At 65.3% G+C, this 902,247-nt stretch carries 868 protein-coding genes, 12 tRNA genes, 9 pseudogenes and 2 riboswitches (1 of these 891 only partly in view); of the genes and pseudogenes, 442 read left to right on the top strand and 447 right to left on the bottom strand.

Going from position 1 to position 902,247, the window contains the following annotated elements; all coding sequences use genetic code 11:
* Both BG023_RS04380 and BG023_RS04375 read left to right on the top strand, forming a co-directional pair.
* Positions 1-1,314, top strand: partial view of a CoA-acylating methylmalonate-semialdehyde dehydrogenase gene (locus BG023_RS04380; RefSeq protein ID WP_069311120.1) — the 3' portion only. 180 nt of this gene lie to the left of the window's left edge; 1,314 of the gene's 1,494 nt are visible here — the last part of the coding sequence; its start codon lies beyond the left edge, outside the window; its stop codon occupies positions 1,312-1,314.
* A gap of 141 nt (positions 1,315-1,455) precedes the next feature.
* Entirely contained in the window at positions 1,456-2,769 is a 1,314-nt protein-coding gene (locus BG023_RS04375; RefSeq protein ID WP_069309379.1) for a lipopolysaccharide biosynthesis protein, read from the top strand.
* A 3-nt stretch (positions 2,770-2,772) separates the two neighbouring features.
* Here the strand turns inward: BG023_RS04375 and gcvPB are convergent, their stop codons facing one another.
* From gcvPB to gcvT, 4 genes are read right to left on the bottom strand one after another with little or no spacing between them, the layout of a single operon-like run.
* Positions 2,773-4,329 carry an aminomethyl-transferring glycine dehydrogenase subunit GcvPB gene (gene gcvPB, locus BG023_RS04370; protein ID WP_069309378.1) on the bottom strand — a complete coding sequence of 519 codons (1,557 nt, stop codon included), beginning with the start codon at positions 4,327-4,329 and terminating at the stop codon, positions 2,773-2,775.
* Complete coding sequence (gcvPA, locus tag BG023_RS04365; protein ID WP_069309377.1) at positions 4,326-5,702, bottom strand: aminomethyl-transferring glycine dehydrogenase subunit GcvPA; 1,377 nt, start codon at positions 5,700-5,702, stop codon at positions 4,326-4,328. Before gcvPA ends, gcvPB begins: the two co-directional genes overlap by 4 nt.
* A gap of 41 nt (positions 5,703-5,743) precedes the next feature.
* Positions 5,744-6,112 carry a glycine cleavage system protein GcvH gene (gcvH, locus tag BG023_RS04360; protein ID WP_069309376.1) on the bottom strand — a complete coding sequence of 123 codons (369 nt, stop codon included), beginning with the start codon at positions 6,110-6,112 and terminating at the stop codon, positions 5,744-5,746.
* A 3-nt stretch (positions 6,113-6,115) separates the two neighbouring features.
* Positions 6,116-7,255 carry a glycine cleavage system aminomethyltransferase GcvT gene (gene gcvT, locus BG023_RS04355; protein WP_083234524.1) on the bottom strand — a complete coding sequence of 380 codons (1,140 nt, stop codon included), beginning with the start codon at positions 7,253-7,255 and terminating at the stop codon, positions 6,116-6,118.
* 58 nt (positions 7,256-7,313) lie between these two features.
* Positions 7,314-7,423: riboswitch (glycine riboswitch) on the bottom strand.
* Positions 7,424-7,522: riboswitch (glycine riboswitch) on the bottom strand. It abuts the riboswitch before it with no gap.
* A 140-nt stretch (positions 7,523-7,662) separates the two neighbouring features.
* Here gcvT and BG023_RS04350 point away from each other — a divergent pair.
* The gene (locus BG023_RS04350; protein WP_069309375.1) at positions 7,663-8,862 is read left to right on the top strand and encodes a cation:proton antiporter; all 1,200 of its coding nucleotides are present in this window, start codon (positions 7,663-7,665) and stop codon (positions 8,860-8,862) included.
* 76 nt (positions 8,863-8,938) lie between these two features.
* Here the strand turns inward: BG023_RS04350 and BG023_RS04345 are convergent, their stop codons facing one another.
* From BG023_RS04345 to BG023_RS04310, 8 genes are all read right to left on the bottom strand, one after another.
* Positions 8,939-10,135: a serine hydrolase domain-containing protein gene (locus tag BG023_RS04345; RefSeq protein ID WP_083234751.1), complete on the bottom strand. Its 1,197-nt coding sequence runs from the start codon at positions 10,133-10,135 to the stop codon at positions 8,939-8,941.
* A 31-nt stretch (positions 10,136-10,166) separates the two neighbouring features.
* Entirely contained in the window at positions 10,167-12,761 is a 2,595-nt protein-coding gene (metH, locus tag BG023_RS04340; RefSeq protein WP_069309374.1) for a methionine synthase, read from the bottom strand.
* A gap of 23 nt (positions 12,762-12,784) precedes the next feature.
* Positions 12,785-13,828, bottom strand: coding sequence for a homocysteine S-methyltransferase family protein (locus BG023_RS04335; protein WP_069309373.1), 1,044 nt, complete (start codon positions 13,826-13,828; stop codon positions 12,785-12,787).
* Positions 13,825-14,754, bottom strand: a complete 930-nt coding sequence (gene metF / locus BG023_RS04330) for a methylenetetrahydrofolate reductase [NAD(P)H] (RefSeq protein ID WP_069309372.1) — start codon at positions 14,752-14,754, stop codon at positions 13,825-13,827. Before metF ends, BG023_RS04335 begins: the two co-directional genes overlap by 4 nt.
* Positions 14,754-15,749, bottom strand: a complete 996-nt coding sequence (locus BG023_RS04325; RefSeq protein WP_069309371.1) for an ArsR/SmtB family transcription factor — start codon at positions 15,747-15,749, stop codon at positions 14,754-14,756. Before BG023_RS04325 ends, metF begins: the two co-directional genes overlap by 1 nt.
* Before the next feature lie 81 nt (positions 15,750-15,830).
* Entirely contained in the window at positions 15,831-16,997 is a 1,167-nt protein-coding gene (gene galK, locus BG023_RS04320) for a galactokinase (protein WP_069309370.1), read from the bottom strand.
* A complete protein-coding gene (locus BG023_RS04315; protein WP_069309369.1) occupies positions 16,994-18,028 on the bottom strand; it encodes a UDP-glucose--hexose-1-phosphate uridylyltransferase in 1,035 nt (344 codons plus the stop codon). The genes galK and BG023_RS04315 overlap by 4 nt, the downstream gene beginning before the upstream one ends.
* A complete protein-coding gene (locus tag BG023_RS04310) occupies positions 18,025-19,503 on the bottom strand; it encodes a sodium:solute symporter family transporter (protein ID WP_069309368.1) in 1,479 nt (492 codons plus the stop codon). The genes BG023_RS04315 and BG023_RS04310 overlap by 4 nt, the downstream gene beginning before the upstream one ends.
* 108 nt (positions 19,504-19,611) lie before the next feature.
* On the opposite strand from BG023_RS04310, the gene BG023_RS14670 reads away from it, so the two are divergent.
* Complete coding sequence (locus tag BG023_RS14670; protein WP_069309367.1) at positions 19,612-21,717, top strand: alpha-galactosidase; 2,106 nt, start codon at positions 19,612-19,614, stop codon at positions 21,715-21,717.
* The gene (locus BG023_RS04300) at positions 21,687-23,615 is read left to right on the top strand and encodes a beta-galactosidase (RefSeq protein WP_233993074.1); all 1,929 of its coding nucleotides are present in this window, start codon (positions 21,687-21,689) and stop codon (positions 23,613-23,615) included. Before BG023_RS14670 ends, BG023_RS04300 begins: the two co-directional genes overlap by 31 nt.
* Positions 23,616-23,633: 18 nt before the next feature.
* Here the strand turns inward: BG023_RS04300 and BG023_RS04295 are convergent, their stop codons facing one another.
* A complete protein-coding gene (locus BG023_RS04295; protein ID WP_069309365.1) occupies positions 23,634-24,530 on the bottom strand; it encodes an NAD(P)H-binding protein in 897 nt (298 codons plus the stop codon).
* Positions 24,531-24,634: 104 nt separating this feature from the next.
* On the opposite strand from BG023_RS04295, the gene BG023_RS04290 reads away from it, so the two are divergent.
* Together BG023_RS04290 and BG023_RS04285 are read left to right on the top strand one after the other, a co-directional pair.
* Positions 24,635-25,039 (top strand): MAPEG family protein, encoded by a 405-nt coding sequence (locus BG023_RS04290; protein WP_069309364.1) that lies wholly within the window; start codon positions 24,635-24,637, stop codon positions 25,037-25,039.
* A 2-nt stretch (positions 25,040-25,041) separates the two neighbouring features.
* Complete coding sequence (locus BG023_RS04285; protein ID WP_069309363.1) at positions 25,042-26,766, top strand: N-acyl-D-amino-acid deacylase family protein; 1,725 nt, start codon at positions 25,042-25,044, stop codon at positions 26,764-26,766.
* On the opposite strand, the gene BG023_RS04280 is transcribed toward BG023_RS04285, so the two are convergent.
* The 3 genes from BG023_RS04280 to BG023_RS04270 all read right to left on the bottom strand — a co-directional run bounded on the left by BG023_RS04280 (position 26,763) and on the right by BG023_RS04270 (position 29,358).
* Positions 26,763-27,551: an SDR family oxidoreductase gene (locus BG023_RS04280; protein WP_069309362.1), complete on the bottom strand. Its 789-nt coding sequence runs from the start codon at positions 27,549-27,551 to the stop codon at positions 26,763-26,765. The genes BG023_RS04285 and BG023_RS04280 overlap by 4 nt on opposite strands.
* Positions 27,552-27,560: 9 nt before the next feature.
* Positions 27,561-28,337, bottom strand: a complete 777-nt coding sequence (locus BG023_RS04275) for an SDR family NAD(P)-dependent oxidoreductase (protein ID WP_083234522.1) — start codon at positions 28,335-28,337, stop codon at positions 27,561-27,563.
* A 94-nt stretch (positions 28,338-28,431) separates the two neighbouring features.
* The gene (locus BG023_RS04270) at positions 28,432-29,358 is read right to left on the bottom strand and encodes a tetratricopeptide repeat protein (RefSeq protein ID WP_083234521.1); all 927 of its coding nucleotides are present in this window, start codon (positions 29,356-29,358) and stop codon (positions 28,432-28,434) included.
* Between the two features lie 108 nt (positions 29,359-29,466).
* Here BG023_RS04270 and BG023_RS04265 point away from each other — a divergent pair, with 108 nt between their 5' ends.
* From BG023_RS04265 to BG023_RS04255, 3 genes are read left to right on the top strand one after another with little or no spacing between them, the layout of a single operon-like run.
* Positions 29,467-31,917 carry a cyclic nucleotide-binding domain-containing protein gene (locus BG023_RS04265; protein WP_069309361.1) on the top strand — a complete coding sequence of 817 codons (2,451 nt, stop codon included), beginning with the start codon at positions 29,467-29,469 and terminating at the stop codon, positions 31,915-31,917.
* Positions 31,917-32,801: a hypothetical protein gene (locus tag BG023_RS04260; protein WP_069309360.1), complete on the top strand. Its 885-nt coding sequence runs from the start codon at positions 31,917-31,919 to the stop codon at positions 32,799-32,801. Before BG023_RS04265 ends, BG023_RS04260 begins: the two co-directional genes overlap by 1 nt.
* Before the next feature lie 3 nt (positions 32,802-32,804).
* Positions 32,805-34,565, top strand: coding sequence for a cytochrome c3 family protein (locus tag BG023_RS04255; RefSeq protein ID WP_069309359.1), 1,761 nt, complete (start codon positions 32,805-32,807; stop codon positions 34,563-34,565).
* Here BG023_RS04255 and BG023_RS04250 read toward each other — a convergent pair.
* Genes BG023_RS04250 through BG023_RS04230 form a run of 5 tightly spaced genes read right to left on the bottom strand, consistent with a single transcriptional unit; the run spans position 34,562 to position 45,968 of the window.
* Positions 34,562-38,572: a hypothetical protein gene (locus tag BG023_RS04250; protein ID WP_069309358.1), complete on the bottom strand. Its 4,011-nt coding sequence runs from the start codon at positions 38,570-38,572 to the stop codon at positions 34,562-34,564. The genes BG023_RS04255 and BG023_RS04250 overlap by 4 nt on opposite strands.
* Positions 38,572-40,410 carry a hypothetical protein gene (locus BG023_RS04245; protein WP_150122784.1) on the bottom strand — a complete coding sequence of 613 codons (1,839 nt, stop codon included), beginning with the start codon at positions 40,408-40,410 and terminating at the stop codon, positions 38,572-38,574. The genes BG023_RS04250 and BG023_RS04245 overlap by 1 nt, the downstream gene beginning before the upstream one ends.
* Before the next feature lie 2 nt (positions 40,411-40,412).
* The gene (locus BG023_RS04240) at positions 40,413-42,353 is read right to left on the bottom strand and encodes a heme-binding protein (protein ID WP_069309357.1); all 1,941 of its coding nucleotides are present in this window, start codon (positions 42,351-42,353) and stop codon (positions 40,413-40,415) included.
* The gene (locus BG023_RS04235) at positions 42,350-43,708 is read right to left on the bottom strand and encodes a multiheme c-type cytochrome (protein WP_069309356.1); all 1,359 of its coding nucleotides are present in this window, start codon (positions 43,706-43,708) and stop codon (positions 42,350-42,352) included. Before BG023_RS04235 ends, BG023_RS04240 begins: the two co-directional genes overlap by 4 nt.
* 25 nt (positions 43,709-43,733) lie before the next feature.
* Positions 43,734-45,968 carry a CHASE2 domain-containing protein gene (locus tag BG023_RS04230; RefSeq protein WP_069309355.1) on the bottom strand — a complete coding sequence of 745 codons (2,235 nt, stop codon included), beginning with the start codon at positions 45,966-45,968 and terminating at the stop codon, positions 43,734-43,736.
* Positions 45,969-46,106: 138 nt separating this feature from the next.
* Between BG023_RS04230 and BG023_RS04225 the strand changes: the two genes are divergently transcribed.
* Together BG023_RS04225 and BG023_RS04220 are read left to right on the top strand one after the other, a co-directional pair.
* Entirely contained in the window at positions 46,107-47,336 is a 1,230-nt protein-coding gene (locus BG023_RS04225; protein ID WP_150122783.1) for a hypothetical protein, read from the top strand.
* 14 nt (positions 47,337-47,350) lie between these two features.
* Positions 47,351-48,187: a FecR family protein gene (locus BG023_RS04220; protein ID WP_069309353.1), complete on the top strand. Its 837-nt coding sequence runs from the start codon at positions 47,351-47,353 to the stop codon at positions 48,185-48,187.
* Positions 48,188-48,235: 48 nt separating this feature from the next.
* Here the strand turns inward: BG023_RS04220 and BG023_RS04215 are convergent.
* Both BG023_RS04215 and BG023_RS04210 read right to left on the bottom strand, forming a co-directional pair.
* Positions 48,236-48,311 (bottom strand) — tRNA-Thr (locus BG023_RS04215).
* A gap of 50 nt (positions 48,312-48,361) precedes the next feature.
* Positions 48,362-48,435: transfer RNA gene (locus BG023_RS04210), tRNA-Cys, on the bottom strand.
* A 139-nt stretch (positions 48,436-48,574) separates the two neighbouring features.
* Between BG023_RS04210 and BG023_RS04205 the strand changes: the two genes are divergently transcribed.
* Positions 48,575-49,354, top strand: coding sequence for an acyl-CoA thioesterase (locus tag BG023_RS04205; protein ID WP_069309352.1), 780 nt, complete (start codon positions 48,575-48,577; stop codon positions 49,352-49,354).
* 13 nt (positions 49,355-49,367) lie between these two features.
* Here the strand turns inward: BG023_RS04205 and BG023_RS04200 are convergent, their stop codons facing one another.
* From BG023_RS04200 to BG023_RS04170, 7 genes are all read right to left on the bottom strand, one after another.
* On the bottom strand, positions 49,368-50,186 hold the full coding sequence (locus BG023_RS04200; protein ID WP_069309351.1) for a crotonase/enoyl-CoA hydratase family protein: 819 nt from the start codon (positions 50,184-50,186) through the stop codon (positions 49,368-49,370).
* Positions 50,187-50,265: 79 nt separating this feature from the next.
* Positions 50,266-50,661: a winged helix-turn-helix domain-containing protein gene (locus BG023_RS04195; RefSeq protein WP_069309350.1), complete on the bottom strand. Its 396-nt coding sequence runs from the start codon at positions 50,659-50,661 to the stop codon at positions 50,266-50,268.
* The gene (locus tag BG023_RS04190) at positions 50,658-51,080 is read right to left on the bottom strand and encodes a JAB domain-containing protein (RefSeq protein ID WP_069309349.1); all 423 of its coding nucleotides are present in this window, start codon (positions 51,078-51,080) and stop codon (positions 50,658-50,660) included. Before BG023_RS04190 ends, BG023_RS04195 begins: the two co-directional genes overlap by 4 nt.
* A 70-nt stretch (positions 51,081-51,150) precedes the next feature.
* Entirely contained in the window at positions 51,151-51,636 is a 486-nt protein-coding gene (locus BG023_RS04185) for a hypothetical protein (protein ID WP_069309348.1), read from the bottom strand.
* A gap of 14 nt (positions 51,637-51,650) precedes the next feature.
* Positions 51,651-51,995, bottom strand: coding sequence for a hypothetical protein (locus BG023_RS04180; RefSeq protein WP_069311114.1), 345 nt, complete (start codon positions 51,993-51,995; stop codon positions 51,651-51,653).
* 26 nt (positions 51,996-52,021) lie between these two features.
* A complete protein-coding gene (locus BG023_RS04175; protein WP_069309347.1) occupies positions 52,022-52,639 on the bottom strand; it encodes a hypothetical protein in 618 nt (205 codons plus the stop codon).
* Between the two features lie 120 nt (positions 52,640-52,759).
* A complete protein-coding gene (locus BG023_RS04170; RefSeq protein WP_069311113.1) occupies positions 52,760-53,959 on the bottom strand; it encodes an LL-diaminopimelate aminotransferase in 1,200 nt (399 codons plus the stop codon).
* Positions 53,960-54,118: 159 nt separating this feature from the next.
* On the opposite strand from BG023_RS04170, the gene BG023_RS04165 reads away from it, so the two are divergent.
* The 6 genes from BG023_RS04165 (at position 54,119) to BG023_RS04140 (ending at position 60,515) form a co-directional block, all read left to right on the top strand.
* A complete protein-coding gene (locus BG023_RS04165; protein ID WP_069309346.1) occupies positions 54,119-56,035 on the top strand; it encodes a PHA/PHB synthase family protein in 1,917 nt (638 codons plus the stop codon).
* A 145-nt stretch (positions 56,036-56,180) separates the two neighbouring features.
* Complete coding sequence (locus tag BG023_RS04160) at positions 56,181-56,972, top strand: phasin family protein (RefSeq protein ID WP_069309345.1); 792 nt, start codon at positions 56,181-56,183, stop codon at positions 56,970-56,972.
* A 182-nt stretch (positions 56,973-57,154) separates the two neighbouring features.
* Positions 57,155-57,559, top strand: coding sequence for an ATP-dependent Clp protease adaptor ClpS (clpS, locus tag BG023_RS04155; protein ID WP_442956777.1), 405 nt, complete (start codon positions 57,155-57,157; stop codon positions 57,557-57,559).
* A 92-nt stretch (positions 57,560-57,651) separates the two neighbouring features.
* Positions 57,652-58,893 carry an LptF/LptG family permease gene (locus BG023_RS04150; protein ID WP_257784908.1) on the top strand — a complete coding sequence of 414 codons (1,242 nt, stop codon included), beginning with the start codon at positions 57,652-57,654 and terminating at the stop codon, positions 58,891-58,893.
* A gap of 6 nt (positions 58,894-58,899) precedes the next feature.
* Positions 58,900-60,009: an LPS export ABC transporter permease LptG gene (gene lptG / locus BG023_RS04145; RefSeq protein WP_069309344.1), complete on the top strand. Its 1,110-nt coding sequence runs from the start codon at positions 58,900-58,902 to the stop codon at positions 60,007-60,009.
* The gene (locus tag BG023_RS04140) at positions 60,006-60,515 is read left to right on the top strand and encodes a GNAT family N-acetyltransferase (RefSeq protein ID WP_233993073.1); all 510 of its coding nucleotides are present in this window, start codon (positions 60,006-60,008) and stop codon (positions 60,513-60,515) included. The genes lptG and BG023_RS04140 overlap by 4 nt, the downstream gene beginning before the upstream one ends.
* 14 nt (positions 60,516-60,529) lie before the next feature.
* On the opposite strand, the gene BG023_RS04135 is transcribed toward BG023_RS04140, so the two are convergent.
* Positions 60,530-61,627, bottom strand: a complete 1,098-nt coding sequence (locus BG023_RS04135; RefSeq protein ID WP_069309342.1) for a fatty acid desaturase family protein — start codon at positions 61,625-61,627, stop codon at positions 60,530-60,532.
* Positions 61,628-61,784: 157 nt separating this feature from the next.
* On the opposite strand from BG023_RS04135, the gene BG023_RS04130 reads away from it, so the two are divergent.
* On the top strand, positions 61,785-62,960 hold the full coding sequence (locus BG023_RS04130; protein WP_233993072.1) for an N-acetyltransferase: 1,176 nt from the start codon (positions 61,785-61,787) through the stop codon (positions 62,958-62,960).
* A 269-nt stretch (positions 62,961-63,229) separates the two neighbouring features.
* Positions 63,230-64,018 carry a response regulator gene (locus BG023_RS04125; protein WP_069309341.1) on the top strand — a complete coding sequence of 263 codons (789 nt, stop codon included), beginning with the start codon at positions 63,230-63,232 and terminating at the stop codon, positions 64,016-64,018.
* Between the two features lie 53 nt (positions 64,019-64,071).
* Here the strand turns inward: BG023_RS04125 and BG023_RS04120 are convergent, their stop codons facing one another.
* Positions 64,072-65,790, bottom strand: a complete 1,719-nt coding sequence (locus BG023_RS04120) for a CHASE domain-containing protein (protein ID WP_233993071.1) — start codon at positions 65,788-65,790, stop codon at positions 64,072-64,074.
* 221 nt (positions 65,791-66,011) lie between these two features.
* Between BG023_RS04120 and BG023_RS14365 the strand changes: the two genes are divergently transcribed.
* From BG023_RS14365 to BG023_RS04110, 3 genes are all read left to right on the top strand, one after another.
* On the top strand, positions 66,012-66,239 hold the full coding sequence (locus BG023_RS14365; protein ID WP_083234516.1) for a NepR family anti-sigma factor: 228 nt from the start codon (positions 66,012-66,014) through the stop codon (positions 66,237-66,239).
* On the top strand, positions 66,236-66,871 hold the full coding sequence (locus BG023_RS04115) for a sigma-70 family RNA polymerase sigma factor (protein ID WP_069309340.1): 636 nt from the start codon (positions 66,236-66,238) through the stop codon (positions 66,869-66,871). The genes BG023_RS14365 and BG023_RS04115 overlap by 4 nt, the downstream gene beginning before the upstream one ends.
* 92 nt (positions 66,872-66,963) lie before the next feature.
* Complete coding sequence (locus BG023_RS04110) at positions 66,964-67,560, top strand: urate hydroxylase PuuD (RefSeq protein ID WP_069309339.1); 597 nt, start codon at positions 66,964-66,966, stop codon at positions 67,558-67,560.
* A gap of 63 nt (positions 67,561-67,623) precedes the next feature.
* Here BG023_RS04110 and BG023_RS04105 read toward each other — a convergent pair whose 3' ends face one another.
* Positions 67,624-68,910: a dicarboxylate/amino acid:cation symporter gene (locus BG023_RS04105; RefSeq protein WP_069309338.1), complete on the bottom strand. Its 1,287-nt coding sequence runs from the start codon at positions 68,908-68,910 to the stop codon at positions 67,624-67,626.
* A 100-nt stretch (positions 68,911-69,010) separates the two neighbouring features.
* Here BG023_RS04105 and glmM point away from each other — a divergent pair, with 100 nt between their 5' ends.
* Together glmM and BG023_RS04095 are read left to right on the top strand one after the other, a co-directional pair.
* Complete coding sequence (gene glmM, locus BG023_RS04100) at positions 69,011-70,348, top strand: phosphoglucosamine mutase (protein WP_069309337.1); 1,338 nt, start codon at positions 69,011-69,013, stop codon at positions 70,346-70,348.
* A gap of 99 nt (positions 70,349-70,447) precedes the next feature.
* Positions 70,448-70,672 (top strand): DUF1272 domain-containing protein, encoded by a 225-nt coding sequence (locus BG023_RS04095; protein WP_069309336.1) that lies wholly within the window; start codon positions 70,448-70,450, stop codon positions 70,670-70,672.
* 30 nt (positions 70,673-70,702) lie between these two features.
* Here BG023_RS04095 and BG023_RS04090 read toward each other — a convergent pair whose 3' ends face one another.
* On the bottom strand, positions 70,703-70,966 hold the full coding sequence (locus BG023_RS04090) for a hypothetical protein (RefSeq protein ID WP_069309335.1): 264 nt from the start codon (positions 70,964-70,966) through the stop codon (positions 70,703-70,705).
* A 128-nt stretch (positions 70,967-71,094) separates the two neighbouring features.
* Here BG023_RS04090 and thiD point away from each other — a divergent pair, with 128 nt between their 5' ends.
* Complete coding sequence (gene thiD, locus BG023_RS04085) at positions 71,095-71,895, top strand: bifunctional hydroxymethylpyrimidine kinase/phosphomethylpyrimidine kinase (protein ID WP_069309334.1); 801 nt, start codon at positions 71,095-71,097, stop codon at positions 71,893-71,895.
* On the opposite strand, the gene BG023_RS04080 is transcribed toward thiD, so the two are convergent.
* From BG023_RS04080 to BG023_RS04070, 3 genes are all read right to left on the bottom strand, one after another.
* A complete protein-coding gene (locus BG023_RS04080; RefSeq protein ID WP_069309333.1) occupies positions 71,868-72,407 on the bottom strand; it encodes a GNAT family N-acetyltransferase in 540 nt (179 codons plus the stop codon). The genes thiD and BG023_RS04080 overlap by 28 nt on opposite strands.
* Positions 72,388-73,263, bottom strand: coding sequence for an LOG family protein (locus BG023_RS04075; RefSeq protein WP_069309332.1), 876 nt, complete (start codon positions 73,261-73,263; stop codon positions 72,388-72,390). The genes BG023_RS04080 and BG023_RS04075 overlap by 20 nt, the downstream gene beginning before the upstream one ends.
* A 105-nt stretch (positions 73,264-73,368) precedes the next feature.
* A tRNA-Gln gene (locus BG023_RS04070) sits at positions 73,369-73,442 on the bottom strand.
* Between the two features lie 187 nt (positions 73,443-73,629).
* Here BG023_RS04070 and BG023_RS04065 point away from each other — a divergent pair.
* Positions 73,630-74,898 (top strand): Ppx/GppA phosphatase family protein, encoded by a 1,269-nt coding sequence (locus BG023_RS04065; RefSeq protein WP_069309331.1) that lies wholly within the window; start codon positions 73,630-73,632, stop codon positions 74,896-74,898.
* Positions 74,895-75,560 carry an RlmE family RNA methyltransferase gene (locus BG023_RS04060; protein ID WP_069309330.1) on the top strand — a complete coding sequence of 222 codons (666 nt, stop codon included), beginning with the start codon at positions 74,895-74,897 and terminating at the stop codon, positions 75,558-75,560. Before BG023_RS04065 ends, BG023_RS04060 begins: the two co-directional genes overlap by 4 nt.
* Positions 75,561-75,582: 22 nt before the next feature.
* Here the strand turns inward: BG023_RS04060 and BG023_RS04055 are convergent, their stop codons facing one another.
* Positions 75,583-76,263, bottom strand: a complete 681-nt coding sequence (locus BG023_RS04055) for a c-type cytochrome (protein WP_069309329.1) — start codon at positions 76,261-76,263, stop codon at positions 75,583-75,585.
* A gap of 118 nt (positions 76,264-76,381) precedes the next feature.
* Between BG023_RS04055 and BG023_RS04050 the strand changes: the two genes are divergently transcribed.
* The 8 genes from BG023_RS04050 (at position 76,382) to bla (ending at position 84,582) form a co-directional block, all read left to right on the top strand.
* On the top strand, positions 76,382-77,287 hold the full coding sequence (locus tag BG023_RS04050; RefSeq protein ID WP_069309328.1) for a prephenate dehydratase: 906 nt from the start codon (positions 76,382-76,384) through the stop codon (positions 77,285-77,287).
* 138 nt (positions 77,288-77,425) lie between these two features.
* Positions 77,426-78,046 (top strand): hypothetical protein, encoded by a 621-nt coding sequence (locus tag BG023_RS04045; RefSeq protein WP_233993070.1) that lies wholly within the window; start codon positions 77,426-77,428, stop codon positions 78,044-78,046.
* Positions 78,043-79,317, top strand: coding sequence for a DUF4350 domain-containing protein (locus tag BG023_RS04040; protein WP_069309326.1), 1,275 nt, complete (start codon positions 78,043-78,045; stop codon positions 79,315-79,317). The genes BG023_RS04045 and BG023_RS04040 overlap by 4 nt, the downstream gene beginning before the upstream one ends.
* A 4-nt stretch (positions 79,318-79,321) precedes the next feature.
* Positions 79,322-80,284 carry an AAA family ATPase gene (locus tag BG023_RS04035; protein WP_442956776.1) on the top strand — a complete coding sequence of 321 codons (963 nt, stop codon included), beginning with the start codon at positions 79,322-79,324 and terminating at the stop codon, positions 80,282-80,284.
* Between the two features lie 3 nt (positions 80,285-80,287).
* Positions 80,288-81,661, top strand: coding sequence for a DUF58 domain-containing protein (locus BG023_RS04030; protein WP_069309325.1), 1,374 nt, complete (start codon positions 80,288-80,290; stop codon positions 81,659-81,661).
* Positions 81,662-81,668: 7 nt separating this feature from the next.
* Positions 81,669-82,736 carry a stage II sporulation protein M gene (locus BG023_RS04025; protein WP_069309324.1) on the top strand — a complete coding sequence of 356 codons (1,068 nt, stop codon included), beginning with the start codon at positions 81,669-81,671 and terminating at the stop codon, positions 82,734-82,736.
* The gene (locus BG023_RS04020; RefSeq protein WP_069309323.1) at positions 82,733-83,653 is read left to right on the top strand and encodes an RDD family protein; all 921 of its coding nucleotides are present in this window, start codon (positions 82,733-82,735) and stop codon (positions 83,651-83,653) included. Before BG023_RS04025 ends, BG023_RS04020 begins: the two co-directional genes overlap by 4 nt.
* A gap of 2 nt (positions 83,654-83,655) precedes the next feature.
* Positions 83,656-84,582 (top strand): class A beta-lactamase, encoded by a 927-nt coding sequence (bla, locus tag BG023_RS04015; RefSeq protein ID WP_233993069.1) that lies wholly within the window; start codon positions 83,656-83,658, stop codon positions 84,580-84,582.
* Between the two features lie 82 nt (positions 84,583-84,664).
* Here bla and BG023_RS04010 read toward each other — a convergent pair whose 3' ends face one another.
* Complete coding sequence (locus tag BG023_RS04010) at positions 84,665-85,753, bottom strand: isoaspartyl peptidase/L-asparaginase family protein (RefSeq protein ID WP_083234515.1); 1,089 nt, start codon at positions 85,751-85,753, stop codon at positions 84,665-84,667.
* 74 nt (positions 85,754-85,827) lie between these two features.
* On the opposite strand from BG023_RS04010, the gene BG023_RS04005 reads away from it, so the two are divergent.
* From BG023_RS04005 to BG023_RS03955, 11 genes are all read left to right on the top strand, one after another.
* A complete protein-coding gene (locus tag BG023_RS04005) occupies positions 85,828-86,340 on the top strand; it encodes a GNAT family N-acetyltransferase (protein WP_069309321.1) in 513 nt (170 codons plus the stop codon).
* A 17-nt stretch (positions 86,341-86,357) separates the two neighbouring features.
* The gene (locus BG023_RS04000; protein ID WP_069309320.1) at positions 86,358-87,308 is read left to right on the top strand and encodes an SDR family NAD(P)-dependent oxidoreductase; all 951 of its coding nucleotides are present in this window, start codon (positions 86,358-86,360) and stop codon (positions 87,306-87,308) included.
* 167 nt (positions 87,309-87,475) lie between these two features.
* Positions 87,476-88,006 (top strand): sigma-70 family RNA polymerase sigma factor, encoded by a 531-nt coding sequence (locus BG023_RS03995; RefSeq protein ID WP_069309319.1) that lies wholly within the window; start codon positions 87,476-87,478, stop codon positions 88,004-88,006.
* A gap of 1 nt (position 88,007) precedes the next feature.
* Positions 88,008-88,661, top strand: a complete 654-nt coding sequence (locus BG023_RS03990) for an NrsF family protein (RefSeq protein ID WP_069309318.1) — start codon at positions 88,008-88,010, stop codon at positions 88,659-88,661.
* A gap of 50 nt (positions 88,662-88,711) precedes the next feature.
* Positions 88,712-89,866, top strand: coding sequence for a flavodoxin-dependent (E)-4-hydroxy-3-methylbut-2-enyl-diphosphate synthase (gene ispG, locus BG023_RS03985; RefSeq protein ID WP_069309317.1), 1,155 nt, complete (start codon positions 88,712-88,714; stop codon positions 89,864-89,866).
* Positions 89,863-90,366: a thioredoxin family protein gene (locus BG023_RS03980; protein ID WP_069309316.1), complete on the top strand. Its 504-nt coding sequence runs from the start codon at positions 89,863-89,865 to the stop codon at positions 90,364-90,366. Before ispG ends, BG023_RS03980 begins: the two co-directional genes overlap by 4 nt.
* The gene (locus BG023_RS03975) at positions 90,363-90,908 is read left to right on the top strand and encodes a manganese efflux pump MntP (protein WP_069309315.1); all 546 of its coding nucleotides are present in this window, start codon (positions 90,363-90,365) and stop codon (positions 90,906-90,908) included. Before BG023_RS03980 ends, BG023_RS03975 begins: the two co-directional genes overlap by 4 nt.
* 9 nt (positions 90,909-90,917) lie before the next feature.
* Positions 90,918-91,829 carry a histone deacetylase family protein gene (locus BG023_RS03970; RefSeq protein WP_069309314.1) on the top strand — a complete coding sequence of 304 codons (912 nt, stop codon included), beginning with the start codon at positions 90,918-90,920 and terminating at the stop codon, positions 91,827-91,829.
* Positions 91,830-91,870: 41 nt separating this feature from the next.
* The gene (locus BG023_RS03965; RefSeq protein ID WP_069309313.1) at positions 91,871-93,334 is read left to right on the top strand and encodes an NAD(P)-binding protein; all 1,464 of its coding nucleotides are present in this window, start codon (positions 91,871-91,873) and stop codon (positions 93,332-93,334) included.
* Positions 93,335-93,413: 79 nt separating this feature from the next.
* On the top strand, positions 93,414-94,115 hold the full coding sequence (locus BG023_RS03960; RefSeq protein ID WP_069309312.1) for a murein L,D-transpeptidase catalytic domain-containing protein: 702 nt from the start codon (positions 93,414-93,416) through the stop codon (positions 94,113-94,115).
* A 77-nt stretch (positions 94,116-94,192) separates the two neighbouring features.
* On the top strand, positions 94,193-94,582 hold the full coding sequence (locus BG023_RS03955) for a hypothetical protein (protein WP_069309311.1): 390 nt from the start codon (positions 94,193-94,195) through the stop codon (positions 94,580-94,582).
* On the opposite strand, the gene BG023_RS03950 is transcribed toward BG023_RS03955, so the two are convergent.
* The gene (locus BG023_RS03950) at positions 94,579-95,982 is read right to left on the bottom strand and encodes a L,D-transpeptidase family protein (protein ID WP_069309310.1); all 1,404 of its coding nucleotides are present in this window, start codon (positions 95,980-95,982) and stop codon (positions 94,579-94,581) included. The genes BG023_RS03955 and BG023_RS03950 overlap by 4 nt on opposite strands.
* Positions 95,983-96,159: 177 nt before the next feature.
* Between BG023_RS03950 and BG023_RS03945 the strand changes: the two genes are divergently transcribed.
* The 5 genes from BG023_RS03945 (at position 96,160) to BG023_RS14840 (ending at position 101,439) form a co-directional block, all read left to right on the top strand.
* Complete coding sequence (locus tag BG023_RS03945; RefSeq protein ID WP_069311106.1) at positions 96,160-97,050, top strand: DMT family transporter; 891 nt, start codon at positions 96,160-96,162, stop codon at positions 97,048-97,050.
* 119 nt (positions 97,051-97,169) lie between these two features.
* Positions 97,170-99,842, top strand: a complete 2,673-nt coding sequence (acnA, locus tag BG023_RS03940) for an aconitate hydratase AcnA (protein WP_069309309.1) — start codon at positions 97,170-97,172, stop codon at positions 99,840-99,842.
* 7 nt (positions 99,843-99,849) lie between these two features.
* A complete protein-coding gene (locus BG023_RS14360; RefSeq protein ID WP_083234514.1) occupies positions 99,850-100,362 on the top strand; it encodes a rhodanese-like domain-containing protein in 513 nt (170 codons plus the stop codon).
* A 123-nt stretch (positions 100,363-100,485) separates the two neighbouring features.
* The gene (locus BG023_RS14845) at positions 100,486-101,277 is read left to right on the top strand and encodes a hypothetical protein (RefSeq protein WP_069309308.1); all 792 of its coding nucleotides are present in this window, start codon (positions 100,486-100,488) and stop codon (positions 101,275-101,277) included.
* A gap of 3 nt (positions 101,278-101,280) precedes the next feature.
* Positions 101,281-101,439: a hypothetical protein gene (locus BG023_RS14840; protein WP_190315809.1), complete on the top strand. Its 159-nt coding sequence runs from the start codon at positions 101,281-101,283 to the stop codon at positions 101,437-101,439.
* Here the strand turns inward: BG023_RS14840 and BG023_RS14665 are convergent.
* From BG023_RS14665 to ruvA, 4 genes are all read right to left on the bottom strand, one after another.
* On the bottom strand, positions 101,432-102,019 hold the full coding sequence (locus BG023_RS14665) for a hypothetical protein (protein ID WP_150122781.1): 588 nt from the start codon (positions 102,017-102,019) through the stop codon (positions 101,432-101,434). The two genes, BG023_RS14840 and BG023_RS14665, sit on opposite strands and share 8 nt — an antisense overlap.
* 211 nt (positions 102,020-102,230) lie before the next feature.
* Positions 102,231-103,268 carry a Holliday junction branch migration DNA helicase RuvB gene (gene ruvB, locus BG023_RS03925; protein ID WP_069309307.1) on the bottom strand — a complete coding sequence of 346 codons (1,038 nt, stop codon included), beginning with the start codon at positions 103,266-103,268 and terminating at the stop codon, positions 102,231-102,233.
* Entirely contained in the window at positions 103,261-103,701 is a 441-nt protein-coding gene (locus BG023_RS03920; RefSeq protein WP_150122780.1) for a hypothetical protein, read from the bottom strand. The genes ruvB and BG023_RS03920 overlap by 8 nt, the downstream gene beginning before the upstream one ends.
* A 13-nt stretch (positions 103,702-103,714) precedes the next feature.
* Positions 103,715-104,323: a Holliday junction branch migration protein RuvA gene (gene ruvA / locus BG023_RS03915; RefSeq protein ID WP_069309305.1), complete on the bottom strand. Its 609-nt coding sequence runs from the start codon at positions 104,321-104,323 to the stop codon at positions 103,715-103,717.
* Between the two features lie 78 nt (positions 104,324-104,401).
* Between ruvA and aroC the strand changes: the two genes are divergently transcribed.
* The gene (aroC, locus tag BG023_RS03910) at positions 104,402-105,472 is read left to right on the top strand and encodes a chorismate synthase (RefSeq protein ID WP_069309304.1); all 1,071 of its coding nucleotides are present in this window, start codon (positions 104,402-104,404) and stop codon (positions 105,470-105,472) included.
* Positions 105,473-105,489: 17 nt separating this feature from the next.
* Here aroC and BG023_RS03905 read toward each other — a convergent pair whose 3' ends face one another.
* Positions 105,490-106,560 (bottom strand): DUF4274 domain-containing protein, encoded by a 1,071-nt coding sequence (locus tag BG023_RS03905; RefSeq protein WP_190315808.1) that lies wholly within the window; start codon positions 106,558-106,560, stop codon positions 105,490-105,492.
* Positions 106,561-106,792: 232 nt separating this feature from the next.
* On the opposite strand from BG023_RS03905, the gene ahpC reads away from it, so the two are divergent.
* Both ahpC and ahpF read left to right on the top strand, forming a co-directional pair.
* Positions 106,793-107,359 carry an alkyl hydroperoxide reductase subunit C gene (ahpC, locus tag BG023_RS03900; protein WP_069309302.1) on the top strand — a complete coding sequence of 189 codons (567 nt, stop codon included), beginning with the start codon at positions 106,793-106,795 and terminating at the stop codon, positions 107,357-107,359.
* A gap of 235 nt (positions 107,360-107,594) precedes the next feature.
* Entirely contained in the window at positions 107,595-109,184 is a 1,590-nt protein-coding gene (gene ahpF / locus BG023_RS03895; RefSeq protein ID WP_069309301.1) for an alkyl hydroperoxide reductase subunit F, read from the top strand.
* 101 nt (positions 109,185-109,285) lie between these two features.
* Here ahpF and BG023_RS03890 read toward each other — a convergent pair whose 3' ends face one another.
* Complete coding sequence (locus tag BG023_RS03890; RefSeq protein ID WP_069309300.1) at positions 109,286-109,474, bottom strand: hypothetical protein; 189 nt, start codon at positions 109,472-109,474, stop codon at positions 109,286-109,288.
* 250 nt (positions 109,475-109,724) lie between these two features.
* Here BG023_RS03890 and katG point away from each other — a divergent pair, with 250 nt between their 5' ends.
* Positions 109,725-111,923 carry a catalase/peroxidase HPI gene (gene katG, locus BG023_RS03885; RefSeq protein WP_069309299.1) on the top strand — a complete coding sequence of 733 codons (2,199 nt, stop codon included), beginning with the start codon at positions 109,725-109,727 and terminating at the stop codon, positions 111,921-111,923.
* A gap of 196 nt (positions 111,924-112,119) precedes the next feature.
* Entirely contained in the window at positions 112,120-112,956 is an 837-nt protein-coding gene (locus BG023_RS03880) for a hypothetical protein (protein WP_069309298.1), read from the top strand.
* A 2-nt stretch (positions 112,957-112,958) separates the two neighbouring features.
* On the opposite strand, the gene BG023_RS03875 is transcribed toward BG023_RS03880, so the two are convergent.
* Complete coding sequence (locus BG023_RS03875) at positions 112,959-114,980, bottom strand: hypothetical protein (RefSeq protein ID WP_069311104.1); 2,022 nt, start codon at positions 114,978-114,980, stop codon at positions 112,959-112,961.
* A gap of 156 nt (positions 114,981-115,136) precedes the next feature.
* Here BG023_RS03875 and BG023_RS03870 point away from each other — a divergent pair, with 156 nt between their 5' ends.
* On the top strand, positions 115,137-117,479 hold the full coding sequence (locus tag BG023_RS03870; protein WP_083234513.1) for a trypsin-like serine protease: 2,343 nt from the start codon (positions 115,137-115,139) through the stop codon (positions 117,477-117,479).
* A gap of 63 nt (positions 117,480-117,542) precedes the next feature.
* Here BG023_RS03870 and BG023_RS03865 read toward each other — a convergent pair whose 3' ends face one another.
* On the bottom strand, positions 117,543-117,791 hold the full coding sequence (locus BG023_RS03865; protein ID WP_069311103.1) for a hypothetical protein: 249 nt from the start codon (positions 117,789-117,791) through the stop codon (positions 117,543-117,545).
* A 46-nt stretch (positions 117,792-117,837) separates the two neighbouring features.
* Positions 117,838-119,841, bottom strand: a complete 2,004-nt coding sequence (locus BG023_RS03860) for a TIR domain-containing protein (protein ID WP_069309296.1) — start codon at positions 119,839-119,841, stop codon at positions 117,838-117,840.
* 151 nt (positions 119,842-119,992) lie between these two features.
* Between BG023_RS03860 and BG023_RS03855 the strand changes: the two genes are divergently transcribed.
* From BG023_RS03855 to BG023_RS03845, 3 genes are read left to right on the top strand one after another with little or no spacing between them, the layout of a single operon-like run.
* Positions 119,993-120,898, top strand: coding sequence for an SPFH domain-containing protein (locus BG023_RS03855; protein ID WP_069309295.1), 906 nt, complete (start codon positions 119,993-119,995; stop codon positions 120,896-120,898).
* A gap of 7 nt (positions 120,899-120,905) precedes the next feature.
* Complete coding sequence (locus BG023_RS03850) at positions 120,906-121,121, top strand: Arc family DNA-binding protein (protein WP_069309294.1); 216 nt, start codon at positions 120,906-120,908, stop codon at positions 121,119-121,121.
* Complete coding sequence (locus BG023_RS03845) at positions 121,114-121,437, top strand: hypothetical protein (protein ID WP_069309293.1); 324 nt, start codon at positions 121,114-121,116, stop codon at positions 121,435-121,437. Before BG023_RS03850 ends, BG023_RS03845 begins: the two co-directional genes overlap by 8 nt.
* On the opposite strand, the gene bchJ is transcribed toward BG023_RS03845, so the two are convergent.
* The 4 genes from bchJ to hppD form a co-directional block, all read right to left on the bottom strand.
* Positions 121,434-122,039, bottom strand: a complete 606-nt coding sequence (gene bchJ / locus BG023_RS03840) for a bacteriochlorophyll 4-vinyl reductase (protein ID WP_150122778.1) — start codon at positions 122,037-122,039, stop codon at positions 121,434-121,436. The two genes, BG023_RS03845 and bchJ, sit on opposite strands and share 4 nt — an antisense overlap.
* Positions 122,032-123,642 (bottom strand): magnesium-protoporphyrin IX monomethyl ester anaerobic oxidative cyclase, encoded by a 1,611-nt coding sequence (bchE, locus tag BG023_RS03835; RefSeq protein ID WP_069309291.1) that lies wholly within the window; start codon positions 123,640-123,642, stop codon positions 122,032-122,034. The genes bchJ and bchE overlap by 8 nt, the downstream gene beginning before the upstream one ends.
* A gap of 80 nt (positions 123,643-123,722) precedes the next feature.
* Entirely contained in the window at positions 123,723-124,286 is a 564-nt protein-coding gene (locus BG023_RS03830) for a VOC family protein (protein ID WP_069309290.1), read from the bottom strand.
* Positions 124,283-125,398 carry a 4-hydroxyphenylpyruvate dioxygenase gene (hppD, locus tag BG023_RS03825; RefSeq protein WP_069309289.1) on the bottom strand — a complete coding sequence of 372 codons (1,116 nt, stop codon included), beginning with the start codon at positions 125,396-125,398 and terminating at the stop codon, positions 124,283-124,285. The genes BG023_RS03830 and hppD overlap by 4 nt, the downstream gene beginning before the upstream one ends.
* Positions 125,399-125,520: 122 nt before the next feature.
* Here hppD and BG023_RS15175 point away from each other — a divergent pair, with 122 nt between their 5' ends.
* The 3 genes from BG023_RS15175 (at position 125,521) to BG023_RS03815 (ending at position 126,686) form a co-directional block, all read left to right on the top strand.
* Entirely contained in the window at positions 125,521-125,700 is a 180-nt protein-coding gene (locus BG023_RS15175) for a VOC family protein (protein WP_199797153.1), read from the top strand.
* 78 nt (positions 125,701-125,778) lie between these two features.
* A complete protein-coding gene (locus tag BG023_RS15170; RefSeq protein ID WP_199797152.1) occupies positions 125,779-126,048 on the top strand; it encodes a VOC family protein in 270 nt (89 codons plus the stop codon).
* The gene (locus BG023_RS03815; RefSeq protein ID WP_069309288.1) at positions 126,048-126,686 is read left to right on the top strand and encodes a carboxymuconolactone decarboxylase family protein; all 639 of its coding nucleotides are present in this window, start codon (positions 126,048-126,050) and stop codon (positions 126,684-126,686) included. Before BG023_RS15170 ends, BG023_RS03815 begins: the two co-directional genes overlap by 1 nt.
* On the opposite strand, the gene BG023_RS03810 is transcribed toward BG023_RS03815, so the two are convergent.
* Both BG023_RS03810 and BG023_RS03805 read right to left on the bottom strand, forming a co-directional pair.
* On the bottom strand, positions 126,676-128,205 hold the full coding sequence (locus BG023_RS03810; RefSeq protein ID WP_069309287.1) for an acetyl-CoA acetyltransferase: 1,530 nt from the start codon (positions 128,203-128,205) through the stop codon (positions 126,676-126,678). The two genes, BG023_RS03815 and BG023_RS03810, sit on opposite strands and share 11 nt — an antisense overlap.
* Positions 128,206-128,215: 10 nt before the next feature.
* Positions 128,216-129,484, bottom strand: coding sequence for an acetyl-CoA C-acetyltransferase (locus tag BG023_RS03805; RefSeq protein WP_069309286.1), 1,269 nt, complete (start codon positions 129,482-129,484; stop codon positions 128,216-128,218).
* 115 nt (positions 129,485-129,599) lie between these two features.
* Between BG023_RS03805 and BG023_RS03800 the strand changes: the two genes are divergently transcribed.
* Positions 129,600-130,373 (top strand): crotonase/enoyl-CoA hydratase family protein, encoded by a 774-nt coding sequence (locus BG023_RS03800; RefSeq protein ID WP_069309285.1) that lies wholly within the window; start codon positions 129,600-129,602, stop codon positions 130,371-130,373.
* A 152-nt stretch (positions 130,374-130,525) separates the two neighbouring features.
* Positions 130,526-131,689: an acyl-CoA dehydrogenase family protein gene (locus BG023_RS03795; RefSeq protein ID WP_069309284.1), complete on the top strand. Its 1,164-nt coding sequence runs from the start codon at positions 130,526-130,528 to the stop codon at positions 131,687-131,689.
* Positions 131,690-131,867: 178 nt separating this feature from the next.
* Here the strand turns inward: BG023_RS03795 and BG023_RS03790 are convergent, their stop codons facing one another.
* Together BG023_RS03790 and BG023_RS03785 are read right to left on the bottom strand one after the other, a co-directional pair.
* Positions 131,868-134,426, bottom strand: coding sequence for a TonB-dependent receptor (locus BG023_RS03790; RefSeq protein WP_233993068.1), 2,559 nt, complete (start codon positions 134,424-134,426; stop codon positions 131,868-131,870).
* Positions 134,427-134,633: 207 nt separating this feature from the next.
* Entirely contained in the window at positions 134,634-136,658 is a 2,025-nt protein-coding gene (locus BG023_RS03785; protein ID WP_069311101.1) for a TonB-dependent receptor, read from the bottom strand.
* Positions 136,659-136,786: 128 nt separating this feature from the next.
* On the opposite strand from BG023_RS03785, the gene BG023_RS03780 reads away from it, so the two are divergent.
* The 3 genes from BG023_RS03780 to BG023_RS03770 all read left to right on the top strand — a co-directional run bounded on the left by BG023_RS03780 (position 136,787) and on the right by BG023_RS03770 (position 140,236).
* Positions 136,787-138,295 carry a flavin-containing monooxygenase gene (locus BG023_RS03780; protein WP_069309283.1) on the top strand — a complete coding sequence of 503 codons (1,509 nt, stop codon included), beginning with the start codon at positions 136,787-136,789 and terminating at the stop codon, positions 138,293-138,295.
* A gap of 133 nt (positions 138,296-138,428) precedes the next feature.
* On the top strand, positions 138,429-139,190 hold the full coding sequence (locus BG023_RS03775; protein WP_069309282.1) for a competence/damage-inducible protein A: 762 nt from the start codon (positions 138,429-138,431) through the stop codon (positions 139,188-139,190).
* Positions 139,191-139,258: 68 nt separating this feature from the next.
* Complete coding sequence (locus BG023_RS03770; RefSeq protein WP_069309281.1) at positions 139,259-140,236, top strand: polysaccharide deacetylase family protein; 978 nt, start codon at positions 139,259-139,261, stop codon at positions 140,234-140,236.
* Positions 140,237-140,242: 6 nt separating this feature from the next.
* On the opposite strand, the gene BG023_RS03765 is transcribed toward BG023_RS03770, so the two are convergent.
* The 3 genes from BG023_RS03765 to rplK all read right to left on the bottom strand — a co-directional run bounded on the left by BG023_RS03765 (position 140,243) and on the right by rplK (position 141,855).
* On the bottom strand, positions 140,243-140,545 hold the full coding sequence (locus BG023_RS03765) for a hypothetical protein (protein WP_069309280.1): 303 nt from the start codon (positions 140,543-140,545) through the stop codon (positions 140,243-140,245).
* A 181-nt stretch (positions 140,546-140,726) separates the two neighbouring features.
* Positions 140,727-141,419, bottom strand: a complete 693-nt coding sequence (rplA, locus tag BG023_RS03760) for a 50S ribosomal protein L1 (RefSeq protein WP_069309279.1) — start codon at positions 141,417-141,419, stop codon at positions 140,727-140,729.
* A gap of 4 nt (positions 141,420-141,423) precedes the next feature.
* Positions 141,424-141,855, bottom strand: coding sequence for a 50S ribosomal protein L11 (gene rplK / locus BG023_RS03755; RefSeq protein ID WP_069309278.1), 432 nt, complete (start codon positions 141,853-141,855; stop codon positions 141,424-141,426).
* Positions 141,856-142,067: 212 nt separating this feature from the next.
* Between rplK and BG023_RS03750 the strand changes: the two genes are divergently transcribed.
* Positions 142,068-143,768: a hypothetical protein gene (locus BG023_RS03750; RefSeq protein WP_069309277.1), complete on the top strand. Its 1,701-nt coding sequence runs from the start codon at positions 142,068-142,070 to the stop codon at positions 143,766-143,768.
* 11 nt (positions 143,769-143,779) lie between these two features.
* Here BG023_RS03750 and nusG (BG023_RS03745) read toward each other — a convergent pair whose 3' ends face one another.
* From nusG (BG023_RS03745) to BG023_RS03735, 3 genes are all read right to left on the bottom strand, one after another.
* Positions 143,780-144,316: a transcription termination/antitermination protein NusG gene (gene nusG, locus BG023_RS03745; RefSeq protein ID WP_069309276.1), complete on the bottom strand. Its 537-nt coding sequence runs from the start codon at positions 144,314-144,316 to the stop codon at positions 143,780-143,782.
* A 53-nt stretch (positions 144,317-144,369) separates the two neighbouring features.
* Positions 144,370-144,600, bottom strand: coding sequence for a preprotein translocase subunit SecE (gene secE / locus BG023_RS03740; protein ID WP_069309275.1), 231 nt, complete (start codon positions 144,598-144,600; stop codon positions 144,370-144,372).
* A 188-nt stretch (positions 144,601-144,788) separates the two neighbouring features.
* Positions 144,789-144,864 (bottom strand) — tRNA-Trp (locus BG023_RS03735).
* Between the two features lie 92 nt (positions 144,865-144,956).
* Here BG023_RS03735 and aat point away from each other — a divergent pair.
* Positions 144,957-145,766 (top strand): leucyl/phenylalanyl-tRNA--protein transferase, encoded by an 810-nt coding sequence (gene aat, locus BG023_RS03730; RefSeq protein WP_069309274.1) that lies wholly within the window; start codon positions 144,957-144,959, stop codon positions 145,764-145,766.
* A gap of 35 nt (positions 145,767-145,801) precedes the next feature.
* Here aat and BG023_RS15035 read toward each other — a convergent pair.
* The 4 genes and pseudogenes from BG023_RS15035 to BG023_RS03715 form a co-directional block, all read right to left on the bottom strand.
* Positions 145,802-146,038: pseudogene (locus BG023_RS15035) on the bottom strand (DUF2155 domain-containing protein); the annotation flags it as partial.
* A gap of 179 nt (positions 146,039-146,217) precedes the next feature.
* The gene (locus BG023_RS03725) at positions 146,218-146,649 is read right to left on the bottom strand and encodes an NADH:ubiquinone oxidoreductase subunit NDUFA12 (protein ID WP_069309273.1); all 432 of its coding nucleotides are present in this window, start codon (positions 146,647-146,649) and stop codon (positions 146,218-146,220) included.
* 166 nt (positions 146,650-146,815) lie between these two features.
* Positions 146,816-147,304, bottom strand: a complete 489-nt coding sequence (locus BG023_RS03720; RefSeq protein ID WP_069309272.1) for a DUF192 domain-containing protein — start codon at positions 147,302-147,304, stop codon at positions 146,816-146,818.
* A gap of 5 nt (positions 147,305-147,309) precedes the next feature.
* Entirely contained in the window at positions 147,310-147,891 is a 582-nt protein-coding gene (locus tag BG023_RS03715; protein ID WP_233993067.1) for a regulatory protein RecX, read from the bottom strand.
* Positions 147,892-148,117: 226 nt separating this feature from the next.
* On the opposite strand from BG023_RS03715, the gene BG023_RS03710 reads away from it, so the two are divergent.
* The 6 genes from BG023_RS03710 to BG023_RS03685 all read left to right on the top strand — a co-directional run bounded on the left by BG023_RS03710 (position 148,118) and on the right by BG023_RS03685 (position 155,621).
* Positions 148,118-149,851 (top strand): fatty acyl-AMP ligase, encoded by a 1,734-nt coding sequence (locus BG023_RS03710; RefSeq protein WP_069309270.1) that lies wholly within the window; start codon positions 148,118-148,120, stop codon positions 149,849-149,851.
* A gap of 151 nt (positions 149,852-150,002) precedes the next feature.
* On the top strand, positions 150,003-151,214 hold the full coding sequence (locus BG023_RS03705; RefSeq protein WP_069309269.1) for a toxic anion resistance protein: 1,212 nt from the start codon (positions 150,003-150,005) through the stop codon (positions 151,212-151,214).
* The gene (locus BG023_RS03700; protein ID WP_069309268.1) at positions 151,214-152,023 is read left to right on the top strand and encodes a hypothetical protein; all 810 of its coding nucleotides are present in this window, start codon (positions 151,214-151,216) and stop codon (positions 152,021-152,023) included. The genes BG023_RS03705 and BG023_RS03700 overlap by 1 nt, the downstream gene beginning before the upstream one ends.
* A 3-nt stretch (positions 152,024-152,026) precedes the next feature.
* Complete coding sequence (locus tag BG023_RS03695; protein WP_069309267.1) at positions 152,027-152,326, top strand: polyhydroxyalkanoic acid system family protein; 300 nt, start codon at positions 152,027-152,029, stop codon at positions 152,324-152,326.
* 164 nt (positions 152,327-152,490) lie between these two features.
* Entirely contained in the window at positions 152,491-153,078 is a 588-nt protein-coding gene (locus BG023_RS03690) for a biliverdin-producing heme oxygenase (RefSeq protein ID WP_083234511.1), read from the top strand.
* Positions 153,075-155,621 carry an HWE histidine kinase domain-containing protein gene (locus BG023_RS03685; RefSeq protein ID WP_069309266.1) on the top strand — a complete coding sequence of 849 codons (2,547 nt, stop codon included), beginning with the start codon at positions 153,075-153,077 and terminating at the stop codon, positions 155,619-155,621. The genes BG023_RS03690 and BG023_RS03685 overlap by 4 nt, the downstream gene beginning before the upstream one ends.
* Before the next feature lie 7 nt (positions 155,622-155,628).
* On the opposite strand, the gene BG023_RS03680 is transcribed toward BG023_RS03685, so the two are convergent.
* From BG023_RS03680 to BG023_RS03670, 3 genes are all read right to left on the bottom strand, one after another.
* On the bottom strand, positions 155,629-156,399 hold the full coding sequence (locus BG023_RS03680) for a class I mannose-6-phosphate isomerase (protein WP_069309265.1): 771 nt from the start codon (positions 156,397-156,399) through the stop codon (positions 155,629-155,631).
* Positions 156,400-156,425: 26 nt separating this feature from the next.
* Positions 156,426-157,469 (bottom strand): mannose-1-phosphate guanylyltransferase, encoded by a 1,044-nt coding sequence (locus BG023_RS03675; RefSeq protein ID WP_150122777.1) that lies wholly within the window; start codon positions 157,467-157,469, stop codon positions 156,426-156,428.
* Positions 157,470-157,572: 103 nt separating this feature from the next.
* Positions 157,573-158,253 (bottom strand): energy transducer TonB, encoded by a 681-nt coding sequence (locus tag BG023_RS03670; RefSeq protein WP_233993066.1) that lies wholly within the window; start codon positions 158,251-158,253, stop codon positions 157,573-157,575.
* A gap of 371 nt (positions 158,254-158,624) precedes the next feature.
* On the opposite strand from BG023_RS03670, the gene BG023_RS03665 reads away from it, so the two are divergent.
* Positions 158,625-161,465 (top strand): PAS domain-containing sensor histidine kinase, encoded by a 2,841-nt coding sequence (locus BG023_RS03665; RefSeq protein WP_069309262.1) that lies wholly within the window; start codon positions 158,625-158,627, stop codon positions 161,463-161,465.
* A gap of 72 nt (positions 161,466-161,537) precedes the next feature.
* On the opposite strand, the gene BG023_RS03660 is transcribed toward BG023_RS03665, so the two are convergent.
* The 3 genes from BG023_RS03660 to BG023_RS03650 all read right to left on the bottom strand — a co-directional run bounded on the left by BG023_RS03660 (position 161,538) and on the right by BG023_RS03650 (position 167,547).
* Complete coding sequence (locus BG023_RS03660; RefSeq protein ID WP_069309261.1) at positions 161,538-164,837, bottom strand: TonB-dependent receptor; 3,300 nt, start codon at positions 164,835-164,837, stop codon at positions 161,538-161,540.
* 265 nt (positions 164,838-165,102) lie between these two features.
* Entirely contained in the window at positions 165,103-166,032 is a 930-nt protein-coding gene (locus BG023_RS03655; RefSeq protein WP_069309260.1) for an isopenicillin N synthase family dioxygenase, read from the bottom strand.
* A gap of 39 nt (positions 166,033-166,071) precedes the next feature.
* Entirely contained in the window at positions 166,072-167,547 is a 1,476-nt protein-coding gene (locus BG023_RS03650; protein ID WP_083234509.1) for a NupC/NupG family nucleoside CNT transporter, read from the bottom strand.
* Between the two features lie 237 nt (positions 167,548-167,784).
* Here BG023_RS03650 and BG023_RS03645 point away from each other — a divergent pair, with 237 nt between their 5' ends.
* Positions 167,785-168,477, top strand: a complete 693-nt coding sequence (locus BG023_RS03645; RefSeq protein WP_069309259.1) for a queuosine precursor transporter — start codon at positions 167,785-167,787, stop codon at positions 168,475-168,477.
* A 119-nt stretch (positions 168,478-168,596) separates the two neighbouring features.
* On the opposite strand, the gene BG023_RS03640 is transcribed toward BG023_RS03645, so the two are convergent.
* From BG023_RS03640 to BG023_RS03625, 4 genes are all read right to left on the bottom strand, one after another.
* Positions 168,597-168,672 (bottom strand) — tRNA-Lys (locus BG023_RS03640).
* 33 nt (positions 168,673-168,705) lie between these two features.
* A complete protein-coding gene (folK, locus tag BG023_RS03635; protein WP_069309258.1) occupies positions 168,706-169,194 on the bottom strand; it encodes a 2-amino-4-hydroxy-6-hydroxymethyldihydropteridine diphosphokinase in 489 nt (162 codons plus the stop codon).
* A gap of 2 nt (positions 169,195-169,196) precedes the next feature.
* The gene (aguB, locus tag BG023_RS03630; protein ID WP_069309257.1) at positions 169,197-170,075 is read right to left on the bottom strand and encodes an N-carbamoylputrescine amidase; all 879 of its coding nucleotides are present in this window, start codon (positions 170,073-170,075) and stop codon (positions 169,197-169,199) included.
* A gap of 18 nt (positions 170,076-170,093) precedes the next feature.
* Positions 170,094-170,999 carry a class I SAM-dependent methyltransferase gene (locus BG023_RS03625; RefSeq protein WP_069309256.1) on the bottom strand — a complete coding sequence of 302 codons (906 nt, stop codon included), beginning with the start codon at positions 170,997-170,999 and terminating at the stop codon, positions 170,094-170,096.
* Between the two features lie 109 nt (positions 171,000-171,108).
* On the opposite strand from BG023_RS03625, the gene msrA (BG023_RS03620) reads away from it, so the two are divergent.
* A complete protein-coding gene (msrA, locus tag BG023_RS03620) occupies positions 171,109-171,654 on the top strand; it encodes a peptide-methionine (S)-S-oxide reductase MsrA (protein WP_069311098.1) in 546 nt (181 codons plus the stop codon).
* Positions 171,655-171,704: 50 nt separating this feature from the next.
* Here the strand turns inward: msrA (BG023_RS03620) and BG023_RS03615 are convergent, their stop codons facing one another.
* Positions 171,705-172,175, bottom strand: coding sequence for a DM13 domain-containing protein (locus BG023_RS03615; protein ID WP_069309255.1), 471 nt, complete (start codon positions 172,173-172,175; stop codon positions 171,705-171,707).
* A gap of 170 nt (positions 172,176-172,345) precedes the next feature.
* On the bottom strand, positions 172,346-173,599 hold the full coding sequence (locus BG023_RS03610) for an RsmB/NOP family class I SAM-dependent RNA methyltransferase (RefSeq protein WP_233993065.1): 1,254 nt from the start codon (positions 173,597-173,599) through the stop codon (positions 172,346-172,348).
* A 120-nt stretch (positions 173,600-173,719) separates the two neighbouring features.
* On the opposite strand from BG023_RS03610, the gene BG023_RS03605 reads away from it, so the two are divergent.
* On the top strand, positions 173,720-173,878 hold the full coding sequence (locus BG023_RS03605; RefSeq protein ID WP_069309254.1) for a DUF1674 domain-containing protein: 159 nt from the start codon (positions 173,720-173,722) through the stop codon (positions 173,876-173,878).
* 191 nt (positions 173,879-174,069) lie between these two features.
* On the opposite strand, the gene BG023_RS03600 is transcribed toward BG023_RS03605, so the two are convergent.
* The 4 genes from BG023_RS03600 to BG023_RS03585 form a co-directional block, all read right to left on the bottom strand.
* Positions 174,070-175,485: a cytochrome P450 gene (locus BG023_RS03600; protein WP_069309253.1), complete on the bottom strand. Its 1,416-nt coding sequence runs from the start codon at positions 175,483-175,485 to the stop codon at positions 174,070-174,072.
* Between the two features lie 66 nt (positions 175,486-175,551).
* Positions 175,552-176,598 carry a ferrochelatase gene (gene hemH, locus BG023_RS03595; protein ID WP_069309252.1) on the bottom strand — a complete coding sequence of 349 codons (1,047 nt, stop codon included), beginning with the start codon at positions 176,596-176,598 and terminating at the stop codon, positions 175,552-175,554.
* Positions 176,599-176,677: 79 nt separating this feature from the next.
* Positions 176,678-178,951 (bottom strand): molybdopterin cofactor-binding domain-containing protein, encoded by a 2,274-nt coding sequence (locus BG023_RS03590; protein ID WP_069309251.1) that lies wholly within the window; start codon positions 178,949-178,951, stop codon positions 176,678-176,680.
* A 3-nt stretch (positions 178,952-178,954) separates the two neighbouring features.
* The gene (locus tag BG023_RS03585) at positions 178,955-179,962 is read right to left on the bottom strand and encodes an Mrp/NBP35 family ATP-binding protein (RefSeq protein WP_069309250.1); all 1,008 of its coding nucleotides are present in this window, start codon (positions 179,960-179,962) and stop codon (positions 178,955-178,957) included.
* Between the two features lie 132 nt (positions 179,963-180,094).
* Between BG023_RS03585 and hflK the strand changes: the two genes are divergently transcribed.
* From hflK to BG023_RS03570, 3 genes are all read left to right on the top strand, one after another.
* Positions 180,095-181,219, top strand: a complete 1,125-nt coding sequence (gene hflK, locus BG023_RS03580) for a protease modulator HflK (protein ID WP_069309249.1) — start codon at positions 180,095-180,097, stop codon at positions 181,217-181,219.
* Positions 181,220-181,223: 4 nt separating this feature from the next.
* Complete coding sequence (gene hflC, locus BG023_RS03575) at positions 181,224-182,069, top strand: protease modulator HflC (protein ID WP_069309248.1); 846 nt, start codon at positions 181,224-181,226, stop codon at positions 182,067-182,069.
* A 179-nt stretch (positions 182,070-182,248) separates the two neighbouring features.
* Positions 182,249-183,793 carry a Do family serine endopeptidase gene (locus tag BG023_RS03570; protein ID WP_083234745.1) on the top strand — a complete coding sequence of 515 codons (1,545 nt, stop codon included), beginning with the start codon at positions 182,249-182,251 and terminating at the stop codon, positions 183,791-183,793.
* A 53-nt stretch (positions 183,794-183,846) separates the two neighbouring features.
* On the opposite strand, the gene BG023_RS03565 is transcribed toward BG023_RS03570, so the two are convergent.
* From BG023_RS03565 to BG023_RS03555, 3 genes are all read right to left on the bottom strand, one after another.
* Entirely contained in the window at positions 183,847-185,922 is a 2,076-nt protein-coding gene (locus tag BG023_RS03565; protein ID WP_150122776.1) for a transglycosylase domain-containing protein, read from the bottom strand.
* A 194-nt stretch (positions 185,923-186,116) separates the two neighbouring features.
* Positions 186,117-186,527, bottom strand: a complete 411-nt coding sequence (gene msrB, locus BG023_RS03560; protein WP_069309246.1) for a peptide-methionine (R)-S-oxide reductase MsrB — start codon at positions 186,525-186,527, stop codon at positions 186,117-186,119.
* Positions 186,528-186,593: 66 nt separating this feature from the next.
* Positions 186,594-187,262, bottom strand: a complete 669-nt coding sequence (locus BG023_RS03555) for a glutathione S-transferase family protein (protein ID WP_069309245.1) — start codon at positions 187,260-187,262, stop codon at positions 186,594-186,596.
* A gap of 107 nt (positions 187,263-187,369) precedes the next feature.
* Between BG023_RS03555 and BG023_RS14835 the strand changes: the two genes are divergently transcribed.
* Entirely contained in the window at positions 187,370-187,651 is a 282-nt protein-coding gene (locus BG023_RS14835; protein ID WP_190315807.1) for a hypothetical protein, read from the top strand.
* A gap of 155 nt (positions 187,652-187,806) precedes the next feature.
* The gene (locus BG023_RS03550; protein ID WP_069309244.1) at positions 187,807-188,199 is read left to right on the top strand and encodes a VOC family protein; all 393 of its coding nucleotides are present in this window, start codon (positions 187,807-187,809) and stop codon (positions 188,197-188,199) included.
* A gap of 2 nt (positions 188,200-188,201) precedes the next feature.
* Here BG023_RS03550 and metW read toward each other — a convergent pair whose 3' ends face one another.
* Both metW and metX read right to left on the bottom strand, forming a co-directional pair.
* Complete coding sequence (metW, locus tag BG023_RS03545) at positions 188,202-188,792, bottom strand: methionine biosynthesis protein MetW (protein ID WP_069309243.1); 591 nt, start codon at positions 188,790-188,792, stop codon at positions 188,202-188,204.
* Positions 188,789-189,886: a homoserine O-acetyltransferase MetX gene (gene metX, locus BG023_RS03540; RefSeq protein WP_069309242.1), complete on the bottom strand. Its 1,098-nt coding sequence runs from the start codon at positions 189,884-189,886 to the stop codon at positions 188,789-188,791. The genes metW and metX overlap by 4 nt, the downstream gene beginning before the upstream one ends.
* Before the next feature lie 108 nt (positions 189,887-189,994).
* Between metX and hisC the strand changes: the two genes are divergently transcribed.
* Both hisC and BG023_RS03530 read left to right on the top strand, forming a co-directional pair.
* Complete coding sequence (gene hisC / locus BG023_RS03535; protein ID WP_069309241.1) at positions 189,995-191,092, top strand: histidinol-phosphate transaminase; 1,098 nt, start codon at positions 189,995-189,997, stop codon at positions 191,090-191,092.
* Positions 191,089-191,997: a prephenate/arogenate dehydrogenase family protein gene (locus BG023_RS03530; protein WP_069309240.1), complete on the top strand. Its 909-nt coding sequence runs from the start codon at positions 191,089-191,091 to the stop codon at positions 191,995-191,997. The genes hisC and BG023_RS03530 overlap by 4 nt, the downstream gene beginning before the upstream one ends.
* Here BG023_RS03530 and BG023_RS03525 read toward each other — a convergent pair.
* Genes BG023_RS03525 through ftsE form a run of 5 tightly spaced genes read right to left on the bottom strand, consistent with a single transcriptional unit; the run spans position 191,994 to position 196,239 of the window.
* The gene (locus BG023_RS03525) at positions 191,994-193,280 is read right to left on the bottom strand and encodes an NRAMP family divalent metal transporter (protein WP_069309239.1); all 1,287 of its coding nucleotides are present in this window, start codon (positions 193,278-193,280) and stop codon (positions 191,994-191,996) included. The genes BG023_RS03530 and BG023_RS03525 overlap by 4 nt on opposite strands.
* Positions 193,277-193,999, bottom strand: coding sequence for a lysophospholipid acyltransferase family protein (locus BG023_RS03520; protein WP_069309238.1), 723 nt, complete (start codon positions 193,997-193,999; stop codon positions 193,277-193,279). Before BG023_RS03520 ends, BG023_RS03525 begins: the two co-directional genes overlap by 4 nt.
* The gene (locus BG023_RS03515; protein ID WP_069309237.1) at positions 193,996-194,529 is read right to left on the bottom strand and encodes a YdcF family protein; all 534 of its coding nucleotides are present in this window, start codon (positions 194,527-194,529) and stop codon (positions 193,996-193,998) included. The genes BG023_RS03520 and BG023_RS03515 overlap by 4 nt, the downstream gene beginning before the upstream one ends.
* Positions 194,530-194,539: 10 nt before the next feature.
* The gene (locus BG023_RS03510) at positions 194,540-195,505 is read right to left on the bottom strand and encodes a cell division protein FtsX (RefSeq protein WP_233993064.1); all 966 of its coding nucleotides are present in this window, start codon (positions 195,503-195,505) and stop codon (positions 194,540-194,542) included.
* Positions 195,502-196,239, bottom strand: a complete 738-nt coding sequence (gene ftsE / locus BG023_RS03505) for a cell division ATP-binding protein FtsE (protein ID WP_069309236.1) — start codon at positions 196,237-196,239, stop codon at positions 195,502-195,504. The genes BG023_RS03510 and ftsE overlap by 4 nt, the downstream gene beginning before the upstream one ends.
* A gap of 167 nt (positions 196,240-196,406) precedes the next feature.
* Between ftsE and BG023_RS03500 the strand changes: the two genes are divergently transcribed.
* Together BG023_RS03500 and BG023_RS03495 are read left to right on the top strand one after the other, a co-directional pair.
* Positions 196,407-197,393, top strand: coding sequence for an MJ0042-type zinc finger domain-containing protein (locus tag BG023_RS03500; protein ID WP_069309235.1), 987 nt, complete (start codon positions 196,407-196,409; stop codon positions 197,391-197,393).
* A 107-nt stretch (positions 197,394-197,500) separates the two neighbouring features.
* Positions 197,501-197,587 (top strand) — tRNA-Leu (locus BG023_RS03495).
* A gap of 1,007 nt (positions 197,588-198,594) precedes the next feature.
* Here BG023_RS03495 and BG023_RS14830 read toward each other — a convergent pair.
* Positions 198,595-199,119, bottom strand: a complete 525-nt coding sequence (locus BG023_RS14830) for a hypothetical protein (protein ID WP_190315847.1) — start codon at positions 199,117-199,119, stop codon at positions 198,595-198,597.
* Between BG023_RS14830 and BG023_RS14340 the strand changes: the two genes are divergently transcribed.
* Positions 199,003-199,353, top strand: a complete 351-nt coding sequence (locus BG023_RS14340; RefSeq protein ID WP_083234508.1) for a glycosyltransferase — start codon at positions 199,003-199,005, stop codon at positions 199,351-199,353. The genes BG023_RS14830 and BG023_RS14340 overlap by 117 nt on opposite strands.
* 655 nt (positions 199,354-200,008) lie before the next feature.
* Here BG023_RS14340 and BG023_RS03480 read toward each other — a convergent pair.
* Entirely contained in the window at positions 200,009-200,485 is a 477-nt protein-coding gene (locus BG023_RS03480; protein ID WP_069309232.1) for a PilZ domain-containing protein, read from the bottom strand.
* Between the two features lie 157 nt (positions 200,486-200,642).
* Positions 200,643-201,290 carry a helix-turn-helix domain-containing protein gene (locus tag BG023_RS03475; RefSeq protein WP_069309231.1) on the bottom strand — a complete coding sequence of 216 codons (648 nt, stop codon included), beginning with the start codon at positions 201,288-201,290 and terminating at the stop codon, positions 200,643-200,645.
* 481 nt (positions 201,291-201,771) lie between these two features.
* On the opposite strand from BG023_RS03475, the gene BG023_RS14660 reads away from it, so the two are divergent.
* The 5 genes from BG023_RS14660 to BG023_RS03455 all read left to right on the top strand — a co-directional run bounded on the left by BG023_RS14660 (position 201,772) and on the right by BG023_RS03455 (position 204,986).
* Positions 201,772-202,491 carry a hypothetical protein gene (locus BG023_RS14660; RefSeq protein WP_150122774.1) on the top strand — a complete coding sequence of 240 codons (720 nt, stop codon included), beginning with the start codon at positions 201,772-201,774 and terminating at the stop codon, positions 202,489-202,491.
* A 259-nt stretch (positions 202,492-202,750) separates the two neighbouring features.
* On the top strand, positions 202,751-203,263 hold the full coding sequence (locus tag BG023_RS03465) for a hypothetical protein (RefSeq protein ID WP_069309229.1): 513 nt from the start codon (positions 202,751-202,753) through the stop codon (positions 203,261-203,263).
* 390 nt (positions 203,264-203,653) lie between these two features.
* On the top strand, positions 203,654-203,851 hold the full coding sequence (locus BG023_RS03460) for a Flp family type IVb pilin (RefSeq protein ID WP_069309228.1): 198 nt from the start codon (positions 203,654-203,656) through the stop codon (positions 203,849-203,851).
* 406 nt (positions 203,852-204,257) lie between these two features.
* Positions 204,258-204,380, top strand: a complete 123-nt coding sequence (locus tag BG023_RS15100; protein ID WP_257784907.1) for a hypothetical protein — start codon at positions 204,258-204,260, stop codon at positions 204,378-204,380.
* 18 nt (positions 204,381-204,398) lie between these two features.
* Positions 204,399-204,986 (top strand): EAL domain-containing protein, encoded by a 588-nt coding sequence (locus BG023_RS03455; RefSeq protein ID WP_069309227.1) that lies wholly within the window; start codon positions 204,399-204,401, stop codon positions 204,984-204,986.
* Here the strand turns inward: BG023_RS03455 and BG023_RS03450 are convergent, their stop codons facing one another.
* Positions 204,987-205,499: a DUF6702 family protein gene (locus tag BG023_RS03450; protein WP_150122773.1), complete on the bottom strand. Its 513-nt coding sequence runs from the start codon at positions 205,497-205,499 to the stop codon at positions 204,987-204,989.
* Positions 205,496-207,871: a M1 family metallopeptidase gene (locus tag BG023_RS03445; protein WP_199797151.1), complete on the bottom strand. Its 2,376-nt coding sequence runs from the start codon at positions 207,869-207,871 to the stop codon at positions 205,496-205,498. Before BG023_RS03445 ends, BG023_RS03450 begins: the two co-directional genes overlap by 4 nt.
* A 188-nt stretch (positions 207,872-208,059) precedes the next feature.
* On the opposite strand from BG023_RS03445, the gene BG023_RS03440 reads away from it, so the two are divergent.
* The 4 genes from BG023_RS03440 to BG023_RS03425 are packed head-to-tail and all read left to right on the top strand — an operon-like array spanning position 208,060 to position 211,848.
* On the top strand, positions 208,060-208,245 hold the full coding sequence (locus BG023_RS03440; RefSeq protein WP_069309225.1) for a DUF5522 domain-containing protein: 186 nt from the start codon (positions 208,060-208,062) through the stop codon (positions 208,243-208,245).
* An 18-nt stretch (positions 208,246-208,263) separates the two neighbouring features.
* Positions 208,264-209,376: an S-(hydroxymethyl)glutathione dehydrogenase/class III alcohol dehydrogenase gene (locus BG023_RS03435; RefSeq protein ID WP_069309224.1), complete on the top strand. Its 1,113-nt coding sequence runs from the start codon at positions 208,264-208,266 to the stop codon at positions 209,374-209,376.
* 40 nt (positions 209,377-209,416) lie between these two features.
* Positions 209,417-210,940 carry a lipopolysaccharide biosynthesis protein gene (locus BG023_RS03430; RefSeq protein ID WP_233993063.1) on the top strand — a complete coding sequence of 508 codons (1,524 nt, stop codon included), beginning with the start codon at positions 209,417-209,419 and terminating at the stop codon, positions 210,938-210,940.
* A gap of 35 nt (positions 210,941-210,975) precedes the next feature.
* The gene (locus BG023_RS03425; RefSeq protein WP_069309223.1) at positions 210,976-211,848 is read left to right on the top strand and encodes an alpha/beta hydrolase; all 873 of its coding nucleotides are present in this window, start codon (positions 210,976-210,978) and stop codon (positions 211,846-211,848) included.
* A 44-nt stretch (positions 211,849-211,892) separates the two neighbouring features.
* Here the strand turns inward: BG023_RS03425 and BG023_RS03420 are convergent, their stop codons facing one another.
* The 4 genes from BG023_RS03420 to BG023_RS03405 form a co-directional block, all read right to left on the bottom strand.
* Positions 211,893-212,258 (bottom strand): hypothetical protein, encoded by a 366-nt coding sequence (locus BG023_RS03420; protein ID WP_069309222.1) that lies wholly within the window; start codon positions 212,256-212,258, stop codon positions 211,893-211,895.
* Positions 212,259-212,270: 12 nt separating this feature from the next.
* Positions 212,271-213,701: a flagellar filament capping protein FliD gene (gene fliD, locus BG023_RS03415; protein WP_233993062.1), complete on the bottom strand. Its 1,431-nt coding sequence runs from the start codon at positions 213,699-213,701 to the stop codon at positions 212,271-212,273.
* Positions 213,702-213,852: 151 nt separating this feature from the next.
* Entirely contained in the window at positions 213,853-214,164 is a 312-nt protein-coding gene (locus BG023_RS03410) for an EscU/YscU/HrcU family type III secretion system export apparatus switch protein (protein WP_069309220.1), read from the bottom strand.
* Positions 214,148-214,849: a sigma-54 factor interaction domain-containing protein gene (locus BG023_RS03405; protein WP_190315806.1), complete on the bottom strand. Its 702-nt coding sequence runs from the start codon at positions 214,847-214,849 to the stop codon at positions 214,148-214,150. Before BG023_RS03405 ends, BG023_RS03410 begins: the two co-directional genes overlap by 17 nt.
* A 270-nt stretch (positions 214,850-215,119) precedes the next feature.
* On the opposite strand from BG023_RS03405, the gene BG023_RS03400 reads away from it, so the two are divergent.
* Positions 215,120-215,950, top strand: coding sequence for a flagellin N-terminal helical domain-containing protein (locus BG023_RS03400; RefSeq protein WP_069309219.1), 831 nt, complete (start codon positions 215,120-215,122; stop codon positions 215,948-215,950).
* Between the two features lie 142 nt (positions 215,951-216,092).
* Positions 216,093-216,821 (top strand): class I SAM-dependent methyltransferase, encoded by a 729-nt coding sequence (locus tag BG023_RS03395; protein WP_069309218.1) that lies wholly within the window; start codon positions 216,093-216,095, stop codon positions 216,819-216,821.
* A gap of 21 nt (positions 216,822-216,842) precedes the next feature.
* On the opposite strand, the gene BG023_RS03390 is transcribed toward BG023_RS03395, so the two are convergent.
* Positions 216,843-217,454, bottom strand: coding sequence for an LON peptidase substrate-binding domain-containing protein (locus tag BG023_RS03390; protein WP_069309217.1), 612 nt, complete (start codon positions 217,452-217,454; stop codon positions 216,843-216,845).
* Positions 217,451-218,383, bottom strand: a complete 933-nt coding sequence (locus tag BG023_RS03385; protein WP_069309216.1) for a tetratricopeptide repeat protein — start codon at positions 218,381-218,383, stop codon at positions 217,451-217,453. The genes BG023_RS03390 and BG023_RS03385 overlap by 4 nt, the downstream gene beginning before the upstream one ends.
* A 227-nt stretch (positions 218,384-218,610) precedes the next feature.
* Here BG023_RS03385 and BG023_RS03380 point away from each other — a divergent pair.
* Positions 218,611-218,685, top strand: a tRNA-Gly gene (locus tag BG023_RS03380).
* 58 nt (positions 218,686-218,743) lie between these two features.
* Here the strand turns inward: BG023_RS03380 and BG023_RS03375 are convergent.
* Positions 218,744-219,376 carry a class I SAM-dependent methyltransferase gene (locus tag BG023_RS03375; RefSeq protein WP_069309215.1) on the bottom strand — a complete coding sequence of 211 codons (633 nt, stop codon included), beginning with the start codon at positions 219,374-219,376 and terminating at the stop codon, positions 218,744-218,746.
* Positions 219,377-219,628: 252 nt separating this feature from the next.
* Here BG023_RS03375 and BG023_RS03370 point away from each other — a divergent pair, with 252 nt between their 5' ends.
* Positions 219,629-221,815, top strand: a complete 2,187-nt coding sequence (locus BG023_RS03370; RefSeq protein ID WP_069309214.1) for a TonB-dependent receptor — start codon at positions 219,629-219,631, stop codon at positions 221,813-221,815.
* Between the two features lie 82 nt (positions 221,816-221,897).
* Here the strand turns inward: BG023_RS03370 and BG023_RS03365 are convergent, their stop codons facing one another.
* The 5 genes from BG023_RS03365 to putA form a co-directional block, all read right to left on the bottom strand.
* The gene (locus tag BG023_RS03365; RefSeq protein ID WP_069309213.1) at positions 221,898-223,073 is read right to left on the bottom strand and encodes a saccharopine dehydrogenase family protein; all 1,176 of its coding nucleotides are present in this window, start codon (positions 223,071-223,073) and stop codon (positions 221,898-221,900) included.
* Between the two features lie 57 nt (positions 223,074-223,130).
* Entirely contained in the window at positions 223,131-223,685 is a 555-nt protein-coding gene (gene dcd, locus BG023_RS03360) for a dCTP deaminase (protein ID WP_069309212.1), read from the bottom strand.
* A gap of 91 nt (positions 223,686-223,776) precedes the next feature.
* Complete coding sequence (locus BG023_RS03355) at positions 223,777-224,613, bottom strand: hypothetical protein (RefSeq protein WP_069309211.1); 837 nt, start codon at positions 224,611-224,613, stop codon at positions 223,777-223,779.
* Between the two features lie 446 nt (positions 224,614-225,059).
* Complete coding sequence (locus tag BG023_RS03350) at positions 225,060-225,452, bottom strand: hypothetical protein (RefSeq protein ID WP_069309210.1); 393 nt, start codon at positions 225,450-225,452, stop codon at positions 225,060-225,062.
* A 59-nt stretch (positions 225,453-225,511) separates the two neighbouring features.
* Positions 225,512-228,637 carry a bifunctional proline dehydrogenase/L-glutamate gamma-semialdehyde dehydrogenase PutA gene (gene putA, locus BG023_RS03345; protein WP_069309209.1) on the bottom strand — a complete coding sequence of 1,042 codons (3,126 nt, stop codon included), beginning with the start codon at positions 228,635-228,637 and terminating at the stop codon, positions 225,512-225,514.
* 122 nt (positions 228,638-228,759) lie between these two features.
* Here putA and BG023_RS03340 point away from each other — a divergent pair, with 122 nt between their 5' ends.
* Positions 228,760-229,074 (top strand): YciI family protein, encoded by a 315-nt coding sequence (locus BG023_RS03340; RefSeq protein WP_233993061.1) that lies wholly within the window; start codon positions 228,760-228,762, stop codon positions 229,072-229,074.
* 234 nt (positions 229,075-229,308) lie between these two features.
* On the opposite strand, the gene mtnP is transcribed toward BG023_RS03340, so the two are convergent.
* Both mtnP and BG023_RS03330 read right to left on the bottom strand, forming a co-directional pair.
* Positions 229,309-230,175 (bottom strand): S-methyl-5'-thioadenosine phosphorylase, encoded by an 867-nt coding sequence (gene mtnP / locus BG023_RS03335; RefSeq protein WP_069309207.1) that lies wholly within the window; start codon positions 230,173-230,175, stop codon positions 229,309-229,311.
* Positions 230,176-230,209: 34 nt separating this feature from the next.
* Positions 230,210-230,917, bottom strand: coding sequence for a glutathione S-transferase family protein (locus tag BG023_RS03330; RefSeq protein ID WP_069309206.1), 708 nt, complete (start codon positions 230,915-230,917; stop codon positions 230,210-230,212).
* Positions 230,918-231,108: 191 nt separating this feature from the next.
* On the opposite strand from BG023_RS03330, the gene BG023_RS03325 reads away from it, so the two are divergent.
* Genes BG023_RS03325 through BG023_RS03315 form a run of 3 tightly spaced genes read left to right on the top strand, consistent with a single transcriptional unit; the run spans position 231,109 to position 235,194 of the window.
* Complete coding sequence (locus tag BG023_RS03325) at positions 231,109-232,536, top strand: aldehyde dehydrogenase family protein (protein ID WP_069309205.1); 1,428 nt, start codon at positions 231,109-231,111, stop codon at positions 232,534-232,536.
* 10 nt (positions 232,537-232,546) lie between these two features.
* Positions 232,547-233,908 (top strand): phosphotransferase, encoded by a 1,362-nt coding sequence (locus BG023_RS03320; RefSeq protein WP_069311092.1) that lies wholly within the window; start codon positions 232,547-232,549, stop codon positions 233,906-233,908.
* Complete coding sequence (locus tag BG023_RS03315; RefSeq protein ID WP_069309204.1) at positions 233,908-235,194, top strand: acyl-CoA dehydrogenase family protein; 1,287 nt, start codon at positions 233,908-233,910, stop codon at positions 235,192-235,194. The genes BG023_RS03320 and BG023_RS03315 overlap by 1 nt, the downstream gene beginning before the upstream one ends.
* A gap of 1 nt (position 235,195) precedes the next feature.
* Here BG023_RS03315 and BG023_RS03310 read toward each other — a convergent pair whose 3' ends face one another.
* Complete coding sequence (locus tag BG023_RS03310) at positions 235,196-236,161, bottom strand: bile acid:sodium symporter family protein (RefSeq protein WP_233993060.1); 966 nt, start codon at positions 236,159-236,161, stop codon at positions 235,196-235,198.
* A 106-nt stretch (positions 236,162-236,267) separates the two neighbouring features.
* On the opposite strand from BG023_RS03310, the gene BG023_RS03305 reads away from it, so the two are divergent.
* Positions 236,268-239,588, top strand: coding sequence for an amidohydrolase family protein (locus tag BG023_RS03305; RefSeq protein ID WP_069309203.1), 3,321 nt, complete (start codon positions 236,268-236,270; stop codon positions 239,586-239,588).
* Positions 239,589-239,647: 59 nt separating this feature from the next.
* On the opposite strand, the gene BG023_RS03300 is transcribed toward BG023_RS03305, so the two are convergent.
* From BG023_RS03300 to argB, 5 genes are all read right to left on the bottom strand, one after another.
* A complete protein-coding gene (locus BG023_RS03300; protein WP_069311090.1) occupies positions 239,648-240,271 on the bottom strand; it encodes a MarC family protein in 624 nt (207 codons plus the stop codon).
* A 40-nt stretch (positions 240,272-240,311) separates the two neighbouring features.
* Entirely contained in the window at positions 240,312-241,076 is a 765-nt protein-coding gene (locus tag BG023_RS03295) for a hypothetical protein (RefSeq protein ID WP_069309202.1), read from the bottom strand.
* On the bottom strand, positions 241,073-241,981 hold the full coding sequence (gene folD, locus BG023_RS03290; RefSeq protein ID WP_069309201.1) for a bifunctional methylenetetrahydrofolate dehydrogenase/methenyltetrahydrofolate cyclohydrolase FolD: 909 nt from the start codon (positions 241,979-241,981) through the stop codon (positions 241,073-241,075). Before folD ends, BG023_RS03295 begins: the two co-directional genes overlap by 4 nt.
* Positions 241,981-242,274 (bottom strand): YggT family protein, encoded by a 294-nt coding sequence (locus tag BG023_RS03285; RefSeq protein WP_069309200.1) that lies wholly within the window; start codon positions 242,272-242,274, stop codon positions 241,981-241,983. The genes folD and BG023_RS03285 overlap by 1 nt, the downstream gene beginning before the upstream one ends.
* Before the next feature lie 104 nt (positions 242,275-242,378).
* Entirely contained in the window at positions 242,379-243,290 is a 912-nt protein-coding gene (gene argB / locus BG023_RS03280) for an acetylglutamate kinase (RefSeq protein WP_069309199.1), read from the bottom strand.
* Between the two features lie 134 nt (positions 243,291-243,424).
* On the opposite strand from argB, the gene BG023_RS03275 reads away from it, so the two are divergent.
* Positions 243,425-243,607: a hypothetical protein gene (locus BG023_RS03275; RefSeq protein ID WP_069309198.1), complete on the top strand. Its 183-nt coding sequence runs from the start codon at positions 243,425-243,427 to the stop codon at positions 243,605-243,607.
* Positions 243,608-243,673: 66 nt separating this feature from the next.
* Here BG023_RS03275 and BG023_RS03270 read toward each other — a convergent pair whose 3' ends face one another.
* From BG023_RS03270 to BG023_RS03240, 8 genes are all read right to left on the bottom strand, one after another.
* A complete protein-coding gene (locus BG023_RS03270; protein ID WP_069309197.1) occupies positions 243,674-243,937 on the bottom strand; it encodes a YdcH family protein in 264 nt (87 codons plus the stop codon).
* A gap of 63 nt (positions 243,938-244,000) precedes the next feature.
* The gene (locus BG023_RS03265) at positions 244,001-244,912 is read right to left on the bottom strand and encodes a sulfotransferase domain-containing protein (protein WP_069309196.1); all 912 of its coding nucleotides are present in this window, start codon (positions 244,910-244,912) and stop codon (positions 244,001-244,003) included.
* A 95-nt stretch (positions 244,913-245,007) separates the two neighbouring features.
* The gene (locus BG023_RS03260; RefSeq protein ID WP_069309195.1) at positions 245,008-245,346 is read right to left on the bottom strand and encodes a DUF1294 domain-containing protein; all 339 of its coding nucleotides are present in this window, start codon (positions 245,344-245,346) and stop codon (positions 245,008-245,010) included.
* Between the two features lie 209 nt (positions 245,347-245,555).
* Positions 245,556-246,602: a ribonucleotide-diphosphate reductase subunit beta gene (locus BG023_RS03255; RefSeq protein ID WP_069309194.1), complete on the bottom strand. Its 1,047-nt coding sequence runs from the start codon at positions 246,600-246,602 to the stop codon at positions 245,556-245,558.
* 72 nt (positions 246,603-246,674) lie between these two features.
* Positions 246,675-246,857 carry a hypothetical protein gene (locus BG023_RS14655; protein ID WP_150122771.1) on the bottom strand — a complete coding sequence of 61 codons (183 nt, stop codon included), beginning with the start codon at positions 246,855-246,857 and terminating at the stop codon, positions 246,675-246,677.
* 44 nt (positions 246,858-246,901) lie between these two features.
* A complete protein-coding gene (locus tag BG023_RS03250; protein ID WP_083234504.1) occupies positions 246,902-247,255 on the bottom strand; it encodes a PilZ domain-containing protein in 354 nt (117 codons plus the stop codon).
* A 33-nt stretch (positions 247,256-247,288) separates the two neighbouring features.
* On the bottom strand, positions 247,289-249,316 hold the full coding sequence (locus BG023_RS03245) for a ribonucleoside-diphosphate reductase subunit alpha (protein WP_069309192.1): 2,028 nt from the start codon (positions 249,314-249,316) through the stop codon (positions 247,289-247,291).
* A 556-nt stretch (positions 249,317-249,872) separates the two neighbouring features.
* Positions 249,873-250,322: a baeRF12 domain-containing protein gene (locus BG023_RS03240; RefSeq protein WP_069309191.1), complete on the bottom strand. Its 450-nt coding sequence runs from the start codon at positions 250,320-250,322 to the stop codon at positions 249,873-249,875.
* A gap of 144 nt (positions 250,323-250,466) precedes the next feature.
* On the opposite strand from BG023_RS03240, the gene BG023_RS03235 reads away from it, so the two are divergent.
* Positions 250,467-251,309, top strand: a complete 843-nt coding sequence (locus BG023_RS03235) for an EF-hand domain-containing protein (protein WP_069309190.1) — start codon at positions 250,467-250,469, stop codon at positions 251,307-251,309.
* Between the two features lie 24 nt (positions 251,310-251,333).
* On the opposite strand, the gene mddA is transcribed toward BG023_RS03235, so the two are convergent.
* The 3 genes from mddA to BG023_RS03220 form a co-directional block, all read right to left on the bottom strand.
* A complete protein-coding gene (gene mddA / locus BG023_RS03230) occupies positions 251,334-252,083 on the bottom strand; it encodes a methanethiol S-methyltransferase (RefSeq protein ID WP_069311089.1) in 750 nt (249 codons plus the stop codon).
* A 147-nt stretch (positions 252,084-252,230) separates the two neighbouring features.
* A complete protein-coding gene (locus BG023_RS03225) occupies positions 252,231-253,130 on the bottom strand; it encodes an alpha/beta fold hydrolase (protein ID WP_069309189.1) in 900 nt (299 codons plus the stop codon).
* 35 nt (positions 253,131-253,165) lie between these two features.
* Positions 253,166-254,098, bottom strand: coding sequence for a TraB/GumN family protein (locus BG023_RS03220; RefSeq protein ID WP_069309188.1), 933 nt, complete (start codon positions 254,096-254,098; stop codon positions 253,166-253,168).
* 55 nt (positions 254,099-254,153) lie between these two features.
* On the opposite strand from BG023_RS03220, the gene BG023_RS03215 reads away from it, so the two are divergent.
* Positions 254,154-254,420, top strand: a complete 267-nt coding sequence (locus tag BG023_RS03215) for a hypothetical protein (protein ID WP_199797150.1) — start codon at positions 254,154-254,156, stop codon at positions 254,418-254,420.
* Here BG023_RS03215 and nadB read toward each other — a convergent pair.
* Both nadB and BG023_RS03205 read right to left on the bottom strand, forming a co-directional pair.
* On the bottom strand, positions 254,417-256,033 hold the full coding sequence (nadB, locus tag BG023_RS03210) for an L-aspartate oxidase (RefSeq protein WP_069309186.1): 1,617 nt from the start codon (positions 256,031-256,033) through the stop codon (positions 254,417-254,419). The genes BG023_RS03215 and nadB overlap by 4 nt on opposite strands.
* Positions 256,034-256,422: 389 nt before the next feature.
* Positions 256,423-257,385, bottom strand: a complete 963-nt coding sequence (locus BG023_RS03205) for an ABC transporter ATP-binding protein (RefSeq protein ID WP_069309185.1) — start codon at positions 257,383-257,385, stop codon at positions 256,423-256,425.
* A 73-nt stretch (positions 257,386-257,458) separates the two neighbouring features.
* Here BG023_RS03205 and BG023_RS03200 point away from each other — a divergent pair, with 73 nt between their 5' ends.
* The gene (locus BG023_RS03200) at positions 257,459-257,719 is read left to right on the top strand and encodes a zinc-finger domain-containing protein (protein WP_069309184.1); all 261 of its coding nucleotides are present in this window, start codon (positions 257,459-257,461) and stop codon (positions 257,717-257,719) included.
* Positions 257,720-257,787: 68 nt separating this feature from the next.
* Positions 257,788-258,246: a hypothetical protein gene (locus tag BG023_RS03195; RefSeq protein ID WP_069309183.1), complete on the top strand. Its 459-nt coding sequence runs from the start codon at positions 257,788-257,790 to the stop codon at positions 258,244-258,246.
* A gap of 705 nt (positions 258,247-258,951) precedes the next feature.
* On the opposite strand, the gene BG023_RS03185 is transcribed toward BG023_RS03195, so the two are convergent.
* From BG023_RS03185 to guaA, 3 genes are all read right to left on the bottom strand, one after another.
* Positions 258,952-259,926, bottom strand: a complete 975-nt coding sequence (locus BG023_RS03185; protein WP_069309181.1) for an NAD(P)H-dependent flavin oxidoreductase — start codon at positions 259,924-259,926, stop codon at positions 258,952-258,954.
* A 244-nt stretch (positions 259,927-260,170) separates the two neighbouring features.
* A complete protein-coding gene (locus tag BG023_RS03180) occupies positions 260,171-260,824 on the bottom strand; it encodes a YceI family protein (RefSeq protein WP_069309180.1) in 654 nt (217 codons plus the stop codon).
* Between the two features lie 81 nt (positions 260,825-260,905).
* Positions 260,906-262,519 carry a glutamine-hydrolyzing GMP synthase gene (gene guaA, locus BG023_RS03175; protein WP_069309179.1) on the bottom strand — a complete coding sequence of 538 codons (1,614 nt, stop codon included), beginning with the start codon at positions 262,517-262,519 and terminating at the stop codon, positions 260,906-260,908.
* Positions 262,520-262,786: 267 nt separating this feature from the next.
* Here guaA and BG023_RS03170 point away from each other — a divergent pair, with 267 nt between their 5' ends.
* On the top strand, positions 262,787-263,110 hold the full coding sequence (locus BG023_RS03170; protein ID WP_069309178.1) for a UrcA family protein: 324 nt from the start codon (positions 262,787-262,789) through the stop codon (positions 263,108-263,110).
* Between the two features lie 749 nt (positions 263,111-263,859).
* Here the strand turns inward: BG023_RS03170 and BG023_RS03165 are convergent.
* Positions 263,860-265,410, bottom strand: coding sequence for a class I adenylate-forming enzyme family protein (locus BG023_RS03165; protein ID WP_233993058.1), 1,551 nt, complete (start codon positions 265,408-265,410; stop codon positions 263,860-263,862).
* A gap of 104 nt (positions 265,411-265,514) precedes the next feature.
* Between BG023_RS03165 and BG023_RS03160 the strand changes: the two genes are divergently transcribed.
* From BG023_RS03160 to BG023_RS03140, 5 genes are all read left to right on the top strand, one after another.
* The gene (locus BG023_RS03160; protein WP_190315805.1) at positions 265,515-266,306 is read left to right on the top strand and encodes a PIG-L family deacetylase; all 792 of its coding nucleotides are present in this window, start codon (positions 265,515-265,517) and stop codon (positions 266,304-266,306) included.
* Between the two features lie 96 nt (positions 266,307-266,402).
* On the top strand, positions 266,403-268,964 hold the full coding sequence (gene gyrB / locus BG023_RS03155; protein WP_069309176.1) for a DNA topoisomerase (ATP-hydrolyzing) subunit B: 2,562 nt from the start codon (positions 266,403-266,405) through the stop codon (positions 268,962-268,964).
* Positions 268,965-268,983: 19 nt separating this feature from the next.
* A complete protein-coding gene (locus BG023_RS03150; protein ID WP_069309175.1) occupies positions 268,984-270,135 on the top strand; it encodes an AI-2E family transporter in 1,152 nt (383 codons plus the stop codon).
* 5 nt (positions 270,136-270,140) lie between these two features.
* Positions 270,141-270,926, top strand: coding sequence for a M50 family metallopeptidase (locus tag BG023_RS03145; RefSeq protein WP_069309174.1), 786 nt, complete (start codon positions 270,141-270,143; stop codon positions 270,924-270,926).
* A gap of 62 nt (positions 270,927-270,988) precedes the next feature.
* On the top strand, positions 270,989-271,498 hold the full coding sequence (locus BG023_RS03140) for a nuclear transport factor 2 family protein (protein ID WP_069309173.1): 510 nt from the start codon (positions 270,989-270,991) through the stop codon (positions 271,496-271,498).
* A gap of 4 nt (positions 271,499-271,502) precedes the next feature.
* Here the strand turns inward: BG023_RS03140 and BG023_RS03135 are convergent, their stop codons facing one another.
* The 6 genes from BG023_RS03135 to BG023_RS03110 form a co-directional block, all read right to left on the bottom strand.
* Positions 271,503-272,141 (bottom strand): hypothetical protein, encoded by a 639-nt coding sequence (locus BG023_RS03135; protein ID WP_069309172.1) that lies wholly within the window; start codon positions 272,139-272,141, stop codon positions 271,503-271,505.
* Between the two features lie 113 nt (positions 272,142-272,254).
* Positions 272,255-273,055 carry a DUF1295 domain-containing protein gene (locus BG023_RS03130; protein WP_335673847.1) on the bottom strand — a complete coding sequence of 267 codons (801 nt, stop codon included), beginning with the start codon at positions 273,053-273,055 and terminating at the stop codon, positions 272,255-272,257.
* Complete coding sequence (locus tag BG023_RS03125; RefSeq protein ID WP_069309170.1) at positions 273,045-273,674, bottom strand: lysophospholipid acyltransferase family protein; 630 nt, start codon at positions 273,672-273,674, stop codon at positions 273,045-273,047. The genes BG023_RS03130 and BG023_RS03125 overlap by 11 nt, the downstream gene beginning before the upstream one ends.
* 83 nt (positions 273,675-273,757) lie before the next feature.
* Complete coding sequence (locus BG023_RS03120; protein ID WP_069309169.1) at positions 273,758-275,365, bottom strand: carboxyl transferase domain-containing protein; 1,608 nt, start codon at positions 275,363-275,365, stop codon at positions 273,758-273,760.
* On the bottom strand, positions 275,362-275,763 hold the full coding sequence (locus BG023_RS03115; RefSeq protein ID WP_069309168.1) for a barstar family protein: 402 nt from the start codon (positions 275,761-275,763) through the stop codon (positions 275,362-275,364). Before BG023_RS03115 ends, BG023_RS03120 begins: the two co-directional genes overlap by 4 nt.
* Complete coding sequence (locus BG023_RS03110) at positions 275,763-276,929, bottom strand: isovaleryl-CoA dehydrogenase (protein WP_069309167.1); 1,167 nt, start codon at positions 276,927-276,929, stop codon at positions 275,763-275,765. The genes BG023_RS03115 and BG023_RS03110 overlap by 1 nt, the downstream gene beginning before the upstream one ends.
* A 114-nt stretch (positions 276,930-277,043) precedes the next feature.
* On the opposite strand from BG023_RS03110, the gene BG023_RS03105 reads away from it, so the two are divergent.
* Together BG023_RS03105 and BG023_RS03100 are read left to right on the top strand one after the other, a co-directional pair.
* Positions 277,044-277,826, top strand: a complete 783-nt coding sequence (locus BG023_RS03105; protein ID WP_069309166.1) for an ATP-binding cassette domain-containing protein — start codon at positions 277,044-277,046, stop codon at positions 277,824-277,826.
* The gene (locus BG023_RS03100; RefSeq protein ID WP_069309165.1) at positions 277,826-279,370 is read left to right on the top strand and encodes an ABC transporter permease/substrate-binding protein; all 1,545 of its coding nucleotides are present in this window, start codon (positions 277,826-277,828) and stop codon (positions 279,368-279,370) included. The genes BG023_RS03105 and BG023_RS03100 overlap by 1 nt, the downstream gene beginning before the upstream one ends.
* Before the next feature lie 48 nt (positions 279,371-279,418).
* On the opposite strand, the gene BG023_RS03095 is transcribed toward BG023_RS03100, so the two are convergent.
* From BG023_RS03095 to lgt, 3 genes are read right to left on the bottom strand one after another with little or no spacing between them, the layout of a single operon-like run.
* Positions 279,419-279,853 (bottom strand): DUF2147 domain-containing protein, encoded by a 435-nt coding sequence (locus BG023_RS03095; RefSeq protein WP_335673846.1) that lies wholly within the window; start codon positions 279,851-279,853, stop codon positions 279,419-279,421.
* Positions 279,854-279,887: 34 nt separating this feature from the next.
* Complete coding sequence (locus tag BG023_RS15165) at positions 279,888-281,969, bottom strand: class I SAM-dependent methyltransferase (protein WP_335673845.1); 2,082 nt, start codon at positions 281,967-281,969, stop codon at positions 279,888-279,890.
* Positions 281,873-282,769, bottom strand: a complete 897-nt coding sequence (gene lgt, locus BG023_RS03085; protein WP_069309164.1) for a prolipoprotein diacylglyceryl transferase — start codon at positions 282,767-282,769, stop codon at positions 281,873-281,875. The genes BG023_RS15165 and lgt overlap by 97 nt, the downstream gene beginning before the upstream one ends.
* 190 nt (positions 282,770-282,959) lie before the next feature.
* Between lgt and BG023_RS03080 the strand changes: the two genes are divergently transcribed.
* From BG023_RS03080 to BG023_RS03070, 3 genes are all read left to right on the top strand, one after another.
* Entirely contained in the window at positions 282,960-284,675 is a 1,716-nt protein-coding gene (locus BG023_RS03080; protein WP_069309163.1) for a class I adenylate-forming enzyme family protein, read from the top strand.
* A 20-nt stretch (positions 284,676-284,695) separates the two neighbouring features.
* Positions 284,696-287,455, top strand: a complete 2,760-nt coding sequence (locus BG023_RS03075) for a [protein-PII] uridylyltransferase (protein WP_069309162.1) — start codon at positions 284,696-284,698, stop codon at positions 287,453-287,455.
* Positions 287,456-287,558: 103 nt separating this feature from the next.
* A complete protein-coding gene (locus tag BG023_RS03070; protein WP_069309161.1) occupies positions 287,559-289,886 on the top strand; it encodes a TonB-dependent receptor in 2,328 nt (775 codons plus the stop codon).
* 74 nt (positions 289,887-289,960) lie between these two features.
* On the opposite strand, the gene BG023_RS03065 is transcribed toward BG023_RS03070, so the two are convergent.
* Positions 289,961-290,623 (bottom strand): YggS family pyridoxal phosphate-dependent enzyme, encoded by a 663-nt coding sequence (locus tag BG023_RS03065; protein ID WP_069309160.1) that lies wholly within the window; start codon positions 290,621-290,623, stop codon positions 289,961-289,963.
* On the opposite strand from BG023_RS03065, the gene BG023_RS03060 reads away from it, so the two are divergent.
* From BG023_RS03060 to BG023_RS03040, 5 genes are all read left to right on the top strand, one after another.
* Positions 290,607-291,182 (top strand): thiamine phosphate synthase, encoded by a 576-nt coding sequence (locus BG023_RS03060; protein WP_233993057.1) that lies wholly within the window; start codon positions 290,607-290,609, stop codon positions 291,180-291,182. The two genes, BG023_RS03065 and BG023_RS03060, sit on opposite strands and share 17 nt — an antisense overlap.
* 76 nt (positions 291,183-291,258) lie before the next feature.
* Complete coding sequence (locus tag BG023_RS03055) at positions 291,259-293,670, top strand: FtsK/SpoIIIE family DNA translocase (protein ID WP_069309159.1); 2,412 nt, start codon at positions 291,259-291,261, stop codon at positions 293,668-293,670.
* A gap of 240 nt (positions 293,671-293,910) precedes the next feature.
* Entirely contained in the window at positions 293,911-294,825 is a 915-nt protein-coding gene (locus tag BG023_RS03050; protein WP_069309158.1) for a hypothetical protein, read from the top strand.
* Position 294,826: 1 nt separating this feature from the next.
* Positions 294,827-295,864, top strand: a complete 1,038-nt coding sequence (locus BG023_RS03045; protein WP_069309157.1) for a 7TM domain-containing protein — start codon at positions 294,827-294,829, stop codon at positions 295,862-295,864.
* 269 nt (positions 295,865-296,133) lie between these two features.
* Positions 296,134-296,982 (top strand): sugar-transfer associated ATP-grasp domain-containing protein, encoded by an 849-nt coding sequence (locus tag BG023_RS03040; RefSeq protein WP_069309156.1) that lies wholly within the window; start codon positions 296,134-296,136, stop codon positions 296,980-296,982.
* On the opposite strand, the gene BG023_RS03035 is transcribed toward BG023_RS03040, so the two are convergent.
* The 3 genes from BG023_RS03035 to BG023_RS03025 are packed head-to-tail and all read right to left on the bottom strand — an operon-like array spanning position 296,960 to position 299,801.
* Positions 296,960-297,538: a GDYXXLXY domain-containing protein gene (locus BG023_RS03035; protein ID WP_069309155.1), complete on the bottom strand. Its 579-nt coding sequence runs from the start codon at positions 297,536-297,538 to the stop codon at positions 296,960-296,962. The genes BG023_RS03040 and BG023_RS03035 overlap by 23 nt on opposite strands.
* On the bottom strand, positions 297,535-298,683 hold the full coding sequence (locus BG023_RS03030; RefSeq protein ID WP_069309154.1) for a DUF2157 domain-containing protein: 1,149 nt from the start codon (positions 298,681-298,683) through the stop codon (positions 297,535-297,537). The genes BG023_RS03035 and BG023_RS03030 overlap by 4 nt, the downstream gene beginning before the upstream one ends.
* 44 nt (positions 298,684-298,727) lie before the next feature.
* Complete coding sequence (locus BG023_RS03025) at positions 298,728-299,801, bottom strand: substrate-binding domain-containing protein (RefSeq protein ID WP_069309153.1); 1,074 nt, start codon at positions 299,799-299,801, stop codon at positions 298,728-298,730.
* 211 nt (positions 299,802-300,012) lie between these two features.
* Here BG023_RS03025 and BG023_RS03020 point away from each other — a divergent pair, with 211 nt between their 5' ends.
* Positions 300,013-301,746, top strand: coding sequence for a sensor domain-containing diguanylate cyclase (locus tag BG023_RS03020; RefSeq protein WP_069309152.1), 1,734 nt, complete (start codon positions 300,013-300,015; stop codon positions 301,744-301,746).
* A gap of 121 nt (positions 301,747-301,867) precedes the next feature.
* On the opposite strand, the gene BG023_RS03015 is transcribed toward BG023_RS03020, so the two are convergent.
* A complete protein-coding gene (locus tag BG023_RS03015; RefSeq protein WP_190315829.1) occupies positions 301,868-302,260 on the bottom strand; it encodes an acyl-CoA thioesterase in 393 nt (130 codons plus the stop codon).
* Positions 302,261-302,351: 91 nt separating this feature from the next.
* Positions 302,352-304,574, bottom strand: coding sequence for a S9 family peptidase (locus tag BG023_RS03010; protein ID WP_069309150.1), 2,223 nt, complete (start codon positions 304,572-304,574; stop codon positions 302,352-302,354).
* 138 nt (positions 304,575-304,712) lie between these two features.
* Between BG023_RS03010 and BG023_RS03005 the strand changes: the two genes are divergently transcribed.
* Positions 304,713-306,530, top strand: a complete 1,818-nt coding sequence (locus BG023_RS03005; RefSeq protein ID WP_069311084.1) for an aminopeptidase P family protein — start codon at positions 304,713-304,715, stop codon at positions 306,528-306,530.
* A 237-nt stretch (positions 306,531-306,767) separates the two neighbouring features.
* A complete protein-coding gene (locus BG023_RS03000; RefSeq protein WP_069309149.1) occupies positions 306,768-307,154 on the top strand; it encodes a VOC family protein in 387 nt (128 codons plus the stop codon).
* Positions 307,155-307,249: 95 nt separating this feature from the next.
* On the opposite strand, the gene BG023_RS02995 is transcribed toward BG023_RS03000, so the two are convergent.
* Positions 307,250-308,788, bottom strand: a complete 1,539-nt coding sequence (locus BG023_RS02995; RefSeq protein ID WP_069309148.1) for a helicase HerA-like domain-containing protein — start codon at positions 308,786-308,788, stop codon at positions 307,250-307,252.
* A 101-nt stretch (positions 308,789-308,889) separates the two neighbouring features.
* Between BG023_RS02995 and pabB the strand changes: the two genes are divergently transcribed.
* The 5 genes from pabB to BG023_RS02970 all read left to right on the top strand — a co-directional run bounded on the left by pabB (position 308,890) and on the right by BG023_RS02970 (position 312,884).
* Complete coding sequence (gene pabB, locus BG023_RS02990; protein WP_069309147.1) at positions 308,890-310,704, top strand: aminodeoxychorismate synthase component I; 1,815 nt, start codon at positions 308,890-308,892, stop codon at positions 310,702-310,704.
* Between the two features lie 38 nt (positions 310,705-310,742).
* Complete coding sequence (locus BG023_RS02985) at positions 310,743-311,405, top strand: RluA family pseudouridine synthase (protein WP_069309146.1); 663 nt, start codon at positions 310,743-310,745, stop codon at positions 311,403-311,405.
* Entirely contained in the window at positions 311,398-311,820 is a 423-nt protein-coding gene (arfB, locus tag BG023_RS02980) for an alternative ribosome rescue aminoacyl-tRNA hydrolase ArfB (protein ID WP_069309145.1), read from the top strand. The genes BG023_RS02985 and arfB overlap by 8 nt, the downstream gene beginning before the upstream one ends.
* A 140-nt stretch (positions 311,821-311,960) precedes the next feature.
* Positions 311,961-312,128: a 50S ribosomal protein L33 gene (gene rpmG / locus BG023_RS02975; protein ID WP_017664380.1), complete on the top strand. Its 168-nt coding sequence runs from the start codon at positions 311,961-311,963 to the stop codon at positions 312,126-312,128.
* A gap of 84 nt (positions 312,129-312,212) precedes the next feature.
* Positions 312,213-312,884, top strand: coding sequence for a LolA family protein (locus BG023_RS02970; RefSeq protein ID WP_069309144.1), 672 nt, complete (start codon positions 312,213-312,215; stop codon positions 312,882-312,884).
* Positions 312,885-313,272: 388 nt separating this feature from the next.
* Here BG023_RS02970 and BG023_RS02965 read toward each other — a convergent pair whose 3' ends face one another.
* A complete protein-coding gene (locus BG023_RS02965; protein WP_083234498.1) occupies positions 313,273-314,697 on the bottom strand; it encodes an alkaline phosphatase in 1,425 nt (474 codons plus the stop codon).
* 135 nt (positions 314,698-314,832) lie between these two features.
* Here BG023_RS02965 and BG023_RS02960 point away from each other — a divergent pair, with 135 nt between their 5' ends.
* From BG023_RS02960 to BG023_RS02950, 3 genes are read left to right on the top strand one after another with little or no spacing between them, the layout of a single operon-like run.
* Entirely contained in the window at positions 314,833-315,621 is a 789-nt protein-coding gene (locus tag BG023_RS02960) for an exodeoxyribonuclease III (RefSeq protein ID WP_069309142.1), read from the top strand.
* Positions 315,622-315,656: 35 nt separating this feature from the next.
* Entirely contained in the window at positions 315,657-316,685 is a 1,029-nt protein-coding gene (gene ribA / locus BG023_RS02955) for a GTP cyclohydrolase II (RefSeq protein WP_083234497.1), read from the top strand.
* A complete protein-coding gene (locus BG023_RS02950) occupies positions 316,682-317,188 on the top strand; it encodes a GNAT family N-acetyltransferase (RefSeq protein WP_069309141.1) in 507 nt (168 codons plus the stop codon). Before ribA ends, BG023_RS02950 begins: the two co-directional genes overlap by 4 nt.
* 3 nt (positions 317,189-317,191) lie before the next feature.
* Here BG023_RS02950 and BG023_RS02945 read toward each other — a convergent pair whose 3' ends face one another.
* A complete protein-coding gene (locus BG023_RS02945) occupies positions 317,192-318,142 on the bottom strand; it encodes a hypothetical protein (RefSeq protein ID WP_069309140.1) in 951 nt (316 codons plus the stop codon).
* A gap of 104 nt (positions 318,143-318,246) precedes the next feature.
* Here BG023_RS02945 and BG023_RS02940 point away from each other — a divergent pair, with 104 nt between their 5' ends.
* From BG023_RS02940 to BG023_RS02915, 6 genes and pseudogenes are all read left to right on the top strand, one after another.
* On the top strand, positions 318,247-318,540 hold the full coding sequence (locus BG023_RS02940) for a hypothetical protein (protein WP_069309139.1): 294 nt from the start codon (positions 318,247-318,249) through the stop codon (positions 318,538-318,540).
* An 11-nt stretch (positions 318,541-318,551) separates the two neighbouring features.
* Positions 318,552-318,812 (top strand): hypothetical protein, encoded by a 261-nt coding sequence (locus tag BG023_RS02935; RefSeq protein ID WP_083234496.1) that lies wholly within the window; start codon positions 318,552-318,554, stop codon positions 318,810-318,812.
* Between the two features lie 35 nt (positions 318,813-318,847).
* Positions 318,848-320,049, top strand: a pseudogene (locus BG023_RS02930) (acyl-CoA dehydrogenase family protein).
* Entirely contained in the window at positions 320,042-321,274 is a 1,233-nt protein-coding gene (locus tag BG023_RS02925) for a CoA transferase (RefSeq protein WP_069309137.1), read from the top strand. Before BG023_RS02930 ends, BG023_RS02925 begins: the two are co-directional and overlap by 8 nt.
* Positions 321,271-322,497, top strand: a complete 1,227-nt coding sequence (locus BG023_RS02920) for an acetyl-CoA C-acetyltransferase (protein WP_069309136.1) — start codon at positions 321,271-321,273, stop codon at positions 322,495-322,497. The genes BG023_RS02925 and BG023_RS02920 overlap by 4 nt, the downstream gene beginning before the upstream one ends.
* Positions 322,494-323,339: an FAS1-like dehydratase domain-containing protein gene (locus BG023_RS02915; protein ID WP_069309135.1), complete on the top strand. Its 846-nt coding sequence runs from the start codon at positions 322,494-322,496 to the stop codon at positions 323,337-323,339. Before BG023_RS02920 ends, BG023_RS02915 begins: the two co-directional genes overlap by 4 nt.
* Here BG023_RS02915 and ppk2 read toward each other — a convergent pair.
* Positions 323,336-324,112: a polyphosphate kinase 2 gene (ppk2, locus tag BG023_RS02910; RefSeq protein WP_069309134.1), complete on the bottom strand. Its 777-nt coding sequence runs from the start codon at positions 324,110-324,112 to the stop codon at positions 323,336-323,338. The two genes, BG023_RS02915 and ppk2, sit on opposite strands and share 4 nt — an antisense overlap.
* 101 nt (positions 324,113-324,213) lie before the next feature.
* Here ppk2 and phhA point away from each other — a divergent pair, with 101 nt between their 5' ends.
* Positions 324,214-325,104 (top strand): phenylalanine 4-monooxygenase, encoded by an 891-nt coding sequence (gene phhA, locus BG023_RS02905; RefSeq protein WP_150122906.1) that lies wholly within the window; start codon positions 324,214-324,216, stop codon positions 325,102-325,104.
* On the opposite strand, the gene BG023_RS02900 is transcribed toward phhA, so the two are convergent.
* The 4 genes from BG023_RS02900 to BG023_RS02885 form a co-directional block, all read right to left on the bottom strand.
* The gene (locus tag BG023_RS02900) at positions 325,101-325,376 is read right to left on the bottom strand and encodes a hypothetical protein (RefSeq protein WP_233993056.1); all 276 of its coding nucleotides are present in this window, start codon (positions 325,374-325,376) and stop codon (positions 325,101-325,103) included. The two genes, phhA and BG023_RS02900, sit on opposite strands and share 4 nt — an antisense overlap.
* Positions 325,377-325,444: 68 nt before the next feature.
* On the bottom strand, positions 325,445-326,248 hold the full coding sequence (locus BG023_RS02895; RefSeq protein ID WP_069309132.1) for an undecaprenyl-diphosphate phosphatase: 804 nt from the start codon (positions 326,246-326,248) through the stop codon (positions 325,445-325,447).
* A 217-nt stretch (positions 326,249-326,465) separates the two neighbouring features.
* Entirely contained in the window at positions 326,466-328,637 is a 2,172-nt protein-coding gene (locus BG023_RS02890) for a M13 family metallopeptidase (RefSeq protein WP_069309131.1), read from the bottom strand.
* A 115-nt stretch (positions 328,638-328,752) separates the two neighbouring features.
* Entirely contained in the window at positions 328,753-330,603 is a 1,851-nt protein-coding gene (locus tag BG023_RS02885) for an ABC transporter transmembrane domain-containing protein (protein WP_069309130.1), read from the bottom strand.
* Positions 330,604-330,781: 178 nt separating this feature from the next.
* Here BG023_RS02885 and BG023_RS02880 point away from each other — a divergent pair, with 178 nt between their 5' ends.
* The 3 genes from BG023_RS02880 (at position 330,782) to BG023_RS02870 (ending at position 333,004) form a co-directional block, all read left to right on the top strand.
* Positions 330,782-332,020 carry a polyhydroxyalkanoate depolymerase gene (locus BG023_RS02880; protein WP_069309129.1) on the top strand — a complete coding sequence of 413 codons (1,239 nt, stop codon included), beginning with the start codon at positions 330,782-330,784 and terminating at the stop codon, positions 332,018-332,020.
* Between the two features lie 132 nt (positions 332,021-332,152).
* A complete protein-coding gene (locus BG023_RS14645; protein WP_150122770.1) occupies positions 332,153-332,608 on the top strand; it encodes a hypothetical protein in 456 nt (151 codons plus the stop codon).
* Positions 332,609-332,671: 63 nt separating this feature from the next.
* Entirely contained in the window at positions 332,672-333,004 is a 333-nt protein-coding gene (locus BG023_RS02870) for a hypothetical protein (RefSeq protein WP_150122769.1), read from the top strand.
* A 71-nt stretch (positions 333,005-333,075) separates the two neighbouring features.
* Here the strand turns inward: BG023_RS02870 and BG023_RS02865 are convergent, their stop codons facing one another.
* From BG023_RS02865 to BG023_RS02840, 6 genes are all read right to left on the bottom strand, one after another.
* A complete protein-coding gene (locus tag BG023_RS02865) occupies positions 333,076-333,939 on the bottom strand; it encodes a sterol desaturase family protein (RefSeq protein ID WP_069311081.1) in 864 nt (287 codons plus the stop codon).
* A 98-nt stretch (positions 333,940-334,037) separates the two neighbouring features.
* Positions 334,038-334,670 (bottom strand): LysE family translocator, encoded by a 633-nt coding sequence (locus tag BG023_RS02860; RefSeq protein ID WP_069309126.1) that lies wholly within the window; start codon positions 334,668-334,670, stop codon positions 334,038-334,040.
* Between the two features lie 129 nt (positions 334,671-334,799).
* A complete protein-coding gene (locus tag BG023_RS02855) occupies positions 334,800-335,981 on the bottom strand; it encodes an acetyl-CoA C-acyltransferase (RefSeq protein ID WP_069309125.1) in 1,182 nt (393 codons plus the stop codon).
* A gap of 80 nt (positions 335,982-336,061) precedes the next feature.
* The gene (locus tag BG023_RS02850; protein ID WP_069309124.1) at positions 336,062-336,511 is read right to left on the bottom strand and encodes a MaoC family dehydratase; all 450 of its coding nucleotides are present in this window, start codon (positions 336,509-336,511) and stop codon (positions 336,062-336,064) included.
* Between the two features lie 112 nt (positions 336,512-336,623).
* A complete protein-coding gene (locus tag BG023_RS02845; RefSeq protein WP_069309123.1) occupies positions 336,624-338,006 on the bottom strand; it encodes a DUF5935 domain-containing protein in 1,383 nt (460 codons plus the stop codon).
* Entirely contained in the window at positions 337,999-338,286 is a 288-nt protein-coding gene (locus BG023_RS02840) for a hypothetical protein (protein ID WP_069309122.1), read from the bottom strand. Before BG023_RS02840 ends, BG023_RS02845 begins: the two co-directional genes overlap by 8 nt.
* Positions 338,287-338,376: 90 nt before the next feature.
* Here BG023_RS02840 and BG023_RS02835 point away from each other — a divergent pair, with 90 nt between their 5' ends.
* The 4 genes from BG023_RS02835 to BG023_RS02820 all read left to right on the top strand — a co-directional run bounded on the left by BG023_RS02835 (position 338,377) and on the right by BG023_RS02820 (position 347,029).
* Positions 338,377-339,639 (top strand): TIGR04063 family PEP-CTERM/XrtA system glycosyltransferase, encoded by a 1,263-nt coding sequence (locus BG023_RS02835; protein WP_069309121.1) that lies wholly within the window; start codon positions 338,377-338,379, stop codon positions 339,637-339,639.
* Positions 339,640-339,646: 7 nt separating this feature from the next.
* Positions 339,647-340,651, top strand: coding sequence for a hypothetical protein (locus BG023_RS02830; protein ID WP_069309120.1), 1,005 nt, complete (start codon positions 339,647-339,649; stop codon positions 340,649-340,651).
* A 278-nt stretch (positions 340,652-340,929) separates the two neighbouring features.
* Positions 340,930-345,570 carry a glutamate synthase large subunit gene (gene gltB / locus BG023_RS02825; protein WP_069309119.1) on the top strand — a complete coding sequence of 1,547 codons (4,641 nt, stop codon included), beginning with the start codon at positions 340,930-340,932 and terminating at the stop codon, positions 345,568-345,570.
* A gap of 22 nt (positions 345,571-345,592) precedes the next feature.
* Positions 345,593-347,029, top strand: a complete 1,437-nt coding sequence (locus BG023_RS02820; protein WP_069309118.1) for a glutamate synthase subunit beta — start codon at positions 345,593-345,595, stop codon at positions 347,027-347,029.
* Positions 347,030-347,070: 41 nt separating this feature from the next.
* Here BG023_RS02820 and BG023_RS02815 read toward each other — a convergent pair whose 3' ends face one another.
* The 4 genes from BG023_RS02815 to ung all read right to left on the bottom strand — a co-directional run bounded on the left by BG023_RS02815 (position 347,071) and on the right by ung (position 350,127).
* Positions 347,071-347,850: a transporter gene (locus BG023_RS02815; protein WP_069309117.1), complete on the bottom strand. Its 780-nt coding sequence runs from the start codon at positions 347,848-347,850 to the stop codon at positions 347,071-347,073.
* A gap of 72 nt (positions 347,851-347,922) precedes the next feature.
* The gene (locus BG023_RS02810; RefSeq protein ID WP_069309116.1) at positions 347,923-348,489 is read right to left on the bottom strand and encodes a hypothetical protein; all 567 of its coding nucleotides are present in this window, start codon (positions 348,487-348,489) and stop codon (positions 347,923-347,925) included.
* A gap of 166 nt (positions 348,490-348,655) precedes the next feature.
* Positions 348,656-349,441 carry an enoyl-CoA hydratase gene (locus tag BG023_RS02805; protein ID WP_150122768.1) on the bottom strand — a complete coding sequence of 262 codons (786 nt, stop codon included), beginning with the start codon at positions 349,439-349,441 and terminating at the stop codon, positions 348,656-348,658.
* A complete protein-coding gene (gene ung / locus BG023_RS02800; protein ID WP_069309115.1) occupies positions 349,441-350,127 on the bottom strand; it encodes a uracil-DNA glycosylase in 687 nt (228 codons plus the stop codon). The genes BG023_RS02805 and ung overlap by 1 nt, the downstream gene beginning before the upstream one ends.
* A gap of 83 nt (positions 350,128-350,210) precedes the next feature.
* Here ung and BG023_RS02795 point away from each other — a divergent pair, with 83 nt between their 5' ends.
* Genes BG023_RS02795 through BG023_RS02785 form a run of 3 tightly spaced genes read left to right on the top strand, consistent with a single transcriptional unit; the run spans position 350,211 to position 352,096 of the window.
* Positions 350,211-350,831 (top strand): ribonuclease D, encoded by a 621-nt coding sequence (locus BG023_RS02795; protein ID WP_069309114.1) that lies wholly within the window; start codon positions 350,211-350,213, stop codon positions 350,829-350,831.
* A 24-nt stretch (positions 350,832-350,855) separates the two neighbouring features.
* A complete protein-coding gene (lptC, locus tag BG023_RS02790) occupies positions 350,856-351,524 on the top strand; it encodes an LPS export ABC transporter periplasmic protein LptC (RefSeq protein ID WP_069309113.1) in 669 nt (222 codons plus the stop codon).
* Positions 351,524-352,096 carry an LptA/OstA family protein gene (locus BG023_RS02785; protein WP_069309112.1) on the top strand — a complete coding sequence of 191 codons (573 nt, stop codon included), beginning with the start codon at positions 351,524-351,526 and terminating at the stop codon, positions 352,094-352,096. Before lptC ends, BG023_RS02785 begins: the two co-directional genes overlap by 1 nt.
* Before the next feature lie 3 nt (positions 352,097-352,099).
* On the opposite strand, the gene BG023_RS02780 is transcribed toward BG023_RS02785, so the two are convergent.
* The 5 genes from BG023_RS02780 to BG023_RS02760 all read right to left on the bottom strand — a co-directional run bounded on the left by BG023_RS02780 (position 352,100) and on the right by BG023_RS02760 (position 358,188).
* Positions 352,100-353,503 (bottom strand): sugar transferase, encoded by a 1,404-nt coding sequence (locus BG023_RS02780; RefSeq protein WP_233993055.1) that lies wholly within the window; start codon positions 353,501-353,503, stop codon positions 352,100-352,102.
* 107 nt (positions 353,504-353,610) lie between these two features.
* A complete protein-coding gene (locus BG023_RS02775) occupies positions 353,611-354,675 on the bottom strand; it encodes a DNA polymerase III subunit delta (protein ID WP_069309110.1) in 1,065 nt (354 codons plus the stop codon).
* Positions 354,672-355,172: an LPS assembly lipoprotein LptE gene (gene lptE, locus BG023_RS02770; RefSeq protein WP_069309109.1), complete on the bottom strand. Its 501-nt coding sequence runs from the start codon at positions 355,170-355,172 to the stop codon at positions 354,672-354,674. Before lptE ends, BG023_RS02775 begins: the two co-directional genes overlap by 4 nt.
* Complete coding sequence (gene leuS, locus BG023_RS02765; protein ID WP_069309108.1) at positions 355,172-357,694, bottom strand: leucine--tRNA ligase; 2,523 nt, start codon at positions 357,692-357,694, stop codon at positions 355,172-355,174. Before leuS ends, lptE begins: the two co-directional genes overlap by 1 nt.
* A gap of 26 nt (positions 357,695-357,720) precedes the next feature.
* Positions 357,721-358,188 carry a DUF3576 domain-containing protein gene (locus BG023_RS02760; RefSeq protein WP_069309107.1) on the bottom strand — a complete coding sequence of 156 codons (468 nt, stop codon included), beginning with the start codon at positions 358,186-358,188 and terminating at the stop codon, positions 357,721-357,723.
* Positions 358,189-358,516: 328 nt separating this feature from the next.
* On the opposite strand from BG023_RS02760, the gene BG023_RS02755 reads away from it, so the two are divergent.
* Together BG023_RS02755 and phbB are read left to right on the top strand one after the other, a co-directional pair.
* Complete coding sequence (locus BG023_RS02755; RefSeq protein ID WP_069309106.1) at positions 358,517-359,275, top strand: hypothetical protein; 759 nt, start codon at positions 358,517-358,519, stop codon at positions 359,273-359,275.
* A gap of 205 nt (positions 359,276-359,480) precedes the next feature.
* Positions 359,481-360,203 carry an acetoacetyl-CoA reductase gene (gene phbB, locus BG023_RS02750; protein ID WP_069309105.1) on the top strand — a complete coding sequence of 241 codons (723 nt, stop codon included), beginning with the start codon at positions 359,481-359,483 and terminating at the stop codon, positions 360,201-360,203.
* Between the two features lie 41 nt (positions 360,204-360,244).
* Here the strand turns inward: phbB and BG023_RS02745 are convergent, their stop codons facing one another.
* A complete protein-coding gene (locus BG023_RS02745) occupies positions 360,245-361,009 on the bottom strand; it encodes a helix-turn-helix domain-containing protein (RefSeq protein WP_069309104.1) in 765 nt (254 codons plus the stop codon).
* A 100-nt stretch (positions 361,010-361,109) separates the two neighbouring features.
* Here BG023_RS02745 and BG023_RS02740 point away from each other — a divergent pair, with 100 nt between their 5' ends.
* On the top strand, positions 361,110-361,625 hold the full coding sequence (locus BG023_RS02740) for a hypothetical protein (protein WP_069309103.1): 516 nt from the start codon (positions 361,110-361,112) through the stop codon (positions 361,623-361,625).
* 22 nt (positions 361,626-361,647) lie between these two features.
* On the opposite strand, the gene BG023_RS02735 is transcribed toward BG023_RS02740, so the two are convergent.
* From BG023_RS02735 to BG023_RS02725, 3 genes are all read right to left on the bottom strand, one after another.
* Entirely contained in the window at positions 361,648-363,447 is a 1,800-nt protein-coding gene (locus tag BG023_RS02735; RefSeq protein WP_069311079.1) for an AMP-dependent synthetase/ligase, read from the bottom strand.
* Positions 363,448-363,637: 190 nt separating this feature from the next.
* Positions 363,638-365,353: a gamma-glutamyltransferase gene (ggt, locus tag BG023_RS02730; RefSeq protein ID WP_069309102.1), complete on the bottom strand. Its 1,716-nt coding sequence runs from the start codon at positions 365,351-365,353 to the stop codon at positions 363,638-363,640.
* A 10-nt stretch (positions 365,354-365,363) separates the two neighbouring features.
* Complete coding sequence (locus BG023_RS02725) at positions 365,364-366,407, bottom strand: quinone-dependent dihydroorotate dehydrogenase (protein WP_069309101.1); 1,044 nt, start codon at positions 366,405-366,407, stop codon at positions 365,364-365,366.
* Between the two features lie 466 nt (positions 366,408-366,873).
* Here BG023_RS02725 and BG023_RS02720 point away from each other — a divergent pair, with 466 nt between their 5' ends.
* From BG023_RS02720 to BG023_RS02660, 13 genes are all read left to right on the top strand, one after another.
* A complete protein-coding gene (locus BG023_RS02720) occupies positions 366,874-367,719 on the top strand; it encodes an AraC family transcriptional regulator (protein ID WP_069309100.1) in 846 nt (281 codons plus the stop codon).
* Positions 367,720-367,799: 80 nt separating this feature from the next.
* Positions 367,800-368,240 (top strand): SUF system Fe-S cluster assembly regulator, encoded by a 441-nt coding sequence (locus BG023_RS02715; RefSeq protein ID WP_069309099.1) that lies wholly within the window; start codon positions 367,800-367,802, stop codon positions 368,238-368,240.
* Positions 368,237-369,718, top strand: a complete 1,482-nt coding sequence (sufB, locus tag BG023_RS02710) for a Fe-S cluster assembly protein SufB (RefSeq protein WP_069309098.1) — start codon at positions 368,237-368,239, stop codon at positions 369,716-369,718. Before BG023_RS02715 ends, sufB begins: the two co-directional genes overlap by 4 nt.
* Positions 369,719-369,914: 196 nt before the next feature.
* Positions 369,915-370,427: a hypothetical protein gene (locus BG023_RS02705; RefSeq protein ID WP_069309097.1), complete on the top strand. Its 513-nt coding sequence runs from the start codon at positions 369,915-369,917 to the stop codon at positions 370,425-370,427.
* Between the two features lie 97 nt (positions 370,428-370,524).
* On the top strand, positions 370,525-370,950 hold the full coding sequence (locus tag BG023_RS02700) for a hypothetical protein (RefSeq protein ID WP_069309096.1): 426 nt from the start codon (positions 370,525-370,527) through the stop codon (positions 370,948-370,950).
* Between the two features lie 4 nt (positions 370,951-370,954).
* Positions 370,955-371,527 carry an endonuclease domain-containing protein gene (locus BG023_RS02695; protein WP_069309095.1) on the top strand — a complete coding sequence of 191 codons (573 nt, stop codon included), beginning with the start codon at positions 370,955-370,957 and terminating at the stop codon, positions 371,525-371,527.
* A complete protein-coding gene (locus BG023_RS02690; protein ID WP_069309094.1) occupies positions 371,524-372,060 on the top strand; it encodes a hypothetical protein in 537 nt (178 codons plus the stop codon). Before BG023_RS02695 ends, BG023_RS02690 begins: the two co-directional genes overlap by 4 nt.
* Complete coding sequence (gene sufC, locus BG023_RS02685) at positions 372,060-372,803, top strand: Fe-S cluster assembly ATPase SufC (protein WP_069309093.1); 744 nt, start codon at positions 372,060-372,062, stop codon at positions 372,801-372,803. The genes BG023_RS02690 and sufC overlap by 1 nt, the downstream gene beginning before the upstream one ends.
* Entirely contained in the window at positions 372,800-373,555 is a 756-nt protein-coding gene (locus BG023_RS02680) for a SufD family Fe-S cluster assembly protein (protein WP_069309092.1), read from the top strand. Before sufC ends, BG023_RS02680 begins: the two co-directional genes overlap by 4 nt.
* The gene (locus tag BG023_RS02675) at positions 373,552-374,784 is read left to right on the top strand and encodes an aminotransferase class V-fold PLP-dependent enzyme (protein ID WP_083234494.1); all 1,233 of its coding nucleotides are present in this window, start codon (positions 373,552-373,554) and stop codon (positions 374,782-374,784) included. Before BG023_RS02680 ends, BG023_RS02675 begins: the two co-directional genes overlap by 4 nt.
* A 5-nt stretch (positions 374,785-374,789) precedes the next feature.
* The gene (locus BG023_RS02670; protein WP_190315803.1) at positions 374,790-375,227 is read left to right on the top strand and encodes an SUF system Fe-S cluster assembly protein; all 438 of its coding nucleotides are present in this window, start codon (positions 374,790-374,792) and stop codon (positions 375,225-375,227) included.
* Entirely contained in the window at positions 375,224-375,730 is a 507-nt protein-coding gene (locus BG023_RS02665; protein ID WP_150122767.1) for a GNAT family N-acetyltransferase, read from the top strand. Before BG023_RS02670 ends, BG023_RS02665 begins: the two co-directional genes overlap by 4 nt.
* Positions 375,727-376,089, top strand: coding sequence for a HesB/IscA family protein (locus BG023_RS02660; RefSeq protein WP_069309089.1), 363 nt, complete (start codon positions 375,727-375,729; stop codon positions 376,087-376,089). Before BG023_RS02665 ends, BG023_RS02660 begins: the two co-directional genes overlap by 4 nt.
* A gap of 11 nt (positions 376,090-376,100) precedes the next feature.
* Here the strand turns inward: BG023_RS02660 and BG023_RS15030 are convergent, their stop codons facing one another.
* The 3 genes from BG023_RS15030 to BG023_RS02645 all read right to left on the bottom strand — a co-directional run bounded on the left by BG023_RS15030 (position 376,101) and on the right by BG023_RS02645 (position 378,232).
* Positions 376,101-377,045 carry a hypothetical protein gene (locus tag BG023_RS15030; protein WP_069309088.1) on the bottom strand — a complete coding sequence of 315 codons (945 nt, stop codon included), beginning with the start codon at positions 377,043-377,045 and terminating at the stop codon, positions 376,101-376,103.
* A 72-nt stretch (positions 377,046-377,117) separates the two neighbouring features.
* Positions 377,118-377,507: a hypothetical protein gene (locus BG023_RS02650; RefSeq protein ID WP_233993054.1), complete on the bottom strand. Its 390-nt coding sequence runs from the start codon at positions 377,505-377,507 to the stop codon at positions 377,118-377,120.
* An 11-nt stretch (positions 377,508-377,518) separates the two neighbouring features.
* Positions 377,519-378,232, bottom strand: coding sequence for an EI24 domain-containing protein (locus tag BG023_RS02645; protein ID WP_233993053.1), 714 nt, complete (start codon positions 378,230-378,232; stop codon positions 377,519-377,521).
* Between the two features lie 92 nt (positions 378,233-378,324).
* Between BG023_RS02645 and BG023_RS02640 the strand changes: the two genes are divergently transcribed.
* Complete coding sequence (locus BG023_RS02640) at positions 378,325-379,326, top strand: adenosine kinase (RefSeq protein ID WP_069309085.1); 1,002 nt, start codon at positions 378,325-378,327, stop codon at positions 379,324-379,326.
* Between the two features lie 6 nt (positions 379,327-379,332).
* Here the strand turns inward: BG023_RS02640 and BG023_RS02635 are convergent, their stop codons facing one another.
* From BG023_RS02635 to BG023_RS02620, 4 genes are all read right to left on the bottom strand, one after another.
* Complete coding sequence (locus BG023_RS02635; RefSeq protein ID WP_069309084.1) at positions 379,333-380,151, bottom strand: hypothetical protein; 819 nt, start codon at positions 380,149-380,151, stop codon at positions 379,333-379,335.
* Positions 380,152-380,229: 78 nt separating this feature from the next.
* Positions 380,230-380,610, bottom strand: a complete 381-nt coding sequence (locus tag BG023_RS02630; RefSeq protein WP_069309083.1) for a hypothetical protein — start codon at positions 380,608-380,610, stop codon at positions 380,230-380,232.
* Positions 380,611-380,752: 142 nt separating this feature from the next.
* Positions 380,753-381,196 (bottom strand): hypothetical protein, encoded by a 444-nt coding sequence (locus BG023_RS02625; RefSeq protein WP_150122766.1) that lies wholly within the window; start codon positions 381,194-381,196, stop codon positions 380,753-380,755.
* A gap of 356 nt (positions 381,197-381,552) precedes the next feature.
* Positions 381,553-381,627: transfer RNA gene (locus BG023_RS02620), tRNA-Thr, on the bottom strand.
* A 337-nt stretch (positions 381,628-381,964) separates the two neighbouring features.
* Between BG023_RS02620 and gpmA the strand changes: the two genes are divergently transcribed.
* From gpmA to BG023_RS02575, 8 genes are read left to right on the top strand one after another with little or no spacing between them, the layout of a single operon-like run.
* Positions 381,965-382,651: a 2,3-diphosphoglycerate-dependent phosphoglycerate mutase gene (gpmA, locus tag BG023_RS02610; RefSeq protein WP_069309080.1), complete on the top strand. Its 687-nt coding sequence runs from the start codon at positions 381,965-381,967 to the stop codon at positions 382,649-382,651.
* Entirely contained in the window at positions 382,651-383,142 is a 492-nt protein-coding gene (purE, locus tag BG023_RS02605; RefSeq protein WP_199797168.1) for a 5-(carboxyamino)imidazole ribonucleotide mutase, read from the top strand. The genes gpmA and purE overlap by 1 nt, the downstream gene beginning before the upstream one ends.
* Entirely contained in the window at positions 383,142-384,209 is a 1,068-nt protein-coding gene (locus BG023_RS02600) for a 5-(carboxyamino)imidazole ribonucleotide synthase (protein WP_069309078.1), read from the top strand. The genes purE and BG023_RS02600 overlap by 1 nt, the downstream gene beginning before the upstream one ends.
* Positions 384,210-384,217: 8 nt before the next feature.
* Complete coding sequence (locus BG023_RS02595; RefSeq protein ID WP_069309077.1) at positions 384,218-384,721, top strand: dihydrofolate reductase; 504 nt, start codon at positions 384,218-384,220, stop codon at positions 384,719-384,721.
* Complete coding sequence (locus BG023_RS02590) at positions 384,721-385,662, top strand: bifunctional riboflavin kinase/FAD synthetase (RefSeq protein WP_069309076.1); 942 nt, start codon at positions 384,721-384,723, stop codon at positions 385,660-385,662. The genes BG023_RS02595 and BG023_RS02590 overlap by 1 nt, the downstream gene beginning before the upstream one ends.
* Positions 385,655-388,660 carry an isoleucine--tRNA ligase gene (locus BG023_RS02585; protein WP_069309075.1) on the top strand — a complete coding sequence of 1,002 codons (3,006 nt, stop codon included), beginning with the start codon at positions 385,655-385,657 and terminating at the stop codon, positions 388,658-388,660. The genes BG023_RS02590 and BG023_RS02585 overlap by 8 nt, the downstream gene beginning before the upstream one ends.
* Complete coding sequence (gene lspA / locus BG023_RS02580) at positions 388,657-389,193, top strand: signal peptidase II (protein ID WP_069309074.1); 537 nt, start codon at positions 388,657-388,659, stop codon at positions 389,191-389,193. Before BG023_RS02585 ends, lspA begins: the two co-directional genes overlap by 4 nt.
* On the top strand, positions 389,186-389,599 hold the full coding sequence (locus tag BG023_RS02575; protein ID WP_069309073.1) for a DUF3035 domain-containing protein: 414 nt from the start codon (positions 389,186-389,188) through the stop codon (positions 389,597-389,599). Before lspA ends, BG023_RS02575 begins: the two co-directional genes overlap by 8 nt.
* 224 nt (positions 389,600-389,823) lie before the next feature.
* Here BG023_RS02575 and BG023_RS02570 read toward each other — a convergent pair whose 3' ends face one another.
* Positions 389,824-391,131, bottom strand: a complete 1,308-nt coding sequence (locus BG023_RS02570; RefSeq protein ID WP_069309072.1) for a hemolysin family protein — start codon at positions 391,129-391,131, stop codon at positions 389,824-389,826.
* Between the two features lie 193 nt (positions 391,132-391,324).
* Between BG023_RS02570 and BG023_RS02565 the strand changes: the two genes are divergently transcribed.
* Entirely contained in the window at positions 391,325-392,023 is a 699-nt protein-coding gene (locus BG023_RS02565) for an OmpA family protein (protein WP_069309071.1), read from the top strand.
* A 132-nt stretch (positions 392,024-392,155) separates the two neighbouring features.
* Here the strand turns inward: BG023_RS02565 and BG023_RS02560 are convergent, their stop codons facing one another.
* Entirely contained in the window at positions 392,156-392,932 is a 777-nt protein-coding gene (locus tag BG023_RS02560) for a 3'(2'),5'-bisphosphate nucleotidase CysQ (protein WP_069309070.1), read from the bottom strand.
* 8 nt (positions 392,933-392,940) lie between these two features.
* On the opposite strand from BG023_RS02560, the gene sucC reads away from it, so the two are divergent.
* Positions 392,941-394,245: an ADP-forming succinate--CoA ligase subunit beta gene (gene sucC, locus BG023_RS02555; RefSeq protein WP_257784905.1), complete on the top strand. Its 1,305-nt coding sequence runs from the start codon at positions 392,941-392,943 to the stop codon at positions 394,243-394,245.
* Positions 394,246-394,312: 67 nt separating this feature from the next.
* On the opposite strand, the gene BG023_RS02550 is transcribed toward sucC, so the two are convergent.
* Entirely contained in the window at positions 394,313-394,825 is a 513-nt protein-coding gene (locus tag BG023_RS02550) for a DUF6265 family protein (RefSeq protein ID WP_069309068.1), read from the bottom strand.
* A gap of 230 nt (positions 394,826-395,055) precedes the next feature.
* On the opposite strand from BG023_RS02550, the gene BG023_RS02545 reads away from it, so the two are divergent.
* The 3 genes from BG023_RS02545 to BG023_RS02535 all read left to right on the top strand — a co-directional run bounded on the left by BG023_RS02545 (position 395,056) and on the right by BG023_RS02535 (position 397,739).
* Positions 395,056-395,802 (top strand): electron transfer flavoprotein subunit beta/FixA family protein, encoded by a 747-nt coding sequence (locus BG023_RS02545; RefSeq protein ID WP_069309067.1) that lies wholly within the window; start codon positions 395,056-395,058, stop codon positions 395,800-395,802.
* 34 nt (positions 395,803-395,836) lie between these two features.
* A complete protein-coding gene (locus BG023_RS02540) occupies positions 395,837-396,766 on the top strand; it encodes an electron transfer flavoprotein subunit alpha/FixB family protein (protein WP_069309066.1) in 930 nt (309 codons plus the stop codon).
* Positions 396,767-396,839: 73 nt separating this feature from the next.
* Positions 396,840-397,739: a hypothetical protein gene (locus BG023_RS02535; RefSeq protein ID WP_069309065.1), complete on the top strand. Its 900-nt coding sequence runs from the start codon at positions 396,840-396,842 to the stop codon at positions 397,737-397,739.
* An 8-nt stretch (positions 397,740-397,747) separates the two neighbouring features.
* Here BG023_RS02535 and BG023_RS14330 read toward each other — a convergent pair whose 3' ends face one another.
* Positions 397,748-397,879 carry a DUF445 domain-containing protein gene (locus tag BG023_RS14330; RefSeq protein WP_257784904.1) on the bottom strand — a complete coding sequence of 44 codons (132 nt, stop codon included), beginning with the start codon at positions 397,877-397,879 and terminating at the stop codon, positions 397,748-397,750.
* A gap of 47 nt (positions 397,880-397,926) precedes the next feature.
* Here BG023_RS14330 and BG023_RS02530 point away from each other — a divergent pair, with 47 nt between their 5' ends.
* Positions 397,927-398,886, top strand: coding sequence for an energy transducer TonB (locus tag BG023_RS02530; protein ID WP_069309064.1), 960 nt, complete (start codon positions 397,927-397,929; stop codon positions 398,884-398,886).
* An 18-nt stretch (positions 398,887-398,904) separates the two neighbouring features.
* On the opposite strand, the gene BG023_RS02525 is transcribed toward BG023_RS02530, so the two are convergent.
* From BG023_RS02525 to BG023_RS02505, 5 genes are all read right to left on the bottom strand, one after another.
* Positions 398,905-400,206: a DUF445 domain-containing protein gene (locus BG023_RS02525; RefSeq protein WP_069309063.1), complete on the bottom strand. Its 1,302-nt coding sequence runs from the start codon at positions 400,204-400,206 to the stop codon at positions 398,905-398,907.
* A gap of 49 nt (positions 400,207-400,255) precedes the next feature.
* Entirely contained in the window at positions 400,256-403,759 is a 3,504-nt protein-coding gene (locus tag BG023_RS02520) for an efflux RND transporter permease subunit (RefSeq protein WP_069309062.1), read from the bottom strand.
* Positions 403,760-403,840: 81 nt separating this feature from the next.
* On the bottom strand, positions 403,841-405,028 hold the full coding sequence (locus tag BG023_RS02515; protein ID WP_069309061.1) for an efflux RND transporter periplasmic adaptor subunit: 1,188 nt from the start codon (positions 405,026-405,028) through the stop codon (positions 403,841-403,843).
* 264 nt (positions 405,029-405,292) lie between these two features.
* Positions 405,293-405,592: a CtrA inhibitor SciP gene (sciP, locus tag BG023_RS02510; protein WP_069309060.1), complete on the bottom strand. Its 300-nt coding sequence runs from the start codon at positions 405,590-405,592 to the stop codon at positions 405,293-405,295.
* A complete protein-coding gene (locus tag BG023_RS02505; RefSeq protein WP_150122765.1) occupies positions 405,589-406,035 on the bottom strand; it encodes a hypothetical protein in 447 nt (148 codons plus the stop codon). Before BG023_RS02505 ends, sciP begins: the two co-directional genes overlap by 4 nt.
* A 150-nt stretch (positions 406,036-406,185) precedes the next feature.
* On the opposite strand from BG023_RS02505, the gene mnmA reads away from it, so the two are divergent.
* A complete protein-coding gene (gene mnmA, locus BG023_RS02500) occupies positions 406,186-407,355 on the top strand; it encodes a tRNA 2-thiouridine(34) synthase MnmA (RefSeq protein WP_069309058.1) in 1,170 nt (389 codons plus the stop codon).
* A gap of 74 nt (positions 407,356-407,429) precedes the next feature.
* Here the strand turns inward: mnmA and BG023_RS02495 are convergent, their stop codons facing one another.
* Entirely contained in the window at positions 407,430-407,780 is a 351-nt protein-coding gene (locus BG023_RS02495) for a hypothetical protein (protein ID WP_069309057.1), read from the bottom strand.
* A gap of 35 nt (positions 407,781-407,815) precedes the next feature.
* On the opposite strand from BG023_RS02495, the gene BG023_RS02490 reads away from it, so the two are divergent.
* Complete coding sequence (locus tag BG023_RS02490) at positions 407,816-408,955, top strand: serine hydrolase domain-containing protein (RefSeq protein WP_069309056.1); 1,140 nt, start codon at positions 407,816-407,818, stop codon at positions 408,953-408,955.
* 68 nt (positions 408,956-409,023) lie between these two features.
* Here the strand turns inward: BG023_RS02490 and BG023_RS02485 are convergent, their stop codons facing one another.
* Both BG023_RS02485 and pdxH read right to left on the bottom strand, forming a co-directional pair.
* Positions 409,024-409,818, bottom strand: a complete 795-nt coding sequence (locus BG023_RS02485) for a PhzF family phenazine biosynthesis protein (RefSeq protein ID WP_069309055.1) — start codon at positions 409,816-409,818, stop codon at positions 409,024-409,026.
* Between the two features lie 11 nt (positions 409,819-409,829).
* Positions 409,830-410,486: a pyridoxamine 5'-phosphate oxidase gene (gene pdxH, locus BG023_RS02480; RefSeq protein WP_083234493.1), complete on the bottom strand. Its 657-nt coding sequence runs from the start codon at positions 410,484-410,486 to the stop codon at positions 409,830-409,832.
* A gap of 182 nt (positions 410,487-410,668) precedes the next feature.
* Between pdxH and BG023_RS02475 the strand changes: the two genes are divergently transcribed.
* Genes BG023_RS02475 through fabI form a run of 3 tightly spaced genes read left to right on the top strand, consistent with a single transcriptional unit; the run spans position 410,669 to position 413,362 of the window.
* Entirely contained in the window at positions 410,669-411,658 is a 990-nt protein-coding gene (locus BG023_RS02475; RefSeq protein ID WP_069309054.1) for a DnaJ C-terminal domain-containing protein, read from the top strand.
* A gap of 22 nt (positions 411,659-411,680) precedes the next feature.
* Positions 411,681-412,550, top strand: coding sequence for a YihY/virulence factor BrkB family protein (locus tag BG023_RS02470; RefSeq protein WP_069309053.1), 870 nt, complete (start codon positions 411,681-411,683; stop codon positions 412,548-412,550).
* 5 nt (positions 412,551-412,555) lie between these two features.
* Entirely contained in the window at positions 412,556-413,362 is an 807-nt protein-coding gene (gene fabI, locus BG023_RS02465) for an enoyl-ACP reductase FabI (protein WP_069309052.1), read from the top strand.
* On the opposite strand, the gene BG023_RS02460 is transcribed toward fabI, so the two are convergent.
* Complete coding sequence (locus BG023_RS02460; protein WP_069309051.1) at positions 413,359-414,384, bottom strand: CDP-alcohol phosphatidyltransferase family protein; 1,026 nt, start codon at positions 414,382-414,384, stop codon at positions 413,359-413,361. The two genes, fabI and BG023_RS02460, sit on opposite strands and share 4 nt — an antisense overlap.
* 104 nt (positions 414,385-414,488) lie before the next feature.
* Between BG023_RS02460 and BG023_RS02455 the strand changes: the two genes are divergently transcribed.
* Positions 414,489-415,370, top strand: a complete 882-nt coding sequence (locus tag BG023_RS02455) for a CDP-alcohol phosphatidyltransferase family protein (protein ID WP_069309050.1) — start codon at positions 414,489-414,491, stop codon at positions 415,368-415,370.
* Here BG023_RS02455 and BG023_RS02450 read toward each other — a convergent pair.
* Complete coding sequence (locus BG023_RS02450) at positions 415,340-416,530, bottom strand: glycosyltransferase family 4 protein (protein ID WP_083234491.1); 1,191 nt, start codon at positions 416,528-416,530, stop codon at positions 415,340-415,342. The two genes, BG023_RS02455 and BG023_RS02450, sit on opposite strands and share 31 nt — an antisense overlap.
* Before the next feature lie 256 nt (positions 416,531-416,786).
* Here BG023_RS02450 and BG023_RS02445 point away from each other — a divergent pair, with 256 nt between their 5' ends.
* Together BG023_RS02445 and BG023_RS02440 are read left to right on the top strand one after the other, a co-directional pair.
* Complete coding sequence (locus BG023_RS02445) at positions 416,787-417,887, top strand: inositol-3-phosphate synthase (protein ID WP_069309048.1); 1,101 nt, start codon at positions 416,787-416,789, stop codon at positions 417,885-417,887.
* A 69-nt stretch (positions 417,888-417,956) separates the two neighbouring features.
* The gene (locus BG023_RS02440) at positions 417,957-418,715 is read left to right on the top strand and encodes a phosphocholine cytidylyltransferase family protein (RefSeq protein WP_069309047.1); all 759 of its coding nucleotides are present in this window, start codon (positions 417,957-417,959) and stop codon (positions 418,713-418,715) included.
* Positions 418,716-418,721: 6 nt separating this feature from the next.
* On the opposite strand, the gene BG023_RS02435 is transcribed toward BG023_RS02440, so the two are convergent.
* The 10 genes from BG023_RS02435 to BG023_RS02390 form a co-directional block, all read right to left on the bottom strand.
* A complete protein-coding gene (locus BG023_RS02435; protein WP_069309046.1) occupies positions 418,722-419,933 on the bottom strand; it encodes a polysaccharide biosynthesis/export family protein in 1,212 nt (403 codons plus the stop codon).
* A gap of 25 nt (positions 419,934-419,958) precedes the next feature.
* A complete protein-coding gene (locus BG023_RS02430) occupies positions 419,959-421,269 on the bottom strand; it encodes a glycosyltransferase family 4 protein (RefSeq protein ID WP_069309045.1) in 1,311 nt (436 codons plus the stop codon).
* A gap of 28 nt (positions 421,270-421,297) precedes the next feature.
* A complete protein-coding gene (locus BG023_RS15160; protein WP_083234490.1) occupies positions 421,298-422,746 on the bottom strand; it encodes an ABC transporter ATP-binding protein in 1,449 nt (482 codons plus the stop codon).
* The gene (locus tag BG023_RS02420; protein WP_069309044.1) at positions 422,743-423,546 is read right to left on the bottom strand and encodes an ABC transporter permease; all 804 of its coding nucleotides are present in this window, start codon (positions 423,544-423,546) and stop codon (positions 422,743-422,745) included. The genes BG023_RS15160 and BG023_RS02420 overlap by 4 nt, the downstream gene beginning before the upstream one ends.
* Positions 423,546-424,625, bottom strand: a complete 1,080-nt coding sequence (locus BG023_RS02415; RefSeq protein ID WP_233993052.1) for a hypothetical protein — start codon at positions 424,623-424,625, stop codon at positions 423,546-423,548. Before BG023_RS02415 ends, BG023_RS02420 begins: the two co-directional genes overlap by 1 nt.
* Positions 424,626-424,633: 8 nt before the next feature.
* Positions 424,634-425,851: a glycosyltransferase family 4 protein gene (locus BG023_RS02410; protein ID WP_069309042.1), complete on the bottom strand. Its 1,218-nt coding sequence runs from the start codon at positions 425,849-425,851 to the stop codon at positions 424,634-424,636.
* A 156-nt stretch (positions 425,852-426,007) separates the two neighbouring features.
* Entirely contained in the window at positions 426,008-431,281 is a 5,274-nt protein-coding gene (locus BG023_RS02405; protein ID WP_069309041.1) for a beta strand repeat-containing protein, read from the bottom strand.
* 98 nt (positions 431,282-431,379) lie between these two features.
* Complete coding sequence (locus BG023_RS02400) at positions 431,380-432,534, bottom strand: HlyD family efflux transporter periplasmic adaptor subunit (protein ID WP_233993051.1); 1,155 nt, start codon at positions 432,532-432,534, stop codon at positions 431,380-431,382.
* Positions 432,531-434,654 (bottom strand): ATP-binding cassette domain-containing protein, encoded by a 2,124-nt coding sequence (locus BG023_RS02395; RefSeq protein WP_069309039.1) that lies wholly within the window; start codon positions 434,652-434,654, stop codon positions 432,531-432,533. The genes BG023_RS02400 and BG023_RS02395 overlap by 4 nt, the downstream gene beginning before the upstream one ends.
* 15 nt (positions 434,655-434,669) lie before the next feature.
* Positions 434,670-435,932 carry a TolC family protein gene (locus BG023_RS02390; RefSeq protein WP_190315801.1) on the bottom strand — a complete coding sequence of 421 codons (1,263 nt, stop codon included), beginning with the start codon at positions 435,930-435,932 and terminating at the stop codon, positions 434,670-434,672.
* Between the two features lie 250 nt (positions 435,933-436,182).
* Here BG023_RS02390 and BG023_RS02385 point away from each other — a divergent pair, with 250 nt between their 5' ends.
* On the top strand, positions 436,183-437,196 hold the full coding sequence (locus tag BG023_RS02385) for a GDP-mannose 4,6-dehydratase (protein ID WP_069309037.1): 1,014 nt from the start codon (positions 436,183-436,185) through the stop codon (positions 437,194-437,196).
* 6 nt (positions 437,197-437,202) lie between these two features.
* Here the strand turns inward: BG023_RS02385 and BG023_RS02380 are convergent, their stop codons facing one another.
* The 9 genes from BG023_RS02380 to BG023_RS02340 form a co-directional block, all read right to left on the bottom strand.
* On the bottom strand, positions 437,203-437,772 hold the full coding sequence (locus BG023_RS02380; RefSeq protein ID WP_069309036.1) for a hypothetical protein: 570 nt from the start codon (positions 437,770-437,772) through the stop codon (positions 437,203-437,205).
* 245 nt (positions 437,773-438,017) lie between these two features.
* A complete protein-coding gene (locus tag BG023_RS02375; RefSeq protein WP_069309035.1) occupies positions 438,018-438,539 on the bottom strand; it encodes a demethoxyubiquinone hydroxylase family protein in 522 nt (173 codons plus the stop codon).
* Between the two features lie 22 nt (positions 438,540-438,561).
* On the bottom strand, positions 438,562-439,014 hold the full coding sequence (locus BG023_RS02370; RefSeq protein ID WP_069309034.1) for a disulfide bond formation protein B: 453 nt from the start codon (positions 439,012-439,014) through the stop codon (positions 438,562-438,564).
* A gap of 10 nt (positions 439,015-439,024) precedes the next feature.
* Entirely contained in the window at positions 439,025-440,374 is a 1,350-nt protein-coding gene (locus BG023_RS02365) for a S41 family peptidase (protein WP_069309033.1), read from the bottom strand.
* 132 nt (positions 440,375-440,506) lie between these two features.
* Positions 440,507-441,739, bottom strand: coding sequence for a murein hydrolase activator EnvC family protein (locus BG023_RS02360; RefSeq protein WP_069309032.1), 1,233 nt, complete (start codon positions 441,737-441,739; stop codon positions 440,507-440,509).
* Positions 441,740-441,743: 4 nt separating this feature from the next.
* Complete coding sequence (locus BG023_RS02355) at positions 441,744-442,169, bottom strand: 23S rRNA (pseudouridine(1915)-N(3))-methyltransferase RlmH (RefSeq protein ID WP_069311076.1); 426 nt, start codon at positions 442,167-442,169, stop codon at positions 441,744-441,746.
* Between the two features lie 136 nt (positions 442,170-442,305).
* On the bottom strand, positions 442,306-442,674 hold the full coding sequence (gene rsfS / locus BG023_RS02350) for a ribosome silencing factor (RefSeq protein WP_069311075.1): 369 nt from the start codon (positions 442,672-442,674) through the stop codon (positions 442,306-442,308).
* A 159-nt stretch (positions 442,675-442,833) separates the two neighbouring features.
* Entirely contained in the window at positions 442,834-443,517 is a 684-nt protein-coding gene (locus BG023_RS02345) for a nicotinate-nucleotide adenylyltransferase (protein ID WP_069311074.1), read from the bottom strand.
* A 5-nt stretch (positions 443,518-443,522) separates the two neighbouring features.
* A complete protein-coding gene (locus BG023_RS02340) occupies positions 443,523-444,812 on the bottom strand; it encodes a glutamate-5-semialdehyde dehydrogenase (RefSeq protein ID WP_069309031.1) in 1,290 nt (429 codons plus the stop codon).
* Between the two features lie 303 nt (positions 444,813-445,115).
* Here BG023_RS02340 and BG023_RS02335 point away from each other — a divergent pair, with 303 nt between their 5' ends.
* Both BG023_RS02335 and BG023_RS02330 read left to right on the top strand, forming a co-directional pair.
* The gene (locus tag BG023_RS02335; protein ID WP_069311073.1) at positions 445,116-446,222 is read left to right on the top strand and encodes a M23 family metallopeptidase; all 1,107 of its coding nucleotides are present in this window, start codon (positions 445,116-445,118) and stop codon (positions 446,220-446,222) included.
* A 7-nt stretch (positions 446,223-446,229) separates the two neighbouring features.
* Complete coding sequence (locus BG023_RS02330; protein WP_069309030.1) at positions 446,230-446,601, top strand: bactofilin family protein; 372 nt, start codon at positions 446,230-446,232, stop codon at positions 446,599-446,601.
* 49 nt (positions 446,602-446,650) lie between these two features.
* Here BG023_RS02330 and BG023_RS02325 read toward each other — a convergent pair whose 3' ends face one another.
* The 6 genes from BG023_RS02325 to BG023_RS02300 all read right to left on the bottom strand — a co-directional run bounded on the left by BG023_RS02325 (position 446,651) and on the right by BG023_RS02300 (position 453,115).
* Positions 446,651-448,312, bottom strand: a complete 1,662-nt coding sequence (locus tag BG023_RS02325) for an AMP-binding protein (RefSeq protein ID WP_069309029.1) — start codon at positions 448,310-448,312, stop codon at positions 446,651-446,653.
* 194 nt (positions 448,313-448,506) lie between these two features.
* Positions 448,507-449,244, bottom strand: a complete 738-nt coding sequence (locus tag BG023_RS02320) for a DUF1013 domain-containing protein (RefSeq protein WP_069309028.1) — start codon at positions 449,242-449,244, stop codon at positions 448,507-448,509.
* Between the two features lie 98 nt (positions 449,245-449,342).
* On the bottom strand, positions 449,343-450,443 hold the full coding sequence (locus BG023_RS02315; protein WP_083234487.1) for a glycosyltransferase family 4 protein: 1,101 nt from the start codon (positions 450,441-450,443) through the stop codon (positions 449,343-449,345).
* Complete coding sequence (locus BG023_RS02310) at positions 450,440-451,345, bottom strand: UDP-2,3-diacylglucosamine diphosphatase (protein WP_150122764.1); 906 nt, start codon at positions 451,343-451,345, stop codon at positions 450,440-450,442. Before BG023_RS02310 ends, BG023_RS02315 begins: the two co-directional genes overlap by 4 nt.
* Before the next feature lie 113 nt (positions 451,346-451,458).
* Positions 451,459-452,100 (bottom strand): glutathione S-transferase family protein, encoded by a 642-nt coding sequence (locus tag BG023_RS02305; RefSeq protein WP_069309027.1) that lies wholly within the window; start codon positions 452,098-452,100, stop codon positions 451,459-451,461.
* On the bottom strand, positions 452,093-453,115 hold the full coding sequence (locus tag BG023_RS02300; RefSeq protein ID WP_233993050.1) for an NAD(P)H-quinone oxidoreductase: 1,023 nt from the start codon (positions 453,113-453,115) through the stop codon (positions 452,093-452,095). The genes BG023_RS02305 and BG023_RS02300 overlap by 8 nt, the downstream gene beginning before the upstream one ends.
* A gap of 101 nt (positions 453,116-453,216) precedes the next feature.
* On the opposite strand from BG023_RS02300, the gene BG023_RS02295 reads away from it, so the two are divergent.
* The 4 genes from BG023_RS02295 to BG023_RS02280 all read left to right on the top strand — a co-directional run bounded on the left by BG023_RS02295 (position 453,217) and on the right by BG023_RS02280 (position 457,748).
* Positions 453,217-453,420: a DUF1192 domain-containing protein gene (locus tag BG023_RS02295; protein ID WP_069309026.1), complete on the top strand. Its 204-nt coding sequence runs from the start codon at positions 453,217-453,219 to the stop codon at positions 453,418-453,420.
* 129 nt (positions 453,421-453,549) lie between these two features.
* Positions 453,550-455,910, top strand: coding sequence for an ATP-dependent Clp protease ATP-binding subunit ClpA (gene clpA, locus BG023_RS02290; protein ID WP_069309025.1), 2,361 nt, complete (start codon positions 453,550-453,552; stop codon positions 455,908-455,910).
* Between the two features lie 5 nt (positions 455,911-455,915).
* The gene (locus BG023_RS02285; protein ID WP_150122763.1) at positions 455,916-456,422 is read left to right on the top strand and encodes a hypothetical protein; all 507 of its coding nucleotides are present in this window, start codon (positions 455,916-455,918) and stop codon (positions 456,420-456,422) included.
* Positions 456,423-456,740: 318 nt separating this feature from the next.
* Positions 456,741-457,748, top strand: a complete 1,008-nt coding sequence (locus BG023_RS02280; RefSeq protein WP_069309023.1) for a ligase-associated DNA damage response exonuclease — start codon at positions 456,741-456,743, stop codon at positions 457,746-457,748.
* A gap of 25 nt (positions 457,749-457,773) precedes the next feature.
* Here BG023_RS02280 and BG023_RS02275 read toward each other — a convergent pair whose 3' ends face one another.
* Positions 457,774-458,082, bottom strand: coding sequence for a hypothetical protein (locus tag BG023_RS02275; RefSeq protein ID WP_069309022.1), 309 nt, complete (start codon positions 458,080-458,082; stop codon positions 457,774-457,776).
* 98 nt (positions 458,083-458,180) lie between these two features.
* Between BG023_RS02275 and BG023_RS02270 the strand changes: the two genes are divergently transcribed.
* Positions 458,181-459,779 (top strand): cisplatin damage response ATP-dependent DNA ligase, encoded by a 1,599-nt coding sequence (locus BG023_RS02270; protein WP_069309021.1) that lies wholly within the window; start codon positions 458,181-458,183, stop codon positions 459,777-459,779.
* A 41-nt stretch (positions 459,780-459,820) separates the two neighbouring features.
* Complete coding sequence (locus BG023_RS02265; RefSeq protein ID WP_069309020.1) at positions 459,821-460,333, top strand: DUF1993 family protein; 513 nt, start codon at positions 459,821-459,823, stop codon at positions 460,331-460,333.
* Here BG023_RS02265 and BG023_RS02260 read toward each other — a convergent pair.
* From BG023_RS02260 to BG023_RS02240, 5 genes are read right to left on the bottom strand one after another with little or no spacing between them, the layout of a single operon-like run.
* Positions 460,330-460,896: a gamma carbonic anhydrase family protein gene (locus tag BG023_RS02260; protein WP_069309019.1), complete on the bottom strand. Its 567-nt coding sequence runs from the start codon at positions 460,894-460,896 to the stop codon at positions 460,330-460,332. The two genes, BG023_RS02265 and BG023_RS02260, sit on opposite strands and share 4 nt — an antisense overlap.
* Positions 460,893-461,441 (bottom strand): GNAT family N-acetyltransferase, encoded by a 549-nt coding sequence (locus tag BG023_RS02255; RefSeq protein WP_069309018.1) that lies wholly within the window; start codon positions 461,439-461,441, stop codon positions 460,893-460,895. The genes BG023_RS02260 and BG023_RS02255 overlap by 4 nt, the downstream gene beginning before the upstream one ends.
* Positions 461,438-462,004: a GNAT family N-acetyltransferase gene (locus BG023_RS02250; protein ID WP_069309017.1), complete on the bottom strand. Its 567-nt coding sequence runs from the start codon at positions 462,002-462,004 to the stop codon at positions 461,438-461,440. Before BG023_RS02250 ends, BG023_RS02255 begins: the two co-directional genes overlap by 4 nt.
* Positions 462,005-462,008: 4 nt before the next feature.
* Complete coding sequence (gene hemB / locus BG023_RS02245) at positions 462,009-463,004, bottom strand: porphobilinogen synthase (protein WP_069309016.1); 996 nt, start codon at positions 463,002-463,004, stop codon at positions 462,009-462,011.
* Between the two features lie 45 nt (positions 463,005-463,049).
* Entirely contained in the window at positions 463,050-464,825 is a 1,776-nt protein-coding gene (locus BG023_RS02240) for a M23 family metallopeptidase (protein WP_069309015.1), read from the bottom strand.
* A gap of 208 nt (positions 464,826-465,033) precedes the next feature.
* On the opposite strand from BG023_RS02240, the gene BG023_RS02235 reads away from it, so the two are divergent.
* The 6 genes from BG023_RS02235 to BG023_RS02210 all read left to right on the top strand — a co-directional run bounded on the left by BG023_RS02235 (position 465,034) and on the right by BG023_RS02210 (position 470,629).
* Positions 465,034-467,751 carry a helicase-related protein gene (locus tag BG023_RS02235; protein ID WP_442956775.1) on the top strand — a complete coding sequence of 906 codons (2,718 nt, stop codon included), beginning with the start codon at positions 465,034-465,036 and terminating at the stop codon, positions 467,749-467,751.
* Positions 467,748-468,134, top strand: coding sequence for a S4 domain-containing protein (locus BG023_RS02230; protein ID WP_069309013.1), 387 nt, complete (start codon positions 467,748-467,750; stop codon positions 468,132-468,134). Before BG023_RS02235 ends, BG023_RS02230 begins: the two co-directional genes overlap by 4 nt.
* Positions 468,134-468,472: a ferredoxin FdxA gene (gene fdxA / locus BG023_RS02225; RefSeq protein ID WP_069309012.1), complete on the top strand. Its 339-nt coding sequence runs from the start codon at positions 468,134-468,136 to the stop codon at positions 468,470-468,472. Before BG023_RS02230 ends, fdxA begins: the two co-directional genes overlap by 1 nt.
* 278 nt (positions 468,473-468,750) lie before the next feature.
* Complete coding sequence (locus BG023_RS02220; protein ID WP_069309011.1) at positions 468,751-469,284, top strand: CarD family transcriptional regulator; 534 nt, start codon at positions 468,751-468,753, stop codon at positions 469,282-469,284.
* 120 nt (positions 469,285-469,404) lie between these two features.
* The gene (locus BG023_RS02215; protein WP_069309010.1) at positions 469,405-470,256 is read left to right on the top strand and encodes a head GIN domain-containing protein; all 852 of its coding nucleotides are present in this window, start codon (positions 469,405-469,407) and stop codon (positions 470,254-470,256) included.
* 40 nt (positions 470,257-470,296) lie between these two features.
* The gene (locus tag BG023_RS02210; RefSeq protein ID WP_069309009.1) at positions 470,297-470,629 is read left to right on the top strand and encodes a hypothetical protein; all 333 of its coding nucleotides are present in this window, start codon (positions 470,297-470,299) and stop codon (positions 470,627-470,629) included.
* Here the strand turns inward: BG023_RS02210 and BG023_RS02205 are convergent.
* Entirely contained in the window at positions 470,626-471,543 is a 918-nt protein-coding gene (locus BG023_RS02205; protein ID WP_069309008.1) for an L-threonylcarbamoyladenylate synthase, read from the bottom strand. The two genes, BG023_RS02210 and BG023_RS02205, sit on opposite strands and share 4 nt — an antisense overlap.
* 74 nt (positions 471,544-471,617) lie before the next feature.
* Here BG023_RS02205 and BG023_RS02200 point away from each other — a divergent pair, with 74 nt between their 5' ends.
* The gene (locus tag BG023_RS02200; protein ID WP_069309007.1) at positions 471,618-473,360 is read left to right on the top strand and encodes an acyl-CoA dehydrogenase; all 1,743 of its coding nucleotides are present in this window, start codon (positions 471,618-471,620) and stop codon (positions 473,358-473,360) included.
* Position 473,361: 1 nt separating this feature from the next.
* The gene (locus BG023_RS02195; protein WP_069309006.1) at positions 473,362-474,177 is read left to right on the top strand and encodes a DUF815 domain-containing protein; all 816 of its coding nucleotides are present in this window, start codon (positions 473,362-473,364) and stop codon (positions 474,175-474,177) included.
* On the opposite strand, the gene BG023_RS02190 is transcribed toward BG023_RS02195, so the two are convergent.
* On the bottom strand, positions 474,174-475,652 hold the full coding sequence (locus BG023_RS02190; RefSeq protein WP_069309005.1) for a PQQ-dependent sugar dehydrogenase: 1,479 nt from the start codon (positions 475,650-475,652) through the stop codon (positions 474,174-474,176). The genes BG023_RS02195 and BG023_RS02190 overlap by 4 nt on opposite strands.
* Positions 475,653-475,715: 63 nt before the next feature.
* Here BG023_RS02190 and BG023_RS02185 point away from each other — a divergent pair, with 63 nt between their 5' ends.
* Positions 475,716-476,216, top strand: coding sequence for a GAF domain-containing protein (locus BG023_RS02185; RefSeq protein WP_069309004.1), 501 nt, complete (start codon positions 475,716-475,718; stop codon positions 476,214-476,216).
* A gap of 107 nt (positions 476,217-476,323) precedes the next feature.
* Entirely contained in the window at positions 476,324-477,190 is an 867-nt protein-coding gene (locus BG023_RS02180; protein ID WP_069309003.1) for a hypothetical protein, read from the top strand.
* Positions 477,191-477,235: 45 nt separating this feature from the next.
* On the opposite strand, the gene BG023_RS02175 is transcribed toward BG023_RS02180, so the two are convergent.
* The 6 genes from BG023_RS02175 to BG023_RS02150 form a co-directional block, all read right to left on the bottom strand.
* Positions 477,236-478,213 (bottom strand): ParB/RepB/Spo0J family partition protein, encoded by a 978-nt coding sequence (locus BG023_RS02175; RefSeq protein WP_069309002.1) that lies wholly within the window; start codon positions 478,211-478,213, stop codon positions 477,236-477,238.
* Complete coding sequence (locus tag BG023_RS02170) at positions 478,210-478,986, bottom strand: ParA family protein (protein ID WP_069309001.1); 777 nt, start codon at positions 478,984-478,986, stop codon at positions 478,210-478,212. Before BG023_RS02170 ends, BG023_RS02175 begins: the two co-directional genes overlap by 4 nt.
* 57 nt (positions 478,987-479,043) lie before the next feature.
* On the bottom strand, positions 479,044-479,670 hold the full coding sequence (gene rsmG, locus BG023_RS02165) for a 16S rRNA (guanine(527)-N(7))-methyltransferase RsmG (protein WP_069309000.1): 627 nt from the start codon (positions 479,668-479,670) through the stop codon (positions 479,044-479,046).
* A complete protein-coding gene (mnmG, locus tag BG023_RS02160) occupies positions 479,667-481,517 on the bottom strand; it encodes a tRNA uridine-5-carboxymethylaminomethyl(34) synthesis enzyme MnmG (protein WP_069311069.1) in 1,851 nt (616 codons plus the stop codon). The genes rsmG and mnmG overlap by 4 nt, the downstream gene beginning before the upstream one ends.
* Before the next feature lie 181 nt (positions 481,518-481,698).
* Positions 481,699-482,994, bottom strand: a complete 1,296-nt coding sequence (gene mnmE / locus BG023_RS02155) for a tRNA uridine-5-carboxymethylaminomethyl(34) synthesis GTPase MnmE (RefSeq protein ID WP_069308999.1) — start codon at positions 482,992-482,994, stop codon at positions 481,699-481,701.
* Positions 482,995-483,003: 9 nt separating this feature from the next.
* Positions 483,004-483,258, bottom strand: a complete 255-nt coding sequence (locus tag BG023_RS02150; RefSeq protein ID WP_069308998.1) for a DUF6489 family protein — start codon at positions 483,256-483,258, stop codon at positions 483,004-483,006.
* Positions 483,259-483,369: 111 nt separating this feature from the next.
* On the opposite strand from BG023_RS02150, the gene BG023_RS02145 reads away from it, so the two are divergent.
* Positions 483,370-484,068 carry a dienelactone hydrolase family protein gene (locus BG023_RS02145; RefSeq protein WP_069308997.1) on the top strand — a complete coding sequence of 233 codons (699 nt, stop codon included), beginning with the start codon at positions 483,370-483,372 and terminating at the stop codon, positions 484,066-484,068.
* Positions 484,065-484,466: a nuclear transport factor 2 family protein gene (locus tag BG023_RS02140; RefSeq protein ID WP_069308996.1), complete on the top strand. Its 402-nt coding sequence runs from the start codon at positions 484,065-484,067 to the stop codon at positions 484,464-484,466. Before BG023_RS02145 ends, BG023_RS02140 begins: the two co-directional genes overlap by 4 nt.
* A 4-nt stretch (positions 484,467-484,470) precedes the next feature.
* Here the strand turns inward: BG023_RS02140 and BG023_RS02135 are convergent, their stop codons facing one another.
* The 4 genes from BG023_RS02135 to hemE form a co-directional block, all read right to left on the bottom strand.
* A complete protein-coding gene (locus BG023_RS02135; protein ID WP_069308995.1) occupies positions 484,471-484,863 on the bottom strand; it encodes a BLUF domain-containing protein in 393 nt (130 codons plus the stop codon).
* Positions 484,864-484,924: 61 nt separating this feature from the next.
* Positions 484,925-486,190: a transcription termination factor Rho gene (gene rho / locus BG023_RS02130; RefSeq protein ID WP_069308994.1), complete on the bottom strand. Its 1,266-nt coding sequence runs from the start codon at positions 486,188-486,190 to the stop codon at positions 484,925-484,927.
* A gap of 195 nt (positions 486,191-486,385) precedes the next feature.
* Entirely contained in the window at positions 486,386-486,829 is a 444-nt protein-coding gene (locus BG023_RS02125) for a CopD family protein (protein ID WP_069308993.1), read from the bottom strand.
* 5 nt (positions 486,830-486,834) lie between these two features.
* Complete coding sequence (gene hemE, locus BG023_RS02120; protein ID WP_069308992.1) at positions 486,835-487,851, bottom strand: uroporphyrinogen decarboxylase; 1,017 nt, start codon at positions 487,849-487,851, stop codon at positions 486,835-486,837.
* Positions 487,852-488,183: 332 nt separating this feature from the next.
* On the opposite strand from hemE, the gene BG023_RS02115 reads away from it, so the two are divergent.
* The 10 genes from BG023_RS02115 (at position 488,184) to BG023_RS02070 (ending at position 494,797) form a co-directional block, all read left to right on the top strand.
* Positions 488,184-489,029 carry a pyruvate, water dikinase regulatory protein gene (locus BG023_RS02115; RefSeq protein ID WP_069308991.1) on the top strand — a complete coding sequence of 282 codons (846 nt, stop codon included), beginning with the start codon at positions 488,184-488,186 and terminating at the stop codon, positions 489,027-489,029.
* Complete coding sequence (locus BG023_RS02110; RefSeq protein ID WP_069308990.1) at positions 489,026-489,625, top strand: Maf family nucleotide pyrophosphatase; 600 nt, start codon at positions 489,026-489,028, stop codon at positions 489,623-489,625. Before BG023_RS02115 ends, BG023_RS02110 begins: the two co-directional genes overlap by 4 nt.
* Complete coding sequence (gene aroE / locus BG023_RS02105) at positions 489,622-490,479, top strand: shikimate dehydrogenase (RefSeq protein ID WP_069308989.1); 858 nt, start codon at positions 489,622-489,624, stop codon at positions 490,477-490,479. The genes BG023_RS02110 and aroE overlap by 4 nt, the downstream gene beginning before the upstream one ends.
* Positions 490,476-491,060, top strand: a complete 585-nt coding sequence (coaE, locus tag BG023_RS02100) for a dephospho-CoA kinase (protein ID WP_069308988.1) — start codon at positions 490,476-490,478, stop codon at positions 491,058-491,060. Before aroE ends, coaE begins: the two co-directional genes overlap by 4 nt.
* Positions 491,061-491,122: 62 nt before the next feature.
* Positions 491,123-491,836 (top strand): DNA polymerase III subunit epsilon, encoded by a 714-nt coding sequence (gene dnaQ / locus BG023_RS02095; RefSeq protein ID WP_069308987.1) that lies wholly within the window; start codon positions 491,123-491,125, stop codon positions 491,834-491,836.
* Positions 491,837-491,900: 64 nt separating this feature from the next.
* Complete coding sequence (gene hpf / locus BG023_RS02090; protein ID WP_069308986.1) at positions 491,901-492,467, top strand: ribosome hibernation-promoting factor, HPF/YfiA family; 567 nt, start codon at positions 491,901-491,903, stop codon at positions 492,465-492,467.
* A 164-nt stretch (positions 492,468-492,631) separates the two neighbouring features.
* The gene (locus BG023_RS02085) at positions 492,632-493,093 is read left to right on the top strand and encodes a PTS sugar transporter subunit IIA (RefSeq protein ID WP_069308985.1); all 462 of its coding nucleotides are present in this window, start codon (positions 492,632-492,634) and stop codon (positions 493,091-493,093) included.
* A 16-nt stretch (positions 493,094-493,109) separates the two neighbouring features.
* A complete protein-coding gene (locus BG023_RS02080) occupies positions 493,110-493,622 on the top strand; it encodes a PaaI family thioesterase (protein WP_069308984.1) in 513 nt (170 codons plus the stop codon).
* Positions 493,623-493,624: 2 nt separating this feature from the next.
* Positions 493,625-493,960, top strand: a complete 336-nt coding sequence (locus tag BG023_RS02075; protein WP_069308983.1) for a DUF1491 family protein — start codon at positions 493,625-493,627, stop codon at positions 493,958-493,960.
* A gap of 195 nt (positions 493,961-494,155) precedes the next feature.
* Positions 494,156-494,797 carry a cell wall hydrolase gene (locus BG023_RS02070; RefSeq protein ID WP_069308982.1) on the top strand — a complete coding sequence of 214 codons (642 nt, stop codon included), beginning with the start codon at positions 494,156-494,158 and terminating at the stop codon, positions 494,795-494,797.
* A 130-nt stretch (positions 494,798-494,927) separates the two neighbouring features.
* Here BG023_RS02070 and xth read toward each other — a convergent pair whose 3' ends face one another.
* The 3 genes from xth to BG023_RS02055 are packed head-to-tail and all read right to left on the bottom strand — an operon-like array spanning position 494,928 to position 496,564.
* A complete protein-coding gene (gene xth / locus BG023_RS02065) occupies positions 494,928-495,722 on the bottom strand; it encodes an exodeoxyribonuclease III (RefSeq protein ID WP_069308981.1) in 795 nt (264 codons plus the stop codon).
* A 38-nt stretch (positions 495,723-495,760) separates the two neighbouring features.
* On the bottom strand, positions 495,761-496,093 hold the full coding sequence (locus BG023_RS02060; protein ID WP_069308980.1) for a HesB/IscA family protein: 333 nt from the start codon (positions 496,091-496,093) through the stop codon (positions 495,761-495,763).
* A 39-nt stretch (positions 496,094-496,132) separates the two neighbouring features.
* Entirely contained in the window at positions 496,133-496,564 is a 432-nt protein-coding gene (locus BG023_RS02055; RefSeq protein ID WP_069308979.1) for a CBS domain-containing protein, read from the bottom strand.
* A gap of 146 nt (positions 496,565-496,710) precedes the next feature.
* On the opposite strand from BG023_RS02055, the gene BG023_RS02050 reads away from it, so the two are divergent.
* Positions 496,711-497,022: a hypothetical protein gene (locus tag BG023_RS02050; RefSeq protein WP_069311068.1), complete on the top strand. Its 312-nt coding sequence runs from the start codon at positions 496,711-496,713 to the stop codon at positions 497,020-497,022.
* Here the strand turns inward: BG023_RS02050 and BG023_RS02045 are convergent.
* The 5 genes from BG023_RS02045 to BG023_RS02025 form a co-directional block, all read right to left on the bottom strand.
* Complete coding sequence (locus tag BG023_RS02045) at positions 497,019-497,429, bottom strand: (2Fe-2S) ferredoxin domain-containing protein (RefSeq protein ID WP_069308978.1); 411 nt, start codon at positions 497,427-497,429, stop codon at positions 497,019-497,021. The two genes, BG023_RS02050 and BG023_RS02045, sit on opposite strands and share 4 nt — an antisense overlap.
* Positions 497,426-499,573: an alpha/beta hydrolase family protein gene (locus BG023_RS02040; RefSeq protein ID WP_069308977.1), complete on the bottom strand. Its 2,148-nt coding sequence runs from the start codon at positions 499,571-499,573 to the stop codon at positions 497,426-497,428. The genes BG023_RS02045 and BG023_RS02040 overlap by 4 nt, the downstream gene beginning before the upstream one ends.
* A 52-nt stretch (positions 499,574-499,625) precedes the next feature.
* Positions 499,626-500,108: a DUF2497 domain-containing protein gene (locus BG023_RS02035; RefSeq protein WP_069308976.1), complete on the bottom strand. Its 483-nt coding sequence runs from the start codon at positions 500,106-500,108 to the stop codon at positions 499,626-499,628.
* 63 nt (positions 500,109-500,171) lie between these two features.
* Entirely contained in the window at positions 500,172-501,638 is a 1,467-nt protein-coding gene (locus tag BG023_RS02030) for a TolC family outer membrane protein (protein ID WP_069308975.1), read from the bottom strand.
* Complete coding sequence (locus BG023_RS02025; protein ID WP_069308974.1) at positions 501,635-502,240, bottom strand: protein-L-isoaspartate O-methyltransferase family protein; 606 nt, start codon at positions 502,238-502,240, stop codon at positions 501,635-501,637. The genes BG023_RS02030 and BG023_RS02025 overlap by 4 nt, the downstream gene beginning before the upstream one ends.
* A gap of 234 nt (positions 502,241-502,474) precedes the next feature.
* On the opposite strand from BG023_RS02025, the gene fumC reads away from it, so the two are divergent.
* The 3 genes from fumC (at position 502,475) to BG023_RS02010 (ending at position 506,180) form a co-directional block, all read left to right on the top strand.
* Complete coding sequence (fumC, locus tag BG023_RS02020) at positions 502,475-503,881, top strand: class II fumarate hydratase (RefSeq protein WP_069308973.1); 1,407 nt, start codon at positions 502,475-502,477, stop codon at positions 503,879-503,881.
* A 264-nt stretch (positions 503,882-504,145) separates the two neighbouring features.
* The gene (locus tag BG023_RS02015; protein ID WP_233993049.1) at positions 504,146-505,432 is read left to right on the top strand and encodes a sensor histidine kinase; all 1,287 of its coding nucleotides are present in this window, start codon (positions 504,146-504,148) and stop codon (positions 505,430-505,432) included.
* Complete coding sequence (locus BG023_RS02010; RefSeq protein WP_069308971.1) at positions 505,425-506,180, top strand: LytR/AlgR family response regulator transcription factor; 756 nt, start codon at positions 505,425-505,427, stop codon at positions 506,178-506,180. Before BG023_RS02015 ends, BG023_RS02010 begins: the two co-directional genes overlap by 8 nt.
* A gap of 135 nt (positions 506,181-506,315) precedes the next feature.
* On the opposite strand, the gene BG023_RS14825 is transcribed toward BG023_RS02010, so the two are convergent.
* Positions 506,316-506,627, bottom strand: coding sequence for a UrcA family protein (locus BG023_RS14825; RefSeq protein ID WP_190315800.1), 312 nt, complete (start codon positions 506,625-506,627; stop codon positions 506,316-506,318).
* Between the two features lie 103 nt (positions 506,628-506,730).
* Between BG023_RS14825 and BG023_RS02000 the strand changes: the two genes are divergently transcribed.
* From BG023_RS02000 to BG023_RS01990, 3 genes are all read left to right on the top strand, one after another.
* A complete protein-coding gene (locus tag BG023_RS02000) occupies positions 506,731-507,129 on the top strand; it encodes a hypothetical protein (RefSeq protein WP_233993048.1) in 399 nt (132 codons plus the stop codon).
* A gap of 10 nt (positions 507,130-507,139) precedes the next feature.
* Positions 507,140-507,898 carry a metallophosphoesterase family protein gene (locus BG023_RS01995; RefSeq protein WP_069308968.1) on the top strand — a complete coding sequence of 253 codons (759 nt, stop codon included), beginning with the start codon at positions 507,140-507,142 and terminating at the stop codon, positions 507,896-507,898.
* Positions 507,899-508,037: 139 nt separating this feature from the next.
* Entirely contained in the window at positions 508,038-508,235 is a 198-nt protein-coding gene (locus BG023_RS01990) for a hypothetical protein (RefSeq protein WP_069308967.1), read from the top strand.
* A gap of 76 nt (positions 508,236-508,311) precedes the next feature.
* Here BG023_RS01990 and rpsI read toward each other — a convergent pair whose 3' ends face one another.
* From rpsI to BG023_RS01965, 5 genes are all read right to left on the bottom strand, one after another.
* Positions 508,312-508,827 (bottom strand): 30S ribosomal protein S9, encoded by a 516-nt coding sequence (gene rpsI, locus BG023_RS01985; RefSeq protein ID WP_069308966.1) that lies wholly within the window; start codon positions 508,825-508,827, stop codon positions 508,312-508,314.
* Positions 508,827-509,306 (bottom strand): 50S ribosomal protein L13, encoded by a 480-nt coding sequence (gene rplM / locus BG023_RS01980; protein ID WP_069308965.1) that lies wholly within the window; start codon positions 509,304-509,306, stop codon positions 508,827-508,829. The genes rpsI and rplM overlap by 1 nt, the downstream gene beginning before the upstream one ends.
* 182 nt (positions 509,307-509,488) lie before the next feature.
* Positions 509,489-510,238: a hypothetical protein gene (locus BG023_RS01975; protein WP_069308964.1), complete on the bottom strand. Its 750-nt coding sequence runs from the start codon at positions 510,236-510,238 to the stop codon at positions 509,489-509,491.
* 58 nt (positions 510,239-510,296) lie between these two features.
* Positions 510,297-510,632, bottom strand: coding sequence for a divalent-cation tolerance protein CutA (cutA, locus tag BG023_RS01970; RefSeq protein WP_069308963.1), 336 nt, complete (start codon positions 510,630-510,632; stop codon positions 510,297-510,299).
* Positions 510,632-511,717, bottom strand: coding sequence for a COX15/CtaA family protein (locus tag BG023_RS01965; protein ID WP_069308962.1), 1,086 nt, complete (start codon positions 511,715-511,717; stop codon positions 510,632-510,634). Before BG023_RS01965 ends, cutA begins: the two co-directional genes overlap by 1 nt.
* A gap of 121 nt (positions 511,718-511,838) precedes the next feature.
* Between BG023_RS01965 and BG023_RS01960 the strand changes: the two genes are divergently transcribed.
* The 4 genes from BG023_RS01960 to BG023_RS01945 all read left to right on the top strand — a co-directional run bounded on the left by BG023_RS01960 (position 511,839) and on the right by BG023_RS01945 (position 514,146).
* Entirely contained in the window at positions 511,839-512,228 is a 390-nt protein-coding gene (locus tag BG023_RS01960; protein WP_069308961.1) for a MerC domain-containing protein, read from the top strand.
* Positions 512,229-512,283: 55 nt separating this feature from the next.
* Positions 512,284-513,261, top strand: a complete 978-nt coding sequence (thiS, locus tag BG023_RS01955) for a sulfur carrier protein ThiS (RefSeq protein WP_069308960.1) — start codon at positions 512,284-512,286, stop codon at positions 513,259-513,261.
* 67 nt (positions 513,262-513,328) lie between these two features.
* A complete protein-coding gene (locus tag BG023_RS01950) occupies positions 513,329-513,841 on the top strand; it encodes a hypothetical protein (protein WP_069308959.1) in 513 nt (170 codons plus the stop codon).
* A gap of 17 nt (positions 513,842-513,858) precedes the next feature.
* A complete protein-coding gene (locus BG023_RS01945) occupies positions 513,859-514,146 on the top strand; it encodes a ribbon-helix-helix domain-containing protein (RefSeq protein ID WP_069308958.1) in 288 nt (95 codons plus the stop codon).
* 27 nt (positions 514,147-514,173) lie between these two features.
* On the opposite strand, the gene murA is transcribed toward BG023_RS01945, so the two are convergent.
* Positions 514,174-515,454 carry a UDP-N-acetylglucosamine 1-carboxyvinyltransferase gene (gene murA / locus BG023_RS01940; RefSeq protein WP_069308957.1) on the bottom strand — a complete coding sequence of 427 codons (1,281 nt, stop codon included), beginning with the start codon at positions 515,452-515,454 and terminating at the stop codon, positions 514,174-514,176.
* A gap of 158 nt (positions 515,455-515,612) precedes the next feature.
* On the opposite strand from murA, the gene BG023_RS01935 reads away from it, so the two are divergent.
* Positions 515,613-516,491, top strand: a complete 879-nt coding sequence (locus BG023_RS01935) for a UTP--glucose-1-phosphate uridylyltransferase (RefSeq protein WP_069308956.1) — start codon at positions 515,613-515,615, stop codon at positions 516,489-516,491.
* Positions 516,492-516,495: 4 nt separating this feature from the next.
* Here BG023_RS01935 and BG023_RS15200 read toward each other — a convergent pair.
* From BG023_RS15200 to glnE, 6 genes and pseudogenes are all read right to left on the bottom strand, one after another.
* Positions 516,496-517,799, bottom strand: a pseudogene (locus BG023_RS15200) (cytochrome P450).
* Positions 517,796-519,337 carry an acyl-CoA synthetase gene (locus tag BG023_RS01925; RefSeq protein WP_190315828.1) on the bottom strand — a complete coding sequence of 514 codons (1,542 nt, stop codon included), beginning with the start codon at positions 519,335-519,337 and terminating at the stop codon, positions 517,796-517,798. The pseudogene BG023_RS15200 and the gene BG023_RS01925 overlap by 4 nt, the downstream one beginning before the upstream one ends.
* Positions 519,338-519,591: 254 nt before the next feature.
* Positions 519,592-520,326 carry a M23 family metallopeptidase gene (locus BG023_RS01920; protein ID WP_069308954.1) on the bottom strand — a complete coding sequence of 245 codons (735 nt, stop codon included), beginning with the start codon at positions 520,324-520,326 and terminating at the stop codon, positions 519,592-519,594.
* Positions 520,327-520,421: 95 nt separating this feature from the next.
* Entirely contained in the window at positions 520,422-521,213 is a 792-nt protein-coding gene (locus BG023_RS01915; RefSeq protein WP_069308953.1) for a ferritin-like domain-containing protein, read from the bottom strand.
* A 24-nt stretch (positions 521,214-521,237) separates the two neighbouring features.
* The gene (locus tag BG023_RS01910; protein ID WP_069308952.1) at positions 521,238-521,711 is read right to left on the bottom strand and encodes a peroxiredoxin; all 474 of its coding nucleotides are present in this window, start codon (positions 521,709-521,711) and stop codon (positions 521,238-521,240) included.
* Positions 521,708-524,479: a bifunctional [glutamate--ammonia ligase]-adenylyl-L-tyrosine phosphorylase/[glutamate--ammonia-ligase] adenylyltransferase gene (gene glnE, locus BG023_RS01905; protein WP_069308951.1), complete on the bottom strand. Its 2,772-nt coding sequence runs from the start codon at positions 524,477-524,479 to the stop codon at positions 521,708-521,710. Before glnE ends, BG023_RS01910 begins: the two co-directional genes overlap by 4 nt.
* 116 nt (positions 524,480-524,595) lie before the next feature.
* Here glnE and BG023_RS01900 point away from each other — a divergent pair, with 116 nt between their 5' ends.
* From BG023_RS01900 to BG023_RS01890, 4 genes are all read left to right on the top strand, one after another.
* Complete coding sequence (locus BG023_RS01900; protein WP_233993047.1) at positions 524,596-526,302, top strand: M28 family metallopeptidase; 1,707 nt, start codon at positions 524,596-524,598, stop codon at positions 526,300-526,302.
* Between the two features lie 7 nt (positions 526,303-526,309).
* Entirely contained in the window at positions 526,310-527,287 is a 978-nt protein-coding gene (locus tag BG023_RS01895) for an agmatine deiminase family protein (protein ID WP_083234482.1), read from the top strand.
* A 35-nt stretch (positions 527,288-527,322) separates the two neighbouring features.
* On the top strand, positions 527,323-527,457 hold the full coding sequence (locus tag BG023_RS15095; protein WP_257784902.1) for a hypothetical protein: 135 nt from the start codon (positions 527,323-527,325) through the stop codon (positions 527,455-527,457).
* A 70-nt stretch (positions 527,458-527,527) separates the two neighbouring features.
* Complete coding sequence (locus tag BG023_RS01890) at positions 527,528-528,298, top strand: DUF1223 domain-containing protein (RefSeq protein WP_083234481.1); 771 nt, start codon at positions 527,528-527,530, stop codon at positions 528,296-528,298.
* Here the strand turns inward: BG023_RS01890 and BG023_RS01885 are convergent.
* The 3 genes from BG023_RS01885 to BG023_RS01875 form a co-directional block, all read right to left on the bottom strand.
* Positions 528,295-529,038: a sulfite exporter TauE/SafE family protein gene (locus BG023_RS01885; RefSeq protein WP_069308948.1), complete on the bottom strand. Its 744-nt coding sequence runs from the start codon at positions 529,036-529,038 to the stop codon at positions 528,295-528,297. The two genes, BG023_RS01890 and BG023_RS01885, sit on opposite strands and share 4 nt — an antisense overlap.
* A gap of 11 nt (positions 529,039-529,049) precedes the next feature.
* Positions 529,050-531,050 carry a threonine--tRNA ligase gene (gene thrS, locus BG023_RS01880; RefSeq protein ID WP_069308947.1) on the bottom strand — a complete coding sequence of 667 codons (2,001 nt, stop codon included), beginning with the start codon at positions 531,048-531,050 and terminating at the stop codon, positions 529,050-529,052.
* 251 nt (positions 531,051-531,301) lie between these two features.
* A complete protein-coding gene (locus BG023_RS01875) occupies positions 531,302-532,966 on the bottom strand; it encodes an alkaline phosphatase D family protein (RefSeq protein WP_069308946.1) in 1,665 nt (554 codons plus the stop codon).
* A 107-nt stretch (positions 532,967-533,073) separates the two neighbouring features.
* Between BG023_RS01875 and BG023_RS01870 the strand changes: the two genes are divergently transcribed.
* From BG023_RS01870 to BG023_RS01850, 5 genes are all read left to right on the top strand, one after another.
* Entirely contained in the window at positions 533,074-533,808 is a 735-nt protein-coding gene (locus BG023_RS01870) for an alpha/beta hydrolase (protein ID WP_069308945.1), read from the top strand.
* A gap of 65 nt (positions 533,809-533,873) precedes the next feature.
* Entirely contained in the window at positions 533,874-534,689 is an 816-nt protein-coding gene (locus BG023_RS01865) for a tetratricopeptide repeat protein (protein ID WP_083234480.1), read from the top strand.
* The gene (locus tag BG023_RS01860; RefSeq protein WP_069308943.1) at positions 534,686-535,681 is read left to right on the top strand and encodes an LLM class flavin-dependent oxidoreductase; all 996 of its coding nucleotides are present in this window, start codon (positions 534,686-534,688) and stop codon (positions 535,679-535,681) included. Before BG023_RS01865 ends, BG023_RS01860 begins: the two co-directional genes overlap by 4 nt.
* A 130-nt stretch (positions 535,682-535,811) precedes the next feature.
* Positions 535,812-540,533: an NAD-glutamate dehydrogenase gene (locus tag BG023_RS01855; protein WP_069308942.1), complete on the top strand. Its 4,722-nt coding sequence runs from the start codon at positions 535,812-535,814 to the stop codon at positions 540,531-540,533.
* Positions 540,534-540,724: 191 nt separating this feature from the next.
* Complete coding sequence (locus tag BG023_RS01850) at positions 540,725-541,972, top strand: NAD(P)/FAD-dependent oxidoreductase (RefSeq protein WP_069308941.1); 1,248 nt, start codon at positions 540,725-540,727, stop codon at positions 541,970-541,972.
* On the opposite strand, the gene queG is transcribed toward BG023_RS01850, so the two are convergent.
* Positions 541,965-543,017 (bottom strand): tRNA epoxyqueuosine(34) reductase QueG, encoded by a 1,053-nt coding sequence (gene queG / locus BG023_RS01845; protein ID WP_069308940.1) that lies wholly within the window; start codon positions 543,015-543,017, stop codon positions 541,965-541,967. The two genes, BG023_RS01850 and queG, sit on opposite strands and share 8 nt — an antisense overlap.
* A gap of 46 nt (positions 543,018-543,063) precedes the next feature.
* Here queG and BG023_RS01840 point away from each other — a divergent pair, with 46 nt between their 5' ends.
* From BG023_RS01840 to msrB (BG023_RS01825), 4 genes are all read left to right on the top strand, one after another.
* Positions 543,064-544,074, top strand: coding sequence for an ABC transporter ATP-binding protein (locus BG023_RS01840; RefSeq protein ID WP_069308939.1), 1,011 nt, complete (start codon positions 543,064-543,066; stop codon positions 544,072-544,074).
* Positions 544,071-545,351 (top strand): ABC transporter permease, encoded by a 1,281-nt coding sequence (locus BG023_RS01835; protein ID WP_069308938.1) that lies wholly within the window; start codon positions 544,071-544,073, stop codon positions 545,349-545,351. Before BG023_RS01840 ends, BG023_RS01835 begins: the two co-directional genes overlap by 4 nt.
* Positions 545,352-545,451: 100 nt before the next feature.
* A complete protein-coding gene (locus tag BG023_RS01830) occupies positions 545,452-546,810 on the top strand; it encodes a cytochrome P450 (RefSeq protein WP_150122761.1) in 1,359 nt (452 codons plus the stop codon).
* 83 nt (positions 546,811-546,893) lie between these two features.
* Entirely contained in the window at positions 546,894-547,394 is a 501-nt protein-coding gene (gene msrB, locus BG023_RS01825; RefSeq protein ID WP_069308937.1) for a peptide-methionine (R)-S-oxide reductase MsrB, read from the top strand.
* A gap of 9 nt (positions 547,395-547,403) precedes the next feature.
* Here the strand turns inward: msrB (BG023_RS01825) and BG023_RS01820 are convergent, their stop codons facing one another.
* Complete coding sequence (locus tag BG023_RS01820; RefSeq protein WP_069308936.1) at positions 547,404-548,051, bottom strand: PilZ domain-containing protein; 648 nt, start codon at positions 548,049-548,051, stop codon at positions 547,404-547,406.
* A 143-nt stretch (positions 548,052-548,194) separates the two neighbouring features.
* Positions 548,195-548,276, bottom strand: a tRNA-Leu gene (locus BG023_RS01815).
* A gap of 108 nt (positions 548,277-548,384) precedes the next feature.
* Here BG023_RS01815 and BG023_RS01810 point away from each other — a divergent pair.
* A complete protein-coding gene (locus tag BG023_RS01810; RefSeq protein WP_069308935.1) occupies positions 548,385-550,055 on the top strand; it encodes a cation:proton antiporter domain-containing protein in 1,671 nt (556 codons plus the stop codon).
* A 289-nt stretch (positions 550,056-550,344) separates the two neighbouring features.
* On the opposite strand, the gene BG023_RS01805 is transcribed toward BG023_RS01810, so the two are convergent.
* Both BG023_RS01805 and BG023_RS01800 read right to left on the bottom strand, forming a co-directional pair.
* Complete coding sequence (locus BG023_RS01805) at positions 550,345-550,623, bottom strand: integration host factor subunit beta (RefSeq protein ID WP_069308934.1); 279 nt, start codon at positions 550,621-550,623, stop codon at positions 550,345-550,347.
* A 211-nt stretch (positions 550,624-550,834) separates the two neighbouring features.
* A complete protein-coding gene (locus BG023_RS01800) occupies positions 550,835-551,188 on the bottom strand; it encodes a GntR family transcriptional regulator (protein ID WP_069308933.1) in 354 nt (117 codons plus the stop codon).
* Positions 551,189-551,502: 314 nt separating this feature from the next.
* On the opposite strand from BG023_RS01800, the gene BG023_RS01795 reads away from it, so the two are divergent.
* The 4 genes from BG023_RS01795 to BG023_RS01780 all read left to right on the top strand — a co-directional run bounded on the left by BG023_RS01795 (position 551,503) and on the right by BG023_RS01780 (position 556,636).
* Positions 551,503-553,071 (top strand): peptide MFS transporter, encoded by a 1,569-nt coding sequence (locus BG023_RS01795; protein ID WP_069311065.1) that lies wholly within the window; start codon positions 551,503-551,505, stop codon positions 553,069-553,071.
* A gap of 107 nt (positions 553,072-553,178) precedes the next feature.
* Positions 553,179-554,585, top strand: coding sequence for an amidohydrolase (locus BG023_RS01790; RefSeq protein ID WP_150122760.1), 1,407 nt, complete (start codon positions 553,179-553,181; stop codon positions 554,583-554,585).
* The gene (locus BG023_RS01785; protein ID WP_069308932.1) at positions 554,582-555,898 is read left to right on the top strand and encodes an amidohydrolase family protein; all 1,317 of its coding nucleotides are present in this window, start codon (positions 554,582-554,584) and stop codon (positions 555,896-555,898) included. Before BG023_RS01790 ends, BG023_RS01785 begins: the two co-directional genes overlap by 4 nt.
* A gap of 60 nt (positions 555,899-555,958) precedes the next feature.
* Positions 555,959-556,636: an NnrU family protein gene (locus BG023_RS01780; protein ID WP_069308931.1), complete on the top strand. Its 678-nt coding sequence runs from the start codon at positions 555,959-555,961 to the stop codon at positions 556,634-556,636.
* Here the strand turns inward: BG023_RS01780 and BG023_RS01775 are convergent, their stop codons facing one another.
* Positions 556,637-557,443, bottom strand: a complete 807-nt coding sequence (locus tag BG023_RS01775; protein ID WP_069311063.1) for a crotonase/enoyl-CoA hydratase family protein — start codon at positions 557,441-557,443, stop codon at positions 556,637-556,639. It lies immediately after the preceding gene.
* 68 nt (positions 557,444-557,511) lie between these two features.
* On the opposite strand from BG023_RS01775, the gene BG023_RS01770 reads away from it, so the two are divergent.
* On the top strand, positions 557,512-558,573 hold the full coding sequence (locus BG023_RS01770; RefSeq protein WP_083234477.1) for an MlaA family lipoprotein: 1,062 nt from the start codon (positions 557,512-557,514) through the stop codon (positions 558,571-558,573).
* Here the strand turns inward: BG023_RS01770 and BG023_RS01765 are convergent.
* From BG023_RS01765 to rpe, 8 genes are all read right to left on the bottom strand, one after another.
* Positions 558,557-559,123 carry a hypothetical protein gene (locus BG023_RS01765; RefSeq protein WP_150122759.1) on the bottom strand — a complete coding sequence of 189 codons (567 nt, stop codon included), beginning with the start codon at positions 559,121-559,123 and terminating at the stop codon, positions 558,557-558,559. The genes BG023_RS01770 and BG023_RS01765 overlap by 17 nt on opposite strands.
* Complete coding sequence (dxs, locus tag BG023_RS01760) at positions 559,116-561,044, bottom strand: 1-deoxy-D-xylulose-5-phosphate synthase (RefSeq protein WP_069308928.1); 1,929 nt, start codon at positions 561,042-561,044, stop codon at positions 559,116-559,118. Before dxs ends, BG023_RS01765 begins: the two co-directional genes overlap by 8 nt.
* Before the next feature lie 86 nt (positions 561,045-561,130).
* Positions 561,131-561,595 carry a Fur family transcriptional regulator gene (locus tag BG023_RS01755; protein WP_069308927.1) on the bottom strand — a complete coding sequence of 155 codons (465 nt, stop codon included), beginning with the start codon at positions 561,593-561,595 and terminating at the stop codon, positions 561,131-561,133.
* 44 nt (positions 561,596-561,639) lie between these two features.
* Positions 561,640-562,323, bottom strand: coding sequence for a peptide-methionine (S)-S-oxide reductase MsrA (gene msrA, locus BG023_RS01750; protein WP_069308926.1), 684 nt, complete (start codon positions 562,321-562,323; stop codon positions 561,640-561,642).
* An 11-nt stretch (positions 562,324-562,334) separates the two neighbouring features.
* Positions 562,335-562,511 carry a hypothetical protein gene (locus BG023_RS14820; protein ID WP_190315799.1) on the bottom strand — a complete coding sequence of 59 codons (177 nt, stop codon included), beginning with the start codon at positions 562,509-562,511 and terminating at the stop codon, positions 562,335-562,337.
* A 314-nt stretch (positions 562,512-562,825) separates the two neighbouring features.
* Complete coding sequence (gene purH, locus BG023_RS01745; RefSeq protein ID WP_069308925.1) at positions 562,826-564,427, bottom strand: bifunctional phosphoribosylaminoimidazolecarboxamide formyltransferase/IMP cyclohydrolase; 1,602 nt, start codon at positions 564,425-564,427, stop codon at positions 562,826-562,828.
* An 8-nt stretch (positions 564,428-564,435) separates the two neighbouring features.
* Positions 564,436-566,316, bottom strand: coding sequence for a heparinase II/III family protein (locus BG023_RS01740; RefSeq protein WP_069308924.1), 1,881 nt, complete (start codon positions 566,314-566,316; stop codon positions 564,436-564,438).
* Entirely contained in the window at positions 566,316-566,978 is a 663-nt protein-coding gene (gene rpe / locus BG023_RS01735; protein ID WP_069311062.1) for a ribulose-phosphate 3-epimerase, read from the bottom strand. The genes BG023_RS01740 and rpe overlap by 1 nt, the downstream gene beginning before the upstream one ends.
* Before the next feature lie 233 nt (positions 566,979-567,211).
* Between rpe and BG023_RS01730 the strand changes: the two genes are divergently transcribed.
* Positions 567,212-567,745 carry a DUF2141 domain-containing protein gene (locus BG023_RS01730; protein ID WP_069308923.1) on the top strand — a complete coding sequence of 178 codons (534 nt, stop codon included), beginning with the start codon at positions 567,212-567,214 and terminating at the stop codon, positions 567,743-567,745.
* Positions 567,746-567,751: 6 nt separating this feature from the next.
* Here the strand turns inward: BG023_RS01730 and BG023_RS01725 are convergent, their stop codons facing one another.
* From BG023_RS01725 to BG023_RS01715, 3 genes are all read right to left on the bottom strand, one after another.
* On the bottom strand, positions 567,752-568,675 hold the full coding sequence (locus tag BG023_RS01725) for a hypothetical protein (RefSeq protein WP_069308922.1): 924 nt from the start codon (positions 568,673-568,675) through the stop codon (positions 567,752-567,754).
* A complete protein-coding gene (locus BG023_RS01720; protein ID WP_069308921.1) occupies positions 568,672-569,721 on the bottom strand; it encodes a diacylglycerol/lipid kinase family protein in 1,050 nt (349 codons plus the stop codon). Before BG023_RS01720 ends, BG023_RS01725 begins: the two co-directional genes overlap by 4 nt.
* Positions 569,722-569,921: 200 nt before the next feature.
* Positions 569,922-569,998, bottom strand: a tRNA-Arg gene (locus tag BG023_RS01715).
* Positions 569,999-570,149: 151 nt separating this feature from the next.
* Here BG023_RS01715 and BG023_RS01710 point away from each other — a divergent pair.
* The 13 genes from BG023_RS01710 (at position 570,150) to BG023_RS01650 (ending at position 581,647) form a co-directional block, all read left to right on the top strand.
* The gene (locus tag BG023_RS01710) at positions 570,150-570,536 is read left to right on the top strand and encodes a hypothetical protein (protein ID WP_069308920.1); all 387 of its coding nucleotides are present in this window, start codon (positions 570,150-570,152) and stop codon (positions 570,534-570,536) included.
* Between the two features lie 51 nt (positions 570,537-570,587).
* Positions 570,588-571,085: an MmcB family DNA repair protein gene (locus BG023_RS01705; RefSeq protein WP_069308919.1), complete on the top strand. Its 498-nt coding sequence runs from the start codon at positions 570,588-570,590 to the stop codon at positions 571,083-571,085.
* Between the two features lie 40 nt (positions 571,086-571,125).
* The gene (locus BG023_RS01700) at positions 571,126-571,902 is read left to right on the top strand and encodes a sterol desaturase family protein (protein ID WP_069308918.1); all 777 of its coding nucleotides are present in this window, start codon (positions 571,126-571,128) and stop codon (positions 571,900-571,902) included.
* On the top strand, positions 571,899-572,336 hold the full coding sequence (locus tag BG023_RS01695) for a DUF2141 domain-containing protein (RefSeq protein WP_150122758.1): 438 nt from the start codon (positions 571,899-571,901) through the stop codon (positions 572,334-572,336). Before BG023_RS01700 ends, BG023_RS01695 begins: the two co-directional genes overlap by 4 nt.
* Before the next feature lie 98 nt (positions 572,337-572,434).
* On the top strand, positions 572,435-574,237 hold the full coding sequence (locus tag BG023_RS15195; protein ID WP_069308917.1) for a hypothetical protein: 1,803 nt from the start codon (positions 572,435-572,437) through the stop codon (positions 574,235-574,237).
* Positions 574,238-574,304: 67 nt separating this feature from the next.
* On the top strand, positions 574,305-575,672 hold the full coding sequence (locus BG023_RS01685) for a M48 family metalloprotease (protein ID WP_069308916.1): 1,368 nt from the start codon (positions 574,305-574,307) through the stop codon (positions 575,670-575,672).
* A gap of 34 nt (positions 575,673-575,706) precedes the next feature.
* Positions 575,707-576,414 carry a DsbA family protein gene (locus BG023_RS01680; protein ID WP_069308915.1) on the top strand — a complete coding sequence of 236 codons (708 nt, stop codon included), beginning with the start codon at positions 575,707-575,709 and terminating at the stop codon, positions 576,412-576,414.
* A complete protein-coding gene (locus BG023_RS01675; RefSeq protein WP_069308914.1) occupies positions 576,414-577,388 on the top strand; it encodes a hypothetical protein in 975 nt (324 codons plus the stop codon). Before BG023_RS01680 ends, BG023_RS01675 begins: the two co-directional genes overlap by 1 nt.
* Positions 577,389-577,462: 74 nt before the next feature.
* On the top strand, positions 577,463-578,692 hold the full coding sequence (locus BG023_RS01670) for a sensor histidine kinase (protein WP_069308913.1): 1,230 nt from the start codon (positions 577,463-577,465) through the stop codon (positions 578,690-578,692).
* Positions 578,689-579,498, top strand: a complete 810-nt coding sequence (locus tag BG023_RS01665) for a LytR/AlgR family response regulator transcription factor (RefSeq protein ID WP_069308912.1) — start codon at positions 578,689-578,691, stop codon at positions 579,496-579,498. Before BG023_RS01670 ends, BG023_RS01665 begins: the two co-directional genes overlap by 4 nt.
* Before the next feature lie 139 nt (positions 579,499-579,637).
* Positions 579,638-580,513 carry a carboxylating nicotinate-nucleotide diphosphorylase gene (gene nadC / locus BG023_RS01660; protein ID WP_069308911.1) on the top strand — a complete coding sequence of 292 codons (876 nt, stop codon included), beginning with the start codon at positions 579,638-579,640 and terminating at the stop codon, positions 580,511-580,513.
* Between the two features lie 86 nt (positions 580,514-580,599).
* Entirely contained in the window at positions 580,600-580,959 is a 360-nt protein-coding gene (locus BG023_RS01655; RefSeq protein WP_190315798.1) for a hypothetical protein, read from the top strand.
* 10 nt (positions 580,960-580,969) lie between these two features.
* Positions 580,970-581,647: a ribonuclease T2 family protein gene (locus BG023_RS01650; protein ID WP_233993046.1), complete on the top strand. Its 678-nt coding sequence runs from the start codon at positions 580,970-580,972 to the stop codon at positions 581,645-581,647.
* 92 nt (positions 581,648-581,739) lie between these two features.
* Here BG023_RS01650 and BG023_RS01645 read toward each other — a convergent pair whose 3' ends face one another.
* Both BG023_RS01645 and tadA read right to left on the bottom strand, forming a co-directional pair.
* Positions 581,740-582,726, bottom strand: coding sequence for an alpha/beta hydrolase (locus BG023_RS01645; protein WP_069308908.1), 987 nt, complete (start codon positions 582,724-582,726; stop codon positions 581,740-581,742).
* A gap of 46 nt (positions 582,727-582,772) precedes the next feature.
* Positions 582,773-583,228, bottom strand: coding sequence for a tRNA adenosine(34) deaminase TadA (gene tadA / locus BG023_RS01640; protein WP_069308907.1), 456 nt, complete (start codon positions 583,226-583,228; stop codon positions 582,773-582,775).
* Positions 583,229-583,357: 129 nt separating this feature from the next.
* Here tadA and rpmB point away from each other — a divergent pair, with 129 nt between their 5' ends.
* Positions 583,358-583,645 carry a 50S ribosomal protein L28 gene (gene rpmB / locus BG023_RS01635; RefSeq protein ID WP_069308906.1) on the top strand — a complete coding sequence of 96 codons (288 nt, stop codon included), beginning with the start codon at positions 583,358-583,360 and terminating at the stop codon, positions 583,643-583,645.
* Between the two features lie 34 nt (positions 583,646-583,679).
* Here the strand turns inward: rpmB and BG023_RS01630 are convergent, their stop codons facing one another.
* From BG023_RS01630 to xseA, 3 genes are read right to left on the bottom strand one after another with little or no spacing between them, the layout of a single operon-like run.
* On the bottom strand, positions 583,680-584,702 hold the full coding sequence (locus BG023_RS01630; RefSeq protein WP_083234475.1) for an esterase-like activity of phytase family protein: 1,023 nt from the start codon (positions 584,700-584,702) through the stop codon (positions 583,680-583,682).
* Positions 584,703-584,720: 18 nt separating this feature from the next.
* Complete coding sequence (locus BG023_RS01625) at positions 584,721-584,930, bottom strand: DUF2093 domain-containing protein (protein WP_069308904.1); 210 nt, start codon at positions 584,928-584,930, stop codon at positions 584,721-584,723.
* Between the two features lie 24 nt (positions 584,931-584,954).
* Entirely contained in the window at positions 584,955-586,433 is a 1,479-nt protein-coding gene (xseA, locus tag BG023_RS01620; protein WP_069308903.1) for an exodeoxyribonuclease VII large subunit, read from the bottom strand.
* Between xseA and purD the strand changes: the two genes are divergently transcribed.
* The 8 genes from purD (at position 586,432) to BG023_RS01580 (ending at position 593,010) form a co-directional block, all read left to right on the top strand.
* Positions 586,432-587,706 carry a phosphoribosylamine--glycine ligase gene (gene purD, locus BG023_RS01615; RefSeq protein WP_069308902.1) on the top strand — a complete coding sequence of 425 codons (1,275 nt, stop codon included), beginning with the start codon at positions 586,432-586,434 and terminating at the stop codon, positions 587,704-587,706. The genes xseA and purD overlap by 2 nt on opposite strands.
* Before the next feature lie 110 nt (positions 587,707-587,816).
* Entirely contained in the window at positions 587,817-588,392 is a 576-nt protein-coding gene (locus tag BG023_RS01610) for a histidine phosphatase family protein (protein WP_083234474.1), read from the top strand.
* Between the two features lie 239 nt (positions 588,393-588,631).
* On the top strand, positions 588,632-589,396 hold the full coding sequence (locus BG023_RS01605) for an SDR family NAD(P)-dependent oxidoreductase (RefSeq protein ID WP_069308900.1): 765 nt from the start codon (positions 588,632-588,634) through the stop codon (positions 589,394-589,396).
* Between the two features lie 31 nt (positions 589,397-589,427).
* A complete protein-coding gene (locus tag BG023_RS01600) occupies positions 589,428-590,396 on the top strand; it encodes a thiamine pyrophosphate-dependent dehydrogenase E1 component subunit alpha (RefSeq protein ID WP_069308899.1) in 969 nt (322 codons plus the stop codon).
* A complete protein-coding gene (locus tag BG023_RS01595; protein WP_069308898.1) occupies positions 590,396-591,382 on the top strand; it encodes an alpha-ketoacid dehydrogenase subunit beta in 987 nt (328 codons plus the stop codon). The genes BG023_RS01600 and BG023_RS01595 overlap by 1 nt, the downstream gene beginning before the upstream one ends.
* Entirely contained in the window at positions 591,383-591,616 is a 234-nt protein-coding gene (locus BG023_RS01590) for a biotin/lipoyl-containing protein (RefSeq protein ID WP_017665057.1), read from the top strand. It abuts the gene before it with no gap.
* Positions 591,617-591,701: 85 nt separating this feature from the next.
* On the top strand, positions 591,702-592,070 hold the full coding sequence (locus BG023_RS01585) for a nuclear transport factor 2 family protein (RefSeq protein ID WP_069308897.1): 369 nt from the start codon (positions 591,702-591,704) through the stop codon (positions 592,068-592,070).
* 16 nt (positions 592,071-592,086) lie between these two features.
* A complete protein-coding gene (locus BG023_RS01580) occupies positions 592,087-593,010 on the top strand; it encodes an SDR family oxidoreductase (RefSeq protein WP_069308896.1) in 924 nt (307 codons plus the stop codon).
* Here the strand turns inward: BG023_RS01580 and BG023_RS01575 are convergent.
* From BG023_RS01575 to BG023_RS01560, 4 genes are read right to left on the bottom strand one after another with little or no spacing between them, the layout of a single operon-like run.
* Positions 593,007-593,543: a VOC family protein gene (locus BG023_RS01575; RefSeq protein ID WP_190315797.1), complete on the bottom strand. Its 537-nt coding sequence runs from the start codon at positions 593,541-593,543 to the stop codon at positions 593,007-593,009. The genes BG023_RS01580 and BG023_RS01575 overlap by 4 nt on opposite strands.
* Entirely contained in the window at positions 593,540-594,337 is a 798-nt protein-coding gene (locus BG023_RS01570; RefSeq protein ID WP_083234471.1) for a sugar phosphate isomerase/epimerase family protein, read from the bottom strand. The genes BG023_RS01575 and BG023_RS01570 overlap by 4 nt, the downstream gene beginning before the upstream one ends.
* Positions 594,334-595,086 (bottom strand): SDR family NAD(P)-dependent oxidoreductase, encoded by a 753-nt coding sequence (locus tag BG023_RS01565; RefSeq protein WP_069308894.1) that lies wholly within the window; start codon positions 595,084-595,086, stop codon positions 594,334-594,336. The genes BG023_RS01570 and BG023_RS01565 overlap by 4 nt, the downstream gene beginning before the upstream one ends.
* Positions 595,087-595,091: 5 nt before the next feature.
* Positions 595,092-596,519 carry an aromatic ring-hydroxylating oxygenase subunit alpha gene (locus BG023_RS01560; RefSeq protein WP_069308893.1) on the bottom strand — a complete coding sequence of 476 codons (1,428 nt, stop codon included), beginning with the start codon at positions 596,517-596,519 and terminating at the stop codon, positions 595,092-595,094.
* Positions 596,520-596,643: 124 nt separating this feature from the next.
* On the opposite strand from BG023_RS01560, the gene BG023_RS01555 reads away from it, so the two are divergent.
* Entirely contained in the window at positions 596,644-597,177 is a 534-nt protein-coding gene (locus BG023_RS01555) for a VOC family protein (protein ID WP_069308892.1), read from the top strand.
* A gap of 234 nt (positions 597,178-597,411) precedes the next feature.
* Here BG023_RS01555 and BG023_RS01550 read toward each other — a convergent pair whose 3' ends face one another.
* On the bottom strand, positions 597,412-598,221 hold the full coding sequence (locus BG023_RS01550) for a helix-turn-helix transcriptional regulator (protein ID WP_069308891.1): 810 nt from the start codon (positions 598,219-598,221) through the stop codon (positions 597,412-597,414).
* A gap of 134 nt (positions 598,222-598,355) precedes the next feature.
* On the opposite strand from BG023_RS01550, the gene BG023_RS01545 reads away from it, so the two are divergent.
* Complete coding sequence (locus tag BG023_RS01545) at positions 598,356-599,969, top strand: AMP-binding protein (RefSeq protein ID WP_069308890.1); 1,614 nt, start codon at positions 598,356-598,358, stop codon at positions 599,967-599,969.
* A 107-nt stretch (positions 599,970-600,076) separates the two neighbouring features.
* Here the strand turns inward: BG023_RS01545 and arsH are convergent, their stop codons facing one another.
* From arsH to BG023_RS01470, 15 genes are all read right to left on the bottom strand, one after another.
* Complete coding sequence (arsH, locus tag BG023_RS01540; protein ID WP_069308889.1) at positions 600,077-600,826, bottom strand: arsenical resistance protein ArsH; 750 nt, start codon at positions 600,824-600,826, stop codon at positions 600,077-600,079.
* On the bottom strand, positions 600,826-601,332 hold the full coding sequence (locus BG023_RS01535; RefSeq protein ID WP_069308888.1) for an arsenate reductase ArsC: 507 nt from the start codon (positions 601,330-601,332) through the stop codon (positions 600,826-600,828). The genes arsH and BG023_RS01535 overlap by 1 nt, the downstream gene beginning before the upstream one ends.
* A gap of 8 nt (positions 601,333-601,340) precedes the next feature.
* A complete protein-coding gene (locus BG023_RS01530) occupies positions 601,341-601,691 on the bottom strand; it encodes an ArsR/SmtB family transcription factor (protein ID WP_069308887.1) in 351 nt (116 codons plus the stop codon).
* Between the two features lie 161 nt (positions 601,692-601,852).
* Entirely contained in the window at positions 601,853-602,755 is a 903-nt protein-coding gene (locus BG023_RS01525; RefSeq protein ID WP_069308886.1) for an SDR family oxidoreductase, read from the bottom strand.
* Between the two features lie 33 nt (positions 602,756-602,788).
* The gene (locus BG023_RS01520; RefSeq protein ID WP_069308885.1) at positions 602,789-603,997 is read right to left on the bottom strand and encodes an acyl-CoA dehydrogenase family protein; all 1,209 of its coding nucleotides are present in this window, start codon (positions 603,995-603,997) and stop codon (positions 602,789-602,791) included.
* 38 nt (positions 603,998-604,035) lie between these two features.
* The gene (locus tag BG023_RS01515; RefSeq protein ID WP_069308884.1) at positions 604,036-604,791 is read right to left on the bottom strand and encodes a ThuA domain-containing protein; all 756 of its coding nucleotides are present in this window, start codon (positions 604,789-604,791) and stop codon (positions 604,036-604,038) included.
* Between the two features lies 1 nt (position 604,792).
* On the bottom strand, positions 604,793-605,575 hold the full coding sequence (locus tag BG023_RS01510) for an SDR family NAD(P)-dependent oxidoreductase (protein WP_233993045.1): 783 nt from the start codon (positions 605,573-605,575) through the stop codon (positions 604,793-604,795).
* 2 nt (positions 605,576-605,577) lie between these two features.
* On the bottom strand, positions 605,578-606,732 hold the full coding sequence (locus tag BG023_RS01505; RefSeq protein ID WP_069308883.1) for a thiolase family protein: 1,155 nt from the start codon (positions 606,730-606,732) through the stop codon (positions 605,578-605,580).
* Positions 606,729-607,154 (bottom strand): Zn-ribbon domain-containing OB-fold protein, encoded by a 426-nt coding sequence (locus BG023_RS01500; RefSeq protein ID WP_150122756.1) that lies wholly within the window; start codon positions 607,152-607,154, stop codon positions 606,729-606,731. Before BG023_RS01500 ends, BG023_RS01505 begins: the two co-directional genes overlap by 4 nt.
* Positions 607,155-607,178: 24 nt before the next feature.
* Positions 607,179-608,261: an acyl-CoA dehydrogenase family protein gene (locus BG023_RS01495; protein WP_069308881.1), complete on the bottom strand. Its 1,083-nt coding sequence runs from the start codon at positions 608,259-608,261 to the stop codon at positions 607,179-607,181.
* A 4-nt stretch (positions 608,262-608,265) separates the two neighbouring features.
* The gene (locus tag BG023_RS01490) at positions 608,266-609,507 is read right to left on the bottom strand and encodes a cytochrome P450 (RefSeq protein ID WP_069308880.1); all 1,242 of its coding nucleotides are present in this window, start codon (positions 609,505-609,507) and stop codon (positions 608,266-608,268) included.
* A gap of 98 nt (positions 609,508-609,605) precedes the next feature.
* Positions 609,606-609,983 (bottom strand): nuclear transport factor 2 family protein, encoded by a 378-nt coding sequence (locus BG023_RS01485; RefSeq protein WP_069308879.1) that lies wholly within the window; start codon positions 609,981-609,983, stop codon positions 609,606-609,608.
* On the bottom strand, positions 609,980-610,744 hold the full coding sequence (locus tag BG023_RS01480) for a ThuA domain-containing protein (RefSeq protein ID WP_069308878.1): 765 nt from the start codon (positions 610,742-610,744) through the stop codon (positions 609,980-609,982). The genes BG023_RS01485 and BG023_RS01480 overlap by 4 nt, the downstream gene beginning before the upstream one ends.
* Positions 610,744-611,754, bottom strand: a complete 1,011-nt coding sequence (locus BG023_RS01475; RefSeq protein ID WP_069308877.1) for an NADP-dependent oxidoreductase — start codon at positions 611,752-611,754, stop codon at positions 610,744-610,746. The genes BG023_RS01480 and BG023_RS01475 overlap by 1 nt, the downstream gene beginning before the upstream one ends.
* Positions 611,755-611,776: 22 nt before the next feature.
* Entirely contained in the window at positions 611,777-613,918 is a 2,142-nt protein-coding gene (locus tag BG023_RS01470; protein ID WP_233993044.1) for a molybdopterin-containing oxidoreductase family protein, read from the bottom strand.
* A 133-nt stretch (positions 613,919-614,051) separates the two neighbouring features.
* Here BG023_RS01470 and BG023_RS01465 point away from each other — a divergent pair, with 133 nt between their 5' ends.
* Positions 614,052-615,056, top strand: coding sequence for an NADP-dependent oxidoreductase (locus BG023_RS01465; RefSeq protein ID WP_069308876.1), 1,005 nt, complete (start codon positions 614,052-614,054; stop codon positions 615,054-615,056).
* A gap of 4 nt (positions 615,057-615,060) precedes the next feature.
* On the opposite strand, the gene mobA is transcribed toward BG023_RS01465, so the two are convergent.
* The 3 genes from mobA to BG023_RS01450 form a co-directional block, all read right to left on the bottom strand.
* Complete coding sequence (gene mobA, locus BG023_RS01460; RefSeq protein WP_069308875.1) at positions 615,061-615,579, bottom strand: molybdenum cofactor guanylyltransferase; 519 nt, start codon at positions 615,577-615,579, stop codon at positions 615,061-615,063.
* Positions 615,572-615,913 (bottom strand): putative quinol monooxygenase, encoded by a 342-nt coding sequence (locus tag BG023_RS01455; RefSeq protein ID WP_069308874.1) that lies wholly within the window; start codon positions 615,911-615,913, stop codon positions 615,572-615,574. Before BG023_RS01455 ends, mobA begins: the two co-directional genes overlap by 8 nt.
* 129 nt (positions 615,914-616,042) lie before the next feature.
* Positions 616,043-616,447, bottom strand: a complete 405-nt coding sequence (locus BG023_RS01450; RefSeq protein ID WP_069308873.1) for a nuclear transport factor 2 family protein — start codon at positions 616,445-616,447, stop codon at positions 616,043-616,045.
* Between the two features lie 128 nt (positions 616,448-616,575).
* Here BG023_RS01450 and BG023_RS01445 point away from each other — a divergent pair, with 128 nt between their 5' ends.
* Entirely contained in the window at positions 616,576-617,385 is an 810-nt protein-coding gene (locus tag BG023_RS01445; RefSeq protein ID WP_069308872.1) for an SDR family NAD(P)-dependent oxidoreductase, read from the top strand.
* An 80-nt stretch (positions 617,386-617,465) separates the two neighbouring features.
* Here BG023_RS01445 and BG023_RS01440 read toward each other — a convergent pair whose 3' ends face one another.
* A complete protein-coding gene (locus tag BG023_RS01440; RefSeq protein ID WP_069308871.1) occupies positions 617,466-618,242 on the bottom strand; it encodes an SDR family NAD(P)-dependent oxidoreductase in 777 nt (258 codons plus the stop codon).
* Between the two features lie 103 nt (positions 618,243-618,345).
* On the opposite strand from BG023_RS01440, the gene BG023_RS01435 reads away from it, so the two are divergent.
* Positions 618,346-619,965: an FAD-dependent oxidoreductase gene (locus BG023_RS01435; protein ID WP_069308870.1), complete on the top strand. Its 1,620-nt coding sequence runs from the start codon at positions 618,346-618,348 to the stop codon at positions 619,963-619,965.
* A gap of 1 nt (position 619,966) precedes the next feature.
* Here BG023_RS01435 and BG023_RS01430 read toward each other — a convergent pair whose 3' ends face one another.
* Genes BG023_RS01430 through BG023_RS01420 form a run of 3 tightly spaced genes read right to left on the bottom strand, consistent with a single transcriptional unit; the run spans position 619,967 to position 623,162 of the window.
* Positions 619,967-621,298 carry an aromatic ring-hydroxylating oxygenase subunit alpha gene (locus BG023_RS01430; RefSeq protein WP_069308869.1) on the bottom strand — a complete coding sequence of 444 codons (1,332 nt, stop codon included), beginning with the start codon at positions 621,296-621,298 and terminating at the stop codon, positions 619,967-619,969.
* Positions 621,299-621,300: 2 nt separating this feature from the next.
* Complete coding sequence (locus BG023_RS01425) at positions 621,301-622,563, bottom strand: cytochrome P450 (protein ID WP_069308868.1); 1,263 nt, start codon at positions 622,561-622,563, stop codon at positions 621,301-621,303.
* On the bottom strand, positions 622,563-623,162 hold the full coding sequence (locus tag BG023_RS01420; RefSeq protein ID WP_069308867.1) for a carboxymuconolactone decarboxylase family protein: 600 nt from the start codon (positions 623,160-623,162) through the stop codon (positions 622,563-622,565). Before BG023_RS01420 ends, BG023_RS01425 begins: the two co-directional genes overlap by 1 nt.
* A 136-nt stretch (positions 623,163-623,298) precedes the next feature.
* On the opposite strand from BG023_RS01420, the gene BG023_RS01415 reads away from it, so the two are divergent.
* The 3 genes from BG023_RS01415 to BG023_RS01405 are packed head-to-tail and all read left to right on the top strand — an operon-like array spanning position 623,299 to position 625,533.
* Complete coding sequence (locus BG023_RS01415; protein ID WP_069308866.1) at positions 623,299-624,603, top strand: cytochrome P450; 1,305 nt, start codon at positions 623,299-623,301, stop codon at positions 624,601-624,603.
* Between the two features lie 13 nt (positions 624,604-624,616).
* Entirely contained in the window at positions 624,617-625,018 is a 402-nt protein-coding gene (locus BG023_RS01410; RefSeq protein ID WP_069308865.1) for a putative quinol monooxygenase, read from the top strand.
* Positions 625,015-625,533 (top strand): nuclear transport factor 2 family protein, encoded by a 519-nt coding sequence (locus BG023_RS01405; protein ID WP_069308864.1) that lies wholly within the window; start codon positions 625,015-625,017, stop codon positions 625,531-625,533. Before BG023_RS01410 ends, BG023_RS01405 begins: the two co-directional genes overlap by 4 nt.
* A gap of 1 nt (position 625,534) precedes the next feature.
* Here BG023_RS01405 and BG023_RS01400 read toward each other — a convergent pair whose 3' ends face one another.
* Entirely contained in the window at positions 625,535-625,888 is a 354-nt protein-coding gene (locus BG023_RS01400) for a nuclear transport factor 2 family protein (RefSeq protein WP_069308863.1), read from the bottom strand.
* 132 nt (positions 625,889-626,020) lie between these two features.
* On the opposite strand from BG023_RS01400, the gene BG023_RS01395 reads away from it, so the two are divergent.
* Together BG023_RS01395 and BG023_RS01390 are read left to right on the top strand one after the other, a co-directional pair.
* Entirely contained in the window at positions 626,021-626,554 is a 534-nt protein-coding gene (locus tag BG023_RS01395; protein WP_150122754.1) for a carboxymuconolactone decarboxylase family protein, read from the top strand.
* Positions 626,551-626,919, top strand: a complete 369-nt coding sequence (locus tag BG023_RS01390; protein ID WP_069308861.1) for a hypothetical protein — start codon at positions 626,551-626,553, stop codon at positions 626,917-626,919. The genes BG023_RS01395 and BG023_RS01390 overlap by 4 nt, the downstream gene beginning before the upstream one ends.
* On the opposite strand, the gene BG023_RS01385 is transcribed toward BG023_RS01390, so the two are convergent.
* Both BG023_RS01385 and BG023_RS01380 read right to left on the bottom strand, forming a co-directional pair.
* Complete coding sequence (locus BG023_RS01385) at positions 626,916-627,440, bottom strand: VOC family protein (protein WP_069308860.1); 525 nt, start codon at positions 627,438-627,440, stop codon at positions 626,916-626,918. The two genes, BG023_RS01390 and BG023_RS01385, sit on opposite strands and share 4 nt — an antisense overlap.
* A complete protein-coding gene (locus BG023_RS01380; RefSeq protein ID WP_069308859.1) occupies positions 627,437-629,029 on the bottom strand; it encodes a fatty acid--CoA ligase in 1,593 nt (530 codons plus the stop codon). Before BG023_RS01380 ends, BG023_RS01385 begins: the two co-directional genes overlap by 4 nt.
* A gap of 86 nt (positions 629,030-629,115) precedes the next feature.
* On the opposite strand from BG023_RS01380, the gene BG023_RS01375 reads away from it, so the two are divergent.
* Complete coding sequence (locus BG023_RS01375; protein ID WP_069308858.1) at positions 629,116-629,523, top strand: PaaI family thioesterase; 408 nt, start codon at positions 629,116-629,118, stop codon at positions 629,521-629,523.
* On the opposite strand, the gene BG023_RS01370 is transcribed toward BG023_RS01375, so the two are convergent.
* Positions 629,520-630,059, bottom strand: a complete 540-nt coding sequence (locus tag BG023_RS01370; RefSeq protein WP_069308857.1) for a nuclear transport factor 2 family protein — start codon at positions 630,057-630,059, stop codon at positions 629,520-629,522. The two genes, BG023_RS01375 and BG023_RS01370, sit on opposite strands and share 4 nt — an antisense overlap.
* Entirely contained in the window at positions 630,056-631,057 is a 1,002-nt protein-coding gene (locus BG023_RS01365; RefSeq protein WP_069308856.1) for an NADP-dependent oxidoreductase, read from the bottom strand. The genes BG023_RS01370 and BG023_RS01365 overlap by 4 nt, the downstream gene beginning before the upstream one ends.
* Positions 631,058-631,204: 147 nt before the next feature.
* Between BG023_RS01365 and BG023_RS01360 the strand changes: the two genes are divergently transcribed.
* Positions 631,205-632,152, top strand: coding sequence for an SDR family oxidoreductase (locus tag BG023_RS01360; protein WP_069308855.1), 948 nt, complete (start codon positions 631,205-631,207; stop codon positions 632,150-632,152).
* Between the two features lie 9 nt (positions 632,153-632,161).
* Positions 632,162-632,932: an SDR family NAD(P)-dependent oxidoreductase gene (locus BG023_RS01355; RefSeq protein WP_069308854.1), complete on the top strand. Its 771-nt coding sequence runs from the start codon at positions 632,162-632,164 to the stop codon at positions 632,930-632,932.
* 43 nt (positions 632,933-632,975) lie between these two features.
* On the opposite strand, the gene BG023_RS01350 is transcribed toward BG023_RS01355, so the two are convergent.
* The 3 genes from BG023_RS01350 to BG023_RS01340 all read right to left on the bottom strand — a co-directional run bounded on the left by BG023_RS01350 (position 632,976) and on the right by BG023_RS01340 (position 638,343).
* A complete protein-coding gene (locus tag BG023_RS01350; RefSeq protein ID WP_069308853.1) occupies positions 632,976-634,205 on the bottom strand; it encodes an aromatic ring-hydroxylating oxygenase subunit alpha in 1,230 nt (409 codons plus the stop codon).
* Positions 634,206-634,379: 174 nt separating this feature from the next.
* Positions 634,380-636,824, bottom strand: a complete 2,445-nt coding sequence (locus BG023_RS01345; RefSeq protein WP_190315796.1) for a TonB-dependent receptor — start codon at positions 636,822-636,824, stop codon at positions 634,380-634,382.
* 211 nt (positions 636,825-637,035) lie between these two features.
* Entirely contained in the window at positions 637,036-638,343 is a 1,308-nt protein-coding gene (locus BG023_RS01340; protein WP_233993043.1) for an aromatic ring-hydroxylating oxygenase subunit alpha, read from the bottom strand.
* A gap of 131 nt (positions 638,344-638,474) precedes the next feature.
* On the opposite strand from BG023_RS01340, the gene BG023_RS01335 reads away from it, so the two are divergent.
* Positions 638,475-639,254 carry an SDR family NAD(P)-dependent oxidoreductase gene (locus BG023_RS01335; protein ID WP_069308851.1) on the top strand — a complete coding sequence of 260 codons (780 nt, stop codon included), beginning with the start codon at positions 638,475-638,477 and terminating at the stop codon, positions 639,252-639,254.
* On the top strand, positions 639,226-640,530 hold the full coding sequence (locus BG023_RS01330) for a spinster family MFS transporter (protein WP_069308850.1): 1,305 nt from the start codon (positions 639,226-639,228) through the stop codon (positions 640,528-640,530). The genes BG023_RS01335 and BG023_RS01330 overlap by 29 nt, the downstream gene beginning before the upstream one ends.
* A gap of 9 nt (positions 640,531-640,539) precedes the next feature.
* Here BG023_RS01330 and BG023_RS01325 read toward each other — a convergent pair whose 3' ends face one another.
* Positions 640,540-641,307 (bottom strand): SDR family NAD(P)-dependent oxidoreductase, encoded by a 768-nt coding sequence (locus BG023_RS01325; protein WP_069308849.1) that lies wholly within the window; start codon positions 641,305-641,307, stop codon positions 640,540-640,542.
* Positions 641,307-641,957 carry a glutathione S-transferase family protein gene (locus BG023_RS01320; RefSeq protein WP_083234468.1) on the bottom strand — a complete coding sequence of 217 codons (651 nt, stop codon included), beginning with the start codon at positions 641,955-641,957 and terminating at the stop codon, positions 641,307-641,309. The genes BG023_RS01325 and BG023_RS01320 overlap by 1 nt, the downstream gene beginning before the upstream one ends.
* 126 nt (positions 641,958-642,083) lie before the next feature.
* Between BG023_RS01320 and BG023_RS01315 the strand changes: the two genes are divergently transcribed.
* Positions 642,084-642,590 (top strand): PH domain-containing protein, encoded by a 507-nt coding sequence (locus BG023_RS01315; RefSeq protein WP_069308848.1) that lies wholly within the window; start codon positions 642,084-642,086, stop codon positions 642,588-642,590.
* A 10-nt stretch (positions 642,591-642,600) separates the two neighbouring features.
* A complete protein-coding gene (locus BG023_RS01310) occupies positions 642,601-644,175 on the top strand; it encodes a PH domain-containing protein (protein ID WP_069308847.1) in 1,575 nt (524 codons plus the stop codon).
* On the opposite strand, the gene BG023_RS01305 is transcribed toward BG023_RS01310, so the two are convergent.
* A complete protein-coding gene (locus BG023_RS01305; protein ID WP_083234467.1) occupies positions 644,121-644,438 on the bottom strand; it encodes a GNAT family N-acetyltransferase in 318 nt (105 codons plus the stop codon). The two genes, BG023_RS01310 and BG023_RS01305, sit on opposite strands and share 55 nt — an antisense overlap.
* A 65-nt stretch (positions 644,439-644,503) precedes the next feature.
* On the opposite strand from BG023_RS01305, the gene BG023_RS01300 reads away from it, so the two are divergent.
* Positions 644,504-645,523 (top strand): threonine aldolase family protein, encoded by a 1,020-nt coding sequence (locus BG023_RS01300; RefSeq protein ID WP_069308846.1) that lies wholly within the window; start codon positions 644,504-644,506, stop codon positions 645,521-645,523.
* Between the two features lie 20 nt (positions 645,524-645,543).
* Positions 645,544-646,431, top strand: a complete 888-nt coding sequence (locus tag BG023_RS01295; RefSeq protein WP_069308845.1) for a DMT family transporter — start codon at positions 645,544-645,546, stop codon at positions 646,429-646,431.
* Positions 646,432-646,488: 57 nt separating this feature from the next.
* Here the strand turns inward: BG023_RS01295 and BG023_RS01290 are convergent, their stop codons facing one another.
* Entirely contained in the window at positions 646,489-647,328 is an 840-nt protein-coding gene (locus BG023_RS01290) for an NAD(P)-dependent oxidoreductase (protein ID WP_069308844.1), read from the bottom strand.
* Between the two features lie 51 nt (positions 647,329-647,379).
* Between BG023_RS01290 and pepN the strand changes: the two genes are divergently transcribed.
* The 6 genes from pepN (at position 647,380) to BG023_RS01260 (ending at position 654,575) form a co-directional block, all read left to right on the top strand.
* Positions 647,380-650,022, top strand: a complete 2,643-nt coding sequence (gene pepN, locus BG023_RS01285) for an aminopeptidase N (protein WP_069308843.1) — start codon at positions 647,380-647,382, stop codon at positions 650,020-650,022.
* 1 nt (position 650,023) lies between these two features.
* Positions 650,024-650,776 (top strand): peptidoglycan editing factor PgeF, encoded by a 753-nt coding sequence (pgeF, locus tag BG023_RS01280; RefSeq protein WP_069308842.1) that lies wholly within the window; start codon positions 650,024-650,026, stop codon positions 650,774-650,776.
* Between the two features lie 232 nt (positions 650,777-651,008).
* Positions 651,009-651,590 carry a ubiquinol-cytochrome c reductase iron-sulfur subunit gene (petA, locus tag BG023_RS01275; protein WP_069308841.1) on the top strand — a complete coding sequence of 194 codons (582 nt, stop codon included), beginning with the start codon at positions 651,009-651,011 and terminating at the stop codon, positions 651,588-651,590.
* 65 nt (positions 651,591-651,655) lie between these two features.
* Positions 651,656-653,017 (top strand): cytochrome b, encoded by a 1,362-nt coding sequence (locus BG023_RS01270; protein WP_069308840.1) that lies wholly within the window; start codon positions 651,656-651,658, stop codon positions 653,015-653,017.
* 54 nt (positions 653,018-653,071) lie between these two features.
* Positions 653,072-653,929 (top strand): cytochrome c1, encoded by an 858-nt coding sequence (locus BG023_RS01265; protein WP_069308839.1) that lies wholly within the window; start codon positions 653,072-653,074, stop codon positions 653,927-653,929.
* A 94-nt stretch (positions 653,930-654,023) separates the two neighbouring features.
* Positions 654,024-654,575, top strand: a complete 552-nt coding sequence (locus BG023_RS01260; protein ID WP_069308838.1) for an adenine phosphoribosyltransferase — start codon at positions 654,024-654,026, stop codon at positions 654,573-654,575.
* On the opposite strand, the gene BG023_RS01255 is transcribed toward BG023_RS01260, so the two are convergent.
* From BG023_RS01255 to cysD, 3 genes are read right to left on the bottom strand one after another with little or no spacing between them, the layout of a single operon-like run.
* Positions 654,576-655,328 (bottom strand): 3'(2'),5'-bisphosphate nucleotidase CysQ, encoded by a 753-nt coding sequence (locus tag BG023_RS01255; RefSeq protein WP_069308837.1) that lies wholly within the window; start codon positions 655,326-655,328, stop codon positions 654,576-654,578.
* Entirely contained in the window at positions 655,325-657,274 is a 1,950-nt protein-coding gene (gene cysN / locus BG023_RS01250) for a sulfate adenylyltransferase subunit CysN (RefSeq protein ID WP_069308836.1), read from the bottom strand. The genes BG023_RS01255 and cysN overlap by 4 nt, the downstream gene beginning before the upstream one ends.
* Positions 657,274-658,176 (bottom strand): sulfate adenylyltransferase subunit CysD, encoded by a 903-nt coding sequence (gene cysD / locus BG023_RS01245; RefSeq protein ID WP_069308835.1) that lies wholly within the window; start codon positions 658,174-658,176, stop codon positions 657,274-657,276. Before cysD ends, cysN begins: the two co-directional genes overlap by 1 nt.
* A gap of 189 nt (positions 658,177-658,365) precedes the next feature.
* On the opposite strand from cysD, the gene BG023_RS01240 reads away from it, so the two are divergent.
* The 6 genes from BG023_RS01240 to BG023_RS01215 are packed head-to-tail and all read left to right on the top strand — an operon-like array spanning position 658,366 to position 664,279.
* Positions 658,366-661,200 carry a monovalent cation/H+ antiporter subunit A gene (locus BG023_RS01240; protein ID WP_069308834.1) on the top strand — a complete coding sequence of 945 codons (2,835 nt, stop codon included), beginning with the start codon at positions 658,366-658,368 and terminating at the stop codon, positions 661,198-661,200.
* A complete protein-coding gene (locus tag BG023_RS01235) occupies positions 661,197-661,583 on the top strand; it encodes a Na+/H+ antiporter subunit C (RefSeq protein ID WP_069308833.1) in 387 nt (128 codons plus the stop codon). The genes BG023_RS01240 and BG023_RS01235 overlap by 4 nt, the downstream gene beginning before the upstream one ends.
* The gene (locus BG023_RS01230) at positions 661,580-663,100 is read left to right on the top strand and encodes a monovalent cation/H+ antiporter subunit D (protein ID WP_069308832.1); all 1,521 of its coding nucleotides are present in this window, start codon (positions 661,580-661,582) and stop codon (positions 663,098-663,100) included. Before BG023_RS01235 ends, BG023_RS01230 begins: the two co-directional genes overlap by 4 nt.
* Positions 663,097-663,582 (top strand): Na+/H+ antiporter subunit E, encoded by a 486-nt coding sequence (locus tag BG023_RS01225; protein ID WP_069308831.1) that lies wholly within the window; start codon positions 663,097-663,099, stop codon positions 663,580-663,582. Before BG023_RS01230 ends, BG023_RS01225 begins: the two co-directional genes overlap by 4 nt.
* Positions 663,579-663,860 carry a K+/H+ antiporter subunit F gene (locus BG023_RS01220; RefSeq protein WP_069308830.1) on the top strand — a complete coding sequence of 94 codons (282 nt, stop codon included), beginning with the start codon at positions 663,579-663,581 and terminating at the stop codon, positions 663,858-663,860. The genes BG023_RS01225 and BG023_RS01220 overlap by 4 nt, the downstream gene beginning before the upstream one ends.
* Entirely contained in the window at positions 663,857-664,279 is a 423-nt protein-coding gene (locus tag BG023_RS01215; RefSeq protein ID WP_069308829.1) for a Na+/H+ antiporter subunit G, read from the top strand. The genes BG023_RS01220 and BG023_RS01215 overlap by 4 nt, the downstream gene beginning before the upstream one ends.
* Positions 664,280-664,348: 69 nt before the next feature.
* Here BG023_RS01215 and BG023_RS01210 read toward each other — a convergent pair whose 3' ends face one another.
* The 14 genes from BG023_RS01210 to BG023_RS01145 all read right to left on the bottom strand — a co-directional run bounded on the left by BG023_RS01210 (position 664,349) and on the right by BG023_RS01145 (position 676,327).
* Positions 664,349-665,035: a M23 family metallopeptidase gene (locus BG023_RS01210; protein WP_233993042.1), complete on the bottom strand. Its 687-nt coding sequence runs from the start codon at positions 665,033-665,035 to the stop codon at positions 664,349-664,351.
* Between the two features lie 20 nt (positions 665,036-665,055).
* Positions 665,056-665,517: an A24 family peptidase gene (locus BG023_RS15015; protein ID WP_069308827.1), complete on the bottom strand. Its 462-nt coding sequence runs from the start codon at positions 665,515-665,517 to the stop codon at positions 665,056-665,058.
* A 19-nt stretch (positions 665,518-665,536) separates the two neighbouring features.
* Positions 665,537-666,283 carry a tetratricopeptide repeat protein gene (locus BG023_RS01200; protein WP_069308826.1) on the bottom strand — a complete coding sequence of 249 codons (747 nt, stop codon included), beginning with the start codon at positions 666,281-666,283 and terminating at the stop codon, positions 665,537-665,539.
* Positions 666,283-667,257, bottom strand: a complete 975-nt coding sequence (locus BG023_RS01195; RefSeq protein ID WP_069308825.1) for a type II secretion system F family protein — start codon at positions 667,255-667,257, stop codon at positions 666,283-666,285. The genes BG023_RS01200 and BG023_RS01195 overlap by 1 nt, the downstream gene beginning before the upstream one ends.
* 5 nt (positions 667,258-667,262) lie before the next feature.
* Positions 667,263-668,264, bottom strand: coding sequence for a type II secretion system F family protein (locus BG023_RS01190; RefSeq protein WP_069308824.1), 1,002 nt, complete (start codon positions 668,262-668,264; stop codon positions 667,263-667,265).
* 2 nt (positions 668,265-668,266) lie between these two features.
* The gene (locus BG023_RS01185) at positions 668,267-669,649 is read right to left on the bottom strand and encodes a CpaF family protein (protein WP_083234464.1); all 1,383 of its coding nucleotides are present in this window, start codon (positions 669,647-669,649) and stop codon (positions 668,267-668,269) included.
* Positions 669,646-670,824 (bottom strand): AAA family ATPase, encoded by a 1,179-nt coding sequence (locus BG023_RS01180; RefSeq protein ID WP_150122752.1) that lies wholly within the window; start codon positions 670,822-670,824, stop codon positions 669,646-669,648. The genes BG023_RS01185 and BG023_RS01180 overlap by 4 nt, the downstream gene beginning before the upstream one ends.
* Before the next feature lie 13 nt (positions 670,825-670,837).
* Positions 670,838-671,452, bottom strand: a complete 615-nt coding sequence (locus tag BG023_RS01175; RefSeq protein WP_069308822.1) for a TadE/TadG family type IV pilus assembly protein — start codon at positions 671,450-671,452, stop codon at positions 670,838-670,840.
* Entirely contained in the window at positions 671,449-671,931 is a 483-nt protein-coding gene (locus tag BG023_RS01170; protein WP_069308821.1) for a TadE/TadG family type IV pilus assembly protein, read from the bottom strand. Before BG023_RS01170 ends, BG023_RS01175 begins: the two co-directional genes overlap by 4 nt.
* Complete coding sequence (locus BG023_RS01165) at positions 671,928-673,460, bottom strand: pilus assembly protein TadG-related protein (RefSeq protein WP_069308820.1); 1,533 nt, start codon at positions 673,458-673,460, stop codon at positions 671,928-671,930. Before BG023_RS01165 ends, BG023_RS01170 begins: the two co-directional genes overlap by 4 nt.
* 21 nt (positions 673,461-673,481) lie before the next feature.
* Positions 673,482-673,754 carry a hypothetical protein gene (locus tag BG023_RS01160; protein ID WP_233993041.1) on the bottom strand — a complete coding sequence of 91 codons (273 nt, stop codon included), beginning with the start codon at positions 673,752-673,754 and terminating at the stop codon, positions 673,482-673,484.
* Positions 673,744-675,147 carry a type II and III secretion system protein family protein gene (locus tag BG023_RS01155; RefSeq protein WP_069308819.1) on the bottom strand — a complete coding sequence of 468 codons (1,404 nt, stop codon included), beginning with the start codon at positions 675,145-675,147 and terminating at the stop codon, positions 673,744-673,746. Before BG023_RS01155 ends, BG023_RS01160 begins: the two co-directional genes overlap by 11 nt.
* A complete protein-coding gene (cpaB, locus tag BG023_RS01150) occupies positions 675,144-676,043 on the bottom strand; it encodes a Flp pilus assembly protein CpaB (RefSeq protein WP_190315795.1) in 900 nt (299 codons plus the stop codon). Before cpaB ends, BG023_RS01155 begins: the two co-directional genes overlap by 4 nt.
* A 98-nt stretch (positions 676,044-676,141) precedes the next feature.
* Positions 676,142-676,327 carry a Flp family type IVb pilin gene (locus tag BG023_RS01145; RefSeq protein WP_069308818.1) on the bottom strand — a complete coding sequence of 62 codons (186 nt, stop codon included), beginning with the start codon at positions 676,325-676,327 and terminating at the stop codon, positions 676,142-676,144.
* A 422-nt stretch (positions 676,328-676,749) separates the two neighbouring features.
* Between BG023_RS01145 and BG023_RS01140 the strand changes: the two genes are divergently transcribed.
* Complete coding sequence (locus BG023_RS01140) at positions 676,750-677,550, top strand: hypothetical protein (protein ID WP_083234461.1); 801 nt, start codon at positions 676,750-676,752, stop codon at positions 677,548-677,550.
* Between the two features lie 9 nt (positions 677,551-677,559).
* On the opposite strand, the gene BG023_RS01135 is transcribed toward BG023_RS01140, so the two are convergent.
* The 3 genes from BG023_RS01135 to panC all read right to left on the bottom strand — a co-directional run bounded on the left by BG023_RS01135 (position 677,560) and on the right by panC (position 679,991).
* Positions 677,560-678,606: a phosphatase PAP2 family protein gene (locus tag BG023_RS01135; RefSeq protein ID WP_069308817.1), complete on the bottom strand. Its 1,047-nt coding sequence runs from the start codon at positions 678,604-678,606 to the stop codon at positions 677,560-677,562.
* Positions 678,607-678,884: 278 nt separating this feature from the next.
* Positions 678,885-678,958: transfer RNA gene (locus BG023_RS01130), tRNA-Gly, on the bottom strand.
* A gap of 166 nt (positions 678,959-679,124) precedes the next feature.
* On the bottom strand, positions 679,125-679,991 hold the full coding sequence (gene panC / locus BG023_RS01125) for a pantoate--beta-alanine ligase (protein WP_069308816.1): 867 nt from the start codon (positions 679,989-679,991) through the stop codon (positions 679,125-679,127).
* A 101-nt stretch (positions 679,992-680,092) separates the two neighbouring features.
* Here panC and BG023_RS01120 point away from each other — a divergent pair, with 101 nt between their 5' ends.
* From BG023_RS01120 to BG023_RS01090, 7 genes are all read left to right on the top strand, one after another.
* The gene (locus BG023_RS01120) at positions 680,093-680,959 is read left to right on the top strand and encodes a division plane positioning ATPase MipZ (RefSeq protein ID WP_083234460.1); all 867 of its coding nucleotides are present in this window, start codon (positions 680,093-680,095) and stop codon (positions 680,957-680,959) included.
* Positions 680,959-681,273: a J domain-containing protein gene (locus tag BG023_RS01115; RefSeq protein ID WP_069308815.1), complete on the top strand. Its 315-nt coding sequence runs from the start codon at positions 680,959-680,961 to the stop codon at positions 681,271-681,273. Before BG023_RS01120 ends, BG023_RS01115 begins: the two co-directional genes overlap by 1 nt.
* Positions 681,274-681,359: 86 nt before the next feature.
* Complete coding sequence (gene pgmG / locus BG023_RS01110) at positions 681,360-682,775, top strand: phosphoglucomutase/phosphomannomutase PgmG (RefSeq protein ID WP_069308814.1); 1,416 nt, start codon at positions 681,360-681,362, stop codon at positions 682,773-682,775.
* A gap of 60 nt (positions 682,776-682,835) precedes the next feature.
* Positions 682,836-684,542, top strand: coding sequence for an Hsp70 family protein (locus BG023_RS01105; RefSeq protein WP_069308813.1), 1,707 nt, complete (start codon positions 682,836-682,838; stop codon positions 684,540-684,542).
* The gene (locus tag BG023_RS14815) at positions 684,539-686,251 is read left to right on the top strand and encodes a hypothetical protein (protein WP_069308812.1); all 1,713 of its coding nucleotides are present in this window, start codon (positions 684,539-684,541) and stop codon (positions 686,249-686,251) included. Before BG023_RS01105 ends, BG023_RS14815 begins: the two co-directional genes overlap by 4 nt.
* A gap of 19 nt (positions 686,252-686,270) precedes the next feature.
* Positions 686,271-687,170 carry a DUF2059 domain-containing protein gene (locus BG023_RS01095; RefSeq protein ID WP_190315794.1) on the top strand — a complete coding sequence of 300 codons (900 nt, stop codon included), beginning with the start codon at positions 686,271-686,273 and terminating at the stop codon, positions 687,168-687,170.
* Between the two features lie 39 nt (positions 687,171-687,209).
* Positions 687,210-689,678, top strand: a complete 2,469-nt coding sequence (locus BG023_RS01090; protein WP_069308810.1) for a ligase-associated DNA damage response DEXH box helicase — start codon at positions 687,210-687,212, stop codon at positions 689,676-689,678.
* A 131-nt stretch (positions 689,679-689,809) separates the two neighbouring features.
* Here BG023_RS01090 and BG023_RS01085 read toward each other — a convergent pair whose 3' ends face one another.
* The 5 genes from BG023_RS01085 to BG023_RS01065 form a co-directional block, all read right to left on the bottom strand.
* Positions 689,810-690,253: an ExbD/TolR family protein gene (locus tag BG023_RS01085; protein ID WP_069308809.1), complete on the bottom strand. Its 444-nt coding sequence runs from the start codon at positions 690,251-690,253 to the stop codon at positions 689,810-689,812.
* A gap of 263 nt (positions 690,254-690,516) precedes the next feature.
* Positions 690,517-690,948, bottom strand: a complete 432-nt coding sequence (locus BG023_RS01080; protein ID WP_069308808.1) for an ExbD/TolR family protein — start codon at positions 690,946-690,948, stop codon at positions 690,517-690,519.
* 29 nt (positions 690,949-690,977) lie between these two features.
* Positions 690,978-691,508, bottom strand: a complete 531-nt coding sequence (locus tag BG023_RS01075; RefSeq protein ID WP_190315793.1) for an ExbD/TolR family protein — start codon at positions 691,506-691,508, stop codon at positions 690,978-690,980.
* 131 nt (positions 691,509-691,639) lie between these two features.
* Positions 691,640-692,407 (bottom strand): MotA/TolQ/ExbB proton channel family protein, encoded by a 768-nt coding sequence (locus BG023_RS01070; protein WP_069308806.1) that lies wholly within the window; start codon positions 692,405-692,407, stop codon positions 691,640-691,642.
* Between the two features lie 67 nt (positions 692,408-692,474).
* Entirely contained in the window at positions 692,475-693,053 is a 579-nt protein-coding gene (locus BG023_RS01065; RefSeq protein ID WP_335673843.1) for an energy transducer TonB, read from the bottom strand.
* Positions 693,054-693,612: 559 nt separating this feature from the next.
* Here BG023_RS01065 and BG023_RS01060 point away from each other — a divergent pair.
* Entirely contained in the window at positions 693,613-694,422 is an 810-nt protein-coding gene (locus tag BG023_RS01060) for a hypothetical protein (RefSeq protein ID WP_233993040.1), read from the top strand.
* A 61-nt stretch (positions 694,423-694,483) separates the two neighbouring features.
* A complete protein-coding gene (locus BG023_RS01055; protein WP_233993039.1) occupies positions 694,484-695,806 on the top strand; it encodes a homoserine dehydrogenase in 1,323 nt (440 codons plus the stop codon).
* 3 nt (positions 695,807-695,809) lie between these two features.
* Here the strand turns inward: BG023_RS01055 and BG023_RS01050 are convergent, their stop codons facing one another.
* Together BG023_RS01050 and BG023_RS01045 are read right to left on the bottom strand one after the other, a co-directional pair.
* Positions 695,810-696,496, bottom strand: coding sequence for a hypothetical protein (locus BG023_RS01050; protein WP_069308803.1), 687 nt, complete (start codon positions 696,494-696,496; stop codon positions 695,810-695,812).
* 12 nt (positions 696,497-696,508) lie between these two features.
* Positions 696,509-697,108 carry a hypothetical protein gene (locus BG023_RS01045; RefSeq protein ID WP_190315792.1) on the bottom strand — a complete coding sequence of 200 codons (600 nt, stop codon included), beginning with the start codon at positions 697,106-697,108 and terminating at the stop codon, positions 696,509-696,511.
* Positions 697,109-697,200: 92 nt separating this feature from the next.
* On the opposite strand from BG023_RS01045, the gene glpX reads away from it, so the two are divergent.
* Entirely contained in the window at positions 697,201-698,202 is a 1,002-nt protein-coding gene (gene glpX, locus BG023_RS01040; RefSeq protein WP_069308801.1) for a class II fructose-bisphosphatase, read from the top strand.
* 73 nt (positions 698,203-698,275) lie between these two features.
* A complete protein-coding gene (locus tag BG023_RS01035; RefSeq protein WP_150122748.1) occupies positions 698,276-698,596 on the top strand; it encodes a hypothetical protein in 321 nt (106 codons plus the stop codon).
* Positions 698,597-698,686: 90 nt separating this feature from the next.
* Here the strand turns inward: BG023_RS01035 and BG023_RS01030 are convergent, their stop codons facing one another.
* Entirely contained in the window at positions 698,687-699,160 is a 474-nt protein-coding gene (locus BG023_RS01030) for a hypothetical protein (protein ID WP_069308799.1), read from the bottom strand.
* Positions 699,161-699,458: 298 nt separating this feature from the next.
* On the opposite strand from BG023_RS01030, the gene BG023_RS01025 reads away from it, so the two are divergent.
* The 3 genes from BG023_RS01025 to BG023_RS01015 all read left to right on the top strand — a co-directional run bounded on the left by BG023_RS01025 (position 699,459) and on the right by BG023_RS01015 (position 701,452).
* Entirely contained in the window at positions 699,459-699,788 is a 330-nt protein-coding gene (locus BG023_RS01025; protein ID WP_069308798.1) for a PilZ domain-containing protein, read from the top strand.
* Between the two features lie 112 nt (positions 699,789-699,900).
* Entirely contained in the window at positions 699,901-700,836 is a 936-nt protein-coding gene (locus BG023_RS01020; RefSeq protein ID WP_069308797.1) for a ribose-phosphate pyrophosphokinase, read from the top strand.
* Between the two features lie 19 nt (positions 700,837-700,855).
* Positions 700,856-701,452, top strand: coding sequence for a hypothetical protein (locus BG023_RS01015; protein ID WP_069308796.1), 597 nt, complete (start codon positions 700,856-700,858; stop codon positions 701,450-701,452).
* Here BG023_RS01015 and BG023_RS01010 read toward each other — a convergent pair whose 3' ends face one another.
* A complete protein-coding gene (locus BG023_RS01010) occupies positions 701,453-702,451 on the bottom strand; it encodes a helix-turn-helix domain-containing protein (RefSeq protein ID WP_083234458.1) in 999 nt (332 codons plus the stop codon). It abuts the gene before it with no gap.
* Positions 702,452-702,545: 94 nt separating this feature from the next.
* On the opposite strand from BG023_RS01010, the gene hisN reads away from it, so the two are divergent.
* The 17 genes and pseudogenes from hisN (at position 702,546) to BG023_RS00925 (ending at position 718,146) form a co-directional block, all read left to right on the top strand.
* Positions 702,546-703,328 (top strand): histidinol-phosphatase, encoded by a 783-nt coding sequence (hisN, locus tag BG023_RS01005; RefSeq protein WP_069308795.1) that lies wholly within the window; start codon positions 702,546-702,548, stop codon positions 703,326-703,328.
* Positions 703,329-703,378: 50 nt separating this feature from the next.
* Positions 703,379-703,819 carry an RrF2 family transcriptional regulator gene (locus tag BG023_RS01000; RefSeq protein WP_069308794.1) on the top strand — a complete coding sequence of 147 codons (441 nt, stop codon included), beginning with the start codon at positions 703,379-703,381 and terminating at the stop codon, positions 703,817-703,819.
* A gap of 225 nt (positions 703,820-704,044) precedes the next feature.
* A pseudogene (locus tag BG023_RS00995) lies at positions 704,045-704,359 on the top strand (TonB-dependent receptor); the annotation flags it as partial.
* 33 nt (positions 704,360-704,392) lie between these two features.
* The gene (locus BG023_RS00990) at positions 704,393-705,166 is read left to right on the top strand and encodes a sulfite exporter TauE/SafE family protein (protein ID WP_069308792.1); all 774 of its coding nucleotides are present in this window, start codon (positions 704,393-704,395) and stop codon (positions 705,164-705,166) included.
* Between the two features lie 13 nt (positions 705,167-705,179).
* Positions 705,180-705,983: a lipid II flippase Amj family protein gene (locus BG023_RS00985; protein WP_069308791.1), complete on the top strand. Its 804-nt coding sequence runs from the start codon at positions 705,180-705,182 to the stop codon at positions 705,981-705,983.
* A 147-nt stretch (positions 705,984-706,130) separates the two neighbouring features.
* Positions 706,131-706,334: a 50S ribosomal protein L35 gene (gene rpmI / locus BG023_RS00980; protein WP_026092007.1), complete on the top strand. Its 204-nt coding sequence runs from the start codon at positions 706,131-706,133 to the stop codon at positions 706,332-706,334.
* A gap of 49 nt (positions 706,335-706,383) precedes the next feature.
* Positions 706,384-706,743, top strand: a complete 360-nt coding sequence (gene rplT / locus BG023_RS00975; protein WP_069308790.1) for a 50S ribosomal protein L20 — start codon at positions 706,384-706,386, stop codon at positions 706,741-706,743.
* Positions 706,744-706,872: 129 nt separating this feature from the next.
* Positions 706,873-707,790: a helix-turn-helix domain-containing protein gene (locus tag BG023_RS00970; RefSeq protein ID WP_069308789.1), complete on the top strand. Its 918-nt coding sequence runs from the start codon at positions 706,873-706,875 to the stop codon at positions 707,788-707,790.
* A gap of 132 nt (positions 707,791-707,922) precedes the next feature.
* Positions 707,923-708,822, top strand: coding sequence for a helix-turn-helix domain-containing protein (locus tag BG023_RS00965; protein WP_069308788.1), 900 nt, complete (start codon positions 707,923-707,925; stop codon positions 708,820-708,822).
* Positions 708,823-708,913: 91 nt separating this feature from the next.
* On the top strand, positions 708,914-710,014 hold the full coding sequence (gene pheS / locus BG023_RS00960) for a phenylalanine--tRNA ligase subunit alpha (RefSeq protein ID WP_069308787.1): 1,101 nt from the start codon (positions 708,914-708,916) through the stop codon (positions 710,012-710,014).
* A complete protein-coding gene (pheT, locus tag BG023_RS00955) occupies positions 710,011-712,401 on the top strand; it encodes a phenylalanine--tRNA ligase subunit beta (RefSeq protein ID WP_069308786.1) in 2,391 nt (796 codons plus the stop codon). Before pheS ends, pheT begins: the two co-directional genes overlap by 4 nt.
* Positions 712,398-713,147 (top strand): SDR family NAD(P)-dependent oxidoreductase, encoded by a 750-nt coding sequence (locus tag BG023_RS00950; RefSeq protein ID WP_069308785.1) that lies wholly within the window; start codon positions 712,398-712,400, stop codon positions 713,145-713,147. The genes pheT and BG023_RS00950 overlap by 4 nt, the downstream gene beginning before the upstream one ends.
* Complete coding sequence (locus BG023_RS00945) at positions 713,140-714,660, top strand: peptide chain release factor 3 (protein WP_069308784.1); 1,521 nt, start codon at positions 713,140-713,142, stop codon at positions 714,658-714,660. Before BG023_RS00950 ends, BG023_RS00945 begins: the two co-directional genes overlap by 8 nt.
* Positions 714,661-714,698: 38 nt before the next feature.
* Positions 714,699-715,568 carry an alpha/beta fold hydrolase gene (locus tag BG023_RS00940; RefSeq protein ID WP_069308783.1) on the top strand — a complete coding sequence of 290 codons (870 nt, stop codon included), beginning with the start codon at positions 714,699-714,701 and terminating at the stop codon, positions 715,566-715,568.
* Positions 715,569-715,585: 17 nt separating this feature from the next.
* Complete coding sequence (locus BG023_RS00935; RefSeq protein ID WP_069308782.1) at positions 715,586-716,161, top strand: pyridoxamine 5'-phosphate oxidase family protein; 576 nt, start codon at positions 715,586-715,588, stop codon at positions 716,159-716,161.
* Between the two features lie 196 nt (positions 716,162-716,357).
* Positions 716,358-716,696, top strand: a complete 339-nt coding sequence (locus BG023_RS00930; protein ID WP_069308781.1) for a P-II family nitrogen regulator — start codon at positions 716,358-716,360, stop codon at positions 716,694-716,696.
* A 13-nt stretch (positions 716,697-716,709) separates the two neighbouring features.
* Entirely contained in the window at positions 716,710-718,146 is a 1,437-nt protein-coding gene (locus BG023_RS00925; protein WP_069308780.1) for an ammonium transporter, read from the top strand.
* Positions 718,147-718,424: 278 nt separating this feature from the next.
* Here the strand turns inward: BG023_RS00925 and BG023_RS00920 are convergent, their stop codons facing one another.
* The 4 genes from BG023_RS00920 to BG023_RS00905 are packed head-to-tail and all read right to left on the bottom strand — an operon-like array spanning position 718,425 to position 721,862.
* Positions 718,425-720,014 carry a GMC family oxidoreductase gene (locus tag BG023_RS00920; RefSeq protein ID WP_069308779.1) on the bottom strand — a complete coding sequence of 530 codons (1,590 nt, stop codon included), beginning with the start codon at positions 720,012-720,014 and terminating at the stop codon, positions 718,425-718,427.
* Between the two features lie 24 nt (positions 720,015-720,038).
* The gene (locus BG023_RS00915) at positions 720,039-720,998 is read right to left on the bottom strand and encodes a sterol desaturase family protein (RefSeq protein WP_069308778.1); all 960 of its coding nucleotides are present in this window, start codon (positions 720,996-720,998) and stop codon (positions 720,039-720,041) included.
* Entirely contained in the window at positions 720,991-721,419 is a 429-nt protein-coding gene (locus BG023_RS00910; protein WP_069308777.1) for a hypothetical protein, read from the bottom strand. Before BG023_RS00910 ends, BG023_RS00915 begins: the two co-directional genes overlap by 8 nt.
* Positions 721,420-721,430: 11 nt before the next feature.
* The gene (locus tag BG023_RS00905; protein WP_069311047.1) at positions 721,431-721,862 is read right to left on the bottom strand and encodes a TIGR01244 family sulfur transferase; all 432 of its coding nucleotides are present in this window, start codon (positions 721,860-721,862) and stop codon (positions 721,431-721,433) included.
* A gap of 260 nt (positions 721,863-722,122) precedes the next feature.
* Between BG023_RS00905 and BG023_RS15140 the strand changes: the two genes are divergently transcribed.
* From BG023_RS15140 to BG023_RS00870, 7 genes and pseudogenes are all read left to right on the top strand, one after another.
* Positions 722,123-722,893 (top strand): cold-shock protein, encoded by a 771-nt coding sequence (locus tag BG023_RS15140; protein WP_069308776.1) that lies wholly within the window; start codon positions 722,123-722,125, stop codon positions 722,891-722,893.
* A 132-nt stretch (positions 722,894-723,025) separates the two neighbouring features.
* Positions 723,026-724,225 carry an aspartate aminotransferase family protein gene (locus tag BG023_RS00895; protein WP_069308775.1) on the top strand — a complete coding sequence of 400 codons (1,200 nt, stop codon included), beginning with the start codon at positions 723,026-723,028 and terminating at the stop codon, positions 724,223-724,225.
* Complete coding sequence (gene argF / locus BG023_RS00890; RefSeq protein WP_069308774.1) at positions 724,225-725,172, top strand: ornithine carbamoyltransferase; 948 nt, start codon at positions 724,225-724,227, stop codon at positions 725,170-725,172. Before BG023_RS00895 ends, argF begins: the two co-directional genes overlap by 1 nt.
* Before the next feature lie 43 nt (positions 725,173-725,215).
* Entirely contained in the window at positions 725,216-726,115 is a 900-nt protein-coding gene (gene hslO / locus BG023_RS00885; RefSeq protein WP_442956774.1) for an Hsp33 family molecular chaperone HslO, read from the top strand.
* An 86-nt stretch (positions 726,116-726,201) separates the two neighbouring features.
* Positions 726,202-726,621, top strand: a complete 420-nt coding sequence (locus BG023_RS00880; RefSeq protein WP_069311045.1) for a DUF3617 domain-containing protein — start codon at positions 726,202-726,204, stop codon at positions 726,619-726,621.
* Positions 726,622-726,665: 44 nt separating this feature from the next.
* Positions 726,666-727,363, top strand: a pseudogene (gene queC, locus BG023_RS00875) (7-cyano-7-deazaguanine synthase QueC).
* 52 nt (positions 727,364-727,415) lie between these two features.
* Entirely contained in the window at positions 727,416-729,032 is a 1,617-nt protein-coding gene (locus BG023_RS00870) for an MFS transporter (protein WP_069308772.1), read from the top strand.
* 323 nt (positions 729,033-729,355) lie between these two features.
* Here the strand turns inward: BG023_RS00870 and BG023_RS00865 are convergent, their stop codons facing one another.
* The 4 genes from BG023_RS00865 to BG023_RS00855 all read right to left on the bottom strand — a co-directional run bounded on the left by BG023_RS00865 (position 729,356) and on the right by BG023_RS00855 (position 732,762).
* Entirely contained in the window at positions 729,356-730,498 is a 1,143-nt protein-coding gene (locus tag BG023_RS00865) for an OmpA family protein (protein WP_069308771.1), read from the bottom strand.
* A gap of 135 nt (positions 730,499-730,633) precedes the next feature.
* Positions 730,634-731,005 carry a hypothetical protein gene (locus tag BG023_RS14810; protein ID WP_190315791.1) on the bottom strand — a complete coding sequence of 124 codons (372 nt, stop codon included), beginning with the start codon at positions 731,003-731,005 and terminating at the stop codon, positions 730,634-730,636.
* Between the two features lie 273 nt (positions 731,006-731,278).
* On the bottom strand, positions 731,279-732,505 hold the full coding sequence (spt, locus tag BG023_RS00860; protein WP_069308770.1) for a serine palmitoyltransferase: 1,227 nt from the start codon (positions 732,503-732,505) through the stop codon (positions 731,279-731,281).
* Positions 732,506-732,519: 14 nt separating this feature from the next.
* The gene (locus tag BG023_RS00855; protein ID WP_069308769.1) at positions 732,520-732,762 is read right to left on the bottom strand and encodes an acyl carrier protein; all 243 of its coding nucleotides are present in this window, start codon (positions 732,760-732,762) and stop codon (positions 732,520-732,522) included.
* 125 nt (positions 732,763-732,887) lie between these two features.
* On the opposite strand from BG023_RS00855, the gene BG023_RS00850 reads away from it, so the two are divergent.
* Complete coding sequence (locus BG023_RS00850) at positions 732,888-733,430, top strand: Pycsar system effector family protein (protein ID WP_069308768.1); 543 nt, start codon at positions 732,888-732,890, stop codon at positions 733,428-733,430.
* Here the strand turns inward: BG023_RS00850 and BG023_RS00845 are convergent.
* Positions 733,427-733,798 carry a response regulator gene (locus BG023_RS00845; protein ID WP_069308767.1) on the bottom strand — a complete coding sequence of 124 codons (372 nt, stop codon included), beginning with the start codon at positions 733,796-733,798 and terminating at the stop codon, positions 733,427-733,429. The genes BG023_RS00850 and BG023_RS00845 overlap by 4 nt on opposite strands.
* 55 nt (positions 733,799-733,853) lie before the next feature.
* Here BG023_RS00845 and BG023_RS00840 point away from each other — a divergent pair, with 55 nt between their 5' ends.
* From BG023_RS00840 to BG023_RS00820, 5 genes are read left to right on the top strand one after another with little or no spacing between them, the layout of a single operon-like run.
* Positions 733,854-734,129, top strand: coding sequence for a DUF3572 domain-containing protein (locus tag BG023_RS00840; RefSeq protein WP_069308766.1), 276 nt, complete (start codon positions 733,854-733,856; stop codon positions 734,127-734,129).
* Positions 734,126-734,746, top strand: coding sequence for a hypothetical protein (locus BG023_RS00835; RefSeq protein ID WP_069308765.1), 621 nt, complete (start codon positions 734,126-734,128; stop codon positions 734,744-734,746). The genes BG023_RS00840 and BG023_RS00835 overlap by 4 nt, the downstream gene beginning before the upstream one ends.
* A 2-nt stretch (positions 734,747-734,748) precedes the next feature.
* Complete coding sequence (locus BG023_RS00830; RefSeq protein ID WP_069308764.1) at positions 734,749-735,204, top strand: RidA family protein; 456 nt, start codon at positions 734,749-734,751, stop codon at positions 735,202-735,204.
* Positions 735,201-735,929: a glycerophosphodiester phosphodiesterase family protein gene (locus tag BG023_RS00825; protein ID WP_069308763.1), complete on the top strand. Its 729-nt coding sequence runs from the start codon at positions 735,201-735,203 to the stop codon at positions 735,927-735,929. The genes BG023_RS00830 and BG023_RS00825 overlap by 4 nt, the downstream gene beginning before the upstream one ends.
* Complete coding sequence (locus BG023_RS00820; RefSeq protein ID WP_069308762.1) at positions 735,926-737,065, top strand: GNAT family N-acetyltransferase; 1,140 nt, start codon at positions 735,926-735,928, stop codon at positions 737,063-737,065. The genes BG023_RS00825 and BG023_RS00820 overlap by 4 nt, the downstream gene beginning before the upstream one ends.
* Here the strand turns inward: BG023_RS00820 and BG023_RS00815 are convergent.
* Positions 737,062-737,391 carry a hypothetical protein gene (locus BG023_RS00815; protein ID WP_069308761.1) on the bottom strand — a complete coding sequence of 110 codons (330 nt, stop codon included), beginning with the start codon at positions 737,389-737,391 and terminating at the stop codon, positions 737,062-737,064. The genes BG023_RS00820 and BG023_RS00815 overlap by 4 nt on opposite strands.
* Positions 737,392-737,655: 264 nt before the next feature.
* Between BG023_RS00815 and dksA the strand changes: the two genes are divergently transcribed.
* From dksA to BG023_RS00775, 8 genes are all read left to right on the top strand, one after another.
* The gene (gene dksA / locus BG023_RS00810; RefSeq protein WP_069308760.1) at positions 737,656-738,114 is read left to right on the top strand and encodes an RNA polymerase-binding protein DksA; all 459 of its coding nucleotides are present in this window, start codon (positions 737,656-737,658) and stop codon (positions 738,112-738,114) included.
* A gap of 185 nt (positions 738,115-738,299) precedes the next feature.
* A complete protein-coding gene (locus tag BG023_RS00805) occupies positions 738,300-738,677 on the top strand; it encodes a PilZ domain-containing protein (protein WP_069308759.1) in 378 nt (125 codons plus the stop codon).
* 93 nt (positions 738,678-738,770) lie between these two features.
* Complete coding sequence (locus BG023_RS00800) at positions 738,771-740,234, top strand: ABC transporter substrate-binding protein (protein ID WP_069308758.1); 1,464 nt, start codon at positions 738,771-738,773, stop codon at positions 740,232-740,234.
* Positions 740,235-740,245: 11 nt separating this feature from the next.
* The gene (locus tag BG023_RS00795) at positions 740,246-740,671 is read left to right on the top strand and encodes a DUF4112 domain-containing protein (RefSeq protein ID WP_233993037.1); all 426 of its coding nucleotides are present in this window, start codon (positions 740,246-740,248) and stop codon (positions 740,669-740,671) included.
* Positions 740,672-740,710: 39 nt separating this feature from the next.
* Complete coding sequence (locus BG023_RS00790) at positions 740,711-741,502, top strand: tryptophan 2,3-dioxygenase (protein WP_069308757.1); 792 nt, start codon at positions 740,711-740,713, stop codon at positions 741,500-741,502.
* On the top strand, positions 741,499-742,137 hold the full coding sequence (gene kynB, locus BG023_RS00785; protein WP_069308756.1) for an arylformamidase: 639 nt from the start codon (positions 741,499-741,501) through the stop codon (positions 742,135-742,137). The genes BG023_RS00790 and kynB overlap by 4 nt, the downstream gene beginning before the upstream one ends.
* Positions 742,134-743,369, top strand: coding sequence for a kynureninase (kynU, locus tag BG023_RS00780; protein ID WP_069308755.1), 1,236 nt, complete (start codon positions 742,134-742,136; stop codon positions 743,367-743,369). The genes kynB and kynU overlap by 4 nt, the downstream gene beginning before the upstream one ends.
* Positions 743,370-743,416: 47 nt before the next feature.
* Complete coding sequence (locus BG023_RS00775) at positions 743,417-743,998, top strand: twin-arginine translocation pathway signal protein (protein WP_069311043.1); 582 nt, start codon at positions 743,417-743,419, stop codon at positions 743,996-743,998.
* 12 nt (positions 743,999-744,010) lie between these two features.
* Here BG023_RS00775 and BG023_RS00770 read toward each other — a convergent pair whose 3' ends face one another.
* Positions 744,011-744,619 carry an HNH endonuclease gene (locus tag BG023_RS00770; protein WP_069308754.1) on the bottom strand — a complete coding sequence of 203 codons (609 nt, stop codon included), beginning with the start codon at positions 744,617-744,619 and terminating at the stop codon, positions 744,011-744,013.
* Positions 744,620-744,763: 144 nt separating this feature from the next.
* Between BG023_RS00770 and gluQRS the strand changes: the two genes are divergently transcribed.
* The 4 genes from gluQRS to BG023_RS00750 all read left to right on the top strand — a co-directional run bounded on the left by gluQRS (position 744,764) and on the right by BG023_RS00750 (position 747,362).
* Positions 744,764-745,594: a tRNA glutamyl-Q(34) synthetase GluQRS gene (gluQRS, locus tag BG023_RS00765; RefSeq protein WP_069311042.1), complete on the top strand. Its 831-nt coding sequence runs from the start codon at positions 744,764-744,766 to the stop codon at positions 745,592-745,594.
* Positions 745,595-745,618: 24 nt separating this feature from the next.
* Positions 745,619-745,849, top strand: a complete 231-nt coding sequence (locus BG023_RS00760; RefSeq protein WP_069308753.1) for a hypothetical protein — start codon at positions 745,619-745,621, stop codon at positions 745,847-745,849.
* A 5-nt stretch (positions 745,850-745,854) separates the two neighbouring features.
* A complete protein-coding gene (locus BG023_RS00755; protein ID WP_069308752.1) occupies positions 745,855-746,430 on the top strand; it encodes a cob(I)yrinic acid a,c-diamide adenosyltransferase in 576 nt (191 codons plus the stop codon).
* 62 nt (positions 746,431-746,492) lie between these two features.
* Positions 746,493-747,362, top strand: a complete 870-nt coding sequence (locus BG023_RS00750; RefSeq protein WP_069308751.1) for a 3-hydroxyacyl-CoA dehydrogenase NAD-binding domain-containing protein — start codon at positions 746,493-746,495, stop codon at positions 747,360-747,362.
* A 3-nt stretch (positions 747,363-747,365) separates the two neighbouring features.
* Here the strand turns inward: BG023_RS00750 and mutS are convergent, their stop codons facing one another.
* Positions 747,366-750,032 carry a DNA mismatch repair protein MutS gene (gene mutS / locus BG023_RS00745; protein ID WP_069308750.1) on the bottom strand — a complete coding sequence of 889 codons (2,667 nt, stop codon included), beginning with the start codon at positions 750,030-750,032 and terminating at the stop codon, positions 747,366-747,368.
* A gap of 152 nt (positions 750,033-750,184) precedes the next feature.
* Here mutS and BG023_RS00740 point away from each other — a divergent pair, with 152 nt between their 5' ends.
* Positions 750,185-752,446, top strand: coding sequence for an NADP-dependent malic enzyme (locus tag BG023_RS00740; RefSeq protein WP_069308749.1), 2,262 nt, complete (start codon positions 750,185-750,187; stop codon positions 752,444-752,446).
* Positions 752,443-752,841, top strand: coding sequence for a hypothetical protein (locus BG023_RS00735; protein WP_069308748.1), 399 nt, complete (start codon positions 752,443-752,445; stop codon positions 752,839-752,841). Before BG023_RS00740 ends, BG023_RS00735 begins: the two co-directional genes overlap by 4 nt.
* Before the next feature lie 57 nt (positions 752,842-752,898).
* Here BG023_RS00735 and trmB read toward each other — a convergent pair whose 3' ends face one another.
* A complete protein-coding gene (gene trmB, locus BG023_RS00730; RefSeq protein WP_069308747.1) occupies positions 752,899-753,600 on the bottom strand; it encodes a tRNA (guanine(46)-N(7))-methyltransferase TrmB in 702 nt (233 codons plus the stop codon).
* Between the two features lie 84 nt (positions 753,601-753,684).
* Between trmB and BG023_RS14310 the strand changes: the two genes are divergently transcribed.
* Positions 753,685-754,497, top strand: a complete 813-nt coding sequence (locus BG023_RS14310; protein WP_083234457.1) for a helix-turn-helix domain-containing protein — start codon at positions 753,685-753,687, stop codon at positions 754,495-754,497.
* 83 nt (positions 754,498-754,580) lie between these two features.
* On the opposite strand, the gene ctrA is transcribed toward BG023_RS14310, so the two are convergent.
* The 3 genes from ctrA to lptB form a co-directional block, all read right to left on the bottom strand.
* A complete protein-coding gene (gene ctrA, locus BG023_RS00720) occupies positions 754,581-755,276 on the bottom strand; it encodes a response regulator transcription factor CtrA (RefSeq protein WP_069308746.1) in 696 nt (231 codons plus the stop codon).
* A 174-nt stretch (positions 755,277-755,450) separates the two neighbouring features.
* Complete coding sequence (gene rpoN / locus BG023_RS00715; protein ID WP_069308745.1) at positions 755,451-756,947, bottom strand: RNA polymerase factor sigma-54; 1,497 nt, start codon at positions 756,945-756,947, stop codon at positions 755,451-755,453.
* 11 nt (positions 756,948-756,958) lie between these two features.
* Positions 756,959-757,738, bottom strand: coding sequence for an LPS export ABC transporter ATP-binding protein (lptB, locus tag BG023_RS00710; RefSeq protein WP_069308744.1), 780 nt, complete (start codon positions 757,736-757,738; stop codon positions 756,959-756,961).
* Between the two features lie 250 nt (positions 757,739-757,988).
* Between lptB and BG023_RS00705 the strand changes: the two genes are divergently transcribed.
* The gene (locus tag BG023_RS00705) at positions 757,989-758,366 is read left to right on the top strand and encodes a hypothetical protein (protein WP_069311040.1); all 378 of its coding nucleotides are present in this window, start codon (positions 757,989-757,991) and stop codon (positions 758,364-758,366) included.
* 235 nt (positions 758,367-758,601) lie between these two features.
* Here the strand turns inward: BG023_RS00705 and ppa are convergent, their stop codons facing one another.
* Entirely contained in the window at positions 758,602-759,132 is a 531-nt protein-coding gene (ppa, locus tag BG023_RS00700) for an inorganic diphosphatase (protein WP_069308743.1), read from the bottom strand.
* Positions 759,133-759,236: 104 nt separating this feature from the next.
* Between ppa and hisS the strand changes: the two genes are divergently transcribed.
* The 6 genes from hisS to metK all read left to right on the top strand — a co-directional run bounded on the left by hisS (position 759,237) and on the right by metK (position 766,437).
* The gene (gene hisS, locus BG023_RS00695; RefSeq protein WP_083234456.1) at positions 759,237-760,496 is read left to right on the top strand and encodes a histidine--tRNA ligase; all 1,260 of its coding nucleotides are present in this window, start codon (positions 759,237-759,239) and stop codon (positions 760,494-760,496) included.
* A gap of 106 nt (positions 760,497-760,602) precedes the next feature.
* A complete protein-coding gene (gene prfA, locus BG023_RS00690) occupies positions 760,603-761,685 on the top strand; it encodes a peptide chain release factor 1 (RefSeq protein WP_442956773.1) in 1,083 nt (360 codons plus the stop codon).
* A complete protein-coding gene (gene prmC / locus BG023_RS00685) occupies positions 761,685-762,506 on the top strand; it encodes a peptide chain release factor N(5)-glutamine methyltransferase (protein ID WP_069311039.1) in 822 nt (273 codons plus the stop codon). The genes prfA and prmC overlap by 1 nt, the downstream gene beginning before the upstream one ends.
* Positions 762,507-762,797: 291 nt before the next feature.
* Positions 762,798-763,505, top strand: a complete 708-nt coding sequence (locus BG023_RS00680; RefSeq protein ID WP_069308742.1) for a DUF4167 domain-containing protein — start codon at positions 762,798-762,800, stop codon at positions 763,503-763,505.
* A gap of 6 nt (positions 763,506-763,511) precedes the next feature.
* The gene (gene lnt / locus BG023_RS00675; RefSeq protein WP_069308741.1) at positions 763,512-765,122 is read left to right on the top strand and encodes an apolipoprotein N-acyltransferase; all 1,611 of its coding nucleotides are present in this window, start codon (positions 763,512-763,514) and stop codon (positions 765,120-765,122) included.
* A gap of 103 nt (positions 765,123-765,225) precedes the next feature.
* A complete protein-coding gene (metK, locus tag BG023_RS00670) occupies positions 765,226-766,437 on the top strand; it encodes a methionine adenosyltransferase (RefSeq protein ID WP_069308740.1) in 1,212 nt (403 codons plus the stop codon).
* Positions 766,438-766,469: 32 nt separating this feature from the next.
* Here the strand turns inward: metK and BG023_RS00665 are convergent, their stop codons facing one another.
* Genes BG023_RS00665 through BG023_RS00645 form a run of 5 tightly spaced genes read right to left on the bottom strand, consistent with a single transcriptional unit; the run spans position 766,470 to position 770,671 of the window.
* The gene (locus BG023_RS00665) at positions 766,470-767,630 is read right to left on the bottom strand and encodes a CaiB/BaiF CoA transferase family protein (RefSeq protein ID WP_069308739.1); all 1,161 of its coding nucleotides are present in this window, start codon (positions 767,628-767,630) and stop codon (positions 766,470-766,472) included.
* Positions 767,631-767,632: 2 nt separating this feature from the next.
* Positions 767,633-768,517: an alpha/beta hydrolase gene (locus BG023_RS00660; protein ID WP_069308738.1), complete on the bottom strand. Its 885-nt coding sequence runs from the start codon at positions 768,515-768,517 to the stop codon at positions 767,633-767,635.
* Positions 768,517-769,167, bottom strand: coding sequence for a 3-oxoacid CoA-transferase subunit B (locus BG023_RS00655; RefSeq protein WP_069308737.1), 651 nt, complete (start codon positions 769,165-769,167; stop codon positions 768,517-768,519). Before BG023_RS00655 ends, BG023_RS00660 begins: the two co-directional genes overlap by 1 nt.
* On the bottom strand, positions 769,164-769,952 hold the full coding sequence (locus tag BG023_RS00650; protein WP_069308736.1) for a hypothetical protein: 789 nt from the start codon (positions 769,950-769,952) through the stop codon (positions 769,164-769,166). Before BG023_RS00650 ends, BG023_RS00655 begins: the two co-directional genes overlap by 4 nt.
* A complete protein-coding gene (locus BG023_RS00645; protein ID WP_069308735.1) occupies positions 769,949-770,671 on the bottom strand; it encodes a CoA transferase subunit A in 723 nt (240 codons plus the stop codon). The genes BG023_RS00650 and BG023_RS00645 overlap by 4 nt, the downstream gene beginning before the upstream one ends.
* 505 nt (positions 770,672-771,176) lie before the next feature.
* Here BG023_RS00645 and BG023_RS00640 point away from each other — a divergent pair.
* Positions 771,177-773,483 carry a CDC48 family AAA ATPase gene (locus tag BG023_RS00640; protein ID WP_069308734.1) on the top strand — a complete coding sequence of 769 codons (2,307 nt, stop codon included), beginning with the start codon at positions 771,177-771,179 and terminating at the stop codon, positions 773,481-773,483.
* Positions 773,484-773,589: 106 nt separating this feature from the next.
* Here BG023_RS00640 and polA read toward each other — a convergent pair whose 3' ends face one another.
* Positions 773,590-776,439 carry a DNA polymerase I gene (gene polA, locus BG023_RS00635; RefSeq protein ID WP_069308733.1) on the bottom strand — a complete coding sequence of 950 codons (2,850 nt, stop codon included), beginning with the start codon at positions 776,437-776,439 and terminating at the stop codon, positions 773,590-773,592.
* A 245-nt stretch (positions 776,440-776,684) separates the two neighbouring features.
* On the opposite strand from polA, the gene BG023_RS00630 reads away from it, so the two are divergent.
* Complete coding sequence (locus BG023_RS00630; protein WP_069308732.1) at positions 776,685-776,960, top strand: hypothetical protein; 276 nt, start codon at positions 776,685-776,687, stop codon at positions 776,958-776,960.
* A 100-nt stretch (positions 776,961-777,060) separates the two neighbouring features.
* Here the strand turns inward: BG023_RS00630 and BG023_RS00625 are convergent, their stop codons facing one another.
* Positions 777,061-778,092: a serine hydrolase gene (locus tag BG023_RS00625; protein WP_069308731.1), complete on the bottom strand. Its 1,032-nt coding sequence runs from the start codon at positions 778,090-778,092 to the stop codon at positions 777,061-777,063.
* A gap of 262 nt (positions 778,093-778,354) precedes the next feature.
* Between BG023_RS00625 and BG023_RS00620 the strand changes: the two genes are divergently transcribed.
* Complete coding sequence (locus BG023_RS00620; protein WP_069308730.1) at positions 778,355-780,664, top strand: DUF305 domain-containing protein; 2,310 nt, start codon at positions 778,355-778,357, stop codon at positions 780,662-780,664.
* Between the two features lie 231 nt (positions 780,665-780,895).
* Positions 780,896-783,292: a TonB-dependent receptor gene (locus tag BG023_RS00615; RefSeq protein WP_069308729.1), complete on the top strand. Its 2,397-nt coding sequence runs from the start codon at positions 780,896-780,898 to the stop codon at positions 783,290-783,292.
* A 214-nt stretch (positions 783,293-783,506) separates the two neighbouring features.
* Here BG023_RS00615 and groL read toward each other — a convergent pair whose 3' ends face one another.
* Together groL and groES are read right to left on the bottom strand one after the other, a co-directional pair.
* Positions 783,507-785,138 carry a chaperonin GroEL gene (gene groL / locus BG023_RS00610; protein WP_069308728.1) on the bottom strand — a complete coding sequence of 544 codons (1,632 nt, stop codon included), beginning with the start codon at positions 785,136-785,138 and terminating at the stop codon, positions 783,507-783,509.
* 53 nt (positions 785,139-785,191) lie between these two features.
* Positions 785,192-785,479, bottom strand: a complete 288-nt coding sequence (groES, locus tag BG023_RS00605) for a co-chaperone GroES (protein ID WP_069308727.1) — start codon at positions 785,477-785,479, stop codon at positions 785,192-785,194.
* Between the two features lie 199 nt (positions 785,480-785,678).
* Here groES and BG023_RS14635 point away from each other — a divergent pair, with 199 nt between their 5' ends.
* Positions 785,679-786,206, top strand: a complete 528-nt coding sequence (locus BG023_RS14635) for a DUF2853 family protein (RefSeq protein WP_069308726.1) — start codon at positions 785,679-785,681, stop codon at positions 786,204-786,206.
* A 258-nt stretch (positions 786,207-786,464) separates the two neighbouring features.
* Entirely contained in the window at positions 786,465-787,352 is an 888-nt protein-coding gene (locus BG023_RS00595; protein WP_083234455.1) for a mechanosensitive ion channel family protein, read from the top strand.
* Here the strand turns inward: BG023_RS00595 and BG023_RS00590 are convergent.
* The 7 genes from BG023_RS00590 to BG023_RS14805 form a co-directional block, all read right to left on the bottom strand.
* Positions 787,349-788,749, bottom strand: a complete 1,401-nt coding sequence (locus BG023_RS00590; RefSeq protein ID WP_335673842.1) for an MATE family efflux transporter — start codon at positions 788,747-788,749, stop codon at positions 787,349-787,351. The genes BG023_RS00595 and BG023_RS00590 overlap by 4 nt on opposite strands.
* A gap of 157 nt (positions 788,750-788,906) precedes the next feature.
* Entirely contained in the window at positions 788,907-789,422 is a 516-nt protein-coding gene (locus tag BG023_RS00585; protein WP_069308725.1) for a PEGA domain-containing protein, read from the bottom strand.
* A gap of 158 nt (positions 789,423-789,580) precedes the next feature.
* The gene (rplL, locus tag BG023_RS00580) at positions 789,581-789,958 is read right to left on the bottom strand and encodes a 50S ribosomal protein L7/L12 (RefSeq protein ID WP_069308724.1); all 378 of its coding nucleotides are present in this window, start codon (positions 789,956-789,958) and stop codon (positions 789,581-789,583) included.
* 69 nt (positions 789,959-790,027) lie between these two features.
* Entirely contained in the window at positions 790,028-790,540 is a 513-nt protein-coding gene (gene rplJ, locus BG023_RS00575) for a 50S ribosomal protein L10 (RefSeq protein ID WP_069308723.1), read from the bottom strand.
* A 319-nt stretch (positions 790,541-790,859) separates the two neighbouring features.
* Positions 790,860-791,102, bottom strand: a complete 243-nt coding sequence (locus tag BG023_RS00570) for a helix-turn-helix domain-containing protein (protein WP_069308722.1) — start codon at positions 791,100-791,102, stop codon at positions 790,860-790,862.
* The gene (locus BG023_RS00565) at positions 791,102-791,656 is read right to left on the bottom strand and encodes a DUF2975 domain-containing protein (RefSeq protein WP_069308721.1); all 555 of its coding nucleotides are present in this window, start codon (positions 791,654-791,656) and stop codon (positions 791,102-791,104) included. Before BG023_RS00565 ends, BG023_RS00570 begins: the two co-directional genes overlap by 1 nt.
* A gap of 23 nt (positions 791,657-791,679) precedes the next feature.
* Positions 791,680-791,817, bottom strand: coding sequence for a hypothetical protein (locus tag BG023_RS14805; protein ID WP_190315790.1), 138 nt, complete (start codon positions 791,815-791,817; stop codon positions 791,680-791,682).
* A gap of 422 nt (positions 791,818-792,239) precedes the next feature.
* Between BG023_RS14805 and rpoB the strand changes: the two genes are divergently transcribed.
* From rpoB to gltX, 4 genes are all read left to right on the top strand, one after another.
* On the top strand, positions 792,240-796,430 hold the full coding sequence (rpoB, locus tag BG023_RS00560) for a DNA-directed RNA polymerase subunit beta (RefSeq protein WP_069308720.1): 4,191 nt from the start codon (positions 792,240-792,242) through the stop codon (positions 796,428-796,430).
* Positions 796,431-796,497: 67 nt separating this feature from the next.
* Positions 796,498-800,799, top strand: a complete 4,302-nt coding sequence (gene rpoC / locus BG023_RS00555; RefSeq protein WP_069308719.1) for a DNA-directed RNA polymerase subunit beta' — start codon at positions 796,498-796,500, stop codon at positions 800,797-800,799.
* A 157-nt stretch (positions 800,800-800,956) separates the two neighbouring features.
* On the top strand, positions 800,957-801,397 hold the full coding sequence (locus tag BG023_RS00550) for a DNA-directed RNA polymerase subunit beta' (protein ID WP_069308718.1): 441 nt from the start codon (positions 800,957-800,959) through the stop codon (positions 801,395-801,397).
* A 41-nt stretch (positions 801,398-801,438) separates the two neighbouring features.
* A complete protein-coding gene (gene gltX, locus BG023_RS00545; RefSeq protein WP_069308717.1) occupies positions 801,439-802,797 on the top strand; it encodes a glutamate--tRNA ligase in 1,359 nt (452 codons plus the stop codon).
* A 62-nt stretch (positions 802,798-802,859) separates the two neighbouring features.
* On the opposite strand, the gene BG023_RS00540 is transcribed toward gltX, so the two are convergent.
* The gene (locus BG023_RS00540) at positions 802,860-805,064 is read right to left on the bottom strand and encodes a TonB-dependent receptor family protein (RefSeq protein ID WP_069308716.1); all 2,205 of its coding nucleotides are present in this window, start codon (positions 805,062-805,064) and stop codon (positions 802,860-802,862) included.
* Between the two features lie 393 nt (positions 805,065-805,457).
* Positions 805,458-805,544, bottom strand: a tRNA-Leu gene (locus BG023_RS00535).
* A gap of 248 nt (positions 805,545-805,792) precedes the next feature.
* Here BG023_RS00535 and BG023_RS00530 point away from each other — a divergent pair.
* Positions 805,793-806,761 (top strand): complex I NDUFA9 subunit family protein, encoded by a 969-nt coding sequence (locus BG023_RS00530; protein ID WP_069308715.1) that lies wholly within the window; start codon positions 805,793-805,795, stop codon positions 806,759-806,761.
* A gap of 21 nt (positions 806,762-806,782) precedes the next feature.
* Here BG023_RS00530 and BG023_RS00525 read toward each other — a convergent pair whose 3' ends face one another.
* Positions 806,783-807,658, bottom strand: a complete 876-nt coding sequence (locus tag BG023_RS00525; RefSeq protein WP_069308714.1) for a dienelactone hydrolase family protein — start codon at positions 807,656-807,658, stop codon at positions 806,783-806,785.
* Between the two features lie 113 nt (positions 807,659-807,771).
* Between BG023_RS00525 and BG023_RS00520 the strand changes: the two genes are divergently transcribed.
* Both BG023_RS00520 and BG023_RS00515 read left to right on the top strand, forming a co-directional pair.
* Positions 807,772-809,940, top strand: a complete 2,169-nt coding sequence (locus BG023_RS00520; RefSeq protein ID WP_069308713.1) for a PQQ-dependent dehydrogenase, methanol/ethanol family — start codon at positions 807,772-807,774, stop codon at positions 809,938-809,940.
* Complete coding sequence (locus BG023_RS00515) at positions 809,937-810,395, top strand: beta-lactamase hydrolase domain-containing protein (RefSeq protein WP_069308712.1); 459 nt, start codon at positions 809,937-809,939, stop codon at positions 810,393-810,395. Before BG023_RS00520 ends, BG023_RS00515 begins: the two co-directional genes overlap by 4 nt.
* Here BG023_RS00515 and BG023_RS00510 read toward each other — a convergent pair.
* The 7 genes from BG023_RS00510 to BG023_RS00480 form a co-directional block, all read right to left on the bottom strand.
* A complete protein-coding gene (locus tag BG023_RS00510) occupies positions 810,392-810,793 on the bottom strand; it encodes a glyoxalase/bleomycin resistance/extradiol dioxygenase family protein (RefSeq protein WP_069311035.1) in 402 nt (133 codons plus the stop codon). The genes BG023_RS00515 and BG023_RS00510 overlap by 4 nt on opposite strands.
* Positions 810,794-810,842: 49 nt before the next feature.
* Positions 810,843-811,709: a formyltetrahydrofolate deformylase gene (purU, locus tag BG023_RS00505; protein ID WP_069308711.1), complete on the bottom strand. Its 867-nt coding sequence runs from the start codon at positions 811,707-811,709 to the stop codon at positions 810,843-810,845.
* Position 811,710: 1 nt separating this feature from the next.
* A complete protein-coding gene (locus tag BG023_RS00500) occupies positions 811,711-812,724 on the bottom strand; it encodes an NAD(P)H-dependent flavin oxidoreductase (protein ID WP_069308710.1) in 1,014 nt (337 codons plus the stop codon).
* A gap of 11 nt (positions 812,725-812,735) precedes the next feature.
* Positions 812,736-813,932 (bottom strand): formate-dependent phosphoribosylglycinamide formyltransferase, encoded by a 1,197-nt coding sequence (gene purT, locus BG023_RS00495; protein ID WP_069308709.1) that lies wholly within the window; start codon positions 813,930-813,932, stop codon positions 812,736-812,738.
* 35 nt (positions 813,933-813,967) lie between these two features.
* Positions 813,968-814,876: a GGDEF domain-containing protein gene (locus BG023_RS00490; RefSeq protein WP_190315789.1), complete on the bottom strand. Its 909-nt coding sequence runs from the start codon at positions 814,874-814,876 to the stop codon at positions 813,968-813,970.
* Positions 814,877-815,154: 278 nt separating this feature from the next.
* Entirely contained in the window at positions 815,155-815,823 is a 669-nt protein-coding gene (locus BG023_RS00485) for a helix-turn-helix domain-containing protein (protein ID WP_069308707.1), read from the bottom strand.
* Between the two features lie 104 nt (positions 815,824-815,927).
* Positions 815,928-817,199, bottom strand: coding sequence for an aspartate kinase (locus BG023_RS00480; RefSeq protein ID WP_069308706.1), 1,272 nt, complete (start codon positions 817,197-817,199; stop codon positions 815,928-815,930).
* Between the two features lie 52 nt (positions 817,200-817,251).
* Between BG023_RS00480 and ubiG the strand changes: the two genes are divergently transcribed.
* The gene (ubiG, locus tag BG023_RS00475) at positions 817,252-817,989 is read left to right on the top strand and encodes a bifunctional 2-polyprenyl-6-hydroxyphenol methylase/3-demethylubiquinol 3-O-methyltransferase UbiG (protein WP_069308705.1); all 738 of its coding nucleotides are present in this window, start codon (positions 817,252-817,254) and stop codon (positions 817,987-817,989) included.
* On the opposite strand, the pseudogene BG023_RS00470 reads toward ubiG, so the two are convergent.
* The 9 genes and pseudogenes from BG023_RS00470 to BG023_RS00430 all read right to left on the bottom strand — a co-directional run bounded on the left by BG023_RS00470 (position 817,986) and on the right by BG023_RS00430 (position 823,359).
* A pseudogene (locus BG023_RS00470) lies at positions 817,986-819,016 on the bottom strand (glycerophosphodiester phosphodiesterase family protein). The gene ubiG and the pseudogene BG023_RS00470 sit on opposite strands and share 4 nt — an antisense overlap.
* Positions 819,009-819,992, bottom strand: coding sequence for an AAA family ATPase (locus BG023_RS00465; protein WP_233993036.1), 984 nt, complete (start codon positions 819,990-819,992; stop codon positions 819,009-819,011). The pseudogene BG023_RS00470 and the gene BG023_RS00465 overlap by 8 nt, the downstream one beginning before the upstream one ends.
* On the bottom strand, positions 819,989-820,597 hold the full coding sequence (pnuC, locus tag BG023_RS00460) for a nicotinamide riboside transporter PnuC (RefSeq protein ID WP_335673840.1): 609 nt from the start codon (positions 820,595-820,597) through the stop codon (positions 819,989-819,991). Before pnuC ends, BG023_RS00465 begins: the two co-directional genes overlap by 4 nt.
* Positions 820,576-820,926: an arsenate reductase gene (locus BG023_RS00455; RefSeq protein WP_069308704.1), complete on the bottom strand. Its 351-nt coding sequence runs from the start codon at positions 820,924-820,926 to the stop codon at positions 820,576-820,578. The genes pnuC and BG023_RS00455 overlap by 22 nt, the downstream gene beginning before the upstream one ends.
* A gap of 12 nt (positions 820,927-820,938) precedes the next feature.
* Positions 820,939-821,412 (bottom strand): crossover junction endodeoxyribonuclease RuvC, encoded by a 474-nt coding sequence (gene ruvC, locus BG023_RS00450; RefSeq protein ID WP_069311032.1) that lies wholly within the window; start codon positions 821,410-821,412, stop codon positions 820,939-820,941.
* The gene (locus tag BG023_RS00445; protein ID WP_069308703.1) at positions 821,409-822,152 is read right to left on the bottom strand and encodes a YebC/PmpR family DNA-binding transcriptional regulator; all 744 of its coding nucleotides are present in this window, start codon (positions 822,150-822,152) and stop codon (positions 821,409-821,411) included. Before BG023_RS00445 ends, ruvC begins: the two co-directional genes overlap by 4 nt.
* Before the next feature lie 162 nt (positions 822,153-822,314).
* The gene (locus BG023_RS00440) at positions 822,315-822,662 is read right to left on the bottom strand and encodes a heavy metal-binding domain-containing protein (protein ID WP_069308702.1); all 348 of its coding nucleotides are present in this window, start codon (positions 822,660-822,662) and stop codon (positions 822,315-822,317) included.
* A gap of 67 nt (positions 822,663-822,729) precedes the next feature.
* Complete coding sequence (locus BG023_RS00435; protein ID WP_069308701.1) at positions 822,730-822,966, bottom strand: DUF2312 domain-containing protein; 237 nt, start codon at positions 822,964-822,966, stop codon at positions 822,730-822,732.
* Positions 822,967-823,047: 81 nt separating this feature from the next.
* Entirely contained in the window at positions 823,048-823,359 is a 312-nt protein-coding gene (locus BG023_RS00430) for a DUF1244 domain-containing protein (protein ID WP_069308700.1), read from the bottom strand.
* 65 nt (positions 823,360-823,424) lie between these two features.
* Here BG023_RS00430 and pyk point away from each other — a divergent pair, with 65 nt between their 5' ends.
* From pyk to mmsB, 10 genes are all read left to right on the top strand, one after another.
* Positions 823,425-824,909 (top strand): pyruvate kinase, encoded by a 1,485-nt coding sequence (gene pyk / locus BG023_RS00425; RefSeq protein WP_069308699.1) that lies wholly within the window; start codon positions 823,425-823,427, stop codon positions 824,907-824,909.
* A gap of 76 nt (positions 824,910-824,985) precedes the next feature.
* Positions 824,986-825,324 (top strand): I78 family peptidase inhibitor, encoded by a 339-nt coding sequence (locus BG023_RS00420; RefSeq protein ID WP_069308698.1) that lies wholly within the window; start codon positions 824,986-824,988, stop codon positions 825,322-825,324.
* Positions 825,321-825,710 carry a RidA family protein gene (locus BG023_RS00415; protein ID WP_069308697.1) on the top strand — a complete coding sequence of 130 codons (390 nt, stop codon included), beginning with the start codon at positions 825,321-825,323 and terminating at the stop codon, positions 825,708-825,710. The genes BG023_RS00420 and BG023_RS00415 overlap by 4 nt, the downstream gene beginning before the upstream one ends.
* The gene (locus BG023_RS00410) at positions 825,710-826,312 is read left to right on the top strand and encodes a DUF1214 domain-containing protein (protein ID WP_069308696.1); all 603 of its coding nucleotides are present in this window, start codon (positions 825,710-825,712) and stop codon (positions 826,310-826,312) included. The genes BG023_RS00415 and BG023_RS00410 overlap by 1 nt, the downstream gene beginning before the upstream one ends.
* Complete coding sequence (locus BG023_RS00405; protein WP_069308695.1) at positions 826,312-826,857, top strand: DUF1254 domain-containing protein; 546 nt, start codon at positions 826,312-826,314, stop codon at positions 826,855-826,857. Before BG023_RS00410 ends, BG023_RS00405 begins: the two co-directional genes overlap by 1 nt.
* Positions 826,858-826,938: 81 nt before the next feature.
* The gene (locus BG023_RS00400) at positions 826,939-828,084 is read left to right on the top strand and encodes an acyl-CoA dehydrogenase family protein (protein WP_069308694.1); all 1,146 of its coding nucleotides are present in this window, start codon (positions 826,939-826,941) and stop codon (positions 828,082-828,084) included.
* On the top strand, positions 828,084-828,473 hold the full coding sequence (locus BG023_RS00395) for a VOC family protein (RefSeq protein ID WP_069308693.1): 390 nt from the start codon (positions 828,084-828,086) through the stop codon (positions 828,471-828,473). The genes BG023_RS00400 and BG023_RS00395 overlap by 1 nt, the downstream gene beginning before the upstream one ends.
* A 2-nt stretch (positions 828,474-828,475) precedes the next feature.
* Positions 828,476-829,531, top strand: coding sequence for an enoyl-CoA hydratase/isomerase family protein (locus BG023_RS00390; protein WP_069308692.1), 1,056 nt, complete (start codon positions 828,476-828,478; stop codon positions 829,529-829,531).
* The gene (locus tag BG023_RS00385; protein WP_069308691.1) at positions 829,528-830,322 is read left to right on the top strand and encodes an enoyl-CoA hydratase-related protein; all 795 of its coding nucleotides are present in this window, start codon (positions 829,528-829,530) and stop codon (positions 830,320-830,322) included. The genes BG023_RS00390 and BG023_RS00385 overlap by 4 nt, the downstream gene beginning before the upstream one ends.
* 25 nt (positions 830,323-830,347) lie before the next feature.
* Complete coding sequence (gene mmsB, locus BG023_RS00380; protein WP_069308690.1) at positions 830,348-831,214, top strand: 3-hydroxyisobutyrate dehydrogenase; 867 nt, start codon at positions 830,348-830,350, stop codon at positions 831,212-831,214.
* Between the two features lie 61 nt (positions 831,215-831,275).
* Here mmsB and BG023_RS00375 read toward each other — a convergent pair whose 3' ends face one another.
* From BG023_RS00375 to BG023_RS00355, 3 genes are all read right to left on the bottom strand, one after another.
* Positions 831,276-831,755 carry a hypothetical protein gene (locus BG023_RS00375; RefSeq protein WP_069308689.1) on the bottom strand — a complete coding sequence of 160 codons (480 nt, stop codon included), beginning with the start codon at positions 831,753-831,755 and terminating at the stop codon, positions 831,276-831,278.
* Positions 831,756-831,832: 77 nt separating this feature from the next.
* Positions 831,833-832,189, bottom strand: coding sequence for a hypothetical protein (locus tag BG023_RS00370; protein ID WP_069308688.1), 357 nt, complete (start codon positions 832,187-832,189; stop codon positions 831,833-831,835).
* Between the two features lie 968 nt (positions 832,190-833,157).
* The gene (locus BG023_RS00355; protein WP_069308685.1) at positions 833,158-834,282 is read right to left on the bottom strand and encodes a S8 family serine peptidase; all 1,125 of its coding nucleotides are present in this window, start codon (positions 834,280-834,282) and stop codon (positions 833,158-833,160) included.
* A 323-nt stretch (positions 834,283-834,605) separates the two neighbouring features.
* Here BG023_RS00355 and BG023_RS14995 point away from each other — a divergent pair.
* Positions 834,606-834,720: pseudogene (locus tag BG023_RS14995) on the top strand (transposase); the annotation flags it as partial.
* 85 nt (positions 834,721-834,805) lie between these two features.
* On the opposite strand, the gene BG023_RS00350 reads toward BG023_RS14995, so the two are convergent.
* From BG023_RS00350 to BG023_RS14800, 4 genes are all read right to left on the bottom strand, one after another.
* Positions 834,806-835,579 (bottom strand): metallophosphoesterase family protein, encoded by a 774-nt coding sequence (locus BG023_RS00350; protein ID WP_069308684.1) that lies wholly within the window; start codon positions 835,577-835,579, stop codon positions 834,806-834,808.
* Positions 835,580-836,022: 443 nt separating this feature from the next.
* Positions 836,023-837,327: a sugar transferase gene (locus BG023_RS00345; RefSeq protein ID WP_069308683.1), complete on the bottom strand. Its 1,305-nt coding sequence runs from the start codon at positions 837,325-837,327 to the stop codon at positions 836,023-836,025.
* Positions 837,328-837,619: 292 nt separating this feature from the next.
* The gene (gene nusG, locus BG023_RS00340) at positions 837,620-838,174 is read right to left on the bottom strand and encodes a transcription termination/antitermination protein NusG (protein WP_069308682.1); all 555 of its coding nucleotides are present in this window, start codon (positions 838,172-838,174) and stop codon (positions 837,620-837,622) included.
* Positions 838,175-839,401: 1,227 nt separating this feature from the next.
* The gene (locus BG023_RS14800; RefSeq protein ID WP_190315788.1) at positions 839,402-839,569 is read right to left on the bottom strand and encodes a hypothetical protein; all 168 of its coding nucleotides are present in this window, start codon (positions 839,567-839,569) and stop codon (positions 839,402-839,404) included.
* A gap of 553 nt (positions 839,570-840,122) precedes the next feature.
* Between BG023_RS14800 and BG023_RS00335 the strand changes: the two genes are divergently transcribed.
* The 5 genes from BG023_RS00335 to BG023_RS00315 all read left to right on the top strand — a co-directional run bounded on the left by BG023_RS00335 (position 840,123) and on the right by BG023_RS00315 (position 846,221).
* Positions 840,123-840,374: a hypothetical protein gene (locus BG023_RS00335; protein ID WP_069308681.1), complete on the top strand. Its 252-nt coding sequence runs from the start codon at positions 840,123-840,125 to the stop codon at positions 840,372-840,374.
* A gap of 134 nt (positions 840,375-840,508) precedes the next feature.
* Positions 840,509-841,873: an O-antigen ligase family protein gene (locus tag BG023_RS00330; RefSeq protein ID WP_069308680.1), complete on the top strand. Its 1,365-nt coding sequence runs from the start codon at positions 840,509-840,511 to the stop codon at positions 841,871-841,873.
* Positions 841,870-843,087 carry a hypothetical protein gene (locus BG023_RS00325; RefSeq protein WP_069308679.1) on the top strand — a complete coding sequence of 406 codons (1,218 nt, stop codon included), beginning with the start codon at positions 841,870-841,872 and terminating at the stop codon, positions 843,085-843,087. Before BG023_RS00330 ends, BG023_RS00325 begins: the two co-directional genes overlap by 4 nt.
* A gap of 145 nt (positions 843,088-843,232) precedes the next feature.
* Positions 843,233-843,976 (top strand): polysaccharide biosynthesis/export family protein, encoded by a 744-nt coding sequence (locus BG023_RS00320; protein WP_233993035.1) that lies wholly within the window; start codon positions 843,233-843,235, stop codon positions 843,974-843,976.
* Between the two features lie 19 nt (positions 843,977-843,995).
* On the top strand, positions 843,996-846,221 hold the full coding sequence (locus tag BG023_RS00315; RefSeq protein WP_233993034.1) for a GumC family protein: 2,226 nt from the start codon (positions 843,996-843,998) through the stop codon (positions 846,219-846,221).
* Between the two features lie 231 nt (positions 846,222-846,452).
* Here BG023_RS00315 and BG023_RS14625 read toward each other — a convergent pair whose 3' ends face one another.
* Positions 846,453-846,965 (bottom strand): transposase, encoded by a 513-nt coding sequence (locus BG023_RS14625; RefSeq protein WP_150122747.1) that lies wholly within the window; start codon positions 846,963-846,965, stop codon positions 846,453-846,455.
* Between the two features lie 77 nt (positions 846,966-847,042).
* Here BG023_RS14625 and BG023_RS00305 point away from each other — a divergent pair.
* Positions 847,043-847,276: pseudogene (locus BG023_RS00305) on the top strand (winged helix-turn-helix domain-containing protein); the annotation flags it as partial.
* 574 nt (positions 847,277-847,850) lie between these two features.
* On the top strand, positions 847,851-848,255 hold the full coding sequence (locus BG023_RS00300; protein WP_069308676.1) for a hypothetical protein: 405 nt from the start codon (positions 847,851-847,853) through the stop codon (positions 848,253-848,255).
* Positions 848,256-848,399: 144 nt separating this feature from the next.
* On the opposite strand, the gene BG023_RS00295 is transcribed toward BG023_RS00300, so the two are convergent.
* On the bottom strand, positions 848,400-849,314 hold the full coding sequence (locus BG023_RS00295) for a tyrosine-type recombinase/integrase (RefSeq protein ID WP_069308675.1): 915 nt from the start codon (positions 849,312-849,314) through the stop codon (positions 848,400-848,402).
* Positions 849,315-849,348: 34 nt separating this feature from the next.
* Here BG023_RS00295 and BG023_RS00290 point away from each other — a divergent pair, with 34 nt between their 5' ends.
* On the top strand, positions 849,349-849,591 hold the full coding sequence (locus tag BG023_RS00290; protein ID WP_069308674.1) for a helix-turn-helix transcriptional regulator: 243 nt from the start codon (positions 849,349-849,351) through the stop codon (positions 849,589-849,591).
* Positions 849,592-849,627: 36 nt separating this feature from the next.
* Here BG023_RS00290 and BG023_RS00285 read toward each other — a convergent pair whose 3' ends face one another.
* The 8 genes from BG023_RS00285 to BG023_RS00255 form a co-directional block, all read right to left on the bottom strand.
* Positions 849,628-849,972 (bottom strand): hypothetical protein, encoded by a 345-nt coding sequence (locus BG023_RS00285; protein ID WP_069308673.1) that lies wholly within the window; start codon positions 849,970-849,972, stop codon positions 849,628-849,630.
* Positions 849,973-850,077: 105 nt separating this feature from the next.
* Complete coding sequence (locus BG023_RS00280) at positions 850,078-850,344, bottom strand: HGGxSTG domain-containing protein (RefSeq protein WP_199797149.1); 267 nt, start codon at positions 850,342-850,344, stop codon at positions 850,078-850,080.
* Complete coding sequence (locus tag BG023_RS00275; RefSeq protein ID WP_069308671.1) at positions 850,344-850,931, bottom strand: hypothetical protein; 588 nt, start codon at positions 850,929-850,931, stop codon at positions 850,344-850,346. Before BG023_RS00275 ends, BG023_RS00280 begins: the two co-directional genes overlap by 1 nt.
* Before the next feature lie 656 nt (positions 850,932-851,587).
* Complete coding sequence (gene wecB / locus BG023_RS00270) at positions 851,588-852,736, bottom strand: non-hydrolyzing UDP-N-acetylglucosamine 2-epimerase (RefSeq protein ID WP_069308670.1); 1,149 nt, start codon at positions 852,734-852,736, stop codon at positions 851,588-851,590.
* Entirely contained in the window at positions 852,733-854,037 is a 1,305-nt protein-coding gene (gene wecC, locus BG023_RS00265; RefSeq protein WP_083234450.1) for a UDP-N-acetyl-D-mannosamine dehydrogenase, read from the bottom strand. The genes wecB and wecC overlap by 4 nt, the downstream gene beginning before the upstream one ends.
* Before the next feature lie 69 nt (positions 854,038-854,106).
* Positions 854,107-854,415, bottom strand: coding sequence for a glycosyltransferase (locus BG023_RS14990; protein WP_233993033.1), 309 nt, complete (start codon positions 854,413-854,415; stop codon positions 854,107-854,109).
* Between the two features lie 3 nt (positions 854,416-854,418).
* Entirely contained in the window at positions 854,419-854,574 is a 156-nt protein-coding gene (locus tag BG023_RS14985) for a hypothetical protein (RefSeq protein WP_233993032.1), read from the bottom strand.
* Between the two features lie 12 nt (positions 854,575-854,586).
* Entirely contained in the window at positions 854,587-855,168 is a 582-nt protein-coding gene (locus BG023_RS00255) for a glucuronosyltransferase (RefSeq protein WP_233993031.1), read from the bottom strand.
* Positions 855,169-855,191: 23 nt separating this feature from the next.
* Between BG023_RS00255 and BG023_RS00250 the strand changes: the two genes are divergently transcribed.
* Genes BG023_RS00250 through BG023_RS00230 form a run of 5 tightly spaced genes read left to right on the top strand, consistent with a single transcriptional unit; the run spans position 855,192 to position 860,519 of the window.
* The gene (locus BG023_RS00250; protein WP_069308668.1) at positions 855,192-856,274 is read left to right on the top strand and encodes a CaiB/BaiF CoA transferase family protein; all 1,083 of its coding nucleotides are present in this window, start codon (positions 855,192-855,194) and stop codon (positions 856,272-856,274) included.
* The gene (locus tag BG023_RS00245; protein WP_069308667.1) at positions 856,274-856,729 is read left to right on the top strand and encodes a MaoC family dehydratase; all 456 of its coding nucleotides are present in this window, start codon (positions 856,274-856,276) and stop codon (positions 856,727-856,729) included. The genes BG023_RS00250 and BG023_RS00245 overlap by 1 nt, the downstream gene beginning before the upstream one ends.
* A 57-nt stretch (positions 856,730-856,786) precedes the next feature.
* Complete coding sequence (locus BG023_RS00240) at positions 856,787-858,721, top strand: DUF3604 domain-containing protein (protein WP_069308666.1); 1,935 nt, start codon at positions 856,787-856,789, stop codon at positions 858,719-858,721.
* Positions 858,718-859,530 (top strand): peptidyl-prolyl cis-trans isomerase, encoded by an 813-nt coding sequence (locus BG023_RS00235; protein ID WP_069308665.1) that lies wholly within the window; start codon positions 858,718-858,720, stop codon positions 859,528-859,530. Before BG023_RS00240 ends, BG023_RS00235 begins: the two co-directional genes overlap by 4 nt.
* Positions 859,527-860,519: a HupE/UreJ family protein gene (locus tag BG023_RS00230; RefSeq protein ID WP_190315787.1), complete on the top strand. Its 993-nt coding sequence runs from the start codon at positions 859,527-859,529 to the stop codon at positions 860,517-860,519. The genes BG023_RS00235 and BG023_RS00230 overlap by 4 nt, the downstream gene beginning before the upstream one ends.
* A 98-nt stretch (positions 860,520-860,617) precedes the next feature.
* Here the strand turns inward: BG023_RS00230 and BG023_RS00225 are convergent, their stop codons facing one another.
* From BG023_RS00225 to BG023_RS00210, 4 genes are all read right to left on the bottom strand, one after another.
* The gene (locus BG023_RS00225; RefSeq protein ID WP_233993113.1) at positions 860,618-861,970 is read right to left on the bottom strand and encodes an efflux transporter outer membrane subunit; all 1,353 of its coding nucleotides are present in this window, start codon (positions 861,968-861,970) and stop codon (positions 860,618-860,620) included.
* 64 nt (positions 861,971-862,034) lie between these two features.
* Positions 862,035-863,015 carry an efflux RND transporter periplasmic adaptor subunit gene (locus tag BG023_RS00220; protein ID WP_069308663.1) on the bottom strand — a complete coding sequence of 327 codons (981 nt, stop codon included), beginning with the start codon at positions 863,013-863,015 and terminating at the stop codon, positions 862,035-862,037.
* Positions 863,016-863,048: 33 nt separating this feature from the next.
* Positions 863,049-863,780: an ABC transporter ATP-binding protein gene (locus BG023_RS00215; protein WP_069308662.1), complete on the bottom strand. Its 732-nt coding sequence runs from the start codon at positions 863,778-863,780 to the stop codon at positions 863,049-863,051.
* A 14-nt stretch (positions 863,781-863,794) separates the two neighbouring features.
* Positions 863,795-864,931 carry an ABC transporter permease gene (locus tag BG023_RS00210; protein ID WP_069308661.1) on the bottom strand — a complete coding sequence of 379 codons (1,137 nt, stop codon included), beginning with the start codon at positions 864,929-864,931 and terminating at the stop codon, positions 863,795-863,797.
* Between the two features lie 94 nt (positions 864,932-865,025).
* On the opposite strand from BG023_RS00210, the pseudogene BG023_RS14980 reads away from it, so the two are divergent.
* From BG023_RS14980 to ftsH, 3 genes and pseudogenes are all read left to right on the top strand, one after another.
* Positions 865,026-865,193, top strand: a pseudogene (locus BG023_RS14980) (TetR/AcrR family transcriptional regulator); the annotation flags it as partial.
* Positions 865,194-865,301: 108 nt separating this feature from the next.
* Positions 865,302-865,688, top strand: a complete 387-nt coding sequence (locus BG023_RS14975; protein WP_233993112.1) for a TetR/AcrR family transcriptional regulator C-terminal domain-containing protein — start codon at positions 865,302-865,304, stop codon at positions 865,686-865,688.
* Between the two features lie 106 nt (positions 865,689-865,794).
* The gene (gene ftsH / locus BG023_RS00200) at positions 865,795-867,753 is read left to right on the top strand and encodes an ATP-dependent zinc metalloprotease FtsH (protein ID WP_069308659.1); all 1,959 of its coding nucleotides are present in this window, start codon (positions 865,795-865,797) and stop codon (positions 867,751-867,753) included.
* Positions 867,754-868,098: 345 nt separating this feature from the next.
* Here the strand turns inward: ftsH and BG023_RS00195 are convergent, their stop codons facing one another.
* The 3 genes from BG023_RS00195 to rpoZ all read right to left on the bottom strand — a co-directional run bounded on the left by BG023_RS00195 (position 868,099) and on the right by rpoZ (position 870,482).
* Positions 868,099-869,151, bottom strand: coding sequence for a DUF3667 domain-containing protein (locus BG023_RS00195; protein WP_069308658.1), 1,053 nt, complete (start codon positions 869,149-869,151; stop codon positions 868,099-868,101).
* 80 nt (positions 869,152-869,231) lie between these two features.
* Positions 869,232-869,963, bottom strand: a complete 732-nt coding sequence (locus tag BG023_RS00190; protein WP_069308657.1) for a ParA family protein — start codon at positions 869,961-869,963, stop codon at positions 869,232-869,234.
* 174 nt (positions 869,964-870,137) lie between these two features.
* The gene (gene rpoZ, locus BG023_RS00185; protein WP_069308656.1) at positions 870,138-870,482 is read right to left on the bottom strand and encodes a DNA-directed RNA polymerase subunit omega; all 345 of its coding nucleotides are present in this window, start codon (positions 870,480-870,482) and stop codon (positions 870,138-870,140) included.
* Between the two features lie 205 nt (positions 870,483-870,687).
* Between rpoZ and BG023_RS00180 the strand changes: the two genes are divergently transcribed.
* Positions 870,688-871,887, top strand: a complete 1,200-nt coding sequence (locus BG023_RS00180; RefSeq protein ID WP_150122746.1) for a hypothetical protein — start codon at positions 870,688-870,690, stop codon at positions 871,885-871,887.
* Between the two features lie 76 nt (positions 871,888-871,963).
* On the top strand, positions 871,964-873,160 hold the full coding sequence (locus BG023_RS00175) for a phospholipase D-like domain-containing protein (protein ID WP_069308654.1): 1,197 nt from the start codon (positions 871,964-871,966) through the stop codon (positions 873,158-873,160).
* 8 nt (positions 873,161-873,168) lie between these two features.
* On the opposite strand, the gene BG023_RS00170 is transcribed toward BG023_RS00175, so the two are convergent.
* Positions 873,169-874,683: a replicative DNA helicase gene (locus BG023_RS00170; RefSeq protein ID WP_069308653.1), complete on the bottom strand. Its 1,515-nt coding sequence runs from the start codon at positions 874,681-874,683 to the stop codon at positions 873,169-873,171.
* Between the two features lie 136 nt (positions 874,684-874,819).
* Between BG023_RS00170 and BG023_RS00165 the strand changes: the two genes are divergently transcribed.
* The 3 genes from BG023_RS00165 to BG023_RS00155 are packed head-to-tail and all read left to right on the top strand — an operon-like array spanning position 874,820 to position 876,524.
* Complete coding sequence (locus tag BG023_RS00165) at positions 874,820-875,353, top strand: UPF0262 family protein (protein ID WP_233993030.1); 534 nt, start codon at positions 874,820-874,822, stop codon at positions 875,351-875,353.
* 2 nt (positions 875,354-875,355) lie between these two features.
* The gene (locus BG023_RS00160; RefSeq protein ID WP_069308652.1) at positions 875,356-876,090 is read left to right on the top strand and encodes a glycoside hydrolase family 25 protein; all 735 of its coding nucleotides are present in this window, start codon (positions 875,356-875,358) and stop codon (positions 876,088-876,090) included.
* Positions 876,087-876,524: a cytidine deaminase gene (locus BG023_RS00155; RefSeq protein ID WP_069308651.1), complete on the top strand. Its 438-nt coding sequence runs from the start codon at positions 876,087-876,089 to the stop codon at positions 876,522-876,524. Before BG023_RS00160 ends, BG023_RS00155 begins: the two co-directional genes overlap by 4 nt.
* Here the strand turns inward: BG023_RS00155 and BG023_RS00150 are convergent.
* Together BG023_RS00150 and BG023_RS00145 are read right to left on the bottom strand one after the other, a co-directional pair.
* Positions 876,521-877,660 carry a M14 family metallopeptidase gene (locus tag BG023_RS00150; protein WP_069308650.1) on the bottom strand — a complete coding sequence of 380 codons (1,140 nt, stop codon included), beginning with the start codon at positions 877,658-877,660 and terminating at the stop codon, positions 876,521-876,523. The genes BG023_RS00155 and BG023_RS00150 overlap by 4 nt on opposite strands.
* On the bottom strand, positions 877,657-878,292 hold the full coding sequence (locus tag BG023_RS00145) for a DUF4136 domain-containing protein (RefSeq protein WP_069308649.1): 636 nt from the start codon (positions 878,290-878,292) through the stop codon (positions 877,657-877,659). Before BG023_RS00145 ends, BG023_RS00150 begins: the two co-directional genes overlap by 4 nt.
* 120 nt (positions 878,293-878,412) lie before the next feature.
* Here BG023_RS00145 and galE point away from each other — a divergent pair, with 120 nt between their 5' ends.
* From galE to BG023_RS00130, 3 genes are all read left to right on the top strand, one after another.
* Complete coding sequence (gene galE / locus BG023_RS00140; protein WP_069308648.1) at positions 878,413-879,438, top strand: UDP-glucose 4-epimerase GalE; 1,026 nt, start codon at positions 878,413-878,415, stop codon at positions 879,436-879,438.
* 105 nt (positions 879,439-879,543) lie between these two features.
* Positions 879,544-879,669: a type B 50S ribosomal protein L36 gene (gene ykgO / locus BG023_RS00135; RefSeq protein ID WP_017666014.1), complete on the top strand. Its 126-nt coding sequence runs from the start codon at positions 879,544-879,546 to the stop codon at positions 879,667-879,669.
* Between the two features lie 89 nt (positions 879,670-879,758).
* Positions 879,759-880,361 carry an HAD-IA family hydrolase gene (locus tag BG023_RS00130; protein ID WP_069308647.1) on the top strand — a complete coding sequence of 201 codons (603 nt, stop codon included), beginning with the start codon at positions 879,759-879,761 and terminating at the stop codon, positions 880,359-880,361.
* A gap of 116 nt (positions 880,362-880,477) precedes the next feature.
* Here the strand turns inward: BG023_RS00130 and BG023_RS00125 are convergent, their stop codons facing one another.
* Positions 880,478-880,822: a CC_3452 family protein gene (locus BG023_RS00125; protein WP_069308646.1), complete on the bottom strand. Its 345-nt coding sequence runs from the start codon at positions 880,820-880,822 to the stop codon at positions 880,478-880,480.
* A gap of 209 nt (positions 880,823-881,031) precedes the next feature.
* On the opposite strand from BG023_RS00125, the gene BG023_RS00120 reads away from it, so the two are divergent.
* Entirely contained in the window at positions 881,032-881,586 is a 555-nt protein-coding gene (locus BG023_RS00120) for a winged helix-turn-helix transcriptional regulator (protein WP_069308645.1), read from the top strand.
* A 61-nt stretch (positions 881,587-881,647) separates the two neighbouring features.
* Positions 881,648-883,444 carry a DNA helicase RecQ gene (gene recQ, locus BG023_RS00115; RefSeq protein WP_069308644.1) on the top strand — a complete coding sequence of 599 codons (1,797 nt, stop codon included), beginning with the start codon at positions 881,648-881,650 and terminating at the stop codon, positions 883,442-883,444.
* On the opposite strand, the gene BG023_RS00110 is transcribed toward recQ, so the two are convergent.
* Together BG023_RS00110 and BG023_RS00105 are read right to left on the bottom strand one after the other, a co-directional pair.
* On the bottom strand, positions 883,434-884,258 hold the full coding sequence (locus BG023_RS00110) for a hypothetical protein (RefSeq protein WP_233993029.1): 825 nt from the start codon (positions 884,256-884,258) through the stop codon (positions 883,434-883,436). The genes recQ and BG023_RS00110 overlap by 11 nt on opposite strands.
* A 49-nt stretch (positions 884,259-884,307) precedes the next feature.
* The gene (locus BG023_RS00105; protein ID WP_069308642.1) at positions 884,308-885,798 is read right to left on the bottom strand and encodes a YifB family Mg chelatase-like AAA ATPase; all 1,491 of its coding nucleotides are present in this window, start codon (positions 885,796-885,798) and stop codon (positions 884,308-884,310) included.
* A gap of 137 nt (positions 885,799-885,935) precedes the next feature.
* Between BG023_RS00105 and BG023_RS15145 the strand changes: the two genes are divergently transcribed.
* The 6 genes from BG023_RS15145 to yihA all read left to right on the top strand — a co-directional run bounded on the left by BG023_RS15145 (position 885,936) and on the right by yihA (position 890,372).
* Positions 885,936-886,931, top strand: a complete 996-nt coding sequence (locus BG023_RS15145; RefSeq protein ID WP_069308641.1) for a hypothetical protein — start codon at positions 885,936-885,938, stop codon at positions 886,929-886,931.
* Positions 886,932-887,024: 93 nt separating this feature from the next.
* Complete coding sequence (rpmH, locus tag BG023_RS00095) at positions 887,025-887,159, top strand: 50S ribosomal protein L34 (RefSeq protein WP_026092078.1); 135 nt, start codon at positions 887,025-887,027, stop codon at positions 887,157-887,159.
* 127 nt (positions 887,160-887,286) lie between these two features.
* Complete coding sequence (rnpA, locus tag BG023_RS00090) at positions 887,287-887,664, top strand: ribonuclease P protein component (protein ID WP_233993028.1); 378 nt, start codon at positions 887,287-887,289, stop codon at positions 887,662-887,664.
* Positions 887,661-887,870, top strand: a complete 210-nt coding sequence (yidD, locus tag BG023_RS14295) for a membrane protein insertion efficiency factor YidD (protein ID WP_083234449.1) — start codon at positions 887,661-887,663, stop codon at positions 887,868-887,870. The genes rnpA and yidD overlap by 4 nt, the downstream gene beginning before the upstream one ends.
* Before the next feature lie 65 nt (positions 887,871-887,935).
* On the top strand, positions 887,936-889,687 hold the full coding sequence (yidC, locus tag BG023_RS00085; RefSeq protein ID WP_190315786.1) for a membrane protein insertase YidC: 1,752 nt from the start codon (positions 887,936-887,938) through the stop codon (positions 889,685-889,687).
* A 4-nt stretch (positions 889,688-889,691) separates the two neighbouring features.
* Entirely contained in the window at positions 889,692-890,372 is a 681-nt protein-coding gene (gene yihA / locus BG023_RS00080; RefSeq protein ID WP_069308638.1) for a ribosome biogenesis GTP-binding protein YihA/YsxC, read from the top strand.
* A 15-nt stretch (positions 890,373-890,387) separates the two neighbouring features.
* Here yihA and BG023_RS00075 read toward each other — a convergent pair whose 3' ends face one another.
* Positions 890,388-890,810 (bottom strand): VOC family protein, encoded by a 423-nt coding sequence (locus tag BG023_RS00075; RefSeq protein ID WP_069308637.1) that lies wholly within the window; start codon positions 890,808-890,810, stop codon positions 890,388-890,390.
* Between the two features lie 106 nt (positions 890,811-890,916).
* Here BG023_RS00075 and BG023_RS00070 point away from each other — a divergent pair, with 106 nt between their 5' ends.
* Positions 890,917-891,579 carry a glutathione S-transferase family protein gene (locus tag BG023_RS00070; RefSeq protein WP_069311027.1) on the top strand — a complete coding sequence of 221 codons (663 nt, stop codon included), beginning with the start codon at positions 890,917-890,919 and terminating at the stop codon, positions 891,577-891,579.
* Here the strand turns inward: BG023_RS00070 and BG023_RS00065 are convergent.
* Positions 891,576-892,043 (bottom strand): cupin domain-containing protein, encoded by a 468-nt coding sequence (locus BG023_RS00065; RefSeq protein ID WP_069308636.1) that lies wholly within the window; start codon positions 892,041-892,043, stop codon positions 891,576-891,578. The two genes, BG023_RS00070 and BG023_RS00065, sit on opposite strands and share 4 nt — an antisense overlap.
* Positions 892,044-892,072: 29 nt before the next feature.
* On the opposite strand from BG023_RS00065, the gene dapE reads away from it, so the two are divergent.
* On the top strand, positions 892,073-893,224 hold the full coding sequence (gene dapE, locus BG023_RS00060; RefSeq protein ID WP_069308635.1) for a succinyl-diaminopimelate desuccinylase: 1,152 nt from the start codon (positions 892,073-892,075) through the stop codon (positions 893,222-893,224).
* Positions 893,225-893,249: 25 nt separating this feature from the next.
* Positions 893,250-894,575, top strand: a complete 1,326-nt coding sequence (locus BG023_RS00055; RefSeq protein WP_069308634.1) for a dicarboxylate/amino acid:cation symporter — start codon at positions 893,250-893,252, stop codon at positions 894,573-894,575.
* A 9-nt stretch (positions 894,576-894,584) separates the two neighbouring features.
* Here the strand turns inward: BG023_RS00055 and BG023_RS00050 are convergent, their stop codons facing one another.
* The 5 genes from BG023_RS00050 to dapB all read right to left on the bottom strand — a co-directional run bounded on the left by BG023_RS00050 (position 894,585) and on the right by dapB (position 898,381).
* Positions 894,585-895,193 (bottom strand): thermonuclease family protein, encoded by a 609-nt coding sequence (locus BG023_RS00050; RefSeq protein ID WP_150122745.1) that lies wholly within the window; start codon positions 895,191-895,193, stop codon positions 894,585-894,587.
* A gap of 69 nt (positions 895,194-895,262) precedes the next feature.
* Positions 895,263-895,679 carry a hypothetical protein gene (locus tag BG023_RS00040; RefSeq protein ID WP_069308631.1) on the bottom strand — a complete coding sequence of 139 codons (417 nt, stop codon included), beginning with the start codon at positions 895,677-895,679 and terminating at the stop codon, positions 895,263-895,265.
* Between the two features lie 55 nt (positions 895,680-895,734).
* Positions 895,735-896,397, bottom strand: coding sequence for an endonuclease III (gene nth / locus BG023_RS00035; RefSeq protein ID WP_069308630.1), 663 nt, complete (start codon positions 896,395-896,397; stop codon positions 895,735-895,737).
* Positions 896,394-897,575 carry a M48 family metallopeptidase gene (locus tag BG023_RS00030; protein ID WP_069308629.1) on the bottom strand — a complete coding sequence of 394 codons (1,182 nt, stop codon included), beginning with the start codon at positions 897,573-897,575 and terminating at the stop codon, positions 896,394-896,396. The genes nth and BG023_RS00030 overlap by 4 nt, the downstream gene beginning before the upstream one ends.
* A 65-nt stretch (positions 897,576-897,640) precedes the next feature.
* Positions 897,641-898,381, bottom strand: coding sequence for a 4-hydroxy-tetrahydrodipicolinate reductase (gene dapB, locus BG023_RS00025; protein WP_069308628.1), 741 nt, complete (start codon positions 898,379-898,381; stop codon positions 897,641-897,643).
* A gap of 34 nt (positions 898,382-898,415) precedes the next feature.
* Between dapB and BG023_RS00020 the strand changes: the two genes are divergently transcribed.
* Positions 898,416-899,117: an NAD-dependent deacylase gene (locus BG023_RS00020; RefSeq protein ID WP_069311025.1), complete on the top strand. Its 702-nt coding sequence runs from the start codon at positions 898,416-898,418 to the stop codon at positions 899,115-899,117.
* Here the strand turns inward: BG023_RS00020 and BG023_RS00015 are convergent.
* The 3 genes from BG023_RS00015 to dnaA form a co-directional block, all read right to left on the bottom strand.
* Positions 899,106-899,879, bottom strand: coding sequence for a HesA/MoeB/ThiF family protein (locus BG023_RS00015; RefSeq protein ID WP_190315785.1), 774 nt, complete (start codon positions 899,877-899,879; stop codon positions 899,106-899,108). The two genes, BG023_RS00020 and BG023_RS00015, sit on opposite strands and share 12 nt — an antisense overlap.
* Positions 899,876-900,298: a DUF983 domain-containing protein gene (locus tag BG023_RS00010; protein WP_069308627.1), complete on the bottom strand. Its 423-nt coding sequence runs from the start codon at positions 900,296-900,298 to the stop codon at positions 899,876-899,878. The genes BG023_RS00015 and BG023_RS00010 overlap by 4 nt, the downstream gene beginning before the upstream one ends.
* Before the next feature lie 97 nt (positions 900,299-900,395).
* Positions 900,396-901,799, bottom strand: coding sequence for a chromosomal replication initiator protein DnaA (gene dnaA / locus BG023_RS00005; RefSeq protein WP_069311024.1), 1,404 nt, complete (start codon positions 901,797-901,799; stop codon positions 900,396-900,398).
* Positions 901,800-902,247: the final 448 nt, after the last annotated feature.

Here is a 902,247-nt window from a genome sequence, read left to right as displayed (position 1 = left end):
CAGCGCCGCGCGCGGGTGATGTTCGCCTTCAAAGAACTGGTCGAGGCGAATATGCAGAGCCTCGCCGAGATGCTCTCGTCGGAGCACGGCAAGACGGTGCCCGATGCGCGCGGCGATGTGCAGCGCGGGCTTGAAGTGATCGAATATGCCTGCGGCCTGCCGCAGATCATGAAGGGCGAATATACCCACGGCGCAGGGCCGGGGATCGATGTCTATTCGGTGCGCCAGCCGCTCGGCATCGGTGCGGGCATCACCCCGTTCAACTTCCCGGCGATGATCCCGATGTGGATGTTCGGCATGGCCTGCGCGGCGGGCAATGCCTTCATTCTGAAGCCGTCGGAGCGCGACCCCAGCGTGCCGGTGCGGTTGGCCGAACTGTTCCTTGAAGCGGGCGCTCCCGAAGGGCTGCTTCAGGTCGTCCACGGCGACAAGGAAATGGTCGATGCGATCATCGATCACCCCGATATCGCCGCGATCAGCTTCGTCGGCTCGTCCGACATCGCGCAATATATCTATGCGCGTGGTTCGGCGAACAACAAGCGCGTGCAGGCCTTCGGCGGCGCGAAGAACCACGGGATCGTGCTGCCCGATGCCGATCTCGACCAGGTCGTCACCGATCTGACCGGCGCGGCCTTCGGTTCGGCAGGCGAGCGCTGCATGGCGCTGCCCGTAGTGGTGCCGGTGGGTGAGGAGACGGCGGAGCGGCTCAAGGAAAAGCTGCTCACCTCGGTCGCCAAGCTTCGCATTGGTGTTTCGAACGATCCCGACGCGGATTACGGCCCGGTCGTCACGCCCGAGCACAAGGCGCGGATCGAACAGTGGATCACCACGGCCGAGGAAGAGGGCGCCGAAATCGTCGTCGACGGGCGTGGCTACACTCTGCAGGGCCACGAAAAGGGCTTCTTCGTCGGCCCGACGCTGATCGATTACGTCACCCCGCAGATGAAATCCTATCAGGAAGAAATCTTCGGCCCCGTGCTCCAGATCGTGCGCGCCAAGGACTTCGAGGAGGCGGTGCGCCTGCCGTCCGAACACCAGTATGGCAACGGTGTCGCGATCTTCACCCGCAACGGCCACGCCGCGCGCGAATTCGCTGCGCGGGTGAATGTCGGGATGGTCGGCATCAACGTGCCGATCCCGGTGCCGGTCGCCTATCACTCCTTCGGCGGGTGGAAGCGTTCGGGCTTCGGCGACATCGACCAGTATGGCGTGGAAGGCCTGCGCTTCTGGACCAAGAACAAGAAGATCACCCAGCGCTGGCCCGATGGCGGCGGGGACGGATCGAACGCCTTCGTCATCCCGACGATGGGGTGAGCAGGCAAGCGCACAGGCGGCGGGGCATCTCGTCCCGCCGCATTTGTTGCATGGCGCTCACCATGACCGCTTGGCTTGACCCGCGCTTTGCGGCTAAGGCCGCCGCCTATGGTTAAGCACTTGGCCCGCCCCTGAAACGCCATGAAGCGGGTATTCGCCAATATGGGCTGGCTGCTGGGCGGGCGCGGGTTCAACGCGGTGCTCAGCCTCGTCTACCTCGCCATCGCCGCGCGTACGCTTGGTACCGACGGGTTCGGCTACTTCGCGCTGATCATCGCGCTGGGGCAGGCCGTCACCGGCTTTTCAAGCTTCCAGACCTGGCAGTTCATCGTCCGCTGGGGCGCCGATCCCGACAAGCCCGGCGTCGATCTCCAGCGCGCGCGCGAGGCGACGGGGTTTGCGGTCGCGCTCGATGGCGTGTCGGTCGCAGTCGGGACGCTCGCCTCGGCGGTGCTGGTGCTGACCGCGCCCTTGTGGCTCGACGTGCCGCCGCAACTGCTGTGGCTGACGTTCTGGTATTGCGTGATCTCGCTGCTGACGATCCGCACCACGCCCACAGGGATGCTGCGGCTCCATTCGGAATACGGCAAGGCGACCTGGGCCGAGGCGGTTCAGCCGATTATCCGCGCAAGCGGCGCGGTGCTGGCGTGGTGGCTGATGCCCGATGTCACCGGCTTCATCCTCGCCTTTGCCGCTTCGGAAGTCGGCACCGCGATCGCGCTGTGGATCGTCGCCGCACGGGTGCAGCCGGTGCCGCTGTCCTCGATCAGCCTCAAGGCGATCCCCGCGCGGCACAAGGACGCCTGGCGCTTCGTGCTATCGACCAACATGTCGGGCAGCCTCGCGGTGGCGGGCAAGCAGGTGATGATCCTGCTGGTCGGCACCTTCGGCGGCGCCTACCTTGCGGGCGGTTTCCGCATCGCGAACCAGTTGGGCGTGGCGCTGATCGCGCTCGCCCAGACCATCTCCAAGGCGATCCTGCCCGAGCTGGTGCAATCGCGCGACGGCGCGGTCGAGATCGCGCGGCGCATGGCGAACATCGCGGCGATTGCGGGCGTGGCGGCGGTGGTCACCGCGATCCTGTTCGGCCGCCCCGGCATCGCACTGATCGCGGGCGACGAGTTCACCGGCTTCTACTGGGCGATGATCATCCTCAGCATCGCGGGTGCGGTGGAGCTGGTCGGTGCGAGCCTTGAAAGCCTGCTCATTTCGGCCGGCAAGGCGCACGTCGCCTTCCTCGTCCGGCTGTTCCCGACGATCCTTGCGCTGCTGATGCTGGAACTGGCGATCGACTGGAAGGGCGCGCAGGGCGCGGGCTTCGCGGTGCTCGGGTCGAGCGTGCTGACCGTGGTCGGCTTCTACCTCGCGATCGTGAACCTGAAGCAGTTCCGGCTGGTGGTGGACGAGCCGGAAAGCAAAGGGGCGGACAAGCGGCCCGCCCCTCCTGAACGCTGAGCTTTAGCCCTCAAACACCAGCTTGGGCTTGCGCGCCGCCGCCGTTTCATCGAGCCGCCGGCGGGGCGAATAATACGGCGCCTGCTTCAACGCCTGATCGCCCGCCAGCGCGCGGGTGACAACGCTGCGGAACGCGGTGATGAATTGGTCGATCGCCGCCTTGCTCTCGGTCTCGGTCGGCTCGACCAGCATCGCGCCGTGAACCACCAGCGGGAAGTACACCGTCATCGGGTGATAGCCTTCGTCGATCAGCCCCTTGGCGACATCGAGCGTCGAAAGCCCATCGGTAAAGTCCTTGTCGCCGAACAGCGCCTCGTGCATGCACGGGCCGCTTGCGCCGAAGGGTGCGTGGAGAATATCCTCCATCGACCGCAGGATGTAATTGGCGTTGAGCACCGCATCCTCGGCCACCTGCTTGAGGCCGTCGGCCCCGTGGCTGAGCATGTAGGTGAGCGCGCGGGTATACATCCCCATCTGGCCGTGGAACGCGGTCATGCGGCCAAACGAAGGCCCGCGCTCCTCGCTGTTCTCTTCCTCGACGAGATAGAAGGTGCCAGCCGTATCCTGCCGCACGAAAGGCAGCGGCGCATAGGGCGCGAGCGCCTCCGAGAGCACAACCGGCCCCGAACCCGGCCCGCCGCCGCCATGCGGGGTGGAGAAGGTCTTGTGCAGGTTGATGTGCATCGCATCGACGCCGAGATCGCCCGGGCGCACCTTGCCGACGATGGCGTTGAAGTTCGCCCCGTCGCAATAGACGTATCCGCCCGCCGCGTGGACGGCATCGGCGATTTCGCGGAAGTCCTTTTCGAACAACCCGCAGGTGTTGGGGTTGGTGATCATAACCGCCGCCACGTCCGGCCCGAGGCGGGCCTTGAGCGCGGCCACATCGACCCGGCCTTCGGGCGTCGCGGGGATATCTTCCACGCGGTAATTGGCGAAGGCGGCAGTCGCCGGGTTGGTACCGTGGGCGCTTTCCGGCACCAGCACCACCTCGCGCGCATCGCCGCGCGCTTCATGCGCCGCGCGGATCGCGAGGATCCCGCACAGCTCGCCATGCGCGCCCGCCTTGGGGCTCATCGCGACAGCGGGCATGCCGGTCAGCTTGCACAGCCAGGTGCCCAGCTGGCTGATGACTTCGAGCGCGCCCTGCACCGAGGATTGCGGCGCGAGCGGGTGGATATCGGCAAAGCCGGGGAGCCGCGCCATCTTCTCATTGAGGCGCGGGTTGTGCTTCATCGTGCACGAACCGAGCGGGAAGAAGCCGAGGTCGATCCCGTAGTTCTGCCGCGACAGTCGGGTGTAGTGGCGCACGGTTTCCGGTTCGGTCAGGCCGACCAGCCCGATCGCTTCCGATCGTGCGAGGCCGCCGAGACGGGTCGGGGCAGCCGGATCAAGCGCGGGCAGATCGACGCCGGTCACATCGGCGCGGCCGATTTCGAACAGCAGCGGCTCTTCGAGCATCAGCGCGCGGTTGCCGGTGGTGGTCGACGGGCCGTTGTGCATCCCGTCTTCGGCGAGCGTCATTTCGGGCTTCCAGCCGGAGGCGTTGGGGGCGTTCATGCTGCGTGCTCCTTGATGCTGGCTTCAAGCTCGCGGGCGAGGGCCTCGATATCTTCCTCGGTGGTGGTTTCGGTCACGGCGACCAGCAGCGCGTGTTCCAGCGCTTCGACGCCGGGGTAAAGCCGCCCGAGCGACACGCCGCCCAGCACGCCGCGGTCGGCCAGATCGCGCACGATCTCGCGCGCGGGCTTGCCGCCGAGCAGCAGGGTGAACTCGTTGAAGAAGGCGTTGTTGAGCACTTCAACACCCGGCACCTTGGCGAGGCGATCTGCGGCAAGACAGGCGAGGCGGTGGTTTTCCGCCGCCAGCTCGCGCAGGCCCCGCTCGCCCAGCAGGGTCATGTGGACGCTGAAGGCCAGCGCACACAGGCCGGAATTGGTGCAGATGTTGCTGGTCGCCTTCTCGCGGCGGATGTGCTGTTCGCGGGTCGAGAGGGTCAGAACGAAGCCACGCTTGCCCTCGGCATCGGTGGTCTCGCCGCAGAGGCGACCCGGCATCTGGCGCACGTGCTTGGGATCGCGCACCGCGAAGAGGCCGAGGTAAGGCCCGCCGAATTGCAGGCCGACGCCCAATGACTGGCCTTCACCCACCACGATATCCGCGCCCATCTCGCCGGGGCTCTTGATCGCGCCCAGGGCGACGGGTTCGGTGTTCACCACCACCAGCAGCGCGCCCTTGGCGTGGGCGGCTTCGGCAACGGCAGTCAGATCGGTGATGCGGCCGAGAATGTCGGGATATTGCACCACGACGCAGGCGGTTTCCTCGTCGATGCGGGCGATCAGGCCGTCCATGTCCGGCTCGGGCGTGATCGCGGGCAGCGCATCGGCGATGGTGTCACCGGTGAAGTGCGCCATCGTCTTGACGACCTGCGCATAATGCGGGTGCAGCGCGCCCGAAAGCACCGCCCGCTTGCGGCGGGTAACGCGGGTCGCCATCGCCACGGCTTCCCAGCACGCGGTCGATCCGTCGTAGAGCGAGGCATTGGCCACCGCACAACCATAGAGGCGCGCAACCTGCGTCTGGAACTCGAACAGCATCTGGAGCGTGCCCTGCGCGATTTCCGGCTGGTAGGGCGTGTAGGCGGTCAGGAACTCGCCGCGCTGGATGATGGTATCGACGCTCGCGGGTACGTGGTGCCGGTAAGCTCCCGCGCCGAGGAAGAACGGCACATCGCCCGCCACCAGGTTCTTCGCCGCCAGCGCCTTCATGTGGCGTTCGACCGCCATTTCGCTCGCGTGCATCGGCAGCCCGCGGATCGGGCCATCGAGGCGGGCGACTGCGGGCACATCGACGAACAGGTCATCAACCGTGGCAGCGCCGATGGTCGCCAGCATCGCCTGCCGGTCGGTATCGGTGAGAGGGAGGTAGCGCATGGGTGTTCAGCCTCAGCTTGGGAGAGGGTGGTGAGGGAGGATCAGAGACCTTCGAGGAAAGCCTTGTAGCCGTCTTCGTCCATCAGCTTGTCGAGCTCGGCGGGGGCTTCGATGGTCATCTTGAAGAACCAGCCGGCATCTTCCGGGGCCGAGTTGACCAGCGAGGGGTCTTCTTCCAGCGCGGGATTGGTTTCGGTGATCTCACCGGTGATCGGGGCATAGACATCGGAGGCCGCCTTTACGCTCTCGACCACGGCAGCATCCTTGCCCTGTTCGATCATCGCGCCGACTTCGGGCAGCTCAACAAAGACGATGTCGCCCAGCTGGCCCTGTGCGTAGTCGGTGATGCCGACCGTGGCGATGTCGCCTTCGACTTCGATCCATTCGTGTTCGTCAGTGTAGTAACGCATGGGTCAGTTCCCCCTGTAGTAGCGGTGCGGGACAAAAGGTGTGGGCGAGACGGTGGCGGCGAGGCGCTTGCCCCGCACTTCCACCTCGAGTGCGGTGCCGATGGCAGCGTGTTCGCTGGCGACATAGGCCATCGCGATCGGCGCCTGGAGCGTGGGCGAGAAACCGCCGCTGGTGACGGTGCCGACTTTCTCGGTGCCGCTGAACACTTCCGCGCCTTCGCGTGCGGGCAGGCGCCCCTCGATCTTCATGCCGACCCACTTGGCGGATGTGCCTTCATTGATCTCGCGAATGATGCGGTCAGCACCGGGGAAGCCCCCTTCCGAGCGGCGACGCTTGTTGATGCCGAACAGCAGCCCCGCTTCGATGGGGCTGGTCTCGGGCGAGAGGTCATGGCCGTAGAGCGGCAGCCCCGCCTCGAGCCGCAGCGAATCCCGCGCGCCAAGGCCGATGGGCTTCACTTCGGGCTCGCCGCAGAGGAGGTCCGCGATTTCAGCAGCGGCTTCTGCGGGGAGCGAGATTTCGAACCCGTCCTCGCCGGTGTAGCCCGCCCGCGCGATGGTCACGTCGTAGCCCGCGATCGTGAAGCGGCCGAACTTCATGAAGGTGAGCGCCGAAAGCGGATATTCGCCCTTGGCATGGCGGGCGAGCGCATCAGCAGCCTTGGGGCCTTGCAGCGCCAGCAGCGCGTGCTCGTCGAGGTAGTTCATGGTGATATCGTCGGGCAGCGCCTCGCGCAGGGTGCCCATGTCGTCCCACTTGGTCGCACCGTTGACGACGAGATAGAGCGCCTCGGGCCAGCGCGAGACCATCAGGTCATCGAGCACCCCGCCTTCTTCATCGAGCAGCAGCGAATAGCGCTGCTGGCCGAGCTTCAGCGTGCTGAGGTCAATCGGCAGCACGGCCTCGACCGCCGCATCCAGATCGGGGCCGGACAGCACCAACTGCCCCATGTGCGACACATCGAACAGCCCCGCGCTCTCGCGGGTCCAGTTGTGCTCGACGACGATACCCTCATACTGGATCGGCATCTCGTAGCCCGCGAAGGGCACCATCCGCGCACCGCGCGCACGGTGCCACGCATCGAGCGGCAGCGCCTCGAGCGGGATGTCTTCGAGATGGTCTTCGGTTTCGTGGTCGCTCACTTGGGCTTTCCCCGGCAGAATACGGCAGTCCGGCAGCGCCCATCAGGCACTCCCCATAACTGCCCCCTCTGTCGGGTGACCTGAGAGCTTCGGCGGGACTGCCAAACGGCAAACCGCCTCCCCTTCGGTGGCCGCGGACATTCGTCCGAGACGCTTTCCAGAGTGTCACGCAGCCGAGCGGTCCGGTGGCCTGAGAGTTTCCGGGGCGGTTGCTCCTTCGGCGCCTTTGCTCACATCGTGGGCATCGGGCTCTCCCGCTCGCCTGCCCGCAACAGAATCGCTCCTGCTGCGGAAGACCCCCTCGCCCTGCTTGATTTGCTGCATCGCGTCAATCGGGCGGACGCCGGATTCCCGTGTGGAAAACGCATTTGCGTGGACGGGCGCGGCTGAATAGACACGGCAGCGGGATGAACCTTACCGAAATCTATCTGATCGCGCTGACGATCATCTTCGCCGTGCCGTGGCTGGTGTGGCGCGTGTTCAAAACCGATTACTGGGCGCCGCTGGTTGTCGTCCAGATCGTCGGCGGGATATTGCTCGGCCCCGGCGTGCTCGGCGCGGTGTTCCCGGACTACTACGCCTTCGTGTTCCAGCCCGATGTGATCATCGCGCTCAACGGCGTGGCATGGTGGGCGGTGATGCTGTTCGTGTTTGTCGCCGGGATCGAGCTTGATCTCTCCCAGGCGTGGAAGCACCGCGGCGAAACCGGCGTCACCGCAGGGCTTGCGCTCGGCGTGCCGCTGGTCGCGGGCAGCATCGCGGCGGCCTTCATCCTGCAATTCCCCGGCTGGCGCGGGCCGAACGGGCAATACTGGCAGGCGCTGCTCGGCATCGGCATGGCCTGCGCAGTGACCGCGCTCCCCATCCTCGTGCTGCTGATGGAGAAACTCGGCATCCTGCGCGAACAGCTCGGCCAGCGCATCCTGCGCTATGCCAGCCTCGATGATATCGCGATCTGGGGCGTGCTCGCCCTGATCCTGCTCGATTTCGACCGGCTGCTCCGGCAGGGCGTGTTCATCGTCGGCTTCGCAATCGCGGCATTCCTGGTCCGGCGGCTGATGCAGCGGATCGAGGAAGCGGACCGCTGGGCGGTGGGCCTGATCTGGCTCGCTGTCTGCGGCTTTGCGGGTGACTGGTCGGGCCTGCACTTCATGGTCGGCGCGTTCCTTGCGGGCGTGGTGCTCGACATGAAGTGGTTCGGACACGAGGCAATGGACCGTTTCCGCAATATCGTGCTGCTGACGATCATGCCGGTGTTCTTCCTGTCGACCGGGCTACGGACCCAGTGGGAAGGCGGCGGGCTGGTCGTGTTCGGCGTGGCCGCGCTGCTACTGGTGGCGGCGGTCGGCGGCAAGCTGATCGGCGTTCACATCGCCGGACGGCTGCTCGGCTGGAGCCGCACCGAGGCGAGCCTGATCGGCTGGTTGCTCCAGACCAAGGCGCTGATCATGATCATCTTTGCCAACATCCTGCTCGACAAGCAGGTGATCACCCCCACGACCTTCACCGCGCTGCTGTTGATGGCGGTGGGCAGCACGATGCTGACCAAGCCCTTCGCCTCGCCGCTGATCAAGAAGCTGGGCGATCGGGTGAAGGCGGAGGCTTAGAGCCACCTCCGTTCGTGTCGAGCGAAGTCGAGACACTCGGCGAAGGGCATCTCGACTACGCTCGAGGCGAACGGTTCTATTTGTTCCCCACCATCCCCAGCGCCCGCGCCATCAGCGCCTTCTCGCGCAGCGTGAACCCGCCAGTATCCTCGCCGCCCGGCGGGGGTGGGACTTCGGTAGTGAAGTAGACGAATCCGGCATCGCCCTTCGGATCAACCCATAGTCCCGATTGCAGACCATAGGCCTCGCCAGAATGGCCGATGCGGGGGCGGCCGTCGCCAATCAAACGATCATCCGAACATGGGCGTTCGGGCACCTCGATGATCTGAAGATGATGACCATATGAGCAGAAAAACACGGTCTCCTGCGTCCGGCCATCGGCGAGTTCATACATGGCTCTAAGGCCCGTGGCGGGCAGCAGGAAGAAGTCTCGCCCGCCTCGCTCGAGGTCGATTAGCGCCTGCCCGATCTTGGCAAGGTCCATCATTCCGATCCGCACCCCGCCCTGGGGTGAGAAGATCGAAGCATTGGTTCCCGGAACGTAAGCATCGAGATCGCAAGCCCGTCCCGCTGCCAGGGGTATCGTGCAATTGGGCGGCAGGTCTGCGGGGCCATCCTTCGCCACCTCGCCAGTGTCGCGGTAAAGCGTCACTGCCCGATCTTGCATATTGGCATCGCAGCCAATCCAGTTGAAGCAGGCCTTCACACCCAAGGGCGCAAACACGAGCCGCTCGACCAGACGGTCGTAACGTTCGCCGCTCGCCGCCTCCAGTACTGTCGCCACCAGCGGAGAACCGAGGTTGGCATATTCGAACACCGCTTCTCCGGGAGGGCCGGTGTCCCGCCACGCGGCAGGGTCGGCGAACTTCGCCTGCAAGCTCTCACCCAAGGGGATGATGTAGCCAGCCTTGTCGGACAGCCCCGCACGGTGCGACATCAGATGCGCAAGCGTCACCGGTGCGTCCGGGTGGTAAGGCGAACGCAGCCTCCAGCCGAGAAATTCGGAGACATCCATATCAAGGCTGAGCTTCCCCTCGTCCTTGAGCCGCATGACGGTGAGCGCCATGATCAGCTTGGAGATGCTCGCGATCCGCACCGGATCATTGGCCTCGACCTTGCGTCCGGTCTCCTTGTTCGCCAGCCCTTCGACGATCAGCGGGCGGATGCTTTCGCGATCAAAGGCGACAACAACGCTGGCGGGCGGCGGGGCTGCGTCCTGCGCGGCGGCGGGAACGGCGATGAACACCAGAGCGGCGATGAGGCGGCGGATCATGCCGCGCATCATCGCTTCCCGCGCGCGCGCGTCAATCGAGATTCGGCCGCAGCCAGCGTTCCGCCGTCGCCAGATCGACCCCGCGCCGTGCGGCGTAATCCTCCACCTGATCGCGGCCCACGCGGGCAACGCCGAAATATTCGGCCTGGCCGTGCCCGAAATAGAACCCGCTCACCGCCGCGGTCGGCCACATGGCGAAGCTTTCGGTCAGCGTCAGGCCGGCGTTGGCGGGCGCATCGAGCAGATCGAACAGGATCGGCTTGAGGCTGTGATCGGGGCAGGCGGGATAGCCCGGCGCGGGGCGGATGCCGCGATACTGCTCCTTGATCAGCGCCTCGTTGGTCAGCTGTTCATCGGGGGCATAGCCCCACAAGGTTGTCCGCACGTGCTGGTGCAGCGCTTCGGCAAAAGCCTCGGCAAAGCGGTCGGCGAGCGCCTTCAGCAGGATGTCCGAATAATCGTCCTTGTCCGCAAGGAAGCGCGCCGAATGCGGCTCGATCCCGTGGATGCCGACTGCAAAGCCGCCGATCCAGTCGCCCGCCGGGTCGATGAAGTCGGCAAGGCACATATTCGCGCGGTCGCGGCTCTTCTTCACCTGCTGGCGCAGCATGGGCAGGCGCGTGCCGTTATCGAGCACCACATCATCGCCGTCCCGCCCGCAAGGCCACAGGCCTGCTACGCCGCGCGCGGTCAGCCACTTGTCGGCGATCAGCTGGTCGAGCATCGCGTTGGCATCGGCGAACAGCTGGGTCGCGGTTTCTCCCACCACCGGATCGGTCAGGATCGCGGGGTAATTGCCGTGCAGTTCCCAGGCGCGGAAGAACGGCGTCCAGTCGATGAAGTCGCGCAGGTGCGCGAGGCTCCAGTCGTCGAACACGTGGAGGCCGGGCTGCGCGGGAGCATCAGGCTTGTCCGCAAGGTCGATCACGAAGGCATTGGCGCGCGCATCGGCTAGGCTGAGCAGCTCGCTTTGTCCCTTGCCCGCGCGGGCATCGCGCACATGGACATATTCGCCCGCAACCTCGGCGACGTAATCATCGCGCTGGGTGTCGGACAGCAGCTTCGAGGCCACCCCGACCGCGCGGCTCGCATCGAGCACGTGGATCACCGGGCCATCATAGGCGGGATCGATCTTGAGCGCGGTGTGCACCTTGCTGGTGGTCGCCCCGCCGATCAGCAGCGGCATCGTCATGCCGGCGCGCTGCATTTCCTCGGCCACGGTCACCATCTCGTCCAGCGAGGGGGTGATGAGGCCCGAAAGGCCGATCATGTCGGCCTTGTTGTCGTTCGCCGCGGCGAGGATGGTCGGCCACGGCACCATCACGCCAAGGTCGATCACGTCATAGCCGTTGCACTGGAGCACTACGCCGACGATGTTCTTGCCGATGTCATGCACATCGCCCTTCACCGTCGCCATGATGATCCTGCCCTTGGACTGATCGGCCAGCCCGCTCGCTTCCTTTTCCGCCTCGATGAAGGGGATGAGGTGCGCGACCGCCTTCTTCATCACGCGGGCGGATTTCACCACCTGCGGCAGGAACATCTTGCCGCTGCCGAACAGATCGCCGACCACGTTCATGCCGTCCATCAGCGGGCCTTCGATCACTTCGATCGGGCGGTTGGCCTGCTGGCGCGCTTCCTCGGTATCCTCGACGATATAGGCGTCGATGCCCTTGACCAGCGCGTGTTCGAGCCGCTTGGTCACCGGCCAGCCGCGCCATTCCTCGGCGGCCTTCTCGTCCGCGACTGACTTGCCCTTGAAGCTTTCGGCGAGGGTGATCAGCCGCTCAGTCGCGTCGGGATCACGGTTGAGGATCACGTCCTCGCAAGCTTCGCGCAGCGCGGGGTCGATCTGGTCGTAGACGTCAAGCTGGCCTGCGTTGACGATCGCCATGTCGAGCCCGGCGGGGATTGCATGGTAGAGAAACACCGAGTGCATCGCGCGGCGCACCGGCTCGTTGCCGCGGAAGCTGAAGCTGAGGTTCGAAAGCCCGCCCGAGTAATGCGCGTGGGGGCACAGCTCGCGCAATTCGCGCACCGCCTCGATGAAGTCGACGCCGTAGTTGTTGTGCTCCTCGATCCCGGTCGCCACCGCGAAGATGTTGGGATCGAAGATGATGTCTTCAGGCGGGAAGCCTTCGGCGACCAGCAGGTCATAGGCGCGCTTGCAGATTTCGACCTTGCGCGCCTTGGTATCCGCTTGGCCCTTCTCGTCGAAGGCCATCACGACCACCGCCGCGCCGTAATCCATGCATTTGCGCGCATGTTCGAGGAAGGCCACTTCGCCTTCCTTCATGCTGATCGAATTGACGATCGGCTTGCCGCTGACGCACTTCAGTCCCGCCTCGATCACCTCGAACTTCGATGAATCGATCATCACCGGCACGCGGGCAATGTCCGGCTCGGCGGCAATCAGCTTGAGGAACGTCGTCATGGCGTGGACCGCGTCGAGCAGCCCTTCGTCCATGTTGACGTCGATCACCTGCGCGCCGTTTTCGACCTGCTGGCGCGCCACTTCAACCGCTGCGGGGTAATCGCCGGCCATGATGAGCTTCTTGAACGCCGCCGATCCGGTGACGTTGGTGCGCTCGCCGATATTGATGAAGCGGGAGGAGGATTGGGTCACGATTTCAAATCTCTTGGATCGGTTCAGGCCGCCACAAACGCCTCAAGCCCCGCCAGCCGCATGGCCGGTTCGGGCGAGGGCACGGCGCGCGGTTTCGATTGCGCCACGGCCTTGGCGATCGCGGCGATATGCGCTGGTGTCGAACCGCAGCACCCGCCGAGGATGTTGACCTGCCCGTGATCGGCCCAGTCGGCGACCAGTCCGGCGGTGGTCTCCGGCGCCTCGTCATAGGCGCCAAGTTCGTTGGGCAGGCCCGCATTGGGGTAGATCAGCAGCAGCGTGTCCGCGATCTGCGAGAGCACCTTCACATGCGGGCGCAGCTGCTCCGCACCGAAGCTGCAATTAAGGCCGATCGTCAGCGGCTTGGCGTGGCGCACCGCATACCAGAACGCCTCGACCGTGTGGCCCGACAGGTTGCGGCCCGACAGGTCGGTCAGCGTCATCGAGATCATCAGCGGGATGTCGCGCCCGCTCCCGCGCTCGAGCTGCTTGACCGCCATGATCCCGGCCTTGGCGTTGAGGGTATCGAACACGGTTTCGATCAGGATGAAGTCGACCCCGCCTTCAACCAGCGCGGCGGCCTGTTCCTTGTAGACCGCGACGAGTTCGTCGAAGTCGATCTCACGGAAACCCGGATCCTCGACATCGGGGCTGAGCGACAGCGTCTTGTTGGTCGGCCCGATTGCTCCCGCGACAAAGCGCGAGCGGCCATCCTTGGCAGCGTATTCGTCGGCCAGAGCGCGGGCGATCTTGCCGCTCGCGATGTTGATGTCGGCGACCAGACTTTCCGCCTTGTAGTCCGCCTGGCTGATGCGGTTGGCAGAGAAGGTGTTGGTCGAAACCACATCCGATCCCGCGTCGAGGTAGGCGCGGGTAATGTCCGCGATCACATCGGGGCGGGTCAGCGCGAGGATATCATTGTTGCCCTTCTGGTCGGCGGGCAGACCAAGATCGCCGGCGTAATCGGCCTCGGTCAGCTTGCGGTTCTGGATCTGCGTCCCAAACGCGCCGTCGAAGATCAGCACGCGTTGGCGCGCGGCGGCGAGCAGCTGGTCACGCGCGCTCATGCGGCTTCTCCCGAGGGTCGCTTCCCGAGCAGGTGGCAGATCGCATAGGCGAGCTCGGGGCGATTGAGGGTGTAGAAGTGGAAATCGCGCACCCCGCCTGCGTAGAGGCGGCGGCACAGCTCGGCAGCGACTGTTGCAGCGACCAGCTGGCGCGCCGCGGGCATGGCGTCGAGCCCTTCGAACAGCCCGTCCATCCACGCCGGGATCGCCGCTCCGCAGGCCGAGGCGAACTTGCGCGCCTGCGCGACGTTGGTCACGGGCAGGATGCCGGGGAGGATCGGCGCGTCGATTCCGGCCGCCGCGCATTCGTCGCGAAAGCGGAAGAAGGTGTCGGCCGAGAAGAAGAACTGGCTGATCGCACGGCTCGCGCCCGCGTCGAGCTTGCGCTTGAGGTTATCGATATCGGCCTGACGATTGGCTGCATCGGGGTGGGTTTCGGGATAGGCGGCGACCGAAATCTCGAACGGCGCGATCGCCTTCAGGCCCGCGACCAGCTCGGCAGCGCTGGCATAGCCTTCGGGGTGCGGAGTGAAGGGCGCGCCCGGCTCGCCAGCGTCGCCGCGGAGCGCGACGATGTGGCGCACGCCCGCTTCCCAGTAATGTTCGGCGACCTCGCGGATTTCCGCCTTCGACGCCGCGACGCAGGTGAGGTGCGCGGCGGCAGGCAGCTTGGCTTCGGCGATGATCCGCGCGACCGTGGCATGGGTGCGCTCGCGGGTCGAACCGCCCGCGCCGTAGGTGACCGAAACAAAGCTCGGCCCCAGCGGCTTCAACTGGGTGACGGCATCCCACAGCTGGGCTTCCATCTTCTCGCTCTTGGGCGGGAAGAATTCGAAGCTCACCGCGACATCGCCCGGCAGGCCGGAGAACAACGGCGCGTCGGTGGCGGTGCGGTATTCGTGGAGCTGGCTCAGCGTCGGGGTCATTACGCGGTTTCCGTGGCAGGCGCGGGGGTTGAGGCGGCAGCGGGCGCGGCGCGGCGCTTGCCGAGCCAGATCTTGACCACCAACGCCCCGCCATCGAGCGCGATCGGGGCGGTGGCCGCAAAGCCTGCCGCGCGCAGCAGATCGGCCATCTGGCGATCGGAAAAGCCGAGCCGCGCGTGCTGGTGGCGGGTGCGCAGCTCTTCGCGGTCATGGCTGGCGAAATCGACGATCGCGATGCCTCCACCCGTTCGGGTCACGCGCGCCGCCTCGGCCAGCGCGGGGGCCGGATCGGTGGCAAAGTGCAGCACCTGATGCAGCAGCACCGTATCGAAGCTCGCATCGGCGAATGGCAGCTCGGCGAAATCGCCCTGCACCAGCTCGATCCGCGCGGCGGGCAAGTGCTGGAGCTTGGCGCGGGCGACACGCAGCATTTCGAGGTTCTTGTCGAGTGCCACGACCCGTTCGGCACCCTCGGCGAAGAGTTCGGCCATGCGGCCCGTGCCGGTGCCGATATCGAGCACCGCGCCCAGCGGCGCATCGGCCAGCGCCTTGGCGAGCGCGTGCTCCACCTCGGCATCGGGGCTGTGCAGCGCGCGCAGTTCGTCCCATTCGCCAGCGTGGCGGGCGAAATAGTGTCCGGCCGCTGCCTCGCGCGCTTCACGGATCGCGGCGAGTTTGCGCCGATCAGCCTCGACCAGCGCGGCAAAGCCGGGTTCGGTCTGTTCGGCCACGGCGAGGAGGTGCTGGGTCGCGGCGATGATCGGGCTGGTGTCGCCATCGGCCTCGGTCTGGCGCAGGAACACCCAGCTGCCTTCGCGGCGGCGTTCGGCCAGCCCCGCATCGCACAGGATGCCAACATGGCGCGACACGCGCGGCTGGCTCTGCCCGAGCACCTGCGCCAGTTCCCCCACCGCCAGCTCCATCGCGGAGAGCAGCCGGGCGATACGCAGCCGGGTCGGATCGCCCAGCGCCTTGAAGATGTCCTCGATCACCATTGCGAGGCATCATATAAAGATATTTTTATATGTGTAAATCGCCCGCTTGCATCAGCGCGCGAAAATCAGCCTAGTGCCCACCTAGCCAAAGGCAATCGGTGCCGCACCGCTGCCGGGGCTGAAGCGGTAGGTCCGCGCGGGCGTTGCGGCTTCGGCGTTGTAGCGCGCCACGGCATCGGCAATCGCGTCGCCGGCATCGGCATCGCTCACCGCGACAAGGCAGCCGCCAAACCCGGCGCCGGTGAGCCGCACCCCGCCCGATGCGCCGAGCGCAGTGCCGACCAGTGCGGCAATGCGGTCGAGCGCGGGGAGCGAAACCGCGAAATCCTCCGCCAGCGAGCGGTGCCCTTCGGTGAGCACACCCGCAAGCGCAGCAGTATCGCCCGCAGCCAGCGCATCGGCCATTGGCGCGACTCGCGCGATTTCGGCGACCACGTGCCGCGCCCGCGCGAACAGCACATCATCCAGATCGCCGCGCCCGGCATTCAAAGCATCCACTGTCAGATCACGCAGGCTCGCCACCCCGTAATGCCGCGCCGCCGCCTCGCATTCGGCGCGGCGCTGGTTGAAGGCGCTGGTCACGAGGCTGCGGCGGATACCAGAATCGATCACCGTGATGGCGAGGCCCGGATGCACCGGCACGCTGCGGGTTTCGAGCGTGCGGCAATCGAGCAGCAGCGCCGACCCCGCTGCGCTCGCGGCCGAGGCCATCTGGTCCATGATCCCGCAGGCACAGCCGGCAAAGTGGTTCTCCGCTGCCTGCGCGATCAGCGCGAGCTGCGATGCGGGCACGGCATGGCCCGCGTGGTGCGACAGCGAAAGCGCCGCCGCCACCCCGAACGAGGCTGACGAGGAAAGGCCCGCCCCGATCGGCACATCGCCCGCGGCCGCCATCCGCGCGCCGCGCAGGGGGTAGCCACGCTCCTGAAGGAAATGCGCCACGCCGCGCACATGGTTCGCCCATTCCTCGCCCCCGCGCGCAATCGGCGCATCGAGCGCGAAGCTGTCGCGCGCGCCATCTCCCATATCGAGCGCCGTGACTTCGACCCGCGCCTCAGGCCCATCGCCCAGCGCGACGATGGTTTCACGGTCGATCGCGCAGGGCAGCACCAGCCCGTCGTTGTAATCGACATGCTCGCCGATCAGGTTGACCCGTCCGGGCGCGGCATAGAGCTGCGCCGGGTCTTCGCCATAGGCTTGGCGGTATCCCGCGATCACGCGGGCGATCAGATCGTCACGGCGGCTCATGCACGGCTCCGGAAGTGGGTCGTCGCATCAACCGCACGCAGCATTTCGGCGGCGCGTTCGGGGGTCAGATCGCGCTGCGGCTCGGCCAGCATCTCGTAGCCGACCATGAATTTGCGAACGCTCGCCGAGCGCAGCAACGGCGGGTAGAAATGGGCGTGGAGCTGCCAGGGGTCGATATCGGGCATGCCGAAAGGCGCCTGATGCCAGCCCATCGAATAGGGAAAGCTGGTTTCGAAGAGATTGTCGTAGCGGGTGGTGAGCGTCTTGAGGATTTGCGCGAGGCTTTCCCGCTGCCCGCCGGTCAGCTGCGGCAGGCGCTGGACGGCAAAGCGCGGCATCACCAGCGTTTCGAACGGCCAGGCCGCCCAGAAGGGGACGATGGCGAGCCAGTCGTCATTGGCCTCGACCACCCGAACGCCTTCGGCCGCCTCGCGCTCGGCCACGTCGAGCAGGAGCGGGCGGCCATGCTCCGCAATATAGGCACGCTGGCGCTCGTCCTCTGCGGCGACTTCCTGCGGGACATGCGCGCTCGCCCACACCTGCCCGTGCGGATGCGGGTTCGAACATCCCATCATCGCGCCCTTGTTCTCGAACACCTGCACATGGGCAAAGCGCGCACCGAGGTCGGCAGTCTGCTCCGCCCAGCAATCGACCACGCCGCGCAGCTGCGCGAGGTCAAGCTGCGGCAGGGACTTGCCATGATCGGGCGAGAAGCAGATCACCCGGCACACGCCCGCCGAAGGCTCGGCGCGGAGCAAGGGATCCGCCGCTGCCGCCTCGCCCGCATCATCGGCCAGCGCAGGGAAGTCGTTATCGAACACGTGGACGCCGGTATAAGCCGGGTTCACCTCGCCGCCCACGCGGGCATTGCCGGGGCACAGGTAGCACGCCGGATCATAGGCCGGGGGTGGCGGATCGGGGGGGCTGACCTCGCCCTGCCACGGGCGCCCCATGCGCTGCGGCGAGACCTGCACCCAGCCGCCGCTGAGCGGGTTGTAGCGCCGGTGAGGGCGGGCCAGCGCGTCGCTCACCGCGAACCACCCTCAAGCGCGGCGAACACCTTGCGCGGCGCAAATTGCGCCCGCCCGCCCAGCACCAGCCGGTTGAACGCGAGCGCCGCGATCACGCTCGTCACCAGCGTAACCACCATGAAGTCGATATAGTGCAGGCCAATCACGCCGCCAGGCTGCCACAGGAAGGTATAGGCGGCGTAGATCGCAAATCCCCACACCACCCCGACAATCGCCGCGCGGCTCTCGACGCCGGTGAACAGCAGCCCGACGATAAAGGCCGACAGGATCGGCATCGAGGATAGCCCGTTCAATTGCTGGAGCAGGTTGATGATGCTCTTGGCGCTCGCGAACATCGGCACCAGCGCGATGGCGATAACGGTCAGCAGCGCGGTGGCGATGCTCGACAGCCGCCAGTGGTTGGCAACCGGGGCGATGAACTTGGCGTGGAAATCGACCGCATAAAGCCCGACTGCGGCGTTCATCACTGCGGCCGTGTGGGCGATCACGGCAGCTGCGATGGCGGCGGCGAACACGCCCGACAGCCACGGCGGCAGCACCGCGCCGACCAGCCGGCCGTAAGCCGCATCGTCGATATCGCCGAACAGCTGGTAGGCGACCACGCCGGGGATCACCACGATCGCGGGGATGATCAGGATGCGAACCACTGCCGCCGCCAGCACGCCCTTCTGCGCCTCGCGCACGCTGGGCGCGGCCATCGCCTTCTGAGTGATCGGCTGGTTGGTCGACCAGTAATAGATCTGGATGAACACCATGCCGGTAAACAGCGTGTGGAACGGGATCGGCGAATCTGCCGCGCCGATCATCGTCAGCCGTTCGGCCGGGACGCCGCGCGCGATGTCCCAGTCGACCGCGCCGAGCGCGAGGATCACGATCAGCACCGCAATCGCCAGCACCCCGATCCCGGCATAAGTCTCCATCACCGCCACCGCGCGCAGCCCCCCCGCCATGGTGTAGCCCGCTGCGATCACTCCGAGAAACGCCGCCAAGACCACCAACGGCAAATCGAAGCCCGCCGTCTTGAGGAACAGCGCGCCGGAGTAGAGCCCGGCAGGAATGTAGATCAGCACCATCCCGAACAGGAACAGCGCCGAGACCAGCGTGCGGATGCCCCCGCCGCCGTAACGCTGCTCGAGCAGCTCGGTCACAGTCGTCACGCCGGACCGGTAGTAGATCGGCACGAACACGAAGGCGAGGATCAGCAGGCCGATGAAGCCGCTGATCTCCCACCACGCCAGCAGCAGCATCTGGTTGCCGTTCATCCCCACCAGCTGATCGGTCGAGAGGTTGGTGAGCGTGATCGCGCCCGCCACGAACAGCCAGTTGAGCTTGCCGCCCGCCAGATAGACGTCCTTTTCCGACCCGTCGTGCTTGTCGCGGCGGATGGTCAGCCAGGTCACCAGACCGATGGCGATGGTCACCCCAAGAGCCACGGCGATCTGGATCAGGCTCCCACCTGTCAGGTCTTCGGACATTTGCGCGCTTTCCCCTCTCGTTTTGCGCGGTTACAGCGCATTGGCGGGCGGCGGACAAGCCCGCAGGCCGGATCATCACCGGCGCTTGGGGACGGGAGAGGGGTTCGCGTGGAATTCGTCAGGCTGGACGGCGCAGCGGTGACGCTGGTGTTCGCGCTCGAACAGGGCGGGACGGCGGACTGCGTCTACCTCGGCGCGCGCCTGCCGGAAGGCGAGGATCTCGGCGCTCTGGCCGCAGCGAGTGCGCGCGGGCGGCATGAAAGCCAACCCGATGTGCCCCCTAGGCCGGGCCTGCTGCCCGAACGCAAGGCGGGGTGGAGCGGAACGCCTGCGCTCCGGCTTATAGATCATGCCAACCCGCTGGCAGGCGAAGTGGCGACCGATTTCCGGGTGAGCCAGTGGGATGCGAGCGCGCGCGAACTCTGGATTGGTTGGCAAGACGCGAGGCTCGGCATCCATGTCGATCGGTGGTGGCGCATCCGTGCAGGCGATGTCGTCAGGGTCAGTTGCGACATCAGTAATCACGGCGAAGGGAACTTCACGCTCGACGATCAGCCCGCACTCGTGTTGCCGATCCCGGCGCGCTTCACCGGCCTTACGACATTCTCGGGCCGCTGGGCCGGCGAGATGCGCGAGACCCGCCGCACCATGGCGCCCGATGGCTATGCGTCGCAATCCGGCATCGGCAAGCCCGGCTTCGGCGGCGGGAACTGGCTCATACTCGATGATCCTCAGGCAGGCGAGGTATTGGCCGCGCACCTCGCGTGCAGCGGCGATTACAGCACGCGCATTGATTGCGACACGAAAGGGCAGGGCGATGGGCGCGGCGTGCTGCAAATGGCTCGTGGTGGATCAGGAAACGGGATCAGCCTGCTGTCAGGCACCGACCTCGATCAAGCCGAAGCAGTGTTCGCGCTGGCGCCGGATCGCAGCGCGCTCGCGCAGGGTTTCCATGAATACCTGCGCGCCGAGGTGCTGCCTGCCCGCAAGGACTGGGGTCCGCGCAAGGTCCACCTCAATTCATGGGAGGCGCTCGGCTTCAACCTCTCCGAACCCGGCCTGATCGCCTTGGCCGAGGATGCCGCGTCGCTGGGCATCGAACGCTTTGTGCTCGACGATGGCTGGTTCGGTGGGCGGCGCAACGACCAGACGAGTCTCGGCGACTGGTTCGTCTCGCCTGATGTGTTTCCGAACGGCCTCGCCCCGCTGATCGCCCGCCTCCACGACCTCGGCATGGATTTCGGCCTTTGGGTGGAACCGGAAATGGTCTCGCCCGACAGCGACCTATATCGCGCGCACCCCGATTGGTGCCTGCACGTCGAAGGCCGCGAACGCCCGACGATGCGCGGCCAGCTGGCGCTCGACATGAGCTGTCAGGACGTGCGCGACTACCTCTTCGGCCGGATTGACGCGCTGCTGCAAGAATACCCGATCGCTTACCTCAAGTGGGATCACAACCGCGACCTCTTCCCCTCAACCCCGTGCCAGACCGAGGGGTACTATGCCCTCCTCGATGCCTTGCGCGCCGCGCACCCCCGAGTGGAGATCGAAAGCTGTTCGAGCGGCGGGGGGCGGATCGATTTCGGCGTGCTCCGCCGCGTCCACCGCGTCTGGCCGAGCGACAACAACGATACGATCGAGCGCCTGCGGATCATCTCCGCGTGGAGCCAGTTCCTCCCCCTCGAAGTGCTCGGCAGCCATGTCGGCCCCTCGCCCAATCCGATCACCGGCCGCCGCCTTGCGATGGACTTCCGCGCCAAGGTGGCGATGTTCGGGCACATGGGGGTCGAGGCCGATCCTGCGCGCATGACCGAAAAGGAGCGCGAGACCCTCGCCGCGCATATCGCGCTCTACAAGCAATGGCGCGGGGTGCTGCACAGCGGCGCGCTCCACCGCCTCGCGCATCCTGATCCCGACGTTACCGGCATGATGGTGGTGCATCAGGGCAAGGCGCTGGCGCTGGTAGCGCAGACCGCTTTCTCGCCCGTGTTCGATGCCGCGCCGGTGCGTCTCTCGGGCCTCGACCCCGCCGCCCGCTACCGTGTGACCCTGCCCGAGCCCTGGCCGCCGCGCGCAAGGCACTACCTCGCCAACCCCGACGCATGGCGCGCAGGGCTGACGCTTTCGGGCGCGGCGTTGATGGGCCAAGGCCTTGCGCTCCCCCTCACCCACCCCGAAACCGCGTGGCTGATCGCGCTGGAGAAACTGTCGTGAAGCTCGGCTGCTGCTACTATCCCGAACACTGGCCTGAGGAATGGTGGGCCGAAGATGCGCGCCGCATGGCCGCGATGGGCCTCTCGCTCGTGCGCATCGGCGAATTCGCGTGGAGCCGCATCGAGCCCGAGCCCGGCCACTACGACTGGGGCTGGCTCGACCGCGCCATAGAAACCCTGCACGCGGCCGGCCTCAAGGTGATCCTCGGCACGCCGACGGCCACCCCGCCCAAGTGGCTGGTCGACCGGATGCCCGACATGGTCGCCATCGACGAACAGGGCCGCCCGCGCGGTTTCGGCTCGCGGCGGCATTACTGCTTCAGCCACGAGGATTATCGCGCCGAGTGCCGCCGGATCGTCACCGCGCTGGCCGAACGATACGGCCGCCACCCCGCCATCGCCATGTGGCAGACCGATAACGAATATGGCTGCCACGACACCGTGCTGAGCTTCTCGGCTGCGGCGGCGAGCGCCTTCCGGGGCTGGCTGGCGGCGCGCTACGGCACCCCGGAGGCGCTCAATGCGGCGTGGGGCAACGTGTTCTGGAGCATGGAATATCGCTCCTTCGCCGAGGTCGATCCGCCGCACCTCACGGTCACCGAAGCGAACCCCGCGCACTGGCTCGACTATCGCCGCTTCGCGTCCGATCAGGTCGCAAGCTTCAACCGCGAACAGGTCGATATCATCCGCGCCCACTCGCCCGGCGTCGACATCACCCACAACTTCATGGGCTTCTTCACCGAATTCGATCACCACGATGTCGGCCGCGATATCGATGTGGCGACGTGGGATTCCTATCCGCTGGGCTTCCTCGAACAGTTCTGGTTCTCGAAGGAGGAAAAAGCCGCTTACCTGCGCCAGGGCCACCCCGATATCGCGGCCTTCCACCACGACCTTTATCGCGGCTGTTCGAATGGTCGCTGGGGGGTGATGGAGCAGCAGCCCGGACCGGTGAACTGGGCGCGCTTCAACCCCGCACCGCTCCCCGGAATGGTGGCGCTGTGGACGCTCGAGGCCTGCGCCCACGGGGCGGAGCTGACGAGCTATTTCCGCTGGCGGCAGGCGCCTTTCGCGCAGGAGCAGTTGCACGCTGGATTGCTGCGGCCCGATAGCAGCGAGGCCGAAGCGGCAGACGAAGTGCGCGCGGCGGCTTCGACGCTTCGGGAGATCGGCCCGCAGGTTGCCGCCAAGGCGCCTGTCGCGCTGGTGTTCTCCTATGAGGCGGCTTGGGTGATCGGTATCCAGCCGCAGGGGCAAAGCTTCCGCTATCTCGAACTGGTGTTCGAGGCTTACTCGGCGCTGCGTCAGAAGGGCCTCGACGTCGATATTGTGGCGCCTGCGGCTGACCTGTCGGGATACCGCATGGTCGTGGTGCCGACGCTCCCCATCGTGCCCGAAGGCTTCGCGGCAAAGCTCGCCGCGCTCGATTGCCCGGTGCTCTTGGGGCCGCGCTCGGGCAGCAAGACGCAAAGCTTCTGCATCCCCGAAGGCCTCGCGCCGGGGGCCCTGCGCGATCTGACCGGTGTCACCGTCACCCGGGTCGAGAGCCTGCGCGACGGTGTGACCGAACCGGCGGACGGCTTTGCCGTCACCCGCTGGCGCGAGGATGTGGCGAGCGACCTCGTCCCCGAACTCACCGACAAAGAAGACCGCGGCGTCGCTTTCCTACATGGGCATGTGCGCTATTGTGCGATCTGGCCCGACCGCGCGCTGCTTGGGCTGCTGATCGAGCGCATGGCGAGTGAGGCCGATGTGCCGCTACTCGACCTTCCCGAAGGCATCCGCGTGCGGCGCACCGCGAGCAAGCGCTTTACGTTCAACTATGGTGCCGAACCGGTTTTCGTGCCCCATCTAGGGGCCACCTTGCCCCCCGCCAGCTGGCACTTAGCCCCCCCTTAGACCCCTGCTTGACCCCGTCTAGACCCCCTCCAGCAGCCGCCGATAATGCGATTCCAGCGTCTCGCTGCCGTATTCCGGGGTGAGTTCGGCGGAGTATTCACCCGTCGCCGGGTCGAGCACCAGCATGCTCTCGGTCGCGTAATAGCGTGCGATGCGGGCATATTCGGCCTTCTCGGCAAACCAGCCGGAAAAGGGCGCGCCAAGCGCCAGAATGCGCTCCGCCCAGTCGAAGATCCGGGGTGAAACCGACCGGAAGCGCGGCGGCTTGTCCGCCACCCTGAACAGCAATTCTCCCTGTTCTTGCAAGGAGATAGCAGGCCCCGGACCACCGATCGGAAGGATGCGGCCCAAGGCATCGGGATTGCCGATGCACCCCGCGATGAAGCGCGCCAGATCACCGTCGCTGATCGGCTTGCAGCGGGTCAGATTGCCGTCGCCAAAGATCAGGAACGGCTTGCCCGCCGCGACCCTTTTTACCTGTCCGGACAAGGACTTGAAGAAGGCGGTGGGGCGGATGATGGTATAGCCGATCCCGCTCTCTGCCAGCTCCGCCTCGAACTTCAGCTTGGCGTGCTGGAAGGCCAGCAGCGGCTTCTGAACGCAGATTGCCGAGAGCAGGATGAACTGCCCCGCCCCTGCCGCCTGCGCCGCCTGAAGCAGTGCCGCATTGGCTGCGTAATCAACGGCTTGTGCATCCCTCGGCGCGCCGCTGCGCGAAGCAATGCAGGAGATCACCACCTCTGGACGCGCCTCGGCCATGACCGCTGCCAGCTTCGCGCCATCGGCAAGCGCGTTGCGCGGGACCGACGTCACACTGTGCCCTTCGGCTTCAAGCTGGCGCAGAACCGCCTGCCCGATCGTGCCGGTGGCACCCGCAAGGGCGATGCGGCGCGGGGTAAGTGCGGGTTGGCTCATGCCCTCACCCTAACCGCCCTGCAGCCAGAGCGCAAAAGTGCGAGTTGCCGCTTGCCCCTCCCACCGCCAGCCTTTCCCGCAGACGCTGGGGAGAGGCGCCGCATATGCAGGACCCGTATATCTATGTCGTGATCGTCAGCGCGCTGGCGCTGCTGGCCTATTACTTCACGCTGCTGAAGGCCGGCATCGCGCGGGTGCAGTTCAAGGTGCCAGCCCCCTCGCACGACGGGCCGGAGGAATATGTCCGCCACGTGCGCGCGCATCACAACACGCTTGAACATCTGGTGCTGTTCCTGCCCGGCATGTGGCTGTTCACCTACGCGGTGAGCCCGCTGTGGGCGGCGGCGATCGGCATCATCTGGCCACCGATGCGGGTGCTCTATGCTATCGGCTATCACAAGGCGGCGGAGAAGCGCCTGCTGCCGCTCTATTTCTCGATGCCGGTGATCTATATCTTCGTGCTCGGCTCGCTCATCGGCGGGATCGTGAAGCTGGTTCAGGGAGCATAGTGATGGCGGCAGAGTATGATCTGGTGATCCGCGGCGGCACGATTGCCGACGGGACCGGCGGCGATCTGGTTGACGGCGATGTCGCGATTGCGGGCGGACGGATTGCCGCCATCGGTCAGGTTTCCGGCAGGGGCGCGGAGGAAATCGACGCGCGCGGGCGGATTGTCACCCCCGGCTTCATCGACGTGCATACGCATTACGATGGCCAGTGCATCTGGGCCGAGGAGCTCTCGCCCTCGTCCTCGCATGGGGTAACGACGGCCGTGATGGGCAATTGCGGGGTCGGCTTTGCCCCCTGCCGCAAGTCCGATCACGACATGCTGATCAACGTCATGGAGGGCGTAGAGGACATCCCCGGCGTGGTGATGACCGAGGGCCTGCCGTGGGACTGGGAAACCTTCCCCGAATATCTCGACACGGTCGCGGCCGGAAAGCGCGATATCGATGTCGCGACCTATCTCCCGCACTCGCCCTTGCGGGTCTATGCAATGGGCGAGCGGGGGGCAGCGCGCGAAGTCGCCACCGAGGACGATCTCGCGCTGATGCGCCGCCTCACCGCCGAGGCGATGCGCGCAGGGGCAATCGGCTTTGCGACCTCCCGTCTCTCGATCCACAAGACCGCCGACGGGCAGGCGATCCCGACCTTCGACACCGACATTGCCGAGCTTGAAGCCATCACCAGCGGCATGAAGGATGCCGGCGCGGGCACGTTCCAGGTGGTGCTCGATGCCTTTGTCGGGTGGGACAAGGAATATCAGGTGATCGAACGGGTGATCGCCGCGAGCGGTCGTCCTGCCACCTTCACCCTCGCTTCGGGCAATGACGCGCCCCCGCGCTGGCGGCGGGTGCTGGAGATGCTGGAGCGCACCAACGCCTCGGGCGGCGTCGCCAACGCACAGGTGATGCCGCGCCCGATCGGGCTGATCGCGGGGCTGGAGCTGACGGTGCATCCCTTCGTGCTGTGCCCGAGCTGGGCCAAGATTGCGCACCTTTCAATCCCCGAACAGGTCGCGGCGATGCGCGATCCTGCCCTGCGCGCCGCGCTGATCAGCGAGGATTTCACGCCGGGTCACCCCTTCAACGAGCTGGCGCGCAACTGGCGCTGGCTGTTCCCCTTGGACAATCCGCCCGATTACGCTCCGCCCGCACACATGAGCATGGCAGGCCAGGCCGACGCGCGCGGCTGCACGCCGCAGGAAGTCGCTTACGACCGGCTGCTGGAGACCGAGGGCCGCGGGTTGTTCCTCGCCGCGCTCGGCAATTACGAGAACGCCACGCTGGACTCGGCGCACGAGATGCTGCGTCACCCGCATTGCGTCCCCGGCCTCGGCGATGGCGGCGCGCATTACGGGGCGATCTGCGATGCGAGTTATTCGACCTATTTGCTGACCCAGTTCGTCGAGAAACAGGGGCCGCTTTCGCTGGGCCTGCCAGAGGCTGTGCACATGCTCGGGGCCAAGGCGGCGCGTGCGGTGGGCTTCACCGATCGCGGCACGCTGAAGGTGGGCGGACGGGCTGACTGCAACGTGATCGATCTCGACAATCTCACCCTGCACCTGCCCGAAGTGGTGCGCGATCTGCCCGCAGGTGGCCGCCGTCTGCACCAGCGCGCCACCGGCTATGAAGCAACCATCGTCGCGGGCGAGGTGATCCGCCGCTTCGACCAGTCGACCGGCGCGCGGCCGGGCAAGCTGGTGCGCGGCGCGGGGTATCGGGCCGCCGCCTAGAAGGTAGAGGTGCCGATCCCGCCATCGACGACCAGCGATTGCCCGGTGACGTAGCTGGCCTGCGCCGAGCAGAACATCGCCACCAGCGCGCCCAGATCCTCGGCATCGCCAAAGCGCCCGGCGGGCAGGCGCACGGCCTTGACGAAGGCGGCGACCTCCTCGTCATAGGAGCGCCCATTGGCCGCAGCGCGGGGGCCGAGCACTTCCTCGATCCCCGGCGTGTGGTGCATCCCCGGCAGCACCGAGTTGATGGTGACGTTGTGCTTGGCGAGCTCCTTCGAGATCGCGTGGCAATAGTTCGCAAGCGCCGCGCGCGGCGGGCCGGAGAGAACGCGCATCGCTGCTGGATACTTGGCCGCGCCGGTGCTGATATTGACGATCCGGCCCCAGCCGCGCGCGACCATCGGGCCGGTCACGGCCTTGATATAGTCGATCGGGCTCAGCAACGCGGTTGCCACCGATTTCTCGAATTCCTCGCGCGACACGGAGCGGAAGTCGCCCGTGAAGGGCGGCGGGGCGCAAGTGGCGACGAAGATATCGGGATCGGGGATCGCGGCGAGGATCGCCGTGCGTCCGGCGTCCGAGGCATGGTCCGCGACGAGGGCATGCACTTTTGCACCTGTCTCGGCAGCGATCGCCTTGCAGGTCGCTTCCAGCCGCTCGGCCCCGCGCGCGGAAATGAACACCTCGCACCCTTCGCGCGCCAGAGCCAACGCTGCCCCGCGCCCCATCCCGGCACTGCCGCCATTGACCAGCGCCCGCTTGCCCGCAATCCCGAGGTCCATCGTCCGCTCCTATCTTCCGCCTGTCACATAGAGGCACTGGCCAGTGACCCAGCTCGACGCGGGCGAGGCCATGAACACCACCGCCGCAGCGATGTCCTCTGGCTCACCATAGCGTCCCATCGGAATGCCGATCATCTCCAGCAGCTTGGCGCGCTTTTCCGGCGTGTCGGTGCCCATGCACTCGTCGAAGTTTTCGGTCGGCACCGGGCCGGGCGCGACGGCGTTGACACGGATCTTCGGTGCGAGTTCGACCGAAAGCGTGCTCGTCAGACTGTTCACCGCCGCCTTGGCCGCGCCGTAGGGGCCGTTCTTGACCTGCGGGCCGAAGGCCGCGCGCGAGGAGATGTTGATGATCGCGCCGCCATCCGCGCCCATGTGCCGCGCGGCTACGGTTGCGCCCTGCCACACCGCCTTCAGATTGAGCGCGATCTGCGCGTCGAAATTGTCCTCGGGCGTGCGCGTCAGATAGCGCGGCGTCGCATCGGGGATGCCGCCGGCATTGTTGACCCAGATGCTGAGCTTGTCGAGCTGGCGGCCGGTTTCTGCTGCCAGGTGATCCAGCGCCGCGCCATCGGTCGCATCGGTGGCGAGCGGCAGGGCGCGGCGCCCCAGCGCCTCGATCTCGCGCGCCACGGAATCGAGATCGGCCTGCGTGCGCGAGGCGAGCGCGACGTCGGCGCCTGCCTCGGCCAGCGCGATCGCAATCGCCCGCCCGATGCCCTTGCCCGCCCCAGTCACCACCGCGACCTCGCCGTCGAGCCGAAACCGATCCAGTATGCCCATCATTCACGCTCCGCCGACCTTGCCTGGCCTCACCCTAAGGCACGGCAGAAAAGCCAACACTGACGCTTCAAATAGGGCGGCGCACCAGCCTCACCGGTCAGCGAAGTCCCATCGCCGCGGCTTCCTGGCGCAACCTTGCGGCATCGGCGGGATTGGCGCGAACGGCCTGCTCGAGCGCAGCGCGCGCGCGGTCGGGTTCGCCCAGCGTCATCCGGCTCCTGATCAGCATGAGCCAGCCCGCAGGATCGGACGGATCTGCGCGCAATCGTTCCTCAAGCCGGGCCACCATGCTTTCGGCCATGGCCCGCTGCTCGCTTGGAGGAATGGAACCTGCAGCCGCAATGTCCTGGGCGCTCGGCCCGCGTGTCGGAGCGGGGGCCGGAGGCGCAGCTTTGGGTCGTGCAGCAAGCGCCTGGGCGATCCGGGGTTGAACCTCGATGCCCTTGAGCTTGCCGACCTGCTCGATCGTTCGGATCAGATCGCTCTCCCACGGCGCGCCCTCGGGACTATCGGCCAGCAGAGCCAGCCATCCGGAGATGGCCCCCGCATGGTCGCCCGACAAATCTTTCTGAACATTCAGGAAATAGCGCGCACGCGGGTCCTTGGGATCGATCTGACTGGCGCGATTGAATGCATCGAGCGCAGCGGGCGGCATCGGATCGCGCGCGCTCGCCATCACCCGGGCCTCGCCCAGCGCCGACCACAACACCGCTTCGCCGCCGTCGATCGTGACGGCGCGTTCATAGGCGCGCACGGCCTCGGCGTATTCGCCGCGTTCGAAATAGGCAAAGCCCAGTTCCTGCCACGGCCTGGCATCATCGGCAGAGGCTTCTGCAGCGCGCCGCAAGGCCTCGATCCCGTTCGCCATCGGGCCTATCGTCGCTTGCGGCTCGGCACTGTCCCCGTCGCTCAGCGCGTTACTCACCACAACAGCCGCAAGAAGCAATCCGGCCGCGCCGAGGGCATAGAACCCGGCCACCGAACGCCCTGGCTTGCTGTCGCCGCTGTCTGCCCTCGTCTCCATGGCGGCGGGTTAGCAGAGCCGTTTCGCAGCGGCAATTCGCACTGGTGCAACGGCCCATTTATCCTATGATGCGATGCGCGGTGGGGCGTGGAGACGAGGGGGTCAGGCTTGCCCGAGATATTCCGGGTTGCGATTGTCGGATCAGGCCCCGCAGGCCTGAGCGCCGCCGGGCGCGCGGCAGCGCTCGGGATGAGCCATGTGCTCGTCGAAAAGACCGATCACCTGTCCGATACGATCTACCGCTATCAGAAGGGCAAGCACGTGATGGCGACGCCATCCAATCTCGTGCTGCGCAGCGATCTCGATTTCGATGCGGGCAAGCGCGAGGCGATCCTCGGCCTGTGGAGCGAGCAGGTCCGCACCAAGCAGATCAACGTGCGCTTTAATGCGGAGATCACCGCGATCGAAGGCGAGGCCGGGCATTTCCGGTTGGCGCTGAAGAACGGCGATGTGATCGAGGCCGAGGCCGTGGTGCTGGCGATCGGCACGCAGGGCAACCCCAACCGCCTGCGCGTGCCGGGCGCAGACTTGCCGCAGGTCCAGTACCAGCTCGATGATCCCGGCGAATATGTCGATGAGCACATCACAGTGGTCGGATCGGGCGATGCGGGGATCGAGAATGCGCTGGGCCTCGCAGCCGATCCGGCGCAGCGCAATGTCGTAACGATCCTCAACCGCGGCACCGACTTCGCCCGCGCCAAGGATGCGAACGTCAAACTGCTCGAAGCTGCCGAACAGGAAGGCCGGGTGATCGTCCGGCGCGAATGCAGCCCTGCCGAAGTGCGTCCCGGCGAGCTGGTGCTCGATACGCGCGACGGGCAGGAAACAATCCGCTGCGACCGGATCATTGCCCGCACCGGCTCCCAGCCGCCGCGCGGCTTTGTGGAGGGCTGCGGCATCGCCTTCACCAGTGCCGACGCCGGCGCCTTCCCGCGCCTGTCACCCAGCTTCGAGACGACCAAGCCGGGGATCCATGTAATCGGCGCGCTGGCCGGCTATCCGCTAATCAAGCACTGCATGAACCAGGGCTATGACGTGATCGAGTTCCTCAACGGGAACCGCGATCTCAAGCCCGCGGACGAGCCGATTCTCGCGGCCAAGTTCGCCGCCCTGCCCGGACGGCGCAGCGTGGATGAATGGCTGGAACTGTTCGGCACCAATGTCGAGGTTCTGCGCGAGCTTTCGCCGCTGCAATTGCGCGAACTGATGCTCGACAGCGAGGTCCAGGCTTATGCACCGGGCGAGGTGATTTTCGCGCGCAACGATCCCGGGTCCTCGATGTTCGGGATTGCCACGGGTTCGGTTGCGGTCGAGGTCGATCCGGCGAACCCGTCGGCGACAGTGCCGCTGGGGCAAGGCACCATCTTTGGCGAGGTCGGGCTCATCTCGGGCCGCCGCCGCGGTGCCACCATCCGCGCGGCTGAGCCGGTGGTGGCGATCGAATTTTCGCGCATGGTCGCGCTGCGTCTGCTTGCCGTCTCGCCGGGGGCTAACCGAGCTGTCACGCGCATCTCGATCGAGCGGCAATTGCTCCAGATGTTCGGATCGGGCCTTGCCGCTTCGGATGTCCGCACGCTGGTCGATGGTGCCGAGGTCGTCGATATCAAGGCAGGCCAAACCGTCATCGCCGAAGGCGCCGACGACCGCGATGTCTACATCCTGCGGCGCGGGTCGATGATTGTCGAGAAGACCATCGGCGAGCGACCCGTGTTTCTCTCCTATCTGCCGGCGGGCAGCTATTTCGGCGAAATGGCCGTGATCGATGGCGAGCCGCGCGCGGCCACGGTCAGAGCGGCGATCCGCTCGCAGGTCATCCGCTTGCCGGGCGAAGGCTTCATGGAGCTGCTCGCGCGTCATCCGCGGCTGCGCGAACGGGCTTTGACCGACATGGCGAAGCGGCGCGAAATCAACGCCTTCGTCGAAAGCCGCAAGGGCAGCTTCGGCAGCGCGGTCGATATGTATTCCGAAACCGCACAGTTTCTGGTCGACAACGGCATCGGCGAGGCCACCGACGTGCTTCTGATCGACGAGAAGCTGTGCATCGGCTGCGACAATTGCGAAAAGGCTTGTGCCGATAGCCATGACGGGCTGTCGCGGCTCGACCGCGAGGCAGGGCGCACCTATGCCCACCTCCACGTGCCGACGTCATGCCGCCACTGCGAACACCCGCATTGCATGGCCGATTGCCCGCCCAATGCAATCAAGCGCGGCCCCGATGGCGAGGTGTTTATCGATGACACCTGCATCGGCTGCGGCAATTGTCAGCGTAACTGCCCTTACGGCGTGATCCGCATGGATGCCCGCCCACCCGCCAAGCCCTCGCTGCTGCAATGGCTGCTGTTTGGCCGCGGCCCCGGCCCCGGCGAGGCGCCCTATGCCTGGCGCAAGAAGGAAGCCGCCAAGGAAGGTGCCGAGCGCCCCAAGGTCGCGATCAAGTGCGACATGTGCGCGGGGATCGATGGTGGCCCCGCCTGCGTGCGCGCCTGCCCCACCGGTGCGGCGATCCGGGTCGCGCCCGAAAAGTTCCTGTCGGCCACGCGCATTGCAGGGGACGCGTAATGGCGAGCCGTCCCGACACTGACGCCGCTTTCCACGACCGCCGCCGGGAGTCCGAGCACGAGAGCTTTCTCGTCCACAGCCGGATGCGCTGGGCCAAGATCGCCGGCGGGCTCAGCCTCGTGCTGCTCATCGGCTATCTGCTGATCGACCAGCACCCGCGCCCCAATGGCGGCAGCTGGTACGGCTATACGCTCGGCACGATCGGGCTGGGTCTGATCGTCTGGCTCTCGTTGCTGGGTGTCCGCAAGCGGCGGATGAGCGAGGGCGACTGGAGCCTCAAGGCGTGGACCAGCGCGCATGTCTATCTGGGGCTTTCGCTGGCAGTCATCGGCACGCTCCACACCGGGTTCCAGCTCGGCTGGAACGTGCACACGCTGGCCTGGGCGCTGATGATGCTGGTGATTGTCTCGGGGATATACGGCATCGCGGTCTATGCCACGCTGCCCGCGCGACTCAGCGCCAACCGCAAGGAGATGACCCGCACGCAGATGATCGAGGCGCTGGCCGCGATTGATCGCCAGCTGGAACAGGCCGCCCAGCCGCTCGGACGCCAGCAGGCCGATCTGGTGCTGGCTGCGCTGGCACAGGACACCTTTTCCGGCGGAGTCTGGGCGCGGCTAACCGGGCGTTATCCGCGCTGCGCGACGGCGCGTGCACTGGCTGGCTTGCCGGACGATTTCCGAACGATGGCCGACAACAAGGGGGCAGAAGAACGGGTCAGGGTGCTGCTCGGCAAGCGCAGCGCGCAGCTCGCGCAGATCCGGCGGCAGTTGCGCTTGAAAGCGCTGCTCGATGTCTGGCTGTTCGTGCACATCCCGGTCACCATCGCGCTGCTCGCAGCGCTGGCCGCGCATGTCATCAGTGTCTTCTATTACTGGGGATAGGGGATGGCGTTTCTCATCCGCACTGTCGACCTGACCGCCGGTGGCCGGGAGATCGTGCGCGAGCGCGAGGTGGCGCAGGCCAGCCTGACCGTGGGCCGCGCGACCGACAACGATATCCACCTGCTCGACCTTGCCATCGAGCAGCACCATCTGCGGATCGATCCGGCTCCGGGTGGCAGGCTCGCCATCCGTGCCTTGGGCACGCTCGGCTTCACGATCGACGGGCGCAGCACCACCGAGGCCGTGTGCGACCCGCGCGAAGGAGCGGAAATCGCGCTCGGCGGCACGCTGCTCTCGCTCGCACAGACGGGCGATGCCGCGATCGAGGTCATGATTCGTCCGCTGATCCGGAGCGAAGGCCTCGCCGATGCCAAACGCAGCTTCGCGCTTGAGGCGGCAATGCCTAGCAAGCGCCTCCTGTCGTGGGGCCTGCTCGGCGCGATCCTGCTTGCCTTCCTTGCGGTTCCGGTGATCTCGCATCTGACGCGCGAGAAGATCGCGCCGGCGACCGGCCGGCCTGATGCGGTCGCCTTCGACGCCAGCTGGAGCCCTGGCAAATTGAGCAAGGCGCACCATGCGCTCGAGAACAATTGCGAATCCTGCCACGTCGATGCCTTCGTTTCGGTGCGCGATGAAACCTGCCTTTCGTGCCACAAGGCGATTGGCGATCATGCCGCCGCGCCGCGCCTTGCCCAAGGCCGTGCGCCGTTCGGCATGGGCGACGGGTTGCAGTGGGCGGTGGCGGAATCCTTCGGCAAGGAGGGCCCGGACGCCTGCACCACCTGCCATACCGAGCACGAAGGTCCGAGCCGGATGGAGCCCGCGAGCCAGCAATTCTGCGCCGATTGCCACGGCACGCTCGACCAGCGCCTGACCGATACCAAGCTCACGAACGCGGCCGATTTCGGCAAGGCCCACCCCGAGTTCCAGCCGGCGATCTTTACCCGGCCCGGACAGGCAAAGCCGGTGCGGATGTCATTGGGCGACAAGCCGCGCGAGGCGAGCGGACTGAAGTTCCCGCATGATCTGCACCTTGCACCGCGCGGCGGGGTGGCGCGCATGGCGATCAGGCTCGGCGCGGACAAGGGCTATGGCGCAGCGCTGGTCTGCAAGGATTGCCACGAAGCCACGCGCGACAAGGTCGGGTTCGAGCCGATCAAGATGGAGGAGAGCTGCGGTAGCTGCCACAGCCTCGTCTACGACAAGGTCGGCAGCACCTTCCGCACGCTACGGCATGGCGATGTCGCGCTGATGAAGGCCGATCTGATGGCGATGGACCGCACGCCGCGCCGCCCGGTTGTGAGCGGGCGTTCAAGGCCCGGCAAATATGCCCGCGAAGGGCTTTATTATGCCGATTTCGGCACTCCCCGGCCCTCGTTGGTCGGCGTCGACCGGGCGCTTGCCCCCGGCGGCGTGTGCGGGGAGTGCCACCTGCCGGCAGTGCGCGGCGGGAAGGCGGATGTGATGCCGGTCAACCTGCCCGATCGCTATTTCCTCAACGGCGGTTTCGATCACGGCGCGCACCGGCAGGAGAAATGCACCAGCTGCCACAAGGCCACCACGTCCAAAGCCTCAACCGATCTCCTGCTGCCCAATCTTGCAAGCTGCCGCGAATGCCATCAGGGCGAGGATGCGGTGCGGGCAGAAGTGCCTTCAAGCTGCGCGATGTGCCATTCCTACCATGCGCCCAGCGGCCCCTTGCCCAAGGATCACCCGGGTCAGCTCCGCGAGAAGGTCGCCCTCATCGGACGGCGCGAACCCTAGTTCACGAGCGGACCGCGCCCGCTGACCCAGACGTCCATGTCGGGCTTATCCGAAACCTTCCACGGCACGCCCGAGCGGGTAAGGAACAAGCGCTCCATCTCGCTGCGAGTGAAGGGCCGCGAGCCGAGCCGGCCGAACACCGCCATCTGCCCTCCCGTCTCGTCCACCGCGCGGTCACGGTCGAGCCCCTTGCTGAGCGCAATCGCGGGCGAGGGCGTTTTCGCCCATGCGATCAGTTGGGGCTTGGGCGCGGGGCTGAAGCCGTAGAAATTGCGCTGGCTATCAGGGCTGGTCAGTTGCAGCACCTTGAGCCCGTTCTTGCCGTCGGCGACATAGGCGAACAGCGAAGCATTGGTCGAGGCGACGATCACATCCTCGGCATCATCCATCTGGCCGCCCAGCGTTTCGCGCGCATAAATGCGGGGGCGCATCGGGTTCTTGACGTCGAGGATCACCAGCCCTTCGGCCTTGGCGGCGACATAGGCATAGGTGCGCGCGATATACATGCGCCGCGCATCGGCGAGCGGCACGGTCGCCTCTGGGATCGCCACAGGATTGCGCAGGGTGGTGACATCGAACAGCTTCACACCCTCGGCATCGGTCACCCAAAGGTATCGGAACTGGATCGCGCTCGCCCGCGCATCGGCCAACGGACGCACCGCCGCCAGCCGGGGATTGAGCGGATCGGCCAGATCCACCACCACCAGCCCCCGCCGCGCTGTGATGAAGGCCACTTCGCCCGCCAGCTGGATATGCCGCGCACCATCGAGCACCCCGTCGGGGTTCCACGCCGTCGTGCCGTCACTGAAACGGGTCCGGTTGAGCCGGTTGCCGCGGAATTCGCCATCGGCCAGCGTGTTGATGTTGACCAGCACCAGCCCTTCTTCGGCATCGGTGACGACGGCGTAGGAATAGATCGGCAGGAACGCCTGCTCCTGGTTCATCGCGCGCATTTCGGCGGTGTTGCGCAGCGGATTGATCGGCTGGTTGGTAGCGAGCGCCATGCAGGTGGCATTGCGGGTCTTGACCCGCGTGTCATGGCCCATCGGCGAGAATGGCCCGGTCACGATCCGCTCCGACACGCCCTTGTTGGCGATCGAAGCGACATCATAGACGCGGAAGCCGCCCTTGCCTTCGGCCACGAACATGTATTCGCCGCGCAGTTGCAGGCATCCGACGCGGTCGCGCGTGCCTTCGTGGGTGTTGACGAACTGCTCGAACGCCTCGGTCTCGCCGCTCAGCTCGCCGTCGAAGGTCTTGCCGCGCGTCCAGTTCTTGAGCTCACGGTCATTATCCTCGACATGGAGCTTCCAGTAATCGGGATAGGCATAGCGGTGGAGGTAGGAGCCGATCACCGCCTGCGGTTCGTCCCATTCGGTCACGCGGACGGCGGAGAAGCCGCCTTCGAGACCAGTCCAGGCGTTGATCCCGACAAAATTGACGTAATTGGTGCCGAGCAGCATCAGCTGCGCCATGATCGCGTTGTTATCGTCCTGATCCGACAGGTGGCAATCCGAACAGGTCTTGGTCTCGGTTTTGCGGACGGTATGCGGGAAGTGCGGCGCGAAGGCCTGGCTGGAAAAGCCGATCGCGGAGACCGGTGGCTGCTGCACGTAGATCCGTTCGCGGTTGATGTTGGTTGAACTCAACACCAGCGCGCTTGATGATCGCACCGGCGCGACCTGCGAACCCTTGGTGGTCTGGTGCTTGCCCAGCTGGAACATCTCGTCCCGCGCGACCTGCGGGTTGTAGGTCGCGAAGTTGCGCGTGGTCTCGCCCTCATAGCGGTGGACCTCGCTCTTCCAATTGGCCTCGATCGGCAGGTGACACCCGCCACACGAGGTGGTCCATGACAGGTGACAGGTAAAGCAGGCCATCTCCGGCTCGCGGTGCGCGCGGTCGGTTGCGGCGATGCCCAGCCCGAATTCGAACTTGCCCGTTTCCGCGCCGGTCCGGCTCATCAGCTTGGCGCGCGCGGCCTTGGCGTTGAAATGCGATCCCGCCGGATCGACCGCATCCTTGACGAGGCTCATCTCCCATTCGAGCTTGGGATCGACGATCGAGCGCTGGATCAACCGCCGCTGGCCGTCTTCGCCTTCGACCCATTCGAACCGGCGCTGGCCATCGGGGTTGCGCAGTAGCGAGAGGTCGTTGCCCTTGGGCGGGGCGGCCGGACCGCTGGTGCGCAGGGTGGGATAGGCATCCGGCGTGCCATGGCAGTCCTTGCAGCCGATCTCGATCGCGTTGGCGACTTCGCCATAGATCAGCCCGTTGCCGTGGCTGTCCTGCGCGAAATGGCAATCGGCGCATTGCATGCCCTTTTCGGCATGGATGTCCATCAGATGCACCGCCTTGCCCGGATTGGTGCCGGGCGGCACGAACTTGCCTTCGTCCTTGCGCCGCCATTTCTCGGGATCGTCGGGATCGACAATCTGGCCTTCGGCATCGAGCAGATTGCCCTCACGGTCGCGTTTGAAGATCGCCCGGAAGTTCCAGCCATGCCCATGGTAATCGGCGAACTGGGTGTCCTTCAGCTTGGGGTTGAGATCGTAGACATTGCGCAGGAAGTCGAGATCGCCCCAGTTGCCGCGCGGCGCGGCGCCTTCGGGGTTGCGGTCGAGCACCTTCCGCACGTCCTCGGCGGTGGGGTATTTCTGCTTCTCCGGCCACATGAAGGGCGCATCAGACTCATAGTCCCACATGGTGTAGCCGAGGTAGGAGTTCAGGAAGATATTGGGCTGGTGCATGTGGCAGTTCATGCATTGCGCTGTGGGGATCGAGCGCGTGAAGACGTGCCGGAGCGGATGGCCCTTTTCCTTCACTGGTTCGGCATCTTCGTGGTGATCGCCGGGCTGCTTGAGCGCGCCATGCCCGCCCTCGCGCTTGGCTGCGATGGTCGGATCGACAGTGGCTGTCTGCCCGTCGCGGCCGAATTGGGCATAGATGAGCGAGTGGCGCGGCTCGCGGTCGTTGGCATAGATCACATGGCAGCTGGCGCAGCCCGAATGGCGATAGTCGCCCGGCTGGTCATTGGTGCCCATGAACCAAGTGAAGGGATCGTTGAGCCGGGTCTTGTGGATGTTGAGCGCGGGGATCGCGACCCGGAGACCGGTGGCCGGCCCGCGGTTCGATTGCTTGAGATCGGGCCGCCCCGGCTCTTCGAGGCGCTGGATCGATCCGCTCGGATTGGGCAGGCCGATTTCGGGGAACTGGGTGCTGATATTGCGCCCACCGCGTTCGAACACGCGGAACACGTCGCCCGGCGGAATCACGTGCCATGTCGGCAGCGGGTAAAGTTCGGCCAGCGCCCCGCGCGCCTTCTGCCGCTCGGTCAGCGTACCCGGCGGATCACCCGGGGTCACGATCTTCGCCGGTTCACCCTCGCGCGTGTAGGCCTCGCCAAGGAGGTAGTTCTTGAACGGCAGAATCCCGTTGTTGTAGCTCGCTCCGCCCCACAGCATCGCGCCGGTCGCCATGATCGAGCGTTCGCCTGCCTCGATTGTCGCCATGTGGCAGGCGCCGCAGGCCTCGCGCGCGACGCGGTAATCGCTGGGATTGACGAAGCGGACGAACTCGGGCGCCTCGCGGTTTAGCAGCGCGTAGCTGCGCTGGGGATTGGCGGAGGAGGGCCAGTGCCAGCTCTTGGGATATTTGGGCAGCACGTGCGCGCGGTCGCGGGCGGCGAGATAGTCGGGGTGATCGTGCGGCAGCTCGGGATTGCCTGCGACTGAAGCATTGCCGCCGTGGCAATCGGTGCAGCCCAATTGCACCGCCGGGCTCATGTGCATGCTGGGCGCATCGCTCTGGACGTGGCAAGAGGTGCAACCGGCGGATTTGGTCAACACATCGCCATAAGTCTGCCGCGCCGGTGCGGGCGGGGCGGTGACGAGCGAATAGTCGCGACTGACCGCCTGCTCGCCCTCTGCCGCGCGGATCGGGCCGAGCATCATGGCTGCGGCCAGCAGCACGCTTGCGGTAGCAAGGACAAGGCGGCGCAAATGCAGCATCAGTAGGTCAGGATCGCATTGGCCAGCACCGAGTAATACGCACTTCCCCCTCCCCGGCTGTCGAACAGGTCACGAAAGCCCCCGCCCGAAAGCAGTGTCGCGGCCGACAGTCGGAACACGATATTCTGTGTCGCCTTCGGGCGCCAGATCGCCGCTGTCGAAAGATCCCAGCCGATGTCGCGCGGGATCGAGCCTTCGTTACGGAGTTTCTCGAGTGTGGCCGTGTTTTCGAACCACAGGTGGTTGGCATTGGCGGAGAGGCGGAATTCGGGGGTCAGGTCGAAGTCGGCCCCGGCGCCAAGTAGCATCAGGCCGGGGTTGTTGAAGTTAGACTGCCCCTGTTCCTTCGACGAACGCAGCGAATTGAGCATCCCGTTGCGGCCATTGACCGAGACCGCCCGCCCGCCGCCCGCGAAGGGGATGGTCTGGCGGATCCAGTAGCTGGTGTCGGCGCCGGCAAAGACCGGGTTTTCGAACACGGCGTCGAACCCGGTCTCGCGCCCGTCGTAGGGATCGTCATCGCCGCTCGCCCACGCGGCTGACAGGCGAAAGCGCATCCAGTCGCGATCGTAGCTCAGTTCGGCCGCGCCGAAGAACGCCCGGATATCGGCCGGTTCGCCGGTGAAGATGCTGTTCCGATCCTCTCCCAGCGCGGCATAGGCGCTCGCAGTGAGATTGATCCGGCCGATCCGGCCGTCGGCGTTGTAACCCAGATAGACCACATCGTAATCGCGCCCGCGCAAATCGCCCAGCAGCGCCGGGCGCACCGGGAAGCCGTTGTCGTCGATTTCGATCTCGTTGCCTTCGCGGTTGCGGTTGTAGGCGACCGTGATCTGGCTGGTCAGCGCCGGGATCAGGAAATCCTGGCGATAGACATTGGCGACCAGCAACCAATCGTCACGCGGGCGCTGGACGACCGAGTTGAGCCCGCTGTTGGTGTCCTTCTCCAGCCGCCAGAACGCCGCCAGATTGTACTGGAAGCGGTTGTTGTCGCGCGTGCCGAAGAACCGCACACCCAGCTGCTGGTCGTTGAACAGGAAGCCGCGGAAATCCGATTGGAACGGCTGAATCCCGATCCGCACGGAATCGAAGTCATAACGGGTCGAGACATTGCGGATATGGTAATCGAAGAAGGCTTCCTGCACGCCGACGAAATGGTCAAAGCGCTGGCTCGGCTTTGACGGCTCGACGAACAGCACGCGGCGCTCGGGCACATCGACATAGTTGAGATTGACCGCCAGCGTGACGCGATATTCGACATCGGGCGGTTTGAACGCGGTGCTGCCCTTGGTCAGCGCTGCGCCGATGATGAAGGTCTGCGACAGGACCGTCGAGACATCATTGCCGAACACGTCGTTGCGGTCGGGATCCTCTGTGGTCTGGACACCCACGGGGATCGGGAAGCTGCGCGGCTCGATCACGGTGTCGCTCACCGCATTGGCTATGAAGAACCAGTCATGCCCCTTGATCGGCAGCCACGGCACCTTGGCCGGGTCAATGGGGCGGTCACCCTTGTAGGTGTTCTGGTTATAGGGATCCCACCACTTCTCCTTCACCAAGCCAAGGCTCTCGATCAGCCGCCAGCGATCGGGGATCGGCACCTGATCGACCGGGAAGGCGCTGGGGGGCGGTGCGCGGACTGCGCCCGGATTGTTTTGCGTCACCGGATCGGGCAGCGGATCGGTGTAATCGGGCCGCCGCCGCCCTTCGATCACCTGCGGATCGACCGGAGGGGCGTCTGTTTCCCACGGCGGTTCGGGCGCAGCTGCCTCGCTCGCCGGGGCGGGAGGCGGCTCGGCCTGGACCAGCATGAGCAGCGGCAAAAGGATCGCCGACATCGCTACAGCCCCTCGCAGACATTGTTCTGGGTGCTGTCGAGGAAGGGCGCAAAGGGGCAACCGACATAGCGCAGTCGCACTTGGCGCGAGCCCACGCTGACCACGATCCGGTCGGAGCGGATGCCGGGCGCGGCATTGGCGATTCCGCCGACCCGCTGCCCGGCATTGTTGAGGCCGAGGAAGCTGATCATGTCATCCTGATCGATCCCGTCGCCCGAAACGCCGATAGCCCCCACCAGCGTGCCGCCGCGATAGACCGGCACCGATCCGGGGAAGATCTGGATGCCGTTGGCGATCCGGCTGCGGCCGGGCGTGGCATCGGGCAGGCTGGTGCAGGATCGCGGCGTATCGCTGGCCGCTGCGCCGGTCACGAAACCGAGGTGCTGCGCGAGGTTACCCACCACCAGCGCCGACTGTAGCCCGGTCGAGAAGGGATTGAACTGCGCGATCGGGCGCGACAGCGGGCCGTTGGGCTGGCCCACCTCGCCATCAGGGAAATAAGGCCTCGAAAGGTTGCCGACCGCACGATCGGAAAAGGCGAAGGCTCCGGTCAGTGCATTGGGATCACCAAGGAAAGTGCGCAGGCGGCTGACGAATTGCGGCACCTCGCCGCCTGCCGCCTGCAATTGCGCGGCGGCAAAGGGCGCGGACAGCAGATTGGCGGTGCGCGCCTTTTGCAGGCTGACATCGATCCCGAACACCGGCGCATCGGGCGAGCGGACGATCCCCAACACCTCTCCGCGGGTGTCGACCAACGAGATGGTGACCTGTGCCCGGCTATCGAGCGGCTGGCGAATCTGGGCGCGCGCGCGGCCCATGATCGCGAACGCCTCTTCGAGGATCGCGCGCGCTTCGGCGGCGCTGATCGGGCTGGCAATTTCGGCCCCGTCGGTCCCGGCGCGCACCGGATAGCGGCTCACGCCCGCACCATTCGTCAGGACAAAGGCATCGCGGTTGGCGAATTCGGCGGCGGTTGCGGCGCGCACGCCCGAGGCTTCGGTGCCATAGGCCGTCCCGCTGCGCAGCGAGAGGCCGTCATAATAGCCCGTGACCGCCACCAGCGTGCCCGCCGTGCCGGCAAAGCTTGCTCCGGTGACGTTGGCGAGCGCGCCATAGCCCGCATCCGAATAGCGCAGAGAGGTGCCGTCGACGAAGATGCGGTTGGCGCGAATGGCCTCGGGCGCTTCGAAGCCGATCGTGCCAGCGAGTGCGATCGCTTCGTCGGCGTCGAGATCGATATCGAGCACATTGAGGTCGAGCCCGTAGACGCCGTCCGCAATCACGCCGACGCCGCCCACCACCACGCCGTTCTTGTAGAGCGGAAACCCGCCCGGATCGGCCGCCAGCCCGAACGGCGAACGCTTCGGTCCGATCAGCCCGTCGGTCGCCCGCGCGGCAAGGTCGGAACAGGGCAGTTGGCTGAACTGCACCCCGAACAGCGGACCGCTTTCCAGTCCCGCAGTGCTGGGCGCGGGCGGGAAGTGCTGTTGCACGATCATGCTCGCGGTGCGCGAGGAAAAGGCGTTGCCGCTGCTCGAGAGATAGGCGCCGGTGATCGCCTTGGCGATCGCGGCGGCGACAGCTGGCACGACCAGTCCTTGCGCATCGATGTTGTTGCCGTCGGGCGCATCGGGGATGCGCGCCGTGGCACCAGCCCCGGGCATGGCGAAGACGGCGAGCACATTGCCCACCCGGTCAACCACCGCGATCGTGCCGGGGCGGCCCTGCGCGCTGGCCTGCGCCGCCGCGCGGGCCACAATCGTACCGACCTCGGCGGCTGTCAGCGCCTCGGGTGACGGGACAGCATAGAGCGCGCCGCTCGGCGGCGGAGTGGGGGTGGGCGTCGGGGTCGGCCCGCTACTCGAAGACCCGCCGCCACCGCACGATGCCAGCACGAGCGCCGCGCCGGAGATCACGGCAATGCGGCGCGAGCGGCGCATCATTGCAGCGTCCCGATCGCCTGTGCTGCGGCACCAAGCGCGCTGCGGAACTGGGCCGGGCGGTAGGAATTGGGATCGTCAACCGCCGCATAGGCGCGGTTGATGTCGGCGCGGATACCGGCAGCGGCTCCCACCGTGATCCGTCCTTCGCGCACCAGCGCGTTGAGCAGGGTGTCGATCGCCATCACCGCCTGCACCGATCCGGCATAATCGGTAAATCGCGCCGATGTTGCCCGGTCGGCAATCAGCCGGACCACCGAAAAGGCATTGCCGCCGCCCGATGCAGCGAGGCTGTCCGACAGCGCCGCTGCCCGTCGTCCGAGCGCCGTGGCAGCTTCGCGCGCGCCCGCGCCGTCACGGCCCATTGCGGCATGGAAATCGCGGCTGGCGGCGAGGAAGCCCTCGGCCTGACCCGGTGCCAGCGCCCTCGCCACGGCCGAGAGCATGATGATGTTCTCGTCGTTGAAGGGCGGGCTGCCGAATGGGATCGGGCGGCCCGGATTGGTCTCGAAGGTCAGCTTGCGGCGCGGCCCGTCGGTGATGTTACGATGGCAGGAGTGGCAATCGTAGAAGGTGAATTCGGGGAACATCCCGCGCATGGCAAAGCGCGGCTGGGCGAACAGGCTGGTCGAGCGGCGCACCGCCTCGGCTTGACCAACAGCCCACATCCGCACGCTGTCCACGCCGCCCTTGCGCGCGGCATAATCGGCATCGTCATCATGGTGCTGTTGCAAGGCGCTGAACAGATCGAGCTCGAACGAGATGCGCGGGTGCCCCGCCGCCATCATCGAATGGGTGACGAACTGGCCGGGTTTGTCCGATCCGTAATGGCAATCGAGGCATACACGTGCGCGCGCCTGCGGATTTTCGAGCGGCACCAGTCCGGCCGACACGTTCGAGGCATGGGTAGCGGGAAGCGCGTAATGCAGCGGCAGCCAGCCACCCGATGCGCCGTGGCAGCTTTCGCACCCGACCCCGTCGGACAGCAGGAAACGCTCACCGCGCCGCTCGGCGGGGGCATAGGTCGCATGGCAGCCGAGGCAGGCCGGAGCAGCCGTCGCCGATCCGAGCCCGAGGCTCGCTGCGATCTGGCGGCCACGCTCGCTCGCTAGCACGGCATAGGCGCGGCTATGCGCGCCGCTGGCGGAGGAAGGCGATTGCCAGGTGGCGATTTCATCCTGCCGCACGACCGCACCATTGCCCTCGGCCCGGCCATGGCAGGTCGATCCGGCACAGGTCGCCACACCTTCGTACCGGGCATTACCGCTGGCCTGCGAAGCGGGCAGCAGCGCGAGCATGAGGATCGCGGCGAGCATCCGCCCCGGCCCCTTGCGGTGCGGTCTGGGCTCTTCGGCCATTCCCCTCGCTCCCTCCATCGCGCCGCTATTTCTCGTTGGCGGCGAACACGCCGTCCCAATCGTCCGGTGGCGGCGCGCTCTGCAATTGTGCCACGCGTTCGCGGTACATCGCATACAGCATTCCCAAGCCCAGAGCTTCCGCCTGCGCCCCCCATTCGTCAAGCAAGCGGTTGGTGCTATCCCAATCCCTTGCGCGATAGGCGGCCAGCATCGCCGCATGACCCTCGGCAAAAGACTGGAACGCGCCGTCCTGCGCCAGCGCTTCGTCTCCCAGCAGAGCGTAGACCGCTTCGGGCGTATCGCGGCCTACCACCCGCACCAGATCAAGCTCGACCGCAGCAAAGCCGGGCAGCCGGCGCTGGAGCGCACTGCCCATCGCGATCCCGACGCCATAATATTTCGTCAGACCCTCGATCCGCGAGGCGAGGTTCACCGCATCACCGATGATCGAATAGGATAGGCGCTGGGCTGAACCCATGTTGCCGACGCAGCACGGACCGGAATTGAGCCCGATCCCGATCGCCACATCGCCGGGCCAGGTCTGGTCCTTGCGCCCGGGCATCTCCGCATTGAGCTGCTTCAGCCGCTCATGCATCGCCAGCGCCGCGCGGGCCGCGTTGACGTGCTGGTCAGGGTCGTCGAGCGGAGCGTTCCAGAAGGCGAGGATGGCGTCGCCGATGAACTTGTCGATCGTCGCCTTGCGGTCGAGCAGGATGTCGCACATCGGGGTCAGGAACCCGATCAGGAAGGCAATAATCGCCTTCGGTTCGAGCTTTTCCGAGATGCGCGAGAAGCTGCGGATGTCGCAGAACAGCACCGTCATGTCGCGTTCCTCGCCGCCCAGATCGAGCTGGTGCGGATCGGCCACAATGCGCTTGACCAGTTCGGGCGAGAGATAGCGATCGAAGGCCTGATGGATGTAGCTGCGCGCCTGCTCCTCGCGGTAATAATCGAGCACGGTCACAGTGATGTAGACCGCAAGGATCGCCAGCACCGGAAAGGTCGGGTCAAGCAGGAAGCGCTTCTCGCTGAAGGCCCACCAACTTCCGGCGCTGACCAACAGGATCATTGCCAACCCCAACACCGCGCCGCCACTCGCCCCGAGCCGTGGCAGGAGCAGCAGCAGCGCAAGGCCGGTCAGCAGCACCAGTGTGCGTTCCAGCCCTTCCGCCCAGTCGGGCCGCGTCAGGAATTTGCCGAGGATGGCTTGCTCGATCGCCTGCGCGTGAACCATCACACCCAGCTCGCGTTCGCGTAGCGGCGTCGCCACCAGATCGCGCAAACCGATGGCTCCTGTGCCAACCAGCACGATCTGTCCTTCGAACAGGCTTGCCAGCTCGGCGTCCGAAGTGGCGGGGTCGAGCACCTTCCAGGCCGGAATGATCCGTTCCGGCACCGGATCGGTGTAATGCATCCAAAGTTCGCCCGCCCGCGTCGTAGGGATCTCAAATTCTCCGACCTTCAGCGACACGACGCCGGGGTCTGCGCCGGCGGCGATGTTGCCGCTGCCGTCGCTCATTTTGACCAGCACCGAACCTGCGCCCTGAGCCACGCGCAAGGCCTCGATCGAAAGCGCGGGAAGGATCTGGTCGCCCTGCCGCGCCAGCAACGGCGCGCGGCGCACGATCCCGTCGTCATCGCCGCTCAAGGTGAGGAAGCCTCTACCCTGCGCCGCCGCGTCGAGCGGTGCGAGGGGCAGCACCGCATTGGAATATTGAGGTATGGCTTCGGTATGCGCCGATCCGGAAATCGCGATGCCCGCAATCGGCACAGCAGTGGTGTGCAGCGGATCGTAGGTCAGGAAAAAGCCGTTCACCACGGGCATCTGCGACAACGCCTCAGCGAAACGTTGATCATTATCGGGCAAACCGCGCAGCATTTCGACCGCCGCAGGGTCCGCGCCTTGTTTGGCAAGATCATTCGCGATCAAGGCTGGCGAGGTGCGGTCGGCTTCGGAAAAGACGATATCGAGCGCAATCGTCGCCGCGCCCGCATCGGTCAGACGCTGGAGCAGCCGGCCGACCACGGGGCGGGACCACGGCCACTGTCCTTCGCGCCTCAAGGATTCCTCGTCGATATCAACCACCCGCACCGGCGCGGGTTCATATGCGCGGGGCTGGGCACGGGCATAGGCATCGAAAACGAGGTTGCCGAGCGCCGAAAGCGACTGGGTATAATTAAGCTGGATCAGAAAGATCAGCGCCAGCGCAAGCACACCGGCAAAGCCGGTGCTCTTGAAAAAGGCTCTGATCCCGAACACGCCCGCCCCTACTCCCCATCCGCCCGACTGTAGCTTAGCAAAGCGATTGCCCAAGGGTAAACCCGAAGCATCTTGTCGCGCACTGGCTGTGAAGAGATTGCTGTGCTAGTGTCCGCTCCGGACATAGGGGGAGTGTCGATGCAGCGACTTTGCAAGCGTGTGGCGCTGGCGATTTCCGTAACCGGGCTGGCATTCCATGCCCCGGCAGCGCTTGCGCAGGATGCCGGTGCCGACGACGCGCTCGACGCGCTGAGCGCCGCTGCCGAGCGGCCAGAGACCGCACTTGCAACGGCGTCCGCGCAGGAAGCCGAGGGCGATCTCCTCGGAGCAGCCTCGACACTGGAGCGCGCGCTGCTCGATCAGCCCGAGGCTGATAATGTGCGCCTCGCCTATGTCAGGCTGCTTTGCCGCCTCGATGACCGCGAACTGGCGCGTATCGAACTCGGGGCGCTGCGCTCTCGCCCGACCTCCGGTGACGCATGGGAGCAAATGGTCACTGCCTGCGGCGACGATTTCAAAACTGCAACGCGCCGCACCGGCCGGATCGGCGGCAAGATCAGCGTCGGCCTCTCCTACGACGAGGACGCGTTTGGCGAAATCAACACCTCGCCATTCTTTGCTCCGGCTTCGAGAGACGGATTGGCCTTCGTCGCCCAGAGCCAGATTGCGGCCCAGATCCCGCTTGGCGACGCGTTCGTCTACGGGGACCTGTTCGCCCAGACACTGAACCCCCTTTCGGGGCCGGGAACCGATTATCAATTCGGCGACGCTGCGCTGGGCATCGGGGCCGAAACCGGTCGAAGCCTGCTGACTGCCGGCGTGCTGGTCCGTCACGGCCGGATCGCCGACGCCGAATATCTGACAGCGCTCGGTGCCGAAGCGAGCGCGAGCTTGCGCATAGGGAACAGCGGCCGGCTGTCCCTGCGCCTTGAGGCGGTCGATGAAGAATTCGTCGTCTCGAATTACGATGGGTGGCACTATACCGGCGAGCTCATCTACGAGCACCACCCCACCTTGCTGAGCTCCTATTTCGTGGCCATCGCCGCCGAGACCAAGGAAGCGCCATTCGAATTCTTCGGCTATGATGCCTTCCGGCTTGCCGCAGGTGCGGAATTCCCGCTCGAAACGAACGGCGTCTATGGCAAGGTTTCCGCGACATTGCGCCACGTCGACTTCCACAACGCCGAATTTTTCGAGGATAGGCGCCAGCTCCGGTTCTTTGCGCGCGGCGCGATCGGGGTGCCGCTGATCGGGCGCAGCCTGTTTGTCGAAACGGCACTGCGATACCGCTCGCGCGACGAAAATTCCGAATTCATCGATGCTTATGGAAGCTTTGGCGGCGACCTGATGCTGGTTTGGCGGTTTTGAAAAGGATGGCTGGCATGACATCAATCACCCGCAAGGTCGCGCTCGTTGCAGCGCTTTCCGTAGCAATCGTCCCGGCCATTGCCCTGGCCCAGAATGTCGGCATCACCGCCGTGGTGCGCAATGATGTGCGGGTGACCACCGCCGCCAATCCCGTACTGCACAAGGCCGCGGTCCGCGAACGAATTGCCATCGGCAATGACATCGTGACCGGCAAAAGCAGCATGACCCAGCTTCTGCTGCTCGACAAGACGAGCTTCACCGTCGGCGCCAATGCGCGGGTAAAGATCGATCGCTTCGTTTTCGATCCCGCCAGCGATGCCAGTTCCGTCAGCGCTTCCGTGGCCAAGGGCGCCTTCCGCTTCATGTCCGGACGTGCGCTGAAGAAGGGGCGCGAGGGATCGTCGATCAAGACCCCGGTCGCCTCGATCGGCATTCGCGGCACGATCATCGAAGGGGTTGTGGGCGAGGACGCCATCGAAATTGCGCGGCGCGAAGGCATCATAGATCGCAACAATACGGCAGATCCGGAAACCGCCAGCCTGATCGTGTTGCGCGGACCGGGCCGCAACGCACAAGGCGTGCAGCGCGGCGCGATCGACGTGACCGTGGGCGATCAGGTGATCCCCCTGGAGGATGCCGGGCTTGCGCTGTTCGTGCCGGGCAAGGGTCAGGCCCCGATCGGCCCCTTCACGCTGTCGCAACGCGGCATCATGTCCTTGCGCGATCTGCTTGGCCCGCATCCGCTGCCGGGCCGTGACCGCACCTTCGATCGCGATCCCGCCACCGACCAGCAATTCGGCTGTGATAGCGGCGGCCAAAGTCAGGGACGGGTCTGCCTCGGCTTTGACTAGGCCCGCAGAATGCGGCGCGAATTCAGACGCGCCCGGCTCACGGAAAGGTGGTGCCGCTTACGTGACTCGAACACGTGACCCCATCATTACGAATGATGTGCTCTACCAACTGAGCTAAAGCGGCATCCAGCGCGTGCTGCCTAATTCCGGCAAGCGGCGCGCGCAATGCAAAGGTGGAGGCCCGAGCCGGAATCGAACCGGCGTGCAAGGATTTGCAGTCCTCTGCGTAACCACTCCGCCATCGGGCCGAGCCATCCGGGGCCAAGGCTTGCCGGACAGAGCGCGCGCACTAGCGATTCGGCGGCAGCTTGGCAATCTGTGATTGGCTGGGCGACCTTCCCTAACGTCAGTCTAGACCGGACGCGCATCAGAAGGCATGGCAAGCGCATGACGATTGCCAGCCTGCTCGAACCCGTCACCGGCCAGCCCGGGCCTGTCCGCCTTACCCATGCAAGCGACTGGATGCAGGGTCGCACGCTGTATGGCGGCGCCTCGGCGCTTGTCGCGTATACGATGGCGGTGCGCGCATACCCGGGTCTGCCCCCTTTGCGCGCCGGGCAGATCGCCTTTGTCGCGCCGGTGGGCGAAGAGATCGAGCTGACCGCCGAGATCGTTAGACAAGGGCGCAACGTCACGCAGATCCGCAGCGAGATCCTGAGCGAAGGTCGCGTAGCGCTGAGCGCCTTCTGGCTGTTCGGCGAAGGCCGCGAGGCCAATGCCCTGCACCCCTCTCCGCCGCCCGAGGACTGGCCTGGGCTGCCGGAGGCGACCGAGGAAGTGACCCACAAGTTCGCCCCGAGCTTCGTCGCCAAGAATTTCGAGCTGCGCCACGGACAGATCAAAGGTGCGGACCGCGGCGCCACCATCCGCCGCTGGGCACGTCTGACCGAGGAGCACGATCTCGATCCGGTCGCCAAGCTGGTGCTGATGGGCGACGTCATGCCGCCGGGCGCGATGCGGGTCATGCAGCGTCAGGGCCCGATCAGTTCGATCAACTGGTCGTTCAACGTTCTAGACCCCGAGAGCCGGTCACGCGATGGCTGGTATCTCGCCGAAAACGCCAGCCAGCACGCCGACGCCGGCTATTCTTCAGAGCGCCTCAGGATGTGGGATGCCGACGGCAAACAGGTGCTCGACGGAATCCAGTGCGTGGCTGTGTTCGGCTGAACCGAGCCGCCGCTTACACATCCTCGAAGTTCGGTTTGCGGCGTTCCATCTCGGCCATCACCGCTTCCACCTGGTTGCGGGTGCGCATGATGGCGTGCTGTTCGATGCTCTCTTCCATCAGGATCGCATCAGTGCCGCGTTCGAACATCCCGGCCTGCAGCCGCTTGGCAGCGCGGATCGCGTGGGGGTTTTTGAGCGCGATCGTTCGCGCGATGGCCAGCGCCCGCTCGCGCGGGTTCTCGTCGACATAAGTCGCCAGCCCGAGGGTTTGGGCCTCGGCTCCGGTGAACTCGCGGTTGGTATAGATCAGCTCGCGCAGCACGTCGTCACGCACGAGGCCCCGCCACAGGACATAACCGCCCATATCGGGGACCAGACCCCACTTCATTTCCATGATCGCCATCCGCGTTTCAGGATGAACGATGCGGATGTCCGCACCGCTCGCGATCTGGAGGCCACCGCCGAAACATACCCCGTGGACGGCGGCGATCACCGGCACGGGCAGCTTGCGCCACTGCATCGCCACCTGCTGCGGACGGTTGGCATTGCCATAGGTGCGCTCGGTCAGGCTCGGCTCATCTTCGGGCGGCTTTCGCGAGAAGTTCGACAGGTCGAGCCCGGCGCAGAACGCGCGGCCCTCGCCCGACAGCACCACCGCACGCAAGCCCTTCATCCGCTGGAGCGCGCTGCCAGCCTCGATGATGCGCTGAAACATCTCGGGATCAAGCGCATTCATCTTGTCCGGGCGCACCAACCGGACTTCGGCGACACCGTCTTCGCCCAGTTCGATGGCGACACGGTCATTGGCGATGGTGGTGGCGATAGCGGACATGTGCGCAGGATCCCTCAAGGCATTTTGGTGAGGCAATGACTGACCGATTCACCGGCTCAAGTCCATAGGGGTGCCTGCTTCAGGTCGGCATGGGGCTGATCATGCGGAAGGCATCGCGCATCGGCGGTGTATCGAGGAAATAGCCGCCTTCCGGATGGGTCGCGATCAGGCGCGCAAGGCCAAACGTGTCGAGCTTGGCACGCACCCGCGCGACATGCACAGCAACGCTGTTCGTCTCAGGATCGAAATGGATGCGCCACACGTCTGCGAGCAATTGCCGCCGGGTCATGCGCTCGCCCGGATGTTCGGCCAGCCGCCAAAGCAGCGCAAATTCGCGTGGGTGCAGCCCCAGCCAGCAGTCGGCCACCCGTCCGTCGCGGTGGACCAGGTCGAGCGTCACTTCGCCCGCATCGCGAAAGCGGGGGATCAGGATTTCGCTTTCCGGAAACTCGTCTGCGGGCGACATCACGCTCATAACAGACCTCCCGCGCGCATCGAGTAGGCGGCATCCTCGGTAAAAATCAGATGGTCGATCAATGTGATGTCGAGCGCACTCGCGATGTCGCAAAGGCGGCGCGTGGCGGAGATATCGCGTTCGCTGGGGCGGCATTGTCCCGAAGGGTGGTTGTGCGCGAGGATGATGCCAGCCGCATCAAGTCGCAGCGCCTCGCCCAGCAACCCGCGCATCCGGAGGATCAATGAGCCGGCACTGCCCGCCCCGACCGCGGCATCACCTAGCCAGACATGGTCTCGATCGACGAAGATCGCATGGCTGCGCTCGTGGGTTACCGGCTCCTGCAGCACCACACGGCGTAGATAGGTGATCATGGCCTGGGTGCGGCGATCGGACGGGCTGGCCGCGATCGCACGGACCGGACGGGTGAGCATCGTCATGGCGGGACAATCTCCTGATCTGGCGGAAGCATGAGCGCGGATCAGGCCCGCAAGGGGCCATGGCGAACCGCTATCGCGCAAGCGGCATCGGTGCGCGCCAGGCGCGGTAGGGCCCGAATACCCGCAGCCGCATCCGGTGGCGCACAAACCCGCCGAAAATCAGCGCGAGTTGGCAATAGGACGGTCCTGACGCGAGAATCAGGTACGCCAGCGGCGACACCGTATCAACGAGAGCTTTTACCGCATGGGCGCTGATCGCCACGAGCTGGAATCCGGCCACCCACAGCGGATAATTGCGATTAGCGTTGAGAGCGACGGCCACAAAACCGATGCCCGCAATAATGTCCAAAGCGACATAGACCCAGGCATAACTACCGAACGCGATCTGCCCGAAATCGAGCCATTCGAAACCTCTGATCGGCACAACCATCGTAACCACGAAAATCGCGATCAGCCAGCGTTCGGGCGCACCGCCATAGCGCCATATCGCCAGCGCCAGAAAGACGCTGGCTATATGTTGCACGTCACCACGATAGGCGTTGAACAGTTCGAGCATTGTCTACTGGATGGTCACGCTGCAGCGCGTTCCAGCTCGGATCCGGTCCGCATGGTCGCATCGGCCGGCACTTCGGTGGGAATCCCAGTTTCACCGCCAGCGTGAACGCGGGCGACCTTGCTGAGTTCGTCATGCACGCGCAGCAGGTTGGTCGACATCGCCAGAGCCTGGCTTTCGGCTTCGGTCAGCCGCATCAGCGCGCGCTGACCGGTGTGGACTTCGACTTCGGGGTTCTGGCGCGCTGCCAGCATGGCCTGCTTCAGACGGGCCATGGCGATGATCGATTCATCGGCGATGGCTTCGGCTTCGCGGACCAGCTTCTTGAGTTGGTGCGCGTCGGCAAGGATACGGTCGTTCATGGTCATTCTCCGCGGCCGACCGGTGCTCAACCGGTGACCTGAGTTTCCTCTACAGAGACGGTGGCCTTGCCATTCATCGCATTGCTGAGTGCCATAGCGGCGGTGACAGTCAACACCACCGCTGCAAGGATGCCCGAAGCAATCCCCACAATGGCGCCCAGACGAAGCAGAACAGCATGTTCCCCATCGAGCACTCCGGGGACCACCCGCGGCTCGCCCGGTCTGAGCCACGGCACCTGCTCGAACAGGGGCATCGCATCGCTCATGACCAGTCGGCCCGGGTCGTCCCGCCCACCGAAATCGGCAAGATCGGCGGCGGGGTTAATCTGATAATTTGTGTATGCAGCTTCGCTGAAGGGCTTGGGCAAATCTGCATCCGCAACAATGCCGAGCCTATCTGCAACCGATGCTTGCACAGCATCAGACGGTGCCGGTTCCGCCGGGAGAGTGGCGCGATAGTTCTCGACCAAATCGCCAAGGCTGCCGGCCTGATAAACGTCCTTCAGCGCACGGATATGCTGATTGATGCGGGTTTCAGATACGCCGAGTTCCGACGCGATGACCTTGATCGGCAGGCGACGATCGATGCGCTCCATCACAGCGCGCTGTCTGTCGGTCAGCCGCCGTGCGGCTCCGGACGACATGAGGCATCTCCTTCGGCAATCAGTCCCTGTTTACAGACAAGTTAGCGTAAACGGGACGAGATTTCTTCCATTTTGGACAAGAAATGCTTTCAGTTCGTCGAACGACGATGATGTGAACGCTCACGCTGCCGAGCTGTTGACGCCAACTGACTGCAGATATCGCTTGATGTTGCGGGCGGCCTGGCGAAGCCGCTGCTCGTTCTCGACCATCGCGATGCGGACATAGCCTTCACCGTTTTCGCCGTAGCCCACGCCCGGTGCCACGGCGACCTGCGCCTGGGTCAGGAGTTGCTTGGAGAATTCGAGGCTGCCCATCGACTTCAAGGCCGGGGGCAGCGGTGCCCAGGCGAACATCGAGGCGGGCGGCGCGGGGATCTCCCAGCCCGCACGGCCGAATGCCTCGACCATCACGTCGCGGCGCTTGTGGTAAAGCTCGCGGTTGGTGTCGATGATGTCCTGCGGCCCGTTCAATGCCGCGCAGGCCGCAGCCTGTATCGGCGTGAAGGCGCCGTAATCGAGATAGGACTTCACCCGGGTCAGCGCGGCGATGAGCTGGCGGTTGCCCACCGCAAAGCCCATGCGCCAGCCGGCCATCGAATAGGTCTTCGACATCGAGGTGAATTCGATCGCGACATCCTTCGCGCCCGGCACTTCCATGATAGAGCGCGTCGGCTTGCCGTCGAAATAGAGCTCGGAATAGGCCAGATCGCTCACGACCCAGACCTGATTCTCCTTCGCCCAGGCCACCAACCGCTCGTAGAACGGCAGCTCGACCGTTTCGGCGGTGGGGTTGGAGGGGTAGCTGACCACCAGCACGCTGGGCCGCGGGACAGTGTAATTCATCGCCCGCTCGAGCGATTCCCAGTAATGTTCGTCCGGCGTGGTCGGCACCGAGCGGATCGTCGCGCCCGCAATGATGAAGCCGAAGGTGTGGATCGGGTAGGACGGGTTGGGCGCGAGCACCACGTCGCCCGGCGCGATGATCGCGGTGGCGAGGCTCGAGAGACCCTCTTTCGAACCCATCGTGACAACCACTTCGGTCTCGGGATCAAGCTCGACCCCGAAGCGGCGCGCGTAATATCCCGCCTGTGCACGGCGCAGACCCGGGATGCCCTTGGACTGCGAATAGCCATGCGCATCAGGCTTGGCTGCAACCTCGCACAGCTTGTCGATGACGTGCTGCGGCGGGGGCTGATCGGGGTTGCCCATGCCAAGGTCGATGATGTCCTGCCCTGCCAGCCGGGCGGCATGACGCATGGCATTGACCTCCGCGATCACATACGGGGGCATCCGCTTCATGCGATAGAACTGGTCATTCATCGTCGTCATCACCTTGTCTTGCGCGGCCTTGATGCAGTGCAGCGCAGTTTTCTCCCTAGGCGAAGTTCGCAGGCGGTGGGAAGGCGTTTTCGGCAATTGCGGCAAGCTGCAATTGTCGGCACTACTAAGCAGCACAGCGAACAAGGGACAGTTCAGGCCATGGCAGACGATACCGACCCGATGGCAGCCACGATGGCGGCGGCGGGAGAAAGTCTCAAGGGCTTCTTCGACATGCAGGGCGAAGCGATGCGCGGCATGATGTCGGGCAAGGGGCTGGATTCGGTGTTCGGACAAGGCATGAATGCCGGTGATCTGGGCGAATGGGCGGCAATCGGCGCGCAGCTCCAGCAGTTGTGGCTCGATTTCGCCACGCATCAGGCCACCGCAGCGGCTGAGAAGGCGGCCAAGGGCGCCAATCCGATCGATCCGGCCCAATGGCTGACGATCTCGCAGGGCATGCTTGGCCAGATGCCCAAAGGGCTGTTCGAGGCCTCGGCCAAGCTCGCGCAGGACCAGATGCAGCTGTGGTCGGGGGTCATGCAGAGCGTGGTTGCGGGTGCGACAGGCGGCAAGATGTCGGAAGCACCCGAGGCTGGCGCGCTGCCGAAGTCTGACCGGCGCTTTGCCGATCCGGCATGGCGCGAGCATCCGGCCTTCCTGCTGCTGCATCAGACCTATCTGATGATCGCCGACTATTTCCGTACCAGCGTGAAGGGGATGGAGGGGCTCGATCCGGTGAAGCGCCAGCAGCTTGAATTCGCGGTAAGCGCGCTCGCCGAAGCGATGAGCCCGGACAATTTCCTTGCCCTGAACCCTGTGGTGCTGAAGCGCACGGTCGACACCAAGGGCGCCAATCTGGTGCGCGGGATGCAGCACCTTATCAACGATCTGAAGCGCGGACAGCTGACCCACACCGATCCCGACGCCTTCCGTCTGGGCGAGAACCTTGCGGCGAGCCCGGGCAAGGTGGTGCACGAAACCCCACTCTACCAGCTGATCCAGTATTCGCCCTCGACGGAAGACGTGCTGGAAGTGCCGCTGGTGATCTTCCCGCCGTGGATCAACCGGTTCTACATCCTCGACCTCACGCCCAAGAAGAGCTTCATCAAGTGGGCGGTGGATCAGGGCATCTCTGTCTTTGTCGTCAGCTGGAAGAGCGCGGACGAGACGATGGCCGATATCGTGTGGGATGATTACATCCGCGCCCAGATCGAGGCGATCGACCATGTTCGCGCCCGGCTCGATGTGCCGTCGGTTCACACCATCGGCTACTGCGTCGCCGGCACCACGCTGGCTGCAACTCTGGCCGTGCTGTCGCGGCGCGGCCAGGCGGACAAGGTGAAGTCCGCGACCTTCTTCACCGCGCAGGTCGATTTCGAGAAAAGCGGCGACCTCAAGCATTTCATCGATGAAGGCCAGCTCGAGATGATCGGGCAGCTCTCGCCGCAGGGCTATCTCGACGGGCGCTATCTCGCCGCCACCTTCAACGCGCTGCGTGGCCGCGATCTGATCTGGAACTACGTGGTCAACAACTACTTGCTGGGCGAGGACTATCCGGCCTTCGACCTGCTCCACTGGAATGGTGACGTCACCAACCTACCCTCCAAGTGGCACAATTCCTATCTGCGGGACCTTTATCGCGACAACAAGCTGGTTGTGCCAGACGCGCTGGAGGCGGATGGTACACCGATCGACCTGACGCGGGTCGCCACGCCCAGCTTTGTCCAGGCGGGCCGCGAGGATCATATCGCACCGGCCGAAAGCGTGTGGCGGATCACCCGCCACTTTACCGGCCCGATGGAATTCCTGCTGGCTGGCTCGGGCCATATCGCAGGCGTGGTCAACCCGCCTTCTGCGGGCAAGTACCAGTATTGGGTCGGCGACAGCGCCGCACCTTCGCTCAAGGACTTCGTCAAAGGTGCGACCGAGCATCCGGGGAGCTGGTGGCCGCACTGGCTCGAATGGCTCCACCGCCAGTCAGATGCCCGCGTTCCGGCCAAAGGCAAGCGCGTGCCGGGCAGCAAGGGTGACACCGTGATCGAGGATGCTCCGGGCCGATATGTGAAGACCCGTTAGACGATTCTTTGGCGGCCCGTCGGTACAGGTCGGGCTTTTTATATATAAAACATCGTTTTAATCATTTATTGTGCGCTGCACAAAAATGCTTGACTTCGCAGCTGCAATGCCTATTTTGTGCAGTGCAACATGAAGCGAGGTCGTCATGTCCGAAGTTGAAACCAAAGCAGTCGAAGCCAAGCCGGTGGTCGCCAAGATCGATGCCGCCGCTGAAAAGGCCTATGCCGAAGCATCGGCCAAGGCCGCAGAAGCGCCCAAGGCTGCTCCTGCAGCAAAGCCGGTGCCGGCTGCCAAGAAGATCGTAGCGCCGAAGAAGGCCCCGGCCGCCAAGAAGGCGACCCCGGTCAAGAAGGCTGCTGCCAAGACCGTCAAGAAGGCGGCGACCAAGAAGACTCCGGTCAAGAAGCCGGTGCTGGCGAAGAAGGCTGCCCCGAAGGCCGCCAAGCCCGCCGCTGCACCCAAGACCAATCCCGTCATCAAGCTCAAGGATACCATCATGGCCACTGCCAAGAAGACCGACATCACCGCGACCGCCAAGGAAGTGCTCGCCGACGTCCAGACCCGTGCGAAGACCGCTTACGCCAAGACCACCGTGCTCGCGAGCGAAGCCGGCGAATTCGGCAAGGCGAACGTCGACGCCGTCGTTGAAAGCGGCAAGATCTTCTTCGCCGGCGCCCAGGACATCGTCCGCAGCGACCTCGAAACCGGCAAGACCGTGATCGAAACCGTTACCGCCGACGCCAAGAAGGTTGTCGCCGTGAAGTCGCCGACCGAACTGTTCCAGCTGCAGGGCGAACTCGCCCGTCGCAACTTCGACGCGCTGGTTTCGTTCGGCTCGAAGCGTACCGAAGCCTGGGTGAAGCTCTACAACGATGCATTCGCTCCGATTTCGAACCGCGTCAGCGTCGCAGCTGAGAAGTTCGGCAAGGCTGCGTAAGCTACAAGTTCCTGGACCGGGCCTCTCTCCTCTCTCTCCCAACCCGGTTCACGAGAGCGCGCCGAAAGGCGCCGGCCGGCCAGACGCGAGTCTGGCCGGCCTTTTCTTTACGCAGCGTGCCTCGCCAAACAATTCGCACCAATTGCTTGCACCACAGCGCGCGAATCCCATAATGGGGGCTCATGTCCATTCGCATCTCTCCGACGCTTGCCGAAAGCGCTGCGCTGCCTGTGCCGCTCGGCCTGATCGTGCGCGCAGAGGACGAGGACGGCGGCAAGGGCACTGGCGGACAGGATCAGGTCGGTGTTGCCACCAAAACCCGCGCCAAGGCCAAGAAGCCGAGCCAGTACAAGGTGCTGATGCTCAACGACGATTACACCCCGATGGAATTCGTGGTGATGGTGCTGAAGCGCTTTTTCGGCATGGATCTGGAACAGGCCACCCGCGTAATGCTGCACGTCCACCAGCGCGGCGTGGGGGTATGCGGCGTGTTCACCTATGAAGTGGCCGAAACCAAGGTCAATCAGGTGATGGACTTCGCCCGCCAGAACCAGCACCCGCTGCAATGCACGCTCGAACAGGCGTAAGCGCCGGTCGCCATGCAATTGAGGGCATGACGCGCGAGGTCGGACGCGCTAGGGCATAGGGGCCTTCGCGCATTCGACGGAAACGACCTCACGTGCAGCAACCGATCTCCAGCATCGACCGCTATATCCTGCGGCTCACGGTCGTGCCGATGCTGGGCGTGTTTGCGCTCGCCGCATCGCTGCTGATGCTCGACAAGATGCTGCGGCTGTTCGATTTCGTCGCGGTCGAAGGCGGACCGGTGGGCGTGGTGTTCAAAATGCTCGGTGCGCTGATCCCCGAATATGCCAGCCTTGCGATCCCGCTCGGGCTGCTGCTGGGCGTGCTGCTCGCGTTCCGAAAACTCGCGACCTCGTCCGAGCTCGACACAATGCGTGCAGTCGGGTTGTCCTACAACCGGCTACTGCGGATGCCCTATGCGATCACGCTGCTGCTGGTCGGAGTCAATATCGCGCTGGTGTTCTATATCCAGCCGATCAGCCGCTACTACTACGAACAGATGGAATACGAGCTGCGCTCGGGCGCGCTTGGAGCGTCGATCAAGGTCGGCGAATTCACCACGCTGGCCGACCGCATGGCGCTACGTATCGAAGAGAGCGAGGATGAAGGCCGCCGACTGATCGGCATTTTTGCCCGGGTCTCGAACAAGCAGGGACAGGTGCTCTCGATCAGCGCGCGCGAGGGCGCGTTCCTCGCCACGCGCGACAATCCCGATACGATCATCCTGCGCCTGACCGAAGGCACGATCATCCAGGACACGGGCATGAAGGGGCAGACCCCGCGTGTGCTCAGCTTCAGCCGTCACGACTTGCCGATCGATCTGCCCGCGATCGAGGCGTTCCGCGCCCGCGGCGACAAGACCCGCGAATACATCCTGCCCGAATTGCTGCAGATCGGCTGGGGCGAGCGCAGCCCGCCGCAAGCCCGCGATGCGAGCCTCGCCAGTTTCCACTTCCGGCTGGTGGAAATCGTGATGATGTTCCTGATGCCGCTGCTGGCGGTGGCGCTCGCGATCCCGCCCAAGCGATCGACCAGCGCGCTCGGCGTGTTCGTGTCGATCATCATGGTGGTCGCCTATCACAAGATCAATCAATACGGCGAGGATGTCGGCGCGCTGGGTCGCATTGATCCGGTGTTGGCGCTGTGGGTGCCGTTCGTGTTGTTCGCGGCGCTGATCGTTTGGATGTATTACCGCGTCGCCTATGTCCCCGGCGGGCAGGCGATCGGCGCGCTGGAAATGGCCTTCGCCAAGCTATCGAAGCGGCTCGGCAAGCTGTTTGTCCGCCGCGCGCCGCGCGCCTACCGTCCTCCAGCGGAGACCGCCCCGGCGGAATAGGTCTTCATGCAGCTCGATTTCTTCCCCTCGCGCACGCTGACGCTGTATCTGGCGAAGATGTTCGTGATGCGCATCTTCGCGGTGCTCGTCATGCTGGTGCTGGTGCTGCTGATGCTCGACCTGCTGTCGGCGACCGGCGACATCCTCGCCTACCCCGGCAACGGACAGGGCGAGGTGCTGCGCTATGCCGGGCTGCGCCTGCCGCAGCTGATATCGCGCTTCCTGCCCTATTCCGTGCTGCTGGCGACGCTGATCACGCTGGTGACGCTGAACCAGAACAGCGAGGTGGTGGCGATGAAGGCCGCCGGGCTTTCGGCCCATCAGGTGCTCTCCCCCCTGCTGCTGACGGCGGCAGTGGTTTCGATCGTCAGCTTCGGCTTCAACGAACGCGTCGTCACCCGCGCCAACGGGACGCTCAAGGCATGGGAAGCGGCAGAATACGGGCCGATCCCGACACCGTCGGCCGGCGCAGGCGGGACGCGTGCCAATGTCTATCTGACAGATGGTACGAACATTCTCTCCGCCGCAGCACTGACCGGATCGGGCAAGGACATCGTGCTCTCGGGCGTAACCTGGTACGAACGCGCGCCGGGCGGGATTATCCGCGAACAGATCCGCAGCCCCCGCGCGACCTTCGCTGCGCCCGGATGGCGGCTCGAAAAGGCCGCCCGCTTCGATGTAGCAGGGGCGATCACCGATACCATGCCGACGCTGGTGGTAGGCAAGGACCTGAGCCCCGAGACTATCATGCTGCAATCGGTCGATGCCGATGCGCAGAGCTTCTGGGAGCTGTCCGACAGCATCGACGCCTATGAAGCCGCAGGCCGCAACACCGACGAGATGCGCGCCAAGTGGTGGCATCGTCTGTCGGGCCCACTATCGGCGCTGTTGATGCCGCTGCTCGGCTCGATCGCCGCCTTCGGCCTTGCGCGTTCGGGCCAATTGTTCGTGCGCGCGATCATCGGGATGGCGCTGGGCTTTGCCTATTTCGTGGTCGACAATGCCGCACTGGCGATGGGCAGCTTCGGCGGCTACCCGCCGCTGCTCGCCGCATGGGCGCCCTTCGTGCTGTTCGTCCTTCTGGGCGAGACGGTGCTGATCCGGACCGAGGAGTGACCGGCTGGTCATTGCGGCTGGCGCGGGCCACCGATGCAGCGGCGATGCCGGGGATTGAACGCGCGGCGGCGGTGGCCTTTGCCGATGAACCCTCGATCGATCCCGCCCGCACCCGTTCAGAGGCCGATTATAGCCGCCTGATACGCCGGGGGCATTGCCTGGTCGCGCACGTGGGCGAGGAGATGGCCGGCTTTCTCGCTGCCGAACCTTTCAGCCGCGAACTCCACATCTGGGAAATGGATGTCGATCCGCGCTTCGGACGGCGCGGCATCGGCGCAGGTCTGGTGCGCGCGGCGATGATCGATGCGCGCAACACCGGTTTCAAGGCGCTGACCCTCACCACCTTTCGCGATCTTGCGTGGAACGGGCCGTACTACGCCCGGCTCGGCTTCGAGGAAGTCACCGCGCTCGACGCACACCCGCGCCTCGCAGGCGAACTGGCGAACGAAGTCGACGATGGCCTGCCCGCCGACCGCCGCTGCGCGATGATCTGCTTCCTCGACTGAGGAAAGGGAGGCGCTCAGCCCGCTTTCGCGCCCATCGTGCTTTTGGCGATCCGGCCGACCAGCACCAGCAACCCCGGGTGGTTTGCGCCCTCATAGGTCGAACCCGTCCCAAGCTCGCGGGCCAAACGGCGGTGCGCTTCGGGCAGATCGTGATAGGGCATCGAGGGCATCAGATGGTGGAGCGCATGATAGCGCAGTCCCACCGGCGCCCAGATCTCAGCGGCGAGGCCCGGCGGCGGCACATTGACGCTGTCGAGGAACTGCGCGGTCACCGTCATCGGCTCGCCCTCGTTCTCCCACAGGTGCGCGACCAGCGTGCGCAGCTGGTTGAGCACGGCGGTAAGCGACACAATCGCCAGCGCGATCACAAGCGGCTTCCAGCCGACAATCTGCGTGCTGCCGATCAGCAACCATGACCACACGAACACGCCTGCTTCCTGCCAACGTACGCGGGCGATCAGGTCACCTTCGGGCGGACGGCGGCGGAATTCGGGGTTGATCTGGAGCGACGAGAACCGCTCCCACGTCAGGTTCCGCACCGCCGGGATAAGCGCCCCCAGCGGCACCAGCACCGCCGCACGCACGATCAGCGCAATCGGCGCAAGGATCGCGACGATCACGAACAGCGGCAGGCTCCACGGCTTCATCAGCGCCAGCGGGAGATACTCGGGATCTTCCACGGTGCCGTATTGCGTGCGCTTGTGGTGGATGGTGTGGACGCCTTCATACATGAAGCTCGGCGTCAGCAGCGGGATGCCGACCAGCAGGTTCCAGCCGGTGCGGAAACCGGGCAGCGCATCGCGGTGGATGTGGGTCAGCTCGTGGATGAACATCAGCGCGCGGTAAAGCGCGAGAGCCGCGACCAGCCCCGCCGCCAGCTGCACGGCAAGGCTCTGCGCCAGGATCGCCGCCGCAATCCCGGCATAGCCGATGCCCGCCGACAGCAGCATGTCGGGCCAGTAGATCGAAGCCTTGGCCTCGCCCAACCCCTTGGTCAGATCGCGGGCGGCGCGCAGCATCGCCTTGTCGTCCTCGGCCATAAACTGGACGCGGGTCGCCTTTGCCGGAACCGGCGCTTCAGGCGCAGTGGAGAGGGTCTGGTGCACAGTCATTTCTGGATCGTTTTCGGCAATTTCCTGAGGCTCGCCCTACCCGAAATCGGGAAGCAAGCCAAACGCGGGTTGTTGGTGACAGTAATCGATAGCCTTGCGTGTTTGCCGCAGGCGCGACACAGACACCTTGATAGATCGCAAATACGGGGATCGGCGCGTGACGGATGTGGCCAGCCGCGAGGCAGAGATAAGAATTGAACCGGTCACCGACAAGCGCGGGCGCGCGGCCTTCGTCGATCTGGGGCGGGCGTTCTCTGACCGTCTGCCGCATTTCGTGCCGCAGATCAGGGCCGAACAGCTCGAACTGGTCGATCCGGCCAAGAACCCGTTCTTCGGCCATGCCCGCGCGCAGATGTTCATCGCCTATCGCGGCGGCAAGCCGGTCGGACGGATTTCTGCGCATATCGACGAGCTGGCGCTCGCAATGCCCGCCGATCAGGGCTTTGGCCCCGGCACCGGGTTCTTCGGCTATTTCGATGCCGAGGATGAGGCCGTCGCCCGCGCGCTTCTGACCACAGCGGAAGAGTGGCTGAAAGGCCAGGGCATGACCCGCGTGCTCGGCCCGATCTCGCTCTCGATCTGGGAAGAGCCGGGACTGCTGGTGCGCGGTCAGGATCATGCCCCGATGATCATGATGGGCCATCACCCTGCCCATTACGCTGCGTGGATCGAGGCGGCCGGCTATGCCTGCGCCAAGACGCTCTACACCTATGATCTCGACATCTCGAAGCCGTTCCCGCCGCTGGTGCAGCGGATCGTGCAATCGGGCCACAAGAATGCGCGGATCAATGTGCGCCGGGTCGACAAGAGCCGGTGGGACGACGAGGTCGCGATCATCCTCGCCATCCTCAACGATGCCTGGTCGGACAATTGGGGCTTCGTGCCCTTCACTCCTGCCGAGGTCGCCTATGCCGGCAAGAAGCTGCGCCCGATCATCAAGGAAGAACTCAACATGATCGCCGAGGTCGACGGGCGGCCTGTCGCGTTCATGCTCACCTTCCCCGATGTCAACGACGCGCTGGCGCGGATCAAGGGCAAGCTGTTCCCGTTCGGCTGGATCCACATGCTGCGCTGGCTGCGCTTTCCCAAGGGTGCCGGGATGCGGGTGCCGCTGATGGGCGTGCTCAAGGAACTGCACAACAGCCGCCTCGCCAGCCAGTTAGCCTTCATGATGATCGAAACCATCCGGTTGGAGGCGAATGGCAAGTTCGGCTCGACCCGGGGAGAGCTGGGCTGGGTGCTCGAAGACAATCAAGGCATGGTGGCGATTGCCGACACGATCCAGAGCACGATCAACCGCGAATATGTGATCTACGAGAAGGGATTGGGCTAAGAAAAAAGGCCTCCACTCGCGAACGAGCAGAGGCCTTTCGGGATCGTATCACCGGCCGCTTGGACGGGAGGGGGGTCTCGGCGGTGACAACTGCATAATGCGCGAGCAAAATTGCGGTTCCCGTAGGGTCAAAATTTTTTTTCGGTGTGTGAGTGCCAATGGCAAACCCACCGAAATCGAACGACTTACCGGATCAACGCGACGCGGGCCGAGGGAACCGCTATGGCCCCGAATCGATTATCACATCGCTTGTCAGCGCGGAGATACCCATGTCACTCGCCAGCCAGATCGCGGCCAACCTGCCCTTCCTGCGCCGCTATGCACGCGCCCTGACCGGATCACAGGCCAGCGGCGATGCCTATGTGCGCGAGATGCTCGAAGCGGTGCTGGCGGACGATACGCTCAAGGCCTCGCTCGCAGGCGGGCGGGTGCCGCTCTACCGCGCATTCAGCAAGGTCTGGACGAGTGCTTCGGGAGCAGCGGCAAGCGGCACGACCACAAGCGAGCACGAGGCAGGCGCACAATCCCGCCTGTCTGTCATCACCCCGCCGGCGCGTCAGGCGCTGCTGCTGACAACGCTGGAAGATTTCTCGGTCGCCGAGGCGGCGGAAATCCTCGATCGCTCGGCTGCCGAGATCGATGCGATGGTCGCCGAAGCGATTGCCGACATCGAGCGTGAGCAGACCACATCGGTCTTGATCATCGAGGATGAGCCGCTGATCGCCATGCAGCTCGAGGATCTGGTTACAGGCCTCGGTCACACCGTCAGCGGCACCGCCGCCACCCGCACGCAAGCGCGCGAGGCCGTGGCGCAGGCGATGCCGGGGCTGGTGCTGGCCGATATCCAGCTCGCCGACGGTTCTTCAGGTCTGGACGCGGTGGACGATATCCTCGCGCTCGCCTCGATGCCGGTGATCTTCATCACCGCCTATCCCGAACGCCTGCTGACCGGTGACCGGCCCGAGCCGACCTATCTGGTCACCAAGCCATTCCAGGAAGCCACGGTGCGCGCTGCAATAAGTCAGGCGCTGTTCTTCGGGTCCACCAAGCCGCTTTGATTGCGTGCCACCTTACGGTGGCGCAGACCTCCCGCCCCAGCACGATCGCAAGCCTAAGGCTTTCGTACCCTTCTGTCCGGCTCGTTCTCCCGGATGCGGAAGTCTGATGGGCGGCGGACCGGCACGCGCAGCACGCATCGCACGCCTTCGGGATCGAATTCGAGCGCGACCGGGCGGCGCAATTCGTGCGCGACGATCTTCTCGATCAGCTCGGTGCCGAACCCGCGGCGGCGCACCTGCGCGACCGGCGGCCCGCCGGTTTCCTGCCATTCGACCTCGGCCCATTCGGTCTCCGCCTGCGGGTCCTCGCCGCGCTGCCAGCGGATGGTCACGCGTCCGCCCGGCACGCTGAGCGCGCCATATTTGGCCGCGTTGGTCGCCAGCTCATGCACCGCCAGCCCGAACGAGAGCGCATCGTTGGGCGCCAGCTCGAGTTCCAGCCCCTCCAGCAGGATCGCATCGCCCAGCGCAATGCGGAAGTGCTGGAGCTCGGCCTCGATCACCGCGCGGATCGGCGTCGTGCCCCAATCGGTGCGGGTCAGCAGATCGTGGGTTGCCGAGAGCGCCCGGATCCGCCCTTCGAGGCTATCGGCGAATTCATCGAGGTCATTGGCACGCCGCCGCGTCAGCGACAGGATCGACAGAACATTGGCGAGCGTGTTCTTGACCCGGTGGTTGAGCTCGCGCGTGAGCGAATTGCGGATCGCGTGCTGTTCCTCGAAAAACGCCAGCCGCGCCTGATCCTCGAACGCCTGCTGGGTGAGCAGCCGCGCGAGCAGCATCAGCAGGCTCGCCAGCGCCAGCCCGAAGCTGAGCGTCACCATCGACAGCGGCGAGAGGATCCGGGAATTGGCGGCTTCGATCACCAGCAGCAGCTTGCGATCGGCGATCGTCACCGCCTGATCGACCGTCGCGCTCGGCGCATTGCCGATGGAATCGGCCACCAGCAGATGCCCGGTGCTCGCCTCGCCGTCATACAGGCGGACACCGAACTGGCCCGAACCCTTGCGGTCGATCGCTGCCTCAAGGAATGCGCGGGCGCGGAAGGGGGTGTAGACGAACCCGACCAGCCGCCGATCACCCGCAGGGCTGATGCGGAACGCGGGCATGTAGATCGCAAAGGCCGGGGCTGCGGTGCTGGTTTCCTGCGCGAGGCTGATCCGTCCCGATGCCGCCGGGCGCAAGGTCAGTTCGGCTTCAGCCATAGCGGCAGCGCGCGCGGGATCGGAATACATGTCGTAGCCGAGCGCACGGCGGTTGCGCGGGCTGGCGGGTGCGAACATCGTTACCGGTGCGATCCGTCCGGTGCCCTGGACCGGGCGGGGGTAGATATCGGGATAATCGGGCTGACGGGCACGGGTGCGCGCATAGAAGGCGGGCAGATCGCGCGCTTCGAGCACGGGAATCCAGCCGATCCCTTCTGCGCCGGAATATTCGGTGTTGAGTTTGAGCGCCTTGACGAAATCGTCAAAGGTCTGCGGGCTCACCTCCTCGCGGCTTGAAAACAGGGCGGCCCCGGCGCGCAGGTAGGAGGAAAAACCGCTGCTGGAGCGATCGAGCGCGGCGGCGATGCCCTGCGCATATTCCCGCATCTGGGCACGCTCTCTGGCGCGGGCGTTGCTTTCGATGGCGAACACGCTGAGCGCGGTGATCGCAGCAATCGCAAGAAATATCGCGAGCGGGATCGCGCGCGGGTAGAGCACCAGCCAGCGCCGCGCCCGCGCCGAGGCGGGCGGCGCGCTGGGCGTATCGGCTTCGGTGCTGAAATCCACGCTGTCGATGGTGCGCTGTCCTGCGAATGCTCTGCCGCTGCGGTTCAGACCGGGACAGCCTGACCCCGAGCGGAACCAAACAGGTAGCGCATCGTTCCCGAATCGTCCAAACTCGCGCATCGAAGGGTGGTTGCCGGAGCATCCCGGCGCATCACCAGACGCACGGCAAGGCCTCCATGGTGGGGGCAGGGCAACGGGATCAGGGACGAACCGAGAGCATCATGGCCTCGAATCACAGACAAGGCGGCGGCAGCGACGGGGCAGGCAACGGCCAACAGCGACGCGCGCCTGAATGGGCCGACGGTCTGAAACAGCTTTATGATTCGGTGGTCGAGGAAGATCTGCCCGATAGTTTCAAGGACCTGCTCGACCGGCTCGACGGGAAGACATCAGGAGGCGGCGCAAACGATGCCGCACCATCCCGAGACAGCCGGGATCGCGGGCAATGAGCGATGATGTCAGCCAGCAGGAAAAGCGGCCCGCTGCGCGGACAGCCAGCGAACAATCCGATTTCAAGCGCGAACTGACCGGCGTGGTACCGCACCTGCGCGCCTTTGCACGCGGGCTTTGCGGTCGGCCCGATCTTGCCGATGATCTGGTGCAGGAAACACTGCTCAAGGCATGGGCGGCGCAGGACCGGTTCGAACCCGGCACCTCGATGCGCGCCTGGACCTTCGTGATCCTGCGCAACGCCTATCTCACCGACATGCGCCGTAACCGCTTTCGCGGCGAGTATGACGAGGGCGTGGCCGAACGCATCCTCACCGCACCCGCCGGGCAGGAGGAGCCGATCCACCTGTCCGATCTCCACCGGGCGCTGCTGACCTTGCCTGCCGAACGGCGCGAAGCGCTGCTGCTGGTGGGCGCGGGCGGCTTTTCCTACGAGGAAGCCGCCGCGATCTGCGGCTGTGCAGTCGGCACGATCAAGAGCCGCGTGGGCCGCGCCCGCGCCGCGCTCAGCGAAATGCTCACCAGCGGCAATATCCCGCGCCGCTCCAGCGACGACGAGGTCGCCCACCGCGCCATTCTGGAAGAACTGGACATGGTGGCTGGCGGCAACGGGGTCAGCACGCGAGGGTGACCCGCAATTCTGGCGGGAAAGGCCACAACAGGTGTGACAAGCCGATTTTTTCCCGCCATGATTGCGCCCGCAACCATTCAAAAGGGGATCAAATGGCAAAGTTCTTTGGCAATCTGCATCTTGTGCTGGCCGTCGGGCTGGTCGCTGCGATTCTGGTAATCGTAAGTTTCACCGGCTGGACCGGAGCAGATGCAAAATCGGTGGCGGACGACGTGTTCCGCTGGCTCCACACCTTCTTCGGTATCCTGTGGATCGGGCTGCTCTACTACCTCAATTTTGTGCAGGTTCCGACCATGCCGTCGATCCCTGCCGAGCAGACCGGTGCGATCAACAACCACATCGCGCCCAAGGTGTTCTTCTTCTTCCGCTATGCGGCGTTGCTCACGGTCGTCTTCGGCCTCGTGATCGCCTTCCACAACGGCTATGCCGTACAGGCGCTTACCTTCAGCGGTTACGGTGCCGACGGCACCAACCTGATCGGTCTGGGCATGTGGCTGGCGCTGATCATGGCGTTCAACGTCTGGTTCATCATCTGGCCGGCGCAGCGCAAGATCCTGAACATCGTTCCCGGCGCGACCGATGAGGAAAAGGCCAAGCTGCGTCCGCGTGCTCTGGCCGCAAGCCGCACCAATGTTCTGCTGTCCTTGCCGATGCTCTACTGCATGGTCAGCGCGAACCTCGGCGCCTGATTGATGAATTGCCCCCCTTTCGAGGGGGCAATTCAATTTCCGCTTGTTATCGGGCTGGCAGCTTCAAGCCGGCTCTTGTGTACCAGCCGCCGCGCGGTCGACCGCGCTTGTGACAGCCACGTTCATGGTGACATTGCCGAGCGTGCGCATCAGGTCGGGCAGCATCTCCACCGCCACCAGCAACGCCAGCGGCTCGACCGGCACGCCCATGGCGAGCGCGATCGGGCCGATCGAGACGACGAAGCTGATCGAGCCGGGCAGGCTCACCGCCGACAGGCTGATGACGCTGGCGATCAGGATGCCGGCCACCGCGATGGCGGGCGAGACCTCGATCCCGGCTAGCGCGGCGATGTAATAGACCACCGCAAGGTTCATCGCGGCGCTGGTCGCGCGGAAGATCACCACCGCGAGTGGCAGCACGAATTCTGCCGTCGAGGCCTTGAGCCCCAGCCGCCCCGCGCTGTCGAGCATCGCGGGCAGGCTGGCGAGCGAGCTCTGCGTCGAAAGCGCCACGGCCTGCGCTGGCAGCACGGCCTTGGTGAAGGACATCAGCCCTGTCCGCCCCAGCCCCGCCGCGATGACATAGGCGAGCAGGAAGACGAAGGTGCCCATCATCGTGGCGATGAGCACATAGTGGCCGAGCGCGGCAAACGCACCGCCACCGCTCTGCACGCCCACCCCGTAAGCCAGCGCGAATACGCCCGCCGGCGCAATCGCCAGTACCCAGCCGATGATCAGCAGCATGACGTTGCCCAGCGCATGGAAGAAGCCGAGCAACCGGTCGCCCTGATCTTGCGGAAGGCGGGTGATCGCCACCGCGAACATGACGAAGAAGATCGTCAGCGGGAGCATCGCCGTCTCGGCTGCTGCCGCGATGATGTTGGGCGACACCAGCGACGCCATGAAGTCGAGCACGGCGGGAACCTCGCCGACATCGGCCGGGGTCTGCGCGAGAAAGGCGCTCGCGCCCTCGGGCACCGGGAAGGCCTTGAGCAGCGCAGGCATGGCAACAGAGGTGAACGCCCCGCCCGCCAGTTGCACCACCACCATCAGCGCGATCATCCGCCGCGCCACCGTGCCCACCCGCGAGGCTAGGATCATCTGCACCAGCCCCAGCACCAGCAGCGCTGCAACCAGCGGGATGATCGTCATCTGCAACGCCCGCAGCCACAGCCCGCCGACCAGGCTTGCGATCTCGCTCGTCCAGCCCGGCGCGCCCAGCGCGGCCCCGGCGATGCCTGCCACCAGCCCTGCGATCAGCGCGGCAAAGGTCAGCGCCACCGGCAGGCGGATCGAGACCAGCGCGAACTTTCCCTGCCCGCCTGCACCGGTGTTATCGTTGTCCAGCAATTTCGTGTCCTTTAAGTGGGCTCGCAGCCCTTCCCTTTGCGCGATAACCGCGCCAGAAGCGCGAGACAATCATGCGAGCGGAAAAGGGGCGCGCGATTAGATGGCACGCAAGCTGTTCGGAACCGACGGGATCAGGGGCCGCACCAATTCCGGCGCGATGACCGCCGCCACCGCAATGCGGGTCGGGCAGGCGGCCGGCGCCTATTTCCTGCGCGGTTCGCACCGCCACCGGGTGGTGATCGGCAAGGACACGCGCCTGTCGGGTTACATGATGGAGAGCGCGCTGGTGGCGGGCTTCACCAGCGTCGGCATGGACGTGATCATGACCGGGCCGCTGCCCACCCCCGCGATCGCCCTGCTGACCCGCGAAATGCGCGCCGATCTCGGCGTGATGATCTCGGCGAGCCACAATCCCTTTGCCGATAACGGCATCAAGCTGTTCGGCCCCGACGGGTTCAAGCTGTCGGACGAGGCCGAGCTGGAAATCGAACGCCTGATGGAAGGCGAGGTCGAACTCGCACCGGCGGAAAAGATCGGCCGTGCGCGCCGGATCGATGATGCACGCGGGCGCTATATCCACGCGGTCAAGGCCTCGGTCAGCTCCGAAGTGCGGTTTGACGGGCTCAAGGTCGTGGTCGATTGCGCCAATGGCGCGGCCTATCAGGTGGCACCTTCTGCGATATGGGAACTGGGCGCGGACATCGTCACGCTGGGGGTCACCCCCAACGGCACCAATATCAACGACGGCGTCGGGTCGACCGCAATCGCCGCGCTTCAGGCCAAGGTGGTCGAGGAAGGCGCGGATATCGGCATCGCGCTCGATGGCGATGCCGACCGGCTGATCGTGGTCGATGAAAAGGGCCGCGCGGTCGATGGCGACCAGATCATGGCGGTGATCGCAACCCGCATGCACGAAAAGGGTGCGCTCACCGGCGGCGGCGTGGTCGCGACCGTCATGAGCAACCTCGGCCTTGAACGCTATCTCGGCGGGCTCGGGCTCGATCTGGTGCGCGCCAAGGTGGGCGACCGCTACGTGCTCGAAGCGATGAAGGCGGGCGGATACAATGTCGGCGGCGAGCAATCGGGCCACATGATCCTGCTCGATCACGCCACCACCGGCGATGGCACGCTGGCGGCACTGCGGGTGCTGGTCAGCCTGGTGCGATCGGACAAGCGGGCAAGCGAGCTGCTGCACGCCTTCGATCCCGTGCCGCAGCTGCTGAAGAACGTGCGCTATGACGGCGGCAAGCCGCTGGAGGATGCAGGCGTCAAGGCGGTGATCGCCGATGCCGAAGCTTCGCTGGCCGGCAAGGGCCGCCTGGTGATCCGCGCTTCGGGCACCGAACCGCTGATCCGGGTCATGGCCGAAGGCGATGACCGCGCCGAGGTTGAAGCCGTGGTCGATCGTATCTGTGAGGCGGTCAGGGCGGCTGTCTGAGTATCATTCCCGTTCGCCTCGAGCGAAGTCGATAGGCCTTGCGGTGCCTCTTTGTGTCTCGACTTCGCTCGACACGAACGGAACCAGGGAGTTGATGCAATGCTCGAAATGCGTCCCGATTGCGAAACCTGCGGTGTGCTGCTGCCCGCCGATGCCCCCGGCGCGTTCATCTGCTCGTTCGAATGCACGTACTGCGCCGAATGTGCCGAAGACCTCGACGACCGCTGCCCCAATTGCGGCGGCGAGCTGATGGATCGCCCGACGCGCGCCAAGGCGCTGCATGCGAAATACCCGCCGAGCACTGTGCGCAAATTCAAGGGATAGGCGGCAATACCGCCCGTTATCATGGCCGTGTCAGGCCTTGGCCAGCTGTGGTCCGAAGCGCGCGTCGGCGAATTTCTTGATCTTCTTCGCCGCAATCAACGGCACGATCACCGAGAGTGCAATGCCGCCAAGCGAGCAAATGCCAAGCCAGATCGCCATCGCCGTCCCGCCCGCTTCGTACATTCCGTAAATGACGGGGCCGGCCAGGATCAGGCCACGGATTTCGTTCACGGCGACAAAGCCGGCACCTGCCTTGAGCAGCAGACTGACAAGAAGACCGAGGGAGTGGCTCATGCCCCTTGTATGTCTGACAAACCTTAGCATTTGGTTGAGGCCGTGCGGCGCGTGCGCGTTTGAAAAACGTGCCTGCGGGCGCGCAGACTTGCTAAGGGGCCTTCCATGACCACCCCCAAGCCCCCCGAATCCTTTCCATCGCCGGCTCCGACAGCTCCGGCGGCGCAGGGATTCAGGCGGATATCAAAACGATCACTATGCTCGGCGGCTATGCGATGACCGCGATCACCGCGATTACGGCGCAGAACACCGTGGGCGTGCAGGGGATCGCGCCGACGGCGGGCGGCATGGTCGCCGCGCAGATCGCTTCGTGCATCGATGATATCGGGCTCGATGCAATCAAGATTGGGATGTTGCACGATGCCGCCGTGATTGCCGAGGTGGCGGGCGCGCTGGAGAGGGTCACCGCCCCGATCGTGCTCGATCCGGTGATGATCGCCACGTCAGGCGCGGCGCTGATCGAACCGGCGGCTGTTACCGCGCTGCGCGACATGCTGTTCCCGCGCGCGGCGCTCATCACCCCCAACCTGCCCGAGCTGGAACACCTGGTCGGCCGTGCGCTTGCAGGCACCGAAGACATGGTCGCCGCCGCCGAGGAATTGAGCGCAGCCTGCGGCGCGGCGGTGCTGGCCAAGGGCGGGCATGGGGAGGGAGACCGGATCGTCGATGTGCTCTATTTCCCCGCAACCGATACCCGCGGCGCGCGTGCGGTCGCCTACGATCACGCGCGGATCGACACGGTGCACACCCACGGCACCGGCTGCACACTGTCGTCAGCGATTGCGACGCTGCTCGGCCACGGTCAGCCGATCGAACACGCGGTTCGGCTGGGGCGGCAATTCGTGGTCAAGGCGATCGAGGCGGCCCCGGGCTACGGCGCAGGCCACGGTCCGCTAGGGCATCAGGCAGTGCGCGCAATCCAGTCCTGACGCGTCAGCGCGAAGTAGATGCTGTCGCACCACTCGCCCGCAATCAGCCAGGTGTTCTGTGCACGATGCGTTTCGGCAAACCCCAGCTTTCCGAGCAGCCTGATCGAGGCGGCATTGCGCGGATCGACATCGGCGGCGATGCGATCTTGCCCGTGCAGATCGAAGGCGCGAGTGATGATCGGCACCAGCGCCTCGGCCACCAGCCCCTGCCCCCAAAGGGCCGGATCGATGATGTAGCCGATATCGGGAAAGCGGTAGAACCCCGCCTTGCCGACCGCGCGGCCGCGATATTCGAGAATGAAATCGTCACCCTCGCCCGGCGTGGTTGCGGCCATGGCGGCGAGCCAGTCGCGGGTCTGCTGCTCGCTCTCGTGCGGCGGCGTCGACCAATAGGCCATCGCCTGCGGGTCTGACAGGACCCCATGCATCCCCGCGAAATCCTCCGCAGGGCGGACCCTGCGCAGCACCAGTCGCGGGGTGCGGATCACCGTGTCAGTCGGCGGGGAGCTCATAGAAATCGGCGATGCAGGCCCAGGCTTCCTCGGCGGTTTCGACCCAGGTGAACAGGTCGAGGTCGCTCTTCGAGATCACGCCTTCTTCGGCCAGCGCCTCGAAATCGACGACGCGGGTCCAGAAGTCCTTACCGAACAGGATGATCGGCATCGGCTTCATCTTGCCGGTCTGGATCAGGGTGACGAGCTCGAAGAATTCATCGAACGTCCCGAAGCCGCCCGGGAACACCGCCACCGCGCGGGCGCGCAGCAGGAAGTGCATCTTGCGCAGCGCGAAGTAGTGGAACTGGAAGCTGAGATAGGGCGTCACGTAGGGATTGGGCGCCTGCTCGTGCGGGAGCACGATGTTGAGCCCGATCGATTCGCTGCCCGCATCAGACGCGCCGCGGTTGCCCGCTTCCATGATCGAAGGCCCGCCGCCGGTGGTGACGACGAACTGGCGCTCGCCGTTCTCGATAATGCCCTTTTCGCTCACCAGCCGCGCGAGCTTGTAGGCCTCGTCGTAATACTTCGCCTTGTCGGCCAGCCGCTGGGCGACCTTCTGGTCGTATTCGCTGCCGTTCCTGGCCGCCTCGATCCGCGCTTCGGCCTGCGCGGGGCTGGGGATGCGGGCCGATCCGTACATCACCAGAGTCGAACCCACGCGCGCTTCGTCGAGCAGCATTTCGGGCTTGAGCAGTTCAAGCTGGAAGCGGACGGGGCGCAGCTCGTCGCGCAGCAGGAAATCGGTGTCGCGGAAGGCGAGCTTGTAAGCCGGATGCGCGGTCTGCGGGGTGCGTTCGGGGCCGCCTTCGGCAAAGCGGGTTTCCTCGCCCGCGCGGTAGAATTTGCGGTCTGTCAGGTCTTTGTCGGTCATGCCTAGACCCCTAGTAGCCCCCTGCTAGGCCCGCAATAGCCTAGGGTAGCCACGTGTTCCACGTGGAACATCGGCCTGGGCGGGGCTGGATATGGGCGATGTGGCTGGATGCCCCGCAAGGATTCGAACCTTGATTGACGGAGTCAGAGTCCGCTCTCTTACCATTAGAGGACGGGGCATTGGCCATCCGCTGGAGATTCTCCGGCGGTGTCAGCGAGCGCGCTCCCTAGTTTTGTGCGCGGGCAAGGTCAAGGCCGCGTGTGCTCCGGATGCGCGCAGCTTGCTCTTGGAAGGGGGTTCGGGTAGCTTGGCCCCAAGTGCCGCGTGCCCGATGATCGCGCGTGGTGAGATGGAAGTATTGCAATCATGGCGGAAACACTCCCGCCGGACAGGAATAGAAGTGCTGGGAAAAACCGGGGCGGCAAGTCCGGCAAGGTAGCCGATTTCCGCTACAAGCGCCCCCCTCAGCCCGATCCCCGAACGAACGGCCGTGATGGCCGGGCCAAAGGCGCAAATGGCCCCGGCCCGCGCTCCGGCGCGCCCCGGATCGAGGCCGATCTGGCCGCGATCGGATCGTGGAAACCTTCGGGCAATGGCGAGGCCTATGCCGCGCTTGACCTTGGCACCAACAATTGCCGGTTGCTGATCGCGCGCCCCTCGGGCCGGGATTTCACCGTGATCGACGCCTTCAGCCGGGTGGTGAAACTGGGCGAAGGCCTCGCCACCAGCGGGCGCCTGTCCGATGCGGCGATGGACCGCGCGCTCGGAGCGCTCTCGATCTGCGCCGACAAGCTGCAGCGCCGCAATGTCCGCCTCGCCCGCTCGGTCGCGACCGAGGCGTGCCGCCGTGCGGAGAATGGCCTCGCCTTCATCGAACGCGTGCGCCGCGAAACCGGCATCGCGCTCGACATCATCAGCGCCGAGGAAGAGGCCCGCCTTGCGGTGCTGGGCTGCCACATCCTGCTCGAATCGGGCGATGGCCCGGCAGTGATCTTCGACATCGGCGGCGGTTCGACCGAACTGGTGCTGGTCGAGGCCGGCGGCGAGGAGGCCAGCCGCGTCCCCCGCATCCTCGATTGGCAGAGCGTGCCGTGGGGCGTGGTCTCGCTCACCGACACGGTCGGGCGGGGCGAGGACAGCGAGGCGGCCCGCGCCGCACGCTATGCCGAAATGCGCCGCTTGGTGGCAGAGAGCTTTGCGCCCTTCGCCGCGCGCGTGGCCGATTCCGCGCTGCATCCCGATATCCGGCTGCTCGGCACCAGCGGCACAGTGACGACACTCGCCAGCCTCTATCTCGAACTGCCGAGCTATGATCGCAAGGCGGTGGACGGGCTGATCGTGCCCGCCCCGGCCATGCGCGACATCAGCGCGCGGCTTTCGGTGATGACCCCCTATGAACGCGCGACCCTGCCCTGCATCGGGCAGGACCGGGCGGATCTCGTGGTGGCGGGCTGTGCGATTCTCGAAGCGATTCTCGACCTGTGGCCGGCACGGCGACTGGGCGTGGCCGATCGCGGCATCCGCGAAGGCATCCTCCGCAGCCTGATGGCGGCCGAGCGCAAGTCCGAACGCAGCCTGCGCGCACTCCACAAACAGCGCGGCAACGGCGCGCCGTCCGGTCGGGCCAAGCCATGACCCGCGGCGCCAAGACGCCCAGCAAACGGGTCAAGACCGCCAAGGGCCGCACTGCGTCGCAGGTGCGCTGGCTCGAACGCCAGCTCAACGACCCCTATGTGCGTCAGGCCAAGGCCGATGGCTATCGCAGCCGCGCGGCTTACAAGCTGATTGAACTCGACGAGAAGTTCGGGCTCGTCAAAGGCGCAAGCCGCGTGGTCGACCTCGGCATCGCACCCGGGGGATGGAGCCAGGTGGTTCGTGCCAAATCACCCAAGGCGCAAGTGGTGGGGATCGATCTCCTGCCGGTCGAACCGCTGGAGGGTGTGACGATCTTCCAGATGGATTTCATGGCCGATGCAGCCCCGCAGGCGCTCGCCGATGCGCTCGGCGGGCCGCCCGATCTGGTGATGTCAGACATGGCCGCCAACACGGTCGGTCACAAGCAGACCGATCACCTGCGAACGATGGGACTGGTCGAAGCTGCGGCGTGGTTTGCGGTCGAGAACCTCGCGCCCGGCGGAACTTTCATTGCCAAGGTGCTGGCAGGCGGCACCGATACCGAACTGCTGGCGCTGCTGAAAAAGCACTTCGCCACCGTCAAGCATGCCAAGCCCCCGGCGAGCCGCAAGGATTCCTCGGAATGGTATGTGGTGGCCCAGAAATTCAAAGGGCGGGAATAACCCCGCCCTTCAAGTTTCTGGATTATTCGGCTGCAGCCGGATCGGTTCCGGCTTCCGCTTCGGCGACGGCACCAGCTTCTGCGGCCTCCGCTCCGGCTTCGGCTGCCGCATCGGCCACGAAGGTCGGCACCGGCAGGTTCGAACCCTGCGAGTTCAGATACATCGCGATTGCAGCGCGATCTTCGATCTTGGAAAGACCGGCAAAGCTCATCTTGGTGCCCGCGACATAAGCCTTGGGGTTCTTGAGCCAGGCGTTCATCTTGTCCCAGTCCCAGGTGCCGCCCAGCGCCTTAAGCTCGGCGCTGTAGGCAAAGCCAGCCTTGCCGCCAACCGCGCCGCCCATGATCCCATGGAGGTTGGGGCCGACGCCGTTGGCACCGCCCGCATTCACGGTGTGGCAGCTCTGGCACTTCGAGAAGGCTTTTTCGCCCGCCGCAACCAGATCGGCAGCCGGCATCATGTTGAGCGCCTCGGCCATCGACATTTCCGCCGGGCCGGCGCCTTCCTCGACCACGCCCTCGATCACATAGCCGAGTTTCTCCGGCCGCTCGGGCTTGTCGCCGTGGAAGTACTTGCCCGAGAGGATCGAAAGACCCAGCCCGAGGCCTGCCGCGAACAGCACCCAGCCGGCGGCGGTGTTGAACAGATCGCTGCCACCAGTCTGGCCTGCAGCGTTATCCTGCGAAGAGTTGTCCTGTGTCATCCCGCCGGCTCCATAGTGTCGCCCTCGCGCCCGCGCAAGACTCATCGTGGCATCAATTCTTGCGCCTTTTGCAAGCGGGCTTGCCGCTGCGCCCGCATCGCTCTAGCAGCCTAGCACCATGCGATCCTTCCCTGCCCCCGCTGTCGCCATCGTCGACCGGATGCGCGCCGCTGCCGCCGCCGATCCTGCGCGCGCGATTGCGTTTCAGGGCTCACCGGGGGCAAATTCGCACCGCGCGGCGACAGAGGCGCGCCCCGACCTCGCCCCGCTGCCCAGCTTCAGCTTTGAAGATGCGCTCGACGCCGTGAAGGACGGGCGCGCGGGTGCGGCGATCATTCCGATCGAGAATTCACAGCACGGGCGTGTGGCCGATATCCACTTCCTGCTGCCCGAAAGCGGGCTGCACATCGTCGGCGAATACTTCATGCCGATTCACCACGCGCTGATGGCACTCGGCCCCGCAACGCCGGACCGCCGATTCGAGGCGGCCTACAGCCACCCGCAGGCGCTCGGCCAGTCGCGGCGGTTCCTGCGCGAGCGCGGGATCGTGCCGCTCAGCCATGCCGATACCGCAGGCGCTGCCGCCTTCGTCGCCGAACGCGGCGATCCGGGCGTCGCGGCGATCGCGCCTGCCATTGCGGCCGAGCTCTACGGGCTCACCATCATCGAGGAAAATGTCGAGGACAGCCCCGACAACATGACCCGCTTCGTCGTGCTTGCGCAGGAACCGCTGCCGGCAGAGGCACTCGCGGATCAGGCGGTGATGACCACCTTCATCTTCGAGGTGAAGAACATTCCGGCCGCGCTCTACAAGGCGCTCGGCGGGTTTGCCACGAACGGCGTCAACATGACCAAGCTGGAAAGCTACCAGCAGGGCACCAGCTTTGCCGCGACCACATTCTATGCCGATATCATCGGCGCGCCTGGCGATCCGGCGGTCGACCGGGCGCTTGAGGAATGTGCCTTCCATTCCAAGGAATTGCGGATTCTCGGCAGCTATCCGCTGGGTCGCACCCGCGGCTGAGGCAGTAGCATCGGTTTCCCGGTTGCGCCCGCGTTAGAGGCGTGTCACCACTAGGCCCGAATGACCCTTCCGGCCACGACCAGCGCGTCAGAAACGCCCGTGAATCCAGCTGCATCCGCTCCACCCGGGTGGGGCGGGGTGCGCAACGACAGCGACCTCCAGTTCGCGCCGGTCACAATCCCCGAAACGAAGCCACCCGAACCGAACTGGTTCGAGCGCCTGCTGTCAGACATTTTCGCGTTCCTCGCCGATCTGTTCGCACCGCTCGGGCAGGCGCTTGGAATGTCGTGGTGGTGGCTGCAATGGGTGCTGCTGGCCGCCGCGATCGCTTTCGTGCTGGTGCTGCTCGTGCGGCTGCTTGGCCCCGGCTTCGGCCCCCGCGATACGCGCAGCACGGCCGATAACGACAGCGAATGGCGGCCCGATCAGGCGGCCTCGCTCGCGCTGCTCGAGGATGCTGACCGGCTTGCCGCGGAAGGCCGCTTCGACGAAGCGACCCACCTGCTGCTCCAGCGCAGCGTCGGCCATATTGCCGCCGCCCGCCCCGACTGGGTCGAGCCATCAAGCACCGCGCGCGAACTGGCCTCGCTTCCCGCCCTGTCCGATGCAGCGCGCGCCGCGTTCCGGGTAATCGCCGAGCAGGTGGAGCGCAGCCTCTTCGCACTCGGCAAGCTGGAACGGTCCGACTGGGAAGCCGCGCGGGCGGCCTATGCCGAATTTGCCCTCGCGCGAATCGAACGCAAGGCGCTGCCCGCATGACCGCCGCCCCGTCCGTCCCCTTCTCGCGGTTCGGCGCGCTGATGCTGGTCGCGGTCGGCTTTGCGCTGTTTCTGGCAATGGTGTGGCTGATCGCCGCAGGCGAGGAGTTCGGCGATCGCGGCAATGACGGACAGGCCCATGCGGCCGGCACGGGGCTCAACGGCTATGCGGGTTTTGTACGCCTGCTTGCCGCCGAGGGGTACGATGTCACCCGTTCACGCAGCCCCTCGGGGCTCGAAACCTATGATCTGCTGGTGCTGACCCCGCCAGCCTATGTCGACCCCGAGGAATTCGCCGAACTGTTGCAGAAGCGCGAAGGCCTCGGCCCGACGCTGGTGATCCTGCCCAAGTGGGATGCCAGCCTGCCGCCGCCGATCCTGCCCGAGGATGCGCGCGAGAAGTTCAAGCCTGGCTGGGTCATACTGACGGGCGCCTATCCGTCCGAATGGGCTGCGGAATTACCGGAACCCTACAAATTCAAGCACATCAAGGAAGCGCTGGCGAAGGATGAAGCGCACTCATGGGAAGGGCTGGGCCTGTCAGGCCGGATGCCGACCCGGACCATGCTCTACGCCGATAGCAATGCGCGCCACGAAGCGCTGATCGCCGATGCTGCGGGCCACACGCTGGCGTTCAAGGTGATCGGCGAGCCAGGCTCTGCCTATAACGAGAACGCGCATTGGACGATCTTCGTGGCCGATGCCGATCTGGTGAACAATTACGGCATGGCGGGCCAGAGCCGTGCCGAGGCCGCGCTCGCGCTGGTCGAGGAGCTGACCTATGACGGGGATATCTCCGCAGTCACTTTCGACATGACGCTGAACGGGTTTGGCGCGTCGGAGAACCTCCTGACGCTCGCCTTCCGCCCGCCGTTCCTGGCCGCGACGCTGTGTCTGCTGCTGGCACTGCTGATCGTCGGCTGGCGCGCGTTCCAGCGGTTCGGCCCGCCAGCCCTCGCCGGTGGCCCCGCCATCGCCTTCGGTAAGCAGCGGCTGATCGCCAATGGCGCGGGCCTGATCCTGCGCGCACGCCGGCTGCGGCTGCTGGGTGCGCCCTATGCTGCACTGTCGGCACGGCGGATTGCCGAGCGGCTCGGACTTGCCCGGCCCGATCCGCAGGCCATCGACGCCGCCCTCGCCCGCCGCCTGCCGGGCGAAGAACCCTTCACCCGCCGCGCCACGCGGCTCGAGGCGGCGAGCAAGCCCGCCGACATTCTGACTGCCGCACAGGCGCTCGATTCGCTCACCACCAAGCTTTCCCAGGGGAAATAGCCCGATGACGATGTCTCTCTCCGATGTCCGCAACCTTGCCGACGCTATCCGTGCCGAAGTCGCCAAGGCGATTGTCGGGCAGGAAGCAATGGTCGACATGCTGCTGACCGCCATGCTTTCGGAAGGCCACGTGCTTCTTGAAGGCCCGCCGGGAACCGCCAAGACTTTTCTCGCCAATGCCTTCGCGACCGCGCTGGGCCTCGATTTCGGGCGCATCCAGTTCACCCCCGATCTGCTGCCGGGCGACATCCTCGGGTCGAACCTGTTCAACTTCCAGACCAGCCAGTTCACCCTCACCCGCGGGCCAATTTTCTGCGATCTGCTGCTGGCCGACGAAATCAACCGCACCCCGCCCAAGACCCAGGCCGCACTGCTCGAAGCGATGCAGGAACGCCGCGTAACGCTCGACGGGGAGACCCACCACCTGCCCGATCGCTTCATGGTGATCGCTACCCAGAACCCGATCGAGAACCAGGGCGTCTATCCCTTGCCCGAAGCCCAGCTTGATCGCTTCGTGTTCAAGCTGCTGGTGCCTTACCCGGCCGAGGAGGAAGAGGCGCGGATCGTTGCCACCTATGGCCAGCGTTCCGGCCCGCAGCGGCCTGCTGATCTGGGTGTCACCGCCGTCACCAACGCCGCGGGGCTGACCGCGGCGAGCGGGGCGCTGGCGCAGGTCACCGTCGCGGACGAGATCACCGCCTATGTCGTCCGGCTGGTGCGCGCCACCCGCGAACACAGCCAGCTGACGGTCGGCGCATCGCCCCGCGCGGCGGTGCTGCTGGCCAATGCCGCTCGCGCCCGCGCGGCGCTGGAGGGTCGGGCCTACGTGATCCCCGATGATGTCAAAGCGCTCGCTGTGCCGGTGCTGCGCCACCGCCTGACCCTGTCCCCCGCTGCCGAGATCGAAGGGCGCGATATGGAGGCGCTCGTCGCCGAGCTGGTCGAAGCGACCGAGGCTCCCCGCTAAGCGATGGACGCACTGCTCCGCCTTCTCGGAGTGATTTTCCGGCCGCTCAGGCCGCTGCTCATCGTCGCGCCGACCGAACGTGCGGCGTGGCTGGTCGCGGGGCTCGCTCCGGTCGCGCTGGTGATTGCCGCCACGGCCCCCGGCGCATGGGTAATTGCGCCGATAATCGGCGGCGCCTTGCTCGCGCTGGTGGTGCTCGACGCGCTGCTTTCGGGCCGAAATGCCGGGTGGGATATCAACGCACCCACCGATGTCGAAGTCGGGCAGCCGGCAGACCTTGCCGTCACCGCCCGCTTTTCCGGAGGCCGGCAGCGCCGTGTCGCCGCCGCGCTCGCCTGCGATCCGCGGCTGGGTTCTGGCGGCCGGGTGACGTTCGATCTTGTGCGGATGCCGGACACGCCCGACTGGCGCGGAGAGGCTAGGATCACGCCCGACCGGCGCGGCACGGCGGAGGTCACAAAGGCATGGCTGCGCTGGGAAGGGCCGCTCGGCCTCGGCGCGCGGCAGGTCAGCTACTCGCTCGATCAGGTCGTGCGGATCTGGCCCGATCTTTCGCCGGTGCGCTCGCCCGATCTGCAGACCTTCCTGCGCAACGCCCAGCTCGGCCTCATCGCCCGGCGCATCCGCGGCGAGGGAACGCAGTTCGAGGCGCTCAGCGAATACGAGCCGGGCATGGACCGCCGCCGCATCGACTGGAAGGCCAGCGCCCGCCACACTCGCCTGTTCGCCCGCGAGAACGAGAGCGAGCGCAACAACCAGATCGTGTTCGCTTTCGATTGCGGGCAGGCGATGTGCGAGCCGGTGGACGAGCTTCCCCGCATCGATCGTGCGGTTTCGGCAGCTCTCACTTGCGCCTATGTGGTGCTTAAGGGCGGGGACAAATGCGCGCTGTTCGGCTTTGCCCAGCGCCCCCAGATCATGACCCCGTTCATCGGCGATGCCCGCGCCTTCCACCGCCTGCAAAGCGCGGCCGCCGGGCTCGATTACACCGCTGCCGAACCCAATTTCACCCTCGCGCTCGCCACATTGACATCGAAGCTCAAGCGCCGTTCGCTGGTGGTGCTGTTCTCCGACTTCACCGATCCGACCAGCGCCGAACTGATGGTCGAAAGCCTCGGGCGGCTGGCGGACAAGCATCTGGTGCTGTTCGTCACCATCGCCGACAGCGAGATCGAAGATCAGATCGCCGCATCGCCGGACGATATCACCACCTTGGCCCGCGCTGTCACCGCCGACACGCTGCTCCAGCAGCGCAAGCTGGTGCTGGGGCGGCTGCGGCGGATGGGCATCGATGTGATCGAGGCCCCGTGGGAGACGATCGGCCCGCGCCTGATCGATCGCTATTACCAGATCCGCAGCAGCGAGGCCATCGGGTGAGGCGCGCATGAAGGCACCGATCATCTCGTCTTGGTTCGGGCGCGGAGCAATTGCCGCGCCGCCCGATATCGAAAGCGCCGCACTGCGTTCGGACCGCTTCCGGCTGGAACGCGAGGGTGAATGGCGGCGGCTGGAAGAGATCGTGGCGCGGATGGAGCGCGGCGGGCTGCGGCGCATTTCCGATGACGACCTTATCGCTCTTCCAGCGCTCTACCGCACAGCGGCGTCCTCGCTTTCGGTCGCGCGCGAAACCTCGCTGGATGCCGCGACGCTCGGCTACCTCGAGGCGTTGGTGCAGCGCGCGTGGTTCCAGGTCTATGGCCCGCGGCAGGGCTTTGCGCGCTGGCTGCGCGACTTCCTGCTGGGCGGATGGAGCCGCGCGGTGCGCGAAATCTGGCTCGATATCTGCATCTCGCTGTTCGTGATGATGGCGGGCGCGGTGGTCGGCTGGCTGCTCGTCGCGCAGAACGAGGAATGGTATTACCGCCTGATCCCCGGAGGCCTCGCCGATACCCGCGTGCCGGGGGCGAGCCGCGAGGAGCTGTTGCGGACGCTCGCCACAGAGGAAAGCGCGGCCGGGCTTTCGGCCTTCGCCGCACAGCTGTTCAGCAACAATTCGGCGGTGTGCATCCTTGCCTTTGCGCTGGGTTTCGCTTTCGGCATCCCCTCGTTGATGTTGATGGTTCACAATGCCGCGATGCTCGGCGCGATCCTGTGGCTGTTTGCGGGGCAAGGCCTGCTGGTGGAGATTTCCGCATGGCTGAGCGTGCATGGCACAACCGAGCTGTTCGGCATCATGCTGTCGGGCGCGGCGGGGCTGCATATCGGACGGGCGATGGCCTTTCCCGGCACCCGCCCGGTGCTCGATGCCGCTGCCGAAGCCGGGCGGCGCGGCGCGGTGGTGATGGTCGGCGTGGTGATCATGATGATCATCGCCGGACTGCTCGAAGCCTTCCCGCGCCAGCTGGTCGACGGCGAGCCGGGGCGCTTCCTGATCGGCGGGACGATGCTGATCTTCTGGCTCAGCTATTTCTTCCTCTACCGTCCGCGCCGCAGCGCAAGCGAGGCCGCGTGAGCAAGCCGGCAGACAATCGCACGCGCACGCTGGTGACCCCGGAAGGCATCGCCCTGCCGCTGACAATCGCCTCGCGCGGGAGCCGGGCGGGCGCGCTGATGCTCGACGTGACGATCATCGTGACCGGCCTGATTGCTTTCTATCTGATGGTCATTTGGATCGCCGGCGGGCTGCTCGAAGGCACAAGTCTCGACCCTTCCGCCGCGCCGCGCGGGGCGCAGGAGTTTCTGCTGATCCTGCTCGCGCTGGCCGGGTTCCTCACCTGGTATGGCTATTTTCTGATTCAGGAACTGGGCCCGCGCGGGGCGACTCTGGGCAAGCGTATCGTCGGCATCCGCATTGCCCCGCGCGATGGTGGAAGGCTGACCGCCGAAGCGGTGATCGCGCGCAACCTGCTGCGCGATATCGAGGTCTTCTACCCGTTGGTCACCTTGCTGACAATTATGGTGATGAACTCCATGCAGCAGGATATCGGCGCGCTTGGCTGGGTGATGACCGGCTGGCTCGCGCTGTTCCTGCTATTCCCGTTCTTCAACCGCGATGCCCTGCGCGCAGGCGATATCATCGCGGGGACATGGGTGGTCGAACGTCCGCGCACGCGGCTTGCCGAAACGCTCTCGACTCAGGGCGCCGCCGCCGCAAGTGGGGCCAGCACCATCACCGGCGCACGCTACACCTTCGGCGAAGCGGAACTGTCGGTCTACGGCGAAAAGGAGCTCCAGACGCTCGAGCGGATGTTGCGCGAAGCCCAGCCCGAGGCGCTCACCGCGGTCCATGATACCATCTGCCGCAAGATCGGCTGGGAACCGGGCGCGGGCGACGAAAGGGCTTTCCTCGAAGCCTTCTATACGCAATTGCGGGCCAAGCTCGAAGGCGACATGCGGTTCGGCAAGCGCAAGGCGGACAAGTTCTCGTGAAAATGGATCGGCGTTTCTTCATTGGCGGCACGCTGGCACTGGGCGCAGGCGCGTGCATCCCGCCTGACCAGAGCCCGATCGGCCGGCTCGCGGCGGAGCTGCGGATCATCGAGGCGGCGGGCAACGGCACGCTCGGGGTCGAGCTTTACAACACCGTCACCGGCCTGTCGGTCGGCATCAACCGGAGCATGCGCTTCGGCCATGCCTCTTCGTTCAAGTTCTCGCTCGCCGCGCTCCTGCTCGCGCGCGCTGCCGCCGGGACCATCGACGCCGACAAGCGCGTGACGTGGACCGAGGCCGAGATGCTCGAATACGCGCCCTTCACGCGCGAACGGATCGCCACCGGCGCAACCTTGCGCGAGCTGGCGGAGGCGACGCAAACCACATCGGACAATCCGGCGGCCAATATCCTCCTGCGCGAGCTTGGCGGCCCGGCAGCGCTGACCGCCTTCTGGCGCAGCATCGGTGACGACGTCAGCCGGGTCGATCGTTACGAGCCGGAGATGAATATCGTCCCGCCAGCCGAGTTCCGCGACACGACAACCCCCGCCGCCATGGCGCGCACGGTCGCCGCGATCATCTACGGCAATGTCCTGCCGGAAGCCGAACGCACGATGCTGAAGGGCTGGATGGTCGCAACCGAAACCGGGCTCAAGCGCGTGCGTGCAGGCCTGCCCGAAGGCTGGGTGGCGGGCGACAAGACCGGCACCAGCGGGCTGATCGGCACCGATGGCAATTACATCGACATCGGGTTCGCCGAAGGGCCGAAGGGCGAGCCGCCGATCACCTTCGCCTGCTATTTCCGCGCGCGGCAGGCCGGCGACGACATGCAGGCCCGCGCGCAGCTCACGCTCTCGCGGGTGGGCCGGGTGATCAAGGAATTCGCGGAACCCGAACGCGGACTGCCGCTGGTGGGCAAGCTGTATTGAACTGATCCCGCTCGCCTCGAGCGAAGTCGAGAGGCTTTGCGCGAAGTGTCTCGACTTCGCTCGACACGAACGGCCGGCGGGATCAATGATCCGGCGTTTTCGACGCCTTCTCCTCGCCGCCGAAGATCGCCACTTCGCGCACCCCCGCGCTGGTCGCGCGGCCGCGATACATGCCGGTGGTGTTGAAGCTGAAGATCGCATGACCCTCGGGCGTGACGAGGATCACCCCGCCATCGCCGCCAAGTTCCTTGACGTCGGCCATGACCGCGTCCGCCGCCGCCTGCGCGCGCTCTTGGCTTAGGGCGCGGAATGAGCGGCACTCAACATGGCCCCCTACGCCATCATCCGATTCGACGACCCCGCACTGAGGTTCCGGCCGTCTGATCTTGCTACAAATCTCATGCGCCACTCCGACGCGGATGAAGTATTCGCCCCACCCCGTCGCCGACACCGCGCACGCTCGGTTATCCGCATAAGTCCCCGCCCCGATCAGCGGCGCATCGCCCACGCGGCCCCAGCGCTTGCCGGTCATCCCGCCGGTCGAGGTGCCAGCGGCCAAGTTACCTTGGCTGTCCAGAGCCACTGCGCCGACCGTGCCGAACTTGTGATCGACATCGAGCGCGGAGAGCTTCTCTGCCTTCAGCCGCTCCAGCGCCTCGCGCCGGAACGGCGTGGCGAAGTATTCGGGCGGGGTCACCGCAAAGCCCTTGGACACGGCAAAATCCTCGGCGCCCTTGCCGACGAGGAACACGTGCTCGCTCTGGGTGCGCACCGTGTCGGCCAGCAGGATCGGGTTCTTGACCGTCTTCACCCCCGCAACCGCGCCCGCAGAACGATCCCGCCCGTCCATGATCGAGGCATCAAGCTCGTTGGTCCCGTCCCAGGTGAACACCGCCCCCTTGCCCGCGTTGAACAGCGGCGAATCTTCCATGATGATGATCGCCGCCTTGATCGCGTCCATGGCGCTGCCGCCATCTGCGAGGATCTTCGATCCGGCATCGAGCGCCTTCTGGAGATCGGCCTCGTAAGCAGCGCGCTTGTCGGGCGTCATCTGCGCCGGATCGAGCGTGCCGGCCCCGCCGTGGATCGCCAGCGACCACTTGGGCGCCTCCTCGGCAAGGGCGGGTTGGGACATGAGGGCGAGCGCGATCAGCGATACAAGTTTCTTCATGGCGGCAAGGTGTAACGCGCCCCTGCGGCTTTCGCCAGCTTAACAGCGAGCGATCGACCCGCTAGGGCGAGACAATGATCTTCCGACCCGCCACCCTCGCCGATGCCCCTGCCCTTGCCGAACTCGGCGCCGAAACCTTCGTCGCGGCCTTCGGCCACCTCTACAAGCCCGAAGACCTCGAGGCCTTCCTTGCCGAAGTGCACAACCCCGAGGCGGTCGGCGAGGAGATCGCGGGCGATAGCTGCACCCACTGCCTGGTCGAGGACGATGGCGCGCTCGTCGCCTTCTGCAAGCTGCGCTACCCGACCAAGTTCGGTGAATATTCGGACGCGCGTGATCCGATCGAGCTGGGCCAGCTTTATGCTCTGCCCACACATACCGGCAGCGGGATCGGCGCGCAGCTGATGGACTGGGCGCTGGAACAGGCGCAGGCGGGCGGGCACGATGCCATCCTGCTCTCGGTCTATGCAGAGAACTTCGGCGCGCAGCGGTTCTACCAGCGCTACGGCTTCGGCAAGATTGCCGACATCACCTTTCAGGTGGGCGATCATCTTGATCCGGAGTATCTCTACGAATTGAAGCTGTAACCCAAGGGAGAGGGGACATGAGCGGATTTGGCTGGGCGAGCACCACGGACGAGGTGCTGGCGGGCAAAGACCTGTCGGGGCGGACCGTGTTCATCACGGGTGCGAACTCCGGCCTCGGTCAGGAAACCGCCCGCGCGATGGCGGCACGCGGCGCGCTTGTCATCATGGCAGGGCGCGATCAGGCCAAGCTCGACGAGTCTGTGGCAGCGATCCGCGCCCAGCACCCCAAGGCGCAGCTCGACACGCTCACTGTCGACCTCACGTCGCTCGAAAGCATCCGCGCGGCCACCTCCCGCGCACGCCAGCGCTTCGCCAAGATCGATATTCTGATCAACAACGCGGGCGTGATGGCAACGCCGTTCCAGCACACGCATGACGGGTTCGAGATGCAGCTCGGCACCAATCATCTGGGGCACTTCGCGCTGACCGCCGAACTGATGCCGCTGATCGAGCGCGGGCACCTGAAGCGCATCGTCAACCTCTCCAGCCGCGGGCACCATTTCGCGCCAGTCGATTTCGAAGATCCGTTCTTCGAACACCGCGCATATGATCCGTGGATCGCATACGGCCATTCCAAGACCGCCAACATCCTGTTCACGGTCGGGCTGGAGCAGCGCTTCGCGGTGATGGGCATTCATGCCTATGCCGTGCATCCGGGCGGTATCCAGACCAATCTCGGCCGCCACATGACCCCCGAAATGATCGAGACGTTGATGGCCCGCGTCACCTCGAAGGACACGGGCTTCCAGTGGAAGACCATCCCGCAAGGTGCGGCCACGAGCTGCTGGGCGGCCACCGCCGAAGAGCTTGAAAGCAAGGGCGGAGTCTATTGCGAGGACTGCCATGTCGCCGAGGTGGACGACGAATCCGCGACCGGCGGTGTGCGTTCCTATGCCATCAACCCCAGCTACGCCGAGCGGCTATGGGCGCTAAGCGAAGAGCTGACCGGCGCAAAGTTCCCCAGCTAGCCGCCCACGAACTAAGCCAGAAGGCCAAGCGCATCCCTCGCCTCGCGGTTCGGCAGGCAGTGTGTAACCACTCCGGGCTCAGCCGCGTATTGGCAGCAGGGCCCGCAGCGCGGCTACACAGGAGAAGCTTTTCAATGCCCCCAGACCGGAGTGCAAAAGCCGGCTGAATGCTTGCCGACGAGGCCACCTTCGCCCGGCTTATGGCCGCGATGCAGCAGGGCGACCGTTCGGCAGCGAACGTGCTGCTGACCGAGGCGGGCATGTGGCTCGAACGCTATTTCCGGCGCCGGGTGCCGCCGCAGCAGGTCGACGATCTGGTGCAGGAAGTGCTGATCGCGCTCCACACCAAACGCGCCACCTGGGATCCGGCGCGCCCTTTCCTGCCGTGGCTCGCGGCGATCGCACGCTATCGCTGGGTGGATCATCTGCGCCGCGTCTATCGCGATGCGAGCGAGGAACTGCTGGAGGACAGCGGCGCTCAGGAGAGCGAGGAAGACGTGTTGCTTGCCCGGGTCAGCCTCGAACGCCTGTTCGCGCATTTGCCGCCGAAGCAGGTCGAAGCGATCGAACTGGTGAAGATCGGGGGGCTGTCGATCGAGGAAGCCTCGGCCCGCAGCGGGCAGAGCGCGAGCCTCGTCAAAGTCAACATCCACCGTGGCTTGCGAAAGCTCGCTGCGCTGGTCGAGAAAGCGGAATGACATGAATGACCCCGCCAAGCGCGCCGAACTGATCGCCGCGCTCGCAGACGACATCACGGCTGTACGCCGGGTGCACCCATGGGAGGGCGTCGGCCTGATCGCGGCTGCGACACTGGTCGCGGCGCTTGCTGCGATTGCATTGTTCCGCTTCTGGGGCGGCATCCTTACCGGCGAGGCCTCGCCCTATTTCTGGATCACCAACGGACTGCTGCTGCTGCTCGGCGCGGCCAGCACGGTGGCGCTGGCCGCTGGTGCGCTGCCGCAGGTCGGCCCGCGTCCCAATGCGCCGGCATGGGCCTTTGCGATGCTTGGAGTGCTGCCGCTCGCCGCAGTCATCCAGCTGGCTCGGGCTTCGGGGGCGCATGCCCACCAAGGGTTGGCCGATCCGGACGCCTTCCATTGCCTGTCCTCGGCACTTGCGGCGGGAGTGGTGGTTGCGCTGGCGGCGGTATTGTTCCTGCGCCGCGGCGCGCCGGTGGCGCTGGCGCGGCAGGGCTGGCTGACGGGGCTGGCAGCCGGATCGCTCGGGACACTCGCCTACGGCACGACTTGCCCGATCAACGGGATCGCGCATCTCGGTCTTTGGCATGTGCTGCCCGTTCCGCTGGCGGCACTGGCCGCGCGGGTCATCGTGCCGCCCCTGATCCGCTGGTAGCCACGCGCAAGTCATTGCCCCATCACGCAGGCGCGTCTATACACGCGGCCATGTCTTCCATCCGTCCGTGGCGCACGATCGAGCGGCGCAAATCGCGCCAAATCATGGTGGGGAATGTCCCCGTTGGCGGTGATGCTCCCATCACCGTGCAGACCATGACCAACACCCCTACCGAAGATATCACGGCGACGATCGACCAGATCCGCCGCTGCGAGGAGGTGGGTGCCGATATCATCCGCGTGTCCTGCCCGACCGAGGAATCGACGCGCGATTTCAAGAAGATCACCCGCGCGGCGCGGATCCCGGTCGTCGCCGACATCCATTTCCACTACCAGCGCGCGCTCGAAGCGGCAGACGCCGGTGCGGCGTGCCTTCGCATCAATCCGGGCAATATCGGCTCGGCCCAGCGCGTCGCCGAAGTGGTGCGCGCCGCCAAGGCCAATGGCTGCGCGATCCGCATCGGGGTGAACGCGGGCAGCCTCGAGAAGGACCTTCTGGAAAAATACGGCGAGCCCTGCCCCGAAGCGCTGATCGAAAGCGCGCTCGATCACATCAAGCTGCTGCAGGACCACGATTTCCACGAATACAAGGTGGCGGTGAAGGCGTCCGACGTGTTCCTTGCAGTCGCGGCCTATCATGGCCTTGCCGAAACGGTCGATTGCCCGCTGCACCTGGGCATTACCGAAGCGGGCGGGTTGATCGGCGGGACGGTGAAGTCCTCGATCGGCATCGGCTCGCTGTTGTGGGCCGGGATCGGCGACACGATCCGCGTCAGCCTCTCGGCCGAGCCCGAACAGGAAATCAAGGTCGGCTTCGAGATGCTCAAGGCGCTCGGCCTGCGCACCCGCGGCGTGCGGGTGGTGTCATGCCCGTCGTGCTCGCGGCAGGGCTTCGACGTGATCCGCACAGTCGAAACGCTCGAAAAGCGGCTCGAACACATCAAGACGCCGATGAGCCTTTCGGTGCTCGGCTGCGTCGTCAATGGCCCCGGCGAAGCGCGTGAGACCGATATCGGCCTGACCGGCGGCGGCAATGGCAAGCACATGGTCTACCTCAGCGGCATGAAGGCCCACGCCATCGATGACGAGGCGATGCTCGATCACATCGTCAAGCTCGTCGAGGAAAAGGCCGCCGCGATCGAAGCGGGCGAGGCAACCGCCTTCGATCCCCACGCCACCCCGCAATCCGCAGTCGCCGCCGAGTGATCCGCCGCGCGATTGCCGCAGGCCTGGCGCTGGCGCTCGGTGCTTGCGCGACCACGCCCGACGTAGCCGCCCCGGCGCGGCCCGATGCCAAGTCCTATGCCGTCACCCAGGATGCGATGGGCCATGTCGATGCCGCGCTCGCCCGCGCCGCCGCCGGTGGCAAGCGTGTGCTGGTGGTGTTCGGCGCGAACTGGTGTCACGACAGCACCGCGCTCGTCGGATGGCTGGCGACCCCGCGCTTTGCGGCGCTGGTGGCCGAACGCTACGAGCTGGTGTTCGTCAATGTCGGCCTGCCGCAGACCGGTGACGGACATAACCTCGCCGTGGCGGGCCGCTTCGGCCTCGAGGAGATGAAGGGAACGCCTGCCCTGCTGGTGCTGACGCCCGAGGGCGAGCCCGTCAACCTCGACACCGCCGCCAGCTGGCGCAATGCCGCCAGCAGGAGCGAGGACGCGATTTTCGCGGAACTGAGCGCGCTCGCCGACCAGCCCGCACCATGACCGAAGCCCTCCTTCTTGCTTTCGCACTGGCAATGGACGCATTTGCCGTTGCGCTTACGCAGGGCGCGCGGTTCCGCCCGTCGGTTGCTGGCGGGATGGCAATCGCGCTCACCTTCGGTCTTTTCCAAGGGGTGATGCCGCTCATCGGCTGGGGCATCGGCGCCTTTGCGCTGGCCTATGTCGAGGCGGTCGATCACTGGATCGCGTTCGGCCTGCTGGCCTTCCTCGGCGTGCGGATGCTCGGCGGCCATGTCGGCGAGGAAGAAGCTTCCCGCGCGCTCACCGGCAAGGCGCTGCTGATCGCAGGCATTGCAACCAGCGTCGATGCGCTCGCCGCCGGGATCACCCTGCCGACGCTGGATGTCGCGCCGCTCGCCGCCGCAGGGCTGATCGGGCTCGTCACCTTTGCCTTGAGCGGCATGGGCGTGCGGATCGGCCGGATCGCGGGCGACCGCTGGGGCGAATGGGCCGAGCGGGCCGGGGGCGTGATCCTGATCGCGCTGGGGTGCAAGATCCTGGCCGAGCACACCGGATACCTCTGACGCCGCGAGATGCTCCACGTCGTCCACCACGCCGACTATATGGCCCCGCGCCCCGAGAAGGGGACTTTCCGCTTCGACAAGTACTGGCTCGTGATGGAAGAACTGCGCAGCAGCGGCGCCCCGATCACCGAACACGCGCCCGAACCCATGCCGCGCGAATGGCTCGAAGCCGTGCATTGCCCCGATTACGTCGATCAGGTGTTCCGCTGTGACGTCCCGCGCGAGAAGGAACGGCGGATCGGCTTTCCGGTCACGCCCGCGATCACGGCCCGCGTGCGACACACCAATGGCGGCACCTGGCTCGCGGCGCAGTTGGCGATGCAGCACGGCTATGCCGCCAACTCCGCCGCCGGAAGCCACCATGCGCTGCACGATACCGGCGCGGGGTATTGCGTGTTCAACGACCTCGCGGTGACCGCCAACCGGCTGATCGCCGAGCGCCTCGCGGCCCGCGTGCTGATCGTCGATCTGGACGTGCATCAGGGTGACGGCACTGCCAGCCTCACCGCCGGGCGTGCGGATATCTTCACCCTCTCGCTTCATGCCGAGAAGAACTTCCCGGTGCGGAAGGCACGCTCCAGTCGCGATGTGGGCCTTGAAGACGGCACGGATGATGATGGCTACATGGCGGCGCTCACCCGCCACCTGCCTCAAGTCATGAACGACTTCGCCCCCGATTTCGTGCTCTATCAGGCCGGCGTCGATCCGCATGCCGATGACAAGCTCGGGCGCCTCGCGCTGACCGATGCAGGCCTCGCCGCGCGGGACCGCTTCGTCATCCGCGAGGCGCGGGCGCGTGGTTTGCCGGTCGCCAGCGCGCTGGGCGGCGGCTATGGTGATGATCCGCGCGTCGTGGCCGCCCGCCATGCAGCTTCGATGCTGGCAATGGCGGACGAGAATAGACGGGTGTCGCCTCTCTGAGTGTGGTATCGTCCGACCGGGTCACAACCGGGGGGAATGTGATGACTGATTGCGCGACCGACTATCTCATTATCGGCGCAGGCGCGGTCGGCCTCGCCTTTGCCGATACGCTGCTCGATGAAGACCCCGATTGCCACATCACTTTCGTCGACAAGCACGCCAAGCCGGGCGGGCACTGGAACGATGCCTATTCCTTCGTCGCGCTGCACCAGCCGAGCGCCACCTATGGCGTCAATTCGATGGAACTGTGCCCCGACAAGGTCGACACGCATGGCCATAACAAGGGCATGTATCCACTTGCCAAGCACCCGGAGATCCTTGCCTATTACGGCAAACTGATGAACGAGCGGCTGCTGCCGAGTGGGCGGGTCGCCTATTATCCGCTCACCGAATATCGCGGGTGCACCGACAGCACGCATCACCTTCGCGGCATCCTGTCCGGCGACGAAACCAGCGTCTCGGTAAGGCGCAAGCTGGTGGATGCGACCTATTTCCAGACGTCGGTTCCCGCCACCCATACCCCCAAGTTCGACATCGCTCCGGGCACCCGCTTTGCACGGCCGGGAGATCTTCCGGGCCTGTGGATGCAGGCCGATAATTGCCCCGAGCACTTCATCATCCTCGGCGCAGGCAAGACCGCGATGGATACGGCAGTCTGGCTGCTTGAGGCAGGGGTTGTGCCGGAACGGATCGGCTGGGTGCGCCCGCGCGATTCGTGGATGTTCAACCGCCGCTTCCTGCAACCGGCCCATGCCGCAATCGAGGGCCTGATCGAATTCCAGGTCGCTCTCGTCGAATGCGCCGCCGCCTCGGACAGCGGCGACGAGATGCTGCTGAAGCTGGAACAGCGAGGCATTTTCCTCCGCCTCGATCGCAGCGTGACGCCCAGGATGATGCACTATGCGGTCATTTCCGAGGGCGAAGTTGCCCTGCTGCAAGCCATCAAACAGGTCTATCGGCAGGGGCACGTCACGCGCATTGCGCCAGGTGCGATGGATTTCGGGGGCGAAAGCGTTGCGGTCCCGCAGAACAGCCTGTTCATCGATTGCACCGCTACCGCTGTCCCGTTTGATGCGCGCGCGGATGTGAAGCCCATCTTCAACGGCGACCGGATCACGCTGCAAGTCGTCAAGACCCCGTTCGTACCTTACAGCGCGGCAATGATCGCGTTTGTCGAAGCCAATTTTGCCACCGACGCCGAAAAGAACGCGCTGTGTCCGCCCACACCTCTGACAGATAGCCCCGCCACCTATCCCTACGCCGTGATGCTGAACCTTTTCAGCGACGGCATCCTAAGCCAGAACGCGAAAACCAGCGCCTTTGACGCGCGCAGCCGTCTGCATCCCACGGCACCGACGATCGCGAAGATGATCGCGACAAACGACCCGCGGCTGGCCGAAATCACGAAAGCCGGATCCATCATTCAGGCCTGTATGCCGGGCGTGATCAAGCTCGGCATGGCGGCCAAGGCATTGCATGAAGCGGGACACCGTCCCACGAACTGACGCAGAACTGCGACGAGCCGTGCGATCAGGGCATTTGCGTTATTGGGAACGCAAGCCTTGGCCGTTACGTTAAAGTGTAATGAAGCGTCGCGACCTTCTCAAAGGCACACTTGCGGCGGGCGTAGCACTGGCTCTGCCCGCTCGCCTTGCTGCGTCCGTCATGCCGGGCACGCCGCGCGACCGCATCCTGTTCGAAATCGCGCGCCGCGAGCTCCAGCGCGCAGGCAACGCGATCTGGCGGCGCGATATTGTCGGGATCGCCGATTTCGGCCTCCATTCGGCCAAGCCGCGGTTCCACTTCGTCAACCTCGATCGCGGCGAAGTGGTGTCGCATTACGTCAGCCACGGCATGGGCTCGGACGCACAGCATGACGGCTGGCTCAAGGCATTTTCGAACACCGAAGGATCGAACGCGACCAGCCGGGGCGCCTATGTGACGTGGGAATGGTATCAGGGCCGCTATGGCACCTCGGTGCGGCTCGGCGGGCTCGATGCCACCAATGATGCGGCGCTGCGGCGCTACATCGTGATGCACCGCGCCGACTATGCCGAACCCGAACATCTGGCGACCTATGGCCGCCTCGGACGCTCGAACGGGTGTTTCGCGATGGGCACCGAACAGTTCCGCGAAGCCTTGACCCACCTTTCGGGCGGGCGGTTGCTGTTCGCCGACAGCCTGGGGCTTGAGGAAGACGGCACCATCCAGCCGATCCCGGAACTCGCCCGCTACGAGCGCAACCCGCTGCAATTCGGCGCCACCGCCACCGCCAGCGCGTTCTGACGCTGCGCGGCGTGCGAAGGTTCGGTTCTTCGCCAGAAACCAGAGCCATTCCGGCTGCAACGCTGCAATCCGCAGCTGTGGGCGCGATCCTGCTCGCACTTTCGTTTCCAATCGCAGGCTTCATCCTCCCACCCACCTATCGCCACGAACTTATTTTCGCTGCAGCGCTGTCTTCGCTGACATTCGGCTTCATGTTCGGCGGCTTAGGCATCGCCTTGGCTCTGATGCTGGTTGGCGCGCCGGTTGCCCGGTTGGCGGGTGTCCGGATGGAGGGGCTATCAGGCACGGCAATCGCGCTCACGGCGGCGATTTCCTGCCTTGCGATACCTTTTGTACTATTGGCTGAGGAGCCAATGGAACCCACAAAAGGCATTCCGCTCCTGCTCGCCTCGCTGTTCTTCGCGCTTCCGGCAGCTTTAACTTACCGGAAGCACGTCCTGCTCGAACGCGCTTTCGAGCGAGCCTAGCTGTCCTGCAGATCGTCCTCGATCACGATCACTTCATCATCGACCTGATTGCTGCGGTTCTTCACCCGCGGCTTGTCGAGGCTGGCAAGCACCGGCGCATCGCGGCCGTAGATGTCCTTGAAGGTCGCCATCTGGCCGTTGATGTCGGATGCCATCGTGAAATAGGTGATGTAGGCGGCCCACTGCTTCTGCAGCATGACCTTGGTGTACTTGCCCGAGGTGGAGATCGTGACCGCCTCCTCTTTGGTCGCCCCCTTGCCGAGGATCGCCATCGTCATCGCCAGTTCAAGCGCGCGCTCGGTGCGCACGCAGCCGTGGCTGAGCGCGCGGTCATCATTGGCGAAGAGGTGGCGCGAGGGCGTGTCGTGGAAGAAGATCGCATGCTCGTTGGGCATTTCGAGCTTCATCATGCCGAGTGAATTGCCCGGCCCCGGCTGCTGCACGACAGAGACGTAGCCGTTCGCCCCCTTGGTTGCGACGTAGCCGTTGCGCTTGCCCCAAGCCGGGTTGGCGAGCACCTTGGCGCCCAGTCCTTCGCCCTTCACGATCGATTGCGGCACGGTCCAGGTCGGGTTGAACACCACGCCTTCGACCATCTCCGCCAGCTGCGGGGTCGCGGTGCGCCCGGGCTTGCCGACAATCGTGCGGTAAGTGCTGATGATCCGGTCCTTGACCGTCAGGCGCAGCTGGAACTCGGGCACGTTGGTGATTAGGTATTGCGAGCCGAGATCGCGCGCCAGCCAGCGCCAGCGGTCCATGTTGGCGCGGATCAGCTTGCGCTTGGCGACGTTGCTCGCCGGGGTCTTGGCGAGTTCGGCCTTGAGCTTGGCGTAATCGGGGTGGGTCGGATTGAGCTTGGCCAGCGTGCCCGCAATGTCGCCGGTGACCACTGCTTCGGCCAGCAGATCGCCGGTGCGAAAGATATCGCGGTCGGGATCGACCACGAACCACTGCTCGCGCGCATCCATCGGCGTGCGCCCGTCGCGCAGGTCCTCCACCAGCCACACGAAGCTTTGCGAGGCGAGCGCGTTCAATTCATCCGACGGCCCGGACGCCAGCGCGACCTTGAGCGGTTCGAGATCATAGTCCTTGGGGTCAAGCCCTTCGGCGGCGATTCCTTCGATCACCGCGACCAGCTTGGCGGCCTGCGCCACGGTCCACGGCTGCACCAGCGGAGCGGGCGCCTCCATCCCGGCTTGCACAACCGGTTCCGAAACGGTCTGGGGGAAGGCCTGCTCAAAGGCGCCGCTCGGCTTGGGCGCAGGCGCAGGAACCTGCGCGGGTTGCGGGCCGCCCTGCTGCTGGCTGCGGGCCTGCTGCGCGCCGGTCTGCGCCAGCGCCGCGCTCGTCACCAGCGCCGCAATCGCCACGCCGCCTACGAGTTTGCCCGGAAACCTCATTGCCAATTTCGCCTTTTTGCCCCTGGCCGCACACCTGCGCGCGGCTCTGCCAAGTTCGGTCCCAATCCTACTCCGGACCGGCGGCCCCTATCAACCACCTTGGCTTTCGCGCCGATTAATGTGCACAGCCCGATCATCGAGGTGACCTTGACCGGCCGAGCGCCTATGGAGCGCGCCATGTCCCTGCGAAGCCATCCTTTGCTGCCGTTTGCCGCCGCGCTGGCCGGTGTGGGCTTCCTGTCGCTGATGGATGCCTTCATGAAGACGGCCGCGCTGATGATCGGGGCCTACACCGCCACGGTGCTGCGCGCCTTGATCGGGACCGCACTGATCGCGCCGGTCTGGCTTTCGCGCGGGCCCGCGATGCCATCGCGCGCCGTCCTGAAGCTGCACCTTGAACGCGGGGTGGTGTCGGCGTTCATGGCGCTGAGCTTCTTCTACTCCCTCACCCTCCTGCCGCTGGCCGAGGCGATTGCCTTGAGCTTCATTGCGCCCTTGATCGCGCTCTACCTTGCCCGCGTGCTGCTGGACGAAACGATCCGTGCCGCTGCCATCGGCGCCAGCGTGCTCGGGTTTGCGGGCACGCTGGTGATCGTCGGGGGACGGATCGGCGAGGGGCAGTTCGACGAGAACGCCGCCTGGGGTATCGGCGCAGTCTTCTTTTCGGCGCTGCTCTATGCCTACAATTTCATCGTGATCCGGCGGCAGGCGCAGGTCGCTGACCCGCTCGAGATTTCGACGTTCCATTCGGGCGTGGGCGGGCTGGTGCTGCTGACGTTTGCACCGTTCCTGTGGGAAGCGCCGACAGGAGCGGCGGTGATGCCGCTGGTCGTATCAGCCGTGCTGACCGTGTGCGGGTCGTTCCTCATCGCCTTTGCCTATGCCCGCGCCGAGGCGAATGTTCTGGTGCCGACGGAATATTCGGGCTTCGTCTGGGCGGCGCTGTTCGGTTGGCTGTTCTTCCGTGAAGCGGTCACCGTGCCGACGCTGGCGGGCACCGTATTGATCGTCACCGGGTGCTGGCTGGCGACCCGCCCCGCACGGCCAGCAGAAAACCTGTCCGCCTAGGACGCTTTCCCGAGGGGAACCCCCCTTGACCTCGCGCGCGAGACAGAGCAGGTGCCTCGGCGAAAACCGCGCCCTTGGTGGATCGGGGGCGGGTCAATCAAAAAGGATGGAACCCTCCCATGACCGCAATCGGCCAGGATTCGCTCGGCACCCGCCAGATGCTTGACGTCAACGGCAAGCAGTACGCCTATTACTCGCTAGCAAAGGCCGCAGAGCAGCTGGGCGATATCAGCAAACTGCCGATCTCGATGAAGGTGCTGCTCGAAAACCTGCTGCGCTTCGAAGACGGCGGCTTCACGGTCGATCGCAAGCACATCCAGGCCATCGTCGACTGGCAGGCGAACCCCACCACCGGCGAGGAAATCCAGTACCGCCCGGCGCGCGTGCTGCTGCAGGACTTCACCGGCGTGCCTTGCGTAGTCGACTTGGCGGCCATGCGCGACGCGATCAAGAAGCTCGGCGGCGATACCGCCAAGATCAACCCGCTGGTGCCGGTCAACCTTGTGATCGACCACTCGGTGATGGTCGACGAATTCGGCCACCCCAAGGCGATGGAAGCCAACATGGCGCTCGAATACGAGCGCAATGCCGAGCGTTATGACTTCCTCAAGTGGGGCTCGAAGAGCTTCCAGAACTTCACCGCCGTGCCCCCAGGCACCGGCATCTGCCACCAGGTGAACCTCGAGCACCTCGCGCAGGCCGTGTGGTCGAGCGAAGGCCCGGATGGCGTGATGGTCGCCTATCCCGACACCTGCGTCGGCACCGATAGCCACACCACCATGATCAACGGCCTCGGCGTGCTGGGCTGGGGCGTGGGCGGGATCGAGGCCGAAGCCGCGATGCTCGGCCAGCCGGTCTCGATGCTGATCCCCGAAGTGGTCGGCTTCTACCTCGAAGGCGCGATGGCCGAAGGCGTGACCGCCACCGATCTGGTGCTGACCTGCGTGCAGATGCTCCGCCAAGTGGGCGTGGTCGGCCGCTTCGTCGAATTCTACGGCCCGGGCGTTGCCAACCTCACCCTCGCCGACCGCGCCACCATCGCCAACATGGCCCCCGAATACGGCGCGACCTGCGGCTTCTTCGGGATCGACGACAAGACCCTCGATTACCTGCGCCTCACCGGCCGCAGCGAAGACAACATCGCGTTGGTCGAAGCCTACGCCAAGGCGCAGGGCATGTGGTTCGATCCGGCCAACGTGCCGGTCTTCACCAAGACGCTCAGCCTCGACATGGGCACCGTCGTCCCCAGCCTCGCCGGCCCCAAGCGCCCGCAGGACAAGGTCATCCTTCCCGAGGTGGACGATCTGTTCAATTCCGATCTTTCGAAGGTCTACGGCAAGAGCGCCCCGGCGCGCGTCGCGGTCGAAGGCAAGACCCACGATATCGGCGATGGCGACGTGGTGATCGCCGCGATCACCTCCTGCACCAACACCTCGAACCCCGATGTGCTGATTGCCGCCGGCCTCGTCGCCAAGAAGGCGAACGAGAAGGGCCTCAAGCCCAAGCCCTGGGTCAAGACCTCGCTCGCTCCGGGATCGCAGGTGGTGACCGACTACCTCGTGAAGTCGGGCCTGCAGGAACACCTCGATGCGGTCGGCTTCGACCTCGTGGGCTATGGCTGCACCACCTGCATCGGCAACTCGGGCCCGCTCGCTGCGCCGATCAGCGCCGCGATCAACGGCAATGATATCGTCGCTGCCTCGGTGCTCTCGGGCAACCGCAACTTCGAAGGCCGCGTTTCGCCGGATGTGCGCGCCAACTTCCTCGCCTCGCCGCCGCTGGTGGTGGCTTACGCGCTGAAGGGCACCGTCACCGAAGACATCACCACCACCCCGATCGGGCAGGACCAGAACGGCAATGACGTGATGCTCGCCGATCTGTGGCCCTCGAACGCCGAGATCGCCGAACACCGCGCCGCCAATATCGACCGCTCGATGTTCGTCAGCCGCTACGCCAACGTCTACCACGGTGACGAGCACTGGCAGGCGATCACGGTCGAGCCTTCGGACACGTACCAGTGGCGCGCCGGTTCGACCTATGTCGCCAACCCGCCCTATTTCGAGGGCATGACCATGACCCCGGCGCCGATCACCGACATTGTCGATGCCAAGCCGCTGGCGATCCTCGGCGATTCGGTCACCACCGACCACATCTCGCCGGCCGGTTCGATCAAGGAAGACAGCCCGGGCGGCAAGTTCCTGATGGCCAACCAGGTCGCCAAGAAAGACTTCAACTCCTACGGCTCGCGCCGCGGCCACCACGAAGTGATGATGCGCGGCACCTTCGCCAATATCCGCATCAAGAACGAAATGGTGCCCGGCGTCGAAGGCGGCTTCTCGACCTATGGCGGCGAGACCATGCCGATCTACGACGCGGCGATGAAGCACAAGGAAGACGGCACCCCGCTCGTCGTAATCGGCGGCAAGGAATACGGCACCGGCTCCTCGCGCGACTGGGCGGCCAAGGGCACGATCCTGCTGGGCGTGCGGATGGTGATCGTCGAGAGCTTCGAGCGTATCCACCGTTCGAACCTCGTCGGGATGGGCGTGCTGCCTCTCCAGTTCAAGGAAGGCGACACCCGCCAGACCCTTGGCCTGAAGGCGGACGACACCTTCTCGATCCGTGGTCTGGCCGATCTGACCCCCGGTCAGGACGTGACGGTCGAGGTCACCCGCGCCGACGGATCGACCTTCAGCTTCACCGCGCTGTGTCGCATCGATACCGCAAACGAGATGGAATATTACCGCCACGGCGGAATTCTCCATTACGTTCTGCGGAAACTTGCTGCATAATCATGGTATGAACCACGCTCGCCCGTCCCTGCTTTCCGTTGCCGCCCTGCTGGCGCTGACGGCCTGCGGGGACGGGCGAAGCGGGACGGAGGAGCGCAAGCAATCCCCGTCCGCTGCGCCGTTCGGGTTCGAACTGGCGCTGGCAAGCACGGCAAACGCCGCCAATCCCGAACCGGCCGAAGCCGCGCCCGCGGCTGATCCCGCACCGCTGATTGCGCTTACGCCCGAAGAACTGGCGGCGCGGCTCAAGGCCGGCAACGTCCGCCTGATCGATGTACGCACCGATGCCGAAGTCGCCGAGGGCGTGATCCCCGGTGCCGAACATATTGCGCTCGACACGTTCGATCCCGCCGCCCTCGATCTGTCGGACGGGCGCGAGGTGGTGCTCTACTGCCGTTCAGGCCGCCGCTCGGCAATCGCGGGCGAAAAGCTGGCCGAGGCTACCGGCAAGCCGGTCGAACATCTCGAAGGCGGGATCCTCGCCTGGGAACAGGCCGGCCAGCCGCTCGCCCCGCGCTGACAGCGCGTCACTGACATAACGAAAAAGGGCGGCTCCCCCCGGAGCCGCCCTTTGCGCTTGCCCTCTCCACAGGGTGAGTGGCAGGCGTGACTGTCTGCGTAACCTCAGGCGTTCGGCGCGCCGGTGAACTTGCGGCGCCCGAGGATCGCTGCGGCGGCGAGGCCGAACAGGATCGTCATCGGCGGGGCCGGAACCTCGTGCCCGCCCGAGGAGCTGCTGCTGCCCGAGGAAGACGACGAGGACGAACTCGACGACGACGAGCTCGACGAGCTGCTGCCCGACGAGCTGCCGCTGCTGCTGCCGCTCGAGGACGTGCTCGACGATGACGAGGACGAGCTCGACGAGGAGGTGCTGCTGCTGGTGCTGCTCGTCATGTCGCCCGAGCTGGTCGAGCCGCCGGGATGGCCACTCGATCCGCCGCTGCTGCCCCCCGACGAGCTCGACGAGGAGCTGGACGACGAGGAGGAGGACGAGGAAGATGACGACGAGCTGGACGAGGACGACGAGCTCACGTTGCCGGACGAGGAGCTCACATTCCCCGACGACGACGAGACGTTGCCCGAGGACGAGGAGACGTTGCCCGAGGAGCTCGACACGTTGCCCGACGAGCTGGAGACATTCCCCGACGAGCTCGAAACGCGCCCGGTAGAGCTCGAAACCGCACCGGTCGAAGACGAGACTGCACCGGTCGAGGACGACACATTGCCGCTCGAGCTCGACACGCCGCCGGTGGAACTCGAAACCCGTCCGGTGGAGCTCGAAACTTCACCGGTCGAGGACGACACCGCACCCGTGGATGAAGACACGTTGCCCGAGGACGACACCGCGCCGGTCGAGGACGACACGTTGCCCGACGAGGAGACTGAACCGGTGCTCGACGAGATCGCGCCCGTCGTGCTCGAGCTCGAAACCTGACCCGTGCTCGAAGACACCGCGCCGGTCGAGGACGAGCTCGAAACCTGGCCGGTCGAGGAGCTGATCTGCCCCGAAGACGAGGTGGTCGAAGAACTGATCTGGCCGGACGAGGAGGTCGAGGTCGAACTGATCTGGCCCGACGAGGAGGTCGAGCTTACCTGACCGGACGACGAGGTCGTCGAGGTCGAATTGTCGATATCGATGATGATCCCGCTGGTGCCCGGACCGCCGCTGGTGCTGGTGGTTGTCGAGACCGAGACGGTGCCCGAGGACGAACCGCCGCCACCGAAGAAACCGCCGAAGAAGCCGCCGCCGAAACCGCCGCCAAAGCCGCCGCCGATGATCGGCGCGCTGGCGAAACCGCCGCCACCCGAAATCGGGGAAGCGGGGGCAGCGGTGCGGGCATGTAGGCGATCTGCTGGAGCGGCGGGCATTCGACCGGATCGGCATAGGCCTGCACCACGCCGGCCGGCATTGCGGCGGCGCCGGGCACCACCGGCTGGCATTCGATCGTGCGCTCAACAATCCGGCGACGACGCTCTTCCGGGATGATGCGCTCGCGCGTCTTGATGTAGCGCGCACCGGTCACCGGATCGACGGCGATCAGCTTGCCATCGATGTTGGTGGTGTAATCCGGCGCCTGGGTGTTCATCGGCTCAGCCATGCGGACAGCGCCGCCTTGCAGCAGTGCCACACCCGCCGCAGCGGCAGAAAGCTTCGCAATGGCCAGTTTGAGCGACATCGTCGTTACCCTGTTTGCTTGCGGGCAAGGATTGCGGACAGCCCGCACCTCTCCCAATTCCAGAGTTCACTTGATGTGAGGACACCCGCTGCGGCAATCGGGTTAACCATCGATTGCCTGTCCCAAAGCGGGAATCGCCCCGGAATCGCGATGATTTCGCGGGGGCTGTCCCGAACTGATACCGAAAACAGCGGCTGGTTAGCCGCGCGGGTTAACCATTATCGTCGAACAGCCCCGATTGCTGCGGGGGCGAATCCTTGGGCGGGGTCATCTCGAGATGTTCCCAACCCGCATCGTTGAGCACACGCCCGCGCGCGGTGCGGGCGACAAGGCCAAGCTGGATGAGATAGGGCTCGACCACATCCTCGATCGTGTCACGCGGTTCGGCAAGACCCGCCGCCAGCGTCTCGATGCCGACAGGGCCGCCCTTGTAGGTGGTGGCGATCATCGCGAGGTAGCGGCGATCCATCAGATCGAGGCCGAGCCGGTCGATCTCGAGCCGGGTGAGCGCCTCGTCCGCGACCGTGCGGGTGACCGAAGCACTGCCCGCCACATCGGCAAAGTCGCGCACCCGCCTGAGCAAGCGGCCGGCAACGCGGGGCGTGCCGCGGGAACGGCGAGCGATCTCGCGTGCGCCCTCGGGCTCGATCGCGAGGCCGAGCAGGCCGGCAGCGCGGGTCACAACCCGCTCCAGTTCGGCGTGGGTGTAGAAATTGAGCCGCACCGGAATGCCGAAACGGTCACGCAGCGGCGTGGTCAGCAGGCCCTGCCGCGTGGTCGCGCCGATCAGGGTGAAAGGCGGCAGGTCGATCCGCACCGAGCGCGCCGACGGCCCCTCGCCGATGATGAGATCGAGCGCGCGGTCTTCCATCGCCGGATAGAGCACCTCCTCGACCATCGGCGAAAGGCGGTGGATCTCGTCGATGAACAGCACGTCATGCGGTTCGAGATTAGTCAGCAGCGCGGCGAGATCGCCCGCCTTGGCGATGACGGGGCCGGAGGTGGCGCGGAAGCCCACACCCAGCTCGCCCGCGATGATCTGCGCCAGCGTGGTCTTGCCGAGACCCGGCGGGCCGAAGAACAGCGTATGATCCATCGCCTCGCCGCGTGCGCGGGCGGCCGCGATGAAGACCGCAAGGTTCCCCTTGGCTGCCTCCTGCCCGACGAACTCGGCCAACCGGCGCGGGCGCAGGGCCGCGTCCGGGTCACCCGGCTGGCGGGCGGGGGAGTGGAGGGGGGAGTCAGTCATAGTCTGGCTTGCCGTAAGCGTTTCCGATCCAGGCGAACAACAGCAAAAGCGGCCCCATCACCACTGTCGAGATTGCCGGAACGAGAAACGCCTGGAACACGATTGAACCGACGCTGTCGTGACTGAAGGTTTCATTTTGACTCAATCCGATCACGACCAAGTATGCCAGCCCAATGCCGGTGAACAGCCTGCGTCCCAGCGCGGTCTTTCGGGTCGCTCCCAAGACAATCGAAAGGTAGCCCCAGAAGCCGAACATCGCGGCAGCGACCACCATCCACGCCCAGATGGCCGGGTCATCCAGCCGATGCCAATGTCCCACGCCGCGCGCCGCATTGGTGTAGGCCAGCAGCGAAGCGAGCGACACGAGGCAAATCGCGCTGAGGATCAGACCGTTGCCGATGGAGGTCGAAGGCGTCACCGGATTTCGGGTCACGACGCGCGTCCCATCAACCCGCCGCCTTTTTCAGCGCCACGCGGATCAGATCGCCCTCGCTCGCGCCCTCGCCCAGCTCTTCCATTGCCCTCGCCACGGCTTGTGCTGCCACGGCAGGCTTGAAGCCGAGGTTCTCCAGCGCGCTCGCCGCGTCGGCGCCCTTGCTGCCTGCGGGGGCCGCCGCCGCGCTCACTGCAAAGCCGCCCGAGCCACCGGGCATGGCGCCGGCCTTGTCCTTCAGCTCGTTGACGATCCGGCCCGCCAGCTTCGGGCCCACGCCCTGCGCCCGCGCGACCATGGCCGCATCGCCGCGCCCGCAGGCGTCACGCAGTTCTCCGGTCGAGAGCGCGGAAAGGATCGCAAGGCCCACCTTGCTTCCCACCCCCTGCACCCCCGTCAGCAGCCGGAACCAGTCGCGCTCGGCCTGATCGGCGAACCCGAGCAGGCGCATATCGTTCTCGCTGACCTGCAATTCGGTGTGGACGGTGCAGCCCTCGCCCACCTCGCCAAGTGCGGCGAGCGTGCGGCGGGAGCAGTGGACGAGGTAGCCCACCCCGCCGACATCGACGATCGCCCAGTCCTCGCCGGTCGCATCGAGCCTGCCTGAGAGCTTAGCAATCATGTTTTGTTCCTGCCGCAAGGCCTGCCAAGCGTCCAGCCTTTATGGACAGATGCCCACACTTGCGCCAGATGGCATCCCATGAGCTGGAACACCTTCGGGCGCGTGCTGCGCTTTACCACCTGGGGAGAGAGCCACGGGCCTGCGCTGGGCGCGGTTGTCGACGGGTGCCCGCCGGGCCTCGCGATTTCCGAAGAGTTCATCCAGCCCTACCTCGATGCCCGCAAGCCGGGCACCAGCCGCTTCACCACGCAGCGGCGCGAGGATGATCTGGTGCGGATCCTGTCCGGCACCTTCGAGGGCAAGACCACCGGCACGCCAATCAGCCTGATGATAGAGAACACCGATCAGCGTTCCAAGGACTACTCCGCGATCGCCCAGTCCTATCGCCCGGGCCATGCCGACTACGCCTATGACGCGAAATACGGCATCCGCGACTATCGCGGCGGCGGGCGTTCCAGCGCGCGCGAGACGGCGGCGCGGGTGGCAGCGGGCGCGGTGGCGCGGCTGGTGATCCCCGAGGTGAGCATCACCGCCTATGTCTGCGAGTTGGGCGGCGACCGGATTGATCCGGCGAACATCGATTACGCCGAGATCGCCAACAACCCGTTCTTCTGCCCCGACGCGGCTGCGGCCAAGCGCTGGGAAGACAAGGTGGATGCCGCGCGCAAGGCCGGATCATCCCTCGGCGCGATTGTCGAATGTGTCGCCACCGGCGTCCCCGCCGGCTGGGGCGCGCCGATCTATGCCAAGCTCGACAGCGATCTGGCCGCCGCGATGATGAGCATCAATGCGGTCAAGGGCGTCGAGATCGGCGACGGGTTCGAAGCCGCGCGGCTAACGGGCGAGGAGAACGCCGACCGGATGCGTCCTGGAGCCGACGGCAAGCCCGAATACCTCGCCAACCACGCGGGCGGCACAGCGGGAGGCATTTCGACCGGGCAGCCGGTGGTGTGCCGCGTGGCGTTCAAGCCGACTTCGTCAATCCTCACCCCGGTGGAATCGATCAACTCGGCGGGCGAGGCGGTGGAGGTGGTCACCAAGGGCCGCCACGACCCCTGCGTCGGCATCCGCGGCACCCCGGTGGTCGAGGCGATGATGGCGCTGGTGCTGGCCGATCACAAACTGCTGCACAGAGGGCAGGTGGGGTAAGCGATAACGCGATGCTCCTATCGGCGGGCTAAACGTCCGGTCAGGTATCGGGCCACCACGCTGGAAAGAACCCACACGGCCACGAAGGCGAGCACCACCGCCACGGACTTGCCGTAGCCTGACGGGTCAGACACGATCCCGCGCTCGGTCAGTTGGCCGTGCCCCTTCAGGGCCAGTCGCAGCAGCGCGAAACCTCCCGAAAAGGCGACAAGGCCGATCACCGCCAGCGCGGTGGGCGAAGGGGCGTGACCTTGGCCGATCATCGCGGCGCGAAACCGGGCGAGCGCTGAGGCGACATTGCGCACGCCGTAGGCAAGCCCGGCCAGCAGCAGAACGCCGCCGATCATCACTCGCGTTCCCTGCCATTCGACCAGCGGCAGCAATCCGGCGGCAAGGCCGAATATGCCGATGTTGAGCAGCGCAGAATCGAGGGCATCTGTGGCATCGTCCAGCATTGAGGGTGCCGCCCCGCCGACCTGCCCCGCTGGCTGCGAGCGCACGGCGCGGACGACCGGGTCGCTGCCACCATCATCGTCGCCAGCTTCGTCGTCCCACTCGACCCACGCCGTTCCGTGGAAGATCTGCGGGTAACGCTGGTAGAAAGCATCGTCGTTGACCACGTTTCGCCCTGCCAGCGGGCGGATCATGTCCGGGTGCGGGCGGAACGGCGGATCGGTGATGGCGGCGCAATCCTTTTCCATCTCCGCATAATCGGCCGTCATCAGACTCTCGATTTCGAACGCGATCTCGCGGCGATGGTAGCTGCCGGCATGGAGGCGCTCGGCGATATGCTGGACCATCGCGGCTTCATCGCGTTCGTCGGCCGCCTCGCCCCGTGCCATCAGCATGAGATCCCAGCCCGGCTCGCAGCGCCAGAATACCGACAAGGCCGTGGCAAGATCGCAATCGTCATGCATCACGATCCACGCCAGCGGTTCAAGCCGGTTGGTCCAGTTGAAATCGAGCGCGGCGCGGTGCCATTCGTCCGGCCCGACCGTCGCCAGCCAATCGATATGGGCGCGGACATAATCGTCATCGTCGGGCTTGATCGTCGACAGCCAATCGGCGTCATCCAGTTTGCCGCTCATGCCCATATGCTCCCCGCAGATCAGGCCAAGGCCTAGACAGACAGTGGTTACGATCACGCTAAGCACGCGGAAATGCACATAAACGCCAAATCCGATTGGTTCCCACCGCTACGATTGAAAATTTCGATTTTCGCAATCGCACAAATCAACTTTTGTGCAGTGCAAAAATCACTATCTGGCGAGCCTGAGTTTCAACCTCTCTCCCAACCCCATCAACAAGGACTAACTCCACATGGGTATCATCGGTTCGACCATCCAGCCGTTCACCGCCACCGCGTTCCAGGCGGGCAAGGACTTCTTCACCGTCACCGACGCGGACCTCGCGGGCAAGTGGTCGGTGTTCTTCTTCTACCCGGCCGACTTCACCTTCGTGTGCCCGACCGAGCTGGAAGACATGGGCGAAAAGTACGCCACCCTCCAAGCGATGGGCGTCGAAGTCTACGCCGTCTCGACCGACACGCACTTCAGCCACAAGGCCTGGAGCGACACCTCGGACAAGATCGGCAAGCTGACCTTCCCGTTCCTCGGCGACCAGAACCACGTGCTGTCGAACAATTTCGGCGTGCTGCGTGAAGGCGTGGGCCTGGCTGACCGCGCGACCTTCGTGGTCGATCCGGACGGCGTGATCCAGATCATGGAAATCACCTGCGAAGGCGTGGGCCGCAATGCCAACGAACTGACCCGCAAGATCAAGGCCGCCCAGTATGTGCGCGCCAACCCCGGTCAGGTCTGCCCGGCAGCGTGGGAAGAAGGTGCGGACACCCTCGCCCCCTCGCTCGACCTCGTCGGCAAGATCTAAGGCTCAACGCCTCAAGAACCGGCCCGCGCGGGGCTCTCCCCCTCCCCCTCGCCCCGCACTGGCCGCAAATCCCCGAGAGCCATTTCAAGAGCACTCGGGTCGTAGCCGGGACCGGATGTCCCGCCCGCTCTCCCCCCCCTTTGTGGTGGGCGGCCCGCATCCGGTCCCGCGTTACCCGCTTACGGACCACATCCCCAATTCCCGCGCGCACCCGCCGCGCCATCGGAGGACACCCATGCTCGACGCCGCCATGCAGGCACAGCTCAAGCAATATCTCGGCAATTTGCGCGAAGGCGTGGAACTGGTCGCCTCGCTCGATGACAGCGAGAAGTCGCGCCAGACCCGCCAGCTGATCGAACAGATCGCCGCGCTGCACGATCTCGTCACCGCGCGTTTCGATGGCACCGATGCGCGCAAGCCCAGCTTCGTGATCCGCCGCGCATCGGACGCGAACAAGTGGGTGCGCTTTGCCGGCCTGCCGATGGGCCACGAGTTTACCTCGCTGGTGCTCGCGCTGCTGTGGGCGGGCGGCCATCCGCCCAAGGTCGATGCCGATCTGATCGAGCAGGTCCGCGCGCTTGAAGGCGATTACAATTTCGAGATGTTCTTCTCGCTGTCGTGCCACAACTGCCCCGATGTGGTGCAGGCGCTGACGCTGATGGCGCTCGAAAACCCGCGCATCCACGCGACGCTGATCGAAGGAGGCACCTTCCAGGAGGAAGTCGAGCGCCGCGACATCATGGCCGTGCCCGCGACCTTCCTCAACGGGGAGCCGTTCTACAACGGCAAGATGGAACTGGCCGAAATCCTCAGCCGTCTCGACAAGAATGCCGACGCCAAGCAGGCTGAAAAGCTTGCGGCCAAGGCGCCGTTCGAGGTGCTGGTGGTCGGCGGCGGCCCGGCAGGTGCAGCGGCGGCGGTCTATACCGCACGCAAGGGCTTCCGCACGGGCATCGCGGCCGAGCGCTTCGGCGGGCAGCTGATGGATACGCTCGGGATCGAGAACCTCCCCGGCACGCCTTACACCGAAGGGCCGAAGCTGACCGACAGCCTGAAGCAACACGTCGGCGAATATGACATCGACCTGATGGACCTCGCCCGAGCGGTCGAACTGCGCGCCGCCAAGGACGTCGGCGGTTATCACGAGGTGGTGATGGCCAACGGCGCAACCCTGCGCGCCCGTTCGCTGATCCTCTCGACCGGTGCGCGCTGGCGCAATCTCGGCGTGCCGGGCGAAGCGGAGTATCGCAACAAGGGCGTGGCCTATTGCCCGCACTGTGATGGCCCGCTGTTCAAGGGCAAGCGCATCGCGGTGATCGGCGGCGGTAACTCCGGCGTCGAGGCGGCGATCGACCTTGCGATGATCGTCGGCCACGTCACCCTGATCGAGTTCGACACCAAGCTGCGCGCCGACGAAGTGCTCCAGCGCAAGCTGCGCTCGATGGCCAATGTCGAGATCATCACCAACGGCCAGACCACCGAGATCCTCGGAGAGAACGGCAAGGTCAGCGGCCTCGTGGTCAAGAACCGCGCCAACGGCGATGAACGCCGCATCGAACTCGAAGGCGTGTTCGTGCAGATCGGCCTCGTCCCCAACACCGAATGGCTGCGCGAGACGGGTCTCGAACTGTCGAAGTTCGGGGAGATCGTGATCGACGATCACGGCGCGACCAACATCCCCGGCATCTACGCCGCGGGCGACTGCACCACCGTGCCGCACAAGCAGATCGTCGTCGCCATGGGCGAAGGCGCGAAGGCAGGCCTTGGGGCGTTCGACTTCCTGATCCGCAACGAACCGGTCGAGGATATCGCCGAGGCAGCCTAGGCTTCAGTGCAATACATTCCCAAAGGGGCGGGTTCCTGTTGAGGAGCCCGCCCTTTTCTGTTGGCCATCACGTGCGTCTAGCAAGCAGAAACGGTAAAACTTCAGGCCGTTGCGAACACATAGGCCAAGCCAAGACAGACCCCCATGAACGCACCAATTGCGGCAAACCACCAGTTGACTGGCGGATTGCTTTGGGGTGGCGACCATAGGGGTTTATCGAATTCTTCCAGACCCTTGAGGCGCTTCTTGTTAAGCGGCACCGCTTTGAAAGGTTTCTTGAAGCTCGCCATCGCCGTGCCTGCTTCTCCGTCTCATTCGTATGAAGGCCTGAAAGGCTTCGCAATCCATCGATATGAAATGTCGGGAGAATATAGCATGCACCTGTTCGGCTGCAAAATCCCCCTGCTAATCGCCTCACTCAATCAATAGCCGCGTATTAATCGATTGGACGCTTCATCCCGAAAGCGTCATTCTCCTCCCATAGGCTACGCGCACAGGCACGAGTCTGAGACTTTTCCCAATGCGAGAGGAGACATCATCATGGATGCCAAAACCGGAGATATCAGCGGCTGTCCGTTCCACGGATCGGCCCAGACCCGCAGCCTGCTGGGCCGCACCAACCGCGACTGGTGGCCCGAGGCGATGCAGCTCGACATCCTCACCGAGCAGGGCAAGAGCGCCAATCCCTATGGCGAGGATTTCGATTACGCCGAGGCGTTCAACACGCTCGATTACGCCGCATTGAAGGCCGATCTCACCGCGCTGATGACCGACAGCCAGCCGTGGTGGCCGGCGGACTACGGCCACTATGGCCCGTTCTTCATCCGCATGGCGTGGCACGCGGCGGGCACCTATCGCACCGGTGACGGGCGCGGCGGTGCGGGCAGCGGCCAGCAGCGCTTTGCTCCGCTCAATTCCTGGCCGGATAACGGCAACCTCGACAAGGCGCGCCGCCTGCTGTGGCCGATCAAGCAGAAGTACGGCAAGAACATCAGCTGGGCTGACCTGTTCATCCTCGCCGGCAATGTCGCGATCGAAAGCATGGGCGGGCCGGTGTTCGGCTTCGGCGGTGGCCGTGCCGACGTGTTCGAGCCCGAAAGCGTCTACTGGGGCACCGAAGAACAGTGGGTCAACGAAGGCGTTGCCACCCGCATCCAGCCCAAGGAAGGCATGGCGCTGGAAAACCCGCTGGCGGCGATCCAGATGGGCCTCATCTACGTCAACCCCGAAGGCCCGGGCGGCAATCCCGATCCGCTCGAAAGCGCGCGCGACATGCGCGAAACCTTCGCCCGCATGGCGATGAACGACGAGGAAACCGTGGCCCTCACCGCAGGCGGCCACGCCTTCGGCAAGGCCCACGGCGCCGCCCCGGCAAGCACCTTCGGCGGCTCGCCCGAAAGCGAATCCCTCGAACTCCAGGGCTTCGGCTGGCTGGTCGATCAGGACGAGATCAACGCCGGTCACATCACCACCTCGGGGATCGAAGGCAGCTGGTCGAACAACCCGACCGCGTGGAGCCACGATTACTTCCGCCTGCTGTTCAAGTACGACTATGAACTGGTGCACAGCCCGGCTGGCGCGCAAATGTGGACGCCGATCAACCCTGCGCCGGAGGACATGGCCCCCGACGCGCGCGACCCGAACAAGCGCGTGCCGACGATCATGACCACCGCCGACATGGCGCTGAAGATGGACCCGGAATATCGCAAGATTTCCGAACGTTTCCTCGCCCATCCCGAACAGCTCGACGATGCCTTCGCCCGCGCGTGGTTCAAGCTGTGCCACCGCGATATGGGGCCGAAGATCCGCTACATGGGGCCGGAAGTCCCCGCCGAAGACCTGATCTGGCAGGACCCGGTGCCCGCCGGCACCATGCCGTCGGATGCCGAAATCGCCCGCTTCAAGGCGGCGATCCTCGGTTCGGGCCTGTCGGTCAGCGAGCTGGTCAAGGCGGCCTGGGCCTCGGCCTCGACCTACCGCAATTCGGACCACCGCGGCGGCGCCAACGGCGCGCGGGTGCGGCTGGCTCCGCAAAGCGGCTGGGCGGCCAATGATCCGGCGGAACTCGCCAAGGTGCTCGGCGTGATCGAACAGCATCGCGGCAGTCTCAGCATGGCCGATGCGATCGTGCTGGCCGGTTCGGCTGCGGTCGAGAAGGCGGCGAAGGACGCCGGCTTCGACGTGACCGTGCCGTTCACCGGCGGGCGCGGCGATGCCACCGCCGAACAGACCGACGCTGCCAGCTTCGAGGCGCTGGAGCCGTTTGCCGATGGCTTCCGCAACTACCTCAAGACCAAGGCGGTCGTCCGCACCGAGGAAATGCTGATCGACAAGGCGCACCTGCTGGGCCTCTCGATCCCCGAACTGACCGTGCTGGTCGGCGGGATGCGGGTGCTCGGCGCGAACAGCGGCAACACCAGGCACGGGGTCTTCACCGACCGCGTCGGCACGCTCACGCCGGACTTCTTCCGCAACCTGCTCGACATGGGCACCAAGTGGGCTCCGGTCGATGGCAGCGGTGACGAGGAATATGTCGGCACCGACCGCACCACCGGTGCGGAGAAGTATCGCGCCACCCGCGCCGACCTCGTGTTCGGCTCGAACTCGATGCTGCGTGCCCAGGCCGAGGTCTATGCCGAGGCCGGGAACGAGGGCAAGTTCGTGTGCGACTTCATCTCGGCCTGGAACAAGGTGATGAACGCCGATCGCTTCGATCTGCGCTGCGCCAAGTATCACTGAGCCCTGATCACCTCCGATCAGGGTCGCAAGGGGCCTCCGGTAGCAATACCGGAGGCCTTTCTTGTGGCAACTGCATGACTGATCTGCCGCGCGGCAGATGCGGCACCTTGGTGTGCGAAAAACATTAATGACTGATTCAGAGATTCAGCCTAAATCGCTGATATCGAGCAGGGTTTTTTGCTACAGGGCCGCAATCATGTTGCTGATTGACCCCGTCTCGGTGCCGCGACTGGCCGAGAGGTATCCGCACGCGCCGGGACGATTGTCACATTTTCTGGCTGCCGAGCCGCTGCTCGGATCCGCTTCGCTCGCCTATGCCGCGCGCGTCCTGCCCTCGCACCAGATCGAACGGCGGTCTGAACATGACGGGGCGGATGACGCTGCGGATCGCGCGGCAGACTCCGGGCCTGATCCGGCGGAGATCATCGCCGCCGGAGGCCCCGAGCGCGGCAGCATCGTCATCCACGCAATCGAGCAACTGCGGCCCTATCGTCGTCTTGTCGACCGGCTGCTGGCCGAACTCGCTCCGGTGATCGCGCGCGCCACTGGTCGGATGCACGAACCCACCGCGCGGGTGATCCTCACCGCGCCGGGTGCACCGACACCGTTCCACTTCGACAACCGCTACAACATCCTCTTCCAGCTCTCCGGCGACAAGGTGATCGCCGCCTATCCGGCGACACCGCCATTCCTCGATCTTGACCGGCGCGAGGCCTGCCTTGCCGGAGAGGGCAACCGGCTGGCGTGGAACCCGAGCTTCGCAGCGCAGGGCGAGCAGCACCTGCTTTCGCCGGGTGAGGCGCTGTTCCTGCCCCATGCTGCACCGCACTGGGTGCGCGCCGGGATGGGTGCCTCGGTGGCGCTATCGCTGACCTGGCAATGCCGCGCCAGCCGCCGGCTCGACGATGCCCTGGCGCTCAATCCGGTGGCGCGGCGGATCGGGCTTGCACCCTATGATCCCGCAGCAGCACCCGCTCCGCCACCGCTGCGCGCAGTGGCGGGCCGCATCGGACGCAGTCTCAATCTTCTCTAGGATCAGGCCGGAAGCGCAAGGTGCTTCGCGCCGAACACCGACTGCCAGCTGGCGATTTCGTCCACCACTGCCTCGTCAAGCGCGTGCATCAGATCGGCCGCAGCGGCATAGGTGAGCGCGCTTTCGGCCCCCGTCAGCAGCAGGTTCATACGCGCCTCGATCTCGCCGAGCTTTTCCGCCGCGACCCGCGAAATCGCGCCGAAGCGCTCGAAATCCCCGAAGTAGCGGATGCCCGCAAGGTTCGCGCCGAGCGTCGGGAAGGCGACACCGAGGAAGGTGAACAGGGCCGAGAGATCGCTGGCCAGATGCTTGGGCAACAGCCCGCCGATCCCGCCGGACTTGAGCAAGAGATAGGCGAGCACCGAGGCCACAGCGAGGACGAAGCAGGTCTCGGCCGCGCGGTCGAGCTGGCGGTGGACAGTCTCGAGCCGCTGCGCCTTGAATTCGTGATAGGCGCGCTGGCTGGTGACATGGGGCAGCGCCACTTCGGCAAGCCCGGCGCGCAGGTAGGCGCGCGTTACCTTGACCTGCGGCAAGCCGACATCGCGCAGTGCGTGGCGAGCGAAATGTTCGGGCCACTGGCCGCGGTCGCCTCCGCCATGCGCGGCGTCCTCGTCAGCCTCTTCGCTGTTGCGCGGCCAGCGGCCGGTCGGCCGGGCCACACCGAGCAACAGCAGCGATGGGGCGTGGCGCAGATATTCGGCCACGCGCCGCAGTTCGAACCAGCGCCCGTGCCAGGCGCGCCGCGAACCGGCGATGGTCAACACCACGATCCCCAGCAGCAGCAAGAGCTCGGCCACGGCGAACAGCCACTTCACCTCGCCCATGCCCGCCGGCAGGTACGCCAGACCGACAATCACCGCGAGCGTCGCCAGCACGAAGTTGACGCACATCCCGCTGCGATAGGCATCGGCAAGGCGGCTGGCGATGCCATCGGCCCAGGCGAAGGCCGGGAGCATCTCGTCGGCGAGTTGGGCAGCGACTGCCTCATCCGCGCCGGGCATGGCCCGCGCCGCAGCGATAACCCGCGCGCCGCTGCCGCTGGCGATGGCCTCGGGCGCTTCGTAATGGGCCACCATCGAGCTGAACCACCCGGCAATCCCGCCGCCGCCAAAGGCTCGCTCGATCCGGCGGTAGAAGCCGAACAGACGGCTGCTGCGCGGATGCCAGACCTCGCGGGTCAGCTGCGCCGGGCTCCACCCCTCAACCACCATCGCAGCGCGGATGATCGCGGTCAGCCGCGCCAGATCGGGCGAATCGGCCGGCCCGCCGGCAATATGCCCGAGCTCTTCCGGGCGGGTCATGATGCGCCAGGCTTCGGGCGCGGCAGGATCGATCAGCAGCACCGGCGTACCCATCGTCAGCGCGGTGACGACCGTGTGACCAGTGCCGCCGGGCAAGTTCGAAACCTTCCCGTCCCACACCGCGATCATCAGATCGGTGCGCTCGATCATCACCCGCCCGGCGAGCGCGACATTGTCCGACGCCAGCGCCTCGAACGCACGGATGGCGGCGCGGTCTTCGGGATCGGCGAGGGTCGCAAGCCATAGCGCCTCGACCTCGTCGTCGCGGTCCGCTAGCTCGAACAGCTGCGCGCGGACGGTGAGCGAGCGGATCGCAGCGGCGTGCGCCTCGACTGCGGGATCGCTCGTCGGCCTGCCCGCCAGCAAAGCCTCCGCATCGGCCAGCGTGGCAGGATGGGCGTTGATCGCGCAATTGAGCGCCGCGCCGAAAGGCAGCGGCACCGCCAGTTCCCAGCCGCGCTGCACGGCGAGATCGGCGGCGATCTGATCGGTGCCATCAACCATCAGGCTGTGCAACCGGATCGCCCCCTGCGTATCGGGCAGCCCCGCAGCAATGGTGTCGATCCGCGTGAACAGCGTCTCGAGCGCGGTCGCGATCGCAGCGCGGTGCGCGGCATAAGACGGATTGGACGCGCGGTGGCCGGTGATCCCCAGCGCGAGATGCGGCTGCCAGTTGTCGCGAATACGGGTTCCGACACTGGCAGCATGGGTTGCAGGCATCGGCACCTCGTCGTCTCCCCCCGGCCCGGAGGGCACCTGGTGTCCATAAGCCTTTGTCTTGCCCGCTTTCAAGCCCCGAGGCGGCACAACCCAGCGGTTTGACCTTGAGCCTTCGAAGGCGCATGATTGGGGCAGTGTTGCAGTGGGGGACTGGCGATGCGGCGATTTCTGGCATTGGTGATGAGCGGGCTGGTGGCACTGGCCCTTCCGGCGGTATCGGCCCGGGCCCAGAACGACCCGCCAGCCGAACCGGTGGCCGATGCGCCGATCCCGCGTGCCTATCCATCAAGCACAGATGACCGCGCAAGGCCCGACAAGCCTGCCGATCAATTTGCGCGTGAACAAGCGCAGGCCGACAGCGATGCCGAAGCCTGCGCTGCGGGCGATCAGGTCGCCTGTACTGCGGTCGGCACCGCCTTTCTGACCGGCACCGGCCGCACGCAAAGCCGCCCGGTGGCCGAACTGTTTTTCCGCCGGACTTGCAACGCGGGCGAGGGCGGCGGATGCTACCGGCTTGGTCAGCTGCTTGTGACGCTGGGCGAACCGGCCGACGACCAGATCGCCGCGATGTTCCATGTTCGCGCCTGCCGCCTCGGCACGCTTGAAGGGTGCGAGGCCGAGGCCGATGACATAGCCGCAGGCGTGCTCGCTCCGCCTGATCCCGCGGCTGCCGAAGCGCTGCGCCGCGCCACCTGCGCCAAGGGCAGTGCCTCGGCCTGTCGCACATTGGCATCGGCGCTCATCAGACCGGATCGCAGCGAGGAAGAAAAAACCGATGGCCGCGCGCTGATCGACCGGTTGTGCCGCGCCGGCGATGCCGAGGCCTGCAGCACAGCAGTCACGCACTGGCGCGATATCGAGGCCGAACCGCAGGTCAAGACGCGCGAATACGAGGCGCTTGGCTGTGCTGCTGGCGATGCTCAGCCATGCACTGATCTTGGCCGGCAGGCGCTGCGCGAAGGCACCACCGAGGAGACCCGCGCTGCGGCCTTGGCGTGGTATGACCGCGCCTGCACGCTGGCCTCCTACCACTGCGAAACGGCCGCCGATATCCGTGCCCAGCCGCAGCGCGAGCGCGATTGTGCGGCGGGTGATCAGGCAGCCTGCATCGCGCTTGGCAAAGTCTATTCGAAAGCAGGCAGCCCGCTTCAGGACAAGCCGCGCGCACTCACGCTGCTCGCGCCCGCGTGCGAACAGGCCCGGGATGCAGCGGTGATCGGCGAGGTCTGCCAGCTCGCAATCGAGAGCCTGTTCGAACAGTGGGACACCGGCACGCCCCCCGAACCCGAGCGCGCTGAGGCTTATCTCACCCGGGCCTGCAATGCGGCGGCAAATGATGCCTGCGTGCTCCTGGCCAAAGAGCTCGAGAGCGGCGCCCGTCTGCGCGCCGATGTGCCGCGCGCATTGTCGATGAAGGCGGATCTGTGTGATGCCGGGAATGAATCTGCCTGCAACGATCTCCAAGCCCGGATTGCCGAGGATCCGGCGACACCGCTGGCGCTGGCGAACAGCGATTACATCCCCGAATTGACCCCTGAGGAAAGGGACGCGTTGGCCGAGGCCAGAGCGCGCGATGCGGCGGAATTCAATGCGCGGCGCTGCACCAGCACAAGCGTAGTGTTCATGGGAACGACCTATACCGACAGGCTTTGCGATAAGGTCATGAGGGTGATCAACGGGTTCAAGGTCGCGCCCGGCAGCACGCCGTGGCAGGCGCTGTTGTGGAGGCCAGCAACCTTCAAGGGGGCACCGCTTTCACCGCAGGACCGGGTGCTTTGCGGTGGCTCGGTAATCCGCGACGGCTGGGTGCTGACCGCAGCACATTGCGTCAACGACAAGGCCATGGGCGGAGTGCCAGTCCAGACCGCCGGACACAGCATCCGCCTGGGCCTTACCAATGCGTTGGGTGACGAGGGTTATAGCTATCCGATCATCGCGACCTTTAAGCATCCAGAATACAACCCGAAGCTGCTGGCGTTCGACATTGCGCTGATCCGATACGATCCTGCGCGCGGCAAACGCGGCAGCGATGCCCGCCCCCCGGCACGCATCCGGCTAGACCCGGTGCCGCTGGCAAGGCGCAAGGTCGAGGCTCTCCCGATTGTGGCGACCTATGGATGGGGCCTGACCAAAGTGCGCGGCGGTGCCATCCCCGATGAACTGCGCGGCGGACGGGTCCGCTTGCGCGACACGACAGCCTGTACAAACGAGACAAGGTTTACCGATGCCAAACGGCGGGATTCGGTGTTGTGCGCCGATGAATTGCGCGCCGTTGATGGTGGGCAGGCATGCGGGGGCGATAGCGGCGGGCCGCTGATCAGTTATAGCGATCCGGACAAGGTGCCGACCCTCATCGGCGTGGTGAGCGGCGGCGTCGAATGCGGCACGCTTGGCAAGCCAAGCCGCTATATCCGCGTTGCGCATCCGCTGGTGCAGAAGTGGTTGAGGGAGACCTTGCCTCCCGCTGGTGCGCGCCAGACCCCTGCCAGGTCGCGCTAGACCCCCGCTTGGGGGTGGCCCGCGCCATGTTCCACGTGGAACATGACGCGGGTCGGTATCCGCTTATTCGGCCGCAGGAGCGGCTTCTGCGGCTGCACCGTCGGCAGCCGGAGCATCAGCAGCCGGGCCAATCGGATTGCCGGTCGGGTCAAGCCCTTCGGCGGCCGCAGCGGCTTCGTCAGCGGCAGGCGCTTCAGCCGGAGCCATTTCTTCGGTCGCCGCCGGAGCCGCTTCTTCTTCCTTCTTGCCGCCACATGCGGCGAGCGCCAGCGCAGCGCCGGTCACAACTGCGAACGTCACAATCTTCTTCATGATGAATTCCCCCTTCAAAGCACCCCTTAGGGCCGCGCAAGAGCTATCACGACCCGAGCCGTGAAAGCAAATCCTTGAAGCCCGCCTCGCCCCGCAGCGGATCGAGCAGCGGGTCATTAGGGGCGAAGAGCAATCCCGGATCGCGCGCGACATAGGCCTGCTGCAAGCGCGCCAGCGCTTCATCCGGCGCGCCGCGCTGTGCCAGGATCTGACCCTGCTGATACAGGCTTGCATCGCCATACTGGTCGATCAGCGCCGCATAGGCCGCATCCGCTGCGGCGGCATCGCCCAGCTGGCCCGCCGCGATCGCCTTTGCCGTCAGCGAGAACACCTGAACCGGTTCCTTGTCCGCCGCTGCGAGTGCGCCAGCGGCATCGCCCATCATCAGCCGCGCGTTGGCGATACCGAAATTGGCGCTGGTCATGCTCGGATTGATCGCCAGCGCCCGCTCCATCCGGGTGATGAGCAGAGGGTAATCACGCGCAAACAGCGCAATATAGCCCGCCGCGAGGAAGGCACGGGCGTTGAGCGGATCGAGTTCGATCACCCGCTCGATCATCTGCTTGGCCACGGCCTGTTCGCTGGCATTGCCATAGGAATTGAACATGGCCACGCCGCGCAGAATATCGGCATCGCCTGCCGCCAGCTGCTCGGCCGCGCGATAATGCACTGCGGCCTGCGCGCGCTTGAATTGTCCGTTGTTGAGGGCGAACCCCAGCGCGGCCTGCCCCCGGGCAAGCTTGGGCTCGATGGCAATCGACCGCTCTGCCGCAGCGATCGATTGCACATAGAGCTGGCGGGCTTCCTCGGCCGCATTGGCAGCATTGGCCAGCGACGCCAGCATCGTTGCCCGCATCGCGTGTGCGGCGGCATAGCCCGGATCATCAGCCACTGCCGCATCGAACTGCGCCAGCGCCGCGCGGTCGGTGTCTTCGCCCGCGGACAGATCGTAGAATGCAAGGCCGCGCAGGAACGCCTCGTAGGCGGCGACGGATTTGGTGCCGCCGATCTCGGCCTGTGCGGCGGCGGCCTGCTTGGCCTCGCCCTCGGTCGCGATCTGGGCGACGAGCGAGACCGCCACGGTCTGCGCGATTTCGGATTGCACCGCAAAGACATCTTCCAGCGCGCGGTCATAGGTTTCGGCCCAGCGCACCAGCCCGCCCTCGATTTCAATCAGCTCGGCGGTGACCCGCACCCGCGCGGTATCCCTCTGCACGCTGCCGCGCAGAATATGACCCACGCCAAGCTTGCGGCCAATGGCGAAATCATCTTCGCCCTCGATCGCCGAGGAGGAGGTCGGCGCGGCGACGTTGAGGCGCGGATTGCGCGCCAGCACAGTCCGCAATTCGCGCGCCAGCCCGTCAGAGAAATACTTCTTTTCCGGATCGCCGGTCTGGTTGGCGAAGGGCAGCACCACCATCGAGATCGCGGCATTGGCGGGGCTGCCGAACATGCCGAACTGCCATGCGCCCAGCAGGCCGGCGCCCACCGCAACACCAGCTCCGCCCAGCATCAACGTGCGCCGCGAAAGCGCCAGAGCGGGCGCAGGCGTGGATGGCTGGGGCTGAGCCGGGGTGGGCATGGGCCGAACGGGCACCGGCCTTTCCGCTCCACCCCCGATCCGCGCGCGCACCGCGACGAGGATCCGTTCCGCTTCGGGGCTGGCGGGCTTGCCGTCCCACCCGCTGATGTCGAGCAGCTGGAACTGGCGGAAACCGAGCGGGGCAAAAGTCCCGTCGATGCTGAGCGGCACGAGGCATCCGCGCTCGCGCCCGCGCTGCGCCTCGTCACGCACCCAATGGGATTCGACCGAGGTCGCCGACCACAGCACCACCACGCAATCCGCGCCTTCGAGCGTCGCCTCGGTGGTCTGGAGATAGTTCTCCCCGCCCTCCAGCCGCCCGTCCCACCATACGGCATAGCCCTGTGCTTCAAGCAGCGCGATCACCGGCTGTGCATGGGCAAGATCGGTGCGCGAATAGCTGAGGAAAATCAGCGGGCGCGCGTCGGCCTGACCGGCGGAAGCGGGGTCTGTTTCGCTGCTGTCCACTGCCTCGCCCCCCTTTCATACCAAAGCCTTGCGTGCCCTTAGCTACAGCCAAACCGCCCCTTGCGCCAAGGGGGGATGCACGATTGTGATTGACGGCCGCTCTGGTTGATATAAATATGATATCATAATTATATCGAATTGGAGATTCGCAATGACGCTTTCCGATACCCCCTCTCTCAATCGCAGCCGGGAAGTTCCGGCGAGCACGCAGAGCGGCTATGTGATGCTGCTGGTCTCGCTGATCATGGTGCTTCTGGCCGGGTGGCTGTTCGTCAACGCGGTCGCGGGTCAGGGCGAACCCGATGGCCTGCTGGTGATCGGCGCGCTGATTACGGGCTTTACCGGCCTGTTCATTCTGACCGGCTTCTACATGATCAACCCCAACGAAGCCGCCGCGATCCAGCTGTTTGGCGCCTACAAGGGCACCGACCGGACCGAGGGTCTGCGCTGGGTGCTGCCGTGGCTCGCCCGCAAGAAGATCGCGGTGCGCGCCAACAACGTCATTTCGCAGACCATCAAGGTCAACGACGCGCGCGGCAATCCGATCGAGATGGCAGCCCAGGTGGTGTGGCGCGTGACCGACACCGCGCAGGCGCTGTTCGACGTCGACGACTACCGCGAATTCGTCACCGCCCAGATCGAGGCGGCGGTGCGGTCGATCGGCTCGCGCTATCCCTATGACGATATCGAGCACCTCGAAGTCACGCTGCGCGGCAACCACGAGGAAGTGGGTGTGGAGCTGCGCGCGGCGCTGATCGAGCGTCTGTCGGTGGCCGGCATCACGGTTGACGAATGTGGCCTGACCCACCTCGCCTATGCCCCCGAAATCGCCGGCGCGATGCTGCGCCGCCAGCAGGCCGAGGCGGTGATCTCGGCGCGCAAGAAGCTGGTCGAAGGCGCGGTGACGATGGTCGAGATGGCGCTCACCCAGCTCAGCGAAAAGGACGTTGTCCACCTCGACGACGAGCGGCGCGCCGCGATGGTCTCGAACCTGATGGTGGTGCTGTGCGGCGAGCGCGACACCCAGCCGGTGGTCAACGCAGGCAGCCTCTACTGACCCAGCCATGCCCGCCAAGAAAGCCTTCCCCCTGCGCCTCGATCCGGCGCTGCACGATGCGGTCCAGCGGCTCGCCGATGCCGAGCTGCGCAGCGTGAATGCCGAGATCGAGGTGCTGCTGCGCGAGGCGCTCAGCCGGCGCGGGGTGAAGGTGGCGCGCAGCACGGCCCCAAAGCGCGGACGCCCGCCGGGGTCAGGCGGCGAAGGAGACAGCAATGCGTGAAGAAGACAAACCCTTCGTGCTCTACCGCAAGAGCGCGTTCAGCTTCACCATCACTCCGCGCGGCGTGAAGGGCTGGACGCAGTTTGCCGTGTGGATGGCGCTGCTGGTACCGCTGCTGGTGTGGTTCGACGGCTATTCCGCCGCGCACGCCGGGGGGCCGGGCTTTGCCAAAGGCATGGCGCTGTTCATCGGCGGAATGCTGTTCTGGACCGTGGGCGGCATCATGTGGATGCGCGCCCGTGCCGAGGTCGTCGATCTCGCCGAAATGCTCAAACAGAAGCGCGAAACGGAGCGCAAAGAGCGCGGCGGACGCTAACTCCGGCTGATCCGATAGGCGCGCGCGGGATCGCAGGGCGCGCCGGGTTCGATCATGCGGCAGGTGCAGTCCGCCGCTACCAGTTCACGGTAAAGCCGGGTGAACACCGCCGCATACCAGCGGAACAGGCTGTCAGGCGGCATCATCGGATCACCGGCCGCGCTGCGATCGATGGTGAAGCGCCATGCGCCCTGCGGCGTGAAGACCCCGGCCCCGATGAAGGTCCAGGCATGCTGCCGGATCGCCGCCATCAGCAGCGGCGCCGCAAGCGATGCGGGTAGGCGGCGCAGCAGCCACGCGGCCGCGCGCGGGATGCGGTGCGCGATGATATAGTCCGCCGTGCGCTCCCCCGCCTGTTCGGCAATATCCAGCGCCCCCATCGGCGCGTGCAGCGCGAGCCAGCGGTGGAGCCTGAGCGCCTGCACCTCGGGGATCATATGTTCGCCCGATGGCAGCGAATGGATTTGCGCATCGACGAGGATGGCGCGAGTTTCGGCCTTGCCGAGCAGCTCCTCCATCACCGCCACAGCCTGCAGGATCGCGTTCGGCCCGATCAGCGCGCCTGACCGGCGACGGCCACGGATGCGCGTCTCATTAGACATCGATCCGATCCCGCCGGCGCTCTTCACCCCGCTGCTTCATCTGCTCGCGCACTGCCTCGCGGCGTTCCTGCGCCTGCGCGGCGCGATCGGCAGCGGTTTCCCAGTCGCTCGCCGCATCGATTGCGGCAGCGCGGCTTTCGTCGAAGTGGAATTCGACCTTCTTCGCGGTCTGCGGCCCCCAGTAGCCCGCCTTGCCGAGATCGTAGAACGTCCGCTTGAAGCCAGCGCGCAGGAAGGCCCACAGGCATCCCAGCAGATAGCGCCGCCGGAACCCGGTACCGCGCCACGGATAGTGGAACAGCGCCTTCTGCATATAGAACCGGCGGTAGTTCTTCATCACGCCGTTGAGCAGTTCCCCGCGCTCCATCGCTGCGGGCTTCATGATCGGGGTGACGAAGTTGTACTTGCTGAAATCGTGGACCTCGACCTGGTCCTTCAGCGTCTCGAACAGCGGGGTATAGGGCCACGGCGTGTACATCGCCCAATTGGCGAGATCGGGCTGCCAGTCCCACGCCATGCGATAGGTTTCCTCGAGCGTCTCGGGGGTCTCGTTGTCCAGACCGACAATGAATTGCGCTTCCACGAAGATATCGGCATCGCGCAGCAGCTTGATCGCCTGCTTGTTCTCCTCGACCTTGGTTTCCTTGTTGAAGCGGTCGAGCTTCATCTGCGCCGCCGCTTCGGTGCCGAGGCTGACATGGACAAGGCCCGCCTTGCGGTAGAAGGGCAGCAATTCCTTGTCGCGGTAGATATCGGTGACGCGGGTGTTGATCCCCCACTTCACCTTGTCGGGCAGACCACGATCAATCAGTTCCTGACAGAACTTGATGAAGGCCTTGCGGTTGATGGTCGGTTCCTCGTCGGCGAGGATGAAGAAGCCGACACCGTGCTTTTCGTGAAGCTCCTGAATTTCGTCGACCACATCCTTGGGGTCGCGCACGCGGTAATCGCGCCAGAACTTCCATTGCGAGCAGAACGAGCAGGTGAAGGGGCAGCCGCGCGCGAGGTTGGGGATGGCGACCCGGGTGCCCAAGGGGATGTAGGTGTACTGGTTCCAATCGAGCACGTCCCAATCGGGCTTGATAGAACCCATGTCCTTGATCGTGTCGGCGGCCTCGGTGGCAACAACTGTGTCGCCTTCACGGAAGGCGAGGCCCTTGATGCTGCGGGCGGCCTTAGGCCAGCGGCCTTCCTTGATCGCCGTAAAGAGTTCGACCGCGATCTCCTCGCCCTCGCCGCGCACGATCACGTCGATATGCGGCGCTTCGGCGAGGACCTGCGCATACATGAAGGTCGCATGGATGCCGCCGAGCACCCGCACCGCCTTCGGCACGGTCAGGGCCGCGACTTCGAGCACACGCTCGGCCGCATAGATTGAAGGGGTGATTGCGGTGGTGCCGACCACATCGGGCTGAAGCGCGGCCATCCGCTCGGCCAGCTCCTCGTCCGAAAGCCCCTCGGTCATCGCATCGATGAAGGTGATGTCGGTGAACCCGGCGCGCTTCAGCGGGCCGGAGAGATAGGCGACCCACGCGGGCGGCCACGTGCCCGCGATCTCGGCCCCGCCGGAACGGTAATTGGGATGAACGAACAGAATGCGCATGGACCGAATCCCCCCTTGGTTGATGCCAAGGTGATGGAGTCGGCACAGGTGCGCTTTGCGTCAGATCAAAAAGGCACGCCTCAGGCCTTCGCCGCATGCTCCGCGCGGGCGATTTCGTGGAGCCAGTCGGCGTGGCGCGGGGCTTTCTTGGTCTGCGACCACTCTTCCAGCATCACCGGCGCGACGCGGGCAAGCTCTTCATATTGCTCCGCCGTGCCGATATCGGCGGCGAGTTCGACGCGGTGGCCGTTGGGGTCGAAGAAGTAGATTGACTTGAAGATGCCGTGATGCGTCGGGCCGAGCACGTCGATGCCTTGCGCCTCGACATGCGCCTTGGCCGCCAGCAGCGCCTCCTCGGACGGCACCTTCAGCGCGAGGTGCTGCACCCAGGCCGGGGTGTTCGGGTCCTTCCCCATCTCCGGCTGGTTGGGCAGTTCGAAGAAGGCGAGGATGTTGCCGTTCCCCGCATCGAGGAAGATGTGCATGTAGGGATCATACTCGCCGGTCGAGGGCACGTGATCCTCTGCAAAGGCGGTGGTGTAGGTCATGCCGAGCACACGGGCGTACCACTCCACGGTCTCCTTCGCGTCCTTGCAGCGATAGGCGGCGTGGTGGATGCCTGACAGGGCTACGGGGTGGGTCATTGGGCCGGCTCCTCGACTTCCAGCACGCCGCGCAGGATCTGGTCGCGCTCCATGCTTTCGAACAAGGCCTTGAAGTTGCCTTCGCCGAAGCCTTCGTCGCCCTTGCGCTGGATGAATTCGAAGAACACCGGACCGACCTGCGCCTGCGCGAAGATTTGCAGGAGCAGGCGCGGGCTGCCGCCGTCGGTGGTGCCATCGAGCAGAATGCCGCGCATCTTGAGCGCATCAACGTTCTCGCCGTGGCCCGGCAGACGTTCGTCGAGCATCGCGTAATAGGTCGCAGGCGGCGCGGTCATGAAGGGCACGCCGAGCTTTTGCAGGCGGTCCCAGCAGGCGACCAGATCATCGCAGATCAGCGCGATGTGCTGGATGCCCTCGCCGTTGAAGGCGCGCAGGAATTCCTCGATCTGGCCCTTGCCGCCTTCGCCTTCCTCATTGAGCGGGATGCGGATCTTGCCGTCGGGCGCGGTCAGCGCCTTGGAGGTGAGGCCGGTATATTCGCCCTTGATGTCGAAGAAGCGGATCTCGCGGAAGTTGAACAGGGTCTCGTAGTAATCGGCCCAGTACTTCATCCGCCCGGTGTAGACGTTGTGGGTGAGGTGATCGATGGTGTGGAAGCCTGCGCCGACGGGGTGCTTGTCGACGCCCGGCAGGTAATCGAAATCGATGTCGTAGATGGTGAGGCGTTTGCCGGTTGCTGCACCCTCATAGCGGTCGACCAGATAGAGGATCGCCCCGCCGATGCCGCGGATGGCAGGGATACGCAGCTCCATCACGCCAGTCTGGACAGCGACGGGTTCGGCCCCGCGGGCGATCAGCGTGTCATAGGCCTTGGCCGCATCGCGCACGCGGAAGGCCATGCCGCAGGCCGAAGCACCATGTTCGCGCGCGAAGTACCATGCGGCGCTGCGCGGTTCGTAATTGGCGATGAGGTTGATGCCGCCTTGACGCCACAGGTGCACGTCCTTCGAACGGTGCTGCGCGACGCGGGTGAAGCCCATCGCTTCGAACACCGGTTCGAGCACGCCCTTTTCCGGCGCGCAGAACTCGACGAATTCGAACCCGTCGAGGCCGATCGGGTTGTCGAACAGGTCTTTTGTGGGCGCGTTCATCGTGTCAGTCCCCGCTGGCGAGATAGTTTCAATTGAAACCATCTACCTGAAAAGGCCGATTCGCGCAAGCGATTGCCAGCCGCGCGCGATCAGGGCAGATTTGCGCTTGAGGGAGAGAGGCGATGATACGAACGAGCGGGATCAACCACATCGCGCTGGTGTGCCGCGACATGGCGGAAACCACCCGGTTCTACACCGAAGTGCTGGGGATGCCGCTGTTCAAGACAGTCGAGCTGCCGGGCGGCGGGCAGCACTTCTTCTTCGATTGCGGCGGGGGCAATGCGGTGGCGTTCTTCTGGTAGGCGGATGGCCCGCCCGCCGCACCGGGGATCGCTTCGGTCAGGAAGTTCCCGTTCGACGCCAAGACCGCCGTCGGATCGATGAACCACCTCGCCTTCAACATGGACGAGGCCGAACTGGAAGCCGCGCTCGACCGGTTGCAGGAAGCGGGCGTGCCGCACACCCACATGGTGTTCAACCACGACGACAGCCCCTCGGGCTATGCGAGGGAGACGCACGAGGGCGTGTTCGTGCGCTCGGTCTATTTCACCGATCCCAACGGGATCATGCTCGAATTCGCCGCCACCACCCGCGCCTTTGGGCCGGAGGATGTGCGCCACGCGCCTGCCACCGCAGCGGAGCCCGCCTGATGCCGCGCCTGCGCGAAGTTCCCCGCGCCGAGGCGGACGAGAAGGTCGCCCTGCCGCTCTACACCCAGCTGTTCGGGGATCGCGATCCGGTGAGCGAACCCGGCACCGCCACCGGCACGCGCGGCGACTGGTGGAGCGTGTTCGCGCTTTCGCCCGATACGCTCCGCCACGCGGCGCAGGGCTTCGCCTATTACCGCTCGCCCGCACGCAAGCTCGATCCGGCTTTGCGCGAACTCGGCCAGACCTGGGCGGGGTGGGCGACCGGATCGCAATTCGTGTTCTCGCAGCACTGCAAGTCCCTGCGCGGGCTGGGCGTGAGCGAGGCCAAGATCGCAGCCCTTCCGGTGTGGCAGGCATCGGACGTGTTCGACGCGAAGGAGCGGCTGGTGCTCGCCTATGCCGACCGGCTGGTGTGCCACGGCGGGCGCGTGCCCGATGCGCTGTTCGCGGAATTGAAGGCGGCGTTCAGCGACGAGGAAATCCTCGAGCTGACCTACATTACCTGCCTTTATCATATGCACGCGATCATGAGCCGCGCGCTCAGGACCGAGTTCGACGACCGGGATGATCCCATCGTGGAAGTGGCCGCGCCCGAAGGCTTCGACGCGCTGGACTTTCTGGGCGGTTCTAGACGCTAAGCCGCCCGACAGTCCGCCCGCGCTCGTCCTGCGTCAGGGCGAGCCGCTTGCCGAAAGGTTCGCCGCTTTCGAAGGCCTCTGCCGTGGCCGCGTCGGTCAGATCGGCATTGCCCACCACCCGCTCGCCCGCGTCCGAGCGGCCGATGAAGATCGCCTCGGCACCCTTGGGGCCGCGGTTGATGGTGTAGGTCTCGACCACCGCGCTCGCCACCGGCTCCTTGGCGAGCGGCACCTTGTCGGTCGCCTTGGGGAGCACGGCGAAGCGATCGTTCGCGCTCCAGTCTGCGGCTTCCGTCGAATAGATGCCGGTGGCATATTTGCTCATCCAGCCGCCGTTGGCACCGACCAGCGCGAAGCCGCCCCGGTCGCCGCGCACCCGCTGCACCGCCTCGGCGATGGCGTGGGCCGAGTAGTTGTTCCCCGCCCCGCCGAAGAACGGCAGGCCCCCCGTCAGCGTCAGCCCGCGCGGGTCATCCGCCGACAGGCCGAAGTGGTCGCACTGGTTGAAGACGGGGATCGCGAAGCACGAATAGAAGTCAATGTAGCGCATGTCGGCAATCGACTTGCCCGCCCGCGCCAGCGCCGCATCGACAGAACCGAGCGAGGCCGGGTTGGCCGACAGATCGGGCCGCTGCGACAGCTTCAGCTCGGTCGCGGCGGTGACGGCGTGGATGTGCACCCACTTGTCTTCCGGCACGCCCAGCGCCCGCGCCAGCCCCGCCGAAGCGACGATGATCGCGGCGGCCTGGTTCACCTGATCGCGCGCCACAGTCATGCGCGGATAGGGTTCGGCCACGATGCGGTTGCGATCGGTAACGGTGGCGAGTTCCTCAGCCGTGCGCTCGACGGGCGCTGCCGAGTGCGGGTTCGCCGCCGCGACCCGCGTGAAAGGCGCAAACAGCTTGCCGATTTCGAGGCGGTATTCCTCCAGCCCCATGCCCAGCTTGTGCCGCCGCGCATTCTCCGCGAGCGCATAGAGCGGGATCGCCCCGCTCGCGCCGTGCATGAACAGCACTGGCTCGAGCAGTTCCTCGACCCCGAAGCCCTGATCCTCGAACTCGCCGCCGATGGCTTCCGACCAGTCGGGGATTTCGCCCTTGGCCGAGAGCGCCAGCACGGTCGAGATCGCCTCGGAGCCGACGATCACCGCACATTGGCTGTCCCCCGCCGCAATCGCCGTGGCGAATTCGCCCACCAATTGCTGGTTAGTCTGCCCGCCGGTGGTGGTGAGGATCGCGCGCGCCGGATTGGCGCCCACCCGCTTGGCAATCGCGCGCGGCACATTATCCGCCGCGCCGAAGGGAGGCTTCCTGTCGGGCCGCGACATTTCGAAGGCGCGGATCGCGGCGAGCGTATCGATGGCGCCCGCCACGTCCCCTCTCGCTCCCGAATCCGCAATCGCTGCCCCCAGCGCCCGTCCGGCAAGGTCCATATAGGACAGCGCCTCGTAACCGGGCTCTCCGACCCGTTCCGAATACTGCCCGACCCCGACGATGACGGGCGTGGTGTCAGCGATCATGCGTGCAGACTCAGTCGACGAAGCCGTCGACGCGCTCGACGATGATCGCCGGAGCCATGCCGCCCGCCGCGCACATGGTGACGAGGCCATAGCGGCCACCGCGACGCTCGAGTTCGTCCACGACCGTGCCGATCAGGATCGAACCAGTCGCGCCGATCGGGTGACCCAGCGCAATCGAGCCGCCGTTGACGTTGACGTTGTCCCAGCTCAGCCCGAGGTCGCGCACGAACTTTGCGGCGACGACGGCGAAAGCCTCGTTGATCTCGTAAAGATCGATGTCCTCGGTGGTGAGGCCAGCCTTGGCCAGCACCTTCTTCGCCGCCGGCACCGGCGCGTTGAGCATCAGCGTCGGATCATCGCCCATGTTGGCGGTGGCGACGATGCGCGCGCGCGGCTTCAACCCGTGCTTTTCGGCATAGGCCTTGGAGGTGATCAGCACCGCAGCGGCGCCATCGACCACGCCCGAGGAGTTACCCGCGTGGTGGAAGTGCTTGATCTCGAGATCGGGATACTTCTGGTTGATCAGCTTGCGGAAGGTCGTGCCAGCCTCGTCCAGAGGAACGTCGGCGATCTTGGGGAAGGCCGGCTCCAGCTTGGCGAGGTCTTCCATCGTGGTCTGCGGGCGCGGATATTCCTCGTGATCGAGCAGCACCGTGCCATCGTCAGCCACCACCGGCACCACCGATTTGGCGAAGCGGCCTTCGGCGATGGCTTCGGCCGCGCGCACCTGCGAGCGATAGCCGACTTCGTCGAGCTCTTCGCGGGTGAAGCCTTCCTTCGAGGCAATCGCATCGCCGCAAATCCCCTGGTGCGACTGCGGGTGCACCTTCTGGAGACGCTGGTTGTAGCTGCCCATCATCGGCGGCTTGATCCCGGCGCGCATCTTCTCCTGCGACATGGCGGCGGTGAGGCTCATCATCTCCGTCCCGCCGGCGACGACGCAATCTTCCATTCCGCTCATCACCTGCGCGGCGGCGAGCGCGACGCTGGTGATCCCGCCGCCGCAGAAGCGGTCGAGCGTGGTGCCGGACGAGGTGATATCATAGCCCGCGTCGAGCGCGGCCATGCGGCCCATGTCGCCCGCCTGCATCCCGTCCTGCGTGCTGACCGACCAGATCACGTCATCGACGGTCTTGGTGTCGAGGTTGTTGCGGTCCTTGATCGCCTTGAGCACCGTGGCGGCCAGATGCTGCGGGTGGCACGCGGCCAGCGCGCCCTTGCCCTGCTTGCCGATCCCGCGCGGGGTGCGGACAGCGTCGATGATGTAAGCTTCGGCCATGGTGATCCTCTCCGATCTAGCGAAATTGCGGTTGACGCGTCCGTAAACCCACTGCACCACTCGCACAAGAATTGCGTTTCGAAACGTAATCACATTTTCGATAGGAGAGAGAGCTGTGAGCGATACCGCTGCCCCTGAAGTGCTGACCCAGGTCGAGGACGGCGTCCTCATCGTCACCATCAACCGCCCCGATGCCAAGAACGCGATGACCCGCGCCGCGGCCGAGGGAATCGCTGCGGCGATGGACCGGCTGGATGCGGAAGACGATCTGCGCGTCGGCATCCTGACCGGCGCGGGCGGCACCTTCTGTTCGGGCATGGATCTGAAGGGCTTCCTGCGCGGTGAGCGGCCGACCGTTGAGGGTCGCGGATTCGGCGGCGTGGTCGAAGCCCCGCCGAAGAAGCCGCTGATCGCTGCGGTGGAAGGCTATGCGCTCGCGGGCGGGCTCGAACTGATGATCGCTTGTGATCTCGTGGTCGCCCATGCGGGCGCGAAGTTCGGCATTCCCGAAGTGAAGCGCGGCCTTGTGGCGGCGGCCGGCGGCGTGATGATGCTGCCCGACCAGATCCCGCAGCGCGTCGCGATGGAGCTGGCGCTGACCGGCGACTTCATCGATGCCGCACGCGCGTTCCAGCTCGGCCTGATCAACGAAGTGACCGAAGGTTCGGCGCTTGATGCCGCCAAGGCACTGGCTGCGCGGATCGCGGCCAATGGCCCGCTCGCCGTTCGCGTGTCGAAGCAGATCGTGAAGGAATCGCGCGGCTGGGCGATGGACGAACGCTACGCCAAGCAGGGCCAGCTGATCGGTCCGGTGTTCGTCAGCCACGATGCGCGCGAGGGCGCGGCCGCCTTCGCCGAAAAGCGCAAGCCGAACTGGACGGGCAAGTAAGGTCTCGCGGAGCGGCTGCGGGGTGCATCCCGGGCCGCTCCAGACCCGCTTAGACCCCGTCCAGACCCCCTTTAGGCCCGTCTTGCCCCGATGTTCCACGTGGAACAATAGCCTTGGCAGAGGGTCCGACCATTGCGAGGAGAGTAAGAGCAATGTCCGTCCTCAATGTCCCCCAGCCCGCCTTCATGGAAGACGAGGAAATCGCCATCTTCGCCGACGCGGTCGGCAAGTTCTACCAGCAGCACGCCCCGCAGAAGCGCGTCGAGAAGTGGCGCGAAGATGGTCAGGTCGAACGCGAGTTCTGGCGCGAAGCCGGCGCAGCCGGCCTGCTCGGCGTTTCGGTGCCGAGTGAATACGGCGGCCACGGCGGCGACTTCCGTCATGACCTCGTGGTGATCGACCAGCAGGCCAAGCACGGCGTTGATGGGTTCGCCGCCTCGCTCCACAACACGGTGATCCTGCCCTATCTCGTGCGCCACGGCACCGAGGAGCAGAAGCAGAAGTACCTCCCCCGCCTCGTCTCCGGCGACCTCGTCAGCGCGATCGCCATGACCGAGCCGGGCGTGGGCTCCGACCTCCAGTCGATCACCACCACCGCGGTGAAGGACGGCAACGGCTACCGCATCAGCGGGTCCAAGACCTATATCTCGAGCGGCCAGATCGCCGACTTCATCATCGTCGTCGCGAAGACCGATCCCAACGAACGCGCCAAGGGCATCTCGCTGATGCTGCTCGAGACCGAGGGCGCCGAAGGCTTCCAGCGCGGGCGCAAGCTCGACAAGATCGGGCTCGACGCGGCGGACACTTCCGAGCTGTTCTTCGACAATGTGTTCGTGCCGGCCGAGAACGTGCTGGGCGGGGTCGAGGGCAAGGGCTTCTACCAACTGATGGGCGAGCTGCCGCAGGAACGCCTGATCATCGCCGTGGGCGCCATCAACGGGATCGAGCGCGCGCTCGAAACGACGATGGACTATGTCAAGAACCGCAAGGCTTTCGGGCAGACGATCTGGGATTTCCAGAACACGCAGTTCGTGATGGCCGACCTCAAGGCCCGCAGCACCGCCGCGCGCGTGTTCGTCAACGACTGCATCGCCCGCCACCTCAAGGGCGAACTCGATGTCGCGACGGCCTGCATGGCGAAGTACTGGGTGACCGAGCTGCAGGGCGAAGTCGTCGACAAGTGCCTGCAATTCCACGGCGGCGCGGGCTTCATCAACGATTACCCGATCGCGCGCATGTACCGCGACAGCCGCATCACCCGCATCTTCGGCGGCTCGAACGAAGTCATGAAGATGGTGATCGCTCGGGGTATGTGAGCGCAGCCGCCTCCGCGGCTGCGTCCTCGGTGCGTTTCGATCCCTGCGGGATCGAGCACCTGCGGAGCGGCCGCTTGGCCTTGCGGTCGCTTGCGCGACCGGCCCTCAGCGCAAAAGGATAAAAAATGGGGCGGCTCTTTCGAGCCGCCCCTTCTGTTTTGGCCGGAGCCCTTCGCGCTTAGAACTTGGCGCGCAGGGTGATGCCGTACTGACGCGGCGGCAGGGTGAAGGCCGAACGCGAGTTGACCGCGCCCGAACCGCGCAGCGTGGTGTTGAAGGTCACCCCGCGCACCACTTCGTCGGTCAGGTTGTTGACCCAGCCTTCGATCGCGTAGGCGCCGTCGCCGAAGCGCAGACCCGCACGCAGGTTCACGAAGGCCTTGCCGTCCTGAACGTCGGCAACGATCAGCGGAGCCGCATCAACCGCAGCCTGAACCTGTGCCGCGGTCGAACCGGCAGCCACGGTCGGCGGCACGATCGCCTGCGTGGAGGTACGCTGGTCGCTTTCCATGCGGACCTGACCCGACAGGAAGAATTCCATCGAATCGTTGATCGGCTTTTCCCACATACCGCCAACCAGCGCGACGACCTGCGGTGCGTTGGTCAGATCGTTGCCGCACAGCGAGGCCACGGTGACAGTGGTTTCCTGACCGACATCGCAATCGTCGGGGTAGCTCGCTTCGAGGAAGGTGCCCGACACGTTGAAAGTCAGTTCCCGGCTCGGCCGGATCAGCGTTTCGATTTCGACACCCCGGGTTTCGGCGATCGGAACGTTGAAGGTTGTGAACGCGGTGCCGGTGAATTCGAGCACCTGGAAGTTGGTGAACTCTTCGTAGAAGGCAGCGACGTTGAGGGTCACCGCATCGTCGAACAGCTTGCTCTTCAGACCGATTTCATAGGCATCGACCTCTTCCGACAGGAAGCGCGGATCGGCGCCGTTGACGGCGGCAGTGGTATCGAGGTTGATACCACCCGCCTTATAGCCATGCGTGAAGCTGGCATAGGCGTTGGTTGCGCTGCTGAACTCGTAACCGAGTTTGACGGTGTAGATCAGCTCTTCGTCCTTGAAGTCGGTCTGGAAGGTGCGAACCAGCGGCAACACTGCCGATTGCGGCAGGTTGGCCGGGGCGGTGAAGCCGAAGCAGCCCAGCCCGATGAAGGACGGACGCAGCGCCTCAGGAATGGCGCCCAGTGCGCCCAGCGTTGCCGGGCAGATCTGGTTGTTCACCGCCGTCTGGCTGAACCCGCCCGACTTTTCTTCCCACGAATAGCGTGCGCCGACAGTCAGTTCGAGCCCGTCGGTAATCTCGAGCGAGTTGTGGCTGAAGACGGCGTAGCTCTTGGCATCCTGCTGGAACCGGTTGGTGTTGCTGGTCCCGTTCGGATCAAGGCCGGTGAACACGGTCAGCGGGTTGGCACCAAGCGCCCCGCCGGTCGGCACGAACAGCAGCGCACCGACGTTCTCGCCATAATCCGCACCGAGCGCGAAGCTGACCGACTGGTCGATCTGCTCGTCGGAGTAGAACCCGCCGATCATGTAGTTGAGCGCGCCGTCCATGCTATCGCCCTGAAGCCGCAATTCGGCCGTCCAGGTATCGAGATCGAGGTTGAGCCCGCTCACGTTGAAGATATCGAGACCGGTGAAGTCGGAATCGTAGGCTTCAAAGCTCTGATACTTGCGGTACGAGCCGATGAAGATCAGGTCCGCGCTGTCGGACAGCGGGAATTCAAGCTCGCCGGTCACGCCATAGTTGTCGATGTCGGCGCGCGGCGCGGCGTTAGCCGAAACCGTGCGGTTGTCCATCGCCCGTTCGAACCCGGCCTGATCGCGCGGTGCGGTGGCGACATAGGGCTGGCCGTTGCCGCCATTGGCGCCAAGGCCAACCGCAGCATAGGCACCGCCGGTCACCAGCGGCGACTGATAGAGCTCGATCGCACCGCAGCAGCTCGACTTGCTCTTCGAATAATCGGCGATAATGCGACCGCGCAGACCGCTGTCGGTATCCCAGCCGATCTGGCCGCGGACCAGCCACTGGTCGGCCGTATTGGTTTCGCCGATCTTGGTGCCGGTGCGGTTGACCACATCGAGGAAGCCGTCACGCTCGCGCCATGCACCGGTGAGGCGCACCGCGACCGTATCCTTGACGATCGGCACGTTGATCGCGCCCTGAAGGCTCTTTTCGTCGAAGTTGCCGTATTCCGCGTTCACGAAACCGCTGAACTCGGTGACGTCCGGACGGACGTTGGTGACGTTGAGCGCACCAGCCGAGGTGTTGCGGCCGAACAGGGTGCCCTGCGGGCCGCGCAGCACTTCAACGCGCTCGACATCGACGAACTCGGAGAGCGCGACGCCCGGACGCGACTGATAGGCGCCGTCGATGAAGATGCCGACCGCGCTTTCAAAGCCGATGTTGTTCGAGGTTGTCCCGATACCGCGCACGCGCAGCACCACCGAGCCCGAGGCAAGCTGGGCCTGGCTAGCGGTAAAGCTGGGAGCGAGCGCTGAGATCTGCTGGATGTTGACCACGCGCTGGGCTTCCAGCTGCTGCGGCGAAATCGCGGTCACCGCCAGCGGAATGTCCTGCACGTCCTGCGCACGGCGGGTCGCGGTCACGATGATGACATTGTCATCCCGGACTTCGGGGGTGGCGGTTTCGCTGTCCTGGGCAAAGGCCGGGGCGGTCAGTGAGCTGCAGGCCATCAGGCCGCCAGCAAAGGCTGCAAATTTGCGCGTCATGTCTTCCCTCTCTCCACATTCCAGCCGGTCTTTTTGCGCCGGACTTGGCTCTGGAGCGCGAAGCCTATCAGTGTCTCGCCGCCTAACAAGAGTCGAAGGGAAAGTTCTGTGCCGCCGTAGCAAAAATGCAACATAACATGTTGCAACGCAGCATGAATGCGGCTGCGCGATCAGCTGCGAAACAATCTTTCGCGCTTCTGCGGAGCGTCAGAATCCGTAACGTAAACCCAGCCACATAGTGCGCGGAACGCCGAGATCGATCGATCCGCCCTGGTTGCGGGTGACGATGGCCTCGTCAGTCAGATTTTCGCCGCGCAGCACTAGCGAGAGCTTTCCAGAGAGCGGCGCGGTCAGAAATGCGTCGATCGTGGTCGCTGCGGGAAGCGAATCCGTTTCGCGGTCATCCTCGAACTGGGCAGAGACATGGCGCAGGGTCCCGGCTACCCACCAGCCAGCCGCCGGCGTCCAGGCGAGGGTCAGTGTCGCCGCCAACTTGGGGGTCTGGGCCGGGCGATTGCCATCGAGTTCGAATGAGGCACCCTCGCCCCGCACGTCAGCGTCGGTCCATGACAAAGCGCCCTCGATACTGACCTTGCCGACGCTCGCCGCGACAGTCGCCTCAACCCCGCGCGACGTGATCGCCGGCAGGTTCGCGCGGCGGCGCAGGTTGGGGGCGATGGTGACGTTGGCGATGGCGTTCTCGACCTCGTTGTCGAACGCGGTGACCGACACCACCAAGGCATCGACGGGCTGCCAGTCGAACCCGATTTCATGGCCCTTGAGCCGCTCGTTGACGAGATCGGCGTTGGCCTCGGTCACGACCGGGAACACCACGAAGGGGCGGTAGAGTTCGTTGAGGGTCGGCAGTCGCAGCCCGGTATAGGCCGCCGCGCGCAGATCGAGCCGCCGGGTCGCATTGACCCGCACCCCGGCGCGCCAGCTTACCGCCCAGTCGGTGCGGTCAGGTGCGATGACCTCGCCCACAAGGCTCCCCGTAGGCGTCGCCGCACGGTAGAAGCCGTCGGTGATGCTGGTGCGATCGGCGCGCAGACCGCCGTTCAAGAGCACCGGGCCGATCTGCCAGTCATCCTCGACAAAAAGGCCGAGATTGGCGGTCGCACCGCCAGCGCGGCGGCGTTCGGTGATCCGGCCGGTAACGGCGCTGATCGCCTCTTCCTGCAATTCGCCATCGGCGCGGCGATAATCAGCGCCGATGCGGATTTCGTGCCCTTCGAGCAGCGGCGGGCGCAGCTCGAACTTGCCGCCGATCCCGGTGGAAGGCGTGCGGCGCTGGTCGAGCGTCGGGGTGAAGCGGGTCGAAGAGATGACGATGTTCGAGAAATCGCGCGTCTGGACATAGGCGAGCGCATCGAACACCCAATCGCCGCGCCCGACGAAGCGGATCGAGGCTTCCTCGCCTGCGCTGGTCGAATCCGCGCCGTTGAAACGCAGCGTGCGGGCATCGCGAAAGGTCGCGACACGGGCCTGCAATTCGACCGTATCGTTGAGCGGAGCGACAGCCCGAAGCGCGGCATTCCAGCTGTCAAATGCGGCGCGAGCCGATGCGGGGACGCGTTGATCGGTGGGGGTGGTGAAGAACCCCTGCCCGCGGTCCCACCGCCCGCTCGCCACTGCAAAACCGCGCCCGAGGCTTTGCGTGAGCACACCCGAGAGCTCGGTCTCGCCACGATCATTCAGCGCCGTGCTTCCCAGCAGCGCACCGGTTGCCCCCGCTTCGACGCTCTCCAGCTCGATCGTGCCCGCCAGCGCGCCTGCGCCGAACGGCCCCGATCCGCCGCCGCGGGTCACCCGGATGGTGCCGAGCATTTCCGGCGCGATGGCGGAGAGCGGAATATAGCCGAAGAACGGATCGGCCAGCGGCACCCCGTCGAGCAGGACCAGCGCGCGGCTGGTGGCATTGCCGCCCAGCGCGCGCAGCGTCACCCCTTGCGCGCTGGGGTTGGACGAGCGGCTATCCGAGCGGCGGAACTGCTGGAACCCCGCGACCCCGCGCAGCACATCCTCGATCCGGCCCGAGGGGCTGGCGACAATCACATCACGTTCGAGCGAGGTGGTGGCGTAGATCCCGGTCGACAGCGCCGGATCAAGCCCGCGCCCGGTGACGATGATCTCCTCGGCCAGCTCCTCCTCCCCGACATCCTCCTGCGCGGTGAGCGGGGAGGCGAGAAGCGCGAGCGGGAGTGAAGCGAGCAAGCGGGCACGAATGGTCATGCGGTGCGCCTTATAGCCTGCACCGCATCGCGTCACCTCAAAGTCAGTTGCATATTGCCATTCAAGACTCGCTTTTGGCCGAGGCTTGTGATTACATCGCTGTCAACAAGGGAGAGAGAGGCCCCGTCATGCTCGCAACACCGCCCGATTTCGACGTGCTGATCGTGGGTGCCGGGATTTCCGGCATCGGCATGGCCGCGCACATGGAAATGAAAGCGCCGCACCACAGCTATGCGATTGTTGAACGCCGCGACAATCTCGGCGGCACGTGGGATCTGTTCCGCTACCCCGGCATCCGTTCGGACAGCGACATGCACACCCTCGGCTTCGATTTCGAACCGTGGCGGCACGAAAAGAGCATCGCCGATGCACCCGCGATCCTCGAGTATCTCGACCGGATCGTGGATGAACGCGGCATCCGCCAGCACATCCGCTTCGGCCACAAGGTCATCAGCGCCGACTTCCATCACGATGACGCGCGCTGGCACGTCGAGATGGAAAAGGCCGATGGTTCGCGCACTCACATGACCGCGAACTTCCTCTACCTCGGTTCGGGCTATTACGATTACGACGAACCCTATGACCCCGGCTTCGACTTCGGCGAGTTCGACGGGCAAGTGATCCACCCGCAGTTCTGGCCCAAAGATCTCGATTACGCGGGCAAGAACGTGGTGGTGATCGGATCAGGCGCGACCGCCGTCACAATCGTGCCCTCGATGGCGCGCGAGGCGGGGCATGTCACGATGCTCCAGCGCACGCCGACCTGGATGTTCACCCGTCCGGCGAAGGACTGGATCGCCAACACGCTCCGCAAGATCCTGCCCGAGAGCCTCGCCTACCGGATCACCCGGTTCAAGAACATCAAGATGCAGGACTTCACCTTCAAGGTGGCGCGCGACAATCCGCAGAAGGTGAAGGACGCGCTCTACAAGAAGATCGAAAGGGCGCTGGGGCCGGATTACGACAAGGCGAGTTTCACGCCTCCCTATAATCCCTGGGAGCAGCGCCTGTGTCTGGTGCCCGATGAAGATCTGTTCACCGCGATGAAGGCCGGCAAGGCCAGCGTCGTCACTGGCCACATCGCCAAATTCGAAAAGGGCGGCGTGCGTCTGACCGACGGCCAGTTCCTGCCCGCCGACATCGTCGTCACGGCCACGGGCCTCAAGCTCGCAGTGGCAGGCAAGATCGATGTGCGGGTTGACGGGGAGCCGGTCGTCTTCAACGAGCGGTTCTATTACAAGGGCTGCATGTTCTCGAACCTGCCCAACCTTGCGGTGGTGTTCGGCTATCTCAACGCCAGCTGGACGCTGCGGGCGGACATCAATTCCGATTACGTGTGCCGCGTGCTCGAACATATGCGCAAGACCGGCAGCACCATCGCGACACCGATACTGACGGCAGAAGACGAAGCGAAGATCGTCGAAGACGACGTGTTCGATTTCTCGTCCGGATACATCCAGCGCGGCAAGCACATCATGCCGCGCAATTCGGTCAGCTACCCGTGGCGGCTCAATCAGGAATATGTCGTCGATCGCAAGCGCATGAAGGACGATCCGCTGACCGACGGCATCCTCACCTTCACCCGCGCAGGTGCCAATGCCCGCGCGGCCGACGAGCAGCTTGAGGCAGCTGAGTAAAGCCACGCAAAACCCCGTTCGTGTCGAGGGAAATAGAGACACAAGGCCAGGGCCTTTCGACTTCAATCGAGGCGAACGGGGAAAGCGAGACGAACCTCTTCCGATTACGCTCGCCTTCGCCTAACCTTGCCCCATGACCTCTCCTGAAAAGATCTGGACCGCCGGGCTTGTCGTTATCGGCGACGAAATCCTCTCCGGCCGCACCCACGACAAGAACATCGCGCAGGTGGCGAGCTGGCTGCAGGTCCAGGGCATCCGCCTTGCCGAGGTGCGGGTGGTGCCCGATGTCGAAGCGCGCATCGTTGCGGCGGTGAACGATCTGCGCGCCGCCTATGATTACCTGTTCACCACTGGCGGGATCGGGCCGACGCATGATGACATCACGGTCGATGCGGTGGCGGCCGCGCTGGGCGTTCCGGTGGTAATCCACCCCGATGCGCGGGCGCTGCTTGAACGCTACTATGCCACGCGGGGCGGGCTCAACGAGGGCCGCCTCAGGATGGCCCGCGTTCCGGAAGGATCGGAACTCATCCCCAACCGCATGTCCGGCGCGCCCGGCATCCGCCGCGGCAACCTGTTCCTGATGGCTGGCGTTCCCCACATCACAGCCGGGATGCTCGATGCGCTCACCGGCCAGCTCGAAGGCGGCGCGCCGCTGCTCTCCGAAACGGTCGGTGGCTGGATCCCCGAAAGCGAGGTCGCCGAGCTTCTGCGCCGGACCGAGGCCGCGCACGAGAGCTGCCAGATCGGCTCCTATCCCTTCTTCCGCGAAGGCCGGGTCGGCGCGAATTTCGTGGTCCGCTCGACCAGCGCCGATGACCTCAACGCCTGCATCGAAGTGCTCGTCGCTGGTCTTGGTGAAGCGGGATACGAGGTGACGCGCGGCGGGATCTAACCCCCCCGCGCACGGGAAGGCGGCGGCCAACCCTGCATTAACGCCTTGGCGTTATGGGTCGGTGCGCGATGACGAAGGTCTTCATCACCATCGACACCGAGTATTCCTCGGGGCTCTATACCGGACCGGGACACACGGACCGGGCCGAGAACTATGCCCGTTCGATTGCCTGCCTGACCCCTGAAGGCCCCGCTGGCATCACCCACAAGCTCGAATTGTTCGCTCGCCACGGGCAGAAGGCAGTGTTCTTCGTCGATCCGATGCCTGCGCTGATCTGGGGCGTCGCCGCGATCGAGGATATTGTCGGCCCGATCCTTGATGCCGGGCAGGATGTGCAACTCCATTGCCACACCGAATGGCTCGCGCTCGCCGGTAGCGCCAACCCGCTGCCATCGCGGCGCATCGGGCGGAACATCGCCGACTTCCGGTTCGATGAGCAGTGCCAATTGCTCGCCTATGCCCGCGACACGCTGATCGCGGCGGGTGCGCCTGCACCGGTGGCGTTCCGGGCGGGCAATTATGGCGCGAACGACGATACACTGCGGGCGCTGGCCGCCATCGGAATCGGTTATGATTCGAGCCACTGTCCCGCTCTGCCCGCGAGCGCATGCCGCATCGGGCTCGGCCCCGATGATCGCGATCCGGTGGCCAGGCTTGGCGTCATCGAGGTTCCGATCGGCAGCATTGGCGCACTGGGCGGGGGTCAACGCCACGCGCAGATTACCGCACTCACTCTCGCTGAAATGCTAGCCGCGATCCACCATGCGCGCGACAACGGCCGAAGCAGCTTCACCCTCGTTAGCCATTCGTTCGAACTGATCAATCGCCGCAAGCTCGCGGTGAACCGCATCGTGCGGCGTCGCTTTACCGGTCTGGTCGAGGCTCTGGCAGCAATGCCTGGGGTCGAGACCGCGCATTATGCTGGCACGCCCCCGAGCTTCGCCCGTCACGAAAAACCAAGCGTGCCTCTGCCAGCCAGTGCGATGCGGACCGGTCTAAGAATGGCCGAACAGCTTGTCTCGAACACGCTCTACGGCGCGCTCTGAGGCTCTTCAGTCCTGCGGTTCGGGGGCAGGCGACACATCATCTTCCTGATCGGCCGCAATCCGGCGATTGCTCATCTGCTGGCGGGCCCGGCTGACCACCAGGTTACGGCCAGAGGGCGCGCCGCTGAGCGATCCGTAGCGCAGCGCCAGATAGAGCCACACCGCGCCCGCCACGCCGAGGAGCGCGCCAGCCGCGAGGCCGAGGCGCAGGTCGTAACTCGCAATCAGGGAGAAGGCGGCCAGCGCAACGGCGCTTACCAGCCATTTGGGTTTGAGCCACGAACGATCATCGTCCGGCGAAACGGGCATCGAGGAACCTCTTATCCAGGTCGTGCCGCAGGGGAGGAGGAGCGCAGAGCCTGCGTGCAGCTCTCTTCAAATGGAGTATTTTCCGCGAATAACAAGGGGCCGGAAGCCATTGGCTTCCGGCCCCTGTCATTGTTTGATCGTAGCGCCTTCGATCCCGCAGGGATCGCAGTGCTACAGGCGATTACGCGCCTTCGACTTCGCTCAGGTCAACCTTGAGGCCCGGGCCCATCGACGAGGTCAGCGAGACCTTGCGGACGTACTTGCCCTTGGCGCCCGAGGGCTTCGACTTGACGACAGCTTCGGTCAGCGCCTTGAAGTTGGCCTTCAGCGCGTCGTCCGAGAAGCTGAGCTTGCCAATGCCCGAGTGGATGATGCCCTGCTTTTCAACGCGGAACTCGACCTGACCGGCCTTGGCGTCGGTCACGGCCTGCGCCACGTTCGGGGTCACGGTACCGAGCTTGGGGTTCGGCATCAGACCCTTGGGGCCGAGCACCTTACCCAGACGGCCAACCACACCCATCATGTCGGGCGAGGCGATGACGCGGTCGTAATCGAGATTACCGGCCATCATGTCTTCCATCAGGTCTTCCGCACCGACCTTGTCGGCACCGGCGGCCAGCGCCTTTTCGGCGTTGTCGCCGCGGGCGAACACCGCAACCTTGACGTCCTTGCCGGTACCCGAGGGCAGCGACACCATGCCACGGACCATCTGGTCAGCGTGACGCGGGTCCACGCCGAGGTTCATGGCCACTTCGACGGTTTCGTCGAACTTGCCCTTGAACTGGCGCAGCACGCCCAGCGCTTCGTCAATGGTGTAGAGCTTTTCGCGGTCGAGCGAGGCCAGAACCTTCGCCTTCTTGGTGATCCTTGCCATGTGCTTAGCCCTCCACCACTTCGAGGCCCATCGAGCGGGCGCTGCCGGCGATGATCTTCATTGCCTGTTCGATGTCGTTCGCGTTCAGATCGACCATCTTGGCTTCAGCGATCTCGCGGATCTGCGAGCTCTTGATGGTTCCGGCCGACACCTTGCCCGGCTCCTTTGAGCCCGACTTGAGGTTGGCGGCCTTCTTGATGAAGTAGGTCGCGGGCGCGGTCTTGGTGACGAAAGTGAACGAGCGATCCGCATAGACCGTGATCACGGTCGGGATCGGCATGCCCTTTTCCATTTCCTGCGTGGCGGCGTTGAACGCCTTGCAGAATTCCATGATGTTGACGCCGCGCTGACCCAACGCCGGGCCGATCGGCGGCGAGGGCGTTGCAGAGCCCGCGGGCACCTGCAGCTTGATATAGCCTTCAATTTTCTTGGCCATGTGGCCTTACTCCTGTCGCACTTTTGCCTTGCTCTTTCGAGCGCGGCTCATGTTAAGCGGTCAAACGCCTCTGGCTGTGCAACGCCGGAAGCTCCCGCACGGAATCACCCGGACCCAAGGCCGAGCGAAGGCGCGCGCCTATGGCAATAGGGCCGGAAATGCAAGCGTTCTGCACAGATGCGGAATTAACCCGAAGGCGCTAGGTAGGGGTGATGCTCGACCAACTTCCCGATCTGCCTGCCGGAACGCCAGATTCGCTATGGTTCCTGATCGCCGCAGTGGTGGTCGTGATCCTGCAGGCGTTCCCGGTCACCGGCATCTTCCTGATGTTCGCGATGGCTTTTGCATGGGCGGGGCTGCTCATTACCGCAGGCATGATCGGGATCGGTTGGGAGGTGCTGACCGGCGAGGCGGCGGCCATATGGCTGGCGCTGCCGGTGCTCTATTTCGGCGGCTATTATCTGGTGTTCGGCTGGGAGCGCCTTGCCGTGCGCCGCATGGCGCGGGAGATCGCGGCTTTCAACGCGGGCAAGCGGCTGCGCTTCGATCCCGATGAGCGCGATCTGGTGTTCGTGAAGGGCAAGGGCGATCTGCACCTGTCACCCGCTGCGCTGCTCGAGACCTATGACCTCCCGCGCATCTTCGAGCATGGCATGGTGTTCTTCATCGGCTCGGCCGAAGCGCGCCGGCTGGCCAACGGCGAACCGGCACGGTCGAGCGGCATCTACACCTCAGGCCTCTCCACCTCGCGCAAACGCGGCATCGACGAAAGCCTGCGCCGAACCCCCGAAGTGCAGGACATGGTCTTTATCCGCGCGCCCGCCCAGCCCGGTCGCCCGATGGTAGAGATCATCAGCGATCGCACCAAGGAACGCCGCCAGCTGGTGCCCTTGCAGCTGATGGACTTCACCGTCCGCGACACGGTCAGCGGCGAGGCCATTCAGCTGCGCGCCGCCTTTGCCGCCCTGCTCAGCCCCTTTCCGTTTGTGCAGATAGGCTACTTTCTCAACAGCGGTGCAGCCAAATGGCAGGGCTTTGCCGGCTGGTGGCGCTCGCGCCCGCGGCCCCTGAACGTCTCCGGGCAGCCCGAACCGGCGCCCGACGGGCACGATATCATCGCCGCAGCGCTCGGGCTGGAAGCCTCAACCGATATCGCCGCGCGCGCAGCCGGAGTCGAAACTGTCGCCGCGCTGACCAAAGCATCCGACACGGCGCGCACGCAAAAGGATCTGGCGATCCTCGAGGCGATGCTCACCGATCCGCTGACCTTCATCAAGGATAGCTGGCTCTTCCATCTGCCCAACCGGCCTGCGGTGGTGCCCCCCTATGCAGACCGGATATTCGCCGCTCTCGCCAGGTTGCAGGCCAGCAATCTGCGCGGAAGCGAAACCGGGCGCAACCTGTGGCGGCTAGTCGCCGTGCTGCCCGATGCCGACCTCGCCCCCTACCGCCACAGGCTGGTTGCGTGGCTCGATCCGGCGACGGCGCGGCCGTGGACGCAGAAGACCGGCGAAATCTACGCGCGGCTCGATGCCGCCGTCCCCGCCGAACGGGCGATCCTGCTCGACCGGCTGGAAACCCAGCGGAGCGATCTGGAAACCAAGCTGCTGGCAAGTTTCAGCCGGATGGGCAGCGCCGCACCGGCCGAGGTCAAAGAGCGACTGCTGGAACTGTGGCGCGCGCGGGCGCCCGATCCGGCCAAGCCAAGGGCCCGAACCGAGCGCACACAGGAAGATACAGTGCTGTATTTCACGCTCGCCCGGCTCGGCCTGAAGGAGCAGGCCGGGCAGGTGGTGCAGCGATACTTCGGACCGACCTTCACCGGCATCTGGCTGGAGGTCGACGCAGATACCCATCCCGACCTGTGCGGGAAGTCGTCAGGCGAGCTCAGCAACCATTTCCGCCGGCGCTAGGCTGGAGGCGCTTACTTCGAGAGTTCGACGTGTTCGAAATCGAGCTCGACCGGGGTCGCGCGGCCGAAGATCGACACGCTGACCTTGACCTTCGCCTTGTCGAAATCGAGCTCTTCCACGATGCCGTTGAAGCTCGCGAACGGGCCTTCGAGCACCTTGACCGAATCGCCGATCTCGTAATCGACACTGATGTCGCGCTTGGGGGTTGCCTGCGCTTCGGCCACACCGCCGAAATAGCGCGCGGCTTCCTTTTCGGAGATCGGCTGCGGCTTGTTGCCCGAGCCGAGGAAGCCGGTCACCTTCGGAGTGTTCTTCACGAGGTGATAGACATCATCGGTCATGTTGAGCTTGGCCAGCACGTAGCCGGGCATGAACTTGCGCTCGACCTGCACCTTCTTGCCGCGCTTCACTTCGGTCACGGTCTCGGTCGGGACCTGCACTTCCTCGACCCCGTCGGACAGGCCAAGCCGTTCGGCTTCGGAAATGATCGCGTCGCGCACCTTGTTCTCGAAACCGGAATAAGCGTGGATGATGTACCAGCGAGCCATGGGAAATCCTTGAGAATTGGGTCTGACGGACAGAAGCGTTGGGCGCGTGCGCCTTATTGCAGCAGGCCGATCGCGCTGCGGACGATGAGGCCGAACACGCTGTCGATACCGAGGAAAAAGAGCGACAGGATCAGCATGAAGATGAACACGAAGATCCCGGTGCGATAGGTCTCTTCCCAGGTCGGCCAGACGATCTTCTTCGTCTCGGCGCGCACCTGATTCGCGAACTCGCCGACCGAGGTCTTGCGCTTCTTTTCTTCAGCGACGTTGTTCTGTTCGGCCATGAAGCCTGTGTTCCTTCGCGTGATGCCTTCGAGTCTTGTCCGAGACGGCTTTCAGGTAGGGGGCCGCGCCGCCCGGGACAAGGTCGCCGGAGGGGCATAATCTGCTACCGATGTCGGAAAAGACGGTGACGCCTTTACGCTGGGCGCCGGACAATTGCAAGATTGCCGGTAAGCGTTGCCGCCGCGCCTGGCAGGGGTGACAGGATTCGAACCCGTGGCCCTCGGTTTTGGAGACCGATGCTCTACCAGCTGAGCTACACCCCTGCAGCGCGGCGGAGCAGCCCCTTATCCGAGCCCCACCCGATAGGCAATCCTCTTTGCCTCAAGGCCTGTGCGGTTGTAGGTTCGTACTGACCATGCACGCACCCGTCCGCCCTCCGATCCCGGTCGAGACATTGCTGCTCGCCTATCGCGGCGGGATTTTCCCGATGGCCGACCGGCGCGAGGATCAGGAGGTGTTCTGGATCGAACCGCGCGAGCGGGCGATCATTCCGCTCGATGGCCTGCATCTGTCGAAGTCGCTGAAGAAAGTGCTGCGCGCCGATCGCTTCGCGGTGACGCTCGATCATGCCTTCGAACAGGTGATCCGCGCCTGCGCCGAGCCGCGGCCCGATCACCCCGAAACCTGGATTTCCGAGCGGATCGTGCAGTCCTATCTCGCACTCCACCGCGCCGGCCATGCACATTCGGTCGAATGCTGGAGCCCCGGCCCTGATGGGAAAACGCGGCTGGTCGGCGGGCTCTACGGCGTCGCCTTCGATCGGGTGTTCTGCGGCGAGAGCATGTTCAGCCGCGTGCCCGATGCCAGCAAGGTTGCACTTGCGTGGCTCGTGGCGATGCTGCGCGCGGCGGGTTACGCCCTGCTCGATTGCCAGTTCATGACCGAACATCTGCGTTCGATGGGCGCGGTCGAGATCGCGCAGGCCGATTACCGGCGGTTGGTGGACCGGGCCTGGGGCACACCGCACACCCGCCTTGATGCGGTGTGGCGGCAGTTCAGCGCAGGCTACCGCGCAGGAGCGGCGGGTGCAGGCGATGCCGCAGGCGACGGCGTGGGCGAAGGCGTTGCAGCCGCAGCGGGCGCGGTGGTCGCCGCAGGCGCGGGCGATGCGGGGCCTTCCTCGCCCGGGAAGCGCATAGTGCAGTCCTTGACCCAGACATCATAGATCGGGTGTTCGACAACGTTAAGGCTGGGCGATTCGCGGAACAGCCAGCCGGAGAACACGCGCCGGTGCTGCTGCTGGCCGCGCTCGCGGATATCGACCTGAACGAAGGCGCCGGTTTCCTGCGGCATTTCCCACGGCGCGGTGCGCTCGCAAGCGGACACGCGGATGATCACCGGGCCGATCTCGCGCGCTTCGCCAGGCTTCAGCTCGATGCTCTCGGTGACGTTATTGCGCTTGTTGAGCAGCCCGATCACCGCCACGCGATCTTCCATCGGGGTAGCGCCCGACGCGCGCGGCTGCGCCCCGGCATTCGCCCCCGCACCTGCAGCGGTTGTCGGCTGGTCGAGCGGCACCTTCACCGTCTCCGGCTCGGCGGGAGCCTGATCGCAGGCGGCAAGCGCCATTGCGCCCACCAGCGGCGTTGCCAGGAGCCAAGGCCGCGTCATGCGCCTCAGTTGTCCGTGCTGCCGGGAACCCACGCTTCGTAATCGCCGACCGCGCGCGCACGCTGGCCGCCACGCTCAAGCGCGCCCTGCGGAACATAGGCCTGCGCGGTGCCGGTGGCATTGGGGGTGTAATCAGCCTCCCACACCTTGGGCGGGGGGAGATGGCTTTGCGGCACATCGTCGTAGGTGCCGTGGAGCCAGCCGTGCCATTCGGCGGGCACGCGGCTCGCGTCATTGGCCCCGGCATAGATCACCCAGCGCTTCTCGCGGCTGGTGTACGAGCCGTCATTCGCGGCCTTCGCCTTGGGCTTGGCGCGGTAATACTTGTTGCCCGCAGCATCGGTGCCGACATGCTCGCCGCCTGCGCGGCTCGCCCAGAGGTGGGTGCCGATGGTCGCACCGTCCCACCAGGTGAAGATTTTTCCGAGGATTCCCATGAACGCGCGCCTAGCCGAATTGGCTGGCAGCGCCAAGATTGATTGTGGAAGGAATGGTTCCAACGGTCGCGCAGCTACCGCGAGGCCACGCGACCGCCCCGCAGGTGCGCCGCAACGTAGCGGAGGGAAAGCACCGAGGACGTGCCCGCAGAGGCGGGCGCGCGACCTACCAGCTGACCGTATCCCCCGGCACGATCCCCAGTTCCGCCGCGCGGCCCGCACGCAGTTCGAGCACCGCGATGGCGAACCCGGCCGAGGGCACCGAATCGAGCGAATAGGGCACGGTATTGGCGGCGATGTTGCTGATCCGTCCGTCCGCTCCGACAAAGATGATGTCGAGCGAGAGCGGGGTGTTCTTCATCCAGAAGCTGCGCGGCGCGGGCACCTCGGAGGGGAACAGCATCCCCTCGTTATCGCCGAGCGAGGTGCGGAACATCAGCCCGCGCGCCTGCGCCTCGGGCGTATCGGCGAGCTCCACCCGGAACGGCAGGCGCTTGCCCCCGCGATCAACCACCAGATCGATCACCTGAAGGCCCGAAACCGGATGGCGCGCTGGTGCGGCGGTAGCCGCCGGGGTCTGCGCGGTGGCGGTGGCGCCTTCGCCCGGCGAACAGGCGGCCACAATGCCCGCCACTGCGCCAAGAACAATCAGCATCGGCCTTACCATCTCTCGTCCATTCCTTCCTGATCGGCGGCTTCGTCGATCCATTCCTCCACCGCCTCGGGGCGGGTGGCAGCAAGGATGAAGCGCGCATGATCATACTGGTGGCCTGCACGCAGCATTGCTGCAACGGCTTTTTCGTGGGCCTTGCGGGCGGCGAGGGGATCGGGAGCCACATCGGCTTCACGCGCCCACGGGCCAAGCCGCTTCTTCTGCGCCAACAGTGCCGCCGCGCGCCGTCCGGCGGCCTCACCCGGTGCGTGGGCTTGGCGAAGCGCTTCATCGACCCCCGCACCGCGCAGCGCCTCCTCCACCCGTCGCTTGCCATAGCCGCGCTGGCCCAGATCCCGCGCGCGCATCCGGGCATAGGCATCGTCATCGACGTAACCGAGTTCTACCAGCCGGGCCACGAGCGCAGGCACATCGGGCACTACCACACGGCCATCCGCATCCTCGGCCAGCCCGCGTTCCCGGATCTTGCGATTGAGATAGGCCTCCAGCCGTGCGCCGGTGGTGGCGAAACGGGCGGCATAATGCAGCGCCAGATCGCGCAGCTTGGTCTCGTTGAGCGGGGGCTTCACGCGCGGCCGGTTCCTCCCGGAGGCACCATGAGCTGCCCCGTCTTCGCGACCGGATGATGACGAATTCGCTTTACGTGAAACCATTTCGCCTTATTCGTGCCACCTTCCTATTCAAATGCAAAATCCGGAACATCGCCGACCATGCCCGGCGACAGGGGGTTACGCCAGTGCGCGAGCGGGAGAACGCCTCGGGACGCGCCGCAACTTACGGGTATCGCTGAAAAATATGAACGACGCCGTTTTGACGCCGACGCCGAATGATTGCGACCTGCCGCGAATCCGCGCGCAGTTTGCAACCTTCAACGAAGCGATCGACTACGCCGCAAAAAGCCGCAAGGGGCTTAACTTTCACGACATGCGCGGCGAACTCGCGCACGTCTATCCCTATGCCCAAATGCGCGAAGATGCGCTGGTGATGGCGCGCCGGCTGATCGCGGCGGGTATCGGCAAGGAAGACCGCGTCGCTCTGATCGCGGAAACCGGCGCCGATTTCGCCGCACTGTTCTGCGCCTGCATCTATGCCGGTGCCTGGCCGGTGCCGCTGCCGCTGCCGACCACCTTCGGGGGCAAGGACAACTTCATCGACCAGCTGGCGATCCAGCTGATGAGCTCGGATCCCAAGATCCTGCTCTACCCCGAAGAGATCGCCGAAATGGCCGAGGCTGCTGCCGCGCGGCAGGGCTGTGCGGCGGAAAGCTGGCAGGCCTTCGGTCAGCGCCCCGCGCCCGATTGCGAACTGCCGCAGGCCAGCCCGGACGATATCTGCTACCTGCAATATTCCTCCGGCTCGACCCGCTTCCCTACAGGGGTCGCGGTGACCCACAGCGCGCTGCTGCACAACCTCTATGGTCATTCGACCACCATGAACCTCGGCGCGAACGACCGCTGCGTCAGCTGGCTGCCGTGGTATCACGACATGGGTCTGGTCGGCTGCCTGCTGTCGCTGATCGCCAACCAGGTCTCGGGCGATTACCTCAAGCCCGATGCCTTCGCGCGCCGTCCGCTGGCGTGGCTCGACATGATCAGCCGCAACCCGGGCAACACGCTCTCCTATTCGCCGACCTTTGGCTACGACATCTGCGCGCGCCGCATCTCCAGCCAGTCGAGCGTGGCCGAGCGCTTCGACCTGTCGCGCTGGCGCATCGCGGGGAACGGCGCGGACATGATCCGCCCCGACGTGATGCAGAACTTCGTCAACGCCTTTGCCGAAGCGGGCTTCAAGGCCTCGAGCTTCACCCCCTCCTATGGCCTTGCCGAGGCGGTGCTGGCGGTGACGGTGATGCCGCCGGGCGAAGGCATTCGCGTCGAACTGGTCGAGGAAGAGCGCCTGTCGGGCGCGCCGCGCGATCTGTCGCGTCCGGCCCGCTACCGCGCGATCGTCAACTGCGGCAAGGCGCTGCCCGACATGGACGTCGCGATCCGCGGCGAGGACGGCACGGCCAAGGGCGATCACCAGATCGGCAAGGTGTGGTGCCGCGGGCCGAGCGTGATGCACTCCTATTTCCGCAACGAGGACGCCACGAACGACTGTCTGGTCGACGGCTGGCTCGACACGGGCGACATGGGCTACACCGCCAACGGCTATCTGTTCATCGTCGGCCGGGCGAAGGACATGATCATCATCAACGGCAAGAACCACTGGCCGCAGGATATCGAGTGGGCGGTGGAACAGCTGCCCGGTTTCAACCACGGCGACATCGCTGCGTTTTCCATCGAGATGGAGAATGGCGAGGAAGCTCCCGCGGTGCTGGTGCATTGCAAGGTCTCCGACCCCGAAGAGCGCGTGAAGCTGCGCGACCAGATCGCGGACAAGGTGCGCTCGGTCACCGGCATGAGCTGCATCGTCGAACTGGTGCCACCGCGCACTCTGCCAAGGACGTCCTCGGGCAAGCTCAGCCGCGCGAAGGCGAAGAAGCTGTATCTCGCGGGCGAAATCGTCCCGATTGATCTGGCGGCTTAAAGTCAGCGACCGACCCTAACCTGCTGGACGCTGAGCCTGTTTCAGGCGTAGCTTGATCGCGCACGCTTGAAAGACGTGTTTTAGATTACTAATACAGTGGGAATGGCCGATCGCGCGCGGGCGCGGTGGCTGCAGGGAGCACGAGACAGGCATGAGCAACGGAACGCAAACCACCACTGCGACGGAATTCACCCTGACCCCGCCCGAGCCGGTGCCGCAGGTTGCGCCAGAGCAGGCTGCGGGGCTGGTGCCGGTCACCACCGAGCAGAAGTCCAAACTCGACACCAAGGTCGATGCCTTCGTCAACGAGCTCGTCTCGGTCGATGCCAACTCGCCGCAATTCGGCGAGAAGGTCGATCAGATCACCCGCATGGGGCAGGAACAGATCCGCGCCGCCGCCGCGATGTCTAACCGCTTCCTCGATCGCCCGGTGCGCGCGATGGATGCCGATGGTTCGGTGGGCAAGGACCTCGCCGAACTGCGCCGCACGGTCGAGGATCTCGATCCCGGCCGGCAGGGCAAGCTGTCCGGCCCGCGCAAGATCCTTGGGATCATCCCCTTCGGCAACAAGATCAAGAACTACTTCGACAGCTACACTTCGGCGCAGGGGCATATCTCCTCGATCCTGACGCGGCTCGAAAGCGGCAAGAAGGAACTGCATCTCGATAACGCCGCGATCGATACCGAGCGGCAGAAGTTGTGGGCGGCGATGGGCGAGCTGGAGCAGATGATCCACATCGCCAAGACCCTCGACGAGCGGCTGGAAGCCAAGGCGCTGGAACTCGATTCCGTTGATCCGGCCAAGGCCAAGGCGCTACGGGAATCGGCACTGTTCTATGTCCGCCAGCGCACGCAGGACCTGCTCACCCAGATGGCCGTGAGCGTGCAGGGCTACCTCGCGCTCGATCTGGTCAAGAAGAACAATGTCGAACTGGTGAAGGGCGTCGACCGCGCCAGCACGACCACCGTCGGCGCACTGCGCACGGCTGTCACCGTGGCGCAGGCGATGACCAACCAGCGCCTTGTGCTCGGCCAGATCACGGCTCTCAACAAGACCACCAGTGACATCATCGATTCAACCAGCACCTTGCTGCGCGAACAGACCGCGCAGATCCACGAGCAGGCGGCGTCCTCCACGATCCCGCTCGAGACGCTCCAGCGCGCGTTCCAGAACATCTATGACACGATGGACGAAGTCGATGCCTTCAAGGTGCGCGCGCTTGAATCGATGAAGCAGACGGTCAACGTGCTCACCAACGAGGTCGAGAAGTCCAAGGGCTATATCGCCCGCGCTGAAGGCCAGGCACAAGCGCAGGCCAAGGTCGCCGCGTCCGAACCGTCACTGCTGACGCTGGATCGCTGATGCCCGATAGCACGCGCGATTCCGAACGCATCCTGCGCGAGGCGAAGCGCAGTCTTGTGACCCAGCGTGATGGCGGCACCCACCGCCCTGCGCCACGCGGCAGCATTGGGCGCGGGTCGGCCGAACTGAAGATGAAAAGCCTGCTGAAGCGGGTGCGAAACATCGGGCTGGCCGTGGTGGCGGTCTGGATCGGCGCGGGGATTATCGGCGGCATTATCGGCGGGCTTCAGTTCTGGGGCCTGATGGCGGCGATCCTTGTAACCGCGGTCGTGGTCGGGGTCTTTGCGCAGTTCTCAAAGGTGAAGGTCCCGCAGCGCGCCGAACTGAGGCTCGGCAACCCCAAGCAGATGGTTGCGCGCACCGAATTGTGGCTGGAGGCCCAGCGCCCCACCCTGCCCCCGGCTGCGCAGGCGCTGGTCGATCAGCTCGGCGTGCAGCTCGATGCGCTCGGCCTACAATTGCAGGGCTTGGGCGACAACGAACCGGCGATGGCCGAAGTGCGCGAACTGGTGGGCGAATATATCCCCGAGACGATCGACAATTACCGCAAGATCCCCGCCCACCTGCGCGCCGAGGAATATGCTGGCAAGACCGCCGACGAACGCCTGACCGACAGCCTCACCAAGCTCTCGGGCGAAGTCGACCGCGTGACCAGGCGCCTTGCGGAAGGCGCGCTTGATGATCTGGCGATCAAGAGCCGCTACCTCGAATACCGCTATGGCGGGGCGGAAGCTCTGGAAGACGCGATGCCGGATACCGGCGTACCGCTCCCCGATTTTTCGGCCACCCCGCCCAAACAGGAGCGCTGAGCCATGCGCGTGACCCTGCCCCATGATCTCTCCAAGGAAGAAGTCCGCCGCCGGATGCGCGCCCATGCCGACGAGATCGCGGGTTTCTTTCCCGCTGGCCTTGCGCGGGTCACCACCGGTTGGCCCAACGAAGATCGCATGACCATCACCGCCGAAGTGATGGGCCAGACCATCCCCGGCGGGGTTCAGGTGCGCGACAACGACGTCGTGATCGAAATGGACCTGCCGATGCTGTTCGCGGTGATGCGCGGCCCGCTCGAGGCGGCGGTGAAGAAGGAAGGCGGGCGGCTGCTCGCCCCCTGACCGATCGCTTCGTTTCGGCGCAACTGCCGACTTCAGGACACCTGCGGCAATTGCCAAGCCTGCCGCCCTGTGTCATAGTTTCCTGACACATTTGACGCTTCTTCTGCCTTACACTCGGGATCGTGTAGCAGACCGGTGCCGATTGGTAGGGAAGGGCGAACGACATGGCGCGGGCGACGAACGCTATCGCTGCGAGCGAGGATTTGCGCACGCACCTGCGCAGCGCGACGATGGCGGCGCATGATCTGCTCGACAATGCGATGCAGGAAGCCAGCGGCTGGGGCAGCCGGGCCGATTACGCGCGCTTCCTCGCGCTCCAGCACGCCGCCCGCGCTCCGCTCGAAGACTGGCTGGCGTGCCATGCCCCCGCCGATCTCGTCCCGCCCCCGCAAACCCCGCTGATCGCTGCCGATCTGGAAGCGCTGGGTGAAGCTCTGCCTCCGCCTGCCCCCGGCTTCATGCGCACGCGCGCGGCGACCGGCGATGCGCTGGGCGCGGCCTGGGTGCTGGCCGGATCGGCGCTCGGCAACCGCGCCATCGCCAAGCAGGTCGCCCGCATCGGCGGCGGGGCATGGCCGACCGCGTTCCTCGGCGATGCGGCGATGATGGCGTTCTGGCAGGGCCTGCGCGCCCGGATCGAACAGCCTGTGCCTGCCAGCGAGGCCGACGGCGCGGCGGATACGGCGGCGGCGGTGTTCGCGCACTTCCTTGCCGTTGCCGGTCAGGGCGCCAGGCCGGGCCTCGGCACATGAACCTCCATCAGACCACCAGCGCGCTGACCGAATGCGACCGCGAGCCGATCCACCAGATCGGCGCAATCCAGTCCTTCGGCGGGTTGATCGCAATCGATGCCGAGGGGCTCGTGGCGCACTGCTCCTCCAATCTTTGCGATCTGCTTGGTCTTGCAGCCCTGCCCGCCCCCGGCACGCCGCTGGCCGAGGTAATCGCGCCGGGTGCCCGCGTGATCCTGGAACAGGCGATGGCCAGCCTCAGCGTGCCTGACGCGATCGAGCGCCGCTTCGGGCTCGATCTGACGGGCACCGGGGCGCTGTTCGATGGCGCGGTCCACGCCAGCGGGGCACTTTCGGTGATCGAGTTCGAACCCCACGCCAGCACCGCCTTTGCCGACCATGTCAGCATGATCGTGCCCGTTATCGCCCAGCTCGAACAGGCGCGCAGCCTTGAAGGGCTGTGCGACACCGCAGCCCGGCTGGTGCGCCAGATGACCGGCTATGACCGGGTGATGATCTACCGTTTCCACCCCGATGAAAGCGGCGAGGTGATCGCCGAGGACCGGGACGAGGCGCTCGAGCCGTTCAAGGGCTTGCGCTACCCCGCCGCCGATATCCCGCAGCAAGCGCGCGCGCTGTTCCGCCGCAACCGCTTCCGGACCATCGCAGACACGCGCGCGCCGTCGGTGCCGATCGTTCCGGCGCTGGGTCCGCAAGGCGAACCGCTCGATCTGTCGATGAGCATGCTGCGCGCGCCAGCCGCAGTCCACCTGACCTATATGCAGAATATGGACGTCAGCGCCTCGCTGGCGATTGCGATTGTGCGCGATGAACGGCTGTGGGGCATGATCGCCTGCCACCACCGCACCCCGCGCCTGCCGCCCTTTTCGCTGCGCACCGTCGCAGACCTCCTGAGCCAGACCTTCTCGCTGATGCTCGACCGCATTCTGGTGGCGCAGGCCGAGGCGCTGCGCGAACGCGCCCGCCAGCTTAATGACCGGCTGCTGTTCCAGATGGCGGGCGGGATGACGCTGACCGACAGCCTGCCGATCATCGAGGAGCTGCTGCGCGGCACGATCGCGCATGACGGCCTGTCGCTGTTCGTCGACGGCACATATCGCGCGCTGGGCGATGCGCCCGATGCCGGCGAGTTCAGCGCGATTGTGCCGATGCTGACCAACCTGCTTGACGGTGCGCCCCATGCGACCACGCGTCTGGCCGACGAGATCCCCGCCGCCTCCGCCTTTGCCGCCCGCGCGGCGGGCGCGCTGGTGCTGCCCCTTACGCGCGGCACGCGCGATGCGGTGGTGCTGTGGCGGCGCCCGCTTGACCGGATGATCACCTGGGCAGGCGATCCCGCCAAGGCTGCGGTGAAGCCGGGCGAATGGCTCGAACCACGCGCCAGCTTTGCCGCCTGGAACGAAACCGTGCGCGGGCACAGCCAGGACTGGGACTTGCAGGAATGCGAGATCGCCGCGCGCCTGCGCCGCACGCTGATCGAAATCGTGCTGCGAATGAGCGAGGATCTGAGCCGCGAACGCGCGCGCGCCGCGCAGCAGCAGGATTTGCTGATCGCCGAGCTCAACCACCGCGTCCGCAATGTCCTCGGCCTGATCCGCGCGCTGGTGTCGCAATCGCAGCACGAGGCGCTGTCGGTGCCCGGCTTTGCCGCGATCCTCGGCGGGCGGATTGCCGCGCTGGCTTCGGCGCATGACAACATCACCGCAGAGAATTGGGGGCCGGCACCGCTCGCGCGACTGCTCCAGGCGGAACTTGCACCCTATTGCGGCGAGGCTGGCGGGCGCTTTCGCTTGAGCGGCGAGGATGTGCTGATCACGCCCGAAGCCTATACAATCCTGGCATTGGTGGTGCACGAACTCGCCACCAATTCCGCCAAATACGGCAGTCTCTCCGCACCGGCCGGGATTGTCGAGGTTGGCCTAACGCGCACTCCAGTGGGCGATCTGGCGATGGCGTGGCGCGAGATCGGCGGTCCGCCGGTCAATGCCCCCAAGCGCCACGGCTTTGGCTCGACGATCATCACCCGCACCATCCCCCACGATCTGCAAGGCACGGCAGAGATGCGTTACCGGCTGACCGGGGTCGAGGCCGATTTCGTCATTCCCGCGCGTTATCTGGCGGGCGAGGAGAATGCGCCGGTCACCGTGCCGACATCCGTCCAGCGCCCCGCCTATCCGGATACGCCGCAGCTTGCCTACCGGCCCGACCACGTGCTGGTGGTCGAGGACAGCATCATCATCGCGCTCGATACCGAAGAACACCTGCGCCGCCTCGGCGTCGGGCACGTCCGGCTCGAAAGCAATGTCACCGGCGCGCTCGCGGCGATTGCCGAACGGCGCCCGGATTTCGCGATCATCGACTTCAATCTGGGCGGCGAATCGAGCGAGCCGGTCGCAGCGGCCCTGCGCGCGGCGGGGGTGCGGTTCGTGCTGGCGACGGGCTATTCCGAGGGCGCAAGCGGGTTCGAACGGATGGGCGCGGATGCGGTGCTGCGAAAGCCCTATGGCCTCGCCGAGATCGAAGGCTTGCTGCGCGCCGGCTAGCGCATGGTCAGATTGCGGCGCGCACCAGCAAGGTGACTTCGGCGTGGCTGAAATCCACCACGTCGCACGCGGGCGCATAGAGGCATTCGCCTGGGCCGGCCCGAACATCGCCGGCCGACAGCTTGCCGGCGAGCGGCAGCGCCAGCAGCGGACCTGTGAAGGCTGCGAAGGTCGCTGGCTCGGGCGCGCCCTCGATCCGGTCAAACCGGAAGAACGGGCCATCGACCAGCACCGGACCATCGGCAATCGAGCGGCGATGCGCTGCGGCATAGGGTTCCCCCCGCGCCACCGCCAGCGCGCGGTCCAGATGCAGCTCGCGCGGGCGGCCATAGTCGTAGAGGCGGAAGGTGGTGTCGCTGGCCTGCTGCACTTCGACGAGAGCCAACCCTTCGCCAATCGCGTGAACCGTGCCAGCAGGCAGATAGAAAAGATCACCGGGACGGGCGGGATACCACTGGAGCAGCTGCTCGATGCTGCCATCGCGCGCGGCGGCAGCGATATCCTCGCGCTCGACAGCGTGCCGGAAGCCGATCGCCAGCCGCGCATCAGGCGCGGCATCAATTACCAGCCAGCATTCTTCCTTCCCCGCCTCGCCCGGCAGCGCATTGGCATCGGAAGGGTGGACCTGCACCGACAGCTTCTCGGAGGTGAACAGGTATTTGATCAGCACTTGCGGCAATTCGGGCGGGGGTTCGAACCAGATCTCGCCGATCCGCTGGCCTTGCGGAGCCACGAACGGCGCTGGCAGATCATCGCGACCCCAAACCTTCTCGACCATCAGGGCGGGAAGCTGACGCGCGTTATTCACTGGTTTGCCGCTCCCGGCAGCTTGCCCACCGCCTGCGCGCCAGTGCGCGTGGTCACCAGCACTTCGTTGCCGGATACGATGATGCACACATCTTTGAGCCCGATGGCGGAAATGCGCGGCCCATCGCTCGTCGCCAGCACGCCGCGACATTGCAGAAGATTGACCTCGCCTTCGCGCACGATGTTGCCCGCGTCATCCGCGACTTCGGACATGGCATCGGCCAGTGCCGCCCAGTTGCCGATATCCGACCAGCCCATGCTGGCCGGCACCATCGCTGCGCGCGCGGTGTTTTCCATCACCGCATAATCGATCGATTCCCCGGCGATCGCGGAAAAGGGGCCGGGTGCGGGGTGGAAGCGGGTGCCATCGTTGCTGCCCTGTGCCACGGCTTCGGCCACCAGCCGCGCCATCTCGGGACGATGGGCAGCGAGTTCGGCCAACAGCTTTCCGGCGCGGAAGGCGAAGATGCCGCCGTTCCAGCTGTATTCGCCGCTGGCGAGGTAGGCCTCTGCGGCCACGCGATCGGGCTTTTCGACGAAGCGCCGCACGGCAAAACCACCTGCCAGCGGTTCGCCCCGCTGGAGATAGCCGTAGCCGGTTTCGGGCCGGTCGGCAGTGATGCCGAAGGACACCAGATAATCCTGGGCTGCCAGCGCGGCCGCGGCCAGTGCGGCGGCGCGGAAGGCTGCGGGATCGGCGATGTAATGGTCGCTCGGGCAGATCAGCATCACCGCATCTTGCGGAAGCAGCGCCGCAGCGAGCGCGATCGCAGGGGCGGTGTTCTTCGCCGCCGGCTCGATCACCAGACGCGCGCCGGGCACATCGCCAAGCTGCGCCATGACCAGATCGGCATGGGCCGCACCTGCCACCACCAGCGGCGGCGCGAACTGCGCGTCACCAGCCACGCGGGCAACCGCCTGCTGGAACAGGGTTTCGGCCCCGAGCAGGGGCAGGAACGGCTTGGGCAGTGAAAGGGTGCTGACCGGCCACAGACGGGTGCCGCCGCCGCCGCACAGGATAACCGGATGAATCGCCATCACGCTGATTTTTCGTCCTTCCTGAGCCAATTGCTACACCGGAACCCCCGGACAAAGCCAGTACTCTTGGCCCGGTTCGCCGAGCGATGCCCCCGATCTGGCGCAATCAGAACCATTGCTGGCGCCAATAGAACGGAGCAGGCACCGGATTCCCTGCGGCATCGGTGGCCGGACGAAAGCCAAGACGGCTTTCGACCAGCTGACAGGTGATGCGATCAGCCTCGGGATCGGGGCTGGGGCGATAGACCGAGCAATTGCGCGCGCGCCCGTCGGTGCCGACGATGACCCGCACGATCACCTGCGTCCCGCGTCGCGCTTCGCGTCCGCCCGGCGGCACCGGAAAATCTCTGGCATTGTCGATCCGACCCGAGATGTGCACCGGCTTCGACACGGCCACGCCGCCGCGCCCGCTGCCGCTGTTGCCGCTGCCCGTGCCAAGACCCGTTCCGGCCGCCCCGGTGCCATCGCCCGCCGCAGCCGCGCCGGAATCGTTCGCGTTCCCGGTCGATGAGGCCCGCGGCAGCGCCTGATCCTGCTTGACCTTGACCTTGGGCGGCTGCGCGGAGACGGGCTTGGCCACCGCCTCGCGTCCCGGCGCACCCTGCGCGCCCTCGTCGGGCTCGGGCTGGTTTTCGGGCGGCGGAGGATCGGGCGGCGCAGTAATCGTTACCGTGAAGGCCGACACCACCTCGCGCTCGACTGTCGCCGTCATGTCCGGCGCGAAAACGCGCGCCAAGCCATAGAGCGCCGCCAGATGGAACAGCACGATCAGCACGATCAGCGGCACACTTGGCCGCCGGCGCTGCGCACGAAATCCTCTGGCCTGCGACATCGTTAAGCCCTTCGTTCCGGATAGCTCCATTCCGGACGAGGTTTCGTCCGGAATCCGCCCTCGGGCAACTATACCAATGCCACAGCATTTGGCGATGGAGCGCAGGCATCGGGCGCGCAATTCATGACCACGGGGAACGCATCAGCGATCTTCCGCAGGGCGCAGCCGGTCAAGCCCCGGCGGGCGAAGGGGCACACGCGCCCCGTTTCCGCCGGGTTTCCCGCCCGCACCGCGGGCTGACCGGTCGCCTCGGCCAGTGGTGGCTCGTCCGGCCCGGCAACTGGATCAGCCTCGGCCCGATCGACGAGCGCAGTCTGTGGGCGGCGGTGCTCGGCGCGGCCGGGTATTCCGCCCTTGCCTACCTCAGCCTGACGCTTCCGGTGCAGGTCGGCGCAATCAGCCCGATTTGGCTGGCGAACGCCTTTGCAGTCGCCTTCCTGCTGCGGGCCCGGCTGAGCAACGAGGTGCCGTTCCTGCTGGCGGTGCCGGCGGCCCGCCTGGCGGTCAATCTGGTTATCGCCCAGCCCGAACACGTGGTCGCCGCCTTCGCGATCGCCAATCTCATTGAAATCATCGCGGTGCTGGCGCTGAGCCGGGCGGGCCCGCGACGATGCCCGGACATGACGCGGCTGTCCGATCTGGTTCGTTTCGTCTGGGCGGGTGGGCTGGTCGGCCCTGCGCTTTCGGCGCTGTGCGTGACGCCGGTGCTGGGCGGCAGCCTTGATGCGGCACGCAGCGGGGTGCTCGCATGGCTGATGGCAGACGGCATGGCGTTACTGCTGATCGTGCCGACCGTGCTGCTGGTGACCGATCATGTCAGGGGCGAATTGCCGCGCAGCGAGGCAGGCCTCGCGGAAAGCCTCGCCCTGCTGGCCGGAGGGATGACCAGCGCCTTCCTGATCTTCAACCAGAGCCAGTATCCGCTGATGTTCCTGATCCCGCCGATCACGCTGCTCCACGCCTTCAGGCTCGGCAGTCTGGGCAGCGCGGTCCACGTTGTGGGCGTGGCGCTGGTGGCAGGGACGATGACCTCGGCCGGTCTTGGCCCCATCGCGGCTGTTCGCGGCATGTCAGGGGTGAGCGATCTGGCGCAGCTCTATCTGCTGCAGGCCTTCGTCGCCGCCAATTTCCTGACGGGGCTACCGATCGCCGCGATCATCGCCGGGCGCGACAGGATGACGGCGGCGCTTGCAGCTGGCAAGCGCGAGGTCGATCTGCTGGCGGACAACATCACCGACGCGATCCTGCGTTATGATCTCCACGGCGTATGCACCTATGCTTCACCCTCTGTCCGCGAGGTGATGGGCGCGCCGCCGGAAACCTATGTCGGCAAGCCGCTTGGTGCGCGCCTCCATCCGGACTCACGAGACAGGGCGATCGGCGCGCTTGCCCGATTGCTCGAAGGGGCCAGCGAAAAGGAGCGCGTCACCTATCGGCGGTTCCGTGACAGCGCCGATGGCACGCCCGTGTTCCTCGAAGCCGATTGCGCGGTGGTGCGCAATGCCGAGACCGGGCAGCGCGAAGGCGTGGTGGTCGCCGCGCGCGATGTGACTGAACGGATCGAACTCGAACTGCTGCTCACCCGCGCCCGCCGCACCGCCGAAAATGCCGCGCGTGCCAAGTCCGAATTCCTCGCCAACATGAGCCACGAGATCCGCACGCCGATGAACGGGGTGCTGGGCTTTGCCGAACTGATGCTGCAGGGCGATCTCGACGATCAGCAACGCCATTTTGCCGAACTGATCGTGCAATCGGGCCGGTCGATGATGACGCTGCTCAACGATGTGCTGGACCTCAGCAAGATCGAAAGCGGGCAGTTCGCGATTGCGACAGCGCCGGTCGATCTCCATGCGAGCCTCGCCGAATGTGCCGCGCTGCTTCGTCCCGCCGCCGAACGCAAGGGGCTGACGCTCGAATTGCTGCGCGAAGATGACGGGGAAGCGGAGGCTCCGGCGCCGTCCGCTCCGTGGATCACCACTGACGGGCTAAGGCTTCGCCAAATCGTGCTCAACCTGCTCGGCAACGCGGTCAAGTTCACCGAGGCAGGGCAGGTTCGGCTGGCCTATCGCATCACCCCGAACGAGGTGCGGATCACCATCGCCGACACCGGCATCGGCATCAGCGCCGAACGGATCGAAAGCATCTTCCAGCCCTTCACCCAGGGCGAAAGCGATACCGATCGGCGCTTTGGCGGCACCGGGCTCGGGCTGTCGATCAGCCGCCAGCTTACCGCGCTGCTGGGCGGGCGGATCGAGGCGGCGAGCGCGCCGGGCAGGGGGTCGCATTTCACGCTGGTGCTGCCTGCGGTGCTGGCCGCCCCCGTACCGGTTGCCGGGCCCGCTGTGCCCGAAAGTCCGCCGCCGCTCCCCACCGGGTCGCGAATCCTGCTGGTCGAGGATCACGACATCAACCGCCTGCTGGTGAGCGAAATGCTTGAGCGCTGCGGGCTTGAGGTCGAAGCCGCGCATGATGGAAACGAAGCGATCGCGATGGTGATCGACAGCATGCTCCGCGCCCGCCCCTATGATCTGGTGCTGATGGATGTGCAGATGCCGAGCTGCGATGGCTATGCCGCCACCCGCGCGATCCGCACCGAAGGGATCGGGCCGGACGTGCTGCCGATCATCGCGCTCACCGCCAATGCCTTTCCCGAGGATGTCGCCGCCGCGCGGGTGGCGGGGATGCAGGGGCACCTCGCCAAGCCGGTGGTATTCGCCGATCTTGCGCGCGCGCTGCAACGCTGGTTGCCGACCCGGATCGTCGAGAGCGACACACCGCCCCGCGCACCAGAAGTGATGAGGGGCGCGACATCCTCTGCACGTTCACCGCAGATGCTTGCCCGCTGGCAGGCCCGCCGGCGCGAGACGCTGGCGGCGGTGGAGGCGGCGCTGGCCGAGGGCGGTATGCTGTCCGATGTGGCTAGCGGCGCACCCACCGCCGCCCATCCTACGCGCGATGAACTGATCCGCCTCACCCACCAGTTTGCCGGCACCGCCGGGCTGTTCGGCGAGGATGAACTGGGACGCTGCGCCGCCGCACTCGAACGCTCGCTACAGGACAAGGCCAGCCCGGCTGTGAGCCGCGCGCTGGCGCAAGAGCTGGTCGCGCTGGCCGAAGGTGCCGGGCAGGCAGGCACCCCCCAACCTGCCGACAGCGCCAACGGCTAGAGCTGCGCCCCATAGCAAAAGGGCGGCCCGTTGCCGGACCGCCCTTCGCATGTTTTGCAATCGCGGAAGCGATCAGAAGCGGACGCGAACACCGAAGCGGACGCCCCAGAGCGAGCCGTTGATGTTGGTCGCTTCGACCGGAGCGCGGAAGCTCGAGTAGCGGTACTGAGCGCAGGGCTGAGCTGCCGAGGTGGCAGCAGCGCCGCCGACCGTCTGGAGGCACTGCACGTTCACAACCGCCGCGGTGTAGGGGAAGCCAACCTGGCGGATGGTGCCCCAATCCTTGTCGATCAGGTTCAGCATGTTCTCGACGTCGGCCATCAGCTCAAGCTTGCCGCCGAAGACGAACGGCACTTCCTGACGCACCGAGAGGTCCAGCTTGTGCACCCACGGGGTCTTGGCGATGTTCTTCGGCGCGATCTGGCCCTGGTAATCAGCCAGTTCCGAGCCCTGAACCAGAGCCTGAACCGCCGCGAAAGTCGCCGCCGAGTCATAGACCACGCGCGCATCGGCAGTCTGGCTGCTGACATTCGGAACGTAGAGCAGACCGCGGCTACCGCGACCGTTCACACCGAACACCGCCGAACGACCATTGGTCGGGTCGTTCATGGTGTAGCTGTAACGCTGGCCCGAACGGACGTTGTAGAAGAACTCGATGCGGGTGTTGTTGTCACCGAACAGCTCGCTGTCGAAGCCGGCCCCGAGGCGGAACTGGTGATCGCGCTGGTAGTTCGCGATGCCTTGTGCCGCAAAGTTCGGATCGGTGAAGGCGGTGTTGGTGTAGTTCGAGAACGCCACCGACGACGTGCCCGGGTTCTGATCCTGCACGTCCTGGAAGGTGTAGGAACCGTTCAGGAAGAAGCCCGAGCTCCAGTTCTTGTCGAACCGGGCTACCACGTTCCAGCTTTCGCCGAAGCCGGTGTTGGTGAGCAGCATGTCGGTGTTTTCACCCGCTGCGCCGGTCAGCACGTTGTAGCGCGGACGGCCGTCCGGCAGGGTGCTGGTCTGCTCGACCGAACGCAGATCGGTCCACTCGAGAGCATTGTTGATGTTCGAGTAGATCACGTCGACGCCGACGTTCCAGCCATCGCCCAGGAAGCCGAGGTTGGCTTCGTAGTCGACCGAGCCCGAGAAGCGCCACTGCGAGGGCGGCTCGAAGTTCGGGTCGAGCGCGTTGGTCGGCGAACCGGCGAAACCGGCCTGACGGACGGCATCGATCAGCGCCTGCGGCACGCCTTCGCCACCCGACACGTTGTTCAGGGTCGCAGCGCCGAGCGCCTGCACCTGAGCGGTGGTCAGGCCGAGCACGGCCTGTTCGGGGGTCGAGAAGGTGCCGTCAGCATTGCGGCGCACGCGCACGCGCTGAAGCGTCGGACCGGGGTTCGAGTAGTTGTTCGAAATCCACACCAGCGGGTTGCCCCCGCCGAACAGGCCCGCCGAACCGCGGATCTGCAGACGGTCGGTCGGCTGCCAGTTCAGGCCGAAGCGCGGCTGGAACAGGTCACGCCCGTTGAGCGTGTCGTTGTTCGCAAAGCCGAAGCGGTTGAGGAAGAACTGGTTGAAGAACGGCTCATCCGGGGTGTCAAACAGGTCGTAACGAACGCCAGCGACAACGGTGAGGTTGTCGGTCAGGTCGATCGTGTCCATCAGGCCGAAGGTCCAGCTGTTGTTCTGGAATTCGGCGGTAACGGTGTCGATCCCGCCACGCAGCGGCACGGCATAGTCGAGCTCGTTCGCACGGCGTGCCTGGAAATCGGCCACGCTGTCGAACAGCCATGCACCCGAAACGCGCTGGGCGAACAGGTTGCGCACGTCCTGACGACGACGCTCTGCGATCAGCTTGAGGGTGTGGTTTTCGATCTTCAGCGTCGCGGCGAATTCGACTGCGAGCGATTGGCTGTCGAGCTCGTTCGCCTGACGGCTGATGTCCGGGCCGAACACGAGGCGCTGCTGGTTGGGCGAGCAGACCGCGGGAGCCGCACCGACGCCAGTGGTCGGGTTGGTGGGGTCAAGACAGACGCTGAACTCGCCGAAGGTCTTTTCACCGAACGGCTCCTGCAGGCGCACGTAATCGGCGTAAGAGATACGCAGCTGGGTCGAGAAGTTGTCCGACCACTGGTTGTTCGACTGCAGAATCCCGAAGTGGTTCTTCGCACCCTGCGTGTAGTTGTTCGACAGCAGGTTGAAGGTCGGGTTGTTGGCAACGATCTGGCCGGTACCGGTCTGGCCGGCAAGCAGAGCGCTTTCGTTCCAGATGTAGGTCGCGCTCAGACGGTGACCATCGGCCACGTTCCAGTCGAGCTTGGTGACCAGCTTGTCGTCGCTTTCAACGATGTCGCTAGCAACGCCGAGCGTATCGAAGCCGTAGACGCTCTCGGCCGTGTCGTTGATCAGGTCGAGCTCGGCATCGGTAATCCCGAGCTGCGAGGGCTGCACGTCGGCCGGGACGGTGTCACGGGTGCGCTCGTAGGTGACCGCGAAGAACAGCTTGTCCTTGATGATCGGGCCGGTGACCTGCGCCACATAGACCTGCGAGTCGAAATCGCCGACGCGGCGGAGGTTGTCCGCACGGGTGCCGCGCAGATCGTCGTTCTGGTAGTAGGCCGCGCCCATGAAGGTGAACGCATTGCCGCCCGCCTTGAGCTGGGTGTTGATCGCGCCGCCTTGGAAGAAGCCCTGCTGGATGTCGACCGGCGCGGTTTCGACCGAGAATTCGCCGATCGCGTCAAGCGGCACCGGGCCGCGCGACGACACGAGGCCGCCTGATTCGAGACCGAAGGGGTCACCGAAGGCCACACCGTCGACGGTGAAGCGGTTGAAGCGGTTGTTCTGCCCGGCGATGCTGATCGCGCCGTTGTTGGTGGCATCAAGCGTCACCAGCGGATCGCGCGCGGCCAGGTTACGGACGTCGCGGTTGATGTTCGCAACGCCGGCGATGTCGTTGGCGGTGAGCACGGTGGCGGCACCGGTGGCGAGCGAAATCGCCGACTTGGTGCGGGTGCCCGACACGACGATGGTCTGGCCGACGCTGGCGAGCGAGACGCTGATACGCTGGGCCTGACCGGCAGTAAGGAAGCCGATTTCCTGCGAAGCGGTCTCAAAGCCGGCAGCCGACACTTCGATCGTGAAGGGGCCGCCAAGACGCAGACCAGCAGCGTTGAAGCCGCCTTCGGCATCGGTGGTCTGGGTCGAACGGGTGCCCGAGGGCACGTGCGTCACGATGACGGTCGCGCCGGCAACGGGGTTGCCGTCCTGATCGTAAACGTCGCCGCGGACCGACGAGGTGGTTTCCTGCGCGAAGGCCGGCGTTGCGATGGTGGTCGTCGCAGCAAGGCTGACGATGCTCGCCGCAAGGAGATATTTAAGCTTCATGAGTGGAGCCCCTGATGACGGTAAAGAGAGAGAACAGAATCAAAGTGCTGTGGCCTGCCCTAGGCCCGAACGCTTTCGGCAAAGCGACTGTTCTGTGACAGTTTGATGAATCGCCCTGCCGTGGCTGCGCGAGTCCTTAACCCGCCCGCGTGCGAACGCTAGAAAAGTCTCCGGATTGCGCGTGTTCTGCGCGCGGGTGTTGCACTGCAGCAACGCCCGCGGAAATTCTTCGGCACGGGCGTTGGCCGCAGGTCAGCCGGGCCGGTCAGGCGAGGTTGATCTCGCGCAGGCGCTGCATGAGATAATCATGCGCGGTGATCGCCGGTTCGGGCGGGGTCGCATCGTCGGCGCTGACGCATTCGGGCAGCGGCTCGATCAGGAAATCGGGCCGGAAATGCAGGAAGAACGGCATCGAATAGCGCGCCCGTCGTGCCGCATCCCCGCGCGGGTTCACCACCCGGTGCGTGGTCGAACGCAGCCGCCCGTTGGTCTGGCGCTGGAGCATGTCGCCGACATTGATCACCAACGCGCCCTCAGCCGCCGGGATCGGCAGCCATTCGCCCGTCTTGGTGAGCAGTTCGAGCCCGGCTTCCTCGGCCCCCAGCAGCAGCGTGATGGTGTTGATGTCCTCGTGCGCGGCGGCGCGGATCGCACCTTCGGGCGCGCCTTCGGCGAGCGGCGGGTAATGCAGCAGGCGCATCACAGAATTGCCGTTCTCGACGCTGTCGGCAAAGAAATCGCGCGGGCGGCCCAGATGCAGCGCGATCGCTTCGAGCACCCGGCCCCCGGCAACCTCGAAGGCGGAGTAGAGTGCGCTGAGCGTTTCGCGGAAACCTTCGACCTCGGACGGCCAGACATTGGGGGCCATGTATTCGGCCAGCGGGTGACCAGCGGGCAGATCGCGGCCGACGTGCCAGAACTCCTTCAGATCGAAGATGTTGGCGTCCTTGGCTTTCTCGGTGCCGAACGGCGTGTAGCCCCGCGCCCCGCCGCCGCCTTCGATCTTGTAGGCGCGCTTCACATCATCAGGCAGCGCAAAAAACGCCCTAGAGGCGGCCTCGGCGCGGTCGATCAGATCCTGCGGAATGCCGTGATCGCGCACCACGGCGAAACCATATTCGGCAAAGCTGCGGCCCAGTTCGTCGGCGATGGTCTCGAGCGGCTGGGCGAGCGAAACGGAAGCGATGTCAGTCATGCGCGGCCCTTACACCCAGGCCGCCATGACTGCCAAGCCTCAGTAGGGCAGGAACAGGCTCGCCAGCGCCGCGCTCATCAGGTTCGCAAGGCTGCCTGCCGCGAGCGCCTTCAGCCCCAGCTTGGCGATCACCGGGCGCTGGTTGGGGGCCAGCCCGCCGGTCACCGCCATCTGGATCGCGATCGAGGAGAAGTTGGCAAAGCCGCACAGCGCGAACGTGATGATCGCGCGGCTGCGCGCGGTCAATTCGCCCGCCTGCATCGCGCCCAGATCGATGAAGGCGACGAATTCGTTGAGCACGATCTTGGTGCCAAACAGCCCACCCGCGATCTGCGCCTGATCCCAGTCGGAAATGCCGATCAGGAACATCACCGGCGCGAAGATATAGCCGAGCAGCTTCTGGAAGCTGATGGTGGAAAGCCACGCGGCGACATCAGGCGACAGCGGGCTGCCGGTCTGCGCGGCAAGGTTCACGATCCCACCGCCGATGCCGGCAAGCATCCCGTTGGCGAGCGCCACCAGCGCGACGAACACCATCACCATCGCGCCCACTGCGACGGCGAGCTTCACGCCGGTCTGCGTGCCCTGGGCTGCGGCTTCGATGATGTTGGCGGGGCGCTGGCCTTCCTCGAAGGTTTCGGCCGAAGTCACCTCGTCAGCCTTCTGGCCGGGTTCGACAATCGACGCCGGGCCGACCGCGCTGATGCGCGCCTGGGGGAGTTCGACCTCCTGCCCGTTCTCGTCATACATCACCACCCGGGTCGCTTCGGTCAGGGTGTTGCTCTTGCCACGCGCCTTGGCCACCGCCGCAGCACCGATATCAGCGCCTAAAGCCGCCACACCATCATCGGGCATCATGATCTTGGCCATCAGGATCCCGCCCGGCGCCGACATGAAGGCCGCGGCGAGCAGGAACGGCACCGCCTCTTCGCCGATGAAGCTGGCATAGGCGGCAAGGATCGTCCCCGCCACGCCCGCCATGCCCACCGCCATCAGCGTGAACAGGCCCGAGGGGCTGAGCGCTGCGAGATAGGGGCGCACCACCAGCGGGCTTTCCGACTGGCCGACGAAGATATTGGCCGCCGCGCCCAGCGCCTCGACCTTGCTGATCCCGGTGATCCAGCCGATCGCCCCGCCCACCCAGCGCACCAGCCGCTGCATGATGCCGAGGTGATAGAGGATCGAGACAATCGCGGCAAAGAACACGATCACCGGCAGCGCGCCGATCACGAAGGTGTTGGCGAAGGGATTGTTCTCCATCGGCCCGAACACCGAGGTGATGCCTACCTTCGAGAAATCGAGCAGCGCAATGACCCCGCGTGACAGACCGCCAATAACGGCAACGCCCGCTTCGGTGCGCAGCACAACCAGCGCAGTGATCGCCTGCAAGGCAAAGGCGGAACCCACCACCCTGAGGTTGATCTTCCGCCTTGCGGAGGAAAGCGCGAAGGCGATGCCGAGAATGGCGAAGACCCCGCCGAGGCTCAGCAGGATGGACGTGATACCTTGGTTCACGGCAGCGACATGCCCTTTGCTTGCAAGGAAAAGACGATCTGACCCCCGCGCTGACCGGACGGAAAGGCCCGCGCGCGCCAAGGGTGGGTGGCAGTTTGCCGAACGACTTGCAAGGGTTGGCGCCGCGCGGCTCCACAAGGGCAAGGCACAGTGTGCGCACTGGGGACGAAATCCGGTCGGTGACAGGGGCGGGCGTGCGCCTTTTCTTTTGCCTGCGCGCTGGCTAGCAAGCGGGCGATGACCGATACCGCCGCGCCTGCCGCACCCGCCGTCTCCACTATCTCCATGCCGCTGGGCATGTTCGTCTTCACGCTGCTCTATGGCGGGATGACAGTGCTCGCGGGCGTACTTGCGTTCAAGCAGGTGCAGCTGTGGCCGACGAGCCTTGCAGTCGAAAGCGGGATATTCCCGTTCTTGATGCTGGTGGTGATCTCCAGCACGCTCTCGCAGCTTTACGGGCGCGATGCGGCCAAGCGGATCGTGTGGTGGGGGTTCTTCCCGCTCGGCCTCTCGGCGCTGCTGATGCAGCTGGTGCTGGGCCTACCCGCCTCGTCGGAAATGCTCGCCTTCCGCCCCGATGATCTCGCCGCCTTTGAGCGGGTGCACCAGTCGACCTGGCGGGTGTGGATGGCAGGCCCCGCATCCTACATCACCTCGCTGCTGCTCAACATCTGGATCTTCGACCGCCTGCGCGGGCAGGGCGAGGAAGGCGCGATCGGCCTGATGGTGCGCGGCGCGATTGCCTCGGCGCTGAGCCAAGCGGTGGATTCGGTGATCTTCATCACCCTCGCCTTCTACGGCGAGTTCGACATCACCGACCTGATGATCGGCCAGGTGCTCGCCAAGGTGTTCCTGAGCGTGGTGCTGGTGCCGTTCCTGATCACCTTCGGGGTAAAGGCAGCGCTGTGGCTGGACGCAAAGAAGGCGTAACCCCACGCAGTCGCACCAAACGGCCTGAAAGGCCGCAAGCCCGAACGGGCGCCCGCAGCGAAGCGACCATAGGGAGCGGGAGCGAGGATTTCGCGCCCCGGAGGGCGCGCGAAAAGAAATGGTGAGCCCGACAGGATTCGAACCTGTGACCCGCTGATTAAAAGTCAGCTGCTCTACCTACTGAGCTACGGGCCCACACGTGTGCCGCGCGAATGGCGGCAGGCGCGCTCACCTAGGCAGGGGGCGCGGGCGGGTCAAGCGGGCATGGTGATGGGCGATGGTCAGACCATGCGTCGGATCGCGCCAGTCGGGCGCGATGGCGCGGGCCGGGGTGAGCACGAAGTCACGCGCGGCAAAGGCGGGATGGGGGATCGCCAGACCTGCCGAGCGCCATTCCCCGCCGCTCCAAAGGATGATGTCGCAATCGAGCACGCGGTCGCCCCAGCGCTGACCGGGGCGGCGGCCGAAGGCGCGCTCGGTGCGCTTGAGGGCGGCGAGCAGCGAGGGCGGCGCAAGCTCGCTCTCCATCACCAGCGCGGCATTGGCGAAGGACCGCTGCGCCGCGCCCATCGCCGGGGTCGCGATGATCGGCGCGCGGGCGGTCACGGTGCCGAAAGCCGCGATCTCCTCCATCGCCGCCTGCACCACGCCGCGCGGCGCGCCATAGAGGTGGTGGCGCCGGTTGCTGCCGAGCGCGACGAGATAGGTGCTGCTCAAGCTCAGATATCTTGCGCGATCCGGCCGTAGAGCTGCGGGCGGCGGTCGCGGAAGAAGCCCATGCCGGCCCGGTGCGTCGCCGCACGCGCCAGATCGAGCCGGGCGATCAGCACGCCGGTCTCGCCCGCGCCGTAATCAGCGACCAGATCGCCCCATTCGTCCGCGATGAAGGAGTGGCCGTAGAAGCTCTGTGCTGCATCGTCCGGGCCTTCGGTGCCGATGCGGTTGGCCGCAGCCACGGGCATGCAGTTCGACACCGCATGGCCGATCATCGCTCGGCGCCACATGCGGCTGGTGTCGAGGCCTGCATCATAGGGCTCGGAACCGATTGCGGTGGGATAGAGCAGCAGTTCTGCGCCCATCAGTGCCATCACGCGCGCGCATTCGGGATACCACTGGTCCCAGCAGATGCCGACGCCGACCTTGACGATCGCGCCGCCCTCTCCGGCCACGTCCCACACCTTGAAGCCGTCATTCCCGGGGCGGAAATAGTACTTTTCCTCATAGCCCGGGCCATCGGGGATGTGGCTCTTGCGGTAGGTGCCCTGGATCGCGCCGTCGGGGCCGATTATCGCGAGGGTGTTGTAATAGTGGTGCCCGTCCCGCTCGAAGAAGCTGGTCGGGATCGTCACCTTGAGCTTCGCGGCGAGCGCCTGCATCGCGATCACGCTAGGGTGCTCTGCGGTGGGCCGCGCGAGTGCGAACAGCGCCTCGTCCTCCTCGCGGCAGAAATAGGGGCCGGAGAACAGCTCGGGCGGCAGGATCAGCTGCGCGCCCTTCGCGGCGGCTTCCTCCACCAGCGCCGACACGGCGGCGATGTTGGCGGCTTCGTCATCCGAACCGAGGGGAAGCTGAAGGGCGGCGAGCGTGATAGCGGTCATGCCGCCGCCCCTACTTCATTATTTGGCCTTCTTGAAGAGCAGCGTCATGCGGTCGCTTTCACCCAGACCCTTGAGGTCTTCGCGCTTGGTCGCCAGCGTCGGGGGCATTTCCCACACGCCTTCGGGGTGGTTGGCGGCATCCTTGGGGTTGGCAAGGATCTCGCTCGCGGCGACCAGTTCGAAGCCGTGGATGCGCATCAGGTCGATCACGTCCTCCTGCCGCAGATAGCCCTTGCTGCCATTGGCGTAGGACCACGGCGCATCCGCCTTGGCGCGGTGCTGTTCGATGCCGATCAACCCGTCATCCTTCAGCAGTTCGCGCATGGCCCGCAGTTCGGTGTCGAGGATGCCCATGCGCAGCGGATTGTGCAGCGCGCGCATCAGCAGGATGCGGTCGAAGGTGCCCTTCTGGTCGGCCGGAATGGACTCGAGCGTGATCCCTGCGAACTTTTCGGCCGGAAGCCCGGTGTAGCCGGCGACTTCGGCCGGGAACTTCGCCGCGGCATCGCGCACGCGCTGCTGGCGGGCGGGATCGCTGCTGGCGGTCAGCGGGTTGACGTAGATACCGACCAGCTTGCCCTCGCCGCCGAGGTAGTGTCCGAGCAGGCGCGAATACCAGCCGCCACCGGGCGAATATTCGCCAACCTTCATGTGCGGGCCGACATGGAAGAAGGCGAGCGTTTCCGCCGGCTTGCGGAACGCGTCGCGCGCCTTGTCCTCGGCGCGGGTCGGGTGGTTGATCGCGGCCGACACCTGCTCGCCGTGATGCTTCATGAACATCGCGGTGTCGCGGATATGCGCATCGCTGGTGTCTTCCTTATGCGCGCCGTGAGCGCCATGCGCGCCATGGTCCATGTGCTGGGCCGCCAGCGGGGCCGCAAAGGCAAGGCCGCTCGCGGCGGCGGCAAGGATCAGCTTGTTCATGGGTAACTCTCTCCCTTGGGGTGTCGAATGCACGTTGATACGCATGGGTGGCAAAAACGGTTTCGTGGCCTATCTCTGGCACAAACAAACGGAGAATTCGATGAGCAACATGGACACAGCGATCATTGCAGGCGGATGCTTCTGGTGCACCGAGGCAGTGTTTCGCGATGTCGTCGGCGTGAGCGGCGTGGAAAGCGGCTATATCGGCGGCACCAAGGCGCATCCGACCTACAAGGAAGTGTGCACCGGCACGACCGGCCATGCCGAAGCCATCCGCGTGACCTTTGATCCGCACGCGATCAGCCTTGCCGAAATCTACGACGTGTTCCTTGGCACGCATGATCCGACGCAGTTGAACCGGCAGGGCAACGACATCGGCACGCAATACCGCTCGGCGATCTTCCCGCTGTCGGACGAACAGGGCGCGGAAGCCGAAGCCGCGATTGCGCGCTGGAATGCCGAGAACGGCAAGCAGGCGGTCACCACGATCGAGGGTCTTTCGGGCGGCGCGCAAACGGCCGAATGGTATCCGGCCGAGGACTATCACCAGGAATACTGGGACGGCGAAGGCCAGCGGAACCCCTATTGCCTCGCGGTGATCCCGCCCAAGCTGATGAAGCTGCGCAAGAGCTTCCAGAAGTATGTGAAGGATTGAGCAGGGCTAGCCCCGCGGCGGAGCAATCCGCCGCGGGGCCAGTGCTACCCTCAGCGGTATTTGGCGGCGGTGATGAACTTGCCGAAGGCTTCGCACCAGATCACCACGGTATCGTAGTTCTCGATATTCACGCCCGGCGGCACATCGATGATGAAGCCGTTGTAGCTCTTGATCGAACCCAGCTGCACCGATTGCGCCTTGATCGCGCGGAAATCGGCATCGTTGTCGACATAGCGGGGGGCGAGGTAGATCTTGTAATCCGGCCCCGGCGCCAGTTCGCCCTGGTGGACGATGCGCTGCGGGGTGACGCTGATCGTGCCGGTGCCCCAGTGGAACTCGTCGCTGCCGGGCAGGTCCTTCCTGAAGGTGGCGGAGTAGGCGGCGGACTTCGCCGCAGCGGCAAGCTGCGCGGCATCGGGCGCGCGTTCGGCCACAAGGATCGGCAGGAAATAGACCCCGAGGGCAAAACCGAGCGCGACTGCGCCCAGATGGGTGGCGGCGAGGAGGAGGAGCTTTTTCATGGGAAGGGGTCTTTCGCGAATGGGCGTTGCTGCACCATTCGCGGGACAGTTCGATCCGGTTACCCTCGCCCCCAACTTACCGTCGCCCCGGACTTGATCCGGGGTCCCGCTGCCTTTCGCCTTCGAAGAGAAAAGCGGGATCCCGGGTCAAGCCCGGGAAGACGGTTGAGTTATTGCTTCACCCACCGCGCCACGAAGAACCCGTCGAGCCCGCCGTGATCGGCCAGCATTCCGGGATGCGTCCGCAGCCAGCCTTCGGGTGTGGGAGTGAGACCGGCGGGCAGTTCCTCTGCCGTGACCGGCTGGGGCGTCAGACCCAGTTCGGCATCGATCCACGCCGCTTGGCTCTCGCCCTCTTCGGCTTCGAGCGAGCACACCGCATAGACCAGCCAGCCTCCGGGATTGAGCCAGCCCGCCGCCCGCGACGTGAGCGCGCGTTGCAGTTCGACCATCTCGGCAATCTGGCCCTTGCCGATGCGGTGGAGCACATCGGGGTGGCGACGGCAGGTGCCGGTGGCCGAGCACGGGGCATCAATCAGGATTGCATCGAAGCGGTGCTTCGGCTCCCACGTCAGCGCATCGGCGCGGACGGGCGCGGCTTTCAGCCCGGTGCGCTTGAGATTGTCCTTGAGCAGATCGAGCCGCCGCTTCGACAGATCGAGCGCGGTGACATTCCACCCGCTCGCCGCCAGCTGCATCGTCTTGCCGCCGGGCGCGGCGCACAGATCGAGCACGTTGCGCCCCTCTCCCGCCCCCAGCAAGCGCGCGGGGATCGAAGCGGCGAGATCCTGCACCCACCAGTCGCCCGCCTTGAAATCGGCGAGGCTCTCCACCGCCGCGCCGCGCGGCAGGCGGACATGGCCGGGGGCCAGGCTGATCCCGCCCATCTGGACGGCGCGGGCCTCGGTTGCGCCCGTATCTTTCAAGGCAAGGTCAAGCTCGGGCGGGTAGGCGAGGCCGGGGGCGATCGCGGCGGCCTTGTCCGCGCCCCAGCGGGCGGTGACGCGTTCGGGCAGGGTCGGCACCTCGGGCAGCGCCGCGCCCTGCTTCACCAGCGCCGAGAACACCCCGTGCGCCAATCGCCGCGGCCCGCCGGCGAGCAGCGGCAGGCCGGTGGCGATCACCGCGTGCGGGGGCGTATCGAGCCGCAGCGCCTGCGCCAGCATCAGCCGCAGCACCATGCGCGCCTTGGCGTCTTCGGGCAGGTTCTGTTTGGTCGCGCTGTCGATCAACGCATCGATATCGGTCAGCCAGCGCAGGGTCTCGCCCGCGATCGCCTTGGTCAGCGCGCGGTCGGGGGCCTTGCGGATATCGGCGAGCGCGGGGCCTTCCGCCTGTTCCAGCGTCTCGCCCCGCCGGAACACGGCATCGAGCAGGCGGAGCGCAGCACGGCGCACGGGAAGTCCGGGGGTAATGCCATGCACGGCCCCTAGAGCATCGCGCGAAAAAGTGGGAACCGGTTTTTCGCTCCCCGGCGATGCGGGCCACAAACGCGCCCCTAACCCCTATTGAAACCAAGCGCCAGCACGCGCATTTGGGAGGCCATGACCAAGGAAAAGTCCGAAGCCGCGAAGAATTTCAGGAAGCCCGCCCACTGGACCAACGATCCGGTGCCCGCGCCGAGGCCCGTCGAGCAGGACGAAAAGCTCAGCCCCACCCGCTATGGGGATTGGGAGAAAGACGGGATCGCAGTCGATTTTTGATAAGGGAGGTGCGCGGCAGGCCCGCCTAGACCCCCCTTAGACCCCCTCTAGGCCCCGCTAGCCAATGTTCCACGTGGAACATCTGTGGCACTCGGCGGCGCAGCCGCCGCAAGGCCGAACGGCCGCCCGCAGCGACGCGGCCGTCAGGCCGTGTGAGCGAGGATTTCGCATCGCGGACGCGATGCGGACAATCAAAGCGGTTTGAAGGTGACCTTGAGCCCGTCCTTGGGCTGCGGGATCGGCCAGTCCTGCCATTCGGGATTGTAGCCCGGTGCAGCCTCGATCCGGTAGCGCTGGAGCAGCTGCGCCAGCAGGATCTTCACCTGCATATAGGCAAAGTGCAGCCCCAGGCACATATGCGCGCCCCCGCCAAACGGCACCCACGCATACTTGTGCCGTGCCTTCACCTTGTCAGGCGTGAAGCGCATCGGATCGAAGGTGAAGGGCTTGTCCCAATATTCCTCGGAGTGGTGGGTCCAGTAGATATTGATCCCCACCATCGCGCCCGCCGGAATGCGGTATCCGCCATACTCGAACTCGCGCAGCGCCCGGCGCGGCATCGAGGGCACAGGCGGCACCATCCGCAGCGATTCCTTGAACGCCATCTCGGTCAGATCGAGCTTGGCGAGGTCATCATAATCGAGCGGGCGCGGGTTGCCGTCGCCATCCGGCCCGCCGGTGACTGCCATGATTTCCTCGCGCAGTTTCTCCTGCCATTCGGGGTTGGTGGCGAGGTGATAGATCAGCGAGGTGGCCGAGGAGGTGATGGTGTCATGCGCCGCCATCATCAGGAAGTTCATGTGATCGACCACTTCGTCGACCGGCAGCAGCGAGCCGTCCTCGCGGGTCGCGGTGGCGAACTGGCTGAACATGTCCTGCCCCCCGCCTTCCGCGCGGCGGCGCAGGGTTTCGCGGGTGAAATACTCGACGAGAAACGCGCGGCCATCCACGCCCTTCTTCATCTTGGTGAAGGGCAGCGGCTTGCGCACCGGCGCGACCGAGGCCTGCACCATGTCGACGAAAGCCTCATTGATCTTGTCGGCTTCCGGCCCCCACGGCAGCCCGATGAAGCTATCCGCCGCGAGATCGAGCGTGAGCTTCTTGATCGCCGGATAGAACTCCATCGGCCCCGCCCAGCCGGCCACCTCGCGCGCAATCCCGCGATTGAGCGCGCCCGAATAGTGGCGCATCGGTTCGGGCTTGAACGCGATCGACAGCGCGCGGCGGTCAATGCGGTGATGCTCGAAATCGATCAGCATCAGCCCGCGCGGGAACAGCTGGTCGAGCACCGGTCCCCAGCCCTGTTCGCTGGAGAAAATCTTGTCCTTGTTGAACAGCAGCAGCTCGTTCGCCTCGGCCCCGATCAGCGCGATCTGCCAGCCGCCAAAGGCGCGGTTCTTGTAAACCTTGCCGTGGGTCTTGATCATCCGGTCGGCAAAGGCGTGCGGATTGGCAAGCATGGTGAAGGTGTTGCCGACCACCGGCCAGCCTGCCTCGCCCGGGATATGGGCAAGGTCCGCTTCGGTCAGACGGCCTTCACCCCAGTGACGCGGAGCATCGGCAGGGGCAGCATCACGAGCAGTCGGGGCTTCGGCAAGGGTCGCCATGGTCGGTTTCGGGCTCCGTTACAGGTTCGGATTCGCAACTGACTTGGGTGTAAATAATCCCCGCGCTCAAATCCAGCCGGAAAGCTCGCGCCGCAGCATTGTCTCGATCATGACGAGGCCATCACCCGAGGTGTTGAGGCAATCGAGCACCGCATAATCCTCGCCGCCTGCCTCGATGAACTCGTCACGCCCTTCGAGCGCGAGCTCTTCCATCGTCTCGACACAGTCCGCCGCAAAGCCGGGGGCTGCGACCACCAGCCGCTTGGTCCCCTTGCCGCCTTCCGCGATCAGCGTCGCATCGGTCGAGGGTTCAAGCCACGCCGCGGGGCCGAAGCGCGATTGGAAGGTGGTTTCAAACCGCACGCCCGAAAACTCGGGGCGCACTTCCAGCGCCTCGCGCAGAAGGCGGGCGGTCTTCATGCAGTGGCAGTAATAGGGATCGCCCTTCTCCAGCGTCTGCTGCGGCATCCCATGGAAGCTCAGCAGCATGACTTCAGGCTTGAAGCTGAGGCCGCGCACCTGCCGGGTCAGATCCTCTGCCAGCGCGCCGATATAGCCGGGATCATCGTGATAGGGCGGCACGAAGCGCAGCGCCGGTTGCCAGCGCATCTGCCCGAGTACGCGCGCCACCTCGTCGAACACGGTCGCGGTGGTGGCGGCGCAATATTGCGGATACATCGGGGCGATGAGGATGCGGTCGCACCCCTCCGCCATCAGCGCGGTCAGCCGGCTTTCGATCGAAGGCTTGCCGTAACGCATCGCGTATTCGACCACGACCGTCTCGCCAAAGCGGGCAACGAAAGTCTTGGCCATCGCCTCGGCCTGCCGCGCGGTGATATCGGCGAGCGGCGAGCCGCGCTCGGTCCAGATCTTGCTGTAGGCCTTGGAGCTTTTCTGGGGCCGGGTGTTGAGAATGATGCCGCGCAGGATGATCTGCCATACGATCGGCGGGATCTCGACCACGCGGCGATCCGACAGGAACTGCTTGAGATAGCGCCGGACCGAATCCGGATCGGGCCCGTCGGGCGTGCCGAGATTGACCAGCATCACGCCGATCTTGCCGCTTCGGGCGGGGGGATGATCGCCCGGAAGGCGCTGGGTCTGCCAGGTCATAGCGGCCCTAACGTTCGGGGGGCGTTTGGTTTCCGGCAAGACGCGAACTTCCGGACCGCGAGAGGTGAATTTGTCCGGGTCATGTGCCGTCCGAAAGTAGGGGCAGGCGGCGCAGACGCAAGCCCGTCGCCGAAAACAGCGCATTGGCGATCGCCGGCGGGGCCACCACCGCACCAAGCTCGCCAGGGTCGGCGGGCGGCGCATCGCTGGTCATGAACACGATCCGCATTTCCGGGCAATCGGCCAGTGTCGGCAGGCCCAGCCCGGTATAGTCGGTGTTTTCCGGCAACCCGCTGCGCAGCTTGACCGGATTGCCGAGCGCCATGCCGATCCCGAACACCAAGCCGCCCTCGATCTGCTGGAGCGCAATGTCGTGGTTGACGATCCGCCCGATATCGACTGCCGCCGAAAGCCGGATCACCCGTACCCCGCCCTCGCCCTGCCGCGCAGTGGCAACGCAGGCGATGCGCGCGGCATCCGGCCCGTCGCCGATCCGCGCACAGGCGAGGCCCTGCCCGCTCTGGTTGACCCCGCCATCCCATCCGGCGAGCTGTGCGGCGCGTTGCAGGCACGCGGCCAGCCGCACGTCGCTGCCGAGCATCATCATGCGGAACGACAGCGGCTCGCGTTCGTGCTTGGCGGCGATTTCGTCGATGAAGCTTTCGATCGCAAAGGTGGTCGGCCCATAGGCATTGCCGCGCACCCGGCCGACCGGCAGGCCGATCTCTACCGGCACGTGTTCCACCAGCAGCGCAGGCACCTGATAGGGCGGCACCGCGCCCTCGCAGGCGAGCGGATCGGGCTCGCCCGCCGTCTCGCGGATCGCGGCAGCCGGAGTGAGATTGCCGAACAGCCGCTTGCCGAATTCGCGGGCCGCCGGCGGAGTTGCGATCCGCATCCGCATCGCTTCGATCGCGCCGGGGTTGGTGCGGGAAAGCTGCGCGCCCATCAGCACCCAAGCCGGCGCACGCGGACGGCTGCGAATGATCTCGTCGCGGCGCGGCCAGGTCAGCTGCACGGGGCGGCCCAGTTCGCGGGCAATCAGCGCGATCTCGATCGCATGATCATGCTCGAGCCGCGCATCGAAGCTGCCCCCGGCGGGCATCGGATAAAGCGCAACATCCTCGACCGAAATGCCGATCGCGCGCGCTGCGGCGATCCGCGCCTGTTCGGGCGCCTGCGTGGCGATCCACAGATCGAGCCGCCCGTCGACGAAATGCGCTGCCGCCGTGGCGGTTTCGACCGGCGCGGCATAGGCGGGCTCGATCTCGTAGCGCCGCCCCATGTCGACCCGCGTGAAGGCGTCCCCGCCGAACCCGGTTTCGGCAATGGTAAAGCCCTCGCCGCCCGTCAGCGTCGTATCGAGCCGGGCGGCAAGATCGGTGCTGCTGACCGGCGTGGTCGTGGCAAAGCGCGGCTTCATCGCGTCGAGCGCCTGCTCGGCGCTCCACCATGTGGAGGCAGCCACCGCGATCCAGCGCTTGCTTTCGACGATCCCTGCCAGTCCCTTGATCCCGGCGACAGCATCGCGGTTGAAGCCCGCCAGCTCGCTCCCGTCGGCGGGGCCATGGCGGATCGAAGCGAACACCATGCCCGGCAGTCGCACATCACCCGCGAAACGGTGCGAACCATCGACCTTGGAGGGCAAATCAAGCCGCGGATAGGCGGGCATTTCCTCGGCCTCGGCAGGCAGGGGCTTTTCGCGCATCGGCTCGGGACGGAGCGGCGGCGGATCGGGCGGTGTCCACTCGGCAGCCGCCTCCGCCAGCTCGCCAAAGCTGGCGCGGTTATCGCCGTGGGTTACGAAGCCGCCGGTGACCTCGCATTCTTCCCATGCCACGCCCCAGCGCGATGCAGCTTCCTGCGCCAGCATCGCCCGCGCGGCGGCAGCAGCCTCACGGCAAGGCATTTCATAGGCTTCGAGCGAGGTGCCGTCGGCGGTCGCGGTGAAACGCTGCGATCCGACAAAGCGCTCCGCCATCATCGTATCGGTCCGATCCGAAAGGCCCGCGGCCACCGGATCCCAGAGCGTGATCCATTTGCGCGCCAGCGGGACATTGCCATAGGCACCCGATACCGGCGCCGGTTCGACCGCGATCTGCCGCCAGTCCGCCCCCAGTTCATAGGCCACGATCTGCGGCAGCAGTGTGGTGATCCCCTGTCCCATCTCGAGCTGCGGCACCGCGACCGTCACCACGCCGTCATGGGCGATCTTGAGCCACGCGCCGAACACCTGTTCGTCGCTGACCGCCACCAGCGGCGTGCGGTAGCTGCGCGGCATCAACCACCATGCCACCAACAGACCGCCGCCTACGGCAGCCCCGGTCAGCATTCCGCGCCGCGTGACCTCCATCGCCTAGATCGTCCCGGTATCGAGCCAGCGCGCCAGCCGCTCGGCAATCGCCACGAAAGGCGCAGCGGTTTCGTCATCCCCCGCTGCCGGAGGCTCGCCCTTGTCGCCCGCCATGCGCGTCGCCAGCGTCAGCGGCACCCGGCCGAGGAAGGGGATTTCGAGCGCGGCGGCGAACTTCTCCACGCCGCCTTGCCCGAAAGGATCACTCATCTCGCCGCAATGCGGGCAGGCGTATCCGGCCATGTTCTCGACCAGCCCGATGATCGGCACATCGCCCTGTTCGAACAGCTGCCCGGCGCGCGCAGCATCGATCAGCGCAAGGTCCTGCGGGGTGGACACCAGCACCGCGCCATCGGGCTTGTGGGTCGACAGCATCGAAAGCTGAACATCACCGGTGCCCGGCGGCAGGTCGATCAGCAGCAGATCGGTATCGCCCCACTCGGCATCGACCAGCTGGGTGAGCGCCTTGCCGGTCATCGGCCCGCGCCATGCCAGCGCCTTGCCGGGGGCGACGATGTGCCCCATCGAAAGGACCTTCACGCCATAGGGCGTATCGATCGCCACCAGCTTGTCGCCCTCGGGCGTGGCGGTGGGCTTGATGCCTTCGGTCTTGAGCAGCTTGGGCTGCGAGGGGCCGTAGATGTCGCCATCGATCACCCCGACGCGGCGCCCCATCCGCGCGAGGGCGACCGCAAGGTTGGTGGTGAGCGTCGACTTGCCGACCCCGCCCTTGCCCGATCCGACCGCGATCAACCGGCGGCGGCGGCGCTCTCCCGTCAGCGCGATGCGCACCTCGTCAATTTCGGCGAGCGGGGACAATGCGGCAGTGATGGCGTTTTCCAGCGCGGAGCGGTCCGCATCGGACAGGTCGCCGGCCTCGGCAACGATCACCGCACGGCGGGAGACAATGCGGGCGGAACGCAGGCGGTGGTTGATTTCGGGCGGCAGCGCACCGCGAATCAGCGCTTCCTCGGCGTCGGGCTGGCGGGGTGGTTCGGAGGGGTTGTTCATTTCGGCACGCCTCTAACACCAAATTCACGCAGCCAACCCCTGTTTTTCGTGCAGAGGCGTGCCTATAGATAGGAAATGCAGAGATTGGACGGCTGGAGAGAACGTCTTGGCGGTGCCGCGCGCGGCTTGGCCATGGCTGGCAAGAACAACCCTTGGGGCGGCTCGGGCGGCGGTGATGAGCCGGGCGACGGCAGCGCGGGTGGCGGCAATGGCCCCGGGGCCGACGACGGCAGCGATAATGGAGGCAGCGGGGGTCCACGCAACCCGTGGCTCCCCGGTTCGGGCGAGCCGGGCAAGCGCCGTTCGGCCGGGATCGAAGACATCTTCAAGAGCCGTGGCCCCGAAGGCCCGCGCCGCGCAGGCGGCGGCGGATCGGGTGGCCCGACCTTCCGCCTGCCCGAGCGCCCGAATGGCAAGAGCTGGCTGCCGGTCATCCTCGGCGGGGTCGCACTGATCTGGGTCGGCGCGACGGGCGTGCACTTCATTCAGCCGGGCGAACAGGCAGTGGTGACCTGGTTCGGCGGCAAATATTCGCACTCGCTGGATTCCGGCACCAACTTCACCGCTCCCTGGCCGCTGCAAACAGTGGAAAAGGAGAACGTGACCAAGGTGCGGCTGGAAGAGGTGCCCGGCACCAACACCGAAAAGCTGATCCTCACTGGCGATCAGAACCTGGTCGATCTGTCCTATCTGATCCGCTGGAACATTTCCGACCTCGCGCTCTACAAGTACCAGCTGTCCGACCCGCGCAATGCGCTGCTCGAGATCGGCGAGGCGGCGATGCGCGCTTCGGTCGCCAAACAGGATCTCGACACCGTGCTGACCGGCGCTGGTCGCGCTGAAATCGAACAGGATGTGCGTGCCGCAATGCAGGCGCGGCTCGATGCCTATCGTTCCGGCATCAGCGTGCAGGGGATCGAAATCAACAAGGTCGATCCGCCCGCGCGGGTTGAAGAAGCCTTCAAGGACGTTTCTTCCGCGCAGCAGGATGCCGACGCGGCGATCAACCGCGCCCGCGCGGTGGCGCAGCAATTGCTCGCCCGCGCGCAGGGCGATGCCAGCGAGTTCAACGACATCTACGAAGAATACAAGCTCGCCCCCGAAGTGACGCGCCGCCGCCTCTATTATGAAACCATGGAGGCCGTGCTGTCGAAGACCGACAAGACGATTGTCGAATCCGGCAAGGTGGTGCCTTATCTGCCGCTGCCTGAACTCAAGCGCGGTGCCAAGCCACCGGTCCAGCAGCAGGGGCAATAAGACCATGCAGGAACTGCTTCAGAACACCCGCGCGCTGCTCATCGGTGCAGCTGTGATCGTGATCGCGCTGATCTCGAGCATCGTGATCGTGCCCGAAACGCATCAGGCGGTGGTGATCCGCACCGGCCAGCCGGTTCGCATCTTCAACATGTTCCGCCCCAACGAGCCCTATGGCCAGACCGGTGCCGGGCTCAACTGGCGCATCCCGTTCGTCGAGCAGGTGCAGATGGTTGACCGCCGCGTGCTCGATCTCGACATGGAACGCACCCAGGTGCTCTCGAACGATCAGCAGCGGCTACAGGTTGATGCCTATGCCCGCTACCGCATCATCGATCCGGTCAAGCTGGTGGAGAAGGCTGGCAGCGAACGCCAGCTCGAAGCCCAGCTGCTGCCGATCCTCACCTCGGTGCTGCGGCAGGAGCTCGGCCGTCGTCCGTTCACCGCGCTGATCAATGCCGAACGCGGTACGGCAATGACCAACATCACCCGCTCGCTCGACCAGCAGGCCCGCACTTATGGGGCGCAGGTGCTCGACGTGCGGATCAAGGCCGCCGACCTTCCCGAAGGCCGTCCCCTCGATGCCGCCTTCATCCGGATGGAAACCGACCGCGAGGAAGAAGCCGCCACGATCCGCGCCGCTGGGCAACGCGACGCGCAGATCATCCAGGCCGAAGCCAGCGCCGAGGCCGCCCGTATCTACGCCGATGCTTATGGGAAAGACCCCAAGTTTTACGACTTCTATCGCGCCATGCAGAGCTATCGTCAGACCTTCCTTGCAGGGCAGGGCGACAGCACGATGGTCTTGTCGGACGACAGCGAATACTTCCGCCAGTTCCGCGGAGAGCGCTGATCAGTTCGACCAGCAGCCGATTACGTCCGGCGAAGGAAGGGCGGCGTTCAATCGCCGTTCAGGCCCGGACAGCGCATTTGGGGCGTTGAAATCAGCCACCCGGCTGATGCCCCGTCAACGGTTTGAGGAACGGCGCGGTGGCCGCGGACGTTCCCGGGAAAGATAAGGACCAAGAGGACGTGAACAACGTGCGCTACGTGTATGGACTGTCGAGCGCGCTGCTGGTGGGCGGCGCTGCCATCTCGCTGATCACCGGATCGCCTCTGGGCGCGCAGGTCGCGCAGAACGATGGTGCGGTCATGGACCGGGTGGTGCCCGTCGCGGGCGCCCCGGCGAGCTTCGCCGACCTGACCGAACAGCTCCAGCCCGCCGTGGTCAACATCGCCACGCGCCAGCGGGTAGAAGTCGCCAACAATCCCTTTGCCGGCACGCCCTTTGCCGAACTGTTCAACCGCCGTCAGGGCGGCCAGAACGGCGGCGGACAGCCGCAGACGCGCGAGGCGCAGTCGCTGGGTTCGGGCTTCATCATTTCGTCCGATGGTTACGTGGTGACCAACAATCACGTGATCAATCCGCCAGACAGCCGCGCGAAGCTGGAAGCGATCACGATCACCTTGCCCGATGGCACCGAATACGAAGCCGATCTTGTCGGCGCTGATGCGGCCTCGGACCTCGCGGTGCTCAAGATCCGCGCCAACCGCACCTTCCCCTTCGTCCGCTTCGGCGATTCGAGCGCGGCGCGTGTGGGCGACTGGGTGGTCGCGATCGGCAATCCCTTCGGTCTGGGCGGCACGGTGACAAGCGGGATCATCTCGGCGGTCTATCGCAACACCGGCCAGGGCGGTGCCTATGATCGCTATCTCCAGACCGACGCGAGCATCAACCGCGGCAATTCGGGCGGCCCGCTGTTCGACATGCGCGGCAATGTGATCGGCATCAACAACGCGATCTTCTCGCCTTCGGGCGGCAGTGTCGGGATCGGCTTTGCGATCCCCGCCGAGATCGCTGCGCCGATCGTCGAACAGCTCAAGGCCGGCCGCGAGATCGAGCGCGGTTACCTCGGCGTCGGCCTCCAGCCGATCGACGAAGACTTCGCCGCATCGCTCGGCCTTCCCAAGCGCCGCGGCGAGCTGGTGCAGACCGTGCAGGATGACAGCCCGGCACAGCGCGCAGGCCTCAAGCCCGGCGATATCGTCACCAAGGTCAATGGCAAGGACGTCAGCGCCGAGCAGACGGTCTCGTTCCTCGTTGCGAATCTCGAACCCGGCGCTCTGGTGCCGGTCGAACTGCTGCGTGACGGCAAGCGTCTCGCGGTCAATGTCACGCTCGGCAAGCGCCCGACCGAGGCGGAGCTGCAACAGCAGGCCCAGACCTTCGATCCCGATGCCGAGGAGCCGATGGCGCCCGGCACCTCGGACGTGACGATCGAACAGAAGCTCGGTCTGCAGGTCATGCCGATGAGCGCGCAGATCGCCCGTTCGCTCGGCGTTGATCCGGAAACCAAGGGCGTGGTGATCGCTGCCGTCGATCCCAATTCGGATGCGGCCCGCAAGGGTCTGCGCCGTGGGGATATCGTGCTGTCGGCCAATTACCAGCCCGTCGCCACCGTCGAGGCGCTGCTGGCGCAGGTCAACGCCGCCACGACCGAAAAGCGCGAGGCGATCCTGCTGCGGATCCAGCGCCGCACTCAGCCGCCGGCCTTCGTCCCGGTGCGTCTGCGCTAAGCCAGCCCGAAAAGGAAAGGGCGCCGGGAGAACATCCCGGCGCCCTTTTTGTATCAGTATTCGGGCGGTTTCATTGCCGGCTGTGACGGCGGGCGGCGCGGCGGCGCACGCGGGATTTCCCCGCCGGTCGCCTCTTCGAGGAAATCCTCGCTGGCAGCAGGAGGCGCGCCCTCGCCCTCGACCCCGAACGGGCTCTGCGAGGGATCGCGGCGGTCCGGCTCGACCAGATTGCCCTGCTCGTCGATGTAGTAATAATCTTCCGGATCGCCGAACATCGCCTCCTCGTCGGGTTCCAGCTGCCACTCGGGCAGTTCCAGCGTCACGTCGAATTCCTCGACCGGACGATCCTTGACCGCATAGCGCATGAAGGCGGCAAAGGCCTGCGCCGGCGCGCGGCCGCCCTGAAGGCCCGGCACCGGCTTGGCATCGTCGCGGCCCATCCACACCCCCGTAGTGACCCCGGACGAGAAGCCGATGAACCAGCCATCCTTGTTCGACGAGGTGGTGCCGGTCTTGCCTGCCACCGGACGGCCGATCTGCGCCGCACGGCCCGTACCGGTCTGCACCGCGGCCTGGAGCAGGTCGGTCGCCCCGGCAACGACATAATCCGGCACCAGCGCAGCATTGCGCCGGCTGGCGTGGCGATACAGCACCTCGCCGCTGGCACCGGTCACCTTGGTGATCCCGTAAGGCTCGATGGCCGTGCCCTTGGCAGCGATCGCAGCAAAGGCCTGCGTCATCTCGATCACCCGCACTTCGGACGAACCCAGCACCATCGAGGGATAGGTTTCGACTTCCGAGGTGACGCCAAACCGCCGCGCCATCGATGCGACCGTGCCGAAGCCGACTTCGTTGCCCAGCTGCGCGGCCACGGTGTTGATCGAATAGGCAAAGGCCGTGCGCAGATCCGTTTCACCGACATTGCGCCCGTTCGAGTTGCGCGGGCTCCAGCCGTCGATCGTCACGGGAGTATCGACCACCTTGTCTTCGGGCGTGTAGCCCGCCTCGAGCGCGGCGAGATAGACGAACAGCTTCCATGCCGAACCGGGCTGACGCATTGCGGTGGTGGCGCGGTTGAAGTTGCTGGCGACATAATCGGTGCCGCCCACGAGCGCGAGGATCGCACCGTCGCGGTCAAGGCTGACCAGCGCCCCTTGGGCACCGCCCGGCGTATTGGACTCGATCGCCGCCGTCGCCGCGCGCTGCATGCCCACATCCAGCGTCGTCCACACCTCAATCGGTTCATAGGTTTCGGGCAGGATGATATCGAGCTGCGGCAGCACCCAATCGGTGAAATAGCGCACCGAGTTCTGTCCGGCCTGCTCCTTGAGCTGCACCGCGCTGACATCGACCATCGCCTGATCGGGGGTGATATAACCCTGCTCGCGCATCAAGCGCAGCACCACCTTGGCGCGGTCGACTGCAGCCTGGGTATCGGAAGTCGGTGAATAGCGGCTCGGCGCCTTGACCAGCCCAGCGATGATCGCCGCTTCGCCCACCGTCAAATCGGTCGCGGGATGGCTGAAGAATTTGCGGCTGGCGGAATCGATCCCGTAAGCGCCGCCGCCGAAATAGACCTTGTTGAGATAGAGCTCGAGAATCTGCTCCTTCGAGAACTTCCATTCCAGCGCCATCGCCAGCACCGCCTCGCGCGCCTTGCGGTCGAGCGAACGGTTGTTGTTGAGGAACAGGTTGCGGGCGAGCTGCTGGGTGATGGTCGATGTGCCGCCCACCCGCGCGCGCGATCCCGTCAGACCTTCCACCAACGCACCGGTGAGCCGGAACGGATCGACCCCGAGGTGCGAATGGAAGCGCTTGTCTTCGACCGCCACCATCGCATTGGTCATGCTTTCGGGAATGTCCTTGTAGTTGAGCCATTCGCCGAAGCTCGGCCCGATCTCCACCAGTTCGCGGCCATCGCGGGCGCGGATCAGGATGGTCTGGCCCGGCTGGGTCGCCTTGAGCGCGGCATAGCTCGGCAGCGACTGCGCGGCGAAGGCGACCGCAAAGCCGAGGAACACGAGGCCGAGCAGCGCCAGCCCGCCACCCCAGACCATCAGACACTTCATCCAGCGGCGGAAGGCGGAAGGCGGCGGTGCAGCGCTCTTGGGCGCGCGCGGCGGTGCCATGCCCGACCGCTCATTGGCTGCGCGGCGTTGTCCGCGTGCGCCCTTGTTCTGCAACCGATCGCCCCTTTTCGACATGACCTGTGTCCACCTGCTCAACGCGCGTTAACCGCGTTTTTGCGCGCTCTGCATAGGGAAGTTGTAACCGGGGGTGAACCCGCAAAGCCGGGGCCTGTCCTTCATTACGGCAATGCGCCTCAATCCTGCGCCGGGGTGAAGACCAGCGCGGCGGAATTGATGCAATAGCGCAAGCCGCCCTGTTCGGGCGGCCCGTCGGGAAAGACATGGCCAAGATGCCCGCCACACTTGCCGCAGCGCACTTCGGTGCGGATCATGCCGTAGCTGACATCGCGGTTTTCCTCGATCACTTCATCGGTCGAGGGCTTGGTAAAAGCGGGCCAGCCGCAGCCGGAATTGTATTTGGCCGTCGAATAGAACAGCTGCGTGCCGCAGGCCGCGCAGTGATATTCGCCCTCGTCGTAGAACTTGTCATATTCGCCGGTGAAAGCGCGTTCCGTGCCGGCTTCGCGCAGGATGTGATACTGCATCGGGGTGAGCTTCTCGCGCCATTCGGCGTCGGTCAGGCTACGGGGATCGGGGTTATCCATCGATGGTCCTCTCTGCTCGCGCCAATATCTGCGCGGCAGTGACAATTCGCAAGCGCCAGAAGAATGTTACCCGTCGAGCTGAGCGTAGTGCGCCGGCGGCTTGATCACGTCCATGCGCTCGGTAAGCAGCGGGCGAAAGCTCGGGCGGCTCTTGAACACCGCATACCAGCCGCGCGATTGTTCGTGGCCGGTCCAGTCGATCCCGCCAAGATAGTCCGCGACCGAAATCTGCGCGGCGGCGGCAAGATCAGCGAGGCTCATGGTCGATCCCGCCACCCACGGGCGGTTGTCGATCAGCCAGTCGAGATAATCGAGATGCCCATGTGCCATTTTCATCGCATCGCGCAGCGCGCGGCTGTCGGGCGGCTGGCGCAGAATGCGCTTCTTCATCCGTTCCGAGAGCAGCGGCGCGGTGACATCGGCATAGAAATTCTCGTCGAACAGCGCGACCAGCCGGCGGATCTCGGCGCGCTGGGCGGCGGTGCCGTTGATCATCGGATTGCGGTCCACCGTCTCTTCGAAGAACTCCGCGATCGCCCGGCTATCGGGGATGACGATGTTCTTTTCCTGATTGACGATCACCGGCGTGCGGCCTGCCGGATTGAGGTTGAAGAACATGTCCGAGGCCGCCCACGGGTCCTCGCGCAGCAGATCGAAGGGGATGTTCTTTTCGCTCAGCAGCAGCCGGATCTTGCGGCTGAACGGGCAAAGCGGGAATTGGTAGAGGTGCCACATGGTGGGCTATCCCATGCCGCAAAATGCGGGGCAAATCCATGCCTTCAGACGGGTAAACAGGGGAGGAATTACACCCCGAAGCCTCCAGCATCACGAGGCAGGAGGGCATGACCTTGTCGGTCTCGCCGCTGTCGCGCAGCGCCTTGGCCTCGAACCCGGCCAGCCACGCAATGCCGTCGCGGTCCAGCCCCGTCTCGTCCATCAACTGGGCGAGCGAGCGCACGAAGAATTCGCGCCCGCGGGTTTCCAGCGACGGCCATTTACGCGCGGCCTCTTCGCCGATCGATTGCCGCTGCGACACCAGCGCAAAGGCCGCCGAACAGCGCAGCAGCGCACGGCTTTCCTGCGACAGGGGGGGAAGCTCGGCCGGAGGCTGGGCGGGTGCCTGAGCAGATTGGGCCGCAAGCAGCGCGGCGATGAGGGGCGTAAGCATAGCCCCGTCTATGCATCGGAAGATGAACCAATGGCTACCGGAAAAGCCGATTGCCGGGCCGCCCGATCCGTCCTAATCCGCAACCTGTCTTATGAGAGGAGGCGCATTTCCATGTTCAGTCACATTATGGTCGGCACCAACGATTTCGACCGCGCCAAGGCGTTCTATGACAGCGTGCTCGGAACGCTCGGGGTCAAGCCGGGGATGGTCAACGTCGCCGCGACCGGCCACAAGCGCGCATTCTGGATGCACCCGGGCGGGATGTTCTCGATCAGCGAACCGATCAACAACGAGCCGGCGACGGCATCCAATGGCTCGACCATTGGTTTTGCCTGCGACAGCCTTGAACAGGTCAAGGCGTTCCACGACGCAGCGGTCGCCGCAGGCGGCACCTCGATCGAAGACGCGCCGGGCCCGCGTGTCGGTGCGATGGGGACGCTGAACCTCGGCTATGTGCGCGATCTCGACGGGCACAAGCTGTGCATGCTGCACCGCGCCGGTTGATCCTACCGACTTAACTCGAACACCGCGAATTCGGCGCGCCAGTTAGCACCTGGTGCGCCGATTTCCTTTTCGCCCGAGAAAAACCACGCGCGTTCGATGCTCGCGCCCTTGGCGCGCGCCAGATCGCGGAAATCCTCGACCGTCACGTGGTGGATGTTCTGGGTTTCATACCAGCTCACCGGCAGCGCTCGGGTGACCGGCATCCGCCCGCCGAACATCAGCGCCGAACGGGTGCGCCAGTGCGCGAAATTGGGGAACGAAACAAATGCCCGCCGCCCCACCCGCAGCAACTCGTCGAGCATCCGGTCCGGCCGGGTCGCCGTCTGGAGCGTCTGGCTGAGGATGGCGTAATCGAACGCCTTGTCCGGGTAGTTCGCAAGGTCGAGATTGGCATCGCCCTGCACCACGCTTAGCCCGCGCGACACGCAGCGTTCAACCAGCGCGCCGTCCAGCTCCATGCCCCGCGCATCGCAGCCGCTCGCCGCTTCCAGCTCCGCCATCAGCGCGCCGTCCCCGCAGCCGATATCCAGCACGCGGCTGCCCGGCGCGACATGGGCGGCGATCGCCGCGAGGTCAGGGCGCAGCGTTGTCACTCCACAAACCCCTTCACCACGCGGTCGAGCTGGTCGTGTTCGAGCAGGAAGCTGTCATGCCCATGCGGCGCGGAAAGCTCCACGAAGCTCACCTTCGCGCCCGCCGCGTTGAGCGCATGGACGATGTGGCGACTTTCGGCAGTGGGGTAGAGCCAGTCGGTATCGAAGCTGACGATGCAGAAGCGCGCCTGCGTCCCCGCGAAGGCATCAGCCAGCTTGCCGCCATGCTCTTCGGCGATATCGAAATAGTCCATCGCGCGGGTGATGTAGAGATAGCTGTTCGCATCGAACCGGCGAGTAAAGCCGCTGCCTTGATAGCGGAGGTAGCTTTCCACCTGGAATTCGGCGTCGAAGCCAAAACCCTTGGCCTCGCGGTCCTGCAACCGGCGGCCGAACTTCTCGGTCAGGCCGGCTTCTGACAGATAGGTGATGTGCGCCGCCATGCGCGCCACGGCGAGGCCGTTGTCGGGCTTGGCGTCTGCCGCGTAGTAATCGCCCTCGGCCCAGGCGGGATCGGCCATGATCGCCTGCCGCCCGACTTCGTGGAAGGCGATGTTCTGCGCCGAGTGGCGCGCGGTCGAGGCGATCACCAGCACCCGTGCCGCGCGCTCGGGCCAGTTGGCGGCAAGGCTCAGCGCCTGCATCCCGCCCATCGAACCGCCGACCACGGCATGCAGCTTGTCGATCCCGAGGCCATCCAGCAGCGCCACCAAGCCACGCACCATGTCGCGGATGGTGATGACGGGAAAGCGCATCGCATAGGGCTGGCCATCGGGCGCAAGACTGGCAGGGCCGCTCGATCCCATGCAGCTGCCGATCACATTGGCGCAGATCACGAAGCGGCGGTCGGTATCGATCGGCTTGCCCGGGCCGACCATCCGCTCCCACCAACCGGGCTTGCCGGTGATCGGATGCGGGCTTGCCAGATACTGGTCGCCGGTCAGCGCATGGCACACCAGCACCGCGTTGCTCTTGTCGGGCGCGAGGCTGCCGTAGGTCTCGTAAGCGATCTCGCAATTCTCCAGCGCCTGACCGCTGTCGAGCGGCAGGGGATCCGGGAGGCGATAGACCGGCGAGAGCGGGGCGGCGTTCATTGACCGAGCGAATTGGGGGAGGCCCCAGCGCATGTCAATCGCAGCCACAGATAGCGAAGCGTTTTCGCGCTGTATTCGCGGCGACAAACTGGCTATCGCGCCAGTCCCATGTCCACACCGCAACCCAAGCCCTGGATCGCCCAGATCCACGCCTATGTGCCGGGCAAGTCCAAGTCGGCGAGCGGGAAACCGCTCACCAAGCTGTCGGCCAATGAAAACCCGCTGGGATCGAGCCCGGCGGCGCTTGCGGCGCTGGCCGAAGGCCATGTGGCGGCGGATTACCCCGATCCCGATGCGCGTGCGCTGCGCGAGAAGATCGCCGAAGTGCACGGACTTGATCCTGACCGGATCGTGTGCGGCACCGGCTCTGGTGAGCTGCTGCACTGCGCGGTTCAGGCGCTCGCCGGGCCGGGAGACGAGGTGCTGGCCTCGCGCTACTCCTTCTCGCTCTACCCGCTGCTCGCCCAGAAGGTGGGCGCGACGCCGGTGCTGGCGGCAGACGACAATTACGCAGCGAGTGTCGACAACCTGCTCGCCGCCGTTACCGAGCGGACCAAGGTGGTGTTGCTCGACAATCCGAACAATCCGGTCGGCACCTTCCTGCCACCGTCCGAAGTCGTGCGGCTGCACGCCGGCCTGCCCTCGGACGTGCTGCTGGTGGTGGACGAGGCGTACGGCGAGTATGTCGATCCGGCGTTCCAGAGCGCCGCCTTCGAACTCGCCGCCGCGCATGAGAACGTGCTGGTGAGCCGCACTTTCTCCAAGGCCTATGGTCTGGCCTCGGAACGGGTCGGCTGGGTGACGGGCGCACCGAACCTGATCGATCTGGTCAACCGGCTGCGCGGGGCGTTCAACGTCTCGGTGAGCGGGCAGAAGGCGGCGCTGGCGGCGCTCGGCGATCAGGCCTTCGTCACCGCCAGCCGCGAGCACAACGCCAAGGAGCGCACGCGCTTTGCCGAAGCTATCGCGATGCTCGGCAACCATGGCATCTCGGCCTGTCCGAGCGAGGCCAATTTCCTGCTCGTCCATTTCGAAGGCTCGGTTTCGGCGGCGCAGGCGCTTGAAGCGCTGTCCGACGCGGGTTACGCGGTGCGCCACTTGCCGAGCCAGGGTCTGCCCAATTCGCTGCGCATCACCATCGGCACCGCCGAAGCGACGACCGACGTCATCGCGACGCTCCGCCGCCTGTGCGGAGAGGCAGCATGACCATCCAGCGCGTCGCAATCATCGGCCTCGGCCTGCTCGGCGGCTCGATCGGGCTGGCGGTCAAGGCGCGCGGGTTGGGCATCGCCACCTCCGGCTGGGACCGCGATGCTTCCGTGCGTGAGCGGGCAGCGGCACGCGGCCTCGTCGATCAGGTGTGCGAGCGTGCCGAAGACGCCGTCGCCAACGCCGATCTGGTGATCCTGTGCGTCCCCGTGGGGGCGATGGGCGATGCCGCCCGCGCGATTGCGCCGGGCCTCGCACCCCACGCCGTCGTGAGCGATGTCGGTTCGTCCAAGGCCGCCGTCGCCGAGGCGCTGGCCACCGCGCTCCCCGGCGCCACGATTATCCCCGCGCACCCGGTGGCAGGCACCGAGCAGAGCGGGCCGGAGGCGGGCTTTGCCACGCTGTTTGCGGGCCGCTGGTGCATCATCACCCCGCCCGAAGGCGTCGACCCTGCGGCACTCGAAGCGCTGTCGGACTTCTGGACGAAGCTCGGATCCAAGGTCGAACTGATGGACGCGGCGCACCACGATCTGGTGCTGGCCGTCACCAGCCACATCCCGCACCTCATCGCCTACACCATCGTCGGCACGGCGAGCGATCTGGAAGACGTGACCCAGAGCGAGGTCATCAAATATTCGGCAGGCGGTTTCCGCGATTTCACCCGTATCGCCGCGTCGGATCCGGTGATGTGGCGCGACGTGTTCCTGACCAACAAGGGCGCCGTGCTGGAGATGCTCGGGCGTTTCACCGAGGATCTGACCGCGTTGCAACGCGCGATCCGTTCGGGCGACGGAGACACGCTGTTCGATCTCTTCACCCGCACCCGCGCCATCCGGCGGCAGGTAATCGAGCAGGGTCAGGATGACGAGCGCCCCGACTTCGGGCGCCAGCATCCCGACTAGCTCAGCAGGAACATCCCCGAGACCAGGGTCATGACGGCTGTTGCCGCCCATCCGCCGAACTTGAGCAGCGGCGGTAAGGTCAACCGGCCCATTACCTTGGGATTGCTCGCTGCCAGCATCGTCATCACCATCAAGGGTGGTGCGAGCAGCCCATTGATCACCGCAGTCCAGTAAAGCGCCTGCATAGGATCGATGCCGATCAAATTGAGTGCCACGCCGCTCAGCACCGCGACGACGATCGCGCCGTAGAAGGCCTTGGCCTCATGCGGCTTGCGGTCCAGCCCTTCGGTCCAGCCGAAGGTCTCGGACAGCGCATAGGCGGCCGATCCCGCTAGCACTGGCACCGCCAGCAAGCCGATGCCAATGATCCCCACGGCAAACAGCAGGAAACTGAAATCCCCTGCGATCGGGCGCAGCGCGCTGGCTGCTGCATCGGCAGAGGCGATCTCGTTGATCCCGTTTGCATGAAGCGTGGCGGCCGTGGCGATCACGATGAACAGCGCGGTGACGCTGGTAACCCCCATGCCGATAACGGTATCGGTCTGCATCCGTTTGAGGCCAGGGCCTGCCGTCCGCGGACGCACGCCGAGAGGACGCGTGTGAAGACGGTGCTGCTCCTCCACTTCCTGCCCGGCTTGCCAGAAGAACAGGTAGGGGCTGATCGTCGTGCCCAGTGCCGCAATGACGGCCATCGCCGTCTGCCGGTCAAACGTGAGTTCGGGCACAACGACGCCCCGCAGCACCTCTTGCGGCGAGATATCCGCGACAAAGGGCACAAGGATATAGGCGAGCAGCGAAAGCGCCGACCACTTCAGGATGCGGGTGTAGAGCGCATAGGCAACGAACACCTCAAGCAGTACCGAAATGCCGCCGAACAGCACCACATAGAGCATGATCGGTCCCGGCAGCAGCAGGTTGAGCGCAGCCGCCATCGCACCAAGGTCCGCGCCGAGATTGATCGTGTTAGCGATTAGGAGGAGCATCACCGCAAACCACAGCACCGGGCGCGGATAGTGGCGCTTCAGGTTGTGCGCAATGCCATGTCCGGTCACCGCGCCGATGCGCGCGCAGATCAGCTGCGTCGCGACCAGCAGCGGGTAGCTGAACACCATGATCCACGCGAGGCTGAAGCCGAACTGCGCGCCGATCTGGCTGTAGGTGCCGATCCCGCTCGGATCATCATCGGCCGCGCCGGTGATCAATCCGGGGCCCAGCACCTCGCCCCATGTCCGCCCATCGGGTTCGGTGTGCCGATCGTCCGCGTGCTCGTCCGGGGCGGTCACGGATGCAAGGTTCCAGGATCGGGTGAAGCCGGGTTCAGCGCGTTGATCGCCGCATGGACCCGCGCCTCGATCTCTTCGCGGGGCAGGCCTGCAGGGATGGTCTCGCCGACCTTGTACGTAATCCGCCCCGGCCGCTTGATCACGCGGTGATAGGTCGGCCCACTATCGACCGCGATCGGCACGACGGGCAGGCCAAGCAGCTTGTAGAGCCCGGCGAACCCGGCCTGCAGCGGTGGCCTGGACCCGTGCGGCACCCGCGTTCCTTCGGGGAAAATCACCAGCGGACGCCCCGCCGCCACGCGCTCCTTGGCGCTCGCGATCATCGAACGCAGCGCCCGCGCCCCCTGATCGCGCGCCACCGGAACCAGTCCATAGACGATCGCCGAATAGCCCCAGCCGGGGATGCGAAACAGCTCCTGCTTGGCGAACACGGCGGGGAAGGCAAGCAACCGCGGGGTATCGATCGCCTCGAAGTAGCTTTCATGCTTGATTGCGATCAGCACCGGCCCATCCGGCAAGGCACCATCGAGCACGACCGTGATGCCGAGCACATTCCGGACGCACCACAGGTGCCAGTCACCCCACTTGGCCACCACCGCCCGCAGCCAGCGGGGCCGCGCCGCGACCGCCACCACCGAGGCGACCACCAGCAGCGCGCTGCCGCTGTAAAACAGGACATAGAACGCAAGGCTGCGAAGCGCGGCGACGATCGCGTTCAAAGGTCCGCCAGTCCCGCTGCCCGGCTCGCGAGCAGCTTGTGATACTCGAGAAACAGCGTGCCGACTTGCGGATTGGAGGGGACCGCATCGCGGATCACCGTGACATGATCGGGCAGAGTGCGGTCAAGCTCGCTGGCCGCGCGGCGCATGTGCCAGTCGGTCGTCACCAGCCGCAATGATTGCACTTCGTTCTGCGCCACCCACTTCGCCGTCTCGGCCGCGTTGGAACGGGTATCGACCGCACTGAAGCCCAGCGTGATGCAGCAGGCCATTGCCTCCGCGCGAACGCCGAACTCGGCAGCGAATTCGGCCGGCTTCACTTCGGGATCGACGCCGCTCACCAGCATCTTCTTGGCGAGGCCGCGGTCCAGCACGTCCAGCCCGCGCGCAATCCGGCCCGCTCCGCCGGTCGGCACGATCACCGCATCGGTGAGCTGCGCGTCGGTCGCAGGCTGCGGCAAGGCGACGACGAACCACAGGAAGCCGATCGCCCACAGCAGGAATACAAAGGAAAGCAGGCGCCGCATCATAGTGTGAGGCCTAAAGCATGTCCTTGAGGGCAAGCGCAATGGTGATCCGCGCCGTCAGCAGCGCGAGCAGCACGCCCGCCACCGGCACCGCACCAATCATCAGCCAATTGGCAAGCGTCAGCACCCCACCGCTCGCCATGCCGCTATCGAGCGCCGCAAATTGCTGTCCCAGCAGCCACACCGCGCCCCCGCCCAGAGCCGCGCCGATCACAGCGCCGAAGGATGCCTCGCGGAGCACGGTGCGCAGGAATACCGCCGATATCTGGCGATCAGTCGCCCCCAGCAGGTGAATGATCTCGACCGTATCCCGCGCGCTCGCAAAGGCATTGCGCGCGGCCAGCCATACCGCCGCAGCGGTCGCCAGCGCGACCAGAACGACGAGCCCGAGCGCCAGCCACTGGAGCGCCGAAAGCGCGCCATAGACCGGGCGCAGCCAGTCCGATTGCGCGTCAACCCGCGCGCCGGGAACCGCAGTCTGCAAGGCCGCCTCGATCCGCGCGATTTCCGCCGGGCCAGCGTTGGTGGTCAGCTCGACATCGATCAGCGCCGGGATCGGCACATCGCCGCTCGCCGCGCCTGCCCCAAGCCAGGGCTCGAGCAACGCTGCCAGTTCGGTTTCGGGCACCAGCCGCACCGATTGCACGCCGTCGACCCCCGTCAGCGCCTTGACCGCCGCCGCGCCGCGCTGGGCGCGCAGATCGGGATTGGCCTCGATCACCTGCACTGTCACCGCCGAAGACAGATCGGCCTGCGCGCTGGTGGCAAGGTTGCGCAGCGCGAGCCCGCCCGCGGCAGCAATCACCACCAGCGCGATGAGGATCGCGATCACCCACGGGATTGGCCCGGAAAAACGCGGTGCCGGCAGCATCCGCGCGCCCCCGCGCGTCGGGCGCGGCATCGCGGGTGCGGCGTCGTTTGCGGGGGCGTCGCCGCCCAGACCGATTTCCCCGTTCTCGCCCGCTCCAGACCCGCTCACGCTCCGGCTCCTATCGGCGCGGACGGGCGCGGGGGATAGCGCAGCGCCCCGGTGGGATCGGATAACTGCCCCTTGTGCAGCCGCATGATCAGCGAATCCGGCACCTTGCGCAGCAGGTCGACATCGTGGGTTGCGACCACCACGGTTGTGCCGACACGGTGGTTGAGCGCCTCGAACAGGCGCAGCAGCTTCAGCGCCATTTCCGGATCGACGTTGCCGGTCGGCTCGTCGGCGATGAGGATGCGCGGGCGGGCGATCACCGCACGGGCGATGGCGACGCGCTGCTGCTCCCCGCCGGAAAGCGTCGCGGGGATGGCGTGGGCACGGTGGGCAAGGCCCACCCAGTCGAGCATATCGGCCACCGCCTTGACCACCCGCTTCTCGTCTGCCCCCGCGAGCCTTAGCGGCAGGGCAACATTGTCGAACGCCGTGAGGTGCGGCACCAGACGGAAGTTCTGGAACACCACGCCCAGCCGCCGCCGCAGATCGGGCAGGCGCGCGCGCGGCATCGTCATCAGGTCCTGCCCGAACATCCGGATCGCCCCGCGGGTGGGGCGCTGCGAGAGGTAGAGCAGCTTCAAAAGGCTGGTCTTGCCCGCACCGCTCGCGCCGGTCAGGAAGTAGAAACTGCCGGGGTAGAGGGTGAAGCTGAGATTGCTCAGCACCTCTGGATCGGTCCCATAGCGCAGCCCGACATTGTCGAACTTCACGATCTCGGTGAGACGATCATTCATGCCGCGCACCTATCAGTGGGCCGGAGCCTGGGAAAGACGAACATCGTAGAGATACGCAGTTTTGCCCCCGAAACGAGGGCCGCAATGTGGAAAACAAGCGGTAAATGCCGCTGATCGCTGGTCTTGCTCTTGTGCACGGGAGTGCACGGACTATTGCAAACAGGGACATGATCATCGCCTGCCCAGCCTGCGGTACGCGCTATGCGGTGCCCGATGCTGCCATCGGCAGCGAAGGGCGCACCGTGCGCTGCGCCAAGTGCAAGCACAGCTGGTTCCAGGAACCGCCGCTTCTCGATCTGCGCTACCCTGATGAAGCGGCCGCCGCCCGTCAGGACGTAGGCGCTTCCGCCCCAGTGGCCGAGGCCCCTGCCCCGCACCCGGCACCGGCGCCAACGCCGGCACCGTCGCAGCCCGCACCCGCAGCGGAGAGCGCGCCCGTGGCAGAGCGCCCATCGGTCAGCCATTGGCGTGCAGCCGACAATCCCGAAACCGAAGGCGCCAGTATCGACGATGCCTCGATCGCCGTGCGCGCCCTGCGCCGGGGATTGAGCCAGCAGGCGACCAGCGACCCCGAACCGCGCATCGCCCCGCAAATGGATGCGCCTGCTGCCTTCAGCGACAATGCCTCGGGCGCGGGGACTGTCGATGATCCGCCCTTTGGCGATGATGATTACAGCGCCGCCGACCAGGAATCGTGCTTCGATTTCCGTCCGCCATTCACCCGGCGGCGCAATACGCTGAAGATGTGGACGATTGCGGCGGTGATTTTCGCGGTGCTGGCCACCGGGACGATTGCCGCGGTCAACTACTATGGCCTGCCCGAATGGGTGCCGATCGACCGCCCGACCTTCGGCATTGGTCGCCCCGGCCTCGAGCTCGATTTCCCTGTGGAGGATCAACGCCCCGAAGCGCTGCCGAACGGTGAAACCATCTTCCGTGTGCGCGGGACGATTACCAACACCGCGCGCACCTCGCTGGATGTGCCCAATCTGCTGGTGGTCTTCTCCGACCAGCGCGAACGCAAGGTGGGTGACTGGGTGGTGGTTCCGGCCAAGACCCAGCTGGCCCCGGGCGAGACTGTCACGGTGACCGTAGCGATCGCCAATATCCCGCCGGGCGCAGCCGTGGCTGACCTTGGCTGGGCACCCAATTAACCCGTAATCACGGCAAGGCGTCAAAGCGCTTGCACAGGGCAGAACCCCTTGCTAGTGGCGCGCTCCTACCGCGGGGCCAGCATCAGGCTGCCCCGGAAAACCCGAGTGCGGTCGTGGCGGAACTGGTAGACGCGCAACGTTGAGGTCGTTGTGGGCGAAAGCCCGTGGAAGTTCGAGTCTTCTCGACCGCACCAAACAGTCTCTCCCGAAATCCAGGAATCGCCTTCGGGCATACCCTGCGACGAAAATGGCGCAGTTCTGCGGGATTTTCGCCTCGCCTTAAGCCGGGTGTGAGTCAGAGCACGCAGTAAGAGCCGGGTCTACCGGCTCTCTTCTCCCCATATCTCTGTCTAGAAAAAACTGACTGCAAGTGCGGCGGCGCTGCATCACGCAGGGAACCCCAGCATTCGCTCCTGCGCATGCCAGCAGAGAGGAAGGTCAGCCTCGAGCAGGTGCCTGCGGTCAAGGCGCGCGGGCTGGCGACCGTCAATGATCGCTTCGACGACGCGAGGGCTCACCATTCAGTGACAGCACCAATGCTTGCAGTGCACGGGAAGTCGAGCGGAATGTCGTGATACCAAGGGTCGTTTTGCTTCCCACATTTCGATCATTGGCTCTTAGTAAGGTATCACCAAGCTGATTGCGCTTGTTGACTGGAGGAACTTTTTGAGTTGCGATACAATCCACAGAATGCGCAGAGATGGTCCACTCTATCATTTGAGATCCGCCCTTGCCGGACTGCTTGGGATCTCGGATGAAAAAGCACGCAATGGGACGTGGTGGGAAATGGACCTCATCATTGTGGTCCTCGTGGGAGCATTTGCACTTGGCGCATTCGCTTGGGTGCAGCTCTAACGAAGGATCAAAAAGACCACACAATCAGTCTGAAAGTGATACGGCAATCTGCGTCGAGTATCGCTCCGCCCAAAGACCTCCAGAGCATCGCTTTCATTTCCTTGAGCAACTCGATTTGCCCCCGGCCTAGGCGTTGCCTTCACTTCATCGATGGGAAGAAACCCAGCCCGTCAACGACGATTCTCATCAACAGCCATCCGTTCGAAAATAGCCCCACTGCAAACCAGGCTGCTTGCGGGTTAACCGTGCCCGAAGGCGGCGGTCCTTATCCGGCTCTACTTACGAGAGTTTCCCAACCGTCGCTGCGGCAAGATCATCAGACAGAGGCTGACAACGAAAACGCAGCTTAATGCGGCCGTTCGAAGTGGGTACGCAATCGATCTAGTGCCACCGCCTCAGTCACCACCCCTCCGGCCCGACCGGCGCGCAGGTAAGCGTCGAAGAGCAGGATCCTGGTAAACCTGTTGCGAGGATTATTCGGCGCCAGCAGGCTCGTCAGACCCTTGGCTTGCCTGCGGATCGTCCGATCGTCTTGTCGGTCGGCTGGATCGCGCGGCAACACAAGCGCATGGATTACGTCGCGGACGAAATTGCACGCATGTCCGAGCCGCGCCCCTTCCTGGCGATGATCGGGGCCATGGATGAGGCCTCGGGTGAGGTCGTAGCGGAAGCGCGATCCAAACTCTGCGAGGGCGGCATGGTGGCGCGCTCGGTCCCGCCAAGCGAGGTGCCGACCTAGTACGCGGCCGCTGACGTGTTCGTCTTGGGTTCGCTTGCGGAAGGGTTCGGCCGCGTTTACATCGAAGCCCTGTCGCAGGGCGTGCCGGTCTTCTGCCACGACTATCCCGTGGGTCGTTTTCTGAACGGTCATGAGGTAGCCTATGGAGACTTCTCGAAACCGGGGGCGCTCGCTGTATTGCTAGCGCAACGCCAGGATCTCTTTTCCGAGGACCCCGCGAGTGCTTGGCGGCGCTGGGAGTACGCGCGTGATAATTTTGGTTGGCGAGCGCTTGCGCCCAAATATCACGATATCCGAAATGGACGAGGAGCAGCGTGCGTCGATGGGGTTTGCGGCGGCGGACGCAATCCGGGACTGGGGACCTGAACGGTTCGGGGCTGGCTTGCGTGCCGCAGTCGATTGTGCACACATGGCCCCGCGCAAAGGACCCCTGCGGCCATGGGACCAGGCACTTTTGCGCAAGATGCAGCGCCAAGTCATTGAAACCGTCTCGTGACCAAAAGACGATGCTGATGCTCAAAGCTCGCATCAGAGAAAAATCCGGGGCAATCGCCTCAGCCGACGAGACCCCCGGAGTTCAAACTGTAGTCAAGGTTGCCATACTGCAAGAGCTGCTTTCTGATGCTGCCGGGGGGCTTTCATCGGCAGTTCCCCTGATGGTCGACGGTTTGACTGAGGTAACGTGTGTCGATCCGCATGTTCCTGGGATTAGAGACCCTGTTTCCCCACCATATACTCGGTACTGGGGTCGGAAAGTCCATGCGCATCCCAGCTATGGGCCCGCTAATTTTCACTGGGCGCCTAGCATGCGAACGACCTTAAGAAACATCGCGCCGGACGTAATTGATACTCAAGGCATTTGGATGAATCTCTCGTGGGTGGCGCTCAAGGAGCTCAAAGAAAATGGCACCCCTTGTATCGTTACGCCATATGGCATGCTTGGGCGCAAATGAGCCGGCCACTTGATTGCAGGGAATGCCAGCGCAATGAGATGGTCTCGCTTATGCCTCGGATAAATCCGTTAGCTTACCAGTTTGGCAAGCAGCGCAATGAGCGCCCAGATTGTAAGCGGTCCAAGGATATGAATGGCGACACGAACCCGTCGAGGCCATCTTTCGGGGGCCGCGAGCTGCACCATCGTAGATAGCGGCTCATTCAATCGAGCACCGCCTGCACAGGCCGGATGGGCCTTGAGGCGCACAGCGCTGAGCACGGCCATGTCTAAGGGGGCCTCAAAGAGGCAGCCGCTGATGGTCCCGTTATTCCAGACCACTTTGGCCTTCGTGGGACCCGAAATCGGAAGTGTCAGCTCAAATTCAGTCCCGATCCTTAATTCGGTTGAGGTTTCAATCGCAAGGCCATCGGCCGAAATGGACCTTATGCATACATCAAAGCTTCTTTGCGGAGCGAGGCCATCGGCCAGGAAGTGTATCGCGTAACGGGTCGCTGATCTTTGATCGAGTACGCTGAGGATATGTTTTTTCGAATGACGCGACATCAGTCTCACCTGTGTGGAAATTTTAGAACCGTGCGGCATCAAATGCGGCCATCGACAGGTTGGATGGCCAGCTTGGCAACATTTTCCATGCGAAAAAGGTGCCCGGAGGCCAAGCTACGCCCGCCTTCGCGCTTGTCCGACGCAAACCGCGAGCCTCTTACACTTCGATAATAATCCGGACTGCTGTCGGCGCTGCGCCAAAGGCATCAGCAATGCGAGTTCGGCAATGATCGATCAACTCCGCACTCGAGGTTGGCTCGCTAGTTTTCATGAGGGTCTGAACATCGACGTCGAACAGGGTCGCAATGGCACTCAGCCGCGCCGGCAACGGGCGCGCCTTACCCTTTTCCCATGCCCAGATCGTCGGCTTGCTGACGTTGAGCGCAGAGGCCACCTCATCTAGCGTCATTCCAGCATGACGGCGCAAATTCCGAAGAATCAACCCCAACGTATCACCGGCAGGACCCAAAGACGCCGCCGGCAGCAATTGCTCGGCCTGATTGAGCGGCGCTCCCCTTAGCTGGGCGGCCGCCATTATGCCGGGGGTTAGTTCCTGATCGAAAGAGCAACCAAACAGCGCGCCGCTTCGCCATACGACGTTGCAAGCGAACTCTCCAACGCCTGGCATTCGCAAAACGAACCCATCCCTCAGATCGGGAGCCGCCGACGCCTCTAAAAGTACTCCGCCGGCGGAGATATCCCTTATTGCGACTTTGACAATCTCCTGATTGTTCAATTTACATTCGGCCATGAAATGGATTTTGCGCCTGGATCGCCTAGACTGGATGTATTTTTGTTCATTCATTAAATCACCTTATTTCTTCATAAACGAGAATTTATTAATTTGTACTCTACATAATATAAATTATAAAATTTTTTGGCAGTATTTTTATTACGCCAATCATGATCCGCAATGATTCATGATAGATAACACTTCTACTGTTAATTAAATTGTTAGCTAACATTTCTAACAATGGGACAAAGTTAAAAAATACGGGTGCCTAATTTTCTATTACTTGCAGTATCATAGACGGTTCTGAATCAAAAAACAATTCCCACAATCTTCTTATTCAGTTATAGTCGGAACCGGGACGCGGGATCTCCAGCAGCCCCTCCCCAAAAAAGGGCTCGTTGCGGACTGGCGCGACCGGGGTGGCTCCATTGAGAAGCCCTTGAGCTAGTCGCTTGGCATGGCCAAGAGGGTGTTGTTGAACGTTGCATTGGGCGGCACGAGAGCGTGTCGCCAACAATGCGGTTAGGCTTGTAAGTGCACGGTAGGTGAAGGAATGAATGCCTTGTTACTTCGAAATCCCCGCAGGGAAGGTGAAGATTGGACTGAGTCCTACTGGGGAGTCCGGCATTCCCTCATGTTTCTATCCAGCTTTTATCAGTTAAGAGCGATATTCAAGGACAGCCCAGGCCCGCTCGCGCGTCACAATGGGCGGGATCTGATCATCAAAAATCTTTGCGATGATGTGTCCGAGAGCTCGCTTCGCATGCCCTCACGGCAAGAATTCGAATCGAGAGGTCACTTCATTGGCTCTTATGCTGACATCTACGAAGCCTTTGATGAATACATCCTCAATTGGAAATCTTTAGTATCAAACATAAGAAATAGCCGAATCGACTCATTGTTCCAACGATCTTTGAAACGTATTTATAATGAAACCCACCGATCTGGGGATACATTCATGTTTTTCGACCGTGACGAGCAAATCAATTTCAATGAGTTCGTCGATATATTTATGTTTTTCCTTCGCAGCGAGGGGCTTGTAGTGCCGCATGGCGCCCAATGGGTGGCGTTTTACAAGAAGATTGCGACATCCGTGGCGGACTGGCAACTGCCTCCGGCACCTCCAATGCCCAGCATCGCTAACGGCCAGCAAGACGAGATTGTCGGAATTTTAGCCTTGCAACTGCATTGGGCTGCAGAAAATGGCCGCCTTTTCGAAGCGATAAAATTCCTCGGAGCGCTTGACGTCACAGATTGGGTGGTGCGCCGCTGACCGGGGCAGGCGATAGCCCATGAACCAGAGCTTGCGCAGCTATGTGCCAATTCGCCACAACCATGAGCGATCGTCCATCACAAGCCGCGGGCACGACCAATCTCTCTAATCGGTCATAGCTATCACCTCGGATGGATCTGAAATCGCTTACCCCAAAGGCTTATAATGGTTTTCGCGATATATTCGCATTCATTTTCGATATCCCATGAGATGCAAATTTTGCATGTGCATTACATTTTTAATTTTAGGAGAATTTTCAATGTCGAATTTTTTTCGGATGGGATTTATTACTTGCGCCTGTGCGTGCTTGACGGCTTGCGCTGGTGGATCAGCGATACAGCCTGACAGATCAATATTCAGTCTCGACAATAATTATCAAAGGTTTTTCTATTCCGATCCGATCGAAGAGACATTCGACCGCACGGTGGTCGTCTTCCGCGAAGCGGGGTACAAGCTTGATGTGGTCGATCGGGCGACAGGGCAGATCAGCGGCCTCAGGGGAGCCACGGGGGACAAGGGATCAATCAGGGACAAGGATTTGAAGTTTTACGCCTTGATCCTTCCAAAGAACGATGGCAGCGAACTGGGCATCAAGATCGTGCAAGTGATCAAGAGCGGCGCCCTCGGTTCGTCAAAAGCGGAACTCATCGTGAATGACCCCATGATGTATCAATATGCCTTCAAGCGCATTGGGAATGCAGTCCTCCGGTCTGATTCAGCGCCGGCCATTCAAGCGGCGCCGAACGATGATCAAGACTTGGCCCCTTTTTAAGTCATGATTTTCTCCTGAAGGCTTTGGCTGATGCGCGGTTGTTGGTCGCGCAAGCAACATCTGGGGCGTATTTTGTCAGTTGCATGCTTTTCGGAACCAAGGCCCGCACTGCCGCGTTTGCCCTAGCACCAAACGCCAGGATCAACCCAGTTTGAAAAGGCGACGCAAGCGCGGTGCCGGAGGTTCGGGTCGTTGCGGCGAGGCCCACAGGTGCGAATGCCCGGTAATTCGCAACGCTGTACATGCTAGGCCGTTATCGACGATACGACGATCACCAATGTCTGGCACCGGATGCCGCGCCTCTGATACTTTCGATCAGCCATTACACCCTTTTGCGCAGTTGCCATAACCTACAGCGATCGCGAATGAGCTTCGAGGGAGTAATTTATAATGCGAAAAGGCCTTGCAACTATCCATCAATTTTTGATCGCCGTGACGCGTGATCAAGCCGGCGCCACGGCCATCGAATATGCCTTGATCGCTGCCGTGATATCCGCCGTACTTATCGGAGCGATGTCTTATCTGGGGATGGGCGTAGCTGATCTTTACGATGGCGTCGCTGCGAACGCGGCTGAGGCCATGAATTAAGGGCCAACCGATGGAATCGGCGGCCGCCCTCCCGGCGCGGCGCATTCAAGGTTCACGCACCTCGCGACATTGTCGCTCAAAGGGCACGGCAATAGCAGCATTAATTGCATTACCCACAGCCAGGCTCCCTCCTCACCACTGCATCTGCATGGGCGAGGCAGCATTGCGACTGAGCATCACAGCCGAACGCGATTGGCATTGGCACTATAACCGCCGACAACTGCGCTGCGCAGAGCCCGGTGCGGACGAGCCATGGTCGGGCATAATTTGGCCTCGTGGCTCGTTGTCCGCACCGACTTGGATGCCAAGACAGCCTTACATAACTATTATCTAGTCAAATCGACCGCATGACCAGACACCCAGCCATCTGCTGAGCGAACGGGTACTCGAAGGCGTGTCGCAGCAATTGTCCGACGGTCTCAAGCCGGGCGTGTTTCTGGCGCGCCGGAGCGGTGATGAATTCGCGATCCTGGACACGCCGGTGATAGGCAGCGATGTGTTTGCAGCGCTGCTTGATGCCGAACTGTAGCGTCCGGTATCGCGGGTGATGCTTAACCAATTAATCGTCGATGGGCCGACGATCCGTGAACTCATCGACAGCGATTGCCGGATCGGGCTGAACCTGTCCGAAGCCGATCTGCGGCACGGCGATTTCGTGCGGTACCTGATCGAGGCGATCGATGATAGCGCGCTCAGCCCGCGCAACATCACTATCGAACTGACCGAAACCATGCTGATCGATGCCCGCAGCCAAGTGCATGCCGCGCTCGCATTGCTCGACGAGTGCGGCTTCACCATCTGTCTTGATGATTTCGGCACCGGGTTTTCCTCGCTCACGCACCTGCGCGCCTTCCCAATCCACAAGGTCAAGATCGACCGCGACTTCATTTCCGGCATCAGCGAGGATCACCAGTCGCGGCTGATCGTGCAGGCGATCATGCAGATGAGCCAGAGCCTTGGCCTGCGTGTGGTCGCCGAAGGGGTCGAGACCGAGGAACAGGAAATCTTCCTGCGCGCGATCGGGTGCCGCCATGTGCAGGGCTATCGCTATGGACGCCCCGCCCTGATCGCGGATCTGCGCGCGCAATTCGACATGCCTGACGAGCTCCTTCCGGCGGCGCGGCGGCGGGCCTGATCAGCGCGCCAAGGTTGCGCTCTGCGGGCCGCTGTCGGCGGAGAACAGCAGGGTCACCAGCCCCGTCCCGCGTCCGATATTGACCCGGTTTTCCTGCCGCACCCAGACATCGGTGAGGATCTGCGAATTGACGGTGATCTGTGCGCCCGGCGCAGGGGCCGCGATCTCCTGATAAATCATCAGACTGCCGCCGCTGATCTCGCTCCCGACATAGTCGGGGGTGACGGCCGCTCCGTCGATTTCGAGCAGGAAACGGCGCGTGACGTAACGGGCAAAGGCCTCGCGGCTCGCTTCGCTGCCGATGATGTCCGCGACCTTCACACCCTGTCTGCGCAAGGCGTGTTCGGCATCGTGCACCGGCACCTGATGCACCAGTTCGAGCGCACCGGTGCGCGGGTTCACCATCAGCGTGCTGATCGCGATCTTCTGCTGATGCGCCTGCGCCGGGGCCGCCGGCATCACGGCCAGCGGCGCCATGACCAGCGCGGCGATCAGGAGCAGTCGGCGGATCACTTCTTCTTGCTGTCCGGCTCGGCCCCGGCTGCCTCGCCCATCAGGTCACGGCTGACCCGCGCCTTGCTGAATTCGGACTTGAACGCCTCGACCCGGCTCGGGATGATGCGGCGCGGATAGTGGTTGTTCTCGATATCGGCATCGCCGGTTTCCCAATCGGGATCGACCACCACCTGCACCAGTTCCTTGCCCTTGGGGAACACCAGCAGCTTGGATACCTCGCGCGCGTTGCGACGCCAGATTTCGGCCGGGATCGAAAGCTTCTCGGTCTTGCCGTCGGCGAAGGTCAGGCCGAGGATCACCGGCATCACTAACCCGCCCTTGTTGCTGAAGTTGAGGACGTAGTAATTCGCGTCCTCCTTCACCGCACGGTCAAACGCGGCGCGCTCCCACGGGGCGAGGCCTTCGAGGAAATCCTTGTAGCCCTTGCGGTCCTTGGGGGTAACGGTGAATTCGTCATTCTTGTCGTAGAAGTCGGTGACACCGGGGTTTTCGAGCACCCAGATCGGCAGGTTCTGCTGCTTGTTCAGCTCGACCCCGACCAGATCGGGCTCGGCCTCGCGCTCGGCCCGGCGACGCGAGAGGTCGATGTCCGGGTTCTTGGTGTCCATCCGCAGGCGGTAGATCGAATCCAGCGCGATATCGACGTGATCGGTGGTGTAGTACCAGCCACGCCAGAACCAATCGAGATCGGTGCCGCTCGCCTCTTCCATGGTGCGGAAGAAATCCGCCGGAGTGGGGCGCTTGAACTTCCAGCGACGGGCATATTCCCTGAGCGCAAAGTCGAAGCGTTCACGCCCGATGATCGTATCGCGCAGCAGATGCAGCGCGGCAGACGGCTTGCCATAGGCGTTGGAGCCGAGGTCGGTGATCGAATCCGATTGCGTCATGATCGGCTGCTGGTTGTTCGACACCATATAAGGAACCATGTCGCGCGGCAGGCTGCGGGTCCACGGCATCTCCGGATCCCATTCGTAACCGGCGACGGAATCGAGGAACGAGTTCAGCCCCTCGTCCATCCAGGTCCACTGGCGCTCGTCCGAGTTCACCGTCATCGGGAAGTAGATGTGCCCGATCTCGTGGATCACCACGCCGACAAGGCCCATCTTCGCAGCCAGCGTGTAAGTCCGCGAGCCGTCCTTGTTGAGGATGGTGCGCGGCCCGTTGAAGGTGATCATCGGGTATTCCATCCCGCCGACCGGCCCGTTGACCGATTGCGCGGTGGGATAGGGATAATCGAAGCTGAAGCGCGAATAGACCTTGAGCGTGTGCACCACCGCCGCGGTCGAATACTTGCGCCACAGATCGCCGCCTTCCTTGGGCCAGAAGCTCATGGCGAGCACGGTCTCGTGCTCGGCACCGGGCTGCTCCACGCCTTGCGCGTCCCACATGAACTTGCGGCTGGAGGCCCAGGCGAAATCGCGCACGTTCGTGGCGGCGAACTGCCAGACGCGCTTGCCGGTCGGCCCGCTGGCCTCGTTGGCGGCGGCTTCTTCGGGAGTGACGATGAACACCGGCGCGGCGGCGGTCTTGGCGCTTTCGAGCCGCTGGCGCTGAGCAGCGGTGAGCACCTGATCGGGGTTCTGCAGCGTCCCGGTCGATGCGACCACGTGGTCGTCCGGCACCGTCATCGCGACCTCGTAATCGCCGAATTCGAGCGTGAATTCGCCGCGGCCGAGGAACTCCTTGTTGTGCCAGCCTTCGTAGTCCGAATAGACCACCATGCGCGGGAACCACTGGGCGAGCAGGAAGATATCGTTGCCGCCCTTGCGCGGATCATCGGGGAAGTGTTCGTAACCCGAACGCGCATTGATCGCGTCTTCCTCGACGATGTTGAACGCCCATTCGATGGTGAATTCGGCGGTCTCGCCATGCGCCAGCGGCTGCGGCAGATCGATCCGCATCAGCGTGCCGACAATGGTGTGCGGCAGGCTTGCGCCGGTCAGGGTCTTCACCGCGCCGATGTCGTAGCCATAGGTGTTGTCGGCCATCGCCTGCTGGCGGCGCAGTTCCTCAAGCGAAAGCTTGGTCGGTTCGCTGGCCGAGCCCATCCGCACTTCCGGCCCGCGCCGGCCAGGGCCGCCGAAAGCATCGGCCAGCTCGGCCATCGAATCCTTCTTGAAGATGTTCTGGTCGAGCTGCATCCACAGCCACGGCAGGGCATCGGGCGAATTGTTGGTGTAGCGGATGGTGGCCTTGGCGGTCAGGCGGCGCTTGGCCTCGTCCAGCTCGGCGGTGATCTTGTAATCGACCTTCTGCTGCCAGTATTCGTGCCCCGGCGCGCCGCCAGCGGTGCGATAGGTGTTCGCATCGGGCAGCACTTCATCGAGCTGGCGGAACTTGTCTTCAAAGCTCCCCTTGGTCTGTTGCACGCCCTGAGCGCTGAGGGGTGCGTGGGCGGGAATGGCAAAAAACAGCGCGGCAACAAACAGCACGAAACGCAAGGGCGCTCTCCGGCAAGGGGGGTGTGACTGGCAGAGGAACCCCGCTCACAGCCCAAAAGTTCCGGTCACGCAAGACCCGAATTGTCATTGGCCCGCGCTGCGAATATCGCCGCGCCATGACCCAACCCGAATGGCACGCCTTGCACGAAGCCGCCTGCGCGCGCGGAGAGAGCACCTATCGCGATCCGGCCACCGGCTACACCGTGTTCACGCGGGTCGCGCACCTCGCACGCGGAAAGTGCTGCGGATCGGCTTGTCGCCATTGCCCTTACGATCACGAAGCCGTACCCAGCCGCCGCTGACTACCGGAGAACCCGTCCATGAAGACCCGCGCCGCCGTTGCCTTTGAAGCCAAGAAGCCGCTCGAAATCGTCGAGCTTGATCTCGAAGGCCCCAAGGCCGGCGAGGTTCTGGTCGAAATCATGGCGACCGGCATCTGCCATACCGATGCCTATACGCTCGACGGGTTTGACAGCGAGGGCATCTTCCCCAGCGTGCTCGGCCATGAAGGGGCTGGCATCGTGCGCGAGGTGGGCGCGGGGGTGACATCGGTGAAGCCCGGCGATCACGTGATCCCGCTCTACACCCCGGAATGCCGCCAGTGTAAGTCTTGCCTCAGCGGCAAGACCAACCTGTGCACCGCCATCCGCGCGACGCAGGGCAAGGGGCTGATGCCCGATGGCACCACGCGCTTCAGCTACAAGGGCCAGCCGATCTACCACTACATGGGCTGCTCGACCTTCTCGAACTTCACCGTCCTGCCCGAGATCGCGGTCGCCAAGATCCGCGAAGACGCGCCCTTCCAGAGCGCCTGCTACATCGGCTGCGGGGTGACCACCGGGGTCGGCGCGGTGATCAACACCGCCAAGGTGCAAGTGGGCGATAATGTCGTGGTCTTCGGCCTCGGCGGGATCGGCCTCAACGTCATTCAGGGCGCGCGGCTGGCGGGTGCGAACAAGATCATCGGGGTCGATATCAACCCCGACCGCGAGGAATGGGGCCGCAAGTTCGGCATGACCGAGTTCCTCGATACCCGCGGGATGAGCCGCGAGGATATCGTCGCCAAGATCGTGCTGATGACCGATGGCGGGGCCGATTACACTTTCGATGCCACCGGCAATACCGAAGTGATGCGCACCGCGCTGGAAGCCTGCCACCGTGGCTGGGGCACTTCGATCATCATCGGGGTGGCCGAAGCGGGCAAGGAAATCGCCACCCGCCCGTTCCAGCTGGTGACGGGGCGCAACTGGCGCGGCACCGCGTTCGGCGGAGCCAAGGGCCGCACCGATGTGCCCAAGATCGTCGACATGTACATGACCGGCAAGATCGAAATCGACCCGATGATCACCCACGTGATGGGGCTCGAGGAGATCAACACCGCGTTCGACCTGATGCACGCAGGCAAGTCGATCCGCAGCGTCGTGGTCTTCTAATCACTGCATCACAGGGGTGGTTAACCGCGTGGTTACGCGCGTGCGCTATGCCCGCGCAATGAACCAGGCCGCTGCCCCCTCGCTTGCCGCGCAGGTGCGCACGGCCGTGCTGTGGCGTTCGGGCAGCCAGGTCTTCACCCAGATTGTATCGTGGTGCGCGACGCTGATCGTGATCCGCCTGCTCGCGCCGCAGGATTACGGCCTTTTCGCGATGGCGCAGGTGATGCTGACGCTGCTCAACACCATGAACGGCTGGGGTCTGGCGAGCGCGCTGATCCGCGAGGCCGAGGTGAGCGAGCAACGCCTGCGGCAGACGCTGGGGATGCTGATCCTGCTCAACAGCGGCCTTGCGCTGGTGCAGTTCCTTTCGGCCCCGCTGGTCGCACTGTGGTTTGAACAGCCGCTGGTGGCCGATCTGGTGCGGGTGCAGGCGCTGGCGTTTCTGGCGATCCCGTGGTGCGCGCTGCCGCACGCGGTCCTCAGCCGCCGGATGGATTTCCGCCGTCCCGCGCAGGTGCGGCTCGCCGCGGCGCTGGCGGGCGCGGTCACCGCGCTTACCGGAGCGCTCACTGGCTGGGGCGTGTGGACGCTGGTCGCTGCGCCCTTGATGATGCTGCTGACCGAAGCGGTCGGCATGACCTGGGCCGCGCGCGCGCCGATCCGGCCGAGCTTCCGCTTTGCGGGCGCGGGCCACATCCTCGGCTTTGGCGGGGTGATGACGATGACCCAGCTGTTCTGGTTCGTGCAGAGCCAGGCCGATGTGGTGATCGCCGGGCGGGTGCTCGATCCGCACACGCTGGGCGTCTATTCGACCGGGCTGTTCCTTGCACAACTGCTCGCCGCCAAGTTCGTGCCGCCGATCAACGAGGTCGCCTATGCCGCCTATGCGCGCCAGCAGGGCGAGGGGGTCGAGGCAAGCGCGCCGACCGCGCTGCTGGCGACGATCCGGCTGGTGATGCTGGTGGCGCTGCCCGCCTATGCCGGCCTTGCGGTGGTCGCCCCGGTGCTGGTGCCGGTGTTGCTGGGGGACAAATGGAACGGGATCGTCCCGTTGCTGCCGATCCTGTGCGCCGCAATGGCGATGATGACACTCCAGATCCTGTTCGCCCCTGCAACCAATGCGCGCGGGGTGCCGGGCATCGCGCTGCGGGTGGCGATGCTAGGGAGCGTGGTGATGCCTGCCGCCTTCCTGATCGGCTCGGCCTTTGGCGTTGATGGGTTCGCGTGGGGCTGGGTCGGCGGGATGGCGGTGCTGACTGCAGCGACGGTGCGCTTGTCCGCGCCGGCGCTGGGGCTGCGGCTCGGCGCACTCGCCCACGCGCTCACCCCGCCGCTGGTCGCCGCGCTGGCGATGGCAGGGCTGGTCGCGCTGCTGCTCGCGCTCTTGCCCGCAAGCCTGCCGCCGCTGCTGGCGTTGATTGCGGTCGTGCCTGCGGGGATCGCGCTCTATGGCGGCGTGCTGCACCTTATCGCGCCCGGGCGGCTGGCCGAAGCGCTGCACTTCGTCCGCCATCGCGGCGAGGGTGAGCCTACCCCCAAGCCTACCCCTGCCAAAAGCGCCTGATTGACACCCCGCCTCCGATCCGGTTGGGCGGAGCGATGACCTCGACCCGCCAAGCCCCTGTCACCCGCCTTTACCCCGTCAACGGGATCGACCTTGCCGTCCACCAATGGGCCTCGTCCGGCGGCGGGGTGCCGCTGGTGTTCGCCCATGCGACCGGCTTTCACGGACGGGTGTTCGACGCGATCATCGAGGCCTTCCCCGATCATCCCGCCTTCGCCATCGACCTGCGCGGTCACGGCCAGTCGGGCGGCGGGCCGATCGAAGACTGGCGCATCGTCGCGCGCGATGTTTCTGATTTCCTTGAACAAGCTGGGATTTCGGGCGCGGTCGGTATCGGCCATTCGATGGGCGCGCATACGCTGGTGCAGGTCGCGGCGGACAATCCGGGCCGGTTCGCACGGCTGGTGCTGTTCGATCCGGTGATCCTTGCGCCCGAGTTCTATGCCCCCGCCGGGGCGCTCTACACCCCCGACAACCCCCACCCCGCGATCCGCCGCAAGCGCGACTTTGCGAGCGCCGAGGCGATGATCGAACGCTTTGCAGGCCGCGATCCCTATAACCTGTTCGACCCGCGGGTTTTCGCGGATTATTGCCGTTTCGGCCTCGTTCCCGCCGCTTCGGGCGAGGGGATGGAACTCGCTTGTGCGCCCGAAGTCGAGGCCAGCGTCTATGCCTCAAGCCGCAGCAATGGCGCAGTGATCGAGGCGGCGAAGCGGGTCGATATTCCGGTGCTGGTGGTGCGGGCGCAGATGACCGATCTTCAGGATTTCAAGAGCTCGCCGACTTGGCCGGAGCTGGCGCAGGTGTTGCCGCAGGGGGCTGACCTCTACCGCCCGGACATGACCCATTTCCACCCCTTCCAGGACCCGGCGGATGCGGCGCGGATTATCGCGGAATGGGTGGGGTAAAATCGACGCCTGAAAAATGTTCCACGTGGAACATTCCGGTTTTTCTATCCGGCAGCGTCCAGCAAGTCCCTGATATCGCTTCTGATGTTGGAAAGCTCCGCAGCGTCGGGTTGTAGGAGATTGGCTCCGACCTGCCCTGCCAGCCCGCCATAGAACTGCGTCAAACTGGCATGCAGCGGGTGGCCGGGGGCGACCGAGCGGGCAAGGTACACAAGGATCGATTGGGCACGGGTCAAAGAGGGTCTAACCACCCCCAAGCCCCGGTCTAGCTGGACCAAGGCACCCCCTAAAGCGGCCCAGGCTTCCTCCAGACAGATGCGCGTCAGATCCGCGCTGCCAGACGCTTCAATCCGCGCGTCAAGCTCGACACGGCGATAGGCGGCGGCCGGATTGCGGGCGAGCATCTGCATGGCCTGTCACCCTTACCGGTCGCTGTTCGACCACATGTCGACCTGCTGGCGCAGGAAGGTCAGCGTCGATTGCGAGGCCGCCACGCGGCGTTCGGAAGCGACGAACTGGCGGGTCAACCGCTCGCGCAGGGCTTCCTGCTGTTCGGTAATCGCGGCCAGCCGGTCATCGGTGCTGGCAAGCTGCGTCTCGAACCGCCGCAGCGATCCGCCAAGCGAGCCGGGATCGGTCACCAGACTGTTCTCGCGCGCAAAGCGATCAATCGTCGCGAACACGCCCGTCGGGCCGACGGTGAACATCGCGGCAGCCGCGTCGGGGCTGCGTTCAAGCGCCTGATTGAGGCGCGCACTATCCAGCCGGAAGGTGCCATCGCGATTAAGCGCAAGGCCGAGGTCGCCCAGCGTGCGCGGCTCGCCCGCAGCGGCATTCGGCATCACCACCTGCCCCGCCAACGCAGCAAGATCGCGCCGCAGCTCGCGCGCACCGGGATCATTGCCCAGCTCCCCGCCGACGGGGGCGGCCAGATCGTTCACCTGCGCCACGATATCGTTCAGCGCCGCGACGAAATCATTCATCACGCCTGAAATCGCCGCCGTGTTGCTGGCGAAGGTTAGCGTCGTCGGCGCGCCGGTATTGGTGGCGGTGAGGTTCAGCGTGAACCCGCCCGGCAGGCCGGTGACGCGGTTGGTCGGGCTGGTCATTGCCACGGTATCGAGCCGAAAGGCGGCATCGCGCGCGGTCGAGCGCAATTCGCCCGCATTGCTCGCCGGGCTCCAGCCGAGATAGCTGAGATCGCCCGCCACAGCGCCGCCGCCTGCGCCAGTTGCTTCGAGCACGAAGCCGCTTGCCGCGCCTTCCGCGCCCTTCATCACCAGCTGCGCGCCGTCCGGCCCGGTGGCGACATAGGCGGTCACCGCCCCGCCGCTTGCCCGGGTGATCTTGCTCGCAACCGTTGCCAGCGTGTCATCGGCGGTCACGGCGATATCGATGGCGGCGCGCGCGGCATCGGGGGTGAAGCCGCTGCCCGCCACCGTGCCGAAGCGCAGCGTCAGCGTGCCTTCGCCCACCAGCGCCGCCCCGCTCGCATAGCTTTTGGACACCAGCGTCTGCCCTTGGGCAAGCTGGGTCACTTCCAGCGAGAAACTGCCGCGCGGGGAAAGCCCAGTCGGCACGCTGACCTTCGCGACGGCGGCGTTGGCGATCTCGCCCTTAGGCGCGAGGTCGCCGTTGCGGATCCGGTCGCCCAGCGCGCTCGCGAGGCTGGTGATCGACCCGCGCAGCTGCGCGGCGGCCGAAATCTGCGCTTCAAGGCTGCTGCGCCGCGCCTCGGCAGTGCTGCGCTGCACCGCGAAGCTGGCGGCAGAGATGTCTCCGGCCAGCTTGATGAAATCAATGCCGCTGCCCGCGCCAAGCGCCGAAATGATCGAGGAGCCGGAAGTGTTCATGTCCGTCATAACGGGTGCCTGCGGCGAAGTTTAAGCTCTTCCACCAACCCGTCGCCCCGTGCCTGACACGGGGCTTGGCTACCATTGATCGACGGCTGCCGAAGAGAGCCTAGCCCCGTGTCAGGCACGGGGCGACGAAGGGTTTGACACATCACGTCCACAGCCTCCCATCACCATCGAACCGCAGTTCGGGCGGCACATCGATCACCGGGCGGCGCGGGTGCTGGCCGCGCTTTAGAGCCATGACGAAAGCGACCAGCGCGGCGATCGCGACATAGAGCTCCTCGCGCACCATCTGGTTCGGGCGCGTGGTGAAATAGACCGCGCGGGCAAGCTGCGGATATTCGAGCAGCGGCAGGCCCTGTTCGCCCGCGATCTCGCGCATGGCGAGCGCGGTATCGCCCCGCCCCTTGGCCAGCACCACCGGCGCGGGCGCAATCGCAGGGTCATAGGTCAGCGCCACGGCGAAGTGCAGCGGATTCCTGAAGCGCGCGCAGCAGCTTGGCCTGCAATGCCAGCGGCAGCTCGCCGATCTCGTCGAGCAGCAATGTGCCGCCGTCCGCCGCGCGGAACAGGCCCTCGGCTGCATCAGCCGCGCCGGTGAAGGCGCCCTTGCGGTGGCCGAACAGCAGCGCCTCCAGCATCGCTTCGGGCATCGCCGCGCAATTGACCGCGACGAACGGCCCCTCCGCGCGCGGGGAGAGGCGGTGGACGAACTGCGCCATCACTTCCTTGCCGGTGCCGGTCGGCCCTTCGAGGAGGACGGGGATCTCGCTCGCAGCGATCCGTTCGGCGAGCGTCAACAGGGCCAGCGTCTGCGGATCGCCCGCAATCGGCCAGCCGCCCTGCGCCGAAGCCGCGATAAGTGCCGCCCGGGCATCGGCGGGCGCAGCAGGGTCATAGGTCAGAGCGATGCGGTTCGGTGCGGCAAGGGCCAGTGCGGGCTGTGCGCCCTGCTCCAGCCCGATCGCGATCCGCCCGCTGCGGGCAATCCCGGCGGCCAACGGATCGCGCAGCCCGTCAGCCAGCACGATCCGCTCGCGCTGCCAGCGTCCGCCCATCAGCGGCACGGTCATGCCGATCAACGCGGCATGGATCTCGTCGCCGTTCGTCCCGGCGCAGGCAGCGGCTCTTGCTGTCATTGTCATTCTGGCCCCCGTGTTCTGGTCACGGCAAACCTCTGCCGCCGGCACGCTGGAGATGAGGCAAATTTAAGCCCCCGTAGGATTCCGTATGTCGCAGGCCCGTTCCGGCCCCCGTTCGGACGCGCCATTCGCTGCCGTGCCGCCGCGGAATTTCATTATATCACTGGTTTTCAATGATATTTTTTGTTGCTTAAACATCCCGGCGGATGGCCGCTCTAGTGACCAGCAGCGACGGGCCTGTTCGTCCTGCCTGACCATTCGGGAGTTTGAACAATGACTGTGATCAACACCAATATCTCGGCGCTGCGTGCCCAGAACGCCGGCGTTTCCGCCAACCGCATGCTCGGCACCGCCATGGAGCGCCTGTCGACCGGCAGCCGCATCAACAGCGCGTCGGACGACGCCGCCGGCCTCGCGATTGCCTCGTCGATGACCTCGCAGATTCGCGGCATGGCGCAGGGCATCCGCAACGCCAATGACGGCATCAGCCTTGCCCAGACCGCTGAAGGCGCGCTCAATGAAGTGACCAACATGCTCCAGCGCATCCGCGAACTGGCGGTCCAGGCCGGTTCGGACACCTATGGCGCGACCGACCGCGACAACATCCAGGTCGAAGTTGACGAACTGACCGCGCAGATCGGCCAGATCGTCACCAACACCGAATTCAACGGCGTGACCCTGTTCGACGGTTCGACCGCCACGGTGACGATCCTTGCCGGTGCCAACGATGTCGACACGGTCGATCTGGCGCTGGAAGACCTCACCGCGCTGACCTCGGGCGGCGGCGCTGCCGGCTCGTTCGACGTGACCGGTACCGATGGCTCGGCGGCACGTACCGCGCTCGCCGATATCGATGCCGACATCGACAGCATCTCGACCGCCCGCGCCTCGCTCGGTGCCGGCCAGAACCGCCTCCAGTCGGCCGCGACCAACCTCGCCAACGTGTCGACCAACCTGTCGGATGCCCGTTCGCGCATCATGGACACCGACTATTCGGCGGAAACCACCGCGCTCGCCAAGGCGCAGATCCTCGGCCAGGCCTCGACCGCGATGCTGGCGCAGGCCAACCAGTCGCAGCAGAACGTCCTCTCGCTGCTGCGTTAAGCGAGAAGCCCCCGCTGCTCCCCGCCCCTGGGAGCAGCCCTCACAGCCCGGAGCCCGCGGGGCTCCGGGCTTTTTGCGTGGGCAATCCGGGGGACCACCCGGCACGGTTGCCGTGGCGCACGCAGGGTCCTAGGGAATCCCGATGACCGCGGTTTATGACACCATCGGGATCAATTACGCGGCGCTGCGCCAGCCCGATCCCCGGATCGCGGCGACCATTGCGAATGCGCTGGGCGCGGCACGAACTGTGGTGAACGTGGGCGCGGGCACCGGGTCCTACGAACCCGGCGACAGGGAAGTGACCGCTGTCGAACCGTCGATCGAGATGATCCGCAAGCGCCCCGCAACGGCGGCACCGGCGGTTCAGGCCAGTGCGGACGAATTGCCGTTCGACGACAAGGTTTTCGATGCGGCGATGGCTATTCTGACGATCCACCATTGGCCCGACAAGGCCAAGGGACTGCGCGAGCTGCGGCGCGTCACGCGCGGCCCGATCATTCTATTGACCTTCGACCCGGCGCAGCGTCCGTGGCTGACGGACTATCTGCCCGAACTGGCCGCACTCGACGAACGCAACATGCCGCGGCTCGATGCTTATGCCGATTGGCTCGGTCCCGTCAGGATTGAGCCTGTTCCTGTCCCGCATGATTGCACAGACGGCTTTCTCTATGCCTACTGGCGCCGTCCGGAAGCCTATCTTGATGCGCGTATTCGCTCGGGAAGCTCATCCTTCTGGTCCATCGGCGGACTCGATGCCGGGCTTTCCCGGCTGGCCGATGATCTGGCAAGCGGGGAATGGGACAGGCGGTATGGCCACCTGCGCGCTATGGACCAATATGATGCCGGATACAGGCTGGTGATCGCCGACTGAAGCCGGCCCTCACGTGCCCCGCTATTGCAGCGTGACGATATCCTCGCTGCCATCGGTGCGGCCGTAGAACTGCATCAGCTGCACCAGCAATTCGCAGCGCACCGCGAGGTTTTCCGCTTCGAGCAGTGCCTGCTTGCTGGCCGGATCGAACGGCGCGATCTGCGAGACGCCGTTGATCAGCGAGCGGTCATCCAGCCGTTCGACCGAATCCCAGTCGACGCTGTAACCCTGCCGGTCGGCAAAGGCGCGCGCCTCGCGTTCGAACCCGCCGCGCTGGGCGTGGGTCAGGGTTTCGTCGTCGTCCTCGTCATAGATTTCCGCCTCGACCTGCCGGAAGGCGGTGGTGACATCGAGCTCGCGCACCAGCCGGAAGCGGGCCACGCCTTCAAGGATCAGGTTGTAGCGCCCGTCATCCATCGCCTGCACTTCGCCGATGCGCCCGACGCAGCCGACCTTGTAGAGCGGCGCACCTTCAGTGGGGCGCTGCGGCTGGATCATGGCGATCTGGCGGTCGCGAATCAGCGCATCGCCCACCAGCGCGCGGTAACGCGGTTCGAAGATGTGGAGCGGCAGCTGCATCCCGGGAAACAGCACCGCGCCGGTAAGGGGGAAGATGGAAAGGCGTTTCGTCATCCGAACAATACGCGCGACAGGCGGCGGCGGACGCCGACCACCCATTCATCTTCCAGACCGGTCGCCTCGAAGATCTTGAGCAGCTTGGCGCGCGCGGCGCCTTCGTTCCACTCGCGGTCGGCGGCGATCATGGCGAGCAGGGTGTCGGCAGCCTCGTCCCGCGCGCCTGCGGCAAAGGCGGCTTCGGCAAAGGCGAACTGCGCGTCCATGTTATCCGGCGCGGCAGCGGCAGCGGCGCGCAGGGCGGCGAGCTCGCTATCATCCACCCGCGTTCCGGCCAGCTCCAGCGCGCTGCGGGCAGGCGCAATCGCGGCATCGGTGGCGAGGCGCGGATCATTGTCGATCACTTCCATCACCTGCCGTGCCTGATCGACCTCGCCCAATTGCACCAGCGCCCGCACCAGCCCTGCATGGGCGGGCGCGTTTTCGGGTGCGAATTCGGTGATCTGGGCAAAGATGCTGGCGGCGCGCTGGGGATCGGCGGCGGCGAGCGCTTCCTCGCCCATCTTGACGAACTGCGCCAGCTCTTCGGGCGAAGGGCCTTGGGGGGCGCCGGCTGCGGGCGCTCCGCCAGCCTGCACCGGCAGCTGGGCGAGCAGCTGGTCGAGCATCGCCTTGAGCTGCGATTCGCTGCGGGCATTGGTCAGATCGGCGACCGGCTGGCCCTGGAACATGGCATAGACCGTCGGGATCGAGCGCACCTGGAACTGCGCGGCGATGAACTGATCCTCATCGACATTGATCTTGGCCAGCACCACGCCCTTGTCGGCATAGTCGGCGGCGACCTTTTCCAGCACCGGGGTCAGCGCCTTGCACGGCCCGCACCATTCGGCCCAGAAATCGAGGATGACGAGGCTGGTCTGCGAGGGGTCGACCACGGTCTTGCGGAAACGCTCGACCGCCTTCTGTTCGTCGATGCTCAGTCCCATGCTGGCCAAGGGGATGCTCCTGTGTTCATGTGCGCGGTGCGCTGTCTCGCCCCAATGTGGGGCATCTTCACCGGATGTGAAGCGCGCATTTGTGCTGGCCGCTCTGGCGCATGCAATCAAGCCCCGACAGCGCCAATTTTGCGCTTGCAGGCTCGGCAAGGCGCTGCTAATCGCGCCGCCTCTCCGGCAGGAACCGCGCATTCGCTAGTTTCTGTCAGCGCCAGTGAGCGGGCGTAGCTCAGGGGTAGAGCACAACCTTGCCAAGGTTGGGGTCGAGGGTTCGAATCCCTTCGCCCGCTCCATTTTCCTACAATCCGGTTGGGTGTCAGACCGCGTTCTTGCCAGAACGCGGCGAGCGGCTCAGCGCGCGTCCTTCCAGCCCCAGGCGAGGCGGCAGGGCAGGATGTTGAGCCATTCCCAATCGCTGTCCACCCGGTCGAAGACCTCTGCGGTAAGATTCATCGCCGTCTTGCTGAACTGGTAGGTGAGGAACGCCCCGCCGGGACGGATCACCCGCGCCGTCGCCGCAGCGATGCGCGGGCCGAGGCCTTCGGGCAGGGTCGAGAACGGCAGGCCCGACAGCACGTAATCGGCCTGCTCGTGACCATGCGCGCGGATGATCGCCTCGACATCCTCGGCCGAGCCATGCACCGCGATGAAACGCGGGTCGGTGATGTGTTCCTTGAGATAGCCGATGAACAGCGGGTTGGTGTCGATCACGATCAGCGTCGCATCGGGGCGCATGCGGTCCAGCACCGGGCGGCAGAAGGTGCCGACGCCGGGGCCATATTCGACAAACAGCCGGCAGCGGTCCCAATCGACGGGGCCGAGCATCTTGCGGATGGTGAAGCGCGAGGAGGGGATGATCGAGCCGACCATCACCGGATGTTCGACAAACCCCTGGAAGAACACCCGCCACGCCCCGAAGAATTCGCGCCATTTCTGCTTTGCGCCGGTGCGGTTGCGTCGGCGCACAAGATCGTGGCTGGCCATACTCGATCGGTTCTCTTTGCCGGGCGCCGACCATGCGGGGCCATGAGGGGGTGCCCAGCGAAATTGCAGATTGAGCGCCCTGCCGCAAGCGCGCGCAGGCCCAAGCGTGCATATGATCCTACCGGGGGCATGGTGGCGATCCTGCCGCAGCTTGCCTGCCCCACGCACGTCCCGGCGCTTTTGGTCTTGCAATTGCAGCGCAGGACGTTAGGCGCGTGATACGTTATCACATTCTCCTTTGCAGGATCCCCCATGAACACCACCATTCGCCTTGCTTCTTCCCGCCTTGCGCTCGCCGCCGTTATCGGTCTTGCCTGCAGCGGTGCGCCCGCGCTCGCCAACACCGATGATGCCGCCGCCGCCCAGCCGGCGCAGGACGAAGCGCTCGAAGACGATCTCCACAACCGTCAGGCTGACGAGGAAGGGAACATCATCGTCAGCGCCTCGGGCCTCAAGGAGCTCGACGTGCTGGCCGGCACCAACGTGGTCGAAGTCGCCCAAATCCAGCGTGACGCGGTGACCGGCCAGATCGGCGACCTGCTGACCAAGCTGCCGGGCGTGTCGGCCACCAGCTTCGCCCCCGGCTCCTCGCGCCCCGTGCTGCGCGGCCAGCAGGGCGAGCGCGTGCGCGTGCTGGTGGACGGCGTGGGAACGGCCGATGTCTCGAATACCTCGGTCGATCACGCCACCACGATCGAGCCGATCACGGTCGAACGCATCGAAGTGCTGCGCGGCCCCGCGGTGTTGCTCTACGGCAGCCAGGCGATCGGCGGCGCGGTCAACGTGATCGACAAGCGCATTCCGACCCGGATGCCCGACGAGGATTTCCACCTCGATGCCTTCGCCGGTGTCGATAGCGCGACCAACCTGCGCACCGGCGCAGCGAGCCTTGATGCGGGCATTGGCGAGAGCCTCGTGGTCCACATCGACGGCTCGTGGCGCCAGACCGATGATATGGAGATCGGCGGCTTCCAGCTGTCGGAATCGCTGCGCGATGAATTGCTCGAGGAAGCCGCTGAAAAGGACGCCGACGGCGAGCCCGAAGAAGCCGCCGAATATCGCGAGGCCGCCGCACAGCGCGGCTTCGTTCCCAACAGCGACATGGAAAGCTGGACGATCAACGCCGGCCTCGGCCTGATCCTCGGGCAGAGCACCTTCGGCGCCTCGCTCGGCTGGTATGATACCAATTACGGCGTCATCAAGCGCCCCGGCCTGAAGCACGAGCACGGCGGCGAGGAAGGCGCGCCCGAGGCCGAGGAAGAAGGCGAGGAAATCGTCCGCATCGGCCTCGAGCAGTTCCGCGCCGACTTCAAGGGCGACATCTACCTTGGCGAGGGCGCGTTCGAGCGGCTGAAGCTGCGCGTCGGCTATTCGGATTACACCCACACCGAATTCGAAGGCGCCGAAGTGGGCACCACGTTCGATTCGACCAGCGTCGAAGCGCGCGCCGAGCTGGTGCAGAGCGCCGCAGGTGCCCTGCGCGGTTCGACCGGTATCCAGTTCTCCCACCGCGATTTCTTCGCGGTTGGCGAGGAAGCCTATGTCGCCCCCAACCTGACCGACCAGCTGGCGCTGTTCACCTTGCAGGAGTGGGGCACCGGCCCGATCCAGATCGAGGCCGCCGCACGCGCCGAGTTCACCAATGTCGAAGCCCAGACGCTCGGCATCACCCGCGATTACGACACCTTCTCGGGCGCGCTGGGCGTGGTCTATGAAGGCATCGAGGGCATGCGCTTCGGCCTCAACGGCTCGCGCGCCGAGCGTGCGCCGAGCGCCGAGGAGCTCTTCTCCGACGGCCCGCACATTGCCACCCAAGCCTACGAGATCGGCGATCCCGACCTCGTTACCGAACGCGCCTGGGGGCTGGAAGCCTATGCGCGCGGCAGCATCGGCGCGGGCACCTTGAACCTCACCGTGTTCAAGCAGTGGTTCGACAACTACATCTTCCTCGAGGAAACCGGCCTTGAAGAAGATGATCTGCCGGTGTTCGAATACCTCCAGCAGGATGCCGATTTCTTCGGGGTCGAAGCGGAATTCTCCTACCCGGTGATCGACACCGAAGGGTTCAAGCTGCTGACCGACGTGCGCGCCTCCTATGTCGAGGCCGAACTGGCCGACGGCACCGCCGTGCCGCGCATCCCGCCGCTGAGCCTGCTCGGCGCGCTCGAAGCGCAGACCGATGCCTTCGACCTGCGCGGCGAAGTGCAGTGGTTTGACGATCAGAACCGGGTGACGAGCTTCGAAACGCCGACCGACGGCTTCACGCTGGTCAATGCGCTGGTCGCGTGGCGCCCGTTCGCCAGCAACCGCAACGTCACCGTGCAGCTGGCCGCCGACAACATCTTTGATGTGAACGGCCGCCGCCATGCCAGCTTCACCAAGGACTTCGTGCCGCTGGTGGGCCGCAACTTCCGCACGAGCGTGCGTCTCAGCTTCTAAGCTCCCCTGCGCTCCGCTTCAGGCGAGGGTCGCAATAAGGGGCAGTCGGGATGACCGGCTGCCCCTTTTTTTGCGTGGCGGATCAGTCTTCGACCGCGAAGGTCAGCTCGGCGTGCTCTTCCAGCCGCTTGACCAGATCCTCGCCCAGGAACGCGCCCGGCGTGCCAACTCCGCCCGGCTTGGTGCAGGACAGCAGCGCGATGCCGGTTTCGCTCAGCATCCGGCTGGTCGAGCCGTAACCCGGATCATAGCGGCCCTTCACGCCGTATTGCAGGCGCTGGCCATCGGCCATGTCGGCCACGAACACGACATCGTAGAAGCCGGTTTCGCGCTCTTCCTTGGTCGGCCCTTCGCCCGGCTTGGGGGGCTTGGCGCCGAACGGGTTCTTCATCATCTCCAGCGCCGCATTGGCCGCCGCCTTGCCCGCTTCGCCGGGGCTGGTGAGCATCATCTCGTCATAGCGGAAGTCGGCGCCATAGGGGTGGCCGAGCAGGAAGTTGGTGCGGTGCACGTTCTTGGTGTTGATCGGCGCCATCACGAAAGGCGCGGACCACTTGCCGAGATCGTCCTCATAGGCGGGGATCATGCCCGAGGGCTGGTCCGGCCCTTCAAAGCCGGGGGTCAGCGCAAACGGGTTCCGCAGCACGTTGATGATCGTCATGCTCTTGGCGGCGGCCTTCATCGTTGCGCCGAGGCTTGCCGCGGTGCCGCCCGAGAAGGTGCCCTTCATCGCCCGCACGCGCCCGCGGATGCGCGGGGCAGGCTTGCCGAATTTCGCCACGCAGGCCTTCTGGGTCATCATCACGCCGAGATCGAAGGGGATCGAATCGAACCCGCTCGAAAAGCAGATGCGCGCCCCGCTCTTTTCCGCTGCCGCCTGATGTTCGGCGATCTTCTCGGCCATCCACGCCGGTTCGCCGCACAGGTCGGCATAGTCGGTGCCGGTCTTCACGCAGGCGGCGACCAGCTTGTCGCCATAGAGCTGGTACGGGCCGACGGTGGTCAGCACGACCTTGGTGCGCGCGCACATCGCTTCGAGATCGGCGTCGTCGTCAGCATTGGCGACAACGAGGGGCGTGCTGGCGGGCGCGCCGATTTCATCGCGCACTTCCTCCAGCTTGGCGAGGCTGCGGCCGGCCATCGCCCACTTGGGCGCATCAGCGCGGCCCGCGTAGTGGTGCGCCAGATATTCCGCCACCAGCCGCCCGGTGTAACCGGTGGCGCCATAGACGATGATGTCGAATTCGCGGGTGCTCATGCATGGTCTCCTTTGCGCGCGTTGATGCGCGAGGGAGGTGCCTGAGTCCAGAGCCGCCTAGAGTCTGGGCAGCGTAACCCCGCGCTGGCCCATATATTTGCCCGCGCGGTCCTTGTAGCTGGTCTCGCAGCGTTCATTGCCCTTGAGGAACAGGAACTGGCACGCGCCCTCGTTGGCGTAGATCTTGGCGGGGAGCGGCGTGGTGTTCGAAAACTCCAGCGTCACGTGCCCTTCCCAGCCGGGCTCCAGCGGGGTGACGTTCACGATGATCCCGCAGCGCGCATAGGTGCTCTTGCCGAGGCAGATCACCAGTACATCTTCCGGCACGCGGAAATATTCGACCGTGCGGGCGAGCGCGAAGCTGTTGGGCGGGATAATGCAGACGTCGGTTTCGCGGTCGACGAAGCTCTTGGGATCGAACGCCTTGGGATCGACCACCGAGGAATCGACATTGGTGAAGATCTTGAACTCGGGCGCGACCCGCGCATCATAGCCGTAGGACGAGAGGCCATAGGAAATCACCCCGTCGCGCCGCTGGGCCTCGACGAAGGGTTCGATCATGCCGTGCTCAAGCGCCTGCGCGCGGATCCATTTGTCGGAGAGAATCGCCATTGCGGGGTGATTGCCGATGGCGGCACTATCGGCAAGCTTGCGTGCCGCACCAATCCACCGCCATTGACGGACCTGATCGCGCAGATACGGGCTAACTGCCGCCGAATATGGTTCGCAACTTGCCCAAAACAGACTTCTCTTTGGCCGACACAGGCGGAGGCAACGCCGGGCCAGGCGGGGCAACGCCGATCCGGACGCAATCCACTTGGCTGGTAAAGATATCGCCGAAGGGCGCGAGCCTTTCCATCAGAGTGGGCGAAAAGAACGTAACCCCTCCGCCGCCAAAGTCGCTCGTGAAGAGATGGCGTCCATCAACCACCCGTTCGTTTAGAAAGAAAAAATCGTTCGAACATGTGCCGCCGAGCCGCATGAACTCGGGGTCTTTGAAGTAAGTGATGCCTTTGCTGTTTGTGCCCGTTTCAATCTGGTGCTTGGCGAGACTGAACAGACATTCGGGCCTGATGAAATCCGACCCAAGATAGCTATCCGCGAAATTGTGAGCATAGAATCGTTCTATCCTGCCGTCGCTATGCTCAACATCGAAGGGCAGAAACACGTGTGCGCGCGGCTCAAGTGCGATGATTACCGCATGGACCCGCTCTGAAACCAAGCCGCTCAAGCCACCTCCATTGACTTCGGGCAGTGGCCCTTTGCCCACCACCCTCGCCTTTCGAGGCACCCGCCACTTGGGCAGTAATGCACCGGCTTCGTCTACGATCAGGCCCGGCGTGAGAATTTTCCGCCCTCTGGTCTGCCCCGACATGGTGAGATGCCAGAACTCTTCTTCGAGGGCGCATTTCTCAACCTGAAACCTGCCATGCACGGTTGGGCGGGTGATATGGTGGTTCGCGGTCCGGTACCAGACCGTTCCCGAATAGTCTTCGGGCACGGTCCCGAATACGCGCATGGTCTTGGAACTGACAGCCACCTGCTAGACCCCGTAAGTTTGCGGACAATGGAAAAACTGTGTGACACTCACCCCCATGGCGACAATGGGCACAGCTCCCAAGTTCGAACTAAAAGAACCTGACATTGTGCGAGGCGCGAGCAAAGGGCGCGCTCCTTCTTTTGCCCCGCTGGAGATGTCCGCTTGGTGTATTCGTCAGCCAGATGCCGCCGTTCGGGAAGCGACCCCATTGCAGACCATTTACATTCTGCTCAATATGCAAGGATGCCTTACCGCAATCCCCGATCTCGAGCACTAGGATGCTTATGGACCTTGGGGTTAGTCATAGCGGTGATTGCACTCGCGTATCTGATGGGTCCTAAGGCTATCGACTGAGCGTCCGCTTCCCACCCACGTCCCGTCATTCACCCTATCGCGCCCTCACGCCGATAGCGGACGCCTTGGCGCCTACTGGCACTTCAGCTTGATCACCTCCCACGCGAGGCGGGTCGGCTGGCCTCCGGCGCGGCGCACTTCGTCGTCGATGCATGCTGCGCGAAGGTGCGGTTGTCCGCCCGCTGTCCGCGCAGCATCCGATCGAGATCGATCACGTCCTGCATCGCCTGAGGGGACAGATCGCTGACGAACAGCCGCCCCTGCCACAGCGCCTGAAGATTGGCCTGCGCGCGCAGCACCCGCTCGTCCAGCACCGGCGGCAGCGCGGGAGGGCTTGCGGGCGGGTTCTGCCGCATCGTCGGTTCGGCCCGCTGGACCATGCCGGGGCTGGCCGCCGGCGGCTCGGCCAGCAGGGATGGGGCCGGGGCGAGAGCGCAGGCGAAGGCGATGGCGGCCTGCGCGGCGCGGCGGTTGAAGGCGCTCATGATCCGACTCCGGCTTGCAACAACCCGGCCGGTTTGCACACCCGCGCCTGAACCTCGGATTATCCCGCCGCAAGCAGGCTGGCGTTGCCGCCCGCCGCCGTGGTGTCGATGCACATCACCCGCTCGGTCGCGAAACGCGCAAGGTAGTGTGGACCGCCAGCTTTCGGGCCGGTGCCGCTCAGGCCCTCGCCGCCGAAGGGCTGGCTTTCCACCACCGCGCCGATCTGATTGCGGTTGACGTAGAAATTGCCGACCTTGGCGCGCGATTGGACGAAGCGGCGGGTTTCCGCGATGCGGCTGTGGAGGCCGAGCGTCAGGCCGAATCGGCAAGCGTTGATAGCGTCCACCACCTGCGCCAGCTCGCCCGCGCCGAAGCGCACCACGTGCAGCACCGGACCAAAGTTCTCCCGTGCAAGCGCGGCGATCGATGGGATTTCGATGATCGTCGGCGCGACGAAATGGCCTGTGGCGGGCACGCCGGACAGGCGCTCCGCCGGCCAGCCCTTGGCCGCGCAATCGGCGATATGCGCTTCGAGCGCGCCTTTCGCCTCGGCGTCGATCACCGGGCCGACATCGGTGGCGAGGTCCGCCGGATCGCCGACTGTGAGCGCTGCGAAGCCGCCGCGGATCATCTCGATCACGCCGTCGGCGATATCTTCCTGCACATAGAGCACGCGCAGCGCGGAACAGCGCTGGCCCGCGCTCTGGAAAGCACTCGCCAGCACATCGCGCACCACCTGTTCGGGCAGCGCCGAGCTGTCGACGATCATCGCGTTCTGCCCGCCGGTCTCGGCGATCAGGGTGGCGATCGGCCCGTCGCGGCCCGCAAGCGCGCGGTTGATCGCCTTGGCCGTCTCGGTCGATCCGGTGAAGGCGACGCCCGCAAGGCGCGGGTCGGCGGTGATGAGCTGGCCAACCTCGCCCGCACCGGGGAGCAGTTGCAGCGCCTCGGGCGGGATGCCCGCCTCGTGGCACAGCTTCACCGCGAGCGCGGCGATCAGCGGGGTCTGTTCGGCGGGCTTGGCGATGACGGTGTTGCCTGCCGCAAGCGCTGCCGAAGCCATGCCGATGAAGATCGCGAGCGGGAAGTTCCACGGGGAAATGGTGGCGAACACCCCGCGCCCGTGGAGGGTGAGGCTGTTCTCCTCCCCCGTCGGCCCCGGCAGGATCGTGGCCGCGCCGAACTGCTCGCGCGCGCCCTTTGCGTAGTAGCGCAGGAAATCGACCGCCTCGCGCAGTTCGAGCACCGCGTCGAGCAGCGTCTTGCCCGCCTCGCGCTGGCACAGGCTGAGGAATTCGGCGCTGTGGGCTTCGAACAGGTCAGCCGCTTCTTCTAGCAGCAGCGCGCGCGCCTCGCCGCCCAGCGCGTCCCAGCCGGGCTGGATCGCGGCGGCTCTGGTGAAGGCGGCTTCGACCTCCGCAGGCGTGGCATCGCGGCAGGTACCGACCACGACCGAATGATCGTGCGGCATGGTCACCGGTGCAGCGGCTCCGGCACCGGCAGCGAAGGTCGGCTCGGCGTGCCACTGTGCGCTTTCCAGCATCGCCAGCTTTTCGAGCAGCGGCTCGCGCACCAGCGGATCGCTGAGGTCTATCCCGGCGCTGTTCTTGCGGCTCCCGAAGATGTCCTTGGGCAGCGGGATCGCCGGATTGCGACGCGGGGTGAGCGCGGCAAGCTCCGCCACCGGATCGCCGACCAGTTCTTCCGCCGGAATGTCGGCATCGCCCATGCGGTTGACGAAGCTGGTGTTCGCTCCGTTCTCCAGCAGGCGGCGCACAAGATAGGCGAGCAGTTCCTTGTGCCCGCCGACGGGGGCATAGATGCGGACCGGTGTGCGTTGGTTGCCCTCGAGCGCGTGGAGCGCGTCGTAAACCTCCTCGCCCATGCCGTGTAGCCTTTGAAATTCAAACGGCTTGCCCGCAGCCAAGTGCTTGATCGCGGCGATGGTATAGGCGTTGTGGGTGGCGAAGGCCGGACGGATCACGTCGGCGTGCTCGAACAGCCGCGCCGCGCAGGCGAGGTAGCTCACATCGGTCGCGACCTTGCGGGTGAAGACGGGGTAATCGCTGTAGCCGCCCACCTGCGACACCTTCACTTCGCTGTCCCAGTATGCGCCCTTGACCAGCCGCACGAACAGCTTGCGCCCATGCCTGCGGGCGAGCTTGCCGGCCCAGTCGCACACCCACAGCCCGCGCTTCTGGTAGGCCTGGATGGCGAGGCCGAAGCCCTCCCACCGGCTGCCGTCGGGGCGGCGGAACAGCGCGTCATCGGCGACCAGTTCCTCGATGATATCAAGGCTGAGTTCGAGCCGTTCGGCCTCTTCCGCGTCGATGGTGAAGTGGATGTCCGCATCGCGCGCCTTGACCGCGAGGTCGCGGATCACCGGGATCATCGCCGCCTTGGCTTCATCGGCATGGAAGACATTGTACTTGGGGTGCAGCGCAGAGAGCTTGACCGAAATCCCCGGAGAGGCCGCAACGCCTGCCCCGGCCTCGCGGGCCAGCCGCGCCAGAGCGCTCTCGTAAGCCACGCGGTATTTCTCGGCATCGGCAAAGGTCATCGCTGCTTCGCCGAGCATGTCGAAGGAGTGGGTGATGCCCCGCGCCCACTCCGGCGCAGCGCGCTTCAGCGCTTCGTCGATGGTGCGGCCGAACACGAACTGGCCGCCGAGGATCTTCATCGCCTGGCCCGTCGCGGTGCGGATCACCGGCTCGCCCAGCCGGTTCATCGCCCGCTTGAAGGCGCTCCCCAGCCCCTTCTGCCGTGCATCGGGCGGATCGAGCACTTCGCCCGTCAGCATCAGCGAAAAGGTCGCCGCGTTGACGAAGGTGGAGGAGCTTTCGCCCAGATGCTCGCCCCAGTCGATGCTGCCGATCTTGTCCTTGATCAGCGCATCGGCGGTCGCCGCATCGGGCACGCGCAGCAGCGCTTCGGCGAGGCACATCAGCGCGATACCTTCCTCGGTATCGAGGCCGTATTGCTGGAGGAACGCGTCAATCCCGCTCGCCTTCTTGCCGCGCGCGCCCTCGATCAGATCGATCGCGAGGCGGGCGGCGGCGGGGTGCACCTTGGCGGCAGGGGCAGCCTGTTCGAGCCGCTCGGCGATGCAGGCTTCCTCCTCCTGCCGATAGGCGCGGCGCAGATCGGTGCGGTCGATGCTAGGAGTGGCGGTAAGGTCGGCCATCTGGTTTCACCTGAAACGATTCGGGAGCAATGCCCGGCCCTCTGAACCCCATGAGGCTGCGCTTCAAGTTCGGTCTTTGCAACACCCTGCCTTGATCGCGACACATGGCGCGGTTAGCCTGCGTGACAACTATCAGGGGCCACGAGACAATGCGGATGTTCTGCTTCCACTGCCGCGACGGAGAGGATGGCGGACGGCTGCGGGCGATCCACCGCCCGGCGCATCTCGAGTTCATCCACGCCAATGCCGATCATTTCGTGATCGTCGGCCCGCTGAAGCGCGCGGACGGGCTGATCATCGGCTCGCTGCTGATCGTGAAGGCCGAAGACGAGGCCGCCGCCCGCGCCATTCTGGCCGATGACCCCTACCTCACCGGAGGGGTGTGGCAGCTGATTCGGGTGGACGAATTCACCCCGCTGCTGGGCGACTGGGCCTGATGCCCTAGCGGCCAATGTTCCACGTGGAACATCGGGCAAGGACGGGTCTGGAGGGGGTCTAAGGGGGGTCTAGCAGGGGCCTGGCCGCGGATTTTTTGTCCAGCGAAAACCCTTTCGTCGCCCCGGACTTGATCCGGGGTCCCGCTGCCTTCCTGCCGTTCTCCGCCTCGCCGAAAGAAAGAAGCGGGATCCCGGGTCAAGCCCGGGAAGACGGGAAAGGGTGCAGCCCCGCCCCTATTCGAACAGCCGCCGCGCGACCGCATCGAGCTTGGCCATCACCTCGGGATCGTGCTCGTCCGGCGCGGTGATTACGGCATCGTCGAGAGCGGTGTCGATGGGGGAGGCTTCGCGCTTCTTGGGCAGGGCGGCGATGAAGTTCTTCACCATCGCCCGCGCCAGCGCGCCGTTGGCCTGCATCTGCGCGACGACCTGCGCGACATCCACCGCCTCGCCATCCCGCCAGCAATCGTAATCGGTCACCATGCCGACCAGCGCGTAGGGCAGCTCGGCCTCGCGCGCCAATTTGGCTTCGGGCATCGCGGTCATGCCGATCACGTCCGCGCCCCATGCGCGGTACATCCGGCTTTCGGCGCGGGTGGAGAATTGCGGGCCTTCCATCGCAAGATAGGTTGCGCCCACCGCCACCTTGCCCTTGGCCTTGGTGACCGCCTTGGCCGCCATTTCCGACAGGCGCGGGCAGACCGGGTCGGCCATCGAGACATGGGTGACGAACCCGCTGGTGTAGAAGGTCGACGGCCGGTGCACGGTGCGATCGATGAACTGTTCGACAATCGCAAAGCGCCCCGGCTCCAGCTCTTCACGCAGAGAGCCGACTGCCGAAATCGCCAGAATATCGGTGCAGCCCGCGCGCTTCAGCGCATCGATATTGGCGCGCGAATTGAGCTCGGTGGGCGAGATCGGATGCCCGCGTCCGTGGCGGGGCAGGAAGCGCACCTTCACATCGCCGATGCGGCCGCACAGGATTTCATCCGACGGATCGCCCCACGGTGTGTCGATCGCGATCCACTGCGCGTCCTCGATGCCGTCCATGGCATAAAGGCCCGATCCGCCGATGATCCCGATGCACCATTCGCTCGCCATGTGAGCAGCCGCCCCCTAGTTCTCGGGTGATGCCTTAGGTCAGGTCGCAAGCATCCGGCAAGGCCTTGCGAACGACCTTTTGCGCCGCCGCGTAAGGCCCGGCGATCGAAGGGCGCGCCTGCATCGCGGCCAGATGCGCTGCCAGACCCGGCCAACGCTCAAGCGAAACGTCGGCCACCAGGGTGATCTGCATCAGCACGGTGGCCACGGTGATATCGGCAATCGACAGCGCATCGCCGGCAAAGAACGCTCGGCCCGCCAGCCGCGCTTCGAGCACATCGAGGATCGGCGGCACCTGCGTGCTCCACGCCTCGCGCGCCTTGTCGAGCCCCAGCGCCTCGCCCTTGCTTACCGCGAAGAAGATCGGCCGGAAGATGCCCAGCCCGCCCGCCATCGCCAGCGCGGTATCGGCATATTCCTCGATAAACAGCGCCTCGCCCAGCGCCATCGGGGCTTCGGGATAGAGCGCGGGGGCGGGATGCTTCTTCTCGATAAAGGCGCAGATGGCCGAGCTGTCGGCGATGGTGCCCGCCACGCCCTCTTCCGCCACCGAACGATCACGCAGCACCGGAATACGCTTCATCGGCGAGATATCGCGGAACCACGCAGGCGGATCGAACACGTTGATCGCCTCGATCTCGTAAGGCACGCCCTTTTCGATGCACACCGCGGCGACCTTGCGGACGAAGGGCGACAGCGGGCTGCCATAGATCACCAGATCGGGGCGGGAATCAGTCATCATGTATCCTCTCGTCGGCACATTGCGGTGCTCACATAAGCGCCGCCCGCAATAGCGCAATCGCTAGGCGAAGCGGGTCGCCTTGCGGCTTACACTGCCGGGCAACGGAGCGATTGCGTTTTTGAATGCAACGCGCCACTTTCATCAGGCAACAAGACGAGTCCCCCGTTTGCGGGGGCGAGAGAGGAAACGACATGGTCACCCAGTACAAGAACCTTATCGGCGGCAAGATGGTCACCACGGACCGCATGCTCGATGTGGTCAATCCCGCGACCGAGCAGGTGATCGGGCAGGTGCCCGCCTGCGGCAAGGCCGAGCTCGATCAGGCCGTCGCCGCCGCGCGCGCCGCGTTCAAGACCTGGAAGAACACCCCCATCGAGGAACGCCGCGCCGCGATCATGGCGATTTCGGGCGCGATCAAAGCCAATGCGGAAGAACTCTACCGCCTCCTCACTAGCGAGCAGGGCAAGCCCCACGATCAGGCGCGCGGCGAAATCTACGGCGCCGCCGCGATGAGCGCCGCGCAATCGACCCTCAGCCTCGATGACGAGATCAACGAAGACAGCGACACCCGCCTGTCGCGCACCCGCCGCGTGCCGGTGGGCGTGGTCGGCGGCATCGTGCCGTGGAACTTCCCGGTGATGATGGCGATCCAGAAGATCGTGCCCGCGATGCTTTCGGGCTGCACCATCGTGCTGAAGCCCTCGCCCTTCACCCCGCTCACCACGCTCAAGATCGCCGAGCTGATCGCCGACAAGGTGCCCGCCGGTGTCGTCAACATCATCACCGGCGAGGACGATCTCGGCCCGCTGATCACCCAGCACCCCGATATCGACAAGATCACCTTCACCGGCTCGACCGCGACCGGCAAGAAGATCATGGAAGGCGCCTCGGCAGACCTCAAGCGCATCACGCTGGAACTGGGCGGCAACGATGCCTCGATCGTGCTGCCCGATGCCGATCCCAAGAAGGTCGCCGAACAGCTGTTCTGGTCGAGCTTCTCGAACGCCGGGCAGATCTGCGTCGCGGCCAAGCGGGTCTATATCCACGAGGATATCTATGACGAACTGTCCGCCGCGATCGTCGAATACGCCAAGACCGTGAAGGTCGGTGACGGCAGCGAGCAGGGCACCGGCGTCGGCCCGATCCAGAACAAGAAGCAGTATGACCGCGTGCTCGAGCTGATCGAGGACGCCAAGGACAACGGCTACAAGTTCCTGCTCGGCGGCAATGTCGATCCGAGCGGCACCGGTTACTTCGTGCCGCTGACCATCCTCGACAACCCGCCCGAAGATGCCCGCATCGTCGCCGAGGAGCAGTTCGGACCGGTCATGCCGCTGATGAAGTTTTCTTCGGAAGAGGAAGTCATCGCGCGCGCCAACAACTCCGAATACGGCCTCGCCGGCGCGGTGTGGACCGGCAACCCGGAAAAGGGCGTCGAAATCGCCGAGCAGCTCGAAACCGGCACGGTGTGGGTCAACGAATACCTCCACCTGTCCCCGTTTGCGCCCTTCGGCGGGCACAAGCAGTCGGGCTTCGGCGCCGAATACGGCAAGGAAGGCCTGAAGGAGTTCACCTACGCGCAGGTGATCACCGTGAAGAAGGACAACGTCCCCGCCTAAGCCGGTGGCGATGACGGCTGACGAACTGAGCGCCGGGCTGGCGCGGGTCGCATCCCGCGTCGGCCTCGGCGCTTTGTCGTTGGTGCCGCAGCGGCTGACGGGCGGGGCGGTGATGGAAAGCTGGCGCTTTGCTTGCGGGGACGAGGCCTTCGTCCTGCGCCGCGCGCCGAGCCTCGCCTTCATGGAGGGGCGGCCTTACGGGCACGCGGTCGAAGCCGCGCTGATCGAAGCCGCGCGCGCCAAGGGCGTGACCGCGCCGCAAGTGGTGGCGGTGCTGGAGGAGACCGACGGCTTAGGCTCCGGCTTCATCATGCGCGCGCTGCCGGGGACGGCTGATCCCAAGGTTATTCTGGCTTGCGACAACCCCGACAGCTTGCTGCGCGAGGCGGCGCGGGACTTGGCGCGCATCCACCGGCTGCGGCAGAGCGATGTACCCAAGGGCGTGCCGGTGATCGATTACCGCGCCGCGATTGCCGACCTCAAAGCGCAATTCATGGACGCGGGCGGCGACCGCCCGATCATCGCGCTCGGGCTCCGGTGGCTGGAAGACAACTGCCCGCCCGAGGTCGAGCCTGTCCTCAACCATGGCGACTACCGCATGGGCAATCTGCTGGTCGAAGGCTCGCGCCTGACGGGGGTGCTCGACTGGGAGATCGCCCATTTCGGCGACCGCCACGAAGACCTCGCCTTCGGCTGCATGGCGGTGTGGCGCTTCGCCCGTTACGATCGCCCCGCGCTGGGGCTGGGTTTAATTGAGGACTACATCGCCGCCTACGAGGCCGAGGCTGGCGTGACGGTCGATCCCGCACGCTTCCGCTTCTGGACGATCTACCGCACCGTGTGGTGGGCACTCGGCTGCCTCAAGATGGCGGCGCAATGGCGCTCGGGCGCGGACCGGATGCTCGAACGCGTGGTGATCTCGCGCCGGACGAGCGAGCAGGAATTGGACCTGTTGCTGCTGCTTGAGGAGGACGCGCCGGCGGTGGACAAGGACCAAGTCCTGTTCAGCACGCGTGCGCTTGTGCGGCCAACCGGTGAGGCGAAAATCGCCGACATTGCGGTCGCAATTTCCGAATGGCTCGCAACCATCAAGGACAAGCTGGACGGGCATGACCGTTTCCAACTGGCGGTCGCCCGCAACGCTTTGGGAATCATCGCGAGGGCCTCAACGTCCGATGCCGAGCTGTGCGACAACAGACATTTCGCGGGCCGGATCCTTTCAGGCGAGATGACGCTGCAAACCCACGGCCTGCTCCATGATCTGCGCTCGACGATCCTTGAAAAGGTTCAGGACGATTCGCCCAAATATCCGGCCCTCCAGATTGCGATGGAGAAATGGCCGGCCCCGGACAAAAGAACGGAGCAAGCCTAATGGACTTCGCCATCCCCGCCGACCTGCAAGCCTATCTCGACGAACTCGACGCCTTCATCGCCGCCGAGATCAAGCCTCTGGAGCAGCAGGACGACAATATCCGCTTCTTCGACCACCGCCGCGAATATGCGCGGACGGATTTCGAGGGGGGTGGCCTACCCCGACACGAGTGGGAAGAACTGCTCAAGGAAGCCACCCGCCGCTCTGACAAGGCGGGCCATTGGCGCTTCTCTGCCCCCAAACGCTACGGCGGCAAGGACGGCAGCAACCTCTGGATGGCGGTCATCCGCGAGCACTTCGCGAGGAAGGGCCTCGGGCTGCACAATGATCTCCAGAACGAGCACTCGATCGTCGGCAACTTCCCCTTTGTCGCCATGTTCGACCAGTGGGGCACCGAGGAACAGAAGCAGGAATTCATCCTCGGCGGGTTTGAACGCACCCGCCGCGTCGCGTTCGGGCTGACCGAGCCGCACCACGGCTCCGACGCCACCCACATGGAAACGGTCGCGGTGCGCGAGACCCGTGACGGCGTGGACGGCTGGCGGATCGATGGCGAGAAAATGTGGATCACCGGGATGCACGTCGCCACCCACTGCGCGATGTTCGCGCGCACGTCGGGCAAGGCGGGGGATGCGAGCGGCATCACCTGCTTCCTCGTCCCCAACCCCACCGAGGGCCTGAAGATCGAGGAGTGGATGTGGACCTTCAACATGCCCACCGATCACCCGCGCCTCAGCGTCACCAACGTCTGGGTGCCCGATAGCGCAATCCTCGGCGTGGAAGGTCGCGGCCTCGCGCTGGCGCAGAGCTTCGTCCACCAGAACCGCATCCGTCAGGCGGCCAGCTCCTGCGGCGCGGCGCTCTATTGCATCGACGAGAGCGTGAAATACGCGCGGGAACGCAAGCCCTTCGGTGAGGAGCTGGCGCGCAATCAGGCGATCCAGTTCCCGCTGGTGGAGCTGGCGACGCAGGCCGAAATGCTGCGGCTCCTCATCTTCAAGACCGCGTGGGAGATGGACAACATGCCCCACGAAGAGATCGAGCGGACGATCTCGGACAAGGTCTCGATGTGCAATTACTGGGCGAACCGGCTGGTGTGCGAGGCGGCGGACCGCGCGATGCAGGTCCACGGCGGCATCGGCTATTCGCGCCACAAGCCCTTCGAGCACATCTACCGCCACCACCGCCGCTACCGGATCACCGAAGGGTCGGAGGAGATCCAGATGCGCAAGGTGGGTGCGTACCTGTTCGGGTACTTGGGGCCGAAGCGGGGGATGTACGGGTGAGCTAGCCTTTCCGCCGCCACCACCCCGCCAGCAGGCTCCCGATCAGCACGTGCCACACCGCCGAGATCGCCGCCGGAACCGGGGTGAGGGCGGCTTGCTGGACGCTGGCGAATTGCGCGGCGAAGGCGGGGGTCTTGGCGAGGCCCGAGCCGAGGCCCGAATTCTGCATCCCCACCTCGATTGAAATGGTCCGCGCCTCGATCTCCCCCAGCCCCAGCGCCCGCGAGAGAGCATAGCCCAGCCCGAAGCCCAGTGAATGGAGCAGGAAGGTCGCCAGCAGCAGCACGCCCGCGTGCTCCATGATCTGCGCCTTCGATCCGCCGACGATCCCGCCCACGATCAGCACCACCAGCACGATCGCGACGAGCGGCAGCACCGCGCTCACCGCTCCTGCCGCGCGCGGGAACAGTCGGTTGAGCAGCGTCCCCGCCACCACCGGCACCAGCACCACGCCGACCATCTGGACGAGCAGGTTCAGCCGGTCGATCTCAACGTAAGCCCCCGCCAGCCACCCGGTCAGCAGCGGGGTCAGCACGACGGCAGCCAGCGTCGAGGCCATCGTCATCGCCACCGACAGCGCGACATTCCCGCGCGCGATAAAGGTGACGATGTTCGATGCGGTGCCGCCCGGGCAGCATGCGACGAGGATCAGGCCCACCGCCAGCCCCGGCTCCAACCCCAGCAGCTTCGCCACGGCAAAGCCCGAGAGCGGCATGACCGTATATTGCAGCGCGACCCCAGCCACGAAGGCGCGCGGCATCTTGGTCAGCCCGCGATAATCCTCGAAGGTCAGCGTCAGCCCCATCGCCAGCATGATCACGCCCAGCGCGAGGCTCAGAAGCGGCTGGCCGGCAAAGGTGATGCTCCCGTCGGTCATCCAGGTGAAGGCGGGCGGAAAGAACCACGCCAGCGCCACGCCTCCCAGCGTCAGCGCGGCGAAATTGTTGGTGATCCGTTGCAGCATCATTGAAGCCCCTTGAGCCGCTGTCTGTAATCGACCAACGACATTACCGCCCCTAGCAATATCCTTGCGCCCCGCTAGTCTCCCGCGCCGACAGAGGGAGACTCAATCCATGCGCCATTTCGCCGCCGCCCTGCTTGCAGGCGCTGCCTTTATTGCCACACCGCTCGCCGCCGCACCCGCCAAGAAGGATACCAAGGCCGAAGAAAAGTGGAGCGTCGAAGCGCCCAAGGGGGCGGTGATCAAGCAGGTGCCGATCAGCACCAATGAAGGAACGTGGATGGATGTCGATGTCGCGCCCGACGGGCAGACCATCGCCTTCACCCTGCTCGGCGATATCTACACCCTGCCCATCGCTGGCGGCACGCCCAAGCGCATTTCCGAAGGCCTTTCGTGGGATGTGCAACCGCGCTTCTCGCCCGATGGCAAGCGCATCGCCTTCACCTCGGACCGCGGCGGCGGGGACAATATCTGGGTGATGAACGCCGACGGCTCGGACAAGCGGCAGGTGACCAAGGAAGACTTCCGTCTCCTCAACCAGCCGTCATGGTCGCCCGACGGGCAATACATTGCCGCCAAGAAGCACTTCACCACCGAACGCAGCGCGGGCACGGGCGAAATCTGGCTCTACCACGTCAGCGGCGGCGGCGGGGTGCAGGTGGTCGAGCGCGCCAACGAACGGCTCCAGAAGGAACTGGGCGAGCCGATCTTCGCGCCCGATGGCAGCGCGATCTATTACACCCGCAACACCACGCCGGGGAACGCCTTCGAATACGCGCAGGATTCGCAGAGCGGCATCTTCGCGATCGAGCGCAAGGATCTGGCGACCGGCGATGTCACCACTGCGGTCAGCGGCTATGGCGGCGCGGTGCGCCCCGCGCCCTCGCCCGATGGCAACGAACTCGCCTTCGTCCGCCGCGACAAGGACGCCTCGCAGCTGTGGGTGAAAGACCTCGCTTCGGGCCGCGAGCGGATGATTTACGGCAAGCTCGATCTCGATGTGCAGGAGACCTGGGCGGTCACCGGGGTCTATCCCAATATCGACTGGCTCCCCGATAGCAGTGCACTCGTGTTCTGGGCGGGCGGGAAGCTCAACCGCGTGAACCGCGATGGTTCGGGCCATGCGGTGATCCCGTTCAAGGTGAACGACACGCGCGGGGTGGCCGATGCGCCGCATCCGGTGATCGATGTCGCGCCGGAGACGTTCACCACCACCATGCCGCGCTTTGCCACGCTCAGCCCCGATGGCAGCCGCGTGGTGTTCGAAACGCTCGGGCGCCTTCACGTGAAGTCGGCCAAGGGCAAGGATCTGCCGCGCCCGCTGACGGGCGACAGCGCCGATGTGATCGAAGCCTTCCCGGCCTTCAGCCGCGATGGCAACGCCCTCGCCTATGTCCGCTGGAGCGACGACAAGCTCGGCGAAATCGTCATCGCCGACGCCAACGGCCAGAACCGCCGCGTGCTGACCGGACCGGGGCATTTCGGCAATATCGTCTTCTCGCCCGATGGCACCATGATCGCCTTCGAAAAGCGCGAGGGCGGCTATCTCACCTCGCCCGAGTTTTCGGAAAGCCCGGGGCTCTATGTGATGCCGGTGAGCGGCGGAACCCCGCAGCTCGTCACCCGCAACGGGGCAAACCCCCAATGGGGTGCGGCGAATGACCGCCTGTTCATGCTCGGCCGCGAAGGTGGCGGGCTGGCGCTGATCTCGACCGACCTCAATGGCGAGGCCAAGCGCGTCCACGCCAAGGGCGATCTGGCGAACGATCTGCGCGTGTCGCCCGATGGCCGCACCATCGCCTTCCGCCAGAACTACGAAGTCTTCGCCATGCCGCTGGTCCCCGGCGGTAAGCCGGTCGACGTGAGCGAGAAGGGCGGATCGCTGCCCGTCACCAAGGTCAGCACCGGCGGGGCGGATTACCTCGGCTGGGCGCGCGGCGGCGAGACGCTGTTCTGGTCGATCGGCCCGTCGCTCCAGAGCGCGAATGTCAGCCAGTTCTTCGCCAATGCGCCCAAGGCCGATGGCGACAAGACCGCTGCCTATACCCCGCCCACCACCGGCATTCCGCTGGGCGTGACCGCTTCGAAGGCCAAGCCGTCCGGCACCACCGTCATCACCGGTGCGCGGGTGCTGACCATGCGCGCAGGCCTCGCTGCCGACGATGCGGGCGTGATCGAAAACGGCCTGATCGTGATCGAAGGCGACCGGATCACCGGGGTCCATGATGCGACCACCGTGCGGATCAAGTTTGCCGAGGGCACCCGCTTCATCGACGCCAGCGGCAAGACCATCATGCCCGGCCTTGTCGATGCCCACGCCCACGGCGCCTATGGCATCGGCGATCTGATCCCGCAGCAGAACTGGTCGCTGTTGCAGGACCTCGCGATGGGGGTGACGACGATCCACAACCCGTCCTCGCAAGCCAGCACTGTCTTTGCGGCGGCGGAACGCCAGCGCGCGGGGCTGACGATTGGCCCGCGCATCTTCTCGACCGGCGAGATCATCTACGGCGCCAAGGCCCCCGATGTGTATGCGCGGATCGACAGCTACGAAGATGCGCTCGCCCACGTGCGCCGGATCAAGGCGCAGGGCGGTATCTCGGTCAAGAACTACAACCAGCCGCGCCGCGAACAGCGCCAGATGGTCGTGCGCGCTGCGGCGGCCGAGAACATGCTGGTCGTCGCCGAGGGCGGATCGCTGTTCGGGATGGACATGAACATCGCCGCCGACGGCAACTCGACGCTCGAGCACAACATCCCGGTCGATGTGTTCTACGAGGACGTGCTGCAGTTCTACGGCCAGTCGAACACCAACTACACGCCCACGCTGGTGGTCACCTATGGCGGCCTTGCGGGCGATCCCTATTGGCGGCAGGCGACCAACGTCTGGGAAAACCCGCTGATGGTGCACACCCCGCCCAAGGTGCTGCTCGCCGATACCGGCCGCCGCGTGAAGGCGCCCGATTGGGCCTTCGTCGATGACAACAACGCGCGCGAGGCAAGGAAGCTCGCCCAGCGCGGGGTGAAGGTCAGCATTGGCGCCCACGGCCAGCAGGCCGGCGTTGGCGCGCATTGGGAACTGTGGAGCTTCGCGCGCGGCGGGATGAGCCCGGTCGAGGCGCTGAAGGCGGGCACCATCGTTCCCGCGCAGTCGCTCGGCATGGCCAAGGACATCGGCAGCATCGAGGCCGGCAAGCTCGCCGATCTCGTGATCCTCTCGGCCGATCCTTCCAAGGACATCGCCAATTCGGACAACATCGATCAGGTGATGCTCGGCGGGCGGCTGTATGATGCCAAGACCATGAACGAAGTCGGCACCGGCGATGCCAAGCGTGCGCCCTATTGGTGGGAAGCCCACGGCGGCAAGGGCGCGGGCGGTTCGGACGCGGCGACCGACGCCGGACGCGGCCATGCCGACGGGGACGCGGGGTAACGGATTCTCTGGGGTAACTAGCAGGTGGGTGCGCAGATCGCGCGCCCACTTGATCCTGCTCAGAGGCCGAAGCTGCCCTTCAGCCCGTCGATCACATATTGCGCGGCGAGCGCGGCCAGCAGCACCCCGAGGACGCGGGTAATCACCGCCTCGACCTTGTCGCCGAGCAGCCGGATCAGCGGCCCGGCAGCGACCAGCGCAGCCGCGGTAATCGCCAGCACCGCGGCCAGCGCGCCGAGCACCTGGCTCTTTTCCGACCAGCCGTCAGCCTCGTTCATCAGCAGCATGATCGCCGCGATCGCGCCCGGCCCGGCGAGCATCGGCATCGCCATCGGGAACACCGAGACATCCTCGATCTCGGGCGTGGCGGCGATCTTGTCGGCGCGGCTTTCGCGGCGCTGGGTGCGCTTTTCGAACACCATGTCGAAGGCGATTGCGAAAAGCATCAGCCCGCCCGCGATGCGGAACGAGTTCAACTCGATATGCAGCGCGCCGAGCAATTGCTGGCCGAACAGCGCGAAGATCAGGAGGATGACCGAAGCGATCATCGTCGCCCGCAGCGCCATGCTGCGCGCCTGCGCGGCGCTCGCGCCCTTGGTCAGCCCGGCATAGATCGGCGCGCACCCGGGCGGGTCGATCACCACGAACAGGGTGACAAAGGCGGAAAGGAAGAGTTCGGTCAGCACCATGTTACGCCCAGCCGGAGGTCAGCGCCCCTGACCATCAATCGGCGGTCGGCGCAAGGCTTTGTTCGATGGCGGTGAGCCAGCGGCCCTCGTAGAAATACTCGGCCGCAGCATAGCGGGTGCCATCGGCGCGGTGCTCCCAGCGCCAGCGCAGCGTGCCATCGCGCGACAGGCGGGCATCGGTCTTGCCGTCCTCGCCCACCGGTATCGCAGGGGGCGGCGGGATCGATGCGCCCCCGCGCGGGCACGAGGCGATCATGCCCTTGACCGCATCGAGCGCGGTCACAACGATGTTGCCATCCTCGACCGGCTTTCGCGGCGGGGGCTGCGGCACATCGGGACCGCCGGCATCGAAGATGTAGCGATATCCGCCGTCCGGCTGGCGTTCCCACACGGTGATGAAGTTGCCCACCGTGCCGTCGGAATCCTCGAAGCGGCCTTGGCTCATCGCCAATGCGCCGTCGCAACTGATCACCACCGCGCGCGGCTCCCACTGCACGGCCTTGGGCGGATCGATCTGGGTGGCGAGCCACGGCTCGATCGCAAACGGGCCGTTCTGTCCGTGGAGCAGCGCGCCGGGTGCGGCGAACAGCCGGAATGCGGTCCACTGCCCCCGCTCGCGCGCGGCGCGGGCAAAGGCGAGTTCGGCGGCGACAATGGTGCTCGGCTGCGCGGCCCCTGGCGCATTGGCGAGCGCGCGCTTGATAACCGCAGGCGGCGGCCCCGGCGCGCGCTGACCGGCACAGGCAGAAAGAGCGAGTGCCGCCGCTCCCAGCGCGAGAAGGCCGAGGGCGTGCCTCACAGCCCCTCCGGCGCGTCCATTCCGGCGTGATGGTGGGCAGCGACCAGCGTGTTGCGCAGCAGCACGGCAATCGTCATCGGCCCGACCCCGCCCGGCACAGGCGTGATCGCCCCGGCAACGGCGCGTGCCTCGGCAAAGGCGACATCGCCCACCAACCGGCCCTTGGTCGCGCCATCGGCAGGCGGCAGGCGGTTGATGCCGACATCGATCACGGTCGCGCCCGGCTTGATCCAGTCACCGCGCACCATCTCCGGACGGCCCACGGCAGCGATCACGATATCCGCGCGGCGGACGATTTCGGGCAGGTTCCTGGTGCGGCTATGCGCGATGGTGACGGTCGCGTTCGCATCGACCAGCAGCTGCGCCATCGGCTTGCCGACGATGTTCGACCGCCCGATCACCACGGCATCGAGGCCGGACAGATCGCCCAGCCGGTCCTTCAGCAGCATCATGCAGCCCAGCGGCGTGCAGGGGACAAAGCCCTCTTGGCCGACACTCAGCCGACCAGCGTTGATGACGTGGAACCCGTCCACGTCCTTGTCAGGGTTGATCGCGGCGATGATCGCCTGTTCGTCCAGGCCAGCCGGCAGCGGCATCTGCACCAGAATGCCGTCAACCGCGTCATCGTGGTTCAATCGCTCGACCAGCGAAAGCAGCGCAGCCTCGCTGGTATCGGCAGGCAGGCGGTGTTCGAAGCTCGCCATTCCGGCGGCCTCGCAGGCCTTGCCCTTGGCGCCGACATAGACCTGGCTGGCAGGATCTTCGCCCACCAGCACCACCGCAAGGCCGGGACGCCGCCCGGCCTGATGCGCAAAATTCGCCGCAGCCACGCCGATGCGGGCGCGCAGCCCCTCGGCAAAGGCCTTGCCGTCGATGATCGCGGCCCCGGTCTCGACGTCAGCCATCAATAAACCCCGCCAAGCCCCATCAGCACCCGGATCAGGATCTGCAAGCCGAGGATCAGCACCAGCGGCGAGAAGTCGATCGCACCCGTGGCAGGCATGATGTTGCGGATCGGCCGCAGCACCGGTTCGAGCAGGCTGCCAATCGAATCGTGCACCTGCCGCAGAAAGGCATTGCTGGGGCTCACCACGTTGAAGGTGAACAACAGCGCGATCACGAATTGCACGATGATCAGCATCACCAGCACATTGGTGATCATCACGAGGATATCGACGAGTACGGCCAGTCCTTGCATTGCGATCTGTTTCCCATGCTGGGCGCGCGGATGGCGCGGCCCTGTGTGGTCCCTTGAAGGCGTATTAGCTTGTTAATACGCCTCGCGCCAGTCCCGGTTCCTGTTCAGGCGCGCACCAGCGTGCCGGCCCCGCGCGCGGTGAAGAATTCGAGCAGCATGGTGTGGCCTACCCGCCCGTCGAGCACCACCGCCGCCTCGCAGCCCGATTGCACTGCGGCAACGCAGGTTTCGAGCTTGGGCACCATCCCGCCGCGGATCACGCCCTCTTCGCGCAAGCGGGCGATATCGGCGGGGGTAAGGTCGGTGAGCAGTTCGCCATCGGCACCCAGCACGCCCTGCACGTCGGTCAGCAGGAACAGCCGCGCCGCGCCCAAGGCCGCTGCAATCGCGCCCGCCATGGTATCGGCGTTGATGTTGTAGGTCGCCCCGTCCGCACCCGGCGCGATCGGCGCGATCACCGGGATCATGCCCGCTGCCACGGCGGTATCGATCACCGAGGTATCGACGCTAGCCGGTTCGCCGACGAAGCCGAGATCGACCACCTGTTCGATATTGCTGTCGGGATCGCGGGTGGTGCGGCTGACCTTGCGCGCGGTGACAAGCCCGCCATCCTTGCCCGAAATGCCGATCGCCTTGCCGCCCGCGGCCGCGATCCAGCTGACCAGTTCCTTGTTGATCGCGCCCGAAAGCACCATTTCGGCGACCTTGGCCGTCGCCTCGTCCGTCACCCGCAGGCCGTCAACGAAGGTGCTTTCCACCCCCAGCCGGCTCAGCATCTGGCCGATCTGCGGGCCGCCGCCGTGGACCACCACCGGGTTGATGCCGACCGCCTTCAGCAGCACGATATCCTCGGCAAAGTCGCGCGCGGCTTCGGGATCGCCCATCGCGTGGCCGCCGTACTTCACCACGAAGGTTCGTCCGGCATAGCGCTGGAAATAGGGCAGCGCCTCGATCAGCACTTCTGCCTTCGCAAGATCGGGGGCTTCGGCCTTCGGGTGGTTGGTCTTGTCGGTCACCGGCGTTCCATTCCGCAATTCGCCTCGCGCCCTAGCCGCTTCGCCGCGCGGGGCCAAGCGGCTTGCTGCATTGCGGGATCGGTGACTGGCGTTTTGCGATATCCGTGATAGGCTTATCGCCTCACGAGGTGACGATGGCCGACAAGCACAGCGACAATCCCCCGCAGGACGCCGCCGGATCAGACCGGCGCAGCACCGATCGCCGCAAGCAGCAGCTGCCGTTCGAAGGCCCTGACCGGCGCAAGGGGGATCGTCGTTCGGGCGAAGACCGGCGCGCCGCACCGCGCATCGACGGCACGGTAGAATCCGGAGAGTAGGCGCAAGGTATCAACGGGTCGCGGGCGGAGCATCGCCTGTTGCCCCGCCCGCACAAACCCCTTCGTTCAAGTCGCGGGGAGGCCTTCGGACTCGGCCTCGATCAGCGCGGCGATATCATCGAGCAGATGCAGCCGCTCCTTCTTGAGCGCTTCCAGCCGGTCATCGCTGGCGGCCTCGATCTCGCATTCGATCCGGTGGATTTCGCGGTTCACCGTGTGATGCTGATCGGCCAACCGCGCGAAGTGCGGATTGGTGATCTTGAGCCGGTGGAGCGCGGCGGCATCCTGCGGGAACACATCGTGAAGTTCGTTGGGGGTGTGCGTGGACATTGGGGTCTCCCGTGATTGAGACCCGACGCTAGGCCGCGCGCCGAGGCGCGTATTTGATCCCGATCAAGCCGGATCGAGGCTCGCGGCGAGGGTTGCGTAATCCTTGTGCCCCGTCACCGGCGTCACCCTTTCGGCCCACATCGCGTCGATCTGCGCCGCGACCGCGGGCGGCACCGCCGAACCATCGCTGCCGACTGCCTGCACCTTGGACGAATCGCTCGCCGCCGGCACGCCGATCCGCTCTTCCAGCACCTTGCACATCATCGCATCGTCGAAGCGGTCCTTGTGCGCGTGCATGAATTCGCGGGAAGTCATGTGCTCGACCAGCGCTGCGCCTTCGCCGGGCAGCTCCAGCCCGAGGAACGCCGCCATCCGCGCGATCATCGCCGCGCGGTTCTTTGCCGCCCAGCGATAGTTCACCAGCAGCGTATCGGGCTCGCTGCGGCGTGCATACCAGCTGAGCAGGTGGGTGAAGTAATCGCACCCGCCCGGCCCGCCGCCGAGCCACAGCGGGAAGAACTCCTCGAGCGAGATCGCCCCTTCCTCGATGTGCCAGCCGCTGAAGAAGCGGTGGAGCGAGATATAGGTCTCGTGCGGATCGCGCAGGGAGATGATGTAGCGCCCGCCCGCAGGCAGCCGTTCGTATTCGCGGTGCGACTTGAACCCGCGCGGGTGGGCGCGCTGGGCCACGTTCATGTCGAAATCGAGGACCAGCGCGGTGTCCTCCCACGGGGTCATGCGGCTGATATCGTCGAAGTCCATATCGCCCGCGCCGGTCGCGGCGACCATGCGGATCTGGTGGAACATCTGCTGCATCATCGTGGTGCCGCTCTTGGCCCACGAGGTGATGAAGACATCCCCCAGCTGCGGATCGAGTGTGCGGTAATGGACCTGCGGCGCGCTGGCAGCGAGCGCGCCCATGTTGATCCCCATTTCCTCGATTGTCCGCGCGCGGCGATTGAGTGGCCCCGGCATCTGTCTCTCCCCCAGTGCGCGCGTGCGCTCCTGCTCCCCGTGGGGGAGTGTCGCACGGACGGGGGATGAGGGGAAGGGGGTGGGCGCGCGGGCGCTCAGACCATGCGGAAATAGGCGAAGGCCGCCACCAGCCCGATGATCTGGAGCACCGTGATCGCGTGGAGATTGCTGCAGAACGGCTGCTTGCGCGTCTTGTGCCGGAAGACCGCGCGCCCGGCATAGGCGCCCGGTGTCCCGCCGAAGACCGCGAGCCGCAGCAATGTCCCTTCCGAAATGCGCCAAGCCCCGGTTTCCGCCCGCGCCTTGTCGATCCCGAAGGCAGCAAAGGCGAGGAAGTTCACCGCGATCAGCGCCGTGGCGATGTTGGCGGGGGTGAGCAGCGCCTTGACGGCGGCGATATGCTCAGGGGTCACGAGGGCGGCGAGGTTGACCATCCACGCGGCTTAGCGCGGAAGGGGTTGAGGAAGCGTTGCTTTTTGGGATCGAGACGAACCTTCCGTCACCCCGGACTTGATCCGGGGTCCAGTTTCCTTTTGCGCCCTTGAAGAGCAGCGGGATCCCGGATCAAGTCCGGGATGACGAACGGGTTGGTAGTCCCGGAGAAGGATCGGCGGACTTTCTATTCAAGCCCGCCGCTTTCCAATCACTCCGCAGCCTCAGCCCCGAACAGGCCGGCCTCGGCCTCAACCCCGTCGTCCTCGTTCACAGCCTTCGCCTTCTGGCGCTTGTCGAACGACGACCACACGGTGTTCCAGTCGCCGCGGGTGGCGCCCTTCGAGTATTCGGTGGCGCGGGTTTCGAAGAAGTTGGCGTGCTCCACACCGTTGAGCAGCGGGGCGAGCCAGGGGAGCGGGTGCTCCTCGATCATGTAGATCTCCTGCAGGCCGAGCTGCTTCAGGCGCCAGTCGGCGATGTAGCGGATGTAACGCTTGATCTCCTTGGCGCTCATGCCGTTGACCGGGCCCATTTCGAAGGCGAGGTCGATGAAGTTGTCTTCCAGACGCACGGTCTTCTGGCAGATGTCGATCAGGTCTTCCTTCACCGCCTTGGTGAGGCACTGGCGTTCCTCGCAGAAGGTGTGGAACAGCTTGATGATGCCTTCGCAGTGCAGCGATTCATCGCGCACCGACCAGCTGACGATCTGGCCCATGCCCTTCATCTTGTTGAAGCGCGGGAAGTTCATCAGCATCGCGAAGGACGCGAACAGCTGGAGCCCTTCGGTGAACCCGCCGAACGCGGCGAGGGTGCGGGCGATATCCTCATCGGTATCGACGCCGAACTGGCCGAGGAAGTCGTGCTTGTCCTTCATTTCCTCGTATTCGAGGAAGGCGCTGTATTCGGTCTCGGGCATGCCGATGGTGTCGAGCAGGTGCGAGTACGCCGCGATGTGCACCGTCTCCATGTTGGAGAAGGCGGCGAGCATCATCTTCACCTCGGTCGGCTTGAACACGCGGCCGTAGTTTTCGTGGTAGCAGTTCTGCACCTCGACATCGGCCTGCGTGAAGAAGCGGAAGATCTGGGTGAGCAGGTTGCGCTCGTGATCGGTGATCTTCTGCGCCCAGTCGCGGCAATCCTCGCCCAGCGGCACTTCTTCCGGCATCCAGTGGATCTGCTGCTGGCGCTTCCAGAAGTCATAGGCCCAGGGGTACTGGAACGGCTTGTAGGTGGAGCGGGCTTCGAGCAGCGACATGGCAGAGTCTCCTAAGACGATCAGTATATCAGATACGGTGGCCGGGGTGCGAAGGATTCGCGCCCCGCAGAATTAAAGATTGAACGCGATGATGATGAGGCTGGCGGGCAGCAGCAGCGCGCACATGACGATGTGGATCATCGCCGCGTTCTGGGCATGGCCGGGGCGGCCCTTTTTGAGCTCGGTCACGGCACGCACGAGGAAGTAGGTGCTGACCACCGCTCCCAATACGCCCGCCCAGAATGGCAGTCCCATCACTCCGCCCCTTTCCTGCCCGTGCATCCGACGCGGGCGCTTGATCACAATATCCGCCGCACCCCGACAATAGCGCTGCTGCGCTCTTCGGCCATGGCGCGGCGGGCGCCTTCCCAGTCGGCCGCAGCGAGCTTGCGGATCACCCGTTCGGGCAGATCGCGCTGGAACTCCAACCCGACCCGGCCGCCCTGCCGCCAGGCGACCTCGGCCATGTGCGGCCCGGTGCCGGCGATGAAGAGGCGGACTATCTCGCCCAGCCGGAGCCGGGCCTGTGGATCCTCGATCCGGCAGCCCCCGGCCGACAGGTCAGCCAGCTCGATATCGACCTGCATCCCCCGCGCGGTCCGGCATGAACCGGTTGCGGTGATCCCGACCCGCGCTGTCCGCCGTGCCCGCATCCCCCCGAACGCGCCCCAGACCAGCCCGAGCGCCTACTGGCAGCTCAGGCATTCCTCGTAATCGGTCTGCTCGCCGCTGGCGGAGAGCTCGATCTTGGGGGCCTCGGTGGTGTTGTCCGCTTCCACCCCGCCGACAAAGCCGGCGCGCTGGACGGACTTCGACCGCAGGTAATACAGCGACTTGATGCCGCGTTCCCACGCCTGATAGTGGAGCATCATCAGGTCCCACTTGTCGACATCGGCCGGGATGAACAGGTTCAGCGACTGGGCCTGATCGATAAACGGCGTACGGTCGGCCGCGAATTCGAGCAGCCAGCGCTGGTCGATCTCGAAGCTGGTCTTGTAGATCGCCTTTTCTTCCGGCGTCAGGAAGTCGAGGTGCTGGACCGACCCGCCGCGCTCGAGGATCGAGTTCCAGACATTAGTCGAGTTCTTGGCCTTCTTCTCGAGCAGCTTTTCCAGGTACGGGTTGCGCACGATGAAGCTGCCCGACAGCGTCTTGTGGGTGTAGATGTTGGCCGGGATCGGCTCGATGCACGCCGAGGTGCCGCCGCAGATGATCGAGATCGACGCGGTCGGCGCGATCGCCATCTTGCAGCTGAACCGTTCCATCGCGCCCATGTCGGCGGCATCGGGGCACGGCCCGCGCTCCTGAGCGAGCAGCATCGAGGCTTCCGAAGCCTTGGCGTGGATGTGCTTGAACATCTGCAGGTTGAGCGCCTTGGCCATCGCGCTTTCGAACGCCACGCCCTTCTGCTGCAGGTAGGAGTGGAAGCCCATCACCCCGAGACCGACCGAACGCTCGCGCGAGGCCGAATACTTGGCGCGGGCCATCTCGTCCGGCGCGCGGTCGATGTAGTCCTGCAGGACGTTGTCGAGGAAGCGCATGACGTCCTCGATGAACTGCTTGTCGCCCTTCCACTCTTCCCAGGTTTCGAGGTTGAGCGAGGACAGGCAGCACACCGCCGTGCGGTCATTGCCGAGGTGGTCGATGCCGGTCGGAAGGGTGATTTCCGAGCACAGGTTCGAGGTCGAGACCTTGAGGCCGAGATCGCGGTGATGCTTGGGCATCATGCGGTTCACGGTGTCGTTGAAGACGATGTAGGGCTCGCCCGTGGCGAGGCGGGTTTCGACCAGCTTCTGGAACAGCGAGCGCGCATCGACCTTGCCGCGCTCCGATCCGTCACGCGGGCTACGCAGCGTGAATTCGGCGCCTTCGCGCACCGCGTTCATGAACTCGTCGGTGACGAGCACACCGTGATGCAGGTTCAGCGCCTTGCGGTTGAAGTCGCCCGAGGGCTTGCGGATTTCGAGGAACTCCTCGATTTCCGGGTGGCTGATGTCGAGATAGCAGGCGGCCGAACCGCGGCGCAGCGAACCCTGCGAAATCGCGAGAGTCAGCGAATCCATCACGCGGACGAAGGGAATGATGCCCGAAGTCTTGCCGTTGAGGCCGACCGGCTCACCGATCCCGCGGACATTGCCCCAGTAGGTGCCGATGCCGCCGCCCTTGGAGGCGAGCCATACGTTTTCATTCCACGTGCCGACGATCCCTTCGAGGCTGTCCTCGACCGAGTTGAGGTAGCACGAGATCGGCAGGCCGCGGTTGGTGCCGCCGTTCGACAGCACGGGCGTTGCCGGCATGAACCACAGGTTCGAGATATAGCCATACAGGCGCTGGGCGTGATCCTGATCGTCGGCATAGGCATCGGCCACGCGGGCGAAGAGATCCTGATAGGTCTCTCCCGGCAGCAGATAGCGGTCGGTCAGGGTGTCCTTGCCGAAATCGGTCAGCCGCGCATCACGCGATGCGTCGGTGACGATCGTGAAGCGGCGGTCGTTGACCTTCTTGCTATCGGACTTGGCGGCGTCCTTGGCGGCGGCCACCATCGCGCCGGCCAGCGCCTCGGTTGCCTTGGCGGCGATCAGTTCTTCCGAACCGGCATCGGTCTTGTTCATTGCCACTGCCTTTTCGTCCCCCGCCGGCGCTCCGGCAATCGTGCCCGCATCACCATCATTCACCACATCATTCGGCACGTTGTCGCTCGCCTTAAAATCCATCTGAAAGCCCCATTTTGTCCCCCGAATCGGTGTATGACACAAAGAGCCATGTTCCGATTCTGTTCTATACCGGACGCTCCACAGACTTGCCAACAGACTGATCCCGAAAACGGGTCTGCCGGCCCTCTGCCGATCGCCTTGCGGCGCGCTTCGTGACCCGGCTGCCGGAGCGAATCTCCTCCCCTGCACCCTGATCAGGGCTTCGGGAGATTCACCAAGGCTTGGGGGTCCGATTTGCGCCGAACCACTAGATGATGAATCAGCCGGTGAATCACGTCAACGGGCGATTAATGCCTAAATAACCATTCGAGGGGCTCTGCACCCCGGCATCAGGCCCGCGACGCGTGGACAAAGCTTGAGTCGCGAGCCTCGCAAGCCCCAAATTGAATCTGTGAAGAAAAATATGGTGATTGAATCATTCGAATCCACCCGTGAATCTTTTGCATGCCGGACAGCATGATTGTTGCGCGGATCGGCTGAAGAGAGGCCTGCGGAACAGATGCCCAAACCCCCGACCGCAAAGGCGCAGCGACAGAATCGGCTGATGGTGCTGCGATCAGGGCTCGCCATGCGCGGCCAGCGCGGCGATCATGTCATCGGTGGGATGATCGGCCAGGTCCTTGGCGATTTCCGCAAGCAGCCTCGCTTTGGTGGCGCGGCCATAGTGCCGCCGCATCTCGCCTAGCGTGCGCGGCGCGGCGATGACCACGATCCCCGCCTCTGGGTGGCTGGCGGCAGACCGTTCAAGAACCGCCGCCGCATGGCGTGCGAAAGCGTCTTCCGCCTGCCGGTGCCAGTCGGTTTCCTCGTAGCTGCTGCGCGCTTCGCCGGTGCTGGCAAAGCTGCGGCCCGGCGCATCCGTCCCCTGCTCGTGCGCGGCGGGGTTGCCCTGCCGTTCGTGCATGACGGTTTGGAGGACGGGGTACTTTGTGTCTCCCTCGTTGCGCAGCAGAAGCAGCTTGGCTCCATCCGCCACCATAACCAGCGTGCCGTGTTCAACCTTCATTGCCTGTCCTCCCGCCTTGCGGGCCCGATTGCGCGGCGCCTTTCTCCACGATCAGAGACAGGCCGTATCCGGGCAGAGGACCGGCACCAGCGAGGCGACCGTTCCCCATGTTCCTGCATCTAGGGTCATCGCGCCTATCCGTCCTTGATCGGGATCAAGGCGGCGGCGGCCTGCAAGGGCCAGACACGGCACATGCTCGCAGCTACACGCATGGTCTGGCTGTCCCTTGTGCTCGTTCTGGGCACTGGCGGTGCGGTGATGTCGGGTGAGTTACCCGACGCGCAAGCGCTCGCACGCGCGGCCCCAAACAAGCCGACCACGCCCGAGGCGCGCAGGCTGGCGAAGGTCAGCCCCTATGCGGATGCGCGCCGCTGGGAGACCTTCCTTGCCGTGCGTGAGGTGTTCCGGCGGAACTGGCTCAAACCCAAGTCGACGGCTCCCTTCAGGCAGGGCCAATCTTCAACCTTCACGCAATACCCCCTGCTTCAGGTCGAAGACCGCGACAGCGATGGCAAAGCGGATTTCTTCGCGTACCTCCCGCCTGATGGTTCCGATCAGACGCAGGAGTTCGGAGCCTTCTTCGACCTCGATGGCAATGGGCAAACGGACTGCGTCGTCGTCTACGGCGGCCTGCTGTTCGATGCCCGGATGGAAGCGATCCTCTGGCATCACTACGCCCTCGACACCGATGGCGACGGGAAGTTCGATGTGCGGGTGTTCGAAGCCATCGATCTCGGCCACGATGGCCTGCCGGACGACGGGGTGACCGCGTGGGTCTACGATACCGATCACGATGGCCTGATCGACAAGGCCGAACACATCGCCAAGGGCAATATCACCGCGATCACCCCGCAAGCCGACGGACGGCTCGACCTCGGTTACATCCTCCACACCGAACCGGCTGAACAACCGCGCATCGGCGGGCCAGTTCCAACCGACTTCTTCGAAATGGTTGCGCGGGAGGTGGATGCGCTGCTGGCCCGGTGATGCGATCGTGGGAGCAAGACGGATTCAGGTGCCCGCGCGGCCCCCACCCTTGCCCATGCGTGGTGCCAGCATCCCGACATTTTCGCGATAGGCTTCGTATTGCGGGCCGAACAACGCTACCAGATCGCGTTCTTCGTAACCGATCGCGATCAGCATGTAGGTCGACATGCCCAAGGCAAACAGCAGGTGCCCGAAGGTCATATGCGGGGTTGCCCAGAAAGCGATGAAGAAGCCCGAATAGATCGGGTGCCTGACCAGCTTGTAGAACAAGGGCTGGTGGAACTGCGGATCAGCCGGAGTGCGGTTGCGGGCGTGCAGATAGACCTGCTGCAGACCGAACAGTTCGAAATGGTTGAGCAGGAAAGTACTGAGCAGGACGATGCCCCAGCCAGCAGCGAAAACGACCCAAAGCGCGCCCGCCAACCAGACATTCTCAACCCGCCAGACATCGCCGGGTATGGGCCGCCACAGACAATACATCGCGATCAGCACAAGGCTCGTGAACACGACATAGGTGCTGCGCTCGATCGGGGCAGGCACCACCCGGGGCCACAGCGTCTTGAAGCTCTTGCGCGCCATGACGCTATGCTGAAGCCCGAAGGCAGAAATCAGGACGAGATTGATAGCAAGGGCCGGGAAAAGATCCGAAACGAGCCCTCGGTCAATTGTTCGCGGAACGAATGGGAAATTCCCGACAAAAGCAATCAGGTATAGAAATGTCGTGAAAAATATTCCGTAGGCAATGACGCCATAGAGCAAATAAACTGATCGCATCATCGAAAGTCCCCCAAAAAATGCACGCCCGGTTTATCCCGGAAATGCAAATTTCCTTATCGTGCGACGACCATGATGATTACTAAATGCTTTTTCTACTGAAATTGCAAGCGACTTGGGTTTTTCAGTCAGGAAGTGGCGATGCCACTATCCGCCCCGCGCGTGGCTCACGATTTCGTTGGCGAGGCGCGGGACCAGCGGGAGCGGGAGATCGTGGCCCCAGCCGGGGAAGGTCACCAGTCGCGCGCCGGGGATGTGCCGCGCGGTATCCTCGCCGCCGGCCAGCTTGACCAGCGGATCGGCCTCGCCGTGCAGCACCAGGCTCGGCACCCGCACCTTGCCGAGGCGCGCGCGGCGGCAACCATCGTCGATGATCGCGGCGAGCTGGCGCGGCAGGCCTGCGGGGTAAACCGAGCGGCGGATGTTCTTTAGCACGCGCTCGCGCTGGGCCGGTTCGTCGAACGGGAATTCGGCGCTTTCGGGGCTACCGATATTACGGATGATATTGATCCCGTGGGCGATCAGCGTGTCCTCGTCCATGCTCTTCAAGGGCGCGATCAGCGCCTCGATCGCCTGCTTTTCGGCCTGGGGCAGCTTGGGATTGCCGGTGGTCGACATGATCGAGGTCATCGAATGCAAGCGCTCAGCGTGATGCACCGCCATCAGCTGCACGATCATCCCGCCCATCGACGCGCCGACCACGTGCGCGCGCTCGATACCGAGCGCGTCGAGCAGGCCGATCCCGTCATCGGCCATGTCCTTGAGGGTGTAGGGCACCTTGGCCGGAAAGCCGATCCGCTTGCGCAGCATCTGGACGGGGAGCCACGGCGCGCGCGCGCCTTCCATCTTCTGGCTGAGGCCGATGTCGCGGTTGTCGTAGCGGATCACGCGGAAGCCCTCGCCCGCGAGCGCGGCGACCAGTTCATCCGGCCACAGCGTCATCTGCGCGCCGAGGCCCATCACCAGCAGGATCACATCATGCGACGGATCGCCGTGCTCCTCGTAGAAAATCTCGATACCGGTATTGGGCGTGGTGACGGTAGGCATGGGCGCGGGGAATCCTCTTTTCCGGCCCGCGCGGGTTACTTCCACGCAGGTCCGGCGATATCGAAGCCGCGCGCGTCCAATTGGTCAAGCACCCCGCCGCTTTCTGCCAACACCCGCAAGGGCACAACCGCAAGCGTAATGCCCTTGGCGGTGCTCGCTTCGGCGATCCGCTCGACCCAGATCGTGCGGAGCTCGCTGCCCAAAGTCTCGTCCGCCCAGGGCCAGCACTGGCCGAGCGCGCTTTCCAGCGGGTTCGCCATCACGCCGGGAATGTCATAGCGCCGCCAATCCTTGGCGCGCTTTTCGACAGTTCCGGGGCCGGCCTCCACCGCGTCCATCGCGGCGGTGAGGCAGGGGATATGCGCCGCCGGAGGCGCATCGGCGAGGTTGTCGATGATGTCCTCGCCCCGCAGCGTGGCGGCGCGGGTGATCGGCACATCGGCCTTCTCGGCAGCGTCCTTGACCACGTCCGATGCATCGCGCGCGGTGTCGCGGTTGAAGCGCAGTTCCTTGCGCAACATCTCGAAGGAGGTGAGCAGGAACGACTGGCGGGAATAGTCCTCCTCATGCGCGCGCCCCAACGCTTCGAGCCGTGCCCATTGGGCCGCATCGAGGTAATCGCTCGCCACGGTGTCATCGGGCAGCTTGGTGAACTTGGAGCCGGAGAACATCAGTCGGAAGATATCGCCCGGCGAAATCTTGGGCCGCGCGCCGAGGATGACGCGGTCGGCGGCCTTGGTAGCGTCCTCGAGCCGCTCGGGCTGCCACGGGGTGGTCTTGGGGATCGCCCGGATCTCGCCGACGAGTATGATGGTGCCGGTGGGCGTCTCGATCGTCCACATCGGCGCGCCCGAACGCTGGGCGGTGACGACGATGGAATTTTCGGATTCGGAAGGGGCGGAGTCTTGAGCGGTGAGGGGGGCGGTGATCAGTGACGCCGCAGACAGAAAGCCGACGATCTTGTGCATAGGGGAGCCTTTCCGACTGTTTCGCCTTTGATTGCGGCGCGCTATGCTCCTGAACATGAACCGCCGCCTAATCTTGCCACCACTCGGTGATGCCGCCGCGATTTTCGAGTTCGGCATGACCTTCAACGGCTACGAGGCATTCGGTTCCTTCGAAGCCTGTGCCGCTGCCGCCAATGCGAGGAAGCGTGAGACACTCGATGATCTGCGGAACGAGCTGTTTTTCGCCTGTCGTGCCTCGCGGCACTGCGACAACGATTCATACCTTTCGACCTATGCCGAACTGCGCCCGCTGTTCGTAACGATGCTCGCCAGTTCGGACTAAGGCACCAGCACCGTATCCTTCGCCTCGGCCGCCAGCGCCGGATAATCGAGCGTGTAGTGCAGCCCGCGGCTCTCCTTGCGCTGGAGCGCGGACTTCACGATCAGTTCGGCGGACTGGAGCAGGTTTCTGAGCTCGATCAGATCGGTCGTCACGCGGAAGGCGCCGTAGTAGTCCTCGACCTCGCGCTTCAGCAGTTCGATACGGCTGGCGGCGCGTTCCAGCCGCTTGGTGGTGCGGACGATGCCGACGTAGTTCCACATGAAGCGGCGGATTTCGGTCCAGTTCTGCTTGATCACGACTTCCTCGTCGGAATCGGTCACGCGGCTTTCGTCCCACGGCAGGATCGCAGGGGGCGCTTCCAGCGTGTCCCAGCGCGCGAGGATGTCCTGCGCCGCGGCCTCGCCGAAGACGAAACATTCGAGCAGGGAGTTCGACGCCAGACGGTTCGCGCCGTGGAGGCCGCTTTCGGTGCACTCGCCCGCCGCCCACAGGCCCGGCACATCGGTGCGCGCGTCAAGGCCCACCACCACCCCGCCGCAGGTGTAGTGCTGCGCGGGGACGACCGGGATCGGCTGCTTCGTCATGTCGATCCCGAGGCCCAAGAGCTTTTCGTAGATCGTCGGGAAATGACCCTTCACGAAGTCGGCGGGCTGGTGGCTGATATCCAGGTGCACGAAATCGAGGCCGAACCGCTTGATCTGGTCATCGATCGCGCGCGCCACGACATCGCGCGGGGCGAGCTCCATCCGCTCGGGGTCGTAATCGACCATGAAGCGGCGGCCCGTTTCGGGGTGGAGCAGATGCCCGCCCTCGCCGCGCACGGCCTCGGTGATGAGGAAGTTCTTGACGTCGAGATTGTAGAGGCAGGTCGGGTGGAACTGCATCATCTCCATGTTGGAGACGCGCGCGCCTGCCCGCCATGCCATCGCGATCCCGTCACCCGTCGCGCCGCGCGGGGCGGTGGAAAACTGGTACACGCGCCCTGCCCCGCCGGTGGCAAGGATGGTGGCGTGAGCGACATGGCGTTCGACCCGCCCGGTTGCCTCGTCGAGCGCATAGACGCCCCACACCCGGCCCGCCGCGGAGAACTGCTCGCGGTGGCGATCGGTGATGAGGTCGATGCAGGTGCGTCCGGGCAGCAGGGTGATGTTGGGATGCGCGTCCGCCGCGCGCAGCAGTGCTTCCTGCACCGCCCAGCCGGTCGCATCATCGACATGGACGATGCGGCGGTGCGAATGCCCGCCCTCGCGGGTGAGGTGCAAGTCGCCGCTTTCGCGGTTGAACGGCACGCCCAGCTCGCACAGCCGGTCGATCGAGGCGGGTGCGCGTTCGATCACGAACTCCACCGTGTCGCGGTCATTCAGGCCAGCACCAGCGATCATCGTGTCGCGGATGTGATCATCGAAGGTGTCGCCCGCATCGAGCACCGCGGCGATCCCGCCCTGTGCCCAAGCGGTCGATCCGCCGGTGAGCGAGCCCTTGGCCAGCACCAGCACCCGCCGCTCCTCGGCCAGTGCCAGCGCCGCTGTCAGCCCGGCCGCGCCCGAGCCGATCACCAGCACATCATGCGCCGGCATGTCCGTAAGGGGTTGCACCGGGTGTTCCTTCGCCATGTGTGCAGCCTTGGCGCGCAAACCGCCGCTCGGCAAGAGCGATGCTGCGGATTCAGGGCATCGGCAGGCCTATGCAATTTCCCCTATCGTGAGCGACAACATAGTGATATCTAAAGAGATAGTTAGCCTGCTCGGGGGAGTAGGCCACGCATCTGAGGAGGGTCGCACCTTATGCTCAGCCTGCATTGCCGGAGGCGTGCCGCGTGATCGGGGCGCTTGCGAAAATCGTCTGCCTGTTCAACCGCCACGTCCCTTACCGGAGGCGCGCGAATTGGGACGGGACGACTTACGTCGCCCATTGCCGCCATTGCAGACGACCGATCAGGCGGATTGGGAGGCACAAGTGGCGCAGGCTTGCGAAGGCTGCGCGCACCAACGCGCTGGGCTGATCAATCCTGTCCGGGGCTGCCGGCGGTCAGCTGGACGAACACGTCTTCCAGATCGGCTTCGCGCGTGGTGACATCCTCGATGGTGAGGCCCTGCTCTTGCAGGATGGCGAGCACCTGCCCGGCGCTTAAGCGGTCCTTGTCGTAGGTGACCTGCACTCCGCGCGCGCCGTCCCACTCCACCCGCACGAAGGCATCATGTGCGGGCGCAGCGACGAGATCAGCGGCGGCGGTCACCGCGACGATCTTTTCGCGCGCCATGTCGACCAGCTCGCGCGTGGGTTTGTTGGCGATCAGTCGGCCGTGGTTGATGATCGCGATGCGATCGCACAGCTCTTCGGCCTCTTCGAGATAGTGGGTGGTCAGCACCACCGTCACGCCCTCGCGGTTGAGCTCGCTCACCAGCTCCCACAGCTGGCGCCTGAGGTCGACATCGACACCGGCGGTGGGTTCGTCGAGCACGAGGATCGGCGGCGAATGGACCATCGCCTTGGCCACCAGCAGCCGCCGCTTCATGCCGCCTGACAGCGTGCGGGCATAGGCGTTGCGCTTATCGGCGAGGCGGACCGCCGCGAGCAGTTCCTCGCTCCGGCGAAGAGCCGCAGGGATGCCGTAGAAACCGCCCTGGTTTTCCAGCACCTCGAACGGCGTGAAGAACGGGTCGAACACGATTTCCTGCGGCACGATGCCGATCGAACGGCTGGCATTGCGGCGGTGCTTGTCGATATCGAAGCCCCAGATATCGACCGTGCCGCTGGTCTTGTTCACCAGCCCGGCAAGAATGTTGATCAGCGTCGATTTGCCCGCACCGTTGGGGCCGAGCAGTCCGAAGATCGAACCCTGCGGTACATCGAAACTGACCCCGCCGAGCGCCAGCTTGCCTTCGGTCACAGTGCCGTTCGCGCCCTTGGCCGGGGCGTAGCGTTTGACCAGATTCTCGATGCGGATCGCGGGCTCGGCGGACATGGCCCCAGCCCTAGGCAAGCGCGGCGGCAAAGGCAATTGCGCGCCGCCCGCCTGCGCTGTATCGGACGGGACCATGAGCATTGCCCCTCCTGAAACCCTGCTGGTCGATACGCGGCGCGTGAGCTGCGACGGTGCCAGCGGCATCCGTGGCGGCGCGGGCTATCGCCCCGCCGCGCTTGGTCACCCCCGCGTGTTCCTCGAGATCGACGAGCACGGCTATGTCGATTGCGGCTACTGCGACCGCCGCTTCGTGCTGCGCGGCGGCCCGGCCGATGGCGCCGATCAGGCCAGCCTGCCCGATATCGCCGCAGGCGCGAGCCCGGCGCGCGCCTGATTCCGCTCAGCGCGGGTTAAGGCACAGCGTGGCATTGCCAGCGCGTTAGCGTTGAGGAGAATCGCGTTATGACCCGATTGCCCGCTCTTGCCCTTGCCACGCTTGGGTTCGCTGCTGCGCTGCCAGCCGCCGCGCAGGATAGCGGCGCCCCCGATGTCGAGAGCCGTGCCGAAGCGCCTGCTCCGACCAAGGGCGAGCGCGAACTTGCCAAGCTGCTCGAGGGCCGCGTTGCCGGCGAACCGGTGCGCTGCATCCGCGCCTTCCCGAGCCAGCGCCTGCGGACGATCGAAGGCACGGCCTATGTCTACGGGCAGGGCGACACGATCTACGTCCAGCGCACCCGCGATCCTGAACGGATCGACCGCACTGACGCGCTGGTCAGCAATCGCTTCGGCGGGTCACAGCTGTGCCGGCTCGACATCATGACCACGATCGACCCGATTACCGGCATCTTCACCGGCGCAGTGTTCTTCGAGGATTTCGTACCCTACACCCGATCCGGCACCGGCACCGCGCGCGAAGGCTGATCCCGACAGCCCGCCGGCAGGGCCGCCGCAACCCGTCCCGCACCCTTGCCGCACATTGGCCGGAGCGGGACACACCGGCTGGCCCGTCAAGCCGACATAGCGGCAATCCTGCGCCGCGCGGTCAAACTGGAAAGCGCCGGGATCTAGTGATGCGAGCACCTGTTCGCGCCGGCGATAGGCGCTGATTTCCTCGTGCAGATCGCCGAGCGATATGTCCGGCGTCAGCGCAAGGTGCCGCTCATCGGCAGCATCCTGCTGGCACGGGCTCGTGAATGCCGCTCCGGTGATGCGCGGCAAGGCCGCTTGCTGCGTGGCATTCGGTTGCGCGGGCTCGCTTGCAGGCCGATCGCTCCCGACGGGCAACGCCATCGCGGCGGCAGCCGCTGAGCCCTGCCAACGTCCGAGCACCCACGCGCCCCAAGCAACAGCCATCATCAATCCGCCCAGCATGGCCGGGCTTGCCATCATGTCCATCCGCACCTCCCCGTCCAAGTCTTCCGGTGCGACCCAGTCAGACATTCGCGGTGGGTGGGGGAGCAAGGCATCGAGAGCCCGCGCATTCAAACCGCGAATCGCACCCCATCGATCCCCCCCGGAATCGGCATGGCGCAAAGCCTTGGTGCCGCATTGCACGCGGCGGGAAAATTCGGTGTCCTACCTAGGGCCGAATCCGCGTGAACACGGTGCGCGTGGATCCGGGACGGATCAGGCGCGGGCCATCGCCTGCATCCGGTCGATGATGTCCTCGGCCTGGCGCATGATCCGGTCGATCAGTTCCTTGCAGGTCGGGATATCGTAGATCAGACCGGCGACCATGCCGCAGCTCCACGCGCCTTCGTCCATCGCGCCTTCCATCATGATCTTGGGGTAGACCCCGGCGACTTCAGGCAGGATGTCCTGGATGGTGATGGCATCGCCGAGGTCCTTTTCCTTCTGGATCAGGCGCTCGACCGCAGCGTTGTTCAGAACGCGCTCGGTGTTGCGCAGCGGGCGCATGACAAGGCGCGTATCGAGTTCGCTCGCGGCGAGGATCGCCTGCTTCACGTTCTCGTGCACGGGGGCTTCCTTGGTCGCGATGAAGCGGGTGCCCATGTTCATCCCCTGCGCGCCCATCGCCAGCGAAGCGACAAGGCTGCGTCCGTCGGCCATGCCGCCGCTGGAAACGAAGGGGATTTCCAGCTCGTCCGCCGCGCGGGGCAACAGGATGAAGTTCGGGACATCGTCCTCGCCCGGGTGCCCGCCGCATTCGAACCCGTCAACGCTCACCGCATCGCAGCCGATCTCCTGCGCCTTCAGCGAGTGACGCACCGAGGTGCACTTGTGGATCACCTTGATCCCGGCATCCTTCAGGGGCGGCAGCAGATCGACCGGGTTGCGCCCGGCGGTCTCCACCACCTTTACGCCGCCTTCGATCACCGCCTTCACCAGCCCCGGATAGTCAGGCGGGGTGAGGGTCGGCAGGATCGTCAGGTTCACGCCGAAGGGCTTGTCGGTCATGTCCTTGCAGCGCGCGATTTCGTTGGCGAGCTTTTCGGGCGTGCCTTGCGTCAGGCCGGTAATGATCCCCAGCCCGCCCGCGTTCGAAACCGCCGCGGCCATCTCGGCAAAGCCGACATAATGCATCCCGCCCTGGATGATGGGGTGCTCGATGCCGAACATTTCGGTGATGGCGGTCTTCATGGCGTGTTTTCTCCCGTACAAAGCATGTTTGCGCGCGAAACAAGCCTGTTTGCAGCGGGGTTTCAAGTCCGCTTTTGGGGAGGCCGCAGCGCGGCTTCGGACGCCGTAACGTCAGCGTCGATCACAAAGCGTCAGAGGAACCGGGCGGCAGGGATGCAGCGGGATCAGAACGCACCCTGTCCACCCGGCACAGGCACAATGCCTGCCCGCAGCGCGCGGCACATTGATTCGGCGCAAACTCGGATCAGCTGCGGGTGAAGGACAGCGAGAAGGTCACCGGCACCGCCGGGGTGATCGAGGGCAGCTGCGCCAGCGCGCGCAGTTCGCCCAGTTCGTCGGTCAGGCCGAACATATCGGTCGAGACGATCACCGGTGCTGTCGGCACCACAGTCACGCGGTCGGCCGATACGCGGGTGACGAGCACTTCGGTCTCGACATCGGCGCTCGCGCCCTTGATTGCGACGGTGGCCTTGAGCGGACGGGTGAGCGACTGGCCCACCGCCAGCCCTGCGAAGCCCGCCGGATCGAGCTTTGCGGTGACGGTCGCCTTGGGGTTCTCGGCCACCTGGAAGAAGATCTCACGCATCCGTTCGTTGCGGATATCGACCCCGGTGTTGACCGAGGCGAGATCGATGTCGAGCGTAGCCGTGCCATCGGGTGCGACGCTGCCTGAAATCTTGTCGAAGCGGTTGGCCTCGGCAATCTCGCCCGCCTTGATGCTGACATAGGCAAGGCGCGAGCCAGCGGCATCGAGCGTCCATGTGCCTTCGGTCACCGGTGCCGCTTCGGCGGTGCCATCCTTGGGCGCATCAGCACCCTGCTCGGCACAGGCCACGAGACCGAGCGCAAGCGCGGCGGCAAGGGCACCGAAACGGAGAGCGGGGCGAACAGTCTGCATCACGGGGGAGAACCTCTCAGGCGAATTCGGCGGGGGCGAGGAATATGCGATTTGTCGCGATGCTGGAAGGGGCGTTGCAGCCTACTCCCATTCAATCGTGCCCGGCGGCTTGGAGGTGTAGTCGTAGACCACCCGGTTGATGCCCTTGACCTCGTTGACGATACGGGTGGCGACGCGGGTCAGGAACCCGGCGTCATAGGGGAACACGTCGGCGGTCATCCCGTCGGTCGAAGTCACGGCGCGCAGGGCGCAGACGCTATCGTAGGTGCGCCCGTCGCCCATCACGCCGACGGTCTTGACCGGCAGCAGCACGGCAAAGGCCTGCCAGATCGCGTCATAGAGGCCCGCATTGCGGATTTCCTCAAGATAGATCGCATCGGCCTTGCGCAGGATATCGCAGCGTTCCTTGGTCACTTCGCCGGGAATGCGGATGGCGAGGCCCGGGCCGGGGAAGGGGTGGCGGCCGACGAACACTTCGGGCAGGCCGAGTTCGCGGCCGAGATCGCGCACTTCGTCCTTGAACAGTTCGCGCAAGGGTTCGACCAGCGCCATGTTCATTCGCTCGGGCAGGCCGCCGACATTGTGGTGGCTCTTGATCGTCACCGAGGGCCCGCCGGTGAAGCTCACGCTCTCGATCACATCCGGATAAAGCGTGCCCTGCGCGAGGAAATCGGCGCCGCCGATCTTGCGTGCTTCCTCGTCGAACACGTCGATGAAGGTCTTGCCGATGAACTTGCGCTTGGCTTCGGGGTCAGTGAGGCCCGCGAGCCCGCCGAGGAACAGCTCTTCGGCCTCCACGTGCACCAGCGGGATGTTGTAGTGATCGCGGAACAAGGTCACGACCTGCTCAGCCTCGTTCATCCGCATGAGGCCGTGATCGACGAAGACGCAGGTCAGCTGGTCACCAATCGCCTCGTGGATCAGCACTGCGGCGACCGCCGAATCGACGCCGCCCGAAAGGCCGCAGATCACCCGCTTGTCGCCCACCTGGGCGCGGATTTCGGCGATCTTGGTCTTGCGGAACTCGGCCATCGTCCAGTCGCCCGCCAGCCCGCAGACATGGCGCACGAAATTGGCGATCAGCTTGCCGCCGTCGGGCGTGTGGACCACTTCGGGGTGGAACTGGGTGCCGTAGAACTTGCGCGCTTCGTCCGCGATCACCGCAAAGGGTGCGCCGTCGGAGGTTGCGACGATCTCGAAGCCGGGGGCGAAGCGGGTGACCTTGTCACCATGGCTCATCCACACCTGATGGCGCTCGCCCACCTGCCACAAGCCGTCGAACAGCGCGCATTCGCCGGTCACGGTCAGGAACGCACGGCCGAACTCGCCGCCTTCGCCGGTTTCATGTCCCGGGCGCACTTCGCCGCCGAGCTGGTGGCTCATCACCTGCTGGCCATAACAGATGCCGAGGATCGGCACGCCCGCGTCGAACAGCAGTTGCGGGGCGCGGGGCGATCCTTCTTCGGGCACGCTGGCAGGCGAGCCGGACAGGATGATGCCCTTGGGGTTCAGCCGATGGAACGCCACTTCGGCCTGGGTGAAGGGGGCGATCTCTGAATAGACCCCCGCTTCGCGCACCCGGCGGGCGATCAATTGCGTCACCTGAGAGCCGAAATCGACGATCAGGATGCAGTCGGAAACTGCCGAATGACTGGGGGCGGGGCCAGCGGGCGGAGTCGAGGGGTGGGCGCTCATGGCCGCGAATTACGGAGCGCACTCGGCGCTGTCCAGCATCGCAACGCCACGCAATTGTGATTTTGCGGTGCAGCAATTTTTTTCTATTGGTATTTCATTAGGTTCCCGAAAATCAGCCTCGAAAAAGTTGCAATCTTTGGAACCAATTTCGCGTATTTCGCATTTGCACATTTAACTTGTGCACTGCACCAGAGTTTCAAAGAGCAACCGAATGCCGGTCAGCGGCATCGAAATCAGACACCCTCTCTCATTTCCGGAGTATTTCTCATGCGTTTCACTCTTCCCTTGATCGCCCTCGCTGCCGTAGCCGCTCCGGCGCTCGCCGCCCCGGCTGCTGAAGACACTGTGACCGTCCGCATCGCCTATGGCGACGTCGACGTCACCAGCACCGAAGGTCGCGCGGCTCTCGAAGCGCGCATCGATGCCAAGCTGCGCAAGGCCTGCACCACCGAAGCCGCCGGCCGTTTCGCCTATGGCCGCACCGTCGTCGACAGCAAGTGCGTAACCGAAGCCCGCACCGCGGCGCTGGCTGAAGTGGAGCGCGTGGTGGCCCTCGAAGCCCGCAGCGGCCGCGCCGTCGCCGCCAACTAAGCCCTCAAGGCTCTGAAAACACAGCGGCCGCCGGAGCGATCCGGCGGCCGTTTTGCGTGGAATGCATGGTTAATTGTTGCATTTGGCGCAAGTCGGCTTGGCGTTTTCGCATTTGAATTCGAACCGCCCGAATACCAGATGGCTGGCAAGCGATGAGGTGCCGGTTCTTCTCTCCGTTCCGGCCTCCCTACCCCGGGATCATCGCGCGGCAGACGCCAGCCGAACACGGCTCGCCTGCCCGCCTGTGTGACGCACAGTGATCCGCCCGGCCTTCCCCCTCGCCCGGCGATCCTGACCGTCACAGGCCCCGCTCCGGCCGGGCCAGCAGCGAACGAGACGCGGCCGCCCACCTCCCCCCCTGAACTGGCGGCCGCGTCTCAAGCTGCAACCTGACGCGCCGTGCCCCATCGCCCCAGCGCCTCGTCAGATGAAGTTTTTCTTTGTCGTGGTGAATTATTTTCAATCTCTAAAGGGATTGAAAGTTGCGCCGCCATTTCCATATCGTGCCTGGCCCGGCTGGCTTCCCCCTCTCCCCCTCTCCGGCCAGCCGGGCTCCCGAACCACAACAGAACAGGGAAGATGAACCATGCGTATGATCAGTGAAAAGGCCGTCGCCTTCCTGCTCGCCGTCGCGATGAGCGGCACCGCGTTCAACACGTTTATCGTGTAACAACGCCCGAGCGGAGCGACAGCTTCCGGCGGCCCGGCCCCTCACCCGAGGAGCCGGGCCGTGCCGTTTCAGGGGCGGATCAATCCACGCCGCCTAGGCGCACGGCCTCTTCGCGCAACTCGCTCTTCAAGAGCTTGCCGATGTGGCTGCGGGGCATCTCGGCGATCGGGTGCAGCGCCGACAGACGCTGGGTCTTGCCCAGCCGGGCGTTGACCGCCCCAAGGATTGCAGACGTGTCCGCCCCATCCTTGAGCACCACGAAGCCGACCGGTGTCTCACCCCAGGCGCGTGAGGCCACGCCGACCACGGCGGCCTCGACCACACCGGCCTCCTTCAGCAGTTCGGCCTCCAGATCGCTCGGGTAGATGTTGAACCCGCCCGAGATGATCATGTCCTTGGCGCGCCCGACCAGCTCCACGAAGCCTTCCGCATCGACCCGCCCGATATCGCCCATCCGCATCCACGCCTCGCCCGTGGCGGGATCAATCCACTGCGCTTCTGCGGTCTTGTCGGGGCGGTTCTTGTAGCCGCTCATCATCGTCAGGCTGCGGCCGATCAGGTTGCCGGGGGTGCCGGGCGGCACCTCGCGGTCTTCATCGTCGAGCACCTTCAACTCGCTCCCGGGCGCCGGGCGGCCGACGGTGTGGAGCTTGTCGGGAAATTCGTGGCACGCCAGCAGGCAGACCACGCCGCCTTCGGTCATCGAATAGATTTCGATCAGCCCGCCCGGCATCCGCTTCAGCACCTCGCGCTTCAGCTCGGCAGAGAAGGGGGCCGAGGTGCAGTATTTGAGCTTGAGGCTGGATAGGTCGAAATCGTCGAAGCCATCGAAATCCATCAGCCGCTGGTATTGCACCGGCACCAGCATGGTGATGGTCGTGCGGTCAGCCTGCGCGTGTTCGAGCCACTTGCCGCAATCGAACTTGCCCATCACCCGCACGCAGCCGCCCGCCAGCAGCACGGGCAGGAAGGCGACCATCGTGGTGTTGGAATAGAGCGGGGTCGAAGCAAGCGAGCGCACTTCGAGGCCGGCACCGAGGTAGGACAGCGCGGTCGCAGCAAACTGTCGCCAGCGCATCTGGTGCGAATGGACGATGCCCTTGGGAATGCCGGTCGTGCCGCTGGAATAGATGATGTTGAAAGGATCGCGCGGCTCGGGGCTGAACTGCGGCGCGCGGGCACCGGGAGGGGCCATCCACGTATCGATATTTTCGAGCGGGACACGGATCAGGTCGGCCATGAAATCCGGCCCCAGCTCCGCCGCCTTTGCGCTATCTATGAACAGGTGGATCGCGCCCGAATCCCTAGCCATGCCTTCAAGCTGTTCAGGGCTGGCGCTGGTGGTGAGCGGCGCCGCCACCCCGCCCGCACGCACCGCGGCGAGGAACACCAGCGCATATTCGACCGTGGACGTCCCGAGGATCGCCACCGACTGACCGCGCTGGAGCCCGGTCTCGACCAGCCGCGCCGCCAGCCGCTCGACCAGCCCGACCAGCTCGGCCCAATAGACCTCGCGCTTGTCATCGCGCAGCGCCAGATCATCGCCCTTGATCCGCGACCATTCCATCAGGATATCGGGGAAGCTGCCGAAGGGTTCGGCGAGGCGGCTCATCATTGCGTCGTTGCTCATGGGCTATGCATAATCGGGGCGCGGCAGTGCGCAAAGGATTTGCAAGCTCCCGGCGCGCGCCTTAGGGTCATGCGGCTGACAACTGAGGGCCAAAGATGCAAATCATGCTTGCCGCCGCGATGATCGCAGCCCTCGCAGCGCCGCCGCCGACGGTGACAACGGAGCCTGTGCCGCAGCCCTTGCCGCAGCCGCGGCGAACACTGGACTTACCATCGCCAGAGGTTGTCGTGGTTCTGGCCCACCCCGATGACGAACTGGTGTTCGCGCCGGCGCTTCCCGTCATGGCGCGCGAAGGGCTGAGCATCCATCTGATTTTCGCCACTGACGGGGATCAGGGCCCCGGGGTGTCGGGGATGGCGCCAGGCGCAGATCTCGCCATGAAGCGGCGCATGGAGGGATTTTGCTCCGGAATGGCCTTGCGTGTGGATATTGTCGGCCCGCTCGCGCTGGGCGACGGAACCTTGGGTTTGCGCGCCAACGATCCGCAAAGCGCGGCAAACCGGCTTGCGGAAAGGTTGAAGCCCTACCTCGCCGACGCCGTCACTGTGATCACATGGGGGCCAGACGGCGGATACGGCCATGCCGATCATCGCATGGTGAGCGCCGTAGTAACTCAGCTGGTGCAAGCCATGCCTGCCGAAAAACGCCCGCGATTGCTCTATCCTGCGCTCATCAACACCCCGCTGCCCGAACCGCTTGCCAGTCAGGGTTGGGCTACGACCGCACCCGACCTCGCCACTGTACGATACCGCTACACCGCCGCCGATCTCGCGGCGGCGAACAAAGCAGCCCAGTGTCACAGGACGCAGTTCGACGATGCGACGCGCGCGATGATTGTACCGGGTTTTGACGCAGCCGTGTGGAAGGGCGAAGTTGCTTTCCGGCTAGCGTTCTAGGCTGCTCGACAAAGCACCTTCCGCACCCGTGGAAAAGCGCAGGTAGCGGCCCTCCCGCAGTTGGGTTTCCTGTCTCCAGCGCCTATATGATCGGGCATGGACGACAACACCAATCAGCCCCCCGCAAAACTGCCCAACGCCAACGAATACGGCGCGGATTCGATCAAGGTTCTCAAGGGCCTCGACGCGGTCCGCAAGCGGCCGGGGATGTATATCGGCGACACCGACGACGGGTCGGGCCTGCACCACATGGTATTCGAGGTCTCGGACAACGCCATCGACGAGGCGCTGGCGGGGCATTGCGACCTCGTGCTGATCGAATTGAACCCCGATGGCTCGGTCTCGGTAGAGGATAACGGGCGCGGGATTCCGACGGGAATGCACGCCGAAGAGGGCGTATCGGCGGCCGAAGTCATCATGACCCAGCTGCACGCCGGGGGTAAGTTCGAGAACACCTCTGACGATAATGCCTACAAGGTTTCGGGCGGCCTCCACGGCGTGGGCGTGTCGGTGGTGAATGCGCTCAGCGAATGGCTCGAACTCACCATCTGGCGCGACGGGCAGGAGCACTGGATGCGGTTCGAGCATGGCGATGCCGTCGGCCCGCTCAAGGTCGTCGCCGATGCGCCCAAGAGCGACCGCAACGCCGATCCCAATGGCTTCAAGAAGGGCACGCGCGTCACCTTCAAGGCGAGCCACGATACCTTCAAGAACGTCACCGAGTTCGATTTCGAAAAGCTCGAACACCGCTACCGCGAACTCGCGTTCCTCAACTCGGGCGTGCGCATCAAGCTGCGCGACAAGCGCCACGAAGAGCTGATCGAGCACGATCTCTACTACGAGGGCGGGATTGCGGCCTTCGTCAAATATCTCGATCGCAACAAGCAGCCGCTGGTGGCCGAACCGATCGCGGTCTCGGCCGAGAAGGACGGCATCGGCATCGACGTCGCGCTCGAATGGAACGATTCCTATTACGAAAACGTCCTCGCCTTCACCAACAATATCCCCCAGCGCGACGGCGGCACGCACCTTGCGGCCTTCCGCGCCGCGCTGACCCGCACGCTCAACAACTATGCCGAGCGTTCGGGGATGCTGAAGAAGGAAAAGGTCAGCCTCTCGGGCGAGGATATGCGCGAAGGCCTCACTGCCATCGTCAGCGTCAAGCTGCCCGACCCGAAGTTCTCCAGCCAGACCAAGGACAAGCTGGTCTCCTCCGAAGTGCGCTCGCCGCTCGAATCGCTGATGAGCGAGAAGATGACCGAGTGGCTGGAGGAAAACCCGAACGATGCCCGCGCGATTATCCAGAAGGTGATCGACGCCGCCGCCGCCCGCGAAGCCGCCCGCCGCGCGCGCGAAATGAGCCGCAAGGGCGCGATGAGTGTCGCCTCGCTGCCGGGCAAGCTCGCCGATTGTCAGGAGCGTGATCCCGCCAAGTCCGAACTGTTCCTGGTCGAAGGGGACTCCGCAGGCGGCTCGGCCAAGCAGGGGCGCGACCGCAAGACCCAGGCGATCCTGCCGCTCAAGGGCAAGATCCTCAACGTCGAGCGCGCGCGGTTCGACCGGATCATTTCCTCGAAGGAAGTCGGCACCCTCATCCAGGCGATGGGCACCGGCATCCGCGACGAATTCAACCTCGAAAAGCTGCGCTACCACAAGATCGTCATCATGACCGACGCGGACGTGGACGGCGCGCATATCCGCACGCTGCTCTTGACCTTCTTCCACCGCCAGATGCCCGAAATCATCAAGGCCGGGCACCTGTTCATCGCCCAGCCGCCGCTGTTCAAGGTCTCCAAGGGGCGCAGCGAGGTCTACCTCAAGGATCAGGCCGCGCTTGATCGCTATCTGGTCGAGGCGGGGCTGCAGGGCCGGATGCTGGAAACCTCCGGGGGCCCGCGTGCAGGCGAGGATCTGCGCACGCTGGTCGATGGCGCGCTTCGGCTCAAGAACCTGCTGGCCTTCGTGCCGCGCCGCTATGATTCGGGCATTGTCGAGCAAATGGCGCTGGTCGGCGCGCTCGAGCCGGGGCTGGCGGGCGAGGCGCTCACCGCCGCGCTGGCGCGCGCTGCCGGACGGCTCGGTGCAGGCGACCGCGAAGCCCGCTGGAGCGCCTCTCAGCGCCCCGACGGCACGGTAATTTTCGAGCGCCTGTGGCGCGGCGTGACCGATGTTCACGAGATCGATGCGCGCTTCCTTTCCAGCACCGAAGCCCACAAGCTCCACGGCCTCGCCGCTGCGCAGGCCGAGGCCTATGCCACGCCGGTCAGCCTGGTGCGCGCGGGCGATGTGGCTGAAGAGGCCGAACCCGAAACCCCCGTCTCCGACGATCCGCTGGCAGGCGAAGCCGAAGAGGCTGTTGCCGCACCGGCTGCCACCTTCGATGGCGCGATCAGCCGGCCGACTCAGCTGCTCGACGCGATCTTCGTCGCCGGGCGCAAGGGCCTGTCGATCAGCCGCTACAAGGGCCTTGGCGAAATGAACGCCGAGCAGCTCTGGGAAACCACGCTCGACCCCGAGGCGCGCATCCTGCTGCAGGTCAAGGTCGAGGACGCCGACGTTACCGACGAGATCTTCACCCGCCTGATGGGCGATATCGTCGAACCGCGGCGCGAGTTCATCCAGGATAACGCGCTCAACGTAGCCAATCTCGACGTCTAGCCTGCCGAAAGACCCGCCGATGGCCCTTCAGCCCCACCGCACCGATGAACTGCAGCACGCCAGCTTCCTGATCATCCTTGCGGTGGTCAGCCTGTTGATGGCGGTGATCGTCTGGCCCTTTGCCCAGCCGCTCCTGTGGGCAGCGTTGGCGGCGATCATGTTCCAGCCGCTCTACCGCTGGATGCTCCGCAAGATGGGCGGCCGGCGCAATCCGGCGGCGATTGCCTCGCTGCTGGTGATCTTCTTCGCCGTGCTGGTCCCCGCGCTCTGGCTCGGCACTCTGGTGGTGCAGGAAGCGGTTGTGCTGATCGCCAAGCTGCAGGAGCAACCGGTCGATCTCGCCGTAGCGTTCGACCGGGTCTACGGCGCGCTGCCCAAGATGGCGCAGGAAGCGGTCGACCGCTCCGGCTGGGCCGATATGGCGAGCGTGCAGGCGCGGTTGCAGACCCTGCTCAGCGAAAGCGCCGGAATGATCGCCAGTCAGGCCGTATCGATCGGCAGCGGGGCACTCAACTTCCTGCTGGCCTTCGGCGTCGGACTTTACGTGATGTTCTTCCTGCTGCGTGATGGCGAACGGATCGGCCGCACGCTGCTTCGCACCGTCCCGGTGGAGCGCTCGATCTCCGAGAGGCTGGCCGAACGCTTCCTCGGCATCGTGCGTGCCACGATCAAGGGGTCGGGCGTGGTCGGGCTGGTGCAGGGCGCACTCGGGGGGATCACCTTCCTGATCGTCGGGCTGGATTCGGCGCTGCTTTTCGGCGTGCTGATGACGGTGTTCGCGCTGGTGCCGGTGATCGGCGCGGGCGCGGTGTATGTGCCGGTCGGGCTGTGGTTGCTGGTGACCGGCGCGGTGTGGCAGGGCACTTTCGTACTGGTGGTCGGGTTCTTCGTGATCTCGTCCTCCGACAACGTACTGCGCCCGATCCTCGTCGGCCGCGACACCGGCATCCCGGACTGGATCATCCTAATCACCACGTTGGGCGGCATCAGCTTCCTCGGCTTTTCGGGCATTGTGCTCGGTCCGCTAGTGGCCGGGCTGTTCCTGGCGAGCTGGTCGATCCTCCAGGAATACCGCGACGAGGACATGCAGGCCGCGGAGGGGGATGAAACCGTCGAGCCGATCATCGTCGATGCCTCGGGCCATGCGCTGAAGCGCGACGGGGCGGACTGACCGCGATGCAGCCGCTGGTCACTCCGGGGAGCCAGACTGAAGCGGTCGGACGGCTGGTGGTGGCGGGGCTGGTGGTCGTCATGCTGCCGTCGCTGCCGTTCGGGGCCTATCTGACCTATCCCTTCGCGATTCTGACCACGTGGTTCCACGAAATGGGCCACGGCCTCACCGCGCTGGCACTGGGCCAGCATTTCGAACAGCTGGTGATCTATCCCAATGGCTCGGGCGTGGCGCAGAGCCGGATCGATGCCGATGCGCCAAGCGCAACGCTGGCCGCGATCGCGGCGGGCGGGCCGTTGGCGCCAAGTCTGGTAGGCGCGCTGCTGATCCTTGCCAGCGCCTTTCCCAAGCTGTGGCGCGCCGCACTGTGGCTGGCGGTCGCGGCGATCATCGCCAGTGTGGCGATCTGGGTGCGCGGGATTGTCGGCACCACCGTGCTGCCGCTCGTCGCAGTGTTCCTCGCTGCGGTCGCATGGCGCGGTTCGCCCGGCCTGACCCGCTTCACGCTGCAATTCCTCGGAATGCTCGGCGCGCTCAGCATGCTGCGCGATGCCGATTACCTGCTGATGGAGCAGGCGGTGATTGCCGGGCGGCCGATGCTGTCGGATACCGGGCAGATCGAAGCCGCACTCGGTCTGCCGCACTGGCTGTGGGCCGGACTGATCGTGGTGATGTCGGGCCTGATGGTCGGCACGGCGCTCAAATATGCGCTGGCGGAAAAGCGCCTGCGCCCGCCGCCGCCCAAGCGGCCCGCCAATGTGCTGCAATTCCGGCGCGACACCAAACGCTGACGCCAAAATGCTGATGGTTCTGGCAGTGCCGCGCGCTGCCCCATCGCGATATTCTTGCGGGCATGGATATCATCGAAGTCGCCGACCGGCTCGCCATTGCCGAAACGCTTGCGCTCTATTGCCGCGGCATCGACCGCTGTGACGGCGAACAACTGGCCGCCGTTTTCACGCCCGATGCGATGATTGACTACGGAGACGGCGCCAAGCCGATTGCCGAGACCATCCCGGGTCTGATGGCGGGGCTCGGCTCCATGCGGCTGACTCAGCACAATATCTCGAACACGGTGATGCGGATCAGCGACGATCGTGCGCGGGCGGAGACCAATTGCGTCGCGCTCCACATCATCCCCACGCCCGACGGCGAGATCGAACTGGTCGTGGGCGGGCGCTACCTCGACACACTGGAGAAGCGCGAAGGTCGCTGGCAGATCGCCGAGCGGCTCTACGTGATGGACTGGAACCGCACGTCATCTGCGACCATGCAGCTATCGGGCGGGCTGTTCGACGGATTGCAGCGGCGCGGCGCACGCTTGGCAGAGGATCCCTCCACCGCGTGGTGGAGCGCCGACTAGGCTCTCAGTACGCGACCTTGAGCGTGTTCACACCTGAGGCATCGGTCCCAGCCTCGCCCGACAGGCCTATGAACATCGTGTCGACGATGCGGGCGAGCTTCTGCTCGGTCAGCTTGTCGCCAAGATAGATCAGCGCATCGGGCAGGGTGTAGTTCGAGATCATCTGGTTGATCAGCGACAGCGCTTCGTCAATCTCAAGCCCGGCAAAGAAGCCCTCGGCCTGCGCCTCGGCGATCAACTCGCACAGGTAGTGGTCGGCGAGATCGACATAGGAACGCACCCGCTCGAAATTCGCCGCGCCCATTTCGCACAGGATGGTGAAGTGTTCGGGGTCAGCGCGGAAGCGCTCCTGCGAGATCACGAAGCGGCGGCGGAAGAATTCGTACATCTTGCGCTGCGGCGGAAGGGTGGTGGCCAGCACCTCCTCCATCACAGCCATGTGCGGGGCGAGCCAGGTCTGCGCCACGGCATCGAACAGATCGTCGTAATCGGCGAACAGCGCTTCGAAGCGCGTGCGGGTTAGGCCGCTTTCGGCCATCGCGACCGTCCATGCGATTTCGGAGCCGCGCTCCTTCACCAGATCGAGGACATGACGCGCGATCCGCTCGCGTTCGGCTTCCCGGGTCGCTTCGTTCAATGGCATCTCGCTCGCGCCTCCTCGCGCAAGGCGCAACATAGGCCAAGCGGGAGCCGGCTTAAAGGGTCGCTCGTCGATTTTTGTGCGACGCAGCAAGAGAAAAGCCATGGCCAATCAAATCAGTTGCGCGGCGGCATCGGGAAGAAGGCCGAGGTGCGGCGCTTGTAATCGGCGTATTTGTCGCCCTTGGTCTTGTCGAGGCCCTTCTCCAGAAGGGTCACGCCTGACCACTTCGTCAGCGTGAAGCTGAGGAACAGCGGACCGATCACGGTCGCCGCGGCATAGCCCCATCCGGCCGCCGCGCAGGCGATCCAGATGCCCCACCACGCGGCGAAATCGCCGAAATAGTTGGGGTGACGGGTGTAACGCCACAGGCCAGTGTCGAGCACCTTGCCATGGTTGGCCGGATCGGCCTTGAACCGCGTAAGCTGCCAGTCGCCCACCCACTCGAAGAACACACCGACACACCACAGGCCGAAGCCTGCCCATGCGAGCGGGGTGATCGGCGCGGGCGTGCCGCTGGCGAGAATGCCGACCTGCGCGGGGCTCGAAACCATGAACAGCAGCACCGCCTGCATGAGCCAAACGCGGGTCAGCGCAGCCTGCGCGAAACGCCCGGCCTCGCGGTCCTTCTTGAGGATCATCTTGTAGCGCTTGTCCTCGCCTTCCCTGCGCCAGCGCAGGAACAGATAGATGCCGAGCCGGAAGCCCCAGGCCGCGGTCATCAGCATGATCAGCGTCGCCAGATCGCCCGGTCCACCGCCCACGTGCAGCCAGCTCGCCACGGCAAGGATGCCCATCCCCGCGCCCCAGAAGGCGTCGATGAAGCTGACGTCATTGATCTTCACGCTGATCGCCCACTGGATCAGCACCAGCACGATCAGGATCGCAGCGTTGAGGAGGAGCAGTTCAAACATCATTCTTCCCCGCAATGATATCGCGTGCCTGTTGTTCCAGCACCTTGAAGCGTTCGTAATCGGGCATCTTCGCGCGGAACCATTCGGCGATCTTGAGCAGGTCCTCGCCGTAATTGCCGGTCGGGATCATCGGCGGACCGAAGCTCAGCACCATATTGGCATTGTCGGCAAAGGCCGGAACGATCGGCACGTTGGCGGCGCGGGCGATGTGATAGAAACCGGACTTCCACTTGCCATCGGTCTTGCGCGTGCCCTCAGCGGCAATCACAAGCGCCAGATGGTCCCGACGGGCGAATTCCTCGGCGATTTGCTGGGTAGCGTTGGCGCTTTTTCGCCGATCGACCGGGATGCCGCCCATGTCGAACATGAAGTTCCGCATGATCCCCTGAAACAGCGTGTGCTTGCCCATGAAGTTGGGCTGGATGCCCTCTTCATGCGTCGCGCCGGTGAAGAACACGAAGTCCCAGTTCGAGGTGTGCGGTGCGCCGGCGATCACATATTTCTTGAGCTGCTTGGGCAACCCGCCATCGATCTTCCAGCCTTTGAGGTGGTAGATGAACAGAATGAACCGGCGCACGATGCGAGACAGCAGCGTGGGCTTGCGAGTATGTTCGTGCGGCAATGTGATCCCTCTCTCGCCTGCGTGTCTGCCCGCAATCGGGGCAGTTACGCAAGGGAAAGCGTGCGGGTTTCAGACAGACGCGATCACATCCGGAACACGCCGAACGCCGGGCGCTCGGCGATGGGTGCTTCGAGGCATGCGGCGAAAGCCAGCCCCAGCGCATCGCGGGTCTGGACGGGATCGACCACCCCGTCGTCCCACAGGCGGGCGGTGGCGTAGTAGGGGTTGCCCTCGTCCTCGTATTTCTGGCGGATCGGGGCCTTGAAGGCCTCGGCCTGTTCGGGCGTCCAGCTGTCGGCGTCGCGGTGGACGGCGGCGAGCACGGATGCGGCCTGTTCCCCGCCCATCACGCTGATGCGCGCATTGGGCCAGGTGAACAGGAAGCGGGGCGAGTAGGCGCGGCCGCACATCCCGTAGTTGCCCGCCCCGAAGCTGCCGCCGATCACCACGGTGACCTTGGGCACGGTGGCGGTGGCAACCGCAGTGACGAGCTTCGCCCCATGCTTGGCGATGCCTTCCGCCTCGTATTTCCCGCCGACCATGAAGCCGCTGATATTCTGGAGGAACAGCAGCGGAATGCGGCGCTGGCAGGCAAGCTCGATGAAATGCGCACCCTTCTGCGCGCTCTCGCTAAACAATACGCCGTTATTGGCGAGGATCGCGACCGGCATCCCCCAGATGTGAGCGAAACCGCACACCAGCGTGCTGCCGTAATGCGCCTTGAACTCGTGGAACTCGCTGCCATCGACCAGCCGCGCGATCACTTCCTTCACATCATACGGCGCGCGCACATCATCGGGGATGATGGCGTAGAGATCATCCGCGTCGAATTTCGGCGGGCGCGGGTCTTTCAACGCCACGTCGGCGGCCGCGCCGGTATTCGCGCCAAGGTGGCTGACGATATCGCGCACGATGGTGAGCGCGTGTTCGTCATTCTCCGCAAGGTGATCGACCACGCCCGATTTTTTTGCGTGGAGGTCACCGCCGCCGAGGTCTTCGGCGCTGATTTCCTCGCCCGTGGCGGCCTTTACCAGCGGCGGGCCGGCGAGGAAGATCGTGCCCTGATTGCGGACGATCACCGTCTCGTCAGACATGGCGGGGACGTATGCACCGCCCGCAGTGCAGCTTCCCATCACGCAGGCGATCTGCGGGATGCCGAGCGCGGACATATTGGCCTGATTGAAGAAGATGCGGCCAAAGTGGTCGCGGTCGGGGAACACCTCCGCCTGATGCGGCAGGTTCGCGCCCCCGCTGTCCACCAGATAGATGCACGGCAGGCGGTTCTCCTGCGCGATCTCCTGCGCGCGAAGGTGCTTCTTGACCGTCATCGGGTAATAGGTGCCGCCCTTCACCGTCGCATCGTTGCACACGATCATGCACTGGCGACCCGAGACGCGGCCCACCCCGCAGATGATCGAGGCGCCGTTGACGTCGCCTTCGTACATGCCGTTCGCGGCGAGCTGGCCGATCTCGAGGAAGGGCGAACCCGGATCGAGCAACCGCTCCACCCGCTCGCGGGGGAGCAGCTTGCCGCGCGACACGTGGCGTTCGCGGTGCTTCTCCGGCCCGCCCAATGCGGCCTCGGCCACAGCGGCGCGGAGTTCCTGCGCGAGCGCGTGGTTGTGGGCGAAGCGGGCCTTGGCCTCGGGGCTTTCGCGGTCGAGCTTGGTGGTGAGGGTGGGGGCGGTCATGCTTGGTCAGCCTTCTTGCCAGAACGTCGCGCACGCTCGGCTACATAATATGGGCTTGTGTAGATTTCGGTATAGAACACTGTACTATCAGAAAAATCTTCTTCAAATTGCAGCTTGAGTTCGACAAATCGATCGGAATACTGCTGCTGCTGGTAGAAGAGGCAACCTAGAATTCTCGTGATCTCTGGATCGCTCCAGTTCGACTTATCGGCGCTGCGCCAGACTATGCGGTATGGTCCGCAGCGAGCAGGAATCTCGTCACATAGGTCATCGTCCAAGGCGTTCAAATTTTGAACCAAATCTATGTCCACAGCCATACTGAGTTCACGAAAGAAGTCAGCACTCGTTTGAATTCGCGCTCCTTCAAGCGTGACCAGGAAAGTCTCCGTCCCGGACATCACCCCGCCGCTCCAATCAATTCGCGCCCGATCAGCATCCGGCGGATTTCGTTCGTCCCCGCGCCGATATCCAGCAGCTTCGCGTCGCGCATGTAGCGTTCGACCGGCCAGTCGGTGGTGTAGCCCGCGCCGCCCAGCGCCTGCACGCTTTCAGCGGCGACCTTGAAGGCGTTCTCGCTCGCGAGCAAAATCACCCCTGCCGCATCGAAGCGCGTCGTCTGACCCGCGTCGCAGGCCTTGGCGACCGCATAGGTGTAGGCGCGGGCCGATTGAAGGGCGACATACATGTCGGCAACCTTGGCCTGCATCAGCTGGAAGCTGCCGATGGGTTTGCCGAACTGTTTCCTCTCGCGCAGGTAGGGGATGACCGTGTCGAGGCACGCCTGCATGATCCCGAGCTGCAATCCGGCAAGCACCACGCGCTCGTAATCGAGCCCGCTCATCAGCACGCCCACGCCGCCATTGAGCGGGCCCATGATGCGCTCTTCCGGCACGAAGCAATCGGTGAACACCAGCTCGGCGGTGGGGGAGCCCTTCATGCCGACCTTCGAAATCTTCTGGCCGATGGCGAAGCCTTGATCGCCCTTCTCGATCAGGAAGGCGGTGATGCCGCGCGATCCGGCGTGGCCGTCGGTCTTGGCATAGACCACCAACGTATCGGCCTCGGGCGCGTTGGTGATCCAGAACTTGGTGCCGTTGAGCACGTATCCGCCCTGCACCGCGTCGGCCTTGAGCTTCATCGAGACCACGTCCGACCCAGCGCCCGCTTCGCTCATCGCAAGGCTGCCGACGTGTTCGCCGGAGATCAGCTTGGGGAGATACTTCGCCTTCTGCTCGTCATTCCCCCAGCGGCGGATCTGGTTGAGGCAGAGGTTGGAATGCGCGCCGTAGGAAAGGCCGATGCTGGCCGAAGCGCGGCTGACCTCCTCGACAGCGATCACATGTTCGAGATAGCCGAGCCCCAGCCCGCCCCATTCCTCTTCCACCGTGATACTATGCAGGCCCAGCGCACCCATCGGCTCCCACAGCTCGCGCGGGAAGCGGTCCTCGCGGTCGGTACGCTCGGCCAGCGGCATGATCTGCTCGTCGGCGAAGCGCGCCGTGGTGTCGCGGATCATCTCGGCCGCTTCGCCAAGCTGGAAATCGAAATCGGGGGTGGCGCGCATGAATCGTTCCTCGCCGGGCAATGATTGTTCTGGCTGTCCGCATAGCAAGCCCTTGGGCAAACGCCAATCGCTGCCGCTGGCATCGCGCGCTCAACATCGCTAATCCGGCAGAGAATGGAAACGCCCGCACCCCTGCTCCGCTTCGACGGGGTGATCTGCCGCTTCGGCGAGGTGACGGCCGTTGGCGGCGTGAGCTGCAACATTGCCAGGGGCAGTTTCGTCGCGCTGGTGGGCGCATCGGGATCGGGCAAATCGACATTGCTCAAGACCGTCAACACGCTGGTGATGCCGACCGACGGGCGGGTGCTGTTCGGCGGGGAGGATGTGGCTGGCCTCAAGCCCGCTCACCTGCGCCGACGGGTCGGCTATGTGTTTCAGGGCGTGGGCCTGTTCCCGCATTTCTCGGTCGCCGAGAATATCGCCATTGGCCCGCGCCTGACGGGAGAAAAGCTGGCCCCGGAGCGGATCGCGCAGCTGCTCGCGCTGGTCGAGCTCGATCCCGCACTCGCCAGCCGGATGCCCGACGAGCTTTCAGGCGGGCAGCGCCAGCGGGTCGGCGTGGCGCGCGCGCTGGCGGGCGAACCCGAACTGCTGATCATGGACGAGCCTTTCGGCGCGCTCGATCCGGTGACCCGCGATGCGCTCGGCCACAAGGTGCGCGAGTTGCATGAACGGCTCGGGCTGACGACCGTGATGGTCACGCACGACATGGCCGAGGCGCTGCTGCTGGCTGACCGGGTGCTGGTGATGGACAGGGGCGCGCTGGTGGCCGACGAAACCCCGCGCGCGCTGCTGGCAGGGGCGGGCGGCGCCGTCGCACAAGCGCTGGTCGCCGTGCCGCGCAACCAGGCAGAGCGCCTCGCCGTAATGGAAGGCTTTGGGGAAGGCCCGAACTGATGCAGGAGATCTGGGACCTCCTCCCCGGCCTCGCCGACAAGCTCGCCGCGCACGTCGTGCTCTCGGCCAGTGCGATCGGGCTGGCGATGCTGATCGCCCTGCCGCTGGCGGTTTGGGCCAGCCGCTCGCAGGTGGTCTCTCGCCTCGCCTTGAGCCTCGCCAGCCTCGTCCAGACCATCCCGGCGCTCGCCCTTCTGGCGCTGTTTTTCCCCTTGCTGCTGTCCCTGCGCGCCGTGTTCGGCGAGGGCCTGCCGACGCTCGGCTTCCTGCCGGCACTAATGGCGCTGACGCTCTATGCGCTGCTGCCGATCCTCAGGAACGCGGTGACCGCGCAGGCGAACCTCGATGAAGGCGTGCTCGAAGCCGCCGACGGGGTCGGCATGACCAAGTGGCAGAAGCTCTATCTGGTCGAAGCGCCGCTTTCGGCTCCCTTCATCATGGCGGGAATCCGCACCGCGAGCGTGTGGACCATCGGCGCGGCGACGCTCGCCACCACCATCGGCCAGCCGAGCCTCGGCGATCCGATCTTCGCCGGCCTGCAAACCCAAAACTGGGCGCTGGTGCTCGCCGGATGCGTCGCCAGCGCGGGTCTGGCGCTTGTGGCCGACTGGCTCCTGTGGTGGATCGAGCGGGGCATCGACGAGCGCAAGCGCTGGAAATGGGCCGGAGCGCTGATCGCGGTGGTGGCGGGCGTGACGATCGCGCTCGCATCGCAAGCGGGCGAGGACGACAAGGACACGATCGTCATCGCCTCCAAGCAGTTCTCCGAGCAATACATCCTCGCCCAGCTGATCGGATCACGGCTCGAGGCGGCGGGCTATGCGGTCGAATATCGCGACGGACTGGGCAGCGCGGTGGTGCATTCGGCGGTCGCCTCCTCGAACATCGATATCTCGGTCGATTACACCGGCACGATCTGGACCAATTACCTGAAGCGCGACGACAATCCCGGGCGCGAGGCGATGTATGAAACCATCCGCGACTGGGAATGGCAGCAGAACGGCGTGAAGGTGCTGGGCCGCCTCGGGTTCGAGAACGCCTATGCCTTCGCGATGCGGGGTGACCGGGCGAAGGAACTGGGCGTCGGCTCGCTCGGCGATCTCGTCGCCGTCGCCCCCAAGCTCACTGTCGGCGGTGATCCGGAGTTCTTCGAGCGACCCGAATGGATCGCGGTGGGCGATGCCTATGGCTTGCGCTTCGCCCGAAGCCGCAATTTCGCGCCGACCTTCATGTACAACGCGCTCGCCTCGGGCGAAGCCGATGTCATCAGCGCCTATACCTCGGACGGGCGGATCGCGGCGGACAGGCTGGTGGTGCTCGCCGACCCCAAGGGCGCGCTGCCGAGCTATGATGCGATGCTGATGCTCTCGCCGAGGATTGCCGAGGACGAAGGCGTGATCGCCGCGCTCGAACCGCTGATCGGCGCAATCACCGTCGAAGCGATGCGCGAGGCAAACCTCGCCGTCGACCGCGAGGATGCCAGGAAACTAACCCCGAAACAGGCGGCGCAAGGGTTGGCGAAAGCTTCGGGGTTGGCCGAGTAGCCCCACCCCCGTGTCCTCGCGCAAGCGGGAGGTGTTAGAGGTGGGACACTACCCCACCTTCTTCCACACCTGCGTCTGGCACAGCGGGCCGAAACAGCCCTTCACTTCCAGCGTCCCGTCACCTTTGCGGCGCACTTCGGAGGTGTAGGTGCGGCCGGTCTTGGGATCGTAGACCTGCCCGCGCCATGCACCGGCATCGGCGGTCAGGCCCGAAAGGATCGCGGTGCCGATCAGCTTGCGCTGGCGCTTGGTCGGATCGGCGTTGTTGACGTCGCGCTGGTCGTTGCCGCCAGGCGGGGGGATCAGGAACTTCTCGATCGTGCCGCACAGCGCGCGGCCGCATTTGCGGATCGCGATCACCGCGTCCTTTTCCGCCGTGACCCAGCGCCCGCCTATCGGGTCCGCCGCGTGTGCAGGGGTCAGGCCCGCGCCCGCCACCGCCAGCATCGCCGCAGCTGCAAAGATCCATCGTGCCTTCATCATGTCCGTCCCTACGCTGTCCTTGCCTGCCCTGCCGTCAATCGAAACCCACGCCGAACGGCCAGCGCGGACTGCACAGGCCCATCACCTTGAACAAGGTACCCATCTGGCTCGATTCGACCAACCGGTCGCGCTGACGCTTGAGCTTGTCGGCCTCGCGCGGGTTGCGCCGCTGGAGCGCTTCGAGCCGGGTGTCGATCCCCAGCTGGCGGAGCCATTCGCCCTGAAACTGCACCCCCATCACATCCGCGCCGTTGTCGCGCGCAACCTGCTGGAGCAGCTCGAAATCGACATGCGCGGTGATGTCGGCCTCGCCCGGATGCGCGAGGACATCGACCTTGCGGTGCGCCTTCAAGGCCTGGATGCTGGATCCTGCGCGCAGTTCCATCTGGCCATAGTCGATGATCAGCGCCGCGCCGCCCTGCTGCTTCAGCCGCTGGGCGATTTCGGTCATCGCCGCGATAGAGGCCGGGCTGGTCTCGATCATCGAGCCTTGCGGCGCGCGCGCCCAGCTTGACGGCACCAGATGGTCCATCCGCTCCTTGCCGGTCATGTAGGCGAACTGATCGCCTTCCAGCCCGACCATGCGATCGAACCAGCCATCGGCCGATCGCACCAGCTGGTGCACCGGCAAAGCATCGAAGAATTCGTTGGCGACGATCAGCAACGGGGCATCGTCGGGCAGGGTCGAGAGGTCGTGATGGTGGCGGCAGCCCGGGAAGGCTTCGCGCTGCATCTTGCGCAAGGTGGCCGAGGTCTCGACGAAATGCACCTGCGGCGCGAATTCGTAACGCGCGGCGGTGCTCAGCGCATCGCGCGCCAGCGTGCCGCGTCCCGGCCCAAGCTCGACGTAATGGATATACTTGCGGCTGCCCATCCGCACCCACAGATCGGCGAGCCAAAGGCCGATCAACTCGCCGAACATCTGGCTGACTTCGGGTGCGGTGATGAAATCGCCCTGTTCGCCCAACGGATCGCGGCTGGCGTAATAGCGGGCGTTGCTCTCGCCCATGTATTGCGCGAGGCTGATCGGGCCGGTTTCGCGGATCAGGCGACGCAGGCTCGCGGGGACATCGACATTGGCGCGCGCCAGCAGCTCGGCCTCGAGCCGTGCCTGTTCTTCCTCGGCGGCCTTGATCGCGGCAGCGGCCTCGGCCTCGCGGCGGGCCTGTTCCTCGGCGGCTGCACGTTCGGCAGCTTCGGCTTCGGCCTTGATCCGGGCCTCTTCCTCGGCTGCAGCCTTGGCGGCGGCTTCTGCTTCGAGCCGGGCCTTTTCTTCGGCTTCCGCCTTGGCGCGGGCTTCGGCTTCAAGGCGCGCCTTTTCCTCAGCCGCAGCCTTCTCTGCGGCGACTTTCTCGGCAGCTAGGCGGGCCTTTTCTTCGGCAGCAGCCTTTTCAGCGGCGAGACGCGCCTGCTTTTCGGCCTCGGCCTTGGCTTTGGCTTCCGCCTTGGCCTTGGCTTCGGCCTCTGCCTTGGCCTTGGCCTCTGCTTCAGCGTGCGCCTTGGCTTCGGCAACGAGACGCGCCTTTTCCTCGGCCTCGGCCTTCGCGCGGGCTTCGGCCTCTGCCTTGGCGCGGGCCTTGGCTTCGGCTTCGGCCTGCTTGCGTTCTTCGGCTTCGCGGCGGGCCTGCTCCTTGGCAGCAGCCTTCGCGGCGGCTTCGGCCTCGCGGCGCGCCTGTTCCTCGGCCTTGGCCCGGGCCTTGGCGTCTGCCTCGGCCTGTGCGCGGGCTTCGGCTTCAGCCTTCAGACGGGCGCGTTCCTCGGCGGCGAGACGCTCGCGCTCGGCCGCTTCGGCTTCAGCCCTGGCTTTTGCGGCGGCGGCAGCTTCGGCTTCACGGCGAGCCTGTTCTTCGGCAGCAGCCTTGGCGGCCGCTTCGGCCTCCGCTTTCAGGCGCGCGGCCTCTGCGGCGGCCTGCTTGCGCGCTTCGGCTTCAGCCTTGGCCCGCGCGGCGCGATCGACTTCGGGTTCCGGCGCGGGATCGATCAGCCGGAGATTGCTGCGCCAACCGGCGCCAGCCGCGATCAGGCGGTCTGCGTCGTCCCCGCCCCCAGCGGCGGCTTCCGCAGCGCGAAGATCACGACAATCAATCCAGTCAGGATAAGCGGTATGGTTAGCCATTGGCCCATCGATAGCCCGGTGCGGGCGGCAAAGTCAGCCAATTGTGCATCCGGTTCCCGAAAAAACTCGTTAATGAAGCGCGAAATCCCGATGCCGAAGGTGAACACCCCCGCCAGCAGGCCCGGACGGTAACGCGCGCGGGTCTTCCAGAACAGCAGCATCATGACAATCAGCAGCAGCAAGCCTTCGAGCCCGGCCTGATAGAGCTGGCTCGGGTGGCGCGGCAGATCGTCGGCATTGGGGAAGACCATGCCCCATGCCACATCGGTGGCGCGGCCCCACAGCTCGCCATTGACGAAATTCGCCAGCCGTCCGAGCAGCATCCCCATCGGCACCCCGACGCTGACGTAATCGACCACGCGGATGAAGTTCAGCTTGTCGCGCCACGCCACCCACGCCATCGCCAGCGTCACCCCGGCGAGCCCGCCGTGGAAGCTCATCCCGCCATCCCACAAGCGCAGCAGCTTCCACGATACGATCCCTTCGCCCGAAAAATCGGTGAAAGCGCTGGGGATGCCGGTATCGCCGCCGGTGTAGAACAGCGCATAGCCGATACGCCCGCCGAAGATCACGCCCAGCGTGCAGTAGAAGAACAGATCGTCCGCGTGCCGCTGCGCCATCGGCGCGCCGGGTTCGCGCAGCATCTTCGAGGTGTGCCAATAGGCGAAGATCACCCCGATCAGATAGGCGAGCGAATAGAACCGCAGGGTGAAGAACCCCAGATCGATGCCGGGCCGCAGCCCCAGCTGCTCCCAGTAGATCGGATCGGCGGCGCCGCTTGCGGCAAGTAGTGACAGCACGGAGCGAACCCCTTAATGACAATGATATGCCGTATCGGCGGACCGGACACGGCCTTGGTCGCGGGTGCTTCTGGCACAGCGCGCGAGGCAGGGGAAGGGGCACGGAATCGCCGGCAAGGCTTGGGACAGGAGGGCTGGCACGCGCCCCGCGCGCGGCTGGTCTCCATAACATGAGAGAGGAAAGTCACGCGTGCCCACCCAGTTGGACAATGCGCTCGAAGCGATCATCACCGGCCTGACCGCCGAAGGCCAGCCCTTTGCCACCGTGCCCTTTACCCGCGACGGGGTCGAAATGCCCGCTTTCGCCGGCGCCCCGCCGAGCCTCGCACATTACTTCGCCTATTTTGCCGGGCAGAACGCCGATCTCACCTTCCTTGTCGATGGTGAAATCCGGCTGACCTTTGCCGAAGCCTATGCCGCCGCTACCCGCGTGGCTGAAAGCCTGGTGCGCGACCATGGCGTCGCCAAGGGTGACCGGATCGGTATCGCCGCGCGCAACTCGGCCAATTGGATGATCGCCTATATGGGCGTCCTGATGGCCGGCGGCTGCGCCACCCTGCTCAACGGCTTTTCCAGCGGCGAGGAACTCGCCTACGGGATCGAGCTCGCCGAAGCCAAGCTGGTGCTCGCCGATGCCGGGCGCGCGGCGCGGCTCGAAGGATTGGATCACGGCGCCAAGGTGGTGCTGTTCACCCACGACAATGCTCCGGCCGAAGGGCTGAGCGCGGTCTGGGCCGAGCCTGAAGGCACCAGCGTTGCCGCCAAGATGCTCGGAGAAATCGGGCCGGACGATATCGCCACCATCCTCTACACCTCGGGTTCGACCGGCAAGTCGAAGGGCGCATGGTCGGATCACCGCGGCGTGGTCAACGGCGTGATGAACTACGTCGCCCAGAGCGCGATGGCCAAGGTCCATGTCGAAAGCACCGACGGCCCGCTGACCGATCAGCCCTGCGCGCTGGTCGCCGTGCCGCTGTTCCACGTGACGGGCGAAGTGCCGCTGTTCCTCCAGAGCTTTGCGATCGCGCGCAAGCTGGTGCTGATGCCCAAGTGGGACGCAGGCCTCGCGATCCGGCTGATGGCCGAGGAGAAGGTCAGCTACTTCGTCGGCGTGCCGCTGATGAGCTACGAAATCGCCAACCACCCCGACCGCGAGAAGTATGACCTGTCGGCGTGCAAGAGCTTCGCCGCAGGCGGCGCGCCGCGCCCGGTCGAACACGTCACCCGCATCAAGGAAGCCTTCCCCGGCGGCTTCCCGCTGTTGGGCTATGGCCTCACCGAAACCAACGCGGTCGGCTGCGGCAATTTCAACGAGAACTATCTCGCCAAGCCCGGCTCGACCGGGCGGCCGTCGAAGCCGCTGGTCGATCTGCGCATCCTCGATGATGCCGGCAAGGAACTGGCGAGCGGACAGGTGGGCGAAGTGTGCATCCGTTCGGTCGCGAACTTCCGCGGCTACTGGAAGAACGAGGAAGCCACCCGCGCCGCCTTCACCGACACCGGCTTCTTCCGCACCGGCGACCTCGGCTATCTTGATGAGGACGGCTATCTGTTCATCGTCGATCGCAAGAAGGACATCATCATCCGCGGCGGCGAGAACATCTCGTGCATCGAGGTCGAGGACGCGATCTACGCGCATGACGATGTCGGCGAATGTTCGGTGTTCGGCCTGCCGTGCGAACGCTTCGGCGAAGTGCCCGCAGCGGTCTATGCGATGAAGGAAGGCCGCGCCCCGATCACTCCGGGCGAGCTGCGTGCCTTCCTGCTCGCGCGGATCGCCCCGTTCAAGGTGCCGCTCGAACACCAGATCTGGATCACCGACGAAGCCCTGCCGCGCCTCGGCACCCAGAAGATCGACAAGCGCACCGTCAAGGCGCGCTATGCCAGCGAGGGCGTGGCGGCGTGAGCCACACGTGAGCCACGCCCATGAGTCCTAGGCGCGTCCCCGGCCAGCGCACGATCATCGACCGCCGTGCGCTGGCGGACGAGGTCGCCGCCCTGCATGCCGCAGGCGGCGAAGGCGCGCGCGCGGAGATCATCAAGGCGCTGCGGACGGCGTTCGATCACGGGCGCGCCGAGCTTGCCCGCCGGCTCGCCGAAGCGCCGTCTGCCGGACACGAGGTGACGGGCGGCTTTTCCTTCCTGATGGATCAGCTGCTGCGGGTGATCCACGATCACGTCACCACGCATCTTTACCCCGTCCCCAACCGCACCCAGGCCGAACGGCTCGCGATCCTTGCGGTGGGGGGTTACGGGCGCGCCGAGATGGCGCCCCACTCGGATGTCGACATCGCCTTCATCACCCCGATGCGCCGCGCGCCTTGGTGCGAACAGGTGATCGAGGCGATGCTTTATCTGCTGTGGGATCTGGGCCTCAAGGTCGGCCATTCGAGCCGCACGGTTTCCGACACGATGCGGATGGCGAAAGAGGATCTGACGATCCGCACCGCGCTGCTCGAAAGCCGCTTGGTGTGGGGCGACCAGCAGCTTTACGAGGAACTGCGCACCCGCTTCTGGGGCGAAGTCGCCAAGGGCAGCGAACGCCAGTTCCTGACGCAAAAGCTGGCCGAACGCGACGCCCGGCACAAGCGCATGGGCGACAGCCGCTATGTCGTCGAACCCAATGTCAAAGAGGGCAAGGGCGGCCTGCGCGATCTCCAGACGCTGTACTGGATCGGCAAATATGTCCACCGCGTCGGAAGCGCCTCGGAGCTGGTCGATGTCGGCCTGCTCACCCCGAGCGAATATCGCAGCTTCCGCCGCGCCGAAGGGTTCCTGCTGGCAGCGCGCTGCCATATGCACCTCATCACCGACCGCGCCGAGGACCGGCTGACCTTCGATCTCCAACGGCAGGTGGCCGAACGGATGCAGTTCGCAGATCGCCCCGGCAAGAGCGCGGTCGAGCGGTTCATGCAGTACTACTTCCTTCAGGTGAAACGGGTCGGCAGCCTGACTGGCGTGTTCCTCGCCCACCTTGACGAAGAAATGGCCAAGAAGCGGGCACGCACCGGGTTCTTCGCCGGCTTCACCCAGCGTCCGCGGATGTTCAAGGGCTACCAGATCGAAGCCGGGCGGGTGCGCGCGCCGGGCGACGACTGGTTCAAGGCCGATCCGGTGCGGCTGATCGAACTGTTCCAGCTGGCCGAGGCCGAGGGGCTGGAAATCCACCCCGAAACCATGCGGCAGGCAGGTCGCGACGCGCGGCTGATCGATGGCAAGGTGCGCCGCGACAAGCGCGCCAATGCGCTGTTCCTCGATCTGCTGTGCGGCCGCAAGGACCCCGAAACCGCGCTGCGCTGGATGAACGAGGCAGGGGTGTTCGGCCGCTTCGTGCCGGACTTCGGCCGCGTCAACGCGCAGATGCAGTTCGACATGTATCACCACTATACTGTCGACGAGCACACGATCCGCGCGATCGGCCTGCTCAGCCAGATCGAGCGCGGGCTGCTGACCGCCGATCACCCGCGCGCCACCCGCGAATTTCCCAAGCTCGCCTCACGGCGCGCGCTCTATGTCGCGGTGCTGCTGCACGATATCGCCAAGGGGCGCGGCGGGGACCATTCGGTGCTCGGCGCGGATGTGTCGCACCGGCTGTGCCCGCGCTTCGGCCTCGACGAGAAGGAAACCGATCTCGTCGCCTGGCTGGTGCTGCAACACCTTCTCATGAGCCGCACCGCGCAAAAGCGCGACCTGACCGACCCCAAGACGATCGAGGATTTCGTCGCCGAGGTGCAGAGCCTCGAACGGCTGCGCAACCTCGCGATCCTGACTGCGGTCGATATCCGCGCAGTCGGCCCCGGCACGTGGAACAGCTGGAAGGGCCAGCTGCTCGGCGAGCTTTACGATGCCGCGCAGGAACGCCTGCGGCTCGGCTTCAAGGGCACGGGCCGCAAGCAGCGGGTCACGGCCAAGAAGGATGCGGTCGCGCGGCTGCTGGGCGATCAGGACCATCTGGTCGACAGCGCCGGCGCGTTGCTGGGCGATGCCTACTGGATTGCCGAACCCGAAGACATCATCGCCAGCAACCTCATACAGTATGATGCCGCGCGCGCGGCGGGCGAACAGCTGTCGATCACCTGCGCGGTCGATGAAACCCGCGGCGCCACCCGCGTGAGCGTGATCGCCGCCGACCACCCCGGCCTCTTCTACCGCATGGCGGGCGGCATCCATGTCGCCGGCGCGAACATCATCGATGCGCGCATTCATACGGCCAAGAGCGGCTATGCCTTCGACAATTTCCTGGTGCAGGACCACAACGCCCAGCCGTTCCGCGAACCGGCGCAGATGGAGCGTATCAAAAAGGGTATCAGCGACGCGCTGCTGGCACGGATCGAACTGGTGCCCAAGCTCGCCGCGCGCCCGCTCGCCCATTCGCGCGCCCGCGCCTTCGATGTCGCCCCGCGCGTCGGGTTCGACAATGATGCCTCCAATCACTTCACCGTGATCGAAGTGACTGCGCGCGACCGGCCGGCGCTGCTCAACCGGCTTGCCTATGCGCTCTACAAGGCCAACCTGATCGTCCATTCGGCGCATATCACCGCCTATGGCGAGGCGGCGGCGGACACTTTCTACGTTACCGACCTGACCTTCGCGAAGGTCAAGGCCCCCGAGCGTCTGGCCGAAATCGAGGCCGCGCTGCTCGAAGCCGCCAGCGAGAACCACCAGAGCCAGCTGGAAAAAGCGTGATTGAACAGCCGCTTGGGGTTCGCCGTGCGGACCTGCCGAGATAGGTTGCAATTGCGTGACGTATTGCTATTCGGGCGGCCTTCAACTCAGGGAGAGTTATAACATGACGATCGCTACCCCCATGCGGAGCCCCCTCCGGCTCGGCAAACTGGCGCTGCTTATCTCGGCTGCCGCTCTGACCCCCTACGCCGCTGCGGCGCAGGATGCTGAAGTGCCGGCTCAGGAAGAAGCCGCCAATACGCTCGACACCATCAACGAAATCCTCGTCACCGGGACCAAGACCAAGGATGCCGAGAATGTGCAGGATGTGCCGCTGGCCGTCACCGCGTTCAACGCCGGTACGCTTGAAGCCTTCAAGATCCGTGACATCTCGGGTCTGTCGTTCCAGGCGCCCAACGTCAGCCTCGATCAGGTCGGCACCAGCCGCGGCACCGCCAACTTCTCGATCCGCGGTCTCGGCATCAACTCGTCGATCCCCTCGATCGATCCGACCGTGGGCGTGTTCGTCGACGGCGTGTACCTCGGCTTCAACGCCGGCGTCGTGTTCGACCTGTTCGACCTTGAAAGCGTCGAAGTACTCCGCGGCCCGCAGGGCGTGCTGTTCGGCCGCAACGTCACCGGCGGCGCGGTGCTGATCAACACCGGCAACCCGACCGAAGACTTCCGCGGCAAGTTCCGCGCAGCGGTTGACGGACCCGTGGACGGCGGTCGCGGCGGCGCAAACTACACCGTCAGCGGTGTGGTTTCCGGCCCGATCATCGAAGACACCCTGCTGTTCAAGGTCGGCGCCTATTACAACAAGGACGAAGGCTACTTCCGCAACCTGTTCAACGGCTCGAACCAGGGCGCGGCGGAAACCAAGATCCTGCGCGGCGCACTCGAAGCGCGTCTGGGCGACCTGACCCTGCTGGGCAAGCTCGACTACTTCGAAAGCGACGGCGATGGCCCAGCGGCGCAGAACCGCGGCTTCTTCGATCGCAACAGCTACGATCTCTCGATCGACAACCGCGGCTTCTACACCAACGAGATCTGGACCGGCTCGCTCACCGCGACCATGGATATCGGCGCAGGCACGCTGACCAACGTGTTCGGCTGGCGCAAGTACGATGCGGCCACCGATGGCGACATCGATGCGACCCCGCTGTTCCTGTTCCACTCGACCACCGAAACCGCTCAGGAGCAGTTCTCGAACGAGCTGCGCTATGCGATCTCGACCGAGGACGGGCTTGATCTGACCTTCGGCACCTTCTGGTTCGACCAGAACATCGCCTACACCGAGCGTCGCCAGCTGCCGCTCGCCAGTCCGTTCACCTTCTACGGCGGCGGTGCACAGGATCACGAAGTGCTCGGCGTGTTCGCCAACGCGCAGTACGAACTGGGTTCGGGCGTCTCGATCATCGCCGGGGTCCGCTGGAGCCAGGAGACCAAGGATGCCGGTGTGACCTATGTCCGTCCGCGCACTCCCTGTTCGGTGGTCGATGGCACCTGCCCGACTTCGGGCGTCAACAGCCTGATCCCGACCGAGAACAACGGCTTCACCGACCGCGTGCGGTTCCGTAACGTTTCGCCCAAGATCGGCATGCAATACGAATTCAGCGCCGGCCAGCTTTATGGTCACTGGAGCCGCGGCTTCCGTTCGGGCGGCTACAACTTCCGCATCACCAACGCCCGTGCCTTCGAACAGATCGCGCTGGCACCGGGCGGTACGCTGGCCTTCGACGAAGAAGAGGTCAACACTGTCGAAATCGGCGGCAAGTTCCAGACTGCCGATGGCGCGTTGACCGTCAACCTCGCGGGCTACGTGACCAAGATCGACAACATGCAGCGCGAAGTGAACCAGTCGTCGCCGACGGCAGGCGTGGCGCAGTCGATCTTCAACACAGCCGACGCAACCATCTCCGGCTTCGAAGCCGAAGCGCGGCTGCGGGCGACGGATTCGCTGGTGCTGACCGCCAATATCGGTCTGATCGACGCCGCCTATCAGCGGATCCTGTTCGACATCTCCGGCAATGGCACGATCGATCAGGGCGACCTCAACCTGAGCCTGCCGCGCGTCCCCCCGCTTACGGTGGGCGCTGGTCTGGTGCACGAACTGGACCTCGGCAACGGCAACATCCTGACCCGCGTGAACTACCAGTATCGTGACAAGGCGGCCTATACCGACGACAACTTCGGCTGGCTGAACGACATGAACAATCTGGAAGTCAACGTGACCTGGACGACCCCGATCGACGGGCTGTCCTTCTCGGTCTACGGGCGCAACCTGCTCGACGAAGTCCAAGAAGGCGGCGACACGCAGGTGCCGTTCGGCGGACCGCTTTCGGTGGGTGCGGCCAACCGCATGCCCTTCGGCGCGAACCCCGCAGCCGGCACCTTCTCGCCGCTTCTGCGCGGCCGCAACGTCGGTATCGAAGCGTTGTTCGAGTTCTAAGAGAGCGCGAACAAGACGAAAAAAGAGGGGCGCTCCGGCAACGGGGCGCCCCTTTTTTCGGCCGAAAGAGCGCGTTAATCTCGCGCGCCGAACAGCGCCGTGCCGACCCGCACGTAGCTCGCGCCGAGCATCACCGCAGTCTCGTAATCGCCGCTCATGCCCATGCTGAGGCCGTCAACGCCATGATCCGCCGCCAGCTTTGCCAGGAAGGCGAAGAACGGTGCGGCTTCGGTGTCGGCAGGCGGAATGCACATCAGCCCCGCAAGCGGAATGCCGCTGGCGCGTACCGCTTCGAGGAACGCGGGCAGATCGGCAATCGGGCAACCGCCCTTTTGCGGCTCGTCCCCGATGTTGACCTGCACGAAACACGGCACGTGTTTGCCCGCCTTGTCCATCGCCTTGGCGAGCGCCGTCAGCAGGCTCGGCCGGTCAAGCGAATGGATCACGTCGAACAGCGCCACCGCCTCTTCCGCCTTGTTCGATTGCAGCTGGCCGATGAGGTGCAGCTCGATATCGGGATGCGCGGCGCGCAGCGCGGGCCACTTGCCCTGCGCCTCCTGCACGCGGTTTTCACCGAACACCCGCTGGCCGGCATCGATCAGCGGCTGGATCGTGGCGGCATCATGGGTCTTGCTGACCGCGATCAGAGTCACATCCTCGGGCTTGCGCCGCGCGGGCTTGCACGCGCGGGCGATGTTGCTGCGGACGGCTTCGAGGCGGGTGGCTGCGTTTTCCATCGGGGCGCTCTATAGCGGCTGCGTGGCGCGCGCAAAGTCCCTCCCCGCCCTGTGGCTGATCTCGGATGCCCGCAATGATGCGGGGCTGGAGCGCGCGCTCGCCCGCCTGCCGCGCGGATCAGGCTTCATCTATCGCCATTACCACCTGCCGGGACCCGAGCGGCTGGCGCGGTTCCGCAAGCTCCGCCGGATCGCCATGGCGCGCGGGCATGTGGTGATCCTCGCCGATTCCGCGCTGACCGCGCGCGAGTGGGGGGCAGACGGGATCTACGGCGCCGCGCGCAGCCTGTGGCCGCGCCGCGCCGGGCTGCTCCATCTGGCGACCGCGCATGATCTGGCCGAGCTGGGCCTTGCCATCCGGCTGGGCGCGGACGCGGCGCTGCTGTCGCCCGTCTTCCCGACCCGCACCCACCCTGGCGCGCCGGTGCTGGGCGCTGCACGTTTCCGGCTGCTGGCGCGGCAATCGCGGCTGCCGGTGATCGCGCTTGGCGGCATGACGGCAAAGCGCGCACGCGGGCTCGGATGGCCGCGCTGGGCGGCGATTGATGGGCTGAGTTGAAGCAACGCTCCGTCGCACATCGCTTGACCCGGACTCGCCGAAGATTCATGGTGTGTTCCGCTCAGGAGACACAGCAATGGCCAGCCGCGCGGTCAACCCCGTCAAACCCGGTCGCAAGACCGATGCCGAATGGCGCGCAGGCCTGCGCCGCGGGATGCGCCGCCTTGCGCAGATGACCGGCGCCGGATTGCTGTTCGGGGCCGCCGTGTTCCTTGCCCTCGCATTGGCGAGCTACACCCAGACCGATCCCAGCCCCTCGACCGCCGCCGATCCCGCAGAAGTCGCCAACTGGATGGGCGCGAGCGGCGCATGGGTGGCAGACCGGGTGCTTTTGATCTTCGGCCTGCCGGGCGTGCTGCTGCTGCCGCTGCTCTATGTCTCCGCGCGCAAGCTGTGGCGCGATGTCGAGAATGGCGACGAGCCGGAAACCACCCCGTGGTGGCTGCCCACCGGCCTGCTGCTGATCGCGATGACGCTGATCGCCACGGTGCTGAGCCTGTCGTTCTCCGGCCCGGGCGGCACGCTGCCCGCACAGGCGGGGGGCCTTGCCGGCCTGCTCGGCGCGGGCGCGGTCGAGGCGGTTGCGGCGCGGTTCGGGGCGGAGGCGGAAGGCTGGGTGATCCTCGGCCTTGCGCTCACCAGCCTTGCGGTCGCGGTCGGCCTCTTGACCCGCATCTTCGCGATCGACTGGCGGGTGCTACTCAGCCTGCCCGATTTCCTCGGCGGCGGCACGCTCGCCGGGCTGCTGCGCCGCCTGCCGCTGCCGGGTCGCAAGCGCGCGGCGGCATCCCCGCTCGCCTTTGCCGATGACGACGAGGACGAACCCGCCCCCCGCGCACGCCGCGCGGCCAAGGGCGCGGCGGTCACCACCGAAATCGACGATCGCCCGCGCCGCGCGCCCGAGATTTCGGATCCCTCCGCACCGCCCAAGCGCGCCGCCGTACCCGCCAAGGTCGCGCAGGGCGATATGTTCGCCGCCTTCAAGCTGCCGAGCCTCGATCTGCTCGCCGAACCGCCGGTCGACAAGGCGCCCAAGCTCGACAAGATGGCGCTCGAACGCAACGCCCGCCTGCTCGAAAACGTGCTCGACGATTTCAATGTGAAGGGCGAGATCACCGCAGTCCGCACCGGCCCGGTGGTGACGATGTACGAGCTCGAACCCGCCCCCGGCATCAAGGCCAGCCGCGTGGTCGGGCTCGCCGAAGACATCGCCCGCAATATGAGCGCGATTTCCGCGCGCGTCTCGCCGATCCCGGGGCGCACGGTGATGGGCATCGAACTGCCCAATCAGGATCGCCAGACGGTGATGCTGAAGGAACTCGCCGCCGCAGCCGCCTTTGTCGATGCCAAGGGCAATCTACCGATCATCCTCGGCAAGGATATCGCGGGCGAGCCGATCATCGCCGATCTTGCCGCCATGCCGCACCTGCTGGTCGCGGGGACGACCGGATCGGGCAAGTCCGTCGGCCTCAACGTGATCTTGCTGAGCCTGCTCTACCGCTTCACGCCCGCCGAGCTGCGCCTGATCCTGATCGATCCCAAGGTGCTCGAACTCAAGACCTATGACGATATCCCGCACCTGCTCTCGCCGGTGGTGACCGAGCCGCACAAATCGGTGCGCGCGCTGAAGTGGGCGGTCGAGGAAATGGAGCGCCGCTACCGCATGATGAGCGCGATTTCCTCGCGCAATATCAACTCCTTCAACGAGAAAGTCAGCGCCGCGATCGCCAAGGGCAAGCCGCTCGGCCGCCGGGTGCAGACCGGGTTCGACCCCGAAACCGGCGAGCAATTGTTCGAGGAAGAACAGCTCGATTACGCGCCGCTGCCGCAGATCGTGCTGATCGTCGACGAACTCGCTGACCTGATGGTCACCGTCGGCAAGGAAATCGAAGTGCTGATCCAGCGCCTCAGCCAGAAGAGCCGCGCGGCGGGTATCCACCTGATCATGGCGACCCAGCGCCCTTCGGTTGATGTCATCACCGGCGTCATCAAGGCCAACCTGCCGACCCGCATCAGCTTCAAGGTCACCAGCCGGATCGACAGCCGCACGATCCTTGGCGAACAAGGCGCGGAACAGCTGCTGGGCAAGGGCGACATGCTCTACAAGCCCAACACCGGCGCGATGGTGCGCGTGCACGGCCCGTTCGTCTCGGACGAGGAAGTGGAAGCCGTCGCCACCTTCTGGCGCGGGCAGGGCGCACCCGAATATGTCGATGCCGTCACCGAAGAGCCGGAAGACGGCGGCTTCGGGTTCGAGGACGATTTCACCGCCTCCGACAATCCGGAAGAGCGCAAGTATCGTCAGGCCTGCCAGATCGTGATCGAGAACCAGAAGGCGTCCGGCAGCTGGCTCCAGCGCCAGATGGGCGTGGGCTACAACACCGCCGCCAAGTGGATCGAGCGGATGGAGGAAGACGGTCTGGTCGGCCCCGCCAACCACGTCGGTCGCCGCGAAATTTACCGCGACCGTGACGGAAATCCCCTATAGCCGCGTAAACCAATCGCGGCCCTGAGCCGGCGCGGGACACCGCAGCGGCCTCGCCTTCAGGTCAATCATATCAGCCACTTGGATACCTGCATCGGCGCGCGGGCGCTGCGCCTGTGCGTGCGCGGGTTTATACGCGCGGGACGCCGCGCCCCATCTGGGCCCTCATGGTTTATGGTCGTGGTTAGGAATTCCTAAACGTCTCTCCCGTAGCGCCTACGTAGACCAACGGGGGCTGATGCCATGAAGACTACCTCGCGCCTGATCGGCAGCCTGCTGGCTGCGCTGCTGGCCGCCGTCCCGATCCAGCACGTCGCCGCGCAGGAGAGCGACTGGAAGCTCGAACCCGACGCCCGCATCGAGGTGCAGACCGTCAGCGCCCAGACCACCACCCGCGACAATGATCTCGTGATCGATGGCGAGGCGATATCCTTGCGCGGTCAGGTCGGACTGGCGCTCAACAGCAAGAAGACGCGGTTCCGGATCGAGGCTGACCGGATCGAGGTGTTCCGCCTCGGCAATGGCCGCGATGACATCGCCCGCGACCGCTTCACCGCCGCGGCCGAATTCGACATCAACAAGAAGCTCGAACTCCAGCTTCAGGCCCGCCACTTCGATGACATGGTCTCGGTCGAGGCCAATGATACCGACGAATGGCAGGGGGCGGCCCGCGTGACGTGGGAACCCAGGCGCGCGCACCGCTTCCGCCTTCAAGGCACCTGGCGCGAGCGGGAATATGCCGATGGCGCACTGCCCGAAACCAAGGGCGAAGGCCCGCGCGTCGATGCCCAGTATCGCCACCGGTTCGGCGCCTACCACTACCTCGCCTTCGATCTGAGGGCGGAATCGATCAGCTCGGATGATCCGCGCCGCGGCTATGAACGCCAATCGGTCGGCGCCGCCTATACCTATCCAATCAAGCCGGATCTGCGGGTGCGCCCAGCAATCGAGGCGATCCGCACCCGGTTCGATGACCGCCTCACCATCAACAATGATCGCCGCAAGGACACCCTGGTGGCCCCCGAGGTGGAAGTCCTGTGGTGGCCGGGCAAATGGCGGGTCGAGGCGGAAGCCAAGTACATCTTCGTCGGCAGCAACGAACCCGTGCGTGAGCGCGAAGGTTATCGGCTGACGCTGTCGGTCGGGTATGCATTCTGAGTTGATCTCCAAACTCGGACAAGCATGGGCGCGCGCGACCCCGCAGGTGCGCCGCCCGTTCTATGTCGGTGTCACCGTCGGCCTCGTGCTGGCGGTGCTGGTCGGTCTTGGCGTCGCCAATACCGAGATGTTCTTTGCGCTGCCCTCCCAGCTGGAGGGCGTGGCGACCTCGCAGGCGATCTGGGGGCTGAAGCCGTCCAACCTGCTGATGGTGCTGCCTCTGGGCGCGTTCCTGGTGGTGCTGGCGCGCAGTTTCGTCGGCCTCAAGGCGTTCGGCCTGTTTACCCCGATGCTGATTGCGCTGGCCTTCCTCCAGATCGGCCCGGTGATGGGGCCGGTCGTGCTGTGTTCGTCGGTCGCGGTGGGCATGGCGGTGACCCCGACGCTGCTCAAGCTGCGCATGACCCGCGTCGGCTTTCTCGGTGTGCTGATCTCGCTGATCGTGCTGGTGCTGGTCGGCCTGCAGATGATCCTCGACACCAACCTTCAGGTCGATGCCTTCCCGGTGATCGTCTGCGCGCGGTGCGTTGAACGCTGGTGGAAGCAGGTGGGCAAGGACGGCGCCAAGCCGGCCGCCAAGATGGCGCTCAACACCTTCCTGCTCGCGATCGTGATCGAATTCGTGATGGTGTCAGACGTCGCGCTGAAGCTGATCGAATGGTCGCCGCTGTTGATGCCGGCGACCACCGCTATCGCGATCGGCGTGCTCGGCCGGTATCGCGGGCTGCGCCTCTCGGAAATCCATCGCTTCGCGCCGATCTGGCTCGAGCGACGACGACAGGCGCGGATGCGGGCCAACCCCGATCAGTTCGAACTCGATCTGGAACCGATAGACTGGGAGGAGCGGCGTGCGAACGTTGCTCCGCTTGACGGTATTTGGGTCATCAATTCGCCCGAGGATCTGAAACCCGGGCGAAGAAGGCGGGTGCCACAGCCCATCGTCCCCAACAAGGATGCCCAGTTCGAGCCTCACCCCGGCAAAATTCGCCGACCGCTGGTTCACAATGCGTGGATCATCCGGTCGGCAGAGGACGTTTAGAGCACCTTCCGACCATTCCGACCCATCCTGACGGAGCCGATTTTGGTTCAGCGCAAGGAACGACGAGAGAGCCATGTTTAAGCATAGTGAACGAGGAGAGACGCGGCGGTGGGCCAAAATCGGCCCGCCCCTGCGGGGTCGCGTCAGGAGAGCCGCTGGCTTCGTCGCGACGCTTGCAGGGGCAACCAGCCCCTGCTGCGCGCCGCTCCTGTCCAGCGGCTCTCCTGACGCGATCAGGGTGCGTCGGAATGGTCGGAAGGTGCTCTGAGATGCTCAGTCTGTTTCGCAAGAAAACACCGAACTACGACGCGCTCAGCAAGCTGCGCCCGCCGAACCTTGAGGGGGTCGACGAGATCCTCGGCATCAACATGCGCAATGCGCTGATCCAGAAGTACAACCCGCGCCACGCGATCGAACGCGCGCGCGACAAGGTGGCGGCCAAGGTGGCGCTGGAGGCGGCGGGGATTTCCTGCACCGGCACCGTGGCGGTGATCGACGATCACCAGAAGCTCAATAACTTCAAACCGACCCGCGATATGCCCGATGCCTGGGCGATCAAGCCCGCGCGCGGATCGCAGGGCGACGGGATTCTCCTCGCCGTCCGGCGCGAGGGCAATACGTGGTTCAAGGGTTCAGGCACGCCCCTCACCGAGACCGACGTGATGCACCACATCCAGAAGGTGGTCGACGGCGGCTTTTCGGGCGATTCCGCCTCCGAGGACGCGGCGCTGATCGAACCGCTCATCATCGCCGATCCGGCGCTGGCGAAGATCGTTCCCGAAGGCCTGCCTGATCTGCGCGCCATCGGGGCGGGGATCGACATGGTCACGGGCCGGATCACCCGCGCGGTGGTGAAAGGCACCCCGATAACCCATCACCCTGATACCGGCGTGCCGCTGATCGGGTTCGAAATTCCGGGCTGGGAACGCGTGCTGGAACTGGCGGCCAAATGCGGGCCTGCCGTGGGACTCGGCTATTGCGGGGCGGACATCGTGCTCTATGTGAATGAAGGCCCGCTGGTGATCGAGGTGAATGCCCACCCGGGCATCGAAATCCAGAACATCAATCAGGCCGGGCTGAAGGTGCGGATCGCGGCTACCGGCGAGGACTTCCGCTAGCCGGTTCGCTCATGATCGGCGGGGGCGGGAACGGAAGTTCGAGCTCCTCGCTTTGCGCATCGCGTTCGGCGATTTCCGCGGGGGTGAGCGGGCGGAACCGGATGCTTACGGCAGTGAAGCTGCCGTCCTCACGCTGGCGGATCGTCACGATCCCGCGCTGGTCGCCGTCCCGCAACTGCTTCTGCAAGGCCTGCGCGCGGTCCTGCCCGATGTAGAGGCGCCCGCGCGTGAGAGCATCCCAGCCATAGACCCCGCCCAGATCGGCGCGCACCGGATGGGCGCATGGCCTGGCGGCATCTGCGGTGACACCCGCAAGGTTTGGCGCATCGCCTTCAAGGCACAGCTTTTGCGGTGGCACATCGCGAAATTCGTCGATCCCCGGCCAGTCATAGCTGAACTCGATATAATGCCCGCGCAGGTAATCGCGCGGGTCGTAGCCCTGGATCGGCACCTCCCATTCGGTGCCGGAATTATAGGTGCGCTCGCTCTGCACCCACAGCAATGCGAGGCCGATCAGCGGGACGAGGACGGCGGCCAGACGGGCAAACCGGCTCATGCGTCGGCCTCCTCGCTTGGCGCGAAGGTCTTCGACACCCGCACTGCGACCCATGCCACGCCGAGGATCAGGAACCCGGACAGGATCAGCCCGAAGCCCGACAGCAGCAGGTCACTCGCCAGTTCGAAGCTGAGGATGATGAGCCTAAGCGCAATCGCGCCTACGGCCAGTTGGAACACCCCCCGCCAATGCGCGGCCAGCGCGGCGGCTGCGATGCCGCCCCACAGTGCGAAAAACAGCAGCGCGGAAGGCAGCGACAGGCCGCCCGTTGCGTGGGCGAGCGGCACGATCAGCCCGGCTCCGGCCATGATCGCGCCCGACATCCGGCCCGATACACCGGGCCGCGCCAGCATCGTGCCAAGGCCGGCGGCCACGCCCACCGCGCCGCTCAATGCCGTGTTCGCGAGCCCGCCGAGCAGCCCGGTTTCGCCATACACGTCCGCCCCCGCGACCGCCGTCGCAAGCGAGGCTCCGGCGACGCCATAGGCCAGCGCCGCTTGCTCAACCCGCCGCCAGAAATCAGGGCGATCGCTGCGGGCGCGCATTCCTGCGGCCAGCGGCGTGTAGACCACGGGCAGCGCTGTCACGAAGGCCACCCACAACTGGAGGGACTGCCCCACATCGGGCGCGCCGAAACCGGTCATGGACCCCGCATAGCTCCACGCGCACCACACACTGCCGCCGACCACCGCCAGCGCGGTCGGCCAGCTCCGACCGGTCAGCAGCAGCAGCGGGGCGAACAGCACCAGCCACGCCGCGAGCGGTTTCCAGAGCGGCGAGGAGGTCTGGTAGACCTGCCCGATATGTCCGAAGAAGGAGAGGCCGAGCGCGGCGGTGACGAACACCAGCGCCTCCACCGCCCAGGGCGATGCCTGCGCCATGCGCTTCTCGCCGAAAAACAGCGCGGCGAGCGCGCCGCCGATCAGCGCAAGGTGGATCGAGAGGCGCAGCTGGCCGGGAATGTCCTCCCAGTTGGCCGCGATGACCGAGACCAGCCCGAGCGCAATCGCCAGGGCCCCGATACCGAAAACCGCCCACAGCGCGAGCGGTCGCGCGTGGGCGGCTTCGTAAGCCAGCAGCCGGTCGCGCGTTGCCGCGTCGATCAGGCCGGCATCATGCCATGTGGCAATCTTGCGTGCGCTCATGGCGGGCAAGCTATCCGCTTACCCGCCATCGGGCAATGCCGCGCTTACTTGGCGGCGAGGTCGGCCTTGGTCAGCACCGGCAGTTCGGTGACCTTGGCAGCGCTCGCGGCCATCACGTCGGCCGGCATGGCGACCATACCGATCTTGGTCAGCGGGCCGTCCTTGACCCAGCTCTTGGCCCACTCCTGCAGGAACGCGCCGAGACCCGGGATCGCGCGCATGTGTGCCTTCTTGACGTAGACATACAGCGGACGGGCGCCCGGATACTTGAAGCTGGCGATGTTCTCGTAGGTTGCCGGAACGCCGTTCATCGGCAGGTCCTGAACCTTGTCGAGGTTCTCTTCGAGATAGGAATAGCCGAAGATGCCGACGGCCTTGGGGTTGCCGGCGATCTTCTGGACGACGAGGTTATCCTGCTCGCCCTGATCGACGTAGGCACCGTCGCTGCGGACTTCGGTGCAGATCTGCTTGTACTTGTCTTCGTCGGTGTCCTTGAGCGCCTTCATCGCCGGATCGGCCTTGCAGCCGACTTCGAGGATCAGTTCCTTCAGCGCATCGCGCGTGCCCGAGGTCGACGGCGGGCCATAAACGAGGATCGGTTCGGCCGGCAGCGCGGGATCGACATCCTTCCAGGTCTTGGCGGTCTGCGGCTTGCCATAGGGGTTGGCAGCCAGCGCCTTGTAAACGGCTTCCGGCGTCAGGTTGAGCATGATGCCGCCCTTGGCCGAAGCAAAGGCGATCCCGTCGAGACCGACCTGGATTTCGACCACTTCGTCCACGCCATTGGCGGCGCAGGTGTCGAATTCGCTTTCCTTCATCCGGCGCGAGGCATTGACCATGTCCGGGGTGTTGGGGCCGACGCCCGAGCAGAACAGTTCGATCCCGTTGCCGGTGCCGGTCGATTCAATCAGCGGCGAGCGCGAATCCGCGTTCGAACGGGCGAAATTTTCCGCCACCAGCTTGGCGAAGGGATAGACCGTCGACGAGCCGACCGCGTGCACCGAAGTGCGCGATCCGCCGCCGCTGCCGCCGGTCCCGGAATCGCAAGCGGTGAGGGTCATGCTGGCGAGAACAAGCGCCGAGCCGAGCTTGGCAATGGTAGCGATACGGTTTGACATGAGTGGTTCCTGTAAATGTCGATCCCGACCGCGCTAGGCGTGTTTCATGACAACAATGTGACGACTTGTGACACGGGATTTCCCGACGGTTATTTGATTGAGGCGGGGCCGGCCGCGCGGCAGGCAAGCGCATGGTTTGTTTCGGATTTCATCCAAAACGGAGATTTTTGCCTTAACAGCAAAGTAAGGGGTTTGCTGCTAACCCTCGCCGATGCCCCGCTTGTACCATCTGATCCGGCTCTGTCTGACTGCCGTGCTGTTGGCGATGTTCGTCGCCCGCCCGGCCGCTGCCGACGTCGGGATGGTGCCCAATTTCACCGCCGATTGCCACGCCGCGACCGCGCAAGAACGCCGTGTCGACCAGATGCTGACGCGCGCGGCATGGACCTGTTCGGAGGCCGACTGGCGCTCCGATGTCCCGGCGGTGTGGCTGCGCTTTGACAGCGCCGGTTGGGAAAAGGATCGCCTTCCGGTCGAATTCTTCTCCCGCACCGCGCGGTTTGAATCGATCTCGTTCTACGCCGTCGACACCGACGGCACGATCCGCACGCGCCACATGACCGAAAGCGCGGGCACGCCTGTCCCCTTCGGCCCGGTGTTCACCATGCCGCTGCCGCCGATCACCCGCGATACCGCAATGCTGCTGGTACGGGTGGAAGCGCCGCATTCGGTTCCGCTGCTGACCGAGGCGCGCATCTCGCACGATCACACCCGCACCCAGTGGCCCCACGTCAATCTGCTTCTGCTCGCCCTCGTCATGGGGATGCTGGTGCTGCCCCTGCTGTTCGACATCAGCTTCTTCCTGGTCCTGCGCGAGCGCTTCGTGGTGATCCACGCGGCGATGGTCAGCGCGATGATGGTCTATATTCTCACCGCAGGCGGTCTGATCACGACCCTTGTCACCTTGCCGATCGCAGTGCTGGCGGTGCTGGCCCCGCTGTCCTACGCGATTGGCGGGGGCCTTTCGGCGTTGTTTCTCCTCAACTTCCTCGAACGCGGCGCGCAATCACGGCTGATGCGCCGGATCACGTTGTGGGGGGGCTGGTTCACGATGATCGTGCCGGGGTTCATGGCGCTCCAGCTCGATGCGACCCAGCCGTTCGACGATGTCGGCTACTTCATCACCTATCTGCCCTTCATCGGCATCATCACCGCCGCGCTGCTCGAAGCGCTGGTTCGCGGCAGCCGCTCGGCCCGCTTCCTGGCGGTGGCGTGGGCGCCAATCATCATTGCTTCGGTCGAGCGCCTGCTTCGCGGGCTGGGTTGGCACGTTGCCCCGCAGAGCTTCGACCATCTGTTGTACATCGCGGTGGGCATCGAAGTGGTGGTGATCAGCCTTGCGATTGCCGACCGGTTCTTTGCCCTGCGCCACGAACGCGACGCCGCGCTGAGCGAGGCGCGCAAGCTGGAACAGCTTTCGACCCGCGATTCGCTGACCGGCCTGATGAACCGCCGTGCGATCGAGGCGCGCTTCGAAGAGCTGATCGCCCAGGGCTTCGACACCTTCGCGCTGGTCGATCTCGACCGGTTCAAGGCGATCAACGATCTCCACGGCCACCAGATGGGCGATGCCGCGCTGGTCGCCTGCGCCGATGCGATCCGCGGCGGCAGTGACCGCGACACCATCGCGGTGCGGCTGGGGGGCGAGGAATTCGTGGTGCTGCTGCGCGGTGAGCGCAGCCTTGAACGGGCCGAAGCCCTGCGGCAGGCGATCCCGATGCGGATTGCGCAGGTGGTGCCGGGGCTCGATCTGCCGGTGACCGCGAGCATGGGGGTGATCATGCTGGCCGATGCCGATCGCCACCAGATGAAGTTCAGCGAATTCTATGCCCGCGCCGATGCGCTGATGTACGAAGCCAAGGCTTCGGGCCGCAACCGGCTCGCCTATGAACGCCTGACGGTGTTCAGCCCCCCGCCCAAGGCCGGGCGGCGGCGCGCGGCTTAGGGGGTGTTTGGCGGCCACCTTCGGTGGCGCAGACCTCCCGCCCCGCCTCCCCACCCGGCCACCAATGATACCATTAGGCTATGGTGGCCGGGTGGGGAGGCGGGGCGGGAGGTCTGACCCTTCACGAGAAAGGCTCCAGCACCTCGGGTCGCACCCGCGCCAGCCGTCCGCTGGCACGGTCGATCATCGCCCATGTCGTTGCCGCGCTGACGAGGCGCTTGCCGGATGCATCGGTGAACTCGACGCGGCGGACAGATTTGGCGCCCTGCGCCTCGCCCTCGATCCAGGTTTCGGCACGGACGCTCTCGCCCTCGGCCACATTGCCGCGGTAATCGATCTCGTGGCGCACCACGACCCAGAAGAAGGCCGCCCGGTCTTCGGCGCGTGCGACGCTGTCCCAGTGGGCGGTCGCCATGTCCTGGATCCACTGCACCCACACAGTGTTGTTGACGTGGCCGAGCTCGTCGATGTGCTCGGGCGCGGCCACGAAGGTGCGGGTGAAGCGGTTGGTCACCATGCACCCCGTTCGGCTCGAGCGTAGTCGAGAGCCGTAGTCGCGGCGTGTCTCGACTGCGCTCGACACGAACGGATAATGACGCCCATGCTCACTTGCCCTCGCTCTTGGGCGCCATGCCCATCTGCCACAGGATGAAGGCGAATTCCTCCGCCGTCTCCTTCAGGCTGTTCCAGCGGCCCGATTGCCCGCCGTGGCCTGCGCCCATGTTGGTCTTGAGGAGCAGCAGGTTGTCGTCGGTCTTCACCTCGCGCAGCTTCGCGACCCACTTGGCGGGCTCCCAATAGGTCACGCGCGGATCGTTGAGGCCGGCGGTCACCAGCATCGGCGGGTAGGCCTTGGCGACCGCCTGATCATAGGGCGAGTACGACAGCATGTAGGCAAACGCCGCCTTGTCGGTGATCGGGTTGCCCCATTCCTGCCATTCGCCGGGGGTGAGGGGCAGCTTCTCGTTGAGCATCGTGTTCACGACATCGACGAAAGGCACGTGCGCCACCACCGCGCCATATTGCGCCGGGTCCTGATTGATCACCGCGCCCATCAACTCGCCGCCGGCCGAGCCGCCGCTCGCGGTGACCATGCCTTCAGCGGTGTAGCCTTTGGCGATCAGGCCCCGGCCCGCATCGACGAAATCGTTGAAGGTGTTCATCCGCTCGAACAGCTTGCCTTGCAGATACCAGCGCCGCCCAAGGTCGTCCCCGCCGCGGATATGCGCGATGGCATAGGCGAAGCCGCGATCGACAAGGCTGAGGCGCGAGGTCGAAAAGCCCGGCGGGATGGCATAGCCATAGGCGCCATAGGCATAGAGGTGCAGCGGCCCCGGCCCCTTGATGCCGGCCTTCTTGAGGATTTCCGCGCGGTCCTTCCGCATCAGCAGGCTGACCGGCACCATCGTCCCGTCGCGCGCCTGAATGGTCAGCCGCTCGGTGGTGTAGAGGCCGGGATCATAACCGCTCGGGATTTCCTGCGTCTTGAGCGTCGTCAGCTTGGCGGTCTTGATGTCGTAATCATAGACCGTGCCGGGCGTCACCATCGACTGGTAGGACAGGCGCAGCGTGTTGACATCATATTCGGGGTTGTTCGAAAGCCCCGCCGTGTAGCTCGCTTCGGGGAAGGTGATCGGCGTGATCTTGCCCGCATCGGCGTATGAGCGCAGCTGGATCTGGTCGAGGCCGTTCAACCGCCCTTCGGTGACGTAGAAGTCCTTGAACAGCTCGAACCCGGTCAGATAGAACTCGTCCGACCCGGCGATCACCGTCTGCCAGTCACCCGGCGTTTCCAGCTTCGCCTTGGCGAGGCGGAAGTTGATGTGATCATCATTGGTCCACACCCACAACTCGCCATCGCGGATATCGACGCCGTATTCGACGCCCTTCTGCCGCGCCTTCACGAGGATCGGCTTGGCGGTCGGGTTGGCCGCGGGGACGAGGCGCACTTCGCTCGTCTCGTTGTCGCCGGTGGAGATGATCAGCCAGTCTTCCTGCGCCGACAGCCCGCTGCCCACGCCGAAGCTCTGATCTTCCTCCTTGTAGAGCGTCACGTCGCTTGCCGTGGGCGTGCCGATCACGTGGAGCTTGGCTTCCAGCGTGCGCCATTCCTCGGTCGAGGGGCCGTAGACCAGCGCGGTATCATTCGCGACCCACACCAGCCCGCCGCGCAGGTTCTCGATCACATCGGGCAGCAGTTCGCCGGTTTGCAGATCCTTGATCCGCGCGGTGTAACGCTCGCCGCCGGTGGTGTCGGTGGAATAGGCAAGGAAGCGCCCGTTCTGGCTCACCGATGCCGCGCCGAGGCTGAAATATTCGTGGCCCTCGGCCATCGCGTTCTCGTCGATCAGCAGCTCGCGCTCGCCGCCCGCCACGGGCTTCCTGTAATGCTTGCGATACTGCGCGCCTTCCTCAAACTCAGACCAGTAGAGGTAATCGCCATCCTTCTGGGGGACGGTCGAATCGTCTTCCTTGATGCGGGCGCGCATTTCCTTGAACAGCGCCTCGGTCAGCGCCTTCTGACCTTCCATCTTGGCTTCGAAATAGGCGTTCTCGGCCTTCAGGTGATCGAGCACATCCTTGTCGTCCACCGTGGGATAGGACTTGTCGTAGAGCCAGTCGTACGGGTCTTCGACCGTGATGCCGTGCACGGTGTAGCTGTGCGGGCGCTTGGCGGCGACGGGGGGCTTGATCTCGCCAGCGGTAGCGGCGGCGGCAGACTTGGTCACTTTGGCGGAATCCTCGGAGGTGGCGGCCATCGCGGCCGGAGCAAAGGTGGTGGCGGCCAACCCAAAGGCAAGCGCGCTGGTGCTGATCAGGCGAAGCATTGAAAAGATTGTTCCTGTTTGCGGCCCGGCCTGCCGCGCTCGCGGGTGGAAAGACGCGAGGCGACGGCCTATGATGGCATCTCTAGTGACACAATCCTGCGCGGCAAGTGGCTGCGCCGAAAGTCGAGGATCGACGAAATGCTGATGCAGACCCATGAGGCCCGTCTGGCTGCCCTGCGCGAAGAGCTGAAGCGCCGCGGGCTCGACGGGTTCATCATCCCGATCTCGGATGAACACATGAGCGAATATGTCGGCGATTATGCCCAGCGCCTTGGCTGGCTGACCGGCTTCGGCGGCTCGGCAGGCTTTGCTGCGGTAACGCTCACCCATGCGGCGATCTTCGTCGACGGACGCTACACCGTGCAGGTGCGCGAACAGGTTGATGGCAAACTGTTCGAACACCGCGGCGTGCCCGCCGATACGCTGTCGGGCTGGCTCGGCGACGTGTGTGAAAGCGGCGCAAAGATCGCTTACGATCCGTGGCTCCACACCGCGCGCTGGGTTTCGGCGCTGGAAGGCCAGCTTGCCCCGCGCGGCATCGCGCTGGTGGCGGCAGACAGCAATCCGGTCGATGCCGTGTGGGCCGATCAGCCCGCGCCCTCGGCGGCGGCAGCGACCCCGTTTGACGAGGCGCTGGCGGGGCAATCCTCGGCCGACAAGCGCGCCGCGATTGCCGACTGGCTCGAACAGCACGGCCACGATGCCGTAGTGATCCCGGCGCTCGATTCGATCGCGTGGCTGCTCAATATCCGCGGGGCCGACGTGGCGCATACGCCGGTCGCGCTGTCCTATGTGGTCGCCCGCAAGGACGGCAGCGCCGATCTGTTCATCGCGCCCGAGAAGGTCACGCCCGAACTCGCCCGCCATCTGGGCAATGCGGTGACGATCCGAGACCGCGCAGCCTTTGCGGGCGCGCTTGGCGAGCTGGCGGGCAAGAGCGTCAGCCTCGATCCTGATTTCGCCGTCGCCGGCATCGCGCAGGCGCTGACTGCGGCGGGCGCGCGGGTCAGCTTCGCGGCCGATCCAACGATCCTTGCCAAGGCGATCAAGAACACCGCCGAACAGCAGGGCCACCGCGACGCGCAGGCGCGTGACGGCGCAGCGGTGAGCCGCTTCCTGCGCTGGCTGGAGATCGAAGCGCCCAAGGGCGGGGTCGATGAACTCGCCGCCGCCGCCAAGCTCGCCGCCTTCCGCGCCGAGGATGCAGGGCTGAAAGACCTCAGCTTCGACACCATCTCCGCCGCCGCTGGCCACGCCGCTCTGCCGCATTACAAGGTGGACGAAGACAGCAATATCCCGATCCCGCCGTCCTCGATCTACCTTGTCGATTCGGGCGGGCAATATGTCGGCGCGACCGGCAGCGGGACGACCGACATCACCCGCACCGTGTGGGTCGGTCCGGGCCAGCCGAGCGCGGAAATGCGCGATCGCAACACGCGGGTGCTGAAGGGCCACATCCAGCTCGCCCGTGCAGTGTTCCCGCAAGGCACGGCCGGCGGTCAGCTTGATGTGCTGGCGCGGCAATATCTCTGGGAAGCGGGGGTCGATTACGCCCACGGCACCGGCCATGGGGTCGGCAGCTTCCTCGCCGTCCACGAAGGCCCGCAGCGCATCGCCAAGCCTTCGGGCGGGCAGGCCGGGACAGGGCAGGAGCTGTTCGCCGGCATGATCCTCTCGAACGAGCCGGGCTATTACAAGCAGGGCCACTACGGCATCCGGATCGAGAATCTGGTGCTGGTGGAAGAGCGCCAGATCGAAGGGCAGGAAGGCCGCTACCTCGGGTTCGAAACGCTGACTTTCGTGCCGCTCGATCGCAAGCTGATCGAAAAGAGCCTGCTGACGGCGGAGGAGATTGCGTGGGTCGATGCCTACCACGCCCAAGTGCGCGCGCTGCTCAGGCCGCGCCTGAGCGGCGATGATCTGGCGTGGGTGGAGCGGGAGACCGCGCCGCTTTGATATCGTCGCCCCGTGCCTGACACGGGGCTAGGCTTTTCTTGTTTGCTGCACGCCCTCCGGCGCGCAGTCCTCGGCGAGCCTCCTCCGCTTCGCTCCGGATCGCCTGCGGCTCGCGCGCGTGCGCTCGCGGCCCGTCCGGTGACGGGCCGATATCCAACCCATCCCTACTTGTTGCCGACTTTATGTTCATGTAATGTTCTCCCATTCGCGAGTCGCGTTACACGGGAGGAATTACGCATGATCGGCTACGTCACTCTGGGCACCAATGATCTGCCGCGCGCGGCGGCGTTCTATGATGCGCTGGCGGCCCATTTCGGGGTCGGGCGGATGATGGATTTTGAAAGCTTCATCGCCTGGGGCGAATGGGGCGGCGCGCCGGGGATCGGAATTACCAAGCCGTTCGATGGCCAGCCCGCGACAGTCGGCAACGGGGTGATGGTCGCGCTCGAAGTGAAGACGCCGGAGGATGTCCACGCGGTCTATGACATCGCGATGGCGCATGGCGGCAGCGACGAAGGCGCGCCCGGCCCGCGCGGGGATGACGGCTTCTATGCCGGCTATTTCCGCGATCCCGACGGGAACAAGCTCAACGCCTTCTGCATGGTCGCGCCAGCCGAGGGTTAGGTCGCTCTAGACCCCCCTTAGACCCTCTCTAGACCCCTCTTCGGCCCCCATTGCGGCAATGTTCCACGTGGAACATTGCCGCTTGGGCCTGAAGCCTAGCGCATCAGGCTGCCAAATATATTGCGGACGAACGCGGTCGCCCCGCTCCGCAGCGGGTCCGCGCCCGACTTCTTGCCGAGCACCGCGGCAACCGCGATCGAGGCCAGCGAACCGGACGCCGCCGTCAGCGCGCTCTTGCCCGCCTTCTCCCACATCGAAGGCGTCTTGCGCTCGCGCTTGGCAACCTGTTCTTCGCCCTTCTCGGCGACTTCCTCGGCGGTCGCGGCGGCATCGGCAGCCTTGGCGGCGAGCACTTCCTCGGCGCTCTCGCGATCGACGCGGGTGTCGTATTTCCCCTCGACCGGGCTGATCGACTGGATGATCGCGCGCTCCTTCTCGCTCACCGGCCCAAGGCGCGAACGCGGCGGCTTGATCAGCGTACGCTCGACAATCGTCGGCGCGCCGTCTTCGTCCAGCGTCGAAACCAGCGCCTCGCCCACCTTGAGCTCGGTAATCGCGGTCTCGACATCGAGCTTGGGGTTGATGCGGAAGGTTTCCGAAGCCGCCTTGATCGCCCGCTGATCGCGCGGCGTGAAGGCGCGCAGCGCGTGCTGCACCCGGTTGCCAAGCTGGCCCGCGACCCGCTCGGGAATGTCGATCGGGTTCTGGGTGACAAAGTAGACCCCCACGCCCTTCGACCGGATCAGCCGTACCACCTGCTCGATCTTGTCGAGCAAGGCCGGCGGAGCATCGGTGAACAGCAGGTGCGCTTCATCAAAGAAGAACACCAGCTTGGGCTTCTCCGGATCGCCGACTTCGGGCAGCGATTCAAACAGTTCCGCCAGCAGCCACAGCAGGAAGGTGGCATAGAGCTTGGGGCTGCGCATCAGCTTGTCGGCGGCGAGCACGTTCACATAGCCGCGCCCCTGATCGTCCACCTTCAGGAAATCGCCGATTTCCAGCGCCGGTTCGCCGAAGAAATGCTCCGCGCCCTGCGCCTCGAACGAGAGCAGCTGGCGCTGGATCGAGCCGACCGAAGGCTTGGCGACATTGCCGTACTTGCCCGACAGTTCCGAGGCATTTTCGTTAGCCCAGGCGAGCAGCGCGGTCAGATCTTCCAGATCGAGCAGCAGCAAGCCGTTCTCGTCGGCGTAGCGGAAGATGATCTGCAACACGCCTTCCTGCGTCTCGTTGAGATCGAGCAGGCGCGCGAGCAGCAGCGGGCCCATTTCCGATATCGTGGTGCGGATCGGGTGGCCCTGTTCGCCGTAGAGATCCCAGAAGATCACGGGATTATCGGCATAGGCATAGTCCGTCATGCCGAGCTCTTTCGCGCGGCTTTCCAGCTTGTCGGCATGCTTGAAGGTCGGCGAGCCGGCCATCGCGATGCCCGACAGATCGCCCTTCACGTCGGCGACGAACACCGGCACCCCGGCAGCGGAAAAGCTCTCGGCGATGCCCTGCAAGGTCACGGTCTTGCCGGTGCCGGTCGCCCCCGCGATCAGCCCGTGGCGATTGGCGCGGCCAAGGTTGAGCGCCTGACGCGATCCATCATTGCCAAGTCCCAGAAAGATATCGCCTGCGCCGTCCGCCATGTGCTTGTTCCCGATGGTGCTTATGGAGCCGCAGGTTTGGCGGCGCAGGTGGCGGCGGTCAAGTTCTCGACTTGGCGGCGAATTGGGCTAAGGAAACGCCGATGGGTCAGCCTGTGCCTTTTGTCCTGCTCGATGATGCCCGCGCCGGAGAGGCCGCGGCCGATGCGCTGCTGTACGAAGCGCCAGAGCAGCTGTTCATTGCCACCCGGCCCGACGAGGTTTCGGCGGTGCTCGAAGCCGCCGATGCTGCGCGGCAGGCAAGCGGAAGGTCGCTTGCCGGCTATATTGCTTACGAGGCAGGATTGGCGCTCGAGCCGAAGCTAGCGGGGATTGCCGCCGCACGATCGGGCGCGGCTGGGCCGTTGGTGTGGCTCGGCCTGTTCGATGCGCCGCAGCGGATCGCCGCCGCCGATGTGCCCAGCTGGCTCGCCGCCCGCGCGCAAGGCCCCGGCACGCTCGGCCCGATGGAACCCCAGCTTTCGCCCGGTGGCTATGAAGCGGCCTTCGCCACCCTGCGCGAGGCGATCAGCGCGGGCGACATCTATCAGGCGAACCTCACCTATGGCCTCGCCGGATCGTTCCGCGGCGATCCAGTGGGGCTCTACGCCGCGCTGCGTCCGGCGGCATCGGCTGGCTATGGCGGGTTGATCTTTGACGGGGCGCACTGGCTGCTGAGCTTCTCGCCCGAGCTGTTCGTGGCCCTCAATGGCACCGAGGCCAAGGTCAAGCCGATGAAGGGCACACGTCCGCGTTCGGCCGATCCGGCAGCGGATGCGGCGCTGGCCGAAGACCTTGCCACCTCGGTCAAGGACCGCGCCGAAAACCTGATGATCGTCGATCTGATGCGCAACGACCTCTCGCGCGTCGCCGAGGCGGGGAGCGTGCGCGTGGATGCGCCCTTCGCGGTCGAAAGCTACCCGACAGTGCACCAGATGGTCTCGACCGTGCGCGCGCGGCTCAGCCCCGGCAAGGGCGCGATGGATCTGGTGCGCGCGCTGTTCCCGTGCGGTTCGATCACCGGCGCGCCCAAGATCCGGGCGATGGAACTGCTCGGCGACGTCGAGCGCGATGCGCGCGGGGTCTATTGCGGGGCAATCGGGCGGATCGACGGGGACGGCAACGCCGCCTTCAACGTCGCGATCCGCACCTTGCGGCTGACCCCGATCGAGAACGGGCAGGGCCGCGCGGTGCTCGGCATCGGCTCGGCCATCGTAGCCGACAGCGATCCGCTGGCAGAACGGCGCGAATGCGAGATCAAGGCGGGCTTCGTGCGCCGCGCCGCGCCCGAGCTTTCCGCACCCACGCCCGACCTGATCGAAACCATGCGCTTCGAGCCGGACAGCGGGATCGCGCTGCTCGAACTCCATCTGGCACGGATGAAGGCCAGCGCCGCGACGCTCGGCTTTGCGTTCGATCGCCATGCGGCACGTAACCAGATTCAGGCGCTGTGCTTCGAGCTTGATGCGCCGGCCAAGGTGCGGTTGCTGGTCGCCCGCAGCGGAGCCAGCGCACTCGAGGCTGGGCCACTGCCCGCGCCGCTGGCCGAACCGGTCAAGGTGGCGGCGCTGCCGCATCCGCTCGATCCGTCCGACTGGCGGCTGATGCACAAGACTTCCGACCGCGGCTTTTATGACGGTGCGCGCGAGGCCGCCCGGATGTTCGGCGCGGACGAGGCCGTGCTCGTGCGCGCCGACGGGCTGGTGACCGAGGGCAGCTGGACGAGCATCTTCGCCGAGGGGCCGGACGGCATCCTGCTGACCCCGCCCACCGATCTCGGCCTGCTGCCGGGCGTGCTGCGCGAACACCTGATCGCCGATGGTCGCGCGCGCGAGGCGCGGCTGACGCTGGACGATCTGGCAAACGGATTCTGGATCGGCAACGCGGTGCGCGGGCTGATGCGGGCAGTGCTGGTTTAGTTCTTCGACAAGCCCTGCCCAAGCGGCTAACGGGCACCATGGCTGACATCAAAATCCTATACGAAGACGGCGAAGCGCTGGTGATCGACAAGCCTTCGGGCATGGCGCTCGATCGCCCGCGCAAGGGCGGCATCTGCCTCGAAGACCACCTCGAGCGGCTAAAACTCGGCTTCCAGCGCCCGCCGGTGGCGGTGCACCGGCTCGACACCGATACCTCGGGCTGCCTGCTGCTCGCCCGCAATCCCAAGGCGCTGGCCCGGTTCAACCGGGCGTTCGAGGAACGCGCCGTCGCCAAGACCTATCTTGCCATCCTCGCCGGGCATCCGCCGGACACATCGGGCACGATCGAATTGTCGCTCGCCAAGATCAGTTCGGCCGAGAAAGGCTGGCGGATGATTGCGGCGAAGAAGGGCAAGCCCGCCGTCTCGCACTGGGAACTGGTCGAGGAACTCGGCCCGCACAGCCTGATCCGATTCCGCCCCGAAACGGGGCGCACGCATCAGTTGCGCGTCCATGCATTGAAGGGCCTTGGTGCGCCTTTGCTGGGCGACCCAGTCTATGGCACCGGCAACGCGCCGGGCGCGAAGCGGACGATGCTCCATGCCGAGAGCCTGACCGTCACCCGCCCCGGCAAACCCGCGATCGAAGCGCGCGCTCCCCTGCCGGCGGACTTCCTTGCGCTCGGGGCGAAGGATGGATGACGAGGAACCTCTGACCTCGCGCGCCTTGCGCCTTGCCACCGAGAGCTTCCTCGCAGGATCAGGCCCGGGCGGCCAGAATGCCAACAAGGTCGCGACCGAAGTCGAGCTGCGGGTCAATATCTACGCCCTGCGCCTCGAGCCGCCGGTGTTTACGCGTTTGCGGTCGCTGGCTGGATCGAAGCTGGCGGGGAACGGCGATCTCATCATCACCTCGAAGGCGCACCGCACGCAGGAGGCCAACCGTCAGGATGCCCGCGCCAAGCTGACCGCGCTGCTGGAAGAGGCGCAGACCCAGCCCAAACGCCGCGCCAAGACCCGGCTCAACCGCGTGGGCAAGACCGAACGGCTGAAGGTCAAGAAGGTGCGCGGCGCGGTAAAGGCCAATCGCGGGAAGCCCAGAGCCTCCGACTGGTAAGCCGCCTTGACTTTTCCCCGTGAATCGGCGAATGGCGCGTCCGTGTGGCGGTGTGCCGGGCCTTCCGGGCGCGCCGCTATTTGCTTTTTATGCCCGAAAGCTGCGTCTGACCGGGCCGACCCATTTGACAGGATACCGCCATGGCGAAGCCCACCACCGTCAAGATCCGCCTCGTCTCGAGCGAGGGCACCGGCTTCTTCTACGTGACCAAGAAGAACCCGCGCAACATCACCGAGAAGATGAGCTTCCGCAAGTATGACCCCGTCGCGCGCAAGCACGTCGAGTTCAAGGAAGCCAAGATCAAGTAAGGTCTTGGGCCTGCGCGCCCGCTGAACAACGGCAGGCGCAAAGATTCATCGACAGTTCAAGCCAGCGGCCTTAACCGGCACGGCATGATCACGATCCAGAACACCGCACGCGCACTGCTGCTCGGCCTCGGGGCCGGCGCCTTCGCGCTTGGCCTTGCGCCCGGCGCACCGGCCGAACTCGCCCCCCCGCTCGCTGCCCAGACCACCACCGGCGATCTTGATCGCGTGGTCGGCGCGCTGCGATCGATCGGCACGATGCGCGCCGATTTCACCCAGACCGACCGCATGGGCAACACCGTGCGCGGCGTCATGACGCTCAAGCGTCCGGGCAAGATCCGCTTCGATTACGGCAAGGACGCCGACTTCCTCGTCATCTCGAACGGCAAGTCGCTCTACGTCATCGATTACGAGGTCAACCAGGTCGAACGCTGGCCGATCGGCAATTCGCCGCTGGGCGCGCTGTTCGATCCCGACCGCGACGTGAAGCGCTATGGCAAGCTGATTCCGACCGGCAATCCGAACGTGTTCAGCGTCGAAGTGCGCGATCCCAAGAAGCCCGAATTCGGGATGATCAACCTGATCTTCGTCAAGAACGCTTCGGCGCCCGGCGGGCTGCAGCTGACCCACTGGGTCGCGCTCGACGCGCAGAACAACCGCACGCGGGTGGAATTGTCGAATCAGCGCTACGGCGTGAGCGTCCCCGACAGCACGTTCAATTTCCGCGACCCGCGACGCTCGGTTCGTCGTCCGGGATGAACCGGACAGCGGCGAACGGTTGTATGAAAGCGACAGAATTTCCGCTTCGTTCATGTGGCTGAAAGGCGCAATCGGATAATCATTCGCAACAAGACGGGCCGAAGGGAGGTTTCCCCCCTGTTGCCCACCCTTCGAAAAGGGCCTGTCTTGCACAAAGCGTGACGAACGCTCCATGGAACCCTCGACCCATCGCCCCCGGGTCGAGGGTTTTTTGATGTCCAGCCGGTTCATGCAGGCCTGCAAAGCGCTCCGCCCTGCGCTTCCGGTGCTCACGCACATTGAGTGCGCTGCGCGCCGGTTCTCGGTCGAAGCACTTTTCGGCGATGCCTGAACCAGCGGACGGGCGTTCTACAAAGCCGCCATCAGGCTCGGGAATGGCGAAACCAAATCACCTTTCCCAGCCGAAGGCCTTGCGGATGATCGAGTAGATCACGTTCTGCTCGATCACGCCGCGCGCGCGTGCTGCGCCCGGGCCGGTGGCGAACAGGGCGACATCCTCGCCGCCGTGGGTTTCTGCGCCGAGCGGCACCAGCGCCTGTTGGCGCGCGCCCAACCCGGTCTGCGGAACCGGTCGGGCGTGCTCGCCATCTCCGTCCTCGTCGACATAGATGCCGCCCGGACCGTTGGCGTAACCGAGCGTGGTGTATGGCTTGCCGTCAATCGCTGTGAGAGGAGACTGGCCGTCCCCGCCATCTTCGCCCGTTCCCGCAGGTGGCACCACCAGCCCGAGGATATCGTTGCCCCGCTTGGGATAGCCCGCGATCGTGAACACGTGGCTGTGATCGGCGGTCACCATGATCAGGGTGTCTTTGGGATTGGTATGATCGACCGCCCATTGCACCGCGCGGGCAAACTCCACCGCCTCTTCCAGCGCATAACCCGCCTGCCCGGCGTGATGTGCGTGATCGATACGTCCGCCTTCGACCATCAGGTAATAGCCGTCCGGATCGGCCTTGAGCCGGGCGATGGCCTGCGCGGTCATGGCGGTCAGGGTCGGTTCGGGCGAATCGGGCTTGCGATCGGCCATGAAGGTCATGTGGCTGGGGTTGAACAGGCCGAACACCGGCTTGTCCATCGGCGCGGCGGCGAGACCGGCTGCGTCCTTCACCACCACGCCGCCATTTGTCGCGGCCCATTGAGCGGGCAGATCCGCCGCCGCATCAGCGCGCCGCCCGCCCCCGTTCTTGCCGTAGAACATCGCCGTGCCGCCACCGAGCGCCACATCGAACTTCGCCTCGGAGAGTTGCAGCGCGATGTCTTTGCAGCCCTGACCCGCTTGCGCTGCGGGAATGTTGGTGTCGCTTTCCCAGTCGCGGTCAGCGCTGCGCGAATAGACGCTGGCCGGAGTCGCATGCGTGATCCGGGTGGTGGTGACAATGCCGAGCGCCAGTCCGCGCGCTTTGGCTTCCTCGCCGAGCAGCGGCAAGGGATGCGCGAGCGCGTCCCGGCATACGCCCTTTTCCGCGTCCGGCCCGATACCGAGCACCCCGATCCGGGTCTTCACGCCGGAGTGCATCGCCGTCGCCGTGCCCGCACTGTCGGGCACCTGCGCGTTGGTGTTGTAGGTCTTCATCAGCGCGACATTGGGGAATTTCTCGAAGGAGAGCTGGTTTTCCTCGCCCGTCTCCCCGCGCTTCTGCCCGTCATAGATGCGCGCGGCGGTGATGGTGGAAATGCCCATCCCGTCTCCGATGAACAGGATCACGTTCTTTGCCTTAGGCTCGGGCGGCGGCGCGTGGCGATGCTCCTTGGCGAGCACCGGCGTGGCGGTGGAGCTCGCAAGCAGAAGTGCGGCGAGGATGGTGCGGGTCATGGCAGGTCTCCGGGACATTTGCCCCGCCCTATCGCGCCGCCATGCGACGATAAAGTGAAAGAGTCTTGGTTGTCCTGCGGCCTCGCTATTTGAGGACGGTGGATTTTCCGCGCCCGCCCCCCTAAGTCCGCCCCCATGATCTCTGTCGCCACCTGGAACATCAATTCGGCTCGCCTGCGCGTCGGCCTCATTGAAAAGCTGCTCACCGAAGCCGCGCCCGACATCCTGTGCCTGCAGGAAATCAAGTGCGAGAGCCACCTGTTCCCGGCCGAGGCGCTGGCGAACCTTGGCTACGTGCATCAGGCGGTAAGCGGGCAAAAGGGCTATCACGGCGTCGCCACAGTCAGCCGCGTGCCGATCCGCGAGGTCACCCGCCACGATTGGCAGGCCAATGGCGAAGCGCGCCACATCGGAGTCGAGGTGCTCGGCAAGGATATCCTCGTCGAGAACGTCTATGTCCCGGCCGGCGGCGACATCCCTGACCGCGAGCAGAACCCCAAGTTCGGCCAGAAGCTCGATTTCCTCGGACGGATGACGCAGTGGGCCGACACGCTGGACAAGCCCACGCTGATCGTCGGCGATTTCAACATCGCCCCGCTCGAAAGCGACGTGTGGAGCCACAAGCAACTGCTCAAGGTCGTCAGCCATACGCCGATCGAGGTCGAGACGCTGGGCCGCTTTCAGGACGCGCATGGCTGGGTCGATCTCGGCCGCCAGCATATCCCCGCGCCGCAGCGCTATTACTCCTGGTGGAGCTATCGCAATCCCGGCTGGCAGGAGAACGACAAGGGCCGCCGTCTCGACCACATGTGGGCCTCGCCCGAGCTTGCCAAGCAGTCGCGCGCGCACCGCGTGCTCGAGAGCGCGCGCGGGTGGGAGCAGCCCTCCGATCACGTGCCGCTGATCACGGAGTTCGACCTCTGAGCGAGCCGTCGCCTTCGCGCCGCGCCGCGCAGGCGGTGGATGCGCTGCGCCACGGCTGGCCGTTGGCGTTCGCGGGTGGGCCGGTATTGCTCCCCGTCGAGACCGCCATCGCGCAAGACGCGCAAGCTGAGCGGATGCTGATCTCCGCCGCGCGCGCCGCGACGCTGAAACTCGCCAACCAGCGCGAGGCCGCCGTCCCCCACGCCCCTGTGCTGATCGCGGGCGGCGAGGATTTCACGATGCGCGAAGCGCTACCGATCGCCGATCCGGCGCTCGATCTCGGCAATCCCCTCAAAGGCCCGTTCAAGGCCGTGGGGCTCGACTGGGCCGAGACCGCCGCCGCTGCGCTGGAACTGGCGCGGATTGCCGGCATCCTGCCCGCCTTTCTGGTCGACCCGGTGAACGCGGGCGAGGCAGTACCGCTCGCTGCGTCGGACCTTGCGGCCTATGCGGATGCGGGTGCGCTCAGGATCGTCACCCGCGCGCGCCTGCCCGTTAGCGCGAGCGAGGACGCCGAGATCGTCGCCTTCCGCTCGGCGGCGGACCTGCGCGAACATGTCGCGCTGATCATCGGCAAGCAATCGGGCGACTGCCAGCCGCTGGTGCGGCTCCATTCGGAGTGCCTTACCGGCGACATCCTCGGTAGCCTCAAATGCGACTGCGGCCCGCAACTCGACGCCGCGCTCCACGCGATGGCGCACGAGGCGCGGGACAATGGCGGGTGGGGCGTGCTGCTCTACATGCGGCAGGAAGGGCGCGGGATCGGCCTCGTCAACAAGCTGCGCGCCTATCGCTTGCAGGATCAGGGCTTCGACACGGTCGAGGCGAACCAGCGCTTGGGCCTGCCCGATGAAGCGCGCGACTTTCCGGTGGCAGCACGGATGCTGGAACTGCTGGGAGCACGGACTATCCGACTGCTGACGAACAATCCGGCCAAGGTGAGCGCGCTATCGGCGGCAGGCATTACGGTGAGCGAACGCGTGCCGCACCAGCTCCCCGAAAACCCCCACAACGCGCGCTATCTCGCGACCAAGCGGGACCGGTCAGGGCATCTGCTATTATGACCGACATCGCCATTCGTCCCGAACAACCCGGTGATGAAGCCGCCATCCATGACCTGGTTAAGCGCGCCTTCGCGGGCAAGCCCTACGCCGATGGTGACGAGCAGGACGTGATCGACCGGCTGCGCGCCGACGGCGATCTGCTGCTTTCGCTTGTAGCAGAGCGCGGCGGGATCATCGTTGGTCAGATCACCTATTCGCCAGCGGTCCTGCTCAATGGCGATAGGGACTGGGTGGTGCTTGGCCCGGTCGCGGTAGATCCGGCTCATCAGGGTGGAGGCGTGGGCCGCGCGTTGATCGAAGCGGGCGAAGCGGCGATGCGTACACGCGGTGCAGGGGGTATCACGGTGCTCGGCAACCCGGCGATCTATTCGCGTTTCGGCTTTGTCGCTGCTGCGCCGATGTGGCTGGCGGGCGAGATCGGGAAGTTCTTGCAGGTCAAAAGTCTCGGCGCGCCGGTCCCCGCAACCGAGCAGCGCTATGTCCGCGCCTTCGATCCGGCCTGAGCCCTAACGCGGCTCGTACTGCCTGATCCCTTCGGCGAGACGATTGCCCTGCATCACCACGCGCTCGCCGGTCCAGTCGGCCAGAAACGCGCTCTGACGCGAGAGGCCGGGGACGAAGCGGGCTTCGTTGTTCTCGATCCTGAGGCCCGCCGAGGGGTGCAGGATCTCCTCGGCCCCCAGCGCGATGAAGGCGGAGTAGTTCTCTTTGTCGCGGCCCTGCACGAACCAGTTGTCGGCAATCCGGCCACGGCTGCCGGCGGGCAGGTCGATCATGTAATTGGTGGCGCGCCCGTTCGCGTCATCGAAGCTGTTGCCCTCGATCACGACCTCGGCGGCGCGGGCCTTGAGGTAGTGGCCCCCGGTGCCGCGTTCGAACCGGCTTTCGCGCACGGTGAGCGACCCGACATCGCCGATATAGAGCGAATGCGCGCACCCCGCCTCGTTCTCGCAGGTGCCAAGGCCACTGAAGGTCGAGCGCAGGATGTAGACGCGGATCGAAGGATCGGCGGCGGTGAGGATGCCCTGCTGGCTGTTTTCGAAGCGGGCATAGGCGACATTGAGCGCCCCTGCCTCGAGCCGGATGCCCGCGCCGTTGCCGTCCGCGACCGCGATGCCGGTGAAGGTCAGCCCGCGAATCTCGGCGCCCGTCCCGCGCAGCACCAGCGCCGCCTTGCCCTCGCAGGCGCGGCCCGCGAAGGTGACGCTGCCGGGTTCCGCGGCTTCGTAGACGATCACCCCCTGCTCCTGCACGGCGCATTGGCGATAGGTGCCCGGCGCGATGCGGATTGTGACGCGCGCGTTGCCGACAGCGTCGATCGCCTCTTGCAAGGTCGCAAAGCTGCGCCCGCTTTCGGCCACGGTAAACGCGCCAGGGGTCGGCTGCGCCCACAACAAAGCGGCGGGCGTGAGAGCCGCGGCAGCGGCGAGCGGCGCAAGGCGAAAAACAGCGATCATCGTGCGCCAGATTATCGGGCAATGGTTAAGGCACCATTTGCCGCTTGGCGGAGCCGCCTTCGCTTGGCTAAACCCCCGCGACTGATTGGCCAGAGGAGATCCCGATGCGTAAGTTTGCCCCCTTCATGACCCTTGGCGGCGCCGCGCTGCTGCTGGCGGCCTGCGGCAGCGCCGACGATGCCTCGACCGAAGCGAGCGCCGACACGGTCGAAATGCCTGCCGATGAAGCGCTGGCTCCGGTGGCCGAGACCCCGGCCGCCGATCCTTCGGCAAGCGCCACCGACGCGCCCGGCGCCGCCGAGGAAGCCGCCGCGCCTGCCGCGCCCGAAGCTGCCGCCGATGCTGCGGCGGACGTCGCTGCCGAAGCGGCCAAGGCCGCCGAAGCCAAGAGCGAATAGGCCGCGTGCGCATGCGGCGGTTGGCGACTGCCAGCCTCGCCCTCGCATGGGCGCTGACGGCTTGCGACAGCAGCGGGCCGGATGCGCCCGGCGGGGTGAGCGAGGGTGAAGCCCGCGCGCTCGATGCGGCAGCGGAAATGCTCGACCAGCGCCGACTGCCCGCCGAAGCCCTGCCGCCCGAGGCCGCGGTGCCCGCCGCTCCCGCTGCGCCTGCCGAAATGACAGGCGACACCGGCGCGGCAAACGGCAAGGACACACCGCCTGCCCCCTGATGCCACCCCGCGCATCCGATAAGGACGAGAATGACATGAATGCCCCCACCACCCTTGGCAGCACCCGCAATCCCGGGATGGACGAGGATGTGTTCGAGCAGTTTGCCGAGCAACTCACCCGCTATGTCCGCGAGCGCCTGATCCCGGCCGAGCCGCAGGTGATCGCCGACGACCGCATCCCCGAGGATATCGTCAACGAGATGCGGGAAATGGGGCTGTTCGGCCTGTCGGTGCCGGAGGAATATGGCGGCGCGGGGCTCAACATGACCCAGTATGCGCGGGTGGTGAACATCATGGCCTATGCCGCGCCCGCCTATCGTTCGATCTTCTCGATCAATGTCGGGATGTTCGCGAGCGCGCTCAAGAACGGGGCGACCGAGGCACAGCGGGCCGAATGGTATCCCAAGCTGGTCGAAGGCCGGATCGCCTGCTTCGGCCTGACCGAGCCGGGTTCGGGCAGCGATAGCGCCGCGATGGCGACCACTGCCGTCCCCGACCCCGATGGCAATGGCTGGATCCTCAACGGCACCAAGCGCTACATCACCAACGCCCCCCATGCCGAAGTCGCGCTGATCATGGCGCGCACCAGCAAGGAAGCGCTCCCCAAGAACGCCCACGTCTCCGCTTTCCTCGTGCCGATGAACACGCCGGGGGTTTCGACCGGCAGCCCGGACAAGAAGATGGGGCAATCAGGCAGCCACATCTCCGACATCATGCTTGATGATGTGCGCGTGCCGGGTGATGCGCTGCTCGGGGGGAGACAGGCAAGGGCTTTGTCTTCGCGATGAAGAGCCTCGACAACGGGCGCATCTCCGTGGGCGCGGCGGCGACCGGCTATGCCCGCCGTGCGCTCGATTCGGCGCTGCGTTACGCCAACGAGCGCAAGGCGTTCGGCGAACCGATCGCCAATTTCCAGCTGATCCAGCAGATGCTCGCCGACAGCGAGATCGAGATCTACGCCGCCGAGGCGATGATGAAGGACGTCACCGCCCGCGCCGACGCGGGAGAGAACATCCTCGTCAAGGCTGCGGCCTTCAAAGTCTTCGCCTCGGAGATGTGCGGCCGCGTGGTCGACCGCGTGGTGCAGATCTACGGCGGCGCGGGCTACCTTGCCGAATACGATGCCGAACGCTTTTTCCGCGATGCGCGCATCTACCGCATCTACGAAGGCACGACGCAAATCCTTCAGCTCCAGATCGCCAAGCACATGCTGCGCGAATGGAGCGGGAATGTATAATCTTCTCAACGATCTGAGCATCGTCGAAGTTTCGAGCTTCGTCGCCTCGCCGACCGCAGGACTTTACTGTGCGCAGATGGGGGCGGAGGTGATCCGCGTCGACCACAAGGCGGGCGGGCTCGATTACAACCGCTACATGCTGACCCGCGAGGGGCGCTCGCTCTCGTGGGAGAACCTCAACCGCGCCAAGAAATCGGTCGCGCTCGATCTGCAATCGGGTGAAGGGCGCGAGTTGCTGGTCGAACTGGCGAGCGCGGTCGGCCAGTGCATCACCAATCTGCCCGAACAGAGCTTCCTCAGCCACGCAGCCATGCAAGCCAAGCGCGCGGACATGATCTCCCTGCGCGTCATGGGCTGGCACGACGGGCGGCAGGCGATGGACTTCACCGTCAACGCCGCCGCCGGATACCCGCTGATGACGGGCCCTGAAGATTGGGACCCGGCAACCGCCCCGCCCGTCAACCAGGTGCTCCCTGCTTGGGATTTCATCACCGGAGCCTATGGCGCCTTCGCGATGATGGCTGCACTCCACCACCGGAGCCGCACGGGCGAGGGCAGTGAAGTGCGCCTGCCGCTGGGCGATGTCGCGATCGGGACGATGGCGAACGCCGGGCTGATGGCCGAAGTGCTCTATCGCGGCGGCGACCGCGAGCGGCTCGGCAATGCTATCTGGGGTGCGTTCGGGCGCGATTTCCGCAGCCGTGACGGCGTGCGCTTCATGGTCGCCGCGCTCACGCCCAAGCAGTGGAGCGGGCTGGTCAAAGCCTTCGGATTGCAGGAGGGCATCGCTGCCCTCGAAGCCGAAACCGGCGTGCGCTTCGCCGATGGCGACACCCCGCGCTTCCAGCACCGTGCGGCGCTGTTCGCGCTGTTCCAGCAGGCGGCAGACAGCATGGATTACGCCACGCTCGAAGCTCGCATGGCGGCGGAGACCTGCACCTTCGAGCGCTATCGCACCGCCTACGAAGCCGCGAATGACGCGCAACTGGTCGCGAACAATCCGCTGTTCGGCCCCGCGCCTGCCAACCCATCGGGCTTTGACTATCCCGCCACTCGCAGCTTCGCGAACATCCCAGGCCGCGCGCCGGACGACCCCGCCCCCGCGCCTTACCTCGGCGAACATTCCGAGGAAGTGCTCAGCGAAAAACTCGGCCTCTCCTCCGGCGCGATCGGCAAGCTGGTCGACGCGGGGACGGTGGCCCTTTCGGACAAGGACAAGACATGACCAGACGCGCCGCTATCTGCACGCCTTTACGCACCCCGGTGGGCAAGTTCCTCGGCGGGCTTGCAGGGCTGAACGCCGGACAGCTGGGCGCGGTGATCCTCAAGGCGCTGATGGAGCGCAGCGGGATCGATCCTGCGCGCGTCGATGACGTGGTATTCTCGCAAGGCTACGGCAATGGCGAGGCGCCCGCGATCGGCCACTGGAGCTGGCTCGCAGCGGGTCTTCCCATCGAAGTCCCCGGTTTCCAGCTCGATCGGCGCTGCGGCTCTGGCGTGCAGGCGGTGGCAACGGCGGCGATGATGGTCGAAACCGGCATGGCCGACGTGGTCGTGGCGGGCGGCGTGGAGAGCATGTCGAACGTCGAGCACTACACCCTCGCCGCGCGCGGGGGCGTGCGGATGGGCGACATGGTGCTGCATGACCGCCTCAGCCGCGGCCGCGTGATGAGCCAGCCGGTCGAACGCTTCGGGGTCATCACCGGGATGATCGAAACCGCCGAGAACCTTGCCAAGGATTACGGCATCACCCGCGAGGAGGCCGATGCTTTCGCGGTCCGTAGCCACCAGAACGCGGCGCGCGCCTGGGCGGAAAACCGCTTTGCCGAGCAGCTCGTCCCCGTCGCAATCCCGCAGCGGAAGGGCGATCCGGTGATCTTCGATCACGACGAAGGCTATCGCACCGATGCCTCGATGGAGACCTTGGGCAAGCTCGCGCCTATCGATGTGAAGCGCGATCCGGCGGCCATCGTCACCGCAGGCAATGCTAGCCAGCAGAACGATGCGGCAGCCGCGTGCCTTGTGGTCGCGGAGGACAAATTGGAGGAGCTCGGCCTCACCCCGATGCTGTGGTTCGCCGGCTGGGCGGCGGCGGGCTGCGATCCCTCGCGCATGGGCATTGGCCCGGTGCCCGCCGTGGAGCGGCTGTTCGAGCGGCGCGGGTATAGCTGGGACGATATCGGGCTGGTCGAACTCAACGAGGCTTTCGCGCCGCAGGTGCTCGCCGTGCTCAAGGGCTGGGGCTGGTCGGCGGACGACAGCCGCCGCGAGATCCTTAACGTCAACGGATCGGGCATCAGCCTTGGCCATCCCATCGGCGCGACCGGCGGGCGCATCCTTGCCGACATGGCGCACGAGATGCACCGGCGCGGGGTGCGCTACGGGCTGGAGACCATGTGCATCGGCGGCGGTCAGGGCATTGCCGCAGTGTTCGAGCGCGCCGAATGAGCTTCGAGGCGTGGATCGGGCGCGAGACCCGCGCCACGGACCAGCTCGATGACGGGCTGGCGGCGCGCTGGCTCGCGACCTTCGATCTGGCGCGCCCGCATCCGCCGATCATGCCGCAGGGCATCCACTTCGCGCTCTGCACCCCGCAAGCGCCCACCGCCAGCCTTGGCGAGGACGGGCACCCTGCGCGCGACGACAGTCCGGGCAGCTTCCTGCCGCCCTTCCCGATGCCGCGCCGGATGTGGGCCTCGTCCAAGATCGCCTTCCATATGCCGATCGCCATCGGCGCGGTGATCGAGCGCACCAGCCGCATCGCCTCGGTGAGCGAGAAGGAAGGCGGATCGGGTCGCCTCGCGTTTGTCGATGTTGAGCATCACACCCGCGCCAATGGCACGCTGGCGGTCGTCGAAACCCAGACGCTGGTCTATCGCGAGGCCGCCGCACCCGATGCACCGCTTTCGCCGCCGCTCGGCGAAGCACGCTTCTCGCCCGACGGCTGGGACGCCCACCGCGTGCTGTCCCCCGACCCGCGCCTGTTGTTCCGCTACTCTGCGCTGACCTTCAACACCCATCGCATCCATTACGACGCGCCCTATGCGAGCGATATCGAACGCTATCGCGGCCTGGTGGTCCACGGCCCGCTGACCGCGAGCCTGCTGCTGCAACTGGCAGCCGACACGCTGGGCGAGAACCGCCTGCGCCGCTTCAGCTTTCGTGGCCTGTCCCCCGCCATTGCAGGCGAGCCGCTGCATCTGGTGATGAAGAAGGGCGAGGCGGGATATGATCTGGCCGCTTTTGCCGATGACGGGCGGCAGGTCACCCAAGCGAGTGCCGCGATCTAGTCGACCGGGTAATCCGCAATCGGTTTCAAGACCCCGTAAGTCTCCTTCACCGGCTCGCGGCCCAGATCAGGGAAGTCGATCGCCTCGGGCTCCTCGTGCGTATCGGGCACCCGCGACAGCAGGTCGCGGATCAACGTCAGCCTTCCGCGCCGCTGGTCGTTGAAATCGACGATGGTCCACGGCGCGTGGGCCGTGTGGGTTGCCTTCAGCATCGCTTCGCGCGCCTTGGTGTAATCATCATACTTGGCGCGCGCAGCAAGATCGATGGGGGAGAGCTTCCAGCGCTTGAGCGGATCGTCCAGCCTTTCCCGCAGGCGCTCCTCCTGTTCGTCCTGATCGGCGGCGAGCCAGTATTTGAACAGCAGGATGCCGTCGTCGGTCAGCAGCTTCTCGAACGCAGGGGCCTGCTCGAGGAAGGCGGTGACTTGCTCGGGGCTGCAATAGCCCATGACCTTCTCCACCCCGGCGCGGTTGTACCAGCTGCGGTCGAACAGCACGATTTCCCCCGCCGTCGGCAGGTGGGCGATGTAGCGCTGGAAATACCATTGCCCCATCTCCGCCTCGGTCGGCTTGGAGAGGGCAACAGTGCGGCACTGGCGGGGATTGAGGCTTTCGCGCACCGCGCCGATCGCGCCGCCCTTGCCTGCGGTATCGCGGCCCTCGAACAGCACCACGATGCGCGCACCGGTCGCCTTGGCCCAGCGCGCCATGCTGACCAGTTCGAGCGTCAGCGGTTTGAGCGCCTCCTCATAGGCCTCGCGCTTCATCCCCATGCCTGTCTCCCTATTTGTCCTCGGCCCGCGATGGTAGTATCATCTGCAACGATATGGCGACACTTGCAGACCTTGCTCCCGATTACACCACCCTGCCAGACATGGCGGACGATGTCTTTACTGCGCCGCTGGTGCGCCCCGCGCATGTCGGCGCGGACTGGCTGGAGCCGACGCAGACAGCCTACACCGCCGATGACCACGCGGTGTGGGACGATCTCTTCGCCCGCCAGATGGAGGTGCTGCCGGGCCGTGCTTGCTCTGCCTTCATGGCGGGGCTCGACAAGCTCGATCTCGGCCGCGGCGGCGTGCCCGAATTCGGTAAACTGTCGGAGGAACTGGGCCAGCTTACCGGGTGGAGCGTCGTGCCGGTGCCGATGCTGATCCCCGATCACGTGTTCTTCTGGCACCTGGCCAACCGCCGCTTCCCGGCAGGCAACTTCATCCGCACCCGCGAAACCTTCGACTACATCGAGGAGCCCGACGTCTTCCACGACGTGTTCGGCCACGTGCCGATGCTGACCGATCCGGTCTATGCCGATTACATGCAGGAATATGGCCGCGCCGGGTGGAAGGCGATGCGCTACAACCGGCTGAAGGCCTTGGGCGCGCTCTACTGGTACACGGTCGAATTCGGGCTGATCGAGGAGGCGGGCAGCGTGCGCGCCTATGGTGCGGGCATCCTGTCAGGCCCGACCGAAGCGAAGTTCGCGGTGGAGGCCGAAAGCCCCAACCGCATCATGCTCAATGTCGATAGGGTAATGCGGACCGATTACGTCATCAGCGACCTGCAACCGACCTATTTCGTGATCGAGAGCTTCGCCGATCTCTACCGCCAGACGGTCGAGCGCGATTTCGACCGCCTCTACCGCAGCCTGCCGGCGGGGTTCACCTATGCCAATTCGGCGGTGATTGATGTCGACAATGTGCTGCACCGGGGCACGCAGGAGTACCACCTGCGCGGCGGGCGCGGCAGCGGGGCGGTGCCGGTCTAAACCTTCACCTTGCGGCGGCGCAGCGCGTGGTAGAGCACAAGCGCCGCGGCTGCGCCTGCCAGTGCAACCCCGAGCCCGAGCAGCGACAGACCGCCCAGCATCGTGCCGCCGTTGGCGAACCCGCCGCCGATCAGCGCCACCACCAATCCGATCGCGATCTGGCGCAGAATGTCGCCCGGCGCTTCGGTGCGCGCAAGGATCGAGGCCAGCCAGCCCAGCGTTGCGCCCAACATGATCAGCACCAGCAACGCCATTATCGAAAACTGCTCCATACCCGCCGGCACGTGCCGGCTCGTGTGTCAAACCAGCAGAAGCGCTGCTGGTTCCATCAGTTGCGAACTTACCGCAGACCGAGCCACGCGAGGCCGGCGATGCCGAGCGCGATCCGGTACCACGCGAAGGGGGCGAAACCGATGCGGGTGACCACCGCGACAAACAGCTTCACCACCACCAGCGCTACGATGAAGCCTGCCAGCGAGCCGACCCCGATCAGCTCGATATCGTGGGCTGTCAGCCCCGATCCGTGCTTCGCCAACTGATAGACGGTCGCGCCCGACAGCGTCGGCACCGCGAGAAAGAAGCTGAACTCGGCTGCGGTCTTGCGGTCGACCCCGAAGGCCATCGCCCCGAGGATCGTCGCCCCCGAGCGGCTCACACCCGGAATCATTGCAAGGCATTGCACCAGACCGACCAGCACCGACGTCCGCAGCGGCACGCCCGCCACCCCCGGTCCGGTCGCGGGCGGATGCGCCCAGCGTTCAATCGCGAGGATCGCAAAGCCGCCGATGATCAGTGTCCAGCACACCAGCACGGCATTGCCCAGCATGGTCTCGATCACGTCGCCGAAGGCAAGGCCAAGCAGCACCGCCGGGAAGAAGGCGACCAGCAGATTGCGGACGAAAAACAGCGCGCCTTGCTCGAACTTGAAAAGGCCCTTCGCCACATCCCAGAAGGTGCGCCAGTAGAGCACCACGATGGCGAGGATCGCCGCCGGCTGGATCGCGATGTTGAACACCTCCCACTCGCGCTGGTCGAAACCGAACAGCTCGGTGGCGAGGATCAGGTGCCCGGTCGAAGAGACCGGCAGGAATTCGGTCAACCCTTCGAGAATGCCAAGCAGAATGGCGGCGATAGTGTTGGTCATGGGCGCAGGGCTTCGACGAGCACGCGCGGGGTGTCAAATGCAAAGCGAGGTCGCCTGCCATCCAAACCCCGTCGCCCCGTGCTTGGCACGGGGCTTGGCTTCTTCGGGTGAGGCACAGCAGAATGAAGCCGAACCCCGTGTCAAGCACGGGGTGACGATGAAGGGGTTGTTGCCACAAGAAGGCCCGCGCGGATCACCGCGCGAGCCCTTTCTCAAATCACCAGATTCGCACGCGCTGTTCGGGCGGCAGATACATCGCATCGCCGGGCTTCACGCCGAAGGCTTCGTACCATTCGTCGAGGTTCCGCACGACGCCGTTGACCCGGTATTCCTCGGGGCTGTGGCTGTCGGTGCGCAGGCGGTTGCGATAGTTTTCTTCGCGCTGGGTCGAACGCCACACCTGCGCCCAGGCGAGGAAGAAGCGCTGGTCGCCGTTCAGCCCGTCGATCACCGGCACGTCCTTGCCCTTGGTCGCGATCTTGTAGGCGCGGTAGGCCATCGACAGCCCGCCGACATCGCCGATGTTCTCGCCAAGGGTCAGGCGGCCGTTGACGCAGGTCTTACCCTCATCGAGCGGGCAGAAGCTGTTGTACTGCGCCACAAGCCGGTTGCCGAGATCGTCGAACGCCTTGCGGTCGGCATCGGTCCACCAGTTGCGCAGCGCGCCCGAAGCGTCGGACTTCGAGCCCTGGTCGTCGAAGCCGTGGCCGATTTCGTGGCCGATCACCCCGCCGATCGCGCCGTAGTTCACCGCGATGTCGTTCGAGAGCGCGAAGAACGGGCGCTGGAGGATGCCCGCCGGGAAGACGATCTCGTTCTTCACCGAGTTGTAATAGGCGTTCACCGTCTGCGGCAGCATGCCCCATTCGGTGCGGTCGATCGGCTGGCCGAGCTTGGCGATGTTATCCGCCTGCCCCCAGCGCGCCGCCGCCATACGGTTGGCGATCGGGTTGCCGGCAGTGATCGCCAGCCCTTCGTAGGTTTCAAGGTTCGGGCGGTAGCCGATCTTGGGATCGAAGCTCGCCAGCTTGGCGCGGGCCTGCGCCTTGGTTTCCTCGCCCATCCAGGTGATCTCGTCGATCGACTGGCCGAGCGATACGCGCAGGGTGGCAACCAGTTCGTCCATCGCCGCCTTGTTTTCGGGCGGGAAGTAGCGCGCGACATATTCCTTGCCGATCAGCTCGCCCAGCAGACCTTCGGCCTCGCCGATGGCGCGCTTCCAGCGCGGGCGCTGTTCGGGCGTGCCGCGCAGGGTCTTGCCGTAAAATTCGAAGCTGGCGGCATCGAAGCGCGCCGGGAGCACCGCGGCATTGCCCGACAGGAATTCCTTGATCATCCACGCCTTGAGCACTTCGACGGGGGTTTCGCCGATCAGCGCGAACATGCCGGGAAGGCCGGTGCCGATCTTGGCGAGGGTTGCCGAATCGAGCTTGAGCGCGTCGATTTCCTCCTTGGTCGGGGGCATCTGACCGACGACGAAACCGGGGCTGTTCTCGATCCCGATCGCGGCGATCATCGCCTTTACCGGCACCTTGCCGCCAATCGCGGCGAGCTCATCGGCGGTGAGGAGGTTGTAGGTCAGATCGCGGTTGCGGCGCACGGCGCGGTCCCATTGCACGGTGCGGGCATTGGCGTCTTCGAAGGCGTAGACCTTCTCGGCCATTGCGGCGGCATCGGCATAACCCGCTTCGCCCAGCAGGAATGCGAGATAGGCCTTGTACTTGGCCTGGATCGCGCGGCCCTTTTCGGTCGTATCGAGATAGTAATCGCGGTCCGGCATCCCCAGCCCGCCGAAGCCGACGGTGGCGATGTGGCGGTCGGGCTGCTTGGCATCGATGCTGACCCCGCCGCCGATCGGGCTGGCATAGCCGGGCGCGGCCCACAGCATCGCCAGCTGGTTCAGCGTGGTGGCGCGCTTGATGGTGTCGAGGAACGGCTGCGCCGGGGCAAGGCCCGCCGCTTCGATCGCGGCGGTATCGAGGAAGGTGCGATAGGTATCGAGAATGCGGCGTTCATCGCCCGACAGGCTCGCCGGGTCCTTGGCCACCAGCTCGTCCATCAGTGCCTTGACGTCAGCGGTGCTCTTTTCGCCGAGCAGCACGAAGGCACCGATGCGGCTGAATTCGGGCGGCAGCGGGTTGGCATCGATCCAGCGCTTGTTCGCATAGGCGTTGAAGTCATCGCCCGGCTTGATGTCGGTGGCGAGATAGGCCGGATCGAAGCCCCAGGTGCCGAAGCTGATGGTCGGCAATGCGGAAGCGGGAGCTGCGGCCTCGCCATCGGCAAGTAGCGTGTCGACGTGGTCATCATGAGCGACATCATCGGCGAATGCCGGAGTGGCGAGCGCGAGCAGGCTCGCCCCGAGCAGAGCGGCGGTCTTTTGGATCATGTGCGGTTCGTGTCCCTGAACGTGCGCGACAGGATGTCGGCTGTGCGACACACTAACGCTGCACGGGGGAAAGGGTTGCGCTTCATCCAGCCTGCGCGGCGCTTTGTCGATTAGATCAGGCGGCAGCGTCAGCGAATTGCAGGCGGGCGAGGCGCGCGTAGAGACCGCCGGCCTTACTCAGTGCCTCGTGCGTGCCCTGTTCGACGATCTTGCCCTGATCCAGCACCACGATCCGGTCCGCCGCGCGCACGGTGGCGAGGCGGTGGGCGATCACCAGCGTGGTGCGATTTTGCATCAGCCCTTCGAGCGCCTGCTGGACCAACTGCTCGCTTTCGGCATCGAGCGCACTGGTCGCTTCATCGAGCAGCAGGATCGGGGCATCGCGCAGCAGCGCGCGGGCGATGGCGATGCGCTGTTGCTGGCCGCCCGAAAGCTGCGTTCCGCCTTCGCCGAGATAGGTATCGAGCCCCTGCGGCAGCGCGCGCAAGAAGGCTTCGGCATTGGCGGCGCGGGCGGCCTGCCAGATATCCTCGTCGGTCGCGTCCCACTTGCCATAGCGCAGGTTGTCGCGGGCGTTGGCGCTGAACAGCACCCCGTCCTGCGGCACCAGCGCCAGCCGTGCGCGCACCTCGGCCGGATCGGCGGCGGTCAGCGGCACACCGTCAAGGCGGATCGTGCCGCCCTGCGGATCGTAGAACCGCTCGACCAGCTGGAAGATCGTGCTCTTGCCCGCGCCCGAGGGGCCGACGATGGCGACCGTCTCGCCCGGCTCGATCTCGAGCGTGAAATCCTTGAGCGCCGCGGTTTCGGGCCGCGCGGGATAGCGGAAGGTGACATTGCGGAAGCTGAGGCTGCCGCGCGCGGGCACCGGCAGGCGTTCGGGCCGGGCCGGAGGCGCGATGTCGGGCCGCGCTTCGAGCAGTTCGGCCAGCCGGCTCGCCGCACCCGCACCGCGCAGCAGATCGCCATAGACTTCGGTGAGCGCACCGAGCGCGCCCGCGACAAGGCCGCCGGTCAACACGAAAGCCGCAATGGTGCCGCCGCTGATCTCGCCCGCGGCCACCGCCAGCGCGCCGCGCCACATCACCAGCACAACCCCGCCGAACACCAGCAGGATCACCACCGATGTCATCGCCGCGCGCAGCATGATCCGCCGCCGCGCGGTGGCGAAGGTTTCCTCGACCACACCGGCAAAGCGATCACCTTCGCGGCGCTCCTGGCCGAAGCTCTGCACGATCTTCATCGCCGAGAGCACTTCGGTCACATAGGCACCGACATCGGCGATGCGATCCTGACTGGTGCGCGAGACAGAGCGGATCTTGCGCCCGAAAATGACGATCGGCGCGATCACCAGCGGAATTCCGATGAGGAGCCCAAGCGTCAGCGTCGGCGCGAGGAACAGCAGCAGCCCGATCCCGCCGATGCCGGTGAGCGTATTCCGCAGCGCGACCGAAACGGTGGTCCCCACCACGTTTTCGATGATCGCGGTGTCGCTGGTCATGCGGCTGGAAATTTCCTTGGGGCTGTTGACCTCATAGAAGCCCGGCGAGAGGCGCAGCAGGTTGTTCTGCACCTTGAGGCGGATGTCGGCGACCACGCGTTCGCCCAGCCAGCTCACGAAATAGAACCGCATCGCGGTGCCGATGCCCAGCACCAGCACGATCATCAGCAGGTACTGGAACGCATGACCGATCTGCTCGGGGTTGCTGCTGCCGGTAAAGGCCTCGTCGATGATGACCTTGAAGCGCCACGGAATCGCCAGCGTCGCGGCCGAGGTGATCACCAGTGCGGTGAGCGCCAGCATGATCTCGCGCGGGTATTGCAGCGCCGTGCCGAACACCATCTTGAGCGGCCCGAGCGAGCGCGACTTGGGCGCAGGCTCGCCCTCGGCGGCGAGCGCTTCGGGCGCATCGCTGCCTTCGGTCTCGGGATCGGTGAGGTCGCTGGTCTGGGCTTCGGCGTGCATGCTGGCAGCGCTCTAGCGGGGCTGGCGACGAATATCACGTGCAAAAAGCGATGCGCAGCGCCTCCGAACGGAGCGGCGGCGGCAATTGTGCATTGCACAATTGGCGGCAAAGGCGCATCTGTCCCCCCAAGGTGCCCGCGGGATGAGGCGCCGGAACGTTCGTCGCGTGAGGTTGTCGATGCTTTACCATGCCTACGAGCTGCAGCGCAGCTGGATGTCGAGCGCCAGTGCGCTGGCCTCGATCAGCGCCGGAATGCTCTCCAACCCCGCCAACCCGCTCGGCGCTTTGGGCATGGGTCCGATGGTCGCGGGCGCGCTCGACGTGTTCGCCCACGCCACCGCGCATTACGGCAAGCCCGATTTCGGCATCGCAAGCGTCGATATCGACGGCAAACCCCATGCCGTGGTGGAATCGACCGTGATGAAGCGCCCCTTCGGCGATCTTCTCCGCTTCCGCGTCGAGGTCACCCCGGCCAACCGCCCGCGCCTGCTGATCGTCGCCCCAATGAGCGGGCATTACGCCACGCTGCTGCGCGGCACGGTGGAGCGGATGCTGGAATCGGCCGAGGTGTTCATCACCGATTGGGCCGATGCCAAGATGGTGCCGCAGAGCGCGGGCAAGTTCGATCTCGATGACTATATCGATTACCTGATCGACTTCGCCGAGCACGTCCACGCCGAGGCCGGCGGGCAGCGCATCCACATGATGGCGGTGTGCCAGCCGAGCGTCCCCGCCTTCGCTGCGACGGCGCTGATGAACCTCCACAAGTCGCCTGCGACCCCCGCCACGCTGACCATGATGGGCGGGCCGATCGACACCCGCGAATGCCCCACCGTGGTCAACAACATGGCGATGCAGCGCCCGATCGCGTGGTTCCGCCAGAGCGTGATCGCGACCGTGCCGATGAAGTATCCGGGCAGCGGACGGCGGGTCTATCCCGGCTTCATGCAGCTGTCAGCCTTCATGAGCATGAACCTCTCGAGCCACATGATGAGCCATTACGAGATGTTCAAACACCTCACCGTGGGCGACGAGGCGAGCGCGCAGGCGACCAAGGATTTCTACGACGAATACCGCTCGGTGTGCGACATGACCGCCGAATTCTACCTCCAGACGGTGGAAGAGGTGTTCCAGAAGCACTCGATCCCCAAGGGCGAGTTCCGGCACAAGGGCGAGCTGGTCGACATCACCCAGATCACCGACACCGCACTGCTGGCGATCGAGGGCGAGCGCGACGATATCTCGGGCCTCGGCCAGACCCGCGCGGCGCTGACTCTCACCCCCAACCTCGCCGAGGCGAAGAAGCGCTATTACATGGCCGAAGGCGCGGGCCATTACGGCATCTTCAACGGCAGCCGCTGGCGGAACAAGGTCGCCCCCGTGGTGGAAGAATGGATCGCCGCGCATAGCGGGTGATGGGCGGCAGGCGCTGCGGCAGCTATTGCGCATCCCGTTGCGAAAGCTGCCATTCGGCTGGCGACGCCCTTGCGGTCAATTTACTGCTGTGCAAACCTTAGCGAAATCAGGCGCATCGGACGAGGTAGGTAGTTGGCATTTCAACCTTTCGGATTCCGTTTCGAAATCTCCTCAAGCCTGCCCACGGCGAAGGCGAAGGCCGCAATCCGGTCGAAAAAAACAAGCATATTCGATGCCAAGAACGGCGCGCGCGGCTGGATCGCTGGGCCTTTCATCTGCCTTTGGTTCAGTGCTTTTGACCGCTACGGACCGATGTTGTTCGGGCTGATCTCTGCCGACAACTTTGGAACGCGGGTGCGCGGCAGGGCGGGGTCAGACCTGAACGGGGTTCTGATGTTCACGTTGCTGATCCCGTTGATGGCTTGGGTTGTCTATAAGATGATCTCCGAAGGTCAGGCGACTGGTCGGCAACTTGTCGTAATCGGGCTGGTGTTCTTGGTCGGCGGACCCCTCATTTATTGGTCGGCCCATCGGGAACGGAAGGATGCCGAACCGCTTGTTCGGTTCCTGCGCAAGACGCTTGCCTAACCGGACACCCGCTCCAAACCGGCAGCAGGCGCTCGAAATATTCAGCAGGGCTTGGGGCTAGTCTTGAACGGCACCTCCATTGACGGCCCGATGACAGCCGAAGCGATCCAAAGTGCGTTCATGCGGGTAGGCAATGGAGACTTCCTGATCGTAGAGTTAGGCCCTCAAGATTACCTGCAAACCGGTTGCCAAGATGGAGGATACATCTTGGAGATTCGTAAAGGCGGGCCCGGCAAGCACTACCGAGCCATCCGAAATGAGCGGGCGATTGATGGCAACGCGACGACGAACGACACCTTCAGTTACGAGGAAGTGCTGGCCGCAATGGAACTATACGCCGTCGGCGAAGCCCTTCCGGGCTTCCTGCGATTGGAGCCTATGAAACTGGATAACTGAACGACCGTTTTCCGCCCAACTGCGGTCATTTAAGGCCAAACGTCGGTTGCCACAAAGCTAACGCCCCGCCCCTACCCCTCAACCACCTTGCGCTTTTCCAGCCACGGCAGGATCGGGAACAGCCACTGTTCGCGGATCGACAGGCGCTTGCGTTCGTCCTGGCCGACGATCGCGCTCTCGCCGTCCTTGTAGGTGCCGAACACGCGGTCCCAGAAAATCACCGAATTGCCGTAGTTGCAGCGCGTGTCTTCATAGCTCGTTGCGGTGTGGTGCAGGCTGTGGTTGCGGATGGTGGTGAAGAAGAACCCGTACCAGATCGGCGGATCGGCCTTCACATTGGCGTGGGCATAGGTGGCGATCACTCCGCCGGTCGTGATGGCGGCGAACAGCGCATTGAAATCAACGTCGAGCAGCGCCAGCACGCCGAGGCTGATCAGGAACAGCTCGATCGGATTGCCGATGAAGCCCTTCATCGCGTTCAGCTGCGTGATGTGGTGATGCGGCGCGTGGGTCAGCCACAGGGGCGTCCAGTTGTGCATCGCGCGGTGCATCCAGTACTGGCCGAATTCGAAGGTGAATAGCACCACCACCACCTGCACGAGGAAGGGGCTGGCCTCGAGCCACGGGGTGGCGATGCCGAGCTCGGCCTTCAGATCGCGCAGCGGCGAGTTGATCAGGGTGTCGCTGAGAAAGCCGATCACACCGTAGCCGAAGGCGACATAGAACACGTCGGTCGCCAGTTCGCGGCGGTTGATGCGCCAGCCTTCGTGACGTTCGAACACCAGCTCGAGCAACTGCACGAAAGCAATCACCGCAAGGCCGACGATCATGATGGTCCACGGCGCCTCGACCCAGGCTTGCGGGGCAAAGGCCCAGAAGGCGACCACCGCAGCGACGGTGGCGGGAGGGAGCAGGTTGACGAGACTCTGTTTCACCGGATCATCCCCTGTCAGGTGTTGGCAGGCCACCCCTGAATGGCCCCGCGCCGCGCGAAAATACGCCATCTGGCGCAGTTGGTCGAGAGGGGCGGCGGTCAGCCGAGGTCGGCCAGCACGAAGGATGCGGCGACCGCCAGCATGACCAAAGCGAACCCTCGCCGCGCCCACTTGGTCCGGCGCGGATCGGAAAGCCAGCCGTGCGCCCGCGCGCCTGCCAGCACCAGCGCGATATGGATCACCGTGGCGATCACCGCGCTGACCACCGCCAGCACCAGCGCATCGGCCAGGCTCAGCGTCGCCCCGTTCAGGAATTCCGGGGCAACCACCACGAAGAAGATATAGGCCTTGGGGTTGAGCAGGTTGAGCAGCGCGCCGGTCAGAAAGGACCGCCTCGGCACCGTGTCGGCCATATCGGTGGTCACCGCGATCCCGTCACCCCGGTCCGATCCCCGCCAGGTCTGGACCGCGAGGAACACCATCATCGCCGCGCCCGCCCATTGCAGGCCGCGCAGCAGTTCGGGAACCATCTGCAGCAGCGTGGCAAGGCCAAGCGCGGCGAGCACGCCGTTGACCAATAGCCCCAGCGCCACCCCCGCCACCGCCGCCATTCCGGCGCGGCGCCCCTCGGTCGCGGCGAGGCCCGACAGCCACGCCATATTGGGGCCGGGCGTCAGCTCGATCAGCAGAACGGCAAGGGCAAAGCCGACAAGATCCACGGCAGCGGACACCTCAGGTTGCGGGATGCGCCAAGCCTAGCGCAGGTGCGGACCAAGTCCAGCCGCGCGGGTACCGGGCAAACAAAACGGCGCGGAAGTCGTCCCCCGCGCCGCTTCGTATTCTGTGCTGTTCCGATGAAATCAGAACACCTCGAACAGCCCGGCCGCGCCCATGCCGCCGCCGACGCACATGGTCACGACAACATACTTCGCACCGCGACGCTTGCCTTCGATCAGCGCGTGGCCGGTGCAGCGCGCGCCGGTCATGCCGTAGGGGTGGCCGATCGAGATCGAGCCGCCGCTGACGTTGAGGATGTCGTTATCGATGCCGAGCTGGTCGCGGCAGTAGAGCACCTGCACCGCGAAGGCTTCGTTCAGTTCCCACAGGCCGATGTCGTCCATCTTGAGGCCGGTCTGCTTGAGCAGCTTGGGGATCGCGAAGACCGGGCCGATGCCCATCTCGTCAGGCTCGGTCCCGGCGACCGCCATGCCGACATAGCGGCCAAGCGGCTGAAGCCCGCGCTGTTCGGCAAGCTTGGCTTCCATCAGCACCGCGGCGGACGAGCCGTCCGACAGCTGCGAAGCGTTGCCGGCGGTGATGTTCATGCCCGGGCCCATCACAGGGTTGAGGCTCTGGAGACCTTCGAGCGTGGTTTCGGGACGGTTGCCCTCGTCCTTGGTGACGGTGATTTCCTTCTGCGAGACTTCCTTCGTCTCCTTGTCGACCACATTCATGGTGACGGTGACGGGGACGATTTCCGCATCCAGACGGCCCTCGGCCTGCGCCTGCGCGGTGCGCATCTGCGACTGGTAGGCGTATTCGTCCTGCGCTTCGCGGCTGATGTTGTAGCGCTTGGCGACCGTCTCGGCGGTGCCGAGCATCGGCATGTAGACGTCCTTGTGCATCGCGATCAGAGAGCGGTCGGGCGACACGCGCATTTCGGGCGTCTGCACCATCGAGATCGAATCCTGACCGCCACCGACGACGATATCCATGTTGTCGACAATGATCTGCTTGGCAGCAGTGGCGATCGCCATCAGGCCCGAGGAGCACTGGCGGTCGATGGTCTGGGCCGAAACGCCCACCGGACAACCGGCGCGCAGCGCGACCTGGCGGGCGATGTTGCCGGCCTGAGTGCCCTGCGTGAGCACCGCGCCCCACACCACATCGTCGATCTGGCCGGCTTCGATGCCGGCACGCTCGATTGCGGGAGCCAGCGACAGCGCGCCAAGGGTCGCACCGGGGGTAGCGTTGAAGGCGCCCTTGTAAGCGCGCCCGATCGGCGTGCGGGCGGTGGAAACGATGACGGCGTCACGTGCCATGAGAGGGGTATCCTTGTGTTCAGGGGTTGAGCCCCCGCGCGAGCAGGGGCCCGGTCATTTCCGGTTTGCCGCGAGGGCGATCAGCAGAAGTAGAGCGTCATCCACTCGCAGATCAGGGCGGGCTTGTCTTCGCCTTCGATCTCGATGGTGATCTCGACCGTCTGCTGCCACTGGCCGGGGCGCTTCTCTTCCATTTCGACCAGCTTCCACTGGCCGCGGATGCGCTTGCCCGAGCGGACGGGGGCGATGAAGCGGGTCTTGTTGCCGCCGTAGTTGACCGCCATCTTGATCCCGTCGACGCGCGGCATATCGCTGTTGGCCGAGAGATAGGGGATCATCGACAGCGTGAGGAAGCCGTGGGCAATGGTGCCGCCGAATGGCGTCATCTTGGCCATTTCCTCGTTCACGTGGATGAACTGGTGGTCACCGGTCGCATCGGCGAACTGGTTGATGCGCTCCTGGCTCATCTCGACCCATTCGCTGGTGGCAAAATGTTCACCGACCTTGGCGGCGATTTCCTGGGGGGTCATCGGGTTCCTCCTCCTTGTTTCGCGCTGGCGGAATCCCGTGTCCGCCGCGCTGTTGCGCCGGGCTTCATGGCGCATCGAAAGAGGGAGCGCAACGCCCCAGCAGTGCGGCGCGCTATGCCGTTACGGCACTGCCGAGCTTGCCGGGGGCTGGCTGGCTGCGCGGGGCGCTGAGCGCGAGCGCACGGCGGGCCGAATCGATCCGCTGGCAGTAGGAATGGAGCCCGATCTGCAGGCCCACCAGCATCAGCATCACCGGCTGATAGGCGATCCCCTGGAATAGCGCCCCGACAAGATAGATCAGCGCCCCCATCTGTAATGCGGCCGCAAACGGCGCGATCCAGCGTTCGGCCTCGTCCTCGCGGGAGCGCCATCGGCGCTGGATGCGCTCCATCTGCCACAGGCCGAGCGCGTGCAGCGAAAGCCAGATGATCAGACCCGGCCAGCCCTGTTCGCCGAGCATCTCGAAGATCGAGGAGTGGAACGCGCGGCCTTCATCGACCACTTCCTGATAGGTCACGCTGGTGGTGTTTCCGTCCACCTGCTTGACCGGCATGACATAGGAGAAGCGGTTCGAGCGGTAGGCATCGAACCCGCCGCCAAATGGCTTGCTCGCGACGTAATCGAGCGTCCATTCCCAAACCGCCACACGGGTCGATGCGCTTTCATCGCCGCCCGGCTCGGCAATCGTCGCCATGCGTTCGTAATAGCTCTGCGGCAGGAACGGCAGCGCGGCGAGGCCGAGCGCCCCTGCGCCGACGATGAACAACAGGCGCCGCTTGGTGTAGCGCAGCATCAGCACGCCCAGTGCGGCAATGCAGAGGAGGCCAGTTCGCGCCTCGGTACCGATCGGCACCAGCAGACAGGCGAAAGTCAGCGCGGCGGCGAAGGCTGTCACCATCCAGTGCGGGCGGAAGAGCGTGCCGTGGCGGACGAACCACCAGATCAGCGGGATCAGCCCGATCGCCACCGTCGCAAGGGTCGAGCTTTCGTAAATGCCGCTGTTGTCGTTGACGAAGAACTTGAGATTTTCATACCCGCCGCCGCCCAGCACGGTCTTCATCCCCGTGCCGATCACGATGGTCGAAACCGACAGCAGCAGCGCCAGCGCCAGCGCCTCGATCCGCACGCGGGTGGTGAGGGTCAACGGCAGGAAGATCGCGAACAGCAGCGCCTTCCACACCCAGTCCCACTTGACCGCGGCATCGACGGGGAAATCGGCATGGCCGGTGCTCCACCAGCAATAGACCAGCAGCAGCGCGAGCAATCCCTGCCGCGCCGTCAGCCGCGCGCCGCGCTTGCGATCGAACGCCAGCCACCCGCCGAACGCCGCCGCAAAGGCGATCAGCGACAGCGGGATCGAGGTGATAATCGCATAGCCGATCCGCTGGGGCGCAAGGATGTCGATATAGACATAGAGCAGCACCCACAGGAACGGGCGCCGGAGGCCGAGCACCAGCACGTATCCGATGAAGGCAAGGAACGCCAAATCAAGCATTTTTGTGCGCTACCGCTTCGCTACTTGAGCGCGCCTTTGCCTGCGCTACCGCCTCGCCACTTGAACGCGCAGGATCATCATCGGCGTGCTCTCCATCCTCACTGCGCGCACGGCGAGCGGCACTGCGCGCGGCGGCGCCGGCCGATTTGCGGTTGTCCTCGGCCTCCTGCCTGAGGCTCTCTAGCAGCGGATCGGTATCGAGCGCATCGCGCATCACCAGCCGCAGCAGCGCGATGGCCAGAAGGCCATGGCCGAGGGCAAGCGCGAAATAGTCGATCATCTCTCAGGGCTCCGGGCCGGAGGGGCCATGTCGCTTTTACCGCAGGGCAGTTGACGGCGCGTTAAGCACATCTGCGCTAGCCTGCGTGCCATGACCCGGGTGCTGCACGTTCTCGACCATTCGCTCCCGCTGCACAGCGGCTACACCTTCCGCACCCGCGCGATCATGCGCGCGCAAGGGGCGCTGGGGCTGGAGGTGCGCGGAATCACCGGCCAGCGGCACAATCTTGAAGCCGCAGACAACGGCGCGGCGGAAGTGGTCGATGGTCTTGCCTTCCATCGCACGCTCGGACATCCGTCCGGCCCGCCCGCTATGCGCGAACTGGGCGAAATCGCCGCGCTGACCCGTGCCATTCGCAAACTGGCCAAGGAATGGCGACCCGATGTCATCCACGCCCATTCGCCGGCCCTGTGCGGCGCTGCGGCGGTCCGCGCGGCGCGCGCGCTGGGGGTGCCGTTCGTCTACGAGATCCGCGCCTTCTGGGAAGATGCGGCAGTCGGCAACCTGACCGGCACCGAAGACAGCGTGAAATATCGCCTGACCCGCGCGCTCGAAACCCGCGTGGCGCGGCAGGCCGATGCCCTCTTCACCATCTGCGAGGGGCTCAAGACCGATCTGGCGGCGCGCGGCATTGCGCCGGGCCGGATCGGGGTGATGCCCAACGGCGTCGATCTCGGCCTGTTCGGCGCGCCGCCGCCGCGCGATGCGGCGCTGGCAAGCGAACTCGGGATCGCGAACGGGGCACCGGTGATCGGCTATATCGGCAGCTTCTATGCCTATGAGGGCGTCGATGATCTGATCGCGGCGATGCCGCTGCTCCGGCAATCGCACCCCGACGCGCGGTTGCTGCTGGTCGGCGCGGGGCCGATGGAGACGGCATGGCGTCACGCCGCCGCTGCGCTGCCCGATCCCGATGCCGTGATTTTCACCGGCCGCGTGCCGCACACCGAGGTCGAGCGTTACTATTCGCTGGTCGATGTGCTCGCCTATCCGCGCAAGGCACAGCGGCTCACCGATCTGGTCACGCCATTGAAGCCGCTCGAGGCGATGGCGCAGCAGCGGTTGGTCGCTGCCTCCAGCGTCGGCGGGCACCGTGAGCTGATCAGCGACGGCGATACCGGCACGCTGTTTGCCCCCGATGATCCTGCCGCCTGCGCTGCGGCGCTCGCCCGGCTGCTCGATGACCGCGACAGCTGGGACGCGATGCGCGCCCGCGCCGCCGCCCATGTCCGCGCCCGCCACGACTGGGCCAGAAACGCGCGTGATTATCTGTCTGTTTACCACCTCTTGCTAGCCCGTCAGCCAAGCAAGAGTACGCCGGACACGGCGGCGATCACCTCAACAGCGGGATAGCGGGCACATGACTTCGGGGCAGCAGGACGAGACCGGGACGCGCACAGAGCGCAAGACGCGCAAGCGGCGCTCGCGCTCGCTGACCGCACACCGCGCCTTCGCGCCGATGCTGGGCCTGTGGGGCGCGGCGCTGGCCGGGCTTTCGGCAATGGTGCTGCCCGCCGCCCTGTTTGCGCCGCTTGCGGCCATGATCGCCGACCTTGCCGGTGCATCGCTGCCGCTGGTGGCGGTGAAGGCCGCGACCGCTGGACTGGCCGCGCTGCTGCTCGGCGGCGTGCTCTATGCCATCGCCCGCCGCCCGTCGCGCGCCGCGCGCTCGGACCAGGACGAGGCCGCACAGATCATCGCTGCCGCCGGCCGCCGGATCCGCCCGATCGATCCCCAGCGCGAACTGGGCAGCGCGAGCCTCGATACGCCGGTCACGGATATTCCCTTCGCAGCGATGCGCGAAGACGAGCTTGTGGTTCCCGTGATCGACGAACCGGCGGCTGTGCCGCAGGAACTCGAACTCGCCGAATTTGCCGCCATGCCCGGTCGCAACGCGGTGTGGGTGGTCGAGGATGTGGTGTCTGACGATCTGCCCGCCGAATCGGTGGTGGAGACGCCGACCGAATCGTCCATTGAGCACGACCCGTCCCCCGTTTCAGAGCCGGTCGCCTTGGCTCCCGCCTCCGAACCGCGCCCAGCCTACCGGCGCGACACCCTTATCGCGCCGCCCGGTGCCGCCGCGCTGGCGCAGCTGCGCGCCCAGCCGCCCGAACAGCTCAGCCTCATCCAGATGGTCGAGCGTTTTGCCGGCGCGCTCTACGAACACCGCACCGCACCGCCGGGACGGGCCATGTCGGCGCAAGACCTTGCAGCCCGCGAGGCGGCCCTGACCGAGGCCCTCAAGGCGCTCGCCGCGCTGAGCGATGGCAGCACCGCCAATGGCGGCGATACCTCGCAGGACGAGCCGCTGCGGACAGCGCTCGGCCGGTTGCAGGAGGTGGGCGGTCTGCGCGGGGCGGCCTGACCCCAGCCGGTCAATAACGCAAAAGCTGCAACCGAACCGGGCAGCTGGTGTGCGCGGCGCAATCTAATGATAGTTTGAATAGGTCTGCGAGAAATAATACTTCGCGCAAACCCATTGCCAAACCCGCTTCCTGTCGGCATGAGGGGCCCGAAAACGGGCAAGAGCGGGCCTGAAAGATCCGCCGCGCCCGCGTGACCTGCCGTCCGGCGTGTTCCCTGCATGAGCGATCATGTCCGCAGGGTGCGCGCCTGTCGGCATCTTACAGATCGGACGAATACATGGGATACCCCTCCTCCCAGGGTCTCTACGACCCCGCCAACGAGCATGACGCCTGCGGCGTCGGCATGGTCGCGCACATCAAGGGAGAGAAAAGTCACGCGATCATCGCGCAGGCGCTGGAGATTCTCGAAAAGCTCGATCACCGCGGCGCGGTGGGCGCCGATCCGCTGCTGGGTGACGGCGCGGGCATCCTGATCCAGATCCCCGATCCGCTGATTCGCGCCTGGGCCGAAGCGCAGGGCCACGCTCTGCCGCAGCCGGGCGAATATGCCGTCGGCATGTGCTTCCTCCCGCAGGACGAGGCCGCGCGCGCCTTCGTCAAGGAGCGGATGGAAGCCTTCACCGCGAAGGAAGGCCAGAACTTCATCGGCTGGCGCGAAGTGCCGACCACGATGGACGGCCTCGGCGCAGCGGTGATCGCGTCCATGCCGGTGATCGAAATGGCGGTGATCGGGCGCGGGGCGAACTGCGCTGATCAGGACGCCTTCGAGCGCAAGCTGCTGACGATCCGCAAGCAGGTGCAGAACCCGCTCGCCCAGCTCGCCGCCAAGCACGGCCTGCCGGATGTGACCGAAACCTACATCCCCAGCTTCTCGACCCGCACGCTGGTCTACAAGGGCCTGCTGCTGGCGACACAGGTGGGCAGCTTCTACGACGATCTGCGCGATCCGGCCTGCGTCTCGGCGCTCGGCCTCGTCCACCAGCGCTTCTCGACCAACACCTTCCCCAGCTGGCGGCTCGCGCACCCGTTCCGCTTCATCGCCCACAACGGCGAGATCAACACGGTGCGCGGCAACGTCAACTGGATGAACGCACGCCGCCGCACGATGGAAAGCGAGCTGCTCGGCCCCGATCTCGACAAGATGTGGCCGATCATCCCGCACGGGCAATCGGACACGGCCTGCCTGGACAACGCATTGGAACTGCTGATCGCGGGCGGATACAGCCTCGCGCACGCGATGATGATGCTGATCCCGGAAGCCTGGGCCGGCAATGCGCTGATGAGCCCCGAACGGCGGGCGTTCTACGAATATCACGCCGCGCTGATGGAGCCATGGGACGGCCCGGCATCGGTGTGCTTCACCGATGGCCGCCAGATCGGCGCAACGCTGGATCGCAACGGCCTGCGTCCGGCGCGCTTCTGCGTGACCAAGGACGACATCGTCTGCCTTGCTTCGGAAAGCGGTGTGCTGCCGTTCGCCGAGGAAGATATCGTCCGCAAGTGGCGGCTCCAGCCGGGCAAGATGCTGCTGATCGATCTAGAACAGGGTCGCATCATCGAGGATGACGAGCTCAAGGCCGATCTCGCCAATGCCGAGCCTTACGAAACCTGGCTGAAGCAGGCGCAGTACAAGCTCGAGGACATCACCGATATCGTCCCCGAACTCGCCGCGATCCCGGCGGAAGAAACCACGCTGCTCCAGCGCCAGCAGGCGTTCGGCTATACGCAGGAAGACATCAGCCGCTTCCTCGAACCAATGGCGGTCGATGGCGATGATCCGGTCGGCTCGATGGGCACCGACACGCCGATTGCGGTGCTGAGCAACCGCGCGCGACTGCTCTACGACTATTTCAAGCAGAACTTCGCGCAGGTCACCAACCCGCCGATCGATCCGATCCGCGAAGAGCTGGTGATGAGCCTGACCAGCATGATCGGCCCGCGTCCGAACCTGCTGGGCCGCGATGCGGGCACGCACAAGCGCCTCGAAGTCGATCAGCCGATCCTGACCAACGAGGATCTCGCCAAGATCCGTTCGGTGGAAGAGGCGCTCGACGGCGCGTTCCGCTGCGCCACGATTGACATCACCTGGGATGCCAGCACCGGGGCCGATGGCCTCGCGATGGCGATCAAGGAAATGTGCTGGGCCGCGACCGAAGCGGTGCTGCAGGATCACAACATCCTCGTGCTGTCCGACCGCTCGCAGAGCGAGGCGCGCGTGCCGATGCCGGCGCTGCTCGCCACCGCAGCGGTGCATCACCACCTCGTGCGGCAGGGCCTGCGGATGCAGACCGGCCTCGTGGTCGAAACCGGCGAGGCGCGCGAAGTGCACCACTTCTGCGTGCTGGCAGGTTACGGCGCGGAAGCGATCAACCCCTACCTCGCGTTCGAGACGATCGAGGCGCTGCGCGCCAAGCGTCACCCCGAAATGCCCGCCTACAAGGTGCAGCAGAACTACATCAAGGGCGTGGGCAAGGGCATCCGCAAGGTCATGTCCAAGATGGGCATTTCGACCTACCAGTCCTATTGCGGGGCGCAGATCTTCGACGCGGTCGGCCTGTCGAGCGCCTTCGTCGAGCAGTTCTTCACCGGAACTGCCACGACCATCGAAGGCATCGGCCTTGCCGAAGTCGCCGAGGAAGCCCTGCGCCGCCACGGTCAGGCTTACGGCGACAACCCGCTGTATGACGGGATGCTCGATGTCGGCGGGATCTACCAGTATCGCCTGCGCGGCGAAGAGCACGCCTGGACCCCGCAGAACGTAGCCCAGCTCCAGCACGCGGTGCGCGGCAATGACCCGAAGAATTACGAGGAATTCGCCAAGTCGATCAACGAGCAGTCCGAACGGCTGCTGACGATCCGCGGGCTGCTGGAGTTCAAGAAGGCCGAAAAGCCGATCCCGCTCGAGGAAGTCGAACCGGCGGCGGAAATCGTGAAGCGCTTCTCGACCGGCGCGATGAGCCTCGGCTCGATCAGCCACGAAGCGCACTCGACGATGGCGATCGCGATGAACCGCATTGGCGGGCGTTCGAACACCGGCGAGGGCGGGGAAGAGCCGTTCCGCTTCAAGCCGCTCGCCAATGGCGATTCGATGCGCAGCCGGATCAAGCAGGTCGCTTCGGGCCGGTTCGGCGTGACCACCGAATACCTCGTCAATTCGGACGACATCCAGATCAAGATGGCGCAGGGCGCAAAGCCCGGCGAGGGCGGCCAGCTGCCCGGGCACAAGGTCGACAAGCGCATCGGCGCGGTCCGCCATTCGACCCCGGGGGTGGGCCTCATCAGCCCGCCGCCGCACCACGATATCTATTCGATCGAAGACCTGGCGCAGCTGATCCACGATCTCAAGAACGTGAACCCGGTGGCGCGCATCTCGGTCAAGCTGGTGTCGGAAGTGGGCGTCGGCACGGTTGCGGCGGGCGTGTCCAAGGCGCGCGCCGATCACGTGACGATTGCGGGCTATGACGGCGGGACCGGCGCTTCGCCGCTGACCTCGCTGACCCACGCGGGTTCGCCGTGGGAGATTGGCCTTGCCGAAACCCAGCAGACCCTGCTGCTCAACGATCTTCGCTCGCGCATTGCGGTGCAGGTGGACGGCGGCCTCAGGACGGGCCGCGACGTTGCCATCGGCGCGCTGCTTGGCGCGGACGAGTTCGGCTTTGCCACCGCCCCGCTGATTGCGGCGGGCTGCATCATGATGAGGAAGTGCCATCTCAACACCTGCCCCGTCGGCGTGGCGACGCAGGACCCGGTGCTGCGCGCGCGCTTCACCGGCCAGCCGGAGCACGTGGTCAACTACATGTTCTTCGTCGCCGAAGAACTGCGGGCGATCATGGCCGAGATGGGCTTCCGCACGGTCGCCGAGATGGTGGGCCGGGTCGACCGGCTCGACACCCGCCGGATGGAGCGCCACTGGAAGGCCCGCGGCATCGATCTCAGCCGAATCCTCCACCAGGTGCCGCTCAAGGACGGGGCCAGCTTGCGGAACATCGCGACGCAGGACCACGGCCTCGACGGCGCGCTCGACAACAAGCTGATCGCCGATTGCCGCACCGCCATCGACACCAAGCAGCCGGTGCAGCTCGCCTACGAGGTGCGCAACGTCAACCGCACGGTCGGCGCGATGCTCTCGGGCGAGATCGCCAAGGCGCACGGCCATGAAGGCCTGCCGACCGACACGATCCGCATCAACCTGACCGGCGTTGCGGGCCAGAGCTTCGGCGCGTGGCTTGCCCACGGCGTGACGCTCGATCTGGTCGGCGATGCCAACGACTATGTCGGCAAGGGGCTTTCCGGGGGTCGCATCATCGTGCGCCAGCCGGCCGAAGCCCCGCGCGCGGCGCAGGACAACATCATCGTCGGCAACACGGTGATGTACGGCGCCATCGCGGGCGAGGCGTACTTCAACGGTGTTGCCGGTGAACGCTTCGCGGTCCGCAACTCGGGCGCGATCGCGGTGGTCGAAGGCACCGGGGATCACGGCTGCGAATACATGACCGGCGGCGTGGTGGTCGTGCTCGGCAAGACCGGGCGCAACTTCGCAGCCGGCATGAGCGGCGGGGTCGCCTATGTCTATGACCCCGATGGCGCGTTCAAGGATCTCGTCAACCACGCGCAGGTCGATCTGCTGCCGATCGCCGCCGGGCCGGACGCGGAAGAAGGCACGGGCCGCCCGTCGCAGCGTCCGCGCAGCGTCAACGACTTCGGCATGGGCGACATGCTGCGCCACGATGCCGAGCGGCTGCGCATTCTGGTCGAACGCCACCAACTCCACACCGGCAGCAAGCTGGCGGGCGACCTGCTGGCAGACTGGGACGCGGCACTTGGGCACTTCGTCAAGGTGATGCCGCGCGACTATGCCGCCGCGCTCAAACGGCTCGAGGCGGAACGGCTTGAGGCCGAAAGCGTCGCAGCGGAATAAGATTCAGGAACGAGACAAGCACATGGGCAAGGAAACCGGATTTCTCGAGCTGGACCGCCGCGAGCGGGACTACCTCGATCCGAAAGAGCGGCTGAAAAACTACCGCGAATTCGTCATCCAGCCGGATGACAGCACGCTTGGCGCGCAGGCCTCGCGCTGCATGAACTGCGGCATTCCCTACTGCCATAACGGCTGTCCGGTGAACAACCTGATCCCGGACTGGAACCACCTCGTCTACGAAGCGGACTGGAAGCGGGCGCTGACCATGCTCCATTCCACCAACAACTTCCCGGAGTTTACCGGCCGCATCTGCCCCGCCCCGTGCGAGGCGGCGTGCACCCTCAACATCATCGACCAGCCGGTCACCATCAAATCGATCGAATGCGCCATCGTCGATCGCGGGTGGAAGGAAGGCTGGATCACGCCGCAGGTGCCCGAAACGAAGACCGGCAAGTCGGTGGCCGTGGTTGGCTCCGGCCCGGCGGGCATGGCCTGCGCGCAGCAACTCGCGCGTGCCGGCCACTCGGTCACGGTGTTCGAAAAGTCGGACCGCGTCGGCGGGCTGCTGCGTTACGGCATCCCCGACTTCAAGATGGAAAAGCACCTCATCAACCGCCGCTGCCAGCAGATGGAAGCGGAAGGCGTGACGTTCAAAACCTCGAAGGAGGTCGGCGTCGACATCTCGTTCCAGTCATTGAAGGAAAACTTCGATGCGGTGGTGCTGGCAGGCGGCGCGGAAGATGCGCGCCAGCTGGCGATCCCCGGTGCGGAAATGCCCGGCGTGCGCCTCGCGATGGAATTCCTCACGCAGCAGAACAAGCGCGTTGCCGGCGATGATGAACTGCGCGCCGCGCCGCGCGGTTCGCTGCTCGCCACCGGCAAGCACGTGGTCGTGCTCGGCGGCGGGGATACCGGGAGCGACTGTGTCGGCACCTCGAACCGGCAGGGTGCGAAGAGCGTCACCCAGCTCGAAATCATGCCCAAGCCGCCCGAAAAGGAAGACAAGGCGCTGACCTGGCCCGATTGGCCGATGAAGCTGCGCACCTCGTCGAGCCACCAGGAAGGCGTGGAGCGCGACTGGGCCGTGCTCGCCAAGCGCGTGATCGGCGATGGCGAGGCGGTGACCGGCCTCGAATGCGTGCGCGTCGAATGGAAGGGCGGCCAGATGCAGGAGATCGAAGGCAGCACCTTCACGATCCCCGCCGATCTGATCCTGCTGGCGATGGGCTTTGTCGGGCCGAAAAAGGCAGGGCTGCTCGAACAGGCGGGCGTGGCGCTCGATGTGCGCAGCAATGTCGCGGCGAATACCGAGGCCTATGCCACCAGCGAGCCGAACGTCTTTGCCTGCGGCGACATGCGGCGCGGGCAGAGCCTGGTCGTCTGGGCGATCCGCGAAGGCCGCCAATGCGCGCGCAGCGTGGATGAGGCGCTGATGGGGGTTTCCGAACTCCCGCGCTGAACGAACAAGGGGCGCCCGTTACCGGACGCCCCTTATCTCGATCAGAACGCGTCGATCGTGATCATTGCGCCCACGCCGTAATCGGGCGCGCCGTCGGTAAAGCCGGCCGATCCGTAGAGCGTGAAGTTGAGCGACCTCGACAGCGGCGTGCTGAACGCGCCGAAGACTTCGCGGCTGTCTTCCACCAATGGGTTGGGCGACTGGCGCCAGTCATAGGATGCCAGCACCACCGACTTGCCAAGCGCCGCGCTCGCCCCGACCGAGGCGAACCAGACATTGTCGAGCGCGATAGTGTCGGGATCGCCCATAAAGCGGTAACCCGCCTGGGCGAAAGGCGTGATCATCCCGAAGGTGCGCGACACTTCGCCCGACAGGCTGACGTCGGTCTTGCCGGTGCCGAGGCCGTTCTCGGCGGTGGGCAGCTTGACCCGCGCGCCGAAATCAAGACCGAGGCCAAAGCGGTCTTCGGGAATGGCGTAGTTCGCGCCCAGCGTCAGATCGCCGATCCCGCTGCGGGTGGTGACCGGCGTGTTGGGATCGACGATGATCGGGCCGCCATCCCCGCCCACGATGTTATCGGCGCCCTTGATCCGGATATAGGGGATGCTGGCGTTGAAGCGCAGGTCCCCGGCGGCAATCCGGGCGTTGAGCGGCACGACCATGATTTCCGTATCGATCCCGGTGCCGTAATCGCCCGAGGAGAAATCGATCCCGGTGGTCAGGCTGAGTTCGGGGCCTTCCTCCTCTTCGCTGTCCTGCGCGAAGGCAGGCTGGGCGGTGAGGATGGCGCAGGCGCCAATGGCCAGAATAATGTTCCGCATAATGCTCTCCCCCTATGCGACGAGGCGGAGCGCCCTTCAGCACCCCGCCCCGCATGTCATGACATTGGCTGATTAGCCGCCGCGGCCCGGACGGGCATTACGGACGGTGTCGCGGATGGTCTGCGCCTGTTCGCGTGCCTGGTTGGCGGCAGCACGGGCTTCGGCAGCAACCTGACGGCTGTCCGCAGCTGCAGCGCGCGCCTCGGCACCGAATTCACGGCCCGCACGCGCGGCACGCAGGTCAGCGACAGCGCCGGTGTTGTCCTTCACACCGGCATTGTCGGCACCGCCGCCAGCAACGGCTTCAGCGAGTTCGGCAGCCGAACCTTCGGCAGCGTTGGCGCGGCCGGTGGCGGCGTCTTCTTCGCTGTCTTCGGCGGCGGCTTCGGCAGCCTCTTCGGCGTCATCGTCGTCTTCGTCATCACCGCGAGCGGCGCGGCGCTCTTCGGCGCGGGCCTTGGCCTGCTCCGAAACTTCGGCGCCGATACCCTTGGTTTCGGCATCGCGCTGGCCCTTGGCGAGATCGCGGACGACCGTCCCGAAGTTGTCCTTGCCCTCGACCGGCTCTTCCTGATCCTGTGCGATCAGCGGGCTGGCGACCAGAGCCAGTGCACCCACGCCTGCAAGATACTTGAACATCTGTTCTCTCCTAGTTGTCGTTCGCCTGCGACCCGGCGGTACGTCCCCCTGTTAGGGGGGTAACTGGTGAATTCCGGATGAAGATACGTGGTGAACGTGGGCCGCGTGAATCGCTTTGCGCCCGATTGCACGGGTTGCGGGACGAACGGGCGATGATGGCGGCTTTCTACCCCTGCCCGCGCCCGCGTTCCTGCACTGCCGCGCGGCGGGCCTCGACCTGTTCGGGCGCAACGGCGCTGTTGGCCGCGCTCGACCGCTCGGCCTCGAGCGCCAGCCCATCGCCAAAGCTGGCGGCATAGCCATCGTCGATCAGCTGCTTGTAGAGCGCGAGGAAGGCGGGATCGATGCCCGCCATGTCGCCTGCCAGCTTGCGGGCCAGCGGCAGCAGCTCCTCGGGCGCGGTCACGTGATTGACGAGGCCCCAGCGTTCCGCCGTCGACGCATCGAGGAAGTTGCCGGTGAAGGCCAGTTCCTTGGCGCGGCTGATGCCGATCATGCGGCTGAGCTTCTGCGACAGCCCCCAGCCCGGCACGATGCCGACCCGCGCGTGGGTATCGGCGAAGCGGGCATTGGTGCTGGCGATCAGGACATCGCAGGCGAGCGCCACTTCGAACCCGCCGGTGATCGCCACCCCGTTGATCGCGCCGATCACCGGCTTGCGGCAGAGCTCGATCGCCTTGACCGGATTGTCCGCCGGATCGGTGGCGTTGGCGCTGCCGAGCGCGCCGGCCTCGCTGCCCAGCTCCTTGAGATCGAGCCCGGCGGTGAAGGCCCGTTCGCCTGCGCCGGTGAGAATGACCGCGCGCACCGCATCATCCGCATCAACCTGCCGCATCACCTCCGCGAGGCGCTTTCTCAGCGCTCGGTTCAATGCGTTCATCGCCTGCGGACGGTTGAGGGTGACGGTGGCGATGCCATCGGCCACCTCGAGCAGGATCACGTCGTCGGACATCACACTCTCCAATCGATGGTGCCGCGCCCATGCTCGTCCAGAAAGGCATTGGTCTGGCTGAACGGGCGCGAGCCGAAAAAGCCGTTATGGGCCGACAGTGGGCTGGGGTGGGCAGAGGTCAGCAACAGATGGTGGGACGCGCGGCCCAAGGCGGGAACGCGGCTCGCCTTCTTCTTGGCATGGCTGCCCCACAGGATGAAGACGGTCGGCACTTCGCTCGCCGCCACCGCCGCGACGCAGGCATCGGTGATCGCATCCCACCCGCGCCCCGCATGGCTGCCGGCCTGCCCGGATTCGACCGTCAGCGTGTTGTTGAGCAGCAGCACGCCTTGGCGCGCCCACTTGCTGAGATCGCCGGTGGCAGGGCGCGGCAGGCCGAGATCGGCCTCCAGTTCCTTGTAGATGTTCACAAGGCTGGGCGGCACCTTCACCCCGTCCTGCACGGAGAAGGCAAGGCCGTGCGCCTGCCCGGGGCCGTGATAGGGATCCTGCCCGAGGATCACGCAGCGCACCTGATCTAGCGGGGTCAGCGCCAGCGCCGCCAGCCGTGTCCCGCGCGGGGGGAAGACCTGCTTGCCCGCGGCCTCTTCCGCCTTGAGCCACCCGCCCAGCCGCCGCGCCTCGGGGCTTGCGAGTGCGGGCTCGAGCACGGAGCGCCAGCTTTCTGGGATGGTTTCGGCAGTCATGACCCGCTTGTGCTACACCCCGCAGCCATCCCCACACCACTGGCCCCTTCCCCTCTTTCCCCAATCGGCGTAGGGCGTGGCCCATGGCTGTGCATTTCCACGAAGAAGATCTCCCCGCCGGCGTGCTGACCGGTTCCAGCGCCATTGCGGTCGATACCGAGACCATGGGCCTCGTCACCCCGCGTGACCGGCTGTGCGTGGTGCAATTGTCCGATGGCACGGGCGACGAACATCTGGTGCGCTTCGGCCCGAACAGCACCTATGACGCGCCCAATCTCAAGGCCGTGCTGGGTGATCCGTCGCGCCAGAAGATCTACCACTTCGCGCGCTTCGATCTGGCAGCGATCCACCATTACCTCGGCATCATGGCCGGGCCGGTGTTTTGCACCAAGATCGCCAGCAAGCTGACCCGCACCTATACCGACCGCCACGGCCTTAAGAACCTGGTCGAGGAACTGCTGGGCGAGAATATCTCCAAGCAGCAGCAATCGAGCGACTGGGGCGGCCCGGTGCTGAACGAGGCGCAGCGCGAATATGCCGCGAGCGACGTGCGTTATCTCCACCGCCTGCGCGACGAGCTGAGCGTGCGACTGGAACGCGAGGGGCGCACCCATATCGCCCAGGCCTGCTTCGACTTCCTGCCCACCCGCGCGCTGCTCGACATCGCCGGTTGGGCCGAAAGCGACATCTTCAGCCACATGTAAGGACGCCTGAGGCACACGCGCATCATGGTCCCCGCCAAACCCGCCATCGAAACCTCCGAGGCCCGCGCCCTGCGCAGCCGCCGCCAGCACTTTGCTGCGCCGGGAGGCTCGCATGACCGGCTGATCGGGGTGCTGGCGCGGGGCCTGCCGATGGCGGTGGGCGTGGTCGCCGCGCTGATGGTGATCACTCCGCTGTCCCCGCGCGGCGAAGTCAGCTTCCTGCTTGATCGCAACAAGGTCGCGCTGATCGACGAGCGCCTGTCGGTCGATAACGCGATGTATCGCGGCCGCGACAATCAGGGGCGCCCCTTCTCGCTGCTGGCAGGCGAGGCGGTGCAGCGTTCCAGCGCCGAAGGGCTGGTGCGGATGCGCGATCTGGTCGCGCAGATCCTGCTGAGCCAGGGCCCCGCGCGGCTGAGCGCCGACGGCGGCACCTATAACATCTCTGCCGATACGGTTGCGATCGACGGCGCGGTGCGGCTGACCGCGAGCGATGGCTACGCGATGGTTGCGCGCGGCGTTTCGGTCAATCTCAAGGCGCGCGAGATGCGCGGGGACAATGGCGTGTCGGGCGAAGTGCCCGCCGGCACCTTCTCCGCCCGTTCGATCCGCGCCGATCTTGCCGCACGCACGCTGACGCTTCAGGGTGATGCGCGCCTGTCGATGATCCCCGGCCAATTGAGGATGCCGTGATGCCCCAGACCGCCACCCGCGTTCCGTTCCGCCGCCTTGCCCTGGTGTGGGGGATCGGCGGCTTTGCCCTGACCGCCGCGCTGGCGGGCGGGATGACGCTCAACGCGCAGAGCATCGCCAGCCACAATTCCAGCGCGCCGGTGAACTACTCGGCCGACCGGATCGAGCTGCAGGACCGTGAAAACCGCGTGATCCTGTCGGGCAATGTCGTGATCGAGCAGGCCGGGCTGACGCTGCGTTCGGCGCGCACGCTGGTCAATTTCGACGACACCGGCTCGCTCAGCATCCAGCGTATCACCGCCACCGGCGGGGTCGAAGTCACCCGTGGTGACGAGCGCGCCAGCGGCGAAAACGCGATCTACGATTTCAACCGCCGGATCATCACCATGGCGGGCAATGTCAGCCTGCGCCGTGGTACCGATACGCTCAATGGCGGGCGGTTGGTGATCGATCTGGAGAGCGGGCTGTCGAGCGTCGATGGCAGCGCGGCGGGCGGAAGCGCCGCCGGTGCCGGGCCGGGCCGCGTGTCGGGCAGCTTCGCCGTGCCCCAGCGTGACAAGGCCAAGCCCTAAAATCTAATATGCGTTGTCGTGCCGCAGCACCATTACGGTGCGCAGCACGATGCCGATGTCGCGCAGCACCGACCAGCCGGCGATGTATTCCAGATCGGATTGCAGCCGTTCGGTGAGGTCTTTCTCTTCCTCGGTCGCGCCGCGGTGGCCGCGCACCTGTGCGAGGCCGGTCAGCCCCGGCTTGAGGCTGTGACGCTGCCAGTACTGGCGGTCGACCTCCCAGAAATACTTGTCGTTGGCGCGGCTGCCGAGGGCGTGCGGGCGCGGGCCGACGATCGACATATCGCCCATGAGCACGTTGATCAGCTGCGGCAGTTCATCAATGCTGGTGCGGCGGATGAAGGCACCGATGCGGGTGACGCGGTCATCATCGCGCGCCGTCGATTGCGCGCCCTGCGGATCGAGCTTCTCGGGCTGCATCGAGCGGAATTTGAACATGTCGAAAAACTGGTTGCCGCGCCCCAGCCGCCGCTGAACGAACAGCACCGGGCCGCCGTCCTCCAGCTTGATGAGCAAGGCGACCGCCAGCAGCAACGGAGACAGCACCAGCAGCGCCGTGCCGGCGACCGCCAGATCGAACAGCCGCTTGATGATGCGCGAGCGCAGGCCGAGCGGCCCGATCGCCACCACCAGCGTTGTGCGGTCCAGCTCTTCGTAATGATGCACCCCGACCGCGCCGAGGTTGTGCGCGGGTTCGTGGACGATCTCTCCATAGATCCCGGCGGATTTCAGCACGAAGGCCCAGTCCTGACGCCGTTCGCGCGGGCAGCTGATCACCACCCGATCCTGATTGCGCAGCAGCTTGCCCAGCCGGTCGAGCATATAGGGATCGTGGCTGGCCGGATCGAGCCCGAGCCGCGCCGCCGACACCACCTGCGCGCCCGCCAGCGGGAAGGATTTGCCGCCATCGTCGATCACCAGATGGTTGATCACCTGACCGCCCCAACGCCGCTCCACCAGCATCGCCACGAGCCGGCGCAGCGTCACCAGCGCCAGCGCCGAGAAGGCGAGCCCGATAGTGACCACCACGCGCGAGAAATCGTCGTTGGTCTTGGTGTAGAAGGCGAGGAAGTTGATCAGCGCGGCCGCCACCAGCAAGGCGACCACCGCCTTGCGCGCGGCGAAAAGCCAGTCGGACAGCGCCTGCACGCCATAGTTGCCGTTATAGAGTGCGATGGTGAAATAGATCGGCAGCAGCGCCTGCGCCGCGATCATTGCGCGCGGCTCGGCGAAGAAGCCTTCCCACAGCAGCGCAGCGAGCGCGAAGCTGAGATTGAACAGCGCTGCATCGGCCAGCAGCAACAGCATATAGGTGCGCAGCCGCCGCCGCTCGAGCGAGGGCACTGCGGTGCTCTCGACCGGCTCGATCTCAACCGGATCCAGCATCTGCGGTGTAACGCGGTTCACTTTATCCCTGACCTTTGACAGGTGCGACCCTATCAGGGGAGCTACTTAGTGGGCCTTAAAGGGAAAAGTAAATCGTTTGCCGCGCGGTATCCCGCTTTTCCAGATTGTTATCGCCTTGCGGCAAAGCGGGAAATTTCGGCAAGCTCCTGCGCCAGCAGCAGCTCGGCCGCCTGGCTGTTGGCGAGCAGGGTGCGGTGCAGCTGGGTCAGCCGTCCGATCAGCCGGTCGAGCCGGGTCTCGCGGCTGCCGCGCGCGGCGGGCAGACTCCAGCGTTCGAACTGCTGGGTGATCGCGCGCTCCTCACGGAAAAAGATGCCGAGCTGCATCTTGTCGCCCGGGCCGAGCGACTGGATGCGGCCGCCCGGGCCGATCTTCGCGGCGATCTGGGCGAGCTGCGCGGCACGCCGTTCAAGCGCGAGCGCGACGCCGACGGGGTTCAGCCCCAATTCGCGCAGCCGCCGCACCTCGCCGCCGATGCGATTGAGCTCGCCGCCCAGCACCGCGTTGACCAGCGGGGCAAAGCCATCCTCCTCGGTCGCCGCGCCGATGGCGGCGTGATCCTCGGGCGTGGCCGGGCGGGGGGACTGCGGATCGGCATCGCAATAGAGCGCGAGCTTGGTGACCTCCGACTGCGCCAGCCGCACATCAAGGCCCGCAGAGCGCGCAATGCGTTCGGCCAGATCGCCGCCGAGCCGCAGGCCCGCCGCGTCGGCCATGGCCCGCACAGCGCTCGCCACCGAGGCCAGATCGGGCGGATGAAACATCGCCACCAGCGCATCCTTGCGCTTTTCAAGCAGCTTGGCGGTGCGCGACTTGTCGGTCGCGGCAGTGGCGACCACGATCACGGGGGCCGCGGCGCCCGCGCCGGCCTCGCCGGTTTCGATCAGGATTTCGAGCGCATCATGCGCTTCGTCCCCGCTCGCGCGGACCCAGATGTGGCGGGTGCCGCCGAACAGCGAGGTCGAACGCGCCTCGTCGCCCAGCAGCGCGGGATCGCGCTTGCAATCGGCCCCGGTCAGTTCCACCCGCTCGCCCGCTTCGGGCAGGGCTGCGACCAGCCGTTCGGCGGCCGCGCTGGCTCCCGCCTCGTCGGGGCCGCAGAAGAAGAAGATGCGGGCAGACAGCGCGCCTTGCGGCAGGCCGCGCGCGAAATCGCTGTTCTTGGCCTTCACTGGCCCGCCGCGGCGCGCGTGCGGAGCGTCACCGCAACCTGCGTCGCCATCCGGTCGGCAACATCGACCGCGAGATTTTCTAGCGCCTTCTGCTCGGCGGCGATGGTGGCGTATTCGGAGCTGACCACGTCGATCCCGGCATCCGATCCGGCGGTCGCATCGAGCAGCACCGCGCCGGTCGCCAGATCGATCAGCTGGTAACGCGCGCGCAGGATGCGGCGTTCGCGGCTGATAGTGTCGTCGTTGAGCACGCCCAGCGCCTCGAGCGAATCATCGAGCCGGACGTCGAGCCGGTATTGCGGCGTTGTCTGCCCCGCCACCCCGAGCCGTGCTTCGAGTGCGTTCTTGACCAGCCAGCCGCCGCGCCCCTGGATCGCGGGAATATCGACCGCAGCGATGCCTTGCGCCACCGCCGCCTTGCTCCCGCCCGCATACATCGGCGAGAGGCCGCAGGCGCTGAGGGCCGCAGTGGCCAGCAGGGCAAAGACGATACGCATCAGGTGACGATATTCACCAAACGGTCGGGCACGACAATGACCTTGCGGATCGCCGCGCCATCAATCGAGCGTTGCAGGTTGGCAGACGCCATCGCCAGCGCTTCGAGATCCTCCTTCGAGGCTCCCTTGGGCGCGGTGACGGTGTCGCGCAGCTTGCCCATGTGCTGGATCGCGATGGTGACCTCGTCATCGACCAGCAGCGCCGGATCGACGGCGGGCCATGAGGCATCGGCGATCAGGCCTTCGCCTCCCATGCCGGCCCAAGCCTCTTCGGCCAGGTGCGGCATCATCGGCGCGGCGAGGTGGACGAGCGCGCGGATCGCGGCCGAGCGGCTCGCCGAAGGTGCAGCCTTCTCGGTCGCGCCGGTCAGCTCGTAAATGCGCGCCACGGCCTTGTTGAAGCCCAGCGCCTCGATGTCGGAGGCGACAGCGGCGATGGTCTGGTGGGTTTTGCGGTCGAGGCTCTTGTCCTCGCCCTCGGCGCCCGCGTCATAGGCCGCGAACAAGCGCCACAAGCGCTGCACAAACCGCGCACAGCCCTCGATCCCGGCATCCGACCACGGCAGGTCGCGCTCTGGCGGCGAGTCAGACAGCATGAACCAGCGCACCGCATCCGCGCCGTGGCGGGCGATGATCGCATCGGGGTCGACGACGTTTTTCTTCGACTTCGACATCTTGATAACGCGGCCGACTTCGACCGCCCCGCCATCCGCCAGCAGCGTCGCGCCATCAGAGGTGCGGTCGATCTCCTCGGGGCCGAAGAACACCGGCACGCCGCGCTCGGCATCGATGCGGCTGTAGGTCTCGTGCGTCACCATGCCCTGCGTGAACAGGGCGGCGAAAGGCTCCTGCACGTCGATCTTGCCAATGTGCGCCAGCGCCCGCGTCCAGAAGCGCGCGTAGAGCAGGTGCAAAATCGCGTGTTCGATACCGCCGATATAGTGCTGCACCGGCATCCACTTGGCGACCTCTTCAGGGTCGAAGGGCCGATCGGCGGGCTGGCTCGCAAAGCGCAGGAAGTACCACGAGCTGTCGACGAAGGTGTCGAGCGTATCGGTCTCGCGCCGCGCGGCTGCGCCGCACTTGGGGCAGTCCACGTGCTTCCACGTCGGGTGGCGCTCGAGCGGATTGCCGGGGACCTCGAAGGTCACGTCCTCGGGCAGGGTAACGGGGAGCTGGTCCTTGGGCACCGGCACCACGCCGCAGGCATCGCAGTGGATGAAGGGGATCGGCGTGCCCCAGTAACGCTGGCGGCTCACGCCCCAGTCGCGCAGACGCCACACGGTGCGGCCCTCGCCCCAGCCGCCGCCTTCGGCGCGGGAAATCACCGCCTGCTTGGCATCCTCGACCGTCATGCCATTGAGGAAACCGGAATTGACGATCACCCCGTCGCCCGCCTCGGCCTCGCCCTTGAAGGGCTCGTCGGCGCGGGCGGGATCGCTGGCGACGACGCGCAGGATCGGCAGGTCATACTTGGTGGCAAATTCGAAGTCGCGCTGGTCGTGACCCGGCACGCCCATCACCGCGCCGGTGCCGTATTCCATCAGCACGAAGTTGGCGATGAACACCGGCAGCGCCTCGCCCGTGAACGGGTGCTTGGCGGTGATCGGGGTGCGATACCCCAGCTTTTCCGCCGTTTCGAGCGCGGCGGCCGTGGTCGCGCCCTTCTTGCACTGGTCAATGAACGCGGCGACCGCCGGATCACCCGCCAGCCCCTGCGCGATCGGATGATCGGCGGCGATGGCGCAGAAACTTGCGCCGAAAATCGTATCGGGACGGGTCGAGTAAACCGCCAGCTTGTCGCCATTCGACAGGTCGAACGAGAACTCCAGTCCCTGCGACTTGCCGATCCAGTTCTCCTGCATCAGGCGAACCTTCTCGGGCCAGTCCTCGAGGCTCCCCAAGCCTTCCAGCAGATCATCGGCAAAGTCGGTGATCTTGAGGAACCACTGGTTCAGCTTGCGCTTCTCGACCTCGGCGCCAGACCGCCAGCCCTTGCCGTCGATCACCTGCTCGTTGGCGAGCACGGTCATGTCGACCGGATCCCAGTTGACGGTCGATTCCTTGCGGTAGACGAGGCCCGCTTCATACAAGTCGGCGAACAGCGCCTGTTCGTGGCCGTAATATTCGGGATCACAGGTGGCGAATTCACGCGTCCAGTCGAGCGCGAAGCCGATGCGCTGCAACTGCGCCTTCATCTGCGCGATGTTTTGGCGCGTCCAGCCACCGGGATGCACGCCCTTTTCCATCGCCGCGTTTTCCGCCGGCATCCCGAAGGCATCCCAGCCCATCGGGTGCAGCACTTCAAACCCGCGCATCTTCTGGTAGCGCGCGAGGACATCGCCCATCGTGTAGTTGCGGACATGGCCCATGTGGATGCGCCCTGAAGGATAGGGGAACATCTCGAGGATGTAGCTCTTGGGCTTGGGGCTGTTCGAATCGGCGGTGAAGGTGCCCGCCGCGTCCCATGCGCGCTGCCAGCGTCCGTCAGCGACAGACGGATCGAAACGGGTGTCGGTCATGTAAGCCTATCCGTGGAAGGGCAGTGTTACGAAGCGAGGGCCTGACGACGCAGGTCGCGGGCCTTGGTGAGGATGATGTCCTCAAGCTTCTGCACCGTCACCGCCTGCACCGGGGCTTCGGTCCAGTTGCCGCCTTCGTTGACCTGACGGCTGGCCGCCACCTTCAGCGCATCGGCGCGCAGGTCCTGGTCAAGGATGGTCACGGTGAGCTTGACGCGCTCGTTGGGGTTCGAGGGGTTGGCGTACCAGTCGGTCACGATCACCCCGCCCGCGCTGTCCGCCTGAAGCAGCGGCGCGAAGCTCACCGTGTCGAGCGCGGCGCGCCACAGATAGGCGTTGACGCCGATGGTGTTGAGCTGCGCGGCCTGCAATTCGGTGCGCGGACGATCACCGCCGCCGCACGCGGAAAGCGCAAGCCCCGCCCCGCCAAGCAGCGCCAGAGCGAAAGTGCGGCGGAGCGCCGGACGGGAAAGGGCGGAATTGGCGCGTGTCACAGCCGGGTAATCCTCATCATCTGTCGTGGAGACGCTCTATAGCCGCCTGCCCCCATGCCGCAAGCATCAACGCAGGCGCGCCCCCGGTTTCATCCCACCAAGCGCACCGGGGCTTTACCCCACCTGAATTGCCCGCGCCCCGGGCGATTATGTGTGCCTAGGGCCACAGGTGGCGGGGGAATCGGCACCCTATCTGTTCAATGCGTTGCAACAGCTTGGCGCGCGCCTATCAACAAGATTGAGCAAGAGGCGCGACTCATGTTGTGTTCAGCTTACAGGTGCTTTGGCAATAATCTTGCCAGGTTCGAACAAGGATAGAGACGGCATCATGACCAAGCGGACGGACAGAACAGCAAAGGCGCAGCTCTCGCTGCCGCTGCTGGCGCTGTGCGGCGCGCTGGCGCTGGCCGTGCCGAGCGCGGGTTTCGCGCTGGCCGATACCGCCGCCAATGGCCGTGCCCCTTCGTTCACGGCGATGGGTTTCGATGTCTTCACCCCTGCTTCGGTCGATCCGGCCCTGGCCGCTCGCGTGGCGGAAAAGGCTCGTGCGCACGGCATCCGTTTCACCCCGGCGCGCGGCGCTTCGGTGTCGGGCGAACGCACGGTGACGGTTGCGGTACGGGTCGATGATCAGACCGCGCGGGCCGTTTCGGTGCGCAAGGCGATCGATGCGGTGCCGGGCCGCGGCGCGGGGCTGTCCTCGCTTGATGTCAGCCGCTTCCAGCTCGGTTCGGCGCGCGGCTACAAGAGCTTTGCCCGCACGGTCGATCTGTCGGCGAATGTCCGCAGCCTCGCCATGCCCGATCTGGCGCAGTTCGAACCTGCGCAGCCCAAGGCGATCGACAAGCCGAGCCGCCTGCAACCGCGCATCGAACTTGAGGATCGCGAAATTGCCGGGCGCTCGCCCAATACGCTCGATTCGGTCAGCCAGCACACGATGGGCCTCGGCGGCAGCTTCCGCCTCTCGCCCAACCTCAACGTGATGGCGGGCGTGCGCTATTCCAAGGAACGCGAACGGCTCGATCCGCTGACCAATTCGGTCAAGGACAGCCAGGCGGTCTATGTGGGCACGCAGATCAAGTTCTGATCGCTCCAGCGGCGGGGTTTGCCTGCGCCAGACCCCCCTTAGACCCCCTCTAGACCCCTCTTAGGCCCTGTTTGCGGGGATGTTCCACGTGGAACAATGGGCTTTTGGCGTCGCGTTCAAGCATAGCTATTCCCACCTTCCCCTGACGCTACGGCACCGTTAGGTTGCAGGCTCTGACTGCTGCTGCATCAAGGGAGGGAATGCCATGGGACGGGTCGCCATCGTAACCGGAGGAACACGCGGGATCGGCGAGGCGATCTGCAAGCGGCTCCAGCGGCAGGGCCACACCGTCATCGCCAACTACGCCGGCAATGAGGAAAAGGCGCGCGCCTTCACGGCGGAAACCGGCATCCCGGCCTACAGGTGGGACGTGGGCGACCACGAAGCCTGCATCCACAACTGCAACGATATCGCCGCAACCCACGGCCCGATCGACATCGTCATCAACAACGCCGGCGTGACCCGCGACGGCGTGCTCCACAAGATGAGCTTCGATGACTGGAACGAGGTGATGCGCATCAACCTCGGCGGGTGCTTCAACATGGCCAAGGCGACCTTCCCCGGCATGCGCGAGAGGGGCTGGGGCCGGATCGTCAACATCGGCTCGATCAACGGCCAGGCGGGGCAATACGGACAGGTCAATTACGCCGCGGCGAAGAGCGGAATTCATGGGTTTACCAAGGCCTTGGCGCAGGAAGGCGCGAAATTCGGGGTAACGGTGAACGCGATTGCGCCGGGTTATATCGACACCGACATGGTCGCCGCCGTGCCGGCGCCGGTGCTCGAAAAGATCGTCGCCAAGATCCCCGTCGGCCGCCTCGGCATGGCCGAGGAAATCGCCCGCGGGGTGGCCTTCCTCACCTCGGAAAACGGCGGCTTCATGACCGGCTCGACCATGAGCATCAACGGCGGGCAGCATATGTACTAGCGAGGGCAGGCGGCTTGGCCGCCGCCCCCCGCCTCACAACCTCACTCGAACGTAATCCCAGCGACCTTCCACGCCCCATCCTCCCACGCGAGCGAGAGGCTTTCGGTCTGCTGCGTGCCATTGGCGTAGGCCGAGCGGAACTTGATCAGGCGGTAGCCCTCAGGCGGGGCGGGGACATATTCGTTGCCGACCAGATTGCGGGTCACAACCTTGCCGAGCGGCGGGCGCACCCGGGCGGAAACCTCGCTCCAGCGCTCGAGCGTGTTGAGCCGGCGGAACTCGGCGCCGGTGGCGGCATAGCTTTCGGCCCAGCGGCTTTCGTCGACGAGCACCAGGAAATCCTCGGCAGCGCGCGCGGCCCCGGCGGCCTCGCTTTCGGCAGCCGCGGCGGCCATTGCGACGGGGGCGGGGGTCATCACCGACAGCGGCGAGGCGGGGAGAAACAGGACAGCAAGAACAAGCGACATGGCAAGTACTCCGATGGCAGCAAGGGCAGGACGGGAGCCTGCCCACCGCCGGGTGGCGGATGCCGTCATCTCTGCCGCCGGAGAGGCCCCGGGCGCATCCCCCAAAGCCTTGTCCCCAAGCGTTTCGGGGGTCTGCTCGCTCTCTTCCGCCAGCAAGCGCCGGGCGGCTTCGCGGCTGCTCGTAACCCCAAGCTTGCGCCGCGCATCGCGCAGCCGCTCGTTGACCGTATGCACCGAAAGCCCAAGCTCGCGCGCCGAGGACTTGGCATCATGCCCGCGCAGGATCAGCCGCAGCGCATCCTTTTCCTTGTCGGTCAGGGTGTCAAGGCCGGTGGTCATGGGGAGGGTTTAAGGGGAGGGGTGACGGCGAGCCACCCCAAATTTTTTGGAGGAGTAAGCGGTGTTGAAGTGTTAAACCTTTGTAGCTTAGAGATACTCTGTGTCCGAACCACTCACAGTCCAAACGAATACTGCGCCCCCGTCGCTCGAGCCGTTCGATTGGCTTGGCAAAGTCCTCACGCATTTTGCCACTGCGGAACGCGCAATCGGGCAGCTGTGCATCGCACTTGATCTTCCCGTCGAAAAGGGGCCTCTGTCGAGCCTGCAAGACCTGTGCAACAGGCTTTCGCGAAGCAGCGACAAGCGCTGTCAGGCTCTGCTCAAGCGGATCGAGCGCTGGCGATCCTTCCGGCCCTTGCGCCACTTGCTGGCGCATGCCTCTGTAATGGTCGTTCACGACATCACGGGCAAACGCTTCTTCCTCACTCGTCACCTGCCGCTTGATCGGTATGATGTGACACCCGATCGACTGTGGACCGAGGAAGAATGCCGAGAGCTGCTCAAAGTGGCGAGCAACGACGGGCGCTCGATCTCCGATCAGATCCGCAATCTGGCACAGAATACAGCAGTAATGGCTGAACTGAAGAAGCCGCTCCCCGGATCAAGTCCGGGGTGACGGGTGGGGCGAGCTTACCGCCTCACCCCCGATACAGCCCGTCGATCCGCTCCTGATACCGCTCGCGGATCTTGTGGCGGCGGATCTTCATGCTGGGCGTCATTTCCTCGTTTTCGATGGTGAAGGCCTCGTCCGCGAAGGCGAACTGGCGGACCTTCTCGATCACCGAGAGATCGGCGTTGGTGCGGTCAACCGCCGCGCGCACCGCGTTCTTGAAGGCGGGCAATTCCTGCAAGGCCTTGAGGTCGAACTTCTCGCCATTGGCGCGCGCCCATTCCAGCGCCCATTCTGCATCGGGCACGATCAGGCCGACGACATAGGGCCGCTTGTCCCCGCTCACCATCGCCTGCGCGATTTCGGGCTGGAGGGTGAGCATGCCTTCGACCTTCTGGGGCGCGATATTGTCGCCCTTGTCGTTGACGATCATGTCCTTCTTGCGATCGGTGATGACGATCCGGCCCTTCTTGTCGAGGTGGCCGATATCGCCCGTGTGCAGCCAGCCGTCCTGCAAGGTGCGGGCGGTTTCGGCCTCGTTGCGCCAGTAGCCGTGCATCACCAGCTCGCCGCGCACGAGGATTTCGCCGTCCTCGGCAATCCGCACTTCAACCCCGCGCAGCGCCGGGCCGACGGTATCCATCTTGAGCCCGACCTTGGGGCGGTTGCAGCTGATCACCGGGCCGGCTTCGGTCTGGCCGTAGCCTTGCAGCATGGTCAGCCCCATCGCGTCGAAGAAATTGCCGACTTCCGGATTGAGCGGCGCGCCGCCCGAAACCATCGCCTTGATCCGGCCGCCGAACTTCTGGCGGATCTTGGGACGCAGGGTCTTTTCGACAAGGAAATCGAGCGGGCGATCACGTAGGCGCTTTTTGCCGTCCTTGCTGTTGCCCGCGATCTTCAGCGCGCTGTCCATCATGAAGTTGGCGACTTTGCCCTGCTTTTCGACCTGCTTCATGATGCGCGTGCGCAGCACTTCGAACAGGCGCGGGACGACGACCATGATGGTCGGACGAGTTTCCTCGATATTGCTGGCGAGCTTTTCGAGGCCTTCGGAATAGAAGATTTCCGCGCCCACGCCGATCGGCAGATATTGCCCGCCGGAATGCTCGTAAGCGTGGCTGAGCGGCAGGAACGAGAGAAAGCGTTCATCCTTGATGCCGAAATCCTCGATCAGCACTTCGGCTGCGCCAGCGACGTTGCACAGGATCGCACCGTGGTGCTGCATCACCCCGCGCGGCGCGCCGCCGGTGCCGCTGGTGTAGATGAGGCAGGCGGTTTCGTTGCGTTCGATGCGGGCGATCCGCGCATCCACCGCCGCGCGCGCGGCTGCGGCGTCTCCGGTGATCAACGCGCCCCATTCGTGATATTCGAAGCTGCCCGATTGCTGGCGCTTGAGATCGTCGATCCCGATCACGTGTTCGACAAGGCCGGTCTGACTGATCGCGCCGACCAACGGAGCGAGCAGCTTTTCGTTCGAGACAAACACCGCGCGCGCACCCGAATTGTCGAGGATATGCGCGTGATCGCGGCGGGTGTTGGTGGTGTAGGTCGGAACCGTGATGCAGCCCGCAGCCATGATCGCCAGATCGGCGATGCACCATTCGGGGCGGTTTTCCGACACCAGCGCTACGCGGTCGCCATCCTCCAGCCCCATGCCGCGCAGCGCCTCGGCCAGCAGGCACACCTGTTCGGCCGCCGAACGCCAGCTCTGGGTCACCCATTGTCCACCCGTCTTGTGGCCGAGGAAGGGGGCATCGCCCTTTTCGTCGGCACGCTTGAGGAACAGCTCCACAAGGTTCTGTGCGCGATCAATATCCTGCAGCATCGGGTGATCCGCAGGGTTCACGACTGCACGGGCAGCATGAGGCAAGGTGGGGGAATGCACTGGCAAAGGCTCCTGATCCCTTCGGGCTTTTGGTCCGGGGCTCACTGTTGGCCCCGTGCAGCGGCAGATTAGAAGGTCATGGCCGTAGCGGCAAGCGCCCGCATGGAGAGGCAAGCTGGGGTACGGCAAGTTAGGGCGTGACAAGGCCCGCCATGCGCGGCTCGGTCGCCACTTCCCACGTGCCATCGGCGCGTCGGCCAAGCGCGTTGGCTTTGATCGGCGCAGGCGCGATACGGATGCTCGTATGGCCCAGCGCAGACAGGTCCTCCTTCATCGCCACCAGCGCGCTGCCTTCTTCGATCAGCAATGTATCGCCGAAAGCCATAGCGAACGGCAGATCGAGCGCGTCTTGTGCACCCAGCCGGAAATCGAGCACGCCGATAATCCCGCGCGCGACAGAGATGGGGATGGTCGGGCCGCCTGCCGCGCCGATCACCAACACCACCTTGCCAGCCTCGTCGAACACGATGGTCGGCGCCATCGAGGAACGCGGGCGCTTGCCACCCTCGACCCGGTTGGCGACCGGCTTGCCATCGGCTTCGGGCGTGAGCGTGAAATCGGTCAGTTCGTTGTTGAGATAGAAGCCACCAAAATGGAGCCCCGATCCGAACGCGCCCTCGATCGTCGAGGTGTAGCTGATAGCATTGCCCTGCGCGTCAACGACAGAGAAATGGGTGGTGCCGTGCTCGGGCTCTTCCGGCCCGTCGCCGCGCGCCAGCGGAGCGCCGGGCGGCACGCCAGCCTCGGCTTTGACGAGGCGCTTGGCGGGATCGATCAAGGCCGACCGGCTGGCGAGGTAATTGCGATCGACCAACCCCGCCGTCGGCACGGCAACAAAATCGGCATCGCCCGAATAGAGCTCGCGGTCGGCATAGGCGAGGCGCTGGCTTTCGATGAACAGGTGCCAGAAGGTCGGGCTGTTCGGGCCAAGCGCAGCCAGATCAAAGCGCTCAAGCTGGCCGAGCATCTGCGCCACCGCGATGCCGCCCGATGACGGCGGCCCCATGCCGCAAATCCTGTAGATACGGTACCGCGTGCAGACAGGAGTGCGGTCCTTGGCGGCGTAGGCGGTGATATCGGCTGGCGCCATGCGCCCGTCCTGCGGAGTTTCGCCCGCGACATAGGCGGCCAGCGCAGCGGCGTTGTCTGCGCCATACATCGCCTGGGGTCCCAGCTTGGCAAGCGCCCGGAACGTCTCCGCCAGCGCGGGCACCTTCACCGTCGCACCAACCGGCAGCGGTTCACCGTCAGCACCGAAGAACACTGCCTTGGCAGATGCGGATTTATCGGCACGGCCCTTGTTGCCCGCAAGCGATTCGTAAAGCCGCCGGTTCATGACGAACCCATCCTCGGCAAGCGTGATGGCGGGTTCGAACAGCTTGGCCCAGGGCAACTTGCCGTGGGCGGCATGGGCCTTGGCGGCAAGCGCGATATTGCCCGGCACGCCAACGCTCAGGCCGGAGAAAACTCGCGCATCACGACCGAGCAGCTTGCCGTCCGCATCGAGGAAACGGGTGGGCGTGGCGGCAGCGGGGGCTGTCTCGCGCCCGTCGATCGTGGTCAGCGCACCGTCATCGCCGTCTGCCCGTACCATGAAGCCGCCGCCGCCGATCCCGGAGCTTTGCGGTTCGACCACGGTCAGCGCCAGCATCACCGCAATCGCTGCATCGGTGGCAGACCCGCCCTGCGCGAGGATCGCCTCGCCCGCAGCGGTCGCGCGCGGATCGGCGCTGCTGACCGCGCCTGCGGCAGACGGAGCCGGATCGACAGTGGCAATCGAGGGCGTGGTCGCGCAGGCGGCAAGGACAAGCGCCAGCGGGGCGAGCAGGGCGGGGGTGAAACGCATGATGCTACCGCTATTCGCTTCCCACCGCTTCGGCAATGCTGGCGAAGCCGTCGCGCTTCATCAGCGCCTCCAGCCCGCGGGCAATCTTGGCGCCAAGGCCGGGGCCTTCATAGACCATCGCCGAATAGAGCTGCACGAGGCTCGCGCCGGCGCGGATGCGCTCCCATGCGTGTTCGGCCGTGGCGATACCGCCGACGCCGACCAGCGGGATCGCCGCCCCCGTCGCCTTGCGGAAATCGCGCAGGCGCTGGGTCGCCAGTTCGCGCAGCGGCGCGCCTGACAGCCCGCCCGTCTCGCCCGCGTGGGACGAACGCAGCGCCGGACGGCTGATCGTGGTGTTCGACACCACCAACGCGCCCAGCCGCTTGTCGAGCGCGATCCGAGCAATGGCATCGATGTCGGCCGGCTCAAGATCGGGCGCCACCTTGAGGAAGACCGGCGGCACCACCGCGCAATTTGCTTCGTCCCGCGCCGCGATCACGCCCTCGATCAGCGCGGTCAGCGCGCCCTCGTCCTGAAGCGCGCGCAGGCCCGGCGTATTGGGGCTCGACACGTTCACGCAAAGGTAGCTCGCAACCGGGGCCATCATCCGCGCCATCACCGCGTAATCGGCGATGCGGTCGGCTGAATCCTTGTTCGCGCCGATGTTGACCCCGACAATGCCGGGCCGCTCGGCGCGCGCGCGCAGCCGCTCAAGCGCGACTTCGGCCCCGCCATTGTTGAACCCCATGCGATTGATGACGGCCTGATCCTCGACCAACCGGAACAGCCGCGGCTTGGGGTTGCCAGCTTGCGGCAGCGGGGTGATCGATCCGACCTCGGTAAAGCCGAAGCCAAGCCCAAGCAGCGCGTCGGGAACCTCGGCATCCTTGTCGAAGCCTGCCGCAACACCAACCGGATTGGGAAAGCGCAGGCCCGCAACCTCGATCGCCAGACGGCCCGGCAGCGGCATCGGCGCGCGCAGTGGCAACGCCTTCAGGCCGGCAAGGGCAAGGCGGTGGCCGGTTTCCGAATCAAGTGTGAAAAGCGCGGGTCTGAGCAGGCGGAACAGCATGGCATGCGCCTATGGCAGCGCGCCGCCGCTGTCGAGCGCGGGGCCATCCGGTTCGATGTTTTCAACCGCTAGCGAAGCGAACGTAACCGCGCAGGTGTGCCATTCTGCGGCAGATTTGCAACGCTTTGGGGCCAGGCGGCGCAGAGCTTGTCGCTTGCATACAATCATGAGCGCGATTCCCGCGATATCACCCTCCTGCGACCCGAAGGGCTCGGAGCAGAGATGCTAAGAGTTCCTCAACTCAGATGGGCGGCGCTTCCCACGGAAGCGCCGCCCCTTTTTTTGTGCCAACGACACGCGGCACATGGTTTTGACTGGCCGAGAACGGCGGCGTACATCCTTTGCCTCGACAGACCCGTTATAATTCCTCACATATCGTCTGCGGCCGATCGCCGCTCGGGTCGCGCCGAACCAGAACAGGGGGCCTCGGGTCCGAGGAAAGGTGAATTTGCATTTCCGTGCAAGGATGATCCCGCCTCCGGCTGACAGCGCCGGATTGGTGAATACCTTCTACATCATTGAAACGCAGGACGAGCGGCTCGAGGAATCGGTGCCCGCCTATTCGGCTCAGCTGATGCTGATGGTGCGCGGGCGCATATCCTTCACCTTCGCCGACGGCAGCCCCGCGCAAACCTCGACTGTGACCTTCAATGCTCCGCAGATGCGCAGCGCCGCCTGCGTGCTAGAAGGCCCGGTGCTGCAAATTGGCGCATCGCTCACCCATGCGACCTGGCAGCGGCTGGCCAATCTGCCCGCCGATGCGGTGCACGATCAGCTGATCCCGGCAGAAACCGTGCTCACCGCCGAACAGATCGCCATGCTGGAGGAGGCCGTTGCCGCCTGCCGCGAAGGCCGGATCGCGCCCGAAGCGCTGTGCGAGCATCTTACGCAGGTGATCGCCGCCGCCCCCCACACGATCAAGCCGGAGCATGCCGCAGCAGTCGATACGATCCTCGCCTGGCTGTCGAGCGGGTTCGATCCGGTGATCAGCGATCTCTACGCCCGTGCCGATGTGTCACCGCGCCAGCTCCAGCGCATCTGTCGTCGCTTCTTCGGCGTCGCGCCCGCGCAGGTGCTCAAGCGGTTCCGCGCGCTGCGGGCTGCAATGCTGCTCGCCCAGCCCGGTCTCAGTCAGGAGGTGCATGACCAGTTGATGGCGACCTTCTTCGATCAGGCCCACCTTATCCGTGATATCCGGCGCTATACCGGCCGCACGCCCACACAGTTCCGCGAGCAATCGCTGGCCACCGAAGTGCTTGATCCCGCCGCCCATGGCGATGCCGGAGCCTTGCTGCGCAAGACCGACGACTGACGCTTTCGCGGTTGTAATGCGAATGACTTGGTCCTAATTGCAATTCGGACTGATTCCGTCTGAATTGAGAACCATTCGCAATGCGCCTGTCCAACCTTGCCGATTATGCCGTCATCACGATGTGCCAGGCCGCCTTGCACTGCGGCAACGGGCGGGTGAGCGCGGCGGAGCTTGCGACCGAGACCGGCCTGCCGGTGCCTACGGTGCAAAAGCTCGTGTCGAAGCTGACGGCGGCGGGCCTGCTGCGCTCGGTGCGCGGCGCGCATGGAGGCTTGCAGCTCGGACGTCCGGCGGCGGCAATCACGGTTGCGGACATTGTCGAGGCGATCGAGGGCCGCATCGCGCTCACCGCCTGTGTCGATCACACGCCCTGCGATTTCGAGGCAGGCTGCAACATGAAGCCGCACTGGCCGATCATCAACAATGCGCTGCGCGGGGCGCTGGCGGGCATCACTCTTGCCCAGCTGCGCGGCCCCATCGCGCCTGCGCCGACCCCTGTTATCGAGGACCATCTGGCATGAGCGAGGATATCGAAATCCAAGACCGCGAGGCGCGCGAAGCCGCCGCCAAGGTCGCCGATTACGAACATGGCTGGTCGGCCGATATCGACACCGAATTCGCGCCCAAGGGCCTGAACGAGGACACCGTCCGCTTCATCAGCGCCAAAAAGAACGAGCCCGAATGGATGCTCGAATGGCGCCTGAAGGCCTTCCGCCTGTGGCAGACGATGGAAGAGCCCGACTGGGCCAAGGTCGGCTATCCCAAGATCGATTATCAGGACGCCTATTACTACGCCGCACCGAAGAAGAAGGCGACCATCGCCTCGCTTGATGAACTCGATCCCGAGATCAAGGCGGTCTACGACAAGCTCGGCATTCCGGTGGCGGAGCAGGAAGTGCTCGCCGGGGTCGAAGGCGCGCGCAAGGTTGCGGTGGATGCGGTGTTCGATAGCGTTTCTGTCGCCACCACCTTCCGCGAGGAGCTGAAGCGCGCAGGCGTGATCTTCCTCTCCATCTCCGAGGCGATCCGCGAATATCCCGAACTGGTGCAGAAGTGGCTCGGCAAGGTCGTGCCGGTGCGCGACAACTACTTCGCGGCCCTGAACTGCGCGGTCTTCTCCGACGGCACCTTCGTCTACGTCCCCGAAGGCGTTCGCTGCCCGATGGAGCTTTCGACCTATTTCCGCATCAATGCCGAAAACACCGGCCAGTTCGAACGCACGCTGATCATCGCCGACAAGGGCGCCTATGTCAGCTATCTCGAAGGCTGCACCGCGCCGATGCGCGATGAAAACCAGCTCCACGCCGCAGTGGTGGAACTGGTCGCGCTCGATGATGCCGAGATCAAGTACTCGACCGTGCAGAACTGGTACCCCGGCAATGCCGAGGGCAAGGGCGGGATCTACAACTTCGTCACCAAGCGCGCGCTGTGCCAGGGGGATCGTTCGAAGGTCAGCTGGACGCAGGTCGAAACCGGCTCGGCGGTGACGTGGAAGTATCCCTCCTGCGTGCTGAATGGCGAAGACAGCGTGGGCGAGTTCTACTCGGTCGCGGTCACCAACAATTACCAGCAGGCCGACACCGGCACCAAGATGATCCACAACGGCAAGAACAGCCGCTCGACGATCATCTCCAAGGGGATTTCGGCGGGCAAGTCGAACAACACCTATCGCGGCCTCGTCCGCGTCGGCCCGACTGCGAGCGGCGTGCGCAACTTCACCCAGTGCGACAGCCTGCTGCTGGGCGACCAATGCGGCGCTCACACCGTGCCCTATATCGAGGTCAAGAACCCCAGCGCCCAGATCGAGCACGAGGCGACCACTAGCAAGATCAGCGACGAACAGCTGTTCTACGCGATGCAGCGCGGACTGGGCGAAGAGGAAGCCGTGGCGCTGATCGTCAATGGCTTTGCCAAGGACGTGCTGAAAGAGCTGCCGATGGAATTCGCCGTCGAAGCGCAGAAGCTGCTGGCGATCTCGCTTGAGGGGAGCGTGGGGTGATGGTCGCTGCCCGAGAAAAACTTGGCTGGGATTTCTGGGGCCGCCTTGGCCTTGCCACCTTCTGCTTTGCGAACATTTTCTTTGGCATCGCAGTGGGCTGGGCGTCTTGCATCTTCGGTGGGATTATTGGGACTGCCCTGTTTGGCCATCTGGCATTTCTGCGTTTCCGAGAAATATACCCGTCAAGGAGAGGGTCATGACCGCCCGCAAAACCCTCGCCCTCAACCCCGAGGCTGCCACCGCCCAACCGCCTGCGCTCAAGAAGAAGAGCCGCGGGTTGCCGAATGTGGGTCGGGTGCTGGCGCTTGCGCTCGCGGGCGGGGTGGTGGCTGTGCCGGCGGCGGCGAGTGATCCTATGCTCTTGAGCCTGGAAGTACCCAAGCCGTTTCGCGGCGTCTGGGCGGAAGATGGCTCCAGCTGCAAGAAGCGCGATGCCGCCAAGCACGCGCGGATCGGCAAGACCATTTTTGAACATCGTCAGTCGCGTTTTGAAATTGCCGGCGTCCGCAACGCCAGCGAGGGCAGCATTATTGCCGATGCCTATTTGGTGAAAGACGGCACCCGCAGCCGCACCGACATCACCATGCAAATGGTCGATCCCTTCGCGATGCTCGCCAATATCGGCGGGGTGCCGATGGTGTTTATCCGCTGCTCGGCCGTCGAACCCACGTGGGGCGACGTCATCGGCGGCGCGGCCGACCGGATGTGAGCGCACACGCGATGGCCATCGGAACCCTCCTCACCATCCGTCCCGCAGCCGCTCCGGCGCATCGCGGCCGTGGGCGTCCGGTCAGAGGGAGCGCGCGGTGAGTCAGCTTTTCGATTGGACCGCTGTCGCGCTGCTCGCAGGCCTGCTGACCGGCACATTCGTCGGTTTTCGCGGGGCCGAGCCGCGCCTTTGGATGCGGGTGGTTCTGGCGTTTTTCGGGCTGGGCCTGCTGATCATCACCCCCATTATCGCGTGGTCGGTGTCGAACGGCACCAGCATGAACATCCCGACCGAGCCCGGCCTCGTCCTGCTCGCGCTGACGGCGTTCCTGTGGTTCAACATCATCCGGCACGCGCTACGTCCGCGCCCGGAGCCCGAACCCGGAACAGAGCCGCGCCGCTGGGGCTGCTTCCGCACGCTCTTCGCCATCGCCGCGTTCATCGTGGTCGGATACGCCGGCTTCGTGATTGTCGTTTTCGGACTGGGGGGGCTGATGGGCCTCGTCGTCGCTGCCTCAGGCTAAAGATATGACCACCCGCAAAACCCTCGCTCTCAACCCCGAAGTGGCTTCCACCGCTGAAGCACCCGCGCTCAAGAAGAAGGGCCGCGGGTGGGAGATATCGGACAAGCGGCTCGATGCGCTGCACGAACAGGCGCGCGAGCTGCGGCGGCATTCTACCGAGGCGCACAAGGCGCTGGCCGAGAAGTTCAGCAAGGCCGATCTCGGCCGCTACACCTTCAAGCGGCACGCCGTGGTCGGCTCGGCGATCGTCGATTTCAACTGCCACAACCTCGGCCTCGCGCTGGCGATCGATGAGGAAGGTCAGAACGACACCCTCGCCAAGCGCCGCGACAAGAGCCTCGAGAGCGTCGGCATCAAGGTGATGCGGATCGCCGCCAAGGACATTCTCGAGAACCTCGACGAAGTGCTCAAGCAGCTTACGCAGGTGATGCGCGAACGGATCGAGGAGCGCAAAGCCGCTGCCCGCGCGCACAAGGCGGCCAACCCCAAGCAGACCTATTCGCGCCCCAAGCCGCGCGGGTCGGATCGTGACGACAACCCCAAAGCCCCCCAGAGAAACCGGAGCCGCAAGCCGTGATCGCCGCTATTCTTCTAGCCCCCCTGTTCGCGCTTCAATCCACGGGCGAAAGCGCTGTCGCGATCAAGAACGACAATCCAGAGACCTGGAGCGTCGAATATCCGCGCCTGATCCAGCCGCAGGTTGCCAGTTACCGCCGCTGCCTGACAGTCGCCAACCGCCGGATCGCGGGCAAGGCCGATTTCGAGAGCCAGCATAGCGGCGATCTCGCCCGCTGCGCCGCGCTCAAGGCCAAGGCGATTGCCGAGGCGAACGCGAACCTGGTCGGCGCCAAGACGACAATGGCCCCGGAGGAGGTCGAACAGCTCTTCACCAATATCGGCCGCATCCATGTGGCCCGCGGGCGTGATCTCGATCAGCAGTTCACCGCCCGTCTGGCCGGCGCTGCGGCCGCCAGCGACGCCTATGAGGCAGGCCGTCCGAAAGGACTGGTCATCGAATTGCTCGACGCGAGCGTGGTCAAGGCGCGCACCGATGCGAGCGCCGCTGCGGCCGCAACCGCGGCGGCTGAAAAGGACAAGGACAAACGATAATGCTCACCATCACTGATCTTCACGCCTCGGTCGGGGACAAGCCGATCCTCAAGGGCCTGTCGCTGCACATCCCTGCAGGCGAAGTGCACGCGATCATGGGCCCGAATGGCGCGGGCAAATCGACCCTGTCGAACGTGCTGGGTGGCAAGCCGGGCTACGAAGTGACGGCAGGCAGCGTGGAGTTTCGCGGGCAGGATCTCCTCGCGCTCGAACCGCACGAACGTGCTGCGGCCGGACTGTTCCTGGGCTTCCAGTACCCGGTCGAGATTCCGGGTGTCTCCAACGTCCAGTTCCTGCGCGAGGCGCTGAACGCGCAGCGCAAAGCGCGCGGGGAAGAGCCGCTGTCGGGCGGCGAGTTCCTGAAACTCGCCAAGGACAAGGCCGCGCTGCTGAAAATGGACATGGAAATGCTCAAGCGGCAGGTCAATGTCGGCTTTTCCGGCGGCGAGAAGAAGCGCGCCGAGATGGTGCAGATGGGCATTCTCGATCCCGCCTTCGCGGTGCTCGACGAAACGGACTCGGGCCTCGATATCGATGCGCTGCGGATCGTCGGCGCGGGGATCAACGCGATCATGCGCTCACCGGACAAGGCGGTGCTGCTGATCACCCACTACCAGCGCCTGCTCGACGTCGTGGCGCCCGACAAGGTCAGCATCCTTGCCGGCGGGCGGATTGTCGAGACCGGCGGGCCGGAACTCGCCCTGCGGCTCGAGGCCGAGGGCTATGACGCGGTGATGGCGTGACGACAGCCACTCTTCCTACCCGCCGCGATGAGGCGTGGCGCTATGCCGATATGGACGCGCTGGCGCGGCTCGGCGTGGCGGCGCTTGACCAGTGGCAGGCAATTGACGTCCCCGCTGGCGAGAGCCTGACGCGGTGCTTCGTGGTCGGCTCCGATGCGCCCGAAGTGCACCGGATGCGCGTAACGCTGGGCGAGGGGGCAACAGCGGCGTTCTTCGTCACCAATGCGGGCGGCGATTACGCCCGCGTGGAGCTAGAAGTGCGGCTCGCGAGGGCTGCGCATTTCGAGTTCGGCGGCGTGACCATCGGCGGGGCGGGGGTCACTCGCGAGTTCGTGACGCAGGTTGTCCACGCCGAACCCGAGGCGACCTCGAACCAAACCGTCCGCGCCGTCCACTGGGCGGGCGCGACGGGCAATTTCCTCGGCGAAATCAAGGTCGCGCGCGATGCGCAAAAGACCGACGCGGCGCAGGATTTCAAGGGCCTGCTGCTGGAGGCCGGGGCAAGCGCCAATGCTGTCCCGCAGCTCGAAATCTTCGCCGACGATGTGAAGTGCGCCCACGGCGCGACAGTCGGCGAACTCGATGAAGCCGCGCGCTTCTACATGATGGCGCGCGGGGTCGACCCCGCCACGGCGCAGCGGCTATTGGTGCAGGCCTTCATCGGCGATGCCTTCGTCGCGTTGGAGGACGAGGCGGAACGCGAAAAGCTCCTCGACGCTGCACTCGCCGCGCTGGAGGGCGCAAACCTGTGACCGCGCCTACAACTCTTGCCCCGCTGGCTGACCTGCGTGCCGACTTCCCCGGCATGGTCACCCATGAGGGCAAGCCGTGGCACTATCTCGACACTGCCGCGACGGCGCAAAAGCCGCGCGCCGTGATCGACGCGATGGCGCGCGCGCTGGGCGAGGATTACGCGACTGTCCACCGCGGGGTCTATGCCCGCTCGGCCGAAATGACGCTCGCCTACGAAGCCGCGCGGCGCACCGTTGCGCGGTTCATCGGCGGGCACGAGGACGAAGTTGTCTTCACCCGCGGCGCTACGGAAGCGATCAATCTCGTCGCCCAGACCTGGGGCCGCGCAAACCTCAAGGCGGGCGACCGCATCCTGCTTTCGCAGCTCGAACACCACTCCAATATCGTGCCCTGGCAGATGGTCGCCGAGGAGGTCGGCGCGGTGATCGACGTCTGCCCGCTGACCGATGATCACCGGATCGATCTGGACGCGGCGGAAGCCATGCTGACCGAGCGTCACAAGCTGGTCGCCTTCGCCCATGTGTCGAACGTGCTCGGCTCCGTGCTCGATGCCCCGCGCGCCGCCGCGCTGGCGCACAAGGTCGGCGCGAAGCTGCTGCTCGACGGGTGCCAGTCTGCGCCGCACATGGGGGTCGATGTCGCCGCGCTGGGCTGCGACTTCTACGTCTTCTCCGCGCACAAGCTCTACGGCCCCACCGGCATCGGAGCGCTGTGGGCGAAAGCCGAACTCCTCGCCGAGATGCCCCCCTATCAGGGCGGCGGCGCGATGATCGACCGCGTGACCTTCGCGAAAACCACTTATGCCTCCGGCCCGCAGCGGTTCGAGGCGGGCACCCCCGCGATCACCGAAGCCATCGCGCTCGCCGCAGCCGTGGATTACGTCAGCGCCATCGGCCCGGAGCGCATCCACGCGCACGAGCAAGTGCTGGTGGCGAGGCTCCGTCGCGAACTCGGCGCGATGAACGATGTGCGCCTGTTCGGCCCGGCCGACAGCGCGGGGATCGTTAGCTTCACCCTCGACGACATTCACCCGCACGATCTCGGCACGATCCTCGACGAAGCCAACGTCGCGATCCGTGCCGGGCACCACTGCGCCCAGCCGCTGATGGATTTCCTCGGCGTTCCCGCCACCGCCCGCGCCAGCTTCGGCCTCTATTCGAACGAGGCCGATATCGACGCGCTTGTCGCCGGGATCGCCCGCACCCGCCGCATTTTTGGAAAAGGATGAGAGCGATGGACAGCTCGACAGAAAAGCCCCCCCGCGCCCGCGTGGAAGATGCCATCGATACCGAAGCGCCCCGCACCCGCGACTATCTCGACGGCTTCCTTGCTGCGACCCCGCCGGCTGACGCGGTGGGCGGTGCGGGCAGCGATCTGCAAGCCGCCGTGATCGAGGCGCTGCGCGAGATCTTCGACCCGGAAATCCCGGTCAATATCTACGATCTCGGCCTGATCTACGGGGTCGAGGTGGACGACAACGCCGATGCGACCGTCACCATGACGCTCACCACCCCGCATTGTCCGGTGGCGGAATCGATGCCGGGCGAGGTTGAACTGCGCGTCTCCAGCGTGCCCGGCATCCGCGATGCCGAGGTCAATCTCGTCTGGGACCCGCCGTGGGGCCCGCACAAGATGAGCGACGAGGCACGGCTCGAGCTGGGGATGCTGTGATCGCAACCGCCACCCTTTCCTCTGGCCTCACCATCGGCCTTGCCGACTACACCGATCAGCGCGACGCCGCGGACGTGGTGGCGCTGCTCGATGCCTATGCGCGCGATCCGATGGGCGGCGGGGAACCGCTCGCCGAGGACGTCAAGGCCCGGCTGGCGGGCGATCTGGCAGCCAATCCGCATGCTTTCTCGCTGATAGCGCGGCTTGATGACAGGGCGGTCGGCCTTGCCAATTGCTTCATGGGCTATTCGACCTTCGCCGCTGCGCCGCTGGTCAACATCCACGATCTCGCGGTGCTGCCGGACACACGCGGCGCAGGGATCGGCAAGGCGCTGATGGCGGCCATCGAGGCCGAGGCCTTGAAGCGCGGAGCCTGCAAGATCACATTGGAAGTGCTGAGCGGCAATCCGGCGCGGCATCTCTATGCACGCGAAGGCTATGGCGACTACCAGCTCGATCCCGAAACCGGGCACGCGCTGTTCTGGCAAAAGAGGCTCAAATGACCGAGACCACCACCACCCGTGCCGCACCCAAGGCCGCCGTCACGCTCACACCCAGCGCCGAGGCGCGCATTGCCGAGCTGATGAGCAAGGCCCCCGAAGGCGCCATCGGCGTGAAGCTCTCGACCCCGCGCCGGGGCTGTTCGGGCCTCGCCTATTCGGTCGACTACGTCACCACCGAGGCCAAGTTCGACGAAAAGATCGTCACCCCCGGCGGCGTGTTCTACATCGACGGGGCAAGCGTGCTCTATCTGATCGGCAGCGTTATGGACTGGCGCGAGGACGATTTCACCGCCGGCTTCGTGTTCGAGAACCCGAATGCCAAGGGCGCGTGTGGCTGCGGTGAAAGCTTCATGGTCTGAAGGGTTAGCCCTCAGACTTCCTGCGCCAGCCGCGCGATCAGGCGGCTTTCCAGTTCATCGACTTCGCCATCGGCGTCGATCATCTTTTCGAGCCACTCGTTCTCGAAATCGGTCACGACTTCGCCTTCGGCCGCCAGCGCGGCCAGATCGGGGCCGGTTTCGCGCTTCTTGCCGAACGTCTTGCCGAAGTGGTTGAGCACCTGCGGCGCTTCCGCCGCTACACGGCCCATGAAACGGCCTACATTGGCTTCGTTGTCAGCGACAAAGGCCTCAAGCTCGCGCTTGCGGTCATGGCTGAGCTGCGCGTTGGGCAGCGTGAAGCCCTTGAGGAAGTTCGCCACCCCGTCGATGAACAATTCATCCCATGCAGGGGCGTTCTGGTCGCCGCGCGTGGCATCCTTGAGGCGGAACAGCATTTCGGCGTCCTGACGGGTCACCGCTGCGGGACCATGTCCGCCGCTGGCGAAGATCACCCGGCGGATGATGTGGCATTCAGCCGCGCTGATATGGCCGGGGTTGAGGCCGCCGCCGGTGCGGGTCGGGCCGGTGCCGGTCAGCACCTCGCGCTCGACCTGGGCGAGGACATAGTCCTTGAGCACATCGGGGGTGTTTTCGGCGCGCTCGAGGATGCGCACGATGGTTTCCAGCTCGACCATGCTTTCGACGATGCCGTCTTGGTCGATCTGGTCGATCAGCCACTGGGCTTCCTCGTCATTGCATTGCAGCCGCGGCGGCGTGCCGTTGAGCACGAATTCGCCGATCGCCTCGACGAAGAAATCGCACCACGCCTCGCTGCGCACAGTCAGCGCAGCATTGATGGCGAACAGCGCTTCGGCCTCTTCGCGGGTGATGATGCCATCGCCCCAGCCTTCGCGGCGCAGCGTGAGCAGCTCCTCGGAGTTGATCTGAGCATCGGCCGCAGCGCGGTGGGCGAATTCGATGAAAGGCGTGGTCATGGCCCGGTCATTTCCTCTGGTCGTAGAGGCGTGCCATGCCACGAACAGGCTTAAGACGGAGTTACCAGCGGCCTATTTGTGCCCGAACGCGCGGATGCAGGCCCCCATGTCGACCGGCGCGCCCCCTGCCCGCAGCCGGGCCTCGATATGGGTTGCGGTCGGCTCGGCCCCGGCGCTGACGGGGTAGAGGAAGATATCGAGCACGCAGGTTCCGTCCGAGAACTGGAGCTTGCGTGCATCGCCTTCGGCCAGATCGATCCGCGGACTGCCGAAGCGGCGCAGCAGTGCGGGGGCGGTCGTGCCGATCACGCCTTCGAGCCCCGCGGGCGCCATCACCTGCGGCACCACCACGATCGTGCTGCGCGGCGCAGGCGCTGCGCTGACCGGTTTCGGACGTGCGCCGCCTGCACCACCGCCGCCTCCGCAGCCGGCGAGGCCCGCTGCAAGCAGGGCCAGAGCCATCGTCGCCCGCATCATGGCAGCCGCCGCAAGACCAGATGCGTGCCCGCCGCCGCGCCGATCACCGGAGCGACAAGGCCTGCGAAGGGCACCAGCATCATGCCCGCAATCGCGGCGCCCATCAGCGCACGCTCGCCCGCAGGAACGGGATTGGCGCGCTCGTCCCCGCCGCAGTGGCGCAGCCACGCCATGTCGGTAAGCTCGCGCCCCAGCAGCACGGCGTTGACCAGCAGGAACACCAGCGGCGGGCCGACAGCGGTGAAGATCAGCACCCCCGCGACTGGCAGGGCGAGTAGGTTGTAACCGAGCGCGCGGCGCAAACCTCTCAGCGAATTGGCCAGATCGCGGCGGAACGGCAGTGCCTTGGCCTGGGCAGCGCGGGCGGGATAATGCCGCGCCTCGACTGCGGCGACCACCTCGTCGGCGAAGAATTGCAGCACTGCCAGCGCCACCACTCGGAACAGCAGCCACCCGGCGAGCGCGGTCACGATCGCCGTGAGCAACATCGTCGCCCCGTGGATCGGCGCCCAGCCTGCCGCCTCGGCAGCGGCGGTCATGGCGAAGAACAACCCCACCCCCAGCCCGGCGAACGAGGCCAGCGTGATCGCGATGCTCTTGGCCGCGACCGCAAGCACAGCGCGGTCGGTCAGCTGGCCGATGGCCTTGGCAAGCGCAGCAGGGACGGCAGACATGGCGCGCTGGATGCGGTGCCGGCCGCGCGAAGTCAACGCGGGCCGGGCGCACCACACACAGGTGCTTGGCGCGAGCGGCGAACGCGGCTAGGCGGCGCGGCAACGCTCATTCCCAAGGAAACCCGCCCGTGCCCGAGACCAACCCCCCCCGCTACGATGTGATCGCCATCGGCAATGCCGTGGTCGACGTGATCGCCTCTTGCGAGGAGGAGCTGATCGACGAGCTTCAACTCAACCGCGGCGGCATGACCCTGATCGACGAGGCGCGGGCCGAGGAGCTTTACGAAGCCATGCCGCCCGCCCGCGAGCTTTCGGGCGGTTCGGCCGCGAACACGCTGGCGGGCCTCGCAACGCTGGGACTGCAATGCGCCTTCATCGGGCAGGTCGCCGAAGACCAGCTCGGCAAGGTGTTCCGCCACGACATGCGCGCCACGGGCATCGATTTCGATACCCCCGCGCGTGATGGCGAACCTGCGACGGGCCGCGTGCTGATCTTCGTCACCCCCGATGGCGAGCGCACGATGAACACCTTCCTCGGTGCGGGCCAGTTCCTGCCCGCCGCCGCGCTCGACGAAGAGCTGATCGCGAGCGCCGCGATCCTCTATCTCGAAGGCTATCTGTGGGACCCCGAAGAGCCCCGCCGCGCGATGCGCCGCGCGATCGAGGTCGCCCGCAATGCCGGTCGCAAGATCGCCTTCACCGCGTCCGAAAGCTTCGTGATCGAACGCCACGGCGAGGATTTCCGCGCGATGATCGAGGAAGGCATCATCGACATCCTGTTCGTCAACGAGAGCGAGCTGGCGACGCTGACGGGTGAGGATGATTTCGAGGCCGGTCTGGCAGCCGTTGCAGGCAAGGTGCCGGTGCTGGTCGCCACCCGTTCGGAAAAGGGCGCAGTCGCCATCGCGCATGGTGAGCGCGCCGAAGTTGCAGCCGTGCCGGTGATCAAGGTGGTCGACACCACCGGCGCGGGCGACCAGTTCGCCGCCGGGTTCCTGTCAGGCTACGTCAAGGGCGAACCGCTGACCCGCTGCCTCAAGCGCGGGGCGATCTGCGCGTCGGAAGTGATCTCGCACTACGGCCCCCGGCCCGAGGCCGACATGCTGAAACTCATGGCAGAGAGGCTGTAAGACCTCTCAGGCGGGTTGGGCGGCCGGCTTGGCGGGTGCCTTGCCCGCTTCCCATCCCAGCCATGCCGCGGCTGCTCCCGCCGCCACGCCCAGCGCCAGCATCGCGGGTGCCGGCACTGCGGCATAGGCCCCGAAGGCGCGGCCTATCGCGGGCAGATCGGGCGCAAACCACATGGCCACCGCCTGGAAACTGGTGAAGCCTGCCGCCACCAGCCACGGCGCGCCGTGCTTGCGGTTCATCGCGTAAAGCCCCAGCGCGAACAACGTTACCATCCCGTCGCTGATCACGATCGTATCGAGCACATTGCGCGGCCCTTCGCTGCCGATGAAATTCATCCACGGCAGATAGGCATCCATCACCCGGCTGAAGGGGCTTTCGAACAGGATCAGCGGGGTCGCGAGCATGTAGCCCGCATGAAGCTTGATATTGCGGCGATGTTTGAGCGCCAGATAGAACAGCGTAAGATAGGCCGCGATGGCAATCGCCATGCCGACCCAGAAGCTCGGGCCGAGCAGCATGATGAATTCGTTCTCGGCTGCGGAATAGCGTTCCGCCGTGACGTTGATGATCATCATGAAGCCGAGGATCAGGAAGGGGAACAGGGCAAAGCTCGCCCGGCCCATCTGCCGGTGAAGGCCATTGGCGCGGCGGTGGATGGTCAGGTGCTGCGCGATCAGCAGCGCCAGCCAGGTCATCGAGGATATCGCATGGACATGGAACGCCAGCGGCACCGATCCGGCAACCGCGAAGTAGCTCATCCAGAAGCCGGTCATGATGACCAACAGCACGAAACCGACGAAATAATGCGCGTAGCGATACGGCATCGAGATCCCCCTTCCCGAATGCGACCGCGCAGAGACGTAACACGTTCCGGCACATTCGCCAAAACGGCGGCGGCACGCCTACTCGTCGGGCACGTATCCCGCGTTGCGCAGCGTCACCATATAGGCGGCGATCTGGTCGATCTGCGCGCGGGTGAGGGTGAAATCCATATCCTCGGGGTAATTGTGCGCCTCGGCCAGCCAGTCGGCGAGCGAAGTTTCCGATAGGCCGCGCCGGTTGGCGATCGCGGCGAAGCTCGGACTGCGCGGATTGGGCGAAAGGAACGGCGGCTCGACCGCATGGCACCCCCCGCAGGCCGCCTCGACAAAGGCCGGGGCGCGGGTGTCAGCCGAAGGCGAGGTCGCCTTGCCGACCATCGGCGGCGCATCGGCAGGCGCGGCAGTCTGGCAGGCGGACAGCGCCAGCAGGGGCGCGGCGAGGAGGAGGATACGATGGGTCATGCCGATCTTATCCTCCTGTCAGCAGCACGCTTCCTTGATCAGGATCAATTTTGAGGCGGGCCACCCACAAACCCCGGCAATGGCCGTTTTCGAGGCGAAAGGTCAGCAAAGGGAACGGCCGGGAATAGGTGGAAAGCTGCCATCAAGAGCCAAAGGTTATCTTGGCGCTGAGTGATATTGGCTGAGGGTCAATTTTTGTGTTGATGAGCGATGCCTGTGAATATTGCCGCCAACCGTCTAGGCTTGTCGCTGTTCGATGACCGCATATCCTTTCGAGCGCGTCGATAGGGGAACGAGGCAGATATATTTGCACGATTCTCGACGCCGTCGACCACGCCGAATTCTGCTCTTCCGCAGTGGATTTGATTGCTTCGAAACCTACGCTTTCATCGTTGATCGCAAGCCATAGACGACAGAATTTGACCACATAGTCGTCGTCCGCGCTCTCTTCCGGTTTGGCGATTTCCAAACACTCTGAAAAGCGGCCCCGGGCAGCTTGCAGTCGATCTTCTCTGATCATTAGAAAGGCGTCGCACGCCAAAACGAGCGCCTCAGGTTTCGCTGTTGAAGCAAGCGCCTTGTTCATGCGCTTCCTTGCTCTGTCCAACTTTCCTTTCCGCTTGTGGAGCCAAGCCAAATGTAGGTGCAATATCTGCCTTAGCTCGCCAGACGGGAAGTTCTTGAACATAGAGCAAATATCGTTTTCTGGCGAAGCAAAGCAAGCATCATCGACCCGTACTGATCAGAATCTGTCAGCCCGCTATGGGGTCGCTAGCCGAATATCAGCTTTAGTTCGTGACAACGGCAAACCGGCCGCGAGCGCACTTGCGGGATTCGCAGGGGCCCGAAACGTCGCGTAGCGATATGGAGGATTTGCACCGAAGACGTCGGCACGGAGGCGCCGGCGAAACGCCAAGGGCTTATTCTCGCCTTTGGCGAGAATGGTGCTGCTGGGGAGGATTGAACTCCCGACCTCACCCTTACCAAGGGTGCGCTCTACCACTGAGCTACAGCAGCGCCGGATAAGGCGCGCCCTATTGTCGCGCTGCCCCGTATTGTCAAGCGGGGGTTGACGAGTCTTTGGTGTGCTACCGCTTTGCTGCTTGAGCACACGGCCACATATCTGCAAGGCGTTTCGCATGAGTGAAGATGCTCGCAAGAATATGTCCCCAAAGGACGCGCGCGCAGAACGGCTCGCGGCGAAACTGCGCGAGAACCTGCGGCGGCGAAAAGCGCAAGCCCGCGCGCTTGGTGATTCGGATGCGGCGCCGGAAAACTCTGGCGCAACGGAATCGCTTCCCAATCCGCGCGGCGATGGCTAACGCACGCCGCTCCCGACAGTGACGGAGCCACAATGCCCAAGCTCATCCTCGTCCGCCACGGCCAGAGCCAGTGGAATCTCGAAAACCGCTTCACCGGATGGTGGGATGTCGACCTGACCGATCAGGGCGTGGCCGAAGCCACCGCGGCGGGCCATCTGCTGCGCGAAAAGGGCGTGCTGCCGACCTACGCCTTCACCTCGCTCCAGACCCGCGCGATCAAGACGCTGCATCTCGCGCTCGAAGCGGCGGGCCGCCTCTGGATCCCCGAGGTCAAGGACTGGCGCCTGAACGAGCGGCACTATGGCGGGCTGACCGGGCTCGACAAGGCCGAGACTGCCGCCAAGCACGGCGAGGACCAGGTCAAGATCTGGCGCCGCTCCTTCGACATTCCGCCACCCGTTCTGGAAGCAGGCAGCGAATTCGATCTCGCCTCCGATGCGCGCTATGCCGGGATCGCCATCCCGAACACTGAAAGCCTCAAGCTCACGATCGAGCGCGTGCTGCCCTATTGGGAAAGCACGATCCTGCCCGTTCTGGCGGCGGGCGAGACCGTGATCATCGCCGCGCACGGCAATTCCCTGCGCGCGCTGGTCAAGCACCTCTCGGGCATTTCGGACGCGGACATCACCGATCTCGAGATTCCCACCGGCCAGCCGATCATCTATGACTTCGATGGCGGCGCGGTGACGGGGACCCGCTACTACCTGAAGGACGCATGATGGAAAGCACCGGGGGCAAGGTCGCGATCGTGATGGGCAGCCAGTCGGACTGGCCGACCATGAAGGCCGCCGCCGAAGTGCTCGACGAGCTGGAAGTGCCTTACGAGGCGCGCATCACCTCGGCGCACCGCACGCCCGACCGGATGGTCGCCTTCGCCAAGGGGGCCGAGGGCGAAGGGTTCTCGGTCATTATCGCAGGCGCGGGCGGCGCGGCGCACTTGCCGGGCATGATCGCCAGCATGACGCATCTGCCGGTGCTGGGCGTGCCGGTGCAGTCCAAGGCGCTTTCCGGCATGGATAGCCTGCTTTCGATCGTGCAGATGCCGGGCGGGGTTCCGGTCGGCACGCTGGCGATTGGCGAGGCGGGGGCGAAGAACGCCGGACTGCTCGCCGCCGCGATCCTCGCACTGGGCGACGAGGCGCTGTCGGAACGCCTGCAAGACTGGCGCGCGGCCAAGACCGCCGCCGTGGCCGAGACGCCGGAAGACTGATGCTCGCACCGGGCTCGACCATCGGCATTCTCGGCGGCGGACAATTGGGCCGGATGATGGCGGTGGCCGCCTTGCAGCTCGGCTACCGCGTGATCGGCTACGCGCCCGAGGGCGACAATGTCGCGGCCGATGCCTGTTCGGACTTCATCACCGCCGATTGGGACGATGCCGCAGCGCTGGCCACCTTTGCCGCCTCCTGCGACGTGGTGACCTGGGAGTTCGAGAACGTGCCGCTGGGCACGGTCGCCGCACTGCCGCAGCACCTGCTCGCCTGCCCGCCGCGCGCGCTCGAGGTGGCGCAGGACCGGCTGAACGAGAAAGCTTTTGCACGCGATCTCGGCGGCACGCCTGCGCCCTATGCGCGGGTCGAGAGCGCGGAGGATCTCGCCGCCGCGATTGCCAGCGTCGGCACCCCCGGCATCCTCAAGACCGCGCGTGACGGCTATGACGGCAAGGGCCAGTGGCGCGTGCGATCGGCCATGGAAGCGGGCGGGCTGACCTTCCCCGGCGTGACCTGCATCTACGAAGGCTTCGTGACCTACGAGACCGAGTTCTCGGTGATCCTCGTGCGGGGCGCGGACGGCGAGGTGCGCTTCTGGGATTCGACCGCCAACATGCATGAAGGCGGGATGCTCGCCCAATCGATCCTGCCCGCCGGCGCGGTGGTCGAAGCGCAGGTGCCGGCCGCACGCGCGCTGGCCGCCAAGGTTGCCGAGGGGCTGGGCTATGTTGGCGTGCTGACGCTCGAATTCTTCGCCACGCGCGACGGCCCGCTGTTCAACGAGATGGCCCCGCGCGTCCACAATTCGGGCCACTGGACGATCGAGGGCGCAGCCACCAGCCAGTTCGAAAACCACATCCGCGCGATCTGCGGCCTGCCGCTGGGGGCGACCAAGACGCGCTTCGCCAGCATCGACATGCGCAACATCGTCGGCGAGGATGCACTCAACGCGCACAGGATCCTCGCCGAACCGGGCGAGCCGCACCTGCACCTCTACGGCAAGCGCGAGGCGCGCGCCGGGCGCAAGATGGGTCACGTCACCCGGGTCGGGCACGCGCTGAAATGAATGGCGCAATGACGCAGGACATCGTGCTGATCTATGCCCGCGCCGCCAATGGCGTGATCGGGCGGGACGGCGATCTGCCGTGGCGCCTGCCCGCCGATCTCAGGCATTTCAAGGCGCTCACCCTTGGCAAGCCGATGATCATGGGGCGCAAGACCTTCGACAGCCTGCCCGGCCTGCTGCCCGGCCGCCGCCACATCGTGCTGACCCGCGGCAAGGACGTGGGCGAAGGGGCAGAGCGTGCCGGATCGGTCGAGCAAGCGTTGGCGCTGGCGACCGAGGGCAACGACAGCGGCGAAATCGCGGTGATCGGAGGGGCGGCGATCTATGCGCTGTTCATGCCGCTCGCTCACCGGATCGAGTTGACCCAGATCCACGCGGACTACGCAGGCGACACCGTCATGCCGCCGCTTGGCCCGGAATGGACGGAAACCGCGCGCGAGGATCACGCAGCCAAAGGCGATTATCCCGCCTTCTCGTTCCTGACCTTCCGCCGCGCCGGAGCGCAAAGCTGATGCGCTGGCTCGATCACCGCAATCCCATGCCGGGCAGCCTGCGCGGCGCTGTCATCGCGCTTGGCAATTTCGACGGGTTTCATCGCGGGCATCAGGCGGTGGCGGGCGAGGCGATTGCCTGGGCCAAGGCGGAGGGTCGCCCTTCCATCATCGCCACCTTCGATCCGCATCCGGTGCGCTTCTTCCGTCCCGATGCCCCGCCCTTCCGGCTGACCACGCTCGAACAGCGCCACGAACTCTACCTCGCCGCGGGCGCAACCGCGATGCTGGTGTTCCATTTCGATGCCGAGCTGGCGGGGACGAGCGCGGAAGATTTCATCGCCAAAATCCTCATCGAACGCTTCGGCGCGCACGGCGTGGTGACCGGCGGCGATTTCACCTTCGGGCGGCAGGCCAAGGGCAATGTCGAACTGCTGCGCACGCTCGGGGCCGAACTGGGGCTGCAATCGCGCGTGGTCGAGGCCGTGAGCGAAGGCGAGGAGGTCGTCTCCTCCAGCCGCATCCGCCAAGCGCTGAGAGACGGCGATCCGCAGGAGGCCGCGCGCCTGCTCACCCGGCCCTTCGCGATCAGGGGCATTGTCGAACACGGCGACAAGCGCGGGCGCACCATCGGCTATCCCACCGCCAACGTGACCCTCGATAACTACCTGCGCCCCAGATACGGCATATACGCCGTGACCGGGCGCCTGCTCGCCAGCGGACAAGTGCTCCACGGCGCGGCCAATATCGGCATCCGCCCGCAGTTCGAACCGCCCAAGGAGCTGCTCGAACCCTACTTCTTCGACTTCTCCGGCGACCTTTACGGGCAGGAGATCGAAGTCGCCTTCCATCACTTCCTGCGCGGCGAGGCGAAGTTCGATACCCTCGAGGCGCTGATCGAACAGATGGACAAGGATTGCGCCGAGGCGCGGCGCCTTCTAAGCGCCTCCTCCGATGACTGACGACACGACACAGCGCGATTACCGGGACACCGTCTTCCTGCCGAAGACCGATTTCCCGATGAAGGCCGGACTTCCGCAGAAGGAGCCGGGCATTGCCGCGCGCTGGGAGCAGATCGGGCTCTACAAGGCGCTGCGTGAAGCGCGTCAGGGGCGCGAGAAGTTCATCTTCCACGATGGCCCGCCCTACGCCAATGGCGATATGCATATCGGCCATGCGCTGAACCACATCCTCAAGGACATGGTCTGCCGCACCCAGAACCTGCTGGGCCGCGATGCGCCTTACGTGCCGGGCTGGGACTGCCACGGCCTTCCCATCGAGTGGAAGGTCGAGGAGCAGTACCGCAAGGACAAGAAGGCCAAGCCCGTCCTCACCGGCGCGGGGCGCGATGAAGCGGCGGTCAAGGCCTTCCGCGACGAGTGCCGCGCCTATGCCCAGCACTGGGTCGACGTGCAGCGCAGCCAGCTGAAGCGCCTCGGCGTGATGGCCGATTGGGACAATCCCTACCTCACCATGCAGAAGGAGAGCGAGGCGGTGATCGTCGCCGAGCTGCTCAAGCTGGCCGAGGCGGGGAACCTCTATCGCGGCTCGAAGCCAGTGATGTGGTCGCCTGTGGAGCAAACCGCGCTGGCCGAGGCGGAGGTCGAATACGAGGACATCACTTCGACCCAGATCGATGTGGCGTTCGAGATTGTGGAATCGCCGATCCCCGAGCTGGTCGGCGCGTATGCGGTGATCTGGACGACGACGCCGTGGACGATCCCGGTGAACCAGGCTTTGGCCTATGGGCCGGAGGTTGAGTATGAATTGCTCGACATCGTTTATGAGGCCGGTGCCGAAGAAGGTGCGTCTCCTCAATCCGGCAAGGCAGCCACCGCCGAGGCGGCAGAAGCTGCCGGGCTGCCAGATGACTGCACCCGAGTTCTGGTCGCCAAGGAACTGGTCGAAGCGTTCAAGGCCCGGCTGAATGCAGCCCTGTCGAAGATCAATGTCGAAGGTGCTGTCGGGCCGACGGTCGAAGTCTTCCCCGCGCTGGGCGTGAAGGGCGGGCGCTACAAAGGCGCAGACCTCGCCGGCACCCTCGCCCGCCACCCGATGCACCATCTCGGCGGGTTCTACGCGGCCCCGCGCCCGCTGCTCCCCGGCGATTTCGTCACCACCGATTCTGGCACCGGCCTCGTCCACATGGCGCCCGATCACGGCGAGGACGACTTCGATCTGTGCAAGGCGAACGGCATCAACCCCGTCTTCGCGGTGATGGACGACGGGCGCTACCGCGACGACTGGGGCTGGCTCGGCGCATCCGACGAGCGGCGCATGAGCGTCATCAACCCCAAGTTCAACGCGCCCGATGGCCCGATCTGTTCGGACCTGCGCGACGCGGGTGCGCTGCTCGCCGCAAGCGCGGATTACGCACACTCCTACCCGCATTCGTGGCGCTCCAAGGCCAAGGTGATCTTCCGCTGCACCCCGCAGTGGTTCGTGCCGATGGACCGCGATCTTGGCGATGGCACCACGCTCCGCAGCACCGCCCTCGCCGAAATCCAGCGGGTCGAATTCATCCCCGCCAAGGGCCGCAACCGCCTCGGCTCGATGGTCGAAGGGCGGCCCGACTGGGTGCTCTCGCGCCAGCGCGCGTGGGGCGTGCCGATCACGCTGTTCGTGCGGCCCGATGGATCATTTCTGGCTGATCCGGCAGTCAACGCCCGCATCGTCGCGGCGGTGAATGACGAGGGCATGGACGCGTGGAACAGCGCCAACAAGGCCGCCTTCCTCGGCCCCGACTACAACCCCGCCGAGTTCGAGATGGTCACCGACATTCTCGACGTGTGGTTCGATAGCGGCTGCACCCACGCCTTCGTGCTCGAAAGCGGGCGCTGGCCGGACCTCACATGGCCCGCCAACCTCTATCTCGAAGGATCGGATCAGCACCGCGGCTGGTTCCAGTCGAGCCTGCTTGAAAGCTGCGTCACCCGCGGCCGCGCGCCCTATGATCAGGTTCTTACCCACGGCTTCACGATGGATGCCAAGGGCAAGAAGATGTCGAAGAGCCTCGGCAACACCATCGATCCGCTGAAGGTGATGGAGCAATACGGCGCGGATATCATCCGCCTGTGGGCGCTTTCGGTCGACTTCACCGAAGATCACCGCATCGGCGATGAAATCCTGAAAGGTGTGGGCGACCAGTACCGCAAGCTGCGCAACACCTTCCGCTATCTGCTCGGCGCGCTCGACGGGTTCGTGGGCGACATGAGCGATGCGGGCGAACTGCCCGAGCTGGAAGTCTATATCCTCGCGCTGCTTTCCGAGCTGGACGGGAAGCTGAAGGCGGCGGCAGAAGCTTACGACTTCAACCTCTACACCCGCCTGCTGGTTGATTTCTGCAACGAAGACCTGTCGGCCTTCTTCTTCGATATCCGCAAGGACAGCCTCTATTGCGACGGGCCGGACAGCGTGACGCGCAACGCCTATCGCACCGTGCTCGACCTCTTGTTCCACGCGCTGGTGCGCTATGCCGCGCCGGTGCTGGTGTTTACGGCGGAAGAGGTGTGGATGAGCCGCTATCCCGAGGATGGCGAGGCCGATGATGCGGGTCAGCGCGGCTCGGTGCACCTGCTCGAATGGCCGAGTGTGCCGAAGGTGAATGTCAGCAACGACTTCTTGCTCAAGTGGGGCGAGCTTCGGAAGTTGCGCGATGAGGTGAACGAGGCAATTGAGCCGCTGCGTCGTGACAAAGTTATCCGCTCGAGTCTTGAAGCGGAAGTCGTGCTCCCCGACTTAGATGGTATCCTGCGAGATTATCGGAACGTCGAGTTCCTCTCGGAGCTGTTCATCACTGCGACAGTTGCTTTCGACAAGGGCGTTGAAAAGCCCATGATCACCAAGACCCAACACCACAAGTGCACCCGCTGCTGGCGCCATCTGCCCGATGTGGCAGAAGACGGCGCGCTGTGCGGGCGCTGCGACGATGCCGTCGCGCAGCTGGATGCAGCTCAATGAGCGGCCTCGTCACCCGCAACCGGCTGATCGGGCTGGCGCTCGCGGCGCTGATCGTGATCGTCGATCAGGCGGTGAAGTGGTATGTGATCAAGGTGCTCTCGCTGCGCGAGGTCGGCCATGTCGATCTGCTGTCGTTCTTCGATTTCACCTATACCGAGAACCGCGGCATCTCGCTCGGCCTGCTGGAAGCGACCAGCATGGAAAGCCGCTGGCTGCTGGTGGCAATGACCGCCGCAATCGCGGTGGTGGTGCTGGTGTGGATGATGCGCGAGAAGCTGCTCGGCGATATCGCCGCGCTGGCGCTGATCCTCGGCGGGGCGCTGGGCAATATCCGCGACCGCTTCGAATTCGGCTACGTCATCGATTACGCCGATTTCCACATCGGCGATTTCCGCCCCTTCCTGATCTTCAACATCGCCGATGCGGCTATCACCATCGGCGTTGTCATTATCCTTGCCCGCAGCCTGCTGGTGCGCGACAAGGGCGCGACCGATACCGGGGACACGCCCCGTGGAGAGACTGACAATGCGTAAGTTTGCCCCTGTGATTGTGCTGGCCGGCTGTTCGGCGATGCTGGCTGCCTGTGGCGGCGGCGGCGGGGTGTTCAACCGCGAGCGGCCCGATGAATTCGCAGTGCAGCGTCAGGCGCCGCTGGTGGTGCCGCCCGATTTCAGCCTGACCCCGCCCGCCCCCGGCGCCCCGCGCCCGAGCGAAGGGACGGCATCCGAGCAGGCTCTCGACGCGCTGTTCGGTGGCCCCGCGCCGCGCAGCCGGGTCGAAGCGAGCGTGATCGACCGTGCCGGCAGCGCCGCACCGGGCATCCGCAGTGTGGTTGGCGACAACCAGACCAACACCGTCGCCAAGGGTCGCGTGACCCGCGATATCATCGCCGCACCGCAGGGCGACGGGCAGTCGGCTTCGGCGGTAATACCTTCCTGATTTGACCCTCAAACGCCGGGCGCGGGCCATCCGGCCCGCTTGGCTTTCGCGGCATAAGCCGCGGCGCGCGTTCGCGCTTGCGACACCTACGGTGTCGGTTTGTATTGCACCAAACGGAGGCGTAGCCTCCGCAAGGCCGAATGGCCGCCCGAGCTTATGCGAGGAAAGCCAAGGCGGACGGATGTCCGCCGCCCGGCGTCTGAGGGCGAAATAAAAACGCGGCCTTACTCGCCCTCGCCCTTCACACGGCTGACAAGCAGCTTGTCGATCCGGCGGCCGTCCATGTCGACGACCTCGAAGCGCCAGCCCTGATCGGTGAAGTGCTCGCCTTCGCCCGGCAGCTTCTTCATCACCGACAGCACATAGCCCGCCGCCGTGCCGAATTCGCGGTCCTCGCCGTAATCGAGACCCAGCCGGTCGGCCAGCGCATCGGCAGACAGCGAGCCCGAGACCAGCAGCGAGCCATCCTCGCGCTCGACCACCGAGGGCAGATCGCCGTCATCGCTATCGCTGGCGAAGTTGCCGACGATCGCGGTGAGCAGATCGACCGGGGTCACGATCCCTTCGAAATGCCCGTATTCATCGTGCACCACCGCCATCGCCACATCCGCCGATTGCAGCACCCTGAGCGCGTCCATCGCGTCGAGCTGGTCGGGCACAACCTCGGCCTTGCGCATCATGTCACGGATCGAAACCGGCCCGCCGCGCACCATCGCGGCAAGCACGTCGCGCACCTTGACCACACCGAGGATCGCATCGGGCGAGCCATCGGCAACCGGCAGCAGCGAATGCGAGCTGGCTTCGATCGTCTCGCGCATCTCGTCGGCATCGGCATCGGCCTCGATCCAGTCGACCTCGGTGCGCGGGGTCATCATCTCGCGCACCGGGCGTTCGGCCAGCCGCACCACGCCGGTCAGGAGCTGGCGCTGCTCCGCCTCGATCGCGCCCGAGCGCGTCGCTTCGGCAAAGATCATGTGCAGCTCTTCGGCGGTGACCCGCGCATCATCGCCGGCGCGAATGCCGAACAGCCGGATTACCGCCGCCGAGCTGGAATCGAGTAGCCACACCAGCGGCGCCGCCGCGCGCGCCACGAAGGACATCGGCCGCGCCATCACCAGCGACACCGGCACCGCCGCGCGCAAGGCAAGCTGCTTGGGCACCAGCTCGCCGACGATCAGGCTGAGATAGGTGGTAATGGCGATCACCAGCGCAAAACCGGTTTCATCGGCATAGGTCTGCGCCATTCCCAGCGCCACCAGCCGTTCGCCCACCGGGCCGCCCAGGCTCGCGCCCGAATAGGCCCCGGCGATGATCCCGATCAGGGTGATCCCGATCTGCACGGTCGAAAGGAACTTGCCCGGGTTGGCCGCCAGATCGAGCGCGATCCGCGCGCTGGTCGATCCCCCTTCCGCCTTGGCTTCGAGCGTGCTGGTCTTGGCGGAAACGATCGCCAACTCGGACATGGCGAACACCCCGTTGAGCACAATCAGGGCGAGGATGATGAACAGGTCTGACCAGGGAAACGGCGTCACGGCATCAGCGCTAGCACAAACTGGCGGCGATGCCATCCGGGCATTCCGCCGCTCCTGAACGGATGGGCACACTCCCATTCAACTGCGGTCAATGCGCCGGACGCCAAGAGAGCGCCATCCCCGACAGGCCGCTGCCTTGTCGCCAACCGGGCGACGTGGCAATGTCGGCACAGTTGCTAAGGGAGGGACTGATATGACTTTTTCGCGTTTCCTGATGTCCGGGACGGCGGCTCTGGCCCTGCTCGGCACCACCACCGCCTGCGTTACTGACCCCAACACCGGCGAGAAGAAGATTTCGCGCACTGCCATCGGCGCGATCGGCGGCGGCACGCTGGGCTATCTGCTCGGCGGCGCCATCGGCGGCGATACCGGACGCATCATCGGTGCCGGGATCGGCGGTTCGGCCGGCGCGGTGATCGGCAAGCAGTATGACGACCAGATCAAGGAACTGAAGGAACAGACCGCCGGCAGCGGCGTGGATGTCGAAGAAGTCGGCGATCAGGACGCAATTCTGGTGCGCCTGCCCGACGGCGTGACCTTCGCCACCGGCTCCGCGGCGATCAACCCCGGCTTCCTCGATACGCTCAACAGCGTCGCCGAATCGCTGATCAAGTACCCGAACAGCCTGATCGACGTGTACGGCTTCACCGACACCACCGGCTCGCCCGCCACCAACCAGCGCCTGTCCGAAGAGCGCGCGCAGGCGGTCGCCGATTATCTCGCCGCGCGCGGCGTGGCGCGGGCGCGGATCGCGACCAAGGGCTTTGGCGAAGCGTATGACTCGCTGCGGGTGAAGACCGCCGACAACGTCAACGAGCCGCTCAACCGCCGGGTCGAAATCAAGATCACCCCGATCAGCCAGGAAGACGTGGCTGCGGCACGCGCGCAGTAAGGTGGGTGGGGGCGCCTCCGCGCCCCCACTCCTCGCTCACGCGACCTGAAGGTCGCGTCGCTGCGGGCGCGCGTTCGCGCTTGCGGGACCGCCCATTGGGCGGCCCGTTTGCGTTCTGAGGACCAGAAAGGCTTAACGCAGCGCCTTTGCCCGCTCTGCCAGCCGTTCGACCGCGGCGGCGTGGATCGCGGGGGCGCAGACCAGCAGGCCGAAATCGCGCGGGTCGTGCTTGTTGTAGGCGAGCGGCGCGCCGAAGGCATCGGTGACTTCCGCCCCGGCCTCGCGCGCGATCAGGGTCGCGGCGGCGATATCCCATTCAAAGCCCCAGCGCAGCGTCGCGACGAGATCGGCGCGATCATCGGCGACCATCGCGATCCTGAGCGCGATCGAATTGGGCTGCTCGACCGCGACGAGATCGCTGTCTTCCTTGGGGAGCGTGTGGGTCGGCACGCGTGCGCCGGGGAACTGGCTGCGGGTGCTCGCTCTGATCGGTGCGCCATTGAGCGTTGCGCCTTGTCCCGCAAGCGCCAGCCATTCCTCGCCCCGCACAGGCGCGGCGAGCATCCCGATCAGGGGCTTGCCCGCGCTCACCAGCGCCACCGACACTGCCCAGCCGCTACGCCCGCGCACGAAATCGCGGGTACCGTCGATCGGATCGACCAGCCAGATCAGCCCGCTCGCTGTGCGGCCCTTGTCATCGACGGTTTCCTCCGACAGCCACGCCGCCGAGGGCAACAGCCGGGTCAATTCGCGCTTCAAAAAGCGGTCGACCTCGAGATCAGCCTCGCTCACCGGATTGTTCGGGGTCTTGTCCCAGCTGTGCAGGTCATGGCCCGCCCCCGGCCAGCGCGAATGGGCGATGCGGCCCGCCTCGCGGACAATCTCTTGAAGGCGATCCCTGTCAATCATGAGAGGCTATGGTGTTGGCCTTGCCGCAGGCACTTTTCAAGCCTGTCGATCCGTGCTTAGGCCGCCCGCAGACAAACCTCTCCCCAGGATTTGAAGCAAGGGATCGACACGCCATGAACGTCCACGAATACCAGGCCAAGGAACTGCTCGCGAGCCACGGGATCGCTGTCCCCGCAGGCCATGCCGCGCTGAGCGTCGAAGAAGCGGTTGAAGCCGCCAAGAAGCTGCCCGGGCCGCTCTATGTCGTGAAGGCCCAGATCCATGCCGGCGGACGCGGCAAGGGCAAGTTCAAGGAACTCCCCGCTGACGCCAAGGGCGGCGTGCGCCTCGCCAAGAGCCTTGATGAAGTGCGCGCCCACGCCACCGAAATGCTCGGCAACACGCTGGTCACCATCCAGACGGGGGATGCGGGCAAGCAGGTGAACCGCCTCTACATCACCGACGGCGTCGACATCGCCAAGGAATACTACCTCTCGCTGCTGGTTGACCGCGCTTCGGGCCGCGTCGCCTTCGTGGTTTCGACCGAGGGCGGGATGGACATCGAAACCGTGGCGCATGACACGCCCGAGCTGATCACCACTTTCACCGTCGATCCCGCACAGGGCTTCCAGCCGCACCATGGCCGCGCGGTGGCCTTCGCGCTCAAGCTCAAGGGCGATCTCAACAAGCAGGCGCAGAAGCTCGCCAAGCAGCTCTATGACGCCTTCCTCGCCACCGATTGCGAGATGCTGGAAATCAACCCGCTGGTCGAAAGCGAAGACGGCAAGCTGCTGGTGCTCGACGCCAAGATGAGCTTCGATGGCAACGCCCTCTACCGCCACCCCGATATCGAAGCCCTGCGCGACGAGACCGAGGAAGACCCGGCGGAAGTCGAGGCATCCGAATATGATCTCGCCTACATCAAGCTCGACGGGAACATTGGCTGCATGGTGAACGGCGCAGGGCTGGCGATGGCGACGATGGACATCATCAAGCTCAACGGCGCCTTCCCGGCGAACTTCCTCGACGTGGGCGGCGGCGCCACCACCGAGAAGGTGACGGCGGCCTTCAAGATCATCCTCAAGGACCCGGCGGTCGAGGGCATCCTCGTCAACATCTTCGGCGGGATCATGAAGTGCGACGTGATCGCCAACGGGATCGTCCAGGCGGCGAAGGACGTGAACCTCCAGGTTCCGCTGGTCGTGCGCCTCGAAGGCACCAACGTGGCCGAAGGCAAGGCGATCCTCGCCAATTCGGGCCTCGCGATCGTGCCCGCCGACAACCTCGGCGATGCGGCGAAGAAGATCGTCGCGGAAGTGAAGAAGGCGGCCTGATTACTGTGCGCCCGCCCCTCCGGGCGGGCGTCCAGTCGGCCTTGCAGTCGCAAGTGCGACCGGTTCTTCAACGCCCCGTCTTGCGGAACCGGAACACAAGTTCCTGCGGTTCGGGCTTGGCACTTTTCATCCGCACCGCGACCACCATCCCGCCCTCGCCATCACAGCGATAGGTGAGAGCATTGAAATAGAGCGCGCAGGGTTCCGCCGCGATCAGGCGGAAGGTGATCATCCCGTCCTTCTCCTCCCAGCCGGTCAGGTCGGGGTTGAAGTGCTTGAGCTTCACGACGAGGCTGCCGTCCTGCTCCATCAGATACATGTGCTCGGAAAACATGATCCCCCCGGCGGCGGTTTCCTGGACGAAGACACCGACCATCGTGTCCCCCGACGGCGCGAGCCAGCTTTCATGCGCCTCGGCCCCGCCGATCCCGCTGCCGCTCCATGATCCGATCAGCCACGCAGCCTCGGCGATTGTGGCTGCGGGCGCGGGCGCACCGTCCGCGGCCATGCGAGTTTCTTGCGCCGCCAGCGGGGTTGCGGCCAGCAGCGCAAGGCCTGCCAACCATGCCAATTTGCCCATCACGTCATCCCTCCCCGATCCCTTACGTATCTGTGCCGGGTCAGGCGGTAAAGCACTGGTGATTTGAGGGCTTGACCTGCGGATGCCGGAAAGCAAGGGGGTGGGCACATCCTTGGCCTTCGGCACGCCCGCCTCGCTTGACGTTTACGTAAACGCAAGCTAGGCGGACATCCAAGGCCTCAGTCCCAGTGATTCTGGGCCAGTGATTTTGTGAGAGGAAGGAACGCCCCATGAAGATCCTCGTCCCCGTCAAGCGGGTGATCGATTACAACGTCAAGCCGCGGGTCAAGGCCGATGGCACGGGCGTTGACCTTGCCAACGTCAAGATGAGCATGAACCCGTTCGACGAGATCGCGGTCGAAGAAGCCATCCGCCTCAAAGAAAAGGGCGCGGCGACTGAAATCGTGGCGGTTTCCGTCGGCCCGGCCAAGGCGCAGGAAACGCTCCGCACCGCGCTCGCCATGGGCGCCGACCGTGCGATCCTCGTCGAGACCGAAGAAGAGGTCGAGCCGCTGGCGGTTGCCAAGATCCTCAAGGCGATTGCCGATGAAGAAGCCCCCGGCCTCGTCATCCTCGGCAAGCAGTCGATCTCGGACGATTCGAACCAGACCGGTCAGATGCTCGCAGCCCTGATGGGCCGTCCGCAGGGCACCTTCGCCAACACCGTCGCCGTCGAAGGCGACAGCGTCGTGGTGAAGCGCGAAGTCGATGGGGGCTTGCAGACCGTGAAGCTCGCGCTCCCCGCGATCGTCACCACCGACCTGCGCCTCAACGAGCCGCGCTATGCTTCGCTGCCGAACATCATGAAGGCCAAGCAGAAGCCGCTCGCGACCAAGACCGCTGCCGATTACGGCGTCGATCTGACCCCGCGCCTCAAGACCCTCAAGGTCGCCGAGCCGCCGGTGCGCCAGGCGGGCGAAAAGGTCGCCGACGTCGCCGCGCTGGTCGAAAAGGTCAAGGCGCTCGGCATCGCGTAAGCGCGCCGCGCCTCAGATATAAGGAACATTCGAGATGAAGACTCTGGTTCTCGTCGAACATGACAACACCAAGGTGAACGACGCGACGCTCGCGGTGGTCACCGCTGCCGGCAAGCTCGGCGAAGTGCACCTGCTGGTCGCCGGCCACAACTGCGGCGGCGTGGCGGAAGCTGCCGCGAAGATCGCAGGCGTTGCCAAGGTTCATGTCGCGGATGACGCGGCTTACGCCAACGGCCTTGCCGAAAACGTCGCCCCGCTGGCCGCCGGCCTGATGGCCGATCACGACGCCTTCCTCGCCGCTGCCACCACGCAGGGCAAGAACGTCGCCCCGCGCGTCGCCGCACACCTTGACGTGATGCAGGTCAGCGAGATCCTGTCGGTTGAAGGCCCCAAGACCTTCACCCGTCCGATCTACGCCGGCAACGCCATCGCCACGGTTGAATCGACCGATGCCAAGCTGGTCATCACCGTGCGCGGCACCGCGTTCGAAAAGGCGGCGACCGAAGGCGGCTCGGCGGCGATCGAAGCTGTCGGCGGCGCAGGCGATGCCGGCACCTCGACCTTCGTCAGCTCGGAAATCGCCAAGAGCGAGCGTCCGGAACTGACCAGCGCCAAGATCATCGTCTCGGGTGGCCGCGCGCTCAAGGACGCGGAAACCTTCGAAGCTGTCATCACCCCGCTCGCCGACAAGCTCGGCGCAGCCATCGGCGCGAGCCGCGCGGCGGTCGATGCGGGCTATGTCCCCAACGACTATCAGGTCGGCCAGACCGGCAAGATCGTCGCGCCGGAAGTGTACTTCGCCATCGGCATCTCGGGCGCAATCCAGCACCTTGCCGGGATGAAGGACTCGAAGGTCATTATCGCCATCAACAAGGACGAAGACGCCCCGATCTTCCAGGTCGCGGACATCGGCCTTGTGGCTGACCTCTATGCGGCGGTGCCGGAGCTGACCGGCGCGCTGTAAGGCGCTGCCCATCTAAGGGCTTGAGATTGAAAAGAACCTCCGGCAGGCTACGCGCTTGCCGGAGGTTTTTCTTATGGGTCGCACCTGTCTCGCTGTTCTGGCCGCCGCGCTCGCCATTCAGCCCGTGTCGGCGGCCGAACCCGTCACGCTCGAACCGAGCAGCAAGTGGCAGGTCGATTTCGACAAGGACAAATGCCGGCTGATCCGCCTGTTCGGGCCGGAGACAGCCCGCAATATCCTGATCCTCGAACAATATTTCCCGGCTAAGCATTTCGGCCTCGTCGCCGCTGGCCCGGCGTTCGATGGAACCAAGCCGTCTATCAAGGGGAACATGGTGCGGTTCCTCCCTGACCGCCCTCCCAACACGCAGGAACCCCTGATCGGCCCACTCGAGGGCTATGGCCGGGCGCTGTACTACCGGGCGGTCGCCCTAGAGGGTGTTCAGGACAAGCCATTGACCAGTGCAAACGAGTCCGAAGACCTCAAGGCACCAATGATGCTCGATCCGGCTTTGGGTGCCGACGTCAGGTTTGTCGATATCACCCATGCTGACGCGCAGGTGCGGCTGATGACCGGGTCGCTCGACCGCCCGATCGCGGTAATGAACGAATGCCTGCTTGATCTCATCGGGTCCTGGGGCCTCGACCCCGAACAGCATCGCACCGCGACTCGCCTGGCGCAGCCGCGTGACTGGCAGACAACGGCAGATCGGCTCTCTGGCCGTATCCCTTGGGAGCGGCTCCAGACGCAAAGTGGAATGAACTTCCTCCGGGTCCGGCTTATCATCGGGACAAAGGGCGAGGTCGAGAGCTGCAAGCTACTAGAAGTTACCGACCCCAGGCTCGAAGCGGAGACCTGCAAAGGAGCAAGGCGCCTACAGATCGACCCGGCGTTGGACGCGGCGGGCGAGCCCATGCGGTCTTACTTGCCGATCGACTTTTTTATAACCACGGGCGCGCCGCGCACGATCTAAGCCCCGGGTTAAAGCGCCTGCGCGATGGCGTGCAGCGTCATGCCCACCAGCCCGCCGACCAGCGTCCCGTTGATGCGGATGAACTGGAGGTCGCGGCCTACCGCGCCTTCGACGCGGGCGGCGGGCACATCCGGGTCCATGCTCGCAAGGACTTGAGCATAAAGGTGAAACGCGTCAGACTGTGCTCATGCCCGGAGGCCTCCCGATGCGTCGTGCCATTCTGTCCCCTGTCGCGCTGACCGCTGCTCTGGCCGCCGCGCTCACGCCTGCGCCTGCCGCCGCGGCACCCCTGGTGCTCAAGCCGTCATCGGACTGGGCGCTCAAGAGCTATGACGACAAATGCCGGATGATTCGCACCTTCGGCTCGGGCGAGGACGAGCTGGTGCTGTGGATCGACAAGGGCGGCCCCGGCCCGGCGGTCAATCTCACGCTGATCGGGCGGGCGGTGCGCAGTCCCTATGGCGCCTTTACCCGCATCGGCTTTGCGCCCGGCGATCTGGTCGAACGCAGCTTCATCACTGCCAAATCGAGCAAAGGACGGCCGGTGCTGGGGGTGTTCGGGGTGCAGCCGGTGTCGCTGCTGCCCGATGAAGCTCTGGCCGCAGACAAGCAGCGGCAGTCGGGCGAGGAGCAGGTCGATTTCGCGGATGGCGCGCTCACAGCGGTCGCCTCCGAAGCGACGATCCAGCAACGCTATGCAGCGATCACGGCGCTTGAACTCAACGGGGCAGTGATCGATCCGATCACGCTGCAAATCGATGACATGCTGCCGATGGCGCAGCAGCTGCTTGCATGCACCGCGGCGCTGACCGATCGTCTGGCGCGCGCGTCACAAGGGGGCGCAGACGGTAGCACGCGAATCAAAACCAGGGACGAAGCGACTTGGGCAGGCAAGATCCAGGCCGACTATCCCTTTCATCTCCTGCGCGCCGGGCAGCAGGGTAGGGTGGCGGTGCGGGTGACGGTCAACAAGGAGGGCGAGCCGACCTTCTGCGAGGTGACCGCCTATGATGGTCCTGCCTCGTTCAACGACAGCGCCTGCCTGCTTATGCTCCGCCACGCGAAATTCAGTCCGGCAACCGATGCCGCGGGCAACCCGGTCGCGGCATTTTATTCGACGCGGATCACCTACCGCATCAACAATTAGGCCGGATCGCCGTGCTGCCTAAAGCGCCTGCGCGATGGCGTGCAGCGTCATGCCCACCAGCCCGCCGACCAGCGTGCCGTTGATGCGGATGAACTGAAGGTCGCGGCCTACCGCGCCTTCGACGCGCGCGGTGATCGTGGTGGCGTCCCAACGGCGCACCGTTTCCGACACCAGCCGCACGATCTGGTCGCCATAGCGCGTCGCCACGCCCACCATCGTGCGGCGCGCGAAGCGGTTGATCTGGTGTTGCAGCCGCACGTCCGCCTGGAGCGCGGCGCCCAGCTCGGCGAGCATGGTCCGCATTTCCTCGCCCATGCCGCTTTCGGGATCGCGGGCGCGGCGGATGAGCGACTGGCGGATGCGTTCCCACACCCCCGTCCACCACACCGCCACCGCCGGATTGGCGATCAGATCGCGCTTGATGTCCTCGACCCGCGCGCGGGTTTCGGGATCGTGCTGCAAGTCCTGCCCGAGCTTGGCCAGCCCCTCCTCGACCTTGCCGCGCAGGGGGTGATCGGGGTTCACCAGCACCTCGGCGAGCAGCTTGTAGAGCCCGTCGAGCACGCTGGAGGAGATGGTCTTGTCGATCCCGGCCCAGCGCAGCACGCCCGCCACGCGCTGGTGGATGATCTCGCGCACTGTCTCTTCGTTGTCCTCGAGCGTCAGGCCGGCCCAGCGCACGAAGCCGTCGATCAGCGGCTGGTGGCGGCGGTCGGCCATGGTCGTCTCGATCAGGCGTCCGGCGAGCGGGGCGACTTCGAGCTTGGCGATCTGGCTGGCCAATCCGCTGCGCACCTGATTGCCGAGCCGGTCGGGATCCAGGCTTTCGAGCACCTCGGCGAGCAGCTCGGCCGCGCCCGAGGTGATGCGCGAGCGCACATCGACCGCGCCATTGACGCCGCGCTCGGGTGAGGCGGCGAGGAACTCGCCCACAGCCTTGGCGACATTCATGGCGGCCATGCGCCGGGCGACCACCGCAGGCGTGAGGAAGTTCTCGCGCAGGAACTGCGCCATGGTGTCCGCGATGCGATCCTTGTTTTCAGGGATGATCGCGGTGTGCGGGATCGGCAGGCCGAGGGGGTGCCGGAACAGCGCGGTCACCGCGAACCAGTCGGCGAGCCCGCCCACCATCGCGGCTTCGGCGAAGGCGTTGACATAGCCCCACGCCTGATGCCCCGTCATCGCAAGGCCGTGTGTGGCGATGAAGATCGCCGCCATTGCGGCCAGCATCCCTGTCGCCGTCCAGCGCATCCGCCGCGCACGGTCGGCGGTGAGCGGCTGGCCGCCAAAGGTCAGAGGCCTCAGAGAGCGCGTCGCCATGATCTCAAGCCTTAGCGCGATTAGGGCGTGGCAGTCACGCCCTAACCCGTCATTCGGCCGGCATCGGCACCGGCGGGCGACGATCATCGCCCGGCTGATAGGTCAGCAGCTTGGCCCGCAGCCACGGCCCGACGCGCTTTTCGAAGCCGTCTGCCAGGCTGAAGCCCGCCGGCACGATCAGCAGCGTGAGCATGGTCGACAGGATCAGCCCGCCGATCACCACGATGCCCATCGGCTGGCGCCAGGCCCCGTCGCCGGTCAGCGAAATCGCCACCGGCACCATGCCCGCAGTCATCGCCACAGTGGTCATCACGATCGGCTGCGCGCGCTTGTGCCCGGCATCCATGATCGCTTCGAGCTTGGGCACGCCCTTGTTCATCTCCTCGATCGCGAAGTCGATCAGCAGGATCGAGTTCTTCGAGACGATGCCTAGCAGCAGCAGGATACCGATATAGACCGGCATCGATTGCGGCTGGCCGAGCAGCCAGATCAGCAGCACCCCGCCGAGCGGCGCCAGCGCCAGCGAGGTCATGTTGACCAGCGGGCTCATGAGCCGCTTGTAGAGCAGCACCAGCACCGCAAACACCAGCAGCACCCCGGCGATGATCGCGATGATCAGGTTCTGGATCAGTTCGGCCTGCCACTGTTCTTCGCCCACCACGTCGCGGATCACGCCGACCGGCAGGCTCTTGAGCACCGGAAGGGCATCGATCTGCGCCTGCGCCTCGCCCTTGAGCACGCCCGGCGCAAGGTCGGCGCCCACCAGCACGCGGCGGTTCTGGTTGTAGCGCTGGATCGCGGTCGGGCCGGAACCGAAGGTAATGTCGGCCACCCGGCTCAGCGGCACCGATCCGCCGCCCGTAAGCGGCACGGGCAGGTTTTCGATGGTGCGGAAATCGGTCCGCGATTCCTGCGACAGGCGCACCGTGATCGGGATCTGGCGATCCGACAGCGAGAAGCGCGCGGCGTTCTGCTCGATCTCGCCCAGCGTCGCGATGCGGATCGTCTGCGACAGGGCGGCTGTGGTCACGCCCAGTTCGGCCGCAATCTTTTCGCGCGGGGTGATGATGATTTCGGGGCGGTTGAGGTCGGCGCTGATGCGCGGGGCAACCAGCGTCTTCAGGCCCTTCATCTCCTCGACCAGCTTGGCTGCGGTCCTTTCCAGAACCTCCGGATTGGAACCGGCCAGCATCACCGTCATGTCGCGGCCCGAACCGAAGCCGCTGCGCTGCGACTGGAACCGCACGCGGGCATCGGGGAAGCGCGCCAGCTTGGCACCGAGCTCGCGCTCGAATTCGATCGAGGTGCGCTCGCGATCCTCTGACAGCTTGACGAAAATGGTCGAGCTTTCGCCGAGCCGGATGCGCTCGAGCAGCTGGATGACCTCCGGCTCCTTGCGCAATTCATCGGCGACCGCATTCACCACCCGCTTGGTCTGGGCCAACGAGGTGCCGGGCACCAATTCGATCTCGACCCGGCTGTTCTCGGAATCGATGCTGGGCTGGAACTGGCCGGGGATCTGGCCGATCAGCAGGATCGTCATCAGGAACGAGAACCAGCCGATGGCGAGCATCCATACGCGATGATCGTAGAACCGCGCGGTCATCCAGCGCAGAGTTTGCGAAGCCCGGCTGGGGCCATTGGACGGCGTCTCGATCAGCTTGAAGGTGCCGTAAGCGGCGAGGAACGACAGGATCGATATCAGCAGCACGATCGCCACTTCGAAGATCTTGGCGACCACCTTGTGCAGGTTGCTGAATTCCTCGGCGGAAACGGCGACGGCGATTTCCTTGTGCACGCCGAGCCCAAGCAGGCCCTTCCAAAGAGGGGCTGCGTTCATATTGGTCGCAATAGCCGCCGAAAATGAGCCATTGGCCAGCTCGAACATCGCCACCAGCGACACGGCCAGCAGCACCAGCACCGTCAGCAGCAGCCCGAAGGCATAGGCGACGCGGTGGCGCGGGCCGTTCAGCCCGGCGCGGCGCACCGCCATGCGGCCCGTGTCCAGCGTCCACGCCAGAACGTTCATATAGGTATCGATGAAGCGGCCCTCGCCGTGTTCGGCGACGCCCTTGGCCTTGAGGAAATAGGCCGCCATCAGCGGCGTGATCATGCGCGCCACCGCAAGGCTCATCAGCACCGCGACGACCACGGTGATCCCGAAGTTCTTGAAGAACTGGCCCGCGATGCCCGGCATCAGGCCGACGGGCAGGAACACCGCGACGATACAGAAGCTGGTTGCAACCACCGGCAGACCGATCTCGTCCGCCGCGTCGATACTCGCCTGATAGGCGGTCTTGCCCATCCGCATATGTCTGACGATGTTCTCGATCTCCACGATCGCATCGTCGACCAGCACGCCCGCCACCAGCGCGAGCGCGAGCAGCGAGAGGAAGTTGAGGTTGAACCCGAGCAGATCCATGAACCAGAAGGTCGGGATCGCCGACAGCGGGATTGCGACCGCGCTGATCGCCGTGGCGCGCCAGTCGCGCAGGAAGATGAACACCACGACCACCGCAAGCACCGCGCCTTCGACCAGCGCCCACATCGAGGACTTGTATTGGCTGCGGGTATAGGTGGTGTTGGTCGACAGCTTGATGAACTTGACGCCGGGGTTCTCGGCTTCGATCTTGTCCATCTCCACCAGCGCCGCGTCATAGACCGCGAGGTCTGAAGCGCCGCGCGCGCGGTTCATGTAGAAGTTGACGACTTCCTTGCCATTGACCTCGCTGATCGAGGTGCGTTCGGAAATGCCGTCGCGCACGGTGGCGATGTCGGCGAGGCGCACAGAGCGTCCACCGCCGAGCTGGACCTGGGTCTGCGACAGTTCGTAGGCAGTGTCCGAATTGCCGAGCACGCGCAGCGACTGGCGGGTGCCGCCGACTTCGGCAAGACCGCCCGCCGCGTCGAGATTGGTCTGGCGCAGCGCGGCGTTGATCTGCGAGGCGGTGACCCCGAACGACTGGATGCGCGCCGGATCGAGGATCACCTCGATCTGCCGGTCGACCCCGCCGAAGCGCTGGACCTCGGCCATGCCGGGGATCTTGAGCAGCCGCTTGGCGACCGTATCGTCGATGAACCAGCTCAATTGTTCGAGCGTCATGTCATCGGCTTCGACCGCGACATAGCCGATCGCTTCGCCGACCGCGTTGATCTTGTTGACCCGTGGCTCGAGGATGCCGTCGGGCAAGCTCCCGCGCACACTGTCGATCGCGGTTTCGACCTCGTTCACCGCCTCGATCAGGTCGGTGCCGATCTCGAACTCGACGAAGGTCTGGGAACTGCCTTCGCGCGCGGTGGACTGGATCGAATTGACCCCGGCAATCGCGCGCAGCGCGCTTTCGACGCGCTGGGTGATCTGGTTCTCGATCTCGGTCGGGGAAGCGCCGGGCTGAGCGATGGTGACCATGACCGCGGGGAATTCGACGTCGGGGTTGTTGGTGACGTCCATCCGCAGGAAGCTGACGATGCCCGCAAACAGGAGGCCGGTGAAGAACACCAGCGGAATCACCGGATTGCGGATCGACCAGGCCGAGATGTCGCGTAACGCCATGATTTCCCTGTCTACTTCCTGCTCAAATGGCACCAGACGCCGGGCTGATCATGCCCGGCAAGCGCCAACGCCGCAATCGCCTTACTTTTCCACCCGCGGGTTCACCGTTTCGCCCGGATTGAGGAACCCGCCCGAGCGCAGCACCACCCGTTCGTTGCCCGCAAGCCCTTCGGTGATGGCGATGCCCTTTTCGGTCACCGCACCGGTCTTGACCGCGCGGCGGACCGCCTTGTTGTCCTTGCCCACGACATAGACGAAGCTGCCCTTGGCATCGGCCAGCACGGCACTTTCGGGCAGCAGCGTCGCGGTGAAGTTGCCGCTGTTGATCCGCGCGGTGGCAAAACCGCCGGGGCGCAGACCGGGGGAGAACCGCAGCGCGATGCGCGCCGTGCCCTGCCGGGTGGTCTGGTCAATGGTCGGGGAAAGCTGCCAGATCTGGCCGGTGAAGCTCTGCTCCGAACCGGTCGGAATGACCGTTGCCGACGTGCCGACCGAAAGACCGGCGAGCTGTTCCTCGCTCAGCTGGGCGAGCATTTCCATTTCGCCGCCGCTGGCGATGGTGAACAGCGCCGGGGTGCCCGCGCTGACAGTCTGGCCGGGTTCGACATTGCGGGCGAGCACATAGCCGGTTGCCGGGGCGTAGATGTTGAGCCGTTCGTTGCGGGCGCGCTGTTCGCGCAGCTGCGCCTCGGCGACCTTGACCCGCGCGATGGCCGCATCGCGGGTTGCCGTCAGCCGGTCGACATCGGCCTTGGAGACAAACCCGCGCTCGACGAGCTTCAATGCACGGTCGAGATTGGCCTGCGCCAGATTGGCATCGGCACGCGCGACTTCGGCCTGCGCGGCCTGCGCTGCGGCCTGCTGCACCTGCACGCTGCGATCGATCACCGCCAGAACCTGCCCGGCCTGCACCCAGTCACCGGCATCCACAGTGACGCGCAGCACCTGACCGCCTTCACCCGCCACGCCCACCGGCATCGGCCGGCGCGCCGCGAGCGTGCCGGGCGCCTCGATCTCGCCTGCGATCATGGTCTGGCCCGGCGTCACCACCGTCACGGTCGGCGCCTGCGAGCGATCATCACCCGCGGCCGTCGGCTCACCGCCGGTCAGCGCGAAATAGGCCGCGATCGCGAGCAGCAGGCCGAACAGGAACAGTCCGCCGATGATCAGCCAGCGCGGGATAGCCGGAGGCGCCAGCGTGTGCGCGCCGGTAAAGTCGGTGGCAACACCGTCTGCCGCTTCAGCCCTGATCGTGGTCTCGTAATTCATTGTTATTCCCTCACAGAGACCCATCCCCAGCAAGGGTAGTGTGCGTCCCCGAGTGTATTACTCTTATAAGTCACCCAGTGCAACGGCTGATAAACGCCCGCTTCCAATCGGGCAACGCATGCATCGACCGATGACTTTCAGCCTAGACGAAGGGCGCGGAGAGCGGTTCCCGGCCTGTCAGCCCGAACGCGCGGCGCACAAAGCAAAACGCACGGGCCAAGGGTGGCCCGTGCGCTCATGTCCCGATGGGAAGTGGGTGGCGGCTTAGTACTTGAGCTGGCGCTCGTAGAGATCGCGGTAGTGCTGGATCTTGGTAACGCGCAGGCCGTGCATGCCCGAACGGTCAACCGCGCGCTGCCACGAGGCGAACTCCTCGAGCGTGAGGCCGTAGCGGGCCAGCGCCTCGTCAAGCGTCAGGAGACCGCCATTGACGGCCGCCACCACCTCGGCCTTGCGCCGCACGACCCAGCGACGGGTTTCGGGCGAGGGCAGGTCGGCAAGGGTCAGTGGCTCGCCGAGCGGGCCGATTACCTGTGCGGGGCGGATGTCCTGGTTTTCGATCATTGCATATCTCTCGCAGCGTCCCGGTTGTCGGCAGATGATCCACCTGACGGCCAATCGGGCCGATTTGCTTTGTTGTTTTCGTCTGTGGCGCCGAAGGCTTTAGATTGCCCTAAAGCATCATGGTTAACGTCACGTTGGCTATCGTCGAGGAGCGCGAAATAACTCGCCGCCGCATCGCCGAAGCTGGCCGCCACGGCCCCGATCGGCGACTGCGATTCGGTTCTGAGCAGCAACCGCAGGTCCCGCGCGGCGTTAAGCCTTGCGGTGAGTTCGCTCCATTCGACCGCGCGCAAGGCACCCCCCGCCCGGCGCTGGTCACGCACCCCGAATCGCTCGTCCGCCATGCCCGGCATGGAACGGCGCGGATCGGCACCGTTCTCCGGCCGCAAGCCATTGGCAGGCCCGCGGATAGTGGCAGCAAAAGGATTCGCTTTCTCGAACATGACGACGATGCATAAGGCCAGTGCGTCAAGATCGGGTAAAACCGCCGTTTACCCAAGCTTAGGATTAGTCCGCGCCCGGAAGGCAGAATTCGGCGTTCCGCGCGCCACTGGCGGAGCAGCACAAGCATCGCTATATCGCGCCCCGCTTCCATGACGACGACCGCCCTCTCCCCCGCCGGCCCGATGACCGGGCCCGATGCTGCCGCGCTGTTCGATCTGCCGCGCGCTGCCGCCGATTGCCGCATTGTCGTGGCGATGAGCGGCGGGGTCGATTCGTCGGTGGTCGCCGCGCTTGCCCATGCCAGCGGGGCGGAGGTGATCGGCATCACGCTCCAGCTTTATGACTATGGCGCAGCGACGGGCCGCAAGGGCGCGTGCTGCGCGGGCGACGATATCCGTGATGCGCGCGCCGTGGCTGACCGGCTCGGCATCGCGCATTATGTCTTCGACCACGAAAGCGCCTTCCGCGAGGAAGTGGTCGAGCAATTCGCCGACGAATATCTCGCCGGCCGCACCCCCGTCCCCTGCATCCGCTGCAATATGGGACCGAAATTCACCGACCTGTTCCGCATGGCGCGCGAGTTGGGTGCGGATTGCCTTGCCACCGGGCATTATGTCCGCCGCGTGATGACGCCCGAGGGCGTCGAGCTGCACCGCGCCTTCGATCCGGCGCGCGACCAGTCGTACTTCCTTTATGGCACCACCGAAGCGCAGCTCGATTACCTGCGCTTTCCCTTGGGCGGGATGCCCAAGCCGCAGGTGCGCGAGCTGGCCGAGGCGGCGGGGCTGAGGAACGCGGCCAAGCCGGATTCGCAGGACATCTGCTTTGTGCCAGATGGCAACTACGCCAAGATCGTCACCAAGGTGCGGCCCGAAGGCGCGGCCCCCGGCAATATCGTCCACGCCGCCACCGGCGATGTGCTGGGCGAGCACAAGGGTATCGTCCACTTCACCGTGGGCCAGCGCAAGGGGCTGGAGATCGGCGGGCAGCCTGAGCCGCTCTATGTCATCGGCCTCGATGCGGCTGCGCGCGAAGTGCGGGTCGGGCCGAAGCGGATGCTGGCGGTAAACGCGGCACGGCTGACCGAGACCAACCGGATTGGCGCGCTGCCAGATACGCCGCTGACGGCGAAGGTGCGCAGCCTTGCCAAGCCCGTGCCGGTAACGCTCGAAGGACCGCTCGGAGATGGCGCGGCGGTAACGATCCATTTTGCCGAACCCGAATTCGGCGTCGCACCGGGGCAGGCGGCGGTGATCTATGCGGGTGACCGCGTGGTCGGCGGCGGGTGGATCGATTCGACGGAAAAAGTCGCGGGCTAGGTCGTCCTAGACCCCCCTTAGACCCCCTTTAGACCCCTCTTGCGGCAATGTTCCACGTGGAACATTGCGAGGGTTCAGCCCTCGTAAGGCTCCAGCACGCAGCCATAGCCTTTGCGGTAGGTCGCAGTCGCTTCGGCCACCAGCGGGAAGCGTGCGGTGACGCTCTTGGTCTCGATATCCTCGACCAGCGTGACCGCTTCCATTCCGGCCAGCTTGTCCTTGGCGCAATCGCCGATGCTGCGGCCTGCGACAAATCGGCACGAACAGGCGACCCGCGCCGAATAGGCCGATGCGATCCGGCCATAACCGTCGATCGGCTCGCGAAACGCCCACGCCGCCCCGCCCACGGCCAGCGCCGCGATCGCCAGCAGCCACAGGCCATAGCGCGGGCGGCGGGATGCGGAGGGGGAAGGTGATTTCGCCATTGCCAAGCTCATTTGCATCGGGAATTGAGGGCGCGATGATCGCCCCTCGCCGCCTCCATAACCGCGCGTTCCTGCTCGCGCCAGCCCTGCTCACGCTCGCCGGATGCGGCGGTGCGCCCGCGGCAGAAGCGCCGCTGTCCGAGGAAGCGCTCGCCGCTGTGACGGACAATGCAGGCGCCCCCAAGGATCAGCTCGCGCGCCAGATCGACGATCTGTTCGTGCAGGACGGCCTCGGCGAAACCCGCGCCGTGGTGGTGATGGCGAACGGCAAGATCGCCGCCGAGCGCTATGGCGAACGCTACGGCCCCGACACCCGTTTCGTCAGCTGGTCGATGGCGAAAACTGTCAGCGCGGTGCTGATCGGGATGCTGGTCGCCGACGGCAAGCTGAGCCTTGATGCCCCCGCACCCGTGCCGCTGTGGCAGCGCCCCGGCGATCCGCGCGCCGAGATCACCCTGCGCCACCTGCTCCAGATGCGCAGCGGCCTGCGCCACACCGAAAGCGGCGATCCGCCTTACGAATCGAGCGAGGTGCGGATGCTGTTCCTCGACGGGCGCGACAATATGGCCCGCTGGGCAGAGGAGCAGCCGCTCGAGGATGAACCGGGCAAGCGGTTCGAATATTCCTCGAACACCAGCGTGATCCTCGCCGACATCGCGGCGCGCGCGCTTACAACAAGCGACAAGCCCGATGCGCGGCGCAAGGCGGTGGCGGATTACCTTCAGGTGCGGCTGTTCGGCCCGCTCGGCATGACCAGCATGGTGCCCGAATTCGACGCGAGCGGCACGCTGATCGGCGGCAGCCTGATGCACGCAACCGCGCGCGACTGGGCCAAGCTGGGAGAGATGCTCCGCCTCAAGGGCCGCGCGCCCGGCGGCGAGCAGCTGGTGCCGCAGCGCTGGGTAGAAGCGATGGTGACCCCCAGCCCCGCACGCGCCAATTACGGCTTCCAGATCTGGCTCAACCGCAAGCTGCCCGAGGGCGAAGACCAGCCACTATTCCCCGATCGCGCGCCCAAAAGCCTGTTCAGCCTGATCGGCCACATGGGGCAATATGTCATGGTCTCGCCGTCGCAGGGTGTGACGCTGGTGCGGCTCGGCCATTCGGACGACGAACAGCGCCCGCCGATGTTGCAGCAGGCGGCGGACGTGCTGGAGCTGTATCCCTCGCGTTGATCCCCTGCGAAAGCAGGGGGTCGATGCGGAACCGAATGGGTTCCTGCTTGTGCAGGAACGCAAGGATTTCAGAGGTAGAAGCTACCCTCGACCACGGTCACGCACGGCCCGCCGAGCCACGCCTTCTCGCCATCAAGCCGCAGGGTAAGGTCCCCGCCGCGCTGGCTCGCCTGATGCGCGGTAAAGCTGTTGCGGCCCAACCGCTTCGCCCAGAACGGGGTTAGCACCGCATGAGCCGATCCGGTGACGCTGTCCTCGTCCACCCCGCCGCCGGGCACGAACACGCGGCTGACGATGTCGGTTGTCTCGCCGGGAGCGGTGCAGATGAACTGGTCGGTGCCCAGAGCGCCCAGCCCGCGGATATCGGGATCGAGCGCGCGGATCGCGGCCTCGTTCTCGAACAGGAAGACGTTGTAGCGGCTCTCGTTGCGCCACACCTCAAGCGGGGTCGCGCCGAGCAGCGGCACCGCCTCGGGAAAATCACGCGGCGCGGTGTGGATGGCCGGAAGCGCGAGCTCATAACCGTCACCCGCCTTGACCACTTCCAGAATGCCCGACTTGCGAGTGCGGAAGGTCAGGCGATCGCCGCCGTCGCGGGTCAGCAGGATATGCCCGCTCGCCAGCGTCGCGTGGCCGCACAGTGCGATTTCATAGGTCGGCGTACACCAGCGCAGCTCCCAGTCGGCCTCTCCGGTGGTATCGCGCACCACGAAGGCAGTCTCGGCGAAGAGGTTCTCGCCCCCGATCGCGACCAGCACATCATCGGGCAGCCATTCATCGAGCACCATGACGGCCGCCTGGTTCCCGCCAAAGGGCGAAGCGGCAAAGGCATCGACGTGCCAATAGGGGATTTTCTGCGGCATCTGGGCATTCCTCAGGGGTAAAGCAGCGTGTCGGACCACGGCGCACCAGCGCCCGCACGCGTGAATTCGCGGCGGTCATGCAGCCGGTTGTCGCGATCGATCCAGAATTCGATCCGGCGGGGCGAGAGGGTGAAGCCCGTCCAGTGCGGCGGGCGCGGCACCTGGCCTTCGGCTTCATGCTCGGCCCACAGGGCTTGCACCCGGTCGAGATAGTCCTGCCGCTCGGCCAGCGGCCGCGACTGATCGCTCGCCGCGCTGCCGACCTGGCTTTTGTAAGGGCGCGAGTGGAAATAGGCATCGGCACGTTCGGGCGAGACTTCGGTGAGCGGCCCTTCAATGCGGATCTGGCGGCGCAGGCTCTTCCAGTGGAACAGCAATGCGGCCTGCATATTGGCGCGGATATGCGCGCCCTTGCGGCTTTCGGCATTGGTGAAGAAGGTGAACCCGCCGCCCGCGATTTCGCCCGCGCCATGCCCCTTCAGCAGCACCATCCGCACCGATGGCGCGGCATCTGCCGTCGCGGTGGCGAGCGCCATCGCATTCGGATCATTCGGCTCGCTCACCTGCGCTGCGGCAAACCATTCCTCGAACAGTGCGAAGGGGTCCGCGCCGGCGGGCAGCACGCTATCGGCCAGTTGGGCACTATCGAGAGGGGCGGCGTCGGACATGGTTGCGTTCCTGTGTGGCTGCGGGAAGGCACATAGCTACGCAGGGGCCGCGCGGAAAGCCGCAAGCGGGCCGCTGGGCGAGGCCAATGCGCCGCTTGTCGATGTTCCGGAACGGCGCAACCCTGTGACTTGCCCCTAGCGCAAGCTTGCACAGGGCGACTGTTGCACCTAGCTAACTCACCATGCGCGATCCCTACAGCATTCTGGGCGTTCCCCGCACGGCCTCCGAAGCCGACATCAAGAGCGCCTATCGCAAGCTGGCGAAGGAGCTGCACCCCGATCGCAACAAGGACAACCCCAAGGCGGCGGAGAAGTTCTCCGAAGTGACCAGCGCCTATGATCTGCTGTCGGACAAGACCAAGCGCGCCCAGTATGATCGCGGCGAGATTGATGGCGACGGCAATCCCGCCAATCCCTTTGCCGGAATGGGTGCGCGCGGCGGCTTCAATCGGGGCGGCACCTATGGCGCGGGCCCGGGTGCCAGCGGCGGCGATTACGGCAATTTCAGCCCCGATGATCTCGATCTGGGCGATCTGTTCGAAGGCCTGTTCGGCGGCAAGGCGCGCCAGCAGCCGGGCGGCAACGGCGCGCGGCGCGGTTTCGGCCGCCAACCCCCGCCCCCTCCGCCGAGGCGCGGCGCAGATATCCAGTACCGCCTCGCCGTGCCCTTCGTCGATGCGGCCGCCGGACGCGACCAGCGCATCACGCTGGCCGATGGCAAGGCGATCAACCTGAAACTGCCCGCAGGTGTCGAGGACGGCACCATCATGCGCCTCAAGGACAAGGGCCAGCCCGGCCCCGGCGGGCATGGCGACGGGATCGTGATGGTCGAAGTCGGCCCCCATCCCTTCTTCCGCCGCGAAGGCGACAATATCCGCATGGACCTGCCGGTCACGCTCGACGAGGCGGTGCGCGGGGCCAAGGTCAAATGCCCGACAGTCGATGGCGCAGTGATGCTGACGATCAAGCCGGGCAGCTCGGGCGGCACCGTGCTGCGGCTCGGCGGCAAGGGCTGGACCAAGAAGAACGGCCGGGTGATCGACGGCAAGCCCGAACGCGGGGATCAGCTGGTAACGCTCGAAATCCAGCTCCCCGAAGACCTCTCGAGCCTCGAGGAGCGGCTCGAAGGGTGGATCGATCCGGCGCGCCCGCGCGAGAAGTTCGGCCTCTGACAGGCCCGACAGGCGACGCACGGTGATCGGCACTGCCTCGATCAGGCACAGCATGGCGGTGGTCCGCCGGGTCGCTACCGGCACCTTCAACGATGGCTTCATCCACGCGGGCAACCTCGCCTATCTGTCGATGCTGGCGATCTTCCCGTTCTTCATCCTCGGAGCGGCGCTGTTCGATCTGATCGGCGGCCGTGCCAATGCCCAGGCGATGGTCGAGGCGGTCGCGCGCGCCTTGCCGGTTTCGGTCGCGGCGGTGATCGTGCCGGTGGCCGAGGATGTGATCTACGCCCGGTCGGGCTGGCTGCTGTGGCTCGGCGCCGGGGTCGGGCTGTGGACGGTGTCGAGCCTGATCGAGACGATCCGCGATATCCTGCGCCGGGCCTATGGCACCGCGCAGGTGCAGGCCTACTGGAAGACCTGGCTGTTTTCCGCCGGCCTGATCCTCGGCGCGGTGGTGTTGCTGATGATCTCGCTGTTTGCCCAGGTCGCCATCGGCACCGCGCAGGAGGTGATCGCGGCCGCCTTCCCGCAGCTGGCCGAAGCGGTATCCACGCTCAGCCTGTCACGCATCGTGCCCGCCTTCGGTCTTGCCGGATCGCTCTATGTCCTGTTTGCAACGCTGACCCCGGCGGCCTATCGCGCCAGCGGAGCACCGCGTTGGCCCGGCGCGCTGTTCACGATGGTATGGTGGATCATCGTTGCGGCGGCGCTGCCAGTGGTGCTGCGGCGGTTCTTCACCTACGATCTTACCTATGGCAGCCTTGCGGGAAGCATGGTGACCTTACTGTTTTTCTGGCTCGTCGGGCTCGGGCTCGTTATCGGCGCGGAATTGAACGCGGCACTGGCGCTGACGCCGCCGCAAGGAACCTCGGGCGAGGCAAGCGAGGAGTAATCGGAATGAACGGATTGATGCAGGGCAAGCGCGGGCTGATCATGGGGCTCGCCAACGACAAGTCGCTGGCCTGGGGCATTGCCAAGAAGCTCGCCGAGCAGGGCGCGGAGCTGGCGTTTTCCTATCAGGGCGAGGCGCTGGCCAAGCGGGTGATCCCGCTCGCGGCCGAACTCGGCAGCGACTTCACCTTCGAATGCGACGTTTCGCGGATGGAATCGCTCGACGCGGCCTTTGCCGAACTGAAGCAGCGCTGGGACACGATCGACTTTGTGGTCCACGCGATCGGCTATTCCGACAAGAACGAGCTGCGAGGCCAATATGTCGATACCAGCCTCGACAACTTCCTGATGACGATGAACATCTCGGCCTATTCACTGGTCGCGATCACCCAGCGCGCGGCGGCGATGATGCCGGAAACCGGCGGCGCGATCCTGACGCTGAGCTATTACGGTGCGGAAAAGGTCGTGCCGCATTACAACGTCATGGGCGTGGCCAAGGCGGCGCTGGAAACCAGCGTGAAGTATCTCGCCAACGACCTTGGCCCGCGCAACATCCGCGTCAACGCGATCAGCGCCGGCCCGATCAAGACGCTGGCCGCCAGCGGCATCGGCGACTTCCGCTACATCCTCAAGTGGAACGAGCTGAACGCGCCGCTTCGCCGCAATGTCACCATCGAGGATGTCGGCGGATCGGCGCTCTACCTCTTGTCCGACCTGTCATCCGGCGTGACCGGCGAAACGCATCATGTCGATGCCGGCTATCACCTGATCGGGATGAAGCAGGAAGACGCGCCGGATATCGCGCTCAGCTAGGCCGGGGTGCGGGCGCGCCATAGCAGCGCGATCACCGTCACCAGCCAGCCCGCCGCCGCCGCCGCGAAGATCGCCAGTGCCGCGCTCACCCATCCGAGCAAGATCATCACGGCGAGGAACAGGCAGTAGAAATCGCGCATCGTGAGATAGCGCAGCCAGCGGGTCAGCGCCGTCTCGCGGCGGCCGAGCATCGCCTTGGCCCCGTCGAAATGGAGCGGCTCGCCCCGCGCGCGGGCACGGGCGCCGAGCAGCCCCATGCCGACCATGAGGATGCCGAAGCCCGCAAGGCCGGTGGTGGCCGTGGCGGCCTCGCCGCGCATCAGCAGGTTGGCGATCACCCCGGCGAGAAAGCCGAGATTGGTCGCGGCATCGATCCCGCTGTCCCACGCCGCGCCTTGCGGTGATGTGCGGAAGGTCGCCCGCGCTATCTCGCCGTCGATCCCGTCGACGATCGAGGCGATCTGGAACAGTACGGCCCCCGCCATCAACCCGGCCACGGTGCCGGTCAGCAGGCAGGCGAGCATCGCCGCCGCTGCCAGCGCGGTCAGCGCCGTCGCATGGCCGGGCCGCATCCAGGCGAACCGCAGCAGCAGCGCCGAGCAGGCTTGCGATACCGGGCGATTGAGGTGTCGCGAGACAATCCCGTCACCCGGTTTGGCGGTGGCGCGGATAATCGCGCGGGCGGCCTTGGCCAGCTCTCCAGCCGGATCGCGGGGCGGGGATGGTATCGGGATCGCGCCCGACATCATGGCGGCAAGCGCCCCGGCATCCGGCAGCGTTTCGCCCGGAATGGCCGCGGAATCGGCCTCCGGCACAAGGGCGATGTCGATCCCGGGGGCCAGTCGCGCTAGCTCGGCCCGGGTAAGCGCATTGATCGCACTGCCATGCCCCAGCACCACCGCGATACGTCCCTCGGGCGCGACTTCAGCCACCGCCCGCGCCACGCGGGCGAGCGCCGGAACCCCGGCCACCAGCTGGTTGGCGGTCTGCGCAGAGGCAAAGCGGATTGTGACGGCAGACATGACAAACCTTCGTAACGGCGCGGATTTGTGCCGTATAGTCGGGACATTCAGGCCGGAAGGTGGCAAGATGGGCCGACTGCGTCCTTTCCCTCGCCCGGTGATGCGTGACTGACCCCGAACCTTCGCCCGTTCCGCCAGATCGCCCCCGTCGCCCGGAGGAGCTTGAGGATTGGCTCAACGGGCGGCTTTACCATCCGCTCTCGTGGCGGCTGGCGCGACGGCTCGTACCGGCCGGGATCACGCCCGATATGGTGTCGATCATCGGCGCGGTGATGATCATGCTCGCCGCCGCCGCCTATGGCTGGCTGGCCTCGCCGTGGGGCGTGGCGCTCGGCCTCGCGCTGCACATGAGCTGGCACGTGTTCGACGGGGCGGATGGCGATCTGGCGCGGCTGCGCGGAGGTGGCTCGGCCCATGGCGAGCTGGTCGACGGGATCTGCGACTACGCGGGCCATATCGTGCTGTACGTCACCCTCGGGTTCCTCGCCTCGGCCCAGATCGGCGTGGCGGGCTGGGGGCTGATGTGGGCGGCCGGAGCCAGCCGGGTGGTGCAGGCCGCGCATTACGAGGGCGCGCGGCGGCAGTATCAGCAGGCGGTCTATGCAACACCGTGGCTCGCCTCCACCTCGGCGGCAGATCCGGCCGAGGCGCGCCATCCCTTCGTGATCTATTACCTATGGCTGACAGGGTTGATCGTCCCCCACGGCGCTGCCCTGACGTCAGCCATGCGGGATCCGGAGCACCATAGTGCAATCGGGACCGCGATGCGTGCGGGCAGAGGTGGGTGGCTGGCGGGCATGAGCCTGCTCAGCGCCAATTACCGCACCCTGGCGGTAGGCGCGGCGATGCTGGCGGGCAGGCCCCACTGGTATTTCCTGTTCGAGGTGGTCGCGCTGAACGTCGTTCTGGCATTGTCGCTGCGGCGCGTGCGGGCCGCATTCGGCGCGGTGCTGGCTCAGACTGTCCCGGCCAGTACCCGACGGTAGAGCTCGAGATTGGCGGCGGCAAATTCGCGCCAGTCGAGTGCGGCCGCGCGCTTAAGGCCCCGTTCGCGCAGATCGGCAGAAAGGGCGGGATCATCAACCACACGGCGCAAGGCTGCGGCGAGCGCGGCCGTGTCGTAAGGATCGGCAAGCAATGCTGCCCCGCCTGCCACTTCCGGCATGGCCGACCGGTCGCTGGTAACGACAGGGCAACCGCAGGCCATCGCCTCTGCCACCGGATTGCCGAAGCCTTCGATGAACGAGGGGTGCAGCAGCACTTCGGCCCCGGCGTAGAGGCGGATCAGCGCATCGCGGTCCATCGGGCCAAGGCAGTGCACACGCCCCGCCAGTCCGCACGCGCTGATAAGCCGCGTGATCGGCGCCCCGCTGGCCTCGCGCCGCCGCACCAGCACCAGATCGATCGTCCCGTCGCCGCCAAACGCCTGCGCGAAGGCCCGCAGCGCGCCTTCGTGGTTCTTGTAGGGCGCCCCCTGCCCGACCACGAGAACATAGCGCCGGCCCGCCGGGACCCCGAGCGCGGCAAGCGCGGCAGGATCGCGCGCAACCGGCCTGAAGTCCTCCGCAACACCGGATGGTGTCACCAGCACCCGCCCGGCAGCCTCCGGCGCCAAAGCCGTAATGGCCGCGCGGCTCGCCTCGCTGACAGTGGTGATCGCCGCCGACCGGGAGAGCGCCCGGCGGATGCCGTGCCCGTAGAACAGGCGCTCGATCCGGCCCCAGGGCCGAGGATTGCACCAGTGCGGATGCGTGAGCCACATGACGTCATGAACCGTCGTGATGCTCGGCATCCGCAACCCCCCGGGCAGGATGTTGGCGGGAGCATGGAACAGATCGATCCCGGAAAGATCGACCGCGAGCGGCAGGTGCATCAGCGTGATCGGGCCGTTCGCCGGGCTTCGCACCACGATCTCGCGCACGTTGGGCGCATGGCTCAGCGGCTCGGTCCGCGCGGGCGCGCGCAGCAGGGTGAATTGCAGATCGGGCGCAAGACCGGGCAGATGTTCAATCAATGACGCCACGACCTCGCCAATGCCGCTGGGACGGGGCCCGACATAGCGACAGTCGATCGCGATTCGGGCAGCACGGCCCGTCACCGAGAAACTGAACCGAAATGGTGTCGTTTCATCTCGAAATTCCTGCATCTTACCGCACGTGCGAAGGGCATTCAGCCAGCAGTAACATTGTCTTACGATATCTAACACGGGCGCGCGAGAAAGGGCGAAAACACGCGGAATCCCGCAGGTTCTTTAGCTATAAATCCAAACCCGGCATGGGTTAACATGTCTCTGTAATTCTGGAACTTGTGCGCTTTCGAAGGGTTTTTGCCGTGAATCCGTTGCAGTTGACACCCCCAACGAATTGCACTGATGAATTGTCATCGATTTTGAGGAAAGCCCGATGAACCGCGTCCGCGTTGCGATCATAGGTGTCGGGAACTGTGCCAGTTCGCTGGTTCAGGGCGCAGCTTTTTATCGCCGCACGGGCACGGCACAGGGCCTCATCCACGAAGCCGTCGGCCCCTATCACGCCGCGGATGTCGATTTCGTGCTGGGCATCGATATCGATCGTCGCAAGGTCGGCAAGCCGCTCAGCGAGGCGATCTTCGCGGGCCCCAACAATACGATGGTCTTCGAACCTGTCATCCCGCCGAGCGCGGCGCAGGTGATGATGGGCCGGGTGCTTGACGGCGTGGCGTCACACATGACCGAGGCGGGCGAGCGCGGCTTTCAGCTGGCCGACGCCCCCGAACCGACCCAGCAGGACATCGTCGCCGCGCTGCGCGACAATCGGGTGGATGTGCTCATCAACTTCCTGCCGGTCGGCTCGCAGGCAGCGAGTGCATTCTACATGGAATGCGCGCTTGAGGCGGGGGTCGGCGTGGTCAATGCGATCCCCGTGTTCATCGCCAGCGACCCAGAGTGGGAAGCGCGCTTCCGCCAGCGCGGCCTGCCGATTGTGGGCGATGACATCAAGGCGCAGGTCGGCGCGACGATCGTCCATCGCACGCTCTCCAGCCTGTTCTCGACCCGCGGCGCCACGATCGAGCGCACCTATCAGCTCAACACCGGCGGCAACACCGACTTCATGAACATGCTCGATCGCGAGCGGCTGACCTACAAGAAGCTGTCCAAGACCGAAGCGGTGCAGGCCGCGCTGTCCGAGCGGCTGGATGACGAGAATATCCGCATCGGCCCATCCGAATATGTGCCGTGGCAGAAGGACAACAAGATCTGTTTCCTGCGGCTCGAAGGGACGCAGTGGGGCGGGGTTCCGGTCAACCTGGAACTGCGCCTGTCGGTCGAAGACAGCCCCAACGCCGCCGCCTGCGCGATGGACGCGATCCGCTTCTGCAAGCTGGCACGCGACCGCGGCATCGGCGGCGCGCTCGTTCCCGAATCCGCCTATTACTGCAAGCATCCGCCGGTGCAGATGGCCGAGGAGGAAGCGCTCGCTTCCCTCGACCCGCGCCCCAACATCCGGCTGGATGCCGCTGAATAACGCCAGATACCGACCGAATATAAATACGCCGCCCTCTTCCGTCCCCGCCTCTCCACGGTGATGCAACAAATGAACGCACTGATCCTCGCTGCTGGATATGGGAGCCGTCTGGCCTCCTTGCCTGCGCCCAAGCCGTTGGTGCCGGTCGCCGGCGTTTCAATGCTCGAATGGTCGGTTCGGCAGGCGTCTTGCGCTGGAATCACCCGCGCCGTGGTCGTGACCGGCCACCGGGCTGACGAGATCGAGGCGCGTCTTCCGGGCATTTCCTACCGGACCGGCGTGCGGCTGGAAGCGTGCCGCCTGTCGGACTGGTCACGGCCCAATGGTCATTCGGTGCTGGCCGGTGCGGCGCGGATCAAGGGCAATTACCTGCTGATGATGGCCGATCACCTGTTCAGCGCCGGATTGCTGCGCACCCTTGTGCGCGACTTTGACCGGCAGGGCGGCGCCGCGCTGGCGATCGACCGCAAGGTCGAAGGGCCGACGATTGATCCCGATGATGCAACCTGGGTGCGGCAGCGCGCCAATGGCCGGATCGCGCTGATCGGCAAGCACCTGAACCGCTATGACGCGGTCGATTGCGGAGCCTTCATCGGCACGCCCGATCTGGCAGAGGCGATCGCCCAGGCCGTGTCCGAAGGAGCGGCCGGTAGCCTGTCGGAAGGCATGCAGCGGCTCGCCGATTGCGGAATGGCCGACACGATCGATGTCACCGGCAACTGGTGGATCGATGTCGATTGCCCGCACATGCACCGCGTCGCGGAAGCACAAGCCCCCCACTACCTGACGGGCCTGCCCCAACCGGTCGCGCGCGCCGTCGCGGCCTGAAACGGGCTACTGGTTGATCGCGTTGCCGGTGGCGACGATCGAGAAAGCGGTGCTCGAGATGGTCTGCAGGAACCGCTCCAGCTCCACCCCCGGCGCGGTCGAGATGTAAAGCACATCGCCATCGCGCATGCGAAAATCCTGCATCACGAACAGGCTCGCCGCGTCATTCATCCGCAAGGTATAGACCACCGGAACGCGCCCGTCGCTGGTGGCGCGCACTTCGGTTCCAGCCAGTGACGGCAAGGCGGCGCGGTCTTCCAGCCGGAACACGAACACGCCCTTCACGTCGGCGCGGCGATCATTGAGCCCGCCTGCCCGGCCAAGCGCTTCGGCCAACGTGATCCCGCCGCCCTCGAACGGCACCTCGGCATTGCGCGCCACCGCGCCCAAGGCGACGAAGCTGAAGGGCTGATGCTGCACGGTGACGACATCGCCGGGCCGCAGGCGAACATTCTGCACCGGATCGCCAATCACCCGTTCGAGCGGCATCAGAGCCTGTTGCGTGCCGCGTGCGAGTTGCACGGTCGATTGCTCGATCGGTTCGCGCGTGCCGCCGGCGAGTGCGATGGCATCGAGCAAGCGCTCGCCGCGCGCCGAAAGGCCGATCTGGCGGCTGGCTCCGACAGCGCCGAGAATTGTCGCCGTGCGAGTCTCGTTCTGCACCAGCCGCACCACCGCCTGCGGGTCGTTGGCCTGACGCCGCAGCCGCGAAACGATGATCGCCTCGACCTGTTCGGGCCGCATCCCGAGCACCTTGATCCGCCCGACAAACGGGATCGCGATCATTCCGTCCTCATCGACCTGCTGGCGCGGGATCGGCGTGTTGCTGGCCAGATCGCCGCCGATCGGCTGCCCATCTGACGGAGCGGCGCCGAACAGCACGGCGGGCGGGGCTTCCCAGATCGCGATATCGATCTGGTCTCCCGGAGCAATCACCGTGGCCGAAACCCCCGCATCGCCGAACATCTCGGCAAAGGTCGCCCGGCGTTCGTAGGTGTTGAGGCCGGTGACGAGCTCGGCCCCCAAAGGCAGCACCTGGATAGCGCCGTCAGCATAGGTCTGCCCATCCTGCTGCGCTTCACGGATCGCTCCGGTCGATGGGCCTGCCCCGCCCAGGCTGGTGCAGGCCGAAACCGCGCCAAGGCAAAGGGCCCCCGCTGCGCTGCGCGCGAGAGCGATCAGCGAAGCGCGCGACCGGAGCTGAGGCTGGGCTGACATGGCAATGTTCCTGCGCGGCAAGAGGTCACAAGTGGCGGTCATAGACGGCTTTCAGGCGATCGCGATAGACTTCGGGGCTGAAGCGGGCGGCCTGCTGGTGCCCGCTTGCGATATAATGATCGCGCAGGTCATCATCGGCATCGAGCGTCCGGATCGCCTGGGTGATTGCCTGGGTATCATAGGGATCGACCATCAGCGCCGCATCGCCCGCCACTTCTGGCAGCGAGGAGGTGTTCGAACAGATCACCGGCGTGCCGAGCAGCATGGCTTCGAGCACCGGCAGGCCGAAACCTTCGTATAGCGAGGGGAACATCGCAGCCTTGGCCCCGCGGATCAGGCTGACCAGTAGCGGGAACGGCGCATAGGGCATCTGGATGATCCGCTTGCGCGCGCCCCGGCGGCGTTCGAGGCTGCCATAGACTGTGCCGGTCTCGCCCAGCAGCTTCAGTTCCTGCTCGGACTTCCATGCCTGCGCGCCGACGATGACCAGCGGCGTATCGACCTGCGAGGACAGATACGCCTCGATCAGCCGGCCGATGTTTTTCTTCGGCTCGAGCGAGCCCCAGAACAGGAAATAGCCTTTGTAATCGAACCCCGTCAGCCCCTCGACCTCGCGGGCGACCTGATCTTCGGGCTTGAAGCGGTATTTGTCGGGAATACTGACCGACTGGTAGGTGTTGGTGATCCGCTCAGGCGCGATCCCGACCAGGTCGACCAGATCCTGCTTCGAACTTTCCGAGACGGTGACAAAGTGCGCGGCCTTGCGATCGAGCTGTTGGAGCAGACGCAGATAACGCCGCTTGTGATCGAGCGTCGTATAGGGCAGCCGCAGCGGCACAACATCGTGCAACGTATAGATATTGGGCCGACCCGGGACACGCAGCGGGATCGGGTAGGTCCAGTGCGCCAGATCGGGCTTTTCCGGCATCCGGATACGCAGCGGGCGCTTCCACAGCTTGAACGCGCTCTGTGCCCGCATGAACAGATCGGGTGCGTTGTAGAGCCGGTCGAACTTCGGCAGGCGCGACTGGAACGTGCGGGTGACGACCCGTCCCGTAACGGGGATCTGCCGCGCCTTGAACGCCAGCGGGCCTTGCAGCGCCTGATAGGCCTGATCGAGGATCTCGAGCCACTTGATCCGTTCATCAACCGAAGAATCGAAGAAGTAGATCTCGCGCAGCAGATCGTTGCGGGTGGCGCTGGCATTGTTGCCATAGAGCACGTCGACCTCGTGTCCGAGATTGGAGATCTCGTAGCTGAGGTTGCGCGCATAGGTGGCTACACCAGTGCCTTTCTCCAATCCGAGATTGTACCCGTCGATAAGGATCCGGCTCATTTTGTACCTGTTGGCTGAAGAGAGTGGGTCACGCCGTTTCTACGGTCTGTGTGTGATTGACGGCCGGCCAGTCATGAAAGCCGCCTGCGGCTGTAAGAACCGGCCAGGGGTCACGGCCGGCGGCGATTGCTGCAGCGATGCGTGCAGCAATGGCGGTTTTTTCGTCCCGATCGGCAGCGGCGCAGGCAATCACCACCAGATCGGCGATCCATGCGGGCACCTGCCCCTCGGAAGCAGCGCTGGTCTCGTGGTCGCCCTCAGACCGGCGGCGGGCGACTGCAAAGCGCGGATCGGCAATGATTGTGGCGAGCAATGCGTTGCAGGTCGCATGTCGGCGCAACAGATCGCGTTCCTCGGCCTCGGCCAAGGCAGGCTCGCCCCACGCCGCACGCACGAGTACGGCGAGATCGGGGGCGGCTGGCGCAGCCATGGCGGCCGGGACTCGCTGATAGATGGCGGCGGGCCATGCGGCGAGATCGGTGCCTTGCCGGCGCAGCACGAAATCGAGATGTTCTCGCACGTCCTCGAACGCCTCGCCCAGCGCAATCGCGGTGCGATAGGCGATCTCGGCGCGCTCGAAAGCGCCAGCCTCCTTGGCGACATGGCCCTTCTGCACCCAGTATGACCGCTGGAAGGGAAACAGGGCCAGCGCGCGGGCGTATTCGGTCTCCGCTTCTGCCCATTGCGCGGCATCGCGTTTCCAGTCGGCCTGCTGCACGCTGGCGCGGAAGGCATCGTCGAGCACCGACACGGTATGGGTGGTCTCGATCAGCTGGCGGCGGTCATCGGGGAGCTGTTCGAGCGGCGAATGTTCGCGGGCGGCGAGCCCAAGCTGTTCGCGGAAGTGGCCATAGGCGGCGTCGAAATCGTCAAACAGGGTGAGCTTGGCGTTATGCAGCACAGCAAAGCGGTTGCAGTGATCGCGGATGTAGGACGCGTCGTGGGAAATGATGATCATTGCCCGGTCAGCGCGCTTGCGGAACAATTCCCGATTGCAGCGCTCGTGGAACCGCGCATCGCCCACGGCGCCAACCTCGTCGATCAGGAAGCAGTCGAACTCGATGATCATCGAGATCGCGAAGGCGAGCCGCGCACGCATGCCGGAGGAATAGGTCCGCACTTCCTCGCGCAGGTAGGGGCCAAGCTCGGCAAATTCCTCGACAAAACGAAGGTTCTTCTCTTCGTCCTGATTGTAGATGCGGCTGATGAAGCGGACGTTATCGATCCCGGTCAGGTTTGGCTGGAACGCCCCGCCGAACGCTATCGGCCAGGACACAGACATCGACCGGCGCACCGTGCCCGAAGTCGGCCGCTCTGCCCCGCTGATGAGGCGGATCATGGTCGATTTGCCGGCGCCATTGCGGCCGAGAATGCCAAGCCGCTCCCCCATCGCAAGGTCGAAGCTGACATCGTCCAGCACCAGGTTCTCGCCGAAGCGGGTCGGATAGACCTTTGTAAGGTTGCGGACTTCGATCATTCAGGCACCACCCTACGCGCGACATATCGCAGCGCAATCAGTGCGATAAGGGTTAGAACCAGATTGAACGGAATAACGTAGCCAAGGTCGTAGATCGCCCGGGCGCGGTCGCCGAAAAAGCCTTCGCGCACCAGCTCGATCCCGTGGACCGTCGGGATCCACAATACGATTTCCTGCGCAAATTGCGGCAGCGCGGCGACGATGAAAGCCGCACCTGACAGCGGGAACAGCAGGTAGGAAAACGGGTGCCACAGCTTGTCGACCAGCTCGCTCAGGTGCGACAGCGCGCCGAGCGCAACTGCGAGCGCACTGCCGAACCACGCGATCAGCAGCCAGCCGGCCACAACTTGCAGGAAATCCTCCGGCGGCTTGATCCATTCGACCGCGATGAAGAACAGCCCCAGCACCGCAAAGGAAATGGTCGCACCGCCGAATTCGATCAGCAGCCGCGCGACATAGATATCGCCGACCTTGATGTTGCGGTGATACATCAGCGCGAGGTTGTTCTGCAGGGCACCGATGCAGCGGCCCGGCATGTTGCGCCACAGCAGCACGCTCGAATAACCGGTCAGCGCGAAGGCCGAGATCGGCAGATCGCTGCCATGCACCGATTTGGTCGCGGTCCACAGGATCGTCACCCCGATGGTGAAGATCATCGGTTCGACGAACAGCCACAGGAAGCCGATATTATGCCGGCCATAGCGCGTCAGCATCTCGCGCCGCAGCAAGGCGTCGATCACCCGCAGCTGGATGCGCAGCGAATGCCACAGAGGCACCGGGGTGTCGGGCAGGGAAGCCATCAGTCCCGGTGCTCGCGCACGCCGATCAACAGCATCGACAGCACGCCCCACGCCAGCAGGCCCAGCACCAGCGTGGCGAAGATCGAACGGATGCGGCGCGGCTCGACCGGGTAATCGGGCAGGCTCGGCGCGGCGATCTGTTCGAGATAGGCCTGCTTGCGCCGCGCCTCGGCGCGGGCCTCCTGCAATGAAGCGCGGGTGGCGGCGAGCTGCTTTTCGGCGAACTCGACATCAAGCTGCAGCTCCTGATACCGCGTCAGCGCGGAAGACAGCGACGATCGCCCGCCGGTAAGGTTGCTGCGCGCCTCGTCGATCTCTCGCTGGAGATCGCGCACCTGGCTTTTGAGGAACGGGATCTGCGAGGCTTCCGGCGTGTAGGTCTGGAGCTGGCGCAGCCGGGTCTGGGCGGCGATCAATTCGTCCTGCAACTTCGAGATCATCTGCAAGCCGACCTCGGATTCCTGCACCGGGTCGACGATCCCGCTCTGGTTGCGATAGCGCGCCAGGGCCAGCGCAGCGCCTCGCGCCTTGGCGGTGGCATCAGCGACTTCGGTTTCGGCGATGGTGATGAGGTCGCTTTGCGAGCGCTTGGACAGGCTGTTCACCAGCGCCTCGGACCGCTCAACCAAACGCGCGTTGATCGCCTGCGCTTTCTTGGGATCGAAGGCCCGCACGCGGATCGTGAGAACCTGGGTGGTGGCCCCCTCCTCGACTTCCAGCTTGTCCTGGAAATAGCGGTAGAACTGCTCATCACTGTCACCCAGCAGGCCAAAGCGGTCGAACCAGAACAGGTCAGGGCGGGTATAGGCCCCCTTGAGCGAACCATCGGCGTTCGCTTCGGTAATCGCGGCGCGCGATTGCAGATAGGCGATAACGGTGTTGTTGCCCTCGTTCGCCGCGCCGAACCCGGTGCGATCGAGCGCGGCATCAAGCGGCGATACCTGGCCTTGCTCGGGGTGCCGCACCACGATGCGCGCTTCCGAGATGTAGACGTCCTCGGCCAGCAAGCCGAAATAGACGAGCGCGATCAGCGTCGGCAGGATCACCGTCAGCAAGGCAAGACCGGCGGTGGATTTCAATCGGGTGATCACGCGGCAAGAACTCTTTTGCTGGAGGATTGGGCACAGGGCACCCGGCTGGCAATGAAACGCTCGACGACTTCAAAATGGTCCTGCCAGCGTGGCGGGACGAAACCCGGTACGGGGCCGGTCTTGCGCGACGGCGCGTGAACTGCGGCGCAGACCGCCTGCTCCCAGGCGGCGCTGTCACGCGGATCGACCAGCCGCGTTGCACCTTGCCCGATTTCCGCAAAGACTGGCAAGGCGCTGGCGATGACGGGGGTACCGCATTGCAGCGCCTCGACCACGGGCAAGCCGAAGCCCTCTGCAAGGCTCGGCATCAGCACAGCGCGCGCGCCGCGCATCAGATCGGCCAGTTCGGCGTCGCTGCACGACGGGCGATGTTCGATATGCGGCGCGAGGTTTGCGAGCGGTGCGAGCAGGTCGCCGGTCATCGGCCCGGTCTGGCCGGCTATGATGAGCTTAGGGGTTTCCGCCCCCAAGCGGGCAGCCAATTGCTCCCAGACGGCAAACAGCAGGCGGTGGTTCTTGCGTGGCTCGATCGTGCCGACGCACAGGAAGAATGGCGCCTGTTCCTCGGCCCGAACCTCCGGCATCTGCGCGAAATCGGCTCCGGCAAGGGGTGCGACTGCCAGTGGTGGCAACGGCCAGCCATTCGCGGCGGCGTAGGCTTCAACCTCTTGCCGGACCGCCTGGGTGCCAACAATCACGCCCGCGCCATGCTCAAGCGCGCCGCGCACACGCCCGCGATGGCGCCTCACCGCATGCGGGCGCGAAAAAGCGGGGTTCAGCGCAGGAATGAGATCGTGCAGGAAGTAGAAGGGCCGGACGCCGGTCTGCTCGGCCCAGCGGTGATGGGATCGCAAGTCGAAGTCGGTATCGCCGACATTGAGATAGGCGCGCCCGGACAACTCTGCCTCCGCCGTCCCCGACAGCAGGGCCGATGAGAGCACCCGCGCAAGCGCAGTGCGGCGCCCGCGAGGCGGAGCCTCAATCAGCGTGAACAGTTCAGCGGATTCCCGATGCGGCAGCGCGCGAATGAGCCCGCGATGCTGCACCACGGCGCGGGCATGCGGACGGAAGTGATCGAGATAGGCCGCGCATACGCGGTCAATCCCGGTGGAGTGCCGCCCCGACCAGGCGCGGGCGACGAGGCGCGTCACGTCCAACAGGACCGGTTCGGTGATTGCGGCACCGGCGCGCTCGGCCGGACTGACTGCCGTCATCGCATAGTCTGCCGTGACATGTCGCTACTCCGCAGCCCGGCGAGCATCAGGGCTGCCGGCATCCTTGCAAGGTAACCGCGTCAATTCAAGCGTATCCGCTCCATTGCCGACCTTTCTGGCGCGGCCGGGCAACGTTCTGTCGGTCGATTTGCCCGCTTACCCGTAGAATTCGGGGGCGAGCACTTCGGTCGGGATGGTGAACATCGGGTGGAAGCTGTGGGGGGTGCCCGCCAGCCCTGCGTCCAGCGCGCCGGTGCCGAGCGTGTCTGATCCGGGATCGCCCTTGACGAGGCTCGCATCATCCTCGCCGATCAGGCTCGCCTCGCCGCTGGTGGGTTGCGGGAACCAGCCTGCCCAGGTCGACGGGCCAAAGCCGTTGGCGGTGAGGTAGTTGATCACCTCCTGCTGCGACTGGTAGTTGGCGTAGCGGATGTTGCCGTCAGCCTCCATGATCGCGCGCAGATAGGCCGTCCCGTCGGTCAGCGCGAAGTAGACCTCCTGCAAGCCATCGCGGTCGTAGTCGCTGGCACCCAGCACGCGGTTGATGTTCTCGATCTGGAGATCGTTCTGGAACCGGCGCTGGCTGTCGTTGGCGCTGCCTGCAACCACCTGCCCCGAAGCGACCAGCGGATCGATATAGATCCCCGCCACGCGCGTCTCGCCCGCCCAGCTGTGATCCGAGAAGTAGACGAGGCCATCGGGGGCTGTGCCGATGGTGGCGAACCGTCCGATGGTGCGGTTGACGAGGATCTGGTCAACGTCGCCATCCCCGTTCACGTCCGCCGAACCGATCCGCAGCCACGAGCCATTGCCGCCCAGCGCATTGCCGTCAAAGTCGCGGATATTGTTCATCGCCGACTGGTATACCGAGGGATCGGCAGTGTTGAAGTTGACGCTCACTCCGGTCCCGGGCCGCAAGCGAAGCACCTGATCGTCGAACTGCAGGAACTCGATCGCGGTCAGCGTATCCGTCCCGTCCGGCCCCACCACCTGGAACACGCCGGTCGAGGTCTGGGTCACGGTATAGGCCGAGCGCAGACCGCGCACGACCGCCGTATCCACATTGCTGCCGCCGTTGATCGTGTCGTTGCCGCCAAGGCCCGTCAGGCGGTTGCCGGCTGCATTCCCAAAGAGCTGGTTGTCGAGTGTGTTGCCCGTTCCCGAGAACCCGTCGTTGCCCAGCAGGCGCAGAACCTCGAAATTGTCGCGCAGCGTGTAGTCGCGCCCGATCTCGACCGTGTCGGTCCCTTCGCTCGCGTTCTCGATGATGTCGATCGCAGCATCGTCAATGCGGTAGGTGTCATCGCCCAGACCGCCGCGCACACTGCCGACCAGCGTACCGCCGATGCCATCGTAAAGGTCGTTGCCTTCCTCGAGCAGCACCGCACCGCGGATTTCGCCGCCGTCATTGTTGAACACCGCGTCATTGCCGAAGCCGAGCAGGATCGCACCTTCGATCAGACCGGTATTGCGGACGTGGTTGGTGACCTGCCCCGCCGGGCTGCCGTCGGCCGAGAGGATCGCGATGTCGGCGGAGATGATCCCGCTGTTTTCGATCACACGCGGCGGGGTGACATTGGCGTCGGGCACCTCGATCAGCAGCACTCCGACACTGAAGAACGGCGAATCGAGGCTGTTGAGCGCGAAGATCGTTCCCGAGTTGACAAAGCTGCCGCCGCCATACTGGCTCCAACGCACGCCAACCGCCTCGACCAGACCGAATGCCGCAATAGCTCCGGTGTTAAGGAAGCTGGCGGCAAAGCCCAGTTCGACTGCAAAGCCGCCATAGGCCCCATCGGCGATCAAAGTGCCGTTGTTGACGAATTGCCGCGTCGTGGTGGTATCGAAACCGGTGACCACCCCGAAGGCACTTCCGATGGCCGAAGTGACCTCGAAATAGCCGTCATTGCGGAAATGCACCGCCTGCTGCGGGGCGTAGAAACCGAAGGCTTGCGTGGCACTGAAGGAGATGATGCCCGAACCGTCATCAAAGTTGGCGGCGACGATGAATTCGCCGGTCGCGCTGTTGACGAACCATGCATCCACGCCGGGGGCGGAGCTCCGGCTCACCCCGAACCCGATCGGCAGGCCGTATCCGGGTCGGTCGGCGATGGTGGTGACGCTGCCATTGTTGATGAAATCAGAATCGTCGATTGCGCGGTAAACGAAACCGCTATTCGCGCCCATCAACACCAGCCCGTCGGGGGTGATGTTGACGAGCGACAGCGACTCGCCGGTGCCGATGGTGGTGTTCTCGTAAATGTAGCGCGGGACGAGCGGGACAGCGTGCGGATCGAAGCCGGAGAAATTCTCGGCCGTGAAGGCAGAGACCTGCGTGTTCTGGAAGGTCATCACCAGCTGTTCGACATAATCGCCGCTGACTGACGGGCTCAGGATCAGCTGCACGTCACTGCCGACCTGACGCAGCTCGTAGATGCCTAGCTCAAACGGATTGCCGCCGAGCCGAAGCAGGTCGATCAAGGTGCGGTCGAAAACGTCGATCGAAAAGCCGAGCAATCCGGTGAGATCGATCCGGTCCCCTGTCGCTCCGGTTGCGAAGTCGGTGATGACCGACCCGTAGCTGTCGACGCCTTCGACAAACTGGACCACATCGCGTCCGGCGCCGAGCGTGATCCGCCCGAAATGCCCGTCAGTGATCAGAAGATCGTCCCCCGCGCCGAGATCGACCGAATAGGGGGTCGCGCCTTCCGGCGGGTTGCTCGTCCCCAAAAATGCATCGGTTATGGTGACCACATCATTGCCATCGCCAGCGATGACTCTGCCGGGTGCAATGCCGCCACCATCGGCGGTCAATGCGAAAGTCAGACTGACGTTGACGCGGTCGTTACCCGAACCTGCATCGATATCGTCAATCCCGCCAAAATCGTCGATGATGTCATTTCCGCCGCCGCCGAACACGCCATCGCGCCCGCCACCGGAGTCGATCGTATCGTCACCATCGTTCCCGTTCAGCGTGTCGTCACCAAGCCCGCCGCGAATGAAATCATTTCCGTCGCCGCCGTTGATGATGTCAGTGCCCGCTTCGCCATAGAGGCGATCATCGCCGACCAGCCCGTTGATCGTGTCATTGCCCTCGCCAGCCCAGATGATGTCGAGATTGGCGGTGCCGCCAAGCGTTTCTCCCGCCGCCGTGCCGAGCAATGTTGCATGGTTGGGATCGAAGCCGAGATTGGCCGCAGTAAAGCTGGTCGCCACGGTGTTCTGGAACACCGCGAGCGTCACGAACTGCTGGCTGTAGCCGACTTCGGATATCTGCAAGTGGGTGTCGTTGCCGACCTGCAGCAGCCGCATATGCTCCTGCACGAAGCCCTCGAAATCGGTGTCCGCGTCGATCGACAGATCGCTTTCGGCAAACAGGTTCCAGTCGAGCAGATCGCCGCTATTTCCGGTCTGGAAGTCGGTAATGGTGATGGCACCAACCGAAGTGCCGGCAAGGCCCGGCGCAAGCTCGATCACATCGCGCCCCGCCCCCAACGTGATCACCATCCCGCCGCTTGGGGCTGAGCGCAGGATCAGCCGATCATCGCCGATGCCGAGATCGATATTGGCGGCATAGGTGAGCCCTGAGGTCGTGCTGAGGCTGAAATCGACCAGATCATTGCCGGCATCGCCGCTGATCGTCACCGTATCGGACGTGGGCGAATAGAGCGTCGCCACGCGGATGGTGTCGTTGCCGTTGCCGCCGCGCAGCGTATCGGAGCCGCCATAGACCTCGGTGATGACGTCATCGCCGTCCCCGCCCTCGATCAGGTCATTGCCGAACGAGCCAGTCAGTTCGTCATTGCCCGAAGTGCCCGCGCGGATCTGGAAGGACGAGGTCGCGCCGGTGGGGTCGTAGCCGTTGAAGTTCGCCGCCGTCAGGCTCGCTGCGGTGACGCCGACGAGCCGCACCAGCGTGAAGTGATAGCCATCACCGCTGCCGCCGCCGGTACCGTCATAGTCGAACCGCACCAGCGTGTCCGCGCCGTCCTGCTGGAGGAACAGGTGTCCGCTGGCAAAGGGGTTGCTGACCCGGTTCCACGCCGGGGCAAGGCCGATCGGCACCGCAACTTCGAGAATATCGCCGCTGTTGCCCGCAGCAAAATCGGTGATCGTGACCGACATTCCCAGTTGCGGTGCGCGGGTGTCCACAATCACGCGGTCGCGCCCGGTGCCGAGAGTGATCTGCGCCGTCGGCAACAGGATATTGTAGCTCGGCGCCACGAGTTCGATCACGTCATCGCCCGCGCCGAGATCGACGATCCCGTGAAGCGTGCGCTGGGTGAGCGGAGCGAAATCGCGGCGGTCGAGTTCGAGGCGGACATAGTCGTTGCCGTCGCCGGCATTGACCGTCACGGTTTCGTTGAGCACCGTGTCGACCCCGGAGATACCCGGGCGGTAAATCAGGATGCGGTCATTGCCGATGCCGCCTTCAATGGTGTCATTGCCCCATTGGTCGGTAATCGTGTCGTCGCCATCACCGCCGCGCAGCACGTCGGCCCCCGCACCGCCATCGATGATGTCATTGCCGCTGCCGCCATTGATCTCGTCGGCGCGGAAGCCGCCGATGATCTCGTCCCGGCCATCACCGCCGTTGATGATCGCGCCCGATGACGGGCCGAAGATCAGATCGTCGCCAGCCGTGCCACCAACCGTCGGCAGCGCGGGCGCGCCGCCAGCCGGATTGAGGCCGGAGAAGTTCGCAGCCGTGAGCGATGTGGCGACGACGTTTTCGAGCCGGATGATGGTGAAGGGTGCAGTTATGTTGCTCTTGGAGCCATCGTAATCGAGCTGGATCAGCGTATCTGCGCCGTCCTGCACCAAGCGCAGCACGCCATTGGCAAAGGGGTTGGCGCCGTCAAAGGCGGCGAATACCGAAGGACTGCTGAACAGCCCGCGCACCATCTCGCCGAGGTTGAGGATATCGCCCGCATCGCCCGCGGTGAAATCGGCAATCGTCAGGATGCCAAGATTGGCCCTGACGGTATCGCCAAAGTCATAAGTCAGCAGGACCGTGTCACGGCCCGCGCCGAGCCGGAAGACCGCAATGTCGGGGATCAGGCTGGTGATCCGCAGAATATCGTCACCCTCGCCCAGATCGACGGTCAACGCACCGCGCGTCAGGCGGCCAACCGTGACGAAGTCGTTGCCCGCCCCGCCCTCGATCAGGTTGGTGCGCGCCGGGTTCCCGATGGTGCTGCCGGGCAGCGAATAGACGTCGCTGAATGTGATGCGGTCGTTGCCGTTGCCGCCCCGGATGGTGTTGCTGCCACCCTCGTCGACGATCACATCGTCGCCATCACCGCCGTCGATGACGTCATCGCCATAGCGATCGACGATGGTGTCGTTGCCAGCCCCGCCGTTGATCGTGTCATCCGCCTGGGTGCCGGGCAGCACGTCGTTGCCGGTGGTTCCGTTGATGGTGGGCATCTGCGACTCTCCATGCCCCGCACGGCCCCAATTCCGGCGAAAAGCATCGGACTTCTATGCGGTTTCAGCGGCTTGGTGAAGACGAAAAAGGTGCCCGCCTATTGCTCCTGCATCGACTGCGACACGGTCTTGAAGATCGGCTTGGTGAGGTAATTCCACACGGTCGATTTGCCGGTGAGGATTTCCGCGCTGGTGGTCATACCCGGTTGCAGGTCCACCGGCACGCTGCCGGCATCCTTTTCCATCGTGCCGGTGTCGACCTCGAGGTTCACCCGGTAATAGGCCTGGCTCGATCCGTCAGGCGCGGTTTCGACGATGGTGTCGGGGCTGACGAACACCACCTTGCCGCTGGCCGATCCGTAGATCGCATTATCGAAGGCATCGAAGTTGACCCGCGCCTTCTGGCCGACCTTCACGAAAGCGATGTCACGCGGGGACACGCGGCTTTCAACGATCAGTTTGCGCCCGGCCGGCACGATCTGGAGCACTTCCTCGCCCGCGCGCACCACGCCGCCGATGGTAGTGATCCGCACGTTCTTGACGATCCCGTCGGTTGGCGCGGTCAGGCGGGATGCGGCGAGGCTATCCTCGGCCCGTGCCAGCTGTTCGCGTGCTGCGGCGAGCTGTTCTTCGGTGCTGGTGAACTCGCCCTGCAATTCGCGCAGGTAATCGCCGCGGCGGTTGTTGATCCGCCCTTCGGTCTCGACCACCCGCTGGCGCATGGCGATGATCTCGGAGCGCGCGACATCGCCGGTCTCGAGCAGCGGCAGGTTGAGATCGAGCTCCTGCTGCTGGAGCTTCGCCAGCGAACGCAGCGTCGACAGATCGTTGTCGAGGCTCGCACGGCGCTGGTTATAGAGCTGGCGCTGGTTGGCGGTGAATTCGGGGAAGTCGGCCAGCGAGGCGGGGAAGCTGAGCGGCCGCTGGTAAAGTTCCGCCTCGATCCGCGCCATCCGGCTTTCGAGCCCTGCGACCTTGAGCCGCGTCTCGCGCACGGCCGCTTCGAGCTGCACCGTGTCGAGCGCGATCAGGAGGTCGCCCTTCTTCACCCGCGCGCCTTCGCGCACCGCGATGCGGGCAATCGCGCCGTCCTGCTCGCTCTGCACGATCTGCACCCGCGCAAACGGCACCACGCGTCCGGGTGCGCGGGCGACCTGATCGAGCTCGGCCCACAGCGACCAGCCGATGAAGCCGGCAATCGCGGCGCAGATGGCAAGGATGATCAGCCCGGCGGGCCGCAAGAGACTTTTCACGATCCGCCTCCCGGCCTGAGACCGCCCGGCGTGATCCGGGTGCTGACGAGGTTATCGCCGCCAGGCCGCGGCGCGCTGGAGAACTCCCTGATCTTGCGCAGGAATTCCTCCCTCGGTTCATTGCTGATGATCGCCCCGCGGGCCATCACGATGACCCGGTCAAAGCGGTCGAGCAGCGGCAGCTTGTGGGTCGCCATCACCATGATCGTCTCGCGGCCAAGGCCGGCGAAGATGGCATCGAGCACCGACTTCTCGCTTGCCGCATCAAGCGCGGCGGTGGGCTCGTCAAGCAGCCAGACCGCAGGCGCGGCATGGATCAGCCGGTTGAGCCCGACCAGCGCGCGCTGCCCGCCCGAAAGCCCCGCTCCGCCTTCTTCCAGCGCGGCATCGAGCCCGCGGCTGCCGCCTGCAAACAAGGCCTCCAGCCCGGTCGCCTGCGCCACGCGGATCAGTGCATCGTCGCTGATCCCGGCCAGCCCCATGGTGAGGCTCTCACGCAAGGAACCGCCCACCAGCCGCGCATTCTGCGAATGGTAGCCGACATGGCGGCGCAGCGTATCCTCGGCGATTTGCGTGCAATCGAGACCGCCCAGCGTGATGTTGCCCGCCGTGGGCGTGTAGAGCCCGGCGAGCAGGCGCAGCAGCGTCGATTTGCCCGCACCGATCCCGCCGATCACCGCCACCTTCTCGCCCGGCGCAATCTGCAACCGCTCGATGCCCAGCACGTCCGGCCCGCCGCGATAGGCGAAGCGCACCCCGTCCACCACCAGCGCACCGCCGAGCTTGCCGGGCCGCAGCCCGCCCCGCGCGGCGGTCTTTTCGACCGGATAGCGCAGCAGCATATCGAGCCCCTTCAGCGACGAGCGGGCATAGCCCCATTGCACGATCAATCCGGGCAATTGCGCGACGAGGGGACCATTGATGCGTCCGACAATGATCGAACAGGCGAGCAGCGCGCCGGTCGTGATCGCGCCGGTCGCCGCGAGATAGGCGCCGTACGCCAGCACGATGGTGTAGGTGATCTGCTGCATCGTCGAGAACAGCGCGCCCGACACTGCCGAAGCGCGCTTCACCGGGTCCTCGTAATGGTGGATCTCGCGGATCAGCCGGTTCCAGCGCGCCAGCATGTGCCAGCCGCCGAGGTTGGCCTTGAGCGTTTCGGACGCGTCGAGCATCTCGACCAGCATCCCGTTCTTGCGGGTGCCGGTCACCTGCGCGCGGGCGGAATTGGTGCGGATAATGCGCGCGAACAGCAGCGCCATGCCGATCGCGATCGGGAAGCTGATCACCGGCACCAGCGCCAGCGGCCCGCCGATCCCCAGCACCACGATGATGAACAGCACCGCGAAGGGCAGATCGGTGATGACGAACAGCGAACTCGCCGACATCACCTGCCGGATCTGTTCCTGCCCCTGGATCTGCGCCGCCATCGTCCCGATCCCGCCGGGCCGCGCATCGAGCCGGATCGCCTGGGTGCGGGCGAAGAAGAATTCCGAAACCTCGCGGTCGATCGCCTGCGCCTCGGCCTCGATCAGCACCCCGCGCAGAGACCTGAGCGCCAGGTCAAGCAGCAGCGCGAACATCACCCCGACCGTCAACACGACCAGCGTGTCGAAGCTCGCCAGCGGAATCACCCGGTCATAGAGCTGCATCGCGTAAAGCGAGGTGGCGAGCGTGAGCAGGTTGGCGAAAATCGTCGCAAGGCCGGCCAGCACCAGCGAACGGCTGCGCCGGGCGATGGCGCGCACGAATACCTGCGAGGCGGTCGTCTCCGGCGTGCCCAGCGGATCGCGCCAGTCGAGCCGGAAAAACGCCTGCCCCGCCTCGTCGAAGGTCAGGCTCGCACCGCTGGTCAGCGCCAGCTCGTCCTCTCCGATCCACTGCTGCGCGACCTGCCATCCCAGCGCGGCATCGTGGACCAGCAGCGGGAAGGCATCGGGGCGCGGGCGTCCGATGATCGCTTGCGGCGCGTCCCAACCCAGCGCGACGCGCAGTTCGGCGAGCGCTTCGGCGCCTTCGGGCAGCGTGTCTACCTCGCACGCGGCCGCCCAATCAGGCGGCAAGGCCCGGCCCGCCGCTTCGGCGTAGCGTTCAATCGCTGAAAGAAGATCCCCGCCCATGTCGTTCAACCTGCGCTAAAGCCCCGCCGGACGCCAGCGGCAAGACAGGGCGAGAATGCGCGTCGCACTCGCCGCGGCATTGACCCGCGCATCGCTCTCGGAAATCCGCGCGCTGATGACCTCGCGCGCCGCATTGAGCACATCAAGCCAGCTGCGCCGTCCGGCGACAAACTGGCGCTGATAGCTTGCCTGAAGATCGGCCGACGCCGCGCTCGCCAGCGTCCCCGCCTCGGCCTGCGCGCGGTTGGAACGCAGCGCGACGAAATCATTCGCCAACCGGGCGCGCAGCTCGCGGTCGACCGCGCCGAGCACCGCCATGGTCTGGTCGACCCGCGCCTCGGCCCGGTCGATCGCCGAAAAGCGCGACAGGCCGTTGCCCGTCTGCGCGCGCACCACCACCGCCGCGCGCGCGCCGGTCAGTTCGTTCTGCGACAGCTGGAGCAGCACGCGCGGATAGAGCGCGCCCTTGGCGCCGCGCACTTCGGCTTCGGCAGCCGCCATCTGCCCCTTGACCCGCCCGATTGCAGGCGCGCAGGCGATCATCTCCTCAACCGCGACCGGCTCGGGCGGGACGGCGGCAAAGATCGCCTCGTCGGGCATCACCGGCGCATCGGCGGCATCGCCCGCCAGCTCCTTGAGGCGCAGCAGGGCATTGGCACCCGCCTCGCGCACGGCAGCCAGTTCGATTTCGAGCTGGGTCGCACGCGAGCGTGCCAGCGTCAGGTCAGCCAGCGGGGAGACATCCTGCGCCACCCGCCGCTCGATTGAGGCGACAAGCGCGCGATGATCGGCGAGCCCCGCCTCGAGCGCGCGAGCACGCTCTTCAGCCCGCAGGAAGCCGAACCATGCCTCGATGATCCCCGAAAGCACCCCGAGTCGCGCCTCGCGCAGCGATTCGGCCCCGGCATCGCGCTGGCCGCGCGCGGCATCGATCTGGCTGTCGATACTGCCGCCCGCCCAGAGCGGCTGTTCAAGCGCGACATTGACCGCAAAGCCATCGCGGTCGGCCGCGTTCGATCCGCGCGTGGCCGCCAGCGCCTCGGCGCTGAGTCCGGGGTAGCGCAGCCATTGTGCCGCTTCGAGATCGGCCTGCGAGGCGGCAAGCGCAGCGCGGCTGGCGATGACCTGCGGATTGTCCGACAAGGCGCGATCGGCAAGCACAGCCAAGGTCGGCGGCAGGCCGGCAGGCACCACACCCGCATCAGCGGCGCTCGTTGGCGGCCCTGCGACCGGGCCATAGGTCTGGGCCTCATCCTGCGCTGCACTGGACACAGCCATGCACGCCGCCAATCCGCCCGCAGCCAGCGACAACGCAGCGCGACGCCGCGAGCGCGCGCGCGGGATCGTGCGAAGGGGGGGATTTGCCGGATTGTCCATGCCAGTAGCCGTGTCAGCAATCGACGCAGTTCGATGAACAGACAAGCAAAAACTTGTCGGCAGCGCGCTCGCCACGCGCCAAGGCAATTGCATCCGCGCGGCTAGCCCCGCATTAGGGCGGGAAGACACCCTTGTTGGGGAAGGCCCTGTCATGCGTAGCGTTCTCGTCACCGGATCGGCCGGGTTCATCGGCTATCACCTCGCGCAGCTGCTGCTGGACGAGGGCTTCCGGGTCGTCGGCTATGACGGGATGACCGATTACTATGACGTCGCGCTGAAGCAGCGGCGCCACCAGATGCTGCTCCAGCACCCGAATTTCAGCTGCACCGAGGGGATGCTGGAGGATTTCGACAAGCTCCACACTCTCGCGCTGGCCGAAAAGCCCGACGTGATCGTCCACCTCGCGGCGCAGGCAGGGGTGCGCTACAGCCTCGAAAATCCGCGCGCCTATGTCGATGCCAACCTCACCGGCACCTTCAACGTGATGGAATGCGCCCGCGAGCTGGGGGTCGAGCACCTGCTGATGGCCTCGACCAGTTCGGTCTACGGGGCCAACACCGAGATGCCATTCCACGAAGGCCAGAAGGTCGATACGCCGCTGACGCTCTACGCCGCGACCAAGAAGGCGAACGAGGTGATGGCGCATTCCTACGCCCACCTCTGGGACTTGCCGACCACGATGTTCCGGTTCTTCACGGTCTACGGCCCGTGGGGTCGGCCCGACATGGCGCTGTTCAAGTTCACCCGCGGGATCCTCGAAGGCACGGCCGTCGACATCTACAACAACGGCGAGATGTACCGCGACTTCACCTATGTCAGCGATCTGGTGCGCGGCATCCGGCTGCTCATCGACAAGCCGCCGGTGCGCCCCGAAAGCCCCGAGGACATTGCCGAGGGCGACAGCCTGTCCCCCGCCGCGCCGTTCCGGGTGATCAATATCGGCAATGGCGAAAAGGTGCGGCTGATGGATTTCGTCACCGCGATCGAGGCTGAATGCGGGCGCGAGGCGGTGAAGAACTTCCTGCCGATGCAGCCCGGCGACGTGCCGGCGACCTGGGCCGATGCAAGCCTGCTGAAATCGCTCACCGGCTATGCGCCGCAGACGTCATTCCGCGACGGGGTGGCGCACTTCGTCGCTTGGTATCGCGACTACTACCGGATCTAGGCGAGATCAGCCTTCGGGCGGCTGCGGCGCGGGAGACGGCAGCGCGGAATCGCCCGGCAGTTCACCCTGACGTTCACGTTCGAGCCGCTCCATATATTCGCGCTCGATCATCTCGACCCGCTCCTGCTCGGCGGCAGCATCGGCATCGATGGTGGAGAGGCGTTCGGCCCGCGCCTTCTCGATCAGCTGTCCGAAGCGCACGCCTTCGGCCTCGCTACGGTCCGCAGCCCAGGCCTCGACGAACTTCTGGGTGCAGCCGGTAAAGCCGCCAGCGCCCGCCGGCGAGCAGCTCATCGCACCGAAATCGCCGACATACTTGATCTGGTCGACCTGCCGCGCGAGCGACTGGTTGGCGGGGTTGTCGCTGTAACGCAGGTTCGAAGGGATGCGGTAACGCTCCTCCTCGACCAGAATCTCGCACACCACCACTTCGCCCTGCTTGGCGACGGGGCATTCGGATTCGTCGTAGGCGATCACCATGTTGATCTTCTCGTTCGCGCTCTGCGCCGCAGCGGGGCTGGCGGCGGCGAGCGCGGCAAGTCCGGCGAGAGCAGCGGGGGCAAGCAGATGCTTCATGGCAATAGGTCCTCTGTCGGGCGCGACTACGGGGCCAGCCATGCCCCTGTCGGCGGGGCCTTGTCTAGAGCCGAGGGCCTGAACCGCCGGTGAAGACGCGAAGGTTCTCCCGCCCGGAAGAACGGCTGAAGAGTGATGGCTCCGGCCGGCACGGCCGCAAGCGCAAGCGCGCGCCCCGCAGGTGCTCGAGCCCGCAGGGCTCGAAACAGCACTGAGGACACACCCGCGGAGGCGGGTGTGCAATCCTAGATCCTCTCGCTCAACCGGATCGCAAGGCGGCAACCGAGGCGGATTGCGCCCGAGAGCAGCGGATAGGCGGGCGCGCGTTCGGCACCATTGGCGAGCGCGGCATCGCGGTGTTCGCGCTCGTCCTCGCGGAAGGCGGCGATCATCTCGGCGAGTTCGGGATCGGCGCCGCTGGCTTCCAGCTGATCGAGCTGATCGCTGTAATGCTTGTCGATCTCGGTCTCGATCGCGGCAGTGCAGGCCATCGCCGCTTCGGGCCCGAGCAGCGCAGTGCCTGCGCCGAGCGCATAGCCCGCCGCCGACCAGAACGGGTGCAGCGCCGTCGGGCGCACACCGCGCCGCACCAGCAGTGCATCAAACTTGGCGCGATGATCGGCTTCCTGTTCAGCCATGTGGCGGATCTCGGCCGAATGCGGTCCGCGATCACCCATCACGGCAAGCTGGCCCTGATAAATGCGGGTCGCGCCGAATTCTCCGGCCTGATCGACCCTGATCATGCGGTGCAGTTCGTCGCGTTCCATGTTCGACTCCTTTGCCTAGTGCCTACTTGCGATACGCGGCGAACGCCAGAATGGCCGCACCGGCAAGGGACGAAATCAGGAAATTGAAGCCCGCGAGCGAAATTCCGAACAGATCCCACGGCGCCACATCGCAGCGCACGGCGGGGGCGGCAGCGGTATTGAGCACATCGAGCGCAGTTGCCGGCTTGGTGCAGGCGGTGATGCCTTCCCACCAGCCATATTCGACCCCGGCGTGAAATCCGCCGATCAGACCCGAGCCGATGATCGCGAGGCCAGCCAGCATGGTCCAAAGCCGCGCGGGCGGCACGAAGAAGGCAAGCGCCCCCAGCCCGAGCGCGGCAAAGTGCGGGTAGCGCTGCCACCAGCACATCTCGCACGGCGGCAGACCGAAACCCAATTGCGCGACATAGGCCCCGCCCAAGAGAAACGCGGGAACGAGCACGGCCAGCAGCCGCGCCTTGTTCAGATTGTCCATGGGTCAGGCTCTAGCGCTTGGCCGGACGCAGTGCCACCGTGCTCTTGGTGGTGCGGCGGAGGGTTTCCGCCGCATAATGCAGCTGGAAGTCCTTGACGCCCTGCTCCTCAAGCTGGGCAGCGGTCAGCTGGAAGCGCGGATCGGCGACCTTGTCGGCCTCCATTTCCTCGTCCTTGACGCCAAGCTCGTTGATCAGGTGGCCACGCAAATCGCTCTCGCGGGTCTGATACTTGGTGCGCAGCGCCAGATCGGGATCGGAAAGCTGCGGCACCGCGATATCGGGCTTGATCCCGCCTTCCTGCACCGACTTGCCGGCCGGGGTGAAATAGCGCGCGGTGGTGAGCTTGAGCGCCGCGTCATTGCCGAGCGGCAGCAGCGACTGGACCGAACCCTTGCCGAAGCTGCGTTCGCCCATGATCAGCGCGCGGCGGTGATCCTGCAACGCGCCCGCCACGATTTCAGACGCCGAGGCGGAGCCGGCGTTGATCAGCACGATCATCGGCACGCCTTCGGCCATGTCGCCGCGGAACACGGTTTCGGCATCGTAGAGCATGGTTTCGCCGCGCGCGCGGCCGCGCTGGCTGACGATCCGGCCCGAGGTCAGGAACAGATCGGACAGCGCGACCGATTCATCGAGGCTGCCGCCCGGATTGTTGCGCAGGTCGAGCACCAGACCGTTGAGCCGCCCGCCGGGCGCCTTCTTTTTGATATCCTGATAGGCGGCGAACACATCCGCGCCGACATTGGCGGAGAACTCGTTGACGGTGATCACCCCGATATTGCCCGAAGCCAGATCGGACGACACCGGCTCAAGCTCGATCACGCCGCGGGTCACGCTTACTTCGAGCGGCTCGTCACGGCCCGGGCGGAAGAGAGTCAGCTTGATCGCAGTGCCCTTCGGCCCGCGCATCTGCGCCACGGCATCATCAAGGCTGCCGCCATAGATCAGCTTGCCATCGAGGTGGGTGATGAAATCGCCCGCCTTGACCCCGGCGACTTCGGCCGGGCTGCCGCGGAACGGGGAGACGACCTTGACCGCGCCCTCTTCCATCACGACCGACAGGCCGAGACCCGAATACTGCCCGTCGATCATGGTTTCGAGCCGCTGGAGATCGCCCCCGTCGAGATAGGCCGAATGCGGATCTAGCGCGGCCAGCATCCCGTCGATCGCGCCGCGGATCAGCACATCATCCTCAACCGGCTCGACATAGCTGGCCTTCACCCGCTGGTAGACCGCGAACAGCTTGGCGAATTCGGGGCCGGCGCGGCCATCGACCTGCGCCATGGTTGCGGTGGTGGCGGGGATCAGGGCAACGGCAGTCACCAGAGCGGCGCTACGCAGGAGAGCGGCGATTTTCATGTGTGGGCAAAGCTCCTTGGTCTGCGCAATGTATAGCTTTGCCAGACTGAACGCCAGATGAGAGCCGCACAGGCTGATCGAGCGTATCCCGTTGGCACACATAGCCGCCATGGCGCGGCATCAAGTTCACATTTATCGCAGGAATTGCAACGGGTTGACTGGCGTTCCGTCACGCCGCAACTCGATCGTGACGGGGGTGTTCGCGCGGCCAGCCAGGCCCAGCGGGCTGCCGCCGATCACGCTGTCGCCCACCGCGACATCGGCGCGGTCGAGCCCGGTGACGAGGCTGGTCCAGCCGCCGCCATGCTCGATGATCACGATTCGCCCGAACCCGCGATAGGGCCCAGCAAAGGCAATGCGCCCGCGCCCGGAGGCGACCACCTGCGCGCCGGCCACCGGGACCAGCGTCAACCCGGTGCTCGGCAAACCGCTGCCCCGCCGTGCACCGAAGCCGATCAGCGTGCGCCCCTGGACGGGCAACTGGAAGTCGCCCGGCGGCGGCACGCTGGCAGTCGGCGAAGGCAGGCTCGCTTCGGGTGCGGGCAGGGACGCGGCGATATTGGCGGGACGCAGCACCGGCCCCGGCATGGCGGCGAGTTCGCGGCGCAGCGCTGCGACTTCGTCAAGCCGGTCGACCAGCCCGTCGAGATCGCGCGCCTCCTCGGCCAGACCCAGTGCGCGTTCTGCCTCGCGCAGCGCGGAACTGCGCGCGGTGCGCGAGGCGAGGCGTTGCTGGTTTTCGAGCGCGGCAAGGCTCTGGCGGCGTTCGCGCAGGGTGCCTTCATTATCGCGCAAGGCATCGAGCGCGCGGGCCGCCTGCGCCTCAAGCGCCCGCCCGCGCTCCAGATCGCTCCGCAGCGCAGCCGTGCGGGCACGGATCTGCGGGACCGCGCTGTCGAGCACCGCGCGAACATGGACGACATCCTTGAGCGAGCCGGGTTGCAGCGCCGAAAGCACCAGCGGGCGGCGCGCGGCGGTCTGCAAGGCGGCGGCGAGGCGTGCGGTCGGTTCCTGCTTCTTGGCAAGGCGTGCGGTCAGCGCGGCGCGCTGGCTGCGGATGATGGCGTGGCGGGCGCGGACGACCTCGATCTCGGCCTCGGCCTGCTGGATGCGCGCGGCGAGTGCGGCGGCTTCGTTTGCTGTGCGTTGTGCGGCTTCGGTCGCGGCTTCGGCCTCGCGGGTGAGGCGCGCGGCACGCCCTTCGGCCCGGCGGCTTTCACGGGTGGCGCGGGCGAGCGCGGCTTCGGCCTGTTCGGGCTCCATCAGCACCGCCGCCTCGGTCGCGCGTGACGAGGGCAGCGCCGAAAGGAACGCAGCGCTGATTGCAGCGCCAGCCATAAGAGTGAGCACCACCGGACGGGTCATGGCGCTATCCTGCCCGATGATAGGGATGCCCTGCAAGGATCGTCGTGGCGCGGTAGAGCTGTTCCATCAGCATCGCGCGCGCCATCATGTGCGGCCAGGTCGCAGGGCCGAAGGCGAGCAGCAGGTCGGCGCTGGCACGCTCGGCATCGGAATGGCCATCCGCCGCGCCGATCATGAAGCGGGTCTCGCGCACGCCCTCGTCGCGCCATTTGCCGAGCAGGCCGGCGAAGGCCTCCGAGGACATGGCCTTGCCGCGTTCGTCGAGCAGCACGGTGCGGGTGGGGGTGAGCGGATCGGCGACCTTGCCCGCGCCGGTATCGGGCCATTCGGTCAGCTTCACCGGCCAGGTCAGGCGATTGGCATAGCGATCAACCAGATCGCCCTCCGGCGACCGCCCAATCTTCCCGCGCGCGATGATGTGAAGAAGAATGGGACCCAACCTCTCTTCAGCAGAGCAATTCCGGTCTGCAAAGCAGGCCGCAAGGGCGACCGCCCGCCCGCAGCGACGCGGCCTTCAGGCCGCATAAGCGAGGATTTCGCAGCCCGGAGGGGCTGCGGAACACAAATCAGTTTCTACCCAGCATCGACGTTTCGCTGCCCTCGAAGCTCCACATCCGTTCAAGGTTGTAGAAGCTGCGAACTTCGGGCCGGAAAAGGTGAACGACCACGTCGCCCGCATCGATCAGCACCCAGTCCGCCGCCGGCAGGCCTTCGACCCGCGCATGGCCAAAACCGGCCTGCTTGATCTTCTCGGCCAGCTTCTGCGCCATCGACGCGACCTGACGGGTCGAGCGACCGCTGGCTATCACCATGTGATCGGCAATCGAGCTTTTGCCCTCGAGCGGGATCGACACGACCTCCTGCGCCTGATCATCGTCAAGCTGGGCCAGCACCAACTGGTGCAGCGCATCGGCACCCATCTCAGGCTTGCCCATGGACTGGGCGAGCTTGGCGGCGGCTTGCACAGGGCCGGCCGGGAGGGAGGTCAAAAGGGCGTCGGTCATCGGCAATCGGGTATCTCCAGAGTTCGGGGCGATGATAGCGGACACGCGGCAGACCGGCAGAAGCGAGGCCGGATAAGCGCGAAATGCGCCTCATGCGTCCTCCTCTGGCCGGATGCTGCGGAATGTCAGCCGATCGCGCACCAGCGCATTGCGTGGTCTGTCACCCGATCCTGCGCCGAGGATGTCCTCGGCCCACCCGGCATGGGCACGGCGAATGGCCGTGGCCGAGCGGTGATCAGGATCGAAACGCAATAACACCAGGGCCGGTGCGCTCCATTGCCCCCGTTTCCGAATGCTGGCGGCAGACACGACATAGCGCCTGAGCCAGGCCATGGCGGGGCTCGCCATTGCAGCAGCATCATAGCCGGGGCGGGCGATGACCGCAATCGGCATTGTCCGCGCGATCCGTCGCCAGTCCTTCCAGCGGTGCAACTCGGCGAGATTGTCGGACCCCATCAGCCACACGAAACGGCGTTTGGGATAGCGTCGCACCAGCCGCGCGAGCGTATCGACGGTGTAGCGGGTGCCGAGCGCCTGCTCGATCGCGGTCGGCACGATCGGCGCGCGGCGCGCCTGCTTCTGCGCCGAGCGCAGCCGCGCGGCGAGCGGGGCCATGCCGGCACGCGGCTTCAAGGGATTGCCGGGCGACACCAGCCACCAAACCTCGTCGAGCCCGAGCGCCTGGGCTGCGAACAAACTCACCCGGCGATGCCCGCCATGTGCGGGGTTGAAGCTGCCGCCGAGCAGTCCAGTAAGGTGGGGGCGTGACGCCAAGGCGGTTACGGGCGGGTCTGCCCGCTCCCGCGCACCTGCCACTTGTAGGTCGTCAGCCCTTCAAGCGCGACCGGCCCACGCGCGTGCAGCCGCCCGGTGGCGATGCCGATCTCCGCGCCGAGCCCGAACTCGCCCCCGTCTGCGAATTGCGAGGAAGCGTTGTGCATCACGATCGCGCTGTCGACTTCGGCCAGGAAGCGCTCGGCCGCCGCTTCGTCGGCGGTGATGATCGCATCGGTGTGGGCCGAGGAATGACGGGCGATGTGCGCCAGCGCATCGTCCAGCCCGTCAACCATCGCCACCGACAGGATCGCGTCGAGATATTCGGTGTCCCAATCATTGGCGCTCGCCGGAATGACACGCGGATCGAGGCTGCGGATGCGCGCATCGCCGCGCACTTCGCAGCCCTTGTCGATCAGCGCGCCGACGAGCGTGGCGGGATCGGGATAATCGCTGTCGATCAGCAGGGTCTCCATCGCCCCGCAGATGCCGGTGCGGCGCAGCTTGGCGTTGAGCGCGATTCGCTCGGCCATCGCGGGTTCAGCAGCGGCGTGGACATAGGTGTGGCAGATGCCGTCAAGGTGCGCGAGCACGGGCACGCGGGCATCGGCCTGCACCCGCGCGACGAGGCTTTTGCCGCCGCGCGGCACGATCATGTCGATGAGGCCGCTCGCGGTCAGCATCGCGCCGACCGCCGCACGATCCTGCGTCGGCACGAGCTGCACCGCATCGGCCGGCACCCCGCCTTGGGTCAGCCCTTCGACCAGCGCGGCATGGATCGCGCGGTTGGAATGCACCGCCTCGCTCCCGCCGCGCAGCAGCGCCGCATTGCCCGCCCGCACGCACAGCGCGGCCGCATCGGCGGTGACGTTGGGGCGGCTTTCGTAGATGATCCCGATGGTCCCGATCGGCACCCGGATGCGCTGGAATTTCAGACCATTGGGCTGCTGGTGCGTGTCGATCACCTGGCCCACCGGATCGGGCAGATCGGCCACCGCCGCGACCGCATCGGCGATCCCCGCCAGCCGCGCTTCATCCAGCGCGAGCCGGTCGAGCATGGCCTTGCTGAGGCCATTCGCAGCGCCGGCTGCAAGGTCTTTGGCATTGGCTTCGAGCACCGCCGGAGTCGCCGCCCGCAGCGCCTCGGCGGCAAGGTGGAGCGCCGCTGCGCGGGCCGCGCTCGGCATCCCGGCAAGCTGGCGCTGCGCGCGGCGCGCGGCCTGCGCCAGCGCGGTTACCAGCGCAGTGGGATCGGTCGAATCAGTCGGTGCGAGCGAGGCGGAAGCGTGGTTCATGGCCGGGGCTTCTAGCAGGCCGACGCTGGCCTGTCAGGTGATCCGATTCGGGCGGTCTTTGCGGCGCAATCGGCCTGCCAGCGACGACGCATCACCCCGGTTGCGGATGATTCAACATCTCATCGCGATTCCGTTTCGATTCATCTGCACTGGCAAAAGCGGGATTCGACCGCGCGTGATTGCGCTGTTAGCGGCCCTGTCGGGGCAAACCAGAACAATATCGGGGCCGCAGTGTCAGACAAGATTACCGCACTCAAGTGGGGCGAGCGGCTACGGCAGTGGTTCCCCGACCGGGAATTCTTCATGCGCGCCGATGGTCAGGTGCGCTTCATCAAGATTTCGTCGAAGCTGCAGATGCGCGTCGCCGCCGGTGCGGTTGCGCTTGCGCTGGTGTGGCTGATCGCGCTCGCCGTGATGGCCTGGGGCCAGTACCGCGCCGAAGCCGATCTCGCCTCCTTCGCCGAGGAAAAGGCCCGCGTCGCCAAGGCTGGCGAACGGCTTGAGGCCTATGGCGGCAATCTCGACCGCGTGGTTGACGATCTCCAGCAGCGTCAGGAATTCCTCGAAGAAATGGCGCGGATGCTGCCCGAAGACGTGGTGGCAGAAGGCGCGGCGAGTGGCACTGTCACCGATTCCTCGGCCGAAGCCGCCAAAACCATCGAGAAGGTCAGCGCGCTGATCCCGCAGGCGCGCGGCCTCGCGGAAGTCGAAGCGCGCCAGCTCGCCTTCGTTGAACGGCTGACCCGCTTTGCCGATGCCCGCGCCCGCCGCGCCGAAGCCGCGATGCGCAAGCTCAACCTCGATCCCAAGCTCCTCAGCCGCCAGACGCAGCAAGCGATGGGTGGTCCGTTCGAGGCCATTCTGGGCGGCGGTGAGGATCTCGACCCGCGCTTCGAACGCCTCGGCCTCAGCCTGTCGCGCATGGCCGTACTCGAGCGCGCGCTCGACGGCATTCCGCAGGTCGTCCCCGCGAGCGTGCAGAACATTACCTCCGGCTTCGGCTACCGGCGCGACCCGTTCAACGGGCGCGGCGCGATGCACGCCGGGATCGATTTCAAAGGCGCGATGGGATCGCCGATCTTCGCCGCAGCCGATGGCCGCGTGACCTTTGCCGGACGCAAGGCGGGCTATGGCAATGCGATCGAGATCACCCACGGTAACGGGATGTTGACCCGCTATGCGCACTTGTCGCGCATCGGGGTGAAGGTCGGCCAGCCGGTCGCCGCCGGTGCCACCATCGGCGGGCTGGGCAGCACCGGCCGTTCGACCGGTCCGCACCTGCATTTCGAAGTCCGCATCAATAACCGCGCGGTCAATCCGCGCCCCTTCCTGGAGGCCGCCCCCGATGTTCTCAAAGAAGTCCGCCGAGCCGGATCTGGCCGCACCCCCGCCCCCGCGCCCGGCAAATAGGAGCAGCATGATGGGTTCTGGTTCGACGTTTTCGGTGATCGGTGCCGATGTGGTCATCAAGGGCGACATCGCGGCATCGGCCGATCTGCATATCGACGGCACGATCGAAGGCGACATCAAGTGCGCCAGCCTGGTGCAGGGCGAGAAGAGCAGCATCAGCGGCGCGGTCGTCGCCGAAAGCGCGCGCCTCGCCGGCAAGGTCAATGGTTCGATCACCGCGCGCGAGCTGGTGATTCTCAAGAGCGCGCAGATCGAAGGCGACGTGCATTATGACGCGCTGACGATCGAACAGGGCGCGCAGGTTGATGGCCGTTTCGCCCCCAATGCGCGCCAGCCAGTCAAGGCTGTGCCGCCGGTGAGCATCGCCGTCGCGGAATAACGGGGCGGCGCTTCGGCGCCGCTCACCTCGCCTCCTTACCTAACCAGGTTCAGAGAACCTCGGCGCGCAGGGTCTTGCGATCAAGCTTGCCGATCATCGTCTTGGGCAGCGCCTCGCGCACCACCACCTGATCGACCCGTTCGTGCTTGCCGATACGGGCGTTGAGCCATTCGGCCAGTTCGGCCCCCGTCGCCGATGCACCTTCGTTGAGCGTGACATAGGCACGCGGCACCTCCCCGCGGTATTCTTCCGGAACGCCGATCACCAGCGCTTCCTTCACCGCCGGATGTTCGAGAATCACGTCCTCGACCACGCTGGGGAAGACCTTGAAGCCGCCCACCGCGATCATGTCCTTGATGCGGTCGACGATCTCGAGGAACCCGTCCGCATCGATCCGCGCGACATCGCCGGTGCGCAGGTAGCGCTTGCCGCCGATCTCCACGAACGTCTCGGCATCGGTTTCGGGCCGGTTCCAGTAGCCGCGCATCACCTGCGGGCCGTGGACGGCGAGTTCGCCCGGCTCGCCTTCGGGCGCGAGCTGCGAGTGGTGCTCCTTGTCGAGCAGCACCACCTCTGTCCCCGGCACCAGCTGACCGATGGTGCCGCGCTTGCGCTCGCCCTCGTAGGGGTTGGCGGAGACCACGCCCGAACTTTCGGTCAGGCCATAGCCTTCGCATACGCGCACCCTCGTCACTTCCTCGAAGCGCAGGTGGACGGGCGCGGGCATCGGTGCGCCGCCCGAAATGCAGACCTTGAGGCTCGACAGGTCGGTCTTGGGCAGATCGGGGTGATCGAGCATCGCCTGGAACATCGTCGGCACGCCGGGAAAACCGGTGCAGCGATAGCGCTGGATCGTGGCGAGCACCTGTTTCGTCTCGAACCGCGGCACCATCGCGATCGACGCGCCCGTCACCATCGCGTGATTGAGCAGCGCGGTGTTGGCGAAGACATGGAAGAACGGCAGCGCGCCCATGAACACCTCGGACGCCGGCGCACCGAAGGGGTTAAGCGCGGCGACCTGCTGCGCATTCACCGAAAGCTGGTCATGCCCCAGCATCGCCCCCTTGGGCCGCCCGGTGGTGCCGCCGGTATATTGCAGCAGAGCGAGATCGGCGGGGGTGACTTCGACCGCTGGCGGTATCCCCGCAGGCGTCACATCGCGCCAGCTTTTCACCGCAGGCCCATAGGCCACATCGGCGATCTGGCTGCGCTTTAACAGCTTCAGGGCTAGGCCCTTGTACCACGGCAGCTGGTCGGCAAGGCTGCCAACCACCAGCGTTTCGAGGTGGGTGGCCTCCAGCACCTTGTGCGCGGTCTTGTAGAGTTCGGGCACATCAACCGTCACCAGCAGCCGCGTGCCGGAATCGCCGACCTGCCAGCTCAGTTCCTCGACCGAATAGAGCGGCGAGAAGTTCACCACCACCGCGCCCGCCATCATCGCCCCGTAATAGGCGGCGGCGTAGATTGGCACGTTGGGGAGGAACAGGCCGACGCGGTCGCCCTTGGCAATGCCCATCTCGGCGAGCCCGAGCGCGAAGGCCTTGGCCTGTTCGAAGATGTGCCTGTAGCTGTATGTGCGCCCGAGGAAGTGCAGGAACGGCGCGTCGGGGTTGGCGCGCATGGTGCGCTCAAACATTGCCGGAAGGCTCATCGCCTCGAACCGGGTGTCGAGCGGAACGGGATGGTGATAGGCGGCGCTACTGACAGTCATGTCAGTAATTGTGGCGAACAATCGCTGGCTGCACAAGCGAAAGTGGCGGGATTTGCGTGATTTCTCGCCAGCCCAAAACAGCGTCGCCCCGGACTTGATCCGGGGCTTGGCTTCTTCCTTGGAGGGCTAGGCCCAAGAAAGCCAAGCCCCGTGTCAAGCACGGGGCGACGACCTAAACCAACGTGTTCAGGCGATCAGATGAACCCGCTCTCCGGGTCGATCTTTTCTTCCGCCGCTTCGGCAGCGCGGCGCGCGGCGAGCCAGGCTTCGGCCTCGGCCGCCTGCGCGGCTTCGCCTGCGGCCTTGGTCTGGGCGTCACGCTCGGCGCGCAGTTCCTCGATCAGCTTTTCGCGATCGTTGCGTTCGGACTTGACCGGCGCATCGGGATCATCAGTGACACCGGCGCGCTTGGCGGCCTTGGCGACCATCGCATCCAGTTCGCGCTGCGAGCACAGGCCGAGCGTCACCGGATCCTTCGGGGTGATGTTCTGGATATTCCAGTGGCTGCGATCGCGGATCGCACCGATGGTGTTGCGCGTGGTGCCGATCAGCTTGGAGATCTGCGCGTCCGACACTTCCGGGTGGTTGCGCAGGATCCAGGCGATGCCATCGGGCTTGTCCTGACGCTTCGACACCGGGGTGTAGCGCGGGCCCTTGGTGCGGGTCACTTCGACCGGCGCCTTGTGCATCTTGAGCGAATAGGCCGGATCGTTCTGGCCCAGCTCGATTTCGGCCTGGGTCAGTTCGCCCGAGTGAACGGGGTCGCGTCCGGTATACTTGCTGCCGGCCAGATCGTCGGCCATCGCCTGCACTTCGAGGATGTGGAGGCCGCAGAACTCGGCAATCTGCTCGAACGAGAGCGCGGTGTTGTCCACCAGCCAGGTCGCGGTGGCATGCGGCATCAGCGGCTTGGGCTGATCCTTGGTCGCCATGGGGAAATCTCCGTTGAAAATGAAAGGGCCGCCCCTTTCGGAGCGGCCGCCTTGGCAGGCTAGATAGGCGAAAGCACACAAAACGGCAAGGAATGGATTCAGGCGGGGATCAAAGCCCCGAAGCCGGCGACTTCCTCTTCATCAAGCGCGGCCAGTCCGGCGAGGAACTGGCGGGTCGCGGCCTCCCAGCTGTAGGTCGCGGCATAGGCCGCGCAGACCCGGCGTTCGCAGTAGCGCGCGGCATCGATCGCCCGGGTCAGATCTTCGGACAGCGCGCCAACCGCCTCGGTGACGATGTCGAGCGGGCCGGGCACCGGAAAGGCCGCGACCGGTGTGCCGCAGGCGAGCGCCTCGATCATGACGAGGCCGAAAGTGTCGGTGCGGCTCGGGAACACGAAGACATCGGCCCCGGCATAGCAGCCGGCGAGCTCAACCCCGGTCTTCTTGCCGAGGAAGTGCGCGTCGGGAAACTTTGCCTGCAGCGCAGTCCGCGCCGGGCCATCGCCGACCACCACCTTGGTGCCGGGATAGGGGCAGGCGAGGAAGGCCTCGATATTCTTCTCCACCGCCACGCGGCCGACATAGAGCAGGATCGGCCCCTCCATCGCGGCATATTCGGGCGGGGGCGGGGCATGCGGCGTGAAGCAGGCGAGATCGACTCCGCGGCTCCAGTGGGTCAGCCGGGTGAGGCCCTGCTCGCGCAAGGTCGCCCGGATCGTTTCGGTCGCCACCATGATTCGCGCGGCCGGGCGATGGAACCAGCGGATATAGGGCCAAAACACCCGCGCAGGCAGTCCGGTGCGCTTCGCGAGGTAATCGGGGAACTGGGTGTGATAGGCGGTGGTGAAGGGCACGTTGCGCCGCATGCAGTAGCGCCGCGCCGCCAGCCCGAGCGGGCCTTCGGTGGCGATATGCACCGCATCGGGGGCCAGCCGCGCCAAGCGCCGCCCGATCACGCCGGGCGCAGTCAGCGCAAGGCGGATTTCGGGGTAACTCGGCGCAGGCACCGAAACATAGCTGTCGGGCGAGATCACGGTCACCTCATGCCCCCAGCGGCGCAACACCTCGCAGGTGGTGGACAGCGTGCGGACGACGCCGTTGGTCTGGGGGTGCCAGGCATCGGTGACGATCGCGATGCGAGCGGGCTCGGCGAGGGCGGGTGTGGCCGCCTCGGGCAGGATCGAGGTGTAGCGGTTCACGCCGCCTCGCGCGCCGGTGCGGCGGGTTCGGCAACAAGCGCGCGCTCTGCCTCGCGCCGTTTGATCTCGTCGGGCCAGTGGAGGATTTCCATCCGCCCGTCGTGGTGCTCGACCAGCGCGTTGCAGCCTTCCACCCAGTCACCGTCGTTCCAGTATTCGATGGCCCGTCCGTGGTGGTCGAAGCTGCGGAATTCGGCGGTGTGGATGTGGCCGCACACCACCCCGTCGACCCCGCGCTCGCCCGCGGCCCGCGCGACGACTTCCTCGTACTTGCCGATGAACTCGACCGCGTTCTTGACCTTGTGCTTGGCGGCCTTGGAGAGTGACCAGTAAGGCTTGCCCAGCCAGCGGCGCACAGCGTTCACCGCCACGTTGAGCTTCATCATCAGGTGGTAGGCATGGTCCCCCACGAAGGCGAGCCAGCGGTGCGAGAGCATCACCGCGTCGAATTCGTCGCCGTGCAGCACCATCAGGCGGCGGCCATCGGCGGTGTCGTGGAAGGCCGCGCGGCGGATTTCGATCCCGCCGAAGTTCAATCCGGTGAACTGGCGGAACATCTCGTCGTGATTGCCGGGGATGTAGACCACCCGCGTGCCCCGCCGGGCGCGCTTCATGATCCGCCACACGATGTCGTTATGCGCCGCGGGCCAGTAGAACTTCTTCTTGAGGCGCCAACCATCGATGATGTCCCCGACAAGGTACATCGTCTCGCTGTCGGTGTGGTCGAGGAAGTCGATCAGCAGCTTGGCGTTGCAGCCCTTGGTGCCAAGGTGCACGTCGCTGATCCAGATGGTGCGATAGGAGCGCCGCTCGCCCCCTTCGGGTTCGGGAGTCCGCGGGGAGCTGAGCGGGAAGCTCGCGACATTGTCGCTGATCAGGTCGTGGAGGTCGGCGCCGGTCATTTGAGGCCTCGGGTGTCACATCACGCTGGCCCCCTCATGGCAGCGCAATGTTACAGCAGACTCTCAGGCAAATGACGGTTTTGCGTAAGTTTTTCAGAGATGCGACAGGTGCGTCAGTCCATCGGCACGAAGCCAGGGAGCGCCTGCATCCGCGAAATCCACGCCAGAATGTGCGGGTAATCGCCCAGCCCGAACCCGCCTTCCTCGGCCACATGGGTGTAGGGGAACAGCGCGATATCGGCGAGTGTCGGAGCAGCGCCGCAGAAGAAATCATGGGTCGCGAGGTGATCATTCATCAGCGCCAGCGCCGCCTCGCCGCCTGCGCGCTTGGCGGGCACGAGCGCACGCTGCTGTTCGGCAAGGTTCGCTTCGCCGAGGATGCTCAGCCAGTAACGCAGGGTCGCGACGTTGGGTTCGTGGTTATACTGTTCGAAGAACATCCAGCGCAGCATATCGGCCTGGGCAAAGCGTTCCGCCGGGATCAGCGCGCTGTCGTGGGCGAGATACCAGCACGCGGCGTTGCTTTCGGGGAGGAAGCGCGCGCCCCCATTTTCTGGCGCCCCCTCTCCGATCTGGAGCACCGGAATGCGCCCGTTGGCGTTGACGGTGGCGAGGAACTCCGGCGTGCGGGTTTCGCCCTTCGTGATGTCGTAGGCGCGGGTGGCAAGCGGCAGGCCGAGCAGCGCGGCGGTGAGCTTGATCTTGTAGCAGTTCCCGCTGCGAGGGTCCTCGTGGAGTATCAGCGCCTCAACCACCGGCGACCTCCAGCACGATCTTGCCGATATGCTCGCCCTTCTCCATCCGCGCGTGGGCGGCGGCGGCGTCTGCGAGCGGGAAGGTCATGTCCATCACCGGCGACAGCTCGCCATCGGCGAACAGCGGCCAGGCGTTGTCGGCGATTTCATCGGCAAGCGCGGATTTGAAGGCGTCGGTGCGCGGGCGCAGGGTCGATCCGGTCAGCGTCAGCCGCCGCATCATCACCACCGCCATATTGATGTCGGCCTTGGCCCCGCCCAGCACCGCGATGGTCACGTGGCGGCCATCCTCGGCCATGCACCTGAGGTTGCGCGCGACATAATCGCCCGACACCATATCGAGTACCACGTTCACGCCCTTGCCGCCCGTATGCGCCAGCACCGCCTCGACATAGTCGGTCTCGCGGTAATTGATCGCAAGGTCGGCGCCGATGCGGGTGGCGGCGGCGCATTTGTCGGCATCGCCGCAAGTGACGATCACCTCCATGTCGAAGGCCTTGGCGAGCATGATCGCCATTGTCCCGATGCCGCTGGTGCCGCCGTGGATCAGCACGCTCTCGCCATCGCGCGCAAGACCGCGTTCGAACAGGTTGTGCCACACGGTGAACAGCGTTTCGGGCAGCGCGGCGGCTTCGGCCAGCAGCATCCCGTCGGGCACGGGCAGGCAGTGCTGCCAATGCGCCGCGCAATATTCGGCATAGCCCCCGCCCGGCGTAAGCGCGGCGACCATCTGGCCGAGCATTTCGCGCGGGACTTCGCTGCCCACGGCGACCACTTCGCCCGACACTTCTAGACCGAGCAGCGGAGAAGCGCCCGGCGGCGGCGGATAAGCCCCGGCGCGCTGCAAGCAATCGGGGCGGTTGACCCCGGCATAGGCGACGCGGATCAGCAGATCGTCAGGGCGCAGGCGCGGCAGCGGGACTGTTTCGATGCGCAGCACATCCGGCCCGCCGGGCGCATCGAAGCCGATCGCCTGCATCGTCTCGGGCAGGTCCGCCACGCTTCTTGCGACCATCGCCAATATCCCCCTGAACCTGAACCGCTAACCAAACAGGCGGGGCGAATACCGCTCTCACCGATTGACAGCAAGCCGCTTGGGGCTGATGCTGCCTGGCAATGGAAGAACCCGACCGCCCACGCCCTGTCGGAGATGCCGCCGCCCGCCTCGCGGCCGAAGATCTTGCACCTTATTCCCAAGCCGAACTGGACGAGCGTGTCGCGCTGCTCGAAGCCGAGATTGCCCGGGTCAAGGCCCACCGCGACAAGGCTGCCGCGCACCGCGCCGCTGCCGATGCGCTGTTCGGAAAGCCCGGCGGATGAGGTTCTGCGCAGACCTGCCTGTAACCTTGGAAACCGATTCGCAATTCCTGTGCGCGATCCCATATAGTCGGAAAATGGCTCCCCCCGCTCGCTCGCCACGAGCAACCACCCGCTGAAAAGGCCTCTCCCATGCCCAGCTTCGCCCAGAACCTCGAACGCACGCTGCACAACGCGCTCGGCAATGCGTCCGAACGTCGGCACGAATATGCCACGCTCGAACACCTGCTGCTGGCGCTGATCGATGATGAGGATGCAGCCCAGGTGATGGCCGCCTGCGGGGTCGACCTGGCCGAACTCGGCGAGGTCGTGAAACAGTATTTAGACCAAGAATATCAATCACTTAAGACTGAGGACGGGGCCGATCCACAGCCCACCGCAGGCTTCCAGCGGGTGATCCAGCGGGCGATTCTGCACGTCCAGTCTTCGGGCAAGGACACCGTCACCGGCGCCAATGTGCTGGTGGCGCTGTTCTCCGAACGCGATAGCTACGCGGTCTATTTCCTCCAGCAGCAGGACATGAGCCGACTGGATGCGGTGAGCTACATCAGCCACGGCATCGGCAAGGGTGGCCGCCAGATCGAATCGAAGAATCCGCAAGGCGCCGACAAGCCCGAAGAGGCCGCGCAGACCAAGGAAAGCGGCGGCAACAAGAAGGAAACCGCGCTCGACCAGTTCACCGTCAATCTCAATGCGAAGGCCGAAAACGGCAAGATCGATCCGCTGATCGGTCGCGGGCCGGAGGTTGACCGGACGATCCAGATCCTCTGCCGCCGTTCGAAGAACAACCCGCTCTATGTGGGCGATCCCGGCGTGGGAAAGACCGCCATCGCCGAAGGCCTCGCGCGCAAGATCGTCGAAGGCGATGTGCCCGAAGTGCTGGCCGAAGCCGTGATCTACTCGCTCGACATGGGCGCGCTGCTCGCCGGCACGCGTTATCGCGGCGATTTTGAAGAGCGCTTGAAGCAGGTCGTGACCGAGCTTGAGGCCATGCCCAACGCGGTGCTGTTCATCGACGAAATCCACACCGTGATCGGTGCGGGCGCGACCAGCGGCGGCGCGATGGACGCCTCGAACCTGCTGAAGCCGGCCCTCTCGAGCGGCGCGATCCGCTGCATTGGCTCGACCACCTACAAGGAATTCCGCAACCACTTCGAAAAGGACCGCGCCCTGCTGCGCCGGTTCCAGAAGATCGACGTGAACGAGCCGACCATCGAGGACACGATCAAGATCCTGAAAGGTCTGCGCAGCGCCTTCGAAGATCACCACAAAGTCAAGTACACCCCCGACGCGATCAAGACCGCGGTCGAGCTGTCGGCGCGCTACATCAATGACCGCAAGCTGCCCGACAAGGCAATCGACGTGATCGACGAGGTGGGCGCGATGCAGATGCTGGTGCCGCCCAGCCGCCGCAAGAAGACGATCACCGCGCGCGAGATCGAACAGGTGATCGCGACGATGGCGCGCATCCCCCCCAAGTCGGTCAGCAAGGATGACAAGAAGGCGCTCGAGAACCTCGAACGCGATCTCAAGCACGTCGTCTTCGGGCAGGACGAGGCGATCACCCGCCTTGCCACCGCGATGAAGCTGAGCCGCGCAGGGCTTCGCGATCCGGACAAGCCGATCGGCTCGTTCCTGTTCTCCGGCCCCACCGGCGTCGGCAAGACCGAAGTCGCGCGCCAGCTCGCCAACATCATGGGGATCGAGCTCAAGCGCTTCGACATGTCGGAATATATGGAGCGCCACTCGGTCAGCCGCCTGATCGGCGCGCCTCCGGGCTATGTCGGCTATGATCAGGGCGGGTTGCTCACCGACGCGGTCGACCAGAACCCGCATTGCGTGCTGCTGCTCGACGAGATCGAGAAGGCCCACCCCGACCTGTTCAACATCCTGCTGCAGGTGATGGATAACGGGCGCCTGACCGATCACCACGGCAAGACGGTCGATTTCCGCAACGTGGTCCTGATCATGACCACCAATGCGGGCGCGGCCGACATGGCGCGGCAGGGCATCGGCTTTGGCGACGTGTCGAAGGAAGACGCGGGCGACGAGGCGGTGAAGAAGATGTTCACCCCCGAATTCCGCAACCGCCTCGATGCAATCGTGCCGTTTGCCTATCTCGGCAAGAGCATCGTTGCCCGCGTGGTCGACAAGTTCATCCTCCAGCTCGAACTCCAGCTGGCCGAACAGAACGTCCACATCCAGTTCGACAGCGATGCCCGCGCGTGGCTGGCGGACAAGGGCTACGACAAGCTCTACGGCGCGCGTCCGATGGCCCGCCTGATCCAGGAACGGATCAAGCAGCCGCTCGCCGAAGAACTGCTGTTCGGCAAGCTGGCCGAAGGCGGCGAGGTCCATGTCACCGTGAAGGACGGCAAGCCCGCCTTCGAAATGACCCCGGCCCCGCCCAAGGTGAAGGCCGCCAAGAAGAAGGCCGCGCCGAAGAAGAAAGCCGCCGCCAAGAAGCCCGCACCCGAAACGGACGAAGGCTGAGGCGAATGTCTGCCGTATTGGCGATGGTAACTGCGGGCGCGCTGATGGGCGCGCCTGCCGTTGCCGAGCCGCCAGCGTGGGAACAGACCGAAGAAACCATGCCCGCCCGCCTGATCGAGGTCGGCACGTGGCAGTTTTCGGCCACGCGCCTTGGGCCCGATGGCAAGCCGGAATGCTACGAAAGCTGGACGTTCAACGCCGACAATACGGGCCTCGTCGTCAGCGGGCAGCAACGCGTCACCACCAGCTGGGAGACCGAAACGCTCAAGAACCTCGGCCAGTTCGTGTTCGTGACCAACGAGTCCACCACCGACGGGCCTGACTGCATGGGCCGCGCGGTCGACAAGAACGAATATCCCTACAAGACCGCCGCCTTTCAGGTGATCTTCTTCGATGGTGGCGCGCGGGCGATGATTTGCACCGCCGGCACGCAGTTGAAGCTTCCCGATGGGACCATCTCGACATTGCTCGATGCGGAAGATTGCTGGGGCGAACTCGTACCGATGCCCTAGAGCACTTTCCGGCCATTCCAACCCACCCTGATCGCGTCAGGAGATCCGCTGGACAGGAGCGGCGCGCAGAGCGGGCCTGTCGGCCCCCGGTCAAGCGTCGCGACGAAGCCAGCGGATCTCCTGACACGACCCCGAAGGGGCGGGCCGATTTTGGCCCAGCGCGGCGTCTCTCCTCGTTCCCTATGCTTCGGCATGGCTCTCTCGTCGTTCCTTACGCTGAGCCAAAATCGGCTCCGTCAGGATGGGATGGAATGGCCGGAAAGTGCTCCAGGGCTGAAAATCCCGGAACATCGCGCCCGCAGTGCGGGTTATGATCGCATGACCGTCCCGTTCTCCTGGATCCGGCCCGAGCCGCAGGGAATCTACATCGCCCCGGCCGATGTCTGGGTCGATCCCTCGCGCGCCGTGCCGAGGGCGCTGGTCACGCATGGCCATGCCGATCACGCGCGCGGCGGACACGGGCAAACCATCGCCACTCCGGCGACGCTGGCGATCATGAAGTTGCGCTACGCAACTTCCGATGGCGCGGCTCCGGCGGAATATGGCGAAACGCTCAGCCTCGGCGGCGGGGTCAAGGCGACCTTCTTGTCTGCGGGCCACGTGCTCGGCAGCGCGCAAATCCTGCTCGAACACGCGGGCGAGCGGGTGATCATCACCGGCGATTACAAGCGCGCGCCCGATCCGACCTGCGAAGCCTTTGCGGTCACCCCCTGCGATATCTTCATCACCGAGGCGACCTTCGGCCTCCCGGTCTTCACCCATCCGCCGATTACCGGGGAAATGGCCAAGCTGCTGAATGCGCGGGAGCAAAACCCCGATTCCTGCATCCTCGTCGGCGCTTATGCGCTGGGCAAGGCGCAGCGGGTGATCGCCGAACTGCGGGCGGCAGGCCACCATGACGTCATCTGGCTGCATGGCGCGATGGAGGCGATGTGTCGCCTCTACGAGGAACACGGCGTGGCGCTGGGCGATCTGCGGCTTGTGAGTGATGCGCCTTCGAAAGAGGCGCTGCGCGGGGCCATCATCATCGCGCCTCCCGCCGCACTCAATGATCGCTGGAGCCGCCGCCTGCCCGATCCCGTCACCGCGATGGCATCAGGCTGGATGCGGGTGCGCGCCCGCGCGCGGCAGCGCGGGGTTGAGCTGCCGCTGATCATCTCCGACCATGCCGACTGGAACGAGCTGACGCAGACCATCGCGCAAGTGAACCCGCACGAAACCTGGATCACCCATGGCCGCGAGGAGGCACTGCTGCGCTGGTGCGCGCTGAACCAGCGCCGCGCCCGTGCGCTGGCGCTGGTCGGTTACGAGGACGAGGATGACTGAGCCCCTCGCCCTCGCATCGCTGTGCTTACTTGATCGCGGCCAGATCGGCGTCGATCTTGGCGAGCAGATCATCGCTGATCATGCCCTGCGAGAACGGCGCGACGGTGCGCAGGCTGAGCGACTTGAACTGGTCGTAAGCGGGGTGCTGATCGATCCCCGGCAGGTGCTTCACCAGCACGGCCTTGGTGCTTTCATTGGCGACCAGCGTTTCGATCGGGGTGTCGACAGTGTAGGCGGCGGCCGGCGCAGGAGCGGTGGCGGCGGCATCATCAGCCAGCGCCGGAGTCGAGGCGACAGCGACGAGGCAAAGAGCGGCAAGCGGAGCGAACTTCATAGAGGCGATTCCTTGTTTGCGACGGGATTGACACCCGTGTCAGCAACGCCCTCTAGCGCATCTGCATGTCGGTGCAATGAACGAAAGCGGGCGCGCTGATGGAGGAATTCGCCGCCCTGCTCGATGCGCTGGTCTACACCACCAGCCGCAACCGCAAGCTGGCGCTGATCGCCGCCTATCTGCGCGCCGCGCCCGATCCCGATCGCGGATGGGCGCTGGCCGCGCTGACCGACGGGCTTGATTTCCCTGCGGTGAAATCCGCGACCATCCGCAATCTGATGATGGAGCGGGTCGATCCGGTGCTGTGGACGCTGAGCCGCGATTTCGTGGGCGACACGGCCGAGACGGCGAGCCTGCTGTGGCCTGCGCCTGAGAATGCCGCGCCCGCGCCCGATGTGTCGCTGGCCGAAGTGGTGGAGCGGCTGGCGGCGCTCACCCGCGCCACGGCACCCAAAGAACTGCCCGCGCTGTTCGACCGGATGGATGCCAAGGGCCGCTATGCGTTGATCAAGCTCGCCACCGGCGGAATGCGCGTTGGCGTGTCCGCGCGCCTCGCCAAGACCGCCTTCGCGCAAGCCTTCGACGTGGCGGTCGAGGCGGTGGAGGAATACTGGCACGCGCTCAGCGCCCCCTATGCCGAGCTGTTCGCTTGGGCGGCGGACGGCGCACCCCCGCCCGATCTTGCCGGCGTCCCGCGCTTCCGCCCATTCATGCTCGCCCACCCGCTTGAGGAGGCGCAAGTCGATCTCGCCGACTACGCCGCCGAGTGGAAATGGGACGGCATCCGCGTGCAGCTGGTCCGTGCCGGAGAGGCAACGCGGGTCTATTCGCGCTCGGGCGACGATATCTCGGCGAGTTTCCCCGAACTGCTCGATGTCCTGCCTTTCGACGCGGTGCTTGATGGCGAGTTGCTGGTGCGCGGCTCGGCGCAGGGCGGTGAGGCCGGGGGCGCGGCGAGTTTCAACGCGCTCCAGCAGCGGCTCGGGCGCAAGACCGTCTCCAAAGCGATGCTGCGCGATTATCCCGCTTTCGTGCGGCTCTATGACGTGCTGCTCGCCGAGGGGCAGGACTGGCGCGAGCATCCGTGGAAGTTGCGCCGCGCGACTCTGGAAGGGCTGATGGCGCGGCTTCCGGAGAGCCATTTCGATCTCTCGGCGCTGGTCGATGCGGATGACTTCGCCCACCTCGCCCGCATCCGCGACACCGCGCGCGACGAGGCGATCGAAGGGCTGATGCTCAAGCACCGCGAGAGCCCCTATGTCGCCGGGCGCAAGGCGGCGCTGTGGTACAAGTGGAAGCGCGATCCGCTGCTCATCGATTGCGTGGTGATGTATGCCCAGCGCGGCAGCGGCAAGCGTTCGAGCTTCTATTCGGACTACACCTTCGGCTGCTGGGACGGCGATCCCGATAGCGGGGCGGAGCTGCTCCCCGTGGGCAAGGCCTATTTCGGCTTCACCGACGCGGAACTGAAGCAGCTCGACAAGTTCGTGCGGCAGAACACGCTGAACAGCTTTGGCCCGGTCCGCGAAGTCGCGCGCAGCCTGGTGTTCGAAGTGGCGTTCGATTCTGTCCATTCGAGCAAGCGCCACAAGTCGGGCCTCGCGGTGCGCTTCCCCCGCATCCACCGCATCCGCTGGGACAAACCCGCGCACGAAGCGGACCGGCTGGAAAGTCTGCGCGCATTGATAAAGGACTGAGCGCCGCCTACCTCTCCCGCAGATTCACGGGAGAGAGATCAATGTCCTACGCCACCGCGATGCTTGCCACCTATGCCAATATCCTCGGCACGCTCGATCATCTCGTCACCAAGGCCGAGAGCCATGAAAAGGGCGAGGCGCTGCTGCAATCGCGGATTGCGGAGGACATGTTCCCGCTCTCCACCCAGCTGCGGTTCCTTGCCAACATGCCGGGCGAAGGGTTGGCGCGGCTCACGGGACTGGAATTCACCTCGAGCGATGTCGATCCCGCTACCCTGGCCGAAGCGCGATCGCGCATCGCGGCGGCGCAGGCACTGGTCGCGGCCAGCGATCCTGCGCAATGGCCAGCGAGCGGTGATACGGTGGAGTTCACGCTGCCCAACGGCATGCGCTTCGTGATGCAGGCCCATGAATATTGCCGCGACTGGGTGATCCCCCAGCTCTATTTCCACCTCACTGCGGCCTATGCAATCCTGCGGATGGAAGGCCTCGCAATCGGCAAGGCGGACTTCATCGGCTACATGATGAAGTATATCCGCCAGCCGGGCGCCTAACCCAACGCTGCCTTTACAGCCTCGGCGTGGTGCTTCGCGTTTTCGGCGTAGTGCGCCACGCCGACGCGCATTCCGGCAATCGCGGGCTCGGGCAGATCGCGCAGCTTCACCGCCGGGCGGCCCGCCCACAGCTCGCGCTCGCCCATCACCTTGCGTTCGGTCAGCATCGCGCCTGCTCCGAGCATCGCGTCCGAGCCGATCACCGCCTTGTTCATCACAATCGCGCCGAGGCCGACAAAGCCGCGATCATGGATCGTGCAGCCGTGCACCATCGCCATATGGCCGATCAGCACATCATCGCCGATCACCAGCGGGCAGCCGTCGGGATCGCCGGGGCGCGGCGGATCGCAGTGGAGCACGCTTCCGTCCTGCACATTGGTGCGTTCCCCGATGCGGATCGAGAACACGTCGGCGCGCAGCACGCAATTGTACCAGATCGACGAGCCCGCCCCGATTTCGACATCGCCGATGATCGTGCAGCCGGGCGCGATGAAGGCGGTTTCGTGGATCTTCGGGGTCTTGCCGTGGATCGGGATGATGTTGACGCCGGGGCGCACGGTCATTGCAAAGCCTCCCATTGGGCGCAGGTGATCGCGTATTGGATGATCGGTTCAGGATCGGCGGGGTCGGTGAAATCGAGGTCAGCCCGCCGCTCCATCCCGAGCTTTTCCATCAACCGCCAGCTGCCGATGTTGGGCTGGCAGGTCAAGGCGACGATGTGCGGCGCGCCATGCTCGGCAAAGCCCCAGTCCCGCACCGCGCGCATGGCTTCGAAGGCGAAGCCCATGCGCCAGCGATCCTCGCGCACCAGCCAGCCGATTTCGTGATCGGTAGGGTTGGGCGCGAGCGGGTGGGCGACGCGGCGCAAACCGCAATGGCCCACGACCTCGCCCGTGGCGCGTTCCTCCATGATCATGAAGCCGTAGCCTTCGGCAGCGAAGCTCGCGCGGGCGGCGGCGTGCTTGGCCGCGATAACTTCGCGCGGCTGCACCCCGCCCAGATGCTGCATCACCGCCGGCGTGTTGAGCAGGGTCATGTGCGGATCGAGATCGCGTTCCTCGATCATCCGCAGCGTGAGCCGCTCGGTTTGCAGGATAATGGCGGTCATGACGTCATGCCGCGCGCCGCCTGCCACGACTCGCGGCTGATCGCGTGGACGATGATGCGTGGGAGTTCCGGATCGAAATCGGCATTGTCGAAATCGAGATCCTCACGCCGCTCCATCCCGAGGCGGAGCATCAGGCCCCAGCTTCCGGTGTTGCCTTGCACTGTCAGCGCGATCACCTCGTCCGCGCCGAAGCGGTCGAAGGCCAGATCGAGCGAGGCGACGGCGGCTTCACTGGCATAGCCCTTGCCCCATGCATCCTCGCGCAGCCGCCAGCCGACCTCCATCATGCCGATCGGGCCGCCCGCCTGATTGGAGCGTTTCAGTCCGCAGAAGCCGAGCAGCGCGCCATCATCCTTGCGTTCGACCACCCAGAAGGTGTGGCCGTGATCGCGGCGGTATCCTTCGACCCGCGTCTGCGCCGCCGTGCGGGTGGCCGCGTCCGCCACGCCGCCGAGCCAGCGCATCACCGCGGGGGTGTTGGTGAGGCGCCAGAATTCGGGCCAATCCTCCTCGCGCCAGTCGCGCATGATCAGGCGGGCGGTTTCGTGCCGGAAATCCGCCACGGCTTCAGCCGTTCAGCAGGCGGGCAGCGTGGGCGGCATGATAGGTGAGGATGCCGCTCGCCCCGGCCCGCTTGAAGGCGAGCAGGGTTTCGAGCACCAGCGCATTGCGGTCCCCCGCACCGGCAGCGGCAGCGGCCTCGATCATCGCGTATTCGCCGCTCACCTGATAGGCGAACACCGGCACATCGAACTCGGCCTTCACCCGCGCGACGATATCGAGATAGGCGAGGCCGGGCTTCACCATCACCGAATCCGCACCCTCGGCGATATCCAGCGCGACTTCGCGCAGCGCCTCGTCGGTGTTGGCCGGGTCCATCTGGTAGGTCTTCTTGTCGCCCTTGAGCAGCCCGCCAGAACCCACCGCATCGCGGAACGGGCCGTAGAAGGCGCTGGCATACTTGGCGGCGTAGGACATGATCTGGACATTGGGGTGCGCGTTCATCTCGAGCGCGCGGCGGATCGCGTGGATGCGGCCATCCATCATGTCCGAAGGCGCGATGATGTCCGCGCCCGCGTTCGCCTGATTGACCGCCTGATCGACCAGCACGGCGACCGTCTCGTCATTGACGACATAGCCCGCATCGTTGACCAGCCCGTCCTGCCCGTGGCTGGTATAGGGATCGAGCGCGACATCGGTCAGCACGCCGATATCATTGCCGCACGCGTCCTTGATCGCGCGGATTGCCTGGCACATCAGGTTATCGGGATTGAGCGCCTCGGCCCCGTCGTCCGAACGCAGTTCGCGCTGGGTGTTAGGGAACAGCGCCACGACCGGAATGCCGAGCGCGACAGCTTCCTTGGCCCGCGCGACGATCCCGTCGACCGACCAGCGCGATACGCCGGGCAGGGTCGCGATCGGCTCCTCAACCCCGCTCCCGGAGGTGACGAACAGCGGCCAGATCAGATCGGCCGGGGTGAGCATGGTCTCGCGGTGCAGCGCGCGGCTCCATGCATGGGCGCGGGTGCGGCGCAGGCGGGTGTTGGGATAGTGTCCGGTCATAGGGTCAAGGCTTACAGGCAATGCCCCTTGGACGACAAGTAATCGTTACAGCGCGGTGCCGGTGCGCTTGCGCTGTGCGACCATATCGACCTTTTCGATCTCGCGCAGCGGTTCCTTGACCTCGCTCGGCAGGGCTTCGAGATCCTTGAGCGCCGCGCCCACCTCGATTTCCTTCAGGCGGATCAGCTGGCGGCGGAAATCGATCAGCTGGGTGCCCGACAATTCGGCGCGGTTGACGAATTCGACGCTGGCCGGATTGATCGGGCGACCGCCGCGATACATCTCGTAGTGGAGGTGTGCGCCGGTCGACAGGCCGGTCGATCCGACATAGCCGATCACCTGCCCGCGCCGTACCTGCATCCCAGGAGACACCGCCATGCGGCTCATGTGGCAATAGCGCGTCGACAGCCCGCTGCCGTGATCCAGCCGCACCGCGATGCCGCAGCCGCCCGCGCGGCCGGCGCTGGTCACGCGCCCGTCGCTCACCGCAACGATCGGCGTGCCGTAGCGTGCCTTGAAGTCCATCCCCGCGTGCATCCGGGTATAGCCGAGGATCGGGTGGCGGCGCATCCCGAAGGTCGAGGAAATCGACCCCGGCACCGGTGCCAGCAGTCCGCGCCGCTGCGCGCCCACGCCCGAGGCTTCGTAGAACCGCCCCTCGCTGCCCCAGCGCATCAGCTGCGTGCGCGGTTTGCCGCCGCGATCGACCCCGGCATAAAGCAGCTGGCCTGCCTGCCGTTCGCCGGTAGCGGCGCGGCGATAGGCGATGATGATGTCGAATTCGTCGCCGGCGCGCACCTCGCGCTCCATGTCGATCTGCGAATCCAGCGTCTTGAGATATTCCTGCACCGCGCTCGCCGGAACGCCCGCTTGCCGCATCGAGCGGTAGAGGCTCGAGCCGACCGGGCCGCGCACGCGCAGCGGGGTATCGTCGACACGGATGATGTTGCGCTTCAGCGCCAGCGGGCCGGACGGCGCGACGGGAGTGCCATCAGGGTTGGTGACGCCGACGCCGGGGCGGGTCAGTTCCAGCTCCAGATCGAAACGCGCGCGGAAGGCGAGGCTGTCGAGCGGGCGGGGCTGGCCGGGCGCCGGGCGGCGGCCGAGCAGCAGGTCCATCTGCGTGCCCGAAGCAATCTCGGAAATCGGCAAAGCCTGTCCGACCAGCGCGGTCGCCCGGTCGATATCGCCCGCGGCCACCCCTGCGCGGCGCAGCATCGAGGCGAAGCTGTCCCCAGGAGCAAGGGTCACCACCATCGCGATCTGCGGACGTTCGGGCGCGCTCTTCAGGGGGATCACCGCCTGCGTCGGCCCCATCCGCCGGCCGCTGTCCGCGCCGAGCGCGAGCGGCAGGATCATCTGGCTGCGCAGCTCGCTCGTCACCGCTTCATCCTGCGGCATGGCGGGGCGCGCTTCGAGCGGGGTGAAATCGGGCCAGAAGGCCAGCGCCACCGCGCCCAGCCCGACCATCGTGCCGAGCCCGCGGAACCAGCGGCGGCTGCCGACATTCTCGGCCAGATCGGGCGCGAGATCGAGGCGATCAAACCAGTGCGAGGCCTTCTCCCGCCACGCCTCGTAATCCGCAGCCGAACGTCCGACCCGCGCCAGCAGGCGCTGCTTCAGACGCGCCGCGATCGAGGGTGGCGCAAGCGCCTGGGCATTGCGGAGATAGGGCAGAAGTTCACGCGCGGCTTCGGGATCGAGCGATTGCGGCGCGACGTTATGGAACGCCGGCAGCGCGGGAATATCATCGTCAACGCCGCCCTCTGCGCCCGCAAGGGGCGCAGCCGGTTCGTTGAGATTGCGCGCGTGTTCCAACATCCGTGCCCCGATTGCGACCCCCTGCCGGGGCAGGCCTGTGGCTGACCTGGTCGCTCCAATGCCGCGTTTTTCTGCCAGAACAAAGTAAATCCCGCGTTAACCAGCGATCAGCCGCACCCCGCGTGCGGTAAGGTGTTGTGCGTAGATCGCGCCCACCCCGCCCCGCAGCCTTGCCCGCCCGATGCCTGCCTGCCATGACCGCCGGGTCGTGACCTTCCCCCCGCCTTCCCGCCCTCAGGATGATAGCCGCGTGCGCGCCGTGCTTGGCTCGACCAACACCGGCAAGACGCACCTGGCGATCGAGCGGATGTGCGGCCATTCCAGCGGCATGATGGGCTTCCCGCTGCGCCTGCTGGCGCGCGAGGTCTATGACCGGGTGCGCGCGATCAAGGGCGACAAGCAGGTCGCGCTGATTACCGGCGAGGAACGGATCGAACCGCCCGAGGCGCGCTATTTCCTCTGCACCGCCGAAGCGATGCCGCGCACCAGCGGCGAGGTCGCCTTCGTCGCGCTCGACGAGGCACAATTGGGCGCCGACCCCGAGCGCGGGCACATCTTCACCGACCGGCTGCTGCACGCACGGGGGCGTGACGAGACGATGATCCTCGGCTCGGCGACGCTCGAACCGATGGTCAAGGCGCTGATCCCCAAGGCCGAGATCACCAGCCGACCGCGCTTTTCGACGCTCAGCCACGCGGGCGTGTGCAAGCTTTCGCGCCTGCCCAAGCGCAGCGCCGTGGTCGCCTTCTCGGTCGAGCAGGTCTACGCCATGGCCGAAGCGCTGCGCCGGTTCCGCGGCGGGGCAGCGGTGGTGATGGGCGCGCTCTCGCCCGAAACCCGCAACAAGCAAGTCGCGCTCTTCCAGTCGGGCGAGGTCGATTACATCGTCGCCACCGATGCCATCGGCATGGGGCTGAACCTCGATCTCGATCATGTCGCCTTTGCCGCGCTCAGCAAGTTCGACGGACGCCGGAAGCGGCGGCTGACCCCGTCGGAAATGGCGCAGATCGCAGGCCGGGCAGGGCGGCACCAGCGCGACGGGACTTTCGGCACGCTGTCGGGCACCGGAAAGGGAGACGGGGAACCGCTCGCCTTCACCGACGAGGAAGTCTACGCGATCGAGGAACACACCTTCGCGCCGCTCACCCACCTGTTCTGGCGCGAGGCGGAGCCCCGCTTCGACAGTCTCGACACGCTGATCGCCGATCTGGAAGCGCGGCCCGACAAGCCGCAACTCAAAGCCGCGCCCGAAGCGATCGACATGGCGGTGCTGCGCAGGCTTGCAGCGGAACCCATCGCCGAAAGCGTGCGAGGGGCGGGCAGTGTCCGGCGGTTCTGGGAGGCCTGCTCGCTCCCCGACTTCCGCAGCCTCGGGGTGGAACCGCACGCGCGCTTCGTTGCGCGCTTGTGGGATGACCTACAGGGCGGCTATCTCGCCGCCGATTTTGTTGCCGCACGCATCGCCGAGCTTGACCGGATGCAGGGCGACATCGACACGCTGCAAGGGCGGATCGCGGCGATTCGCAGCTGGGCTTACATCTGCCAGCGGCCCGATTGGGTGCTGGCACGCGACGAAATGGCCGCGCGGGCCCGCGCGGTCGAGGCGAAGCTTTCGGATGCGCTGCACGCGCGGCTGACCGAACGCTTCGTCAACCGGAGGACGACACTCTTGATGAAATCGCTGGGACAGGATGCCAGTGCGCTGCCCGTCACACTTGAACCCGACGGCCATCTGACGGTGGAGGGCGAGAGCATCGGACGGCTTGAGGGCTTCCGCTTCATCGTCGATCCCAATGCGGGCGTCGCCGACCGGCGGATGCTGCTCGCGGCGGGCGAAAAGGCGCTGCCCGCGCTGCTCGAAAGCCGCGCCGAATGGCTGCTGTCGCAGGGCATTGCTGAGCTGGAAATCGTCGGCGGTGCGATCCGCTGGCAGGGTCGTGCGCTGGCCGAAATCGCCTTCCCCGGTCATCCGGGCGCAGGTCACTTCGGCACGCCGCGGCTGACGCTGACCCGCGATGTCGTGCTGTTGCCCGATGCGGCGAAGGCGAAGCTCGAGGCGGGCCTTGCCGCGTGGCTGGACAAGCAGCTCGAACCGCTCGAACCGCTGCGCAAGCTGGCCGAGGCGGCGCGCGATCCCGCTGCCGGATCGGAAGCGCGCGCGCTGGTCATCACCCTCATCGAAGCGCGCGGGGTGATCAGCCGCGAGGATGCCGGGCTCGAACACCTGCCCAAGGAAATGCGCCCCTATCTGCGCAAGCTGGGGGTGACTTTCGGTGCGCTCGACATTTTCGATGCGCCGCTGCTGAAGCCCGCACCGCGGCGCTTGCTGCACGCGCTGGGGCTTGATCCCCGCGCGGTGCAAGAGGCCATGCAGCCGGTGCTGGCCGAGGGTAGCTGGGCCAAGGGCCGCCTGCCCGCCGGATACCGCTATGCCGGCAGCCAGGCGATCCGCGTCGATCTGGCCGAGAAGATCTTCCGCGCCGCGTTTGAAGCGCGCGGGGCTGTGCTCGCCGCCCATCCCAAGGAGCGCAATCGCCCGTTCCGGCTCGATCTCGCGCTCGCGGTGTCGGTCGGGCTCGAGGCGGAGAACGCGCGGCGGCTGCTTGGCAGCGCAGGCTTCCGCTGCGACCGCGCCCGCGCCCTGCCCGAAGGCGCTTTCGGCCCGCCCGCACCCGATCGCTGGTTCTGGCGTCCGCGTCGTCCCGAAGAAAAAGACGCGCGGCGGCAACAGCGCGGGCCTGAACGCAAGGATGATCGCGGGCCAAAGCGGGGGTCAGGTAAGCCCGGCGACAAGCGCAAGCCCCCGCGTGAGGGCGCGCAGCGTGGCCCTAGACCCGCCCAGACCCCGCCTCGACCCCCGGTATACACCGGCCCGGCCCGCGCTGGCGGTGCCTTCGACAAGCTGGCGGACCTGCTCAAGCGATGATTGAAAGCGCAGCGGTGCCGGCATCGGGGTCGCTCCGCATCGACCGCCTTCTGGTCTGCCTGCGCTTCGCCCGCACCCGCAGCGCCGCTCTGGCACTGATCGAAGGCCGTGCGGTTCGCCGCAACCGCCAGCATGTGCTGCGCGGGTCGGAACCGGTGCGGATCGGCGATGTGCTGACGATCGCGCTCGGGCAGGGCATCCGCGTGATCGAGGTGATCGCCCTGCCCGACCGGCGCGGCTCACCCGAGGCTGCGCGTTCCCATTATCGCGAGGTTGACGGCTCGGGTCTTGACCCTAAAGGGCAAATGACCATAGCAGCGTCGCCTCATGCCCGGGGCCAAAAGTCCGACGATTCCGACAATTCGCATCTGAAAGAGCTGTAATGACCTACGTCGTCACCGAAGACTGCATCAAGTGCAAATACACCGATTGCGTGGAAGTGTGCCCGGTCGATTGTTTCTACGAAGGCGAGAACATGCTGGTGATCAATCCCAGCGAATGCATCGATTGCGGCGTGTGCGAACCCGAATGCCCGGCCGAGGCGATTCTCCCCGATACCGAAGACGGTCTTGAGAAGTGGCTCGAGCTCAACACCCAGTATTCGGCGGTGTGGCCCAACATCACCAGCCAGAAGGCGCCGCCCGAAGATGCCGACGCGCACAAGGGCGAAAAGGGCAAGTTCGAGAAGTATTTCAGCACGGAACCGGGCGAAGGCGACTGATTTTGCTGCGTCCCTGCATATCTGCAGGAATACGCAAATCGTTTGCAATGCCGACTCGCAATATTGTTGCGGGTGTGCTATATAATATGCGAACCGCGCAGGGCTGAGGCCGGCGCAGGCGATAAAAACCAGGAAGGCCGCACCACCAGCAACCCCCTAAACCGGATGATCCGCTCCCGGCGCTTCGCCTTATTGCAAGGCAGGGTCGCGCCGCCGGGATGATTGTCCGCTCTCCCGCTGGGACCAAGCCTTCGGAATGGCCAAAGGAAGGAACTTGCATGGCAAGCACCGCAAACGCATTCACTGTCGGCGATTACGTTGTCTACCCGAAGCACGGCGTGGGCCGTGTGGTCGAGCTGCAGAGCGAGGAAATCGCCGGCATGCAGCTGGAGCTCTATGTTCTGCGCTTTGAAAAAGAGCGCATGACCCTGCGGGTGCCGGTCAACAAGGTCGAAGCGATCGGGATGCGCAAGCTGTCGTCCGACAAGACGCTCAAGCAGGCCATGGAAACGCTCAAGGGCAAGCCCAAGGTGAAGCGCACCATGTGGTCGCGCCGCGCGCAGGAATACGAAGCGAAGATCAACTCGGGCGACCTCGTGTCGATCGCCGAAGTGACCCGCGATCTGTTCCGCCCCGAAGACCAGCCCGAGCAGAGCTATTCGGAGCGCCAGATCTTCGAAGCCGCCTCGAGCCGACTCGCCCGCGAACTCGCGGCGATGGAAGAGACCGACGAGCAGACCGCGCTCGGCAAGATCCTCCAGGTGCTGCGCGAGCACGCGCCCCAGTATTACGAAAGCGCCGAGGAAGCCTGAGGCTTCTGCGTTTCGCAAGACATCAAGGGCTGCCCCCGCCGGGGCGGCCCTTTTTGTTTGTGTCGGACTGCGGGGTGTATTATATCAGCAATACGCCGTAGGCTTCCAGAGAGAGATTGCATGACCCAGCCCATCCTCACGCGTCCACTCCTTACCCGCATGGCACCGGCTGCGCTGCTGCTGCTCGGAACCGCGCTGGCAGGCTGCGATGGATCGAGCATGCAGATCAATGATCAGGACGGCGTGCCGCTGTCCGAAATCGAAATCGCCGGCCCCCCGCCGAGCGAGATCGTCCTCGCATCGGGTGACACGGTGATCGTCAAGGATGGCGATACCTTCGCCATCACGGTCGAAGGGCCGAACACCGATTCCTTGCGCTTCGTGCGTGACGAACGCACCATCGGCATCATGCGCGAGGAAGGCTGGGACGGCCCGAACAACGCCACCATCCGCATCACGATGCCGCCGCCCAAGAATGTCGTGATCGCCGGCGCGGGCACGATTCAGGCGCAATCGCTCGCCACCGAATCCGATGTTTCGATCGGCGGCACCGGCGACGTCACTTTCGGCACAATCGCCGCCGAAAAGCTCGGTATCAACATCGGCGGTAACGGCACGATCAAGGGTGCGGGCACGGTCAAGTCGCTCGAAATCACGATCGGCGGCAACGGCGATGTCGAAATGCCCGGGCTCAAAGCCGACAAGGCCGAGGTGACGATCGGCGGTGCGGGCGATATCGCCTTTGCCTCGGATGGAGAGGTTGAAGCCACCATTGCCGGCGCAGGCGATATCAACGTAGCGGGCAACGCCAAATGCACCGTCAACGCTTTCGGTTCGGGCACGCTGAACTGCACCCCGACCAGCGCAGGCACTTCGGCCGCAATCCCGGCGCCCGATCAGGTCGCAGCGCCCACCGCGCCTGCCGCACCCAAGGCACCGGCTGCCCCGGTTGCGGCCAAACCCGCGCAATAGCGTTTGCAATCCGGTAAGGTGCGCGCGACATAATGCGTGCATGCGCGCGCCTAACCTTGCCCTGCTGATCCTCGCTGCCGTCGCCCTGCAAGGCTGCGTCGCCAAGGCCGTGGCGAGCGTTGTGACGCTGCCCGTGCGTGCGGCCGAGGCGGGCTTCGATGCCGCGACCACCACCCAGACCGAAGCCGACGAGGACCGCGGCCGCGCGATCCGCAAGCGCGAGGAGCGGATGGGCCAGCTCGAACGCGAATATGGCAAGGCGATGGAGCGTTGCGGCGACGGCGATGACGAGGCCTGCGACCGCGCCCAGGCGATCCGCGCCGAGATGAAAGCGCTGCTGCCCGGAATCCCGGTCGAGCCCGAGCGCGATTAGGCCGCAGCCCGCCGCAAGCGGTCGTTGATCGCGCGGCCCACGCCTTCCTCCGGCACAGGGGCGACCGCGATGCGCGGCTGCGGGGCATTGGCCGCTTCGTGCAGGCAGGCATAAAGGCGGGAGGCCGCTTCCCCAAGATCGCCGCTGGTCGAGAGCGTCACATCGCCCGCTACCGCTCCGAACCCGATCAGGAATTCGTCCGCTTCGGCCTCCACCGCACCAAGCCGCACCGGTTTGCCCGGCGCATAGTGGCTGGCGAGTTGTCCGGGAGCCTCAATGCTCTTGCCTTGCCCCCGCGTGCCGAGCTGGAGCGGGCCAGGGCGCAGTTCCTCGATGCTCCCGTCGGCGCGCACCGCAACGATGGTCGATTCCACCCCCGCGCTGGTCGCCCCGCCGTCGAGCACCATGTCGATCCGGCCGTCGAGCGAGGCGAGTACGTGGGCTGGCGTGGTCGGGCTGATGAAGCCCGAACGGTTGGCCGAAGGGGCGGCGAGCGGAAAGTCGAGCCGCTCGAGCAAGGCGCGCATCGCCGGGTGCGCGGGCGCGCGCAGGGCGACGGTCGGCAGGCCCGCTGTCACCGCTTCGGCCAGCCCGGCATTGGCGCGGCGCGGCAGCACCAGCGTCAGCGGGCCGGGCCAATGCGCCTCGGCCAGCGCGCGGGCTTGGGGAGAGAACTCGGCATAGCGCTCGGCCTGCGCCACGCCGGCGACGTGGACGATCAGCGGGTTGAAATCGGGGCGACCCTTCGCGGCATAGATCTTCGCCACCGCCTCGGCGCTGTCAGCCCGCGCGGCGAGGCCGTAGACCGTCTCGGTCGGCACCGCGACAAGCCCGCCCGATTCGAGGCAAAGCGCCGCTGCCGCGATCCCCTCAGGCCCTGCCAGCCGCACTTCCGTAACGTTCTTGCCGCTCATGCCCCGGCGCTATATTCGTTTGCCCGCCCTGCCAAGAGCAGGGCCGCTTTACACCTCCGAAGGATGCCCCCGAAGTGACCCCCTTTACTCCGCCGACCGCCGACCAGCTGCTCGCCATCCGCGTCAACGCCGGGATCGAAGAGCTGGCGGCGACCGAACGTTTTGCCCATGCCGAAGCCGATCTGGTCGAAGCGATAGTGGAAGGCGTGGGGCAGTTCGCGGCCGGAGAATTCGCACCGCTCAACCGCAAGGGCGATCTGGAAGGCGCGCGCCTCGAGAACGGCCGTGTCCGCCTGCCCGACGGGTTCGACAGCGCCTACAAGGCCTATGTCGAGCAGGGCTGGAACGCGATTGCCTCTCCAGCAGCCCACGGCGGACAAGGCCTGCCCTTCACCCTCGCCTGCAACGTGCTCGAGAACCTCGGCGCGGCCAACATGGCCTTCACCCTGCTGCCGATGCTGTCGGTCGGCGCGATCGAGGCGCTGGAGCATCACGGCAGCAAGGATCAGCAGGCGATGTACCTGCCCAAGCTGGTGAGCGGCGAATGGTCGGGCACCATGAACCTCACCGAACCCGCCGCCGGAAGCGATGTCGGCGCGCTTCGGAGCACCGCCGAGCCGATCGAAAGCGGCCCCCATGCGGGCAAATACCGCATCACCGGCCAGAAGATCTACATCACCTGGGGCGAACATGATCTCGCCTCCAACATCATCCACCTCGTGCTCGCCCGCCTGCCGGGTGCGCCCGAAGGATCGCGCGGGATCAGCCTGTTCGTGGTGCCGAAGTATCACGTGAACGCCGATGGCAGCCTCGGCCCGCACAATGACCTTCGCTGCGTCAGCCTCGAACACAAGCTCGGGATCAACGCCTCGCCCACCTGCGTGATGAGCTATGGCGACAATGGCGAATGCATCGGCGAACTCGTCGGCCAGCCCAACAAGGGGCTCGCGGCGATGTTCACGATGATGAACAACGCGCGCATCAATGTCGGCAACCAGGGCGCACAGATCGCCGAGCGGGCGACCCAGCAGGCGCTCGCCTATGCGCGTGACCGGGTGCAGTCCGCCCGCGCCGGCTCGCCCGACAAGAACCCGGTGGCGATCATCGAGCATCCCGACGTGCGCCGCATGATCCTGCGCATGAAGGCGCTGACCGAAGGCGTGCGCGCGCTGCTCTACTACTGTGCGGGGCAGGTCGATCGCGGCAATCTGGGCGACGAAGCGGCGAAGGCCCGGGGCGAGATCGTGGTGCCCATGCTCAAGGCGTGGGGCACCGATGTCGGGGTGGAAGTCTCCGGCCTTGGCATCCAGATCCACGGCGGGATGGGCTTTGTCGAGGAAACCGGCGCGGCGCAGCACTGGCGCGATTCGCGCATCGCCCCGATCTACGAAGGCACCAACGGGATCCAGGCGGCCGACCTTGTCACCCGCAAGCTCGGGCTGGAAGGCGGCGAGGCGCTGGTGACGCTGTTCGAAACCATCGCCCGCGAGGCGGACGAGGAATTCGCGCTTTCGGCCCTTGCGCGCGATTGCGCCAATGTGGCGCGCTGGATGCGCGACGATGCGAGCCTCGATGATCGCCTCGCCGGAAGCGTGCCCTTCTGCACGATGGCGGCCGTGGCGGTGGCCGGATGGCAGTTGATGAAGCAGGCGCAGGCCGTGGCAGCCGGCGCAGCGCCGGAGCTCGCGGCGACCAAGCCGGTGACGGTGCGCTTCTTCCTCGACCGGATCGTGCCTGAAGCCGCAGGTCTCAAGGCCGGGGCCACGGCGGGCGCGGATCTGCTCTACGCCCTCCCCGCCGAAGCGCTGGTCGGCTGAGGTGGAGACCGGCGGGGAACTCGCCCGGATCGCTGCCGCGCTTGAGCGGCTCGCGCCCCCGCCTCCGCCGCCGACCGATTGGCTGGCCGCCCCCGCCTATGTGTGGGAGGGCGAGCGGGCGCGCAGCGTTCCGGTGATGGATGCGTTGCCGCTCGAAGCACTGCACGGCATCGATGCTCAGAAAGTCGCGCTGCGCGACAATTGCGCCCGGCTTGCCGGCGGCGCGGCGGCGCATGACGTGCTGCTGTGGGGCGCGCGCGGGATGGGCAAATCGGCGCTAGTGCGCGCCTGCGTGGCGGACGTGCAGCGAGAGACGGACGGCCTCGCCCTCGTCCAGCTCGCCCCCGGCACACTCGCCAGTTTCCCTGCGCTGGTTGCCGAGCTGGCGCAGCAATCGCGCGCCTTCCTGCTGTTCATCGACGATCTCGGCTTCGGAGACGACGGACGCACGGAAATGCTGGCATTGCGGAGCCTGCTCGACGGCGGGGTCGCCCCGCGTCCGGCGCATATCCGCATCATCGTCACCGCCAACCGCCGCAGCATTGTCGAACGCGAGGATACCTCCGCCGCACTCCACGAGCGCGACGAGCGCGACGATGCGCTGGCGCTGGCCGATCGCTTCGGGCTGACGCTGGGCTTCCACCCGGCGGACAAGGACACCTACCTCGCCATCCTCGCAAGCTACACCGCGCCGCTCGGCCTCAGCTTCGATGCCGAGGAAGCGATGGCCTACGCAATCCAGCGCGGCAACCGCTCGGGACGGACCGCGCTGCAATTCGCGACCGAACTCGCCGGGCGCGCGGGAAAACGCCTTTAGTTGACCTTCTGCCCCGCCTGCTGGCGCAGATAATCCGCCTGGAAGGCCGCGCGGGGGTCCTTCAGCGCGCGGGCAGGCATCCGCTCGCCTTGCAGACGGCCGATCGCGGGCGCCGGAGCCGCCGCAGGAGCACGCACGCGCCAGATGATCCCGGCGGTATCGTCCGACACCAGCAGCGCGCCGTCACCCGCCCATTCGACCCAGGTCGGGCGGCCGCGCGTGGTGCCATCCGCCTTGAGGAACCCGGTCAGCACCGGCTTGGGCTTGCCCACCGGATTGCCGCGATCATCGAAATCGACGAACACCACATCATAGCCCGAAGGCGGCTTGCGGTTCCACGATCCGTGCCGCGCGATGAAGGCCCCGCTGGCGAAACCTTCGCCCATCCGGTCGCCTTCCTTGCTGAACACCAGCCCCAGCGCCGCGACGTGCGGGCCGAGCGCGAATTCGGGCTTACGGACATATTCCATCAGGAAGCGCGGCATCGGCTCCTTCACCCGGCGATCGATGTTGGACTTGTAATAGACCCAAGGCCAGCCGTACTGCGCGCCCACCGGCACGTTGGTGAGGTAATCGGGCACAAGGTCCGAACCGAGCATGTCGCGCTCGTTCACCGTGGTCCACAGCTCACCCGTCCACGGGCTGAAGTCCATCCCGTTGGGGTTGCGCAGGCCCACACCGAACTGGCGCTGGCGACCTTTGACCAGATCATATTCCCAGATCATCGCCCGGCCTTCCTCGATCTTCATGCCCGATTCGCCGATATTGCTGACCGAGCCGACCGCGACATAGAGGCTGTTGCCATCGGGCGAGAGTTCGAGGTTCCGCATCCAGTGCCCGCCGCCGCCCGGCAGGTCCATCAGCTTGCGCGGGGCGCCGGTGACCTTGTCGCTGCCGAGCGCATAGGGGAAGGCCAGCACGGCGTTGTGATTGGCAACGTAGAGCGTCCCGTCCTTCCAGCTGAGGCCCGAGGGCGAATCGAGACCTTCGGCAAGGATCACCTGCTTCACCTCCGCCGAGCCGTTGCCGTCGGCATCGCGCAGCAGCACGATCTGGTTGGGGGATTCGCCCGTCGCGCCCGCCTTGGTCAGCATCTTTTCGGCAATCCATCCCTGGATCTTGTCCATGATCCCGCCGCCTTCACCGTCCTGTGCCGGAGCGCGGGTGAGCGAAACCAGAATATCGCCATTGGGCAGCGCATAGAGCGTGCGCGGATGCTCCAGCCCCTCGGCAAAGCGCGCCACTTCGAGGCCCTTGGCCGCCGTCGGGGCTTCACCTTTGGCCCAGCCCACCGGCTCGGCGATCTGCACCGTGGGGACGCTTTGCGGATCGCCCTCCTTCAGCACCGGATCGGTGCCGGCGACCTCTTCCACCGAAAGTTCGGCGGTGTCTCCACGGGTGAGGAACCAGAAGCCCCCCGCGCCGAGCAAAAGAATGATCCCGAGGGTGATTGCGAATTTGCGAGAAATGGCCATGTGGGCGTGGATAGAACCGGCTCGCCCCGGCGGCAACACACAAGCGTTGAAAGCACCATTGCGATGTATGATTTCAAGCCCGATGCGGCGCTCGCGCCGGAAGAGCGCTACCGCGAACTGCTCGGTGCGGCCGATGCCCTGACGGGGGGCGAACCCGACACGGTCGCCAATATGGCCAATGTCGCGGCGCTGCTGTGGGATTACCTGCCCGATCTCAACTGGGCCGGGTTCTACCGCGTCGGCCCCGCCAAGTCGGGCGGGGCGGACGAGCTGGTGCTCGGCCCGTTCGTCGGGCGTCCGGCGTGCATCCGCATCCCCTTCGGCACCGGCGTGTGCGGCACCGCGGCGCAAAGTCGCGCCACGCAACTTGTCGAGGACGTTCATGCCTTCCCCGGCCACATCGCCTGTGATGCCGCGAGCCAATCGGAACTGGTGGTGCCGGTGCTGCGCGATGGCGCGGTGATCGCGGTGATCGATCTCGACAGCCCCCGCCCCGCGCGCTTCACCCAGGCGGACGCGGCCGGGATAGAGGCGCTCGCGGCGCTGCTGTCCACGCGCATCTGATCGGCCCGAAACGGGACAGCGCGCATAGCCCGCTTGGGCGCGGCGGGGAGTCGGTGGTAAACCCCATGCTAACCATAGCCGCACCTGCGGCGACAAGGGGGATTACCATGCGCCTGCCGCTCCGCACGCTTACCAGCCTTGGCGTGATCTTGCCTGTTCTGGGCCTGTCATCGCTTGCAAATGCTCAGGATTACAGCGGCTTGCCGCCGCTCGCACCGATGAGCAAGGCCGAGGTGCAGGCGCTGCCGCCCGAATATCGCACCGCACCGGTGATGGCCGTGGTCGAAGAGACCGTGACGGTTGAAAACGGGGTCGAAACCATCACCCGCACACGCCGGATCGATCATCCGCACGCGCGGCCGGCTGCGCCGCACGCCGCGCCGCATGCTTTTCCGGCGATGGGCTATGCGCCCGCCTACGCTCCTGTCGTGTTCGAGCGCGAGCAGTGGCTCGCCGAATGCCGCCGCCGCGTCGACATGCGTGAGGATGACGATGACGGCGTGATCATCGGCGGCTTGCTCGGCGCGCTGGTTGGCGGCGTCGCGGGCTATGGAATTGCCGGCGCGGGCGACCGCGTGCTCGGCTCGGTGCTCGGCGTGGGCGGCGGCGGGTTGATCGGCGGCCTCCTCGGCAGCCTGTTCGATGGCGACGACGACGACAACCGCTACGACTGCGAAGGCGCGCTCGACAGCTACCTGTCGCAAACCGCCGTGCCCGCGGGCGAGCGCATCGCCAGCCGCACAATCGCCTATCCCGCGCCCTATGCCTATCAGGGCTATGGCTATCCGATGGCCTATGGCTACAGCTACGCCCCGCCGCCGCAGATGGTGCTGGTGCCGGTGCGTACCGAAGTGCAGCAGCAAGCCGTTGTGCGCGAAACCGTGCGTGAGGAACGCTATATGGTGCCGGGTGCTGCGCGCGAGATTCCGCTGCCGCCCAAGCCCTCGCCCAAGATGATCAAGGGTGGCCGGTAAGGCGCTCTAAACGGGAGTCGCGCCGCGCGACTCCCGCCTGCAATCTCAGAATTCGCCGCCGGTCAGGCGCTGGCACAGCAGATCGAGCTGATCGAGCGTGGTGTAGCGGATCGTGATCGTGCCCTTGCGCGGATCGGCTTCGGGCTTGATCTTCACCCCCAGCCCGAGGAACTCCTCGAGGTGCTGCTGCACGGCGACAATGTCTGCATTTTCCGTGCCTTGCGTGTAGGTCGCGCCGGTCACCGGCTTGGCCTCGCGCACGATCGGCTTGCGCGTCAGCGTTTCGAGATCGCGCACCGAAAGCCCTTCGCTAACCGCGATTTCGGCGAGTTGGCGGGCGTCTTCATGGCCGATCAGCGTCTTGGCGTGACCGAAGGAGAGCTTGCCCTGCTCGACCAGCTCGAGCACCGGCTCGGGCAGGCTCATCAGCCGGTGCATATTGGCGATGTGGCTGCGCGACTTGTCGACCAGCTTGGCGATCTCGACCTGGGTCATGCCCTCGGTATCGGCCAGGCGGTGATAGGCGCGCGCTTCTTCGACGGGGTTGAGATCCTCGCGCTGGAGGTTCTCGATCAGCGCCAGCGCCATCACCTCGCGTTCGGAAAGGTTGCGGACCAGCGCGGGGATTTCATGCAGCCGTGCCCGCTGCGCCGCGCGCCACCGGCGTTCACCGGCAACCAGTTGATATCCCGTGCCTTCCGGGTGCGGGCGGACGATGATCGGCTGGATCACCCCGCGCGCAGAAATCGACGAGGCAAGCTCGTCCAGCGCGGCATCGTCGAAATGCTTGCGCGGGTTGCCCGGCAGCGGCCTGATGCTTGCGAGCGCCAGCATCCGCAGGGGCGATGCACCGGGCGCAGCAGGCGCGCTTTCGGCCGCCGGCTCTTCGCGCCGCACCAGCGGTTCTTCGCGGCGGGTCTCACCCAGCAAGGCACCAAGCCCCCGGCCCAGACGCCGCGGCTTATCCTCGCCGCCGCGAGAAATATTCGTAATATCAATCGGTTGCGTTGAATTATCGGTCATGCCGCCTGTCTTTCTGCGGGAAAGCGCCCGATCAGCTCGCGGGCCAGCGCCATATAGGCGCGGCTGCCGGTGCAATGCTGGTCATAGATCAGCGCCGGAAGCCCGTGGCTCGGCGCTTCGGACAGGCGCACGTTGCGCGGGATCACCGTATCGAACACCAGCTTGCCCAGGCAATCGCGCACGTCGTCCGAGACCTGATCGGTCAGGCGGTTGCGACGATCGAACATGGTCAGCGCCACGCCAATGATGCCGAGCTGCGGGTTGAAGCGCTGCTGCACCTGATCGACCGTCTGAAGCAGCTGGCTCAGCCCTTCGAGCGCGAAAAACTCGCACTGGAGCGGCACCAGCAGCGTATCGGCGGCGCACAGCGCGTTCAGCGTCAGCAGCCCGAGCGACGGCGGGCAATCGATGAAGCAGATATCATGCCCGCCATGCGCCGACAGCGCCTTGTGCAGACGGTGGGTGCGGCCCTCGACCGCAACCAGCTCGACCTCGGCGCCCGAGAGATCGACTGTCGCCGGAATGATATCGAGGCGCGGAATCGCGGTCGGCACGATTGCCGAATCGAGCGACACCTCGTCGACCAGCAGATCATAGCTCGAAACCTCGCGCGCCGAGGAATGCACGCCCAGCCCGGTCGAAGCATTGCCCTGCGGATCGAGGTCGATCAGCAGCGTGCGCCAGCCGGTTGCGGCCATCGCGGTGGCGATGTTGATCGCGGTGGTGGTCTTGCCCACTCCGCCCTTCTGGTTGGCGATCGCGATGGTCAGCATGGAGGTTTCGTCCTTCCCGCAGCCGGATTCGCATGAAATCCGAGCGTGTTTCGCGTGTCAGGCCTTCACAATGATCCCCGCCTCGGGATCGGTCAAGGAATGTTCCACGTGGAACATTTCTCGAATCGAAGGCTTTAGCTCCCCCAATTCCTGCGCCGCAGAGCGGCCCTTGGGCAAGACATAGACGGTCTGCCTTGTGGAGAAGGGTGCGGACAAGGCGAGGAGTTTTGGAAGCGGAGCAAAAGCGCGTGCCGAAATGGCGCGGGCGGCAAAGGGCGCAACCCGCTCCAGCCGCTGGCCTTCCACGCGGCATTTACGCAGATCGAGCGCGGCGATGCAGCGGTTGAGGAACTCCACGCGCCGCGCCCGCGATTCGACCAGCACCACCGGCATATTCGGATGGAGCGCCGCGATCACCAGCCCGGGAAAGCCCGGCCCGCTGCCGAGATCGAGCCACGGCCCGCCCGCATTCGCCGAAAATGTTCCACGTGGAACATTTTGCGTGAGCTGCGCCGAATCAGCGATGTGGCGCTGCCAGATATGCGGCTCGGTCGCCTTGGCGATGAGGTTTTGCTGCTGGTTCTCCTCCAGCACCAGCGCGGCAAAGGCCTCAAGCCGCGCCATGCCCTCCACATCGGTCAGCCCGGCGACATAGGCGCGGGCTTCGTCTTCGGTCGTGATCATGCCGCGATCCTGCGCCGTGCGTGGACCAGCAGCGCCGAAAGCGCCGCCGGCGTGACACCCGGCACCCGCCCCGCCGCCGCAAGCGTGCCCGGTGCAGCCTTGGTCAGGCGTTCGACCATCTCGTTAGAGAGGCCCGGAACCTCGCTATAGGGGAAGTCCGCCGTCAGCGGCAGCGCCTCGCTCGCGCGCAGATCGCGCAGCTCGGCATCCTGCCGCGCGAGATAGGGCGCGTAGGCAGCATCCTCGGCCATTTCCTCGGCGAGCAGCGGATCGCGCGCGGTCACTTCAGCCAGCCACGGGGCGAGCGCCTCGGGGGTCACCCCGTCATAGCGCAGCCACTCGGCGATCGACTTTTCGCCGTGATCGCGTCGCACCGGCAGACCGAGATCGGCAAGCTCGCGGGCGTGGACCTTCCGAGAATGTTCCACGTGGAACATTTTGCGCGTCTCTTCGCGGCGTTCCCACCAGGCGCGACGCTCCGCACCGATGCAGCCCGCTTCGACGCCGAGGCCGGTAAGACGCGTCGCCGCATTATTGGCGCGCAGGCGCAGGCGGTATTCGGCGCGGGCGGTGAGCATCCGGTAAGGCTCCGACACGCCCTGAAGCGTCAGATCGTCCACCATCACCGCAATGTAGCTGTTCGCACGGTCAAGCGCGGGCGCAGCCGTGCCGAGCGCCGCTGCCGCCGCTTCCAGCCCCGCGACAAGACCCTGCGCGGCGGCTTCCTCGTATCCGGTGGTGCCGTTGATCTGCCCCGCGCAATAGAGGCCCGGGATCGCGCGCACCTGCAAATCCGGCGTCAGCGCGCGCGGATCGATATGGTCATATTCCACCGCATAGCCCGGCTGCACGATCACCACGCGCTCGCAGCCCGGCATGGTCCGCACGACGGTCTCCTGCACATCGACAGGGAGCGAGGTGCTGATGCCGTTGGGATAGACGAGGTGCGAATCCAGCCCTTCGGGTTCGAGAAAGACCTGATGGCCCTCGCGGTCGCCGAAGCGGTGGATCTTGTCCTCGATCGAGGGGCAATAGCGCGGCCCCGCCGCCGCAATCGCGCCGGAGAACAGCGGTGAGCGGTGGAGATTGGCGCGGATCGCATCGTGGCCCGCCTGGGTGGTGCGGGTGATGGCGCAAAAGACCTGGGGATTGACGCGGGCGGGCGTCAACGGGGACATGGTCCACGCCTCACCGTCCGACGACTGCTCTTCGAGCACCGCCCAGTTGATCGTGCGCCCGTCAAGCCGCGGGGGCGTGCCGGTCTTGAGGCGCGCCATTGGCAGGTCGGCCCCGCGCAACTGCTGGGCGAGGCGCTTGGCAGCATTCTCGCCGATGCGCCCGCCTTCGAAGCGCTCCTCCCCGCGGAACAGCACCCCGCCCAGGAATGTCCCGGTGCAGAGCACCACGCGTGATGCTTCGAGCAGTGTGCCGTCAGCCAATTCGAGACCCGCGACCTTGCCGCCTTCGAGCTTCAGCGCCGCCGCCTCGCCCTGCACCAGCGTCAGATTGGGCTGTGCGCGGACCATCGCCTGCACCGCCGCCTTGAAGCGTACCCGGTCGGCCTGCACACGCGGGCCCCACACGGCGCTGCCCTTGGAGCGGTTGAGCATCCGGTAATGGATTGCGCCCGCATCGGCAGCGCGGCCGATTACCCCATCGAGCGCATCGACCTCGCGCACCAGATGGCCCTTGCCGAGGCCCCCGATGGCCGGATTGCAGCTCATCGCGCCGATAGCGTCGAGGTCAAAACTCACCAGCGCCGTGCGCGCACCCATCCGCGCCGAAGCACAAGCGGCTTCGACCCCGGCGTGACCGCCGCCGATAACGAGGACATCGAACAGGTGCATGATGGGGCCGCAAATAGGGTGCGCGCGGCGCTGCGTCATCCAAAATGTTCCACGTGGAACATTCCGGCGGGGCAAAATCAGTCCTGATTTGTGAACCAATGTTCCACGTGGAACATTGGTATGCGATTTGAAACTAATGTTCCACGTGGAACATTTTTGGCGATTTGCTCACTTGCCCCACTCACTTACCGATGCAGAACCGGCCGAACAGCGCGTCGAGCATATCCTCGGTGGTGGCGCGGCCGATCAGCCGGTCGAAGGCGAGCCGCGCACGGCGGAGTTCCTCCGCGACGAGCAGCGGGTCGCGCAAGGCCTGCGCCGCCTCCAGGGCCTCAGCCGCTTCGCAGAGCCGCGCGTGCTGCCGGGCGTTGAGCGCCGCCTCGCCCGGCTTGGGGAGCGCCGCACGGGCCGCATCGGCCAGCGCGTGCTTGAGTTCCGCAACCCCCACCCCCGTCACCGCCGAGAGCGTAAACCGCGCCGCCTGCTTGGGCGCGAAGTCCGCCCGGTCGGCCTGCGCGGCGATTTCCCAGGCATCCGCCGGTCCCTCGCCCTCTGGCCCGAGCCACAACACCACATCGGCGCGGGCGAGCTCGGTCTTGGCGCGATCAATGCCGATAGCCTCGATTTGGTCGCCGCTAGACCCGTCCTCGACCTCCCTCAGCCCCGCCGTATCAACGAAGGTGAACGGCACCCCGGCAATCGCGACCGAGCGTTCGATCACATCGCGGGTCGTCCCGGCGATGGGCGAAGTGATAGCCGCCTCGCTCTCGACCAGAGCGTTGAACAGTGTCGATTTCCCGGCATTGGGCGGCCCGGCCAGCACGATGCGGACCCCCTCCCCCAACCGCTCCGAACGCGGACGGGCGAGCCACTCCACCAATTCACTCGCCAGCGGCAAAATGTTCCACGTGGAACATTTTTCGAGATCGGCGGCATCTTCCTCGTCGGAGAAGTCGAGCGCGGCTTCGACTTCGGCCGAGAGGCGCAGCACCTCATCACGCCAACGCTCCACCTGCCGCGAGAGCGCCCCGCCCGCATTGGCGAGCGCGGCGGCGCGTTGCAGCTCGGTCTCTGCGGAGAGCAGGTCGCCCAGCCCCTCGGCTTCGGCGAGGTCGATCCGGCCATTGGCGAAGGCGCGGCGGGTGAACTCCCCCGGTTCGGCGCGGCGGGTGTCGGGCACCGCGGCAAGCGCGGCCTCCACCGCAGCGATCACCGCGCGGCCGCCATGGCAGTGCAATTCAGCGAGGTCCTCGCCCGTCGCGGTATTCGGCCCGGGGAACCACAGCACCAGCGCCTCGTCGAGCAGCGCCCCCTCCGCATCGCGCAGCCGCGCCAGCGAAGCGCGCCGCGGTTCGGGCAGGCGCCCGGCGAGCGCCGCCAGCGCCGCCCCCGCTCCGGCTCCAGAGATCCGGATCACCCCGATCCCGGCCGGCGGCGCACCGCTCGACAGCGCGAAAATGGTCGGGGCAAGCGTCATCGAAAGCGTTTAGTCGCTCTTCTTGCCTGCGCCCGAAGCCGCCTTCATCCCGCTTTCGACAAAGCTCTGGAACATCTTCAGGCCAACCTGCCCCATCGGCGCCAAGGCCGACGCATATTGTTGTAATTGTTCGGGATTTGAGACGCCGCGCATCGCCTTGGCGATATTGTCGACATAGATCGAATTGGCCGCTGACACGTCGGGCAGGCCGAGGAAGTTGCGCGCTTCTTCGGGGGTGCAATCGACTTCGATGGTGATCTTCATGGGCGTGCCTCTCCTGTCCCGCCTGTGACCCGTTCATTTGCGCTTGGCAGGCGGGCAAGGCAAGAGATAGACCGCACGCGACCACGAAACCCATGAGAGAGAGTCCCCGCCATGAGCCTCAACACGACGATCCCCACGCTCGAAGGTGATGCCAGCTTCGGCGCCTATGTCGCGCAGCCCGCCGGAACCGCGCGCGGGGCGATTATCGTCATTCAGGAGATCTTCGGGGTGAACCCCGGCATCCGCCAGAAGTGCGACAAGCTGGCCGCCGAGGGCTATCTGGCGGTCGCGCCAGACCTGTTCTGGCGCTTGCAGCCGGCAACCTCGCTCGATCCCGATGTCGAGGCGGAGTTTACCCAGGCGCTCGATCTGATGGGCAAGTTCAACCAAGACGCCGGCATCCGCGATATCGAGGCAACCATCCACCACATCCGCCGCACGCTCGGCGTCGCCAAGGTCGGCTGCGTGGGATACTGCCTCGGCGGTCGTCTGGCGTTCATGACCGCCGCGCGCACCGATATCGACGCAAGCGTGGGCTATTACGGGGTCGGGATCGACGGGCTGCTGGGCGAAAAGCACGCGATCGCGCATCCGCTGATGCTGCACATCCCCACGGCTGACGGCTTTGTTCCACGTGAAACACAGGAAGCGATGCATGCCGGGCTCGATGATCACCCCAAGGTGACGCTCCACGATTACGAAGGGCTCGACCACGGCTTTGCGACCGAAACCGGCAAGCGCCGCCACGAGGAAGCCGCCAACCTCGCCGACAGCCGCACTGCGGCCTTCTTCGCCGAGCATCTGGGATGAGCGCGGTGCACCCCGGCCTCGCCCGCTGGCACGCCTATATGGAAAGCGAAGGCGATCCGGCGCAGCTTTCGGCGCTGATCGCGGATGATTGCGTGTTCCATTCGCCCGTGGTGCACACCCCGCAGGCGGGCAAGCCGGTGGTGATGGCCTACCTCCTCGCCGCCGCAAAAGTGCTGGGGAACGACAGCTTCCACTATGTCCGCGAACTGGTGGACGGCGACGAGATGATGCTCGAATTCGTCACCGAGCTGGACGGGATCAGCATCAACGGGATCGACATCATCCGCTTCAATTCCGAAGGGAAAATCATCGATTTCAAAGTGATGGTGCGCCCGCTGAAGGCGATCAACAAGGTCTGGGAAATGATGGGCGCCCAGCTCGCCGCAGCGAAGGGCTGAGCGGCTAGTTCAGCACCGCGAAGTTGACGATCATCTTGCGGATCTCGGGATCGAGGTCCTGCGGCAGATCGCGTTCGAGCATTTCGCGGCGGTTGGCGATGCTTTCGGCGATCATTACCCGCTTCATCGCCCAATCAGGGCAGGCGCGGGCCGGAATCGCCCGGCGATCGAGCACCGATACGCCCGAATGGCGCGGATCGGCGGTGATCGTCTCCATCAGCGCAGACACCTCGCTATCCTCGCCTTCGAGCAGCTGGAGGAAATTGCGACCGTTGAACAGCAGCAGGCCGGTGATGCCGCGCGCCGGATTGTTGCGCGCGCTGGTGGCCAGGATCGAGTCCACCTCCTCGCGCGGCAACGTCGGCGCGGTGCTGATATAGAGATACTGACTGAGCACTTCGTGTGATCCTCCCACACGACGCCCTGACCGATCCCGAAGCCAGAGCGCGCGGCGATTCTTACTGGTTCATGGTATCGAAGAAATCCGCGTTGGTCTTCGAATCCTTCATCTTGTCGAGCAGGAACTCCATCGCATCTACGGTGCCCATCTGCATCAGGATGCGGCGCAGCACCCACATCTTGGAGAGCTTGTCCTTCTCGACCAGCAGCTCTTCCTTGCGGGTGCCGGACTTGCCGACATCGAGCGCAGGGAAGATGCGCTTGTCCGCGACCTTGCGGTCGAGCACGATTTCGCTGTTACCGGTGCCCTTGAACTCTTCGAAGATGACTTCGTCCATGCGGCTGCCCGTGTCGATCAGCGCGGTGGCGATGATCGAGAGGCTGCCGCCTTCCTCGATGTTGCGCGCGGCGCCGAAGAACCGCTTGGGCCGCTGGAGTGCGTTGGCGTCCACACCGCCGGTCAGCACCTTGCCCGAGGACGGAACCACGGTGTTGTAGGCGCGGCCGAGGCGCGTGATCGAATCGAGCAGGATCACCACGTCATGCTTGTGTTCGACAAGGCGCTTGGCCTTCTCGATCACCATTTCGGCGACCTGCACGTGGCGGTTGGCGGGCTCGTCGAAAGTCGAGGAGATGACCTCGCCCTTCACGCTGCGCTGCATGTCGGTGACTTCCTCGGGGCGTTCGTCGACCAGCAGGACGATCAGGAACACCTCGGGGTGATTGTCGGTAATCGCGCGGGCGATGTTCTGGAGCAGCACGGTCTTACCCGTACGCGGCGGGGCGACGATCAGGGCGCGCTGGCCCTTGCCCTGCGGCGCGATGATATCGATCACCCGCGCGCTCTTGTCCTTCACCGTCGGATCGAAGCTGTCGAGCGTCAGCTTCTGTTCGGGGTAAAGCGGGGTGAGGTTGTCGAAATTGGTCCGCAGACGCACCGCATCGGGGTCATCGAAATTGACCTTGGAGAGCGTGGTCAGCGCAAAGTAGCGCTCGCCATCGCGCGGCGCACGGATTTCACCTTCGACGGTATCGCCGGTGCGCAGGCCCCATTTGCGGACCTGGTTGGGCGAGACATAGATATCGTCCGGCCCGGCGAGATAGTTCGCTTCGGGCGAGCGCAGGAAGCCGAAGCCGTCCTGAAGCACCTCGATGGTGCCGATGCCCATGATCTTTTCTTCGTATTCCTCGTCCTCGGCGAGTTCGCGCAGGATGCTGAACAGCAGATCCTGGCGCCGCATGGTCGAGGCGCCTTCAACGCCCAGTTCTTCCGCCATCGCGACCAGCTCGGCCGGGGTTTTGCGCTTGAGGTCCTTGAGATGCATGTCTTTGTATTTCCGAAAGTCAGGAGTGGCCGGATGGTCAGTGCCGCCGTGGGAAGGCGGTGCCCCATGGATCAGGGGCTGGGCTTGGAGAAAGCAGACCGTGCTGGAGCGCTGCTGCGCTCCGGTACCCGGATAGGTGATGCCGAATTAGGAGCGCGCGGGCGCAAGGTCAATCAGCGATTGCAGGCGCGGGCGTCAGAACGGCTTGAGGTAAACCAGCACCACAATCAGCACCAGCAGCAAACCCGGCACTTCACCAATCATGCGCAGCTGCTTTTCGGTGAGCGGCCGCTCGCCGCGGGCCATCTTTTTGGTCTGCGCGACCAGCCAGCCGTGATAGCCGGTCATCGCCAGAACAAAAGTCAGCTTGGCATGGAACCAGCCCGAGGTGAACCAGCCGCCCGACCAGGCCATGCTGAGGCCCAGCGTCCAGACGATGATCAGCGAAGGCGTAAGAATGATCTTGCGCAGCTTGCCCATGCGGGTCGCCCACTTCGCCTCGCCCGCCGATCCCGGTACGTGATCGAGCATGTAGATGCACTGGCGCGGGAGCATGAACAGCCCCGCCATCCAGAACACCATGAAGATCACGTGCCCTGATTTGAGGAACAGGTAGATCGACGAGAGCAGCTCCTGCATGTCGCTTAGCCCCTGAGCGCGGCGAGCAGATCCTCGACGTGGGAAATCGGCGTGTGCTGGCCGATTCCGTGGCCGAGATTGAAGACATGCGGACGATCCTCGAAGGCCCGGATGATCGTCTTGACGCGCTCGGGCAGCGCCGGACCGCCGGCTTCGACCAGCAGCGGATCAAGATTGCCCTGCACCGGCATGCCTTCCGGCAGGCTCGCGTGCGCCCAGGCAGGATCGAGCGTCTCGTCGAGGCCGACTGCGTCCACGCCCGTCTCGCGCGCATAGGCCGGCAGCTTCGCGCCCGCGCCCTTGGGGAAACCGATCACCGGGGTATCGGGATGGGTTTCCTTTAGCTTCGCCGTGATCGCCGCGTTGGGCGCCACAACCCACTTTTCAAACTGGTCGGGCGCTAGGCTTCCGGCCCAGCTATCGAACAGCTGCACCGCTTCGGCGCCGGCATCGATCTGGCCGCGCAGATAGGTCACCGAGACATCGACGATCGCGTCGATAATTGCCTGAAGATGCGCCGGATCGCGATAGGCCAGCAGCCGCGCCGGGCCCTGATCCTTCGAACCTTCGCCTGCAATCATGTAGGTCGCGACCGTCCAGGGGCTACCCGCAAAGCCGAGCATCGTCACTTCCGGCCCGATCATCGAGCGGGTGAGGCGCACGGTTTCGTAAACCGGCTCGAACCGCTCGAAAGCGAGGGTGAAACTGTCCAGCCCGACTTCCAGCAGCGTCGGCGAGAGGTGCGGGCCTTCCCCAGCGAGGAACTGCAAGCCCTGCCCCATCGCGTGCGGCACGATCAGGATATCCGAAAACAGGATCGCGCCATCAAACCCGAAGCGCCGCAGCGGCTGCACGGTGATCTCGGCCGCGGCCTCGCTGTCATAGACGAGTTCGAGAAACCCACCCTTTTCGGCGCGCAGTTCGCGATATTCGGGCAGATAACGCCCGGCCTGGCGCATCAGCCAAACGGGGGCACGGTCCTGACGGACACCTTTGAGCGTATCGAGAAGCGGACCGGGCATAGGGTTCCTTTAGACAAAACAATTCAAATTATAAAAGGACTGATGGAGTCTGTTGGCCCTGTGGAAAGCGGGAATTACCAGCCCTTGCCGGATTACCCCCAACCCTAACAGGCCCAATCACCCCCCAGCGAATCCGCACGGATTGGACGTCAAGCCAGCTTTATCCCCACTATTCCCAGCCTGTCGACAACACTTGTCCCGTGTGGGCAAATACCCCGAGGAAATGGCTGTCAGCGGGCATGAAAATTGCTCCCCTGCTTGTCCGCATCTGCCTCCCGTGGTTTATGCCCCCATCTGTCCACAGCCCGAGCGGACTGCGAGCGCGAATCTGCATGAACCGACTCAACCTGCACCTTGTATCGGATTCGACCGGCGAGACGCTGGAAATGATCGCCAAGGCGGCGCTCGCGCAGTTCGACGATCCGGCGGTCAATCGCCACTTCTGGCCGATGGTGCGCTCGCTCCAGCATCTCGACCGCATCGTCACCGATCTCGCCGCGCATCCGGGCCTCGTGCTCTACACGCTGGTGAACCCCGAAACCCGCCAGCGGCTGGAAGAGCACTGTCGGCATCTCGGCCTGCCTGCCGTGCCGGTGCTCGATCAGGTCACTGCGGCGCTCGAGGCGCAGCTGGGTCAGGTGGCGCATGGCCGCCCCGGCCGCCAGCACATGATGGATGAGAGCTATTTCAAGCGGGTCGAGGCGATCCAGTACACCATCGCACATGATGACGGGGTGGGATACGAGGACTGGGAACAGGCCGACATCATCCTTGTCGGCGTGTCGCGTTCGTCCAAGACGCCGACGAGCATCTATCTCGCCAACCGCGGCTACAAGACCGCCAATATCCCGCTGGTGGTCGAAAGCCCGCCGCCTTCGGTGCTGTTCAGACTGCGGCACCCGCTGGTGGTGGGCCTGACGACGAGCCCCGAACGGCTGGTGCAAATCCGCCGTAACCGCCTGCTCTCGCTGAACGAGGCGACCGAGACCGCCTATGTCGATAACGACCGCGTGAAGGCCGAGCTGCAATTCGCCCGCCGGATGTTTGCCGATAATGGCTGGCCGGTGATCGACGTGACCCGCCGCTCGATCGAGGAAACCGCCGCAGCGATCATCCGCCTCGCGCAGGAACGCGACCGCAAGCCCGCGAGCGAAGGTGGTGTCGGACAGCCGATATGAGCGCGCCCGTTCGCTTGATCCTCGCCAGCAAATCCGCCTCGCGCCGGGCGATGCTCGATGCGGCGGGTGTGGCTTACGAGAGCATCCCTGCCGATATCGACGAGCGTGCGGTTGAGGCCGGGCTGGCGGGCGCGACTCCGGCCGAGATTGCCGAGGCGCTCGCCGTGGCCAAAGCGGCAGCGGTCGCTGCGCTCAACCCGCAAGCGCTAGTGCTGGGTTCGGATTCGCTGGTGGTCGCGGGCGGGCGGCGCTTCGACAAGCCGCGTTCGCGCGAGGAAGCGGGCGAGCATCTGCGGTTCTTCTCCGGCAAGGTGATGGAGCTCCACTCCGCCGCTGCGCTGGTGAAAGACGGCGGGTGCGAATGGAGCCACATGAGCCTCGCCCGCCTGCACGTGCGCGAATTGTCGGAAGATTTCATCGCTCACTATCTCGACCTTGAATGGCCCGAGATCGGCTACACCGTCGGCGCGTTCCGGATCGAGGGGCTGGGGGTGCAGTTGTTCTCTTCCATTGAGGGTGACCAGTTCACCGTGCTCGGGATGCCGCTGCTGCCGCTGCTCGGCGCGTTGCGCGAGGAGGGGGTGCTGATCGCATGACCCGCCCCTATGCCGAAGTGATCGGCGATCCCATCGCGCAATCGAAGTCGCCCGCGATTCACGGCTTCTGGCTCGCAAAACTCGGGATCGATGCCGACTACCGCGCCCATCATGTCCGGCCGGAAAACCTTGCCGACTACATCGCCGCGCGGCGCGCCGATCCGTTGTGGCGCGGGTGCAATGTCACCATGCCGCACAAGCAGGCGGTGATGGCGCTGGTAGACCGGATCGAAGCCCCCGCCGATGTGATCGGCGCGGTCAACACGGTCATGGCGCAGGGTGACGGCACGCTGGCGGGGACCAACACCGATGCCGCAGGCTTCCTCGAACCGCTTACGCAAGAGCTCGCTCAGACCCATTACTTCCGCATGGCACGGATCATCGGCACCGGCGGCGCGGCGCGGGCGATCATCACCGCGCTGGCTGGACAGGGCTTCACGCTGGTTGTCGCCGGGCGCGATCCGGACAAGGCGCGCGCTCTGCTCGATGAGCTCGCGCCCAAGGGCGAACACCACGCGATCAACCTCGCGCATTTTGCCGACCCGACCGACTTTCCCTTCGATGACCGCGAAGGGTGCTGCGATCTCGTCGTCAACGCCACCTCGCTCGGGATGGCGGGGCAGCCGCCGTTGGTGTTCGACTGGAGCCATGCCCCGCCGCGCGCAATCGCCTATGATATCGTGACCCATCCGCTCGAGACCCCCCTGCTTCAGGCGGCACGCGCGGCAGGCCACCACACCATCGACGGGCTTTCGATGCTGATCGGGCAGGCGGCGGTCGCTTTCGAGCGGTTCTTCGGCCAGCCCGCCCCGCGCGAGCACGATGCTGAACTACGCCGGATTTTGACTCAATGACCCGTCCCACCATCATCGGCCTCACCGGCTCCATCGGCATGGGCAAATCGACTGTCGCCGCGATGTTTGCGGAAGCCGGAATCCCGGTGTTTGACGCCGATGCCGAAGTGCGCGCGATGCAGGGGCCGGGCGGCGAGCTCGTGCCCGCGATCGAGGCGGCCTTCCCCGGATCGACCGGCCCCAATGGGGTCGACCGCGACCGGCTCGGCCACCAGGTGTTTGCCGACAAGGCGGCGCTGGCGCGACTCGAAGCGATCGTTCACCCCGCAGTGGCGGCAAAGCGCGCCGCTTTCCTCGAACGCCATCACGACAAGCGCGCGGTGGTGTTCGACATTCCGCTGCTGTTCGAACGCGGCGGGCACGAATCGGTCGATCGCATCGTGGTCGTCTCCGCGCCGGAAGCGGTGCAGCGCGCCCGCGTGCTCGCCCGCTCGGGCATGACGGTCGAAAAATTCGAGCACATCTACGGTCTGCAACTGCACGATTCGGAAAAGCGCGCACGGGCCGATCATGTGATCGATACCGGCACCAGCCTCGATCAAACCCGCGCGCAGGTGGCGGAATTGATTGCGACACTTTGATTAGGCCAGATTGATTCAAGCACCTCTTGCAAGACTCGCGGCATGGGCAGATAGTGCCGCAAATGCGTGAAGTGATTTTCGACACTGAAACCACCGGACTCGATCCCAAGACGGGGGATCGGATGGTGGAAATCGGATGCGTCGAAATGATCGGTCGGGTCGAAACAGGCCGCACGTTCCACGCCTATTTCAATCCCGAACGCGATATGCCGATCGAGGCGGAGCGCGTGCACGGCCTCAGCGCCGCATTCCTCGCCACCAAGCCGCGCTTTGCCGAAACAGTCGACGAACTGCTCGACTTTCTGGGCGATGCCCCGCTGGTCGCGCACAATGCCGGGTTCGACTTCGGTTTCCTCAACAACGAGCTGCAACTGATCGGCCGCGAGGCGATCGCGATGGAGCGGATGGTCGATACCGTCGCCATCGCGCGCAAGAAGCATCCGGGCTCCAAGCTCAGCCTCGATGCGCTGTGCACCCGCTACGGGATCGATCGCAGCCACCGGGTCAAGCACGGCGCGCTGCTCGATGCCGAACTGCTCGCGCAGGTCTATGTCGAACTGACGGGCGGTCGGCAGATCGGACTGGGGCTGGTCGGCGACGATGCCGGCGCCGGGCCTGACAGCAACGTCACCACCTTCACACCCAATGCCCCGTGGCATCGCCCGTCAGGCGATCGTCCACGGCGCGAACCTCGCCCCCATGTTGCCAGCGCGGAGGAGCTGGAACGCCACAAAGCCTTTATTGCCGGAATCGATAACGCGATCTGGACCCGCTGAAAGTCATGCGGGGTCCGGAACAAAGTATCGGGATCCTCATCACGAGACGGGAGGACTAAAGCACATGGACATTCGGATTTCTGGCCACCAGATGGCAACCGGCGCGGCGCTGCAGGAACATGCGGCAGACCGGCTCGGTACGATCGTCGACAAGTATTTCGACCGCGCACTGTCCTCTCACGTTACCTTCGGCAAGGCCCCTGCGGGCGCGTTCACCTGCGATATCATCACCCACGTGATGCAGGGCTTGATCCTCAAGGCGCAAGGCAGCGCGCATGATGCGCATGTCGCGCTCGATAATGCTGCAGAGAAGATCGACAAGCAGCTGCGCCGCTACAAGCGCCGCCTGACCGCGCGCAATCAGCAGGCCGACCACGCGCGCGGCGAGGAAGAGGCCGCCTACACCATCTTTGCAGTCGAGGAGGACGAGGAGGAAGAGGTTGTCGCCGATGCCCCGCTGGTGATCGCCGAGACCCGCGTCGACATCCCCACCGCCAGCGTGGCCGACGCGGTGATGATGATGGATCTGCGGAACACGACCGCGCTGTTTTTCAAAAACGCTGGCACCGGACGGCATAATATGGTTTACCGACGTGCCGATGGCTCGATCGGTTGGGTCGAGCCGAGATAGGGCCCGGAACCGTCTCTTTCCTGTCAGGACAGACGAACTTCCGAAGGTTCAGGCGGCGGTAGCAGGAGGGGCTCCGCCCCGGACCGGAGGTGCTTCTGACAGCACGGATGGACCGGATATTCGCCACATTGGGGGCGCAATAAGAAATCGGGATCAATTTCATCATGGACGTCAATCTCGCTCTTTCTCCGCAGGCGATTGCGTTTGCCCGTATAGATACCAAGGCCAAGGTGCTGGCGCAGACCGCGCAGTTGCTCGCCGATGCCTATGGTCTCGATGCCGGTGAAGTGCTGGAAAACCTTGAAGCGCGCGAAGCGCTGGGGAGCACCGGCTTTGGTCGCGGGGTCGCGATCCCGCACTGTCGCAGCAAGGATGTGCGCCGCCCGTCGCTGGCGCTGATCCGGCTTGAAGCACCGATCGAATATGGCGCGGCTGATGCCCGTCCGGTGACGCTGGTGTGCGGCCTGGTCTCGCCCGAGAATGCGGGCGCAACCCATCTTCATGCGCTCGCCGCGATCTCGCGGTTGACGCGTGACGAGACGACGTTGCAGATGCTCGCCGATGCCCCGACAACCGAGGCGGTCTATGCACTGCTGACCAACCAGCTCGTGCGCGACGCCGCCTGATCCTGCCTGAGATGTAATGCCCGGACCTGACGATCACACCGCCACGCCCGGGCTGGAATCACTGCCGGAGACGGGCGCACAGCGGCACTACCGCGCGCTTGAGCGGCTCTATTCCTCGGCGCCGATCAATCACAAGTTTGCCTCATCGCTGCACATTCCGGGCGAGGGGCTCTCGCGGCTGACCTTCACTGTCACCCCCGACGATTACCACGCGGCCGGCGCGGCGCACGGGACGATCTATTTCAAGATGCTCGATGACGCGGCGTTCTATGCCGCGAACACGCTGGCGACCGACCGTTTCCTGTTGACCACCAGCTTCAACCTTCACTTCACCAAGCCGGTGCGCGAAGGCACTGTCACCGCCGAGGGCCGCTGGGTCACCGGCAAGCGCCGGGTGTTCGTTGCCGAAGCGCGGTTGGTCGATGCCGAGGGCGAGGAAATCGGGCGCGGCACCGGGACGTTCATGCGCTCGCGCATCGCCCTGTCGAGCCTTCCCGGCTATGCAGCGGACGGCCCTTCGGGGCTGTAGCAATGGACGGCCGGCTGCCCGCACATCTCGAAGTCTCGGCGATCCTGCGCCTCGCCGAATCGCGGGGCGGCTTTGGCGCGGTACTCGCCAAGGGTGAACGCGACGCGGGCACGATCCTAATGGTAACCCTGTGTCATGGTGAAGGTGCGGTGCTTTACGAAAGGATGCCCGGACTTGATGGTTCGCGCACTTTTGTTGCCGCAAAGCGGGAAAATCCTGAAAATCCGCAGGAATTTTCCGAATATCTGGAGCGAAGGCGGCGCCAGGACGCGGATTTGTGGCTAATCGAGGTTAATATCGCGGATCCCGAACGCTTCGTCGCAGAATTGCCCGATTAACTTGACCCCCTGCCTCCGACGGCTAAGGGCCCGCCCAATTCCTCGCGCAGGCTGGCATGGCGGCAATTCGGCCGTATCGTCCAGCACGCAGACGGGGAGCGGCCGGCAGGCTTTGTCGAACCCCCTCATCCGCTGTGATCTGGATATGGTTCTCGCCTGCGTCGGAGCGCGCTCACCGCCCGATTTGTAGTGTTCATGAGTCGCAAGACCGTTTCCCTGACCGCGATTGCCGCTGTGGCAATTGCAACCACGTTGTTTCCCAGCGGCAATAGTGCCGTTGCTCTGGCCCAGGCGGCCAATGTCCAGCTCCCGCTGACCGATCCGGTCGATGCCGCAGAGCTGGGTTCTGAAACCCCGATCACCTATGTGTCCGAGCCCGTCGTGCAGCCGCTGCACGCCGATGCTTCGTCGCAGGATGCTGCCTCGCTGTCCGATCTGGTCGGACGCGTGGATACCGCGCGCGCCCTCAACGCCGAAATGCAGTGTCTTGCCGGCGCGGTCTATTTCGAGGCGCGCGGCGAAGCGCTCGCCGGGCAGCTCGCCGTGGCGCAGGTGATCATCAACCGCACAGAAGACGGCCGCTTCCCCAAGAGCTATTGCGGCGTCGTGTCGCAGCCGGGGCAGTTCTCGTTCATGCGCGGCAAGCAGATGCCTGCGATCCGCACCGGATCAGCAGCCTGGACGCGCGCCGTGGCGATCGCCGAAATCGCGCACAAGGGCCTGTGGCAGTCCGAAGCGGGCGAGGCGGTGTTCTTCCACGCCAAATATGTCCGTCCCGGCTGGAGCCAGCGCAAGACGAAGCTCGCCCAGATCGACACGCATATCTTCTATCGTTGATCGTTGATCCTCGCCGCCGTTTCGCCCTTCGGGCGAGCGGCTGCGGGCGCCCGTTCGGGCTTGCGGCCCCTTGGGCCAATCACCGCGCTCAAGTAGCGCAACGGGTAGAGCGGCAAGAACGCGGTGAGGATTACGCCTTCAGGCGTGCCCAAACCGGCGTGTGGTCGCTGGCCTTTTCCCGCCCGCGATAGGGCTTGTCGACCACGACCGCTTCGAGCCGGTCGGCACATTCGGGCGAGAGCAGGATGTGATCGATCCGGAACCCGTGGTCGCGTTGCCATGCGCCCGCCTGATAGTCCCAATAGGTCCACACGCCCCCGCGCGGGTTGTGGGTGCGCACAGCATCGGTCCAGCCGTCATTGAGCAGCTGCGCATAGGCGGCGCGGGATTCGGGCTGCATCAGCGCATCGTCAGCCATGGCCTTGACCGACCAGACATCGTCGTCCTCGGGAATGACGTTGAAATCGCCGAGCACCACCGCCGGCACTTCCTCGGCCCAGATTTCCGCCATGCGCGCGCGCAATCGCTCCATCCACGCGAGCTTGTAGCTGAACTTCGGCCCCGGATGCGGGTTGCCGTTGGGCAGGTAGAGACACGCGATCCGCACGCCCGAGACATTGGCTTCGAGGTAGCGCGCCTGTTCTTCGTCCCCTTCGTTCGGGCCGGGAATGCCGAGCCCGCGGCGCACTTCGGTCAGCGTGTATCCGGCCCGGGTATCGACGAGGATGGCCACACCGTTGAAGCTTTTCTGCCCGTGCCAGATCGCGCTGTAGCCCAGCGCTTCGAAGTCGGCGGCGGGGAAGCCATCGTCCTGCGTCTTGATCTCTTGCAGACACGCGACCGCAGGCCGGGTTTCTTCGAGCCATTCGAGCAGGCGCGGCAGGCGTGCCTTGATGCCGTTGATGTTGAAGGTGGCTATTTTCATGCGCGCTCTGATGCCTCAAAGCGTGCGCCGGGTCTAACCTAAATCCCGAAGCTCGCCCCGCAGCCGCAGCCGGCGGCGGCCTGCGGGTTTTCGACCTTGAAGGCCGCGCCGCCCAGCGATTCGACGAAATCGACCGTGCTGCCCGCGATCAGATCGAGGCTCATGGGATCGACCACCAGCTTGACCCCGTCGGTCTCGCTGATGCTGTCATCCGCCTCGGCGCCATCGGCGAGATCGAACTTGTACTGGAAGCCCGAACAGCCCCCGCCTTCGACCGCCAGGCGCAGGATCGCCGGGCGCGATTGCTTCTGCGCGATGAAGGCCACCCGCTTGGCGGCGGCAGGGGTCAGGATCAGGGGCTCGGCACTCATACTGCACAGATAGGGCGCGGCGGGCGTATCCTCAAGCGGTCAGACCGCCTGAATGTAGCTGCGCAGTGCCTCGGCCTCGTGCTGGACCTCGTCCATCTTGTGCTTCACGAGGTCGCCGATCGAAATGAAGCCGATCAGCGCACCGTTTTCGACCACCGGGAAGTGGCGGAAGCGCCGCCGGGTCATCATGGCCAGCGTTTCATCCACCGTGGTCGCCGGTTCGACGGTGATCGCAGGCGAGGTCATGATTGCTTCGACCGGTTGTTCCAGACAGATCGCCCCCTTGTCCGCGAGGCGGTAGATCACGTCGCGTTCGGATACGATCCCCACCACCTTGCCATCGCGTAGGACCGGCAAGGCGCCGATGCGCTTGGTTGCGAGCGTGCGGACCACCTCGGAAACCGGAGTGGTGACGTCGCAGGCGATGATGTCGGATGAGCCCCGCTGGGCGATGATTCGAGCAATGGTCATGGCAGACTCCCTCTCTCCACCAGCGAAAGGTGCCATGAGTCCGGGCAAAAAGCGAATCCGGTTGTGACCGGGCTTGCACCACGCGAACCGGCGCTTGCAGCCTTTGCGCGTTGCCAAGCGCAGCTCCGCGCGCCATGTCGCTCACCATGGCTCGCAAATCCCCGCTCGATGATCCTGTGAATGCCGCCCATGCCTGGGCGCGCTATCGCCGGATCATGCGCCTGTTGATGATCGCGACGATTTTCACGGTCGGCTTCGCGCTGGCGATCCTGTTTGCCTATAACGGCATGATTTCCGTGCATTTCTACATCGCGGTGGCGCTCGGCATCAGCCTGACGATGTTGCTGGGCGGCGGGCTGATGGGGCTCGTGTTCCTCAGCAACGGCACCGGCCACGACGAATCGGTCGACAACCACATGCCGAGCCGCGACGAGCTGTGGAGCCCGCCTGAAGACTAAGCCGGCGTAAGCCGGAAGTCTTCGACCGGCTCGCCGCCGATCAGATGTTCCTGGATGATCCGCTCGAGCACTTGCGGCGAGCACGAGTGGTACCACACCCCGTCAGGCCACACGACCGCGACCGGCCCGGCGGCGCAGATCTGCAGGCAATCCGCCTTAGTGCGCTGCACCCCGCCGCCTGCGCCGCGCGGGCTGTTCGCGTCGCGCAGCGGGCCGACGAGACCCAGCTCCTTGAGCCGCGTCTTGAGGAAGCCCCAAGACTCCTCGCCAGCCTCGCGCGAGCAGCACTTCTGCTTTTCCGACAGCGCGCACAGCATGATGTGGCGCTGGATCGCGGTGCCTTTGGCAGCGTCGCCGTAATGCTTGGCGAGCGAGTTCTGCGCGCAGAGCAGTTCTTCGCGGTTCACTTGCCCTGCTCCGGTTTCAGCCAGCGGTTCAACCACGCGAACACCGTGTTATGCCATTGCAGCGAGTTCTTCGGCTTCAGCACCCAGTGGTTTTCGTCCGGGAACACCAGCAGTTGTGAGGGGATCCCGCGTTCCTGCAAGGCGGTGAAGCTCATCAAGCCCTGCGAATAGGGGACGCGGAAATCCTGTTGGCCGGTAACGACCAGCATCGGCGTCTTCCACTTGCCGACATGGTTCGCGGGATTCCACTTCTCGTAGGTCTCGCGCGCCTGTTCGTAGGAGCCTTCGAAATCCCAGCGCGGGAACCACAGCTCCTCGGTCGAATAATACATCGAGCGCATATCGAAGATGCCGTCATGCTGGACGATGCACTTGAAGCGGTCTGGCCAGTTTCCGGCGATCCAGTTGACCATGTAGCCGCCATAGCTCGCCCCCATCGCGCAGGCGCGCGAGCCGTCGATCTGGCTGTCGAGCGCGAGTGCGGCGGCGAGGCCCTTCTGTAGGTCTTCAAACGGCTTGCCGCCCCAGTCGGTGCGTATCGCATCGGTGAAGGCTTGCCCGTATCCGGTGCTGCCGTGGAAATCGACCGAGATGACCGCATAGCCCTGGCTGGCGACGACGCGCGGGTTCCAGCGGCTCGACCAGCTATCGTTGAACGAACCCTGCGGCCCGCCGTGGATGTAGAGGATCGCCGGGATCGGGCCGGTCTGGTCGGCAAGGCGTGTGATCTGGCCCCACACTGTGTCACCATTGGCACCAGCAAAGCTGAAGCGGCGGGTAACGATATTGGCGAGGCCGCCCATGCGGGTCGTCGCCACATCGGTCAGTGGGCGTGCTTGCCCCATGCCGTCCGACAGGAAAAGTTCAGCCGGATTGCCGAGCGAATCGCGGGTGAACAGCGCCCGCCCGCCCGCGAGCGGAACGACATTGGCGATATGCGCCTCGTTCCCGGCCATCAGGTTCAGTTCGGTCACCGCGCCGGTCTGCGGATCGATCCGGAAGGCGGGCGTGTCGAGCACCTTTTCGGCCGTGGCGATCAGGCTTTTGCCATCTGCGCTCCACGCCAGCGTGGCAAAGCTGAGGTCGGTCGCTTCGGTCAGGTTGCGCGCCTTGCCGGTCTTGAGGTCGAGCAGGTGCACCGCCAGCTTGTCGGCCTCGTAGGTCGGCCGCGCCATCGCCAGCCATGCGATATAGCGGCCATCGGGCGAGGGTGTCGGGGCGGTGTCGGTCGCGGCGTTGTTCGCGGTCAGCAGGATCGGCGCCGCGCCCGAAAGGTCGGAGGCATAGATATCGAGATTGGTCGATCCCGGCTCAGCGCCATCGGCGAGCCGCGCGGTGAAGTAGAGCGTCTTGCCATCGGGAGAGAAGGCGATTTCCTCGACCCCGCCGAAGGGCATGGTCGGGGTGTCCGCCGTGATGCCGGTGGCGGGATCGCGCCCGTCAACCGGCGCGCCTTCGCCCTGCGCTACACCGCCCGCCAGCGGGAAGACGAAGATGCGGTTGTGCAGCCCGGGGGTCGCCCAGCGGTCCCAGTGGCGGTAGAACCCGTCGGCCCCGTCATACAGCCGCCCGGTGCCGGGACCGGGAAGGTAAGCGGGCTTCGTATCGGGACAGGCGATGCGCGGGCAATCGCGCGGCACTTCGGCCCACACGGCAATACGCTTGCCATCGGGCGAGAGCTTGAAGCCGGCGATGTCGGCTCCATCGAAATCGGCGACCGGCTGGGGTGTGCCGCTGACGCCCTCGGCACTGATCGCCACGCGCCACACCCGGCTGCGCGAAGGCGCTGCTTTATCGGGATGGGCGCTGCTGAGGAAATAGAGCTGTCCGTCCGCACCGAACACCGGATCGGACGCCTTGATCCCGAAATCGAGCGCAACGGGCGCTGCTTCGGGTTTGCCCAGATCATGCACATAATAGGTGGTGCTGCGCGTCAGGCTTTCAGGGTTGGTTGTGGTGACCCCATAAACCGCCAATGTCCCGGCGCGGTTGACTGCCGGAGCGCCGAGGCGCGGCATCGTCACCAGATCGTGCGCACTCATCGGCGGCGCGGTCACACCGGGGACGGTTTGGGCAGTCTCGGCAGCCAGCGGCGCGGAGAGCAGGGCGGCGGCGAAAGCGCCGGAAGCAGCAAGAATACTCATGGCGGGCAGGATTAGCCTGCCGGGCGGCCTTGCGCCAGATGTCAGGCCAATCTCAGGGACGCTTGCCGACGATCCGGGCGATTTCGGCCTGCACCAGGCTTTCGACCATCGAAGGAAGGTTCGCTTCGAGCCATTCGGCCAGCATCGGGCGCAGCAACTCGCGGGTCAGCCCTTCGAGCGAGGTTTCGCCCGAACGCACGATCTGCGGGCGTGCCGGCGGCTCGGCCAGCATCGCCAGCGCAGCGAGATTTTCCTGCATCGCATCGCGTACGGTTTCGGCGATCAGCGGCGCATCCTCGTCCGATACCGGCGCAGGGGTAGCCACGCCATCGGGAGTGAATTCCATGTCGGCGAGATCGAGCACTTCTTCTTCGTCGCGCACCACGTGCACCGGAGCGACGACGGGCGATTCCGCCTCGAGCGACACATCGCGCCGCCGGCGGGCTTCCATCGCGCCCGCGCGGTTGTCGCGGGCGATCACCTTCTTGATGGATTCGAGGATTTCCTCGACCGAAGCTTCGCCATCCTGCGCCATGTCATGCCCCCAAAATCGGTCGTCGCATCAGAGGCGGAGCCAAGTCCCGAATCGGGACAAGGATCACTCGCCAGGCGACAATTGCGGGCCGATTGTTGCGTTAGCTGCCGGAATGTCAACGGTTCTGGTCGATTTCGCTTCGGGCTCGGGATCGCGATCCCAGTCCCACAGCCTGTCATGGACGCGCTCGTAATTGACCGCCGGATCGTAAAGCACGCCGCCCGTATCGAGGTTCAGGTCGCGCGCTTCGGCGCGGCCCATCAGCGCCAGCAAGGTGAAGCCGGCGACATAGGCGTTGCGCCGTGCCGTCACCAGCTGGGCGCGGGCGTTGACCAGTTCCTGTTCGGCATCGAGCACATCGAGCACCGTGCGGTTGCCGATCGAATTTTCCGCGCGCACGCCTTCAAGGCTGAGCTCGGCTGCCTCGACCGCGGTCTGCGCGCTCTTGATCACCGCGTTGGCGGCCTGCCAGTTGGAATAGGTCGAACGGGTTTCGGCGATCACGCTGCGCTCGGAAGCGATCACGTCCTCGAGTGCGGCGGATTCGCGTGCTCCGGCCTGACGCTGGCGGGCAGCGGGCTCGCCGCCCTGGAACAGCGGAATGGTGATCCGCACCCCGGCATTGGCGGTCTTTTCACTCTGTGCGAAATTGGCCGAGATCGGCCCGCCCAGCGTTCCGTAGAAGTCGCTATAATCGCCGTTCACGAACACGCCGACTGTCGGCAGACGGCCGGCGCCCGCCACCTTCGTATCGAAGCCGGCCGCTTCGGCGCGCTGCTTGGCGGCGATCAGGTTCGGGTTGTTCTCTAGCGCAGCGACAATCGCCTCGCCGACGCCGTCGGGCAGGCCGGGCAGCGGCGGCGGCGCCTCAAGCGCATCGGGCGCGCTACCGACGAGCCGGATATAGGTTTCGCGCGCGTCGATCAGGTTGGCTTCGGCCTGCTGGAGATTGCCCTCCGCCACCGCGAGGCGCGAACGCGATTGGGCCACATCGGTGATGGTGAGATCGCCGATCTGGAAGCGGTCGCCGGTCGCCTCGAGATTGGTGCGCAGGACCGCGACATTGTTGCCCGCCAGCGCGACCAGCGCCTCGGTCCGCAGCACGTCCATGTAGGCGGCGACAACCTGGCTGAACACCGCACTTTCGGTGTTGCGCAGGTCGGCCTGTCCGGCCTCGACCCGCTGCTTGGCGGCATTGATCCCGTTGCGGATCGATCCGCCAGAATAGACCGGCACCAGCAACTGGGCATTGACCCCGAGGTTGCGTTCGGGCGCGGTGAAGGCGTTGGCCGATTGCTGGACGAATTCGATATGGGTCGCGGTCAGGTTGGCCGAAGGCAGCCCTTGCGCCCGCTGGATCGCCACGCCTTCATCGGTTGCACGCTGGTTGGCGCGGGCCGCTTCGAGCGTCGGGTTGGTGGTGTAAGCGTTCGCCAGCGCCTCGCGCAGGGTATCGGCCTGCGCGGGCGCGGTGAGTGCCAGCACGCTGGCGGCCACTGCCAAACGGCCAAGGGCGCGGCTGCGGCTCACGCGAAGGTCCAGCCCCGCGGCGCGTCGAAGGCGTGGAGCACGGGGATGCCGAGATCCTCGATCGGCTGGAGGTTCACCTGCCCGGCGATCTTGCGGCCGGATGCCAGCCGGGTGACCTGTCGCAGCAGCAGGCCGGTAACGATGCGGCCATCATCCGCCAGCGCGGCGGCGAGGCCATCGGGAAGCTGTTCGATGGCGCCGTCGATCAGGATCAGCGAGAACGGGGCGCCCTTCACCTTCTTGGCCTTGGCCGCCTCGGCCGCCGGAAGGGTCACAAGCTCGGCCACCAGCGGGCGCAGCAGTTCGGCGAGGTAGCCGGTGCCGCCTTCGACCACGAGCACCCGGTCGGCCGGCAGCGGCGCGGCTTCGAGCAGCAGCTTGCCATAGAACAGCGGCGCGGCGAGGTGACCCTGTTCGCCCAAGATGATCGCGCGGTCGATATAGGCGACCGAGGCCTTGTCGGCAGGCAGGAAATCCTCGCGCGGGACAGTGAGCATCCGCGCCAGCACATATTCCTCGTTGACGCCGCTGGTGCGCAGCTGGCTGTCGATCATCGCTCGGCGTGCGGTGGCGGTGGCGGGTTGGGCAAGGGTCGTGGTCATAATGGTTCTTTGTGGCTCCGAAGACTGTATTAAGGTAACAATACAGTCCGTCAAGTCTGGCTGCGCCCGCCTTAGCTGGGGTGGGGCCGCGTTCCAAGGCCTTTGCCCTCCCTTGCGGCGGCGTTGCACCTCCGCAATTTCGGGCTTTGACCTTGCTTGCCGCAAATGCTTAGGGGGGCGCGCAAGCCGACGGGATTCAATTCGACTTACGCAGGGATAGCTTCGATGAGTGACATGGTGACGGGTGGGCAGGATGTGCGGATCGAGACCGATTCGCTGGGCGAAGTGGCGGTTCCGGCACACGTTCACTGGGGCGCGCAGACCCAGCGATCGATCGTCAACTTCCCGATCGGCGGCGAAAAGATGCCGCCCGCGCTGGTGCGTGCGCTGGGGATCCAGAAGCTCTCCGCCGCCAAGGCCAACATGAAGCTCGGCGTTCTCGATGCCGGCATCGGCGAGGCGATCGTCACCGCCGCGCGCGAAGTGATCGACGGGACGCTCGCCGACCAGTTCCCGCTGGTTGTTTGGCAGACCGGTTCGGGCACCCAGTCGAACATGAATGCCAACGAGGTGATCACCAGCCGCGCGAACGAGATCCTCACCGGCAAGAAGGGCGGCAAGTCGCCGGTCCACCCCAACGATCACTGCAACATGGGCCAGTCGTCGAACGACACCTTCCCGACCGCGATGCACATTGCCGCGGCGGTCGAAGCGGCCGATCACCTGATCCCCGCATTGAAGAAGCTCCACGGCGCGCTCGATGCCAAGGCGCAGGAATTCGCCGATATCGTCAAGATCGGCCGCACCCACTTGCAGGATGCGACCCCGATGACGCTGGGGCAGGAGTTCTCGGGCTACGCCGCGCAGATCGGTTACGGGATCAAGCGCGTCGAAGCAGCGCTGCCGCGCGTGCTCGAACTGGCGCAGGGCGGCACGGCCGTCGGCACCGGGATCAATGCCAAGGTCGGATTCGATGTCGCCTTCGCTGCCGAAGTCGCCGCCGAGACCGGCCATGCCTTCGTCACCGCGCCCAACAAGTTCGAAGCGCTCGCCGCGCATGATGCGATGGTGGAGCTGTCGGGCGCGCTCAACACGCTCGCGGTCAGCCTGATGAAGATCGCCAACGACATCCGCCTGCTCGGCTCCGGCCCGCGCTCGGGCCTTGGCGAGCTGTCGCTGCCCGCCAACGAGCCGGGCTCCTCGATCATGCCGGGCAAGGTCAACCCGACCCAGTGCGAAGCGATGACGATGGTCTGCGCGCAGGTGATGGGCAATCACATGGCGGTGACCGTTGCCGGTTCGCACGGCCACCTTGAGCTGAACGTGTTCAAGCCCGTAATCATCTATAACGTGCTCCAGTCGATCAAGCTGATCGGCGATGCGAGCCACGCCTTCACCGACAATTGCGTGGTCGGGATCGAAGCGAACCAGACCCGCATCAACCAGCTGCTCAACGAAAGCCTGATGCTGGTGACTGCGCTCAACCCGCATATCGGTTATGACAACGCGGCCAAGATCGCGAAGAAGGCTCACGCCGAAGGCACGACGCTCAAGGCTGCGGCGCTGGAGCTGGGCCTGCTCACCGAAGAGCAGTTCGCGGCCTGGGTGGTCCCGGCGGATATGATCCGCCCGCGGGATTGATTGCGTTGCTCTCGCCGCGCTCACGCGCGGGCAGACCTCCCACCCCGCCTCCCCACCCGGCCACCATACCCTAATGGTATTCTTGGTGGCCGGGTGGGGAGGCGGGGTGGGAGGTCTGCGCCATCATAGATGGCCGCCAACACTGTTCGTCGAGCCTGAACAGCCGTTCATAATTCGACCAAGGTCTGAGTCTGCCCGACGACAAGCGCCCTCGCCAGTGGCGCTTGGCGCGCGGCGGCGTTATTGCCCTTGGACATAATGTTGATGTCCCGACACAGCGAAGCGAGCCTCGCCCCGCCAACTGCATCTGTGCCGTTCCGCACGGTGCTGTTCTCGATGGTAGTGCTGTGGGCGACCTATTTCGTCCTCACCACCTTCCGCAGCCTTGTGATGGATTTCGGGCTGCAGTTCGAACTCGGTTGGCGCCGCCTGGCGGTCACGCTGATCGGCATTGGCCTCACCATCGTGCTCTGGCTGCTGCTGCGCCTGTTCGATTCCCGTCCGTTGTGGATCAAGATTTCCGCTGCGATCGCCCTGGCCTTGCCGGTCGCGCTCGGGATCGGGCAGGTCAACTATCTCGTGTTCAAGGACATGGAGACCGCGCAGGAACAGGCCTACGCGCAGAAATACAACATCAACCTGCGCCGCGATGAGTCCGGCAACCTGCTGGTTGATGTGCCGGTACGCCGGGTCGGCCCGGCCGATCCCGAAGCTGACGCCGGCGACGAAGCGACGCGGGATGATGGCGCGCTCGAATCCGAAGCCGTGATCATTGCGCCGGCCGAAACCTATGCCGATTTCTGGCGCAAGCTGCTCGACATCGCACTCGGGCGCTATTTCCTGTTGCTGGCCTGGGCGGCGACCTATTTCGCCTTGCTGGCCGGGGTGCAGGCGCAGGCCGCACAACGTCGTGAAGAGCAATTCCGCTCCGCCGCCAAGGCGGCCGAGCTGCGCTCGCTGCGCTATCAGGTCAACCCGCACTTCCTGTTCAATACGCTGAACTCGCTGTCGGCGCTGGTGATGACCGGCAAAGGCGAACGGGCGGAAATGATGATCCAGACAATCAGCCGCTTCTACCGCCATTCGCTCGCCAACGAGCCGACGTCGGACGTCGCGCTGCGTGACGAGTTCGATCTGCAGAAGCTCTATCTCGATATCGAGGCGGTGCGTTTCCCGACTCGACTGGTAACGAAGTTCGATCTCCCTGCCGATCTCGAAGAAGCGCGCGTGCCGGGGATGATCCTGCAACCGCTGGTCGAGAATTCGGTGAAGTATGCGGTCTCGCCGGTGTCTCGCGAGGTGACGGTGACGCTCGCCGCGCGCGAGGAATTCGACCGGCTGGTGATCACCGTCAGCGATGACGGGCCAGGCGTTCCGCAGGGTGCGAACCACGGCTTCGGCATCGGGCTCGCCAATGTGCGTGACCGGCTGGAGGCGCGCTTCGGCCCCGATATCGCTTTCACCTCGGCGCCCGTCCCCGGCGGTTACCGCACCGAGATCCGCATTCCTCTTTCACGACCAGTGAACCGCGCGAATGACTGCCATGCCTGAAACCCCGACCGAACAGACCCCCTTGCGCACCCTGATTGTCGACGATGAACCGCTGGCCGTGGAACGCGTGCAGGTCATCTGCGCCGAGCTGCCAGCTGTGAGCGTGGTCGGTACCGCCAGCGATGGCGCCGCCGCCCTGCGCCTGGCCGAGAAGCTGGAGCCCGATCTTGTGTTGCTCGACATGACCATGCCCGAACTTGATGGGCTGGGCGTGGCGCAGCACTTCGCCGCGCAGGAACAGGCACCGGTGGTCATTTTCGTCACCGCGCACGATCACTTCGCAGTCGAGGCTTTCGATCTCGAAGCGGTCGATTATGTCCTCAAGCCGGTCTCGGCCGAGCGGCTCGAACGGGCGATCGAGCGCGCTGTGGCACGGCGCGGGCAGCGCCGGCAGAAGGCCAGCCGCTTCCTCGACGAGCTGTGGGTGCCGCATCGTTCCGAATTGCTGCGGATCGCGGTCAACGAAGTGCACCAGATTGATGCCGAGCGCGATTATGTGCGCCTGCATGTCGGCGGGCCGGACGCGGGCCGTTCTTACCTGTTGCTCCAGACCATTGCGGGCCTTGAGGAACGGCTCGATCCCGAACAGTTCATCCGCATCCACCGTTCGACTATCCTGCGCCGGGACAATATTCGCGGGCTGCGGCACGATGGTCTGGGCGTGTGGTCGGCGGAACTGGTCAATGGCGAAGCGCTGCGGATCGGGCGAACCTATCTCGCGCGCGTCAAAGCGATGGCCGGGCGCTGATTTTAGTCGCGCTGAGGCGCGATGCAGACCACCCGTCCCGCCTCCCAAACAAAAAACGGCCCGAACCCCAGGGACTGGAAGGGTTCGGGCCGTATCGCCTGCGCGTTGAGGTAGGCGCAGGGTGACTGGCGCGGTTCAACCGCCGCGCTGTTCGTTGTTCATCAGCGCCGCGACCTGCTGCTTGGAATCCGAACGCGCCTTGGCGAGGCATTCGCGAGACTCCTGGCTGAGGATGCGCGAGCCGGTGGTCAAGCTGTCGGTGCGGCACACGGTGCGCGCTGCCTTCTCGAGCCGCTGGTCGAGCCGCTTCTGGCCTTCGGGGGTGGCCAGATTGATGTCGGCGGTGGGGACATGGATCGTCATGGTTTCAGTCTTGCCGGCGAAGGCGGGGCTGATCGCGGTGCCGGCAAGGCCGATCGCCGCAAGGGTCATAGCAAGGGGTTTCATAGACTTATTCCTCTTCCGGCAGGGCGCCTGTGATCGGGCGGGGTCCCGATCAGGGGTGGTCAGACATCCTGCTGAAGCCTTTGATACGCCCCTCCCCGGGGCCATGCATTTCCGCTTCGACCAACCCGCAGTGGCAATCCGACCGGAGAGGGTGTCGCGGGACCAATGGTGCGCGCCGGCGGACAAATGGCGGTTTTCAATCGACCGGCGCATCGCCATATTCACGGGCATGGGATGGGCGACGGCACTGATCTTCATTCTCGGGGTCGCCAATTTCGCGATCAACCGGGCTGTATTCGATAGCGGCCATCCGCTGTTCGATCGTCTGCCGCCCACCAGTCGCCGGCTGGGGCGCATGGCGGCCTTGGTCAGCGAATTCGCAGTCCTGTTCTTTGCGCTGCTGCTCTCCACCCAGGGGTGGCCGGGCTATGCCTGGGCCTACGCGGGCTACACCCTGCTCAATGCAGGTGCGGCATGGCTTATTATGAGCCGCAGAGTATAGGCTCCCTGCGATGACCACCCGCCTGTTCCATATCAGTGATGTGCATTTCGGGGTCGAGGACCGCGCTGCGCTGGAATCCTTCGTGGATGCCGTGGTGCGCGAACGCCCCGATGCCGTCGTCTGCACCGGGGATCTGACCCAGCGCGCCAAGCATTCCGAATATGCCGCCGCGCGCGAGTGGTTTGCGGCACTGGGGGTGCCGGTGGTGCTCGAGCCGGGCAATCACGACATGCCCTATTACAACCCTTGGGAGCGCTTCAGCGATCCATTCCGGCGCTACAACCGGCTCAATGCGGCAGTTGGCACAACGCTTGTCTCGGATGATGTCGTGCTGGTGCCGCTGCGAACGACCGTGGCGGCGCAGACCCGCTTTCCATGGTCGGACGGGGTGATCAAGCCGCCTGCGCTCGCGGCGACGCTGGCTGAGTTGGACGCGCTCGGCGATGATCCCCGCACCATCATCGTGATCGCCCACCACCCGCTGCTCGGTCCGCAAGGCGCGGCGCACAATCCGACTATCGGGGGTGACGAAGCCTTCGCGCAGATCGCCCGCACCCGCGCGCACGCGGTGATTTCCGGCCATGTCCATGTGCCGTTTGACGATGTGCGCACGATTGAGGGCGCCGCGCTCCGTACGATCGGCACCGGCACGCTGTCCACCCGCCTGCGCCACGGTGCCCCGCCCTCCTGGCGCGAGATCACCTGCGGTCCCGGCGGTGCGATCACCACCCGCGTTCGCCTCGCGCGGGCCGAGGTACCTCCGGCTTAACCACTTCCGTAGAGTCCGAATTAAGGATTTGCTGTTGGGATAGCAGCGCCGGCCGGTGCTGTGTCGCCCAACACCGCGCTTTGCCGGACAATGTCCAACCGACCAGCCATTTGCGGCAGAACTGCAAGAGGGACGGACGATGGAAATGATCAAGGCGGTGACGCTTGGTGCGATCCTGACCGCGACGATTGCTCTGGTTATCGGGTCGCAGGGGACCAGCGCTGGTCCGCTTGCCATCCATCTGGTGCCGGTCGCGCAGGCAAAATTCTACTGGTCTTGGCCGATCTTCCTGTCAGGCAGTGGCCTGTCGTGGGGGATCATGATGCTGCAACGCTGACACCCCACAGCGCAGCATACGAAAAGGGCGGCTCCCTCGCGGGGCCGCCCTTGACGTTTGCAGTGTGCTGTAAAGCTTAGCGCTTCGAGAACTGGAAGCTGCGGCGGGCCTTGGCCTTGCCGTACTTCTTACGCTCGACCACGCGGCTGTCGCGGGTGAGGAAGCCTTCCGCCTTCACAGCCGAGCGCAGTTCGGGCTCGTACTTGCTGAGCGCCTGGGCGATGCCGTGCTTCACGGCGCCCGCCTGGCCCGACAGACCGCCGCCGCGAACGGTGGCGATAACGTCGTACTGGCCGGCACGGTCGGTGACGGTGAAGGGCTGGTTGATTACCAGACGCAGGGTCGGACGTGCGAAGTACACTTCCTGATCGCGGCCGTTGACGGTGATCTTGCCGGTGCCGGGCTTGACCCACACGCGGGCAACAGCATCCTTGCGGCGGCCGGTGGCGTAGGAACGGCCCTGCGCATCGATTTCGCGGTCGCGCAGCGGAGCGGCGGTGCGGGCGATTTCGGCGGCATCACCCTGCGGGGCGCCGGCGGCGATGTCCTTCAGATCGGCGAGATCGGACACGGTGGTGGTTTCTTCAGCCATTATGCGGCCACCTTGTTCTTGCGGTTCATGGAAGCGACGTCGAGCACCTGGGGCTTCTGCCCGTCATGCGGATGCTCGGTGCCGGCATAGAGGTGCAGCGCCTTCATCTGCTGACGGCCGAGCGGGCCGCGCGGAATCATGCGTTCCACCGCCTTTTCGAGCACGCGCTCGGGGAAACGACCGCCGAGCACCTTGGCGGGGGTGGTTTCCTTGATGCCGCCCGGGTGGCCGGTGTGCTTGTAATAGACCTTGTCGCCCATCTTGTTGCCGGTGAACTTCACCTTCTCGGCATTGATGATGATGACGTGGTCACCGCAATCGACGTGCGGGGTGTAGGTCGGCTTGTGCTTGCCGCGCAGGATGTTGGCGACGATCGCGGCGAGACGGCCGACGACGAGGCCATCGGCATCGATGATGTGCCAGTTCTTTTCGACCTCGGCCGGCTTGATCGACCGGGTCTGCTTGCTGAGCGCCTTCATGGCTTGGTTCCTTGATTGCAACTGTATCTGCCGGGCGGGACCCGGAGAATCGCCCCTTCGGCCAGCGAGCCGGGGGACAAGTGGGGCGCAGATGTCGTTCGACCCCCCAAAAGTCAAGCAAAAGCGGGCAAAATCGATAGGGTAAAATAATACCGCATCGATTTGCGACCTTCTGGAAGTGCCTAGACTGCGGTGAGCGTCCAGCTTTCGCTTGCGCTGCGGGTGAGCCCGGCAACCTCTGTTTCGATCTGCCGTTCGGCCCGCGCCAGCCACGGGGCATCGGCCTGCGGCTCGCTCCGGTAGCGCAGGGCAAAGCGCCCGGTGAGCCCGTGGGGCAGCGAGATGTTTTCGGTGCGGGCTACAGGTGCTCCGGCGGGAAAGAACAGGTCATCGGGCAGGGAATCCAGCAGGCTCGCTCCGGACTGGTGGACCTGCGCCAGATAGAAGCGGTACTTCTCGCGCTCGTCAGCCGGGACGGGCTGGCGTGCGATCATCGCCTCTGCCGCGCGCAGTGCATCGCTGACCGCATCGGAGGGAGCGAGCGCGCTGCCCGGTTCGATGCCGGGCGAGATGATCATCCCCACGTCCGACAGCATGATCGGCAACATCGCGCTGGCATCGCGCTGCTCCTCAAGCTGCGCCAGTCTGGCGAGGTGTGGCGGCGCATCGACGCTGGCGGCGACCTGGCGGCCGGTCACGACGATCCCGCGCCCTTGCTGTGCGAACTGCACGTCCCAGCTGCGCCGCACTGTGATGACAGCAGTCTCTCCCAGCCCGCGCGCGAGCACCCGGGTGAGCCGCATCGTGGTTTCGGGAAGGCGTAGCGATGCCGGCGGGGCGGCGCGCAGCGGGCCAATCAGGGCGCTGAGGCCGCCCGCTGCCGCGCAACCCGCAATCGTGCCCAGAACAGCCCGCCGGGTGGTCGCCTTCATGATCACTCTCCCCCCATGCGAACGCCGCGCGGACCCCCGGGCCTTGCCGCCCGATCCTTTACGGCCCGCGGCAAACCGCAGCCAGCCATGCCCCGGTGGCCGGGTGCACGGTGTCGCAATGCCAACCGATAATGGCCGGTGTATCATATGGATGGAGCGCGCCCAAACGCGCAACCACCCCATCCAGCAGGCGCGATGTGGTCTTGAACAGCACGGCGGTCTCGCTGCCGCTCATGCGGGCGCCTTCCCACACGAAGTGGGATTCGATGCTGCCGAGGATGTTGGCGCAGGCAATGAGACCTTCGTCGAGCAATTGTCCGGCGATTAGCCGCGCGCTTTCGGCGTCGGGGAACGGGCACCACACCAGCGCAGCGGCGGTGTCGTCCTGCTGCATCAGGCTTCAGCCCTCGGCGCCTGCCGCGCCACGCCGTCGCTGTGCATCGCGCGGACTGTCGCAGCGACCGTGAGCGCGCCGACCAGCTGGTGCGCGGCGGCGATCCACAGCGAGACTTCGCTCATCACGGTGGCGATGCCGAGCAGCACCATCGTGCCGAAGGCGGTGTGCACGGCGACACTCGCGAAGCGGTCGGTCTTGCGCACGCGGCGCGACAGCCACACGAGCGCCGCCACCGCGACCCATGCCCACCAGCGGTGCATGAACTGGATCAGGAAGGGATCATGGGTCAGCGCCCAAATCACGCCTTGCGACCAGTCGACCTCAGGGAAGAACTGGCCGTTCATCAGCGGCCAGTCATAAGCGGCGTGTCCGGCATTGAGCCCCGCCACCCATGCGCCCAGCAAGAGCTGGATGAACAGCACCCCGCCCACCAGTGCCGCACCGGCGGTGAGCGGGGCAGGCCGTGCGGCGGGATCGTGCGCGAGCCGCCGCAAATCGCGGGATGTCCAAACCAGGCCTGCCAGCAGAAACAGCGCAGTGAGCAAATGGGCCGAGAGGCGGAAATGGCTTACATCGGTGAGATCGGTGTTCCCGACGCCGGACGATACCATGTACCAACCGAGCGCGCCCTGACCGCAGATCAGCCCGAACATCGCTGCCAGTCGCAGACCATATCCGGCGGGGATCATCCGGCGCACCGCAAACACGATCAGCGGCAGCAGGAAAGCGAGCCCGATCAGCCGGCCAAGGATGCGGTGGAACCATTCCCAGAAGAAGATGAACTTGAACGCGGCCAGATCCATCCCCGCCGGGCCGCTTTCGATCCGGTATTCGGCGGTGGCCTGATATTTGGCGAATTCGGCCTGCCATGCCGCCTCGCTCAGCGGCGGGAGGATGCCGCTGACGACGTTCCATTCGGTGATCGACAGGCCGCTTTCCGTGAGCCGGGTAATCCCGCCGACCACGACGATCATGATCACCAGAAGGGCAACAGCTTCGAGCCAGCGGGCAATCGCCAGCGGCCGCGCGCGGGTGCCGGGTTGTCCGGCGAACAGGTTCGAAACGGAGGCTGACGTGGCCATAATGGCAGCTCTTTGTGCCCCGCAGCCGCGCGGCGCAAGCCCGTTTGCCGCAAAGCGCGGTGCGAGAGGCGCAAGTCTCGCTTGCTCAATGTAACAACATAACATATGGCGAAGGGCAATCATGGCTCACGACGCACTCCCTTCCGCGAATCGCGCCGCACTGCGTCGGATGCTCGATCATCTCGGAATCGGGTTGGCTGGACTGTGCGCGCTGCATTGCCTTGCGACTCTGGTGGTGATCTCGGCGCTCGGCTTCGGCGGACACTTCCTGTTCGACGACAACATCCACCGCGTCGGTCTGGCGCTGGCCTTGGCCGTGGCGGCTGTGGCGATCGGCTGGGGCGTGATGCGCCACCGCCGGATGCTGCCCTTTCTGGTCGCGCTTGCGGGCCTGGGACTGATGGCCGCAGCGCTGCTGATCCCGCACGGCACCAACGAATTCCTGCTCACGCTTGTCGGCGTGGCGCTGGTCTCTGTCGCGCACCTGCTCAACCTGCGCGCCGCGCGCTGAGCACCCCCTCAAACTCGTGGTTGCATCCTGTGGGCGAGCGCCTATGTCTCGCGCCATGACGAAGAGCATCACCCTGAATGGCGCGCCGCATCGCTCGGCCGCCGCCACCATCGCCGATCTGGTACGCGAGCTGGAACTGACGCCCGAGAAAGTCGCGGTCGAACGCAATGGCGAGATCGTCCCCCGCTCGACCCTGGAGGATGCACCGCTCGCCGAGGGTGACGCGCTGGAGATCGTGCACTTCGTCGGCGGGGGCGATCATGTGAGAGACACCTGGACCGTTGCCGGCCGCACTTTCACCTCGCGCCTGATCGTGGGTACCGGCAAGTACAAGAGTTTCGAGCAGAACGCCGCAGCGGTCGAGGCGAGCGGGGCGGAGATCGTCACGGTTGCGGTGCGGCGGGTCAATGTCAGCGACCCCAAGGCGCCGATGCTGACCGACTTCATCGATCCCAAGAAAATCACCTATCTCCCCAACACCGCAGGCTGCTTCACCGCCGAGGACGCGATCCGCACGCTGCGGCTGGCGCGCGAGGCGGGCGGCTGGGATCTGGTCAAGCTGGAGGTTCTAGGCGAAGCGCGCACGCTCTATCCGAACATGGTCGAAACCATCCGCGCGACCGAGGTGCTGGCCAAGGAGGGCTTTCACCCGATGGTCTACTGTGCCGACGATCCGATCGCGGCAAAGCAGCTGGAAGACGCGGGCGCGGTGGCGATCATGCCGCTGGGTGCGCCGATCGGCTCAGGGCTAGGCATCCAGAACCGCGTGACGATCCGCCTGATTGTCGAGGGCGCGAAGGTGCCGGTGCTGGTCGATGCTGGCGTGGGCACGGCCTCGGATGCGGCGGTTGGCATGGAACTGGGCTGCGACGGCATCCTGATGAACACTGCCATCGCCGAAGCGAAAGATCCGATCCGCATGGCCCGCGCGATGAAGCTCGCCGTGGAGGCGGGCCGCGAAGCCTATCTGGCGGGCCGCATGGCGCGGCGGATGTATGCCGATCCCTCGAGCCCGCTGGCGGGGTTGATCTAGGTTAAAACCATCTAACCTTAAATTAACCATGTGATGCGACGTTCTCCTTGTCCGAAGGAGATGCGCGATGATGATGCCGATTGCCGAGATGCGGGAATTTGCCGGGTTTGCCCCGTGCGAGCAGCGCTACATCAAGCGCAGCCTCGATATCGGCCTTGCCCGCACTGACGCTTTCCGCCGCTGGGGCCGCAGCGAGGACGAGAATGTCGCGATCCGCCGCCAGTATGTCGCCTATCAGGACCTGAAGGCCCTGCGCGCGCTGGTGCCGCAGGAGGGCAACCCCAACGAGGTCGAACGCTTCCTTGGCAAGCTGGTGCGCTGTGCTGCCTTCGATCTGGAGCAGGAGCGGCTGGAGAGCTTTTCGGCATTCCGCTTCCTTTACGAACGGCTGCTCGGCGCGGCTGCGCGGCCCTATCTGCCTGCCGCCTTCTGTGCGGCAAGCGCGCTACCGGTGATCCGCCCGGAACGCCGCAAGCTGCTGCTGCAATCGCTGTCCGAAGCCGCCGCCACCGCCCCCGGCTGGTCGCCGCGCGAGCCGGTGTTCTACCCCGAATATGTGGACGACTTCGAAGCGGCATAGGTGCTAGGGGAGCGTCTATGGAGACACCCTCCCCCTACCACCCGCCGGTCAAGCGTTCGCTGACGATTGCGGGCCACCAGACCTCGATCAGCCTTGAACCGCTGTTCTGGGAGATGCTCAAGGCCGCCGCCGCGCGCGAGGGGTTGGCGATTGCCGCGCTGGTTGCGCGCATCGATGCCGAACGGATCAAATCCCCCACCCCGCCCGGCCTGGCGAGCGCGATACGCGTGTGGCTGGTGCTGCATCACGATAGTGCAATGTTCCACGTGGAACATCGCCATGAAGCGGGGCAAGCGGGGGTCTAGACCGGCCTAACGGGGGTCTGGACCGACCTAGTCGTCCACCCGCTCGATATCTGCACCCACCAGCTGGAGCTTTTCTTCCAGCCGCTCGTAACCGCGGTCGAGGTGGTAGAGGCGGCGCACGGTGGTCTCGCCCTCGGCCGCCAGCGCGGCGATCACGAGGCTCATCGAGGCGCGCAGGTCGGTCGCCATCACTTCGGCGCCGGTCAGGCGGTCGACACCCTTGACGATCGCGGTGCGGCCTTCGGTGGTGATGTCCGCCCCCATGCGCGCCAGTTCCGGCACGTGCATGAAGCGGTTTTCGAAGATCGTTTCCTTGAGCACGCTCGCGCCTTCGGCCTTGCACAGAAGCGCCATCAGCTGCGCCTGCATGTCGGTGGCAAGGCCCGGATAGGGCGCGGTGGTGAGGTTGGTGGCCTTCAGCGGCCCGCTCGCGCCGACGGTGACGCTCTTGGCATCCCACGACACGTCGCAGCCGATGGCTTGAAGCGCATGGATCGTCGCCATCATCTCGTCCGCCCGCGCGCCTTCCAGCCGCACCTCGCCGCCGGTGATCGCCGCCGCGCAGGCATAGGAGCCGGCCTCGATGCGATCGGGCATAACGCGGTAGGTCGCGCCGTGCAGACGCTTCACGCCGTGAATGGTGAGGTTGGAGGTGCCGATCCCTTCGATCTCCGCGCCCATCGCCACCAGCATATTGCACAGATCGACGATTTCCGGCTCGCGCGCGGCGTTGAACAAGCGGCTGGTGCCGTTTGCCAGCACCGCCGCCATCAGCGCGTTCTCGGTCGCGCCGACCGACACCACCGGGAAATCGAAATCGCCGCCGGGCATCCCGCCATCGGGCTGGATCGCGCGGACATAGCCGGCCGCCAGCTCGACCTTCGCGCCAAAGGCCTCGAGCGCCTTGAGGTGCAGGTCGATCGGGCGGTTGCCGATCGCGCAGCCACCGGGCATCGACACGGTCGCCTCGCCGCTGCGCGCCAGCATCGGGCCGAGCACCAGGATCGAGGCGCGCATCTTGCGCACCAGATCATAGGGCGCGACGTTGGAGGTGATGCGGGTCGCCTCGAGGCTCATCACCCGGCCGAAATCCTCGGGCCGCGTGCCCTGGATGACCGTCGTCACCCCGAACTGGTTCATCAGGTGCTGGAACCCGTCGATATCCGCCAGCCGCGGCAGGTTGCGCAGCGTCAAAGGCTCCTCGGTCAAAAGCGCGCAAGGAATGAGCGTCAGCGCCGCATTCTTCGCGCCTGAAATCGGGATCGAGCCGGAAAGGCGGTTGCCGCCACGAATGATGAGTTTGTCCATGTGCTACGCCTTAGCGAAAAGTGCTTTTCGTGCAACTCGCAGACGCATGGCGATGCTGCCTGCGCCGAACAATCATTGACGTTACCGTGACAGCGCGGCACGGCACGGAAAAATAAACGGGCGCGCGACTTTCCGATTTTTTCAAGCGAGGGTGCCAGATGTCTCCCAAACCGATCCGCAAGGCCGTGTTTCCCGTCGCCGGCCTTGGCACGCGTTTCCTTCCGGCCACCAAGGTGGTGCCCAAGGAGCTGCTGCCGATCGTGGATCGCCCACTGATCCAGTACGCCGTTGACGAGGCGCGCGAAGCCGGGATCGACCAGTTCATCTTCATCACCGGGCGCGGCAAGACCGGCATCGTCGAGAATTTCGACATCGCGTTCGAGCTTGAGCAAACCATGTCCGAACGGGGCAAGGACCTCTCGGTGCTCGAACCCACTCGCGCCACGCCGGGCAACGTGATTGCCGTGCGCCAGCAGGTGCCGCTCGGCCTTGGCCATGCGATCTGGTGCGCCCGCGCGATCGTGGGGGACGAGCCCTTTGCGATTTTCCTGCCTGACGAGTTGATGGTCGCCAAGGAAGGCGGCACGGGCTGCATGAAGCAGATGGTCGAAGCCTACGAAAATGTCGGCGGCAATCTGATTTCGGTGCTCGAAGTGCCCAAGGAGCAGGTTTCGTCCTATGGCGTGATCGATCCGGGCACGAGTTACGGCGCGCTGACCGAAGTGCGCGGGCTGGTCGAAAAGCCGCCTGTGGCCGAGGCGCCCTCGAACAAGATCGTCTCGGGCCGCTATATCCTCCAGCCCGAAGTGATGCGGGTGCTGGAAGCGCAGGAAAAGGGCGCGGGCGGGGAAATCCAGCTGACCGACGCGATGGCGAAGATGATCGGCACCCAGCCGTTCCACGCCGTAACCTTCGATGGCCACCGCTATGACTGCGGCAGCAAGGTCGGCTTTGTCGAAGCGACGCTGGCGATCGCGCTCTCGCGGCCCGACATGGGCGCCGAGGTGCGGGCGATTGCCGAGAAGCTGTTGAAGTAGCGCGTCAGGCGGGCGTCACCTTTAGCGGCAGGGTCTTCAATCCGCCGACGAAGGTGCTGCTGGCGCGCTTGGCCTCGCCTGCGGGTTCGACTGCGGCGACGCGGTCGAGGATCGCTTCGAACAGGATCTTCATCTCCAGCCGTGCAAGGTGCAGGCCGAGGCACTGGTGCGCGCCTGCCCCGAAGGCGAGGTGGCGATTGGGCGAGCGGGCCGCATCGAACCGCCGCGCGTCGGGGAACTGCGCGGGGTCGTGATTCGCCGCGACATAGTTGATCATCAGCCAGTCGCCCTTCTTCACCTGCTGCCCGCCCAGTTCGACGTCCTCGGCCGCGGTGCGCATGAAGTGCTGCACGGGGCTGGTCCAGCGGATCGCCTCCTCGACAATGCCGGGAAGCAGCGAGCGATCGGCGCGGACGCGGGCGTATTGTTCGGGGTCGCCGGCGAGCGCCTGCATCGCGCCTGCGGTGCTTGCCGAGGTGGTGTCATGCCCGGCGGTGGCAACGATGATGTAATATCCCGCCATGTCGCGCGGGGGAGCGGCTGGCCATCGACCAGCGCATTGGCGATCACGCTGGCGACATCCTCGGTCGGGTTCTTGCGGCGGTCTTCGGCGATGCCGGCGAAGTAGTCCTCGAAGGTTTTCACCGCGCCCGCGACGATCTGCACCACCTGTTCGGGGGTCATCTGGTCCATGCCGGAGCCCGACAGATCCTTGTCCTGCCCGCCGAACAGCTGCTGGGTGAGCATCTGCATCCGGAATTCATCCTCCGGCGGCACCCCGAGGATCTGCATCACCACCCGCAAGGGATAGGGGCCGGAGACTTCCTTGACGAAGTCGACCTCGTCGCCCGAAGTTTTGGCCTGCTCCAGCATCCGGTCCACCGTGCGGGCGGCCAGCGCGCGCAGTTCGTCCTCCAGCCGCGCGAGATTGCGCGGCATGAACCATTCCTGCGTCAGCTTGCGATACTTGGGATGGATCGGCGCGTCGAACACCACCAGCGAATCGACCAGCATGTTCGATCCGGTGGCCGCGCGGCTGAATTCGATCGCCTGGTTGAAGCTGAACACCACCGGGCGCGGGTTGTTGAGGAAGGTCGCGTTGTCCTTCGAGATCCGCATCACGTCGTCGTAGCGAGTGACGAGCCAGAACGGATCGAACAGCCCTGGCGTATCAGGCTGCACCTTTACCACCGGGGTTTCTGCCCGGATGTGGTCGAAGGTATCGAGCAGGCCGTCCCACTGGGCATAGGCGTGGGGATCGATCACGCGGCGGGCGAGATCGCCCGGCAGGACTGCCTCGCCGCTCATGCTGCGCCTTCTTTGGCCTTGGCCGCGTATTCGTCGCGCAGTTCGCGCTTGTAGAGCTTGCCATTGGCCTCGCGCGGGAGATCGGGGCGGAAGTCGAACAGTTTGGGCATCTTCACCTTGGAGAGGCTCGGCGCGAGGAAGTCGCGCAGCTCCGCCTCAAGCGCGGGGCCGGCATCGGCCATGTCTTTGGGCTGCACCACCGCGACGACTTTTTCGCCGAGGTCGGGGCAGGGCGCACCGATCACGGCGGCATCCATCACCTTTTCATGCGTGACGAGCAGGTTCTCGATCTCCTGCGGGTAGATATTCACGCCCCCGCTGATGATCATGTGGCTCTTGCGGTCGGTCAGGAACAGGAAGCCGTCCTTGTCGAGGTGGCCGATGTCGCCGAGCGTCATCCAGCCTTGCGGGTGCATCGCCTCGGCGGTCTTGGCCGGATCGTTGTGATAGGTTGGCAGATTGACGTTCTCGAAGAAGATCAGGCCATCCTGATCGGGGCCAAGCTCCTCGCCCTCCGGCCCGCAGACATGGACCTTGCCATGCACCGCGACGCCGACCGTGCCGGGCTTCATCAGCCAGTGTTCGGACTTCACCAGCGTCATCCCGATCATCTCGGAGCCGGCGTAGTATTCGTTGATGATCGGCCCCCACCATTCGATCATCTCGCGCTTGATCGGAACCGGGCAGGGCGCGGCCGCGTGCAGCGCGCGTTTGTGGCTGGAAAGATCATACTTGGTGCGGATGGCGGGATCGAGCTTGAGGAAGCGCACGAAGTGGGTCGGCACCCACTGGCTATCGGTCACCTTGTAGCGTTCGATGGCCTTGAGCGCCTCTTCCGGATCGAACTTCTCCATCATCACCACTGTCCCGCCGAGCCGGTGCGCGATCGAGCACCAGCCGATCGGCGCGGCGTGGTAGAGCGGGGCGGGGGAGAGATAGACCATGCTGCCATCGGCGGGCATGCCTGCGCCCATCGTGGCAAGGCCGAGCAGCGGGACGGGGGCCTGCGGATCGGGATCTTCGGGCGGGGCCGGGCGGATGCCCTTGGGTCGGCCCGTGGTGCCAGAGGAATAGAGCATCACCATCCCGGCGCTCTGGTCGGGTATCGGGTCGGAGGGTTGCGCGGCCAGCGCGGCGGCAAAGTCCTCCGCGTCGCCCGAATCCATGACGAGCACTTCGACTCCGGGGCATTCCTTGCGGATGTCCCCGAGGATCCCGGTGAAATAGCCGCTGGTGATCAGCAGCTTCGCCTGCGCGTCGCGGATGATGTAGGCCGCCTCGGGCGCGGTCAGGCGCGAGGAAATCGGCACCAGCATCGTGCCCGCGCGCTGCGAGCCCCAGATGAGGGTGAAATACTCGATCCGGTTTTCGAGCAGCACCGCAAAGGCATCGCCCTTGCCGATTCCGTGGGCGCGCAGCAGATGGGCAAAGCGGTTCGATTCCGCCTCCAGCTCGCCGAAGGTGATCTGCTTGCCCGATCCGGTCATGATGACGGCGGGATGATCGGGACGGGTCGCGGCGTGCGCGATCGGGTGCATCGACATGATTTCTCTCCCATGCGGCCGCGCCCGCCGGGAAGCGGGCATACCGACATTCTCTCGAAGAGAAATCTAGCGGGAGAGCAGCGGCCCGCAAGCGAAATCCGTACGGGAATTGCTACCCATTTGTGTGGGGGCGAGCGCGTGCGAGCATGAAAAAAGGCGGCGGGATAACCCGCCGCCATGTTCGGACACCCTCTCAAATGTCCGGCCCGCTTACAGCGGGCAATTTCTTCAGGCTTGTGCCGTGGGGGTTATTCGCCGCCCTGGCCGTCGAGCCGTGCATCGCGGGCGTAAGCCAGCTGTGCTTCGCTCTCCACCATATACGGAATCGGATTGACTGCAAGACCCTCAACGCGGACTTCGTAATGAAGGTGCGGGCCGGTCGAACGGCCGGTCGAACCGACATAGCCGATGAGGTCGCCCTTCTTGATGTTGTCGCCCGCGGCAACCGCGAGGCGCGACAGGTGGGCGTAGCGGGTTTCCATCGACGCACCGTGGTTGATGCTGATGTAGAGCCCGTAGCTCGAATACCAGTCCGCGCGGCCCACAACGCCGTCAGCCGTGGCGTAAACCGGGGTGCCCGTCGGCGCAGCGAGGTCGATGCCCTGATGCTGGCGGCGGCCGCCGAGCACGGGGTGATCGCGCATCCCGAAGCCGCTGGTCAGCGCTGCGCCTTCAAGCGGCATGCGCGAGGGCACGGAAATACCGCGCTGCGGGATCGGCGAGGAATAGGCGGTGGTAATGTCGGTGCCGGCGCCCAGCGTCGGGCTGGTGCGCTCGAGAGCGGTCCAGCTGGAGAACAGCGACTTGAAGCGCTGGTCGCTGTTGGCGGCGGCATCGCCCTGCGCGTCACGCACGGGCTCGACAATGTCGGCGCTCGACGCGGAATTCGCGGTGTTGGCGAGGGCCGGCGAAGCGGCAGAAACCAGGATCGCAGCGGCCGCCGAAGCAGCAAGCTTGATCACGTGGCGCACGACAGATTTCATAACTGACCCGGTTCCCGATTGCGGCTTTTGCCGTTGGAAAATTCCGGCACGTCGATCGCGCGCCTTTGCTGGAGTTTGGTTATCCGGGTGAGTCGTTAATACGCAATCGCTGCATAGAATTCGCGCGATAAACCGGCTGCGAGACGCGCTGAGTCGTTGAACGGCGGCTTAACGACCCCGCGAAAGTGCTGTTTCACGAGGCTTTGCCAGAGGGATTCGGGATTCGTCTGCCGCAGTTCGGCGCAGCGCAGAAAGTGCTTGGTGCCAAACGCGACGTGGCGGATTTCGTCGTCAAGGATGCGTTCGAGAATCTTCGCGCCGCCCGCATCTCCCGCCGCCTTCACCCGCTCGAGTGTAGACGGCGTGACGTCAAGACCACGCGCTTCGAGCACCATCGGCACCACCGCGAGCCGCGCCGCGACATCGCCCCGCGTTGCGTGCGCTGCCTCCCACAGCCCGGCGTGGGCGGGCAGCGCGCCATAGTGGGAGCCGAGGCTTTCGAGCTTCCTTGCGAGCAGTGCGAAATGCATCGCCTCGTCCGCCGCGACATCGAGGAAATCGCTCACGAACTCCCGGCCCATCGCCTCGCCGAATCGCCCGGCCATGTCGAGCGCGAGGTCGATCGCGACGAATTCGATGTGCGCGAGTGAGTGCCACAAGGCGATTCGCCCGCGCTCGCTCCCGCCTTTGCCGCGCTTGGGCATCCGATTCGGCGGGAGCAGCTCGGGCGCGGCAGGCCAGGCGGGCGAATCGGGCATGGTGACGTCAAACCGCCATGCCAGCGCGCCCTTGCGCCAGCTGCGCGCCAGGCTGCGCGTCGCAAAGCACTTGGCGCGCGGGTCAGCGGTCAGCAGCGCCGCGCGAATGGCCAAGGCGACGGTTTGCATCGGGTAAGCGTCAGAGAAGCGGTGTCAGAGGGCTCGGGCGGCCGCGAGCACTTCCTCGGCGTGGCCTGCGACCTTCACCTTGTCCCAGATGCGCGCGATCTTGCCGTCAGCACCGATCAGATAGGTGGCGCGGACCATGCCCATGTAGGTCTTGCCGTACATCTGCTTTTCCGCCCACACGCCGAGCGCATCGGACAGGCCGCCTTCTTCGGCATCGGTTGCCAGTGGGGCGGTGAGGCCGTGCTTGGCGATGAACTTGGCGTGCTTCTTGGCCGGGTCCTTGCTGACACCGAGCAGCTTGGTGCCCGCCGCGTCGAAATCGGCCTTGAGCGCGGAGAAATCCTTGTTCTCGGTGGTGCAGCCGGGGGTGTCGTCCTTGGGATAGAAGAAGATCACCAGCTTGGAACCGGCGAAGTCGGACGGCTTCACGCTGCCGCCTTCGGGGGTTTCCATCGCGATATCGGGGATGGCGTCGCCGACGCCGGGGAAAGTGGTCATGATCGGGTCTCCTGTTCGGAAGCGAGAATGTCTGGCCCAAGGATTTGTTTCCACGCCGCAGCGACCATCTGCCGCGCGGCGGCGAAGGCGCTGAGCAGCGCGTCGTAGCTGCCATAGCCGCAGGCCCGCGCCAGCGCGCGGGCGCCCGAGGGCGGGGGTTCGCGGCCATCGGGGGCGAGCAGGCGTCCTGCCACCAGCATCCGGCTCATCAGCGCATGGGGCTGGGCGAGTTCGGCAGGCAGCAGTCCGGCCTCTGCCAGCCCCGCCAGCGCCACGGTCAGATCGGGATCGAGCGCGCGCGGCGCGGCGGTCGCCAGCGGCGTGCCGTCAGCGGCTTCGCCCTTCAATTGCAGGTAGTGGACGAGGAACTCGATATCGACGAGCCCGCCGCGCGCCAGCTTGGCATCGACCGGGCCGGAGGGCTGCTTGTGGCGCGCCATCTCGGCCCGCATGGTCAGCACGGCCTCGCGCAGCGCGTGCCGGTCGCGCGGGGCGTGCAGCACTTCGGCGAGCACCGCTTCCAGCTCGGCTCGCGCAGGCGGCGAGCCATAGAGCACCCGCGCGCGGGCGAGCGCCATGTGCTCCCACGTCCACGCCGCCTCGCGCTGGTACTTGCCGAAAGCCTCGCAGCTCACCGCGATCGGCCCCTGATTGCCCTGCGGCCTCAGGCGCGTGTCGACCTCGTAAAGCGCGCCCTGCGCGGTCGGTACCGACAGGGCGGCGGTAACCCGGCTGGCCAGGCGGTTGTAATAGATTGTCCCGCCCAGCGGCCGCATGCCATCCGATTGCGCGGCGAAATCGCCGGTGAAGAGGTAGACGATATCGAGGTCGGAGGCGTGGGTCAGCGCCCCGCCGCCCAGCCGCCCGAGCCCGAGGATCAGCAATTCGCTGCCCGCGATGTGCCCGTGCTTGGCGGCGAATTCGGCGATGGTGGCGTCGGTGGCGAGCGTCAGTGCGGCTTCCGCTGTGCGCGAGAGGGCGCGGGCGATATCGAGCGGATCGGCCAGCCCTTCGATCAGCTGGATACCGAGCGCGAAGCGGATTTCGCCGGTGATCACGCGGATCGCATCGAGCAGCGCCTCGTAATCCTCCCGCACCGCCGCGCCGCGCATCCGCGCCATGATCGCTTCGCGGTCCCCCGGCAGATCGAGCGCATCGCGATCGACCAGCGTGTCGAGCCGTTCGGGCTTGCGCGCCAACTCGTCTGACAGCACCGGCGCCAGTGTCAGGGCTGCGACGAGCCGCTGCGTCAGATCGGGCCGCGCGTCGAGCAGGCGGAAGGTGGTGATGAGGCTCGGGGCGCTTTCGATAATGCGTTCCCACCGCGTGATCGCGCGCATCGGATCATCGCTCGCGGCAATCGCCTGAAGCAGCGCCGGGGCGAGCCGGTCCCACGCCTCCACCGCCTGCGGCGAACGGATCGCGGCGTGCCGCCCGTCGCGCCAGGTCTCGATCCGTTCGGCGAGGGTATCGGGCTCGGCAAAGCCCCATGCGCCGAGGCTGTGCGCCAATGCGCTGACCGGCATGGCGACGGGGACAGCGGTCGCGGTGCGTGCGCCGATCAGCTCTTCGTAGATGCGGCCGGTGCGGTCGGTAAGCTCGGTCAGCTCGGCAACCAGCGCCGCGCCATCGGCAAGGCCGTCTAGCCGCGCGACATTGTCGAGCGCCGCGCCTTCGGGAAGCGCATGGGTCTGGCGGTCGTGGACCATCTGCAAGCGGTGTTCGACCTCGCGCAGCCGGTCATAGCCCTCGCCGAGCGTGATCGCGTGCTCGGGCGGAATCCATCCGGCGGCGGCGAGCGCATCGAGCGCATGGCGTGTCCCGCGCACCCTCAGCGAGGTGTCACGCCCGCCGTGGATCAGCTGGTGGGTCTGGGCGTAGAATTCGATCTCGCGGATCCCGCCGCGCCCGCGCTTCACATCGAAGCCGGGGCCGGGGGCGGGCGGGCCTTCGTGGCTGTCACGAATGCGCTGGGTGAGTGCGCGGATTTCCTGGATCGCGCCGAAATCGAGCTGGGCGCGCCAGACGAAGGGGCGAATCTGGCTGAGGAATTGCTCGCCCGCGGCAATATCGCCCGCCGCGGCGCGCGCACGGGTAAAGGCTGCCCGCTCCCACGCCAGTGCCGCGCCCTGATAGTGCGACAGCGCTGCACCCACCGGCACGCACAGCGGGCTGACCTCGCTGGCGGGCCTCAGGCGCAGATCGACCCGCAGCGCATAGCCCTCGGCATCATTGGACGCGAGCAGCGCCACCACGCGGCGCGCATAACGCTGCGCGGCCTCGCCCGGATCATCGCTCGCCCGGCGCGGCAGGCGGTCGCGGTCGAACAGCAGGATCGGGTCGATGTCGGAAGAATAGTTGAGTTCCCCCGCGCCCTGCTTGCCGAGCGCGAGCGCGATGAAGCCGTCGGCGCAATCGTCACCTGTGCGTTCGGCGATCGCGGTGCGGATCGCGCGGTCGAGCGCGCGGTCGGCAAAGGCGGTCAGCTCGCCGACCACCTGCGCCAGCGGGAACGCGCCGGCCAGATCGCCCACCGCCAGCGCGGCGGCGAGCGCCAGCCGTTCGCGTCGCAGAGCGATCTCGGCATCGGGGTGCTGGCCCTGCGCGCGCGCCCAGTCGAGCGCCGCTTGCGCCTCTCCGGCGGCGAGCAGGGCGGCAAGATCGGGTTGGCGTTCCAGCGCCCGCGCCAGAAACGGCGCATGGGTGCGGGCGCGGTGCAGTGCGCTGCCCCAGTCGGCCACAGCAGGCGGATGCCGGTTCTCTCCCATCACCTGCACCTGTGGCGGGAGCGGGCCCGCCCTGCAAGAGGCGCCGCGCTTGCGCCGCGTGGCACGCTGCTGCAAGGGAGGCGCATTCGGACAGGCCTGCCTCAGGAGAAATGATCGTGACAACCATCAGACATTGCGCCTTCGCCGCCGTGCTCGCCGGGGCGCTGGCGCTCGCCGGGTGCGACAGCCTGCCGGGCCTTGGCGGTGCGGGCGATGCGCTCGACATCCCCGAGATCGCCGCGGGGGATATCTCCGAGACGACAATGAAGGACGTGGTGCGCCAGCTTTCGAGCGACGAGTTCGAAGGCCGCATGCCCGGCACTGTGGGCGAGGAAAAGACCATCGCGCTGCTGACCGAGCGGTTCAAGGCGGCGGGCCTCCAGCCGGGGAACAATGGTTCGTGGGTGCAGGAAGTCCCGCTGATCGAGATCACCGGCAAGGATTACGGCCCGCTCGCGATCACCGGCAAGAACGGCAAGCTGGCGTTCGATTTCGCCAAGGACTGGGTCGGGGTGACCTACCGCGAAGAGGCGCAGACCACGCTCAAGGACAGCGAGCTGGTGTTCGTCGGCTATGGCATCAACGCCCCCGAAAAGGGCTGGAACGATTATGCGGGCCTTGATGTAAAGGGTAAGACGGTGGTGATCCTCGTCAATGATCCCGACTGGCAGACCGCCGCGCTCGAAGGCCCCTTCAACGGCAAGGCAATGACCTATTACGGGCGCTGGACCTACAAGTTCGAAGAAGCAGCGCGGCAGGGTGCGGCAGGTGCGCTGATCGTCCACCAGACCGAGCCGGCCGCCTATGGCTGGAACGTGGTCGAAAGCTCATGGACCGGGCCGCAGGCCTATGCGCAGCGCGGGAAGGATGCGCCGCCGCTCACCCAGATGAACGGCTGGGTGACCGAGGATGCCGCGCGCAAGCTGCTCAAGGCCGCCGGGCAGGATCTCGACGCGCTGACCAAGGCCGCGCAGGCGAAGGGCTTCAAGGCGGTGCCGCTGGGCATGACGCTGTCGACCAGCTTTGCCAGCAGCTTCCGACGCTTCACCTCGCACAATGTCATCGGCATCCTGCCGGGCAGCGAGGCGCCGGACGAATACGTGCTCCACACCGCGCACTGGGACCACCTCGGGCGCTGCACGCCTGCGCCCGATGGCGATGACATCTGCAACGGCGCGATCGATAACGCCACCGGCACCGCTGCGCTGGTCGCGCTGGCCGAGGCTCAGGCCAAGGCTGGCCCGGCGCGCCGGACGATGGTGTTCCTCGCGGTGACGGCGGAGGAATCGGGCCTTCTGGGTGCCGATTACTATGCCGCCAATCCGGTCTTCCCGCTGGCGCAGACTGTCGGCGGGGTGAACATGGATGCCTTGCAGATGGCCGGCCCCGCCAAGGACGTGACCGCCGTCGGCTTCGGCAAATCGGCGCTCGACCGCTTCCTTGATGCCGCGCTCAAGGCCGATGGCCGCAGCGTGACCTCCGATCCCAAGCCCGAAAACGGCTATTACTACCGCTCCGATCACTTCGCCTTCGCCAAGCGCGGTGTGCCGATGCTCTATATCGACGGCGGGCAGGATCTGGTGGACGGCGGCCGCGCCGCGGGCGAGGCGGTGGCGCAGGATTACACCGACAACCGCTACCACGGCCCCAAGGACGCCTTCGACGAGAACTGGGACTGGTCGGGCGTGATGGCCGATCTCCAGCTCTATTACCGCTTGGGCCGGATGATGGCGATGAGCACCAGCTGGCCCAACTGGAACGACGGCGACGAATTCCGCGCCATCCGCGATGACAGCTGCAAGGCGAGCGAAAAGGGCTGCTGATCTCCCCATGACGATGATCATGCCTCCCGAATGGGCGCCGCAGGACTGGATCTGGATCGGCTTCCCGCACTTGGCCGAGGAATGGCCCGGCTGGCTTGAACCCGCGCAGGTGCAGATGGCGGCCTTCGCCTCGGCTGTGGCGGAAAGCGGGCAGGAGGTGCGCCTGCTGGTGCGTGACGAGGCCAACGAGGCCCGCGCACGCCAGCTGGTGAGCAGCAAGGTCACGCTTGAACGGCGGGTCTATGGCGATGTCTGGCTGCGCGATACTGGCCCGCTGGTGGTGTTCGAGGCCGATGGCAGGCGCACCGCGCGGCGGTTCGGCTTCAACGGCTGGGGCGGGAAGTACCTGATGCCCGGCGATCAGGAGATCGGCGAGGCCATCGCGCGCGATGCGGGGCTGGCGGTGACGCAAACGCCGATGATCCTTGAAGGCGGGGCGGTGGATGGCGACGGCACCGGCCTTGTCGCAACCACCGAGCAATGCCTGCTCAACCCCAACCGCAACCCGCATCTGAACCGCGAGGCAATCGAGGCGGAACTGGCCGCGCAGCTCGGCTTCACCCGCGTGCTGTGGCTGGGCGACGGGCTGATCAACGATCACACCGACGGGCACGTCGATAATCTTGCGCGCTTTGTGGCGCCGAACCGGCTGGTGGTGCCAGAGGCGACCGGCAAGGATGATCCCAACGCCGCCATCTATGCCGATGCGACAGCGCGGGCGGAAGCGGCCGGGGTCGAGGTGGTGCGCATCCCCTCGCCCGGGCGGATCGAACGCGACGGGGTGATCGAACCGGCGAGCTATGTGAACTTCGCGATCACCTCGCATCTGGTGGTGGTGCCGACCTTCGGCAGTCCGCACGATGCCGAGGGCGTCGCCGCGATTGCCGCGCTGTTCCCAGATCGCGACACCGTCGGCCTGCCGGGCGAGGCGGTGCTTGCAGGCGGCGGGGGCTTCCATTGCGCCAGCCAGCAGATGCCCGCTTAAGACTTTGTTAGGACATTGGCGCGAGACTGCGGCTTATGACCCGCGCTCTCGCCCGTGCCCTGCCGCTTGCCGCTGCGACCCGCATCGATGCGCTGGAGCTTGCCCGCCGCATGATCGTGCTCGGCTGCGCTGCGGCGCTGATCCTCGCCGGGAAATCGCTCCCGCTCTGATCGCTTCGCGTAACCTGTTGCAGGTATAACGCGAAAGCATCCTCGACGCGGAAGTGCGAGGATAACCCCGATGACTGTGAACCGTCCCCTTGTCGCCATGTTCGGCGCTGTCGTTGTCGCTGGTGCCGCGCTTCTGGGAATGCCGCACGGCGCGCCTGCCGCGCCTGCGACCAAGACCTCCACTGTGGCTGTTTCGGGTGAGCCGGTGCTGCTCGAACTCTTTACCAGTCAGGGTTGTTCGTCCTGCCCGCCCGCCGATGCGCTGGCGGAAAAGCTGGCGGCGAACCCCGATCTCGTCGTCATTTCCCGGAATGTGACCTATTGGGATCGCCTGGGATGGAAGGACACGCTGGGCAAGGAGAGCAACACCGCGCTCCAGCAGAGCTATGCCAGCCGCGGGCTCGTGGGCCGCAACGGGGTCTATACCCCGCAGCTCGTGATCAACGGGGCCTATGGCTTGGTCGGTTCGCATGCCACCGAAGTCGCTCCGGGCGTCAGGCAATATGGCGGCAAGAGCGACGCTGCGATCCGCGTCACCCCAAGCGCGAGCGGGGGCTATGCCGTGAACCTTTCGGGCGCGGGCGCGGGCAAGGCCGAGCTGGTGCTGCTCGCGGTCACCCGCAAGGTCGTTGTCGGCATCGGCAGCGGCGAAAACGGCGGGCGCAAGGTCACATATCCCAACGTCCTGCGTGCCGAAAGCAAGGTGGCCGACTGGAATGGCGGAAAGGCGAGCCTGACGCTAGGCGCCAACCAGCTCAAGGTGGCGGGCGCGGATCGCTATGCGCTGGTGCTGCGCCAGCCGAACGGCGGCAAGGTGCTCGCCGCGCGCTGGGTCGCCTAAAGCACCTTCAGCAGCGCCCCCAGCGCAGCGCCGCCTAGCGCTAGTCCGACGGCTGCGCGCCAGACCGGGTCGCTGATCCGTCCCGAAACCTTGGCGCCCAGCCGGTTGCCGATCAGCACGGCAGGCAGCAACAGGACCGCAAACAGCAGCAGTTCCCAGCGCAGAATCCCGAGCCATGTCGCGGTGACGAGGCCGGTGCTCGCGGCGATGGTGAAGATCAGCTGCATCGAGGCCTTGGCGGTGGCGCGCGGCAGATCGCGACCGGTGTAATAGGGCACCACCGGCGGCCCGGGCATTCCGGCATAGCCTGTCATCAGCCCGCTCATCACCCCCACCGCGCCGGTCACCCCGCGGCCCGGCACCCCCGCCCCGCGCCGGGGCAGAAGGATCGCTATGAAGGCACTGACGGCGATCAGCGCGATCACCAGCCGCGCCACATCCACGCCGGTTAGCGACAGGGCATAGAGACCGATCGGGGTGGTCAGAACGACGAGGCCGCCGATCGCCCAAGCCGTGCCTTCCGCCTCGCGCGCCAGCTGTCGCACCTCGCTCGCGCCGATCATCAGCGCCAGCGCATTGGTCAGCACCACGGCTTCGACCGGCGGCAGGGCCAGCGCGAGGATCGGCACCAGCAGGATCGCCATGCCGAACCCGGTCAGCCCGCGCACGAAGGCGGAGCCCAATGCCGCGCCAAGCGCCACCGCGACTTGGAGCGCGGTAAAGCCGCCGGGGAGTTCCACCGCCTCTGGCGTCAGCTGACGGTGAGATCGGGCGGGGTGGCTTCGCTCCGTAGCATCGCGATCGCTTCGGCGAGCGGCATCACCTTCTGGTGCTCGGCGCCCAGCGTGCGGACGGCGACGGTGCCTTCCTCGGCCTCGCGCTTGCCGACCACCAGCAGATGCGGGACCTTGGCGAGCGAATGTTCGCGCACCTTGTAGTTGATCTTCTCGTTGCGGGTGTCGGTCTCCACCCGGATGCCCGCCGCGCGCAGCTGGGCGGCGACATCCTCGGCATAGGGGTCGGCATCCGACACGATCGTCGCCACCACCGCTTGCACCGGGGCGAGCCACGCGGGCAGCTTGCCAGCGAAGTGTTCGATCAGGATGCCGATGAAGCGCTCATAGGAGCCGAAGATCGCGCGGTGGAGCATCACCGGGCGGTGCTTTTCGCCATCCTCGCCGATGTAATGCGCGTCGAGCCGCTCGGGCAGCACGCGGTCCGACTGGATCGTGCCGACCTGCCAGGTGCGCCCGATCGCGTCGGTCAGGTGCCATTCGAGCTTGGGCGCATAGAATGCGCCTTCGCCCGGCAGTTCCTCGCATTCGAGGCCGTTGGCCGCCACCGCATCGCGCAGTTCCTGCTCGGCCTTGTCCCAATCAGCGTCGCTGCCGAAGCGCTTTTCGGGGCGCAGGGCGAGCTTGATGTCATAGGTGAAGCCGAAGTCGCGATAGACGCTATCGGCCAGCGCGATGAAAGCCTGCACTTCGCTCACCACCTGCCCCTCGGTGCAGAAGATGTGCGCATCGTCCTGCGTGAACTGGCGCACGCGCATCAGCCCGTGGAGCGCGCCGTGCGGCTCGTTGCGGTGGCAGCAGCCCATTTCGCCGAGGCGGATGGGGAGATCGCGGTAGGAGGTGATGCCCTGCTTGAACACCATCACGTGCGCGGGGCAGTTCATCGGCTTGATCGCCATCCACGCGGCATCGTCAGCCACCTTGGGCGAGGCGACGCCGCTCTCCTCGTCCACATCGGGGACGATGTCGGGGACGGCGAACATGTTTTGCGCGTACTTCCCCCAGTGACCCGACTGGGTCCACTGGCGCACGTCCATCAGCTGCGGGGTCTTGATCTCGCGGTACCCGCTGCCGTCCATCTTGCGGCGCATATAGGCTTCGAGCTCGCGCCAGATGCGGTAGCCCTTGGGGTGCCAGAAGACCGAGCCGTGGGCCTCTTCCTGCAAGTGGAACAGGTCCATCTCGCGCCCCAGCTTGCGGTGGTCGCGCTTGGCCGCCTCTTCCAGCCGCGTGAGGTGAGCCTGAAGCTGCTTCTTGTTGAGCCAGCCGGTGCCGTAGATGCGCGTGAGCTGCGCGTTGTTCTGGTCGCCGCGCCAGTAAGCGCCTGCGACGCGCATCAGCTTGAAGGCTTCGGGATCGAGCTTGCCGGTGCTCGGCAGGTGCGGGCCGCGGCACATGTCGAGCCAGTCCTTGCCGCTCCAATAGACCGTCAGCTCCTCGCCCTCGGGCAGTTCCTTGGCCCATTCGGCCTTGAACACTTCACCCTCGGCCGACCACTTGGCGATCAGATCCTCGCGGCTCCACACTTCGCGGGTGAGCGGCTTGTCGGCGCGGATGATCGCGCGCATCTGCTCCTCGATCGCGGGCAGATCGTCCATGCCGAACGGCTCGCGGCCTTCGGGCGCCTTCACGTCATAGTAGAAGCCGTCGTCGGTCGCCGGGCCGAAGGTGATCTGCGTGCCGGGCCACAGCGCCTGCACCGCTTCGGCGAGGACGTGGGCATAGTCGTGACGAGCGAGGTCGAGCGCATCGGCCTCGTCACGCGCGGTGACCAGCGCCAGTTCGGCATCGCCGTCGAACGGCCGCGCCAGATCGCGCAGTTCCCCGTTCACCCGCGCCGCAAGCGCCGCCTTGGCAAGCCCGGGGCCGATGGCCGCGGCAATATCCGCCGGGGTCGAACCGGGAGGCACTTCGCGCACCGATCCATCGGGGAGGCTGATCTTGAGCAGTTCGGTCATCGTCGTCGCAATCCGTTGGGTTTGGCGCGCCCTGCCACAAGCAAGGCCTCACCGGAAGAGCGGTGTTGAGCGAAAACCGGTTCGGGGAGAACACCGCGCCGCCCCGATCCGGGCGGCGGGCGCTTGGCGTTAAGCCGCGTGCCGCCGCCCCCGGATAGTCCGGGTGGTGGTAGTGGCAGTCGTGGTCAGCAGCTTGGCCATGGGCGTGTTCTAGACGATCAAGGTTGCCATGTCATTAGCGTTGCCCCCGCTCACACTGTCAGCGCCAGCGAGTCGCGATCGGCCACGATCCGCTTCGTCCCCGCCAACCTCGTCGAACGCTGCCGCACGCCGGCGCTGAAGCGGTATTCGGTGATCGCGCGCGTCGGGGTCAGTTCGACCGCCATGTAGCCGCGCTGCGAGGTATCCGCCCACTTCAACTCGCTGTTCTCCTCGACCAGCGCCGCCGCCAGCGTGTCGGGCTTGATGAAGGAAAGGTAGCCCTCATAGCCGGGCGAGCTGACCGAACAACCGCCGAATTCGACCCCGGTGCGCGCGCCTTCGCCGCCGAGTTCGAAGGCCCAGCCATTATGCGTATCGCCCGCCAGCACGAGGAGGTTGGCATTGGCCGCGCGGGCGGCGGCGAACACCCGATTGCGCGCGGCGGGATAGCCGTCCCACGCGTCCATGTTCGCGGGCAGGCCGGCCTCGCTCGCCGCAGCGGAGGCTTCCAGCCGGTTGCGGATGAAATCGGGAAGATCGCTGCCCGCCTGCCGCATCAGGTCTTTGGGGGTCTTGACGTGGCCGATCAGCACTTGCTGCACCAGCACCTGCCAATGGGTGCCTGCGCGGGTCGAGGCGGCGAGGCCCTTGGTCAGCCAGTCTTCCTGCGCGACCCCGAGCAACTGGCGGTTCGGATCGGCCCATGCGCCCTCCCGCAATGCCGTCAGCGCCGCGATCACGGCCTGCGGATCGCGCTTCCCGGCCCTCAGCGCTTCGAGGCTGAACTGCTTCTCGCGCCCCTCCAGCCGGGTATCGAGCCGGAACAGCGTCGCCAGATCGCCGACCTGATAGGCGGCATAGGGCGCATCGGAGACGGGCATCCATTCGCGGTAGGCCTGCTTGGCGGCGGCCTTGCGGACCTCCCAATCGCCTTCGGTGTCGCTCTGGTGGTTCTGCGCGCCGTCCTTGTAGCTGTCGTTGGCGCTTTCGTGATCGTCCCACACCGCGATCATGGGGAGCACCTGATGCAGGCGCTGGCAATCCGGATCGGCGCGGTAGGTGGCATAGCGCAGGCGGTAATCGGTCAGCGCGACGATTTCGGTCGCGGGTGCGATCGTCCGGTCGGGATGCGCCTGCGACCCGGTGGGATAGGTGCCCGCGCCATACTCGTAGATGTAATCGCCCAGATGCAGCGCCAAGTCGCAGTCATTGGCCTCGGCCGCGTGGCCATAGGCGTTGAACCAGCCGAACCCGAAGTTCGAGCACGAGAACACCGCCATGCGGAAGCTGGCAATCGGCCCGTCGGGCAGAGTACGGGTGCGCCCCGTCGGCGAGGCGGTGCCATCGGGCGCGATGAAGCGGAAGAAGTACCAGCGGTTCGGTGCAAGCCCGGTGGCGATGCCCTTGGCGCACCCGTCGCGTGCCGGACTGGCGGTGACGCTGCCGTCGGCAACCGGACGGGTGAAATCCTCGCTCTCGCTCATCTGCCAAGTCAGCATGGTGTCGGCATCGGCGACATAGCGGGTCCACAGCAGCACCGAGTTGGCCGAGGGCTCCCCGCTCGCGACCGCGTGGGTGAAGCCGGTGCCGAACGAGCGTGCGGCGAGCGGTGTGGCGGCGAGTGCGGCACCTGCGCCAGCGAGCGTGAACAGGCTGCGGCGGGTCAGCGCGGTCGGCGCCGCAGCCGGCTGAGAAGCAGGATCGGTTGTGAACATGATGCGGCGCCTATCCCTCTCCCGTTGCGCTGCTGTGACAGTCGCTTCCTTGGCAATCGGCCTGACAATGGTTGCCTTTCGGCCCTCGCGCAAGGCATGACAGGGGCATGAGCGACATCATGCATCACACCCTTTACGACGGCCGCCGCGTCGCCTTCCGCTACACCCACGGGCGAGGCCCATGCCTCGTGTTCCTGCCCGGTTACATGTCCGACATGAGCGGCAGCAAGGCGACTGCACTCTTCGCCGAGGCGCAGGCACAGGGCCGCGCCTGCCTGCTGCTCGACTATTCGGGCTGCGGGGCAAGTGACGGCGATTTTGCCGACGGGATGCTGAGCCGCTGGCGCGACGAGGTGCTGGCGCTGGTCGCGTCCTATGTCAGCGGGCCGGTGCTGCTGGTCGGCTCGTCGATGGGCGGCTGGCTGATGCTGCTGGTGGCCGAGCATCTGAAGCACCGCCTCGCCGGGATGATCGGCATCGCCCCCGCCCCCGATTTCACCCGCTGGGGTTACACTGAGGCGCAGCGCACGCAATTGCTCGCGGGCGAGACGATTTACGAGCCCAACCCCTATGGCCCCGAACCCACACCCATCCACGCGAGCTTCTTCGCCGATGCCGAATGTCATGTGCGGCTGGAGGGCGGCATCGATATCACCTGCCCGGTGCGGCTGCTGCACGGCAAGGCCGATGAGGTCGTGCCGTGGGACGTCAGTCTGCGGCTGAAATCCGCGCTGCGGTCGGACGATGTTCAGGTTACCCTGATAGAGGACGGCGATCACCGCCTGTCGCGTGACAGCGACATTGCCGCCCTCAAGGCCATCGTGGCCGAATTTTACGGATAGTGCCCAAGGTGTCCTTGCTACTCGCCCTGTTGCTGCAAGTTGGCCCCAACCCGGTTGCCGGGGGAATGGCGAACGATGATCTGGTGCGTGACCGGCCCGCGCGGCCCGAGGCTGCAAAGGACGAAATCAACCCCACCAGCGCGTGGCTCGAAAGCTGCTTTGCCCAGATCGAGACCGATCCGGCGCGCGCACATACGATGGCGCAGATCCGCCGCAGCGAGACCAGGGGTGCCGACCGCGTGCTCGCCAATCACTGCCTCGGCACCGCTGCGAGCGAGCTGGGCCTGTGGAACGATGCCCGCACCGCTTTTCTCGCGGCGCATGACGAGACCCCGGCGGACGAAACGCGCACCCGAGCCCGGTTCGCCGCGCTGGCGGGCAATGCGGCTTTGGCGGGCGGGGATGCGGCGGCTGCGCTGTCGTTGCTGACACTGGCCGAGACCGATGCCCGTGCGGCTGGGTCTGCCACACTCGAAGCGCTGGCCGCGATCGACCGTGGCCGGACGTTAGTGATGCTGGGGCGCGGCGAGGAAGCGCTCGGCGCGCTCGAAGCGGCAACCGGGCTCGCGCCCGAACGCGCGGAGGGCTGGCTGCTCAAGGCGACGCTGCTGCGTCGGCTCGACCGATTGGACGCAGCGCAGACCGCAATCGAACGCGCCGCGCTGCTTACCCCCGGCAATCCCGACGTGGGGCTGGAGGCCGGTGTGATCGCGGTGCTCTCCGGGCGCGACGAGGCCGCGCGGCAGAGCTGGGAATCAGTCATCACGCTCGGCCCCGGCCTGGCGGCGGACACGGCTGCGGGCTATCTTGCGCAACTCGGCAATGCGGGCGACACTGCGCCTGCATCCCCGCCCCCACCGCAGGAGCCGCCGCAGCCATGACCCGATTTTCCGTGCTCGATCTGGTGCCGGTGCGAGAAGGCGGCACGCTGAGCGAAGCCTTCGCCGCGACCGCCGATCTGGCCCGCGCTGCCGAAGCCTTCGGCTGCGACCGCTTCTGGGTTGCCGAACATCACGCGATGGACGGGATCGCGGGCGGGGCAACCTCGGTCGTGCTCGCCCATGTCGGCAACGCGACCAGTCGTATCCGTATCGGATCGGGCGGGATCATGCTGCCCAACCACACCCCGTTCCAGATCGCCGAACAGTTCGGCACGCTCGACGCGCTGTTCCCCGGGCGGATCGATCTCGGGCTGGGCCGCGCGCCGGGGGCAGGGCCGGAACTGCAACGCGCGCTGCGCAAGAACCTCAATCAGGCTGCCGAGTATTTCCCGCAAGACGTGGTTGAACTGCGCGCACTCCTCACCGGAGACTATGACCTGCCCATCACCGCCACGCCGGGCCTGGGCGCGAAGGTCGAGCTGTGGATGCTCGGATCGAGCCTGTTCGGCGCACAGCTCGCCGCCAAGCTCGGTCTGCCCTATGCCTTCGCCGCGCATTTCGCGCCCGATCACCTTGATGCCGCGCTGGCGGTCTATCGTCGCGACTTCCAGCCGTCCGAGGCGCTGGATCGCCCGCATGTGATGGTCGCGATGAACGTCTTTGCCGCCGAAACCGAGGCTGATGCACGGCTGCTCGCCTCGAGCCAGCAGCAAAGCTTCGTGCGGCTCAGGACCGGCAATCCCGGCAAGCTGCCGCCGCCGATCGCAAACTATACCGACACGCTGCCCGCCACCGCGCAGGCGATGCTCGCGCATATCGGGCAGGCCGCTGCGGTGGGCACACCGGCGCAGGTGCGCGAGGGTATCGCCGCCTTCGTGCGCCGCACCGGCGCGGACGAAATCATGCTGTGCGGCGCGACCTATGATCCCGAAGCGCGTATCCGTTCGCTCGAGTTGACGATGGAGGCCTGCGAAAAAGCGCTCGCCGCCTGACCTCAGGGCATCATCGGACTTGCGCGGGGTAGGGGTAAAGGCGTATCGCGGCAAAACACGATTACAACAAACCGGCACAATATTATTACAGCAACGTGATGCCGGAAACGCAGGATGCCGGGAGCTGTTTATGGGGTCAAAGACCGCCGCCGAAGCGCCGTCCAAGAGTGGAGACCGCGCGCTGACCAAGGCTCTGCGGAGCCATCTCGAAGCCTCGCTGCTGCCGGGTGACGGCCCGGCCAATGCCGCCGCGCTGAACGAGGCGGCGGACTATCTGCTCGCCGCCGCGCGCAAACGCGCGCCGGGCGAGGCGCTGGTGCAGCTCGATTCGGCGAGCAGCGATCGCCGCCATCTGCGGATCGCGATCATCAATGACGACAAGCCGTTCCTGGTCGACTCGGTTGCTGCGGCGATTGCCGCACAGGGCCTGAATGTTGACCGGCTGCTGCACCCGGTGATCGCGGTCGAGCGCGACGGGGCAGGGGTCCTCAAGGGGTTCGCCAAGGCCGGCGCCAAGGGAGCGCCCGGGCGCGAATCGCTGATCTATGTCGAAACCCAGCGGGTCGATGCGCGGCAACGGCGCGATTTGCTCGAAGCACTGCAGACCACGCTGGCCGATGTTTACGCGGCCGTCGCCGACTGGCCGCAGGTGCAGGCCGCCATGGCCGCCGATGCCGCAGTGGCGGGCGCGATCAATGCCGAGGCGGGCGCGCTGCTCGGTTGGCTCAATGGGGGGATGCTGACCCAGCTCGGTCACCTCACCCGCCATCGCAGCGGCAAGGTGACCGACGTGCTCGGCATCTGCCGGGGCTCCGCGCGCGAACTGCTTGCCGAAGTTTCGCTGGCCCGCGCGTTCGAGTGGTTCGACCGGCACGATGCCGCCGGCACGCCGCAGGCGCTGCTGACGATCAAATCGAACGTCCACTCGCGGGTGCACCGCTCCAGCCCGCTCGATCTGTTCATTGTCCCGCACCGCAAGGACGGCGCGATCACCGCGCTGTCGATCCACGCCGGGCTGTGGACCAGCGCTGCGCTCAACGCGCGCCCCAACGAGGTGCCGGTGCTGCGCGAGGTTGTGGCGCGGCTGACGGCGCAGCTTGGCTATGATCCCGCCGGGCATAACGGCAAGGCGCTGGTGCACGCGTTTACCTCGCTGCCCAATGATCTGCTCACCGCCTTCGATCCGGCCCGCGTGGCCGATCTGGTGACGGCCAAGATGGCGCTGATCGATCGCCCGCGCCCGCGCGTGGTGCTGGTGCGAGCGACACTGGAACGCCACGTCTTTGCTTTCGTGTGGCTCCCGCGCGACCAGCTGTCGACCGATGTGCGCCTGCAAATCCAGGCGATGCTGCTCGAAACCCCCGGCGCAGCGCTGCTCGACTGGAATCTCGAAGTCGAAAGCAGCACGCTCGCGCTGCTGCGGTTCCTGATCGATGTGCGCGCCTGCGCCGATCTGCCCGATGATGCGGCGATCGAGGCGCGGCTGGCCGAACTGCTGCGCGGCTGGACCGAAGCGGTCGAAACCCATCTTGCGCACGGCGAGGATGATGGCCGGGCGATGGCGCTGGCAGGGCGTTATGCGCCCGCTTTCCCGACCGGTTACCGCCTGACCTACGGCCCGCAGGAAGCCGCGCGGGACATCGCCCGTCTGCGCTCGCTGGCGCTGTCCGACAGCGAGGCCCAGCCGCTTGACCGCGCCGTGCGGCTTTACCGGATGCCGAGCGATGGCGCGCAGACGCTGCGGCTGAAGATCTATGTCATCAAGCACGCGCTGGCGCTGTCCGATGTGGTTCCCGCGCTGGAGAATTTCGGGTTCCGCGTCGCCGCCGAAGTGCCGACCTACCTTGCCGATCCGGCGCTCGGGTCGATCCACGACTTCATCCTCACCGTTCCCGCAGGCCTTGAAGCGGGCGCGCTGCTCGAACGGGCCGGACTGATCGAAGCTGCGCTGGCCGATGTGCTCAATGGCCTTGCCGAGGATGATCCGTTCAACCGGCTTGTCGCAGCCACCGGGCTTGAACCGCAGGCGGCCAACTGGATGCGGGCGATCTATCGCTATCTGCGCCAGACCGGGGTCAGCTACACGATCTACACCGTGGTCGATGCGCTGGTCGGCGCGCCGCACGTCACCCGCGCGATGGTGGCGCTGTTCGCCGCCCGCCACGATCCGGCCTTCCAGGGCGACCGCGAGGAAGCCATCGCCGCCGCGCAGGCCGCTTTCACGCGCGGGTTGGCCAAGGTCACCGCGATCAACGATGACCGCCTGCTGCGCCTCTACCGCGCGGTGATTGATGCGGTGCTGCGGACCAATGCCTTTGCCCCCGCCGCGGCCGAGGCGCTGGCGTTCAAGCTCGAATCCGCCAAGGTTCCCGGCCTGCCCAAGCCGCTGCCGTGGCGCGAAATCTTCGTCTATTCGGCGCGGGTCGAGGGGATCCACCTGCGGTCCGGCAAGGTCGCGCGCGGGGGCCTGCGCTGGTCCGACCGGCGCGACGACTTCCGCACAGAAATCCTCGGTCTGATGAAGGCGCAGCGCGTGAAGAACGCGGTGATCGTGCCGACCGGCGCGAAAGGCGGGTTCTATCCCAAGCACCTGCCCTCGCCCGCCATCGACCGCGAAGGCTGGGCCGCGGAAGGCCGCGCGTCCTACGAAATCTTCATCCGCACACTGCTGTCGGTCACCGACAATATCGTGCGCGGCAAGGTCGTGCACCCGCAGAGCGTGGTCGTGCTCGACGGGGAAGACCCCTACTTCGTGGTCGCCGCCGACAAGGGCACGGCGACCTTCTCCGACATCGCCAATGGCATCGCCCAGTCGCGCGACTTCTGGCTGGATGACGCTTTCGCCAGCGGCGGATCGAACGGGTATGACCACAAGGCGATGGGCATCACCGCGCGCGGCGCGTGGGTCAGCGTCCAGCGCCACTTCCGCGAAATGGGCATCGACGTGCAGACCGATCCCGTCACCGTCGCGGGCTGCGGCGACATGTCGGGCGACGTGTTCGGCAACGGGATGCTGCTGTCGAAGTCGCTCAAGCTGGTCGCCGCCTTCGATCACCGTCACATCTTCATTGATCCGATCCCCGATCCGCTGGCGAGCTGGAACGAACGTTCGCGGATGTTCGCGCTGCCGCGTTCGAGCTGGGACGATTACGACAAGGCGCTGATTTCCAAGGGCGGCGGGGTCTTCCCGCGCAGCGCCAAGACGATCAAGCTGTCCAAGGAAGCGCGCGGCGTTCTGGGTATCGAGGCGAAGGAAATCGAGCCCGAAGCGCTGATCACCGCGATCCTGCGCGCGCCGGTTGATCTGATGTGGTTCGGCGGGATCGGCACCTATGTGAAGGCGCCGCAGCAGAACCACATCGACGTCGGCGATCCGGCCAATGATAGCCTGCGCGTCGATGCGACCGAAGTGCGCGCCAAGGTGATCGGCGAGGGTGCGAACCTCGGCGTCACCCAGGCCGGGCGCATCGCCTATTCGCTCGCCGGAGGCCGGATCAACACCGACTTCATCGACAATTCGGCCGGGGTCGATTGTTCGGACAACGAGGTCAACATCAAGATCGCGCTCGCAGCGGCGACTGCTTCGGGCAAGCTTTCGGCCAAGAAGCGCAACACGTTGCTGGCCACGATGACCGACGAGGTCGCGCACATCGTGCTCGAGGACAACCGCTTGCAGGCGCTGGCGCTGTCGGTTGCCGAAACCGGCGGGGCGGGGGCGACCGCGTCCTATGTCCGGCTGATCGAGCGGCTTGAGGAAGTGAGCGATTTCGACCGCCGCACCGAAGGGCTCGCCGATGGCGAGGCGCTGGCGCGCCGCGCGGCTGATGGACAGGGGCTGACCCGCCCTGAGCTTGCGGTGCTGCTGTCCTCGGCCAAGCTGGCGCTGCAATCGGCGATCGAAGCGAGCAGCCTGCCCGATGATCCGGTGCTCGAAGGGCTGCTGATCGCGCGCTTCCCCACCGCTATGCGCAAGACCTATGCCGCCGAAATCCGCGGCCACCGGCTGCGGCGCGAGATGATCGCGACCAGCTTGTCGAACCGCATCGTCAACCGGTTGGGTATGGTCCACCCCTTCGAACTCGCCGAGGAAGAGGGCGTGGGCCTCGCCGAAGTTGCGGCGGCTTTCGTGGTGACCGAGCATCTCTTCGGGCTTGAACCGCTGTGGCGCGAGCTGGATGGGGCCGAGATCGCCGAGCAGGCACGCCTTGCGCTGTTCGATCGGCTGGCGGCAGCGGTCGGCAACCTCATGTCCGATGTTCTCCGCACAGGTGCAGGCAAGATCGAAGCGGGCGCGATGATCGCTGCGCTGGCGGATAGTGTCGGCGTGCTCACCTCGGCACGCGAGGAACTGCTGACGGCCGAGCCTCGGGCGCGTTCGATGGCGCTGACCGAAAGCTTCGTGGCGGCGGGTGCGCCCCATGCGCTGGCGGCGCGGGTGTCGGGCCTGTTCGATTACGACGGTGCCGTCGGCCTCGCGCAGGCCGCGCGCGACAGCGGGATCGATGCCAAGCTGCTGACCCATGCCTTCACGGCGGTCGGCAGTCTGCTCGGGCTCGACTGGGCGCAGGCGACAGCCGCGCACATGAGCCCGTCCGACGTGTGGGAGCGCCTGCTGATTTCCGGCCTCGCGCGCGATTTCCAGCATATGCGGACCGAATTTCTGCGGCGGCTGATGCGGCGCAAGGGCGGCAAGACCGATCCTGCGGGCGCGGTGGCCGAATGGGGCGCGCGCAACGAACAGGCCGTGGCGCAATTCCGCGCGATGATAGCCCGCGCGCAGGCCCGCCCGCCGGTCGGCGCAGCGATGCTCGCCCAGATCGCCAGCCAGGCCCGCAATCTGCTGGAGCGGTGATTCGCGGGTCCGCTCGCGAACCGCAGATCACCCGCCCCGCCTCCCCGCCCGGCCACCAATAGTGCCACTATTCTGTGGTGGCCGGGCGGGGAGGCGGGGCGGGTGGTCTGATACCGAAACCATCAGGTTGACCCTTGGGCAATTTGCGGCAAGTCAAAGGCCGCATTCAGCCGAAGGGGCATAGCCACGCCATGACAGCATCCACCATCGACCATGCCGACGTTGTGATCGTCGGCACCGGGCACGGCGGCGCGCAGGCGGCGATTGCGCTGCGCCAGCACGGGTACGAAGGCTCCATCCTGATGATCGGGCGCGACGATGCGCCGCCCTACGAGCGTCCGCCGCTATCGAAGGAATACCTCGCGGGCGACAAGGGGTTCGAGCGGATCATGATCCGTCCCGAAAGCTTCTGGGCGGACAAGGCCATCGGTCTGAGGCTCGGCGCAGCGGTGACGGGGATCGATCCGGCGGCACACCGCCTGACTCTGAGCGACGGGGGACAGGTGACCTATGGCAAGTTGACCTGGTCGGGCGGGGGCGATCCGCGCCGTCTGCCGGTCCCGGGCGCGGTGCTGCCCGGCGTGTTCTACGTCCGCGACAAGGCCGATGCCGACGCGATGATGGCGGCACTTGCGGGCGGGGCCAAGCGCGCGGTGGTGATCGGCGGCGGCTATATCGGGCTCGAAGCGGCAGCGGTGCTGCGAAAGCTCGATTGCGAAGTGGTGCTGGTCGAGATGCTGCCGCGCCTGCTGGCCCGCGTTGCCGGAGAGGAACTGTCCACCTTCTACGCCGAGGAGCATCGCCGGCAGGGGGTCGACGTGCGGCTTGAAACCGGGGTGCACGCGGTGCTGGGCGAGGAGGCCGGACGGGTCACCGGCGTGCGGCTCGACAATGGCGAGGAGGTGCCGTGCGACATGGTGATCGTCGGCATCGGCGTGGTGCCTGCGGTCGCGCCGCTGATCGCGGCGGGTGCGGCGGGCACCAACGGGGTTGATGTCGACGAGTATTGCCGCACCACGCTGGATGACATCTATGCCATCGGCGACTGCGCTGCCCACGCCAACGACTTTGCCGATGGGGCGGTGATCCGGCTCGAATCGGTGCAGAACGCGCATGACATGGCGAACACCGTGGCGCGCAAGATCATGGGCGATCCGCAGCCCTATCACGCGCTGCCGTGGTTCTGGTCGAACCAGTATGACCTGAAGCTCCAGACCGCGGGCCTGAGCCTCGGTTTCGATGCGACCGTGCTGCGCGGCGATCCCACTACGCGCAAGTTCACCGTGGTCTATCTTAAGGACGGCAAGCCGATCGCCTTCGACTGCGTGGGTACGATGAAGGACTATGTGCAGGCGAGAAAGCTGCTGGAAAGCGGCGCAGCGCGGATCGATCCGGCGTTGCTGGCCGATCCTGAAGTGGCGCTCAAAGACCTTATCTGAGCCGCGCCAAGGCCCATTCGGCGGCCTCTGCCACCACCGGATCGGGATCGGCGGTTAACGCCTGAACCTGCCCCGAAAGTGCCGGATTGCCGCTGTTGCCCGCCGCATAGAGGCAGTTGCGCACGAACCGGTCGCGCCCGATGCGCTTGATCGGCGAGCCCGAGAACAGCGACCGGAATCCGGCATCGTCCAATGCCAGCAATTCGGCGAGGCGCGGGGCGACCAGTTCGGCGCGGGGGAGGAATTCGCGGATAGCCTGCGCTTCGCTGGCAAACTTGTTCCACGGGCAGACCGCCAGGCAATCGTCGCAGCCATAGATGCGGTTGCCCAAGGCGGCGCGCAACTCCTCGTCGACCGGCCCCTTGTGCTCGATCGTGAGGTAGGAAATGCAGCGCCGCGCATCGAGCTGGTAGGGCGCGGGAAAGGCGTTAGTCGGGCAGGAGTCGAGGCAGGCGCGGCACGATCCGCACTGGTCGCGATGCGGCTGGGCAGGCGCGAGGTCCAGCGTGGTGTAGATCGCGCCGAGGAACAGCCAGCTGCCGTGGGTCGGACTGACGAGATTGGTGTGCTTGCCCTGCCAGCCGATCCCCGCGGCCTCGCCCAGCGGCTTTTCCATCACCGGGGCGGTATCGACGAAGACCTTGACCTCTGCCCCCGGCGCCGCGTCCACCAGCCAGCGGGCGAGCGCCTTGAGGCGCTTCTTGACGACATCGTGATAGTCCTTGCCCTGCGCATAGACCGAAATCCGCGCATGGGTGGCCGAGCCTTCCAGCGCCAGCGGATCATGCGCCGGGGCGTAGCTCATGCCGAGCGCGATGACGCTTCTGGCGGCGGGCCAAAGCCCTTGCGGCGCACGGCGATGGTCGAGCCGCGCCTGCATCCACTCCATGCTGCCATGGTGCCCCTCGCCTAGCCATTCTTCGAGCCGGGCCGCGCGTAGCGGGTCTTCCCCCGCCCCCGCGATACCGCAGGCGGCAAAGCCCAGCGCGCGCGCCTGATCGGCGATCCGCGCCGTCAAATCAGGGCTTGCCGGGCTGTTAACCATGCTTGTGGAGGCTCCCGTTTCATTGTGTCGGCTAACCGCGTAAGCCATGGATATGGCGGTAGGCGAACACATTGTGTCGGGCAATCACGCGAACGGCTTTGATGCCCGTCCCGGCGATGCGCGCCCCTTGGCAATCGAAGCCAAGGGGTTGGTCAAGAGCTTCGATGGAACCCGCGCGGTCGACGGGGTCGATATCGCGGTGCCCGAAGGCGCGATCTACGGCATTCTCGGCCCCAACGGCGCGGGCAAGACGACCACGCTGAGGATGCTGCTCGGCATCATCGATCCCGATGAAGGTGTGCGCCGCGTGTTCGGCCATGACCGCCCCCATGATATCGGCCGGCTGATCGGTTATCTGCCCGAAGAGCGCGGGCTTTACCCTTCCATGAAAGCACGCGAGGCGATCGCCTTCATGGGCGCGCTGCGCGGGTTGCCGCTGACCGAAGGGCGCAAGCGTGCGGACGAACTGCTCGAACGTCACGGGCTTGGCTACGCTGCCGACCGCCAGATCCGCCAGCTCTCCAAGGGCATGGCGCAGACCGTCCAGCTGCTCGGCACGCTGGTGCACCGCCCGCGGCTGGTGGTGCTGGACGAGCCGTTTTCGGGCCTTGATGCGATCAATCAGGGCAAGCTTGAGGTGATGATCCGTGCGCTCGCCGATGAAGGCGTGACGGTGATCTTTTCGACCCACGTTATTCACCATGCCGAGCGCCTTTGCGAAGGCGTAGCGATCATCGCCGGCGGCAAGGTGCCCTATGCCGGCTCTGTCGAGGCCGCGCGTGACCGGATTCCGGCGCAGGTGCGGCTGGAAACGCGGGCGCGCGAAGGCGCATGGCTCGCCGCCCTGCCGCCAGACACCCGCCGCACCGGCGATTTCTTCCACTTCGCGCTGCCCGAAACCGGGGTCGAACCGCTGCTGCGCCAATTGATCGAAGGCGAGGCGGGGATCCTCTCGCTGTCGATCGAGCGTGCTGGCCTCCACGATGCCTTTGTCGCCATCGCGGGCGAGGCCGCCGCGCGCCAGCTTGAAGCCGATTCCGGGGAGGCTAGCGAATGAGCCAGCCTGAAACCCTGCGCCCGCGCCTTTCCGCACTTCAGGCCGCGTGGGTCATCGCTAGGCGCGATTTCGTCGCGGTGCTGTTCAGCCGCGCATTCCTGTTCTTCCTGCTCGGGCCGCTGTTTCCGGTGATCGTCGGCGGACTTGCCGGCAGCATCGGCGGGCAGGTGCAGCGCGAGGCGGTGAGTTTCGAGGTCGGTCTTGCCATGAGTGCGCCCGACAATGCCGCGATGATCGGCGCGCAATCGCGTCTTTCCGAACAGCTCGGCGGCGCGCTTCCGGTGCTGCGGATCGTTCCCGAGGCCGCCGATGACCCGGCCTTCGATGCACGCGCCTTCATGGAAGCGCGGCGCGGCAATTACGCCGCGATCCTTGCGGGCACGCCGCAGTCACCTAAACTGGTGGGCACCGAGAACCAGATCCTGCGCTGGCAGGGCCCCGTGGGTCTGATCGCGGCCAATGCCCAGTCGACCGCGCCCGTGCCCTTCCCTGCGGTCGCCGCCGAGGTCGTCACCACCAGCGCCGCCTCCGAACGCTCGACCCGGATTCAGACCGCGCAGATCGCGCAAATGCTGCTGTTCCTGCTGACCATGCTGCTCGCCGGGATGGTGCTGTCCAATCTGGTCGAGGAGAAGGCGAACAAGATCATCGAAATCCTCGCCGCCGCGATTCCGATGGATGCGGTGTTCATGGGCAAGCTCTTCGCGATGCTGGGCGTGTCCTTCGTCGGCATTGCGGTCTGGGCGAGCGCGGCCTGGACCGTATGGGCGGTGACCGGCGAGGCGATCATCACCGTCACCGGGTTCGATTTCGCCAACCTGCCTGCGCCTGCCGTCGGCTGGCCGTTGTTCATTGCGTTCGGCATCATCTACTTCGCGATGGCCTATCTGCTGCTGGGTGCGCTGTTCCTCACCATCGGCGCGATGGCGAACACGGTGCGCGAAGTGCAGACGCTGTCGATGCCGGTCACGATGATGCAGCTGATGGTGTTCTTCCTCGCCGCCTATTCGTTCAAGCAGCCCGGATCGACGCTCGAACTGGTAGCGATCGCCTTCCCGCTGTCATCGCCCTTCGCGATGCTCGCGCGCGCGGCGATGGAGCCTGCGCTCTGGCCGCACGCGCTGGCGCTGGTGTGGCAGGGGCTCGCGGTGCTGGCGCTGGTCAAGGGCGGCTCGCTGCTGTTCCGCAAGCGGGTGATGAAATCGGGCGGGGCCGGACGGATCAAGCGCCGCGGGTTCATGCGGCGCGCGGTGACGGCGGTCGAGCCGGCCGAATAGGTTCGGATTCGAAACCAATATTGACATTGGTGTCAGTTAGGGCAGACTGCGACTCGGACGGAGCGGGCCAACGCGACAGGCCGCCCGACGGGAGAAGATAATGGCCACGATTGCCCCCACGCCTGCATCGCAGGGAATTCAGCGCCCGCAAGTGCGGCGCGAACCTTCGGCCTACGATGCGCTCAAGGCCCATTTCGCGGAGCATCCGGAGGAGCGGCTGCGCCACTCCCACCCTTGGGACGTCAGCCGATCGGAGATCTACGCCGAGGACAAGTGGCAGCCGATCTTCGCCGAGATGCGCAAGGCCGGCCAGCTTCACTGGATCCCCGAAAGCCCGTTCGGCCCCTATTGGGCGGTGGTCGGTCACAAGGCGATCCAGCATATCGAGGCGCTGCCCGAAACCTTCTCGTCGAGCTGGGAGCATGGCGGTATCACGATCCTCAACCGCCTGTCGGAAGAGGAGCTGGCGGCGAGCAACATCGAGCGCCGCGAGCTGCCGATGTTCATCGCGATGGACCGCCCGCAGCACACCGGCCAGCGCCGCACGGTTGCGCCCAAGTTCACGCCGACCTCGATTGCGGACATGGAAGCGGAAATCCGCCAGCGCACCGGCGAGCTGCTCGACAGCCTGCCGCGCGGCGAGGTGTTCGACTGGGTCGACACGGTGTCGATCGAGCTCACCACCGGCATGCTCGCCATCCTGTTCGGCTTCCCCTGGGAAGACCGCCGCTTGCTGACCTTCTGGTCGGACTGGGCCGGCGATACCGAGCTTGGCGCGGTGCGCGCGCTTGATGAAGTGCGCTGGGGCATCCTTCAGGAAATGGCGGCCTATTTCCAGACGCTCTGGATCGAGCGGACGATGGACAAGGAGCCGGGCAACGATCTCATCTCGATGATGATCCACTCGCCTGCGATGAACCAGATGAGCCCCGAGGAATTCATGGGCAATCTGGTACTGCTGATCGTCGGCGGCAACGATACCACCCGCAACACCATGTCGGGCATCATCCACGCGCTCGACAAGTTCCCCGACCAGCGCAAGCTTTTCGAGGAACAGCCCGAACTCATCCCCAATGCGGTTCAGGAAATCCTGCGGATGCAGGTGCCGCTCGCGCATATGCGCCGCACCTGCACCGAAGACACCGAGGTGTTCGGCCAGACCATCAAGGCGGGCGACAAGGTTGTGCTGTGGTACATCAGCGCCAACCGCGACGACGAGGTGTTCGAGAACCCGGACAAGCTCGACATCACCCGCGAAAACGCCCGTCGCCACCTCGCCTTCGGCTACGGCATCCACCGCTGCGTCGGTGCGCGGCTGGCTGAACTGCAACTGCGGGTGCTGCTCGAAGAGCTGCACAAGCGCCGGATGCGGGTGCATGTCGCGGGCGATGTCGAGCGGGTGCGGGCTAACTTCGTCCACGGCTTCCGCAAGCTCGAGGTGGAGATCACCACCTTCTGAGGCGCTCCCGGCGAGCGGTGAAACCAGGCGGGCGCTTTCAACGTATTGGGGAGAGGTCATGCCCCCCTGTCACGGAGATATCGATGCACCTGCCTACGCTGAGCCGCCGCCGTCTGATGGCAGCCACCGTCGCAATGGCGGCAGCGCTGCCCTTCGTCAGCGCTTGCGGGGTTGATCCGGCTGAGGCCAAGAGCTTTCCCAAGGGCAAGACCGATGCCCAGTGGCGCAAGCTGCTGACCAAGGAGCAGTATTACGTGCTGCGCGAAGCGGGGACCGAACGGCCCTTCACCTCGCCGCTCAACAAGGAAAAGCGCAATGGCACCTTTGTGTGCGCGGGCTGCGCCAATCCGCTCTACGCTTCGGCGCACAAGTATGACAGCGGCACCGGCTGGCCGAGTTTCTGGCAGGCGATCGACAAAGGCGCGGTCGGCACCAGCACCGATTACCTGCTCGGCTATCCGCGCACCGAAGTGCACTGCGCCGATTGCGGTGGGCATCTGGGCCATATCTTCGGAGACGGACCGAAGCCCACCGGCGATCGCCACTGCATCAACGGCGACGCACTGAGATTCGTGGCCGCCTGACGCGGACGCCTATTCCCCGAGCAGCGCGGGAGCCTGAAGCTGCGCGGCGAGCCGGGCGAAATCGCCCAGGGTGAAGGTATCGTCGAACACCACGCCGTAATGATTGTCGCGCCGCCAGCGCACCTTTGCGCGCACCTCGCGCATCGCTGCACCGATCCCGGGCGCCTCGATCCGCACCGTCTGGTCGATCGCCAGCAGTCCCTCGCAGGCGATCCTTGCGCCCTGCTGCGACATGTTCTCGACCACGGCCGCATGGCGCTGGCTGAGTGTGGAGACGGTGATGGGGAAACACAGGCCGAGCCGCAGCCCGCGCTTGGGATAATCGCCCGATTCGCTGATCAGCTGCGGCACATCGACCGCGTTCTGGAAGGCAAAGCCTGCCTCGTTATCGCGCTGCCACACGCTTTCCAGTTCATAGACTGACCCTGCGGGCATATGCAGCGCAAACTGCCTGCAGGCAGGCAGCGCGTGGAACAGCCGGACGCTCACGCCGGTCTCGGATACGTCGCGGATCACGCAGACAAATTCGCCCTGGGCCGAGACCAGCTTGGCGGCGCGGATCAGCAGGGTGAAACGCGGTGCGGCGCGCAGCTCCGCGCCGGCGGTTGCACCGTCGTCCCCGTCATGCAGCCGTGCGGTCCCTGCACCAATTTCCATGCCGTGTTGCCCCAATCCGCCGCGCGCCCCTGGTCGGACGCGGACGGAACGCGATGGTCCCATGTTTCCCCGCAAGAATACCGGGTGAGGCGTTAAGGGGGTGCTAACGGTGGAGGGTCGGCAGGACCCGGGCGGCACCAGTGTACGGGCGGCGGGACTCGAACCCGCACGAGCAAAGCTCAGGGGATTTTAAGTCCCCGGCGTCTACCATTCCGCCACGCCCGCATGGGAATGCCCTTGCCACACTTCCCCCGTCTCGCGCCAGTGCTTGCCAGTGGCCGCATCAGGCTCCATGTCTCGGGCCATCGCAGCTCGTCGGGATAAGGGACACGCATGGCAGACGCGCATTCGGTGGTTGCCACGATCCAGCCCGCGATCACGCTGCTGGGGCTGGGCATTGGTGCAGCCCTGGTCGCCCGCTCCGTGCGCCTCAATCCGATTGTCGGCTATCTCGGTCTGGGTCTCGGGCTGTCCGGTCTGGGAATGGCGGACGCGTTCAACGGCCCGCTGGTCGCCGCGATGGCCGAAGCGGGGGTGATGTTCCTGCTGTTCAACCTCGGCCTGCACTTTTCGCTCGGCCGGATCAGGGCCGAGGCGGGGAACATCTTCGGTTTCGGCACCTTGCAGATGGTGGTCGCGGGCGGGGCCTTTGCCGCCTTGCTCGCCGCCTTCGGCTTGCCGGTCACCTTCGCGGTGATCGCCGGGTTCGGGCTGGGACTGTCCTCGACCGCAGTGGTGATCGGTCTGGTGCGCGAGCGCGGCCAGGAGGATTGCCCGGTGGGGCGCGCGGCGCAATCGATCCTGATCTTCCAGGATATCGCCGCGATCATGCTGCTGGTCGCCGCGGGCGCGCTGGCGAGCGGCGGGGCGATGCTGCCCGCGCTCGGCCTCGCCGGAGCCAAGGCGCTGGCCGCGTTCGGCGTCGCGGTGCTGTTCGCACGCTTCCTGACCGAGCCGCTGTTCGCCATGATCGCCCGCGCCGGCACGACCGAGGTTTACACAGCAACCGCGCTGTTCATCGCGCTGGCGGCGGGCTGGGCGACGGGGATGGCGGGCCTCTCGCTCACCCTCGGCGCGTTCCTTGGCGGCATGGCAGTCGCCGATTCGCGATACCGCATCCTCGTCCAAACCGAGATCGATGCCTTCCGCGGCCTGTTCCTGAGCTTTTTCTTCATTTCGGTCGGCCTCTCGATCGATCCGGCCATGCTGGTCGAGGACTGGCTGCTGGTGACCGGGCTGAGCCTCGCGGTGATCGCGCTGAAATGCGGGTTCAACGTGGTGGCTGCGCTGCTCAACCGCTGGTCGGTGCCGGGCTCGATCCAGCTTGGCTTTCTGCTCGGACAGGGGAGCGAATTCACGCTGGTGCTGCTTGCCTTGCCCGCAGTGGCCGGCCTGGTCGAGGCGCGGCTGGTCTCGGCGCTGATCACCGCGATTGCGATCAGCCTGGCGGTCACGCCCTTTGTTTCCAACATCGGACGCAAGCTGGCCGGACGCCTGCGCGCAGGGCCACCCGATGCCAAGCTGGCGGGCGATGATGCGCCGGTGCTGATCATCGGCATGACCCCGGCGGGCCGCGCGGTGGCCGATGCGCTGGCGTTCAACGGCATCGGCTATCTCGCGCTCGAGCCGGATCACGATCGCTTCCAGATCGCGCTGGCGGACGGCTATCACGTCCACCGCGCCAACCCGGCCGATCCGCGTAGCTGGGATGCGATCGGGATGGAGCGGCGCGCGGTGCTGGTGGTGGCGACCGGCCAGATCGAGGCTTCGCGCGAGCTGACCCCGCTGGCGCGCGAACGCCTGCCGCAGATCGCGCGGGTGATTGCGGTCCCCGGTGCCGATGCGATCGAGGAGTTCAGCGCCTTGGGCATGCTGCCGGTCGACATGAGCGTAAGCGGCGGGGCCGAGCGGCTGACCGATCTGGTGTTCAGCGCGCTCGGCCGCCAGCGCGAGCTGCCCGTGCCGGGCCTCGCCCGCGACGATGCGCTGCCGCGGGCGGCTTAATCTGCTTTTCGCTCGCCCCTCCGGGCGAGCGTCCTCGGTGCGTTTCGAGCCTTTCAGGCTCGAGCACCTGCGGCTCGCGCGCGTGCGCTCGCAGCCCGTCTGTTGGCGGGCCGAGCCAGTTTGCAAACGAGCGTGTGGCGATGATCCGGTCGCGCTAGCGACCGCAAGGCCGAACGGCCGCCCGCAGCGACGCGCCCGTAGGGCGTATGAGCGAGGATTTCGCATCGCGGATGCGATGCGGAACACAAAAACGCACCGAGGACGTGCCCGCGGAGGCGGGCACGCAAACTCAGTCGTTCAGACGTTCGCGGATTTCCTTGCCGGCCTTGAAATAGGGCACGCGCTTTTCGGGCACGTCGACCGTTTCGCCGGTGCGCGGATTGCGACCGCTGCGGGCATCGCGCTCGCGGGTCGAAAAGGCACCGAAGCCGCGCAGTTCGACTCGGCCGCCTTCGGCCAGCCGCTGGGCGATTTCATCGAAGAAGATGTCGACGACCTGCTCGATTTCATCGGCACGCAGGTCGGGATTGTCCTTGTGCAGTTCTTGCAACAACTCGGATCTGATCATGGCGAACTCCCGGACGCCCATGGACGGTCGCGCCGCCATATCACGCCCCATGCGGGTTGACCCCGCGGTTTCCTCAACTCGCCTCCGACCCGTGAGGCACCCCCATTAGGCGTGGTGCACAGCAGGATGCAATCCCGTCATGCGCCAACATGAACAGATTGTCATAAATCGGGAAAGTGCGCAACTTGCACTATTGGCAGGAAAACTTGCCTCAGGCGGTCTCGGCAAGGTCTGCCGGACTGAGGCCGAGCCGCGTCATACGGCTGCGGATCTCGGGCCATTCCTCGCGCAGGAAGGCCTCGCGCTCGGTGGTGCGCAGCCGTTCAGCCGCACCGCGCACGACATACATGCCCACGCCGCGCTGCACTTCGACCAGCCCGTCATTCTGGAACTGCTGATAGGCCTTCGCCACGGTCAGCGGGTTGGCCCCCTGCTCTGCCGCGAGCGCCCGCACCGAGGGCAGCATCGCGCCTTCGGGATAGATCCCGTCAATGATCGCGGCAGCGATCTGGTCGCGCAGCTTGAGATAGACGGGCCTGTTCGGATTGGGGCGGTTGGGGTTCATGGCAGTTCTGTCCCTTGTGAGGTGCATCAGTGCCATAATACAGCCATGCGGTCAATTTTTTTCGGGTTTGCGTGCCCGCCTCCGCGGGCACGTCCTCGGCGAGTCTCCGTCGCTTCGCGTCGGATCGCCTGCGGCTCGCGCGCGTGCGCTCGCGGTCCGTCCGTTGGCGGGCCGACGAATATCATCGCCAATGGCATTCCATTACGCTCCGACGCAACAAAAGCTTCACACGGGCGAATGAGGCGTTAGGGTGCGCTCCCATTGCGGCGGTGTGGTGAGGCACCAGCCCGAACCACTCGATGGGGATCGAATCAATGAAAGATATTTCGCTGTGGGCGGAGGCCGAATGGATTGCGGCCATCGCCGTGGTGGTGCTGATCGTGTTTCTTGCCATTGGCGGCAAGATTGCGACGCAGAGGGACCCTGAGTTCGCGGGCCACCCCAAGGGCCTCTACATGCTGTTCTTCGCCGAGATGTGGGAGCGGTTCTCCTACTACGGCATGCGCGCCATCCTGATTTTCTACCTGACCCAGCACTGGCTGTTCTCGGATGGCAAATCGAACCTGATCTACGGCGCCTATACCTCGCTGGTCTACATCACCCCGGTGCTCGGGGGCTGGCTGGCTGACCGTTACCTCGGCCAGCGCAAGGCGGTGCTGTTCGGCGGATTGCTGCTCGCGGCGGGCCACACGCTGATGGCGGTCGAAGGCACCGGCGGGCAGAGCGATCCGACGATCAACGTGTTCTGGGCGGCGCTCGCCTTCATCATCGTCGGCTCGGGCTTTCTCAAGGCCAACATCTCGGTGATGGTGGGGCAGCTCTATTCGATGACCGACACCCGCCGCGACGGGGCCTATACGATCTTCTACATGGGCATCAACGTGGGCGCGGCGATCGGCACCATTCTGGTCGCCTATCTCGGCCAGACGCTGGGCTGGGGCTTCGGCTTTGGTCTGGCTGGCATCGGGATGCTCGCGGGCCTGATCGTGTTCGTGCTCGGCAAGGCCTCGCTCAAGGGCGCGGGCGAGGCACCCCAGCCGCTCGCCAAGGGCAAGGAAATGGGCCTCTACGGCGTCGGTTTTGCCGCGGTCGCGGTGATCTGGGCGTTGGTCCAGTATCAGGACGTGATCCAGTCGCTGCTTGCGATCTCGGGCGTGGCTCTGCTTGGCTACGTGCTGTTCGAGAGCTTCAAGCTCGAGAAGGAGCCGCGTGAACGGATGTTCGCGATCCTGTTCCTGATCAGCCTCAATCCGCTGTTCTGGGGCCTGTTCGAACAGGCGGGCGGCTCGATGAACCTGTTCACCGATCGCTTCGTCGATCGTGCTGGCGTGCCGGCGGGGATCTTCCAGTCAATCAACCCGATCTACATCATCCTGATGGCTCCGGTGTTCGCCGGACTGTGGCAGTGGCTTGGCAAGCAGGGCCGCGAGCCTTCGGCCCCGGCCAAGTTCGGCCTGGCGCTAGCGCAGATGGGCTTGGCCAATCTGGTGCTGGTGTGGGGCGCGGAGGCCTATGGCATCGCCGCGATGACCCCGGTCATCCTCGTCTTCGCGTACTACTTCTTCGCCACTACCGCCGAGCTGTGCCTCTCGCCGGTTGGCCTGTCGGCGATGAACCGTCTGGCGCCCAAGCACCTTGCCTCGCTTATCATGGGCGCGTGGTTCTACATGACTGCGGTGGGCAACTTCGTCGCCGGCAAGATCGGCGAGGCGACCGGTGGGCATGATGGCGCGATGACCAAGCAGGGCCTGCTCGATGTCTACGAGTTGTTCGGCTGGATCTCGATCGGTGCGGCCGTGGTCGTGCTGGTGATCGCCCCGCTGGTGAAGAAGTGGATGCACCTCGACACGCTGAAGGACGAAGAACCCGCTCCGGCCGAGTAGGCTCGCGCGGACACAATAATCGTCCAACGTCATGGACAACCCCCCGTTTTCCGGTCACATCGGCAGACCGGAAAACGGGGAATATTCGCATGTTCGCAGATTTGAGAATGCGTGCCCGCACGGGTGCGCTCGCCACGCTGGCCAGTGCGTTCGCGCTGACAGCCTGCGCCACCACGGGCACCGCCGGCGAAACGGCCAGCACTTCTGACGCCAAGAGCGGCAAGACCTTCGCCGCCACCAAGGCTGGCGAGCCGGTGTTCGCTTCCACCTACAAGCCCTATCCCGGCGTTCCCACCGTGCTGACGGGGGCGACAGTCTATGACGGCAAGGGCGGCAAGATCGAAAACGGCGTCGTGTTCATGCGCGATGGAAAGATCACCGCGGTCGGCGGGCCGGAAACGCCGATCCCCGCCGATGTGACGGTGATTGACGGCACGGGCAAGTTCGTCACCCCCGGCATTATCGACATCCACTCGCACCTCGGCGATTACCCCTCGCCCGGTGTCGAGGCGCATTCGGACGGCAACGAGGCAACCAGCCCGACCACGCCCGAGGTATGGGCCGAACATTCGGTCTGGCCGCAGGACCCCGGCTTCACCCGTGCGATGGCCAATGGCGGCATCACGGCGCTGCAAATCCTCCCCGGCTCGGCCAACCTGATGGGCGGGCGTTCGGTCACGCTCAAGAACGTGCCTTCGCGCACAGTGCAGGGGATGAAGTTCCCCGGCGCGCCCTACTCCATGAAGATGGCCTGCGGGGAGAACCCCAAGCGCGTCTATGGCGGGCGCGGGCGGATGCCTTCGACCCGCATGGGCAACTTCGCGGTCAACCGCGAAACCTGGCTCAGCGCTATCGATTACGCCAACGATCCGAAGGCCAAGCGCGATCTCGGCAAGGAGACGCTCGCGGGCGTGCTCAAGGGCGAAATCCTGATCCAGAACCACTGCTACCGCGCCGATGAAATGGCGCTGGTGCTCGATATGGCAAAGGAGATGGGCTACAAGGTCGCAGCCTTCCACCACGCGGTCGAAGCCTACAAGATCGGCGATTTGCTGCGCGAAAACGGCGTGTGCAGCGCGATCTGGGCCGACTGGTACGGCTTCAAGATGGAAAGCTACGACGGCATCATGGAAAACGCCGCCTTCCTGCAACGCGAAGGCGCTTGCGTGGTGATCCATTCGGACGACGCGAACGATATCCAGCGCCTCAATCAGGAAGCCGCCAAGGCCCAGGCCGCCGGGCTCCGGCTCGGCATCGACATTTCGGATGCGACGGTGATCCAGTGGATCACGCTGAACCCCGCCAAGGCGATGGGCATCGACAAGCTGACCGGCAGCCTCGAGACCGGCAAGATGGCCGATGTGGTGCTGTGGAACGGCGATCCGCTGAGTGTCTATTCGCGGCCCGAAAAGGTCTGGATCGACGGCGCGCTGATGTTCGATGCGATGAACCCCAAGACCCGTCCGGTGAGCGATTTCGAGCTCGGCCAGCCCGGTGAAGGAGATGTGAAATGAAGCGGCTTCTTCTCATCGCAGCCAGCGCCGCAGCAATCACCGCCACTCCGGCGATGGCGCAAGACATGGTGGTCACCAACGCGCGGCTTGTGCTGGGCGATGGCTCGGCCCCGATCGACGGCGGCACTGTCATCATCGATGATGGCAAGGTGGTATTCGCGGGCAAGCCAACCCCGGGCCAAACCTTCTCGACCGACATCGTGATTGATGCGGGCGGGGCATGGGTGACACCGGGGCTGTTCGCGACTGTCACCACGCTCGGGCTGGCAGATGTGACGGCCGTCGAGGAAACCAACGATATCACCGCGCGCGGCACGCCGTTCAGCGCGGCGCTGGACGCCTCGAAGAGCATCAATCCGACCTCGCAGCACATCCTCGTCCACCGCGCCGCCGGGATCACCCGCGCCGCCACGACGACGCTGCCCTCGGGCTCGATCTTTGCAGGCCAGGGCGCGATCATCGACCTTGATGCCGATGCGCAGCCGGTGATGCAGGCGCGCGCGTTCCAGATGATAGATCTGGGCGAGGGCGGCGGGCGTCAGGCGGGCGGCAGCCGTGTCGCCGCGCATGTGCTGCTGCGAGCTGCGCTGCGCGAGGCACAGGCGCTGGTGGGCAAGACCGGCATCCCCGAGACGACCGAGATCGGCAAGGATGACGATGTCTACCTCAGCCGTTTCGATGCCGAGGCGCTGGTGCCGGTGGTGACCGGTCGCCAGAAGCTCTACGTCGCGGTCGAACGCGCGGCCGATATCCGCGCCGTGCTGGCGCTGAAGGCGGAATATCCCAAGCTCGATCTGGTGCTGGTCGGCGTCAGCGAAGGCTGGCTGGTGGCGAACGAAATCGCTGCGGCGGGCGTTCCTGTGATCGCCAACGGCCTCAACGATTTGCCCGAAACCTTCGAGCAGCTCGGCGCCACCCAGTCCAATGCCGGGCGCATGGCCAAGGCAGGCGTGAAGGTCGCGATCAACGCCTCCTCGCTTCAGAACCCGCGCCGCTTGCAGCAGGTGGCGGGCAATCTCGTCGCGCTGACCCGCGTGCCGGGGGCGGCGGGGATGGAATGGGGCAAGGCCTTCGCCGCGATCAGCTCAGTCCCGGCCGAGATCAGCGGCATGGGCGGCAAGGCGGGCGTGCTGAAGCCCGGCGCGCTCGGCGATGTCGTGCTGTGGGACGGTGACCCGCTCGAAGCCGGCAGCGTGCCGACCAAGGTGTTTATTGGCGGGGTCGAGCAGGACCTCACCAACCACCAGACCCGCCTGCGCGACCGCTACCGCGAGCTCGACGAAAGCGCCCGGCCCGAAGCCTACGACTGGTAGGCAGGGCTGCACGTGATGCTATAGTCCCCTCCGGATCAGGGATCATCCGGAGGGGAAAGCATGGACGGGGAAATCATCACACTCATCGCGGCCAACGCCGCGTTCGTCGGCACGCACTTTGCCATGTCGCACCCGCTGCGCGCGGCGATGGTCAAGGCTTTGGGGGCGGGCGGGTTCCAGATCGCCTATACGGTGGTCAGCTTCGCCACGCTGGGGTGGGTCTATCTCGCCTTCACCGCCGCGCCGCCGGCCGATTTGCCGGGTTCGGGCGATGCGGGCTGGATTGTCGCCACGCTGCTGACGCTGCCTGCAATGATCCTGCTGGCGGGCTCCTTCATGGGCAATCCGGCGCTGCCGACCCCTCAGGCCGAGGCGCAGGCCCGCGCCGAGCCGAAAGGCGTGTTCCGCGTCACCCGCCACCCGATGATGTGGGCGATCGGGCTATGGGCGATTTCGCACATGGTGCTGTTCTGGAGCCTGCGGACGCTGATCACAGCGGCGGCGATGGGCATCCTCGCGCTGGTCGGCGCTAAGCAACAGGATGCCAAGAAGGCGGCGCTGATGGGCGATGCCTGGCACCAGTGGGAGGCGAACACGAGCTACTGGCCGCGCTGGGGCAAACTGCTGTCGGTCGGCGCGGTGCCGCTGGCGGCGGGCACCGTGCTGTGGCTGGCGGGAAGCTGGCTCCATCTGTGGCAGGCAGGCATTCCCGCCGGGGCATGGAAGTGGCTGGGGTAATTACTCGCCCCTAAACACCGCAGCCCGTTTCTCGATCAGCGCCGCGACGCCCTCGGCGTGGTCGGCGGTGGTGTGCATCATCGCCTGCGTGTTCGCTGCGAGTTCGAGCGCGGTGTCGTAGCTCGTCTGCTGGCCCTGCCGCAGCAGGTTCTTGGTGTGGCGCAGCGAATGCGGCGGGAGAGCTGCGATCTTGCCCGCCAGCGCGCGCGCCTCGTCCATCAGTGCTTCCGGGGCGACCACGCGGCTGACGAGGCCCCAGTCCTTCGCCGTGGCAGCGTCGATCACGTCGCCGGTGTAGAACAGTTCGGCCGCGCGGCTCATCCCGATCACGCGCGGGAGGATCCAGGTGCCGCCATCGCCGGGGATGATCCCGAGCTTGAGGAAGGTCACCCCGAACTTGGCACTCTCGCTAGCGATGCGGATATCGGTGAGGCAGGCGACATCGCAGCCCAATCCGATCGCCGGACCGTTGACCGCCGCGATCACCGGCACGCGCAGCCCATAGAGCGCGCGCAGCATCTGGTGGATATTGTCGCGGTAGCCGTCCGAAATCGCGGGGGTGGTGCCGCCGAAGGTGCCGGTCTTGTCGCGCATCGCTTTCACATCGCCGCCTGCGCTGAAAGCCCGGCCTGCGCCGGTCAGGATCACCACACGGCATTCCATGTCGCGGTTGATCGCATTCGCCACACGGACAAACTCGTCCCCGTCGCCCGGCGCGCCGAGCGGGTTCATCGTTTCCGCCCGGTTGAGTGTGAGAATGGTGATCGGGCCTTCGCGGGTGATCTGGATCAGGGAACTGTCGGACATCGGGGAACCTTGCGAGAATTTCATGGCTTATTAAGCCTGCGTATAGGGACGCCCGATAAAGGGCAAGAATGGCGCAGTCCCGCGCCGCGCGCTGTGACAACGGCCCATCGGAGACCGGAATGCCGAGCCTTGCCCTGCTTGCCGCATCACCTTCGCTGTTGAGTGCTGCGCTCTCGCTGGGTGCGCCGCCGGTCGTCGAGGCTGTGCCCGCAGGCGATGCCGCGCCGCAGGAATGGACACTGCCCCCCGCGCCCGAAGTCCCGCTGCCACAGGATACGCCGCCTGAAACCGCCGAAACCCCGCCGCCGGAAGGCGAGGCCGCTGCGGAGGAAGAGGTCACCGAAATCGTGGTCGAAGGCACCTATGGCCCGCCCGCAGGTGATCCGGTCGAACAATTCAATGCCGAAAGCTACCGCCTGACCCAGGCGGTCGATTCTGCTGTGATCGAGCCGGTCGCCTATGCCTATCGCGATGGCCTGCCCGAACCGATCCGCGATGGTCTCGGCAATGTCGTGCGTAATCTCGGCGAGCCGAGCAATGCGCTCAACTTCCTTCTGCAAGGCAAGGTCGGCAAGGCGTTCGAGACTTTGGGGCGGCTCGCGATCAACTCGACGCTGGGCGTGGGCGGGCTGTTCGATGTCGCGAAGAAGCCGGGGATCGGCCTGCCCTATCGCCGCAACGGCTTTGCCAACACGCTGGGCTTTTACGGGGTCGGCCCCGGCCCCTATCTCTATCTGCCGGTGACCGGCGCGACTACGGCGCGCGATCTGTTCGGCAGCACGCTCGATCAGGCGCTGCTGCCTTTCGTGGTCGGCAAGCCGTTCGACCGCCCGGCCTATGCGGCGACCTACTTCGTCGTGAACGGGCTCGACCAGCGGCTTGCGTTCGACGAGGAGCTGGCGCGGATCGAGGCATCGGACGATCCCTACGGGGTGCGCCGCGATACCTATCTCGCCAAGCGCCGCGCCGATATCGCAACGCTAAAGGGCGAACCGGTTGCGGAGGAAGACCGCCTCCTGCTGGAGGAAATGAAGATGGCACCCCCCGCCGCTCCTGCCCCGGCAGACGGCACCGCGCCGGTCGAAACGCCCCCGAACCCCGAGGCGCTGCTGATCACCCAGCCGCGCTGAGCGAGTCGAGCTGGCGTTCGAAATCGGTCTTTGGACGATGTGCCGCCAGCGCTGCGGCAAAGGCATCGCGCGGATGATCGAGCTGGTTTGACCAGATCCACACATCGCCGAAGAACCCCCGCGCCGCGCTGCCGTTGATGCGGTAGATCAGGCGGCGGTGGCGGCGCTCGATAGGATATTTCGCCGGCTTGTGAAGCGTGAGGCTGAGACGGCCCAGGTCCGTATGCATCCCCCTGATCGAGCGCAGCGCAATCCGCGTGTCGCCATGCGACCGCACATAGAGCCCGCTCGCGTCGATGATCACCTGCGGGCGCCGGTCGAACAGGCGGATGGTGTGCGCAGCGGCAATCCCGCCGAAGAACAGTACGCCGATCAGGCCGACCAGACCCAGCGGCAGACCGGCCAGAGCGCCGCGTGCAAGGCCGCCCACCGCAATGGGGAGGCATAGCGCCGCGATTGCCCAGCACAGGATAGCCCAAGCGATCAGTTTGGGAATGGAGAAGCGCGCCACGAAAGGCTCGGGCGCGCCCTCGACTGTAGCGTCAGGCACGCGCCTCTTCACCGGTCATCCCCGCGCTGTTGTGCTTCAGCGCCTTGAGCACCGTATCGACGATGTGCGGCGCGTTCAGCCCGGCCTCGTCATACTGCTTCATCGGATCGTCGTGATCGATGAAGGTATCGGGCAGGCGCAGCGTGCGAACCTTCAACCCGTTGTCGGTGAGGCCCTCGTCGCTGGCGAAGGTCAGCACATGCGCGCCCAGACCGCCGATCGAACCTTCCTCGACCGTCACCACCACTTCGTGCGTGCGCATCAGCTTGGCGATCAGGTCTTCATCGAGCGGCTTGGCAAAGCGCAGGTCGGCAACCGTGGTCGAAAGCCCCTTGGCTTCCAGCGTGTCGGCTGCCTTGAGCGCTTCGGTCAGGCGCGCGCCGAGCGACAGGATCGCGACCTTGCTGCCTTCGCGCACCAAGCGGCCCTTGCCGATTTCGAGCTTCACCGGAACTTCCGGCATGGGGACGCCGGTGCCGTTGCCGCGCGGATAGCGGAAGGCGATCGGGCCATCGTCATATTCGGCGGCGGTATAGGTCATGTGGACCAGCTCCGCCTCGTCGGCGGCGGCCATCACCACCATGTTGGGCAGGGTGGCGAGATAGGTGATGTCGAAGCTGCCCGCATGGGTCGCCCCGTCCGCGCCGACCAGACCCGCACGGTCGATCGCAAAGCGCACGGGCAGGTTCTGGATGCACACATCGTGCACCACCTGATCGTAAGCGCGCTGGAGGAAGGTGGAGTAGATCGCCGCGAAGGGCCGCATGCCTTCCGCCGCAAGGCCCGCGGCAAAGGTCACCGCGTGCTGTTCGGCAATCCCGACGTCGAAGGTGCGGGTGGGATGCGCCTTGGCAAACTTGTCGACGCCGGTGCCGCTCGGCATGGCGGCGGTGATCGCGCAGATGCGCTCGTCCGTCTCGGCGAGCTTCGCCAGCGTCAGCCCGAACACGTCCTGATAGGCCGGGGCGCTGGGCGCGCTCTTGGCCTTTTCGCCGGTAATGACGTTGAACTTGGGCACGCCGTGATACTTGTCGGCGCTGTTTTCGGCAGGCGCGTAGCCCTTGCCCTTTTCGGTCACGACATGGATCAGCACCGGGCCTTCCGAAGTGTCGCGCACGTTCTCAAGCACCGGGAGCAGGTGATCGAGGTTATGCCCGTCAATCGGGCCGACGTAGTAGAAGCCGAGTTCCTCGAACAGGGTCCCGCCGGTCACCATGCCGCGGGTGAATTCTTCTGCCTTGCCGATGGTGTCGTGCAGGCGGCGGCTCATCTTCTTGACCGCGCGGCTGGCGAGGCTGCGGATGCCGAGATATTCGCTCGAAGACACCATCCGCGCGAGATAGGCCGAGAGCCCGCCGACCGGTGGCGCAATCGACATGTCGTTATCGTTGAGGATCACGATCAGGCGGTTGCCGGCCTCGGCCGCGTTGTTCATCGCTTCGTAGGCCATGCCGGCGCTCATCGATCCATCGCCGATCACCGCGATGCCGCGTCCGGATTTGCCCTGGAGCTTGTTCGCGATGGCAAAGCCGAGCGCTGCCGAGATCGAGGTCGAGGAGTGTGCCGCGCCGAAGGGGTCGTATTCGCTCTCGGAACGCTTGGTGAAGCCCGAGAGGCCCCCGCCCTGCCGCAGCGTGCGGATGCGGTCGCGCCGGCCGGTGATGATCTTGTGCGGATAGCACTGGTGCCCAACGTCCCACACCAGCTTGTCGGTGGGCGTGTTGAACACATAGTGGATCGCGACGGTCAGTTCGACCACGCCCAGCCCCGAACCCAGATGCCCGCCCGACACGCTGACCGCGTCGATCATTTCGGCGCGCAGCTCGTCGGCAAGCTGGCGGAGCTGTTCGGGCTTGAGGCGGCGCAGATCGTCTGGCGTGTTGACGAGATCGAGAAGCGGCGTGTGCGGCGGTTGATTCATCCGGCCAGCTTTACACATGGATAATCGGCATGTCGATGTAAGGCTTGATCGACGTCAATCTTGTTGGGCCATGCCGGTTTGGCCCCTCACGCGCAGCCCTTGCACAGCCCGCGAATCTCCAGCACCGGGCGCTCCGCCTTGAACTGGCGGGTGGCGGCGATGGCGCGGACGGCGCGGCTCACATCTTCGTCATCGACATGGGTCGCCTCGCCGCATTCGTCGCAGACCAGGAAGATGCAGTCATGCGCGCAGCCGGGGTGAGTGTTGGCGAGATAGGCATTGGCGCTTTCCACGCGCAGCGCGAGGTTGCCGGCCACGAACACATCGAGGATGCGGTAGACCGAATTGGGCGCCACCCGCTTGCCGCGCTGGGCGGAGAGGTTGTCGGCAATGTCATAGGCCGAGACCGGGCGATCATGCCGGGCGAGTTCGGTGAACACCGCCTCGCGCATGCCGGTCCATTGTTCGCCCGCTGCCGTCAGCGCGCGTGCGGCTTCGGCCACCAGATCGGCGCCGTGATGTTCGTGATGCTTATGTGCGTGTTCTGCCATATTGGCAGATATAAGCACTGCGCGAAGCGAAGTGAACCGCGTTGTCAGCCCGCGTCGCGCAGAAAGCTGGCGCGGTAGAGGTTTGGATACATGGTCTTCAGCGCCTCGACCTTGGGCGCGTCCCAACGGCGGATGTAGCCGTGGCGCGGGTTGTTCGCCATGAAGTCCTGATGATAGCCCTCGGCCGCGTAGAACGCCTTGTAGCTCTCGATGCCCGTCACGATCGGCTTGTCCCACAGCTTGGCCTTGCCGAGCTGGGCGAGGTAGGCCTTGGCGACGGCAGCCTGTTCGGCGTTCATCGGCACGATCGCGCTGCGGTAATGTGCGCCGACATCGGGGCCCTGCCGGTTCTTGAGCGTCGGGTCGGCCACCACCGAGAAGAACACCCGCAGCAGCTGGTCATATCGCACGATGGCGGGATCATAGGTGATCTTCACCGCCTCGGCATGATCGGTGATGCCGCTCGAGACGAGGTCATAGCTGGCGCTTGCCTTGGTGCCGCCGTGATAGCCGGAAACTGCACTGGTCACGCCCTTGACGTGGCTGAACACGCCTTCGACCCCCCAGAAGCATCCGCCCGCAAAGACCGCGGTCTTGAGGCCCTTGGCTTCCTTGGCGACGCGGGTGGCGGCGGGGGCGTTGACCGGTTCCTCGGCCGCGATGGCGGGGCCGGCGCAGGCGCTCAGTCCCAGCGAAGTGGCGGCAACAAGAACAGCAATGCGACGCATGGTTTTCGTCCTTACGGAACGATCACGAACTCGGCCGAGGGCGCGGGGGCCTTGGCCATCTGAGCGGCGTGGGCCGGCGGTGCCAGCTCGTCGCTCCAGCTCTTCGCATTCGCGCCCGCGACCAGCAACGCACCGACAACAAAGCCAATGCCGAAATTACGGACGAGGTCGGAAGAGAAGAGGCGCATTGGAGAGGCTCGTGATTCGTTGGCTTTCCGCAGGCCTCTGCCCGACGCCGAATTGCGGCGGGATGAACACATGCGGTCAGGCACGATTTAGTTCGCGCCGTCTCTATGGTTACGAAGCACCTGAGAAAAAGTTGCGCGACTGGCTAACATAGGGCCAGCCGTTCGCAGCATGCGGCGAAGCGAAAACGGCGCGCCATCAACCGGCCCAAACGGCCCGAAGGGCCGCGAGGCCACGCGGCCGAGCCGCAGCTGCTCCGGAGCGAAGCGCAGGAAACGCAGCGAGGACGAGCGGGCGGAGGCCCGCTCGAAAAACGTCAGTGCCTGAAATGCCGCATCCCGGTGAACACCATCGCGAGGCCGGCTTCGTCGGCGGCGGCGATCACTTCATCGTCGCGGATCGAGCCGCCCGGCTGGATCACTGCGGTCGCGCCCGCTTCGGCCGCCGAGATCAGTCCGTCGGCGAAGGGGAAGAACGCGTCCGAGGCAACCGCGCTGCCGACCGTGCGGGGCGCGGCCCAGCCATAGGTTTCGGCGGCTTCCTTGGCCTTGATCGCGGCGATGCGCGCCGAATCGCGGCGGTTCATCTGCCCTGCGCCGATCCCGGCGGTCGCCCCGTCCTTGGCATAGACGATGGCGTTGGACTTGACGTGGCGCGCCACGGTCCATGCGAACAGGCAGTCCTTGAGCTCCTGGTCGGTCGGCGCGCGCTTGGTGACAACCTTGAGGTCATCTGCCGAAATCGCGCCATTGTCGCGCGACTGGATCAGCATCCCGCCGGCAATGCTCTTGAGTGCCAAGCCGCCCCGGCGCGGATTGGGTAGGGTGCCGCATTCGAGCAGGCGCAGGTTTTTCTTCTTCGCGAAGATTTCGCGGGCCTCGGCGCTCACCGATGGCGCGATCACCACCTCGGTAAAGATTGCCGAGATGGCTTCGGCCGTGGCAGCGTCGAGTTCGGTGTTCACCGCGACGATCCCGCCAAACGCCGAGACGCTATCGCAGGCGAGCGCCGCTTCCCATGCCGCCAGCAACGATCCGCCTTGCGCCACACCGCAGGGGTTGGCGTGCTTGACGATCACGACCGCCGGTTCCTGCCCTGCAAACTCCGCCGCCAGTTCGAGCGCGGCGTCGGCATCGTTGAGGTTGTTGTAGCTCAGCTCCTTGCCTTGAAGCTGGGTCGCCTGCGGCACGCCTGCGGTGCCGGCCACCTGCGGGACGTAGATCGCCGCCGACTGGTGCGGGTTTTCGCCATAGCGCAGCGTATCGGCGCGCTTGAAGGCCATTGGCAGGGTTTCGGGGAACAGCGTCGGTTCGTCGCTAGCGGCGGGCGAGAAAGCGAACCAACTGGCGATCGCCGCGTCATAGGCCGCGGTGCGGGCATATGCCTTGCCGGCCATGCGGGTGCGGAAGGCTTGGGTGGTCGCGCCGCCATTGGCGTCCATTTCCTGGGTCAGCGTGGCGTAGTCGGCCGGATCGGTAAGGATCGTCACAAAGCCGTGGTTCTTCGCGGCTGATCTCACCATCGAAGGCCCGCCGATGTCGATATTCTCGATCACTTCCTCGCGGGAAGCGCCCTTTGCGACGGTCGCTTCGAACGGGTAGAGGTTGACCACCACCAGATCGATCGCGCCGATGCCGTGGGCCTGCATCGCGGCGACGTGTTCGGCATTGTCGCGCAGGGCGAGCAGGCCGCCGTGCACGGTCGGGTGGAGCGTCTTGACCCGCCCGTCCATCATCTCGGGAAAGCCGGTGAGCTCGGACACGTCCTTCACCACAAGGCCCGCATCGCGAAGCGCCTTGGCAGTGCCGCCGGTGCTCACCAGCTCGACGCCGCGCGCGGCCAGCGCCGCACCCAGATCGGCCAAACCGCTCTTGTCGGACACTGATAGCAGCGCCCGCCGGATCACCTTGTCGCTCATCGGAAAATCTATCCTGTCTTCCTCAGCAGCCAGGAGAATTGCCCCCCGCTGCGCAATGCCAGTCCCTCGATCACCAGCTGCTCAGTTGCGTGCGGACGGCCATCGCCGTCGACCCACAGGCTGTCCTCGGCAGACAGGGTGATCTCGCCGGCGCCCGCCCTATCGCCGCCCATCCGGAATTGCCAGAGCCGACCGTCGGGGAGCAGCAGGCTGGCGCCGCGCTTGTCACCCGAAAGCTGCACTTCGACCCCGCGCCCCAGGTGGAAGCGGATCGCAAAGGCGATCTTGCCGCGCTTGCCGTTCTTGGCCGAAGGGATGAGGATGTCCTCGCCCGCCAGTTCGGTGCCATCGCCCGACAGGGTGAGGATACGCCGGTGGGTGAGGCCGAAGCGCGCGGCATAGCCATCATGCGCGGCCTCGATCCGGGTCGCCTCGCGCCCGCGCCCTGCGACCATGCGGCGGTCGACTTCGACGGTTTCGACCCCCTTGCCGAGCTGGCCGTGGAGCAGCACCGCGGTGGAATTGGCGTTGTCGAGCACCATGGTCGAGAAGGCGGCCGTGGCGCGCAGGCCTTGCCCGATGCGCGCGGGCACCTGACCGCCCGCCAGTGCCGCGCCGCCGCAATTGACGATGATCCGCTGCGGCCCGTCCGAAAGCTCGAAGGCGAGGGTCGAAGCGCAGCCGACCCGTGCGTGGCGCGAACGCGGCGGCGGGGCGGCATCGAATTGCAGCAGCGTGTCGCCTGACTTGATCCGGTGATAGCCCCAGCTTCCCGCCTGCCCGAGCGGACGGGTGCGCACGCCCGAGGCTTCGATCACGGCGTTCACGCGGTCGGCGGGGATCGCCCCCTGCCCTTGCCAGTTGCCGAGTGCGCCGTCGCCGTGGCGCAGCGCCAGCAGCGGCGGCACCAGCAGCGCGCGCATCACGCCGAGCGCGGGCGGGGGCGTGACTTCGGTCGCGTCGTAACAGGCGATCAGATCGGTCAGCAGCCGGATCGCATCGAGCTGCGCGGCGGGGCAGCGCGACAGCACGCCGCCATCCTCGCCCACCATATCGCCCAGCGCCTTCACGAGGCCCGCCTCGCCATGCAGGCGGCGGGGCTTGCCGTTGGGGAGCAGCAGACCGGCAGCGACGACCCCGGCCCAGCCTGCGACCTGCCCGAAGCCCGCCGGCTCGCGCGCCGCCTTGCGGTCGAGCCATGCGGCGGTCTCGGCAATCGCGGCGAGCAGGCGCGACTTGAGCGTCTTGTCATGCCCGGCGAGCACCAGCGGGGCGTGGACCAGCCATGCCACGAGCCTGAGGCCTGCGAATTCGACGTCCCAAGCCGCGCCCTTGCCGACCTCGCGGTGGGCCTTGAGCCATTGGCTGGTGATGCGTTCGGCCACCGCCGCTCCGTCGCTGCGCGGCGCGCTGGCGGCAAGATCGGCGAGCCAGCTGAAACTGTGCAGCACCCGCTCCACCCCCGGCGCATGGTGCGCGGCAGGCGAGAAATCGAAGCTCGCGATCGGCAGGCGCACGCCGTGGATCAGGAAATGCCCGGCGCGAAGGGCCGTGCCAGCCGCACGATCACCGCGATTGGGGCTTTCGACCGTCGCCAGCACGCGCAGCGGCGGCGGGCGGCGAAACGGCGTGGCAAGCGCATGGCCCGGCACCCCGAGGCGATAGGCCAGCCGGATCAGTGCCTCGCCCGGCCCGGCGTGGACCGCGATCACATCGCTCAGCGCCAGCGCGCGCGAGGGTTCTTCGGCAGGAGCTTCAACCGCAGGTTCAGGGCGGTGGGAAGCACCCGGTTCAGCCGCGCCGGCCAGTGTCAGCACCGGACCATCGGTAATCCGCTCAACCAGCGCATCGGCGCGCCTGCCAGCCGGATTACGCAGCATGGTCGCCATCACCTGCTCCCTTTGAGCGCGGCGATGTTGGCCGCGTAGGCATCCGGCCCGCCCTTGAAGGTGGCAGAGCCGGCCACCAGCACATCGGCGCCGGCTGCGGTGCACAGCTTGGCGGTTTCGGCGTTGACCCCGCCATCGACCTCAAGGTGGATGGCGCGGCCCGTGCGATCGATCATGGTGCGGATGCGCGCGATCTTCTCGAGCTGCGAGGGGATGAAGCTCTGCCCGCCGAAGCCGGGGTTGACGCTCATCACCAGCACGAGATCGACCATGTCCATCAGGTTGTCGAGCACTTCGACCGGCGTGCCGGGGTTGATCACCACGCCGGCCTTCTTGCCCAGCGCCTTGATCGCCTGAAGCGTGCGGTGGATATGCGGCCCGGCTTCGGGGTGAACCGTGATGATGTCCGCGCCCGCGTTGGCGAAGGCTTCGAGATAGGGATCGACCGGCGCAATCATCAGATGCACATCGAAGGGCTTGGCCGTATGCGGGCGCAGCGCCTTGACCACATCGGGGCCAATCGTGATGTTGGGAACGAAATGCCCGTCCATCACATCAATATGGATCCAGTCCGCACCCGCCGCGTCGACCGCGCGCACTTCTTCTCCCAGCCGTGCGAAATCGGCCGAAAGGATCGAAGGAGAAATCAAAGGTGCTGGCATGGCGCGGCGCAGGCCCTTTCCGAGGCTGGTTCCGCCATACGGGAGGCGCGAATCGCGCGACAAGTTCGGTTAACGCCTTTTCCACGGTGGCGATGGGCACCTGAACGGCGGGATGTGCTGGAATTAAGCCGCAATTCAGACGCGGCGCACTATTCAGGCTGCAAGAATGACAGGCCCTGTTGCCGCACGATGATCGGCCCGCCGCCCTCTCTCCGCTATTTCACGAGATATCGATGACCGTTTCTGCCCACCTGTCCCGCTCGCCCGCCCCTTTGCGGACCACCCTGTCCGGCCTTGCGCTGGCCGGATTGATTGCCGCGCCGCTCGCAGCGCAAGGCTACACCTATGGCCGCACCGGGTCCAACGACATGAGCCAGTGCGCGCCCGGCAAGGGCCCCGCCGTGCGGATCGTGGTAAGCGGGATCAAGTCCTCGTCGGGCAACCTGTTCGTGCGCGCTTACCCCGCCAACAGCAGCGATTGGCTCAAGAGCAAGCGCTACGTGATGCGTGTCGATGCGGCTCCGCAGGCGGGCAGCATGACCGTGTGCGTGCCGCTGCCTGCACCGGGTGACTATGCCATCGCGGTGCAGCACGATGCCAATGGCAACCGTCAGACCGACGTTTCGAGCGATGGGGCGGGGATGTCGAACAACCCGGGGATCAAGAAGATCCTCGGCCTCGTGCCGCGCCCGCCTTCGGTCGACAAGGTGCGCTTCACCGCGGGCGAGGGGATCACCCGCATGAGCATTTCGATGCAGTATCTCTGAGCGGGCTCAGCCGCCGCGCTGGCGGCGGCGGTGGCGCCACAGGTCCCACAGCACCTGCGGCGCGGCGAGCAGCGGGAAGCGTTCGCGGAAGGGAGTGACCGCGACGGGCATCCCGGTGTGCCGTTCGATCTTCCACGCGGCATAGCGCGCTGCGCCTTCGAAGGTGGTGCTGGCCTTGACCAGCCGCACCAGATTGAGCGGCTTGCCCATCCGGCGCCGCTTCGCCCACCACTTCAGGATCACGCCGCGCTGCCAGTGCGGCAGATCGGGGGAGAGGCGCTCGCCCTCTTGCCGGGGCGGGATCCCGCCTGCTTCCAGCGCCAGCGGCAAAAGCCCGGCAAAATGCGCGGCGTTGACGCTCAGGATATCATTCTCGCGCCCGCTTTTCTCGACCCGGAATTCGGCCTGGTAGGTCGCGCGGAACAGCGCGCGCCAGTAATCTTCTGCTGTGCCGCTTTCGGGGCCGAGCGCTGCGGCGAGCCGCGCGGCGGTGGTCGCGGCAGCGGCAATGGCGCCCACCACCTCGCCGGTTGCAGCGTCATCGCCGGTCCAGACCAGCGCGCTCGGCTGGACGAAGCGCGCCCAGATGGTGGTGTCGGTGAGTTCCCCGCTCGCCGCGCTGGCAAAGGTCGCCAGCCGCATGGTGGCGACCTTGGCGCGCAGCGTGAGCTCGCCCTGTTCATTGGCATGCGGGCGCTCATGATAGCTCACCGTCGGCCAGATCGCGGCCTCTTCGGTGCCCGGCAACAGGATGTAGAAATCGAGCACACCCTCGAGCGAGCCCGTTCGCAGGTTCGATCCGTAGAACAGCACCGCGCGCGCGCCTGCCGCTTCGGCCAGTGCGGCAGCGAAAGCGGCAACGGCAGGATCGACCGGCACGGCAAGCCGCGCGGCGATACGCTCGCGCAGCGGGTCTGACGCAGCGCTCATGGCGTGACGAAGGCGAGCTCCGGCCCTTGCCCGATCAGGTAGTCACCCGCCGGGAAAGCCTCCCCATCGAGGATGAACTGGTCGTCGATCGAAAGGGTGAAATGGCTGGCGGTGAGCTGGTGGATGCCGCGTTCGCGCAGGCCGCCCCGCAGCTTGCCCAGCAGCACCAGCGGGATCAGTGCCGTGGTGCGGCGCGAGATCTGGTCGACCGCGACCAGCTTCAATCCGTTCTTGAGCGCGCCGAACGGGCGGATGCCCGCTGGCAGACGTTCGAGCGTCGAGGCGAACAGCAATTGCCGCATCTCCGGATCGCCGTGGCCGCTATGCTCCATCGGCACCCCGCTGGCGCCAAGGCCGATCCGCATCCGCGCGCCCTTGCGCCACGGATTGGCGCGGCTTGCGAACAGCGATTGCAGCAGCGCCCACACGCCGGTGACCGCCACGACCATGCTGTCGAACGCGCCGAGCTTGTGCGCACTTTGCCCCGCCTGGGTCGCCTTGGTGAAGGCCCCAGCGCCGAGAATGAAGCCGGCCACGCGGGACATGCCCGCAGCCGAAGCGCCATCTTCGGCGGGCGACACCGCGATCGGGCGACGCCACACGCGGCCACCCTGATCCAGCGCGTCGATCGCGTCCTGCAAGGTCCAGTCGTCGGGGATGCCGAGATCGATGGTCAGCGCGTTGGTCTTGCCCTTGGGCAGCACCGCAATCTCCGGCCAGTCATCACCGAAGATCGCCTGCCCGCAGGTCAGCACGTCGCGCACCGTGCCATCGCCGCCGTTGATCACCAGCAAATCGATGCCCTTGGCGGCGAAATCGGCCAGCGCTTCGGGCAGCTGGGCGCGGGCGCGGGGCTGGGCGATGTGGACGTGCGGAGACAGAGAACAGTCGAAATCGGCCCCGAGATTGCGGTGGCTGCGGGGGTTGTAAATCACCCCGACCGTCGGCGCCTGACCCGCCGCTCGCACCTTGCGCGTCCGGGCGCGCGCAGGCGCTGCCGGGTCAACCCGCGGTATCTGCGCGAACTCGTAGATCGGCGTTGCCATGCTGGTCCTATAGGGACGAGGGTGTAAACTTTCCACCATCTTTACTCTGAACCGTCACATTGACGGGCCGTGAATCGCGGCCAAAACGGGCTTCAGGGCGGTTGCGGGAACGGTGCAAGGGGGCGAGCCATCAAACCCGCCAAGGTTCGCAAGGCCAAGCGGGCGGACGCCCGCGCCCGGCGCTTGAGGGCCAACAACACTGGCGCACCCGACAGGATTCGAACCTGTGACCTCTGCCTTCGGAGGGCAGCACTCTATCCAGCTGAGCTACGGGTGCATGGTGCCATGCGGTGCGCTTCATCATTGCGCGCGGGCGGCCGCTTAGCAAGAGGTGCGGGCTGGCGCCAGACAATTGTTCCCGCCGCGCAGGCCCCGCGCCGAAGGCAGGCTTAACCAATCGGCAAGGAGCCGCGCCTAGGCTTTGCCCTATGGCAACGCTTCCGCCCGAACCGATTCTGTCGCACGGCGATACCGCCGCCGCTATCGGCGCGGGCCCTGCCGCGTTAGCGGCGGCGTGGGAGCAGCTTGAGGGACAGGCCGCGCAGCTCGCGCTGCTCGCCCGGATCGCGCCCGAGCCTTCGCGCGAAGCAAGTGCGATCACGCCGCTGCTCGCTTCGGCGCGCACCTGGCAATGCCAGCTCGCCGCGCAGGGCATTGCCGATATCGCTGCCATGCTCGGCAGTGGGCTCACCGCGCTCGCCACCCTGTCGCGCCGCGAACAGGATACCTCGGCTCCGGCGCTCGCCTTGTGGCGCGAATTCCACGCTGCCCGCACCGCGCTGATCGACGTGCTCAAGGCCGTAGAGCCCGCCTGAGCCACCGCGCCGCGGCTTGACCGCGTTCGCATTCTGTTCCAACCTTGCGCCATGTCCGGTGCCTTGCCATCCGCCCATGATTCGCCGCTGCCGGCCAGTCTGACCGCCGCCGATGTCGCACGCGGCATCGGGCGGCTGTTTGCGCGCAATGACATCTGGTGCCTGGGCGAAGTGCCGATCCGTAACGGCCGCCGCGCCGATCTGATGGGCATCGATGCCCGCGGGCAAGTGGTAATCGTGGAGATCAAGGTCGCGCGCGGCGATCTGCTCGGCGATGCCAAGTGGCCCGACTATCTCGATTTCTGCGACCGTTTCTTCTGGGGCGTGCCGCCCGCGCTCGACCGCGCCCCACTCGAGAGCGAGGCCTACCGGCCCGAGACCTGCGGGGTGATCGTCGCCGATGGCTATGATGCCGAAATCCTGCGCCCGGCGGCGCTGGTCCCGCTGGCGGCGGCGCGGCGCAAGGTCGAGGTCGAGCGGTTGGCGCGGATCGCGATGCGGCGCCACACCGCGCTGATCGATCCGCTCTGCGCGGCGCTGGACATATAGGCCTGTCGCCCACCCGCGAATTGCGGCATATCTTCACGCGATGCTGCCCGCCGATCTGCCCGTTCCGCTTGCGCTGCTGATCGTCAGCCTCGCCGTCACGGTGATTGTCGCACTGCGTTACGTGCTGACCAGCGGGCTGTTCGCTTATGCCACCGCCAAGATGCGCCCCGGGCTCTACGCCGGACGCCGGGCGCAGATCCTGCGCGAGGTGCGCTGGTCGCTGCTCTCGGCCGCGATTTATGGCGCGCCGGCGGGGATCGTGCTGTGGGGCTGGCGGCATCATGGTTGGACGCAGCTGACCGCCGACTGGGCGAGCCTGCCGCTGTGGTATCACCCGCTCTCGGTGCTGATCTACCTCGCGGTGCAGGACACCTGCTTTTACTGGAGCCACCGCTGGATGCACCGGCCCCGCTGGTTCCGGCTGGCCCACGCCGTCCACCATGACAGCCGCCCGCCGACCGCGTGGACCGCGATGAGCTTCCACCCGATCGAGGCGATAACCGGCGCGGTGGTCGTTCCGGTGCTGGTCTTCATCGTCCCGATCCATCTCGCCATGCTCGGCCTCGTGCTGACCATCGCGACGGTGATGGGGGTGACCAATCACATGGGCTGGGAGATGTTTCCGCGCTGGCTTGTTCATTCGCCATTGGGAAACTGGCTGATAACCGCCAGCCATCACGAGCGGCATCACGAGGAATACAGATGCAATTTCGGACTCTATTTCCGGTTCTGGGATCGCGTCTGCGGGACCGACAAGGGCCTGTCGCAGCGGATCGTGGCCGAGGCCGGGCACGCACGCGGGGCGGCCGTATCATGATGGCGCGCACGCTCGCACTTGTGGCTCTCGCCGCGCTGCTGCCGGCCACGCCGGCGCTGGCGGGCGACGTGGTAATTACGGTCACCGACTTGCGCTCGACCAAAGGCGTGGTGCGCGCCTGCATGACCACCCGCGAGGATATCTTCCCCAAGTGCATCAAGGATCCCACCGCCCATCGCACCGTGGTCCCCGCTGCAAAGACGGTCGAGATCCGTTTCACCGGGGTGAAGCCCGGCGATTATGCGGTCGCGCTGCTGCACGACGAGAACGACAACGGCAAGGCCGACCGGGCGATGGGGATGATGCCCAAGGAAGGCTATGGCTTCTCGCACGATGCGCCGGTCAAGATGGCTCCGCCCAAGTTCAAGGATGCGGTGATGAAGCTGGGCGAAGGGGTCAGCCGGATCGCCATCAAGATGCGCTACTTCCTCTAGGCATACCCGCGCAGCCGCCCGACTGCACTTAACCGGATGTTTACCACAACGCGCCACAAAGGCCGGGTAAATGTTCAACCCTGGGGCGGAAAACAGCCATGGACACTCTGCGCGGCACCTTTGATCCCGATACCAACGCGTATCGTGATTGGGACGCATCCGAAGAGGACAATGCTGCACCGGCCAGCCGCCGGGATCTCCCTCCCGAGGCGATCGGGCAGGACGAGCGCCGCATGCAGGTGCGCGCCTACAACCATTGGGCCGGCCTGCTCGGCGAAAAAATGTTCCCCAGCATCGAGGATCTTGAGCCTGCCCACCAGCCCGACTTCGGGCCGTTCAGCGTGCTGCTCGACTTCTCGCTCGGGATCGAGGATCCGGTGGTGCGCTTCCTCGGCGAACGACTGGCCGAGGAATGCGGCGGCAACGGCAGCATTGCACGTCTTTCGGATGTGCCGCCGCGCTCGCTGCTCAGCCGCATCACCGATCACTACATGCAGATCCTCGCCAACCAGGCGCCGATCGGGTTCGAGGCGGAATTCGTCAATCACCACGGCGTGGCGGTGCTCTATCGCGGCATCCTGCTGCCCTATTCGAGCAACGACGAGACGATCGACTTCATTTATGGCGTGATCAACTGGAAGGAAATGGCCGACCAGCTGACCGCAGACGAGCTGCTGCTCGAAATCGATCAGGCGCTTGAACTGGGCGCCGAACTCGAGGTCGAAGAAGAAGTGCCCGCGCTGCGTGCCGCCGATCCGGTGACGGAATGGGCCGATTCCCCGGCGCACGAAGACGAGGACGAGGACCAGGTCCTTTCGCTCGAGGACTTCACCGCCGACGACTATACCCCCGAATTCGGCGACGATTTCGACAATGTCGCGCCGCTCGACGGGCTGGGCGAGGCCGCATCGCATGACGATCTGCCAATGCCCGACTTCGGCCAGTACACGCTCGAAGACCCCGAAGCGGACGAATATGACGAGGACGAAGGCGAGCCGGTCAACCTGCGCTACAATTTCGCTTCGCTCGCCGCCCACATCGACGCGCCCGCCAAGAAGGCGATCGATCTAAGCGCGCTGCCGCCTGTCGCCATCGAACCCGAAGCAACCTTCGAGGACGAGGACGAGGACGAGGCCGTGCACGAGGCCGAACCCGAAGCGGTCGCCGAGATCGAACCGGAAGTCGAAGCCGAAGTCGAAATCGCAGCCGAACCCGAAGTTGCGGCTGAACCCGTCCAGCCGGTCTTTGCCGCTGATGACGAGGACGAATTCGAGCTGGTCGACGATCTGCCGGATGACGCGGGCCTCTACGATTGCCTCGCCTCGGCGCGCGAACTGGCGCGCAATGCCGACAACACCGAAGACCGCAGCCGCAGCGCGCTCTATGCCGCCGTCAGCCGCGCCTACGACTTTGCGCTCGCGGCCGCCGCCGATCCGGAAGGCTATGCCGAACTGATCGCCGACAGCGGCCTGACGATGCAGGAACGCGCGCCGATGACTCCTGTGGTCAAGCTCGTGTTCGGGCATGATTACGACAAGACGCGCCTGACCGAATACGCCGCCGTGCTGACCCACGCGCATCGTCTCAAGCTCAAGCCCGGTGCGCTCGCCGGTTTCCTGGCGGAGACCGAGGGCGGGGTGAAGGCGGTGGTCAAGGCCGAACGCCGCCTGCGCCGCGAGGAACAGGGCAAGCCGGTGGACGATGCCTCCGCCGTGCGCGAGGCTCTGGCCGAACAGCTGCGCGCGCTGGAAGCGATGACGCTTGAGGCGCTCGACGGCGCTGGCCCCGAATTCGCGCTGGTGCTGATCCGCCGCGACGAAATCGGCTGCGCGGAAATCCTTGCCGAACTGCCCGAGGATATCGGCCAGATCGAACGCGCTGCACGCAAGCTGTTTGGCTGATTGCCGGGCTACCTGCGCAACCCAGCTTCAGTTTGAGTTCATGCAGAATCGCGGTAGGAACACCGCGATGCGCGTCCGTTCGTCTCCCTTTGCCTACGCGCTTGCGCTACTGGTAAGCACGCTGATCGCGGTGCAGCCCGTCGCTGCCCAGTCGATCCTGCGCGATGCCGAGACCGAGGAACTGCTGCGCGACATGAGCGCGCCGCTGATCGAGGCGAGCGAGCTGGAACCCGGCAATGTCGAGCTGGTGCTGATCAACGATGGCTCGATCAACGCCTTTGTCGCGGGCGGGCAGGCGATCTACGTCCACACCGGTCTGATCAACGAAGCCGAGACCGCCAATGAAGTGCAGGGCGTGCTCGCACACGAGCTTGGCCACATCACCGCGGGCCACGCGGTGCGCTTCAACGAACGCACCAAGGCGGCCAACGGCATCACGCTTTTGTCGCTGCTGCTCGGCGTCGGCGCGGCGCTGGCCGGCGCGGGCGATGCGGCGATGGGCGCGATCATGGCAGGACAGCAGGCCGCGCTGGGCAGTTTCCTCGCCTTCAACCGCGATCAGGAAGCCGCCACCGATCTGGCCGGTGCGCGCTATCTTGCGGGCGCGGGGATCTCCGGCAAGGGGATGATCAAGTTCTTCGAGCGGCTCCGCAGCAATGAAATCCGCTCGGGCTACAGCCAAGCGGACGATGCCGCCTATGCCCGCACCCACCCTTTGACCGGCGACCGTATCCAGACCCTGCGGGTGCTGCTGGAAGAAGACCGCGCGTGGAATGCCGCGCCCGATCCTGCCTTGCAGGAACGCTTCGTGCGGGTGCGCGCCAAGCTTTACGGCTATCTTGCCGAACCGCAGCGCACGCTCACCGCGTTCCCGCCGAGCGATACCAGCATCCCGGCGCGCTACGCCCGCGCTTATGCCTATCACAAGGAGGCGCGGATCGACATGGCGCTCGCGGAAACCGACGCGCTGCTGGCGGCCGAGCCCGACAATCCGTGGTTCCTTGAGCTGAAGGGGCAGGTGCTGCTCGAATCCGGTCGCCCGAAGGAGGCGCTGGGGCCGTTGCGCCGCGCGACCGAATTGACGCTGGCCCACCCGCTGATTGCCGGGATGCTCGGCCATGCGCTGATCGCCACCGAGGACACGGCCAACTTCGCCGAGGCCGAGAACGTGCTGCGCGCGGCGGTGCAGAAGGACCGCTACAATCCCTTCGCGTGGTATCAGCTGGGCGTCGTCTACGAAGCGCGCGGCGATACCCCGCGCGCGCGACTTGCGAGCGCCGAACAGCAGGTGATGAACCGGCTCTATCCGCAGGCGCTAGCCAATGCGCAGGCCGCCGAGGCGAGCCTGCCCTATGGCTCGCCCGACTGGATCCGCGCGCAGGACGTGATGTTCGAAGCGCGTGCCGAACTGGAACGCCTGCGCGACAAGCGTTAGTTTGCCCCTGATTTTCCTTTAGGTGTTGGAACCCATGACGTCATCGACCCCGTCCTTTTCGCTGCGCCAAGCGCTGCTGACCGCTGCGATCGCGCTGGTGTTCGGATTTGCGGGGGCGGCGCTGTGGTCGCTTTCGGGCCTCGCCGACAGTCGCACTCGCGATTACCTGCTCGGCAATCCCGATCTGTTGCCGCAGATGGTGCAGGCCTACGAGGCGCAGGAAGCCGAAAAGCGGCTTGCGGCGCTCGGGCCGGAAGTCTTCGTTGAATATCCCGGTGCGGTGATGGGCAACCCCAAGGGCACCAGGGTGCTGGTCGAATTCAGCGATTACAACTGCACCTATTGCGCGGCGAGCCTCAAGGATGTCGACCGGTTGGTGGCCGAAGATTCCGATCTCAAGGTCGTGATCCGCGAGATCCCGTTGCAGAATGGCAGCGAGGCGAGCGCACGGATGGCGCTCGCAGCGGCGATGCAGGGCAAGTATCGCGCTTTCCATGATGCCATGTTCCGCACCCGCGACATTGCCGCTGCGGCCGAAGCGGCCGGGCTCGATATGGCGCAGGCGGAGCGCGATGCGGCTTCGCAGGCGGTCTCGATCGAGCTGGCGCGCAACATCGAACTGGCGCGCGAACTGGGCTTTGCCGGCACGCCTTCGTGGGTTACCGGGCGCAAGGCGATGGAAGGCGCGGTCGGCTACGATCAGCTCAAGGCGGCGCTGGCCGGCGGCGATACGGCCGGCTGATGCTGCGCGGCTGGCTGCCGGGGTGCGCGCTGCTGCTGGCCGCCCCGCTCCAGGCGGCGACAACTCCCCCGACTGATACCGGCGCGATGCGCGCGGCGATGGATGCGTTCCAGGTGGCCGACCAGCGCTTGCAGGACGTGGGCTGGCAACTCGCGCGCGGCAATGCCGCCTACTGCTCGCGTGTGGTGCCGTCGATCGGGCTGCAATTGACCGACATGGCGGGTTACGCCGATCCCGCCGCTGCCCGCGCGGCGTTGCAGCTCGAGCGCGATTTTGCGGTAGGGTCGGCTGCGCGCGGTTCGCCTGCGGCATTGTCGGGCGCCTTCACCCCGGGCCGCGAGGTGGTGCGGCTCGAACGGCTTGATCCCAATAGTCTGCCCGCCGAGGGGCGGTCCGATTGGCAGCGGCTGGCGCGCGCGCATCAGCACACCGAGGCGATGCTAACCGAGCACGCAGGGATCACCATCGGGTTTGGCGATGGCACCGAGGCACAGCTCGCCCCGACCGAAGTCTGCGCCACCCGGTTCGAGCTGGTGGGCGATAGCCGCGCCGCGCTGGCCGATGGCGAGCGGGTGGTGATCGGGCAGTTCTTTCCCGCGCTCCGCTACGAAGAGCCGCTCCTCGCCGCGCTGGTGGCGCATGAGCTGGCGCACAACATCCTCGGCCATGCCGCGTGGCTCGATGCCAAGGGGCGCAGCCGCAAGCACGTGCGCCTGACCGAGCGCGAGGCCGACCGGCTGATCCCCTGGCTGCTCGCCAATGCAGGCTATGATCCCGCCGCTGCGGTGGCTTTCATGACCCGCCGGGGCACGGAGCACGATGGCGGCGCCCGCCTGAGCCGCCAGCACGATGGCTGGGACGCGCGCGCCAAGGTTGTCGCCGCCGAAGTGCCGCTGATTGCCGGTCTCCAGGCGCGCGGGGAGCCCGCCGACTGGCCGCGCCTTTTCCGCCGCGAGGCCGCCCTCACGCGATGATCCGTGTCCCGCCCGCGTCGGAATACGCGATTTGCGGTGCGGTTTGCGACGAAATGAGCTAGACCCCCGCGACTATGGCAGTGCTCCAGATCCAGGCGGCGCCGTTCTTCGCGAGCAAGAACCGGGCGTTCTGGAACCTCCAGCTGGCGGGCTGGGGCGGCGCTTTCGTGCTGCGTGCGGTCTCGGCACTGGCGAACCAGCAGCCGCTCGATATCCTCGCGCTGATCCTCGTCACCACGATCACCGGCTTTTCGATCAGCCTGATCCTGTCGGTGATCTACCGCCAGCTGATCCAGCAGACGCCCTTCATCACCTGGGGTGCGACAGCGCTGGTGCTGTTCTTCGCGGTGGTGCTGCACGCCTCGATCGATGCCTGGGTGCAGGGCGTCTATTACGCCGCCAGCCGCGATACGACCTTCGTCCAGCGCGTGATCGGCCTGCTCTATCTGCCGCTGACCCTGCTCGGCGGGTGGAGCGCGCTCTATTACGCGATCAACTTCTTCCTGACGGTGGAACAGCAGGCCGACCGGCTCGAGCGGCTCGAAGCGCAGGCCACGGCCGCGCAGCTCGCCATGCTGCGCTATCAGCTCAATCCGCACTTCCTGTTCAACACGTTGAATTCGATCAGCACGCTGGTGCTGCTCAAACAGACCGAGCCCGCCAACGCGATGCTCACTCGCCTTTCCGGCTTCCTGCGCCACACGCTGATCGCCGAACCCGGCAGCCAGGTCACGCTGGCGCAGGAGATTGAAACCCTCCAGCTCTATCTCGATATCGAACGGATGCGGTTCGAGGAACGCCTGCGCACCCATTTCGAGATCGAGGATGCCGCGCTTCAGGCGCAGCTTCCGGCGATGCTGCTCCAGCCGCTGGTCGAAAACGCGATCAAATATGCCGTCAGTCCGCAGGAAGAAGGCGCGCGCATTGCCATCACCGCGCGTGTGATCGGCGAACGGCTGCGCCTGACGGTCGAGGATACCGGCCCCGGCGTGGACGAGGTGCAGCTTTACCGCACCCGCGATCCCGCGCAGCTGCGCGCGCCGACGACGCCGGGCAAGCCGGTGTCGACCGGCGTCGGCCTGCCGAACATCCGCAATCGCCTGATGCAGGCCTATGGAGAAAACCACCTGTTCGAGACCCGATCGGAAGCCGGGGGCGGCTTTACGGTGATGATCGAGATCCCGTTCATCCGGGCCGATAGTGCCGAACCGCCCCCTGCCGCCGTGCCTTCCGCGGTGACCGGTACGGGCGGCAATGTCGTCCCGCTGACCCCCCCGCAACGAACCATCGGAACCACCGCATGACCATCAGAACCATCCTTGTCGACGACGAGAAGCTCGCGATTCAGGGCCTTCAGCTGCGGCTCCAGCCGTTCGAGGACGTCGAGATCATCGACACCTGCGCCAACGGCCGCGAGGCGATCCGCAAGATCAAGACCGAAAAGCCCGATCTCGTCTTCCTCGATATCCAGATGCCGGGCTTTGACGGCTTTTCGGTGGTCAAGGGTGTGATGGATATCGAACCCCCGCTGTTCGTCTTCGTTACCGCCTATGAAGAACACGCGATCCGCGCGTTCGAGGCCAATGCGGTCAATTACCTGATGAAGCCGGTCGACGAGCAGAAGCTGGCCGACACCATCGAACGCGTGCGCCAGCGTCTTGCCGAGAAGAAATCGGCCGAGGATGCCGGACAATTGCTCGACGTGCTGGCCGAAGTCGCGCCCGACCGCGCGGCGGATTTCGTCGATACGGTCGCGGCCACCACCACCGAAAGCGCCGACCGCTTCGAGAAGCTCATCAACATCAAGGATCGCGGCCAGATCTTCCGCGTCGAAGTCGACACGATCGAGAATATCGAGGCTGCGGGCGATTACATGATCATCTCCACCGGCGACAATTCGCTGGTGCTGCGCGAGACGATGAAGGACCTCGAACGCCGGCTTGATCCGCGCAAGTTCCAGCGCGTCCACCGCAGCACAATAGTCAACCTCGATCTGGTGCGGCAAGTGAAGCCCCACACCAACGGCGAATGCTTCCTGGTGCTGGAAAGCGGTGCCGAGGTGAAGGTGAGCCGCAGCTACCGGGATGTGGTCGCCAGATTTGTGCATTGATGCGTGTGGGGGCGCCTCCGCGCCCCCTTCCTCGGCGCCTGCGGCTCCGAAGTCCCTATCCCCGTTCGTGTCGAGCGTAGTCGAGACACCGCACTTCAGCCTCTCGACTTCGCTCGAGGCGAACGGCTAGGGTGCGGCCATGACCGCTTTCACCCTCCCCGGCTTCGATCTCGAAAAGTTCATCCGCGAAACGCTGGCCGAGGACTTGGGCGAAGGCCTGCCCGGCGGCGGGCGTGATGTTACCTCCGAAAGCGTCATCCCCGCCGATGCGCGCTTTTCCGGCGTGATGGACAGCCGCGATGCGATCGTCGTCGCGGGCCTGCCGCTGGCCGAGGCCTTCTTCCGCCACCTTGATCCCGAATGCGCCATCGAAACCCTCGTGCATGATGGCGACAAGGTGCCTGCGGGCACCGATCTGATGCGGATCGCAGGCAAGGCGCGCGCGCTGCTCACCGCCGAGCGCAGCGCCCTCAACATCGTCCAGCACCTCTCCGGCATCGCCACCATGACGCAGGCGTATGTCATCGCGATGCGGGGGCCGGGCGGCAATCCCGCCTGCACTCTGCTCGACACGCGCAAGACCATTCCGGGCCTCCGCTTCCTCGAGAAATACGCTACCCGCCAAGGGGGCGCGCAGAACCATCGCATGGGGCTGTGGGATGCGGCGATGATCAAGGACAACCACGTCGCGGTCGCCGGAAGTGTCGGCGAAGCGGTGCGCCGTGCGCGCGAGGCCGGGGTGACGCGGATCATCTGCGAGGTCGATAGCCTCGACCAGATCGAACCCGCACTGGCGGCGGGCGCGCATCACCTGCTGCTCGACAATATGGACCCCGCCACGCTGGCCGAGGCGGTGCGGCTGGTCGCAGGCCGCGTGCCGACCGAGGCGAGCGGGGGCGTGAACCTCCAGACCATCGCGGCCAAGGCGGCGAGCGGGGTCGATTACATCTCGGTCGGGCGGCTGACGCAAAGCGCCCCTGCGGCGGATATCGGGCTGGATTTCAAGCCCTTATGATCGCGCTATCACGGCGGCGTCCGCTCAGTATCAACATCTTTGCGGCAGCGTTTCTAGCGGCTGCGCTGCTTGCCTTCCTGAGAGCGATGCTGAACCTCCCCGAACAGCAGTTCTACCTTCAGCAGCTCATCCCCGCTGTAACGTGGTCGCGCGATACGACGATCATATGGCAGAGCGCATGGCTCTCCATTGCGCTCATTCCGATTGCGATGGTGTGGGTTGCCGCCATCCGCTTTGCACGCTGGATGGTCACCCTGATGGCTCTGCCCAAGGCGCTGGGGCTGGTGCAGGTGGCGATTACCAACATCGCCACGTTCACGGTGCTCGATCCCTTGGTGACCTCTTCGGCGCTGCTGAGCCTCTTCGCCGTGGCGACGCTGTTCACCCCTGCCAGCCACCGCTGGTTCCGCGACAAGGGAGGGGACGATCCTGCGGTGTTCGAATAGCCTTGTCGCCGTGCTCGCGCTGGCGCTGCCGTCGCTGGCCAACGCGCAGGCCTATCAGTGCCGTGCGCCGCAGGTGACGAGCGTTCCGCGCATCACCCCCGATGGCCCCGCGCGCGCCTTGCCGGTGACGGGCTATACTCTCGCGCTGAGCTGGAGCCCGGAGTTCTGCAAGCCGCGTGCAGGCGAGCGCGCCCATGCGGTGCAATGTTCGGGGGCGAACGGGCATTTCGGGCTCGTGGTCCACGGGCTGTGGCCCGAAAGCGGGCAGAGTTGGCCGCAATGGTGCGCTGCCAGTGTGGCGCTCACCCCCGCCGAGGTGCGCGGGGCGATGTGCATGATGCCTTCCGAACGGCTGGTAGCGCGCCAATGGGCCAAGCATGGGAGCTGCATGGTCGATCGCCCGGCCAAGTATCTCAAGGTTACCCGCATCCTCTATCGCGGCCTGCGCTGGCCCGATTACGACCGCATCAGCCGCGAAGAGGGGCTGACCGCAGGCCGCATCCGTGCCGCCTTCGCCGATGCCAACCCCGGCTGGCCCGAGAACGCCATTGGGGTGAAGCTCTCCAAACGCGGATGGCTCGAGGAAATCCGTCTATGCTACGCCAAGACCTTCCGTCCGACGCGCTGTTCGGCGTCACGCTGGGGCGCGAAGGATGCGGCGGCAGCGAAGATCTGGCGGGGACTCTAAGGGCGTCCAGACCCCCCTTAGACCCCCTCTAGACCCCCCTTAGGTCCGCAAAGCGTGGATGTTCCACGTGGAACATTGGCCGTCTGGTGGCTCTAGCGCGGAATGTCGCGCCGTTCGTAGACCGGCTGGCCACCCGCACGCATATGGGCATCGACAAAGGTCGCGGTCTTGGCCGCGATGGACTGGCCGTCCACCGTCAGCACGAAGAAGCCGCTCCCGTTAAAATCGTGCTCGCCGCCGATGATCGAATAGAGCGTGAAGGGCACGCCCACGGCCTGTGCGCGGTTGGTCAGCTCGGTCGCGCGCAGATAGGGCACGGTGCTGTCGGCGGTGCCGTGCATGACGAACAGCGGCGGCTCGCCCGCCTCCAGGTCCGCCACGCGGAAATGCCCGCCCCAATAGTCTACGGCGACCCGCACCGGAGGGCGGGGAATGGCATATTCATCAAGTGAATAGGCGACGTGCATCACTGTGAAGGCACCCGCCGATCCGCCCCAGACGCCAAACCTCTGGGGGTCGATGCAATAGGCCCCGGCATTGTCGACCGCCCAGCGCAGCGCCTTGGTTGCATCCTCGACCGCTGCGGTGAAGGCGGTCACGCGCGCGGAGGGCTCGGTGGTGTTGAGCAGCTGGAAGTCGCGTTCGAACTGCGCGAATTCGCTGCTGATCACCGGGTTGTCGCCCTGGAGCCGATAGGAGATCGAGAGAAGATTGATCCCCCGCGCCGCCAGTTCCTGCGCGATCGCTTCGACATTCCCGCCCTTGCGGGTCCCGCCGACAAATCCTCCGCCGTGCACGTAGACAACCGTCGGGCGCGGGGCATCGCAGGAGGCTTGCGGGCGATAGATGTCGACAAACAGCGGGATCGAACCGGCCTGAGTGATGCCCGTGCCATAACGGATGTCGGGCGTGCGGACGAAGCTTGTCGGGCTGGGAGTGGGTGAGGGTGTGGGCGTCGGAGAGGGAGAAGGTGTCGGCGTGCCACCCACCGGCGGCGGCCCGGAACTATCCTCCCCGCCGCAGCCTGCGAGCAGGATCATCAGGGCCATGCCGGTGCTGAATGCCAGTTTGTTTGCCATACGCTTCCCTAGTGGCCGCCGGGTCATGTGCGCGGCCGCTGAAACGTCAACGTCGCTCGCGGAAAAACCCTTTGAGCAAATCGGCGGCCTCGGCCTCGCCCATGCCGGTATAGACTTCGGGGCGGTGCAGGCACTGGGGCTGATCGAACACCCGCGACCCATGCTCGACCGCGCCGCCCTTGGGATCGCTCGCCGCGTAATAGAGCCGGGCGATGCGGGCATGGGCGATGGCGCCGGCGCACATCGCGCAGGGCTCCAGCGTTACCCATAGCTCGCAGTCGGTGAGGCGCTCGTCACCCAGCACCTTGGCGGCGGCGCGAATCGCCATGATCTCGGCATGGGCGGTGGGATCGTGATCGGTGCGCGGGGAATTGTGCGCCTCGGCAATGATCTGTCCGTCCTTGACGATCACCGCGCCAATCGGCACTTCGCCCGCATCGGCAGCGGCCCGCGCGGCGGCCAACGCGCGTTGCATCGGCAAAGGAAGCGGCCAGGTGGTCATCCGCTTGGGGCTAGCGGGGGCGGCGCCCCCACGCAACGGGGCGCGCAACTTGCTTGACGATTCGGCATCGCCCCGTTATGCGCGCCGCTTTCCCGGATTAGACCCGAACTTTACGAGAAGAGACACACCATGTCGCGCATCTGCGAACTGACCGGCAAGGGCCGCCAGGTCGGCCACAATGTGAGCCACGCCAACAACAAGACCAAGCGCGTGTTCCTGCCCAACCTGCAGAACGTCACGCTGATGAGCGAAAAGCTCGAGCGCAGCTTCAAGTTCCGCGTGTCGACCCATGGTCTGCGCTCGGTCGAGCACAACGGCGGTCTCGACAACTGGCTGCTCAAGACCAGCGACGAAAAGCTCTCGGCCAACGCGCAGAAGGTGAAGCGCGAGCTGATCAAGGCTCAGGCCGCGGCCTAAGCCACGCCGCTCCTTACCGGAGCAGGCTATTCGATCAGGCGTCCGGTTTTCCGGGCGCCTTTTCGTTTGTGCGGGAGGCCTGACCCGCCCAGTCAAACCGCACTAGCAGGCTGCGCTGGAACATCGACAGGTTGTCGTCGGCGATCAGCCACACAGTGCCGCGCCGCGGGTTGGCGGGTGCGGGGATGAAGGTGATCCCTTCGAAGTTTTCAGCCAGGAGCGACCCCGGCAGGTGCTGGATGATGCGCGCCTGCCACGGCATGTCGCGCCGGATCGTCGCCGGATCGGCGATGGCGATGGCGGCGGTGAAGCGCGCGGGGATGAAATACTCGACATGCCGCAGCAGGATCAGCAGCCGCCCATCGGGTAGCTGGGTCGCATCAACCGGATCGAAGCCGTCGAGCCCCTCGAGCGCAAGACCCATCGGTTCGCCGCCCTCCACCGGATCATGCGCGAACAGCAGCGCCGGGTGATAGACCGGATCGTCGCCGACCTCGCCTTCCGCGATGACAAGGAAGCGCCCGTCACGCAGCCGGACCATGGTCTCCGGGCCGCTGTTGTCGTCCCAATCCTTCATCGCCGGTGGTTCGACGCTTCGGCGGGTGCCGTCCGGGGCGAATCGTTCGATCAGGTTGTGATTCTCGTATCCGGCCCACAGCGTGCCGCTGGCCGGATCGCGCGCGAGGGATTCGAGATCAAGCAGTTCGCGCCGCCCGCTATAGCGGCGCCCAATGAAGCGGAAGCCGCCCGGGACGACACGCGGATCACCGTGCGAAATGTCGATATCCAGCCGGAACGCGCGGTCACTGGCGCTGATCAGGCGTGCCTGTCCATCGGCCACCAGCGCGGAGAAGCCGCCAACCCAGCCATGCTGGCTGCGGATCTGCCACGCCCCTGTCAGCCGCAGCGGGCCGGGTGGCGGCGTGCCGATGGGGATCGGGGCGATGGTGATGGTGGCCGGATCGCTTCTGAGGCCGGTGTCGGTGCGCACCAGCGTTCCCGGAGCAAGGCCCAGCGTCACTGCCAGTGCCAGGGCAAGGCGCGCGGCCCTTCTCATGCCGCCTCCCCGCGGGTGTCAGGCAGGATCGAGGTTGAGCAAACGCCGCGTAGCGATCTCGCACGAGGCATAGGCCTCCTGCCGCTCGGCGCTCCAGTAGTGCAGTTCCGCGAGCGCAATCGCTTCGCCCGAGACTGCGCAATAGACGTGGGTGCCCGGGCGCAGGACGCGGAAGCTGGAGGGGCCGTAGTAGAGCTTGGCGGCCTTGTCGGAAGAAGACATCAACATAGGCCTCCTGATAGCACCGAGCGGCTAACCGAACAAATCATCTTGGCGCGGCGGGTTTGAAGGACGCGGCTTGGGGGCAGGGCGTGGCGGCGGCGGAGTGCCGTCCGCAGGCACGGCATCGAGCGTCCCGTCGCGGAATTGCAGCGTGAGCGCCGTCTCGCCCGCCGCTTCGGCGCGGGTGGTGAGCGCGCGGCCCTGGGCATCGCGGACGATGGCATAGCCGCGCTCCAGCGGCTTTTCGGGGTGGAGCTGGCTCATCACCCGGCTCAGCGCGGCGAGCCGGTCGGCCCCCTGCCGCAGGGGGCGTTCGATCAGTGCAGGGTTGAGCCGCGCACGCTCGAGTCGCCGTCCCGCCTCGGTGGCAGAGCGGGTCAGGAGGCTGGGCGAAAGCCGCGCCGCCACCCCGGCAAGCCGCTCGCGCCCGCGGCCTGACCGGTCGCCCAGGGCGCGGCGAAGACGTTCGCCGAGATCGTCCAATCGCTGGGCCTGGGGTTGCAGCAGGTTTTCCGGACGCGGAAGCAGCCGCGCGCGTGCCGCAAGCCGTTCGCGCCCCAGCTCGACCGGGCGATAGACAGCGCGCCGCTGGCGCGAGGCAAGGTCTGACAGGGTGAAGGCGAGATCGGCGCGCACCGGAACGGCCATTTCGGCGGCCGCTGTCGGCGTCGGCGCGCGGCGGTCGGCAGCGAAATCGGCAAGCGTGGTGTCGGTTTCGTGCCCGACCGCGCTGATCACGGGGATCGAGCATTCGGCAATGGCGCGGACCACGACTTCCTCGTTGAAGCTCCAAAGGTCTTCAATGGAGCCGCCTCCGCGCGCGACGATTACCAGATCGGGGCGCGGAATGGGGCCGCCGGGCGCGAGCGCGGAGAAGCCGCGCACCGCTGCCGCCACCTGCTCGGCGGCGCCCTGCCCCTGCACCAGCACCGGCCAGACGAGGACGTGCGAGGGGAAGCGGTCGGCCAGACGGTGGAGGATGTCGCGGATCACCGCGCCGGTGGGCGAAGTCACCACCCCGATCACTTGCGGCAGAAACGGCAGGCGGCGCTTGCGCTCGGGCGCGAACAGGCCCTCGGCGGCCAGCCGCGCGCGGGTCTTCTCCAGCAGCGCCAGCAGCGCGCCCTCGCCCGCCAGTTCCAGACTGTCGATCACGATCTGGTACTTCGATCGGCCCGGATAGGTGGTGAGCTTGCCGGTGGCGATCACCTCCAGCCCGTCTTCGGCGCGGAAGTTCATGCGCGCGGCATTGCCCTTCCACATCACCCCGTCGATCACCGCGCCTTCATCCTTCAGCGCGCAGTAGAAATGGCCCGAAGCCGCCCGCTTCACTCCCGAAAGCTCGCCGCGCAGCCGCACAAAACCGAAGCGGTCCTCGACCGTACGCTTGAGCAGCGCGGATATCTCGCTGATCGTAAGCGGCTCGGCGTTGTCCCCGCTGCGCGAGCGCGCTACCAGCCCGGCATTGTCAAGACCACTTGGGTCATCACTTGTCGGCGGAGGCGCCATGAATATCCTGCTTCTGGGTTCGGGAGGCCGCGAACATGCGCTGAGCTGGAAGCTGGCGCAATCCCCCGCCTGCACCCACCTCTACGCTGCCCCCGGAAATCCCGGCATCGCGGAGGAAGCCGAGATCGTCGCGCTCGACGTGACCGATCACGGCGCGGTAATCGCGTTCTGTGCCGACAAGGCCATCGACCTCGTCGTGGTCGGCCCGGAGGCACCGCTGGTCGATGGCCTGTCGGACAGCCTCAGGGCGGCGGGCGTGCCGGTGTTCGGCCCCTCGCAGGCCGCCGCGCAGCTGGAAGGCTCCAAGGGCTTCACCAAGGACCTGTGCGCCCGCGCGGGTATTCCGACCGCCGGCTACGTGCGCACCGCGTCGCTGGAAGAGGCCCGCGCCGCCCTCGCCCGCTTCAGCGCTCCTTACGTGCTCAAGGCCGATGGTCTGGCAGCAGGCAAGGGCGTGGTGATCGCCGAAACGCTCGCCGATGCCGAGGAGGCGCTCGCCGATATGTTCGGTGGCGGCTTCGGGGCAGCGGGCGCGCAGGTGGTGATCGAGGAATTCATGCAGGGCGAGGAAGCGAGCTTCTTCGCGCTCACCGATGGCACCGCGATCGTCCCCTTCGGCTCCGCGCAGGACCACAAGCGCGTCGGCGATGGCGACACCGGCCCCAACACCGGCGGCATGGGCGCCTATTCCCCCGCCCCGGTGCTGACGCCCGAATTGCAAGCCCGCGTCATGGCCGAGATCATCGAACCGACCGTGCGGACGATGCGCGAGGAGGGGACCCCCTATTCGGGCGTGCTGTTCGCGGGTCTGATGCTGACCGCCGAAGGGCCGAAGCTGATCGAATACAACGCCCGCTTCGGCGATCCCGAATGCCAGGTGCTGATGATGCGGTTGGAAAGCGATCTGGTAAGCATCATGCTCCCCTGCGCAAAAGGGACGCTCGCCGGAACCGAGGTGGAACTGCGCAACCAGACTGCGCTCACCGTGGTGATGGCCGCCAAGGGTTATCCCGGCACACCCGAGAAGGGCGGCGCGATTGATCTGGGCGATGCCGAAGCTGGCGGCGCCAAGGTGTTCCACGCCGGAACCGCGCTCAAGGACGGCGCGCTGGTGGCGAATGGCGGGCGGGTGCTCAACGTCACTGCCATCGGAGCAAATGCCACCGAAGCACAGGCCCGCGCCTATGCTGCCGTCGACGCGATCGACTTCTCGACAGGCTTCTGCCGCCGCGATATCGGCTGGCGCGAAGTGGCGCGCGAAGCTTCGACGTAACGGCTGCTTTGCAACATCCTCGGAAAAAGCCGAGGTTCAGCTAGCGGTCCCATTGCCGACCTTGCGGAACGTTTGCGCGCCCTCCCGCAATTGGCATACTGAGGATGCCAATGAATGATATCTATCTGATCCGCCACGGTGAAACGGAATGGAACGCTCAGGGTCGCTTCCAGGGAAAGCTGGATTCTCCCCTTACCGAAACCGGCGTTAAGCAAGCCGAGGCTATCGGTAGACGCCTCGCTGGGTTGGGCCTTCAATTCGATGCATTCATTGTTAGCCCCCTCGGCAGAACACGCCAGACAGCAACGATCGTTGCAGGGTTAGCGCATCTTCCTGCCGCTCAATGGGATGATCGTCTCGCTGAAGTGTCTTTGGGAACGTGGGATGGTTTGACCCACTTCGACATCGACGCCCAATGGCCCGGGTTGCTCGATGGCTCCACACCGTTCGATTGGTTTTTCAAGTCGCCTGACGGGGAGAGCTATGACGCCGTTTTCCAGAGAGCAAAATGCTGGCTGGAAGAACGGCGGGGTGTGACGGTCGCCGTGTCTCACGGGCTGTTTAGCCGGGTCATCAGGGGTGCATATAGCGGGCTTTCCAAGACAGAAGCATTGAGCCTGCCGGTACCTCAGGACGTTATCTGGAAGCTCTCCAGCGGCAAGATTGAGCCCGTTTACATCGGTTGAGCATAGGACGCATCATTCTGGTGCCAGGCTCGAAGCCGCCCGGTCGCCCGCAGCGGAAGCGAAGCTGAACCGCCGGGGGCGGATCACCCGACCTTCAGATCGCATGAGCGAGGATTTCGCGCGCCGGATGGCGTGCGGAACACAAAGACCCCCCCAACCCCAACAAAATTGACGATACGCCCCGCCCCCTCGCTGGGCTATCCCCTCGCGTCTGCACGAATTAGCCGGGGAGAGGCGCTATGGATCTGGGACTCAAGGGCAAGAAGGTCATCATGAACGGCGGGGCGCATGGCCTTGGCCTGCAGTCGCTGAAGCTGTTCGCTGCCGAAGGCGCTGACGTCGCTTTCTTCAGCCGCAAGGAAGACAAGATCGCCGCCGCCGTCGCGGAAATCGACGCGGCCGGGCCGGGCAAGGTCTTTGCCGAAGTGTTCGACATGGCGAGCGGCACGGAAGCCTATCAGGCGTGGCTCGAGAAGGCCGTGAAGGAACTCGGCGGCTGCGACATCTTCGTCCACACCGCCAGCGCCTCGGGCACCGGCGGGGCGGGCGACTGGCAGGCCTGCCTCGACATGGATTTGAAGGGCGCGGCCTATGCGGTCGAAACGCTCACGCCCTATCTTGAAGCCTCGGGCACCGGATCGATCGTGATGCTGTCCTCGACCGCCGCGCTCGAAACCTTCATCGCGCCCAACCCCTTCAACGCGATCAAGGCGGCGCTGATCACCTATGCCTCGCAGCTCAGCCAGGCCTATGCCGCCAAGGGTATCCGCGTGAACACCGTGTCGCCCGGCGCGATCTACTACAAGGGCGGCAACTGGGAGATCATCGAGGAGCACATGAGGCCGCTGTTCGATGCGACACTCGCCAAGATGCCGATGGGCCGCTTCGGCGAGCCGGTGGAAGTGGCCAAGGCGATCGTCTTCGTGGCGAGCCCCGCGGTGCCCTATATGACCGGCGCGAACATCGTCGTCGACGGCGGGTTCACCCAGCGCGTCCAGTTCTAAGCTTTACCCCACACAGGAAGGGCCACTCTCCATGGCGCAAATCGACCGCGACAAGCTGCTCGACATCTATACCCGCACGATGAAGGTGAACCGCACTGACGAGAAGTTCCGCGAGCTGCTGATGGGCGGCAAGGTGGCGGTGATGTATTACTGCGTGCGCGGGCAGGAGCTGGTCTCGGCGGCGGCGATGGCGGCGCTGGAGAAGGACGATTACGTCGTCTGCACCTATCGCGGGCAGGGCGAACAGACCGCCAAGGGCATCCCGATGGAAAAGTGGTGGGGCGAATGCCTCGGCAAGGCGACCGGCACCTGCAAGGGCAAGGGCGGCACCATGCACATCACCGATCCCGAGACGGGCATCATGGTGACGACCGGTGTGGTGGGCTCTGGCCTGCCGATCGCCAACGGCCTTGCGATGGCGAGCCAGAACAATGGCGATGGCCGCGTGACGCTGGTGAGCTTCGGTGATGGCGCGGCCAACATCGGCGGCTTCCACGAAGCGATGAACATGGCCCAGCTCTACAAGCTGCCGGTCGTCTTCCTGTGCCAGAACAACCGCTATGGCGAGCACACGGCTTACGCCGACCACACCGACAGCCCGAATATCGCGTCGCGTGCGGCGGGTTACGGGATGCCGGGGGTGACGGTTGACGGAAACGACGTCCACCAGGTCTATCCCGCGGTGAAGGAAGCGGTCGACCGCGCCCGCCGCGGCGAAGGCCCGACGCTGGTTGAGGCCATGTGCTACCGTATGATGGGCCACTTCTTCGGTTCGGACTTCAGCTACATGCCGCCCGAACACATCGCCGAAATGAAGGCGGAAGACCCGCTGCCCAAGCTGCGCAAGGTGATGCTGGAGCACCAGTTCACCGAGGAAGAACTCGACGCGATCGTCGCCGACATCGACGCGCAGATCAACGCGGCGGTCGAACACGCGCTGGCCGCGCCGCTGCCGGATACCGACGAAATCTACAAGGACGTGCTGGAGGAGACCGCCTGATGGCCCAGATCACCATGACCCAGGCGCTGAACCTCGCAATCGACGAGGCGATGGCCGAAGATCCGGGCGTGTTCTGCCTCGGCGAAGACGTATCCGCCAAGCAGGGCGGCGGGGTGTTCAAGGTCACCTCGGGCCTGACCGAGAAATATGGCGAACACCGCATCCGCGCGACGCCGATTTCCGAAACCGCGATCATCGGTGCCGCTGTCGGTGCCGCTCTCGCCGGCCAGCGTCCGATTGCCGAGATCATGCTGATGAACTTCGTCGGCGTGTGCATGGACCAGATCGTCAACCACGCGGCCAAGCTGCGCTTCATGTCGGGCGGGCAGACCCCGTGCCCGATGGTGATCCGCACCACCACCGGCGTGGGCGTCGGCTTCGGCGGGCAGCACTCGGATATGCTGGAGGCGTGGTTCGCTCATGTCGCGGGTATCCACGTGGTGACGCCGAGCAATCCGGCCGATGCGCGCGGGCTGATGCGCGCCTCGATCGACGCCAATGACCCGGTGATCTTCATCGAGAACATCCTGTGCTACGGCCTCAAGGCGGAGGATCCGGGCCCGGGTTACCGCGTGCCGCTCGGCAAGGCGGCGATCGCGCGCGAAGGCACCGATATCTCGATCATCACCTATGGCCGCACCGTGCTCGATGCGCTCAGCGTTGCCGATGACCTCGCCAAGGAGGGCATTTCGGTGGAGGTCGTCGATCTGCGCACCATCGCGCCCTATGACGAGGCAACCGTGCTGGCATCGGTCCGCAAGACCGGCCGCGCGCTGACCCTGCACGAAGCCGTGCGCCCCTTCGGCACCGGCGCTGAAATCGCTGCCAACATTCAGGAAAAGTGCTGGGATACGCTGAAAGGCCCCGTCCGCCGCGTTGGCGGCACCTTCTCCGCCGTGCCCTTCGCCAGCCACCTCGAACAGGCGTGGATCCCGAACAAGGGCCAGATCATCGAACAGATCAAAGCAAGTATGGGCAAGCTCTAAATGGCATCGGAAATCCGTATCCCCAAGCTCGGCATGAGCGCGGTTGAAATGACCCTCGTCGAATGGATGTTCGGCGATGGCGAGCGCGTCGAGAAGGGCGACATCATCTACACCGTCGAAACCGACAAGAGCACCACCGAGATCGAGGCGCAGGCCAGCGGGATCATCCACCCGACGGGCGAGGAAGGCGCGGTCTACAAGGTCGGCGATCTGATCGGGACCATTGAGGAGTAATGCCCTCAAGTAGCGAAGCGGTAGAGCGACAATGACCTCCTCAAGTAGCGAAGCGGTAGGGCAACAAGGACTCAGCCCTCGTGAAATGCTGGCGAGGGTCTATGCCACCGCTGGCACCCGCGACTGGGATGCGGTCGAGGCACTGATCCACCCCGATTTCGTGCTCTACGAGGCCAACTCGCTCCCCTTCGCGGGCGAATGGCGGGGCAAGGATGCGCTGCAACGCTGTGCGGCCGCGATGTACGGAACCTGGGCCGACACCAAGCTCGAAATGCTCGATTGCACCGGGGGCGACACCTGGGCGGTCATGGTGATCCGCCTCACCATGCACCCCAAGGACGGCTCTGCGCCCTTCACCCAGACCATCTGCGAGGCAGGATGCTTCGAGGACGGACTGCTGCGCGAGCTGCGCATCCACTATTTCGACGCGGCGGAGGTCGCGGCGCGCGCCTGAACAGGAGCCATTTTCCGTGAGCATCACCAAAGTCTGCGTCCTTGGCGCACCCGCCGATCAGGGCCAGCCGCTGGTGGCAGAACTGCTCGCCCACGGCTTCGCCGTCACCGCAGGGGTGCGCCGCGCCGATGCGATGGCGGGCACGCCATTTCCCGATCTGCCGACCGTGTTTGCCGACATCACCGATGCCGATGCGATGGCGAACGCTTTCGCAGGGCAAGATGCCGCCGCTTTCCATCTGCCGTTCGAATTCGACCGCGCCAGGGCCGCGCATTTCGGCCAGCAGATTGCCGCCGGGGCGAAGCGCGCAGGACTGAAGAAGATCATCTTCAACACCGCCTGCTTTGTCGCGGATCACGATCTCGACCTGTCCGCGCATGATGGCCGCCGCGATATCGAACGCGCGCTAGAGGAAACCGGCATCCCTTGCGTGTTCATCGAACCGACGGTGTTCATGGACAACCAGTACCGCATGTGGAACCGCCCGCTGATCATGCGCGAGGGCATCTTCGCCTATCCGGCCAAGCCCGACCTGCTGATCAACTGGGTGTGCCTTGAAGACGTGGCGCAGGCGATGCGCCGCGCGCTCCAGACCGATGCCGCCGACGGAATGCACGTGCCGCTCGGCGGGCCGGAGGCGCTGGTGGGCGATCAGGTCGCCGCCAATCTCTCCGAGGCAATCGGCCGCCCGGTGCGCTTCCAGAGCCTCGCGCCGGAGGAATTTGCCGCCCGCATGAGCGAGATGGTGACCGGATCGCGCGAGGTGACGCCGCTCAGCATCTATGACGGGATGGCGAAGTTCTATTCCTTCTACAACACGCAGCCCACCTCGCCGCTGGTGGTCGATCCCAAGGCCGCGCATGACCTGCTCGGCATGGAGCCAACCCGCCATCTCGACTGGGCGAAATCGAAGGACTGGCGCGCGGGCCTGCCCGCCTAACGGGGTGTCGTGAACGGCGTGATCGAAGGATCGCCGGGGCGGTTCTTGGTCGCCTCCACCGTTTCGGCATACATCGCGCGGATGATCGGCAGATCGGGATAGACCTCGGTCATGTAGCCCAGCAACGGCCGGGTATCGACGTAGCAGATCCGGTGTCCGGCAAAGCCGAACTCGCTCACCACCGGATAGCCCTCAGCCACCAGATGATCGCGCACGCCTGCGTAATCGGCGGCGAAGGTCGCGCAGTGGTGCAGCACCGGCTGGCCATCGTCCCGCAGCATCTCGTGGAAGGCGCTGGGGGCATCGGAGACCACCTCGATCACCTCGACATTGATCTCGCCCGTCTGGACGAACACGCCGCGGATGCGGATCGGATCGGCGGGTTGGCCGCGATAGACATGGTCCGCCAGCACACCCTCGGTCCCGCCGAGGAACGGCCCCCAGCCATAGGCGCGATTGAGAGCAGCGCAGCCGGCTTCGAGGTCCGGCACAAGGAACGCCATCTGGACGAGCGTGACCGGCAGGGTGCTCACACTCGGGCGTCCAGCCATGCGCGGCTGGTGCGGGCGCATTCGCGGGCGCGTTCGATCAGATCGGGGAAATTGTCACGCAGGGCGGCGGAGCGTTCTTCGACCGCCATTGGCAGATGATCGGGCAGGGCATCGACCATCGCGCCCAAAGCCAGCCCGCCTTGGCCGAGCGCCATGCGCCGGTTGATCGCATCGTCGATGATCGCATCGAAGCTGGCGAGGTCCGGCGGATCGGCGGGTGCATCGCAGGGCTGGCAATAGCTGAGCCATTCGCGCGGGATCGCCGCCAGATCCTTCGCGGTCCCGCCCGAGCGCGACCAGTGGAGCGTGTCGACCAGCAGCGCCTTGGCCTCGCCCTCGACATTCTCGAGGATCGAACGGGCCATGTGGATCGTCTTCACCTCGGTGAAGATCCCGAATTCGAGATTTACCCTGACCCCGGTGCCCTTTGCTGCATCGACCATCGCCTGGAACTTGGCGGTGGTGGCGGCCATGTCGGGATCGCTGGAGACGCACAGCAGGTTCCGCGCGCCCAGTTCGGCGGCGATGTCGACGAGCTCGGTCAGCCACGGATCGGGCGCGCCGGGCATGATCCATGCGACTTCGCAATCGAGCAATTCGACCCCGGCATCGCGCGCTTGGCTGCGGATCGCGCGGGTGGTGGCGGGCGTCCAGGTATCGCGCTCGCACCACATCCCGCCAAAGTCGAAATCGGATGCGGCGGCGGCTTCGATCAGCTGCGAAGGCGTGGCCTCGGGCATGATCCCGGCAGCGAGCGAGATCAGCCGTCTGGTCACAGTGTTTGCCCGTCGTCGAGCACGAAGTCCGCGCCGGTGACGAACTCCGCCGCGTCAGAGCACAGGAACAGGATCATCGCGTCCAGCCCCTCTTCGCCCATCAGCCGCCGCTTGGGGAAACGCGCGATCTGCTTCTTGCCGGGTTCGGTATCGAACCATTCGTCGTTGATCGCGGTGCGGATGTAGCCGGGGGAGACAGTGTTGACGTTGATGCCGCTGCGCGCCCATTCGCGCGCCAGCGTGCGCCCCGCCTGCACAACGCCCGCCTTGGAAGCGGCATAGGCGACGAGGCCAGGGGAGGGTTCGAAGGCGGTGATCGAGGCGATCAGCACGATCCGCCCCTTGGTGACCCCGTGCGCCATCATCCGCTTCGCACCTTCGCGCGCGGTCAGGATCGCGCCCTTGAGATTGATCGCGAGCGTCTGTTCGATCTCCTCCTCGGAGATGGTGGTCGCCATGCCAGCGCCATCGACTCCGGCATTGGCGATCACCGTATCGATCGGCCCGAACGCGGCTTCGGCAGCATCGAAGCCGGCGATAATGTCGGCCTCGCGCGCGACGTCCATTTGCACCGGACAGGCATTCGCGCCGATCCGGTCGGCGAGCGCTTCCAGCCGGTCAACCCGCCGCGCGCCAAGCGCCACCTGCGCTCCGCTCGCCGCGAGAATCCGCCCGAAACGTGTGCCGAGGCCGGAGGACGCGCCGGTGATGAGCGCCTTGCGCCCCGTCAGTTCGAAGGAAAAGCCCATGGCTGTCACTTGGCCGCGGGCAGCTCTCCGTCAATATACTTCCTCAGCGTCGTCTGGAAGTGACGCACGCGGCTGTCCTGATAGTGGCCAAGCTCCATCAGGCCTTCCTTCATGCTCTTCATCCCCTCCTGCACATAGGGCAGGTTTGCCATGTCCTGATCGAACACGTTGGCAAGCTGCGGGCCCATGATGTCGTTGGCCCAGGCGAAGGGCTCGTCATCGGGGATATAGGTCATTGCCACCGCGCGCGGGCGTTCCTGACCCTTGGGGGTGGGGAACAGCAGGCGGATTTCCATGATGCACCAGTCAGGCGTGTCGCCGGGCAGCCAGCGGTACACCAGCGTCGGCAGGAACCCGATCCACGGGGCGAAATTGGGGAAGATGTTGTAGGTGAAGTTGTCGAGGATCTCGGTGTCCGACGCATCCGAATAGTCGTAGCCATAGTTCTCGGCAAAGCCCTTGCGGCCCGCATCGGCGAGCAGCTTGCGTGCGCCCAGCGGATCATCGGCATCGTAATCGTCACCCGGCCCGTCGCTGGCGTTGAAGCGGCGGTTGGTGCGCGCGTCCTGCCCGCCGGAGAACTCGTTCATCTTCTCCAGCACGTAGTCCGAATTCTTGCCCTTCATGTGCGGGCTGAGCACGCCCGACGGGGTGATCGCGCGGTTGAAGTGATCGCCGATCAGATCGTAGCGGGTGTTGGCATCGCCAAGGAAGGCGAGCAGCTGCGGGTGGGTGGTGATCGAGTGCCAGGCCTCCATGAAGGCTTCGGCGGTGGCCTTCCAGTTGGCCGGGATCTTCTTCTGCACCCACATGCCGGTGTAGCGGTTTTCGAAGTCGTAGCGCTCGTAATGCGAAGCCGCCGGGCCGAGCCACGTCTTGAAATCAGGCAGGCTGTGGTTTTCGGTCAGCATGACGAAGCCCTGCCACAGCTCCACCCGGGCTTCGGGCAGATCCATGTTCTTGCCGTCGAGATGCTTGAAGTCCCACGCGCAGGGAATTTCCTTGAGGCTTCCGTCATTGCGCCAGGTGAAGCCGTGGAACGGGCAGCGCAGCTGCACTGAAGGGCCGCTTTCGGTGCGCAGCTTGCGACCGCGGTGGAGACAGGCGTTGTAGAACGCGCGCACGCTGCCGTCCTTCTGGCGGATCAGCAGGAAGCTCTTTCCGGCGATGTCGAACACCACCGAATCGCCCGGATCGGGCATTTCATCCTCGCGCGCGGCAAACAGCCACACGTTGGGCCACATCTTTTCCCGCTCCAGGCGGGCGAATTCCTCGGAGATATAGGGTGCGACCGGCAGCGGATCGTCACCCATTTCGATGGTGGTTTCCTCGAACAGGTAATCCGGCGGACGGCGGGTGTCGCCGTTGAGCATGTCGGTATAGCTGATCCCCGGGCAGCGGTCGGCGCGGGCAATATCCTTGATCTCGTTCATCGGCCTGAAGCGTCCTTTTCGAAGGGTAACCTTCGTCCCTCATCCTCGCACTTTGTGCAGTGTCTCGCACGGAGAATATCACACAGCTTCCGACTAGGGGCACACTATCGGATTGGAGAGGAACATGGCGCTAGGCGGAAAAATCGCGGCATTGGGCGATATCATGCAGCTGGCTTTCGTGCCGGAGGATTTCGACGCGGCAGTGAAGCACTGGACCGAGGTGATGGGGGTGGGGCCGTTCTTCATCATCGAGGGCATCCACCTCGACGGGATGAAGTATCGCGGCCAACCCACCGACGCGGTGTTCGATCTGGCGCTGGCCTATTGGGGTGATTTGCAGATCGAGCTGATCCGCCCGCGGGACAATCACCCCTCGGTCTACACCGGAGAGTATGGCGCGACCGGCAACGGGCTGCACCACGTGTGCATCCTCGTCGACGATATCGCCCATGCTCGGGCGGTGTGCGAGGCGGAAGGTGCCGAGATCATGATCGAAGGCACCTTCGGCACCAGCCAGGCGATCTATGTCGATGCGGGCGGCGGTCCGGGGACGCTGGTGGAAATTCTCCAGCAGGCCAAGGACGGGCCGGATCTGTTCGGGATGATCAAGGCCGCCGGGATCGGCTGGGACGGCAGCGAGCCGCTTCGCCGCTTTTGATTTCCGCACGCCCCTCCGGGCGCGCGATCCTCGCTAGACGCGCAGCAAAGCTGCGCCCGCTGCGGGCGGGCAGTCGCCCTTGCGACGCCTTCGGCGTCGAGCCTGAGCTGCGAAGCGACGATACGCCTTATCGGTCGCGCAGCGACCGCGAGCGCACGCGCGCGAGCCGCAGGTGCCCCGTAGCGAAGCGGAGGGAAAAGCACCGAGGACGGGGGCGCGGAGGCGCCCCCGCAATCAATCAGACGCCCCCAGGTAACCCAGCTGCCCGGCCTTGAAGATCGTCTGGGCACGGTTCACCGAGTCGAGCTTTTCGCCCGCGCGGTGGATGTGGTAGCGGATCGTGGCGTGTGACCGGTTGAGGATCATGCTGATCTCCTTGTCGGTCTTGCCGATCGCCGCCCAGCGCAGGCATTCAACCTCGCGCTTCGACAGCACGCAGTCCGAAGGGATGCGCCGCTTGGTGCGGTGGGCCTGGACGTAGCCTGCGACAAAGCAGCGGGTGAGCATCGCGAACAGCGCGCCATGTTCGGCGAACTCGGCCGAGAGATCCTCCTTGTTGCGATCCATCGAGATGAAGCTCGAGGCGGAGATCTGGCCGAACGGCAGATGTGTCGGGATCACGATCGCGGCCTTGCAAAGCGCGCGCTTTTCGAAATCGTTGAGGTCGATTTCAGCAAGGTAGTGGTTGCGCCAGCGGGTGTTGAAGCCGTGGCGGTTCACCCAGAACGGCTCGCTTTCGTAGCGGCAGGCGCGCGGCAGGGGCGAGTGCAGCGCGAGGCGATGGTCCTCCCACCAGCGCGCGCCATCATCCAGCCAGCGGAAGACATCGGCGTTGAGGATTGTGCCATCGGCATCGACCATCGGTTCCTTCGACGAGATGTCGTCGCACACCGCGATCTGCATTCCGCGCTCCTGCGCGATTCGCGCCAGGTTCACCGCGGCATCATGGATGTCTTCGGGACAGGTGATCGTCACCGAATCGAGAAGTTGTTCCAGCGATTCACGGCCTTGCGGCGTCCGCAGCTCGACAACATTATGGGCCATTTTCAGCCTCGCTCCTCTCCATTGTTCTCCCGCAAGGGGAGACTAACGCAATTTTCCGGAATGTCCTCATCATTTACGTAGGGGAAGCGCGCTCGCACCGAGGCTAGCGAAAGTGACAAAGGAGATTGGTGCGAATGGCCTTTGAGGGTGCGAATTTTGGGGTGGTGCTCAAGGCGTTGGCGGCGGCTGTCCCGGCGGACCGGCCGGCGCTGGTGCACGGCGAGCGGGTGGTCAATTGGGGCGCGTTTGACGCGCTGACCGACCGCATTGCCGCAGGCCTTGCCGCGCGCGGGCTCAAGCCCGGCGACATTGCCGGACAGATGCTCCGCAACACGCCCGATTACCTGCTCGCCTATTTCGGCTGCATCAAGGCGGGTGTGGTGCCGGTCAATGTGAACTACCACTACAAGACCCGCGAGCTGGCGGACATCTTCACCCGCTTTGGCCTCAAGGCGCTGTTCACCGAGAGCGATTTTGCCGAAACCGCGCGCGAGGCGATGCCCGCCGGCACGCTGACGATCGATGTCGGCGCGGGCGAATGGGCGGCGCTGTGCGACAGCGATCTGCCCGACGGCTTCGCCATCCATGATGACCCGCACGCGCTGTTCCTCACTGCCACCGGCGGCACCACGGGGATGCCCAAGGCGGTGATGTGGCCGATGAACGAGGCGTGGGGGGCCTTCAGCATCGGCGTGTGGCAGCGCGGGCCGGGCAATCCGCCCCTCGTCACCACCTCGATCGAGGAACAGGTGGCGCAGGCCGCCGCGATCGGTCCGGATCATCCGGCGAGCAATTCGCCGATGCTGCTCCTCAGCCCGCTGATGCACGGCGCGGGGCAGTTCACCGCGGTGATCCACCTCCTGAAAGGCGGCACGCTGGCGCTGTTGCCGGGGCCGAAGTTCGATGCCGATCTGGCGCTGGATGAAGTGAAGCGCATCGGCGCGCGGGGGGTCTTCATTGTCGGGGACGCCTTTGCCCTGCCGCTAGCCGACCGGCTTGATGCGCGGGACGACGCGGCCGTGGTGCTGGCTTCCTTGAGGAGCATTACCTCCTCGGGTGCGGTGTTCTCGGCGAACCTCAAGGCGCGGCTTATCGCGCATCACCCTTCGATGATGATCATCGACGCGCTTGGCTCCTCGGAAAGCTCGGGCACCGGGATCGTCATCACCACGGCGGCGGGCAGCAGCGGCGGGGGCAAGTTCCAGCCGCTTCCGGGACGCGAGACCAAGCTATTCGACGAGAATCACGAGGAAATTCTCCCCGGCAGCGACGGTGTCGGTATTGTCGCACGCACCGGGCCGCTGCCCCTGGGCTACCTCGGCGAGGACGCGAAGAACGCGGCCACATTCCCCACCATCGGCGGCAAGCGCTGGCTGATGACGGGCGACCGCGCGCGCTGGGCTTCCGACGGGACGCTCGAGTTCATCGGGCGCGACAACATGTGCATCAACACCGGCGGCGAGAAAGTCTTCCCCGAGGAGGTCGAGGCCGTTCTCCTCGATCACCCGGCGGTGAAGGACGTGCGGGTGGTGAGCCTGCCCGATCCGCGCTTCGGGCGGAAGGTGGTGGCGGTGGTGCAGCCGGAGGGCACGGTCGACGCCGCCGCGCTCGATTCCCATGCCCGCGCAGGGCTGGCCGGCTACAAGATCCCGCGGCTTTACGTGCTGACCGACCAGTCGCTCCGGCTCAACAACGGCAAGCCCGACTACAAGACCGCCCAAGCCCTGGCCGACGCCGCCGAGGGGTGAGCAACGGGCAATGTTCCACGTGGAACATCTGGGCAAAGCGGGTCTAGCGAGGGTCTAGCAGGGGTCTGGGCGCGGCTGGCTGATGGTTGGCGGGGCGATGAATGCCCTCAACTCGAGGCAATCCCGGCCGCGTCCGCCGGGGTTTCGATCGGCTGGTCGCGTTCCACACGTTCGGAATAGCGATCCACCAACAGCTCTGCATGAGGACGCAGCAGCACAGTGAAGCGCACCAGCTCTTCCATCACATCGACGATGCGATCGTAATAGCTCGACGGCTTCATCCGCCCGGCCTCGTCGAATTCCATATAGGCCTTGGCGACCGAGGACTGGTTCGGGATGGTGAACATCCGCATCCACCGTCCGAGGATGCGCAGGGTGTTGACGGTGTTGAAGCTCTGCGAACCGGCGTTGACCTGCATCACCGCCAGCGTACGGCCCTGCGTCGGACGCAGGCCTTTATAGGCGAGCGGCAGGTGATCGATCTGCGCCTTCATGATGCCGGTAATCGTGCCGTGGCGTTCCGGGCTGCACCACACCTGCGCTTCGGACCACAGCGAATGCTCGCGCAGTTCGTGGACCGCCGGGTGATCATCGCCCGCATATTGATCGGGCAGCGGGAGATCGGATGGATCGAAGATGCGCGTCTCGCAGCCGAAGAATTGCAGCAGCCGCGCCGCCTCCTCCACCGCAAGGCGCGAGAAGGAGCGTTCGCGCAGCGAGCCATAGAGCAACAATACACGCGGCGGGGGATCAATCGGGCCGAGGCCGAATGCCGGGCGGGCATGGACATATTCGGGCTTCAGCGCGGGCAAGTGAGCCGGATCGTGAAGCGCACGCAGACGCTGGTAGTCGCTCATCATGCCGCCCCTTCCATTGCGCCGATGTTCGCCAGTGCGCCGCCCAAGGCCGAGGCATCGAGCGTTGCCCGGTCAAGCGCAAGGAAGGACTTCACCCGCATTTCGAGCAGGCGCCACGTCTCTTCGAAGGCGGCGTCCACCTCGGCATCGCTGCCAGTCATGTCGGCGGGGTCAGGCAGACCCCAGTGCGCCTTTAAGGGGCTGCCGAGAAACACCGGGCAGGCCTCGCCCGCAGCATTCCCGCACACGGTGATCGCCAGATCGATCGACGGGGCACCGGACGCGGTGAATTCGTCCCAGCTTTTCGAACGGAAGGCCGACGTGTCGATCCCGCGTCGGGCGAGCAGCCGCAGCGCGCCCGGATGCGGCACACCCTTGGGCTTGCTGCCAGCACTAAAGGCCCGCACCCGGCCCTCCCCCAGATGATTGAACAAGGCCTCGCCCAGTATCGAGCGGGCGGAATTGCCGGTGCACAGCACCAGCACGGTAAAGGGTGTGTCGGACATCGGGGGCCTCAGGTCAGGGGCTCGCAGGCAAGCCCCGCCATCAGGTCGGAGCACATTTCGGGAATGCCCTGGCAGCAATCCTGCATCAGGAAGGTCAGCAACCGGCGCATGCCCGGGAAGTCGGCGCGGTAGTGGATCAGGCGGCTCTCGCGCTCGGACTGTACCAGCCCAGCCCGTTCCAGCGTGGCGAGGTGGTGCGACATGGTGGACGGTGGCACGCCGCAATACTCGGCGATTGCGCCCGCGATCATCCCGTCGGGGCCGACCTTGACCAGCGTCCGGAACACGGCAAGCCGCGTCTCGTGAGCGAGCGCTCCCAGCGCATCGACCGCCCAGACCTGGGTGTTGAAATCATCCATTCCAGCAACCTTTCGACATTCATCGAAATATACTGGATTGCGGCAGGATCAAGCCATAATTCGAGAAACGTCGAAATTTCGGGTCCGCGCCGTTTCGGGGCAAGCTCCTTGCAAGGGCGAACGGACGGGTTCGGCCGCCAAGCAGGCCGCCGACAACCCGCTCACCCCACCGCGCGGTCGGCCTTGTCCTTTTCGTTCGTGCCCTTAATCATGGCGCGCATCGCGTCCCATTCGGCATCGCCCAGCGCGTGGAGCATCGGGTAGAAGGTGCCGCCATTGGCCTGGAAACCTGCGCCGTCGATCGCAATGGTCTGGCCGTTCACGTATTCGGCGCCCTTGCCCATCAGGAACACCGCGAGGTTGGCGAGTTCGTGCATCTCGCCCGCGCGGCCCATCGGGTTCAGATCGTTCTTCGAATTGCCGCCCTGCCCGCCGGGGGAGAGGCGCGCGCTCATGCCCTTGGTCGGGAACAGGCCCGGCGCGATGGCATTGAAGCGCAGGCCATAGCGGCCCCACTCGGTCGCAAGGCTCTGGGTCATGGCGTTGATCGCGGTCTTGGACATGGCGCTAGGCACCACGAAGGCGCTGCCCGACCACACCCATGTGGTCAGGATCGAGAGGAAGCTCGCGCGCTTCTTCTCGGCGATCAGGCGCTTGCCGATGTCGAGCGTGACGTAGAAGGTGCCGCGCATCACGATGTCGGCAATCGCGTTGAAGCCATTGACCGAAAGGTCTTCGGTGCGGCTGATGAAGTTGCCGGCCGCGTTGTTGACCACGCCGGTCAGCGCGCCGCCATCGGCCCAGATGCTATCCACCATCGCGTGGATCGCGTCCGCGTCGCGGATGTCGCAGGCGAGCCCCACGATCTTGCCGCCGTGCAGGGCCGCCAGCTCGGCGGCGGTTTCATCGAGCTTGTTCTGCCGCCGCCCGCAGATGTAGACGGTCGCGCCCAGCTTGAGGAAGGCTTCGGCCATCTCGCGTCCGAGGCCGGTGCCGCCCCCGGTGACAAGGATCCGCTCGCCCGCCATCAGGCCATCGCGGAACATCAGCTTTGAAACGTCCATTGTTCTGGTTTTCCAGTGAGAGGGCCGGCGGGATCAGAGCCCCAGCACGGTCTTGGCGATGATGTTCTTCTGCACCTCGTCCGAGCCGCCGAAGATCGTCGAGGCGCGGTTGTTGAGATATTTGCCCATCGCGGTCTGGGCGTATTCGCTGCCAACCGGTTCGGGTGCCTCGTTGCCGTAGAGCGGGCGTTCGAGCGGCAGTTGCAGCGCATCCGGGCCAAGCAGTTCCAGCCGCAGCGTATCGACCTTCTGGCCGAGGTTCGAACCCAGCAGCTTGACCAGCGAGGTCTGCGGCCCGGGCGCGCGGCCCTTGGCGAGTTCGGCGAGGATGCGCAGCTCGGTCACTTCCAGCGCTTCGGCCTCCAGCCTGACGCGGGCGAGCCGGTCGCGGAAGCGCGCGTCATGCGCGATCGCGCCGTTGACGCCCGAAGGCTGGGTCTGAGCGAGGTTTTCCAGCCGGTCGATCGACTGGAGCAGGCGCGGGGCATAGCACGATCCGCCGCGCTCGTTTTCGAGCAGGAACTTGGCGATGCTCCACCCGGCGCCTTCTGCGCCGATGCGGTTCTCGACCGGGGTGCGGGCATCGGTGAAGAACACCGCGTTGACCTCGTGATCGCCCGACATCGAATGGATCGGGGTCACCGACACGCCGGGCTGATCCATCGGCACCAGCAGGAAGCTGATCCCCGCCTGCTTCTTCACCGTCGCATCGGTGCGGACGAGTGCGAAGATCCAGTCGGCGTGGTGGGCGTGGGTGGTCCAGATCTTGGAGCCGTTGATGACATATTCGTCGCCCTCAAGCCGCGCGGCGGTCTTCAGGCTGGCAAGGTCGGAACCGCTGCCCGGCTCGGAATAGCCCTGGCACCAGTAATCATCGCCCGAGAGGATGCCCGGCAGGAAGCGCGCCTTCTGTTCGGGCGTGCCGAATTCGCAGATCACCGGGCCGACAAGGCGCAGGCCGAGGATCGCGAGCGCAGGGGCGCCGGCGAGCGCGCATTCCTTTTCGAAGATGAACTTCTGGGTCGGGGTCCAGCCGGTGCCGCCGTCTTCCTTGGGCCAGTGCGGAGCGACCCAGCCCTGCTTGAAGAGAATGCGGTGCCATTCCATCCCGATATCGGGTTCGACGAACACCCCCGGCGTGCGGCGCGCGCCATCGCGCAGCCGATCGGGCAGGTTGTCCTTGAGAAACGCGTGCACCTCTTCGCGGAAGGCGATGTCCTCTGGGGAGAAGTCCAAGTCCATGTCAGTCGGATCCCGTTCGGCCTATTCAATCGATTGCGTCAGTCCCCGTCTCTCATGGCCCAGCGGATGGTGCGCCGCAGAAGGTCATAATAGACATCGTAATTCCACGCGCACATTTCCTTGTGCGGGTAGAAATCGGCCATGCCGGGCAGGTCGTAATGCCCGCGGCAGTGGCCCAGTGCGTTGTATACGATCTGACCGGCGCCAATATCCCTCGTATAAACGATAGGCACGGTGGTCTTGGGCCACTGGCTCTGGGTGAAGCCGGTCGCCTCGCCTTCGAAAGTGGTCTGCATCAGCGTTTCGATCGGCGCGGTGGTCTTGGAGAGGTAGAGCTCGTCCACCACCTCGAAATCCTCGATGCCCTTGGTCAGTTCGTGATCCTTGTTGACCACCTCGACCGGGAACTTGTCGATCGGCGGGTGGGCAACGAACTGCGTGCCGAGCATTTCCATCACGTCGGGGCGATCATTCGGCGCATCGACCAGGCCTTCGGCGGTGAAGACGAGGATCGAGTTGGTCCCGTGGAGCGCCATCCACTTGCCGCCCTTTTCCATCCACGCCTTCAACTGCGCCGCCTGTTCCTTGGTCGGCATCAGATCGCAGGTGTAGGTGATGAGGAAGCGGCACGCATCGAGCCGCTCCAGCCCCGAATAATCCGCCGCCACGGTGGTGCGGATGTGCGGGTGCTCGGCCAGCAGCTTGAGGATCTCGAGCCGCGGGTAATCGATATCGTGATACTTGCCCGCAGCGATGAAATGCGCGTCGATCCGGGTGGCGGGTTGTTCTGCCATATCAGCTCCTGATGCTGCCGCCGCCATCGACGGTGAAATCGCAGCCGGTGGTAAAGCTCGCTTCGTCGCTGGCGAGGAACACCACCGCGCGGGCGACTTCCTCGGGCTCGCCGATGCGGTTCATCGGGTGGGTGGCGGCGAAATTGGTCTCGATGTTCTCCGGCGTGTCGGCGCCCGAGAACTTGTAGCGGTTGTACATCGGCGTGCGGATCGCGCCGGGGTGGACCATGTTGGCGCGGATCGGCAGGCCGCGTTCGGCCAGATCGAGCGCCACCGATTGGGTGAGGCCCCTGAGGCCGGTCTTCGATGCGGAATAGGCCGCCACGAAGGATGCCGGGCGCAGCGCGATCATCGAGCCGATGTTGACGATGGCGCAGGGCTCGCCGCTCGCCTCCATCGCCGGGATCGCCGCGCGCATCCCGTAGAACGGGCCGTGGAGGTTGATGTCGATGGTGCGTTCCCACACGTCGAGCGCGCCGTCGGGCACATTGCCGGGTTCGGATATCCCGGCGATGTTGCACAGCACGGTGAGCTTCCCGAACGTCCCGCGCGTGGCGGAAACGGCGGCTTCCCACTGGTGGAGGTCACGCACGTCGAGCTGGCAGGCCGCCGCGCGTTCGCCAAGTTCGGCGGCGAGTTCCTGCGCCTTTTCGAGCTGGATATCACCCAGCATCACGCTGCCGCCCTCGGCCACGATCAGCCGTGCGACCGCCGCCCCGATCCCTTCCGCGCCGCCCGAAATCAGCGCGACCTTGCCCTGCATCCGCCCCTTGCCTTCAGTCACCGCTATTCGCGCTCCAGAATGGCGACGCCCGAAAGGCCGGGCGCGCCGTATACGTGGGAGTAGCCGAACCTCGGCTTGCCCGGCACTTGCCGCTCGCCCGCGCGCTGGCGCAGCTGCTGGACGTTTTCATAGACCTGCCTCAGGCCCGAAGCGCCGATCGGCTCCCCGCAGGCAAGGCAGCCGCCGTCGGTGTTCACCGGCAGCTTGCCGCCGTTGATCTCGGTCCAGCCATTGGCGAGCCATTCTTCCTGATCGCCATCCTTGCAGAAGCCGTTTTCGGCCATGTGCATGATTTCCGCGCCGCTTTCGGTGTCTTGCAGCTGGGCGACGGAGATATCCTCCGGCCCGATCCCCGCCTTCTCGAACGCCGCCTTGCTGGCGAGGACGGTGGGCTTGCCGCCTTCCTCGATGCTGATGCCGGCCTGGAACACCTCGAAGGAGTTGGGCGGGCGGGTCTTCACCGCCACTGCGCGGATCTTCACCCCGTCCGCGCCGAGTTCCTTCATCTTCTTTTCCGAAGCGAGGATCAGCGCCACCGCGCCTTCTGCCGGCGAGCAGAACATGTACTTGGTCAGCGGATCGTTGATCATCGGCGCGTTCATGATCGTCTCGAGATCGACCGGGCTGCGCCGCCATGCGTGGGGCGTGATTGTGCCGTTGCGGAACGCCTTTTCGGCCACGCGGCCCAGCGTCTCGCGGCTGATGCCGTGGAGCTGCATGTAGCGCTGGATCTTGAGCGCGAAGAACTGCGTGGTCAGCATCATGCCGGTCTGGCCGTACCATTCGGGCAGGCCATAGTCCGAAGGCTTGGCGTTGAAGGCGCCGCGCGGGTGCTTGTCGAAGCCGACCGCCAGCGCGAGATCATACATGCCGCTCGCAATCGCCTGCTGCGAGGCGGCGAGTGCGCTGCCGCCGGTGGCGCAGCCATTGGCGACGTTGGTGAACGGGAGCGAGGTCAGTCCCAGCTCGTTGACCATGATATCGGCATTGCCCGCCGCCGCGCTGCCGCCATAGGCGCATTCGATATCGGGCCATTCGAGCCCCGCATCGGCCAGCGCCTCGCGCACGGCATAGACGCCCTGTTCGCGGCCCGAACGGCTGTCGGTGCGGCCGAAGGGATGGATCCCCGCGCCGATGATATAGACATTCTCGCTCATGCGGCCTGACTTTCAGCTTGTGCGGCGGGACGGAAGGCGAAGGTGTCGAACCGCGCGTTGAACGGCACGATGCAGAATTCGAGCTCCATGCCGAGGTGGAGGTCTTCCAGCCGCGCATCGACGATGCGGCTTTCGACGATCACCTCGCCGGGCAGCTCCACGTAACCGAGCAGATAGGGCTGGAAATCGGGCGGCCCTTCGCCGGGGCCGGAACCGGGGCCTTCATAGGGCTCCTTGGGCAGGAAGCCCTGCGAGGTCCACGACCACAGCTTGCCCCGGCGCGAGAGCTTGTAGGGCTCCACGCCTTCCGCCGCATCGCCTGTCGGCATCGGAAAGACGATCTGCCCCGAAGGCAGGCGTCCGCCCATCAGGTGCGGCTGCGCCCCGTCACTCCACAGGTTCGGGTCGATCTTTTCGCCCATTGTCAGTCCCCTCCAGCCCGCGCATCATGCCGCGAGCGCATACTCCGCGAGCACGGTATCAACGTCGCCGAACAGGCGGGCGAGCAGCATGACGCGCTTCATCGCGTGGCCGATGGCAAGCTCGTCGGTGATACCCATGCCGCCGTGCATCTGCACCGCCTCGCGGGCGATGGCATCGATGTTCTCGCCGATGAAAGCCTTGGCCCCGGCGGCGGCGCGCTGCCATGTGGCGGCATCACCCCGGTCGGTCAGTGCGGCGCGATAGAGCATCGAGCGCGCCTGCTCTTCCCTCGCGTAAGCGTCGACCAGTCGGTGCTGGAGCGCCTGGAAAGTGCCGATCGCCACCCCGAACTGCTCGCGCTCCTTCACATACTGGAGCGTATCGTCGAGCAGGCGCTGGCCGAGGCCGACCATTTCGGCGGCGGCATAAAGGCGGACATCGGCGACGATCCCGTCCAGCGCGGCGGCATCGAGCGTGAGCTTGGTTGCAGCCGGCGTGCGGGTTAGCTTGATCTCGCCCGCGATGCTGCCATCGGCGAGGCGATAGGCGCGCACTTCGAGGCCCGGCGCATCCTTGGGTACGAGGAAGCAGGCGGTTTCCCCGCCAAGATCGGCGGTAACGATGAACAGGTCCGCCATCAGCGCGCCCATCACCATCGTCTTTTCGCCGGTGAGGGTGAAGCCGCCGCCCGCGTCTTCCGCCTTCATGCCCTTGGCCTTGAGGCTGTAGCGCTGGCCGCGTTCGGTCCAGGCGAGGGTAGCGATAGTGGTGCCGGACAGCACGCCTTCGAGCGCCTCGGCAGCGCCGCCGCGTTCGAGCAGCAGGGCAGGCAGGATGCCGTGTTCGACCAGCGGATCGGGGGCATTGGCCTTGCCGATCGCTTCGGCGACCAGTGCCAGATCGACTGCCGAGCCGCCCATGCCGCCCGCATCCTCGCCCGCAGCGAGCGCGATCAGGCCCATCTCCGCCAGCTCCTGCCAGCGCGCACGGTCATAGCCGGTGGCCGACAGGCGCAGGCGGCGGCGTGCCTCCACATCGATCGGCGCGGCGAAGCGCTCGACCGAGGAGACGAACATCTGCTGTTCTTCGGACAGGTCGAAATTCATCGGCTCAACCCTTCCGCGTGAAGGTGATCGGCAGATGGGTCACGCCGCGCAGCAGGATGTTGGGCAGGATGCGGATTTCGTTCTCGTCCGCGACCGCGAAGTTATCGAGCCGTTCGAGCAGCTCGTCGAAGGCGACCAGCATTTCCTTGCGGCTGAGCATGTTGCCCACGCACATATGCGGGCCCTTGCCGAAGCTGAGGTGGGTGCGGGCGTTGGCGCGTTCGATGTCGAACTTGTCGGGATCGGGGAACTTGGCCGGATCGCGGTTGGCCGCGGCATAGCGCAGCTGCACCACCGCGCCGTTGGGGATTTTCATGCCGCCGAGTTCGGTGTCGGCCTTGACGATGCGCCACATCCCCGCGGTCGGCGTTTCGTAGCGCAGCGCTTCCTCGACCAGGTTCATGATGACCTTGGGATCGCGCCCGCCGGCGGCGGCCTTGGCCTTGGCCATCTGGTCAGGATTGCGGATCAGCTGGAGCAGCCCGCCCGCCAGCGTCGATGTGGTGGTCTCGTTCCCCGCGACCATGAACTGCTGCATCAGCGACATGATTTCGGGATCGCTGAGCGGGGTTTCGCCTTCGACCCGCGCTTCGACCAGATCGGTCAGCAGATCATTGCCGCCGTTGGCGCGGCGGTCATCGATCAGGCCCTTCATGTAGTGCTGGAATTCGACGAGGCTGCGCGCGCATTCCTTCTTGCGTTCGAAATCGACCATCTGGCTGAAGCGGTCGACCGCCGCGTCCGACCAGCGCTTCACGCGCTTGGGATCATCGTCGAGCCCGATCTGCCCGGCGATCATGGCGACGGGCAGCGGCACGCCGAATTCCTCGACGAATTCGCATTCGCCCCGATCGGCGAAGGCTTCGATCAGGTCGATCGACTTCTGCCGCATGTCGGCCTCGATCGCGTTGACGCGCGGGGCCGAGAAGGCGAGGTTCACCAGCTTGCGGTTGCGGGTGTGGACCGGGTGATCGGCGGTCAGCAGCGTGGGCAGATCGGGCCAGCCTTCGGCGAGGATCGCCTGGATTTCCTCATCCGCCTCGCGCCCCATCAGCGCGGTGAAATCGTTCGAGAAGATTTCCGGCTTGGATGCCGCCTCGCTGCACAGGTCATACGAATAGACGACCCAGGTGTTCATCCCTTCGAGATGTTCGATAGCGATCCCCGCCTCGTGCACTGCGCGGTAGTAATCGAACGGATCGATCAGCGTTTCGGGGGCAAAGACATTGCCTTCGGGCTTGTTCATGTGAGGCGGCTCCGGCACCGGGAAAATTATGGTGCAAGCCTAGCCAAACCCTCGCCTCCGATGCGATGCACGTTTATGTTAGGGTTGCGCGTTCCGCATCACGCGCCGGCAAATTCGCGCTGGAATTCAAGCATATCGAAATAGTCGCGCCACCCGGTGATGAGGCCGTTTTCGTCGAGATCGAAGGTGCCCATCACGCGGATCGCGGCGCGGCGGCCATCCTTGAAGTTGAACGCATCGGTGCGCTCGGTCAGCACGGTGTTGCCGTTGGCGGCGATGGCGTGAGTCTGCCAGTCGCACGAAGCGATGTTGGAGAGGAAGCCTTCGACCATTGCGCGCATCGCGGCGGTGCCGACGACCGGCTCCATCGGAATGTTGTGATAGACGATCCCTTCCGCGCACAGGCTCAGCATGGCGTCGATATCGCAGGCGTTCCAGTGGCCGATGAAGGCTTCGACGGTTTGCTGGGGGGTCATGCTGTTCCTCCTGAAGTGTAATCGAGCGCCTGCCGCAGCATCTGGCGCACGTGCGGGTTGGCGTAGGTTGCCGGGCCATCGCCGAATTGCAGATAGACGAGCGGAGCGGGGCAGGTGCGGCTTTCCCACGCGACGCAGTTGCTCCCCGGCGGATGGTTCCAGCCTTCGTTACTGAACATCGCGCCCGCCACGGCCTGCGCGGCGGAATAGAAATTGTCGCGGGTAAAGGCGAAGCCCTCGGCGCGGACGAGCGGGGTGAAGGCGGCCTCGTCGATGGGGCAGAGGTATAGCTCGTCGGTAACGGGGAAGCTTTCGGGCAGCCCGCGCGTCACCGGGTGATCGGCCACGATCTGAGCATCATAGGTGATATCGTGGCGATAACCGGAATCCGGGCCGTGATCGCCGGGCTGGTAGTGGAATATCCCGCCCAGCCATTGGTGCCATTCGGGCCAGAGCGCCCACCCGGCCAGCGCATGGTGCATCGTTACTGCGCCCTTTCCGGCTGCGAACCGCGCCGAGATGGCTTCGCGCAAGGCGGGCGAGGGCGGGCGCATCGTCACCGTGCCATCGGCGAAGGTGTAGCCCGCCATGTCGTAGAATAGCAGGCCGTCGGCCGCAGCAATTGCGCCCACGGCATCGGCCTCTCCGCCCTCGGGATGGATCAGGTGCGTGATCTTCCAGTCGCCCAAGGCACTGAGCAGCTCGCCGAACGGCCCGGCCTCGTAAGGGTGGCCGCCCGACAAGACCAGCAAGGAGCGCATCAGGCGATCTTGAGGATCATCTTGCCGTCATTCGTCCCCGCGAACAGCCGCATGAAGCTGTCGAAGGCGTTCTCCAGCCCTTCGTCGATATGCTCGTCGATGGTGAGTTTGCCCTGCGCGGCCCACACGCCCATCTGCTGCGCGCCCTCGGCGAAGCGGGGGACGTAATCGGCGACCAGCAGGCCGCGGATGTGGGCGCGCTTCACGATCAGCTGCCACAGGTTGCGGATGCCCCGCGGCTCGGTGTTGTATTCACTGATCAGCCCGCACAGCCCCACGCGCGAATGCAGGTTCAAGTTCATCAGCCCCGCATCGAGGATGATCCCGCCAACGTTCTCGAAGATTACATCGACCCCGTCGGGGCAGGCCTCGGCAATCGCGGCCGTGAGCGCAGCTTCATCCTTGCCGCGATAGTCGATGGCGGCATCGAAGCCGTATTTCTCGGTGAGGCGCGCGCACTTGGCCGGGCCGCCCGCAATGCCGACCGCGCGGCAGCCGTGGATCTTGGCAAGCTGGCCGACAAGACTGCCGACTGCACCCGCCGCGCCGCTCACCAGCACAGTCTCGCCCGCCTTGGGCTCGCACACTTCGAGGAAGCCGAAATAGGCCGTCATGCCGACAGCGCCGAAGATCGAGAGGTAGTTGGTGACGCTCGGCACAAGGCTCGGGTCGATCGGCTGGGTGAAGCCGCCCGCAACGCCGATCGAATAATCCTCCAGCGCGTTGAGCCCCATCACCCATTGGCCGGGGGCAAAGCCTTCCGCGCGGCTTTCCTCGACCACCCCGATGGTGCTGGCACGCACCGGATCACCCAGCGGGATCGGCGGCATGTAATTGCCCTCCGCATCCATCCACCCGCGCATCGCCGGATCGAGCGAGGCGTAGTGGTTGCGGATCAGGAACTGGCCTTCCTCCAGCGCGGGGGTGGGCTCGCTGACGAGTTCGAAATCCTGCGCGACCGGCGTGCCATCGGGGCGACGCTGGAGAAGGAAGCGGCGGTTGGTGGGCATGGTATTCCTTTGATTGAGAGGATCAGGCCGGTTCGAGCTTCACCGGAATAGCACTTTGCAGGGATTGGCCGGTGATCGGGTCGTAATCGACCACCTCGCTCACGAGCCGGTTGGTGGAAGAGCCACGCTCGCGCACGTCCTCCTTGGTCGCATCGGCATCGCCGTAAGCATGCGCCATCGACACGATCCCGCGCCGCACCTTGTCGCTGGCCTTGACGACGCCGTGGATCGTGGCGTGGGGGCTGGTGATCGCGACAAGCCCGCCTTCTTCCAAGCCCAGCGCGGCAATGTCGTCGGGGTGGATATAGGCGGGGTTGGTGGTGGTCTTGGCCTGCAATTTCTTGAGCGGGTGGCCGATCGAGTTGAACCGCGTCTTGGAGCGGCGGCTGATCAGTCGGAAGTCGAAGCCTTCGCGCGCAGCCTTGTTCTCGGCATATTTCAGGATTTCCGAGGGCATCGCCCCCACCGCTAGATCGAAGCGATGGAATTCGCTTTCATCGACCGGCTGCACCAGCGGATGCACCTCGGGATAGATCACCGCCGCGCCGCCATTGGCCTGGCAATCGGCGCGCACGTCGCTCGGCTTCTTGAGGCTGCCGGCCACCATCAGGTCGAGGAATTCCTGCTTGGTCGGCTTGCGGTCCATAGGCAGCGGGCCGCCGTTCAGCACCATCGTGATCCCGAGGTGATGCGCCAGCGTCCAGAACATCTCGTATTCGTCGATGCAGTCGCCCGGCGCCTTCACCACCGCTTCGGTGTAGCGGGCATAGGGTTCCTCGTGCCACCATTCGGAAAGGTTGGTGATGTCCTCGCGCTCAAGGCATTGCGAGGGCGCGAGCACCACCGTGGCGCGCTTGGCGCTGGCGCTCATCCACGGATCGATCTGCACGAACAGCTCGAGATCATCCAATGCGCGCACCATCTTGGCTTGGTCGGGGAAGCCGACCACCGGATTGCCGCCGACAGAAATCAGCGCGCGCACTTGGCCTTCGCCGGGGGTGAGGATTTCGTCTGCCAGCACGTTGCACGGCATTTCCCAGCCGAGATGGCCCAGCCCGCGGAAGCGCGACTTGGGCATGCCTTCGGCCCCGAACATCGGCACCGGCGGGGCGACCTGCGCGCGGCGCGCGGTCTGGTAGGGGCTGAAGACGCCCGGGATCGCGGCCTTTTCGCCCTCCTGCTTGAAGCGCGCGCAAATCGTGTTGAGGCAGGTGACGAGATATTCGGTCAGCGTGCCGTTGCCCGCCATTTCGGGCCCCGTTCCGGTGGTGGCGCAGCCCTTCAATCCGCCCGCGAACATCCGCGCGGCGGCGACGAGCTGGTCCTTGTCGAGCCCGGCCCGCTCGGCCGCGACTTCAGGCGGGAAGGCCTTCACAGCTTCGGCGAGCTCGTCGAAACCATCGACATGGGCCGCGACGAAGTTGCGATCATAGAGCCCTTCGGAAATGATCACGTTGAGCATGCCTGCCAGCATCGCCGGATCCTCGCCCGGCTTCACCGGCAGGTAGATATCGGCGAGCCGCGCCACATCGCTTTCGCGCGGGTCGGCGACGATCAGCTTCAGCCCTTCCGCCTTCTTGTCGCGGATGCGGCGCGAAGGGCTGAACGGCGGCACCCCGCCGACGGGGGCATAGTGCGACACGATCGGGTTGTTGCCGATGAACAGCGCCACATCGCTTTCGCTGAAGGTGTTCGGCCCGGCCATCCACTTGCCGTAACGCGCGGTGGTGAAGACCTTGGCGGGCTGGTCGAGCGTGACCGAGGTGTAGAAATTGCGACTGCCGACCGCGTTAGCGAAGCTCAAGGAAGCGGCCATCGCGGCGCTGTTCTGGAAGCCGCCCGATCCCATGAACACCGCCACCGAATGCGGGCCATAAGTGTCGATGATGCGGCGCAGCTCGCTCGCGACATGGGCGAGCGCTTCGGGCATCGGGGTCGAGACGAACTCGCCCGCCTCGTTGCGAACCAGCGAGTGATGCAGGCGGTTTTCCGAATTGTGCGAATCCGGCAGCTCGCGGCCCTTCATGCAGGTGTAGCCGCCATAGGCCGGATCATCGGGATCGCCGCGCACTTCGATCACCTTGCCGTTCTCGACGTCCACTTCCATCGCGCAGTTGGCGTGGCAGAAGCGGCAGAAGGTCTTGTGAGTGTGAACGCCCATCATGGTTCTCCCTTTGGCGGGCGAGACTACCACAGGGGCAGGGGCGCTCGACTGATACTTTTGTCCGTGGAGGCCTCTCGCCCGCGCCCGCAATAGGGCAGGAAACGCAGTGCAATTCTCTTGGGGAGATCGACCGATGCCCACCACCACCCGCCAATGGCTCCTCAACGGACACCCGCGCGGCCGCGGGATCGAGATCGACAGCGATTTCAAGCTGGTCGAAACGCAGCTCCCCGATCCCGGCCCGGGCGAGATGCTGCTGAAGACGCATTTCCTCGGCTTCGATCCGGCGCAGAAGGGCTGGATGGAGAATATCGCCGATTACGTCGCGCCGATGGCGATCGGGGACGTGATGCGCGGCAGCGGGATCTGCGAAGTCGTGGCGTCAAACGGCGGGCGCTATGCCGTGGGCGATATGCTGTTCGGCACCACGGGGTGGACCGAATATCTCGTTTCCGACGGCAAGGATCTGACCAAGGTCGAAACCGAACTCTCGCCCACCGCCGTGCTTTCGGTGCTGGGGACCACCGGCCTCACCGCCTATTGTGGGCTGTTCAAGGTCGGCAAGCCCGTGGCGGGCGATACCGTGCTGGTGAGCGGCGCGGCGGGCGCGACGGGCAGCATCGTCGGCCAGCTTGCCAAGATCGCCGGTTGCCGCGTGGTCGGCATCGCGGGCGGTCAGGACAAGTGCGACTGGCTGGTGCGCGAGGCGGGCTATGACGCCGCGATCGATTACAAGGCCGGCAATGTGAAGGCGCAGATCCGCGAACTCTGCCCGCGCGGCGTGGACGTGATCTACGACAATGTCGGCGGCAAGATCTTGAACGACATGCTCGCCTGCATCGCCACCGGCGCGCGCGTGGTGATCTGCGGCGGGATCAGCCGTTACGAGACCGGAAGCCTGCCCGCCGGGCCGGAGAACTACTTCAACCTCGTGTTCCGGCGCGGCACGATGGCGGGCTTCATCGTGCTCGACTGGGCGAGCGAATTCCCCGGCATCCGCAAGCGGCTCGAAGGCTTCGTCAAGGACGGTAGCCTCAAGTATCAGGAAGACATCCAGCACGGTTTCGAAAACGCGCCGACCACGCTGCAACGCCTGTTCAGCGGCCAGAACCGCGGCAAGCAGCTCTTGAAGCTGTGACGTCTCAGGCCGGGGGCAAGTCCTCCGGCCGGTTGACGTTCATCAGCGTGGCGGGAAGCGCGATCTGCCGCGCGCCGATGTGATCGGCAAAGCGGTAGAGCGAGCGCCCGCCCCCGGCGATGAACGCTTCCAGCGCGGGTGCTGCATCGGACGGCCACAGCCCGACGACCGGCTGGCTCTCGACAATGCCCGCCCCGTCTCCGGCAAGTGTGGCGGCAAGATCAAACGGCAGATCGGGCACATCGACTCCGGCCGAAAGGACGTGAGTGCAGCCTTGCGCGCGCGCCTCGTGCAGCGCCGCCGCCAGCCCGCCCAGCGGGCCGAGCCCGGCTTCGGGCCAATCGGGAATGCAGGTAAAGCCCGGCTCCTCGCGCCCGCACACCACCACGCTATCGCATTGCGCGGCGAGAGCGGCGGCGACCCGGTCGATCAGCCGCGCGCCCTGATAAAGCGCATGGGCCTTGTCGCTGCCAAACCGCCGCGCCTGTCCGCCGGCGAGGATCGCGCCGAGAAGCTTAGTCAAACGCTTCGGTCGCCTGCCCTTCGGCGTTGTAGACCGGGCCTTCGGCATCGACGCGGTACTTGGCGCTGACCGCCGCTGTGATGCCGAACTTGCCGATGTGATCGCGCATGCCGGTATAGGCCGGGTCCTTGAAGTGCGCGGCGAGGGCTTCCTCGCTCTCCCACTCCTCGAACACGTTCACGCGTGCAGGGTTCATCGAACAGGCGCTCCAGTCGTAGTGGATGCAGCCCTTCTCGGCGAGCGCGGCCTCGATATGCGGGCGCGCGGTGCGCAGCGCCTCTTCGCGCTGGGCCGGGTCGAGGTCGATCTGGGCGGAAATGAGAATCTTGGCCATTTTTTGCTCCTGGGGTTCAGACCACCCGCCCCGCCTCCCCGCCCGGCCACCAATGATACCATCAGGCTATGGTGGCCGGGAAGGGAGGCGGGGCGGGTGGTCTGCAGTTCGCGCAAGCGAACCCGAAAACTAAATCCCGAATTCGGCGACAATGCGGAAGGTGCGGCTGGTGAAGCGCCACTGGCCGTCGATCTTCTTGAGTTCATCCTCGTAGAGCCCGCCGACGTGGCGCGCCTTGGCGTCCTTGGGCTTGAGGATTTCCTGCGTCTGCACGCGGGCCTTGGCGGTGTCGCCGGTGACTTCGATCATGCAGGGCACGCAGTGGAAGCTGACCGCCTCCAGCCCGCTCATAGCGCCGTTCCAGAAGGCGACGATCGCGTCCTTGCCGTGGGTCTTGTGGCCCATCAGATCCCAGTCGGCATCATCGGCCCAGACGCTTGCCCAGGTGGCGGAATCGATGCGCACCACGCCATCGGCATAGGTGCCATTGAGTTCGGTGATCGCCACGCGATCCTCCAGCGGTCCGGTAAACATTGCGCGCTCTCCCTTTATCGTGGCGCTGCTATCAGGCGCGGGGTGGCCGCGAACAATGGACACTTTTGGGAAGGGGGAGGCAGCACCGATGCGTGTTACTCGCTCGGCCACGAGAGAGGAGACACGTGATGGGACAATTGCAAGGCAAGACCGCAGTGGTGCTGGGGGCGGCATCGGAAGGCAACATGGGCCAGACCATCGCCCGCCTGTTCGCCAAGGAAGGCGCGAAGGTGATGGTGGCGGGCCGCAAGGAAGCCCCGCTCGCCGCGCTCGCCAAGGAAATCGGCGGTGAATATGCGCTGTGCGACATCGCCAAGAAGGCCGAGGTCAATGCGATGGCCGACAAGGCGGTCGCCGCTTTTGGGCGGGTGGATATCGCGATCAACACCACCGGTTGGGGCCTGCTCGCCAGCCTTGAGGAAATCACCGACGAACAGCTCGACCAGATCGTCGACTTGCAGTTCAAGGGCGTGCACCACTTCCTCCAGGCCTTCGTGCGGGTGATGAGCCAGCAGCAGCCGACCGGCGGTTCGCTGATTTCGCTGTCTTCGGCCACGACCAAGGCGATCATCACCAACCACGCCGCCTATATCGGCACCAAGCGCGGCTCCGAGGCGCTGATCGAGTGCGTCGCCAATGATTACGGGCACTTGGGGATCAAGGCCAACACCGTCTCGCCCGCCTTCACCGATAGCCCGATGACCCATGCGAGCTTCCAGGTGCCGGGCCTGACCGATGCGTTCCTGCCGCGCTACCCGATGGGGCGGCTCAACACCGTGGACGATGTCGCCCACGCCTGCCTGTGGCTGTGCACCGACAACGCCTATGTGACGGGCGCCAATATCCAGCCCAATGGCGGGCTGATCATGCGCGGCAATCCGCAGGCGGGCGATGTCGCCGCAGCGGTCGGCGCGGCGATGGCGAAGTTGCAGCAATAGGCTGCCGCAGTCCCGATGTTCCACGTGGAACATCGGGGCAAGGCCGGGCTAAGGGGGGTCTAGAGGGGGTCTAGGCCCCCTTAATATTGTGCGGTTCCGCCATCGACGCTGATCTGCTGGCCGGTGATCCCCGCGCCCGCCTCGCTGGCGAGCAACACCGCCACGGCGGCGACTTCCTCGACCGTATTGGGCCGCTTGATCGCCGAATCCGCGGCGAACATCGCGATCATCTCGTCCAGCTCCATCCCCATCGCCTTGGCGGTGGCGGGGCCGTTGTTCTTGATGATGTCGGTGATGACGATGCCGGGGCAGATCGCATTGACCGTCACCCCCTGCGCCCCGACTTCGCGCGCGAGGCTCTTGGTCATGCCGTTCACCGCGTGCTTGGCGGCGGAATAGGCGGTCAGCACCGCCTTGCCGTGCTTGCCCTCCATCGAGGAGATGTTGATGATCCGCCCGTCGCCCTTTTCGAGCATGGTCGGCAGCGCGCGGCGGCTGGCCCAGAAGGTCGAATAGACGTTCCACTTCATCGCCTCGTCAAAGGCGTGGTCGGACAGGTTGACGAGCGGCTGCAAATCGCCCGCGCCGCCCGCATTGTTGACGAGAATGTCGAGCGTGCCGAAATGCGCGACCACGGCATCGATGAAGCCTTCGAGATCGGACTGGCTCATCACGTCACCCGCGATGAAGATCGCGTTTTCGCCTGCGCCCAGTTCTTCCAGCACCTTGGCGCCCTTGTCGGGATTGCGCGCGAACAGCGCGACCTTGCCGCCCTCGGCCAGAAATGCCTCGGCAATCCCGCGCCCCATGCCCGCCGTGCCCCCGGTAATCGCGGCGACTTTTCCTGCCAGTTTCATGCTGTCTCTCCTTTGCATTGCTGGGTAGCCGCCCGCGCAGCCTCACGCACCTTGCCAAAATGACGGGTTGTCCGCGCCCGCCGCCGCGCGTCTACTCGCTGGCATGAGAGAGGCAGACGTCATCATTCTGGGAACGGGCGCGTCCGGCATGGCCGCCGCGCTCGCCGCGCACGAGGCCGGGGCCAGCGTGCTGCTGGTCGAGAAATACGACCGGATCGGCGGCACATCGGCGATATCGGGTGGGGTGATCTGGGTGGCGGACAACCCCCGGATGCGCGAAGCCGGCATGGCCGACAGCCGTGCCGACGCGCTCGCCTATTTCCGCAGCCTCGATCACGGCGATCTGGTCGACGAGACGCTCGAAGCTTTCGTCGACAAGGGGCCGGAGGCGCTGGCCTTCCTTGAAAGCATTGATGCGCTGAAGGTCGCGGTGCTGCCGGGCTATCCCGACTATTACCTCGACCGGCCCGGCGCGAAGCCCGAAGGCAGCCGCGCGCTCGACCATGATCTGTTTGCGCTGGGGGAGCTCGGCGACTGGGCGGCGAAGATTTACGCGATCGAAGAGCCCAAGCCGCTGATGTTGCGCGAAACGCCACTCGGCGGGGCGACGACCATGCCGCCGATGGAGGTGCTGGGCCAGCGCATGGCCGCGCGCCAATGCGGGTTCGGGCAAGCGATGGTGGCGCGGCTCTTGAAGGCCTGTCTCGACCGCGGGATCGAGCCGATGCTGGGCGTCACCGTGAAGCGGCTGGTGCGCGATGGCGAGCAGATTACCGGGATCGAAGGCGAGCAGGACGGCGCGGCCTTGACCCTCACCGCACGGCGCGGGGTGATCATTGCGACCGGCGGGTTCGAATGGGATGCGGAGCTGCGCCAGACCTTTCTGCGCGGCCCCATCACCGCTCCCGCCAGCCCGCCGACCGGAACCGGCGGTGGATTGAAGCTGGCGATGGCGGCTGGTGCGAAGCTCGGCAACATGACCAATGCATGGTGGGCGCCGACGCTCGTCACCCCCGATGCGCCCTGGGCCAGCGGCGAGCAGCGCGCGCAGATCATCCTGATCGAACGCACAGTGCCGCATTCGATCATGGTCAACCGCTCGGGCAAACGCTTCTGCAACGAGGCGGCGAATTATTCGGCCTTGGGCGGCGTGTTCCACCAGTTCGACCCGGCGAACTACGATTACCTGAACCTGCCCGCCTACCTGATCTTCGACGCGCAATATGCCGAACGCTATCCGCTGGGCACGCGCCAGCCGGGGCAGCCGATCCCCGACTGGGTGATGCGCGCCGACACGCTGGAAGAGCTGGCGGAGCAGATCGGGATCGATGCGGCGGCGCTGACCGAGACGGTCGCGCGCTTCAACGTCCATGCCGATGAAGGCCACGATCCCGATTTCGGGCGCGGCACGAGCGCCTATGACCATTTCTACGGGGACCGCAGTCGGGAGGGCACGGCGGTCACGCTCGGCGCGATCCGGCAGGCGCCGTTCTATGCGGTGGAGATCGCCTCGGGCCTGCTCGGCACCAATGGCGGCCCGCGCACGGATGGTCAGGCGCGCATTCTGGGGCATGACGGGGAGCCGATCCCGGGGCTGCTCGGCGCGGGCAATGCCATCGCCTGCCCGACGGGCGGAATCTATGCGGGCGCGGGCGGCACGCTCGGCCCGGCGCTGACCTTCGGCTATATTGCGGGAAGAACGGCGGCTTTGGCCAACGCCTGAACTATTCCCCCAACCACCGATCGATCGTGTCGTGGAAGAAGCGCACCCGCGCTTCCTGCCCCGCCAGATGCCCGCCCTTGTAGCCGCGTGAGCGCAGGCCCTTCTGCTGCTCGCTCCAGATGCTCACGTCTTGGTCGATGCCGGGGCCGCAGCTCAGTTCGCCCACCACCCCCCGCTGGTGCGGCACGGGGACGGTGCGATCGACCTCTTCGCCCATCGAATAGGAGTAATAGCGGTCCGCGCCTTCGGGGAACCAGGTGAAGTACCACATGTCGAAATAGCACCGCTCGGGATCGGTCGGGTGCGGATCGGCGCGCAGCCAGATGCAGCCATCGGGCTTGAGGCTGAAGCTGATGTTGGGGAAGATCGTGTAGTGGAAGTGATCGGTCAGCTGGGCATCGTGGAAATGCGCGAAGTCATATCCCTTCTCCGCTCCCTTTTCGCGTTTGGCCTGCTGGAGCGCCTCGCGCGTGCGCAGCGGATCATCGCGGAAATCTTCGGGGTCGAGGCCCCAATAGGTGAGCTCGCGGCTCATCATCTCGAGCACGGTGTCGGTGTGCCCCCGCAAGCTGCGCGCCGGGCGTGATCCCGGCATGAACATGCGCGCATGGCCGTGCGGAGCGTAGAGATCGAACTGGCACTCCTTGTAGCTCTGCTCCATCACGAAGCGGGTCTGCGGGTGGACGAAGGGCAGGTGGTAGCTCTCGTTGAAATTGTCCTGCACGCACTTCCAGTTCCAGTCGCCCTCCAGCGTCACCCAGTGGGTGCGGTGCATCTGTTCCATCCGATACCCGTCGATCTGGTGCGCAACCGGGCCGAGGTGGTCGGCGAGCGGCGTGGCGTTCGGATCGAGGTTGACCCAGACGAAGCTGGCGAAGACCTCGCACCTGACCTCTTCCAGCCGCACTTTGCCGCAGGGATTGCCGCCTGCGAAATCCTCCGGGCAGGGGACGAAATTGAGCTCGCCTTCCGATGTAAAGCGCCAGCCGTGGTAGGAGCAGGCGAGGCGCTTGGAATGGCCTTCTTCCTCCATCACCAGCCGTTTCCCACGGTGCGGGCAGACGTTGTAGAAGGCGCGCACCACCCCGTCCTCGCCGCGGGTGACGAGGATGTTTTCGCGCCCGATGTCATAGGTGAAGAAATCGCCCGGCTTGGCGACCTGGCTCGCTAGTCCGCCGATCAGCCACGCCTTGGTCCAGATGCCGTCCCACTCGCGCTGCATGAAGTCGCGGCTCCAGTAGCGGCTGCCGTCGATCGGCTTGTCGGACAGTTTGGGGCTGGGCTGCGGGGTGACGTCGATCCGCGTCGGGGCGGGCTTCAGAAGGGTAGCCATGCTCAGCGCCTTTTCGGTTCGAAGGTGATGTGGAGCTGCTTGAGGCTGCGCAGCAGGAAGTGCGGGTGATAGGTGAAGTCGTTCTTGCCTTCGGCGAATTCCATGTCCTCGAACCGGTCGACCACCGCCTGGAAACCCCACGTCAGCTCGCGCCTTGCGAGCGGAGCGCCGAGGCAGTGGTGCGTGCCCGACCCGAAGGCCATGTGCGCGCCCGCCTTTGGCCGGTCGAGATCGAGCTTTTCGGGGCATTCGAAGAAGCGCTCGTCCCGGTTCGCCGCGCCGTAGCGGACGTTGACGACGGAGCCTGCGGGGATCGTCACCCCGTCCAGCTCCACATCCTTGTGGGTGAAGCGCATCAGCGATTGCACCGGGCTTTCCAGCCGCAGCACCTCCTCGACGAAGTTGCGCAAATACTTGTCGGGATCGGCCTTGAGCTTGGCCCACACGTCCTTGTTCTCGATCAGCAGCTTCATGCCGGCTGCGAGCGCATTGGTGGTGGTTTCCGATCCACCGACGAAGGTGTCCGCCATCATCTCGGCGTGGAGTTCGTTGTCGTTGAGCGGGCGGCCCCAGCCTTCGATCACGGTGTTGACCAGCACAGAAATCAGCGAGCCATCGGGATGTTCGCGCAGGCGTTCGAAGATCGGCTGGAAATAGTGCTGCGCCTCGATCTCGCGGTCGACCATTTCGAGGTGCTTGTCCTCGGGCAGCATCAGGCTGATGCGGTGGAAGAAGGCATCGGTCCAGCCCTTGATCTTCCACATGTCCTCGCGCTTGGCACCCATCTGCTCGCCGATGATGAACAGCGGCAGCGGTACGCAGAACTGGCGCACCCAATCGCAGTGGCCATCGTCCAGAAACTCGTCGATCAGCTCGTAGGCGAGGGTTTCGACGCGCGGGTCGATTTCCTTGATGCGGCTCGGCTTGAACGCCTCGTTGAACATCGCGCGCATCTGCTTGTGATTGGGGTCATCGCGCCCGGCGAGCGTAGGGGCGGGCAGCCAGCCTTTCTCCTTGAAGCGTTCGGCGACCTTGCGCCCGCGCTCCATGTCGGTGGGGCTGGCGCGCATCAGCTCGTTGGCCGCAGTCGAGGGGAAGCGCGCGGGGTCCATCAGCACCTCGCGCACATGATCATAGCGGCTGACGACATAGATCTGCGTGCCGGGGATGTTGTAGACCGGAGCCTCGTCGCGCAGGGTCTTGTAGGCCTCGTAAGGGCACTGTTGCAGCTGCGGATCGAACAGGTTGATGGTGGGCGAATTCATCAGCGCACCTCGATCTTTTCCGCGCCCCACGGCGCGATTTTCTCGGCAGTGCGGAATGCTTCGGGCAGCTCCTCGACCATGTGCCAGGTGGCCGCGAGCCGCCCGAAGCCGACGAAGAACGCGACGGTCATGCCGAGTTCCACGATCTGTGCCTCGCTGAAATGTTCGCGCAGCTGGTCATACATCGCATCGTCGATGGCGAGATGATCGGTCGCCATCAGCTCGCCGTAACGGATCGCCACCTTCTCGGCTGCGCTGAGGTTCTCGGCCTCCTGCGGGCGTTCCAATGAGCACACCAGCCCCTCGGTCACGCCGTCGGCCACCGCATCGGAATAGCGGATCGCCATGCACGAACGGCACTGGTTGAAGAAGGCGACGCGCAGCCGCACCAGTTCCACCAGTCGGTCAGGTAGGGTGCGGTTGCGCTTGAGCGCCCCGCCAAACCCCATCAGTCCCAGCGCCTGTTCGGGGCAATGCGCGAAGTAGCGGGTGAGGCCCTGCTCCAGATCGGTCAGGTTGTCGGGCTGGATCGCGCTGACAAGGCGTTGGTCCCATTGTTCCGGCGCCAGTTTGGCAATTCGACTTTTCGGGCGGCTCACAGCTCTCTCTCCCAATTCGGCACTGGCAAATTAGCCCGTTTCCGTTGGGGAAAGGCTGGGGGACAACCCCCGCATCAGCAATTGGCGGATTCGCTAAGCACAGCCGTCCGCCCCGCAAGGGAGAGGCGGTTTGCGAGTGGGAACCGAGGGCGCCCCGCGCTCGCTGGAAGAGGTCGATCTGTTCGCCCCCGGCGCGCAGGAACACTGGTATGATGCCTACGCGATCCTCCATGCGGAAAGCCCGGTGCAGCGCCTTGCGGGCGAGGGGCTGACCCCCGGCACCGATGCCTTCGTGCTGACCAAATACGATGATATCCGCCGCGTGGTAATGGATTGGGACCGCTTCCCGCCCACGCTCTCGCTGCTGGTCGCGCATATCCAGCAATCGGGCGAGATGCCCACGCACATCCCCGATATCGACGCGATGGTCGCCTCGATCGTCTCGCTGCGCCCCGATCCCGAATTGTGGCGCGCCCACAGGAAGGAGCTGACCGATCCGTGGGTCGGCCCCGGCTGCACGCGGCACGCAGCGATGATCACCGGGCATGTCGACGATCTGATCGCCGGAATGCTGGCCAAGGCGCGGGCCGGCGAGCCGGTCGATTTCGTCGCCGATTTCGCGCGGCCCCTGCCACAGCGGGTGATGGCGAGCGTGCTCGGCTTTCCGCAGGAGGATATCCCGCGGCTGGAGCAATGGGGCAACGCGCAGGTCATGTCCTATGTGATCGGGACGACGCACAAGAACATCCTCACCCCCGAACAGTCCGCCGAGAAGTTCCGGCTACTGGCGGGGATGAAGGAATATGTGGCCGAGCAAACCGCCAAGAAGCGCGCCCGCCCGCAGGACGACATGGTGAGCTTCCTCACGCAGGTCGAATATCAGGCCTTGGGTCGCAAGCTGACCGACGACGAGATCAACGGCGTGGTCTATGCGATGGTGATCGGCGGGCTGGAGACCACCCAATATGCGCTCGCGGAGCAGGCGCAATTGCTGTGCGAGCGGCCGGGGATGTTCGGCACGCTCAGAGGTGATCGGGGGGCGATCCGCACCTTCATCGAGGAAGGGATGCGGCTGCGCTCCCCCACGCAGGGCCTTTCGACCCGCATCTGCGCCCATGACGAGGTGTTCCAGGGCGTCCACGTCCCCGCCGGATCGATGCTCCACCTGCGCTGGGCGGCGGCGAATATCGATGAAGAAGAATTCGAAGACCCGCTCGATCTGAAGCTGAACCGCAAGGCTGCGACGCGGCACCTGGCCTTCAGCCAGGGGCCACGGTCGTGCCCCGGCTCCAACATCTCGCGCCTCGAACAGATGATCGCGTGGGACAAGCTCGCCGATGCCTTTGCCGACATGGAATACGCCGCCGGCAACGATTTCCGCCATCAGGGCGGGATCATGCTCGGCATTTTCCGCCTGCTGCTCAACCTCACACCCGCCTGAACGGAGAAACCCGATGGCCACATTGCTCGCCCATATCCAGATCAAGCCCGGCAAGGAGGAGAAGTGGGAAGCGATCATGCGCGACATGGTCCACCACACCTTCGCCACCGAGGAAGGCGTGCTGCGCTACGAATACTGGAAGGGGCACGAGGAGAATTCCTACTACTGCCTGCTCAGCTTCAAGGACAAATGGGCCTTCTATCACCACCAGATGTCCGATCATCACGAAGGCCATGACTTCGCCGGCGTGCTGGCGGGCATCAAGCTGGAGTATATCGACCCCGTGGAAGGCGCGGGCGGGGGCCTGCCGCACACCACCGATCCGGCGCTGCCCGCTGATGCCAGCGAGAACATGAAAATCGCGCAGGAACGCTTCCCGCTGACGATCCCGGGCTGGTGGAGTGCACGCGCATGAACCTTGAAGAAAAGGTGCAGGAACTGCTCGACCGGCAGGCGATCCAGGATCTCATCGCCCGCTATTCGCGCACATTGGACTGGCTCGACGATGAAGGGCAGGCCGGGTGCTACTGGCCCGATGCCGCGATCGATTACGGCTTCTTCAAGGGCACGGCGGCGGAGTTCGTGCCGGTGGTGATGGCGGTGGAACGGTCAACCGGGCGGCGCTGGCACCTGCTTGCGCCGCTATCGGTCAAGCTGACTTCGGCGACCACGGCGGAAGGCGAATGCTACGGCGTGGCGCTCGGCTTCCGGCGCGAAGGCGATGCGCCGTACAAGGGCAACATGTACGGCGGGCGCTATCTCGACACCTACGAGAAGCGAGACGGGGAATGGCGGATTTCGAGCCGCCGTTACATCATGGACTGGACGCAGCCGATGCCCGAGCAGCCCGATGTCAGCCCTGTCGCGGAATTCCCGCTGCCGATGCTTGATCTCACCGAGAGCGGCCACCCCGATTACCGGCGGATGTAGGCTACTCGCCCGCCGGGTCGAGGTAATCGCGGTAATAGGTCATCTTGCCGCCGCTGACCTTGTAGATGCCGACCCCGCCGCGCGGCGGGTGGCCGTCCATGTGCATCGTCCAGCGCGCCCACACGGCATGATCGTCGCCGCAGATTTCATCGACGGTGAAGTGGACTTTGCGCTCCCCCATTTCCTTGACCATCGTGTTCATGAATCCGAGGATCGCCTCGCGCCCGCGATATTGGCCCCAGATCGGGTCTTCGAGAAAGGCATCCTCGGCGAACAGATCGACCAGCTTGGTGTAGTCGCCGCCGTCCTGGATACGCCAGAATTCCTCGATCACGCGCTGTGCTTCGCCGGGCATTTTTCTCTCCTCGTGTTCACTTCGTGAACGTCAGACCAATCTGCCATGACGTCGCGTCTCGCCCGCCTGTGAAAATGGCGAGGGAGTCGTAGCGGCACCCGCTGTTATCCTGCGCCGCAAAGGAGAGGCTTCATGTCCACCATCCCCCGCGTATCCTCCGCCATCCCCGGAGAGCCCGCGCATTTCGGCTCGGTGCTCGCGCACCAGCCCGCGATCGCGGAGAGTTTCTTCGCTCTCTACGGTCGCTTCTGGGGATCGGACGCGCTGGCGGCGCGGATCAAGGAGGTAGCGCGGATGCGGAACGCGCGGGTCACCGAGTGCGGGTTCTGCCGCAATGTCCGTTTCGACAAGGCACTGGGGCAGGGGCTCGGCGAGGAGGTGCTGGACGATATCACCGATGGCTACGATACCTCGGCCAAGCTGACCGACACCGAAAAGGCGGTGCTGAAGTTTACCGACGCGCTGATCCACGATCCCGAATTGCTCAATGGTGATGCCAAGGCCGCGCTTCAACGGCACCTCACGCCGGCGCAGATCGCCGAGCTAGGCCTCGGCGTGACGCTGTTCCTCGCGCTCGCCAAGGCGTTGATCACGATGGGGCTGGAGCCCGAGCAGATGGACCGCACCGTGCTGCCCACACCTGCCGTGCTGGAGGCCGCAGAATGAGCGCCGTCTGCGCCGCGCTGGCCGCCGATCCGGTGCTGGCCAGCCATTATGCCGATTTCCGAAGCAAGTCCGAAGGCGCGCTTGATGCGAGCCTCGTGGCGCTGATCCGGCAGGCGGTGGCCACGGTGCACGGGATCGACACCGCCCCGATCGACGATAGCACGCTCGATGAAGGCACGAAGCTGTGCCTCGCCTATGCCCGCCGGATGCCGTTCGAGCATACCGCGATCAGCGATGCCGAAGCTGCCGCCGTGGTCGCGCATCTGGGGGAGCCGGGGTTTGTCGCCTTTTCGGTGGTGACCGCGCTCGCCGATGCCGAATGCCGCGCGGCGCTGGTCGATCTGCCCGCGCTGGCGGGGGCCTAGCCCAACTCGCGGATCAGGTCTTTCCCGTCCCACCCTTTCGCCGCCTTGGCGACGAAATCGTAGAACCCCGTCAGTTGCGGCGTCGGCTCGTAGAGTTCGAGCATGTGCCCGAGACTGGCCCGCGCATCGACGAAGGCGAAGGCGGTTCCCGTCTGCGTCACCGAGAGCTGCGCGAGCGGCGCGCCCTCGGCTGCGAAATGGGCAATTTCGGCCTGCAAATCATCGACGAACAGCGCGGCGTGGTGCAGCCCCTCACGCCCCGAGCCATAGGGGAACATCTCGTGCAGCGCAGAATCGTCGGGATTGTGCTGCACCACCAGCTCGACCATCACGCTGCCCCATTGGCCATAGGCGCTGGAGTGGTCGAAGGGTCGCTCCACTCCGCGATGGTGCGAGGAGGCGAGCGCGACATGGCGCAGCACGAAGTACGGGCCTGAACCGAACCGGCGGTGATGCGCGGCGGCGGCCGCCTCAAGGCTTTCGACCTTGTAGGCCAACTGCCGGACGGGCAGTCCGATCAATTGACCGCCCGGTCCTTGCCCACCCAATAGGGCGCGCGCAGCTCACGCCGCAGGATTTTGCCCGAGGGATTGCGCGGCAGGGCTTCGATGAAATCGACCGACTTGGGGCACTTGTATCCCGCGATCAGCGTGCGCGCGTGGGCGATCAGCTCGGCTTCAGTCAGGGTCTCGCCCTTCTTCACCACCACGCAGGCCTTCACCGCCTCGCCCCACTTGTCGTCGGGCACGCCGATCACCGCCACATCGGCGACCTTGGGGTGTGAATAGAGCGCGTTCTCGACCTCGGCGGGATAGACGTTCTCGCCGCCCGAGATGATCATGTCCTTCACCCGGTCATGGATGTAGAGATAGCCGTCTTCGTCGAGATATCCCGCATCGCCCGTGCGCAGCCAGCCTTCGGCATCGATGGTGGCGGCGGTCGCTTCGGGGTTGTTCCAGTAGCCGCGCATGTTCTTGCTCGAACGCGTAGCGATTTCGCCGACAGTGCCGTTTGGGACGATGTTTCCGGCCTCGTCGATGATCTTGATCTCCACCCCGGCCAGCGGCTTGCCGACCGAGCGCATCCGCGGCGAGCCTTCGGGAACGTGGTCTTCGGGATCGAGCGCGACGATCGTGCCGCTGGTCTCGGTCATGCCGTACATCTGCACGAAGCCGCAGCCCATCACCCGCATCGCCTCGCGCATCAGTTCAAGCGGGATCGGCGAGGCGCCATAGGTAACATATTTGAGCCGGCTGAAATCGACCTCGCTGACACGCGGGTGATTGAGCAGGATCTGGATCGCGGCCGGAACGAGGAAGATTTTCGAGATATTGAAGTTCTCGATCAGGTCCAGCGCCTTGGTCGGATCATATTCGGGCAGCACGATCGAATTGCTGCCTGCGACCATCGTGCCGATCCCGGTCCCGGTGCCGCTGATGTGGAAGCAGGGCATGGCGAGCAGGGTAACATCGCCCGGGATCGGTTCCTGCCAGCCGCGCATCGCCTCACCGCTCGCGGTCGCATCGCGGCTGGAGAGGATCGAACCATGGGTCATCACCGCGCCCTTGGGCTTGCCGGTGGTGCCCGAGGTGTAGAGCTGGAGCGCGTCGTCCTCGGCCTTGACCTTGTGTGCGGGGGGATTGGACGGGAAGCCATCGCGCCAGATTCGGTAATCGGTGCCGCGATAATCGGGGGCGTCGATGCCGATCACCTGTTCGATATGCGGCGCATCGGCCCGCGCCTTGGCGAGCGCATCGGCAAAGCCTTCGCCGACGAACACCACGCGGGCTTGGCAATTGTCGAGGATATAGGCGACTTCGGGGGCGGCCAGGCGCCAGTTGACCGGGGTCATCACCGCGCCCACGCGCGCCGCGCCGACGAAGGCCTCGAAATAGAGCGGATGGTTCTTGCCGAGGAAGGCGATCCGCTCGCCCGGCTTCACGCCCAGTGCGACAAGGCCATTGGCGACCCGGTTCGCGCCCTCGTCGAGCTCGGCGAAGGTAATTTCCTCGTCACCATAGGTGAAGGCGACTGTGTCCCCCTGCGTGCGCGCGTGTTCGCCCACGATGTCGCAGAAGGACTCCGCTGCCAGTGCTGTCTGATCTCCCATGGCGGTGGAGATAGACCCTGCGCGGGGCCGGTGTCATTGGCACAATTCATAGCGGCGCCGGCACGTGGCTGCGCTAGGCTGGGGGCATGGATATTCCCTCAGGCTTCGAACCGGCCGGCTTCACCCCGGGTTTTCTCGATCACGGCGGGCCATACTACCTTGGCGCACCGCTGGACGGGGTGCGGGTGGTCGGCCTCAGGATCTGCCCGCACCACATCAATTATCAGGACGCGGCCCACGGCGGGGTGGTCTCGACCTTTGCCGATGTGGCGCTGAGCCATGCGGTCTATGATGCCGAGCGGCCCCGGCTGGCGCCTTCAACCGTGACGCTGACGGTCAATTATCTTGCCGGCGCAAAGCTCGGCGATTGGCTGGAGGCGCGCGTGCGGATCGACCGGATGGGCGGGCGCACCGCCTATACCTCGGGCGGCATCTGGCGGGGCGAGGAACAGATCGCGACCATGAGCGGCGTGTTCGCCTTCAAGCGGCCCTAACCCAGCCAGTGGCTGACGGCTGCGGTCGAAGGATCGCGGTCGTCATGATAGCCGGCCGCGCCTTCGGGAGTGTTCGACAGGTCCACGCCTTCGACCACCCGGAACTCGCGCCAGTCGTAAAGCCCTGTGCGCTGCGCGATGCGCCATTCGCCGCCCCGCTTCTCGAACCGGTCGACATAACGGCCCGCGACGATGCCCGAATAGATCATCCCCTTGTCGGGGAAAGCTGCGGTCATCGGATAGCCGGGCGGGATGGTGTGCATCGCGGTCATGTAGGTTTCGGTGTGGCAGATGTGTTCGCCGGCAAAGCCGAAGATCGTCTGGCCGAGCTGGTGCTGGGTGGCGAGGCACGGGTCGATGATCGCGCGCGCCTGTTCCACGAACCCGCGCCAGTCGCCTTCGACCAGCCCGAACTTGAAGGTCGCGTCGGCATGGAACAGGTGCTCCATCATCCCCCAGCGCCGCCGGTCGATGGCATGGGCATAGGCGGCGAGAATGTCGCGGATGGCTTCGCGGTCTTCGAATCTAGCGGTCATTGTTCCAGCTCCACGATCACCTTGCCGATATTGCCGCCGGTGAACAGCTTGGCATAGGCGGTGAGGGTATTCTCTAGGCCCCGCGTCACGTCATAGGGCATCACCAGCGCGCCGGCCTCGGTCCATTCGCGCAAGCGGCGGGTGAGGGCTGGGCCTTCGTGCATGAAGTCGGGCGAGAAGAAGCCTTCGATCCGCAGGCGCCGCATCAGCACCTGATCGAATTCCTTCGGCGCTGTGCGGGTGCCCGTGGTGTAATCGGCCAGCAATCCGCACACCGCGATCCGGCCATAGTGGTTCATGCGGGTCAGCACCTGATCGAGCAGCGGCCCGCCGACATTGTCGAAATAGACGTCGAAGCCCCACGCGGCATCAAGCTGCGCTGCCACATCGCCCGCTTTGTAATCGACCGCGCCCGCGATCCCGAGTTCCTCTGTCAGAAAAGCGCACTTGGCCGCGCCCCCGGCGATGCCCCAGGCCTCGCAGCCGAGCAGCTTGGCGATCTGCACCGCAAGGATGCCGGTCGCACCCGCCGCGGCGGATACCAGCACCCGTTCGCCCGCTTTGGCTGCGCCGGTCTGTTCGATGCCCCACAAGGCCGTCCATCCATTCATGCCGAGCGGGCCGAACCATGCGCGCCGGTCTGCCACTGTGGGATCAAGCATGATCGCGCCCGACATCACCGCATCGACCGTGCTGACATCCGCCCACTGGCCGAAGGCACGCACCAGATCCCCTGCGGCAAAGCCTTCGGCGCGGCTTTCGATCACCTCGCCCAGCACCAGCCCCGTCATCGGCCCGCCCACCGGGAGCGGCGGCTGGTAGCCATCTTCGCGATCAGTCAGCCACATCCGCGTGCCGGCATCCATCGACAAGTGCGAATTGCGGATGCGGATTTCGCCTTCGGCCAGCGGGGCGAGCGGCGCCTCGACCAGCTCCAGCGCGCTGGCGAAATCGGTTCCCTCGGGGCGGCGGGCGATGCGCCAGAAGCGGTTGTTCATTCGCGCACTCTTCGGGCCGCAAGCCGCTACGGCAACCCCGCCTTTTCGCTAGGGGCTGCGGGCATCAAGCTATCACTTTGGCGCGGTGCGCGGGGGCAGGGGCGTTCCTAGTCTCAGCCCCATAAGACAATCTGGGGAGAGAGATTCATGGCACTCATCACGGTAATCGGCGCGAGCGGCCGGCAGGGCCTCGCACAGGTGCGGCAGGCGCTGGCGGCAGGGTATGATGTGCGCGCGATTTCGCGCCGCCCGGATGCGCTGGAGGGCGCGCCGGTTGATGGTGTGGAGCGGGTCGAAGTGCGATCGATGGATCTCTACGACACTTCGACCTTCGAAGCCGCGCTCGAAGGCTCGGACTACATCTTCTATACCCACCCGCTGCAAGCCCGCGCGGACCGCGCCTATCTGATCGGCGAGGTCGGCAAGGTTGCCGCGCACCTCAATGTGAAGCGCGTCGTGTGGAACACCTCTAGCTGGATTCCGGACAAGCCCGGCGATCCCTTCACCTATGGCGAGAACACCAAGGGCATCAACGCGCTGTGGCGCTCGGGCGCGCCGGGCACGGTGTTCGGCTCGGTGCTGTTCATGGACAACCTGCTGACCAACTGGGCGCGGCCCTTCATCGTCAACGAAGGCCGCTACGTATACCCGCACAACCCCAACCTCGAAGCCAACTGGATCAGCCTCGACGACGTGGCGAAGTTCATGCTGGCGAGCCTTGAACGGCCCGACATGGAAGGTGCGTGGCTGAATATCGGCGGGCCGGAGCGGCTGGTCGGCAAGCAGGTCACCGCCTGCCTGTCGGAAGCGCTGGGCAAGGATATCAAGTATGATCCCTGCACGCCCGAAGAGTTCGGCCGCTATCTGGTCGATGCTGCGGGCGACGGGATGCCGGCGGAAATGCGCGAGCAGTTCGCCCAAGGCATCCAGGCCTTCTACGAATACAATAACACCGCACCGACCAAGCCTTTCGCGGTGGACATGGACCACGTCTACGAACGCTTCCCCGAACTCGACGGCAAGCTCGAAACGATGGGCAGCTGGACCAAGCGGCAGGAATGGGGCGAGAGCAATTATCGCCCGGCCTTCGGGTAAGCGCACGGCATGACCCGCCGCGTGGAAGGCAAGGTCGCGCTGGTGACCGGCGGTGCATCGCGCCCCGGTCTCGGCTTTGCGATTGCGGAACGGCTCGCTGAAGAAGGCGCGATCGTTGTCCTCACCGATGTCGATGCGGCCGGCGTGGCGGAGAGCGCCCGGCTGATTTCGGAGCGCAATCTCGCCGCCGAGGCCATGCCGCAGGATGTCGCCTCGGAAGGGGACTGGACGCGCGTGGTGGACGACATTCTGGCGCGCCACGGGCGGCTCGATATCGTCGTCAACAATGCCGGCATCCTCGATATTGCCGCGATTGCGGATGGTCACGCGCTTGCCGGATTGCGCCGCCAGCTCGAGGTCAATGTCGTCGGCTGTTTCATGGGCACGCAGGCGGCGGTGCGCGCGATGCGCCAGTGCGGCAACGGTGGCTCGATCATCAACCTCTCGTCGGTCGCGGGCAAGGTCGGCTTTCGCGGCAGTGCGTCCTATGCGGCGACCAAGGGCGCGGTGAAGCTGATGACCAAATCAGTCGCGCTGGAAACGGCGGCGGAGGGTATCCGCGTGAATTCGGTCCACCCCGGCATCATCCGCACCAACATGCAGCAGAAGGGGCTGGAGGATAACGCCGCCAATTACGACGCGATCGTCGCAGGCATTCCCGCGCGCCGGCTGGGCGAGCCGCGCGACATTGCCAATTGCGTGCTGTTCCTCGCCTCGGACGAGGCAGGCTATGTCAACGGCGCGGAGTTCGTGGTCGACGGGGGCTACACGGCGCAATAGCGCCTAAGCCGAGGGCGAGGGCGCGCAAGGCGCCCTCGCAGCATCACTCCGCCGCCTGGCGGTGTTCCTGTGCGAAGATGTCGATCAGATCATCGTCGCTGGCATTGACCAGCCGTTCCACCCAGCCATGGAAGATCTGTCCGCCGCGCTCGTTGCGGCCGAACAGCACTTCCTTCATCAGCCCTGATGCGAGTGCCTGCTGCTGGCGCTTGCCGGTCGCGTAGTCCTCGTCGCGCACAACGATTTCGAGGAAGTTGAACTGGTCGTGCGCGGCCTGGACCTGCTCGGGGGTCTCGGGCTGGTTTTCCATGACGTAGAACTGGGTGGTGTAGCTCTCGCCCACCTTGTCGCCCGGGAACAGCTGGCTGATCATCGCCCCGCGCTGACCGCCGCCATAGAAGCTGGCGATCGAGATGTGCGGGAAGATGGTCCACACGCCTTGCACCAGCACTTCCTGCGGCAGCTCGTCGTCGGCCATCGCTTCGAGGTCCATCTGGCCGTCGTCGTCGCCCTGCACCTTGATCGCGAACTTCGACGGGGTCGAGAGGCGCTGGTGCGGGCCGAAGGCGAAGTAATTGGCGCGGTTGTAGAAATCCGCCCCGAAGGTGTCCTTGTGGAGCACCGGGAGGTGGTAGAAATCAAGATAGCCGTCGTAGGCCGTCTTCCAGTTCGGCCCCGCCAGCGTGCGCTGCGAGAACAGCGTCCAGCCTTCGAATTCGAAGGCCTTCAGCAGCTCGTCATAGCCGCACAGGTAATCGGCGATGGAGAGCTTGGAATTGGGATCGAGCGTCACCCAGATCAGCCCGGCGTTTTCGTAGACCGGGAACTTGGTCAGGCAATGCTGGCTCTTGTCGATACGCCCAAAGTCCTGCGGACTGGCGACGCCGATCAGGTCGCCATCGGCCTTGAAGGTCCAGCCGTGATAACCGCAGGTGAAGCGGCTGGCATTGCCGCAGCCGCTTGCCAGCGGGTTGCCGCGGTGGGTGCACATGTTGAGGAAGGCACCCATGCTGCCGTCCTTCTGGCGGCTGAGCAGCAGCGGCACGCCGCAGATGTCCATTGCCTTGAAATCGCCCGGGTTGGGCAGTTCGCACGAGGGCGCGACCATCAGCGGCAGGCGGCGGAAGATCTGCATCTTTTCGCGCTCGAACACATCGGGGTCGGTATAGGCGCTGGCGGGAATGCGCACGACCTCGTCGGCATATTCCATCGTATCGGCCGCGCCGTGGGCGACCAGATTGCGGGTCATCTCGACCAGCGTTTCGCGTGACATTGTCTTCCTCTCCCAAGCCGCGATCGTGACAGCAAGCATCCCCCCAAGCGAGCGGTGCGGCAATGCTCACTTTTGGCAGAGCGGTGCCCTGCGCCATTGATCCAGAGCAAAGGGGCTAAAGGAAAGGGGCGAGCCATCGCTGGCCCGCCCCCCTGTGTCCCCTGTTAGACGAAATCAGAACTTGAAGCTGACTTCGGCAAACACCTGACGACCGCGGTTCTGGGTCATCACGAAGTCGTCACCGCCCGGCGGCAGGAACGGACGCCCGCCGCTGGTGATGGTGAAGATCTCGTCGGTGAGGTTCTGGCCGACCAGCGAGACCTTCCAGTTGCCGTCCGGGTGGCCGATCGAGACGTTGGCGTCGAACAGCCAGAAGCTCGGCTGGACATAGTCGTTCAGCGTCGCTTCGTCGGTGATGTAGCCATCGTTGTAGGCCGCGTTACCCGAGAGGAACAGTTCGAGGCTGTCGTTCAGCGGGATGCTCCAGTCAGCCGCGATGTTCCCGGCCCATTCCGGAGCCTGGCTGCCACGACGACCATCGAGGTCGATCGCGCCGCCGGCACCGCCGGGTTGCAGGAAGGTGTCGGTGTACTGGGCATCGAGGTAGGACAGGTTGGCCGAGAAGCTCAGCCCGTCGACCGGGGTGATCCAGCGGCTTTCGATGTCCACACCCTTGGTGGTCAGCTCACCCGCGTTGCTGGTGATGAACTGAATGGTCGAGGCGTTGAAGTTCTGCACCTGCAGGTCGGTGAAGACATAGTAGAACGCCGTCGCGTTGAGGGTGAAGGTGCGGTCCGCCCACTGCGACTTGAAGCCGACTTCACCACCTTCAGCCTCTTCGGACTTGAAGATCAGCGAGCTGAAGTCGCCGCTGATCGCCGCCTGGCTGAGGCTGTTCGACGGCAGCGCCGAGTTGTCGATCCCGCCCGACTTGAAGCCGGTCTTGTACGAGGCGAAGACGTTGATGTCGTCGGTCGCCTGATACCGCAGGGTCACTTCCGGCGAGAAGTTGTCGTCGGCAAAGTTGATTGGGCCCGAGAAGAAGCCCGGCCGCACGAAGCCCGGACCTTGCAGGAAGGTGTGCAGGTAAGGCACCGCGATGGTCTGGACCTTCTGCTCGTCGGTCCAGCGGATACCGCCCGACAGTTCGAGCTTGTCGGTCAGATCGATCATCGCGCTACCGAAGAACGAAAGGGCTTCGGTCTTGGTGGTGTGGGTCTTGTCCCAGTCGTAGGTGAAGCCGGTCACCGGATCGGGCGCGACGAACGAGATGTTCACAGCCTGCTGCGAGGTGTCGAAGATGAAGGTGCGGTCTTCGTAGAACGCGCCGACCATGAAGTTGAACGCGCCATCGAAATCCGAGGCCAGACGCAGTTCCTGGCTGTACTGTTCAAGCTGGTTGATTGGATCGGACGAACCGGCGCCGCCCGGCAGGCGGGTGCCGTTCGGCCCGGGGAAGAAACCGCCGTAGGAATACGGATCGTAGTCGATCGCATCCATGTTGAGCAGGCCGGTAACCGAGGTCAGCGTCAGCGTGTCGGACAGGTCGAGGTCGAACTGCAGACGTCCGAACCAGATTTCGGTCTCGCCGAAAGGCACGCCGTTGCGGCCATTGGCAGGCGAATTGCCCGGAACCGGGCCGGACAGCGGACCCGCCGCGTCGGTCAGGTAATAGCGCTGGTCATCGGTGATACAATTGTAGCCGGCCGGAATCTGCAGGGCACCGCCCAGCAGCGAGATCGAATCCGCCACACCGTTGGCGCCGCAGTTGATTTCCGCCGTGCCGATGGCGCCGTCGTTCTCGTTCTTGGTGTACTGCAGCTTGAAGTTGGCACGGAACCGGTCAGCCGGGTTCCAGTCAAGGGTCAGGCGGCCGATGAAGTCGGTCAGCCCGCGCTTCTGGTTCACCGCCGGGGTGTTTTCCTGAAGCAGCTGGAATTCATCGATATCGTTGAATTGCGCGGCAACGCGGATGCCGAGGGTGTCGGTCACCGGGCCGGAGATGTAACCCGAGAGCAGGTAGCCCTTCTCTTCGAATTCATAGTTCGCGCGCATCCCGACTTCCCAGGTGGAGGTGGGATTGGCGGAACGCAGCGACAGCACGCCGGCGGTGGCCGACTTACCGAAGAACAGCGACTGCGGGCCGCGCAGCACGTCGATCTGCTCGACGTCGAAGAAGCCGGCCTGCACCATGCGCATGGTCGAGACGACGACGCCGTCATATTCGAAGGCCACCGCGGAATCGAATGCCGCCGAGATGTTCGACGAGCCCACACCGCGCAAGCTGATCTGGCCACCCGAGCCCGAGCCGCCGGACTGCACGTTGAGGGTCGGCACGCGGCTGACGACGTCGGCAACCTGGTCGATGTTGTACTTCTGGAGAGTGTCACCGCCGATCGCGGTCACCGTTACCGGCACTTCCTGTAGCGTTTCGTTCTGGCGGCGGGCCTGCACGATGATGACGCGCTCTTCCGAGCCGTCCTCAGCCGTTTCTGCGTCCTGCGCGAAAGCCACGCTCGGCATCGCGGTGAGGCTGCTCAGCGCTGCGCCGCACAGCAAGGCGCGACGCATGCCGCCGGAGCGGGCACCGGATGCAACTCGGGCACGAAGTGTATTCATGATCCTCTCTCCCCTTGGGTCGCGGCTAACCCGAAGACCCGGATTTCTCCAACCTCGGGCGCGTCTCTCATCACGCCTTTCGGTATGTCTTGCAGGTGTATGGTTCGGTTGCGCGCGCACCATCAGCAAAAGCGATAGTGAACACGCCAAACTGCGACAAAAACGCCACATTCGCCCCCGAAAGCGCCTGAAACGGCTGTTTGCCGTAACGTCATTCGGCTGCCGCGCGTGCCATATCGTTCGCCATCTGATCGATGCGGGGATCGTTGGGCCACACCCATTCGGAGCCGATAACCTGTTCTACTCTCAGGTGCTCGGGCACGTTGGCGATCCCGATCATCTTGTCGAGGCTCTGGTGGAAAGAGTAGATCCGCGCCTCCTGATAGGACAGCGGCACCGAACGGAATGCCGATCCTTGCATGGACTGCTGGATCGCCTCGCCGAACTGGGTGTCTTCAAGGATGATCGGGCTCATCTGTCGCCCGTTGGGCTGGGTTTCGTCGGGCACGGTCCACAAGTCGGGCGCGGGGGCATCGCCCCAGTCGAGCGCCATCGTCACCAGCTCCAGCCGCGTGGTGGTGAGCGAGGTCGGCCAGAACACCAGCGGCGGCACGAAGTAGTTGCTGAGCGGGCTGACCCAGTTGGGGAACAGCGTGTAGCTCTGGGTGCAGGTGCGGCCCAGTTCTCCCACGCTTGCGATCTGCTGCCAGCCGGGCGGGCTATCGATCGCGCGCACGTGCTCGCGATCGGTCTGGCGCGGCGGCGGGGCGAGCATCCGGGCGTGCCCGTTGGGATACATGGTGTTGAAATTGCGCGTGGAGTCCACCAGCGGGGCGACCGTGTTGGGGTGGATGAAAGGCACATGGTAGACCTCCATGTTGGCCTCCATCGCCACCTTCCAGTTGCACTTGAGATCGAAGCTGTGCCGCGCTGCGAGCTTGATCCGGTCGAAGGCGAACTCCTCCCACTCGCGCGCCAGCGGGCCGAGCCAGTCGAGCAGCGGCATCGCGTCCATGTCGAAGTTGACGTAGATCACTTTCCCGAACATCTCGCAGCGCACCGGCAGAAGCCCGCGGCAGCTCATATCGAAGTCGGCGGGGAAGTCGCGCCGCTCGGGCACGCCGACGAGGCTGCCGTCGGTCTTGTAAGTCCAGTTGTGATAGCCGCACATCAGGCGCGAGGACTTGCCGCGATCCTCGGTCACCACCGGCGCGCCGCGATGGCGGCAGGTGTTGTGGAAGGCGCGCACCTGGCCGTCCATGCCGTGGACGATCACGATCGGATCGCCGGCATTGTGCCAGCGCATGTAGCATCCCGGCTCGGGGATTTCGTCGAGGTGCCCGGCGAACAGCCAGCTCTTGCGGAATACGTGTTGCTGTTCGAGCGCGAAGTATTCCGGACTGGTGTAGCGGCCTGCGGGCATATCGGGCAGGCGCGGGAAACCTTCGGGCGGCGCGGTGCGCGTGCCTTCCCATTCCATCAGCGCCTTCAATCGCGCGACTTCGCTGGCGTCCATCATTCTCGCCTCTCCCTCTGTCCGGAAGAATACATCGACCCGCCCGCCCAGCGCCCTCGCGCTTTCGACAGTGGCACCTGCCCGCCCGCCGCTTAGGCTGGCCTCGATAAAACGACGCTTTTGGGAGAGAGCAGATGGCGGGAAGGGTGGCAGGAAAGGTCGCACTGGTGACAGGCGGCGCAATGGGTCTGGGCAAGGCGGATTGCGAGGCGCTGGCGCGTGAAGGGGCGACAGTGATCGTCACCGACCGCGAGGTCGAGCTGGCGCACAAGGTGGCCGACTCCATCGGCGGCGACGCGATGGCGCTCGATGTCACCAGCGAGGAACAGTGGATCGAGGTGATGCGCGCGGTCGAGGAACGCCACGGCGGGCTCGACATCCTCGTCAACAATGCCGGCAACGTGATCTTCGAGAGCATCGAGGATTGCTCGCTCGCCCACTTCAAGCTGCACCTCGACATCCACGTGGTCGGCACCTTCCTCGGCTGCAAATACGGTGTGCCGCTGATGAAGCACCGCCACCTCAAGGTCGGAGGGGGCGGCTCGTCGATCATCAACATGGCCTCGACCGCAGCGCTGCTGGGCTATGGCAACATCCCCGCCTATGCCGCCGCCAAGTCGGCGATTGCAGGCATGACCCGCAGTCTGGCGATGGATTTCCAGGATCGCGGCTACGGCATCCGGGTCAACGCGCTGGCACCGGGAGGGATCGAAACCCCGATGGTGATGGGCGTCTCGGGCCGCGCTGGCACGACGCCGATGGAGATTCCCGAAGGCCCGCTCGATGCCAATGCGCTCGGCCATCCCAAGGATGTCGCGGGCTGCGTGTTGTTCCTCGCTTCGGACGAAGCACGCTTCCTCAACGGCCTGACGATCCCGGTGGACAATGGCCTCTACGCCCGCCCCCACCACTGAGGACGGGAAACCCGGCGCCCACCGCTGGTATGTCCTGTCGCTGCTGACGCTCACCAGCGCCTTCAGCGTCGCCGACCGGCTGGTGTTCGGCATTCTGGTCGAGGACATCAAGGCCGCGTTCCAGCTGTCGGACTTCCAGCTCGGCCTGCTCGGCGGAGCGGCGTTCAGCCTCGTCTATGTGCTCGCGGGCTTTCCCGCCGCGCGGCTGGCTGACCGCTCGACCCGCAAGAACATCGTCGCGGCCGCGATCAGTTTCTGGAGCCTGATGACCGCCGCCTGCGGGATGGCGACGGGCTTCTGGACGCTGTTCATGGCGCGCACCGGCGTGGGCGTGGGCGAGGGCTGTTCCGGCCCTTCCTCGCAGAGCCTCGTGGCGGATTTCTTCGCGCGCCACGAACTCGCCAAGGCGATGGGCTTCCTCACGCTCGGATCGACCATCGGGACCGCTACCGGCCTGATCGTCGGTGGGCAGCTGGCCGAATGGTTCGACTGGCGCTGGGCTTTCATCCTGATGGGCCTGCCGGGGCTGCTGATCGGCGCAGTGCTCTATCTCACCGTGCGCGAGCCGCCGCGCGGGCGCTATGCCCCCAAGGGCACCGATATGGCGCAACTGCCGCTCGGGCGCACGATCATGAGCCTCGTCACCAACCGCGTGTTCATGGGGTTGGCGCTGGGATGGGCGGTGCAGATCATGATCGGCTATGCGCTCGCCTTCTGGATGGCGGCGGTGATGCTGCGCCAGTTCCCGATCTCGACTGGGGATGTGGGCCTCTATCTCGGCTTTACCTTCCTGCTCGGCGGCATCCCCGGGCCGATCCTTGGCGGATATGTGACCCATTGGCTGACCCTGCGGGACGAACGCTGGCGGGCGTGGCTACCGGGTGTGGTCAGCCTCGGCTGCGTGGTGCCGCTGGCGCTCAGCCTGACATCGAGCGGCTTTACCGCGTTCCTTGTCTGGTTCGGACTCGCCTATGCGATCTATGTCGCCAGTCAGGCGGGCATCCTGTCGGGCATTCAGGCCTCGGTCGAACCGGCGAGCCGCGGCTTTGCTGTGGCGATCGCGCTGTTCTTCAACAATCTCGTCGGGCAAGCGCTGGGGCTGGCGGTGATCGGCGCGGTGAGCGATGCGCTGACCCCGACCCAAGGGCCGAGCGCGCTGGCGGTTGCCGTGTTCGGGGTGTGCCTGGTTTCGGGCCTGGCCTCGATGGCGATCTTCGCGTGGACCGCCGCGCAGATGGGGCCGAGCGGCTATCTGGAGAAGATGCGGGAGGGTTAGAACCCCGGCCTAGAAACCGGGGTGGATCGCCATCATCCCGCCATCGACCAGCATCTCCGCGCCGGTCATGTAGGGACATTCGTCGGAGACGAGGAAGGCAATCGCCGCTGCTGTCTCGGCCGGATCGGCCAGCCGGTTCAGCGGCGAGGTTTTCGCCACAGCCGCCTTGAGCCCGGGCGTCACGCCTTCGGCATGGGTGAGGATGCCGGTATCGGTCGCGCCCGGGATCACCGTGTTGCAGCGGATGTTGTAGCCCTCTTTCGCGCAATGCACCGCGACCGAGCGGGTCAACACGCGCACGGCGCCCTTGCTTGACGAATAGGCCACATCGGTCGGCAGCGCGGCCATCGCGGTGGTCGATGCGATGTTGACGATCGCGCCCTTGGAGCCGCCCGGATTGGCCTTCATCGCGGCAATTGCGGCGCGGCATCCGGCCATTGTGCCCTTGACGTTGATGTCGAAGATCCGGTCCCAGGCGTCGTCGGTCACGTCCTCGATGCTGAGCGCCGACACGGTGCCCGCGTTGTTCACAAGGATATCGAGCCGCCCCCAGCGCTCCACCGCCTGTGCGACGATCGCGGTCCAAAGGGCGATATCGGCCACGTCCTGCTGCGCGAACACCGCGCCGGTTTCCGCGCACAGCGCCGCGCCGCCATCGGCATTCATGTCGGTGCCGAGCACCTCGGCCCCATCGGCGCGCAGCCGTCGTACCGTCGCCGCACCGATCCCGCTCGCGCAGCCGGTGACGATTGCGACCTTGCCCTTGAGGTCGGGCATTATTCGGCCTGTTGCCAGATCGCGGCGCAGGGGCGCTGGTTGTGGGTCGCCACGAAGCGGGCGAGGTTGTCGGTCCCTTCCGGCAGTTTCCAGCCGATGGTGAAGCCGAAATTGGCGAAAGCGAAGATGATCAGATCGGCGAAAGTGAAGCGGCCAAGCGCGATGTGGTTCTTCTCGCCGAGAATGGCATCGAACATCCGCCACTTGGCGTCCGCCATCGCGGTCAGCTCGGCTCCCGCCTCGGTCGACACCACCGCCATGCGCGGTTCGAACATCGGGCGGCCTGCGCCTGCGCGGAAGCCCATCGTCATCGGCACGACCACTTCCTGATCGAACAGCCGCACCCACTTGCGCACCTCGGCACGCTCCAGCGGAGTTTCGCCGAACAGGTTGGGGGCGGGATGCATCTCCTCGATGAATTCGCAGATCGGCCAGCTTTCGGTGAGGCAGGTGCCGTCATCCAGCTCGAGCGTCGGGGTGGTGCCTTGCGGGTTCTTCGCCATGTAGCCCGCATCCTGCCGGTTGGTGCCGGCGATGATGTCGTAATGCACGCGGGTGAAATCGCGCCCTTCCTCAAGGCCCTTTTCGACCATGAACATCCGCACGAGACGCGGGTTGGGGCCAAGGCTGGAATGGAGCGTGGTCATCATGTCTCTCCCAATAGGTTTTGCCAGAGGTTCTAGGAGGCTAGGGCGCGTCCGTCGCCCTCATAAATGCGCTAGGATCAGACGCGAAATCGCTTGCACGGGCACGCTGTATTGCGCCACTAAGGCACCATGGATCAAACGCCTGTTACCCTGCCGTCCGACGATGATGGCGAGCTGACCAAGCTGCACCCCAATTACAGCCATGCGCTGCGGGTGCAGACCGTGTTGAACGCGATCCCCTTTCTGATCGGGTCGCTGGTGCTGGAGACGGTCTTTCGCGGCCAGGGCTACTTCCCGAGCGGGGCGATTGCCGGGCCGGTGCTGCTGATCGCGATCGCCCTGGTGATCCGCATTCCGACCAGCCGGTACAACGCGCGCGGGTATCAGATCAGCGCCGATCGCCTTCGGGTGGTGCGCGGGCTGCTGTTCCGGTCGGACACGGTGGTGCCGTTCGGCCGGGTGCAGCATATCGACGTGAATCAGGGCCCGCTTGACCGGTTCTTCGGGCTCGCCACGCTGACGCTGCATACCGCCGGCAATCACAACGCCAGCGTTTCGCTGCCGGGGCTGGGCGAAGAGCTGGCGCGGGAAATGCGCGAGGAGATACGCGCCCACATCCGCCGCGAGACGATGTGAGACACGGTTCATGAGCGAAGTTCAGCGCACCGCGCCGATCAGCGTCGTGCTGGGTGCGATCGGCAGTATCCGCAGCGCGATCATCCCCGCCATCGCCATCGCATTTTCGGGCATCGGCGGCGGTGGACGTTTTCTGGTTGCGGTCGGTGTCGGGCTGGCGGCGGCGGCGATCGGCACGCTGACGAGCTATATCGGCTGGCGTCGGCTGACCTATGTGATCGGCGAAAACGACATCCGGGTCGAAAGCGGCATCCTCAGCCGTGCGGCGCGCTCTGTGCCTTACGAGCGGATCCAGGACGTCAGCCTCGAAGCCAAGCCGCTGCCGCGCCTGTTCGGGCTCGTTTCGGTGAAGTTCGAGACGGGAGCGGGCGGGGCCGATGATCTGGCGCTGCAATACCTCACCCGCGCCGAGGGCGAACGCCTGCGCGAACTGGTACGCGAACGCCGCGAGGATGCGCCAACCGCCGCTCCTGCCGGTGAGAAGCAAGCCGGAACAACCCCCGCTTCCGACACGGGCGAGAGCGCGCTGTTCGCAATGGGGCCGCAGCGCTTGTTGACCTTCGGCCTGTTTGAATTCTCGCTCGCAGTGTTCGCGGTGCTCGGCGGTCTGCTGCAATATGTCGACAACGTGACGAGCGTTGAGCTGTGGGACGTCAACCTCTGGTATGGCTGGCTCAAGCAACAGGGCAGCACGGTCGCGACGCTCGGCCCTATCGCGCAGGCCATCGGGGTCGTCGTCGGGCTGATCGGGCTGGTGCTGGTCGGCACAGTGACGGGCGTCGTCCGCACGGTGCTGCGCGACTGGGGCTTCACTTTGACCCGCAGTGCACGCGGGTTCCGCCGCCAGCGCGGGCTGTTCACCCGCACCGATGTGGTGATGCCCGCGCACCGCGTGCAGGCGCTGGTGATCGACACCGGGCTGGTGCGCTATCGATTGGGCTGGCATTCGCTCAGCTTCGTCAGCCTCGCGCAGGATATTCTCAGCGAAAGCCACGTCGTCGCCCCCTTCGCGCAGATGGACGAAATCGCACCGATCGTGTCGCAAGCAGGCTTCCACCTGCCCGATGCGGGCATCTCATGGCACCGCGCCAGCAAGCGCCACATGGCCGACCGCGCCATCGGCGGGGCGCTGTTGTGCCTTGCAGCGGCGATCCCTGCGGCACTGTTCGCTCCCTTCGGGGTTGCTCTGATTCCCTTGGGTGCCGCAGTCGTGCTCGTCGCGGCCAACCTCTATGCGTGGGAATTCCGCCGTCATGCCGTCGATGCGACGCAGATTTTTGCGACCACCGGGCTGCTATCCCCCACCAGCCGCATCGCCACCCGGTTGAAGCTCCACTCGGTCGAAATCGCGCAGAGCCCGCTGGCACGGCTGCGCGGCTATGCCACCTTGCATCTGGGGCTGGCTGGCGGAACCTTCGCGATCCCAGGCGTGCCGCTGGACGAGGCGCGGGCCCTGCGCGCGCAAATCCTCGAAACCATCGCCGCGACCGATTATTCGCGCCTTGATGCCCCGCTGTCAGACGGGGACGATCAGACTTTCAGCGGGGCCCAGTCGGGATTTTCGGCGAACTTGGCGGCGACATAGGAACAGTCGGGCCGGATCAGGAAGCCCTGCCGATCGGCATCGTCGATCAGCCGCGCCACCAGCGCTGCCGCCACCCCGCGCCGACCGATCGCGCGCGGCACGATGGTATGCGCCGCAATCCGCACCTCGCGTCCGCCATGGTCACCGCCGGGTTCCCATTCGAGATAGCCCTGTTCGCGGCTGTCGGCGAGCGTGGCGACATAGCGCCCGCCGCCACCGGCAACGTGGTGGGTGATGGTCAATCCGGTCAGAGGCTCGCCCATCTTGTGTCCTTCCGCTTGCCCCAATCGCTTGCAACCCGCGCGCGGCGCGATAGAGGCGGTCTGCGATGACTTTGTCCAAGCCCTTTCTCTCCGACAATGCCGCTGCCGTCCACCCCCGCTTGTGGGAGGCGATGCGCGCGGCTGACCGTCCGGACAATCCCTATGACGGCGATGCGCTGTCCAAGGAGCTCGATGCGCGTTTCACCGCGCTGTTCGGGCGGGAATGCGCTGCGCTCTGGGTGGCAACGGGGACGGCGGCCAATTGCCTTGCACTGGCAACGATGTGCGCGCCCCACGGCGGGGTGGTGTGCCACCGTGAGGCGCATATCGAGGTGGACGAGGGCGGCGCGCCGGGCTTTTTCCTCCACGGTGCCAAGCTGATGCTGGCCGAAGGCGAGGGCGCGAAGCTGACCCCTGCCGATATCGCCGCGCTGATCGATCCGATCCGCAACGATGTGCATCAGGTTCAGCCCCATGCCGTCGCGATCACGCAGGCGAGCGAATATGGGCGAGCCTACACGCCTACGGAACTGGCGGCGCTGGGTGCCTTTGCGAAAGAGCGACGCCTCGGCCTGCACATGGACGGCGCGCGCTTTGCGAATGCGGCGGCGTTCCTCGGCGGCTCGCCCGAGAATGCAGCGCGCGCGGCGAGCGGCCCGGTCGACAGCCTCGCCTTCGGCTTCATCAAGAACGGCGGGATGGGCGCGGAAGCCGTAGTGCTGTTCGATCCCGAGGCCGCGCATCAGGTGCGCTACCGCCGCAAGCGCGCAGGCCACCTGCAATGCAAGGGCCGCTATCTCGCTGCGCAGATCCTCGCGATGCTCGATGACGGGCTGTGGCTCGCCAACGCCGCCCATGCCAATGCCGCGGCGCAGGAAGTGGCCGCAGGCTGCGCGGATCGCCTGCTCCATCCGGTGGAAGCGAACGAGCTCTTCGTGCGCTTGACCGAAGCCGAGCGCGAGGCGCTGCGCGCGCAGGATTTCGCATTCTACGATTGGGGTGTGGACTCGGCGCGCTTCGTCACCGCGTGGAACACCCGCGGCGAGGATGCCGCGGCGCTCGGCAAGGCGATCGCCGCGCTGTGACCTCAACTCCCGCGCCATCGATGCTCAGCCCCAAGGTGCTGATCCCCTTCATGCTGACCGGCACGATCTGGGGTTCGACCTGGTTTGTCATCACCGGACAGATTTCCGATGTGCCCGCCGCATGGGGGGTGTTCTACCGCTTCATGCTGGCGACCCCGGCGCTGTTCGCGCTGGCGGTGGTGATGGGCAACCGGCTGCGGCTCAACCGGCCCGAGCACCTGCTCGCGCTCGGGGTCGGCATCGCGCAGTTCTCGGGCAATTTCCTGTTCGTCTATCATGCGGAACAGCACATCACCTCCGGCATCGTCGCGGTGATGTTCGCGCTGCTGATGGTGCCCAATGCGCTCTTCGCTAGGGTGTTCATCGGCGAGCGGGTCCAGGGCGGCTTTATCGGCGGCAGCCTTGTCGCGATTGCCGGGGTGGCGATGCTGCTGGTGCACGAATGGAACGCTGCGCCGCTCGGCGGTGATGTTGGCCTCGGCATCGTGCTCGCAGTGGGCGGGATGCTCGCCGCATCGATCGCCAATGTGGTGCAGGCCAACCCGACGGGGCGCGGGGTGCCTATGGTGAGCCTGCTCGCCTGGGCGATGCTCTACGGGACGGGCTTCGATCTGGTCTACGCTTTCGCCACCGAGGGCGCGCCGCAGGTGCCCAGCGGCTGGCAGTTCTGGGCGGGGACGGCCTATCTCGCGATCATCGGATCGGTGGTAACCTTCCCGCTCCATTACAACCTCGTGCGCGAGATCGGGGCTGGGAAGACTGCCTATAACGGGATCGTCACCGTGTGCGTGGCGATGGGGCTGTCGACCCTGTTCGAGGGCTTTGCGTGGGACGCGCTGTCGGTCGGCGGCATGGCGCTGGCGCTGCTGGGCATGGGGCTGGCGCTTCGGTCAAAGCAGAAGAAGTAGCTCTCAAAAGAGCGTTGATCGGCCCGCAGGGCCGCAAGGGCGAATGCCCGTCGCGCCTTATGGCGCGCAAGCCAAGGGCGCGGAGGCGCCCGCCGGCGCTTGAGGCGAAAACAAGGACTCTAGACCTTCGACATAGGTCGGGAACCTCGGCTCCCACCCAAGCACCCGCTTGGCCTTGCCGTTGGCGACGCGGCGATTCTCCATGTAGAACCCGCGCGCCATTTCCGAGAGGTTCGCCTGTTCCAGCGTCTCCAGCGGCGGGAACGGCAACCCGAGCAAGCGGCACGCGTGTTCGGTCACTTCATTGCCGCTGCAAGGGCAATCATCGCCGAGGTTGTAGGCGCCTGCGGGTGCATTCTGCTCCAGCGCCGCTACGACCCCGCTGGCAATGTCATCGACATGGACGCGGCTGAACACCTGTCCGGGCAAGTCGATCCGCCGCGCCTGCCCGGCCCGCACCCGGTCGAGCGCGGAGCGGCCCGGACCGTAGATCCCCGGCAGGCGGAACACCCGCGCGCCCATGTTCAGCCATGCAAGGTCAGCCTCGGCCCGCGCGTTGCGCCGACCTTCTCCAGATTGCGCGATGGTTGGCGTTGCCTCGTCCACCCACGCGCCTTCGCGGTCGCCATAGACGCCGGTGGAGGAGAGGTAGAACAGCGCCTTGCCGGCCAGCGCCTTGCCATAGGCATCGAGCACCGGATCGCCGCCTGCCCGTTCGGGCGGGACCGACGAGAGGATGTGGGGCGCTTCGCCGATGGCTGCCAACACGGCGGCCCGGTTGTCAAAAGCGATATCGCCCGCGCTGCCCGTCGCCGTGACCTGCCACCCGCGCGCGCGCATCGCTGCAGCTATGCGTCCGGCGGTGTAGCCCAGTCCAAAGATCAGCAAACGGCCCATGCGCCAACCTAATGATTGGACCTGAGGACGAATCAACCTAAATCGGCGCGCATGGATATCGCACACAACCCCATCGCCCCCGACAACGCCCCCGCAACCCCTGCCGAGCCGCCGCTGATCCGGCGCGAGGAATACCAGCCTTTTGCGTGGCGGGTGCCGACCACGCATCTCGACTTCGCGCTTGGGCTGGAAGCGACCACGGTCACCGCGACGCTCGTAGTTGAACGCAACCCTGCCGCTGCTGCTTCGCCTGAACTGCGGCTGAGCGGCGACAGCATCGCCGCGCAAAGCGTCAGCGTCGACGGCGAGGCCGCGTCGTGGCGGATGGATGGCCCCGATCTGATCGTGACCCTGCCGGGCGAGCGGCACGAGGTCACCATCGTCACCACCATCAACCCCGCCGCCAACACCCAGCTGATGGGCCTCTACGCCTCGAACGGAATGCTCTGCACCCAGTGCGAATCCGAGGGCTTCCGCCGCATCACTTTCTTCCCCGACCGGCCCGATGTGCTGTCGGTCTACACGGTGCGGATGGCGGGCGACAAAGCGGCCTTCCCGATCCTGCTGTGCAACGGCAACCGCACCGCTGCGGGCGATAATGGCGACGGCACGCACTGGGCCGAATGGCACGATCCCTGGCCCAAACCGTCCTATCTTTTCGCGCTCGTCGCAGGCGATCTGGTCGCCAATTCCAAGCCCTTCGTCACCCGTTCGGGCCGACAGGTCGAATGCAACGTCTGGGTGCGGGCCGAGGATATCGCGCGCACCGACCACGCGCTCGAATCGCTGCACCGCTCGATGACGTGGGACGAGGAGGTGTTCGGCCGCGAATACGACCTCGATCTCTACAACATCGTCGCCGTCAGCGATTTCAACATGGGGGCGATGGAGAACAAGGGACTCAACGTCTTCAACACGAAGTATGTCCTCGCCGACCCCGACACCGCCACCGATGCGGACTTCGACGCAGTTGAAGGCGTGATCGCGCACGAATACTTCCACAACTGGTCGGGCAATCGCATTACCTGCCGCGACTGGTTCCAGCTGAGCCTCAAGGAAGGTTTCACCGTGCTGCGCGACCAGCTGTTCTCGCAGGATATGCGGGGCGAGGCGGTCAAGCGGATCGAGGATGTGCGGATCCTGCGTGCGGCCCAGTTCCCCGAGGATTCAGGCCCGCTCGCGCACCCGATCCGGCCCGATTCCTACCGCGAGATCAGTAACTTCTACACCGCGACCGTCTACAACAAGGGCGCCGAGGTCATCCGCATGATCCGCTCGATGGTCGGTGTGGAGCGGTTCCGGGCAGGCACCGATCTCTATTTTGACCGCCATGATGGCGAAGCGGCGACGTGCGAGGATTTCGTCAGGGCAATCGAGGACGGGGCGGGCATCGACCTGACCCAGTTCCGGCGCTGGTATTCGCAGGCGGGCACTCCGCGCGTCGAGGTGCGCCAGGCGGTTGAGAGCGACAACTTGCGACTGACCCTCAAACAGACCGTACCCGCCACCCCCGGTCAGCCCGACAAGCTGCCGATGCCGATCCCGCTGAAGATTGCGGTCCATTCGCGCAGCGGCACCCTGGGCGCGGAACAGCTGGTGGTGCTGGCCGAGACAGAGCAGACGGTCACGCTGCCGCTTGCAGGCCCCGATCCGGTGGTGTCGATCAACCGCGGCTTCACCGCCCCGGTAGTGATCGAACGCGAACTTGCGCGAGAGGATCTCGTGTTCCTCGCCGGGCATGACGATGATCCCTTTGCCCGTTCGGAAGCCTTGCAGGAACTCGCGGTCAGCCACCTAGTCGGTGCGGCCAGCTGCGCTCTTTCGGCAGATGATCTGACTGCGGGCGAAGCGGCGATCATCGCTGCGTTCCGTTCGAGCATTGCCGACCAGCGGCTCGATGATGCGATGCGCGGCGAGCTGATGATCCTGCCGAGCGAGACCTATCTGTTCGAAGTGATGGCGAGCCACGGCGGCCTCGCCGATCCGGGCACGATCCATGCCGCGCGCGAAGGGCTGAAGGCTGCGATTGGCGCGGCGCTGGCAGAGGAACTGGGCGCGCTGCACGCCCGCGCCTCGGCGGTGCCCCTGGGCGATCCCGCCGGTCGCGGGGCACGCAAGGTGAAGACGCAAGCGCTGGTGTATCTCGCAGCCGCCGATCCGGCGCGCGCCGCCACGCTGGCCGCCGAGCAATATGACGCCGCCGACAACATGACCGACCGGCAGGGCGCGCTGATGGTGCTGTGCTCGCTCGATTCGCCCGCGCGCGAACAGCGGCTCGCCGCCTTCTACGAGCGCTACAAGGACAATGCGCTGGTGGTCGACAAGTGGTTCACGTTGCAGGCGCTCTCGCTCCACCCCGATGTCATCGCCCATGTCCGTACGCTGGCGGGCCATCCCGACTTCACGCTCAAGAACCCCAACCGCGCCCGCTCGCTCTACATGGCGTTCGCGGGTAACCCCAAGGGGTTCCACGATGCGAGTGGGGCGGGCTATCGCATGATTGCCGATGTGATTCTCGCGCTCGATCCGATCAACCCGCAGACGGCGGCGCGGTTCGTCCCCGCGCTCGGGCGCTGGCGGCGGATCGAGCCGGGCCGTGCAGGCCTGATGCGGGCCGAGCTTGAACGGATCATGGCGCATGGCGATCTGTCGCGCGATACTTTCGAGCAGGTCAGCCGCAGTCTGGACGGATGAAGTGAGCGGCTTTCAGATCGAAACCAGCCCGCTGCTCGAAGGCGTGCCGCACGGCTTCTTCGGCAGCGCCGGGGGCAAGCACCAGTTCGGGTTCGGGGGTCCGGGCGATCCGGCCGAAGTGCGCGAACTGAGGGCGGCCGCGGCTGATGCGATCCTGACGGGCGGCCGCCTCGCCGCGCCGCATCAGGTGCATTCACCCGATGTGGCGGTGGTAACGAACGTCTGGGATGATGCTGCCGAAGGTCGCCCGGTAGCCGATGCGGTGGTCACGGTCACGCCCGGCGTCGTGCTCGGCATCGTGACGGCGGACTGCGGCCCGATCCTGTTCGCCGACCGCGAGGCGGGGGTGATCGGCGCGGCCCATGCCGGTTGGCGCGGCGCGGTGGACGGGGTGCTCGAAAACACCATCGCCGCGATGGAGTCTCTTGGCGCGCGGCGGGCGAACATCGCGGCCGTGCTCGGGCCGACGATCGCGCAGCCGAGCTACGAGGTCGATGCCCCGTTCCGCGCGCGCTTTGCGGCGAATGACGAACGCTTTTTCGCCCCCGCGCCGGAACGCAGCGGGACCGCCCGCTGGCACTTCGATCTGCCGGGCTTCATCATGGCCCGGTTGCGCGATGCGGGCCTTAGCAAAATTGCGGATAACGGCCGGGATACATTCTCACATGTCACGCGTTATCATTCGCACAGGCGCTCGACGCAGGCAGGCGAGCCGAATTATGGCAGGCAGATCAGTATGATCGCACTGTCATGAGGCGGACTTGCATGGCTGCGAACCGGGCTTGAACAAAACACGGTTGGATTCTGGGTGGATTGCCGTTAATTGCCCCGCCCAAGTTACGGACAGGGTGCGTCGCTTGCACGCATTCCGCCCGGAACAGGGATGAATCTGACTCAACACGGCGAAGGCGCGAGCCTTCTCAACTGGAACACCACGCCGCGCAGGGCGTTTCACCGGCGCGGCATTACGAGCAGGGTATTTGACGATGGCTGACATGAGCGGTGCGACCACTCCCGCAGGTGCCTCGGAAGTGACAGAAGGCGGCGAAGGCGTCCGTCGTCGCGACTGGATCCACATCGCAGCGCTCGGCACTGCTGGGGTTGGCGGCGCATCGGTGCTGATCCCGCTGGTCAGCCAGATGGCGCCTTCGGCCGACGTGCTCGCCGCGAGCACCACCGAAGTCGATGTCAGCGCGATCCAGCCGGGCCAGAGCATCAAGGCCGTGTTCCGCAAGCAGCCGCTGTTCGTGAAGCGTCTCACCGCCGAAGAAATCGCTGCCGCCAAGAAGGATGACGCCGTTTCGCTGCGCGATCCGCAGACCCTCGCCGAGCGGACCAAGGAAGGCCACGAAGACGTGCTCGTCACCATGGGCGTCTGCACCCACCTCGGCTGCGTGCCGCTGGGCGCTGCCGAGGGCGAGAACAAGGGCGAGTTCGGCGGCTATTTCTGCCCCTGCCACGGCTCGCACTACGATGTCGCCGGCCGCATCCGCAAAGGCCCCGCGCCGAAGAACCTGCACGTTCCCGATTACGAGTTCACCTCGGACACGGTCATCCGCGTCGGCTGATCCAACGTATCCGAGCAACACCGAATCCTTCCGACCATTCCCTTCGATCAAGCCGAGAGAACGCCATGAGTTTCGCCTGGGCCAAGCAATACGAACCGAAAACCGCCCTGACCAAGTGGCTTGACGAGAAGCTGCCGCTTCCGCGTCTGGTCTACAACGCGGTCGGGGCCGGCTATCCGGTGCCGCGCAACCTCAACTACATGTGGAACTTCGGCGTGCTCGCCGGTTTCTGCTTGATGCTGCAGATCGTCACCGGTGTCGTGCTGGCGATGCATTATGCCGCCAACCAGGCGGTCGCCTTCGGCACGGTCGAGCACATCATGCGTGACGTCAACGCCGGCTGGATGATGCGCTACGCCCACGCCAACGGGGCGAGCTTCTTCTTCATTGTGATCTACCTGCACATCTTCCGCGGCTTCTTCTATTCGTCCTACAAGGCCCCGCGCGAGATGATCTGGCTGCTGGGTGTGGTGATCTTCCTTCTCATGATGGCGACCGCCTTCATGGGCTACGTGCTGCCGTGGGGCCAGATGAGCTTCTGGGGCGCACAGGTGATCACCGGTCTGTTCGGCGCGATCCCGCTGGTGGGTGAACCCCTCCAGGTGTGGATCCTGGGCGGCTACGCTCCCGACAACGCTGCGCTGAACCGCTTCTTCAGCCTCCACTTCCTGCTGCCCTTCGTGATCGCCGGCGTGGTGATCCTGCACATCTGGGCACTGCATATCCCCGGCTCGTCGAACCCGACTGGCGTGGAAGTGAAGAACGAAAGCGACACCGTGCCGTTCCACCCGTACTACACGGCGAAGGACGGGTTCGGGCTGGGCGTGTTCCTTATCGCCTTCTGCACGATGGTGTTCTTCCTGCCGAACGCGCTGGGCCACCCGGACAACTACATCGAGGCGAATCCGCTCTCGACCCCGGCGCTGATCGTTCCGGAATGGTATTTCTATCCGTTCTACGCGATCCTGCGCGCCTTCACCGGCGACCTCACCATTCCGTTCACCGGCATCGTGCTAGTCCCCGCCAAGCTGCTGGGCGTGATCGCGATGTTCGGCTCGATCCTGGTGTGGTTCTTCCTGCCCTGGCTCGACAAGAGCCCGGTGCGCTCGGGCCACTACCGTCCGCTGTTCAACAAGTTCTTCTGGTTCGGCCTGATGCCGACCATGGCGGCGCTGTTCTACCTCGGCGGTGCCCACGCGGAAGAGCCGTACATCATGCTCAGCCAGATCTTCACGGCTTACTACTTCATGCACTTCCTCGTGATCCTGCCGATCATTAGCCAGATCGAAGTGCCTAAGCCGCTGCCCTTCTCGATCACCGAAGCGGTGCTCGGCAAGGATGCCGCCCCGGCCGAACCGCGCACCGGTTCGATCGATGGCGGTGATGCCGGCGCCTCGCCCGATGGTTCGCTGCAACCGGCCGAGTAATCGGCCGGAGCGGTTCCCCAGCAATCTGACCCGATAACGAGAAAGAGTTCGGTCATGTCTATTCGTCTCGGAGGCATTATTGCAGGCCTCGGCATCACTCTGGTGCTGCTGCTCTGGTCGTTCCTGCCCGGTGCCTATAACTTCGCGTTCGGCCCCGCGCCGGAAAAGCAGGCGTCCTACGCCTTCTATGAGCATGGCGAAGGCCCCGAAGGCGGCTTTTCGTTCGACGGCCCGCTCGGCACGTGGGACGTGGCCCAGCTTCAGCGCGGGTATCAGGTCTACAAGGAAGTCTGCTCGGCCTGCCACAGCCTGAAGTTCGTTTCCTTCCGCAACCTGCAGCAGCTTGGCTACAGCGAAGCCGAAGTTGATGCGGAAGCTGCGGCGTGGACCGTTCCGGGGATCGATCCCGCCACCGGCGAGACGACCACCCGTCCGGGTGAGCCGACCGACTTCTTCCCGTCGCCCTATCCCAATGCGATTGCCGCTGCGGCCGCGAACAACAACGCGATCCCGCCAGACCTCTCGCTGATGACCAAGGCGCGTCACGACGGTTCGAACTACGTCTACGACCTGCTGGTTGGCTATGGCGAGCCCGACCCCGCCAAGGCTGCGAAGCTCGGCTTCGAGACCCCGACCGGGCTGTACTTCAACAAGCACTTCCCGAACGTCAACATCGCCATGCCCCCGCCGCTCGCGATCGACGGTCAGGTGACCTATGCCGACGGCACCAACGCCACCATTCCGCAGATGGCCAAGGACGTGGCCGCGTTCCTGACCTGGACGGCGGAACCCTCGCTGGTCGAACGCAAGCAGACCGGTTGGGCGGTGCTCGGCTTCCTGCTGTTCGCCACCACTCTGGCGTTCCTCAGCTACAAGCAGGTCTGGGCCGGCATGAAGCCGAAGAAGAAGTAAGCTTCTTCGCCCCGTAACGCACACGAGCGCCCCGTCATCCCCTTGCGGATGGCGGGGCGCTCTGCTTTGAAAGAGCCGAAAGGGGCCTGCCGACATGAAACCGCCGCATCTCTCGCCGGAAGAGCTCAAGGGGCTTGTGCGTACCGTCCCCGATTTCCCGCATCCGGGGATCCAGTTCCGCGATATCACCACGCTGATTGGTCACCATCAGGGCATGGCGGCGAGTGTGCATCATCTCGCCGAAGCAGCAGCGGCAGCCGGGGCGGACAAAATCGCCGGGATGGAAGCGCGCGGGTTTATTTTCGGCGCGGCAGTGGCGGTCCAGCTGGGCGTCGGCTTCGTGCCGGTCAGGAAGCCCGGCAAGCTGCCGATCCAGACGATCGGGATCGACTATGCGCTCGAATATGGCACCGACCGCCTCGAGATAGACCCGGATGCCATTACGCCCGGGCAGAAGGTGGTGATCGTCGATGATCTCATCGCCACCGGCGGCACCGCGCTCGCCTCGGCCGAGCTGCTTCGCATGACCGGCGCAGTTGTCAGTGATGCCCTGTTCGTGATCGACCTGCCCGATCTGGGCGGGGCGGATCGTCTGCGCGCAGCGGGGATAACGGTCAGCGCGCTGATGGAATTCGAAGGCGACTGATCAGGCCAGCCGCGCGACCTCGGCCAGTACGCGCTCGGCCCATTCGGGGCGGCAGATCAAGAGATCGGGCATGTAGGTATCGGCCTGGTTGTAGACCAGCGGCGATCCGTCGATCCGCGAACAATGGAGCCCGTAGGCCTGCGCCACGGCCACCGGCGCGCAGCTGTCCCATTCGTACTGCCCGCCCGAATGCAGGTAGATCTCGGCCTCGCCGCGGACCACTGCCATCGCCTTCGCCCCGGCACTGCCCATCGGCACCAGCTCGCCGCCAAGCGCATCGGCCACCGCCTGCGCTTCATGCGCGGGCCGGGTGCGGCTGACGAGAAAGCGCGGGCGGCTCGCGGCTGCGGGAAGGGGCTGCGGCGCATCCGAGCGCAGCACAACCCCGCCATCGAGCCCGGGCAGCGCCACCGCGCCGACTGTGGCCACCCCGTCAATCGCCAGCGCGACATGCACCGCCCAGTCGCTGCGTTCCTCGCCATATTCGCGGGTGCCATCGACCGGATCGACGATCCACACCCGGCCCTTGGCGAGGCGCGCGGGATTGTCCTTTTCCTCTTCGGACAGCAGCCCGTCATCGGGGCGCAGGTGCCGGATCGCGTGGCACAGGAACTGGTTGGCCGTGGCATCGCCTGCCTTGCCCAGCGCCTTGCCATCGAACATCCCGCTGGCGCGTACCGCCATGAGCAGCACACCCGCGTGCTCGGCCAGCTGCGCGGCCAGCGCGGCATCGGTCAGATCGGCAGCACTCATTTGAGCGGGAGGATCTGCTGGATGATGAAGCGCGCGGCTTCTTCGGGCGTCATGTCGACGGTGTTCACGCGGATCTCCGGATGTTCGGGCGCTTCATAGGGACTGTCGATCCCGGTGAAGTTGCTGAGCTTGCCCGCCCGCGCCTTCTTGTAAAGCCCCTTCACGTCGCGGCCCTCTGCGACCTCAAGCGGCGTATCGACGAAGATCTCGACGAACTCGCCCGGCGGCAGCATGTCGCGCACCATCTGCCGTTCGGCGCGGAACGGCGAGATGAAGGCGGTGAGCACGATCAGCCCCGCATCGGCCATCAGCTTGGCGACTTCGCCCACGCGGCGGATATTCTCGATCCGGTCGGCTTCGGTAAAGCCGAGATCGCGGTTGAGCCCGTGCCTGACATTGTCGCCATCCAGCAGGAAGGTGTGGCGGTTCATCACGAACAGCTGCTTTTCGACCTCGTTGGCGATGGTCGATTTGCCGCTGCCCGAAAGCCCGGTGAACCACAGCACCCGCGGTGTCTGGTTCTTCATCGCCGCATGATCGTCACGCGTGATCGCAGTCGGCTGCCAGTGGACATTGTCCGCGCGGCGCAGGCTGAATTCGATCATCCCGGCGGCGACGGTCGCATTGGTGAACTTGTCGATCAGGATGAACCCGCCGAGCTCGCGGTTCGTGCTATAGGGCTCGAACACGATCGGCCGGTCAGTCGCGAATTCGGCGACGCCGATGGAATTCAATTCGAGCGTCTTGGCCGCCAGCCGTTCGAGGCTGTTGACGTCGATCTCGTATTCGGGCGCCTGCACCGTGGCGGTGACCATCTGGGTGCCAAGCTTGAGCCAGTAGCCGCGTCCCGGCTTCAGCGCCTCCTCGTCCATCCAAACAAAGGTCGCGCGGAACTGATCGGAGACTTGCGGCGGATCGCCCGCGGCCGCGATCATATCGCCGCGGCTGCAATCGACTTCATCGGCGAGGGTAAGCGTGACAGACTGGCCTGCGACTGCCTCGTCGAGATCGCTGTCGAAGCCATCGGTTTTGCCTGCAAAACCGCCACTGGGAACAGCCACGATGCTCTTGACCGTGCTGGTCTTGCCGGAAGGCACGATCCGCACGGGATCGCCTGACCGGATGGTGCCGCTGGCGATCTGCCCGGCAAACCCGCGGAAATCGAGGTTGGGGCGGTTCACCCACTGCACCGGCATGCGGAACGACTGAGCCTGCGCGGCGGCACTATCCACCGGCACGCTTTCGAGATGGGCGATCAGTGCCGGCCCGCCATACCACGGCGTATTGGCCGACGGCGCTGTGGTGATGTTGTCGCCCTTGAAGCCCGAGATCGGGATCGCGGTGAATTCGGCAATGCCGATGCTCGTGGCAAAGGCGTGATAATCGCTGACGATCCGGTCGAACACCGCCTGATCGTAGCCCACCAGATCCATCTTGTTCACGGCGAGCACCAGATGGCGGATGCCGAGCAGGTGGACGAGATAGGAATGCCGCCGCGTCTGTTGCAGCACGCCTTTGCGTGCATCGATCAGGATCACCGCGCAGTCCGCCGTCGAAGCCCCGGTGACCATGTTGCGGGTATATTGTTCGTGCCCCGGCGTATCGGCGACGATGAACTTGCGCTTCTCGGTGGTGAAAAAGCGGTAGGCGACATCGATGGTGATGCCTTGTTCGCGTTCGGCCGCAAGGCCATCGACCAGCAACGCGAAATCGATCTCTTCGCCCTGCGTGCCGTGCCGCTTGCTGTCGCTTTCGAGAGCGGCAAGCTGATCTTCGAAGATCATCTTGGAATCGTAGAGCAGCCGCCCGATCAGCGTCGATTTGCCGTCATCCACGCTGCCGCAGGTTATGAAGCGCAGCAGGCTCTTGTGCTGGTGCTGGTCGAGATAGGCCTCGATATCCTCGGCGATCAGCGCGTCGGTCTGGAAGGAGGAGGGCGTTTCCATCAGAAATACCCCTCCTGCTTCTTGTCTTCCATCGAGGCGGACTGGCCCTTGTCGATCGCGCGGCCCTGCCGTTCGGAACTGGTGGCGAGCAGCATTTCCTGGATGATGGTGTTCATGTCGGCCGCCTCGCTCACGGTCGCGCCGGTCAGCGGGTAGCAGCCCAATGTGCGGAAGCGCACCGGACGGGTCACGGGTTCTTCGCCCGGTTCGAGCCGGAAGCGATCATCATCGACCACCAGGATCATCCCGTCGCGCTCGACCGTGGGGCGCGGCTTGGAGAAATAGAGCGGCACGATGTCGATGTTCTCGAGCGCGATGTATTGCCAGATGTCGAGCTCGGTCCAGTTGGAGAGCGGGAAGACGCGGATGCTTTCGCCCTTGTTCTTCTTGGCGTTGTAGAGGTTCCACAGCTCGGGGCGCTGGTTCTTCGGGTCCCAGCGGTGCGCGGCAGTGCGGAAGCTGAAAATGCGCTCCTTGGCGCGGGCCTTTTCCTCATCGCGCCGCCCGCCGCCGAACGCCGCATCGAACCCGTGGGCGGTGAGCGCGCGCTTGAGCGGATCGGTCAGCTGCGCTTGGCTGTAGAGCGCGCTGCCGGTGTCAAAGGGGTTGATCCCCTGCGCTTCGGCGTCCTCGTTTTCAGCGATGATCAGCTCGAGCCCGTATTCGCGCACTGTCCGGTCGCGGTGGGCGAGAAGATCCTTGAAATCCCATCCGCTGGCGACGTGCAGCATCGGAAACGGCGGCGGCGAGGGATAGAACGCCTTGCGCGCCAGATGCAGCATCACCGAGGAATCCTTGCCCACCGAATAGAGCATCACCGGGTTTTCCGCCTCGGCCACGACTTCGCGGAAGATGTGAATGCTTTCGGCTTCGAGCCGTTCAAGATGGGTCAGACTTCGCATGTGTCGCAGCTACACCTTACAACCTCGCAGACAACTACAGTTTTGTTTGGGCCCGGTGAAGCGCAGGCATTGTGTGTAGGGCGTATCAGGCCGGGACGGGTTGTCCTTGCATGATTGCCTCGGCTATGGTCGCCGGGTGCGCACGGGGCGCGCTGTTCTCGAAACCGCAAAGGAGCGCCGGAGCCGCCAATGGCTGATGCCTTGACGCTTTTGACGCTGGTCGCCCTACCATTCGTTGCCGCGCTGGCTATTGCGCTGGTGCCGCAAGCGCCGCGGGCCGTGCATTCGGGCATCGCCGCATCCGCCAGCGCGCTAGGGCTTGGTCTGCTCGGCACGCTTGCCGCGCAGGTGATGGGCGGCGCTGTGCCGACGGCGACCTTCGAGTGGGTGCCGACGCTTGGGCTTGATCTGACATTGATGGTCGACCCGCTCGGGCTGATGTTCGCCGGACTGATCCTCGGCATCGGGTTGCTGGTGGTGATCTTCGCCCATAGCTACCTCTATGTCGACGAGCCGAGCGGCCGGTTCTTTGCCAGCCTGATGCTGTTCCAGGGTGCGATGCTGGGGATCGTGATCGCCGGCAACGTGCTGCTCTTGCTGGTTTTCTGGGAGCTGACGAGCCTTGCCTCGTTCCTGCTGATCGGGTTCTGGCAACACAAGCCTGAAGCCCGGCAAGGCGCGCGCATGGCATTGGCGGTGACAGGCGGCGGAGGCCTCGCGCTCATCGGGGGTATGGTGCTGCTGGGTATGGTGGCGGGATCGTTCGATCTGGCGACGATCCTCGCGCGCGGCGACATGGTGCGCGCTTCGCCGCACTATCCGGTGATCCTCGGCCTGATCCTGATCGGCTGCTTCACCAAGTCCGCGCAGTTCCCGTTCCACTTCTGGCTGCTCCACGCGATGGCCGCGCCGACGCCGGTCAGCGCCTACCTCCATTCGGCGACGATGGTGAAGGCGGGGGTGTTCCTGCTCGCGCGGCTGTGGCCAGTGCTGGCGGGAACCGAGGCCTATACGCTGATCGTGACCACCACCGGGCTGGTGACGATGGTTCTGGGGGCCGTGGTTGCGCTGTTCCGGCACGATCTCAAAAGCATCCTCGCCTATTCGACCATCTCGCAGCTCGGGATGCTGGTGATGCTGCTGGGCTTCAGCCTCGAAGCTGCGGCGCTGGCAGCGGTGCTGCACATCCTCAATCACGCCGCCTTCAAAGCCGCGCTGTTCATGAGCGCCGGGATCGTCGAGCACGAGACAGGCACCCGCGATATCCGCCGTCTGGGAGGCCTTGCCAAGGCGATGCCGTTGACCGCGCTCATCGCCACGCTGGCTGCCGCTTCGATGGCGGGGCTGCCGCCAATGGGCGGGTTCATTTCCAAGGAACTGATGCTTTACCAGACACCGGAGCTCGCGCTGTTCGGCGTGCCGTGGTTGCTGCCTGCGCTCGCCACGCTCGGCGCGACCTTCTCGGTCGGCTATTCGCTTCGGCTCGCATGGCACCTGTTTTTCGGGACTCCGCGCGAGGTCGAACCCTTCTCCCGTGCGCATGATCCCGGCGCGGGGATGTGGGCCTCGCCCGCTATCCTGACCACGCTGGCAGCGCTGCTGGGCCTAGTTCCCATGACCCTCGCCGCGCCGCTGGTGGGAGCGGTGACGGCTGCGGTGACAGGTTCCGACGTGCGGGTTGTCGACCTGGCTTTCTGGCACGGGATCAACCTTGCGCTCATCCTCAGCTTGATCGCTGTGGTGGGAGGCGCATTGCTTCTGCGATACCATGCCGGACTGTTGGTCGCGTGGGAGCGCGCGCAGCTTCCCGATGCGAAGCGCATGTTCGAAGCCGTGCTCGCGCATGCCGATGGGGCGGTGCGCAAGGCGATAACCGCCGTGCACACGCCGTCCCTGCAAAGGATGCTGCTGGCGAGTTTCGTCGTGATTGTCTTCCTTGTGATCGAGGGCGCGCTGGTGGGCGGTGGCAGCCTTTCGGGTGCACGTGCCGGACAGAGCGCGCCCGCGCCCGCGATCATCGCCTGGGCGCTGCTGGTCGCGGCAACCGCAGCGGTGGTGGCAGACACGCGCAACCGCCTGCGGGCGTTGATCTTCGTGAGCGTGATCGGCCTCGTGGTGAGCCTCACCTTCGTCCAGTTCTCCGCGCCCGATCTCGCACTCACCCAGATCTCGGTCGAGGTGGTGACGGTGCTGTTGCTGCTGCTCGCGCTCAACCTCCTGCCCAAAGGCCCGCCGCCCTTGTCGCGCGCGCCGCGTAAATGGCGCGACGGGGCGCTGGCGATTGCCGGGGGCGTGCTGGTCGGCGGGCTGGCATGGGCGATGCTGACCCGCGAGCCCGTTCCGAGCATCGCCGCCTATCACATCGCCAATGCCAAGCCGGGCGGGGGCGGGACCAATATCGTCAACGTCATCCTCGTCGATTTCCGCGCCTTCGATACGCTCGGCGAGATCATCGTGCTGGGGATTGCAGGCCTGGCGATTTTCGCTCTGCTCGACACCACGGCGGTCGGCGCGGCGGGGGCACGGCTGCGGGCCTGGCGCGAAGATACGCCACATTCGCCAGAACGGCATCCGATGATGCTGCTCGCCGCGAGCCGGATCATCCTGCCGCTGACGCTGACGGTTGGCATCTACCTGTTCCTGCGCGGCCATAACCAGCCGGGCGGCGGGTTCATCGCCGCGCTGGTGGTGGCGATTGCCTTCCTCGTCCAGTATCTCGCCGCGGGCTTCGACTGGTCGGAACAGCGGCGGCGGTTCGGAGAGCACCAGCTGATCGGCTGGGGCGTGCTCACCGCGATGGCGACGGGTCTTGGCGCGATGCTGCTGGGCGCGCCCTTCCTGACTTCGTGGTTCGACTATTTCCACCTTCCGCTGATCGGGACGTTCGAACTGGCGAGCGCGATGCTGTTCGATGCCGGCGTGTTCCTGACGGTGCTCGGCGCGGTGATGCTTGCCTTGGCGCAGCTCAGCCACATCGCCCAGCGCGCCGCGCGCGCTGCAAGCGCAGGGGAGGGCGAGCAATGAGCTACGAATTCCTTCTGGCGAGCGCGATCGGCGTGTTGGTGGCGGGCGGCATCTATCTCGCGCTGCGTGCGCGAACCTTCCAAGTGGTGCTGGGCCTCACGCTCATCTCCTATGCGGTGAACCTGTTCCTGTTCGCTTCGGGACGGCTGGTGCTGAACCGCCCGCCGATCTGGAATAAGGCGGTGGCCGAATATACCGATCCGCTTCCGCAGGCGCTGGTGCTGACCGCGATCGTCATCACCTTCGGCATGACTGCGCTGGTGGTGATCCTGAGCCTGCGAAGCTTCCTCGAGACGGGCAGCGATCATGTCGATGGCGACACCGTGCCGTGCGACGGGCAGGACGGCACGGCCGGAAGCGGCGGGGAGCCACCGCAGCCATGACCCTCGCCGAACATCTGCCGATCCTGCCAATCGTAATCCCCGCGCTGGCCGCGCCGGCCGCACTCTTGGTGATGCGGCGCAGCCGGGCGCTCGGGATCGGGATTTCGATTGCCGCCTGCCTCGCGATGCTGGGGGCGGCGATTGCTCTACTGGTGGTGAGCGCTGACGGCACGATCACGCCCTATGCGGTGGGCGATTGGCCTGCGCCCTTCGGGATCGTGGTGGTGGCAGACCGGTTGGCGGCAATCATGCTCACGCTGTCGGCATCGCTGGGGCTGCTTGCCCTTACCCATGCCGTGCTGACCCGGGCTGATCGCAAGGGCTGGCATTTCCACCCACTGCTCCAGTTCCAGCTGATGGGGCTGAATGGCGCCTTTCTGACCGGCGATCTGTTCAACCTGTTCGTGTTTTTCGAGGTGCTGCTGATCGCCTCTTACGGGTTGATGCTGCACGGGCAGGGCGCGGCGCGGTTCAAGGCGGGGGTGCAATATGTGATCGTCAACCTTGTCGGCTCCTCGCTGTTCCTGATTGCCTTGGGGCTGCTCTATGCGCTGACCGGCACGCTCAACATGGCCGACATGGGGCTGAGGGTGGCGGAGATCGCTCCCGCCGATCAGGGTCTGCTGCGGATCGCCGCGCTGCTGCTGGTGAGTGTTTTTGCGCTGAAGGCGGCGGTGGTGCCGCTCCATCTGTGGTTGCCGCGCACCTATGCGGTGTCCACTCCGGCGGTTGCGGCGCTGTTTGCGATCATGACCAAGGTCGGGGTCTATGCGATCATCCGGGTGGTGCCGCAGGTGTTCGGCGAGGGTGCAGGCGCGGCCGCATGGGTGCCCGCGCCTTACCTGTTCCCGGCGGCGCTCGTCAGCGCAGTGATCGGGTTCGCCGGGGTGTTTGTCGCCCGCAGCCTCAGCGAGCAGGCGGCCTATGCTGTAATCGGATCGACCGGGACGCTGCTGATCGCGGTCGCCGGTTGGACGGCGGACAGCCTTGGCGCGGCGCTGTTCTATCTCGTCCATTCGACTCTTGCCGCGGCGGTGCTGTTTCTGGTTGCGGATGTGGTTGCGCGGCGGCGCGGATCGTCTGGAGATAGTGCGGTGCCCGGGCCCGCCTTCGCCGCGCGTGGCGGGGTGGGGTTGATGTTCATGACCGCCGCCATCGCAGCCACCGGCCTGCCGCCGCTGTCGGGCTTCATCGGGAAACTGATGATCCTCAAGGCGACCGCAGCTTCGCCGGACTGGGGCTGGGCGTGGGGGGGGATCCTCGGCACAACCTTCATCGGGGTGATCGGCTTTGCCAGGGTCGGCAGCGCCATCTTCTGGAAATCGACGGGCGATGATCTGTCGCCCGTGGCGTCGCAGCGCCGCGCCGATCTTGCCGCACCCGCGATAGCGTTGCTCCTGCTGGCGGCATTGTCGGCCGGGGCGGGTTGGGTCAGCGCCTATGCAGGTGCGGCTGCGGCACAAGTTGTCGACCCGGCAGCCTATGTCGCCGCCGTTATGGCCGAGGTCCGGCCATGAACCGTCTTTTGCCCCACCCCGGCCTCAGCGTGCTGCTCGCCATCCTGTGGGTGGTGATGGTCAATGATCTGACCTTCGGTGCGCTGTTCCTTGGTCTTGTGGTCGGCGTGCTGGTGCCCCTGTTCACCGCGCCGTGGTGGCCGGGACGACCGCGTGTGCGGTTCCTGCCCGCCTTCGCCTATATGGGCGTGGTCTTGTGGGACATCCTGATCGCCAATTTCCAGGTCGCCGCGATCATCCTGTTCAAGCCCGTGCGTGACCTCAGGCCCGCGTGGCTGACGATCCCGCTGGATCTGCGTTCGCCCGAGGCGATCACGGTGTTTGCCGGCACCATCAGCCTCACGCCTGGCACCGTGTCGGTCGATGTTTCGGCCTGCGGACGCTTCCTGCTGGTCCACGCGCTCCACGCACCCGATCCCGCCGCGGAGATCGCCAAGGCCAAGGCGCGCTACGAGGCACGGCTGAAGAGGATTTTCGTATGACCGGCTCTGTCCTCGACTGGGCATTGGCCTTCGGCTTTGCCGCTTTGGGCATCGCGCTCGCGCTCAATCTATGGCGACTGCTGAAGGGCCCCGGCGTGGCTGACCGCATCCTCGCGCTCGACACGATGGTGATCAACGGTATCGGCCTGATCGTGCTTGGCGGTATCGCGAGCGGCAGCGGCACATCGTTCGAAGCAGCGCTGCTGCTGGCGATGGTCGGCTTCGTGGGGACGGTGGCCTATGCCAAGTTCCTGCTGCGCGGAGATATCATCGAATGAGCGCGCCTGTGTCCCTTGCCGAGCTGCTGGCCAGCTTCGCCATCGTTCTGGGCGGCGTTTTTGCGCTTGTTGGCAGCTGGGGGCTGGTGCGCCTGCCTTCATTGATGGAGCGGCTGCACGGCCCGACCAAGGCAACCACGCTGGGTCTGGGCGCAATGCTGCTCGGCTCGGTCTTGTGGTTCCAACTGATCAAGGGCGAGTGGACCACGCATGAGTTGCTGGTGACGCTGTTCCTGTTCCTTACCGCGCCGATCTCCGCCAACCTGATTGCCAAGGTGCATCTGCTGCGGCTGCGGCAGGGGCAGCCGGGCGAGGTGATCGGTCCAGCCGGCGCGCCGCCTGCGCCCAGTGCCGAAGCCGAATGGTCGACCTTCGAGGCGCCGCGGGAAGGATCGGCAGGCGATATGGCGGGGGATTGAAAGTGCTCATGAGCATCACGCGGAAAAGTGGGCACCGGTTTTCAGCAAAAGCGATGCGGCAACACAATTCTAGCGCAGCGGATCGACTGCGACCTGACCTTCTCTGACCTCGTAATGCAGATGCGGCCCGGTCGAACGCCCGGTTGATCCGACATAGCCGATAACCTGGCCCTTCTTCACGCTCTCGCCCGGCGCCACCGCCACGCCTGAAAGATGGCCGTAGCGGGTTTCGACCGCGCCGCCGTGGTTGACCGCGACCAGCAGACCATAGCCGCCGCTCCATCCCGCGACATCGACCACACCATCAGCCGTCGCGATAACGGGCGTTCCTGTCGGGGCGGCAAGGTCGACGCCCGCATGGGGCTGATATCGGCCGGAGAGCGGATGGAAGCGGTAGCCGAAGCCACTGGTCAGGCGTGCGCCCCCCAAAGGCAGCCCTGTCGGGAAACCGCCGATGACGGCCCCTGTGCCTGTGCGCCGCGCAGGGGTTCGGGCGAAGGTCACGATCACCGCACCGGGATTGCCGCTGCGCGCCTCGTACCGGCGCTCTCCCAGCGCATCGCCGGCGCGGGCAAGTTGCACCCGGCCGACAGGCGCGTCGATCGTGATCGGAGAATAGTCGGAGTCTGCGGGAGTGGTCAGCGCCTCACCGGGATCGGGAAGGGGCAGGCTTGCTTCAGCGGCTTTGCTGGAGGCCGACAGCGGCACAGTGTAGAGCAACGCAGCCAGCGCGGCGGCGGCCGAGGGTAAGCGCAAGGATGAACCCGCGCGGCGGCTCACAACACGATCGACCCAAGTGCGATTGCCCCGCCCAGCCCGATCGCCACGCCATAGGGAACACCGGGTGAGTCTTTTCGCAACAGGCGGCCTCGGTGCTTCACGAGCATTGCCATCATCATTACCAAACCAACCAATGAGATCGCCAATACCAGAACGAAGAAGCTGCCTAGCGGGATCCATGACGCGACTGCGGCATAGAACTTGCCATCACCGCCACCCCACGCTTTGACCGCGAACAGTCCGATCCCGATCACCAGCGCGATCCCGAAGTGCGCGAGATGGCTCAGAAATACCGACAGGTCACCACCGATCGCCGCGAAGGCGAGGCCGCCAATCAGCGTTGCGAGGCACAGCCAGTTGGACAGGTGGCGCCGGGAAATGTCGGTCCACGAGCCGTAGGCTGCGAGGCCGGCCAGAAGGCCAAGTCCGATCAGTTCGATCAGTTCGATGGGGGGCATGGTTTGCTAAAGCTCGGGATCAGGGCTTGTCGAGATAGACCCGCACCGCCCCCGAGGGCGCATTGCCCTTGCGAACCGTTACGGCGGCCAGCTGGCGCGCGCCGGGCAGTTCGATCCGGATCGGCTTCGGTGCCTGCGCGGTTTGGGCGCGTGATGCGCCGATCATGATCGGCGCGCGGACCACCGCGCCGTCGATCTTGCGCTCTGCGACCCTTGCAGTCACCGCGGGCTGGGCAGGCTGGGTGCGGATGAACACCTCGCGCACCTTGGTCGGTTTCAGCGCAAGCGGGCGCGCCGTCTGGACGCGGGGCTTGGCGATCGCAACTGCAGCAGTCGGTTCGGCGGGTTCGGCTTTCGCCACCACCGGGTCAGCCACGACGGGCGCAGCCTGGCGGGCGAGCATGATCTGCTCGTCCACCTTGGCGAGATTGCGCCGGAAGCGCATGTCCGTGGGATCGAGGTCGATGGCGCGCGTGAACATGTCGCGGGCCACATCCTGACGCCCCATCGCGGCATAGGCGACCGCCATGCCGTTAAAGGCTTCGGGTGCGAAGGCGGGGTTGTAGGAGGCCTGGCGGAAGGCCTCGATCGCCTTGGTCGGGCGACCGCCTGCGAGGTGCAGGCGCCCTGCCTCGAGGCGTTGCGCGAAGTAATCCGACATATCGACCTGTTGCGCGGAGCGCGTGCTCGGCGTGAAGTCGAATGCGCCGCAACCTGCAGTCACAAGAGAAAGGGTCGCAAGGGCAATCGTCCATACTTTCATCATCAGCCTCCTGCCAGCAAAGGAGCAACATCTCGAACAATCCGTATCGCGGCGGGGAGCATCAGCACCCCGATCATCACCGGCAACATGAACACCACCAGCGGGATCGAAATCAGCACCGGCAGACGATGAGCCTTCTCCTCGGCCCGCATCCGGCGCCTTTCGCGCATTTCCTCGGCATAGACGCGCAGCGTGCTGCCGACACTTGTGCCGAGCTTGTCCGACTGGATCAGCAGCGTCGTAAACGAGCGGATTTCTTCGACACCCGCAGTATCGGCAAGTGCGCGGAAGGCCTCGTCGCGTGAGGCACCCGCCCGCAACTGAAGGCCGGCAGCGGAAAGCAGTTCCGAGACCTGTGGGTGTGCATCAACAACTTCGCGGCCGACGCGGTCCATTGCTGCCTCGATCCCAAGTCCCGCCTCAATGCAAACGAGCATTAAATCCAAGCAATCAGGGAAGCCGTTGATGATCGCCTGTTTTCGGCGATCGGCTTTGGCGCTGACGACAAGGTTGGGCAGGAAAAGCCCAAATATGCCCAACGCCGAGCCTACAAGATAAATCGTGAATATCTCTGGGCGCTTTCCTGCCAGGAAGAGAAAAGTCAGTGCCGCCGCAGGCAGCGCGAACACCAGAGCCAACCGGATCAAGGTAAAGATACGCGGTGCTGAGGGGCTATTGAAACCCGCTTCTTTGAGTTTGGCGGAGAGACGATCGTCTTTCGAGTCCGCGAGGCTTAACCCTGCTTCCTCGAGCCGTTGCGCGATGCGCGCCCAAGCACTTTCATTGCCGAATGTCCGCAGGCTGGCAGTTTTGCCTTCATCCGTCCGGTTGACCACCAGGCGCTCAAGGGCGCGTCGTTCATCACGGCGTCGGATGGTTACATTCAATCCTACAAAGGATATGAACGCGATCGCGGCAAACAAGCCGAACAGGACGACGCTCCTGATGACGATGCTACTGGCTATCAGATCTATCATCGCCGTCAGACCTTGATGTTAATCATGACGCGGATCATCGTAAATCCGACTGCATACATAATGATCAAGAAGATGAAGCCGATGATGAAAAACGGATCACCGGCGACATCCAGATAGAACGATGGGTTTATCGCGAATAGCGCTAGAAAGGCACCTACCGGCAGGGCAGTGAGCACCCACCCGGTCATACGCCCTTCCGAGCTCAGCGCCCGCACTTTGAGGAACAGGCTGGCCCTAGCGCGGATCACGCTAGCTAAATTCTCAAGAATTTCCGCCAGGTTCCCTCCAGTCTCGTTTTGCACCGAGAGAGATACGACGAACATCCGGATGTCTTCCAGGTTCCATCTATCCGCCATTGATGCGAGCGAATCTGTGAGTTCGGCACCATACGCGACTTCGTCGGCCACAAGGCCATATTCGCTGCCGATCGGGTCTGGCAGCTCCTTGGTCAACAGGTCGATCGCCGACGCCACTGGGTGTCCGGCACGTAGTGCTCGAATGAAGACGTCAAGGCTGATCGGGAATTGCTCTTCCATCTTCTTGCGACGACGCTGGGCGATGACATTGATCACCAGCACTGGCAGCAATACCGCTGCACAAAAGGCGATGGTGATGCTGAGCAGGATCGAACCTGCCGAGACAGCAAAACCGCTGATCGTCGCACTGATGCCAATGATTGCAACCAGCACGCCGAAGGCAACCGCCATCGCAAATAGCACCTGGCTGATTTGAAACGGCACTCCAGCTGCACGCAAGGCGCGTTCAAGGCCGGTAAGCAAGCCGGCGATCGGCTGCGGGAAAGCCGAGAAATCGCCGCCGGTGTTCTTTCGCAGAACCGAGACGACCTCTTCGCGCGTCCGCCCCTCGCTGATCATCTTGAGGCGCTGGTTGATGGTGTTTAGCTGAGATCGCCGGGCCCAAGCCGCGTTCAGCACCAGCTGCACGATGATAAAAGTCGCTGCGAACAGCGCCAGCAGGATGCCAACCTTGAGAAACGTTTCGGCCATTCTTAGTCGGCTCCGAATTCGGGGCGGAACAGGTCGGCCGGAAGATTGATACCTGCGGCCCCCGCTTCGGCGGCGAACTTGGGACGGATCCCGGTCGCTTCGAAGCGGCCGAGCACTTCGCCATTTTCGCCGCGCCCGGTTGTCTTGAAGCGGTAGATTTCCTGCATCGTGATGGTTTCGCCTTCCATGCCGGTCACTTCCGACACGCTCAGCACTTTGCGGCGACCATCCGAGAGGCGCCCGACCTGCACCACGACGTTGACCGCCGAGGCGATCTGCGCGCGGGCCGAGCGGGCTGGCATGTCGATCCCGCTCATTCCGATCATCTGCTCGACGCGCGACAGCGCATCGCGCGGCGTGTTGGCGTGAACCGTGGTCATCGATCCGTCGTGGCCGGTGTTCATTGCCTGGAGCATATCGAAGGCCTCGCCGGCGCGGACTTCGCCCACGACGATCCGGTCCGGCCGCATACGCAGTGCGTTCTTCACCAGATCGCGCTGCGAGATCTCGCCCTTGCCTTCGATGTTGGCGGGGCGGGTTTCGAGGCGGGCGACGTGTTCCTGCTGGAGCTGAAGTTCAGCGCTGTCCTCGATGGTGACGATGCGTTCGCTGCCGTCGATGAAGGACGACAGCGCATTGAGCAGCGTCGTCTTGCCCGAGCCGGTGCCGCCGCTGATGAGCACGTTCTTGCGCATGGACACCACCGCGCGCAGGATCTCGGCCATGGCCGGGCTCATGCTGCCGAATTCGACAAGCCGATCCATGCCGATCCGCTTTTTGGCGAATTTGCGGATCGAGAGCAGCGATCCGTCGACGGCGAGCGGCGCGACGATCGCATTGACGCGCGAGCCATCGGCCAGACGGGCATCGACAAAAGGCGAAGATTCATCGATCCGGCGGCCGACAGCACTGACAATCTTCTGGATGATCCGCATCAGGTGGCGGTCGTCTTGGAATGTCGTCGGCACGCGTTCGAGCTTGCCGTAGCGTTCGACGAACACCACCTTCGGGCCGTTCACGAGGATATCGGTGATCGATTCATCCTGCAGCAGCGGTTCGAGCGGGCCAAGGCCGAGCAGCTCGTCGAGCACATCGTCGACCAATGCTTCACGCTCGGCGCGGTTCAGTTGCTCTTTCTGCTCGGCCAGAATTTCGCCGATGATCTCGGCAACTTCGACGCGGATGGTGGCACGCGGAAGTTTGTCGAGCGCCGACAGGTTGATCTTGTCGAGCAGCTGCCGGTGGATCGAAATCTTCAGTTCGAGCAACTCGGACGGCACCTCGCCGTACAAGGATGCGACGTCGGGCGTGGCGGCGACAGCGGGCTGTTCATCCTCGGCCGGCCTTTCGGCCTGGAGGCTGTTCTTTTTGACCGACCACTTCATGCCGGATCCTCGTCGGTCAAAGCGATGCTCTGGGCGAGTTGGCCGAACGCCTTGGCAAAGGCCCCGCGCGGGTCTTCCTCGCTCAGGAGCACCCCGCGCACCTGCGCTTCCGGCAGGCCCGATTTGACCAGCGGCAGCGTTGCGACGATCTCGCGGCCCAATGTCTGGCCAACGTCCTGCGTGCTGATTGTCTGGAACAACCGCTTTTCGGCGCGATTGACGATCAGGCCGACATGCTCACGCGAGACATCCACGCTGTCGAGCAGCGCGATGGTCTTGGCGGCGCGGCTGATGCTACGGACCGATTGATCAACCAGTAGCAGCAGGCGATCACACGCGCATGCGGCGGAGAGAGCTGCGTTCGACCAGGCGGCCGGGAAATCCAGCAGCACATGGTCATAATGCTGGCGCAGCATGGTCAGCAGGCCGAGCAGCCTTTCGGTGTCGATGGTTTCGGGCGGCGGAATGTCGCGCGGGGCTGCGAGCAGATCGATCCCCTTGCGCGCCTTGGTGACGGCATTGCCGATGATGTCCCAGTCCAGCCGGTCGCCGGCCTCGAGGCAATCGACCACACTGGCATCCGCCGATACGCCAAACAGCGAGGCCTGTTCGCCGAACTGGAAATCGAGATCGACGATACAGCAGCGCGCGTCAGGGTCCTGATCGACAATCGCAGCGGCGAGATGCGAAACGACTGTGCTGGCGCCGATGCCGCCTGAGGAATGGGCCACCGCATGCATCGGGGCAAGGCCGGCAGAGCCGCCGGTCTGTTCCGTGCTGAGGTCGATGACTGTCGGAAGCAGCTCGTCGGCATTGAAAGGCAGGGCCACCACATCCTTGATGCCAAGCCGCATCAAGGTGCGAACCTTGCCCAGATCCAGCTGTTCGACGGCCGCGATGATTGGCAGGTCAGGAAAACGTGCGCGCGCCTGTTCGATCCGGCCAACCGAGCCGGGAAGCGACGGATTGACTTCGATCACCAGGACATTGGGCTGGATGGCCGGCAGCGCGGGCAGCGCCGCATGGGCGGGCGAGGCAATGCCGGTGAAGAGTTGCTGGAACTCTTCCGGGAACTGGCTTTCCAGATGGGCAAGCTCGCCTTCGGAAGCAACAACGCACGCGGACATTCGTGTCGGGAGACGGCGGTAGAGGGTGAGGGTCTCTGACATACTCATGTGATCATCCATTTCAGCTCGAAGTAGCCCCTTCTCCGTCCTCGAGTGTCAAGGAGTAGGAAAAGTCAGGTAACGGCACTGCGACGCCGAAAGGCGAAAGGGTAATGGGAACGTACGTCGCATTTACGATTCGTACGGTCACAAGCGGGGCAATTTCGGGTTTGTTGGGATCGCCCGCATATCCCAGTCCGGAGCCACGATAGGCTACGCGTACTCTATCCGCTGTAATATCAGGTTGGAATGTACGCATACGGTTAACGAGCGCCGTGAAGCGGGCATTGTCCACAGGTCCGGTGGGGCAGGGCGCAGCCACGCAAGTGCACGCGGTGCCGCTGCATTCAAGCGTGCCGAGCGCCTCGCGGCAGATCCGATCACCGGCGCGAAGGGCCGTGCCGCCGCATGTGACGCCGACATAGGACTGCGTCTCGAGCGCGGGCTGCACCACATTGGTCACCACGGCATAGCGCGTGCCCATCTGGGTCGCCTTCTCGTATTCGTTGAGCGTCCAGGCGTAATTGCCGACGTCGATGATGCCGAATAGCAGCAGCAGCGCCAGCGGCAGGACGAGCACGAACTCGGCTGCCGAAGCGGCGCGGCTATCACGCCACAGGGCGATCAGCCCGCTCATATGCCCATCACCGCAGTGCTTGAACGGGCAGACAGTCGGAGATCACTGGTAAGAAAGCCGAGAGCTTCAAAAAGCGAAGGATACTCGACCGCACCTGATGACACCGTGACCAGCGGCCCTCGCCCGCCAAGATCGGTATAGATCCCAGTATCGACAAAGCTGCCGCATGAAATGGTGACGTTGACCGTCGCTGGGGTCCAGCCGGGAACCTTGGGCGGTGCACCGCCAGCCAGTTGACCGGTCGCGGTGACATTGCGGATTTCGGTCAGCAGCGTCGCATCATTGGCGCACAAGCGCGTCACATCAAGGCGCGAGGCAAAGCGCGCGCCGTCGCGCACGGATTTGACGATCTTGTGCTGGGTCCAGAAGAAATGCCCTGCCTCCATCGCGCCAAACATTAGCGCGAGCAACATCGGCAGGATGAGCGCCAATTCGGCTGCGGCGGTTCCTCGCCGGCTACGGAAAAGACGACCGATCACCGGACCAGCACCGGTTTCTTACGGCCAAAGCTCTGGAAGCCGCTGCCGCCATCCGCGCGGCGCGCCGGACCGATAATCTCGGCCTTCAGTTCGCGCGAGCCGGCGGAACCCGTCATCGGGCTTAGCAGGAACATGTCGATGAACTTGAAAGTGTTGACGTCGAACCTACCATTGTTGCCCGTGCAGTCGACTACCGCAACGACCACCACACGGCGATCCTTTTGGGTCGAAGAGGGCACAACTGGCGTGCCTTGGAGCGGTCGCGGTGCCGAACAATAGAGCGTGGTCCGGTTCGGTGATGTCGACTGGACGCGGGCAAGTTCGCGGGACACGGTGCGCGATGCATCAGCACGTTCCCAGTTGTAGACCTCGTAGCGGGTGATCCGCCCATTACCGTCCGCATCCAGTCCGGGCACTGAAGCCGAAGTCGTGCCGTGAATATTGTTCATATAGGTGTCGACCGGCCAGCTACCATCGCCGAAGCTGAGGCAGCCCGCCAACCCGAGCGACTGGCAGGTGTCGAGCGGAAAGCCTTGCTGGGGGACGGCTGGGCTGACCGGCACATCCGAGTACGGGATCAGGTCGCCGCCAGATGTGTTCGCGCAGGTCGCATTGTTGCCGTTGCCATTGACCGTCACGCGGCGGACCAGATCGCTGCGGGTCACCTGCGCCGGACAAAAATCGCCATCAGCCTGACAGGCAAAGTTGTTCCCGTTCGGATAGATGCCAAACCGGGTGTTAACTGCAGTGCTTTGCGGCGTGCGCCGGCCGGGATCGGTTTGCAACTGCGCCCCCGAGCACCCGAGCAGATCCGAGTTGAGCCCCAGCGTCCGGTTCTGGTCGCTCTGGGCGAGGTTGTCGTAATCGATGTTCAGCAAGTCGAAGTTGCCGGGCGTGAAATCCGCGCTGTTCTGCGGGCCTTCGCGCATGTCGACTGCGATGCCGATATCGGTTGAGCGTGGCCAGCCGGGATCGCCGCTCGGTGAGCAGACCATGACCGGCGGAATGTTGCACGCGGCGGCTTCCAGCGTCGCGACGGCGTTGGCGGCGATATCGCCCGAGGATAACAGGCCGCCGATCGAGGTCAGGGCGTAGAACGCCTCGCGCCCATCTACCGTGACCCGGACATAGCGCGCATTGGCATCGCTTGAGGCGGCGGGGCCGGGCGCATCGGTGGTGTGGTTCCAGCTCTGGAAGAACTCGAAGTTCGCCAGAGCGACTGTGCGGCCCCCGCCATCATTGGCCATCCGAGTCTCGTTGGCCCATGCGCTGCCGGCAGTGGCGAGGTAGGTGTTGGCGGCATCCTGCGCGCGCTGCCGTGCCCCGGCAATGCCGGTGAGCTGCGTGGCGGCAGCAAGCGCGGCCTGATCGGCAGCGTTCTGAAGCTCGCTGTCCATCGAGGCCATGCGGCTGTAGTCCCAGCCCACCCCGGCTATCATGATCAGCGCAAACAGCGCGATGGCGTAGAGAGGGGCGATCGCGGCATTGCGATCCCGTGCAAAGTCAACGAGGAAGCGAGGTTCCGACATCGATCATTGCTCCTCCGCGCATCAGCCTTCGGGCGTTTCCGAGGTGGACACGCGCTCGGGCTGCTTGACCTGGTCCTTGCGATAGCGCTCGACCGCTGCTGCGGCCTTTTCGCCGCTGGCGGTCGCATCCTCGGTGTAGACCGGCTCGGGATCGACAACCATTGCGGCATAGGTCTGGCGGTTCGCCTCGCCAAAGGCCTCGGGGTCATAGGCACCATCGAGGTTGCCGTAGGTCGCGCATCCGGTCAGCAACAGGCCGGCGCCAAGGGCGATGACTAGCCGTTCAGTATTCATAGCCGTTATCCCCCTTGGCCGGTGCCTGTCCCGCGGGCGGCAGCGCCTGCGGCTTGTAATCGTTCCCGAACAGCAGCGTTTCGACGGCATCAGGATCGGCGACGCGGTCGGTCGGCAGCTGGACCTGGTCGGGCCGGATCGGCTTGACCAGTCGCGGCGTCACCACGATCAGCAGCTCGGTTTCGCCTTTCTGGAACTGGGTCGAGCGGAACAGCGAGCCAATGATCGGGATCGAGCCGAGGATCGGCAATTGCTGCACGTTCGTCTGGTATTCGGTCCGAAGCAGGCCAGCGAGCACGAAGCTTTCCCCGTCGCGCAGTTCGAGCGTGGTCGAGGCGCGGCGCGTTTGCAGGCCGGGCACGGTCAGGCCGTTGATCGTGACCGACGATGACGGATCGAGCGAGCTGACTTCGGGTTCGACGATCAGATTGATGACCTTGTCGCCCAGCACGGTCGGGGTGAAGCCGAGGCTGACCCCGAAGGCTTTGAACTGGATCGTGATCGCGGCCTGTCCGCCGCCAGCACCACCGGCGGCGTTGCCACCCTGGACCACCGGGATCGGAAATTCGCCGCCCGCAAGAAAAGATGCCTTCTCGCCCGACAGTGCCACGAGGGTCGGTTCGGCAAGGGTCTTTGACAGGCCTTGCTCTTCAAGTGCGTTGAGGAAGGCTTCGATATTCACATCGCCGAGCTGGAACAGCGCGCTGAACACGCCGAAATTGTCGAGGATCGAATCTGCCTGCAGCCGGTTGCCCAGCACATCGTCAGGCACCGCGGCAGCGCCCCGGCCGGTCACGCCGCGGAAGTCACCATCGAGCGAGCCGGCAAAACCGCTGACGCCCAGCTTTTCGCCGACCGTGCGGTTCACTTCCGCAAAGCGCACCTCGAGCATGACCTGCTGCGGGCTGCCGACTGCGAGCATGTTGATCACATTTTCGCCGGCAAAAGCGCTGGCCATCTGTGCAGCGCGGCTGGCAACGCCTGCATCCTTCACCACGCCGCTGAGCATCAGCTTGCCATTGGTGACGCGCACATCGATGCTCTGATCGGGGAACATCTCGGCAAACTGGGTGCGGAGCGCTTCGGCGTCGGGGCCGACCGAGATGTCCATCACCGCGATCACGCGGTTCATCTTGTCATAGAGGGTCAGGCTGGTGGTGCCGACTTCCTTGCCAAGGATGTAGATTGACCGGTCCGACACCGGCAGCACATCGGCGATCTTGTCGTTGCCGATCATCGCGCGATCGATCGGGCGATCGGCGGTGACGATCTGGCTCTTGTTGATCGCCACTTCGAGGTCGCCTGCGTGGATCTCCGCGCCCGATTGGGCATAGGCGGGCGAGGCGACAAGCGTGGCCGAGGCCAGCAAGGCTGCTGCGAGAAGGTTCTTCATGATCCCTGCTTCCTTCCGAGAAGGCCGACGGGATAGGCCTGGCCTTCAATCCCGCGATAAATCGTCATGCTCGGCCCGGTAACCACCGGGCGCACGGTCTGGCCGCCGTTCTGCGCCATCGCCGGCGCGGCAGAAGTAGCGGGCGCCGATCCGCGGTCGTTCCGGCGTTCGCGGATGTAGAGGCGCGAATTGCCGATGTCGCGGTTGGTGACCGTGCGGCCCTTGGCAGCTTCCTGCGATTCCACGTTGCGCAGCGCCAGGCTGAGCGTGCCGAGCTTGGTCGCCAGCGCCAGCTGCTGCGACTGCAGCGGATCGACTTCGAGAACCGCGGTCTTGCCGAGCTGCGGGGCGGTTTCGCCTTCGTTGGCGATCTGGTCGATTGCGAGGACCTTGATCCGTTCAAGGATGATATCCGACATCAGGTCGTAAGCTTCGGCGCCATCGCCGGGAATCTGGCGGGTGAGCAGCACGTCGACCGTATCGCCGGGGCGCACGAAGCCGGAAACTCCGGTCACTTCGGTCACCGGGATCGCGACGGCGCGCATACCTTCGGGAAGTTTGGCGGCGAGCACGGCCCGTCCGCTGGCGCCGCTCACCTTGTCGGCGAGCACGGGCTCGCCCGGCACGATCGGGCGCAGCGCAACGCGATTATCCGCCAGCGCCTGGCGGATCGAGCGGAACGCGCCTTGCGGCACCGAGTTGGCAGGGAAATTCTGGAGCCTGACATTTTCCGGCGTAAGCGGGTCGCCGAAATCGAGCGGCTGGGTGGCGACGACAATGCGCGTCAAGCCTTGCGTTTCCGCTGTGGTCACAGCGCGCTTTTCCACGCCGCTGAGGTAGGAGTTCACCAGAAACACCGCAAACGCGGCGATGATTAATGCGCCTATGGCAATCAATGTATTCCGGTTTTGCAACTGCCGCCCCCCACATCAAGTAAGCTGAAATGACAGAGCCTCATGCAGTAAAGACTGCATGAGGCCCAATCAAATTTCAATTACGCACCCGAGTAGTCGAGGGTGTCGATTTCAGAGCCGGCGCGGCTCAGAGCATTGCCGATCGCGTCGCCGAGGGTCACGGCGCCGACGGCAACGCCGGTGCCGATGATGGCGAGGATCAGAGCGTATTCAGCAGCCGAAGCGCCGGCTTCGTCGTTGAGGAAGGTCTTGATGAGGTTCTTCATGGTACAGTCCTTACGTATTGCGGGCCACGTTGGCCCCCCTGGAAAACACGCCAGACCGGTCTCGCCGGCGGGACGCCCGTCGAAGGAATCTTCCCTTTCGGGATGCACGACCATGTTCTTGTTATCACAGGAGCACGTTGACCGCGCTTCCCGAGTGTTCAGATCCCCCCGAACGCCCTGATATTGCGTTTGGTTGCCCAAAAGGGTCAACGCTTTTTAAACGAAAAAATAAAGGTCTCACTTTTTCAGGATGTTAGTCCGAAATCGGATTAACGCCTTGGGTTAACGTGTAAATTAGCCCGACACCAGATGTTTCAGATCGGGTCAAGTTTTCAACAGTCTAGCGACGACTCGCTGAAGCACGTGCGAATCGATTCGCCGCATCGCGCTTGATTCTGAAGCGGTTGAGGGACACCTTAACCATGATGAGTATCCTGATGTCGGCCTTTGGCAGCTGGAGCCGCTCGCTCCACCAGCGTAGCCTCGGTGTTCCGGGCTTCCTTCGGCAGCGCATGACGTGGTTTGCCGCCGCTTGGATTGCCGGGGCCGGCTTCTTCGCATCGATGCGGATTGCCGCGCCTGCCGCTTCTGCGCATCATCCCCTTGATAATTGGCCGATGTTGCTCGCCTACAGCGCGATCATCGCGGCACCGTTGTCCGGCTATCTGTTGGCCCGTTCGGCCTATCCAGGCGGGCAGGCGCGCCAACCGCTTGCCTTCCACCTCGCGTTCGTCGGCCAGTGGCAGCGCATCGACCCACACTGGGCGCAGGCGCATCCGCTATTTGGCCCATTCGGCTTTCTTGCATCGCTGTTGGTCGGGCTGTTGCTCAACGTGGTCGTCCGTACCGGCGAATTTTTCCTCGCGATCCCGGGAATGACCGCCCACGCGCCGGACTGGGCACTCGCCATGTTCGGGCTGATGGCGATGGACGTGATCGTGATGAACTTCTTCTACATGGTCGCCTTCGTCATGGCGCTGCGGAATGTGCCTCTGCTTCCGCGGATGCTGCTGTTCGTGTGGCTGATCGACATCGGGATGCAGTTGGCCATCGCCACCCAGCTCGGGCAACTGGGTTCACTGCCCGGTGCCGTGGGTCACCCGCTGGCGACGCTGCTCGAAGGCAATCTCCAGAAGGTCGCGATCAGCATCGCGATCTGGCTGCCTTACCTGACGCTGTCAGAACGGGTGAACGTCACCTACCGCTCACGTCTGCCCGCCTGAGGTGGCATTTCAAGCCTGGACGCTCTGGAATTTGCCCGCAGGTTCACGGCGGCCAGAGCGCCCGTCAGTTATCAGGCCGCTCAGGAACCAGAAAACCACCGCCAAGATCGCCGAGACGATCCCATCGACTGCGTAATGGTAGGCAAGGTGTATGGAGCCCACAAAAATCACAGCATTGAATATGCCGAAGAACCATCCCGCCGCCTTTGAAACGTGACGCATCGCCAACCAGAACAGCATCGACAAGGCGACGTGCATCGACGGCATCGCGGTAATTCCCCTGCCGAGACCGAACTGTTCGCTTCTGTGCCACGCAAGCAAGGTTTCCTGAACGTCGAGAACCATCACCGGCCAATGCTCGTTCGCTTCCCGAAGGTAGGCCATCTGCGGCGCGAAGGTTGGGTTGCCCAGCAACGGTTCCGCGAATGCAGGGCCGACTGAAGCAAAGCCGACAGCCATTGCGATTCCGCCGATCGTCCAGATAGCAAGGAAAGAGAGGAAAAATCGCTGACGCAGGCTCCTCCAATAAGCGGCGAAGAAGATGGAGCCAGCATAGATCAGCAGAACCCATGTATGATAGGCAACAGAAAGAGCGGATGTGACGATCGGTATTCCAAAAATAGGCTGCAGCACCAGCCAGGCATCTGTCCCGAAAATCGCCCGATCCCACGCGATGAGGGTCGCATCCCAAGTGTATTGAGTGAAAAGAGAAACGCCCGCCTTCATCTTCGAAAACATAGGCATGAACACTATGAGAGAAATAACGAGCGGCAAGGCATCCCGATAAATCGGCCAACGTTGCTTTAAATATGTGCCTGTGAACGCCAGCGGAGACTCAGGGCGGCTCGTTCTCAGTGCCATTCCATAACTGGGCAGTTCGAGCAGAAACCAAGAAATAAGATAAAGCACCGCGTTGACGACATAGGAAGCCGGCCCGTCAAACGGGACACCGTACACCGAGAGAATGGCACCACATACGGCGACAACAATTGCGACAAGCGCTAAAAAGAGCCAGTCAAATGTTGGACGGACATTGAATAGGGTGACTGTGTTCATCTGCTCTACATCGACAAATCCCCGCAAGAAGCAAGGACCTAGGCTAAGAGGAGTTCCAATTCAGGACGATGAGGGTGCTCGCGGCATTATCCCGCTTGTCCCAAGAACCTCTTCAATCGCGGCCTTCAGTCGGGGTCACCCACATTACCAAACAGCCGCTGGCTCCCAATGCAGGACAATTGACGGCGAACTGCATCGAACGCCAACGGACGAAGTGGGTAATAAACCGGATTTCTATAATTTTCCCAGACGGGATCGAGCGGATTTGGTCAGGAAAGTGGAGCGGGTAGCGGGAATCGAACCCGCATAGCCAGCTTGGAAGGCTGGAGCTTTACCACTAAGCTATACCCGCCCGCTCGGGCGCTGCCCTTGCCATCAGGCGGGGGCGTGCGTCAACGATTCTTCAGCGTCCGCTACGTGAGCGCGTCCCTTGTACGCTACCGCTTCGCTACTTGAGCGCCCCTCTTGCGCGCTACCGCTTCGCTACTTGAGCGCCCCTCTTGCGCGCTATCGCTTCGCTACTTGAGCGCGGGCCCCGCCGCCATGTTGTCGATCAGCCGTGTCCCGCCGATCCGCGCGGCGACCAGCAGGCGCGCGGGCGCAGCGGTCAGGGCGGCGAGCGGCGCAAGGCTCCTCGCATCGGCAAGCGCGGCATAATCGATGCTGGCAAAGCCCCCCGCGACCAGCGCCGCTTCCAGCCCTGCCAGAGTGGCCGCGACATCGGCGCCCGCTTCCATCGCGGCGATCGCCGCCTGCATCGCGCGCGGCAGAGCGGCAGCCTGAGCGCGCTGCTCGGGCGAGAGGTAGCGGTTGCGGCTCGACATCGCCAGGCCATCCGCCTCGCGCACGGTTGGCACGCCGATGATGTTGTCCGCGTAAGGGCGGGTCAGGTCGAGATCGCGCGCCATGGTGCGGATCACCGCGAGTTGCTGGAAGTCCTTCTCGCCGAAGAATGCCAGGTCGGGCTGCACCTGATTGAACAGCTTGCACACCACCGTCGCCACGCCGTCGAAATGTCCGGGGCGGGCGGCGCCGCAGAACCCTTCGCTCACGCCCGCCACGCTGATGTTGGAGGCGAACCCTTGCGGGTACATCGCCTCGACCGTCGGCGCCCACAGGAGAGCGACGCCCTCAGCCTCAAGCATCGCAGCATCGGCGGCGAGCTGGCGCGGATAGGCGTCGAGATCCTCGTTCGGGCCGAACTGCTTCGGATTGACGAAGATCGAGGCGACCACATGATCCGCCTCGGCCTGCGCGCGGCGCACCAGCGTCAGATGGCCTTCGTGCAGCGCGCCCATGGTTGGCACCAGCGCGATCCGCGCGCCCCCGGCTCGCAGCGACGCAAGCGCGGTTCTCAACATTTCGAGCGTCGTGACCGTTTGCACCGCTGCGCCTCCCTAGATAAACCCGCGCAGACCAGCCCCTAGCGGTGCTGCCTGTCCCATATCAAGCGGCTGAGTACCGGTCGCCGAACGAGTAACCCATCATGCCGTCCGCCCAGAGCGAAACCGCCTCCGATCAACCGCCTCTGGTTCGCAAGCTGCGCCCCGGACAGGCGCACCGGATTGTGTTCGCCAACGAGAAGGGCGGCACCGGCAAGTCGACCACGGCGGTCCATATCGCGGTGGCGCTGTCCTATCTCGGTGCGCGGGTCGCTTCGATCGATCTCGATCCGCGCCAGCGCACCATGCACCGCTACATCGAGAACCGGCTTGGCACGCTGGAAAAGCGCGGGCTGACGCTGCCGACTCCCGATTGCGAGGTGTTCCGCGGCGAGAATACCGGCGATCTGGTGGCGATGATCCGCCGGCTCGAAGCGAGCTGCGATTTCCTCGTGATCGACAATCCGGGCCGCGATGATCCTTTTGCGCGGATCGCAGTCGAGCACGCCGATACGCTGGTGACGCCGATGAACGACAGCTTCGTCGATTTCGACCTTATCGGCCAGGTCGATGCCGAGACTTTCAAGGTCAAGAAACTGTCGTTCTTTGCCGAACTGATCTGGGAAGCGCGGATGAAGCGCAGCCGGATGACGATCGAGCAGCAGCGCCCCGAGATGGACTGGATCGTGGTGCGCAACCGCACCGGCCACGTCGAGGCGCGCAACCAGGCGCGTCTGCACAAGGCGCTGACCGAAATGGCCAAGCGCGTCGGCTTTCGGGTCACGCAGGGGCTCAGCGAACGCGTGATCTACCGCGAGTTGTTCCCTTCGGGCCTGACCTTACTCGACAAGGGGCACCTGGGGGAGCTGGGGACCAGCCACCTCGTTGCGCGGCAGGAACTGCGGGCCTTGGTGAAGGCGCTGGGTCTACCCGAGTTTTCGCCTGAACAGGGCCAGCTGGAGCTCGCCTGATGTTGCGCGCGCTCATCCTGATCGCCGCGCTTTGCATCTTCTGCCGCTGGGCTCTGGGCAAATGGCCGTGGGACTATCTGCGCCCCGAACCGACCCGCAGTCAGGCGTTGTTCCGGGCGCGCAAGCTGCTGGGTGTGGAGGCGGGCGCGAGCCGTGACGAGGTTATCGCGGCGCACCGCCGGTTGACCGCGCTGGTCCATCCTGACCGCGGCGGCACCACGGCGGCGATGCAGGAGGCCAATGCCGCGCGCGATCTGCTGCTTGCGGAACTGCCGGGTGCATCGGTGGAAGGTGACGGAAATTCCGCACCTTAAGCCGCAACACCGCAAGCAACCGGATTGACACATTCGCAGTGCAGTCGCAGGCCTCCTGATCGAAACGGAAAGGAAGCCGGTCTCCTATGCGACACGAATTTCACTCCACCGTGCTGCGCGAATATGACATTCGCGGGATCATCGGCGAAACGCTCGGGGCGGATGATGCGCGGGCGATCGGCCGGGCGTTTGGCACGCTGCTGCGCGAGGCTGGGGGCAGAACAGTCGCGGTGGGTTATGACGGGCGGGTCAGCTCGCCGATGCTCGAACACGCGCTGGTCGAAGGCTTGACCGCGAGCGGTTGCGATGTGGTGCGGATCGGTTTGGGGCCGACCCCGATGCTCTATTATGCCGAAGCGTCAGCCGAAGAGGTGGATGGCGGCATTCAGATAACTGGCAGCCACAATCCCCCCAATTATAACGGCTTCAAGATGGTATTTCGGGGCCGTCCGTTCTTCGGGGCTGATATCCAGAAGCTCGGGCAAGTGGCCGCCGACGGTGCCTTCGCCAGCGGCGCGGGCGCTGTCAGCACGCGCGACATCCTGGGCGAGTATGTCGAGCGCCTGCTCGAAGGACTGGCCGGGATCGATGCCCAGGCGCTCGAAGGACTGCGCGTTGGCTGGGATGCCGGGAATGGCGCTGCGGGCCCGGCGCTCGAGGCGCTGGCCGCGCGGCTGCCGGGGGAACATCATCTGCTGTTTACCGAAGTCGATGGACATTTTCCCAACCACCACCCTGATCCGACTGTGGAGGCGAACCTTGCCGATTTGCGCGCGCTGGTCGCGGCAAAGAACCTCGATTTCGGAGTGGCTTTTGACGGTGATGGCGACCGGATCGGCGCGATCGACGGCATGGGACGCGTGATCTGGGGAGATCAGCTGCTGATGATCTATGCCGAAGACGTGCTCAAAAAGCACCCGAATGCGACGATTATCGCCGATGTGAAGGCCAGCCGCGCGCTGTTTGACCGGGTCGCGGAGCTCGGCGGCCAGCCGCTGATGTGGAAGACCGGCCATTCGCTGATCAAGTCCAAAATGAAGGAAACTGGTGCGCCGCTCGCAGGCGAGATGAGCGGCCACGTGTTCTTCGCCGACGAGTACTACGGTTTTGACGATGCGCTTTACGCAGGCGTGCGGCTGATCGCGGCGGCGGCGCGGCTAGGCAAATCGGTAACCGACCTGCGGGGCGCGATCCCGCCGATGCTCAACACCCCCGAACTGCGGTTTCAGGTCGACGAGAGCCGCAAGTTCGCGGCGATGGCCGAGATTACCGCGCGGCTCACTGCCAATCCCGACCCCGAGGTCGAAAGCGTCAACGCCACTGATGGCGTTCGGGTCAACACCGCAGACGGCTGGTGGCTGCTGCGCGCATCGAACACGCAGGATGTGCTCGTCGCCCGCGCGGAGAGCGATACGCAGGAAGGGCTTGACCGCCTGCTCGCGCAGATCGACGCGCAGCTTGCGGCATCGGGCCTCGAACGCGGCGAGAGTGTCGGGCACTGAGGCGCAATCCTCCGGCAATTCCAATTGCCTGAAGCCCGCTCGGCGTTATGACTGCAGTCCATGCTAGTCGGAATTGATCTGGGCACCACCAACAGCGCGGTCGCGATCTGGCGGGATGGTGCGCCGCAGCTTGTGCCCAATGCGCTGGGCAAGGAACTCACGCCCTCGGCGGTCTCGATCGCCAAGGGCGGGCAAACCTGGGTGGGCGAGGCCGCGCTCGACCGGATGGCGACCCATCCTGCCGACACCGTCACCAGCTTCAAGCGGATGATGGGCACCGCCGCCACGGTGACGCTGGCGGGCACCACTCTCACGCCCGAAGACTTGTCGGCGATGGTGCTGCGCAGCCTCGCTGATGATGTCGAGGCGTTCACGGGTGAGCGCCCGACTGCGGCGGTCATCACCGTTCCGGCCTATTTCAACGAACGCCAGCGCCGCGCCACCCGCCGTGCGGGCGAGATCGCGGGGCTTGAGGTCAAGCGTCTGATCAACGAGCCGACGGCGGCCGCGCTCGCTTTCGGGCTGACCGACCGGGGTGATCGCGAGCCGTTCCTCGTGTTCGATCTGGGCGGCGGCACCTTCGATGTGTCGATCGTCGAGATGTTCGAAGGCATTGTCGAAGTGCGCGCCTCGGCAGGCGACAACCGGCTGGGCGGCGATGATTTCGATGATATTCTGGTCAAGCTGGTCGAACCGATGCTGGCGGGCGGTGATGCGCTCGCCGTCATGCCCACCGACCGCCGCAGGGCGCTGATGATGCTTGCCGCCGAACGCACCCGCCGCGCGCTGAGCAGCGCCGAAGCGGCGGATTTTACCGTAGTCGTCGATGATACCCCGCTCACCGCGCGCGTCACCACCGAAGCTTTCGAGGAAGCGGCTGCGGGTCTCGTCAAACGCCTGCGCGATCCGGTGATCCGGGCGCTGCGCGATTGCCATATCGATGTGAAGACCCTGTCGGATATCGTGCTGGTCGGCGGGGCGACACGGATGCCGGTGGTGCGCAAGGCGTTGACCCGGATGTTCGGGCGCTTCCCCAATGCCACCGTCCACCCCGATCATGCGGTCGCGCTCGGAGCGGCGATCCAGGCGGGGCTGCTGTCGGGCGGGGACGGGCTCGAGGAAATCCGCATCACCGATGTCGCGCCCTTCACCCTCGGCGTCGATACTGCCACCCGCGATCAGCATGGGCGGATGCACGATGGCATCTTCGCCCCGATCATCGAGCGCAACACCCCTGTGCCGGTCAGCCGGATGGAGCGGTTCTACACCCTTGCCGATAACCAGCGCGAGATCGGCCTGGGCATCTATCAGGGCGAAGCGCGTGACGTGAAGCACAACGTCAAGCTGGGCGAGATCAGCGCTCCGGTGCCGCCGCGCCCGGCGGGCGAAGTGATGGTCGAGGTGCGCTTCACCTATGACACGAGCGGGTTGCTTGAGGTCGATGTAACGGTTCCGGCCACGGGCCTCACCCGCAATCTGGTGATCGTCGACGAGGAAGACCGGCGCAGCAAGAAGGATATCGAAGCGCGCCGCAAGCTGCTCGAAAAGCTGAAAGTGCACCCGCGCGACGAGGCCGAGAATGTCGCCATGCTGGCGCGGGCCGAGCGGGCCTATGAGGGCTTCACCGGTCATGTGCGCGAGTTCATCGGGCGGGCGCTGACCGAATTCCAGGGCGCGCTCGAAAAGCAGGATCCGCGCATCATCGCCGACGCGCGCGAGGCGCTGGGCAATCTGCTCGATCAGCTGGATGCCAACTCGCCGCTATGAAACGGCGGTTCCCCTGGAACATCCTCGGCATCGACCAGACGTCTGACAAGGGGGCGATCCGGCGGGCCTATGCCGATGCGCTGCGGGCGATCGACGTCGATAGCGATATCGCCGGCTATGCCGAACTGCGCCGCGCGCGCGATGAGGCGCTGTGGCTGGCGGCGGAGGCGGAGCGCGGGGACGCGGGAGACCTCGGCCTCGGCGACTTCGATGAAGAAGGCACCGATGTTGGGGGCGGGTTTGAGCCACCCGCCTATGCCGACCCCTATGCGGATAACGACCTGTGGTGGGACGAACCGCCGCCCGCCGCCCGCCCGGCTGCGCCCCCGGCGTCGGAACCACCCCCTGATATCGCAGCGGATGATGACACCGATGGCGGGGATGACGCTGCCGATGCCCTCGCAGGTGACCCGCCTTACGCTGAACCGTCTGCCCGCAGCGAAGCGCAATCGCGCGCGCAGGCCGCATGGCAGGGGCTGCTCGCCATTCTCTATCCCGATGGCAGCCCGAGCGACGACGGCGTCACCCAGGCCGAACTCGGCGAAGGCCTGGCGCATCTGGAACTGCTGCTCGCCCATGCCGAGGAGGCCGATCTTGCCGAGCATGAGGCGCTCGACCACGCGCTCGCCAATCTCTTCGCCGACACCTGGCCGCGCTCCGCCCCGTTTGTCGAGCCGGCAAATGCCACGCTGCACTGGCTCGACGAGGCGGGCCAGATCGAGGAGCGCTATGCCCTGCGCTTCCTCAACGCGCGGCTCAAGGGGATGCGCTTCCACGAGAAGGTGCAGCAGCCCGATCACCCGCTCAACAAGGCGTGGGTGGAACTCTCGCGCCCCGGACAGGCGAGCCTGATCGACCGGTTCAAGGTCAAGCGGCTCGAGATCGACAAGCTCCTCACCGGGATCCGGCAGCATTATCCCGAGCTCGAAAGCTTACTCGCGCCCGAGCGGGTCGCCTCGTGGGAAGGCAGCGCCAATGCGAGCGGGGTGAGCGATTCCGGGCCGAGCATCGTGCGCTGGATCGTGGTTGTGGTGCTGTTACTGGCCGTGCCACGCCTGTGTAATCTCTACACCTCGCCTGATGCCGAGGGCCCGGTCGCCCAGTTGCTTGATGCCGGGCCAAGCTCTTCCGAAATCGACGCAGAGGTCGCCGATATCTTCGGGAAAGGGATCGACATGGCACAGGTGCGCGCGGCCGATCCCGTGTTCGCCGATCAGCTGCGGCTGGCGCTCAACCAGATGGCGTATGACAAGGCCGCGCCGATCGCTCTGACGCGGCGGCAAGCGCTGGAGTCCGGGGAAATCGCGCAGTTCGGCGAGCTGGTCGCCCGCGCCAAGCTGCGCCGGATGTGGCTCGGTGCTGCCCGGCGCCAGTCCGAAGACCTGTGCCGCAACATCATGAGCTACGACTTTACCAGCCTGCCGCTGCCGCTGACCGATGCGGAACGCGCCGAGGAACGCACGCTGCTGCGCCAGCTGCTCCAGGCCAAGGTGCTGAACCATGAAGCCAAGGGCGGGCAGGTGCGCTTCACCATTCCCGGCTGGGCGGTGACCGATCTGATCGCCCGCAGCAAGCTTGATCCGGATGTGGTGCGCGCGGCTATGTCTGACACCGACAAGCCGCATCGCTGCGAAGTCGAAATCGCTCTGGCGGATGTGGTGCTCGCCAATACCGGACGGGTTTCGCGCGAATTGCTGCAAGGTCTGTAAAGGCTGGCGCTGGCGCCCGGTGTGCGGCACTAAGGCTATGAGCCAAAGAGGAGAATCGATGATGCAATGGCGCGTTCTGCTGGTGTCCTGCGCCAGCCTCACCCTGTTTGCAGCGCCCGCGAGCCTTGCCGCGCAAGATGCGCCGCCGCCGCTGGTGATCGGGGAACGGTTGCCAGCGCAATCCGAGCAGGCGGAAATGGATCAGGCCATGGCCATGCTTGGCGCGATGTTCCCTGTCGAACCGCTGACCGCCGAACAGGAATCCCGCCTGCCGCAGGCTACGCGCATCATCACCCGCATGATCCCCGACGGCACAATGAGCGAGATGATGGGCGGCTTGTTCGACAAGATGCTGGGCCCGATCATGGCCGCTACCGATGCACCGGCCACGGCTACCGTCCAGAAGGGCATCGGCGTGAGCCCGGCCATGATCGGTCTGTCGGACGAGCAGACCGCCGAAATCGCTGCCCTGTTAGACCCGGCCTATGCCGAGCGGCATAGCCGCGAGATGGCAGTCATGCCGGCGCTGATGCGTGACATGATGACGGTTATGGAGCCGACCATGCGCAAGGCCATGTCGGAGCTGTACGCCATCCACTTCTCGCAGAAGGAACTCGACGACATCGAGACCTTCTTCCAGACCGAATCCGGAACGGCTTACGCCCGCAAGAGCTTTTCCATGTCGAGCGATCCGCGCATTCTGAGCGCGACGATGGAATCCTTGCCGCAGTTGATGGGCACTTTTGCCGACATGGAAAAGAAGATCGCGGCGGCCAGCGCCGACCTGCCGCCCAAGCGCAGCTTTTCCGAGTTGTCGGGTGCGGAGAAGGCAAAGATCGCCAAACTGAGCGGCTACAGCATCGCCGAGATTGAAGAGATGATCGCTCAGGGCGAGGGCGAAAACGCGCCAGAGCAATAGCCTGCCGCAAGGCTTGTGGGGCGGGGACGTTGCGTTCACATGGTGGACGTGATCCCGGCCGCCACTCCCCTCCCGCCCGAAATCGCCGCGTGGTTTGCGCAGCGCGGCTGGCGGGTGCGGCGGCATCAGCTTGCGATGCTGGAAAAGGCGCGCGAGGGTGCCCACGCACTGCTCGTCGCCGATACCGGTGCTGGCAAGACGCTCGCGGGGTTCCTGCCGACGCTGTGCGACTTCGCTGGCGGGGCGGCGCCGGACGAAGGGCTGCACACGCTCTACGTTTCGCCGCTCAAGGCGCTGGCGCAGGATGTGAAGCGCAACCTGCTTGGTCCTGTCGAGGAGATCGGGCTGCCGATCAGGGTCGAGACCCGCAGCGGCGATACCCCGTCTGATCGCAAGAAGCGCCAGCGTGAACGCCCGCCGCATATCCTGCTGACCACGCCGGAATCGCTCTCGCTGCTGCTGTCCTATCCCGAAAGCGCGGATCTGTTCGCGGGGCTGAAGCGCATCGTGATCGACGAGGTTCACTCCTTCGCCACCGACAAGCGCGGCGACCTGCTGGCGCTGAGCCTTGCGCGGCTCCACGCGCTGGCACCGGGCGCGCAGCGGGTGGCGCTCTCGGCGACGCTGGCGAACCCCCGCGACTTCCAGGAATGGCTCGCCCCGCAGACCGGCGAGGCCGGGGAAATCGCCGCCGCCTATCTGGTCATCGGCGAGGAGGGCGCCGAGCCCGAGGTCGAGATCCTCCTGCCGCAGGAGGAGCGCGTGCCGTGGGGCGGACACGCCGGGCGCTGGGCCGTCCCGCAGCTGTACGAGGCGATCAAGGCCAATCGCACGACGCTTGTCTTCACCAACACCCGCTTCCTCGCCGAGTTCATCTTCCAGTGCCTGTGGGAGGCCAACGAGGATCACCTCCCCATCGGCATCCACCACGGCAGCCTCTCCACCGAGGCGCGGCGCAAGGTCGAGGAGGCGATGGCGCGGGGGGAGCTGCGCGCACTGGTGTGCACCGCCAGCCTCGATCTCGGGATCGACTGGGGCGACATCGATCTGGTGGTGCAGATGGGTGCACCCAAGGGCTCTTCGCGCCTGCTCCAGCGGATCGGGCGCGCGGGCCACCGGCTCGATGTGCCGAGCCGTGCGGTGCTGGTGCCGGGCAACCGCTTCGAATTCCTCGAGGCGATGGCGGCCAAGCAGGCGGTGGATGAGGGCCAGCGCGACGGCGAGGCGTTCCGCCCCGGCAGCCTCGATGTGCTCGCCCAGCACGTGATGGCCTGCGCCTGTGCGGGGCCGTTCCACGAGGACGCGCTGCTCGCCGAAGTGCGTTCGAGCCTCGCCTATAGCTGGGTCGATTCCGCGACCTTCCAGCGGGTGCTGGGGTTCGTGTCCAACGGCGGCTATGCGCTCAAGGCCTATGACCGGTTCCAGCGGATTGTCCGTGACAAATTAGGGGTCTGGCGGCTCGCGCACCCCAATCAGGCGCAGCGCCACCGGATGAATGCCGGGATCATCGTCGATAGCGAGATGCTCACGGTGCGCTTCAAGAACGGCCGCAGCTTGGGCAAGGTCGAGGAGCGCTTTGCAGCTTCGCTTTCCCCCGGCGACACCATCTTTTTCGCGGGCATGAGCCTCGAGGTCGAGGGCGTGAAGGACATGGATGTGGTGGTGCGCGCGGCGAAGAAAAGCGCGACGATCCCGAGCTATGGCGGCCTGCGCCTTCCGCTGACCACCCACCTTTCCGAGCGGGTGCAGGGCCTGCTGTCCGACCGCGCGGGGTGGGGGCGTTTCCCCGATGATGTGCGCGAATGGCTGGAGATGCAGGACTATCGCTCGCGCCTGCCTGCACCGGGCGAGCTGCTGGTCGAGAGCTTCCCGCACGGGGGCAAGCACTACACCGCCTATTACACCTTCGAAGGGTGGAACGCGAACCAGTCGCTCGGGATGCTGATTACCCGGCGGATGGAGGAGCGGGGGTTGCTGCCCGGTGGTTTCGTGGCGAACGACTATTGCCTCGCGGTGTGGGGATTGAAGCCGGTGAGCGATCCCGCACCGCTGTTATCGCCCGATATTCTCACCCACGAATTCACCGAATGGGTCACCGAAAGCCACCTGCTGCGCCGTGCTTTCCGCGAGGTGGCGGTGATCTCGGGCCTCGTCGAGCGCCAGCATCCGGGGCAGAAGAAGACCGGCAAGCAGGTTACCTTCTCGACCGATCTGATCTACGACGTGCTCAGGAAATACGAGCCTGATCATGTGCTTATCGAAGCTGCCTGGGCCGATGCGCGGGCGCGGATGACCGATGTCGGGCGGCTCGCCGACCTGCTCGAACGGTCGCAGCGGGAACTGGTCCACGTGACGCTTGAGCGGGTCTCGCCGCTGGCCGTGCCGGTGATGACGATGATCGGCCGCGAGGCGGTGCCGCAGGGGGCAGTCGATGACGAATTGCTGCTCGAAGCCGAAGGCCTGATCGCCGCCGCGATGCGACCGGATGGGCCGCTGGAGGGGGACTGAGAACACCGCAATGTTCCACGTGGAACATCGCCATCGCGCCCCGCCAATCGGGTCTAGCAGGGGTCTAGCGGGGGTCTAAGTGGGGTCTGGAGGGGGCCTGGAAGCCTCGCGGCCCCCTCTGAACCGTTCAATCACTGGTCGAAATCGCGATACTTCTCGTTGCCGACGAAAGCGAAATAGTCTGCGCCTTCTTCGCGCATCAGGGCAATGGTGCGCGCGGCCTTGTCATAGCTGGCCAGCGCTTCGGGCTGAAACAGCAGTTGGGGCTTGATATCCCGGCTGGCCGCAGCCGAGACCTGCGCGCGCAGTTCGGGCTCGGTGAGCACGGCGCCATTCCATCTCAGGCGGTCGGCTGCGTCGATGCCGATAGTGTTGCGCTCAATGATCGGGAGCGGGGGGGTGATCGGGTCGTTGCCCGGTAGATCGACCGGCGTCACGTTCACCGGCTGGGGTGAGGCCAGGATCACCATGATCAGCAGCACGAGCAGCACGTCGATGAAGGGGGTGACGTTCATTTCGCCGATCGGACGTGGGCGGGGGGCGTAGAGGTTCTTGCGTGGCACGATATGCGGCATGTCGCTCTCCTTTTGCCAGGCGGCAGGCGGGAGGCAGCCGCTTGGGCAAGGCCTATTCTATCGTGAAAGCAAGAAGTTGCCTAACGCGTACCGGTATGTGCCTCGCAACCGGATTTGCGGGTACCGCAGTCTGCACCCGGTCCGGTGTCGCCGGGCAAAGAAAAAGGGCGCCGCGATTGCTCGCAGCGCCCCTTCTGGTGTCGATCTAGCCGAGGCTGGAGGGGGTCAAGACCGGGTCTAGACCGGCCCAAGCCCCGCCAGTCTTACTTGCCGAAATCGCGATACTTCTCGTTGCCGACGAAACCGAACTTGGTCACGCCCGAGCTCTTGATGATCTGCAGCACCTTGGCCGACAGCTCATAGCTGGCGAACGGCTCGGGTTCGAACTGAAGCTCAGGCTCCGGGTTCATGTTCAAGCTCTGTTGCAGGATCGTGACCAGATCGCCTTGCGACACCGGCGTGCCGTTCCACAGGATCTGGTCCTGGGAGCTCAGCACCAGCTTGTTCTTGATCGGCTCGATAATCACCGGCGGCGGGTTCGGATTCGGCTGCGGCAGGTCGATATCGACCGAGTGCGTCGCAACCGGGATAGTGATGATGAACATGATCAGCAGAACGAGCAGAACGTCGATCAGCGGCGTCATGTTCATGTCCATCATTGGTTCGCCGTCGAGCTTGCCTCCGGACATACCCATGTCAGTTACTCCTCAAATACGCCTGAGCGTCAGATGCCGGGTTCGACGGGGTTCGAGATGAACCCGACGATCGGATAACCCGCGCGCTGGATGTTGTAGATCGCACCGGCCACACAGCGCCACGGCGCGTTGACGTCGCCACGGATGTGGACCTGCGGGATCTTCTCGGGATCTTCCATCAGAGCCTCGGGACCACCCGCGCGATTGACGATGTCGTCGAGGCGCTTGAAGCCCATGTCGTAGAGCTCCTGGGATGTGACCGGGGTGATGTTGTTGAAATAAATCCGGCATTCGCCTTCGCGCGCGGCACCGGCGAAGCCCGGCTCCCCGGCGCTACGACCGGCAGCATCGGTGGTGCTGATGGTGAGCAGCAGGTTTTCCACCTTGTCCTTCGATTCGACCGATTCGAAGACCGGAATCTTCAGCTTCTCGATCGTCTGGATCGCCACCGGAACCGCGATGAGGAAGATGATCAGGAGCACCAGCATCACGTCCACCAGCGGCGTGGTGTTGATGTCGGACATGGGGGTCTCTGCCCCGCCTCCCGTAGAAATCGCCATTGTGAATTCCTAGCCTGTCAAAACATTGACTTGATGACTGCGCCCGGATGTTGACCCGTCAGACGGGACAGTCCGGGCAAAGCGGCGGGGAAGGCCCGAAAGCGATCCCCGCCGTTTGCCGGCAATGGCGATCAGGCCTTGGCAGCCGGAGCAGCGGGCTTGGCAGCCGGCTTGGCAGCGGCAGCCGCGACCGGGGTCGGCTTAACCGCACCGTTCGAGTTCATGTACGCCAGCAGGTCGGTCGAGAAGGTGCTCAGCATGGCAGCAATCTTGCGGTTGCGCGATTGCAGCCAGTTGAACGCGAACACGGCCGGAACAGCGACGAGCAGACCGATGGCGGTCATGATCAGCGCTTCACCGACGGGGCCGGCGACCTTGTCGATCGAGGCCGAACCGGCGATGCCGATGTTGATCAGCGCGCGGTAGATCCCGATCACGGTGCCGAGCAGACCCACGAACGGCGCGGTCGCACCGACGGTGGCGAGGAACGGCAGACCGCCGGCGAGCACGGCGTTGATCGAATCTTCCGAACGCTGCAGCGAACCGTGCATGTAATCATGCGATTCGAGGCTGTCGGTCATCTTGCCGTGGTCTTCCTGGGCCTTGACGGCGTCGTCGGCCAGCTGGCGCCATGCGCTGTCCTTGTCGAGCTTGGTGGCGCCTTCCTTGAGGCTGGCAGCACGCCAGAATGCCGACTGCACGGTGCCGTACTGCTTCATCACCTTGTTCTGTTCGAACAGCTTGGTGAACATGATGTAGAACGAGCCGACCGACATGATGACCATGATGGCAAGGATCGACCAGGCAACCGGGCCGCCTTCCTTCATGGCTTGGACGAAGCCGAAGCTGGATTTCGGCGCTGCTTCCGCGGCGGCCGCGGCGAGAAGGGTAAGGTTCATTGCGAAAGTCCTTTTAAAAGAATTGTCTCGTGGGGCTGGCGCGGATGCCACCAGCTGGATGGATCCGTTAGTTCAAACGATAGGTGATGCGGGTCGACCAACTGGCGCTGGTCGGGTTGCCGGCATCGTCAAGCGCGGGTTCGAAGCGGCCATAGCGTTCAAGCGAACGGCAGGCCCCTGCGTCGAGGTCAGAGTTCCCGCTCGAAGCCGTCACCGAACAACCGGTCGCCCGGCCATCGGCAGTCACCGTGACGCGAACGCCGACGGTGCCTTCAACTTCCTCACGCAGCGCGCGAGGCGGGTAGTCTTCCTGAATCCGCGCAGTCCAGCTGCGCTCGTTCTTCGTGCGCACACCGCGCGCCTTGGAGGGCGGCTTGGGCGGCCCTGGAGGCGCTTCGACAACGCTCGGGCGCGTGCTCACCGGTTGCGGCGGCGGCGGAGTTTGAACCGTTTCGATCTGCGGCGGATTGGTCGCGATGCTGATCGGTGGCGGCGGGGCTACCGGCGGCGGCGGCGAGGTCTGCTCCGGCTGCTCTTCGGGCGGCGGCGGCTCTTCCTCGGGTGGCGGCGGTTCTTCCTCAACGTCCACAGTGGTAACGCGTTCGATCACCTCTTTGACGGCGTCAACCGCGAGAAAGATGACCATACCCGCCCCGACACTACCGACGATCGCAAGCGCGATGATCAGTGAGACAAGCTTAGGGCCGGTCAATCCTTGTTGTTGGCTAGCGTAGGACATCCAGCGCTTTCTCTCCAAATACTCGCCGATCAAGGGGGATCGGCACACTCCCCACCCGCCAGCCCATAAGGCCGGTGAATGGATCCCGGTCATTTCGGTCCTCCCACGCCGGGAATGATGGAAAGAGCGTATGCCTTGAAGGCGGCACACTCAAACCTGATCCCGACTGGTACGCGCTGGCCGGATTCGACCATTGCGCAACCTCAGCTGATTGTGCGGCAATGTCCCCAGTCCCGCGCAGTCAGCCACTTGGGCTTTAACGGGCTAGTTCTAGCCAATCAAACCCTTTTGCGGTTCAGGGCGGATTCACGGCGAGCCTTGTCCAACAGGGCCTGTTAGAACATAGCGCCGGAACGCTGCGATGGGTGCCCCGATGATGTCACAAGTTAAAGATGAATTAACGCGCAAATTCAAACCTCTGAAGGTATCGGCGGCACTGCTTGCGGGGCTCGCTTTGGGGCCATCCGTGGCCGTTGCCCAGACACCGGCGGCTCCGGTTGCGGCAGTGCCGACGGGGCCGACCTATGCCGATTTGACGAGCCTTGCGGATGCTTCGGACCTTGTGATCCGCGCGCAGATTCGCAGCCAGACGCTGCTCAAACCCGATCGCGCGCCGGGCCTCGCGGCCGGATTCGCGCGGCTCTATATCGAGGCCGACACGCTGGCCCTGATCGGGGGGCGCGCGAGCCTCGGCAGCACCTTTGTCTACCTCGTCGATGTGCCGCTCGATGCCAAGGGCAAGGTGCCCAAGCTGAAGAAGCGCCAGTTCGTGCTGTTCGCCGATTCGGTCCCCGGGCGGCCGGGCGAGGTGCGGCTGGTCGCGCCGGGTGCGCAGCTTGATGCGACACCCGAGCTGGAGGCGCGGCTGCGCCCGATTCTCACCGCGCTCTACGCCGCCGATGCGCCGCCGCGGATCACCGGGATCAGCGATGCGCTGGCGGTGCGGGGCACGCTGGCGGGCGAATCGGAGACGCAGGTATTTCTCGCCACCGATACCCGCGCGCCGGTCTCGCTCACGATCCTGCGCCGTCCCGGCCAGCCGCCGCAATGGGGCGTGTCGTGGGGCGAGATCATCGATTCGGCCGCGCGCCCCCCTGCGCCCGAGACGCTGCGCTGGTATCGCCTCGCCTGTGCGCTCCCCGCGCAGCTGCCGAGCAATGCCAATCTCGCGCGCGATCCGGCCGAACGGCGGCTGGCGGCGGGGGACTATGCCTTCGTCCTTGCCCAGCTCGGCCCGTGCGAGCGGCGCATCACCAAGGCGCCTGCGGCATCCTGACAGCTTGACCGCGCGCCCTGTGCGGGTAAGCGGCGTCTCCTGATTAGTCATGGAGGCCCGCTTGACCACCACCACTGCCACCGCACCGCTGCGCATCGGGATCGCCGGGCTCGGGACGGTCGGTGCGGGCGTCATCCGCCTGCTCGACACCAACGCCCGCCTGATCGCCGCGCGCGCCGGGCGGCCGATCGAAGTGGTGGCCGTCAGCGCGCGTGATCGCGGCAAGGATCGCGGCGTCGATATTTCCCGCTTCGCCTGGGAAGACGACATGATCGCGCTTGCGCGGCGCGACGATGTCGATGTGGTGGTTGAACTGGTCGGCGGGTCGGACGGGCCGGCGCTGGCGCTGTCGCGTGCGGCGCTGGGTGCGGGCAAGGGCCTAGTCACCGCCAACAAGGCGATGATCGCGCATCACGGGCTGGAGCTGGCCGAACTCGCCGAAGCGCACACCATGCCGCTGAAGTTCGAGGCGGCGGTGGCGGGGGGCATCCCGGTGATCAAGGGCCTGCGCGAAGGCACCTCGGCCAATGCGCTGACCAAGGTCTACGGCATCCTCAACGGCACCTGCAATTACATCCTCTCGACGATGGAGCGCACCGGTGCCGATTTCGGCGAGGTGCTGGCGGAAGCGCAGCGGCTGGGCTTTGCCGAGGCTGATCCGGCGTTCGATATCGAAGGCGTGGATGCCGCGCACAAGCTCGCGATCCTTGCGGCGATCGGGTTCGGCACGCGGGTCGATTTCGCGGGCGTGCGGATTGCCGGCATCACCCAGGTGCGCGCCGCCGATATCGCGCAGGCCGACGCGCTGGGCTTCGTGATCCGGCTGATCGGCGAGGCGGACGTCGAAGAAACCGCTTCGGGTGCGCGCCTGCTCCAGCGCGTGCGCCCCTGCCTTGTCGCCAAGGGCCACCCGCTGAGCGCGGTCGACGGCCCCACCAACGCGGTCGTGGCCGAGGGCAATTTCTCCGGCCGCCTGCTGTTCCAGGGCGCAGGCGCAGGCGACGGTCCGACGGCCAGCGCAGTCGCCGCCGACCTGATCGACATTGCCCGCGACGAGGTGGGCGCGCCCTTCTCGATCCCCTCTGCGCAGCTCGCCGCGCTGCCGCCGGCCGAACCCGGCCACCGCACCGAGCGCACCTATATCCGCTTCATGGTCAAGGACCGCCCCGGCGTGCTCGCCGAAATCACTGCCGCGATGCGCGATGGCGCGGTCTCGATCGAAAGCCTGATCCAGCAGGGCCGCGGTGCCGATGCGGGTGAGGTGATGGTGGCGATGGTGACCCACGAAGGGCCGGAAAGCTGCGTCGCCGAGGCGCTGGCGCTGCTCGAAGGCTCGGAAAGCCTGTCGGGCGAGCCACTGGTTCTGCCGATCCTGCCGCTCTGACGTCTATTCGTCGGGCGCTGGTTGGGGCGCTTCGGGCAGCCCCAGCTCGGTTGCGATCCGCCGCCTTGCCTCCTCGTCGAGCGGAGCGTCGTCACCCTCCACCGGCGTCAGTCCCTGTGCCACACGCTCGGCATCCGATCCGGCGGGCGGGGCCGGGATGGCTTCCACATCGACGATCACCGCCGGGTCTTTCGGACAGGGGGGGATGAAGCACAGGCCGCTAACAGTGGGTGGCCCGCGAAAAATGCCCGGCCCGGCAACATCGGGCGGCGGGATCGTGCCGGCGTTCTGTGTGCGATCGGCATAATCCTTGAGCCACGCCTCGCGGCTGCCGCTGTAGAGCTGGGAAGTGTCTGCCGGAAGCTCGCCGCATACCACGATCTCGCCCGCCACCACCCCGGCCTCCTGCTTGTCGGCGCATTCCTTGAGCACTGCTTCGTTGGCCGCTTCGGAAGTTTGCGGGGGCGCGAGGAGATCGATCTGCTGCGGCGGCTCTGCGACGGGTGCATCGGGGCCGAGGTCGATGGGGATGCGCGGGCGTTCCGGCTCTGAGGGTTTGACGGGCTTGTCGGACGGGGAGCGCGGCGGAAATTGCAGGGTTTGCTGCGGCGGCACCTGCGGGCCGATCTGCACCTGCGGGTCGATTGGCACCTGCGCGGCGAGCGCGGCGGCGATGAGGGGAAGCAGCAAGGCTCCGCTCCCTTACCCGCCCTTCTTCTTTTTGCCCTCGCGCGCTGGCACCGAGGTCTTGATCCCGGCCGCCTCGCGCCGGGCCTTTTCCTCTTCCTCGGTCAGTTCGCGCTCCTGACCCTGCGGCGGCAGTCCGCGCGCGATCCGGTCGGCGTCCGATCCGGCGGGGGCCTTGGGTAGGGCAGCAACGTCGATCATCAAGGCTGGCGGCGGCACTCCGCCAAAGCCGATGCCCTTGCCGTTATCGGGGATGCCGAACACATCGGGCGGAGGCGGCGCGCCCTTGAAGGCGGTTTCCTGCGCGTAGCGTTTCTGGCTGTCGGCGCGGCTGCCGGTGAGGCCGGTGCCATTATTGCCGATATCGCGGCACACCACGATTTCGCCGCTGATGGTGCCGGCATCGGCACGGTCTTCGCATTCCTTCGCCTGCGCCTGATTGATGTCGCCGCGCGGCCTGGTGACGAGCACGTTGATGCGCTGGGGCGGCTCGGCCGCTGCGGGCGCGCGTGTGGCAGGCGCTGTCGCCGCGGTGTCATCCTGTGCGGCTAGCGGCATGGCCAGCGCCAGCGCGAAAGCGGTCAGGCTGACGTGAAAACCCGACACGGACAGCATGGCATTGCTCGACAAACCCGTCTCCATCCGCTTATGCGCCGTGGCACGAAATGATCTGGCCACAACCAGAGCGACAAGGGGCTGAATTGCACATGAACCCGCCGACCACAACCGATCACGCCGTAGCCGAGAACTCCATCCAGCGCGTGCTGGTGCTCGAAATGGTGCGCGTGACCGAAGCCGCCGCGATTGCCGCAGCGCAGCTTATCGGGCGCGGTGATGAAAAGGCGGCCGATGCGGCGGCGGTGGAAGCCATGCGCCGCGCCTTCGATAACCTCTACATCGATGGCACCGTGGTGATCGGCGAGGGCGAGCGTGACGAGGCGCCGATGCTGTTCATCGGCGAGAAGGTTGGCATGGGGAAGGGGCCGCAGATCGACATCGCGCTCGATCCGCTTGAAGGCACCACCATCACCGCCAAGGCCGGGCCAAATGCGCTAGCGGTGCTGGCGGCGGCGGAAAAGGGCTGCCTGCTCAACGCGCCCGATACCTATATGGACAAGCTGGCGGTCGGCCCGGGCTATCCCGAAGGCATCATCGATCTCGCCAAGTCGCCGACCGAAAACGTCAAGGCGGTGGCGGCGGCCAAGGGCGTCGACCCGTCGCAGATCAATGTCTGCGTGCTCGATCGCCCGCGCCATGCCGAGCTGATCGCCGAGCTGCGCGCGCTCGGCTGCGGGGTGGTGCTTATCGGTGACGGCGACGTTGCCGGTGTGATCGCGGTGACCGACGAGGAAACCACGATCGATATGTACATGGGCCAGGGCGGCGCGCCCGAAGGCGTGCTGGCGGCGGCGGCGCTGCGTTGCGTCGGCGGGCAGTTCAACGGCCGACTGGTGTTCCGCAACGAAGACGAAAAGGCCCGCGCCCGCAAGTGGGGCATCACGGACCTCAATCGCATCTACAAGCTCGAAGACCTCGCCAAGGGCGATTGCATCTTCGCTGCGACCGGCGTGACCTCGGGCTCGCTGCTCGACGGGGTGAAGCGCCGCCGCAAGCCGACCGGCGAGACGATCCTCACCACCGAAAGCGTGGTGATGCGCGCATCGTCTGGAACGGTGCGGTGGATCCGGGGCGAGCACCGCATCGGGTAATCGGCCTGTGCAGCTTGTCGCGCTGCTTTTCCTGATCGCGGCGGGCGGCTGGCTTGTCGTGGTTGGCGCGTTGATGGCGTTTCGGCCGCAGCGTGCGCTCCATATCCTGAGCCTGACGGCTACCTCGCACCGGGTGAACCTGTCCGAACAGATACCGCGCTTTCTGGCGGGTGCGGCGATGGTCGTGCGCGCCGATGCTGCGAAGCTGCCGCAGCTGTTCGAGGTGGCGGGGCTGTTTATCGCCGGGTCATCGCTGGCGCTGATGGTGATCCCGCTCGCATGGCACAACGGCTATGCCGTGTGGTGGGCCAAGCGCATTCCGCCGATGGCCGTACGTGCGATCGCGCCGTTTTCGGTGATCGGTGGAATGGGGCTGGTCTGGGCCGCGTGGTGATCCGCGCCGGGTGTTGGTGACACCAAAACCGGCTGCAAGACAGGTGTCCCGCAGCCGGCTTCAGTCACCATCAATGATGGCGCGATTGGATCAGGGGGCGACGTACCACTGCCCGGTGCCCTTGGCCTTCGAGTCTGCATACCAGAACATCGTCACAGAGCCGCGCATCTTGTCGGTCGGCCCGCCCTTGCCTTCCATGCCGCCGATGCATCCGAGCGGCGTGTCGGGGCCGGGCTTGCCGACATAGTTGCAGCCATAGGCCAGCATATAGGACGCTTGGTCATCCTTGGCGGTGCAGGACAGGTGGATCGCGAAGATTCCGCCATCGGGCTGGCCGAGGCCGACGCAGCGGACCGTTCCCTTGGTCACGGTGCCATCGTCCATGGTGGTGACATAGGTGCCCTTGACCGAGCCACCGCCGTATTGCCGACCTTCGGGGCCGGTGAGTCCGCCAACCGACTCGACGGGTTCCCAGGTGGTTTCGTGCGTAAAGCTCTGTGCCGCAGCCGGCGTGGCAATGAACGCTGACAGAATGACAGCAGCGGCAACATAATGATTCTTCATAGAATTGACTCCCCCAAATATAAAATTGCCAGATTTGATTGAATCAAGTTCGACAACTTTAAGTCGCTCCCCTGCGCAGAAGGTAACATTGTTTCAGAAAATATCAAAATTCATGACTTTCTGTTTATTTTTAAGGAATCGCTTTTTTAATTTACACGATTTTCGAATCCGCTCTCCCATTGTCAATAGGGCCGGTTCTGTGTTTCCGGAGGGTCAGGCCGCGCCTTAACACTCTGTAAAATCGGTTGGGCTACGGCCTTGGCGAGTTTCTTTGCCAACCCCTGCCCGAGTGCCGCACATGATCGTCAAGAAGAGAAATCCCCGCCGCACGCCCGCCTTCCTGAAGGCGATGCTGCAAGGCGAGGATTCGACGCAGGAAGTCTGCGTGCGCGACGTTTCGGTCAACGGCGCGCTGCTCGACGTGGTCCAGCCGCTGCGGGTGTTCGAGATGGTCACGCTCACTTGCGGCAATTCGCGCGTCAACGGGATCGTCGCCTGGTCTGATGATGGCCGGCTGGGGATGGAGTTTTCGGAGCTTCTGACCGGCGACACGCTGGTCGATTCGCTCGAACAGCGGATGAAGATTTCCGCGCCGCGCGCTTACCAGAGCGGCCAGATCGACAGCTGACCAAGCCTGCGCGACTGCCGCAAGCGGTGGGCAACCGCGCCGCTGTCCGTTGCAATTCCATGACGCGTCGCTAGGCGGGCCTTACCACCTGCCATCCGGGGATTCGCGCGTCATGAAGATCATGTCCGGCAATTCGAACCTGCCGCTCGCCCGGGCCATTGCGGCCTATCTCGAAATCCCGCTGACCGATGCCAGCGTGCGGCGCTTCTCCGACGAGGAAGTGTTCGTCGAAATCCACGAGAACGTTCGCGGTGAAGACGTGTTCGTGGTCCAGCCGACGAACTTCCCGGCGAACGACAACCTGATGGAACTGCTGATCTGCATCGATGCGCTGCGCCGTGCCTCGGCCAAGCGGATCACTGCGGTGGTGCCCTATTTCGGCTATGCCCGGCAGGACCGCAAGCCCGGTCCGCGCACCCCGATCTCGGCCAAGCTGGTGGCGAACCTGATTACCGAAGCGGGCGCTGACCGCGTGCTGGCGGTGGATCTCCACGCCGGGCAGATCCAGGGCTTCTTCGATATCCCGACCGACAACCTCTATGCCGCGCCCGTGATGGCCGCCGATATTCAGGCGCGCTACGGCGATCAGGCGCTGATGGTGGTCTCGCCCGACGTCGGCGGCGTTGTGCGTGCCCGCGCGCTGGCCAAGCGGCTCGACAATGCGCCGCTGGCCATCGTCGACAAGCGTCGTGATCGTCCGGGCGAATCCGAGGTGATGAATATCATCGGCGATGTTTCGGGCAGGCACTGCATTCTGATCGACGATATCGTCGATTCGGGCGGCACGCTGTGCAATGCGGCTGCGGCCCTGCTGGAGGGCGGCGCCAAGTCGGTTGCGGCCTACATCACCCACGGCGTGCTTTCGGGCGGCGCGGTGGCGCGCATCAACGGCTCGGCGCTCAAGGAACTGGTGATCACCGATTCGATCCGCCCGACCGAGGCGACTGCCGCATCCGACCGTATCCGCGTCCTTCCCATCGCACCGCTGGTGGGCGAAGCGATCCGCCGCATTGCGGACGAAAGCTCGGTGTCGAGCCTGTTCGACTGAGCCCAAAGGGACCCGCGGCATGACTGACCGCAACCGACGCACCCGCGGCCTGCATCTCGCCAGCGGCGGGCTCATCGGGGTCTTCGTGCTGCTGCATCTCGGCAATCATGTTGCCATGTTTGCCGGGCAAGCCGCGCATATCGCGGTGATGGAGGCGCTTCGGCCGTTCTATCGCAACATCGTGGCCGAAACCCTGTTGATGCTGGCGCTGGCGTTCCAGCTCGGCACGGGTCTGACGATGATCTGGCGCACCCGGGGCGAGCGGCGCGGGCGGCTGGCATGGGCGCAGGCGATTTCCGGCGGCATCCTTGCTCTGTTCATCCTCAACCACGTCGGCGCGGTCTGGGCCGGGCGGCTGCTCCTCGGGCTCGATACCAACTACCACTTCGCGGCCGCCGGATTTCACGCCGGTCTCGCCGGATTCTTCGCGCCCTATTACTTCCTCGGCGTCGCCGCGCTGTTCGTGCACGGCGCCTGTGCCCTGGCATGGCGGGTCCGCAGCAACCTGCTGCCGTTGATGGTGGCCGGACTTGGCGTGGGTCTGGCGGCGGGCTTCGTTATAGTGATGGCGGGCGACAGCGCGATTCCACCCGCCTATCTCGCGCCCTATCCCTGATCACATCCGCCAGGGATAGTTTTCATCCGGCAGCGCGCGGCCCAGCACTTCCAGCCGCCGCGATTGCCGCGCCTCCAGCGTCAGCGTCATGAACGGCTGCGGCGTGCGCGCGAACTGGCGCGGGGTCATGCCGAAGAAGGCGCGGAATTCGCGGATCATGTGGCTCTGGTCAAAGAACCGGAGCGCGGCTTCTTCTGCCTCGCTATCGTCGGCGACACCGCGCAGGTGGGCAGCGATATCGAGCGCACGGGCGCGGCGCAGCACCTGCGTCGCGGTCTGGCCATAGGCGCTCTTGATCTTGCGTTCGAGCGAACGCCTCTCGATCCGGTGCTCCTCGGCGAATTCGGCGATGCTGAGATTGGGATCGGCGAACACCGCCTTGTCGAACACCTCGATGATAGGATCGGGCTTCTCCCCGCCCGCCAGATCGACCAGCTGCTGCACCAGCTTTTCGGCCACCCGCAGCCAGCGCTCGGGCGAGGCGGAGGGATCAAACCATTCGATCAGCCGCTCGCTCGTGCCCCAGTCGGCATCGCCGTAGATGTGATCATAGAGAATGATCCGGTCGAGTGTATCTTCGACCTTGGGCCCTCTGAGCGCGGTCATGGCCCCGGGCTTCAGCGCCACGCCGATGGTGGCAAAGCTGCCCCTCACGCTCACCGCCATGCGCTTCGTCTGCGCGCCGAACAGCATCGCGGAAGGGCCATACCGCCCGAACCCGTCGCGCGTCTGGGCCGTCCATTCGCCAGCGAACAGCGTCCGCATCACCGGGGTATCGGCGATCAGCCCGCAATGGAGAACATCATCGGGCGCCATTTCGACCTTGGTGGCATAGATACGCGCCACCCACGGCGAAAGTTCAGGGCAAGGGGCGCGGTTGTTCGACAGCGGCTCGCCAGCGCGCGTGTGACCGAGCGCCGAACGCATCGCCGGCAGAATCACAGGATCGGGCCTTGCGGCCGGATTCTCGCTGCTCATCGGTGCCCCGCTGTTGCTCATTCGGTATTTACCCTAACCGATTTCGGGCGGTTGCAAAGCATCACGCATCTTTCGCGCTTGCAAATCGCGTGCGCCCAGTTGAACGCAGCGAGCCATGACCGATGCCCGAACCGACCGCGATCTCGCCCTTGCCCTGCGCCTTGCCGATGCTGCGGGAGCCGCCATCCGTCCGCTGTTCCGGGGGGCGTGGAGCCACGAACGCAAGGCTGATCGCTCCTTCGTCACCGAGGCCGACCGCGCCGCCGAAGCCGCGATGCGTGCGCTGATCGAGGAGGCCTTCCCCGCCGACGGCATCATCGGCGAGGAATACGGCACCCGCAATGAAGGCGCAGGCCGCCAGTGGGTGCTCGATCCGATCGACGGCACCACCAGCTTCATCGCCGGCCGCCCGATCTTCGGCACGCTGATCGCGCTGTTGCAGGACGGCTGGCCGGTGCTCGGCATTATCGATCAGCCGATCGCGGGCGAGCGCTGGGTTGGGCGGATCGGCCAGCCGACACTGTTCAATGGCAAGCCCGCACAGGCCAAGCCGCTCAAGGAGCTTGGCGATGCGGTGCTTGCGACCACCAGCCCGCATCTCTTCACCGATGAAGAGGCCGATGCCTTCATGTCGGTCGCCAAGCAGGTCGCCGAGAAGAAGATCATCTACGGCGGGGATTGCTACAACTACGGGCTGGTCGCGAGCGGCCATATCGACCTCGTGATCGAGGCGGGCCTCAAGCTCCACGATTATGCCGCACTGGTGCCGGTGGTCGAAGGCGCGGGCGGGATGATGGCCGATTGGCAGGGCAACCCGCTCGACGCCGGATCGGACGGCACGGTGATAGCGATTGGCGATCCGGCGCGGCTCGAGGATGTCCTCGAAGCGATGGGTTAGAGCGCCGCACGCTTGACCGCATAGCGCACTCGGCGGATAGGCAAAGCGCGATGCTGTCCCAGAAGACCCGCTATGCGATCCGCGCCATGCAGCACCTTGCCGACAATTACGGGCAGGGGCCGGTGCAACTGGCGGCTATTGCCGATGCGCAGAAGATCCCGGCGAAGTTCCTCACTGTGTTGCTGTCGGAACTGACGCGGTCGGGACTGGTCGCATCACAGCGCGGGCGGGACGGGGGCTATTGGCTGGCGATCCCGCCGATCGATATCACCTATGGCGATCTCATCCGGCATATGCGCGGCAGCCTTGCGCTGGTGCCCTGCGCCAGCCGCTACGCGCACGAGAAGTGCAAGAACTGCCTCGAAGAAGGCGAATGCCGCACCCGCGCGCTGATGCTCGACGTGCGCGACCGGACAGCCGAGATACTCGACGGGATCCGCCTGTGCGATCCGATCACGCCGGTCCCCCCGTTCACGGACGACGAGGCCTGATCGCGCCCGAAATTCGCTTCGGCGCACAAACCTCACCTTTCACCAGCGCTTAGAAAATTTGATGTGCTGGCGCCATTGTCAACCAAAATACTTGAGTATAGTTTCTTCGTTGCGGACTGATTCCGCGTAACGAAAGGCCCATTGATGGACCGTGACGAGAAACAATCTGCCCGAAGCACCGGCGGCGCAGTGATGCTTTTTCGCTCCCGGCCAGACGCTGACAGGGCTGAAAGCAACCTCCCGGCAACCTTTTTCGGCAGGCGGGGCGAAGTCTATCTGGGCTATGACGGAAGCTATCGTTCGAACTTCTCGTCCAACCCCTCACCATCGGCCTACACCAATGTTGCCGGCTACGACTTGTCCAATTTTCGCCTTGGTTTCCGTTCAGATGACGGACTCAACCTCTTCGCCTGGGTGCGCAATGCGTTTGACGAAAACTATTTCGAGCAATTGTTTGTCGGCCCGGGCAATACCGGGCTGATCGCAGGCCTTCCGGGTGATCCGCGCACCTGGGGCGCGACCGCCAGCATCGCATTCTGATCCCTGCCCGTACCGCCAGAGAGGACATGCCTCATGCCAGATTTGTTACCGCTCCTGATCGACATCGCGCCGTTCATTGCCATCGGCATGGCGGCGCAGATGATCGACGGAGCGCTGGGCATGGCCTTCGGGGTGATCACCCAGACCCTGCTGGTGAGCGCGCTGGGCGTGCCGCCCGCGACAGCCTCGGCGAGTGTGCACGTCGTCGAGCTGTTCACGACCGGTGCCTCGGGCGCGAGCCATATCTGGCACCGGAATGTCGACTGGGGGCTGTTCAGGCGGCTGGTGCCGTTCGGTGTGCTGGGCGGGGTGACGGGGGCCTATCTGCTCTCCAGCGTCGATGCCTCGGCGGCGAAGCCCTATGTGATGCTCTATCTGACCGGGATCGGGTTCTATCTGCTGTGGCGCGGGCTGCGTCCGTGGCAGCCCCGTGCGGAAAATCCGCGTTTCACGCGTCCCCTGGCGGTGGTTGGCGGTTTCCTTGATGCCGCTGGTGGCGGCGGCTGGGGGCCGGTGGTGACGTCCAAGCTGCTGGTGCAGGGCGGCGATCCGAGGAAGGTGATCGGCACGGTCAATTCTGCCGAGTTCCTGCTGACCCTGTCGATCTCGATCGCCTTTATCGCGACGCTCGGCTTTGCCGCCTTCACCTTGATCACGGTGGGGCTGATCATCGGGGGCGTGATCGCCGCGCCCTTTGGAGCCGTGCTCGCCAGCCGGGTGCGCCCGCGGGTGCTGCTGGTCGGGGTGTCGCTCGTGCTGATCGCGACAAGCGCCTTCAGCATTTACAGGGCTTGGCCGATCATCTGAGAGACCCGCCCGCTTGGACACCGAACTCATCCTCATCTGCGCGCTGACCGCGCTGATCAACGTCATCGGCGCGCTGGCCTATGCGGCGCGGATTGCAGGCGTGCGCACCGGCAGGATCGCGCTCAGCTTTGCGCTGTTCAACATCCTGCTGCTGGTCTCGCGCACCTCGAACGGGTTCCTCGGCCCCTTCCTTGCCAAGCGCATCGAGACCGCGCTGGCGAGCGGCGGCGGCGACGCTTTGCTGTGGGAGTTGCGGCTGGTGCTGGCTTCTGCGGCGGGGGCAGTGCTGGTGGGCATCCTGCTGGTGCCAACCGGACAGCGGCTGTTCGCCGCAGCCATCACCTTCTTTCAAGCCAACCGTTCGACCACACGGCTGCTGCTGCGCAGCGTTACTCCGGCGGGGCTGCACACCATCCGGGATTCGATTGCGCTGCCGTCTGCCGAAACGCTGCGCGCCCTCAAGCGCCCGCGCGGGGTGAGCTGGGCGGTGCTGATCGCCAATGCCGCCGCGCAAGGCCTGCTGGCGGTGGGGGTGCTCGCCTCGCTCTATGCTGGATATCTGGTGCCGGAATTCCGCGTCACCGCCTCGCAGATGACCGCGATCGTCAATGGCTTTGCCACGATCCTGCTGTTCGCGCTGATCGACCCGCAGATCTCCGCGCTGACCGACGATGTGGTCGACGGCACGGTAAGCGAGGCGACATTCCGCCGGGCGATGATATGGGTCTCGCTCAGCCGTCTTGTCGGCACTGTTCTGGCGCAGGCGCTGCTTGTGCCGGCTGCGGTGGTGATCGCATGGGCTGCGGGCTGGATCTGACCGGCCAGCCCGATCGGGCGCCAAACCCCTTGCCTTTCGCGCCCCTCCCGCCTAAGCGCGCGCACTTCACTGACACGAATCAATCTGCCAGCCTGGCGACAAGGGCTGCCATGGCCGGTTTCGACGTGTCTCTACTAGGAGATGAAAATGCCCAAGCTGAAGACCAAGAGCGGTGTGAAGAAGCGCTTCAAGATCACCGCCACCGGCAAGGTCAAGCACGGCGTCGCTGGCAAGCGTCACCGCCTGATCAGCCACAATGCGAAGTATATCCGCACCAACCGCGGCACTTCGGTCCTGTCGGCCAACGATACGCCGACGATCAAGAAGTGGGCGCCCTACGGGCTCGATTGATGCGAGCGGCCTGACGGCCCACGCGTCCTCAAGATAAGGATAGACTGATATGCCTCGCATCAAACGCGGTGTTACCACCCGCGCCAAGCACAAGCGGATTCTCGACCAAGCCAAGGGCTATCGCGGTCGCCGCAAGAACACCATCCGCATCGCCCGTCAGGCGGTCGAAAAGGCAGGCCAGTACGCCTACCGCGACCGCAAGGTGAAGAAGCGGAACTTCCGCGCTCTGTGGATCCAGCGCATCAACGCTGCCGTCCGCGTGGAAGGCCTGACCTATTCGCAGTTCATGCACGGCATCAAGCTGGCAGGCATCGAACTCGACCGCAAGGCGATGGCCGATCTCGCCATGAACGAAGGCGGTGCCTTCAAGGCCGTGATCGCTCAGGCAAAGGCAGCCCTGCCGGCGTAACGCCGACAGAGCGCTCTGGCGAAAGACATGAAGGCGGGTTCCTGCGGGAGCCCGCCTTTTTCTTTGCGCGGTTGTAGGAAGGCGCCAGCATTCTTGTAGAAGCGCGCCACTTGCGGCAGGAAGGCGCGCATGGCGGATGTGGCGACTACTAAGGCCGTGCGGGGCGATACCCCGGGTGCGGGCTACCGGCTTCAGGCCGAATTCCGCGAACCGCCGCCGCAGTTCGAAGGCTGCTTCACGACCTTCTATCGCCTAACGCTCGAGGTGGATGATCCGGGCGCGCGGCAGACCGATTATCTCCAGCCGGAATGGGGCAATATCCGCTTCTTCTGCGGCAATGCGCCCGAGGCCGGGATCGGCGCAACGCAGGTCAGCGGAGCGCGATTCGTCGCCACCGGGCCGAGCGCGCTGCCATGCCGCTTTACGCTGGGGCCGGTGCGGATGTGGGGCGTGGGGCTCCTGCCGCTCGGCTGGGCGCGGCTGATCGATGCCGACGCGAGCGCCTGCGCCAACATGATCTGCGATGGCGCCGCGCACCCGGCCTTCCAGCGCTTTGCCTACCTATCCGAAACGCTGTGCGATCCCGCCGCCGATGTCGAAGCGCAGTATGATGCGCTGGTGGCGGCGATGTCCCGTCTGCTCCGCCCGACCCGCGACGATGCCCGCATCCGCCGCATCCATGCCGAGCTGGTCAATGGCGAACACGCTTCGGTGCATGATCTGGCCGATGCCTGCGCGATGAGCGTGCGGACGCTCGAACGGCTGTGCGCGCGCTACTTCGGTTTCTCGCCCAAGCTGCTGATGCGCCGCCAGCGCTTCATGCGCAGCCTGACCACCTACATGCTCCAGCGCGGCAGCCGCTGGACCGAAGCGATGGACGCGCATTACCACGATCAGGCGCAGTTCACCCGCGAGTTCCACGAATTCATGACCATGAATCCGAGCGAATATGCCGCGCTCGATCACCCGATCCTGACCTCGTTCATGGAAGCCCGTGCGCGGATTTGGGGCAGTCCGGCGCAGACGCTCGACCCGCCGCGCGCCTAGCAATCGTTTGTATCCATTCCGGAGCGGCTGATTGGCCTCCAATCCTTTGCCGGGAGGCACGGGCTGTGGCAGAGGAATGCCGCGCGCGGACACGATTCTCTCGGACGCGCGCAGACGAGGGGGTGGGCGCTCATGCGTGCCAGGGCAGGCAATTCGGTTCAGGTGCGTTTCGCCCTGCCCGCGGAACCCCTGCGCCCGTTCGTCACCACCTATTACTGCACCGATGTCACTTGCAGCCCGTTCGATCCGTGGCTCGAAGATTACCTGCACCCCGAATGGGCCAATATCCGCTTCCTCGGCAAGGTTGCCGCGCAGGCGATGATCGGGCCGGGCGATGTCCGCCCCTCGCCGGCTTTCGCCGTGACCGGGCCGACGAGCCGGTCAATGCACTTCCGGATGGGGGCGGGGCGCAGTTGGGGTATCGGATTGATGCCGCAGGGATGGGCAGCGCTGTTCGGTGTGCCGGCCGCCGATTATGCCGACCGCTATGTCGATGCGCAGGCCGATCCCGCCTTTGCCGCCTTCGTTCCGCTCGCGGCGGCGCTGGCGGCAAGCAGCGGCGACTATGCCGAGGAACTGGCACTGATCGAGGCGCATATGGCGCGGATTGTGGCGGATGCTGCTCCAGTTGACTCGGCGATTGCTGCACTGAATGCCGCGCTGGTCGATCCCGAGATGATCGTGGTGGCCGATCTTGCCGCGCGGCTCGACATGAATGTGCGCTCGCTCGAACGGCTGTGCCTGCGCGCCTTCGGCTTTCCGCCCAAGCTGCTGCTGCGGCGCCAGCGGTTCCTGCGCAGCCTTGAGCGCTTCATGCTCGACCCGTCGCTCAAATGGCTCGGGGTGCTTGGATCGCACTATCACGATCAGTCACATTTCGTGCGTGATTTCAAGCGTTTCATGGGGATGAGCCCGTCAGACTATGCGCGGCTCGACAAGCCGTTGATGCTGGCGGCGGCGCAGGCGCGGATGGCGGCGGCCGGTCATGCCGTGCAGGGCTTGCATACACCGGCGGGCGTGGAACCCGCCTGACGCGAGCGAGAACCGACTGGCACTTTGCAAAACCTGCGATTTGCCGCTAGCGGACGGCCCGCGAAATTCCGCGTGCAGAACACCCAGGGCCATGACCGACATTACATCCCAGACTGAGGCCGCGCTGGCCGCGATTGCCGGGGCGCAAAGCCTCGATGCGCTCGAAGCCGAGCGGCTCGAAACGCTCGGCAAGAAGGGCTGGGTGAGCCTTGCCCTCAAAACTCTGGGCGGCATGAGCCCGGAGGAGCGCACCGCTGCCGCTCCCGCGATCCAGTCCGCACGCGCAGCAATCGCCGATGCGCTTGATGCCAAGAAGGCCGCGCTGGAAGCCGCCGAGCTCGATGCCCGGCTTGCGCGCGAAACGATCGACCTGACCCTGCCGGCCGAGGCCGCGTCCAAGGGTTCGGTCCATCCGGTCAGCCAGGTGATGGACGAACTCGCCGAAATCTTCGCCGACCTTGGCTTTGCCGTGGCGACCGGCCCGGAGATCGAGGACGACTGGCACAACTTCACCGCGCTCAACATGGACGAAACCCACCCCGCGCGGGCGATGCACGATACCTTCTACTTCCCGGACAAGACGGTCGACGGGAAGGATATCCTGCTGCGCACCCACACCTCGCCGGTGCAGATCCGCGCGATGCAGGAACACGGCGCGCCGCTGCGTATCATCGCCCCGGGCCGGGTCTATCGCTCGGACAGCGATGCCACGCACACCCCGATGTTCCACCAGATCGAAGGTCTGGTGATCGACAAGGACATCCACCTCGGCCACCTGAAGTGGACACTGGAAACCTTCCTCAAGGCGTTCTTCGAGCGCGAGGATATCGTGCTGCGGCTGCGCCCGAGCTACTTCCCCTTCACCGAGCCGAGCGTCGAGATCGATGTCGGCTATGCGATGGAGGGCGGGCGCCGGATCGTCGGCGGGTCGGGCGATGAGCCCGGCCATGCGTGGATGGAGGTGCTGGGCAGCGGAATGGTCAACCGCCGGGTGATCGCCGCTGCCGGGCTCGATCCCGACGAATGGCAGGGCTTTGCCTTCGGCACCGGGGTCGACCGTCTCGCCCAGCTCAAATACGGGATGAACGACCTGCGCGCCTTCTTCGATGGCGATCCGCGCTGGCTGGCGCATTACGGCTTCTCGCCGTTCGACCAGCCGACCCTTTCCGCTGGCGTGGGAGCGAAGGCATGAAGTTTTCGCTGACCTGGCTCAAGGATTACCTTGAGACCACCGCCACCGTCACCGAAATCTGCGACGCGCTCAACGCCATCGGGCTTGAGGTCGAGGGCGTGGAAGACCCGGCTGAAAAGCTTGCGGGCTTCCGCATCGCTCACGTGCTGACCGCCGCGCGCCACCCCGATGCCGACAAGCTGCAGGTGCTCACCGTCGACACGGGTGACGGCCAGCCGCTCCAGGTCGTCTGCGGCGCGCCCAATGCGCGCGCGGGGATGAAGGGCGTGCTCGGCCTGCCCGGCGCAACCGTTCCCGCCAACGGCATGGTGCTGCGCAAGAGCGCGATCCGCGGCGTCGAATCGAACGGCATGATGTGCTCGACCCGCGAACTCGAACTGGGCGACGATCACGACGGGATCATCGAACTGCCGGATGACGCACCGGTCGGCACCGCCTTTGCCGATTACCACGGCAGCGATCCGGTGATCGAAGTCGCGGTGACCCCCAACCGCCCCGACTGCATGGGCGTATACGGCATCGCCCGCGATCTGGCCGCGAAGGGACTGGGGACGCTGAAGCCGATTGCCATGCCCGCGTTCCGCGCTGCGGGCGCATGTCCGGTCGAAATCCGCACCGAAGATCCCGAAGGCTGCCCGGCGTTCTATGGCCGCGTGGTGAAGCGTGTGACCAACGGCGCTTCGCCCGACTGGCTTCAGGCGCGGCTCAAGAGTGCAGGCCAGCGCCCGATCTCGCTGCTGGTCGACCTCACCAACTACCTGATGCTCGGCTTCGGGCGTCCGGCGCACGCCTATGACCTTGCCAAGCTGCAAGGCGCGGTGGTCGCCCGCCGCGCGAAGGACGGTGAAGAGGTGCTGGCGCTCAACGAGAAGACCTACACGCTCGATGCCGAGATGACCGTGATCGCCGACGATGCGGGTGTGCACGACATCGCCGGGATCATGGGCGGCGAGCATTCGGGTGTGAGCGAGAGCACCACCGACGTGCTGCTCGAAATCGCCTATTTCGATCCGGCGCGCATCGGCGCGACGGGGCGCAAGCTCGGCCTGTCGTCCGACGCGCGCACGCGGTTCGAGCGCGGCGTGGACCCGGCGTTTCTCGACGACGGCCTCGATCTGCTCACCGGCCTGATTGTCGAAATGGCAGGCGGCACGCCCAGCGAGGTCGTGCGCGCCGGTTCGCCGCCGAGCGAGCCCAAGGTGATCGCCTTCGATCCCGGCCTGACGCTGCGTCTTGGCGGAGTGGACGTGGCCGAGGGCGAGCAGAAGCGCATCCTTGAAAGCCTCGGTTTTGCGGTGGGTGCAGACTGGCAGGTCACTTGCCCGCTGCGCCGCCACGATATCGAAGGCCCGGCTGATCTGGTCGAGGAAGTCGTGCGCATCCACGGCCTCGACAAGGTGGCGAGCGTCGCGCTTCCCCGCGTGGAAGGCGTCGCCCGGCCCACCGCCACGCCGCAGCAGAAGCTCGAGCGCGGTCTACGCCGTGCCGCCGCCGCGAGCGGATTGAACGAGGCGGTGACCTGGAGCTTCCTGCCCGAATGGGCGGCGGAGCATTTCGCTGGCGAGGGGCAGGCGCTGTGGGTGCTCGCCAATCCGATCAGCGAGGATCTGAAGGCGATGCGCCCCTCGCTGCTGCCGGGTCTGCTGATCGCGGCCAAGCGCAATGCCGATCGCGGTGCGGAAACCTCGCGCCTGTTCGAGATCGGGCGGCGTTATTTCCGCGGGCAAGCCGGCCTCAGCGACGAGAAGCCGACGCTTGGCATCGTGCTCGCGGGCGAAAAGACCCAGCGCGGCTGGCAGAGCGGCAAGGCCAAGGCGTTCGATGCCTATGATGCCAAGGCGCTCGCGCTCCAGCTGCTCGAAGCCGCTGGCGCGCCGGTTGCCAATCTGATGGTGATGGGTGAGGCGGGTGGCCAGTTCCACCCCGGCCAGTCGGCCACCCTGCGGCTCGGGCCGAAGGTCGTGCTGGCGCGGTTCGGGATGGTGCATCCGGCAACGCTCAAGGCGTTCGACATGGACGGGCCGGTCGCGGCGGTCGAGCTGTTCCTCGATGCCATTCCGGCCAAGAAGGGCGCGGCCTTTGCGCGTCCGGGCTTCAACCCGCCGGCCTTGCAGGCTGTGACCCGTGACTTCGCCTTCCTCGTGCCTGCCAGCCTCGCTGCGGGCGATCTGGTGCGCGCGGTGCAGGGCGCGGACAAGGCCGCAATCACCGGCGTGCGCGTGTTCGACGTTTTCGCCGGGCAAGGCGTGCCCGAGGGTCACAAGTCGGTCGCGATCGAAGTCACGCTCCAGCCTGGCGAGGCAAGCTTCAAGGATGCCGAGTTGAAGGCCATCGCCGAAAAGGTCGTCGCTGCGGCGGCCAAGCTGGGCGGGGAACTGCGCGGATGATCAAGACGGCTTTCGTCACCGGCGCGACCGCCGGGATCGGCGCGGCCACCGTGCGTGCGCTGGTCGGCGCGGGCTGGCGCTGCGTTGCCACCGGGCGGCGGCAGGAACGGCTCGACGCGCTGGTCGCGGAGCTGGGGGCGGACAAGGTTCATACCGCTTGCTTCGACGTGCGCGACACGGCCGCGCTCGATGCCGCGCTGGCGAGCCTGCCCGAGGCTTTTCGCGACATTGATCTGCTGGTGAACAACGCGGGGCTCGCGCAGGGCCTTTCGGCCGCGCAGAATGCCAATCTCGATGATTGGCAGACGATGATCGATACCAATGTCACCGCGATGGTGGTGCTGACCCGCAAGCTCCTGCCGCAGCTGATCGCGCGCAATGGCGCGATCATCGCGATCGGATCGGTCGCGGGGAGCTACCTCTATCCGGGCGGCAATGTCTATGCCGGGTCCAAGGCCTTCGTGAACCACTTCACGCTCGCGCTGCGCGCCGATCTTCACGGGACCGGGGTGCGCGTCACCAGCATCGAGCCGGGGATGGTCGAGACCGAGTTCACCGTGGTCCGCACCGGCAGCCAGCAGGCCTCGGACGATCTTTATCGCGGCGTGAACCCGATGACGGGGGATGACATCGCGGCGACGATCCTGTGGATCGCCACGCTGCCGCCGCATCTCAACATCAACCGGATCGAGCTGATGCCGGTCAACCAGGACTTCGCGGGCTTCCGCGTCGCGCGAAATGACTAGCAATCGCCGCACCTTCGCGATCATCTCGCACCCTGACGCAGGTAAGACCACGCTCACCGAAAAGCTGCTGCTGCAAGGCGGCGCGATCCACTTGGCCGGCGAGGTCAAGGCGCGCGGCGCGGCGCGGCGAGCGCGGTCGGACTGGATGAAGATCGAGCAGCAGCGCGGGATCTCGGTCACCTCCTCGGTGATGACCTTCCAGAAGGACGGGATCGTCTTCAACCTGCTCGACACGCCGGGGCACGAGGATTTCTCGGAAGACACCTACCGCACGCTGACCGCAGTGGACTCGGCGGTGATGGTGATCGACGCCGCCAAGGGTATCGAGCCGCAGACCCGCAAGCTGTTCGAGGTGTGCCGCCTGCGTTCTGTGCCGATCATCACCTTCGTCAACAAGGTCGACCGCGAGGGCCGCGATCCCTTCGAGACGCTGGACGAGGTCGCCGACATGCTGGCGCTCGATGTGTCGCCCCAGATGTGGCCGATCGGGATGGGGGGCGAGTTCGAAGGCCTGCTCGACTTCGCCACCGAGACCGTCAGTCGCCCCGAAGGCCCCAGCCGCGAATTCCTCGGCACGCGTGACACGGCGGCTATCCCGGCGCGTTTCGCCGACGAGATCGAACTTGCGCGCGGCGGCTATCCGGAGTTCGACCTTGAGGCCTTCCGCCACGGCGACCTGACCCCGGTCTATTTCGGATCGGCGCTGAAGAACTTCGGCGTGACCGAGCTAATCGACGCGATCGCCCGCTTTGCCCCCCCGCCGCGTCCTCAGCCGGCAGGCGAGGAGCAGATCAGCCCCGAACGCGACGAGGTCACCGGCTTCATCTTCAAGGTGCAGGCCAATATGGATCCCAACCACCGCGACCGGATCGCCTTCATGCGGCAGGTTTCGGGCACCTTCAAACGCGGCATGAAGCTGACGCCGAGCGGGCTGGGCAAGCCGATCGCGGTGCACTCGCCGATCCTGTTCTTCGCGCAGGACCGCGAATTGGCCGATACCGCTGAGGCGGGCGACATCATCGGCATCCCCAATCACGGCACCTTGCGGGTGGGCGATACCCTGTCGGAGCGCAATCAGGTGCGCTTCACGGGCCTTCCCAACTTCGCGCCGGAGATTCTGCGCCGCGTGCAATTGCGCGACCCGACCAAGACGAAGCAGCTGCGCAAGGCGCTCGACGACCTTTCGGAAGAGGGCGTGATCCAGGTATTCCACCCCGAAATCGGCTCGCAGCACATCGTCGGCGTGGTCGGCCAGTTGCAGCTCGAAGTGCTGATCTCGCGGCTCGAGGCGGAGTACAAGGTCGAAGCCGTGCTCGAACCTTCGCCCTTCGCCACCGCGCGCTGGATCAAGGGCGACGACAAGGCCCTGGATGCGTTCGCCAGCTTCAACCGCGCCAATCTCGCCCGCGACCGTGATGGTGACTATGTGTTCATGGCCAAGAGCCCGTGGGACGTAAGCTATCAGGTCGAGAAGAACCCCGAACTGACCTTCTCGGCCACGAAGGAAAGGTAGGCTTGCGGGCCGTGCGGGTTCGCGGCATGGCAAGGCCCATGCATCACACCGGACCGACGTCGCAGACCTTCATCTCGCAGCGCCTTCGCCTCAATTATGTCGATTGGGGCGGTAGGGGTAAGCCGCCGCTGGTGCTGGTGCATGGCGGTCGCGATCATGCGCGTTCGTGGGACTGGACCGCCGAGGCGCTGCGCGAGGATTACCACGTCATCGCGATGGACCACCGTGGCCACGGCGATAGCGACTGGGTTTCGGACGGAGTCTATTCCGCTGCCGACATGGTCTATGATCTGGCGCAGCTGATCCATCAGCTTGGCGTCGGCCCGGTGCGGATGGTGGCGCATTCGATGGGCGGCAATGTCGCGCTGCGCTATGCGGGCGCCTTCCCCGATATGGTGACCAAGCTCGTGGCGATCGAGGGTCTCGGCCCATCACCCGAGATGCGGGCCAAGCAGCGCGCGACGCCCTATCCGGAGCGGCTCGCCGAATGGATCGAGAAGAAGCGCAAGGCCGCAGGGCGCACCCCGCGCAAGTACGAAAGCATCGAAGCGGCTTTCGCCCGCATGATCGAGGAGAACGCCTACCTCACCGAGGAGCAGGCGCGGCATCTGACCGTCCACGGCGTCAACCGTAACGAGGACGGCACCTATAGCTGGAAGTTCGATCCGCACCTCAACGTCTGGCCGGTCGAGGATATCGGCGACGAGTTTGTCGAGGCGCTGTGGGGCGCGATCACGTGCCCGACGTTGCTGCTCTATGGTGCGGATAGCTGGGCTTCGAACCCGGCCAAGGACGGGCGCATCGTCCATTTCAAGACCGCCGAGGTGATCGAGTTCGAGAAGGCGGGCCACTGGCTCCATCACGACCAGTTCGACCGCTTCATCACCACCTTGCGCGATTTTCTCTAGGCTGAGGGAGACAGGCGATGGCGGAGTTCTTCGAGGCACTGAACGACAAGCACATCGCCATGATCACCGCCCAGCCGGTGTTCTTCGTTGCGACGGCGGCGGGCGAGGGGCGGATCAACCTCAGCCCCAAGGGCTATGATGCCTTCCGTGTCCTCTCGCCCACCCGGGTGGCCTATCTCGACCTTGGCGGGTCGGGAAACGAGACCCACGCGCACCTTGCTGCCGATCAGGCCGATCCGGGCCGGATCACGGTGATGTTCTGCAACTTCCAGCAGCCGGCGCTGATCCTGAGGATTTACGGGCGCGGCCGGCCGGTGCTGCCGCAGGATGCCGGATGGGATGAGCTGGCGGGCCAGTTCACGCTGCTGCCAGGGACGCGCCAGATCTTCGACATCGCGGTCGAAAGCGTGCAGACCTCATGCGGGTGGGGCGTGCCGTTCATGTCCCTCGAAGGCGAGCGCGAGACGCTCAAGAAGGCGCACCGACAATCCGACCCGGCCGAGTGGGAGGCCAAGATGGCAAAGCGCACCCGCAGCATCGATGGCCTGCCGACCCGCGCCACCGATCGCTACATTTGCGGCGATGCGGACTGAACGTTGAGCGTTTTTTCGCGCGCACGGCGCAAATATTGCCCAATCGTTAATCACGCGCTCAAAAATTAGGCAGATTTTCTGCTGCAGATGCGAAGAATCGCGCTGATTCCGCGGGGTCAGGGTGTTTTGGTGATTCTGGCACGCTTGTTGCTGCAGTCCCTCCGACCGGAATGATCCGGCGTAACAGGGGCCACAGATGAAATTCATCATCGCCATCATCAAGCCGTTCAAGCTCGACAGCGTTCGTGAAGCGCTGAGCGGGATCGGCATCGCCGGGATGACCGTGACCGAAGTGAAAGGCTTCGGTCGCCAGAAGGGTCAGACCGAAATCTACCGTGGGGCAGAATACTCGACCAACATGCTCCCCAAGGTGAAGCTCGAGATCGCCGCCAGCGACGACGTCGCCGCGCAGGTGGTCGAAACCATCCAGCAGACCGCCAACACGGGCGCGATCGGCGACGGCAAGATCTTCGTTCTCGATCTCGCGTCAGCCACCCGCATCCGCACCGGCGAGTCCGGCGAAACCGCGCTGTAAGGGGACCCAAGCAATGAAGCGTATTTTCTCCATCGCGGCGACGCTGGCAACCGGGGCAGCGATGCTCTCGGCGCCGGCCTTTGCCGCTCCGGCGGCCGAAGCCGCCGCCGCCGCGCCTGCGGTGTTCACGCCCACGGCCGAAATGGTCGATAAGGGCGATGTCGCCTGGATGATGGTGTCGACCGCCCTCGTTCTGATGATGAGCGTGCCCGCGCTGGCGCTATTCTACGGCGGCCTGGTGCGCGCCAAGAACATGCTAAGCGTGCTGATGCAGGTGCTCACCATCGTCTGTGTGGCCGCACTGGTGTGGTTCGGCTGGGGCTACTCGCTGGCCTTCACCTCGACCAACAGTCTGGTTGATCCGCTGTTCATCGGCGGCCTCGACAAGGCCTTCCTCGCCGGGGTTAACCCGGGAACCTTCGCCGCGACCTTCTCAAACGGGGTGTACCTGCCCGAGCTGGTCTTCGTGATGTTCCAGATGACCTTCGCCTGCATCACCCCCGCGCTGATCGTCGGCGCATTCGCGGAACGCGTGAAGTTCACCCCGCTGATCATCTTCGTGGTCGCGTGGATGACACTCGCCTATTTCCCGATCGCACACATGGTGTGGTACTGGGCCGGCCCGGACTTCCTCCACACTGCACCGACCGACTATGGTCTGCTGTGGGGCTGGGGCGCGCTCGACTTCGCCGGTGGCACCGTGGTGCACATCAATGCGGGTATCGCCGGTCTGGTCGGCTGCCTCGTGATCGGCCCGCGCATCGGCTACAAGAAGGAGCCCATGCCCCCGCACAGCCTGGTGATGACCATGATCGGCGCCTCGCTGCTGTGGATCGGCTGGTTCGGGTTCAACGCCGGCTCGGCGCTCGAATCGAACGCCTTCGCCGCGCTCGCCTTCGTCAACACCTTCGTTGCCACCGCTGCGGCGGGTGCGGCGTGGGCGATGATCGAGCAGGTCACCCACAAGAAGCCCTCGCTCCTCGGCGGCGTGTCGGGTGTGGTGGCTGGCCTCGTGGCGATCACTCCGGCGGCAGGCTTCGCCCACCCCGGCACCGCGATCATCCTCGGCGCTGTGGCTTCGGTGATCTGCTACTTCTTCGTCACCACGGTGAAGAACAAGCTCAACTACGACGATAGCCTCGATGTCTTCGGCATCCACGCTGTTGGCGGGATCGTCGGCGCGATCGGGACCGGCATTGTCGCCGACCCCGCGCTCGGCGGCCAGGGCTGGATCGATTACACCGCACCGGTGGCCAAGGCTGGCGCCTTCGACCTCGTCGGTCAGGTGACCACCCAGATCTACGCAGTCGGCGTGACCGTTGCCTGGACCGGTGTCGTCTCGGCGGTGCTGTTCCTCGCCCTCAAGTACACCATCGGGCTGCGTCCCGACGCCGAAGCCGAAACCAACGGCCTCGACATCTCCGAACACGGGGAGCGCGCCTACAACTAAGCGCACACCCACCAAGCTTGGCGGGGGGAGGCCTCTCTCTCCCTCTCCCCTCCCCCCGCCTCACCTTGTTCCTCCTGCGAACGAACAAACTTATGACGGCCGGAGTAGCGCAAGCTCTCCGGCCCTTTTTTAATGCGCCTCAAGCGCCGGCGCGCGCGTCCGCGCGCTTGGCTTTCCTCCGGGGACTCGGCCCTGCGGGCCACCCCTCCGGGCGCGCGTTCGCGCTTGCGGCCCGTCCTGTGGCGGACCGGATCAGTGCGCTTTGGTTAGTTTGAGGCTCAGGCCTTTTCAGCGGCGATCACAAAGTCCGCACACCGCTCACCGATCATGATGCTGGGCGCGTTGGTGTTGCCGCTGACGAGCTTGGGCATGATGCTCGCATCCGCCACCCACAAACCATCGAGCCCGTTCAGCCTCAGCGTCGGATCGACCACCGCATCTGCGTCCGCGCCCATGCGGCAGGTGCCGACAGGGTGATAGACCGTATCCGCGCGGCTGCGGATTAGCGCGTCGAGCGCGGCGTCGTCGTTGAGGTCGACCGGATGGCGATCCTTCGGTCCGAACGCCTGCAAGGGCGGCGCTTCGGCGATCCGGTGCGACAGGCGCACGCCTGCCCTCAGCACGGCCATGTCGCGCTCGTCATCAAGGAAATTAGGATCGATCACCGGCGCAGCTGCGGCATCGCCGCTGCCAAGCCGCACAGTGCCGCGGCTTTCGGGACGCAGCACGCAGGCATGGAGCGAAAAGCCGTGCCCCTTGACCTTCTCGCGCCCGTGATCTTCGAGCACGGCCGGGACGAAGTGCCACTGCACATCGGGTGCGGGGCTGTCCGGCATCACGGTCCAGAATCCGCCGGCTTCGGCATAGCAGGTGGTCATCACGCCAGTGCGCTTGCGGCGATGCTCGACGATCGCTGCGGCCATCCGGAGGGTGCCCTTGAGCGTGCTGCCGATCGGAACGTCGCTTGTGGTCTCCCAGCCGGAGACGTAGTCGATATGGTCCTGGAGGTTGCTGCCGACCGCCGGACGATCAAGCACCACGTCGATGCCGTGGGCCTTCAGATGTTCGGCCTGGCCAATGCCGGACAGCATCAGGATCTGGGGCGAGTTGAACGCGCCGGCGCTCAACACCACGCCGCGCCGCGCCATCAGCGTCTCGCGCTTGCCGCCGCGCTTGATCTGCACGCCGGTGACACGCCCGTTCTCGATCACCAGCTTTTCGACCAGCGTATCGGTGCGGATTGCGAAATTGCCCGACCCGCGGATCGGCTCGACATAGGCGCGCGCAGCCGACCAGCGTTCGCCCTTGCGTTGGGTCACCTGGTAAAGCCCGAAGCCGTCCTGTCGTTCGCCGTTGAAGTCGCTGTTGGTGCGCAGCTGAAGCGCGGCGGCGGCTTCGACAAAAGCTTGGGATGCGGGGTTGGCGGCGGTCTGGTCGGACACGAACAGCGGCCCGCCTGCGCCGTGGTATTCGTCCCCGCCGCGCTCGTTCGCCTCGGCGCGCTTGAAGTAGGGCAGCACGTCGTCATAGGCCCAGCCGGTGCAGCCTTCCGCCGCCCAGTTGTCGTAATCCCAGCGGTTGCCGCGGATATAGACCATCGCATTGATCGCCGAAGAGCCGCCGAGGCCCCGTCCGCGCGGCTGATAACCGGTGCGCCCGTTCAGCCCCTTCTGGGGCACGGTTTCATAGCGGTAGTTCGACTTTTCCGGGATGAAGGGCATGAAGCCCGGCGTCTTGATGAAGACATTGTCGTTGCGCCCGCCCGCTTCGAGCAGGCACACCCGGCGCGTGCCGTCCACCGCGAGACGCCCGGCCACAGCGCTGCCCGCGCTGCCACCGCCGATGACGATGTAGTCGAAACTTTCCATGATCTCTCCCTTTGTGAGGGAGGTTTAAGCAGCTTCCGCGCTGCCCGCAATCGGGTTTCGATCAGCCACTGAAGTTGCTTGCGGCGCAACCGCGCCGACCCGCGCGCGCCAGCGTTCGCGGATCATGTCGCTGGTTTCGCGGCTGCCGTCATGGCTCCAGCCGGGTTCGCGAAGGAGATAGGAAAGCTTGTACCGCCACGGCGCGCGCCAGATATCGGCGATCATACCGATCCATTCATGGAACACCGACCACAGCAGATTGAAGCTGCCGAGCTGTTTGACGATGCCATAGCGGATCGCCTCGTCATTCACCTCGGGCTCGAAGGTGCCGAACATCCGGTCCCAGATGATGAAGACCCCGGCGTAGTTCTTGTCGAGATAGCGCGGGTTGGTGGCGTGGTGGACGCGGTGGTGCGAGGGGGTGTTCATCACCGCTTCGAACCACGCGGGCATCCGCTTGATCGCCTCGGTGTGAATCCAGAACTGGTAGATGAGGTTGAACCCGCCGCAGATCGCGATCATCGCGGGGTGGAAGCCGAGCAGCACCAGCGGGACGGCGAACAGGAAACCGAAGGTGAGCGCGCCGGTCCAGGTCTGCCGCAACGCGGTCGACAGGTTGTAGTGCTGGCTCGAATGGTGGTTCACATGGCTCGCCCACATCCAGCGGATGCGGTGTCCGGCGCGGTGAACCCAGTAGTACTTGAGGTCATCGAGCACGAAGCAGACGGGCCACGCCCACCACACGGCCCACCACTCGGGGCCGAAATCGAAGATGCGGTAGTCGTAGGTTTTGATGAAGACCGTAAGCGCGAAACCCCCGAGCAGCGCGCCTGCCACCGTCGAGCCGAGCCCGAAGGCAAGACTGACGAGCGTGTCCTTGGGTTCATAGGCCTCGGGCGCGCGGAATTTCGCCCAGATCATCTCGGCCAGCACCGCCACCACGAACAGGGGCACGGCATATTGGGTGGGGTTGAAGTCAGGCATCGCCGGTCCGGCTTACCCGATTGATCGCGTCGGCCCAAGTCTCGGCGTCGGGGGAGTCGAGGAACACCTTGCCGAAACGCGCCTCGCCGGGGTCCACTTCGAGCGCGGCTTCACCCCGGTCGCGCCATAACCGCGCCTGTGCTCCTGAACCAAGCACGCGGCCGGCAAAGCGGTTGCCGTGGCGCTTGATCACCATGATCCGTCCGGCTTCGTCGCGGGCGAGCGCGGCGCGGCCCGTTGCATCGCGGGCGATGGCTACGGGAGTGAACCCGTCCTCGACCTCGCCCGCAGCCCGCTGGACGGCATGATCGCTGTCAAGCAGCGGCGACCCGCCCAGCCGCATCCACCACGCCAATCCCGCCAGCGCGAGGATCGCGACCAGCGAGCCGGCGGTCTGCACAACGAGCGGCGGAAGCTCCATGATGCAGCGCCTCAGCGCGCAGCGAGCATATCGATCAGGCTGCGAATCGGGCTGACATCGTAGCCCGCCTGTGCCGCCGTGCGGGCGATCGTGTCGGGATCCATGCCCTGTTTGGCCGAAGCCAGCGCCCACAGCAGAGTGGAGCGAGTGCCCGAGCGGCAATAGGCGAGAATCGGGCCTTCGGCTTGTTCCAGCGCGGCGATCATCGCGTTCACCTGGGGTTCGGAAAAGCCCGAATGGCCGATCGGGATGGCGACGTAATTGAGCCCTGCGGCGGCGGCAGCGGCGGCGATTTCGTCGCCCTGCGGGGCCGAGGGCTCCTCACCATCGGGGCGGTTGTTGACGATCATCGCCACCCCGGCGGCGGCAGCAGCGGCCACATCATCCAGCGCAAGTTGCGGGCTGACCAACACATTTTCGGTGAGTTGGCGAAAATCGCTCATGATGTTCCTGCTCCCTTGTGCCTTGTTCTGGGCCGTCATGCCCAAGAGCGATGTCATGCACAAGCATTCGCGCGGCAGGCTCGCAGCCGTCCGCTCTGCAGTCCCGGTAAAATCGTTCGCAAAGCAACTCGTTGTGCGCTATAGGTTCAGCTACGTGCGCTCCGGTCCACTCGTTCGGCGCGTCTGTGTCCGGTGAGGCTCACTGTCCCCATCATCGGCGCATCGGAGGGCGGGCAGTGTGGTAAGGTACGTTCTGATATATGGGTTATGATAGGGGACGTCGGCGCGGCCGCGACAAGCGCGACGGTTTCGGCGAAGAAGGTTTCGATCCGTTTGGTGGCGGGAATGACGGTTTTCCGCCTCCCCGCGATTTCGGAGGCGACCGGTTTGGTGGTGGTGACCGTTTCGGCGGCGGGGGCGGTGATCGCTTCGGCGGCGGAGGCGGCGGCCAGCGCAGCGGCGGCGGCTTCGGCGGCGGCCCGCGTGGCCCCGGCGGCGGCGGTGGTGGCGCAGGTGGTGGCGGCGGTTTCAGCCGCATGCCCGCCCAGATCGTCGGCACCGGCAAGGGCACCGTAAAGTTCTTCAACAGCCAGAAGGGTTTCGGCTTCATCCAGCAGGATGGCGGCGGCGAAGATGTGTTCGTTCACATCAGCGCGGTTGAGCGCGCCGGTCTCGAAGGCCTCGCCGAAGGGCAGGAACTCCAGTACAATCTCGTGGATCGCGGCGGCAAGGTGTCGGCGCAGGATCTCCAGATTGTCGGTGATGTCATCGCTGTGGCGGCCAAGCCTGCCGCTCCGCAGCGCGAGCTGACGGGCGAGCGCGTGCAGGGCACCGTCAAGTTCTTCAACGCGATGAAGGGCTTCGGCTTCCTCGTCCGCGATGACGGCCAGCCGGATGCTTTCGTGCACATCAGTGCGGTCGAACGGTCGGGCCTGTCGGGCCTGAACGAAGGCGAGCGTTACGAATTCGATCTCGAAGTCGATCGACGCGGAAAGTATTCCGCCGTCAATCTGGCACCGATCGAAGGCTGACCCAGCCGAAACCGCGCCCGGCGGTTTGACCAAGGGGCAGCGGAAGATTAACGGTAAAGCGGATGGCGGCTCTGGTTCAGGGCCGCCATTTGCGTTTCATCCCGTCTCGTTTCTCAAATCAGGAATTTGCCCATGTCGATTACCCCGCTCATGCCCGTCTATCCGCGTTGCGGTGTCCGGCCGGTGCGCGGAGAGCACTGCCATCTGATCGACGAGGATGGCACCCGCTATCTCGATTTCGCCAGCGGCATCGCGGTCAACCTGCTCGGCCACTCGCATGAAGGCCTGATCGGCGCGATCCAGCAGCAGGCGGCGACGCTGATGCACGTGTCGAACCTTTACGGCAGCCCGCAAGGCGAGAAGCTGGCGCAGACGCTGGTCGACAACACCTTCGGCGACACGGTGTTCTTCACCAATTCCGGCGCGGAGGCGGTCGAGGCGGCGATCAAGACTGCCCGGGCCTATCACCAGAATGCAGGGGATGCGGGCGACAAGAACCGTTTCGAGCTGATTACCTTCCACAACGCCTTCCACGGCCGCACGATGGCGACCATCAGCGCCTCGAACCAGGAGAAGATGCACCACGGCTTCTCGCCGCTGCTCGCCGGGTTCAAGTATGCGCCGTTCGACGATCTCGAAGCGGCCAAGGCGCTGATCGGGCCGAACACCGCGGGCTTCCTGGTCGAACCGATCCAGGGCGAGGGCGGTATCCGCCCCGCGTCGGTGGAGTTCATGCAGGGCCTGCGCAAGCTCGCCGACGAGCTCGATCTGATGCTGGTGCTGGATGAAGTACAGTGCGGCGTGGCGCGCACCGGCAAGCTCTACGCCTACGAGCATTACGGGATCGAGCCCGATATTCTCGCGACCGCCAAGGGCATCGGCGGCGGCTTCCCGCTCGGCGCCTGCATTGCGACCGAGAAGGCCGCACGCGGCATGACCTTCGGCACCCACGGATCGACCTATGGCGGCAACCCGTTGGCGATGGCGGCGGGGACGGCGGTGATGGAGGCCGTGGCGAACGAGGCTTTCCTCGCGTCCGTCGCCGAAAAGGGCGAGCGGCTGCGCGCCCGGCTCGAGCAGTTCATCGGCAACTACCCCGAGCTGTTCGAACTGGTGCGCGGCAAGGGTCTGATGCTCGGCATCAAGATGAAGATGGAAAGCCGCCCGTTCTACGTGCACCTGCGCGATCATCACCAGCTGTTGACCGTGGCGGCGGGTGACAACACCATTCGCATTCTGCCGCCGCTGGTGATCAGCGATGCCGAAGTCGACGAATTCTTCGAGAAGCTCTCGGCCGGTGCCGCAAGCTTCAAGGTGCCCGAGCCCGCCTGATGGCCGCCTCGGGAGCCTATCGGCACTTCCTCGATCTCGGGGATGCGGGCGCGGATGATGTCGCGGCGATGATCAACGACGCGATCGACCGCAAGGCGGCGCGCAGCGGCAAGTCCAAGGGCGCGGCTGATGCGGACGCGCCGCTGGCGGGTCGTGTTCTGGCGCTGGTGTTCGAGAAGAATTCGACCCGCACCCGCGTCAGCTTCGACATCGCGATGCGCCAGCTGGGCGGATCTGTGCTGCTGCTCGATTCGAGCTCAAGCCAGCTTGGTCGGGGGGAGACAATCGCCGATACCGCGCGGGTGCTCAGCCGGATGGTCGACGGCATCATGCTGCGGACCGACGATCACGCCAAGATCGAGGAAATGGCGGCTCATGCCACGGTGCCGGTGATCAACGGCCTGACCGACATGTCGCACCCCTGCCAGATCGTCGCCGATCTGCTCACGGTGATCGAGCACGGCAAGGCGCTGCCCGGCCTTGAAGTCGCGTGGTTCGGGGATGGGAACAACGTGCTGCACTCGATCCTCGAGGCGGCCGGGCTGTTCAAGTTCAACGTCCGGGTGGCAACGCCTGCGGGTTACGAGCCTGACCCGGCCTTCGTCGAACTGGCGCGTGCTGGCGGGGCGACGGTGACCTTGACCCAGGATGCCGCCGCAACAGCGCGCGGAGCCGATGTGCTGGTCACCGACACGTGGATTTCGATGGGTCAGGCCGATGCGGCGGAGAAAAAGGCAGCTATGGCGCCCTATCAGGTCAATGCCGCGCTGATGGCTGAGGCGAAGCCCGACGCCGTGTTCCTCCACTGCCTGCCGGCTCACGTCGGCGACGAAGTCAGCGAAGAGGTGTTCGAAGGCCCGCAGTCGGTGGTGTTCGACGAGGCGGAGAACCGCATCCACGCACAGAAATCGGTGCTGTTGTGGAGCTTTGGACTGCTCGGCAGCTGACGGGGTCTTCCGTGTGGGGGCAAGCGTCCCCATATGGCGGCGGATGAACGACATGACTCAAGCCACCGAGACCTTCGCCGATGCTCTGATGGGCTTCACGCTGCCTTCGCGCAATGCGCGCGGCCGGATCGTGCGCCTTGAAGGTGTGCTCGATGCGGTCTTGTCAGCGCATGATTACCCCGCGCCGATCACGCATCTGCTTAGCGATGCGCTGGTGCTCGGGGCGCTGATGGGCGGCTTGCTGAAGGGCAAGCAGGCGCAGCTGACCATGCAGGCGCAGACGACGGGCGGTATCGTCCGGCTGCTGGTGTGCGATTATCGCGACGGTGCGGTGCGCGGCTATGCCGATTTCGATGCCGATCGCTTGGCCAAGCTCGGCGCGAACCCGACGCTGTCGGCGCTGTTCGGCGAGGGCTATCTCGCGATCACTTACGAAACCGAGGAACGCCAGCGCTATCAAGGGATCGTTCCTCTAGAGGGGGACAGTCTGGCGCAGGCGTGCGAGTCCTATTTCAGCCAGTCGGAACAGATCCCGACCCTCATCCGCGTCGCTAGCCGTGCGGGGGCGAGTGGTCGCATGGCGGCAGGGCTTTTGGTCCAGCACCTTGCCGACGGCGAGGAAGGGCGCGAGCGCCTGCACGTCCGGCTCGACCATCCCGATTGGGAGCACGTCGCGGTAATGGCAGGATCGATCAGCCATGACGAATTGCTCGAGGCCGGACTGTCGCTCGAGACGCTCGCGTGGCGGTTGTTCCATGAGGAAGACGAGGTGCGCGTGCTCCCGGGCGCGCAGCTTTCGCGCGGATGCCGGTGCAGCAGTGAGCACTATGCCGCAATCATCGCGCGTTTTCCGCCCGAAGAGCAGCAAGCCATGCGGAACGACGAAGGGATCATCGCGGTCGATTGCGCGTTCTGTTCTAGGACGTTCGCGCTGGCAATCTGACGGTTCGTCGAAAAATTCCTGTTTTGCGCCCGGGAAAGACCAAAATATGCAATCCCGGCAGGCCATTTGCGGGCAAGATGATGATTATGACGAGCAGACCCAATCGCATCGCACGTGATCTTGCGCTCGGCGGCATTGTCGTCGGGGCTGCGCTTTGGTTTGCGGTGCCAGGATTTGCGCAGGGCAATGGCCTCGCCATGCTTGGAACGCTGGCCAAGGGGGAATGGACGATCAAGCAGCGCGGCGGCGCGCCGGATCGCAAGATTTGCCTCAAGACCGGGCAGGAACTGATCCAGCTCCGGCACCGCGAGGCTGGCTGCAACCAGTTCGTAGTGGAGGATGGCGCGGCGCGCGTGACGGTTCAGTATACCTGCCCGGGCAACGGCTATGGCCGCACGAGTATCCGCCGCGAAACCGGTTCGCTCGTGCAGCTTGAAAGCCAGGGCATCCATAACGGGATGCCATTCCAGCTCGTTGCTGAGGCGCGTCGCACCGGCCCTTGTTGAGCGCGCCGGATTGCGTTTGGCGTTGCCCGTGATAGGGCCGCGCGATGATCAAGCCTGAACAATCGTCATCGCGGCCGATCGCAGTGGTGTTGCTGTCGGGGGGCTGGACTCGATGGTCACTGCGGCCTTGGCGCAGGAGCGCGGGTTTTCCGTGCACGCGCTGACGGTCGACTACGGGCAGCGCCACCGGCTTGAGCTTGAATCGGCGGCGCGGATTGCCGGCCAGCTGGGTCTCGCCAAGCATACCAGTATCGCGCTCGATCTCAGAGCCTTCGGCGGCTCAGCGCTTACCGATGCGATCGATGTGCCCAAGACCGGCGTCGGAGATGACATCCCCGTCACGTACGTGCCCGCGCGCAATCTCGTGTTCCTTGCCTTGACTACGGCCTGCGCCGAAGCGGCCGGCGCGCGCGATGTGTTCATCGGTGTGAATGCACTAGACTATTCAGGATACCCCGATTGCCGCCCGGGGTTCATCGCGAGCTTCGCCGAAACGGCGCGACTTGGCACCAAAGCCGGGGTTGAGGGTGCGCCGTTCACCATCCACGCTCCGCTCCAGCACATGACCAAGGCCGATATCGCTCGCGAGTGCGCGCGGCTTGGTCTTGATCCGTCGTGGAGTTGGTCATGTTACGACCCGACCGTCGAAGGAACTGCCTGCGGGTTGTGCGATTCCTGCCGCTTGCGGAAAAAGGGTTTTGCCGAAGCCGGCATTGTCGATAGCACTCGCTACAACGCCTGAACGGCCCAAGCAGGGCGGTTAGCGAGACACAAGACGGGATAGGGGATCAGCTTTGAGCGAGGAAGCGACCGCGGCGCATGGACGCGATGAGAAAGCCGTGCCGGCGTATAGCTGGTATGCGCTCGGCGTGCTGGTGCTGGTCTACGTGCTGAACTTCATCGACCGGCAGATCCTCTCGATCCTCGCAAACGACATCAAGGCTGATCTCGGCGTCGACGATGCCTATCTGGGCTTTCTTTACGGGACCGCCTTTGCGGTGTTCTATTCGCTGTTCGGGATTCCGCTGGGTAAGCTGGCGGATAGTTGGCGCAGGACACGACTGCTCGCGGTCGGCCTTGCGCTTTGGTCGACGATGACGGCGCTTTCGGGCTTCGCCAAGAATGCGACTGTACTCACTGTAGCGCGGATCGGCGTCGGTGTGGGGGAAGCGACCGCGAGCCCCTCGGCCTATTCACTTATCTCAGACTGGTTTCCTGCACGCCTGCGCGCCACCGCGCTCGCGATCTATTCGTCGGGTCTTTATATCGGCGGCGGAATTTCGCTGCTGATTGGCGCGGTCATCGTTGAAAAGTGGAATGCGGCATTTCCGGATGGAGGTCCGCTCGGGCTCGTCGGCTGGCAGGCGGCGTTTCTCGCAGTCGGGCTCCCCGGGGTGGTTCTGGCGCTGTGGGTGCTGTCTCTGAAGGAGCCTGTGCGCGGTGCGATTGACGGTTTGCCCACGCCGGAAGACCCCGCCCCTTTCGCCGGGTTCTTGCGCGAACTGGTCGAGGTCATTCCGCCATTCACGCTGATTGGAGCGGCGCTACGCGGGCCGCGCGCTTTGGCCATCAATCTGGCGGGTCTCGCGTTCTTCGCGGTGTTGGCACTCATGCTATCGCAAGTCGTGCCAGCATCGGCCAATCTTATCCCGGGCGGGCCGGATGGCAGTTTCAAGGTCTCAGACCAATGGCTGTTCCTTGGCGTTGGCTACTATGCGGTATTCAGCTGGGCGATGGGGCTGCGTGCGCGCGACCTGCCGACCTTCCGGCTGACATGGGGATCGCCAGCTTTCCTGTGCGTGATTCTGGGTTATGGCATGGTGGCGTTCATGGCCTATGCCAGTTCCTACTGGGGAGCGCCCTATGCCGAACGCACCTTCGGGGTAACCAAGGCAGAGATTGGCTTGCTGCTTGGGGCGCCCGGTGCCGTTGCGGGGTTTCTGGGTGTGGTGCTTGGGGGAAGGCTGGCCGACTGGTTGCTCGAGCGCCGCGCTGATGGGCGAATACTGGTGATCATGTTCGGGCTGATCACGCCGGTGCCGGTGGTCTACATCAACTTTACCACCGACAGCCTGACGGTGTTCTATGTGCTGAGCTTCGTCGCGCAAATGCTGACCGCCTCAGCGCTGGGCGCCGCAGCCGCTTCCAGCCAGGCGTTGGTGTTGCCGCGCATGCGCGGGGTTGCGACCGCGACCTTTTTTCTTGCGACAACGCTGGTTGGATTGGGGCTGGGGCCGTTCATGGCGGGGTATGTATCGGCCATCAATGGCGACGACCTCGCGACCGGGGTGCTCTCGACCCTTGTTGTGACGCCGATAGGGCTTGCTCTCTTGATCGGGGCGATGGTGTTGTTCCCCAAGGCGATTGGGCAAATCAGGGAGCAGGCCGAGAAGGCAGGTGAAGTTCTTTAGTCAAAGAACTGCAGGTCCTGTCTGCTCGCGAGTATGATGGCTGCTTGGGAGAGTTCCCCCATCGAGTGCACAGGAACGCTCTAATATCCAGTCGATTCGGGCGACTGTGTTCGCTGATCCGAAAGTGGGTTGTGACGCGGGGCAAGCGATAGGGCCCAGCGCTTTCGCTCGCTGTGGTCTGTGAGGCAGGTCCGGGCAGTCTACGAGCGGAGTGCAAAGGCGCTCTTCATTATAAGGTGCTGCAGCTGCCACCTCATCCGAAGCACAACAAAAAAGGGGCCGGATTTCTCCGGCCCCTTTCGATGTTCCCGTAGAACGGTGACTTACATGCCCGAGCCCGGGCCGTAGGTCACTTCGACGCGACGGTTCTGCGCTTCGCGCACGCCGTCCGCGGTCGGAACGCGGGGCTGCGATTCGCCGAAGGCTTCGCTGCTGATGCGGCCATCGGGGATCCCGCGACCGGTCAGGTAGCTGCGGACCGAAGTGTTACGACGCTCAGCAAGAGCGGTGTTGTACTTCGGCGTGCCAGCGCGGTCGGTGTGACCAGCCAGCATCACGCTCGCTGCGCCGCAGTTGGCGTAAGCGGTGACAGCGTTGTTGAGGATGGTCGCAGCTTCCGCCGTGATGTCCGACTTATCGAAGTCGAAGAACACGATGTACGGACCCGTGTTGCACGGCGCCTTGGGCGGGGGCGGCGGGGGCGGCGGGGGCGGCGGCGGCGGGGGCGGCGGCGGCGGAGCCGGCGGCGCCACTACCGGCGGCGGCGGCGGAGCTTCACCGCCGAAGTTGTAAGTGATGGTGCCCATCAGCGAGTGGGTGCTCAGCTTGGTGTCGAGCGAACGACCCAGCGGATCGACCAGACCCACGTCCGGCGCATTGAAGTAACGATACTTCAGGCCAACGTCCCAGGCATCGCTGATCGGCGCACGGATGCCGGCAAGCAGCTGCCAAGCGAGGCCGGTGTCGGAATCATTCCAGACGCCCGGGCCAGTGGTGTTGACAGCACCGTCCATGTCGACGCGTGCCACGCCGATACCGCCGCCGGCAAACGCCTGCAGACCGTCATCGTCGCCGAAATCGAACAGGCCATTGAGCATGAAGCTCAGAGCATTGACTTCGCCAGTCGCCGGACGGGTGCCGGTGAAGGTGCTGAAGCCACCGCCGGTGATCGGGTTCAGGGCAAGACCCTGACTGCCAGCCTGGACATCCTGAAGGTCGGCAGCGCGGTAGCTGGTTTCAGCTTCGAGACGGAATGCGCCGAAGTCGTAGCCCACGGCAGCACCGAAGTCGTAGCCGGTGTCGTAGTTGGCGGCCGCATTGGCGCTGGCGCCGTTGACGTCCAAATTCTGGTCTTCGACGATCATCACGCCGCCGCTGCCCTCGATGTACCATTGGCCGTCGCGGGCCATGGCAGGCGTGGTCAGCGCGGTCGAAGCCATCGCCATCCCAATGACGAGTTTGCGCATTACAATCTTCCCCTTTGTATTAGACTTGAGGCACCGGGTGTCTCTATCTTCTCCCCATGCACGAGGCAAGCGGTCAATGCCTATAGGGTGTTGCAAGAATGCCGCTATCCCGCCGGGGTTGCCAGAAATGCAATGTCAAAAAGCACGCGCCTCGGCTAACTTGCCGTACTTCCCAGAATGCCGAGTTCGCGTAGGGTTTGCATCAGTTGACTCAGAGTAGCGCGGGCTTCGGCATCGACAACGCTTCCTGTCGTGGGCAGCCTCGGGGCGGCGGTTACGCGCCACTTCCATCTCGAGATGGAGATAACCCTCGGCCAGCGCGGCGAGCCATTGCCCGGCGAATTCGGGATCAGCCCGCCGCAGCTTGTAGGCGCGGCTTACGCTGATGTTGGCGTGGCGAGCTGACTTGGCGACGTTCGAGCTTTCGGCGAGGCAATCGAGAAAGCGCACACGCCAGTGGCGGTTGGTGTGGGTGGCGCATTCATCCGGGTGACCGGGGTTGGGCATGGCAGGTCTCCGGCATTGAATGCAAAAAAGGCGGCACTCCCATCCGGAAGGCCGCCCCGCTGGCGAATCGCTATTTCTCGACTGCGCCTATCTCTAACCAAAGAGCGTCACGATGCCAAGATAAATGACCAAATAGGTTATACGCGGAGTTGAGGCGAGCCAAGCGCAAAGGGCAGGGCACGCAAAAGCAATTCGGCCGCCCGTCTGTGCGAGGGGCGACCGAAACTGCGTAACCAGAGATGTGAGGCGGCGATTGGTTGCCTGCCGGTGGGGTCAGATGATCCCGATCGCTTTGCCCGCGCGTTCGAACATGCCGAGGATGGTCTGCACCTGCTCGGCCGAATGTTCCGCGCACAGCGAGCAGCGCAGCAGGGTCATGCCGGCTGGCGTCGCCGGCGGCCGGGCCAGGTTGACGTAGAGGCCTTCCTTGAGCAGCGCCTCCCACATCATCGCGCCCTTTTCGAGATCGGGCATGATGACGGCGATGATCGCGCTCTGCGAGGTTTCGGTGCCGAGCTCGAAGCCGAGATCGCGCAGGCCCTTGTGGAGCGTGCGGCTGTTCTCCCACAGATGCGCGCGCTTGTTCCCGCCGTGCATCAGCTTGCGGATCGAGGTGGCCGAGCTCGCCATCACCGAAGGCGGTAGCGCGGCGGTGAAGACATAGGGACGGCACACAAGGCGCATCACTTCGAACTTCGGGTGGTTGGAAACGCAGAAGCCTCCGACCGTGCCGACGCTCTTGGAGAAGGTGCCGATGATGAAATCGACATCGTCCAGCACGCCCTGTTCTTCGGCCACGCCGCGGCCGTGTTCGCCGATGAAGCCCATCGAGTGCGCCTCGTCGACCAGCACCATCGCGCCGTTTTCCTTGGCGATGCGGACCATCTCTTTCAGCGGGGCGACATCGCCCATCATGGAATAGACGCCTTCGAGCACCACGAGCTTGCCCGCGCCTTCGGGCACGCGCTTCAGCCGCTTTTCCAGGGCTTCGATGTCGTTGTGCTTGAACGGCACGACCTCCGCGTCGCCCATCTTGCAGCCATCCCAGATCGAGGCGTGGCTATCGATGTCGAGGATGATGTAATCACCCTTGCCCGCGAGGGTCGAGATAACTCCGAGATTGGCCTGGTAGCCGGTCGAGAAGACCATCGCGTGGTCCATCCCGTAGAAATCGCGCAGCGCGGCTTCCACGTCGCGGTGATCGCGGAAGGTGCCGTTGAGCACACGGCTGCCGGTGGTGCCGGCGCCGAAGTCTTCCATCGCCTGCTTGCCTGCGGCGATGACATCATCGTCGAAGGTCATGCCCATGTAGTTGTAGGTGCCGAGCAGGATCGTGTCGCGCCCGTTGCAGATCGCGCGGGTGGGCGAGAGCACCTGTTCCATGACGAGGTTGAACGGATCTTCCACTCCGGCGGCGAGCAGCTGCTCGCGGGTCTGGATGATCGGATCAAACTTCGCCAGCAGGTCGACGGGCTGGGCAGGGGCGATGGTGTCAGTCATGGCAGCGGCCTTTATCAGCTATCCTGCAGCTTGTGCACTGCGGCGACGAGCTGGCCCCAGTTTTCGATCTCGGCCTGCTGGTTCATCGAGATGATGATGTCGAACTCGTCCTCGATCGCGGCGACGAAATCCATCACCGTCAGGCTGTCGAATTCCAGGTCGCCGGCAAAGGTGGTCGCATCCTCGATCGTCACGCCCTTCTTGTTGAAGGGTTCGACAAGACTGCGGATGGAGGCATCGACGTCTGCGGGGGTCATGGGATGCACGCTTTCGTTGCTTTGGTTGAAGGACGGGATCGCCCAATGCTATACGGCTGCAAAGCGGCGGTTGATGCGGCTTGTCAAGTTTTCGACGGGTTCGCGCGCCGAATTGGGGGTGGGGGATGCCTGAAAACCAAGCGGACAAGGCAGACCAGGTATCGCCCGCAGCGCCGCTTTCGGTTCACAGCGTCCACCTTATCCGCACCGCACAGGCCAACACGCTGGCGCTCTCCCAGATGGCCGACGGGAAAGCCAATATCCTGATCGGCGCGACGTTTGTGGTGTTTTCCTTGGTGATCACCCAGGCCTTTTCCGGCGAGGTGAAGTGGTCGGTGATCTGCCTCGCCGTCACCGCCTTCCTGTCGGCGATCTTCGCTGTGCTGGCGATCACGCCGCCGTTGCGCGCCAAGGCCGTGCCGAAGGAGCAGTTCAACCCGCTGTTCTTCAGCCATTTCTCTACCATAAGCGAGGAGGAATGGCGGGCCGACCTGATCGAAAAGTTGCGCGCTGACGAGACGCTCTACGAAGTGATGCTGCGCGATCTCTACCAGAACGGTCAGGTGCTCCATCGGCGCAAGTTCCGGCTGCTGGCGCTGGCCTATCACCTGTTCCTTGGCGGGCTGGTGCTGACGCTGGCCGTCTTCGTGGTCGAAAACGCGGTCTAGGCCGCCGGGAGCAGTTCGCGCACCGCGTTCATGAACGGACTGATCGACACGGGCTTCGAAAGATACCCCGCCGCCCCGGCTGCCCGGATGCGTTCTTCATCTCCCTTGGCGGCGAAGGCGGTCACGGCGAGCACGGGAATCGCGCTCAGCACCCGGTCGCGCTTGGCCGCCTCGATCAGATCGACGCCCGAAACCCCGCCGAGCTGGATATCCATGATGATCAGATCGGGCGAAATGGCGCGCGCGGTTTCCAGCACCTTGTGCCCGTCGGCCACCGGCTCCACCTCGAACCCGTTGGCGCGCAGCACATCGCAGAACAATTTCCGGTTGAGGTCATTGTCCTCGACAACCATGATCCGCTTTGTCACTGAACGCCCCGCATAACACCCGCCTTACGATTAACCCTGACCGAAGGACAGGACAATCCCGCTTCGTGATCGCCCCGACCCCGTCAACCCGCAGACGCTGGCGCTGGCCGCGCTCGGCTGGGTGCTTGAATCCGAGGAACGCGCCGAGCGCTACCTTGAATTGACCGGACTTGATCCCGATACCTTGCGGGCCGGGCTGGGCAATCCGGCGATCCTCGCCTCCGCGCTCGAATTTCTCGCCAATCACGAACCCGATCTGATCCGCGCGGCCGAGGCCCTGGCTGTCACGCCCGAGGAACTGGTCGCCGCCAAGGACGCTTTACTCGTATGACCCGCCCCCTGATCATCTCCGACTGCGACGAAGTGCTGCTGCACATGGTTGCGCCCTTCAAGGACTGGCTGGAGGCAACCCAGGGCGTCGCCTTCAACCTCGAAGGCCACAACTTCGCCGAGGCGCTGCGCTGGCAGGCGAGCGGCGAGCTGCTGGCCCCGCCCGATATCTGGAAGATGCTGGGCCGCTTCTTCGATACCCAGATGGACAGCCAGATGCCGATTGCCGGCGCGGTCGAGGGGATCAACACGCTCGCCGAAAAGGCCGACATCGTGATCCTGACGAACCTTGTCGATGAACGTCGCAACAAGCGCGCCGAACAGCTCGCCAATGTCGGGATCAACGCGCGGGTGTTCACCAACCAAGGGCCGAAAGGCCCGGCGCTGAAGGCGATCATCGACGAATATGCGCCCACCCGCGCAGTCTTCATCGACGATCTGGCCCAGCACCATGCCTCGGTTGCCGAAATCACGCCGCACGTCACGCGGCTGCACCTGTGCGGCGAGCCGATGATCGCCCACGCCATTGATTGCGCCCACAAGGCAGGCCATGCCGAAGCCCGGATCGACCGCTGGGACGAAGCCCTGCCGTGGCTGCTTGAACGACTGGAGAATTGAGAATGACTGTTGCTGCCAAACTCGCCGAACTCGGCATCACCCTGCCCAAGGCGGCTGCTCCGGTGGCGAGCTATGTGCCGGTGGTGGTGCATGGCGGCTTTGCCCATGTTTCGGGCCAGCTCCCCTTCGTTGACGGGCAGGTGGTCAAGGGCCGGCTGGGAGATGACGTGAGCGTGGCCGAAGGACAGGCCGCCGCGCGCGCCTGCGCGCTGATGATCGTCGCGCAGCTTGAGGCGGCGGGCCTGCTCGAAAAGGTCGAGCGGATCGTCAAGCTCGGCGCCTTCATCAACTGCACCGGCGATTTCACCGATCAGCCCGAAGTCGCCAATGGCGCGTCGGATCTGATGGAGCAGGTGTTCGGCGATGCCGGCAAGCACGCCCGCGCCGCCGTGGGCGTGCCCGCCCTGCCGCGCGGCGCGGCGGTGGAAGTCGATGCGGTGGTCGCGCTCAAGGCATGATCGCAAGGCCCGCCCCGGACTGGCTGACGCAGTGGGAATACGCCCATCGCGGGCTGCACAATGCGGGCGCGCCGGAAAACTCGCGCGCCGCTGCCGAGGGCGCGATTGCTGCGGGCATGGGGATCGAATGCGATATCCAGATGAGCCGCGACAATGTGCCGCTGGTGTTCCACGACTGGGAGCTTGACCGGCTGACCAAGGAACGCGGCAAGGTCGGCGCGCGTACCGCCGATGATCTGTGCCGCATCCCGCTGCTGGACTCCGCGCAGACGATCTGGCCGCTCACCGATCTGCTCGAACTGGTCGCTGGCCGGGTGCCGATCCTGATCGAAGTGAAGGCGCAGCCGCATTTGTCGCTCGCCGAACCCTGCATGGCGATTGCCAAGGTGCTGGCGGATTATGCCGGGCCGTTCGCGGTGATGAGCTTCGATCTGCGGATGGGCGAATGGTTCGCCAAGCACGCGCCCGCGATGGTGCGCGGGCTGGTCATCACCGATACGCTTGATCACGGCTACAAAAACGCATGGCGGATGCCCCATGCGCTGGAGCGCGCCGCGCCCGATTTCCTCGCCAGCGATGTGCGCGATATCCCCAACGCCTTGACCGGTCTGTGGCGCGAAACCGGCCGCCCGCTGCTGACCTGGACGGTCCGTTCGCCCGAAACCCGCGCGCGCGGTGCTGCCCACGCGGATGCCTTGATTGCCGAGGGGGACGGGCTGGCGTGAGTGACCGCGAGCTGACGGTCCGCATTGCCTCTTCGGTCGGCAGTTTCGACCGCGACGAATGGAACGCGCTAGGCGGGAACGACAATCCCTTCGTTGCCCACGAATTCCTGACCGCGATGGAGGATTCCGGCAGCGTCGGCCCCGGCACCGGCTGGGAATCGGCTCCGATTGCGATCACCGATGATGCGGGCCGTCTGCTTGCCGCCATGCCGTCATATGCCAAGGGGCACTCTCAGGGCGAATATGTGTTCGACCATTCGTGGGCGGATGCCTGGCACCGCGCGGGCGGGCGCTATTACCCCAAGCTCCAGATCGCCGCGCCCTTCACCCCCGCAACGGGGCCGCGCCTGCTGCTGTCAGACGAAAGCCTCGCCACGCATCTTTTGAAGGGGGCCGAGGCGGTGTGCCTGCAAAACACCATGTCGTCCGCCCACGCGACTTTCATCGAACCGGCCCAGCTGCCGCTGTTCGAAGATGCCGGCTGGCTGCTGCGCTCGGACATCCAGTTCCACTGGTTCAACCGCGGTTATGCGAGCTTTGAGGACTTCCTCGGCGCGCTGTCGTCGAGGAAGCGCAAGGATTTGCGGAAGGAACGCAGCAGCGCGGTGGAGGGGCTGACCATCCGCCATCTCACTGGCGGCGACATCCGCGAGGAGCATTGGGATGCCTTCTGGCGGTTCTATCAGGATACCGGCGCGCGCAAATGGGGCCATCCCTATCTGACGCGCGAGGCCTTCAGCCTGCTGGGCGCGCGGATGGGGGATCGGATCGTTCTGATCCTCGCCTATGACGGGGCGGAGCCGATTGCCGGGGCGCTGAACTTTGTCGGCAAGGATGCGCTCTACGGACGCTATTGGGGTTGCACCCGTGAGGTGCGCTTCCTGCATTTCGAGCTGTGCTATTATCAGGCGATCGATGCCGCGATCGCGCGAGGCCTAGGCCGTGTCGAGGCAGGCGCACAGGGCGGGCACAAGCTGGCGCGCGGGTATGAGCCGGTGCAGACATGGTCGGCGCACTGGATCGCCGATCCGGGGTTTCGCGCGGCGGTCGCCGATTTTCTCGAACGCGAGCGCGAAGGGGTGGCGAGCGACCAGCTGTATCTCGGCAGCCGCACGCCGTTTCGCAAAAACGATTAAGCGGCGCGCAGGCGGCCTTCGGCGAGCCACTGGCGCGCACGGCGCTGGGCTTCGGCGATTTCGCGGGCGGTCATCTCTTCCGAAATGTCGGCGCGGCAATGGCCGGCTTCCTCGTGACCGCGCGCGGCGGCGAGGTTGAACCACTTGTGGGCTTCGATTAGATCGCAGGGCGCGCCGTTGCTGCCGGTCGAGAAGGCCACGCCGAGATCGAAGCAGGCCCCTGCTTGACCCTGGCTAGCCGCAGCCAGCCATGCCGTAAGTAGCGCTTCGCCCGATGTTCCACGTGCAACATTCGCACTCTTGGCGCCAATCGCGATGATGTTCATTCCGGTTTACCCCTTCGTCACCTGGTCACCCCCCAGGCGACCTTGCGAGGCTCAGAAGTCGGCTAACATGGTCAATAATTGGTTAACGTGATCCGCACTTTGTGTTTGCCCCCATCTCATTCCCAAACCCGCTTGTGCGCTTAGGGGGCCTTCCCTATAGGGCGCGCATTGCTTCACCTTGCTGGGACCAAGTGAGCCAATGGAAAAATTCATGGCGTCAGGACGCGAAGGTCTCCCCAGCGGGCCACGGGATGAGAGAGCTTGATGCCAACCTCCGCGTCTGACGACATCGATGTCCTCGAAAAGGCCAAGCGCCTGCTCGCGCCGGATTATGTGCCGAGCGAGGACGAGGAATACATGAACGAGCGCCAGCAGGCCTATTTCCGGATGCTGCTGATCGAATGGAAGCGCTCGATCCATTCCGCCGCCGGACAGACCCTGCAATCGCTCGCCGATGGCCCGATCCGCGAAGCCGATCTGACCGACCGCGCCTCGAGCGAGACCGATTGGGGCATCGAACTGCGCACCCGTGATCGCCAGCGCAAGCTGGTCGCCAAAATCGACTCGGCGCTGCGCCGGATCGACTCGGGCGAATATGGCTACTGCGAGGTCACCGGCGATCCGATCGGCCTGCGCCGCCTCATCGCGCGCCCTGTAGCGACCATGACGGTCGAGGCGCAGGAAGCCCATGAACGCCGTGAAAAGGTCTCGCGCGACGATTGATCGCTAACCCGCGCGGCGCGACCTGTGCCGCGCTGGGACGCGCTAACGGTCGGTGCCCCCTGCGAGCCCGATTTTTACCATCCGTTAACCGCAATCGGCGCACGAACATTGGCGCGCGTCCGGGCGAGCCGCTATGGTTCGGGCTGGCGCGACATATGGTTTGTGGCGCGGGAGGCGGTCCGAATATGACAGGTATTGAGACACGCAGTGTTTCGCGTGACAGCCTGTTCCTGCTGGCTGAAGTGCGAGTCGAGCAGAACTCTGAAACCCACAAGGTGCGCGTCCGAAATCTTTCGGACGGGGGCATGATGGGTGAGGGCAATCTGCGCGTGATGCGCGGGCACCGGTTGGCCATCCAGCTGCGCAATGTCGGCCTGATTGCCGGTACCGTTGCGTGGGTCCAGGACAATCGCTTCGGCGTCGCCTTCGATGAAGAGATCGATTCCCAGCTGGCACGGCGGCCGTTGCAGGCCGACGAAGATCCGGGCCTGGGCCTTGTTGACCGCTCGTGGGTGCACCGTGCGCCTGCTCCGGTTGCGCCCTCGCAGCTGCGCAAGATCTGACCAGCAATCCCGACCGGCGTTCTGCACGCCACTGCACAGCCGATTGATGCCACCCGCTGACCGCGGCGTTCCAACCTGCTAGGCAGGATCGCGATGCGATTCTGGCTTTTCCTGCTTGCTGCGCTGAGTGTTGCTTCCTGCGGCCCGTCGGGCGGCGGCCCGGTCGAAGTGGCTGTCATCGGCGCGCCCGACAGCCTCTACCAAAAGGGCGTGCGGCTGGCTCCGCCCGCGCAGCACCTGCGCGCGGCAACGCATGAAGGCCTTGTGGCGCTCGATCAGGCGGGGCAGGTCGTCCCGGCGATTGCCGAACGCTGGATCGTGACCGAAGACGGCCAGAGTTACATCTTCCGCCTGCGCGACAGCACCTGGCCCGGCGGTCAGGAAATCACAGCTCCGGAAGTCCGGCTGCTCCTGCGCGAGGCATTGGCAAGGGTGCGTGGCACGTCGCTCGGGCTCGATCTCGGCAAGGTGCGCGAGATCCGCGCGATGACCGGCCGTGTTATCGAGATCCGCCTGTCCTCGCCGATGCCCGATTTCCTGCAATTGCTCGCCCAGCCGGAATTGGGGCTCGACCGCAATGGGAGCGGCACAGGGCCGATGGCGCTTTCCGGCAAGAACCGCGGGCCGATTGCACTGCTGACGGCGCTCCCTCCGGAAGCCCGCGGACTTCCCGCGCGGGAGGACTGGGAAGATGTTGCCCGCCCGATTGCAGTGCGGGCCTTGCCGGCCGGCGAGGCGACCGAGGCATTCTCTCGCGGCGATGTCGATCTTGTGCTCAACGGCACGCTGCCGGATTTCCCGCTCGCCGAAGTTGGTCCTCTGTCGCGCGGGACGATTCAGGTTGATCCGGCGATCGGCCTGTTCGGTTTGGCGTTCCGGTCAGACAGCGGCTTTCTTGCCGATCCGCTACGGCGTCAGGCTTTGTCGATGGCGATTGACCGCGCCGGTCTGATCCAGCCCTTCGGGCTCAACGGCTGGCGTTCGACGAGCTGGATCGTGCCGCCGCAGATCTATGCCGCTGCGCCTTATTCCGACGACCGCTGGAGCGGCGCTTCGCTTGATGATCGGCGCCGAGTTGCTGCAGCACGGGTGCGCGCATGGTCGGCGCAGGCAGGGCGCGAGCCGACGATCCGCGTGGCGCTGCCGAGCGGGCCGGGCAGCGACCTGCTGTTCGAACAGCTGACCGAAAGCTGGAACGCGATCGGGGTGCGGGTCGTGCGCGCGCGGCCGGGTGAGCGCGCCGATCTAGAGCTGCGCGATACGCTCGCGCGTTATGCCTCGCCGCGCTGGTTCCTTAACCAGTTCAACTGCAGCCTGCGGACAAGCCTGTGCTCGTCCGAAGCCGATGCGCTCGTGCGGCGGTCTCTGGAAGAGCGTGATGCCGCCCGTCGCGAACGGCTGCTGGTTGAAGCCCATGCTGCCCTGATGGCGCGCGAGGCCTTCATTCCGTTGGGTGCGCCGGTGCGCTGGTCGTTGGTGCGCGGGTCGATCCGCAATTACCTGCCCAACCAGTGGGGGCTCCACCCCTTGTTCGCGCTGTCTGAGCCTCCCACCTAAGCTGTATGACGATGAACACCAATGGTCGCCCGCAGGCGCCGCGCCCGATGATCCAGACCTTGCCCACCGGGCGCGATCCCGCCTCGGTGCGCGCCCGGATTACCGCGCTGGAGCAGTTGCTCGAGCGCAGCTTCGTGCTGCCCGGGGTGAACATGCCGGTGGGACTTGATGCGCTGATCGGGTTGGTTCCGGTGCTTGGCGATGTCGTGACGACGGCGCTGGGCGCTTACATCGTGTGGGAAGCGCGCAATCTGGGCATGTCCCGCTGGCAGCAGGCGCGTATGGGGCTGAATGTCCTGTTCGATACCGCGATCGGTGCGATCCCGCTGGTGGGCGATGCTGCGGACTTTGTGTTCCGTTCGAACAGCAAGAACCTCAAGATCATCCTCAAGCACATCGACAAGCATCATCCCGAAGCGCGGGTGATCGAGGGATAGTTTCCTTGGCCGCAGCCACGCGCTAGGAGCGCATGGATTATGGCCGAAAACGTCACCTACGCGAGCTATCTCGATCTCGACCGCATTCTTGCGGCCCAGCACCCTGCGTCCGAAGCCCATGACGAGCTGCTGTTCATCATCGTCCACCAGGCGAGCGAGCTTTGGCTCAAGCTGTGCCTGCACGAACTCACCGCCGCGCGCGAATGTATCGAAGCGGACACGCTGCGCCCCGCGTTCAAAATGCTGGCGCGGGTGGCGCGGGCGCAGCAGCAGCTCATCCAGAGCTGGGACGTTCTCAGCACCATGACGCCGCACGACTATTCGGCGGTGCGACCGCATCTCGGTGCGTCGAGCGGGTTTCAGTCGGCGCAATACCGGATGATGGAATTCATGCTCGGCGGGCGCGATGGCAAGCACGTGCGGCTGCATCGCGGCAACGAGGACTGGGCTGAGCGGCTGGAGGCCGAGTGCGGGCGGGCGAGCCTCTATGATGCCGCGATCCGGCTGCTGGCACGGCGCGGGTTAGCCGTCGATTCCGCAGCGCTGACGCGTGATCCGGCCGCAGCCTATGTCCACAATGCCAGCGTCGAGGCGGCATGGGCCGAGGTTTACCGCGATCCCCATAGCCACTGGGATCTCTATGAACTCGCCGAGAAGCTGGTTGATCTGGAATACCACTTCCAGCGCTGGCGGTTCGGCCATCTCAAGACGGTCGAACGGGTCATCGGGTTCAAGCGCGGCACGGGCGGGACACCGGGCGTGCCCTATCTCGAAGGGGTGCTGAAGCAGGCCTTTTTCCCTGAGCTGCTGAGCGTGAGAACGGCGATATGAGCGCTGCGATCCGGCGGCGTATCTGGGATATCTCCCAGCCGCTGCATTGCGGCCTTCCGGTGTGGCCGGGCGATACCGCCTTTGCGCAAGCCGGCACGTGGCAGATCGGTGACGGCTCGCCGGTCAACGTGTCGGCGTTGACCATGTCGACCCATTCGGGCGCCCATGCCGACGCGCCGCTGCATTATGCCGCCGCCGCGCCCGATATCGCGAGTGTCGATCTTTCGCCCTATCTCGGCGAATGTCTGGTGGTCGATGCGCGCGGTGCAGGGCCGCTGATCCTGCCCGATCACCTGCCCGATCTCGCCGGCGTTGAGCGAGTCCTGTTCCGCACCTTCGAGGCATTCCCGCATCAGGCATGGGTGGATGAAACCACCGCCATTGCTCCGGCAACCATCGATGTGCTGGCGGCAGCAGGCGTGCGGCTGGTGGGGCTTGATGGCCCATCGATCGATCCGCAATCTTCCAAGATGATGGACGCACATCTGGCCGTGCTGCGTCACGATATCCGGGTGCTGGAAGGCCTGGTTCTCGATGATGTCCTGCCGGGCCGTTACGAGCTGATCGCTCTGCCGCTACCCATCGTCGGCGGGGATGCCTCGCCGGTGCGCGCAGTGCTGCGGGAGCTGTCATGACACCCGAACAGCGCGCCGCCGAATTCGATGCCGCCGACCCGTTGGCGCACTACCGCGAGTGCTTCACCCTGCCGGCCGACGTGATCTATCTTGATGGCAACTCGCTCGGCGCACTGCCCAAGGCCACGCCTGACGTGATGCGGCGTGTGGTTGAGCGGGAGTGGGGCGAGGGGCTGATCCGCTCGTGGAATGCCAGTGAATTTGGGGCCGGATGGTTCTCAGCGGCAAGCCGCGTCGGGGGCAAAATTGCACCGCTGATCGGTGCCGCGCAGAACGAGGTTGTTGCCTGCGATTCGACCAGCGTGAACCTGTTCAAGCTGATCGCGGCGGCGCTGCAGATGCGCCCCGGCCGAAAGGTGATCCTGTCCGAGCCCGGCAATTTCCCGACCGATCTCTACATGATAGCCGGGCTGGAGCGGCAGGGCCTTGCCGAGCGGCGGCTCGCCCCGCGCGACAGGCTGGTTGAGGCGCTCGGCGATGATGTCGCGCTGCTGATGCTCACCCACGTTCATTACAAGACTGGCGCGTTGCACGATATGGCCGCGCTGACCCGCGCGGCGCATGCAGCGGGGGCGCTGGTGCTGTGGGATCTGTCGCATTCGACCGGAGCGGTGCCCGTCGATCTGAACGCGGTGGGAGCCGATTTCGCCGTCGGCTGCGGCTACAAATACCTGTGCGGCGGACCGGGCGCACCCGCCTTTGCCTTTGTCGCAGAGCGCCATCATGCGCGGCTCGAACAGCCGCTCACCGGCTGGTTTGGCCATGCGGCACCCTTTGCCTTTTCGGACGATTACGCCGATGCGCCGGGGATCGAGCGGATGCTGTGCGGCACCTCGCCGGTGCTCGGGCTGGCGGCGCTCGAAGTCGGTGTCGATCTGATTGCGGGCATCGGGGCCGAGCGGCTCTACGCCAAATCGCAGGCGCTCTCCGAGTTTCTGCTGGAGAGCCTGATGGCGCATGACGTCGCGCTCGAACTGGTCAGCCCGCCGGTCAGCAACGCACGGGGCAGCCAGCTCTCGTTCCGCCATCCGCACGCCTATGCGATCTGTCAGGCCCTGATCGCGCGCGGTGTGATCGGGGACTTCCGAGATCCCGACGTGCTGCGACTGGGCTTTGCGCCCGCCTATCTGAGCTTTGCCGATATCGCCGCCGCTGCCCGCCACATCGCCGAAGTGCTGGCGAGCGGAGAGTGGCGAAATGACGAATTCAACCAACGGGCCGCGGTGACGTAATGCCGTCCGCAGGCCGCATCGGGCCGAGCACTTACGGAGGGCAGGGCATGATCGCACGCGTGATTGGGGCGGCATTGGCGCTAGCGGCGCTCACCGCAACGCCGATTGCTGCTCAGGAGCCCGGCACGGCGGTGCCGCCGGCCCCCTTCATTGCCGCAGACTTTCAGGTTCCCACGCTTGTCGAGGGTCCGGGCTTCAAGCTGGTCCCGCTGGGGCCCGCCTTGGTCGACATCGATTTCGCGGCTTACATGTCCTCGATCGAGCATCTCCAGCAGACCTTCACGCGCTCGAAGGGCTGGCCGCGCGCCGATATCACCACTGCCGAAGCGATGACCGATATGCTCACCGAGCAAGGCCGGTTCGCGCGGCGGGAGTCTTTTGCCTATGCGGTGCTGACCCCTGATGGCACGCGCGAGCGCGGATGTGTCTATGTCTATCCCGGCACGGTACCGGGCTACGATGCCGAGGTGCGCCTATGGGTGACCAAAGCCGAGTTCGACGCTGGCTTCGATGCCGAGCTCTATGCCTGGACCAAAGCCTGGATCGCAAAAGATTGGCGCTTCAACAATGTCGCCTATCCCGGGCGAGCCATTCCGTGGGAGACATGGGACCGGCTTGGCGCGAAGTAACCCAATGCGGCCTCAAGCCTCCAGCTCGACATCCCAGTAGAGCCAGTCGCGCCACGTTTCGTGCAGATAGCCGGGCGGGAACAACTTGCCCGCCTGCTGCAATTGCCAACTGGTCGGGCGGATCGGAGCCTGGTGCACCGGCATACCCGCCTGCTTCGGCGTGCGCCCGCCCTTCTTCATGTTGCACGGCGCGCAGGCGGTGATGATGTTCTCCCACGTGGTGCGCCCGCCAAGGCGGCGCGGGATCACGTGGTCGAAGGTGAGATGCTCGTGGCTGCCACAGTACTGGCATTGGAAGCGATCCCGCAGGAACACGTTGAAGCGGGTGAAGGCGGGAAATTCGCTCTGCTTCACATATTGCCGGAGCGCGATGACGCTCGGGATTTTCATGTCGAGGCTGGGCGAATGGACCTCGCGGTCATAGCTGGCGACAATGTCCACCCGGTCGAGGAACACCGCCTTGATCGCGGTCTGCCATGGCCACAGGCTGAGCGGGTAGTAGGACAGCGGGGTGTAATCGGCGTTGAGCACCAGCGCCGGACAAACCGAAAGGTTGCGGGTCGGGTCTTCATCGACACCGCGGAACCGGGCTGCTTTCTCGATCAGTTCGGCATTGAACACGGCTCTGCGTTCCTCCCTGATTGACCTGCATCCTGACGTGGCAAACCAAAGAGTCAAAGCCGTGACAGAGTGGGTATCCACAGGGACGGGCTGTGGAGAGGCTGTGGATAGCGAAACAATCTGTCGTGTGGCATGGCGCTGGCGATGGTTGACCCTGCGCCCTTCGTGACCCGTTTCGCGCCGAGCCCCAACGGGCGGCTGCATCTCGGCCATGCGCTCTCGGCGATCATCGCTCACGATCTGGCAAAGGCGAGCGGGGGGCGGTTCCTGCTGCGGATCGAGGATATCGACGGGCCGCGCTCGCAGCCGGAGCTGGCCGACGAATTCCGCCGCGATCTTGAATGGCTGGGACTGGAATGGGAGGACGTTCCCGCGCAATCGACCCGGCTGGCGAGCTACGCCGCCGCTGCCGAAGCGCTGAAAGCGCGCGTGCTCCTCTACCCCTGCACCTGCACCCGCAAACAGATCGAGGAAGCAGGCGCTATCGATGGGTCCGATGGCCTGATCTACCCCGGCACCTGCAAGCGCATCGCCTCCGATCCGGCGCTGCCTGCGGCGTGGCGGCTCGATGCGGAAAAGGCGCTAGCCGAGACCGGGCCGCTGGTGTGGGAGGATGAACTGGCCGGTTCGCAGGCGGTCGACCTCTCGGGCCTTGGCGATGTGGTGCTGGTGCGCAAGGATCTGCCTGCCAGCTATCACCTTGCCGTCACCCTGGATGACGCCGCCGACGGGGTCACACTGGTCACGCGCGGCGCCGATCTGTTCGCGGCGAGCCATGTCCACCGCACCTTGCAAGCCCTGCTCGGCCTGCCGGTGCCGCGCTGGTATCACCATCCGCTGATCATGGACGAGAGCGGCGAAAAACTGGCCAAACGCCGCGGTTCGCCCGCGCTGGCCGAACGGCGAGAGGCGGGCGAGGATGGACGAATGCTCGCCGAACAACTCAGAGTGCAACTTTTGTCACTTGGAACCTGAGGCCCAAGCGTTCATTTAGGCATCATGACCTATGTCCTCATCCCCGTCCTGCTCGTCCTTATGGGACTGGTGGCCTTTTCGCTGATCAAGGGCATCGTCGCCTTTCTGAAGACGACCAAGATCGACCTCGAAACCGGCGAAGGCACAACTGCCACCGATATGCAGCTTGCCCAAAACAAGGCGATGTTCGCGCGGATCAAGTATCAGGCGCTGGCCATTGTCGTGGTGGCGATCCTGCTTGCCGTCTCGCGCTGAGCGCAATGGTCAAACTCAACCGGATTTACACCCGCACCGGGGATGATGGCACGACGGGCCTCGTCGATGGCTCGCGCTGCCCCAAGCATTCGGCGCGGATTGCGGCGATGGGTCTGGTCGATGAAGCCAACAGCGCGATCGGTCTGGCGGTCTGCGCGATCGCCGACGAAGCGCACAAGGCTCTGCTCACCCGGGTGCAGAATGATATGTTCGATCTCGGGGCGGATCTTGCGACCCCCGCCGCCGACGGGGATTTCTCCCCGTCAGAGATGGTGCTGCGGATCGTGTCCTCGCAGCCGGAATGGATCGAGGCGCAGATTGATGCGCTCAATGAACGGCTCGAACCGCTGACCAGCTTCGTGCTGCCCGGCGGGAGCGAGGCGGCCGCGCGTGTCCATGTCGCTCGCGCCACCACCCGCGCGGCGGAACGCGCGATGGTCGCTCTGGCGGCGCAGGATCCGGTCAACCCGGCCGCGCTCGCCTATATCAACCGTCTGTCCGACCTGCTGTTCGTGCTTGCCCGCGTCATGAACGACGATGGCCGTGCCGACGTGAAGTGGGTCCCCGGCGCTAATCGCTAGCTTTTGCGCATTCCCGCCGCTAACAGCGCGGGCCATTGCTGCACTTGCGAAGGATTGAAGCCATGCGGAAGATCGCCGTTATCGGGGCGGGTCAGATGGGGTCGGGGATTGCCCAGACCGTTGCGGCCCACGGGATGACCGTTCTGCTCTCCGACGTCGATCTGGCCCGTGCCGAGGCCGGCAAGACCGCGATCGAGAAGGCGCTGGCAAAGCTGATGGGCCGTGGCAAGATCGAGGCGCACGAGGCCGAAAGCCTGCTCGCAAGGATCACCCCGGTTGCCGATTACGCGCCGATGGCCGATGCCGACCTGATCATCGAAGCCGCAACCGAGCGCGAGGAGATCAAGAACGCGATCTTCGAAGCCGCGGGCAAAGTGCTGGCTGCCGATGCGATCATGGCCTCGAACACCTCGTCGATCCCGATCACCCGCATGGCCAACCATTCGCCCGATCCGGCGCGGTTCATCGGCCTGCACTTCTTCAATCCGGTGCCGGTGATGGGCTTGATCGAGGTCATCCCCGGCCTCGCGACGTCGAAGGACACCACCGACCGCGTGACCGCCTTCGCCAAGGGTCTCGGCAAGGAAGTGGTGTTGAGCCAGGATGAACCCGGCTTTGTCGTCAACCGCATCCTCCTGCCGATGATCAACGAGGCGGTCTTCGTGCTTGGTCAGGCGACCGCCGGCATCGAGGATATCGACAAGGGTTGCCGGCTTGGCCTCAATCACCCGATGGGGCCGTTGCAGCTCGCCGATTTCGTCGGGCTCGACACCTGTCTCGACATCATCAAGGTGCTCTACAAGACCACCCGCGACAGCAAGTATCGCCCGGCGCCGCTGCTGGTGAAGTATGTCGAGGCCGGCTGGCTCGGCCGCAAGACGGGCCGGGGCTTCTACGATTACACGGGCGAAGTGCCGGTTCCGACCCGCTAAGTCTCAGCGCTTTGTATCGGGCAGCGCGCGCTTCCATTCATACAGCAAATCGAGCGCCTCGCGCGGGGTCAGCGCATCAAGATCGGCTGCGCGAAGGGCGATGGCCAGTTCCTGCTCGGGCGAGGGCGCTACAGGTTCTTCGCGCATTGCCGCAAAAAGCGGCAGGTCGCCCAGCCCTGCGGCGATGCCCCCGGTGGCTGTCCGGGTGGCCTCGAGCTTTTCGAGCACCGCCTTGGCGCGGTTGACCACCGTCGCCGGAACGCCCGCCAGCCGTGCAACGGCAAGGCCGTAAGACCGATCCGCCGGCCCTTCTGCAAGTTCGTGCAGCAGGACCAGATCGCCCTGCCATTCGCGCGCGCGCACATGGTGGAGCGACAGCGCCCCGCAGGTGTCGGCCAGCCGCGCCAGCTCGTGATAGTGCGTCGCGAACAGGCAGCGGCAGGCGATCTGCGAATGCACCGCCTCGGCCACCGCCCAGGCGAGTGCCAGACCATCATAGGTCGAAGTCCCGCGCCCGACTTCATCGAGGATCACGAAGCTGCGGGGTGTGGCCTGCGCGAGGATCGCGGCCGTCTCGACCATCTCGACCATGAAGGTGGAACGCCCGCGTGCAAGATTGTCCGCCGCGCCAACCCGGCTGAACAGGCGGTCGACGAGGCCGATCCGCGCGGAGGCGGCTGGCACGAAGCATCCTGCCTGCGCCATCAACACAATCAGCGCGTTCTGCCGCAGGAAGGTCGATTTGCCCCCCATGTTCGGGCCGCCGATCAGCCACAGCCGATTGTCCGTGCCGAGCGCACAATCATTGGCGACAAAGCGCTCGCCGGTGCGGGCAAGCGCGGCCTCAACCACGGGATGCCGTCCGCCGGTGATCGCGAGCGTAACATCCTCGGTGATGTCCGGGCGACACCAATCGCTTTCCGCAGCGCGTTCGGCATTGGCGGCGGCGACGTCGATCCGCGCAAGGGCGGCGGCGGTCGCGGCGATCCCTTCGCGTGCGGCGACGACGGCGCTCACCAGTTCGGCGAAATGGGCTTCTTCTGCTGCCAGCGCGTGACCGCCCGCCTCGGCAATACGGGCGGCTTCTTCGTGCAGCTTCAGCGAGTTGAAGCGCACAACGTCTTTCATTGTCTGCCGGTGGGTGAAGCCGCTTTCGGCCGCCATCAGGCGATCGGCATGGCGCGCGCCGACTTCGATGAAATAGCCCAGCACGCCGTTGTGCCGGATCTTGAGCGTGGCGATGCCGGTCTCGTCACGATAGCGCGCTTCCATCGCGGCAATCGCGCGGCGCGCATCGCCCGATGTGGCGCGCAGTTCATCGAGCGCAGCGTCGTAGCCATCGGCGATGAAACCACCGCCTGATCGCTCGGTCGGCGGCGAAGGCACGAGTGCGCGCTCGAGCCAATCGGTCAGTGCGCCGTGCCCTGTCAGCCGGGCTAGCGCATCATCGAGCAAGGCGGGCCGGTCGGGCGCGCCACTGAGCCAGTGATGCAACCGCGCGGCGTGCGAGAGCCCGTCGCGCAGCTGGCCGAGATCGCGCGGGCTCCCCCGTCCCGCCACCACGCGGCCCAGCGCGCGTCCGAGATCGGGGATGGCGCGCAGGATATCGCGCAATTGCGCGCGTTCGATCGGGCGGTCGCGCCAGAATTGCACCAGCGCCAGCCGCGCCTCGATGGCGGCGCAATCGAGCAGAGGTGCGGAAAGATCCTCGGCCAGCAGACGCGACCCTGCGCCAGTCACACAGCGATCCACCGCGCCGATCAGGCTGCCGGCCCGTCCGCCGGTGGTGCTTTCGAGGATTTCGAGGCTCGCGCGGGTCGCCTCGTCCATCGCCATGCCCGCTTCTGCCGAGCGCAGCACCGGCGGCAGCAGCAAGGGCAGGCTGCCGCGCCCGACATGGTCGAGATAGGCGATCAGCCCCCCGGCGGCGGCGAGCATGGCGCGGCTGAATTCGCCAAAGGCATCCAGCGTCGCAACGCCGTGGAGCGCCTTCAATCGTTCGATTCCGGCATCGCTGGCGAAGGTGCTGCGGGGGCGCCAGATCACGTCATCAGGCCCCCCGAACCTTTCGGCGTCCCAATCCTCGGGAACCACGACTTCGCTCGGCGACAGCCGCGCCAACGCTGCGCCGAGGCGGTCCGGTGTGCATTCCTCGAGCACCATCGCCCCGGTTGAAACATCACAGGCGGCAATCCCGATGACCCCGCGCAGCTCTGCGAGCGCCGCCAGCACATTGGCGCGGCGCGGTTCAAGCAGCGCCTCTTCCGTCAGCGTTCCCGCCGTGACCAGGCGCACAATCGCTCGGCCGACCAGCGCCTTGGAGGAAGGCGTGCCTTCGCGCTTGGCCCGCGCCTTGGCCTCGTCTGGCGTTTCGACCTGTTCGGCGATCGCCACCCGGCACCCGGCCTTGATCAGCCGCGCCAGATAGCCTTCCGCCGAATGCACCGGCACGCCGCACATCGGGATCGGTTCGCCGCCATGCTCGCCGCGGGTCGTCAGCGCGATATCGAGGATTGCAGCGGCGCGCTTGGCATCCTCGAAGAACAGTTCGAAGAAATCGCCCATCCGGTAGAACAGCAGCGCATCGCCCGCTTCCTCGCGCAACGCGAGGTATTGCGCCATCATCGGGGTGGGCTTGCCGGAGGTCTGGGAGTCGTCGCGGGCGGCCATGGGGAAGGGCCTAGCCACGCCAGCAGCGATTCGGAATGTCTGCCCTTACGGCTTTCCCCGAAGTTGCGTTATTTCCGCCCTATCGCAGCCGCGCGCACCTCGCTAAGCGGTGGGCGATTTTCGCTAAGCGCAGCAAGAAGGGTTCAGGCAACATGGCCGAAGAGAACAAGGGCGGCTTCACCACGCGTGAGGCGCTGTTCTATCACGAGACGATCCGCCCGGGGAAACTGGAGATCGTCGCCACCAAGCCGATGACCTCGCAGCGCGATCTCAGCCTGGCCTATTCGCCCGGTGTGGCGGCTCCGGTTGAAGCGATCGCTGCGGACCCCGCGCTTGCGGCGCGCTATACCGCCAAGGGCAATCTGGTTGCGGTGATTTCCAACGGCACCGCGATCCTCGGCCTCGGCAATCTTGGCGCGCTTGCGTCCAAGCCGGTGATGGAAGGCAAGGCGGTGCTGTTCAAGCGCTTCGCCGACGTGGATTCGATCGATATCGAGCTGGCGACCGAGGATCCCGAAGCCTTCATCAACGCTGTTGCCCTGATGGAGCCGACCTTCGGCGGCATCAATCTCGAAGACATCAAGGCGCCCGAGTGCTTCATCATCGAGCAGGCTCTTCGCGAACGCATGAAGATCCCGGTGATGCATGATGACCAGCACGGCACCGCGATCATCGCGGCGGCCGGTCTGATCAACGCCTGCCACCTGACCGGACGCGACCTCAAGGATGTTCGCATGGTGGTGAACGGCGCGGGGGCATCCGCGCTGGCGTGCACTGCTCTGATCAAGGCGATGGGCGTGCGGCACGAAAACGTGATCGTGTGCGATCGTACCGGCCCGATCTATCCGGGCCGCGCGGATGTGGACCAGTGGAAGAGCGCGCACGCCGTGCCGACCGAGGCGCGCAGCCTTGAAGAAGCGCTGGTGGGTGCGGACATCTTCCTCGGCCTGTCTGCGGCGGGCGCGCTGAAGCCCGAATGGGTTCGCAAGATGGCGAACAAGCCGATCATCTTCGCGATGGCCAACCCGGTGCCGGAAATCATGCCTGACGAAGCCAAGGCCGTTCGCCCCGATGCGATCATCGCCACCGGGCGCAGCGATTTCCCCAACCAGGTCAACAACGTGCTGGGCTTCCCCTTCATCTTCCGCGGCGCGCTGGATGTGCAGGCGACGACCATCAACGAGGAAATGAAGATTGCCGCAGCGCAGGCGATCGCCGAGCTGGCGCGCCAGCAGGTGCCCGAGGAAGTCGCCAGCGCCTATGGCAAGAATCACAAGTTCGGCACCAATTACATCATCCCTGCCCCCTTCGATCCGCGCCTGATCGAGGTCGTTTCCTCGGCCGTTGCCAAGGCTGCGATGGATTCGGGCGTGGCGCGCGCGCGCATCGAGGATTTCGATGCCTACCGGCTCCAGCTGCGTTCGCGCCTCAACCCGACCACTTCGGTGCTGAGCGGGGTCTACGAAGTGGCGCAGGCCAATCCCAAGCGGATGGTGTTCGCCGAGGCCGAGGAAGAAGTGGTGCTGCGCGCCGCGATCCAGTTCCGCGATTTCGGCTATGGCACACCCATTCTGGTCGGCCGCACCAAGGCGGTGCTCGACAAGCTGCACCAGCTTTCGGTGGGTGACCCAGGCAGCTTCGAGATCCAGAACTCGGCTGACAGCGAACACGTGCCGGCCATGGTGAGCTACCTTTACAAGCGGCTCCAGCGGCGCGGGTTCACCGAGCGCGATGTGCGGCGCATGGTCAATCAGGACCGCAACGTCTTCGCCTCGCTGCTGGTCGCGCTCGGCCACGGTGATGGCATGATCACCGGCATGACCCGCACCTTCGCGCAGACCGTGCGCGAGGTGAACCTGGTGCTCGATCCCAAGGAAGGCGCGCTGCCGTTCGGCATCCACATGATGATCGGCAAGAACCATACGACGTTCCTCGCCGATACCACCATCAACGAACGGCCCGATGCCGAGGCGCTGGCTCACATCGCCAAGGAAACCGCTGCGGTCGCGCGGCGCATGGGGCATGAACCGCGGGTGGCGTTCCTGTCCTATTCGACCTTCGGCAATCCGTCGGGCCAGTGGCTTGGCAGTATCCGCGAGGCGGTGGCGATCCTCGACCGCGAGGATCCGGGCTTCGAATATGAAGGCGAAATGGCGCCCGATGCTGCGCTCAATCCCAAGGTCATGGCGCTCTATCCGTTCAGCCGCCTATCCGGCCCGGCCAATGTGCTGATCATGCCGGGACTGCAATCAGCCAACCTCTCGGCAAAGCTGCTGCGCGAACTCGGCAGCAACGCGACTATCGGTCCGATGCTGATCGGCATGGAAAAGCCGGTGCAGATCGTGCCGATGACAGCGGCGGTGCCCGATGTGCTTACGCTTGCGGTGCTGGCCGGCGCGGGGGTCGTGGGGTGACAATCCTGCGCGCTGCCATTGCCTATTGGGCGGTGGTCTTCGCGCTGGGGTTTGTGCTGGGAACCATCAGGGTGCTGTGGCTTGCGCCGCAGGTGGGTATGCTGCCCGCTACCCTCATCGAACTGCCGGTGATGCTGGGCGCGAGCTGGCTGGCGAGCGGCTGGCTGTTGCGGCGCTTCGAAATTGCGGGTGGCGGCGAGGCGCTGGCTGTCGGGCTCCTCGCCTTTGTGCTGCTGATGGCGGCGGAATACGCGCTGGGCGTAGGGATGATGGGGCTGACGGTCGGCCAGTGGCTCGCCGATTTCGGCCAGCCGCACGCGGCGGTCGGGCTGACGGGGCAAATCGTGTTCGCGCTGATGCCGTGGTGGCGGGTGCGCGGGGTCAGACCCGCCTAGACCCCCATTAGACCCGGCTTAGGTCGCGCTTGCTCGATGTTCCACGTGGAACATCGCCTAGCGGCGTCGGAACCTGAAATACCACACCTCGTGGCCATATACCGTGCGGGCCTTGTGCTCGTAGCGGGTCTCGGGCCAGCCGGAGGGGCGCACCTGCCAGTCGGCGGGCTTCTCGACCACCCATTCGAACAGGTCGGTATGGCGCTGCATCACCATCAGGGCATGGCGCAGGTAGACCGCATGGTCGGTGCCGAAGCGGAATTCGCCGCCGGGCTTCATCTTCTGCGCGAACAGCCGAACCGGCCCATCGTTCATCATCCGACGCTTGGCATGGCGCGCCTTGGGCCACGGGTCTGGGTGGAGCAGATAGAGCATCGTCAGTGCGCCATCCGGAATACGCTGGAGCACCTCCAAAGCATCGCCATGATGCAGCCGGACATTGGCGAGCCGCTGGTCGGCAATGTGGGTGAGCGCCTGCGCCACGCCATTGACGAAAGGCTCGGCCCCAATGAAGCCGTGATCGGGTAGCAGGTCTGCACGATAGGCAAGATGCTCGCCCCCACCGAAGCCGATCTCGAAATGCAGAGGGCGAGCATCGCCGAACAGCCCCTCGCTCGTCACCGGGCCTTCAGTGGGCACGCTGATCTGGGGCAGGAGATTATCGACCAGCCCCTGCTGATACTTGCGCAACTTCTTGCCGACGCTCCGGCCGTAAAGCCGCGCGATGGTGGTCGGATCGCCTTCCTTGAATGCCGTCATGGCCAGGGCGCTTGGCACGCGGGCCAGCGCGGCACAAGAAAATCGTGCTGGACGCGGGCGCGCAGGCTGTGGTGATTCACGCGCATGACATCGCCGTCACCTGTCTCGTCCGCCGCGCTGACCGAAAGGGAGCTCGAGGCCCTCCGCCTGCTCGCGGAAGGGCACACGGTGAAGTCTATCGCGGCGGGGCTCGGCCGTTCGGAGGCCTCGATCAACGAGCGTCTGCGCGACGCGCGGCGCAAGACCGGCGTGGGCAGCAGCCGCGAGCTGGCACGGCTGCTTGCGGAACAGAAAATCTGGGACAGGAAATCTGATCTATCAGACGCCGCATCATCGTCCGAGACCCGGCAGGGGCCGCCACAAAAGCGCGGCCGCTGGTCGAAAGGACGGATGATGATGCTGATTGCAATCCCGCTCGCAGCTGCAGGGCTGCTGGTAACAAACGCCAACGAGCAAGAGCGCCCCGCCGCTCCGGTCGCGGTCGCCCGTGCGGCCAAATCGCCCCTCGCCGGGCGCTGGTCGCTGGATGTCGGGAAGCTCCCCGAAGACCAGCGGCCCGCTGCGGTCACGATCACCTTCACGCCGGAAGCCAATGGGCAGTGGCATACGCTGGTCATCATCGAAAACCGCGACGGCGCGATGATCAAGGCGGAATCGACCGCGGCGCTCGACGGGGTGGCGGTGCCGGTGGGCGGTTCGATGGCGGAGATCGATTCCGTCTCTCTGCGCCAGCCCGAACCCGGCACGCTGGTGATGACACTGGGCAAGGACGGCAAAAGGGTCTCGACCCGCGTCTACACGGTCGCGAAGGACAAGAAGACGATGACGGAAACGATCGTCTGGGCCGCCGAAGGAATGCCGCCCATCGTGACGACGACCTTTAACCGGGTGGGCTGAAATGCAGAACGCCCGGAACCATCGAGGCTCCGGGCGTTCGGAATGTTCAAGGCACGGGGTCAGGCCCGCGTCCCCGCAATCAGTTAGGCAGCAACGGCATCCTCGTCCGCGTCGCGCAGCACGTAGCCGCGGCCCCACACGGTTTCAATGTAGTTGTCCCCGCCGCAGGCCAGCGAGAGCTTCTTGCGCAGCTTGCAGATGAACACGTCGATGATCTTGAGTTCCGGCTCGTCCATCCCGCCATAGAGGTGGTTGAGGAACATTTCCTTGGTGAGCGTGGTGCCCTTGCGGAGCGAAAGCAGCTCGAGCATCGCGTATTCCTTGCCGGTCAGGTGCACGCGGGCACCATCGACTTCGACGGTCTTGGCGTCGAGGTTGACGGCGAGCTTGCCGGTGCGGATGACCGACTGCGAATGGCCCTTCGAACGGCGCACCACGGCATAGATGCGGGCGACCAGTTCTTCGCGATGGAACGGCTTGGTGACGTAATCGTCAGCGCCGAAGCCGAAGCTGCGGATCTTCGAATCCATTTCGCTGATGCCCGAAAGGATCAGCACCGGGGTCTGCACCTTGGCGACGCGCAGCTTCTTGAGCACGTCGTAACCATGCATATCGGGCAGGTTCAGGTCGAGCAGGATGATGTCGTAATCATACAGCTTGCCCAGGTCCAAGCCCTCTTCGCCCAGGTCGGTCGAATAGACATTGAAGCCTTCGGTCGTGAGCATCAGCTCAATCGCCTTGGCGGTCGTCGGTTCGTCTTCGATCAGCAGCACACGCATCGCTGGTCCCCTGTCTTGCCCTTCGGTAACCCCCGCTTAGGAGAGATTGCCGTCTGTTAACCACGCCACTTCTCACCAAAAAAGGTTAATAAGAAGTTTAGCGCGTTAACTTTTTGGAGTGAGTCTTTCGAGTCACACTCCGAAAGAGGGTTCGCTGGCTGCTCTAAAAGGTTTCTAGGAGGCTCCCGCGAGCTTCTTCGCGCGCCGCCGCTCGGCGCTGGAGCCGAGGCCGATGGCTTCGCGGTACTTGGCCACCGTACGCCGAGCGAGGTCGAAACCTTCCTTCTGGAGCATTTCGGCAAGCTGCTGGTCAGACAGGATATTCTTCACTGTTTCGGCATCAATCAGCGCCTTGATCCGGGCCTTGATCGCCGCCGAGGATGCGCCCTCGCCGTCGGCGGAGGCAACGCCGCTGGTGAAGAAGTACTTCAGTTCGAACGTCCCGCGCGCGCAGGCGAGGTACTTGTTGCTCGTCACCCGGCTGACCGTGCTTTCGTGCATCCCGATCTGCTCGGCCACTTCGCGCAATGTCAGCGGGCGCAGCTCGGATACGCCGCGGCGGAAGAATCCGTCCTGCTGCTTCACGATCTCGGCGGCGGTCTTGAGGATCGTCTTCTGCCGCTGGTCGAGGGCACGGATCAGCCAGTGTGCATCGGCCAGCTTTTCCTTGAGCCAGCTCTGCGATTCCTTGTTGGTCGCCCCTGAATTCAGTTCCAGATAGTAGCCGCGGTTGACGATCAGCTTGGGCAGGGTGTCCTCGTTGATTGCGAGATCCCAGCCACCACCGGCATTGGCGGTAAGCAGAATGTCGGGCACCACCGTGCCCGTCTCGGCGGGTGCGAAGGCGAGGCCGGGGCGAGGATTGTAGCTGCGCAGCTCGCGCAGCATGTCGGCGAAATCCTCGTCATCCACCCGGCACAAGCGCTTGAGACGCTCGACCTCGCCGCGCGCGACCAGATCGAGATTGTCGATCAAAGCCTTCATGCAGGGGTCGTAACGATCCGCCTCGCGCGCCTGGATGGCGATGCACTCGGCCAGATTGCGCGCACCGACGCCCGAAGGGTCGAGCGATTGCACCAGTCTCAAGCCCGCCTTGGCATCGAAAATATCGACCCGGAGCTCGTCCGCCACCTCTTGCAGCGGCACGGTAAGGTAGCCCGCCTCGTCGAGCAGCCCGATGATGTGGCGTGCGATGAAGGCTGTCTGTGCGTCGCTGGCAGCTGCGCCGATCTGGCCTTCGAGATGCTCGGCGAGGGTGACTTCGGCGGCGCGCAGCTGCTCCCAGTCGGGCATGTCGTCGAAATCGCCAACCGAGCCGCTCGCTGCACCCCATTCGGCGTCGCGCATCGAGGGGCCTTCGCCGTCCCCGGTATCGAAATCGCGATCGACCGCGCCGAGATCGAGCGGCGCATCGCCCTCACCCCCGCCTGCCAGCATCAACTGGTCGGCGGTGGCATCTTCCCCCGCCGGGGCGGCAATCTCGATGCGTTCTGGCTCGCCCGGATCGGCAGGCCCGCCGGTGTCGAGCAGCGGGTTGGCTTCCATCGCCTCGGCAATGAAGGTTTCGATCTCGAGGTTGGAGGCCGCCAGCAACTTGATCGCCTGCTGCAATTGCGGCGTCATTACCAGCGATTGCGTTTGCCGGATATCGAGGCGGGGGCCGAGCGCCATGCCTGTTCGCGCTAGAGCGTGAAGCTCTCGCCGAGATAGAGCCGCCGGACGTTCTCGTCGGCGACCAGTTCCTGCGGGGAGCCGGCAAACAGCACCTGCCCGCCATAGATGATGCAGGCGCGGTCGACGATGTCGAGTGTTTCGCGCACGTTGTGATCGGTGATCAGCACGCCGATGCCGCGCTGCTTCAGATCCTTCACCAGATCGCGGATGTCGCTGATCGAGAGCGGATCGATGCCCGCGAAGGGTTCGTCGAGCAGCATGATCGACGGCTTGGCCGCCAGCGCGCGGGCAATCTCGCAGCGACGCCGCTCGCCGCCCGACAACGCCATCGCCGGCGATTCGCGCAGTCGGGTCAGACCGAATTCGCCGAGCAGGCGCTCCAGTTCGGCTGCGCGGGTCGCAGGATCGGGTTCGACCAGCTCGAGCACGCAGTTGATGTTCTGCTCGACCGTCATGCCGCGGAAGATGCTGGTCTCCTGCGGCAGGTAACCGAGGCCGAGGATCGCGCGGCGATACATCGGCAGCTTGGTGACATCCTCGCCGTCCATCAGGATGCGGCCCGAATCCGGCTTCACCAAGCCCATGATCGAATAGAAGCAGGTGGTCTTGCCTGCCCCGTTAGGGCCGAGCAGGCCAAGCACTTCGCCCTTCGCTACCGTCAGCGAGATATCGGTCAGCACCGCGCGCTTGTCGTAGCTCTTGGCGATCGAAATGACTTCCAGACCGCTGCCCAGCGGTTCGGGCGATGCCACATCAGCGGGCGCGGAAGAGAGTGTCGAAGTGCTCATGCGCAAATGTCTTTAGCAGTCCTGATGCTGCAGGAAAGACCTCCAGCGCGTTTGGCAGGATTTTTGCTTAGTGCGCTGATTGGTGCGCCAGCTCTGGGCCTCCGCAAATAAAGCGCGTGGAATCTGCTGCACTTGCATCAGCTGGATTGCGCGCAGTGCAACACGCGCACGAGTTTGCAAGACTTATTGCAACTCCGTGACGCCTTTGCGATAGTGTACCCCGCACATCTGACCGTTGGGGAGCGGCATCATGGGGAAAATCACCGAGGGGCGCGGCAGCCGCGCAATAGCCACCGCCAAGCCGCGCGACTGGCGCCGGTCGATGAGCGATCACGTCGCATACGGGCTGCTCGCCTACACGGCCTTGCAGATTTTCGTGACTGTCAAAGCGCTGTCCGAAGGCACATCGGGCCTTCTGCCCTATCTGGCGCTGGTCGTGCTTGTCGCAGGGATCATCCCGGTTTGTCGCTGGTACGAAAAGCGCTGGGCCGGTCTTGATGATGCTCAGGCTGCCGATCCCGCCTTCGCACCGGAGTTTCGCCGCGACATCACTGCGCTGTGGGCGATGGTGATCGGCCTGCCCTTCGGGCTGACCTTGATCTTCAAGGCTTTGCTCAGCGTTTTTTGAGTCCCGCATCGCCTGCGCGATGCAAATCCTCGCTCATACGGCCTGAAGGCCGCATCGCTGCGGGCGCCCGTTCGGGCTTGCGGTCGCTACGCGACCGAAATCAGCGCTAAGCCTGTAACGGGTGCTTACGTCGGGCGCGCAAGCGACCGCGAGCGCACGGAGCGAGCCGCAGGTGCCGCGTGGCGCAAGCCACGAGAACAGTACCGAGGACGCAGCTGCGGAGGCGGCTGCGCGATCAGGACTCCTTATAGCGCTCGATCGCTTCGATCGTAATCTTGCGCGCTTCGGCGGCATCGCCCCACTTGCCCACGCGCACCCACTTTTCGGCTTCCAGATCCTTGTAGTGGGTGAAGAAGTGCTCGATCTGCTGGCAGATGATGTCAGGCAGGTCGCTGGTCTCGATCACTTCGGCGTAATAGGGGAAGGTCTCGTTCACCGGCACGCAGACCAGCTTTTCATCGCCGCCCTGCTCGTCTTCAAGGTTGAGCACGCCGATCGGGCGCGCACGCACCACGCAGCCCGGGATGAAGGGCGAACGCGAGATCACCAGCGCATCGAGCGGATCGCCGTCTGGCGACAGGGTGTGCGGCACGAAGCCGTAATTGGCCGGATAGCGCATCGGGGTGTGCAGGATGCGGTCGACGAACAACGCGCCGCTTTCCTTGTCGAATTCGTACTTCACCGGTTCGCCGCCGGTCGGCACTTCGATGATCACGTTGAGATCGTCGGGCGGGTTCACGCCGGTGGGGATCTTGTCGATGCGCATGGTTGGTCTCTTTATGGCTTGCGTTTGAGAGAGGTAACGCGCGGCCCCTTAATCGGTGCCACAGGATTGCGAAAGACCCCGTGTGGGCCTAATCGCGCTCCCCTATGAGCAAGAAGACACCTCAGGCCATTCGCGGCACCCAGGATATTTTCGGCGCCGATGCCGAAGCCTTCGCCTTCGTGGTGGAGACCTTCGAGCGTGTCCGCCGCCTTTATCGCTTTCGCCGGGTGGAAATGCCGGTGTTCGAAAAGACCGAGGTCTTCGCGCGCTCGCTGGGCGAGACGACCGACGTGGTGTCGAAGGAGATGTATTCCTTCGAGGACCGCGGCGGCGAGAGCCTGACCCTGCGCCCCGAATTCACCGCCGGGATTGCCCGCGCCTTCCTCACCAACGGCTGGCAGCAATATGCGCCGCTGAAAGTCGCGACGCACGGCCCGCTGTTCCGCTACGAGCGCCCGCAAAAGGGCCGCTACCGCCAGTTCCACCAAATCGACGCCGAGGTGATCGGCGCGGGCGAGCCGCAGGCCGATGTCGAGCTGCTGGCGATGGCCGACCAACTGTTGAAGGAGCTGGGCATCCACGATGTCACGCTGCACCTCAACACGCTGGGCGATGCCGCGAGCCGCGAAGCGTGGCGCACGGCGCTGATCGAGTATTTCCGGGCGGTCAAAGATCAGCTGTCCGAAGAATCGCAGGAGCGGCTGGAGAAGAACCCGCTGCGGATCCTCGATTCCAAGGACCCGCGCGACAAGCCGTTCCTCGCCGACGCGCCAAAGATCGACGCGTTTCTGTCGGAGGAGGCGAGCGCCTTCTTCGCCGCTGTCACCAGCGGGCTGGATGCGGCGGGCGTGAAGTGGGTGCGCGCGGAGAGCCTCGTGCGCGGCCTCGACTACTACCGGCACACGGCCTTCGAGTTCATCCCTGACGAGGGCAGCGCTTCGGCGGCGGCTTTGGGGAGCCAGAGCACGGTGCTGGGCGGCGGGCGCTATGACGGGCTGATGGAATCCCTCGGCGGCGCGCCGACGCCTGCGGTCGGCTGGGCTGCGGGGATCGAGCGGCTGGCGATGCTGGTGGGGGCGCTGGAGGAGGAGCGGCTTGATGTGGCGATCGTCACGAACGACGATGTCAGCGTCCGAAACGCCCAAAAACTCGGCGCTGCGCTCCGCACGTTAGGCATCAGCGTGGAATTAGTCACGACAGGTTCGGTAAGAAAGCGGCGTGACAAGGCAGTAAAGCATGATCCCGGATGTATCGTGACCCTCGGTGTAGACCTCATAGATCGTGGCTTTCTTCTAACCACCTCTGGCGACGAACAGCTTTACCATCGGCTCGATGGGTTAATTCCTGAGTTGCTTGCTCGTTAGCAACGCCATCCCCCCAATCGTCGCCCCGGACTTGATCCGGGGCTGGGCTTACTTTTCCTTCGCCCGCCACTAGAAAGCCAAGGCCCGCATCAAGTGCGGGCCGACGATGGAAGAAACCGAAGTGCAAATCCCCCCCGAACGCCTTGACCAGATCGCGCACCGCTTTGCGGAGCTGGAAGCGCGCATGGCGTCCGGTACGCTCGAGGGCGAGGCCTTCGTGCGCGCAAGCCGCGACTATGCCGAGCTTGAGCCTGTCGCCAAGGCGGCCGGACTGGTGGCGGCGATGCGTGAGGAGGTGCTGGCGCTCGAAGCCATGCGTGAAGACCCCGAATTTCGCGCGATGGCGCAGGAGGAACTCGCCAAGATCCGCGAGGAGCTGCCCGCGCTCGAACGCCAGCTCGCGGTCGCATTGCTCCCGCGCGATGCCGCCGACGCCAAACCCGCTATGCTCGAAATCCGTGCCGGGACCGGGGGCGATGAAGCCGCGCTTTTCGCTGCCGATCTCTACCGCATGTACGAACGCTACGCCGCCGAACAGGGCTGGAAGGTCGAGCCAGTCAGCATCAATGCCAGCGACATCGGCGGCTACAAGGAAGTGATCGCCAACGTCACCGGCACGGGCGTCTTCGCCAAGCTCAAGTTCGAAAGCGGCGTCCACCGCGTGCAGCGTGTGCCCGTGACCGAGAGCGGCGGGCGCATCCACACCTCGGCGGCGACGGTAGCGGTGCTGCCCGAGCCGGACGAGGTGGATGTCAGCATCGAAGAGAAAGACCTCAAGATCGACGTCTATCGCGCCAGCGGCGCCGGAGGCCAGCACGTCAACACCACCGATTCAGCTGTCCGCATTACGCACCTGCCGACTGGCACAGTCGTCACCTGTCAGGACGGGCGCAGCCAGCACAAGAACCGCGAGAAGGCGATGCAGGTGCTCCGCACGCGGCTCTATGACGCGCAGCGCGAGGCGACACAGGGCGCCGAGGCCGAGGCGCGCAAGGCGATGGTCGGCAGCGGCGACCGTTCCGAGCGTATCCGCACGTATAACTTCCCCCAGGGGCGCGTGACCGATCATCGCATCGGGCTGACCCTGCACAAACTTGAGGAAGTGCTGGCAGGGCCGGGGCTGGCCGAATTGATCGACGCCCTGATCGCCGAAGACGAGGCCAAGCGGCTGGCGGCGCTCGCGGAATGATGACGGTTGGCGAAGCCATCCGCGCCGCCGCAGAACGCCTCGTGGTTACCAGCGATACTGCGCGGCTCGATGCCGAAATGCTGATGGCCCATGCGCTCGGGGTGGGCCGTTCGGAGATGCTCCTGAAGGCAATGCGCGACCCCACGCCCAAGAGCTTCGCCGCGCTAGTCGAGCGGCGCTTGGGCCATGAACCGCTAGGCTACATCACCGGAGAAGCCGAGTTTTACGGGCTTTCGCTCCAGGTCACTCCGGCGACCCTGATCCCCCGGAGCGATAGCGAAACGTTGGTCGAGGCGGCGCTGGAGTTCGCGGGCGAGGTGGGTCGGGCAATCGACCTTGGTACCGGATCAGGGGCCTTGCTGCTGGCCTTGCTGGCGAACCGGAGCGGCTGGACGGGTGTCGGGATTGATGCTTCCGGCGCGGCACTGGCAGTCGCATCGGCGAACGCGGCTGCGCTGGGGCTGGCGGATCGTAGCGCGTGGCACCACCAAAGCTGGCGCACACCCGGCTGGGCCGACGTTCTCGGCACCTTCGACCTCATCCTGTGCAACCCGCCCTATGTCGAAGACGATGCCGACCTCGACCCCGATGTGCGCGATTTCGAACCCGCCAGCGCGCTCTTCGCCGGACCGGAGGGGCTCGATGACTATCGCATCCTTTTGCCGCAACTGCGGGCACTGATGAACCCGGGTGCAGTCGCCATTTTCGAGATTGGCTACACTCAGGCCGAAGCGGTCACCGGTATCGCTGCAGCGGCAGGTTTCAGTGCGAAACTGCGCCGTGATCTGGCGGGACGCCCGCGGGCACTGTTGCTCAGTTGACACGGCTGGGCGGAGGATAAAGCGCCGCAGGGCTTGGCAAAGCGCCTAACCATCGCTACCTCCCGAATCAGGCCAGACGACCTGCGAAGGGCGCAAGTCGCTGGGCCGAGCTCCTAAACTCAGCTGAAACGGCCGTCAGGGCGCGTCCCCGGCCACAGCAGCACGGAGCGTGCGGCAAGCCTTTGCGAGACCACCCGGTCACGCTTTGGCAATAGCGCGCAAGGGCAAGGGGTCCGTTGACCGCGGGTGCAGACAGGGTGTGCGCCAGGTCGCTGATGAGGAAATGCTTCCTTGAATAACAATCGCAATAACCGTCGTCGCGGGCGCGGCAACCGCAACCAGGGCGGCAATCCTGCACAGATGAACCGGATCGACAGCCGGGCGCGCGGCAATGCACCGCAGATGCTCGACAAGTACAAGAAGCTTGCCCAGGACGCGCAGCACAACGGCGACCGGGTGCAGATGGAATACTATCTGCAGTTTGCCGACCACTATTTCCGCGTGATCGCCGACAACAAGTCGCGTCAGGACGAGCAGCGTGGGGGTCGCCGCAACGATGAGCGCGAGCAGATCGAAGATTTCGAGGACGATTTCGATTTCGGCCGCCGCGGCGACACGCCGACCCGCTCCCCCTATGAACAGCCCGACAACGCCGGCAACACCGACGTGACCGAGGGCGAACCGGGGCAGGAGGGTGAAAGCTTCCTGAGCGAAGATCGTGGCGAGGATCGGGGTGACAATCGCCAGAACGGTCAGCGTCGCCAGCCTCGCAAGGAACGCGACGGTAACCGTGGCGACCGTCAGGAGCGTGGCGAGCGCAATGAAAAGCGCGGCGACCGTCAGGAGCGCGGCGACAAGCCTGCACGTAGCCGCAAGCCGCGCAAAGCCGACGATGACGGCGATCAGCGCGGCATCGACAGCTCGATCCTCCCGCCCTCGATCCGTGGCGACGACTCCGGATCCGGCGAAACCGACGGCGCTCTCGAAACGGTCGACTGATCCGCGATGATCGAGCGGCTGGCTGCGGTGCCTGCGCTGGCGCAGCGCTTTCCGGCGCTGGCCGCGATCGTGCTGGGGCTGATTGCCGCCTGCGCCTATCCGCCGCTGCATCTGTGGCCACTCGGCATCGCCGCGCTTGCGGGGTTCGCGTGGCTGATCCATTCCGCTGACAACTGGCGGCAGGCGCTCTGGCGCGGCTGGTGGTTCGGTTGGGCGCATTTGACGCTCGCGAACAACTGGATCGCGACAGCCTTCACCCATCAGGCGCAAATGCCCGAGGCCTTGGGCTGGGTCGCGGTGCCGCTGCTGTGCATCTACCTTGCGTGGTATCCCGCCTTTGCAGCGCTGACGGCGCATCTGCTGGCGAAGAAGCGCCCGTCGTGGGCGTTCGGGCTGGTGCTTGCAGGAGCCTGGATCGTTACCGAATGGCTGCGCGGCTGGGTGTTCACTGGCTATCCGTGGCCGCCGCTGGGGCTGATGCTGCTGGGCGGGTGGAATACGCCGGGTCTCGCTTCGGTGCTCCCCTGGTTCGGCACCTATGCGCTGTCGGGTTTGGCTATGGCGATTGCCGGCCTGCTGGCGTGGACCCTTATCGAGCGCCGCTGGCGCATCGCTGGCGCGGGCGTTCTGGTCGTCGCGGGCGCCATGCACATCCCGATAATCACGTTGACCCTGCCAGTGGGCGGTCTGAGTTACACCCTCGTCCAGCCCTATATCCCCCAGTCGGAAATTAACGACGGATCGAAGTTCGAGGAGCAGTTCGCGCGGCTTGCCCGGCTCACCGCGCCCGGGCGCAACCGCTCGCGGATCGTGCTGTGGCCGGAAAGCGCGGTGCCCGATTACCTCGAGGAAGGTTACCCCGAGCGCTACTACCTCCAGATGACCGCCGGGGCTGATCCGGTGCTGGCGCGCAAGCGCATCGGCGAGGTGATCGGCCCGCAATCGACCCTGCTTGCGGGGGTGGTGAACCTCAATATCGGCACTCGCCCCGATGGCAGCAAAGGCGCGGTCAGCGCGCGCAATTCGGTAATGGCGATCGACGGCGCGGGCACAATCGTCGGCGGCTACGACAAGGCGCACCTTGTGCCTTATGGCGAATACCTGCCAATGCGCCTGCTGCTCGAGCCGCTTGGCCTGTCGCGGCTGGTGGCGGGGAGCATCGACTATCTGCCCGGCCCCGGCCCGCGCACGCTTGACCTCAAGCAGCACGGCAAGGTCGGGGTGATGATCTGCTACGAGATCGTCTTCTCGGGTGCGGTCGCGGATGAGGCCAACCGGCCCGACTACATCTTCAACCCATCCAACGACGGCTGGTTCGGCACATGGGGCCCGCCGCAGCACCTTGCGCAGGCGCGGATGCGGGCGATCGAGGAAGGGCTGCCGGTGCTACGCTCCACCACGACCGGGATCAGCGCGGTGATCGACGCAAGAGGCGTGGTGCGCGGGGCAATTGCACCCGGCAAGGCTGACAAGCTCGAAGGCGTTGTCCCCGTGGCTGCGCCGCCGACGCTGTTCGCGCGGTTCGGGCATGCCTTGACGCTGGCTTGGGCGGCGCTGTTCCTGATCCTCGGCCTCAGCCTGCCGAGAATGCTTGCGCTGACCCGCGCGCGCGGCTAGGGCGGACGGGTAGAAAGTCGGACATAAAGGTTTCCTTATATCTGCATAAGGGCCTTAATCCGTCGCTGATCCTGATCCCACCAGCCCTCACCCCGGAGGCCCCATGCGCACCGAATATCTGTTCACCTCCGAAAGCGTTTCCGAAGGCCACCCCGACAAGGTCGCCGACCAGATTTCGGATGCGATCGTCGATCTGTTCCTGTCTAAGGACCCCGAGGCGCGCATCGCTTGCGAAACCCTGACCACCACGCAACTGGTGGTGCTGGCGGGCGAAATCCGCTGCAAGGGAGTCTACGAGAACGACGAATGGGCGCCGGGCGCGAAGGAAGAGATCGAACAGGTCGTCCGCCAGACGGTGAAGCGCATCGGCTACGAGCAGACCGGCTTCCACTGGGAAACTTTCCGCTTCGAGAACAACCTGCACGGCCAGTCGGCGCACATCGCGCAGGGCGTGGACGCGGGGGCGAACAAGGATGAGGGCGCGGGCGATCAAGGCATCATGTTCGGTTACGCGACCGACGAAACCCCCGGCCTCATGCCCGCAACGCTCTATTACAGCCACAAGATCCTCGAGCGGATGGCGGCGGATCGCCACTCGGGTGCGGCGCCGTTTCTTGAGCCCGATGCCAAGAGCCAGGTGACCCTGCGCTACGAAGGTTCGCTGCCGGTCGCTGCGACCGCGATCGTCGTTTCGACCCAGCACAAGAAGGGTTATGACGAGAACGACCCGGCCAAGCAGGCCGAGCTCGAGACTTACGTGAAGGGCGTGATCGCCGACGTGATCCCGCCGGTGCTGCTGCGCGAGACCGAGTATTTCATCAATCCCACCGGCAGCTTCGAAATCGGCGGACCGGATGGTGACGCGGGCCTGACGGGTCGCAAGATTATCGTCGATACCTATGGCGGTGCGGCCCCGCATGGCGGCGGCGCGTTCAGCGGCAAGGATCCGACCAAGGTCGACCGCTCGGCCGCCTACATCACCCGTTACCTCGCCAAGAACGTCGTGGCCGCAGGACTGGCGACGCGCTGCACGATCCAGATCGCCTATGCGATCGGCGTGTCGAAGCCGCTGTCGCTCTATGTCGATACGCACGAGACCGGCACGGTTGGCGACGACAAGATCGAACAGGCGATCCTCGGCATTGCCAAGCTTGGCGGGCTGACCCCGCGTTCGATCCGCACGCATCTCGGGCTCAACAAGCCGATCTATCAGCCGACGGCGGCCTATGGCCACTTCGGCCGCAAGCCCGAAGGCGATTTCTTCCCGTGGGAGCGGCTCGATCTGGTTGACGATCTGAAGGCTGCGCTCGCCTGATAGCGATCGGGGCGTTTGCCCCGTCGCCTGCTTCAGAGTGCCGGATCGTCCGCGCCGTGGATCGGCGAAGGGCGATCGAGCGCCAGTTCGGCGTCCGAGAAGACGAACGGGCTGCGGATGCCTGCCATCCCCCCAAGCTCGATCCTGAGGCCGCGCGCGATCACCTGCGGATCTGCGAAGACCTCGTCCAGGCGGTTAATCGGGCCGGCGGGGACGCCGGCGGCGTGGCAGGCATCGAGGAGGCCTTGCTTGGTCCAGCCTGCCGTTGCGGTGGCGATCTCGGCATCGAGCGCCCTGGCGTTGGCAGTGCGATCGCCATTGGTGAGGAAGCGCGGATCGTCGCACAGCTCGCTCCGGCCCAGCACCGCCATCAGTTTGTGGAACAGCCCGTCGTTGGCGGGGGCGAGGATCACGTGCCCGTCGCTCACCGCGAACACCCCGTAAGGCGCGACCTGCGCGTGGGCATTGCCCATCCGCGGCGGGTTTTCGCCGGTGGTGAAGAAGTAGCTCGCCTGATTGGCCAGGAGGCCGACCGAACAGTCCATCAGGCTCATGTCGACCTGCTGGCCTTTGCCCGTGCGTGCGCGCATCAGCAGCGCCGCCTGCACGCCGTTGGCCGCCCAGACGCCGGTGGCAAGATCAGAGATCGACACGCCCATCTTGACCGGATGACCTTCCGGCTCGCCGGTCAGCGACATGAAACCGCTCATGCCCTGCACCACGAAGTCATAGCCCGCCTCGTGCGCGCGCGGTCCGGTCTGGCCGAAGCCGGTGATCGAGCAATAGACAAGGCCGGGATTGGTCGCTGAAAGGCTGGCGTAATCGAGCCCGAACTTGGCGAGACTTCCGGTCTTGAAGTTCTCGATCACCACGTCGGCTTCGACACACAACGCGCGCACCCGGGAGAGGTCGTCGGCATCGCCGAAGTCCGCGATGATCGAACGCTTGCCGCGGTTGCAGGCGTGGTAATAGGCCGCCTCGCGGTGAACTTTCCCGCTTGCGTCGGTGCGCTCGACCCAGGGCGGCCCCCATAGCCGGGTGCCGTCGCCTTCCGGACTTTCGACCTTGATCACATCCGCGCCGAGATCGGCGAGGATCTGTCCGCAGAACGGCCCTGCCAGCACGCGGGCGAGTTCGACCACCTTGAGCCCGGCAAGCGGCGCGTTGGGATTGCGCGGTTCAGTCAGCCACATCGTCATTGCCCCAGCCGCGCACGCAGGAAGGCGACGCTGTCGGCGAGCACCGGCCCCTTGCTGCGGAACGGTACCGAAAGCGCCATCACCACTTCCTCGTGATCGAGTGCGCCGTAGTTCCTCACCTCGACAGGCGCGCCAAGGCCCTTCAGTTTGGCACCGAGATTGTTGGCGTTCCTCGCGCGCACGGTCTCGTCGCCATCGGAGGTGACCAGCAGCAGCGGCGGTGCGTCGGCGCGGGCGAAGGTGATCGGCTGCGTCTCTTCCGGGCGCGGCCAGTGGCTCATGGCATCGATCGCGCGGTCGGAAGTGAAGGGGTGGAAGTCATAGGGGCCGGACAGTCCGACCGCCGCCTTGACGATCCCTGGATCTGCTCCTGCCGCCGCAAGACGCTCGCTATCCAGCGCGAGCATCACCGCCTGATAGGCACCCGCCGAATGGCCCATGAACGCCACCCGTGCCGGATCACCGCCGTGATCTGCGATCCTGTCTTCGACCCATGCCACCGCCTCGCTCCCGTCGTCGAGGAAGGCCGGAAAGCGCACTTGCGGCACTTTGCGGTAATCAGGAATGACGACGAGGAACCCTTCCCGCGCCAGTGCGCGCCCGGCAAAGGCGTAGGACGTGCGATCCCCGTTGGCCCAGCCGCCGCCATACCAGAAGATGACGACCGGGAGCTTGCCTCCCGACGCTTCGGCCGGTGCCCAGATGTCGAGCGTCTGCCCGTTGCGCCCGAAGGTGACTCCTTCCGCCACCAGCCGCGCGCCGCTGCCGCCGCCTGTTACCCGGTCATAGAGTGACAGCAGCCGTGGCGGCGAAGTAAGGGCGAGCAGGGTTCCGATCATGACGGCCAGTGCCAGCGCGGCGACAACAATCCCACGCCGCATCACGCCACGTAATGCGCGGTGGTGGTCGCCGCGATATCGGCTTCGGTCACACCGGGAGCCATTTCGATCAGGCGGAAGGGCGAGTTATGGTCGGGCCGCTGGAACACCGCGAGATTGGTGATCACCATGTCGACCACGCCCGCGCCGGTTAGCGGCAGAGTGCAGGCTGGGATGAACTTCGGCGTCCCGTCCTTCGAGGTGTGATCCATAACCACGATGATCTTCTTCACCCCGGCGACAAGGTCCATCGCCCCGCCCATGCCCTTGATCATCTTGCCCGGGATCATCCAGTTGGCAATGTCGCCATTCTCGGCCACCTCCATCGCGCCGAGCACGGTGAGGTCGATATGCCCGCCGCGGATCATCGCGAAGCTGGTCGCGCTGTCGAAATAGGCGCTGTGCGGCAGTTCGGAGATCGTCTGCTTGCCGGCATTGATCAGATCGGGATCGACTTCGTCGTCATAGGGGAACGGCCCGATGCCGAGCATGCCGTTCTCGCTCTGGAGCGTCACCAGCATCCCTTCGGGGATGTGGTTCGCCACCAGCGTCGGGATGCCGATGCCGAGATTGACGTAATAGCCGTCCTTCAGCTCGCGCGCGGCGCGAGCGGCCATTTCGTCGCGGGTCCAGCCTTGCGGCAGTGCAGTCATTGGGTCTGCTGTCCTTCCTTGAGAAACACCGGTTCCACCATGAACCAGCCGTCGCCGAACAGCGGTTCAAGACCTGCTGCGGCTTCGGGGGTTCGCAGGTAGCGGAACCGTTCGTCGAAATCAGAGCGTTCGTCGGCGGCGATGGCGACGATGCACGCAGTCGCGGCGAGACTATCCAGCCGCGCCTGTTTGCGATCGTCGGCATCGCGGCGGAGCGAGACGATGTCCTGCCCGCGCGGATCAAGCCCGGCCCGCTCCAACGCGGTGCGCAAGGGGCCTGTCTCTTCGACTGGGAGATCGGATCGCCAGGCAATCGCCACACCGGCCTCGCGCAGCACGGCGAGCCCGAGCGCGAGCCCGGGCAACTGGGCAGGATTGGCCGGCGGCGCGAACAGGCCGCCTGCCGGATCGAGATCGATCAGGGCCACCGGCTGAGCTCCGGGTGCACAAGTCCGCCGACGCCCGTCGAGCGCGACCGGATCGGTCAGCATCGCCGAGAGCGGCGCGCCGCCGCCTTTCGCTGCAATGGCGATATTGCGGGCATAGCGGACAAACTGGGCAAAGCCGCGCTGCGCGGGCGCTTCAGGTGCGGGCGCGCGCAGAGCAGCCGCCTCCTGGGTCGAGAACGTAGGCAGGACCAGCATCGGCGCGGGCGCCGGGGCCGCTGCTGCTGGTGGTGCCGGTTTCGCAGCGGGCGCTACCTGCGGGATAACGCCGCCGCAGCCGGACAGCGCCGCCGCTGCCAGCGCCAGCATGGGCCACGTTGCAGCCCCGCGGCGGATCATGCCGTCTCACGCTCCCGCACGGTGCGGAACTCGATCTTCTTGTCGTAGGGTGCGCCGCAGACGATGCGGTTCACGAACACGCCCGCGAGATGGATCTGGTCAGGATCGAGCGATCCTGCCGGCACGACTTCTTCGACCTCGGCAATGCAGACCTTGCCGCAGGTGGCGGCGGGAAGGTTGAAGTTGCGCGCGGTCTTGCGGAACACGAGATTACCGGTGGTATCGGCCTTCCACGCCTTGATGATCGCCAGGTCGGCGAAGATGCCCTGCTCGAGGATATAGGTCTGCATCACCCCGTCGCGGTCGGGGAATTGCTTGTGCTCCTTGCCCTTGGCGACTTCGGTGCCGACCCCGGTGCGGGTGTAGAACCCGGGGATGCCCGCGCCGCCTGCGCGCATGCGTTCGGCCAGCGTGCCCTGCGGGCAGAACTCGACTTCGAGCTCGCCGGCCAGATACTGCCGCTCGAATTCCTTGTTCTCGCCGACGTAGGAGCTGATCATCTTCTTCACCTGACGGGTGCGGAGCAGCTTGCCGATGCCCTCGTTATCGATCCCGGCATTATTGCTGGCGAAGGTCAGCCCCGTCACACCGCTGTCACGTATGGCGTCCAGCAGCCTTTCGGGAATGCCGCACAGGCCGAACCCGCCTGCGGCGATCAGCATATCGTTCTTGAGCACGCCTTCCAGCGCGCTTGCCGCATCGGGATAAAGCTTGGTCATGGGGCCTGCCCGCCTCGTCGGTGTGGTTTGCGAGATCGATCCCTCAGGCGGGATCCTGCGGGGTGATTAGTGGGTTACACCGCGGCTGTCACGCCCACGACTCGGTTATCGCATCGGGCAAATATGGTGCGATGCAGCATGGCGTGAGGGCCAATTTTCTGCACATAATATGTGCAACTGCCGCTTTTAAAGGCAGTTCTGTGCAATGTTTTGCATAAAACTAGGCATTTCGGCCACATACTTGCATTCTTTGCATCAAAAAGGGTGATTTCGCACTTGCACAATCAAACCCTGCCCTGCATATGGAAAGGGCCTTTCAGGCATCCTCTCCCAAACTTTCAAGCCCGGCCTCGTGCCGGGCTTTTTTCTTTTCGGCCCCGTTCGGCTCTCCAGGCTGACCTCGCGGCGAGGACGGGGCTGCCTGCCGCCTGTCTGATTGCATTCGCTTTGTCCCGTTCCTAGCTATCTGGCACACGCACTCGTTCCAGCAGCACAAGGGAATTCCATGGCCGACCGCGAAACTGCCACTTCGGTCCGCACTGTCAGATTGCAGGTCGCGCCTGCGCGGCAGGAGGAATCCGGACAAGGCATTGCCCGCATGCCGCGCTCGGCCTTCCAGAAGCTCGGCATTACCGAAGGCGATGTGGTCGAGATCAAGGGCAAGCGCGTGACCGCCGCGATCGCGATGGCCGCCTATCCGGAAGACGATGCGCTTGATGTCGTGCGGCTCGATGGTCTCCAGCGCGGCAATGCCGAGGCGGGATCGGGTGAGCATGTCGAAATCGCGCGCGCCGAATCGCGTCCGGCCACCCGTGTCGTGTTCGCTCCCGCCCAGCGCGAGATGCGCCTTCAGGGGCCGACCCAGGCGTTGAAGCGCAATTTCTTCCGCCGTCCGCTCGTCGCCGGCGATCTGGTCGCGACCACCGGGCAGCAGCCGGTGCAGAACATGCCGGCTGACGTTCGCCAGCTGTTGCGCGCGCCAGCCTATGCCTTGACCCAGATCAGGCTCACCGTTGCCTCGACCAGCCCCAAGGGAATCGTCCATATCGACGAGAACACCGAGGTCGAACTGCGCGCCGAATTCGAAGAACCGCGCGATGGCCGGGCGGTGGTCAATTACGACGATGTCGGCGGCATGGAGGAGACCATCCGTGCCCTGCGCGAAATGGTCGAACTGCCGCTGCGCTATCCCGAACTGTTCATCCGCCTCGGGGTCGAACCGCCCAAGGGCGTGCTGCTCCACGGCCCGCCGGGCACCGGCAAGACCCGGCTGGCGCAGGCCGTCGCGAACGAGAGCGATGCGACCTTCTTCACCATCAACGGCCCGGAAATCATGGGGTCGGGCTATGGCGAGAGCGAGAAGCGCCTGCGCGAAGTGTTCGAGGAAGCCACCCGCGCCGCGCCTGCGATCATCTTCATCGACGAGATCGATTCGATCGCGCCCAAGCGCACGCAGGTCCCCGGAGAGGCGGAAAAGCGCCTTGTCGCCCAGCTGCTGACGCTGATGGACGGGCTAGAGAAGCGCGCCAACCTTGTCGTCATCGCCGCCACCAACCGACCCGATGCCATCGACGAGGCGCTGCGCCGCCCCGGCCGGTTCGACCGCGAGATCGTGATCGGCGTCCCCGACCAGCGCGGGCGGCGCGAGATTCTCGGCATCCACACCCGCGGCATGCCGCTCGAGAGCGCGGTCGATCTCGACGAACTGGCGCGCGTGACCCATGGCTTCGTCGGCGCGGATATTGCCGCGCTGGCGCGCGAGGCGGCGATCGAGGCCGTCCGGCGGATCATGCCGCGCCTTGATCTCGACGAGCGCACCATTCCGCCCGAAGTGCTGGAAGACCTGTGCGTTTCCCGCGACGATTTCCTCGCCGCGCTGAAGCGCATCCAGCCCTCGGCGATGCGCGAGGTGATGGTGCAGGTGCCCAATGTGTCGTGGGACGATATCGGCGGCGCGGGCGAGGCGATCGACAAGCTCAAAGAGGGGATCGAGCTCCCGCTCAAGAACCCCGAGGCGTTCCGGCGGCTGGGCATTCGTCCGGCCAAGGGCTTCCTGCTCTACGGCCCGCCCGGCACGGGTAAGACCCTGCTCGCCAAGGCGGTGGCCAAGGAAGCCGAGGCGAACTTTATCTCCATGAAAAGCAGCGACTTGCTGTCAAAGTGGTACGGCGAAAGCGAGCAGCAGATCGCGCGCCTGTTCGCCCGCGCCCGTGCGGTGGCACCCTGTGTCCTTTTCATCGACGAGATCGACAGCCTCGTTCCCGCGCGCGGCAGCGGGCAGGGCGAACCGCAGGTTACGGGCCGGGTGGTCAACACTATCCTCGCCGAGATGGACGGGCTGGAAGAGCTGCAATCCGTGGTCGTGATCGGCGCGACCAACCGGCCGACGCTGGTCGATCCGGCCTTGCTGCGCCCGGGCCGGTTCGATGAGTTGGTCTATGTCGGCACCCCGGACAAGGCGGGGCGCGAGCATATTCTGGGCATCCACACGGGCAAGATGCCGCTCGGCAAGGATGTTGATCTCGCTGGAATTGCTGCACAAACCGAGCGGTTTACCGGGGCGGATCTGGAAGATCTGGTGCGTCGCGCGGGGCTTGCCGCGCTGCGGCGCGTGGGCGGTGAGGTGAACGCGGTCGAGGCCCGCGACTTCGACGCGGCGCTCAAGGATTCGCGCGCTACAGTGACGGTCGAGATGGAGGACGAGTATCTCAAGATGCGCGGCGAGCTTAAAAAGCGGGCCGCTGCCGTCCAGCCGATCGGTTTCCTGTCACCCGATATGCTGACCCCGACCCGCGACAAGAAGCACGATTAACCTGCCGCCAATGTTCCACGTGGAACATTGGCGCAGCGCCTGCTTTTGTCCCGCCCCCGCGGGGCTAAGGGGGTCTAGAGGGGGTCTAGCAGGGGTCTAGAACGACCTAGTGCGCCGCATCCCAGCTTGCCCCGGTGCCGATTTCGACCCCGAGCGGCACGGTAAGTTCGACCGACGGCAAGGCCGCTTCCGCCATCACGGCCCGGATGATCGGGGTCGCCGCCTCGACGCGGGCTTCGGGCAGTTCGAACACCAGTTCGTCGTGCACCTGCAACAGCATCCGCACATCGTGCAGCCCCGCCTCGGCCAGCGCGGGAAGCATCCGCGCCATCGCGCGCTTGATGATGTCGGCGCTGGTGCCCTGGATCGGCGCATTGATCGCCGCGCGTTCCGACCCCTGCCGTTCGGCCTGGTTCTTGGAATTGATCCGCGGGAACCACGTCTTGCGCCCGAACAGCGTCTCCGAATAGCCATTGGCCCGCACGCTTTCGAGCGTTTCGTGGATATAGCGCTGGATGCCCGGGAAGCGCTGGAAATAGGTATCGATCATCGCCTGAGCTTCTTCCGGCGGCACTTCCAGCCGCGCGGCGAGGCCCCAGCGGCTGATGCCGTAGAGGATCGCGAAGTTGATCGTCTTGGCCCGCGCGCGGGTATCGCGGGTTACCTCGCCGAACATTTCCTGCGCGGTGCGGGCGTGGATGTCCTCGCCGTGGGCGAAGGCTTCCTTCAGACTATCGACTCCGGCCATGTGTGCCGCCAGCCGCAGTTCGATCTGCGAATAGTCCGCCGCCAGCAGCACATTGCCCGGTTCGGGCACAAAAGCCTCGCGGATCTGGCGGCCGATGGCGGTGCGGATCGGGATGTTCTGCAAGTTGGGATCGGTCGAGGACAGCCGCCCGGTCTGCGCGCCGACAAGGCTGTAGCTCGTATGCACGCGGCCCGTTGCCGGATTGATCGCCTCTTGCAGCGCATCGGTATAGGTCGATTTGAGCTTGGCGAGCTGGCGCCATTCGAGCACCAGTTTGGGCACCGCAGCGCCTTCGGCAGCCAGCTTCTCCAGAACCGACACGTCGGTCGAATATTGTCCGCTCTTGCCCTTCTTGCCGCCCTTGTAGCCGAGCTTGTCGAACAGGATGTCGCCGAGTTGCTTGGGGCTGCCGACGGTGAATTCCTGCCCCGCAGCCGCGTGGATTTCGCCTTCGAGCCGCGCGATCTCGCGCGCGAATTCCTCCGACAGCTTGGACAGGCGCGCGCGGTCGACACGGATGCCCTCGCGCTCCATCGCCGCGACCACCGGGATCAGCGGGCGATCAACCCGTTCATAGACCCGGCTCCCGCCTTCGATGGCAAGGCGCGGCTTCAGGTGGCGATAGAGCCTTAAGGTAACGTCGGCATCCTCGGCGGCATAGGCGGTGGCGCGGTCCAAGGGCACTTCGGCAAAGCTGATGGCCTTCTTGCCGGTGCCGCACACATCCTTGAACGCGATCGGCGTGTGGCCGAGATGGCGCTGGGAAAGCTCGTCCATCCCGTGGCCGCCCCCCATGCCTTCCTCGCCGCGACCGGCATCGAGCGCGAAGCTGATCACCATCGTGTCATCGATCGGGGCGACAGCGATGCCGACGCGCGCCAGCACGTTCAAATCATACTTGCCGTTCTGGAACACCTTGAGGACGCTTTCATCCTCGAGCAGCGGCTTCAGCGCGGCGAGCGCATCGGCCAGCGGCACCTGCTGCGGCTTTTGCGCGAACATATCGCTGCCGCCGTGCGCTAGCGGAATGTAGCAGGCATCGTTCGGCCCGAGCGCCAGGCTGACCCCTACCAGTTCGGCGCGGATGGAATCGAGCGAAGTGGTTTCGGTATCGACCGCGACCAGCCGCGCGGCGGTGGCGCGGGCGACCCATGCTTCGAGCTGCTCCAGCGTCTGCACGGTTTCATAGGCGCTGTGATCAACCGGGGGCATTTCCGGAAGCGGCTGGCGGTTGGCACCGGCATCCGATGCCTTGTCGCCGGCGGTGGTGGGCTTGGGCGGATTGAGATCGGTCGGGCGCGAGGGGCTGCCGTGCCCAGCATCCAGCCGCCGCAGCAGCGAGGTGAAGCCGTGCTTTTCAAGGAAGGCGGCCAGCGGCTCGGGCGGCACAGGTCCGAGCTTCATGGACTCGAGCGGCTGGGGAAGGTCGCAATCCTCTTTCAGCGTCACCAGCACCTTCGACAATTCGGCGTCGGCGCGGCCTTCGATCAATCGGTCCTTCAATTTGGAAGGCTTCATCTCCGGCGCGGCATCGAGCGCTGCGGTGAGCGAGCCGTGTTCGGCGATCAGCTTGGAGGCGGTTTTAGGGCCGATGCCGTAGATGCCCGGCACATTGTCGACCGCATCGCCCATCAAGGCCAGCACATCGCCCACAAGGTCGGGGCCGACGCCGAACTTCTCCTCGACCTCCTCCAGCCAGATGCGCTGGTTCTTCATCGTGTCGAGCATATCGATGCGTGCCGTGCCGTGCGGCGTATCGACCTCGCCGATCAGCTGCATCAGGTCCTTGTCGGACGAGACGATGGTCACGTCCCAGCCCTGTTCCTGCGCGCGGCGGGCATAGGTGGCGATCAGGTCGTCGGCCTCGAGCCCCTCGACTTCGATGCACGGCAGGCTGAAGGCGCGGGTGGCGTCGCGGATCAGCGGGAACTGCGGGCGCAGGTCCTCGGGCGGCTCGGGGCGGTTGGCTTTGTAGTATTCGTAGATGTGGTTGCGGAAGCTGACCCCGCTCGCATCGAGGATCACGGCAAGGTGTGTCGGCCCCTCGGCCGCATCGAGATCGGCGGCGAGCTTCCACAGCATCGTGGTATAGCCATAGACTGCGCCGACGGGCGTGCCTTCCGGATTGGTCAGCGGCGGCAGCCGGTGATAGGCGCGAAAGATGTAGGACGAGCCATCGACGAGATAGAGATGCTGCTTTTCGGCCATGCGGTCTGCTAGCATCGCGCGTGCAGCGGGGGTAGGGGCCTCGGCGCCCTTTCACCGGTTGCGGGCCAGCGCCGGAGCGTGCGAAAAGTGTGGCGAAAATATGGCGATATTCGGGCGAGGCCGCCTTAATCCCTTGCGCTGCCTTATTCCTGCCATTATTTAGACAAGCGAACCGGGGATCAAAACCGGTCTCGACGCTCTCCCTCCTGGGGTGCGTGACATTCGCTGAAGAAGGACATCACACTATGCGTAAGATCATTCTTGCTGCCGCGATCGCCACCTCGGCCCTCGGCCTTGCTGCTTGCTCGGGCGAAACCGCCACCGAAACCGAAGAAGCCACCGACGCGATGGCTGCTGACGCCGAAGCCAACGCCGACGCCGCTGTCGACGCTGCTGCTGAAGCCACCGACGCTGCTGGCGAAGCCGTTGAAGGCGCTGCTGACGCTGCTGCTGCGACCGCGACCGAAGCTGCTGACGCCGCTGCCGCGACCGCTGAAGAAGCCGCCAAGGCTGCCGAGTAATCGGATGTGATCCGCGCTGCTCCGGCGGCGCGGTCATGAAGAAGGGCGGTGCCGCGAGGCGCCGCCCTTTTTTCGTGGCTCTTTTTGCGGTGTGGCGGGCTTAGCCGCCGGTGCCGTAGGGCGCGCTGGCCCAGTTGCGCACCGGGCTTTGCTGGGCGCGCACGGCGAACCCGTCATACAGCGCGCGGGCAATCGCCGCGATCCGCTCTTCGCGGGCCTGCTTCGATCCCTGACCGGTCACGTAGATCGCCACGGCGATGGTGCGCCCGTCGGGACATTCGATGATTCCGACGTCGCTCGAGGTGTTGTTGAGCGAGCCGGTCTTGTGGCTGACCCGCGCTTCCAGCGGGATGTGTGCCGGAATGCGGCGCTTGCCGGTCACCGTGCGGCTCATCGCCCCGAGCAGCACCTGACGGCTCTGCTCCGACAGGAATTCGCCCTTGTAGAGCCCGGCGAGCAGCCGCACCATCGCGCGCGGGGTCGCCGCGTCGCGCTTGTCGATGTGATAGGCCGGGTTGTATTCGCCATCATCGCGCACCAGCGTCGCGATATCGCGGTTGATGCTGAATTCCTTGATCCCCTGGCGGCGCATCCAGTCGTTGACGACGCCCGGCCCGCCGACTGCGGCGAGCAGCGCATCGGTGGCCGGATTGCTGGACCGGGTGATCATGATCTCGATCAGGTCGATCGCGGGCATCGCCTGCCCGGCGCGCACCGGCGCCTTGGCCGTGGAGAACTTGGCGGACGCCACCGGCATCATCAGCGGGAATTCGGATGTGAGCGAAAAGCGGCCCTTTTCGACCATTTCGAGATAGGTGGCAGCGACTGCAACCTTGCTGGTCGAAGCCATCGGGAACAGCTGATCGCCAAGTACGGCGATTTCCTCGCCCGTCGCCAGATCGATCGCGGCGACCCCGATGCGGCCCTGTGCAGGGTTGGCAAGATCGGCGATCCGCTGCTCGAAGCTCGAGGCATAGAGCGCCTCGAACGACTGCGGCTGGCGCACCTGCGTGCCGAAAGCGCTGTCGAAACTGGCCTGAAGATCATCGTTACCCGCGGCTGCCGGCGTGGCAAGCACCGCAAAAGCTGCGGCAATTCCGGTCACGGAGGCAAGGAAACGAGGTCGTGCCATAGAGACAGGCTACTCCATCAGGGTTTCGGACGGCTTAACGGACATATCCTAGTCACGGGCGATTCCCCGCCGCAAGCATTGATTGGCAATCCTGCGGCCAATCGAGCCCCTGCCGCGACCGGGAAACGAAAATCGGGGTCAATGCCGGTCCTCGACGCCAATCGCCGGTTCGTCGATTGGCGGCTGGCAACCTCCCGGGCGGGCTTGACTGCGCGGACGTTAAGGGCAGTCTGCCTGTCAAGCATTTGCCACAGGGGACTCCATGACCAACATCGCCTCGCTGCGCGCCTCGCGCGCCGTTCTTTCCGCCATGCTGCTGTCGGCCTCGGGCGCTGCGCTCGCGCAGAGCGTGCCGATCGTCCAGCCCGGTGCGCCGGGGCAGGCGACCCGCACGCTGTCGGCCGAGCAGGCGACCAAGCTGGCGCAGGCGAGCTACACCGCGGCTGACGTCGCCTTCATGCAGCACATGATCGTCCACCACCAGCAGGCGCTGGACATGGCGGTGCTGGTCAAGGACCGCACCAATGCCGAGCAGATCATTGCCGTGGCGGGCCGGATCGAAGCCAGCCAGGCGGACGAAATCGCCTTCATGAAGGGCTGGCTCAAGGAACGCGGCGAGCCGGTCGAAGACCCGATGATGAAGGGCCACGGCGAACACCTGCACCACATGATGCAGGGCATGGCGAGCCCCGAGGATATGAAGGCGCTGGCCGATGCCAAGGGCATTGATTTCGATCGCCAGTTCCTGACCCTGATGATCGCCCACCACCAGGGCGCGGTCGAGATGGTGCAGAAGCTGTTCCGCGAAGAAGGCACTGCCTCCGACCCGGTGATGTTCCGCTTTGTCGCCGATATCGAGAACGAGCAGAACGGCGAGATCAAGCGCATGGACAAGGTGCTCGCCAAGCTGTCGGAAGACCCGCGCACCGGCCTTGCCGCAGGCTTCGACAACGCGGGCGAAGCGATCATGGGCCTGACCAAGATCGCCAGCCTCAGGAAGCCCGCCGGCTTCTTCAATCCTGCCAACCCGGCCGATCTGCGTCCGCCCGCAGCGCCGAGGAAGAGCAAGGACGATAAGAAGGACGAAGCTGCTGCCACGCCCGCGCCCGAGGCAACGCCTGCTGCCGCGCCCGCCGCTGCTGCTCCGGCTGCGACCCCCGCCGCCGCAACCCCTGACCGCGAGGAAGAGGACAGCCTCACCGAACTGTCGGAACGCTCGCCGCTGCTCGATTTCGCCAACACCGACATGGCGTTCTTCGACGACATCATGATCGCCGGCTCCTACCACGGCTTCAACATCTACAAGATTGGCACCGATGGTGTGCCGAACCTGATGAGCTCAGTCGTCTGCCCCGGCGGGCAGGGCGATGTCTCGGTCGTCGGCAAGATCCTCGTGATGAGCGTCGAACAGACCCGTGGCCGTGTCGATTGCGGCCTTCAGGGCGCGCCGGGCAAGGTCAACGAGGAGCGTTTCCGCGGCCTGCGCATCTTCGACATTTCCGATCTCACCCGTCCGGTGCAGGTCGGCGGGGTGCAGACCTGCCGCGGCAGCCACACGCACTCGGTCGTCAGCGCCGATGACAAGCGCATCGTCGTCTACAACTCGGGCACCGCCAACATCCGCGAGGAAGAGGAACTGGCGGGCTGCATCGGCGAAATTCCGGGCGACACCCGCACCGCGCTGTTCTCGATCGACGTGATCGAGATCCCGCTGGCCGATCCGTCCAAGGCGCGCATCGTCAAGAGCCCGCGCGTCTTCGCCGACGAGAAGACCGGCAATATCGCGGGCCTGTGGACCGGCGGCGATCACGGCGAAGGCACGCAGCGTACCGCGCCGACCGACCAGTGCCACGACATCACCGTGTTCCCCGCGCTCAACATCGCGGCGGGGGCGTGCTCGGGCAACGGCATCCTGTTCGACATCAAGGATCCGCTCAACCCCAAGCGCATCGATGTCGTCACCGATACCGGCTTTGCCTACTGGCACTCGGCCACCTTCAACAATGATGGCACCAAGGTGATCTTCACCGACGAATGGGGCGGCGGCGGGCGGCCGCGCTGCAAGGCGTCCGACCCCAAGACCTGGGGTGCCAACGCGGTCTACGATATCGTCGATGGCAAGCTGGTGTTCCGCGCGCACTACAAAATGCCTGCGCCGCAGAGCGACAAGGAAAACTGCGTCGCCCACAACGGCTCGATCATCCCGGTTCCGGGCCGCGATCTGTTCGCGCAGGCGTGGTATCAGGGCGGCCTTTCGGTGATGGACTTCACCGACAGCGCCAACCCCAAGGAAATCGCCTATTTCGATCGCGGGCCGATTGATGCCAAGCAGATGGTGCTGGGCGGTTACTGGTCGATCTACTGGTACAAGGGCCACATCTACGGCACCGAGATCACCCGCGGGATCGACGTGTTCAAGCTCGCCCCGACGGCCGACATGACCGAGGCCGAGATCGCTGCCGCCAACGCCGCCAAGTACGAAGGCGGGCGCTTCAACCCGCAGACCCAAACCCGCGTGACGTGGGACAAGGCTGCGATCGATGCAGCCGAGGCCAGCCGCAAGGGCGGATAACCGGACCTCGACGCCCCGCCATCTCCCCGCCGCACACCAGCGGCGGGGGCAATCCCGCGCCCCCCCCCGTCATCACTAGACGGTGATGCACGACTGCAACGATTCCCGCCTGAAATGGCGTCGCCCTAAAGCTGCGCGTTGAGGGAGGAATCGCATTGTGACAATCACAACACAGGCCCAGAGCCCAAAAACAACAAATGTTTGCGCGGTCCGCGTAACAGGAGGAAATGCATGAAGATCCCAACCGCATCACGCCCCGTTCTTCGTCATCTGCTGCTCGCTGGCACGGCTTCGGCCCTGCTCGCCGGCCCCGCGCTGGCCCAGCAAGCCGCGCCCGCTGAAGACGAGACGGTCGAAGGCAACGTCATCATCGTGTCGGCCACCAAGCGCGACACCACCATTCAGGACGTGCCGTTCTCGATCAACGCCCAGACCCAGGAAGACATCCAGAAGTCCGGCGCAGTGACGCTCGAAGACCTCTCGCGCAATGTCGCCGGTCTCAACATCCAGAACTTGGGGCCGGGCCAGAGCCAGGTCTCGGTGCGCGGCATCTCCGCGGGTCAGGTCGTCCGTGACCAGCCCGGCGTTAAGGAGCAGGTCGGCGTCTATCTCGATGAATCGGTGATCTCGCTGTCGCTGTTCACCCCCGATCTCGACCTGTTCGATCTCAACCGCGTCGAAACCCTGCGCGGGCCGCAGGGCACGCTGTTCGGTTCGGGTTCGGTCGGCGGCACGATCCGCTACATCACCAACCAGCCGACCCTCGGTGTGACCGAAGGTCAGGTCGAAGCCAACCTCAACGCTATCGACGGCGGCAATGTCGGCGGCAGCATCAAGGGTGCGATCAACGTGCCGCTGAGCGATGTCGCGGCGATCCGTGCGGTGGGTTACTACACCCGCTTCGCCGGCTTCATCGACGCGCGTGGCCCCGGCGGCGGCGAGAACATCAATGACGGCGAGCGTTACGGCGGCCGCATTGCGCTCACCTTCGAGCCGAGCGATGATTTCTCGATCACGCCGCGCATCGTCTACCAGAAGGTGTCGGCCAACGGATTCAACCGCCAGGAGATTTACAACCTATACGCCAACCCCTTCACCACCACCCGTCCGGCGGTGCAGTTGGGCGAGCGCGAGCAGTATCTGCAACTGCGCGAAGCCTTCGAGGACGAGACCTTCATCGCCGACCTGACCGTCAAGGTTGGTCTGGGCGACATGGATCTTACCTCGGTCACCTCCTACATCAACCGTGACATTCTGGTGAGCCGCGATGCCAGCGCGCTGACCGGCTCGGTCTCGGTCGATCTCGGCTATCCGGATGCGGCGGTGCTGCTGCCTTCGAACCTGCGCGACACCACCGACCTCAAGACGGTCACGCAGGAAGTCCGGCTGGCATCGGACTATGACGGTCCGTTCCAGTGGCTGATCGGCGGCTTCTATTCGGACGTCGAGCGCAACTACGCCCAGCGTCTGCCGACCCCGGGTTATGATGCCTTCACCGATGCGGTGCTGGGCGCCGGCACCTCGGCCGCGGTGGCCAACGGGTTCCCGGCCAACTCGCCGTTCAACTCCGACCTGCCGTTCGATATCAAGCAGATCGCGATCTTCGGCGAACTGACCTACGACATCACCGATGCGCTGACCTTCACGGCTGGTGGTCGTTACTACGACTTCGAGGAAACCCGCACCATCACCAGCGGCGGCCTGTTCGCCAACGGCGATACCGGCGTGGTGGACGAAACCGCTTCGGACGGCTTCACCCCCCGCTTCCTGCTGAGCTACGAAGTCAGCCCCGATGTCACCATCAACGCCCAGGCCTCGCAGGGCTTCCGGCTGGGCGGGGTCAACGATCCGCTCAACACCCCGCTCTGCAATGCGCAGGATCTGGCGCTGTTCGGCGGCTTCCAGGACTATGGCGATGAAAAGCTGTGGAACTACGAACTGGGCGTGAAGACCCAAGGGACGGGCTTCACCTTCAATGCGGCCGCGTTCTACAACGACATCAGCAACCTGCAGGTCACGCTCGATGCCGGTAGCTGCTCGTCGCGTATCGTGTTCAACGTGCCTGAAGCCCACGTGGCCGGGGTCGAAGCGGAAATCGGTGTCAGCCCTGCGGCCGGTCTGAACTTCAACCTCAGCGGCAGCCTGCTCGAATCCGAATTCGACAGCACCCTGCCGGGCGCGCTGGCCGGGGCGACCGGGATCCGCGAAGGCAACCGTCTGCCTTCGGTGCCGGAGTTCCAGATCTCGGCGAGCGGTAGCTACGAGTGGGATCTCAACGATTCCACCACGGCGTTCCTGACCGGTTCGGTCCAGCACGTCGGCACGCGCTACACCCAGCCGTCGGATCAGGAAAACAACCCGCGCACCTTCGTCCATAACCTGCCGTTCGGCGGGGCTCCGGCGGGGTCGGCGACCACGGTGAACCTGCTGCTGCCCGACTACCAGCTGGTCAATCTCAGCGCCGGTGTGGAACTCGACAGCGGCCTGTCGCTGACCGCCTATGTCAGCAACCTGTTCGATGAAAACCCGCTGCTCTCGTTCGACCGGGAACGTGGCGGCCGCGCACGGCTTGGCTTCAACATCGGCCAGCCGCGCACCTTCGGCATCACCGCGCGCCAGTCGTTCTGACGCGCGGCACGGCGGCCCGCGGCGATCCGCGGCGGGCCACCTGCTGATGGCATAAAGAAAACCCCGGCGGAGCGATCCGCCGGGGTTTCTTTTTGTTTGGCTCTGGGCTGGATCGACCCGGGCGAAGCCCGTGTCGTCAGTCGGAGCTGCGCTCCGCTGGCCGGCCGCGGGCGAGTGCTGAGCCAGCGTCGCTGGCTCAGCCCGCCCTAGCGGCTTAGAACCCCATGCCGCCCATGTCGGGCATGGCGGGGGCGGCCGGCTTGTCTTCCGGACGCTCGACGATCGCCGCTTCGGTGGTGATCAGCAGGCCGGCGACCGAGGCCGCATCCTGCAGCGCGGTGCGGACGACCTTGGTCGGGTCGATCACGCCGGCCTTCACCAGGTTTTCGTAGGTGTCGGTGGCGGCGTTGAAGCCCTGCGTTTCGTCATTCTCGCGCAGCAGGTTGCCCGCAACGACCGCGCCATCATGGCCGGCGTTCTGGGCGATCTGCTTGATCGGGGCGGTGATCGCCTTGCGGATGATGTCGATGCCGCGGGTCTGGTCTTCGTTCGCGCCCTTGAGGCCTTCGAGGGCCTTGGTGGCGTAGAGCAGCGCGGTGCCGCCGCCCGGAACGATGCCTTCCTCAACCGCAGCGCGGGTCGCGTGGAGAGCGTCGTCGACGCGGTCCTTGCGCTCCTTCACTTCGACTTCGGTCGCGCCGCCAACCTTGATCACGGCCACACCGCCGGCGAGCTTGGCGAGACGCTCCTGGAGCTTCTCGCGGTCGTAATCGCTCGAGGTGTTGTCGATCTGGGTGCGGATCTCGGCGACGCGCGCCTTGATGTCGTCAGCCGAACCGGCGCCATCGACGATGGTGGTGTTGTCCTTGTCGATCGAGACCTTCTTGGCCTGGCCGAGCATGCCGACGGTGACGTTCTCAAGCTTGATGCCGAGGTCTTCGGAAATCATCTCGCCCTTGGTCAGGATCGCGATGTCCTGCAGCATCGCCTTGCGACGATCGCCGAAGCCCGGAGCCTTCACGGCCGCAACCTTGAGGCCGCCGCGCAGCTTGTTGACCACGAGGGTCGCCAGCGCTTCGCCTTCGATGTCTTCGGCGATGATCAGCAGCGGACGGCCCGACTGCACCACAGCTTCGAGGATCGGCAGCATCGACTGCAGGTTCGACAGCTTCTTCTCGTGGATCAGGATGTAGGGGTTATCCAGTTCCACGGTCATCTTGTCGGGGTTGGTGATGAAGTAGGGCGAGAGGTAGCCGCGGTCGAACTGCATGCCTTCGACGACATCGAGTTCGAACTCGAGGCCCTTGGCTTCTTCGACCGTGATCACGCCTTCCTTGCCGACCTTTTCCATGGCCTGGGCGATCTTTTCGCCCACTTCCACGTCGCCGTTGGCCGAGATGATGCCGACCTGCGCGATTTCCGAGCTGTCCGACACGTCCTTCGAACGGGCCTTGAGGTTTTCGACCACGGCGATCACGGCCTGATCGATCCCGCGCTTGAGATCCATCGGGTTCATGCCGGCAGCAACCGACTTCATGCCTTCGGTCACGATCGCCTGGGCGAGCACGGTGGCGGTGGTGGTGCCGTCACCGGCCGCATCGTTCGCCTTCGAGGCCACTTCGCGCAGCATCTGCGCGCCCATGTTTTCGAACTTGTCCTTGAGCTCGATTTCCTTGGCGACGCTCACACCGTCCTTGGTGATGCGCGGCGCGCCGAAGCTCTTGTCGATCACGACATTGCGGCCCTTGGGGCCGAGGGTCACCTTGACGGCGTTGGCGAGGATGTCGACGCCGCGCAGAATACCTTCGCGGGCTTCGCGGCCGAACTTTACGTCCTTGGCAGCCATGATTGTTTCTCCTGAGATTGGGTTGTTGAGTGGAAGCGGAAGGGATCAGGCTATCAGCCGACGATCCCCATGATGTCGCTTTCCTTCATGATCAGCAGGTCTTCGCCAGCGATCTTGACTTCGGTGCCCGACCACTTGCCGAACAGCACGCGGTCGCCGACCTTGACGTCGAGCGCGATGCGGTTGCCGCTATCGTCACGGGCGCCGTCGCCCACGGCGATGACTTCGCCTTCGCTCGGCTTTTCCTGGGCGCTATCGGGGATAATGATGCCGCCAGCGGTCTTCTGGTCGGCTTCGATGCGACGGACCACAACGCGGTCGTGCAGCGGACGAAATGCCATTGATATGACCTTTCCTGTGAGTGGATGAGTTGGCTTGGCACTCTCCCTCTGAGAGTGCCAACGGGGCGCATTTGGGTTTCGCCCGGCACAGAGTCAAGGCGCTGGCGCGAGAAAAGTTTGGGCTTGGTCCAAACCCCTGTTAGAGCGGAATCGGGATCGGCAACAATTAAGCTCCTTACCGGAAGCAAGTGAGGTCGATATGTCGAATGAAGCCCCAGCCACCGACTGGGCGGCTGACGTCAAGCGTTACGTTCCGGCTGCCGATACCGGCGCGATCGCCGGGCTCGTACGCCATTGTCTTGTATCGCTGAATACCCGCGAGGCGCCGATGGTGTCGTTCGGCAAACCGGCCGAAACCCGCAGCGTGCGCGAGAACTTCTGCAAGAAGACGCTCGGCCTGACCGAATCTGATGGCGTGCTTGATGCCGCCATCGCCTCGGTCGGCGCACGGATGAGCGATACCACCTCCCGCCACCGGGTCACGGCCTACTATCTGCTCGCCGAACATTTCGGCAAGGTGGAGCAGCTCGCCGCGGCTGCGGCGGCGATCCCGCCGGCACCGGCGGTCCCGCCGCTGGCACCCTGGACGGCGACCATGTTTGACGGCCCCCCGCCGGGCACCTCCGTCGGCGGCCCGAGCGACGATCTCAAGTTCGCGGCCATTGTTGGTCTGGGCGGCGGGGTGCTGGCGATGGCCGCAGCGGTTGCCAGTACTGCCGGCGGCTGACGCTTCGTTCGCAAACCACCCTCGGCACCGATAACGGCTGCACTGACCGCTTCCGGCCGCATAGCTCTCGAGAGAGCGCCAACACACGGGCCGCGCTGTGTTTCCGGCGGAGCGTGCGTGGCCGCGCGGCCAGACCGACCCGGGCGAGGACAAGGCGGCGGCGGACGGGTGGAAATCACGGTCACGCGCGGCTAAGCATGCTTCGCAAGAGAACCGACCTTCCGGGTTGACCCAGCGTCGCCCCGGAAGGCTCCATTTATGCGAGCGACCGTGACACCTTCCCCACCCAAGCTGCCGCCCAAGCTTGCCGCCCTCAATGACGAGATCAACGTCGCGCACGAGGCGTGGCTGTGGGTGAAGGTCAACCTCGCCTATCTCACCGGCGCGGTCGCGGTGCTGGTGATCGGGGTGATCCTCGCGCGGTTCCTGTCGCGCTGGGCCGACCGCGCGCTCACCCGCAACACCCGCATCGAGCCGACGGTCGCGAAGTTCCTCAGCAACATCATCAAATATGCGCTGTGGGTGGTGGTGGCGATCACGGTGCTGACCCAGTTCGGGGTGCAGACCACCAGCATAATCGCCGCGCTCGGCGGGCTTGCGCTGGCGGTTGGCCTTGCGCTGCAAGGCACGCTGTCGAATGTGGCGGCGGGCGTGATGATCCTGATCCAGCGTCCGTTCCGCGTGGGCGAATATATCACCGCCGGGACCGTGGCCGGGACGGTGCAGGCGATCGGCCTGTTCACCACCGAAATGGTCCAGCTCGACGGGCTCTATGTCATGGTTCCCAATAACGAGCTGTGGAACAAGGCGGTGGTCAACCATTCGCGCATGCCCAGGCGGCGGCTCGAGCTGCTGGTGAACATTGCCTACGAGGATGACCTCAAGGCCGCGAGCACCGCGATGCTTGAGCTGGCGAAGGCCGATGCGCGAGTGCTTGGCGATCCCGAGCCGGTCGCGTTTGTTGCGGCGCTGGCGGACAATTCTGTGCGCGTCGGCCTCAGGGTGTGGTGCAATGCGGGCGATTATCTGCCGCTGTCATGGGCGCTCAACGAGGCGGTGAAGCTGAAGTTCGACGCGCTGGGCATGACCATCCCCACCGGGGTGGCCGCCGCTGCGGCTGCCGCGCCCGCCTCCGCGCCGCGCTAGGCTGCGGTCTCGTAACGCGTCAGCCCCAGCGCATCGCGCCGGATCCAGCGCCACAGCAGCCCGGCAGCGGCAAAGAACAGGCCCAGCGCCAGCCCGATCCATACGCCTGTCCCTTCGAGCGGGGTGAAGAACCCCAGCCCGATGGCGAAGCCGAAGCCCGGCACCCAGTAGCTGAAGATCGCGATCCACATCGGCACCTGCGTGTCCTGAAGCCCGCGCAGCGCGCCCGCGCCTACCGCCTGCACGCCGTCCGCCAGCTGGAAGATCGCCGCCAGCACGAGGTATTGCAGCGCGAAGGCGACCAGCGCGGCATTGGCGGGGGCATAGGGGTCGATATAGACCTGCAGCAGCAGCGTCGGCACCAGCAGCATGGCGAGCGCGGTGGTGCTCATGAACCCCGTGCCGATCGCAATTGCGACCCAGCCCGCGCGGCCCGCCGCAACCCGGTCACCTGCGCCGTGGTGATAGCCGACCCGGATGGTTGCCGCCTGCGCGGTGCCGAACGGGATCTGGAACGCCAGAGCGGCGAGATTGAGCGCGAGCGTGTGCGCGGCGAGTTCCGTCTCGCCGAAGCGCCCCATCAGTAGCGCTGCGACGCTGAACAGCCCGGCTTCGGCCAGCACCGTCAGCGAAATCGGCGTGCCGATCACCATGATCTGCTTGAGCCGCGCCCATTCGGGCCGCCACCAGCGTCCGAAAATCGCGTAGCGGCGCAAGGTGCGGTCGCTGCTGATGACCACGACATAGGCCGCCAGCATTGCCAGCGCGGTGATCACGCTCGATGCGGCCGAACCGGCAAGGCCGAACGCGGGCATGCCGAGATTGCCGAACACCAGCACCCAGTTGCCGAGCGTGTTGGTGCCGAGTGCCAGCAGAGTGATCGCGGTCGCATAGCCCGGCTTGCCCAGCGCGGCGACGAAGATGCGGAACACGCCGGCCAGCACCATCGGGATCATCGCCCAGGCGAGAATGACGAGGAAATCGCCCGCCATCGCTGCAATTGCAGCGTCCTGCCCACTCAGCAGCAGCAACGCCTCACCCGCAAAGGCGATGCCCATGCCGACGAGGCCGAAGGCGACCGCCACCCACATCCCCATCCGCACCGTGCGGCGGATATCGCGCACCGAGTGGAGCTTGCGACCGCGCTCGGCCGCGATCAGCGGGGCGCAGGCACCCACGAGGCCCGTCATTGCCCACACCGTCAGCCCGAAGATCGCGATGCCGAGGCTCGACGCGGCAAGCGGCTGATCGCCCAGCCGCGCAATGAAGATCACGTCGACCGCGTGGATCAGCATCTGCAACAGGTTCGTCGCCGCGAGCGGCACGGCGAGAGCCAGCGTCGCGCGCAGTTCCTGCCCCCAGCTGGGCGTATCGAGAGTGCTTGAGTGCTGCATCATCCTATCGCTGCCCGCGATAAGGCGAGCCGGACCGGATAGGCGCGAGGGCGACGTAAGGGAAGGGCAAAAGGCCGGATGGTGCAAATCCCTCGGTCCAAAGGAAAAGGCGGCGCCATTGCTGGCACCGCCTTCCTTTGTTTCCGGTAACCGATGCGGCTTACTGGGCCGGGTCGTTCTTGCTCATGCCGGCGGATTCGAGCCCGATCGTCTTGGCGACGTCGGCACGCACCTTGTCGTTGTGCTCGGTGACGGTCATCAGGTCCTTGCCGTCCTTGTCGAGCAGCATCGCGGGCTTGCCCGAGCCGGTCGGCGAAAGGCGCACCATCAGCGGACGCGGGCTGAGCGTGTTGCTCGCGCCGTTGCCGCCATCGACCACGCCGCCGATGATCCCGCCGGCAAGGATGTTGCCGAAGGTCGAACCGGCGAGGCGCGACTGGATCAGGACATAGACCGGCTCGTAACCCGGCTTGCTGATGTCGACACGGGTATCCGCGCCGCGCTTCAGTTCAAGCGTGCAGGGCGAGGTGCACTTGAGCCCGTTCAGGAACACCACGTCGGCCCCGGTCGGGTCGGTCGTGGTGGTGTAATCGATGTTTGTGCCGTTCATCACGGTGGCACAGCCGCTCAGCGAGACGCCCGCCATGGCGGCGAGCGCGAGAGTCTTCCATTTCATTGATTTTGCACCCCTCTCCCAAAGGATCCCGTTGCAGGATCGCTTCCGGTGTTAGCTTGCGGCAGGGGCGAGTAAACAAAAAAGGCGCCGCCATTGCTGGCGACGCCCTTCTTTTGATCCGGTGTAACCGGAAAGGCGCAAGGTCGCGCCTTTCGCGCTTACTTGAGCTCGACGGTGCCGCCGGCTTCTTCGATCTTCTTCTTAACTTCTTCGGCTTCAGCCTTCGAAACGCCTTCCTTGAGCGCCTTCGGAGCCGATTCCACGAGGGTCTTGGCTTCGGTCAGGCCCAGGCCGGTGATGGCGCGGACTTCCTTGATCACCTGGATCTTCTTGCCGCCGTCGCCGGTCAGGATGACGTCGAATTCGGTCTGCTCTTCAGCAGCCGGGGCGTCGCCGCCGGCAGCCGGGCCAGCAGCCACAGCAACAGCAGCAGCAGCGCTCACGCCCCACGCTTCTTCAAGCGCCTTGGCGAGTTCGGCGGCTTCGAGCACGGTCAGCTTCGAAAGTTCTTCAACAAGCTTGGCAATATCGGCCATGATGGTTCACTCCAAATTGTGGCGGGGCGAAAATGCCCCAAGATTGTTTCGTCTGGCGAAAAACGTCTCTTAGGCTGCCTTGTCCGCGTAAGCGGCGAACACACGGGCGACCTTCGCGGCGGGCGCGGTAACGACCTGGGCGATCTTCGTCGCCGGGGCGTTGACCAGACCGATGAGCTTGGCGCGCATTTCGTCGAGGCTCGGCATCGTGGCAAGCGCCTTGATCCCGGCTTCGTCGAGGACGACCGAACCCATCGAACCGCCGACGATTTCGAGCTTGTCGTTCGACTTCGCGAAGTCGACAGCGGCCTTGGCAGCCGCGACCGGGTCAGTCGACCAGGCCAGCCCGACCGGACCGGTGAGCATGTCACCAAGCCCGACATAGTCGGTGTTTTCGAGGGCGAGCTTGGCGAGACGGTTCTTCGCAACCTTGTAGGACGCACCAGCATCGCGCATCTTGGTACGCAGGTCGGTGGACTGAGCCACCGTCATGCCGAGGTTACGGGTGACAACCACCACGGCAACCTCGTTGAAGACCGCATTGAGCTGGGCAACCGCGTCGGCTTTCTGCGAACGATCCATGCCATACTCCTTCACATTTGACCGCAGACGGGAATGGCTCCCCGCAAGCGGCCGGCTACGTTTGTCCGCGCGCGAAAGCCTTGCGGCCCCGAACACGGGCGAGTCCGTCGATAGGGAAGGAGGGTGTGCCATCAGGCACGGGCAGGGCAGACCCTTGCAAGGCTGCCCGGCAAAATCTCGTTTCCCCGTCTAGGCTGGAAATTAAGAGAGCCTGATTGCTCTCACCAACTGTCTCGGACGGATGACCGGACAAAGCACGAGGCCCGCCGGTCGGGGCGGGCCTTTAGGGGATCAGGCGCAAGAGTCAAGCAATTTGGGCTTACGCGTCCTCGATGCGGTAGCTCAGCAGGTCGCTCGGCTGGCACTCCAGCTCGCGGCAGATTGCTGCGAGGGTGGAGAAGCGGATCGCCTTGGCTTTGCCGGTCTTGAGGATCGACAGGTTGGCGAGAGTGAGGCCGACCCGCTCGGAGAGGTCGGTCAGCGTCATGCGGCGGGCGTAGAGCAGGTCGTCAAGCTTGACCATGATGCGGGCTCCTTCGAGGTCGTCGTTGATCGGGGGCATCACACGGTCCCTTCCAGGTCTTCGCGCATCGCGGCGCCGTGGCGGAACACGCGGGCAAGGATGAACAGGATGATGATCAGCAGAATGCCGCTGAGGTCAAAATCGCCGTTGGCCTCGATTTGGGCATCCTCACCGAACTTCCGTGCGAATTCGCCAAGCTGGAGGGCGAAGGGAACGGCCGCCAGAACCAGCAGCTGGACCCCGAGCATCAGCCACGCCATCAGGCTCAGCCGATCGGCATTGTCGGGCACGAAGGGATCGCCTTCGCTCACCGTGTTGATGATCGCCCGAAGCTTGCCGAAGAACACGAACAGCGTGGCGACAATCGCCAACCCGACCAGCAACACGCCGAAACTGGCGAAGAGCGGCAGGGCGAGATCGGCGTGGCCGGTCTCGGCAGCGATTTCGGCCTCGATCGTGTCGCGGCTGAACGCCAGCGCACCGGCGACAAGGACCAGCACGAAGGCGCCGAAGCCCATCGCGCCTTGCATCAGGACGGTAATGACCTTGCCCGCCAGCAGCAGGAGGTCGGTGGATTTGTCGGACTTGATCATGGCTGTGTTCCTTCTGGCGAATGTCAGGCGAAGACCGGAAGGTCGAGCGCGGCGGGCGCCGCAGCCTCCGCCGGGGGAACGGTGACGATCGCGCCGATCGACACAAGCGAGAGAACCATCGCGGCGCAGGCGGCGAGGGCGGAGTTGGCAATGCGGGTCATATCGTTTTCCTTTCTAGAGCACATTGTGATTCGATAAATGCTCTCTAATCCGATTCGCGGCTTATCGTCAATCAATAATATTGAAAAACGATATTGAGCGCGTTGTTTTGCGGTAAACGGCCAAACGCGCCCCCTTGCCGCGAAACCGCGGCGTTGACACCGGGCGGGGGCAATCCTACATGCGCCGCTCGCGTCAGCTTCGAGCAAGACTGATTCATGCGCGGGGATCGGTCTGGGAATGGAAGCGGCGCCACGCCAATTCGCGACGCAAATCGAAGTGCTGCTGCCAGCCATGCCATCAGAGCAGGGTTGGGCACGCGGCATTTGTGCGTTGGAAATGGCACCTTTCGCGTGGAACGCAGCGAAGTTTTCCCGTCCGCGCGAGCCACTCGTGCGGCCTAATTGAAGAGGCCCAAGTCTCCATGGCAACCAAGGCGAAGCCGCCCGTCATCCGCAGCCGCAAGGCGCAAGGGACCGCTAAGAAGCGCATCCGCAAGATCTTCGGTGACATTCACGAAGTGGTGCAGATGCCGAACCTGATCGAGGTTCAGCGCGAAAGCTACGAGCAGTTCCTGCGTTCGGACAAGGCCACGGGCTATGTCTCCGGCCTCGAGAAGACCCTGCGTTCGGTGTTCCCGATCCGCGACTTCGCCGGCACCGCCGAGCTCGATTTCGTCCACTACGAACTCGAAGAGCCCAAGTACGACACCACCGAGTGCCGCCAGCGCGGTATAACCTATGCTGCCCCGATGAAGGTGACGCTGCGCCTCATCGTGTTCGAGGTGGACTCGGAAACCGAAACCCGCTCGGTCCTCGATATCAAGGAGCAGGACGTCTACATGGGCGACATGCCCCTGATGACGGACAACGGCACCTTCATCATCAACGGCACCGAGCGCGTGATCGTCTCGCAGATGCACCGTTCGCCGGGCGTGCTGTTCGATCACGATCGCGGCAAGACCCACTCGTCGGGCAAGCTGCTGTTCGCCGCCCGCGTGATCCCCTACCGCGGTTCGTGGCTCGATTTCGAGTTTGACGCCAAGGACATCGTCAACGTGCGTATCGACCGCAAGCGCAAGCTGCCGGTCACCGCGCTGCTCTATTCGCTCGGCCTCGATGCCGAGGACATCCTCCACTACTTCTACAACACCGTGTCGTGGGAACGCGCCAAGGACGGATGGAAGATCCCGTTCGTGGCCGAGCAATGGCGCGGTGCCAAGCCGACCTTCGCGCTGGTCGATGCCGCCACCGGCGAGGAAGTGTTCCCGGCCGGCACCAAGATCAGCCCGCGCGCTGCCAACAAGGCCGCCAAGGATGGTCTGGCCGAGCTGCTGCTGCCGACCGAGGAAGTCGTCAGCCGCTATGCCGCCTGCGACATGATCGACGAGAGCACCGGCCGGATCTACATCGAAGCCGGTGACGAAGTGACGCTCGAGCATGTCGAAGCCTTCGACAAGGCCGGCATCGACCGCCTGCCGCTGCTCGATATCGACGAAATCAACACCGGTCCGTGGATCCGCAACACCCTCAAGGCCGACAAGGCCGAGAACCGCGACGAAGGTCTGGAAGCGATCTACAAGGTCATGCGTCCGGGCGAACCGCCGACGAAGGAAACCGCCGAAGCGCTGTTCGAAGGCCTGTTCTTCGATGCCGAACGCTATGACCTGTCGGCCGTGGGCCGCGTGAAGCTCAACATGCGTCTCGGCCTCGATGCCGAAGACACCGTGACCACCCTGCGCAAGGAAGACATCCTTGCCGTGGTCAAGGAACTGGTCGGCCTCAAGGACGGCAAGGGCGAAGTCGACGACATCGACAACCTCGGCAACCGCCGCGTGCGTTCGGTGGGCGAGCTGCTCGAAAACCAGTACCGCGTCGGCCTGCTCCGCATGGAGCGCGCCGTCAAGGAGCGCATGAGCTCGGTCGATGTGTCGACCGTGATGCCGAACGACCTCATCAACGCGAAGCCCGCTGTGGCTGCGGTGCGCGAGTTCTTCGGTTCCTCGCAGCTCTCGCAGTTCATGGACCAGACCAACCCGCTCTCGGAGGTCACCCACAAGCGCCGCGTTTCGGCGCTCGGGCCGGGTGGTCTGACCCGCGAGCGCGCCGGCTTCGAAGTCCGCGACGTTCACCCGACGCACTATGGCCGCATCTGCCCGATTGAAACGCCGGAAGGCCCGAACATCGGTCTGATCAACTCGCTCGCGAGCTTCAGCCGCGTCAACAAGTACGGCTTCATCGAAACCCCCTACCGCAAGGTGGTGGACGGCAAGGTGACCGGCGACGTGATCTACCTTTCCGCGATGGAAGAGCAGAAGCACACCGTCGCGCAGGCTTCGGCCGAGCTGAATGAAGACGGCTCGTTCGTGGAAGAACTGGTGTCGGCGCGTCACAACGGCGACAACCTGATGGCCCCGCGCGAGCACGTGACGCTGATGGACGTGTCGCCGAAGCAGCTCGTCTCGGTCGCGGCCTCGCTCATTCCGTTCCTTGAAAACGACGACGCCAACCGCGCGCTGATGGGTTCGAACATGCAGCGCCAGGCGGTGCCGCTTGTGAAGGCCGAAGCCCCGTGGGTCGGTACTGGCATGGAAGAAACCGTGGCGCGTGACAGCGGCGCGGCGATTGCGGCCCGTCGCGGCGGGATCGTCGACCAGGTCGACGCGACCCGTATCGTGATCCGTGCGATCGGCGATGTCGAACCCGGCCAGTCGGGCGTCGACATCTACACGCTCCAGAAGTTCCAGCGTTCGAACCAGAACACCTGCATCAACCAGCGTCCGCTGGTGAAGGTGGGTGACGTGATCGAACAGGGCGATATCATTGCCGATGGCCCCTCGACCGATCTGGGCGAGCTGGCGCTGGGCAAGAACAGCCTCGTCGCGTTCATGCCCTGGAATGGCTACAACTACGAAGACTCGATCCTGATCAGCGAACGCATCGTGAAGGACGACGTGTTCACCTCGATCCACATCGAGGAATTCGAAGTCATGGCCCGCGACACCAAGCTCGGGCCGGAAGACATCACCCGCGACATCCCGAATGTCGGCGAGGAAGCCCTGCGCAACCTCGACGAAGCGGGCATCGTCTATATCGGTGCGGAAGTGCATCCGGGTGACATTCTGGTCGGCAAGATCACCCCCAAGGGTGAATCGCCGATGACCCCGGAAGAAAAGCTGCTGCGCGCGATCTTCGGCGAAAAGGCGAGCGACGTGCGCGACACCTCGCTGCGTCTGCCCCCGGGCGTGGCCGGCACGATCGTCGAAGTGCGCGTGTTCAACCGCCACGGGATCGAGATCGATGACCGTACCCGTGCGATCCAGAACGAGGAAATCGAACGCCTCCGCAAGGACGCGGCCGACGAACGCAACATCCTCAACCGTGCGACCTACAACCGCCTGCGCGACATGCTGCTGGGCCAGACCGCTTCCGCAGCGCCGAAGGGCCTGAAGAAGGGCATCGAAATCACCGAGGAAATCCTCGATGAGGTCGAACGCCACGAATGGTTCAAGTTCGCGGTTGCTGACGACAATCGTCAGGCGCAGATCGAAGCGGTGAAGTCGCAGTACGACGAAGCCGTTGCGCTGATCGATGCCAAGTTCCACGACCGCAAGGAAAAGCTCGAACGCGGCGACGAACTCGCTCCGGGCGTGCTCAAGATGGTCAAGGTCTTCGTCGCGGTGAAGCGCAAGCTGCAGCCGGGCGACAAGATGGCCGGCCGTCACGGGAACAAGGGTGTGATTTCGCGCATCCTGCCGCAGGAAGACATGCCGTTCCTCGAAGACGGGACTCCGGTCGACCTCGTGCTCAACCCGCTGGGCGTGCCTTCGCGTATGAACGTCGGGCAGATCTTCGAAACGCACCTCGGCTTTGCCGCACGGGCGCTCGGTCACGAGATCAAGAACAAGCTGGAAGAATGGCGCGCTGCCAATCCGAACGCTGCCGAAGATTTCGCCAATGTCGCTCCGCCCGCTGCGGTGGTCGAGCGCCTGAAGGACATCTACGGCGACCAGTACCACGAAGACATCGACAGCCGTTCGACGGCCGAGATCGTGGAACTGGCGGGCAACCTTTCGGCCGGCGTGCCGATGGGGACCCCGGTGTTCGACGGCGCCCGCGAGCCCGACGTGTCGGAAATGCTGATCAAGGCGGGGATCGACTCTTCGGGTCAGTCGACGCTGTATGACGGCCGCACCGGCGAGGCGTTTGACCGCAAGGTGACCGTGGGCATCATCTACATGCTCAAGCTCCACCACTTGGTCGACGACAAGATCCACGCGCGTTCGATCGGGCCGTACTCGCTCGTCACCCAGCAGCCGCTGGGCGGCAAGGCGCAGTTCGGCGGCCAGCGCTTCGGCGAAATGGAGGTCTGGGCGCTCCAGGCCTACGGCGCGGCCTACACCTTGCAGGAAATGCTGACGGTGAAGTCCGACGACGTGGTCGGCCGCACCAAGGTCTACGAAGCGATCGTCAAGGGCGACGACACCTTCGAGGCCGGCATCCCTGAGAGCTTCAACGTGCTCGTCAAGGAAATGCGCTCGCTGGGTCTGAACGTCGAACTCAAGTCGCTGAGCGACGAGGACGACGACGGCGAGATGCTGGAAGCAGCGGAATAAGGGGCGCGGGGTCCAGCACCCCCGCCTCATCCGCCCAAGAGTTTCATCCCACTAAGGGAACACAGTCATGAACGACCTGACCAAATTCACCAACCAGCTGGCGAAGCCCGAAACCTTCGACCAGATCCAGATCGGCATCGCCTCGCCGGAGCGCATCCGCTCGTGGTCCTATGGCGAGATCAAGAAGCCCGAGACGATCAACTATCGCACCTTCAAGCCGGAGCGTGACGGGCTGTTCTGCGCGCGCATCTTCGGCCCCGTGAAGGACTACGAGTGCCTGTGCGGCAAGTACAAGCGCATGAAGTACAAGGGCGTCGTCTGCGAAAAGTGCGGCGTTGAAGTCACGGTGACAAAGGTCCGCCGCGAGCGCATGGGCCACATCGAACTGGCCGCGCCGGTCGCGCACATCTGGTTCCTGAAGTCGCTGCCCTCGCGCATCGGCCTGCTGCTCGACATGCAGCTGAAGCAGCTTGAACGCGTGCTCTACTTCGAAAGCTACATCGTCACCGAGCCGGGCCTGACCCCGCTCGAGAAGTATCAGCTTCTCACTGAAGACGAACTGCTCGAAGCGCAGGACGAGTATGGCGAAGACGCCTTCACCGCCGATATCGGCGCGGAAGCCGTGCGTACCATGCTGATGCAGCTCGACCTCGAAGCCGAGCGCGATGCGCTGATGGACGAGCTGGCGACGACCAAGTCGGCGCTCAAGCCCAAGAAGATCATCAAGCGCCTGAAGGTCGTCGAGAGCTTCATCGAATCCGGCAACCGCCCGGAATGGATGATCCTCGAAGTGATCCCGGTCATTCCGCCCGAACTGCGCCCGCTGGTGCCGCTCGACGGTGGCCGCTTTGCCACCTCGGACCTCAACGACCTCTATCGTCGTGTGATCAACCGTAACAACCGTCTGAAGCGCCTGATTGAACTGCGCGCGCCGGACATCATCGTCCGCAACGAAAAGCGCATGCTGCAGGAAGCGGTCGACGCGCTGTTCGACAATGGCCGCCGCGGCCGCGTCATCACCGGCGCCAACAAGCGTCCGCTCAAGTCGCTGTCCGATATGCTCAAGGGCAAGCAGGGCCGCTTCCGCCAGAACCTGCTCGGCAAGCGCGTCGACTATTCGGGCCGTTCGGTGATCGTGACCGGTCCGGAACTCAAGCTGCACCAGTGCGGCCTGCCCAAGAAGATGGCGCTCGAGCTGTTCAAGCCGTTCATCTACGCCCGTCTGGATGCCAAGGGTCTCTCCATGACCCTGAAGCAGGCCAAGAAGTGGGTCGAGAAGGAGCGCAAGGAAGTCTGGGACATCCTTGACGAGGTGATCCGCGAGCACCCGGTTCTGCTGAACCGCGCGCCGACGCTGCACCGTCTGGGCATTCAGGCGTTCGAACCCGTGCTGATCGAAGGCAAGGCGATCCAGCTGCACCCGCTGGTCTGCTCGGCGTTCAACGCCGACTTCGACGGTGACCAGATGGCGGTCCACGTGCCGCTTTCGCTGGAAGCCCAGCTCGAAGCGCGCGTGCTGATGATGTCGACCAACAACATCCTCTCGCCCGCCAACGGCAAGCCGATCATCGTGCCTTCGCAGGACATGGTTCTGGGGATCTACTACCTCTCGATGGAGCGGCAGGAGAAGCACCCGGAATACATCACCGAAGCCGACGGCACCAAGATCGAGAAGCTGCCGCGCTTCTCGGACATGGCCGAAGTGCATCAGGCGCTGGAAACCAAGGCGGTCACGCTCCACACCCGCATCATCGCCCGCGTTCCGCAGGCCGACGAGACCGGTGTCGTGGCAATGAAGCGCTTCGTCACCACCCCGGGCCGCATGCTGATCGGCGAGTGCCTGCCGAAGAACCACAAGGTGCCCTTCGACATCATCAATCGCCTGCTCACCAAGCGTGAAATCGGCGACGTGATCGACCAAGTGTACCGTCACACCGGCCAGAAGGACACCGTGCTGTTCGCCGACGCCATCATGGCGCTGGGCTTCCGCCACGCGTTCAAGGCCGGCATCTCCTTCGGCAAGGATGACATGATCATCCCCGACGCCAAGGAAAAGCTGGTCGACGAGACCAAGGAACTGGTTGCCGGTTACGAGCAGCAGTACCAGGACGGTCTCATCACCCAGCAGGAAAAGTACAACAAGGTAATCGACGCCTGGTCGAAGTGCGGTGACATGGTCGCCGACGCGATGATGGCGGAGATCAAGGCCCAGCCGATCGATCCCGAAACGGGCAAGGAAGCCCAGATCAACTCGATCTACATGATGAGCCACTCGGGTGCCCGTGGTAGCCCGGCGCAGATGAAGCAGCTCGCCGGGATGCGCGGCCTGATGGCCAAGCCGTCGGGTGAGATCATCGAGACCCCGATCATCTCGAACTTCAAGGAAGGTCTGACCGTTCTTGAATACTTCAACTCGACCCACGGTGCCCGTAAGGGCCTCGCGGACACCGCGCTGAAGACCGCGAACTCGGGTTACCTGACCCGTCGTCTGGTCGACGTGTCGCAGGATTGCGTCATCGTCGAGGAAGATTGCGGCACCCAGAACGCGCTCGAAATGCGCGCCATCGTGCAGGGCGGTTCGGTGATCGCCTCGCTCGGCGAGCGTATCCTCGGTCGCACCGTGGCGGAGGACATCCTCAACGCGGCAACCGGCGAAGTCATCGTTCCGGCGGGCACCCTGCTCGACGAAGCGATGGTGAAGGAAATCGAGGCGGCTGAAGTGCAGTCTGCCAAAATCCGCTCGCCGCTGATCTGCGAAGCCGAACAGGGCGTTTGCGCGACCTGCTACGGTCGTGACCTTGCCCGCGGGACCCCGGTGAACATCGGTGAAGCTGTCGGCGTTATCGCCGCGCAGTCGATCGGTGAGCCCGGCACCCAGCTGACGATGCGGACCTTCCACATCGGCGGCGCGGCGCAGCTCAACGAAACCTCGCACCTCGAGGCGATTTCGGATGGCCGCGTCGAACTGCACGACATGCCGACCATCACCGACAAGCGTGGCCGCATCCTGAGCTTGGCACGCAACGGCGAGATCGCGGTGATCGACGCCGAAGGGCGCGAGCGCGAAATGCACAAGGTGCCCTATGGTACGGTGCTGATGTTCAAGGACGGCGATCACGTGAAGATCGGCGACCGTCTGGCCGAGTGGGATCCGTTCACTCTGCCGATCATTACCGAACAGTCGGGCGTGGTGAAGTATCAGGATCTGGCCGAGGGCATCACGCTCGAAGAACAGGTCGATGATGCCACCGGCATCGCGCAACGCGTGGTGACCGAAAACCGCGCGACGGGCCGCAAGAAGAAGGAAGATCTGCGTCCGCGCCTCACCCTGCTGGGTGAAGGGGACGGGGAAACCGAAGCGGCGCGCTATATGCTCGCTCCGGGCACGACCCTGTCGGTTGCCGATGGTGACACGGTGCAGGCGGGCGACATTCTCGCCCGTGCGAGCCGCGAAGCCGCCAAGACCCGCGACATCACCGGCGGTCTGCCGCGGGTGGCCGAGCTGTTCGAAGCACGTATGCCGAAGGACGTCTCGATCATCGCCAAGATTTCCGGCCGGATCGAATTCGTCCGCGAATACAAGGCGAAGCGCAAGATCGCGATCATTCCCGAGGAGGGTGAACCCGTCGAGTACCTGATCCCCAAGACCAAGGTGATCGACGTGCAGGAAGGCGACTACGTGAAGAAGGGTGACACCCTGATTTCCGGCTCGCCCAACCCGCACGACATCCTCGAGGTGATGGGCGTCGAAGCGCTGGCCGAGTATCTCGTAAACGAGATTCAGGAAGTCTATCGCTTGCAGGGCGTTAAGATCAACGACAAGCACATCGAAGTAATCGTTCGCCAGATGCTGCAGAAGGTCGAGATCACCGATGGCGGGGACACCACCCTGCTGCCGGGCGAGCAGGTCGATCTGGCCGAGATGCTGGAAATCAACGCCAAGCTCGCCAAGGGCAAGCAGGGCGCGACCGGCACTCCGGTGCTGCTCGGCATCACCAAGGCTTCGCTCCAGACCCGCAGCTTTATCTCGGCGGCCTCGTTCCAGGAAACCACCCGCGTGCTGACGCAGGCGGCGGTCGAAGGGAAGAAGGACACCCTGATCGGTCTGAAGGAAAACGTCATCGTTGGCCGTCTCATCCCCGCCGGTACCGGCGCGGGCATGAACCGTCTCCGCGTAACGGCCAACAGCCGCGACGCTGCCCTCAAGGCGGCGTGGAAGAAGCAGCAGGATGCCCTGTCGGCGACCGGCCAGCGCGAAGTCGAACCGGCCGCTGATGCGATCGGCTCGGAAGAGAAGATGAAGGCCGCAATGGCTGCCATGGCGGCCTCTGCCCCGGCGGCCGAAGTTGAGGACGACGGCGAGGAGTAAGTCTCCCCGTCGGCCTCGCGCCAAACATCAGAAGCCTCGCCGGAGCATTCCTCCGGCGGGGTTTTTCTTTGGCTGAAGCGCATTAATCGCTATTGCAACGCGTTCGCAATAAAGATAGATCAGGGGCTCTCCTACCGGAAGACTCAAGCGAGGTCCCATGCCGCAACAGCCCACCCCCTCCGCTACCGCCCGCGACACGATTGCCGCGCTGGCCCGCCCCCCGAGGGTCGAGGCGCTGGGGCCGATTGGTGGGCGCTTCATCCATGCGCTGCGTCTGATCGCGCTGCACGAGCGGGTGGGCCGCGATCCGGTGCCGGAGCTGGCGGTGCGGCTGGGCGGAGTGGAGATCGCCGCCAAAGCGCTGATCCTCGCCCATGCCATCTCCGCTAATTGGCCCGAGAACATCCACGTCTCGCGCTTCTGCTGCCGCTTGATGAGCCATGACGAAGCGACCATCGGGGCCTTCGTCGATGCCGCCGCGCGCGGGGACCGGCTCGGCTTCGAAGATGCCGTCGCCGGGCTGATCCGCCCCGATCGTGCGCCCCGCCTGTGGGAGAATGCGCTCGCGCTGGCGGCAGCAGAACTGCGGGCGGTCTGAACGCTTGCGGGCCGCCGCCGGGCGCTCTACCGCTCGCGGCCATGACCACCACCCGCTTCGCCCCTTCGCCGACCGGCCGGCTGCACGTCGGCAATATCCGCACCGCGCTCCACAACTGGATGCTGGCGAAGAAGGCCGGCGGGCAGTTCATCCTGCGGATCGACGACACCGATGCCGAGCGCAGCCGCGAAGACTATGTCGATGCGATCCGCGCCGATCTCGCCTGGCTCGGCCTCGATTGGGACCGCGAGGAGCGCCAGTCCGCGCGGCTAGATCGTTACGAGGCGGCGTTTGCCGCGCTGCGGGCGGCGGGGCGGATCTATCCATGCTACGAGAGCGCGCAGGAGCTCGAGGTCAAACGCAAGATCGCGCTCGGGCGCGGCCTGCCGCCGATCTACGACCGCGCTTCGCTGAAGCTGACGGAAGCTGACCGCGCTGCGAAGGAGGCTGAAGGCATCGCGCCGCACTGGCGCTTCCTGCTCGATCATGCCGAGCCGATCCAGTGGGAAGACGGTATTCGCGGCACGCAGAAATTCGATGCCGCGCAGCTCTCCGATCCGGTGATCCGCCGCGCTGACGGAACGTGGCTCTACATGATGCCGAGCGCGGTCGACGACATCGATATTGGCATCACGCAGGTGCTCCGCGGCGAGGATCACGTCTCCAATACTGCCGTGCAAATTCAGATCTTTACCGCACTTTTTGCTGCGGGCTTTGCTGCGGCAGAAAGTGCAGCAAAAACGCTCCCCACCTTCGCCCACGAAGCGCTGCTTGTGGGGCGCGAGGGCAAGCTTTCCAAGCGACTGGGCTCGCTCGGCTGCGATGCTTTCCGCGAGCGGGGGATCGAGCCCGAGGCGATCATCGCGCTGCTGGCGCGGCTGGGGACGTCGCAGCCGGTTGAGCCGATCGCGGATCGTAACTTGCTGATTTCCAGCTTTGATCTGGCGCATTTCGGGCGGGCGCCGGCGAAGTTTGACGAGGAGGATCTCGAACGGCTCAACGCGGCGATTGTCCATCAGCTTCCCTTCGCCGCCGTGCAGCACCGCTTGCCCGGGGGCATGGACGAGGCCGGATGGCACGCGATCCGGCCCAATCTGGCGCACGTGGGCGAGGCGGAAAGCTGGTGGACGCTGGTCACCGGGCCGATTGTGCAGCCGGACTTCTCCAGCGAAGACAAGGCGTTTCTCGCGGAGGCCGCGGCGCTTCTCGCATGGGGCGATAATCCTTGGGGCGCGCTCACCAATGCGCTGAAGGAAGCGACGGGGCGCAAGGGCAAGCCGCTGTTCCTGCCGCTGCGGCAGGCGCTGACCGGCATGGACCACGGCCCCGACATGGGCGAGCTCTTGCCGCTGATCGGCGAGGCCGAGGCGCGCGCACGGCTGGCACAGGCTGCCCGTTGATAGGTCAGTGTTCCACGTGGAACACGGGTCTACGGGGGGTCTAGAGGGGGTCTAGGGCAAGCCTAGCCGCGCCAGCCGATCGACAAGAACACGTTGCGCGGCGCGCCCGGATCGAACCCGCCGCCCCCGCCCGGCCGCACGCGCCCGGCATAGTCCTCATCGAGCAGGTTGTTCACCCCCGCGCCGATCGTGAACCCGCCCGCCACCGGCCATTCGACCGAGGCATCGAGAACCTCGTAACCCGGCAGGAAGAAATCGGCGACGTTGTTGTCCGCCCCCTGCTGGTCGCCGACCGAGGTGAAGGTCAGCGCCGCCCGCGCGCCATCCTTGCCCATCCACGCCAGCGTCGAGCGGAGCAGGTGCTCTGGCGCATATTGCGGGGTGAAGCCATCCGCCGCACCATCGGTGAAATCGGCATCGAGCAGTTGCAGGTTGGTCGACAGGCGCAGGGTATTGTCCCCCTTGGCGATCCCGTCCGGTCCGATCAGATCCAGCCGTACCGCCAGATCGACGCCCTGGTTGCGCATTGATCCGACATTCTGCCGCCGCGCGCCGCCAGCGCCCACCGCACCGAAGGGCGGGGCTGCGACCAGCGGGCCGGCGAGGAAACCGACCTGGTTTTCGAATTCGACCCGGAACAGGCTCGCATCGATCCGCAGCGGGTCTGCCGGTTCGGCCTGAAGCCCGCCTTCGATCGTGAAGGCGTAGGAGGCATCGAAGGTGCCCGCCGCATCGATCCCGGCCTGGAAGGTCACGCCGTCATTATAGAGCAGCGGCTTGAACCCGCGGCTGGCATTGGCAACGAAGCGCAGGTTGTCACCCGCGTCCCATGTTATCCCGATCCCGTAGAGCGGCACGGTCTGCGTGTCTTCGCGGTTGCCCAGCACCCCGTTGGCCCCGCCCGGCGCGCCGCCGGTGGCGCTGCCGAGGCTGAGGTCGAGCGTTTCGACCACGCGCTGGCGCAGGCGTTCCAGCCGGAAGCCGGGGACGATCTGCACATCGCCGAAGCCGAGCTTCACCTCGCCGAACACCGCCAGCGTATCGCCGCTGCGCTGCGCGCGGGCGAGTGCGCCTGCGCTGCCGGTGAAATCGGCATTGCTCGCGCCCTTGTCGACGAACACCGGCGCATCCGACGTGTGGCCGAGCACGCCGATGGTGAGGCTGTGCTGGCTCTGCCCGCCGAAATCATGGCGCGCGCGCAGATCGATCCCGGCGGTGTCGAACACCTGCAACTGGCGCACCAGCACGTTGGCATAGGGCGTCACCTGCCCAAAACTGCCGCCGGCCTGCCGCCAGCTTTCGCGCTCGAAGCGGCTGTAGAAGGCGCGGGCGGTGACCTGCGTCTGATCATCCACCTGCCAGTCGAGCGCCAGCGTCGGGGCGAAGCGTTCGATCCGCAGCCGGTCACGCGCGGTCGATCCGTCGCGCCGGTCGGCTGCAAGGCGGGCAGCGGAAAGCCCGCCGGGTTCGCCGAAACGGCCCTGATAGTAATCCAGCGCCAGCGTGAGCGTTGCCGCATCGCCGATGTAATGGCCGCGCAGCCGCGCCGAGGTCTGTTCGTGATCGCTGTTCACGCGGCGCGGGCCGTCGCCCTCGGAATACTGAATGAAGCCATCGGCGGCGAATTGCCCGTCGGACACAGCGACATTAGCGAGGCCCGAGCGCGCGTCCCAGCTGCCGAGCGTGAGGCGCGCCTGGCCTTCGGCGCCTTCCTCGCGGCGCGGCCCGCGCATCACGTAGTTGATCGCGCCGCCCGGCTGCGGCCCATAGAGCAGGCCCGATGCGCCGCGGATGAATTCAACCCGGTCGACCAGCTCGAGCGGCGGGATGAAATAGCCCGCAGGGTAGGAATACATGTCGGGCACAGCGGGCACGGCATCCTGCAGCGTGAGGATGTTCCAGCTTTCGTGCGGCTCGCCCAGCCCGCGATAGGACAGCGAGGCCCACGACCCGTTCGAGACTTCCGAGACAAGCAGGCCCGGAATGTCCGCCAGCGCCACGCGCAGGTTGCGCGAGGGGACGGGGGGAATGTCGCCCAGCACCGCGATATCGCCAAGCTTGCCGGCGAAGATCAGCGTGCCCGATTCGTCGGGCAGGCGGTCATCGCTGCGACCGGCGGTGACGATGATCGAGGTCGCCCCGCCGGGGTTGGCGCTATCCGGCGCGCCCGTGCTTTCCGCCGGCGCTTCGGCCGCCAGCGCGGGGGCGGCGGCAGAGGCGAGCAGCAGGGCTATCAGCGAACGGGCAGGCAGGACGGGCGAGGGCATGGAGGCTCCGCAAAGGGATGAATCGCTGCTCGCCTTTCCTGTTATTGCAAATCATTGTCAACATCTGAAAGCAGGTCTGGCTGCCTTTCCGGACGGCCCATACCGCGCGCAAGGCTTCAGGCTCGCCTGCTCCGAAGGCAGGGCGGCCGAGGCGCACCAACACTGCTTCCGCCCCCGACCGCGCCGCTCTGGCATCGGCGAGGCTGACGTCCGCATATCGGCCCATTGAAGGCCGTTTCTCGATGCCATGGATGCGATGCTTCCAGCGCCACAGGTTCAAGCCGCTCTGCGACTTTCGAGCTTCAACACTCGAACCAATCCGTAACAGCAAATCGTTGCAAACACGCTGAGTAGACCGTCTATTTGACGACTTACTCAACGATTTCAATGTGATGGTGCCCAGAAGAGGACTCGAACCTCCACGCCCTTGCGAGCGCCGCCACCTGAAGACGGTGCGTCTACCAATTCCGCCATCTGGGCACGGATCGCTTCCGGACATCGGTGCCGGAGGCTGGGTAGGGGCGGGCCAATAGCGGGCGGTTGGGGGCGCTGTCAATGCAAACCTTGCCGGGTTTCTCGCCGAGCTGAAACGGGTGTTCGAACTGAGCCCCACAGCCTTCGGAAGTCGCCATTACGCCCGCGGTAGCGCATTGCGCCCCTTGCTTGCTTGCGCGCATTGACGCAAAGCGCTGGCACCATCACGGCAGCCATCAAGAGCAATCGGAACCATGCCCATTTCCTCCCCGCTTTCCGGCCAGCATGTCACGATTTTCGGCGGCAGCGGCTACATCGGCAATTATGTCGCGCAGGCGCTGCTCGAGCGCGGCGCGCGCATCCGGCTGGCCAGCCGCGCGCCTTACAAGGCGCAAGGGCTGAAGCCGCTCGCCAACCTTGGCCAGTTGCAGTTCATGCCCTGCGACATCACCCGCGAAGATCACGTCGCCGCCGCGCTGGACGGGGCGAGCCACGTGGTCAATCTGGTCGGCGCGTTCGGCGGTGATCTCGCCAAGCTGATGGGCGAGGCACCCGGCGCCATCGCGCGGCTGGCCGCCGCGAGCGGCGTTGTCAGCCTGGTCCATGTCAGCGCGATCGGCGCGGATGCCGCCTCGTCCACTGCCTATCCGCGCGGCAAGGCGCTGGGCGAGGAGCGGGTGCTCGGAGCCTTCCCCAAGGCGACGATCCTGCGTCCCTCGATCGTGTTCGGCAAGGACGACAACTTCATCAACCTGTTCGCCGGGATGATCGAGATGCTGCCGGTGCTGCCGGTGTTCGGCCCGCAGGCGAAGCTCCAGCTGGTCTATGCCGACGATGTGGCCGAGGCGGTAGCGGTGGCGCTTGAACACCCCGAACAGCACGGCGGGCACACCTACGAGCTGGGCGGGCCGGAGCAGCTCACTATGATGGAGATCCACCAGCGCATTGCCGCCGCGCAGGGACGCGACCGGCGCTTCATCGCGGTGCCTGATGGCCTGTCGGCGACCTTCGCTGCGCTGCCGTTGACCCCGATGAGCCGCGACCAGTGGACGCTGCTGAAGGCTGGCAATACCGTGGCCGAAGGCGCGCGCGGCCTTGCCGAGCTCGGCATCGAGGCCAAGCCGCTCGGCCTGTTCCTCGACAAGTGGATGCTGCGTTACCGCAAGCACGGCCGCTTCGGCGCCGCCAACGAGCGCGCCAAAATCCGTAGCGCTGCACGTTAGGGCCGAGGCCCCGCCGCAGCGTTACAGCGTGCTGTAAAGCGCCAGCAGATCGGCCTCGCCCTTGGCGGCAGCCTCGGCGTTGTAGGCCGGGCTATCCGGCACCATCCAGCCGTGGTCACCGGCATAGACCTCGACCTTGGCGGTGACCCCGGCGGCCTTGGCGGCGTCGGCAAAGGTCACCTTGTCCTGTGGCGCCTTGGCGTCATCGTCCTTTGCGACGGCGATCAGCAGGCCGGCATCGACCTTCCCGAGCAGCGCGTGCGGGCTCATCGGATTGTCAGGCCGCACCAGCCCGCCGCCGTGGAAGCTGGCGGCGGCCTTGATGCGCGAAGGCACGGCGGCTGCGCTCCAGACGGTGAACGGCCCGCCCATGCAATAGCCCTGCGTGCCGATGCCCTTGGCCTGATCGACGCCCTCCTGCCGGTCGAGCCAGTCGACAATCGCGGCGGCATCGCGCATGATCGCTTCGGCATTCAATTTGCCGCGCCACGGGCCGACCTTCTGGAAGCCGCCCCCCGCGATGAAGGCGGCGAAATCGGCGAACTGTTCGCCGGTCACGTCGCGGTAGTAGGGGTTCACCACCAAAACGGCATACCCCTCGCTCGCCAGCTTGCGCGCGATGTTGCGCTTGGATTCGCGGATGCTGGCGATGTCGGGCCACAGGATCACGGCGGGGTGATTGCCGCTTTCGGGCTGGACGAAGAGGCCGTCCATCGTCCCGTCGGCGGTAGCGAAGCTGACCCCGCGCTCCTTGAGGCCGGGGGCGAGGCTCTGGGCCTTGGTCACTGCCTCGCCCGAGGCGCAGGCAGCCAGCGCGGCCGCACCCGTCAACGCGCCGAACTGGCGGCGGTTGATCGTTGACTTGGCCCATTCGGCCAGCTTGCTTTCATCGCACATCGAAAACTCTCCTGTCGCCCCTCCGCAGTACAGATAGGCATGAGGGAGAGGCATGGACAAGCCCAGTGTGACTCGGCAACATGCCGCAAAAGAAAACGGGGAGAGCGGGATCAATGGACTTCAAGCGGTGGGCGGGCAGCGCTGCCCTGTTGCTTTCGGCAGGGATGCTGGCGAATTGCAGCCAGATTTTCGGCAGCGATGAGGGCGAGGGGATCACTACCGCGATGCTGGTGGGGGCGGATGACGATTCGGCCAACTGGATCAGCCACGGTCGCACCTATTCCGAACAGCGCTTCTCGCCGCTCGACAAGGTGAACACCGCCAACGTGGGCGAACTCGGCCTTGAATGGTTCGCCGATATGGACACCGCGCGCGGTCAGGAAGCGACCCCGCTGGTGATGGACGGCAATCTTTACCTCACCACCGCATGGAGCAAGGTGAAGGCTTTCGACGCCGCCACCGGCAAGCCGTTGTGGACCTATGATCCGAAGGTGCCGGGCGAAACCGCGGTCAAGGCGTGCTGCGATGTCGTCAACCGTGGACTTGCCGCGTGGGGTGACAAGCTGTTCTTCGGCACGCTCGATGGCCGCCTGATCGCGCTCGACCGCGATACCGGCGAAGTGGCGTGGGAAAAGGTCACCGTCGACCAGTCCAAGAGCTACACCATCACCGGCGCGCCGCGCGTGATCGATGGCAAGGTTATCATCGGCAACGGCGGGGCCGAGTTCGGCGTGCGCGGCTTTGTCGCCGCCTATGATGCCGAGACCGGCGAGCAGCTGTGGAAGTTCTACACCGTGCCCGAAGGCGGGCAGGGCGATGATGCGCCCGCCTATCTCAAAAAGGCGGCGGAAACCTGGAACATGGACGTGCTCGGCGCCAACGACGCGATCGGCGGCGGCGGCACGGTGTGGGATTCAATGGCCTACGATCCGGAGCTGGATCTGCTCTATATCGGCGTCGGCAACGGATCCCCCTGGAACCGCGCTTACCGCAGCCCCGGCAAGGACGGGACGGGCGAGGGCGACAACCTTTATCTTTCCAGCATCGTCGCGATCCGGCCCAAGACTGGGGAATATGTCTGGCACTACCAGACGACACCCGGCGAGACGTGGGATTACACCGCGACCCAGCACATCATCCTCGCCGACATGACCATCGACGGGAAGATCCGCAAGGTGCTGATGCAGGCGCCCAAGAACGGCTTCTTCTACGTGATCGACCGCGAGACGGGAAAGTTCATCAGCGCCAAGCCCTATGTGACGGTCAACTGGGCCTCCGGTATCGATCCCAAGACCGGCCGGCCGATTGAAAATCCCGAGGCCCGCGTCGACAAGACCGGCAAGCCCGCGCTGGTCACCCCCGGTGCGCTGGGCGGGCACAACTGGCACCCGATGGCCTACAGCCCGCGCGAAAACCTCGTCTATATCCCCGCGTTCGAGGCCGGGATGCTCTATGCGCCCGAAGCCAACTGGAAGCCCGACCGCGCACGCGGTTTCAATGTCGGCTTCAGCTTTGCCGGCGAATTGCCCGCGGATGGCGGCTTCAGGAAGCAAGCGGCCGGCACGCTCAAGGGGCGGCTGGTTGCGTGGGATCCGGTGGCGCAGAAGGCGCGCTGGACGGTCGAACATCCGGGGCCTTGGAACGGCGGCGTGCTGGCGACCGGCGGTGGCCTTGTCTTCCAGGGCACCACAGGCAGCGAGTTCAATGCCTATAATGCGGAAACCGGCGAGAAGCTGTGGAGCTTCGCCGCACAGACCGGCGTGGTTGCGCCGCCGGTGACCTACTCGGTGAACGGCGAGCAATATGTCGCGGTGCTGGCCGGCTGGGGCGGGGCCTATGCACTGACCGTTGATGGCGATCTCATCAAGCGCAAGGCACCGGTCCGCAACATCAGCCGCCTGCTGGTGTTCAAGCTTGGCGGCAAGGCGAAGCTGCCGACCGAACCTGCGCTGACCGATCTCCCGCTCGACCCGCCGCCGAGCACCGCTTCGCCGCAGGTGATCGCGCTGGGGCAGGCCAAGTTCGGCCGCTACTGCGCGGTGTGCCACGGGCCGGGTGCGGTCGGATCGACCGTGTTGCCCGACTTGCGCCGTGCCGGTTCGCTTGAAAGCGCGCAGGCATGGAACGCGGTGGTCGAGGGCGGCATCCTCAAGGATAACGGCATGGTGAGCTTCAAGGGTTCGCTGTCGAAGGACGAGATTGAGGCGATCCGCGCCTATGTGATCAAGCGTGCCAATGATGACAAGGCGCTCGAAGGGGCGCCGAAAGTCGCGCGCAAATGACCCGACCCGGTGATCCCCAGGACATCCGCAACTGGCAGCGGCGGCCCGACGGGATCACCACTTCGGGCAAGCTCGAAGCGCACGATCCCGCGCGGCTTGCCGCCATCGGCGTGCGCCATGTGGTGAATCTCGCGCTCGACAATCACCCCGAGGCGCTGGCCGATGAAGCCGCGCTGCTGGCGGCCGAGGGCATCGCCTATACGCATATCCCGGTGCCCTTCGACGCGCCCGGCGCCGATCATGTCGCAGCGCTCGAAGCGGCGCTGGCCGCGCATGACGGGCCGCATCACGTCCATTGCATCATGAACTGGCGGGTGACGGCGTTCTTCTACCTGCTCGACCGCGCGGCAGGGGTGCCCGAGCCCGAGGCGCGGGCGCGGATGGCCGCCGTCTGGAACCCGCTAGAAAGCGATGACGAGCGGGCGGCGCCCTGGCGGGCGCTGCTTGGCGGTTAGCTCGCGAAGAAGTTCAGTTCGAGCAGCACGTTGTTGGGATCGGCGGTGAAGATCTGCCTGAGGCCGATGCTGCTCAGATCGTTGATCCGGTAATCGGCGCCCCGCTCATCGAGCCGCGCCTTCACCTCGTCGAAATCCCCGCAACGCAGCGCGACATGGTGGATCGCGCCGGTCTCGCTGCCGGGCGCCACGTCGCGGTCAAACGCGCGCGGGCAATCGACCGAATTGAGATGCAGGATCGCGCTGCCCGCGTGGTCATACATCCAGCGCACCTGATGCGGCGGCAGCGGCGGCGGGCCGTCGCGCTCCTCCAGATCGAGCAGTTCGGCATAGAACCGTGCGGTCTCGACGAGCCGGTCGGTGATGATGTTCACATGGTCGAGGCGCTGGACGATCATGGGGCGGATTGTGCCGTGCTTGCGTGCCTCGCACACCTGCGAAAAGCGCCTAGCCCCTGAACACCACCGTGCGGTTGCCGTTCATCAGCACCCGCTCCTGCGCGAACAGGCGCACCGCTTCGGCGAGCACGCGGCGTTCGATGTCGCGGCCCTTGCGGACGAGGTCTTCGGGGCTGTCGGCATGGGTGATGCGCTCGACATCCTGATGGATGATCGGGCCTTCATCGAGATCGGCGGTGACGAAGTGCGCGGTCGCGCCGATGATCTTCACACCGCGCGCGTGGGCCTGATGGTAAGGCCGCGCGCCCTTGAAGCCGGGGAGGAAGGAATGGTGGATGTTGATGCAGCGCCCGGCGAAATGCGCGGATTGCTCGTCCGAGAAGACCTGCATGTAGCGCGCCAGCACCACCAGCTCGGCTTCGGTCTGCTCTGCCAGCGCGCGGAACTGCGCCTCGGCAGCTGGCTTGGTGTCGGGGGTGACAGGGGTGTGGTGGAATGGGATATCGCCGATATCCACCCGGATCGCGGCCTCGCGCGGGTGGTTGGAGACGATCGCCACCACCTCGATCGGCAATTCGCCGGTGCGGCAGCGGTAGAGCAGATCGACAAGGCAATGGTCGAACTTGCTGACGAGGATGATGGTGCGGCGCGGGCGATCCTCGCGCGCCATCTTCCATTCCATCCCGAACTCGCTCGCCAGTGTTGCGAAATCTTCGCGCAAGCCCTCTGCGGTCGAACCATCGGGGTCGAACACCACGCGCATGAAGAACCTGTCGCTCCCGCCCGCTTCGGCGCGGTCGTTGAACTGCTGCGCGTCGAGGATATTGCACCCGCGCGCGAACAGGAACCCGGTGACCTGCGCGGTGATGCCGGGCCGGTCGGGGCAGGCCAGCGTAAGGATCAGCGGGGCGGCCATTCTATCGGGCCAGCGCCGCCTCGCACTGGCTCATCAGCTCGGCGATGATATCGGCGGCGGGTTCTTCCTTGGTGACCATGCCGACCGACTGGCCTGCCATGACCGAGCCATTCTCGACATCGCCCTCGATCACCGCGCGGCGCAGGGCGCCTGCCCAGAAGTGTTCGATCTGGAGCTGCGCTTCGCCCATGTCGACTTCGCCCGCATCGAGAAGCGCGGCGACTTCGCGCTGCTTGGCGGTGAATTCCTCGGTGCCCTTGTTCTTGAGCGCGCGCACCGGGATCACCGGGAGGCGCGGATCTACCTGCACGGAAGCGACGGCTTCACGGGCCGAGGCGCGGAAGAAGGCCTTCTTGAAATCGGGGTGGGCGATGCTCTCGGTCGCGCAGGCGAAGCGGGTGCCGAGCTGCACGCCCGCCGCGCCCATTTCGAGGTAACTCGCGATCGCCTCGCCCCGGCCGATGCCGCCCGCGACGAAGATCAGGTGATCGGCGCTGAGTTCGGGCAGGATTTCCTGCGCCAGCACCGAGGTCGAGACCGGGCCGATATGCCCGCCCGCTTCCATGCCTTCGATCACCAGCGCATCCGCGCCCGAGCGCAGCAGCTTCTTGGCGAGGGCGAGGGTCGGGGCGAAGCAGATCACCTTGATGCCGCTGTCATCGGCCTTGATCGCCTCGACAGAACCCTTGGGCGGGATGCCGCCCGCCAGCACCACGTGGGTGACGCCATGCTTGCGGCACACTGCGATCAGATCGAACAGCGCGGGGTGCATAGTGATTAGGTTTACGCCGAACGGCTTGCTCGTGAGCGCCTTGGTCGCTGCGATCTCGGTGTCGAGCAGTTCGGGGGTCATCGCCCCGCAGGCGATCACGCCGAACCCGCCCGCGTTGGAGATGGCGGCGACGAGGTTGCGCTCGGACACCCAGCTCATCGCGCCGCACAGGATTGCGGTCTCGCAGCCGAGGAAGTCGGTGCCACGCTTCATCATCGCGGCTGTCTTGGGATAATGGTTCATGGGCCGCGCGCTTAGTCTGCCTTGGAGGAATAGACAATCCGCACGGCACTGGCGGCCTGTTTGGCGAGGTCGACTGCGGCGGGCGCGTCACCCGCGCGGGCCAGCGCCACGCCCATGCGGCGATAGGGCCGGGTGACCGGCTTGCCGAAGATCCGCACATCGGTGTCGCCCATCGCCAGCGCATCGACGATGCCTTCGAAGGCGAAGTGCTCGCTCTCGCGGTCGGCAAGGATCACAGCCGAGGCGGCGGGGCGCGCGGCGATGCTCTCCGGCACCGGCAGACCGAGGATCGCGCGGGCGTGGAGATCGAATTCGGTGAGGTCCTGGCTGACCAGCGTGACCATGCCCGTATCGTGCGGGCGCGGCGAGAGTTCGGAGAAGATCACTTCCTCGCCCCTCACGAAGAACTCGACCCCGTAGAGCCCCCAGCCGCGTCCACCGCCTTGCAGCGCCATGACGACCTTGGCGGCCATGTCCTGCGCCTTGGCGAGCGCAGCGGGCGACATGGCGGCAGGCTGCCAGCTTTCGCGGTAATCGCCGCGTTCCTGACGGTGGCCGATCGGCGGGCAGAAGCTGATGCCGCCCCCGTTTTTGGCCGCGTGGCGCACGGTCAGCAGGGTGATTTCATAGTCGAAGGCAATGAACTGTTCGGCGATCACCCGCGCCCTGTCACCGCGCATATTGGCGACGGCATAGTCCCACGCCGCCTCCAGCGCTTCTGGCCCGTCAACCTTGCTCTGGCCCTTGCCCGACGAGGACATGACCGGCTTCATCACCAACGGATAACCGATCCGGGCCGCGATGGCCTCGCACTCGGCAAAGCTCTCCGCATAGCCGTATTGCGAGGTGACTAGGCCCAGCTCGCCCGCCGCCAGATCGCGTATCGCATCGCGGTTCATGGTGAGCTGCGCGGCGCGGGCCGAGGGGACGATGGTGAAGCCTTCGGCCTCCAGATCGGCCAGCACTTCGGTGCGGATCGCCTCGATTTCGGGCACGATCAGGTCGGGCCGGTGCTTCTCCGCTGCGGCCCGCAGCGCCGTGCCGTCGAGCATGGAGAACACCTCGCGCGCGTCGGCCACCTGCATCGCGGGGGCGTTATCATAGCTGTCACAGGCGATCACCCGCGCACCAAGGCGCTTGGCGGAAATGACGAATTCGCGGCCGAGTTCTCCCGAACCGAGCAGCAGGATGGTGGCAATGTGGCTCATGGGGGCGGTTTAGCCGCCCTGTCGCTCAAGTCCAGTTATGCGGCTCTGCGGTTGCCCGCCACGGCAACCCTACGTCCGCCCCCGGCGCGGGCCATGACGAGGCCGAGCTCTGCCTCGTGCAGGGTCCAGTCGACCGTGCATGCCACCCGCGCAAGCCCGGCACTGGCGGTCAGCTGCGGAGCCTTGGCCGAGACAGGGGCGGCGAGCGCGGAGAAGGTTTGCACCACCTCGTCCGCCCAGTCGCGCGCCGCGCGGGCGGGCAGGTCCGGCAGCAGCACGCCGAAGCGTTCGCCGTCGAGCTGTGCAAGTTCGTGGCCGGGGAGCGCCATCGTCTCGAGGAACTTGGCAAAGCCCCACGTCACATCGTCGGCGGCACGCTGGCCATAACGCAGCTGGAGCGCGCGCAGCCCGTCAACCGCCAGCACCGCGACCATTTGCCCGCCGCCCTTGGCAAGGTGCCGCCTGAGACTGGCGCAGAAGGCCTGGCGGTTGGCGAGGCCGGTCAGCGGATCGGTGACGGCGCGGGCGTGGAGCTCGCCTTCGAGGCTGCGGACCTGCTGCACCGAACGCATCAGGCACAGCGCGCCTTCGATGGCCCCGGCGGCGTCGCGCATCGGCCGCAGGCTCAGCGCATACCATCGCTGGCAGCGGGTTTCGCCGCAGGTGTCGCGTTCATCGCAGGCGATGACCGGAAACTCGATCCAGCCGCTCTGCGATTGCCCAGCCAGCCCGGTGGAAACGTGTGCGCCGACCAAGGCGGCGTGATCGGCGGCGGCGAGGTCGGTGATATGCGGCAGCAGCAATGTCGCGCCAGGATCGAGCCCGAGTTCGGCAACATTGGCGGAGGCATCAAGGATAAATCCGCGCTGGTCGAGTCTGAGAACGATATCGCCGGAAACTTCTTCAAGCAGCCCGTGCAGCACACGGCCGTCAAGTCCACTCAAACCAACATTCATACCGACTGCGCCCCCGCGGTCTAACGAAAAACGGGCCACTCGAATTTCATCAAGATTAGCTGAAAACTAACAGATTCCGCAGGTTTGATTAAATACTGCCTATATTATATCTGAGAAATCTATATTTCGTTAGTTTTATTAACTTACTTGTATAAAATACGAATCACCTTCTGGTTATGTTTACCATATTTTCGAAATCGCACAGTCGTTCCATAGGTAATGCATACGATAGGTAACCGCGCGGGGCGCCGGGAATTTTGCGTTCGTTAGAGTTCGACCATGATCCTGACGCGTGCCGGAGGGGTGGCACAGGCCTGTGCGATGCGGAGGCGACATTCCTCGATTACTGCGCTCATGCCCTCGTCCGGCGCGGGTGCGGCGACGATCTCTTCGGTCGCAACGCCGAGCGCCGCTGCGATCGCATCGATGCGTTCGGGCAGGGGGCGGGCCTTGCCCTTTTCCCATGCCCACACCGTCGGCTTGCTGACTCCGAGGCGGGCGGCGATATCGGCTAGTGTCAGCCCCGCTTCGCGCCGCAGCCGGTTGATCCGAACGCCCAGCACTTCGCCTGTCTGCGAACTGCTGATGCCCGGAGTGGCCGGGCGTTCGCGCGCCGAGGATTGCAGCTGCGCCGCCGCCAGAGCGGCCGGTCCCAGCGCCTGTTCAAAGGCGCAGCCGTAAAGCCGCTCGCTACGCCATACGATCATCGCGGTGACGAGGCCGGCTTCGGGCAGATCAAGCGCCAGCCGATCGCCTTCGCGTAGTTCCAAAGCGGTTTCGATCAACAGTCCGGCGGCCGAGATATTATGGATGACGACATTGGCCGCGCCCCCATCCGGCCCCAGCCCGCTGGTTTCCAACCGCAAGGCCTGACGCGGCGTGCCGCGCTGGCCAGCCCCGGTCTGCGCCGGATCGATATGGGCCTTGATCGCCATGGAATGCGCCTTTCGCTCGCGGGGAGGAGAGCGCGCACAGTCTGGCTCCAAAGGTAAAGCCGGGGTAACCTAACATGGTTAACCCGGCAAAAACGGACGAACGGTCAGCTAACCGCGTCGAGCCCGTAGGCGGTGTGCAGCACGCGCACCGCGAGTTCGGTTTCGTCCTCGTCGATCATCACGCTGATCTTGATCTCGGAGGTCGAGATCGCCTGGATGTTGATGCCGCGTTCGGACAGCGCCCGGAACATCGTGCTGGCAACGCCCGCGTGGCTCTTCATCCCCACGCCGACGACAGAAATCTTGGCGATCTTGCTGTCGGTGATGATGCGGTTGAAGCCGATTGCATCGCGGCGGTCTTCCAGCAGTGCCTGCGCGCGGGCGAGGTCGGACTGGGGGACAGTGAAAGTCACGTCGGTCTCGCCCTTGTCGCGGCCGACGTTCTGGATGATCATGTCGACATTGATCGAGGCTGCGGCGAGCGGCTCGAAGATGTTCGCCACCGCGCCCGGACGGTCGGGCACGCGGGTGAGGATCACCTTGGCCTCGTTCTTGTCATGCGCGATGCCGGTCACAAGCTGGCGTTCCATCAGGCCCTTCTCCACCAATTCGTCCATTTCCTCATCCGAGACGATCATTGTCCCGGGCAGATCGTCGGCAGGCGGTGCGCCTTCGCCGATGAAGCTCGAAAGCACCTGCACCCGCACCTTTTCCTTCATGGCAAGGCCGACCGAGCGGGTCTGGAGCACCTTGGCACCAACGGATGCGAGTTCGAGCATTTCTTCGTAAGTCACCGCCTTCTGCTTCTTCGCCTTTGCGACGATGCGCGGGTCGGTGGTGTAGACGCCATCGACATCGGTATAGATATCGCAGCGGTCCGCCTTGATCGCGGCCGCGACCGCCACCGCCGAAGTGTCCGAGCCGCCGCGCCCCAGCGTGGTGACGCGATTGTCTTCCGAAAGCCCCTGAAAGCCCGGAATCACCGCGATCTCGCCCGCTTCCATCGAGGCGATCAGCGCTTCGGAATCGATCGATTCGATGCGCGCCTTGGCGTGGGCTTCGATGGTGTTGATCGGCAATTGCCAGCCGAGCCAGCTGCGCGACTTGCAGCCGAGCGCTTGCAGGGTCAGCGCGAGCAGCCCGCTGGTGACCTGTTCGCCGCTGGCGACGACCACGTCATATTCGGCCGGATCGTAAAGCGGATTGGCCTCGCGGCAGAAGTTGACCAGTCGATCGGTCTCGCCAGCCATGGCGCTGACCACGACGGCGACCTGATCGCCGCGAGCGGCCTGCGCGCGCACTATATTGGCGACGCGGCGGATGCGCTCCGTCCCGGCCATCGAGGTGCCGCCGAATTTCATCACAATGCGAGCCAAGGCGCCAAAGCTCCTGCTGGTGAGTGTTCGCGCGCGCTGTTAGGGTGGGTTTATGGGAAACGCAAACGTATCGAATGTAACTATCCGCCCCGAGGAAGCCGATTTCTTCGCCGGGCTGGCGCGCGACTGGTGGAATCCCAAAGGCCCGATGGCGAGCCTGCATCAGGTGAACCCGGTGCGGCTGGCCTTTATGCGGGACGCGATCGACGCGCATTGGCCGGCTGCAGCGGCTTCGGCCAAGCCGCTCGCGGACAAGGCGGCCCTCGATATCGGTTGCGGGGCAGGGCTGGTGTGCGAGCCGCTGGCGCGGCTGGGTGCTGCGGTGACGGGGGTCGATGCGGCGGCGGAGAATGTTGCCGCAGCCAGCGCCCATGCCGAGGCGATGGGCCTTGATATCCGTTATATGGCGGGCGAGGTGGGGGGCCTTGATATAGGCACCTTCGACCTAGTCACCTGCGTGGAGGTCATCGAGCACGTCGCCGACAAGAGCGCCTTTCTGCGCGATGTGGCAGCGCGTCTGGCACCGGACGGATTGCTGGTGATGTCCACCCCCAACCGCACCACCGCTTCGCGCCTGCTGCTGGTCGGCGCGGCGGAGGCGGTGGGCTATGTCCCCAAGGGCACGCACCATTGGGACGATTTCATCACGCCCGAGGAGTTCGAAGATCTGCTCGCCGATGCAGGGCTAAGCGTGACCGCGATGCGCGGCATCGCGTGGCGACCGGGCAAGGGGTTGCACCTGTCGGATGATATGGCGCTCAATTACATCCTCAGCGCGCGGCGTGCTTAGGGGCAGGTCCGCCCCTTCAGCCGGCCATCGCTGAACACCCCCGCAACGCCGGCCGCCTTGAGCAGCGCGGCGAGCTTCACGTCGCCGCAGCCCCGACCCTTGGGATCATCACCCGTCCGCAGCATCGGGGGAGAAACTCGTTCTCCGGCCGCACTGTCCATGCGTGCACCGTCAGCCCCGCCGCCTTGGCGTCGGCCACCAGCGCGGTCGGGGTGCCATCGGGGTTGAGGACCAAGGCGACATGCGCGCCCACCGCGTCGGCATATTTGGCGATCTCGGCAAGGCCGGTGGGGGTCACCATGTCGACATAGCGCATCGCGGGCTCGTCCGCCGGGCCATCCTCGGGCTTGACCAGTTGCACCAGCTTGAACCCGCCACCGCGCTGCTTGAGCCGCTGGAGCGGCGCGATCTCGAAGCTCTGGATGAACACCGGATCGGTGGGCGTAATGCCGAGCGTACGGAATTCGCGCAGCACCAGATCGACCATGTCGATGCCGGAATCCTGCAACAGGAATTCTGGGTGCTTGAGCTCGGGATACAGCCCGATGCGGCGGCCGGTTTCGGCCTCCTTTGCGCGCACCAGCTTCACGATCTCGGCGAAGGTCGGCACCTGATACAGCCCGTCGAACCGCGCATTGGCCGGGCGCAGCGAAGGGATGCGTTCCTTGGCGCGCAGGCTTCGCAGTTCGGCGAGGGTGAAGTCCTCGGCGAACCAGCCCGCGACCTTCTGCCCGTCGATCGTCTTGTCGCGGCGACGATCCTCGAACTCCTCACGGGAAGCGACATCGGTGGTGCCCGACAGCTCGTTTTCGTGGCGTGAGACCAGCACCAGATCCTTGGTCACGACCAGATCGGGCTCGATGTAATCGGCGCCCTGATCGATCGCGCGTTCATAGGCGGCGAGGGTGTGTTCGGGCCGTTCGGCACTCGCACCGCGGTGAGCGATGATCAGCATCTCGCCATTCTGCGCGCCTGCCGGTGTGGCGGCCAGCAGTAGCGTGGCAAGGATCAGGCGAGGCTTAGTCATTCATCGCTCCTATCGCGGCGCGTGCGGCGGCCAGCCGTTCGTCACCTTGCCCGGAAATCCGAACGAAGGGCACCCCGGCATCCTCCAGCACCTGCGCCACGATCCTTGCAAACCGGTGACGGTCGGCCGGATCGCTGAAAAAGCGCGTGCCATCATCAACCCACGGCAGGTCGGGTTCGAGCAGGAGGTAGAGATCGGCCCGGGGCGCAGTCATCAGTTCGGCGGGACGTTCGCCCAGCAGCATCTCGCACCATGCTGCGGTCATCAAGGCATCGGTATCGACCAGCAGGAGGGGCCCCGCCCATTCGCTCGCAGCGGCGATCATTGCCTGTTGCGCGCGTCCGATGAGGAGCAAGTCATCACGGCTGAGCGGACCGCGATGCACCTCGCAATGGCTGCGGCCATATTCACCGACAGTGAGTGCGCCGGTCTCCTTGGCGAGCAGGGCGGCGAGGGTCGTCTTGCCGGTGCTTTCGGCCCCGTGGAGGCAGATGGTGCGGCGGTAATGCGTCTGCACCGGCTGCGGCAGATAGGCCCAATGCGCCGCCGGATCGGCCCGCACCGCGCTGGCGGACAAGCCCGCCACGGGATCGTCCGAGAGGCCCAGCATACGGCCCCCGAGCGGCACGAAGAAGCCGCCGACCTGCCGGGCGAGCTCTGCGCCGTAATCCTCTCCGGCAAAGATATAGTCGATCGGCTCGGGGTGCGCTGCGGCCACGATACCGCGCCAGATCGGCCAAAAATCGGCGCTGTCCTCCGGGGTCTGCGGCACCACGTCGCCATGCCCCATGATCCGGCAATCGGGGGCGAGTTCGCGCATCCATTGGAGCCGCGTTTCGCCGGGGATCGGATCATCGGGAAGCCAGCACACCAGCACGGTAAGCTCGTCCACCAGCGCCCGGGCGGCGCGGATCAGCGCCATGTGTCCGGCGTGGGGCGGCATGAACTTGCCAAGAAGGAAGCCGCGTTTCGTCACGCTTCGATCGCCTCGCCGGAGCGCGCGGCCTTGGCCCAGGCGATCAGTCCGGCTGTCGCCAGCACGAGGAAGGCCACGTAGAGACCAGCGGTGAAATAGAGCTCGCGGTTGATGTAGACCGCCACCGACAGCACATCGATCGCGATCCACAGCGCCCAGTTTTCCACCCGGCGCATCGCTAGCAGCACCTGCGCGACAACGCTCGCGCCGGCGATGGTCGCGTCGGCATAGGGCAGCACGGCATCGGTCCAGCGGGCCATCGCCCAGCCGATGCCGATGCTCGATCCGGCCACCAGCACCAGCGAGCCCGCGCGCGCGTGCCAGCCCATCCATTCGACCTGCACGCTGCGGCTGAGCCCGCCGGCGCGCGCCCACAGCCACCAGCCCCAGCCCTGCACAACGAAGAAGAACACCTGCAGCCACGCCTCGCCGTAAAGCCGCGCGTCGTGGAAGATGACGAAATAGAGCGCCACCATCGCCATTCCGAAGGGGTAGTTCCAGATCGAACGCCGCACCAGCAGGCCGATATTGGCCAGCCCGAGCACGACGGCGATGATCTCCAGCGGGTTCATCGGGGTGAGGGTCAGCCGAGCGCGGCGACCCATTCGTCCGGCTTGAAGCCGACCAGCAGACCGCCGTCGTGCTCGACAATGGGCCGCTTTATCACCGAAGGGTTGGCTGCGAGCAGGGCCGGGGCGCTCTCGGCACCGGCGGCGCGGGTCTTGTCGTCATCCGACAGCGCGCGGTAGGTCGTGCCCTTGCGGTTCACCACCAGATCGAGGCCAGCCGCCGCGATCCAGCCGGCGATGCGGGCGGGATCGGCACCTTCCTTCTTGTAATCGTGAAACACGTAAGGGTGGCCCTGCGTCTCGAGCCAGTCGCGCGCCTTCTTCACCGTGTCGCAGTTGGGAATGCCGTAGAGGTGAATGGTCATTGCGTTCTCCGTTCAGGGGCGCGGGCCAAGATGCGCGTCGGCAATCGCCACGGCAAGCGCGTCGGCTGCATCGCTTCCGGTGATGGCAACACCGGGTAGCAGCACCTGCACCATCGCGGCGACCTGCCCTTTTTCGGCAGAACCGGTCCCGGTGACGGCCTTCTTCACGAGCCGCGCGGCGTGTTCGTTCACCGCCAACCCCGCCGCCCCGCAGGCTGCCAGCACCGCGCCGCGCGCTTGCGCCAGCTTCAGGGTCGATTGCGGGTTCTTGTTGACGAAGATTTCCTCCGCCGCCGCGCGGTCCGGGCGGTGCGCGGCGATCACCTCTGCGAGGCCCGCTTGCAAGGCCGCCAGCCGTTCGGCCATCGGGGCGGCCGGATCGGTCTTGATCTGGCCATTGGCGATATGGCTGATCCGCGCGCCCTCGCTGCGGATCACGCCCCAGCCGGTCGATGACAGCGAGGGATCAAGGCCGAGGATGATCAGCCCAGCTTCTCCATCACCGCGTCGGAAATCTCGTAATTGCCCCACACGGTCTGCACGTCATCGTCATCGTCGAGCGTGTCGATCAGCTTCATCAGCGTTGCGGCAGTCTCTTCATTGACGTCGACCGTCAGGACCGGTTTCCACGCCAGCTTCACATTGTCGGCCGGGCCGAGCACCTTTTCGAGCTCGCCCGCCACGCCGTGGAGCGCATCGGCGGCGGTCCAGATGGTGTGGCCGTCTTCCGAGCTTTCGACGTCATCCGCGCCCGCTTCGATCGCGGCTTCGAGCATCTTTTCTTCATCGCCCGCAGCGGCCGAATACTCGATCAGCCCGCGGCGCTCGAAGCCGTGCGACACCGAGCCTTCGCTGCCGAGGTTGCCGCCGTTCTTGCTGAACGCGGTGCGGACATTGGTAGCTGTGCGGTTGCGGTTGTCGGTCAACGCCTCGACGATCAGCGCGACGCCGCCCGGGCCATAGCCTTCGTAGCGGATCTCGATGTAATCCTCGCCGCCGGCCTGCCCGGCCTTGTCGATCGCGCGCTGGATGTTGTCCTTGGGCATCGACTGCGCGCGCGCCGCGTTCACCGCAAGGCGCAGGCGCGGGTTCATGTCGGGATCGGGCATGCCCATCTTAGCCGCCACGGTGATCTCGCGGGAAAGCTTGGAGAACATCGCCGCGCGCTTCTTATCCTGCGCGCCCTTGCGATGCATGATGTTCTTGAACTTGGAATGGCCTGCCATTGGACGAACTTCACCGGGATGTTTGAGATGTGAGCGCGGCCCTTACTCCGGCAGGCGCGCCGGGCGCAAGGGCGCGGATGGGCGATGACACCTGCCATCGCCCCGTGCCGGATCACGCGCGGCTAGCGGCGCGCGCAATTGCTCAAGCGAAGATGGGGCGGGTCAGATCCGGACTGCGGTGCCGCTGGCCGAGACCATCAGCATCGATCCGCTCGGCCCGATGACCTCGTAATCGAGGTCGATCGCAACCACAGCATTGGCCCCCAGCGTAGCGGCTTCGGCCTGCAATTCCTGAATCGCCTGATTGCGCGCGTCAGCCAGAATGCGCTCGTAGCTGCCCGAACGCCCGCCGACGATGTCGCGGATATTGGCGAACAGATCGCGGAACAGGTTGGCGCCGACGATCACCTCGCCGGTGACGATGCCGCAATATTCCTGGATCGGGCGCCCTTCGAGCGTCGGGGTGGTGCTGACGATTACGCCGCGCGAGTCTTTCCAGGGGGATGCCATTGCCGTGTCTCCTCACAAAACTGTGTTATTCAGATAACACGGCTTGGCCCGAGTTCAATGGCTTGGATTAGCCCATCCCGAGCGCGTTCTTGTAGGTTTCCAGCAGCATGTCCTGCTCGCTGCGGTCGTCGGGTTTCATCTTCCGCAGACGCACAATTTGGCGCATGATCTTGGGGTCATAGCCGACCGCCTTGGCCTCCATGTAGACATCGCGGATATCGTCGGCGATGCCCTTCTTTTCTTCTTCGAGGCGCTCGATCCGCTCGATCAGCAGGCGCAGGCGGTCATCGGTGGCGTCAGCCATTGGGGTCTCCATCGGAAAAGTGAGAATCGGTTGCTGGTGGCGATAGCCAGCCCGCCGCGCCGATTGAACCGCCGGAGCGAATTATTCCTGTGCGTTCTTCGCGACACTCGCATCCATGCGCGCGATCTGCTCGGGGGTGGCGGGGGTCTGGCGCGTCGCCTTCCACTCCGCGCTCGGCATCCCGTGGATCACTTCGCGCGCCGCTTCCTTGTCGCCCGGGTAGCCCGCATCGCGGATCCAGTCGGCAAGGCAATTGCGGCAGAACCCGGCGAGACCCATCAAATCAATGTTCTGCGCATCATGGCGATGGCGCAGGTGCCGCACCAGCCGGCGGAAGGCGGCGGCGGCCTGTGCGTCGTCGAGCATTTCGAGCGGATCGGCATTGCTATTCATCGCGGCTTTTCCTTGAGTTGAAATGCGCCTGTGCCATAGGCCACCTTCAAGAGGGATAGCTCATAATGTCACGACGCGATCAGTCACGGATCGACCCGCGCGGCCGCAAGGTCAAGATACTCGCCACCATCGGCCCCGCCAGCCGCTCGCCGGAGATGCTTGCCAAGCTGGTGCGCGCCGGGGCGGATGCCTTCCGGCTGAACATGAGCCACGGCGAACACGCCGATCACGAAGCCGCGATCCTCGCCATCCGCGCGCTGGAAAAGCAGCTGGCCCGCCCCATCGGCATTCTTGCCGACTTGCAGGGGCCCAAGCTTCGCGTCGGCACCTTCAAGGATGGCCAAGCGGTGATCCGCCACTCGGGCCACTTCATGCTCGATCGCGACCCCACCCCGGGCGATGAAAACCGCGTCTGCCTGCCACATCCGGAGCTGTTCGGGATCATGGAGCGCGGTCAGCGGCTGTTGATCAACGACGGCAAGATCCGCCTGAAGGTGCTGGAGGCGGACGAAGACCGCATCCTGTGCAGCGCCGAGGTTGGCGGAGTGATCTCGGATCGCAAGGGCGTCAACGTGCCCGATGCCGAAGTGCCGATCCCGGCGCTGACCGAGAAAGACCGCCGCGACCTCGCCTTTGCCACCGAGCACGGTGCGGACTGGATCGCGCTCTCCTTCGTGCAGCGGCCCGAGGATATCGCCGAAGCGCGCAAGCTGATCGGCAACCGCGGCACGGCGATCTGCGCCAAAATCGAGAAGCCTAAGGCGGTCGATCGCCTGGACGGCATTATCGAACTTGCTGACGGGATCATGGTCGCGCGCGGCGATCTGGGGGTCGAGCTCGAACCCTATGAGGTGCCGCCGCTCCAGAAGAAGATCGTCAATATGGCGCGCCGGGCGGGCAAGCCGGTGATCGTGGCGACGCAGATGCTCGAAAGCATGATCGAAAGCCCCTCTCCGACCCGCGCCGAGGTGTCCGACGTCGCCAACGCGGTCTATGACGGGGCCGATGCGGTGATGCTCTCGGCCGAAAGCGCGGCGGGTGCATGGCCGGAAGAATCAGTCGCCATGATGGATAGCATCGCGGTGCAGGTCGAACGCGACGAGGGTTACAAGGAACGGGTGCGCTTCCTCGATACGCCGCCCGATGCCACCACCTCCGACGCGCTGGCCCATGCTTGCATGACGATCGCCGATACCGTGCCGATCAGCGCGATCACGGTGTTCACTTCTTCCGGTTCTACCGCACGGCGGGTGGCGCGCGAACGGCCCGCGACCCCGGTGCTGGTGCTCACCCCTTCGACCCGCACCGCGCGGCGCATGGCGTTGCTGTGGGGCGCGCATGCCGTGGCGACCAAGGACATCGGCAGCTTTGAAGAGATGATCGGCAAGGGCAAGCGCATGGCGCTGCGCCACGGTTTCGGTGAGGCGGGCAGCAAGCTGATCGTGCTTGCCGGCGTGCCCTTCGGGACCCCGGGGGCGACCAACCTGCTGCATGTCGTAACCGTCACCGGCGACGAACTCGACAAGCACGCGGGATCATCCGCCCAGTGACGTGTCGGGTGCTTCAGCCGTGTGCCCAAGGCTGATACCTCTGCCGGTCTGGAGACCCGACCTTAGGGAGGATGACATGGGGACTATCAGACGGACTGCCGTGCGTGGTGCTTTCATCGGCTTGGCCGCAGCCAGCCTTTCGGGCTGCGTCGTCAGCATCGTCGATGATGAACCGGATCGCGCCGAAGCGGTGCCGTCGCCGCCGGTGCCGATGGTGTGCAACGCTGCCCCCGCACAATATCACATCGGCCATGACGCGACCCAATCGATGGGGCAGGCGATCCTCAAGGACAGCGGCGCGGCCAGCCTGCGCTGGGGCGCACCGAACTCCGCATGGACGATGGATTACCGCGAAGACCGCGTGAACGTGCGCTACGACAGCAAGATGAAAATCACCGAGATCACCTGCGGATGAGCGGGCGGACCCGGGTCACCTCCGGATCCCCTTACGAGGCGGCCTTCGGCTTCGCCCGCGCGGTGCGCGTGGGTGACCGGATCATTGTCGCTGGCACCGGCCCGGTCGAACCCGACGGCTCGACCACACCCGGCGGCGCGGCTGAACAGGCTGAGCGGTGCTGCGCGATCATCCTCGCCGCGATCGAGGAACTGGGCGGTTCGGCCAACGACCTTGTGCGCACCCGGATGCTGCTGACTGACCCGTCCGATCAAGACGCTGTCGGCGCGGTGCACGCCCGGTTCTTCGGGGCAGCCCGTCCGGCGGCGACCATGGCAGGCGTGGCGTGGCTGTGCCGCCCCGAATGGCGGGTCGAGATCGAGGCCGAGGCTGTGGTGAGCGCCTGATGCTGCGGGTTCTGGGCTATCTTGCAGCCATTTTGGCCGGGGGCATCATCGGGACGGGCAGTGCCTTGTGGATGGCCGGATTGCTGCCTGGCGCCAACACGCTGGCTTTTGGCGATGTCAATGTCGGTGGCTGGCGCAGCGACTTTGCGATCGGCTCCGAGGCAGCCGATCCCTACACTCGCGCGCGGGTGGCGCGGCATGGATTGCTGGCGCTGGCGCGGGCCGAGGCAGTCTATCTGACCCGCAATACAGATGAGGACGGCCGGCCTCTCACCGACGCCTGCACCTATCGCCTGTCGGGCGGCAAGATGCCCGCGGCATGGTGGTCGGTCACGTTGTATGATGCGGCAAGCATGTTGCCTGCGAATACCGACGAGGCGCTCAGTATAGATGCCAGTCGCGCTGGGCCAGAGGCGTGGGAGGCCGTGATTGCGGCTGAACGGCCTGCGGACGAGAGGCTCTGGATTTCGAGTCGCAAGGCCGGGACTTTCGATCTGACGTTGCGGCTCTATGTTCCGGACGCTGCCTTGATTGAGACACCCGCCAGAGTGTTGCTCCCGCCACGCATCGAGCGTTTGGCTTGTGACCCGGAGAGTGCGTGATGAAGCGTTGGGCGGGTCCGCTGGTAACGGCACTGGTCTTCGCGATGGCTGCCCATGTCGCCGTGCTGCATTTCGCACCCGGCGTAATCATGGGACAGGCAATGGAGGCGCTGGCCGCCCGCGGCGTGCAGCTGCACCGCTTCAACAGCCCCAAGCGCGTTACCCCGCAAAGCCAGACGGTGGTGCGCTCTTCGCCTGATCTCTTTTACGCGCTGTGCCGCTATGATCTGGCCGATCCGGGGGTGCAGCTGGTGCTGCGGATGGGTGAATGGCCCGATTACCAGTCGCTCTCGTTCTTCTCAGCGCAGACCGACAATTTCGCCACCATCAGAGGTTCCGGCAAGGCCGTGGCCGTGCGCCTCTTGCCGCCCGGCAGCGCGACGGAGAAGGGGGCGATTGTCAGCCCCACCGCTAAAGGCGTGATCCTGATCCGCCGCCTTGCGCCCGATATCCCGCGCTTTGCGGCAGCTGCAACTGCGAGCAAGGGGGATCGCTGCCGTCTTGAATCTCGCGGGAGTATCGTGCCCCCTGCGGCGGCGTATTGACCCGCGCCTAGCAAATTTCCTCAGGCTACAGGCCCGCGCCAGCCTTTTCCAACTCGGCAAACCCCGTTAGAGCACCTCGCCATGCAAGGACAATTCCAACTTACCGATGACCAGCTTGCGATCCGCGAGATGGCGCAGCGGTTCACCGCCGACAACATAACTCCGCACGCCGCCGAGTGGGACGAGAAGCACATCTTCCCCAAGGACGTGATCCAGCGCAGCGCCGAATTGGGTTTTGGGGCGATCTACGTGTCCGAGGCATCGGGAGGGATTGGCCTCGGCCGGCTTGAAGCGGCGCTGATCATGGAGGCGATGGCCTATGGCTGCCCTTCGACCTCGGCGTTCATCTCGATCCACAACATGGCCGCCTGGATGATCGACCGCTTCGGCGGCGAGACAGTGAAGGCCAAGTATCTCCCCAGTCTCGTCACGATGGAGAAGATCGCCAGCTACTGCCTGACCGAGCCGGGCTCCGGCTCGGACGCCGCGGCGCTCAAGACCACCGCCCGGCGGGATGGCGATCATTACGTGCTCAACGGCACTAAGCAGTTCATCTCGGGCGCGGGCGCGAACGAGATCTACGTCGCGATGGTTCGCACCGGCGAGGATGGCCCCAAGGGCATTTCCTGCTTGGTGATCGAAAAGGACATGCCGGGCGTAAACTTCGGCGCGCAGGAGAAGAAGCTCGGCTGGCATTCGCAGCCGACCGCGCAGCTCATCCTTGAAGACGTGCGCGTGCCGGTCGAAAACCTCGTCGGGGCTGAGGGCGAAGGCTTCCGCATCGCGATGATGGGGCTGGATGGCGGGCGGCTTAATATCGGTGCCTGCTCGCTCGGCGGGGCGCAGCGCTGCCTTGATGAAGCGATCAAGTACACCAAGGACCGCAAGCAGTTCGGCCAGGCGGTGGCCGATTTCCAGAACACCCAGTTCATGCTCGCCGACATGGCGACCGATCTGGAGGCGTCGCGCGCGCTGCTCTATCTCGCCGCCGCCAAGGTGACCGACAACGCACCCGACAAGACGCGCTTTTCGGCGATGGCCAAGCGGTTGGCGACGGACAATGGTTCGGCGATCGTCGACCGCGCGCTCCAGCTGTTCGGCGGCTATGGCTATCTTCAGGATTACCCGATCGAACGCTTTTGGCGTGATCTGCGGGTGCACTCGATCCTCGAAGGCACCAACCAGGTGATGCGCATGGTCGTGGGCCGGGACCTGCTGCGCCAGTGATGGGCACGCGCCTCGCCCTGACGACGATGGTGGTTCCCGATTACGATTCGGGGATTGCGTTCTTCGTTGGTGCGCTGGGCTTCGATCTGATCGAGGACAGCGACATGGGCGGTGGCAAGCGCTGGGTGGTTGTCGGCGGCAAGGATGGTGGCAGGTTGCTCCTCGCCCGCGCCGCCAACGATGCGCAGGCGGCTGCCATTGGCAACCAGACCGGTGGGCGGGTTGGCTTTTTCGCGCACACCGATGATTTCACAGCCACCCGGGCGCGGCTTGTCGATGCCGGGGTGACGTTCCACGAACAACCGCGCCGCGAGCCCTATGGCACCGTCGCGGTGTTCAGCGATCCGTTCGGCAACCGCTGGGACCTGATCGAGCCGAAAGTTATGTAGCAATGACCGATGACGTACTGATCCGCACCAATGGCCCGATCGGCCACATCAGCCTCAACCGCCCCAAGGCGCTCCACGCGCTGACACTCGAGATGTGCCACGCCATGAGCGCCGCGCTGACCGCGTGGGCGAAGGATGATGCCATCAAGGCCGTGATCCTCGATCACGACGAAGGCCGCGGCTTCTGCGCTGGGGGCGATATCGCCTTCCTGCGCAATTCGGCGCTGAACGACGGCGGCGTATCGGGTCGCAAGTTCTTCCACGACGAATACCAGCTAAATCACCAGATGTTCACCTACGGCAAGCCGATCGTCGCCTTCATGGACGGCATCACAATGGGCGGCGGCGTGGGCATCAGCCAGCCCGCCAAGTTCCGCGTGGCGACCGAGAACACCCGCTTCGCCATGCCCGAAACCGGGATCGGCCTGTTCCCCGATGTGGGGGGCGGCTGGTATCTCTCGCGGCTCGGGCGGCGGCTGGGCCAGTTCCTCGCGCTCACCGGCGCGCGGCTTGATGGCTCGGAGTGCCTGTGGACGGGTCTGGCCACGCATTACGTGCCGCACGAGATGCTGGAAGATTTGAAGGCACGTATTCACGACCACCCGGACCGGATCGCGGGCATCCTGTCCGAACCCGTCGGCACCCCGCCCAAGGCGCGGATCGAGGCCAATGCCGGCAAGATCGCCAAGCATTTCGCTTCGGACGTCTATGAGGACATCCTCGCCAGTCTCGAAGCCGCTGCCGATGCGGGTGACGACTGGGCGATGAAGGAGCGCGACACGCTCGGCACCAAGAGCCCGCAGACCTGCAAGGTCGCGCTGCGCCAGCTCGCAGAGAGCGCGAAGCTTACCGATTTTGCCGACAATATGCGGATGGAATACCGCATCGCCAGCCGCGTACTCGTCCGACCCGACTTTGCGGAGGGTGTGCGCGCGGTGATCGTCGACAAGACCAATGATCCCAAGTGGGACCCGGCCACCCCCGAAGATGTGACCGCGGGCCTGCTCAACGCGATTTTCGCGCCCCTGCCTGCCGATGAAGAATGGAAGCCCTTATGACCTACGAAACCATCACCGCCGAAGCCGATGCGCGGGCTACCCCAGGCGTTACACTGCTGACGATCAACCGCCCGCAGGCGCTGAACGCGCTCAATTCCAAGGTTCTGGAAGAGTTGATCGACGCTTTCGCCGCCTATCAGGCAGACAGCACGCAGCTGTGCGCGATCCTCACCGGCAGCGGCGACAAGGCCTTTGCCGCCGGCGCGGACATCAAGGAAATGGCCGACAAGGCCGCGGCCGACTTCTTCCTTGATGATTTCTTTGGCCCGTGGACATCCGAGATCGTCAAGAAGACCCGCAAGCCCTGGATCGCGGCCGTGAACGGCTTCGCGCTGGGCGGAGGGTGCGAGCTGGCGATGATGGCCGATTTCATCATTGCCTCGGATAAGGCCAAGTTCGGCCAGCCCGAAATCAAGCTGGGCGTCGCGCCCGGCATGGGAGGATCGCAGCGGCTGACCCGCGCGATCGGCAAGTCGAAGTCGATGGAAATGTGCCTCACCGGCCGGATGATGGACGCGGTCGAGGCCGAGCGCAGCAATCTGGTGGCGCGCGTGGTGCCGCATGAGGAACTGATCGCCGAGACGCTCAAGACCGCCGCGACCATTGCTGCCATGCCGCCGATGGCTGTGATCGCCAACAAGGAAATGGTGAACTCGGCCTTCGAGATGACCCTCGATCAGGGTCTGATCGTCGAGCGACGCATCTTCCAGATCCTCACCGCGAGCGAGGACAAGGCCGAGGGCATGGCCGCCTTTATCGAAAAGCGTGAAGGGCAGTGGAAGGGGCGTTAAGCCAGCCAAACTGTAGGGGACTGACATGAAAATCGCCTTTATCGGCCTCGGCAACATGGGCGGCGGGATGGCCGCGAACCTTGTGAAGGCCGGCCACGATGTGCGCGCCTTTGACCTGTCCGAACTAGCGCTTGCCGCCGCCCAGGCTGCCGGTTGCAGCACTTTTGGCACCGCCAGAGAAGCGTGTGAGGGGGTGGAGGCAGTCGTGTCGATGCTGCCCAACGGCGAGATCGTCAAACAGGTCTATTGGGACGATGTGATTGGCCATGCGCCCGAGGGAGCGGTCCTGCTCGATTGCTCGACCATCGACGTTGCCACCGCGCGCGAGGTGATTTCTGTTACCCAGCAGCACGGCTACCAGATGGTCGATGCGCCGGTCTCGGGCGGGATCGCGGCTGCCAATGGCGGCACATTGACCTTCATGGTTGGAGGCACCAAGGAGGCCTTCGATCGCGCCCAGCCTATACTTGCCGCCATGGGCAAGGCGGTGATCCATGCAGGCGATGCGGGCAACGGGCAGGCGGCCAAGATCTGCAACAACATGCTCCTGGCGATCCACATGATCGGCACCTGCGAGGCCTTCGCCATGGCCGAAAAGCTTGGGCTCGACGCGCAGACCTTCTACGATATTTCGAGTGTCTCGTCCGGCCAGTGCTGGTCGATGACGAGCTATTGCCCGGTGCCCGGTGTCGGGCCAGTGACCCCGGCAGATAATGGCTATCAGGGCGGGTTCGCTGCCGGGCTGATGCTGAAGGACCTGCGTTTGGCGATGGAGGCGGCGCGTGCTGCGGGCGCGAAGGTCGAACTGGGCGAGCACGCCCGCGCGATTTATGATGCCTTCGCCAAGGACAATGCGGGCACTGATTTCTCCGGCATTATCCGCACAATGTGACGAGGATTGGAGGCGGCGGAGGTCAGAAGTTTGTCAGGGCTATCGCGCCGGCCTATCTTGTCTATCGCCGCGATCTGCTGGGGAGCGACAAGGCCAAGGCCGTCGATATGATGAACAGTAGGATTACGGAGCCGAGCAGGTCGCCTACAAATACCGTGAGGATTTGGATTCCGCCGCCCTCGAGGCGCCCAATGGTCCACAGGTATCCGTTCAACGTGACAGCGTTCAAGCTAGCGCAGAGTGTGGACAAGAGGACGATGTGTCGAGCCCCCAGGCCGGCAAGATTGCGCGGGATGTCCATCGCCCACTTGCCCAGAGACACTGCAATCCAGGGCGTGACGCCCAAGGTGATCGCAAAAATCGCCTCATGAAGCGCGCTACTTCCCGTCGTGCCGTAGACGGTAAGGTAGGCCCCAAGAACCAGACCCGCTGCCCCCGCCCTGTCAAAGAGTAGAATGGTCAGCGGACGAAAGGCGGCGGGGAGGAATATCCAATGCGCGTTTGGCGTGTGCTCAAAGTCAGAGAAAATCCACTCGTTCAACTTAAAAAGTGCGAACCAAGCGAGAGCAATTCCAAGTATTTGAGTTACTGCCCCGCTTAACTTTGCAGATCCAAAATTCACTTGCCGCGTCTCTCCACGATCAGTCCCTCAAGAGCCAGGCTGATGCGTTCTCCGTAATCCAAAGCCAGGGGGGCGGGATCAATTAACTTTACACGCCTGTCAGTTTGATGGGCGCGCAGCGTGATCAAGCCCTTGTCGCGTAGGCTGATAATCCGCCTGTAGGCCGTCGCACCTGACACGTCCGTCATGTCCCGCATTATCTCACCGACAGAGATGTCACGAGCCTCATGCCAGCGGACCAGCAGGATCCTCAGGAGCTGCTCCTCCTCTGCGCTCATCACGCCAAAGGGGGACAGGGCGCTGATGGCGCTGAGGAGGTTAAGCAGCCTTATGTGCAGGGGCCCGTCAATCACCGCAAGAAACTCTCAGCCGCACCTGGAACTGTCAATACGCTCGATGACGGCGGCAGTCGATTTTTTCATTTATGAAAACATATTGCCAGGCACATTCCTCCACGCTAGTGGCCCGTACGCGACCCGAGAGGCAGGCGCCATGTGGCTATCTGCCGCCTCCATAACTACCCAGCCCCCCTCTCGGGGGCTGGGGACTTTTCGCCGTAATCCGAGCATACGCGGTATCCGGACACCTCGCCAGCATCGCGATGAACTCCGCCAGACGCCTGCGAACTGTGGCCCAGTGAAGGGCCTGCCTTTCCTCGCCGATGGCGGGCGACCCGAGGCAGCATAGTTCAATCCGGCACGCCTGCCGCTATTGCGAGCCGTTCGGGCGGCGGGTTTGCCAATGCCGGCGGCTGACATCAATTCGGCGCAGTTTATCCGCTGGGGGCGGCGCGAGCCGAGGCGCGCGCCCCAAGCGCGTAGGCTAGGCTCGCGAGGCTGATGATGTGCGCGCCATAGGCGCAGGCTGAGTGGTGGGCCCCGATGGGCGTGGCCACCATCGTCATATAGACGGCCCAGGCCCTCCGCCAGCCCGATCGCCTCGTCTGGCAGGTGATGCAAGTGCCGGCCGTCTGGCGCCAGGGGAGAGTGGCCACTCGCCACGCGCACGACCATGAGGCGTAGTGCGTCAAGGGACGGGGGCCGGGGACGGGAGGGCGACCCGACGCGCCTGGATTGCGCCGAAATTGTGAAGGGCGCTCACGCAGCGCAGCGGCAGTGCGACAAGCGCGCGCTCGAGTGGCGCCTGATCAGCACAGTCGCCGCACAGGCGTCAACGCGCGAGGCCGTATGGGACCCCAAGATCTAGGGCGCGCAATTGGGGCGGGCGACTGCCCAAAACTGCCCCAGGCGGCGCGTGGAAAAACCGCCGGCTACCGAAGCGCAGCGCCTGGCGCTGCGCTTCGGCTTAATGTCGCGCGCCGTCAGGGGGCGGGAACGACGCCGATCGTGTCGCGGATGGGGTCCTTGTCGAAGTTGATCTGGCCGCCATTGCCGACCACACCGTTCGCCCCTACCTGCAGCAGGATGCCGGCGAGGTGCGGCGCGGCCATCGAGGTCCCCGAGATCGCCCTGTAGCCGCTTCCGATCCAGGTAGAATTGATATTGGAGCCGGGCTCGCTGAAGTCGATGGGAGGATTGCCGAAATTCGAGAAGCTCGACAAGTTGCCATTGCTGTCGAAGGAGGACACGGTGTAGATGTTGGCTCCGTTGGCGCGGGCTGGCGAGTAATTCCCAGCATTGGCCGCGCTGTTGCCGGCAGCAATCACGAAGCGCACACCTGTCGCCGCAGCGTTGATCACCGCCGTATCGAGCGCCGAACTCGCCCCGCCGCCGAGGCTCATGTTGGCGACATCGCCTGCGCGGCCGTTCTGGGCGACGTGATCGACGCCCGCGATTACGCCCGAATTGCTGCCCGAACCGCTTCGGTCGAGCACACGTATGGCTACGACCAACGCGCCAGGTGCGACGCCGATTACGCCAATCTCATTGTCGATAGCGGCAACGGTTCCCGCCACATGGGTGCCGTGGCCATTGGCGTCGTTGGGTGACCTGTCGCTGACGAAGCTGACCGAGCGCTGAGTGTCTACCCTCAGGTCGGGGTGGTTCAGCTGGATCCCGGTGTCGATGATCCACGCGGTCGCAAAAGTGCCCGCACGGCCGCCATTCACGCGGTCGATCCCCCATGGCCTAGTCTCAGCCGGCTGGGGTGTCGTGGTGCCTCCCCCCTTCTTCTGGGACGTCATGACCACCTGATCCTGTTCGCAATAGCGGATCGAGCGGCTCTTCGCGCGCATGTTGGCCAGGCCCTGCGCCGAGGCATTCACCGCAAAGCCCCGGAGAGCCTTGGTGTAGACGTGAGTGACCCGTCCGCCGCCAGCCTCAGCAGCCTTCTGCGCGGCTGCAGGCACCTGTCCTGCCGTGATCGTGCCGTCGAAGACGCAAATGTAGCTGCCGGGGATCTTGTCGCCCGGCCTTTGCGCGCTCGCGGGTGCGGCCAGTGCCAACAGCGGCAAGGATGCCACGATTGCGATAAATTGTCTGGTCATAAGGTTTACCTCCCAAGATATTGGTTCGTTTTTTAGCCTATGCGGGTGGGAGATGCCTAGGCAACCTAAAGATTTACTGAAGTTTTGCCGCAAACCAACAGGCGCCTGACAAAAAGCAGCGGCTCGTGATTGTGAATTTGCCCGGATCCGGCTCTCAAGACTGGGCTCAGGGCCCATCAAATCGCTTACGCAGGAGATTGATTTTATTGTGTTTCGTGCGCCTTCGGCTCCAATGGCGGGGCTGAGGAGGCGCCGCTGTGGCCTGAAGTCTGGCTGTGGGGCGGGGCTCCGATGCGCAGGATTGAGCCGCATTACGATTGCCGCACGGCATCCCGCGGGTCGATGATCGGCCGACTGTGAGGGGCATCGTCTTCGTGATGAGGAACGGGCTGCGCTGGCGTGATGCGCCGGTCGGATCATGGCCCACACAAGACGATCTAAAGGCGCGTCATCCGCCGGAGCCATCCCCCCCGCGACACCATAATTCTCCTCCGCACGATTGCGTTATTCAAGCTCTGTAGTCTCAAGCCTTTTGGTCAGCTTCAGCCGACAGGAACCAGCGCGCGTCACCCTCTAGGCCTAAGGCAGTCAATCGGCCCGATTGATATGCGCCGGTGTCAATTCCTATCCGCCCGACTTGAACGTCTGGCTGGGCGGTGACGGTGTGCCCATGAATGACGCAGGACGCGCTAGTTGGGCGGGAGCTGAGGAACGGCTCCCTAATCCACCGCAGGTCCGCCAACGTCTGATCTTGGAGATCTACCCCCGGCCTCACCCCCGCATGCACAAATAGGTAGTCACCCACGGTGATCTTATCTTCCAAGTTTTCAAGGAACCGGCGGTGCTCGGCTGGCAGCGCGGCAAGCAAGCGCTGTCTTACCTCCTCAAAGGTCAGGCGATTATACTCGCTTGGGTCCTCTAGGTATGACAGGACGGTTTCGCGTCCACCGTGGGATAGAAAGGGCCTTACGTACCTATCGTCCTCGAGGCACTTTAGGAACATCTCCTCGTGGTTCCCGCATAAGGTGCGTAGATGTCGCCTGGCGCCAAGTTTGATGGCGGCATCGATCACCCCCGCGCTATCCGGCCCGCGATCGACAAGATCTCCCAACAATATAATTGTCGTATTGGCGCTAGGCCTTGCTTTATCGTCAGCCTCGACTTGTTCAATCAGTCGCTCAAACAGATCGAGACGGCCATGAATGTCGCCAACAGCGTAGACGCGTTCTCCAGCCGGAATTCTATAAACTGGCTTTGCTGGCGCTCGAGCAAACCACTTTTTCAAAATGCTCGCCATGGTGGGGTATCAGGTTCTGCTGAGAGGGTGCCCCAGGTATGTAGCGGGACGAGCGACGACAATCCACCGTCTGGCGCATAAACACCTTTTGGGCAATCGATTTACCGCACTCGCAAATCGAGAAATCTGGCCAGTCGGAGTGGAAGTGAGGGCTGAAAATGCAATCACAGGCTGGGGGATTTCTTTGGGGTTCGGCGATGCTATCCGCGCAAGGGGCAGCCTGACTATGCTATCCCAGCTGCGCAGCTAGGCGCTTATGCCTTAGAGTGGCACCGCAATCTCGGTAGTGGCCTGACGCTCCGGCCACCGGTCTGCGCGCTCGGCTCGATCCGTGGGCGCTGAGACCTGCCTCTCGGAAAGCCAATACGTTTATCGGAGTTCGGGATTGGCCGTCATTGCTTTTTGGATGCCGGTGTCTGCCGCCGATTGGGCCAGGTAGACTGCTACTTCGCGCCGATCCCGCCAAAAACCACGCGCAGCGTCTTCAGGGCGATAAGGACATCAAGCCACAGGGAGAGGTTCTTCACGTAGTAGAAGTCAAGGCGAAGCTTGGTGTGCACCGCGTCGAGTTCTGCGACATGGCCCTGATTGACCTGCGCCCACCCGGTGATGCCCGGGCGAACGATATGCCTGTAGTCGTAGAAGGGGATCTCAGCCTGGTACCACCGGGCGAGTGCGCGAGCTTCGGGCCGAGGGCCTATCCAGCTCATTTCGCCCCTGAGAATGTTCCAAACCTGCGGCAATTCATCCATGCGCGTCTTGCGAAGGATTTTCCCGATGCGGGTTACGCGGCTATCGTCGCTGCGCGTGATGGCATCGTCGCGGCGGGCGTGTTCATCGTCTTCGACTTCACGTTCCCGCATCGTGCGAAACTTCACCATGGTGAAGAATTCCCCCCGATAGCCGAGCCGCTCCTGCCGGAAGAAGATAGGGCCTGGGCCATCAAGCCGGATGAGTAGCGCGATCAGGGCCATTAAGGTCAGCAGAAATGGCGCCAGAACTACCGCAGCAACGACGTCAATAAGTCGCTTCGCCTTACGGTAGGGCAGGTTGGGCATCAGGGAGCCGAGGTCATTCTCGCGCAGGTGCGAGATGCGGACCTCTCCCGTCAGCTCTTCCTCGATGAGGCGATAGTGATAAACGGGAATACCTTTGAGTGCGGCGCGTGCGATGGCCCGCTCCCACTCTGGCGAGAGGTCGTGGTGAAGATCTGCCACGACTGCGCCAGCAATCTCCTGGTCGGCGATCAGCTGCTCAAGCTGCGACGGGCTGCGCAACTCGGTAAATCCGCGCCGCCCGAGTATGTTTCCGACTTCTCCGCCGGGGATTACGTAGTCGCGCGAGATATTGCTGATGCGGCGCAAGCGAATGGTGTTCAAGTAACTGACGGCAAGCGTAAAAAATCCGCAGGCGAGGAAGAGAGACCAAGAGGTTTCAGTGCGCGCCAGAGAGTTTACAGTGAAGACGGCCCCGAACACGATAGCGTTCACCGGGATCACATAGGAAAGCAGGCGCGTCTTTGCGTAACTCCGCAGTTGCCTGAGCGTGTAACAAATTGCCAAGTTTGATGCGGTTATCTGCGCAATCCAGCCATCATGAAGTGCCTGCGACACGGGAATGGACAGGGCCAGTGACCATGCAGCCGCAGGCAAGACAATGCCGACCAGCAGATAGGCGGCAACCTCCAGCAGGCCCGATCCGGAGGGCGTGGGGGATGCCGATGCGGCCTTGGTCTGGAGGGCTCTCATGTGACCGCGCCCGCCCTCAAGGATGTGCGGGGGCGCAGATCACTTGGGCCGCGAGGCGACAAAAAGACCCGCACGGTGCTGCTGGTCAGGGCGGCGGGACTTCCACAAGTCATCAGGCCACAACCCAGCAGGCGCATCGCGCGGCATTGCGGCCAGCATAACCGCAGGCGCCAGCTTGGGGGTGTATCCGACGAAGCCGTGAAGCCCAATGACTGGAGATAGGGCGGCAGGCGCTCTTTGGCGCGTCCGCTACAACTATGCGGCGAGGGACAACTCTCATCTGCTTCATGGCTCAGCTCGCACGTCGGAGGTCTGCGACGGCAATCGACACACGTGTCGCCTTACCCATGATATCAAGAAGGAGCCACGCTCGCTCATTGGGACCGACCGCATCAAGCCGTCCGACAAAGCCCGCGAAGGGCCCGTCTGCAACCATGACACGGTCGCCAGTTCGGGCGTCGAGGCGGGGGCGCATGATGCCGTCTTCGTCGCACATCCGCATTAGTTCGGTGACCAGCTCCGGTGCGACTGGCGCCGGACTTCCGCCGAAGCTGACCAGGCGAGCGACCCCGTAAGTCGAGCGAATGACCCGCCACGGTGCGTGCTGGGGGTCAAATCCGACGAACATGTAGCCCGCAAAATACGGGCGAGAGGCTGAGACAAGGTTGCGTCCCCGGCGCAGGGCATAACGCTCGAGGGGGAGGAAGACGTCAAAGCCCTGACGCACCAGATTGCGCTCGGCGATATGCGCGGCATTCGGCTTGGCTTGAACTGCAAACCATGCGCTGACACGATCGCGCGGCTGCGCGTTGGGCTTGGCGTGTTCGAGTCGGGCCGCGGGGTGCATTGTAAGAACCCTTATCATTCATTGCCTAAATCAAAGCGATCCCGGAGGCACAGTCGCCACCTCTGGTGCGGTAGGGCGTTCCATAAACACGTCGATTGTCGCGAGAGGATTAAGCCTTAGGTGTTGCCGCCTGCCACGAGGTTGCGGCGGATTTGGATAGCCCAGCCCACGGCCGAGCGAAACTTTCAAAAATGATTGTAAGCTCGTGTACCAGCTCAATGGCGGCCGTGTCCACCAACAGCCACATTGAGGAGTGGTCCAGCGTAAATGCTTGATCTGCCGTGATCGGGCGCTTGGCGCGCCGAGCTGACCCAGTCGGCTTGATATCGTGGGCTGGCTCGCGCCTACTCCACGATAGATCTGGGCAGACTGCAGGTGCGCGTCGCCAGGCGAGAATACATTCTGGGCGTCGACCGACAAAACACTCGGATATGGCTTGCTTCCAGTGCTCACTAACACGTCCGTTCCGCGGCGTCAGAATTCTGTTCAACCGGCCTTGGGGTCCGGCCGGCCATGCTCGTGGTTAAGGGGGCATCAGTGATAAAGATAGTGGCCCCCAGGAAGGTGCTTTCATATATGAAAGCTGTGCCGTCCGGGTGAATGGTATAACATAAAGATGTAATGTCGAGTGGATCCGTTTCGTACTTTTGCGGCGCAAAGCTTTGGGGCCCACTGCGGGGCCCCACCTTTTGGGATTTAGTCTCTTGATGGTCTGTCAGTCAGAACATTGGCAAAGCGGCGAGTGCCCGAGCGTGACAGAGTTTCGGTTTGACGCACGCGGGTGCGCCCGCCTGGGGTCGAGTACCCTGCTTCCCCCTGGATCTGAAAACTCATGAGTTCGCGGCGATCAAGGCACTCGCGGAGTGGCCGCGGGCTGGTGGGCTGGCTTGTGCGCGTGTGGCGGTCATTGTGGGGATCCGCGGTGGCCTGCCGCAAGGGTAATCATGACGCCAATAACGGCGCGGCGCGTTGGCGCGACGGGGCGTGGCACTCGCAGTGCCGCTGGTGCGGCACGCCGATGCGGCGCGTGTCCAAGGGAGTGTGGACGGCAGAATGATGCGGCGCGCCTCGCCTGATCGGCCGACTTGGCGGTGAGGCTGGCGCGGTGGCCAGTGCCGATCGTCCCTCCGTGTTCGCCATTCTCGGCTGCCCTAGCCGAGCCGCGAGGCGGGCGAGCTCACCTTAATCCGGCGCCTGGCTGCGAAAGAGCCGGGATTGGGGTAAATTCTACTGAAGCGAGGGGAACTGGAGGAGGCCGAGGCGGTTGAAAGATCTGGCGCCCGCCGCAGCATAGCCGCCATGGTCAAACGCCATGTTCTGATGCAAGCGGATCTCCTCGCCAGTTGCCGGGATCTCTGGCATCAGGAGGTGCGCCTCACGAGTGAGTTTCTTCAAGCGAAGTCCTTCTACCCTCTCTCTGATGTGCGGCGAACTCGATGGCGGAGGGTCTCGAAAGTCGGCGGTCACGCCTTCCCTTCTGGGCCGTTGTGGGCAGGGCGTGGGGCAAGGCACTCGTTTCTGTCTGAGAACTGGCGGCCTGGCCTTGACCGCCCCACTCATCTTCACGAAGGTAAAGGTAACCGTTCGGAGGGGTAGGGCATAGGTGCCCATGGTCTAGGCTCTACGGAGCGGGATAGTGGTCGCCAATTTGGCCAGACAGCAGTGGCTGCCCATGCGTCGGCACCCACTGTGCGGTAGCTTGTCAGCCTTGAGGGCAGGGCGCGGCGCGCATGACCTTGGCCGGCTCGCGGCGTCGTGGTGATCCACTTCGCGGTCGGTTTGTCGACCCCCTCGAAGGCTCGCGAGGACGTCATCGGCCGCATGGGGTTTTCATTACTGCGGTCACACGCGGCAGACGCGCCGCCTCGGCGGCCTCAGTGCCTTCCCGTAGGGGCTTGACTTTTGAGTGAAACTGCCGCAGTCACAACTTGTACGAATGGAGCTTAGAATGAAAACCGTGATTTCTGCAGTTGCCGCGCTTGCGCTCATTGCCCCCTCGGTGGCTTCGGCTGCTCCGGCTCCCGTAGGTGCCGCCATGGCTCTCTCGGTCAAGGCCTCGGCCAACGAGCCGAGCGCTGCGCCGGCTAAGAAGGCCGCGAAGCGCGGTGGCGGTGGGTCGACCTTCGCGCTCGTCGGCCTCGGTGTGGCCGTCGTTGCCGGCCTCGCGCTGGCGGCGGGCGGCGGCGGCGATAGCCGCTGATTTGCTTCGGTGACTTAAGGCTGGGGCCGGACGATCGTGTCTGGCCGCGGCTTTCCCTTGCCTTCTGAATTTCTGAGTTTTCTCGGCTCCACCATAATCGGGGCCCGTGCGCTTAGCTTTATCGCGCCCATCCCTTGACAATCCAGGCCATCATCAAGCGGAGCCCGATCTGGCTCCTGGCTGCCTTGTTGTGTGTCGTCTTCTTTACGGGCGGCAGCACTTGGGCGAGCGAGCCGCAACTCATGGTGTTGAGGCCTGCGGCGTTGAGCGCGGCGGCCATTGCGCTCATTACCTTGAGCGCTGCCGACGTGAAAGGGCATTGGATCGTGATCGCCCTATTCGGCGCGGCCGTGCTGCTCACCGCACTCCACCTTGTCCCTCTGCCATTCGACTGGTGGAGTAGTCTGCCGGGCCGAGATGTCATCGTCGCCATCGACGCGGCGGTGGGCTTGGGCCCCATCGACCGGCCGCTCTCGATGTCACCCGACGCGACGCTCAATGCGCTCTACTCGCTTTGCGTGCCGATGGCGGTCTTGCTCCTCGCCATACAGCTTGACGAGGACGGGCACCGCAGGTTGCTGCTTGTGCTCCTCGCCCTCGCGCTCCTGAGCGCGTTCTTCGGGCTGCTGCAGGCGGCCGGCTCCGATGTCACTTTCTATCCGATGCAGACTGAGACATCCGGCCTCCTCGCCAACCGAAACCATCAGGCTGCGCTCCTCGCGATGATCCTCCCCCTCGCCGCCGGCGCGGCCTTGGCGGGGCCGGGCGGGCGGCGCGGCCAGTCTTGGCGGGGACTTGCTGCCGCCACCCTCGGCATTCTTGTCGTTCCGCTCGTCCTTGTCACGGGCTCACGTTCGGGCCTGGTTCTGCTCGGCCTGGGTATCGTATTTGCGGGCCTGATATGGCTCTGGGGCCAGCCCGGACGCTTGACGGGCTGGAGGGCGCGCCTCGTTGACCCAATCGCCTTCGCTGGCGTGATTGTCGCGCTCGTTGCGGTGACGGTCATGGCGTCGCGCGACAAGGCCATTGACCGCCTCTCTCAGGAGGGGGAGGGCCTGCGCTGGCCGGTCTGGCAGTCCATCCTCGACATGCTCCCGACATACATGCCGTGGGGCACGGGCATCGGCTCCTACGTTGAGGCCTACCAGCTGCTCGAGCCTGAGGCTTTGCTGCGCCCGACCTTCTCTAACCACGCCCACAATGAAATGCTGGAGATTGCGCTCACGGCCGGCATTCCGGGCCTCGTCCTCCTGGCCCTCGCCGGCCTCGGCCTCGTGATTGGCTTGACGCGTGCCTTCTCGGCAAAGGCCGCGGCATCAGCCTCTGCGACGCTGAGCCGGTTGGGGCTTGGGGTTATCGTGCTGCTCGTGATTGCGAGCGCGACTGATTATCCGGTTCGAACGCCCATCATGAGCGCCGTTCTCGCCATTGCCGCCGTTTGGGCGACGCTTGAGGTCAGGCCTCGCGCGGCAGAGGACGAGCGACAGTCCCGCTCATGACGTCCGGTCTCCTAGCCTTGGGCGCCAGGCTGATCGTCGCCGCGCTATTCCTTGCGGCAATCGTCCCAGCCTATCGCCATGCAGAACTCAGCTATCTGCGCGAGAATGATCCTCAGAGGGCCCTTGACAGTCACCCGGCCGATGCCCGCGCCCTTACTCGCGTCATCGCAGAGCGCCTGGCTGCTGATCCGGCCAACACCCTGGCCGCAGCCGAGACCGATAATCTGCGGCGCTCACTTATTGACAGGCCGCTATCGGCTGATCTTCTGGCCATTCAGGGGCTCAACGCGCAGGTCGCTTCGCAGCCCGATCAAGCGCTCACGGCCATGCGCCTCGCCGACCGGATCAGCCGCCGCAGCAGCCTTGCCAGCCTCTGGCTGATCGAGGCCGCTTCGAATGCGGGGGATGTTCCCGGTGCCGTGGGACACTACCACAATGCTCTCTCGGTCCACCCTCCTCTGCGGAACGCGCTTCTTCCCTTGCTCGCGCGTGGACTTGTGTACCCAGAGATCCGCGCCGCGCTCTCGCCCTACATCGCCCGCCCGGCGAACTGGACGGGGGACTTCCTCCAGATTGCTGCGAAAGAGAGTAGCCCTGCCGATCTCCAGGCGCTGCTGAGCCCCTTGCCGGCAGCCCTCAGGGATGAGGCATTCCAGCCACTCCTGGGCTCTCTTCTTGAGCGCCTTGCCGCGGAGGCTGAACCTGAAGCTGCGGCAGGCTTCGCTGCGGATCTTGTCCCCGGGCTGGACCCGCGTGCACTTTCGGTCTTGGCGCCTTCCCCGCAGACCCTCGACCCGCGACTTGGTGCTTTGGCGTGGCGGTTCCCTGAGGACAAAGGAGGGATTGCCAGTAGGGCGGTGCAGGGGGGGGTGCTCGAAATAGAAGTTCAGCCTCTCGCCAATGGGCTCGCCGCGCACCGCGGCCTGCTGGTGGAAGGCGGCAAAACTTACGGCCTCTCGCAGCGTGTCTCCATCAGCGACGCGGGGAGCGATTTGGGGCTCACCTGGAGAGGGTCCTGCAAGGCGGGCGACGAGGCCATAGGCTTTTGGGAGAAGCGTCTGTCCTTTGGGTCTTCCGACATCGTCGGGCCGCTCTTGCTCGAAGTGCCTTTTGGTTGTCGCGCAGTCACCCTTGCGCTCATGGTTGAGGGTCCAGATGCCCAGATGCCGGTCACGGTGAAGCTAAGCCAGCTCGAGCTTAAGGCGCTTGACTAATCAACCTCGCGGCCGGAATTGAGGGCGGCCGGAATTGAGGGAAGTATGCTAACTTCTCAGGGGCCTTCTTGGCGCTGCTCTTGCGAAGGTTCCGCCAAACACATCCGTTATGTTGAATAATGTTCAAATCTTGAGGGGGCCTCGCTTGTCGAAGCGTCAATCTTCCATTCTGAGGCTTGCCCTCGCGTGCACATTCGCTGCGGGTCTGTCGGCCTGCAGCACCCACTACGAACTTGGTGGCGATCCCGACCTATCGGTAGTGCCCGCCAATGAGCTGCCTGCGCCTTCCATCGCCGACTTTACGGCCGTTTCGCGACCCTACATCGTTGGCCCATTCGATCGCCTGACGATCGATGTGTTTGGTATCGAGGAACTCACAGAGCGTGAGGTCCAAGTCGATGCCGCAGGGAGGATCTCTTTTCCGCTTGCGGGTGTCGTGCAGGTTTCAGGGCAGACACCGGGCGAGATCGAGGGGCTACTGGCGGAGCGCCTGCGTCAATCCTACGTGCGCAACCCACAGGTGACGGTGAACCTTAAGGAGGCGGTGAGCCAGGTTGTGACCGTGGGGGGGCAGGTTAAGAAGCCCGGGCTCTATCCGGTGATGGGCCGCATGACCCTACTGCAGGCCATCGCTCGTGCGGAAGGGTCGGGAGAGTTCTCTGACCTCCAGAACGTGGTTGTCTTCCGCACGATTGAGGGGAGGCGCCTTGCCGCCCTCTATGATGTTCGCGCCATCCAGAGGGGCGCCTATGCTGATCCCGAGATCTACCCGAACGATGTTGTGATGATCGGCGACGATGCGTCGAGCCGCCTGTTCAGGGACGTTCTGACCGGCCTTTCGCTGGTCAGCGGCCCGTTGGTCATCGCCATCGACCGCTTCGCAAATTAACTCAGAGTTTAAACTTCTTATGACTGCACAACCCATCGATCCGATGCCTATTGGCGAGCCGACGCGGCGTGAACCCTCGCCGGCTGAACTGGCCATGGCCGATGCCGAGCGTGAGCAGGACGAGCGGCTCATCCCGCCGGTGTTGCTGCAGTATTGGCACACGGCGCTGCGCTGGCGTTGGGTCCTCGCCGGCATCGTGACAGCCAGCCTCGTCATCGGTCTGGTTGTAACCTTGCTTATGGCACCGCTCTTCACCGCTCGCTCGCAGATCGAGATCAGCCGCCAGCAGAAGAACGTCACTAACGTCGAAGGGCTGGAGACGACCGAGGCCGGACGCGACCTCGAGTTCTACGCGACGCAGTATGCCTTGCTGAAGGCGGTCTCGCTGGCGCAGCGTGTCGAGAAGACCATGAACCTTGCCAAGAAGAATGAGTTCTTCGAAGCGCACGGCGCAACGCCTTCGGATAAGGGGGAAGATGCGCGTCGGCGTCAGGCGGTCGAATTGCTCCTCGATAACGTAGCGATCGAACCGATCCGCACTTCGCGCTTGGTCGACATCAAGTACACCAGCCGCTCACCCGAGCTTTCCGCGAGTATTGCCAATACCTGGGTCAGCGAATTCATCGGCGCCAGCATGGACCGCGAGTTCTCATCGACCGCCGACGCGCGGCGCTTCCTCGAGCAACGCCTGGAAGTGCTTCGCAAGAGGGTCGAAGAAAGCGAGCGCGACGTCGCCAATTTTGCCACCGAGCGCGGGATTGTGGCCCTTGCAGTGACCCGCGACAGCGAAGGTAAGACCGAGACCCAGCGCACCCTTGCTGCTGCCGATCTGGAAGCGATGAACACTGCCCTTCTCCAGGCCCGCCAAAACCGGATTGCAGCCGAAAGCAGGCTTGGTGGGGCCGCAGACAGTTCCTCGGATGCCCTCTCTAACTCGACCATCTCGAACCTTCGCCAGCGCCGCGGCGAAATCGCCGCCGAATATGCGAAGATGCTGATCCAGTTCGAGCCCGACTATCCTGCAGCTCAAGCGCTAAAGAGCCAGATCGATGCTCTTGATGCGGCGATCACCCGCGAAACCTCGCGCGTTGGCAGCAGCCGGCGCCAGGCCTTTACTGAGGCGGCAGCGCAGGAGCGGGAGCTGCAATCCAAGGTCGCGGACCTTAAAGACCAATTTGATCAGCAGCAGCGCGACACAATCCAATACAATATCTATGTGCGGGAAGCCGACACCAACCGCCAACTCTATGACGCTCTCCTGCAGCGCTACAAGGAAATCGGCGTCGCGGGTTCGGTTGGCGCGAGCAACATCGCAATCGTTGACCGTGCCGAGGTTCCGGGCGCACCCTCAGCGCCAAGCCTGCCGATTAACCTGGCGTTAGCCCTGCTGATCGGTGTGGGTCTCGCCGCCGTCACTGTAATTGGCCTTGAGCAGATCGATGAAGGGATCCGCGGGCCGGCCGACGTTTGGAACCTCCTGCAGACGCCTCTCTTGGGGAACGTGCCGCTGGTCAGTGGCGATCCGCGCGATGCGCTACAGGATCCAAAGTCGCATTTGACCGAGGCCTACTTCTCGATCCGATCGGCCTTGGCTTTCTCGACGACACACGGCCTGCCACGATCCTTGTGCGTAATCAGCTCGCAGCCCAATGAGGGTAAATCGACTAGCTCGCTTGCCCTCGCTACGATTATCGGGCGGACGGGTAAGTCCGTCCTACTGGTTGACGGCGACTTGCGTTCGCCCAGCGTTCATGAGCTAGTGGGCAAGCCCAACAAGGGTGGGTTCAGCAATCTGCTTGCTGGTGATAACGACGTTGCCTCGCACGTGCTGGCGACGGACTATCGCGGCATGAGTGTCTTGCCATCTGGGCCGCTCCCGCCGAGCCCCTCCGAATTGTTGAGCAGTGATCGCCTCGGGGAGGTGCTCAAGATGCTCCTCGAACGATTTGATCACGTGATCATCGATTCACCGCCCGTGATTGGCTTAACTGACGGTCCGCTTATAGCACGCGCTACCGAGGGTTGTCTGTTCGTGATCGAGCCAGGTCGTTCACCGGTGCGCGGGATCCGGGCTGCCCTCCAGCGTCTTCGGATGGTTGGCGGAACGGTATTTGGGGCCATCGTGACCAAGATCGACATCAATCGTCAGAGTTACGGCTACTCATACGGATACGGCTACGGATATGGCTATGGCTACGGCTATGGCAACAACCTCAAGGGTTCTGAAGGCGAAGCCGCCGCCTAACTGCGCTCCTTTTGGCTTATCTGCTGGGATCAATTATGCTTGAGGCAGGCCCCCGACCTTCCAGTCTAATGGCAAGCAGTGGTTTTCGCTGTAGACCCAAGCCCGGCGCTGGCAGACCGGCTTTCTCCTGAATTTGGGGTACGAAAATCGATGATATCGCAAAGGCCGATCCTGTCGGAAGTTAGGCCCTGTTGACAAAAGATTTCAGCCATAGGCGCGTTGCGACGAGGTTTAGGAAGCTCTCGAAGCAAGCGACAGCCTTGTCGTAGCGGGTGGCGATACGGCGCTGCTGCCTGAGCTTCCTGAAAATGCGCTTGACACGGTAGCACCCCGGTAACGGCGATAGGCGGGATGTTTTGGCACCCTGCGGTTGGGGCGGAGCGAGATGATCGGAAGGATACCCTTGATCAGCAGGCTCTCCCAGAAACGGTGGTCATCATAGCTCTGGTCCGCCAACATCGCCTTAGGCAACACGACTAGGATGTCCATCAGCGGCTCCGCAGCGGTGAAATCGGAAGCCGCGCTTCCTGTCAGGATGAAGCCGAGAGGCAGCCCCTGATTGTCGTAGTGGGCTTGGATTGTGCTCGTAAAGCCGCCGCGTGATCGATCAAGAGCGTTCGCAAAAGCCCTCTTTCCGTCCGCGGCCGAAACGTGGCTGCGAACGCTGGTGCTATCGACCATTTGCTGCCAGTCGTCGGTCAGGCCCAGATCTACCGTCGTTTTCAGGAACGCATCCCAGACCACCTGCTCGGCCCAGCGCCGGAACCGGGAGTAAAACCGAGTTTCACCTGCCGTATCGCTCGTGTATGTTGCGCCAAGGCTATGCGATGCTCGAGCTGCTGAGCCTCCGCAAGGGCACCACGCTCACCAAGGAAATGTTCCTCACCCACCTCTATGGCGGGATGGACGAGCCGGAAGTCAAGATCATCGACGTGTTCATCTGCAAGCTTCGGCAAAAGCTGTCGCTGGCCTGCGGCGGAGAAAACTACATCGAAACCGTGTGGGGGCGCGGCTACGTGCTGCACGATCCGCAGGAGCTGGCGGCTGCGGCGTAGGCAACCGCTTACGCTGTATTCTCCTCACTGCCCATTGCGCGCTCCGCGCGCAGCAGGTGCGGCGATTGCGCACTCCTCGCCGGGCGGGCGTGCGCGGACGTGGATGCCTTCATGGTCAACTCCCCAGCCGGGCAATGAAACGTGCGGCGTGAGGCGCTACCCGCAAGTGGTCCAAAAATTCGGGTGGCAGAGCACGCGCTATTGGGCGCCAGGGTAAGGCGCACGGCCCTGCGAACTGCAGTGGTGTGTTGTGATTGCCCTTCGCCGCTCATGCCCCTAGGTCCGGTCAGGCATCCGGCAGCGCACCTCGCCCTGCGCCGATTTCCCCCCGCCCGCGCACATACGATCACGGCGGCTTCTGTCATTGCGTCTCGCTGCCCGTCCGCGCAAGAATAGCGATAATCCGCGCAATGGATTGTGATTTTATGTCTCGCCTCACTAGGCTGAGCGAGATAATTATAATTATATAACAATGTTTTATGTCGGGAACCTCGCAGCCACTGTCGGTAGGGGATTCCCATTGCGGCGAAATTGTGATTCAAGCTCGCCGCTGGTGGATTGGAGGCCAGCGCGAATGGCAAACAATCTTCCCGACGCCAATCCGGAGGAGTTGGCTGGAGCAGACAGCTTTGACTTCGCCGCATCGCGCGACGACGCCTCAAGTGCCTCCAGTTCGCGCAGCTATGCACTCGATAACGGACCTGATCTGGTCGAGGAGCATGGCGGCCTTATCGGCCAACGCTCATCGGCTCAGGTCGATCTCTTGGTTGATTATACTCTCATCACCAGCGCGGCTAGCCTCCCGCGCGCAGGCATGGCCCCCTCTCACGGCTACCGCACAATAGGTGTGCCGCCAACGGAGCTCCTGCTACTTGAGGCTCCAGAGCGCTTTCCCTTACGCGTGCGCTTCGCCATTTACGTTTTGGCGGCGACTTCTGCCTGGGCGGTATTAGGCCTGCTCATCGCCGCGGTAATCTAGCCAGCCTGCGAAGGGGCGCCGTTGGCGGGGATGCTCCCTTCGGCAATGGTGTCAGCCGCGACAGGGCTCAACGCCATTGCGATGGACAAGCTGCGCATGGCGCATTCGGTCCGCAGATTTCAAAATCACACCAAAACCGCTCTCTCACGCCCAGACATTGTGTTCGGCGAACTCCAGGTAGCGTCCCAGTACGTTGACCGACTTCCAGCCTCCGGCGCGCATAATCGCGGCCGTGTCGAACCCCGCGCAGAGCAGGTCCTGCGCCGCGCCGACGCGCAGGGAGTGGCCGCTGAACCCCGCCACCTCATCTGGCGGCAGGCCCGCGGCGGCCACCGCCTCCTTGATGATCAATTTTACCTTCGTGGTCCCGAGCGCGCGATTGATGGGCTTGCCCTGATAAATGCCGCAGAACAGCGGATCGATTTTGTCTCCCCGCCAGGCCAGCCATGCACTGACCAAAGCCGCCGAGCGCCTAGAGCTGAACGAGATCCGGCCCATGCCGAACGGGTCGGCCTTGCTGCGGCGGATGATTGCCCGCAGCGTTCCGTCTGCCCGCATCGCGATATCCTCACTGCGCAGTGCCACCAGTTCGGAGCGTCGCGTCAGCAGGTCATAGCCTAGCGAGAGCATCGCGCGATTGCGCAGGCCCCAAGGATTGTCGGGCTGCGCGGCAAGGCATTGCTCGAGATAGTCGCGCGTCATCCCCTTCGCCTGCTTGGGGCGGCTGAGCTTTGCGCGCTGCACCCGGCGCAGCGTAATGCTAATGTCCTCACCCCAGGTGGGGTCGGGCAGGCGCAGCAGGCGGTGGACCTTGCGGATCGCGTAGAGACGCCTCCGGACGCTTGAGGGGCAGAGGATTACGGCCTGGCCTTCCAGGAATGCGCAAACCGTTTCGGCCTCGGCGGGCAAGGCACGGAGGCCGTGTTCCTCACACCATGCGACAAACCGTTCCACGTCAGTCAGGTAGGATTTGATTGTCCCGGGCGCGAAGGCGCCCTCAAGGCGCTTGAATTCTGCGCGCCAATCTGGGAAATCCTTTGCAGTAGCTTCATCTAACATAAGTGGCATAATATATGCCATATAAGGCGCGTCAATGCTTATTTCATATCAGATTCGCGCCGCGCGCGCTGCTCTTGATTGGACGGCAAGCAAGCTCGCCGACAAAGCTGGGGTAGGCTTAAGAACAGTAATGCGGATCGAAGCCGAGGACGGAGTCCCGCAGACCACCACGGGAACGTTGATCAAAATCCAATCCGCCCTCGAAGCGGCCGGCATCGAGTTTATCGGCAGCCCCGACGACGCACCGGGCATTCGCATCCACCGCCGCAAAGACTAGCCGCAGCAGACCTCAGGCGGGCGTCGCGCGGCGACCTTACCCCGCCATCCGCCGCGACACTCGGACGAGCGCCAGCACCGCGAGGACTGCCCCGCAATCTGCCAGCCAGTCCGCCCACTCGGCATCCCTGCCAAGATGCGGGATCAATTGCACGACCTCGATCAGCGCGCCGAGTGCCGCCATGGCCAGAAACACTTCGCCCAGCCGCCGCTCGGGGTAGGCGAGGGCGGCGAGCAGGGTCAGGACCGCAAAGGCGATCACGTGCAGGACCTTGTCGCTCAGCGTGCCGGGCAGGGCGGGCGGCTGCGGGAGCAGCGCCATCACCAGCGTAAAGGCCAGCGCCAGCCAGAACAGCGCCCGCGCCATGACCGGCCACGTCATCGCCGCGCTCCGCAGGCAGCGGCACCACGATGCACGCCAGTCGCCCACGGGGCCAGCCGTTCGTGCAGGTGCCGCTGCGCCCAGAGCTGGTGACGCGCTTCCATCCTACATCTCCTCGATGATCTTGCGGCTCTCGCGGATCAGCTGCGACACGTGCCGCCGCAGCGCGAGGCTCTCGGCGGTGTAAAGCCCGGACTTCAGCGCATTGCGGTTGCCGCGCGGCGCGCCGGACCCTTGCGCGCCGCCATGCATCCGGCAGCGGGCCTTGTCCTTGACCGCCGGCGCCTCGCAGCCGCCCCCCGAACGCGTGCGCGCACCGCAGCGCGGCGCGGCGTGCATGCCCGCAACATTGCGGACGTGATCCCCCGCCACTACCGCCTGGCCTTGGCGCGCGCCGGCCGAAGCGGCGGCGGCACGGTGTCCTCGCGCGGCGGCTCGAGCGCCGGCGCGCCGGGCGGAGCCATCTCGACATTGCCGAGCACCGCCTGGCCGCCGGGTGCGACCTGAACGCGCTCGACTGTGATCTTCTGCTGCCCCTTGCCGCGGTGCCTGTCGAGCGCGGTCAGCTGCTGTGTGTAGAGCGCCATCAGCCGCTGCGCCTGATTGAGGTTGGCATTGCGGCTCTCGAAGGTCTGCTGCGGGATCATGGCCCGGCGCAGGCACTCCATCGCCGCGTGGTGCGCTCCCACCATCTGCGCCGCAAGCATGGTCTCGATACCCTCGGCAGGCTTGATGCTCTCGAGAAGGTCCAGCGCCTTGACGATCTTGGCGTCGCGCTCCTCGATCGAGCAGCCCTCCGGAACCCACAGCAGGCTTGTAATCTCCTGGATCTTCGCAGCCTCGACCACCTCGCCCCGCGTGTTGGCGAAGTACTTCGCCTCGACCATCTCATTGACCTTCAGCCGCTGTTCGAGCGGCAAGGTGTCTCCGGCGGTGCGCGGTCTGGTCTTCTTCGCCATAAATCTCATGTGGTGCGCCGCCTAGGCCCCGTCAAGGCGTCTGCACTATACAGTGCAAGGGCTTGTTTTGCGTTTTCTGATTGCAGCCGAACCCCACCCTGCCAAACTGCCGATAACGCCACACTGCCAGCTTCCAGGTGAATTTCATCGTATTATCAGTGAGTAGGAGGACAAAAAGAAAGGCCTTGCCCAAACGAAGGTGCCCTCGGCCAGAACAGCTGGCGAAGCTCGCGGCGTCGGCTATCGAAGGGCAGGCGTGGCCTTGGGTCGCTGTCAGGCGGCGGAATTGCGTTGCCGCTAGTGCAGATACCCGGTAGCCTGCCATCTCATCCTTTCGGGCTGTCAGATGGCAGCGGGGGCCCTCTTCTAGAAGGCATTAGCCGGCTTCACCCTTCCCATGTTCTCGCGTGGCAGCGCAGGTAGTTGTAGTGCTCAGCGAAGGCCTCGATCTGGGTCCGTAGCTATTGCAGCCATGACTTGGCTTGCCGTCGAGGCGGTTCCGCGCGCAGACTTCGGGTCTTGCCCTAGGCCAAAGTCGGGTAAGAAGATTTGACACGCCTTCAGGTCGCCATAATTCCAGCGCTTGTCGAAAGGGCGGTAGTGTTCGGGTCGGCCTGAATTGGCGCCCTGCTTAACAACGCGCTGGTAAAGCGCGGCTAGAGCGCGGCAAGCAAGTGTCCCACGATCTGCGTGCTGGCGTGCCCGTCGCCATAGGGGTTGTGCGCCCGCGCCATCGCCTCATAGGCTTCCACATTATCAAGCAACCGAACAGTTTCAGAAACAATTACAGATGCATCTGCGCCCACCAACCGTGCAGTTCCGGCGGCCACACCTTCGGGCCGCTCGGTCGTATCGCGCATCACCAGCACCGGCTTGCCGAGGCTGGGCGCCTCTTCCTGGATGCCGCCGGAATCGGTGAGCACCATGTCGCTCGCTTCGAGCATGGCGACAAAATCAAGATAATCCAGCGGGTTGATCAAGGCGATCCGGTTATGCCCGGCCAGCGCTGGACGCATTACGTCGGCGACGTTGGGATTAGGATGCAGCGGATAGATGATCGCCACGTCCGGTCGCGATGCAAGCTTTTGAAGTGCCTGGGCAATCTGCTGCATACCGGCACCGAAATTCTCGCGCCGGTGGGCCGTCACGGCGATGATTTTCTGTCCTGAGAAGCGCGTTTTGAGCGGCGTAATCGCCGGTGCGAGCGCCGGATTTTCCGCCAGTTTGGTCCGCGCAAACAGTAGGGCGTCAATCACCGTGTTGCCGGTGACGTGTATGGAATTTTCGTTCACGTTTTCAGCACGCAAGGCCGCCGCAGCGGTCTCGGTCGGGGCAAAATGCAGGTCAGCGATCACGCCGGTGACCTTGCGGTTCACCTCTTCTGGCCAGGGGGAATAGATGTCGCCGCTGCGCAAGCCTGCCTCGACATGACCCACGGGTATCCGCCGGAAATAGCATGCCAGCGAGGCCATCATGGTGGTCAGCGTATCGCCGTGCACCAGCACCCGATCAGGCTTTAGGGCATCCAAAGCCTCCCCGAAGCGGGTCAGAACCCGGCTCGAGAGCGCATCCAGCGACTGGCTAGGCTGCATCAAGTTGAGGTCTAGGTCGGGTCTAAGCGAGGCTAGAGCGAGTACGGAGTCCAGCAATTCGCGATGTTGGGCCGTGACGACCACTTTCACATCGAACGCCCCGGATTCCCGCAGCGCTGCCACCACCGGAAACATCTTGATCGCCTCGGGCCGGGTGCCGAAGGTGATAAGGATGCGTGGCTTTGCGCCTGTCTGGGGCGCGCGCGCGGTCATCGCCGCAGCATACCGCGCGTATCGAACACCAGCTTGCCCGCCAGATCGGACGGGGAGAGATGCCTGAACGCGGTGTGATCGACCAGCACCACCACAATCTCGGCCGCTGCCAGCGCCGCGTCAAGCGTCACCAGCTGCGCGCCGGTTGCGGCCAGCGCTTCAGGCAGCGTTTCGGCGAAGGGTTCGACCACCAGCAGGCGGTGTCCGTCGGTGTGCGCCAGCGCCTCGGTGATTTCGAGCGCGGGGCTTTCGCGGAAGTCGTCGATATCGGGTTTGAAGGCGAGGCCGAGCAGCGCGACCTTGCCATCGGGCACGGCATCGATCAGCGCACGGATCTTCGCTTCGGTATGCAGCGCCTTGTGGTCATTGACCTCGCGCGCGGTCCGCACCAGCCGTGCCGCTTGCGGAGCGCTCGCGACGAGAAACCACGGATCAACCGCGATACAATGCCCGCCCACGCCGGGACCGGGTTGCAGGATGTTGACGCGCGGGTGGCGGTTGGCCAGCCGGATCACGTCCCACACATCCACCCCGATCTCGTCGGCGATCATCGAAAGCTCGTTGGCGAAGGCGATGTTCACGTCGCGGAAGCTGTTTTCGACCAGCTTCACCGTCTCGGCCACGCGCGCGGAGGTGGTCAGGCAATCGCCCTTGACGAAGCTGGCATAGAGCACCGCCGCGCGGCTGGCGCAGGCCGGGGTCACGCCGCCGATCACGCGGTCATTATGCACCAGCTCGTTGACGATCCGGCCCGGCAGCACACGTTCGGGACAATAGGCCAGCGCAATGTCGGCGTCCCCGCCAAAGCCGTCACGCGGCACTACCAGATCGGGGCGCATTTCGGCGATGATCGCGGCGACCCGTTCGGTCGTGCCGACCGGCGAGGTGCTTTCGACGATCACGCAGGCCCCGGGAAGAAGCGTGGGCGCGATGGCGCGTGCGGCGGTCTCGACACAGGAGATGTCGGGCATGTTATAGGCGCCGAGCGGGGTCGGCACGGCAATCATGTAGAAGCTCGCGGTCGGCACCGCCGTAGCCGCGATCAGCGTGCCCGCGGCGATGGCATCATGCACCAGCGCATCGAGATCACATTCCTCGATATGCACGCCCCCGGCATTCACGGTCGCGACAACGCTTTCGGACACATCGACGCCGCACACGTTCCAGCCGTGGCTGGCGAGCACGGAGGCGGTCGGCAGGCCGATATAGCCCAATCCGATCACCGCGACTTCGTGGTCGGGTGCGGGATGGCTGGCGGCCTTGCGCGCGAGCGCGGCGGCGGCATCGAAGGGTGCGTTCATGCGATCAGTGTCCTGCCTTGGTCGCAAGACATGGCGCAGAAGCCCTTAAAATCGCGTTAGGCTTGTTTGCTAGATTGGCCGGCCTTCGATGAAGGCAGCGATCGCATCATTGAGTTGCCGTGCGGTCGGGGGTTCCTGTCCGGGAAGCACGTCCATCGCCAGCCCTTCGGCAATCCGGTCGGACAGTTCGGTTTCATCCCGGGCGACGAGGATCCCCGGCCGCGTTGCAAGCTGTGCGACTGTGGCGAGCTGGTGATCGTTACGATGCTCTTCCAGCGCGGCGCGGCGCGGGATAAGGACGATCGGCTTGGCGAAGCGGGCGGCGGTCAGGATCGTGCCGATCCCGGCATGGCTGACGATCAGGCGCGAGCGTTCCACCAGCTATTCGAACTCCTCGGGAGCGATGCGTTCGCGCGCTTCCATGTGTTGCGGCCGGTAACTGCTCTTGCCGGTCTGGGCGATGACCGGGTGGCCCAGTTCGGTCGCCAGCGCATCCATCGCGGCGATCAGCCGGTCGAACCCAAGGCTGCATACCAACCGTGACGAGGATCATAGCACTGCTCCGTGAAAGCGCGGGCGATGGTCTGTGGCCAGATGGGCCCACTGGGTCCAGCATTCGTCGGCAATGCTCTGCGCCAGCCGCCCACTGAGCGAGAATTGCTCGCCATTGGCGACGCTGTCGATCCGCAGGGTGCGCGCGCCGACCAGTCGTCCGGCCATGAGGCAGAAAAATCCCGGCGCGGCACCGGTCGTCACGATCACATCGGGCCGCTCGCGCAAGACCAGCCACAATGCCGCCAGAGCGCAGAGCATTGCGCGGATTGGGGTCTGCTTGTTGCAATCAGGCAGGGTGAGCGGGGCGTCTATGCCACCATGTTCGCCGGCATCGCGGCGCGTCGTCACGAAGCGCACGTCATAGGTGTCGAGCACCGGACGCAACTGCATCAGTTGTTCCCAATGGCCTCCGGCGGATGCCACGGCAAGAACCTTGGGAACATCCGAGTTCATCAACCGACTTCCAAATTGCTGCGATGCGCAATCGCTTGAACAGTGCGCCGCCAGACCTGTCAACCGCGGGCGGTTTGCCTCGGCAAAAATCGCAGGCTTGCTCTCCTGCGCGGTGCGCGCCACAGACCGGGGAGAGGGAGATTGTCATGAATCAGGTTGCAGGGCCGCTTGCCGGCCTCAAGGTCATCGAATTCAGCGGCATCGGGCCGGGGCCGCACGTCGCGATGCTGCTCGCCGATTTGGGCGCTGAGGTGGTGCGGATCGACCGGCCGGGCGCCGGGGTCAGCAATCCGGTGGTCGAACGCGCGCGTCACCGGCTGGCGCTCGATCTCAAGAGCGAGGAGGGCAAGGCCCAGGTGCTCGCCGCTGCGGCCAAGGCCGACGTGCTGATCGAAGGCTTCCGCCCCGGCGTGATGGAGCGGCTGGGGCTGGGGCCGGACGCGCTGCTCGCGGCCAATCCCGGCCTCGTCTACGCCCGCATGACCGGCTGGGGGCAGGACGGCCCGCTCGCCCATGCCGCAGGGCATGACATCAACTACATCGCCATTACCGGCGCGCTTTCGGCGGTCGGCAAGGCGGGCGAGACCGCCACGCCGCCGCAGAACCTTGTCGGCGATTTCGGCGGCGGGTCGATGTATTGCGCCTTCGGGATCCTCGCCGCGCTCTATGAACGCGAACGTTCGGGCAAGGGGCAGGTGGTCGACGCCGCGATCGTTGACGGGGCGACCAGCCTGATGAGCTTCTTCTTCGGCGTGCGCCACCTGCCGCATCTGTCGACCGCGCGGGGCAAGGGGATGCTCGGCGGGGCGGCGCATTTCTACCGCTGCTTCACCTGCGCCGACGGCAAGGAAATCTCCTTGGGATCGATCGAGCCGCAGTTCTACTCCGAGATGCTCCAGCGCAGCGGCGCTCCGGCGGAACTGGCGCAGGGCCAGATGAACCCTGCCAATTGGGACGAATACGCAGCCAAACTCGCCGCGCTGTTCCTCACCAAGACGCAAGCCGAATGGTGCGAACTGCTCGAAGGGACCGACGCCTGCTTTGCCCCGGTGCTGGGGATCGACGAGGCGCGCGAGCATCCGCACATGAAGGCGCGCGGGGCCTATGTGGAGCACGAGGGGATGTGGCACACCGCCCCCGCGCCGCGCTTCAGCCGGACGCCGGGTGCGATCCGTTCGAGCGTCGATGACGGCGCCGAGGTGGTGGCCCGCTGGCAGGCAGCCTCGTAATGGCAGGCAAGTTCTTCGACGAATGGATCGTGGGCGACCGGATCGAACACGAGATCCGGCGCACTGTGACCGAGACCGACAATCTGCTGTTCTCGGTCATGACCCACAATCCGCAGCCGCTGCACATCGATGTCGAGGCGGCCAAGGCGAGCGGGTTCGGGCAGATCCTCGTCAATTCGACCTTCACCTTCAGCCTGCTGGTCGGGCTGTCGGTGGGCGATACGACCTTGGGAACGCTGGTCGCCAACCTCGGCTTCGACAAGGTGGTGACCCCCAACCCGGTGTTCATCGGCGATACCCTGCGCGCGGCAAGCGAAGTCAAGGACCTGCGCGCCAGCAAGTCGCGGCCCGATGCCGGGATCGTCACCTTCATCCACGAACTGACCAACCAGCGCGGCGAAGTGGTGTGCCGCTGCGAGCGTTCGGCCCTGCTCCGGCGCAAACCGGCTGCTTGACGAGCATACGCCTGCCCGCGCAATGTCGGGGGTGAGAGAGACAGGGGAGGGATATCCATGCGCAAGACATGGACCGGGTTCGCTGCGGCAAGCCTGATGACGATTGCGGTGGCGGGCTGCAGCGGTGAGGCATCGCTCGATCCGGCGCAAACCGGCAATGGCGAGAACACGGTCAAGCTCGCCGAGTTTCCCGATCGGCCCTATTGGGGCGATACGCACCTGCATACCGACAATTCGGTCGATGCCTTCGGCTTCGGTGTCCGGCTGGGGCCGGAAGACGCGCTGCGCTTTGCTCGCGGCGAGGCGGTGACGGCGACCACCGGCGGCAAGGCGCAGCTCGATCGACCGCTCGATTTCCTCGTTATTGCGGATCACTCGGACGGCATGGGCGCGACCAAGCGGCTCTTCGATGCCCCGCGCTGGTATGTGAAGTGGGTGATGCGCGACGATACCGTGCTGCGCTGGTATGACCTGATGCACGAAAGCCCGGAAGGCTCGCAGCGGGCGATGGCGGAACTGATCACGGCCGCAGCCAATGGCACGCTGCCCGAAGCGCTCAGCGATCCCGAGCGCGCACGCGAGGGCACGGAAGACCTCTGGAACACCCAGCTCGGCTTGCTCGATCGCTATAACGAGCCCGGCGTCTTCACGGCCTTTGCCGGCTTCGAATGGACGCTGATGCCCGATGGCAACAATCTCCACCGCGTGGTGATGTTCCGCGACGGCAGCGACAAGACCCGCAAGACCCTGCCGCTCGGCGGGATCGATACCAAGGTCGAGCAGCTGTGGGACTACATGGAGGCCTACGAGAAGAACATCGGCGGGAAGGTGCTGGCGATCCCGCACAATTCGAACCTCTCGAACGGGCTGATGTTCGAAATGACCATGGCCGATGGTTCGCCGATGACCGCCGCCTATGCCAAGCGGCGCGCAGCGGCTGAACCGGTGGTCGAGGCGACCCAGATCAAGGGTGACAGCGAAACCCACCCGTTCCTCTCGCCCAATGACGAAATGGCCGGCTTCGGGGTTAAGGGCTGGGAACTGGGCAATCTGCCGCTCACCGCCGCAAGCACACCGGATATGTATGCGGGCAGCTATGTGCGGTCTGCCCTGCTGCGCGGGCTTTCGCTCGAGGCGCAGCTGGGGGTCAATCCTTATGCCTTTGGCCTGATCGGATCGACCGATAGCCACACTGGCCTTGCCACGGGAGATGAGGACAATTTCTTCGGCAAGCACACCGGCACCGAACCCGCCTACAAGAACCGCGCGCTGGTGCCGCAGAACCTCGGCACGCGGCAGGGGCGGTTCGGCTGGCACTATCTCGCGGGCGGCTATGCTGCGGCCTGGGCGCGGGGGAACACCCGTGCGGAAATCTTCGATGCCTTCCGGCGGCGCGAGGTCTACGCCACCACCGGCCCGCGCATGACCGTGCGGATCTTCGGCGGGCACGATTTCAGCGCTGCCGACTGGGCGGGTGACTGGGTGCGCGCAGGCTATACCCGCGGCGTGCCGATGGGCGGCGAATTGACCGACAAGGGCAGCGCGCCGACCTTCCTCATCAGCGCACTCAAAGACCCCGACGGCGCCAATCTTGACCGGGTGCAGGTGGTCAAGGGCTGGATCGATGCCAGCGGCGCGATGCAGGAACGCGTCTATGACGTGGTCTGGAGCGACATGGCCAAGCGGCCAGGCACCGCCAAAGGCCTGACCCCGGTGGGCGATACGGTCGACCGCAAGAAGGCGACCTACACCAATTCCATCGGCGCGCCCGAACTGCGGACCACCTGGACCGATCCCGATTACGCCAAGGGCCAGCGCGCGTTCTACTATGTGCGCGTGCTCGAAATCCCGACCCCGCGCTGGACGCTGTTTGATGCGGTGCGCTTCGGCTTCGAACTCAAGGGTGAGGCGCTCGAGGATGCGGTCGCGCAGGAACGTGCCTATACCTCGCCGATCTGGCTCAAGCCGCAGGGCGCCAAGGGGACGACGTGACGCTTCCTGCCTGGACCCGCGAGCCGCTGGTCCATTTCCTCGCGCTGGGTGCGTTACTCTATGTTGCGATGACATGGGGCGGCAGCCCGCCCGATCCGGCCTCGCGGGTGATCAATGTCGACAAGGCGCAGCAGGCCCAGCTCGCGCTCGCTTTCGAACGGGTGATGGGCCGCGCGCCCACCGATGCCGAGCTGGACGAGCGGATTGCGCGGTTCGTGCGCGAGGAAGTGCTCTACCGCGAGGCGCTGCGGCTGGGGCTTGATGCCGATGACGCGGTGGTGCGCCAGCGCATGGTCGCCAAGATGGACATGACCGCCGGCGGTGCGGCCGATGCAGCCGAGCCCAGCGAGGCCGAGTTGGAGGCATGGCGCGCCGATCACCCCGAACGCTTTGCCGCCAAGGCGCGCTTCACCTTTGACCAGGTCTATTTCGCCAGCGAGGCAGCGGCCTTGGCGGCGATTTCGGATAAGGCCTGGCCGGGTGCGGACTGGCGCGGGCGCGGCGATCCGATCTCGCTTCCCGCATCCGTCGCAAGGATGCCAGCGAACGAAATCGCGGCCCGTTTCGGTCAACAATTTCTCGATGGCATTGCGGTGATCGACCATTCGGATAGCTGGGCCGGTCCGATCCCGTCGGGCTTCGGCTGGCACGTCGTCCGCATCAGGGAATACGAGCAATCCGATGTACCGCCGCTCGACCAGATCCGCGCGCAGGTGCTGAACGACTGGCGCGCGCAGCAGATCGCGGCCCGCAAGCAGCGCGCCTACGACATTCTGCGCAGCGCCTACCGGGTCGAGATCGACAAGTGATCCGCTGGCTTCTGGCCGTCATGCTCGCGCTCCTCGCGGCCCCTGCGGCGGCGGACGAATTGCGCCCGGCTGTGATCGAGCTGACCGAGCGCGACGGCGGCGTGTGGGTGATCGAATGGAAACTGCCCGTCGCTGCTTCGCGCGGGGCAAATGCAGCGCCGCTCGCCCGTCCGGTGTTCCCCGAAGCCTGCACCGCGACCGGAGCGCCCGTGCAGCGCGCGGCGGCGCTGGCATTGCTCGGGCGGCAGGAATTGCGCTGCAAGGGTGATCTGGCGGGCCAGCGCTTCGGGCTGAGTGAGCTGGTGGGCGGCAGCGATGCCATCGCCCGGATGATCCCGCGTAGCCGACCAGCCCAGACCTTCCGCCTGACGGCAGACGCGCCCGCCGCGATGATCGCCGCCGAACCCGGCCGGTGGCAGGTCGTGCGTGACTATCTTGTGATTGGCGCAGAGCACATTCTGTTCGGCTGGGATCACCTGCTGTTCGTGATCGCGCTGGTGCTGCTGGTGCGACGGGGCTGGGCGGTGGTGAAGGCCGCGACCGCTTTCACGCTTGCCCATTCGATCACGCTGGTGGCGACGAGCCTCGGATATGCGGGCCTGCCCTCGCGCCCGGTCGAGGCGCTGATTGCGCTCTCGATCGTGTTCCTTGCGGTCGAAGTGGCGGTGGTGCTGCGTTCGCCCGAGCGGCGCACCTTCACTAGGCGCTTGCCCTGGGCGGTCGCCTTCGCCTTCGGGCTGGTGCACGGCTTCGGCTTTGCCGGCGCGCTCGCCGATGTCGGCATGCCACAGGGCGAGGTCGTTACCGCGCTGCTCGCCTTCAACCTCGGGGTCGAGGCAGGCCAACTGCTCATCGTCGGCGCTGTGCTGGCGCTTTTGGCGGGGCTGACTCGGGCGCTGCCCAAGGCCGAAGTGCCGGTGCTGCGCGTGTCGACTTACGCCATCGGCGCGATCGGCAGCTTCTGGCTGATCGAGCGCGTGATCGGTTAGAGCATCGCGCGGAAAAGTGGGCACCGGTTTTCCGCAAAAGCGATGCGACAACAAGAATTTGGAGTATCGGGGGTGATTCATAAATCACCCCCGATACTCTAGTCAGCCTCGACTTCGCCGCCGAGCGCCTGCCATAGCAGGATGCGCGCGCGCGCGGCGCGGCCCTGTGCGGCGGCAGCGCGTTCCCCGCTGGCATCGGCAGCGCGGCGAGCTTCGAGCACTTCGAGGAAGCTCGCCAGCCCCGCGCGATACCGTGTGTCGGCGAGCGAGGCGGCGCGTTCGAGCTGGTCGCGTTCGTCCACCGCCAGCGCTGCCTCGGCATCGGCGGCGGCCACGAGGCCATAACCCGCCTCGGCATCGCCCAGCGCCTGGAATACCGCGCCGCGATAGGCGGCAAAGGCGGCGCGCTTGTCCGCCGCAGCAGCGTCGATCTGCGCGCCGACCCGCCCGAAATCGAGCAGCGGTCCCGCAATCGCACCGGTCAGCGTGCCGACCAGCGAATCCTCGTCGAAGAAGTCCTCCGGATCGAAGGCGAGCAGCCCGATTACGCCCGACAGGGTGATGCGCGGGAAGCGTGCGCGGGCGGCAGCGGCAAGATCGGCATCGCTTGCGGCAAGGTTGGCGGCTGCCGCGGCGACATCGGGCCGGTTGGCCAGCAGTTCGGACGGCAGTGCGGCGGGTACAGCAGCCACAGCCTTTTGCGGCGCTGCGCTTGCCAGCGCGGCACGAACGCTCGCGGCATCCTGTCCGGTCAGCGTCACCAGCCGCCCGATCAGCCGCACCCGCTCGCTTTCGAGCGCAGCGAGCCGGCTTTGCGAGGATTTCGCTGTGGCTTCGGCGCGGATGCGGTCGAGGCCCGGCGCGATCCCCGCCTCCTCGCGCGCCTTGGCTAGACCGGCAAGGCGCTCGGCGGCGGCAACATCGGCAGAAATCGCGGCGGCGCGGGCTTCGAGCACCCGCCAGTCGGTCACGCTGCCGGCGATCTCGGCCAGCAGCGCCAGCCGCACGGCCTGCGCCTGCGCGTTGGCGGCATCGATCCGGGCAAGCGCGGCGCGTTCCTGCGCCTTCAGCCGACCGAAGATATCCGGATCCCAGCTGGCCGTGATGTTCGCGCCATAGGAGGTCTGCTCTTCGGGAATGAAGCCCTGCTGGCCGGCTTGCCCGAACTGGGCGGTGTTGATGCGGTTGCGCCTGACGCTGCCGTCAGCGGTGATATTGGGCAGGCGCTCTGCCCCTGCGCGGCGTGCCCCGGCGCGCGCACTTTCGATCCGCGCGAGCGCTTCGGCAAGGTTGGGTGCGCCGGCAATCGCGGCGTCTGACAGCGTGCGATAGGCCGGATCATCGGCTGGCATCAGCGCCGCCAACCCGTTCCCCGTGCGCGCATCGGGGGTGTAGAAGAACGCCTCGGGCAGATCAGGGGTCGGGGTCGCGATCTCCGGGGCGGGATGCATCACGCATCCGGCCAATGCGAGCGGGAGCAACGCGGCCGCAATGACTATGGGCGGGCGCATCGGTTCAGCCCTCCCCGTCCGGCTTGCCGTTGGCGGGGATGAAGGCGTCGACCTGCTGGCCCACGCGGAAGGCATCGCTCTTGGGCAGGGCATAGATCAGCTGAAGCACCCGCACATCGACGCGTTCTGCCGCGGAATTGGTGAGCGAGCGCTTGGGCACGACCAGCGGTTCGGCGCGCACGAAGGTGGCCTTGACCTGCCGCTCGGCCTCGCCGCGCGGGGATACGATTGCCTCGGCGCCCAGCTTGACCCGCGGGATTTCGTTCTCGTCGATATCGATGCGGACGTGGAGCGGGTTGGTTTCGCCCATCTGGATGAAGGGCTGGCTGTTGCCGCCGCCCTGCGTGGCGACGAATTCGCCGGGGCGGACATTCACGGCAAGGATTTCACCGGCAATCGGCGCGTGGACCACCAGCCTTTCGATCTCGGTGCGGGCAGCCCCGGCTGCCGCCTGTGCAGCGGCAAGGCGCGCACGGGCAAGGCCGAGGCGGCTGGTCGCGGCGGCATCCTCGCCTTCGGCACGGATCACTTCGGCGCGGCTCACGGCGGCGGGATCGGAGAGGCTGCGGTAGAGCGCGAGCTGCTGGCGCGCGGTCGATTGCGCCGCGCTGGCTTCGGCGATGGCAGCGCGTGCTTCGCCGATGGCGGCAGTCGCCTGATCGAGCTGCGCGCGAGCGGCGCGGGCATCGACGAGGAACAGCACGTCGCCCTTGGCTACGCGGTCACCGGGGCGCACCCGCACCTCGGTGACAAGGCCCGAAAGCGCCGCGCCGATATCGATCACCTCGCTCGCCGGCTCGACCACGCCCGCGCCGGCCACGCGCGGCGCATTGGCCAGCTGGCCGGTGGCCTTGGGCGGCTGTTCGCCGGGCGCGGTGGTCGAGCGGTCGGGCAGGCCGACAAAGATCAACCAGGCAGCGATCACCACGCCGATCAGCGCGGCAACGGGGAGGATCTGGCGGGCAAAGCTCACATTGCGGAACATGGCGTCCTCGGTGAAATCGGAGTGGAGAGGGAATTAGTGTCCATCGGGCATTTCCTTGCCGTCATGGGTGATGCGGCCGTCTTCGAGCACGATGATGCGGTCGGCGAGGTCGAAGATGCGGTTGTCGTGGGTGACGATGATGCACGCGCGATCGGGCGCGACCGCGACTTCGCGCAGCAGATCCATCACGCGGCGGCCCGATGAGGCGTCGAGCGCCGCGGTCGGCTCGTCGCACACCACCAGGCGGGGTTCGTGGACAAGTGCGCGGGCGATGGCCACGCGCTGCTGCTGCCCGCCCGAAAGCTGGCGCGGCAGCTTGTCGGCCTGATTGCCGATGTTGAGCTTGTCGAGCAGCACCTTGGCCCGTTCGCGCGCTTCCTCGCGCGGCACGCCTTGCGCGATCAGCGGCACGGCGGCGTTGGACGCCACGTCGATCGAGGGGATGAGATTGTACTGCTGGAAGATGAAGCCGATGTTGTGCAGCCGGAACTTGACCAGCTCGGTATCCGAAAGCTTGTAGATATCGGTGCCGAAGACCCGCACCTCGCCCTCGGTGGGCCACAGGATGCCGCACATGATAGAGATCAGCGTTGTCTTGCCCGATCCGCTTTCGCCGACGACATAGGTCAACTCGCCGGGGCGGATATCGGCATCGATGCCGTGCAGCACGCGGATGGTGCTCTGCCCGGCTTCGAAATCGCGCACGATGCCGCGCGCGCAGATCGCGGCTTCGGGTGAGCAGCCGCCGATTGCTCTCGTGTCCATGCGTGGCCCCTCGCTCACCGGAACACCGCCGCCGGTTCGGTCTTGAGCACGGAGCGGATCGCGATGAAGCCGGTGATCGCAAGGATCACGACCACCGCAACAAGGCTGATCAACGGGATCTGCCAGGGGATGTAGAAGCCCTTGAAGAAGGGGTTCGAGCCGAAGCCCTTGATGAAGGCGACCGTCCCGATCACGCCCAGCGCATAGCCGATCATGCCGACAAGACCGGCCTGCGTGGCGACCATCTGGACGATCTTGCTATTGGTCACGCCGATCGCCTTCAACGCACCGAACTGCTTGATGTTATCGCGCAGGAACAGGCTGAAGGTGAGTCCGACGATCGCCACACCGACCACGAAGCCGAGGAACACCGTGATGCCGAAATTGGTCGGGATGCCGGTGTTCTCGATAATGAAATCGACCCCTGCTCCAGCGAATTCGTCACGGGTCTCGGCCTTGAGCCCGGTCTCGCGCTCGATCCGCGCCGCGACGTCGGCCGGTGTCTGGCCCTCGCTCACGCCGACCAGCACGAAGGACAGGCGATTGCGGGTGCCAGGCACGAAATTGAGCGCGCTCGAATAGCGGGTGTAGAGCACAACGGTGCTGGTGAAGCTTGGGATGGCATCCGCGACGCCGCGGATCACTGCGCGCTGGTCGTTCAGTTCGAGCCGCTCGCCGAGCGGGCTGGCGCCGTTCGAGAACAGGCGGGTGACGCCGACATCGTCGATCACCACGGTATCGGGTGCGAACAGCACCGACTTGTCGCCCACGGCCATGCGTTCGGGCAGGCCGATCAGCGTCGCGTCATCGACCCCGATCACGCCCACGCCTTCCAAATCGCCATCCTTGGTGCGGACATTGGCCTGCGCGCGCAGATGCGGCACGGCCCATTCAACCCCTTCGACCGATCGCACCTTGTCGAGCGCGGTCGAGGGCATGGAATAGCTCACATCGGTGGTGCGGCTGACCGGATCCATCACCCACACTTCAGCTTCTGGCGCATTATAGACGCCGCTTGCCCCGCGTTCGACGAGGTTGACGAAGATCGTCATCTGCTGGGTGATGAGGAGGGTGGAAAACCCGATGCCGAACAGAAGCCCGTAGAACTTCTGGGCATCACCGGTGAGCATCCTGATCGCGATCCAAAGCACAGGAGAGGAACCTTTGTGTGCAGGGAGGGTTGCAACGACAGCCGAATCGAACCATTATTGAACGGTCGCGTTTAACTGAACGGAGCCGTTCACTTTGTCAATATGCGGTTCATCTGCCGCAGAAAATTGTTCCGGCCCCCGCAAGGCGGGTCGTCCTTCAGACGCGGCCAAGCGGCAGGCAATCGTCGAGTCGGCTGCCCATCATTTCTTCCATCACGGTTATGCTGCGACTGCGATCGAGCAGGTCGCAGCCGATGCGGGCGTTTCCAAGGTCACGATCTACAACCAGTTCGGCGACAAGCGCGCGCTGTTTGCGGCGGCGGTGAGCTGTGAATGCGAAAAGATGCGTGGTCACTTTTCGCTTGATGCGATGCCGCAAGGCTCGATCCGCGAACGCCTGACAGCGATTGGCGAGGCGATCTTTGCCTTCCTGTTCCGCCCGGAAATGATCCAGTTCGAGCGCCGTATCGCCGCGGAAACCGAACATGATCCCGTGATCGGGGCGGCGTTTCTCGAAGCCGGGCCGTGGCGGATGAAGCAGGCCTTTGGAGCATGGCTCGCACGGGCAGTCGATGCGGGCGAGCTATCGATAGCCGATCCGATGCTCGCGGCCGAACAATTCGTGTCGATGTGCAAGGGCATGGGCGATCTCGAGCGGCGCTTTGGTGCCGATGTGTCGGCCGAAGCTCGTCACAAGCGCATCACCGGTGCGGTCGAGGTGTTCCTCGCGGCCTATGGCACCGCAGACCATCGATAATTCGCATCACCCTGTTCGAAATTTCGCAGGAGACCGTAAGGGGCGCATTATCTTGCCATTCACCTTGCGCGTCCTACATTGGCTTTGACGAAAGGAATCGCGTGCGATGAGCGACCAGAACGATCCCCAGCAGCAGGGCGATGGCCCTAATCCCTGGGTCAAGCAGTTGATGATCTGGGGCGGCATATTCCTTGCCCTGCTTCTGGTCGTCACCCTGTTCAGCAACGCCGGGCAGGCCCCGGGCACTGCGATCCGCTATTCCGACTTCCGCGCGGCTGTGGCCGAAGGCGAGGTTCAGGACGTGCAGCTCAGCAGCGAGCTGATTACCGGTACGCTCAAGAACGGCGAACAATTCACCACCGTGCCCGTGCCCAACGACGTGTCGATCACGCGCCTGATGGAAGAAAACGGCGTGCGCTTCACCGGCAAGCAGCGCGAACAGCAGAGCATGCTGCTGTTCATCCTGCTGAACTCGCTGCCGTTCCTGCTGATCCTGGGTATTGCCTTCTTCGCGCTGCGTCAGGTGCAGAAGGGCGGCGGCGGCGGTGCGATGGGCTTTGGTAAGTCCAAGGCCAAGTTGCTGACCGAACGTTCGGGCCGGGTGACCTTTGACGACGTCGCAGGCATCGATGAAGCGCGCGAAGAATTGCAGGAAATCGTCGAGTTCCTGCGCGATCCGCAGCGCTTCTCCAAGCTTGGCGGACAGATACCCAAGGGCGCGCTGCTGGTCGGCTCGCCCGGCACCGGCAAGACCCTGCTGGCCCGCGCCATTGCGGGTGAAGCGGGCGTGCCGTTCTTCACCATTTCGGGTTCGGACTTTGTCGAAATGTTCGTCGGCGTCGGCGCAAGCCGCGTGCGTGACATGTTCGAGCAGGCCAAGAAGAACGCGCCGTGCATCGTCTTCATCGACGAAATCGACGCCGTGGGCCGTTCGCGCGGTCACGGGCTCGGCAATTCTAACGACGAGCGCGAGCAGACGCTGAACCAGCTGCTCGTCGAGATGGACGGTTTCGAAGCCAACGAAGGCATCATCATCATCGCCGCGACCAACCGGCCCGATGTGCTCGATCCTGCGCTGCTGCGCCCGGGCCGTTTCGACCGCCAGGTCGTGGTGCCGGTGCCCGATATCGACGGGCGCGAGAAGATCCTCGGCGTTCACATGAAGAAGGTACCGCTGGCGCCCGACGTGAACCCGCGCGTCATCGCGCGTGGCACCCCGGGCTTTTCGGGCGCGGACCTCGCCAACCTCGTCAACGAAGCCGCGCTGCTGGCTGCGCGCCGCAACAAGCGGCTGGTGGCGATGCAGGAATTCGAGGACGCCAAGGACAAGGTCATGATGGGCGCGGAGCGTCGCAGCATGGTCATGACCGACGACGAGAAGAAGATGACCGCCTATCACGAGGCCGGCCATGCCATCGTCTCGGTGCATGAGGAAGCGTCTGATCCGATCCACAAGGCGACGATTATCCCGCGCGGCCGCGCGCTGGGCATGGTGATGCGCCTGCCCGAGCGGGACAGCTATTCCTATCACCGCGACAAGATGCACGCGAACCTCTCGGTCTCGATGGGCGGGCGTGTCGCGGAAGAGCTGATCTTCGGACATGACAAGGTGTCGTCGGGCGCTTCGTCGGACATCCAGTACGCGACCAGCCTTGCGCGCAACATGGTCACCCAGTGGGGCATGTCGGACAAGCTCGGCCCGCTTCAGTACGAAGAGCAGCAGGAAGGCTATCTCGGCTACGGCGCGAGCCAGCGCACCTTCCGTTCGGGCAAGACCAACGAATTGATCGATAACGAGATCAAGTCGCTGGTCGAAGGCGCGCACAAGCGGGCGACCGACATCCTCAAGACCCACGAGGACCAGCTCCACCTGCTCGCCCAGGCTTTGCTCGAATACGAGACGCTTTCGGGTGAGGAGATCACCACGCTGCTTGAAACCGGCAAGATCGACCGTCCCGATGCGCCGAAGGGACCGCGTATCCCCGCGCCGGTGCATGGTTCGGCGATCCCCAAGGCGGGCAAACGCTTCGGATCGCGCAGCGACGGGGCGCCGCAGGGCGCCTGACCAGGCTGCCTTAAGGTTGAACGAACAAGGGCGCCGCAAGCCGATTGCGGCGCCCTTTTCGCGTCTGCTTAGAGCACTTTCCGGCCATTCTGACCCACCCTGATCGCGTCAGGAAGTCCGCTGGACAGGAACGGTGCGCAGCAGGGGCTTGGTTGCCCCTGCAAGCGGCGTGACGAAGCCAGCGGACTTACTGGCGCGCCCCCCCGCAGGGGCGGGCCGATTTGGGCGCATGGCTACGTTGATCGTCGCTCACGATGCGCTGCATCGCTCGCTCCTCTCGCCTTGCACTGCGCCCAAATCGGCTCCGTCAGGGTGGGTCAGAATGGCCGGAAAGTGTTCTCAAGCCTAGAACGCGCCCAGTACCAGCAACGACTGGACGAACAGCATCAGCACGATCTGGATGCACACCAGCAGCACGCAGAACCGCCAGAATGCCGAGTAGCGCGACAGCCCATAGGCATGGCGCAGCTGCTTATAGAGGTGAAGCGGAGCGCCGATCGCAAACAGCAGAAATGCCCATCCGCCGCCGCCCGGAATGGTCGACATGATCGACATCACGATGAACAGCAGCGACATGAAGCTGAGCGAATAGGTCACGAAGATCGCGTGATCATAGGCCTTGAACTGCCGCCGCCAGAGGAACATCGCCCACAGGAACGGCAGCGAGAGCGGGATCAGCAACCAGCTGAATTTGTAGCCGTTGGCCTGCAGCTTGTAGAGCATCAGGCTCGGGTTCTTCTTCCACTTGGCGATGATCCCCTCGTCGAGCCATGTGATGCCAGTCGTGCTGAAGCTGACATCGTCCAATGCGCCCGGGCCAGACATGTTCTTGTCGAGCACAAGGTTCAGTCCCTTGAGCTCGTTATCGATCTCCTTGCGCCTCGGGCTCGCAGCGGGAAGGTCCGCGCGTTCCTTCTCGAGCGCGTTGATCTGCTGGCGCACTTCGGCCTGGAACGGACTGGCGCTTTCCGTTCCGAACATGCCAGAAGGCAAGTCGGTCGGTGCCGAGATGCCGACCATCTGGAACACCGCGAACATCGCAAAGACCGTGAACAGGAACATCGCCATCGGGCTGACGAACTTGGCACGCTCCCCAGCGATGTAGCGGCGCGTGAGTTCCCCCGGCTTGAACGTCAGCACCGGCAATGTCGCCCATAGCTTGCCATCGAGATGAAGCACGCCGTGCATGATGTCATGACCGATGGCCGCCAGGCTGCGATGGAGATGGGCCTTCTGCCCGCAGTTGGGGCAGAAGTTGCCGGTAAAGCCGGTACCGCAGTTGGCGCAGGTCACATGGGTGTGGCCATGATCGCCAACAGGCCCCGCGTCCGGCTCTACAGCCCGTCCGAGCAGGCCGCCCTCGATTGCCGTGCCGATCCCTTCACCAATTCCGTTCATCGCCCGCGCCCCTCCGGCTCTGAGTAAGTCGCGCTATAGGCGCAATCTTCGGGGCGGCAAAAGTGGCTAATTGCCCCGCATCACCGGCTGGCGAGTTTGCGTTCGATGGCGGTCCACAGCTGGGCGATCGCACGGGCCGCCGGGGATCGCGGGGCAAAGGCCCCCACCGGCTTGCGCTCGACCGCGCATTGTTCGACGGCGCTGGCCAAGGGGATCACGGGCCAGTTCGGATTGGCCTCGCGCGCCTCGCGGTGGAGCGAACGGCGCAGGTCGATCATCGACAGGATCGGCAGGATCGGGGGATGCCCTTTGCCATGTCCGCGCACCTCTTCGACCACAACGGCAAAGGCACGCGCCGACAGCGGCGAGGGCGGCAGGGGGACAAGGATCACATCGGCTGCGCGAATGACTTGCGCACTCAACTCGTTGAGCACTGGCGGGCAATCGAAAATGATGCGATCATAGCTCTTGCCCAGCACCTCGGTCAGTTTGGCGATGCGCTTCTTCTTGCCAAGCCGGTCGAGCGTCCGGTCGAGTGTGCGAATGCTCTCATCGGCGGGCAGCAGATCGAGATTGGGGTACGCGGTCGGCTGGATCAGGCGCGTCGGATCGCCGCCTTCTGCAAAGACACTGTCTGCAGCGCGTTTCTTCTTCGGATCAACGCCGAGGAGAAAGCCCGAACCATTGGCCGCATCCAGATCCCACAACAGCGTCTTGCGGCGCGAGATCGTGGCCGAACACCACGCCAGATTGGCCGCCAGCGTCGTCTTTCCGACCCCGCCTTTGACGCTGTAGACCGCGATCGATGCCATGCTGCTGTGCCCGCTGCCCGTGTGACCATTTGATTACAGCGTGCAGGGTGAGGGCGGCAAGGCACAAAGACAAGCGCGGGCCTGACGGGGTCAGAAAGCTGTCATGCAAGCGGAAATGAAAAAGGCCGCCCGGTGGGGCGGCCCTGTTCGTGTTCAGGCAGTGCCTGACGCGTGTCAGCCGTCGTAATCGCCGCCCAGCGACGAGGTGCGGGCCGGCGCCGAGGCGGTGATCCGCAGCGCTTCAGCCGATTGGCTGAGCGAGCCGATTTCATCAGCCTCGTCTTCGTCGTCAGGCAGGATCTTCTGCAGGCTCACCACCACCGCTTCGTGCAGATCGCGCGGGGTAATGGTCTGTTCGGCGATCTCGCGCAGCGCGACGACCGGGTTCTTGTCGCGATCGCGGTCGATGGTCAGTTCGCTACCACCCGATATTTCGCGCGCGCGCTGCGCGGCGAGCAGGACGAGGTCGAACCGGTTGGGAACCTTGTCGACGCAATCTTCAACGGTAACGCGTGCCATGGGCGGCCTTTTCTCAGAATCGCGGAAAGTCGGGAAGCGCGCAGCTAGGCATGCGGGCCCTCGAAGTCAAGGAAAACGGGGTTGCCGGCCTGCGCGTCGCCACGCCTTGCGTTGATGCAGGTCAATGATGTGGCCGTTGGTGAAGGGCATGTGCATCGTGCCCCTCCGTCTGAAAGGTCGCCGCACCCAACAGCAAAGGTGAGTCATGCATCGTCTGATCTCCTGTTTGCTCGCACTCTTGCTTTCCGGTTGCTGGACCAGTGAGCGCCCCGAGATTGCTGCCGAACTCCTGTCCCAACCACCCGGGCTACCCGGTCGCTACTGGATCGTCTCACGGGACGATGGTGCCGGTTCGCCGCAGTTGATCGAATTCAGGCGGCACGGCGAAGGGAGTATGATCGGCGATGCTGCCGGCAAATCCGGCAGCGGGACATTCCGTCTCACTGCCACCTCCCTTCCTGGCGTTTATCTGAAAATCCTCGATAACAATGAAACTTCGGTGCTCTACGGATTCATGGAGCATCGGGATTTCGGAGCCTGGCAGGACTACGGCATCGCGGCGGTGGATGACGATGTCTTTGCTGGTCCCAATCTCGCCTGGATGCAGACAATCGCCGATCGCTACGAATTGACCATCAATGCGAGCGATCCCGAAGAAACCAGCATCGAGGGCAAGATTCACGGCAGGTCGATCCCCTCCCTGTTCGCCGATCCCGACTTTCTGGCGACACTGGAGGTGGTGTCGGGCGAGTTGTTCCTGCCCGCTCCGCCCGCTCCCGAGGAACGCGAGGAGCTCTTTCCTGCGGGTGATCTGTCCTTGACTCTGGAGATCGAACAGCCGGATCTTCCGGGGGCGCAATGGGTCGCGCCTCCCGGTCTTGGCGAGAGCTATCTCGAAACCACCTTCGAAGGCCTCGGCGCTCGCCCTTATGGGGTGCGTTTTATCCGCCAGCCCGACGGCCGTTTTGAGCTCCGTGCCATGGAGGTCGAGGACACGAACCACAGGCCGCAGTCCTTGGGCTTTCTGCCTCTGGAAGGGGTGGACAAACAGTACCTCGCGGTGCGGTTCGACTTCTGGAAGTATGACAACCGGGAGCGGCAATTCCTTTCGCTAGGCATTCTGTCGCAAAGCGATGGCGCATGGTCACTGAGCGATATTCTGGTGCGCGGCACCGAGACGCTTGTGGGTCGGCAGGACTTGCTGTCCTACCCGATGACAGAGGCCGCCAAGCGCCACGGCGCAAAGCTTGACCGATACACGCTGCGCGGCGCGCTGACGGCGCAGGGGCTGCTCGCTCTGCTGAAGGATGGCCAGTTCACCACTGGCCTGAAGGTCGATCGCCAGTCGTCGCGGTATTACGCTTTAGAAGATGCCGCCCGTGGCGGCGCATCCGAGCCGCGCTGATGAAGGCGAAGTGCTGCCAGTGATATCGCGGCCTTGGCCCTATCGCCACCTCCCCCATTAGGGCTAGGATGATGGCATGGCCGCCGCATCGTCTCCCGATTCCGTTCCCGACGGCACCGTCAGCTACCGCGACCCGCCAACGTTCGCGATCGAGGCGCAGGGGCACAGCTTCACCTTCTTTCCCGGCGGCGCAGACCGGCTTGTGGCGCTGCTCGACCTCATCGGCGGCGCGCGGCAGCGGCTCGAAGTGTTCTACTATCTGTTCGATAGTGACGGGTCGGGCACGGCGGTACGCGATGCCTTGGTTGCGGCAGCGGCGCGCGGGGTGCACGTGCATCTTATCGTCGATGATTTCGGCAATGATGCCGGGCGCGCCTTTTTCGAACCTCTGACCGCCGCCGGTGGCAGCTTTGCCGTGTTCTCGCCGTGGTTCGGACGGCGCTACTTTATCCGCAATCACCAGAAGTTCGTGATCGCCGACGGGCAGCGCGTGATGACCGGCGGGGCAAATGTCTCCGATCACTATTTCAATCCTCCGGAGAAAAACGGCTGGTGCGATCTTTCGGTGATTATCGAGGGCCCTGTCGTCCAGCAGTTCAATCGCTGGTTCGGCTTGCTGGATGGCTGGGTCGAAGGCGAAGCAGCTGGCCGGACCGTTCAACTGCGCCGGCTGCGCGATATCGTGCGTACCTGGGATGGCGGGGATGGGCCGGTGCGGTTGCTGGTGGGCGGGCCGCTGGTCAGGCAGGGGCATTGGGCATGGGTGTTCCGGCAGGATCTCGCCAAGGCCCGCCGGCTTGATACGGTTTCTGCCTATTTTTCCCCGCCGCGCAGTCTGCGCCGCCAGGTCGCGCAAGTGGCGCGGCGCGGTAGCGTGCGGATGATCATGCCCGGCAAGTCCGACATCGCCGCGGCGATCGATATGGCGCGGCTACTCTACCGTAGGCTGCTTGGCGCGGGCGTGCGGATTTTCGAGTTCCAACCCTGCAAGCTCCACATGAAACTGCTGGTTGTCGACGATACGAGCTATGTTGGTAGCGCCAATCTCGACAAGCGCAGCCTGCGGATCAACGTCGAGCTTATGCTGCGGATCGAGGACGCGTCACTCGCCGCGCAGTTGCGCGACCTGATCGACCAGATGCAGGCAGCGAGCGTTCCGGTGACCCGAGAATGGTATGCTCGCGAGGCGACTTTGCTCGCGCGGATGCGTTGGCGGATGGCCTATTGGATGAGCCTTGCCGATTACCGAGTAAGTCAGCTCGGAACGGGGTGACAGGCCGCCTATTCGTGACCCCAGTCCGAATAGTCCTTGAAGTTGGGCGAGGTGAACTTGGTGATGTCGCTCTGGAAGTGGAGCGGTACGTTGCCGGTTGAACCGTGGCGCTGCTTGGCAACGATCAGCGTCGCCTTGCCCACCATCTGTTCGTACTTCTCCTCCCACGTGCGGTACTTCTCCTGCACGTCGGGCGCCGAGCTGCCGTCGGGCGTGTCGGGCTTGACGAGCAGGTGGTAGTAATCGCCGCGGAAGATGAACCACACCATGTCGGCGTCCTGCTCGATCGAGCCGGATTCTCTGAGATCGGAAAGCTGCGGGCGCTTGTCCTCGCGGCTTTCGACCGCGCGGCTGAGCTGCGAGAGCGCAATCACGGGGACCTGCAATTCCTTCGCCAGCGTCTTGAGGCCGCGGCTGATCTCGGAGATTTCGTTCACGCGGTTGTCGTTGGCCCGGCCCGAGCCCTGGAGCAGCTGAAGGTAGTCGACGATGATGAGACCGATATCGTGGCGCCGTTTCATCCGCCGTGCGCGGGTGCGCAGCGCAGAGATCGTGAGCGCGGGGGTGTCGTCGATATACAGCGGCAGTTCGGCAAGGCGCTGGCTGGCATAGGACAGCTTCTGAAAATCCTCGCGGCTGAGTTTCCCGCTCCGCAGCGCTTCTGACGAAATTTCGGCTTGTTCGGCGAGAATGCGGGTGGCGAGCTGGTCGGCGCTCATTTCGAGGCTGAAGAAGGCGACCGGCGCACCATAGTTGAACTCGCCTCCGTCGCGCTGCCATTCGAGATGCTTTTCGGCGCAGTTGAAGGCGATGTTGGTGGCAAGCGAGGTCTTGCCCATGCCGGGGCGTCCGGCGAGGATGATGAGGTCGGAATTGTGCAGGCCCGACGTTTTCTGGTCGATCGTGGTCAGACCGGTGGTCTTGCCGGAAAGCCCGCCACCCGAATTCATCGCGGCTTCGGCCATGCGGATCGCGGTCAGCGCGGCTTCACGGAAGGTTGCCGCCTCACGGCCCGTGGCGGCCCCTTCGGCAACCCGGAACAGATCGGCCTCGGCCTGCGCGATGCGATCCATCGGCGAGGTGTCTTCCGAGGTGTCGAGCGCACCTTCGACCAGCCCGCGTCCGACGCTCACCAGCTCGCGCAGTAACGCCAGATCATAGATCTGTTGCGCCAGTTCGCGCGGTGCAAGCAGGCCCGCGCCGCTCGCGGTCAGTTGCGCGAGGTAGGATGTGCCGCCCAGTTCCTTGAGTGCCTCGTCCGCTTCGAAGAACGGGCGCAGCGTGACCGGCGAGGCGGTGGTGTTGCGCTCGATCATGACCAGCACACGGTCATAGATGCGGGCGTGAAGCCCTTCGAAGAAGTGCTCGGGCCGGATCGGCACGGGCAATTCCTCGATCACACGGTTGTCGATCAGCACCGCGCCAAGAAACGCCGCCTCCGCCTCGAGATTGAACGGCAGTTTGCGTGCCGCGACATCGGGGTCGGTATCGTTGATTCTCGTGATCTTGGCGGGTTCGTTCATGGCCGCCTGATGCGCTTGACTGGCCCTGCGGCGCAAGGGCGTTGGGCGCCAATATTTATTTTCCCGGCTGTGGATAGCGGGGAGAGTTGATCGAAGTGCTTGAAGTTCGCCCCTCGCATCTGCGAAGGCAGGGCTTATGGCCGATCAGCCGCCCGATTCCCTGCCTCTTTCCCCTGCTGCCGACGCAGCGGGCGGGTATCGTATTGCCCAGGTTACGCTTGATGAAGCGACAATCCTTTGGCGCAATGCCGATGTCGAGCAGGAACGGCGGGTCGCGATCTACGATCTGATCGAGGAAAATGCCTTCAAGCCGCTGCGCTCGGTCGAGCGCGGGGCGTCTGGACCCTATCACCTGCATCTGTCGGTCAATGACGGGCGGCTGGTGATGGATATCAGCGATACCGGCGGGCAGCTGCTGGAAACGCTTTTGATTGGCATGGCCCGCTTCCGCCGTCCGATCCGCGAATATTTCGCGATCTGCGACAGCTACTATCAGGCGATCCGCAAGGCGACTCCGGCCGAGATCGAGACGATCGACATGGCCCGGCGCGGCATCCACAATGGCGCGGCCGAGCTGCTGCTCGAACGCCTCGAGGGCAAGGTCGATACCGATTTCGCCACCGCGCGCCGACTGTTCACGCTGATCTGCGTTCTCCACATCAAGGGCTGAACGTGCCGCGCACCCGCAAGCCAGCCGCGCGCAAATCCTCGCGCCGTGCCTCGAACCGCTGGTTCCTGCGTCTGGCGGCTTTCGTTGTGCTCATCGGGATCGCCTTTGCCGCGTGGCTGTGGTGGGACATGCGCTCGTGGCGCCCGGACGAAGGGCGTTACCCTGATCAGGGCGCGCTGGTTCCGGCGAACGGCGCCGACATCAAGTTCGTCACGCTCAAGGCGATCGGCGCGAAGTTCGTCTACCTGCCGCTGGTCGATGGGTTGGCGACGCATGGCGGGGTGAGCTTTGCCGAGCGCTATGGCCTCGCGCGCGAGGCCGGGTTGAAGGTCGGTGTGCTGCTCGTTTTCGACCCTTGCGCGCCGGCCGATGTCCAGAGCGGCGTGTTCGCCCAGATGGTGCCGCGCGATCCCGATCTGCTGCCGCCCGCAATCGGGCTCACGCGGCTGGCCGACGGGTGCGAGCCCAAGGTCAGCGATGCGGCGGTCGAAAGCGAGCTGATGACGCTGATCAACCAGGTCGAAACCCATGCGGGCAAACCGGTGATCCTGCGGCTCGCTCCGGCGTTTCAGGACCGGCACAAGACCGCGACCGCGATTGCGCGCGATCTTTGGCTGATGCGTGACCGCGCTCGGCCGGATTATGCGGGCCGCCCGTGGCTGCTATGGAGCGCAAACAGCCAGCTGGTGACCGAGACGAGTGAGGAGCCGATCGAATGGGTGGTGGTGCAGAAATGAGCCTCGATGCGGCGCAGGAACGGGCGCTGATCGCCGCCGCCTTCGCGGCTGCCGAGCAGGCCTATGCCCCCTATTCTGACTATCCCGTCGGCGCGGCGCTGCTGTTCGATGATGGCGCGGTAATCACTGGCTGCAATGTCGAGAACGCGAGCTACGGCCTCGCGCTGTGCGCCGAAACGGTCGCGGTGGCGAAAGCCTTGAGCGAGGGGCGGCGCGGCGGTTTGCGGGCTGTGGCGGTCGTGGGCCTCAAGGCTGATGCCGAGCCGATCACCCCCTGCGGCCGTTGCCGTCAGGTTTTGAATGAAGTTGCAGCGCTGGGCGGCACCGATCCGCTGGTGCTGTGCGTTGGGGGCAAGGGGCTGGGGGACGACGTGCGGCGCGTTACGCTATCCGCGCTGTTGCCGCACGCCTTCGGTCCCGGACATCTCGCCTAGGCGTCGCGCCCTTCCAGCCATTCGACCAAAGCGGCCATGCAGTCGCGGCCCAGCAGCTTGCAGCGCTCGGGTGACCAGCCTTGTTCGGGCTCCGGGAAATCGGCCAGATCCTTGTAGGGCATCTCCAGCGTCATCGCGACTGCGCCGAAGCGCTCCGCGAGCTGGTTGGTGCTCATGGAGAGATTGGCCGTGCCGGGACGCGCCTTGGGGTAGCCAAGCTTGGTCTGGAAATCGGGGGTGCGACGGTCGAGGATGCGTTGGTAGCGGTAGAAGCCTTCGCCCTGTTCGTCCTTCCACGACGGAATACCCTCGAACCCGGCAAGGAACACCGCCGGGATCGCCTCGTCCGCGTGGACGTCCATCGCGAAGTCGACACCGGTTTGATCCATGCGGTTGCGGATCGCCAGCACTTCAGGCGAGCGCTCCGAGGTGGGTTCGGCCCATTCGCGGTTGAGGTTCACACCAACCGCATTGGTCCGCAAATGCCCGCGCCGCGAACCGTCTGGATTGCAATTCGGCACAATGTGGATCCGGCACTGCTTGCGCAGCGCCCGCGCCACCGGATCGGCGGGATCGGTCAGGCACTCGATCGCGCCTTCCATCCACCATTCGGCCTGGGTCTCGCCCGGATGTTGGCGGGCATAGAGCCATACCTGTGTCGTGCCTTCACCCAGCTCGAGACAATCGATCGGCTGACCATCCAGCGTGGTGCCGAGGCGGAGGTAATCGACCCCTTCGCTTGCTGCGGCCTCGGCGATGAGATCGTGGTGCCGTTCCATCGAATAGGGCGCGAAATAAGCGACCCAGGTCACGTCGGTCGCGGGCAGATAGCGGATCGTCAGCGTCCCACCGTCCTCGTCCTTGTCGAAGCTGCTCGCCGCGCGCATCCAGTAGGCGCGGTCTTCAGAAACACAGGCGTCATAGCCCGGCCAGCCATCGGGATAGGCGCTGGCGCCGAGGCCGGTGATCTTGAGCACGATGTCCTCGCCCGCGCTGGCGACAACGCGGAAGTGGAACCACTGGAAGAACTCGGATTCGTTGTCGCGCCGGATCGCAAGGCGCGCGGTGCGCCCATCGATCTCGAGCACCTCGATATTGCCGCTGTCAAAACCGGCATCGATGAAAAGAGAGGTCATTTGGATCCTTGCAGCTTCTTGGCGTCGATCGTCACGGTCTCGCCATTGCCACCGGGGAAGTCCTTGAACAACCCGGCCGCCAGCGTGCGGGCGCTGGTATTCACTTGCGAATAGGGCGACTTGACCCCGGTCGCCATCTGCGCGCGGCCTTCCCACAAGGTGGTCTGGTCAGCCTTGGTGATCCGCACTTCGAGCTGGGTCATGGCGCTGGGGCCTTCGCGCCCGCCGCCAAGGTTGATCCCGATCCCCATCCCGAGCCCCGATCCGAAGCTGCCGGTCTGCCCGCCGACTCCGACGCTGACCGGACTGCGGCGCTCCTCGATCGCGGCGATCGGCGTGCGGGTGGTGCGCACCACGGCCACCTGAATGTCTGGCCCCTCTTGCTGCGCGATGGTGTAGCCGAGCTTGGCTAGCTCGGCTTCGATGGCGGACTTGAACGCCGTCCGTGCCGCCTCATTCGACATCTCGTCGGGGAAATAGACGATGATCGGCCCCTGCCCGAGCCCTGCAGGGTTCTGCGCGACAAAGCGGGTGATCTCGACCGGGCCGGTGTAGGGCGTCGTGGCGCAGGCAGACAGCGCGAGCGCACCGGCGGCGAGAGTGACGGGAGCAAGCAGGCGAGCGGACAGCATGGCGGTGTTCCTTTCGTGGCCAACCGCTTATATGGCGGGGAGGCGGCTGTGCACAGAGTCCGCTTTGCCTTGCATAAGGTTGACGATTTCTAAGCAATCGGAGTGCTAAGGGCTGGCACAATGACTTCGCACAGCAAACCTCCCGTGCTCGTGACCGGCGGTGCCGGCTATATCGGCAGCCATGCCGTGCTGGCGCTCAAGGACGCCGGCTGGCCCGTCGCCGTGATCGACAATCTTTCAACCGGGTTCCGTTTCGCCGTCCCCGATGGCGTCGCGTTTTACGAAGGCGACATTGCCGATTCCGATCTGTTGGCGCTTATCTTTGCCGAGCAGGGCATGGGGAGCGGCCACGGGGCGATCATGCACTTTGCAGGGTCCATCATCGTTCCCGAAAGTGTCGCCGATCCGCTCAAGTACTATCACAACAACACCGCCAAAAGCCGCGCGCTGATTGCAGCTGCGGTCGCGGCAGGTGTGCCGCATTTCATCTTCTCCTCGACCGCTGCGGTCTATGGCATCCCCGATGTCGCCGCGGTCAACGAGGATACGCTGCAGCGTCCGATCAACCCTTATGGCTGGTCGAAGCTGATGACCGAGCGGATGCTGGCCGATGTTGCCGCCGCGCATCCGCTGAATTTCGGCGTCTTGCGTTATTTCAATGTCGCCGGGGCCGATCCGCTTGCGCGCAGCGGGCAATCGACCGCAGGTGCGACGCATCTCATCAAGGTCGGGGTCGAGGCGGCGCTGGGTCTGCGCGAATCGGTGAGCGTGTTCGGCACCGATTATGCGACGCCTGATGGCACCGGGGTGCGCGACTACATCCATGTCAGCGATCTGGCGGCGGCGCATGTGCTTACGCTGGAAGCGCTGATTGCCGATCCGGTGCGTTCGCTGACGATGAACTGCGGCTATGGCCGGGGCTTCTCGGTCAATGAAGTGCTCGACGCGGTCGATCGGGTGACGAATCGCAAGCTCGTCCGCCGGATCGAGGGGCGCAGGGCGGGCGATCCCGATTCGCTGATTTCCGATCCCTCGCGGCTCCGGCAAGCGCTGGGATGGGAGCCAAATCACGCCGATCTCGACACGATCATCGCCCACGCGCTGACGTGGGAGCGTAAACTCGCCGATTTGCGCGCGCCGGCATGACAGAGTCGCATTGACGCGGCGGGCCGGTGTCGCTAACGGCACCCATCGATTTCCGCGCGTCGGGGGCATTCCGGCGCGCTTTTGTATTTTGAAAGCGTAAGAGCCATGAAGATCGTCAACAGCCTCAAGTCGCTGAAGGGCCGTCACCGCGATAACCGCGTGATCCGTCGTCGCGGCCGCACCTACGTGATCAACAAGACCGACCGTCGCTTCAAGGCTCGTCAGGGCTAATTCGGCGCGGCTGCCTGGTTTCGGCAGCTCAGGTTTTCAGCGGCCCGCCTCCTCACCGGAGCGCGGGCCGCAGGCTTTTGGGGGCTTCGATGCAAAAGGCCGTGGTGTTCGATATCGGGCGGGTGCTGTTCCACTGGCAGTTGGGCGCGCTGTTCGAAAAGCTGATCGATGATCAGGGCGAACTCGAATGGTTCCTCGCCAACGTTGTGACCGAGGAATGGCATTTCGAACATGATCGCGGCCGCGCGCTGGCCGACATGGTGCCAGAACGGATCGCGCTCTTCCCGCAGTACGAGGCGCATATCCGGGCCTATGCGACGCGCTTCAACGAAACCGTGCCGGGGCCAGTCGAAGGTTCGCATGAGTTGGTCGAGCGGCTGGCAGCCGCCGGCGTGCCGCTGTTCTGCCTGACCAATTTCGGCGACGAATTCTTTGCCGCGTTCCGGCCGACGCAGCCGGTGTTCGACCATTTCGAGGACATTATCGTGTCGGGTGTCGAGAAGGTCGCCAAGCCCGACGCGCGCATTTACGAGATCGTCGAGTCCCGCAGCGGACGCTCCGGTGACGCGCTGTTTTTCACCGATGACAATGCCGCCAACATCGCCGCCGCGCGCGCCCGCGGCTGGAACGCGCACCTGTTTACCGATGCCGCCAGCCTTGAGGCAGCCTTGGTGGACGCAGGGCTGCTCTAGCCGCCAAAAAACCCCCGGCCTGCGGCTCTGGGGAAAGCGCGCGCCGGGGGTTATGGAGCTCTGCCGGACTGGAGAGGTGCCCGGCAGAGAGGCACTTCACATGTCGTGCGGCTTTATCAGCCGTTGCACTTGGCCAGTTCTTCGGCCTCGATGGCTTGGCCCAGCACCTTGAAGGTAGCGACTTCGCCAAACTTGCGGTTGAGGCCGCGGCAGATGCGCAGTGGACGTGCACTCGCCTTGTTGGCGACGCAGGTGGTGCCTTCGCAGGTCCATGCGACGCCGCCGGCGACGGTGCGGGCTTCGCTTGCCGGAGTGGTCAAGGTCGCGGTGTAATAGGCGTTGCCTGAGGCATTGGCCGGTGCGGTCGAAGTGGCCACACCAAAGGTCGCGCCGGTGTAGAGCAGCGCGGTGGCAAGAACGGCCAGCTTGCTGGTGCGGGGGAGGGAGAGGGTGTTGATCATCGGATGTGTCCTTTGCTTTTCGTTATCGGTCGGGCTGGGTGCCCGGTGGCCTCTGTCATCGTATCTTGCACCGCAACATTTCGATTCGAAACCAGTTGCTATTCGCCACCTAACGAACTACGTTGCGAGTTGCAACTGAAAACTGAAATTTTTTGTGACGGCGCGCAAAAGCGGTTACAAATGACCCCATCAGGGGAAGGGAAGTGCGAATGGGTGAGTTGAGAGAACCGCTGAAGGATCTGATCGAATGCGGCTTGCCGCAGGCGCTCGAGGTCATGGGTGAGCGCTGGTCGTTTATGATTCTGCGTGCGAGTTTCAATGGTCTCAAGCACTTCGAGGAATTCCTGAGCGAGCTCGGAATTGCGCGCAACATTCTCTCGAATCGTCTCGCCAAGCTGGTTGAGCACGGCATCTTGAAGCGCGAACCCTGCGCTGATGACCGTCGCAAGATCGAGTACCGCCTTACCGAAAAGGGCTTCGATCTGCTCCCTGCGATGGTTGCGCTGCGCCAGTGGGGTCAGAAGTATGGCAATGAGCAGGTGGTGGAGGACCCCGTCCTGGTTGACGAGCGTGACCGTTTGCCGATCGGTCCGGTTTCGATCCTCGCCCATGATGGTCGCATTCTCGGCCCGCAAGATCTGTGGCTGACGCGGCCTGAAAACCTCGGACGTCGCGCCGACGGAAGCATCGCCTCGCCCGGTGCCGGACTTGGGAAGGGCGACGTGGTTGATCTCGACGCGGTCAAAAAGGCTTCGGCCCGATAATCCGTCGATAGCGGCGCCTGCATGGGTGCCTTCTGCCGGGGCAATCGGTTAGGGCGGCGCGATGCACGCCCCGCTTGCCCCTGACCTGCACGAAATCCTGCGTCGCACCTTCGGCTATCAGGACTTCCGTGGACAACAGGAAGCGGTGATCGGGCGCATCATGCGCGGGGCTCACACGCTTGCGCTGATGCCGACGGGCGCGGGCAAGAGCCTGTGCTACCAAATCCCCGCGCTGGCACGGCCCGGAACCGCGATCGTCATCTCTCCGCTGATCGCACTGATGCACGACCAGATCCGCTCGGCCACAGCGGCGGGTATTCGCGCCGCCTCGATGACCTCGGCCGACAGTGACAATGCCGCCACCGCTGAAGCTTTCCGAGCAGGCGCGCTTGATCTGCTGTATGTGGCGCCCGAGCGTGCTTCGACCGTCGGTTTCCAGAACTTGCTCGAACGCGCCGAGATCGCGCTGTTCGCGATTGACGAGGCGCATTGCGTGTCCGAGTGGGGGCACGACTTCCGGCCGGATTATCGCGCTTTGAAGCCAGTGCTCGATCGCTTCCCGGACGTTCCGCGGCTTGCCCTGACCGCGACTGCCGATCCGGCGACCCGAGCCGACATTCTGCGTCAGCTAGGCATTGCCGAGGACGGCTTGATCATCGCCGGGTTCGACCGGCCGAACATCCGTTACACCATTACCCCGCGCGACAGCGGACCGCGTCAAATCGCCGAACTGCTCCAGCGGTTGGACGGCGCAGGGATCGTCTATGCGCCGAGCCGCAAGCAGGCCGAGGATCTCGCCGATCATATCGCCCGCAGTGGACGGCGGGCGGGTTACTACCACGCGGGCCTTGATCCGGAACGGCGCGCATCGGTGCAGGCGGAATTCGTCGCTTCCGAAGATATGGTGATGGTCGCCACGATCGCGTTCGGCATGGGGATCGACAAACCGGATGTGCGCTTTGTCATCCACGCCGGCCTGCCTAAGTCGATCGAGGCTTACTACCAGGAAACTGGTCGCGCCGGCCGCGATGGCGATCCTGCCGAAGCGCATCTCTTGTGGGGCGTGAGCGATTTTGCCCGCGCGCGGCAGTGGCTCGCCGAAGTCGAACCCGAACGGTTGGCAGCGGAGCAGGCCCGCCTCAATGCGCTCGCCGGGCTGGTCGAGACCCCGGATTGCCGTCGTGCGGTGCTGCTAAGATATTTCGGCGAGCAGCCGCCTGCCACCTGCGGGAACTGCGACAATTGCGAGAACCCGCCGCAGGTTGTTGATGCGAGCGAGCTGGCACGCAAACTTCTCTCGGCGGTCTACCGCACCGGACAGAGCTTTGGCCTTGGCCATATCGAGAAGGTGCTCACGGGGCAGAGCGATGATCGCGTCGAATCGCGCGCGCATGACAAGCTGTCGGTATTCGGCATTGTCGGCAGCGAAGAGGCCCCGATGCTGCGCCCACTGGCGCGCACATTGGTGGCAAGGGGAATGCTGGCGGCGACCGAACACGGCGGGTTGATGCTCGGTCCCGAGGCGCGTGCGGTGCTTAAGGGTGAGGCTGGGGTGATGATGGCCGAACCGCCGGTGCGCCAGCGTCGCGGCCGCCGCGTCCGAGGCGGCGCAAACGATGCGCCCAATCCGGTCGGCAACCCGCTGTTCGAGGCGCTCAGGGCCAAACGCAAGGATCTCGCCAGCGAGCACGGCATCCCCGCCTATGTCATCTTCCATGATTCGGTGCTGCGCGACATGGCGCATCAATGCCCCGAAACGCTCGCCGAACTGGGGACCATTTCAGGCGTTGGGGCCAAGAAGCTCGAGACCTGGGGCCCCGACTTCATCGCAGTGGTGCGCGAGCACCTCAGGGGGTAGGAGCAGGCGTCCGCCGGATGGAATAGTCGATCCGGATCCGCACCCAGCTACCGAACTGCTCGCGCCCGCCGATTCGCGCCGGGCGCACCCGGAACTGCCACGCGGCCGCCATCACCGCGCGCCCCATCTGTGAGCCTTGCGGGCTTTCACCCAGCAATTGGCAATCTTCGACATAATAATCGACCACCGTCCGGCAGGCGATCAGCGCCGAGCCGGGGCCGTTCGCGGTCGATAGGTAACCAGACAGCTCCTGATCGGTCGGCTCGCGATACCAGCGCGCGGCATAGAGCGGCTCCCCATTGGGCATGGTGCCAACCCGCTGGCTATCGCCTCCAGTGCGCGGGTTGCCGGTATCGACCGGGCCATAGCTGCGCCCCGGATTGATCCTCGCTGCGATCTTGGGTGAGGCACTGGGCTTGGGATCAGGTTGCTGTGCAGGCGGCGCAGGAGGCGGAGCGGGTGCTGGCTGGGGATTGAGGTTGAGCGGCGAGGGGCGCGGCGGATCCGGCTGGGTCAGCGGCTGCTCTTGCGTTACGGCTTCGCTGGTTTCGGGCGGTGCGTCGGTCGCGGGGTCAGGTTCCGGTTCGGGCGGGGCGGCGAACTCGGTCGCCTCGAATGCCGTAACGGTCTCCTCGCCGTCTTCATCTCCGGCAATTTGTGCGCCCAAGGTCAAAAGCAACAGAAGCAGCAGCACTTCAATCGCGAGAGCGATCGTGAGGCTTAATGCCTTGCGCCGCCTGGCGTCGCTCCACAGCCTCGCCAGTCCGCGCGGCTGATCGGCCGCCAATGCTGAAGGATCGTCCGGAGTTGCCACTGCGCCCTTGGTCGGCCGGTTGCGAGAGGGGGTGGCCGCTGCGGGCTCCTTAGCCGCTCGTCAGGCGATAGGATAGCGCTTCGGCAATATGGGCGCGGCCTATGGTTTCGGCTCCTGCGAGATCGGCGATGGTGCGACCGACCCGCAGCATCCGGGTGTAGCCGCGCGCCGACAGCCGCAGTTTCTCGGCCGCTTGCAGCAACAGCTTTCTGCCTGCCTCATCGGGGGTGGCGTATTGTTCGAGCCGTTCACCCTCCAACTCGGCGTTGGAGCGCACGCCCCTTGCGGTCTGGCGGCTGCGCGCCGCTGCCACTCTCCGCGCGACCTCGGCACTGCCCTCGGTAGGCGGGGGGAGCGCCATGTCCACTGCGCTCACGGCCGCGACATGAACATGGAGATCAATCCGGTCGAGCAGCGGGCCGGAAAGCCGCGCCTGATAATCGCCGACGCAGCGCGGGTAGCGGTTGCAGTTGCGGGCAGCGTCCCCGGCATAGCCGCAGCGGCACGGGTTCATCGCCGCGACCAGCTGCACTCGAGCTGGGAAAGTGACGTGAGCGTTGGCACGCGCGACATCGACCTGCCCTGTCTCAAGCGGCTGGCGTAGCGAATCGAGTACGGGGCGCTGGAACTCGGGCAATTCGTCGAGGAACAGGACGCCCAGATGCGCGAGGCTCACTTCGCCGGGGCGCACCTTCAAGCCGCCGCCGGTGAGCGCCGCCATGCTCGCCGAATGGTGCGGCGCGCGGAACGGACGGGCGCGGCTGATCCGTCCGCCTTCCAATGTGCCGGCCACCGATTGCACCATCGAGACCTCGAGCGCCTCTGCGGGGGTCAGTTCGGGGAGGATGCCCGGCAAGCAGGAGGCGAGCAGGCTCTTGCCTGATCCCGGCGGGCCGACCATCAGCAGATTGTGCCCGCCCGCCGCTGCGATTTCGAGCGCGCGCTTGGCGGTTTCCTGCCCTTTGACCTGCTTGAGATCATTGCCGCCCGTGCCATCAGCGACCTGTCCGCGCGGCGGTTCGTCGAGGACCAGCGAGCCCTTGAGATGGGCGAGGAGCGCAGTGAGATCGCGCGGGGCGAGCACCGGCACCCCGCTTGCCCAGCGCGCTTCGGGGCCTTGCTCGGCGGGGCAGATCAGGCCTGCGCCGAGCGCGCTGGCATGAAGCGCGGTAATCAGGACCCCCGGGCTGGCGACCACCCGGCCATCAAGCGCGAGCTCTCCGACCGCGATCCAGTCGCCCAGTTGTTCGGCGTCGGTCACGCCCATTGCAGCAAGCAGCGCGAGCGCGATCGGCAGGTCGTAATGCGATCCGTCCTTGGGCAGATCGGCCGGAGACAAGTTGATGGTGATCCGCTTGGGCGGGAGCGCAAGACCCATCGCCGACAGCGCTGCCTGCACCCGTTCGCGGCTTTCGCTCACCGCCTTGTCAGGCAGACCGACCACCGAGAAGCGCGGCAGGCCAGGCGCAACCTGACACTGCACTTCGACCGCGCGCGCCTCCAGCCCGAGATAGGCAACCGTCCTTACCAGCGCGACCATCTGCTACCCCTGCTCGCCCAAGACCCGTTTGTGCAGAGTTAAGAGAGACTTGTCGAGCGCCTTGGCGCGATTGCGAAGGGCTTTCTAAAGCATAAATCTTGGCAGTTTGGCAGGCGTGCCGGGGCGATTGTCGCGCCATGTCCCGCGCCATCGCCCTGTTCCTTGCCGCCTTTGCGTTGCTGCTGCCTGCCGGCGCGGCACTGGCGCAAGCGGGTTATGGCGGCGCGCGGGTGGTGGCGAGCACCAGTTGGGTCGAGGAATGGGATCCGGCGAGCCAGCGATGGGTGCGGGTCGAAGATAGCCCTGCCGACTTTGTGCCGCTGGCCTACGAGCCTATCGCTACGACCACGCTGGCCCAGGCGGGCGGCATCATCGTCACGCAAACCGTCCGGGCCGAGCCGACGCGGCTGATCGCCCGGCCCCCGCGTGCGGTTCAGGGGGTGGCGCAATTTGGCCCGTTCCGGGTGCTCGATAGGCGCCGCGCTGCGCTGGTTGCATCGACCGACGCCGCGTCACCGGGCGCCTTTGCGGCGATGCTGGCAGCCTATCCAGGCCTCGAAGTGATCGAGTTCGCCGATGCGCCGGGGACCAGCAATGACCTTGCCAACCTCGCGCTGGGCCGCGCAATCCGCAAGGCGGGCCTTGCCACCCATGTCCCCGATGGCGGTTCGGCGCGTTCGGGTGCGGTCGAGCTGTTTCTCGCCGGCACCCGCCGGACGATGGATCCTGGCGCGCTGTTCGCCGTGCATTCGTGGCGCGACGAGATCGGGCGTGAGCCTGACGATTTCGCGCCCGATGCGCCTGAAAATCGGCTTTACCTCGATTACTATGCCGAGATGGGCATGAGCGCCGAGGAAGCGCGCGCCTTTTATGCGATGACCAATTCGGTGCCGCACGCTGGCGCGCTGTGGCTCAACGGCAGCGACATGGCGCGCTGGATCGCATCCGGAGCATCGGCCCGGCCGCGTGCGCCCGCGATGCGCCAGCTGATGCCGCGCGACAAGGTGGTGCAGGCGCACCATGCCAGCCAGCGTCTCCCCGTGCCGCTGCGCCCCGGTTCGGCGCAGCTGGCGTTCGCCGCGCCGCGCCTGCCGATTGCGGCCTTGCTTGACTCATGGAGCGCTTTCCCATAACGGCGCGTCCCTGTTCCCGGTCGTGTGTGGCGGCCTCGGTTGGTGTGTGCGCGGACAAGCGTGTCGCTCGACCGGTTATTTTTCGAGGATGATATGAAGCGGACCTTCCAACCCAGCAATCTCGTGCGTGCCCGTCGCCACGGCTTCTTCGCGCGCAAGGCGACCCCCGGTGGCCAGAAGGTGCTGCGCGCCCGTCGTGCTCGCGGCCGCAAGAAGCTCTGCGCGTAATTCTTTGCGCGCCCGCCTCCGCGGGTGCGATTTCCTCGCTCGCGCGGCCTGAAGGCCGCGTCGCTGCGGGCGCGCGTTCGCGCTTGCGGGCTCCCCTCGGGAGCCCGTTTTGCGTATGGAGCCCCTCATGCTTTCGGTTCTGACCAAGCGCGCTGATTTTCTGGCGGCCAATTCCGGCACGCGCAATGCGCGGAGCGGTTTCGTGCTGCTGACCCGCCCGAACGGCGGGCAAGGCATCCGCTACGGGATCACCGTCACCAAGAAGATCGGCAATGCGGTTGTCCGCAACCGCATGAAGCGCCGTTTCCGCGAGCTGCTTCGCGCAGCGCTGCCGGAGCAAGGGTTGCCCGATCACGATCACGTGCTGATCGGTCGTGCCGGCGGCGTGGAGCGCGACTTTCATCTGATGGCGGACGAGCTCAGCCTTGCGCTTGCGCGTGCCCGGGAAGGCAAGGGTGATCCATCCGGCGGGCGGCGGCCGAGGCGCGGAAATCGCCGCCCATGAAGCAGATCCTCATTCTCATCGCGCGCGGCTGGCAAATCGGGCCTTCCCGCATCCTGCCACCCTCTTGCCGATATTCTCCATCATGCAGCCAGTATGCGATCGAAGCGATCGGCAAGTACGGCGCGCTTAAGGGTGGATGGATGGCGGCTAAGCGGCTAATGCGCTGCCACCCTTGGGGTGGTCACGGACATGATCCGGTACCCTAGGGGTGGAAATCGCACTGCCTTAACCCCATAACACACCAATCGACGCATTCTTTCGGGGCCTTATCTTGGACAATCGCAACCTTCTGCTCGCCGTTCTGCTTTCGGGCCTGCTCATTCTCGGGTGGGACGTGGGGATGCGCTATTTCTATCCCGAAGCTGCGCTGACGGCTGAAGCGACCGAGGGCAAGCCTGCGGGCGCGAATGCCGCACCGGCTGTTTCGGGTGATATCGGCGCCGATACGCAGGCGGGTCGCAAGATCGATCTCAAGGCCGCTCTTGCCAGCCCCAACCGCGTCGAGATCGATACGCCGCGCCTCGCCGGGTCGATCAACCTCGTCGGTGCGCGGATCGATGATATCGTGCTCAAGGACTACCGCGAGACGGTGAAGAAGGACTCCGGCCCGGTGCGCCTGTTCGCGCCCGAGGGTACGGCGGGCCAGTACTTTGCCGAGTTCGGCTTCGTCACCGGCGGGATGCGCCAGCCGTCCAACCTGCTGTGGCAGGCTGACGGCACCAAGCTGACCCCGACCACGCCCGTTACGCTGACTCGCACTGATGCGAACGGCATCATCTATCGAGTCCGCTTCGCGATCGATAAGAATTACATGATCACCGCCAGCCAGAGCGCCACCAACGCCGGCGCTGCGGCTGCGATTATCCAGCCCTTCGCACTCATCAAGCGCACCAGCAAGACCGCCACGATCGATCAGTTTGCGACTCATTCGGGGCCGGTCGGGGTATTCAACGATACGCTGTGGGATCCGCACTCCTATGCGGAACTGGCCGAGATCGGCGGCGAAAACCCGGAAGGTGCGCCGGACTGGCTCGGCTTCGTCGACCAGTATTGGCTCGGCGCTCTGGTCCCCGGCGATGGCCGCGGAGATGTTGCAGTCGACAAGGCGGGCTTCCGTTCGCTCGGCAATGATCTGTTCCGCACCGATCTTCTTTATGCCGCCAAGACCGTGGCCGCCGGTGGCAGCCTCACGCAGGAGACGCGGCTGTTCGCGGGCGCCAAGGAAAGCGCGGTGCTCGATCAATACGAGGAAAGCGGGATCACCAATTTCGGCCTCGCGATCAGCTGGGGCTGGTTCTGGTTCTTCGAAAAGCCGATCCTGTGGTTGCTGCGGACGCTCAACGGTCTCGTCAGCAATTTCGGCGTCGCGATCATCCTGCTTACCGTGATCATCCGCGGGCTGATGTTCCCGATCGCGCAGAAGGGCTTCGCCTCGATGGCGGCGATGAAGGCCGTGCAGCCGAAGATGAAGGAGATCCAGGAGCGCTTCAAGGATGACAAGCAGCGCCAGCAGCAGGAAATCATGAAGCTTTACAAGGACGAGAAGGTCAATCCCTTGTCCGGCTGTCTGCCGATGCTTATCCAGATCCCGGTGTTCTTCGCGCTCTACAAGGTGCTCGTGCTCGCGATCGAGATGCGCCACGAACCGTTCATGCTGTGGATCAAGGACCTCTCGGCACCTGACCCGGCACACATCCTGAACCTGTTCGGCATGCTGCCCTACGACGTGCCAGGCTTCCTTGCCATCGGCCCGCTGGCGGTGCTGCTGGGGATCACCATGTGGCTGACCTTCAAGCTCAACCCGTCGGCGATGGACCCGGTGCAGCAGCAGATGTTTGCGATCATGCCGTGGATCCTGATGTTTGTGATGGCCCCCTTCGCGGCGGGTCTGCTGCTCTACTGGGTGACCTCCAACCTGCTCACCGTGGCGCAGCAGAGCTATCTCTACTCGCAGCACCCGCAGTTGAAGGCGGCCAACGCCAAGGAAAAAGCCGAGCGCGATCGCAAGAAGACCCAAGGGTAGGCATGTGATCGATCCCGAACTTCAGGCTGAACGCGAGGAAGCGGCATCGAAGCTGTTTTCTGGACCGGTCGATTTCCTGCGTTCAGCCCCGCAGTTGCAATTCCTGCCAGATCCGGTCGTGCCGGAAATCGCCTTTTGTGGACGGTCTAACGTCGGCAAGTCCTCACTGCTCAACGCGTTGACTGGACGGAAGGCGATTGCCCGCGCATCGGTGACGCCGGGTCGCACGCAGGAATTGAACTTCTTCGACGTCGGCCGCCCGGAAGAGGAGGGCGCGCTGCCGCTTTTCCGGCTGGTCGACATGCCCGGCTACGGCTTTGCCAAGGCGCCGGTAAAGGTGGTCGAGAAGTGGAAGGCGCTGGTGAATTCATATCTGCGCGGGCGGCAGGTGCTGGCGCGCACGCTGGTGCTGGTCGACAGCCGTCATGGCATCAAGGACGTCGACCGGACGATGATGACGATGCTGGATCAGGCCGCAGTCGGCTATCGCATCGTCCTCACCAAGACCGACAAGATCAAGGCGAGCGAACTGGCGGCGGTTGCCGAGAAAACGGCCATCGAAGCCAAGAAGCATGTCGCAGCCCATCCGGACATCCACCTTACCAGCAGCGAGAAGGGCATGGGCATCGCCGCCCTGCGCGCGGCCGTGGTGGCCGATGCATTGGGCGAAGGCTGGACCGGATAGCGCCGAAGTCGGCGGTCACGCCGTCGCGAACAGCTTCCCCATATCTGCGAAGGCCTTGAACTCGAGCGCGTTGCCGGAAGGGTCGCGCAGGAACATCGTCGCCTGCTCGCCCGGCTGGCCCTTGAAACGGATTGTCGGCTCGATCACGAATTCGCAGCCGCCATCGCGCAGCCGCTGTGCCAGCGCTTCCCATGCGTCCATCGTCAGCACGAGACCGAAATGCGGCACCGGCACACCATGCCCATCAACGTGGTTGCTCGCGCGAACCCCCGCCTGACCCGGCGCGAGGTGGGCGACGATCTGGTGGCCGTGGAAGTCGAAATCGATCCACTCTTCGCTCGAGCGGCCTTCCGCGCAGCCCATGACGTCGCCGTAGAACTGCCGCGCGGCAGCAAGATCATCGACCGGAAAGGCAAGATGGAACGGGGGCAGGGACATGGGTGCGGGCTCCTTGTGCGCGTCCGATAGCCCGTTCAGCCTCGACAGCGCTAGCCTTAATAACTAGGGCGAGGGCCAATCAGTCCTGCAGGTGGAGCAGACCGACATGAAACTCATCATCGGCAACAAGAACTATTCGAGCTGGAGCCTGCGCGGCTGGCTGGCGGTCAAGCAATCGGGCCTCCATTTCGAGGAACTGACCGTGTCGATCCTCGGCGAGGAGTGGGACCGGCTGAAGCATGACATGGGCGAGGTCCAGCCCTCTAGCGGCAAGGTGCCGATCCTGTGGGACGGTGACGCCGTGGTTTGGGATAGCCTCGCGATCATGGAATACTGTGCCGACAAGGTCGGGCGCGAGCGGTTCTGGCCCAAGGACGATGCCGCGCGTGCGATGGCCCGGGCGATGGTGGCGGAGATGCATTCGGGCTACCAGTCCTTGCGCAAGGAACTGCCGATGAACATTCGCCGCCGTGTGCCGCTCGAGGGGGTTACGGAAGCCACGCGTCACGATATCGTGCGTATCCTAGGCCTGTGGGCGGAAGCGCGCGCGCGGCATGGCAGCAGCGGGCCTTACCTGTTCGGCACTTTCGGTGCAGCGGACATCTTCTACGCGCCGGTAGTCACCCGCTTTGTCACCTATGGCATCGGCGTGCCGGGCTTCGCGCAGGCCTATATGCAGGCGATCTGGGAACATGACTGGATGTCCGAATGGATCCGCGCGGCAGAGCAGGAGGAATGGGTGATCGAACAGTACGAGACTGTCGCCTAGGGAATGCGCCTCGCCTCGTAGCGACTGCCATCCTTGCGCGCGTAGCCGTCGGCATCGAACACCATGTCGATATCGGGATATTCTCCGCTGTCCGCGTCCCTTGATCCCGCGCTGATGGCGACGAACACACATGGCGTATCGGAGCGGTTGTGCAGATGATGGCCGTTCGCTTCGCCCGCCGGAAAAGCCAACACGTCACCCGGCCCAACCGGCGTTTCGCCGTGATCGTCGATCAATACTGCATCGCCTGCGATCATCACCACCAATTCGTCCTGCCCCTGGTGCCAGTGACGCTGCGAGGAGAACGCCCCCGGCGCCAGCGTCACATGACTCGCGCCCATTAGCGTCAGCCCCGCAGGCGGTGCGAGGCGACGATACCACCGGCCTTCTACCGCCGCATCGAACGGCGGCGGATAGCCCGTCGCATTGGTCTGGGGGATGGCGGCGAGATCGAGCTTGGGCATTCTCGGCAACTCCTGCTAGGCGAAACAGGATGAGCGACGTTCTTGATCTTGCCAAGCGCCTGATTGCCGCACCCAGCGTGACGCCTGCCACGGGTGCAGTGTTCGACGCGCTCGAGGCGATGCTCGCACCGCTGGGCTTTGCAGTGCACCGTTTCGCTCGCGGCGAGGGCGCGGAAGGGAGCGACGAAGCACCGGTCGAAAACCTGTTTGCGATCCGCGTCGGCCCTGCGGGGTCGAAGCACTTCGCCTTTGCCGGACACCTCGATGTCGTCCCTGCAGGGGACGGATGGGCCTCTGATCCGTTCGAGCCGCAAGTGCGTGGTGAATTGCTTCACGGACGCGGTGCGGTCGACATGAAGGGCGCGATCGCGGCGATGGTCGCTGCCGTGGCCGAGGTTCCCGCCGAAGCGGGCACCATCAGCTTCATCATCACCGGCGACGAGGAGGGTCCCGCACTCCACGGCACCCGCGCCCTGATCGACTACATGGCAGAAGCAGGTCACCAGCCCGACCTCTGCCTCGTGGGCGAACCGACCTCGGTGCACCGCCTCGGCGACATGGTGAAGATCGGGCGACGCGGCTCGGTGAACATCTATATCGACGTCGAAGGCACGCAGGGCCACGTCGCCTATCCGCATCTGGCTGATAACCCGCTGCCCAAGCTGGTGGCGATCCTGGCCGAACTCGACTCGCTGACGCTCGACACTGGCACCTCTTGGTTCCAACCCAGCAATCTCGAGATTACCGAGATCGCGGTCGGGAACAAGGCGACCAACGTGATCCCGGCGGCGGGTTCGGCGCGTATCTCGATCCGGTTCAACGATCTTCACACCGGCAAAAGCCTGTCGGAACGCGTCATGGCGATCGCCGCCAAGCACGGCGGCAAGGCGCGTCCGGTCATCTCGGGCGAGCCGTTCTTGACCGAGCCGGGGGCGTTCTCGAAGCTGGTCAGTCGGGCTGTGGAAGCCGAGACCGGCATTGCGCCAGAGCTTTCGACCACCGGCGGCACATCGGACGCGCGCTTCCTGCGCAGCGTCTGCCCGGTGATCGAATTCGGCCTGTGCAACGCAACGATGCATAAGCGCGACGAAGCAGTCGCGCTTCAGGATCTTGAGGTGCTGGCACGCATCTACGCCCGGATCGCACGCGAGGCGCTGGCGCTGGACACAACGGAACAATAGCCGCGGCACGCGGACGGGAGCTCACATGGATCGCAAGCTGACCCTTTATATCCTGATCGGCATGGTGCTTGGCGTGATCGTCGGGCAGGTGCTTAACCAGACCGTGCCGGCCGACGTGATCAAGGAGTCGATCGCGCCGTGGTTCAAGCTGCTGTCGGACATCTTCCTCAATCTCATCAAGATGCTGGTCGCGCCGCTGGTGCTCTCGACCATTGTCGTCGGCATCGCCCATATGGGCGACAGCGCGGCGTTGGGGCGGATCGGGGTGCGGGCGCTGATGTGGTTCATCACTGCGAGTCTGGTCTCGATCGGACTCGGCCTGATCATGGTCAACCTGTTCCAGCCCGGCATCGGCGCGCCGATCCCCGATGCCGCCGCGGCCACGGCTGCGGTGGGCGAGGTCAAGGAATTGAAGGCGACCGAGTTCATCCTCTCGATCTTCCCCAAGAATGCGGTCGAGGCGCTGGCGACCAACAACATCCTCCAGATTCTCGTGTTCTCGATCTTTGCGGGCGTTGCGCTTTCGGCGATCGGCGAGAAGGGCACGGCGCTGGTCAAAGGCGCGGACGCGCTGGCGGAGATGATGCTGCAAGTTACCGGCTATGTGATGCGCTTCGCACCCGTCGCGGTGTTCGGCGCGCTTGCCAATGTGGTGGCGGCCAGCGGTCTGGCGATCCTCGGCACCTATCTTACCTTGCTGCTCGAATTCTATTTCTCGCTGGTGCTGCTGTGGGCGATCCTGCTCGGGGTCGGAGCGGTGTTCCTCGGGCGACGGATCGGGGTGCTGATCCGCTACATCCGCCAGCCGCTGATGATCGCTTTCTCGACCGCTTCCTCCGAGGCTGCGCTGCCCAAGCTGTTCGAACAGCTCGACCGCTTCGGCGTACCGCGCCGCATCTCGGGTTTCATGCTGCCGCTGGGCTATTCGTTCAATCTCGATGGCTCGATGATGTACATGAGCTTTGCGACGATCTTCATCGCACAGGCTTACGGGATGGACCTCAGCATCGCGACGCAGGTGATGATCCTGCTGACGCTGATGATCTCGTCGAAGGGCATCGCTGCCGTGCCGCGCGCCTCGCTGGTGGTGATCACCGGCACGTTGGCGATGTTCGGCCTGCCCGTTGAAGGCGTGGCGATCATCCTTGCGATCGACCAGTTCCTCGACATGGGCCGCACCGCGACCAACGTAGTCGGTAACGCCGTGGCGACGGCGGTCATCACCAAGTGGGAAGGGATGCTGGAAGTCGAGGAGCCCGACTTTGTCGAGCACCCCCACGCTCCCGCCCACACCGCCGCCGATGGCCGCGCAGGGCTGGAGCTGGACGAGGATAACTACCGGGACGGCTGACGCCGGGCCTCAACACCAGCCGCCACGCCATCCGCCGAGATAGCCGCGCGCTCCACCGTTTGCCTGCATCCAGTTCGCCAGAGGATCTTCGCGGTTATCGGAATCGATGCGCTTGATGATGCGCAGCTCGCGGCCGTACCGGTCGTTCGGCTCATCAATGCGCGCCGTCATGATGAAGCCCCCACGATTGAGCCAATACTGAAGCGCGGCGGTGGAAAGCTCTGCCTGCTCGGCTTCGGCTGGACATTGCGCGTCGATTTCGGCCGTATCGATCCCCACCACCCGCACCTTGCGCTCGCCGATGCGGAATGTGTCGCCGTCGATCACGCAGTAATATCCCCGGCCCTTGCCGCACCGCGTGAAGCTCCCTGCTATCCGCTCGGGTTCCGATTGCAGGAAGCCGGGCGGCTCGTAGGCACCGGGCATGGCGGCGATGGCGCACATCGTCGCAAGGCCGATCAGCAGTACCAGAGGCCGCGTTTCGTACCACGCCTGCCGCCATGTTTTGTGGGGCCTCGAGAACTTTGGCGGCTTGGGTGGGCGCTTGTTCACCCGCCGTAGCGGCACGGTTTTGAACGGCTTGCGGAAGGGCAGCACATTGTCACGCTTGCGGGCCATGGACGGTAGCTTAGCCGGTTCGGCTGTTCGGCTCCAGAAGGCCAGCTCGTGAGGGGGTTAGCCGGACGCCTATTCCTTCACGTATTCCACCGGCACGAACTCACCCAGCGAACACCCCGCGCCGCGCTGCAGCACCCCGCCGATGTTGGTCAGGCTGTAGATGATCTGCGGCGTACACAGCTGGTTGATCGAATTCTCGTAGGTGATCGCCCGATCCCAATCGAGGCCAGGGCAGCTGCTCGTGAGCGTGTTGCGGTAGACCTTCCCGTTATTCATCTCGAAGTCGATGACTGTGTTCGAGCGAACCACGGTGGCACGGATCTGGTCGCTGTTGATGCAGTTCTCGCCCTTGCCGAGGACGGTCACAGCAGGCGTGCGCGCGGCATCCCGCTCGGCGCGAGCGGCGGGATCAACCGGGGCGCAGGATGCAACCAGCGCCGCGAGCGGGACGAAAAGCGAAAGCGGGGCGAGCAAGCGGACGGTCATGGGATCTCTCCACCTCAGGGTGGCCCCATAATCGCCCGCACGTTTGAACCGGGGCTTAATCGGCGGCCGCGCGGCCCTTGGGCGGCTCAAGCACCTTCTTCCTGAAGCTGCACAGATCGGCGACCTTGCAGCGCCAGCATTCGGGCGTGCGCGCCTTGCAGACATAGCGGCCGTGCAGGATCAGCCAGTGGTGGGCGTGCAGGCGGAAGGGCTGGGGCACGCGCTTTTCGAGCTTGGCCTCGACATGATCGGGGGTCTTGCCCTTGGCCATCCCGGTGCGGTTGCCGACCCGGAAGATGTGGGTGTCGACCGCGAAGGTCTCGTGCCCGAACCAGCAGTTGAGCACCACGTTGGCGGTCTTGCGGCCGACACCGGGGAGCTTGACCAGCTCCTCGCGGCTGTCTGGAACTTCTCCGCCATATTCGTTGACCAGGAGCTGCGAGAGGGCGATCACGTTCTTGGCCTTGGAGTTGAACAGGCCGATGGTCTTGATGTGCTCGCGCAGGCCCTCTTCCCCGAGGTCAAGCATCTGCTGCGGCGTCGTCACCTTGGCGAACAGCGCGCGGGTAGCCTTGTTCACCCCCACATCAGTCGCCTGCGCCGACAGCGCTACCGCCACCACCAGCTGGTAGGCATTGCCATATTCCAGCTCGGTCTGCGGGGCAGGGTCGTCTTCGGCGAGGCGGCGGAAGAACTCGAAGATCTGGTCGCGGGTCATGGAGACGCAGGTTCATCCTTCGTGTGCGCCGCCTTCCACTCCATCGCACGCAGCGCGCGCTTTTCGACCGAGGGGTGGGTGTAGAACAGCGCTTCCTCGATCGCCGAGGGGCGCGGGTAGCGGTATTCGGCGGTCTTGACCAAGGCGGTCGCCAGCGCGTCGGGCTCGTTCACGGTTTCCAGCGAGTAGCGATCGGCTTCGGTCTCGCCCACGCGGGTGAGGGTGTTCGTGATCGGCGTGGCGAGCAGGCCGAGCACCGATCCGACCACGGCGAAGACCGGCAGGCCGCGCGGCTCGTCCAGCCGTGCATCGCTGCCCAGCAGCCGTGCGGTGGGCGCGAACAGGCGGTTCAAAAGGAAGAAGAACGCCATCGCCATCAGCGGCATGATCACGACATAGCGCCAGATGTGGCCGAGCTTGTAATGCCCCGCTTCGTGGCCGGTTACCGCACGCACTTCGGCGACCGAGGCCTGCTTCAGCGCGATGTCCGAGATCGCGATCCGCGCCGTCGGGCCGATGCCCGAAACATTAGCGGTGAAGCGCTCCGACTGGCGTGATCCGTCATACATGAAGATACGGTCGTGCGGGATGTCGACCTCGTCGGCGATTTCCTCAAGCGCAGTGCGGACCTCGCCCGGCGGCACCGGCTTGTATTCGTTGAACAGCGGCTCGATCAGGCTCGGCCCGGCGAGCAGCATCAGCAGCGTGGTCACTGTCGCCAGGCCTCCGCTCCAGATCCACCAACGCTGACCGGTGCGCCGGATCAGCGCATAGACGCCGGTCAGGAACAACCCGCCGACGGCAGCGGAGATGACCTCGCTGATTGCCAGCTGGCCGAGGAAATCGAAGGGATCCTGTTGCGACAGGTCATAGGCGCGCTGGCGATACCAGTCCGTGTAGACCACCCAGGGCAGCGAGATCACGGCAGAGATCAGGAAGAACGCGGCGCTGACGGCCAGTGTCGAAAGCCACGGCTTGCGGCCCTCCATGCGGGCGGTGATCCGGTCGAGTAGACGCAGGCGCACCACGATGAAGGCGACGAGAAACGAAACGCCGACGCCAAGGAACAGGATCCAATGATTGCCGGTGGTGTAGTCCTGCGCCTTGGCCAGGGCTTCCGGCCCAAGCGTGTCGACAAGCGCCGCGGCTTGCTGCGCAGGTGTGAGATTGGCGGACATGTTGATCGCTCCCAAGTGTGTTGCCTATGCAATACACCGCGCACCGGCGCCGTCAAGCATGGCGGTCACAGGCTCAGGCCGAGCACGTCGTTCATCGTATAGCGGCCTGGCGATTGTCCGGCGAGCCATTCGGCCGCCTTCACCGCTCCGCGCGCGAAGATCATACGGTTCTCGGCCGAATGCGCGATCGTGAGCCGTTCCTCGCTGCCGGCGAAGATCACGCTGTGCTCGCCTGCCACGGTGCCGCCGCGCAGGGTTGCAAAGCCGATCGCGCCTTGCGCCCGCGCGCCGGTCATCCCGTGGCGGCCGCTCTCCATGTTGTCAGCAAGGGCGATACCGCGCCCAGCCGCCGCCGCTTCGCCGAGCAGCTTGGCGGTGCCCGAGGGCGCGTCGACCTTCATGCGGTGGTGCATTTCCAGCACTTCGATGTCCCAATCAGGCCCGAGCCGCGCGGCGGCCTCGCGCACCAGATGCGCCATCAGCGTCACGCCGAGCGAGAAGTTGCCCGATTGCAGCACCGGCACCACGCGCGCGGCCTCGGCGAGCATCACGAAATGCGCTTCCTCAAGCCCGGTTGTGCCGACCACGATCGGCTTGCCTGCGACCCGCGCCGCGCCGAGATTGGCCGCCAGCGCATCGGGCGCGGAGAAATCGATCAGCACATCGCATTGCCCAGCAAACGGCCCGATATTGCCCCCGGCATCGACCCCGATGCACAGCGCATGACCGGCATCCGAAATCGCCGCGTCCAGCGCCTGCCCCATGCGGCCTTTGTGCCCGATCACTCCGAATTGCAGCTGTGCCATTGCCTTGCCTCTATGCGCCATGCTTGATGGTGTCATGGCAGAGTTCAAACGTATCGTCATCCTCACTGGCGCCGGGATTTCCGCCGAAAGCGGGATCGACACCTTCCGTTCGGCCGGAGGACTGTGGGAGCAACACCGCGTGGAGGACGTGGCCACGCCCGAAGGCTTCGCGCGCAATCCCAACCTCGTCCTTAACTTCTACGACATGCGCCGCGCGGCGCTGGGCAACGTCGCACCCAACCCGGCGCACGAGGCGCTCGCGCGGCTGGAGCGCGAGTTCTCCGGCGAGTTGCTGCTGGTCACCCAGAATGTCGACGACTTGCACGAGCGAGGCGGATCGGCGCGGGTGCTGCACATGCATGGCGAGCTCAAGAGCGCGCTGTGCACCTCGTGCGAAACCCGCTCGCCGTGGCTGACGACCATGATCGAGCGCCCCCCGTGCCCCGTCTGCCGCGCGCCCACCTTGCGGCCCGACGTCGTGTGGTTCGGCGAGATGCCCTACCAGATGGGGCGCATCTATCATGCGCTCGAGACATGCGAGCTGTTTGTTTCGATCGGCACATCGGGCGCCGTCTATCCCGCGGCGGGCTTCGTGCAGGAGGCGCGGGCGAATGGGGCGCAATGCCTCGAACTCAATCTCGAACGCAGCGAGGGATCGCGCTTCTTCCACGAATCGCGGCTAGGGCCGGCAAGCGTGCTGGTGCCGGAATGGGTGGAGGATGTGCTAGGCTGCTGACGCGCAGGTCTTGCAAACCGGGTCCTTGGCGATGCGGATCGTGCGCATACCCGGCTCCAGGCCGTCGAGGATGTGGAGGCGGCCCCAGCCAGGCTCGCCGAGGGTGCTAACCCCCGCCAGCAGCACCTTGACCGCCTGCAGCGCGGCGAAGGTGCCGACCCAGCCCGCCATTGCGCCCAGCATCCCGTCATCCGCGCAGGTGTCGCAGTCCTCGGCATCGAAGGCATCGCCGACAAAGCAGCGGTAGCAGGCCTGCTCCGGCAGATGACCGGCCCAAGCCCCGACCTGCCCCTGAAAGCGGCCGACCGCTGCCGATAGCAACGGAATGCCCGCCGCAACGCAGGCGTCGGACACGGCGAGGCGGGTCGCGAAGTTATCGGTGCCGTCGATCACCAGATCCGCGCCCGCTATCAGGCTCCCCGCGTTCTCGGCGCTGATCCGGGCATCGGACACATCGACGCTGAGCGAATCGTCGAAATTGGCGAGCCAGCGCCGGGCCGAAACCGCCTTGCCATAGCCGACGTCGCGGGCGGTGAAGATCGTCTGGCGCTGGAGGTTCGACACGTCGACCACATCGTCATCGACCAGCGCCAGCCTGCCGATCCCGCTCGCGGCGAGATATTGCAGCGCGGGGCTGCCGATCCCGCCGAGGCCAATAACTGCCACCCGCGATTCGGCGAGCCTAACCTGCCCTGCGCCGCCCACCTCGGGCAGCACGATATGGCGGGCGAAACGGTCGAGCCGGGCAGGCGACAGCGTCATGGCTGATCCCCCTGCTTGCGGCGCTCCTGCCGGAACGCGCCGATCCCGTGCCACCACAGAAAGGCAATCACCGCGCCCTTGGTCGGCTGGAGCATCACGAGCAGCATCGCCACCGCCACCGGCAGGATGATCGCAAGGGTCAGCCAGGCCGACATTCCGAATGTGCCGATCATTGCTATCACGACGGGCGCGAACAGGTGGCCGACCACGAAGATGCCGATATAGGCCGGAAAGTCATCGGCCTGCTGAAGTGACCAGTCCTGCTTGCAGTGCCCGCAGCGGTCCACGGGTTTGAGCCATTGGCGGAAGAGCGGCGCTTCGCCGCAGCGCGGGCAGCGGCACTTCGCGCCCCTGACGAGCGCGGGAATCCACCCTTCGGGCAGAGTGATAAGCTCGGGAGAAAGGCGCTGAGAAGGCATGGACAGGCTGTTTACAGCCTGTGCACCGCCTGTCGACAGATCTGTGGATCAGCCTGTCGACAGGGCGGTGCAAAGCTAGCGGAAAATGGTGACGTTATCAGCTTTCGAGCTGGCGCAGCAGGCTGCGTACGTCGCCGTCCATATCGGCATCGCGCTGGCGCAGATCTTCAATCAGACGCACCGCGTGGATCACGGTCGAGTGGTCGCGCCCGCCGAACTTGCGCCCGATTTCCGGATAGCTGCGGGGGGTGAGCACCTTCGAGAGATACATCGCCACCTGACGCGGGCGGACAACGGCACGGGCACGGCGCTTGCTGCTCATTTCCGCGCGGTCGATGCGGTAGAACTGGCACACGGTGCGCTGGATCTCGTCGATCGTGATCCGACGGCGGTTAGCCGAAAGGATGTCGGTCAGCTGCTCTTCGGCCAGCTGGAGCGACACGTCCTGCCCGGTCAGCTGGGCATAGGCGATCAGCTTGTTCAGACCGCCCACTAGCTCGCGCACGTTGCGGGTAATGGTTCGGGCGAGGAAGTCGACCACATCTTCCGGCACATTGAGCGGAGCGAAGCGCGTCAGCTTGGACACCAGGATCTTCTTGCGCAGTTCGATGTCGGCGGGCTGAATGTCAGCCACGAGGCCCATCGACAGGCGTGAGAGCAGACGAGGCTCGACCCCGTCGAGCGCCTGCGGGGCGCGGTCGGCAGCGAAGACCAGCCGCTTGCCTTCGGCCAGCAGCGCGTCAATCGTGTAGAGCAGTTCTTCTTGCGCGCTCGCCTTGCCAATGATGAACTGGATATCGTCCACCAGCAGCAGATCGAACGAGCGCAGGCGCGCCTTGAACTCGATCGTCTGGCTCGACTTCAGTGCCTGCACGAATTCGACCATGAAGCGCTCGGCCGAGCAGTAGAAGATTCGCGCACGCGGGTGGGCGTGCAGATAGCCGTGGCCGATCGCATGCAGCAGGTGGGTCTTGCCCTGACCGGTAGCGGCCTTGAGATAAAGAGGCGAGAACTGCGGCTGTTCAAGCGCGGCCATGCGCTGGGCTGCATTGCAGGCGAGGATGTTCGCCTCACCCGTCACGAAGGCCGCGAAGGTCAGCGATGGATCGAGGCCGACCGACGACGTGAACGTCGCATCGCCCATCGCACCGGCGGCCATGGCGATCGCGCTAACGCCGTCATTGGCGGGGCGGCGGCCATCATCGAGACGAAGGTCGGGCAGTTGACGGCGGCCCGGATGCACCTGGATGTTGACGCTGCGAACTTCGCTGCGCGCAATCTTCCATGCCAGTTGCAACCGGTCGTGGAAGCGGTCGCGCACCCAGTTGGCCGAGAACTCGGTCGGCAAATAGAGATCGAGCGTGCCGGTATCCCGGTTGAGCCCGCCGACCTGAATCGGCTTGATCCACTGGCTATGCAGCTGGTGCCCGAGATCCTTGCGCAGCCCCTGGCTGATGTCGGACCAATCGGCGGCAAGGTTTACGGCGTCTGCGTCTTCCATCAAATGTTCGTCCGCTTGGCGGCCCGACGCCCGCGCCTTGTCGATCCTGTGCACAATATCATCCCCAATTCACTTCCGCTCGCGAACCGAAGCGCGCAAGCGGCATTTGTCCCAATGCGACAGGCACTGCCTTTCCCCTCCCGGAAACGGTGTTTCCGGGAAACCCCCCTGTCGGCCAGTATGTAAAAACCCGTGCTGTCCCGCGACGGGTGAGAGCCATGTAAAGAACGCATCGCCCGCCAGCGCAAGCAAGGACTTTTAAAAAAAGTGAAATATTCCTGTTGACTCGGCGCTACCCCGCAGGCGTGCGTTCAAGTCTATGATTTTAATTGATAATCGTGAAAAATCACTGCGAATCGCGGAAAATCCGTGGTTTCGTGCACTGCACAAGAGCAGGCGCCCGCGCCAAAGCAAACGGGCCGCGCTGATCCAGCGCGGCCCGTGAGTG

Source organism: Porphyrobacter sp. LM 6 (assembly GCF_001720465.1).
GTDB lineage: Bacteria > Pseudomonadota > Alphaproteobacteria > Sphingomonadales > Sphingomonadaceae > Erythrobacter.
The sequence above is the reverse complement of the archived record's forward strand: the minus strand, read 5'-3'. Positions and strand labels throughout refer to the sequence as shown.

What these genes read in the sequence shown, in the direction of transcription:
- BG023_RS02915 (WP_069309135.1), top strand. Translation starts at nt 322,494, where the DNA reads ATGAGCTTCGAGGCGTGGATCGGGCGCGAGACCCGCGCCACGGACCAG.
- BG023_RS03870 (WP_083234513.1), top strand. Translation starts at nt 115,137, where the DNA reads ATGCGGCGATTTCTGGCATTGGTGATGAGCGGGCTGGTGGCACTGGCC.
- lspA (WP_069309074.1), top strand. Translation starts at nt 388,657, where the DNA reads ATGAGCGGCCTCGTCACCCGCAACCGGCTGATCGGGCTGGCGCTCGCG.
- BG023_RS03265 (WP_069309196.1), bottom strand. Translation starts at nt 244,912, where the DNA reads ATGCCGGGGCCACTCAATCGCCGCGCGCGGACAATCGAGGAAATGGGG.
- BG023_RS04050 (WP_069309328.1), top strand. Translation starts at nt 76,382, where the DNA reads ATGCGATCCTTCCCTGCCCCCGCTGTCGCCATCGTCGACCGGATGCGC.
- coaE (WP_069308988.1), top strand. Translation starts at nt 490,476, where the DNA reads ATGACCCGTCCCACCATCATCGGCCTCACCGGCTCCATCGGCATGGGC.
- dapB (WP_069308628.1), bottom strand. Translation starts at nt 898,381, where the DNA reads ATGGCACAGCTGCAATTCGGAGTGATCGGGCACAAAGGCCGCATGGGG.
- BG023_RS03255 (WP_069309194.1), bottom strand. Translation starts at nt 246,602, where the DNA reads ATGTCGCTGCTCGAAGCCCGCTCCACCTACAAGCCGTTCCAGTACCCC.
- kynB (WP_069308756.1), top strand. Translation starts at nt 741,499, where the DNA reads ATGAGCGCTGCGATCCGGCGGCGTATCTGGGATATCTCCCAGCCGCTG.
- trmB (WP_069308747.1), bottom strand. Translation starts at nt 753,600, where the DNA reads ATGACGGCATTCAAGGAAGGCGATCCGACCACCATCGCGCGGCTTTAC.
- BG023_RS04040 (WP_069309326.1), top strand. Translation starts at nt 78,043, where the DNA reads ATGACCGCCGCCCCGTCCGTCCCCTTCTCGCGGTTCGGCGCGCTGATG.
- BG023_RS00815 (WP_069308761.1), bottom strand. Translation starts at nt 737,391, where the DNA reads ATGAACATCATCGCGATTGGCGCCAAGAGTGCGAATGTTGCACGTGGA.
- mtnP (WP_069309207.1), bottom strand. Translation starts at nt 230,175, where the DNA reads ATGGCGAGCGAATGGTGCATCGGGATCATCGGCGGATCGGGCCTTTAT.
- BG023_RS02475 (WP_069309054.1), top strand. Translation starts at nt 410,669, where the DNA reads ATGCGCGATCCCTACAGCATTCTGGGCGTTCCCCGCACGGCCTCCGAA.
- BG023_RS02330 (WP_069309030.1), top strand. Translation starts at nt 446,230, where the DNA reads ATGATGGGTTCTGGTTCGACGTTTTCGGTGATCGGTGCCGATGTGGTC.
- BG023_RS00295 (WP_069308675.1), bottom strand. Translation starts at nt 849,314, where the DNA reads ATGTTAGATGAAGCTACTGCAAAGGATTTCCCAGATTGGCGCGCAGAA.
- rsfS (WP_069311075.1), bottom strand. Translation starts at nt 442,674, where the DNA reads ATGGGCAAGCCTGAGATGGGTGCCGATGCGCTGCACCAGTTGGTGCTG.
- BG023_RS03320 (WP_069311092.1), top strand. Translation starts at nt 232,547, where the DNA reads ATGACGGCTGACGAACTGAGCGCCGGGCTGGCGCGGGTCGCATCCCGC.
- BG023_RS02845 (WP_069309123.1), bottom strand. Translation starts at nt 338,006, where the DNA reads ATGCTTGATTTGGCGTTCCTTGCCTTCATCGGATACGTGCTGGTGCTC.
- BG023_RS03160 (WP_190315805.1), top strand. Translation starts at nt 265,515, where the DNA reads ATGCTTGCCGCCGCGATGATCGCAGCCCTCGCAGCGCCGCCGCCGACG.
- BG023_RS04255 (WP_069309359.1), top strand. Translation starts at nt 32,805, where the DNA reads ATGGCGTTTCTCATCCGCACTGTCGACCTGACCGCCGGTGGCCGGGAG.
- folD (WP_069309201.1), bottom strand. Translation starts at nt 241,981, where the DNA reads ATGGCTGACGTCGAGACCGGGGCCGCGATCATCGACGGCAAGGCCTTT.
- hpf (WP_069308986.1), top strand. Translation starts at nt 491,901, where the DNA reads ATGGACATTCGGATTTCTGGCCACCAGATGGCAACCGGCGCGGCGCTG.
- rpoC (WP_069308719.1), top strand. Translation starts at nt 796,498, where the DNA reads ATGAACGACCTGACCAAATTCACCAACCAGCTGGCGAAGCCCGAAACC.
- BG023_RS02170 (WP_069309001.1), bottom strand. Translation starts at nt 478,986, where the DNA reads ATGCTGACCATCGCGATCGCCAACCAGAAGGGCGGAGTGGGCAAGACC.
- BG023_RS00515 (WP_069308712.1), top strand. Translation starts at nt 809,937, where the DNA reads ATGACCCGACCCGGTGATCCCCAGGACATCCGCAACTGGCAGCGGCGG.
- BG023_RS00220 (WP_069308663.1), bottom strand. Translation starts at nt 863,015, where the DNA reads ATGTTCCGCAATGTGAGCTTTGCCCGCCAGATCCTCCCCGTTGCCGCG.
- BG023_RS02885 (WP_069309130.1), bottom strand. Translation starts at nt 330,603, where the DNA reads ATGCACGCCGAAGCCCAGACCAGCGACCTCACCGATCCCGAGACCGAA.
- BG023_RS00395 (WP_069308693.1), top strand. Translation starts at nt 828,084, where the DNA reads ATGGGCACGCGCCTCGCCCTGACGACGATGGTGGTTCCCGATTACGAT.
- BG023_RS01045 (WP_190315792.1), bottom strand. Translation starts at nt 697,108, where the DNA reads ATGCTGTCCGTGTCGGGTTTTCACGTCAGCCTGACCGCTTTCGCGCTG.
- groL (WP_069308728.1), bottom strand. Translation starts at nt 785,138, where the DNA reads ATGGCTGCCAAGGACGTAAAGTTCGGCCGCGAAGCCCGCGAAGGTATT.
- BG023_RS03245 (WP_069309192.1), bottom strand. Translation starts at nt 249,316, where the DNA reads ATGGATTTTAAGGCGAGCGACAACGTGCCGAATGATGTGGTGAATGAT.
- BG023_RS03950 (WP_069309310.1), bottom strand. Translation starts at nt 95,982, where the DNA reads ATGAGGTTTCCGGGCAAACTCGTAGGCGGCGTGGCGATTGCGGCGCTG.
- pyk (WP_069308699.1), top strand. Translation starts at nt 823,425, where the DNA reads ATGTCACGACGCGATCAGTCACGGATCGACCCGCGCGGCCGCAAGGTC.
- BG023_RS01975 (WP_069308964.1), bottom strand. Translation starts at nt 510,238, where the DNA reads ATGAAGGCGACCACCCGGCGGGCTGTTCTGGGCACGATTGCGGGTTGC.
- BG023_RS01960 (WP_069308961.1), top strand. Translation starts at nt 511,839, where the DNA reads ATGGCTCACGACGCACTCCCTTCCGCGAATCGCGCCGCACTGCGTCGG.
- BG023_RS03105 (WP_069309166.1), top strand. Translation starts at nt 277,044, where the DNA reads ATGGAAACGCCCGCACCCCTGCTCCGCTTCGACGGGGTGATCTGCCGC.
- BG023_RS00050 (WP_150122745.1), bottom strand. Translation starts at nt 895,193, where the DNA reads ATGGCCCGCAAGCGTGACAATGTGCTGCCCTTCCGCAAGCCGTTCAAA.
- BG023_RS14825 (WP_190315800.1), bottom strand. Translation starts at nt 506,627, where the DNA reads ATGAAACCCCTTGCTATGACCCTTGCGGCGATCGGCCTTGCCGGCACC.
- BG023_RS02810 (WP_069309116.1), bottom strand. Translation starts at nt 348,489, where the DNA reads ATGTTCAAGTATCTTGCAGGCGTGGGTGCACTGGCTCTGGTCGCCAGC.
- BG023_RS04125 (WP_069309341.1), top strand. Translation starts at nt 63,230, where the DNA reads ATGTCACTCGCCAGCCAGATCGCGGCCAACCTGCCCTTCCTGCGCCGC.
- BG023_RS01850 (WP_069308941.1), top strand. Translation starts at nt 540,725, where the DNA reads ATGACAGCATCCACCATCGACCATGCCGACGTTGTGATCGTCGGCACC.
- BG023_RS00905 (WP_069311047.1), bottom strand. Translation starts at nt 721,862, where the DNA reads ATGAGCGATTTTCGCCAACTCACCGAAAATGTGTTGGTCAGCCCGCAA.
- rpoB (WP_069308720.1), top strand. Translation starts at nt 792,240, where the DNA reads ATGGCAACCAAGGCGAAGCCGCCCGTCATCCGCAGCCGCAAGGCGCAA.
- hppD (WP_069309289.1), bottom strand. Translation starts at nt 125,398, where the DNA reads ATGAACGCGCCCACAAAAGACCTGTTCGACAACCCGATCGGCCTCGAC.
- BG023_RS00290 (WP_069308674.1), top strand. Translation starts at nt 849,349, where the DNA reads ATGCTTATTTCATATCAGATTCGCGCCGCGCGCGCTGCTCTTGATTGG.
- BG023_RS00590 (WP_335673842.1), bottom strand. Translation starts at nt 788,749, where the DNA reads ATGATGCAGCACTCAAGCACTCTCGATACGCCCAGCTGGGGGCAGGAA.
- rpe (WP_069311062.1), bottom strand. Translation starts at nt 566,978, where the DNA reads ATGCCAGCACCTTTGATTTCTCCTTCGATCCTTTCGGCCGATTTCGCA.
- BG023_RS02550 (WP_069309068.1), bottom strand. Translation starts at nt 394,825, where the DNA reads ATGGGCAAATTGGCATGGTTGGCAGGCCTTGCGCTGCTGGCCGCAACC.
- BG023_RS04110 (WP_069309339.1), top strand. Translation starts at nt 66,964, where the DNA reads ATGGCAAAGTTCTTTGGCAATCTGCATCTTGTGCTGGCCGTCGGGCTG.
- katG (WP_069309299.1), top strand. Translation starts at nt 109,725, where the DNA reads ATGGATGCCAAAACCGGAGATATCAGCGGCTGTCCGTTCCACGGATCG.
- hemE (WP_069308992.1), bottom strand. Translation starts at nt 487,851, where the DNA reads ATGCCCGGTCCGCTTCTCGATACGCTCAAAGGTGTCCGTCAGGACCGT.
- nth (WP_069308630.1), bottom strand. Translation starts at nt 896,397, where the DNA reads ATGACCCGCGACCAGATCTTCGAGTTCTTCCGCCGCCTCGCCGAAGAC.
- gyrB (WP_069309176.1), top strand. Translation starts at nt 266,403, where the DNA reads ATGGACGACAACACCAATCAGCCCCCCGCAAAACTGCCCAACGCCAAC.
- BG023_RS01740 (WP_069308924.1), bottom strand. Translation starts at nt 566,316, where the DNA reads ATGGCGACCATGCTGCGTAATCCGGCTGGCAGGCGCGCCGATGCGCTG.
- BG023_RS01065 (WP_335673843.1), bottom strand. Translation starts at nt 693,053, where the DNA reads ATGGTCATCTTTCTCGCGGTTGACGCCGTCAAAGAGGTGATCGAACGC.
- BG023_RS02390 (WP_190315801.1), bottom strand. Translation starts at nt 435,932, where the DNA reads ATGGCTGTGTCCAGTGCAGCGCAGGATGAGGCCCAGACCTATGGCCCG.
- secE (WP_069309275.1), bottom strand. Translation starts at nt 144,600, where the DNA reads ATGGCCGAACAGAACAACGTCGCTGAAGAAAAGAAGCGCAAGACCTCG.
- BG023_RS00645 (WP_069308735.1), bottom strand. Translation starts at nt 770,671, where the DNA reads ATGACCAAGCTTTATCCCGATGCGGCAAGCGCGCTGGAAGGCGTGCTC.
- BG023_RS00835 (WP_069308765.1), top strand. Translation starts at nt 734,126, where the DNA reads ATGACCCGCCCCCTGATCATCTCCGACTGCGACGAAGTGCTGCTGCAC.
- BG023_RS01085 (WP_069308809.1), bottom strand. Translation starts at nt 690,253, where the DNA reads ATGCCGCATATCGTGCCACGCAAGAACCTCTACGCCCCCCGCCCACGT.
- BG023_RS02145 (WP_069308997.1), top strand. Translation starts at nt 483,370, where the DNA reads ATGAGCCTCAACACGACGATCCCCACGCTCGAAGGTGATGCCAGCTTC.
- aroE (WP_069308989.1), top strand. Translation starts at nt 489,622, where the DNA reads ATGACCCGCCCCTATGCCGAAGTGATCGGCGATCCCATCGCGCAATCG.
- BG023_RS02560 (WP_069309070.1), bottom strand. Translation starts at nt 392,932, where the DNA reads ATGATTGACAGGGATCGCCTTCAAGAGATTGTCCGCGAGGCGGGCCGC.
- leuS (WP_069309108.1), bottom strand. Translation starts at nt 357,694, where the DNA reads ATGACCGACACCCGTTTCGATCCGTCTGTCGCTGACGGACGCTGGCAG.
- purU (WP_069308711.1), bottom strand. Translation starts at nt 811,709, where the DNA reads ATGGCCGCCCCGCTGATCCTTACGCTGGCCTGCCCCGACCGGCCCGGC.
- BG023_RS03695 (WP_069309267.1), top strand. Translation starts at nt 152,027, where the DNA reads ATGCGCGTGACCCTGCCCCATGATCTCTCCAAGGAAGAAGTCCGCCGC.
- BG023_RS01875 (WP_069308946.1), bottom strand. Translation starts at nt 532,966, where the DNA reads ATGTTCACAACCGATCCTGCTTCTCAGCCGGCTGCGGCGCCGACCGCG.
- BG023_RS00650 (WP_069308736.1), bottom strand. Translation starts at nt 769,952, where the DNA reads ATGATCCGCCGCGGGGCTGCAACGTGGCCCATGCTGGCGCTGGCAGCG.
- BG023_RS01430 (WP_069308869.1), bottom strand. Translation starts at nt 621,298, where the DNA reads ATGGCTACCCTTCTGAAGCCCGCCCCGACGCGGATCGACGTCACCCCG.
- hflK (WP_069309249.1), top strand. Translation starts at nt 180,095, where the DNA reads ATGGCTGGCAAGAACAACCCTTGGGGCGGCTCGGGCGGCGGTGATGAG.
- BG023_RS02060 (WP_069308980.1), bottom strand. Translation starts at nt 496,093, where the DNA reads ATGAGTGCCGAGCCCCTGATCCTGACCCCTGCCGCCGCCAAGCGGGTG.
- BG023_RS04250 (WP_069309358.1), bottom strand. Translation starts at nt 38,572, where the DNA reads ATGCTGCATTTGCGCCGCCTTGTCCTTGCTACCGCAAGCGTGCTGCTG.
- hisN (WP_069308795.1), top strand. Translation starts at nt 702,546, where the DNA reads ATGACCGATGCCCGAACCGACCGCGATCTCGCCCTTGCCCTGCGCCTT.
- BG023_RS15165 (WP_335673845.1), bottom strand. Translation starts at nt 281,969, where the DNA reads ATGGCTAACCATACCGCTTATCCTGACTGGATTGATTGTCGTGATCTT.
- BG023_RS01545 (WP_069308890.1), top strand. Translation starts at nt 598,356, where the DNA reads ATGGCCTTTGAGGGTGCGAATTTTGGGGTGGTGCTCAAGGCGTTGGCG.
- clpA (WP_069309025.1), top strand. Translation starts at nt 453,550, where the DNA reads ATGCCCAGCTTCGCCCAGAACCTCGAACGCACGCTGCACAACGCGCTC.
- ppk2 (WP_069309134.1), bottom strand. Translation starts at nt 324,112, where the DNA reads ATGGGGATGAAGCGCGAGGCCTATGAGGAGGCGCTCAAACCGCTGACG.
- BG023_RS01535 (WP_069308888.1), bottom strand. Translation starts at nt 601,332, where the DNA reads ATGTCCGACACACCCTTTACCGTGCTGGTGCTGTGCACCGGCAATTCC.
- BG023_RS03260 (WP_069309195.1), bottom strand. Translation starts at nt 245,346, where the DNA reads ATGGTCAACCTCGCCGCCCTCGTGACCCCTGAGCATATCGCCGCCGTC.
- BG023_RS00570 (WP_069308722.1), bottom strand. Translation starts at nt 791,102, where the DNA reads ATGCCCCCGATCAACGACGACCTCGAAGGAGCCCGCATCATGGTCAAG.
- BG023_RS02445 (WP_069309048.1), top strand. Translation starts at nt 416,787, where the DNA reads ATGAACCGCGTCCGCGTTGCGATCATAGGTGTCGGGAACTGTGCCAGT.
- BG023_RS03070 (WP_069309161.1), top strand. Translation starts at nt 287,559, where the DNA reads ATGACGATCGCTACCCCCATGCGGAGCCCCCTCCGGCTCGGCAAACTG.
- pabB (WP_069309147.1), top strand. Translation starts at nt 308,890, where the DNA reads ATGGGTCAGCCTGTGCCTTTTGTCCTGCTCGATGATGCCCGCGCCGGA.
- BG023_RS01800 (WP_069308933.1), bottom strand. Translation starts at nt 551,188, where the DNA reads ATGAACCCCAACCGCCCCAATCCGAACAGGCCCGTCTATCTCAAGCTG.
- BG023_RS04005 (WP_069309321.1), top strand. Translation starts at nt 85,828, where the DNA reads ATGATCTTCCGACCCGCCACCCTCGCCGATGCCCCTGCCCTTGCCGAA.
- rpoN (WP_069308745.1), bottom strand. Translation starts at nt 756,947, where the DNA reads ATGGCGCTCGGCCCCCGCCTCGATATCCGGCAAACGCAATCGCTGGTA.
- BG023_RS00530 (WP_069308715.1), top strand. Translation starts at nt 805,793, where the DNA reads ATGCCCATTTCCTCCCCGCTTTCCGGCCAGCATGTCACGATTTTCGGC.
- BG023_RS00830 (WP_069308764.1), top strand. Translation starts at nt 734,749, where the DNA reads ATGACTGTTGCTGCCAAACTCGCCGAACTCGGCATCACCCTGCCCAAG.
- BG023_RS03135 (WP_069309172.1), bottom strand. Translation starts at nt 272,141, where the DNA reads ATGCCATTGAACGAAGCGACCCGGGAAGCCGAACGCGAGCGGATCGCG.
- fabI (WP_069309052.1), top strand. Translation starts at nt 412,556, where the DNA reads ATGAACGGATTGATGCAGGGCAAGCGCGGGCTGATCATGGGGCTCGCC.
- yidD (WP_083234449.1), top strand. Translation starts at nt 887,661, where the DNA reads ATGAAGCAGATCCTCATTCTCATCGCGCGCGGCTGGCAAATCGGGCCT.
- BG023_RS02410 (WP_069309042.1), bottom strand. Translation starts at nt 425,851, where the DNA reads ATGACGGCAGTCAGTCCGGCCGAGCGCGCCGGTGCCGCAATCACCGAA.
- purE (WP_199797168.1), top strand. Translation starts at nt 382,651, where the DNA reads ATGGAAAGCACCGGGGGCAAGGTCGCGATCGTGATGGGCAGCCAGTCG.
- BG023_RS02050 (WP_069311068.1), top strand. Translation starts at nt 496,711, where the DNA reads ATGGCTCGCAAATCCCCGCTCGATGATCCTGTGAATGCCGCCCATGCC.
- BG023_RS04350 (WP_069309375.1), top strand. Translation starts at nt 7,663, where the DNA reads ATGAACCTTACCGAAATCTATCTGATCGCGCTGACGATCATCTTCGCC.
- BG023_RS00940 (WP_069308783.1), top strand. Translation starts at nt 714,699, where the DNA reads ATGCATCACACCGGACCGACGTCGCAGACCTTCATCTCGCAGCGCCTT.
- sucC (WP_257784905.1), top strand. Translation starts at nt 392,941, where the DNA reads ATGGTGTTGGCCTTGCCGCAGGCACTTTTCAAGCCTGTCGATCCGTGC.
- BG023_RS04115 (WP_069309340.1), top strand. Translation starts at nt 66,236, where the DNA reads ATGAGCGATGATGTCAGCCAGCAGGAAAAGCGGCCCGCTGCGCGGACA.
- BG023_RS03625 (WP_069309256.1), bottom strand. Translation starts at nt 170,999, where the DNA reads ATGAACAAGCTGATCCTTGCCGCCGCCGCGAGCGGCCTTGCCTTTGCG.
- BG023_RS02635 (WP_069309084.1), bottom strand. Translation starts at nt 380,151, where the DNA reads ATGCCGTATCGCTACGCGCATTATTTCGTCGGTTTCGTGCTGTTGGTC.
- BG023_RS03310 (WP_233993060.1), bottom strand. Translation starts at nt 236,161, where the DNA reads ATGATGCTGCAACGGATCACCAACAATTTCGCCGCGCTGACGCTGGGA.
- BG023_RS03330 (WP_069309206.1), bottom strand. Translation starts at nt 230,917, where the DNA reads ATGATGACTGATTCCCGCCCCGATCTGGTGATCTATGGCAGCCCGCTG.
- BG023_RS03315 (WP_069309204.1), top strand. Translation starts at nt 233,908, where the DNA reads ATGGACTTCGCCATCCCCGCCGACCTGCAAGCCTATCTCGACGAACTC.
- ruvA (WP_069309305.1), bottom strand. Translation starts at nt 104,323, where the DNA reads ATGATTGCTAAGCTCTCAGGCAGGCTCGATGCGACCGGCGAGGACTGG.
- BG023_RS02185 (WP_069309004.1), top strand. Translation starts at nt 475,716, where the DNA reads ATGTATGATTTCAAGCCCGATGCGGCGCTCGCGCCGGAAGAGCGCTAC.
- BG023_RS02705 (WP_069309097.1), top strand. Translation starts at nt 369,915, where the DNA reads ATGACCGCCCGCAAAACCCTCGCCCTCAACCCCGAGGCTGCCACCGCC.
- aguB (WP_069309257.1), bottom strand. Translation starts at nt 170,075, where the DNA reads ATGACCGCTATCACGCTCGCCGCCCTTCAGCTTCCCCTCGGTTCGGAT.
- ispG (WP_069309317.1), top strand. Translation starts at nt 88,712, where the DNA reads ATGTCTTCCATCCGTCCGTGGCGCACGATCGAGCGGCGCAAATCGCGC.
- BG023_RS01525 (WP_069308886.1), bottom strand. Translation starts at nt 602,755, where the DNA reads ATGGACGTTTCAAAGCTGATGTTCCGCGATGGCCTGATGGCGGGCGAG.
- BG023_RS04270 (WP_083234521.1), bottom strand. Translation starts at nt 29,358, where the DNA reads ATGGAGACGAGGGCAGACAGCGGCGACAGCAAGCCAGGGCGTTCGGTG.
- BG023_RS03400 (WP_069309219.1), top strand. Translation starts at nt 215,120, where the DNA reads ATGACTGTGATCAACACCAATATCTCGGCGCTGCGTGCCCAGAACGCC.
- BG023_RS01895 (WP_083234482.1), top strand. Translation starts at nt 526,310, where the DNA reads ATGACGATGATCATGCCTCCCGAATGGGCGCCGCAGGACTGGATCTGG.
- rpmB (WP_069308906.1), top strand. Translation starts at nt 583,358, where the DNA reads ATGTCGCGCATCTGCGAACTGACCGGCAAGGGCCGCCAGGTCGGCCAC.
- BG023_RS03750 (WP_069309277.1), top strand. Translation starts at nt 142,068, where the DNA reads ATGCTCGACCAACTTCCCGATCTGCCTGCCGGAACGCCAGATTCGCTA.
- BG023_RS01855 (WP_069308942.1), top strand. Translation starts at nt 535,812, where the DNA reads ATGGGGTCAAAGACCGCCGCCGAAGCGCCGTCCAAGAGTGGAGACCGC.
- xseA (WP_069308903.1), bottom strand. Translation starts at nt 586,433, where the DNA reads ATGGCGCCTCCGCCGACAAGTGATGACCCAAGTGGTCTTGACAATGCC.
- BG023_RS04345 (WP_083234751.1), bottom strand. Translation starts at nt 10,135, where the DNA reads ATGATCCGCCGCCTCATCGCCGCTCTGGTGTTCATCGCCGTTCCCGCC.
- BG023_RS02785 (WP_069309112.1), top strand. Translation starts at nt 351,524, where the DNA reads ATGCCCCAGACCGCCACCCGCGTTCCGTTCCGCCGCCTTGCCCTGGTG.
- BG023_RS02365 (WP_069309033.1), bottom strand. Translation starts at nt 440,374, where the DNA reads ATGAAAATCGCCGCTCTCCTGCGTAGCGCCGCTCTGGTGACTGCCGTT.
- glnE (WP_069308951.1), bottom strand. Translation starts at nt 524,479, where the DNA reads ATGGGAGAGAACCGGCATCCGCCTGCTGTGGCCGACTGGGGCAGCGCA.
- BG023_RS00950 (WP_069308785.1), top strand. Translation starts at nt 712,398, where the DNA reads ATGATCAAGACGGCTTTCGTCACCGGCGCGACCGCCGGGATCGGCGCG.
- BG023_RS02180 (WP_069309003.1), top strand. Translation starts at nt 476,324, where the DNA reads ATGCGCCTGCCGCTCCGCACGCTTACCAGCCTTGGCGTGATCTTGCCT.
- BG023_RS01500 (WP_150122756.1), bottom strand. Translation starts at nt 607,154, where the DNA reads ATGGGCGAAAAGATCGACCCGAACCTGTGGAGTGACGGGGCGCAGCCG.
- BG023_RS15170 (WP_199797152.1), top strand. Translation starts at nt 125,779, where the DNA reads ATGAACCACCTCGCCTTCAACATGGACGAGGCCGAACTGGAAGCCGCG.
- BG023_RS03975 (WP_069309315.1), top strand. Translation starts at nt 90,363, where the DNA reads ATGACCGAAGCCCTCCTTCTTGCTTTCGCACTGGCAATGGACGCATTT.
- BG023_RS14655 (WP_150122771.1), bottom strand. Translation starts at nt 246,857, where the DNA reads ATGGGACTGCCATTCTGGGCGGGCGTATTGGGAGCGGTGGTCAGCACC.
- BG023_RS01435 (WP_069308870.1), top strand. Translation starts at nt 618,346, where the DNA reads ATGAGAGAGGCAGACGTCATCATTCTGGGAACGGGCGCGTCCGGCATG.
- BG023_RS00015 (WP_190315785.1), bottom strand. Translation starts at nt 899,879, where the DNA reads ATGACGCTGTCGCCTGCCCGGCTCGACCGTTTCGCCCGCCATATCGTG.
- BG023_RS03010 (WP_069309150.1), bottom strand. Translation starts at nt 304,574, where the DNA reads ATGCTTCGCCTGATCAGCACCAGCGCGCTTGCCTTTGGGTTGGCCGCC.
- BG023_RS03305 (WP_069309203.1), top strand. Translation starts at nt 236,268, where the DNA reads ATGCGCCATTTCGCCGCCGCCCTGCTTGCAGGCGCTGCCTTTATTGCC.
- pgmG (WP_069308814.1), top strand. Translation starts at nt 681,360, where the DNA reads ATGCGACACGAATTTCACTCCACCGTGCTGCGCGAATATGACATTCGC.
- BG023_RS00805 (WP_069308759.1), top strand. Translation starts at nt 738,300, where the DNA reads ATGACAGGTATTGAGACACGCAGTGTTTCGCGTGACAGCCTGTTCCTG.
- BG023_RS03225 (WP_069309189.1), bottom strand. Translation starts at nt 253,130, where the DNA reads ATGCCTACCGTCACCACGCCCAATACCGGTATCGAGATTTTCTACGAG.
- BG023_RS00150 (WP_069308650.1), bottom strand. Translation starts at nt 877,660, where the DNA reads ATGACCTCTCTTTTCATCGATGCCGGTTTTGACAGCGGCAATATCGAG.
- BG023_RS04195 (WP_069309350.1), bottom strand. Translation starts at nt 50,661, where the DNA reads ATGAGCGTGATGTCGCCCGCAGACGAGTTTCCGGAAAGCGAAATCCTG.
- BG023_RS01795 (WP_069311065.1), top strand. Translation starts at nt 551,503, where the DNA reads ATGAAAGATATTTCGCTGTGGGCGGAGGCCGAATGGATTGCGGCCATC.
- aroC (WP_069309304.1), top strand. Translation starts at nt 104,402, where the DNA reads ATGAGCTGGAACACCTTCGGGCGCGTGCTGCGCTTTACCACCTGGGGA.
- BG023_RS00625 (WP_069308731.1), bottom strand. Translation starts at nt 778,092, where the DNA reads ATGGCACGACCTCGTTTCCTTGCCTCCGTGACCGGAATTGCCGCAGCT.
- rsmG (WP_069309000.1), bottom strand. Translation starts at nt 479,670, where the DNA reads ATGATCACGACCGAAGACGAAGCCCGCGCCTATGTCGCCGGGCTGACC.
- BG023_RS15175 (WP_199797153.1), top strand. Translation starts at nt 125,521, where the DNA reads ATGATACGAACGAGCGGGATCAACCACATCGCGCTGGTGTGCCGCGAC.
- rpmI (WP_026092007.1), top strand. Translation starts at nt 706,131, where the DNA reads ATGCCCAAGCTGAAGACCAAGAGCGGTGTGAAGAAGCGCTTCAAGATC.
- BG023_RS00850 (WP_069308768.1), top strand. Translation starts at nt 732,888, where the DNA reads ATGCCTGAAAACCAAGCGGACAAGGCAGACCAGGTATCGCCCGCAGCG.
- rho (WP_069308994.1), bottom strand. Translation starts at nt 486,190, where the DNA reads ATGCATCTCAAGGACCTCAAGCGCAAAACCCCGGCCGAGCTGGTCGCG.
- ykgO (WP_017666014.1), top strand. Translation starts at nt 879,544, where the DNA reads ATGAAGATCGTCAACAGCCTCAAGTCGCTGAAGGGCCGTCACCGCGAT.
- rplL (WP_069308724.1), bottom strand. Translation starts at nt 789,958, where the DNA reads ATGGCCGATATTGCCAAGCTTGTTGAAGAACTTTCGAAGCTGACCGTG.
- rplJ (WP_069308723.1), bottom strand. Translation starts at nt 790,540, where the DNA reads ATGGATCGTTCGCAGAAAGCCGACGCGGTTGCCCAGCTCAATGCGGTC.
- BG023_RS01625 (WP_069308904.1), bottom strand. Translation starts at nt 584,930, where the DNA reads ATGTTGATGTCTTCTTCCGACAAGGCCGCCAAGCTCTACTACGGCCCC.
- groES (WP_069308727.1), bottom strand. Translation starts at nt 785,479, where the DNA reads ATGGCATTTCGTCCGCTGCACGACCGCGTTGTGGTCCGTCGCATCGAA.
- BG023_RS01990 (WP_069308967.1), top strand. Translation starts at nt 508,038, where the DNA reads ATGGAAATGATCAAGGCGGTGACGCTTGGTGCGATCCTGACCGCGACG.
- BG023_RS00655 (WP_069308737.1), bottom strand. Translation starts at nt 769,167, where the DNA reads ATGACTGCACTGCCGCAAGGCTGGACCCGCGACGAAATGGCCGCTCGC.
- BG023_RS02715 (WP_069309099.1), top strand. Translation starts at nt 367,800, where the DNA reads ATGCGCCTGTCCAACCTTGCCGATTATGCCGTCATCACGATGTGCCAG.
- rplK (WP_069309278.1), bottom strand. Translation starts at nt 141,855, where the DNA reads ATGGCCAAGAAAATTGAAGGCTATATCAAGCTGCAGGTGCCCGCGGGC.
- BG023_RS00335 (WP_069308681.1), top strand. Translation starts at nt 840,123, where the DNA reads ATGAAAACCGTGATTTCTGCAGTTGCCGCGCTTGCGCTCATTGCCCCC.
- BG023_RS00880 (WP_069311045.1), top strand. Translation starts at nt 726,202, where the DNA reads ATGACGAGCAGACCCAATCGCATCGCACGTGATCTTGCGCTCGGCGGC.
- BG023_RS02725 (WP_069309101.1), bottom strand. Translation starts at nt 366,407, where the DNA reads ATGCTGTTCCGCCTGCTCAGACCCGCGCTTTTCACACTTGATTCGGAA.
- BG023_RS00355 (WP_069308685.1), bottom strand. Translation starts at nt 834,282, where the DNA reads ATGACCAGACAATTTATCGCAATCGTGGCATCCTTGCCGCTGTTGGCA.
- BG023_RS03600 (WP_069309253.1), bottom strand. Translation starts at nt 175,485, where the DNA reads ATGGCGACCCTTGCCGAAGCCCCGACTGCTCGTGATGCTGCCCCTGCC.
- BG023_RS02140 (WP_069308996.1), top strand. Translation starts at nt 484,065, where the DNA reads ATGAGCGCGGTGCACCCCGGCCTCGCCCGCTGGCACGCCTATATGGAA.
- BG023_RS02995 (WP_069309148.1), bottom strand. Translation starts at nt 308,788, where the DNA reads ATGGCGGACGGCGCAGGCGATATCTTTCTGGGACTTGGCAATGATGGA.
- BG023_RS02440 (WP_069309047.1), top strand. Translation starts at nt 417,957, where the DNA reads ATGAACGCACTGATCCTCGCTGCTGGATATGGGAGCCGTCTGGCCTCC.
- BG023_RS02375 (WP_069309035.1), bottom strand. Translation starts at nt 438,539, where the DNA reads ATGGAACGCGACGAACTGCACCGCATGATCAGGGTCGATCAGGCCGGA.
- BG023_RS00965 (WP_069308788.1), top strand. Translation starts at nt 707,923, where the DNA reads ATGCGTGCCAGGGCAGGCAATTCGGTTCAGGTGCGTTTCGCCCTGCCC.
- BG023_RS02925 (WP_069309137.1), top strand. Translation starts at nt 320,042, where the DNA reads ATGTATAATCTTCTCAACGATCTGAGCATCGTCGAAGTTTCGAGCTTC.
- BG023_RS01270 (WP_069308840.1), top strand. Translation starts at nt 651,656, where the DNA reads ATGAGTTTCGCCTGGGCCAAGCAATACGAACCGAAAACCGCCCTGACC.
- BG023_RS00790 (WP_069308757.1), top strand. Translation starts at nt 740,711, where the DNA reads ATGGCCGAAAACGTCACCTACGCGAGCTATCTCGATCTCGACCGCATT.
- BG023_RS03425 (WP_069309223.1), top strand. Translation starts at nt 210,976, where the DNA reads ATGACCTCGACCCGCCAAGCCCCTGTCACCCGCCTTTACCCCGTCAAC.
- BG023_RS03325 (WP_069309205.1), top strand. Translation starts at nt 231,109, where the DNA reads ATGGTCACCCAGTACAAGAACCTTATCGGCGGCAAGATGGTCACCACG.
- BG023_RS00455 (WP_069308704.1), bottom strand. Translation starts at nt 820,926, where the DNA reads ATGACCATTCACCTCTACGGCATTCCCAACTGCGACACGGTGAAGAAG.
- BG023_RS01440 (WP_069308871.1), bottom strand. Translation starts at nt 618,242, where the DNA reads ATGAAACTGGCAGGAAAAGTCGCCGCGATTACCGGGGGCACGGCGGGC.
- BG023_RS01910 (WP_069308952.1), bottom strand. Translation starts at nt 521,711, where the DNA reads ATGACCACTTTCCCCGGCGTCGGCGACGCCATCCCCGATATCGCGATG.
- hemH (WP_069309252.1), bottom strand. Translation starts at nt 176,598, where the DNA reads ATGACCTGGCAGACCCAGCGCCTTCCGGGCGATCATCCCCCCGCCCGA.
- BG023_RS03250 (WP_083234504.1), bottom strand. Translation starts at nt 247,255, where the DNA reads ATGCGGGCACGGCGGACAGCGCGGGTCGGGATCACCGCAACCGGTTCA.
- BG023_RS03465 (WP_069309229.1), top strand. Translation starts at nt 202,751, where the DNA reads ATGTCGAATTTTTTTCGGATGGGATTTATTACTTGCGCCTGTGCGTGC.
- BG023_RS00750 (WP_069308751.1), top strand. Translation starts at nt 746,493, where the DNA reads ATGCGGAAGATCGCCGTTATCGGGGCGGGTCAGATGGGGTCGGGGATT.
- ppa (WP_069308743.1), bottom strand. Translation starts at nt 759,132, where the DNA reads ATGCGCATCGACAAGATCCCCACCGGCGTGAACCCGCCCGACGATCTC.
- bchE (WP_069309291.1), bottom strand. Translation starts at nt 123,642, where the DNA reads ATGCGCATTCTGTTCGTTCATCCCAATTACCGTTCCGGCGGGGCCGAG.
- BG023_RS01135 (WP_069308817.1), bottom strand. Translation starts at nt 678,606, where the DNA reads ATGAACACAGTCACCCTATTCAATGTCCGTCCAACATTTGACTGGCTC.
- BG023_RS04245 (WP_150122784.1), bottom strand. Translation starts at nt 40,410, where the DNA reads ATGTCGGCGATCCTTTTGCCGCTGCTCATGCTGGTCCAGGCCGAGCCG.
- BG023_RS02945 (WP_069309140.1), bottom strand. Translation starts at nt 318,142, where the DNA reads ATGATCGCTGTTTTTCGCCTTGCGCCGCTCGCCGCTGCCGCGGCTCTC.
- sufB (WP_069309098.1), top strand. Translation starts at nt 368,237, where the DNA reads ATGAGCGAGGATATCGAAATCCAAGACCGCGAGGCGCGCGAAGCCGCC.
- BG023_RS15015 (WP_069308827.1), bottom strand. Translation starts at nt 665,517, where the DNA reads ATGCCCCCCATCGAACTGATCGAACTGATCGGACTTGGCCTTCTGGCC.
- BG023_RS01030 (WP_069308799.1), bottom strand. Translation starts at nt 699,160, where the DNA reads ATGAAGAATCATTATGTTGCCGCTGCTGTCATTCTGTCAGCGTTCATT.
- BG023_RS04335 (WP_069309373.1), bottom strand. Translation starts at nt 13,828, where the DNA reads ATGAGCGCGCGTGACCAGCTGCTCGCCGCCGCGCGCCAACGCGTGCTG.
- BG023_RS01365 (WP_069308856.1), bottom strand. Translation starts at nt 631,057, where the DNA reads ATGAACAACCGCTTCTGGCGCATCGCCCGCCGCCCCGAGGGAACCGAT.
- BG023_RS02265 (WP_069309020.1), top strand. Translation starts at nt 459,821, where the DNA reads ATGTCCTACGCCACCGCGATGCTTGCCACCTATGCCAATATCCTCGGC.
- BG023_RS00615 (WP_069308729.1), top strand. Translation starts at nt 780,896, where the DNA reads ATGAAGATCCCAACCGCATCACGCCCCGTTCTTCGTCATCTGCTGCTC.
- BG023_RS00065 (WP_069308636.1), bottom strand. Translation starts at nt 892,043, where the DNA reads ATGCCCAAGCTCGATCTCGCCGCCATCCCCCAGACCAATGCGACGGGC.
- BG023_RS03720 (WP_069309272.1), bottom strand. Translation starts at nt 147,304, where the DNA reads ATGCTGATTGTTCTTGGCGCAGTGGCGGGCATTGTGGCCGCCTGTTCG.
- BG023_RS02720 (WP_069309100.1), top strand. Translation starts at nt 366,874, where the DNA reads ATGATCCCGCCTCCGGCTGACAGCGCCGGATTGGTGAATACCTTCTAC.
- glpX (WP_069308801.1), top strand. Translation starts at nt 697,201, where the DNA reads ATGAACCCGCCGACCACAACCGATCACGCCGTAGCCGAGAACTCCATC.
- BG023_RS03025 (WP_069309153.1), bottom strand. Translation starts at nt 299,801, where the DNA reads ATGTCAAACCGTATCGCTACCATTGCCAAGCTCGGCTCGGCGCTTGTT.
- BG023_RS04310 (WP_069309368.1), bottom strand. Translation starts at nt 19,503, where the DNA reads ATGTCCGAAGACCTGACAGGTGGGAGCCTGATCCAGATCGCCGTGGCT.
- spt (WP_069308770.1), bottom strand. Translation starts at nt 732,505, where the DNA reads ATGACTGACACCATCGCCCCTGCCCAGCCCGTCGACCTGCTGGCGAAG.
- BG023_RS03700 (WP_069309268.1), top strand. Translation starts at nt 151,214, where the DNA reads ATGCCCGATAGCACGCGCGATTCCGAACGCATCCTGCGCGAGGCGAAG.
- BG023_RS01105 (WP_069308813.1), top strand. Translation starts at nt 682,836, where the DNA reads ATGCTAGTCGGAATTGATCTGGGCACCACCAACAGCGCGGTCGCGATC.
- nusG (WP_069308682.1), bottom strand. Translation starts at nt 838,174, where the DNA reads ATGCACCCCGCGGCCCGACTCGAACACGCCAAGCCCAACGCGCAGCCG.
- BG023_RS01785 (WP_069308932.1), top strand. Translation starts at nt 554,582, where the DNA reads ATGAAGCGGCTTCTTCTCATCGCAGCCAGCGCCGCAGCAATCACCGCC.
- BG023_RS01375 (WP_069308858.1), top strand. Translation starts at nt 629,116, where the DNA reads ATGGATATTCCCTCAGGCTTCGAACCGGCCGGCTTCACCCCGGGTTTT.
- BG023_RS02850 (WP_069309124.1), bottom strand. Translation starts at nt 336,511, where the DNA reads ATGACCCCCCAGGAAATCGCCGCCAAGGTCGGTGAACATTTTGCCACC.
- BG023_RS02070 (WP_069308982.1), top strand. Translation starts at nt 494,156, where the DNA reads ATGAGTCGCAAGACCGTTTCCCTGACCGCGATTGCCGCTGTGGCAATT.
- BG023_RS01465 (WP_069308876.1), top strand. Translation starts at nt 614,052, where the DNA reads ATGCCCACCACCACCCGCCAATGGCTCCTCAACGGACACCCGCGCGGC.
- BG023_RS04200 (WP_069309351.1), bottom strand. Translation starts at nt 50,186, where the DNA reads ATGTCCGCTATCGCCACCACCATCGCCAATGACCGTGTCGCCATCGAA.
- BG023_RS01265 (WP_069308839.1), top strand. Translation starts at nt 653,072, where the DNA reads ATGTCTATTCGTCTCGGAGGCATTATTGCAGGCCTCGGCATCACTCTG.
- BG023_RS03145 (WP_069309174.1), top strand. Translation starts at nt 270,141, where the DNA reads ATGCAGCCGCTGGTCACTCCGGGGAGCCAGACTGAAGCGGTCGGACGG.
- gltB (WP_069309119.1), top strand. Translation starts at nt 340,930, where the DNA reads ATGGGATACCCCTCCTCCCAGGGTCTCTACGACCCCGCCAACGAGCAT.
- BG023_RS00945 (WP_069308784.1), top strand. Translation starts at nt 713,140, where the DNA reads ATGACTAGCAATCGCCGCACCTTCGCGATCATCTCGCACCCTGACGCA.
- BG023_RS01480 (WP_069308878.1), bottom strand. Translation starts at nt 610,744, where the DNA reads ATGCGCTCCTTGCTGGTCTTGTCGGGCGGCCACCCTTACGAGGCCGGG.
- BG023_RS02805 (WP_150122768.1), bottom strand. Translation starts at nt 349,441, where the DNA reads ATGTCCGACGACGTGATCCTGCTCGAGGTGGCCGATGGCATCGCCACC.
- BG023_RS14660 (WP_150122774.1), top strand. Translation starts at nt 201,772, where the DNA reads ATGAATGCCTTGTTACTTCGAAATCCCCGCAGGGAAGGTGAAGATTGG.
- BG023_RS01025 (WP_069308798.1), top strand. Translation starts at nt 699,459, where the DNA reads ATGATCGTCAAGAAGAGAAATCCCCGCCGCACGCCCGCCTTCCTGAAG.
- BG023_RS14310 (WP_083234457.1), top strand. Translation starts at nt 753,685, where the DNA reads ATGACATCGCCGTCACCTGTCTCGTCCGCCGCGCTGACCGAAAGGGAG.
- bchJ (WP_150122778.1), bottom strand. Translation starts at nt 122,039, where the DNA reads ATGTCTAATGAGACGCGCATCCGTGGCCGTCGCCGGTCAGGCGCGCTG.
- BG023_RS00510 (WP_069311035.1), bottom strand. Translation starts at nt 810,793, where the DNA reads ATGATCGTCCAGCGCCTCGACCATGTGAACATCATCACCGACCGGCTC.
- BG023_RS03115 (WP_069309168.1), bottom strand. Translation starts at nt 275,763, where the DNA reads ATGTCCGGGACGGAGACTTTCCTGGTCACGCTTGAAGGAGCGCGAATT.
- BG023_RS02260 (WP_069309019.1), bottom strand. Translation starts at nt 460,896, where the DNA reads ATGACCGTGCGCCCCGGCGTCAACATCATCCCGATCCACGGCAAGACC.
- BG023_RS03140 (WP_069309173.1), top strand. Translation starts at nt 270,989, where the DNA reads ATGGATATCATCGAAGTCGCCGACCGGCTCGCCATTGCCGAAACGCTT.
- BG023_RS02360 (WP_069309032.1), bottom strand. Translation starts at nt 441,739, where the DNA reads ATGACCCGTCCGGTGGTGCTCACTCTTATGGCTGGCGCTGCAATCAGC.
- BG023_RS03775 (WP_069309282.1), top strand. Translation starts at nt 138,429, where the DNA reads ATGACCTCTCCTGAAAAGATCTGGACCGCCGGGCTTGTCGTTATCGGC.
- cutA (WP_069308963.1), bottom strand. Translation starts at nt 510,632, where the DNA reads ATGCAGCAGGACGACACCGCCGCTGCGCTGGTGTGGTGCCCGTTCCCC.
- polA (WP_069308733.1), bottom strand. Translation starts at nt 776,439, where the DNA reads ATGGCCGAAAAGCAGCATCTCTATCTCGTCGATGGCTCGTCCTACATC.
- BG023_RS00285 (WP_069308673.1), bottom strand. Translation starts at nt 849,972, where the DNA reads ATGACGTGGCCGGTCATGGCGCGGGCGCTGTTCTGGCTGGCGCTGGCC.
- BG023_RS03850 (WP_069309294.1), top strand. Translation starts at nt 120,906, where the DNA reads ATGCCCGCCAAGAAAGCCTTCCCCCTGCGCCTCGATCCGGCGCTGCAC.
- BG023_RS02530 (WP_069309064.1), top strand. Translation starts at nt 397,927, where the DNA reads ATGCCCGGAGGCCTCCCGATGCGTCGTGCCATTCTGTCCCCTGTCGCG.
- ahpC (WP_069309302.1), top strand. Translation starts at nt 106,793, where the DNA reads ATGGGTATCATCGGTTCGACCATCCAGCCGTTCACCGCCACCGCGTTC.
- lptC (WP_069309113.1), top strand. Translation starts at nt 350,856, where the DNA reads ATGGTCCCCGCCAAACCCGCCATCGAAACCTCCGAGGCCCGCGCCCTG.
- arfB (WP_069309145.1), top strand. Translation starts at nt 311,398, where the DNA reads ATGGATGACGAGGAACCTCTGACCTCGCGCGCCTTGCGCCTTGCCACC.
- sciP (WP_069309060.1), bottom strand. Translation starts at nt 405,592, where the DNA reads ATGATCGAAAACCAGGACATCCGCCCCGCACAGGTAATCGGCCCGCTC.
- msrB (WP_069308937.1), top strand. Translation starts at nt 546,894, where the DNA reads ATGCACCTGCCTACGCTGAGCCGCCGCCGTCTGATGGCAGCCACCGTC.
- BG023_RS02080 (WP_069308984.1), top strand. Translation starts at nt 493,110, where the DNA reads ATGCCCGGACCTGACGATCACACCGCCACGCCCGGGCTGGAATCACTG.
- cysD (WP_069308835.1), bottom strand. Translation starts at nt 658,176, where the DNA reads ATGCGAAGTCTGACCCATCTTGAACGGCTCGAAGCCGAAAGCATTCAC.
- hslO (WP_442956774.1), top strand. Translation starts at nt 725,216, where the DNA reads ATGAACGACATGACTCAAGCCACCGAGACCTTCGCCGATGCTCTGATG.
- BG023_RS00440 (WP_069308702.1), bottom strand. Translation starts at nt 822,662, where the DNA reads ATGGCATCCCCCTGGAAAGACTCGCGCGGCGTAATCGTCAGCACCACC.
- BG023_RS01350 (WP_069308853.1), bottom strand. Translation starts at nt 634,205, where the DNA reads ATGTCACGCGAAACGCTGGTCGAGATGACCCGCAATCTGGTCGCCCAC.
- BG023_RS03005 (WP_069311084.1), top strand. Translation starts at nt 304,713, where the DNA reads ATGCTGATGCAGACCCATGAGGCCCGTCTGGCTGCCCTGCGCGAAGAG.
- BG023_RS02490 (WP_069309056.1), top strand. Translation starts at nt 407,816, where the DNA reads ATGATCGCCCCTCGCCGCCTCCATAACCGCGCGTTCCTGCTCGCGCCA.
- BG023_RS03460 (WP_069309228.1), top strand. Translation starts at nt 203,654, where the DNA reads ATGCGAAAAGGCCTTGCAACTATCCATCAATTTTTGATCGCCGTGACG.
- BG023_RS04185 (WP_069309348.1), bottom strand. Translation starts at nt 51,636, where the DNA reads ATGCTCGAACTGTTCAACGCCTATCGTGGTGACGTGCAACATATAGCC.
- BG023_RS01340 (WP_233993043.1), bottom strand. Translation starts at nt 638,343, where the DNA reads ATGATGGACGCCAGCGAAGTCGCGCGATTGAAGGCGCTGATGGAATGG.
- BG023_RS01240 (WP_069308834.1), top strand. Translation starts at nt 658,366, where the DNA reads ATGGCTGATGCCTTGACGCTTTTGACGCTGGTCGCCCTACCATTCGTT.
- BG023_RS01335 (WP_069308851.1), top strand. Translation starts at nt 638,475, where the DNA reads ATGGCGGGAAGGGTGGCAGGAAAGGTCGCACTGGTGACAGGCGGCGCA.
- BG023_RS00190 (WP_069308657.1), bottom strand. Translation starts at nt 869,963, where the DNA reads ATGGCATCGATCGCGGTCTACAGCGTCAAAGGCGGGGTCGGAAAGACG.
- BG023_RS01190 (WP_069308824.1), bottom strand. Translation starts at nt 668,264, where the DNA reads ATGGCCGAAACGTTTCTCAAGGTTGGCATCCTGCTGGCGCTGTTCGCA.
- BG023_RS01515 (WP_069308884.1), bottom strand. Translation starts at nt 604,791, where the DNA reads ATGGCAGAACAACCCGCCACCCGGATCGACGCGCATTTCATCGCTGCG.
- BG023_RS04375 (WP_069309379.1), top strand. Translation starts at nt 1,456, where the DNA reads ATGAAGCGGGTATTCGCCAATATGGGCTGGCTGCTGGGCGGGCGCGGG.
- BG023_RS00435 (WP_069308701.1), bottom strand. Translation starts at nt 822,966, where the DNA reads ATGGCTGACGCCACCGATGACCGCCTGCGCCTGCTGATCGAGCGGATC.
- hisS (WP_083234456.1), top strand. Translation starts at nt 759,237, where the DNA reads ATGAGCAAGAAGACACCTCAGGCCATTCGCGGCACCCAGGATATTTTC.
- BG023_RS01920 (WP_069308954.1), bottom strand. Translation starts at nt 520,326, where the DNA reads ATGAAATCTGTCGTGCGCCACGTGATCAAGCTTGCTGCTTCGGCGGCC.
- BG023_RS01835 (WP_069308938.1), top strand. Translation starts at nt 544,071, where the DNA reads ATGAGCCAGCCTGAAACCCTGCGCCCGCGCCTTTCCGCACTTCAGGCC.
- BG023_RS01935 (WP_069308956.1), top strand. Translation starts at nt 515,613, where the DNA reads ATGTCTCCCAAACCGATCCGCAAGGCCGTGTTTCCCGTCGCCGGCCTT.
- BG023_RS02835 (WP_069309121.1), top strand. Translation starts at nt 338,377, where the DNA reads ATGACCCGGGTGCTGCACGTTCTCGACCATTCGCTCCCGCTGCACAGC.
- BG023_RS03905 (WP_190315808.1), bottom strand. Translation starts at nt 106,560, where the DNA reads ATGAGCGGCAAACTGGATGACGCCGATTGGCTGTCGACGATCAAGCCC.
- BG023_RS00485 (WP_069308707.1), bottom strand. Translation starts at nt 815,823, where the DNA reads ATGGCGATCAAGGCCCATATCGATCCGGCGCAGACCGGGGCTGGCCAG.
- gcvPB (WP_069309378.1), bottom strand. Translation starts at nt 4,329, where the DNA reads ATGAACGCCCCCAACGCCTCCGGCTGGAAGCCCGAAATGACGCTCGCC.
- BG023_RS03390 (WP_069309217.1), bottom strand. Translation starts at nt 217,454, where the DNA reads ATGACGAAACGCCTTTCCATCTTCCCCCTTACCGGCGCGGTGCTGTTT.
- BG023_RS04180 (WP_069311114.1), bottom strand. Translation starts at nt 51,995, where the DNA reads ATGAACGACCGTATCCTTGCCGACGCGCACCAACTCAAGAAGCTGGTC.
- BG023_RS15195 (WP_069308917.1), top strand. Translation starts at nt 572,435, where the DNA reads ATGGACACTCTGCGCGGCACCTTTGATCCCGATACCAACGCGTATCGT.
- BG023_RS00400 (WP_069308694.1), top strand. Translation starts at nt 826,939, where the DNA reads ATGCAAGGACAATTCCAACTTACCGATGACCAGCTTGCGATCCGCGAG.
- purH (WP_069308925.1), bottom strand. Translation starts at nt 564,427, where the DNA reads ATGAGCGACAAGGTGATCCGGCGGGCGCTGCTATCAGTGTCCGACAAG.
- purD (WP_069308902.1), top strand. Translation starts at nt 586,432, where the DNA reads ATGAATATCCTGCTTCTGGGTTCGGGAGGCCGCGAACATGCGCTGAGC.
- BG023_RS00910 (WP_069308777.1), bottom strand. Translation starts at nt 721,419, where the DNA reads ATGGAGCTTCCGCCGCTCGTTGTGCAGACCGCCGGCTCGCTGGTCGCG.
- BG023_RS03040 (WP_069309156.1), top strand. Translation starts at nt 296,134, where the DNA reads ATGCTCAGTCTGTTTCGCAAGAAAACACCGAACTACGACGCGCTCAGC.
- recQ (WP_069308644.1), top strand. Translation starts at nt 881,648, where the DNA reads ATGCACGCCCCGCTTGCCCCTGACCTGCACGAAATCCTGCGTCGCACC.
- BG023_RS02015 (WP_233993049.1), top strand. Translation starts at nt 504,146, where the DNA reads ATGTCCCGACACAGCGAAGCGAGCCTCGCCCCGCCAACTGCATCTGTG.
- BG023_RS02295 (WP_069309026.1), top strand. Translation starts at nt 453,217, where the DNA reads ATGGAAGAACCCGACCGCCCACGCCCTGTCGGAGATGCCGCCGCCCGC.
- BG023_RS01665 (WP_069308912.1), top strand. Translation starts at nt 578,689, where the DNA reads ATGACCATCAGAACCATCCTTGTCGACGACGAGAAGCTCGCGATTCAG.
- BG023_RS02125 (WP_069308993.1), bottom strand. Translation starts at nt 486,829, where the DNA reads ATGCAGGAGCTGCTCTCGTCGATCTACCTGTTCCTCAAATCAGGGCAC.
- BG023_RS02460 (WP_069309051.1), bottom strand. Translation starts at nt 414,384, where the DNA reads ATGTCTGCCGTCACAATCCGCTTTGCCTCTGCGCAGACCGCCAACCAG.
- BG023_RS03875 (WP_069311104.1), bottom strand. Translation starts at nt 114,980, where the DNA reads ATGCCTGCAACCCATGCTGCCAGTGTCGGAACCCGTATTCGCGACAAC.
- pheS (WP_069308787.1), top strand. Translation starts at nt 708,914, where the DNA reads ATGACCGACATTACATCCCAGACTGAGGCCGCGCTGGCCGCGATTGCC.
- BG023_RS01590 (WP_017665057.1), top strand. Translation starts at nt 591,383, where the DNA reads ATGGCATCGGAAATCCGTATCCCCAAGCTCGGCATGAGCGCGGTTGAA.
- BG023_RS03690 (WP_083234511.1), top strand. Translation starts at nt 152,491, where the DNA reads ATGGCGCGGGCGACGAACGCTATCGCTGCGAGCGAGGATTTGCGCACG.
- BG023_RS02895 (WP_069309132.1), bottom strand. Translation starts at nt 326,248, where the DNA reads ATGACCAACACTATCGCCGCCATTCTGCTTGGCATTCTCGAAGGGTTG.
- BG023_RS01730 (WP_069308923.1), top strand. Translation starts at nt 567,212, where the DNA reads ATGACCGTTTCTGCCCACCTGTCCCGCTCGCCCGCCCCTTTGCGGACC.
- gluQRS (WP_069311042.1), top strand. Translation starts at nt 744,764, where the DNA reads ATGGTTGACCCTGCGCCCTTCGTGACCCGTTTCGCGCCGAGCCCCAAC.
- BG023_RS03780 (WP_069309283.1), top strand. Translation starts at nt 136,787, where the DNA reads ATGCTCGCAACACCGCCCGATTTCGACGTGCTGATCGTGGGTGCCGGG.
- BG023_RS00130 (WP_069308647.1), top strand. Translation starts at nt 879,759, where the DNA reads ATGCAAAAGGCCGTGGTGTTCGATATCGGGCGGGTGCTGTTCCACTGG.
- rplA (WP_069309279.1), bottom strand. Translation starts at nt 141,419, where the DNA reads ATGGCAAGGATCACCAAGAAGGCGAAGGTTCTGGCCTCGCTCGACCGC.
- BG023_RS01020 (WP_069308797.1), top strand. Translation starts at nt 699,901, where the DNA reads ATGAAGATCATGTCCGGCAATTCGAACCTGCCGCTCGCCCGGGCCATT.
- BG023_RS04135 (WP_069309342.1), bottom strand. Translation starts at nt 61,627, where the DNA reads ATGACTGTGCACCAGACCCTCTCCACTGCGCCTGAAGCGCCGGTTCCG.
- BG023_RS02450 (WP_083234491.1), bottom strand. Translation starts at nt 416,530, where the DNA reads ATGCAGGAATTTCGAGATGAAACGACACCATTTCGGTTCAGTTTCTCG.
- BG023_RS02585 (WP_069309075.1), top strand. Translation starts at nt 385,655, where the DNA reads ATGACTGACGACACGACACAGCGCGATTACCGGGACACCGTCTTCCTG.
- BG023_RS00240 (WP_069308666.1), top strand. Translation starts at nt 856,787, where the DNA reads ATGCGCAAGACATGGACCGGGTTCGCTGCGGCAAGCCTGATGACGATT.
- BG023_RS03770 (WP_069309281.1), top strand. Translation starts at nt 139,259, where the DNA reads ATGACGAAGGTCTTCATCACCATCGACACCGAGTATTCCTCGGGGCTC.
- BG023_RS02370 (WP_069309034.1), bottom strand. Translation starts at nt 439,014, where the DNA reads ATGGACAATCTGAACAAGGCGCGGCTGCTGGCCGTGCTCGTTCCCGCG.
- BG023_RS00800 (WP_069308758.1), top strand. Translation starts at nt 738,771, where the DNA reads ATGCGATTCTGGCTTTTCCTGCTTGCTGCGCTGAGTGTTGCTTCCTGC.
- BG023_RS00075 (WP_069308637.1), bottom strand. Translation starts at nt 890,810, where the DNA reads ATGTCCCTGCCCCCGTTCCATCTTGCCTTTCCGGTCGATGATCTTGCT.
- BG023_RS01605 (WP_069308900.1), top strand. Translation starts at nt 588,632, where the DNA reads ATGGATCTGGGACTCAAGGGCAAGAAGGTCATCATGAACGGCGGGGCG.
- BG023_RS02040 (WP_069308977.1), bottom strand. Translation starts at nt 499,573, where the DNA reads ATGAGTATTCTTGCTGCTTCCGGCGCTTTCGCCGCCGCCCTGCTCTCC.
- BG023_RS01010 (WP_083234458.1), bottom strand. Translation starts at nt 702,451, where the DNA reads ATGAGCAACAGCGGGGCACCGATGAGCAGCGAGAATCCGGCCGCAAGG.
- BG023_RS04290 (WP_069309364.1), top strand. Translation starts at nt 24,635, where the DNA reads ATGCAGGACCCGTATATCTATGTCGTGATCGTCAGCGCGCTGGCGCTG.
- BG023_RS01560 (WP_069308893.1), bottom strand. Translation starts at nt 596,519, where the DNA reads ATGAACGAGATCAAGGATATTGCCCGCGCCGACCGCTGCCCGGGGATC.
- BG023_RS14330 (WP_257784904.1), bottom strand. Translation starts at nt 397,879, where the DNA reads ATGGACCCGGATGTGCCCGCCGCCCGCGTCGAAGGCGCGGTAGGCCGC.
- BG023_RS03395 (WP_069309218.1), top strand. Translation starts at nt 216,093, where the DNA reads ATGACCGCGGTTTATGACACCATCGGGATCAATTACGCGGCGCTGCGC.
- BG023_RS02215 (WP_069309010.1), top strand. Translation starts at nt 469,405, where the DNA reads ATGACCCAGCCCATCCTCACGCGTCCACTCCTTACCCGCATGGCACCG.
- BG023_RS03945 (WP_069311106.1), top strand. Translation starts at nt 96,160, where the DNA reads ATGTCCCTGCGAAGCCATCCTTTGCTGCCGTTTGCCGCCGCGCTGGCC.
- BG023_RS02965 (WP_083234498.1), bottom strand. Translation starts at nt 314,697, where the DNA reads ATGACCCGCACCATCCTCGCCGCACTTCTGCTTGCGAGCTCCACCGCC.
- rpmG (WP_017664380.1), top strand. Translation starts at nt 311,961, where the DNA reads ATGGCGAAGCCCACCACCGTCAAGATCCGCCTCGTCTCGAGCGAGGGC.
- BG023_RS01380 (WP_069308859.1), bottom strand. Translation starts at nt 629,029, where the DNA reads ATGGGAGATCAGACAGCACTGGCAGCGGAGTCCTTCTGCGACATCGTG.
- nusG (WP_069309276.1), bottom strand. Translation starts at nt 144,316, where the DNA reads ATGGCTCGCTGGTACATCATCCACGCTTATTCCGGTTTCGAGAACAAG.
- BG023_RS03705 (WP_069309269.1), top strand. Translation starts at nt 150,003, where the DNA reads ATGAGCAACGGAACGCAAACCACCACTGCGACGGAATTCACCCTGACC.
- BG023_RS15030 (WP_069309088.1), bottom strand. Translation starts at nt 377,045, where the DNA reads ATGACCACGCCTTTCATCGAATTCGCCCACCGCGCTGCGGCCGATGCT.
- BG023_RS03165 (WP_233993058.1), bottom strand. Translation starts at nt 265,410, where the DNA reads ATGAGCAACGACGCAATGATGAGCCGCCTCGCCGAACCCTTCGGCAGC.
- BG023_RS02625 (WP_150122766.1), bottom strand. Translation starts at nt 381,196, where the DNA reads ATGAACAAGGCGCTTGCTTCAACAGCGAAACCTGAGGCGCTCGTTTTG.
- BG023_RS02150 (WP_069308998.1), bottom strand. Translation starts at nt 483,258, where the DNA reads ATGAAGATCACCATCGAAGTCGATTGCACCCCCGAAGAAGCGCGCAAC.
- BG023_RS04025 (WP_069309324.1), top strand. Translation starts at nt 81,669, where the DNA reads ATGAAGGCACCGATCATCTCGTCTTGGTTCGGGCGCGGAGCAATTGCC.
- BG023_RS02110 (WP_069308990.1), top strand. Translation starts at nt 489,026, where the DNA reads ATGAGCGCGCCCGTTCGCTTGATCCTCGCCAGCAAATCCGCCTCGCGC.
- BG023_RS00175 (WP_069308654.1), top strand. Translation starts at nt 871,964, where the DNA reads ATGGCCGCCGCATCGTCTCCCGATTCCGTTCCCGACGGCACCGTCAGC.
- BG023_RS14815 (WP_069308812.1), top strand. Translation starts at nt 684,539, where the DNA reads ATGAAACGGCGGTTCCCCTGGAACATCCTCGGCATCGACCAGACGTCT.
- BG023_RS00970 (WP_069308789.1), top strand. Translation starts at nt 706,873, where the DNA reads ATGGCGGATGTGGCGACTACTAAGGCCGTGCGGGGCGATACCCCGGGT.
- BG023_RS02485 (WP_069309055.1), bottom strand. Translation starts at nt 409,818, where the DNA reads ATGCCGCAGAAAATCCCCTATTGGCACGTCGATGCCTTTGCCGCTTCG.
- BG023_RS01780 (WP_069308931.1), top strand. Translation starts at nt 555,959, where the DNA reads ATGGACGGGGAAATCATCACACTCATCGCGGCCAACGCCGCGTTCGTC.
- BG023_RS03765 (WP_069309280.1), bottom strand. Translation starts at nt 140,545, where the DNA reads ATGCCCGTTTCGCCGGACGATGATCGTTCGTGGCTCAAACCCAAATGG.
- BG023_RS02240 (WP_069309015.1), bottom strand. Translation starts at nt 464,825, where the DNA reads ATGTTGGAACACGCGCGCAATCTCAACGAACCGGCTGCGCCCCTTGCG.
- BG023_RS01520 (WP_069308885.1), bottom strand. Translation starts at nt 603,997, where the DNA reads ATGGACTTGGACTTCTCCCCAGAGGACATCGCCTTCCGCGAAGAGGTG.
- BG023_RS00225 (WP_233993113.1), bottom strand. Translation starts at nt 861,970, where the DNA reads ATGCATCCCGCCCCGGAGATCGCGACCCCGACCCCTGATCTGCCCGAG.
- BG023_RS00930 (WP_069308781.1), top strand. Translation starts at nt 716,358, where the DNA reads ATGAAATTCATCATCGCCATCATCAAGCCGTTCAAGCTCGACAGCGTT.
- BG023_RS01180 (WP_150122752.1), bottom strand. Translation starts at nt 670,824, where the DNA reads ATGAGTATGTCAGAGACCCTCACCCTCTACCGCCGTCTCCCGACACGA.
- BG023_RS00315 (WP_233993034.1), top strand. Translation starts at nt 843,996, where the DNA reads ATGACTGCACAACCCATCGATCCGATGCCTATTGGCGAGCCGACGCGG.
- BG023_RS03815 (WP_069309288.1), top strand. Translation starts at nt 126,048, where the DNA reads ATGCCGCGCCTGCGCGAAGTTCCCCGCGCCGAGGCGGACGAGAAGGTC.
- BG023_RS01820 (WP_069308936.1), bottom strand. Translation starts at nt 548,051, where the DNA reads ATGGAAATTGGTGCAGGGACCGCACGGCTGCATGACGGGGACGACGGT.
- BG023_RS00120 (WP_069308645.1), top strand. Translation starts at nt 881,032, where the DNA reads ATGGGTGAGTTGAGAGAACCGCTGAAGGATCTGATCGAATGCGGCTTG.
- BG023_RS01015 (WP_069308796.1), top strand. Translation starts at nt 700,856, where the DNA reads ATGACTGACCGCAACCGACGCACCCGCGGCCTGCATCTCGCCAGCGGC.
- BG023_RS02660 (WP_069309089.1), top strand. Translation starts at nt 375,727, where the DNA reads ATGACCGAGACCACCACCACCCGTGCCGCACCCAAGGCCGCCGTCACG.
- BG023_RS00525 (WP_069308714.1), bottom strand. Translation starts at nt 807,658, where the DNA reads ATGTGCGATGAAAGCAAGCTGGCCGAATGGGCCAAGTCAACGATCAAC.
- BG023_RS00410 (WP_069308696.1), top strand. Translation starts at nt 825,710, where the DNA reads ATGCTGCGGGTTCTGGGCTATCTTGCAGCCATTTTGGCCGGGGGCATC.
- BG023_RS03555 (WP_069309245.1), bottom strand. Translation starts at nt 187,262, where the DNA reads ATGTGGCACCTCTACCAATTCCCGCTTTGCCCGTTCAGCCGCAAGATC.
- BG023_RS01705 (WP_069308919.1), top strand. Translation starts at nt 570,588, where the DNA reads ATGTCCGGTGCCTTGCCATCCGCCCATGATTCGCCGCTGCCGGCCAGT.
- BG023_RS00895 (WP_069308775.1), top strand. Translation starts at nt 723,026, where the DNA reads ATGTCGATTACCCCGCTCATGCCCGTCTATCCGCGTTGCGGTGTCCGG.
- BG023_RS01485 (WP_069308879.1), bottom strand. Translation starts at nt 609,983, where the DNA reads ATGACCCCCCAGCAAACCGTCGAAGCCTTCATCGGCCACTGGAACGCC.
- BG023_RS01370 (WP_069308857.1), bottom strand. Translation starts at nt 630,059, where the DNA reads ATGACCGCTAGATTCGAAGACCGCGAAGCCATCCGCGACATTCTCGCC.
- BG023_RS02960 (WP_069309142.1), top strand. Translation starts at nt 314,833, where the DNA reads ATGATCTCTGTCGCCACCTGGAACATCAATTCGGCTCGCCTGCGCGTC.
- BG023_RS14835 (WP_190315807.1), top strand. Translation starts at nt 187,370, where the DNA reads ATGACCTTGTCGGTCTCGCCGCTGTCGCGCAGCGCCTTGGCCTCGAAC.
- BG023_RS02830 (WP_069309120.1), top strand. Translation starts at nt 339,647, where the DNA reads ATGACTTCGGGGCAGCAGGACGAGACCGGGACGCGCACAGAGCGCAAG.
- BG023_RS02695 (WP_069309095.1), top strand. Translation starts at nt 370,955, where the DNA reads ATGACCACCCGCAAAACCCTCGCTCTCAACCCCGAAGTGGCTTCCACC.
- BG023_RS01090 (WP_069308810.1), top strand. Translation starts at nt 687,210, where the DNA reads ATGGTGGACGTGATCCCGGCCGCCACTCCCCTCCCGCCCGAAATCGCC.
- BG023_RS00920 (WP_069308779.1), bottom strand. Translation starts at nt 720,014, where the DNA reads ATGGAAAGTTTCGACTACATCGTCATCGGCGGTGGCAGCGCGGGCAGC.
- rplT (WP_069308790.1), top strand. Translation starts at nt 706,384, where the DNA reads ATGCCTCGCATCAAACGCGGTGTTACCACCCGCGCCAAGCACAAGCGG.
- BG023_RS01565 (WP_069308894.1), bottom strand. Translation starts at nt 595,086, where the DNA reads ATGGGCTTTTCCTTCGAACTGACGGGGCGCAAGGCGCTCATCACCGGC.
- BG023_RS02540 (WP_069309066.1), top strand. Translation starts at nt 395,837, where the DNA reads ATGAAGACTCTGGTTCTCGTCGAACATGACAACACCAAGGTGAACGAC.
- BG023_RS02405 (WP_069309041.1), bottom strand. Translation starts at nt 431,281, where the DNA reads ATGCCCACCATCAACGGAACCACCGGCAACGACGTGCTGCCCGGCACC.
- sufC (WP_069309093.1), top strand. Translation starts at nt 372,060, where the DNA reads ATGCTCACCATCACTGATCTTCACGCCTCGGTCGGGGACAAGCCGATC.
- BG023_RS03370 (WP_069309214.1), top strand. Translation starts at nt 219,629, where the DNA reads ATGAACACCACCATTCGCCTTGCTTCTTCCCGCCTTGCGCTCGCCGCC.
- pdxH (WP_083234493.1), bottom strand. Translation starts at nt 410,486, where the DNA reads ATGTCCGACGCCGCCCCTCTCGATAGTGCCCAACTGGCCGATAGCGTG.
- BG023_RS03195 (WP_069309183.1), top strand. Translation starts at nt 257,788, where the DNA reads ATGACCCGATTGCCCGCTCTTGCCCTTGCCACGCTTGGGTTCGCTGCT.
- bla (WP_233993069.1), top strand. Translation starts at nt 83,656, where the DNA reads ATGGATCGGCGTTTCTTCATTGGCGGCACGCTGGCACTGGGCGCAGGC.
- BG023_RS01725 (WP_069308922.1), bottom strand. Translation starts at nt 568,675, where the DNA reads ATGAGCGCTGCGTCAGACCCGCTGCGCGAGCGTATCGCCGCGCGGCTT.
- dxs (WP_069308928.1), bottom strand. Translation starts at nt 561,044, where the DNA reads ATGAATCAACCGCCGCACACGCCGCTTCTCGATCTCGTCAACACGCCA.
- BG023_RS02495 (WP_069309057.1), bottom strand. Translation starts at nt 407,780, where the DNA reads ATGGCGAAATCACCTTCCCCCTCCGCATCCCGCCGCCCGCGCTATGGC.
- BG023_RS00420 (WP_069308698.1), top strand. Translation starts at nt 824,986, where the DNA reads ATGGGGACTATCAGACGGACTGCCGTGCGTGGTGCTTTCATCGGCTTG.
- arsH (WP_069308889.1), bottom strand. Translation starts at nt 600,826, where the DNA reads ATGAGCGACTACCAGCGTCTGCGTGCGCTTCACGATCCGGCTCACTTG.
- BG023_RS00390 (WP_069308692.1), top strand. Translation starts at nt 828,476, where the DNA reads ATGACCGATGACGTACTGATCCGCACCAATGGCCCGATCGGCCACATC.
- BG023_RS04325 (WP_069309371.1), bottom strand. Translation starts at nt 15,749, where the DNA reads ATGGTGATCGAGGACATCTTCAAGGCGCTGGGCGATCCGACCCGGCTG.
- rpoZ (WP_069308656.1), bottom strand. Translation starts at nt 870,482, where the DNA reads ATGGCACGCGTTACCGTTGAAGATTGCGTCGACAAGGTTCCCAACCGG.
- BG023_RS00020 (WP_069311025.1), top strand. Translation starts at nt 898,416, where the DNA reads ATGGCAGAGTTCAAACGTATCGTCATCCTCACTGGCGCCGGGATTTCC.
- BG023_RS02595 (WP_069309077.1), top strand. Translation starts at nt 384,218, where the DNA reads ATGACGCAGGACATCGTGCTGATCTATGCCCGCGCCGCCAATGGCGTG.
- BG023_RS00430 (WP_069308700.1), bottom strand. Translation starts at nt 823,359, where the DNA reads ATGAATAGCAATGCCGATCCGCTCGAAATGCTCGACGACGCACAGGCC.
- BG023_RS03960 (WP_069309312.1), top strand. Translation starts at nt 93,414, where the DNA reads ATGAAGCGTCGCGACCTTCTCAAAGGCACACTTGCGGCGGGCGTAGCA.
- BG023_RS03645 (WP_069309259.1), top strand. Translation starts at nt 167,785, where the DNA reads ATGACCGATACCGCCGCGCCTGCCGCACCCGCCGTCTCCACTATCTCC.
- BG023_RS01810 (WP_069308935.1), top strand. Translation starts at nt 548,385, where the DNA reads ATGGCAGACGCGCATTCGGTGGTTGCCACGATCCAGCCCGCGATCACG.
- BG023_RS02285 (WP_150122763.1), top strand. Translation starts at nt 455,916, where the DNA reads ATGTCTGCCGTATTGGCGATGGTAACTGCGGGCGCGCTGATGGGCGCG.
- BG023_RS01945 (WP_069308958.1), top strand. Translation starts at nt 513,859, where the DNA reads ATGGAGACACCCTCCCCCTACCACCCGCCGGTCAAGCGTTCGCTGACG.
- BG023_RS04075 (WP_069309332.1), bottom strand. Translation starts at nt 73,263, where the DNA reads ATGACCGACAAAGACCTGACAGACCGCAAATTCTACCGCGCGGGCGAG.
- BG023_RS01630 (WP_083234475.1), bottom strand. Translation starts at nt 584,702, where the DNA reads ATGAGAAGGGCCGCGCGCCTTGCCCTGGCACTGGCAGTGACGCTGGGC.
- BG023_RS02795 (WP_069309114.1), top strand. Translation starts at nt 350,211, where the DNA reads ATGGCTGTGCATTTCCACGAAGAAGATCTCCCCGCCGGCGTGCTGACC.
- BG023_RS00165 (WP_233993030.1), top strand. Translation starts at nt 874,820, where the DNA reads ATGGCCGATCAGCCGCCCGATTCCCTGCCTCTTTCCCCTGCTGCCGAC.
- BG023_RS04090 (WP_069309335.1), bottom strand. Translation starts at nt 70,966, where the DNA reads ATGAGCCACTCCCTCGGTCTTCTTGTCAGTCTGCTGCTCAAGGCAGGT.
- BG023_RS00415 (WP_069308697.1), top strand. Translation starts at nt 825,321, where the DNA reads ATGAGCGGGCGGACCCGGGTCACCTCCGGATCCCCTTACGAGGCGGCC.
- BG023_RS01400 (WP_069308863.1), bottom strand. Translation starts at nt 625,888, where the DNA reads ATGCCCGGCGAAGCACAGCGCGTGATCGAGGAATTCTGGCGTATCCAG.
- BG023_RS03855 (WP_069309295.1), top strand. Translation starts at nt 119,993, where the DNA reads ATGACGCTTTCCGATACCCCCTCTCTCAATCGCAGCCGGGAAGTTCCG.
- BG023_RS03990 (WP_069309318.1), top strand. Translation starts at nt 88,008, where the DNA reads ATGAATGACCCCGCCAAGCGCGCCGAACTGATCGCCGCGCTCGCAGAC.
- BG023_RS02280 (WP_069309023.1), top strand. Translation starts at nt 456,741, where the DNA reads ATGACCGTCCCGTTCTCCTGGATCCGGCCCGAGCCGCAGGGAATCTAC.
- petA (WP_069308841.1), top strand. Translation starts at nt 651,009, where the DNA reads ATGGCTGACATGAGCGGTGCGACCACTCCCGCAGGTGCCTCGGAAGTG.
- BG023_RS03565 (WP_150122776.1), bottom strand. Translation starts at nt 185,922, where the DNA reads ATGGCACCGCCGCGCGCGCCCAAGAGCGCTGCACCGCCGCCTTCCGCC.
- BG023_RS01215 (WP_069308829.1), top strand. Translation starts at nt 663,857, where the DNA reads ATGAGCGCGCCTGTGTCCCTTGCCGAGCTGCTGGCCAGCTTCGCCATC.
- BG023_RS03095 (WP_335673846.1), bottom strand. Translation starts at nt 279,853, where the DNA reads ATGATGAAGGCACGATGGATCTTTGCAGCTGCGGCGATGCTGGCGGTG.
- BG023_RS00300 (WP_069308676.1), top strand. Translation starts at nt 847,851, where the DNA reads ATGGCAAACAATCTTCCCGACGCCAATCCGGAGGAGTTGGCTGGAGCA.
- BG023_RS01115 (WP_069308815.1), top strand. Translation starts at nt 680,959, where the DNA reads ATGTTGCGCGCGCTCATCCTGATCGCCGCGCTTTGCATCTTCTGCCGC.
- BG023_RS03515 (WP_069309237.1), bottom strand. Translation starts at nt 194,529, where the DNA reads ATGATGCGGCGCCTGCTTTCCTTTGTATTCCTGCTGTGGGCGATCGGC.
- BG023_RS03970 (WP_069309314.1), top strand. Translation starts at nt 90,918, where the DNA reads ATGCTCCACGTCGTCCACCACGCCGACTATATGGCCCCGCGCCCCGAG.
- BG023_RS02210 (WP_069309009.1), top strand. Translation starts at nt 470,297, where the DNA reads ATGCGCGCGCCTAACCTTGCCCTGCTGATCCTCGCTGCCGTCGCCCTG.
- BG023_RS00665 (WP_069308739.1), bottom strand. Translation starts at nt 767,630, where the DNA reads ATGTGGCTGACTGAACCGCGCAATCCCAACGCGCCGCTTGCCGGGCTC.
- BG023_RS03285 (WP_069309200.1), bottom strand. Translation starts at nt 242,274, where the DNA reads ATGCAAGGACTGGCCGTACTCGTCGATATCCTCGTGATGATCACCAAT.
- BG023_RS01610 (WP_083234474.1), top strand. Translation starts at nt 587,817, where the DNA reads ATGAATGATATCTATCTGATCCGCCACGGTGAAACGGAATGGAACGCT.
- BG023_RS01455 (WP_069308874.1), bottom strand. Translation starts at nt 615,913, where the DNA reads ATGGCCAAGATTCTCATTTCCGCCCAGATCGACCTCGACCCGGCCCAG.
- BG023_RS01145 (WP_069308818.1), bottom strand. Translation starts at nt 676,327, where the DNA reads ATGAAGAACCTCATCAAGACCTTCCTCAACGACGAAGCCGGCGCTTCG.
- BG023_RS02590 (WP_069309076.1), top strand. Translation starts at nt 384,721, where the DNA reads ATGCGCTGGCTCGATCACCGCAATCCCATGCCGGGCAGCCTGCGCGGC.
- BG023_RS03055 (WP_069309159.1), top strand. Translation starts at nt 291,259, where the DNA reads ATGGCCAGCCGCGCGGTCAACCCCGTCAAACCCGGTCGCAAGACCGAT.
- BG023_RS00125 (WP_069308646.1), bottom strand. Translation starts at nt 880,822, where the DNA reads ATGATCAACACCCTCTCCCTCCCCCGCACCAGCAAGCTGGCCGTTCTT.
- BG023_RS03785 (WP_069311101.1), bottom strand. Translation starts at nt 136,658, where the DNA reads ATGACCATTCGTGCCCGCTTGCTCGCTTCACTCCCGCTCGCGCTTCTC.
- BG023_RS00405 (WP_069308695.1), top strand. Translation starts at nt 826,312, where the DNA reads ATGAAGCGTTGGGCGGGTCCGCTGGTAACGGCACTGGTCTTCGCGATG.
- BG023_RS02505 (WP_150122765.1), bottom strand. Translation starts at nt 406,035, where the DNA reads ATGTTCGAGAAAGCGAATCCTTTTGCTGCCACTATCCGCGGGCCTGCC.
- BG023_RS03965 (WP_069309313.1), top strand. Translation starts at nt 91,871, where the DNA reads ATGACTGATTGCGCGACCGACTATCTCATTATCGGCGCAGGCGCGGTC.
- BG023_RS02890 (WP_069309131.1), bottom strand. Translation starts at nt 328,637, where the DNA reads ATGATCCAAAAGACCGCCGCTCTGCTCGGGGCGAGCCTGCTCGCGCTC.
- BG023_RS14810 (WP_190315791.1), bottom strand. Translation starts at nt 731,005, where the DNA reads ATGCCCAACCCCGGTCACCCGGATGAATGCGCCACCCACACCAACCGC.
- BG023_RS03220 (WP_069309188.1), bottom strand. Translation starts at nt 254,098, where the DNA reads ATGCACAAGATCGTCGGCTTTCTGTCTGCGGCGTCACTGATCACCGCC.
- BG023_RS00040 (WP_069308631.1), bottom strand. Translation starts at nt 895,679, where the DNA reads ATGACCGTCCGCTTGCTCGCCCCGCTTTCGCTTTTCGTCCCGCTCGCG.
- rplM (WP_069308965.1), bottom strand. Translation starts at nt 509,306, where the DNA reads ATGAAGGCGCTCAGCAAGCAGACCCGGTCGATCAAGCCGGCCGAGGTC.
- BG023_RS04295 (WP_069309365.1), bottom strand. Translation starts at nt 24,530, where the DNA reads ATGAGCCAACCCGCACTTACCCCGCGCCGCATCGCCCTTGCGGGTGCC.
- BG023_RS00155 (WP_069308651.1), top strand. Translation starts at nt 876,087, where the DNA reads ATGAGCCTCGATGCGGCGCAGGAACGGGCGCTGATCGCCGCCGCCTTC.
- BG023_RS03420 (WP_069309222.1), bottom strand. Translation starts at nt 212,258, where the DNA reads ATGCAGATGCTCGCCCGCAATCCGGCCGCCGCCTATCGCCGTGTCGAG.
- BG023_RS02565 (WP_069309071.1), top strand. Translation starts at nt 391,325, where the DNA reads ATGACTTTTTCGCGTTTCCTGATGTCCGGGACGGCGGCTCTGGCCCTG.
- BG023_RS04190 (WP_069309349.1), bottom strand. Translation starts at nt 51,080, where the DNA reads ATGACGATGCTCACCCGTCCGGTCCGTGCGATCGCGGCCAGCCCGTCC.
- BG023_RS02025 (WP_069308974.1), bottom strand. Translation starts at nt 502,240, where the DNA reads ATGACCACGACCCTTGCCCAACCCGCCACCGCCACCGCACGCCGAGCG.
- BG023_RS03365 (WP_069309213.1), bottom strand. Translation starts at nt 223,073, where the DNA reads ATGAGCACCCGCGAATTCGACATCATCGTCTATGGCGCCACCGGTTAC.
- BG023_RS00245 (WP_069308667.1), top strand. Translation starts at nt 856,274, where the DNA reads ATGGCAGGCAAGTTCTTCGACGAATGGATCGTGGGCGACCGGATCGAA.
- BG023_RS00630 (WP_069308732.1), top strand. Translation starts at nt 776,685, where the DNA reads ATGCGTAAGATCATTCTTGCTGCCGCGATCGCCACCTCGGCCCTCGGC.
- acnA (WP_069309309.1), top strand. Translation starts at nt 97,170, where the DNA reads ATGACCGCAATCGGCCAGGATTCGCTCGGCACCCGCCAGATGCTTGAC.
- guaA (WP_069309179.1), bottom strand. Translation starts at nt 262,519, where the DNA reads ATGAGCGCCCACCCCTCGACTCCGCCCGCTGGCCCCGCCCCCAGTCAT.
- mmsB (WP_069308690.1), top strand. Translation starts at nt 830,348, where the DNA reads ATGAAAATCGCCTTTATCGGCCTCGGCAACATGGGCGGCGGGATGGCC.
- BG023_RS04080 (WP_069309333.1), bottom strand. Translation starts at nt 72,407, where the DNA reads ATGAGCTCCCCGCCGACTGACACGGTGATCCGCACCCCGCGACTGGTG.
- ung (WP_069309115.1), bottom strand. Translation starts at nt 350,127, where the DNA reads ATGACTGCCGAAACCATCCCAGAAAGCTGGCGCTCCGTGCTCGAGCCC.
- BG023_RS01405 (WP_069308864.1), top strand. Translation starts at nt 625,015, where the DNA reads ATGAACCTTGAAGAAAAGGTGCAGGAACTGCTCGACCGGCAGGCGATC.
- BG023_RS02230 (WP_069309013.1), top strand. Translation starts at nt 467,748, where the DNA reads ATGATTGAAAGCGCAGCGGTGCCGGCATCGGGGTCGCTCCGCATCGAC.
- BG023_RS03795 (WP_069309284.1), top strand. Translation starts at nt 130,526, where the DNA reads ATGTCCGTCCTCAATGTCCCCCAGCCCGCCTTCATGGAAGACGAGGAA.
- BG023_RS03995 (WP_069309319.1), top strand. Translation starts at nt 87,476, where the DNA reads ATGCTTGCCGACGAGGCCACCTTCGCCCGGCTTATGGCCGCGATGCAG.
- BG023_RS02075 (WP_069308983.1), top strand. Translation starts at nt 493,625, where the DNA reads ATGGACGGCCGGCTGCCCGCACATCTCGAAGTCTCGGCGATCCTGCGC.
- BG023_RS03435 (WP_069309224.1), top strand. Translation starts at nt 208,264, where the DNA reads ATGAAGACCCGCGCCGCCGTTGCCTTTGAAGCCAAGAAGCCGCTCGAA.
- BG023_RS00760 (WP_069308753.1), top strand. Translation starts at nt 745,619, where the DNA reads ATGACCTATGTCCTCATCCCCGTCCTGCTCGTCCTTATGGGACTGGTG.
- rpmH (WP_026092078.1), top strand. Translation starts at nt 887,025, where the DNA reads ATGAAGCGGACCTTCCAACCCAGCAATCTCGTGCGTGCCCGTCGCCAC.
- pheT (WP_069308786.1), top strand. Translation starts at nt 710,011, where the DNA reads ATGAAGTTTTCGCTGACCTGGCTCAAGGATTACCTTGAGACCACCGCC.
- BG023_RS01505 (WP_069308883.1), bottom strand. Translation starts at nt 606,732, where the DNA reads ATGAGCGAGAATGTCTATATCATCGGCGCGGGGATCCATCCCTTCGGC.
- BG023_RS02900 (WP_233993056.1), bottom strand. Translation starts at nt 325,376, where the DNA reads ATGGAGCAGTTTTCGATAATGGCGTTGCTGGTGCTGATCATGTTGGGC.
- kynU (WP_069308755.1), top strand. Translation starts at nt 742,134, where the DNA reads ATGACACCCGAACAGCGCGCCGCCGAATTCGATGCCGCCGACCCGTTG.
- BG023_RS03590 (WP_069309251.1), bottom strand. Translation starts at nt 178,951, where the DNA reads ATGGAGGTCACGCGGCGCGGAATGCTGACCGGGGCTGCCGTAGGCGGC.
- BG023_RS02010 (WP_069308971.1), top strand. Translation starts at nt 505,425, where the DNA reads ATGCCTGAAACCCCGACCGAACAGACCCCCTTGCGCACCCTGATTGTC.
- dcd (WP_069309212.1), bottom strand. Translation starts at nt 223,685, where the DNA reads ATGGCGATTCTCTCCGACAAATGGATCCGCGCGCAGGCGCTTGAGCAC.
- BG023_RS03890 (WP_069309300.1), bottom strand. Translation starts at nt 109,474, where the DNA reads ATGGCGAGCTTCAAGAAACCTTTCAAAGCGGTGCCGCTTAACAAGAAG.
- BG023_RS03655 (WP_069309260.1), bottom strand. Translation starts at nt 166,032, where the DNA reads ATGACTGACATCGCTTCCGTTTCGCTCGCCCAGCCGCTCGAGACCATC.
- BG023_RS01140 (WP_083234461.1), top strand. Translation starts at nt 676,750, where the DNA reads ATGATGAGTATCCTGATGTCGGCCTTTGGCAGCTGGAGCCGCTCGCTC.
- BG023_RS02335 (WP_069311073.1), top strand. Translation starts at nt 445,116, where the DNA reads ATGCGCGCCGATGGTCAGGTGCGCTTCATCAAGATTTCGTCGAAGCTG.
- phhA (WP_150122906.1), top strand. Translation starts at nt 324,214, where the DNA reads ATGGCGGACGATGTCTTTACTGCGCCGCTGGTGCGCCCCGCGCATGTC.
- glmM (WP_069309337.1), top strand. Translation starts at nt 69,011, where the DNA reads ATGGCACGCAAGCTGTTCGGAACCGACGGGATCAGGGGCCGCACCAAT.
- BG023_RS14635 (WP_069308726.1), top strand. Translation starts at nt 785,679, where the DNA reads ATGTCGAATGAAGCCCCAGCCACCGACTGGGCGGCTGACGTCAAGCGT.
- BG023_RS04220 (WP_069309353.1), top strand. Translation starts at nt 47,351, where the DNA reads ATGACATCAATCACCCGCAAGGTCGCGCTCGTTGCAGCGCTTTCCGTA.
- BG023_RS01330 (WP_069308850.1), top strand. Translation starts at nt 639,226, where the DNA reads ATGGCCTCTACGCCCGCCCCCACCACTGAGGACGGGAAACCCGGCGCC.
- BG023_RS01700 (WP_069308918.1), top strand. Translation starts at nt 571,126, where the DNA reads ATGCTGCCCGCCGATCTGCCCGTTCCGCTTGCGCTGCTGATCGTCAGC.
- BG023_RS03530 (WP_069309240.1), top strand. Translation starts at nt 191,089, where the DNA reads ATGACCATCCAGCGCGTCGCAATCATCGGCCTCGGCCTGCTCGGCGGC.
- mnmG (WP_069311069.1), bottom strand. Translation starts at nt 481,517, where the DNA reads ATGCACCTGTTCGATGTCCTCGTTATCGGCGGCGGTCACGCCGGGGTC.
- xth (WP_069308981.1), bottom strand. Translation starts at nt 495,722, where the DNA reads ATGAAAATAGCCACCTTCAACATCAACGGCATCAAGGCACGCCTGCCG.
- BG023_RS01305 (WP_083234467.1), bottom strand. Translation starts at nt 644,438, where the DNA reads ATGGGCGAGCCTCTGACCGGATTGACCATCACCCACCACGTTGCCGGT.
- BG023_RS00825 (WP_069308763.1), top strand. Translation starts at nt 735,201, where the DNA reads ATGATCGCAAGGCCCGCCCCGGACTGGCTGACGCAGTGGGAATACGCC.
- BG023_RS02755 (WP_069309106.1), top strand. Translation starts at nt 358,517, where the DNA reads ATGACCAAGCGGACGGACAGAACAGCAAAGGCGCAGCTCTCGCTGCCG.
- BG023_RS03790 (WP_233993068.1), bottom strand. Translation starts at nt 134,426, where the DNA reads ATGACGCGCAAATTTGCAGCCTTTGCTGGCGGCCTGATGGCCTGCAGC.
- BG023_RS01645 (WP_069308908.1), bottom strand. Translation starts at nt 582,726, where the DNA reads ATGGCAAACAAACTGGCATTCAGCACCGGCATGGCCCTGATGATCCTG.
- BG023_RS00855 (WP_069308769.1), bottom strand. Translation starts at nt 732,762, where the DNA reads ATGACCCCCGCAGACGTCGATGCCTCCATCCGCAGTCTTGTCGAACCC.
- BG023_RS02525 (WP_069309063.1), bottom strand. Translation starts at nt 400,206, where the DNA reads ATGGCGACGCGCTCTCTGAGGCCTCTGACCTTTGGCGGCCAGCCGCTC.
- BG023_RS01120 (WP_083234460.1), top strand. Translation starts at nt 680,093, where the DNA reads ATGCCGTCCGCCCAGAGCGAAACCGCCTCCGATCAACCGCCTCTGGTT.
- BG023_RS01325 (WP_069308849.1), bottom strand. Translation starts at nt 641,307, where the DNA reads ATGCCCGACCTCAAGGGCAAGGTCGCAATCGTCACCGGCTGCGCGAGC.
- BG023_RS03660 (WP_069309261.1), bottom strand. Translation starts at nt 164,837, where the DNA reads ATGAAGCTTAAATATCTCCTTGCGGCGAGCATCGTCAGCCTTGCTGCG.
- BG023_RS03845 (WP_069309293.1), top strand. Translation starts at nt 121,114, where the DNA reads ATGCGTGAAGAAGACAAACCCTTCGTGCTCTACCGCAAGAGCGCGTTC.
- BG023_RS04170 (WP_069311113.1), bottom strand. Translation starts at nt 53,959, where the DNA reads ATGAATGACCAGTTCTATCGCATGAAGCGGATGCCCCCGTATGTGATC.
- BG023_RS00215 (WP_069308662.1), bottom strand. Translation starts at nt 863,780, where the DNA reads ATGGACACGAGAGCAATCGGCGGCTGCTCACCCGAAGCCGCGATCTGC.
- lptE (WP_069309109.1), bottom strand. Translation starts at nt 355,172, where the DNA reads ATGCGTATCGTCTTTGCCCTGCTGGCCACTGCGGCCCTCAGCGCCTGC.
- BG023_RS01530 (WP_069308887.1), bottom strand. Translation starts at nt 601,691, where the DNA reads ATGGATGATTTCAACACCCAGGTCTGGGCGGTCGATGCGCTGGGAGCG.
- BG023_RS00660 (WP_069308738.1), bottom strand. Translation starts at nt 768,517, where the DNA reads ATGCGGCGTGGGATTGTTGTCGCCGCGCTGGCACTGGCCGTCATGATC.
- BG023_RS00585 (WP_069308725.1), bottom strand. Translation starts at nt 789,422, where the DNA reads ATGAAATGGAAGACTCTCGCGCTCGCCGCCATGGCGGGCGTCTCGCTG.
- BG023_RS02985 (WP_069309146.1), top strand. Translation starts at nt 310,743, where the DNA reads ATGGCTGACATCAAAATCCTATACGAAGACGGCGAAGCGCTGGTGATC.
- ahpF (WP_069309301.1), top strand. Translation starts at nt 107,595, where the DNA reads ATGCTCGACGCCGCCATGCAGGCACAGCTCAAGCAATATCTCGGCAAT.
- BG023_RS01555 (WP_069308892.1), top strand. Translation starts at nt 596,644, where the DNA reads ATGGCGCTAGGCGGAAAAATCGCGGCATTGGGCGATATCATGCAGCTG.
- mnmA (WP_069309058.1), top strand. Translation starts at nt 406,186, where the DNA reads ATGACGACGACCGCCCTCTCCCCCGCCGGCCCGATGACCGGGCCCGAT.
- BG023_RS04235 (WP_069309356.1), bottom strand. Translation starts at nt 43,708, where the DNA reads ATGGCCGAAGAGCCCAGACCGCACCGCAAGGGGCCGGGGCGGATGCTC.
- BG023_RS01950 (WP_069308959.1), top strand. Translation starts at nt 513,329, where the DNA reads ATGATGATGCCGATTGCCGAGATGCGGGAATTTGCCGGGTTTGCCCCG.
- BG023_RS00500 (WP_069308710.1), bottom strand. Translation starts at nt 812,724, where the DNA reads ATGAACCATTATCCCAAGACAGCCGCGATGATGAAGCGTGGCACCGAC.
- BG023_RS03550 (WP_069309244.1), top strand. Translation starts at nt 187,807, where the DNA reads ATGTTCAGTCACATTATGGTCGGCACCAACGATTTCGACCGCGCCAAG.
- metF (WP_069309372.1), bottom strand. Translation starts at nt 14,754, where the DNA reads ATGACCCCGACGCTGAGCCAGCTCCACGAATACCGCACCGCCACCGAC.
- BG023_RS14365 (WP_083234516.1), top strand. Translation starts at nt 66,012, where the DNA reads ATGGCCTCGAATCACAGACAAGGCGGCGGCAGCGACGGGGCAGGCAAC.
- BG023_RS14975 (WP_233993112.1), top strand. Translation starts at nt 865,302, where the DNA reads ATGCCGCAAGGCTCGATCCGCGAACGCCTGACAGCGATTGGCGAGGCG.
- thrS (WP_069308947.1), bottom strand. Translation starts at nt 531,050, where the DNA reads ATGACCGAACTGCTCAAGATCAGCCTCCCCGATGGATCGGTGCGCGAA.
- BG023_RS04000 (WP_069309320.1), top strand. Translation starts at nt 86,358, where the DNA reads ATGAGCGGATTTGGCTGGGCGAGCACCACGGACGAGGTGCTGGCGGGC.
- BG023_RS00565 (WP_069308721.1), bottom strand. Translation starts at nt 791,656, where the DNA reads ATGATCAAGTCCGACAAATCCACCGACCTCCTGCTGCTGGCGGGCAAG.
- BG023_RS02920 (WP_069309136.1), top strand. Translation starts at nt 321,271, where the DNA reads ATGACCAGACGCGCCGCTATCTGCACGCCTTTACGCACCCCGGTGGGC.
- BG023_RS03605 (WP_069309254.1), top strand. Translation starts at nt 173,720, where the DNA reads ATGACCAAGGAAAAGTCCGAAGCCGCGAAGAATTTCAGGAAGCCCGCC.
- prmC (WP_069311039.1), top strand. Translation starts at nt 761,685, where the DNA reads ATGACGGTTGGCGAAGCCATCCGCGCCGCCGCAGAACGCCTCGTGGTT.
- BG023_RS03685 (WP_069309266.1), top strand. Translation starts at nt 153,075, where the DNA reads ATGAACCTCCATCAGACCACCAGCGCGCTGACCGAATGCGACCGCGAG.
- mnmE (WP_069308999.1), bottom strand. Translation starts at nt 482,994, where the DNA reads ATGACGCTTGCCCCGACCATTTTCGCGCTGTCGAGCGGTGCGCCGCCG.
- BG023_RS03880 (WP_069309298.1), top strand. Translation starts at nt 112,120, where the DNA reads ATGTTGCTGATTGACCCCGTCTCGGTGCCGCGACTGGCCGAGAGGTAT.
- BG023_RS01695 (WP_150122758.1), top strand. Translation starts at nt 571,899, where the DNA reads ATGATGGCGCGCACGCTCGCACTTGTGGCTCTCGCCGCGCTGCTGCCG.
- BG023_RS00540 (WP_069308716.1), bottom strand. Translation starts at nt 805,064, where the DNA reads ATGCCCTCGCCCGTCCTGCCTGCCCGTTCGCTGATAGCCCTGCTGCTC.
- BG023_RS02085 (WP_069308985.1), top strand. Translation starts at nt 492,632, where the DNA reads ATGGACGTCAATCTCGCTCTTTCTCCGCAGGCGATTGCGTTTGCCCGT.
- BG023_RS04055 (WP_069309329.1), bottom strand. Translation starts at nt 76,263, where the DNA reads ATGACACAGGACAACTCTTCGCAGGATAACGCTGCAGGCCAGACTGGT.
- BG023_RS01075 (WP_190315793.1), bottom strand. Translation starts at nt 691,508, where the DNA reads ATGGCGATTTCTACGGGAGGCGGGGCAGAGACCCCCATGTCCGACATC.
- BG023_RS02735 (WP_069311079.1), bottom strand. Translation starts at nt 363,447, where the DNA reads ATGCTGCAGGATATTGATCGCGCACAGAACCTTGTGGAGCTGTTCCTC.
- ggt (WP_069309102.1), bottom strand. Translation starts at nt 365,353, where the DNA reads ATGCGTTTCACCCCCGCCCTGCTCGCCCCGCTGGCGCTTGTCCTTGCC.
- BG023_RS00775 (WP_069311043.1), top strand. Translation starts at nt 743,417, where the DNA reads ATGATCGCACGCGTGATTGGGGCGGCATTGGCGCTAGCGGCGCTCACC.
- BG023_RS15095 (WP_257784902.1), top strand. Translation starts at nt 527,323, where the DNA reads ATGACCCGCGCTCTCGCCCGTGCCCTGCCGCTTGCCGCTGCGACCCGC.
- BG023_RS01490 (WP_069308880.1), bottom strand. Translation starts at nt 609,507, where the DNA reads ATGAACAAGCCCGAAGGCAATGTCTTTGCCCCCGAAACGCTGATCGAT.
- BG023_RS03805 (WP_069309286.1), bottom strand. Translation starts at nt 129,484, where the DNA reads ATGGCCGAAGCTTACATCATCGACGCTGTCCGCACCCCGCGCGGGATC.
- gltX (WP_069308717.1), top strand. Translation starts at nt 801,439, where the DNA reads ATGACCACCACCCGCTTCGCCCCTTCGCCGACCGGCCGGCTGCACGTC.
- BG023_RS01300 (WP_069308846.1), top strand. Translation starts at nt 644,504, where the DNA reads ATGACTTTGTCCAAGCCCTTTCTCTCCGACAATGCCGCTGCCGTCCAC.
- BG023_RS02535 (WP_069309065.1), top strand. Translation starts at nt 396,840, where the DNA reads ATGGGTCGCACCTGTCTCGCTGTTCTGGCCGCCGCGCTCGCCATTCAG.
- BG023_RS00250 (WP_069308668.1), top strand. Translation starts at nt 855,192, where the DNA reads ATGAATCAGGTTGCAGGGCCGCTTGCCGGCCTCAAGGTCATCGAATTC.
- BG023_RS01495 (WP_069308881.1), bottom strand. Translation starts at nt 608,261, where the DNA reads ATGAATTTCGACCTGTCCGAAGAACAGCAGATGTTCGTCTCCTCGGTC.
- BG023_RS02115 (WP_069308991.1), top strand. Translation starts at nt 488,184, where the DNA reads ATGAACCGACTCAACCTGCACCTTGTATCGGATTCGACCGGCGAGACG.
- BG023_RS00915 (WP_069308778.1), bottom strand. Translation starts at nt 720,998, where the DNA reads ATGCCTGACTTCAACCCCACCCAATATGCCGTGCCCCTGTTCGTGGTG.
- BG023_RS04175 (WP_069309347.1), bottom strand. Translation starts at nt 52,639, where the DNA reads ATGTCGTCCGGAGCCGCACGGCGGCTGACCGACAGACAGCGCGCTGTG.
- BG023_RS01775 (WP_069311063.1), bottom strand. Translation starts at nt 557,443, where the DNA reads ATGTCCGACAGTTCCCTGATCCAGATCACCCGCGAAGGCCCGATCACC.
- BG023_RS01470 (WP_233993044.1), bottom strand. Translation starts at nt 613,918, where the DNA reads ATGATGGGCGTTCACACTCACAAGACCTTCTGCCGCTTCTGCCACGCC.
- hemB (WP_069309016.1), bottom strand. Translation starts at nt 463,004, where the DNA reads ATGACCGGACACTATCCCAACACCCGCCTGCGCCGCACCCGCGCCCAT.
- dnaQ (WP_069308987.1), top strand. Translation starts at nt 491,123, where the DNA reads ATGCGTGAAGTGATTTTCGACACTGAAACCACCGGACTCGATCCCAAG.
- BG023_RS04260 (WP_069309360.1), top strand. Translation starts at nt 31,917, where the DNA reads ATGGCGAGCCGTCCCGACACTGACGCCGCTTTCCACGACCGCCGCCGG.
- BG023_RS01320 (WP_083234468.1), bottom strand. Translation starts at nt 641,957, where the DNA reads ATGATGACCACGCTCCATTCCAGCCTTGGCCCCAACCCGCGTCTCGTG.
- BG023_RS02325 (WP_069309029.1), bottom strand. Translation starts at nt 448,312, where the DNA reads ATGACTGTCAGTAGCGCCGCCTATCACCATCCCGTTCCGCTCGACACC.
- BG023_RS01345 (WP_190315796.1), bottom strand. Translation starts at nt 636,824, where the DNA reads ATGAATACACTTCGTGCCCGAGTTGCATCCGGTGCCCGCTCCGGCGGC.
- BG023_RS02935 (WP_083234496.1), top strand. Translation starts at nt 318,552, where the DNA reads ATGCGGCGGTTGGCGACTGCCAGCCTCGCCCTCGCATGGGCGCTGACG.
- BG023_RS00350 (WP_069308684.1), bottom strand. Translation starts at nt 835,579, where the DNA reads ATGGCGAGCATTTTGAAAAAGTGGTTTGCTCGAGCGCCAGCAAAGCCA.
- BG023_RS01670 (WP_069308913.1), top strand. Translation starts at nt 577,463, where the DNA reads ATGGCAGTGCTCCAGATCCAGGCGGCGCCGTTCTTCGCGAGCAAGAAC.
- BG023_RS03710 (WP_069309270.1), top strand. Translation starts at nt 148,118, where the DNA reads ATGAACGACGCCGTTTTGACGCCGACGCCGAATGATTGCGACCTGCCG.
- purT (WP_069308709.1), bottom strand. Translation starts at nt 813,932, where the DNA reads ATGAGCCACATTGCCACCATCCTGCTGCTCGGTTCGGGAGAACTCGGC.
- BG023_RS02745 (WP_069309104.1), bottom strand. Translation starts at nt 361,009, where the DNA reads ATGACCACCGGCCTTGACACCCTGACCGACAAGGAAAAGGATGCGCTG.
- BG023_RS04205 (WP_069309352.1), top strand. Translation starts at nt 48,575, where the DNA reads ATGACGATTGCCAGCCTGCTCGAACCCGTCACCGGCCAGCCCGGGCCT.
- dnaA (WP_069311024.1), bottom strand. Translation starts at nt 901,799, where the DNA reads ATGGAAGACGCAGACGCCGTAAACCTTGCCGCCGATTGGTCCGACATC.
- tadA (WP_069308907.1), bottom strand. Translation starts at nt 583,228, where the DNA reads ATGACCACCTGGCCGCTTCCTTTGCCGATGCAACGCGCGTTGGCCGCC.
- BG023_RS00010 (WP_069308627.1), bottom strand. Translation starts at nt 900,298, where the DNA reads ATGCCTTCTCAGCGCCTTTCTCCCGAGCTTATCACTCTGCCCGAAGGG.
- BG023_RS00345 (WP_069308683.1), bottom strand. Translation starts at nt 837,327, where the DNA reads ATGAGAGCCCTCCAGACCAAGGCCGCATCGGCATCCCCCACGCCCTCC.
- BG023_RS01450 (WP_069308873.1), bottom strand. Translation starts at nt 616,447, where the DNA reads ATGTTTACCGGACCGCTGGAGGATCGCGTGGCGATCACCGAACTCAAT.
- BG023_RS01355 (WP_069308854.1), top strand. Translation starts at nt 632,162, where the DNA reads ATGACCCGCCGCGTGGAAGGCAAGGTCGCGCTGGTGACCGGCGGTGCA.
- BG023_RS02340 (WP_069309031.1), bottom strand. Translation starts at nt 444,812, where the DNA reads ATGAACCACGCTTCCGCCTCGCTCGCACCGACTGATTCGACCGATCCC.
- BG023_RS01000 (WP_069308794.1), top strand. Translation starts at nt 703,379, where the DNA reads ATGCTGTCCCAGAAGACCCGCTATGCGATCCGCGCCATGCAGCACCTT.
- BG023_RS01830 (WP_150122761.1), top strand. Translation starts at nt 545,452, where the DNA reads ATGGCCACGATTGCCCCCACGCCTGCATCGCAGGGAATTCAGCGCCCG.
- BG023_RS01925 (WP_190315828.1), bottom strand. Translation starts at nt 519,337, where the DNA reads ATGCACCCGATCGCGCACGCCGCGACCCGTCCCGATCATCCCGCCGTC.
- BG023_RS03020 (WP_069309152.1), top strand. Translation starts at nt 300,013, where the DNA reads ATGCCCCGCTTGTACCATCTGATCCGGCTCTGTCTGACTGCCGTGCTG.
- BG023_RS01965 (WP_069308962.1), bottom strand. Translation starts at nt 511,717, where the DNA reads ATGGCCACGTCAGCCTCCGTTTCGAACCTGTTCGCCGGACAACCCGGC.
- BG023_RS04160 (WP_069309345.1), top strand. Translation starts at nt 56,181, where the DNA reads ATGTCCGAAGTTGAAACCAAAGCAGTCGAAGCCAAGCCGGTGGTCGCC.
- BG023_RS02255 (WP_069309018.1), bottom strand. Translation starts at nt 461,441, where the DNA reads ATGACCGCCATTATCCTGCAAACCGAGCGGCTCACGCTGCGGATGATC.
- BG023_RS01675 (WP_069308914.1), top strand. Translation starts at nt 576,414, where the DNA reads ATGCTGCGCGGCTGGCTGCCGGGGTGCGCGCTGCTGCTGGCCGCCCCG.
- lnt (WP_069308741.1), top strand. Translation starts at nt 763,512, where the DNA reads ATGATCGAGCGGCTGGCTGCGGTGCCTGCGCTGGCGCAGCGCTTTCCG.
- BG023_RS03200 (WP_069309184.1), top strand. Translation starts at nt 257,459, where the DNA reads ATGAGCATTGCCCCTCCTGAAACCCTGCTGGTCGATACGCGGCGCGTG.
- BG023_RS01890 (WP_083234481.1), top strand. Translation starts at nt 527,528, where the DNA reads ATGACTGTGAACCGTCCCCTTGTCGCCATGTTCGGCGCTGTCGTTGTC.
- BG023_RS04035 (WP_442956776.1), top strand. Translation starts at nt 79,322, where the DNA reads ATGACGATGTCTCTCTCCGATGTCCGCAACCTTGCCGACGCTATCCGT.
- BG023_RS02055 (WP_069308979.1), bottom strand. Translation starts at nt 496,564, where the DNA reads ATGACCATTGCTCGAATCATCGCCCAGCGGGGCTCATCCGACATCATC.
- BG023_RS03270 (WP_069309197.1), bottom strand. Translation starts at nt 243,937, where the DNA reads ATGTCCACGCACACCCCCAACGAACTTCACGATGTGTTCCCGCAGGAT.
- wecB (WP_069308670.1), bottom strand. Translation starts at nt 852,736, where the DNA reads ATGACCGCGCGCGCGCCCCAGACAGGCGCAAAGCCACGCATCCTTATC.
- BG023_RS02000 (WP_233993048.1), top strand. Translation starts at nt 506,731, where the DNA reads ATGCATTTCCGCTTCGACCAACCCGCAGTGGCAATCCGACCGGAGAGG.
- dksA (WP_069308760.1), top strand. Translation starts at nt 737,656, where the DNA reads ATGCCAACCTCCGCGTCTGACGACATCGATGTCCTCGAAAAGGCCAAG.
- BG023_RS03000 (WP_069309149.1), top strand. Translation starts at nt 306,768, where the DNA reads ATGATCGGCTACGTCACTCTGGGCACCAATGATCTGCCGCGCGCGGCG.
- rpsI (WP_069308966.1), bottom strand. Translation starts at nt 508,827, where the DNA reads ATGGCTGAAGAAACCACCACCGTGTCCGATCTCGCCGATCTGAAGGAC.
- BG023_RS03375 (WP_069309215.1), bottom strand. Translation starts at nt 219,376, where the DNA reads ATGGCCAGCCACGATCTTGTGCGCCGACGCAACCGCACCGGCGCAAAG.
- BG023_RS02940 (WP_069309139.1), top strand. Translation starts at nt 318,247, where the DNA reads ATGCGTAAGTTTGCCCCCTTCATGACCCTTGGCGGCGCCGCGCTGCTG.
- BG023_RS02175 (WP_069309002.1), bottom strand. Translation starts at nt 478,213, where the DNA reads ATGACCGATAATTCAACGCAACCGATTGATATTACGAATATTTCTCGC.
- BG023_RS14665 (WP_150122781.1), bottom strand. Translation starts at nt 102,019, where the DNA reads ATGTCGCTCAAACTGGCCATTGCGAAGCTTTCTGCCGCTGCGGCGGGT.
- BG023_RS03050 (WP_069309158.1), top strand. Translation starts at nt 293,911, where the DNA reads ATGAAGACTACCTCGCGCCTGATCGGCAGCCTGCTGGCTGCGCTGCTG.
- BG023_RS03680 (WP_069309265.1), bottom strand. Translation starts at nt 156,399, where the DNA reads ATGGTCGAGAAGGTTTGGGGTCGCGATGATCTGCCAGCGCCGTTCGTG.
- msrB (WP_069309246.1), bottom strand. Translation starts at nt 186,527, where the DNA reads ATGGATAACCCCGATCCCCGTAGCCTGACCGACGCCGAATGGCGCGAG.
- BG023_RS03865 (WP_069311103.1), bottom strand. Translation starts at nt 117,791, where the DNA reads ATGAAGAAGATTGTGACGTTCGCAGTTGTGACCGGCGCTGCGCTGGCG.
- BG023_RS01865 (WP_083234480.1), top strand. Translation starts at nt 533,874, where the DNA reads ATGGCGAACGATGATCTGGTGCGTGACCGGCCCGCGCGGCCCGAGGCT.
- BG023_RS03035 (WP_069309155.1), bottom strand. Translation starts at nt 297,538, where the DNA reads ATGAGCCGGTTTGCCCGTCTGGCCGCCGTCCTCGTCCCGCTGATCGGC.
- BG023_RS01655 (WP_190315798.1), top strand. Translation starts at nt 580,600, where the DNA reads ATGCTGAACCTCCCCGAACAGCAGTTCTACCTTCAGCAGCTCATCCCC.
- wecC (WP_083234450.1), bottom strand. Translation starts at nt 854,037, where the DNA reads ATGAACGCACCCTTCGATGCCGCCGCCGCGCTCGCGCGCAAGGCCGCC.
- BG023_RS03830 (WP_069309290.1), bottom strand. Translation starts at nt 124,286, where the DNA reads ATGACCCACCCCGTAGCCCTGTCAGGCATCCACCACGCCGCCTATCGC.
- BG023_RS02380 (WP_069309036.1), bottom strand. Translation starts at nt 437,772, where the DNA reads ATGAAGCATCTGCTTGCCCCCGCTGCTCTCGCCGGACTTGCCGCGCTC.
- galE (WP_069308648.1), top strand. Translation starts at nt 878,413, where the DNA reads ATGACTTCGCACAGCAAACCTCCCGTGCTCGTGACCGGCGGTGCCGGC.
- ubiG (WP_069308705.1), top strand. Translation starts at nt 817,252, where the DNA reads ATGGGAAACGCAAACGTATCGAATGTAACTATCCGCCCCGAGGAAGCC.
- BG023_RS01600 (WP_069308899.1), top strand. Translation starts at nt 589,428, where the DNA reads ATGGCGCAAATCGACCGCGACAAGCTGCTCGACATCTATACCCGCACG.
- BG023_RS00550 (WP_069308718.1), top strand. Translation starts at nt 800,957, where the DNA reads ATGCCGCAACAGCCCACCCCCTCCGCTACCGCCCGCGACACGATTGCC.
- BG023_RS03385 (WP_069309216.1), bottom strand. Translation starts at nt 218,383, where the DNA reads ATGGGACTGAGCATCGACGAACAGAAGGCGGTCGAGCGTTTCCGCAAG.
- BG023_RS03810 (WP_069309287.1), bottom strand. Translation starts at nt 128,205, where the DNA reads ATGATCGCTGACACCACGCCCGTCATCGTCGGGGTCGGGCAGTATTCG.
- BG023_RS02515 (WP_069309061.1), bottom strand. Translation starts at nt 405,028, where the DNA reads ATGAATTACGAGACCACGATCAGGGCTGAAGCGGCAGACGGTGTTGCC.
- BG023_RS01995 (WP_069308968.1), top strand. Translation starts at nt 507,140, where the DNA reads ATGACCACCCGCCTGTTCCATATCAGTGATGTGCATTTCGGGGTCGAG.
- BG023_RS00030 (WP_069308629.1), bottom strand. Translation starts at nt 897,575, where the DNA reads ATGTCCGCCAATCTCACACCTGCGCAGCAAGCCGCGGCGCTTGTCGAC.
- BG023_RS01860 (WP_069308943.1), top strand. Translation starts at nt 534,686, where the DNA reads ATGACCCGATTTTCCGTGCTCGATCTGGTGCCGGTGCGAGAAGGCGGC.
- BG023_RS01165 (WP_069308820.1), bottom strand. Translation starts at nt 673,460, where the DNA reads ATGTCGGAACCTCGCTTCCTCGTTGACTTTGCACGGGATCGCAATGCC.
- BG023_RS03500 (WP_069309235.1), top strand. Translation starts at nt 196,407, where the DNA reads ATGATCATCGCCTGCCCAGCCTGCGGTACGCGCTATGCGGTGCCCGAT.
- BG023_RS03065 (WP_069309160.1), bottom strand. Translation starts at nt 290,623, where the DNA reads ATGGAAAACGCAGCCACCCGCCTCGAAGCCGTCCGCAGCAACATCGCC.
- BG023_RS04095 (WP_069309336.1), top strand. Translation starts at nt 70,448, where the DNA reads ATGCTCGAAATGCGTCCCGATTGCGAAACCTGCGGTGTGCTGCTGCCC.
- lptB (WP_069308744.1), bottom strand. Translation starts at nt 757,738, where the DNA reads ATGAGCACTTCGACACTCTCTTCCGCGCCCGCTGATGTGGCATCGCCC.
- metK (WP_069308740.1), top strand. Translation starts at nt 765,226, where the DNA reads ATGCGCACCGAATATCTGTTCACCTCCGAAAGCGTTTCCGAAGGCCAC.
- BG023_RS03350 (WP_069309210.1), bottom strand. Translation starts at nt 225,452, where the DNA reads ATGAGCGCCTTCAACCGCCGCGCCGCGCAGGCCGCCATCGCCTTCGCC.
- aat (WP_069309274.1), top strand. Translation starts at nt 144,957, where the DNA reads ATGCACGCACCCGTCCGCCCTCCGATCCCGGTCGAGACATTGCTGCTC.
- BG023_RS00445 (WP_069308703.1), bottom strand. Translation starts at nt 822,152, where the DNA reads ATGGCAGGCCATTCCAAGTTCAAGAACATCATGCATCGCAAGGGCGCG.
- BG023_RS14820 (WP_190315799.1), bottom strand. Translation starts at nt 562,511, where the DNA reads ATGCGCCTCTTCTCTTCCGACCTCGTCCGTAATTTCGGCATTGGCTTT.
- nadC (WP_069308911.1), top strand. Translation starts at nt 579,638, where the DNA reads ATGACCGCTTTCACCCTCCCCGGCTTCGATCTCGAAAAGTTCATCCGC.
- gpmA (WP_069309080.1), top strand. Translation starts at nt 381,965, where the DNA reads ATGCCCAAGCTCATCCTCGTCCGCCACGGCCAGAGCCAGTGGAATCTC.
- BG023_RS01395 (WP_150122754.1), top strand. Translation starts at nt 626,021, where the DNA reads ATGTCCACCATCCCCCGCGTATCCTCCGCCATCCCCGGAGAGCCCGCG.
- BG023_RS01685 (WP_069308916.1), top strand. Translation starts at nt 574,305, where the DNA reads ATGCGCGTCCGTTCGTCTCCCTTTGCCTACGCGCTTGCGCTACTGGTA.
- BG023_RS02820 (WP_069309118.1), top strand. Translation starts at nt 345,593, where the DNA reads ATGGGCAAGGAAACCGGATTTCTCGAGCTGGACCGCCGCGAGCGGGAC.
- mutS (WP_069308750.1), bottom strand. Translation starts at nt 750,032, where the DNA reads ATGGCCGCCCGCGACGACTCCCAGACCTCCGGCAAGCCCACCCCGATG.
- ftsE (WP_069309236.1), bottom strand. Translation starts at nt 196,239, where the DNA reads ATGAATGATCGTCTCACCGAGATCGTGAAGTTCGACAATGTCGGGCTG.
- BG023_RS01185 (WP_083234464.1), bottom strand. Translation starts at nt 669,649, where the DNA reads ATGAAGTGGTCGGTCAAAAAGAACAGCCTCCAGGCCGAAAGGCCGGCC.
- BG023_RS14360 (WP_083234514.1), top strand. Translation starts at nt 99,850, where the DNA reads ATGAACCACGCTCGCCCGTCCCTGCTTTCCGTTGCCGCCCTGCTGGCG.
- BG023_RS04285 (WP_069309363.1), top strand. Translation starts at nt 25,042, where the DNA reads ATGGCGGCAGAGTATGATCTGGTGATCCGCGGCGGCACGATTGCCGAC.
- BG023_RS00705 (WP_069311040.1), top strand. Translation starts at nt 757,989, where the DNA reads ATGGGGAAAATCACCGAGGGGCGCGGCAGCCGCGCAATAGCCACCGCC.
- BG023_RS03480 (WP_069309232.1), bottom strand. Translation starts at nt 200,485, where the DNA reads ATGTCGCGTCATTCGAAAAAACATATCCTCAGCGTACTCGATCAAAGA.
- BG023_RS01425 (WP_069308868.1), bottom strand. Translation starts at nt 622,563, where the DNA reads ATGAATTCGCCCACCATCAACCTGTTCGATCCGCAGCTGCAACAGTGC.
- BG023_RS03240 (WP_069309191.1), bottom strand. Translation starts at nt 250,322, where the DNA reads ATGAAGGTTGAACACGGCACGCTGGTTATGGTGGCGGATGGAGCCAAG.
- BG023_RS02880 (WP_069309129.1), top strand. Translation starts at nt 330,782, where the DNA reads ATGCTTTACCATGCCTACGAGCTGCAGCGCAGCTGGATGTCGAGCGCC.
- BG023_RS02420 (WP_069309044.1), bottom strand. Translation starts at nt 423,546, where the DNA reads ATGGCTTCCCTGCCCGACACCCCGGTGCCTCTGTGGCATTCGCTGCGC.
- BG023_RS00925 (WP_069308780.1), top strand. Translation starts at nt 716,710, where the DNA reads ATGAAGCGTATTTTCTCCATCGCGGCGACGCTGGCAACCGGGGCAGCG.
- BG023_RS00385 (WP_069308691.1), top strand. Translation starts at nt 829,528, where the DNA reads ATGACCTACGAAACCATCACCGCCGAAGCCGATGCGCGGGCTACCCCA.
- BG023_RS01475 (WP_069308877.1), bottom strand. Translation starts at nt 611,754, where the DNA reads ATGCCCACCAACCGCCGCTTCCTTCTCCAGCGTCGCCCCGATGGCACG.
- BG023_RS00935 (WP_069308782.1), top strand. Translation starts at nt 715,586, where the DNA reads ATGGCGGAGTTCTTCGAGGCACTGAACGACAAGCACATCGCCATGATC.
- BG023_RS03725 (WP_069309273.1), bottom strand. Translation starts at nt 146,649, where the DNA reads ATGGGAATCCTCGGAAAAATCTTCACCTGGTGGGACGGTGCGACCATC.
- BG023_RS03130 (WP_335673847.1), bottom strand. Translation starts at nt 273,055, where the DNA reads ATGATGTTTGAACTGCTCCTCCTCAACGCTGCGATCCTGATCGTGCTG.
- BG023_RS01445 (WP_069308872.1), top strand. Translation starts at nt 616,576, where the DNA reads ATGGGACAATTGCAAGGCAAGACCGCAGTGGTGCTGGGGGCGGCATCG.
- BG023_RS01680 (WP_069308915.1), top strand. Translation starts at nt 575,707, where the DNA reads ATGACGTCATCGACCCCGTCCTTTTCGCTGCGCCAAGCGCTGCTGACC.
- BG023_RS02575 (WP_069309073.1), top strand. Translation starts at nt 389,186, where the DNA reads ATGCGTAAGTTTGCCCCTGTGATTGTGCTGGCCGGCTGTTCGGCGATG.
- BG023_RS02275 (WP_069309022.1), bottom strand. Translation starts at nt 458,082, where the DNA reads ATGAAGTTCGCTCCGCTTGCCGCTCTTTGCCTCGTCGCTGTCGCCTCG.
- BG023_RS04060 (WP_069309330.1), top strand. Translation starts at nt 74,895, where the DNA reads ATGACCCGCGGCGCCAAGACGCCCAGCAAACGGGTCAAGACCGCCAAG.
- BG023_RS02300 (WP_233993050.1), bottom strand. Translation starts at nt 453,115, where the DNA reads ATGGTCGCAAGAAGCGTGGCGGACCTGCCCGAGACGATGCAGGCGATC.
- BG023_RS02395 (WP_069309039.1), bottom strand. Translation starts at nt 434,654, where the DNA reads ATGGGCGGGGATCTTCTTTCAGCGATTGAACGCTACGCCGAAGCGGCG.
- BG023_RS01200 (WP_069308826.1), bottom strand. Translation starts at nt 666,283, where the DNA reads ATGATGAAAGTATGGACGATTGCCCTTGCGACCCTTTCTCTTGTGACT.
- BG023_RS01080 (WP_069308808.1), bottom strand. Translation starts at nt 690,948, where the DNA reads ATGGGTATGTCCGGAGGCAAGCTCGACGGCGAACCAATGATGGACATG.
- BG023_RS14805 (WP_190315790.1), bottom strand. Translation starts at nt 791,817, where the DNA reads ATGACCCGCATTGCCAACTCCGCCCTCGCCGCCTGCGCCGCGATGGTT.
- BG023_RS01710 (WP_069308920.1), top strand. Translation starts at nt 570,150, where the DNA reads ATGGCAACGCTTCCGCCCGAACCGATTCTGTCGCACGGCGATACCGCC.
- BG023_RS02220 (WP_069309011.1), top strand. Translation starts at nt 468,751, where the DNA reads ATGGCAAGCACCGCAAACGCATTCACTGTCGGCGATTACGTTGTCTAC.
- dapE (WP_069308635.1), top strand. Translation starts at nt 892,073, where the DNA reads ATGAGCGACGTTCTTGATCTTGCCAAGCGCCTGATTGCCGCACCCAGC.
- pepN (WP_069308843.1), top strand. Translation starts at nt 647,380, where the DNA reads ATGGATATCGCACACAACCCCATCGCCCCCGACAACGCCCCCGCAACC.
- BG023_RS03170 (WP_069309178.1), top strand. Translation starts at nt 262,787, where the DNA reads ATGCGTTTCACTCTTCCCTTGATCGCCCTCGCTGCCGTAGCCGCTCCG.
- BG023_RS00520 (WP_069308713.1), top strand. Translation starts at nt 807,772, where the DNA reads ATGGACTTCAAGCGGTGGGCGGGCAGCGCTGCCCTGTTGCTTTCGGCA.
- BG023_RS03120 (WP_069309169.1), bottom strand. Translation starts at nt 275,365, where the DNA reads ATGACCGCCCCCACCCTCACCACCAAGCTCGACCGCGAAAGCCCCGAG.
- BG023_RS02670 (WP_190315803.1), top strand. Translation starts at nt 374,790, where the DNA reads ATGGACAGCTCGACAGAAAAGCCCCCCCGCGCCCGCGTGGAAGATGCC.
- BG023_RS02310 (WP_150122764.1), bottom strand. Translation starts at nt 451,345, where the DNA reads ATGACCGGCGCCGACCTCCACGACCTGATCAGCGACAATGTCGCGAGC.
- BG023_RS02630 (WP_069309083.1), bottom strand. Translation starts at nt 380,610, where the DNA reads ATGACCCATCGTATCCTCCTCCTCGCCGCGCCCCTGCTGGCGCTGTCC.
- BG023_RS00195 (WP_069308658.1), bottom strand. Translation starts at nt 869,151, where the DNA reads ATGAACGGAATTGGTGAAGGGATCGGCACGGCAATCGAGGGCGGCCTG.
- BG023_RS14830 (WP_190315847.1), bottom strand. Translation starts at nt 199,119, where the DNA reads ATGACCGTTCAGAAAACGACCCACGGGATAGTCGTGGCAGAAGACCGG.
- BG023_RS01290 (WP_069308844.1), bottom strand. Translation starts at nt 647,328, where the DNA reads ATGGGCCGTTTGCTGATCTTTGGACTGGGCTACACCGCCGGACGCATA.
- BG023_RS02840 (WP_069309122.1), bottom strand. Translation starts at nt 338,286, where the DNA reads ATGATCGACTATTTCGCGCTTGCCCTCGGCCATGGCCTTCTGGCCATC.
- BG023_RS03615 (WP_069309255.1), bottom strand. Translation starts at nt 172,175, where the DNA reads ATGAAAAAGCTCCTCCTCCTCGCCGCCACCCATCTGGGCGCAGTCGCG.
- BG023_RS01160 (WP_233993041.1), bottom strand. Translation starts at nt 673,754, where the DNA reads ATGAATACTGAACGGCTAGTCATCGCCCTTGGCGCCGGCCTGTTGCTG.
- mddA (WP_069311089.1), bottom strand. Translation starts at nt 252,083, where the DNA reads ATGCGATCAGTTTATTTGCTCTATGGCGTCATTGCCTACGGAATATTT.
- BG023_RS03475 (WP_069309231.1), bottom strand. Translation starts at nt 201,290, where the DNA reads ATGAATGAACAAAAATACATCCAGTCTAGGCGATCCAGGCGCAAAATC.
- BG023_RS01585 (WP_069308897.1), top strand. Translation starts at nt 591,702, where the DNA reads ATGCTGGCGAGGGTCTATGCCACCGCTGGCACCCGCGACTGGGATGCG.
- ctrA (WP_069308746.1), bottom strand. Translation starts at nt 755,276, where the DNA reads ATGCGTGTGCTGCTGATCGAAGACGAACCGACGACCGCCAAGGCGATT.
- queG (WP_069308940.1), bottom strand. Translation starts at nt 543,017, where the DNA reads ATGGTTAACAGCCCGGCAAGCCCTGATTTGACGGCGCGGATCGCCGAT.
- BG023_RS01295 (WP_069308845.1), top strand. Translation starts at nt 645,544, where the DNA reads ATGCTCAGCCCCAAGGTGCTGATCCCCTTCATGCTGACCGGCACGATC.
- BG023_RS00740 (WP_069308749.1), top strand. Translation starts at nt 750,185, where the DNA reads ATGGCCGAAGAGAACAAGGGCGGCTTCACCACGCGTGAGGCGCTGTTC.
- BG023_RS00795 (WP_233993037.1), top strand. Translation starts at nt 740,246, where the DNA reads ATGAACACCAATGGTCGCCCGCAGGCGCCGCGCCCGATGATCCAGACC.
- fliD (WP_233993062.1), bottom strand. Translation starts at nt 213,701, where the DNA reads ATGAACACTTCCGGCTCCTCGATCATTTCGGCGCTTGGCGCGGGCAGC.
- argF (WP_069308774.1), top strand. Translation starts at nt 724,225, where the DNA reads ATGGCCGCCTCGGGAGCCTATCGGCACTTCCTCGATCTCGGGGATGCG.
- BG023_RS01755 (WP_069308927.1), bottom strand. Translation starts at nt 561,595, where the DNA reads ATGGCAGAACACGCACATAAGCATCACGAACATCACGGCGCCGATCTG.
- BG023_RS02430 (WP_069309045.1), bottom strand. Translation starts at nt 421,269, where the DNA reads ATGAGCCGGATCCTTATCGACGGGTACAATCTCGGATTGGAGAAAGGC.
- BG023_RS04010 (WP_083234515.1), bottom strand. Translation starts at nt 85,753, where the DNA reads ATGAAGAAACTTGTATCGCTGATCGCGCTCGCCCTCATGTCCCAACCC.
- BG023_RS03185 (WP_069309181.1), bottom strand. Translation starts at nt 259,926, where the DNA reads ATGAAGACCGCCATCACCGAAATGTTCGGCATCGAGCACCCCATCATC.
- lptG (WP_069309344.1), top strand. Translation starts at nt 58,900, where the DNA reads ATGCAGCTCGATTTCTTCCCCTCGCGCACGCTGACGCTGTATCTGGCG.
- BG023_RS00620 (WP_069308730.1), top strand. Translation starts at nt 778,355, where the DNA reads ATGACCAACATCGCCTCGCTGCGCGCCTCGCGCGCCGTTCTTTCCGCC.
- BG023_RS00325 (WP_069308679.1), top strand. Translation starts at nt 841,870, where the DNA reads ATGACGTCCGGTCTCCTAGCCTTGGGCGCCAGGCTGATCGTCGCCGCG.
- BG023_RS01255 (WP_069308837.1), bottom strand. Translation starts at nt 655,328, where the DNA reads ATGAGTGCTGCCGATCTGACCGATGCCGCGCTGGCCGCGCAGCTGGCC.
- BG023_RS01720 (WP_069308921.1), bottom strand. Translation starts at nt 569,721, where the DNA reads ATGGCAACGCCGATCTACGAGTTCGCGCAGATACCGCGGGTTGACCCG.
- BG023_RS02035 (WP_069308976.1), bottom strand. Translation starts at nt 500,108, where the DNA reads ATGGCGCAGGATGGCGAAGCTTCGGTCGAGGAAATCCTCGAATCCATC.
- BG023_RS00145 (WP_069308649.1), bottom strand. Translation starts at nt 878,292, where the DNA reads ATGCTGTCCGCTCGCCTGCTTGCTCCCGTCACTCTCGCCGCCGGTGCG.
- BG023_RS02650 (WP_233993054.1), bottom strand. Translation starts at nt 377,507, where the DNA reads ATGGCTCTGGCCCTGCTTGCAGCGGGCCTCGCCGGCTGCGGAGGCGGC.
- BG023_RS01315 (WP_069308848.1), top strand. Translation starts at nt 642,084, where the DNA reads ATGGATCAAACGCCTGTTACCCTGCCGTCCGACGATGATGGCGAGCTG.
- gcvH (WP_069309376.1), bottom strand. Translation starts at nt 6,112, where the DNA reads ATGCGTTACTACACTGACGAACACGAATGGATCGAAGTCGAAGGCGAC.
- thiS (WP_069308960.1), top strand. Translation starts at nt 512,284, where the DNA reads ATGACGAAGAGCATCACCCTGAATGGCGCGCCGCATCGCTCGGCCGCC.
- BG023_RS03440 (WP_069309225.1), top strand. Translation starts at nt 208,060, where the DNA reads ATGACCCAACCCGAATGGCACGCCTTGCACGAAGCCGCCTGCGCGCGC.
- msrA (WP_069308926.1), bottom strand. Translation starts at nt 562,323, where the DNA reads ATGCGTCGCATTGCTGTTCTTGTTGCCGCCACTTCGCTGGGACTGAGC.
- ftsH (WP_069308659.1), top strand. Translation starts at nt 865,795, where the DNA reads ATGAGCGACCAGAACGATCCCCAGCAGCAGGGCGATGGCCCTAATCCC.
- BG023_RS01310 (WP_069308847.1), top strand. Translation starts at nt 642,601, where the DNA reads ATGAGCGAAGTTCAGCGCACCGCGCCGATCAGCGTCGTGCTGGGTGCG.
- BG023_RS02950 (WP_069309141.1), top strand. Translation starts at nt 316,682, where the DNA reads ATGACCGACATCGCCATTCGTCCCGAACAACCCGGTGATGAAGCCGCC.
- BG023_RS02520 (WP_069309062.1), bottom strand. Translation starts at nt 403,759, where the DNA reads ATGGCGTTACGCGACATCTCGGCCTGGTCGATCCGCAATCCGGTGATT.
- BG023_RS01410 (WP_069308865.1), top strand. Translation starts at nt 624,617, where the DNA reads ATGGCCACATTGCTCGCCCATATCCAGATCAAGCCCGGCAAGGAGGAG.
- BG023_RS03585 (WP_069309250.1), bottom strand. Translation starts at nt 179,962, where the DNA reads ATGAACAACCCCTCCGAACCACCCCGCCAGCCCGACGCCGAGGAAGCG.
- BG023_RS01840 (WP_069308939.1), top strand. Translation starts at nt 543,064, where the DNA reads ATGGATATGGCGGTAGGCGAACACATTGTGTCGGGCAATCACGCGAAC.
- BG023_RS01035 (WP_150122748.1), top strand. Translation starts at nt 698,276, where the DNA reads ATGGCGTTTCGGCCGCAGCGTGCGCTCCATATCCTGAGCCTGACGGCT.
- BG023_RS02970 (WP_069309144.1), top strand. Translation starts at nt 312,213, where the DNA reads ATGATCACGATCCAGAACACCGCACGCGCACTGCTGCTCGGCCTCGGG.
- BG023_RS00055 (WP_069308634.1), top strand. Translation starts at nt 893,250, where the DNA reads ATGGATCGCAAGCTGACCCTTTATATCCTGATCGGCATGGTGCTTGGC.
- BG023_RS01390 (WP_069308861.1), top strand. Translation starts at nt 626,551, where the DNA reads ATGAGCGCCGTCTGCGCCGCGCTGGCCGCCGATCCGGTGCTGGCCAGC.
- BG023_RS01155 (WP_069308819.1), bottom strand. Translation starts at nt 675,147, where the DNA reads ATGAAGAACCTTCTCGCAGCAGCCTTGCTGGCCTCGGCCACGCTTGTC.
- prfA (WP_442956773.1), top strand. Translation starts at nt 760,603, where the DNA reads ATGGAAGAAACCGAAGTGCAAATCCCCCCCGAACGCCTTGACCAGATC.
- fumC (WP_069308973.1), top strand. Translation starts at nt 502,475, where the DNA reads ATGGTGACGGGTGGGCAGGATGTGCGGATCGAGACCGATTCGCTGGGC.
- BG023_RS15145 (WP_069308641.1), top strand. Translation starts at nt 885,936, where the DNA reads ATGTCCCGCGCCATCGCCCTGTTCCTTGCCGCCTTTGCGTTGCTGCTG.
- murA (WP_069308957.1), bottom strand. Translation starts at nt 515,454, where the DNA reads ATGGACAAACTCATCATTCGTGGCGGCAACCGCCTTTCCGGCTCGATC.
- BG023_RS01195 (WP_069308825.1), bottom strand. Translation starts at nt 667,257, where the DNA reads ATGATAGATCTGATAGCCAGTAGCATCGTCATCAGGAGCGTCGTCCTG.
- BG023_RS01790 (WP_150122760.1), top strand. Translation starts at nt 553,179, where the DNA reads ATGCGTGCCCGCACGGGTGCGCTCGCCACGCTGGCCAGTGCGTTCGCG.
- BG023_RS03150 (WP_069309175.1), top strand. Translation starts at nt 268,984, where the DNA reads ATGGCCCTTCAGCCCCACCGCACCGATGAACTGCAGCACGCCAGCTTC.
- BG023_RS02855 (WP_069309125.1), bottom strand. Translation starts at nt 335,981, where the DNA reads ATGGCACGTGACGCCGTCATCGTTTCCACCGCCCGCACGCCGATCGGG.
- BG023_RS00105 (WP_069308642.1), bottom strand. Translation starts at nt 885,798, where the DNA reads ATGGTCGCGCTGGTAAGGACGGTTGCCTATCTCGGGCTGGAGGCGCGC.
- BG023_RS02205 (WP_069309008.1), bottom strand. Translation starts at nt 471,543, where the DNA reads ATGAGCGGCAAGAACGTTACGGAAGTGCGGCTGGCAGGGCCTGAGGGG.
- BG023_RS15140 (WP_069308776.1), top strand. Translation starts at nt 722,123, where the DNA reads ATGGGTTATGATAGGGGACGTCGGCGCGGCCGCGACAAGCGCGACGGT.
- hisC (WP_069309241.1), top strand. Translation starts at nt 189,995, where the DNA reads ATGTCCACACCGCAACCCAAGCCCTGGATCGCCCAGATCCACGCCTAT.
- BG023_RS01550 (WP_069308891.1), bottom strand. Translation starts at nt 598,221, where the DNA reads ATGGCCCATAATGTTGTCGAGCTGCGGACGCCGCAAGGCCGTGAATCG.
- BG023_RS03075 (WP_069309162.1), top strand. Translation starts at nt 284,696, where the DNA reads ATGAGTCCTAGGCGCGTCCCCGGCCAGCGCACGATCATCGACCGCCGT.
- nadB (WP_069309186.1), bottom strand. Translation starts at nt 256,033, where the DNA reads ATGGCGAAGGAACACCCGGTGCAACCCCTTACGGACATGCCGGCGCAT.
- BG023_RS03030 (WP_069309154.1), bottom strand. Translation starts at nt 298,683, where the DNA reads ATGAGCGCACGCAAGATTGCCACATGGCATGATGCCGGCCTGATCGAC.
- BG023_RS01230 (WP_069308832.1), top strand. Translation starts at nt 661,580, where the DNA reads ATGACCCTCGCCGAACATCTGCCGATCCTGCCAATCGTAATCCCCGCG.
- BG023_RS03180 (WP_069309180.1), bottom strand. Translation starts at nt 260,824, where the DNA reads ATGCAGACTGTTCGCCCCGCTCTCCGTTTCGGTGCCCTTGCCGCCGCG.
- BG023_RS01915 (WP_069308953.1), bottom strand. Translation starts at nt 521,213, where the DNA reads ATGCAAACCGTCGCCTTGGCCATTCGCGCGGCGCTGCTGACCGCTGAC.
- fdxA (WP_069309012.1), top strand. Translation starts at nt 468,134, where the DNA reads ATGACCTACGTCGTCACCGAAGACTGCATCAAGTGCAAATACACCGAT.
- BG023_RS03405 (WP_190315806.1), bottom strand. Translation starts at nt 214,849, where the DNA reads ATGACAATGACAGCAAGAGCCGCTGCCTGCGCCGGGACGAACGGCGAC.
- BG023_RS03205 (WP_069309185.1), bottom strand. Translation starts at nt 257,385, where the DNA reads ATGTCCGCCGAGCCCGCGATCCGCATCGAGAATCTGGTCAAACGCTAC.
- pnuC (WP_335673840.1), bottom strand. Translation starts at nt 820,597, where the DNA reads ATGGGTCGCCGCGCTCGGCTGACCCTCACCCCGATGAACCCGCTGGAG.
- BG023_RS00070 (WP_069311027.1), top strand. Translation starts at nt 890,917, where the DNA reads ATGAAACTCATCATCGGCAACAAGAACTATTCGAGCTGGAGCCTGCGC.
- BG023_RS04275 (WP_083234522.1), bottom strand. Translation starts at nt 28,337, where the DNA reads ATGATGGGCATACTGGATCGGTTTCGGCTCGACGGCGAGGTCGCGGTG.
- rnpA (WP_233993028.1), top strand. Translation starts at nt 887,287, where the DNA reads ATGCTTTCGGTTCTGACCAAGCGCGCTGATTTTCTGGCGGCCAATTCC.
- BG023_RS00990 (WP_069308792.1), top strand. Translation starts at nt 704,393, where the DNA reads ATGCCAGATTTGTTACCGCTCCTGATCGACATCGCGCCGTTCATTGCC.
- BG023_RS02320 (WP_069309028.1), bottom strand. Translation starts at nt 449,244, where the DNA reads ATGGCGACCAAGGATCAGCCCAAGCCGCTGATGCCGCATGCCACCGCG.
- phbB (WP_069309105.1), top strand. Translation starts at nt 359,481, where the DNA reads ATGGGACGGGTCGCCATCGTAACCGGAGGAACACGCGGGATCGGCGAG.
- msrA (WP_069311098.1), top strand. Translation starts at nt 171,109, where the DNA reads ATGGACACAGCGATCATTGCAGGCGGATGCTTCTGGTGCACCGAGGCA.
- BG023_RS00180 (WP_150122746.1), top strand. Translation starts at nt 870,688, where the DNA reads ATGCATCGTCTGATCTCCTGTTTGCTCGCACTCTTGCTTTCCGGTTGC.
- BG023_RS01770 (WP_083234477.1), top strand. Translation starts at nt 557,512, where the DNA reads ATGGCGCAGTCCCGCGCCGCGCGCTGTGACAACGGCCCATCGGAGACC.
- BG023_RS01360 (WP_069308855.1), top strand. Translation starts at nt 631,205, where the DNA reads ATGGCACTCATCACGGTAATCGGCGCGAGCGGCCGGCAGGGCCTCGCA.
- galK (WP_069309370.1), bottom strand. Translation starts at nt 16,997, where the DNA reads ATGAGCCGCCGTGACGATCTGATCGCCCGCGTGATCGCGGGATACCGC.
- cysN (WP_069308836.1), bottom strand. Translation starts at nt 657,274, where the DNA reads ATGGAAACGCCCTCCTCCTTCCAGACCGACGCGCTGATCGCCGAGGAT.
- BG023_RS03100 (WP_069309165.1), top strand. Translation starts at nt 277,826, where the DNA reads ATGCAGGAGATCTGGGACCTCCTCCCCGGCCTCGCCGACAAGCTCGCC.
- BG023_RS02435 (WP_069309046.1), bottom strand. Translation starts at nt 419,933, where the DNA reads ATGTCAGCCCAGCCTCAGCTCCGGTCGCGCGCTTCGCTGATCGCTCTC.
- BG023_RS04225 (WP_150122783.1), top strand. Translation starts at nt 46,107, where the DNA reads ATGCAGCGACTTTGCAAGCGTGTGGCGCTGGCGATTTCCGTAACCGGG.
- BG023_RS03215 (WP_199797150.1), top strand. Translation starts at nt 254,154, where the DNA reads ATGAACCGCCGCCTAATCTTGCCACCACTCGGTGATGCCGCCGCGATT.
- BG023_RS00755 (WP_069308752.1), top strand. Translation starts at nt 745,855, where the DNA reads ATGGTCAAACTCAACCGGATTTACACCCGCACCGGGGATGATGGCACG.
- ruvB (WP_069309307.1), bottom strand. Translation starts at nt 103,268, where the DNA reads ATGACTGACTCCCCCCTCCACTCCCCCGCCCGCCAGCCGGGTGACCCG.
- BG023_RS01175 (WP_069308822.1), bottom strand. Translation starts at nt 671,452, where the DNA reads ATGAGCGGGCTGATCGCCCTGTGGCGTGATAGCCGCGCCGCTTCGGCA.
- BG023_RS02385 (WP_069309037.1), top strand. Translation starts at nt 436,183, where the DNA reads ATGCGTAGCGTTCTCGTCACCGGATCGGCCGGGTTCATCGGCTATCAC.
- putA (WP_069309209.1), bottom strand. Translation starts at nt 228,637, where the DNA reads ATGGCCGACCTTACCGCCACTCCTAGCATCGACCGCACCGATCTGCGC.
- BG023_RS04030 (WP_069309325.1), top strand. Translation starts at nt 80,288, where the DNA reads ATGGACGCACTGCTCCGCCTTCTCGGAGTGATTTTCCGGCCGCTCAGG.
- BG023_RS01595 (WP_069308898.1), top strand. Translation starts at nt 590,396, where the DNA reads ATGGCCCAGATCACCATGACCCAGGCGCTGAACCTCGCAATCGACGAG.
- BG023_RS02545 (WP_069309067.1), top strand. Translation starts at nt 395,056, where the DNA reads ATGAAGATCCTCGTCCCCGTCAAGCGGGTGATCGATTACAACGTCAAG.
- hflC (WP_069309248.1), top strand. Translation starts at nt 181,224, where the DNA reads ATGCAGGAACTGCTTCAGAACACCCGCGCGCTGCTCATCGGTGCAGCT.
- BG023_RS02190 (WP_069309005.1), bottom strand. Translation starts at nt 475,652, where the DNA reads ATGGCCATTTCTCGCAAATTCGCAATCACCCTCGGGATCATTCTTTTG.
- BG023_RS02270 (WP_069309021.1), top strand. Translation starts at nt 458,181, where the DNA reads ATGGAGGAATTCGCCGCCCTGCTCGATGCGCTGGTCTACACCACCAGC.
- BG023_RS01225 (WP_069308831.1), top strand. Translation starts at nt 663,097, where the DNA reads ATGAACCGTCTTTTGCCCCACCCCGGCCTCAGCGTGCTGCTCGCCATC.
- BG023_RS01235 (WP_069308833.1), top strand. Translation starts at nt 661,197, where the DNA reads ATGAGCTACGAATTCCTTCTGGCGAGCGCGATCGGCGTGTTGGTGGCG.
- gcvPA (WP_069309377.1), bottom strand. Translation starts at nt 5,702, where the DNA reads ATGCGCTACCTCCCTCTCACCGATACCGACCGGCAGGCGATGCTGGCG.
- BG023_RS04280 (WP_069309362.1), bottom strand. Translation starts at nt 27,551, where the DNA reads ATGGACCTCGGGATTGCGGGCAAGCGGGCGCTGGTCAATGGCGGCAGT.
- BG023_RS01870 (WP_069308945.1), top strand. Translation starts at nt 533,074, where the DNA reads ATGAGCGACATCATGCATCACACCCTTTACGACGGCCGCCGCGTCGCC.
- BG023_RS01070 (WP_069308806.1), bottom strand. Translation starts at nt 692,407, where the DNA reads ATGAACCTTACCCTTCTCGCCGCGGCCGCCGCGGAAGCAGCGCCGAAA.
- BG023_RS15160 (WP_083234490.1), bottom strand. Translation starts at nt 422,746, where the DNA reads ATGATCGAAGTCCGCAACCTTACAAAGGTCTATCCGACCCGCTTCGGC.
- BG023_RS00595 (WP_083234455.1), top strand. Translation starts at nt 786,465, where the DNA reads ATGCGAGCGACCGTGACACCTTCCCCACCCAAGCTGCCGCCCAAGCTT.
- BG023_RS00640 (WP_069308734.1), top strand. Translation starts at nt 771,177, where the DNA reads ATGGCCGACCGCGAAACTGCCACTTCGGTCCGCACTGTCAGATTGCAG.
- BG023_RS04165 (WP_069309346.1), top strand. Translation starts at nt 54,119, where the DNA reads ATGGCAGACGATACCGACCCGATGGCAGCCACGATGGCGGCGGCGGGA.
- BG023_RS02815 (WP_069309117.1), bottom strand. Translation starts at nt 347,850, where the DNA reads ATGCGGAACATTATTCTGGCCATTGGCGCCTGCGCCATCCTCACCGCC.
- clpS (WP_442956777.1), top strand. Translation starts at nt 57,155, where the DNA reads ATGTCCATTCGCATCTCTCCGACGCTTGCCGAAAGCGCTGCGCTGCCT.
- BG023_RS00170 (WP_069308653.1), bottom strand. Translation starts at nt 874,683, where the DNA reads ATGAACGAACCCGCCAAGATCACGAGAATCAACGATACCGACCCCGAT.
- BG023_RS04065 (WP_069309331.1), top strand. Translation starts at nt 73,630, where the DNA reads ATGGCGGAAACACTCCCGCCGGACAGGAATAGAAGTGCTGGGAAAAAC.
- BG023_RS02600 (WP_069309078.1), top strand. Translation starts at nt 383,142, where the DNA reads ATGCTCGCACCGGGCTCGACCATCGGCATTCTCGGCGGCGGACAATTG.
- BG023_RS00275 (WP_069308671.1), bottom strand. Translation starts at nt 850,931, where the DNA reads ATGGCGAAGAAGACCAGACCGCGCACCGCCGGAGACACCTTGCCGCTC.
- BG023_RS01805 (WP_069308934.1), bottom strand. Translation starts at nt 550,623, where the DNA reads ATGATCAGATCCGAGTTGTTGCAAGAACTGCACAAGGACAATCCCGAC.
- BG023_RS03110 (WP_069309167.1), bottom strand. Translation starts at nt 276,929, where the DNA reads ATGCGCGCCACCCCCGATTTCGATTTCCAGCTTGGCGAAGCGGCCGAG.
- BG023_RS04240 (WP_069309357.1), bottom strand. Translation starts at nt 42,353, where the DNA reads ATGATGCGCCGCTCGCGCCGCATTGCCGTGATCTCCGGCGCGGCGCTC.
- BG023_RS03455 (WP_069309227.1), top strand. Translation starts at nt 204,399, where the DNA reads ATGCTTAACCAATTAATCGTCGATGGGCCGACGATCCGTGAACTCATC.
- BG023_RS01260 (WP_069308838.1), top strand. Translation starts at nt 654,024, where the DNA reads ATGAAACCGCCGCATCTCTCGCCGGAAGAGCTCAAGGGGCTTGTGCGT.
- BG023_RS01220 (WP_069308830.1), top strand. Translation starts at nt 663,579, where the DNA reads ATGACCGGCTCTGTCCTCGACTGGGCATTGGCCTTCGGCTTTGCCGCT.
- BG023_RS00865 (WP_069308771.1), bottom strand. Translation starts at nt 730,498, where the DNA reads ATGCGCAAACTCGTCATTGGGATGGCGATGGCTTCGACCGCGCTGACC.
- BG023_RS03275 (WP_069309198.1), top strand. Translation starts at nt 243,425, where the DNA reads ATGGCCGACAAGCACAGCGACAATCCCCCGCAGGACGCCGCCGGATCA.
- metX (WP_069309242.1), bottom strand. Translation starts at nt 189,886, where the DNA reads ATGAACGCCGCCCCGCTCTCGCCGGTCTATCGCCTCCCGGATCCCCTG.